This is a genomic window from Bradyrhizobium sp. USDA 4451 (assembly GCF_054822585.1).
Map to the genome: position 1 here is coordinate 5,504,448 of NZ_JBTRCH010000001.1, position 898,783 is coordinate 6,403,230.

The 898,783-nt window shown below is 64.8% G+C and carries 856 protein-coding genes, 14 tRNA genes, 26 pseudogenes and 1 riboswitch (2 of these 897 only partly in view); of the genes and pseudogenes, 395 read left to right on the forward strand and 501 right to left on the reverse strand.

From position 1 onward, the window contains the following. Positions 1–204: the final stretch of a TfoX/Sxy family protein gene (locus ACVMB0_RS25290; RefSeq protein WP_461348045.1), read on the forward strand. It extends 273 nt beyond the left edge of the window; the window shows 204 of its 477 coding nt (coding positions 274–477); its start codon lies beyond the left edge, outside the window; the stop codon is at positions 202–204. 157 nt (positions 205–361) lie between these two features. Here the strand turns inward: ACVMB0_RS25290 and ACVMB0_RS25295 are convergent, their stop codons facing one another. The 4 genes from ACVMB0_RS25295 to ACVMB0_RS25310 all read right to left on the reverse strand — a co-directional run bounded on the left by ACVMB0_RS25295 (position 362) and on the right by ACVMB0_RS25310 (position 5,406). Continuing rightward, positions 362–1,429: a GGDEF domain-containing protein gene (locus ACVMB0_RS25295; RefSeq protein ID WP_456755014.1), complete on the reverse strand. Its 1,068-nt coding sequence runs from the start codon at positions 1,427–1,429 to the stop codon at positions 362–364. Between the two features lie 314 nt (positions 1,430–1,743). Then, positions 1,744–3,183: a DEAD/DEAH box helicase gene (locus ACVMB0_RS25300; protein ID WP_461348046.1), complete on the reverse strand. Its 1,440-nt coding sequence runs from the start codon at positions 3,181–3,183 to the stop codon at positions 1,744–1,746. Positions 3,184–3,607: 424 nt separating this feature from the next. Further along, positions 3,608–4,264 (reverse strand): helix-turn-helix transcriptional regulator, encoded by a 657-nt coding sequence (locus tag ACVMB0_RS25305; RefSeq protein ID WP_461348047.1) that lies wholly within the window; start codon positions 4,262–4,264, stop codon positions 3,608–3,610. A gap of 188 nt (positions 4,265–4,452) precedes the next feature. Then, positions 4,453–5,406 carry a helix-turn-helix transcriptional regulator gene (locus tag ACVMB0_RS25310; protein WP_461348048.1) on the reverse strand — a complete coding sequence of 318 codons (954 nt, stop codon included), beginning with the start codon at positions 5,404–5,406 and terminating at the stop codon, positions 4,453–4,455. Between the two features lie 330 nt (positions 5,407–5,736). On the opposite strand from ACVMB0_RS25310, the gene ACVMB0_RS25315 reads away from it, so the two are divergent. Continuing rightward, the gene (locus ACVMB0_RS25315) at positions 5,737–7,239 is read left to right on the forward strand and encodes a caspase family protein (protein WP_461348049.1); all 1,503 of its coding nucleotides are present in this window, start codon (positions 5,737–5,739) and stop codon (positions 7,237–7,239) included. A 72-nt stretch (positions 7,240–7,311) separates the two neighbouring features. Continuing rightward, positions 7,312–8,556: an FAD-dependent oxidoreductase gene (locus ACVMB0_RS25320; protein ID WP_461348050.1), complete on the forward strand. Its 1,245-nt coding sequence runs from the start codon at positions 7,312–7,314 to the stop codon at positions 8,554–8,556. A gap of 237 nt (positions 8,557–8,793) precedes the next feature. On the opposite strand, the gene ACVMB0_RS25325 is transcribed toward ACVMB0_RS25320, so the two are convergent. The 5 genes from ACVMB0_RS25325 to ACVMB0_RS25345 all read right to left on the reverse strand — a co-directional run bounded on the left by ACVMB0_RS25325 (position 8,794) and on the right by ACVMB0_RS25345 (position 14,479). Next, positions 8,794–9,876, reverse strand: coding sequence for an IS4 family transposase (locus ACVMB0_RS25325; protein WP_461345437.1), 1,083 nt, complete (start codon positions 9,874–9,876; stop codon positions 8,794–8,796). 96 nt (positions 9,877–9,972) lie between these two features. Continuing rightward, positions 9,973–10,743 (reverse strand): glucose 1-dehydrogenase, encoded by a 771-nt coding sequence (locus tag ACVMB0_RS25330; RefSeq protein ID WP_461348051.1) that lies wholly within the window; start codon positions 10,741–10,743, stop codon positions 9,973–9,975. A 188-nt stretch (positions 10,744–10,931) separates the two neighbouring features. Then, on the reverse strand, positions 10,932–11,723 hold the full coding sequence (locus ACVMB0_RS25335) for an outer membrane protein (protein WP_456755007.1): 792 nt from the start codon (positions 11,721–11,723) through the stop codon (positions 10,932–10,934). 225 nt (positions 11,724–11,948) lie between these two features. Further along, positions 11,949–14,009: a DNA topoisomerase IV subunit B gene (gene parE, locus ACVMB0_RS25340; RefSeq protein WP_456755006.1), complete on the reverse strand. Its 2,061-nt coding sequence runs from the start codon at positions 14,007–14,009 to the stop codon at positions 11,949–11,951. A 101-nt stretch (positions 14,010–14,110) separates the two neighbouring features. After that, positions 14,111–14,479 (reverse strand): hypothetical protein, encoded by a 369-nt coding sequence (locus ACVMB0_RS25345; RefSeq protein ID WP_461348052.1) that lies wholly within the window; start codon positions 14,477–14,479, stop codon positions 14,111–14,113. A 207-nt stretch (positions 14,480–14,686) separates the two neighbouring features. Between ACVMB0_RS25345 and ACVMB0_RS25350 the strand changes: the two genes are divergently transcribed. The 7 genes and pseudogenes from ACVMB0_RS25350 to ACVMB0_RS25380 all read left to right on the forward strand — a co-directional run bounded on the left by ACVMB0_RS25350 (position 14,687) and on the right by ACVMB0_RS25380 (position 22,582). After that, complete coding sequence (locus ACVMB0_RS25350) at positions 14,687–15,217, forward strand: DedA family protein (RefSeq protein ID WP_456755004.1); 531 nt, start codon at positions 14,687–14,689, stop codon at positions 15,215–15,217. 140 nt (positions 15,218–15,357) lie between these two features. After that, positions 15,358–18,018, forward strand: coding sequence for a DUF3857 domain-containing protein (locus ACVMB0_RS25355; RefSeq protein WP_461348053.1), 2,661 nt, complete (start codon positions 15,358–15,360; stop codon positions 18,016–18,018). Between the two features lie 158 nt (positions 18,019–18,176). Then, positions 18,177–19,166 carry an MBL fold metallo-hydrolase gene (locus tag ACVMB0_RS25360; protein WP_456755002.1) on the forward strand — a complete coding sequence of 330 codons (990 nt, stop codon included), beginning with the start codon at positions 18,177–18,179 and terminating at the stop codon, positions 19,164–19,166. Positions 19,167–19,509: 343 nt separating this feature from the next. Then, positions 19,510–19,767 (forward strand): annotated as a pseudogene (locus ACVMB0_RS25365) (FMN-binding negative transcriptional regulator); the annotation flags it as partial. A 71-nt stretch (positions 19,768–19,838) separates the two neighbouring features. Further along, a complete protein-coding gene (gene argC, locus ACVMB0_RS25370; RefSeq protein WP_461348054.1) occupies positions 19,839–20,885 on the forward strand; it encodes an N-acetyl-gamma-glutamyl-phosphate reductase in 1,047 nt (348 codons plus the stop codon). Positions 20,886–20,998: 113 nt separating this feature from the next. After that, a complete protein-coding gene (gene argC / locus ACVMB0_RS25375) occupies positions 20,999–21,976 on the forward strand; it encodes an N-acetyl-gamma-glutamyl-phosphate reductase (protein ID WP_461348055.1) in 978 nt (325 codons plus the stop codon). 12 nt (positions 21,977–21,988) lie between these two features. Then, positions 21,989–22,582, forward strand: coding sequence for a class I SAM-dependent methyltransferase (locus ACVMB0_RS25380; protein ID WP_461348056.1), 594 nt, complete (start codon positions 21,989–21,991; stop codon positions 22,580–22,582). 31 nt (positions 22,583–22,613) lie between these two features. Here the strand turns inward: ACVMB0_RS25380 and ACVMB0_RS25385 are convergent, their stop codons facing one another. Both ACVMB0_RS25385 and ACVMB0_RS25390 read right to left on the reverse strand, forming a co-directional pair. After that, positions 22,614–23,012, reverse strand: a complete 399-nt coding sequence (locus ACVMB0_RS25385) for an MAPEG family protein (protein WP_456754996.1) — start codon at positions 23,010–23,012, stop codon at positions 22,614–22,616. 73 nt (positions 23,013–23,085) lie between these two features. Further along, positions 23,086–24,894, reverse strand: coding sequence for a PHA/PHB synthase family protein (locus ACVMB0_RS25390; RefSeq protein ID WP_456754995.1), 1,809 nt, complete (start codon positions 24,892–24,894; stop codon positions 23,086–23,088). A gap of 291 nt (positions 24,895–25,185) precedes the next feature. Between ACVMB0_RS25390 and ACVMB0_RS25395 the strand changes: the two genes are divergently transcribed. The 7 genes from ACVMB0_RS25395 to ACVMB0_RS25425 all read left to right on the forward strand — a co-directional run bounded on the left by ACVMB0_RS25395 (position 25,186) and on the right by ACVMB0_RS25425 (position 32,912). Then, positions 25,186–25,461 (forward strand): hypothetical protein, encoded by a 276-nt coding sequence (locus ACVMB0_RS25395; protein WP_456754994.1) that lies wholly within the window; start codon positions 25,186–25,188, stop codon positions 25,459–25,461. 215 nt (positions 25,462–25,676) lie between these two features. Continuing rightward, a complete protein-coding gene (locus tag ACVMB0_RS25400) occupies positions 25,677–26,897 on the forward strand; it encodes an LL-diaminopimelate aminotransferase (RefSeq protein WP_461348057.1) in 1,221 nt (406 codons plus the stop codon). Positions 26,898–26,919: 22 nt separating this feature from the next. Next, positions 26,920–28,239, forward strand: coding sequence for a homoserine dehydrogenase (locus ACVMB0_RS25405; protein ID WP_461348058.1), 1,320 nt, complete (start codon positions 26,920–26,922; stop codon positions 28,237–28,239). Between the two features lie 82 nt (positions 28,240–28,321). Continuing rightward, the gene (gene glpX, locus ACVMB0_RS25410; protein WP_050420275.1) at positions 28,322–29,320 is read left to right on the forward strand and encodes a class II fructose-bisphosphatase; all 999 of its coding nucleotides are present in this window, start codon (positions 28,322–28,324) and stop codon (positions 29,318–29,320) included. A gap of 144 nt (positions 29,321–29,464) precedes the next feature. Beyond that, a complete protein-coding gene (locus ACVMB0_RS25415) occupies positions 29,465–30,184 on the forward strand; it encodes a haloacid dehalogenase type II (RefSeq protein WP_461348059.1) in 720 nt (239 codons plus the stop codon). Positions 30,185–30,239: 55 nt separating this feature from the next. After that, complete coding sequence (recJ, locus tag ACVMB0_RS25420; protein ID WP_461348060.1) at positions 30,240–32,081, forward strand: single-stranded-DNA-specific exonuclease RecJ; 1,842 nt, start codon at positions 30,240–30,242, stop codon at positions 32,079–32,081. Between the two features lie 18 nt (positions 32,082–32,099). Then, complete coding sequence (locus ACVMB0_RS25425) at positions 32,100–32,912, forward strand: SDR family NAD(P)-dependent oxidoreductase (RefSeq protein ID WP_461348061.1); 813 nt, start codon at positions 32,100–32,102, stop codon at positions 32,910–32,912. Between the two features lie 102 nt (positions 32,913–33,014). On the opposite strand, the gene ACVMB0_RS25430 is transcribed toward ACVMB0_RS25425, so the two are convergent. After that, on the reverse strand, positions 33,015–34,247 hold the full coding sequence (locus ACVMB0_RS25430; RefSeq protein WP_461348062.1) for a lytic murein transglycosylase: 1,233 nt from the start codon (positions 34,245–34,247) through the stop codon (positions 33,015–33,017). 55 nt (positions 34,248–34,302) lie between these two features. Continuing rightward, complete coding sequence (locus ACVMB0_RS25435; RefSeq protein ID WP_461348063.1) at positions 34,303–34,875, reverse strand: MarR family winged helix-turn-helix transcriptional regulator; 573 nt, start codon at positions 34,873–34,875, stop codon at positions 34,303–34,305. 83 nt (positions 34,876–34,958) lie between these two features. Between ACVMB0_RS25435 and ACVMB0_RS25440 the strand changes: the two genes are divergently transcribed. From ACVMB0_RS25440 to ACVMB0_RS25455, 4 genes are all read left to right on the forward strand, one after another. Next, entirely contained in the window at positions 34,959–35,438 is a 480-nt protein-coding gene (locus ACVMB0_RS25440) for a carboxymuconolactone decarboxylase family protein (protein ID WP_461348064.1), read from the forward strand. Positions 35,439–35,481: 43 nt separating this feature from the next. Further along, entirely contained in the window at positions 35,482–35,988 is a 507-nt protein-coding gene (locus ACVMB0_RS25445) for a cupin domain-containing protein (protein ID WP_461348065.1), read from the forward strand. Positions 35,989–36,103: 115 nt separating this feature from the next. After that, complete coding sequence (locus ACVMB0_RS25450) at positions 36,104–36,997, forward strand: dihydrodipicolinate synthase family protein (RefSeq protein WP_456754984.1); 894 nt, start codon at positions 36,104–36,106, stop codon at positions 36,995–36,997. Positions 36,998–37,168: 171 nt separating this feature from the next. Then, positions 37,169–37,591 carry a chorismate mutase gene (locus ACVMB0_RS25455; protein WP_461348066.1) on the forward strand — a complete coding sequence of 141 codons (423 nt, stop codon included), beginning with the start codon at positions 37,169–37,171 and terminating at the stop codon, positions 37,589–37,591. Here ACVMB0_RS25455 and ACVMB0_RS25460 read toward each other — a convergent pair whose 3' ends face one another. The 3 genes from ACVMB0_RS25460 to ACVMB0_RS25470 form a co-directional block, all read right to left on the reverse strand. After that, a complete protein-coding gene (locus ACVMB0_RS25460; RefSeq protein ID WP_461348067.1) occupies positions 37,592–39,175 on the reverse strand; it encodes a M23 family metallopeptidase in 1,584 nt (527 codons plus the stop codon). A 37-nt stretch (positions 39,176–39,212) separates the two neighbouring features. Beyond that, positions 39,213–39,779 (reverse strand): elongation factor P, encoded by a 567-nt coding sequence (efp, locus tag ACVMB0_RS25465; RefSeq protein WP_456754981.1) that lies wholly within the window; start codon positions 39,777–39,779, stop codon positions 39,213–39,215. 250 nt (positions 39,780–40,029) lie between these two features. Further along, complete coding sequence (locus tag ACVMB0_RS25470) at positions 40,030–40,512, reverse strand: MarR family winged helix-turn-helix transcriptional regulator (protein ID WP_461348068.1); 483 nt, start codon at positions 40,510–40,512, stop codon at positions 40,030–40,032. A gap of 78 nt (positions 40,513–40,590) precedes the next feature. On the opposite strand from ACVMB0_RS25470, the gene ACVMB0_RS25475 reads away from it, so the two are divergent. From ACVMB0_RS25475 to ACVMB0_RS25495, 5 genes are all read left to right on the forward strand, one after another. Then, positions 40,591–41,532 carry a quinone oxidoreductase family protein gene (locus ACVMB0_RS25475; protein WP_461348069.1) on the forward strand — a complete coding sequence of 314 codons (942 nt, stop codon included), beginning with the start codon at positions 40,591–40,593 and terminating at the stop codon, positions 41,530–41,532. Positions 41,533–41,722: 190 nt separating this feature from the next. Then, positions 41,723–42,775, forward strand: coding sequence for an EF-P lysine aminoacylase EpmA (gene epmA / locus ACVMB0_RS25480; protein ID WP_461348070.1), 1,053 nt, complete (start codon positions 41,723–41,725; stop codon positions 42,773–42,775). Then, positions 42,772–43,863, forward strand: a complete 1,092-nt coding sequence (locus tag ACVMB0_RS25485; RefSeq protein ID WP_461348071.1) for a lysine-2,3-aminomutase-like protein — start codon at positions 42,772–42,774, stop codon at positions 43,861–43,863. Before epmA ends, ACVMB0_RS25485 begins: the two co-directional genes overlap by 4 nt. Beyond that, a complete protein-coding gene (locus ACVMB0_RS25490; RefSeq protein ID WP_461348072.1) occupies positions 43,832–44,083 on the forward strand; it encodes a hypothetical protein in 252 nt (83 codons plus the stop codon). The genes ACVMB0_RS25485 and ACVMB0_RS25490 overlap by 32 nt, the downstream gene beginning before the upstream one ends. 22 nt (positions 44,084–44,105) lie before the next feature. Next, positions 44,106–44,387 (forward strand): hypothetical protein, encoded by a 282-nt coding sequence (locus tag ACVMB0_RS25495; RefSeq protein WP_461348073.1) that lies wholly within the window; start codon positions 44,106–44,108, stop codon positions 44,385–44,387. 66 nt (positions 44,388–44,453) lie between these two features. Here ACVMB0_RS25495 and ACVMB0_RS25500 read toward each other — a convergent pair whose 3' ends face one another. The 3 genes from ACVMB0_RS25500 to ACVMB0_RS25510 all read right to left on the reverse strand — a co-directional run bounded on the left by ACVMB0_RS25500 (position 44,454) and on the right by ACVMB0_RS25510 (position 47,436). Continuing rightward, a complete protein-coding gene (locus ACVMB0_RS25500) occupies positions 44,454–45,539 on the reverse strand; it encodes a 3-deoxy-7-phosphoheptulonate synthase (protein ID WP_461348074.1) in 1,086 nt (361 codons plus the stop codon). Between the two features lie 238 nt (positions 45,540–45,777). After that, entirely contained in the window at positions 45,778–46,350 is a 573-nt protein-coding gene (locus tag ACVMB0_RS25505) for an HdeD family acid-resistance protein (protein ID WP_456754974.1), read from the reverse strand. A gap of 48 nt (positions 46,351–46,398) precedes the next feature. Further along, positions 46,399–47,436, reverse strand: a complete 1,038-nt coding sequence (locus ACVMB0_RS25510; protein WP_456754973.1) for a PrsW family glutamic-type intramembrane protease — start codon at positions 47,434–47,436, stop codon at positions 46,399–46,401. Between the two features lie 455 nt (positions 47,437–47,891). Here ACVMB0_RS25510 and ACVMB0_RS25515 point away from each other — a divergent pair, with 455 nt between their 5' ends. Further along, on the forward strand, positions 47,892–48,797 hold the full coding sequence (locus ACVMB0_RS25515; RefSeq protein ID WP_461348075.1) for a sulfite exporter TauE/SafE family protein: 906 nt from the start codon (positions 47,892–47,894) through the stop codon (positions 48,795–48,797). Between the two features lie 7 nt (positions 48,798–48,804). On the opposite strand, the gene ACVMB0_RS25520 is transcribed toward ACVMB0_RS25515, so the two are convergent. Then, positions 48,805–50,037, reverse strand: coding sequence for a hydantoinase/carbamoylase family amidase (locus ACVMB0_RS25520; RefSeq protein ID WP_461348076.1), 1,233 nt, complete (start codon positions 50,035–50,037; stop codon positions 48,805–48,807). Positions 50,038–50,203: 166 nt separating this feature from the next. On the opposite strand from ACVMB0_RS25520, the gene ACVMB0_RS25525 reads away from it, so the two are divergent. The 5 genes from ACVMB0_RS25525 (at position 50,204) to ACVMB0_RS25545 (ending at position 51,798) form a co-directional block, all read left to right on the forward strand. Beyond that, positions 50,204–50,545, forward strand: coding sequence for a hypothetical protein (locus ACVMB0_RS25525; protein WP_461348077.1), 342 nt, complete (start codon positions 50,204–50,206; stop codon positions 50,543–50,545). A 66-nt stretch (positions 50,546–50,611) separates the two neighbouring features. Next, the gene (locus ACVMB0_RS25530) at positions 50,612–50,773 is read left to right on the forward strand and encodes a hypothetical protein (RefSeq protein WP_461348078.1); all 162 of its coding nucleotides are present in this window, start codon (positions 50,612–50,614) and stop codon (positions 50,771–50,773) included. 146 nt (positions 50,774–50,919) lie between these two features. Then, a tRNA-Glu gene (locus ACVMB0_RS25535) sits at positions 50,920–50,994 on the forward strand. Positions 50,995–51,163: 169 nt separating this feature from the next. Further along, complete coding sequence (locus ACVMB0_RS25540; RefSeq protein ID WP_461348079.1) at positions 51,164–51,421, forward strand: PilZ domain-containing protein; 258 nt, start codon at positions 51,164–51,166, stop codon at positions 51,419–51,421. 131 nt (positions 51,422–51,552) lie between these two features. Beyond that, entirely contained in the window at positions 51,553–51,798 is a 246-nt protein-coding gene (locus tag ACVMB0_RS25545; RefSeq protein ID WP_461348080.1) for a hypothetical protein, read from the forward strand. Positions 51,799–51,816: 18 nt separating this feature from the next. On the opposite strand, the gene ACVMB0_RS25550 is transcribed toward ACVMB0_RS25545, so the two are convergent. From ACVMB0_RS25550 to ACVMB0_RS25565, 4 genes are all read right to left on the reverse strand, one after another. Continuing rightward, the gene (locus tag ACVMB0_RS25550; RefSeq protein WP_461349708.1) at positions 51,817–52,458 is read right to left on the reverse strand and encodes a glutathione S-transferase family protein; all 642 of its coding nucleotides are present in this window, start codon (positions 52,456–52,458) and stop codon (positions 51,817–51,819) included. A gap of 350 nt (positions 52,459–52,808) precedes the next feature. Beyond that, entirely contained in the window at positions 52,809–53,261 is a 453-nt protein-coding gene (locus tag ACVMB0_RS25555; protein ID WP_461348081.1) for a VOC family protein, read from the reverse strand. A gap of 594 nt (positions 53,262–53,855) precedes the next feature. Continuing rightward, a complete protein-coding gene (locus ACVMB0_RS25560) occupies positions 53,856–54,101 on the reverse strand; it encodes a hypothetical protein (RefSeq protein WP_461348082.1) in 246 nt (81 codons plus the stop codon). Between the two features lie 128 nt (positions 54,102–54,229). Next, entirely contained in the window at positions 54,230–54,403 is a 174-nt protein-coding gene (locus tag ACVMB0_RS25565) for a hypothetical protein (RefSeq protein WP_456754964.1), read from the reverse strand. A gap of 164 nt (positions 54,404–54,567) precedes the next feature. Here ACVMB0_RS25565 and ACVMB0_RS25570 point away from each other — a divergent pair, with 164 nt between their 5' ends. The 3 genes from ACVMB0_RS25570 to ACVMB0_RS25580 all read left to right on the forward strand — a co-directional run bounded on the left by ACVMB0_RS25570 (position 54,568) and on the right by ACVMB0_RS25580 (position 55,948). Further along, positions 54,568–54,915: a GrlR family regulatory protein gene (locus ACVMB0_RS25570; protein WP_461348083.1), complete on the forward strand. Its 348-nt coding sequence runs from the start codon at positions 54,568–54,570 to the stop codon at positions 54,913–54,915. 234 nt (positions 54,916–55,149) lie between these two features. Next, positions 55,150–55,335 carry a hypothetical protein gene (locus ACVMB0_RS25575; RefSeq protein WP_456756550.1) on the forward strand — a complete coding sequence of 62 codons (186 nt, stop codon included), beginning with the start codon at positions 55,150–55,152 and terminating at the stop codon, positions 55,333–55,335. 340 nt (positions 55,336–55,675) lie between these two features. After that, positions 55,676–55,948, forward strand: coding sequence for a hypothetical protein (locus ACVMB0_RS25580; RefSeq protein WP_461348084.1), 273 nt, complete (start codon positions 55,676–55,678; stop codon positions 55,946–55,948). A gap of 109 nt (positions 55,949–56,057) precedes the next feature. On the opposite strand, the gene ACVMB0_RS25585 is transcribed toward ACVMB0_RS25580, so the two are convergent. After that, the gene (locus tag ACVMB0_RS25585; RefSeq protein WP_456754961.1) at positions 56,058–56,219 is read right to left on the reverse strand and encodes a hypothetical protein; all 162 of its coding nucleotides are present in this window, start codon (positions 56,217–56,219) and stop codon (positions 56,058–56,060) included. A gap of 193 nt (positions 56,220–56,412) precedes the next feature. Here ACVMB0_RS25585 and ACVMB0_RS25590 point away from each other — a divergent pair, with 193 nt between their 5' ends. The 6 genes from ACVMB0_RS25590 to ACVMB0_RS25615 all read left to right on the forward strand — a co-directional run bounded on the left by ACVMB0_RS25590 (position 56,413) and on the right by ACVMB0_RS25615 (position 62,848). Continuing rightward, entirely contained in the window at positions 56,413–57,174 is a 762-nt protein-coding gene (locus ACVMB0_RS25590; RefSeq protein ID WP_461348085.1) for an SIR2 family NAD-dependent protein deacylase, read from the forward strand. Positions 57,175–57,388: 214 nt separating this feature from the next. Then, entirely contained in the window at positions 57,389–58,051 is a 663-nt protein-coding gene (locus ACVMB0_RS25595) for a cold-shock protein (RefSeq protein WP_095734425.1), read from the forward strand. A 283-nt stretch (positions 58,052–58,334) separates the two neighbouring features. Continuing rightward, the gene (locus ACVMB0_RS25600) at positions 58,335–58,772 is read left to right on the forward strand and encodes a DUF192 domain-containing protein (protein WP_456756549.1); all 438 of its coding nucleotides are present in this window, start codon (positions 58,335–58,337) and stop codon (positions 58,770–58,772) included. Between the two features lie 115 nt (positions 58,773–58,887). Further along, positions 58,888–58,964: transfer RNA gene (locus ACVMB0_RS25605), tRNA-Pro, on the forward strand. A gap of 329 nt (positions 58,965–59,293) precedes the next feature. Beyond that, entirely contained in the window at positions 59,294–60,070 is a 777-nt protein-coding gene (locus tag ACVMB0_RS25610; RefSeq protein ID WP_461348086.1) for a cyclase family protein, read from the forward strand. Positions 60,071–61,027: 957 nt separating this feature from the next. After that, positions 61,028–62,848 carry a carbamoyltransferase family protein gene (locus tag ACVMB0_RS25615; RefSeq protein WP_461348087.1) on the forward strand — a complete coding sequence of 607 codons (1,821 nt, stop codon included), beginning with the start codon at positions 61,028–61,030 and terminating at the stop codon, positions 62,846–62,848. Positions 62,849–62,902: 54 nt separating this feature from the next. Here the strand turns inward: ACVMB0_RS25615 and ACVMB0_RS25620 are convergent, their stop codons facing one another. The 3 genes from ACVMB0_RS25620 to ACVMB0_RS25630 form a co-directional block, all read right to left on the reverse strand. Continuing rightward, complete coding sequence (locus ACVMB0_RS25620; protein WP_461348088.1) at positions 62,903–64,372, reverse strand: SagB/ThcOx family dehydrogenase; 1,470 nt, start codon at positions 64,370–64,372, stop codon at positions 62,903–62,905. A 12-nt stretch (positions 64,373–64,384) separates the two neighbouring features. Continuing rightward, entirely contained in the window at positions 64,385–66,637 is a 2,253-nt protein-coding gene (locus ACVMB0_RS25625; RefSeq protein WP_461348089.1) for a TOMM precursor leader peptide-binding protein, read from the reverse strand. 217 nt (positions 66,638–66,854) lie between these two features. Then, positions 66,855–67,232 (reverse strand): hypothetical protein, encoded by a 378-nt coding sequence (locus ACVMB0_RS25630; RefSeq protein WP_456754955.1) that lies wholly within the window; start codon positions 67,230–67,232, stop codon positions 66,855–66,857. A gap of 300 nt (positions 67,233–67,532) precedes the next feature. Here ACVMB0_RS25630 and ACVMB0_RS25635 point away from each other — a divergent pair, with 300 nt between their 5' ends. Further along, entirely contained in the window at positions 67,533–68,426 is an 894-nt protein-coding gene (locus ACVMB0_RS25635; protein WP_461348090.1) for a VOC family protein, read from the forward strand. 9 nt (positions 68,427–68,435) lie between these two features. Here ACVMB0_RS25635 and ACVMB0_RS25640 read toward each other — a convergent pair whose 3' ends face one another. Further along, positions 68,436–69,599: an OpgC domain-containing protein gene (locus ACVMB0_RS25640; RefSeq protein ID WP_461348091.1), complete on the reverse strand. Its 1,164-nt coding sequence runs from the start codon at positions 69,597–69,599 to the stop codon at positions 68,436–68,438. A 272-nt stretch (positions 69,600–69,871) separates the two neighbouring features. Here ACVMB0_RS25640 and ACVMB0_RS25645 point away from each other — a divergent pair, with 272 nt between their 5' ends. Then, entirely contained in the window at positions 69,872–70,177 is a 306-nt protein-coding gene (locus ACVMB0_RS25645; protein ID WP_456754952.1) for an ETC complex I subunit, read from the forward strand. 20 nt (positions 70,178–70,197) lie between these two features. Here ACVMB0_RS25645 and ACVMB0_RS25650 read toward each other — a convergent pair whose 3' ends face one another. After that, a complete protein-coding gene (locus ACVMB0_RS25650; RefSeq protein ID WP_461349709.1) occupies positions 70,198–70,692 on the reverse strand; it encodes an Lrp/AsnC family transcriptional regulator in 495 nt (164 codons plus the stop codon). Between the two features lie 2 nt (positions 70,693–70,694). Beyond that, complete coding sequence (locus ACVMB0_RS25655) at positions 70,695–71,342, reverse strand: TetR/AcrR family transcriptional regulator (protein WP_456798148.1); 648 nt, start codon at positions 71,340–71,342, stop codon at positions 70,695–70,697. Positions 71,343–71,528: 186 nt separating this feature from the next. On the opposite strand from ACVMB0_RS25655, the gene ACVMB0_RS25660 reads away from it, so the two are divergent. From ACVMB0_RS25660 to ACVMB0_RS25675, 4 genes are all read left to right on the forward strand, one after another. Further along, positions 71,529–72,701 carry an isovaleryl-CoA dehydrogenase gene (locus tag ACVMB0_RS25660; protein ID WP_461348092.1) on the forward strand — a complete coding sequence of 391 codons (1,173 nt, stop codon included), beginning with the start codon at positions 71,529–71,531 and terminating at the stop codon, positions 72,699–72,701. A gap of 203 nt (positions 72,702–72,904) precedes the next feature. Then, positions 72,905–74,509, forward strand: a complete 1,605-nt coding sequence (locus ACVMB0_RS25665) for a carboxyl transferase domain-containing protein (RefSeq protein WP_456754949.1) — start codon at positions 72,905–72,907, stop codon at positions 74,507–74,509. A 14-nt stretch (positions 74,510–74,523) separates the two neighbouring features. Continuing rightward, positions 74,524–76,533 (forward strand): acetyl/propionyl/methylcrotonyl-CoA carboxylase subunit alpha, encoded by a 2,010-nt coding sequence (locus ACVMB0_RS25670; RefSeq protein WP_461348093.1) that lies wholly within the window; start codon positions 74,524–74,526, stop codon positions 76,531–76,533. Then, positions 76,530–77,465 carry a hydroxymethylglutaryl-CoA lyase gene (locus ACVMB0_RS25675; protein ID WP_461348094.1) on the forward strand — a complete coding sequence of 312 codons (936 nt, stop codon included), beginning with the start codon at positions 76,530–76,532 and terminating at the stop codon, positions 77,463–77,465. Before ACVMB0_RS25670 ends, ACVMB0_RS25675 begins: the two co-directional genes overlap by 4 nt. Before the next feature lie 216 nt (positions 77,466–77,681). On the opposite strand, the gene ACVMB0_RS25680 is transcribed toward ACVMB0_RS25675, so the two are convergent. Further along, positions 77,682–77,864, reverse strand: coding sequence for a hypothetical protein (locus tag ACVMB0_RS25680; RefSeq protein WP_456754946.1), 183 nt, complete (start codon positions 77,862–77,864; stop codon positions 77,682–77,684). Positions 77,865–78,182: 318 nt separating this feature from the next. On the opposite strand from ACVMB0_RS25680, the gene ACVMB0_RS25685 reads away from it, so the two are divergent. The 3 genes from ACVMB0_RS25685 (at position 78,183) to ACVMB0_RS25695 (ending at position 83,339) form a co-directional block, all read left to right on the forward strand. Next, complete coding sequence (locus ACVMB0_RS25685; protein WP_461348095.1) at positions 78,183–79,769, forward strand: sensor domain-containing diguanylate cyclase; 1,587 nt, start codon at positions 78,183–78,185, stop codon at positions 79,767–79,769. Between the two features lie 1,025 nt (positions 79,770–80,794). Beyond that, positions 80,795–82,525 carry a dihydroxy-acid dehydratase gene (gene ilvD / locus ACVMB0_RS25690; RefSeq protein ID WP_461348096.1) on the forward strand — a complete coding sequence of 577 codons (1,731 nt, stop codon included), beginning with the start codon at positions 80,795–80,797 and terminating at the stop codon, positions 82,523–82,525. Next, on the forward strand, positions 82,512–83,339 hold the full coding sequence (locus ACVMB0_RS25695; protein WP_461348097.1) for a tetratricopeptide repeat protein: 828 nt from the start codon (positions 82,512–82,514) through the stop codon (positions 83,337–83,339). The genes ilvD and ACVMB0_RS25695 overlap by 14 nt, the downstream gene beginning before the upstream one ends. A 55-nt stretch (positions 83,340–83,394) precedes the next feature. Here ACVMB0_RS25695 and xth read toward each other — a convergent pair whose 3' ends face one another. Next, a complete protein-coding gene (gene xth, locus ACVMB0_RS25700; protein WP_461348098.1) occupies positions 83,395–84,186 on the reverse strand; it encodes an exodeoxyribonuclease III in 792 nt (263 codons plus the stop codon). Between the two features lie 162 nt (positions 84,187–84,348). Between xth and ACVMB0_RS25705 the strand changes: the two genes are divergently transcribed. Then, positions 84,349–85,482, forward strand: a complete 1,134-nt coding sequence (locus ACVMB0_RS25705) for an efflux RND transporter periplasmic adaptor subunit (protein WP_461348099.1) — start codon at positions 84,349–84,351, stop codon at positions 85,480–85,482. Between the two features lie 3 nt (positions 85,483–85,485). Beyond that, on the forward strand, positions 85,486–88,614 hold the full coding sequence (locus ACVMB0_RS25710; RefSeq protein WP_461348100.1) for an efflux RND transporter permease subunit: 3,129 nt from the start codon (positions 85,486–85,488) through the stop codon (positions 88,612–88,614). Positions 88,615–88,677: 63 nt separating this feature from the next. Here ACVMB0_RS25710 and erpA read toward each other — a convergent pair whose 3' ends face one another. Continuing rightward, a complete protein-coding gene (gene erpA / locus ACVMB0_RS25715; RefSeq protein ID WP_021081206.1) occupies positions 88,678–89,007 on the reverse strand; it encodes an iron-sulfur cluster insertion protein ErpA in 330 nt (109 codons plus the stop codon). Positions 89,008–89,146: 139 nt separating this feature from the next. On the opposite strand from erpA, the pseudogene ACVMB0_RS25720 reads away from it, so the two are divergent. From ACVMB0_RS25720 to surE, 12 genes and pseudogenes are all read left to right on the forward strand, one after another. Then, a pseudogene (locus tag ACVMB0_RS25720) lies at positions 89,147–90,356 on the forward strand (deoxyguanosinetriphosphate triphosphohydrolase). A gap of 9 nt (positions 90,357–90,365) precedes the next feature. Then, complete coding sequence (argS, locus tag ACVMB0_RS25725) at positions 90,366–92,162, forward strand: arginine--tRNA ligase (RefSeq protein ID WP_456754939.1); 1,797 nt, start codon at positions 90,366–90,368, stop codon at positions 92,160–92,162. Between the two features lie 118 nt (positions 92,163–92,280). Next, positions 92,281–93,756, forward strand: coding sequence for an SPOR domain-containing protein (locus ACVMB0_RS25730; RefSeq protein ID WP_456754938.1), 1,476 nt, complete (start codon positions 92,281–92,283; stop codon positions 93,754–93,756). A 46-nt stretch (positions 93,757–93,802) separates the two neighbouring features. Beyond that, positions 93,803–94,825 (forward strand): beta-N-acetylhexosaminidase, encoded by a 1,023-nt coding sequence (nagZ, locus tag ACVMB0_RS25735; RefSeq protein WP_461348101.1) that lies wholly within the window; start codon positions 93,803–93,805, stop codon positions 94,823–94,825. Next, positions 94,822–95,643, forward strand: coding sequence for a segregation and condensation protein A (locus ACVMB0_RS25740; RefSeq protein WP_461348102.1), 822 nt, complete (start codon positions 94,822–94,824; stop codon positions 95,641–95,643). Before nagZ ends, ACVMB0_RS25740 begins: the two co-directional genes overlap by 4 nt. Before the next feature lie 22 nt (positions 95,644–95,665). Next, a complete protein-coding gene (gene scpB, locus ACVMB0_RS25745) occupies positions 95,666–96,589 on the forward strand; it encodes an SMC-Scp complex subunit ScpB (RefSeq protein ID WP_461348103.1) in 924 nt (307 codons plus the stop codon). Positions 96,590–96,736: 147 nt separating this feature from the next. After that, the gene (locus ACVMB0_RS25750) at positions 96,737–96,970 is read left to right on the forward strand and encodes a twin-arginine translocase TatA/TatE family subunit (protein ID WP_456754934.1); all 234 of its coding nucleotides are present in this window, start codon (positions 96,737–96,739) and stop codon (positions 96,968–96,970) included. Positions 96,971–97,142: 172 nt separating this feature from the next. Next, positions 97,143–97,637, forward strand: coding sequence for a Sec-independent protein translocase protein TatB (gene tatB, locus ACVMB0_RS25755; protein WP_456754933.1), 495 nt, complete (start codon positions 97,143–97,145; stop codon positions 97,635–97,637). Further along, positions 97,634–98,434 carry a twin-arginine translocase subunit TatC gene (gene tatC, locus ACVMB0_RS25760; protein WP_456754932.1) on the forward strand — a complete coding sequence of 267 codons (801 nt, stop codon included), beginning with the start codon at positions 97,634–97,636 and terminating at the stop codon, positions 98,432–98,434. Before tatB ends, tatC begins: the two co-directional genes overlap by 4 nt. Positions 98,435–98,617: 183 nt before the next feature. Continuing rightward, positions 98,618–99,949 carry a serine--tRNA ligase gene (gene serS / locus ACVMB0_RS25765; protein ID WP_456754931.1) on the forward strand — a complete coding sequence of 444 codons (1,332 nt, stop codon included), beginning with the start codon at positions 98,618–98,620 and terminating at the stop codon, positions 99,947–99,949. Between the two features lie 13 nt (positions 99,950–99,962). Next, positions 99,963–100,844 carry a hypothetical protein gene (locus ACVMB0_RS25770; protein ID WP_461348104.1) on the forward strand — a complete coding sequence of 294 codons (882 nt, stop codon included), beginning with the start codon at positions 99,963–99,965 and terminating at the stop codon, positions 100,842–100,844. A gap of 158 nt (positions 100,845–101,002) precedes the next feature. Next, positions 101,003–101,770: a 5'/3'-nucleotidase SurE gene (gene surE, locus ACVMB0_RS25775; RefSeq protein WP_456754929.1), complete on the forward strand. Its 768-nt coding sequence runs from the start codon at positions 101,003–101,005 to the stop codon at positions 101,768–101,770. Between the two features lie 106 nt (positions 101,771–101,876). On the opposite strand, the gene ACVMB0_RS25780 is transcribed toward surE, so the two are convergent. After that, the gene (locus ACVMB0_RS25780) at positions 101,877–102,254 is read right to left on the reverse strand and encodes a response regulator (RefSeq protein WP_456754928.1); all 378 of its coding nucleotides are present in this window, start codon (positions 102,252–102,254) and stop codon (positions 101,877–101,879) included. A 375-nt stretch (positions 102,255–102,629) separates the two neighbouring features. Here ACVMB0_RS25780 and ACVMB0_RS25785 point away from each other — a divergent pair, with 375 nt between their 5' ends. Together ACVMB0_RS25785 and ACVMB0_RS25790 are read left to right on the forward strand one after the other, a co-directional pair. Further along, entirely contained in the window at positions 102,630–103,286 is a 657-nt protein-coding gene (locus ACVMB0_RS25785) for a protein-L-isoaspartate(D-aspartate) O-methyltransferase (protein WP_456754927.1), read from the forward strand. A gap of 110 nt (positions 103,287–103,396) precedes the next feature. Continuing rightward, positions 103,397–104,785 (forward strand): peptidoglycan DD-metalloendopeptidase family protein, encoded by a 1,389-nt coding sequence (locus ACVMB0_RS25790; RefSeq protein WP_461348105.1) that lies wholly within the window; start codon positions 103,397–103,399, stop codon positions 104,783–104,785. A gap of 85 nt (positions 104,786–104,870) precedes the next feature. Here the strand turns inward: ACVMB0_RS25790 and ACVMB0_RS25795 are convergent, their stop codons facing one another. The 3 genes from ACVMB0_RS25795 to ACVMB0_RS25805 all read right to left on the reverse strand — a co-directional run bounded on the left by ACVMB0_RS25795 (position 104,871) and on the right by ACVMB0_RS25805 (position 108,383). Further along, a complete protein-coding gene (locus tag ACVMB0_RS25795) occupies positions 104,871–106,568 on the reverse strand; it encodes a porin (RefSeq protein ID WP_456754925.1) in 1,698 nt (565 codons plus the stop codon). Between the two features lie 281 nt (positions 106,569–106,849). After that, positions 106,850–107,329 carry a hypothetical protein gene (locus ACVMB0_RS25800; RefSeq protein WP_456754924.1) on the reverse strand — a complete coding sequence of 160 codons (480 nt, stop codon included), beginning with the start codon at positions 107,327–107,329 and terminating at the stop codon, positions 106,850–106,852. 70 nt (positions 107,330–107,399) lie between these two features. Continuing rightward, the gene (locus tag ACVMB0_RS25805; RefSeq protein ID WP_456798141.1) at positions 107,400–108,383 is read right to left on the reverse strand and encodes an ATP-binding protein; all 984 of its coding nucleotides are present in this window, start codon (positions 108,381–108,383) and stop codon (positions 107,400–107,402) included. Positions 108,384–108,574: 191 nt separating this feature from the next. On the opposite strand from ACVMB0_RS25805, the gene yajC reads away from it, so the two are divergent. The 5 genes and pseudogenes from yajC to ACVMB0_RS25830 all read left to right on the forward strand — a co-directional run bounded on the left by yajC (position 108,575) and on the right by ACVMB0_RS25830 (position 112,856). Then, entirely contained in the window at positions 108,575–108,931 is a 357-nt protein-coding gene (yajC, locus tag ACVMB0_RS25810) for a preprotein translocase subunit YajC (protein WP_021081225.1), read from the forward strand. Between the two features lie 40 nt (positions 108,932–108,971). Continuing rightward, positions 108,972–110,567 (forward strand): protein translocase subunit SecD, encoded by a 1,596-nt coding sequence (secD, locus tag ACVMB0_RS25815; protein WP_456798140.1) that lies wholly within the window; start codon positions 108,972–108,974, stop codon positions 110,565–110,567. A gap of 10 nt (positions 110,568–110,577) precedes the next feature. Further along, positions 110,578–111,606 (forward strand): protein translocase subunit SecF, encoded by a 1,029-nt coding sequence (gene secF / locus ACVMB0_RS25820; protein WP_456798139.1) that lies wholly within the window; start codon positions 110,578–110,580, stop codon positions 111,604–111,606. Positions 111,607–111,611: 5 nt separating this feature from the next. Then, the gene (locus ACVMB0_RS25825) at positions 111,612–111,995 is read left to right on the forward strand and encodes an Mth938-like domain-containing protein (RefSeq protein ID WP_456754920.1); all 384 of its coding nucleotides are present in this window, start codon (positions 111,612–111,614) and stop codon (positions 111,993–111,995) included. Continuing rightward, positions 111,992–112,856, forward strand: a pseudogene (locus ACVMB0_RS25830) (phytoene/squalene synthase family protein). The gene ACVMB0_RS25825 and the pseudogene ACVMB0_RS25830 overlap by 4 nt, the downstream one beginning before the upstream one ends. Here ACVMB0_RS25830 and ACVMB0_RS25835 read toward each other — a convergent pair. The 4 genes from ACVMB0_RS25835 to ACVMB0_RS25850 all read right to left on the reverse strand — a co-directional run bounded on the left by ACVMB0_RS25835 (position 112,853) and on the right by ACVMB0_RS25850 (position 116,081). Continuing rightward, complete coding sequence (locus tag ACVMB0_RS25835) at positions 112,853–113,137, reverse strand: DUF1488 family protein (protein WP_456798137.1); 285 nt, start codon at positions 113,135–113,137, stop codon at positions 112,853–112,855. The pseudogene ACVMB0_RS25830 and the gene ACVMB0_RS25835 overlap by 4 nt on opposite strands. Before the next feature lie 89 nt (positions 113,138–113,226). Continuing rightward, a complete protein-coding gene (locus ACVMB0_RS25840; protein WP_456754917.1) occupies positions 113,227–114,330 on the reverse strand; it encodes a serine/threonine protein kinase in 1,104 nt (367 codons plus the stop codon). Positions 114,331–114,335: 5 nt separating this feature from the next. Further along, complete coding sequence (trmFO, locus tag ACVMB0_RS25845) at positions 114,336–115,769, reverse strand: methylenetetrahydrofolate--tRNA-(uracil(54)-C(5))-methyltransferase (FADH(2)-oxidizing) TrmFO (protein WP_456754916.1); 1,434 nt, start codon at positions 115,767–115,769, stop codon at positions 114,336–114,338. Positions 115,770–115,928: 159 nt separating this feature from the next. Further along, positions 115,929–116,081 (reverse strand): DUF1127 domain-containing protein, encoded by a 153-nt coding sequence (locus ACVMB0_RS25850; protein ID WP_016846063.1) that lies wholly within the window; start codon positions 116,079–116,081, stop codon positions 115,929–115,931. A 732-nt stretch (positions 116,082–116,813) separates the two neighbouring features. On the opposite strand from ACVMB0_RS25850, the gene ACVMB0_RS25855 reads away from it, so the two are divergent. Beyond that, a complete protein-coding gene (locus ACVMB0_RS25855; protein WP_456754915.1) occupies positions 116,814–117,098 on the forward strand; it encodes a hypothetical protein in 285 nt (94 codons plus the stop codon). A gap of 104 nt (positions 117,099–117,202) precedes the next feature. Here the strand turns inward: ACVMB0_RS25855 and ACVMB0_RS25860 are convergent, their stop codons facing one another. Next, positions 117,203–118,255, reverse strand: coding sequence for an AraC family transcriptional regulator (locus ACVMB0_RS25860; RefSeq protein ID WP_461348106.1), 1,053 nt, complete (start codon positions 118,253–118,255; stop codon positions 117,203–117,205). 286 nt (positions 118,256–118,541) lie between these two features. Between ACVMB0_RS25860 and ACVMB0_RS25865 the strand changes: the two genes are divergently transcribed. Genes ACVMB0_RS25865 through ACVMB0_RS25875 form a run of 3 tightly spaced genes read left to right on the forward strand, consistent with a single transcriptional unit; the run spans position 118,542 to position 119,166 of the window. Then, complete coding sequence (locus ACVMB0_RS25865) at positions 118,542–118,754, forward strand: hypothetical protein (protein WP_461348107.1); 213 nt, start codon at positions 118,542–118,544, stop codon at positions 118,752–118,754. After that, positions 118,742–118,933, forward strand: coding sequence for a hypothetical protein (locus tag ACVMB0_RS25870; protein ID WP_461349801.1), 192 nt, complete (start codon positions 118,742–118,744; stop codon positions 118,931–118,933). Before ACVMB0_RS25865 ends, ACVMB0_RS25870 begins: the two co-directional genes overlap by 13 nt. Further along, positions 118,882–119,166 (forward strand): DUF3574 domain-containing protein, encoded by a 285-nt coding sequence (locus tag ACVMB0_RS25875; RefSeq protein ID WP_461349710.1) that lies wholly within the window; start codon positions 118,882–118,884, stop codon positions 119,164–119,166. Before ACVMB0_RS25870 ends, ACVMB0_RS25875 begins: the two co-directional genes overlap by 52 nt. A gap of 26 nt (positions 119,167–119,192) precedes the next feature. Here ACVMB0_RS25875 and ACVMB0_RS25880 read toward each other — a convergent pair whose 3' ends face one another. Further along, a complete protein-coding gene (locus tag ACVMB0_RS25880) occupies positions 119,193–120,008 on the reverse strand; it encodes a lytic murein transglycosylase (RefSeq protein WP_456754911.1) in 816 nt (271 codons plus the stop codon). Between the two features lie 230 nt (positions 120,009–120,238). Beyond that, a complete protein-coding gene (locus tag ACVMB0_RS25885; protein WP_456754910.1) occupies positions 120,239–121,150 on the reverse strand; it encodes a DUF2189 domain-containing protein in 912 nt (303 codons plus the stop codon). A gap of 286 nt (positions 121,151–121,436) precedes the next feature. Here ACVMB0_RS25885 and ACVMB0_RS25890 point away from each other — a divergent pair, with 286 nt between their 5' ends. Together ACVMB0_RS25890 and ACVMB0_RS25895 are read left to right on the forward strand one after the other, a co-directional pair. Next, positions 121,437–121,850 carry a DUF3597 domain-containing protein gene (locus tag ACVMB0_RS25890; RefSeq protein WP_092114034.1) on the forward strand — a complete coding sequence of 138 codons (414 nt, stop codon included), beginning with the start codon at positions 121,437–121,439 and terminating at the stop codon, positions 121,848–121,850. Positions 121,851–121,959: 109 nt separating this feature from the next. After that, positions 121,960–122,751, forward strand: coding sequence for a fumarylacetoacetate hydrolase family protein (locus ACVMB0_RS25895; protein WP_456754909.1), 792 nt, complete (start codon positions 121,960–121,962; stop codon positions 122,749–122,751). Positions 122,752–122,845: 94 nt separating this feature from the next. On the opposite strand, the gene ACVMB0_RS25900 is transcribed toward ACVMB0_RS25895, so the two are convergent. After that, positions 122,846–123,118: a GNAT family N-acetyltransferase gene (locus ACVMB0_RS25900; RefSeq protein WP_456754908.1), complete on the reverse strand. Its 273-nt coding sequence runs from the start codon at positions 123,116–123,118 to the stop codon at positions 122,846–122,848. Positions 123,119–123,219: 101 nt separating this feature from the next. On the opposite strand from ACVMB0_RS25900, the gene ACVMB0_RS25905 reads away from it, so the two are divergent. The 4 genes from ACVMB0_RS25905 (at position 123,220) to ACVMB0_RS25920 (ending at position 127,477) form a co-directional block, all read left to right on the forward strand. Beyond that, the gene (locus ACVMB0_RS25905) at positions 123,220–124,164 is read left to right on the forward strand and encodes a tetratricopeptide repeat protein (RefSeq protein ID WP_461348108.1); all 945 of its coding nucleotides are present in this window, start codon (positions 123,220–123,222) and stop codon (positions 124,162–124,164) included. A gap of 179 nt (positions 124,165–124,343) precedes the next feature. Further along, a complete protein-coding gene (locus ACVMB0_RS25910) occupies positions 124,344–124,745 on the forward strand; it encodes an SPW repeat protein (protein WP_461348109.1) in 402 nt (133 codons plus the stop codon). Positions 124,746–124,956: 211 nt separating this feature from the next. Next, complete coding sequence (locus ACVMB0_RS25915; RefSeq protein ID WP_461348110.1) at positions 124,957–126,597, forward strand: acyl-CoA synthetase; 1,641 nt, start codon at positions 124,957–124,959, stop codon at positions 126,595–126,597. Positions 126,598–126,601: 4 nt separating this feature from the next. After that, entirely contained in the window at positions 126,602–127,477 is an 876-nt protein-coding gene (locus ACVMB0_RS25920; RefSeq protein WP_461348111.1) for a PCC domain-containing protein, read from the forward strand. Positions 127,478–128,342: 865 nt separating this feature from the next. On the opposite strand, the gene ACVMB0_RS25925 is transcribed toward ACVMB0_RS25920, so the two are convergent. Beyond that, entirely contained in the window at positions 128,343–128,666 is a 324-nt protein-coding gene (locus tag ACVMB0_RS25925) for a hypothetical protein (RefSeq protein WP_461348112.1), read from the reverse strand. A 189-nt stretch (positions 128,667–128,855) separates the two neighbouring features. Here ACVMB0_RS25925 and ACVMB0_RS25930 point away from each other — a divergent pair. The 4 genes and pseudogenes from ACVMB0_RS25930 to ACVMB0_RS25945 all read left to right on the forward strand — a co-directional run. Further along, positions 128,856–128,966 (forward strand): annotated as a pseudogene (locus tag ACVMB0_RS25930) (AAA family ATPase); the annotation flags it as partial. Between the two features lie 63 nt (positions 128,967–129,029). Continuing rightward, positions 129,030–129,512 carry an AAA family ATPase gene (locus ACVMB0_RS25935; RefSeq protein WP_461349711.1) on the forward strand — a complete coding sequence of 161 codons (483 nt, stop codon included), beginning with the start codon at positions 129,030–129,032 and terminating at the stop codon, positions 129,510–129,512. Positions 129,513–129,671: 159 nt separating this feature from the next. Beyond that, the gene (locus tag ACVMB0_RS25940) at positions 129,672–130,211 is read left to right on the forward strand and encodes an SRPBCC family protein (protein WP_461348113.1); all 540 of its coding nucleotides are present in this window, start codon (positions 129,672–129,674) and stop codon (positions 130,209–130,211) included. A gap of 2 nt (positions 130,212–130,213) precedes the next feature. Beyond that, on the forward strand, positions 130,214–131,152 hold the full coding sequence (locus ACVMB0_RS25945; protein ID WP_461348114.1) for a YVTN family beta-propeller repeat protein: 939 nt from the start codon (positions 130,214–130,216) through the stop codon (positions 131,150–131,152). On the opposite strand, the gene ACVMB0_RS25950 is transcribed toward ACVMB0_RS25945, so the two are convergent. After that, positions 131,136–132,140: a hypothetical protein gene (locus ACVMB0_RS25950; RefSeq protein ID WP_461348115.1), complete on the reverse strand. Its 1,005-nt coding sequence runs from the start codon at positions 132,138–132,140 to the stop codon at positions 131,136–131,138. The genes ACVMB0_RS25945 and ACVMB0_RS25950 overlap by 17 nt on opposite strands. A gap of 238 nt (positions 132,141–132,378) precedes the next feature. On the opposite strand from ACVMB0_RS25950, the gene ACVMB0_RS25955 reads away from it, so the two are divergent. Next, on the forward strand, positions 132,379–132,711 hold the full coding sequence (locus tag ACVMB0_RS25955; RefSeq protein WP_461348116.1) for a PRC-barrel domain-containing protein: 333 nt from the start codon (positions 132,379–132,381) through the stop codon (positions 132,709–132,711). 219 nt (positions 132,712–132,930) lie between these two features. On the opposite strand, the gene uvrA is transcribed toward ACVMB0_RS25955, so the two are convergent. The 4 genes from uvrA to ACVMB0_RS25975 all read right to left on the reverse strand — a co-directional run bounded on the left by uvrA (position 132,931) and on the right by ACVMB0_RS25975 (position 138,913). Then, complete coding sequence (gene uvrA / locus ACVMB0_RS25960; protein WP_456754898.1) at positions 132,931–135,918, reverse strand: excinuclease ABC subunit UvrA; 2,988 nt, start codon at positions 135,916–135,918, stop codon at positions 132,931–132,933. 356 nt (positions 135,919–136,274) lie between these two features. Beyond that, positions 136,275–136,934: an outer membrane protein gene (locus ACVMB0_RS25965; protein WP_461349712.1), complete on the reverse strand. Its 660-nt coding sequence runs from the start codon at positions 136,932–136,934 to the stop codon at positions 136,275–136,277. Between the two features lie 251 nt (positions 136,935–137,185). Further along, complete coding sequence (locus ACVMB0_RS25970) at positions 137,186–137,938, reverse strand: outer membrane protein (protein ID WP_461348117.1); 753 nt, start codon at positions 137,936–137,938, stop codon at positions 137,186–137,188. Between the two features lie 234 nt (positions 137,939–138,172). Further along, positions 138,173–138,913 (reverse strand): outer membrane protein, encoded by a 741-nt coding sequence (locus ACVMB0_RS25975; protein ID WP_456798134.1) that lies wholly within the window; start codon positions 138,911–138,913, stop codon positions 138,173–138,175. 449 nt (positions 138,914–139,362) lie between these two features. Between ACVMB0_RS25975 and ACVMB0_RS25980 the strand changes: the two genes are divergently transcribed. From ACVMB0_RS25980 to gyrA, 3 genes are all read left to right on the forward strand, one after another. Further along, positions 139,363–139,854 carry a single-stranded DNA-binding protein gene (locus ACVMB0_RS25980; RefSeq protein ID WP_028340751.1) on the forward strand — a complete coding sequence of 164 codons (492 nt, stop codon included), beginning with the start codon at positions 139,363–139,365 and terminating at the stop codon, positions 139,852–139,854. 246 nt (positions 139,855–140,100) lie between these two features. Next, positions 140,101–140,529, forward strand: coding sequence for a DUF2306 domain-containing protein (locus ACVMB0_RS25985; RefSeq protein WP_461348118.1), 429 nt, complete (start codon positions 140,101–140,103; stop codon positions 140,527–140,529). 194 nt (positions 140,530–140,723) lie between these two features. Next, positions 140,724–143,450, forward strand: a complete 2,727-nt coding sequence (gyrA, locus tag ACVMB0_RS25990; RefSeq protein ID WP_461348119.1) for a DNA gyrase subunit A — start codon at positions 140,724–140,726, stop codon at positions 143,448–143,450. 119 nt (positions 143,451–143,569) lie between these two features. On the opposite strand, the gene ACVMB0_RS25995 is transcribed toward gyrA, so the two are convergent. Continuing rightward, positions 143,570–145,486 carry a potassium transporter Kup gene (locus tag ACVMB0_RS25995; RefSeq protein ID WP_461348120.1) on the reverse strand — a complete coding sequence of 639 codons (1,917 nt, stop codon included), beginning with the start codon at positions 145,484–145,486 and terminating at the stop codon, positions 143,570–143,572. A gap of 232 nt (positions 145,487–145,718) precedes the next feature. Further along, positions 145,719–145,976 (reverse strand): hypothetical protein, encoded by a 258-nt coding sequence (locus ACVMB0_RS26000; RefSeq protein WP_050630591.1) that lies wholly within the window; start codon positions 145,974–145,976, stop codon positions 145,719–145,721. Positions 145,977–146,243: 267 nt separating this feature from the next. Here ACVMB0_RS26000 and coaD point away from each other — a divergent pair, with 267 nt between their 5' ends. The 5 genes from coaD (at position 146,244) to queA (ending at position 149,449) form a co-directional block, all read left to right on the forward strand. Then, entirely contained in the window at positions 146,244–146,741 is a 498-nt protein-coding gene (coaD, locus tag ACVMB0_RS26005; protein WP_456798132.1) for a pantetheine-phosphate adenylyltransferase, read from the forward strand. Positions 146,742–146,791: 50 nt separating this feature from the next. After that, positions 146,792–147,355 (forward strand): peptidylprolyl isomerase, encoded by a 564-nt coding sequence (locus tag ACVMB0_RS26010; RefSeq protein ID WP_212013932.1) that lies wholly within the window; start codon positions 146,792–146,794, stop codon positions 147,353–147,355. Positions 147,356–147,360: 5 nt separating this feature from the next. Further along, entirely contained in the window at positions 147,361–147,798 is a 438-nt protein-coding gene (locus ACVMB0_RS26015) for a hypothetical protein (RefSeq protein ID WP_461348121.1), read from the forward strand. Beyond that, on the forward strand, positions 147,774–148,238 hold the full coding sequence (locus tag ACVMB0_RS26020) for a peptidylprolyl isomerase (protein WP_456798131.1): 465 nt from the start codon (positions 147,774–147,776) through the stop codon (positions 148,236–148,238). The genes ACVMB0_RS26015 and ACVMB0_RS26020 overlap by 25 nt, the downstream gene beginning before the upstream one ends. Before the next feature lie 134 nt (positions 148,239–148,372). Then, positions 148,373–149,449: a tRNA preQ1(34) S-adenosylmethionine ribosyltransferase-isomerase QueA gene (queA, locus tag ACVMB0_RS26025; protein WP_461348122.1), complete on the forward strand. Its 1,077-nt coding sequence runs from the start codon at positions 148,373–148,375 to the stop codon at positions 149,447–149,449. A gap of 149 nt (positions 149,450–149,598) precedes the next feature. Here the strand turns inward: queA and ACVMB0_RS26030 are convergent, their stop codons facing one another. The 6 genes from ACVMB0_RS26030 to ACVMB0_RS26055 all read right to left on the reverse strand — a co-directional run bounded on the left by ACVMB0_RS26030 (position 149,599) and on the right by ACVMB0_RS26055 (position 157,303). Beyond that, entirely contained in the window at positions 149,599–150,942 is a 1,344-nt protein-coding gene (locus ACVMB0_RS26030) for a calcium-binding protein (protein WP_461348123.1), read from the reverse strand. A gap of 414 nt (positions 150,943–151,356) precedes the next feature. Next, a complete protein-coding gene (locus ACVMB0_RS26035; RefSeq protein WP_456754887.1) occupies positions 151,357–152,661 on the reverse strand; it encodes a calcium-binding protein in 1,305 nt (434 codons plus the stop codon). 455 nt (positions 152,662–153,116) lie between these two features. Beyond that, positions 153,117–154,154, reverse strand: coding sequence for an aspartate-semialdehyde dehydrogenase (locus ACVMB0_RS26040; RefSeq protein WP_461348124.1), 1,038 nt, complete (start codon positions 154,152–154,154; stop codon positions 153,117–153,119). 232 nt (positions 154,155–154,386) lie between these two features. Then, a complete protein-coding gene (locus ACVMB0_RS26045) occupies positions 154,387–155,004 on the reverse strand; it encodes a PepSY domain-containing protein (RefSeq protein WP_461348125.1) in 618 nt (205 codons plus the stop codon). Between the two features lie 308 nt (positions 155,005–155,312). Beyond that, positions 155,313–156,074, reverse strand: a complete 762-nt coding sequence (locus ACVMB0_RS26050; protein ID WP_456754884.1) for a TetR/AcrR family transcriptional regulator — start codon at positions 156,072–156,074, stop codon at positions 155,313–155,315. 95 nt (positions 156,075–156,169) lie between these two features. Beyond that, positions 156,170–157,303 carry a patatin-like phospholipase family protein gene (locus ACVMB0_RS26055; protein WP_461349713.1) on the reverse strand — a complete coding sequence of 378 codons (1,134 nt, stop codon included), beginning with the start codon at positions 157,301–157,303 and terminating at the stop codon, positions 156,170–156,172. Positions 157,304–157,557: 254 nt separating this feature from the next. Between ACVMB0_RS26055 and tgt the strand changes: the two genes are divergently transcribed. Further along, positions 157,558–158,691 carry a tRNA guanosine(34) transglycosylase Tgt gene (gene tgt, locus ACVMB0_RS26060; protein WP_461348126.1) on the forward strand — a complete coding sequence of 378 codons (1,134 nt, stop codon included), beginning with the start codon at positions 157,558–157,560 and terminating at the stop codon, positions 158,689–158,691. Positions 158,692–158,701: 10 nt separating this feature from the next. Here the strand turns inward: tgt and ACVMB0_RS26065 are convergent, their stop codons facing one another. After that, complete coding sequence (locus ACVMB0_RS26065; RefSeq protein WP_456798126.1) at positions 158,702–158,917, reverse strand: hypothetical protein; 216 nt, start codon at positions 158,915–158,917, stop codon at positions 158,702–158,704. Between the two features lie 227 nt (positions 158,918–159,144). Between ACVMB0_RS26065 and cysK the strand changes: the two genes are divergently transcribed. Then, positions 159,145–160,119: a cysteine synthase A gene (cysK, locus tag ACVMB0_RS26070; RefSeq protein ID WP_461348127.1), complete on the forward strand. Its 975-nt coding sequence runs from the start codon at positions 159,145–159,147 to the stop codon at positions 160,117–160,119. Between the two features lie 18 nt (positions 160,120–160,137). Continuing rightward, positions 160,138–160,377 carry a BrnA antitoxin family protein gene (locus ACVMB0_RS26075; RefSeq protein ID WP_029082626.1) on the forward strand — a complete coding sequence of 80 codons (240 nt, stop codon included), beginning with the start codon at positions 160,138–160,140 and terminating at the stop codon, positions 160,375–160,377. Positions 160,378–160,460: 83 nt separating this feature from the next. Here ACVMB0_RS26075 and ACVMB0_RS26080 read toward each other — a convergent pair whose 3' ends face one another. Next, positions 160,461–161,333 carry a DMT family transporter gene (locus tag ACVMB0_RS26080; protein WP_461348128.1) on the reverse strand — a complete coding sequence of 291 codons (873 nt, stop codon included), beginning with the start codon at positions 161,331–161,333 and terminating at the stop codon, positions 160,461–160,463. A 217-nt stretch (positions 161,334–161,550) separates the two neighbouring features. Here ACVMB0_RS26080 and ACVMB0_RS26085 point away from each other — a divergent pair, with 217 nt between their 5' ends. Next, entirely contained in the window at positions 161,551–161,949 is a 399-nt protein-coding gene (locus ACVMB0_RS26085) for a RidA family protein (protein ID WP_456798125.1), read from the forward strand. A 93-nt stretch (positions 161,950–162,042) separates the two neighbouring features. On the opposite strand, the gene ACVMB0_RS26090 is transcribed toward ACVMB0_RS26085, so the two are convergent. From ACVMB0_RS26090 to ACVMB0_RS26115, 6 genes are all read right to left on the reverse strand, one after another. Continuing rightward, complete coding sequence (locus tag ACVMB0_RS26090) at positions 162,043–162,597, reverse strand: hypothetical protein (protein ID WP_461348129.1); 555 nt, start codon at positions 162,595–162,597, stop codon at positions 162,043–162,045. Continuing rightward, positions 162,542–162,901 (reverse strand): hypothetical protein, encoded by a 360-nt coding sequence (locus tag ACVMB0_RS26095; protein WP_016846110.1) that lies wholly within the window; start codon positions 162,899–162,901, stop codon positions 162,542–162,544. Before ACVMB0_RS26095 ends, ACVMB0_RS26090 begins: the two co-directional genes overlap by 56 nt. Before the next feature lie 194 nt (positions 162,902–163,095). Beyond that, entirely contained in the window at positions 163,096–163,695 is a 600-nt protein-coding gene (locus tag ACVMB0_RS26100) for a formyltransferase family protein (RefSeq protein WP_461348130.1), read from the reverse strand. Positions 163,696–163,790: 95 nt separating this feature from the next. After that, positions 163,791–165,104, reverse strand: coding sequence for a hemolysin family protein (locus ACVMB0_RS26105; protein ID WP_461348131.1), 1,314 nt, complete (start codon positions 165,102–165,104; stop codon positions 163,791–163,793). A gap of 151 nt (positions 165,105–165,255) precedes the next feature. Next, a complete protein-coding gene (locus ACVMB0_RS26110) occupies positions 165,256–165,495 on the reverse strand; it encodes a hypothetical protein (protein WP_456754874.1) in 240 nt (79 codons plus the stop codon). A gap of 129 nt (positions 165,496–165,624) precedes the next feature. Next, a complete protein-coding gene (locus tag ACVMB0_RS26115; protein WP_456754873.1) occupies positions 165,625–165,840 on the reverse strand; it encodes a hypothetical protein in 216 nt (71 codons plus the stop codon). Between the two features lie 543 nt (positions 165,841–166,383). Between ACVMB0_RS26115 and ACVMB0_RS26120 the strand changes: the two genes are divergently transcribed. The 8 genes from ACVMB0_RS26120 (at position 166,384) to ACVMB0_RS26155 (ending at position 170,461) form a co-directional block, all read left to right on the forward strand. Continuing rightward, entirely contained in the window at positions 166,384–166,575 is a 192-nt protein-coding gene (locus ACVMB0_RS26120) for a hypothetical protein (protein WP_456754872.1), read from the forward strand. A gap of 55 nt (positions 166,576–166,630) precedes the next feature. Then, the gene (locus ACVMB0_RS26125; protein WP_461348132.1) at positions 166,631–167,563 is read left to right on the forward strand and encodes a 3-hydroxybutyryl-CoA dehydrogenase; all 933 of its coding nucleotides are present in this window, start codon (positions 166,631–166,633) and stop codon (positions 167,561–167,563) included. 308 nt (positions 167,564–167,871) lie between these two features. After that, positions 167,872–168,132, forward strand: coding sequence for a DUF3551 domain-containing protein (locus ACVMB0_RS26130; RefSeq protein ID WP_461348133.1), 261 nt, complete (start codon positions 167,872–167,874; stop codon positions 168,130–168,132). Between the two features lie 82 nt (positions 168,133–168,214). Continuing rightward, a complete protein-coding gene (locus ACVMB0_RS26135) occupies positions 168,215–168,379 on the forward strand; it encodes a hypothetical protein (protein WP_461348134.1) in 165 nt (54 codons plus the stop codon). A 2-nt stretch (positions 168,380–168,381) separates the two neighbouring features. Further along, positions 168,382–168,876, forward strand: a complete 495-nt coding sequence (locus ACVMB0_RS26140; protein ID WP_461348135.1) for a hypothetical protein — start codon at positions 168,382–168,384, stop codon at positions 168,874–168,876. Positions 168,877–169,301: 425 nt separating this feature from the next. Then, a complete protein-coding gene (locus tag ACVMB0_RS26145) occupies positions 169,302–169,496 on the forward strand; it encodes a hypothetical protein (RefSeq protein ID WP_456754867.1) in 195 nt (64 codons plus the stop codon). Positions 169,497–169,755: 259 nt separating this feature from the next. Next, on the forward strand, positions 169,756–170,001 hold the full coding sequence (locus ACVMB0_RS26150) for a hypothetical protein (protein ID WP_456754866.1): 246 nt from the start codon (positions 169,756–169,758) through the stop codon (positions 169,999–170,001). A gap of 214 nt (positions 170,002–170,215) precedes the next feature. Then, positions 170,216–170,461, forward strand: coding sequence for a hypothetical protein (locus tag ACVMB0_RS26155; protein WP_461348136.1), 246 nt, complete (start codon positions 170,216–170,218; stop codon positions 170,459–170,461). A gap of 22 nt (positions 170,462–170,483) precedes the next feature. Here ACVMB0_RS26155 and ACVMB0_RS26160 read toward each other — a convergent pair whose 3' ends face one another. Further along, the gene (locus ACVMB0_RS26160) at positions 170,484–170,831 is read right to left on the reverse strand and encodes a hypothetical protein (protein WP_461348137.1); all 348 of its coding nucleotides are present in this window, start codon (positions 170,829–170,831) and stop codon (positions 170,484–170,486) included. Positions 170,832–171,063: 232 nt separating this feature from the next. On the opposite strand from ACVMB0_RS26160, the gene ACVMB0_RS26165 reads away from it, so the two are divergent. Then, positions 171,064–171,435: a hypothetical protein gene (locus ACVMB0_RS26165; protein ID WP_461348138.1), complete on the forward strand. Its 372-nt coding sequence runs from the start codon at positions 171,064–171,066 to the stop codon at positions 171,433–171,435. 571 nt (positions 171,436–172,006) lie between these two features. On the opposite strand, the gene ACVMB0_RS26170 is transcribed toward ACVMB0_RS26165, so the two are convergent. From ACVMB0_RS26170 to ACVMB0_RS26180, 3 genes are all read right to left on the reverse strand, one after another. Continuing rightward, positions 172,007–172,082, reverse strand: a tRNA-Lys gene (locus tag ACVMB0_RS26170). Positions 172,083–172,336: 254 nt separating this feature from the next. After that, positions 172,337–175,165 (reverse strand): glycosyltransferase, encoded by a 2,829-nt coding sequence (locus tag ACVMB0_RS26175; protein ID WP_461348139.1) that lies wholly within the window; start codon positions 175,163–175,165, stop codon positions 172,337–172,339. 195 nt (positions 175,166–175,360) lie between these two features. Continuing rightward, positions 175,361–175,975, reverse strand: coding sequence for a beta-1-3, beta-1-6-glucan biosynthesis protein (locus ACVMB0_RS26180; protein WP_456754837.1), 615 nt, complete (start codon positions 175,973–175,975; stop codon positions 175,361–175,363). Positions 175,976–176,220: 245 nt separating this feature from the next. Between ACVMB0_RS26180 and ACVMB0_RS26185 the strand changes: the two genes are divergently transcribed. Continuing rightward, complete coding sequence (locus ACVMB0_RS26185) at positions 176,221–177,849, forward strand: glycoside hydrolase family 17 protein (protein ID WP_456798103.1); 1,629 nt, start codon at positions 176,221–176,223, stop codon at positions 177,847–177,849. Here the strand turns inward: ACVMB0_RS26185 and ACVMB0_RS26190 are convergent. Both ACVMB0_RS26190 and ACVMB0_RS26195 read right to left on the reverse strand, forming a co-directional pair. After that, a complete protein-coding gene (locus tag ACVMB0_RS26190; RefSeq protein ID WP_456754835.1) occupies positions 177,809–178,189 on the reverse strand; it encodes a hypothetical protein in 381 nt (126 codons plus the stop codon). The two genes, ACVMB0_RS26185 and ACVMB0_RS26190, sit on opposite strands and share 41 nt — an antisense overlap. A 96-nt stretch (positions 178,190–178,285) precedes the next feature. Further along, on the reverse strand, positions 178,286–179,653 hold the full coding sequence (locus ACVMB0_RS26195; RefSeq protein WP_461348140.1) for a hypothetical protein: 1,368 nt from the start codon (positions 179,651–179,653) through the stop codon (positions 178,286–178,288). A 183-nt stretch (positions 179,654–179,836) separates the two neighbouring features. Between ACVMB0_RS26195 and glmU the strand changes: the two genes are divergently transcribed. Further along, positions 179,837–181,195 (forward strand): bifunctional UDP-N-acetylglucosamine diphosphorylase/glucosamine-1-phosphate N-acetyltransferase GlmU, encoded by a 1,359-nt coding sequence (glmU, locus tag ACVMB0_RS26200; RefSeq protein ID WP_461348141.1) that lies wholly within the window; start codon positions 179,837–179,839, stop codon positions 181,193–181,195. 153 nt (positions 181,196–181,348) lie between these two features. Here glmU and ACVMB0_RS26205 read toward each other — a convergent pair whose 3' ends face one another. The 7 genes from ACVMB0_RS26205 to ACVMB0_RS26235 form a co-directional block, all read right to left on the reverse strand. Then, complete coding sequence (locus ACVMB0_RS26205) at positions 181,349–181,525, reverse strand: hypothetical protein (protein ID WP_456754832.1); 177 nt, start codon at positions 181,523–181,525, stop codon at positions 181,349–181,351. Beyond that, complete coding sequence (locus ACVMB0_RS26210) at positions 181,522–181,842, reverse strand: hypothetical protein (RefSeq protein ID WP_456754831.1); 321 nt, start codon at positions 181,840–181,842, stop codon at positions 181,522–181,524. The genes ACVMB0_RS26205 and ACVMB0_RS26210 overlap by 4 nt, the downstream gene beginning before the upstream one ends. Positions 181,843–181,851: 9 nt before the next feature. After that, positions 181,852–182,169: a hypothetical protein gene (locus tag ACVMB0_RS26215; RefSeq protein ID WP_461348142.1), complete on the reverse strand. Its 318-nt coding sequence runs from the start codon at positions 182,167–182,169 to the stop codon at positions 181,852–181,854. A gap of 72 nt (positions 182,170–182,241) precedes the next feature. Then, positions 182,242–182,697, reverse strand: a complete 456-nt coding sequence (locus ACVMB0_RS26220) for an Hsp20 family protein (protein ID WP_456754829.1) — start codon at positions 182,695–182,697, stop codon at positions 182,242–182,244. Positions 182,698–183,556: 859 nt separating this feature from the next. Beyond that, complete coding sequence (locus ACVMB0_RS26225; RefSeq protein ID WP_461348143.1) at positions 183,557–185,140, reverse strand: solute symporter family protein; 1,584 nt, start codon at positions 185,138–185,140, stop codon at positions 183,557–183,559. Between the two features lie 13 nt (positions 185,141–185,153). Beyond that, positions 185,154–185,456 (reverse strand): DUF485 domain-containing protein, encoded by a 303-nt coding sequence (locus ACVMB0_RS26230; protein WP_461348144.1) that lies wholly within the window; start codon positions 185,454–185,456, stop codon positions 185,154–185,156. A gap of 79 nt (positions 185,457–185,535) precedes the next feature. Beyond that, positions 185,536–186,486 carry a LysR family transcriptional regulator gene (locus tag ACVMB0_RS26235; RefSeq protein ID WP_456754826.1) on the reverse strand — a complete coding sequence of 317 codons (951 nt, stop codon included), beginning with the start codon at positions 186,484–186,486 and terminating at the stop codon, positions 185,536–185,538. 165 nt (positions 186,487–186,651) lie between these two features. Here ACVMB0_RS26235 and ACVMB0_RS26240 point away from each other — a divergent pair, with 165 nt between their 5' ends. Next, on the forward strand, positions 186,652–187,737 hold the full coding sequence (locus ACVMB0_RS26240) for a carbon-nitrogen hydrolase family protein (RefSeq protein WP_461348145.1): 1,086 nt from the start codon (positions 186,652–186,654) through the stop codon (positions 187,735–187,737). A gap of 135 nt (positions 187,738–187,872) precedes the next feature. Beyond that, positions 187,873–188,667: an adenylate/guanylate cyclase domain-containing protein gene (locus tag ACVMB0_RS26245; protein ID WP_461348146.1), complete on the forward strand. Its 795-nt coding sequence runs from the start codon at positions 187,873–187,875 to the stop codon at positions 188,665–188,667. 208 nt (positions 188,668–188,875) lie between these two features. Here the strand turns inward: ACVMB0_RS26245 and ACVMB0_RS26250 are convergent, their stop codons facing one another. Then, on the reverse strand, positions 188,876–190,090 hold the full coding sequence (locus ACVMB0_RS26250; protein ID WP_461348147.1) for a sensor domain-containing diguanylate cyclase: 1,215 nt from the start codon (positions 190,088–190,090) through the stop codon (positions 188,876–188,878). 462 nt (positions 190,091–190,552) lie between these two features. Here ACVMB0_RS26250 and glmS point away from each other — a divergent pair, with 462 nt between their 5' ends. Further along, positions 190,553–192,379: a glutamine--fructose-6-phosphate transaminase (isomerizing) gene (gene glmS / locus ACVMB0_RS26255; RefSeq protein ID WP_456754822.1), complete on the forward strand. Its 1,827-nt coding sequence runs from the start codon at positions 190,553–190,555 to the stop codon at positions 192,377–192,379. Between the two features lie 95 nt (positions 192,380–192,474). Then, complete coding sequence (locus ACVMB0_RS26260) at positions 192,475–193,263, forward strand: DUF502 domain-containing protein (protein WP_461348148.1); 789 nt, start codon at positions 192,475–192,477, stop codon at positions 193,261–193,263. Positions 193,264–193,391: 128 nt separating this feature from the next. Here the strand turns inward: ACVMB0_RS26260 and ACVMB0_RS26265 are convergent, their stop codons facing one another. Further along, positions 193,392–193,679 carry a GIY-YIG nuclease family protein gene (locus ACVMB0_RS26265; protein ID WP_461348149.1) on the reverse strand — a complete coding sequence of 96 codons (288 nt, stop codon included), beginning with the start codon at positions 193,677–193,679 and terminating at the stop codon, positions 193,392–193,394. 123 nt (positions 193,680–193,802) lie between these two features. Then, positions 193,803–195,911, reverse strand: coding sequence for an ATP-dependent DNA helicase RecG (recG, locus tag ACVMB0_RS26270; protein WP_461348150.1), 2,109 nt, complete (start codon positions 195,909–195,911; stop codon positions 193,803–193,805). Between the two features lie 143 nt (positions 195,912–196,054). On the opposite strand from recG, the gene ACVMB0_RS26275 reads away from it, so the two are divergent. The 3 genes and pseudogenes from ACVMB0_RS26275 (at position 196,055) to ACVMB0_RS26285 (ending at position 200,966) form a co-directional block, all read left to right on the forward strand. Next, positions 196,055–196,345 (forward strand): FAD assembly factor SdhE, encoded by a 291-nt coding sequence (locus ACVMB0_RS26275; RefSeq protein ID WP_456754817.1) that lies wholly within the window; start codon positions 196,055–196,057, stop codon positions 196,343–196,345. After that, positions 196,342–199,861 (forward strand): annotated as a pseudogene (mfd, locus tag ACVMB0_RS26280) (transcription-repair coupling factor). The gene ACVMB0_RS26275 and the pseudogene mfd overlap by 4 nt, the downstream one beginning before the upstream one ends. Positions 199,862–200,411: 550 nt before the next feature. Then, positions 200,412–200,966 carry a hypothetical protein gene (locus ACVMB0_RS26285; RefSeq protein ID WP_461348151.1) on the forward strand — a complete coding sequence of 185 codons (555 nt, stop codon included), beginning with the start codon at positions 200,412–200,414 and terminating at the stop codon, positions 200,964–200,966. A gap of 164 nt (positions 200,967–201,130) precedes the next feature. On the opposite strand, the gene ACVMB0_RS26290 is transcribed toward ACVMB0_RS26285, so the two are convergent. The 3 genes from ACVMB0_RS26290 to ACVMB0_RS26300 all read right to left on the reverse strand — a co-directional run bounded on the left by ACVMB0_RS26290 (position 201,131) and on the right by ACVMB0_RS26300 (position 205,772). Continuing rightward, on the reverse strand, positions 201,131–202,357 hold the full coding sequence (locus tag ACVMB0_RS26290; protein WP_461348152.1) for a GGDEF domain-containing protein: 1,227 nt from the start codon (positions 202,355–202,357) through the stop codon (positions 201,131–201,133). Between the two features lie 106 nt (positions 202,358–202,463). Further along, positions 202,464–204,017 carry an AMP-binding protein gene (locus ACVMB0_RS26295; protein ID WP_461348153.1) on the reverse strand — a complete coding sequence of 518 codons (1,554 nt, stop codon included), beginning with the start codon at positions 204,015–204,017 and terminating at the stop codon, positions 202,464–202,466. Between the two features lie 18 nt (positions 204,018–204,035). Next, a complete protein-coding gene (locus ACVMB0_RS26300) occupies positions 204,036–205,772 on the reverse strand; it encodes an extracellular solute-binding protein (protein ID WP_461349714.1) in 1,737 nt (578 codons plus the stop codon). Between the two features lie 422 nt (positions 205,773–206,194). On the opposite strand from ACVMB0_RS26300, the gene ACVMB0_RS26305 reads away from it, so the two are divergent. Together ACVMB0_RS26305 and ACVMB0_RS26310 are read left to right on the forward strand one after the other, a co-directional pair. Beyond that, positions 206,195–207,034: an invasion associated locus B family protein gene (locus ACVMB0_RS26305; protein ID WP_456754812.1), complete on the forward strand. Its 840-nt coding sequence runs from the start codon at positions 206,195–206,197 to the stop codon at positions 207,032–207,034. Between the two features lie 350 nt (positions 207,035–207,384). Next, the gene (locus tag ACVMB0_RS26310; RefSeq protein ID WP_461348154.1) at positions 207,385–208,659 is read left to right on the forward strand and encodes an MFS transporter; all 1,275 of its coding nucleotides are present in this window, start codon (positions 207,385–207,387) and stop codon (positions 208,657–208,659) included. A gap of 44 nt (positions 208,660–208,703) precedes the next feature. On the opposite strand, the gene hspQ is transcribed toward ACVMB0_RS26310, so the two are convergent. Next, on the reverse strand, positions 208,704–209,036 hold the full coding sequence (hspQ, locus tag ACVMB0_RS26315) for a heat shock protein HspQ (RefSeq protein ID WP_021081543.1): 333 nt from the start codon (positions 209,034–209,036) through the stop codon (positions 208,704–208,706). Positions 209,037–209,157: 121 nt separating this feature from the next. Here hspQ and ACVMB0_RS26320 point away from each other — a divergent pair, with 121 nt between their 5' ends. Further along, positions 209,158–210,111: an AEC family transporter gene (locus ACVMB0_RS26320; protein WP_461348155.1), complete on the forward strand. Its 954-nt coding sequence runs from the start codon at positions 209,158–209,160 to the stop codon at positions 210,109–210,111. A gap of 7 nt (positions 210,112–210,118) precedes the next feature. Here the strand turns inward: ACVMB0_RS26320 and ACVMB0_RS26325 are convergent, their stop codons facing one another. Continuing rightward, positions 210,119–211,303: a UbiH/UbiF family hydroxylase gene (locus ACVMB0_RS26325; protein WP_456754809.1), complete on the reverse strand. Its 1,185-nt coding sequence runs from the start codon at positions 211,301–211,303 to the stop codon at positions 210,119–210,121. A gap of 134 nt (positions 211,304–211,437) precedes the next feature. On the opposite strand from ACVMB0_RS26325, the gene pcsA reads away from it, so the two are divergent. The 3 genes from pcsA to ACVMB0_RS26340 all read left to right on the forward strand — a co-directional run bounded on the left by pcsA (position 211,438) and on the right by ACVMB0_RS26340 (position 214,040). Then, positions 211,438–212,166, forward strand: a complete 729-nt coding sequence (pcsA, locus tag ACVMB0_RS26330) for a phosphatidylcholine synthase (protein ID WP_456754808.1) — start codon at positions 211,438–211,440, stop codon at positions 212,164–212,166. Then, a complete protein-coding gene (locus tag ACVMB0_RS26335) occupies positions 212,163–212,888 on the forward strand; it encodes a TerC family protein (protein ID WP_456754807.1) in 726 nt (241 codons plus the stop codon). The genes pcsA and ACVMB0_RS26335 overlap by 4 nt, the downstream gene beginning before the upstream one ends. Before the next feature lie 177 nt (positions 212,889–213,065). Continuing rightward, positions 213,066–214,040 carry a quinone oxidoreductase family protein gene (locus tag ACVMB0_RS26340; protein WP_456798102.1) on the forward strand — a complete coding sequence of 325 codons (975 nt, stop codon included), beginning with the start codon at positions 213,066–213,068 and terminating at the stop codon, positions 214,038–214,040. A 101-nt stretch (positions 214,041–214,141) separates the two neighbouring features. Here ACVMB0_RS26340 and ACVMB0_RS26345 read toward each other — a convergent pair whose 3' ends face one another. Then, positions 214,142–215,338, reverse strand: a complete 1,197-nt coding sequence (locus tag ACVMB0_RS26345) for an acetylornithine transaminase (protein WP_456754805.1) — start codon at positions 215,336–215,338, stop codon at positions 214,142–214,144. Between the two features lie 318 nt (positions 215,339–215,656). Between ACVMB0_RS26345 and ACVMB0_RS26350 the strand changes: the two genes are divergently transcribed. Further along, a complete protein-coding gene (locus ACVMB0_RS26350) occupies positions 215,657–215,953 on the forward strand; it encodes a hypothetical protein (protein WP_456754804.1) in 297 nt (98 codons plus the stop codon). A gap of 6 nt (positions 215,954–215,959) precedes the next feature. On the opposite strand, the gene rimO is transcribed toward ACVMB0_RS26350, so the two are convergent. Continuing rightward, positions 215,960–217,285, reverse strand: a complete 1,326-nt coding sequence (gene rimO / locus ACVMB0_RS26355) for a 30S ribosomal protein S12 methylthiotransferase RimO (protein ID WP_456754803.1) — start codon at positions 217,283–217,285, stop codon at positions 215,960–215,962. Positions 217,286–217,405: 120 nt separating this feature from the next. Here rimO and ACVMB0_RS26360 point away from each other — a divergent pair, with 120 nt between their 5' ends. From ACVMB0_RS26360 to ACVMB0_RS26370, 3 genes are all read left to right on the forward strand, one after another. Beyond that, positions 217,406–217,996: an ANTAR domain-containing response regulator gene (locus tag ACVMB0_RS26360; protein ID WP_018271619.1), complete on the forward strand. Its 591-nt coding sequence runs from the start codon at positions 217,406–217,408 to the stop codon at positions 217,994–217,996. Further along, positions 217,993–219,150, forward strand: coding sequence for a CmpA/NrtA family ABC transporter substrate-binding protein (locus ACVMB0_RS26365; protein ID WP_456754802.1), 1,158 nt, complete (start codon positions 217,993–217,995; stop codon positions 219,148–219,150). Before ACVMB0_RS26360 ends, ACVMB0_RS26365 begins: the two co-directional genes overlap by 4 nt. Positions 219,151–219,402: 252 nt before the next feature. Then, positions 219,403–219,555: a hypothetical protein gene (locus ACVMB0_RS26370; RefSeq protein ID WP_456754801.1), complete on the forward strand. Its 153-nt coding sequence runs from the start codon at positions 219,403–219,405 to the stop codon at positions 219,553–219,555. 74 nt (positions 219,556–219,629) lie between these two features. On the opposite strand, the gene ACVMB0_RS26375 is transcribed toward ACVMB0_RS26370, so the two are convergent. The 4 genes from ACVMB0_RS26375 to pxpB form a co-directional block, all read right to left on the reverse strand. Beyond that, positions 219,630–220,052 (reverse strand): hypothetical protein, encoded by a 423-nt coding sequence (locus ACVMB0_RS26375; RefSeq protein WP_461348156.1) that lies wholly within the window; start codon positions 220,050–220,052, stop codon positions 219,630–219,632. A 149-nt stretch (positions 220,053–220,201) separates the two neighbouring features. Next, positions 220,202–220,975 carry a LamB/YcsF family protein gene (locus tag ACVMB0_RS26380; protein ID WP_456754799.1) on the reverse strand — a complete coding sequence of 258 codons (774 nt, stop codon included), beginning with the start codon at positions 220,973–220,975 and terminating at the stop codon, positions 220,202–220,204. Positions 220,976–221,064: 89 nt separating this feature from the next. Next, positions 221,065–222,099 carry a 5-oxoprolinase subunit C family protein gene (locus ACVMB0_RS26385; protein ID WP_456754798.1) on the reverse strand — a complete coding sequence of 345 codons (1,035 nt, stop codon included), beginning with the start codon at positions 222,097–222,099 and terminating at the stop codon, positions 221,065–221,067. Further along, entirely contained in the window at positions 222,096–222,827 is a 732-nt protein-coding gene (gene pxpB, locus ACVMB0_RS26390; protein WP_456754797.1) for a 5-oxoprolinase subunit PxpB, read from the reverse strand. The genes ACVMB0_RS26385 and pxpB overlap by 4 nt, the downstream gene beginning before the upstream one ends. A gap of 213 nt (positions 222,828–223,040) precedes the next feature. On the opposite strand from pxpB, the gene ACVMB0_RS26395 reads away from it, so the two are divergent. Both ACVMB0_RS26395 and ACVMB0_RS26400 read left to right on the forward strand, forming a co-directional pair. Continuing rightward, positions 223,041–223,739 (forward strand): ribonuclease activity regulator RraA, encoded by a 699-nt coding sequence (locus ACVMB0_RS26395; RefSeq protein ID WP_456754796.1) that lies wholly within the window; start codon positions 223,041–223,043, stop codon positions 223,737–223,739. Positions 223,740–223,762: 23 nt separating this feature from the next. Then, the gene (locus ACVMB0_RS26400) at positions 223,763–224,167 is read left to right on the forward strand and encodes a (R)-mandelonitrile lyase (RefSeq protein ID WP_456754795.1); all 405 of its coding nucleotides are present in this window, start codon (positions 223,763–223,765) and stop codon (positions 224,165–224,167) included. Between the two features lie 153 nt (positions 224,168–224,320). On the opposite strand, the gene ACVMB0_RS26405 is transcribed toward ACVMB0_RS26400, so the two are convergent. The 9 genes from ACVMB0_RS26405 to ACVMB0_RS26445 form a co-directional block, all read right to left on the reverse strand. Next, the gene (locus tag ACVMB0_RS26405; protein WP_456754794.1) at positions 224,321–225,073 is read right to left on the reverse strand and encodes a DUF2147 domain-containing protein; all 753 of its coding nucleotides are present in this window, start codon (positions 225,071–225,073) and stop codon (positions 224,321–224,323) included. 179 nt (positions 225,074–225,252) lie between these two features. Next, positions 225,253–226,026, reverse strand: a complete 774-nt coding sequence (locus ACVMB0_RS26410) for a transporter substrate-binding domain-containing protein (protein ID WP_461348157.1) — start codon at positions 226,024–226,026, stop codon at positions 225,253–225,255. 51 nt (positions 226,027–226,077) lie between these two features. Continuing rightward, the gene (locus tag ACVMB0_RS26415) at positions 226,078–226,749 is read right to left on the reverse strand and encodes a hypothetical protein (protein WP_461348158.1); all 672 of its coding nucleotides are present in this window, start codon (positions 226,747–226,749) and stop codon (positions 226,078–226,080) included. An 80-nt stretch (positions 226,750–226,829) separates the two neighbouring features. After that, positions 226,830–228,254 carry an amidase gene (locus ACVMB0_RS26420; RefSeq protein ID WP_461348159.1) on the reverse strand — a complete coding sequence of 475 codons (1,425 nt, stop codon included), beginning with the start codon at positions 228,252–228,254 and terminating at the stop codon, positions 226,830–226,832. 158 nt (positions 228,255–228,412) lie between these two features. Continuing rightward, a complete protein-coding gene (locus ACVMB0_RS26425) occupies positions 228,413–229,402 on the reverse strand; it encodes a hydroxyacid dehydrogenase (protein ID WP_461348160.1) in 990 nt (329 codons plus the stop codon). A gap of 29 nt (positions 229,403–229,431) precedes the next feature. Next, the gene (locus ACVMB0_RS26430) at positions 229,432–230,532 is read right to left on the reverse strand and encodes an ABC transporter ATP-binding protein (RefSeq protein ID WP_456798100.1); all 1,101 of its coding nucleotides are present in this window, start codon (positions 230,530–230,532) and stop codon (positions 229,432–229,434) included. 4 nt (positions 230,533–230,536) lie between these two features. Continuing rightward, positions 230,537–231,448, reverse strand: a complete 912-nt coding sequence (locus ACVMB0_RS26435; protein ID WP_461348161.1) for a carbohydrate ABC transporter permease — start codon at positions 231,446–231,448, stop codon at positions 230,537–230,539. Next, complete coding sequence (locus ACVMB0_RS26440; protein WP_461348162.1) at positions 231,448–232,386, reverse strand: carbohydrate ABC transporter permease; 939 nt, start codon at positions 232,384–232,386, stop codon at positions 231,448–231,450. Before ACVMB0_RS26440 ends, ACVMB0_RS26435 begins: the two co-directional genes overlap by 1 nt. A gap of 115 nt (positions 232,387–232,501) precedes the next feature. After that, positions 232,502–233,842 carry an ABC transporter substrate-binding protein gene (locus ACVMB0_RS26445; RefSeq protein ID WP_456754786.1) on the reverse strand — a complete coding sequence of 447 codons (1,341 nt, stop codon included), beginning with the start codon at positions 233,840–233,842 and terminating at the stop codon, positions 232,502–232,504. A 453-nt stretch (positions 233,843–234,295) separates the two neighbouring features. Here ACVMB0_RS26445 and ACVMB0_RS26450 point away from each other — a divergent pair, with 453 nt between their 5' ends. Next, positions 234,296–235,054, forward strand: coding sequence for a Spy/CpxP family protein refolding chaperone (locus tag ACVMB0_RS26450; RefSeq protein WP_456754784.1), 759 nt, complete (start codon positions 234,296–234,298; stop codon positions 235,052–235,054). Between the two features lie 354 nt (positions 235,055–235,408). Here ACVMB0_RS26450 and ACVMB0_RS26455 read toward each other — a convergent pair whose 3' ends face one another. After that, positions 235,409–235,810: a VOC family protein gene (locus ACVMB0_RS26455; protein ID WP_456798098.1), complete on the reverse strand. Its 402-nt coding sequence runs from the start codon at positions 235,808–235,810 to the stop codon at positions 235,409–235,411. Positions 235,811–235,834: 24 nt separating this feature from the next. Further along, positions 235,835–238,441: an MFS transporter gene (locus ACVMB0_RS26460; protein WP_461348163.1), complete on the reverse strand. Its 2,607-nt coding sequence runs from the start codon at positions 238,439–238,441 to the stop codon at positions 235,835–235,837. 236 nt (positions 238,442–238,677) lie between these two features. On the opposite strand from ACVMB0_RS26460, the gene ACVMB0_RS26465 reads away from it, so the two are divergent. Then, positions 238,678–238,959: a PilZ domain-containing protein gene (locus ACVMB0_RS26465; RefSeq protein WP_461348164.1), complete on the forward strand. Its 282-nt coding sequence runs from the start codon at positions 238,678–238,680 to the stop codon at positions 238,957–238,959. A gap of 147 nt (positions 238,960–239,106) precedes the next feature. Here ACVMB0_RS26465 and ACVMB0_RS26470 read toward each other — a convergent pair. Further along, a pseudogene (locus tag ACVMB0_RS26470) lies at positions 239,107–241,177 on the reverse strand (ATP-dependent helicase). A gap of 112 nt (positions 241,178–241,289) precedes the next feature. On the opposite strand from ACVMB0_RS26470, the gene ACVMB0_RS26475 reads away from it, so the two are divergent. Then, positions 241,290–241,547 carry a hypothetical protein gene (locus tag ACVMB0_RS26475; RefSeq protein WP_461348165.1) on the forward strand — a complete coding sequence of 86 codons (258 nt, stop codon included), beginning with the start codon at positions 241,290–241,292 and terminating at the stop codon, positions 241,545–241,547. A gap of 180 nt (positions 241,548–241,727) precedes the next feature. Here the strand turns inward: ACVMB0_RS26475 and ACVMB0_RS26480 are convergent, their stop codons facing one another. Both ACVMB0_RS26480 and ACVMB0_RS26485 read right to left on the reverse strand, forming a co-directional pair. Then, the gene (locus ACVMB0_RS26480; RefSeq protein WP_461348166.1) at positions 241,728–241,982 is read right to left on the reverse strand and encodes a hypothetical protein; all 255 of its coding nucleotides are present in this window, start codon (positions 241,980–241,982) and stop codon (positions 241,728–241,730) included. 80 nt (positions 241,983–242,062) lie between these two features. Further along, positions 242,063–242,263 (reverse strand): DUF3072 domain-containing protein, encoded by a 201-nt coding sequence (locus ACVMB0_RS26485; protein WP_461348167.1) that lies wholly within the window; start codon positions 242,261–242,263, stop codon positions 242,063–242,065. A 61-nt stretch (positions 242,264–242,324) separates the two neighbouring features. Between ACVMB0_RS26485 and ACVMB0_RS26490 the strand changes: the two genes are divergently transcribed. The 7 genes from ACVMB0_RS26490 to ACVMB0_RS26520 all read left to right on the forward strand — a co-directional run bounded on the left by ACVMB0_RS26490 (position 242,325) and on the right by ACVMB0_RS26520 (position 255,342). Beyond that, positions 242,325–242,645, forward strand: a complete 321-nt coding sequence (locus ACVMB0_RS26490; protein WP_456754775.1) for a hypothetical protein — start codon at positions 242,325–242,327, stop codon at positions 242,643–242,645. A gap of 126 nt (positions 242,646–242,771) precedes the next feature. Beyond that, positions 242,772–242,990: a hypothetical protein gene (locus ACVMB0_RS26495; protein WP_456754774.1), complete on the forward strand. Its 219-nt coding sequence runs from the start codon at positions 242,772–242,774 to the stop codon at positions 242,988–242,990. Between the two features lie 289 nt (positions 242,991–243,279). Next, positions 243,280–249,570, forward strand: a complete 6,291-nt coding sequence (locus ACVMB0_RS26500; RefSeq protein WP_461348168.1) for a HAMP domain-containing protein — start codon at positions 243,280–243,282, stop codon at positions 249,568–249,570. 16 nt (positions 249,571–249,586) lie between these two features. Further along, on the forward strand, positions 249,587–251,080 hold the full coding sequence (locus tag ACVMB0_RS26505) for a sensor histidine kinase (protein ID WP_456756541.1): 1,494 nt from the start codon (positions 249,587–249,589) through the stop codon (positions 251,078–251,080). Between the two features lie 69 nt (positions 251,081–251,149). Continuing rightward, positions 251,150–252,307, forward strand: a complete 1,158-nt coding sequence (locus tag ACVMB0_RS26510; protein WP_461348169.1) for an HlyD family secretion protein — start codon at positions 251,150–251,152, stop codon at positions 252,305–252,307. Next, positions 252,304–253,917: a DHA2 family efflux MFS transporter permease subunit gene (locus ACVMB0_RS26515; RefSeq protein WP_461348170.1), complete on the forward strand. Its 1,614-nt coding sequence runs from the start codon at positions 252,304–252,306 to the stop codon at positions 253,915–253,917. Before ACVMB0_RS26510 ends, ACVMB0_RS26515 begins: the two co-directional genes overlap by 4 nt. An 81-nt stretch (positions 253,918–253,998) precedes the next feature. After that, positions 253,999–255,342, forward strand: coding sequence for a PQQ-dependent sugar dehydrogenase (locus tag ACVMB0_RS26520; protein ID WP_461348171.1), 1,344 nt, complete (start codon positions 253,999–254,001; stop codon positions 255,340–255,342). 11 nt (positions 255,343–255,353) lie between these two features. Here ACVMB0_RS26520 and ACVMB0_RS26525 read toward each other — a convergent pair whose 3' ends face one another. Next, positions 255,354–255,611 carry a hypothetical protein gene (locus ACVMB0_RS26525; protein ID WP_163153833.1) on the reverse strand — a complete coding sequence of 86 codons (258 nt, stop codon included), beginning with the start codon at positions 255,609–255,611 and terminating at the stop codon, positions 255,354–255,356. Between the two features lie 199 nt (positions 255,612–255,810). Here ACVMB0_RS26525 and ACVMB0_RS26530 point away from each other — a divergent pair, with 199 nt between their 5' ends. Further along, a complete protein-coding gene (locus ACVMB0_RS26530; protein ID WP_461348172.1) occupies positions 255,811–256,629 on the forward strand; it encodes an aminoglycoside phosphotransferase family protein in 819 nt (272 codons plus the stop codon). A gap of 267 nt (positions 256,630–256,896) precedes the next feature. On the opposite strand, the gene ACVMB0_RS26535 is transcribed toward ACVMB0_RS26530, so the two are convergent. Further along, a complete protein-coding gene (locus ACVMB0_RS26535) occupies positions 256,897–257,367 on the reverse strand; it encodes a winged helix-turn-helix transcriptional regulator (protein ID WP_461348173.1) in 471 nt (156 codons plus the stop codon). A gap of 143 nt (positions 257,368–257,510) precedes the next feature. On the opposite strand from ACVMB0_RS26535, the gene ACVMB0_RS26540 reads away from it, so the two are divergent. Further along, positions 257,511–258,431, forward strand: a complete 921-nt coding sequence (locus tag ACVMB0_RS26540) for an alpha/beta fold hydrolase (RefSeq protein WP_461348174.1) — start codon at positions 257,511–257,513, stop codon at positions 258,429–258,431. A gap of 165 nt (positions 258,432–258,596) precedes the next feature. Then, positions 258,597–258,869 carry a hypothetical protein gene (locus ACVMB0_RS26545; RefSeq protein WP_461348175.1) on the forward strand — a complete coding sequence of 91 codons (273 nt, stop codon included), beginning with the start codon at positions 258,597–258,599 and terminating at the stop codon, positions 258,867–258,869. Positions 258,870–258,914: 45 nt separating this feature from the next. On the opposite strand, the gene ACVMB0_RS26550 is transcribed toward ACVMB0_RS26545, so the two are convergent. The 4 genes from ACVMB0_RS26550 to ACVMB0_RS26565 form a co-directional block, all read right to left on the reverse strand. After that, positions 258,915–260,012 carry a 2OG-Fe(II) oxygenase gene (locus tag ACVMB0_RS26550; protein WP_461348176.1) on the reverse strand — a complete coding sequence of 366 codons (1,098 nt, stop codon included), beginning with the start codon at positions 260,010–260,012 and terminating at the stop codon, positions 258,915–258,917. 71 nt (positions 260,013–260,083) lie between these two features. After that, on the reverse strand, positions 260,084–260,302 hold the full coding sequence (locus ACVMB0_RS26555) for a hypothetical protein (protein ID WP_461348177.1): 219 nt from the start codon (positions 260,300–260,302) through the stop codon (positions 260,084–260,086). After that, positions 260,290–260,778 (reverse strand): SGNH/GDSL hydrolase family protein, encoded by a 489-nt coding sequence (locus ACVMB0_RS26560; RefSeq protein ID WP_461348178.1) that lies wholly within the window; start codon positions 260,776–260,778, stop codon positions 260,290–260,292. Before ACVMB0_RS26560 ends, ACVMB0_RS26555 begins: the two co-directional genes overlap by 13 nt. 521 nt (positions 260,779–261,299) lie before the next feature. Then, positions 261,300–261,668 carry a winged helix-turn-helix transcriptional regulator gene (locus tag ACVMB0_RS26565; RefSeq protein ID WP_461348179.1) on the reverse strand — a complete coding sequence of 123 codons (369 nt, stop codon included), beginning with the start codon at positions 261,666–261,668 and terminating at the stop codon, positions 261,300–261,302. A gap of 123 nt (positions 261,669–261,791) precedes the next feature. Here ACVMB0_RS26565 and ACVMB0_RS26570 point away from each other — a divergent pair, with 123 nt between their 5' ends. The 3 genes from ACVMB0_RS26570 to ACVMB0_RS26580 all read left to right on the forward strand — a co-directional run bounded on the left by ACVMB0_RS26570 (position 261,792) and on the right by ACVMB0_RS26580 (position 264,675). Beyond that, positions 261,792–262,382, forward strand: coding sequence for a glutathione binding-like protein (locus ACVMB0_RS26570; RefSeq protein WP_461348180.1), 591 nt, complete (start codon positions 261,792–261,794; stop codon positions 262,380–262,382). 1,304 nt (positions 262,383–263,686) lie between these two features. Beyond that, positions 263,687–264,070 carry a hypothetical protein gene (locus tag ACVMB0_RS26575; RefSeq protein ID WP_461348181.1) on the forward strand — a complete coding sequence of 128 codons (384 nt, stop codon included), beginning with the start codon at positions 263,687–263,689 and terminating at the stop codon, positions 264,068–264,070. Continuing rightward, positions 264,031–264,675: a hypothetical protein gene (locus tag ACVMB0_RS26580; protein WP_461348182.1), complete on the forward strand. Its 645-nt coding sequence runs from the start codon at positions 264,031–264,033 to the stop codon at positions 264,673–264,675. Before ACVMB0_RS26575 ends, ACVMB0_RS26580 begins: the two co-directional genes overlap by 40 nt. Positions 264,676–264,711: 36 nt before the next feature. Here ACVMB0_RS26580 and ACVMB0_RS26585 read toward each other — a convergent pair whose 3' ends face one another. Continuing rightward, positions 264,712–265,035, reverse strand: coding sequence for a hypothetical protein (locus tag ACVMB0_RS26585; RefSeq protein ID WP_461348183.1), 324 nt, complete (start codon positions 265,033–265,035; stop codon positions 264,712–264,714). 247 nt (positions 265,036–265,282) lie between these two features. Beyond that, a tRNA-Ser gene (locus ACVMB0_RS26590) sits at positions 265,283–265,372 on the reverse strand. Between the two features lie 123 nt (positions 265,373–265,495). On the opposite strand from ACVMB0_RS26590, the gene ACVMB0_RS26595 reads away from it, so the two are divergent. Then, a complete protein-coding gene (locus ACVMB0_RS26595; RefSeq protein ID WP_461348184.1) occupies positions 265,496–265,927 on the forward strand; it encodes an arsenate-mycothiol transferase ArsC in 432 nt (143 codons plus the stop codon). On the opposite strand, the gene ACVMB0_RS26600 is transcribed toward ACVMB0_RS26595, so the two are convergent. Further along, entirely contained in the window at positions 265,916–266,350 is a 435-nt protein-coding gene (locus tag ACVMB0_RS26600) for an NUDIX domain-containing protein (RefSeq protein ID WP_461348185.1), read from the reverse strand. The genes ACVMB0_RS26595 and ACVMB0_RS26600 overlap by 12 nt on opposite strands. Before the next feature lie 865 nt (positions 266,351–267,215). Between ACVMB0_RS26600 and ACVMB0_RS26605 the strand changes: the two genes are divergently transcribed. Further along, positions 267,216–268,145, forward strand: a complete 930-nt coding sequence (locus ACVMB0_RS26605) for a septal ring lytic transglycosylase RlpA family protein (protein ID WP_461348186.1) — start codon at positions 267,216–267,218, stop codon at positions 268,143–268,145. 18 nt (positions 268,146–268,163) lie between these two features. Here the strand turns inward: ACVMB0_RS26605 and ACVMB0_RS26610 are convergent, their stop codons facing one another. Next, entirely contained in the window at positions 268,164–269,099 is a 936-nt protein-coding gene (locus tag ACVMB0_RS26610; RefSeq protein WP_456754758.1) for an alpha/beta fold hydrolase, read from the reverse strand. Positions 269,100–269,261: 162 nt separating this feature from the next. On the opposite strand from ACVMB0_RS26610, the gene ACVMB0_RS26615 reads away from it, so the two are divergent. The 6 genes from ACVMB0_RS26615 (at position 269,262) to ACVMB0_RS26640 (ending at position 275,915) form a co-directional block, all read left to right on the forward strand. Then, complete coding sequence (locus ACVMB0_RS26615) at positions 269,262–270,521, forward strand: D-alanyl-D-alanine carboxypeptidase family protein (protein WP_456754757.1); 1,260 nt, start codon at positions 269,262–269,264, stop codon at positions 270,519–270,521. Position 270,522: 1 nt separating this feature from the next. Continuing rightward, positions 270,523–271,209: a dTMP kinase gene (gene tmk, locus ACVMB0_RS26620; protein WP_461348187.1), complete on the forward strand. Its 687-nt coding sequence runs from the start codon at positions 270,523–270,525 to the stop codon at positions 271,207–271,209. Further along, positions 271,206–272,246: a DNA polymerase III subunit delta' gene (locus ACVMB0_RS26625; protein ID WP_461348188.1), complete on the forward strand. Its 1,041-nt coding sequence runs from the start codon at positions 271,206–271,208 to the stop codon at positions 272,244–272,246. Before tmk ends, ACVMB0_RS26625 begins: the two co-directional genes overlap by 4 nt. 86 nt (positions 272,247–272,332) lie before the next feature. Continuing rightward, positions 272,333–274,306 (forward strand): methionine--tRNA ligase, encoded by a 1,974-nt coding sequence (metG, locus tag ACVMB0_RS26630; protein WP_461348189.1) that lies wholly within the window; start codon positions 272,333–272,335, stop codon positions 274,304–274,306. 14 nt (positions 274,307–274,320) lie between these two features. Further along, positions 274,321–275,112, forward strand: a complete 792-nt coding sequence (locus ACVMB0_RS26635) for a TatD family hydrolase (protein WP_461349715.1) — start codon at positions 274,321–274,323, stop codon at positions 275,110–275,112. After that, positions 275,109–275,915 carry an MBL fold metallo-hydrolase gene (locus tag ACVMB0_RS26640; RefSeq protein WP_461348190.1) on the forward strand — a complete coding sequence of 269 codons (807 nt, stop codon included), beginning with the start codon at positions 275,109–275,111 and terminating at the stop codon, positions 275,913–275,915. The genes ACVMB0_RS26635 and ACVMB0_RS26640 overlap by 4 nt, the downstream gene beginning before the upstream one ends. A gap of 180 nt (positions 275,916–276,095) precedes the next feature. Here ACVMB0_RS26640 and ACVMB0_RS26645 read toward each other — a convergent pair whose 3' ends face one another. The 5 genes from ACVMB0_RS26645 to ACVMB0_RS26665 all read right to left on the reverse strand — a co-directional run bounded on the left by ACVMB0_RS26645 (position 276,096) and on the right by ACVMB0_RS26665 (position 281,974). Further along, positions 276,096–277,745 carry an acyl-CoA synthetase gene (locus ACVMB0_RS26645; protein ID WP_461348191.1) on the reverse strand — a complete coding sequence of 550 codons (1,650 nt, stop codon included), beginning with the start codon at positions 277,743–277,745 and terminating at the stop codon, positions 276,096–276,098. 24 nt (positions 277,746–277,769) lie between these two features. Then, positions 277,770–279,656, reverse strand: coding sequence for a TRAP transporter large permease (locus ACVMB0_RS26650; RefSeq protein WP_461348192.1), 1,887 nt, complete (start codon positions 279,654–279,656; stop codon positions 277,770–277,772). A gap of 37 nt (positions 279,657–279,693) precedes the next feature. Further along, positions 279,694–280,713 (reverse strand): TRAP transporter substrate-binding protein, encoded by a 1,020-nt coding sequence (locus ACVMB0_RS26655; protein WP_018271684.1) that lies wholly within the window; start codon positions 280,711–280,713, stop codon positions 279,694–279,696. Between the two features lie 406 nt (positions 280,714–281,119). Then, complete coding sequence (locus tag ACVMB0_RS26660) at positions 281,120–281,680, reverse strand: phosphatase PAP2 family protein (RefSeq protein ID WP_461348193.1); 561 nt, start codon at positions 281,678–281,680, stop codon at positions 281,120–281,122. Positions 281,681–281,713: 33 nt separating this feature from the next. Beyond that, positions 281,714–281,974, reverse strand: a complete 261-nt coding sequence (locus tag ACVMB0_RS26665) for a hypothetical protein (RefSeq protein ID WP_461348194.1) — start codon at positions 281,972–281,974, stop codon at positions 281,714–281,716. 20 nt (positions 281,975–281,994) lie between these two features. Here ACVMB0_RS26665 and ACVMB0_RS26670 point away from each other — a divergent pair, with 20 nt between their 5' ends. The 4 genes from ACVMB0_RS26670 to ACVMB0_RS26685 all read left to right on the forward strand — a co-directional run bounded on the left by ACVMB0_RS26670 (position 281,995) and on the right by ACVMB0_RS26685 (position 285,089). Then, the gene (locus ACVMB0_RS26670; RefSeq protein WP_461348195.1) at positions 281,995–283,242 is read left to right on the forward strand and encodes a DUF763 domain-containing protein; all 1,248 of its coding nucleotides are present in this window, start codon (positions 281,995–281,997) and stop codon (positions 283,240–283,242) included. Between the two features lie 184 nt (positions 283,243–283,426). Beyond that, positions 283,427–284,056: a nitrile hydratase subunit alpha gene (nthA, locus tag ACVMB0_RS26675; protein WP_456754747.1), complete on the forward strand. Its 630-nt coding sequence runs from the start codon at positions 283,427–283,429 to the stop codon at positions 284,054–284,056. Further along, positions 284,053–284,712, forward strand: coding sequence for a nitrile hydratase subunit beta (nthB, locus tag ACVMB0_RS26680; RefSeq protein WP_461348196.1), 660 nt, complete (start codon positions 284,053–284,055; stop codon positions 284,710–284,712). The genes nthA and nthB overlap by 4 nt, the downstream gene beginning before the upstream one ends. After that, complete coding sequence (locus tag ACVMB0_RS26685) at positions 284,712–285,089, forward strand: nitrile hydratase accessory protein (RefSeq protein WP_461348197.1); 378 nt, start codon at positions 284,712–284,714, stop codon at positions 285,087–285,089. The genes nthB and ACVMB0_RS26685 overlap by 1 nt, the downstream gene beginning before the upstream one ends. A 112-nt stretch (positions 285,090–285,201) precedes the next feature. Here ACVMB0_RS26685 and queC read toward each other — a convergent pair whose 3' ends face one another. Then, complete coding sequence (gene queC / locus ACVMB0_RS26690; RefSeq protein WP_461348198.1) at positions 285,202–285,921, reverse strand: 7-cyano-7-deazaguanine synthase QueC; 720 nt, start codon at positions 285,919–285,921, stop codon at positions 285,202–285,204. 127 nt (positions 285,922–286,048) lie between these two features. Here queC and mazG point away from each other — a divergent pair, with 127 nt between their 5' ends. Then, positions 286,049–286,903 carry a nucleoside triphosphate pyrophosphohydrolase gene (mazG, locus tag ACVMB0_RS26695; RefSeq protein WP_461348199.1) on the forward strand — a complete coding sequence of 285 codons (855 nt, stop codon included), beginning with the start codon at positions 286,049–286,051 and terminating at the stop codon, positions 286,901–286,903. Positions 286,904–287,062: 159 nt separating this feature from the next. Here mazG and mgtE (ACVMB0_RS26700) read toward each other — a convergent pair. From mgtE (ACVMB0_RS26700) to dusB, 8 genes and pseudogenes are all read right to left on the reverse strand, one after another. After that, positions 287,063–288,432: pseudogene (gene mgtE, locus ACVMB0_RS26700) on the reverse strand (magnesium transporter). A 155-nt stretch (positions 288,433–288,587) separates the two neighbouring features. Beyond that, entirely contained in the window at positions 288,588–289,982 is a 1,395-nt protein-coding gene (gene hflX / locus ACVMB0_RS26705) for a GTPase HflX (protein ID WP_461348200.1), read from the reverse strand. An 11-nt stretch (positions 289,983–289,993) separates the two neighbouring features. Beyond that, a complete protein-coding gene (gene hfq, locus ACVMB0_RS26710; RefSeq protein WP_006020546.1) occupies positions 289,994–290,242 on the reverse strand; it encodes an RNA chaperone Hfq in 249 nt (82 codons plus the stop codon). Positions 290,243–290,602: 360 nt separating this feature from the next. Then, entirely contained in the window at positions 290,603–291,973 is a 1,371-nt protein-coding gene (gene ntrX, locus ACVMB0_RS26715; RefSeq protein WP_456754740.1) for a nitrogen assimilation response regulator NtrX, read from the reverse strand. Positions 291,974–291,990: 17 nt separating this feature from the next. Continuing rightward, complete coding sequence (locus ACVMB0_RS26720) at positions 291,991–294,471, reverse strand: sensor histidine kinase NtrY-like (RefSeq protein ID WP_456754739.1); 2,481 nt, start codon at positions 294,469–294,471, stop codon at positions 291,991–291,993. 177 nt (positions 294,472–294,648) lie between these two features. After that, positions 294,649–296,091, reverse strand: coding sequence for a nitrogen regulation protein NR(I) (ntrC, locus tag ACVMB0_RS26725; RefSeq protein WP_461348201.1), 1,443 nt, complete (start codon positions 296,089–296,091; stop codon positions 294,649–294,651). A 12-nt stretch (positions 296,092–296,103) separates the two neighbouring features. Then, positions 296,104–297,279: a two-component system sensor histidine kinase NtrB gene (locus tag ACVMB0_RS26730; protein WP_456754738.1), complete on the reverse strand. Its 1,176-nt coding sequence runs from the start codon at positions 297,277–297,279 to the stop codon at positions 296,104–296,106. After that, positions 297,276–298,277 (reverse strand): tRNA dihydrouridine synthase DusB, encoded by a 1,002-nt coding sequence (dusB, locus tag ACVMB0_RS26735; protein ID WP_461348202.1) that lies wholly within the window; start codon positions 298,275–298,277, stop codon positions 297,276–297,278. Before dusB ends, ACVMB0_RS26730 begins: the two co-directional genes overlap by 4 nt. Positions 298,278–298,561: 284 nt before the next feature. On the opposite strand from dusB, the gene ACVMB0_RS26740 reads away from it, so the two are divergent. From ACVMB0_RS26740 to ACVMB0_RS26750, 3 genes are all read left to right on the forward strand, one after another. Beyond that, positions 298,562–299,758 carry a bifunctional 2-C-methyl-D-erythritol 4-phosphate cytidylyltransferase/2-C-methyl-D-erythritol 2,4-cyclodiphosphate synthase gene (locus ACVMB0_RS26740; protein WP_456754736.1) on the forward strand — a complete coding sequence of 399 codons (1,197 nt, stop codon included), beginning with the start codon at positions 298,562–298,564 and terminating at the stop codon, positions 299,756–299,758. A gap of 1 nt (position 299,759) precedes the next feature. Next, the gene (locus tag ACVMB0_RS26745; protein WP_194454282.1) at positions 299,760–300,359 is read left to right on the forward strand and encodes a CinA family protein; all 600 of its coding nucleotides are present in this window, start codon (positions 299,760–299,762) and stop codon (positions 300,357–300,359) included. 172 nt (positions 300,360–300,531) lie between these two features. Then, a complete protein-coding gene (locus tag ACVMB0_RS26750; protein WP_461348203.1) occupies positions 300,532–300,930 on the forward strand; it encodes a BA14K family protein in 399 nt (132 codons plus the stop codon). A 338-nt stretch (positions 300,931–301,268) separates the two neighbouring features. On the opposite strand, the gene ACVMB0_RS26755 is transcribed toward ACVMB0_RS26750, so the two are convergent. From ACVMB0_RS26755 to lipA, 3 genes are all read right to left on the reverse strand, one after another. After that, complete coding sequence (locus ACVMB0_RS26755; protein WP_461348204.1) at positions 301,269–301,727, reverse strand: type II toxin-antitoxin system RatA family toxin; 459 nt, start codon at positions 301,725–301,727, stop codon at positions 301,269–301,271. 13 nt (positions 301,728–301,740) lie between these two features. Further along, positions 301,741–302,280: a P-loop NTPase family protein gene (locus ACVMB0_RS26760; protein WP_456754733.1), complete on the reverse strand. Its 540-nt coding sequence runs from the start codon at positions 302,278–302,280 to the stop codon at positions 301,741–301,743. Positions 302,281–302,358: 78 nt separating this feature from the next. Continuing rightward, complete coding sequence (gene lipA, locus ACVMB0_RS26765; RefSeq protein ID WP_456754732.1) at positions 302,359–303,318, reverse strand: lipoyl synthase; 960 nt, start codon at positions 303,316–303,318, stop codon at positions 302,359–302,361. Between the two features lie 132 nt (positions 303,319–303,450). Here lipA and ACVMB0_RS26770 point away from each other — a divergent pair, with 132 nt between their 5' ends. Continuing rightward, on the forward strand, positions 303,451–304,056 hold the full coding sequence (locus tag ACVMB0_RS26770; RefSeq protein ID WP_461348205.1) for a DNA-3-methyladenine glycosylase: 606 nt from the start codon (positions 303,451–303,453) through the stop codon (positions 304,054–304,056). Positions 304,057–304,060: 4 nt separating this feature from the next. Here ACVMB0_RS26770 and ACVMB0_RS26775 read toward each other — a convergent pair whose 3' ends face one another. From ACVMB0_RS26775 to ACVMB0_RS26805, 7 genes are all read right to left on the reverse strand, one after another. Next, on the reverse strand, positions 304,061–306,928 hold the full coding sequence (locus tag ACVMB0_RS26775) for a valine--tRNA ligase (protein WP_461348206.1): 2,868 nt from the start codon (positions 306,926–306,928) through the stop codon (positions 304,061–304,063). Positions 306,929–307,089: 161 nt separating this feature from the next. Continuing rightward, the gene (locus ACVMB0_RS26780) at positions 307,090–307,827 is read right to left on the reverse strand and encodes a PopZ family protein (protein WP_461348207.1); all 738 of its coding nucleotides are present in this window, start codon (positions 307,825–307,827) and stop codon (positions 307,090–307,092) included. Between the two features lie 336 nt (positions 307,828–308,163). Next, positions 308,164–309,546, reverse strand: coding sequence for a TolC family outer membrane protein (locus tag ACVMB0_RS26785; protein ID WP_461348208.1), 1,383 nt, complete (start codon positions 309,544–309,546; stop codon positions 308,164–308,166). Between the two features lie 211 nt (positions 309,547–309,757). Next, positions 309,758–310,423 (reverse strand): protein-L-isoaspartate O-methyltransferase family protein, encoded by a 666-nt coding sequence (locus ACVMB0_RS26790; RefSeq protein WP_461348209.1) that lies wholly within the window; start codon positions 310,421–310,423, stop codon positions 309,758–309,760. Positions 310,424–310,546: 123 nt separating this feature from the next. Further along, positions 310,547–310,726, reverse strand: coding sequence for a hypothetical protein (locus ACVMB0_RS26795; RefSeq protein WP_076859518.1), 180 nt, complete (start codon positions 310,724–310,726; stop codon positions 310,547–310,549). Between the two features lie 135 nt (positions 310,727–310,861). Further along, positions 310,862–310,936, reverse strand: a tRNA-Asn gene (locus ACVMB0_RS26800). A 254-nt stretch (positions 310,937–311,190) separates the two neighbouring features. Beyond that, positions 311,191–311,676 (reverse strand): anthrone oxygenase family protein, encoded by a 486-nt coding sequence (locus ACVMB0_RS26805; RefSeq protein ID WP_461348210.1) that lies wholly within the window; start codon positions 311,674–311,676, stop codon positions 311,191–311,193. A gap of 92 nt (positions 311,677–311,768) precedes the next feature. Here ACVMB0_RS26805 and ACVMB0_RS26810 point away from each other — a divergent pair, with 92 nt between their 5' ends. Further along, on the forward strand, positions 311,769–312,416 hold the full coding sequence (locus tag ACVMB0_RS26810; RefSeq protein ID WP_461348211.1) for a TetR family transcriptional regulator: 648 nt from the start codon (positions 311,769–311,771) through the stop codon (positions 312,414–312,416). A gap of 12 nt (positions 312,417–312,428) precedes the next feature. Here ACVMB0_RS26810 and ACVMB0_RS26815 read toward each other — a convergent pair whose 3' ends face one another. The 6 genes and pseudogenes from ACVMB0_RS26815 to ACVMB0_RS26840 all read right to left on the reverse strand — a co-directional run bounded on the left by ACVMB0_RS26815 (position 312,429) and on the right by ACVMB0_RS26840 (position 319,053). Beyond that, the gene (locus tag ACVMB0_RS26815) at positions 312,429–312,812 is read right to left on the reverse strand and encodes a RidA family protein (protein ID WP_461348212.1); all 384 of its coding nucleotides are present in this window, start codon (positions 312,810–312,812) and stop codon (positions 312,429–312,431) included. Between the two features lie 22 nt (positions 312,813–312,834). Beyond that, positions 312,835–314,083, reverse strand: a pseudogene (locus ACVMB0_RS26820) (acetamidase/formamidase family protein); the annotation flags it as partial. Positions 314,084–314,172: 89 nt separating this feature from the next. Beyond that, a pseudogene (locus tag ACVMB0_RS26825) lies at positions 314,173–315,187 on the reverse strand (helix-turn-helix domain-containing protein); the annotation flags it as partial. Between the two features lie 50 nt (positions 315,188–315,237). Beyond that, the gene (locus tag ACVMB0_RS26830; protein WP_461348213.1) at positions 315,238–316,479 is read right to left on the reverse strand and encodes an acetamidase/formamidase family protein; all 1,242 of its coding nucleotides are present in this window, start codon (positions 316,477–316,479) and stop codon (positions 315,238–315,240) included. Between the two features lie 49 nt (positions 316,480–316,528). Then, positions 316,529–318,148 (reverse strand): amino acid ABC transporter permease/ATP-binding protein, encoded by a 1,620-nt coding sequence (locus ACVMB0_RS26835; protein ID WP_461348214.1) that lies wholly within the window; start codon positions 318,146–318,148, stop codon positions 316,529–316,531. Positions 318,149–318,153: 5 nt separating this feature from the next. Then, positions 318,154–319,053, reverse strand: a complete 900-nt coding sequence (locus tag ACVMB0_RS26840) for an ABC transporter substrate-binding protein (RefSeq protein WP_461348215.1) — start codon at positions 319,051–319,053, stop codon at positions 318,154–318,156. Positions 319,054–319,566: 513 nt separating this feature from the next. Here ACVMB0_RS26840 and ACVMB0_RS26845 point away from each other — a divergent pair. Further along, complete coding sequence (locus ACVMB0_RS26845; protein WP_024584196.1) at positions 319,567–319,749, forward strand: hypothetical protein; 183 nt, start codon at positions 319,567–319,569, stop codon at positions 319,747–319,749. A gap of 43 nt (positions 319,750–319,792) precedes the next feature. Here ACVMB0_RS26845 and ACVMB0_RS26850 read toward each other — a convergent pair. From ACVMB0_RS26850 to ACVMB0_RS26875, 6 genes are all read right to left on the reverse strand, one after another. Beyond that, positions 319,793–319,866, reverse strand: a tRNA-Cys gene (locus tag ACVMB0_RS26850). A 55-nt stretch (positions 319,867–319,921) separates the two neighbouring features. Then, positions 319,922–320,647, reverse strand: coding sequence for a tRNA-uridine aminocarboxypropyltransferase (locus tag ACVMB0_RS26855; RefSeq protein ID WP_456754720.1), 726 nt, complete (start codon positions 320,645–320,647; stop codon positions 319,922–319,924). Between the two features lie 37 nt (positions 320,648–320,684). Next, the gene (locus ACVMB0_RS26860; protein ID WP_461348216.1) at positions 320,685–323,789 is read right to left on the reverse strand and encodes an efflux RND transporter permease subunit; all 3,105 of its coding nucleotides are present in this window, start codon (positions 323,787–323,789) and stop codon (positions 320,685–320,687) included. Continuing rightward, positions 323,786–326,914 carry an efflux RND transporter permease subunit gene (locus ACVMB0_RS26865; protein WP_461348217.1) on the reverse strand — a complete coding sequence of 1,043 codons (3,129 nt, stop codon included), beginning with the start codon at positions 326,912–326,914 and terminating at the stop codon, positions 323,786–323,788. The genes ACVMB0_RS26860 and ACVMB0_RS26865 overlap by 4 nt, the downstream gene beginning before the upstream one ends. Positions 326,915–326,962: 48 nt before the next feature. Further along, on the reverse strand, positions 326,963–328,411 hold the full coding sequence (locus ACVMB0_RS26870; protein ID WP_461348218.1) for an efflux RND transporter periplasmic adaptor subunit: 1,449 nt from the start codon (positions 328,409–328,411) through the stop codon (positions 326,963–326,965). Further along, positions 328,401–329,870, reverse strand: a complete 1,470-nt coding sequence (locus ACVMB0_RS26875) for an efflux transporter outer membrane subunit (RefSeq protein WP_461349716.1) — start codon at positions 329,868–329,870, stop codon at positions 328,401–328,403. The genes ACVMB0_RS26870 and ACVMB0_RS26875 overlap by 11 nt, the downstream gene beginning before the upstream one ends. Positions 329,871–330,309: 439 nt before the next feature. Here ACVMB0_RS26875 and ACVMB0_RS26880 point away from each other — a divergent pair, with 439 nt between their 5' ends. After that, entirely contained in the window at positions 330,310–330,711 is a 402-nt protein-coding gene (locus ACVMB0_RS26880) for a DUF2177 family protein (protein ID WP_456754716.1), read from the forward strand. Here the strand turns inward: ACVMB0_RS26880 and ACVMB0_RS26885 are convergent. From ACVMB0_RS26885 to ACVMB0_RS26895, 3 genes are read right to left on the reverse strand one after another with little or no spacing between them, the layout of a single operon-like run. Next, positions 330,700–331,515, reverse strand: a complete 816-nt coding sequence (locus tag ACVMB0_RS26885; protein ID WP_456754715.1) for a DUF1295 domain-containing protein — start codon at positions 331,513–331,515, stop codon at positions 330,700–330,702. The genes ACVMB0_RS26880 and ACVMB0_RS26885 overlap by 12 nt on opposite strands. Before the next feature lie 24 nt (positions 331,516–331,539). Further along, positions 331,540–332,190: a ChrR family anti-sigma-E factor gene (locus ACVMB0_RS26890; protein WP_461348219.1), complete on the reverse strand. Its 651-nt coding sequence runs from the start codon at positions 332,188–332,190 to the stop codon at positions 331,540–331,542. Next, on the reverse strand, positions 332,187–332,774 hold the full coding sequence (locus ACVMB0_RS26895; RefSeq protein ID WP_456754713.1) for a sigma-70 family RNA polymerase sigma factor: 588 nt from the start codon (positions 332,772–332,774) through the stop codon (positions 332,187–332,189). Before ACVMB0_RS26895 ends, ACVMB0_RS26890 begins: the two co-directional genes overlap by 4 nt. Positions 332,775–333,012: 238 nt before the next feature. Here ACVMB0_RS26895 and ACVMB0_RS26900 point away from each other — a divergent pair, with 238 nt between their 5' ends. The 4 genes from ACVMB0_RS26900 (at position 333,013) to ACVMB0_RS26915 (ending at position 337,651) form a co-directional block, all read left to right on the forward strand. Then, complete coding sequence (locus tag ACVMB0_RS26900) at positions 333,013–334,365, forward strand: NAD(P)/FAD-dependent oxidoreductase (protein ID WP_461348220.1); 1,353 nt, start codon at positions 333,013–333,015, stop codon at positions 334,363–334,365. After that, positions 334,362–335,165: a DUF1365 domain-containing protein gene (locus ACVMB0_RS26905; protein WP_461348221.1), complete on the forward strand. Its 804-nt coding sequence runs from the start codon at positions 334,362–334,364 to the stop codon at positions 335,163–335,165. The genes ACVMB0_RS26900 and ACVMB0_RS26905 overlap by 4 nt, the downstream gene beginning before the upstream one ends. Continuing rightward, positions 335,155–336,393: a class I SAM-dependent methyltransferase gene (locus ACVMB0_RS26910; RefSeq protein ID WP_461348222.1), complete on the forward strand. Its 1,239-nt coding sequence runs from the start codon at positions 335,155–335,157 to the stop codon at positions 336,391–336,393. The genes ACVMB0_RS26905 and ACVMB0_RS26910 overlap by 11 nt, the downstream gene beginning before the upstream one ends. Before the next feature lie 223 nt (positions 336,394–336,616). After that, positions 336,617–337,651, forward strand: a complete 1,035-nt coding sequence (locus ACVMB0_RS26915; RefSeq protein WP_461348223.1) for a cysteine synthase A — start codon at positions 336,617–336,619, stop codon at positions 337,649–337,651. An 81-nt stretch (positions 337,652–337,732) separates the two neighbouring features. Here the strand turns inward: ACVMB0_RS26915 and ACVMB0_RS26920 are convergent, their stop codons facing one another. The 4 genes from ACVMB0_RS26920 to ACVMB0_RS26935 are packed head-to-tail and all read right to left on the reverse strand — an operon-like array spanning position 337,733 to position 342,249. Then, entirely contained in the window at positions 337,733–338,473 is a 741-nt protein-coding gene (locus ACVMB0_RS26920) for an amino acid ABC transporter ATP-binding protein (RefSeq protein ID WP_249136587.1), read from the reverse strand. A gap of 11 nt (positions 338,474–338,484) precedes the next feature. Beyond that, a complete protein-coding gene (locus ACVMB0_RS26925; protein WP_461348224.1) occupies positions 338,485–340,005 on the reverse strand; it encodes an amino acid ABC transporter permease in 1,521 nt (506 codons plus the stop codon). After that, a complete protein-coding gene (locus ACVMB0_RS26930) occupies positions 340,002–341,207 on the reverse strand; it encodes an amino acid ABC transporter permease (RefSeq protein WP_461348225.1) in 1,206 nt (401 codons plus the stop codon). The genes ACVMB0_RS26925 and ACVMB0_RS26930 overlap by 4 nt, the downstream gene beginning before the upstream one ends. Before the next feature lie 22 nt (positions 341,208–341,229). Further along, positions 341,230–342,249 (reverse strand): amino acid ABC transporter substrate-binding protein, encoded by a 1,020-nt coding sequence (locus ACVMB0_RS26935; RefSeq protein WP_456754706.1) that lies wholly within the window; start codon positions 342,247–342,249, stop codon positions 341,230–341,232. Positions 342,250–342,580: 331 nt separating this feature from the next. Between ACVMB0_RS26935 and metC the strand changes: the two genes are divergently transcribed. The 5 genes from metC to ACVMB0_RS26960 all read left to right on the forward strand — a co-directional run bounded on the left by metC (position 342,581) and on the right by ACVMB0_RS26960 (position 348,388). Further along, a complete protein-coding gene (gene metC / locus ACVMB0_RS26940; RefSeq protein WP_456754705.1) occupies positions 342,581–343,777 on the forward strand; it encodes a cystathionine beta-lyase in 1,197 nt (398 codons plus the stop codon). A gap of 288 nt (positions 343,778–344,065) precedes the next feature. Beyond that, complete coding sequence (gene cpaB, locus ACVMB0_RS26945) at positions 344,066–344,869, forward strand: Flp pilus assembly protein CpaB (protein ID WP_456754704.1); 804 nt, start codon at positions 344,066–344,068, stop codon at positions 344,867–344,869. A 13-nt stretch (positions 344,870–344,882) separates the two neighbouring features. Next, positions 344,883–346,349 (forward strand): type II and III secretion system protein family protein, encoded by a 1,467-nt coding sequence (locus tag ACVMB0_RS26950; protein WP_461348226.1) that lies wholly within the window; start codon positions 344,883–344,885, stop codon positions 346,347–346,349. 33 nt (positions 346,350–346,382) lie between these two features. Then, positions 346,383–347,123, forward strand: coding sequence for a CpaD family pilus assembly protein (locus tag ACVMB0_RS26955; RefSeq protein WP_461348227.1), 741 nt, complete (start codon positions 346,383–346,385; stop codon positions 347,121–347,123). Then, complete coding sequence (locus ACVMB0_RS26960; RefSeq protein WP_456754701.1) at positions 347,120–348,388, forward strand: AAA family ATPase; 1,269 nt, start codon at positions 347,120–347,122, stop codon at positions 348,386–348,388. Before ACVMB0_RS26955 ends, ACVMB0_RS26960 begins: the two co-directional genes overlap by 4 nt. A gap of 128 nt (positions 348,389–348,516) precedes the next feature. Here the strand turns inward: ACVMB0_RS26960 and ACVMB0_RS26965 are convergent, their stop codons facing one another. Together ACVMB0_RS26965 and ACVMB0_RS26970 are read right to left on the reverse strand one after the other, a co-directional pair. Then, on the reverse strand, positions 348,517–349,341 hold the full coding sequence (locus tag ACVMB0_RS26965) for a tetratricopeptide repeat protein (RefSeq protein WP_456754700.1): 825 nt from the start codon (positions 349,339–349,341) through the stop codon (positions 348,517–348,519). 139 nt (positions 349,342–349,480) lie between these two features. Then, positions 349,481–349,726: a PilZ domain-containing protein gene (locus ACVMB0_RS26970; protein WP_021079298.1), complete on the reverse strand. Its 246-nt coding sequence runs from the start codon at positions 349,724–349,726 to the stop codon at positions 349,481–349,483. A 256-nt stretch (positions 349,727–349,982) separates the two neighbouring features. Here ACVMB0_RS26970 and ACVMB0_RS26975 point away from each other — a divergent pair, with 256 nt between their 5' ends. After that, positions 349,983–351,665: a Na/Pi cotransporter family protein gene (locus ACVMB0_RS26975; RefSeq protein ID WP_461348228.1), complete on the forward strand. Its 1,683-nt coding sequence runs from the start codon at positions 349,983–349,985 to the stop codon at positions 351,663–351,665. Between the two features lie 16 nt (positions 351,666–351,681). Here ACVMB0_RS26975 and ACVMB0_RS26980 read toward each other — a convergent pair whose 3' ends face one another. The 7 genes and pseudogenes from ACVMB0_RS26980 to ACVMB0_RS27010 all read right to left on the reverse strand — a co-directional run bounded on the left by ACVMB0_RS26980 (position 351,682) and on the right by ACVMB0_RS27010 (position 364,817). Then, entirely contained in the window at positions 351,682–353,493 is a 1,812-nt protein-coding gene (locus ACVMB0_RS26980; protein WP_461348229.1) for a peptidoglycan DD-metalloendopeptidase family protein, read from the reverse strand. A gap of 145 nt (positions 353,494–353,638) precedes the next feature. Continuing rightward, entirely contained in the window at positions 353,639–353,977 is a 339-nt protein-coding gene (locus tag ACVMB0_RS26985) for a lipid-A-disaccharide synthase N-terminal domain-containing protein (protein ID WP_456754697.1), read from the reverse strand. Beyond that, a complete protein-coding gene (locus ACVMB0_RS26990) occupies positions 353,977–354,756 on the reverse strand; it encodes a glycosyltransferase family 2 protein (RefSeq protein WP_456754696.1) in 780 nt (259 codons plus the stop codon). Before ACVMB0_RS26990 ends, ACVMB0_RS26985 begins: the two co-directional genes overlap by 1 nt. Positions 354,757–354,825: 69 nt before the next feature. Beyond that, positions 354,826–355,672: pseudogene (locus ACVMB0_RS26995) on the reverse strand (phosphatase PAP2 family protein). 1 nt (position 355,673) lies between these two features. Next, a complete protein-coding gene (locus tag ACVMB0_RS27000; protein WP_461348230.1) occupies positions 355,674–357,416 on the reverse strand; it encodes an ArnT family glycosyltransferase in 1,743 nt (580 codons plus the stop codon). A gap of 82 nt (positions 357,417–357,498) precedes the next feature. Beyond that, positions 357,499–359,613, reverse strand: a complete 2,115-nt coding sequence (pbpC, locus tag ACVMB0_RS27005; RefSeq protein WP_456798034.1) for a penicillin-binding protein 1C — start codon at positions 359,611–359,613, stop codon at positions 357,499–357,501. Beyond that, entirely contained in the window at positions 359,610–364,817 is a 5,208-nt protein-coding gene (locus ACVMB0_RS27010) for an alpha-2-macroglobulin family protein (RefSeq protein WP_461348231.1), read from the reverse strand. Before ACVMB0_RS27010 ends, pbpC begins: the two co-directional genes overlap by 4 nt. Positions 364,818–365,107: 290 nt before the next feature. Between ACVMB0_RS27010 and ACVMB0_RS27015 the strand changes: the two genes are divergently transcribed. From ACVMB0_RS27015 to ACVMB0_RS27030, 4 genes are all read left to right on the forward strand, one after another. Then, positions 365,108–365,184 (forward strand) — tRNA-Arg (locus ACVMB0_RS27015). Positions 365,185–365,782: 598 nt separating this feature from the next. Continuing rightward, a complete protein-coding gene (locus ACVMB0_RS27020; protein ID WP_456754691.1) occupies positions 365,783–366,253 on the forward strand; it encodes a DUF992 domain-containing protein in 471 nt (156 codons plus the stop codon). Between the two features lie 628 nt (positions 366,254–366,881). After that, positions 366,882–367,295 (forward strand): hypothetical protein, encoded by a 414-nt coding sequence (locus ACVMB0_RS27025; protein WP_456754690.1) that lies wholly within the window; start codon positions 366,882–366,884, stop codon positions 367,293–367,295. Positions 367,296–367,482: 187 nt separating this feature from the next. After that, complete coding sequence (locus tag ACVMB0_RS27030; RefSeq protein ID WP_456754689.1) at positions 367,483–367,788, forward strand: hypothetical protein; 306 nt, start codon at positions 367,483–367,485, stop codon at positions 367,786–367,788. Between the two features lie 98 nt (positions 367,789–367,886). Here ACVMB0_RS27030 and ACVMB0_RS27035 read toward each other — a convergent pair whose 3' ends face one another. The 3 genes from ACVMB0_RS27035 to ACVMB0_RS27045 form a co-directional block, all read right to left on the reverse strand. Further along, positions 367,887–368,522 carry a 2-dehydro-3-deoxy-6-phosphogalactonate aldolase gene (locus ACVMB0_RS27035; RefSeq protein ID WP_456754688.1) on the reverse strand — a complete coding sequence of 212 codons (636 nt, stop codon included), beginning with the start codon at positions 368,520–368,522 and terminating at the stop codon, positions 367,887–367,889. Between the two features lie 11 nt (positions 368,523–368,533). Further along, positions 368,534–369,448 (reverse strand): 2-dehydro-3-deoxygalactonokinase, encoded by a 915-nt coding sequence (locus ACVMB0_RS27040; protein WP_456754687.1) that lies wholly within the window; start codon positions 369,446–369,448, stop codon positions 368,534–368,536. Positions 369,449–369,618: 170 nt separating this feature from the next. Further along, complete coding sequence (locus ACVMB0_RS27045) at positions 369,619–369,834, reverse strand: hypothetical protein (protein WP_456754686.1); 216 nt, start codon at positions 369,832–369,834, stop codon at positions 369,619–369,621. A 207-nt stretch (positions 369,835–370,041) separates the two neighbouring features. On the opposite strand from ACVMB0_RS27045, the gene ACVMB0_RS27050 reads away from it, so the two are divergent. Further along, positions 370,042–370,218, forward strand: a complete 177-nt coding sequence (locus ACVMB0_RS27050) for a hypothetical protein (RefSeq protein WP_456754685.1) — start codon at positions 370,042–370,044, stop codon at positions 370,216–370,218. A gap of 79 nt (positions 370,219–370,297) precedes the next feature. Here ACVMB0_RS27050 and ACVMB0_RS27055 read toward each other — a convergent pair whose 3' ends face one another. Continuing rightward, positions 370,298–370,621, reverse strand: a complete 324-nt coding sequence (locus ACVMB0_RS27055; protein WP_456754684.1) for a hypothetical protein — start codon at positions 370,619–370,621, stop codon at positions 370,298–370,300. Between the two features lie 143 nt (positions 370,622–370,764). Continuing rightward, entirely contained in the window at positions 370,765–370,977 is a 213-nt protein-coding gene (locus tag ACVMB0_RS27060) for a hypothetical protein (RefSeq protein ID WP_456754683.1), read from the reverse strand. 150 nt (positions 370,978–371,127) lie between these two features. Between ACVMB0_RS27060 and ACVMB0_RS27065 the strand changes: the two genes are divergently transcribed. Together ACVMB0_RS27065 and ACVMB0_RS27070 are read left to right on the forward strand one after the other, a co-directional pair. Further along, on the forward strand, positions 371,128–371,364 hold the full coding sequence (locus tag ACVMB0_RS27065; RefSeq protein WP_456754682.1) for a hypothetical protein: 237 nt from the start codon (positions 371,128–371,130) through the stop codon (positions 371,362–371,364). Between the two features lie 263 nt (positions 371,365–371,627). Then, positions 371,628–371,984 carry a DUF6481 family protein gene (locus ACVMB0_RS27070; RefSeq protein ID WP_456754681.1) on the forward strand — a complete coding sequence of 119 codons (357 nt, stop codon included), beginning with the start codon at positions 371,628–371,630 and terminating at the stop codon, positions 371,982–371,984. A gap of 55 nt (positions 371,985–372,039) precedes the next feature. Here the strand turns inward: ACVMB0_RS27070 and ACVMB0_RS27075 are convergent, their stop codons facing one another. Then, positions 372,040–372,273: a pentapeptide MXKDX repeat protein gene (locus ACVMB0_RS27075; protein ID WP_456754680.1), complete on the reverse strand. Its 234-nt coding sequence runs from the start codon at positions 372,271–372,273 to the stop codon at positions 372,040–372,042. Positions 372,274–372,590: 317 nt separating this feature from the next. Between ACVMB0_RS27075 and dctP the strand changes: the two genes are divergently transcribed. From dctP to ACVMB0_RS27095, 4 genes are read left to right on the forward strand one after another with little or no spacing between them, the layout of a single operon-like run. Further along, positions 372,591–373,613 carry a TRAP transporter substrate-binding protein DctP gene (gene dctP, locus ACVMB0_RS27080; RefSeq protein WP_456754679.1) on the forward strand — a complete coding sequence of 341 codons (1,023 nt, stop codon included), beginning with the start codon at positions 372,591–372,593 and terminating at the stop codon, positions 373,611–373,613. Further along, positions 373,613–374,164: a TRAP transporter small permease gene (locus tag ACVMB0_RS27085; RefSeq protein WP_461349717.1), complete on the forward strand. Its 552-nt coding sequence runs from the start codon at positions 373,613–373,615 to the stop codon at positions 374,162–374,164. Before dctP ends, ACVMB0_RS27085 begins: the two co-directional genes overlap by 1 nt. Then, positions 374,161–375,519: a TRAP transporter large permease gene (locus ACVMB0_RS27090; protein WP_461348232.1), complete on the forward strand. Its 1,359-nt coding sequence runs from the start codon at positions 374,161–374,163 to the stop codon at positions 375,517–375,519. Before ACVMB0_RS27085 ends, ACVMB0_RS27090 begins: the two co-directional genes overlap by 4 nt. A 15-nt stretch (positions 375,520–375,534) precedes the next feature. Beyond that, the gene (locus ACVMB0_RS27095) at positions 375,535–375,963 is read left to right on the forward strand and encodes a hypothetical protein (protein WP_461348233.1); all 429 of its coding nucleotides are present in this window, start codon (positions 375,535–375,537) and stop codon (positions 375,961–375,963) included. Between the two features lie 15 nt (positions 375,964–375,978). Here the strand turns inward: ACVMB0_RS27095 and ACVMB0_RS27100 are convergent, their stop codons facing one another. Next, positions 375,979–376,125, reverse strand: a complete 147-nt coding sequence (locus ACVMB0_RS27100; protein ID WP_461348234.1) for a hypothetical protein — start codon at positions 376,123–376,125, stop codon at positions 375,979–375,981. A gap of 287 nt (positions 376,126–376,412) precedes the next feature. On the opposite strand from ACVMB0_RS27100, the gene ACVMB0_RS27105 reads away from it, so the two are divergent. Then, positions 376,413–378,626 carry a lytic transglycosylase domain-containing protein gene (locus tag ACVMB0_RS27105; protein WP_461348235.1) on the forward strand — a complete coding sequence of 738 codons (2,214 nt, stop codon included), beginning with the start codon at positions 376,413–376,415 and terminating at the stop codon, positions 378,624–378,626. A gap of 273 nt (positions 378,627–378,899) precedes the next feature. Here the strand turns inward: ACVMB0_RS27105 and ACVMB0_RS27110 are convergent, their stop codons facing one another. From ACVMB0_RS27110 to ACVMB0_RS27160, 11 genes are all read right to left on the reverse strand, one after another. Continuing rightward, entirely contained in the window at positions 378,900–379,871 is a 972-nt protein-coding gene (locus ACVMB0_RS27110; RefSeq protein ID WP_461348236.1) for a tripartite tricarboxylate transporter substrate binding protein BugD, read from the reverse strand. 123 nt (positions 379,872–379,994) lie between these two features. Further along, positions 379,995–381,236 (reverse strand): threonine synthase, encoded by a 1,242-nt coding sequence (locus tag ACVMB0_RS27115; RefSeq protein WP_461348237.1) that lies wholly within the window; start codon positions 381,234–381,236, stop codon positions 379,995–379,997. A gap of 179 nt (positions 381,237–381,415) precedes the next feature. Continuing rightward, positions 381,416–382,837 (reverse strand): dihydrolipoyl dehydrogenase, encoded by a 1,422-nt coding sequence (lpdA, locus tag ACVMB0_RS27120; RefSeq protein ID WP_461348238.1) that lies wholly within the window; start codon positions 382,835–382,837, stop codon positions 381,416–381,418. A gap of 17 nt (positions 382,838–382,854) precedes the next feature. Further along, the gene (locus tag ACVMB0_RS27125; RefSeq protein ID WP_461348239.1) at positions 382,855–383,097 is read right to left on the reverse strand and encodes a hypothetical protein; all 243 of its coding nucleotides are present in this window, start codon (positions 383,095–383,097) and stop codon (positions 382,855–382,857) included. Continuing rightward, a complete protein-coding gene (locus ACVMB0_RS27130; RefSeq protein WP_456754669.1) occupies positions 383,098–383,274 on the reverse strand; it encodes a hypothetical protein in 177 nt (58 codons plus the stop codon). Positions 383,275–383,286: 12 nt separating this feature from the next. Beyond that, the gene (locus ACVMB0_RS27135) at positions 383,287–384,645 is read right to left on the reverse strand and encodes a pyruvate dehydrogenase complex dihydrolipoamide acetyltransferase (protein ID WP_461348240.1); all 1,359 of its coding nucleotides are present in this window, start codon (positions 384,643–384,645) and stop codon (positions 383,287–383,289) included. A 2-nt stretch (positions 384,646–384,647) separates the two neighbouring features. Continuing rightward, positions 384,648–384,953: a DUF5076 domain-containing protein gene (locus tag ACVMB0_RS27140; protein WP_021079261.1), complete on the reverse strand. Its 306-nt coding sequence runs from the start codon at positions 384,951–384,953 to the stop codon at positions 384,648–384,650. A 5-nt stretch (positions 384,954–384,958) separates the two neighbouring features. Beyond that, positions 384,959–386,368, reverse strand: coding sequence for a pyruvate dehydrogenase complex E1 component subunit beta (locus ACVMB0_RS27145; protein WP_456754667.1), 1,410 nt, complete (start codon positions 386,366–386,368; stop codon positions 384,959–384,961). 45 nt (positions 386,369–386,413) lie between these two features. After that, complete coding sequence (gene pdhA, locus ACVMB0_RS27150; RefSeq protein ID WP_456754666.1) at positions 386,414–387,433, reverse strand: pyruvate dehydrogenase (acetyl-transferring) E1 component subunit alpha; 1,020 nt, start codon at positions 387,431–387,433, stop codon at positions 386,414–386,416. A gap of 159 nt (positions 387,434–387,592) precedes the next feature. Beyond that, positions 387,593–387,910: an FtsB family cell division protein gene (locus tag ACVMB0_RS27155; protein ID WP_461348241.1), complete on the reverse strand. Its 318-nt coding sequence runs from the start codon at positions 387,908–387,910 to the stop codon at positions 387,593–387,595. A gap of 96 nt (positions 387,911–388,006) precedes the next feature. Beyond that, on the reverse strand, positions 388,007–388,558 hold the full coding sequence (locus ACVMB0_RS27160) for an NADPH-dependent FMN reductase (protein WP_456754664.1): 552 nt from the start codon (positions 388,556–388,558) through the stop codon (positions 388,007–388,009). A gap of 251 nt (positions 388,559–388,809) precedes the next feature. Here ACVMB0_RS27160 and ACVMB0_RS27165 point away from each other — a divergent pair, with 251 nt between their 5' ends. Then, on the forward strand, positions 388,810–389,925 hold the full coding sequence (locus tag ACVMB0_RS27165) for a D-alanine--D-alanine ligase family protein (RefSeq protein WP_461348242.1): 1,116 nt from the start codon (positions 388,810–388,812) through the stop codon (positions 389,923–389,925). 112 nt (positions 389,926–390,037) lie between these two features. On the opposite strand, the gene ACVMB0_RS27170 is transcribed toward ACVMB0_RS27165, so the two are convergent. Further along, a complete protein-coding gene (locus ACVMB0_RS27170; protein WP_461348243.1) occupies positions 390,038–391,177 on the reverse strand; it encodes a zinc-binding dehydrogenase in 1,140 nt (379 codons plus the stop codon). Between the two features lie 48 nt (positions 391,178–391,225). Continuing rightward, entirely contained in the window at positions 391,226–392,509 is a 1,284-nt protein-coding gene (eno, locus tag ACVMB0_RS27175; RefSeq protein ID WP_456754662.1) for a phosphopyruvate hydratase, read from the reverse strand. Positions 392,510–392,674: 165 nt separating this feature from the next. Here eno and queF point away from each other — a divergent pair, with 165 nt between their 5' ends. Beyond that, positions 392,675–393,151, forward strand: a complete 477-nt coding sequence (gene queF, locus ACVMB0_RS27180) for a preQ(1) synthase (RefSeq protein WP_456754661.1) — start codon at positions 392,675–392,677, stop codon at positions 393,149–393,151. A gap of 21 nt (positions 393,152–393,172) precedes the next feature. Here queF and ACVMB0_RS27185 read toward each other — a convergent pair whose 3' ends face one another. The 5 genes from ACVMB0_RS27185 to kdsA form a co-directional block, all read right to left on the reverse strand. Then, complete coding sequence (locus tag ACVMB0_RS27185) at positions 393,173–394,483, reverse strand: glycoside hydrolase family 5 protein (protein ID WP_461348244.1); 1,311 nt, start codon at positions 394,481–394,483, stop codon at positions 393,173–393,175. A gap of 13 nt (positions 394,484–394,496) precedes the next feature. Continuing rightward, positions 394,497–395,828 (reverse strand): VpsF family polysaccharide biosynthesis protein, encoded by a 1,332-nt coding sequence (locus tag ACVMB0_RS27190; protein ID WP_461348245.1) that lies wholly within the window; start codon positions 395,826–395,828, stop codon positions 394,497–394,499. Beyond that, positions 395,825–397,915: a GumC family protein gene (locus tag ACVMB0_RS27195; protein WP_461348246.1), complete on the reverse strand. Its 2,091-nt coding sequence runs from the start codon at positions 397,913–397,915 to the stop codon at positions 395,825–395,827. Before ACVMB0_RS27195 ends, ACVMB0_RS27190 begins: the two co-directional genes overlap by 4 nt. 230 nt (positions 397,916–398,145) lie before the next feature. Further along, positions 398,146–399,342, reverse strand: a complete 1,197-nt coding sequence (locus ACVMB0_RS27200; RefSeq protein ID WP_461348247.1) for an MFS transporter — start codon at positions 399,340–399,342, stop codon at positions 398,146–398,148. A gap of 15 nt (positions 399,343–399,357) precedes the next feature. Then, complete coding sequence (gene kdsA / locus ACVMB0_RS27205) at positions 399,358–400,212, reverse strand: 3-deoxy-8-phosphooctulonate synthase (RefSeq protein ID WP_461348248.1); 855 nt, start codon at positions 400,210–400,212, stop codon at positions 399,358–399,360. A 167-nt stretch (positions 400,213–400,379) separates the two neighbouring features. On the opposite strand from kdsA, the gene ACVMB0_RS27210 reads away from it, so the two are divergent. Then, a complete protein-coding gene (locus ACVMB0_RS27210; RefSeq protein WP_461348249.1) occupies positions 400,380–400,712 on the forward strand; it encodes a PAAR domain-containing protein in 333 nt (110 codons plus the stop codon). Positions 400,713–400,763: 51 nt separating this feature from the next. Here ACVMB0_RS27210 and ACVMB0_RS27215 read toward each other — a convergent pair whose 3' ends face one another. Beyond that, positions 400,764–401,090, reverse strand: coding sequence for an NIPSNAP family protein (locus ACVMB0_RS27215; protein WP_461348250.1), 327 nt, complete (start codon positions 401,088–401,090; stop codon positions 400,764–400,766). A gap of 173 nt (positions 401,091–401,263) precedes the next feature. Between ACVMB0_RS27215 and ACVMB0_RS27220 the strand changes: the two genes are divergently transcribed. From ACVMB0_RS27220 to ACVMB0_RS27230, 3 genes are all read left to right on the forward strand, one after another. Then, positions 401,264–401,938, forward strand: coding sequence for a response regulator transcription factor (locus tag ACVMB0_RS27220; protein ID WP_461348251.1), 675 nt, complete (start codon positions 401,264–401,266; stop codon positions 401,936–401,938). Then, positions 401,935–403,314: a sensor histidine kinase gene (locus ACVMB0_RS27225; protein WP_461348252.1), complete on the forward strand. Its 1,380-nt coding sequence runs from the start codon at positions 401,935–401,937 to the stop codon at positions 403,312–403,314. Before ACVMB0_RS27220 ends, ACVMB0_RS27225 begins: the two co-directional genes overlap by 4 nt. Before the next feature lie 103 nt (positions 403,315–403,417). Next, entirely contained in the window at positions 403,418–404,083 is a 666-nt protein-coding gene (locus ACVMB0_RS27230) for a class I SAM-dependent methyltransferase (protein ID WP_461348253.1), read from the forward strand. A 20-nt stretch (positions 404,084–404,103) separates the two neighbouring features. On the opposite strand, the gene ACVMB0_RS27235 is transcribed toward ACVMB0_RS27230, so the two are convergent. Both ACVMB0_RS27235 and secG read right to left on the reverse strand, forming a co-directional pair. Continuing rightward, on the reverse strand, positions 404,104–405,735 hold the full coding sequence (locus ACVMB0_RS27235) for a CTP synthase (protein WP_050402461.1): 1,632 nt from the start codon (positions 405,733–405,735) through the stop codon (positions 404,104–404,106). A gap of 167 nt (positions 405,736–405,902) precedes the next feature. Continuing rightward, positions 405,903–406,295 (reverse strand): preprotein translocase subunit SecG, encoded by a 393-nt coding sequence (secG, locus tag ACVMB0_RS27240; RefSeq protein WP_456754649.1) that lies wholly within the window; start codon positions 406,293–406,295, stop codon positions 405,903–405,905. 205 nt (positions 406,296–406,500) lie between these two features. On the opposite strand from secG, the gene ACVMB0_RS27245 reads away from it, so the two are divergent. Further along, positions 406,501–407,067 carry a helix-turn-helix domain-containing protein gene (locus tag ACVMB0_RS27245; RefSeq protein ID WP_461348254.1) on the forward strand — a complete coding sequence of 189 codons (567 nt, stop codon included), beginning with the start codon at positions 406,501–406,503 and terminating at the stop codon, positions 407,065–407,067. A gap of 3 nt (positions 407,068–407,070) precedes the next feature. Next, positions 407,071–407,601: a GNAT family N-acetyltransferase gene (locus tag ACVMB0_RS27250; RefSeq protein ID WP_461348255.1), complete on the forward strand. Its 531-nt coding sequence runs from the start codon at positions 407,071–407,073 to the stop codon at positions 407,599–407,601. Between the two features lie 112 nt (positions 407,602–407,713). Here the strand turns inward: ACVMB0_RS27250 and tpiA are convergent, their stop codons facing one another. Next, complete coding sequence (gene tpiA, locus ACVMB0_RS27255; RefSeq protein ID WP_461348256.1) at positions 407,714–408,466, reverse strand: triose-phosphate isomerase; 753 nt, start codon at positions 408,464–408,466, stop codon at positions 407,714–407,716. 314 nt (positions 408,467–408,780) lie between these two features. Between tpiA and ACVMB0_RS27260 the strand changes: the two genes are divergently transcribed. The 4 genes from ACVMB0_RS27260 to moaC all read left to right on the forward strand — a co-directional run bounded on the left by ACVMB0_RS27260 (position 408,781) and on the right by moaC (position 413,215). Beyond that, a complete protein-coding gene (locus ACVMB0_RS27260) occupies positions 408,781–410,682 on the forward strand; it encodes a peptidylprolyl isomerase (protein WP_456798023.1) in 1,902 nt (633 codons plus the stop codon). A gap of 70 nt (positions 410,683–410,752) precedes the next feature. Further along, complete coding sequence (gene trpD, locus ACVMB0_RS27265; protein ID WP_456754644.1) at positions 410,753–411,766, forward strand: anthranilate phosphoribosyltransferase; 1,014 nt, start codon at positions 410,753–410,755, stop codon at positions 411,764–411,766. A gap of 65 nt (positions 411,767–411,831) precedes the next feature. Then, positions 411,832–412,653, forward strand: coding sequence for an indole-3-glycerol phosphate synthase TrpC (trpC, locus tag ACVMB0_RS27270; RefSeq protein ID WP_461348257.1), 822 nt, complete (start codon positions 411,832–411,834; stop codon positions 412,651–412,653). Between the two features lie 4 nt (positions 412,654–412,657). After that, positions 412,658–413,215, forward strand: coding sequence for a cyclic pyranopterin monophosphate synthase MoaC (gene moaC, locus ACVMB0_RS27275; protein WP_461348258.1), 558 nt, complete (start codon positions 412,658–412,660; stop codon positions 413,213–413,215). Positions 413,216–413,229: 14 nt separating this feature from the next. Here the strand turns inward: moaC and ACVMB0_RS27280 are convergent, their stop codons facing one another. Next, positions 413,230–413,394 carry a Flp family type IVb pilin gene (locus ACVMB0_RS27280; RefSeq protein WP_461348259.1) on the reverse strand — a complete coding sequence of 55 codons (165 nt, stop codon included), beginning with the start codon at positions 413,392–413,394 and terminating at the stop codon, positions 413,230–413,232. A gap of 394 nt (positions 413,395–413,788) precedes the next feature. Between ACVMB0_RS27280 and ACVMB0_RS27285 the strand changes: the two are divergent. Further along, positions 413,789–416,525 (forward strand): annotated as a pseudogene (locus ACVMB0_RS27285) (bifunctional diguanylate cyclase/phosphodiesterase). Between the two features lie 129 nt (positions 416,526–416,654). Here the strand turns inward: ACVMB0_RS27285 and ACVMB0_RS27290 are convergent. Then, positions 416,655–416,834, reverse strand: coding sequence for a hypothetical protein (locus ACVMB0_RS27290; protein ID WP_456754640.1), 180 nt, complete (start codon positions 416,832–416,834; stop codon positions 416,655–416,657). Between the two features lie 100 nt (positions 416,835–416,934). Between ACVMB0_RS27290 and ACVMB0_RS27295 the strand changes: the two genes are divergently transcribed. The 3 genes from ACVMB0_RS27295 to ACVMB0_RS27305 all read left to right on the forward strand — a co-directional run bounded on the left by ACVMB0_RS27295 (position 416,935) and on the right by ACVMB0_RS27305 (position 418,381). Continuing rightward, positions 416,935–417,384, forward strand: a complete 450-nt coding sequence (locus ACVMB0_RS27295) for a transposase (protein ID WP_456754639.1) — start codon at positions 416,935–416,937, stop codon at positions 417,382–417,384. Positions 417,385–417,716: 332 nt separating this feature from the next. Further along, positions 417,717–417,968 (forward strand): hypothetical protein, encoded by a 252-nt coding sequence (locus ACVMB0_RS27300; RefSeq protein ID WP_456754638.1) that lies wholly within the window; start codon positions 417,717–417,719, stop codon positions 417,966–417,968. Continuing rightward, on the forward strand, positions 417,968–418,381 hold the full coding sequence (locus tag ACVMB0_RS27305; RefSeq protein ID WP_456754637.1) for an Imm70 family immunity protein: 414 nt from the start codon (positions 417,968–417,970) through the stop codon (positions 418,379–418,381). Before ACVMB0_RS27300 ends, ACVMB0_RS27305 begins: the two co-directional genes overlap by 1 nt. Before the next feature lie 438 nt (positions 418,382–418,819). Here the strand turns inward: ACVMB0_RS27305 and ACVMB0_RS27310 are convergent, their stop codons facing one another. From ACVMB0_RS27310 to ACVMB0_RS27320, 3 genes are all read right to left on the reverse strand, one after another. Then, on the reverse strand, positions 418,820–420,178 hold the full coding sequence (locus ACVMB0_RS27310) for a S41 family peptidase (RefSeq protein ID WP_461348260.1): 1,359 nt from the start codon (positions 420,176–420,178) through the stop codon (positions 418,820–418,822). 186 nt (positions 420,179–420,364) lie between these two features. Next, complete coding sequence (locus tag ACVMB0_RS27315; RefSeq protein WP_461348261.1) at positions 420,365–421,018, reverse strand: oxidoreductase; 654 nt, start codon at positions 421,016–421,018, stop codon at positions 420,365–420,367. A 13-nt stretch (positions 421,019–421,031) separates the two neighbouring features. Further along, positions 421,032–421,667 (reverse strand): oxidoreductase, encoded by a 636-nt coding sequence (locus ACVMB0_RS27320; protein ID WP_461348262.1) that lies wholly within the window; start codon positions 421,665–421,667, stop codon positions 421,032–421,034. Positions 421,668–421,998: 331 nt separating this feature from the next. On the opposite strand from ACVMB0_RS27320, the pseudogene ACVMB0_RS27325 reads away from it, so the two are divergent. Continuing rightward, positions 421,999–422,184, forward strand: a pseudogene (locus ACVMB0_RS27325) (hypothetical protein); the annotation flags it as partial. 67 nt (positions 422,185–422,251) lie between these two features. Here the strand turns inward: ACVMB0_RS27325 and ACVMB0_RS27330 are convergent. From ACVMB0_RS27330 to ACVMB0_RS27340, 3 genes are all read right to left on the reverse strand, one after another. Further along, positions 422,252–422,545, reverse strand: a complete 294-nt coding sequence (locus ACVMB0_RS27330; protein WP_461348263.1) for a hypothetical protein — start codon at positions 422,543–422,545, stop codon at positions 422,252–422,254. Positions 422,546–422,947: 402 nt separating this feature from the next. Then, on the reverse strand, positions 422,948–423,859 hold the full coding sequence (locus ACVMB0_RS27335; protein WP_461348264.1) for an amino acid ABC transporter substrate-binding protein: 912 nt from the start codon (positions 423,857–423,859) through the stop codon (positions 422,948–422,950). 108 nt (positions 423,860–423,967) lie between these two features. Further along, on the reverse strand, positions 423,968–424,906 hold the full coding sequence (locus ACVMB0_RS27340; protein WP_461348265.1) for a DUF3280 domain-containing protein: 939 nt from the start codon (positions 424,904–424,906) through the stop codon (positions 423,968–423,970). Between the two features lie 240 nt (positions 424,907–425,146). Between ACVMB0_RS27340 and ACVMB0_RS27345 the strand changes: the two genes are divergently transcribed. The 3 genes from ACVMB0_RS27345 (at position 425,147) to ACVMB0_RS27355 (ending at position 428,139) form a co-directional block, all read left to right on the forward strand. After that, complete coding sequence (locus tag ACVMB0_RS27345; RefSeq protein WP_461348266.1) at positions 425,147–426,565, forward strand: HAMP domain-containing sensor histidine kinase; 1,419 nt, start codon at positions 425,147–425,149, stop codon at positions 426,563–426,565. Further along, positions 426,562–427,224 carry a response regulator gene (locus ACVMB0_RS27350; RefSeq protein ID WP_456754630.1) on the forward strand — a complete coding sequence of 221 codons (663 nt, stop codon included), beginning with the start codon at positions 426,562–426,564 and terminating at the stop codon, positions 427,222–427,224. Before ACVMB0_RS27345 ends, ACVMB0_RS27350 begins: the two co-directional genes overlap by 4 nt. Before the next feature lie 186 nt (positions 427,225–427,410). Continuing rightward, positions 427,411–428,139, forward strand: coding sequence for a Crp/Fnr family transcriptional regulator (locus ACVMB0_RS27355; RefSeq protein WP_456754629.1), 729 nt, complete (start codon positions 427,411–427,413; stop codon positions 428,137–428,139). 475 nt (positions 428,140–428,614) lie between these two features. On the opposite strand, the gene ACVMB0_RS27360 is transcribed toward ACVMB0_RS27355, so the two are convergent. The 3 genes from ACVMB0_RS27360 to ACVMB0_RS27370 form a co-directional block, all read right to left on the reverse strand. Next, positions 428,615–428,743, reverse strand: a complete 129-nt coding sequence (locus tag ACVMB0_RS27360) for a hypothetical protein (protein ID WP_456754628.1) — start codon at positions 428,741–428,743, stop codon at positions 428,615–428,617. 179 nt (positions 428,744–428,922) lie between these two features. Next, positions 428,923–429,150 (reverse strand): hypothetical protein, encoded by a 228-nt coding sequence (locus tag ACVMB0_RS27365; protein ID WP_456754627.1) that lies wholly within the window; start codon positions 429,148–429,150, stop codon positions 428,923–428,925. A 39-nt stretch (positions 429,151–429,189) separates the two neighbouring features. Further along, entirely contained in the window at positions 429,190–429,438 is a 249-nt protein-coding gene (locus ACVMB0_RS27370) for a hypothetical protein (protein ID WP_456754626.1), read from the reverse strand. Between the two features lie 769 nt (positions 429,439–430,207). Between ACVMB0_RS27370 and ACVMB0_RS27375 the strand changes: the two genes are divergently transcribed. The 6 genes from ACVMB0_RS27375 to ACVMB0_RS27400 all read left to right on the forward strand — a co-directional run bounded on the left by ACVMB0_RS27375 (position 430,208) and on the right by ACVMB0_RS27400 (position 435,817). Further along, a complete protein-coding gene (locus tag ACVMB0_RS27375; RefSeq protein WP_456754625.1) occupies positions 430,208–430,393 on the forward strand; it encodes a hypothetical protein in 186 nt (61 codons plus the stop codon). 1,522 nt (positions 430,394–431,915) lie between these two features. Further along, a complete protein-coding gene (locus ACVMB0_RS27380) occupies positions 431,916–432,542 on the forward strand; it encodes an HAD family hydrolase (protein ID WP_461348267.1) in 627 nt (208 codons plus the stop codon). A gap of 25 nt (positions 432,543–432,567) precedes the next feature. Beyond that, entirely contained in the window at positions 432,568–433,779 is a 1,212-nt protein-coding gene (locus ACVMB0_RS27385; RefSeq protein ID WP_461348268.1) for a molybdopterin molybdotransferase MoeA, read from the forward strand. 243 nt (positions 433,780–434,022) lie between these two features. Further along, positions 434,023–434,727 carry a transcriptional repressor LexA gene (gene lexA / locus ACVMB0_RS27390; RefSeq protein ID WP_076857656.1) on the forward strand — a complete coding sequence of 235 codons (705 nt, stop codon included), beginning with the start codon at positions 434,023–434,025 and terminating at the stop codon, positions 434,725–434,727. Between the two features lie 276 nt (positions 434,728–435,003). Continuing rightward, positions 435,004–435,432 carry a hypothetical protein gene (locus tag ACVMB0_RS27395; protein ID WP_456754622.1) on the forward strand — a complete coding sequence of 143 codons (429 nt, stop codon included), beginning with the start codon at positions 435,004–435,006 and terminating at the stop codon, positions 435,430–435,432. A gap of 157 nt (positions 435,433–435,589) precedes the next feature. Next, positions 435,590–435,817 (forward strand): hypothetical protein, encoded by a 228-nt coding sequence (locus tag ACVMB0_RS27400; protein WP_461348269.1) that lies wholly within the window; start codon positions 435,590–435,592, stop codon positions 435,815–435,817. On the opposite strand, the pseudogene ACVMB0_RS27405 reads toward ACVMB0_RS27400, so the two are convergent. The 4 genes and pseudogenes from ACVMB0_RS27405 to ACVMB0_RS27420 all read right to left on the reverse strand — a co-directional run. Then, positions 435,814–436,887, reverse strand: a pseudogene (locus ACVMB0_RS27405) (ComEC/Rec2 family competence protein); the annotation flags it as partial. The gene ACVMB0_RS27400 and the pseudogene ACVMB0_RS27405 sit on opposite strands and share 4 nt — an antisense overlap. A 38-nt stretch (positions 436,888–436,925) precedes the next feature. Beyond that, positions 436,926–438,059: a tyrosine-type recombinase/integrase gene (locus tag ACVMB0_RS27410; protein ID WP_456754620.1), complete on the reverse strand. Its 1,134-nt coding sequence runs from the start codon at positions 438,057–438,059 to the stop codon at positions 436,926–436,928. A 23-nt stretch (positions 438,060–438,082) separates the two neighbouring features. After that, positions 438,083–438,352: pseudogene (locus ACVMB0_RS27415) on the reverse strand (hypothetical protein); the annotation flags it as partial. A gap of 166 nt (positions 438,353–438,518) precedes the next feature. Further along, positions 438,519–439,082 carry a hypothetical protein gene (locus ACVMB0_RS27420; RefSeq protein ID WP_456754619.1) on the reverse strand — a complete coding sequence of 188 codons (564 nt, stop codon included), beginning with the start codon at positions 439,080–439,082 and terminating at the stop codon, positions 438,519–438,521. Between the two features lie 39 nt (positions 439,083–439,121). Here ACVMB0_RS27420 and ACVMB0_RS27425 point away from each other — a divergent pair, with 39 nt between their 5' ends. Together ACVMB0_RS27425 and ACVMB0_RS27430 are read left to right on the forward strand one after the other, a co-directional pair. Then, entirely contained in the window at positions 439,122–439,541 is a 420-nt protein-coding gene (locus ACVMB0_RS27425; RefSeq protein ID WP_456754618.1) for a ribbon-helix-helix protein, CopG family, read from the forward strand. 104 nt (positions 439,542–439,645) lie between these two features. After that, positions 439,646–439,819, forward strand: coding sequence for a hypothetical protein (locus ACVMB0_RS27430; RefSeq protein WP_456754617.1), 174 nt, complete (start codon positions 439,646–439,648; stop codon positions 439,817–439,819). 223 nt (positions 439,820–440,042) lie between these two features. Here ACVMB0_RS27430 and ACVMB0_RS27435 read toward each other — a convergent pair whose 3' ends face one another. The 4 genes and pseudogenes from ACVMB0_RS27435 to ACVMB0_RS27450 all read right to left on the reverse strand — a co-directional run. Further along, positions 440,043–440,474 (reverse strand): DoxX family protein, encoded by a 432-nt coding sequence (locus tag ACVMB0_RS27435; RefSeq protein WP_456754616.1) that lies wholly within the window; start codon positions 440,472–440,474, stop codon positions 440,043–440,045. A gap of 245 nt (positions 440,475–440,719) precedes the next feature. After that, positions 440,720–440,893, reverse strand: coding sequence for a transposase domain-containing protein (locus ACVMB0_RS27440; RefSeq protein WP_461349718.1), 174 nt, complete (start codon positions 440,891–440,893; stop codon positions 440,720–440,722). A 72-nt stretch (positions 440,894–440,965) separates the two neighbouring features. Further along, a pseudogene (locus tag ACVMB0_RS27445) lies at positions 440,966–441,436 on the reverse strand (IS66 family transposase); the annotation flags it as partial. Between the two features lie 131 nt (positions 441,437–441,567). After that, positions 441,568–441,618, reverse strand: a pseudogene (locus tag ACVMB0_RS27450) (hypothetical protein); the annotation flags it as partial. On the opposite strand from ACVMB0_RS27450, the gene ACVMB0_RS27455 reads away from it, so the two are divergent. Beyond that, entirely contained in the window at positions 441,595–441,873 is a 279-nt protein-coding gene (locus ACVMB0_RS27455) for a hypothetical protein (RefSeq protein ID WP_461349802.1), read from the forward strand. The pseudogene ACVMB0_RS27450 and the gene ACVMB0_RS27455 overlap by 24 nt on opposite strands. Positions 441,874–442,090: 217 nt before the next feature. Here ACVMB0_RS27455 and ACVMB0_RS27460 read toward each other — a convergent pair whose 3' ends face one another. After that, positions 442,091–442,261 (reverse strand): hypothetical protein, encoded by a 171-nt coding sequence (locus ACVMB0_RS27460; RefSeq protein ID WP_461348270.1) that lies wholly within the window; start codon positions 442,259–442,261, stop codon positions 442,091–442,093. Positions 442,262–442,426: 165 nt separating this feature from the next. After that, a complete protein-coding gene (locus ACVMB0_RS27465; protein WP_456754615.1) occupies positions 442,427–443,287 on the reverse strand; it encodes a hypothetical protein in 861 nt (286 codons plus the stop codon). 204 nt (positions 443,288–443,491) lie between these two features. Between ACVMB0_RS27465 and ACVMB0_RS27470 the strand changes: the two genes are divergently transcribed. Both ACVMB0_RS27470 and ACVMB0_RS27475 read left to right on the forward strand, forming a co-directional pair. Continuing rightward, the gene (locus tag ACVMB0_RS27470; protein ID WP_456754614.1) at positions 443,492–443,629 is read left to right on the forward strand and encodes a hypothetical protein; all 138 of its coding nucleotides are present in this window, start codon (positions 443,492–443,494) and stop codon (positions 443,627–443,629) included. A 124-nt stretch (positions 443,630–443,753) separates the two neighbouring features. Continuing rightward, positions 443,754–444,521 carry a hypothetical protein gene (locus ACVMB0_RS27475; protein WP_456754613.1) on the forward strand — a complete coding sequence of 256 codons (768 nt, stop codon included), beginning with the start codon at positions 443,754–443,756 and terminating at the stop codon, positions 444,519–444,521. A gap of 96 nt (positions 444,522–444,617) precedes the next feature. On the opposite strand, the gene ACVMB0_RS27480 is transcribed toward ACVMB0_RS27475, so the two are convergent. Beyond that, on the reverse strand, positions 444,618–445,529 hold the full coding sequence (locus tag ACVMB0_RS27480) for an SDH family Clp fold serine proteinase (protein WP_456754612.1): 912 nt from the start codon (positions 445,527–445,529) through the stop codon (positions 444,618–444,620). Positions 445,530–445,975: 446 nt separating this feature from the next. Between ACVMB0_RS27480 and ACVMB0_RS27485 the strand changes: the two genes are divergently transcribed. The 4 genes from ACVMB0_RS27485 (at position 445,976) to ACVMB0_RS27500 (ending at position 448,107) form a co-directional block, all read left to right on the forward strand. Further along, positions 445,976–446,113, forward strand: a complete 138-nt coding sequence (locus tag ACVMB0_RS27485) for a hypothetical protein (protein WP_456754611.1) — start codon at positions 445,976–445,978, stop codon at positions 446,111–446,113. Between the two features lie 583 nt (positions 446,114–446,696). Beyond that, entirely contained in the window at positions 446,697–446,876 is a 180-nt protein-coding gene (locus ACVMB0_RS27490; protein WP_456754610.1) for a hypothetical protein, read from the forward strand. A gap of 93 nt (positions 446,877–446,969) precedes the next feature. Then, the gene (locus tag ACVMB0_RS27495; RefSeq protein WP_456754609.1) at positions 446,970–447,383 is read left to right on the forward strand and encodes a hypothetical protein; all 414 of its coding nucleotides are present in this window, start codon (positions 446,970–446,972) and stop codon (positions 447,381–447,383) included. A 574-nt stretch (positions 447,384–447,957) separates the two neighbouring features. Beyond that, entirely contained in the window at positions 447,958–448,107 is a 150-nt protein-coding gene (locus ACVMB0_RS27500) for a hypothetical protein (RefSeq protein ID WP_456749497.1), read from the forward strand. A 32-nt stretch (positions 448,108–448,139) separates the two neighbouring features. Here the strand turns inward: ACVMB0_RS27500 and ACVMB0_RS27505 are convergent, their stop codons facing one another. The 5 genes from ACVMB0_RS27505 to ACVMB0_RS27525 all read right to left on the reverse strand — a co-directional run bounded on the left by ACVMB0_RS27505 (position 448,140) and on the right by ACVMB0_RS27525 (position 449,937). After that, complete coding sequence (locus ACVMB0_RS27505; protein WP_456754608.1) at positions 448,140–448,271, reverse strand: hypothetical protein; 132 nt, start codon at positions 448,269–448,271, stop codon at positions 448,140–448,142. Positions 448,272–448,700: 429 nt separating this feature from the next. Beyond that, positions 448,701–448,904, reverse strand: a complete 204-nt coding sequence (locus ACVMB0_RS27510; protein WP_456754607.1) for a hypothetical protein — start codon at positions 448,902–448,904, stop codon at positions 448,701–448,703. Between the two features lie 314 nt (positions 448,905–449,218). Further along, positions 449,219–449,380 (reverse strand): DUF2934 domain-containing protein, encoded by a 162-nt coding sequence (locus ACVMB0_RS27515; RefSeq protein ID WP_456706837.1) that lies wholly within the window; start codon positions 449,378–449,380, stop codon positions 449,219–449,221. Then, positions 449,377–449,592: a hypothetical protein gene (locus ACVMB0_RS27520; protein WP_456754606.1), complete on the reverse strand. Its 216-nt coding sequence runs from the start codon at positions 449,590–449,592 to the stop codon at positions 449,377–449,379. Before ACVMB0_RS27520 ends, ACVMB0_RS27515 begins: the two co-directional genes overlap by 4 nt. Before the next feature lie 159 nt (positions 449,593–449,751). After that, positions 449,752–449,937, reverse strand: coding sequence for a hypothetical protein (locus ACVMB0_RS27525; RefSeq protein ID WP_456754605.1), 186 nt, complete (start codon positions 449,935–449,937; stop codon positions 449,752–449,754). Positions 449,938–450,245: 308 nt separating this feature from the next. Here ACVMB0_RS27525 and ACVMB0_RS27530 point away from each other — a divergent pair, with 308 nt between their 5' ends. Both ACVMB0_RS27530 and ACVMB0_RS27535 read left to right on the forward strand, forming a co-directional pair. Then, positions 450,246–450,461, forward strand: a complete 216-nt coding sequence (locus tag ACVMB0_RS27530) for a hypothetical protein (protein ID WP_456754604.1) — start codon at positions 450,246–450,248, stop codon at positions 450,459–450,461. A 384-nt stretch (positions 450,462–450,845) separates the two neighbouring features. Further along, positions 450,846–451,109 (forward strand): hypothetical protein, encoded by a 264-nt coding sequence (locus ACVMB0_RS27535; RefSeq protein WP_456754603.1) that lies wholly within the window; start codon positions 450,846–450,848, stop codon positions 451,107–451,109. Positions 451,110–451,343: 234 nt separating this feature from the next. On the opposite strand, the gene ACVMB0_RS27540 is transcribed toward ACVMB0_RS27535, so the two are convergent. Then, a complete protein-coding gene (locus ACVMB0_RS27540) occupies positions 451,344–451,568 on the reverse strand; it encodes a hypothetical protein (protein ID WP_456754602.1) in 225 nt (74 codons plus the stop codon). 177 nt (positions 451,569–451,745) lie between these two features. On the opposite strand from ACVMB0_RS27540, the gene ligD reads away from it, so the two are divergent. The 4 genes from ligD to ACVMB0_RS27560 all read left to right on the forward strand — a co-directional run bounded on the left by ligD (position 451,746) and on the right by ACVMB0_RS27560 (position 458,936). After that, the gene (gene ligD / locus ACVMB0_RS27545; RefSeq protein WP_456754601.1) at positions 451,746–452,669 is read left to right on the forward strand and encodes a non-homologous end-joining DNA ligase; all 924 of its coding nucleotides are present in this window, start codon (positions 451,746–451,748) and stop codon (positions 452,667–452,669) included. Between the two features lie 282 nt (positions 452,670–452,951). Then, positions 452,952–453,722 (forward strand): hypothetical protein, encoded by a 771-nt coding sequence (locus tag ACVMB0_RS27550; RefSeq protein ID WP_456754600.1) that lies wholly within the window; start codon positions 452,952–452,954, stop codon positions 453,720–453,722. 238 nt (positions 453,723–453,960) lie between these two features. Further along, the gene (locus ACVMB0_RS27555; protein ID WP_456754599.1) at positions 453,961–457,644 is read left to right on the forward strand and encodes a hypothetical protein; all 3,684 of its coding nucleotides are present in this window, start codon (positions 453,961–453,963) and stop codon (positions 457,642–457,644) included. A 74-nt stretch (positions 457,645–457,718) separates the two neighbouring features. Next, positions 457,719–458,936: an NAD(P)/FAD-dependent oxidoreductase gene (locus tag ACVMB0_RS27560; protein ID WP_456754598.1), complete on the forward strand. Its 1,218-nt coding sequence runs from the start codon at positions 457,719–457,721 to the stop codon at positions 458,934–458,936. 129 nt (positions 458,937–459,065) lie between these two features. Here ACVMB0_RS27560 and ACVMB0_RS27565 read toward each other — a convergent pair whose 3' ends face one another. Then, positions 459,066–460,073, reverse strand: a complete 1,008-nt coding sequence (locus ACVMB0_RS27565) for a PAS domain S-box protein (protein WP_456754597.1) — start codon at positions 460,071–460,073, stop codon at positions 459,066–459,068. Positions 460,074–460,309: 236 nt separating this feature from the next. Between ACVMB0_RS27565 and ACVMB0_RS27570 the strand changes: the two genes are divergently transcribed. Together ACVMB0_RS27570 and ACVMB0_RS27575 are read left to right on the forward strand one after the other, a co-directional pair. Beyond that, positions 460,310–460,699 carry a KTSC domain-containing protein gene (locus tag ACVMB0_RS27570; RefSeq protein ID WP_456754596.1) on the forward strand — a complete coding sequence of 130 codons (390 nt, stop codon included), beginning with the start codon at positions 460,310–460,312 and terminating at the stop codon, positions 460,697–460,699. A 5-nt stretch (positions 460,700–460,704) separates the two neighbouring features. Beyond that, on the forward strand, positions 460,705–461,088 hold the full coding sequence (locus ACVMB0_RS27575) for a hypothetical protein (protein WP_456754595.1): 384 nt from the start codon (positions 460,705–460,707) through the stop codon (positions 461,086–461,088). Positions 461,089–461,137: 49 nt separating this feature from the next. Here the strand turns inward: ACVMB0_RS27575 and ACVMB0_RS27580 are convergent, their stop codons facing one another. From ACVMB0_RS27580 to ACVMB0_RS27590, 3 genes are all read right to left on the reverse strand, one after another. Next, positions 461,138–461,950 (reverse strand): hypothetical protein, encoded by an 813-nt coding sequence (locus tag ACVMB0_RS27580; protein ID WP_461348271.1) that lies wholly within the window; start codon positions 461,948–461,950, stop codon positions 461,138–461,140. A 6-nt stretch (positions 461,951–461,956) separates the two neighbouring features. Then, on the reverse strand, positions 461,957–462,448 hold the full coding sequence (locus ACVMB0_RS27585; RefSeq protein WP_461348272.1) for a hypothetical protein: 492 nt from the start codon (positions 462,446–462,448) through the stop codon (positions 461,957–461,959). Between the two features lie 359 nt (positions 462,449–462,807). Further along, the gene (locus ACVMB0_RS27590) at positions 462,808–463,125 is read right to left on the reverse strand and encodes a hypothetical protein (RefSeq protein WP_456754592.1); all 318 of its coding nucleotides are present in this window, start codon (positions 463,123–463,125) and stop codon (positions 462,808–462,810) included. Between the two features lie 652 nt (positions 463,126–463,777). Between ACVMB0_RS27590 and ACVMB0_RS27595 the strand changes: the two genes are divergently transcribed. Then, positions 463,778–464,479 carry a recombinase family protein gene (locus ACVMB0_RS27595; protein ID WP_456754591.1) on the forward strand — a complete coding sequence of 234 codons (702 nt, stop codon included), beginning with the start codon at positions 463,778–463,780 and terminating at the stop codon, positions 464,477–464,479. Between the two features lie 837 nt (positions 464,480–465,316). Beyond that, positions 465,317–465,616 (forward strand): hypothetical protein, encoded by a 300-nt coding sequence (locus tag ACVMB0_RS27600; RefSeq protein ID WP_456754590.1) that lies wholly within the window; start codon positions 465,317–465,319, stop codon positions 465,614–465,616. Between the two features lie 624 nt (positions 465,617–466,240). Here the strand turns inward: ACVMB0_RS27600 and ACVMB0_RS27605 are convergent. From ACVMB0_RS27605 to ACVMB0_RS27625, 5 genes and pseudogenes are all read right to left on the reverse strand, one after another. Continuing rightward, a complete protein-coding gene (locus ACVMB0_RS27605; protein WP_456754589.1) occupies positions 466,241–466,720 on the reverse strand; it encodes a hypothetical protein in 480 nt (159 codons plus the stop codon). 674 nt (positions 466,721–467,394) lie between these two features. After that, entirely contained in the window at positions 467,395–468,276 is an 882-nt protein-coding gene (locus ACVMB0_RS27610; protein WP_456754588.1) for a hypothetical protein, read from the reverse strand. Between the two features lie 196 nt (positions 468,277–468,472). Further along, positions 468,473–469,694 (reverse strand): annotated as a pseudogene (locus tag ACVMB0_RS27615) (ComEC/Rec2 family competence protein); the annotation flags it as partial. Positions 469,695–469,818: 124 nt separating this feature from the next. Continuing rightward, positions 469,819–470,205, reverse strand: coding sequence for a YybH family protein (locus tag ACVMB0_RS27620; RefSeq protein WP_461348273.1), 387 nt, complete (start codon positions 470,203–470,205; stop codon positions 469,819–469,821). A gap of 57 nt (positions 470,206–470,262) precedes the next feature. Then, entirely contained in the window at positions 470,263–471,942 is a 1,680-nt protein-coding gene (locus ACVMB0_RS27625; RefSeq protein ID WP_461348274.1) for a glutamine--tRNA ligase/YqeY domain fusion protein, read from the reverse strand. Positions 471,943–472,119: 177 nt separating this feature from the next. Between ACVMB0_RS27625 and gltX the strand changes: the two genes are divergently transcribed. Both gltX and gltA read left to right on the forward strand, forming a co-directional pair. Then, entirely contained in the window at positions 472,120–473,541 is a 1,422-nt protein-coding gene (gltX, locus tag ACVMB0_RS27630; protein ID WP_461348275.1) for a glutamate--tRNA ligase, read from the forward strand. 160 nt (positions 473,542–473,701) lie between these two features. Next, positions 473,702–475,003 carry a citrate synthase gene (gltA, locus tag ACVMB0_RS27635; protein ID WP_456754584.1) on the forward strand — a complete coding sequence of 434 codons (1,302 nt, stop codon included), beginning with the start codon at positions 473,702–473,704 and terminating at the stop codon, positions 475,001–475,003. Between the two features lie 32 nt (positions 475,004–475,035). Here gltA and ACVMB0_RS27640 read toward each other — a convergent pair whose 3' ends face one another. The 5 genes from ACVMB0_RS27640 to lpxA all read right to left on the reverse strand — a co-directional run bounded on the left by ACVMB0_RS27640 (position 475,036) and on the right by lpxA (position 478,995). Next, on the reverse strand, positions 475,036–475,371 hold the full coding sequence (locus ACVMB0_RS27640) for an ArsR/SmtB family transcription factor (protein WP_456754583.1): 336 nt from the start codon (positions 475,369–475,371) through the stop codon (positions 475,036–475,038). Positions 475,372–475,377: 6 nt separating this feature from the next. Next, a complete protein-coding gene (locus ACVMB0_RS27645; protein ID WP_461348276.1) occupies positions 475,378–476,037 on the reverse strand; it encodes an SRPBCC family protein in 660 nt (219 codons plus the stop codon). A 108-nt stretch (positions 476,038–476,145) separates the two neighbouring features. Beyond that, the gene (gene lpxB / locus ACVMB0_RS27650; protein ID WP_461348277.1) at positions 476,146–477,324 is read right to left on the reverse strand and encodes a lipid-A-disaccharide synthase; all 1,179 of its coding nucleotides are present in this window, start codon (positions 477,322–477,324) and stop codon (positions 476,146–476,148) included. Beyond that, entirely contained in the window at positions 477,324–478,181 is an 858-nt protein-coding gene (locus ACVMB0_RS27655; RefSeq protein WP_461348278.1) for an LpxI family protein, read from the reverse strand. The genes lpxB and ACVMB0_RS27655 overlap by 1 nt, the downstream gene beginning before the upstream one ends. A 19-nt stretch (positions 478,182–478,200) precedes the next feature. Next, positions 478,201–478,995, reverse strand: a complete 795-nt coding sequence (gene lpxA, locus ACVMB0_RS27660; protein WP_461348279.1) for an acyl-ACP--UDP-N-acetylglucosamine O-acyltransferase — start codon at positions 478,993–478,995, stop codon at positions 478,201–478,203. Between the two features lie 267 nt (positions 478,996–479,262). Here lpxA and ACVMB0_RS27665 point away from each other — a divergent pair, with 267 nt between their 5' ends. Continuing rightward, the gene (locus ACVMB0_RS27665) at positions 479,263–479,454 is read left to right on the forward strand and encodes a KTSC domain-containing protein (protein ID WP_461348280.1); all 192 of its coding nucleotides are present in this window, start codon (positions 479,263–479,265) and stop codon (positions 479,452–479,454) included. Between the two features lie 114 nt (positions 479,455–479,568). On the opposite strand, the gene fabZ is transcribed toward ACVMB0_RS27665, so the two are convergent. The 12 genes from fabZ to ACVMB0_RS27725 form a co-directional block, all read right to left on the reverse strand. Beyond that, positions 479,569–480,027 carry a 3-hydroxyacyl-ACP dehydratase FabZ gene (gene fabZ / locus ACVMB0_RS27670; RefSeq protein WP_456754578.1) on the reverse strand — a complete coding sequence of 153 codons (459 nt, stop codon included), beginning with the start codon at positions 480,025–480,027 and terminating at the stop codon, positions 479,569–479,571. Then, positions 480,027–481,088, reverse strand: coding sequence for a UDP-3-O-(3-hydroxymyristoyl)glucosamine N-acyltransferase (lpxD, locus tag ACVMB0_RS27675; protein ID WP_456798020.1), 1,062 nt, complete (start codon positions 481,086–481,088; stop codon positions 480,027–480,029). The genes fabZ and lpxD overlap by 1 nt, the downstream gene beginning before the upstream one ends. A gap of 32 nt (positions 481,089–481,120) precedes the next feature. After that, a complete protein-coding gene (gene bamA, locus ACVMB0_RS27680) occupies positions 481,121–483,673 on the reverse strand; it encodes an outer membrane protein assembly factor BamA (RefSeq protein ID WP_456754576.1) in 2,553 nt (850 codons plus the stop codon). 175 nt (positions 483,674–483,848) lie between these two features. Then, positions 483,849–485,000 carry an RIP metalloprotease RseP gene (gene rseP, locus ACVMB0_RS27685; protein ID WP_456754575.1) on the reverse strand — a complete coding sequence of 384 codons (1,152 nt, stop codon included), beginning with the start codon at positions 484,998–485,000 and terminating at the stop codon, positions 483,849–483,851. A gap of 44 nt (positions 485,001–485,044) precedes the next feature. Continuing rightward, complete coding sequence (dxr, locus tag ACVMB0_RS27690; RefSeq protein WP_461348281.1) at positions 485,045–486,271, reverse strand: 1-deoxy-D-xylulose-5-phosphate reductoisomerase; 1,227 nt, start codon at positions 486,269–486,271, stop codon at positions 485,045–485,047. 4 nt (positions 486,272–486,275) lie between these two features. Further along, positions 486,276–487,145 carry a phosphatidate cytidylyltransferase gene (locus tag ACVMB0_RS27695; protein ID WP_461348282.1) on the reverse strand — a complete coding sequence of 290 codons (870 nt, stop codon included), beginning with the start codon at positions 487,143–487,145 and terminating at the stop codon, positions 486,276–486,278. Next, positions 487,142–487,900: an isoprenyl transferase gene (locus tag ACVMB0_RS27700; RefSeq protein ID WP_456754572.1), complete on the reverse strand. Its 759-nt coding sequence runs from the start codon at positions 487,898–487,900 to the stop codon at positions 487,142–487,144. The genes ACVMB0_RS27695 and ACVMB0_RS27700 overlap by 4 nt, the downstream gene beginning before the upstream one ends. Before the next feature lie 20 nt (positions 487,901–487,920). After that, the gene (gene frr, locus ACVMB0_RS27705; protein ID WP_456754571.1) at positions 487,921–488,484 is read right to left on the reverse strand and encodes a ribosome recycling factor; all 564 of its coding nucleotides are present in this window, start codon (positions 488,482–488,484) and stop codon (positions 487,921–487,923) included. A 75-nt stretch (positions 488,485–488,559) separates the two neighbouring features. Then, positions 488,560–489,276 carry a UMP kinase gene (gene pyrH, locus ACVMB0_RS27710; RefSeq protein WP_461348283.1) on the reverse strand — a complete coding sequence of 239 codons (717 nt, stop codon included), beginning with the start codon at positions 489,274–489,276 and terminating at the stop codon, positions 488,560–488,562. Positions 489,277–489,347: 71 nt separating this feature from the next. After that, positions 489,348–490,271: a translation elongation factor Ts gene (gene tsf, locus ACVMB0_RS27715; RefSeq protein WP_456754569.1), complete on the reverse strand. Its 924-nt coding sequence runs from the start codon at positions 490,269–490,271 to the stop codon at positions 489,348–489,350. A gap of 127 nt (positions 490,272–490,398) precedes the next feature. Continuing rightward, a complete protein-coding gene (locus ACVMB0_RS27720) occupies positions 490,399–491,391 on the reverse strand; it encodes a 30S ribosomal protein S2 (protein ID WP_456754568.1) in 993 nt (330 codons plus the stop codon). 295 nt (positions 491,392–491,686) lie between these two features. Beyond that, the gene (locus tag ACVMB0_RS27725; protein ID WP_456754567.1) at positions 491,687–492,370 is read right to left on the reverse strand and encodes a TetR/AcrR family transcriptional regulator; all 684 of its coding nucleotides are present in this window, start codon (positions 492,368–492,370) and stop codon (positions 491,687–491,689) included. A gap of 93 nt (positions 492,371–492,463) precedes the next feature. Between ACVMB0_RS27725 and ACVMB0_RS27730 the strand changes: the two genes are divergently transcribed. The 3 genes from ACVMB0_RS27730 (at position 492,464) to ACVMB0_RS27740 (ending at position 495,214) form a co-directional block, all read left to right on the forward strand. After that, positions 492,464–493,357 carry an NAD(P)/FAD-dependent oxidoreductase gene (locus ACVMB0_RS27730; RefSeq protein WP_461348284.1) on the forward strand — a complete coding sequence of 298 codons (894 nt, stop codon included), beginning with the start codon at positions 492,464–492,466 and terminating at the stop codon, positions 493,355–493,357. Positions 493,358–493,365: 8 nt separating this feature from the next. Next, positions 493,366–494,151 (forward strand): SDR family NAD(P)-dependent oxidoreductase, encoded by a 786-nt coding sequence (locus ACVMB0_RS27735; RefSeq protein ID WP_461348285.1) that lies wholly within the window; start codon positions 493,366–493,368, stop codon positions 494,149–494,151. A 199-nt stretch (positions 494,152–494,350) separates the two neighbouring features. Then, the gene (locus tag ACVMB0_RS27740) at positions 494,351–495,214 is read left to right on the forward strand and encodes a class I SAM-dependent methyltransferase (RefSeq protein ID WP_461348286.1); all 864 of its coding nucleotides are present in this window, start codon (positions 494,351–494,353) and stop codon (positions 495,212–495,214) included. 238 nt (positions 495,215–495,452) lie between these two features. Here the strand turns inward: ACVMB0_RS27740 and dnaE are convergent, their stop codons facing one another. Together dnaE and ACVMB0_RS27750 are read right to left on the reverse strand one after the other, a co-directional pair. After that, a complete protein-coding gene (dnaE, locus tag ACVMB0_RS27745; RefSeq protein ID WP_461348287.1) occupies positions 495,453–498,977 on the reverse strand; it encodes a DNA polymerase III subunit alpha in 3,525 nt (1,174 codons plus the stop codon). A 601-nt stretch (positions 498,978–499,578) separates the two neighbouring features. Further along, positions 499,579–500,313, reverse strand: coding sequence for an outer membrane protein (locus ACVMB0_RS27750; RefSeq protein ID WP_456754562.1), 735 nt, complete (start codon positions 500,311–500,313; stop codon positions 499,579–499,581). 225 nt (positions 500,314–500,538) lie between these two features. On the opposite strand from ACVMB0_RS27750, the gene ACVMB0_RS27755 reads away from it, so the two are divergent. Further along, the gene (locus ACVMB0_RS27755) at positions 500,539–500,901 is read left to right on the forward strand and encodes a DUF3551 domain-containing protein (protein WP_456798018.1); all 363 of its coding nucleotides are present in this window, start codon (positions 500,539–500,541) and stop codon (positions 500,899–500,901) included. 106 nt (positions 500,902–501,007) lie between these two features. Continuing rightward, positions 501,008–501,277, forward strand: a complete 270-nt coding sequence (locus ACVMB0_RS27760; RefSeq protein WP_461348288.1) for a DUF3551 domain-containing protein — start codon at positions 501,008–501,010, stop codon at positions 501,275–501,277. A 110-nt stretch (positions 501,278–501,387) separates the two neighbouring features. Here the strand turns inward: ACVMB0_RS27760 and ACVMB0_RS27765 are convergent, their stop codons facing one another. The 10 genes from ACVMB0_RS27765 to ACVMB0_RS27810 form a co-directional block, all read right to left on the reverse strand. After that, a complete protein-coding gene (locus ACVMB0_RS27765) occupies positions 501,388–502,086 on the reverse strand; it encodes an ABC transporter ATP-binding protein (RefSeq protein ID WP_456754559.1) in 699 nt (232 codons plus the stop codon). Positions 502,087–502,094: 8 nt separating this feature from the next. Continuing rightward, a complete protein-coding gene (locus tag ACVMB0_RS27770; RefSeq protein ID WP_456754558.1) occupies positions 502,095–503,375 on the reverse strand; it encodes a lipoprotein-releasing ABC transporter permease subunit in 1,281 nt (426 codons plus the stop codon). Positions 503,376–503,446: 71 nt separating this feature from the next. Continuing rightward, a complete protein-coding gene (gene proS, locus ACVMB0_RS27775) occupies positions 503,447–504,766 on the reverse strand; it encodes a proline--tRNA ligase (RefSeq protein WP_456754557.1) in 1,320 nt (439 codons plus the stop codon). Between the two features lie 164 nt (positions 504,767–504,930). Next, complete coding sequence (locus ACVMB0_RS27780) at positions 504,931–506,472, reverse strand: copper resistance CopC/CopD family protein (RefSeq protein ID WP_461348289.1); 1,542 nt, start codon at positions 506,470–506,472, stop codon at positions 504,931–504,933. Between the two features lie 64 nt (positions 506,473–506,536). Further along, positions 506,537–507,064 (reverse strand): YcnI family copper-binding membrane protein, encoded by a 528-nt coding sequence (locus tag ACVMB0_RS27785; protein ID WP_456754555.1) that lies wholly within the window; start codon positions 507,062–507,064, stop codon positions 506,537–506,539. 7 nt (positions 507,065–507,071) lie between these two features. After that, positions 507,072–507,599 (reverse strand): copper chaperone PCu(A)C, encoded by a 528-nt coding sequence (locus tag ACVMB0_RS27790; protein ID WP_461348290.1) that lies wholly within the window; start codon positions 507,597–507,599, stop codon positions 507,072–507,074. A gap of 35 nt (positions 507,600–507,634) precedes the next feature. After that, the gene (locus ACVMB0_RS27795; RefSeq protein WP_461348291.1) at positions 507,635–508,132 is read right to left on the reverse strand and encodes a TlpA family protein disulfide reductase; all 498 of its coding nucleotides are present in this window, start codon (positions 508,130–508,132) and stop codon (positions 507,635–507,637) included. Continuing rightward, positions 508,129–509,313, reverse strand: coding sequence for a sialidase family protein (locus ACVMB0_RS27800; protein ID WP_461348292.1), 1,185 nt, complete (start codon positions 509,311–509,313; stop codon positions 508,129–508,131). Before ACVMB0_RS27800 ends, ACVMB0_RS27795 begins: the two co-directional genes overlap by 4 nt. Before the next feature lie 53 nt (positions 509,314–509,366). Next, a complete protein-coding gene (locus ACVMB0_RS27805) occupies positions 509,367–511,769 on the reverse strand; it encodes a TonB-dependent receptor family protein (RefSeq protein WP_461348293.1) in 2,403 nt (800 codons plus the stop codon). A gap of 83 nt (positions 511,770–511,852) precedes the next feature. Then, positions 511,853–512,224, reverse strand: coding sequence for a DUF2946 domain-containing protein (locus ACVMB0_RS27810; RefSeq protein WP_461348294.1), 372 nt, complete (start codon positions 512,222–512,224; stop codon positions 511,853–511,855). 457 nt (positions 512,225–512,681) lie between these two features. Between ACVMB0_RS27810 and ACVMB0_RS27815 the strand changes: the two genes are divergently transcribed. The 8 genes from ACVMB0_RS27815 to ACVMB0_RS27850 all read left to right on the forward strand — a co-directional run bounded on the left by ACVMB0_RS27815 (position 512,682) and on the right by ACVMB0_RS27850 (position 521,747). Next, positions 512,682–513,080 carry a globin gene (locus tag ACVMB0_RS27815; protein ID WP_461348295.1) on the forward strand — a complete coding sequence of 133 codons (399 nt, stop codon included), beginning with the start codon at positions 512,682–512,684 and terminating at the stop codon, positions 513,078–513,080. 115 nt (positions 513,081–513,195) lie between these two features. Beyond that, positions 513,196–514,257, forward strand: coding sequence for a sugar ABC transporter substrate-binding protein (locus ACVMB0_RS27820; protein ID WP_461348296.1), 1,062 nt, complete (start codon positions 513,196–513,198; stop codon positions 514,255–514,257). 9 nt (positions 514,258–514,266) lie between these two features. Continuing rightward, positions 514,267–515,769, forward strand: coding sequence for a sugar ABC transporter ATP-binding protein (locus ACVMB0_RS27825; RefSeq protein ID WP_461348297.1), 1,503 nt, complete (start codon positions 514,267–514,269; stop codon positions 515,767–515,769). 102 nt (positions 515,770–515,871) lie between these two features. Next, positions 515,872–516,906, forward strand: coding sequence for an ABC transporter permease (locus tag ACVMB0_RS27830; RefSeq protein ID WP_456754547.1), 1,035 nt, complete (start codon positions 515,872–515,874; stop codon positions 516,904–516,906). 790 nt (positions 516,907–517,696) lie between these two features. Continuing rightward, the gene (locus ACVMB0_RS27835) at positions 517,697–519,184 is read left to right on the forward strand and encodes an adenylate/guanylate cyclase domain-containing protein (protein ID WP_461348298.1); all 1,488 of its coding nucleotides are present in this window, start codon (positions 517,697–517,699) and stop codon (positions 519,182–519,184) included. A gap of 58 nt (positions 519,185–519,242) precedes the next feature. Then, entirely contained in the window at positions 519,243–519,428 is a 186-nt protein-coding gene (locus ACVMB0_RS27840; RefSeq protein ID WP_461348299.1) for a hypothetical protein, read from the forward strand. A 39-nt stretch (positions 519,429–519,467) separates the two neighbouring features. After that, positions 519,468–520,295, forward strand: a complete 828-nt coding sequence (locus tag ACVMB0_RS27845) for a phosphatase PAP2 family protein (RefSeq protein WP_456754544.1) — start codon at positions 519,468–519,470, stop codon at positions 520,293–520,295. A gap of 42 nt (positions 520,296–520,337) precedes the next feature. Beyond that, the gene (locus tag ACVMB0_RS27850) at positions 520,338–521,747 is read left to right on the forward strand and encodes a S8 family serine peptidase (RefSeq protein WP_461348300.1); all 1,410 of its coding nucleotides are present in this window, start codon (positions 520,338–520,340) and stop codon (positions 521,745–521,747) included. A 147-nt stretch (positions 521,748–521,894) separates the two neighbouring features. Here the strand turns inward: ACVMB0_RS27850 and mtnK are convergent, their stop codons facing one another. From mtnK to ACVMB0_RS27955, 21 genes are all read right to left on the reverse strand, one after another. Beyond that, positions 521,895–523,199: an S-methyl-5-thioribose kinase gene (mtnK, locus tag ACVMB0_RS27855; protein ID WP_461348301.1), complete on the reverse strand. Its 1,305-nt coding sequence runs from the start codon at positions 523,197–523,199 to the stop codon at positions 521,895–521,897. A gap of 187 nt (positions 523,200–523,386) precedes the next feature. Further along, positions 523,387–523,662 (reverse strand): DUF1467 family protein, encoded by a 276-nt coding sequence (locus ACVMB0_RS27860; protein WP_456754541.1) that lies wholly within the window; start codon positions 523,660–523,662, stop codon positions 523,387–523,389. A gap of 7 nt (positions 523,663–523,669) precedes the next feature. Then, positions 523,670–524,074: a methylmalonyl-CoA epimerase gene (gene mce / locus ACVMB0_RS27865; protein WP_456754540.1), complete on the reverse strand. Its 405-nt coding sequence runs from the start codon at positions 524,072–524,074 to the stop codon at positions 523,670–523,672. Positions 524,075–524,188: 114 nt separating this feature from the next. Next, positions 524,189–525,859, reverse strand: a complete 1,671-nt coding sequence (locus tag ACVMB0_RS27870; protein ID WP_461348302.1) for a ribonuclease J — start codon at positions 525,857–525,859, stop codon at positions 524,189–524,191. Then, the gene (locus tag ACVMB0_RS27875) at positions 525,859–526,665 is read right to left on the reverse strand and encodes a biotin--[acetyl-CoA-carboxylase] ligase (RefSeq protein ID WP_461349719.1); all 807 of its coding nucleotides are present in this window, start codon (positions 526,663–526,665) and stop codon (positions 525,859–525,861) included. Before ACVMB0_RS27875 ends, ACVMB0_RS27870 begins: the two co-directional genes overlap by 1 nt. A 60-nt stretch (positions 526,666–526,725) precedes the next feature. Next, entirely contained in the window at positions 526,726–528,162 is a 1,437-nt protein-coding gene (gene nuoN, locus ACVMB0_RS27880) for an NADH-quinone oxidoreductase subunit NuoN (RefSeq protein WP_461348303.1), read from the reverse strand. Between the two features lie 11 nt (positions 528,163–528,173). Next, positions 528,174–529,688 carry an NADH-quinone oxidoreductase subunit M gene (locus ACVMB0_RS27885; protein WP_456754537.1) on the reverse strand — a complete coding sequence of 505 codons (1,515 nt, stop codon included), beginning with the start codon at positions 529,686–529,688 and terminating at the stop codon, positions 528,174–528,176. After that, positions 529,689–531,809, reverse strand: coding sequence for an NADH-quinone oxidoreductase subunit L (gene nuoL, locus ACVMB0_RS27890; protein WP_461348304.1), 2,121 nt, complete (start codon positions 531,807–531,809; stop codon positions 529,689–529,691). Positions 531,810–531,895: 86 nt separating this feature from the next. After that, a complete protein-coding gene (gene nuoK / locus ACVMB0_RS27895; RefSeq protein WP_016841823.1) occupies positions 531,896–532,204 on the reverse strand; it encodes an NADH-quinone oxidoreductase subunit NuoK in 309 nt (102 codons plus the stop codon). After that, entirely contained in the window at positions 532,201–532,839 is a 639-nt protein-coding gene (locus ACVMB0_RS27900) for an NADH-quinone oxidoreductase subunit J (protein ID WP_456754535.1), read from the reverse strand. The genes nuoK and ACVMB0_RS27900 overlap by 4 nt, the downstream gene beginning before the upstream one ends. A gap of 9 nt (positions 532,840–532,848) precedes the next feature. Continuing rightward, the gene (gene nuoI / locus ACVMB0_RS27905; RefSeq protein WP_018271854.1) at positions 532,849–533,343 is read right to left on the reverse strand and encodes an NADH-quinone oxidoreductase subunit NuoI; all 495 of its coding nucleotides are present in this window, start codon (positions 533,341–533,343) and stop codon (positions 532,849–532,851) included. Between the two features lie 7 nt (positions 533,344–533,350). Next, positions 533,351–534,421 (reverse strand): NADH-quinone oxidoreductase subunit NuoH, encoded by a 1,071-nt coding sequence (nuoH, locus tag ACVMB0_RS27910; RefSeq protein ID WP_212013545.1) that lies wholly within the window; start codon positions 534,419–534,421, stop codon positions 533,351–533,353. A gap of 10 nt (positions 534,422–534,431) precedes the next feature. After that, positions 534,432–536,507, reverse strand: coding sequence for an NADH-quinone oxidoreductase subunit NuoG (nuoG, locus tag ACVMB0_RS27915; protein ID WP_461348305.1), 2,076 nt, complete (start codon positions 536,505–536,507; stop codon positions 534,432–534,434). Between the two features lie 9 nt (positions 536,508–536,516). Continuing rightward, positions 536,517–537,842: an NADH-quinone oxidoreductase subunit NuoF gene (gene nuoF / locus ACVMB0_RS27920; RefSeq protein ID WP_194454135.1), complete on the reverse strand. Its 1,326-nt coding sequence runs from the start codon at positions 537,840–537,842 to the stop codon at positions 536,517–536,519. 19 nt (positions 537,843–537,861) lie between these two features. After that, entirely contained in the window at positions 537,862–538,086 is a 225-nt protein-coding gene (locus tag ACVMB0_RS27925; RefSeq protein WP_456754532.1) for a hypothetical protein, read from the reverse strand. Further along, positions 538,086–538,697, reverse strand: coding sequence for an NADH-quinone oxidoreductase subunit NuoE (gene nuoE, locus ACVMB0_RS27930; protein ID WP_016847752.1), 612 nt, complete (start codon positions 538,695–538,697; stop codon positions 538,086–538,088). Before nuoE ends, ACVMB0_RS27925 begins: the two co-directional genes overlap by 1 nt. A gap of 44 nt (positions 538,698–538,741) precedes the next feature. After that, the gene (locus ACVMB0_RS27935) at positions 538,742–539,938 is read right to left on the reverse strand and encodes an NADH-quinone oxidoreductase subunit D (RefSeq protein ID WP_456754531.1); all 1,197 of its coding nucleotides are present in this window, start codon (positions 539,936–539,938) and stop codon (positions 538,742–538,744) included. Continuing rightward, entirely contained in the window at positions 539,935–540,552 is a 618-nt protein-coding gene (locus tag ACVMB0_RS27940) for an NADH-quinone oxidoreductase subunit C (protein WP_456754530.1), read from the reverse strand. Before ACVMB0_RS27940 ends, ACVMB0_RS27935 begins: the two co-directional genes overlap by 4 nt. Positions 540,553–540,562: 10 nt before the next feature. Continuing rightward, a complete protein-coding gene (locus ACVMB0_RS27945) occupies positions 540,563–541,162 on the reverse strand; it encodes a NuoB/complex I 20 kDa subunit family protein (protein WP_461348306.1) in 600 nt (199 codons plus the stop codon). After that, a complete protein-coding gene (locus ACVMB0_RS27950) occupies positions 541,153–541,518 on the reverse strand; it encodes an NADH-quinone oxidoreductase subunit A (protein ID WP_461348307.1) in 366 nt (121 codons plus the stop codon). The genes ACVMB0_RS27945 and ACVMB0_RS27950 overlap by 10 nt, the downstream gene beginning before the upstream one ends. Positions 541,519–541,733: 215 nt before the next feature. Beyond that, positions 541,734–542,249 (reverse strand): MarR family winged helix-turn-helix transcriptional regulator, encoded by a 516-nt coding sequence (locus ACVMB0_RS27955; RefSeq protein WP_456754527.1) that lies wholly within the window; start codon positions 542,247–542,249, stop codon positions 541,734–541,736. 132 nt (positions 542,250–542,381) lie between these two features. On the opposite strand from ACVMB0_RS27955, the gene ACVMB0_RS27960 reads away from it, so the two are divergent. Next, positions 542,382–543,572 carry a Rieske 2Fe-2S domain-containing protein gene (locus tag ACVMB0_RS27960; RefSeq protein WP_461348308.1) on the forward strand — a complete coding sequence of 397 codons (1,191 nt, stop codon included), beginning with the start codon at positions 542,382–542,384 and terminating at the stop codon, positions 543,570–543,572. Positions 543,573–543,626: 54 nt separating this feature from the next. Further along, a complete protein-coding gene (locus tag ACVMB0_RS27965) occupies positions 543,627–544,919 on the forward strand; it encodes a spinster family MFS transporter (protein ID WP_461348309.1) in 1,293 nt (430 codons plus the stop codon). A 54-nt stretch (positions 544,920–544,973) separates the two neighbouring features. Here ACVMB0_RS27965 and ACVMB0_RS27970 read toward each other — a convergent pair whose 3' ends face one another. Then, the gene (locus tag ACVMB0_RS27970) at positions 544,974–545,792 is read right to left on the reverse strand and encodes an alpha/beta fold hydrolase (protein WP_461348310.1); all 819 of its coding nucleotides are present in this window, start codon (positions 545,790–545,792) and stop codon (positions 544,974–544,976) included. Positions 545,793–545,910: 118 nt separating this feature from the next. Next, the gene (locus ACVMB0_RS27975) at positions 545,911–546,924 is read right to left on the reverse strand and encodes a TRAP transporter substrate-binding protein (RefSeq protein WP_461349720.1); all 1,014 of its coding nucleotides are present in this window, start codon (positions 546,922–546,924) and stop codon (positions 545,911–545,913) included. 199 nt (positions 546,925–547,123) lie between these two features. On the opposite strand from ACVMB0_RS27975, the gene ACVMB0_RS27980 reads away from it, so the two are divergent. The 5 genes from ACVMB0_RS27980 to ACVMB0_RS28000 all read left to right on the forward strand — a co-directional run bounded on the left by ACVMB0_RS27980 (position 547,124) and on the right by ACVMB0_RS28000 (position 550,157). Then, positions 547,124–547,327, forward strand: a complete 204-nt coding sequence (locus ACVMB0_RS27980) for a hypothetical protein (protein ID WP_212013533.1) — start codon at positions 547,124–547,126, stop codon at positions 547,325–547,327. Between the two features lie 215 nt (positions 547,328–547,542). Further along, on the forward strand, positions 547,543–548,187 hold the full coding sequence (locus tag ACVMB0_RS27985; RefSeq protein ID WP_461348311.1) for a haloacid dehalogenase-like hydrolase: 645 nt from the start codon (positions 547,543–547,545) through the stop codon (positions 548,185–548,187). 97 nt (positions 548,188–548,284) lie between these two features. Further along, positions 548,285–548,485 carry a hypothetical protein gene (locus ACVMB0_RS27990; RefSeq protein WP_461348312.1) on the forward strand — a complete coding sequence of 67 codons (201 nt, stop codon included), beginning with the start codon at positions 548,285–548,287 and terminating at the stop codon, positions 548,483–548,485. Between the two features lie 14 nt (positions 548,486–548,499). Beyond that, positions 548,500–548,691: a hypothetical protein gene (locus ACVMB0_RS27995; protein WP_461348313.1), complete on the forward strand. Its 192-nt coding sequence runs from the start codon at positions 548,500–548,502 to the stop codon at positions 548,689–548,691. Between the two features lie 164 nt (positions 548,692–548,855). Beyond that, a complete protein-coding gene (locus ACVMB0_RS28000) occupies positions 548,856–550,157 on the forward strand; it encodes a hypothetical protein (RefSeq protein ID WP_456754521.1) in 1,302 nt (433 codons plus the stop codon). Positions 550,158–550,312: 155 nt separating this feature from the next. On the opposite strand, the gene ACVMB0_RS28005 is transcribed toward ACVMB0_RS28000, so the two are convergent. After that, positions 550,313–550,389: transfer RNA gene (locus ACVMB0_RS28005), tRNA-Asp, on the reverse strand. Positions 550,390–550,684: 295 nt separating this feature from the next. Between ACVMB0_RS28005 and ACVMB0_RS28010 the strand changes: the two genes are divergently transcribed. Further along, positions 550,685–551,008 carry an HU family DNA-binding protein gene (locus tag ACVMB0_RS28010; RefSeq protein WP_349629985.1) on the forward strand — a complete coding sequence of 108 codons (324 nt, stop codon included), beginning with the start codon at positions 550,685–550,687 and terminating at the stop codon, positions 551,006–551,008. A 158-nt stretch (positions 551,009–551,166) separates the two neighbouring features. After that, entirely contained in the window at positions 551,167–552,423 is a 1,257-nt protein-coding gene (gene pepT, locus ACVMB0_RS28015) for a peptidase T (RefSeq protein ID WP_461348314.1), read from the forward strand. 159 nt (positions 552,424–552,582) lie between these two features. Here the strand turns inward: pepT and ACVMB0_RS28020 are convergent, their stop codons facing one another. From ACVMB0_RS28020 to ACVMB0_RS28030, 3 genes are read right to left on the reverse strand one after another with little or no spacing between them, the layout of a single operon-like run. Continuing rightward, positions 552,583–553,434 (reverse strand): class I SAM-dependent methyltransferase, encoded by an 852-nt coding sequence (locus ACVMB0_RS28020; protein WP_461348315.1) that lies wholly within the window; start codon positions 553,432–553,434, stop codon positions 552,583–552,585. 35 nt (positions 553,435–553,469) lie between these two features. Further along, positions 553,470–553,775: a YciI family protein gene (locus ACVMB0_RS28025; protein WP_461348316.1), complete on the reverse strand. Its 306-nt coding sequence runs from the start codon at positions 553,773–553,775 to the stop codon at positions 553,470–553,472. Between the two features lie 22 nt (positions 553,776–553,797). Continuing rightward, positions 553,798–554,082 (reverse strand): hypothetical protein, encoded by a 285-nt coding sequence (locus ACVMB0_RS28030; RefSeq protein ID WP_456754517.1) that lies wholly within the window; start codon positions 554,080–554,082, stop codon positions 553,798–553,800. 279 nt (positions 554,083–554,361) lie between these two features. Here ACVMB0_RS28030 and ACVMB0_RS28035 point away from each other — a divergent pair, with 279 nt between their 5' ends. Continuing rightward, a complete protein-coding gene (locus tag ACVMB0_RS28035) occupies positions 554,362–554,571 on the forward strand; it encodes a PRC-barrel domain containing protein (protein ID WP_461349721.1) in 210 nt (69 codons plus the stop codon). 147 nt (positions 554,572–554,718) lie between these two features. Here ACVMB0_RS28035 and ACVMB0_RS28040 read toward each other — a convergent pair. Together ACVMB0_RS28040 and ACVMB0_RS28045 are read right to left on the reverse strand one after the other, a co-directional pair. Further along, a tRNA-Val gene (locus ACVMB0_RS28040) sits at positions 554,719–554,795 on the reverse strand. A 66-nt stretch (positions 554,796–554,861) separates the two neighbouring features. Next, entirely contained in the window at positions 554,862–555,266 is a 405-nt protein-coding gene (locus tag ACVMB0_RS28045) for a GFA family protein (RefSeq protein ID WP_461348317.1), read from the reverse strand. Between the two features lie 169 nt (positions 555,267–555,435). Between ACVMB0_RS28045 and ACVMB0_RS28050 the strand changes: the two genes are divergently transcribed. Beyond that, positions 555,436–556,104, forward strand: a complete 669-nt coding sequence (locus ACVMB0_RS28050) for a GntR family transcriptional regulator (protein WP_461348318.1) — start codon at positions 555,436–555,438, stop codon at positions 556,102–556,104. Position 556,105: 1 nt separating this feature from the next. Continuing rightward, positions 556,106–557,317, forward strand: coding sequence for an MFS transporter (locus tag ACVMB0_RS28055; protein ID WP_461348319.1), 1,212 nt, complete (start codon positions 556,106–556,108; stop codon positions 557,315–557,317). A gap of 90 nt (positions 557,318–557,407) precedes the next feature. Here the strand turns inward: ACVMB0_RS28055 and lon are convergent, their stop codons facing one another. From lon to ACVMB0_RS28080, 5 genes are all read right to left on the reverse strand, one after another. Continuing rightward, positions 557,408–559,837, reverse strand: coding sequence for an endopeptidase La (lon, locus tag ACVMB0_RS28060; protein ID WP_461348320.1), 2,430 nt, complete (start codon positions 559,835–559,837; stop codon positions 557,408–557,410). A gap of 322 nt (positions 559,838–560,159) precedes the next feature. Next, positions 560,160–561,434, reverse strand: coding sequence for an ATP-dependent Clp protease ATP-binding subunit ClpX (clpX, locus tag ACVMB0_RS28065; protein ID WP_018271869.1), 1,275 nt, complete (start codon positions 561,432–561,434; stop codon positions 560,160–560,162). A gap of 443 nt (positions 561,435–561,877) precedes the next feature. Beyond that, entirely contained in the window at positions 561,878–562,513 is a 636-nt protein-coding gene (locus tag ACVMB0_RS28070; RefSeq protein WP_076857756.1) for an ATP-dependent Clp protease proteolytic subunit, read from the reverse strand. Between the two features lie 244 nt (positions 562,514–562,757). After that, a complete protein-coding gene (tig, locus tag ACVMB0_RS28075) occupies positions 562,758–564,122 on the reverse strand; it encodes a trigger factor (RefSeq protein ID WP_456754513.1) in 1,365 nt (454 codons plus the stop codon). A gap of 167 nt (positions 564,123–564,289) precedes the next feature. After that, a tRNA-Leu gene (locus tag ACVMB0_RS28080) sits at positions 564,290–564,374 on the reverse strand. Positions 564,375–564,509: 135 nt separating this feature from the next. Here ACVMB0_RS28080 and ACVMB0_RS28085 point away from each other — a divergent pair. From ACVMB0_RS28085 to ACVMB0_RS28100, 4 genes are all read left to right on the forward strand, one after another. Beyond that, positions 564,510–565,844 carry a multicopper oxidase family protein gene (locus ACVMB0_RS28085; RefSeq protein WP_461348321.1) on the forward strand — a complete coding sequence of 445 codons (1,335 nt, stop codon included), beginning with the start codon at positions 564,510–564,512 and terminating at the stop codon, positions 565,842–565,844. An 18-nt stretch (positions 565,845–565,862) separates the two neighbouring features. After that, positions 565,863–566,948, forward strand: coding sequence for an enolase C-terminal domain-like protein (locus ACVMB0_RS28090; protein WP_461348322.1), 1,086 nt, complete (start codon positions 565,863–565,865; stop codon positions 566,946–566,948). A gap of 58 nt (positions 566,949–567,006) precedes the next feature. Continuing rightward, on the forward strand, positions 567,007–567,939 hold the full coding sequence (locus tag ACVMB0_RS28095; RefSeq protein ID WP_456798013.1) for a hypothetical protein: 933 nt from the start codon (positions 567,007–567,009) through the stop codon (positions 567,937–567,939). A 118-nt stretch (positions 567,940–568,057) separates the two neighbouring features. Beyond that, positions 568,058–568,768, forward strand: a complete 711-nt coding sequence (locus tag ACVMB0_RS28100; protein ID WP_456798012.1) for a hypothetical protein — start codon at positions 568,058–568,060, stop codon at positions 568,766–568,768. Between the two features lie 27 nt (positions 568,769–568,795). Here ACVMB0_RS28100 and ACVMB0_RS28105 read toward each other — a convergent pair whose 3' ends face one another. The 5 genes from ACVMB0_RS28105 to ACVMB0_RS28125 all read right to left on the reverse strand — a co-directional run bounded on the left by ACVMB0_RS28105 (position 568,796) and on the right by ACVMB0_RS28125 (position 574,842). Next, a complete protein-coding gene (locus ACVMB0_RS28105; protein ID WP_461348323.1) occupies positions 568,796–569,629 on the reverse strand; it encodes a tetratricopeptide repeat protein in 834 nt (277 codons plus the stop codon). Positions 569,630–569,767: 138 nt separating this feature from the next. Next, the gene (locus ACVMB0_RS28110) at positions 569,768–571,186 is read right to left on the reverse strand and encodes an MFS transporter (RefSeq protein WP_461348324.1); all 1,419 of its coding nucleotides are present in this window, start codon (positions 571,184–571,186) and stop codon (positions 569,768–569,770) included. 52 nt (positions 571,187–571,238) lie between these two features. Next, a complete protein-coding gene (locus tag ACVMB0_RS28115) occupies positions 571,239–572,612 on the reverse strand; it encodes an LLM class flavin-dependent oxidoreductase (protein ID WP_461348325.1) in 1,374 nt (457 codons plus the stop codon). Positions 572,613–572,651: 39 nt separating this feature from the next. Continuing rightward, a complete protein-coding gene (locus tag ACVMB0_RS28120; protein WP_461348326.1) occupies positions 572,652–573,851 on the reverse strand; it encodes a CaiB/BaiF CoA transferase family protein in 1,200 nt (399 codons plus the stop codon). Next, on the reverse strand, positions 573,841–574,842 hold the full coding sequence (locus ACVMB0_RS28125; protein WP_461348327.1) for an HpcH/HpaI aldolase/citrate lyase family protein: 1,002 nt from the start codon (positions 574,840–574,842) through the stop codon (positions 573,841–573,843). Before ACVMB0_RS28125 ends, ACVMB0_RS28120 begins: the two co-directional genes overlap by 11 nt. A gap of 141 nt (positions 574,843–574,983) precedes the next feature. On the opposite strand from ACVMB0_RS28125, the gene ACVMB0_RS28130 reads away from it, so the two are divergent. After that, on the forward strand, positions 574,984–575,883 hold the full coding sequence (locus tag ACVMB0_RS28130) for a LysR family transcriptional regulator (RefSeq protein ID WP_456754501.1): 900 nt from the start codon (positions 574,984–574,986) through the stop codon (positions 575,881–575,883). Positions 575,884–575,901: 18 nt separating this feature from the next. On the opposite strand, the gene ACVMB0_RS28135 is transcribed toward ACVMB0_RS28130, so the two are convergent. Further along, on the reverse strand, positions 575,902–576,453 hold the full coding sequence (locus ACVMB0_RS28135) for a flavin reductase family protein (protein ID WP_461348328.1): 552 nt from the start codon (positions 576,451–576,453) through the stop codon (positions 575,902–575,904). 215 nt (positions 576,454–576,668) lie between these two features. Then, positions 576,669–578,168, reverse strand: coding sequence for an NAD(P)H-hydrate dehydratase (locus tag ACVMB0_RS28140; RefSeq protein ID WP_461348329.1), 1,500 nt, complete (start codon positions 578,166–578,168; stop codon positions 576,669–576,671). Positions 578,169–578,523: 355 nt separating this feature from the next. Between ACVMB0_RS28140 and ACVMB0_RS28145 the strand changes: the two genes are divergently transcribed. Together ACVMB0_RS28145 and glnA are read left to right on the forward strand one after the other, a co-directional pair. Beyond that, on the forward strand, positions 578,524–578,862 hold the full coding sequence (locus tag ACVMB0_RS28145) for a P-II family nitrogen regulator (RefSeq protein WP_044542445.1): 339 nt from the start codon (positions 578,524–578,526) through the stop codon (positions 578,860–578,862). Between the two features lie 150 nt (positions 578,863–579,012). Then, positions 579,013–580,422 (forward strand): type I glutamate--ammonia ligase, encoded by a 1,410-nt coding sequence (gene glnA, locus ACVMB0_RS28150; protein WP_456733062.1) that lies wholly within the window; start codon positions 579,013–579,015, stop codon positions 580,420–580,422. 159 nt (positions 580,423–580,581) lie between these two features. On the opposite strand, the gene ACVMB0_RS28155 is transcribed toward glnA, so the two are convergent. Continuing rightward, on the reverse strand, positions 580,582–581,223 hold the full coding sequence (locus ACVMB0_RS28155; protein ID WP_456754498.1) for a TetR/AcrR family transcriptional regulator: 642 nt from the start codon (positions 581,221–581,223) through the stop codon (positions 580,582–580,584). Between the two features lie 159 nt (positions 581,224–581,382). On the opposite strand from ACVMB0_RS28155, the gene ACVMB0_RS28160 reads away from it, so the two are divergent. The 8 genes from ACVMB0_RS28160 (at position 581,383) to ACVMB0_RS28195 (ending at position 590,416) form a co-directional block, all read left to right on the forward strand. Next, positions 581,383–582,750: an aminotransferase class III-fold pyridoxal phosphate-dependent enzyme gene (locus ACVMB0_RS28160; protein ID WP_461348330.1), complete on the forward strand. Its 1,368-nt coding sequence runs from the start codon at positions 581,383–581,385 to the stop codon at positions 582,748–582,750. Between the two features lie 42 nt (positions 582,751–582,792). Next, the gene (locus ACVMB0_RS28165) at positions 582,793–583,902 is read left to right on the forward strand and encodes a class II histone deacetylase (RefSeq protein WP_461348331.1); all 1,110 of its coding nucleotides are present in this window, start codon (positions 582,793–582,795) and stop codon (positions 583,900–583,902) included. Between the two features lie 197 nt (positions 583,903–584,099). After that, the gene (locus ACVMB0_RS28170; RefSeq protein ID WP_461348332.1) at positions 584,100–585,338 is read left to right on the forward strand and encodes an ABC transporter substrate-binding protein; all 1,239 of its coding nucleotides are present in this window, start codon (positions 584,100–584,102) and stop codon (positions 585,336–585,338) included. After that, positions 585,323–586,165, forward strand: a complete 843-nt coding sequence (locus ACVMB0_RS28175; protein WP_461348333.1) for an ABC transporter ATP-binding protein — start codon at positions 585,323–585,325, stop codon at positions 586,163–586,165. The genes ACVMB0_RS28170 and ACVMB0_RS28175 overlap by 16 nt, the downstream gene beginning before the upstream one ends. Then, the gene (locus tag ACVMB0_RS28180; protein WP_456754493.1) at positions 586,158–586,886 is read left to right on the forward strand and encodes an ABC transporter ATP-binding protein; all 729 of its coding nucleotides are present in this window, start codon (positions 586,158–586,160) and stop codon (positions 586,884–586,886) included. The genes ACVMB0_RS28175 and ACVMB0_RS28180 overlap by 8 nt, the downstream gene beginning before the upstream one ends. 4 nt (positions 586,887–586,890) lie before the next feature. Further along, positions 586,891–587,775 (forward strand): branched-chain amino acid ABC transporter permease, encoded by an 885-nt coding sequence (locus ACVMB0_RS28185; protein WP_461348334.1) that lies wholly within the window; start codon positions 586,891–586,893, stop codon positions 587,773–587,775. 7 nt (positions 587,776–587,782) lie between these two features. Then, positions 587,783–588,820, forward strand: coding sequence for a branched-chain amino acid ABC transporter permease (locus tag ACVMB0_RS28190; protein ID WP_456754491.1), 1,038 nt, complete (start codon positions 587,783–587,785; stop codon positions 588,818–588,820). 15 nt (positions 588,821–588,835) lie between these two features. Next, positions 588,836–590,416, forward strand: a complete 1,581-nt coding sequence (locus tag ACVMB0_RS28195) for a GMC family oxidoreductase (RefSeq protein ID WP_461348335.1) — start codon at positions 588,836–588,838, stop codon at positions 590,414–590,416. Between the two features lie 79 nt (positions 590,417–590,495). Here ACVMB0_RS28195 and ACVMB0_RS28200 read toward each other — a convergent pair whose 3' ends face one another. Beyond that, on the reverse strand, positions 590,496–590,759 hold the full coding sequence (locus ACVMB0_RS28200) for a tautomerase family protein (protein WP_461348336.1): 264 nt from the start codon (positions 590,757–590,759) through the stop codon (positions 590,496–590,498). 153 nt (positions 590,760–590,912) lie between these two features. On the opposite strand from ACVMB0_RS28200, the gene ACVMB0_RS28205 reads away from it, so the two are divergent. Both ACVMB0_RS28205 and ACVMB0_RS28210 read left to right on the forward strand, forming a co-directional pair. Further along, on the forward strand, positions 590,913–591,890 hold the full coding sequence (locus ACVMB0_RS28205; protein WP_461348337.1) for a GlxA family transcriptional regulator: 978 nt from the start codon (positions 590,913–590,915) through the stop codon (positions 591,888–591,890). A gap of 184 nt (positions 591,891–592,074) precedes the next feature. Further along, positions 592,075–593,304: an ABC transporter substrate-binding protein gene (locus tag ACVMB0_RS28210; protein ID WP_461348338.1), complete on the forward strand. Its 1,230-nt coding sequence runs from the start codon at positions 592,075–592,077 to the stop codon at positions 593,302–593,304. 328 nt (positions 593,305–593,632) lie between these two features. On the opposite strand, the gene ACVMB0_RS28215 is transcribed toward ACVMB0_RS28210, so the two are convergent. From ACVMB0_RS28215 to ACVMB0_RS28255, 9 genes are all read right to left on the reverse strand, one after another. Beyond that, positions 593,633–594,607, reverse strand: a complete 975-nt coding sequence (locus tag ACVMB0_RS28215; RefSeq protein ID WP_461348339.1) for a transposase — start codon at positions 594,605–594,607, stop codon at positions 593,633–593,635. Between the two features lie 104 nt (positions 594,608–594,711). After that, positions 594,712–595,779 carry an ABC transporter substrate-binding protein gene (locus tag ACVMB0_RS28220; protein WP_461348340.1) on the reverse strand — a complete coding sequence of 356 codons (1,068 nt, stop codon included), beginning with the start codon at positions 595,777–595,779 and terminating at the stop codon, positions 594,712–594,714. Positions 595,780–595,849: 70 nt separating this feature from the next. Next, a complete protein-coding gene (locus ACVMB0_RS28225) occupies positions 595,850–598,153 on the reverse strand; it encodes a hybrid sensor histidine kinase/response regulator (protein WP_461348341.1) in 2,304 nt (767 codons plus the stop codon). A 351-nt stretch (positions 598,154–598,504) separates the two neighbouring features. Further along, positions 598,505–599,866 (reverse strand): LLM class flavin-dependent oxidoreductase, encoded by a 1,362-nt coding sequence (locus tag ACVMB0_RS28230; protein WP_461348342.1) that lies wholly within the window; start codon positions 599,864–599,866, stop codon positions 598,505–598,507. Positions 599,867–599,888: 22 nt separating this feature from the next. Continuing rightward, positions 599,889–600,977, reverse strand: a complete 1,089-nt coding sequence (locus tag ACVMB0_RS28235; RefSeq protein WP_461348343.1) for an LLM class flavin-dependent oxidoreductase — start codon at positions 600,975–600,977, stop codon at positions 599,889–599,891. Between the two features lie 16 nt (positions 600,978–600,993). Beyond that, complete coding sequence (locus tag ACVMB0_RS28240; protein ID WP_461348344.1) at positions 600,994–601,794, reverse strand: ABC transporter ATP-binding protein; 801 nt, start codon at positions 601,792–601,794, stop codon at positions 600,994–600,996. Next, positions 601,791–602,789, reverse strand: coding sequence for an ABC transporter substrate-binding protein (locus tag ACVMB0_RS28245; RefSeq protein ID WP_461348345.1), 999 nt, complete (start codon positions 602,787–602,789; stop codon positions 601,791–601,793). Before ACVMB0_RS28245 ends, ACVMB0_RS28240 begins: the two co-directional genes overlap by 4 nt. Positions 602,790–602,841: 52 nt before the next feature. After that, positions 602,842–603,681 (reverse strand): ABC transporter permease, encoded by an 840-nt coding sequence (locus tag ACVMB0_RS28250; RefSeq protein WP_461348346.1) that lies wholly within the window; start codon positions 603,679–603,681, stop codon positions 602,842–602,844. A 1,134-nt stretch (positions 603,682–604,815) separates the two neighbouring features. Further along, entirely contained in the window at positions 604,816–605,586 is a 771-nt protein-coding gene (locus ACVMB0_RS28255; protein WP_456754479.1) for a gamma-glutamyl-gamma-aminobutyrate hydrolase family protein, read from the reverse strand. A gap of 281 nt (positions 605,587–605,867) precedes the next feature. Between ACVMB0_RS28255 and ACVMB0_RS28260 the strand changes: the two genes are divergently transcribed. Further along, positions 605,868–607,010: an AI-2E family transporter gene (locus tag ACVMB0_RS28260; RefSeq protein WP_461348347.1), complete on the forward strand. Its 1,143-nt coding sequence runs from the start codon at positions 605,868–605,870 to the stop codon at positions 607,008–607,010. A gap of 67 nt (positions 607,011–607,077) precedes the next feature. Here the strand turns inward: ACVMB0_RS28260 and ACVMB0_RS28265 are convergent, their stop codons facing one another. The 4 genes and pseudogenes from ACVMB0_RS28265 to rplM all read right to left on the reverse strand — a co-directional run bounded on the left by ACVMB0_RS28265 (position 607,078) and on the right by rplM (position 609,766). Next, complete coding sequence (locus tag ACVMB0_RS28265; protein ID WP_461348348.1) at positions 607,078–607,314, reverse strand: hypothetical protein; 237 nt, start codon at positions 607,312–607,314, stop codon at positions 607,078–607,080. Between the two features lie 44 nt (positions 607,315–607,358). Continuing rightward, positions 607,359–608,577 (reverse strand): annotated as a pseudogene (locus ACVMB0_RS28270) (GGDEF domain-containing protein). Between the two features lie 248 nt (positions 608,578–608,825). Continuing rightward, complete coding sequence (gene rpsI / locus ACVMB0_RS28275; RefSeq protein ID WP_212013477.1) at positions 608,826–609,302, reverse strand: 30S ribosomal protein S9; 477 nt, start codon at positions 609,300–609,302, stop codon at positions 608,826–608,828. Beyond that, the gene (gene rplM, locus ACVMB0_RS28280; protein ID WP_021079117.1) at positions 609,302–609,766 is read right to left on the reverse strand and encodes a 50S ribosomal protein L13; all 465 of its coding nucleotides are present in this window, start codon (positions 609,764–609,766) and stop codon (positions 609,302–609,304) included. The genes rpsI and rplM overlap by 1 nt, the downstream gene beginning before the upstream one ends. Between rplM and ACVMB0_RS28285 the strand changes: the two genes are divergently transcribed. Then, positions 609,765–609,905 carry a hypothetical protein gene (locus ACVMB0_RS28285; protein WP_461348349.1) on the forward strand — a complete coding sequence of 47 codons (141 nt, stop codon included), beginning with the start codon at positions 609,765–609,767 and terminating at the stop codon, positions 609,903–609,905. The two genes, rplM and ACVMB0_RS28285, sit on opposite strands and share 2 nt — an antisense overlap. A gap of 14 nt (positions 609,906–609,919) precedes the next feature. Here ACVMB0_RS28285 and ACVMB0_RS28290 read toward each other — a convergent pair whose 3' ends face one another. Further along, on the reverse strand, positions 609,920–610,348 hold the full coding sequence (locus tag ACVMB0_RS28290; protein ID WP_461348350.1) for a PaaI family thioesterase: 429 nt from the start codon (positions 610,346–610,348) through the stop codon (positions 609,920–609,922). A 70-nt stretch (positions 610,349–610,418) separates the two neighbouring features. Between ACVMB0_RS28290 and ACVMB0_RS28295 the strand changes: the two genes are divergently transcribed. The 8 genes from ACVMB0_RS28295 to nadC all read left to right on the forward strand — a co-directional run bounded on the left by ACVMB0_RS28295 (position 610,419) and on the right by nadC (position 618,359). Continuing rightward, positions 610,419–611,246, forward strand: a complete 828-nt coding sequence (locus tag ACVMB0_RS28295) for an enoyl-CoA hydratase (protein ID WP_461348351.1) — start codon at positions 610,419–610,421, stop codon at positions 611,244–611,246. A 129-nt stretch (positions 611,247–611,375) separates the two neighbouring features. Beyond that, positions 611,376–611,960, forward strand: a complete 585-nt coding sequence (locus ACVMB0_RS28300) for a CoA-binding protein (protein WP_456754473.1) — start codon at positions 611,376–611,378, stop codon at positions 611,958–611,960. Between the two features lie 148 nt (positions 611,961–612,108). Beyond that, on the forward strand, positions 612,109–613,389 hold the full coding sequence (locus tag ACVMB0_RS28305; protein ID WP_461348352.1) for an O-acetylhomoserine aminocarboxypropyltransferase: 1,281 nt from the start codon (positions 612,109–612,111) through the stop codon (positions 613,387–613,389). A gap of 158 nt (positions 613,390–613,547) precedes the next feature. Further along, positions 613,548–613,952: a hypothetical protein gene (locus ACVMB0_RS28310; RefSeq protein ID WP_461348353.1), complete on the forward strand. Its 405-nt coding sequence runs from the start codon at positions 613,548–613,550 to the stop codon at positions 613,950–613,952. A 14-nt stretch (positions 613,953–613,966) separates the two neighbouring features. Then, positions 613,967–614,923, forward strand: a complete 957-nt coding sequence (locus tag ACVMB0_RS28315) for an NUDIX hydrolase (RefSeq protein ID WP_461348354.1) — start codon at positions 613,967–613,969, stop codon at positions 614,921–614,923. A gap of 54 nt (positions 614,924–614,977) precedes the next feature. Beyond that, a complete protein-coding gene (nadA, locus tag ACVMB0_RS28320; protein ID WP_461348355.1) occupies positions 614,978–615,964 on the forward strand; it encodes a quinolinate synthase NadA in 987 nt (328 codons plus the stop codon). After that, positions 615,961–617,511, forward strand: a complete 1,551-nt coding sequence (locus ACVMB0_RS28325) for an L-aspartate oxidase (RefSeq protein WP_461348356.1) — start codon at positions 615,961–615,963, stop codon at positions 617,509–617,511. The genes nadA and ACVMB0_RS28325 overlap by 4 nt, the downstream gene beginning before the upstream one ends. Next, the gene (gene nadC / locus ACVMB0_RS28330; RefSeq protein ID WP_461348357.1) at positions 617,508–618,359 is read left to right on the forward strand and encodes a carboxylating nicotinate-nucleotide diphosphorylase; all 852 of its coding nucleotides are present in this window, start codon (positions 617,508–617,510) and stop codon (positions 618,357–618,359) included. The genes ACVMB0_RS28325 and nadC overlap by 4 nt, the downstream gene beginning before the upstream one ends. A gap of 10 nt (positions 618,360–618,369) precedes the next feature. Here nadC and ACVMB0_RS28335 read toward each other — a convergent pair whose 3' ends face one another. Then, positions 618,370–619,455 (reverse strand): COX15/CtaA family protein, encoded by a 1,086-nt coding sequence (locus ACVMB0_RS28335; protein WP_456754466.1) that lies wholly within the window; start codon positions 619,453–619,455, stop codon positions 618,370–618,372. A gap of 102 nt (positions 619,456–619,557) precedes the next feature. Here ACVMB0_RS28335 and ACVMB0_RS28340 point away from each other — a divergent pair, with 102 nt between their 5' ends. After that, on the forward strand, positions 619,558–619,767 hold the full coding sequence (locus ACVMB0_RS28340) for a DUF2842 domain-containing protein (protein WP_229183239.1): 210 nt from the start codon (positions 619,558–619,560) through the stop codon (positions 619,765–619,767). Here ACVMB0_RS28340 and ACVMB0_RS28345 read toward each other — a convergent pair. After that, complete coding sequence (locus ACVMB0_RS28345; RefSeq protein ID WP_461348358.1) at positions 619,764–620,792, reverse strand: polysaccharide deacetylase family protein; 1,029 nt, start codon at positions 620,790–620,792, stop codon at positions 619,764–619,766. The two genes, ACVMB0_RS28340 and ACVMB0_RS28345, sit on opposite strands and share 4 nt — an antisense overlap. Before the next feature lie 190 nt (positions 620,793–620,982). Between ACVMB0_RS28345 and ACVMB0_RS28350 the strand changes: the two genes are divergently transcribed. Further along, positions 620,983–622,176 (forward strand): GNAT family N-acetyltransferase, encoded by a 1,194-nt coding sequence (locus ACVMB0_RS28350; protein ID WP_461348359.1) that lies wholly within the window; start codon positions 620,983–620,985, stop codon positions 622,174–622,176. A gap of 13 nt (positions 622,177–622,189) precedes the next feature. Here ACVMB0_RS28350 and ACVMB0_RS28355 read toward each other — a convergent pair whose 3' ends face one another. Continuing rightward, positions 622,190–623,128, reverse strand: a complete 939-nt coding sequence (locus tag ACVMB0_RS28355; RefSeq protein ID WP_456754463.1) for a LysR family transcriptional regulator — start codon at positions 623,126–623,128, stop codon at positions 622,190–622,192. Between the two features lie 346 nt (positions 623,129–623,474). Here ACVMB0_RS28355 and ACVMB0_RS28360 point away from each other — a divergent pair, with 346 nt between their 5' ends. Then, entirely contained in the window at positions 623,475–624,803 is a 1,329-nt protein-coding gene (locus tag ACVMB0_RS28360; RefSeq protein ID WP_456754462.1) for an MFS transporter, read from the forward strand. Positions 624,804–624,867: 64 nt separating this feature from the next. Here ACVMB0_RS28360 and ACVMB0_RS28365 read toward each other — a convergent pair whose 3' ends face one another. Then, a complete protein-coding gene (locus ACVMB0_RS28365) occupies positions 624,868–627,204 on the reverse strand; it encodes a GumC family protein (protein ID WP_461348360.1) in 2,337 nt (778 codons plus the stop codon). A gap of 176 nt (positions 627,205–627,380) precedes the next feature. On the opposite strand from ACVMB0_RS28365, the gene ACVMB0_RS28370 reads away from it, so the two are divergent. The 4 genes from ACVMB0_RS28370 to ACVMB0_RS28385 all read left to right on the forward strand — a co-directional run bounded on the left by ACVMB0_RS28370 (position 627,381) and on the right by ACVMB0_RS28385 (position 632,217). Then, positions 627,381–628,007 carry a polysaccharide biosynthesis/export family protein gene (locus ACVMB0_RS28370; protein WP_461348361.1) on the forward strand — a complete coding sequence of 209 codons (627 nt, stop codon included), beginning with the start codon at positions 627,381–627,383 and terminating at the stop codon, positions 628,005–628,007. Positions 628,008–628,010: 3 nt separating this feature from the next. Then, positions 628,011–629,150, forward strand: a complete 1,140-nt coding sequence (locus ACVMB0_RS28375) for a glycosyltransferase family 4 protein (protein ID WP_456754459.1) — start codon at positions 628,011–628,013, stop codon at positions 629,148–629,150. A gap of 115 nt (positions 629,151–629,265) precedes the next feature. Continuing rightward, a complete protein-coding gene (locus ACVMB0_RS28380; RefSeq protein WP_461348362.1) occupies positions 629,266–630,810 on the forward strand; it encodes an undecaprenyl-phosphate glucose phosphotransferase in 1,545 nt (514 codons plus the stop codon). A 138-nt stretch (positions 630,811–630,948) separates the two neighbouring features. Continuing rightward, positions 630,949–632,217 (forward strand): O-antigen ligase family protein, encoded by a 1,269-nt coding sequence (locus ACVMB0_RS28385; protein WP_456798996.1) that lies wholly within the window; start codon positions 630,949–630,951, stop codon positions 632,215–632,217. Here the strand turns inward: ACVMB0_RS28385 and ACVMB0_RS28390 are convergent. Beyond that, entirely contained in the window at positions 632,189–632,662 is a 474-nt protein-coding gene (locus ACVMB0_RS28390) for a MarR family transcriptional regulator (RefSeq protein WP_456756532.1), read from the reverse strand. The genes ACVMB0_RS28385 and ACVMB0_RS28390 overlap by 29 nt on opposite strands. Positions 632,663–632,809: 147 nt before the next feature. On the opposite strand from ACVMB0_RS28390, the gene ACVMB0_RS28395 reads away from it, so the two are divergent. Next, entirely contained in the window at positions 632,810–634,009 is a 1,200-nt protein-coding gene (locus ACVMB0_RS28395; RefSeq protein ID WP_456797989.1) for an FAD-dependent oxidoreductase, read from the forward strand. 134 nt (positions 634,010–634,143) lie between these two features. Here the strand turns inward: ACVMB0_RS28395 and ACVMB0_RS28400 are convergent, their stop codons facing one another. The 3 genes from ACVMB0_RS28400 to ACVMB0_RS28410 all read right to left on the reverse strand — a co-directional run bounded on the left by ACVMB0_RS28400 (position 634,144) and on the right by ACVMB0_RS28410 (position 637,115). Then, positions 634,144–635,319 carry a saccharopine dehydrogenase family protein gene (locus ACVMB0_RS28400; RefSeq protein ID WP_461348363.1) on the reverse strand — a complete coding sequence of 392 codons (1,176 nt, stop codon included), beginning with the start codon at positions 635,317–635,319 and terminating at the stop codon, positions 634,144–634,146. 131 nt (positions 635,320–635,450) lie between these two features. After that, positions 635,451–636,233, reverse strand: a complete 783-nt coding sequence (locus tag ACVMB0_RS28405) for a DUF169 domain-containing protein (protein ID WP_461348364.1) — start codon at positions 636,231–636,233, stop codon at positions 635,451–635,453. A gap of 87 nt (positions 636,234–636,320) precedes the next feature. Continuing rightward, positions 636,321–637,115, reverse strand: a complete 795-nt coding sequence (locus ACVMB0_RS28410; protein WP_461348365.1) for a YdcF family protein — start codon at positions 637,113–637,115, stop codon at positions 636,321–636,323. A gap of 66 nt (positions 637,116–637,181) precedes the next feature. Between ACVMB0_RS28410 and ACVMB0_RS28415 the strand changes: the two genes are divergently transcribed. From ACVMB0_RS28415 to ACVMB0_RS28430, 4 genes are all read left to right on the forward strand, one after another. Further along, positions 637,182–638,123, forward strand: coding sequence for an acetamidase/formamidase family protein (locus tag ACVMB0_RS28415; RefSeq protein WP_461348366.1), 942 nt, complete (start codon positions 637,182–637,184; stop codon positions 638,121–638,123). Between the two features lie 87 nt (positions 638,124–638,210). Further along, a complete protein-coding gene (locus ACVMB0_RS28420; protein WP_461348367.1) occupies positions 638,211–640,037 on the forward strand; it encodes an AMP-binding protein in 1,827 nt (608 codons plus the stop codon). Between the two features lie 175 nt (positions 640,038–640,212). Then, entirely contained in the window at positions 640,213–640,413 is a 201-nt protein-coding gene (locus tag ACVMB0_RS28425) for a hypothetical protein (RefSeq protein ID WP_461348368.1), read from the forward strand. Positions 640,414–640,514: 101 nt separating this feature from the next. Then, positions 640,515–640,982: a GcrA family cell cycle regulator gene (locus ACVMB0_RS28430; RefSeq protein ID WP_456754450.1), complete on the forward strand. Its 468-nt coding sequence runs from the start codon at positions 640,515–640,517 to the stop codon at positions 640,980–640,982. Positions 640,983–641,137: 155 nt separating this feature from the next. Here the strand turns inward: ACVMB0_RS28430 and ACVMB0_RS28435 are convergent, their stop codons facing one another. The 3 genes from ACVMB0_RS28435 to ACVMB0_RS28445 form a co-directional block, all read right to left on the reverse strand. Beyond that, positions 641,138–642,100 (reverse strand): SDR family oxidoreductase, encoded by a 963-nt coding sequence (locus tag ACVMB0_RS28435; RefSeq protein ID WP_461348369.1) that lies wholly within the window; start codon positions 642,098–642,100, stop codon positions 641,138–641,140. Between the two features lie 352 nt (positions 642,101–642,452). Then, positions 642,453–642,680 carry a hypothetical protein gene (locus ACVMB0_RS28440; RefSeq protein WP_456756531.1) on the reverse strand — a complete coding sequence of 76 codons (228 nt, stop codon included), beginning with the start codon at positions 642,678–642,680 and terminating at the stop codon, positions 642,453–642,455. A gap of 532 nt (positions 642,681–643,212) precedes the next feature. After that, complete coding sequence (locus tag ACVMB0_RS28445; protein WP_456754448.1) at positions 643,213–644,748, reverse strand: porin; 1,536 nt, start codon at positions 644,746–644,748, stop codon at positions 643,213–643,215. 457 nt (positions 644,749–645,205) lie between these two features. Between ACVMB0_RS28445 and ACVMB0_RS28450 the strand changes: the two genes are divergently transcribed. Next, positions 645,206–645,718: a MarR family winged helix-turn-helix transcriptional regulator gene (locus tag ACVMB0_RS28450; protein ID WP_461348370.1), complete on the forward strand. Its 513-nt coding sequence runs from the start codon at positions 645,206–645,208 to the stop codon at positions 645,716–645,718. Positions 645,719–645,862: 144 nt separating this feature from the next. Further along, a tRNA-Pro gene (locus tag ACVMB0_RS28455) sits at positions 645,863–645,940 on the forward strand. A gap of 17 nt (positions 645,941–645,957) precedes the next feature. On the opposite strand, the gene ACVMB0_RS28460 is transcribed toward ACVMB0_RS28455, so the two are convergent. The 6 genes from ACVMB0_RS28460 to ACVMB0_RS28485 all read right to left on the reverse strand — a co-directional run bounded on the left by ACVMB0_RS28460 (position 645,958) and on the right by ACVMB0_RS28485 (position 650,750). Further along, positions 645,958–646,575, reverse strand: a complete 618-nt coding sequence (locus ACVMB0_RS28460; protein WP_456754446.1) for a MerR family transcriptional regulator — start codon at positions 646,573–646,575, stop codon at positions 645,958–645,960. 209 nt (positions 646,576–646,784) lie between these two features. Continuing rightward, positions 646,785–647,120 carry an integration host factor subunit alpha gene (locus ACVMB0_RS28465; RefSeq protein WP_035631661.1) on the reverse strand — a complete coding sequence of 112 codons (336 nt, stop codon included), beginning with the start codon at positions 647,118–647,120 and terminating at the stop codon, positions 646,785–646,787. Positions 647,121–647,250: 130 nt separating this feature from the next. Further along, positions 647,251–648,228 (reverse strand): beta-ketoacyl-ACP synthase III, encoded by a 978-nt coding sequence (locus ACVMB0_RS28470; RefSeq protein ID WP_461348371.1) that lies wholly within the window; start codon positions 648,226–648,228, stop codon positions 647,251–647,253. Next, positions 648,225–649,286 (reverse strand): phosphate acyltransferase PlsX, encoded by a 1,062-nt coding sequence (gene plsX, locus ACVMB0_RS28475; RefSeq protein ID WP_461348372.1) that lies wholly within the window; start codon positions 649,284–649,286, stop codon positions 648,225–648,227. The genes ACVMB0_RS28470 and plsX overlap by 4 nt, the downstream gene beginning before the upstream one ends. 322 nt (positions 649,287–649,608) lie before the next feature. Continuing rightward, positions 649,609–650,202, reverse strand: a complete 594-nt coding sequence (locus tag ACVMB0_RS28480; RefSeq protein WP_461349722.1) for a YceD family protein — start codon at positions 650,200–650,202, stop codon at positions 649,609–649,611. Further along, a complete protein-coding gene (locus ACVMB0_RS28485) occupies positions 650,199–650,750 on the reverse strand; it encodes a ubiquinol-cytochrome C chaperone family protein (RefSeq protein ID WP_461348373.1) in 552 nt (183 codons plus the stop codon). The genes ACVMB0_RS28480 and ACVMB0_RS28485 overlap by 4 nt, the downstream gene beginning before the upstream one ends. Positions 650,751–650,887: 137 nt before the next feature. Here ACVMB0_RS28485 and ACVMB0_RS28490 point away from each other — a divergent pair, with 137 nt between their 5' ends. Beyond that, positions 650,888–651,367 carry an outer membrane protein assembly factor BamE gene (locus ACVMB0_RS28490; protein WP_461348374.1) on the forward strand — a complete coding sequence of 160 codons (480 nt, stop codon included), beginning with the start codon at positions 650,888–650,890 and terminating at the stop codon, positions 651,365–651,367. A 157-nt stretch (positions 651,368–651,524) separates the two neighbouring features. After that, positions 651,525–652,532 (forward strand): Bug family tripartite tricarboxylate transporter substrate binding protein, encoded by a 1,008-nt coding sequence (locus tag ACVMB0_RS28495; protein WP_456754441.1) that lies wholly within the window; start codon positions 651,525–651,527, stop codon positions 652,530–652,532. A 167-nt stretch (positions 652,533–652,699) separates the two neighbouring features. Here ACVMB0_RS28495 and ACVMB0_RS28500 read toward each other — a convergent pair whose 3' ends face one another. The 11 genes and pseudogenes from ACVMB0_RS28500 to ACVMB0_RS28550 all read right to left on the reverse strand — a co-directional run bounded on the left by ACVMB0_RS28500 (position 652,700) and on the right by ACVMB0_RS28550 (position 662,238). Beyond that, positions 652,700–652,855 (reverse strand): hypothetical protein, encoded by a 156-nt coding sequence (locus ACVMB0_RS28500; protein WP_167528976.1) that lies wholly within the window; start codon positions 652,853–652,855, stop codon positions 652,700–652,702. A gap of 239 nt (positions 652,856–653,094) precedes the next feature. After that, positions 653,095–655,200 (reverse strand): sodium-translocating pyrophosphatase, encoded by a 2,106-nt coding sequence (locus ACVMB0_RS28505; RefSeq protein WP_461348375.1) that lies wholly within the window; start codon positions 655,198–655,200, stop codon positions 653,095–653,097. A gap of 223 nt (positions 655,201–655,423) precedes the next feature. After that, positions 655,424–656,452 carry a thiamine-phosphate kinase gene (thiL, locus tag ACVMB0_RS28510; RefSeq protein ID WP_461348376.1) on the reverse strand — a complete coding sequence of 343 codons (1,029 nt, stop codon included), beginning with the start codon at positions 656,450–656,452 and terminating at the stop codon, positions 655,424–655,426. 111 nt (positions 656,453–656,563) lie between these two features. Further along, on the reverse strand, positions 656,564–657,058 hold the full coding sequence (gene nusB / locus ACVMB0_RS28515) for a transcription antitermination factor NusB (protein WP_212013410.1): 495 nt from the start codon (positions 657,056–657,058) through the stop codon (positions 656,564–656,566). 2 nt (positions 657,059–657,060) lie between these two features. Further along, positions 657,061–657,552 carry a 6,7-dimethyl-8-ribityllumazine synthase gene (gene ribH / locus ACVMB0_RS28520; RefSeq protein WP_456754438.1) on the reverse strand — a complete coding sequence of 164 codons (492 nt, stop codon included), beginning with the start codon at positions 657,550–657,552 and terminating at the stop codon, positions 657,061–657,063. Between the two features lie 234 nt (positions 657,553–657,786). Then, entirely contained in the window at positions 657,787–658,395 is a 609-nt protein-coding gene (locus tag ACVMB0_RS28525; protein WP_461348377.1) for a riboflavin synthase, read from the reverse strand. Then, positions 658,395–659,552, reverse strand: a complete 1,158-nt coding sequence (gene ribD / locus ACVMB0_RS28530; protein ID WP_461348378.1) for a bifunctional diaminohydroxyphosphoribosylaminopyrimidine deaminase/5-amino-6-(5-phosphoribosylamino)uracil reductase RibD — start codon at positions 659,550–659,552, stop codon at positions 658,395–658,397. Before ribD ends, ACVMB0_RS28525 begins: the two co-directional genes overlap by 1 nt. Further along, positions 659,549–660,031 (reverse strand): transcriptional regulator NrdR, encoded by a 483-nt coding sequence (nrdR, locus tag ACVMB0_RS28535; protein ID WP_016844999.1) that lies wholly within the window; start codon positions 660,029–660,031, stop codon positions 659,549–659,551. Before nrdR ends, ribD begins: the two co-directional genes overlap by 4 nt. A 74-nt stretch (positions 660,032–660,105) precedes the next feature. Next, positions 660,106–661,408: pseudogene (gene glyA, locus ACVMB0_RS28540) on the reverse strand (serine hydroxymethyltransferase). A 239-nt stretch (positions 661,409–661,647) separates the two neighbouring features. Then, complete coding sequence (locus ACVMB0_RS28545) at positions 661,648–661,950, reverse strand: type II toxin-antitoxin system RelE/ParE family toxin (RefSeq protein WP_461348379.1); 303 nt, start codon at positions 661,948–661,950, stop codon at positions 661,648–661,650. Positions 661,951–661,953: 3 nt separating this feature from the next. Further along, positions 661,954–662,238 carry a ribbon-helix-helix domain-containing protein gene (locus tag ACVMB0_RS28550; protein WP_456754433.1) on the reverse strand — a complete coding sequence of 95 codons (285 nt, stop codon included), beginning with the start codon at positions 662,236–662,238 and terminating at the stop codon, positions 661,954–661,956. A 299-nt stretch (positions 662,239–662,537) separates the two neighbouring features. On the opposite strand from ACVMB0_RS28550, the gene ACVMB0_RS28555 reads away from it, so the two are divergent. From ACVMB0_RS28555 to ACVMB0_RS28570, 4 genes are all read left to right on the forward strand, one after another. Beyond that, a complete protein-coding gene (locus tag ACVMB0_RS28555) occupies positions 662,538–664,817 on the forward strand; it encodes a TonB-dependent siderophore receptor (RefSeq protein ID WP_461348380.1) in 2,280 nt (759 codons plus the stop codon). A 381-nt stretch (positions 664,818–665,198) separates the two neighbouring features. Further along, entirely contained in the window at positions 665,199–665,876 is a 678-nt protein-coding gene (gene plsY / locus ACVMB0_RS28560) for a glycerol-3-phosphate 1-O-acyltransferase PlsY (RefSeq protein ID WP_461348381.1), read from the forward strand. Between the two features lie 124 nt (positions 665,877–666,000). Then, positions 666,001–666,234 (forward strand): hypothetical protein, encoded by a 234-nt coding sequence (locus ACVMB0_RS28565; RefSeq protein WP_456754430.1) that lies wholly within the window; start codon positions 666,001–666,003, stop codon positions 666,232–666,234. A gap of 26 nt (positions 666,235–666,260) precedes the next feature. Further along, a complete protein-coding gene (locus tag ACVMB0_RS28570; protein ID WP_456754429.1) occupies positions 666,261–666,650 on the forward strand; it encodes a PRC-barrel domain-containing protein in 390 nt (129 codons plus the stop codon). Between the two features lie 245 nt (positions 666,651–666,895). Here the strand turns inward: ACVMB0_RS28570 and ACVMB0_RS28575 are convergent, their stop codons facing one another. From ACVMB0_RS28575 to ACVMB0_RS28590, 4 genes are all read right to left on the reverse strand, one after another. Next, positions 666,896–667,117, reverse strand: a complete 222-nt coding sequence (locus ACVMB0_RS28575) for a hypothetical protein (RefSeq protein ID WP_456754428.1) — start codon at positions 667,115–667,117, stop codon at positions 666,896–666,898. Between the two features lie 20 nt (positions 667,118–667,137). Beyond that, a complete protein-coding gene (locus tag ACVMB0_RS28580; RefSeq protein ID WP_050627401.1) occupies positions 667,138–667,368 on the reverse strand; it encodes a hypothetical protein in 231 nt (76 codons plus the stop codon). Positions 667,369–667,699: 331 nt separating this feature from the next. Beyond that, on the reverse strand, positions 667,700–668,218 hold the full coding sequence (ldtR, locus tag ACVMB0_RS28585; protein WP_024583358.1) for a transcriptional regulator LdtR: 519 nt from the start codon (positions 668,216–668,218) through the stop codon (positions 667,700–667,702). Between the two features lie 677 nt (positions 668,219–668,895). Continuing rightward, positions 668,896–669,357 carry a DUF6163 family protein gene (locus ACVMB0_RS28590; protein WP_016845013.1) on the reverse strand — a complete coding sequence of 154 codons (462 nt, stop codon included), beginning with the start codon at positions 669,355–669,357 and terminating at the stop codon, positions 668,896–668,898. Positions 669,358–669,570: 213 nt separating this feature from the next. Between ACVMB0_RS28590 and hemB the strand changes: the two genes are divergently transcribed. From hemB to ACVMB0_RS28605, 3 genes are all read left to right on the forward strand, one after another. Beyond that, the gene (gene hemB / locus ACVMB0_RS28595) at positions 669,571–670,635 is read left to right on the forward strand and encodes a porphobilinogen synthase (RefSeq protein ID WP_456754427.1); all 1,065 of its coding nucleotides are present in this window, start codon (positions 669,571–669,573) and stop codon (positions 670,633–670,635) included. Positions 670,636–670,856: 221 nt separating this feature from the next. Next, positions 670,857–671,429 (forward strand): RDD family protein, encoded by a 573-nt coding sequence (locus ACVMB0_RS28600; protein WP_461348382.1) that lies wholly within the window; start codon positions 670,857–670,859, stop codon positions 671,427–671,429. An 86-nt stretch (positions 671,430–671,515) separates the two neighbouring features. Continuing rightward, complete coding sequence (locus tag ACVMB0_RS28605; protein WP_456754425.1) at positions 671,516–672,292, forward strand: arginyltransferase; 777 nt, start codon at positions 671,516–671,518, stop codon at positions 672,290–672,292. Between the two features lie 77 nt (positions 672,293–672,369). Here the strand turns inward: ACVMB0_RS28605 and ACVMB0_RS28610 are convergent, their stop codons facing one another. Further along, positions 672,370–673,740 carry an Nramp family divalent metal transporter gene (locus ACVMB0_RS28610; RefSeq protein WP_461348383.1) on the reverse strand — a complete coding sequence of 457 codons (1,371 nt, stop codon included), beginning with the start codon at positions 673,738–673,740 and terminating at the stop codon, positions 672,370–672,372. A gap of 370 nt (positions 673,741–674,110) precedes the next feature. On the opposite strand from ACVMB0_RS28610, the gene ACVMB0_RS28615 reads away from it, so the two are divergent. Beyond that, entirely contained in the window at positions 674,111–675,355 is a 1,245-nt protein-coding gene (locus ACVMB0_RS28615) for an MFS transporter (protein WP_461348384.1), read from the forward strand. 114 nt (positions 675,356–675,469) lie between these two features. Here ACVMB0_RS28615 and ACVMB0_RS28620 read toward each other — a convergent pair whose 3' ends face one another. After that, positions 675,470–676,723 (reverse strand): adenylate/guanylate cyclase domain-containing protein, encoded by a 1,254-nt coding sequence (locus tag ACVMB0_RS28620; protein ID WP_461348385.1) that lies wholly within the window; start codon positions 676,721–676,723, stop codon positions 675,470–675,472. Between the two features lie 173 nt (positions 676,724–676,896). Between ACVMB0_RS28620 and ACVMB0_RS28625 the strand changes: the two genes are divergently transcribed. Then, positions 676,897–677,088, forward strand: a complete 192-nt coding sequence (locus ACVMB0_RS28625; protein WP_461348386.1) for a hypothetical protein — start codon at positions 676,897–676,899, stop codon at positions 677,086–677,088. 20 nt (positions 677,089–677,108) lie between these two features. Here ACVMB0_RS28625 and ACVMB0_RS28630 read toward each other — a convergent pair whose 3' ends face one another. The 12 genes from ACVMB0_RS28630 to rpoZ all read right to left on the reverse strand — a co-directional run bounded on the left by ACVMB0_RS28630 (position 677,109) and on the right by rpoZ (position 689,773). Then, positions 677,109–677,912, reverse strand: a complete 804-nt coding sequence (locus ACVMB0_RS28630; RefSeq protein WP_461349723.1) for an N-acyl homoserine lactonase family protein — start codon at positions 677,910–677,912, stop codon at positions 677,109–677,111. Positions 677,913–678,059: 147 nt separating this feature from the next. Continuing rightward, positions 678,060–679,022, reverse strand: coding sequence for a cation diffusion facilitator family transporter (locus ACVMB0_RS28635; RefSeq protein WP_461348387.1), 963 nt, complete (start codon positions 679,020–679,022; stop codon positions 678,060–678,062). A 169-nt stretch (positions 679,023–679,191) separates the two neighbouring features. After that, complete coding sequence (parC, locus tag ACVMB0_RS28640; RefSeq protein ID WP_461348388.1) at positions 679,192–681,447, reverse strand: DNA topoisomerase IV subunit A; 2,256 nt, start codon at positions 681,445–681,447, stop codon at positions 679,192–679,194. A gap of 72 nt (positions 681,448–681,519) precedes the next feature. Beyond that, positions 681,520–682,263, reverse strand: a complete 744-nt coding sequence (gene recO, locus ACVMB0_RS28645) for a DNA repair protein RecO (protein ID WP_461348389.1) — start codon at positions 682,261–682,263, stop codon at positions 681,520–681,522. A gap of 161 nt (positions 682,264–682,424) precedes the next feature. Further along, positions 682,425–682,805 (reverse strand): hypothetical protein, encoded by a 381-nt coding sequence (locus tag ACVMB0_RS28650; protein WP_456756528.1) that lies wholly within the window; start codon positions 682,803–682,805, stop codon positions 682,425–682,427. Positions 682,806–682,838: 33 nt separating this feature from the next. Beyond that, positions 682,839–683,774, reverse strand: coding sequence for a GTPase Era (era, locus tag ACVMB0_RS28655; RefSeq protein WP_461348390.1), 936 nt, complete (start codon positions 683,772–683,774; stop codon positions 682,839–682,841). After that, positions 683,767–684,588, reverse strand: coding sequence for a ribonuclease III (gene rnc / locus ACVMB0_RS28660; RefSeq protein WP_461348391.1), 822 nt, complete (start codon positions 684,586–684,588; stop codon positions 683,767–683,769). The genes era and rnc overlap by 8 nt, the downstream gene beginning before the upstream one ends. Continuing rightward, positions 684,585–685,346, reverse strand: a complete 762-nt coding sequence (lepB, locus tag ACVMB0_RS28665; protein ID WP_456754414.1) for a signal peptidase I — start codon at positions 685,344–685,346, stop codon at positions 684,585–684,587. The genes rnc and lepB overlap by 4 nt, the downstream gene beginning before the upstream one ends. A 285-nt stretch (positions 685,347–685,631) precedes the next feature. Beyond that, entirely contained in the window at positions 685,632–686,048 is a 417-nt protein-coding gene (gene acpS, locus ACVMB0_RS28670) for a holo-ACP synthase (protein WP_461348392.1), read from the reverse strand. Further along, entirely contained in the window at positions 686,045–686,815 is a 771-nt protein-coding gene (locus tag ACVMB0_RS28675) for a pyridoxine 5'-phosphate synthase (RefSeq protein WP_461348393.1), read from the reverse strand. The genes acpS and ACVMB0_RS28675 overlap by 4 nt, the downstream gene beginning before the upstream one ends. A gap of 56 nt (positions 686,816–686,871) precedes the next feature. Next, entirely contained in the window at positions 686,872–689,163 is a 2,292-nt protein-coding gene (locus ACVMB0_RS28680; RefSeq protein WP_461348394.1) for a RelA/SpoT family protein, read from the reverse strand. A 217-nt stretch (positions 689,164–689,380) separates the two neighbouring features. Next, complete coding sequence (gene rpoZ / locus ACVMB0_RS28685; protein ID WP_016844003.1) at positions 689,381–689,773, reverse strand: DNA-directed RNA polymerase subunit omega; 393 nt, start codon at positions 689,771–689,773, stop codon at positions 689,381–689,383. A gap of 360 nt (positions 689,774–690,133) precedes the next feature. Here rpoZ and ACVMB0_RS28690 point away from each other — a divergent pair, with 360 nt between their 5' ends. Together ACVMB0_RS28690 and ACVMB0_RS28695 are read left to right on the forward strand one after the other, a co-directional pair. After that, positions 690,134–690,775 (forward strand): LabA-like NYN domain-containing protein, encoded by a 642-nt coding sequence (locus tag ACVMB0_RS28690; RefSeq protein ID WP_050422617.1) that lies wholly within the window; start codon positions 690,134–690,136, stop codon positions 690,773–690,775. Further along, positions 690,756–691,415: a uracil-DNA glycosylase gene (locus ACVMB0_RS28695; protein WP_461348395.1), complete on the forward strand. Its 660-nt coding sequence runs from the start codon at positions 690,756–690,758 to the stop codon at positions 691,413–691,415. Before ACVMB0_RS28690 ends, ACVMB0_RS28695 begins: the two co-directional genes overlap by 20 nt. A gap of 210 nt (positions 691,416–691,625) precedes the next feature. Here the strand turns inward: ACVMB0_RS28695 and ACVMB0_RS28700 are convergent, their stop codons facing one another. The 4 genes from ACVMB0_RS28700 to dapA form a co-directional block, all read right to left on the reverse strand. Continuing rightward, positions 691,626–692,207 carry a peroxiredoxin gene (locus ACVMB0_RS28700; protein WP_461348396.1) on the reverse strand — a complete coding sequence of 194 codons (582 nt, stop codon included), beginning with the start codon at positions 692,205–692,207 and terminating at the stop codon, positions 691,626–691,628. A 94-nt stretch (positions 692,208–692,301) separates the two neighbouring features. Continuing rightward, positions 692,302–692,775, reverse strand: coding sequence for an SsrA-binding protein SmpB (gene smpB, locus ACVMB0_RS28705; protein WP_212013348.1), 474 nt, complete (start codon positions 692,773–692,775; stop codon positions 692,302–692,304). A 1-nt stretch (position 692,776) separates the two neighbouring features. Beyond that, the gene (gene mscL / locus ACVMB0_RS28710) at positions 692,777–693,190 is read right to left on the reverse strand and encodes a large conductance mechanosensitive channel protein MscL (RefSeq protein WP_461349724.1); all 414 of its coding nucleotides are present in this window, start codon (positions 693,188–693,190) and stop codon (positions 692,777–692,779) included. A gap of 59 nt (positions 693,191–693,249) precedes the next feature. Continuing rightward, positions 693,250–694,140, reverse strand: a complete 891-nt coding sequence (gene dapA / locus ACVMB0_RS28715) for a 4-hydroxy-tetrahydrodipicolinate synthase (protein WP_461348397.1) — start codon at positions 694,138–694,140, stop codon at positions 693,250–693,252. A gap of 333 nt (positions 694,141–694,473) precedes the next feature. On the opposite strand from dapA, the gene ACVMB0_RS28720 reads away from it, so the two are divergent. Together ACVMB0_RS28720 and ACVMB0_RS28725 are read left to right on the forward strand one after the other, a co-directional pair. Then, the gene (locus ACVMB0_RS28720) at positions 694,474–696,930 is read left to right on the forward strand and encodes a lytic transglycosylase domain-containing protein (protein ID WP_461349725.1); all 2,457 of its coding nucleotides are present in this window, start codon (positions 694,474–694,476) and stop codon (positions 696,928–696,930) included. 251 nt (positions 696,931–697,181) lie between these two features. After that, positions 697,182–697,274 (forward strand) — tRNA-Ser (locus tag ACVMB0_RS28725). Between the two features lie 143 nt (positions 697,275–697,417). Here ACVMB0_RS28725 and ACVMB0_RS28730 read toward each other — a convergent pair. Both ACVMB0_RS28730 and ACVMB0_RS28735 read right to left on the reverse strand, forming a co-directional pair. Continuing rightward, the gene (locus tag ACVMB0_RS28730; RefSeq protein ID WP_461348398.1) at positions 697,418–697,837 is read right to left on the reverse strand and encodes a calcium-binding protein; all 420 of its coding nucleotides are present in this window, start codon (positions 697,835–697,837) and stop codon (positions 697,418–697,420) included. 1 nt (position 697,838) lies between these two features. After that, a complete protein-coding gene (locus tag ACVMB0_RS28735; protein WP_461348399.1) occupies positions 697,839–698,552 on the reverse strand; it encodes a calcium-binding protein in 714 nt (237 codons plus the stop codon). A gap of 350 nt (positions 698,553–698,902) precedes the next feature. On the opposite strand from ACVMB0_RS28735, the gene ACVMB0_RS28740 reads away from it, so the two are divergent. From ACVMB0_RS28740 to ACVMB0_RS28755, 4 genes are all read left to right on the forward strand, one after another. Next, a complete protein-coding gene (locus tag ACVMB0_RS28740; RefSeq protein ID WP_456797979.1) occupies positions 698,903–700,267 on the forward strand; it encodes a matrixin family metalloprotease in 1,365 nt (454 codons plus the stop codon). A 281-nt stretch (positions 700,268–700,548) separates the two neighbouring features. Next, positions 700,549–700,830, forward strand: coding sequence for a hypothetical protein (locus ACVMB0_RS28745; protein WP_456754405.1), 282 nt, complete (start codon positions 700,549–700,551; stop codon positions 700,828–700,830). 273 nt (positions 700,831–701,103) lie between these two features. Then, entirely contained in the window at positions 701,104–701,856 is a 753-nt protein-coding gene (locus ACVMB0_RS28750; protein ID WP_461348400.1) for a hypothetical protein, read from the forward strand. A gap of 161 nt (positions 701,857–702,017) precedes the next feature. After that, on the forward strand, positions 702,018–702,278 hold the full coding sequence (locus tag ACVMB0_RS28755; protein ID WP_456797976.1) for a hypothetical protein: 261 nt from the start codon (positions 702,018–702,020) through the stop codon (positions 702,276–702,278). Positions 702,279–702,620: 342 nt separating this feature from the next. Here ACVMB0_RS28755 and ACVMB0_RS28760 read toward each other — a convergent pair whose 3' ends face one another. After that, positions 702,621–703,529, reverse strand: a complete 909-nt coding sequence (locus ACVMB0_RS28760; protein ID WP_461348401.1) for a DMT family transporter — start codon at positions 703,527–703,529, stop codon at positions 702,621–702,623. A 142-nt stretch (positions 703,530–703,671) separates the two neighbouring features. On the opposite strand from ACVMB0_RS28760, the gene ACVMB0_RS28765 reads away from it, so the two are divergent. Next, positions 703,672–704,451 (forward strand): helix-turn-helix domain-containing protein, encoded by a 780-nt coding sequence (locus tag ACVMB0_RS28765; RefSeq protein ID WP_461348402.1) that lies wholly within the window; start codon positions 703,672–703,674, stop codon positions 704,449–704,451. Between the two features lie 18 nt (positions 704,452–704,469). On the opposite strand, the gene gcvA is transcribed toward ACVMB0_RS28765, so the two are convergent. Continuing rightward, on the reverse strand, positions 704,470–705,372 hold the full coding sequence (gcvA, locus tag ACVMB0_RS28770) for a transcriptional regulator GcvA (protein ID WP_461348403.1): 903 nt from the start codon (positions 705,370–705,372) through the stop codon (positions 704,470–704,472). A gap of 191 nt (positions 705,373–705,563) precedes the next feature. Between gcvA and ACVMB0_RS28775 the strand changes: the two genes are divergently transcribed. From ACVMB0_RS28775 to ACVMB0_RS28790, 4 genes are all read left to right on the forward strand, one after another. Beyond that, entirely contained in the window at positions 705,564–706,070 is a 507-nt protein-coding gene (locus ACVMB0_RS28775; protein ID WP_461348404.1) for a PaaI family thioesterase, read from the forward strand. Beyond that, a complete protein-coding gene (locus ACVMB0_RS28780) occupies positions 706,067–707,326 on the forward strand; it encodes an MFS transporter (RefSeq protein ID WP_461348405.1) in 1,260 nt (419 codons plus the stop codon). The genes ACVMB0_RS28775 and ACVMB0_RS28780 overlap by 4 nt, the downstream gene beginning before the upstream one ends. 69 nt (positions 707,327–707,395) lie before the next feature. Then, on the forward strand, positions 707,396–708,118 hold the full coding sequence (locus ACVMB0_RS28785; RefSeq protein ID WP_461348406.1) for an AraC family transcriptional regulator: 723 nt from the start codon (positions 707,396–707,398) through the stop codon (positions 708,116–708,118). Between the two features lie 70 nt (positions 708,119–708,188). Beyond that, the gene (locus ACVMB0_RS28790) at positions 708,189–708,953 is read left to right on the forward strand and encodes a sulfite exporter TauE/SafE family protein (RefSeq protein WP_461348407.1); all 765 of its coding nucleotides are present in this window, start codon (positions 708,189–708,191) and stop codon (positions 708,951–708,953) included. Between the two features lie 99 nt (positions 708,954–709,052). Here the strand turns inward: ACVMB0_RS28790 and ACVMB0_RS28795 are convergent, their stop codons facing one another. After that, a complete protein-coding gene (locus ACVMB0_RS28795; RefSeq protein WP_461348408.1) occupies positions 709,053–709,319 on the reverse strand; it encodes a hypothetical protein in 267 nt (88 codons plus the stop codon). A 1,116-nt stretch (positions 709,320–710,435) separates the two neighbouring features. Between ACVMB0_RS28795 and ACVMB0_RS28800 the strand changes: the two genes are divergently transcribed. Then, positions 710,436–710,921: a hypothetical protein gene (locus ACVMB0_RS28800; RefSeq protein ID WP_461348409.1), complete on the forward strand. Its 486-nt coding sequence runs from the start codon at positions 710,436–710,438 to the stop codon at positions 710,919–710,921. On the opposite strand, the gene gatB is transcribed toward ACVMB0_RS28800, so the two are convergent. The 6 genes from gatB to gatC form a co-directional block, all read right to left on the reverse strand. Continuing rightward, complete coding sequence (gene gatB, locus ACVMB0_RS28805) at positions 710,843–712,330, reverse strand: Asp-tRNA(Asn)/Glu-tRNA(Gln) amidotransferase subunit GatB (RefSeq protein WP_461348410.1); 1,488 nt, start codon at positions 712,328–712,330, stop codon at positions 710,843–710,845. The two genes, ACVMB0_RS28800 and gatB, sit on opposite strands and share 79 nt — an antisense overlap. Before the next feature lie 129 nt (positions 712,331–712,459). Next, entirely contained in the window at positions 712,460–713,821 is a 1,362-nt protein-coding gene (locus ACVMB0_RS28810) for a patatin-like phospholipase family protein (RefSeq protein ID WP_456756525.1), read from the reverse strand. A gap of 193 nt (positions 713,822–714,014) precedes the next feature. Continuing rightward, a complete protein-coding gene (locus ACVMB0_RS28815) occupies positions 714,015–714,296 on the reverse strand; it encodes a hypothetical protein (RefSeq protein ID WP_461348411.1) in 282 nt (93 codons plus the stop codon). Between the two features lie 3 nt (positions 714,297–714,299). After that, positions 714,300–715,775, reverse strand: a complete 1,476-nt coding sequence (gene gatA / locus ACVMB0_RS28820; protein WP_461348412.1) for an Asp-tRNA(Asn)/Glu-tRNA(Gln) amidotransferase subunit GatA — start codon at positions 715,773–715,775, stop codon at positions 714,300–714,302. Next, positions 715,772–715,999, reverse strand: coding sequence for a hypothetical protein (locus ACVMB0_RS28825; protein ID WP_456754391.1), 228 nt, complete (start codon positions 715,997–715,999; stop codon positions 715,772–715,774). Before ACVMB0_RS28825 ends, gatA begins: the two co-directional genes overlap by 4 nt. A 23-nt stretch (positions 716,000–716,022) precedes the next feature. Further along, complete coding sequence (gene gatC / locus ACVMB0_RS28830; RefSeq protein ID WP_461348413.1) at positions 716,023–716,310, reverse strand: Asp-tRNA(Asn)/Glu-tRNA(Gln) amidotransferase subunit GatC; 288 nt, start codon at positions 716,308–716,310, stop codon at positions 716,023–716,025. 370 nt (positions 716,311–716,680) lie between these two features. Here gatC and ACVMB0_RS28835 point away from each other — a divergent pair, with 370 nt between their 5' ends. After that, entirely contained in the window at positions 716,681–716,854 is a 174-nt protein-coding gene (locus tag ACVMB0_RS28835; protein WP_456754389.1) for a hypothetical protein, read from the forward strand. A 7-nt stretch (positions 716,855–716,861) separates the two neighbouring features. On the opposite strand, the gene ACVMB0_RS28840 is transcribed toward ACVMB0_RS28835, so the two are convergent. Then, on the reverse strand, positions 716,862–717,941 hold the full coding sequence (locus ACVMB0_RS28840) for an NAD(P)H-dependent flavin oxidoreductase (protein WP_461348414.1): 1,080 nt from the start codon (positions 717,939–717,941) through the stop codon (positions 716,862–716,864). Between the two features lie 18 nt (positions 717,942–717,959). Beyond that, positions 717,960–719,000: an NAD(P)H-dependent flavin oxidoreductase gene (locus ACVMB0_RS28845; protein ID WP_461348415.1), complete on the reverse strand. Its 1,041-nt coding sequence runs from the start codon at positions 718,998–719,000 to the stop codon at positions 717,960–717,962. Between the two features lie 58 nt (positions 719,001–719,058). Between ACVMB0_RS28845 and ACVMB0_RS28850 the strand changes: the two genes are divergently transcribed. The 3 genes from ACVMB0_RS28850 to ACVMB0_RS28860 all read left to right on the forward strand — a co-directional run bounded on the left by ACVMB0_RS28850 (position 719,059) and on the right by ACVMB0_RS28860 (position 721,439). After that, entirely contained in the window at positions 719,059–719,949 is an 891-nt protein-coding gene (locus ACVMB0_RS28850; RefSeq protein ID WP_456754386.1) for a LysR family transcriptional regulator, read from the forward strand. Positions 719,950–720,024: 75 nt separating this feature from the next. After that, the gene (gene ruvX / locus ACVMB0_RS28855; protein WP_461348416.1) at positions 720,025–720,507 is read left to right on the forward strand and encodes a Holliday junction resolvase RuvX; all 483 of its coding nucleotides are present in this window, start codon (positions 720,025–720,027) and stop codon (positions 720,505–720,507) included. Positions 720,508–720,509: 2 nt separating this feature from the next. Next, a complete protein-coding gene (locus tag ACVMB0_RS28860; RefSeq protein ID WP_461348417.1) occupies positions 720,510–721,439 on the forward strand; it encodes an AEC family transporter in 930 nt (309 codons plus the stop codon). 6 nt (positions 721,440–721,445) lie between these two features. Here ACVMB0_RS28860 and ACVMB0_RS28865 read toward each other — a convergent pair whose 3' ends face one another. The 5 genes from ACVMB0_RS28865 to ACVMB0_RS28885 all read right to left on the reverse strand — a co-directional run bounded on the left by ACVMB0_RS28865 (position 721,446) and on the right by ACVMB0_RS28885 (position 726,460). Continuing rightward, entirely contained in the window at positions 721,446–721,703 is a 258-nt protein-coding gene (locus ACVMB0_RS28865) for a hypothetical protein (protein WP_461348418.1), read from the reverse strand. A gap of 73 nt (positions 721,704–721,776) precedes the next feature. Beyond that, positions 721,777–722,973 (reverse strand): calcium-binding protein, encoded by a 1,197-nt coding sequence (locus ACVMB0_RS28870; protein ID WP_461348419.1) that lies wholly within the window; start codon positions 722,971–722,973, stop codon positions 721,777–721,779. Between the two features lie 240 nt (positions 722,974–723,213). Then, positions 723,214–723,969 (reverse strand): lysostaphin resistance A-like protein, encoded by a 756-nt coding sequence (locus tag ACVMB0_RS28875; protein WP_461348420.1) that lies wholly within the window; start codon positions 723,967–723,969, stop codon positions 723,214–723,216. Positions 723,970–724,035: 66 nt separating this feature from the next. Next, positions 724,036–724,806: a lysostaphin resistance A-like protein gene (locus tag ACVMB0_RS28880; RefSeq protein ID WP_461348421.1), complete on the reverse strand. Its 771-nt coding sequence runs from the start codon at positions 724,804–724,806 to the stop codon at positions 724,036–724,038. A gap of 10 nt (positions 724,807–724,816) precedes the next feature. Further along, positions 724,817–726,460 carry an acyl-CoA dehydrogenase family protein gene (locus ACVMB0_RS28885; RefSeq protein ID WP_461348422.1) on the reverse strand — a complete coding sequence of 548 codons (1,644 nt, stop codon included), beginning with the start codon at positions 726,458–726,460 and terminating at the stop codon, positions 724,817–724,819. 417 nt (positions 726,461–726,877) lie between these two features. Here ACVMB0_RS28885 and ACVMB0_RS28890 point away from each other — a divergent pair, with 417 nt between their 5' ends. The 3 genes from ACVMB0_RS28890 to ACVMB0_RS28900 are packed head-to-tail and all read left to right on the forward strand — an operon-like array spanning position 726,878 to position 731,528. After that, positions 726,878–728,335: an HlyD family secretion protein gene (locus ACVMB0_RS28890; RefSeq protein WP_461348423.1), complete on the forward strand. Its 1,458-nt coding sequence runs from the start codon at positions 726,878–726,880 to the stop codon at positions 728,333–728,335. 14 nt (positions 728,336–728,349) lie between these two features. Beyond that, the gene (locus ACVMB0_RS28895; RefSeq protein ID WP_461349726.1) at positions 728,350–729,552 is read left to right on the forward strand and encodes a hypothetical protein; all 1,203 of its coding nucleotides are present in this window, start codon (positions 728,350–728,352) and stop codon (positions 729,550–729,552) included. Then, positions 729,552–731,528 (forward strand): glycosyltransferase family 2 protein, encoded by a 1,977-nt coding sequence (locus ACVMB0_RS28900; RefSeq protein WP_461348424.1) that lies wholly within the window; start codon positions 729,552–729,554, stop codon positions 731,526–731,528. The genes ACVMB0_RS28895 and ACVMB0_RS28900 overlap by 1 nt, the downstream gene beginning before the upstream one ends. Positions 731,529–731,575: 47 nt before the next feature. Here the strand turns inward: ACVMB0_RS28900 and ACVMB0_RS28905 are convergent, their stop codons facing one another. From ACVMB0_RS28905 to ACVMB0_RS28920, 4 genes are all read right to left on the reverse strand, one after another. Continuing rightward, a complete protein-coding gene (locus ACVMB0_RS28905; protein WP_461348425.1) occupies positions 731,576–731,899 on the reverse strand; it encodes a hypothetical protein in 324 nt (107 codons plus the stop codon). Then, complete coding sequence (locus tag ACVMB0_RS28910) at positions 731,900–732,028, reverse strand: hypothetical protein (RefSeq protein ID WP_461348426.1); 129 nt, start codon at positions 732,026–732,028, stop codon at positions 731,900–731,902. A gap of 36 nt (positions 732,029–732,064) precedes the next feature. Further along, positions 732,065–732,478 carry a hypothetical protein gene (locus tag ACVMB0_RS28915; protein WP_461348427.1) on the reverse strand — a complete coding sequence of 138 codons (414 nt, stop codon included), beginning with the start codon at positions 732,476–732,478 and terminating at the stop codon, positions 732,065–732,067. Between the two features lie 128 nt (positions 732,479–732,606). Beyond that, complete coding sequence (locus ACVMB0_RS28920; RefSeq protein WP_461348428.1) at positions 732,607–733,365, reverse strand: M15 family metallopeptidase; 759 nt, start codon at positions 733,363–733,365, stop codon at positions 732,607–732,609. Positions 733,366–733,603: 238 nt separating this feature from the next. Here ACVMB0_RS28920 and ACVMB0_RS28925 point away from each other — a divergent pair, with 238 nt between their 5' ends. The 3 genes from ACVMB0_RS28925 to plsY (ACVMB0_RS28935) all read left to right on the forward strand — a co-directional run bounded on the left by ACVMB0_RS28925 (position 733,604) and on the right by plsY (ACVMB0_RS28935) (position 736,702). Next, positions 733,604–734,557 carry an aspartate carbamoyltransferase catalytic subunit gene (locus ACVMB0_RS28925; RefSeq protein WP_456754375.1) on the forward strand — a complete coding sequence of 318 codons (954 nt, stop codon included), beginning with the start codon at positions 733,604–733,606 and terminating at the stop codon, positions 734,555–734,557. 4 nt (positions 734,558–734,561) lie between these two features. Continuing rightward, positions 734,562–735,863 (forward strand): dihydroorotase, encoded by a 1,302-nt coding sequence (locus tag ACVMB0_RS28930; protein WP_456754374.1) that lies wholly within the window; start codon positions 734,562–734,564, stop codon positions 735,861–735,863. Between the two features lie 242 nt (positions 735,864–736,105). Next, entirely contained in the window at positions 736,106–736,702 is a 597-nt protein-coding gene (gene plsY, locus ACVMB0_RS28935; RefSeq protein ID WP_456797970.1) for a glycerol-3-phosphate 1-O-acyltransferase PlsY, read from the forward strand. Positions 736,703–736,817: 115 nt separating this feature from the next. Here plsY (ACVMB0_RS28935) and ACVMB0_RS28940 read toward each other — a convergent pair whose 3' ends face one another. Beyond that, positions 736,818–738,056 (reverse strand): amidase, encoded by a 1,239-nt coding sequence (locus ACVMB0_RS28940; protein ID WP_461348429.1) that lies wholly within the window; start codon positions 738,054–738,056, stop codon positions 736,818–736,820. A 101-nt stretch (positions 738,057–738,157) separates the two neighbouring features. On the opposite strand from ACVMB0_RS28940, the gene dprA reads away from it, so the two are divergent. Continuing rightward, positions 738,158–739,273, forward strand: coding sequence for a DNA-processing protein DprA (gene dprA, locus ACVMB0_RS28945; protein ID WP_461348430.1), 1,116 nt, complete (start codon positions 738,158–738,160; stop codon positions 739,271–739,273). Between the two features lie 164 nt (positions 739,274–739,437). On the opposite strand, the gene ACVMB0_RS28950 is transcribed toward dprA, so the two are convergent. Continuing rightward, complete coding sequence (locus ACVMB0_RS28950) at positions 739,438–739,839, reverse strand: winged helix-turn-helix transcriptional regulator (protein WP_461348431.1); 402 nt, start codon at positions 739,837–739,839, stop codon at positions 739,438–739,440. A 99-nt stretch (positions 739,840–739,938) separates the two neighbouring features. Between ACVMB0_RS28950 and ACVMB0_RS28955 the strand changes: the two are divergent. Next, positions 739,939–740,549 (forward strand): annotated as a pseudogene (locus ACVMB0_RS28955) (FMN-dependent NADH-azoreductase). A 163-nt stretch (positions 740,550–740,712) separates the two neighbouring features. Here the strand turns inward: ACVMB0_RS28955 and ACVMB0_RS28960 are convergent. Together ACVMB0_RS28960 and ACVMB0_RS28965 are read right to left on the reverse strand one after the other, a co-directional pair. Then, entirely contained in the window at positions 740,713–740,883 is a 171-nt protein-coding gene (locus ACVMB0_RS28960; protein ID WP_461348432.1) for a hypothetical protein, read from the reverse strand. A 157-nt stretch (positions 740,884–741,040) separates the two neighbouring features. Beyond that, the gene (locus tag ACVMB0_RS28965) at positions 741,041–741,817 is read right to left on the reverse strand and encodes an SDR family NAD(P)-dependent oxidoreductase (RefSeq protein WP_461348433.1); all 777 of its coding nucleotides are present in this window, start codon (positions 741,815–741,817) and stop codon (positions 741,041–741,043) included. A gap of 166 nt (positions 741,818–741,983) precedes the next feature. On the opposite strand from ACVMB0_RS28965, the gene ACVMB0_RS28970 reads away from it, so the two are divergent. Further along, entirely contained in the window at positions 741,984–742,460 is a 477-nt protein-coding gene (locus ACVMB0_RS28970; RefSeq protein WP_456754366.1) for a winged helix-turn-helix transcriptional regulator, read from the forward strand. An 818-nt stretch (positions 742,461–743,278) separates the two neighbouring features. On the opposite strand, the gene ACVMB0_RS28975 is transcribed toward ACVMB0_RS28970, so the two are convergent. Continuing rightward, entirely contained in the window at positions 743,279–743,518 is a 240-nt protein-coding gene (locus ACVMB0_RS28975; RefSeq protein ID WP_461348434.1) for a hypothetical protein, read from the reverse strand. Between the two features lie 229 nt (positions 743,519–743,747). Here ACVMB0_RS28975 and topA point away from each other — a divergent pair, with 229 nt between their 5' ends. From topA to ACVMB0_RS29010, 7 genes are all read left to right on the forward strand, one after another. Next, positions 743,748–746,522: a type I DNA topoisomerase gene (gene topA, locus ACVMB0_RS28980; protein WP_461348435.1), complete on the forward strand. Its 2,775-nt coding sequence runs from the start codon at positions 743,748–743,750 to the stop codon at positions 746,520–746,522. Further along, a complete protein-coding gene (rnr, locus tag ACVMB0_RS28985) occupies positions 746,523–748,886 on the forward strand; it encodes a ribonuclease R (RefSeq protein ID WP_461348436.1) in 2,364 nt (787 codons plus the stop codon). Between the two features lie 46 nt (positions 748,887–748,932). Further along, positions 748,933–749,370, forward strand: a complete 438-nt coding sequence (locus ACVMB0_RS28990; RefSeq protein ID WP_456754362.1) for a DUF983 domain-containing protein — start codon at positions 748,933–748,935, stop codon at positions 749,368–749,370. A 36-nt stretch (positions 749,371–749,406) separates the two neighbouring features. Then, on the forward strand, positions 749,407–750,156 hold the full coding sequence (locus tag ACVMB0_RS28995; protein ID WP_050627458.1) for an NUDIX hydrolase: 750 nt from the start codon (positions 749,407–749,409) through the stop codon (positions 750,154–750,156). A gap of 218 nt (positions 750,157–750,374) precedes the next feature. Beyond that, positions 750,375–751,700 carry an LLM class flavin-dependent oxidoreductase gene (locus tag ACVMB0_RS29000; protein ID WP_461348437.1) on the forward strand — a complete coding sequence of 442 codons (1,326 nt, stop codon included), beginning with the start codon at positions 750,375–750,377 and terminating at the stop codon, positions 751,698–751,700. 128 nt (positions 751,701–751,828) lie between these two features. Further along, on the forward strand, positions 751,829–751,996 hold the full coding sequence (rpmG, locus tag ACVMB0_RS29005; RefSeq protein WP_018271988.1) for a 50S ribosomal protein L33: 168 nt from the start codon (positions 751,829–751,831) through the stop codon (positions 751,994–751,996). Between the two features lie 109 nt (positions 751,997–752,105). Then, on the forward strand, positions 752,106–752,636 hold the full coding sequence (locus tag ACVMB0_RS29010) for a hypothetical protein (protein ID WP_461348438.1): 531 nt from the start codon (positions 752,106–752,108) through the stop codon (positions 752,634–752,636). On the opposite strand, the gene ACVMB0_RS29015 is transcribed toward ACVMB0_RS29010, so the two are convergent. Together ACVMB0_RS29015 and ACVMB0_RS29020 are read right to left on the reverse strand one after the other, a co-directional pair. After that, positions 752,633–752,764, reverse strand: a complete 132-nt coding sequence (locus tag ACVMB0_RS29015) for a hypothetical protein (protein ID WP_456754359.1) — start codon at positions 752,762–752,764, stop codon at positions 752,633–752,635. The two genes, ACVMB0_RS29010 and ACVMB0_RS29015, sit on opposite strands and share 4 nt — an antisense overlap. Positions 752,765–752,833: 69 nt before the next feature. After that, positions 752,834–754,232, reverse strand: a pseudogene (locus ACVMB0_RS29020) (ammonium transporter). 38 nt (positions 754,233–754,270) lie between these two features. Between ACVMB0_RS29020 and ACVMB0_RS29025 the strand changes: the two are divergent. Further along, positions 754,271–754,420: a hypothetical protein gene (locus tag ACVMB0_RS29025; RefSeq protein WP_461348439.1), complete on the forward strand. Its 150-nt coding sequence runs from the start codon at positions 754,271–754,273 to the stop codon at positions 754,418–754,420. Between the two features lie 321 nt (positions 754,421–754,741). Here ACVMB0_RS29025 and ACVMB0_RS29030 read toward each other — a convergent pair whose 3' ends face one another. Further along, the gene (locus ACVMB0_RS29030; RefSeq protein ID WP_461348440.1) at positions 754,742–755,974 is read right to left on the reverse strand and encodes an MFS transporter; all 1,233 of its coding nucleotides are present in this window, start codon (positions 755,972–755,974) and stop codon (positions 754,742–754,744) included. A 133-nt stretch (positions 755,975–756,107) separates the two neighbouring features. On the opposite strand from ACVMB0_RS29030, the gene ACVMB0_RS29035 reads away from it, so the two are divergent. Further along, entirely contained in the window at positions 756,108–756,710 is a 603-nt protein-coding gene (locus ACVMB0_RS29035) for a TetR/AcrR family transcriptional regulator (RefSeq protein ID WP_461348441.1), read from the forward strand. Positions 756,711–756,842: 132 nt separating this feature from the next. Next, the gene (locus ACVMB0_RS29040; RefSeq protein WP_456754354.1) at positions 756,843–758,048 is read left to right on the forward strand and encodes a serine hydrolase domain-containing protein; all 1,206 of its coding nucleotides are present in this window, start codon (positions 756,843–756,845) and stop codon (positions 758,046–758,048) included. A 143-nt stretch (positions 758,049–758,191) separates the two neighbouring features. On the opposite strand, the gene ACVMB0_RS29045 is transcribed toward ACVMB0_RS29040, so the two are convergent. Continuing rightward, a complete protein-coding gene (locus ACVMB0_RS29045; RefSeq protein WP_456754352.1) occupies positions 758,192–759,565 on the reverse strand; it encodes a PleD family two-component system response regulator in 1,374 nt (457 codons plus the stop codon). Positions 759,566–759,580: 15 nt separating this feature from the next. Next, positions 759,581–759,946 carry a response regulator gene (locus ACVMB0_RS29050; protein WP_016845968.1) on the reverse strand — a complete coding sequence of 122 codons (366 nt, stop codon included), beginning with the start codon at positions 759,944–759,946 and terminating at the stop codon, positions 759,581–759,583. A gap of 228 nt (positions 759,947–760,174) precedes the next feature. Here ACVMB0_RS29050 and ACVMB0_RS29055 point away from each other — a divergent pair, with 228 nt between their 5' ends. Together ACVMB0_RS29055 and ACVMB0_RS29060 are read left to right on the forward strand one after the other, a co-directional pair. Further along, positions 760,175–760,474 (forward strand): DUF3572 domain-containing protein, encoded by a 300-nt coding sequence (locus ACVMB0_RS29055; protein WP_461349727.1) that lies wholly within the window; start codon positions 760,175–760,177, stop codon positions 760,472–760,474. Next, entirely contained in the window at positions 760,453–761,769 is a 1,317-nt protein-coding gene (locus ACVMB0_RS29060; protein WP_461348442.1) for a DNA polymerase IV, read from the forward strand. The genes ACVMB0_RS29055 and ACVMB0_RS29060 overlap by 22 nt, the downstream gene beginning before the upstream one ends. Positions 761,770–761,903: 134 nt before the next feature. Here the strand turns inward: ACVMB0_RS29060 and ACVMB0_RS29065 are convergent, their stop codons facing one another. After that, on the reverse strand, positions 761,904–762,305 hold the full coding sequence (locus tag ACVMB0_RS29065; RefSeq protein WP_461348443.1) for a RidA family protein: 402 nt from the start codon (positions 762,303–762,305) through the stop codon (positions 761,904–761,906). Between the two features lie 290 nt (positions 762,306–762,595). Next, complete coding sequence (locus ACVMB0_RS29070; protein WP_461348444.1) at positions 762,596–763,462, reverse strand: cell envelope integrity EipB family protein; 867 nt, start codon at positions 763,460–763,462, stop codon at positions 762,596–762,598. Between the two features lie 262 nt (positions 763,463–763,724). Here ACVMB0_RS29070 and ACVMB0_RS29075 point away from each other — a divergent pair, with 262 nt between their 5' ends. The 4 genes from ACVMB0_RS29075 to ACVMB0_RS29090 all read left to right on the forward strand — a co-directional run bounded on the left by ACVMB0_RS29075 (position 763,725) and on the right by ACVMB0_RS29090 (position 766,860). After that, positions 763,725–764,192: a RidA family protein gene (locus ACVMB0_RS29075; RefSeq protein ID WP_456754348.1), complete on the forward strand. Its 468-nt coding sequence runs from the start codon at positions 763,725–763,727 to the stop codon at positions 764,190–764,192. A gap of 3 nt (positions 764,193–764,195) precedes the next feature. Beyond that, the gene (locus ACVMB0_RS29080; protein ID WP_456754347.1) at positions 764,196–764,948 is read left to right on the forward strand and encodes a glycerophosphodiester phosphodiesterase; all 753 of its coding nucleotides are present in this window, start codon (positions 764,196–764,198) and stop codon (positions 764,946–764,948) included. A gap of 181 nt (positions 764,949–765,129) precedes the next feature. After that, positions 765,130–766,380, forward strand: a complete 1,251-nt coding sequence (locus tag ACVMB0_RS29085; protein ID WP_461348445.1) for a GNAT family N-acetyltransferase — start codon at positions 765,130–765,132, stop codon at positions 766,378–766,380. A 54-nt stretch (positions 766,381–766,434) separates the two neighbouring features. After that, complete coding sequence (locus ACVMB0_RS29090; protein ID WP_456754345.1) at positions 766,435–766,860, forward strand: HIT family protein; 426 nt, start codon at positions 766,435–766,437, stop codon at positions 766,858–766,860. Positions 766,861–766,994: 134 nt separating this feature from the next. On the opposite strand, the gene tsaA is transcribed toward ACVMB0_RS29090, so the two are convergent. From tsaA to ACVMB0_RS29115, 5 genes are all read right to left on the reverse strand, one after another. After that, positions 766,995–767,486 (reverse strand): tRNA (N6-threonylcarbamoyladenosine(37)-N6)-methyltransferase TrmO, encoded by a 492-nt coding sequence (gene tsaA, locus ACVMB0_RS29095; RefSeq protein ID WP_029083299.1) that lies wholly within the window; start codon positions 767,484–767,486, stop codon positions 766,995–766,997. 3 nt (positions 767,487–767,489) lie between these two features. Next, positions 767,490–768,470 carry a Bug family tripartite tricarboxylate transporter substrate binding protein gene (locus tag ACVMB0_RS29100; RefSeq protein ID WP_461348446.1) on the reverse strand — a complete coding sequence of 327 codons (981 nt, stop codon included), beginning with the start codon at positions 768,468–768,470 and terminating at the stop codon, positions 767,490–767,492. A 61-nt stretch (positions 768,471–768,531) separates the two neighbouring features. Further along, entirely contained in the window at positions 768,532–768,876 is a 345-nt protein-coding gene (locus ACVMB0_RS29105; protein WP_461348447.1) for an AzlD domain-containing protein, read from the reverse strand. Beyond that, entirely contained in the window at positions 768,873–769,625 is a 753-nt protein-coding gene (locus tag ACVMB0_RS29110) for an AzlC family ABC transporter permease (RefSeq protein ID WP_461348448.1), read from the reverse strand. Before ACVMB0_RS29110 ends, ACVMB0_RS29105 begins: the two co-directional genes overlap by 4 nt. Positions 769,626–769,821: 196 nt before the next feature. Continuing rightward, positions 769,822–770,901: a transglycosylase SLT domain-containing protein gene (locus ACVMB0_RS29115; protein WP_461348449.1), complete on the reverse strand. Its 1,080-nt coding sequence runs from the start codon at positions 770,899–770,901 to the stop codon at positions 769,822–769,824. Between the two features lie 121 nt (positions 770,902–771,022). Here ACVMB0_RS29115 and ACVMB0_RS29120 point away from each other — a divergent pair, with 121 nt between their 5' ends. Beyond that, positions 771,023–771,952, forward strand: coding sequence for a glycine/sarcosine/betaine reductase selenoprotein B family protein (locus tag ACVMB0_RS29120; protein ID WP_456797953.1), 930 nt, complete (start codon positions 771,023–771,025; stop codon positions 771,950–771,952). 171 nt (positions 771,953–772,123) lie between these two features. Here the strand turns inward: ACVMB0_RS29120 and ACVMB0_RS29125 are convergent, their stop codons facing one another. Beyond that, positions 772,124–773,155, reverse strand: a complete 1,032-nt coding sequence (locus tag ACVMB0_RS29125; RefSeq protein WP_461348450.1) for a phenylacetaldoxime dehydratase family protein — start codon at positions 773,153–773,155, stop codon at positions 772,124–772,126. 26 nt (positions 773,156–773,181) lie between these two features. Beyond that, positions 773,182–774,192: a carbon-nitrogen hydrolase family protein gene (locus ACVMB0_RS29130; RefSeq protein ID WP_461348451.1), complete on the reverse strand. Its 1,011-nt coding sequence runs from the start codon at positions 774,190–774,192 to the stop codon at positions 773,182–773,184. Positions 774,193–774,398: 206 nt separating this feature from the next. On the opposite strand from ACVMB0_RS29130, the gene ACVMB0_RS29135 reads away from it, so the two are divergent. From ACVMB0_RS29135 to ACVMB0_RS29145, 3 genes are all read left to right on the forward strand, one after another. Continuing rightward, positions 774,399–775,355 carry an AraC-like ligand-binding domain-containing protein gene (locus ACVMB0_RS29135; RefSeq protein ID WP_461348452.1) on the forward strand — a complete coding sequence of 319 codons (957 nt, stop codon included), beginning with the start codon at positions 774,399–774,401 and terminating at the stop codon, positions 775,353–775,355. Positions 775,356–775,580: 225 nt separating this feature from the next. Next, positions 775,581–775,934 (forward strand): PilZ domain-containing protein, encoded by a 354-nt coding sequence (locus ACVMB0_RS29140; RefSeq protein WP_461348453.1) that lies wholly within the window; start codon positions 775,581–775,583, stop codon positions 775,932–775,934. Between the two features lie 149 nt (positions 775,935–776,083). After that, on the forward strand, positions 776,084–777,505 hold the full coding sequence (locus ACVMB0_RS29145; protein ID WP_461348454.1) for an MFS transporter: 1,422 nt from the start codon (positions 776,084–776,086) through the stop codon (positions 777,503–777,505). A gap of 100 nt (positions 777,506–777,605) precedes the next feature. Here the strand turns inward: ACVMB0_RS29145 and clpA are convergent, their stop codons facing one another. Then, complete coding sequence (clpA, locus tag ACVMB0_RS29150; protein ID WP_456797945.1) at positions 777,606–780,014, reverse strand: ATP-dependent Clp protease ATP-binding subunit ClpA; 2,409 nt, start codon at positions 780,012–780,014, stop codon at positions 777,606–777,608. Between the two features lie 257 nt (positions 780,015–780,271). Next, positions 780,272–780,604: an ATP-dependent Clp protease adapter ClpS gene (gene clpS, locus ACVMB0_RS29155; protein ID WP_456754332.1), complete on the reverse strand. Its 333-nt coding sequence runs from the start codon at positions 780,602–780,604 to the stop codon at positions 780,272–780,274. A gap of 13 nt (positions 780,605–780,617) precedes the next feature. Here clpS and ACVMB0_RS29160 point away from each other — a divergent pair, with 13 nt between their 5' ends. Beyond that, a complete protein-coding gene (locus ACVMB0_RS29160) occupies positions 780,618–780,947 on the forward strand; it encodes a hypothetical protein (protein WP_456754331.1) in 330 nt (109 codons plus the stop codon). Positions 780,948–781,115: 168 nt separating this feature from the next. After that, complete coding sequence (locus ACVMB0_RS29165; protein ID WP_456754330.1) at positions 781,116–783,026, forward strand: TadE/TadG family type IV pilus assembly protein; 1,911 nt, start codon at positions 781,116–781,118, stop codon at positions 783,024–783,026. An 85-nt stretch (positions 783,027–783,111) separates the two neighbouring features. On the opposite strand, the gene ACVMB0_RS29170 is transcribed toward ACVMB0_RS29165, so the two are convergent. Beyond that, positions 783,112–783,447, reverse strand: a complete 336-nt coding sequence (locus ACVMB0_RS29170; protein ID WP_074129073.1) for a phasin family protein — start codon at positions 783,445–783,447, stop codon at positions 783,112–783,114. Between the two features lie 424 nt (positions 783,448–783,871). Between ACVMB0_RS29170 and ACVMB0_RS29175 the strand changes: the two genes are divergently transcribed. Continuing rightward, the gene (locus tag ACVMB0_RS29175; RefSeq protein ID WP_461348455.1) at positions 783,872–785,665 is read left to right on the forward strand and encodes a serine hydrolase; all 1,794 of its coding nucleotides are present in this window, start codon (positions 783,872–783,874) and stop codon (positions 785,663–785,665) included. Between the two features lie 289 nt (positions 785,666–785,954). Here ACVMB0_RS29175 and ACVMB0_RS29180 read toward each other — a convergent pair whose 3' ends face one another. From ACVMB0_RS29180 to ACVMB0_RS29195, 4 genes are all read right to left on the reverse strand, one after another. Next, the gene (locus ACVMB0_RS29180; protein WP_461348456.1) at positions 785,955–786,674 is read right to left on the reverse strand and encodes a DnaJ domain-containing protein; all 720 of its coding nucleotides are present in this window, start codon (positions 786,672–786,674) and stop codon (positions 785,955–785,957) included. A gap of 100 nt (positions 786,675–786,774) precedes the next feature. Next, the gene (locus ACVMB0_RS29185; protein WP_461348457.1) at positions 786,775–787,515 is read right to left on the reverse strand and encodes a VWA domain-containing protein; all 741 of its coding nucleotides are present in this window, start codon (positions 787,513–787,515) and stop codon (positions 786,775–786,777) included. An 88-nt stretch (positions 787,516–787,603) separates the two neighbouring features. Beyond that, positions 787,604–788,545 carry an alpha/beta fold hydrolase gene (locus ACVMB0_RS29190; RefSeq protein WP_456754326.1) on the reverse strand — a complete coding sequence of 314 codons (942 nt, stop codon included), beginning with the start codon at positions 788,543–788,545 and terminating at the stop codon, positions 787,604–787,606. A gap of 522 nt (positions 788,546–789,067) precedes the next feature. Then, entirely contained in the window at positions 789,068–789,991 is a 924-nt protein-coding gene (locus ACVMB0_RS29195; protein ID WP_456754325.1) for a division plane positioning ATPase MipZ, read from the reverse strand. 275 nt (positions 789,992–790,266) lie between these two features. Here ACVMB0_RS29195 and panC point away from each other — a divergent pair, with 275 nt between their 5' ends. Together panC and ACVMB0_RS29205 are read left to right on the forward strand one after the other, a co-directional pair. Beyond that, positions 790,267–791,118, forward strand: coding sequence for a pantoate--beta-alanine ligase (gene panC, locus ACVMB0_RS29200; RefSeq protein WP_456754324.1), 852 nt, complete (start codon positions 790,267–790,269; stop codon positions 791,116–791,118). Between the two features lie 146 nt (positions 791,119–791,264). Next, positions 791,265–792,011 (forward strand): hypothetical protein, encoded by a 747-nt coding sequence (locus ACVMB0_RS29205; RefSeq protein WP_456754323.1) that lies wholly within the window; start codon positions 791,265–791,267, stop codon positions 792,009–792,011. Positions 792,012–792,052: 41 nt separating this feature from the next. Here the strand turns inward: ACVMB0_RS29205 and ACVMB0_RS29210 are convergent, their stop codons facing one another. The 5 genes from ACVMB0_RS29210 to ACVMB0_RS29230 form a co-directional block, all read right to left on the reverse strand. Next, the gene (locus ACVMB0_RS29210) at positions 792,053–792,493 is read right to left on the reverse strand and encodes a DUF1489 family protein (RefSeq protein ID WP_456797942.1); all 441 of its coding nucleotides are present in this window, start codon (positions 792,491–792,493) and stop codon (positions 792,053–792,055) included. 141 nt (positions 792,494–792,634) lie between these two features. Next, positions 792,635–793,582 carry a hypothetical protein gene (locus ACVMB0_RS29215; protein ID WP_456754322.1) on the reverse strand — a complete coding sequence of 316 codons (948 nt, stop codon included), beginning with the start codon at positions 793,580–793,582 and terminating at the stop codon, positions 792,635–792,637. 152 nt (positions 793,583–793,734) lie between these two features. After that, entirely contained in the window at positions 793,735–793,938 is a 204-nt protein-coding gene (locus tag ACVMB0_RS29220; protein ID WP_092114848.1) for a hypothetical protein, read from the reverse strand. 217 nt (positions 793,939–794,155) lie between these two features. Further along, positions 794,156–794,524 carry a YidB family protein gene (locus ACVMB0_RS29225; protein ID WP_456754321.1) on the reverse strand — a complete coding sequence of 123 codons (369 nt, stop codon included), beginning with the start codon at positions 794,522–794,524 and terminating at the stop codon, positions 794,156–794,158. A 116-nt stretch (positions 794,525–794,640) separates the two neighbouring features. Continuing rightward, on the reverse strand, positions 794,641–795,294 hold the full coding sequence (locus ACVMB0_RS29230) for a glutathione S-transferase family protein (protein ID WP_456754320.1): 654 nt from the start codon (positions 795,292–795,294) through the stop codon (positions 794,641–794,643). Between the two features lie 118 nt (positions 795,295–795,412). Between ACVMB0_RS29230 and ACVMB0_RS29235 the strand changes: the two genes are divergently transcribed. Beyond that, positions 795,413–796,090, forward strand: coding sequence for a DUF599 domain-containing protein (locus tag ACVMB0_RS29235; protein WP_456754319.1), 678 nt, complete (start codon positions 795,413–795,415; stop codon positions 796,088–796,090). A gap of 13 nt (positions 796,091–796,103) precedes the next feature. Here the strand turns inward: ACVMB0_RS29235 and ACVMB0_RS29240 are convergent, their stop codons facing one another. From ACVMB0_RS29240 to psrA, 14 genes are all read right to left on the reverse strand, one after another. Continuing rightward, entirely contained in the window at positions 796,104–796,994 is an 891-nt protein-coding gene (locus ACVMB0_RS29240; RefSeq protein ID WP_461348458.1) for a hypothetical protein, read from the reverse strand. 177 nt (positions 796,995–797,171) lie between these two features. Further along, entirely contained in the window at positions 797,172–797,957 is a 786-nt protein-coding gene (locus ACVMB0_RS29245; protein WP_456754317.1) for an aldo/keto reductase, read from the reverse strand. 72 nt (positions 797,958–798,029) lie between these two features. Continuing rightward, positions 798,030–799,361, reverse strand: coding sequence for a cytochrome-c peroxidase (locus tag ACVMB0_RS29250; RefSeq protein ID WP_461348459.1), 1,332 nt, complete (start codon positions 799,359–799,361; stop codon positions 798,030–798,032). A 39-nt stretch (positions 799,362–799,400) separates the two neighbouring features. After that, positions 799,401–801,038, reverse strand: coding sequence for a phospholipase C (locus ACVMB0_RS29255; RefSeq protein ID WP_461349728.1), 1,638 nt, complete (start codon positions 801,036–801,038; stop codon positions 799,401–799,403). Positions 801,039–801,452: 414 nt separating this feature from the next. Continuing rightward, entirely contained in the window at positions 801,453–802,337 is an 885-nt protein-coding gene (locus tag ACVMB0_RS29260) for an alpha/beta fold hydrolase (RefSeq protein WP_461348460.1), read from the reverse strand. A gap of 28 nt (positions 802,338–802,365) precedes the next feature. After that, on the reverse strand, positions 802,366–803,778 hold the full coding sequence (gene hydA / locus ACVMB0_RS29265; protein WP_461348461.1) for a dihydropyrimidinase: 1,413 nt from the start codon (positions 803,776–803,778) through the stop codon (positions 802,366–802,368). Continuing rightward, positions 803,778–804,542, reverse strand: coding sequence for an aspartate/glutamate racemase family protein (locus ACVMB0_RS29270; RefSeq protein ID WP_461348462.1), 765 nt, complete (start codon positions 804,540–804,542; stop codon positions 803,778–803,780). The genes hydA and ACVMB0_RS29270 overlap by 1 nt, the downstream gene beginning before the upstream one ends. Further along, a complete protein-coding gene (locus tag ACVMB0_RS29275; RefSeq protein ID WP_461348463.1) occupies positions 804,539–805,354 on the reverse strand; it encodes a GntR family transcriptional regulator in 816 nt (271 codons plus the stop codon). Before ACVMB0_RS29275 ends, ACVMB0_RS29270 begins: the two co-directional genes overlap by 4 nt. Next, on the reverse strand, positions 805,351–806,133 hold the full coding sequence (locus tag ACVMB0_RS29280; RefSeq protein WP_456754311.1) for a maleate cis-trans isomerase family protein: 783 nt from the start codon (positions 806,131–806,133) through the stop codon (positions 805,351–805,353). Before ACVMB0_RS29280 ends, ACVMB0_RS29275 begins: the two co-directional genes overlap by 4 nt. A 25-nt stretch (positions 806,134–806,158) precedes the next feature. Continuing rightward, complete coding sequence (locus ACVMB0_RS29285; RefSeq protein WP_461348464.1) at positions 806,159–807,463, reverse strand: MFS transporter; 1,305 nt, start codon at positions 807,461–807,463, stop codon at positions 806,159–806,161. 351 nt (positions 807,464–807,814) lie between these two features. After that, positions 807,815–809,131, reverse strand: coding sequence for an MFS transporter (locus tag ACVMB0_RS29290; RefSeq protein ID WP_461348465.1), 1,317 nt, complete (start codon positions 809,129–809,131; stop codon positions 807,815–807,817). 83 nt (positions 809,132–809,214) lie between these two features. Then, the gene (gene phnY / locus ACVMB0_RS29295; RefSeq protein ID WP_461348466.1) at positions 809,215–810,663 is read right to left on the reverse strand and encodes a phosphonoacetaldehyde dehydrogenase; all 1,449 of its coding nucleotides are present in this window, start codon (positions 810,661–810,663) and stop codon (positions 809,215–809,217) included. 23 nt (positions 810,664–810,686) lie between these two features. Continuing rightward, entirely contained in the window at positions 810,687–811,943 is a 1,257-nt protein-coding gene (gene phnA, locus ACVMB0_RS29300; protein ID WP_461348467.1) for a phosphonoacetate hydrolase, read from the reverse strand. A gap of 28 nt (positions 811,944–811,971) precedes the next feature. Then, positions 811,972–813,102, reverse strand: coding sequence for an iron-containing alcohol dehydrogenase PsrA (psrA, locus tag ACVMB0_RS29305; RefSeq protein WP_461348468.1), 1,131 nt, complete (start codon positions 813,100–813,102; stop codon positions 811,972–811,974). An 80-nt stretch (positions 813,103–813,182) separates the two neighbouring features. On the opposite strand from psrA, the gene ACVMB0_RS29310 reads away from it, so the two are divergent. After that, positions 813,183–814,088, forward strand: coding sequence for a LysR substrate-binding domain-containing protein (locus tag ACVMB0_RS29310; protein WP_461348469.1), 906 nt, complete (start codon positions 813,183–813,185; stop codon positions 814,086–814,088). Here the strand turns inward: ACVMB0_RS29310 and ACVMB0_RS29315 are convergent. The 4 genes from ACVMB0_RS29315 to ACVMB0_RS29330 are packed head-to-tail and all read right to left on the reverse strand — an operon-like array spanning position 814,060 to position 816,687. Then, positions 814,060–815,223 carry an MFS transporter gene (locus ACVMB0_RS29315; protein ID WP_461348470.1) on the reverse strand — a complete coding sequence of 388 codons (1,164 nt, stop codon included), beginning with the start codon at positions 815,221–815,223 and terminating at the stop codon, positions 814,060–814,062. The genes ACVMB0_RS29310 and ACVMB0_RS29315 overlap by 29 nt on opposite strands. Continuing rightward, positions 815,220–815,645 (reverse strand): arsenate reductase (glutaredoxin), encoded by a 426-nt coding sequence (arsC, locus tag ACVMB0_RS29320; protein WP_461348471.1) that lies wholly within the window; start codon positions 815,643–815,645, stop codon positions 815,220–815,222. The genes ACVMB0_RS29315 and arsC overlap by 4 nt, the downstream gene beginning before the upstream one ends. Further along, positions 815,642–816,328: an aquaporin gene (locus tag ACVMB0_RS29325; RefSeq protein WP_461348472.1), complete on the reverse strand. Its 687-nt coding sequence runs from the start codon at positions 816,326–816,328 to the stop codon at positions 815,642–815,644. The genes arsC and ACVMB0_RS29325 overlap by 4 nt, the downstream gene beginning before the upstream one ends. After that, positions 816,328–816,687, reverse strand: coding sequence for an ArsR/SmtB family transcription factor (locus tag ACVMB0_RS29330; RefSeq protein ID WP_456754301.1), 360 nt, complete (start codon positions 816,685–816,687; stop codon positions 816,328–816,330). The genes ACVMB0_RS29325 and ACVMB0_RS29330 overlap by 1 nt, the downstream gene beginning before the upstream one ends. A gap of 49 nt (positions 816,688–816,736) precedes the next feature. Between ACVMB0_RS29330 and ACVMB0_RS29335 the strand changes: the two genes are divergently transcribed. Further along, the gene (locus ACVMB0_RS29335) at positions 816,737–817,264 is read left to right on the forward strand and encodes a DUF6428 family protein (RefSeq protein WP_461348473.1); all 528 of its coding nucleotides are present in this window, start codon (positions 816,737–816,739) and stop codon (positions 817,262–817,264) included. Positions 817,265–818,180: 916 nt separating this feature from the next. Here ACVMB0_RS29335 and ACVMB0_RS29340 read toward each other — a convergent pair. After that, positions 818,181–818,501: a helix-turn-helix domain-containing protein gene (locus tag ACVMB0_RS29340; protein ID WP_456754299.1), complete on the reverse strand. Its 321-nt coding sequence runs from the start codon at positions 818,499–818,501 to the stop codon at positions 818,181–818,183. An 82-nt stretch (positions 818,502–818,583) separates the two neighbouring features. Next, a complete protein-coding gene (gene mgtE, locus ACVMB0_RS29345) occupies positions 818,584–820,017 on the reverse strand; it encodes a magnesium transporter (RefSeq protein ID WP_461348474.1) in 1,434 nt (477 codons plus the stop codon). A gap of 84 nt (positions 820,018–820,101) precedes the next feature. Between mgtE (ACVMB0_RS29345) and ACVMB0_RS29350 the strand changes: the two genes are divergently transcribed. Continuing rightward, positions 820,102–820,917, forward strand: coding sequence for a polysaccharide deacetylase family protein (locus tag ACVMB0_RS29350; protein WP_456754297.1), 816 nt, complete (start codon positions 820,102–820,104; stop codon positions 820,915–820,917). A 96-nt stretch (positions 820,918–821,013) separates the two neighbouring features. Continuing rightward, positions 821,014–822,387, forward strand: a complete 1,374-nt coding sequence (locus tag ACVMB0_RS29355) for a polysaccharide deacetylase family protein (protein ID WP_461348475.1) — start codon at positions 821,014–821,016, stop codon at positions 822,385–822,387. Positions 822,388–822,448: 61 nt separating this feature from the next. Here the strand turns inward: ACVMB0_RS29355 and ACVMB0_RS29360 are convergent, their stop codons facing one another. From ACVMB0_RS29360 to ACVMB0_RS29375, 4 genes are all read right to left on the reverse strand, one after another. Next, entirely contained in the window at positions 822,449–823,120 is a 672-nt protein-coding gene (locus ACVMB0_RS29360) for a class I SAM-dependent methyltransferase (RefSeq protein WP_461348476.1), read from the reverse strand. A 318-nt stretch (positions 823,121–823,438) separates the two neighbouring features. Continuing rightward, positions 823,439–824,689: a phosphoglycerate dehydrogenase gene (serA, locus tag ACVMB0_RS29365; protein ID WP_461348477.1), complete on the reverse strand. Its 1,251-nt coding sequence runs from the start codon at positions 824,687–824,689 to the stop codon at positions 823,439–823,441. 239 nt (positions 824,690–824,928) lie between these two features. After that, positions 824,929–825,013: transfer RNA gene (locus tag ACVMB0_RS29370), tRNA-Leu, on the reverse strand. Positions 825,014–825,104: 91 nt separating this feature from the next. Beyond that, positions 825,105–825,350 (reverse strand): FliM/FliN family flagellar motor switch protein, encoded by a 246-nt coding sequence (locus ACVMB0_RS29375; protein ID WP_456754293.1) that lies wholly within the window; start codon positions 825,348–825,350, stop codon positions 825,105–825,107. Between the two features lie 60 nt (positions 825,351–825,410). Here ACVMB0_RS29375 and lipB point away from each other — a divergent pair, with 60 nt between their 5' ends. Next, positions 825,411–826,139 carry a lipoyl(octanoyl) transferase LipB gene (gene lipB, locus ACVMB0_RS29380; protein WP_461348478.1) on the forward strand — a complete coding sequence of 243 codons (729 nt, stop codon included), beginning with the start codon at positions 825,411–825,413 and terminating at the stop codon, positions 826,137–826,139. Between the two features lie 4 nt (positions 826,140–826,143). Here lipB and ACVMB0_RS29385 read toward each other — a convergent pair whose 3' ends face one another. Beyond that, on the reverse strand, positions 826,144–826,569 hold the full coding sequence (locus ACVMB0_RS29385; RefSeq protein ID WP_461348479.1) for a tautomerase family protein: 426 nt from the start codon (positions 826,567–826,569) through the stop codon (positions 826,144–826,146). A 116-nt stretch (positions 826,570–826,685) separates the two neighbouring features. On the opposite strand from ACVMB0_RS29385, the gene ACVMB0_RS29390 reads away from it, so the two are divergent. Then, a complete protein-coding gene (locus ACVMB0_RS29390) occupies positions 826,686–827,543 on the forward strand; it encodes a LysR family transcriptional regulator (protein WP_461348480.1) in 858 nt (285 codons plus the stop codon). Positions 827,544–827,567: 24 nt separating this feature from the next. Here the strand turns inward: ACVMB0_RS29390 and ACVMB0_RS29395 are convergent, their stop codons facing one another. From ACVMB0_RS29395 to ACVMB0_RS29410, 4 genes are read right to left on the reverse strand one after another with little or no spacing between them, the layout of a single operon-like run. Further along, positions 827,568–827,987 (reverse strand): hypothetical protein, encoded by a 420-nt coding sequence (locus tag ACVMB0_RS29395; RefSeq protein ID WP_456754290.1) that lies wholly within the window; start codon positions 827,985–827,987, stop codon positions 827,568–827,570. Positions 827,988–827,998: 11 nt separating this feature from the next. Beyond that, on the reverse strand, positions 827,999–829,435 hold the full coding sequence (locus ACVMB0_RS29400; RefSeq protein WP_461348481.1) for a TIGR01777 family oxidoreductase: 1,437 nt from the start codon (positions 829,433–829,435) through the stop codon (positions 827,999–828,001). Beyond that, positions 829,432–830,097 carry a DUF4166 domain-containing protein gene (locus tag ACVMB0_RS29405; RefSeq protein WP_461348482.1) on the reverse strand — a complete coding sequence of 222 codons (666 nt, stop codon included), beginning with the start codon at positions 830,095–830,097 and terminating at the stop codon, positions 829,432–829,434. The genes ACVMB0_RS29400 and ACVMB0_RS29405 overlap by 4 nt, the downstream gene beginning before the upstream one ends. A 26-nt stretch (positions 830,098–830,123) precedes the next feature. After that, the gene (locus ACVMB0_RS29410) at positions 830,124–830,681 is read right to left on the reverse strand and encodes a GbsR/MarR family transcriptional regulator (RefSeq protein ID WP_092088931.1); all 558 of its coding nucleotides are present in this window, start codon (positions 830,679–830,681) and stop codon (positions 830,124–830,126) included. Between the two features lie 171 nt (positions 830,682–830,852). On the opposite strand from ACVMB0_RS29410, the pseudogene ACVMB0_RS29415 reads away from it, so the two are divergent. Next, a pseudogene (locus ACVMB0_RS29415) lies at positions 830,853–831,666 on the forward strand (class I SAM-dependent methyltransferase). 8 nt (positions 831,667–831,674) lie between these two features. Here ACVMB0_RS29415 and ACVMB0_RS29420 read toward each other — a convergent pair. From ACVMB0_RS29420 to ACVMB0_RS29440, 5 genes are all read right to left on the reverse strand, one after another. Further along, on the reverse strand, positions 831,675–831,974 hold the full coding sequence (locus ACVMB0_RS29420; RefSeq protein WP_461348483.1) for an acylphosphatase: 300 nt from the start codon (positions 831,972–831,974) through the stop codon (positions 831,675–831,677). Further along, positions 831,971–832,837: an isocitrate lyase/PEP mutase family protein gene (locus tag ACVMB0_RS29425; RefSeq protein WP_461348484.1), complete on the reverse strand. Its 867-nt coding sequence runs from the start codon at positions 832,835–832,837 to the stop codon at positions 831,971–831,973. The genes ACVMB0_RS29420 and ACVMB0_RS29425 overlap by 4 nt, the downstream gene beginning before the upstream one ends. A gap of 99 nt (positions 832,838–832,936) precedes the next feature. Further along, a complete protein-coding gene (locus tag ACVMB0_RS29430) occupies positions 832,937–834,952 on the reverse strand; it encodes an acetyl-CoA carboxylase biotin carboxylase subunit (RefSeq protein ID WP_461348485.1) in 2,016 nt (671 codons plus the stop codon). Positions 834,953–835,140: 188 nt separating this feature from the next. After that, positions 835,141–835,347 carry a hypothetical protein gene (locus ACVMB0_RS29435; protein WP_461348486.1) on the reverse strand — a complete coding sequence of 69 codons (207 nt, stop codon included), beginning with the start codon at positions 835,345–835,347 and terminating at the stop codon, positions 835,141–835,143. Positions 835,348–835,400: 53 nt separating this feature from the next. Next, positions 835,401–835,529 carry a hypothetical protein gene (locus ACVMB0_RS29440; protein WP_461348487.1) on the reverse strand — a complete coding sequence of 43 codons (129 nt, stop codon included), beginning with the start codon at positions 835,527–835,529 and terminating at the stop codon, positions 835,401–835,403. Positions 835,530–835,691: 162 nt separating this feature from the next. Here ACVMB0_RS29440 and ACVMB0_RS29445 point away from each other — a divergent pair, with 162 nt between their 5' ends. After that, a complete protein-coding gene (locus ACVMB0_RS29445; RefSeq protein ID WP_456754282.1) occupies positions 835,692–836,474 on the forward strand; it encodes a thermonuclease family protein in 783 nt (260 codons plus the stop codon). A 90-nt stretch (positions 836,475–836,564) separates the two neighbouring features. Continuing rightward, complete coding sequence (locus ACVMB0_RS29450) at positions 836,565–839,033, forward strand: PAS domain-containing hybrid sensor histidine kinase/response regulator (protein ID WP_461348488.1); 2,469 nt, start codon at positions 836,565–836,567, stop codon at positions 839,031–839,033. 78 nt (positions 839,034–839,111) lie between these two features. On the opposite strand, the pseudogene ACVMB0_RS29455 reads toward ACVMB0_RS29450, so the two are convergent. The 4 genes and pseudogenes from ACVMB0_RS29455 to ACVMB0_RS29470 all read right to left on the reverse strand — a co-directional run. Then, a pseudogene (locus tag ACVMB0_RS29455) lies at positions 839,112–839,351 on the reverse strand (RlpA-like double-psi beta-barrel domain-containing protein); the annotation flags it as partial. Positions 839,352–839,485: 134 nt separating this feature from the next. Next, a pseudogene (locus ACVMB0_RS29460) lies at positions 839,486–842,198 on the reverse strand (bifunctional diguanylate cyclase/phosphodiesterase). Positions 842,199–842,335: 137 nt separating this feature from the next. Continuing rightward, a complete protein-coding gene (locus tag ACVMB0_RS29465) occupies positions 842,336–842,848 on the reverse strand; it encodes a hypothetical protein (RefSeq protein ID WP_461348489.1) in 513 nt (170 codons plus the stop codon). Positions 842,849–843,075: 227 nt separating this feature from the next. Further along, positions 843,076–843,204: a hypothetical protein gene (locus ACVMB0_RS29470; RefSeq protein WP_461348490.1), complete on the reverse strand. Its 129-nt coding sequence runs from the start codon at positions 843,202–843,204 to the stop codon at positions 843,076–843,078. A 93-nt stretch (positions 843,205–843,297) separates the two neighbouring features. On the opposite strand from ACVMB0_RS29470, the gene ACVMB0_RS29475 reads away from it, so the two are divergent. The 5 genes from ACVMB0_RS29475 (at position 843,298) to ACVMB0_RS29495 (ending at position 850,503) form a co-directional block, all read left to right on the forward strand. Continuing rightward, positions 843,298–843,525 (forward strand): hypothetical protein, encoded by a 228-nt coding sequence (locus ACVMB0_RS29475; RefSeq protein WP_456754276.1) that lies wholly within the window; start codon positions 843,298–843,300, stop codon positions 843,523–843,525. Between the two features lie 74 nt (positions 843,526–843,599). Then, positions 843,600–843,968 carry a hypothetical protein gene (locus ACVMB0_RS29480; protein WP_461348491.1) on the forward strand — a complete coding sequence of 123 codons (369 nt, stop codon included), beginning with the start codon at positions 843,600–843,602 and terminating at the stop codon, positions 843,966–843,968. 113 nt (positions 843,969–844,081) lie between these two features. Further along, positions 844,082–845,305 (forward strand): efflux RND transporter periplasmic adaptor subunit, encoded by a 1,224-nt coding sequence (locus tag ACVMB0_RS29485; RefSeq protein WP_461348492.1) that lies wholly within the window; start codon positions 844,082–844,084, stop codon positions 845,303–845,305. Further along, positions 845,298–848,522: an efflux RND transporter permease subunit gene (locus ACVMB0_RS29490; protein ID WP_461348493.1), complete on the forward strand. Its 3,225-nt coding sequence runs from the start codon at positions 845,298–845,300 to the stop codon at positions 848,520–848,522. The genes ACVMB0_RS29485 and ACVMB0_RS29490 overlap by 8 nt, the downstream gene beginning before the upstream one ends. 139 nt (positions 848,523–848,661) lie before the next feature. Beyond that, complete coding sequence (locus ACVMB0_RS29495) at positions 848,662–850,503, forward strand: alkaline phosphatase family protein (RefSeq protein WP_461348494.1); 1,842 nt, start codon at positions 848,662–848,664, stop codon at positions 850,501–850,503. A 40-nt stretch (positions 850,504–850,543) separates the two neighbouring features. Here ACVMB0_RS29495 and ACVMB0_RS29500 read toward each other — a convergent pair whose 3' ends face one another. After that, positions 850,544–851,125: a hypothetical protein gene (locus ACVMB0_RS29500; protein ID WP_456754271.1), complete on the reverse strand. Its 582-nt coding sequence runs from the start codon at positions 851,123–851,125 to the stop codon at positions 850,544–850,546. Positions 851,126–851,524: 399 nt separating this feature from the next. Here ACVMB0_RS29500 and ACVMB0_RS29505 point away from each other — a divergent pair, with 399 nt between their 5' ends. Together ACVMB0_RS29505 and ACVMB0_RS29510 are read left to right on the forward strand one after the other, a co-directional pair. Next, the gene (locus tag ACVMB0_RS29505; protein WP_456754270.1) at positions 851,525–852,184 is read left to right on the forward strand and encodes a peroxiredoxin; all 660 of its coding nucleotides are present in this window, start codon (positions 851,525–851,527) and stop codon (positions 852,182–852,184) included. A gap of 21 nt (positions 852,185–852,205) precedes the next feature. Further along, positions 852,206–853,669: a cryptochrome/photolyase family protein gene (locus ACVMB0_RS29510; RefSeq protein WP_456754269.1), complete on the forward strand. Its 1,464-nt coding sequence runs from the start codon at positions 852,206–852,208 to the stop codon at positions 853,667–853,669. On the opposite strand, the gene ACVMB0_RS29515 is transcribed toward ACVMB0_RS29510, so the two are convergent. Then, on the reverse strand, positions 853,653–854,525 hold the full coding sequence (locus tag ACVMB0_RS29515; RefSeq protein WP_456754268.1) for a DMT family transporter: 873 nt from the start codon (positions 854,523–854,525) through the stop codon (positions 853,653–853,655). The two genes, ACVMB0_RS29510 and ACVMB0_RS29515, sit on opposite strands and share 17 nt — an antisense overlap. A 326-nt stretch (positions 854,526–854,851) precedes the next feature. Beyond that, complete coding sequence (locus ACVMB0_RS29520) at positions 854,852–855,409, reverse strand: hypothetical protein (protein WP_461348495.1); 558 nt, start codon at positions 855,407–855,409, stop codon at positions 854,852–854,854. Between the two features lie 247 nt (positions 855,410–855,656). On the opposite strand from ACVMB0_RS29520, the gene ACVMB0_RS29525 reads away from it, so the two are divergent. The 3 genes from ACVMB0_RS29525 (at position 855,657) to ACVMB0_RS29535 (ending at position 859,101) form a co-directional block, all read left to right on the forward strand. Beyond that, complete coding sequence (locus ACVMB0_RS29525) at positions 855,657–855,884, forward strand: hypothetical protein (protein ID WP_456754266.1); 228 nt, start codon at positions 855,657–855,659, stop codon at positions 855,882–855,884. Positions 855,885–855,968: 84 nt separating this feature from the next. Next, positions 855,969–856,160, forward strand: coding sequence for a hypothetical protein (locus tag ACVMB0_RS29530; RefSeq protein ID WP_456754265.1), 192 nt, complete (start codon positions 855,969–855,971; stop codon positions 856,158–856,160). Positions 856,161–856,824: 664 nt separating this feature from the next. Continuing rightward, on the forward strand, positions 856,825–859,101 hold the full coding sequence (locus ACVMB0_RS29535; RefSeq protein WP_461348496.1) for a cation:proton antiporter domain-containing protein: 2,277 nt from the start codon (positions 856,825–856,827) through the stop codon (positions 859,099–859,101). A gap of 37 nt (positions 859,102–859,138) precedes the next feature. On the opposite strand, the gene ACVMB0_RS29540 is transcribed toward ACVMB0_RS29535, so the two are convergent. Next, complete coding sequence (locus ACVMB0_RS29540) at positions 859,139–859,585, reverse strand: hypothetical protein (RefSeq protein ID WP_021080599.1); 447 nt, start codon at positions 859,583–859,585, stop codon at positions 859,139–859,141. Between the two features lie 213 nt (positions 859,586–859,798). Here ACVMB0_RS29540 and ACVMB0_RS29545 point away from each other — a divergent pair, with 213 nt between their 5' ends. Then, positions 859,799–860,086 carry a hypothetical protein gene (locus ACVMB0_RS29545; RefSeq protein ID WP_461348497.1) on the forward strand — a complete coding sequence of 96 codons (288 nt, stop codon included), beginning with the start codon at positions 859,799–859,801 and terminating at the stop codon, positions 860,084–860,086. An 86-nt stretch (positions 860,087–860,172) separates the two neighbouring features. After that, positions 860,173–860,249: transfer RNA gene (locus ACVMB0_RS29550), tRNA-Arg, on the forward strand. Positions 860,250–860,510: 261 nt separating this feature from the next. Here ACVMB0_RS29550 and ACVMB0_RS29555 read toward each other — a convergent pair. Continuing rightward, positions 860,511–861,521, reverse strand: coding sequence for a helix-turn-helix domain-containing protein (locus tag ACVMB0_RS29555; RefSeq protein WP_461348498.1), 1,011 nt, complete (start codon positions 861,519–861,521; stop codon positions 860,511–860,513). Between the two features lie 158 nt (positions 861,522–861,679). Here ACVMB0_RS29555 and ACVMB0_RS29560 point away from each other — a divergent pair, with 158 nt between their 5' ends. Further along, the gene (locus tag ACVMB0_RS29560) at positions 861,680–862,807 is read left to right on the forward strand and encodes an alkane 1-monooxygenase (protein ID WP_461348499.1); all 1,128 of its coding nucleotides are present in this window, start codon (positions 861,680–861,682) and stop codon (positions 862,805–862,807) included. Positions 862,808–862,852: 45 nt separating this feature from the next. Here ACVMB0_RS29560 and ACVMB0_RS29565 read toward each other — a convergent pair whose 3' ends face one another. The 6 genes from ACVMB0_RS29565 to ACVMB0_RS29590 all read right to left on the reverse strand — a co-directional run bounded on the left by ACVMB0_RS29565 (position 862,853) and on the right by ACVMB0_RS29590 (position 866,809). Continuing rightward, the gene (locus tag ACVMB0_RS29565; protein WP_461348500.1) at positions 862,853–863,635 is read right to left on the reverse strand and encodes a class I SAM-dependent methyltransferase; all 783 of its coding nucleotides are present in this window, start codon (positions 863,633–863,635) and stop codon (positions 862,853–862,855) included. Positions 863,636–863,782: 147 nt separating this feature from the next. Further along, positions 863,783–864,154 carry an SANT/Myb-like DNA-binding domain-containing protein gene (locus tag ACVMB0_RS29570; RefSeq protein WP_456754258.1) on the reverse strand — a complete coding sequence of 124 codons (372 nt, stop codon included), beginning with the start codon at positions 864,152–864,154 and terminating at the stop codon, positions 863,783–863,785. Positions 864,155–864,274: 120 nt separating this feature from the next. Beyond that, positions 864,275–864,568, reverse strand: a complete 294-nt coding sequence (locus ACVMB0_RS29575) for a hypothetical protein (protein ID WP_456754257.1) — start codon at positions 864,566–864,568, stop codon at positions 864,275–864,277. A 202-nt stretch (positions 864,569–864,770) separates the two neighbouring features. Continuing rightward, positions 864,771–865,196, reverse strand: a complete 426-nt coding sequence (locus ACVMB0_RS29580) for a zinc-ribbon domain containing protein (protein ID WP_461348501.1) — start codon at positions 865,194–865,196, stop codon at positions 864,771–864,773. Between the two features lie 134 nt (positions 865,197–865,330). Continuing rightward, complete coding sequence (locus tag ACVMB0_RS29585) at positions 865,331–865,783, reverse strand: MaoC/PaaZ C-terminal domain-containing protein (protein WP_461348502.1); 453 nt, start codon at positions 865,781–865,783, stop codon at positions 865,331–865,333. 150 nt (positions 865,784–865,933) lie between these two features. After that, entirely contained in the window at positions 865,934–866,809 is an 876-nt protein-coding gene (locus ACVMB0_RS29590) for a bifunctional 5,10-methylenetetrahydrofolate dehydrogenase/5,10-methenyltetrahydrofolate cyclohydrolase (RefSeq protein WP_461348503.1), read from the reverse strand. Positions 866,810–866,824: 15 nt separating this feature from the next. Beyond that, a riboswitch (ZMP/ZTP riboswitch) is annotated at positions 866,825–866,904 on the reverse strand. A gap of 242 nt (positions 866,905–867,146) precedes the next feature. Here ACVMB0_RS29590 and ACVMB0_RS29595 point away from each other — a divergent pair. Then, entirely contained in the window at positions 867,147–867,554 is a 408-nt protein-coding gene (locus ACVMB0_RS29595) for a hypothetical protein (protein WP_456754253.1), read from the forward strand. Positions 867,555–867,626: 72 nt separating this feature from the next. Here the strand turns inward: ACVMB0_RS29595 and ACVMB0_RS29600 are convergent, their stop codons facing one another. The 3 genes from ACVMB0_RS29600 to ACVMB0_RS29610 all read right to left on the reverse strand — a co-directional run bounded on the left by ACVMB0_RS29600 (position 867,627) and on the right by ACVMB0_RS29610 (position 869,038). Further along, a complete protein-coding gene (locus ACVMB0_RS29600; RefSeq protein ID WP_461348504.1) occupies positions 867,627–868,136 on the reverse strand; it encodes a hypothetical protein in 510 nt (169 codons plus the stop codon). A 218-nt stretch (positions 868,137–868,354) separates the two neighbouring features. Beyond that, a complete protein-coding gene (locus tag ACVMB0_RS29605) occupies positions 868,355–868,825 on the reverse strand; it encodes a hypothetical protein (RefSeq protein WP_461348505.1) in 471 nt (156 codons plus the stop codon). Positions 868,826–868,885: 60 nt separating this feature from the next. Further along, positions 868,886–869,038: a hypothetical protein gene (locus tag ACVMB0_RS29610; protein ID WP_461348506.1), complete on the reverse strand. Its 153-nt coding sequence runs from the start codon at positions 869,036–869,038 to the stop codon at positions 868,886–868,888. Between the two features lie 208 nt (positions 869,039–869,246). Between ACVMB0_RS29610 and ACVMB0_RS29615 the strand changes: the two genes are divergently transcribed. Beyond that, positions 869,247–869,630, forward strand: coding sequence for a VOC family protein (locus tag ACVMB0_RS29615; RefSeq protein ID WP_461348507.1), 384 nt, complete (start codon positions 869,247–869,249; stop codon positions 869,628–869,630). 75 nt (positions 869,631–869,705) lie between these two features. Here the strand turns inward: ACVMB0_RS29615 and ACVMB0_RS29620 are convergent. After that, positions 869,706–870,147, reverse strand: a pseudogene (locus tag ACVMB0_RS29620) (hypothetical protein). 237 nt (positions 870,148–870,384) lie between these two features. On the opposite strand from ACVMB0_RS29620, the gene ACVMB0_RS29625 reads away from it, so the two are divergent. Beyond that, positions 870,385–870,735 carry a GrlR family regulatory protein gene (locus ACVMB0_RS29625; RefSeq protein ID WP_456754248.1) on the forward strand — a complete coding sequence of 117 codons (351 nt, stop codon included), beginning with the start codon at positions 870,385–870,387 and terminating at the stop codon, positions 870,733–870,735. Positions 870,736–870,786: 51 nt separating this feature from the next. Here the strand turns inward: ACVMB0_RS29625 and ACVMB0_RS29630 are convergent, their stop codons facing one another. From ACVMB0_RS29630 to ACVMB0_RS29670, 9 genes and pseudogenes are all read right to left on the reverse strand, one after another. Continuing rightward, a complete protein-coding gene (locus tag ACVMB0_RS29630) occupies positions 870,787–873,468 on the reverse strand; it encodes a PAS domain S-box protein (protein WP_456754247.1) in 2,682 nt (893 codons plus the stop codon). A 234-nt stretch (positions 873,469–873,702) separates the two neighbouring features. After that, a complete protein-coding gene (locus ACVMB0_RS29635; RefSeq protein WP_456754246.1) occupies positions 873,703–874,611 on the reverse strand; it encodes a DMT family transporter in 909 nt (302 codons plus the stop codon). Positions 874,612–874,849: 238 nt separating this feature from the next. Beyond that, positions 874,850–875,648, reverse strand: a pseudogene (locus tag ACVMB0_RS29640) (NUDIX hydrolase). Positions 875,649–875,650: 2 nt separating this feature from the next. Then, complete coding sequence (locus ACVMB0_RS29645; RefSeq protein ID WP_456754244.1) at positions 875,651–876,607, reverse strand: dihydrodipicolinate synthase family protein; 957 nt, start codon at positions 876,605–876,607, stop codon at positions 875,651–875,653. 126 nt (positions 876,608–876,733) lie between these two features. Continuing rightward, positions 876,734–877,612: an SDR family oxidoreductase gene (locus tag ACVMB0_RS29650; protein ID WP_461348508.1), complete on the reverse strand. Its 879-nt coding sequence runs from the start codon at positions 877,610–877,612 to the stop codon at positions 876,734–876,736. A 191-nt stretch (positions 877,613–877,803) separates the two neighbouring features. Then, complete coding sequence (locus tag ACVMB0_RS29655) at positions 877,804–878,664, reverse strand: MaoC family dehydratase (protein WP_461348509.1); 861 nt, start codon at positions 878,662–878,664, stop codon at positions 877,804–877,806. Between the two features lie 206 nt (positions 878,665–878,870). After that, on the reverse strand, positions 878,871–879,260 hold the full coding sequence (locus tag ACVMB0_RS29660; protein ID WP_456754241.1) for a Zn-ribbon domain-containing OB-fold protein: 390 nt from the start codon (positions 879,258–879,260) through the stop codon (positions 878,871–878,873). Beyond that, positions 879,260–880,417: a thiolase domain-containing protein gene (locus ACVMB0_RS29665; RefSeq protein ID WP_166297284.1), complete on the reverse strand. Its 1,158-nt coding sequence runs from the start codon at positions 880,415–880,417 to the stop codon at positions 879,260–879,262. The genes ACVMB0_RS29660 and ACVMB0_RS29665 overlap by 1 nt, the downstream gene beginning before the upstream one ends. Positions 880,418–880,621: 204 nt before the next feature. After that, positions 880,622–884,116, reverse strand: coding sequence for an indolepyruvate ferredoxin oxidoreductase family protein (locus tag ACVMB0_RS29670; RefSeq protein WP_461348510.1), 3,495 nt, complete (start codon positions 884,114–884,116; stop codon positions 880,622–880,624). Positions 884,117–884,360: 244 nt separating this feature from the next. Here ACVMB0_RS29670 and ACVMB0_RS29675 point away from each other — a divergent pair, with 244 nt between their 5' ends. After that, on the forward strand, positions 884,361–885,587 hold the full coding sequence (locus ACVMB0_RS29675; protein ID WP_461348511.1) for a c-type cytochrome: 1,227 nt from the start codon (positions 884,361–884,363) through the stop codon (positions 885,585–885,587). A gap of 23 nt (positions 885,588–885,610) precedes the next feature. Here the strand turns inward: ACVMB0_RS29675 and ACVMB0_RS29680 are convergent, their stop codons facing one another. Next, entirely contained in the window at positions 885,611–886,252 is a 642-nt protein-coding gene (locus ACVMB0_RS29680; RefSeq protein WP_461349729.1) for a trimeric intracellular cation channel family protein, read from the reverse strand. 141 nt (positions 886,253–886,393) lie between these two features. Between ACVMB0_RS29680 and ACVMB0_RS29685 the strand changes: the two genes are divergently transcribed. After that, positions 886,394–886,834 carry a hypothetical protein gene (locus ACVMB0_RS29685; protein WP_461348512.1) on the forward strand — a complete coding sequence of 147 codons (441 nt, stop codon included), beginning with the start codon at positions 886,394–886,396 and terminating at the stop codon, positions 886,832–886,834. A 66-nt stretch (positions 886,835–886,900) separates the two neighbouring features. Here the strand turns inward: ACVMB0_RS29685 and ACVMB0_RS29690 are convergent, their stop codons facing one another. Genes ACVMB0_RS29690 through ACVMB0_RS29700 form a run of 3 tightly spaced genes read right to left on the reverse strand, consistent with a single transcriptional unit; the run spans position 886,901 to position 888,467 of the window. Next, complete coding sequence (locus ACVMB0_RS29690; protein WP_461348513.1) at positions 886,901–887,719, reverse strand: isocitrate lyase/PEP mutase family protein; 819 nt, start codon at positions 887,717–887,719, stop codon at positions 886,901–886,903. Positions 887,720–887,775: 56 nt separating this feature from the next. Beyond that, positions 887,776–888,126 carry an antibiotic biosynthesis monooxygenase family protein gene (locus ACVMB0_RS29695; RefSeq protein WP_456754234.1) on the reverse strand — a complete coding sequence of 117 codons (351 nt, stop codon included), beginning with the start codon at positions 888,124–888,126 and terminating at the stop codon, positions 887,776–887,778. Between the two features lie 32 nt (positions 888,127–888,158). Then, positions 888,159–888,467 carry an NIPSNAP family protein gene (locus tag ACVMB0_RS29700; protein ID WP_461348514.1) on the reverse strand — a complete coding sequence of 103 codons (309 nt, stop codon included), beginning with the start codon at positions 888,465–888,467 and terminating at the stop codon, positions 888,159–888,161. 200 nt (positions 888,468–888,667) lie between these two features. Here ACVMB0_RS29700 and ACVMB0_RS29705 point away from each other — a divergent pair, with 200 nt between their 5' ends. Then, a complete protein-coding gene (locus ACVMB0_RS29705; protein ID WP_461348515.1) occupies positions 888,668–889,363 on the forward strand; it encodes an ArsR/SmtB family transcription factor in 696 nt (231 codons plus the stop codon). 328 nt (positions 889,364–889,691) lie between these two features. Next, positions 889,692–889,961: a GCG_CRPN prefix-to-repeats domain-containing protein gene (locus ACVMB0_RS29710; RefSeq protein WP_456754232.1), complete on the forward strand. Its 270-nt coding sequence runs from the start codon at positions 889,692–889,694 to the stop codon at positions 889,959–889,961. 99 nt (positions 889,962–890,060) lie between these two features. On the opposite strand, the gene ACVMB0_RS29715 is transcribed toward ACVMB0_RS29710, so the two are convergent. From ACVMB0_RS29715 to ACVMB0_RS29740, 6 genes are all read right to left on the reverse strand, one after another. Beyond that, a complete protein-coding gene (locus tag ACVMB0_RS29715; protein ID WP_461348516.1) occupies positions 890,061–890,306 on the reverse strand; it encodes a GCG_CRPN prefix-to-repeats domain-containing protein in 246 nt (81 codons plus the stop codon). Between the two features lie 67 nt (positions 890,307–890,373). Next, positions 890,374–890,673, reverse strand: coding sequence for a twin-arginine translocation (Tat) (locus ACVMB0_RS29720; RefSeq protein WP_456754230.1), 300 nt, complete (start codon positions 890,671–890,673; stop codon positions 890,374–890,376). A 1,177-nt stretch (positions 890,674–891,850) separates the two neighbouring features. Further along, the gene (locus ACVMB0_RS29725) at positions 891,851–892,387 is read right to left on the reverse strand and encodes a GNAT family N-acetyltransferase (protein ID WP_461348517.1); all 537 of its coding nucleotides are present in this window, start codon (positions 892,385–892,387) and stop codon (positions 891,851–891,853) included. Between the two features lie 26 nt (positions 892,388–892,413). Beyond that, positions 892,414–892,761 carry a hypothetical protein gene (locus ACVMB0_RS29730; protein ID WP_461348518.1) on the reverse strand — a complete coding sequence of 116 codons (348 nt, stop codon included), beginning with the start codon at positions 892,759–892,761 and terminating at the stop codon, positions 892,414–892,416. 106 nt (positions 892,762–892,867) lie between these two features. Then, positions 892,868–893,464: a Swt1 family HEPN domain-containing protein gene (locus ACVMB0_RS29735; RefSeq protein ID WP_461348519.1), complete on the reverse strand. Its 597-nt coding sequence runs from the start codon at positions 893,462–893,464 to the stop codon at positions 892,868–892,870. Beyond that, complete coding sequence (locus ACVMB0_RS29740; RefSeq protein WP_461348520.1) at positions 893,454–894,200, reverse strand: DUF5343 domain-containing protein; 747 nt, start codon at positions 894,198–894,200, stop codon at positions 893,454–893,456. The genes ACVMB0_RS29735 and ACVMB0_RS29740 overlap by 11 nt, the downstream gene beginning before the upstream one ends. Here ACVMB0_RS29740 and ACVMB0_RS29745 point away from each other — a divergent pair. Further along, the gene (locus tag ACVMB0_RS29745) at positions 894,089–895,087 is read left to right on the forward strand and encodes an IS30 family transposase (RefSeq protein WP_461348521.1); all 999 of its coding nucleotides are present in this window, start codon (positions 894,089–894,091) and stop codon (positions 895,085–895,087) included. The genes ACVMB0_RS29740 and ACVMB0_RS29745 overlap by 112 nt on opposite strands. A gap of 293 nt (positions 895,088–895,380) precedes the next feature. Here ACVMB0_RS29745 and ACVMB0_RS29750 read toward each other — a convergent pair whose 3' ends face one another. Further along, positions 895,381–895,668: a cytoplasmic protein gene (locus ACVMB0_RS29750; protein WP_461348522.1), complete on the reverse strand. Its 288-nt coding sequence runs from the start codon at positions 895,666–895,668 to the stop codon at positions 895,381–895,383. Positions 895,669–895,777: 109 nt separating this feature from the next. Beyond that, entirely contained in the window at positions 895,778–897,310 is a 1,533-nt protein-coding gene (locus ACVMB0_RS29755) for an acyl-CoA carboxylase subunit beta (protein WP_461348523.1), read from the reverse strand. A gap of 162 nt (positions 897,311–897,472) precedes the next feature. Between ACVMB0_RS29755 and ACVMB0_RS29760 the strand changes: the two genes are divergently transcribed. Beyond that, entirely contained in the window at positions 897,473–897,883 is a 411-nt protein-coding gene (locus tag ACVMB0_RS29760; RefSeq protein WP_461348524.1) for a DUF4260 domain-containing protein, read from the forward strand. A 13-nt stretch (positions 897,884–897,896) separates the two neighbouring features. Here ACVMB0_RS29760 and ACVMB0_RS29765 read toward each other — a convergent pair whose 3' ends face one another. Further along, positions 897,897–898,783 carry the 3' portion of a DMT family transporter gene (locus ACVMB0_RS29765; protein ID WP_461348525.1) on the reverse strand. It continues 55 nt past the right edge of the window, so only the last 887 of its 942 coding nucleotides appear in the window; its start codon lies off the right edge, out of view — the gene reads right to left on this strand; the stop codon is at positions 897,897–897,899.

An 898,783-nucleotide genomic window follows, 5' to 3' on the forward strand; every position in this document is an offset into this window, starting at 1 on the left:
GCCTGGGCGCGCTCGGCGCTCGGCGCCGCCCAGCGCGCCGCGCTGCGCAAGCGGCCGAGGAAACGAGCGGCGGCGAAGTCGAGAGCGCCGGCGAAGAAGGCTGCTGCGAAGAAGACTGCGGCCAAGAAGGCTGCGGTGAAGAAGACTGCGGCGAATCGATCTTCAAAGAAGCGGGCGCAGACGAGAAAAGGGTCCTCATCCTGAGGTCACTGATCCATCCACGTCATTGCGAGGAGCGATAGCGACGAAGCAATCCATAGAGCCGCATCCGCGGTCGAATGGATTGCTTCGCTTTGCTCGCAATGACATTGATGGATATGCGCGTACGATCGACCGCCTCGCCGTGAGGCGCCCAGATGATTCAAGCCACGCGCGTCTGGCTCTCGGCGCTGTATTCCGGATCGGCCTCGCAGATCACGCGGTTGCGGCCGGCATGCTTGGCAGCATAGAGGCAGGCGTCGGCGCGTTCGATCAGCGAATCCGTGTCGTCGGCCGGCTTCAGCATGGAGACGCCGACCGAGATCGTGACACGGCCGAGGATTTCGCCGGTCGACTTCTTCTTCAGCTCCTTGGCCATCACGGCACGACGGATGTGGTCGGCGACCGTCAGCGCCTGGCGCAGCGCGGTGTTGGGCAGCACGACCGCGAATTCCTCGCCGCCATAGCGGGCGGTGATGTCCTGGCCCTTGATGTTCTGCTTCAGCGATTGCGCCACCAACCGCAGCACCTGGTCGCCGGTGAGATGGCCGTAGGAATCGTTGAACGACTTGAAGTGATCGATGTCGAACATCAGAAGCGACAGCGGTTCGCCGCTGGCGAGTGCCGTCTGCACCGCCATGTCGATCGAGCGGTCGAAATATTTCCGGTTGCCGAGGCCGGTGAGCGGATCGGTCAGGCTCTCGGCGCGGATCGCCTCGAGGCTGTGTTGCAGGTCGCTGATCTCCGACTTCGACAGCGCGAGCCGGTTCTCCAGGGCCTGATTGGTCTCGCGCATCTCGCGCGTCGATCTGGCCAGCCCCTCGACGATGGTCTTGATCTGGTCTCGGGTGGTCGCCGTCGAGAGGCGGTCGCTGGCGCCGACGAGGCTCGCGTCGTAGGTCGCGGACACACCGAGCGCATCGGTGATCAGCCGCATGACGGCATCGATCTCGCCGATGACGCGCGCGCCGACCTTGTCGATGCGGTCCGAGGTCTTGATGTGCGAGAGATAGGTTTCGTAGATCTGCTCGAGATCGGACTCGGAGAGCTTGCCGCTGCGCGCCAGCGTCTCGTTGATGACCTTGTTGAGCGGTGCGTTGTAGCCGGTCGCGTAGACGTACCAGATTTCATAGTTACGGGGGACGGCGGTCTGGCGAAGCGAGCGGATCTGACCAAGCGCGACTTCGGCAAAGGCCAACGTACGTTCGTGTTCGTCCAGCAGCTTGACCACTGTTACGTCCTCAATGCACGCAATGCCGGTCATGCCCGGCAGCAATGACTAAATTATTGGCGCGAGGGTACGGGACGAGAATGAAGGCAAGGTAAACAGTGGAACTACGGGAATTTGCCTGCAACTGACGTTGTCGCGCTCGATTCCGTCGCGGGTCGAACGCAGCTTTCGGGCGCCTTTCGCTTGTTCGTCGTTGCGATGCGAAAACCGCGCGCATTTGCCTCAAACGCCGGCGATCGGCGCGTGCGTCGGTGGTTTGGCGGCAACGCAGCTTGCCCTGATACCGCCGCTGGTGCGGCGGTATCAGACAAGCCTTATGCGCGTGCGCGCACAGGTCGCAGCAGGAAAGCGGGCAGGTGCGAATGATCGGCGGGCTCTTGGTCCACCTCGCGCTGCGGCCGCCGCGGCTCGGCACGCCCGATCGACGGCACATGCGACGGAGCGGACTGCGGAGCCGAGTTGCGACCGTGGCGCGGCTCGCGCTCCGGCTTGGCTGCGCGCTCCTGGTCGTGACGCGGCTCGCGCTCACGGCGCGGCTTTCGGCCGCCGCGTCCGCCATCGCGCGAACCGTCGCGGCCGCGCGAGCGGCGCGGCGCGGCATCCTCGTCGGAGCCGTCGCTGTGAACGGTGTAGTCGCCTTCGGTGCGCGGAATCTGCTGGCCGATCAGCTTCTCGATCGCAGCCATCGACTTGCTGTCGAGCGGGGTGACGATGGAGATCGCGGTGCCGGTCCGTCCGGCGCGGCCGGTGCGGCCGATGCGATGGACGTAATCGTCGGGGTGATGCGGCACATCGAAATTGAAGACGTGGCTGACGGCGGGGATATCGAGGCCGCGGGCGGCGACGTCGGAGGCCACCAGCAGAGGCAGCTCGCCCTTGCGGAATTGATCGAGCGCGGCCATGCGCGCGCTCTGGTCCATGTCGCCGTGCAGGGCGCCGACGCTGAAGCCGTGCTTCTGCAGCGATTTGTGAAGGACGGCGACTTCGCGCTTGCGATTGCAGAAGATGATCGCGTTGTTGAGGTCCTTGGCGTCGCGCAGCAGGCGGCGCAGGATCTCGCGTTTCTCGTGCGGCTCACGGCCTGCCGGCACCTGGGACTGAGTCACGGTCACCGCGGTCGTCGCGGGCTTGGAGACTTCGATGCGGGCCGGGTTGTGCAGGAAGGTTTCGGTGATGCGGCTGATTTCCGGCGGCATCGTCGCGGTGAAGAACAGGGTCTGCCGCGTGAACGGGACGAGCTTGCAGATGCGCTCGATGTCGGGGATGAAGCCCATGTCGAGCATGCGGTCGGCTTCGTCGATCACCAGCAGCTCGACGCCGGTGAGCAGCAGTCCGCCGCGTTCGGTGTGGTCGAGCAGGCGACCGGGCGTTGCGATCAGCACGTCGACGCCGCGCATCAGCTTGGAGTCCTGGTCGCCGAACGAGACGCCGCCGATCAAGAGCGCGACGTTGAGCTTCTGCCCGGCGCCGTATTTGTCGAAATTCTCCTTCACCTGCGCGGCGAGTTCGCGGGTCGGCTCGAGGATGAGGGTGCGCGGCATCCGTGCCCGGGCGCGGCCCTTCTCGAGGATGGTGAGCATCGGGAGAACGAAGGCAGCGGTCTTGCCGGTGCCGGTCTGGGCAATGCCGAGCACGTCGCGCCGGGCGAGGACGTGCGGGATTGCCTGTTCCTGGATGGGAGTGGGATTGGTGTAACCGGTGGCCGCAACAGCGGCGAGGACCTTATCGGACAGGCCTAGATTGGAAAAAGACATTGAGCCTCTGGTCGACACCGCCGTTCGGAATCGAAGGTAAAAGGCTGTCGCGTTCGGCCCCGAAACGGCTCGCTTTTCTATAAAGCTCGGGGGCTCTGACTAACGCTGACGGACGGCAAACCTGACGAATCGCGTTTCGATCCGAGGGCCGCGTTGCCTCGCAACATAGGGGCGAAACCGGTAAAGTCAATCTTGGAACCGGCCGGAAAGCCCAAAAAGCTTAACGTTTTCGCCAAAATAACCGTCATTTCCGTCATTTGGCGGTCAAATGAATCGACCGCTTCGGATCCGATGACGAGGCGCTGCGGGGCCCACGCCGGCCTTGCGGGGGAGGCGCGTTGCCAAATATCGGAAAACAACCCCATGCAAAGGAGCCGGCGGCGGTCGCGGCGTTCGGCCAAGGCCTAGCGGGCCGCCGTCGCGGCTAGTGCTCCGCAGCGCGGTATTCGCCGGGCGACAGGCCTTCGGATGCGCTGAATATCCGGTAGAACGTCGCCAGGCTGCCGAACCCGCAGGACAGGGCGATGTCGGCGATCGGGCGCGGCGGCTTTTCGCGCAGCAGCCTGCGGCCCTCGCTCAGGCGCTGGGCGATGACAGTCTGCGAGAAGCTCGCGCCCGTCACCTCGAACAAGACGTGCAGGTAGCGGACCGAGACGCCGAGCAGGTCGGCGACCATCCCTGGCGACAGCGACGGCTTGGCGAGATGACGCGTGATCAGGCGGCGCGCGAGGCTGAGCCGGCCGACGCGCAGCGCCTGCTGGGCGCGGCGGCTGCCCGGCCTGATCGCGCCGCGCTCGATCAGCGCGAGGTCGGCCACGATCTTGACCAGCGCGGGAATGCGCGCGTTATCACCGGCCTCCGTGGCCTCCTTGAAGTCGGCAAGACAGGCTTCGAGCAGCGGCGCCCAGCCGCGATTGCTGATCGCCGAAGCACCGTGACTGATGGTCTCGAGGGCCGGAGTTTGATCCGCGCGCAACGCCACCACGGTCGGTGCGACCAAGTGCGTTGGGCCGCTCGATAAGGCCTCCGGGCTCTGATCCTCGTACTTACCGCGCATCGTGCATGACCCTTCGCTCTGCATGAGAGCGCGCGTCGCCGGTAACGGATTGGCTGTGGCTGGTCCGGGCGAAGCGCCAGCGCGGTTCTGGCGAAGTCGACGGAAATTATCTTCTCAATGCGCGCAGCCTGATCACTTCGCGTCAAGGAGCGGCAGATCTGAATTCAAGGAGATACAGGGGGCACGGAGCACCGGCCGGTCCGGATCGGCACTCAGGCCGGTCGCGCTCGGTAATCGCCCGGCGTCATCGATTCGGATGCGTTGAACAGGCGATAGAACGTCGCAAGGCTCTCGAAGCCACAGGCAAAGGCGACTTCGGCGATCGTCTGCCTCGGCTGTTCGCGGAGCAGGCGGCGGCTTTGCGCCAGCCGGAGCGCGGTGACGTTCTCCGAGAAGCTGTTCTCCGTCTCCTCGAACAGGATGTGCAGGTGACGGACCGAAATGCCGAGCAGGCCGGCAATCAGGCTTGGCGTCAGTGCCGCGCTCGAGAGATGCCGACGGATCAGGCGACGGGCCAGCGACAGATGGGCGGTGCGCAGCGCCTGCTGGGCGAGCCGGCTCTTCGGCCGCATTTGACCGCGTTCGATCAGCGCGAGATGGGCGAGGGCCTGAAGCATCGGGTCCGCGGCCGCAGTCGCCGCGTCGTTGCTTTCGACGAGGTCGCGGAAGCAGGATTGCAGCAGCGTCCGCAGCGCGCTCGCATCCTGCACGGGCCTGGGGACGAGCTCGCCGAGCTCGGCGCCCGGCGGCACGATGTTCGCCACCGGAATCTTGATGATGCGCAGATGAAAGCCGGCATCGTGCAGCGGCACGGTGCGGTAGGGCAGGTCCGAATAGCTGGTCGCGAACATGCCGTCGCGCACCGCGAACTCATCGAGCCGCGCGCCGCCGAACCAGCCGCCACCGCCGAGCTGCTGGTAGATGCACAGGCTGTCGCTCGCCGCATCGGCGATATCGCCGGCGCGCCGCTCGACGCGGTATGGCGAAGCGCGCAACTCGACCAGTCCGGCATCGCCGAGCTTGCGCAACGAGAATTCGCCGAAGAAATCATGGCGCCGGTCGGGCTCGAGCTCGGCGGTGACGCCGAACAAGCCCTTGGCGCGGACCTCGCGCCAATAGTCGAAGCGATCCCGGGGATCGACTTGATCGGTGGACCATGTGTGCACGGAAAAGCCCTTGGGACCTGTGGAGAGCTCGCGCCGAAGTGGATACCTGAATCTATCACGCCGGCCGTAAAAAGAAACTTGACCTGAGGCGGACGGACCGCGCCATGGTGGCCTGGCGGGGCCGGGACGATGGTCCGGTATGGCCGGCCTTGAACCGGCCAAAGGGCTGATCCGACTATTAAAGCGCGATGAGATCGGGTTGAATTGCCATCGCGCTGTGGCCCGTTGTTTGAGCATGATCTTTTCGGAAAACCGCTTTGCACTTTTCCGGACCATGCTGTAGGCGGCGGTCGCACGAGCGGCGCATCTGGCGTGCAGGCGGGATTTGGGATGAAGAGCTGGCTTTCGGTACTTTCGGCGACCCTGTTGGCGGTCGCTCTTGTCGCATCGGCCGCGCCCGCCCAGGCCGAGAAGCGCGTCGCACTGGTGATCGGCAACAACGACTACCGGAATGTGCCCAAGCTGCAGAAGGCGGTGAACGACGCCCGCACCATGGGCGATACGCTGAAGCAGCTCGGCTTCAACGTCATGGTGGCCGAGAATCTGAACCGGCAGGCGTTCTCCGAGGCGCTGCTCGCCTTCGACCGCGCCGTGGAGCCCGGCGACACTGCGTTCTTCTTCTATGCCGGCCACGGCTTCGAGATCGCCGGCCAGAATTTCCTGCTGCCGACCGACGTGCCTGCGGCGACCGAAGGGCAGGAGGAGCTGGTGCGCGACGCTTCCGTTCTTGCCGACCGCATCATCGAGCGGTTGCAGAACAAGAAGGCGCGGACCTCGATCCTGGTGTTCGACGCCTGCCGCAACAATCCGTTCGAGCGGGCCGGCACGCGCGCCGTTGCCGGCGGCGGCGGCCTCGCGCCGATGACGCAGCTGCCCGAAGGTGTGTTCTCGGTGTTCTCGGCGGGGCCGCGCCAGACCGCGCTCGACCGGCTCTCGAACGACGACGCCAATCCCAATTCGGTGTTCACGCGAACCTTTGCCAAGGAGTTGCTGCAGCCCGGCGAGAACCTGGTGCAGGTCGCGCAGCGCACGCGTCGCCTGGTCAGCGAGATGGCCGAGACCGTCAAGCACAAGCAGATCCCGGTTTATTTCGACCAGATGGTCGACGACGTCTTCCTGAACGGGATCGCCAAGGCGGAGGCGCAGCCCGGGGTGGTCAAGTCATCCGGGCTGCCGCAGCAGGTGGCCGCGTTGCCGCCGGTCTCGGTGCCGAAGCTGCCGAAGGAGGACTCGGTCAACGCGCCGATCGCGAGCTTCTCGCGGCACAATGGCGGCTGGACCGTGGTGTTCTCGATCGCCGATCCGACACTCGGGATTTCCTGGCGGATCGGCGACAGCGGCGACTTCCGCGAAACCGGCTTCATGGACACGCTCGATCCGCGGACGCGCAAACGGATGCCCAATCCGTCGATCGAGCTGCCGGCCGATGCGCCGGCGGCCACGATCGAGCTTCGCTATGTCGATAGCCAGGGCGAGATGCAGGGGCCGTTCCCGATCAAGTTCGATCCCGATGCCGCGCTGATCCGCGACCAGCGCAAGATCCTCGACATGACCGCGACGAGTTGGCTGTCGTTCCGCGAGTTCAACGGGCTCTTGGTCTACTACACCCATCTGATGTCGTATCGCTGCGCGATCCGCGAGGTGCGGATCGGCATCGACAGCGCGGTGCCGGATAAGGTGCTGAAGATGCCACCCTGCAACCAGCGCGACCCCAGCGCAATCCCGTCTGATGCGCAGCCCTATCTGAAGCTCGCCCCTCAGACCAAATCGGTTTCGGTCGAGCTGACCTATCGCGACGGCAGCGTGTCGGAAATCAAGACGTTCCGGCGATAGCTTTGCATCCTTGTGGTCCGATCCGCGTTACAGTCGGAGCCCGATGGGCGAGGCAGCGGCAAGGATGGCAACATGGATGCAGGAAGTCCGGCAGGGCCGACTACGCGACAGATGAAGGTCCGCTGCTGCGTGGTTGGCGGCGGGCCGGCCGGAATGATGCTCGGCTACCTGCTCGGGCGCGCGGGCGTCGATGTCGTGGTGCTGGAGAAGCACGCCGACTTCTTCCGCGATTTCCGCGGCGACACCGTGCATCCCTCGACCTTGCAGGTGATGGACGAACTCGGTCTGATCGGCGGCTTCCTGAAGCTGCCGCACCAGGACATCCAGAAGCTCGATGGCATGTTCGGCGGCACCTCGGTGCGGATCGCCGATCTCAGCCGCCTCCGGGTCAAATATCCTTATATCGCGATGATGCCGCAGTGGGACTTCCTCAATTTCCTGCGCGAGAGCGGCACGCGTTTCCCCGCGCTGAAGGTGCTGATGAATGCCGAGGCGACCGATTTGATCCGGCGCGGCGGCGCGGTTGCCGGCGTGCGCGCGACCACGCCCGACGGCCCGATCGATATCGAAGCGGATCTCACCATCGGCTGCGACGGCCGCCATTCCATCGTGCGCGAGCGCGCAGATCTCGAGGTCGAGGAGATCGGCGCGCCGATGGACGTGCTGTGGTTTCGCGTCGGGCGACGTCCGGACGAGACCGAGAACCTGTTCGCCCGCATCGACCACGGCAAGATGATGGTGACCTTCGACCGCGGCGACTATTGGCAATGCGCCTATGTGATCGCCAAGGGGCAATACGAGGCCGTGAAAGCGAGGGGACTGCCGGCGCTGCTCGACGACGTGCTGCGGCTGGCGCCGATCCTCAAGCCCGGCATCGGCGACGTGAAGAGCTTTGACGACGTCAAGCTGCTCACGGTCGCGATCAATCGCCTGACACGCTGGACCCGGCCGGGTCTGCTCTGCATCGGCGATGCCGCCCACGCGATGTCGCCGATCGGCGGCGTCGGGGTCAACCTCGCGGTGCAGGACGCGGTCGCCACCGCCAATATCCTGGCGGCGAAGCTCGTTCGCGGCGTGCCGTCCGAGGACGAGCTCGATGCGGTGCGGCGCCGCCGCGAATTCCCGGTGCGCGTGACGCAGCGCATGCAGGTGATCGCGCAGAACAACATCATCAGCGCGGCGCTGAAGGGGGGCGACCAGCCGGTGCCGTTCGCGCTGCGGTTGATCACCGCGATGCCCTGGCTGCAGGGGCTGACGGCCCGTCTGGTCGCGGTCGGGGTGCGGCCGGAGCATGTCCATTCGCCCGCTGCGGGCTGATGCGCGCCGCGTGGCGAAACCGATCAAAACGCGATGCATGAACCCCGGCCCCTGCCCATGTGCGTTAAGGTAGTGGATACATGGTTTGATAGCGGCGCTTTTTCCTCGGGGGCTCGCGGAGGTGTCGGCGAAGAGTGGAGAGAGATCGGCGAAGGCGAGCCATTGTCGGCTGCGGAATGATCGCCTGCAGGAGTGAGGCGACGAGTTGGCGGAGCAAGCGCCACGCGCCGGGGCGGGTCAGGCGGCGTCCGCCAAGCGGGGAGAGTCCTCGAGTTCGTCGACAAGCGGCTCGAGCAAGAGAATAACCAGCAGATGAGCGAGGATGTGAGGTCGGGCCGTTCGTTCGTCAGTTCCCGGCGGCCCCTTCAGGCCGATCAGGCTCTTCAGTCGCTTGAAGCCCAGTTCGATCCGCCAGCGCAGGCGATAGAGGGCGAGAACATCATCCGCGGTGAAGTCATCCGGAGCAAGTGAGGTGACCAGGATGACCCAATCGGCGGCCTCAAGCGTTTGCTTGGAGAGCTGATGGCCTCCCTTCTGTGCGGTCCGGTGCGCCTTGCGTCGTGCCTCGGCAGCAGCCTGTTGCGGCTTCTTGATGGCGACCAGACGCACGGCGAGCGGCGCGCCGTGCTTGGGTTTGATCCAAATCGGACAATCGATGAGGCCTCGTTCCGCCGCCTTGCGCAGCTCAGCCATGAGGTCCAGCGCACAGCCTTTGCAATCGAGCCAGCGCGCGCTCTTCCAACCAGCCCGAATGACGAAGTCTGCGCCGGCCTCGATCAGCCGTGCCATGCGTTCCGGCTGCAAATAGGCCCGATCGGCAAGACGGATTTCGCCCGCAACCACCGGGATCCGGTCGAGCGTCTCGCCTTCTTGCTGATCGGTCAGTTCGAAGTGGCCAAATCGTTCCTGCGGAAGATCGAACGCGCTGTGAATGCGCCACACCTCGTTCTTCTTCCTGGCATCCAGCGCTTTCTTCGGCACCGTGGTAGCATCGATGATCCGGATCAAGCGACCTCGGCTTGCCTTCGGGGCAGCGGCAGCAAGCGCCTGACCCACCAGCAGCGCCAGCCAATCTCCGCACTGACGCAAACGATACAGCAACGCCACGCAGGAAATGTCGACAAGGCCGACCGATGTCGCCCATGCCGCCGTCGAGCGAAGTCCCCGCTCACTCAAACAATAAGCCAGGATCAGCCGCAGCAAATCCACCGCACTCCTAATCTCGCGCGGACGCACGAAAGCCTTCGTCTCACGTGCCGTGCGATTGAGTGCTTCTGCCCCACCGAGCCGGGTCACGACGCCCGCCCAGTCGCCATTCACCAGCGATTCGTGTGTCATTCCATGCTGGAATCACAAACGATTCCGCCACACAAGCCTATTTTAACGCCGATGGGCCCCTGCCGGGGCTGCTGCGCGTCAGGCCATCACCGAATAGCCGCCGTCGACCGGGATCGCGGTGCCGGTGACGAAGTCCGATGCCGGCGACGCCAGGAACACGGCGATCCCCGCGAAGTCGTCGATGACGCCCCAGCGCGCCGCCGGCGTTCGTGCCAGCACGCGATCGTGCAGCCCGGCGACCTGCTGGCGCGCGCCCCTGGTCAGGTCGGTGTCGATCCAGCCCGGCAGGATGGCGTTGACCTGGATGTTGTCGGGCGCCCAGGCGTTGGCGCAGGCGCGGGTGTATTGGACGATGCCGCCTTTGCTCGCGGCATAGGCCGCCGCGAAGCTGGCGCCGAAGATCGACATCATCGAGCCGATGTTGATGATCTTGCCATGGCCCGACGCCTTGAGCGCCGGATAGGCCGCCTTCGAGCACAAGAAGGCGCTGGTGAGGTTGGTGTCGATCACCTTGCCCCACTCGTCGAGCTCGAGCTCGTGCGGGGGCTTGCGGATGCTCATGCCGGCGTTGTTGACCAGGATGTCGATGCGACCGAGCTCACCTGTGACCCGCTCGACCATGGCCGCGACCGCGGCCTTGTCGGTCACGTCGGTCGCCACCGCGATCGCCTTGACGCCGCGCTGGCCGAGGTCCTCGACGGCGGCCTTCGATTTCGCCGCGTTGCGGCCGACCACGGCCACCGCGGCGCCGGCATCCGCCAGTCCGCGCGCCATGCCAAGCCCGATGCCGCCATTGCCGCCGGTGACGATCGCGACCCGGCCCGAGAGATCAAACTGTCCGTTTTTCATTGTTGTTGTCCGCTCTGGTTTGAATCCGGTCGCGAGAGTGCCCGATCATCGCGGCACTGACCAGATCGCACGCAGTGGATCGGCCCTGCGCCAGCTCGTGTGCAGGCGGCGCCTTTCTCGGCGCCGTTCGGGCAACAAAAAAGCCCCGGACGATGCCGGGGCTTTTGCTCTGCTAGCTCAGCAGAAGATCAGTACTTGGCAACAACCGGACCGGTCCAGTTGAAGCGGTAGACCAGCGAGGTGCTGATGGTCTGGACGAACGGCTTGAAGGTGATGTCGGTACCGGTCAACGCGTTGGTGCCGTCAACCAGCTCCGAGATGTTCTTCTTGTCGTAGTAAGCGGCGCGATATTCAGTCTTCATGAACCAGCCCGGCGCGGTGATGCCGAAGATGTTCAGGTTGTTCTCGACGCCGCCGCCGACGAACCAGCCGCTGCGATCGAAGCCGTTGGTGTGGAAGCCACCGGGGAGAGCCGTCGCGGTGTTGAACAGCGTGGTGCCCTTCCAGTGCGAGCTGGAGTAGCCGGCGTTGACGTAGGACAGAACGTTCGGAGCGACCAGGTAGCCCAAGCGCGCACCAGCGGCCCAGCTGTAGTCGTTCTTGATGTTGCCGGCGAGGAACGCCGTCTGATCCTGGATCGTGCCCTTCAGGCTGCCGAACTGACCGTCGGCGAACACGCCGATGACCCAGCTGTTGGCGGTCTGCCAGTCATAACCAGCACCGACGGTGCCGAACCAGCCGTCGCCGCCCTGGCGCTGGTTGAAGCCGAGGATCGGCGCACCCGTCGCGGTCGACTGGGTGCCGGTGTCAGCGTCCCAGACGCCGCCGCCGCCGCCGCCGAAGATGTAGAAGCCGGTCCAGCTCGGCGCCACCGCGATCGGGGCGGGAGCCTTGGTGTAGGGGCGGGCGGCCAGATCGGCAGCCGACGCGGAACCCGTCATCGCAGCAACCGCGGTCAGAGCGAGCAAAATCTTCTTCATATCCAAATCCTCGACTAGCGTTCGATCAGGTCGCTGACGGGGGTGCGTTGGCACCGATTCCCGAAACTCATGGTGGGGACTATACGTGGTTCCTCCGGAAATGCTGTTGCGGGTGAGACACAACCGCCCGAAAACGAAACCATTGGAGCTCTCCGACAGGGCGAACGACAACGGCCGCCCCGATCAGGAGGCGGCCGGAAAATCGTTTCAAATCAGTTGGTTGGGCTAGACGTCGAGCAGGTCGTCGCTGGCGAATTCGGCCTTGTCGGAGATGAAGGCAAAGCGGGCTTCCGCCTTGGTGCCCATCAGCCGCTCGACCGAGTCGGCGGTGCCCTCGCGATCGTCGGCGAGCAGCACCACGCGCAGCAGGGTGCGCTTGGCCGGATCCATCGTGGTTTCCTTGAGCTGCGCCGGCATCATTTCGCCGAGGCCTTTGAAGCGATTGACCTCGACCTTGGCGTTGGCGTTGAACTCGCTCTTGAGCAGCTCTTCCTTGTGCGCGTCGTCGCGGGCGTAGACCGATTTGGTGCCGTGCTTCAGCTTGTAGAGCGGCGGCACCGCCAGATAGAGATGGCCCTCGTCGATCAGCCGCGGCATTTGCCGGTAGAAGAAGGTGATCAGCAGTGAGGCGATGTGCGCGCCGTCGACGTCGGCGTCGGTCATGATGATGATGCGCTGATAGCGCAGATCCTCTTCGCGATAATGCGCGAGCGTGCCGCAGCCGATCGCCTGCACGAGATCGGAGAGCTGCGCGTTGGCGGTCAGCTTGTCCTTGCCGGCAGACGCGACGTTGAGGATCTTGCCGCGCAGCGGCAGCACGGCCTGCGTCTTGCGATCGCGCGCCTGCTTGGCGCTGCCGCCGGCCGAGTCACCTTCGACGATGAAGAGTTCGGAGCCTTCGGTGCCGGCGTCGGAGCAATCCGCGAGCTTGCCGGGCAGGCGCAGCTTCTTGCCGGCGGTCTTGCGCGCGGTTTCCTTTTCCTGGCGGCGGCGCAGCCGCTCTTCGGCGCGATCGATCACGAAATCGAGCAGCCGGTTGGCCTGGTTCGGATTGCCCGACAGCCAGTGATCGAACGGATCCTTCATCGCCTGTTCGACGATGCGCTGGGCTTCGGCGGTGGCGAGACGATCTTTCGTCTGGCCCTGGAATTCAGGCTCGCGCACGAACACCGAGAGCATGACGGCGGCGCCGACCATCACGTCTTCCGAAGTGATGGAGGCTGCGCGCTTGCCCTGGCCGGCGCGCTCGGCGTGATCCTTCAAGCCGCGCAGCAGCGCGCTGCGCAGGCCGGATTCATGCGTGCCGCCGTCGGGCGTCGGCACCGTGTTGGTGTAGGACGACAGGAAGCCGTCGGCATCGGCGGTCCAGGCAACCGCCCATTCGCAGGCGCCGTGCGCGCCGCTGCGGCCGGACTTGCCGGAGAAGATGTCCTGATGCACCAGCGTGTCGGCGTGGATCGCCGCGGCAAGATAGTCCTTCAGGCCGCCGGGGAAGTGAAACTTGGCTTCCGCCGGAACGTCTTCGACGCCCTTCAGCAGCTCCGCATCGCAGTGCCAGCGAATCTCCACGCCGCCGAACAGATAGGCCTTCGAGCGCGTCATCTTGAACAGGCGTTGCGGTTTGAACGCCGCCTTGGCGCCGAAAATGTCGGTGTCCGGCTTGAAGCGGATCCGGGTGCCGCGGCGGTTGTTGACCTTGCCGAGGTCTTCGAGCTTGCCCTTGGGATGGCCGCGCTCGAACGTCATGCGGTGCAACTGCCCGCTGCGCGCAACCTCGACCTCGAGCCGCGAGGAGAGGGCGTTGACCACGGAGACGCCGACGCCGTGCAGGCCGCCCGAAGTCTCGTAGACATCGGAATTGAACTTGCCGCCCGAGTGCAGCGTGCACATGATGACTTCGAGCGCCGACTTCTTCGGGAATTTCGGATGCGGGTCGACCGGAATGCCGCGGCCATTGTCGGTCACCGACAGGAAGCCGTCGGCCGTCAGTTCGACTTCGATGAAGGTGGCGTGGCCTGCCAGCGCCTCGTCCATGGAGTTGTCGATCACCTCGGCGAACAGGTGATGCAGTGCCTTCTCGTCGGTGCCGCCGATATACATGCCGGGGCGTTTGCGAACCGGTTCCAGGCCCTCCAGCACCTCGATGCTGGCCGCCGTATAGGCGGATTCGGCATCCTTCGCGGGCTTGGCGGCAGGCTTCGCCGGTGCGCGTCCCTTCGGTTCCGGGGCTCCGAACAGATCTTCATCGGATTTGCTTTTGGCGTTTGACTTCAATGCTTTGGCCATGGCTCTTCAAGTAAGCGCGCCGGTCCCGGCGCAGCGAATCGGTTGCTCTGACTATGCCACGGATGGGCTGCCAAATGGGCGCGGTAGATAGGAAGCTGCGATTACGCCTGCGAGGTGCGGAATACAACGACCGTGAACAGGGCCATGGCGACGACCACCATCAGGGACCCGAGGATCGGAGCTGGTTCGAACGACGGCCCCTTCAGCAGCACGGCGGCGACGCCGGCCGGGAACAGGATGCCGCCGACGATATGCAGCCAGCCTTGGATCCTGGCGAGCAGCATGCTGCCCGCGGCCGGCACCAGCCGGTAGTACAGGCCGAACAGGAACAGCAGCACGCCGCCGACGAGATTGAGATGCGCGTGCGCCGGCCCCAACGTGAAGTCGTGCTGGATACCCATCGCGATGCCCGCGAGCATTCCGAACAGCAGGACGAGCACGCCCACGCACATCATCAGTGACCCGATCATCCAGTGATTCCTTTTTTCTTGTGAGGGAAATGCTTCTTTTGAGGGAAATGCCGGCGAGCCCGAACCGCAGGTGGCTTGCGGGAAATCACGATTGATCCCCGCCTTTGTGACTTGATGTCACGCAATGGGCCGGCTTACCTGTTCTTAGGCTGCGGGCTGGTAGAAAGGTTCATTCGGGGTTCAACGGAGCAGAAGGCACTCGACGAGATGGAAGACTTAGCGCGGGCCTTGGCCGAATTCGTGCGCCACCACCAGGCCTGGGCCGCTCCGATCGTCATGTTGCTGGCGTTCGCTGAATCGCTCGCCTTCATCTCATTGCTGGTGCCCGCCTGGGGCGCGCTGGTTGCGATCGGCGCGCTGATCGGCGTCAGCGGGATCAACTTCTGGCCGATCTGGATCGCCGGCGGCATTGGAGCAGCGCTCGGCGACTGGGTCTCCTACTGGTTCGGCTATCGCTACAAGGAACACGTCGCGCAGATGTGGCCGCTGTCGCGCTACCCCGAGATCCTGCCGCGCGGCGAGGCCTTCGTGAAGACCTGGGGCGTGCCCAGCATCTTCATCGGCCGCTTCTTCGGCCCGCTACGCGCGTCGGTGCCGCTTGCAGCGGGCATTTTCGAGATGTCGTACTGGCAATTCCAGGTCGCCAATTTCGTCTCCGCACTGGTCTGGTCCGCGGCGCTGCTGTTGTTCGGCGATGTCATCGCCCATGCTGTGGAGTGGATGTGGCGGGTGGTGTAGGCCGGCCAGCCCGCCAGATCGTGCGGCGTCCACACGCGATGGGCGAAGCTTAAAAGTTTTTCTATCCGGGCGAGGGGACGGTAATGTCCCGGTGCTAGCTCAGCAGCCGACGTTTTGGTCGTCGTCGGGCTTGCATCACCATGATCGCGCGCATCTGTCTCGTTTTCGCCTTGCTGCTGCTGCCGCGTGTCGTTGCAGCGGAACCAGCAGACACGGTCGCCGCGGCCGCAAAGCCGCACCAGGTCTGGGTCGATCCAGGCTGGCGGCGCACGGTCGTCCGTTACGCAGTCACCTTCGACGAGCAGGGCCTGAGCACGACCGTTTTCGATTTCGAGGCTGTGGCACTCAATGAGAAGGGGGCAGAGGTGCTCGCCCGCCGGATCTTTGGCTACAACAGCTACTTCTATGATCTGGCGTCCAGCGAGCTGGCGACGTTGAAGGCCGACGGCCGCGTGATCGCGGTCGACGAGCGCGCTGTGCGCGACCAGCCTGCCTCGACCGACTCGTCCTCTCCCTATTTCGATGAGCAGCGGCAACGGATGGTCGCTTATCCCGATGTCGCTCCCGGCGACAAGATCAAGGGCCGGCTGATCTACAAGGCGAAACGCGCCGAGTTTCCCGGGGAATATGCCGGCTTCTGGAGCCAGCCCGTGGACCAGCCGCCCGAGGTGATCGAGCTGTCGCTCGACGCGCCTGCCTCGAAGCCATTGCATATCGCGGTCCGTGGCGTCGAGCATCGCGAGGAACGATCGGGCGACCGGATCGTGCATCATGTCCGCTTCAGGCAGGAGACGCCGACGTTGCGCCAGATCGACGCGGGATCGTTCGACGATGCCAAGCGCTTCGAGGCCAGCACCTTCGCGGACTATGCGGCCTTTGCGGCGACGTTGAACGCGCGCAACGCGCCGATGGCGCTGCCGGATGAGGCTTTGCGGAAGCTGTCGGCGGAGATTGTCGGCGACGCCGGCGACGTGCGCGCCAAGGTCGAGCGGATCGACAACTGGGTCGCGCGCAACATCCGCTATGTCGGGATCGGACTCGAGGATGGCGGCCTGACGTCGCAACCCGCATCCGCCGTGCTTGCGGCGCGCTACGGCGATTGCAAGGCGCACGCGACGGTCCTCAAGGCATTGCTCGCGGCACAGGGGATCGAGGCCAATTTCGTCGTGGTGAACGCCGGCGTGCAATACACGCTGACGGAGGTCGCTACGCAGAATTTCGACCACGCGATCGTCTACGTTCCGGCGCTGGACCAGTATCTCGATCCGACGGCATCGCTTGTCGCGTTCGATTCGCTGCCGGCGAGCCTTGGCGGCAAGCCCGCGCTCAACATCGACAAGGGGACGCTCGCCCGCATTCCGGTCGCGGGGCCGCAGCGCTTCGTGCTTGCGGCCGATACCGACTACACGCTGCTCGGCGATGGCACCCGTCGCGCGCGCTCGGTCCTGTCCGGGAGCGGACTTGGAGCGACCGTCGGACGTTCTGTCGCGCAAGGTCTGGAAAGGGTGGATCGGCAGACCAGCGCCAGGCGGATGATCGAGCAGGCCGGGCTGAGCGGTAGCGGCGACTACGGCTTTCCAAATCCGAGAGAACTGTCGGACGGCTATGCCATCACCGCGACCTTCGAGATCAGCAAGCCCGTCGGCCTCAATTATCCAGAACGCATTCGAATGCTGCCGCTGACAGATCCACGGCCGTCGCTGCTGTTGCTCGCCACGGGTGGGGTGACCGACCGCGCCTTCCTCTGCCGCTCGCTGGAATACCGGGAGACCAGCTCGCTCACGGTGCCGGAGGGAACGCATTTCTTCGAAAAGCCGGCGCCACTGACCTATAGCCAGAGCTTCAGCGGCAGCACCCTGTACGGCGCCACCACGGGCCGTGTCGAAGTCGACGCGACGGCGACGCTGGATGGCCAGACGATACGCTCCAGCGCCGTGCTGAAGCTGAGCGTCGACGCCGCGGTCTGTCCCGCCGAGTTCGCAACGGCCATCAAGGCTGGCTTCGACAAGTTCACGGAGTTCAAATTCCGACAGGTCGGATTGACGCCAAGGTCGGTGCCGTTAATCAATGAGGTCAGCGCCGACTTCACCGAAGGGGTGAACGCGTATGACGCGCGGAACTACACGCGCGCGATGGCGCTGCTTCGACCCTACGCCGAGAGCGGAAACGCCAAGGCCCAATCCTATGTCGGCTACATGTATGACAGCGGCTTCGGTGTCGAGCGCGACTATGCCGAGGCGATCCGCTGGTTCTCAATGGCGGCGGAGCAGGGCGATTCCTACAGCCAGGGCAAGCTGGGTTACGCCTATGAGTACGGGCTCGGCACGGCGCGCGATGAGAAGGTCGCCGCTCAATGGTACGCAAAGGCAGCCGAGCGGGGCAGCGTGTTCGGTCAGTCTCGTCTGGCGCGCCTCTATCGGGACGGCGTCGGCCTTGCCCAGGACTATCAGCAGGCGGCCAACTGGTTCTCGAAGGCCGCTGACCAGGGCTCGACGTGGGCGCAGATGAATCTCGCGCTGCTCTATCTCAAGGGCCAGGGGCTGCCGATGGATCAGCTCAGGGGCATTGCGTTGCTCCGGATTGCTGCGGACCAGAACGACAGCGATGCCCAGTACAATCTGGGATACGCCTATGAGAGCGGCACCGGCGTGCCGAAGGACGCCCAGGAAGCCATCAAATGGTACGCCAGGGCATCCGATCGCGGCAGCACGCTGGCCCGCGCCCGCCTTGACGGATTGCTGGCCGGCGGCGGCTTCTGGGAAAGCCTGTTCCGCCACATCGGCCTGCTCGGCAGGCTGTGAAGGAGACAGGAACGTGCCGGACCTCGGAATAAGGCCGCCAGGGCAGGGTTAGCCGGAGGACGGATCGCGCAGCCGTCATCGCACGAGCAGGCAAAACACTGCTAGAACATCGCCCGTTATGCGCGCTCGCCGCCACCGTTTCACTGGGAGGACACCACATGGAATTGACACGACGTCACGCACTCGCCGGCGCTGCCGGCATCGCCGCCGCGCCGCTGTTGTCGGCCGCGCCTGCGGCGGCCGCCGCGCCCGCAGCCGACAAGCAGGCGCCGAGCTTCTATCGCTACAAGGTCGGCGACATCCTGGTCACCGCGGTGTCCGACGGCAAGAACGTCTTCAAGCTGGAAGACGGCTTCATCCCGAACGCGAAGCGGGACGACGTCAACGCGGCGCTGGAGAAGGCGTTCATGCCGCGCGACATGATGACGATCTGGTTCGCGCCGATCGTGCTCAACACCGGCGGCAAGCTGGTCGTGATCGACACCGGCAACGGCGCGGTCGCGAAGGCCAGCAGCAAGGGCGCCAACGGCCTGTTCGCCGACAATTTCGTCGCGGCCGGCTTCGATCCCAAGGCGGTCGACATGGTCGTGATCTCGCACTTCCACGGCGACCACGTGAACGGCCTGCTGACGGCCGAGGGCACGCCGGCATTCCCGAACGCCGAGGTGCTGGTGCCGGCGACCGAATGGAAGTTCTGGATGGACGACGGCGAGATGAGCCGGGCGCCGGCCGGCCGCATGCAGGGCCTGTTCAAGAACAACCGCAACATCTTCGAGGCTGGTCTGAAGAAGAAGGTCACGCCCTACGAGTGGGGCAAGGAGATTGCGCCGGGCCTGACCTCGGTCGAGACCGTCGGCCATACGCCGGGCCACACCTCCTATGTACTGGCATCGGGTCCGGACAAGGTCTTCATCCAGTCCGACGTCACCAACAATCCGAACCTGTTCGCGACCAATCCCGGCTGGCATGCGTTCTTCGACCAGGACGGCGACGTCGCGGAGACGACCCGCCGCCGCATCTACGACATGGTGGTCGCGGAGCGGCTCCAGGTGCAGGGCTTCCACTATCCGTTCCCGGGCCTCGGCAATGTGGTGAAGGACGGCAACGGCTACCGCGTCGTGCCGGCGCCGTGGAATCCGGCGATTTAGAACTGTCATTCCGGGGCGCGCGCCCGGCGCGCGAACCCGGAATCCAGAATTCAAGCCCAAGGCGGCAGCATAGCCATGGCGCGAGATTCCGGGTTCGATGCTTTGCATCGCCCCGGAATGACCAGCAACAACCTTGACGTCAGCGGGGCGCGGCCTTATAGCCGCGCCCATGATCAACGCCGCGACCATCATCATCGCCCGCCGCCGCCGCATTCCCGCGGTATGGGCGGTCGCTCGCGTTTAAGACCATCGCCTCTGCCGCCGGACCCGATCCCGCGGCGCTCTCCTCAAAAAGACACGCGGTTCGATCTGGCGGCTCCTTCGTCACGCAGGAGCTTCGACCATGTATACGCCACCGGTGTTCAAGCCCGACCGCGCCGCGAGCCTTGGCTTCGTGGAAGCGCGCGGTTTCGGTTTGGCCTGCGCGCGGGACGGCGGCAAGCCGATCGCCTCCACGCTGCCGTTCTATCTGACCGTCGCCGACGGCTCGCCACGGGCGCTGTTTCATGTTGCCCGTCACAATCCGTTGGTAAAGCTGGCGGGTGGCGCAGCAAGTGGGACGTCTTGGCTGCTGGCCGCCACCGGCGCGGATGCCTATGTGATGCGCGAGGTTCGCCCGCAGGCTTTCGCGATGATACAGACCGAGATGACTGCGCTTCCGGGGAGCGAGCAATGACGAAGAAGAAAATCGCAATTCTGGGCGCGTCCGGCTACACCGGCGCCGACGCGGTGCGCCTGTTGGCGCGGCACCCGAATGCCGAAATCACCGCACTGACCGCCAACACCCATGCCGGCAAGACGATGAGCGAGGTATTTCCTCACTTCTTCATGCTCGACCTGCCGAAGCTCGTGGAATGGGAAAAGGTCGACTGGACGCGGCTCGATGCCGCGTTCTGCGGACTGCCGCACGGGACGACGCAAGAGATCATCGCCGCGGTGCTGAAAGCCAACCCCGGAATCAAGATCCTCGATATGTCCGCGGATTTCCGGCTACGCGACAAAGACAGCTACGCGCAATGGTACGGCCATGAGCACCGGGCGCTCGAATTGCAGGACGAGGCCGTCTACGGGCTGACCGAACTCTACCGGGAGAAGATCACGGCCGCGCGGCTGGTGGCCTGTCCCGGCTGCTATCCGACCGCGGTTCTGCTGGCGCTTGTTCCGCTGGCGAAGGCAAGGCTGATCGACGTCGACGACATCATCATCGACGCCAAGTCGGGCGTCACCGGCGCCGGACGCGGACTGAAGCAGAACACGCTGTTCAGCGAGGCCGGCGAAGGGTTGTCGCCCTATTCGATCGGAAGTCATCGACACTCGGCGGAGATCGAGCAGGAGATCGGCGCGGCCGCTGGCTCGGCTGTGACCGTGAACTTCACCCCGCATCTCATTCCGATGGCGCGGGGTGAGTTCTGCACGTCCTATGTCAAGCTCAACGGGGCTACGCCGGACGATTTGCGCGCCGAGCTGGAAAAGGCCTATGCCAACGAGCCGTTCGTATATGTGACGAAGAAGGGCGTGCTGCCCCAGACGCAGAACGTGCGCGGTTCCAATTACGTTCAGATCGGCGTCGTCGCCGACCGGATCAAGAACCGCGCCATCGTTCTCTCGACGCTCGATAATCTCGTGAAGGGTTCTGCCGGGCAGGCGATCCAGAACATGAACCTGATGTTCGGCTTGCCCGAAACCACCGGGTTGGAGCAGATCGCGCTGTTTCCGTGAGCGGAGGGTGTTGTGGACGGGGATGCGCTCAGGGATAACAGCTACGGATTGGCGGCGCAGGCGCGGCCAGATGTGTTAGCAAACGAAACGAACGAACTCGAAAGGAGCCTGCCATGACCCTCACCGACACCAATCCGAAAACCAAGAGCGGTGCGACCAGGGCCACCGTGTTCGTCGACGGCGCCTCCGGCACCACCGGTCTCGGCATCCAGGAGCGGCTGCATTCGATCAGCGATGTCGCGGTGAAGCACATCGCCGAGGACAAGCGGAAGGATGCCGGTGCCAAGCGCGCGCTGATGGAGGAGGTGGATCTCGTGATCCTCTGCCTGCCGGACGAGGCGGCCAAGGAAACCGTTGCGCTGATCGACACCATGGGCAGTTCGGCGCCCAAGGTGCTCGACGCGTCGACCGCCTATCGGGTCGCGCCCGACTGGGCCTATGGCTTTCCGGAGCTCGCGCCCGGCCAGGCCGACAAGATCCGCACCGCGCCGAAGGTCTCGAACCCCGGCTGCTATCCGACCGGCGCGATCGCGCTGCTGCGGCCGATCGTCGATGCCGGCCTGCTGCCGGCAGATTATCCCGTCACCATCAACGCGGTGAGCGGCTATTCGGGCGGCGGCAAGACGATGATCTCGAGCTTCGAGGACGGCTCGGCGCCGGCATTCCATCTCTATGGGCTCGGCTTCGAGCACAAGCACGTGCCGGAGATGCAGCTCTACTCGCATCTGACGCGGCGGCCGCTGTTCATCCCGTCGGTCGGCAACTACCGGCAAGGCATGCTGGTCTCGGTGCCGCTGCAGCTCGACGCGCTGCCGGGCAAGCCTGATGGTGCCGATTTGCAGGCGGCGCTGGCGAAGTGGTACGCCGGCAGCAAATATGTGTCCGCGATGCCGCTGCAGAACGAGGCCAGCAAGGGCGGCAAGATCGAGCCGGAGGCGCTCAACGAGACCAACCAGCTCGAGCTCTATGTCTTCGCCAGCGACAAGCATCGCCAGGCGGTGCTGGTCGCGCGGCTCGACAATCTGGGCAAGGGTGCCTCGGGCGCCGCGGTCCAGAACATGCGGCTGATGCTCGGGCTCGCCGACAGTTGACGGCAAACGCGGGTGGACGACGCCACGCTGCAATTCTACCGGCGCAATGCCGAGGCCTATGCCGGGTGGGCGAAAGCCCCGTCGACCCGGCTGGTCGGCTTTCTCAAGCTGCTCCCGCCGGGCGGCGCGATCCTCGAACTCGGCTGCGGTGCCGGCAATCATGCCGCGGTGATGCTCGCCGCAGGCTTCCTGCTGCGTGCGACCGACGGCTCACCCGAGATGGCAGAGGTGGCGGCGCGCCGCATCAACCATCCCGTCGAGGCGATGCTGTTCGATGAGCTCGAGGATTGTGAGGCCTATGACGGAGTCTGGGCCAGCGCCTGCCTGCTGCACGTGCCGCGCGACGAGCTCGCCGGCATCCTCGGCCGCATCCATCGGGCGCTGAAACCCGGCGGCCTGTTCTACGCGAGCTACAAGATCGGCCATGGCGACGGCCGTGACAGTATCGGCCGCTACTACAATTATCCCGCCGCGGATTGGCTGGCGTCGACCTACGCCGCGTCAGGAGCGTGGATACAAGTCTCGTCCGACACCAGCGAGATCAAGAGTTTTGACGAGGCGCCCGCCACGATGCTGCACATCGTGGTGCGCAAGAGCGGTCCATAGCGCCGGCGTGATGGCCGGCGCCATCTGTTGCTCAGACGATCTTGAAGATCGCGAGCGCCAGCACCGCCTGGGCAAGGAAGCCGACCGTGAAGGCCAGCGTGCGGAACACCGGCAGGCCGAGCGTGTAGACGACCAGATGTGCGACGCGGGCCCAAAAATAGACCGCGCAGGCCAGCACGGTCCATTTGGTGGAGTAATCGGCCGCGTTGAGGATCAGGACCAGCGGCGCGAAGATCACCAGGTTCTCGACTGCGTTGTCGTGGGCGAACATCAACCGGTTGGCCCATTCGGCATGTGGCTTGTCGGTGCGCGAGGGATTGCCCATGGCGCCGGAGAGGCCGCGCACCTGGCAGCGATTGATGATGTAGGGGATCCACAACAGGCCGGTCAGGATCACCGTCAGCGACAGCCAGAACAGTTCGCGCGTCATCGTCTCCCCCTCACGTCAATGCGATTCCCGACCGCCGGGACCGTTTGTTTATAGCTGAGCGGACGATGTCGCGCTACGCGCGGACGCGGACATAGCTGCCCGGGGCATCCTCGAGCGCCTGCATTCCGTTCGCCCCCACCATGCGCGCGGGAACCGTCTCCGGATCGTGGCTCTCCAGCCAGGCGCGCCAGTCGGGCCACCACGAACCCTTGTGCTCCTCGGCGCCCTTCAGCCAGTCGGCGAGCTTGACGTCCTTGATGTTGTCGTTGGTCCAGTACTGGTACTTGTTCGACGCAGGCGGATTGACCACGCCGGCGATATGGCCGGAGCCGGACAGCACGTACTTCACCGGGCCGCCGAAGAACTGCGAGCCGTACAGCACCGATTCCGCCGGCGCGATGTGATCCTCGCGGGCGGCGAGGTTGTAGACCGGCACCTTCACCTTCGACAGATCGAGCAGCGTGTTGTCGAGCACCATCGTGCCGGTCGACAGCCGGTTCTCCAGATAGCAGTTGCGCAGATAGTAGGAGTGGTTCGACGACGGCATTCGCGTCGCATCCGAATTCCAGTGCAGCAGGTCGAACGAGGAGGGCGGCTGTCCCTTCAGGTAATTGTTCACGACATACGACCAGATCAGGTCGTTCGAGCGCAGCATGTTGAAGGCCATCGCCATTTTGCTGCCTTCGAGCACGCCGGATTCCTGCATGTCGCGTTCCAGCGCCGAGATCTGGTCCTCGTCGACGAAGACCAGGAGGTCGCCGGCATGGGTGAAGTCGACCTGCGCGGCAAAGAACGTCGCCGAGGTCACGCGCTGGCGACGCTTCTCGGCGAGATAGGCCAGCGTCGAGGCGAGCAGGGTGCCGCCGACGCAATAGCCGGCGGTGTGCACCTTCATCTCGCCGGTGGCCTTCTCGATCACGTCCATCGCCGTGAGCGGGCCTTCGGTCATGTAGTCGGCCCAGGTCTTCTTGCCGAGCTCCTTGTCGGGATTGACCCAGGAGATCACGAACACCGTGATGCCCTGGTCGACGCACCATTTGATGTAGGATTTCTCGGGGCGCAGATCGAGGATGTAGAACTTGTTGATCCAGGGCGGCACGATCAGCAGCGGCGTGCGCAGCACGTTCTCGGTTGCCGGGGAATACTGGATCAGCTGCATCAGCTCGTTCTGGTAGATCACCTTGCCCGGCGTCGTCGCCATGTTGACGCCGACCTCGAGATTGCTCGAATCGGACTGGCGGATCCGCAGCGTGCCGTGGCCGGCCTCGATGTCCTCGGCCAGCATCTTCATGCCGCGCACCAGATTGTCGCCGTTGGTCTCGACGGTGGTGCGCAGCACCTCCGGATTGGTCAGCACGAAGTTCGACGGCGCCAGCGCGTTGCTGATCTGCTGAACGTAGAATTCGGCCTTCTTGCGGGTGTGCGGATCGATCCCGTCGGCGTCACGGACCAGCTGCTGCGCCCATTTCGAGGTCAACAGATAAAGCTGGAGGATGAAGTCGAAGAACTGGTTCGACTTCCATTCCGGATCCTGGAAGCGCTTGTCGCGGGGGGGCGGCACGATCGCCGGCTTGGCGTCGGCTTCGCCGGCCATGCGCCGCACCGCCGAGCCCCAGAGATCGAGGTAGTCCTTGCCGAGCTGCATCTGCAGCGACGAGGCGCGCTCCTTGTCGGACAGCCAGTATTCGGCAATCACGCTGAAGGTCTTGATGACCTCACCGAGCTCGTTCGGCGGCTTGTCGCGGACTTCCCCGGTCTGGCGCGGCTTGAGATAGGCGGCCAGCGCCTGGCCGCTGCTCTCCATCGCCCGCGCGATGTTCATGGCGAAGGCTTCGGCGTTGAATTTGGGGGCTGCTTGGGTGTTGGGAATGACGTTGCTCATCTGCAGGACACTATCGCGTCGTTTGGGGGGCGTCATCGCGCGGTGCGGCAAGGGAAATCAGGCAAAATCCGACGTTTCACTCTGTTGCGGTGCGACAAAAAATCTTTGTTCCGTCATATTGAAGCCTCAGGGGTCGCTTTTCTTGTTTCCGCTTTAAGTGTTTCGGGCGACAATGGTTTGAAACGCTAAAGTCGAAATTAACGCAGCGGGGACGCTGCAAGGCTCGTACCAGTGCGACCCGTGTCGGCAACGTGCGACGTGCGCGCTAGCTTGTTGGGGACAATTCGGCGCATGCCGATCGATCGAATGAACAGGGGGCTCGCGGCCGTGGTGCTGCTCGCGTCGATGGTGGCGCTGAGCGGGTGCTCGAGCACGATCGCCGATATGGCCATGCCGGCCGATGCGCCGGCCCGGGCCAAGGATGCCAGCGGCTATCTGCCGGTCCATGACCTTCCGCCCGACCGGGCCGATCCGACGATCAAGCCGGCCGATCAGGCCAAGATCGAGCAGGAGCTGATTGCCGCACGCGAGCGTCAGGCTCAGGCGTCGGCCCAGGCCGGCAAGTGAGCTGCGCCTGGTGGGCGATCAGCGCTGGCGCCGCCCGGCGTCCGTGCTAAAAGAAACCCGGTTCAACCGCAGATCCGGCCGCAGCCCCCAGATCGTGCGCCTGAGTTCGCTCTAAATCGTTGATTCGGCGCGATTTTTGTAAGAGGCCGTGACGGCTTCCGCAGGCTTACCAAGGGGGGCGATTCTGGCATCGCGGTTGTCGGAGCAAGGGTCCCATGGAAGATTTTTACCGCATTCGCCGTCTGCCGCCTTACGTCTTTGAAAAGGTCAACCAGGCCAAGGCGGCCGCGCGCAATGCCGGGGCCGACATCATCGATATGGGCATGGGCAATCCGGACCTGCCGACCCCGCCGCATGTGATCGAGAAGCTCAAGGAGACACTGGGCAAGCCGCGCACCGATCGCTACTCGGCCTCGCGCGGCATCAACGGCCTGCGCAAGGCCCAGGCCGCCTATTACGCGCGCCGCTTCGGCGTCAAGCTCAACCCGGATACCCAGGTGGTGGCTACGCTCGGTTCAAAGGAGGGCTTTGCCAACGTCGCGCAGGCCATCACTGCGCCGGGCGACGTCGTGCTGTGCCCGAATCCGAGCTACCCGATCCACGCCTTCGGCTTCCTGATGGCGGGCGGCGTGATCCGCTCGGTGCCGTCGGAGCCGACGCCGCAATTCTTCGAGGCGGTCGAGCGGGCGATCATCCATTCGATCCCGAAGCCGATCGCGCTGATCGTCTGCTACCCGTCGAACCCGACCGCCTATGTCGCGGACCTCGACTTCTACAAGGATCTGGTCGCGTTCGCGAAGAAGCACGACATCTTCATCCTGTCCGATCTCGCCTACGCCGAAGTCTATTTCGACGACAACAATCCGCCGCCGTCGGTGCTGCAGGTGCCCGGCGCGATCGACGTCACCGTCGAATTCACCTCGATGTCGAAGACATTCTCGATGGCCGGCTGGCGCATGGGCTTTGCGGTCGGCAATGAGCGCATCATCGCGGCGCTCGCGCGGGTCAAGTCCTATCTCGATTACGGCGCCTTCACGCCGGTCCAGGTGGCGGCGACCGCGGCGCTGAACGGCCCGGACGACTGCATCCGGGAGATGCGCGACACCTACCGCAAGCGCCGCGATGCGCTGGTCGAGTCATTCGGCCGCGCCGGCTGGGAGATTCCGCCGCCGCAGGCCTCGATGTTCGCCTGGGCGCCGCTGCCCAAGGCATTCGAGACGGTCGGCAGCATGCAGTTCGCGACCCTGATGGTGGAGAAATCCGGCGTCGTGGTGTCGCCCGGCGTTGCGTTCGGCGAGCATGGCGAAGGCTATGTCCGCATCGCGATGGTGGAGAACGAGCAGCGCATCCGGCAGGCCGCGCGCGGCGTGCGCCGCTTCCTTGAAAGCGGCATCGAAACGTTGCACAACGTCGTTCCTCTCGCCAACCGGCGCTAATCCTTCCAGGTTGCTTAAATCCATGGTCGCACCCCTGAACGTGGGCATAGCGGGGCTCGGCACCGTCGGTGCCGATGTCGTCCGCCTCATCGAAACGCAAGGACGGACGCTGGCCGAGCGCAGCGGCCGGCCGGTCCGCGTGGTCGCCGTCACGGCGCGCTCGAAGGCCAAGAAGCGCGGCCTCGACCTCGGCGGTATCGCCTGGGCCAAGAGCCCCGAGGCGCTCGCCGAAGATCCCAATATCGAGTGCTTCGTCGAATTGATGGGCGGCGCGGGCGATCCGGCGCTGTCTGCGATCGAGACCGCGCTGAAGGCCGGCAAGTCGGTCGTGACCGCCAACAAGGCGCTGATCGCCAAGCACGGCCTGCGGCTCGCGGCGGCCGCCGAGAAGCATGGCGGCGCGTTGAACTTCGAGGCGGCGGTCGGCGCGGCGATCCCGGTCATCAAGACGCTGCGCGAGGGCCTTGCCGGCACCAGCGTCAACCGCGTCTATGGCATCCTCAACGGCACCTGCAACTACATCCTGACCCGGATGGAGCAGGAGGGTCTGTCGTTCGAGGAGTGTCTGAAGGACGCCCAGCGCCTCGGCTATGCCGAAGCCAATCCGTCCTTCGACGTCGACGGTCACGACACCGCGCAGAAGCTCGCGATCCTGGCGAGCCTCGCCTTCGGAACCAAGGTCGCGGAAAACGCGGTTTATGTCGAAGGCATCTCGTCGATCACGCCGGAGGACCTCAAGGCTGCCGCGGAACTCGGCTACCGCGTCAAGCTGCTCGGCGTGGCCGTCCGCACGGCAAAGGGCATTGAGCAGCGCGTGCACCCGACCATGGTGCCGAAATCGTCCTCGATCGCCCAGGTGATGGGTGTGACCAACGCGGTCGCGATCGACGGCGAGGGCATTCCGCCGATCACGCTGGTCGGGCCCGGCGCCGGCGGCGGCGCGACGGCCTCGGCCGTGGTCGCCGACATCGCCGATGTCGCCCGCGGCATCCGCGCCAAACCGTTCGGGCGCCCGGTGGAGCGGTTGCGTGACACCACCAAGGCGCCGATGGAACGCCATGAGGGTGGCTACTATATCCGCCTGATGGCGCGCGATCTTGCAGGCACTGCCGCAACAATCGCCACCCGTCTCGCGGAACAGAAGATATCTCTGGAATCCATCGTGCAACGGCACCCGGATGGCGTCGATGTGAACGGTGCGGCCAAAAAACCTTCACCGGTCCCGGTCATTCTGATTACCTATGCGACCAGCGAGGATGCCGTGCATCGTGCGCTGGCCGCAGTGCAGCGCGATAAGGTCATCAGCGGTCGGCCGCAGGTGATCCGGATCGAGAAGAACTAGCGCATGGCCTGAACGGGTCGGGCGTGAGACGATTGATGCGGGCAGGCCGGGCCTGTCCCCTGAGGCTTAAGGAGTTACGCTGATGTCGACCCATATTTCCGTTCCGCCGCAGATGCTGCTCGAGCGCATCCTGACGCTCGAAATCGTGCGCGTGACGGAGCGCGCGGCGGTGTCGGCCGCGCGGCTGCGCGGCCACGGCCAGGAGAAGGCCGCCGACAAGGCTGCGGTCGACGCGATGCGGCGCGAGCTCAACAAGCTGCCGATCGAGGGCACGGTCGTGATCGGCGAGGGCGAGCGCGACGAGGCGCCGATGCTGTTCATCGGCGAGAAGGTCGGCCTCAATGCCGGTCCCAAGGTCGACATCGCGGTCGACCCGCTCGAAGGCACCACGCTGTGCGCCAAGAACATGCCGGGCTCGATCGCCACCATGGCGATGGCCGATGGCGGCACGCTGCTGCACGCGCCCGACGTCTACATGCAAAAGATCGCGATCGGCCCGGGCTACGCCAAGAACGTGATCGAGCTCGACGCGCCGCCGGCCGACAACGTCCGCCGCCTCGCCAAGGCCAAGGGCGTCGATCCGACCGCCATCAACGTGCTGGTGCTCGACCGTCCGCGCCATGCCGACATCATCAACAGCGTGCGCTCGACCGGCGCTGCCGTGCAGCTGATCACCGACGGCGACGTCGCCGGCGTCATCCATTGCGCCAAGCCCGACGAGACCGGCGTCGACATGTATATCGGCACCGGCGGCGCGCCCGAGGGCGTGCTGGCAGCAGTCGCACTGCGCTGCATCGGCGGCCAGATGCAGTGCCGCCTGATCCTCGACACCGAGGAGAAGCGCGAGCGCGCCCACAAGATGGGCGTCACCGATCCGAAGATGATCTACGGCATCGAGGACATGGCCAAGGGCGACTGCCTGTTCGCCGCCACCGGCGTCACCACCGGCTCGCTGCTGACCGGCGTCAAATTCAAGAAGGACGTGATCGAGACCGAGACGGTCGTGATGCGCTCGGTCACCGGCACCGTGCGCTACATCAAGGCCGAGCACCGCCAGCTGGAGAAGTTCCACCTGGATTGAGGACTACAGCGATCGTCATTCCGGGGCGCGCGAAGCGCGAACCACAGATGCGCAATTGCGCATCGGGGAATCTCGAGGTTCCGGGTTCGATGCTGCGCATCGCCCCGGAACGACGAAAAAGAACAACAACAAGGGGAGACGCGCATGTCCGATCTGTCCGCGGTGAAGGCGCTGGTGTTCGATGTGTTCGGCACCGTGGTCGATTGGCGCACCAGCCTGATCAGCGATTTCACGACTTGGGGAGAGACGCGCGGCATCAAGGCCGACTGGACCGCGCTGGTCGACGGCTGGCGCGCGGTCTATGCGGCTTCGATGGACGAGGTGCGCAAGAACCCGCAGAACGGCTACGTCATCCTCGACGTCCTGCATCGCCGCTCGCTGGACAAGCTGGTCGCGCAGTTCGACATCAAGGGGCTCACCGAAGCCGACCTGCAGCATCTGACGAAGGGCTGGCACCGCCTGCATGGGTGGCCCGACAGCGTCGCCGGCCTGACCCGGCTGAAGACCAAATACATCATTTCGCCGCTGTCGAACGGCAACGTCGCGCTGCTCACCAATATGGCGAAGTTCGCAGGCCTGCCCTGGGACCTCGTGATGTCGGCCGAGCTGTTCGAACACTACAAGCCCGATCCGGAGACCTATCTCGGCGCAGCGAAGCTGCTCTGCCTGCCGCCGGAGCAGGTGATGATGGTCGCCGCCCACAACTACGATCTCAAGCACGCGCAGAAGCACGGCCTGAAGACGGCGTTCGTGGCGCGTCCGACCGAATACGGTCCGCTGCAGAAAGTCGATTTCGAGGCCACCGGCGCGTGGGACATCGTGGCCAAGGATTTCGGGGAAATCGCCAGCCGGATGGGCTGCTAGAACTGGCCTGGGATTCACTGAGGCGCTACGATTCCTGCCTGATTGGAAAGGAATCATGACGCTCCACGCAGCCGTACTGCCCGTCGAGCCGCCACAGGCATTTCTCGGTGTGACGCGGTCGCTGACCGGAAAGCTCTGGCGTGACCGGCTGGATGCGCGCGGGGCGGCGCGGGCGCTCGCGATCGTGCAGCGGCACAATCTGCCGGAAATGCTGGCGCGCGTGCTGGCGGGCCGCGATGTCGCGATCGACGAGGTTGCCGACTTCCTCGACCCGACCATCCGCAAGCTGATGCCGGATCCGCACACGGTCACCGAGATGGAGCACGCGGCCAGGCGCATCGCGGATGCCGCAATGCGCGGCGAGAAGGTCGCGATCTTCGGCGACTATGACGTCGACGGCGCGACCTCGGCGGCGCTTCTGACGTGGCATCTGCGCCATTGCGGGCTCGACCCGCTGATCCACATTCCCGACCGCATTTTCGAAGGCTACGGGCCGAACGTCGACGCCGTGCGCGCGCTCGCGGCCAAGGGCGCGACGCTGCTGGTCACGGTGGATTGCGGCACCACCAGCATCGAGCCGCTCGCCGAAGCCAAGAAGCTCGGCATGTCGGTCGTGGTGATCGATCATCACCAGACCGGCGACGAACTTCCCGAGGTCGACGCGCTGGTGAATCCGAACCGGCCCGACGATCTCTCCGGGCTCGGCCATCTCGCCGCCGTGGGCCTCGTGTTCGTGACCCTGGTCGCCGTGAACCGCGAGTTGCGCCGGCGCGGCTTCTGGACCGGCGAGATGCCGGAGCCGGACCTGCTCAGCGTGCTGCATCACGTCGCACTCGGCACCGTCGCCGACGTCGCGCCGCTGATCGGGCTCAACCGCGCCTTCGTCGCCAAGGGCCTGATCGCGATGCGCCGCCGCGACCATGTCGGCCACACCGCGCTGATGGATGTGGCACGCCTCAATGGCCCGCCGGAGGCCTGGCATCTCGGCTTCATGCTGGGGCCGCGCATCAATGCCGGCGGCCGCATCGGGCGTGCCGATCTCGGCGTGCGGCTGCTGCTCGAGGGCGATGTCTCGGAGGCGGCGCGGATCGCGGCCGAGCTCGACCGCCTCAATGCCGAGCGACGCGTGATCGAGCAGGCGGCCGAGGCGCAGGCCGAAGCCGAGGCGCTGGCCGCGCTCGGGCTCGAGGACAAGGGCGCCGTCATCGTCACCGCGGCGGAAGGCTGGCACCCCGGCGTGGTCGGGCTGGTCGCCGCGCGGCTGAAGGAGAAGTTCGCGCGTCCGGCATTTGCGATCGCGCTCGAGCCCGGTGGTATCGGCACCGGATCGGGCCGCTCGATCGGCGGCGTCGATCTCGGCAAGGCGGTGCGGCAGGCGGTGCATGACGGCCTGTTGATGAAAGGCGGCGGGCACGCGATGGCGGCCGGCGTCACCCTGCGCAAGGAGAGGCTTGCCGAATTCCGCGCCTATATGGAAAGCGCGCTGGCGGAGGACGTCGCCAACTCGCGGCACGAGAACGAGCTGTTCATCGACGGCGCGGTGACCGCGCGCGCGGTGACGCCGGAATTCGCCGCGACGCTCAATCGCGCCGGTCCATTCGGGGCCGCCAATCCCGAGCCGGTGATCGCGCTGCCGTCGCATCAGCTTGTTTATGCCGACGAGGTCGGGCAAGCGCATTTGCGGCTGCGCTTCAAGTCCGGCGACGGATCGATCGTCAACGGTATCGCATTCCGCTCGGTCGGACAGAAGCTCGGCAGCGCCTTGACGCAAAATCGCGGTCAGCAATTGCACGTGGCGGGCTCTCTTGCAGTCGACCGTTGGCAAGGGACCGAACGTGTGCAATTCCGTGTCCTCGACGTCGCGGTACCGGATCAGGGCCCGACGGTGATCAAATAAGAAACGTTGGGAGAGGACATGTCAGGACAGGTTGAAGGCAAGGTCGCGCTGGTCACCGGCGGCGCGTCGGGGATCGGCGAGGCCATTGTCGAACTGCTCGCGCAGGAAGGCGCGATCGTCGTTGCGACCGATATCGACGAATTGAGGGGACCGGAGCTCGCCGCGCGGCTCACGAAGGCCGGGCGCAAGGTGAGCTTCCTGCCGCAGGACGTCACCAGTGAGGAGCGCTGGATTGAGGTCGTCGCTGAGATTGGCAAGCGCCACGGCCGCCTCGACATCATGGTCTCGAACGCCGGCATCGGCATCGGCGCGCCGTCGATTGTCGAGATGTCGCTCGCCGACTGGCGCCGGCAGACCGCGATCAATCTCGACGGCGTGTTCCTGTCGGTGAAGCATTCGCTGCCGCTGATGCGTAAAACTGGGGGCGGCTCCATCATCATGATGTCCTCGCTGGCGGGCCTGCGTGGCGCGGCGACGCTCTCGGGTTACAGCGCAACCAAGGGCGCAGTCCGGCTGTTCGCCAAGTCGATCGCGATGGAGTGCGCGCAGGTGAACGACGGCATCCGCGTCAACTCGGTGCATCCCGGCATCATCGATACGCCGATCTGGGGCAAGATCCCGACCGGTGCCGCCGGCGCCGGCCAGAACGCGCCGATCGATCCGGAAGAGCGGGCCAAGTTTGCCACGCCGCTCGGCCGCGCCGGCCAGGCGATCGAGATCGCGCAGGGCGTGCTCTATCTCGCCTCGGACGCGTCGCGCTACGTGACGGGCAGCGAGCTCGTGATCGACGGCGGCATGAATGCCGGCGGCGTGGTGCGGCAGCCGCAATAGTCTCCGTCATTGCGAGGAGCGAAGCGACGAAGCAATCCATTGTCCAGCATACGCGGAGAGATGGATTGCTTCGCTGCGCTCGCAATGACGGCGAGGGGCTACCTAGCCTCCTTGCCTTAACCGCGCCAGCACCTTGAGCCCGCCGTAACCGTCGGCGGGCAACAGGCCCATCTTGATCTGGTAGTCCTTGATCGCCTTCATGGTGTCGTTGCCGACGCGGCCGTCGGTGCCGCCGGTGTCGAAGCCGGCCTTGGTCAGGCGCGTCTGCATCTCCTGCACTTCGGCCAACGTCAACGCGCGCTCGGAGCCCGGGAAGGGCTGGATGAACGGCGGGCCGCCGAGACAGCGGTCGCCGAGATGGCAGATCGCCAGCGCGTAGTTCATCGACGGGTTGTAGCTCTTCACCGAATTGAAGTTCGGGCCGAGCAGGAAGGCCGGGCCACCTGCCACGGGAATCCAGAGCTGCGCCGATGCGTTCGGCTGCGGGAACGGCTGGCCATCGGCTCTGACGACGCCGGCGCTGGCCCAGGCCGCATAGGTGCGGCTGCCGCTGGCGCCACCGGACGCGCGAACCTCGTAGCCCCAGTGCTCGCCGCGGTGCCACTTGCCGCGATTGACCAGATATTTCGCGGTCGAGCCGAGCGCGTCGTCGGGCCGGCCGAACGGCGAGACCTTGCCGTCGCCGTCATAGTCGAAGCCGACATTGAGCCAGACTTCCGGCATCCACTGCGAATGGCCCATCGCGCCGGCCCAGGAGCCGTTCATCTCCTCCGGCGTGCTCCAGCCGCGCTGCACGATCTTCATCGCGTTGATCAGCTCGGTCTCCCAATAGGCCTTTCGGCGCGGCTCGTTCCAGGCGAGCGCGGCGAGCGAGGGAAACACCGGTGTCATGTGGTTCTGCTGCACCAGCGGATCGCCATAGGCGGACTCGACGCCCCACAGCGCCAGCAGCGTGCCGCGCTCGACGCCGAAGTCGCGCTCGATGCGGCCGAACAGCGCGTCGTTCTTCTTCAGCGCTTCGCGGCCGTGGATGATGCGCCAGTCGGAGACGCGGCGGTTGATGTATTGCCAGATCTGCTCGTGGAATTCCGGCTGGTTGCGCATCTGCTTGAACACGCTCATGTCGGGCTCGACCCGTGCCATGCAGCGATTCCAGGTCGCGTCCGAGATGCCTTTTGCCTGCGCGCGGGCGCGAAAATTGTCGCGCCATTGATCGAAGCCGGGAGGCGCAGCGGCCAGCGCGCCCAGCGGATTGGCAAGCGTCACGCCGGCGGCGAGCGCCGTCTTGAGGACGGCGCGGCGGGCAGGGGACTTTAAAGAATCAGGCTGTTTCATCGGGCCAGTGTAGCGGCGGCCATGGGGTGAGCCAAAAGCCATGCCGCCGCAGGAGTTATGTATCCTGCAAATCTGTGGCGATTTTTGACAGCCATTGCCGGACAATTTGCTCCGATTTGGCGTCGAGGCCGGCGGCGAGCCGGCGCTCCTGGGCCTGGGCGATATGGCGGCATTTTTCCAGCAGCGTGGTTCCATGGCTGGTCAGCGTCCATTGCAGCACCCGGCCGTGGACCGGGTGCGGCGTCTTGCGGATCGCGCCGTCGCGCTCGAGGTTGCGGATGATCACGCTCACGGTCTGCGGCGTCAGCAGCGCGACCCGTGCCAGATCGGCGCCTGATAACCCCGGATAGGCCTTCAGCATCGTGAGCACCACGAATTGCGGCGAGGTGACGCCGAGTTCGGCGAGCCTGCGCTCCATCGACAGCCGCGAGGCGGCGTGCGCCTGGCGCAGCAGATAGGCCAGATAACCCTGTTCGCCGCGCTTGCCCTCGCCGGGCGGCGGGATCGATGGGACAGGCAGGGCGGCTGCGGCCGATCCTGTCCCGATCGGAGCCTTGCCGGCCGCCGTGCTCCCGGCCGGCCGCCGTCCGGCAACGCCTGACTTCCCGCGTTTCTGCATTCCCACCATGTTGCCTTCGCCAATGTCCGCGTCTTGCTCAATATCAGAGCTCTGATAATATGTCAGTACACTGATAACATAAGGCCAGGCCAATGTCACATGCCCGCAAGGAATACACCGACTTCGAGAAGCTTGCCCCTGACGTGTTCGCCGCGGTGCGTGCGCTCGGCCAGTTCGCAGCGAAGGCCGGCCTGGACAAGCAGCTGCTGGAGCTCGTCAAGCTCCGTGCCTCGCAGATCAACGGCTGTGCCTTCTGTGTGCAGTATCACATCCTGCAGGGCGAGAGCCTTGGCGTGCCCGTCGACAAGCTCAACCTCGTCGTGGTGTGGCGCGAGGCGCCGCAATTCTCGGCCCGCGAGCGCGCCGCGCTGGCCTGGACCGAGGCGCTGACCACCATGCCGAACGGCGTCAGCGACGACGTGTATGCGCAGGTCGCCGCAGAATTCTCCGAGCAGGAGCTGACCTATCTGACGTCGGCGATCGCATCGATCAATGTCTGGAACCGGTTCGGCGCAGCCTATCGCTGGACGCCGCCGCCGCGCCGGCAGAGCGCGAACGCGACGGCGCCGTAACGCCGGGATGCATCAAACGATAACTGAAAGGGGAGACGTAGCGATGGCTTCGATGACGATGACACCCCCGCTTCCATTCGCACGGCCGTCGCGCCCGGTTGCGCTGGCCATCGCCGCTGGACTGGCCTCGGCCTGCCTGATCGGCAAGGCGCTGCCGACCCCGATGGATGCGATCTCGGCGGTGATCGCGCCGCTCTGCGCCAGCGCCAATGCGGCGTCGCCGCTCGACAAGGTCGAGGTTATCACCTCGCACGCGCTGCCGAACGTGGCTGGCAAGCGCGTCACGGTGGTGCGCGTGTTCTATGGTCCGGGCGGCTTCACGCCGCCGCATCGCCATTCCGGCTCGGTGACGGCGTATATCACCAAGGGCGAGATCCGCTCCCAGCTCGGCGGCGGGCCGGTCGAGACCTTCAAGGTCGGCCAGTCCTTCTTCGAGCCGCCGGGCTCGACCCACATGGTCTCGGCCAATGCCAGCACCACGGAGCCGGCGGAGCTGATCGCGGTGTTCGTGGCGGATGAGGGCGCGCAGCTGACCACGATGCTGGAATAGCGCACTGGACCAGTTTGGTGCCGAGCTCGCGTGAAAGTGGACCTTGCGCGCGAGGCGGCGCGTGGATTGATTACACGACAGCTTGCGGCGACGGTTGCCGACGAAGGACAAATCGATGATCAGTCTGAAGGGGCTCTCCGCCTTCCCGATAACGCCGTCGAACCGCGACGGCCGGGTCGATGTTGGCGCGCTGCGCGCGTTGCTCGAACCGCTAATTGCGGCGAAGGTGGATTCGGTCGGGCTGCTCGGAAGCACCGGTTCATATCCGTATTTCAGCCGCGGCGAGCGGCGGCGTGCCGTCGAGGCGGCGACAGCGTTGGCTGCCGGCAGGATGCCGATCCTGGTCGGCATCGGCGCGCTGCGCACCGACGACGCGGTGCGGCTGGCGCAGGATGCGCGCGACGCCGGCGCAACCGCGGGTCTTTTGGCGGCGGTGTCCTACACGCCTCTGACCGACGATGAGGTATTTGAGCATTTTCAAACCGTGGCGCGCGAGAGCGGATTGCCGATCTGCATCTATGACAATCCCGGCACCACCCATTTTCGATTCACGCCGGCTCTGATCGGCCGCTTGGGTCGTGTCGATGGAATCGTCGCGGTGAAGAGCCCTGCGCTGGATGCCTCGACCATTGCGGATCATCTGAAGGAGTTGCGCGCTGTCGTTCCCAGCGGCGTTGCGCTGGGTTACAGCGCCGACTGGAATTGCACCGAGGCGCTGTTGGCAGGTGGCGACACCTGGTACAGCGTTCTCGCCGGTATCCTGCCGCGGATCTGCGTGGAGATCGTGCGCGCCGCGACGAGCGGCGATGCGGCCCGGGCGCGGCAACTCGATGCGCGCTTGCTGCCGATCTGGGATTTGTTCAAGACACATTCGAGCCTGCGCGTCGTCTACGCGATCGCCAATCTCAGAGGGATTTGCGCCGCCGAGCCGCCGCGTCCGATCCTGCCGCTGCCCGCTTCTGCCCAGACGAGGGTCAAGGAGACCTTGGCCGCAATGGACGTCAGCTGATCGTGACGATGTGACGGCGCGCGGCCGAACCGTCGTCGCCCTTCGATCCCGGCAGCGCGCACAGCGTCACGACGAGCGGGCGGATTCCGCGTCGCCCATCGGTAGCGTGGCTTCCATCGGCGTGCAAAATCGGCATAACAATCGCAAGGCATACTGGCTGGGAGGTGTCCGATGCGATTGCTGGTGTTTCTGTTGATGCTGCTCGTCCCTGCGATGGCCTCGGCCGAGGAACCCGCAACCGATACAGCGGCGCTGTGGGGCAGCCCGACAGTCGACAATGGCAAATGTTGCAAGACGCTCAGTGAGGTGCGCGGCAACATCGACCGGCTCGACCGCGAGATCGTGCGCCTGATGGCCGAGCGCGGCCGCTACGTGCATGAAGCCGCGCGCTTCAAGGCCAACCCGGCGCAGGTCGAGGCGCCGGAGCGCGCCGAAGCGGTGGTGAAGAAGGCGATGGCGCTCGCGGAAGCGGACGGGTTGTCGCCCAAGGTCGCCGAGGCCGCCTATCGCGCGATGGTCCGCGCCTTCATCGATTATGAGCAGGGCGTCTTCGCAGCGGCAGCAGCACGCGGTGAAGCGCCGTGGAAGAAATAGCTAATTGCCGCCGCCTTCCTGGGTGTCGATGCGATGCACGACGTCGTCGGGCAGGGCATGGGCCACGGCGGCGGCAGGTCCGGGCTCCGGTCCGATCTCGCGGCCGCGGCCGCGGATCAGCCGCTCATAGGCCGATACCAGCGTGGTGTAGGGATTGACCCACAGCCAGCCGTCGCGCGTGAACACCTGCACGTCGAAATGCAGATGCCGCGACGTGCCGTTGGGATGGTCGAGATAGTTCGAGACCACGCCGATCCTCTCGCCCTCGCTGACACGACGTCCGTTGAGCAGGCCGTCGGCATCCATCACCGACGGGTTCATGTGCATGTAGCGGAAGCGGACATGCTCGGTGCGGGTGTTGACCTGCAACGTCGCGGCCTGTTGCTGCGTCGAGCGGATCACGACGCTGTCGCGCGCCGCGACCACCGCCTGCTGCCTGGGGTCGCAGCCGTCCTTGCTGTCGGCCGGACATGCACCCGGTCTGATGTCCTGGCCCTGGTGGCCGTAGCCGCTGGCGCATTGGCCGACCTCGAAGCTGCGCGCCTCGCAGAAATTGTCCTGCCAGGGATATTCGTCGACGGTCGCGCCCGCCCTGCGCCTCGCGAAGGATTGCGAATGCGCGAAGGCCGGCGCCTTCTCCAGCGGAAAGCGGATCTGCGAATAGACCGTGAAATCGGCGTGACCGCCTTGCCTGCGCCCGCCGCTGCCCGCGACGATGTCGCCGCTCGGGAGGTAGGTGAAGTCGGCCGACTGCGCGCGCGGCCGCTCGGCGATCTCTGAGGCGATGTCGCGGCGCGGCTGTGACGGCTGCCCGCCGGCGATGCGCAGGGCCTTCAGGAAGCGTTCGGCGACCGGCGCGGCCTCGCGGCACGCCAGCCGCTTCGCCCGCGGTGCGCTGTCGAGGCACTGGATCGAGACGACATAGGGAATCCCGAAACGGGTGAAGGCGTAACGGAGATAGCCTTCGCGGATGAAGCGGCGAACATCCGGAAACTGCGCGGCCAGCGTCTTGGCCGGTTCGCCCTTGCCGCCGAGCCGGTCGGCAAGGTCATAGACCAGCATCGAGCCCGAGATCTGCACCTCGACCGGCTTTGCGAACGTCCGCGGCGGCATGCCGTCGCCGGCACCGGGGGCGAGCGAGAACACTGCGTCATAGCCGGACCCGCCGGCATGGAAGACGTCGGCTGCGCTGAAATCGGCCTGATAGCGCGTGACCGGGAAAATGCCCGGCGTCCCGCTTTGCCATGCGTCGAGATAGCTTGCGGGATCGAGCGGCAGCAGCACGGGGATCGGGCTGCGCGCGATGCCGGGAAAGAGTTCTGACGTCGCCGCGTTCAGCTGCACCAGCGCAGGCGTTGCGCGTGGATCGGAGGCGGGGACGCGGCGCTGGCCGGCGAAGGTGAAGTTCGTCGCGATCGCCGGGCGGGACGTGATCTCCTGCCGGAGCTGGTCAATCACGGCACGCCATTCGACCCGCATGACCGAGATCGAGGGCGTTCGGAATTCGTCGGCACGGGCGCCGGGAGGAGGCGAGAGCAGGGCTGCAAGCCAGCAACTGATGAAGCTGACCACCTTCCTGTTCACCGCACCCCCCGGTTCGAATCTCCTGCGAGACTAGCGCTCAATCCTTGGCGCGTTCAACGTAGGAACCGTCTTCGGTCATCACCACGATGCGCGTTCCGGTGGACACGTGCGGCGGCACGCCGGTGCGAATGCCGTTGGAGAGCACCGCGGGCTTGTAGGACGACGAGGCGGTCTGGCCCTTGGTGACCGGCTCGGTCTCGACCACTTCCAGCGTCACGCGCTGCGGCAGCTGGATCGCGACCGGATTGCCGTCGTGCATCGACAGCTTCACGGTCATGTTCTCCTGCAGATACGGCGCAGACGAGCCCACGATCTCCTTGGAGACCTGGACCTGGTCGTAATTGTCGTTGTTCATGAAGTGGAAGCCGTCGGCGTCCTCGTAGAGGTAGTTGTAATTGTGGTCCTCGACGGTGGCCTTCTCGACCTGGTCGGTGGTCTTGTAGCGCTCGGAGACCTTCACGCCGTCGCCGATGCGGCGCATTTCGATCTGGCTGACCGGGGTGCCCTTGCCGGGATGAATGTTCTCGGCGGACAAGACCACATAGAGCTTGCCGTCCTGCTCGATGACATTGCCCTTGCGGATGGAACTGGCGATGACTTTCAAAGGTGTTTTCCTGAATTTGAGAACGTGAGGGTGCCAACCGGTTCGGCAGCGCCTCGGCCGTGGCGGCGATTTCGGGCCGCAACATACTGATTTATCCCCGAGATGCCAGTCTTTTGCGGCTGTTTTCGGCCGGTTGGGAACGTCTATTCCGCGACAATCGGGCCGGTTTCGTTGTGGGATTGCGCGGCGGGCTGTGCGAAAACTGCACCAGAAGACTGCCGCTGAGCTCCAGAGCATCGGCTCGCCGTTCTCAGAGCGCTTTGCCCATTCCATCGGCGCGTGACGTTGCAAGCGCATCGGCATAGCGGCGAAGTGATTGCGCGAGATCGGCGATCTCGCGTTCAGACCAGCCGGACAGGGCGCGACGGGCGAGCCGCTCGCGGGCTTCGTCGATTTGCCGCGCCATCGCTCGGCCCGATGCCGTCGGACGCAAATCGCGCTGGCGGCCGTCTGTCTGGCGGGGCTGTCGCTCGACGAGTCCGAGTTGCACGAGCTTGGCGATCTGGCGGCTGACGGTGCTGTGGTCGCGGCCGACGCGGCCAGCGAGTTCGACCACACTGATCGGACCTAGCCGCTCCGTCAGCACGAGAAGCGGGAATAAGGCCCGGTCCAGCTTTATGTGCGCTTCCCGCATCAGCACCTCGTCCCGATCGGGCCGGTTGATGAAGGCGACGACGTCGAGGACGGCATCATGAAGCCTGGAAAGCAAGGCGCTGCTCGGTGCATTATGCACGGATATTGACTCCGGGCTGAGATGGACTTAATCCGTTCATCATACACGGATGTCAAACAATCGAAAGGCCGTCGCTCCATGAAAGCAGCCGTCGTCGAGCAGGCCGGTCATCTGCCGGTCTACACCGATTTCGCCGAGCCTGTCGCTCAGCCGGGGGAGGTTGTGGTGCAGGTGACGGCGTCCGCGCTGAGCCAGTTCGCCCGCGGCCGCGCGGCCGGCGTGCACTACAGCGCGACGGGCGGGGTTTCGTTTGTCGCCGGCGTCGACGGGGTCGGCCGGCTTGAAGACGGGAGGCGAGTCTACTTCCTCCTGCCCCGCGCCCCGTTCGGCGCCATGGCTGAGCGCACGGTCGTACCCGATGGACGATGGGCGCCGCTGCCCGACGATTTGGATGAGATCATGGCTGCCGTCCTCGCCAACCCGGGCATGTCATCCTGGGCGGCGCTGACCGAACGAGCCAAACTGGGCCGCGGCGAAAGCGTGCTCATCAATGGCGCAACCGGCGCGGCCGGCCGGCTCGCAGTCAAGATCGCACGTCATCTCGGCGCAGCCCGGGTGATCGCAACGGGCCGCAACGCCGAGGTGCTCCACACCCTCGGCGCCGACGCGGTAGTGCCGTTGCGCCAGGATGAAGACGCGATCGAAGCCGCCCTCCGCCGGCATTTCGCAGAGGGGGTCGATGTCGTCCTCGATTATCTTTGGGGAACAAGTGCGCGCTCGCTTCTTGTCGCTGGCGCTAACGCGGCGCCCGCCGGGATCCCGATCCGCTTCGTTCAGATTGGAGCTGCCGCCGGGCCAGAGATCGCGCTGCCTGCAACGGTGCTTCGCTCCTCCGCGATCGAGATAAAGGGGAGCGGCCTCGGAAGCGTCGGCCTTCCCCGGCTCATGGCTGCGATCGATGGCGTTCTTCGAGCGGCCACGGCTGCAGGCCTAGCGCTCGACCACCACGCCGTTCCGCTTGCCGAGGTGTCCAGCCATTGGAGGACCGTCGGGCAGCGGATCGTCTTTCTGCCGCACTGAAGTGCGGGCGCGCGCCAGATGGACAAGGCCGCTGTCTTTCGACATGAAGGAGCAGCCGTCGCTCCGCCGGTCCGGGATCGAGCATCATGTTGGTCGTCAATTCTTTGGATATCAATGGCTTGCGCTTATGTTCTGAGCCGACATGCAGGGTGCTTCATGCCGCTTCGATGGTGCCGGAGGTGGGGCTGATATGACCGGACCGGAACAGACCTCGCCCTGGTGGGCGCCGCAGCGCTACACCGACCGGCGGCCGTTCCTGCAGGCGCGGACCGCGATCACGCGCGCGCTCCGGGCGTGGTTCGAGGAGCAGGGATTTGCCGAGGTCGAGACCGCCGTCCTGCAGGTCTCGCCGGGCAACGAGACCCATCTGCACGCGCCCCGGACCGAGCTCAGCCAGGCCGATGGCTCGCGGGCGACGCGCTATCTGCGGACTTCTCCGGAGTTCGCCTGCAAGAAGTTGCTCGCGGCTGGCGAGCCGAAGATCTACGAGTTCGCGCGGGTGTTCCGCGATCGCGAGCGCGGCGACCTGCATCTGCCCGAATTCACCATGCTGGAATGGTACCGCGCCAATGCCGGCTATGACGCCATCATGGCCGACACGATCGTCGTGATCGCGCATGCGGCGCAGGCGACCGGGATCGGGCGGTTTTGCTTCCGCGGTAGGATCGCCGATCCCTTTGCCGAGCCGGAGCTGCTGACGGTCGCGGCAAGCTTCGAGCGCTTCGCCGGCATTGATCTCCTGGCGACGATTTCGGGCGGCGAGGGCGATCGCGCGGCGCTGGCGGCGGCCGCGCACCAGCGGGTGCGGATTGCCGACGACGACACCTGGTCGGATATCTTCAGCAAGGTGCTGGTCGAGCATGTCGAGCCCAACCTGGGACAGGGCCGACTGACCGTGCTGTTCGAATATCCGTCGCCGGAGGCTGCGCTGGCACGCACCAAGGCGGGCGAACCGCGCGTCGCCGAGCGCTTCGAGGTCTATGCCTGCGGCGTCGAGCTCGCCAACGGCTTTGGCGAGTTGACCGATGCCGCCGAGCAGCGCCATCGTTTCACCGCAGCGATGGACGAGAAGGCCCGCCGTTACGGCGAGCGCTATCCGCTCGACGACGATTTCCTTGCCGCGGTCGGCCGGATGCCGGAGGCGAGCGGCGTCGCGCTCGGCTTCGACCGGCTGGTGATGCTGGCGAGCGGCGCGCCGCGAATTGATCAGGTGGTCTGGACACCGCCTGCAGGAGAGCCATGAACAGGATCGATCCCAAATTGGCGGCGACGCTGCGACAGCCGCGCGAGCTGGTCGATGCCGGCCTCGCGCCAGCCTCGGCGCTCGCTGCGCTCGAGCAGGTGGCCGCGCGCTACGCGGTCGCGGTGACGCCGGAACTTTCCGCGCTGATCGATCCGGACGATGCCAACGATCCGATCGCGCGGCAGTTCATCCCGAGCGCGGACGAACTCATGGAGCAACCGGGCGAGAACGCCGACCCGATCGGCGACAATGCGCATTCGCCGGTCCCGGGGATCGTGCATCGCTATCCGGACCGGGTGTTGTTCAAGCTGGTCCATGTCTGCGCGGTCTATTGCCGGTTTTGTTTCCGGCGCGAAATGGTCGGGCCGGGCAAGGCCTCGGCCTTGTCCGACGATGCCTATCGCGCGGGCCTCGATTACATTCGCAGCCATCCGGAGATCTGGGAGGTCATCCTGACCGGCGGCGATCCCTTGATGCTGTCGCCGCGCCGGCTGACCGAGATCATGGCCGATCTCGCTGCCATCGATCATGTGAAGATCATCCGCATCCACACCCGCGTCCCGGTCGCCGATCCCGGCCGCATCAATGCCGAGATGATCGCGGCGCTGCGGGTCGAGGGCGCGACGACCTGGATTGCGATCCACGCCAACCATCCGCGTGAACTCGGCGCCAATGCGCGCGCCGCGTGCGCGCGGCTGACCGACGCCGGCATCCCGTTGGTGAGCCAGTCGGTCTTGCTGCGCGGCGTCAATGATGATGCCGCGACGCTCGAGGCGCTGATGCGCGCCTTCGTCGAGTGCCGGATCAAGCCATACTACCTGCATCACGGCGATCTGGCGCCCGGCACCGGGCATCTGCGAACCACGATCGAAGCCGGGCAGGAGTTGATGCGGACGTTGCGCGGACGCGTCTCCGGACTGTGTCAGCCGGAATATGTCCTCGACATTCCCGGCGGCCACGGCAAGGCGCCGATCGGCCCGGCCTATTTGTCGCAGCCGGCTTGCCGCGAATGTGAAGATTCCGCGGAACGGCGCTACCGTGTCGTCGATTATTGCGGTGACGTTCATCTTTATCCGCCGCAATCTTGAGGCGGATGTGAGCGGGGCCGGGGACGGTCGGCAGGAACCGCCCGAGGACGAGGGCAACCGCGGCATCGAAAATGCTGTGATATTCGGCTTCTTTGCGGTGCTGGTTGCCGTGGGAATCTGGCTCCTTGGCACCATGGCCGGTATACGGAAAGTCCAGGATTGCGCAGCGCAGGGGCGACGCAACTGTGCTACCGTCGAGTTGCCGGAACGGGCGCGATAGGGTTGAGAAGCGGAGACGCGAGATGCGGAAGACAGTGTTGTTGATGGCTCTGATGATGGTTGCGGCCGGAGCGCCCCAGCTTGGAATGTCCCAGATTGGAATCTCCCAAGCCTGGGCGCAGCAGCAGGGCGGATCGTCCTCCATGCAGAAGAATTCGGGGGTGCCGGAAGCGCCGATCGGACATCGTCAGCCGCGCCGCGGCGACGTCGGCGCTGAGAAGAATATCAGCGATCCGAACAGCCAGGCCAACAAGGAAGACGCCGCGCTCGACAAGAAGATCAAGAGCATCTGCCGCGGCTGTTAATCGGCGCAGTACGCCGGCGGAGCGCGACAGCCGCCCCGCCGGCAATGCTCAATGCGTTCGGTTGTGTCAGGCCGAACGCTCCTGCAAGCCGTCACGCCGCACGCGCCGCCTTGCGTCGACGGCGTCGGCCAGCTGCTTCAACAGTTCGGCCGTCGTATCGAGGTCGATGCAGCCATCCGTGATGCTCTGGCCGTAGGTCAGAGGTTTGCCCGGCGCGACGTCCTGGCGTCCCGCGACCAGATTGCTCTCGATCATGACGCCGACGATGCGCTGCTCGCCGCCTTCGACCTGCCGCGCGATGTCGGCGGCAACCAGCGGCTGGTTCTCCGGCTTCTTGCTCGAGTTGGCGTGGCTGGTGTCGATCATCAGCCGCGCCGCGACACCGGCGCGGCCGAGCTCGGCGGCGGCGGCATCGACGCTTGCGGCATCATAGTTCGGTACCCGGCCGCCGCGCAGGATGACGTGGCAGTCCTCGTTGCCGCTGGTCGCGGCGATCGCCGAACGGCCGCCCTTGGTGACCGCCATGAAGTGATGCGGGTGCGACGCCGATTTCACCGCGTCCGCCGCGATCCGCACGCCGCCATCGGTGCTGTTCTTGAAGCCGACCGGGCAGGACAGGCCGGACGCCAGCTCGCGATGGATCTGGCTCTCGGTGGTGCGCGCGCCGATCGCGGCCCAGGACACGAGATCGGCAATGTATTGCGGCGTCGTCATGTCGAGGAATTCGGTCCCGGCCGGCAGGCCGAGATTGTTCACGGCCGACAGCACGTTGCGGGCGAGCCGCAGGCCCTTGTTGATGTCGAAGCTGTTGTCGAGATCGGGATCGTTGATCAGCCCCTTCCAGCCGACCGTGGTGCGCGGCTTCTCGAAATAGACCCGCATCACGATCTCGAGGCGGTCGGCGAGCTGCTCGCGCAGGCCGGCGAGGCGCTCGGCGTAGTCGACGGCCGCCGCGGGATCGTGAATGGAGCAGGGCCCGACCACGACCAGCAGGCGGTCATCGGTGCCGTTGAGGATGGCGTGGATGGCGTTGCGGGCGCCCATCACGACGCGGGTCGCCGTCAGGGTGCGCGGGACCTCCCGCATCACCTCTTCGGGCGTACTCAGCTCTTTCAATTCCTTGATGCGAAGATCGTCTGTCGTACTCAACACGGCTGGCTCCTTTGGATTTTTTGGGACCTGCCGGCACACAAAAAAGCCGCCAGGTCTGGCGGCTTGTTTTGGATGTTTGCTGCAATTCTTCAGATTGAGCGCGATCCTCCTGCCGCCAGCGAGCTGTCGTAGCTAAAGTACCAAAAATAGCTGGTGGCAGTGGTGATCATGGGGCGGCTCTATAGCGCAGGGATTTGGGGCTGTCACCCCCCAAATGCAACCCCGCCGCGGTTCGCCGTCAGGTGTTGCGCGCCGCCAACGCCATGCCGATCAGGGTCGCCCCGCCGAACATCAGGTTGAGGCCGACCAGCAGGCCGATCGCCCAGCCGGCCGACTCCGGCAGGCCCGCGATGATGAAGAAGGCGATCACGATATCCATCAGGCCGGCGATCAAGAGCCAGGACCAGCGTCCCGACAATTCGCGGCGGTGCTCCAGCGCGTACATGATGGTGGCGACGCCCTCGGCGACGAAATAGGCGCCGATGACGATGGTCAGCGTCAGCACGCCCTGCAGCGGACGGGCGAGCAGCACCAGGCCGGCCAATACGGCGAGCGCGGCTGAGATCAGCGACCACCAGAAGCCCGGCATGTTGCGCGCCCAGAACGTCACGATCAGTCCGCCGATGCCCGAGATCAGGAACATCCAGCCGAGGAAGATGGTGACGGCGAGGCTCGCGAAGGCCGGTACGATCATCGCCGCGATGCCGAGCACCACGAGCAGGATGCCCTCGAACAGGAACGCCTTCCAGTGCGCCTTGACGGCGGCCCGCATCTCCGATCGCAGTCTGTCGAGGTCGTTGGACAGGGTCATCGCGGCTCTCCCGATCTGCGAGCGCAACGTCTGCGCGTGCTGCGTATCCTAACTCTGGCTTGGCGCGGACGGGAAGCCCTCCGCGGCGGTCCGCATCCGGTTGCGGCCGAGCAGGTAGACGGCGGTGGTCGCGATCAGGAGCGCGAGGCCAATCAGGATCGAGGTGAAGCCGATCGGCACCAGGATGAACGACGCATTGCGCTCGGGATTGACGTACCAATGATGCAGCGAGGTGAGCAGGAAGCAGACGCCGGCGAAGCCGGTGCCGCCGCCGATGACGAGCAGCGCCCACATCCGCCTGAGCTGGCTGAGCCGCTCGCGCGCGACATCGGTGCGCGGCGCATGATGCTTGCCGAGGCGGCGCACCAGGCGGATCGCAAAGCCGATCGAGGAGAAGCCGACCAGCACGCTGGCCGAACCGAGCAGCAGCCGCGTCGTCGAGCCGAGATCGGGCATGCGCTGCAGCGCGAGCAGCGGAAAATCGAATGCTGCGTGCAGCAGCACCGGCGCGACCAGCACCAGCGTCCAGTTCGTGATCCGTGCCCAGTCGCGGTGACCGCGGTAGGCGCCAAGCGCGCCGCCGGAGCGCGCGATCGCGAGGTAAGCGCCGGCGATGATCCCGAGCGCGCCGTGGAACGGCACGGTCAGCACGCTGCGCAACGCCGCGAGCGCGCGCCACATGTCCTTGTGCTGGACCAGATAGGCGAGGTTCTCGTAGGCGGCAAAGCCGAGCCCGGCAGCCGCGCCATAGACCACCGTATCCATCGGATCGGCGAAGGCGCGGCGCCGCGTCGAGATGGCGACGATGACGAGAACCTTGACGATCTCCTCTGGTGCCGCGACGCCGAACAGCGCGCGCACCGCCTGTGTCGCCCAGGGATTGTCGGGAATAGCGAGCAGCGCGTTGAACGGAATCCGCGCCAGGCCGAGCAGCGAGATGCTGGCCGCGCCGAGCACGAAGGCGAGCCACACCTGCACCGGAGGCCCGGGGCGTTCGTCGGCTGCGATGACGAGCCACAGCACCAGCAGTGCGGGGGCAATGGCGGCGGCGCCAATGACCGTTGGAAGCGACTCAAGCAACAACATGAGCCGAACGGGCCCTTTCAATGGCATCAAAGCGATGCGCGGACCCAAGAAATGGCAGCAAGTTCAGCGGATTGCAAATCGGGCGGCGAGGAGAATCGGTTCGGCCGAGGCCATTCTCGTGTCCAATATGCCACGGCGCCCGCGAAAGCGCGCCGGAAGCCCGTTGTTGCGGTCTCGGTCAGAGCCAGGGCGGGCTGCAGGCTATCCGCTCCCGGCCAGGTTCGGAAGGCCCAGCTCGGTCAAGGCTCCGACTTGGCTCCGTCAAGGCGTGATGCGGCGCTCGCCGCGCAGAGCTTTCAACGCTCCGTGAGGTGGCGACCTCTGAACGAGGCGATCCGTCATCACCGCGAGCGCGGGTGCTTTGCAAAACCCGACAGCCGCAAGTTTCGGCGCCGAGCCGCTTGCGTTAGGCTATAATGCCGCAGGCAAAGCGACTGATCCGGTAAAAGCCAGAGATGACTTCGATTGATTCTGCTGTGATCGTTCTTGCCGTGATCGCTCTGTTTGCGGCTTTTGTGAACGGTGCGTTGGGTTACGGGTTTTCCTCGCTCACCGTGCCGGTCGCGCTTGTCTTCTACACCAACCGCGTGCTCAACCCGGCGGTTGTCATCGTCGAAGTCTTCGTCAACCTGTATGTTCTGTGCATCAATCTGAGCGGCGTGCCGGCGGTGTGGCGGCGCGTGCTGCCGATCCTGATCGGGCTGTTGCCGGGCATCGCCATCGGCGCCTTTACGCTGACATCGCTGCAACCCGGCTGGACCAAATTCGCCACCTACTCGATCATTCTGCCGCTGATCCTGTTGCAGGCAGCCGGTTGGCGAAGGCCGATCCAGTCGAAATGGCTGGTCGGTCTGCCCTTTGGAACGACGCTCGGCATCCTGTACTCGGTCACGACCATCTCGGGACCGCCGCTCGCGATCCTGTTCAACAATCAGGGCCTCGTCAAAGATGAATTCCGCGCCGGGCTCGCGCTGGTCCGGGTGGCGGAATCCAGTTTGACCGCGATCGCGTACTACAAGCTCGGCCTGTTCATCGACGAGAGCCGCAGCATCCTGTTCGTGCTGGTTCCCTGCGTTGTCGTCGGCATCCCGCTCGGCGCCTGGCTGATCCGGCGGCTGGATGCCGAGACGTTTCGCCGGATCTGCATGAGCTTCGATGCCTGGGTCGTGGGATTCGGCCTGTCGCGCGTGTTGATTGAGGTGAAGCTGATCGACAGCCCGTGGGCCTACAGCGTGATGGCCGGCACGATCCTGATCGACGTATGCTTGCTCTATGTCTTTTTCACCGCGCGGCGCGGCACCGCGCAGGGTTCGCACGCGCTGGCTTCGCTGCGATCCGGCAACAGAAGTGGTCCGAGCTGACGGCGCGTCAACCTGCCAGCAGGCGCCGGCAGGTTTCGACAAACACTTGCGCGCCCGTGACGATGTCGGCGTCGGCTGTGTTCTCGCTCCAATGATGGCTGATGCCGCCGATCGACGGCACGAACAGCATCGCCGCCGGCATGATGGTGGCGAGCACCTGGGCGTCATGGCCGGCGCCGCTCGGCATCCGGATCGATTTGCCGCCGACGCAGGCCGCACTCGCGGCCTCGATCGCATCCTGGAAGGCGGGCGTCATCATCGCGGGCACGCCGGTACGGATGCGCTCGACCTTCACGCTGCAACGCCCCTGTGCGGTGACCTCATCCGCCATGCGACGCAGGTGCGCTTCGAGACGTGCGATCACCTCGGGATTGTCGTCGCGGATCTGGAACAACATCTCGGCGCCGCCGGGGATGACGCTCGGTGCGCCCGGATCCAGCGTGATGCGGCCGGTGGTCCACACCGTGCGCGAGCCGCACAGGGCAGGGAAGCTGTCGTCGATCGCGACGCAGAACCGCGCCAGCGCAAGTCCCGCATCCCTGCGCACTGCCATCCGCGTGGTGCCGGCGTGGTTCTGCTCGCCGCTGAAGGTGATGCGATACTGCCAGATGCCGACGATCGAGGTGACGATCCCGATCTTGAGTCCGCTGCTCTCCAACGTGTCGCCTTGCTCGATATGGGCTTCGAGATAGCCGATATGGCGGCCAGCCTCGGCGGTGAGGCGCGGGCGGCCGGCGAAGCCGGCATCCTGCAATGCCTGTCGCATGGTGCGACCATCGGAGCGGTCGCGCGCGGCGTCGATGTCGGCTTCGGTGACGGCGCCGGCAAATGAGCGGCTGCCGAGGAAACTGCCGAAATGCCCTTCCTCATCGCACCACGAAGCGACCTCGACCGCGCCGCGAATCTCCGGATCGGGATTGATGATGCGCGCAGCTTCCAGCGCGTAGATCACGCCGAGCGGCCCATCCAGCCAACCCGCATGATTCTGGCTCTCCAGATGCGAGCCGGCCAGTAGCTTCGGTCCCGGCTTTGCGCTGGTGCCGAGCACATTGCCGATGCCGTCGATCGTCGCCGTGAGGCCCGCGTCGGGCAGGCGGCCGGCGAGCCAGTCGAGCGAGCGCAGATGCGGCTCGGAGAAGGTCGGCTTGTGCACGCCGGTCTTGTAGGCGCCGATCGCACGCAGCGCGTTGAGATCGGCGAGCACACGCTTGCCGTCGAAGCGATCGTTGGGGCCTGGCATGAAAGGACTCCGGATTAGCGTCTTGAATACGTCTTGGCGCCGCAATCCCGTCTTGATGCCGTCGCGGTTGGATGCGACGGAACAATCAGGGTGAACGATTTCTTAGCGGTTCTGCTCTTAGGTCGCAGTACGACTGTCGCAGTACGAATAGCGTGTGAGTGTGATCATGTCTGCATTCCGGAACTGGGCCCGCAAGGCCGCCGTGTTGTTTCTTCCGATCGCGCTCGGCGCCTGCGCGCAGGTTGCGCAGCAATACAGCATGACCACGCCGGCGCCTGGAAGCGGTCCGCTGGCGTGGGATGGCGCGGGACAGGATCCGAATCAACCGCAGCCGCGGCGTCATGCACGCAACGTGTCACCTGCCGTGCCCGAGGCGCAGCTGTCGGATGCGGAGGCTGACGATCGGCTCGCGCGCAAGCTCGTGATCTGCAGCACCTGCATCAAGCCGACACCGGCCGTGGCGGCGGCGCAGCCGACCAATCGCCAGGACGTCGCCAGCAATCACTAGCGGCCGGTGCCGAGCGTGCTGCCGCGGGCCGGCCTGCAGGCCTTAGTTAGGCCACGAAGTCGGTTGATGCGCAGGCCCGTGTCGATCCGCAGATTCATTGTTCCCGCCGTCGTCCTCGCGCTCGCCGCCGCCATCCTGATCCACGTCGGCGGTTCACGAGCCCATGCCCATGTGCCGCTGCATTGCGGCTTCTGGACCTCGATCGAGGCCGGTTTGTCCTGCAGATAGGCTCTTCAGGGCCAATCCGGGAAAAGCGTGTCTCGACGCTTGCCCGCCCGGCCAATCGCCACTATACGTTCGCCCGTCGCGGCCGTTGACGGCTGCGGCCAGTCCGGCCCATCTCACGTCTAACGTATTGATTTGCCGGGAGTTTTGCTCCCTTCGTCTATCGGTTAGGACGCCACCCTTTCACGGTGGAGAGAGCGGTTCGATTCCGCTAGGGAGCGCCATCACGCGCCAAACCGAAATTCCCGTCAATGCAATGACCGTCCTTGGGCGGACTGCCCTGTCGTGCCTTCTGAACGGTGTGAACAACGCCGCGATCCCTGCAATCCGCCGCGATTTCGCAACCCTTTGGTAAGCCACCGGCGATAGGCGTGATCGCCGGGGATGATGTGAATGGCGTTAGGGTCCAAGAAGCGCGACGTGCGCAAATCGCTGCGGCAGTCCGGCTGGATCACGCTCGACGGCGGATTCGCGGCGCGGCCTTGCGTGATCGAGGACATGTCCTCGTCGGGCGCGAAAATCACCGTCCAGGATAACAACACGCTGCCGGCCAAGCTGCGGCTGGCGTTCTCGCGCGATGCCCGCACCGGGCGCGCCTGCGAGGTGGTGTGGCGCGAAGGCAAGACGTTCGGCGTCAAATTCGTGCGCTAATGCGCGATGGATTAAGCTAAGTCGTCATCGCACATTAGCTCTCTGTTTGAGCATGATCCTTTCGGAAAGCCGCTTCGCAGTTTTCCGGATCATGCTGTAGCCTCATTAGGCCGCGCGGGATAAAAGGCCGGATGCGCAAGATCTGCCTCGCCATCGCCGTCCTGCTTCCCGTTGCCGCATTGGCGCAGCAGGGCGACCGCCGCAACTTCCAGGCGCCGCCCGACGCCGGGAAAACCTTGCCGTCGAAATCGATGACGCGGAGCAATCCCTGCGCGTCGTACGGACCGGGCTTCGTCAAGGTCGAGGGCACCGACACCTGCGTGAAGCTCGGCGGCGGCATCAGTGTCGAGGGCGGCACGATGTCCAGCGGGCGCTGAGCGGCCTGCCGGCCGCGCTCACGACATCGGCGGCGCGACGATTTGCACGAAGGCGGGCCGCTGCGCGATCTCGCCGAACCAACGTTCGAGATGGGGCAGCCTCGGTTTGGTGACGCCCTCGACGCCGAACCAGCGCCGCGCAAAGGCGCCGAGCGCGACGTCGGCGATGGTGAACTGATCGCCCTCGATGAAGCGCCGGGTTGCGAGCTGCGCCTCGGCGACGCACCACACCACGCCCTCGGCATCGGCGGCCTGCTGGAGCTGAACCATGTCGCGCTGCTCCGGCGGGGTGCGCACCAGCCCCCAGAACACCGGGCGGTCGACCGGCTGCAGCGTCGAGAGCGTCCAGTCGAGCCAGCGGTCGACGGCGGCGCGCGCTCTCGGCGCTTGCGGATAGATCGGAGCGTGCTGGCCATAGGCCATGCAGAGATAGCGCATCACCGAATTGGATTCCCACAGCACATAGTCGCCGTCGACCAGGGTCGGGACGCGCCCGTTCGGATTCATCGCGAGATAATCGGGCTGATCATTCTTGCCGAACTGCATGCCGGCGTCGATGCGCTGATAGGGCAGGTCGAGCTCAGCGAGACACCAGAGCACCTTCTGCACATTGACCGAATTGGCCCGGCCCCAGATCGTCAGTTGCGGCTTGCTGTCCATCACGCGTTTCTTCCCGCGGTTGTGCTTTGGGCGCGTTCTTAGCCGAAGCCTCAGGGAAAAGCGCGGGCGAATTGCACCGAGAACAAAAAAGGAGGCTCCGCCGCATTGCGGCAGGGCCTCCTCGATGTCGATGCGTCAAAGCTCCGTCAGTGACCGAACAACAACCACAGCACGATGATCACCGGAATCGGCACGCCCAACAGCCAAAGCAAAATTCCTCGTCCCATCTTCGTTGCCTCCTCGCATCCTCTTGTGGGGAGGCAACGTCAATGGTCGCGTCACGTTCCTAACGATCGCCCCGCGCATTGCCGCGGGAAAGCGAGCAGGAACGAAGCGCGCGGACGCGGAGTTTACCAGTGACCGGTATTGGGCATCGAGGCCCATGGTTCGGCCGGCGCCTTCGGATCGCCCTTCTGCAGGATCTCGATCGAGTGCAGGTCGGGCGAACGCACAAATGCCATGTTGCCGTCGCGCGGCGGACGATTGATGGTGACACCCATCTTCATCAGCCTCTCGCAGGTCGCGTAGATGTCGTCGACCTCATAGGCGAGGTGGCCGAAATAGCGGTCCTCGCCGTATTTCTCCTCGTCCCAATTGTAGGTCAATTCCACCAGTGGTGCGCCGCGGGTTTGCGGCAGCGACTTCAGCAGATGCAGGTCCTCCTCCGCGCAGAGAAACACCAGCGTGAAGCGGCCCTTGTCATTGTCGATGCGACGCACTTCCTTCAGCCCCAGCGCGTCCTGATAGAATTTCATCGCGACATCGAGATTGCGGACGCGCAGCATGGTGTGCAGATAGCGCATTTTTTTATCCTCCTGAGAGATTCAGAGATTTTCTTTGGGCTCGGGCGAGACGGGCCAAGAATTAGCAGCAAAATGCGACACAGGGCAGGGACTTTGCGCGGCCCGCGATATGAGAAAGCCCCGCCCGGGAAAAATCCGGGACAGGGCTTTCGTAGTCGAGCCTTGGAGGCTGCGCCTCTATCTCATCGAATGACGGTCATGGCCAATCAAGGACGCGCGAGGTTGGACGTTCTCTAAAAATCGACCCCGCGGGGGGAGGTTCCCGGGCCCGGAAAATAGAAAGCCCCGCAGGCTGGATGCGGGGCTTTCCCAGCTGACGGACTGGGGATCTCTCAGGGCGTGAGCCGTCAACTGTTGGGGACCAAACTTAAGGTTGAATTCGTAAAATGCAACAGCGCCGCGTAGACGGAATATCTTCGTCCCACAGCGCTGTGCCGGATGCTGGGCCCTGAAATCCCCAGCGCGAATAAGTCTTCGGGGCGGGCAAAAAGTTCAACGACGTCGCATGGGATACGCGGTGCCAAGGCCGCAAGGGCGCCTATCGCCACCCAGGTCTTGATGTGCGTCTTGATATCTCGTCTTGATATCTCGCGATCAATTCAGCTTTGGCCGCTTGGTACCGGTTTTTGGGGCGTCGGTCACGCCACCCGCCGTGCCCTTGGTCTCGGACTCATTGGCCCGTTTCGTATCCATGCCCGTGGTGTCCATCGAGCCCCGCGGCATGGCTCCATTGGTATTTTCAGGCCGCTCCATGCCGCTTTGCGGGGCGGGGCCCGTATTCTGGGCAAAGGCCGGGCTGCAGATCAGGGTGAGGAGCATGACGATGATCGGCTTGTACATGGATGTCTCCTGGCGTCACCAGGATGACCGGCACGCGGTCGAGTGGTTCCTCTCGATCGCGTCGATCGGAGTGGGGCGAGCCGCGGCCTCCGGTGCACTCGGCGCGGCAGTTGCCGTCGCCGCCCCCCTCACACCTTGATGTCGAGAATGGTTTCGATGGCGTCGCGGTCGGCCTTGTTCTTGGCGGCGAACACGTCGAGCACATCCTCGCTGATGACACGCGGCTGCTGCTTCGCCGTCTGATCGACGACGAGCTGCACCCGGGCTTGCGTCACTTCGGCAGGTACGGGGTAAATGAGCATGGCTCGCTCCCTCCGGCAGCCGACCTTGTCAGGGCTTTCTTAACGATTTGTGAGCGCCCGGACCGGCGCTCTTGGTCCGAATCGGCACTCCAGCGGCATCGACCCGCTCGCCTGCGGCCAGGCTTGGCGCCATACTGCCGCTTTCGGGACCGGCGGCGCGATCGATGAGGAATGGGCTCTATTCGATCCACATCAACATGACGGACGGAGTCCGGGGCCGCGACAGCGGTGTCTTGATCCTGCGCGACGGGTTGCTGATCGGCGGCGGACCGTATTTCTGGTCGATCGGCGCCTATACGGTCGGCGAGGGGACCTGGAAGGGGCACCTCAGCACCAACCAGCATACGCCGTTACCTGACCCGTTCACGCGGCCGCTGTTCGCAGGCCACGAGGTGACGAGCGGCTTCTCCGGCACCTTCAGCGGCGACCAGGCCGAGGTGTTCGGCACCGTGCTGGTTGGAACCCGCAGCCTGGGCTTCCAGGCAACCCTGAAACGGCTGGCGGACGCCTGATCGGCGCGAGGCCTGTGGACGGGTGCGCAGCAAGTGTCGAAAGCCCTTGCGCAAATCGGCCGGGTGCTGCGGTGGATTTGCTGCGGACAAGCAGGGGAAATTCTGTGGACTCGCGGTGTGCGGCCAATCGAACCATCATTACCGGACCACCGCTAACCCTACCGGGTTAGGTTAAGGGCAACATCGCGTTGCCACTACCTGCGATTGCGTTAGGGATGGTTGCAGGTGACCGCCATGATGCCATCGTTCCATAGCGCTGACCGACCAACCCACCGGCGTGTCATGGTGGTGGGTCTGCTGTTCTGCGCGGCCTTCGTGGTGATCAGCTTCTGGCTGCGGCCGCAGCCCGAGGGTGGCAAGGTGCTCGTCAAGGCGGATCGGCTGGTCCGTACCGCGGGAGAGGCGCGCAAGGCGAACTGACGAGACGAACCGACGAGATGAATGCAAGGCAACCGCAAACACCGGGCCGCCGGCGCTCAGTCCGGCAGCTTTCCGTTCGGGTGCTTGTGATACATCGCGATGCCGATGAAACCGGCAAAGCCCATCACATTCAGCAGCAGTTCCATCCACGCCGGCATCGATGCCAACCTCGCTTGTGCAAAGGCTAATCTCTCAGGTTGTGCTTTTGTTCCGCCGCTAACCGATGGTAGCTTTGCGCAATCGCATGGCTGCGGAACCGGAGCACTGCCCGCACCGGGCCTGGTTGCAACCATCCCATCGCCCCCGCGTTAGCTTCACGAACTTGAGTGAGGAGGTTGCGATGAAAAAGACATTGGCAGTCCTGGCGACGGTTGCGACGGTTGGTGCAACGATGGTCAGCGCGCCGGCACAGGCACGCGGCATCGGTCCAGGCCTGGCTTTCGGTCTGGCCGCCGGCGCACTCGCCGCGGGCGCGGCTGGCGCATATTACGGCCCTCATTATTACGGGCCCGGCTACGGCTATTATGGCCCGCGCTACGGCTATTACGATGACGGATACGCCTACTACCGCGGTCCGTACTATCGACACCACTACTACCGCCATTACTGGTAATGGCGACGAGCCCGGAGCACATCGCTCCGGGCTTTCTCAACTGCGCCTCATGATGTAATGGCGGGAAGGGCGCCCGCATCGACCGTCCGGTGAGCGCGCAAGGACGCCATCAGGCGCGCTTGCGGTGCAATCCGCTCCAGACAGTGCCGAGCGTGTTGTCGTAATATTCCTGGCGGTCGCGTTCAAACTTCTGCTGCGTCGCCCGGAAGCTCGCAATGCGTGCGACGATCTCCTCGCGCTCGCGCGCGACGCGCTCTTCCAAATCCGTCATTGCCCATCCTCGTCGTCGTGGTCCTATCCCGGCGCGCATTGGCGTCGGTGAATCGGGCGTCAATGCGGAGCAGGCCGTGCAGGAATGTGATGATGCTGAGGCGGCGGGGCGGGGCCTGATCAACCGCGTCGCGGTCGGGCTCGTAACCGGCCCGACCGTGCTATAGTGGCTGTAGCCAACCGGATCGTTTGCAGTGATCGTGAAAGACTTGCGCAGCGGCGTCGAGCTGCTCGGCAACATGATTGCCGAGGCATCATCGATCGTGCCCTTCACCGGGGCGGGCATCTCGACCGAGTGCGGCATCCCCGACTTCCGCTCGCCCGGCGGGCTGTGGACCCGCAACCGGCCGATCCCGTTCGACGAGTTCGTCGCCAGCCAGGAGGCGCGGGACGAATCGTGGCGTCGCCGCTTCGCGATGGAACCGACGTTCGCGGCGGCTAAGCCCGGTCGCGGGCATCGCGCGCTCGCCTCGCTCTACCGAGCCGGCAAGGTTCCCGGCATCATCACGCAGAACATCGACAACCTGCATCAGGCCTCGGGCTTCAAGGCCGACGACGTCATCGAGCTGCACGGCAACACGACCTATGCCCGCTGCATCGGTTGCAGCAAGGACTACGACCTGTCGTGGGTGAAGCAGCACTTCGACAAGACCGGTGGGGCGCCCGACTGCGCGGAGTGCGGCGATCCGGTGAAGACCGCGACGATCTCGTTCGGGCAGTCGATGCCGGAGGATGCGATGCGCCGCGCCGCGGAACTCGCCCGGCAGTGCGATCTGTTTCTGGCGATCGGGTCATCGCTGGTGGTGTGGCCCGCCGCGGGCTTTCCGATGATGGCGAAGGAGAGCGGCGCGCGGCTCGTGATCATCAACAACGAGCCGACCGATCAGGACGACATCGCCGATCTGGTGATCCGCCACGACATCGGCGACGCGCTTGGTCCTTTCGTAGGCAATTGATGCCCGATTGATTCGCGGGCTGTGCAAGCCTGTTCATAGTTCCCGCAAGAATCGTTTTTTAGCTATGCCCGGCAAGCGGGAGTGTTATCTTTTGATTGAGAGATTCGCGCAGCATCCAGGTGAGTTGTCCAAGTGAGTTGGTCATGGAGAGCAGCGCGTACAGGATGCGCCGCAACGTCGGCGATCTGCATTTTGATGTGTGGGGTCCGGGGTCATGGGGTCGGACGGATTTGAGTCCAAGAAGCTCGGCGGACCGCCGATCGGCGGAGTTGGGCAAAGTCGGATTGCACAAGGCGAGTATGGCAGCGCGCCGCGCGATCCGGCGATGGATGCCTTCTCCGGTCTCGGCGACGCCGCGGCCAATCTGGTCGAAGTCTCCGGCGTCATCAAATGGTTCGACGCTTCGAAGGGATACGGCTTCATCGTCCCCGACAATGGCTGGCCCGACATCCTGCTGCACGTGACGGTGCTGCGGCGCGATGGCTATCAGACCGCCTATGAGGGTGCGCGCCTCGTCGTCGAATGCGTGCAGCGCGCCAAGGGCTACCAGGCCTTCCGCATCGTCTCGATGGACGAATCGACCGCGATCCACCCGGCGCAGATGCTGCCGCCGCGCACCCACGTCACGGTGACCGCGACCAGCGGGCTCGAGCGCGCGCAGGTCAAGTGGTTCAACCGGCTGCGCGGCTTCGGCTTCGTGACTTGCGGCGAGGGCACGCCCGACATCTTCGTGCATATGGAGACGCTGCGTCGCTTCGGCATGACCGAGCTGCGCCCCGGCCAGTATGTGCTGGTGCGGTTCGGGCCCGGCTCCAAGGGCATGATGGCCGCCGAGATCCACCCGGAGACCGGCCCGTCGGCGCTGTCGTCGCACTGAGCGTGATCCGGACGCAAGCATGATGCGGACTCAGAGGGCCGCGTTAGCGCAAACTGCGACGCGGTTTTTCCCTCGCGACAAACCCCAAAGGCGTTTGCGCGGAGATCATGCTCAAAATGGCTCTCAGCCCGGCCTCCCTGACGGAAACGTGAGCCGCCGGCGAGGCCTCTCGGCTCTGGCATTTGCCGCAATCCTCGGGTTAGGGTCCGCCGGAAATTCTTCCCGGTGCGAGTATTTGTCGATGAATTCCCTTCGTAGTGTTGGTCGGCTCCGCCTGCGGCTGATGGCCTGCCTCGTCATCATGGCCGGCGTGCTGCTGGCCCCGGCCGCGCAGGCCGCCAGCGTCCAGCCGCTCGAGATCGTCACCAAGTCGGGCGTGCATGTCTTCTCGGTCGAGATGGCGACCACCGAGCAGGAGAAGGAGACCGGCCTGATGTACCGGAAGGAGCTCGCGGACGGCAAAGGCATGCTGTTCGACTTCTCGCCGGAGCAGGAGGTGTCGATGTGGATGAAGAACACCTACATCTCGCTCGACATGATCTTCATCCGCGCCGACGGGCGTATCCTGCGGATTGCCGAGAATACCGAGCCGCTGTCGACCAAGATCATTCCGTCGCGGGGCCTCGCCAAGGGCGTCCTCGAGGTGATTGCCGGCACCGCGCAGAAATACGGCATCCAGCCCGGTGACCGGGTCGGCCATCCGCTGTTCGGCGGCCACTAGCGTTTTGACGCGATTTCGGCACGGAAACCGATGCCGGTTTCGGCCGCAGCAAGCGCGCACCGGCGCCTTGCTGGCGCCGGCTGAAGCGTGTATCCACGGGGCTTCTCGGAAATGTCGGGGTATAGCGCAGCCTGGTAGCGCGGCAGTTTTGGGTACTGCAGGTCGTTGGTTCGAATCCAGCTGCCCCGACCATCCCATCCCGAGGCTTCATCGCACCTTGTACCGTGGCCGGTCGCGCGAGACCGGGCGGACATAGCTTTGATCGAGATCATCCGGACCGACGCAACAACGCCGCCCGGACGGAATATGTTCGCCCAGGCGGCGCCGTCGAATACTGGGCCCTGAAATCCCCAGTGCCAATGAGTCGTCCGGACAGGGGATAGGTTCAATATTGCGCCGCCTCGCCGCAGCCTGCAGCGGGAGATCAACCGCTGAGAACGCGGCCGGATGTGGCTTGCCGATCATGCACGCGTGCTGGCAGGGTGGTTGGGCCTGACAAGACCAATCCGCGAGGAGGCACCATGGCGCGCAGACTGATCGATATCTCCGTTCCCCTGCAGAACGACGTTCCGGCCGATCCGCCCGGCAATCACCCGACCATTCAGTATATCGACCACCAGCAGGGGCTGCCGCGCATGCTGCAATTCTTCGATGGATTGAAGGCGGCCGATTTGCCTGACGGGCAGGGCTGGGCGGTCGAGCAGGTCTCGCTCTCGACCCACAACGGCACCCATCTCGATGCGCCCTGGCATTTCCATCCGACCATGAACCGTGGCGAGCGGTCCTGGACCATCGACGAGGTGCCGCTGGAATGGTGCTTCCAGCCGGGCGTGAAGCTCGACTTCCGGCATCTGCCTGACGGTTACGTCGCGACCGCGGGCGATGTCGAAGCCGAGCTGAAGCGCATCGGTCACACCCTGTCGCCGCTCGAGATCGTCGTCGTCAACACCAGCGCCGGCGTGAAATACGGCCAGCCCGATTACGTCAATTCGGGCTGCGGCATGGGCTATGAGGCGACGATGTATCTGCTCGAGCGCGGCGTGCGCCTGACCGGCATCGACGGCTGGAGCTGGGACGCGCCGTTCGTTTTCACCGCGAAGCGTTATGCAGAGACGAAGGACGCCAGCCTGATCTGGGAAGGCCACAAGGCCGGGCGGCACATCGGCTACTGCCATATCGAGAAGCTGCACAACCTCGAGCAGCTGCCCTCGACCGGGTTCATGGTGTCGTGCTTCCCGGTGAAGATCGAGCGCGCCTCGGCCGGGTGGACGAGGGCGGTCGCGATCCTCGACGGCTGATCGCCGGGGGCGTTCCTGAACAGGCCCGGGAACCGGTGGACAGACTGTTCATTCCGCTCGATTGTTGCGGGATGGCTACAGCCTAAGGCAGATCAATCTGCTCTGATGCACGTCCTAGATGCATTGGGTGATCGGGCCGGCGGCTCGTCCTCGCGTCCCGATTTTCTGAAGCGTTCTCTCCCGTGACTAGAGCCCCGGCGCGTCTCCCGGGGCTCTTTCTTGCGTGCCACCGTCAAGCCGGGCCACAAACGAAATCAGGTGCGCCGAGACCGACGCACCTGCTTGATATCGTCAATATCGCTCGCGAACTCGCGGTTGTTACCACCGGCAAACGCGAACACCACGCGGGGTCCACCAGCAGCGGGGACCGACGTAACCGCCGTAGTAGCCATAGCCACGGCCATAATATCCGCGACCATAGCCCCACCCGCGGCCGCGACCCCAGTAGCCGCGCCCGCGCCATTGCGCTTGCGCAGACGACGTGGTGGCGCCGACCAGGATGGCAGAGGTGCTTGCGACATAGACGAACAACAAAGCGACTGCTGCAAGGCAACGAGTCAGGATATTGTAGCGTTTAGTCATTCCAGAGATCTCCAGTCACTTCCAAACATCAGAACCGATGCTGGCTGTCTCGCTTAGACGCGCGAGACCGGCATTTGGTTCTTACGCGGCAAGACAATATTTTCACCAAGGTTCTTGCGGATTTTGCGGACACTATTGAGGTCGATACATGAGGTCAAGTTACGGTCCCATTTGCAGATATGATCCGGCCGCGGCGTTCATCTCGCCGTTCATCCGCCGTTCATTCTGTTCATCATGATCTGCATGATCTGCGTTGATTTGATCGTTGGCCGCAGAGCCGAAATTCGAAGACCTCGAGAAAAGTGTATCGGTAACTTGATGTCGACACGATCGTGCGTTCCGAGCATCCAGTAAGTCGCCCGCCGAAGAGTATCCATGCCGAAACAACACACCTATGTCCTTGGTCTCAACGTCTACGACCATGACGTGAGCGCCTGCCTGCTGCGTGACGGCGCGATCGCCTACGCGATCTCCAAGGAGCGCATCACCCGCGAGAAGCACGCTTCCGGCTTCTACAAGGAGGTCGTCGATTACTGCCTGTCTGCCGAGGGCATCACGCTCGACGACGTCGATCTCGTGGTGCGCAACAGCTACATCCTGCCGGTGCCCGAGATGGAGGAGCGGATGCTCCACCAGGACATGCCGGGCTTCCTGCCGATCGCCGAGCGCAATGAGGCAATGAAGCATCCGCTGTTTCGTTCCAAGTCCGACAAGGTGGTATCGATCTCGCATCACCTCGCGCATGCCTACAGCGCATTCGCGGTGTCGCCGTTCAAGGACGGTGTCGTGATGATCGTCGACGGCGTCGGCAACTACCAGGCCGACGCGATGGAGTCCTATCCGCAGGACGGCGCATCGCCGCTCGCCCGCGAGTCCGAGAGCTACTACAGGTTCGACGACACCAGGCTGGAATGCCTGAAGAAGGTCTTCATGGAGCCGGCGCGCGGTCTGCTGTCGGACGAGTTCTACAACATGCCGGGCCTGGGGGCGCTGTACAGCCGGGTCTCGACCTACGTGTTCGGCGACTGGAACAAGTGCGGCGAGCTGATGGGGCTTGCGCCCTATGGTCGTCGCGAGCAGGTCGGCCATCTCCTCGAGATGAAGGACGGCAGGCTGCACGTGCCGTTCTGGGGCGACGACAACCGGCAACCCTTCGTGCTCGACGGCGGCAGCTGGGACCAGAGTCCTGCGATGCGGCACTGGGAGGACATCGCCTGGCGGGTCCAGGACGATACCGAGAACGTGCTGCTGGCGCGGGCGCGCTGGCTGCGCGAGACCACCGGTGCGAAGAACCTCTGCATCGCCGGCGGCGTCGCGCTGAACTGCGTGGCCAACGGGCGTATCGCGCGCGAAGCAGGCTTCGAGAATATCTGGATCCAGCCCGCCGCCGGCGACGACGGCATTGCGATCGGCTGCGCCTATTACGGCTGGCTGGAAATCCTCAAGCAAAGCCGGTCGTTCGTGATGGACCACGCCTATGTCGGCCGGCGCTACAGCGACGCCGAGGTCGCGGCCGCGCTGCAAAGCTTCCTGGTGCGCATCCAGGTCGACGCCAAGCGAAGCGACAACATCTGGCGCGATACCGCGAAGCTGCTCGCCGACCAGCGCGTGATCGGCTGGTTCCAGGACCGTTCCGAATTCGGCCCGCGCGCGCTCGGCAATCGCAGCCTGATCGCCGATCCGCGCAAGGCCGAGATGAAGGACATCCTCAACAGCCGCGTCAAGCATCGGCAGGCGTTCCGGCCGTTCGCCCCGATCGTGCTGGCCGAGCGCATGCGGGAGATTTTCGAGGGCGAGGAGGACTCGCCCTACATGCTGATCGCAAAGCCGGTGCGGCCGGAATGGCGCGACAAGATCCCGGCGATCGTGCATGTCGACGGCTCGGCGCGGGTGCAGAGCGTGCGCGAACAGACCAACCCGACGCTTTATCGTCTGCTGAAGGAGTTCGAGGCGCTGACCGGCGTACCGGTGCTGATCAACACCTCGTTCAACGTCAAGGGCGAGCCGATCGTCGAAACGCCTGAGGATGCCGTGAGCTGCTTCCTCACCACCGGGATCGACAACCTCGTGCTGCACGACACGCTGGTGTCGAAGACCGCGATGCACAAGGTCGTTGCGCCGGTCATGACTACGTTCGGCGATGTCACGAGCATCGTTGCCGCCACCGCCGCGCCCGATCCGAGCCGCGCAGGCTGATCAGGTTGCTTCGAGCGAGGTTGTCGTCGCAGTTGTCTTGGCGGCGATCGAGGATCAGGCGGGCGCGGATGGCGCGATGCCGCGCCCCAGCGCGAACTGGCCGACCGGCCCCTCGATGTGGAAGTCGAGCCCGGTCATTTTCGCGAACAGATCGATATTGACGGTGCCGATCGCACAGCCGCCGAGGCCCAAATCCGTCGCCACCAGATACAGCGTCTGGGTCAGGACGCCGACGTCCTTCAGGATCAGCGCATACGCGATGGCGCTGTACTTCCATGAGATCCGGCCGAAGCGCGCGGCGATCGTGATCAGGATCTGAGGCCGAGACGATGCATCCATGGCGAAGGCCGCGCTTTGCATCATGGCCTCGACGTATTGCGGGCGGACGTCGATGGCGGCCAACGTGTGCGCATCGGCGTCGTAATGATAGAGGCCCGGCGTCAGGCCATCGCAATTGGCGACGGCGAGATAGAGCTCAAGCTCGTAGGCGCTGCCTGCCGCGGGATACGGCCTGCTGGTGTATTCGATATCGGGCCCGTCGTCGGCAAACTCGAGCGGGCTGCTCCATTTCGCCCGGACCCTCGCGACACTATTCAGGAATGCCGCAAGCTCGGCCAGCGTGATCGGTTTGCGATCGTCGAAATCGCGCGTCGAGCGTCTGGCATGCAGCAGCTGTTCGAGCGCGGAGGCGGTGCGATCGGAGTCCGGCAGCTTGATGGTCTTGCCAGGCCAGGCCGGCCGGATCGCGGGAAGCGGCGCGATCAGCCCGGTGTGCGGATAAAGACCTCCCAGCGGATTGGCCTGCCGGCCTTCCGTGCTGCGGGTGTGGAACAGCAGATCGTGGAAATCCCACAGCACCAGGCCGTCGTCGCCTTCGGCCTGCCGCAGGGTATCGCGGTCGGTCGCATCGGCCTCGACGAGGATGTGACAATCCAGCAGGAGCGCGAGCAGGGCTGGTCCCGGATAGCCGTCTTGCCGCCGGAGCTGGCTGAGCTTGTGCGGGGTGGCGAGGGTCGTCAGCAGGGCCGCAATCCCCGCGTCACGAATCCTGAACAGCGCGCCGGCGCGCGGGGATTCCAGAACCATCTCTGCGCCGCGTCGCCGCATATAGGCAAAGCGCGACAGCACGACCGTTGTCGCGTCAGTGAGCGTCGGCGTCCGCGGCCAATAATCCGGAAGCTGCGGTTCGATCACCGCCAGATCGTCGTTGGCGCGTGCGCCTCCGAGGCGATATTCCAGCAGGCCGCGCCGCGCCAATTGCCGGAGCAGGCGCTCGATGTCGCGCTCGACCGCATCGCCGTCGGGCGCAGCGGCAGATAGCGGCATCCCGGTCGGCAGCTGCTGCGCACGCTTTATTGCTGCGGCGCTGAACGTCCCCAGCGGCTCCGAATAGTCGTCGAAATGCGCCGCCATGCTGCCATCGGCCTGCGCCTGCAACACGACGCGCGCGTTGAGCCGGGCGAAAAGGGTCGGCGGCGTGCCCCGCGATGTCTTGTTCTCGTTCGTTTTCCTGGGCGCAGGCACGCCGGTATCACCTCAGCTATGCGGGAGGAACGGCGTCAACTCGCTCTCGAGCGACGGGCGATCGCGCAGTCCCAGCTTGACCGGTACGTCGTAGAGCCGTCCCGGTCCAAAGCGGCGATAGAAATGGCGCAGGCCCGGGACGATGACTCGGACCACCGGCACTTCGACGTCCGGCCGGGTCTGATCGAGCACGAGGAAGTCCATGCCGGCGCGCGCGGCGATCTCGACACAGGCATCGGCCTGCGCGCGCGCATTGTCGAGCGGCACGTTCGCCGCCGCGGCGGGAGGCACGATCGGGTTGGGATCCGGAATCAAGAACGGATGGTCCTCGAGCTGCAGCGGATTGATGCCATCCAGACTCGGCTTCTCGCCGCTGCCGCCGCCCATCAGTCCGATCGACAGGAACTGGTTCAGCTCCGTCAGCGACCGCAGCAACGCGATGCGCGGGTCGAAGTGCGAGCCGGAGCCGAACTCGATGTTCTCTTGTCCGTTCTGCATCCAGTGCACGATGGCAACATAGGTCGGGATGGCGAGATCGCTGGTGATGTCGAGCACCCAGAGCTTGCGGCCGGATGCCTCGAGCTGCGATTTGAGGTCGCGGACATACGCATCGTCGAACTGGTCAAGGTCGACCTCTGCCCGTCGCGATCGGTTGTACCACCAGATCGCGTAGGCATCGCGCTCCATCAATTCAAGGAAGCCTTGTGTGATCGCTTCCTCGCGGGTGTTGCCGGCCGCGCAGCCGTTGGAATCGGCAGCGAAGGCGGCCGGGCCCTGGTAGAAGAAATACAGCAGGCTGGTCGGAATCTGGCGGAAACGCTTGTCGCGCAGCGACCAGACCGGGCTCCACTCGATCCGCTGCGACGGATCGAACGGTTCCGGCGCCGGCTGGGTGGGATGGGAGTCGTTATGGTTGTGCACGGCACGGGTGCGGTACTGCTCGTCGCTGAACAGCAGGATGTCGTTGGGAGGGATTGCGTCGCCTGAGGCAAAGTCGGTGAAGCGCTTGCGCGCCCGGATCTCATCGCCCTGGAAGATTCCCGAATATCGCTCGATCGCCTCCATCAGTGCGCTGGCCTCGCCTTGCTCGGCGGTGCTGCCCTTGCCGAAGCTGCCGCCGCTCAATCCCGCGCGGAGCTGATCGACGTTCTGCGCCGGCGCGGAGAAATTATGCTGGGCGTAGAAATTGGTGTTCATCGGCAGATCGACCTCGATCCGCTCCAGCCGCGTCACCACGCCGGTCAGCGGGCTGACATGCTTCCTGAACCGCGCCACCGTGGCGCGTGACGACACCGCACGATAACCGCCGCTGGTCATGATGAGCTTGGCGCCCGGTCCCAATTCAACCGGCTGCGGCGCGCGCCGCGGGTTTTGCAGTTTCTTGCTGCCGCAGGTAGGGCATTGCGGTCGCGCCGCCACATAGTGCCTGGCGATCGTCGAGCCCAGCAGGTCGAGACTGACGATGTGGTTGCGCAGATCGGTGCGGAAGCCGCTGGCGATCGCCTTGGCGATCTCAACCGCGGCGAGCTGGATGGCGCTCTGTCCAACCGGATGCTGCGCGAGCGGAGAGACCGCGACCGGCCGCGCCGCGCCGCGATCGAGGAAGCCCTTGACCTCGCGGTTGCGGATCATCCGGTCGAACAGGCAGGTCCAGCACGCGGTCTGCCCCGGATTGAACACGGGACCGACCAGCGGAAACACGCCGGACGGCTGCACCAGCAACCAGGGCGATCCGTCAGAGACATGCTGCAAATTGCGCTCGGCAAGCCGCCGATCGAGGTAGTCGTTCACCAGCGTGACCGTGAGGTCGGGCGATGTCTTGACGACGCGGACGCCCAGCTCCTGGAGTGCCTTGCTCAATTCGACCGCGCCCTTGACGTCGATCGCCTCGAGTCGAACCCGGCAATTGTGCAGGTTCTGCTCGGCGATCGCCTCGGGAAGGCCGAGGCTCGCCCAAAGCCCGGCAATAGCGTTGGCGTGACCGGGCGGCTTTGAGATCACATACCGGCGATCACAGAGCCGCTTGATGGCTTCATTGATCTTGTCAGATGGAAACTTCCGCCCGAGTTCGGCGGTGAGCCTGGCGACACTACAGCCATTCGCACCGATCGCGGACGCCAGCGCGCAGTAGAGCTCGCCATGGAGGAAGAACTTTCGGTCTTCGGAATAGAGGCAGACAACGTCCGGAGGCAGCACATAGGCTGTGAAATTCGGAGCGAACTGCAGAACGTCCTTGTTGGCGCGCGGGGTGGATTTTCCTGGCAAAGAACCGTTCCTGTGCAGCTTGCGGGGAGACTATTGAATAGGAGACGAGCCGTGAAGCGGGGGCGTCGCGCCGGCCGCGACAACGTTCGCGCGGGGACCCGCAACGAGCCGGGCAACGATACGGCGACAAGATGAATTGACAACATGAATTGGCCGGGCCGACGTGTGTCGGACCCGGCCATGACGATCGATGCATGCCAATGCGATGCTGTCTCGACTAGCAGAGGCGGCAGGCGCCCCACGACAGGCAGCAGCCACCGCCGCAACCACCGCAGCCGCCGCAGCGGCAGCCACGGCAACCGCGACAGCCACGGCAACCCCGGCAGCCGCCGCATCCGCGCCATGCGACCTGCACGCCGGCTCCGGCGTCTTCCTTGTCGAACAGATGGAACGTCGCCAGGCTGACGTCGGCGATTTCCTCGTCGCCGAGTGTGATGGCCTGCGTCGGTCCGTATTTTTGGGTCTGCGGCATGTCTGCTGCCGGCACGGTCGATGCCGATGCAGCTCCCACCAGCGAGAAGGTCAATCCGGCTGCGCCCAACGCGGGCACGGCGGCCTTCGCCACACGCTTGCCGGTCACACGCTTGCCAGTCACACGCTTGCTCTTGGGGGCTTGCTTCACTCGTGGCATACTCGCATCCTCCATTCTTGACGTGTTTTCGAATTCAACTCTCGCGCAGTTGTACAATCCGTCGCAGCTGCATGCAAGACGCGCTGCGCACACACACTCGCGAGGCGGCTAGCGTGTATCAAGTGTTGTCATTCATCTTCGTTCCTAGGTTCATCTTGATGAACACGATTATTGGCCGGCGCGCGCGGCCGGACACGATCGTTAACACTTCAGGACTCTCCATGCTGCATTGCGATCACGCCGGCGCCCAAGCGAGGAGCAGCCATGTCGGATGATGGCGCGCGCTTCGCGTGGTACGAGCTGCTGACCACGGACGTTGGTGGCGCGAGTGCCTTCTACGGCAGCGTGCTCGGCTGGGTCGCGAAGGATGCGTCGACGACGGCGCTTCCTTACAGGTTGTTCATGTCGGGCGAGCTTCCCCGCAGCGGCCTGATGGAGTTGCCGGAGGAGGGCAGACGGCAGGGCGCGACCCCGCGATGGATCGGCTATGTCGGTGTCGACGACGTCGATGCTGCCGTCCGCCGCATGCAGGAACGCGGCGGTGCCGTCTATGTGCCGCCGACCGCCACCAATATCGGCCGCCTCGCCATCGTCGCCGATCCGCAGCGGGCGACGTTCGGATTGCTGAGCGGATCGAATGTCGCCTGCTCGGCTGCTGACGGGCTCGATGCCGTCGGGCGTGTCGGCTGGCACGAGTTGCTCGCGGACGACTGGCGCAAGGCGTTCGGATTCTACAGCGTGGTTTTCGGCTGGCGGCCGGCCGATGGCGGCAACGCCCCCGACGAGACCTATCAAATGTTCTCGGCCGGCGGGCTCACCGTCGGCGGAATCTTCAACAAGCGTCCGCTCGAGCCGATCGCGTTCTGGCTCTACTATTTCAACGTCGACGACCTCGACGCCGCCATCATGCGGGTCAACGCCGGCGGCGGACAGGTCTATGAAGGGCCGCTGGAACTACCGAGCGGGAGCTGGATCGCCCGCTGCCTCGATCCGCAAGGCGCCACCTTTGCCCTGGAGGGACCGCGCAAGCCCGACAGTATCGCGAAGGCGCCGGCGGCGGAGTACCGCTGGACCACCAGCTATGATGCATTCACGTCGAAGGGCCGATGGCGGAGCGATCAGCCTGCCGGCAGGGGACGCCCGCCGGGCAGCAAGTGAGGCGGATCGTCAGCCTGCCTTTGCCGGTGCCGCCGGTTTCGGCGCCGGCGGCTTGATCGGCTTGTCCTGCCGCTTCGACCACGAGATGTAATAGGCCACGATCGTCATGATCGCGATGCCGGAGATGCTGACGAAGATCTGCGCGAACAGCGAGCCCGAGCTCATCGAGAGCTCGAAATGCCCGACAAAGGACAGGAACACGCCGACGCAGAACACCGCGAGCGACTGCTGGCCGCAGACGATCAAGGGATCGAACACCTTCCACTCCAGCGCCGACCAGTCCTTCGGGATGAAGCGGATCACCAGCACCGTGATCACCACGAAGTGCAGGAAGCGATAGGGCGCGAGGTTGGTCTTGTCGTTCGGGTTGAACGCCGAATACAGCCAGTCCGGGAACTGGGCGCCGAATTCCGGGAAGCGTCCGGCCATGGTCATGACCAGTGCGAAGAGCAGATAGGCGATGCAGAACCACAGCGTGTAGCGCGAATTGATGATGTGCATGTTGGCGCGCGCGCCGCCCATCGCGCACCACGAGCCGAACACGAACAGCACCTGCCAGGCGAACGGATTGAAGTACCAGGTCCCGGCCGGGTAGGCCGGCAGGTTCCAGCCGATGTGGCGCGACACCAGCCACAGCGCGAGCGAGGCCAGCATGGTCCAGTTCGGCTGTCGCAGCATGATCCACAGCACCGGCGGGAACAGGCCCATCAGCACGATGTAGAGCGGCAGCACGTCGAGATTGACCGGCTTGAACTTCAGGAACAGGCCCTGGCGCAGCGTCTCGGTGGCGTTGTCGACGAGGCCGGCGACGTTGAACTCGTTGATGATCTCGGAATCGCCGAAGCGCAGCGCCAGATAGCTGATCGAGGCGATGTAGATCACGAACAGGATGATGTGGGCGACGTAGAGCTGCCAGACCCGCTTGGTCAGCCGGGTTGCGCCGACGATGAAGCCGCGTTCCAGCATCATGCGGGCATAGACGAAGGATGCGGTGTAGCCGGAGATGAAGACGAACAGGTCCGCGGCGTCGCTGAAGCCGTAATTCCGCGTCGTGATCCAGTTCACGATATTGTCGGGGATGTGATCGAGATAGATCGCCCAGTTCGCGATCCCGCGGAACAGGTCGAGCCGGAGGTCACGTCCTTTGTCGGGCAGGTGAGCGTGGATTTCCATGGGGCGCGCCGCTTCTTCGAGGTGATGCTGTCGAGAAGGCCGTGCTGTAACAATCTGGCGGCGGACCCAAGGGAGCTCAAGAGAAGCCGCTCGGGGCCAGATTGTCACAGCGCGGTAGAATGACTATACCGGTCCGGCGAAGGCTCCCTCCGGGATCGAGGAATCACCGATCAATTGGTAGAACGGTGTCTCTATACTATCCCGGTGGTTTCCTTCAAATCGCTTCCAAATCTTCCGCTTTCATGTCGCTTATCCCACGGGGCCGACCATCCATGACCGCACGCATTTTTAAGCCCGCCAAAAACGCGATGCAATCGGGACGTGCCAAGACCAAAGAGTGGCAACTGGATTTCGAGCCGGAGCAGCCGCGCACCGTGGAGCCCTTGATGGGCTGGACCTCGTCGACCGACATGAAGCAGCAGCTGACGCTGCAGTTCGAAACCAAGGAAGAGGCGGTCGCCTATTGCGAGCGCAAGGGCATCGCCTACCAGGTGATCGAGCCGAAGGATTCGGCGCAACGCCAGATCGCCTATGCCGACAATTTCGCGTTCCGCCGCTGGGAGCCCTGGACCCACTAAAGTTGGACGCACGAGGCCGGTCAGCTTGCAGGGCTTGCTGCGAAGCTATCGGGAATCGGCAGCGGCGCGTCCTTGGAGACGCCGAGCACCGGAAAGCTTCGAATTTTACGCACATTGGGCAGGCCCGCGAATTGCAGCAGCTGCCGGCGCATGTCATCGACGCTGGGTGCGACGCAGCGGAGCATGAAATCGGCATCGCCCGAGATCCGCCAGCATTGCAGGAAGCGCGGCACGGCCGCCACCGCGGCCTCGAACGCCTCGATCGCGGTCAGGGTCTGGCTGTCGAGCTGGATCAGGACGAAGGTCGTCACCTCATAGCCAAGCAGCCGTTCGTCGAGCGTGGCGCGGATCGCCTGCACCACGCCGCGGCTGCGCAGCGCGCGCAAGCGGCGCAGGCAGGGCGGGGCCGTGATGCCGACCCGCTCGGCGAGCTCGTTGATCCTGATCCGCCCGTCGCGCTGCAACTCGGCCAGGATCCGCCGATCGATGTCATCGAGCTGCGGGCGCTCCGTCACAGTCACGAACCCGCAATCGCGGTTTGCGCGCTGTTGCGAACGGCCTGTCCGATCGCGGCCTGCGGCGCGACGCCTGACAGCACCAGCTTCTCATGTGCCGCGATGATGGCATCGCGGGTGAGGCGGCCACCGGGGCGATACCAGGTGCAGAGCCCCGTCAACAGCGAGATGATGGCGAAGGTTGCGACCTGGATATCGACCACCTCGAATACACCCTCGGCCACGCCGTCGGTGAGGATCTGCGCCAGCCGTGCCTCATAGGCGCCGCGCAGCGCCACCACCGCGTCGTAGTTCTTCGCATCGAGGCTGCGCAGCTCGGAATTGGCGATGAACACCTCACGCTTCCGGGTCATGTGATAGGTGACGTGGAAGGCGACGAAAGCACGCAGCTGCGCGACTGGATCGGCCTTGCCTTCGAGCGCAAGATCAAGCTCGCGCAGCAAATCGTTGATATGGTCCTGCACCAGATCGAACAGCAGGTCCTGCTTGGTTGAGATATGGTTGTAGAGGGAGCCGGCCTGGATGCCGACCTCGGCGGCGAGCTGGCGCAGGCTCATCGCCTCATAGCCGTGCTCGAAGATCAGGCGCACGCCGGCCTTGCGGATCGCCTCCAGCGTGGTGGGGCCGTGTGAGCCGATCGTGCGTGCCATCGGGGCCTCGAAGGAATGTTGGCTTGAGCACAGGAAACAAGCGAACGACCGTATGTTTATCGCATGAAATGCCAACAGATTCAACGAACTGCGGATTTCAATGCCAAACCTTAGCACGATTGCTTGCGAAGCCAAGAAAAAAACGTATGATCGTTTAATTGCAGAATGAATCTCACGGGAGGGATCATGGCCTCGAACCAGGCGGCAATCTTCAATTTCGACCTTGGCGAGACCGCGGATGCGATCCGCGAGACGGTGCATGATTTCTCGACCAACGAGATCGCGCCGCGCGCTGCCGAGATCGACCGCAGCAACCAGTTTCCGCGCGACCTCTGGCCCAGGATCGGTGCGCTCGGGCTGCACGGCATCACCGTCGAGGAGGAGTATGGCGGCTCCGGCCTCGGCTATCTCGAGCACTGCATCGCGGTCGAGGAGATCTCGCGCGCCTCGGCCGCCGTCGGTCTGTCCTACGGCGCCCACTCCAACCTCTGCGTCAACCAGATCCGCCGCAACGGCAACGAGGCGCAGAAGCGCAAATACCTGCCGAAGCTGATCTCCGGCGAGCATGTCGGCTCGCTCGCGATGTCGGAGCCGTCGGCCGGCTCCGACGTGGTCTCGATGAAGACCCGCGCCGACAGGAAGGGCGATCGCTTCGTCCTCAACGGCAACAAAATGTGGATCACCAACGGCCCGGTCGCCGACACGCTGGTGGTCTATGCCAAGACCGATCCGAATGCCGGCCCGCGCGGCATCACCGCCTTCATCATCGAAAAGGGCATGAAGGGATTCTCCACCGCGCAGAAGCTCGACAAGCTCGGCATGCGCGGCTCCGACACCTGCGAGCTGGTGTTCGAGGACTGCGAGGTGCCGGAAGAGAACGTGCTCAGTGAAGTCGGCCGCGGCGTCAACGTGCTGATGAGTGGCCTCGACTATGAGCGCGCGGTGCTGGCGGCGGGGCCGATCGGCATCATGCAGGCCTGCATGGACGTCGTGCTGCCCTACGTCCACGAGCGCAAGCAGTTCGGCGAGCCGATCGGCTCGTTCCAGCTGGTGCAGGGCAAGGTGGCCGACATGTACACCACGATGAACGCCTCGCGCGCTTATGTGTACGCCGTTGCAAAAGCCTGCGACCGCGGCGAGACCACGCGCGAGGACGCCGCCGGCGCGATCCTGTACGCCGCGGAGAAGGCCACCCAATGCGCGCTGGATGCGATCCAGCTGCTCGGCGGCAACGGCTATATCAACGACTATCCGACCGGCCGGCTGCTGCGCGACGCCAAGCTCTACGAGATCGGCGCCGGCACCAGCGAGATCCGCCGCATGCTGATCGGCCGCGAGCTGTTCGCGAAGACGGGGTAGCGACAACTGTCATTCCCCGCGAATGCGGGTAATCCAGTACACTGCGGCCTCTCGATGAAACGCTGACGTCTCTAGAATACTGGATCGCCCGCTTTCGCGGACGATGACACCGAATGAAAACGCAACTGCAATATTAGCCATCGCGTTCCGGCGCGATCATCTTCGCAAAACCCACCGATACTCCAACGAAACGTGCAACACCGATGCCGCTTCATTCGACGATCGATCCCACATCCCAGGAATTCGCCCGCAACGCCGAGGTGATGCGCGGCCTGGTCGCGGAGCTCCGCGAAAAACTCAGCCAGGTGGCCGGCGGCGGCGGCGAGACCTCGCGCAAGCGGCACACCTCGCGCGGCAAGATGCTGGCGCGCGATCGCGTCGACCTCTTGGTCGATCCCGGCACCGCGTTCCTGGAGCTGTCGCCGCTCGCTGCCAACGGGCTGTACGGCGGTGACGTGCATTCGGCGAGCGTGATCACCGGCGTCGGGCGCATCGCGGGACGCGAATGCATCATCGTCGCCAATGATGCCACCATCAAGGGCGGCACCTACTACCCGCTGACGGTGAAGAAGCATCTGCGCGCCCAGGACATCGCGCGGCAGAACAATCTGCCCTGCGTCTACATGGTGGATTCCGGCGGCGCCTTCCTGCCGTTGCAGGACGAGATATTTCCCGACGAGCGGCATTTCGGCCGCATCTTCTACAACCAGGCCCAGATGTCGTCGCAGGGCATCCCGCAGATCGCGATCGTGATGGGCTCCTGCACCGCAGGCGGCGCCTATGTGCCGGCGATGTCGGACGAGAGCATCATCGTGCGCAACCAGGGCACCATCTTCCTCGGCGGCCCGCCGCTGGTGAAGGCCGCGACCGGCGAGGTCGTCACCGCGGAAGAGCTCGGCGGCGCCGATGTCCATTCGCGGCAGTCGGGCGTGACCGATCACTATGCCCAGAACGATGCGCATGCGATCGGGATCGCGCGCCGCATCGTCGGCACGCTGAAGCAGCCGGCGAAGGCGGCGCTCAACATGCGCACCGTCCAGGAGCCACTGTTTCCGGCCGAGGAGATCTACGGCGTGGTCTCCGCCGACGGCCGCAAGCCGTTCGACGTGCACGACATCATCGCCCGGATCGTCGACGGCTCCGAGTTCGACGAGTTCAAGAAGCTCTACGGCACCACGCTGATCTGCGGCTTCGCCCATATCTGGGGCTATCCGGTCGGCATCATCGCCAACAACGGCATCCTGTTCAGCGAGAGCTCGCTGAAGGGCGCGCATTTCATCGAACTGTGCTGCCAGCGCGGCATCCCCCTGGTGTTCCTGCAGAACATCACCGGATTCATGGTCGGCAAGAAGTACGAGGCCGGCGGCATCGCCCGCGACGGCGCCAAGCTGGTGACGGCGGTTGCCACTGCCGGCGTACCCAAATTCACCGTCGTGATCGGCGGCTCCTACGGCGCCGGCAATTACGGCATGTGCGGCCGCGCCTACAGTCCGCGCTTCCTCTGGCTGTGGCCGAACGCCCGCATCTCCGTGATGGGCGGCGAGCAGGCCTCGATGGTGCTGAGCCAGGTTCGGCGCGACGGCATCGAAGCCAAGGGCGAGAGCTGGTCGGCGGAGGAAGAGGACAAGTTCCGCGAGCCGATCCGCGCGCAATACGAGAAGCAGGGCAATCCCTATTACGCCACCGCGCGGCTGTGGGACGACGGCGTGATCGATCCCGCCGACACCCGCCTCGTGCTCGGGCTCGGCCTGTCGGCCGCGGCGAACGCGCCGATCGAACCCACCAAGTTTGGTCTGTTCAGGATGTGACGCAGGATCTCATGATGGACCGCTCAAGACTTTATCGGCCTTTCCGCACGCTTCTGATCGCCAATCGGGGCGAGATCGCCTGCCGCGTCATCCGCTCGGCGCGCGCCATGGGGCTGCGCACCGTCGCGGTCTATTCCGAGGCCGACCGGGACGCGATGCATGTCGCGCTCGCCGACGAGGCCGTGCTGCTCGGCCCTGCACGGGCGCGTGACAGCTATCTCAATATCGAACGCGTCGTCGCCGCTGCGAAGCAGAGCGGCGCCGAGGCGGTGCATCCCGGCTACGGCTTCCTGTCCGAGAATGCCGAATTCGCGCAGGCCTGCCTTGAGGCCGGTCTGGTGTTCGTCGGCCCGACCGCCGCCATGATGACCGCGATGGGCTCGAAGTCCGGCTCGAAGGCGCTGATGGAGAAGGCCGGCGTGCCGCTGGTGCCGGGCTATCACGGCGAGGCCCAGGACGAGGCGACACTGGCGGATGCCGCCAACCGGATCGGCTTCCCGGTGCTGGTCAAGGCGTCGGCCGGCGGCGGCGGCCGCGGCATGCGCGTGGTCAATTCGGCGGCGGAACTTTCGGCCGCGATCACCAGCGCCAAGCGGGAGGCCAAGGCGGCGTTCGGCGACGACCGCATGCTGATCGAGAAGTACGTGCAGAACCCGCGCCATATCGAGGTGCAGATCATCGGCGACAGCCATGGCCATCTGCTCTCGCTGTGGGAACGCGAATGCACGCTGCAACGGCGGCACCAGAAGGTGATCGAGGAGGCACCGTCGCCGACGCTGAACGCCGCGCAACGCGACTCCGTCTGCGAGGCCGCCCGCAAGGCGGCCGGTGCGGTCAGCTATGTCGGCGCCGGCACCATCGAGTTCGTCTCCGACGGCAAGGACGTGTTCTTCATCGAGATGAACACCCGTTTGCAGGTCGAGCATCCCGTCACCGAGCTCGTCACCGGCGTCGATCTCGTCGAATGGCAGCTCCGCGTCGCGTTCGGCGAGGCGCTGCCGCTGAAGCAAAGCGAGATCAAGCTGAATGGGCACGCCATCGAGGCGCGCGTCTACGCCGAGAATCCGCAGAAGAACTTCATGCCATCGGTCGGCCGCATCAAGACCTGGCGGACGCCGCAGGACGGCGACGGCCTGCGCATCGATGCCGGCTATCGCAGCGGCGACAACGTCTCTCCGTATTACGATGCGATGCTCGCCAAGGTGATCGCCTGGGCGCCGACGCGCGAGGGCGCGATCGAGAAGCTCAATCGCGGGCTTGAGGAGACTGATGTCCGCGGCATCGTCACCAACATCCCATTCCTGTCGGCGCTGTTGACGCATCCCGACACCAGGGCCAATGCGATCGATACCGGCTTCATCGAGCGCGAGCTGAAGAACCTCACGGCCGGCACGGGCGCGGCCGGCGAGTTCGAGCTCTGTGCAGCTGTGGCTGCGATCATCAACAACGAGCGGAAGGCAGCGATGGGCGAGGCCAACTCGCCCTGGCAGACGTTCGGCTGGATGCCGGTCGGCCGCCGCCAGCGGGTGTTTTCGTTTCGGCAGGGTCATGAGCCAGCGCAGACCATCACGTTGCACTATGGCAACGGACCGTCGGCGCTCTCGGTCGGCGGGCACGAGCTTGGCTTTGAAATCTCGTCAGCCGGCGATGACGGCTTTGACTTGACGCTCAATGGCCACAAGTCGCGCGTCGCCTCGGTCGTCGAGGGCCACGAACTCTATCTGCGCACCCGCAACGGCCGCTTCGATCTGCACTGGGTCGATCCGTTCGGCGGCGAGAGCGAGGAGCAGGTCGGCGAGGACAAGATCGTCGCGCCTCTGCCGGGCACCGTGGTCGCGTTGCTGGCCGAGGAGGGCGCGACCCTGGAGAAGGGCGCACCGATCCTGACGCTGGAAGTGATGAAGATGGAGCAGACCCTGCGCGCGCCCTATGCGGGCGTCTTGAAGAAGCTCAAATGCAAGGTCGGCGACATCGTCGGCGAGGGCGTCGAGCTTGCCGAAGTCGAGCCGGCGGCCGCGTCATGAGCGATCAGATCCACATCGTCGAGATGGGGCCGCGCGACGGCCTGCAAAACGAGAAGACGCCGGTCAGCGTCGAGGCGCGTGTCGCCTTCGTCGAGGCGCTGGTGGCGGCCGGGCTCAAAACCGTCGAGGTCGGCGCCTTCGTATCGCCGAAGGCGATCCCGCAGATGGCAAGCTCCGATGCGGTGCTGCGCGGTGTCGGTCACGTCAAGGGCGCCGAATTCCACGTGCTGGTGCCGAACGAGAAGGGCTATGACGCCGCGCACGCGGCCGGCGCCCGGGTGGTCTCGGTGTTCGCGGCGGCCTCCGAGGGCTTTTCGTGCGCCAACATCAATTGCTCGATCGCGGAATCGATCGAGCGCTTCAAGCCGGTGCTGGCGCGCGCCAAGGCCGATGGCGTCAAGGTGCGCGGCTATGTCTCCTGCGTGCTCGGCTGTCCGTTCGATGGCGAGATCAAGCCGAAGGCGGTCGCCGACCTCGCGGTGCGGCTGTGGGATCTCGGCTGCTACGAGATCTCGCTCGGCGACACGATCGGCGTCGGTACGCCGCTCAAGGCCAAGGAGATGCTGCGTGCGGTCGGCTCCGAGCTGCCGGTCGGCAATCTCGCGATGCACTTCCACGACACCTACGGCCAGGCGCTCGCCAATCTCTACGCCGGCATGGAGGAGGGCGTGCGCGTCATCGATGCCGCCGCCGGCGGCCTCGGCGGCTGCCCTTACGCTCCCGGCGCCACCGGCAACGTCGCGACCGAGGACGTCGTCTACATGCTGGAAGGCATGGGCGTGACAACCGGGATCGACATGGACAGGCTGCTGGCCACGACGAACGAGGTCGCCGGCCTGCTCGGCCGCCCGCCGGTCAGCCGCGTCGCCTCCGCGCTCAACGCAAAGCGCAAGCGGCTGGGCGGATCGCAAGTTGCAGGATCGGTGGGGTGATTTGTCCGTCATAGCGGACGCCACTGGGAGCTATGCGCTGCGAGGCGCAGATTCAAGGCGCGCAAGTCGTACCCTGGATTGCGCAGTCCGGGCTCCCGAAGCTCGCTTCTCAACCCATATAGGAAGCGTGCGACAGCGCCTTGCGCTATCGCCGCCCTCTTCGAGGGCGTTTCCTCCCTAGACTTGGGCCGCTTGTTATTCGAGCGGCCCTTTTTCTTACGCGGCCGGACCGTCGATGGTCGCGATCACGATCTTCATATCGGTCGCGAGCTCCCGATAGTGCCCGCCCAGCCGCTGGTAGAGTTCGCGGTTGCCCCCATCCAGCGTCCTGCTCGCGATCAGCTCGCATTCGTTGGCGAGGATCTCAAATCGTTCCAGCTTTGCTTGAAGAGCAGACATGGCGGGCGTGTCCCTGACTGTTACTGAGGGAGTTGCGACGCTACTCCTCCGACGGCGTCTAGTGCAAAATAATTATACGATAGAACTAAATTTGTCCCGACAGCGACCCTGACCAATTGATGGTGGATGCAACGGCGGTGATAGGACAGCGGGACGGAACTCATGTTGCAGCGCACACGCCCTGGTTCCCGATCAAATCCCGCCAAAACCGTTCATGGCTTGGTGACTCAAACGTGTTGAAGTGAGCGGGCTCGCAAGTGTTCCAGGTGGTCATCTCCCATGTCCGGACAGGTGTCAGCTTCCCGCGGCCGAACGTTCTTGGCCGGAAAAATCGTCTTCAATTTCGGTCGGTCAGCCTTTGACTGCACGGTCCGGCAGCTCACGGATGCGGGCGCGACCGTAGAACTCGAAAGCGTCGTCGGCATTCCCGACCATGTCCAATTGTTGATCGTCGGCACCCATCAGGTGAAGCCGTGCAAGCGGCTGTGGCAATCGGACCGCCAGCTCGGCCTGGCTTTCGACGAGCCGCGCACCAACGCCGCTGCGCCCGCGACTGCCGCGGCCACCGCCCCTGCGCCGGCTGCCATTCCGGAGCGGCGCAGCGGCGATATCCTGCGCGGGCACATGCTGGCGCTGCGCGCTGCGCTCGACCAGATCCCGGTCGGCATTCTGCTGCTGGATTCCGAGCTGAAGGCCCTGTTCATCAACCGCGCGTTCCGGACCATGTGGGTGCTTCCGGACGCGGTTGCCGAGCGCTCCCCCACCTTCACCGATCTGATGCAGCACGGCTGCAAGACCATGGCCTATGAGCTGCCGGCTGAGCAGCTCCAGGCCTACCTTGCCGAGCGCGTCCGCCTCGTCAGCATCGGGGACCCGAACCCGATCGATCTCCGGCGCAGCAATGGTGACGTGGTGCGGTGCCAGTGCACGCCGCTGCCCGACGGCGGCCGCATGGTGAGCTACCCGCCGGTGACCGACATCGTGCGCGCATCGGACAAGTTGAAGGTGCTGACCGGCGCGCTCGAGAATGTGGAGGACGGTGTCGTCCTGCTCGACCGCGATCTCAACGCGATCTTCCTCAACCGGCGCATGCGCGAATTCTGGGAAGTCAGCGAGGAGGAGGTGGCGCGGCATCCGCCCTACATCACGCTGCTGACGCGCAATCGCCGGGCCGTCCCAACCGGCGCGACGGCGGAGCAGGTCAAGGCCTTTCCGGCGAAGCGGATCGCCGAGATCAAGGCGGGCGATCACAAGCGCGACGTTCAGACGCCTGACGGCCGCAACATCAGGATTCATTGCTCGACCATGGCAAATGGCGGCCGCATGCTGACCTTTGTCGACATCACCGATCTGGTCAATAACGCACGCCAGCTCGAGGTGCTTGCGACCACTGATCCGCTCACCGGACTGTTCAACCGCAGGCACTTCCTGACCACGCTGGATGCGGAGTGGAGCCGGTTTCAGCGCTACTACCGTTCGGTCTCGGTGCTGATGGTCGATATCGATCACTTCAAGAGCATCAACGACCGGTTCGGTCATGCGGCCGGCGACGAGGCGATCAAGGCCGTCGCCGAGATCTGCGTTCGCGGCAAGCGCAAGTCGGACATGGTGGGCCGTGTCGGCGGCGAGGAGTTCGCGGTGCTGCTGCCGGAAACGACCTTGTCGCGCGCGCGAACCGTCGCCGAGCGCATTCGCAAGCGGGCGGAAGGATTGACGCTAAGCGCGGACGATCGTCCGGTGCGGCTAACAGTGAGCATCGGCATTGCCGAGGCCACCACCAGCATGCCGGGGGTCGATGCGCTGATGAAGGCCGCCGATGCCGCGCTCTACCAGGCCAAGGATCGCGGCCGCAATCGGATCGAGTGCTGGGGACCACCGCTACCGCCGAAACTGGCGGCGGAGTAGGCCCTGCTCCTTCTCTCGTCATTTCCCGATGCGTAATTGCGCATCTGAGGGCGACGCGAAGCGTCGAGCCCGGAATCCATTCGGCCGCATGTTCCGCGGATGACTGGATTCCGGGCTCAGCCCGGAGCCTGTCATCGGGCGCGCATTCGCGCGACCCGTTGGGGCTGCCCCGGAATGACGACGGGTGAAGGGCGTTGCCCCTAGCGCTGATTTGCCCGACGGCGCAAGCCCCCGCAGCAAAAATATTTCTCTTTATCCGAAGTGCAACTCAATGCTATAAATCCGAAGTCTCGCCCGACACGAGGGGCGCTTCGCGGTCGTCACGAACGCGGGTCGAGATGCGGTGGACGCTGCGCGTGGCCTGACGAGAGCACGCAAGGCGGACGGCGAAATCGTGCAGGCCTGACGCCCTAGCGGTAGGTGTCTCTTCCGATTGCGCAAATGCGCGTTGTGAAGACGGTGACAACAAAGCCAAGTCTCGCCGGGGAGAGCACGTATAAGCCGTAACCCATCGCGCAGGGAAAGCCGGATTGCTCCGGTTACACCTGTGGTCCTACCCCCGAGCTTTCTACCCCATTGCTCGGGGCCCATGGGTGCGATCGGCACCCGGCTTTCCCTGCGCCCTCACCAACGGAGAGGGCGAAACGACAAGCAAGACTCGGACAATCCATGTCGCGAGAACGCGAAGCTGTATCCCAATCCTCGTCGTCCTCCTGGCTTTGCCAGACGACGGTTGGCGAGATCGCGCACCCGACTCTATTACCGCTATTTTCGGTCAAGTTCCCATAAGGACTAGTAATACATGGTTGCTCAGCAGCCACGATTGTTGCGTCAGCGCAACATGACTTGAACATTTAACCCTAAAAGCAGCCGGTCCGCCGTCGCGCCGCTTTTTGGCCACACCCTGACATGAAAGGATATTCACCTAGCTGAATAGCCAGCGCTCCGACGACGGGACATTTTTTCGGGTTCCGGCGTTGATGGGAGGAAAGAGCGCGGCAAATAAGCGTCGGAACAGGGTCGCGATGGACGCCAAGGTGGACGGCAAGATCAAGGGCAGGCTGCCGAGCCGTCATGTGACGGAGGGTCCCGAGCGCGCGCCGCATCGTTCCTATCTCTATGCGATGGGGTTGACGACAGCCCAGATTCATCAACCGTTTGTCGGCGTTGCTTCATGTTGGAATGAAGCCGCGCCCTGCAACATTTCGCTGATGCGCCAGGCGCAGGCGGTGAAGAAGGGGGTGGCCTCCGCCGGCGGCACGCCGCGCGAGTTCTGCACCATCACCGTGACCGACGGCATCGCGATGGGCCATGACGGCATGCGCTCGTCGCTGCCGTCGCGCGAATGCATCGCCGATTCGGTCGAACTGACCGTCCGCGGCCATTCCTACGACGCGCTGGTCGGGCTCGCCGGCTGCGACAAGTCGCTGCCGGGCATGATGATGGCGATGGTGCGGCTCAACGTGCCTTCGATCTTCATCTATGGCGGCTCGATCCTGCCGGGCAATTTCCGCGGCCAGCCGGTCACCGTGCAGGACATGTTCGAGGCGGTCGGCAAGCACTCGGTCGGCGCCATGTCGGACGAGGACCTCGACGAGATCGAGCGGGTGGCGTGCCCGTCGGCCGGCGCCTGCGGTGCCCAGTTCACCGCCAACACCATGGCGACCGTTTCCGAGGCGATCGGCCTCGCGCTGCCGTATTCGGCCGGGGCTCCGGCGCCCTACGAGATCCGCGACTCCTTCTGCGCCGCCGCCGGCGAGAAGGTGATGGAGCTGATCGCGAAAAACATCCGGCCCCGTGACATCGTCACCCGGGAAGCCCTTGAAAATGCTGCGGCCGTGGTTGCAGCCTCAGGTGGTTCGACCAATGCTGCGCTGCACCTGCCGGCGATTGCCCATGAGTGCGGCATTAAATTCAATTTGTTCGACGTTGCCGAAATCTTCAAAAAGACTCCTTACGTCGCGGATTTGAAGCCGGGCGGCCGTTATGTTGCCAAAGACATGTTTGAAGTAGGTGGCATTCCGCTGCTGATGAAGACGCTGCTCGACAATGGCCACCTGCACGGGAATTGCCTCACCGTCACTGGCCGAACGATCGCCGAAAACCTCAAAAGCGTGAAATGGAATCCGCACCAGGATGTGGTGCGGCCCGCCAGCAATCCGATCACCGTCACAGGTGGCGTTGTCGGGCTGAAGGGTAATCTCGCTCCGGAGGGTGCGATCGTGAAGGTCGCGGGAATGTCCAACCTGAAGTTCACCGGTCCGGCCCGGTGCTTCGACCGCGAGGAAGACGCCTTCGAGGCGGTGCAGAAGCGCACCTACCGGGAAGGCGACGTGATTGTGATCCGCTACGAGGGACCGAAGGGCGGTCCTGGGATGCGGGAGATGCTGGCGACCACGGCGGCGCTGACCGGGCAGGGGATGGGCGGCAAGATTGCCCTGATCACCGATGGCCGGTTCTCCGGCGCCACCCGCGGCTTCTGCATCGGACATATTGGACCTGAAGCGGCCGTCGGTGGGCCGATCGGGTTGTTGCAAGACGGCGACATCATCGAGATCGATGCGGTCGCCGGCACCCTTAACGTAAATTTGAGCGACGCCGAACTCGCAAGTCGTAAGACCAAATGGGCCCCTCGCGCGACGAACCATACATCTGGTGCGCTGTGGAAGTACGCCGAGCAAGTGGGGCCGGCGGTGGATGGCGCAGTCACCCATCCGGGTGGCGCGTACGAGAAACAGTGTTATGCGGACGTTTAAGCGTGCGATATTTGCGTTTGCGTTAGGGGCCATCCCGGTGGCGGGCCCAGGATTCGGATTCGACGGCGCCCCGGTCAACCCGAAGGACACCGCGCTTCCTGTGGTTTCGCCTCAACCCGGTACGGCGGCCGCCCTGAAGCGGGCTGCGGTGCCGGCGGCTTCGGTCGATACGCTGTCGAACTCCACCGTCATGTCGCTGGCCGAGAGCGGCCATCCGATCGCGCAGTGGAAGGTCGGCAAGATGTACGCCGATGGCGACGGGGTTGCACAGGACGATCTGCGCGCCTTCGAATATTTCAGCCGGATCGCCAATGCGCATGCCGAGGATTCGCCGTCGGCGCCGCAGGCCTCGGTCGTTGCCAACGCCTTCGTCGCGCTCGGCCGCTACTATCTGAGCGGCATTCCCAATTCCAAGGTGAAGGCCGACACCGAGCGGGCGCGGGAGATGTTCTCCTATGCCGCCTCCTATTTCGGCAATGCCGACGCCCAGTACGACCTGGCCCGGCTGTATCTGAAGACGCCGGACGCCTCGCGGGACGATTTCCGCTATGGCGCGCGCTGGCTCGGTCTGGCCGCCCAGAAGGGCCAGCATCAGGCGCAGGCGCTGCTTGGCCAGATGCTGTTCAACGGCGACCGGCTGCCGCCGCAGCGGGCGCGTGGCCTGATGTGGCTGACCCTGGCGCGCGACAGCGCCACGCCGGACGAGGCCTGGATCAAGGAAAGCTACAATCGGGCGATCGCCAAGGCCTCCGAGGACGACCGCGCGATGGCACTGCAGATGCTCGAGCACTGGGTGCAGGGCCGCCGCGACTAGAGGCCGGCGCGACTGATATCGCGGGCGGCGCGCAAGTCGCTTGGTTCGCAAGGGCTCAGGCGGTCTCGAAATCGAGATCGGCCCACACCGGGACATGGTCGGACGGCTTCTCCCAGGCGCGGACATAGCTGTCGATGCCGACGTCGGTGAGCCGGTCGCTGGCCTGGGGCGACATCAGGAGATGGTCGATGCGCAGGCCCCAGTTTTTCTGCCAGGCGCCCGCCTGGTAGTCCCAGAAGGTGTACTGGCCGGGCTCGTCGTTGACTGCCCGCAGCGCATCGGTGAGGCCGAGGCCGAGCAGCGACTGGAAGGCCTCGCGGGTCTGAGGGCGGAACAGGGCGTCGTCCGCCCAGGCGGCCGGATTGTAGACATCGCGGGCCGCCGGAATGACGTTGAAGTCGCCGGCCAAGATCAGCGGCTCCTCGGCCTTAAGCCGTTCCCGCGTGTACTCAAGAAGCCGCGACATCCATTTGAGCTTGTAGGGATATTTGTCGGTATTGGCCGGGTTGCCATTGGGCAAATAAAGACATGCGACCCGCACCACGCCCTGCTTCAGCGTGACGACGCCTTCGAGGAAGCGGGCATGGGCGTCCTCGTCGTCGCCGGCGAGGCCGGACTTGGTCTCGTCGAACGGCAGTTTCGAGAGCAGCGCGACGCCGTTGAAGGTCTTCTGGCCGTGGGTGACGACATTATACCCAAGCGCCTCGACCTCCAGCCGCGGAAACGCGTCGTCGACGCATTTGATCTCCTGCAGGCAGACGATGTCGGGGGAACACTCCTTGAGCCAGGCGACCAGAAGTTCGATCCGTTGCCGGACCGAATTGACGTTCCACGTAGCGATGCGCATGCCAATGACCGGATTGAAGCTGCAGGATTTCACTTATGTGGCATACCATGGGCAGTCCGCCTGTGCTAACCCTCTCCAGAAACAAGGCGTAACAATTGCCGACGGGGGAGTGACGACGCGTCCCGGCCTTCAAGGGTGGCCGGCGGCGCACGTGCAAGACATATGAAAAAACGCAATTTGATCCTGACTATCGCTGTTCTCGGCATTGCCGCCGGGACGGCTTACCTGACCCGCGCTTCATGGATGGGTGGCGGTGCTGCCACTGCGCAGGGGACCCCGCGGCCGCGCGTTGTGTCGGTCGATCTCGCCAAGGCCGAACGCAAATCGGTGCCGGTCGATGTCGATGCGATCGGACAGGTCACGCCGATCTCCAGCGTGGCGCTGAAGTCGCGGCTGGAGACCACCATCGTCTCGGTGCATTTCGAGGACGGCGCCAGAGTCAATGAAGGCGACCTGCTGTTCATGCTCGACGCGCGGCAGATCGACGCCCAGATCGAGCAGGCCGAGGGTGTGCTGGCCCGCGACCAGGCCCAGCTCGAGGGCGCCCAGCGCGACCTCCGCCGCTACACCGAACTGGTCGGCAAGGGCGCCACCACCCAGGTCAATCTCGACAACGCCAAGACCCAGTCCGATGTCCTGATCGGCACCATCAAGGCCGACCAGTTCGCACTGGAAAACCTCCGCGTCCAGAAAAGTTACACCGTGATCCGCGCCCCGTTCGCGGGGCGGATCAGCGCCGCCAACGTCAAGGTCGGGAACTTCGTCCGCCCCGCCGACACCCAGCCGCTCGCCGTCATCAACCAGATGGCGCCGGTCTACGTCACCTTTGCGATCCCGCAGCGGGCGCTGGTCGACCTGCGCGACGCGATGGGGAAGGCCGATCCGAAGGTGATCGCAACCATTCCCGGCCATCAGCGCTCAGAAAGCGGCAAGGTGGCGATGGTCGAGAACGCCGTCGATGCGACCACCGGCATGGTCACCGTGCGCGGCATCATGAGCAACACAAGCGAGACGCTGTGGCCCGGCACCATCGTGCAAACCAAGCTGATCATCCGCAGCGAGGATGCCGTCGTGGTGCCGACGGTCGCGGTCCAGCGCAGCCAGAACGGTAATTTCGTGTTCATCGTGAAGGACGGCATCGCCAAGGTCCAGCCGGTCAAGGTCGACCGCACCTTCCAGGGCTCGTCGGTCATTTCTGACGGACTGACGGGTGATGAAAGCATCGTCGTCGACGGCCAGTTGCTGCTGTCGGAGGGATCGCGGGTCGAGCCACGGGCACGCAAGGCCGGAGCCTGACCGATGACGCTGTCCGAGCTCTGCATCCGCCGCCCGGTCATGACGACGCTGATCACGGCGTCGATCATCGCCTTCGGCGTGTTCGGGTTCCGTCTGCTGCCGGTCTCGGCGCTGCCCAAGGTGGATTTCCCGACCATTGCGGTCACCGCGACCTTGCCGGGTGCCAGCGCCGACACCATGGCGGCCTCGGTTGCCGGCATCATCGAGCGTCAGCTCTCGACCATCGCCGGCATCTCGTCGATGAACTCGAACTCGTCGCAGGGCACCAGCGTCATCACCATTCAGTTCGACCTCAACCGCAACATCGACGCCGCCGCGCTCGACGTGCAGACGGCACTAACGATCGCGCAGCGCCGGCTGCCGATCGAGATGACGATCCCGCCGAGCTTCCGTAAGGTGAACCCGGCGGATTTCCCGGTGCTGTTCGTCTCGCTGGGCTCGGCGACGCTGCCGCTCTCGGCGGTCAATGAATACGGTGACATCACGATCGGGCAGGCGCTGTCGCAGCTGCCGGGCGTCGCGCAGGTGCTGATCTACGGCGCGCAGAAATTCGCGATCCGGGTGCAGGCCGATCCGGAGGCTGCTGCCGCCCGCGGCGTCTCGATGGAGGATATCCGCGCCGCGGTGTCGCGCGCCAACTCCTCGACCCCGGTCGGCACGCTGAACGGCCCCAAGCAGGACGTCGCGCTGCAAGCCTCCGGCCAGATGGACAAGGCGGCCGACTACCGCCAGATCTACGTTGCCTGGCGCAACGGCTCGCCGGTCCGGCTCGACGAGATTGCCAAGGTCTATGACAGCGTCGAGAACGACAAGATCGCGACCTGGATGAACGACGAGCGGGCGATCGTGCTCGCGATCCAGAAGCAGCCCGACGCCAATACCGTGGCCGTGGTCGATGCCGTGCTCGCCAAACTGCCGTCGCTGCGCGCCGCGATCCCGCCCTCGGTGACCATGCAGGTGATGATGGACCGCTCGGTCTCGATCCGGCAGGCGGTCAGCGACGTCGAGGAAACCCTGCTGATCGCGATCGCGCTGGTGATCCTGGTGATCTTCCTGTTCCTGCGCTCGGCGTCCGCGACCTTCATTCCGGCGCTGGCGGTGCCGATCTCGCTGTTCGGCACCTGCGCGGTCATGTACGCGCTGGACTACTCGATCAACAACATGACGCTGCTGGCGCTGACGCTCTCGGTCGGCTTCGTGGTCGACGACGCCATCGTCATGCTGGAGAACATCGTCCGCCACATCGAGCACGGCATGAAGCCGTTCGAGGCGGCGCTGAAGGGCGCCCGCGAGATCGGCTTCACCATCATCTCGATCACCTTCTCGCTGATCGCCGTGTTCATTCCGGTGCTCTTGATGGGCGGCATCGTCGGCCGCGTGTTCCGCGAATTCGCGGTCACGATCTCGGTCGCGATCATCGTCTCGGGCTTCGTATCGCTGACCCTGACGCCGATGCTCTGCGCCCGCGTGCTGCACGCCCATGACGCGACCAAGCGGCCGAACATCGTGTTGCGCGGGTTCGAGGCGATATTCGAGACCTGGCTGCGCGCCTATGAATGGGCGCTGGACTGGGTGCTGGCCAAGAAGGCGCTGATGCTGGTGGTGACGCTGGCGACGCTCGGCGGCACCATCTATCTCTATTTGATCGCGCCGAAGGGCTTCTTTCCGCAGGAGGACACCGGATTCCTGATCGGCGTGACGGAGGCCGCGACCGACACCTCGTTCGAGGCGATGAAGGTGCGCCAGCAGGCGCTGGTCGAGGTGATGCGGACCGATCCGGCGGTCGATTACGTTAATTCCACCGTCGGCTCCGGCGGTCCCAATCCGACCACCAATTACGGCCGGCTGTTCATCGCGCTGAAGCCGCAGAAGGCCCGCGACAACGCCACCGTCGTGATCGGGCGGCTGCGCCAGAAGGCGCGCGAGATCCCGGGCATGCAGGCGTTCTTCCAGAGCGTCCAGAACCTCAATATCGGCGGCCGCATCTCGAAGAGCCAGTATCAATATGTGATGCAGAGCGGCGATACCGAGTCGCTGTACCGGCTGGCGCCGGAGATGCGCGACAAGATCGAGAAGATTCCGGGCCTGCTGGACGTCACCACCGATCTCTACATCAAGAACCCGCAGATGACGGTCGACATCGACCGCGAGAAGGCGGCGGTCTACGGCGTGACCGTCGATCAGGTCCGCAACCAGCTCTACAACGCTTACGGCGCCCGGCAGGTCGGCACCATCTACATGCCGTCGAACGACTACCAGATCATCCTGGAGGTGCAGCCGCAGTTTCGCGTCGACCCGTCTGATCTGTCGAAGCTCTACATGAAGACCGCGAACGGCCAGACCATTCCGCTCGATGCGGTGGCGCGGCTGGTGCCGTCGGTCGGACCGCTGCAGATCAACCACCAGGGCCAGCAGCCGGCGGTGACGATCTCGTTCAATCTCGCGCCCGGCATCTCCCTCGGCTACGCGGTCGACAAGATCACCGAGCTCGAGCAGACCGCGAATTTGCCGCCGACGATCGCGACGGGGTTCTCCGGTACCGCGCAGGTGTTCCAGGATTCGCTGCGCGGGCAGGGCGTGCTGATCCTCGCCGCGGTGTTCGCGGCCTTCGTGATCCTCGGCATCCTCTACGAGAGCTTCATCCACCCGATCACGATCATCTCGGGCCTGCCGTCGGCCGGCATCGGCGCGATCCTGACGCTGATGCTGTTCGGCATGGAGTTGTCGGTGATCGCGATGATCGGCATCGTGATGCTGGTCGGCATCGTCAAGAAGAACGCGATCATGATGGTCGACTTCGCGCTGGAGCGCCGCCGCGTCGGGCTGAGCGCCGAGCACGCGATCCGGGAGGCGGCGCTGCTGCGCTTCCGCCCGATCATGATGACGACGTTCGCGGCGATCTTCGGCACGCTGCCGATTGCGCTCGGCGCGGGTGCCGGCGCCGAACTGCGTCAGCCGCTCGGCGTCGCCGTGGTCGGCGGCCTCTGCGTGTCGCAATTGCTGACGCTGTTCATCACGCCCGTGATCTACATCTATCTCGACCGCATCGACCGCAGGCTGCGGCGCAAGCTCGATCCGCGGGCGGAGGCGGGCGGAGACGTCGAGCGGCCGCAGGTGGTCGCCGCGGAATAGCGCGGCGTATCTCGCGAACCAATCACGGGTTCGCGTTGGGAAACCGTATCAAAGCGTGGAGCGTTAGATCGAGAAGCTGGTGCCGCAGCCGCAGGAGGCGGTGGCGTTCGGGTTGACGACGCGGAACGAGGCGCCGATCAGATCGTCGACGAAGTCGACTTCCGAGCCCGCCAGGAATGGGACCGAGGCCGGATCGATCAGCACGACGGCGCTGTCGCGCTCGATCACGAGGTCGTCATCGGCCTGGGTGCGCTCGACGTCGAACTTGTACTGGAAACCGGAGCAGCCGCCGCCCTCGACGGAAATGCGCAGCTTGGCGCCGTCGCCTTCCTTGCTGAGGATCTGCCCGATCCGGCGGGCAGCCCGTTCGCTGACGGTGATGGCAGCAGTCATGTTCGGTCTCCGAAACCCTATTCCCGGCGCTATCTGATCCGATCGCGCCCGGCGTCATGCCCAATTCATTTGGTCCGCCGCCTCAGACATAGTTAAGTGCGTCGGACCGTGGAATCAAATGGATAAGGACTAAAATACAGTGTCGGTCGGAATGGCAGCCCCCCGTGCGCCTTATGCCTGCGACCCCGATCGCAGCCGTGGCCGGCTGGTCACCGAGCCGCCGAGCCGGACCCGCAGCCCGTTCCGTCGCGACTGCGACCGGGTGATCCATTCCACCGCCTTCCGCCGCCTCAAGCACAAGACCCAAGTGTTCGTCTTCCATGAGGGCGATCACTACCGCACCAGGCTGACCCATTCGCTGGAGGTCGCCCAGATCGCCCGCGCGCTGGCGCGCCAGCTCGGGGTCGACGAGGATCTGACGGAGACGCTGGCCTTGGCGCACGACCTCGGCCATCCGCCGTTCGGCCATGCCGGGGAGCGGGCGCTCGACGACTGCCTCAAGGATGACGGCGGCTTCGACCACAACGCCCAGGCGCTGCGGGTCGTCACCTCGCTGGAGCATCGCTATCCCGAGTTCGGCGGGCTGAACCTGACCTGGGAATCGCTCGAGGGCATCGTCAAGCACAACGGCCCGCTCACCGAGCGCAACGGCGCGCCGGCCGGCCGCTATCTGCAAAGCGGCATTCCGGTCGGGATTGCCGACTACAACAAGACCTACGATCTCGAGCTCTGGAGCTATGCCTCGCTCGAGGCGCAGATCGCGGCCTTCGCCGACGACATCGCCTATGACGCCCATGACATCGACGACGGCCTGCGCGCCGGCCCTGTTTGCGGTCGACGACCTCAAGGAGATGCCGCTGACATCAGAGATCATCGCCGAGATCGACCGGCACTACCCTGATCTCGACGAGGTCCGGCGCGGCGCCGAGCTGGTGCGTGAGCTGATCTCACATTTCATCAGCGCGGTGTTCAACGAGGCGAGCCGGCGGCTGGCCGCCGCCCAGCCGCAATCGGCCCAGGATGTCCGTCGCCACACCGCGCCGCTGATCGCGTTTCCGCCTGAAGTGGCCAAGCAGGAGGCGGCGATCAAGGCGTTCCTGTTCCGGCGGATGTATCGCCATCCGCGGGTGATGCTTGTGATGCGGGAGGCGGAGCAGGTGGTCCGCAATCTCTTTGACCGCTACCGGCAATCGCCCGGCGACCTGCCGGCGGAATGGATCGAGGGCAGCGCAGAGGAGACCGGGAGCGCGCGGAACAGGCGGATCGGCAATTTCATTGCCGGGATGACCGACCGGTTTGCCCTGATCGAACACCAAAGGCTTTTTGACTCGACCCCGGATTTGCGTTAGCGCCCTGCCATGGCCGACACCACTGCTTCACCACACCTTTTTGCCGACATGCTGACGCGCGTGCACGCGATCTGCGCCGCTGTCGCAGCCGAGGACAACTGGCCCGCGGGCATCGACCTCACGCGCGTCGTGGTCGAGCCGCCGCGCGATGCCAGCCACGGCGACATGGCGACCAATGCCGCGATGGTGCTCGCCAAGGATGCCAAGGCCAAGCCGCGCGAGCTCGCCGACAAGATCGCCGAAAGGTTGCGCGCCGATGCGCTGGTGGCCTCCGTCGATGTCGCAGGTCCCGGCTTCATCAATTTGACCTTGAAGCCGCAGGTCTGGGCGGACGCGCTGCGCGCCGTGCTGGCGGCCGGCTCCGCCTTCGGACGCAGCGACATCGGCAACGCCGAGAAGGTCAATGTCGAATACGTCTCGGCCAACCCGACCGGGCCGATGCATGTCGGCCATTGCCGCGGCGCCGTGTTCGGCGATGCGCTGTGCAGCCTGCTGCAATTCGCCGGCTTCGACGTCTGCCGCGAATATTACATCAACGACGCCGGCGCCCAGGTCGACGTGCTCGCGCGCTCGGCATTCCTGCGCTACCGCGAAGCGCTGGGTCAGGATATCGGGGCGATCCCGGAAGGGCTTTATCCCGGCGATTACCTGGTGCCGGTCGGCCAAGCGCTGGCCAAGGAATACGGCGAGAAGCTGCTCGGCATGAAGGACGCCGAATGGCTGCCAATCGTGCGCGACAAGTCGATCGCCATGATGATGGAGATGATCAAGGGCGACCTCGCCGCGCTCAACATCCATCACGACGTGTTCTTCTCCGAGCGCTCGCTGATCACGTCAGGCAACAACAAGGTCGCCGAGACGATCGATTTCCTGCGCGCCAAGGGCGACATCTATGAAGGCCGCCTGCCGCCGCCGAAGGGCAAGCCGGTCGAGGATTACGAGGACCGCGAGCAGTCGCTGTTTCGTGCCACCGCCTATGGCGACGACGTCGATCGTCCGCTGATCAAGTCGGACGGCTCGTACACCTACTTCGCGTCCGACATCGCCAACCACCGCAACAAGTTCGAGCGCGGCTTCACCAATCTGATCGACGTGTTCGGCGCCGATCACGGCGGCTACATCAAGCGCATGCAGGCGGCGGTGAAGGCGGTGACCGCAGGCAAGGCTGTGCTCGACGTCAAGATCGTGCAGCTCGTCAAGCTGCTGCGCGACGGCGAGCCGGTGAAGATGTCGAAACGTTCCGGCGATTTCGTCACCCTGCGCGAGGTCGTCGACGAGGTCGGCTCCGATGCCGTACGGTTCATGATGCTGTTCCGCAAGAACGATGCGGTGCTCGATTTCGACCTCGCCAAGGTGATCGAGCAGTCAAAGGACAACGCCGTCTTCTACGTCCAGTACGGCCACGCCCGCGGCCATTCGATCTTCCGCAACGCGCGGGAGGAGGCGGTTCCGGACCTGCCCGAGGCCGACGAGGCCCGGCTGGCCTATCTCCGTAGTGCTGCGGTGGAGCGGCTGACCGACCCGGCGGAGCTCGATCTGCTCAAGCGGCTTGCGCTTTATCCCCGAATGATCGAGGCTGCGGCGGTGGCACATGAGCCGCACCGAATCGCTTTTTATCTCTATGATTTGGCCAGTGAATTTCACGCGCTTTGGACCAAGGGGCGCGATTTGCCCTATTTACGCTTCATTATCAATAATGATGCAGAGATCACCAGGGCGCGACTGGCAATGGTTCAGGGCGTCGTCTCGGTTCTGGCATCGGGCTTAGCTGTTCTAGGCGTCCACGCTCCGACCGAGATGCGGTAGGCAGGGGCATTAGGCCCTCACGAGTGGGGATTTGTGAGGGCATCTGGCAGGGGCCAACTCGTTCGGACCGGCTGTGCCGGCGATCTTGGCGCTGTCCCGAAGGGGATGCATCATCACAATGGCTGATCGATATCAGGACCGACATTTTCCCGCCGACACGGCTCCCAAGGCCGACAGCGATCCGCTTGCCGAACTGGCACGGTTGATCGGCCAGACGGATCCATTCGGCAGCGCCAACAAGCCGCCGCCGCGTCCGCTGCAATCGCGCGCTAATGCGCGGCCGCAGCAGTATGAGCCGCAGGCGGACGACGACGATACGCCGCCCGCGGGTCCGCCGCCCTGGATGCAGCGTGCGCGGCAGGAGACCGTTGTTCCGCCTCCCGTTCAGCCTCCGCCCGTACAGCACTCCGAATACGAAGAGCCCGAGCAGGACTACCAGCCGAGTCCGGTGCATCCGTTGCACCGCTATGCGGCGCAGCAGTCACAGCCCGCGTCCCCGCCGGTTGCCGCCTATCGGCCGGTCGAGGCCCCGCGGCAGCCCGAGGCGTTTGACGACGAGCCGCATTATGCCGGTCAGGCCCAGGATCCGGCGCGCTATGACGACGCGCTGTACGGCCAGCTCGAAGCCGGCGAACAGGATTTGCAGCGCGATCCGGCTTATCCGGACGATCCCTATGCCTATGAGGCGTATGACGAAGAGCCCGAACCGCGCAAGCGCAGCAGCGGTCTGATGACGGTTGCAGCGGTCGTGGCGCTTGCGGTGGTGGGCACCGGCGGCGCGCTCGCCTATCGCAACTATGTCGGCTCGCCCCGCACCGGCGAGCCGCCGATCATCAAGGCTGACAACACGCCGACCAAGGTAATCCCGGCCCAGGCCGATGCGCCGGCCAAGACGCCTGACCGGATGGCGACGGGTGACGGCGGCGAGAAGATCGTGTCGCGCGAAGAGACCCCGGTCGACGTCAATTCGAAGACCGCCGGCCCGCGCGTGGTGTTTCCGCCGCTGAACGCGAACGCCAATCCGCCGCCGGCCGCCAGCGTGCAGACGGCGCAGCCCGCGCCGGCGCCGATCACGGCGAACGGGACCCTGCCGAACAACGAGCCGCGCAAGATCCGCACCCTCGCGGTGAAGGGCGAAACGCCTGATGGCGCGCCGGCCGCGGCGGCACCGGCTACGAAGCCTGCGGCCGCAGCGAAGCCTCCGGTATCGCGCGGCAATCCTTCGACAGCCAATGCCAGCGTGAACGCGCCGATGGCGCTGGTCCCGGGCCAGGCCGATGCGGCGCCCGCCGTACCTCCGACCCGGGTGGCGTCGACCTCCACGGCCTCGGTCGGTGGCGGCGGTGGATATCTGGTGCAGGTCTCCTCGCAGAAGAACGAGGCGGACGCGCAGGCGTCGTACAGGGTGCTGCAAGGCAAGTATTCCGGCTTGCTGGCGTCCCAGCCGCTGGTCGTGAAGCGCGTCGATCTCGCGGAGAAGGGGGTATATTACCGCGCCTTCGCCGGCCCGCTCGGCTCCGCGGAGGAGGCGAACCAGCTCTGCAACCGCCTGAAGTCAGCCGGTCTGCCGAACTGCTTCATCCAAAGAAATTAGCTGCGGTTTCCTTGACCGGTGAGCCGCATGCGGCCTAATCGGCCGGATGACGAACCGCGCATTCATCACGGGCGTATCCGGACTGACCCTCAATGACGCCGAGCGCGAATTCATTCGCGCTGAGCGGCCATGGGGCTTCATCCTGTTCAAGCGCAACATCGACAGTCCTGCCCAAGTGGCGGCTCTTGTTGGGGAACTCAGGTCCACGGCCGGCATGGCCGACGCCCCGGTCCTGATCGATCAGGAAGGCGGGCGGGTGCAGCGCCTCGGACCGCCGCACTGGCCGGTCTACCCGCCCGGCGCGAGCTTCAGCGCGCTCTACGACATCGACCCGAAGCTCGGCCTCGCGGCGGCCCGGCTCAGTTCACGGCTGATCGCGGCCGATCTGATCGACCTCGGCATCACCGTCGACTGCCTGCCTCTGGCCGACGTTCCGGTCGCCGGCGCCGATGCCGTGATCGGCAACCGGGCCTATGGAACCGAACCGGACAAGGTCGCCGCGATCGCCCGCGCGGTCACCGACGGGCTGGAACAGGGCGGGGTGCTGCCGGTTCTCAAGCATATTCCCGGCCATGGCCGGGCCACCGCAGACAGCCATTTCCGGCTTCCGACGGTCGATACTGCCAAAGCCGAGCTGGAACGGACCGATTTCGCCGCGTTCCAGCCGCTGGCGGACCTGCCGATGGCCATGACTGCACATGTTGTGTTTAGCGCGCTGGACCCCGTCCATCCGGCAACGACTTCTGCGACAATCATCGAACAGGTGATTCGCGGCCTGATCGGGTTTCAGGGTTTGTTGATGAGTGATGACGTGTCGATGAATGCGCTGGCCGGATCGATCGCCGAACGGACCCGCGCCATCGTCACCGCCGGTTGCGACGTGATCCTGCACTGCAACGGCAATATCGACGAGATGCGCGAGGTTGCGCGGGAGACGCCGGAATTGGCCGGCAGGGCGCTTGAGCGCGCCAAGGCGACGCTCGCTGCACGGAAGCAGCCTGAGCCGCTCGACCGGCAGGCGGCGCGGGCTGAACTGGATGCGTTGTTGGATCGGGTAGGGACGGCATGACCGCTGAAATTCTATCGTTTGAGACCGGGCGGCCGGCCGACCTCGCGGATGGCGAACCGGCGCTGGTGGTCGACGTCGAGGGCTATGAAGGCCCGCTCGACCTGCTGTTGACGCTGGCGCGGCAGCAGAAGGTCGACCTGTCGAAGATCTCGATCCTGGCCCTCGCCGACCAATATCTTTCGTTTATCGAGGCGGCGCGCAAGATTCGGCTCGAACTCGCCGCCGATTACCTCGTGATGGCCGCCTGGCTTGCGTTCCTGAAGTCGCGGCTGCTGTTGCCCGAGCCGCCGAGCGCGGAGGGGCCGAGCGCCGAGGAAATGGCGACCGCGCTCGCCAACCGGCTGCGGCGCCTGGAGGCGATCCGGGAGGCGGCCAACCGGCTGATGAACCGGCCCCAGTTCCAGCGCGATATCTTTCCGCGCGGCAATCCGGAATCAATCGCCGAGATCAAGCATCCGAAATTCACCGCGACGCTGTACGATCTGCTGTCGGCCTATGCCACGCAGCGCCAGTCGCGCGTGCTGACCACGGTGCATTTGCAGAAGCGCACTGTTTGGTCGCTGGCCGAGGCGCGCGCCTCGCTGGAGCGGCTGGTCGGCATCGCCGAGGACTGGAGCTGCCTCGACGAGTACCTGATGAATTACGTCGCCGATCCGACCCAGAAGGCGACGGTGTTCGCGTCGAGCTTCGCCGCAGCCCTCGAGCTGGTTCGCGAAGGCGAGATGGAAATCAACCAGAAGCAGGCGTTCGCGCCGATCTATTTCCGAAAGCGTCAAGCGCAAGCCGCAATGGCCGCGCCGGACCTGTCGGTCGAGTAAGTGGAAGAAGGAGAGCAAGCCCATGGCAAGCTTGGCGGAAGTGCGCAGAGACGAGCCCGAGGAGGAGGTTTCTCCGATGGATCATCCGGTGGCGCGTCCTGAGGAATTGCGGCTCCTGGAAGCCCTGTTGTTCGCATCGGCCGAGCCGATCGATCAGGCGACGCTCGCAAAGCGGATGCCGGACGGCGTCGATATCAAGCAGGCGCTGGCGCAGTTGCAGGCGGAATATGCACCGCGCGGCGTGAATCTGGTGCGGGTCGCCAACAAGTGGACGTTCCGCACCGCGGGCGATCTGTCGTGGCTGATGACGCGCGAGAGCACCGAGACCCGAAAGCTGTCGCGTGCCGCGATCGAGGTGCTGGCGATCGTCGCTTATCACCAGCCGGTGACCCGTGCAGAGATCGAAGAGATTCGCGGCGTGGTGACCTCGAAGGGCACGATCGACGTGTTGCTGGAAACCGGCTGGATCCGCCCGCGCGGCCGCCGCAAGACTCCGGGCCGTCCGTTGACCTTCGGAACCACCGACGCGTTCCTATCGCAGTTCAGCCTGGAAGCGCTCGGCGACCTGCCGGGGCTGGAGGAACTGAAGGGCACCGGCCTGCTCGACTCGCGTCTGCCGACCGGCTTCAGCGTTCCGTCGCCGTCGGATGACGCGACGCTGCGCGAAGACGAGGAGCCGCTCGAGCCCGGCGATACGCTGGAACTGCTGCTGGCGCCGGCCGCTGAGCCGGAGGCTGAGGAACCGAAGGCCGAGACCGAGGCGGGTGCCGAGGTCGGGACTGCCGAGCTCGAAACCACGGGCGAGGCCGAAACCGAAGTCGAGGCGGAAGCTGCCGCCGAGTTCGACGCGGACGAGCCTGACACCGGTGAGCCTGAGGCCGAAGAGCCGGACGAGCGCGCTGACGATGCGGGCGACCATGACGGCGCCGAAGAGAAGGGCGAATAGCCCGGAATATTCCCGGTTAAGCCTAGCAATATTACGTAGCCGCGACAGCGATTTGCCGCGGCCGAGGTCCTTGTTTTTGACACCCCGCAGGCCTAACTTCCGGCCATGTTCAGGCCGGTCCGCCGGCCATTTCTGGAGGGTTGCAGGATGGGTTCGCTTAGCATTTGGCACTGGATCGTCGTGATCGCAGTGGTCCTGCTGCTGTTCGGACGCGGCAAGATTTCGGACCTGATGGGTGACGTCGCTCAGGGCATCAAGGCCTTCAAGAAAGGCATGCAGGACGACGACAAGGTTGCCGACAAGGCCGAGTCGACCAAGGCGATCGATCACAATGCGGCGCCGTCCGCCGCGCGCCAGGACGTCGGCAGCAAGGCCGTCTAACGCGTTCGTCTTGACGCATATTTCGACGTTTTTTGTTGCGCGTTTTCTTGCGCGAAACGGTGACGCGGTCGCACGGACGCGCTATGGACGCCGATTGAGAAAAGGCGCCGGCAGCCCCACATCCTGTGAGGACAGATGGGGCCGATGGCGGCGCGCTTAGGCGGAAGAATTCATGTTCGACATCGGGTGGAGTGAACTGGTCGTCATCGCGGTCGTCGCGCTGATCGCCATCGGCCCGAAAGAGCTTCCGGGCGTGCTGCGCATGGTCGGGCAATGGATGGGCAAGGCCCGCAAGATGGCCGCCGAATTCCAGGGCCAGTTCCAGGAGGCCATGCGCGAGGCCGAGATGGCCGACCTCAAGAAGAGCTTTGACGAGGTCCGGGAAGCCGCCACCGGCATCACCAGCGGCAACATCATGACCTCGCTGCAGAAGGACGTCAGCGACGCCCTGCAGATCGACAAGCCGGTCGATGCGCAGGTGGCGTCTGCGATCAACGAACCGGTGACGCCCACGACGCCGGCGGAGCCGACGCCGGAAACCTTCGTCGAGGCCGAGACGCACGTTGCCGCCGGCGAGCCGCTCGCCATCACCAGTGAGGTGAAGGCGGAGCCGCAGGACGTGACGCCGGCGCAGCCCGACGTGCTGAAGGACGCGAGAGCGTCATGAGCGCCGAAGATATCGAGGCCTCCAAGGCCCCCCTGATGGATCACCTGATCGAGCTGCGTTCGCGGCTGATCAAGGCGCTGCTCGGCTTCGGCGTGGCCTTCATCATCTGCTTCTTCTTCGCCAAGCAGATCTACAACGTGCTGGTCTGGCCGTTCGTCTGGATCGCAGGCCCCGAGAATTCGAAGTTCATCTACACCGCGCTGCTGGAATATTTCATCACCCAGCTGAAGCTTGCGCTGTTCGGCGCCGGCTTCATTTCGTTCCCGATCGTCGCCACCCAGATCTACAAATTCGTCGCGCCTGGGCTCTACCGGCATGAGCGCAACGCCTTCCTGCCGTATCTGATCGCGACCCCGGTATTCTTCGTGATGGGCGCGGCGCTGGTCTATTTCGTCGTGCTGCCGATGCTGGTGCGGTTCTCGCTCGGTATGCAGCAGGCCGGCGGCGCGGAGACCGCGCAGATCCAGCTGCTGCCCAAGGTCGGCGAATATCTCTCGCTGATGATGTCGCTGATCTTCGCCTTCGGCATCGCGTTCCAGCTGCCGGTGATCCTGACGCTGCTCGGCCGCATCGGCATCGTCACCTCGAAAATGCTGAAGGATAAGCGGCGCTATTTCATCGTGATCGCCTTCATCATCGCCGCGGTGCTGACGCCACCCGACGTGCTGAGCCAGGCCTCGCTGGCGATCCCGCTGCTGGCGCTCTACGAGGGCGCCATCATCGCGGTGCGGATCGTGGAGAAGAAGGCCGCCACCGCCTCATCCACGGCGCCGTCCGCGACCAATCCGGCCGAGTAGGGCGGTTCAGGCCGCGCAGCCGGTGTCATACCCCGCGAAAGCGGGGTATCAAGTACGCTGCGGCCCCTCCGTCACACACGGACGTCTCTGGAATACTGGATCATCCGCCTTCGCGGATGATGACCGTCGTGGTAGTGGAGCTACGTAACCGTAGTCTACCTACGCATAGCCACCAGGACTGCCATGCACGACATCAAAGCGATCCGCGACAACCCCGCAGCCTTCGACGCCGGCCTGAAACGCCGCGGGTTGGACGCGCTGTCGCCGTCGCTGCTGGCGATCGACGAGAAGCGGCGTGCGGCGATCCTGGCCTCCGAGCAGGCCCAGGCGCGGCGCAATGCGGCCTCGAAGGAGATCGGCGACGCCAAGAAGGCCAAGGACGAGGCGCGCGCGGCCAAGCTGATGGCCGAGGTCGCAGAACTGAAGACCACGATGCCGGAGCTCGAGGCGTCGGCGAAGGCGGCCGACGAAGAGCTGACCAAGCAGCTGTCGTCGATCCCCAATCTGCCGCTCGACGAGGTGCCCGACGGCACCGACGAGCACGGCAACGTCCAGCACCACGTGTACGGCAAGAAGCGCGACTACGACTTTGCGCCGAAGCTGCATGACGATCTCGGCACCGCGCTCGGCACTATGGACTTCGAAGCGGCGGCGAAATTGTCCGGTGCGCGTTTCGTCGTGCTGAAGAAGGGATTGGCGCGGCTCGAGCGCGCGATCGGGCAGTTCATGCTCGACCTGCACACCGGCGAGCATGGCTACGCCGAGATCAACCCGCCGCTTCTGGTGCGCGATGCCGTGATGTTCGGCACCGGGCAATTGCCGAAATTCGAGGATGACCAGTTCTGGGCGATCAAGGGCGAATTGCTTGCGGCGCCGAATGCGGATCTGCGCAGCGAGCGCCTCGGTCTCATTCCCACCGCGGAAGTCTCGCTGACCAACCTCGCGCGCGAATCCATCCTCGACGAGAAGGAGCTGCCGATGCGGCTCACGGCGCTGACGCCGTGCTTCCGCGCCGAGGCGGGTGCGGCGGGACGCGATACGCGCGGCATGATCCGGCAGCACCAATTTACAAAAGTCGAGCTGGTCTCGATCACGACGCCGGAAGCCAGCAAGGACGAGCTCGAGCGCATGCTGTCTTGCGCCGAGCAGGTGCTCCAGAAGCTCGATCTGCATTATCGCGTGATGACGCTGTGCGCCGGCGACATGGGCTTCTCCGCGCAGAAGACCTACGACATCGAGGTCTGGATGCCGGGCCAGGGCGACGGCGGCGCCTATCGCGAGATCTCGAGCTGCTCGGTGTGCGGCGATTTCCAGGCCCGCCGGATGGACGCGCGCTATCGCGGTCCCGACGGCAAACCGCGTTTCGTGCACACGCTCAACGGCTCCGGCACGGCGGTCGGCCGCGCCTTGATCGCCGTCATGGAGACCTACCAGCAGCAGGATGGTTCGATCGCGGTGCCCGACGTGCTGCAGCCCTATATGGGCGGGCTCAAGGTCATCGAGCACGGCATGTGAGGCGAGGGCCAGTGTGATGCCGCTGCACCGTGATATCCACTGGCTTGGCAAGCAATGGGCCGTCACCGGCCACGGTCTGCAACTGATCAATCAGAAGCAGATGGGCTATTACGACATCGAGGCCGCGCGGCTGTGGGACGCCCGCGTGGTCGAGGTGCAATCCAAGGCCTGGATCGACAGGCCCGACTTCGACAAGGCGCTGGAGATCGCGCGCGGCAAGTTCGCGCAACTTGCGCCGGCCGATCTGCCGCCGTCAGCCATGGTTGCGCCGCCGCCTCCGCCTCCGATCCGGGCGACGCCGGCGGCCGCGCCACGTGCGCCGCTTGACGCCGCATCGGTGCCGTCGATCGAGGAATTGCTGGCACGGCTGAAATCGCGATCGGCTGCGGCAGCCCCCAGTGCAAGACCGGACGAGCCGCCCGCACCGGTGGCGCCCGCGCCGCCCAAGGCTGAGCCGTTGCAGGCGGAAGCCACCCGGTCCGAACTCCCCAAATCGGAGCCTCCGGAATCTGGCAAGCCGGAGCTCCGCCAGTCCGCGCCGCTCACCCCCGAGGCGCCTGTACCTGAAGCTCGGAAGGTTGCCCCGCCGAAGGTTGAGCAGCCCAAGCCGCCCGCCAAGCCGGAGCCTGCCAAGCCCGAGCCAGCCAAGGCTGAATCGACCTACCGGGAAGCTCCCAAGCCAAGTCCTCCGAAGCTTGAGCCGCTCCGGTCCGAAGCTTCGAAATCCGAAGCTCCCGAGGCCGTCGCTGCCGAGCTTGAGGCTCCGAAATCCGAATTGCGCCCGGCTGCGCCGGTCAAGAAACCGGACGTGCCCCCGTTGGCGCCGGCTATCACGGTCGTTCGGCGATTGGTCAGGCCGGCCCTGGCCGGTATTCGAGCGCAAGATCGCCGGTAGCGGCAAATTTGTCCGTCCGTGGCGCGTGACCTCGACGCGGTGGCACGGGCCGTCGTCAAGTTTGCCTCGGCGGCCCTAGCCGGTTAAGACGGCCATCGACGCAAACAACTGCAATCCAAGAAACCCGCGTCGAATCGGAACAAGAGGCACTTTGACGGATGCGAATTCTCTGCACCAATGATGACGGCATCAACGCTCCGGGCTTGAAGGTCATTGAGCAGATCGCACGCGCTCTGTCCGAGGACGTCTGGATCGTCGCCCCCGAGCTCGACCAGTCCGGCGTCTCGCATTCGCTGTCGCTGAACGATCCGCTGCGCTTGCGCGAGATCGGCCCGCGTCACTTCGCGGTGCGCGGCACGCCGACCGATTGTGTCATCATGGGCGCGCGCCACATCCTCGGGGACAAGCTGCCCGATCTCGTGCTGAGCGGTGTCAACAAGGGCCGCAACGTCGCCGAGGACGTAGTCTATTCCGGCACCATCGCCGGCGCGCTGGAAGGCACCATCCTGGGCTTTCCGTCATTTGCGCTGTCGCAGGAGTTTTCGATCGACACGCGCAACGCGCCGCTGTGGGACACTGCGCTGAAATTCGGCCCCGACATCATCCGCAAGGTGATCGAGGCGGGCGTGCCGAGGAACACCGTCATCAACGTCAACTTCCCGTCCTGCATGCCTGACGAGGTCAAGGGCATCCGGATCACGCGGCAGGGCAAGCGCAATCAGGGTTTCCTGAAGATCGATCGTCGTCACGACGGACGCGGCAATCCGTATTTCTGGATCGGCTTCGAGCGCGCGGCGATGATGGATACGCCGGCCGAAGGCACCGATCTCGCCGCGCTTGCCGCGCGCTACGTCTCGGTGACGCCGCTGCGTCTCGACCGCACCGACGAAGCGTTCTCGGATACGTTGACCGCAACGCTGAAGTGAATTCTTGTAGCCCGGATGGAGCGAAGCGTAATCCGGGGCCGCTCTCGATACGTAGAAGATTCCCGGATTGCGCTCTGCTGCATCCGGGCTACGAAGAACCCGAAATCTAAACCGGCGCGCGCTTCATCGCGCTGGAGATCACCTGGGCGAGCGTTTCCAGCTGGAAGGGCTTTTGCAGCGCCGGACGGTCGCGATATTCCGGCGGCAGGCCGGACGAGCCGTAGCCGGTCGCGAAGATGAAGGGGCGGTTGCGGGCATTGATCAGTTCCGCGACCGGGGTGATCACCTTGCCGTTGACGTTGACGTCGAGGATCGCGAGGTCGAATTCGGTGGATTGCGCGAGCTTGACCGCTTCGCCGATCTCGCCGGCCTCGGCCGCCACGCTGTGGCCGAGCTCTTCCAGCATATCGGCGACCATCATCCGGATCATGACCTCGTCCTCCACGAGGAAAACTGAACAGCCCGCCGGCCGTGTCGCTGTCATGATGGAATCCTTGCCCGTCCCTGAAATAGGCTCGCAAATAACACCACGAGGCGCAATGCAAACGTTTGGGAATTGGTCCTTTTCCAGCGCGCATCGCCAGTTCGCCACGTCGCTGTGACAGACTAGCTACGCCGGATTCGTCCAGCGGTGGACGAGTGGCGGCTCGACCAAAAAGCCCTGGTCCGCGCCGTCCGGCGCTGACCCGCGCATCGCGCCCGCATTATATGGGAAGCTGCCGCACCGGCGCCAACCCGGAATCGGCGTACCGGTTCCTGACCGGGAACAAAGGGTGACGGGAAATTTTTCCTTAACGCGGTATTTCGGATTTCAATGGCATCAAGCTGAGTGAGAGTCCGCTACTGCCCAGATTAGCTGATGAACATGGCCGTAACCCCCGATCCGACCGAGAAGATGATGTTTCAACTCACCCTGCGGCGGCGGGGGGTGAGCGATCAGGCGGTGCTGCGTACCATGGAGGAGGTGCCGCGCGAGGTGTTCGTCGATCCGCGCGATCGCAACTATGCTTATCGCGACAGCGCGCTTGCGATCGCCTGCGGGCAGACCATCAGCCAGCCCTTCGTCGTGGCCTACATGACCGAGCAGCTGCAGCTGCAGAAGGACCACCGCGTGCTCGAGATCGGCACCGGGTCGGGTTACCAGGCGGCCGTGCTGTCCCGGCTGTGCAAGCAGGTCCTGACCATCGAGCGCTACCGGACGTTGGCGGACGGCGCCCGCAAGCGCCTCGAGAAGCTGGGCTACTACAATATCGAGGTGCTGTTCGGCGACGGCTTCGAGGTCCCGGCCGGGGCGGGCGATTTCGACCGCATCATCGTCACCGCGGCGATGGAGCAGGTGCCTGAGAAGCTGCTGGAGCGGCTCGAGCCGGGTGGCGTCCTGATCGCCCCGGTCGGTCCGCATCAGGGCACTCAGACCCTGGTCAGGATGGTGCGGACAGCAAACGGCTTCGACCGCAAGGAACTGGTCGACGTCCGCTTCGTGCCGGCGCTGCAGGGAATCGCGCGCGAATTGTAAGTTTGGCGATTTGCTGCTTGGCACCAACGCCTTATTCGCAGGGTTAAGCGGTTATTTACTCGCGAGGTGTTTACTCAAAACAGTCTTTTGTTGCGTACGAGTGAGTAACCATGTCTGGGGTTGTTGAGTTGCTTCGCTCGCGTCGCGTACCGCAGGTTGCGGTGCTGGCGCTGATGTCCATGGCTTTTGCCGGTTGCAGCGCCGATATGTCGTCGCGCTTCTCGCAAAACTCCTACTCGCAAAATCCGTTTGCGTTTGATCCGCAGCCGACCGGCACGGTGCAGCAGGCACCGCCGCCGCGCGAGCTGCCGCAATACGCGCGGCCGCGAACGCAGCCGCAATATTCGCAGTACCAGTCGCAGCCGTTGCCGCCGCCGGTCGCACCGCCGCAGTCCTATCCGGTTGCCAACGGCAACGCCGGCGTCTCCGGAGGCGGCCGTGGGCTTTCGTCCTACACCCCGCCGCCGGCGCGGCCGCAGATCGAGACCACCGGCACCGTTCCGCGTTCGGTCGCCGCAGCGCATGCCGGACACAGCGGCACCACCATCATCGTCGGCACCAGCGATACGCTGGAGGTGCTGGCGCGTCGCTACAACGTCTCAACCGCCGAGATCCTCCGCGCCAACGGCTACAAGGGACCGCGCGCGCTGTCGCCCGGCCAGCAGCTGATCATTCCGCACGCGGGGGCCGTCGCCGCGGCGCCTGCGATGGCGGCTCCTGCCACGCGTCCGGTTGCCGCGGCGGCAGCGCCTTCCGGCGTCCACTATGTCAACCGCGGCGACACGCTGCACAGCATCGCGCGCCAGCACCACATTCCGGTGGCCGAGCTCGCCCGCGCCAACAATCTCGACCAGTCGGCGAGGCTCAGCCTCGGCATGAAGCTCGTGGTGCCCGGTGCCAAGACCGCGATGGCGGCTCCAGCACCGGTTGCGCAACCCGTTGCTGCCGCACCGGTTGTGACCGCGGCGCCTGCGCCGGCCGTGGCGGCTCCGAAGGTCGTCGCCACTGCGCAGCCGCAGCAGAGCGCACGGCTGGTGCAGCCGACTGCAACCGTGGAACAGCCGGCCGCCGCCGCTGAGGCGCCTGTCGCCGCCAAGTCGAGCGAGGCCACCGGCGCATTGCCGACCTTCCGCTGGCCGGTGCGCGGCAAAGTCATCACCGCCTACGGTTCGAAGACCAACGGCAAGGTCAATGACGGCATCAACGTCGCGGTGCCCGAAGGCACGCCGGTGAAGGCGGCCGAAGACGGCGTCGTCGCTTACTCCGGCAATGAGCTGAAGGGCTACGGCAATCTGGTGCTGGTGCGCCATTCCAACGGTTACGTCACCGCCTACGCCCATGCCAGCGAGCTCCTGGTGAAGCGCGGCGATACCATCAAGCGCGGCCAGGTGATCGCCAAGTCGGGCCAGTCGGGCGAGGCGGGCTCGCCGCAGCTTCATTTCGAAATTCGCAAGGGATCGTCCCCGGTCGATCCGCTCCAGTTCCTCAACGGCGCGTAAGTCACGCGTCCGGACTTCGAAGGGACTTCCAAGTCTCACAACAAAGACAACGGGGGAGGCGCAAGCTTCCCCCGTTTTGTTTTGATTAGAAGTCGAACGTCATGCCGGTTGTCACCGCGCTCGCCTTGTTGCCGGCGACCACGTTGTTGTTGGCGTCGCGTCCGCACACGCCGTAACCATGACCGCTCACGCCGAGGCAGTAATGCGCGCCGGGGCCGTTGCGCAGATAGCTGCCGACGAGATACCACGCCACCACCGGGCTGAAATGGTACTTGACGCCTGCTGCATATTGATCGGCGCTGCTGTCCAACGTGTTCAGGGCAAAGTCGGCCGATCCTGCTGCCGGAGTGACGGTGTAATTGTTGAACACGCCTGTCCCGGGCGAACCGGGTGAGGCGTTGGCGTGAGCCCATGACCCGCTGACATCCCAAGCGCCGATGCTCTGGGTGGCGCTTATGAAATAGCCGTCGCGCGACCGCTCGTTGAAGTCGGCCACCGTGTTCTCGCGTCGCATGACTTCGTAGATGCCGTAGAGCTGCAGCTTGCCGATGCCGTCGTCGAAGCGATAGCCGCCACCGATCTTCGCGGCCCATTCGTTGGCGATGCCGACGGCTCCCGGCGGCACGATCAACACACCGCCATTACTCAAGGGCGTGACGGCCTCGTCGCCGGTGCGGTTGGTGCCTTCATGCATCTCGTAGGCGGCGATCGCCGTGAACGGCCCCTGATTGTAGGTCAGCGAGGCGCTGTAGAGATTGCCGTAGGAGCCGTCGGTGCAGCCTTCCGGCGCCGATGTCAGCGGGAAGCCGCTGCCGCTGCCGCGCGCAGACGTGCCGGGGCAGTTGAAATCGCCGAGTGCGAAGTCGCTGTTGTCTCTCGCGGTGTTCTGTCCCGGCGAGGCCATCAAGGTTGCCTGGAAGCCGTTCCAGACCGGCGATTCGTACCAGACCGCATGCGCTGCGCGCCAATCGAACTCCGCACGCAGGTCGCCGCCGGTATTGCCCATGATCGAATTGTAGTCGCCAAGCGTCGCCGAGAACGGATCGAACTTCGATGTGGATTTCTTGTAGGGCGTATCCGATTTGCCGGCCTTGATGGTGCCCCACGGCGTTTGCATCCCGATGAAGCTGTCGCGCGTTCCAAACGCGGCACGTTCGGTCGGAACCGCGGCGACTTCGACCAGCGATTCAAACTGGGCGACGGCGGCCCAGCCGGCGTAACCATACGGTTCAAGATCATGGCGGGCGTGAATGCCGAAAAAGGTGAGGTTGCTCGCCACTCCGGTCTTGGTGCCTTGATCGAACACGCCGGGGTTGAAGACGTCACCCGACAGATCGACGTGGCCGTAGAGCGTGACGGTCGTGTTGTCGACGAAGGCGTTGCCACCCGGCGCCTTGCTGTAGAGCGGCGCGCCGCCGATGCTGACGACGGGGCGCTCGGGCGGCTTCGGGGAGGGCGCGACCGAGGCGTGCTGCACCGGGTTTCCCTTTGGCGGCGAGGCCGTCGCAGCAGGCTCGGCGGGGCGGCTCGCGATATGATTCACGCGATCCCTTAGCTGCGCATTCTCCTTGGCAAGTTTCGCATTGTTTCGTTCGAGTGCATCCAGACGCGCCATCACATCGTCCAGTGTTGCCGCCCGTGCAGGCTGTTGCGCGAGCACGAGGCAGATCGCCGTGAATGCGGTTCCGGCGAGAAATCCCTTCTTCATCTGATCCCCCCTTTGCCGATCGCCGCAGCGGGTTGCTGGGCGTTTACAAAGTGAAGGAACGTTAATGTATACCAAACACCAGATACATGGATGCCATGCGCGCGACCGAGATAATCATCCGCTGTGACATAAGAGGTACAATGATACTATTGCACTGCATCAATTTGTCGCATGGTGGTTCGGGAATAGAATTCAGGAAATTCCCAAGCAGCAGAATTTGCTTGAGAAAATGAGACACATTGATTTGGACAGGTGTGCTGACAAATTATGGTTGCGGCGCAAAATTTTGTACCTTTCTGGCATAATGGATTCCAGAAATAGCTTTCGCGGAGACCGATTCGATCCTCTGGAGCGGCTTAGATCGGCGACCAGGGGCCTCGCTCGTCGGCCAGACGCTCGACCATGTCGCGCAGGAATTGCGGTGGTCCATTCGCGTGCCACTCCCCATCCGATTGCAGCAGCAGGGGACGGCGATTGTCGCGGCTGAAGGCTTCGAGCCAGGCGCGGGCCTTTGCTTTCGGACGCATGCCGACGGCAACCGCGACGTCAACCGGAATGGTGCGCCAGACGAAGCTCGCGGGAAGGAAGATGAGATCGGACTTATCCGGACGCATCCATTCGGGCAGCGGGCTCGTTGGAGCCAGCCAACCGCAGACGAAATTCCGGCAGGGGTCGACCGGGCGCTCGTTGTAGATCGCGCATTGGCCGGCGCCACTGAAGGGACAGGGATGCCCCGGATGGACGTCGTGGTCGCGAATCCTGATCTTCAGCCAGCCATCGCAGCAGGCGGTGCACTCGCCACATCGTCTCGCAGTCGCGCTTGGGTCGGCCGGCATGAATAGAGTGTACCCATGCCGCGCCGGATTCAGAAGGCCGTCTGCGGGAATGCGCGAAGCGCGATCGGGGCTACTTGCCGCTCAGCCGTACGCCGAGCCGGCCGGCGAGCTCCTGCGTGTACTGCCAGGCGACGCGGCCCGAGCGCGATCCGCGGGTGGTCGACCATTCGAGCGCCTCGCGCTCGAGTTCGTCCTCGGCGATCTTGATACCGTAATGGTCGCAATAGCCCTTCACCATCGCGAGGTACTCGTCCTGGCTGCAGCGGTGGAAGCCGAGCCAGAGGCCGAAGCGATCCGACAGCGACACCTTCTCCTCGACGGCTTCGCCCGGATTGATCGCGGTCGAACGCTCGTTCTCGATCATCTCGCGCGCCAACAGATGCCGGCGGTTCGAGGTCGCATAGAGGATGACGTTGTCGGGGCGCCCCTCGATACCGCCTTCCAGCACGGCCTTGAGCGATTTGTAGGACGCGTCATTGCCGTCGAAGGAGAGGTCGTCGCAGAACACGATGAAGCGGAAGGCGGAGCTGCGCAAAAGCTCCATCAGGCCGGGCAGGCTCTCGATGTCCTCGCGGTGGATCTCGATCAGCTTCAGCCGGTCGGCCGGCTTGCGGTCGACATTGATGCTGGCGTGAGTGGCCTTGACCAGCGACGACTTGCCCATGCCGCGGGCGCCCCACAGCAGCGCATTGTTGGCGGGCAGCCCGTCGGCGAAGCGCTCGGTATTCTCCATCAGGATGTCGCGCATCCGGTCGACGCCCTTGAGCAGGGCGATCTCGACGCGGCTGACACGCGGCACCGGCGCCAGGCGGCCGTCCGGATGCCAGACAAAGGCGTCCGCGGCGGCAAACGACTCGGCCGGATCGGGGGCCGGGGAATTGGCCGCGAGGCGGCTCGCAATGGTCTCCAGGGCGTTCGCGATCCGCTCGGCGGTCGCGCCGTCGAGCTGAGCTTCCGGGCGTTTTGTCGCGGTGTTTGCGGCACGCTTGGCGGCCGCTTTGGGGGCGGCTTTGCGGGTTGTTTTACTGGTGGTTTTTTTGGCTTTTTTCGACATTTGTCCAGTTCCTGACGGCGCAGCCTTATCGGGCTGGCGGCGGTCCCGCAAGCGCCCTAAATGAAGGCCCGTTAACGTTGCAATTGGGACCGCGGCCGCTATAGTCCGCGCGAATTTGTCCGGACCGCCATACCGCCCCGAAGCTCGAGGGCGCTGCCGGTCCTTTCCCGTCTTATCCGAGGATCGTTCGAATGCTGATTACTCCTGCGTTTGCTCAGGCTGGAGCAAGTGGTGACACCAACAGCATGTTGATGTCGCTGCTGCCATTCGCGCTGATCTTCGTCATCATGTACTTCCTGATTCTGCGCCCGCAGCAGAAGAAGGTGCGCGACCATGCGGACCTCGTGAAGAACATCCGCCGCGGCGACACCGTGGTGACCTCGGGCGGCCTGGTCGGCAAGGTGACCAAGGTCGTCGACGACGACCAGATCGAATTCGAGATTTCGGACGGCGTTCGCGTGCGGCAGATGCGCCAGATGATTTCGGGCGTGCGGACCAAGGGCGAGCCGGCCAAGGGCGACGCCAAGGACGAGGCGTCCGCGAGCTGATTGCCGCGGAGCCTTTTGCCGAATCTGACAGGTCAATTCGATGTTGTATTTCACGCGGTGGCGAGCGCTGGGGATCATCCTGACAGCGCTGGTGGTCTGCCTGTGCGCCGTGCCCAATTTCTTCCCCGAAGCGCAGGTCAAGACCTGGCCGGCCTGGGCGCAGCGGCGTCTCGTGCTCGGCCTCGATTTGCAGGGCGGCTCGTATCTGCTGCTCGAGGTCGACGCCAACTACGTGAAGAAGGAAAAGCTCGAACAGGTTCGCGACGACGTCCGCAAGGCGCTGCGTGACGCCAAGATCCAGTTCGTCGGGGGCGTGCAGATTCGCAACGACGGTGTCGAGGCCCGGATCGCGAAGGAAACCGACGTTCCGGCCGCGCTCGCCAAGCTTCGCGAGGTTGCGCAGCCGATCGGCGGGTTGCTCGGCTCCAGCGGCCAGCGCGATGTCGACGTGACCGATGCGGGCGGCGGCTTGATCCGCCTCACGGTATCGCAGCCCGCGATGATCGAGCGGATGCGCAAGACCATCGAACAGTCGATCCAGATCGTCGAACGCCGCGTCAACGAACTCGGCACCGTCGAGCCGGTGATCCAGCGCCAGGGCACCGACCGCATCCTGGTGCAGGTGCCGGGCCTGCAGGACCCGACCCATCTGAAGGAGCTGCTCGGCAAGACCGCGAAGATGGAATTCCGGATGGTCGACACCTCGGTGTCACCCGATCAGGGCACGGTGCCGCCGGACTCCGAGCGGCTGATGAGCGCGTCGCCGCCGCCGGTTCCCTACATCGTGAAGAAGCAGGTACTGGTGTCCGGCGGCGAGCTTTCCGACGCCCAGCCCGGCTTTGACCAGCGCACCGGCGAGGCGATCGTCAGCTTCAAGTTCAACACGTCGGGGGCGCGCAAATTCGCGCAGGCGACCGCCGACAATGTCGGCCAGCCGTTTGCGATCGTGCTCGACAACAAGGTGATCTCGGCACCGGTGATCCGCGAGCCGATCACCGGCGGACAGGGCCAGATCTCCGGCAGCTTCACCGTGCAGTCGGCCAACGATCTGGCGATCCTGATGCGCGCCGGCGCGCTGCCGGCGCCGCTGACCGTGGTCGAGGAGCGCACCGTCGGCCCCGGCCTCGGCCAGGACTCGATCGAGAAGGGCGAGCTTGCCGCCTATGTCGGTTCGATCCTGGTCATCGTGTTCATGCTGATCACCTATCGGCTGTTCGGCGTGTTCGCCAACATTGCCGTGGCCATTAACGTCGCCATGATCTTCGGGCTGCTGTCGCTGCTCAACGCCACGCTGACCTTGCCAGGCATCGCCGGCATCGTGCTGACCGTCGGCATCGCGGTCGACTCCAACGTGCTGATCTACGAGCGCATTCGCGAGGAATTGCGCGGCGGCCGCAACGCGATCTCGGCGATCGACGCCGGGTTCAAGCGGGCGCTGGCGACGATTCTCGACTCCAACATCACCACCTTCATTGCCGCCGCCGTGCTGTTCTACATCGGCACCGGACCGGTCCGCGGCTTTGCCGTGACGCTCGGCATCGGCATCATCACCACGGTGTTCACCGCCTTTACCCTGACGCGCCTGATCGTCGCGGCGTGGGTGCGGTGGAAGCGGCCGCAAACCGTGCCGATCTGAGAGGCCTGTTGTGACTCATATCGTTCTCATTGGCCTTGGCATCCTGATCGCCGTGCTGACCGTCGTCGCGGCGCTCGGCCTGCTGCCGTCGCTGCGGATCGTGCCTGACGACACGCATTTCGACTTCACGCGCTTTCGCCGCATCAGCTTCCCGATCTCGGCGCTGCTCTCGATCCTTGCGATCACGCTGTTCTTCACCCACGGCCTGAATTTCGGCATCGACTTCAAGGGTGGCACGCTGCTCGAGGTGCGGTCCAAGTCCGGCACGGCCGACATTGCCGCGATGCGCACGACCTTGAACGGCCTTGGCCTCGGCGAGGTCCAGTTGCAGCAGTTCGGCGGTCCGGACGAAGTCCTGATCCGCGTCGCAGAGCAGCCCGGGGGCGACAAGGCGCAACAGGATGCGGTGACGAAAGTGCGCGGCGCGCTCGGCGAGTCCGTCGATTACCGCCGCGTCGAAGTGGTGGGGCCGCGCGTCTCCGGCGAGCTGCTCGCCTACGGCATGCTCGGGCTGATGTTCGCGATCGTCGGCATCCTGATCTATCTCTGGTTCCGGTTCGAGTGGCAGTTCGCGCTCGGCGCCATGATCGCCAACGTCCACGACATCGTGCTGACGATCGGCTTTATGTCGATCACCCAGGTCGATTTCGACCTCACCAGCATCGCGGCGCTGCTGACGATTCTCGGCTACTCGCTCAACGACACCGTCGTCATCTACGACCGTATCCGCGAGATGTTGCGGCGCTACAAGAAGATGCCGATGCCGCAGCTGCTCAACGAATCGATCAACTCGACGCTGTCGCGCTCGATCATCACCCACGTCACCGTGACGCTGGCGCTGCTTGCGCTGCTGCTGTTCGGCGGCCAGGCGATCCACAGCTTCACGGCAGTCATGATGTTCGGCGTGGTGCTGGTCGGCACCTATACCTCGATCTTCATCGCGGCGCCGATCCTGATCTATCTCGGGGTTCACACCACGCGCGGCGAGGTGCAGGACGCGCCGGCCAAGAAGCCGGACGCGGCGGCAGCCAAGAAGTAACCGGCATGAGCAATTCCTCGGACGCTCCCCATCTTCCGAGGTCGGCGCCGATCGAGGCTTACGGCAAGGGCGGTTTTGCGTTTGCCGATATGTCGCATCGCGGCTCGCTGCTGTGCCTGCCTGACTCGATCTGGGCCTGGCCGGTCACCAGGCCGCAGGAGATCGATGAATATTCGCTGCAGAGGGTGTTCGCGGCGGCCAACGCGATCGACACGCTGATCGTCGGCACGGGCACCGAGGTCTGGGTGCCGCCCACGGGCCTGCGCGAGGCGCTGCGCGCGGTGCGGGTGGTGCTCGACCCGATGCAGACGGGGCCCGCGATCCGGACCTACAACATCATGCTGGGCGAACGGCGGCGTGTCGCGGCGGCGCTGATCGCGGTGCCATGAGAGCGACGGAAGCGCCAAAGGACGGCGCGGCGTTCTGCGCCGATTTGGTGCGGACCCACGATTTCGTGCGCTATGCGTCGACCTTGTTCCTGGCGGGGCCGGAACGCCGCGCGCTGCTGGCGCTCTACGCCTTCAACATCGAGGTCTCGCGGGTGCACGAGCAGGTCAGCCAGCCGCTGCCCGGCGAGATGCGGCTGCAATGGTGGACCGACATGCTTGCCGGTGCCGGGCACGGCGGCGTCGAGGGCAATCCGGTCGCCGCAGAACTGCTGCAGGCGATCCGCACGCACCGTCTGCCGGTCTCGCCGTTGTCAAAGCTGGTCGAGGAGCACCAGTTCGATCTCTACAACGACCCGATGCCGTCGCTGGCCGCGCTCGAGGGCTATCTCGACGCAACCGCGGCTGCGTTGTTCTCGCAGGCGACGCGCGTGGTCGCACGGCCATCCGAGGCGATCGATCACCTGGTCCGTCATGCGGGCCTCGCCCAGGGCATGGCGCAAGTCATCGCCTCGCTGGGCCGCGATGCCTCGCGGCAGCAGCTGTTTCTGCCGCTGGAGCTGCTGCCAGCAGCACGGCAGCAGCAGGGAGGAGGTGTTTGCGGGCAAGCCGACGCCGGGCATTCGCGCTGCGGTCGACCAATTCGCGGACGAGGCGAAGGGCCATCTCAGGACCGCATTCGGGCTGCTTGCCGACGTGCCGTCCGGCGTACGTCCGATCTTCCTGCCGCTCGCCTGTGTCAGGCGCGAGCTGAACCGGGCGAGGGGGCCCGACAACGATCCGTTCCGGCCGCAGCCGGTCTCACGCCTGCGCACGCTGTGGACGTTGTGGCGGGCTGCGCGCACCGAAGAGTTCGGCAGCTAGCTGCTCTGCTTCGAAATATGCTTGGTGAAGATCCGGATCGTCGCGCCCCGGAAGGCCGGGCCGCTGTCGTAGATGTCCGATGCGATTTGCTCGACCGCGTCGCGCAGCGCAACGAATTGCGCCTGCCGCGCCATGCTTGCGGTTCCACGCGTGCCGGCCAGCTCGTCCATCGCGGCGTCGCTGATCTGGCATTCGATTTCCTGATCGCCGTTCATCATGGTGAAGCCGAACGCCAGGCGTTCGGAATCATATCCCCCGATACGGCCACGGGTGAGTGGCATCAAACTTGTCCCTTGCGCGCGCTAGCGTTGCAACAGTGGGGGTTCGCACCGCGTTTGTCGAGGGCCGTGCGCCGCGAACTGCGGGCGCCTTAGCGCGCCTGCCGATCCATCTCGGCTACTTCGAAATTGAAGCGATCGCGCAGATTTTTGCGTTGCTCGAGGATGTCCTTGAGGAACTCGCGATCGGCGTCGTTTCGCATCAGCGGCTCGATCAGGTCGACCTGATTCATCGCGACGAGTTGCAGGATTTCGGTGCGCGGCTTGCCGGCCGCATCGCGCGGCAATGCGTGCACGATCTGGATGTGTTCGGGCGGCTTGATGCCCTTGGCGGAGGCAAGCTCGCTGCGCAGCGTCCTTTCCAGCGCGGACTGATCGGCCTCGACGAAGGCGTAGAGTCCGACGCCGACGCGCCGATCGGCAAAGGCGACGATCGCGGTGTCGCGCACGCCAGGATTCCTGCGGATCAAATCGATCAGCACCGGCGCGTCGTTGACCAGCCGGCGGCCGCCGCCTTCGCGGTCGGTGAAATTGAAGATGCCGCGCGTGATCGCCTGATAGACCTTCTTGCCGGTCTTGAGCCAGACGCTTGCGACCGCGGACTTCTTCGCCAGCACCTTGCGCTCCCTTGGCGTCAGCGCCTCCGGCGCGTAGCTGCGCTTGTGCTTCAACAGATGCCGCAGATCCTCGTAGGCCGCGATGCGAAACAGCCGGCTGCGGGTCTTGAAGCAGGCGGCGAGCTGGAAGTCGGTGAGATAGGCGCGGCCGTCGCGGCCGACCAGCCAGTTCTGCTCCTTGGCCAGATCGTTGTGGCAGATGCCGGCGCGATGCAGCTTGCGCAACGCCTGCTTGGCGGAGCGGAAATAGGCGACGTCGCCATGTGGCTTCGCCAGATGCAGCGCCGCACCGTCGATGAAGCCGCGCACCAGCGCGCGCCGCCCGGCCCACAACAGCTTTGGCCCGACGTCGAGGTCGCGTGCCCGGGTCAGCGCGCGGCGCTCGCGCGAGAACAGATGCAGCGCGACCCCAAATGACCAGAACGGCACCTGATCGAGCCGGCGCAGCACGCCATCGACCTCGCCGTCATCGGCGCGAAAGCGGCCGCGCTCGACGGTCGAGAACACGTCGCGCTTGAGCAGCACGCCCTGGCTCCATCGCGCCGACAGGGTGGCGTCGTCGTCTTTCGGCAAGCTCATGACTGTCAGGCCGCTGCCGCAATGCGCAGATGTTCTGCGATCCAGTGATCGAGGTCGGCGAGCGCCCGCGCGCTCATCGCCTGCTTCTTGGCGACGGTCTTCTCGTTGCCGCGCAGCCGCGAGCCGTCCGGCTTCTTGGTCGGAGGGCTGGCCAGCGGCGGGAACAGACCGAAATTGATGTTCATCGGCTGGAACGAGCGCGAGCCGGCGTCGATCGTTTCGATGTGGCCGCCGGTGATGTGGCCGAGCAGGGCGCCGAGCGCGGTGGTGGCCGGCGGCGGCGGCAGCGCGGCGCCGCGGATATCGGCGGCGGCGCAGAGGCCCGCAATCAGGCCGACGCTGGCCGATTCGACATAGCCCTCGCATCCGGTCATCTGGCCGGCGAAGCGCAGCCGCGGCTGCGCGCGCAGGCGCAGCTGCGCGTCGAGCAGTTTCGGCGAATTCAGGAAGGTGTTGCGATGCAGGCCGCCGAGGCGGGCGAATTCCGCCTTCTCGAGGCCGGGGATGGTGCGGAACACGCGCTGCTGCGCGCCGTGCTTCAGCTTGGTCTGGAAGCCGACGATATTGTAGAGCGTGCCGAGCTTGTTGTCCTGCCGCAGCTGGACGATCGCATAAGGCTTCACCGTCGGATTGTGCGGATTGGTCAATCCGACCGGCTTCATCGGCCCGTGACGCAGCGTCTCGTGGCCGCGTTCGGCCATCACCTCGACCGGGAGGCAGCCGTCGAAATAGGGCGTGTTGGTCTCCCAATCCTTGAAGTCGACCTTCTCGCCATCGCGCAGCGCCGCGACGAAGCCATCATACTGCTCCCTGGTCATCGGGCAGTTGATGTAGTCGGCGCCGGTGCCGCCGGGTCCGACCTTGTCGTAGCGCGACTGGAACCAGGCCACCGACATGTCGATGGATTCCTTGTGCACGATCGGCGCGATCGCATCGAAGAATGCCAGCGCATTCTCGTCGGTGAGCTGCCGGATGGCGTCGGCGAGCGGCGCGGAGGTGAGGGGGCCGGTCGCAACGATGACGTTGCTCCAGTCGGCCGGCGGCAGCCCAGCGACTTCCTCGCGGCTGATCTCGATCAGCGGATGCTCGTTGAGCGCTTTGGTGACCGCGGCGGAGAAGCCGTCGCGATCGACCGCCAGCGCGCCGCCGGCGGGCACCTGGTTGGCATCGGCCGAACGCATGATCAGCGAGCCCAGCCGCCGCATCTCGGCGTGCAGTAGCCCCACCGCGTTATTGGCGGCGTCGTCGGAGCGGAACGAGTTCGAGCAGACCAGTTCGGCGCAGCCGTCGGTGCGGTGCGCCTCGGTCATCCGCTGCGGGCGCATTTCGTGCAGGACGGCGCGGACGCCGGAATTGGCGACCTGCCAGGCGGCTTCCGAGCCGGCGAGCCCCGCGCCCACGATGTGCACGGGTTGGGAAGAGGATTGATGCGGTGTCATCGCGCAGCGTTAGCGCGTTTCGAGACCATATGCATCTGAAACCGCCAAAAGCGCTTTCAAGCGAAGTGGATACCGGTTCGCGTTGGGCAGAGCGGCCCGGAAACGATAACGCCCGCTGTGGAAGCGGGCGTTATCCGTCATCAGATGGCTGGCGGCCGATTAGCCGTTGTAGGTACCGGCGGCAACGCGCGGAATGTCCGAGCGGTCGAGGCCGATATCGGCCAGTTCGCGATCGCTGAGCTGGGACAGTTCGCTGACATTGCGCTGATAATCCCGGAAAGCCTGGATCATGCGGATGAGCGAGAGCAACATGGTAGTCTCCTAGTAGTTCAGATTCAGCTTTTCCAAAGCCTCATCGTTGAACTGAATATAGATGGTATAGTGCAGTGCGGTAGTTCCGATGTTGCGATGCAGCTAAGCTGAAAACGCATGGCCACGGTAAGTTTCGATTAACCGTTCGGCGTTCTCGGGACCGGGCTGCAGCCAGAAGTCCCGCCGAGGCGGCAGATCATGCGGAAACCTTACCAATATCAGTCTGTTACCGGAATGAGGCTGCCTCCGTCGCCGCCCCCTATGTGGTAATTAAGGACCGTCAAATCAAGTCTCGACACCGCTCTGCCGCTTGGATCACGGCGGCGTGTTCCATGCGTGATTCGCATGCAAAGGGATGACATTAATCTGAATATATATTCATCATATGGCTGTCCCAATACATCAGCTAATGTCGCGTCAATCAGCCGCATTGACGGCAGAGGTAATTCGATCCTGCGGAAGAGCGGGGAATGCGCCGCGCGCGCCAAGTCGCATGACTTGTGCTGCTGGTTATCGGAAGTCGATGTCGTTTAAGTGAACCAGTAAGCAAAGCTATTGCGGCACTGCTTCCTTACCGGCTTGTAATCAAAACACTATGCAACGCATGCGCGATACGCGCGCCGCGCCTATCACATTTGTATCGCGCGAAGTTCATTCTGAACGGTGGCGTGAACAGCGAATAATCGTCCCGCAGATTCCGCAATCACGCTGGTGTCTGTTCAAGAAAAGAAGATGGAACATCTCATGATCAAGACATTGATCGCAGCAGCCGCCGTGGCTGCCGTTGCTTTCGCTGTTGCGCCCGCCCAGGCCGCTCATCGTCACCATGCCGGCCTCGGCTGCAGCGGTGCCAACCTCGGCAAGACCGAAGCCGCAGTCGAAGCTATGGCCGACAATGAGGTCAAATTCGGGGCGGAGAGGGAAGTCTCGCTCGCTCAGGACGCGATGCTGAACAACAAGTGGGGCGCCTGCGGCGAGCACCTCAGCAAGGCTGCTGAAGCCAGCATGGCGAAGTAAGGTTTGATGATGACGATGAGGGCCGATTGCCTGGGGCAATCGGCCCTTAGATTTGGCTGGAGCGTGATCGGCCCGGCCGCGCGGGCGCCCTGCTCGAATGCCGTTCACGTGTTCGTGCCGATGATCAGCCCTGTTCGCGCCGACTCACGCACGTCCGAGGGGGACGCTCCGTATTGCCTGCGAAAGCTGCGGTTGAAATAGGACACGTCGCCGAAACCGACCTCGAAGGCGACTGCGCTCACAGGCCGATCGGCGTAGCGCGGATTGACGAGCAATCGATGTGCTCGTGCGAGACGGCGCCCAAGCACGAATTGTGAGAATGTGGTCCCGTCGCCTTCAAATAACCGTTGCACCTGGCGCGGGGTGACGGCCTGCCGCCGCGCGACAGCCGCAACCGTGAGGTTACCATGGTCGAGATGGTCGATGATGTCGGCTTTGATGGCGCGCAGCCGCGCCGCGCGGACGCCTCGCCCATGGGCAAGAGCCGCGGCATCTCGTGTTGCGCCGAGCGCCACCGCGATCAGATCGTGCACATGCGAGGCCACGTGGTGCCGTAGCTGAGGCGTGGCAAGCGCATAGTCCTCTTGCAGGGCCCCGACATAGCTCACCAGCAATTTCAACGCTTCGGTGGAGCGCGCAATAGGCTGCATCACGGCGGAATCGAGGCTGCTCACCAGCGGCGCCAGCGCCGGCCGTGGAACGTGAAGGCACAGAATATTCGCCGGGGCGGGGCAGACCATCGCGACCGGATCCGCCGAGCTGAGCAACAGGCCGTCGCCGGCACTCCACGCGACCTCGCGTCCACGCTGCACCATCGTGGCATCGTGCGAACCCATCACCAGGACCAGCCCGTCGTTGCCATCCGCCAACTGTTCGGCGCCCCGCTCGTAGCGAAACGCCGACATGCTGGCTGACGTGATGGACAGCCCGGGCAGCGTCCGCACGGTCACGTCCGCATGCAAAGAATGATCCGGCAGTGGCGCGAGGTCGGCCTTCAGCACCAGCCGGCCGTACAGATCGCGCCACGCGGCCATACGGTCCTGCTCGGCAAAATCTTCCAGGGAGAACCGGGAAACTGCAACGTCGTGGGCGGTCGAGGTCATCGGCAAACTCAGGCTGTCGCAACAGATGTCGCCGAATTGACGCGTCTGGTTCACCGAGGCGACCCGGTTCGGTGGCAACAAACGCACGCGACGCAGGGCTTCTAGCCAATGACTTGGCTGCGTCAAAGCGCCCTAGGTCTGTTCCATCCGCGGTTCCTCCCTGCGACAAGTGCAGCCCGAGGTGGAACTCACGTCCCATTGACCCAAACGTGTCCGGATACCGACCTGCCAGGGGCGTTTTCATCCAATGCGTTGTCGCGCTTGTCCAAGCCGGCGGGCGGACAAGTCGCTAAACCTATCGTGCAAGATCGAGCTGCTCGCAGAAGGATAGATAACTTTGATGCAACTTTTGCATGTTGATGCCACACCCGGCGACGTCGGGCTTGCCATTGGCATCCTTGTCATGGGCATCCTTGTCACGGGCATCATCGGTGCACTGGCCCTGTTCCTCGGAATGCGCCTGTCTGCCTGGACCGTGGACCGGACCGCAACACTCAAGACGTCGCCGGCCGGAGTGGCAAACCTCACAGGTCGAATTTCATGCGCGCACTGATCCACGCCGCGGCGTGGCTTGTCCTCGTTGCGGGAACCAACACATCCAACGCCGAAGGCGCAGCAACGTCCTGCCAGCTGATCAATGGCAAGTCGATGATGCAGGCGAACTGCTGTTTGGGCGTCGTATCGCCGGACATGGCCGCGTATCGGACGCCCAGTGGTCGGACTTCCTTCTGAAGGAGGTGACACCGCGCTTTCCGGATGGATTGACCCAGCTCAGGGCTTCCGGCCAATGGCGCGACCCGGACACGGGCCGGATCACACACGAGCAGTCCTTTGTCGTGCGCATCATCGCTGCCGAGACCCCGGAGACCTTGGCTCGCCTGACCCAGATCGGCGCCGCATACAGGCAGCGCTTTCATCAACAGTCGGTTGGCCTCACGCTCTCGACCACTTGCGCATCGTTCTGACCACCCGCTGTAAATAGCGACGTACCCTATGGCGCCTTAGCGAGTTGGGTGGCGAAGTAGCCGATCGTCTTGGCGTAGACCTCGCTCTTGTTCCACTGCTGGATTACCGCAAAATTCTCGCTGCCGGGCTCCCAGCCCTTGCCCGGCTTCCAGCCGTAGCTCTTCAGGAAATTCGCCGTCGAGGCCAGCACGTCCGGCACATTGTGCAAGAGGTCGCGTTTGCCGTTGCCGTCGAAATCGACCGCGAACTTGATGTAGGACGACGGCATGAACTGGGTCTGGCCGAGCTCGCCGGCCCAGGCGCCACGCATGTCCTGCGGAGCAAGGTCGCCGCGCTCGACGATGCGCAGCGCATCCATCAACTCGGCCTTGAACATGTCGGAGCGGCGGCAGTCATAGGCCAGCGTGGCCAGCGAGCGCATGGTCGGAAACTTGCCGGTGTTGACGCCGAAATCGGTCTCCAGCCCCCAGATCGCGACCAGGATCTCGCCCGGCACGCCGTAAGCCTCTTCGATCCGCGACAGCACCGAGCCGTAGCGCTTCATCATGTCGGAGCCGCGATTGAGCCGCGGCGGCACCATGCGGCCCGAGAACTGCTCGAAGGTCTGGCTGAACACCTGCTGCGAATGGTCGCGTGCCAGGATCGCCTTGTCCTGGGTGACGCCGTTGAGCCCCGCCTGGATCGCGTTCTGTGAAATGCCCTTCGCCGCAGCCTCTTTCTTGAAATCGTCGAGCCAGGACTCGAACGTGCCCGTGCCGCACTGGGCGGCGAGCGCGGACGCGGTCGAGGTCAGGAGCCACGCGCCAACGGCGAGGGCGCGAACGGGAATGCGAGAGGTCATAGGCAATTCACTCCGGAGTCTGCGATGTCATCGGGTGGTCGCGCAAGGCGCGGGTATGTTCGCGGCAACAGCGGCCAAAACAAGGCTCGTGATCGAGCATTTTTGTCAGCTCGTGCTGCAAATGCCACGCCAATTTCACATCCTTTTTGACGGTCAGGTACGACAAACCGCCGGCCGAACATATCGGCCGGCGGTTGCTTTGACGTTTACGAGTTCGGGTCTAGCCGATGCTATCCGCGGTCACTGCGCCGCCACGGAAACAAATTGGCCGGGAAGTCGGCGGCGGGCTTGCGCTCGCGCGGCTCGGGGATCACCGGCCGTGCATTCGGGTCCTTGACGATGACCTCGCGATAGAGATGCCAGGTGGCGTGACCGAGCAGCGGGATCACCACGGCAAGCCCGAGGAAGAACGGGATCGTGCCCAGCACCAGCAGCACCGCGACGATCAGGCCCCAGGCCGCCATCGGCACTGGGTTCTGCGCAACGGCGCGCATCGACGTCACCATGGCTTCGCCGGCGGTCGCCTGGCGATCGAGCATCATGGGGAAAGCGACCACGCTGATGCAGAGCGCGACCAGCGCGAACAGGAATCCGACGCTGCAGCCGACCACGATCAGCCACCAGCCTTGCTGAGTGGTCAGCACGCGCTCGGCAAAATCGGGAATGTCGGCCGCGATCGCATAGCCGAACACGGCGGTGTAGATCGCCTGCGCGGTGGCGATCCAGGTCACGAACAGGGCGAACAGCAGTGTTCCGACCCCGAGCATCGCGCCGAATGACGGCGAGCGAAACACCTCCATGGCATCCCATGCGGATGCTTCCCCGCCGTCCTCGCGGCGGCGGCTCATCTCGTAGAGGCCGATGGCGGCAAACGGGCCGAGCAGGGCGAAGCCTGCGGCCAGCGGAAACAGCAGGGGCAGCACGGAATAGCCGTGCACGGTGCGCGCAAGCACGATGCCGAGCACCGGATAGATCAGGCACAGGATGATTGCGTGGCTTGGTACCGCCTTGAAGTCTTCCCAGCCGAGACGCAGCGCTTGATGCAAATCGGACAGGCCGATGGTGCGGATGACGGGCGCAGACGCAGTGTCTCTGCCGCTCTGCGTCATCGATGTGACATTGCCTTGGTATGGTGTGGCCATGGTCGTTGTCTCCCTCTGGGCGGTCGCATTCTGCGCCCGGCGCGCGGGCACAAACCTACCGCCTCTCGAAGCGATCACGAGCAAGCCAGACGCGAAGACAGAGCAGGAACTGGCCGTGTCGCGAACTGTGTAGTGAGGGTACTCCCAAACCGCGGCAAAAGCACTCACGCTTAAGTGAATGTCGCATTGGCAAGCTATTGGAGGGGCGATACACTTGAACTGCGACCTCGGTCAGCCGGCGCATTGCCGCGTGGCCTTCACATCTCAACTCTCTTGGGAGCGAACGATGAGCATTTTCGGAAAAATCATGGGCGCGATCTTCGGCAGCAGCGCCAGCGCCGCGCCCGCCGGCGGAACGGCGACCAGCGCAGCTCCGGCTGGTGGATCCGGCAGCGCGTCGCCATCTCCCGCAGCCGTGCCGGCCGGTGCGGCGCCCGCGCAGTCGGTTGACGTCGCCCCCATTCTCGACAAGGCGGTGGCCGCGAAGGGCGAGAAGCTCGAATGGCGGACCTCGATCGTCGATCTGATGAAGGCGCTCGACATCGACTCCAGCCTGTCGGCCCGCAAGGAGCTCGCCAAGGAGCTCGGCTACACCGGCGACACCAACGATTCCGCCAGCATGAACATCTGGCTGCACAAGCAGGTGATGACCAAGCTTGCGGCCAATGGCGGCAAGCTGCCCCCGGATATCAAGCACTGACGGGATCGTCATCCCGCCTGACACGGGGGCCCGCGCCGGCGCGGGCCCTTTTTTATGGACCGGCGACTCTCTATAGATCAGCCAACAAGCAACAAGAAGGAGCTGATCCATGACTGACCTCGATCGCCGGACAATGCTTGCGACCGGCGCACTGGCACTGGCCGGCGCCGCCGCGCAGTCCGCGCCGGCCCATGCCGAGGCCGCGCCGAGAGCGATGTTTCCGGTCCCGCCGGTCACGATCCCGATCGTCGGCGCCACCGAGGTGTTCCAGGTCCGCCGCATCTACTGCATCGGCCGCAACTACGCTGCGCACGCGCTCGAGCGCGGCTCCGATCCGACCCGCGAGCCGCCGTTCTTCTTCCAGAAGCCGACGGACGCGATCCAGAATGTCGCGGTCGGCACCGTCGCCGATCATCCCTATCCCTCGCTGACCAAGAACTATCACCACGAGGTCGAACTGGTTGCCGCGCTGAAATCCGGCGGCACCAACATTCCCGCCGACAAGGCGCTCGACCACGTCTATGGCTACGCGCTCGGCCTCGACATGACGCGGCGCGATTTGCAGAACGGCATGGCCGCCGAGAAGAAGCCGTGGGAGATCGGCAAGAGCTTTGACCACGCCGCGGTGCTCGGGCCGATCCATCCGGCTGACAAGACCGGCCATTTCACCAAGGGCGCGATCTCGCTCGCGGTCAACGGCGCGGTGCGGCAGAGCTCGGATCTGAAGAACATGATCTGGAGCGTCGCCGAGCAGATCGCAAAGCTCTCCGAGGCGTTCGAGCTGAAGGCCGGCGACATCATCTATTCCGGCACCCCCGAGAATGTCGGCCCGGTCGTCAAGGGCGACGTGCTGCTCTGCAAGCTCGAGGGCTTGCCCGACATGTCGATCAAGATCGTCTGACGTCGGCGGTTCTTTGTTTGAGCATGATCTCCGCGCTAACGCCTTTGGCGTTTGTCGCGAGGGAAAACCGCTTCGCACTTTTCCGGATCATGCTCTAGCCGGCAAGATCCGCGTATTCCGGATGCTTGTTGAGGTAGTCGACCACGAAGCCGCAGCCGGCGATCACCTTGTGGCCGTCGGCGCGGATCAGCTCGAGCGCGCCCTTGACCAGCTCCGATGCGATGCCGCGGCCGCGGAGAGCGCGCGGCGTCTCGGTGTGGGTGATGATCACGGCCGAAGGCGTCCGACGGTAATTCGCAAAGGCTGTGCCGCCCTCGGTATCGAGCTCGAAGCGGTTTTGGTTCCTGTTGTCGCGGACGGCAGCCATCGCAAAATCCTGACTTGATTCACAGGACTTGATCTAAGCGCTTGAACCCGCCGGTGCAAAGCCGCGACCAACCCGCATATTGGCATTTCTGGATTGACGATATGCGCATTTTGGCCTGCCTGACCGCCGCATTGCTCGGCGCCGCCCTGACGCTGCCAAATCCTCCGCAAGCGGCTGCCGCCGATGATCCGAGCTGGCAGACCTGCATCGGCGCTGCGACGGCCCCGGGTGACCGCGTCACCGCCTGCACGGCGGTCATCGACGGCAAGACCCAGAGCGGCAGGCGGCTGGCCGGGGCCTATTGCAACCGCGGCCATGGACTGACGGAGAAGCGCGAGCTCGATGCCGCGCTCGCCGATCTCAACGAGGCGATCAAGCTCGATCCGGCGTTTGCCTGCGCCTACACCAACCGCGGCCGCGTCTACGCCTTCAAGAACGATCTCGATCATGCGATCGCCGACTACGACGAGGCGATCCGCATCGATCCCGCCTTCGCGATGGCCTACAACAACCGCGGCGATGCCTGGCTCAACAAGGGCGATCTCGACCGCGCGCTGGCCGATCTCAACCTCGCCATCAAATACAATCCGCAGCTCTCCACCGCCTATGGCAATCGCGGCTTCGTCTACTACCGCAAGCGCGACGCGGCGCATGCGATCGCTGACTTCACCGCCGAGATCAAGCTTGATCCGAACGTGCTCGCCTATATCAACCGCGGCAATGTCTATCGCGAGGCCGAGCAGCTCGACCGCGCCGCCGCCGACTACGGCGAGGCTGTGAAGCTTGCGCCGACCGATGCGCGCGGCTGGCGTAACCGCGGCATGGTCCGGCTGTTCCAGGGCGACAACAAGGGCGGGCTCGCCGATTACGACAAGGCGCTGCAATACGATCCCGCTGACGTCTATTCCTGGAACAACCGTGGCCAGGCCAAGCTGCGGCTCGGCGACAAGGCCGGCGCGGCGGCCGACTTGCGCAAGGCGCTCGAGTTGCAGCCCGACCTGAAGATCGCCAAGGAGACGCTGGCGCGCCTCGGCGGAGCGCGATGATCGACGGTGCCGCCTCCGGCCCTGCCGCATCGCACACAGGCGGATCGGGCCTTGCGAGCCGATGCAATTCGATTAGGTTTGTGCCCAGACATACGCCCGTGATGCGGCCCGAAGGTCGTTTGGTGCGGAATGGCAGGACCGGCCGCTGACGTATGCCCCTTGTCGCAAGGAGGTTCGTCATGTCGGATAATCGCTTCTTCAACAGACACCGCCCCTGGGAGGACTGGCTCGGCATGCTGCTTGGCGTGCTGATCATGGTCTCGCCCTGGTTTCCGATGCAGGTAAGCGGCGCCGTCGATCTCGAGCGCAGCCATCTGGTGCTCAACAGCTTCATGGTCGGCATGCTGGTGCTCGGCATCTCCCAGCTCGAATATGTCGCGCTGCATCGCTGGGAGGAGGTGGCGAGCGTCGTGCTCGGCCTCTGGCTCATGGCATCGCCCCTGGTCTTCGGTTACGCCGCGGACCAGGCGCTGCAGGTCTGGCACATCCTGCTCGGCGCGCTGGTCGCCCTGATCGGCGCGTTACAGCTCTGGCAGGACTGGAACCTGAGCGAGCAGGAATTGGCCAAGCATCCGCAGTAGCGGTTCGGGCAGGATCGGTCGGGCTGGCCGGCCGCCAGCACGCGGTATCATGGCGCCGCGGCGGGCAGGCCTTGCCGAGGCGCGTCGCTTGGCGATAAACCGGGTGGCAGCAACCCCTTGCGGCGCTTGAAGACGCCCGGTTCTGACCGAGGAAACACCCGATGCCTGTCCTGACCTTGCCCTGTCTGTTGTGCGTATCGGCGGGGCGGCAATGACCGGTACGGAGGTGACCGCGCCGCGCGGCGGGATCGCGCGGGTGTCGCGCCGGGTGATGAACCTCGCCTACATCCTGACCCAGAACGCCCGCCGCCATGGCGATCGTCCCGGTTTCATCTGGAACGAGAAGGCCTGGTCCTGGCGCCATATCGACCAGAACGTCTCGGCGCTCGCGGCAGCGCTCGCCGCCCGCGGCATCGTCAAGGGCGACCGCATCCTGGTGCATTCCAAGAACTGCGACGAGATGTTCTGGTCGATGTTCGCAGCCTTCCGGCTCGGCGCGGTCTGGGTGCCGACAAACTTCCGCCTGATGCCGGACGAGGTCGCCTATCTGGCGGCAGCCTCCGGCGCCAAGGCGTTCCTGTGCCATGCCGACTTCCCCGAGCATGCCAAGGCGGCTGCCAACCCCGCGCTCGAATTCGTCTGGCGGATCGGCGAGGGGGGCACGTTCGGCGAGGCGACGGTCGGTGACGTCATCGCCAGACACGCGAGTGCGGAGGTCGAGAACGTCGCCGTCGAGTACGACGATCCCTGCTGGTTCTTCTTCACCTCCGGCACGACGGGCCGCTCCAAGGCCGCGGTCCTGACCCATGGCCAGATGGCGTTCGTGATCACCAACCATCTCGCCGATTTGATGCCCGGCACCACCGAAGACGACGCCTCGCTGGTGGTCGCGCCGCTGTCGCATGGCGCCGGCGTGCATCAGCTGGTGCAAACCGCGCGCGGCGTGCCGACCATCCTGCTGCCGTCGGAGAAATTCGACATCGCGGAAGCGTATCGCCTGATCGCCAGGCACCGCGTCAGCAACATGTTCACGGTGCCGACCATCCTGAAGATGATGGTCGAGCATCCCGCCGCCGACCAGCACGATCATTCCTCGCTGCGCTACATCATCTATGCCGGCGCGCCGATGTATCGCGAGGACCAGAAGGCGGCGCTGCACAAGCTCGGCGGCGTGCTGGTGCAGTACTTTGGCCTCGGCGAGGTCACCGGCAACATCACGGTGCTGCCGCCCGGCCTGCACGATCCCGAGGACGGCCCGCATGCGCGGATCGGCACCTGCGGATTCGAGCGCACCGGTATGCAGGTCTCGATCCAGGGCGACGACGGACGCGAGCTGAAACCGCACGAGACCGGTGAGATCTGCGTGATCGGCCCCGGCGTGTTCGCCGGCTACTACGACAACCCCGAGGCTAATGCGAAAGCGTTTCGCGACGGCTGGTTCCGCACCGGCGATCTCGGCCATATGGACGAGGAGGGGTTCGTCTACATCACCGGCCGCGCCTCCGACATGTACATCTCCGGCGGCTCCAACATCTATCCGCGCGAGATCGAGGAGAAGCTGCTGACCCATCCCGCGGTCGGCGAGGTCGCCGTGCTCGGCGTGCCGGATCCGTTCTGGGGCGAGGTCGGCGTCGCCGTCTGCGTCGCGCGCGAAGGCGTCGAGGCGGTCGCGGAGGCGGAGCTTGCCGCCTATCTCGCGCCGAAAGTGCCGCGCTACAAGATGCCGAAACGCTTCTTCTTCTGGGAGGCGCTGCCGAAGTCCGGCTACGGCAAGGTGCCGAAGCGGTTGATCCGCGACGAGCTCGAGGCGCGCGGGCTGCTCGAGGTGATCGCCAAATCGACGGGCGCGTGAGGCGATGCGCAGCATCGCCCAGCCCGGCGCTCCGCATGCTGAGCGCATCCAATGGGTCGCCGCGCGCGGCCGCGCGTTTTCATTCGTGCTCGAGGCCGGCATTCCCTTGCTCGAAGCCGTGCGCCGCGGCTTTGCGGCTGAAGGTTTTTCCGGCGGCGTGCTGAACGCGCCCGGTGGCGCGCTCGGGCCATTCGCCTATGTGATGCCGGCGCTGTCGAAGGACGGCGTCAACGCGGCGTTCTACAGCGACACGTTTCGTCCCGACGGAGTGACCCGGCTCAAGCTCGCGGCGCTGACCTTCGGCGAGCGCGACGGGGCGCCGTTCTTCCATTGCCATGGATTGTGGACCGAGGCCGACGGCCGCTGCAACGGCGGACACATGCTGCCGGACGAGACCTTCGTTGCCGAACCGTTCGAGGTGAATGCGTTCGGGATCGAGGGGGCGACGTTCCGGGCCGAGCCCGACAGCGAGACCAATTTCAAGCTGTTCGGTCCGGTCGCATGCGCGCCGCATGCTGCGAAGACCACCAGCCATGCCTTCGCGCTGCGGCTGCGGCCGAACCAGGATTTCGCCTGCGCGCTGGAAGGCTTCTGCCGCGAGCACGGCATTTTGCGGGCGCGGCTGCATGGCGGCGTCGGCTCGACCATCGGCGCGGTCTTCAGCGACGGCCACAGCGTGGTGCCGTTCGCGACCGAGCTCGCGGTGACCGCGGGGCAGATCGCGCCCGACGCCAATCGCCGCCTGCGCGCCAGTCTCGACATCGCGCTGGTCGACTATCTCGGCGGCATCGCCGAGGGCCGCCTGGTGCGCGGCGACAATCCGGTGCTGATGACCATGGAGCTGGTGCTGGAAGTGCTGGAGGAGGCGGAGCGGCCGTAGGGGCGGGCAGTCTCTTGCGCGGGGATGACGGGACTGGGAGCGGATCCAGCAGTCAAATGGCCGAGCACTCGCTGTCATCACCCGCGAAGGGATAGGCGGGTGATCCAGTATTCCAGAGACAGCAGTGCTTGAACCGAGGCGGCGACTGCTTCCCCGCGTCGTCCTGGCCCACCGCGCAACTGTCAATTCCGTCATCCTGAGGAGCGCGCTCTTGCGCGCGTCTCGAAGGATCGACGGCCACCGGCCGGGCCGTGCATCCTTCGAGGCTCGCCAGCGGCGCAATTGCGCCGCAAGGCTCGCACCTCCAGCGACAAAGGCGAAGCTTTTGCGCGGGGAATTTGGTACATCGTCAAACAGCGCTGAGGATGTGCAACGACGTTCTCGCGACATGATTGTCCGAGCTTTGCTTGTCGTTCCGCCCTCCCTCCTTGAAGAGGGCGCAGGGAAAGCCGGGTGCCGATCGCACCCATGGGCCCCGAGCAATGGGTAGAAAGCTCGGGGGTAGGACCACAGGTGTAACCGGAGCAGCCCGGCTTTCCCTGCGCGATGGCTTACGGCTTATACGTGCTCTCCCCGGCGAGACTTGGCTTTGTTGTCACCGTCTTCACAACGCGCATTTGCGCAATCGGAAGAGACACCTACCGCTAGGGCGTCAGGCCTGCACGATTTCGCCGTCCGCCTCATGCACGTTCGTCAACTGCGCAATCGGCGTCCACCGCATCTCGACCCACGTTCGTGACGACCGCGAAGCGCCCCTCGTGTCGGGTGAGACGGCAAATTCATACACTGAATTTCCCTTCGGATAAAGCGAAATATTTTTGCTGCGGGGGCTTGCGCCGTCGGGCAACTCAGATGTGTGGGCCGCTCACCGCCGCTTGCGCACGTGGATGTTGATGTCGAGGTCGATCACGCTGACGCAGGTCTGCTCGGTGCGGTGCGAGCCGCCCTCGTGCCAGCGGCCCTTGCGCAGGCGGATGTCGCTGACATTGGCGAGCCGCAGGCAGCGCCATTGCGGCAGTCTGCCCGAACTCTCGCCGGCGAACTGCCAGGCCAGCACGACCTCTTCGCCGCTCTTGTTGAGGCCGATGATATGCGGGCACAGCTCGCGCGGCCGGCCGTCATAGACGCAGACCACCTGCTGCTCAGTGCTGACGGCCTTGCGGAACAGGGCGTAGGCGTTGCTGGGCATGCGCTGTCGAGCCATCTAGGATTGCTGCAGGGACTTATCATAAACTGGGCCGCCCGCCATTGTTTCCCCGGAACCGCGCAGATGACCCGACGCAATCGCCCGATCAACATGCCCGCGCCGTATCTGCGGCGGGTCTGGCTCGATCCCGTACGCATTCCGGACCGCGAGGCCTATCCGTTCGTGCTGCCGCTGCTGCGCGACGATTTCGAGCTGAGTTTCGACAAGCCGATCACCATCATCGTCGGCGAGAACGGCACCGGCAAATCGACGCTGCTCGAGGGCATCGCCGTGATGGCCGGCTACGATGACGCCGGCGGCGGCAAGGGCTACCGTGCGGTCGACCATGGCCGGGCGCTGGAGAAAATGGGTGGCTCGCTTGCGTCGGCGCTGCGTGCAAGCTGGCTGCCCAAGATCACCAACGGCTGGTTCTTCCGCGCCGAGAGCTTCTTCTCGGTCGCACGATATCTGGACGAGGCCGCGATGGACGCCGGAGGCCTTCCGCCCGACTTCCTGTCGCATTCCCACGGCGAGGGCTTCCTGCGCTTCTTCGAGGAGCGTTGCCAGCGACAGGGCATCTTCATCTTCGACGAGCCGGAATCCGCGCTGTCGCCATCGCGGCAGATCGAGTTCCTCAAGCTGCTGCACCGGATGCACGGCACCGGCCACTGCCAGGTCATCATGGCGACGCATGCGCCGGTGCTGATGGCCTATCCGAACGCGACGCTGCTGCGGCTGACCAAATATGGCCTCGAGCCGGTGAGCCTGCGGGATACCGATCACTACCGGCTGATGCGCGAGTTCTGCGACGACCCGAAGGGATTCGTCGAGGCGGCGATCGAGGCGTGAAGCCGCCGCCGCGGCGGGCTTGCCTCCCGGGGAAGCCGCCGGCCGCCAACTTCGCTCTCGTGCAAGCAGCCGGTCCCCGATCTGGTCTAGAACGTCGAGCCATAAACTGCGGCATGCGCCGGGCGGCGGATGGCCGACACATATCGGGAGAGACCAAGGATGAGGCGAACGATCGCGCGGGCTGGCGTCGTGGTGGCGGCATTGGCTGTGTTGGGGGCCGCCTGGGCCCATGGGCCGACCCGCCAGAAGGTGCGCGAATCCATCGAGATCGACGCGCCGCAGGCCAAGGTGTGGGCGGTGATCGGCAATTTCCAGGACATGAGCTGGCTTGCCGGTGTCACCAACACCGAGGGCGAGAAGGGCAACGAGATCGGCGCCACGCGGCGGTTGACGCTGGGGCCGGGCGCCACCGTCGACGAGGAGCTCTACAAATACGAGCCCGAGATGATGAGCTATTCGTACCGGATCACCGCGGTCGACGTGAAGGTGCTGCCGGTCACCAATTATTCCTCGACGCTGACGGTCTCGCCGGCGCCCGAGGGCAAGACGAAGCTGGAATGGGCCGGCGCGTTCTACCGCGGCTTTCCCAACAACGATCCGCCGCCGGAGCTGAGCGACGAGGCGGCGGTGAAGGCGGTCAGCGGGCTCTACAAGGCCGGGCTCGAGGCGCTGAAGAAGAAGATCGAGAGCGGCACCTGAGCATGAAGGCGATCGCGTTGGTCGTGCTGCTCGGCCTGCTCGGCGCCGCGCGCGCCGAGGAGGCGTTCGTCACCAACCAGCTCAGCGACGATCTCACGGTGGTCGATCTCGCGACGTCGAGACCGGTCGCGACGATCGCGATCGGCGGCAAGCCGGCGGGCGTCGCGGTTAGCAATGACGGCCGCTTCGCCTATGTGACGAGCCCGGATGCCAAGGCGGTCACGGTGGTCGACGCGTCGTCTCGCACGGTGGTCGGCCGGATCGATGTCGGCGGCGGGCCGCTCGGCATCGCGGTCGCCCCCGACGGCGCGACGGTCTATGTCGCCGACTGGTATGCCGCCGCGGTGCGGGTGATCGACGCCAAAGCGCGGCGGGTCACCGCCAGCATCGCGGTCGGCGCGTCGCCGTCCGGGCTCGCGGTGACGCCGGACGGGCTCCTGCTGCTCTCGGCCGACCGCGACGACGACAGCATCTCGATCGTCGATACGTCCACGCGGGAGCGGCGAGGGACCGTGAAGGTCGGCGCACGGCCGTTCGGCGTCACCATCGATGCCGAAGGCAAGCGCGCCTACACCGCCAATGTCGGCTCCAACGACGTCTCCGTGATCGACATCGCCACGGCGCAGGAGATCGGCCGCGTCCATGTCGGCCTGCGCCCCTATGCGGTGGCGCTGGCGCAGGGCCGCGGCTTCGTCACCGACCAGTATGACGGCAAGGTCAGCGTGTTCGACCTCGCGACCTTGCAGCCGGTGAAGCGGATCACGGTCGGCGATTACCCCGAAGGCATCGAGGCCACCGCCGACGGCAAGCGCATCCTGGTCGCGAATTGGGAGAGCAATACGCTCAGCGTCATCGACGCCGCCGAGCTGAAGGTGATTGGCGAGGTCAAGGTCGGCGACGGGCCACGGGCGTTCGGGGCGTTTCTCAGACGGACGGAGTAGCGGCGGGCTGCAGTGCAAGCGCGGTCTCGGGACGGACGCGTGGCGTCCTGACAAGTGAATTCATCGTCCATTCGAACTTGCGCATGAAAATCAAGGTCAGCATCGGCTCGGTTGGGCTGAGTATGATCAGGCTTTCGGGCAACTGGTCGACGTGCAACAGGTCGCGCAGCATCCGTTCCACGTCTTCGATGTTGTCGTGCGACACCAGCATCATCATGCGCTCGATCGGAATGCGCTGGATCGTCTGAAGCAGTTCCCACAGCATATTCTCGGTTATCTCCCCGGGCCAGTCGAAGACGACAAAATCGGCAAATTTCAATTGGGTCGCGATGACTTGCTTCCAGTCGTCATGTGATCCCGGCTTGGCAATGAGGGGCATGTAGGTCTCAGCGAGCACCCAATTGTCCATTCTGGCACCACCGCCTTCCCAAGCCGTTGCCAGCGTTTCGTCGGTCAACAGCAGGGTCTGCCCATACGTGCCGCACACCGGCATGACTGCTGCAATGTGGCTTCTCGCGAACGCGCGCGCATTGCGGCGGAACACCACGATCCGAAAGAACGTGTCGATTTGACGTTTGACGAGCATCCTGATCGCGGCGCTGGCGAGCAACGCACTCCAGCTCGCAACGGTGGTGAAGAGCAGTCCCAGCCAGAAGCCGAACGCCATGTAGGACGCCGCGAAAGCGAGGAATCCGGTCAGAGCATTCACCCAACGCAGCTTGGTTCGATTCCACAGGAGGTAGTTGCTGAACGCTAGATAGCGTGGTGTTCGGTAGACATCGTGATCGACGCGATAGCGCCTGAGCACGGATTTGCGATGGGCGTGAATGAATGCCACGCCAGACGCAAGGAAGAGCAGGCCCAGGCCGACGTATTGCAGGTGGCCCGGGACGGAGAAGCAGAGGATGAAGACCCCGGCGACCATGTTGATGCGGGCGAACCATCGGAGCGGGCGAAAGAACGGGTGATCGAACCTATACTGTTCCATATTGCACCATTGCACTGCGTGCTGCCGGTTGCGCTTCCACGATAAGTCATGTCCAGGAATGCAACTGTGAGTAGATTAACACCGTGTCTTGAAATCACGACGGCGCGTGGCGCACTTTGCGGGAAATCTCCCGGATTTCGCGGAGCGGGTCGTCGGCCGCACGCTCACGGGACCCGTTGGCCGATGAGGATGACGGGCGTATAATGGCCGGCAAATATGAGGAAACAGGGAGGATGCCATGCATCATACCTTGGTGCCCAGTGACCGGGTCGAGCATGTCTGCGTCTTCGGGCGCGATGGCGCCAAGCTCGGTTCGATCGAGCGGCTGATGCTCGACAAGGTGAGCGGCACGGTGGCCTACGCCATCATCAAGACCGGCGGCGTGCTGAGCACCCACCACCATTACCCCGTCCGATGGACCGCGCTGCATTTCGATCCCGCCCGACAGGCCTTCGAGGCCGAAGTGACGCTTGAGGATTTGCGCACCGGGCCGTGCGAGTTCGACGGCGACGAGTTCGACTGGGGCGACCGCTCGCGATCGTACACGCACCCGAATTATTGGGCGGTGTAGTGCGCAGGGGGGGATGCCGTAGCCCGCATGAGCGAAGCGACATGCGGGAGCGGTCAGTGTGTCCGACCGACAGTCCTCGGATATCGCTTCGTTCATCCAGGCTATTTACTGTCTGGTCTATGAACCCCGCATATCGCTTCGCTCATGCGGGCTACTTGTTGGGCAAACGTCTGACAGATCGCCGCCCACCGCGGCAATCCGTAGGATGGCCGGCCCGCGCTACTCCGCCGCCTCGCTCGCTGAGCTCTTCCTCGGCTTGCTGTTCGCCTTCTTCAGCACCGGTGCCAAAAACTTGCCGGTGTAGCTCCGCGGCGCTTTGACGATGTCTTCCGGCGGGCCCCAGGCGACGATCTCGCCGCCGCCGTCGCCGCCTTCGGGGCCGAGGTCGATGACCCAGTCGGCGGTCTTGATGACTTCGAGATTGTGCTCGATCACCACCACCGTGTTGCCCTGGGCGACCAGCTCGTGCAGCACCTCGAGCAGTTTTGCGACGTCGTGGAAGTGCAGGCCGGTGGTCGGCTCGTCCAGGATGTAGAGCGTGCGGCCGGTGGCGCGCTTTGACAATTCCTTGGCCAGTTTGACGCGCTGGGCTTCGCCGCCCGACAGGGTGGTCGCCTGCTGGCCGACATGGATGTAGTCGAGGCCGACCCGATGCAGGGTCTGGAAGGTCTCGCGCACGCGCGGCACCGCCTTGAAGAACTCGGCGGCTTCCTCGACGGTCATGTCGAGCACGTCGGCGATGCTCTTGCCCTTGAACAGCACCTCCAGGGTCTCGCGGTTGTAGCGCTTGCCCTTGCAGGTGTCGCAGGTGACGTAGACGTCGGGCAGGAAGTGCATCTCGATCTTGATGACGCCGTCGCCCTGGCAGGCCTCGCAGCGGCCGCCCTTGACGTTGAAGGAGAACCGCCCGGGCTCGTAGCCGCGCGCCTTGGCCTCGGGGAGACCGGCGAACCACTCGCGGATCGGCGTGAAGGCGCCGGTATAGGTCGCCGGATTCGATCGCGGGGTGCGGCCGATCGGCGACTGGTCGATGTCGATGATCTTGTCGATATGCTCCAAGCCCTCGATGCGGTCGTGCGGCGCCGCGCCCTCGCTGGCGTTGTTCAGCTTGCGCGCGATCGACTTGTAGAGCGTGTCGATCAACAGCGTCGACTTGCCGCCGCCGGAGACCCCAGTGACGCAGGTGAACAGGCCGAGCGGAATCTCGGCCGAAACGTTCTTCAGATTGTTGCCCCGGGCGTTGACAACCTTGATGGTGCGGCGGTGGTTCGGCGGCCGCCGATCCGGCACCGGCACCGACAGCTCGCCGGTGAGGTATTTACCGGTCAGCGACTTCGGATTGCGCATGATCTGGTCGGGCGTGCCTTCGGCGACGATGTGGCCGCCATGCATGCCGGCGCCGGGGCCGATATCCAGCACATGATCCGCCAGGCGAATGGCGTCCTCGTCATGCTCGACCACGACCACGGTGTTGCCGAGGTCGCGGAGCCTCTTGAGGGTGTCGAGCAGGCGGGCATTGTCGCGCTGGTGCAGGCCGATCGACGGCTCGTCCAGCACGTAGAGCACGCCTGTCAGCCCCGAGCCGATCTGCGAGGCGAGGCGGATGCGCTGGCTCTCGCCGCCGGACAGTGTGCCGGACGAGCGCGACAGCGTCAGGTAATTCAGCCCGACGTCGAGCAGGAAGGTCAGGCGCTCGCGGATCTCCTTCAGGATGCGGGCGGCGATCTCGTTCTGCTGCGCGTTGAGCGCCTCCGGCACGGTCTCGAACCATTCGCCGGCGCGCTTGACCGAGAGCTCGGAGATCTCGCCGATATGCTTGCCGCCGATCTTGACGCACAGCGCCTCCGGCTTCAGCCGGTAGCCGTGGCAGCCTTCGCAGGGCACGTCGGAGAAATACTTGCCGAGCTCCTCGCGCGCCCATTCGCTCTCGGTCTCGCGATAGCGGCGGTCGATGTTGGTGACGACGCCCTCGAACGGCTTCTTGGTGTCGTAGGAGCGGACGCCGTCCTCATAGGAGAACTTGATCTCGTCGTCGCCGGAGCCGTGCAGCAGCGCGTTCTGGACCTTCTTGGTCAGGTCCTTCCATTTGGTATCGAGCGTGAACTTGTAGTGCTTGCCGAGCGCGGTCAGGGTCTGGATGTAATAGGGCGACGACGATTTCGCCCACGGCGCGATCGCGCCCTTGCGCAGGGTCAGCTCCTTGTCGGGGATGACCAGGTCCTCGTCGATGTGCTGCTCGACGCCGAGGCCGCCGCAGGCCGGACACGCGCCGTAGGGGTTGTTGAACGAGAACAGGCGCGGCTCGATCTCGGGGATCGTGAAGCCGGAGACCGGGCAGGCGAATTTTTCCGAGAACAGGATGCGCTCGGGCCCGCTCTTGTCGTGGATTTTCGCGGTCTTCTTCTTGTCTTCTTTCTTCTCGTCCTGCGCGGCCGCCGCGGGCGCGTCGGCATATTCGATCACCGCAAGACCCTCGGCGAGCTTCAGTGCGGTCTCAAAACTTTCCGCGAGGCGTTGGGCGAGGTCGGGGCGCACCACGATGCGGTCGACCACGACGTCGATGTCGTGCGGGAATTTCTTGTCGAGGCTAGGGGCTTCCGACAGCTCGTAGAAGGTGCCGTCGATCTTGACACGCTGAAAGCCCTTCTTGAGATATTCGGCGAGCTCCTTCTTGTACTCGCCCTTGCGGCCGCGCACGACCGGCGCCAGCAGATAGAGGCGGGTGCCCTCGGGGAGCGCCAGCACGCGGTCGACCATCTGCGAGACGATCTGGCTCTCGATCGGCAGGCCGGTGGCGGGCGAATAGGGCACGCCGACGCGCGCCCAGAGCAGGCGCATGTAGTCGTAGATCTCGGTGACGGTGCCGACGGTGGAGCGCGGGTTCTTCGACGTGGTCTTCTGCTCGATCGAGATCGCCGGCGACAGGCCGTCGATCTGGTCGACATCCGGCTTCTGCATCATCTCCAGGAATTGCCGCGCATAGGCCGACAGCGACTCGACGTAGCGGCGCTGGCCCTCGGCGTAGATGGTGTCGAATGCGAGCGAGGATTTGCCGGAGCCGGACAGGCCGGTGAACACCACGAGCTTGTCGCGCGGAATCTCGACGTCGATGTTCTTCAGATTGTGTTCGCGCGCGCCGCGGATCGTGATGGCGCGCGATGAGGAGCCCGCGTTCTGTTGGCGCTTCGCCTTCAGCACTTCATCCATAGCGACAGTTCCGGGCGCATGATCGGGCGCCTTTTGGGCGCGCATCGCCGGTGATGCCGGGAGCTTGCGCCGATGGGTGTGAAGACTGGAACGTAGGAAGAACGGCCGGCAATTTCCAGTGCTGAATAGCGGCCATCAACGGATAGTTTGCCGGATGGCAGCAGCCGGCAGCAGGATGGGTTCCGAAATGCAAAAAGGCCGGCGCGAGGCCGGCCTTTCGGTGCGATCCGATGCTGGATCCGCCTGGTCCGTTGCCTAGAGCGCAATGAGATTGGATCGAATTGTCATCGCGCTTTAGGTCTTTGTTTGAGCATGATCTTTCCGGAAAACCGCTTCGCACTTTTCCGGATCATGCTTTAGTACTTGGCGACGATCGGGCCGCCGAAGTGGTAGTTCACGCCGAACTGCACGCTGTGCAGGTTGAGGTCGCCGGAGGCAACGCCAAAGTAGGTCTCGCTGCCGAGGCTGCGATACAGGTACTCGCCCTTGATCGACCACTGCGGGGCGATGAACGCCTCGATGCCGGCGCCGACGGTCCAGCCGGAGTGGAAGTTGCTCTGCGAGACGGTGGCGCCGAGCGCGGTGACGCTGATCTCGTTGTCGACCCAGGCATAGCCGCCGGTGCCGTAGAACAGCACCTTGTCGACCGCGAAGCCGAAGCGGCCGCGCACGGTGCCGAGCGCGTCGATCTTGCTCTTCGCGGTGACGCCGAGCGCGCTGACCGACGCATCGACGTCAGCCCAGGCGCCGTCGGCCTCGAGGCCGTACACGATGTTGCCGGCCTGCCAGTTGTAGCCGATCGTGCCGCCGCCGAAGCCGCCTTCCATCTTCGGATTGCCGGAGTTCTCGCTGGCGTAGCCGCCGAAGCCGCCGATGTAGAAGCCGGTCCAGTTGGTGATCGCGACCGGCGGCGGAGCCTTGACGTAGGGGCCGCGCGCGGCGAGATCGGCGGCCATTGCCGGTGCAATTGCGCTGAGGGCAAACATGCCGGCCGAGGCCAGCAAAACATTCCTGATTTTCAAAGTCCAAATTCCCGTTTTTCTTGCCACATTTTCTTGTTGTCCCCTTCAAACATTGAAGGGAGCGTCACGGCAGTGTCGCGTGACGATCACGTGTTTCTACATAGAAATCTCGGAAGTTGTGTATCCGTGAAACCACAATGCACGGAAAACGGCCGCGCCGTGTGCTTGCGCAACGAAAAGGCCGGCGCGAGGCCGGCCGTTATTTTGATGTGAAGGCGCGCGTCGCGCGATCAACCGCAGCAGGCTCAGTATTTCGCTGCTACGACCGGGCTTGCGGCGTTGAAATGGTAATTGATGCCGAGCTTGACGGTGTGGAAGGTGTCTTTCCACTCCGAGCGATCGTTGAGCGCGGGCGTGTACTGGATCGGCGCAACCTTGCCGAGATCGATGTAGTTGTACTCGAGCTTGGCCGACCAGTTCGCGGCGAACATGTATTCGACGCCGGCGCCGAGGGTCCAGCCCCAGCGGGTGTCGCTGGCCGAGGCCGAGGGCGGTGCGAGCCCGGCATTGTAGCGATGCAGGATGTCGCCGACCGCAGCGCCGCCGCTGACGAACCACAGCGTGGCGCCATCGGCGTAACCGAGCCGGCCCTTGATGTCGCCGAAGCTGCGCAGCTCGGTGTAGTAGGTGTCGAGCACGCTTGGCGGCCCGACATTGATCACGCCGGAGCGGCCGGTGATGGAGGCCCAGTGGTAGGCGCTCTCGATGCCGAACACGGCAGGGCCGGCCTGGACGTTGTAGCCGATCACGCCGCCGATGAAGCCACCGCCGGTAGTGTAGCTTTGCGTGCCGATGAACGTCGCATCGTTCGGGGCGCCGAGATAGGTCTCGCTGCTGGTGCCCCAGCCGCCGCCGCCCTGGGCGCCGAGATAGAAGCCGTTCCAGCTGGTCACAGGCGCGGCAACCGCCGGCTGGGGGGCCTTTGCGGCAAGGTCAGCCGCCGACACGGACGAAACGCTGAGCACGGCGAGGCCGGCTGCACACAGAAGCTGTTTCATGGATCCATCCCGCTTCGATTCGATCATCGCAGGACAGGCTACCATTGCAGGTTGCAGATCGGGCGTAGCGCGCGTGCAACACCGATAACATTTTGATTTTACTGTATATTTTACGATTTATTAGCATTTAACCATGTCGATTCGGGGGCGGGGCTCAACTCGCAACCGACCCCGGCAAACAGAAAGGCCGGCACAAGGCCGGCCTTTCGTGTCGATCCAATCCGTGTCGCGCAATCAATAGCGCGCAACCACCGGGCCGCCCCACTTGTAGTTCACGCGGACAGTGACGAGGTCGACGTCCTGGCGGTCGCGGATGGTGCTCAACAGCGCTCCACCGGGCGTGGTGAGGTTGTAGTTCTTGTCCTGCATGAACAGGTGGTCGTATTCGACACCAGCGGTCCAGTTCGGCGCGAAGCCGAACTCGATGCCGGCGCCGATGGTGCCGCCCCAGCGGGTGTCGCTGGCGCTGCCGGCGAGCACGCCGGTCGGCGTAACGAAGGTGCTGAAGCGATTGTCGGTCAGCGCCGCACCGCCCTTGGCGTAGAGCAACACGTTGTTGACGGCGTAGCCGATCTGGCCGGTGAACAGGCCGAACGCGTCGATCTTGGTCTGGTTGGTGAACAGGCCCGGGAAGACCGCACTGCCGTTGCTGCCCTTCAGGTCAGCCCAGTCGCCCTGCGCTTCGAGGCCGAACACCCAGGCGCCGGCCTGCCAGCGATAGCCGATCTGGCCACCGGCGACGCCGCCGGTTGCGTCATGGCACCCGTCCGCACCGAAGGCACCGAGCGGGACCTGGTCCCAGCAATTGTGACTCGAGCCCCAGCCGCCGTTGGCGCCGATGTAGAAGCCGCTCCAGTCATAGACGGCAGCGATCATCGGCGGCGCCTTGGTGTACGGGCGCGCCGCGAGGTCGGCGGCCGCGGCAGGCGCAGCAAACGCAATCAGAGCAACTGTCCCGAGCAAAAACTTCTTCATCGTCAATCTCCCCAGCTCCCCGATCGGCTCCCAAAGGTCCCGAAGCGCGATCCCAGACGCGAGCGCCCGTCCGTTGGTTGATAGCTATACGCCGATTCAACCGGAAAGGCCGTCTCCCAAATGCCACACTCGGGGAAGAAGTGCGGTCGGAATAAGGCACTGATTTGTTTATCGTTTTTCTAACGTCGCGTCGCCGGCGGGCGACTGGGAGCGAAACGGGCTGCCGTATCATCGCCACGAACGGCCTCTACGGCTGGTTGTGGCGAACAAAACTGGAACATTCCCGGCCGGGATGCTATATCTGATTATCGTGGATAACCGTGCGACGGCGGAGGGCGCCAAGCCGCCGCCGGCGTATAGGGTCATCCACGACGCCTGCAATGTAAGTGGCGAAGGTTGAGAGTGGCGGCCGATGTCCGGACGCCCGGTTTTTGAGTGGAGATGATGCGATGGCAGGAAGCGTGAACAAGGTGATCCTGGTTGGAAACCTCGGCAAGGATCCGGAAATCCGGCGGACCCAGGACGGTCGTCCGATCGCCAATCTGTCCATCGCCACCTCGGAGACCTGGCGCGACAAGGGCACCGGCGAGCGCAAGGAAAAGACCGAGTGGCACCGCGTCGTGATCTTCAACGAGGGCCTCTGCAAGGTCGCCGAGCAGTACCTGAAGAAGGGCGCCAAGGTGTACATCGAGGGTCAGTTGCAGACCCGCAAATGGACCGACCAGAGCGGCGTCGAGAAGTACTCGACTGAAGTCGTGCTGCAGGGCTTCAACTCCAACCTCACCATGCTCGATGGGCGCGGCGGTGGCGGCAGCAGCTTCTCCGATGATGGCGGCAGCGATTTCGGCTCGTCCGGTCCGGTCAGCTCGGCGCCGCGCCGTGCGGTCGCCGCCGGCGGTGGCAGCCGCAACAGCGACATGGACGACGACATCCCGTTCTGAGCGCGCGCCCGAAGACTGCGTCAGCCGCCGTTCCGTGACGATCATTTGCCGGAACGGCGGTTCGATGTGTCGCGACAGTTCCTCATGTGAATTATGAGGATAACTTTCTAACGGCTTGCAGTGTTTCGCCCAGATGACGGCGCTCAGAGCCGGTTCCCGCGACTTTGACACAGGTCAATGTGAATGGTATTTACATTGCCTGTGGCGAGCGAGGCTTTGCCGCGGATCAATTCGAGGGCCGCCATCATGAGCCTCGCGCCATTGCTCGACGCCGCGCCTGCGATCCCGCTCCATGCCTTTGCCGCCATGGCCGCCTTCGTGCTCGGCTCCATCCAGCTTGCCGCGCCGAAGGGCACGCTGCCGCACCGGACGCTGGGTTGGATCTGGGTGATCCTGATGCTGGTGGTCGCCGGAAGCTCGTTCTGGATCCACCAGATCCGCCTGCTCGGGCCGTGGAGCCCGATCCATCTGCTGTCGATCTTCTCGCTGCTCATGCTGGTGCTCGGCGTCATGGCCGCGCGGCGTCACAACGTCCGCCGCCACAAATACACGATGATCGGCATCTTCTTCGGCGCGCTGGTCATTGCCGGGCTGTTCACGTTCATGCCCGGGCGGATCATGCATGCGGTGGTTTTCGGCCAGCGATGGGATGGGCAAATAGCGAATGGGGAGTAGCGAAGAGGGCGTTTTCCACTCGCTATTCGCTACTCGCCATTCGCTTCTCGACCAAGCGGCCGTGGTCCCGCCGACCCACCCGTAAGTCCATGAAAAAACGAAGGGAAAAACGGCTTGCCGGAGCCGTGGAAGGGTGGTTTTCAGGCCATCGATACGCTATATGATTCCCCAGTAGAACCGACCGGATTTCCCCTTTGTCCGATAACGACGACCACAAGCCCGGCGAGCCGCCGGGGCCCTCAGATATTCGTCCCGTTTCCATTCTCGACGAGATGAAGAAGTCCTACCTCGATTACGCGATGAGCGTGATCGTGTCGCGTGCGCTGCCCGATGCGCGCGACGGGCTCAAGCCGGTGCACCGGCGCATCCTCTATTCGATGCATGAGCAGGGACACACCCCGGACAAGAAATACGTCAAGTCCGCGCGCGTGGTCGGCGACGTGATCGGTAAATATCACCCGCACGGCGACCAGTCGATTTACGACGCGATGGTCCGCATGGCGCAGGATTTCTCCCTGCGCGTGCCGCTGATCGACGGCCAGGGCAATTTTGGTTCGATCGACGGCGATCCGCCGGCCGCCTATCGATATACCGAAGCGCGGCTGACGCGCGCGGCACTGGCCGTCCTTGCCGACATCGACATGGAGACCGTCGATTTCCAGCCGAACTACGACAATTCCGAGCAGGAGCCGTCGGTTCTGCCGGCCCGCTTTCCGAACCTTCTGGTCAACGGCGCCGGCGGCATCGCCGTCGGCATGGCGACCAACATCCCGCCGCACAATCTCGGCGAGGTGGTCGACGCCTGCGTCGCGCTGATCGATAATCCGGCGCTCACGATCGACGAGTTGATCGACATCATTCCCGGACCTGATTTCCCGACCGGCGGTGTCATCCTGGGCCGCCAGGGCATCCGCTCGGCCTATCATCTCGGCCGCGGCTCGATCGTGATGCGCGGCAAGGTGACGATCGACACCATCCGCAAGGACCGCGAAGCGATCATCATCTCCGAAATTCCCTATCAGGTGAACAAGGCGACGATGGTCGAGCGCATTGCCGACCTCGTGAAAGAGAAGAAGATCGAGGGCATCGGCGACCTGCGCGACGAGTCCGACCGCGACGGCTATCGCGTCGTGATCGAGCTGAAGCGCGAAGCGGTGCCCGATGTGGTGCTCAACCAGCTCTACCGCTTCACGCCGCTGCAGACCAATTTCCCCGCCAACATGCTGGCGCTGGATTCCGGCCGTCCGCAGACCATGAATCTGAAGGACCTGCTCAACATCTTCGTCGCGTTCCGCGAGCAGGTGGTGACAAGGCGGACCAAGTTCCTGCTCGGCAAGGCCCGCGACCGCGCCCACATCCTGGTGGGCCTTGCGATCGCTGTCGCCAATATCGACGAGATGATCCGCGTCATCCGGACCTCGCCCGATCCGAACACCGCGCGCGAGGCCCTGATGTCGCGCGACTGGCCGGCGCGCGACGTCGAGGCGATGATCACGCTGATCGACGATCCCCGCCATCGCATCAACGATGACGGCACGCTGCGGCTGTCGATGGAGCAGGCGAGGGCGATCCTCGATCTCCGGCTGCAACGCTTGACCGCGCTCGGGCGCGACGAGATTTCCGAAGAGCTCGACAAGCTCGCGGCCGAGATCGCCGACTATCTCGACATCCTCCGGTCGCGTGCCCGCGTGCAGGACATCGTCAAGACCGAACTCGCCGAGGTGAAGCAGCAGTTCGCGACGGCGCGCAAGACCGAGATCATCGAGCAGGAAGGCGAGGTCGAGGACGAGGACCTGATCCAGCGCGAGGACATGGTCGTCACCGTGTCGCATGCCGGCTACGTCAAGCGCGTGCCGCTGTCGACCTACCGGGCGCAACGCCGCGGCGGCAAGGGCCGCGCCGGCATGCAGACCCGCGACGAGGATTTCGTCTCGCGGCTGTTCGTGGCCTCCACGCACACGCCGGTGCTGTTCTTCTCGTCGCGCGGCCAGGTCTACAAGGAGAAGGTCTGGCGGCTGCCGATGGCCGCTCCGAACGCGCGCGGCAAGGCGCTGATCAACATCCTGCCGCTGGAGCAGGGCGAGCGCATCACCACGATCATGCCGCTGCCGGAGGATGAATCCTCCTGGGGCAATCTCGACGTGATGTTCGCGACGACAGGCGGCACCGTCCGCCGCAACAAGCTGTCCGACTTCGTCGACGTCCGCCGCTCCGGCATCATCGCCATGAAGCTCGGGGAGGGCGAGGCGATCGTCGACGTGCAGATCTGCACCGAGCATGACGACGTGCTGCTGACCGCCGCCGGCGGGCAGTGCATCCGCTTCCCGGTCACCGATGTGCGCGTCTTCACCGGCCGCACCTCGATGGGCGTCCGCGGCATTGCGCTGGCCGAGGCCGACAGGCTGATCTCGCTGGCGATCCTGCGCCATGTCGAGACCACCTCGGACGAGCGCTCGGCCTACTTGAAGATGCGCCGCGCGGTGGCCGGCGAGGCCGCGACCGAGGAGCCGGTCGAGGCCGAGGGCGAGGAGACCGCGAATGCGATCCAGCTGTCGCAGGAGCGCTATGCCGAGCTGTCGGCCGCCGAGCAGGTGGTGCTGACCGTCTCGGTCAACGGCTACGGCAAGCGGACCTCGTCCTACGAGTACCGCACCACCGGCCGCGGCGGCAAAGGCATCGTCGCGATGAGCGTCAACAACCGCAACGGCAACCTCGTGGCGTCGTTCCCGGTCGAGGATGCCGACCAGATCATGCTGGTCACCGACAAGGGACAGCTGATCCGCTGCCCGGTGGCCGACATCCGCGTCGCCGGCCGCTCGACCCAGGGCGTGATCGTGTTCGACACCGCCGAGGACGAGCACGTGGTCTCGGTCGAGCACATTCCGGAAGAGGAAAACGGCGAGAACGGCAACGGCGGCTAAGGCCGCCGGGGCCGATCTCGTAGCCCGGATGGAGCGAAGCGAAATCCGGGGGGTCTGTCGACGCAGCACGCTGGTCCCGGATTGCGCTGCGCTTCATCCGGGCTACGCGGACGATGAGATCAGATCTCGATCTCGGTGCCGAACTCCACGACCTGGCCGGTGGGTACGCCGAAGAACGCCGCCGACCGCTCGGCGTTGCGTTGCAGGAAGGCGAACAGCGATTCCCGCCACACCCACATGCCCGGAATGTCCTCGCGCGGGATGATGGTCTCGCGGCCGATGTAGTAGGTCACGTCGGAGAGATCGATGCCGGGCAGCTTGGCCTGCCGGCAGGCGGTCTTCAGCCCCTCATAGATCGTCGGATACTGCATGAAGCCATAATGCAGGATGATGCGCGTGATGCCCGGGCTGATCTCGATCACGTCGGCGCGGTCCTCGTCGGGAATCCTCGGCCGCTCCTCGATCTGCACGGTGACCAGCAGCACGCGCTGATGCAGCACGTGATTGTGCTTGACGAACTGGGTCAGCGCCAGCGGCACCCCGTTGGGGGCCGAGGCCAGGAACACGGCGGTGCCGGGCAGGCGGGCGCTGCATTTGTTGACCGCGGTCTCGATCAGATCCTCTTCCGGCTGACGCAGCTTGCTGCGCGCCTTCTCGACCAGCTTCACGCCGCTGCGCCAGGTCATCATCAGGAACGCGACCGCGCCGGCGAGCAGCAGCGGGAACCAGCCGCCTTCGAACAGTTTCTCGGTGTTCGCCGCAAAGAAGATCAAGTCGATGATGAAGAAGAAGCCGTTCACCGCGATCACCAGGAACGGCGAGTAGCCCCACTGGATCGCGACTAGGGCGGCGAGCAGCGTGGTGATCGCCATCAACAGCGACACCGCGATGCCGTAGGCGCCGGCGAGGGCGTCCGAGGTGCCGAATGCCAGCACCGCGCCGAGCGTGCCGGCCGCGAGCAGCCAGTTCACCAGCGGCACGTAGATCTGTCCGATCGCATCGCTGGTGGTGTGGCGGATATGCATGCGCGGCAGGAAGCCGAGCTGGATCGATTGCTGGGTCAGCGAGAACACGCCGGAGATGATCGCCTGCGAGGCGATCACGGTGGCAAGCGTCGCGAGCAGCACCAGCGGATAGTGCGCCCAGTCGGGGGCGAGCTGGAAGAACGGGTTGTCGATCGAGTTCGGGTCGTTGATCAGCTCGCCGGCCTGGCCGAAATAGTTGAGCACCAAAGCCGGCAGGCAGACCGCGAACCAGGCGAGCCGGATCGGAAAGCGGCCGAAATGCCCCATGTCGGCGTACATCGCCTCGCCGCCGGTGACTGCGAGGAAGGCGGCGCCGAGGATGGCGAAGCTGACGTGAAAATCCTGATGGATCAGGAAATCGAATGCATAGTACGGGCTGAGTGCGACCAGCACGCCGGGCGCCTTGACGATGCCGTGGATGCCGAGCGCCGCCAGCACGGCGAACCAGAACAGCATCACCGGGCCGAAGATCTTGCCGATGAAGCCCGTGCCCTGCTTTTGCATGATGAACAGGCCGATCAGGATGACGACGGTGAGCGGCACCACCGCAGGCGCCAGCGAGGGCGCGTCGACCTTGAGGCCTTCGATCGCCGACAGCACGGAGATAGCCGGCGTGATCGCGCCATCGCCGTAGAGCAGGGCGGCGCCGATCAGTCCAACGACCAAAAGATGGGCCCGCCAGGTGCCGGGCGCCGCGTTGCGGGCCGAGAGCAGCGCCAGCAGCGCGACAATGCCGCCTTCGCCGCGGTTATCCGCGCGCAGGATCAGCATCGCATACTTCACCGAGATGATCAGGATCAGCGCCCACAGGATCAGCGACACCACGCCGAGCACCGCACTCGAGGTCAGCGGCCCGCCATGGGCGGCAGCCTTGGCAGCTTCCTTCAGGGCGTAGAGGGGGCTGGTGCCGATGTCGCCATAGACGACACCCAGCGCACCGAGCGTGACCGCAACCGGGATCGGACTGGTTGGAGGGTGGCCGGAAGAGACGATGGCGGGCGTACTGGTCACGGCGATCCCCCGATGGCTTGCGCCCGCCGGATCATCCGGCCGGGCGCCTTGAACGATAGTCTGCGACGAGACGTCGCAAATTACCATTGGGTTCTGCGTGACGGCCTTGACCATACGTCAGGCTGACGGCTGGTGTGCCGCTCCGATCGCGCCGGGGCGGCAACTCTCCGAGGTACGACCTCGTCGCATTTCCTTCACGCGAACCGGTGGCGACCTCGCCGGGAAATTTATTCTACGGGGTGCGGTCGGCGGTGACGAGGCGGGCTTCGCGGACCACCGTCTTGTTGCCGGCGCTGCGCAGGCAGGAGGCTTCGAAATTCGGCCAGGCCTGCTGCGAGCAATCCTTGCCGACCGGATGAATGTCGAGACGGTCAGCCTTGGCCAGCGGCTGCGGGGTGGAGGCTTCGACCTGCGGCGCAAAGCCCGGCAGCACGGTGAGCGCGGCGGCAATGAACGCGGCAACGGCGATAGCGGAAAGTGCCTTGATCATGACGGTCCCCATGTGATCGGGCCCCCGGGGCCCGTCGTTTCGTTGTCCAATGTCTACCGGCCGCAAGTTTCCTGGTGTCTTCGCCACCCCGGGAAATGGTTTCGTCGCCGGCCGGTTTTGTTTCATCCGCCAGTGGCTGACGAAACATTCACCCTCGTAGACGCTGGCATCCCAGGACTCGTTCACTGGACGAGGCGGAATTTATTTCGCGCGGCCGAGGGAACCGGGGCGGCTTGCCGGGGAGGGCCGGGCGGGTTAGGAGGGACCATGTCCCGTATCGCGCTCTATCCCGGCTCCTTCGATCCCGTCACCAACGGCCATCTGGACGTGGTCCGGCAGGCCGTAAGCCTGTGCGACCGCCTGGTGGTCGCCGTTGCCATCCATGCCGGCAAAAAGCCGCTGTTCTCGACCGAGGAGCGGCTGGAGATGCTGCGCGAGGTGTGCGGCCCGATCGCCCAGCAGGCCGGCTGCGCCTTCGATTGCACCACCTATGACAATCTGACGGTGACCGCGGCACGCAAGCTCGGCGCGACCATCATGATTCGCGGCCTGCGCGACGGCACCGATCTCGACTACGAGATGCAGCTCGCCGGCATGAACGAGGCGATGGCGCCCGAGGTGCATACCGTATTCGTTCCGGCATCCGTCGCGGTCCGCCCGATCACGGCCACACTGGTGCGCCAAATCGCCCAGATGGGCGGCGACTTCTCTGCATTCGTGCCGTCATCAGTCGCCGCTAGCCTGAAGGCCAAGTTCGCCGGTTGAGACCGGCGGGGCCTGCCACATCCCGAACGCTAAAGAGATCCGGAGTTTCCATGATCCGCATTCTTGCATTTGTTGCCGCGCTGCTTTGCGTCGTGCCCGCGGTCGCGCAGCCGCTGCCCGCCGGCCTCGACAAGGCCAATGCGATCGTGATCGACTCAACCAAGGGCCGCATCGTCATCAAGCTGCGCACCGACATCGCGCCCCAGCATGCCGAGCGCATCAAGCAGCTGGCGCGCGAGGGCTTCTACAACAACGTGCCGTTCCATCGCGTGATGGACGGCTTCATGGCGCAGACCGGTGACGGCCAGAACTTCAACGGCACCGGCGGCTCGAAATATCCGAACCTGAAGCAGGAGTTCTCGCAGGTGCCGTTCAAGCGCGGCATCGTCGGCATGGCCCGGCGCGGCGACAGCGTCGACAGCGCCAATTCGCAATTCTTCATCATGTTCGCCGACGGGCCGAGCCTCAACGGCCAGTACACCGTGATCGGCGAGGTGGTGTCGGGCATGGACGTGGTCGACAAGCTGAAGAAGGCGTCGGCAGGCTCGCCCGGCGGCGCCGTCACCGATCCCGACAAGATGGTGAAGGTGCAGGTCGCATCCGACATCAAGTGATCCGGATGGCGGCGCCCAGCAAACCGCCTGCCTGGTTCGCCGCGCCGCTGATCTGCCTTGCGCTGGCCACGCCAGTGCGGGCGGAGCCGGAGCAACTCAATACGATCAGGGACGTTGTTCTTGCCATCCACCGCTGCTGGCGGCCGCCGCCGGCGGACAAGGCCGGACCGATCGACATCACCGTCATCGTCAGCTTCAACCGCGAGGGCGCGATCCTCGGGCATCCCAGGATCAGTTACGAAACGCAGGAGGCCACCGACAATGACCGGATCGCATACCGGGTCGCGGTGATGGAGGCGTTGCAACGCTGCACGCCGATGCCATTTACCGAGAGCCTGGGCGGCGCAGTCGCTGGCCGCCCATTCGCAATCCCGTTCAGGAACAAGAAATATCCACCCCGAAGCCAGGAGAAGCGAGCATGGCTGCTACCGAGAATACTCTGATCCTCGAAACCACCCAGGGCCCGGTCACGATCGAAATGCGCCCGGATCTCGCGCCCGGCCATGTCGCGCGGATCAAGGAGCTGGTGCGCGAAGGATTCTACGACGGCATCGTGTTCCACCGCGTGATCGACGGCTTCATGGCGCAGACCGGCTGCCCGCAGGGCACCGGCATGGGCGGAAGCGGCAAGAAGCTGAAGGCCGAGTTCAACAAGGAGCCGCATGTCCGCGGCACCGCCTCGATGGCCCGCGCCGCCAATCCGGATTCCGGCGACAGCCAGTTCTTCATCTGCTTCGACGATGCCTCGTTCCTCAACGGCCAGTACACGGTCTGGGGCAAGGTCACCGAGGGCATGGAGAATGTCGACAAGATCAAGCGCGGCGAGCCGGTGCAGAACCCGGACAAGATCGTCAAGGCCCACATGGCCGTCGACGCGGCGTAAGTATTGACCGTCATTCCGGGGCGATGCCTAAAGCATCGAACCCTCAGGTGCGCAATTGCGCACCGAGAATCCCGAGATTCCGGGTTCACGCTTCGCGTGCCCTGGAATGACGGCGGTGAGGTACTGATCGCGCCATGCGCACCGATCTTTTCGACTTCGAACTGCCGCCCGAAAGCATCGCGCTCCGGCCCGCCAGCCCGCGCGATTCCGCGCGGATGCTGGTCGTGCATCCGGACGGCGCACTGCGCGACGCCACCATTGCCGACCTGCCGCATTGGCTGGAGCCCGGCGATCAGATCGTCGTCAACGACACCAAGGTGATCGCAGCCCAGCTCAAGGGCCGCCGGATCGGGCGTGAGACCGAACCGAAGATCGAGGCGACCTTGATCAAGCGGCTCGACGGCTCGCGCTGGCAGGCGCTGGTCAAGCCGGCGAAGAAGCTCAGCCCCGGCGACAGCATCCGCTTCGGCAACGAGGGCAAGGTCTGCCTGCTCGGCAATCTCGATGCAGAGGTCGAGGCGAAGGGGCAGGAGGGCGAGGTGACGCTGTCATTCTCGTTCCACGGTCCGGTGCTCGACCAGGCGATCGCAGATGTCGGCGTCACACCGCTGCCGCCCTACATCGCCTCCAAGCGGACGCCTGACGACCAGGACGTCAGCGACTACCAGACCATGTTCGCTTCGAACGAAGGCGCGGTCGCCGCGCCGACGGCCGGGCTGCATTTCACGCCGGCGCTCGAGGCGGCACTGCGCAGCCGCGGCGTCGAACTGCACCGGCTGACGCTGCATGTCGGGGCAGGGACGTTTCTGCCGGTCAAGGCCGAGGAGACCTCCGAGCACAAGATGCACGCCGAGTGGGGCTGCATCACCGCGGAGACCGCTTCCGCCTTGAATGCCGCGCGCGCAAAAGGCGGCCGGATCGTCGCGATCGGCACCACGTCGCTGCGGCTGCTTGAAAGCGCCACGACGCCTGACGGCATCGTGCAGCCGTTCGCGGCGGAAACCTCGATCTTCATCACGCCTGGCTATCGTTTCCGCGCGGTCGATATCCTGATGACGAACTTCCATCTGCCGCGCTCGACGCTGTTCATGCTGGTCTCGGCCTTCTCCGGCCTCGATACCATGCAGAGCGCCTACGCGCATGCGATCAAGCACGGCTACCGGTTCTATTCCTACGGTGACGCGTGCCTGCTGTTTCGCGCGGGCGACTGACGAAGCAGGTCGCACGTCTGGGCGTGCTTCCGGCCTATCCCATGTGCCGTCCGAAATAGCGGCCATATCATATGGCGCTTCGGTGGCCGCCACCTCTGCGATTGCCCTGTGGCGAAAGGGCCGGGTGGGATGACCCGGCCCCTCGATCGTCAGGTAAACGTGAACATGCTCGCATCGAGCTGCGCGGGAGCGACGCCGATCAGCCAGGCCGCATTGCCGGCCGCGTCGGTGATGATGGTCGTGTTGATGCCCGCCGAGTAGAACGAGGCGGCCTGGACATCCGCGAATGAGTGCAGCGACGTGCCGGCAAAATCCAGCAGGTCTTTGACGCCACCCGTATTGAAGTCCTCGATCACCATGGTCTCGGGTGCCGCATCGGTGATCATGAACGTATCGGAGCCGCCGCTGCCCCAGACATAGTCGACACCGCCGCCACCGTTGATGACGTCGTTGCCAAAGCCCATCAAAAATACGTCGACACCGCTTCCGCCGGTGACCGTATCTCCGGCGTTGGAGCCGTAGACATAGTTCTGGCCCGATCCGCCGTAGATGACGTTGCCATCGGTCTCGCCCGAGGAGATGAAGATGTTCAGGCCCGATCCGCCATACATGGTATCGACACCGGCCCCGCCATAGAAGTAATTCGTGCCGGGCCCGCCATAGAGATAATCCGCGCCGTCGCCGCCGAACATGACGTTGACGTCGCTAGCGCCAGTGCCTCCCGAGCCGACTAGAATGTCGTTGCCCGCTCCGCCAAACAGATAGTTGAAGCCGGCGCCGCCATAGATGGAATCGTTGCCGTCTTCGCCGAGCAGCACGTCGAGGCCGGTTCCGCCGACCAGCAGATCGTTGCCCGTGCCGGCGTAGATGTAGTTGTTGCCATTGCCGCTGTAGCCGGTGTCGTTGCCGTTGCCCAGCACGAGCACGTCGTTACCCACGCCGCCGCTGACCAGATCGTTGCCATCGCCGCCGTAGAGCAGGTTGTTTCCCGTGCCGCCGTCGACGATGTCGTCGCCGCCGCCGCCGTCCATGGTGTCGTTGCCGGCTCCGCCCGAGAGAGTGTCGCCCAGGGTAGAACCGGAAATGTTGTCATCGCCCGAGAAAAACAGAGTTAGCAGCGCGTCGTTTGGAATATGAACGGTCGTCGCGTATGGCTCCGCTTGCGTCGGGCTGATAGTGTACCAAGAGCTGAAGTCGACCGCGACTGATGTATTCGATATATTAAAATCTACCGCACCGTTGTGCGATGTCTGCATCGATGTGACAGTGCCGGATGCTGCAGCAAAGTAGATGCCATCATTGTTAACATCCGTGTAGGTGAAGCCGCTTCCGGACACAAAAGCTGCGTATTGAGTACCCACGTTCGCCCAAACGAATCCTGCACCGGTTCGGCTCGAAAAACCCGCAATATAGTCGTTCTGGTTCGCGGGTACGAAGACGGAGAACAGGGTCGCAAAGTTGATGGCTTGGTTGGCGGCGGTAAATGTCGTCATGCTGAGAGCCCCGATGCAATGCTCATTTGGAAAAAGGCATACCGTGTCCCTTCGCCCTCTAATTGCATTTTAATGTCGAGCGTGCAATTCTCAACCAGCGCACGAAAATTGGTCCGCTTGCTCTCACACTGTTTAAACGGGTTGGGTCTGCGAAGGCAGTGCGTGCGCGAGCTATACGTGGTTCGCCCGCGGGGCATTTGAGCGAGGTGAGTACCGGTTCGGCCTGGAAAATGCATCAAGACCGGAATCCAGAGCTCCGTTCCGATTCAATCGGAACGGAAAGGCTCGAGGCATTGGATCACCCCGGGTCAGATCGCTAGATCAAACGCAGTCGTGTTGGCGGCATCCGACGACACGCCAACACTCTTCAAGAGCCGCTTGCGCTTGCTCGACGTCTTCCGATGAGTTCACGGCCTAGGTAAACGTGAACAGGCTCGCATCGAGTTGCGACGGAGCCACGCCGATCAACCAGGCAGCGTTGCCGGCCGCGTCGGTGACGATCGTCGTGTTGATGCCCGGCGAGTAGAACGAGGCGGCCTGGACGTCGGCGAATGAGTGCAGCGACGTGCCGGAGAAATTCAGCACGTCGTTGACGCCACCCGCATTGAAGTCCTCGATCACCATGACCTCGGGAGCCGCATCGGTGATCGCGAAAGTGTCCGAGCCACCGCCGCCCCAAGCGTAGTCGACGCCGCCGCCGCCGTTGATAACGTCAGCGCCGGAGCCCATCAGGAACACATCAACGCCGCTGCCGCCCGTGACCGTATCTCCGCCATCGGAGCCATAAACGTAGTTTTGGCCAGAGCCGCCGTAGATGACGTTGCCGTCGGTCTCGCCCGAGGAGACGAAAATATTCAGGCCCGATCCGCCATACATGGTATCGACGCCGGCGCCGCCGTAGAAGTAATTGGTGCCTTGTCCGCCGTAGAGATAATCCGCGCCGTCGCCGCCAAACATCACGTTGACGTCGCTGGCAGAGGTGCCTCCTGAGCCGATCAGAACGTCGTTGCCCGATCCACCAAAGAGATAGTTGAAGCCGGCGCCGCCGTAGATGGAGTCATTGCCGTCTTCCCCGAGCAGCACGTCGAGTCCGGTACCGCCAACCAGCAGATCATCGCCGCTGCCGGCGTAGATGTAATTATTGCCATTTCCGGCGTAACCGGTGTCATTACCGTTTCCGAGGACAAGCACGTCGTTGCCTGATCCGCCGGTGACCAAGTCGTTGCCATCGCCGCCGTAAAGAAGATTGTTGCCGGGCCCACCGTCGACGGAGTCGTTTCCACCCCCGCCGTACATGGTATCATTGCCGTCCCCGCCCGAGAGCGAGTCACTCGCTGTAGAACCAGTGATCTGGTCATTGCCTGCAAAGAAGGCATTCATGAGCGCGGTGACAGGAATCTGGACCGTTCCTCCCGCGTACCATGAGCTGAAGTCGACTGCGACCGACGTATTCGTCACCGTGAAATAGGGGGACCCATTGTGCAGCACTGAAATCCCGGTAACTGTCCCTGATGCAGGAACCTGGACGAACAGGACAGTCGTATAAGTGAAATTGGTTCCGGTCACAGTGGTCGTGAAACCATTGTCGTTCGTGTAGGTGAATCCGGACGCGGTTTCGTTCGAAAACGCGGTTGCCAGATGAGCCAGATTGTTCTCGCTGAAGACGGAAAAAAGGGTCGCGAAACTGACGGCTTCGGTATTGGCCGTAAATGTCGTCATCCTGAAACCTCCGAAACAATGGCCTTGTCCGCGAATGAGGCTTCCTAAAATATCCGGTCCAATTAACGACAGTTCAGTTGGGCTGGCCGACCGAACGTCGTGCAGGTCAAAGCCAGCATCAGGCAGGCAACTTACCGGCGAAAAATTTAGCAGAGCCCGCACGCCGCCGGTGTGAAGCAGGTAACACCGGCCGATCGTACGAGGCCCATTCGAGCAAGCTTGCCGGCCGGAGTCAATTGAAGTTGGTATGACGCTCGTCTATCCCTGCCTGCTGTTTCGAAGGACGGGGCGACCTGCGTCGGCCGGGATCAAACCCGGCCGACGTCGACGATGTAGGTCTGGTGGAGCAGGCGCCGTCCAGCTCGCCGAGCCTGATGAGCGAGGCATCGCCTGACTGCTTCATGTCGTCGCGCGCCGCATTGGGCGTGCGGGACCTCAGCACATTCCAGCTTCCCTCACGCCATCGCGCGCTCGGGCAGCAGCTCCGCGATCTGCACCGCGTTCAGCGCGGCGCCCTTGAGCAGCTGATCGGCGGCGACGAACATCGAGATCGAGTGGCCGCTGGGGTCGCTGAGATCCTTGCGGATGCGGCCGACCAGCACGTCGTCCTGGCCGGAGGCGTCGATCGGCATCGGGAAGTAGTTCTTGGCGCGGTCGTCGACGATCTTGACGCCCGGCGCCTGCGCCATGATCGCGCGCACCTGGTCCTCGGTGATCGGCTTCTCGCATTCGAAGGTGATCGCCTCGCAATGCGCGCGCAGCACCGGCACCCGCACGCAGGTGACGCCGATCGCGATCTTCTCGTCCTCGAAGATCTTGCGGGTCTCCTTGATGACCTTGGTCTCCTCGTCGTTGTAGCCGGTCTCCGGATCGACCGCCGTGTTATGGTTGAACAGGTTGAAGGCGTAGGGGTGCGGCATCACCTTCGGGGTGTAGACTTGTCCATTGAGATTGGCGCGGGTCGATTCGACGAGCTCGTCCATCGCGGCGGCGCCGGCACCGCTCGCGGCCTGATAGGTCGCGATGATGACGCGCTTGATGCGGTTCTTCTGGTGGATCGGCCATAGCGGCACCAGCGCGGTGATGGCGGCGCAGTTCGGGTTGGCGATGATGCCCTTGTGATCACGGATCCGTCGCGCGTTGATCTCCGGGATCACCAGCGGCACATTCGGATCCATTCGGAAGGCGGAGGAGTTGTCGACCACGACGGCGCCGGACTTCACCGCAAGCGGCGCGAACTTCCTGGAGATGCCGCTGCCGGCCGAGAACAGCGCGATGTCGACGCCCTCGAAGGCGCGCTCGGTCAGCTCCTCGATCACCACCGGCTTGCCGCGGAAGGTGACGGTCTTGCCGGCCGAGCGAGCGCTCGCCAGCGCCTTCAGCTTGCCGACGCGGAAGCCGCGCTTGTCCATGGTGGCGATGAATTCGGCGCCGACTGCGCCGGTGACGCCGACAATCGCGACGACGGGATCGTTACTCACTTTGTCCTCCATTCGGGTTGAAATTCAGGCAACAAAAAAGCCCCGGACCTTCATCAGGCGGGGCTTCGGGCAGAGATGATGCGGTTCGACCAACTACGCGCGCACGCCTCCCGAGGCCCCGGAGGGCTTGGTGGTTTTGCTGGTGCGTTTGGTCGCGGTGATCATGGTGCGGACTTATGCGGGAGAGATCGGCGTCCGTCAACGGCTTTTGGGCGAAAATCTGGCGAAGGAATACTGGGTATGCTCAGCGCCGGCGCGCGCCGGGCGGCTCGAGGATGACCTCTTTCAGATCGTTGCCGGCGAGCACGACGATGACGAAATTAAGCTTGCCGCGCTCGCGCATCAGGCCACCCGAGATCGCCTTGCCCGAGGTCGTGTGCTCGGCGACGCGCACCGCGTCCGCCAGGCGATGCCGGAGCGCCCTGAGCACCGTGAGGTTGTCGCGGTCGTCGGCATCGAGGGATGCCAGCGACGAAGGAGCCTCGCCACCGATGACTTCGCCGGTCGAGGCGTTGATGGCGTGCTGCCAGATGCGATCCCGCTGCATGGTCTTGACCCGGTAGACCGCGGGCTCGGTCGCCCCATCGAAGCTGACGTCAGCGGTGATCGCGCCGGAATGCAACGCCTCCGCGATCGCCATCGCCCTGCGCAGCGAGATCTGGGCCGCCTGGAAGCTGTCGAGCTCGCGGCGAACCGCGTGCACGTCGAGCGCGCTGTCGCTGTCCTGCGGGGTGAGGGCTGCGGCCGCCGAGCTCGTGATCGCATGCGCCGGCGAGGCGAAGGGCAGGGCCAGCAGCGCGGTGGCAAAGAGCCGCGTTCCGAATACCCAAGGCCCAAATGTCCAAGGCAGCAGTCCGCGCAATCGTCCTGTCCTCATCGTCAAACCTGTATCGAACTCATGCTCGCGCGTTGTCCGCGCTTCGGATCGGCCTCTTGGGCCGGGAAAATGCGGCCGGCCCTTGTTAGTCAAAGGCCGGCCGCCGAACGTTCAGACGAAGCGATGGCGGCAGCTCCGTCCTAGACGATCGAAGTTTACAAGGCGGCGCAAAACCCATTGGGGGGCTGATCCGGGTTCGGCGTCTCTTTGCAACTAAACAATACGGTTTCGTTCCGTTTATTCAAGGCTCATCACGGCAACGTGTAAGACGCGGAAACGATCCTATTAAACTGTCAGCGGGACGGCCGGCGGCGCACCTTCGCGGCCTCCTTGGCCGCCTCGTGCAGCCGGTCCCTTGGCCCGACGGCGCCGGCGAGGAACAGCCGGATCGACACTTCCATCCGCGTCTCGGCGGCTTTCATGTCGATCGGAATCCCGAATGTCGCCATCCGATGGGTGTGGCCGACCACCATGTTGAGGAAGGTCTCTGCCGCGATCGTGGTGTCTTCGAGGTCGAGGGCGCCCTTGTCGACCAGATGGTCGAAGAAATCCGCCGTCGTGGACACGGCTTTCGACCAGCCCTCGTCGACCGCAAGCTTGGCGACCTCCGGAAAATTGATCGCCTGCGCGGTCAGGATCCGGCTGAAGGCGATGGAATCGGCGCTGCAATTCAGCACCAGCAATTGGCGGCCGAGATCGATCAGCCGCTCCTCGACCTGGCCGTCGCAGTTGCCGTCGCCGTGCATCTCGGCGGCTGCTGCGGCGAGCGGTGCAAGCCAACGGGCGATTTCGCGCCGAAGCACCGCGGCGAACAGACCGCGCTTGTCGCCATACTGGCCATAGACCGTGGGCTTGCTGACGCGGGCGGCCTCGGCCACCGCGTCGATCGATGTCGCCTCGAAGCCGCGCTCGAGGAACAGGCGCGTGGCGACCTCGATCAGCCGTTGGTCGCGCTCGATCGCAGCGTCCCGGGTCGGCCGGCCGCCGCGTGACTTGATCACGCCGCGTTTGGTCGCCTTGTTGGCCACCTTGGCCTTGGTTGCCGTCAATCCCATTGCCCATTCATCTCGTTGTGCGTCGGACGGGTCCCTCCGGTCTATAACTCGCGCGATGCGGATTCGTCCATTCGGCGGTATCGGGGGCGGGCCGCTCAGGGCGGCGTCGCGGTCCAGGCCTGGCCTGCGGCGGCCTTGTCATAGCCGTACTGGTAGAGCGCACGCATATAGCCGGTGTCGAAGCCCTGGGTTTCCGGCGCCGGGTAATCGCGCTCGATATAGGACAAATGGAAGCCCAGCCGGTTGCGGCGGGCGAAATCATAGGTCGACAGGATCACGGAGCGGGTCTGCGCCTGCGTGATCGCGGAAATGCTGCGTGAGGCGACGTCGATCGTCGAGTTCGACACCAGCTCAAAATTGCCTTCGAGCTTCTTGTTGACGAGGATGTAGATGTTCATGCGGCCATTGGCGGGCCAGGCGCGCTCGCGGAACATCAACGCGTCGGGCAGCGTCAGCACCGGCGCGGTGACGCCGCCATCGACATGCATCTCCTGGAAGCGGCGGCCCTGGCCCTCGGCGTCGATCATGATCGGTGGAAACACCAGCGGGATCGAGGCGGAGGCAGCCATCACGTCGCGAAACAGCTGCAACGCGTCCGGCGTTCCGACCGCGGCGATCCGCCCCATGTCCCAGATCACGGTGCGTTGGGTGTCGAGATCGGTGGTGACGATCAGGAGCTTGCGGCCCTTGGTGTTCTCGCGCGCCACCTCGCTCAGGATGTCCGGACCGACATAACGCGCCACCAGTTCGCGCAGCCGCTTGTTGCCGAACAGGCCGGAGCCGAACAGCACCCGCATCAGGCTCGGGTCCTGCAGCAGGCTCTCCGCGATGCCTGAGGTATAGACCTCCTTCAGCGTGTCGTCGTAGCGCGAGCCGAGGAATGCAAAGGGCGCTATCAGGCCGCCGGTGCTGACGCCGGAGACAACCGAGAAGGAGGGACGGTTACCGGCCGCGGTCCAGCCGCTGAGGACACCGACGCCGTAGGCGCCGTCGGCGCCGCCGCCGGAGAGGGCGAGGTAGGTCTTGATCGGGGCGAGGTTGTCCTTCTCGAGTTTGAATTTGGACGCCGGCTCGTCGGCATAACGGCGCAGCCCGTCGAGATCGAGCACCCGCGAACTGGCGGCATCGGCGGCCGTATACGGCGTGCGCGGGATCGAGCTGCAGGCCGCCAGCACGACCGCAAGCCCGCACAGCAGGGCCGTTTGCCGGATCACACGCACGATCGTCATCCGATTGCGGATGCCGTCAGGCCGGGCGCTGGAGCGGGAGGACATCGCGATCAGTCGGGTTTCGGGCGGGATTGCTGTCGCGGCGGGACGGTCCGCCGCCATATTGTTGACATAAAACGATACGGTTTCGTTTTGTTTAACGGAAGGGCGGTTCCAGAGCAAGCTCGGGTTCGGCTGTGCGCGTTCACGAAGTCGCGCGGAAGCCGTTACCCGACGGGTTGATCGGGCGTCAGTGACACGCAATAAGCAGCCGCATGACGCTTCCCAATCATTTCGAGCTCTTGGCAACCGACGGCGCAGCCCGTACCGGCCGCCTGACCACGCCGCACGGCCTCGTGCGGACGCCCGCCTTCATGCCGGTCGGTACCGCGGGGGCGATGAAGGGCATGCATTGGCGCGAGGTGCGCGACGCCGGCGCCGATATCGTGCTCGGCAACACCTATCATTTGATGCTGCGGCCGGGTGCCGAGCGGATTGCCGGGCTTGGCGGCCTGCAGCGCTTCACCGGCTGGGGCGGCCCGATGCTGACGGATTCCGGCGGCTTCCAGGTGATGTCGCTCTCGGAATTGCGCAAGGTGACCGAGAAGGCTGTGACCTTCCGTTCGCATATCGACGGCGCCAAAGTCGAACTGTCGCCGGAGCGCTCGATCGAGGTGCAGCGGCTGCTCGGCTCCGACATCGCGATGCAGATGGACGAATGCGTGCGGTTGCCGGCCGGGCGCGCCGACATCGAGCGCGCGATGCAGCTCTCGCTGCGCTGGGCCGAGCGCTCCAAGCGAGCCTTCGAAAGCGCGCCGGACGGCTACATGCTGTTCGGCATCGTGCAGGGCGGCGATATCCCCGACCTCCGTCACGCCAGCGCACGCGGGCTGACCGACATCGGCTTTCACGGTTACGCGATCGGCGGCCTCGCAGTCGGCGAACCGCAGGCGGTGATGCTGTCGATGATCGAGGAGACCGCACCGGCGCTGCCGGAGGATCGGCCGCGCTATCTGATGGGCGTCGGCACGCCGGAGGACATTCTGGAGGCGGTGGCGCGCGGCGTCGACATGTTCGACTGTGTGATGCCGACACGGAACGGACGCCACGGCATGGCGTTCACCCGGTTCGGCCAGATCAATTTGCGCAATGCCCGGCACATCGACGATCCGCGTCCGCTCGATGAGGAGAGCTCGTGGCCGGCGGCACGCGACTATTCGCGCGCTTATCTGCATCACCTGGTGCGATCAGGCGAAACACTTGGGGCAATGCTGCTGTCCGAGATTAATGTCGCCTATTACCAGGAGCTGATGCACGGCATCCGCGATGCGGTGGCGAGCGGCACGTTCGAGGATTTCAGAACGAAAACGCGCGCCGGTTGGGCGCGCGGGGACATCGCTCAGAGGTGAGCTTATGTGATCAGTTGCACACGATCGGTTTGACCGCGTGCTTGGTCACGAACCCGTAACCGCAGGTGTCGCAGGTCCAGAGGTAGCTGATCAAATTGGCGTGGAGGTAGGCCGACGCTTCCGCCGCAACCATGGAATCCGCACACACCGGACAGGTCGGCAAATCGCTGCCGCGCGGATCGGGCCGAGACGCCGTGGTCGACAGAACTTCAGCAAGAGCTGGCATGTGACCTCCTTTGCGTTCTGAGCTGCACCTGACGAAAGTATATAAGCGCACTTGTTTGACCATGTCGCAACACAAATGCGTAGGTTTTACGTTATTTGGCTGAGGTTTCGATTTTGCGATGCAACGAATTCGCGTCGCGACCGTTTCACACTTGCGCGTTGTGGTGCGCTGCCTCAAATGAGCAAGACCGCATATTTCCAGCATATCCCGCAACGAGGAGCCGCTTGATGGACGCGCCGTCGACAACGAGTGCAGTGCAACCCGGACGCGGCCGCGTCTTTGACTCCATCGTCGATGCGATCGGCTCGACGCCGATCGTGCGGCTGCGCCGACTGCCGCAGGCGGCAGGCGTCAACGCGACGATCCTCGCCAAGCTGGAATACTTCAACCCGGCGGCCAGCGTGAAGGACCGGATCGGTGCGGCGATGATCGTGGCGATGGAGAAGGCCGGCATCATCAACGCCGACACCGTGCTGATCGAGCCGACCTCGGGCAATACCGGCATTGCGCTCGCCTATGTGGCCGCCTCGCGCGGCTACCGGCTCAAGCTCGTGATGCCGGAATCGATGTCGATCGAACGGCGGCGGATGCTGGCGTTCCTCGGCGCCGAGATCGTGCTGACGCCGGCGGCGCTGGGCATGAAGGGCTCGATCGCGACCGCGGAAGAACTGGTGCGCACGACGCCCAACGCGGTGATGCCGCAGCAGTTCAAGAACCTCGCCAATCCAGAAATCCATCGCCGCACCACCGCCGAGGAGATCTGGAACGACACTGGCGGCACCATCGACTATTTCGTCGCTGGCGTCGGCACCGGCGGCACCATCACCGGTGTCGGCCAGGTGCTGAAGCCGCGCAAGCCGTCGCTGCGGGTGGTCGCCGTGGAGCCGGAGGAGAGCCCGGTGCTGTCGGGCGGCCAGCACACTCCGCACAAGATCCAGGGCATCGGCGCAGGCTTCATCCCCGACATCCTCGACCGCTCGGTGATCGACGAGATCGTCAAGGTCAACAGCCCGACCGCGATCGAGACCTCGCGCGCGCTGGCGCGCAACGAAGGAATCCCCGGCGGTATCTCCTCGGGCGCCGCGATCGCGGCCGCCTTGCAGATCGGCAAGCGGCCGGAAGCTGCGGGCAAGACCATTCTGGCGATTGTGCCGTCATTCTCGGAGCGCTATCTCTCGACGGCGTTGTTTGAAGGAATTTGAGACACAGGAATCCAAGACATGGCCGACCAGCCGAGACGTCCGCGAACCCTGAACGATGCCCGCAGCGAGGCCGAGGCGGCGTTCAAGCGCGCCACCACCAAGGTCGCCGACGCGGTGCCGAAGACGGTGGCCGTGCCCGGCGTCCGCGAGCAGGTCACGCTGCGGATCGACCAGGACGTGCTGCAGTATTTCCAGGAAGGCGGTCCCGGCTGGCAGGACCGCATCAACGCGGCCCTGCGCAAGGCCGCGGGGAAGTAGCGCTTTCTGGACCAGGGAGCCCGGGAGATCCCGGGCTCTCTGCTACGATAGGCAAGCTGCGCTGGACGTGGCGCGACGCGAGATCATTTCGCGTGCGCCGGCGCCTTTCCGCCCGGCGTCAGGTTCAAGAGGTTGCCGGCCAGGATCATCGCCGCGCCGAGCACCGTGTAGGCGTCGAGCCGCTCGGCATAGATCAGCCATCCGACGATGGCCGTCAGCGGCACCCGGACGAAATCCATCGGGATCACCACGGTCGCGTCGGCGTGGAGCAACGCACGCGCCATGCAATAATGCGAGAAGGTGCCGCAGAATGCGATCACGGCGAGCCAGCCCCAGGTCGACAGCGGCGGCCAGGTCCAGACATAGAGCGCGGGCCCGATGCTGGCGAGCGACTGCACCACCAGCATCCAGAACATGATGGTCAGTGTCTGCTCGGTTCGGGTCAGCGATTTGACCACGACAACCGAGATGCCGAAGCCGACGGCCGCGCCGAGCGCGATCAGCTGGCCCGGATTGATCGCGCCGGCCGGCCGCACGATGACGAGCACGCCGACCAGTCCCAGCACGATCGCGACCACCTTCCAGGATGTCATGCGTTCGCCGAGAAAGCTCGCCGCCAGGATCGCGGTCCAGATCGGCATCGTGAATTCGATCGCCACCACCTGGCCGAGCGGGATCAGGGTCAGCGCATAGAACCAGCCGAGCTGGGCGCAGAAATGGATCAGGTTGCGCGCGATGTGGACGTGCACGCGTGCGGTCTTCACCACGGCAAGCCCGCCATTCATGGCGATCAGCGGATACAACATCCCGAAGCCGAGCACGCCGCGCACCGCCATCAGCTGGAAGACGTTGACCTCGCGCGTCGCCTCGCGACCGGCCACCGCCACGATCAGCATCAGCGCGAGCCAGCCGGACATCCACAGCGCGGCGCGGGTCTTTGAGGGCGTGCGATCCATGACGGAAATGAGGTGAGGAGGGATTCCCGGTATCGGCGAGCTGCCACGAATTTGCAACGCGCAATTCCGTCGACCGGTGGTGCGCCGGCTGCGCGATCTCTGCTAAGCACAAGATGTCATTCCGGGATGGTTCGAAGAACCAGGCCCGGAATCTCGAGATTCCGGGTTCGCCCGCTTTCGCGTGCGCCCCGGAATGACAATCAGGGAGGATCTGCTCATGCGTGTCTTGCAACCGGCCGAATGGTCGAAACCCCGCGGCTTCTCGCACGGTGTCGCGTTCGACGCGCCCGGCAAATGGATCGTGCTCGCAGGCCAGACCGGCGGCGACGAGAAGGGCGATTACGCCTCCGACATGGCCGCCCAGGTCGGCACCGCGCTGAAGCGCATCGTCAAGCTGTTGAACGAGGCCGGCGCCGGCCCCGAGCACATCGTGCGCCTGACCTGGTACCTGACCAGCCGCAGCGAATACGAGGCCGCGGGCGCCGGCATCGGCGCGGCGTGGAAGGAGACGCTCGGGCGCAATTTCCCGCCGTCGACGCTGCTCTATATCGACGGTCTGGTCGATCAGCGCGCCAAGGTCGAGATCGAGGTTACGGCGTTCGTGCCGGCCGCATAGCGCCGCTGAGACGCGCGCGGGGTCATTGACGCGCGGCCAAATGAAAAGCCCCCGGGGATGACCCGAGGGCTTTTCTCGTCGCAGGACGATTGATCACTTCGACAGCGTGATGTTGGCGCCGCGGAACTGGCTGTCGGCCCTGATCGTGACCGACTGCTTGTTGCCGCTGGTGCGCATCGAGATGTCGGCGTTGAAGCCGGGGGCGCTGGCCACGACCTGGAAGTTGCCGCCGCCGCCACGACCGCGCAGATCGCCGCTGACATTGCGGCTGGACTCGCTCCACGAGCCAGTCACCGCGCTGCCTTCAGCCTGTACGTCGGCCGCCAGGTTGAACTTGTAGGCGTCGCTGGCGCAGGTGAGGCTCATGGTCATCCTGGGCCCACCGACGTGATAGGTCGCACGGCAGCGAATCCGCTCGCTGGATCCATCGTCCAGCGTGACCGAGCCGGCGCCCGACCAGGTGCCGGCCATGCCGGCGAACGGGCCGGACTGCGCATGGCCCGCCGTGCTCGCGAGGGCGGTCACGAAAAACGCGGCGGCTGCAAATGCGGGCCGCCGCGCGCTGGCGAAGAATCTTGATAGGCTGGTGATCTTACTGACGGGATGCTTCCCATCGGCCGCTGCACGGTACGCCAGCTGATGCCCCATTCCACTTCCCCGATCCGGAGTTGCCACTGAGTTGTCCGTTCGCATATGCACCATTGATCGAGACTCGCACAAGTCCCCCACTGCCGACGGTGCCGGAGATCGCCGCACCCTGTGCCGAGATTTTTCCTTCGGCGACGGTCACGGTCGAGCTCTGCGACGGCTCGCAGCTTCCGGTCTTGGTGACGACAGTGACGTTCCAAAGGCCGTCATAAGGCTGCTGAGCGGACGCGGGAGCAGCGGTGAGGGCGGCAGCCGAAGCGACCGAAGTGACCAAAATCAGGTCGCGGATGCGGATCGAACGCATGAATCAAATCCCTGTAATTTCGTGTGATGACGCGGCTTATCCTGTCACAATGTGTTCAAAATTTGCTGCGTCGCGGGAACCCCCGAATGTTCCTGTGAACTCAAACACATCATAGTGAATCTGGTTCCGGGTCAGGAACGAAAGAATCGTGTCTCCTCGTTTCTAGATGTGGTATTTTAATACCTAAATGCGGCCTAGTGCTTGCCGGGACTCAGGTTGGGCGCCTTGGTCGCAAACTGCTCGTCCTGCGGCTTGGCCGGCAGCGTGCCATTGACCTTGCCGTAGTCGATGACCTCGCCGAGCAGACGTAAGCCGAGCGGCGCCAGCGCGCGCTCCCACAACTCGCGGGCGGTCTCGCCCTTCTTGACGAAGACCCAGTCCTGCGCGGCGATCGCGCCGGCATCCATGCGATCGGCGAGATGATAGATGCTGCCGCCGGCGATCGGATCGCCTTCCTTGATGGTCCATTCCACCGCCGCGATGCCGCGGTGACGCGGCAACAGCGATGGGTGGTATCCGATGCCGCCGAGCTTGGCGACGGCAAGCGCCTCCTTGCTGACGCGGGCGTGACTGTGGGCGGTGACGATCAGGTCGGTGCCGGGCGCGATCTCCGCGGCGGTCACCAGCTTGGGATCGGCCTGGATCACGACCTCGATGCCCGCCGCCCGGGCTGCGGCCGCCAGCCGGTCCTCGCCGTCATGGACGACCACCCTGACCAGCGTGACGTGGTGCTCGCGCAGCATGTTCAGGGTCGTCACGCCGAAATGGCGGGAACCGACGAGGGTAATGCGCATGGGATCAATTCCGTGGGGGTTACTTTGGACCTATCGAGGGCTGCCGCTATGCCGATAGCACACAGCGGCCGCCCGTTTTGCTGTCCTGCCCGTTATCAACAGGCCGGCCGGCTGGCAATGTCAGGCCGCGGCGCCTTGCTCGCCAGCACCTTGTCGATGCGCCGGCCGTCGAGGTCGACGATCTCGAAATTCCAGCCCTGCGCGGTGGTTTTCGCGCCGGTATCGGGGATCGCGCCGAACGCGTGCAGCAGGAAGCCGGCCGCGGTCTGGTAAGGCCGCGGCGAGGGCAGCGTGATGCCGAGCAGCTCGCTGAATTCCAGCGCAGGCATCCAACCTGAAATCAAATAGGAGTCGTTATCGCGCCTGACATAGGCCGGCTCGGCCGGGCCCTGCTCGGTATGGAAGGCGCCGACGATGGCCTCGAGGATGTCGGCGCTGGTGACCACGCCCTGGAAGGTGCCGTACTCATCATGCACGAGGCCGATATGCACCGCGGAGTCGCGCAGGATCGCGACCACGTCGCGGGCGTCGACGGTCTCCGGGATGATCGGCGCATCGCGCGTCAGCGCGCGGATGTCGGGGGGCTGGCCGGCGAGGTAGACGTCGAGCACGTCCTTGGCCTGCACGATGCCGAGCGCATGATCGCGGTTGCCGTCGAACACCACGCAGCGCGAGTGATTGCTCCTCTGCAACGTCGCCAGGATTTCGGGCGCGGGCGCGGCGAGGTCGATCAGGCTGACCTCGTGGCGCGGCGTCATCACGGCACCGACCGGCAGGTCGCCGAGCCGCATCACGCCGGCGATCATTTCCTTTTCGCCGGGCTCGAGCACGCCGGCGTTCTCGGCCTCGACCACCAGCGTCTTGATCTCGTCTTCGCTGACGCGGTCCTGGGCGTCCTCGCGATGGCCGAGCAGCCACAGCAGCGACTTGCCGGAGCGGTCGAGCAGCCACACTACCGGCAGCGACAGCTTCGCCATCACCGTCATCGCCGGTGCGGCGCGCACCGCGATCGCCTCGGGATCGCGCAGCGCGATCTGCTTCGGCACCAGCTCGCCGACGATCAGCGAAGCATAGGTGATGACGCCGACGACAATGCCGACACCGGCGGCGTCGGCGACGTTGGCCGGCACGCCAAGCTCGAACAGCCATTGCGAGAGCCGCTGGCCGAGCGTGGCGCCCGAAAAGGCGCCCGAGAGCACGCCGATCAGCGTGATGCCGATCTGCACGGTGGAGAGGAATTTTCCGGGATCGGAGGCCAGTGCCAGCGCGCGGCGCGAGCCGCTGACGCCGCGTTCGACCAGCGCGGCGAGGCGCGCCGGACGCGAGGAGACGATCGCGAGCTCCGACATCGACAACAGACCGTTGACGACGATCAAGACCGTCACGATCGCAAGTTCCAGATATAACACGGGAGTCCCCAAAAGCTTCAGCGGCGTTGGCCGCCCGACGACGCCCAATATAGGCATGCCGGCGAGGTTTTGCTCTGCCTCAGCGCCTCCCGCACAAGCAGAGGGGGCGGATGGGTTGATCGCGGCATTTTGGCGCGCCGGCAGACGGACGCTAGACGAGGATCCGCAGTTCCGGCCTGGCGAACGTCCTGCCCGATGGCAGGGGCTGGCTCAGCCGTTCGGACGCCGCCTGCAGCTGCACGCGCAGATCGGCGTTGCATTGCTTCATCTGGTTGCGCAGTTCGCGGCGGGAGAAGGCGGTGAGCGAGGGATCCGCAAGCTGCTGCCAGGCGTTGCGGAGCCATTCCTGCAGTTCGCGAATATTTTGATCCAAACCGTCGGGCTGGGTCATGTCGCCAAATCCCACGAAGCGATCAGTTGCAAAGTAACGCTGATTCGCCTCGCTTCACCTAGCGCTATGTTGTGTTGGGCGCGGTCGCGGCGGGGGAGATCGGGTGTGGGCAGGCGCGCGCTGCGCGCGTCAGCGCAGGTTGCGGGGGCCGCTGCGCAGGAGATCCAGCGCGACCGGCAGCGCGAGGAACAGTGCAGCCGTCATCGATAGATCACGCGTCTGAAGCGCGGTCAGGCCGAGATCGTATTGGGCGAGATAGGCCAGTATGATCGCGATGTAGGCGGCGACGCAAATCGCGACCGCGATGCCCGCGAAATCGGTCTTGCTGTCGGTCTCCGAGTCCATGGCGGCACCACTGCGTTGCGGGAGTGGTGTAGCGTGGCTCGCCTTCACCGACTATGAGCTGGATCACGGGGGATCGCGACGCCGACTTGACGATCAAGCGCGGAAGAGGTCGCGACCAAACCTCGCTTCGGCACTCTGCCTAGCGCGGCGGGCTGCCTTGCGGTTGGCTTTCGCGCGGGAGCTTGATCGGGACGTGGGGCGAGGTGCTCACCACCCGCGGGCTTCCGTCGGAATGGGTCTGGCCGTTCAGCAATGTCTCAAGAACCAAAAAGAATTTTTCAGAAAGCATGGGCGTAGCCCTCGTCGTCTAATTTCCTTGTGTCACGGCGCCCCGCGGAAAATTCGATCAACAAAATGCGAGTCGCACCGGCATGGCGATGCTGCGGCGCAGGGTCTTCGAGACGCAATCCGGAAAATTACCGCTGCCCGCGCCGTCAACGCAGCAAGGCTTGCGCGAAATAGTTGCCAAGTTCCTAACGATTGCCGGCGTCGCACGTGATGGCGCTCACCGTTCCTTCAAGGATGCACGTTAGCGATAGGGGTATGGATCGTGACCAGGACATCGACGAAGGATTCGGATCGGCACTGCGCCGCAGCTACGGCCGGCTGGCCTGGTGGATCGTGCGGCTCAACCGCGTGTTTGAGCCGTCTCGCGCGGCCGAGCCGTCGCGGACCGAGGTCCCGCCGCGCCGCGCCGTTCCGCCCCGGCGGCCGCATCCGCCGCGCCCCGAGTAACCCTCACCAGAATACCAGCGTCTACTGTATCGGCGGTGCGGCCGGGCTGCTATTCATGCGCCATCCGCGGACCCCACGGTCCGCCGTTTTTGACGATGCGGCCGTGTGGCCGCGCAAGCTGCGAGGGACGGATACAATGATCGAAACGGTTGGCATTATCGGCGCCGGAACCATGGGCAACGGCATCGCGCAGATCTGCGCGGCGGCGGGGCTTGCTGTCACCATGGTGGATATTTCCGACGCGGCGGTGCAGCGCGGCCTGAAGACGGTCGGGAGCAGTCTCGAGCGCCTGGTTGCGAAGGAGAAGATGACCGCGGCCGATCGCGACGCGACGCTGGCGCGCATCGATGCCACCATCGACAAGTCAAAGCTCGCCTCCTGCGATCTCGTGATCGAAGCCGCGACCGAGAACGAGGAGCTCAAGGTCAAGATCCTCAGGGATCTCTGCGCCGGCTTGAAGCCGAGCGCGCTGGTTGCGACCAACACCTCGTCGATCTCGATCACCCGCCTGGCGGCCTCGACCGATCGTCCCGACCGCTTCATCGGGATGCATTTCTTCAATCCGGTGCCGGTGATGGCATTGCTCGAATTGATCCGCGGGTTGCAGACCTCCGACGACACGGTCGCCAAGGCCGAAGCGTTCGCCAAGCGCGTCGGCAAGGTCGCGATCACCGCGAAGAACAGCCCGGGCTTCGCGGTCAACCGCATCCTGTGCCCAATGATCAACGAGGCGATCTTCGCGCTGCAGGAAGGCATCGCGACCGCGGAGGAGATCGACGCCGGCATGAAGCTCGGCTGCAACCATCCGATCGGTCCGCTCGCGCTCGCCGACCTGATCGGGCTCGACACCATGCTGTCGGTGATGGAGGTGTTCTACACCGGCTTCAACGATCCCAAGTACCGGCCGGCGCCGCTGCTGAAGGAGATGGTCGATGCCGGTCATCTCGGCCGCAAGACCGGGCAGGGGTTCTACAGCTACAGCAAGTGATTTCCGCGCACGGCCGACCCCGTAGTCATCCGGGATGGATCGCGCCGACAAGCTCGCGTAACCACGACGTCTGATCCGCCACTGAGGCGGGGGACATCAGACACGAGGCCCGGTCTCCTAGGCACACCGGGCCTCGTGTTTTTTGTAGGCGCTTGCATGCGCCAAGCCCGTTCGCGGCAGTTTTTCCGTTTCAAGGCACGCCGTCACGCGCGGGTCACAGCTTCTTGAGCCGGCGAGCGAAAACCTCGCAGATTTGGCCTGCCTACCTACATCGACGGCTGGGTGCCGATTGAGAAGGAAGCAGGATCATGCGCAGCACGAATTGGGCGCGTCTCGCGTTCGCCGCGCTCGGGACGAGCTGGATTATCGGCGCCGCACAGCCGGCGGCGGCCGACCCTTACGACTATCCCTGGTGCATCCAGGGCAAGGAGGAGGGGTATCCCGGTTACTGCGGTTACCAGACCTACCAGCAGTGCCAGGCGTCGGCGTCAGGCCGCGCTGCGAGCTGCGGCATCAATCCGCGCGTTGCGTTCAGCCAGCCGCGCGTGGCGCCCCGGGCGCTCCGCTGAGCGGCGAGGCCGACGGCCATCCGGCCAACAGGCACGATGGTTGCATTGGCTGTGAATGGAGAATTGGCCCCCTGGAGAGCACATGGGCGAGATCATCAGGTTCATCTCGAAGTCTGAACTGGAACGGGCGCGTCTGATCCGCGAGGCCCGCGCCAACTACGAGCGCATCTTTCCGTCGGCCGATGCGGCCGACGCGCAAGGCGCTGCCGTCGAGGGCGACGGCAGCGAGGCGTCGTCGAAGCCGTAGCCGTGGCGATTGCCCTCGGGGCGCCAGGCAGGGACAAGGCAAACGCTGCGATGTGGAAGCGGATCTGGCGGGTCTGGACGATCGACAAGCCTGCGGCGCTGGGCGATTGGCTCTGGCAGATCCTGGTCGTCGAGCTCGCCGCTTTGCTCGACCGGCTGACGCTGCGCAAGCTGATCGCGCTGATCCCGGTCGTCATCCTGATCGGCGCTTATTGGCACCGGATTCCGCTGCCGCCCGAGTTGATGCTGGTGGGCGATCTGCTGGCCTATATCGACATCTTCTCGATGATCTTCCTGGTCGGCCTGTTCACGCGGGTCGCGACCGTCATGGTCGTCGTCAGGCAGGCCATCGATGTCGTCGGCGGCGCGCTGCGGCGGGTGCACCGGTTCGGGATTCGTCACCGCCGCGCCAAGGACGGCCTGCGGCGCAGGCGGCCGACGCGGGCGGAGTCCGACGACGATGACGGCGCCGTCATTGCAGGCCTGGCCTGGGCCTAATCCGGGGCCGCCGGACGGTGCCGATGCGCGCTCGAGAGATCTGTCGGAGCCGGCTGGGATCGATGAAACGCAAGACCCATCTGGAAGCTCCAGACGCCGAAGACCAGTGCGCCGGCCGCACAGGCGGCCACGAAGGCCCAATCGCGTTTCTTCATCTGGTTCAACAACCAACCCCATGCCGAATCAACCGCGGCCCGCTCCGACGACAGGACTGCCGGGCAAGACTCACGCATTCTGGGGCAGTCGGGCGCGCCTGTCGATTCGCACCGCGCGGATCGGCAGCGGTCACGCAGCGGTGATGATCACATCATGCATCCAGCAACACTGCGAATGAATCGGCCGGTGCCCGCAACAATCTTGCCAAATTTTCACTAGGTCGCGGGAGCACTCAGTTCGAAGATGCAAAACCAACCGGACGAATCGCAATGACCGAACTTGAGGAGCTTCGCTACTTCGAGCACCAGTGCCTGGAGATGGCGGAGCAATCCACGTTGCCGGATGCCCGACGCGCGCTTGAGATCCTGGCGCGCAACTACGCCACCGCCGCCGAGGTTGTCGAGCGGCGCGCCCAATCCGCCAACACCGCGCTCACGCAACTGTTTCGCTGCCTGGGGCTTTGAGGGCAATTACGGGCAAATCCGCGAATGCGAACCTGACGGAAACCTGCTCCGGTTCCCCGCCGTCAGCGCGGTTTCCGACCAGGTGGAATCCAGGGGAAATAGGGCATCGCAAGCGACTCTAACGGTCTTCCTCCGCGGGTCCGTGACAATGCGTCGAATGCGCCACGATGTTGAACAGGCGTTCAGAAAAGTTCCGAACTAGTTCCTGCAACATGCGCGGACGCCGGTCGTTGTCACGGCGTACTGGAAGGAGGATGTCATGACGAAGTTGACTTACGCACTCGCCGCCGTTGCGGCTCTCTCGATTGCGGCACCGACCATCGCCAGCGCGCAGGGCGTGGGCGTCTATATCGGCGGCGACCGCGGCTACTACGGCGATCGATATGAGGGTCGTCGCGTCTATCGGGACTATGATCGTGGCTGGCACCATGGTTGGTACAACCACCATCGTGACTACGATCGCGACCGCGGTGTAGTGATCCGTGGACACGACTGGGACGACTAGTAAGTCCCGATCTCCATCACGCGGAAGGGCCCCGCTTCGGCGGGGCCCGTCCTCGTCGGCGAGCGCCATGCGTGCCGCCCGCGCGAACAACGTTTCCTTAACCCGACTCACGCAACCTCGTCCCAGGCCGTCTGGATGGGCCTGCTAGCAGAAGGCCGCCACGAGACGTTACGTGGCGGCCTTTTGCTTCTCACAGTGCTGAGGGAGACGACCGATGGACTACGGCGCCTTCACCGACGCCAGCCTGAAGATGATGTACGAAGCCATCCGCGGCGCGCTGAAAGCCGACGATGAATTCGAGGCCAACGGCGAAGACCCGAAATTCCGTGTCCGCTCGACGCCGGAGTGGAAACGGCACGCCGGCAGTCTCGAAGCCGAGATGCTCAAGCGCGGGCTCCCGCTCGAGATCATCGACTGGACAGGCGGCCAGGGCGAGTTGCCGCTGGCGGTGGACCGGTGAGCTCGCGGCGCCAACGCCCAGGCTATCCCTTGGGAATGGGTTTCCCGCCCGCGGGACCTATTGGCTTGGGATCGGTCAGGGGCGGCGGGCTGATGGATGGAAACGGGATCTGATCCATTTCGTGGGTTGATTTTTCCGGTCGCTTCCCGGGGCTGATCTCATCGTCCAATAATGGGCAAATCTTTTCCCAGCCCGGACCGTAGGCCGTGTCGAGAAAATCGATTCGATCGGTCTCGAAGGTCTGCACGATCCGTTGCCTGCTGCAGGCGGAGACGATTGCGGTTTTGGCTTCTTTGCCGAGGGGACCTGTCAGCGAATAGCGCAGCGTGACCGGTGCGCCGCACCGATTGACGACAGTCCATGTCTGCAACGTGCCGTCCTTCGTCTTGACGGGGCCCCGTCAGGCAGCTCTGTGCATTGGCCGTTGCGGCAAGCACGCAAGGCACGAGCCAAACTGCGACAGTCCTGGCAAGTTTCATGTGCGAGCTCCTGGCATCGCATTTTGCACGCTGAAGGAGAGATGGCTACCGCCAGGCGCTCGCCTCGCTCGCGCTCAGGAGGTATGCTGCGGCCATCCGTGGGGAGCTTTGAGGAGTGTATCCGTGCGCGTCATACGAGATGGATTTCTTTTGCTGCTGGCCTTGGGAGCGCTGACGCTGGAAGGTCACGCGCAAGCCCCGATCGCAGCATTGGAGTGCGATTTTCCAGCCGCCTCAACTGATGATTGGAATATGGCTGCCTCGACCCTGCAATACTACGTCGATCCAGCCGGAGGTTGGAAAGCGAGCCAGGATTCCTTTTCCTTCGATGGCCCGACAAATATCACGATCGGTGGCAATGATCTCGTCGCTTCGCTGTCGATCACGATTTCCCGACAGTCTGGCAAGGCGACCAAGACCCTGTCGTCGGGAGGGAAATCCCTGACCGTCAGCGGCGAATGCAAGAAAATGGCATCCGACGGACGTAAGTTCTAAGCGCATTTATCCCCGATCATTGCAACACGACCATTCGGCGGCCTCAGCTTTTCAATTTTTGTCTTCAGTCCTATCCCCGTCGGTGGAGAGTCTCAGGGCGTATCTTTCAGCGAAATCAAAAGTTCGAGCACTGTTCACGGACGGAGAATCAAGGAAACAATCCGTGTGCTGATGTTTGCGCGGATTGCTCGCGCTGTTGCCACGGCGATACAGAGATACCTGCACAACGATGCTAACCAGCCTGCATCTGAACCAAGATGGGGTGGCGTCGTGTCGGGATCTGAGCATTGGAACGGTGCGAATAGCCCTTACGCGTCCACCGGAGCGGCGCAGCTGCGCGATGAGCAGCAGCAGTTCGACCACTATCACAGGTTCGATGACGCCATCTCTCGATCGCCGCAGAGTGTCTCGAGAACCGTGATCTGGGATCGCTACAATCCGCCGGCTCGTTGATCTGGGCTGCAGTCGAGCATTCCAGCCGCGCCTGTCAGCTCTCTGTTTGCCGGCGAAGCCCACAGGATGGATTCCAGCGCTGGTCGGATTTCTGTTTGGGCTATGGGAAGACGTTAGTTGGTGAGCGCGGAGGGACTCGAACCCTCGACCCCATGATTAAAAGTCACGTGCTCTACCGCCTGAGCTACGCGCTCACTCACCTGAACATCGGATCCGGACGCAGGCGGTGAACCGCTCCGGATCATGCTCCAGTCCGCGCTGTGTAGGGGGCGGGGACCATCGGGTCAATAGCCGACGGGCGGTCAATTGTGCACCGTTGCGGCGGATTTGCCCATTCGGCGCGTGCGGTTAGGGCCGTTTCTTGAAGTTGACTTTGTTTGCGCATGATCTTTCCGGAAAACCGCTGCGCACTTTGCGCTGACGCGGCCCTCGGGGTCCGGATCAGGCGTTAGCCGTCGTGGCGGATTTCCGAGCCGACCGGCTGCTGCGGGGCGGCGACCGAGGGCAGGCTGACCGGGCGCAGTCCGATCAGTTCCGCGGTGCGGATCGCGCTGTTGCGCCAGAACGCGAACTCGTTGATCCGCGAATTCTCCAGGATCGCGATTGAAACCGCGGCTAGGAACGGCAGGCTTTGCAGCACCAGCACGCCGGCGAAGATGTAGATTTCGCGCACCTGCTTGAAGCCGTTGGTCACGACCAGCACGATCGCGCCGATCAGCAGCAGTACGCCGATCACCGCTTCCCAGAACGCCTGGAATTCGATCGACATCCGCGACAGGCCGCCCTTGGAGGTGCGGGCGAAGGCGAGATGTTCGGTGATCAGGCCCTGCGCCACCGCGCGCGACACCGTCCACTGCACGCTCATCGCCGCGATCATGGCGCCCAGCATCTGGCCGGCCTTGATGTTCACCCGCAGCCGGTAGAGCGCGACGAAATGTACCAGCGAGACGACGAAGGAGGCGATGATCGGCAAGGTCAGGATCTTGTCGGGGATCGCGATGTCGGCGAAGGCGACGATCGGCACCCAGATCAGATTGAGGATCGCAACCACGACGCCGAGGCTTTCGGCCCCGAGCCAGTTGAGCCAGCCGAGCGAGAATTCGCGGCGCTGATCGGGCGTCAGCCGGCTGGCGCCGGGCAGGAAGCGCCGCCAGTGCTTCTTGACGATCTGGAAGCCGCCATAGGCCCAGCGATGGCGCTGCTTCTTGAAGGCCTCGTAGGTGTCGGGCAGCAGGCCTTCGCCGTAACGCACATTGGTGTAGTGCGTGAGCCAGCCCGCCTGCTGGATCGAGAGGCCGAGATCGGTGTCCTCGCAGATCGTGTCGGAGGACCAGCCGCCGACCTTGTCCATCGCGGCGCGTCGAATCAGGCACATCGTGCCGTGCACGATGATGGCGTTGAACTCGTTGCGCTGGACCATGCCGATATCGAAGAAGCCGGCATATTCCCCGTTCATGATGTAGTGCATCAGCGAGCGGTCGCCGTCGCGGTGCTCCTGCGGCGCCTGCACCAGTCCGACGCGCGGGTCGGCGAAGGCCGGCACCAGGTCCTTCAGCCAATCCGGGTGCACGACATAGTCGGCGTCGATGATGCCGATGATCTCGGCGTCGGCCGCGGTGCGTTCCATCGCGATGCGCAGCGCGCCGGCCTTGAAGCCCTGCACCTTCTCGGCATTGATGAACTTGAAGCGCTCGCCGAGCAGCCGGCAGTGATCCTGGATCGGCCGCCAGAAGTCGGGATCGGGCGTATTGTTGATGATGCAGACGCACTCGAAGTTCGGATAGTCAAGCCGCGACACCGCATCGAGCGTCTGCTTCAGCATCTCGACCGGCTCAAAGTAAGCCGGGATGTGGATCGAGACTTTCGGGAACTTGACGTTCTCGCCGATCGTGGCCGGCGCCAGCGGCGCGCTCTTGCCGATCAGCCTACGCGGGCCGCGGCCGAATGCCACCGCCGCGATCTCCTCGATCCGCGCCATCGCGATAAGTACGAGAGGAACCAGGAGCACCAGGCCAAGGCTGAGCGCAAACGCCGAGCCCCAGACGAAATAGTGCGTGGTCCAGTATGAGAACACGGTCGCAACCCAGGCGCCGACGCCATTGGCCGCGGCCGACAGCAGCAGCGCCTGCATCACGGTCGGCTGGTCCAGCCGCAGGATCGGCAGCGACATGAACAGCCCGACCAGCACGGCGACCAGCGCGATCTTCCAGTAGTTCAGGTCGGTGATCGGTCCGGTCCAGGCGAACTTCGCCTCGCGGTCGGCATTGAGGATGCCCCAATAGGGACCGACGCCGCCTTCGAAGAACTTCCAGGGCTGATCGATGGCCTCGACGATGTTGTAGTCCATGCCGATGGCTTCGGCGCGGGTAACGAAGTTGCGCAGCACGGTGGCCTGCTGGAACGCGCCCGGCTCGGCGTTGCGCAGATTGTAGCCCTGGCTCGGCCAGCCGAATTCGGCGATCAGGATGCGTTTGCCGGGGAAGGAGTCGCGCAACAGATTGTAGCGATCGACCGCCTGGTCTACCGCCTGCTTGTCGGTGAAGTTTTCCCAGTACGGCAGCACGTGGGCGGCGATGAAGTCGGCCGAGTTGGCGAGCTGCGGATGATCGCGCCAGATGTTCCAGATTTCGCCGGTCGTGACGGGAACGTTGACCGACTTCTTGACCCGCTGAATCACCCTGACCAGCCGCTGCACGTTGTTTTCGGCAACCGCCCATTTGACCGCTTCGGCGCGCTTGTCCTCGGGCTGCGTATCCGCGTCGTGAAGGCGCTGTGCTTCCTCGCGCAGGATTCGCTCGGAGTCCTCAGGCGACACGCCGATCTCCGGAACCGTGCCGAGGTTTTCGAGCGGGACCTGCTCGCCGCGGAACACGGTTTCGTTGCCGACCACGATGCCGATGACGTTGCTGTTGCGCTTGGCCAGGTTGATCGCGGCGTCGAGCTCGCGATTGTTGCGGTTGGCGTCCTTGTCGATCCACGCGCCGACGGTGACCTTCATGCCGAACTCGGCGGCAACCGGAGGCACCAGTTCGTTGCCTTCGGTCGATGAATAGAGCCGGACCGCTTTCGTGAGGGTGGAGAGCTTTCTGAGATCGGCGCGCACCTTCTCGGTGTCGGCAGCAACGTCAGCGACGGTGTGCCCTGACTCGAACGGGGCGTAGGACAGGCTCGGCAGCGTGCCGCGGAAATCGGGCGCCGACTGTTTCTCCTGGAAGAGACCCCACAGGGCGGCGTGGGCGGCGGTGACAAGCAACAGGACGGCGACGACGGCGCGCATCGCGGTTAAACCATACGGGGCCTGAGAGTGAGGACTAAGCGAACCCGTCCCCTGGGTTCGACCAATATCACGGTGGAGGAAAAGATATCTCCGCCATCCGATTTAACAACTGGTGTGCCGCGATGGCGTTTTAAGGGCGCAAGCCGTTCCAGCCGCGAAAAAATCGCGGCCGGACCCCCGGTCGCGCGAGCGCCGCTATTTCGACGCCGGCGCAGGTGTGGCCGACGGGGCCGGTGCAGGCGAGGGCGAGGCAGCCGGTGCGGGCGCGGCGTTGCCGGCGGTCGACGGTGCCGGGCTCGGCGCCGCGGCAGCCGCCGCGGCCTGCGGCTGGGCGCCCGGATTGATCCAGCAGGCGTGGATGCGGCCGTCGAGGCTGCCGCGCACCTTGTCGTCGATCTGGGCGCCGAACCGGGTCAGGCAGCGGAACGCAGCCTGGACGTGACCGCCGGGGCAGCCGAACCGGTCATACAGGTCAAGGTGGCGGAACGCGGTGTCGAGGTCGTCGTTCCACATCAGGCGGACCACACGGCGGCCGAGCCAGACGCATTCCGGGTTGCCGGCTGGGCCGTTGATGGCCTGCTGAGCCTCGCCGAACTCCTCGACCTTGCGCTGGTTCGCCTCCCGCGCGGCATTGGCGTTCGCATCGGCCGGATTTCCGGGCTGCTGTTTGGCCTGATCCGGCGGATTCGGCGTGCCGCTCTGGGCGAAAGCGCCGCCGGCTCCGGTCAGGAGCGCAAGACTGGCCACAACGCCGGTGACGGCAAGGTGACGCAAAGCAGTGTTCTTCAACTCAAGCAGCCGTCGACGCATGTATTCCCCGATAATGTTCCTGCCCCCGCGGGATCATCCTAACGGCTCGCGTGATGCCGTCCAAATAGGTCTCCAGTGCGGCGGAGACTCTGGCGGAGTCAGATGACTGGAATTTGGTATTTTGTCCAGCAAACTCACAACTTTATCGATCCGGCGCGAAACTGTCGCAGGACAACCATGGTATTGACCTAATCCCGCTCTTGGCAGATGGGCTGTGACCGGCTAATTCGACGGTCCCCCGGAGGATGGAACCGATTTCGCTTCGTACGCCACTGGCGCTTCTCCTGATCTCGCTCGTCGTGATTGCTTCCGTGTGGTGGTGGCTCGCCACGCCGATCACGCTCGCGCGTGCGCCGATCGATCCGGCCGCAAAGCTGCAATGCGTGTCCTACACGCCGTTCCGCGGCGCCCAGACGCCGCTTGATCCTACGACACAAGTCCCGGTCGAGCAGATCGAGCAGGATCTGACCGATCTCGCCAAGGTCACCGACTGCGTGCGCACCTATTCGATCGAGAACGGCCTCGACCAGGTCCCCGGCGTTGCGGCCAAGGTCGGGCTGACGGTGATGCAGGGCATCTGGCTCAGCAGCAACCGCTTCAAGAACCTGCAGCAGATCGCCATCGCAGTCCGCCTCGCCAAGGAATATCCCGGTGTCGTCACCTCGCTGATCGTCGGCAACGAGGTGCTGCTGCGCGGCGAGATGACGGCCGCCGATCTTGCCGGCAACATCCGCGCGGTGAAGGCTTCGGCCGGCAATATCCCGGTCACCTATGCCGACGTCTGGGAATACTGGGTGAAGAACCGCGAGATCTATGACGCGGTCGATTTCATCACCATTCACATCCTGCCGTATTGGGAGGACATCCCGATCAAGGCCAAATACGCCGCGGCGCATGTCGACGATATCCGTAAGCGGATGGCGGTGACGTTTCCCGGCAAGGAGATCCTGATCGGCGAGACCGGCTGGCCGAGCCAGGGGCGGATGCGGGAGGGCGCACTGCCGTCGCGCACCAACCAGGCGCGGGTGGTGTCGGAGATCCTCGACCTCGCCAAGCGCGAGGGCTTTCGCGTCAACCTGATCGAGGCCTATGACCAGCCCTGGAAGCGCAAGCTCGAGGGCACCGTCGGCGGCAATTGGGGCCTGTTCGATTCGATCAAGCGGCAGGTGAAGTATCCGCCGGGCGTTGCGATCAGCAACTATCCCGACTGGAAGCTGCAGATGGCCGGCGGCATGGCGCTGTCGGTCGTCACCTTCCTGGTCGCCTGGCTGACGTTGCGGCGCCGGCCCTGGACGCCGCGGCCGGCGGCCTGGATCGCGGTCGGCCTTTCGGCGACCACGGCGGGGACGCTGCTCGGGATCGCCGGCGACAAGATGTATTACGAGAGCTACGGCGTTGCCGGCTGGCTGCATTGGGGCGTGCTGCTGGCGGCCGGCATCGCCGCGCCGCTATTGACCGCGCATGCGCTGATCGCCGGGCGCTCGCTGCCGACCTTCCTCGAACTGGTCGGACCGCGCGACTATCGCGGCAAGGGTATGTTCGGGGCGGTGCTGGCGATCGTGCTGGCGGCGACCACCGTGATCGCGGCCGAAGCCGCGCTCGGCTTCGCCTTCGATCCGCGTTACCGCGATTTCCCCTATGCCTCGCTGACCATGGCCGTGGTGCCGTTCGCGCTGCTGACCATGCTCAACCGTCCGAAGGAGGGCGTCCGGCCGATTGCGGAATCCGTATTCGCCGGTCTGCTGGCGATCGCTGCCGCCTATACCATCTTCAACGAGGGGACGATCAACTGGCAGTCGGACTGGACCTGCGTGATGTTCCTGCTGCTGGCCGCTACGCTGTGGCGGGCGCGGGCCGCGCAAAACCCAGGATAAACAGTCCGATCGCCAGGCCCGACAGCACGACGTTGTAGAGCACGATGCCGAGCCCCGCGGCGATCAGGCCGGCGGTGAGCAGCACGATCGACGGCCGCGTCAGATTCAGCACGGCGATCACCAGCGCCGTGATCCCGAACACCGAGTTCTTGAACAGCACGGTCGAGAGCGCGCGGGCCTTGCAGAGCATGGTCTGCCCGCCGGCGTCGCAGGCCAGCGCGACCGGAGAGAACTCGATGGCCAGATAGCGCACATACAGCGCGTAGCCGACGGTGAGGAAGCCCACGACCAGCAGGAACTGGACCTGATAGGGGGAGAGGCGGAACGGTGGTTTGGTCATCGCGGCACTATGGTCGGGAAAGGGGGCGGGGACAAGGCTCGGCGTAAGCCGCGAAATCGGTCGAGAATTTGGCCGCAATCCATTGGCCTGGCATCATCATTGGCTGTTGCGCCGGAACATCGAGGAGATCGTCGAAGGCTCCGGCTTCTTGTCCTCGGCAACAGCCTGCTGCGGCGGCGCCACGGCCGCGCGCTTCGGCACGAACCGCCGGTGCGGCACGGCCGGCCTGGCTGCGGCGGGCGGCTCGTTCAAGGCCAGCCGCTGGCCGTCATAGACCGCGGTCTCGCAGGTCCGCTGGACCAGGCTGAGACCGGCGCAGATCTTGGCGGCGGTGCCGGCGTCGTTCAGCGGTCCGGCCACCAGGCGCAGCTGCATGCCGAGCCCGTTGCCGTTCTCCTTGATGACGATGATCGGCCGCAGCGCGGCCAGCGCGGCATTGGACTTCGACTTCAGCAGGCCCCGCCACAGCGCGCGCAGTCCATTGACCGAATTTGCCGTGCCGAGATCGACGCCGAACTCGGTGCGCTGGATCTGGGCCTTCGGCGCGTCCGCCTCGTCCTCCGCGTCGGCCTCGGGATCCGCCTTGATCACCGGCGGTGGATTCGGCGCCACGCCCGCATCGCTCGCGGTCGGCGGCTTGGCCGTTTCGGCCGGCTTGGTCGAGGCGGGATCGAGCGATGCCAGCTGAGGCCTATCAGTCAGCGGCTTGTCGGAGGGCGGCGGCGCAGCGGCTTTGGTGTCCACTGCGGTGGCCGCAGCAGCGGCGCTCATTGGACTGGCAACGGACGGGGCGGCGGACGAAGCCGGCGGCGCATTGTCGGAGGCGGGCGGCCCCTCCGCGGCGACTTGCGGCTTCGGCGCCGCGGGTGCTGGTTTCTTGTCGGCGGCGGGCTTTTCAGCCGCCGCAACGGGCTTCTCGATCGCTGCGGGCGGCTTGCTGTCGGCAGATGCCGGCACCTTGTCGGCCGTCGGCGGCTTGTCCGACGCAGCCGGCGGTATCGTGGCGACACCGGCGACGGTTGGTGCCGGCGCCGGGGCAGCTTGTGACGAATTGGCTGTTGCGGGCGGCGTTAGGGCTGGCGCCGCCGGCTGCTTGGCGATCGCGCCGGTCACGGAATCCAGGCCTTGTTCCAGTGTGGTGACGCGCGAATAGAGCCGGTCGCGATCGGCGTTCAGCGTATCGATCGCTGAGGCCAGCCGGCGCGTCTCGTTGTGGCTCTCCTTGGCCAGCGTCTGCAATTGCTGGGCCTGGCGTGCGACGTCGGTTGCGGCGATCTGATCGCGCTTCAGCGTCAGCGCCGACTGGTTGGCCATTACCGCGACGGTGACTGCGCCGACCGCGGCCACGCCCCACGACCCGAGCCGCCAGAGCATGCGACGATCGAAAGCATCCTCCTCAGCCAAAAAGCCGGAGCTGCTCTCGGTGTCGAATTCCGCCGCCAGATTGTCGCGATCTTTGGCCAAAGCCCGCTTGGCCCTCCTCAAGGCCCGCCGAATCACGAGGCAAAGATTAACAGGAAATGGATCGGGAACTTGAATCCGGAGCGCCACGGAGGCGAATCGGTTTCTTCCGGCGGGGAAAACAATTAAAGACGGCCTCGAACCAAGTTTGGCGCAGCGAGCTGCGCGCGAGATCGAGGATTGCGAATGACTGCGCGAACCAGCCTGACAGTGGTGCTTGCGGCCGGCGAGGGCACGCGGATGCGCTCGTCGCTGCCGAAGGTGCTGCACCCGGTGGCCGGGCAGACGCTGCTGGCGCATGTGCTCAATGCCGCCGCCTCCGGCGACGGATCGCAGCTCGCGGTCGTGATCGGCCCTGACCATGAGGCGGTTGCCGCCGAAGCCCACCGGGTGCGGCCCGACGCGCAGACCTTCGTGCAGCGCGAGCGGCTCGGCACCGCGCATGCGGTGCTGGCCGCGCGCGAGGCGATCGCCCGCGGCGCCGACGACCTGCTGGTCGCGTTCGGCGACACGCCGCTGATCTCGGCCGAGACCTTTGCGCGCATGCGTGCGCCGCTGCGCGAGGGTGCTGCGCTGGCGGTGCTCGGCTTCCGTGCCGCCGACCCGGCCGGCTACGGCCGTCTGGTGGTCGAGAACGGCAGACTGGTCGCGATCCGCGAGCAGGCCGACGCCAGCCCCGAGGAACGCAAGATCACGCTGTGCAATGCCGGCGTGATGGCGTTCGACGGCAAGACCGCGCTCGCGATCATCGAGAAGATCGGCAAGGCCAATGCCAAGGGCGAATTTTATCTGACCGATGCCGTGACCATCGTCAAGGAATTGGGACTGGAGGCCGTCGTGATCGAGACCAGCGAAGACGAAGTGCGCGGCATCAACACCAAGGCGCAGCTCGCCGAGGCCGAGGCCGTGATGCAGGCGCGGCTGCGCAAGCAGGCGCTCGAGGCCGGCGTGACCCTGATCGCGCCGGAGACCGTCTATCTCGCCGCCGACACCAAGTTCGGCAAGGACGTCGTGATCGAGCCGTTCGTGGTGATCGGCCCGGGCGTTGCGATCGACGACGGCGCCGTGATCCATGCTTTCTCGCACATTGTCGAGGCCAGCATCGGCAAGCAGGTGTCGGTCGGTCCCTATGCGCGGCTGCGGCCCGGCACCTCGCTCGGTGACGGCGCGCGGATCGGTAATTTCGTCGAGACGAAGGCCGCGACGCTCGAGGCCGGCGTCAAGGTCAACCACCTCTCCTATGTCGGCGACGCCCATATCGGCGCCAATTCCAACCTCGGCGCCGGCACCATCACCTGCAACTATGACGGCTTCCTCAAGCACAGGACGCTGATCGGCGAGGGCGCCTTTGTCGGCACCAATTCGTCGCTGGTCGCGCCGGTGACGATCGGCAAGGGCGCCTATATCGGCTCCGGCTCGGTCATCACCAGGGACGTGCCCGACGATGCGATGGCCATCGAGCGCAGCGAACAGTCGATCCGCGACGGCGGCGCGGCGCGCTACCGCGCGGCGAAGCTGAAGGCGAAGGCAGCGAAGGGGAAGTAGTCTTCTCCTTTTGGCGTGATCGCGAACCTGCCGCCACACCAAGATGTCGTCCCTGCCTGGCGCGCACCAGGCAGGGACGACAAGGAGTATGCGGCGCAGTCAACGGGACACGCGCTGAATTCTCGCGACACACTTCTTGCTCGTCGCGGCTGGTCAGGCCGCACGCGCAGACGCGCCATAAAGCAGATCGTTCAGCATCTGTCGTTCCTTCTCGATTCTTCGCGTGAGCAGCTCGCGCTCGTGGTCCGATTTCGCGGTATCGAGCAGGAATTGATAATGGCTGATGACCTTTTCGCTCCCACGTATGAGCAGACGCTGCAGCTCTGTCATGGCCGGCCCTCTCCTGACTGCCCGACAATTTGCTCGTTCGCCGGCGGATCAAGGACAAGAGGCGGTATGTCGGCCGCCAACACCTGCATCGCTGCCATCTCTTCAGTAAGACGTCGGTTGACGAAATCGCGTTCCAGGTCGGAAAGCTCGGTGCCGAGCAGCCGCCGATATCGGCCAACATTGTTGCGATGTGCGCGCAGCCGTTCGAGGCGCTCATCGATCTGTTCCGAAGTTCGCTGCCGATCTTTGTTGAACCTTGACCACCAGCGATCTTCAATCCTGTCGATGACTTGCTTCGGAAGCCTGATCTCGGTCATGGGCCGCTCCTATGCAGCAGCGACGCTGCGCTCGGTGGAGTGGAGCCGGGCCGGCCTGCCTCCTGGCGGTTCGCGCGGATCGTCAAGGGTGCGCAGCGCGTCGAGGATATCGCCGACTGGAACGGGCGATCTGAGTTCTGGAGGCGCGCGCAGAGCAGGATTGGATGCGACGGCGCAGGCATCCGAAGCCCAGGATGCCAGAATGGTTCTCTTCGCCGCCACCGTCAGGCAGGGATCGCGCAGCACATCGCGCGGATGTTCGTATTGCCTGCCTCTGGGCAGGCGAAATGCAAGGACATTGTCGACAGTCGCGGTCGTCGGCCGCATGGGTGCCTCCATTCTTGAGACGAAGCCAGAGATGAGGAGCCGCGCTCCAGCGGAGCGCGGCTTTGCGGATCGTTAGGCTGCCACGCCCTCCAACTGGCGCGTCGCCTTGCTTGGAACTGCATTGATCGCAATTCGCCTCGGCTTCATGGCCTCCGGCACTTCACGGGCGAGCTCGATCCTGAGCAGGCCGTTATCGAACGACGCGCTCTTGACCTCGACGTGATCGGCCAGGCTGAACAGTCGTTTGAAGCGACGTGTCGAGATGCCCTGATAGATGTACTCACGCTCGGCCTTTTCGACCTTCGTGCCTTCGATGGTCAGAACGTTCTGCTCTGCCGTCACCGATATCTCGTCAGGGGCAAAGCCGGCGATCGCGAGCGCGATCTGGTACCGATCCTCGGCAAGCCGTTCGATATTATAGGGGGGATAATTGTCTTCGCCGGCACGTTGGACGGTCTCGGCGAGGTCAAAGAGCCGATCAAAGCCAATGGCTGACCGGAACAGGGGAGAGAAGTCGTATGTGCGCATAGCCAAATCCTCCATAGAGCAAGATGGATATGAATGGCACCGGACACGACCGGTGCCCGTCTCGCCCGGGCCCGACTGGCGCCCAGGTGCTGGCCCCGCAAGGGCGTAGCGAGCAAAAAATTAGAAAACCGGTTTCGGAAGTCAAGAAGTGTCGTGAAAAAAAGTCGGCCTTGGCCGGTCGTGCGGGGAACGACTGCCGGACCTGCCGGCGGGGTGGTAGCCGCGGCCGGAGACGTGTCCGACACGGCGTGAGATAGCTCATCCGTCGGACGCATTGAGGCTGCCATCAGCGGCAGGCTCGGCATCCTCCACAAGCGATCATCTGCCAAGCACAGCCGCCAGCCGAGCCGGGGCGTTCGGGCGAATGGCCGGTTTTGCAGCTTGAATCACGGGGAGCGGGATTTCACCAAACCAAGAGCCAAGCCACGCTTGCGATCAGGGTCACAAAGGACACCGCCGCGGCGCAGACAAAGGCGATTTCCACTCCGTCGATATGGTGGTGGTTCGCCGGCATGTCGTCCCGTCCTAGATCGGGCCCCGTGGGCCTGATGACATCAGCCATTCCGTCAAATGAGCCGTGGTCTCATCGTGTCGCGCCTTCCTCAGCAATGCTTCTCGCTCTCGACTGGGCGGAAGCGCCTTAGCCCGTTTGCGCAGCGCTTTGGCTTCCTGGGCGAGGCGTTCTTCAAGGGGGAAAATCTGCTTAACCCGGCGTCGCCGCTTCATGGCTCTCCTCTCTCCAATGCTGACGTTCGCTGCCCCAAAACAGCAAAAATCCCGACGGAGAGAAAAGTTCCGATGCCGTTCGCGTCACAGATGGACGTCCGCGCCGGCTACGCGATCGGGATTGCCGACAGGCTCAGGCCGCGCTCTTCGCCCGGGCGGGCTCGTTGGCGCTTGGCTGGACCGGTCCAAGCAGGATGCGCTGCTGCATCTCGTCAAAGGCGAGATCGGCATTCTTCTCCCGCGTGACCAGCGACAGCAGGATCGCGACCGCAAAGGACAGCGGCATGCTGATGATCGCCGGATTGCGCAGCGACACGAACCACCATTGATGCTCGATCGCGGCCAGCGGCTTGCCGAGGATGTCGACCTGGATGGTCGGCGACAGATAGATCAGCACCAGCGAGCTCAGCGTGCCGACCAGGATGCTCGCGACCGCCGCAGGCGTCGTGAAGCGGCGCCAGGTGATGGCGAGCACCAGCGAGGGGAAATTGGCGGCGCAGGCGACCGAGAACGCGAGCCCCGCCATGAAGGCGACGTTCTGGCCTTCGAATGCGATGCCGAGAATGATGGCGAAGATCGAGATCATGACGGTCGCGATCCGCGCGACCTTGAGCTGCTCGGCCTCCGAGGCGCTGCCGTTGCGGATCACATTGGCCCAGACGTCGTGGCAAAGCGTGGCGACGCCCGACAGCGTCAGCCCGGCGACGACGGCGAGCATGGTCGCGAACGCGACCGCGCAGATGAAGCCGAAGAACGCATTGCCGCCGACGGCGAGTGCGAGCAGGGGTGCGGCCATGTTGCCGCCGCCTCCGGCCTTTGCCACCGCCTCGGGACCGACCAGCACCATCGCGCCGAAGCCGATGATGAAGACCATGAGGTGAAACACGCCGATCAGGCCGGTGGCATAGAGGATCGACAGCCGCGCGGCCTTGGCATCCTTCACCGTGTAGGCCCGCATCAGCACATGCGGCATCGCGGCGGTCCCGAACATCAGGCCGAGCCCGAGCGAGATCGCGTCCCACTGTCCCGAGACCACCTTCGATCCCGGCTGCAGGACTCTGCTGCCGTATTTCTCGGACGCCGCGGCGAACAGCTTCAGCGGGTTCATGTCGAAATGGGTCAGCACCAGGAAGGCGAGCAGGATGCCTCCGCCCATCAACAGCGCGGCCTTCACCACCTGCACCCAGGTCGTCGCCAGCATGCCGCCGAACAGCACATAGACCAGCATCATGCTACCGACCACGACGACCGACCAGGTGTAGGGCAGGCCGAACAGCAGCTTGATCAGCGATCCCGTCGCGACCATCTGGGCGATCAGGTAGAACAGGATGACGGCGAGGGTGCCGACCGCACCGGCGAGCCGCACCGGGCGCTGGCGCAGGCGATAGGCCACCACATCGGCAAAGGTGAAGCGGCCGACATTGCGCAACGGCTCGACGATCAGGAACAGGATGATCGGCCAGCCGACCAGCCATCCGATCGAATATATCATGCCGTCGAAGCCGTTCGAGGTGACGATGCCGGCAATGCCGAGCAGCGCGCCGGCGCTCAGGAAATCTCCCGCCAGCGCCCAGCCGTTCTGCCATGGCGTAACCTGGCCGCCGGCGGCAAAGAAGTGCTCGGTGGTGCGCGTGCGCCGCGCGGCCCAATAGGTGATCGCCAGCGTCAACGCCATGAAGGCGAAGAAGAACCCGATCGAAAGCGTGCTGCTGCCCATCTGCTCTGCCTCTTCAGCGAAGGTCGCGGATGCCGGCGTCGAACACCCGGTTCGCCCACAGCACGTAGATCAGGCAGAGCACGAAGGACGAGATGATGACGAGCGGGCCGAGCACGATGCAAAGCGACAGCCCGGGCGCCAGGATAGTGCCGAGCAGCGGCTTGTCGAACGCGAACAGCGCCATGAAGCCGAAATAGATCACGATCATCGCAGCGCTCAGGATGAGCGCGACGGTCAACCGTCGCTTGGCAAGTCGCTTGGCAAGTGCAACGCCGTTCGGCGTCGCCTTGGCATTGCCCGGACTCATCGCGTTCATATCGGCCCCCATCAAACCTTCAGCGCGCAACGCCTTGCGCCGATCGGGCAAGCTTCAGCCGGGCTCCGATGGAAGGGAATTATGGATTTTTGCAATCTGCTGTGCGCGGCTGCGGCACGGCGTCGGCCAGCGAGACCTGCATGTCGGGGTCCTGCTTCAGGGTATTCTTCAGGAACGCGCGGACGGCGCGGATGCGCGGGGCAAATTGCAGGTCGCTGTGCACATTGAGCCAGACCTCGCGAGCGGTGCTGGCGAGGGCTGGCAGAACGGGGATGAGGTCGGGCCGGTTATTGGTGGCAAAGCTCGGCAGCATCACGATGCCGAGGCCGCCTGCTGCCGCATTCATCTGCGCGATCATGCTGTTGGAGTGGAAGGCGACCTTCGGCTCCTCGATGACGTCGGCGAGCCAGCGCACCGAGTCGACCTGGACCAGATCCTCGATATAGGACACGAACCAATGATCCCCGAGGTCGCGCAGGCTTGCCGGCATGCCGTGACGGTCGAGATAGTCCTGGCTCGCGAACAGCCCGAGCCGGAACTTGCCGATGCGCTCCGAGATCAGGCCCGGACCGGGCGGCCGGAAGAACGACACGAACAGGTCGGCTTCGCGCTTGTGGACGTAGACCGTCTGGGCTGACGTGACGAGCTCGACGGAGAGTTGCGGCGCGCTGCGGCGCAGCTTGGCGAAGCGTTGCGCCAGATAGAGCGAGGCGATCCCCTCCATGGTCGCGAGCCGCACCGTCCCGGCGAGCTCCTGGGTATCGCTGGCGCTGGCTTCCTCGCGAATGGCGATGACAGCGCTCTCGACCCGCTCGGCATGCCGCAGCAGCCGCTCGCCGACGTCGTTGAGCTTGAGGCCGGTGCGGTGACGTTCGAACACCGCAATCCCGAGCGAGGCTTCCATCTGGGCGATGCGCCGGCTGACGGTGGAATGGTCCAGCCGCAGCCGCTTGGCTGTCTGGCTCAAATTGCCGGCGCGGGCGGCGCAGAGAAACACCCGCAAATCGTCCCAGTTGATCGTATCGAACATGACCTGCCTCCGGATTGCGGCCCCTCGTCAGTCAGCAAAGCAATTCTCGTTCCAGCGCCCGGCGGCTCCGATCCTTCGCAACCGGCCTTGCGACAATTCCCATGCATGCCGCCAAGGCCGGGATGATACCGCTTCGCTCCCCTCATCCTAGCCGGGATTTTCACGATGCTCCCTCGTTTCAAGGCTGCTGCCGTCCACGCCGCGCCCGTCTTCCTCGACAGCCGGGCCACCACCGAGAAGGCGATCGCCATCATCCGCGAGGCGGCCAGGGCCGGCGCCGAGCTGATCGCGTTTCCCGAAACCTACATTCCCGCCTTTCCGGTCTGGGCCGCGCTGTGGCCTCCGATCGACAATCACGACCTGTTCGTGCGCATGGCTGAGCAATCCGTGCTGGCGGACGGACCTGAAGTCGCGCAGCTGTGCGCCGAGGCGCGCGCCCTCGGCGTCACAGTCTCGATCGGCATCAGCGAGCGTTCGGCCGTCAGCGTCGGCGGGCTGTGGAATTCAAACCTGTTGATCGGCGAGACCGGCGACATCCTGGTCCATCATCGCAAGCTGGTTCCGACCTTCTATGAGAAACTGGTGTGGTCGTCGGGCGACGGCGCGGGCCTTCAGGTCGCCGAGACGCGGCAGGGCCGGATCGGCGGGTTGATCTGCGGCGAGAATACCAATCCGCTGGCGCGCTTCGCGCTGATGGCGCAGGGCGAACAGGTGCACATCTCGAGCTGGCCGCCGATGTGGCCGACCCGGCGTCCGGCCGGCGGCGGCAATTTCGACAATGTCGCCGCCAACCGCATCCGCGCCAGCGCCCACTGCTTCGAAGCCAAGGTGTTCGGAATCGTGACCGCCGGCTACATGGACGCGGCGATGCGCAGCTTCCTCATCGAACGCGACAGCAGCATCGCCGACGTGATCGACCGGACGCCGCGCGCCGCGAGCTTCTTCGTCGATCCGACCGGGGTCGTGTTCGGCGATGAATTGCAGGACCAGGAGGGCATCGCCTATGCGGAGATCGATCTCAATCGTTGCGTCGAGCCGAAGCAGTTTCACGACGTGGTCGGCTATTACAACCGCTTCGACATCTTCGGCTTGACGGTCGACCGCAGCCGGCTGACCCCGGCACGATTTCGCGATGAGCCCATCGCGGAAGCGCAAGACGAGGCAATGCCTGCCATCGATGCCGACGCCGGATCGAACGAGCAGGGGCGCGAACTCATCAGGCTCCAGAGCGGTCGCATGTTTCGCGCCTGACACCGATTCGAGCGTCTGCGCAACTGCCGGTCGCCGGCGAAACACTTCTGTGAACCACTCCTGTTGCCAACGCGGGAATGTCTGATTACGCTCGACGAGTAAGCCTCAAGCGCTCGTTCGACCGGCCGGACGTTCATGCCCAAATTCCTTCGCATCGGAGTCCATCAATCGAACGTGTCGGGATACACGTCGAAGGCCTGGTGCATTCGACGGACCGGATCGACGGTGTTCCTGAAGTGGGGCGCGGTGGAGGTTCACGGCGCTGGAGCCGGGCGAAAGGTCTACTGGACGTTTCCGCCGCAGGAAAAAACCATTCGCTGCCGTACGGTGCCGCGTGCCCAGGACTACACCAAGGCCGCCATCGCGCGGCGGCGCAGCCATCGCTATGAGCCTCTGACCGGAAACATCGCGAATCGGCGCCCGACCATCGATCGGGACTCACAACTCAAACAGGCGCTCGCCACGATCCTCTATGTCGACATCGTCCGATCCACCGAAAAGGCCGCGCGGCTCGGCGATACGCGCTGGGCGACGGTGATGAATCACTACTACGTCGCGGTGCGCAGGGAGCTGAAGGCCATGCGGGGCAAGGAAGTCGTGACGACGGGGGACGGTCTGCTGGCGACGTTCCGCGCGCCGGCGGCCGGGATCCGTTGCGCGACCGCAATCCGCGACGCCGTGCGCACGCTCGGGCTCGAGATCAGGGTAGGGCTGCATGCGGGCGAATACAAGGTGAGCGGGGCGGAGGTGATCGGTCTTGCGTTTCACATCGGCGCGCGTGTCGCAGCGAAGGCGCGGGCCGGCGAGGTGCTCGTCTCGAGCGCGGTCAGGGATCTGATGGCGAAGTCCGAAATCCGCTTCAAGGACCGCGGCCCGCACCAGCTCAAGGGCGTTCCGGAGCGCTGGCGGCTCTATCTGGTCGAACATTGAGGCAACCACTCGTCATTCCGGGGCGCGCCTCTTGGCGCGAGCCCGGAATCCATCGGACGTCAGAGCAACTGGTGAAATGGATTCCGGGCTCTCGCTTAGCCTGTCATCGGGCCGCGCTTTGCGCGGACCCGTTGGCGAGCCCCGGAATGACGACGGAGAGAGGTTGGCTACTTTGCGCCGACTGGCTTCCACACTCCAAAGGCGCTCCTCAGGTAAAGGCGACCTCGATCCTGTTGTCGGCCTTGCCCGTGATCCGGCAGGCCCGCGACAGCGCGTCGGCGGCGATGGCGAGCTTGAACTGATCGGGGATGCCGGACGTGGACAGCACCTCGATGGTCGCCGTCTGGCGCGACAGTCCACGCACCGTACAGTCGATGGTGGAATGGCCGGCATTGAAGCTGATCGTACCGGCCTTGAACACGCGCCGCGCGGTCGGCGCAATCGACGGCGCACGATCCACCCAGGCCAGCGCCTGGTTGCGGCCGCCCTGTTTGGCGCCGTACATCGCAAGATCGGCGTTGCGCAGCATGTCGTCGAAGCAATTGCCTGGCGACAGGGCCGCGCCGCCGAGGCTGCAGGTGACGCGGATCGTGCCGGCCGGCGTCTCGATCCGGGTCGCGGCGACGGCGGCGCGCACCTTCTCGAGCACGCCCATCGCCTGGTCGAGCCCGGTGTGCGGCAACAGGATGCCGAACTCCTCGCCGCCGAGCCGGCCGATCGTGTCGGAGCTGCGCAGCGCGCAACGTGCAGCGTCCGCGACCGCGGCCAGCACCATGTCGCCGACGGCATGGCCGTAGGTATCGTTGACCGACTTGAAGTGATCGACATCGAGCACGGCACAGGCAAGCGGACTGAGATGCCGCCCGGCCAGCGCGGTCAGCCGCTCGCCTTCGCCGCGGAAGGCACGCCGCGACGAGCAGCCGGTGAGGCCATCCTGCATCGACAGGTTACGCAGCATCAGTTCGTCGACGGCAATGGCCGCAAGATCGCACAGCATGCTGATGGCGTCGGCATCGAAGTCGCGCGGGCTGGTATCCATCGCGCACAATGTCCCGACCACCGCGCCTGAAATCTTGAGCTGCGCGCCGGCATAGAAACGGATATGGGGCTTGCCGTGCACGAAGACGTTGTCGGCGACGCGCGGGTCGCGCAGCGTGTCCGCAATGACGAGTGGGTGGTCCTGCGCGATCGCAATGTTGCAGAGCGCCGGTCCGCGTGCGGTCTCGCGATCCTGCATGCCCTCAGAGGCCTTGAACCACTGCCGATGGCCGTCGATCAGCGTCAGCGTCGACATCGGTACGCGAAAGATCTTCCGGCATAGTCCGGTCAACCGGTCGAAGGCAAGCTCGCGTGGCGTGTCGAGGATGTCGAGTTCCGCGAGCACATCCAGTCGCGGCGTCTCACGATCGTGCGTGGTTTGCATCAGGGTACCTCCGGCGGCGGCACCCTCTCCGAAAGGCGTTAACGAGGCGTTGACGCGGCTTGCAGCGTTTGTCGGCGGTGGTTTGCATCGGTCTTAGGCGGCGGTGGTGCAACACACACATCATGCGCAAACATGCCGCGACCATTCCGACCGGAATCTTTTGCGGTCTGGTGACTCACTTCAGCGCCCGCGCGGCTCTACCAATGGACAGAGACCGGACAGCTGGTAAGGCTGTTCCGGAAGACGCACGACGGCTCAAGCCGGGCTGCCGACGAGAGCGCCTGCCGACGCACTCTTGCCAAAATGGTTAGCCCCGATTAACCAGCCTTTCGCATCGATGCGGCCGTTTAAGATTGTCGCAATCGGCAATAATTATTGAGTATCGCGCGGCCGGCGATTCCCGTTAAGGGACCGTGTCGCCGCTTCGGCAAATTTTCGGCGATTTTGGGGACATTGAACCGCATGTGCGGCATCGTCGGCATTCTTGGACGCGCTCCGGTCGCGGAGCAATTGGTGGATTCGCTCAAGCGGCTCGAATATCGCGGCTATGATTCCGCCGGTGTCGCCACGCTGGAGAACGGCGGCCTGGCGCGGCGCCGCGCCGAGGGCAAGCTGAAAAATCTCGAGGCCCGGCTGGAAGCCAAGCCGCTCGGCGGCCATACCGGCATCGGCCACACCCGCTGGGCCACCCATGGCCGGCCGACCGAGAACAACGCGCATCCGCACGCCACCGAACGCGTCGCCGTGGTGCATAACGGCATCATCGAGAATTTCCGCGAGCTGCGCGACCATCTCGAAGCCAAGGGCGCGGTGTTCTCGACGGAGACCGACACCGAGGTCGTGGTGCATCTGGTCGACGATCTGCTCAAGGGCGGCGTCGCGCCGGTCGAGGCGGTGAGGGCGGTGCTGTCGCAGCTGCGCGGCGCGTTCGCCCTCGGCTTCATCTTCGCCGGCCATGACGATCTGATGATCGGCGCCCGCAACGGCCCGCCGCTCGCGATCGGCCATGGCGACGGCGAGATGTATCTCGGCTCGGATGCAATTGCGCTCGGGCCGTTCACCGACACGATCAGCTATCTCGAGGACGGCGACTGGGTGGTCTTGAACCGCAAGGGCGCCACGATCTTCGACAAGGACAACGCCATCGTCCACCGCGAGGCGATCAAGCACACCACCGCGACGGCGCTGGTCGACAAGGCGAACTACCGCCACTTCATGGCCAAGGAGATCCACGAGCAGCCGGAAGTGGTCGGGCACACGCTGGCCCGCTATGTCGACATGGCGACCGAGCGCGTCACCATGCCGGTCAAGCTGCCGTTCGACTTCAAGGATATCCAGCGCGTCTCGATCACGGCCTGCGGCACCGCGAGCTATGCCGGTTTCGTCGCGAAATACTGGTTGGAGAGGCTGGCGCGGCTGCCGGTCGAGCTCGATGTCGCCTCCGAATTCCGCTACCGCGAAGCGCCGCTGCGCAAGGGTGACCTCGCGATCTTCATCTCGCAGTCCGGCGAAACCGCCGACACGCTGGCGGCGCTGCGCTACGCCAAGTCGCAGGGCGCGCACACGCTCTCGGTCGTCAACGTGCCGACCTCGACGATCGCGCGCGAGAGCGAGACCGTGCTGCAGACGCTCGCCGGTCCCGAGATCGGCGTCGCTTCGACCAAGGCGTTCACCTGCCAGCTGATGGTGCTGGCCTCGCTCGCGGTTGCCGCCGGCAAGGCGCGCGGCGAGCTGTCCGATGCCGACGAGGCCAAGCTGGTGCATGGCCTGGTCGAAATTCCGCGGCTGATGTCGGAAGCGCTCACCACCGAGCTGCAGATCGAGAAACTGGCGCGCGAGATCGCGAAGTCGCGCGACGTGCTCTATCTCGGCCGCGGCACCAGCTATCCGCTGGCGCTGGAAGGCGCGCTGAAGCTGAAGGAAATTTCCTACATTCATGCCGAGGGCTATGCCGCCGGCGAGCTCAAGCACGGGCCGATCGCGCTGATCGACGAGCACATGCCGGTCGTGGTGATCGCACCCCACGACAAGGTGTTCGAGAAGACCGTTTCCAACATGCAGGAGGTCGCCGCCCGTGGCGGCAAGATCATCCTGATGACCGACGCCAAGGGCGCCGCGGAGGCCACCATCCAGTCGCTGGTGACGATCGTGATGCCGGACATGGGGGCGACCTTCGCGCCCATGGTCTACGCCGTCCCGGTGCAGCTGCTCGCCTATCATACCGCCGTGGTGATGGGCACCGACGTCGATCAGCCCCGGAATCTGGCCAAATCGGTCACGGTCGAATAGTCGCAAGCGGGGCCGGTACGCGGCCCTTCAAAAATGCGCCGGAATGGCTTAGCTGGGTGGTGGACTACGGCCGCTTCGACGACCCTGGAACCGCAATGACTTCCAACCAAGTGCCTCCCGCCTCGACGGGTGAATTGCCCCCGGATGCCCCCCGCGGGCTGATGGCGCGTTTTCGCACCTATTTCCTGACCGGCCTTGTGGTGGCCGGGCCGGTCGCGATCACCCTGTATTTGACCTGGTGGTTCGTGAACTGGGTCGACAATCTGGTCCGCCCGTTCGTGCCGACGGCCTACCGGCCGGAAACCTATCTGCCGTTCGGGCTGCCCGGTTCCGGCCTGATCGTCGCGGTCATCGCGCTGACGCTGCTCGGCTTCCTCACCGCCAATCTGATCGGCCGCACCCTGGTCGATCTGGGCGAGCGGCTGCTCGGCCGGATCCCTGCGGTGCGCGCGATCTATCGCGGCCTGAAGCAGGTGTTCGAGACGCTGTTCTCGGGCAACGGCTCGAGCTTCCGCCGCGTCGGCCTGGTCGAGTTTCCTTCGCCCGGCATGTGGTCGATCGTGCTGATCTCGCAGGCGCCGAACGCCGAGCTCGCGGCCAGCCTGCCCGGCGAGGAGGAGCATATCTCGGTGTTCCTGCCCTGCGCGCCGAACCCGACCACCGGCTTCTTCTTCTACGTGCCGAAGAGCAAGATCATCGAGATCGAGATGAGCACCGAGGATGCCGCGACGCTGATCATGTCGGCCGGCGTGGTGCAGCCCGGCTCCACCGACCAGAAGCGCGCCGCGGCACTCGCCGGCATGGCCAATGCCGCGCGCATTGCCAACCAGGGTACGGCCAACCAGGCCTCGCTGCAGCCGGCGGCGCCGGCCAAAGTCGAGTAGGAAGCCGCCACTCCATCCCCGTCATTGCGAGGAGCGAAGCGACGAAGCAATCCATGGTTCCGAATATGCGGAGCGATGGATTGCTTCGCTCCGCTCGCAATGACGGTGGCGAGGGGCGGCGAGTACACCTAGATCAGCGTGTCGTAGAGGTCGCTCCAATCTGGATTCTGTGCCTCGATCAGCGCGATCTTCTTCGCGCGGCTGCCGGCCTTGATCTGCTTTTCTCGCGTGATCGCGTCGTACATGGTTTCGTGCAGTTCGTACCAGACTAGCAGCTTGCAGCCGTACTTCGCCGAGAAGCCCTTCACCAAGCCCTCGCGATGTTCAAATGAACGCTTGGGCGGATTGGCGGTGACGCCGGTGTAAATGGTGCCGTGACGCTTGTTGGCGAAGATGTAGACGCACGGTTGTTTCATGATGGTCCCCACCTGCAAGTATACACCGTCATTGCGAGGAGCGAAGCGACGAAGCAATCCATGGTTCCGCATATGCGGAGCGATGGATTGCTTCGCTCCGCTCGCAATGACGGCAGAAGACGGCTACCCCGCGCCGATCAGCGGCACGGCCTCATCGCGTTCGTAGAGGTAGAGCAGAACGCGCAGCGCTTCGCCGCGGTCGCCCTTCAGCTTCGGATTGTCCTTCATGATCCGCAGCGCCTCGTCACGGGCCTGGGTGATGAGCTGGCCGTGCACCTCGGAACGCGCGATGCGGTAGCCGGGCAGGCCGCTCTGGCGGATGCCGAGCACGTCGCCTTCGCCGCGCAGCTTGAGGTCTTCTTCCGCGATCCGGAATCCGTCGGTGGTCTCGCGGATCACCTTGAGCCGCGCCTTCGACATCTCGCCCAGCGGCTCTTTGTAGAGCAGCAGGCAGGTCGACGCTTCCGAGCCGCGGCCGATGCGGCCGCGCAGCTGATGCAGCTGCGCCAAACCAAAGCGCTCGGCGTTCTCGATCACCATGATGGTCGCCGCCGGCACGTCGACACCGACCTCGACCACCGTGGTCGCGACCAGCAGCCCGATCTCGTGCGCGGCGAACTGCGCCATCACGCGATCCTTTTCAGTGCCCTTCATCTGGCCGTGCACCAGGCCGACGCGATCGCCGAACCGCTGCTGCAGGCTCTCGAAACGCTCGGTCGCGTTGGTCAGATGCTCGGTGCCTTCGGCCTCGGACTCGTCGACAAGCGGGCAGATCCAGTAGACCAGCTTGCCGGCGCCGAGCGCGCGGCCGACGCCATCCATGACGTCCTCGATCCGGCTCATCGACACGGTACGGGTCTCGATCGGCTGGCGTCCGGCCGGCTTCTCACGCAACTCCGAAACGTCCATGTCGCCGAAATAGGTCAGCACCAGCGTGCGCGGGATCGGCGTCGCGCTCAGCACCAGCACGTCGACGGCCTCGCCCTTGGAGGTCAGCGCAAGGCGTTCGCGCACGCCGAAACGATGTTGCTCGTCGACCACCGCGAGCGCCAGGGCCTTGTAGATCACGTCGTCCTGGATCAGCGCATGGGTGCCGACCAGGAGGTCGATCTCGCCGGCCTCGAGCCGCGCCAGCAGCTCGCGGCGCTCCTTGCCTTTCTCGCGGCCGGTGAGGATCGCAACCCGCATCCCGGCGCTCTCCGCGAGCGGCGCGATGGTCTTGATGTGCTGGCGCGCCAGGATTTCGGTCGGCGCCATCAGCGCGGCCTGCTTGCCGGCCTCAGCGACGGCGGCGGCGGCCAGCAGCGCCACCACGGTCTTGCCGGAACCGACGTCGCCCTGCACAAGGCGCAGCATCCGCACCGGCTGTTGCAGGTCCGCGATGATCGCCGCGACCGCCTCCTGCTGCGACCTGGTCAGCGCATAGGGCAGGGCGTCGATGATCTTCCGGCGCAGATGGCCGTCGCCGGCGTTGCGCACCCCCGCCGGGCGGCGCAGCGTGGCGCGGATCAAAGCGAGCGCGAGCTGGCCGGCGAGCAACTCGTCGAACGCCAGGCGCGACCAGAACGGGCCGTCGGGCAGGATGTCGGTCAGCTCGACCGGAACATGGACGCGGGTCAGCGCCTCCCGGATCGGCGGGAAGTTGCAACGGCGCAGCACCTCGGGGCTGATCCATTCCGGCAGCTCCGGCAGCTTGGTCAGCGCCTGCGCGATGGCGCGGCGGAGCGAGCCGATCGCAAGCCCCTCGGTCAGCGGATAGACCGGATCGATGCCGGAGAGTTTTGCAAAGCCGGCCTCGTCGACGACGCGGTCGGGATGCACGATCTGCGGGATGCCGTCATACATCTGAAGCGTGCCGGAGACGTAGCGCTTCTCGCCGACCGGCAAGAGCTTCTCGACATAGCCGGGCTGGGCGCGGAAGAAGGTCAGCACCACATCGCCGGTATCGTCGCTGGCATAGACCAGATAGGGCGCGCGCGAATTGCGCGGCGGCGGCGGGCGATGGCGGTCGACGGTGACCTCCAGCGTCACCATGGTTCCGACCACGGCATCGCGGATCTTCGGCCGCGTCCGGCGATCGATCACGCTCGCCGGCAAATGCAGCAACAGGTCGACCAGCCGCGGCGTCTCGCTGCGGTCGAGCAGATAGCGCAACAGCTTCTCCTGCTTCGGGCCGACACCCGAAAGCGTCGTGACCGGGGCGAACAGCGGATTGAGCAGGGTTGGGCGCATCGGCGTCCTTTACACACGACTCACGTCATGCGCGCAAGGAAGCCTCAAAAGACGGCGAATGAGGGCTGACATCGGGCACCGCCGTCGCTATATCAAGCCCGCCCGGCACGTCCGGGCTTTTGGCGTTCGAATGGATTTGGGACATGACGGGATCGACACGATCGAGCCACGGGCTCGATGACCGCCGCAAGCGGCTTTTGTTTCGCTGCTGGCACCGCGGCACCCGGGAAATGGACCTGATCCTCGGCCGGTTTGCCGATGCCGAGATCGCCGGCCTGTCCGATCAGGAACTCGGCGAGCTCGAGCATCTGATCGAGGTGCCGGATCCCGACCTCTATGCCGCGCTGACCGGCGACAAGCTGCTGCCTTCAGAATACGCCACCGCGCTGTTTGCCCGCATCAAGGCGTTCCGGATCGCGGATCCCAGCGCATGAAGCAGCCGATGAAATCACCGGCCGCGATGCTCGCGCCCGGCCGGGTGCTGACCATCGCCAACGTCGCCGAGGGCGCCGAGGGGCTCGTGATCTCCGACCTGGCGCGCGCCATCGCCGCGCAGCCGAAGCGGTCGGCGGTCAGCCTTGCCGTGGTATGCCGCGATGGCGCGCGGATGCAGCAGCTCGCCCGCGCGCTGGAGTTCTTCGCGCCCGACATCGCCGTGATGCAGGTTCCGGCCTGGGACTGCCAGCCCTATGACCGCGTCTCGCCGCATTCCGCCATCCTGGCGCAGCGCCTGACTGCGCTGGCCAAGCTGTCGCGGCTGGTCGGCAGTGACAAGCCGCTGATCGTGCTCACGACTGTGAACGCCGCCGTGCAGCGCGTGCCGGCGCGCGGCCAGGTCGCCGCGCAGGCGCTGTCGGTTGCGCCCGGCAATGTGGTGCCGATGGACTCGGTCGTCGCATGGCTCGAGCACAATGGCTACACCCGATCGTCCACGGTGCGCGAGCCCGGCGAATACGCCGTCCGCGGCGGTATCCTCGATCTGTTTCCGGCCGGCCTCGAGCAGCCGGTGCGCTTCGACTTCTTCGGCGACTCGCTGGAATCGATCCGCACCTTCGATTCCGAAACCCAGCGCACGCATCTGGACATGCGCGGCCTCGATCTGGTGCCGGTCTCGGAGTTCCAGCTGACGACCGAGACCATCCGCCGCTTCCGCATGGGCTATGTCGCGGCCTTCGGCGCGCCCGAGCGCGACGACCAGCTCTATGAGGCGGTCTCGGAGGGACGGCGCCATCCCGGCATGGAGCACTGGCTGCCGCTGTTCCAGGAGCAGATGGACACGCTGTTCGACTATCTCGACGGCGCGACGATTGCGATCGAGCCGCAGGGCGAGGACGCCGCGCGCGAACGCTTCACGCAGATTGCGGATTACTATGACGCGCGGCGGGAGGCGCTGGAGCATCCCGGCAGCGGCGCGATCTACAAGCCGTTGCCGCCGGACAAGCTCTATCTGACCGAGGCCGAATGGAGCAGGCTTCTCGGCGAGGCGCCGCTGGCGCGGCTGACGCCGTTCGCGGTGCCCGAGGGCTCGCCCGATGTGTTCGATGCCGGCGCGCGGCAGGGCCGCAATTTCGCGCCGGAGCGCGCCGACAGCAACATCAACGTGTTCGAGTCCGTGGTCGGCCACATCGGCGCGCTGCAATCGCAACGCAAGAAGGTCGTCGTCGCGCTGTGGAGCGAGGGCTCGCGCGACCGCATGGGCGCGATGCTGCGCGACCACAAGCTGCTCAACACCACGAGCGTCAACACCTGGCGGATCGTGCAGGCGACGCCACGCAACGAGACCATGCTGGCCGTGCTCGGCATGGAATCCGGTTTCGAGACCGACGAATACGCCGTCATCAGCGAGCAGGACATTCTCGGCGACCGCCTGGTGCGGCCGCGCAAGGCGAGCCGCAAGCTCGACAATTTCATCTCGGAGGTGACGAGCCTGGCGACCGGCGATCTCGTCGTGCATGTCGAGCACGGTATCGGCCGTTTCGTGGGCCTGCAGACGCTGGAAGTCTCCGGTGCGCCGCATGACTGCCTCGAGCTGCACTATGCGGCGGAGACAAAACTGTTCCTGCCGGTCGAGAACATCGAGCTGCTGTCGCGCTACGGCTCCGACAGCGCCAATGTCGAGCTCGATCGTCTGGGTGGCGGCGGCTGGCAAGCGCGCAAGGCCAAGCTCAAGAACCGCATCCGCGAGATCGCGGGCGAGCTGATCAAGATCGCCGCCGAGCGGCAGCTGCACGAGGCGCCGAAATTCCCGCTGCAGCCGCACGTCTATGACGAGTTCTGCGCGCGCTTCCCTTATGACGAGACCGAGGACCAGCTCGGGGCGATCAATTCGACCTTGAAGGATCTCGAGATCGGCCGTCCGATGGACCGGCTGATCTGCGGCGACGTCGGCTTCGGCAAGACCGAGGTGGCGCTGCGCGCGGCGTTCGCCGTGGCGCTCGAAGGCCGACAGGTTGCGGTCGTGGTGCCGACCACGCTGCTGGCGCGGCAGCATTCGCGGACCTTCACCGAGCGCTTCAAAGGCTTCCCGGTCAATGTCGCGCAGGCCTCGCGGCTGGTCTCGACCAAGGAGTTGAACCAGGTCAAAAAGGGACTCGCCGATGGCAGCGTCGACATCGTCGTCGGCACCCACGCGCTGCTCGGCAAGGCGATCAAGTTCAAGGACCTCGGCCTCTTGATCGTCGACGAGGAGCAGCACTTTGGCGTCAGCCACAAGGAGCGGCTGAAGCAGCTCCGCGCCCAGGTCCACGTGCTGACGCTATCGGCGACCCCGATCCCGCGCACGCTGCAGCTGGCGCTGACCGGCGTCCGCGAACTTTCGATCATCGCCTCGCCGCCGGTCGATCGCCTCGCGGTGCGCACCTTCGTCGCGCCGCACGATCCGCTGATGATCCGCGAAGCGCTGCTGCGCGAGCGCTACCGCGGCGGGCAGGCGTTCTACGTCGTGCCGCGGATCGAGGACCTCGCCGGCGTCAAGGACTTCCTCGACAAGAACGTGCCGGAGATGAAGGTCGCGGTTGCCCACGGCCAGATGCCGCCGACCGTGATCGAGGACATCATGTCGGCGTTCTACGACGGCAAATACGACATCCTGCTGTCGACCACGATCGTCGAGTCCGGCCTCGACATCCCGAACGCCAACACGCTGATCGTGCACCGCGCCGACATGTTCGGCCTCGCTCAGCTCTATCAGCTGCGCGGGCCGCGTCGGCCGCTCCAAGCTGCGCGCCTATGCGCTGTTCACGCTGCCGGCGCAGCAGAAGATCACGGCGCAGGCGGAGCGGCGCTTGAAAGTACTGCAATCGCTGGAGACGCTCGGCGCCGGCTTCCAGCTCGCCTCGCACGACCTCGACATCCGCGGCGCCGGCAATCTGCTCGGCGAAGAGCAGTCCGGCCACATCAAGGAAGTCGGCTTCGAGCTGTACCAGTCGATGCTCGAGGAGGCGATCGTCAACCTCAAGGCCGGCGTCGCCGAGCCCGCTGCCGACCGCTGGTCGCCGCAGATCACGATCGGCATGCCGGTGCTGATCCCCGAGGACTATGTCAACGACCTCAGCGTGCGGTTGTCGCTGTATCGCCGGCTCGCCGATCTCGACACCGACGAGGACATCGACGCCTTCGCCGCCGAGATGCGCGACCGCTTCGGCGTGCTGCCCGACGAAGTCCGCTATCTGTTCAAGGTCGCCGCGATCAAGGCCTATTGCCGCCGCGCCAATGTCGGCAAGGTCGATGCCGGCCCGAAGGGCGCCGTGATCGCGTTCCGCGACAACAGCTTTGCGCATCCGGAGCGGCTGGTGACGTTCATCCGCCAGCACGGCCAGGCCGCCAAGGTGCGGCCCGACATGAAGGTGGTGTTCTTCCAGGAGTGGGACACGCCCGAAGAGCGGCTCGCCGGCACGACCGAGATCCTGCGCCAGCTCGCCAACCTCGCGGAAAGCAAGAAGGCGGCGTGAGGGCAATTGTGGATTTCATAGACACGGCCTTGTCAGCGAAGGTCGACTCAACAAGTCTAAGTGCCCCCTAGAACACTCGTCTCAGGGTCAACTAGGGTTTGCCGCCATCGGCACCCTTCTGTGATCCGGCCTGGCAGGGCGGGAGGTTGCCACAGCGCGCTCCCGCGTAAGCCGAGGGAGTGAGCCTGCGGGCAGTATGTCCCGCGCAACAGAAAGGACTTGGCCATGATCAGACATGGCGAAGGTCCAAAGGACGTGTTTGTCAGTTCGTATGGGCGTTGGCGTGAAGGGCGCTACGAACGCGTGTGCAGTTCACATCGCGCATCGTGGCACCGGATGAGCCTACGGTCATCGCCTGATCAACTCGACTTTGGCTTTTGACGACGGGAAATATCGGTTTCGCCGTCATCCGCCGATGGCGGCATCTTCTGGCCGCGTTGAGCTTTGGCCAAGGTTCTTCAGTGTTGCGTTGAATGCGTCTTCGGGATCGATGGCCTCTGCTTCGCGGGCCGCGTCTCGGAACATTGCAACCTAGGACTTCTCTTCCGCCATGACTGACGACCATCGAACGCTTCAAATCAATAAGATCGATGCTGCCCAGAGACAGCTTCAGACCGCTATCAGGATGTGGTTTTACGATATCGATCCCGTCTCAACTCACGCCCTCGCGTTTGCGGCTTACGAAGTCATCCACGCCGTTAGCAAGGCTCGCAATCCCGACCGAGAGGATTTGCTATTCGATTCCAAAAGTATCAAGCCGGGGGAGAGAAGCAAATTCATCCGCTATTTCAAGGAACCGGCCAATTTCTTCAAGCACGCTGACCGAGACCCGGACGATTCTTTCGCCTTCACGCCGGGCTTAACTCAAATCCTGATTTTCTATGCGGTCCACGGCGTGGAGCTGTGCGGTGAAAAGATCGCCACCGAGTTGCTAGCCTTTCAGTATTGGCTCCAGATTGCAAATCCCCAAATCCTGTCGGAGCAAGCCCGCAAAGTGCTCATGGAGAGCGGCATGATCGAACATTTTGACCATCTTAAGCGGCTTTCGAAGCACGAGTTTTTCGAGATGTGGATTCATGTCGCGCAAGGGCGCCGAGCGAGCTAGTGAGCCCTGCCGTCCGGCTTCCTCTTCCTGAGGTCCCTGATGTGAGACAGCTTTCTCCGCGTCACTGCGAGGAGCGGAACGACGAAGCAATCCGTCCTCCCGCGAGCGCGGAGAGATGGATTGCTTCGCTTCGCTCGCAATGACGTTGTGGTGCGATCTCGGCGTTACGACGCCGCGCGCTCCGGTGTCCCGAACAAGCGTCCCAGCAGCGACTGGGCGGAATCGCCCGGCAGCAGCGTTGCGACGCTGACGGCGGGCTCGGCCCTGATGTCGCGGCGGCCGTTCTGGGTGTGGCGCATCACGCTGGCCAGGCGCCGCGTGATCGCCTGGGCGTTGCGCTGGTCGGTGCCGGCGAAGGCCACGACGAGCGAGCGGTCGTCATATACCGCGCCGAAGTCGGCCTGGCGCATCAGCCGGCTGATGATCCGCGCGCCGTCGAATTGCGCGCGCGGCTGCGTGGTGTCGAAGGTGAAGCGGGCCACCGAGAGCGCGCCGCCGCGCTCGGAGGTCTGGTAGACGGCGGTTGCGAAGTCGCGCTCGAATGCGGCCTTGGTGAGCAGGCCAGTGCGCGGATCGAGCAGGCCCTTGGCGTCGATCGCCTTGAGCATGCGGCCGAGCCGCGCCTCGAAGGCATGCTGGCGGATCATCGGCAGCGCCATGTCGGCGACGCGGGTCGGACCGGCCGTGACGATCTCGAGATTGGGCAATTCGTAGCGCGGCGTCAGCTCGCCCGAGGCGACGATCACCGGCAACGGGCGGAAGCGGACGTCCTCGGTCAGCACGGTCAGGAACGCATCCATCACGCGCGGCGTGAAGCCTTCGGCCAGTACGATGCCGTCGATGTCGCGGCTACTGAGATGCTTGGCGGCGGCCTCGATGCTGAGCGCACCGACCACGCCGGCGCGTTCGCCGAGCGCGACCGACAGCGTCGGGTAGGCGCCACCGCGGCCGATCAACAGCGCAGTGGCTTCGCCGATGGGATCGATATCGGACATCGCGATCGGGGCCGGCGGCACCAGGCGGCGCATCACGGTCGCATGCAGCGCGCGAACCCGTAAGGAGGCGTTGAGCCGGGCGACCAGGCGGTCCGGCAGTCCCTTCTTCTGAAAGAACGCGATCACGGTGTCGGGCAGGGTGGTCGCCGGATCGATCGCGATCAGCGGCAGATAGGGCGCGCGGGCGGCAGCGCGCTTGGCCAGCCCGGTCAGCGTGACGAAGTCGACGCCCTCGGCAGCCGCGATGATCGCCGCCGGTTTGACCTGCTCGATGGCCCGTCCGACCTCGTTCCAGTCGGTGACCACGACCGGGAACAGCTTCGTCTCATCGAGGGCCGCGGCGAACGGCGGCTTTGCCGACGCCGATACGATGAGGACCGGACCTTGTTGAGACATTCGAACGCTCGAAACCAATGCTCAGGAACAGCAACGGCTGCGATGCTAGTGGGCATGGCTTAATGCGGCGTCAACACAATGCTAAGACTAACGCAATGATAAGATTTTAACTCATTCCGGCGCCGTTGCGGTCGCGAAAAGCCTCGACCATCAATGGGTTAAGCCCAAGTTCTGTGAGGGCGTCGCGGGCCCGCGCATTGTCCTGGGCGCGTCCGGCCAGCCGGTGGCCGCTGAGTCGGTCCGGCAATGCCGTCAGCAGCGCGCCCTGGCCGAGGCGGCGCGACCATTCCTGCAACTCCTGGGCATGGAAACGGTAGCCGCCGACGGTCATCACCCCCGACGGCGGGGCGGTGATGTTGATGGCGCCGGTCGCGCGATCGACCCGCGCTGCATATTCGGTGTCGACGTAATCGCGCGGCGGCGGTGCGATCAGGGTGTCGGCCGGCGGAGGCGGCGGCGCGTAGGCCGCGACCGGCACCATCGGGCCGCGCAGGCCGAGCGTGCCCTTCGGCGTCAGCAGGATCTCGCCGGCGATCGATGCGCCGGGCGCTTCACGCGGCGCGCTGTGCGGACCCGGCTTGATCGCGGCCGGCGCGCCGTCCTCGGCGTTGCGGCGGGCGCCGAACAGCCCGGCCTCGCCGAACAGGTAGACGTCGGTCATGCTCACAAGCCGCGAGGTCCAGTGCGCGCTGGAGGCAACCTGCTCCGGCGTGCGCCAGAGGCCGATCACGTTGCGCAGGCTTGGCAGGTGCTCCGACAGGCCGCGCTCGTCGAGCCGCAGCGCGAGTTGCGCCGGCGCGATCAGCGTGTCGCAGGCGTGGTCGTTGAACTGGGTCTCGAACGCGTCCTCGTCGAACGGATGATGCATGACGAGCGTGCCGCCCGACAGCAGCCAGATCACCAGCGTCGAGCAGATGCCGGCAAACGACATCGGCGCCAACGCCGCCATGATGGTCGCGCCCTGCGCCAGATCGCTCTCCAGCGACATCGCGAGCCCGCCGGCGATCAGGCCGAAATGCGCCCGCGGCACCGGACGAAAGCCGTCGCTGGTGACGTCGAAGGAGATCAGCGCCGGCTTGCGGCCGTCCTGGATCATCGGGCGCGAGGTCCTGGAGTCCCGCAGGATCGCCTCGTCGAGCGAGGCCATGCCTTCGGGCAGGTCAGTGCCGAAGCCACAGACGTGACGGATCGAGAACGCCTCGGCCGCGGCGTTCATCGCGATGTCGGCATAGGAGACGCCGTCGATCTTGCCGCAGGTGACGATCGCCCGCGCCGCGGTGCGGTTGAGCACCGACGTCAGCTCGGCCTGCCGCCACAGCAGCGGCAGCGGCACCACCACCAGGCCAACGCGATGGGCGGCCAGCACCGTCAATGCGAACTCGATCGTGCTCGGCAGCTGAACGGCGATCACCGTATTGGCCGGCAATCCGTTCTCGACGAAGTGGGCCGCGATCGCCGAGATCGCACGGTCGGCCTGGGCATAGGTCAGGCGCTTGCGGGTCTGGCCGGTGACACGCTGCTTGTTGAGCGGATCGACAAGCGCCAGCGCATCGGGTTGCCGCGCCAAGGTGCGCTTGAACAGCGTATCGAGCGTTGGCGAGGTGATCGACTGGTTCACAGGTTCAACGTCGGTTGCATCGCTTCGATCGGACCGGGTCATGCCGCGTCGCCTGGTCGATCATCGGGATTGCGCGCCGGGTTTCTGCCACCAGGTCTCCGGCAGGTAGCCCGTCAGCGCATTGGTCGAAGGCCGTTCTATCCGATTCCAGCGCGCGTTCCATTGCTCTCCCGCGTTAAATAGGGGGATAGCGTAGCAGCCCGACATCAAGGCCCGGTCCAGCGCACGCACCGCCGAGACGAAGGCGGGCTGCTCCCGCGCCGCCAGCAGCGCCGCGATCATGGCGTCGATGGCGGGATCCTTGGCGCCCATGTAATTCCGGGTGCCCGGAACGTCGGCGGCCTGGCTGCCCCAGTAGAACCACTGCTCGTTGCCGGGCGACAGCGACTGGTCCCAGCGGATCGGGACCATGTCGTAGTCATAGGCGACGCGGCGCTGCTCGAACTGCACCGCGTCGACCACCCGCACCGCGGCGTCGATGCCGGCCCGCTTCAGGTCGCGCTGATAGGCCAGCGCGATCCGCTCATGCTCGCGGGTCGTGACCATGATCTCGAAGCGGAGCGGCGTCCCGGTCGATCGCTGCTTCAACACCGTGCCGTCGAGCGCATAGCCGGCGTCCGCCAGGAGCTTGAGCGCGTCGCGCAGCACGCTGCGGTCGCGCCCCGAGCCGTCGGTGACGGGAAGGTGGTAGCGGCCCTCGAGGATGTCGGGGGCAATGTGCGACAGATACGGCTTGAGCAGCTCGCGCTCGCGATCGTCGGCGGGGCGGCCATAGGCGGACAATTCCGAACCCGCGAAATAGCCGCCGGCCCGCGAATACAGTTCAAAATAGTAGTTGCGGTTGATCCATTCGAAATCGAACAGCATCAGCAGCGCCTGGCGCACCCTGATGTCGGCAAATTTCGGCCGCCTGGTGTTGAACACCAAATATTCTGATGGTGCCGGCGTGCCGATCTTGACGGGATCGCGGATCACGTCGCCGCTCTTGATCGCCGGGAAGTCGTAGCCCTCGTGCCAGCGCAGCGGCTCGGGCTCGGTCCTGAAGTCGTACAGGCCGCGCTTGAACGCCTCGAACTGGCCGTTGGCGTCGCGGTAGTAATCGAGCCTGATCTCGTCGAAATTCCACAGGCCTCGGTTCACCGGCAGATCGCGCCCCCAGTAATCGGGATTGCGGGTGAAGCTCACGCTGGCGCCGGGCTTGACCTCCGCAACGCGGTAAGGACCGGAGCCGATCGGCGGCGCCAACGTGGTCTCCTCGAATTTGGCGACGTCGGTGGCATGGCGCGGCAGGATCGGCATCAGGCCGAGAATCAGCGGCAATTCGCGGTCCGCGACGCCGCCGAAATCGAGCCGCACCGTCAGCGGGTCGAGCACTTCGGTCTTTGCGACTTTCGAATAATACTGGTGATGCAGCGGACGGCCGTTATCGCGCAGCAGTTCGAGCGAGAACACCACGTCGTCGGCCGTGACCGCGTGCCCGTCGGAGAAGCGCGCGCGGGGATCGATATGGAATGTCACATAGCTTCTGGCGTCGTCGGTCTCGACGCTGCGGGCGAGCAGGCCGTACAGCGTGAACGGCTCGTCATTGTTCCGCACCATCAGGCTTTCGTAGACATAGCCGCGCTCATAGGCGTAGCCCCTGAGCTGCTGCACCGCGAGACCTCTGACGATCAGGGGATTGAGGCTGTCGAACGTGCCCTCCCGGGGGCTCAGCACCAGGCGGCCGCCCTTGGGCGCATCCGGATCGGCATAGGGCAGGTGGGTGAAGTCGGCCGGCAGCGCGGGCGCGCCATGCATCGCGAGGGCATAGCTCTCGGCCGCCGCCGCGGGGCCGAGCCAGCTCAGCAGACCCAGGACGAGTGCCGGAACAAACGCCAAGCCGAATGCCAAGCCGAATGCCAAGCCGAACGTCAAGCCGCGCCGGACAACGCGCCCGGGAACAGGTGTGTGAGGTGCGGGATTTGATTCGCGAAACGTCACGCCGAAAGGTTTATCACAGGGCGCTGAAACCCGTCGTCACATGGGCGCAAATACGCTTGTCGGCATTGATCTTTCCGCGCGCCGCTGTATTGAAGGCGTGCAATTGGATAGGCGGGAACGCCAGTCACGTATCCGCCTCAATTGACTAGGAGACAGCCGCGCGAGCAGCTGTGTTTCGCGGCTATGTGTCGGCGCCTGCAGCGGTTTCGGGCGCTGCCGTTCAGAAAGGGTTTTCCGCAATGAATTTCCGTATCTTGGCCGCCCCGGTCCGGCCGCATGGGCGCATTGTTGCCCTGATGGCGGCGACGGCATTCTCTGCAGCGCTCCTGGTTCCTGCCGCTCAGGCCCAGCAGCCGGCAGCGCCGGCGCCCGCGGCACCGAAGGCAGCGCCCAAGGCGGCACCGAAGGCAGCTCCGAAGGCGCCGGCTCCGGCAGCCCAGGCGCCCGCAGCCCCGGCACCGGCCGCGGGTCAGGCGCCCGCAGCGGCCGCCGGCCAGCAGCCGCCCCAGGATCAGCAGATCCAGCTCATTTACGCCCCCTGGACCAAGTTCTGCCTGAAGGGCCAGGAAGCCAACGCCAAGCAGGTTTGCTTCACCGGCAAGGACGGCCGCATCGAGTCGGGCCAGCCGGTGATCGCCGCCGTGATCATCGAACCGGAAGGCGAGCCGAAGAAGATCCTGCGCGTCACGCTGCCGCTCGGCATGCAACTCGTGCACGGCACCCGCATCATCGTCGACAACAATCCGCCGCAGCAGGCGCCCTACGTGATCTGCTTCCAGAACGGCTGCATGTCCGACTATGAAGCAACCCCCGAGCTGATCGCCAACATGAAGAAGGGCCAGAACCTCGTGGTCCAGGCGATCAATTCGAACGGCGCGCCGCTGACCCTGCCGCTGCCGCTCAACACCGAATTCGCCAAGGCCTATGACGGCCCGCCGACCGATCCGAAGGTGTTCGAGGAAAACTCGAAGAAGCTGCAGGAAGAGTTGCAGAAGCGCGCCGAAGAGCAGCGCAAGAAGCTGGAAGGCGCGGGGGGCGGCGCCGCGCCAGCGGCTCCCGCCAATCCGGCGGCCAAGTAAAACGGCAAGTAGGAACTTCGATCACGCGTTCAAGAAAGTGCGAGATCGTCGCTATCGAAAGGCGCCCGCAAGGGCGCCTTTTTTGTCATGCGATACCGACTGGCTGATGGCAGCCTGCTGCGCTGGTGATCGTGCGCATCGTGTGCGATGTTGGTTCAAGGGCATCGCGGTTGCGTCGCGCCGTGAGCGCGGATCGTCGATGTCTTGTCCGGACAAATCCGGCGTCGCAGCACAATCACAAATCCGATACGGGAGGCCAGACGAAAGCGCGGGACAAGCGCCTTCGATGCGCAGACGCGCGTGGTTGTTCGCGACCGCTGGCCGCCATTCGCAGTCATGGAAGTCGCGCAATGTCCCAGCAAGTCAGCACGCAGCGTCGGGAACCGGTGTCCCGGCCCACAGAGCCGCCGGTCGCCGCTGCTGCGGTCGATGCTGGTATCCGCGTCAACCAGGACAACGTTCCAGGCAGCTTTCATCCCGGCATCGTCCATCTTGCGCTGGCGATGGGCGGGTTCGCGATCGGCATCGCCGAATTCGCGACCATGAGCCTGCTGCCGTTCTTCGCCCATGACCTCAACGTCAGCGAACCCCAGGCCGGCCACGCGATCAGCGCCTACGCGCTCGGCGTCGTGGTCGGCGCGCCTGTCATCGCCGTGCTGTCGGCACGGATGACACGGCGCAATCTCTTGATCGCGCTGATGGGCTTCTTCGCGCTGATGAACGGCCTGTCGGGGCTCGCGCCCGACTATCATACGATGCTGGTGCTGCGCTTCCTCGCCGGGCTGCCGCACGGCGCCTATTTCGGCATTGCCATGCTGGTCGCGGCCTCGCTGGTGCCGATGGACAAGCGCACGGCGGCGGTCGGCCGCGTGATTCTCGGCCTCACCATCGCGACCACGATCGGTGTGCCGCTCGCCAATGGCGTGGGGCAGGTGATCGGCTGGCGCTGGGCGTTCGCGATCGTCGCCGGCCTCGCGCTCCTGACCGCCATCCTGGTGCTGATCTTCGCCCCGCGCGATGCCGCCAACAGCAATGCAAGCCCGCTGCGCGAATTGTCGGCGCTCGGCCGCAAGCATGTCTGGCTGACGCTTGGGATCGGCGCGATCGGTTTCGGCGGGCTGTTCTCGGTCTACACCTATCTGGCGTCGACCATGCTGGCGGTGACTCACACATCGCCCGCTCTGGTGCCGGTCACGCTGTGCGTGTTCGGCGCCGGCCTCACCGCCGGCAACATCATCGTGCCGCGCTTCGCCGACCGCGCGCTGATGGCAACCGCGGGCGGGCTGTTGCTGTGGTCGGCGGCGACGCTGGCGCTGTATCCGCTGGCGGCCGGCAATGTCTGGACGTTGAGCGCCGACGTGTTCCTGATCGGGCTCGGCGGGGCGCTCGCCACGGTGTTGCAGACCCGGCTGATGGATGTCGCGGGCGAGGCGCAGAGCCTTGCTGCTGCGCTCAACCATTCCGCCTTCAACGTCGCCAATGCGCTGGGCCCGTGGCTCGGCGGCATGGCGGTTGCGGCAGGCTATGGCTGGACGTCGACCGGCCTGGTCGGCGCGGGCCTCGCGCTGGCGGGCTTTGTGGTCTGGGCGATCGCGGTGGCGCTCGCCAAACGTGAGGGCGTGTGAACGTGCCGTGCGAATGCCGCAGCATTCGCACGCCCGGGGGCGTGTCAGTTCAGCGAGGGATTGCGCGGACGGTAGCCGCCCGACTTGTCCTTGATGAAGATCTCCGCCACCTGCGAATGCCGGATCGGCTCGCCGGACTCGTCGGGCAGCAGGTTCTGCTCAGAGACATAGGCGACGTATTCGGTCTCCGAGTTTTCCGCGAGCAGGTGATAGAACGGCTGGTCCTTGTGCGGCCGCATGTCCTCGGGGATCGACAGCCACCATTCCTCGGTGTTGTTGAACTCCGGGTCGATATCAAAAATCACGCCCCGGAAGGAGAACACCCGGTGACGGACGATCTGCCCGATCTGGAATTTGGCGGTGCGCGCTTTGATCATGGTTCGTCGATAGACCAACATTGTGGCCGATGCTAGGGGCTAAGCTTCGAATTAACCATCGGTTTACCGATTCCAGCCCTGCAAAAACCACCCGAAAACCCGCCGAGAAACTACTTTCAGAATGATCGATATCCTCAATCTGGCGCTGCCGTATTTCGGCTTGATCTTCATCGGTTACGCGTGCGGAAAAGCCAAGGGTTTGCCCGAGAGCGGGCTCGCCTGGATGAATTTCTTCCTGCTTTACGTTTCGTTGCCGGCACTGCTGTTCGGGATCATGTCCAAGACCCCGTTCGCGGAGCTGAACAACCCGCCATTCCTGATCGCCACCACGCTCGGGACCGTGATCGCGTTTTTCCTGGCGATGATCGCGGGCAAGCTGATCGGGGGCCTCTCGCTGCGCGAGGCGACGCTGGCCGGCCTGTCCGGCGCCTACGGCAATATCGGCTATATGGGGCCGGGCCTTGCGCTTGCCGTGCTCGGCGCCAAGGCGGCGGCGCCGACCGCGCTGATCTTCTGCTGCGACAGCATCTTCCTGTTCTCGATCGTGCCGCTCCTGATCGAGCTCACCGACCGCGACCATCCCTCGCTACTGCACGCGCTCGGCGTGGTGCTCAAGCAGATCGTGCAGAACCCGCTGATCATGTCGGCGGTGTTCGGCGCGCTGGTCGCCGCGTTTCATGTCCCAATTCCAGTCGCGCTCGACCGCACCATCCAGTTCCTGCAAAACGCGGCCGCGCCGATGGCGCTGTTCGCGCTCGGCGTCACGGTGGCGCTGCGGCCGTTCGAGCGGGTGCCGTGGGAGGTGCCGGGCGTGGTCGCGATCAAGCTGCTGATCCATCCGCTGCTGGCGTTCGGCCTGATGCTGCTGTTCGGCCCGTTCGCGCAGCCCTGGGCGGCGACCGCGGTGCTGATGGCCTCGCTGCCGCCGGCGCTCAACGTGTTCGTGATCGCGCGGCAGAACGATACCTGGATCGAGCCGGCCTCGGTCGCGGTGCTGATCGGCACCTTCGCCTCGGTGGTCACGCTGACCAGCGTGATGTGGTTCATCCAGAGCGGCCGGCTGGTGTTTCCTTGAGGAAGGTTTACCGCCGCCAGGACGGCGCGAGGCCCTCGCGCATCGCGAGCCGCCGCAGCGGGCCGAATGCGCCGAGCAGATGCAGGCCGGCGGCACGCGCCGTCTGCACGCCGAGGAAGTCGCTCAGCAGCGACCGGTTGGCGAGATCGATCGCCCAGGTCCGGCTGGCAACGTCCGGACGCCGCGCCGCCTGGTAGCGTGACAGCACGTTCGGCGCGCCGGGATCCTCGCCGCGGCCGATCGCCTGGCCCGTGATCTCGGCAATGTCGGCAGCGTCGCGCAGCCCCATGTTGAGGCCCTGCGCGCCGATCGGCGGCAGCACGTGGGCGGATTCCCCGACCAGCGCGATCCGGTCTTTTGCAAATTGCCGCGGCCGCTCGATCGCGAGCGGAAACACGTGACGGCCGCCCTCGACCTCGACGCGCCCGAGGATCGAGTGCGACTGGCGTTCGGCCGCGACGGACAATTCGTCGTCGCTGAGCGCCTTCAGGCGCTCGGCTTCCTTCGGCGAGGAGACCCAGACCACGCTGCTTCTGTTGCCGGCGAGCGGCACGAACACGCAAGGGCCGTGCCCGGTGTGAAATTCGGTCGAGATGTTGTGGTGCGGCCGCGTGTGCGTGATGTTGAAGGTGAGGGCGGACTGCCCGAGCGCGCGGCTCGTCACCTCGATGCCGGCGGCCTCGCGCGACAATGAATTGCGGCCATCGGCGCCGACCGCCAGCCGGGCGGTGAGCGACTGGCCCTGCCGCGTCGCCACCGTGACTGCGGCATCGCCCGGCTGCACCGAGGCCGCCTCGTCGTCGAACCGGGTCAGCGCGGCCATTTCGCCGGAGCGCTCCTCGAGCGCTGCGACCAGCGACCGGTTGTCGATGTTGAAGCCGAACTGCTCGCGCCCGATCTCCTCGGAGGAGAACCGCACCTCCGGCGCGCGGATCAGGCGGCCGGTGTCGTCGACCAGACGCATGGTCTTGAGCGCCGCCGCTCTGTCGCTGCACCGCCGCCAGACGTCGAGCCGTTCCAGGATCTCGGTCGAGCCGCCGAGCAGTGCGGTGGTCCGGTTGTCGGCGTAGGGAGCGCGGCGCGCCAACAGCGCGGTCCGCGCGCCGGCGTCGGAGAGAGCAATCGCGGCCGTCAAACCGGCCGGACCGCCGCCTATTACGATAACGTCATAATACTGCGAGCTGTCGGTCATACCAGGGACATTTGACATGCTTGGCCCGATTTTCAAGCCATTGCTAACCACCAAGAGTTTCCAACGCTTTGCGCGGCGGAACGCCGCAACAGCGCATATGCAAAGCCGGCCGATTCCTGATAGCACTTCGGCCGATGGAGCACTCGAGCCAGCCCGATGCGTTGCCAGAACGGATGCGGACCGCCGCATTCTCCGTTCACATTTTCACGGCGCTCGGCGCCGGCGTCGCGCTGCTGGCCATGCTGGAAGCCGTGCGGGAGCACTGGGCCAACATGTTCGGCTGGCTCGGGGTTGCGCTGATCATCGACGGGATCGACGGCCCGCTGGCGCGCCGGCTCGACGTGGTGCGGTTGCAGCCGAACTGGTCGGGCGAGGTGCTCGACCTGGTGGTTGATTTCGTCACCTATGTGTTCGTGCCGGCCTATGCGATCACCGCGAGCGGCATGCTGCTGCCGCTGGCCGCGCCGATCCTCGGCATCGGCATCGTGGTGTCCAGCGCGCTGTATTTCGCCGACCGCCGCATGAAATCCGACGACAATCATTTCCGCGGTTTTCCGGCACTGTGGAATGCGGCGGCGTTCTATCTGTTCCTGCTGCATCTGCCGCCGGTGCTGTCGACCGTCGTGGTCGCGCTGCTGATCGTGCTGACCTTCGCGCCGTTCCACGTGCTGCATCCGTTGCGCGTGGTGCGGCTGCGCTGGCTGACGCTGTGGCTGCTCGCCGCCTGGGCGCTGCTCGGCATGTACACGCTTGCCAACGATTTCGTCGTCGGCCCCTCGATCACCTTCGGTCTCTGTGCCATTGCCGTCTACATCGTCGGCAGCGATACCGTGATTCGCCGGATGAAAGCCTTCAGAGCATGATGCAATTGATCACCAGCCCGGAAGCCTGGGCTGCGCTGCTGACTCTGACTGCGCTCGAGATCGTGCTCGGCATCGACAACGTCATCTTCCTGTCGGTGCTCGTCTCGCGGATTCCGCAACCGCAGGCCGATCGCGCGCGGCAGATCGGCCTGCTGCTGGCGCTGGTATTCCGCATCATCCTGCTCAGCGTGCTGGTCTGGCTGATCGGGCTGACGCAGCCGGTGATCGCTTTCGTGAGCGTCGCGCTGTCCTGGCGCGACATCATCCTGATCGGCGGCGGCCTGTTCCTGATCGCCAAGGCGACCCACGAGATCCACGCCGAGGTCGAGGCGCGTGACGTCGAGGCGACCGACAAGCCGAGCCCGAACGCGTTCTTCTGGGTGATCGTGCAGATCATCGTCATCGACCTGGTGTTCTCGCTGGACTCGATCATCACCGCGATCGGCATGGCGCAGGACATCGAGATCATGATCGCGGCGGTCGTGATCGCCTGCGCCATCATGTACATCTCGTCCGGACCGGTGGCGCGGTTTGTCGCGGAGCATCCGACCACCAAGATGCTGGCGCTGGCCTTTCTGGTGCTGATCGGCGTGGCGCTGGTGGCCGACGGCTTCAAATTCCACATTCCGCGCGGCTACATCTATTTCGCAATCGCGTTCTCGGCCGCGGTCGAGGCATTCAACGTGCTGGCCAGGCGCAACCGCAAGAAGGCGGCAGGCTAGGCATGATCCGGAAAAGTGCGACGCGGTTTTCCCTCGCGACAAACGCGGAACGCGTTTGCGCGGAGATCATGCATCTAGTGGCCAAGTTCCAGGCGGCTTGGTCCACGCGGCTTGGTTGACAAGCCAGCGCCGTTGGCATTCGCTTGCCTGGCGCCGATATCTGAGGGGAGCGACGACATGACCAAGGCTGTGCGCGTGCACAAGGTGGGGGGCCCGGAAGTCCTGACTTATGAGGACGTCGAGGTCGGCCCGCCGGGGAACGGCGAGGTCCGGATCCGCCAGCATGCGGTCGGGCTGAACTTCATCGACGTCTATTTCCGTACCGGCCTCTACAAGGCGCCCGGCCTACCGTTCATCGCCGGCAACGAGGCCGCAGGCGAGGTTTTGGCCGTCGGCCCCGGCGTGACCAATTTCCACCCAGGCGATCGCGTCGCCTACTATTACAACCTCGGCGGCTACGCGTCCGAGCGGGTCATCCCGGCAGACAAACTGGTAAAACTGCCCGACCACATCACCTATGAGCAGGGCGCCGTGCTGATGCTCAAGGGGCTGACGGTCTGGTACCTCCTGCACAAGACCTTCAAGGTGGAGCATGGCCATCGCGTGCTGATCCACGCGGCGGCGGGCGGCATCGGACTGCTGGCCTGCCAGTGGGCCCACGCGCTCGGCGCGCATGTCATCGGCACCGTCGGCTCGAAGGCCAAGGCCGATCTCGCGCTCGCGAATGGCTGCGACCACGTCATCCTCTACAACGAGGAGAACTTCGTCGAACGCGTCAAGCAGATCAGCCGCGGCGAGCTCTGCGACGTCGTCTATGACGGCGTCGGCAAGACCACCTTCCCGGGATCCTTGTCGTGCCTGCGGCCACGCGGCTTGTTCGTCTCGTTCGGCAACGCGTCGGGCCCGGTGCCGCCGTTCCCGCTCGCCGAGCTCAACAACCACGGCTCGCTGTTCGCGACGCGGCCCAAGCTCAACGATTATGTCGGCACCCGCAAGGAACTGCTCGAAGGCGCGGACACGTTGTTCGCCGCCGTCATCAACGGCAAGCTGCACGTGCCGATCAACCACGCCTATGCGCTGAAGGATGCGGCCAAGGCGCATACCGATCTGGAGAGCCGGGCGACCACCGGCGCGGCGATTCTCAGGCCGTAAGTTTCTGCCGTCATTGCGAGGAGCGAAGCGACGAAGCAATCCGTTGTCCCGCATGCGCGGAGGGATGGATTGCTTCGCTTCGGTCGCAATGACAGTGGTTGCTACGCCACCCGCCTGGCCGCACCGACCTTCGTCAGCACGATGTCCAGGCAATCGATGACAGCGGAAATCTCTTCCCGCGTCACATTGAGCGCCGGCATGAAGCGCAGCGCGTCCGGCTGTGGCGAGTTGATCAGCACGCCGGCCGCAAATGCTTCGGCAACCACGGCCGCGCCGATCGGCATCTTGAGATCGAGCGCGACCAACAGGCCGCGGCCCCTGATCTCGCCGAGCCCATGCCGCGCCGACAGCCGCTGCAATTCGCGCTCCAGCAGCAAGCCGGCATCGGCAACCGATTTCAGGAAATCGGGTTTGCCGATCTGATCGAGCACGGCGAGGCCGGCGGCGCACATCAGCGGGTTGCCGTTGAAGGTGCCGCCCTGATCGCCGTGGTCGAAGCACGAGGCATGCTCGGTCGCGAGCAGCGCCGCCAGCGGCACGCCGCCGCCGATGCCCTTGCCGAGCGTCATGATGTCGGGTGCGATCCCGGCATGCTCATAGCCGAACAGCTTTCCGGTTCGGCCCATGCCGGTCTGGATCTCGTCGACGATCAGGAGCAGGCCGCGCTGCTGGGTCAGCGCCCGCAACTCCCTGAGGAATTCGCCCGTCGCAGGCCAGACCCCGGCTTCGCCCTGGATCGGCTCCAGCATCACCGCGACCGTCGACGCAGAGATCAGCTTGCGCACCGACTCGATGTCGTTCAGCCGCGCTTTCCGGAAGCCTGAGACCTTCGGTTCGAACAGCGGCTCGAACGCCTTCTTGCCCGAGGCCGACATGGTCGCGAGCGTGCGGCCGTGGAAGCCGCCCTCAAAGGTGATGATCTCGTGCGCGCCACCCTTGTACTTGGCGCCGAATTTGCGCGCGAGCTTGATCGCGCCCTCATTGGCCTCGGCGCCGGAATTGGCGAAGAACACCTGGTCGAAGCAGCTGTTCTCGACCAGCGCCTTTGCCAGCTTCAGGCTCGGCTCGTTGTAGAACGCCGGGCTCGGGGTTAGCAGCCGCCGGGCCTGCGCGGCCAGCGCGTCGGCGATGGCCGGCGGCGAATGGCCGAGCGCGTTGACGGCCCAACCCTGCACAAAATCGAGATAACGGTTGCGGTTGTTGTCCCACAGATACGAGCCGGCGCCGCGTACGAACACGACCTCGGGGCGGGCGGTGATGTCCATCAGCGCGTCGAACGGTTGGGTAGCGTTGGTCATGTCGATCTCCTCTGGGGTCGTGTGGGGAAGGGGCAGGCCGAAAAGCGAGAAGGCCGCGCTTTGGGGGCGCGGCCTTCTCGAAAACCCTGGCTGATGTCAGCTAATCAGCGATGGCGTCGGACACGGCGCAGCCCAGCATCGTCGCGGGAGCGACGACGGCAGATGGCGCGGCGGTGGGTCCGGTTCAGCTTCATGGCGCAGGGCCATACAGCCGAAGGGGCGGCGGTGTCAAGCGGGAGGTGATATCGCACGCAACCGGCTCGCGGAGCGAGTTAAGCTGCGACGAGGCAATCTTGGAGCAATCTTGGAGGTGGCGCCGTGATCAAGCTGCTGATCGAACGAGATCTTCCGGCCAATTTCGACGTGACCGACGACGCGCAGGCGGCGCGTCATGCGCGCATTGCGTTGGATGCCATCGTTGCGACGCAGGGCAAGATGCATTGGATCTGCACCTATGCAACTGACGACCGCAAGTTGTTTGGACTCGTGGTGGTCGACAGCGAGGAGGTCATCGATGCCTATGTGCGCAGTGCAGGCATCGGTAGCTCGGTGCGTATCCATCGCGTGCTCCGCACGTTGGACCCGGCGCTCGCCGCTCCACCGGCGCCCCATTAGGCGACGTCAGAAACCAGCGACGCTGCCGTGCAGGTCGTATTGGTCGGAGCGCTCGATCCTGGCGGTGACGATCTCGCCGACTTTGAGGGGGCGGCGGCTGGTGAGGTAGACGGCGCCGTCGATCTCGGGCGCATCGGCCTTTGAGCGGCCTTTGGCGACCGTCGGGCCGACTTCGTCGATGATCACCTGCTGGCGGGTGCCGACCTTGCGCTTCAGCCGTCGCGCCGAAATCTTCTGCTGCCGGGCCATCAGCGCATTCCAGCGTTCCTGCTTGACCTCGTCGGGCACGGCATTGCCAATCGCGTTCGAGGTGGCGCCGGCGACCGGCTCGTATTTGAAGCAGCCGAGGCGGTCGATCCCGGCTTCATCGAGCCAGTCGAGCAGATAGGCGAAATCGGCATCGGTCTCGCCGGGGAAGCCGACGATGAAGGTCGAGCGCAGCGTCAACTCGGGGCACTGCTCGCGCCATTTCTGGATCCGCGCCAGCGTCTTCTCCTGCGCGGCCGGGCGCTTCATCGCGCGCAGCACGTCGGGGCTCGCATGCTGGAACGGGATGTCGAGATAGGGCAGCACCTTGCCCTCGGTCATCAGGCCGATGACCTCGTCGACATGCGGGTAGGGGTAGACATATTGCAGCCGCACCCAAGCGCCGAGTTCGCCGAGCTCCTTGGCGAGGTCGAAGAACTTGGCGCGCACGCTGCGATCCTGCCACGGGCTCTCGGCATATTTCAGGTCGACGCCATAGGCCGAAGTGTCCTGCGAGATCACGAGCAATTCCTTGACGCCAGCCTTCACCAGCCTCTCGGCCTCGCGCAGCACGTCATTGGCCGGCCGCGACACCAGGTCGCCGCGCAGCTTCGGGATGATGCAGAAGCTGCAGCGATTGTTGCAGCCTTCGGAAATCTTCAAATAGGCGTAGTGCCGCGGCGTCAGCTTGACGCCCTGCGGCGGCACCAGATCGACATGCGGGTTGTGCGCCGGCGGCAGCGCGCGATGCACGGCATCCAGCACGCTCTCATATTGCTGCGGGCCCGTGATCGAGAGCACGCCGGGATAGGCGCTCTCGATCTGCTCCGGCTCGGCGCCCATGCAGCCGGTGACGATGACCTTGCCGTTCTCGGCCATGGCCTCGCCGATCGCAGCGAGCGATTCCTGCTTGGCGCTGTCGAGGAAGCCGCAGGTGTTGACGATCACGATGTCGGCGCCATCGTGCTTGCGCGCCAGCTCGTAGCCCTCCGCGCGCAGCCGGGTGATGATCCGCTCGGAATCGACCAGCGCCTTGGGGCACCCCAAGGACACGAAGCTCACTTTCGGCGCGGCGGCCTCTTGCATATCGTCCCAAATCTGCCTGATTGATGGGCAGGAGCTAGTCCCAATTGCCGAGAATTACAACACTTTCCGCGGGCTTCCGGCGTGATATGGATGCTTCTCGCCGGGCTTTAAGAGTTGTCGATGAGCGCAGAATCGTCTCCCAAGATCGTCATAGTCGACGAGAGCCCGATCCGCGCGGCCATCCTGGAGGAGGGACTGCGGGAGGCCGGCTATACGGACGTGGTCCATATCAGCGAGATGCAGAGCCTGCTGTCGCGGATCTATGCGCTTGACCCCGAGATCATCGTCATCGACCTCGAGAACCCCAGCCGCGACGTGCTGGAGCAGATGTTCCAGGTCAGCCGCGCGGTCCGCCGGCCGATCGCGATGTTCGTCGATCAGAGCGACGCCGCCTCGATCCAGGCGTCGGTGGAGGCGGGCGTCTCGGCCTACATCGTCGACGGGCTCAAGAAGGAACGGATGAAGCCGATCCTCGATCTCTGCGTGTCGCGCTTCAATGCCTTTTCCAAATTGCAGGACGAGCTCGACCGCACCAAGCATGCGCTGGAGGAGCGCAAGGTGATCGATCGCGCCAAGGGCATCCTGATGAAGGTGAAGGGGCTGACCGAAGAGGAGGCCTATGTGCTGATGCGCTCGACCGCGATGCGCGAGAAGAAGAAGATCGGCGAGATCGCGCAATCGATCCTGACGGCGTCGGAGCTCTTGAAATGACCACACCCCTGCGCATCGGGTTCATCCCGCTGGTGGACGCTGCCGCCCTGATCACCGCCGTCGACAAGGGCTTCGCCGCCGACGAGGGCCTCGACGTCACCCTGGTGCGGGAAGTGTCGTGGTCGAATGTCCGCGACAAGCTCAATATCGGCCTGTTCGACGCCGCCCATCTGCTGGCACCAGTGGCGATCGCCTCGAGCCTCGGGCTCGGCCACGTCAAGGTGCCGATCACGGCGCCCTTCAATCTCGGGCTCAACGGCAACGCCATCACGGTGTCGCCAGCCCTGCACGCGGCGCTGATGGAGGAGCTCGACGGCGATCGCTTCGACCCGATGGCGACCTCGCAGGCGCTGGCCCGCGTGGTGGCAAAGCGGCGCAAGAGCGGGGCGGAGCCGCTGACCTTCGGCATGACGTTTCCGTTCTCGACCCACAATTACCAGCTGCGGTTCTGGATGGCCGCCGGCGGCGTCGATCCCGATGAGGACGTCCAGCTCGTGGTGCTGCCGCCGCCCTACATGGCGGACAGCCTCGCCAACGGCCACGTCGACGCGTTCTGCGTCGGCGCGCCGTGGAATTCGATCGCGGTCGATCTCGGCATCGGCCACATCCTGCATTTCGTCTCGGATATCCTGCTCAGCGCGGTGGAGAAGGTGCTCGCGGTGCGCCAGGGCTGGTCGGAGAAGCATCCCGACATCGTCGCGTCGCTGGTGCGCGCGCATCTGCGCGCCGCGGAGTTCATCGAGCAGCCCGAGAACCGGGGCGAGGTGGCACGCATCCTCAGCTCACCCGAGCGGATCGGCGTCGATGCCAGCGTCATCCAGCGCACGCTCGATGGCCGGCTGAAGATCTCGCCCGACGGCACCATGCGCGAGAGCAGCCGCTATCTGCTGGTCGGGCGCGAGGCCGCGGCGCGGCCGGACCCGGCGCAGGCGGCCTGGCTCTATGCCCAGATGGTCCGCTGGGGCCAGACGCCGTACCGGCCGGAGGCGCTGAAGGCTGCGATGGCCGTGTTCAGGCCCGACCTCTACGACGCCGCGTCAGGGCGCCCGGCAGGCGCCTCCAGCGCCATCGGCGCGTTCGCCGGTCCACCGTTCGATCCGGCCGACGTCCCGGGCCATCTGGCTGCCTTCAAGATCGGACGCTGGAAGCCCTGAACGCGGCGTAGTGGCTTACCTTCGGCTCCTTTGCATGGGGTTGTTTCACGAGTTTTGGTTGTTGCGGGGCCGGCGCGGGTTCCGGACGCCTTGGATTGCAACGAATAGGATTCTCGGGCCCGCTCTCGAGAAGGAATATTCCTCTCGGAACCGCGTTCCCGAAGGCGGTGGCATCGCTATTTTTGTCACCCGCTTGAATTGCGGCGCGAACGATATTCCATATGCCCGAGAATGGGGCGTTGGAGATCGACCATGCGCGAACTATCGGCGGAAGCCCGCCTGCACCTTTACGCGCGACACATTTCAAGGAAGTCCGGGACCGGCGTTCACACCGCGGCGCTGTACAGCGCCTTTGCGGTGATCGCGGCCATCGTGTTCGGCACGCTGTCCGTCCACCCGTTCTGAGGCCCTGAGGAAACTGCAAAGCCGCCGTCTGATGTCCTCAGGCGGCGGCTTTGTGTTAGCTGGATGCTGACGGCTCAGTAGCCGTAGCCGCGACCGTAGCCGTAGCTGTAGCCGTAACCACCGCCGCAGGTATTGCAGGTCTGCTGAACCGGCGCGTAGTAGGAATAGTCCGGCGAGACCATCTCGGTGCGCTCCTGGGTGGCGTATTGCGGCGCGATGCGCTCATAGGCGACGCCTTCGGGCGCGACCATCACGGTCTGCGGCACCATCACGGTACGATATTGCGCCGGCGTGCGATGCGCGACGACGCGGCCCGGCGCGACCATCACGGTTTCCTGCACCGTGCGATATTGCGGCGGCACCGTCTGCACCTGATAGCAGGTCGTGCAGGGCTGGGGCGGCGGCGTATAGCAGCTGTAGCAGCCGGCGGAGGCCGCGCTGGCGAACGCGGCGGTGGCGACCGCGGCAATGGCGAGGGAGAGGCTGGTGCGGAACATGCTTTCGTACCCAATTTCCTGAGAGGACAATCAGAGGCTCGGAAGCTGCAACTAGCAATCAAACGGCAAGTTTGGGTTTAAGAAGACTCTTAACGGAATCTAAAGGGCCGGCGCCGCGGCCGGCCCTTGCCGATGGATACGTTTGCGGCTCAGTGCGCGGTCTTGAACGGCGCGACCGTGATGCCCGCCTGCTTCAGCGCTGCGCGCAGATCGCGCGCGATCTCGACCGCGCCATGCGTGTCGCCATGGATGCAGACGGTATCGGTCTGCATCTTGATCACCTTGCCGGTGACCGAGACGACCGCGCCATCCTGCACCATCCGCACCACGCGCTCGGCGATCGCCTTGGGATCGTGTAGCACGGCGCCCGGCTTCTTGCGCGACACCAGATTGCCGTCGTCCTCATAGGCGCGGTCGGCGAACACCTCGTGCGCCATCCTTAGATTGGCGGCTTCGCCGGCGCGCACCAATTTCGAATTCGCGAGCACCACGAAGATGAGATTGGGATCGACCGCCTTGATCGCGTTGGCGATCGCCCTGGCGGTCATGTCATCCTCGCAAGCAACATTCGAAATCGCGCCATGCGCCTTCACATGGGTGACCTTGTGCCCGGCCGCGGTCGCGATCGCCTGCAACGCGCCGATCTGATAGGCGATCAGGTTCTCGATTTCCGAGGACGTCAGTCCCGGCATCGGGCGGCGGCCAAAGCCGTGCAGGTCGCGATAACCGGGATGGGCGCCGACGCTGACGCCGCGCGCCTTCGCGAGCTCGACCGTCTTCCTCATGATGTCGGCGTCGCCGGCATGGAAGCCGCAGGCGACGTTGACCGAAGTCGCAAGCTCGATCATCGCGGCATCGTTGCCCATCTCCCAGGGCCCGAAGCTTTCGCCGAGATCGCAATTGAGGTCGATGGTTGAGGTCATGACGACAGATCCGATGATTGTTGGTGTTGGCTCACTTGCTTGAGCATCATCTTGTCGGAAAACCGCTTGGCACTTTTCCGGATGATGCTCTACGGGACGACGACCTGCCACGTCGCAGCGTCGATGGCACTGACCGCCTGTCCTGCGACGTTAGCATCTCTTAGCGCTTCGATGTTGAGGCCGAAATCCTCGATGCCGCGGAGGCGGTCGGGCAGGGACTGCAGCAGCGCGTGGAACTTGATCGCCTCGGCCTGCGCTTCCGCCATCGTCACTGCTTTGAAGCGGAACGGGCGGCCGGCGGAGATCTGCGCGAAGCGGCCGAAATCGGCCGTGATCACGGTCGCGATCTTCGGATAGCCGCCGCTGGTGCCGCGGTCCGGCATCAGCACGATCGGCTGGCCGTTACCGGGGACCTGAATGCTGCCGTTGACGGTGCCGTCGGAGACGATGTTGTGGCCGTTGAGATGCTTGATGGCCGGGCCTTCGAGCCGGTAGCCCATGCGGTCGCTGGTGGCCGAGATCTTCCACTCGCTGTCGGTGAACAGCTTCTTGCTGTCCGCGGCGAACTCGTCGTCCTGCGGGCCGAACACGATGCGGATCGGCGCGTCGGTCGCGGCCGGCAATTCGATCCGGCGCTCGGCGGCTCCGCTGGCGGCTTGTGTCTTCAATTCGTCGCCGCTTTGCAGTGGCCGCTGGTAGGGGCTGCCGAGCCCGGCGCGGGCATTGACCGCAAGGCTGCCGAACATCGGTTCGCCCTCGATGCCGTGCTCGATCGCGAGATAGCTGAACGAGCCGCCGCGCGCGAAGCCGAGATTGAGTGTCTCGCCGTCGGCCAGCGTTGCCGAGCTGTCGAACGCAACAGGCCGGCCGCCAATGTCAGCATTGCGCGATGCGCCGGCCAGTCCGATGCGCACGGCGCCGTTGCGCGCGGTGAAGCTGGCGCCGAACGGGCCGATCTCGACCGCGGCAGCGAACGGCGCATTGCCGACCAGGATATTGGCCGCGGCCAGCGCAAGCCGGTCCATCGCGCCGCTCGGCACCAGGCCATAGCGCTGCGAGCCCGGGCGACCCGCATCCTGCACCGAGCTCGCCGGGCCGATCGAGGTGACGACGAGCTTGCTCATGGCGTCACCAGTTCTGCGACGAATTCGCCGGCCGCGGCGGCGCGGTCCTGTTCGGCAAAGGTCTTGGCGTCGATTGCCGTGAAGGTGATGGCATCGCCCGGCTCCAGCAGGAAGGTCGGATCGCGATGCAACTGATAGGTCCTCACCGGCGTGCGGCCGAGCAGGTGCCAGCCGCTCGGGCCGGCCAGGCACTGCACGCCGGTCTGGATGCCGCCGATCGAGATGGTGCCGGCGGGCGTCAAGAGCCGCGGGTCCTTGCGCCGGGGCATGTGCAGGAATGTCTCCAGACCGCTGAGATAGGACCAGCCGGGCGTGAAGCCGATCATGGCGACGCGATAGTCGCCGGCGATGTGGCGTGCCACGATGTCATCCGGCGTGGTCTGGAGCGTCTTTGCGACATCCTCGAGGTCGATGCCGTGCTCGCCGCCATAGGTGACAGGGATGCGCCAGCGCCGCGTTCCGGTCTCGCTCGGCAGCGCCTTGGCGGCGCGCGCCAGCAGTTGCTCGCCGAGCGCATCGAAGCCGATCTGCACGGGATCGTAATGCACCAGCAGCGAGCGGTAGGTCGGCACGGTCTCGGTGATGCCGGCGATCGGCTCGGCCGAGATCATGCGGTCGAGCGCGAGCACCCGCCGGTTGGCGGCATCATCGATGGTGCGGCTGAATTCCACCGTGACGGCGCTGTCGCCGCTCGGCAAAAGGCGGGGAGGACTTAAGGGTTCGGCCATGGGACAAGCAGGCTTCGGTCGCCATCAAGCTAGCGTGTTTCGATCTAAAACGGAATTCGCTTCGTGCAAAATGATGCAGCAACTTCAATAAATTAATCGGCATGCCGGCGATAAATTTAGATGATCGCAGGATTTTCGTTCAGCCCTTGACGCAACGCCCTTGCCCGGCAACATGCGCCAGTCTTTTTCCTCCCATCGGAGCAAGCTTTCCAGATGTCACTGTCCACTGAGGCGATCGCGACGCTGTCGCACGTGTCCACCGCCACCATCACCACGGTCCTGCTCAAGAAGGGTCTGCGCAACATCTGGATGCGCGGCACCAAGCCGCTGAAGCCCGGACAGAAGCGGCTGGTCGGACCCGCCTTCACGCTGCGCTTCGTGCCGGCCCGCGAGGATCTGGCGACGCCGGAATCCTGGTCGTCGCCGATCTCGACCCGCACCGCGATTGAGGCGATGCCGGCGGGCTGCATCGCCGTGGTCGATGCCATGGGCATTAACGATGCCGGCATTTTCGGCGACATCCTCTGCGCGCGCATGGTCAAGCGCGGGGTGACGGCGCTGATCACCGACGGCGTGGTGCGCGACGTCGAGGGCGTGCTCGGCACCGGCCTGCCGGTGTGGTGCGACGGCTATGCCGCGCCACCGTCCGTTGCAGGCCTGACCTTCGTCGGCTGGGGCGAACCGATCGGCTGCGGCGGCGTTGCCGTGTTTCCGAATGACGTGGTCGTGGCCGACCAGGACGGCGCGGTGCTGATCCCGCAGGCCTTCCTCGATCACGTGCTGGCCGAAGGGCCGGAGCAGGAACGGATGGAAGCCTGGATCGTCAACGAGGTGAATAATGGTGCCCAGCTGCCCGGCCTGTATCCGATGAACGCCGAGACCAAGGCACGCTACGCCGCGACCAAGAAATAACGTCAAGAGAGGGAGGTAACCCCATGGATATCCACGTTTCCGGCTCGCGGCCGACCCGCCGCGCGCCGGCGGAGCATTTCACCGGCAGCGTGCTGCAGGACCCGATCAACATGGCGCCGGCGCCGGCGCGGCTGAACGCCTCGCGCGTCTCGTTCGAGCCCGGCGCGCGCACCGCCTGGCACACCCATCCGCTCGGGCAGACGCTCTATGTGATCTCGGGCATCGGCCGGGTGCAGGCCAAGGGCGGCCCGATCCGGGAAATCCGCCCCGGCGACGTCGTCTGGATTCCGCCGAACGAGAAGCACTGGCACGGCGCTTCGCCCGACAACAGCATGACCCATATCGCCATGCAGGAGGCACTCGACGGCGTGTTCTCGACCTGGATGGAGCACGTCACCGACGAGGACTACAACGGCAAGATCGGTTGAACGCAGCCGCGAGCTCAAACCGAAAAGCCCCGCTTTCACGAGTGGGGCTTTTTGTTTTCGGTGACCGTAGCCCGGATGAAGCGCAGCCCAATCCGGGGCGCCCCCGCGGCAAGAGTTCCGGATTTCGCTGCGCTCCATCCGGGCTACAAGAGGTCAGTTCACCCGCGTCCAGGTCTGGCCACCGCAGAACATGCCGCCGAATGCGCAGCCCTGGACGCGCAGCGTGTCGGGGCCCTTCAGCGCGATGGTGGAATCGTACGTGCTGCCGCTGTTCGGATCGAAGATGCGGCCGCTCCATTTGTCCTTGCCGGGCTTCATGTTGATCAGAACCTGCTCGCCGTTGGCGTTCGACTTCTTGTCGACCGAATAACCGCAGAGATTGGCACCGCATTGCTCGATGCGGACCTTGCCTTCCTTTTCCTCGGTCAGCCAAAGGCCGAGCGGGGAGTTGGCTGCTTGCACGGGGGTTGCTGCCGGCTTGGGCGCCGGCGCGCTTGGCGGCGCGGTGCCGACAGTGACGGGCCTTGCCGGCGGCGCTGCGTGGGGCGGCGCGTGTGACGGCGGTGTGGTCGCGGCGGCCGGCTGAGATGTTGCTGGCGCGGCCGGGGCAGCAGTCTGATCAACGGTCGCTGGAGCAGGCGCTGGCGCCGCAGCAGGTGGTGCAGCCGGCGCGGTTTGAGAATCCGTCTTGGCTTCCTTCGGAGCCGGCTCGCGCTTCTGCTCGGCATCCTTGCTCCTGGCGCGCTTGGTGTGGCGGGGAGTATTGTCGTAGACGCCGGGGATCGAAACCGTGCCGCGATCGGGATCGATGCGGATGGTGCGACCGCCATAGTCGAAGGTGTGTTGCGCCTGTGCTGCGGCCGTGCTTGCCAGCGCAAGGGTGGCGATCGCCAGAAGCTGCCTCATCTCGACCTCCACTGCAGGGAACCCCTTCGCAAGGGCTATCCGGTGACCGCCTCGTTGAACGTGTCCCAAATCACGGTCAGAACATGAGTCGTGTCCTCACCGATGAGGTTCAAATCACTGATTGCGGTCTGGTTTCAGGCGATCCGCATCGAATGATGAGCGCGTGCGTTTGACGCAGGCTATTCGAACCACGCAGCGTAGATCTTCGCGTAGCTGCCGTCTTCGCGCGCGATGTGAAGCCATTGGTCGACGAACGCCTTCAAGGCGACGTCGCGCTGCATCCAGTACGCTTTCTCGGCGAAGTCGAACGGCTTGTCGGGATGCACGGCGCAGAGCACGCCGGGGTGCAGCTTCTGCTGATAACGCGTCTCGGACGCGTCGGTCATCATCAAATCGGCGTCGCCCTTGGCGATCTCGTCGAAGATTCTGGTGTTGTCGTTGAAGACACGGATGTCGGCGGCCTTCACCTTGGCGCGCGCGAACCGCTCATTGGTGCCGCCGGGATTGACGATGACGCGGGTGCCGGGCTTGTCGATCTCGGCGAGGGTGTCGTACTTGCCCTGGTCGGCGCAGCGCACGATCGGCGTCTTGCCCTCGCGCATGATGGGTGTCGAGAACAGGCCCTTCTTCTGTCGGTCGAAGGTGATGGAGATGCCGCCCATTGCGATGTCGAAATTGTCGGCCTCGAAATCCCTCATCATTTGCGGCCATGATGTCGGCACGAACTCGACCTCGACGCCGAGCGCCTTGCCGAGCGATCGCGCCATGTCGACGTCGAAGCCGCGGAAGGTCTTGGTCTCCTTGTCGAGCGCCGTGAAGGGCAAATAGTCGCCGGTCATCCCGACGCGCAGCGTGCCGCGCTTGACGATCTCATCGAGCCGGGACGGCGCGGTCTGCGCATGCGCGGCGGACAGAAGCAAAGCGAGAGCGAGGCCGGCCAGCGCGCGAAACATAAAAGTGTTCTCCATTCGCGGATTGCGGTGCCCATGGGTGTGCGTCGTCACTCAAGCTTCGGTGTTGTCCTTGCGCGCCTGAAGGGCGGTCGCAGTGCGGCTGATGATCTCGTGCCTGAAGTGCTCGAAGCGGCGGCGCGCTTCGGCTTCGCGATCGTCGACGAATTTGATCGCCGCGTCCCTGTCCATCGGGCCGTTGACCAGCGGGGTCGATCCTTCGCCGACGGTCTCGTCGACATAGTATCGGCCACCGTCCTCGCGCACCGTCCAGCGAAAGCGCAGTGCGGCCATCGGGCCCGGGCCGGACTTCGAATAGCCGTTCGCCTCGATCGGCTGGGCCGGTTGGACGGGTTCAGGCTCCGGCTCGCTTGGCTCCGGTTCGACCGCTGCCGGTTCGACGACCTCAGGTTCGCGGGTCTCGGGCTGGCTTGGCTCGGGCTGTTCGGCAGGTTCGGACTGTTCGACCGGAGACGGCTCGACCGCCGACGGCGCGGCGGGGGCGTGCTCGGTGGACACAGTCGTGATCGACACGGTCTCCACCGTAACGATTTCGACCGATGTTGGCAGAGGCGGCGGCATCGCGATCGTCGCCGGCCGCTCCTCAGCGGGCTCGGCTGCCTTGTCAGCCGTCTTGTCGGACGGTTTGGCCTTCTCGGGAGGCGTCGTCGTCTGATCGAGAATGCTTGCGATCGCGGCGAGCGCATTGTCGGTCGGGTCACTCACGGTTCGGCCTCCCAGGCATGGCGCCGGCGGAATCGCGCCGACGCCCTTCCTATCTACCTGATCTGACTGTCCTTTGTCAGCTAGGCGCAGACCGGCGGGCGGCGGTCCTTCCAGGGCCGGACCTGTTCGAGCTGGCCGGCGAGGCGGAACAGCAGGCCTTCTTCGCCGAGCTTGGCCGCGAACATCATGCCGAGCGGCAATCCAGCCTTGTTCCAGGCCAGCGGCACCGACATCGCCGGCTGGCCGGACATGTTGAACATCGAGGTGCCCGGCATATAGCGGCGCAGCACCGGCGCAATGTGGGTGAGGTCCTCGGACATCGTGTTCAGCTCGCCGAGGCGGAGCGGCGGCGCGCACAGCGTAGGGCTGAGAAAGATGTCGCAGCCTTCGAAAAAGGTCGCGAGCCCACGCGAGATCTGGAATGCGGCAAGCTGCGCGGCGACATAATCGGCCGGGGTCATCTTGGCCGAGTTCTGGCCGCTGGCGAGCGTCAACCGCTCGACATCGTCAGATGTCAGCGTGCGCCCGACGCGCTGCTCGAGCAGGCGGATCGTCAGCGCCGTGTTGCCGGCGACGATCGTCGTCATGGTCGCGGCCGGATCGGCTGCAAGCGGCGGTGCGCGCTCCTCGACATGGTGGCCGAGCCCGGCCAGCATCTTGGCGACGTCGCGGACCGCCGCTGATATCTCCGGATCAATGGCATCGCCATAGGGCGACTTGTCGGTGAAGCTGATGCGCAGATGGCCGGGGTCGCGGCCGACCTCCTGCGAGAACGGCCGCTCCGGCGGGGGCGCGACGTAGAGGCTCGACGGCTCCGGACCATGGATCGCATCCATCATGACCGCGCTGTCGCGGACGCTGATGCTCAGCACATGGCCGACGGAGAAGCCGCCCCAGCCTTCGCCGCGGTCGGGGCCGACCGGGTTGCGGGCGCGGGTCGGCTTCATGCCGAACACGCCGGAGGCGGAGGCGGGGATCCGGATCGAGCCGCCGCCGTCGCTGGCATGTGCGACCGGCACGATGCGCGCCGCAACCGCCGCACCGGCGCCGCCGGACGAGCCGCCGGAGGAATGGTCGAGATTCCAGGGATTGCGGGTCGGGCCGAACAGGCGGGATTCCGTCGTCGGCATCAGCCCGAATTCCGGGCTTGAGCTTTTGCCGAAGATCGTAAGCCCGGCGTCGAGGAAGCGCTGCGCCAGCGTGCTGTTATGGTCGGCGACAAAATCCTTCAGCAGGCTGGCACCCGAGGTGGTGCGCGTGCCCTCGAGCAGATCGAGGTCCTTGAGCAAAAATGGCACGCCGGTGAAGGGACCGTCAGGCAGACCCTTGGCGATCTGGCGCTCGGCGTAGTCGGAATGCTTGACGACAACAGCGTTGATCTTCGGATCGATGGCGGCGGTGCGCGCGATCGCCTCGTCGAGCAATTCCTTCGCGGTCACGTCCTTGTTGCGGACCAGCTCGGCGAGACCGACCGCATCGTAGTTGCCGAATTCCTTGAAAGCCATGTGCATGCTCCGCATCGCCGGGCCGACCTTGCCGGATCGGCCACTGCGCAACTAGAGCACGATCCGGAAAAGTGTGAAGCGGTTTTCCGAAAAGATCGTGCTCAAACAAACTAAAGCGCGATGACCTATCTCATCGCGCTTTTGGGAAGGCTGAAAGCTCAGCCGAGGACGTCCTGGTTGATCACGTTCTGGCGCAGCGGATTGCCGTCCAGCACGCTCAGGATATTGCGCGCGGTCTGTTCGCTCATGCGATCGACCGCCTCGACGGTGACGCCCGCCACATGCGGCGCCATGATCACGTTGGGCAAAGCGTGCAGCGGCTGGCCGACCGGCGGCGGTTCGATCTCGAACACGTCGAGGCCGGCACCGGCGAGCTTGCCCGACACCAGCGCGTCGTGCAGCGCCTTCTCGTCGACGATGCCGCCGCGGGCGGTGTTGATGAGATAGGCGGTCGGCTTCATCAGGCGGATCCGGGCCGCGTTGAACAGGCCGACCGTTTCGGGATTCTTCGGGCAATGGATGGTGACGAAATCCGCCCGCGGCAATGCTGCCTCCAGGCTAGGCACCACCTCGCAGCCGGCCGCGGTGATCTCGCTGGCGGGCTTGTAGGGGTCGTACACCAGCACGTTCATTTCCATCGCCAGGCAGCGCTTGGCGGTGCGGGTGCCGATGCGGCCGAAGCCCACGATCAGGACGGTCTTGCCGTAGAGATCGAACGGCAGCACGCCGAGCCGGCTCGCCCAGGTGCCGTCCTTGACCATCGAATGCATTTCCTGCGCGCGCTTGGCCAGCGTCAGCATCATGAACAGGGCCTGCTCGGCGACCGACGGCGAGTTGGCGGTGCCTGCGACCATCAGCGGCACCTTGCGGCGGGACAGCGCCGGCACGTCGACGGCGTCGTAGCCGACGCCAATCCGGGTCACCACCATCATGCCCTTGGAGGCTTCCAGCTCGGCCTCGCCGAACCGGGTGGCGCCGAGCGCGACGCCATGGACCGGGGCATGCTGCTCCAGCATCGCCTGGAAATCCTTGGCCGAGATCAGGTTGGGAAATTCGATGAGTTCTACGTCGTCCCGCTCGTTGAGGAGCGCCCGCGCGCCCGGAGACAGAGTCTGGGTGATGAAGATCTTCTTCTTGTTGGTGGCCATTTCCTGCCCTTGAGGTTTCTTGTACGCCGTCAAAGGACGGCGCCGGTCACCTCGTTTAGCAAATGCATATTGTTGAGGTCCACAGCCAATCGGAGCGGGCTGCCATCCTGCGCGCCGGCATTGGGGTTGACCCGGCCGCAGACCTGGCTGCCCTCCAGCGTGAAATAGACCAGGGTCTCCATGCCCATCGGCTCGGTGACGTCGAGCACTGCGTCGAACGGTTCGACGCCGGGCTCGGCGTGCGGCCGTGCCTCCATGACGTGCTCGGGGCGGATGCCCAGCAACAATTTGTCGCTGCGCGAGAGCGCCTGGTAGCGGGCGGCGCGCGCCGGCGGCAGCGCGAAGGCGAGCCGGTCGGTCAGCCGCACGTTGAGCTTGCCGCCGACATCCTCGAGCCGGCACGGCACGAAATTCATCGCGGGCGAGCCGATGAAGCTTGCGACGAACTTGGTCGCCGGCTTGTGATAGAGCTCGCTGGGCGTGCCGATCTGCTCGATCCTGCCGTGGTTCATCACCACCACGCGGTCGGCCAGCGTCATCGCCTCCACCTGGTCGTGGGTGACGTAGACGGTCGTGGTGCGGACCTTCTGGTGCACCTTCTTGATCTCGATCCGCATCTGCACGCGCAGCTTGGCATCGAGGTTGGAGAGCGGCTCGTCGAACAGGAACACCTTCGGATTGCGCACGATCGCGCGTCCCATCGCGACGCGCTGGCGCTGGCCGCCGGAGAGCTGCTTCGGCTTGCGGTCGATCAGGTCGGTGATGTCGAGCATGCGGGCGGCCTCGGTGACCCGGCTCTTGATCTCGGCCTTGGGATAGTGTTTCAGCCGCAGCCCGAACGACATGTTCTCGGCGACGGTCATGTGCGGGTAGAGCGCATAGTTCTGGAACACCATCGCGATGTCACGGTCCTTCGGCGGCACGTCGTTGACGACGTCGCCGCCGATCATGATGTCGCCGTCGGAGATGTCCTCGAGGCCGGCGATCATCCGCAGCGTCGTCGACTTGCCGCAGCCGCTCGGGCCCACCAGCACCACGAACTCATGGTCGGCGATATCGAGGTCGATGCCGCGCACCGCCTCGACCTCGTCGTAACGTTTCACCACCTTGCGCAAACTGACGTCGGCCATAAGTTCAACCCTTTGTCGCACCGGCGGTCAGGCCGGCAATGTAGTAGTCCATCAGGAAGGCGTAGATGATCAGCGGCGGCGCGGCGCCGAGCAGGGCACCGGTCATGATCTGCCCCCAGTTGAAGACGTCACCCTTGATCAGCGTGGTGATGATGCCGACCGGCAGCACCAGCTGGTCGGTCGAGGTGGTGAACACCAAGGGATAGAGAAACTGGGCCCAGGACACGGTGAATGCGAAGATCGTCGCCGCGATCAGGCCAGGCAGCGCGACCGGGATGAATATCCGCGTCAGCGTCTGGAACCAGCTTGCCCCGTCGATGATCGCGGCCTCGTCGAGCTCCTTCGGGATCGAGGCGAAATAGCCGATCATGATCCAGGTGCAGAACGGCACCGTCAGCGTCGGATAGATGAACAGCAGCACATACCAGCGATTGACCAGCTGGATGCCGGTCCAGTCGCCAAACACCGCGAACATCTTGAACAGTGGAATGAACAGCAGGCTGTCCGGGATCAGGTAGGTGAGGAACACCCCGGTCGCGAGCGTCGCCGAGCCCCAGAACTTCATCCGCGACAGCGCAAAGGCGGCCGGCACGCTGATCAGCATCGTGATGGTGACCACGATGATCGAGACCCAGGCCGAATTCCAGAAGAAGCGCAGGAACTGGTTCGAGGTCAGAAGCTCGACGTAATTCTCCAGCGTGGGCTGGTGCACCCACCACGGGTTGGTCGCCGCCGAAATCTCGGCGCTGCCCTTGAGCGAGGTGATCAGCATGTAGAACGGCGGCGTCAGCGAGAAGATCGCAAACAGGGTCAGGAAGAAATACGACCAGCGCAGAGCCCAGGTCCGGTCGCGGCTCATGCTGCCATACTTGATCTTGCGGGTCGGGCCGGACTTGTCGATCGTCATCGTGCTCATCAGGCTTCGTTCCCGCGTTTGGAGATGTCGCGCAGGATGAAGATCGCTGCAACCGCGAGGATCGGCACCATGAACAGCGAGACGCTGGCGCCGAGCGGAATGTCGCTGCCCTCGATGCCGACGCGGAACGCCCAGGTCGCGAAGATATGGGTGTGATCGAGCGGGCCGCCCGCGGTCAGGATGCGGACAATGTCGAAATTCGCGAAGGTCACGATCAGCGAGAACAGAGTGGTGATCGCGATGATGTTGCGCATCATCGGCAGCGTCACGTACCAGATGCGCTGCCACCAATTGGCGCCGTCGATCGCGGCTGCTTCATAGAGCTGGTCGGGTACCGATTTCAGCGCCGCCAGATACATGATCATGAAGAACGGCGCGCCGTACCAGACGTTGACCAGGATCACCGAGAAGCGCGCCCACATCGCATCGCCGGTCCACGGGATCGGCCCGATGCCGAAGAACGATAGCGTGTAGTTGAAGGCGCTGTAGGACGGATCGAACAGCCAGAGCCAGGCCAGCGTGCTCATGGCCGGCGGGATCACCCACGGCACCAGCAGCATGCCGCGCCATTTGCGCTGCTTGTTGGCGGGCACGTTGTGCACGAAATGCGCGACGATGAAACCGATCAGGGCTTTGAAGATCACCGCCGAGATCGCGAAAATGCAGGATTGCTTGACCACCAGCCAGAAGGTGTCGCGCTTGAACAGGAACTCGAAATTGCCGAAGCCGACGAACTTGGTCATCGCCTTGTTCAGCGTCGCGAGGTGCAGCGAATACAAGGCGGGGTAGAGCACCAGAACAGCGATCAGGATGATCAGCGGCAACGTCATCAGGAACGCGGCCATCGACTTGCGCCGCAGCGCGTTGCGCAAGCCGACGCGGCGCCGACCCGACTGGGCTGCGGCCGCGCGGTTGGGGTGGAATGCGACATCAACCATAACGCAGGTCCCTCGCGCGGGTTGGTTGCAGACTCGCCGGCTCGGCGGCTGGGATGTAGCGGCGAGAGCTCGCGCGGCCGGCACGATCGGCCGGCCATGCGGGGCTCGCTTGTCGTCAGCTTCGCATAAAGCCTTCACACTCGCCCTCGGCCCAGGCGAGGGTCTTTTCCATGCTTTCACCCTGGTAGTATCGCAGGCACATCTTGGTCAGGGTGGCCTGGAAGTAAATCTGCTGGGCAACCTTCGGCGGCGCCGGCGATGCGGCGATCGACAGGGTCTGATGGTTGTATGGGTTGGGATAGTGGTACAGCGTGCCCTTCGGCGGGGCCTGCTCCTGCCAGATCTTCAACGTGGTCAGGTTGGCAAAGGCCGGAAGATCGTAGCCGCCGCTGGCGTTGACCAGCCGCTCGATCGAAGCCGGCTGCGACAAATGGGTCAGCAGACTCTTGGCCGTTTCCTTGTTCTTGGAGAAATTCCAGAGGGACAGGAAGTAGGGCAGGAACGGCGCGAAGCGGCCCTTGGGACCGGCCGGGAAGCCGTGGGTCCAGCATTGCTCGGCGATCTGCGGTGCGTCGCGCTTGGCCACCGCCCATGCGCTTGGCGGATTCATGATCATCGCGCCCTTGCCGGCCACCAGCCATTTGTTGTTGGAGGCATCGTCCCATGCCGAGACGTCGGGCGGCAGGAAGGCGATCAGCTTCTTGTAGTAGTCGAGCGCCTGGCGGACCGCGTCGGTTTTCACGGTCAGGTTGCCCTTGGCATCGACCAGTTCGGCGCCGAACGACTGGAAGATCGCGCCGGCGGTGTCGACATTGTCGCTGGTTTCGCCAAGCCCGATCCCGAACGGGAAGCCGGCCTTGTGGCAGGCTTCGGCCGCCTTAAGGAAGGTATCGAGGGTCCAGTTGTCCGCCTTCGGCGGGCTGCCTGCCGGATACATTTCCTGCACGTCGATGCCGGCATATTTCTTCATCAGGTCGATGCGCGAGCAGGGGCCCTTGATCTGGCTGCCGAGGCAGGTGGGAACACCGAGCCATTTGCCGTCGAGCTGGCCGAGATACTTGACGGTGCCGTTGACCTCGCCATTCTGCTTGATCAGCGGCTCCATGACGTCGTTGACCGGCTCGAGTTGCTCGGCGTTGGAGTGCACCCACCACGTGGGCATGGCGAAGATGTCATGACCGGTTTTCGCCTGCGCTTCGGCGGCAATGGTGACGAGGTTCTTGTTGCCGACGCTGGTGATGTAGTCGATCTGGACCTCGACCTTCTCCTTCTCGGCCCATTCCTTGACCAGAGCGGTCGACTCGCCGTTCGCGCCGGGCACCCAGTGATCCCAGAAACCGATCGAGAGCTTTCCGGCTGCGTAGGCGCCGCGCACGTAAGGGGCTGTAACGAGCGCCGCCGATGACAGCGCTGTCGCTGCAACGAATTCTCGGCGCGAAAGCTTCTTCCGTGACATGGCATTCCCTCCCTGGTCGCCGACGGACAAAAGACTTTTTCGAATCCCGTCGTTGTTTTTGTGCGTCGCGTTGGCGCGACGTCGCGGAATTTCGTTCACACTGATCAGAACAGAATTGCTTGCGGCTGTCGAGAAACGAGATGCCGGTCCCGAGTAGTACTAACGTTGTGGTCAAATTGCAGGCAGGGTCAGCAGCGGCGTCGCAATTGCAGGTGGATTTCAGCGTTTCGTGTAATCATGTTGCGATGCACGCGATGCGCGACGCAGAGACGCGCGAGACGGTGCGCGGTTGAGCCGCAGGTTTCCGGTTGGGCCGGATCAACCGTGTTCCCGTCATGTTGATGCCCGGCGCGACCGATAGACTCGCTGAAGCTGGAAACGATAAAGTCTGGATTCGTCGAACCGACCCCCGCATCAAACGTGCAATCCACCATCGATCACGGAGATCCGATCATGCTCATCCCGGTAGCGAAGCTGCGAGCACAATGGAGGTTGTGCGCCGCGGTTGGGGCCGCCACCGTCACGCTGCTTGCAGTGCCTCACATGGTCGATGCGCAGATCGTGCAGGGCGTCGAGAAAGGCGCGCGCGAGGGCAACAAGGCCGCCGGACCGGTCGGTGGCGTCCTGGGCGGCGCGATCGGGGGCGTGGTCGGCGTGGTCACCGGCGTGACCGGGGTATTCACCGGCAACAACGCCAACAACGCCAATCCCAGTGCCGGCAACGGCAAGAACGCGCAGGCGCCGGCGTCAGGCGACAAGCAGGGCGCCAAGGCCGGCAAATCGGCCAAGGCCGCGACCAAGGACAAGGGTGCCAAGCAGCCGCCGACGATGCTGACCCAGGCGGGCGCGCCGCAACTCACGGCCGAACAGATCGTCGCCAACAGCGACGCCAACATCGAGCGGATCAAGAAGGAACTCAATCTCACGCCGGAGCAGGAAAAGAACTGGGCCGGCTTCAACAGTGCGATGCACTATCTCGGCCATAACGGCGCCGACCGGCTCAACCTGCGCATCGCGCGGGCGCAACGCGATCCACCCGATGACATCATCGAGCAGATGCGCAACGAGGCTCAGTTCCTCAATGACCGCGCGGGCGATCAGCGTAACGTTGCCGACGCCGCCGAGCCGCTCTATGCGAGCCTCGACGACAAGCAGAAACAAATCTTCATCAACGAAATGGTCCGCCTCAGCCACGAACGCGGGCTCGACTAGAGCCGTTTTCATGGGATTGGAATGAGGACTCCAGACTCCTGTTCCGAAGCGTTCTCATTACGCGAACGGATATCGACTTCGCTTGGAAAGCTTTTACGGATATATCGCCGGCGAAGTGGGGACGAATAGCCGGGCCACCATGCCCTGGGGTAGGTTAAAGGCGCAGCACCCGGCTATTCTGCCGCAGCGGCGCGGCCCGGTTAATTCGTCATTCAATGTTGAAGAAAAACGGACCGGATCACGCCCGAGTGATGGCCGAGTCGGGGCCTTGTCGGGAACCGATTGCGCGACATGAAAACTGGCCGGCAGATGCGCCGACCAATTGTTGAGCAGATCAGTTCAGCGCAAGCCGGTTCAGCTCTTGGGAAAGTTCAGCTCAACGCCGACGCCGTCGGGATCGTAGAGGAAGATCTGGGTGTCGCCGGTGCGCGGCACGATCTGCTCGCGGAAGCTGACGTTGTTCGCCTGGAGGCGCTTGCGCACGCCGTCGACGTCGGTGGCGGCAAAGGCGATGTGGTCGAGGCGACCGGTGTCCTCATATTTCTTCTCGGTGCCGCGCACCACGATGCCGTCGCGCGGCTTGCGGGTGCCCATCAAATGGACCGTGGCCTGGCCGCCGGAATAGAGCCAATAGCCGGGGAAATCGAGCGGCGGGCGATCGCCGTTCTCGAGCCCGAGCACCTCGCAATAGAACGTCTTGGTCTTCTCCAGATCCTGCGGTTCGATGGTGAAATGCTGTAGTCCGCCCAGTGGCATGGTTCGTCTCCTTGAGAATTGAGATTAGACAAAGCTGAGGTCGGCATTGACGCCGAGCATCCAGGCGCCGACGGTCTCGAAATGGCTGAAGCGGCCCTGCAATTGCTGGGTCACGGTGTGGATGTCGCGGAAGCGGCGCTCCAAAGGATGGCCGTCGAAGATCGCGGTGGCGCCGGCGGTGTTGTAGGCGAAGTCGACGGCTTCCTTGGCCTTGTGGATGGCGTGCGTCGCGGCCATCCGGATCGTCATGCGCTGCGCGACGGTGATGCTGTGGCCGGCCACCAGATCCTGCCAGATGTCGGCCATCGACTGCAGCAGGAAGGCGCGGGCAGCGCGCAGATTGACCTCGGACTGGGCAAGGCCGGACTGCACCACCGCATTGTCGCGCAACGTCTTCGTCATGCCGCGCGGCACCTTGTTGCGGGCGACGTCGAGGAAATTGTCCAGCGCGCTGCGCGCAATGCCACAGGCGACCCCGGCAAAGCCGACCTGATAGCAGGTGTGGTTGCTCATCCGGTACAGCGGGCCGTTCTCGCGGCACTCGCGGTCGAACTCGCGGGTGATCGAATGATCCGCGCGGACGAAGAAATCGTCCAGCGCGAACTGGTCGCTGGCGGTGCCGCGCAGCCCGACCGTGTTCCAGATGTCGGTCCATGCGACGTCTTCGGTCCGCACCAGCATGGTGCGCTCGATTTGCTCGCCGTTGGCGTCGCGGCGCGGCGAGCCGTCCGCGGCGTAGATCGGGCAGTGCGCGCCGAGCCAGGTCGCGTGCCGTCCGCCCGAAGCAAACGACCAGACCCCGGTGACGCGGTAGCCGCCCTCGCATTCGATCGCCTTGACCTTCGGGCCGGGGCCCCAGGCCAGCACGGCGCGCGGGTCGGCAAACACCTCCTGTGCGACCGGCAGATCGAGATAGGCCGCCGACATCGCACAGCCGCCGGCCTGGCTCAGACACCACGCCGTCGAAGCGTCGGCCTTGGCGATGGCTTCGATGACATGGAAGAAGGTGACGGGATCGGTCTCGATCCCGTCGGTCGAACGCGGCAACAGCAACCGGAACAGCCGCGCCTCATGCAGCCGGTCGAGCAGATCGGGCGGCAGGCGGCGCACCGTTTCGATCTCGTTGGACGCCGCTGCAACCGCGTCCCTGATCGCCTCGGCGCGGGCGATCACGTCGCGATCGCCCGCAAGATCGGCTGAAGTCACGCTCATGTCCGCCTCCCTCAGGCGCGCCGGATGGTGGCGGGAGGCCGCGACGTCGGCCGTCGCATTGAGCTCCTTGTCGATCTGCTCGATCGACTTGCCCCGGGTCTCAAGCCCGAAGAACAGATAGACGGCGCCCGCCATCAGGAACCAGCAGCCGAGATAGACGAAGGCAGTCGGGATCTGGGTCAACGGCACGTCCGGCTTGAGGTAATTGTTCGAGCCAACGATCAGGGCAAGCCCGACCGGCCCGATGATCTTGCCGATGCCGCCGAAGCCATAGGCCGAGCCCATGCCGGTGGTGCGCAGATGCGACGGCCAGACCTCCGCCGCATAGGGACCGACGATCGCAAAGCCGCCGTCGGCGAAGAAGAAGGCGGCACCCAGCAGCAGCCAGAACGCCGACATGCCGAACAGCGTCGCGTCGTAGTGATAGCCCGCGATGATCGTGAGCGCACCGGCGCCGAAGCCGAGCAGGCCGCCGGCGACGCGCCGTCCCAGCAGTTCCGAGAAATAGGAGAACGAGATGCGGCCGAGGAAGCCGGTGACGCTGAGCAGGATCATCATCTTGGCGGCCTCCTGTGGCGTCACCTTCAGCAGCAGGACGAACAGCGAGGGCGCCCACAGTGTGATGCCGTAGACGCCGGTCTGCGCGCCGGCATTGCCGAGCCAGGAGACGATCAGGCTGCGCGGATATTTGAACAGGTCGAACCAGCTGGTCTTAACGATCGGGCCGGCGTCGGCCGCGCTCGGCAAGGGCAGTTCGGAGGGCTGGAGCTGGAGCGCCCAGGCGAGCGACTTGCGGGCTTCGTCATAGCGTCCTTGCCGGCACAGCCAGCGCGGCGACTCCGGAACCCAGAGCCGGACCAGCAGCACCAGAACCGCCGGCAGCACGCCGATCGCAAACAGCAGCCGCCATTGATCGGTGCCCATGATCGCACCCAGCACCGCGCCGAGGCCGACGCCGAGCGGGATCACGCAGGTGACGAGCCCGCCGACCCAGCCACGCTTGTGCGAGGGCATGAACTCCTGCACCAGCGGCAGGTCGACGCAATACAGGCCGCCGACGCCGGTGCCGACGAAGAAGCGCAGGATCGCCAGATAAACCCAGCCATTGTCGGGGGTGAAATAGAGCAGGCCGGTCGCGATCGAGAAGTTGAGCACCGTGCCGATGAAGACGATGCGGCGCCCGACCCGGTCGGCGAGCCAACCCCAGAGATAGGCGCCGATGATAGCGCCGATGCCCGAACTCATCAGCACGGTCGCCGACTGGCCGAAGGTGAGTTTCCAGGGCCCGATCAGGAAGGCGAGCACGAAGCCGATCAGGAAATAGTCGAAGAATTCCAGCGCATCGCCGATGATGGCGGCCGCAAGAATCTTGATCTGGTTGCCGGTCAGAGTCGTCCGGCGATCGAGAATCTCGAACATGGCGCGTCTCCCCATGGCGCCTGTTCATTATTGTTCGGAGCGTGCGTCGCGCCAGCGCATCGCCCATCGGATGAGGCTATCCTCGCGCCGCCGCGAACGGCAAGCCCGCGCCGACGCGGAGCTCATCTGCACGGACACGATAAGCAATTCGGCTTACTGCTGCGCACAAATCATGGTGCGAAAGCCCGACGTGAGCCGCGCCAGCCGTTGACTCCGGTAATGCCGATCGCCCACCTTTGCGCGAACAGAGCGTGGGGGCAGGCCGGGTGGACGAAAAGCGCAGGCATCCGCGAACCGAGGTCAATGAACCCGGCTATGTCTCGTCGGGCGGTTCGGTCATGCACTGCACGATCGTCAACGTATCCCCGGACGGGGCGGCGATCGAAGTCGAGAACCCGGCCTTCGTCCCGCACAGATTCCGCCTGGTGATGGCCGGCGATGCCTCCGTCGTCTACGAGTGCCAGGTGATCTGGAGCAAGAAGACGCGGATTGGACTGAGTTTCGTGAAGGCAGGTTAGCGCTGCGCGGCGCAAAAAAGACGGCTCCCGCGCGGAACACCGCGCCGAAGCCGTCTGGGATGGTCGTTTGCCGATTACGAACGCCGCCTCAACGCGAGGCCGGCAACTTCGTTCCGCGTCGCCCTGAAATAAACGCTCTGGCGGGCGTCAGCGCCACATGCCGCGCATCCGGGCGCCGATGTCGATCGGTGGCGTTCGGTTCGCGGTCGAGGCTTGGGCAGGCGCGGCGCGCGGCCAACTGGTCCGCTCGAACATCGGCAGCAGCCGTTCCGGGATGAAGCGGGTGCGCGAGGCGTACATGTGGCGATCGCCCTTGGCGGCCTGGCCATGGACGAAGAAGCGCTGCGGCACCATCAGGTGCAGATCGTCCTTGGCGCGGGTCATCGCGACATAGAGCAGGCGGCGCTCCTCCTCGAGCTCGGCCGATGTGCCGGCGCCGAGATCGGAAGGCATGCAGCCGTCGACGACGTTGAGGACATAGACCGACTTCCATTCCTGCCCCTTGGCGGAGTGGATGGTCGACAGGATCAGATAGTCCTCGTCGAGCAGCGGCACGCCGGCCTGGTCGCTGGTGCCGTCGGGCGGATCGAGCGTGAGCTCGGTGAGGAAGCGTTCGCGCGACGGATAGCCGGCGGCGATCTGCTCGAGCTGAATGAGATCGGCGCGGCGCACCTCGCTGTCCTCCTGGATGCGATCGAGATGCGGCTCGTACCAGAGCCGCGCCCGCTCGATGTCGACGGGCCATTCCGAGTAGCGCAGGTTCTCGATCGCCTCGACGAACAGCCGCCAGTCGGCGCCGGCGCGCGGCGGGGCGGGCAGCGCCACGAGGGCTGCAATCGGATCGGCGGCTTCGGCCATGTGGTCGAGCACTCGCTGCGCCGAGGCCGGCCCGACGCCGGGCAACAGATGCAGGATGCGAAAGCCGGCGACCCGGTCGCGCGGATTGGCGGTGAAGCGCAATAGCGCCAGCATGTCCTTGACGTGCGCAGCGTCGAGGAATTTGAGGCCGCCGAACTTCACGAACGGGATGTTGCGGCGGGTCAGCTCGACCTCCAACGGTCCGCTGTGCGACGAGGTGCGGAACAGCACCGCCTGTTGCTTCAGCAGCGCGCCTTCCTCGCGGTTGGCCAGCACCTGCTCGACGATGTACCGCGCCTGATCGGCCTCGTCGCGGATCGTGACCAGCAGCGGCGTGCGGGTCGAGGTCCGGTCGGTCCACAGGTTCTTGGTGAAGCGCTCCTTGGCGAGCGAGATCACGCCGTTGGCGGCGGAGAGGATCGGCTGCGTCGAGCGATAGTTGCGGTCGAGCGTGATGATCTCGGCGGCCGGGCTGAATTGGCCCGGGAAGTCGAGGATGTTGCGCACGGTGGCGGCGCGGAACGAATAGATCGACTGCGCATCGTCGCCGACCACGGTGAGCCCGCGTCCCGTGGGCTTGAGCGCGAGCAGGATCGAGGATTGCAGGCGGTTGGTGTCCTGATATTCGTCGACCATGACATGGTCGAAGCGGCCGCCGATCTCCTCGGCCAGCGCGGCGTCCGTCATCATTTGCGCCCAGTAGAGCAGCAGGTCGTCGTAATCGAGCACGTTCTGCCGTTGCTTGGCTTCGACATAGGTCGCGAACAATTGCTTCAACTCGCCGGCCCAGCCGGAGCACCACGGGAAGAACTGTCCGAGCACCGCCTCGATCGGCATCTCCGCGTTGACGCAGCGCGAATAGATCGCAAGGCAGGTGCCCTTGGTCGGGAACCGGCTTTCGGTGCGCGAGAAGCCGAGATCGTGGCGGACCAGGTTGATCAGGTCGGCGGAGTCCTCGCGGTCATGGATCGTGAAGGCCGGGTCGAGCGCGATGCGTTCGGCGAATTCGCGCAGCAGCCGCGCGCCGATGCCGTGGAACGTGCCGGCCCAGTTCAGCGCGTCGGTCATGACCGAGGCACGATCGCCGAGCACGCGCCGCGCGATCCGCTCGACGCGGCCGGCCATCTCGGCGGCGGCGCGCCGCGAAAAGGTCATCAGCAGGATACGGCGCGGATCGGCGCCGGCTAAGATCAGATGCGCGACGCGATGGGCAAGCGTATTGGTCTTGCCGGAGCCGGCGGCCCGCGATCACCAGCAGCGGCGTGCCCACGATGCAATCCTTGCCGACGCCGTGCTCGACGGCGCGGCGCTGCTCGGAATTGAGCGCATCGAGATAGGCTGTGTTGGCAAGATCAGGCACGAATCACCCCCACGAAACGCTAACAGACATTGCGATTCCGTGGGGCCGGCGCAGTGGCGCGGGAGCAGAGAAATTAGATTGACATTAACGCCGTGCGGCGCACAACCGCGCCATGGGTGACGTTTCCAAATCCGACACGCCGCTGAAGGCGACATTCAAGGTGCGGCTCAACGGCGAGACGGTGACGCTTGCGACCGTCGGCCAGGCCTACCGCTTCATCAACAATCTCAGCGCCGTCGAATGGATGGAGTTCCGCTCGCTGCATGACGACGCGTTGGCTGCGCTGGAGCGAGCGGCCGGGAACGCAATACTGACGGTGCAGGCGACCAACGCGCTGCGGACGTTGTTCGTTCGCGCAAAATTGCTCTGAAAGACAAAACTTCCTTGAAAAGAAATGGGCCGCCTTGGCCCTCCGAGGCGGCCCGAGAGTGCGGCCGATGCGCAATTGCGCGTCCTGCCGTCGCGTGTACCGCCGTTACCTTGTTTGCGGCCATAACGGACAGGGCCTTACGCAGCCGCTGTCGATTCGGCTGTAGCTGCCGCACCACAATCAGGCGCCAACGTCGTCGACGAGCCGGTCATACACAAGGGCGGAGCGCATGTTCATCGTTGCGATCTTTAGATAGCTCGGTTCGCGCATGGCGTTGTTGAACATCATGATGGCGGCCTTCCAGTAGCCGCGCTCCCGCTGATCGAGGCTCAGCGCAGATAGATAGTCCGCCGCATCGCCGACGGTTGCGAGCGTGCGGCCGTCCTTCAGCACGATCGGGAACGCCAGCGGCGACCGCTTCTCCAGCTCCAGCACCTGACGCTCCCCAAAGACGAAGCCGCAATAGCAGAACTGGCTGCGCCGCCATATCGAAGCCTTGCGGGAGGTGGGGCGGCTCAGAAAGAATCCGCCAGCGCGATCTCGGCCTTCAACGCGTCGATGCGCCGTTCGGCTTCCTCGGACGTCAGGTCACGCGCGTACTGGTTGGGCTGATAGGCCTCTTCGGCGAGGCTCCTCAACCGCAGCCCCTGGGCACGGGTCATCAGTCCGCCAAGGCGCTCCGCGACCCCGCCATATCTCACTGCTGCTATGCTCATCGCTGACCTCGCTTGCTGGATCGTGACTTGACAATATGTTCTATTTTTGTTCTAACAAGCCATGGATAACAAAATCAATGAAATTCGCCGGAAGATCAGCACTTTGCGGGCTGAGATGACCCTGATCGAGGCGTCGATCCGCGATCAGGTCAATCGCGACCTTGATTGCAGCGAAGCGTCATACCGGCTGATGGCGATGCGCGCCGAGGTGGCTGAGCTCATTGGCCGGTGGAAGGCCGCCGGGGGCGGCGATCGACTGCCGACGGTCAGGGAGCGGCTGAGCCGGAGCTACGCGGATCGGCCGGCAGCGACGGTCAAGCCGGACCGGAGCAAACCCGGCAAGGGGAAGACCGCGGCAGGCCAGAGCGTCGCGCGAACCTGATCCGGACCAGGTGCAGCCAGGTGCTTGGCGCGGTCTCGCGCCTGAACAAGTTTCCGGGCTGGAACCCGGAGCGCGGGATTGCATTTTCCTGTGGTGAGAGCCAACGCCATAGCATCGCCCAGCGCCATGATCGCCGATCCGACCGCGCCACCGCGGGCATCGATGAATGACGATCGCAGCCCGCTGCTGACGCTGATCTCCTGCATCAGCTGCGTCAGGACGATGCGGCTCGAGAGCAGCTCTCCGGGCAATGACGGCAGGGATATTCTCCAATACCGCTGCGAACACTGCAGCCGCATCGAGCGGGTGCAATTGGTGCGGCGAAGCTGGCCGGCAGACCGCTAGCCGTCGCTTTGCACCACGACCGGAATTTCGACGCCGGTCGGCGCACGACGCGCGCGCTTCAACCCCGGTCGTCCTTTTCCGGTTGCACGATCACGCTGCGCCAAAAGTTCCAATTGCGGATTGGAACTTTTGGTTCCATTCACGATTAAGGTACTCGATTTGTGTCACAAATTGCGGTCCTGGCGTTTTCCCGCTTGAATCAATCAAGGGCAGTCATTCTTATGGTCACACTGGCTCTTCCGAGTCCTTGGATCCTTGGGACTCTTGGCCAGCGCGTAGGGGAAATTCCATGACCGATCTCGGTTCGCCGCCTCGTCCCCGTGCTGATACCCGTCGCGCCCAATCATCCAACGGAAGTCTCGACTCCTCGCACGATCTGCTGCAGTCGCTGCAGGCGATGCGCGGCGGCGACTTCTCGGTCCGGATGCGCGGCGACTATCTCGGGATCGACGGCAAGATCGCGGATGCCTTCAACGAAATCGCGGCTGCCAATGAGCGGATGGCGCAGCAATTGGCGCGCGTCGGACAGGTCGTCGGCCGCGAGGGACAGACCCGCCAGCGCGTCAATTTCGGCCTCGCCAGCGGCGCCTGGGCCGACATGGAGAGCTCGGTCAACACGCTGATCGACGACCTGCTGTGGCCGACCCGCGAGGTCACCCGCGCGGTCGCCGCGGTGGCGCAGGGCGATCTGCTGCAAACCGTGCAGCTCGACGTCGAGGGCAGGCCGCTCCGCGGCGAATTCCTCCAGTCGGCGAACATCGTCAACACGATGATCAAGCAGCTCTCGGTGTTCACCTCGGAGGTGACGCGCGTCGCCCGCGAAGTCGGCACCGAGGGCAAGCTCGGCGGCCAGGCCCAGGTGCCGGAAGTGACCGGCGTCTGGAAGGACCTGACCGAGAGCGTCAACTCGATGGCCAACAACCTGACCGGCCAGGTCCGCAACATCGCCGAGGTCACCATCGCAGTCGCCAACGGCGACTTGTCCAAGAAGATCACGGTCGACGTCCGCGGCGAGATCCTGCAGCTGAAAGAGGCCATCAACACGATGGTCGACCAACTGCGTTCGTTCGCCTCGGAAGTGACGCGCGTGGCGCGCGAGGTCGGCACCGACGGCAAGCTCGGCGGCCAGGCCATCGTGCCCGGCGTCGCCGGCACCTGGAAGGATCTCACCGACTCGGTGAACGCGATGTGCGGCAATCTGACCGCCCAGGTCCGCAACATCGCCAACGTGACCACCGCGGTGGCCCGCGGCGACCTGTCGCGCAAGATCACGGTCGACGTGTCAGGCGAAATCCTCGAGCTGAAGGACACCATCAACACGATGGTCGACCAGCTCAACTCGTTCGCCTCGGAAGTGACGCGCGTGGCGCGCGAGGTCGGCACCGAAGGCAAGCTCGGCGGCCAGGCCCAGGTGCCCGGCGTCGCCGGCACCTGGAAAGACTTGACCGACAACGTCAACTTCATGGCGTCGAACCTGACCGCTCAGGTCCGCAACATCGCCGACGTCGCGACCGCGATCGCCGGCGGCGATCTGTCGAAGAAGATCACGGTGAACGTGTCGGGCGAGATCCTTCAGCTGAAGGAAACGCTCAACACCATGGTCGACCAGCTCAACGCCTTCGCCTCGGAAGTGACGCGCGTGGCGCGCGAGGTCGGCACCGAAGGCAAGCTCGGCGGCCAGGCCAACGTGCTCGGCGTCGCCGGCACCTGGAAGGACCTGACCGACAACGTCAACTTCATGGCCTCGAACCTGACCGCGCAGGTCCGCAATATCGCCGGCGTCACCACCGCGGTCGCCAACGGCGACTTGTCGAAGAAGATCACGGTCGACGTGCGCGGCGAGATCCTTGAACTCAAGGACACCATCAACACGATGGTGGATCAGCTCAACGCCTTCGCCGGCGAGGTGACGCGCGTAGCGCGCGAGGTCGGCACCGAAGGCAAGCTCGGCGGCCAGGCCGAGGTGCGCGGCGTCGCCGGCACCTGGAAGGACCTCACCGACAGCGTCAACTCGATGGCCTCGAACCTGACTGCGCAGGTCCGCAACATCGCCGAGGTCGCGACCGCGGTGGCGAAGGGCGACCTGTCGAAGAAGATCACGGTGAACGTGTCGGGCGAAATCCTTCAGCTGAAGGAAACGCTCAACACGATGGTGGACCAGCTCAACGCCTTCGCCGGCGAGGTGACGCGTGTGGCGCGCGAGGTCGGCACCGACGGCAAGCTCGGCGGTCAGGCCGAGGTGCCCGGCGTCGCCGGCACCTGGAAGGACCTGACCGACAGCGTGAACTCGATGGCCGGCAACCTGACGGCCCAGGTCCGCAACATCGCCGAGGTCGCGACCGCGATCGCCGGCGGCGACCTGTCGCGCAAGATCACGGTCGACGTGCGTGGCGAGATCCTCCAGCTGAAGCAAACGCTGAACACGATGGTCGACCAGCTCAACCGCTTCGCCGGCGAGGTGACGCGCGTGGCGCGCGAGGTCGGCACCGACGGCAGCCTCGGCGGCCAGGCCAATGTGCCCGGCGTCGCCGGCACCTGGAAGGACCTGACCGACAACGTCAACTCGATGGCCGGCAACCTGACCGCGCAAGTCCGCAACATCGCCGAGGTGACGACCGCTGTGGCGCGCGGCGACCTGTCGCGCAAGATCACAGTCGACGTGAAGGGCGAAATCCTCGAGCTGAAGAATACCATCAACACGATGGTCGACCAGCTCAACGCCTTTGCCGGCGAGGTGACGCGCGTGGCGCGCGAAGTCGGCACCGAAGGCAAGCTCGGCGGCCAGGCCGAGGTGCCCGGCGTCGCCGGCACCTGGAAGGATCTGACCGACAACGTCAACTTCATGGCGTCCAACCTGACCGCGCAGGTCCGCAACATCGCCGAGGTGGCGAGCGCGATCGCCGGCGGCGACCTGTCGAAGAAGATCACGGTGGACGTGCGCGGCGAGATCCTGCTGCTCAAGGACACCCTGAACACGATGGTCGAGCAGCTGCGCTCGTTCGCCGCCGAAGTGACGCGCGTGGCGCGCGAGGTCGGCACCGAAGGGCGGCTCGGCGGCCAGGCAGTGGTGCCCGGCGTGGGCGGCACCTGGAAGGACCTGACCGACAACGTCAATCTGTTGGCCGCGAACCTGACCACCCAGGTCCGCAACATCGCGGAAGTGACGACCGCCGTCGCGCGCGGCGACCTGTCGCGCAAGATCACGGTCGACGTGAAGGGCGAAATCCTCGAGCTGAAGAACACCATCAACACGATGGTCGACCAGCTCAACGCCTTCGCGGGCGAGGTGACGCGCGTGGCGCGCGAGGTCGGCACCGAAGGCAAGCTCGGCGGCCAGGCCGAGGTGCCCGGCGTCGCCGGCACCTGGAAGGACCTCACCGACACCGTCAACGTCATGGCAGCGAACCTGACTGAGCAGGTGCGCGGCATCGTCAAGGTGGTGACCGCGGTCGCCAATGGCGACCTGAAGCAGAACCTGACGGTGAAGTCGAAGGGCGAGGTGGCCGCGCTCGCCGACACCATCAACAACATGACCGAGACGCTCGCGACCTTCGCCGAACAGGTCACCAGCGTGGCGCGCGAGGTCGGCGTCGAGGGACGGCTGGGCGGCCAGGCCAACGTGCCCGGCACCGCCGGCACCTGGAAGGACCTCACCGGCAACGTCAATTTGCTGGCGGCCAACCTGACCTCGCAGGTGCGTGCGATCGCGGAAGTGGCCACCGCCGTGACCAAAGGCGACCTGACGCGCTCGATCCAGGTCGACGTGCGCGGCGAGGTCGCCGAGCTCAAGGACAACATCAACACCATGATCGGCAACCTCCGTCTGACGACGGAGCGCAACACCGAACAGGACTGGCTGAAGACCAATCTGGCGCGCTTCACCAACATGCTGCAGGGCCAGCGCGACCTCGCGACCGTCGGCCGCCTGTTGCTGACCGAGCTGGCGCCGCTGATCAACGCCCATATGGGCGTGATCTACCAGGTGGACAATCCCGAGAATGCGCAGCTGCGCCTGCTGTCGGCCTATGCCAGCGACAGCAGCAATCCGCATCCGCAGATCGTCCAGTTCGGCGAGGGGTTGATCGGTCAATGCGCGCTCGACAAGCGCCAGCGCCTCGTCTCCGACATTCCGGGCGACGCAGTGCCGATCAATTCGGCCTTGATGCGGATCATGCCGAAGAACCTCGTCGTGTTCCCGGTGCTGTTCGAGAACCAGGTCAAGGCGGTGATCGAGCTGTCCTCGATCTTGTCGTTCACGACCTCGCAGATCACCTTCCTCGAACAGCTCACCGACAGCATCGGCATCGTGCTCAACAGCATCGAGGCGACGATGCAGACCGAGGCGCTGCTGAAACAGTCGCAACAGCTCGCCGGCGAGCTGCAGACCCAGCAGAAGGAATTGCAGCAGACCAACGACCAGCTCGAGCAGAAGGCCCAGCAGCTCGCCGAACGCAACGTCGACGTCGAGCGCAAGAACCAGGAGATCGAACAGGCCCGCCGCGCGCTGGAGGAGAAGGCGACCGAGCTGTCGCTGACCTCGAAGTACAAGTCGGAGTTCCTGGCCAACATGTCGCACGAGCTGCGGACGCCGCTGAACTCAATCCTGATCCTCGGCCAGCAGCTCACGGAAAACCCCGACGGCAATTTGACCGCCAAGCAGGTCGAGTTCGCCCGCACCATTCACGGCGCCGGCACCGACCTGTTGAACCTGATCAGCGACATCCTCGATCTGTCCAAGATCGAGTCCGGCACGGTGACGGTCGATGCCGAGGAGATTTTGACCTCGAGCCTGCTCGAGACTGTCGGGCGGCCGTTCCGGCATGAGGCCGAGAACCGCCACCTGTCCTTCAGCATCGACGTGGACGCCAACCTTGCGCGCAGCATGGTCACCGACTCCAAGCGGCTGCAGCAGGTGTTGAAGAACCTGTTGTCGAACGCGTTCAAGTTCACCGCGGAAGGCGGCGTCAGCCTGACCGTCTCGGCGGCCATCGGCGGCTGGAGCGCGGAGCACGCGATCCTCAACACCGCGCCTGCCGTGGTTGCGTTCGAAGTGTCGGATACAGGCATCGGTATTCCGCAGGACAAGCAGAAGCTGATCTTCGAGGCGTTCCAGCAGGCCGACGCCGGCACCAGCCGCAAATACGGCGGCACCGGTCTTGGCCTTGCCATCAGCCGCGAGCTGGCGGGCCTGCTCGGCGGCGAGATCCATCTGCGCAGCGCGCCGGGTAGGGGCTCGAGCTTCACGCTCTACCTGCCGCTGAAATATGCCGGACCCTCGGTCGCACTGCGGCCGCAGGCTCAGCCGATACAAATGCCGCACACCTCGGCGCCGTCGCTGCAGGCGGCGAGTACGCAGGAGCGTGTGATCGAGCAGCTTCCGGATGACCGGCTCGATCTCGAGGCCGGCGACACCATCCTCTTGATCGTCGAGGACGACCCGCATTACGCGCGGGTGCTGATCGATCTGGCGCGCGACAAGGGCTTCAAGGTGCTGGTCGCAAGCCGAGGCGCCGAGGCGCTCGATCTCGCCAAGCAGTTCCAGCCGAGCGCGGTCTCGCTCGATGTCTTTCTGCCCGACATGCTGGGCTGGACCGTGCTGAGCCAGCTGAAGCACAATCCGCTGACCCGTCACATTCCGGTCCAGATCATCACGCTCGACGAGGATCGGCAGCACGCACTGGCGCGCGGCGCGTTCTCCTTCGTCAACAAGCCGACCACGACGGAAGGCGTCAGCGCGGCGCTGTCGCAGATCAAGGAATATGCCAGGCCGCGCCGCAAGCGCCTGCTGATCGTGGAGGACAATGCGGCCGAGCAGCTCAGCATCACCGAACTGCTCGGGCACGAGGATATCGAGATCGTGACCAGCGACACCGGGGCAGGAGCGCTCTCGACCTTGCGCGAACATCCCTGCGACTGCGTCGTGCTCGATCTGCGGCTGCCCGACATGAGCGGCTTCGAGGTGCTGGATCAGATCCGCAAGGACGAGACGCTGTCCAATATTCCCGTTGTCGTGTTTACGGGCCGGGAACTCTCGGCAGAGGAAGACGCGGAACTGCACACGATGGCGCGCAGCATTGTCGTCAAAGGTGTGGAGTCGCCCGAACGTCTGCTCGACGAAACGTCACTGTTCCTGCACCGTGTGATCACGGAATTGCCCGTCGAAAAACAGAGGATGCTGGAGAAGCTCAACAGTTCCGATGAGGATCTGATTGGCAAGACCGCGCTTCTGGTCGACGACGACGCCCGCAATATCTTCGCGCTGTCGAGCGTGCTGGAGCGGCGAGGTATGAAGGTGTTGACTGCGACAACAGGTCACGAGGCGATCTCGCTGGTCGAGTCCAACCCGAAGATCGCGATCGTGCTGATGGACATCATGATGCCTCAGATGGACGGTTACCAGACCATCGGCGCGATCCGGCAAAATCCCGCCTTTGCGCGGCTGCCGATCATCGCGCTGACCGCGAAGGCGATGAAAGGCGACCGCGAGAAATGCCTGGAGGCAGGTGCGTCCGACTATCTGGCGAAACCCGTGAACACCGAGCAATTGCTGCTGGCGATCCGCATGTGGCTGCACCGCTGATCGGCGATCGAACATGATGGACCATGAAAAGGTAAACATCCTTCTGGTCGATGACCAGCCGGCCAAGCTGCTGGCCTATGAGGTCATCCTGAAGGACCTCGGCGAGACGCTGGTCGCGGCGTCGTCCGGCCGCGAGGCACTGGAGTTCCTGCTGAAGAACGAAGTCGCGGTGATCCTGGTCGACGTCTGCATGCCCGAGCTCGACGGCTTCGAGCTCGCGGCGATGATCCGCGAGCATCCGCGGTTCCAGAAGACCGCGATGATCTTCATCTCGGCGATCCAGGTCAGCGATATCGACCGGCTGCGCGGCTACGAAATGGGCGCGGTCGACTACGTCCCGGTGCCGGTCGTGCCCGAGGTGCTGCGGGCCAAGATCCGCGTGTTCGCCGAGCTCTACCGCAAGACACGGCAGCTCGAACGCCTCAACGCCGAGCTCGAGGACCGCGTGCGCGCGCGCACCGCCGAACTCGAGCAGTCGACCACCCGGCTGGTCGAAAGCGAGGCGCGCCGCAGCATGGCGATTGCCGCCGGCAAAATGGGTTCATGGGACTGGGACTGGGTCAACGGCGACTGGATGTGGGACGAGGGCCAATACAAGATCTTCGGCGTCGATCCCAAAACCTTCGCGTTGACATCGGACAATATCCAGGGGCTGTTCCACCCCGACGATGTCGAAGAGCTGAAGCAGGCCTGGGCCGGGTTCGGCAACGGCCAGACGTCCTATGAAGCCGAATTCCGCGTCATGCGGCCGGATGGCGAGGTGCGCTGGTGCGTCGGCACGGCGGCGGCGACCAGCGACCGGAACGGCAGGGTGGTGCGGGTGAGCGGCGTGACCGTCGACATCACCGATCGCAAGAAGGCCGAGGAACGGCAGAGCCTGTTGACCCGCGAGGTCGACCATCGTGCCAAGAATGCGCTCGCGCTGGCGCAATCGATCGTGCGGTTGACGCGCGCGCAGAACGTGACCGCCTATGTGCGGGCGGTCGAGGGCCGCATCACGGCGCTGGCGCGGGTTCATACCGTACTGTCGTTGTCGAGCTGGCAGGGAGCTGAGATCCGACGGCTGGTGACCGAAGAGATCGCGCCTTATTCCGAGGCCGGGCAAATCCAGATCGAGGGCGCCGAGGTGCAGTTGCAGCCCGCGACCGCGCAGACGTTGGCGCTGGCGCTGCATGAGCTCGTCACCAACTCCGCCAAATACGGCAGCCTGTCGGTGCTGCCGGGCCGGCTCGCGATCACCTGGGAAGTGCAGGACGACACGCTGATCCTGGCCTGGGTGGAATCCGGCGGGCCGCCGGTGACCAAGCCGAAGCAGAAGGGTTTCGGCACGCGAAGCGTGATCGCCAGTATCGAGACCCAGCTCGGTGGACGGGCCGATTTCGATTGGCGCGCCGAGGGCCTGATCTGCCGGCTCACGGTTCCGCTCAAGTCGCTTGTTGCGGAGACCACGGCGTACCGCGACCTGTCAGCAGCTGCGCGTGAGCCCATGGTCAGTTCCAGGGCCGTTTAGCAGGAACCAAGCCTCCGGCGCTGCGGTTAACGAGAGCTGATCGCTCCGTTTGTAGCCTGAGGTGCTGCCGTGGATGCCCAAACCCGAGAGCGCGGGCCCTCCGTTGAGGAACCGCGGCAGCCCAACCACGCTCCAGAGCAAAAAACGCGGCCAGACCGTGCGCCGCCCCCGCAGCCGGATACCGACCGCAAGCCGTCGATGCGCGACCGGCTGCGCGAGCACTGGATGCTTGCCACGGCCGGCGCCTGTCTGCTGCTGCTCGCGCTCGTCGGTGGCGTGATCTACTGGCTCAACGTCCGGCATTATGAATCGACCGACGACGCGTTTGTGGCTGCACGCAGTTTTGCCGTTGCAGCAAAGGTCGGCGGCTACGTCGTCGAGGTCCCCGTCACCGACAACCAGCACGTCAATGCCGGCGATCTCCTCGCGCGGATCGATGAGCGTGACTACAAGATATCAGTCGATCAGGCCGAGGCGCAGGTTGCGGTCGCCGAGGCCAATATCGCCAACGTCGAGGCTCAGATCGACAGCCAGCAGGAGCAGATCAAGGAAGCCAGGGCGCAGGCGCAACAGGCCGAAGCACAACTGAAATTTGCCGAGCAAGAGGCCGCCCGCGCGCAAGATCTCGTCGAGAAGGGGGCCGGCACGGTGCAGCGCCAGCAGCAGACACGCTCCGACCTCGACGCTCAACGGGCCAATGCGAGCCGCGCGAGGACAGCGGTGACCGCGGCCGAGCTCGGCGTCAAGACGCTCGACGCTCAGCTCAAGAGCAGCAAGGCATCGCTGGAGCAGGCGCAGACGCAGCTCGATCAAGCCAAGCTGAATTTGCAATACACCCGCATCACTGCGGCGCAGTCCGGACGCGTCGTCAAGCTGAGCGGTGCGGTCGGCACCTTTGTCGCGCCGGCACAGAGCGTCATGATGCTCGTCCCTGACGAAGTCTGGATCACCGCAAACTACAAGGAAACGCAGCTGACCGACATGCGTCCGGGTCAGCCGGTCGAAGTCAGGATCGACGCCTATCCGGGACGCAAGCTCACCGGCCACGTGGCTTCGGTTCAACCCGGCTCGGGCACTGCGTTCAGCCTGTTGCCGGCGGAGAACGCGACCGGCAATTTCGTCAAGGTCGTACAGCGTGTTCCCGTGAAGATCGTGGTCGACAACTGGCCTGATGATGTGCCGGTCGGGCCGGGCATGTCGGTCGTGCCCTGGACCAGGGTGCGATGAGCGAGGTCGCGGCAGGTGGCGGCGCGGCCTGGTCGCCCGAGCGTTCGGCTGCGGGCGGGCATAATCCCTATCTGATTGCCTTCGTCGTCTCGATCGCGACCTTCATGGAGGTGCTCGACACCACGATCGCGAACGTTGCGTTGCGCCACATCGCGGGCGGATTGGCCGTCGGCATCGACGAGAGCACCTATGTCATCACCAGCTATCTCGTTGCCAATGCCATCGTGCTGTCGATCTCGGGCTGGCTGTCGACCGTGATCGGCCGCAAGCGGTTCTACATGATCTGCGTCGCCACGTTCGCCTTCGCCTCGCTGCTGTGCGGATTGGCCTGGAGCCTGGAGGCGCTGGTTCTGTTCCGGATCATCCAGGGCCTCGGCGGCGGCGGGATGGCGACCAGCGAGCAGGCGATCCTTGCCGACTCCTTTCCGCCGGCCAAGCGGGGCCAGGCATTCGCGATCTACGGCGTGGCAGTGGTGGTTGCTCCCGTGATCGGGCCGACGCTCGGCGGCTGGATCACCGACACCTACACCTGGCACTGGATCTTCCTGATCAACGTGCCGATGGGCTTGATCTCACTGTTCCTGGTTGGGACCCTGGTCAAGGAGCCGTCCGGCGCCGAAGAGGAGCGCAAGGAACTGCTCAAGAGCGGCCTGCGCGTCGACTATATCGGCTTCGTGCTGGTCGCGATCGGGCTCGGCTCGCTTGAATTCGTGTTGGACGAAGGTCAACGCAAGGACTGGTTCGGGTCCGACATGATCACGGGCTTCGCACTGGCGTCGGCGGTTTGCCTGATTGCGCTGATCCCCTGGGAGCTGACGCGCAAGGATCCGATCGTCGACCTCCGCCTGCTGGGACGCCGCCAGTTCGGTTCGTGCTTCCTGGTGATGCTGTGCACCGGCGCCGTCCTGATCTCGTCGACGCAGCTGATACCGCAATTGTTGCAGACCGAGCTGAACTATACCGCGTTTCTTGCCGGGCTCGCGCTGTCACCCGGCGGCATCGTCACCCTGATCCTGATGCCGGTGGTCGGCAATCTCGTCAGCCGTGTCCAGCCGAAATATCTGATCGCGCTCGGCGGTTGCATCGTCGCGTTCTCGATGTGGCATCTGACCGGGCTGAACGGCGACATCACCTATGGCTATGCCGCGCTGGCGCGCATCTTCCTCTCCGCGGGGCTTCCGTTCCTGTTCCTGCCGGTCACGACAGCGTCCTATGACGGCGTGCCGGCGGACAAGACCAACCAGGCCTCGGCGCTGATCAACGTCGCGCGCAATATCGGTGGATCGATGGGCGTCGCACTGGCGCAAACGGCGCTGGCGCAGCGCCAGCAATTTCACCAGAGCCGGCTGATCGAGCATGCCGCGCCGTCTGATCTTGGGTATCAGCAAACCATCGACACGATGACGCGCTACTTCCAGGCGCAGGGATCGAATGCATCGGACGCCGCATCTCAGGCGATCGCCTGGGTGGGCCAGACCCTGCAGCAGCAGGTCGATCTCCTTGCTTACATCGACGTGTTCTGGATGCTTTCGATCGTCGGCCTCGTGATGATCCCGCTCGCCTTGATCATCAAGCCGGTCGACCTGGCTGGACCGCCAAAGGGACACTAGGGCAGACGACATTATGAATGCGGCTAGTGGCCAAACCGCGCTATGAATTGCGTGGCTGTTAGGATTTCACGTGAGGCGCAAATGCATAAAACGAAACTTGCCGGCGTGAGTCTGTCCGTCATTTTCCTCGCTACGGTCGGCATTGCGCGATCAGATGCCGAGCCTGTCCTCAAAGGCGCGGACGCCTTCGGCGACTGGCAGCGTGACAAGCCCGGCACGGTGCGCCTGATCACGCCGCAGGACTTGCCCAGACCGGGTGCGACGGCCTCCAGCAGCAATTCGTCGCGCGTGGTGCGGCGGCCTGCCTCGGCCGTGCCGCAGGTGCCGGCGGGGTTCAAGGTCGAGCTGTTCGCGAGCGGCTTGAGCGGCCCCCGGATCATCCGGACCGCGCCCAATGGCGACATCTTCGTCGCGGAAACCGGCGCCGGTCGCATTCGCGTCCTGCGCAGCGAGAGTGGCGCCAGCAAGCCGGCCACCAATGAAGTCTACGCCACCGGATTGAACCGGCCGTTCGGCATCGCGTTCTTCCCGAGCGGCGATGATCCGCAATGGCTCTATGTCGCCAACACCGACAGCGTCGTGCGCTTTGCCTACCGCAGCGGCGATCTCAAGGCACAAGAAAGGCCCGAGACGATCGTCGCCAATCTTCCGCACGGCTACGGCCATTCCACGCGTGACATCGCCTTCACACCCGACAATAAGCGGATGCTGGTGTCGGTCGGCTCCGCCGGTAACGCAGGCGAGGGGCTTGGCCAGCCACCTGGTGGCATCGAGGCCTGGAGCCGCGACCATGCGCTTGGCGCAGCGTGGGGAGCCGAGACCGATCGCGCCGCCGTGCTCGCCTTCGATCCCGACGGCAAGAACCGAAAGCTGTTCGCCACCGGGATCCGCAACTGCGTGGGGCTGGCAATCCAGCCCGGCAGCGGCACGCCCTGGTGTTCGACCAACGAGCGCGACGGCCGCGGCGACAATCTCGTGCCCGACTATGTGACACGCATTCGCGAAGGGGCGTTCTACGGCTGGCCCTGGTACTATATCGGTGCCAACGAGGACCCGGCGCATGCCGATGCGCGGCCGGACCTCAAGGACAAGGTGACGGTCCCCGACGTGCTGTTGCAGGCCCACTCGGCCTCGCTTGGCCTGACCTTCTACACCGGCAGCAACTTTCCGTCCGAGTATCGCGGCGATGGCTTTGCCGCCGAGCACGGCTCGTGGAATCGATCCAAGCGCACCGGCTACAAGGTCATTCGCATCAGGCTGAAGGACGGCGTGCCGACCGGCGAATACGAGGATTTCGTCACCGGCTTTGTCCTCGGCGACAATGAGGTCTGGGGCCGCCCGGTCGGCGTGACCGTGGCGCGCGACGGCGCGCTGCTGGTCTCCGAAGACGGCAACGGCACGATCTGGCGCGTCCGCCACGAGTAGCCGTTGGGTCGCTATCCCAGCCCGTCCTTGAGGCCGTAGTCCTCGTAGATCGTGAGCGGGTCGGTATCCGGAAACAACCGGCACTTGGCCTGCGCCAGATGCAGCGTGACGGCGCCGGCCTCGCACCGCGCGGTCAGGATTTTCCGGACATCCTCCATGTGCGCGCGCGGCTGGTGCTTCGACGGCAGCTGTTCAAGCGCAACCAGCGCCGTGGCCAGGGCCTCCGTCACCACCCATTCGTCGTGTCCGGTAATTCCCTTTCGCGGCATCGCCACATCCTCCGTCACACCGGCTGCAACATTGTAGCGCGAGAAGGGTGGGGGCTGTCATCAGCCAACATGGCCACGGCCGCAGGGAACTGGCTGGAGGAAGCCCTGCCACGATGCGCCGCAGGGAACTGGCGTGGCAGCCCGTGCGGGCAATGATTAGAACGTCGGTCAAGCGCCTTCATCCCAATCAACCAGCCAGATGTTCGAACCCTATCTCTCGGCCTGGAGCCTCGTTCCCGACGGCAATCCGATCGTGACCCGTGCTGCACGGTTGCTGCCGGTGCGGCGACACGGGATGCCTGCCATGCTCAAGCTCTCGCACGAGGTGGACGAACGCCTCGGCGCCATTGTGATGGAGTGGTGGGACGGCGACGGTGCGGCGCGGGTCCTTGCCCGCGACGGCGACGCGGTCTTGCTCGAACGTGCGATGGGATCGACATCGCTGAGCGAGATGGCACGAACCGGCCGGGACGACGACGCCTGCCGAATCCTGTGTGCAACGGCTGACCGGCTGCACGCCGAGCGAACCAAACCGCGGCCGGACCTGACGCCGCTCACACACTGGTTTCGCGAGTTGTGGCCCGCAGCGAGGACGCATGGCGGCATCCTGAACCGATCGGCTGAGATCGCTGAAGCGCTGCTCGCCGATCAGCGCGAGATCGTGGTGCTGCATGGCGACCTGCACCATGACAATGTGCTCGACTTCGGCGCGCGCGGCTGGCTGGCGATCGATCCAAAGCATCTCGTCGGCGAGCGCGGCTTCGACTTCGCCAACATCTTCACCAATCCGGATCTTGCCGATCCGACACGCCCCGTCGCAACCGAGCCTGGACGCTTTGCACGGCGTCTCGACATTGTCGTAGAGACAGCGCGGCTCGATCGCCGGCGCCTGCTGTCATGGATCGTCGCCTGGACTGGCCTGTCGGCGGCATGGTTTCTCGGCGACGGCGATCCGCTCGCCGACATCGACCTGCAGATTGCAAGGCTTGCCGCAGCCGAGCTCGACCGGATGGCGTAGGGCGCGCAGAGCGATTATGCCGCTACCGCACTCGCTCCACTCAGCGACACGCTCAGAATTCGCCACTTCGATATGTCGAAGAAGTAGGCGGCCTTGATGCGCGCGGAGGCGGGGTCCGGCGCTTGAATTGCCGTGTGGAATTTCCGCTTCCCATCGCTCAGCGAAATCCGGAATGTCTGCATTGGTCGAACCTCCACGCGCCGATGCTGCGGCAAGGAGGGTTAAGATCCGGTTGCTGCTTGCGACGCGCGCAAATTGCGGCGCTTGTTATTCGGGCGCGTTTGAGCGCAGCGCCGGCGGAAGCCGCACCATCGTGTCCTCGGCACCGACCACGCGTCCGTCCTGCGCGCGCAACTCAAGCCGGCGCACCGGCAAGCCGTTCTTCTTGTCGACCAGCAGCACATGCGCCTCGTCGGGGTCGAAGAAAAAATCCTCGCCCCATTGCCGGAGCGCGACGAGGAGCGGGAAGAGCCCGCGCCCCTTCTCGGTCAGTACATATTCCTGATACGGGCTGCCGTCGGCTGCCGGCACCGTCTCCATGATGCCGTGCGCGAGCAGATTGCGCAGCCGGGCCGAGAGGATGTTCTTGGCTAGCCCGAGGCTCTTCTGAAACTCGCCGAACCGGCGCAGCCCGTCGAACGCATCGCGGACGATCAGGAGCGACCACCAGTCGCCGATCGCATCCAGCGGCCGGGCCACGCCGCACAAGGACTCCCTGTGGCTCACTCTCTTGGCCATCGCGATGCGCCTGACGCTCCCTTGGTTTCGCGGAGTCGATCGGCTCGGTGTCAGGTCCGACCGTCGGGCTGATATAGCGGTTGCAAATTAAAACCTCAAGCGATACACGTTGGTTTCAAGTTAAAACCATCGTGAGGTTCGCCATGATCCAAGCCGACGCCACGTTCGACGGCACCTTTCCGTTCGCGCCACATTTCAGCGCAGCTCCGGGCTTCCAGATGCACTATCTCGACGAAGGCCCGCGGGACGGCGAGGTGGTGCTGTGCCTGCACGGCGAACCGACCTGGGGCTATCTGTTCCGCCATCTGGTGCCGGTGCTGAGCGCAACGCATCGCGTGGTCGTTCCGGATCACATGGGCTTCGGCAAGAGCGCGACGCCGGCGCAGCGCAGCTATTGGCTGCAGGACCATGTCGACAATCTCGAAGCGCTGGTCGGCGCACTCGACCTCACCGACATCACCCTCGTCATGCATGATTTCGGCGGTCCGGTCGGCATGGGATTCGCCGCGCGCCATCCGGATCGCATCCGGCGCATCATCTCGGCCAACGGGCCGACGCCGTTCGGGCAGCGCGACCTGGTCGAGCGCATGGTCGCCAACGCCGCGGCGTCGCCCTGGTTTCAATGGATCGCCAGGGCCGAGGCAAGCGGCGAGCTCGAACCGGTGCTTGGACAGCTCGGCTTCAACATCCTGAGCACGCTGAAACTCAACGGCTTCGAGAACAATGCGGTCATCACCGACGCCTGGCTCTCGGCCTACGGCGCGCCGTTCGCGCGTCCGGCCGATTGCCTCGGCGCGATCGGGTGGGCCAAGGGCTTTGCCACCGGCGCGCATACGTTCGCGGCACCCGATCCCGCCGCCGACCGCCTGATCCGCAGCAAGCCCGCGCTCGCGATCTGGGGCGAGGCGGACCGCACGCTGCGTGCCGAGCATTTCCTGCCGCTGTTTTCCGCGATCTTCCCGGCGGCCCCGATCAGGCGTCTTGCCGGTGTCGGGCACTACTGCGTCGAGGATGCCCCGCAGGAGATCTCCGGCCTGATCCCGGAGTTCGTCCGGCAGACCTGACGTTGGTCAATCGGGAAAACGCGGCAAACGACCCAGGGTCCGTTGTATCAGCTGGCAGGCGGCTGATCGCTTGGTGTGAAGAATGCTATTGACCCCTTGCGGGTTAGCTCGACAATTGCCGTAACGCGAAGCCAAGCCGTTTATGTTTACTCGAAGGAGTTTTAGATGAGGATTGTCCCGTTCGCTGCATGTCTTATCATCCTTTGTCATGGCGCGGCCGCTCAAACTTCCGGATGCTCGGCCATTTCGAACGCGAGCGATCGACTGTCCTGCTATGACAAGGCCGCGTCGATCGCTGGCAGCAGCCCGGAGAAAGGCAAGACCGCGCCATCAGGTACTTCAGAAGCGCCATCGAAGAAGCGAAGCGTTGTCGAGATGCTTGCCGACGAGAACGCAAAACTGAACGCAAAGCTCAAGACCATATGCCGCGGCTGCTGACGTCGATGAAAATCCAAATCGGTCATCCACCGGCAGCGAGACCCGTTACTGATCGGGCTTTGTAATGAAGCTCCGGTTTTGATCGCGGATCTCCGCAGCCGCTTCGTCGTAGAGGAAGGGGAGGAAAGCATAGCGCCTTCCGCGCGTGACCAAACTCACGGCGTGCAATAATGAGCAAGAGAAGACCACGGCGCACCCCGGGGGCGGCTTGAATGATTGAGGTCCGTATTCGGGAAAACCGATTTCGCCTCCCTCAAAATCCTGGTTTAGATTGATTGAAACCGCAAAGCGGCGGTGGGCCGTTCCCTTGGTCGTGTTGTCACGATGGGGCGCAAAGTGCGCGTTGTCGGCGGCGTCGTAGCAGCCGACCATGTATCGTTCGATGTGAGTGGCCTTGAATTGGTGAACCTTGGCAATCTCCGGGACGATCGCTCGATCGATTCTCTGGTCGACCTGCCGCCTCAGTTCGACATCGTCCAGAAGATAATCTCTCCGCGCCTTGAATCGCAGGTCCGTCACACCGACCGTCTTGCCGTCGATCTCACGCATGACGCCGGACATTTGGCCGCCGTTCGCCTCATAAAGATCGATCAGGCGCTTGCAGAAGCTCGGTTCGAAGACATTCGGCAGATAGAGGATTGGCGCCTGCAAACGTATTCCAGAGAAGCGATCTGGCGGCGGCAGAGAACGCAGGTGCGATATCAGCCAGGAGGTTCGCGCAATCGGAAGCAAGCCGATTACCCGCAGCGTTGGATCGATCAGCACCCACATCCGTGTGTAGCGGGATTGCTTGGCTTGGCCCTCCGAAATTGCCCCGTAGAGACGGCTAACTTTGCCGTCGAAATCCAAAAAGTACTTAACACCGTCTCTCTCGGATATCTTCTGCTCAGCCTTGTCCTTTTGATCGACCGTCACGCCATAGAAGGCCGCGTGCTTTCCGTTGAAAACGTCAGCCGCGTCCAGAACCTGCTGGATCAATTCGCGTGCCGGATCGTCACCCGCGCTGCCAAGAAAACAGAGTGCGAGATAGCGGCCGGCAGCGGTCGAAAACGTATAATTCGGAACTGAGAGCGTTTGTTGTGAAAACCACGGGGCCGCGCTTCCCGGACCAATGTCCGGCTTCTCCTCGTGACTTTGAATCATCCGATCACCTCAATCATTCATCCGAATATGAATTTCGCTTCACGCTGCCACAGCGAGCGCCAAACGAGGGATCACTGCAATGCGGCCGGGTGCCCGACATGGCCGTCCACCGCCCGAGCGGCGCGCACGATGGTGGCCATGCCCAACTGAATGGCGATGAAGATGCCACGAATGCTCCAAAATGCCCAGCGGCTGGCGTGAGCCGGCCGCCGTTGCCAGCACGCGAGGTCTGGTTTGAATAGACCGGGTGAACCGCACAAGGCAATCCGTCCCCGGATCACATGGTGCATTCCGCCGAGATCGCCGCCTCGAGCGCCGGCACCCAGGCGCGGTACGCGGCAGCGGTGAAGTGAATGCCGTCGGGCATCTTCGCGCCGGACGGCAGATGCGGGTCGATGAAGCGAATGCCGCGCGCGGCCGCGGCCGCTTCGATCGCCTGATTGGTCGCGCCGTCGGCGGCCACGGCAATCGCCACCAGCGGCCGCGTCGACAGCGGCTTGACGGTGTCGATGAGGTCGGCGAAGTCGCGTTGCGCCGTTGGCGATCCGGCATCGTTCGCGCCGACTGCGAGCACGAGCAGGAACGCGTCCTGGTCGGCGAGCAGGCGCCCGGCAAGGCGCGTTGCCTCCCAAATGGTCTGGCCGCCAACGCCGGCATTGATGACCGGACGTCCGCAAAGCTGCCGCGGCAGCGGCGCCATTTCAGTGATGCTGTCGCCAAGCACGACGATCGGCGCCGTTGCGCCACTGAGCGCGGCGCGGATCATGAATTCGCGCACCGCGGCATGATCGTGAAAGGCGTGCCGCGATACTTCCCCGAAGCGGCTGCGCATCCTTTGCAACTCCGCAAAGGAAGCGACAAAAGCGACCAGAAAAATGACGGCCAAAAGCCACGGAAGTGCGCGACGCATTGCGTCTCAGCGCTACCATCGCGACTTCGGCCCGGGCAATATTCAGAAACAACCGTACAACGCCGGAGCGTTCACTTTCTGCGGATCGCGCGTAGCGGGAGGTTACGGGATACGGCTGCGCGCAGCCTGTTACCTCTATGCTGTCTGTTCGATCGTTGTCGCCTCCGCACCCGCGTGGTCTTGCTCTTGGATCTGAGTGAGGCAGCACGGCGCGCGCGACCGGGGCGCTGGCGGGCCGGGAACGATGAAGATGGGCACTATGTCTGCGTCATAGCCACCTGAAACCCGCTACAGTCCTGCTTCTTCGAGTAGCAGGCAGAAAGACGCCGTCACGGGCGTAGACCAGATAGTGGCTTATCCCGTTCGCTCGACCAGCCTCAGTGACTTGCGTCGTATCGCGAACGGTTGGCGTGAATGGTTGCTATGTTCGCGCGCGTCCACTGCGCCAGATGCCGCACAGGTTCCGACAGCGAGTGCCCCAGCGCGGTCAGCGTATATTCGACCTGCGGGGGTGTGGTGGGACAGACAGTCCGCTCAACCATGCCGTCCCGCTCGAGCGTTTTCAGAGTTCGCGTCAGCATTTGCTGCGAGATGTCGCCGACCTGACGCTTCAGCTCGTTGAAACGGCGCGGCTGATCGCGAAGCGCAACCACCACCTGCATCGTCCACTTGTCTCCTACGCGGCTGAGTACCTCGCTGACCTGGCGGCAGTCGGGGGGAGCCTCGGGTGACGAAGGCATATCCATCTGACTTGCTCCCAAAAATATGCGTTCTTGGAAGGCCTCCGATAGTCACTTAGGTGGTGGTGGTCAATATCGTTGACCACGTAGACCTCGAACATGCTTCACCCCACCACTACGGAGAGCCTTATGATCCTCTATTACGCGCCCGGCGCGTGCAGCCAGGCCAGCCACATCGCGCTGATCGAGGCCGGCCTGCCTCACAAACTTGTCCGCGTTGGTCGCGACAAGCAGACGGAAGACGGCCGTGATTTCCGGAAGATCAATCCCAAGGGCTATACGCCTGCGCTGGAACTCGACGATGGGACGATCCTGACCGAGAACCTCGTCATTCTTGCCTACATCGCGCAACTGACCGGCAAACTCCTGCCGCTGGATGGCCTGGTCCGCTGGCGCGCGCTGGAAGCCACCGAATTCATGACAACCGAGATCCACGTCAACTTCAGGCCATACTTCTTCGACGCGCCGCACGCAGAAAAGGACAAGGCCCGGCAGATGCTGGACAGGCGCTTCACGACGATCGCGGAGCAACTCGGCGCCAAGCGATTCCTGGTGAGCGATCAGATCACGATCGCCGATCTCTATCTGTTCGTGATGCTGTCGTGGGCCGCCATGTTCGGGGTCGAAGTGCCGGAACAGCTCGGCAGCTATCTTGCGCGGATGAGGAAGATGCCCTCGGTCGTCAAGGCGCTCACCGAGGAAGGGCTGGCCGCCACCTGAATAGCAGGGCTTTTACTCTGTCCGGTGAGTTACGACCGGAGTATCCGCCGCATGGGGCGGCCATTGCGGCGTAACTTCCGGCGGAGAACGATAACGAATGGTCTCCCCACGCCATGGATATCTAAATTTGCGCCACAGCTTCCATACGGATGCGATCAACAGACGTTCGCCGCGCCCCGTCGAACGCTTCCTGGTCATCCATCGTCAAGCGACGTTTTTGCCCGGGGATCGCCCGCACCCGAGAAACAGTTCAACAAGATCAAAGGGACGGTGGCGGAAGGGGTGCCCGTAACTTGGCGGCGTCACGAGCGCTCACCAACAATCATAATCGCCGCTATCGTTATGACTATCCACAAGTTTAGCCGATCAAGAGCCGTCACGAGCAATTAGGGTCTAAACGAGATGGTGAGATCGATTTGGTGAGTGACTAGCGTGGCGGCTATCCGTGTGCAGCCTCGGATTTCGTTGCTCGCCTGAACAAAGAAGTAGACGAACATCGCAACCGGTATCGCGACAGCAAACGCGACAATTCCGCCGATAATTTTCAATGCCTGCATAATTTAAGAATCATCCTCACAAATAGAAACGGGTGAACGACACAACCTTTCTCATGCAATGTCAATTTGGCAGATCATCCGGAGCGTTGCAGGCAAGCCCGGCCGCCGCCGGACGCTTCCTGCCGTGTTGATCCAACGACCGCATGGGCTGGCCGCGCTCGCGATCCTGCGGGCCATTGAGGGAACGGGTCATTGTGCCGAAACACTCCCCTCTGAGACCATCGCGAACGGCCATTTGGTTAGTGATCGTAGTCCGCTGTGGTGAGTAGGTCGCCACATGGTGTTGAAAATAATGATTTCTGAGCGGACGGTTGCTCCGCCGCACCCAGTTTTTCACAAATCTATTCGATCGTCCGACCGTTCCTGACTGCTCTTGATCGGAACGCCAATTGGACGGGGCAGGGTGGATCAGCGCATCACGGTTTGCGCTAACCACAACGGAGGCAACAGGCGATGCAGTTCCAAAGACACAGCCCTGAATATTTTCGCGACTGGCGAAACCGCCGACGCGCCGTGCGTGCGGCACAGAAGGAAATCGTCCAGGCGGCTATTGACCGGCTTGTGGAGAGCGCGAGACCGGAAGTGGCCGCCGCAGCGCACGAGCAAGCCAGCATTGCGCGCACAGCGCTGGAAGCCGCCTGCCGAACCTCCAAGTCCGCCGCGTAGCCAAAAAAGAGAAAGGCGGCTCAGTGTCGCAAACTGAGCCGCCTGTAATCAACGCGCCTTCCGACCAAGAAAGAACGCACCGTGACCGTACACATTCCCGAGCCTGACCGCAAGCCCTGCGCGCTGATCACTGGTAAGTTGTCAATCGCGGCGTTCGATAGCGGGCCATCGCCAGCACAAAGCTATGACCATGCTTTCGCGTTCGTCGGCGCGTTGACCGGCAACGATGCCAACACCGCGATCATCGATATTCGTCTAATTCACGATACGAACAAGACGGTGCCCGCGATCCCTCGTCGTGGCAGGCTTTGCGATCTTTGGAATGAGATCATCGCTTGGCAAGCGTTGGGGTATGGCTGTTTCATCAACATCAACGACATGAACGGCAGCGGTCGATATGAGATCGCCAACGTTCAGACCATTCGGTGCCAATCCATCTTAAACGGCCGCAGGAACCGCACCTGATCACCTGTTGGTCGCTTGGCGGCTATGGCAAGCCCATCGATCCGGCAATGCTCGAAATCGCATTGGCAAACATCGACACCACCAACACAAGCGGCGGTCGGCATCCGTTGGGCGATCCATTGTTGTCCGCACCGGGGCCGGATTGGTGCGAACAAGCCCTATGTGACTGCGATCCGAACAACCTTGATCGTCACGAATGGATCGCGATCACCGCAGCATGGAAGCAAGCGGCATGGCTGCATTACAACGGCGACGACGGAAGGATGCTAGGGCGTTGGCTGCAATGGTGCGAGCAATACCAACAGAACAATGTACCGGAGAACTTGAAGCAATGGGGCAGCATCCGCGAGACTGAACTAGGGTGGAATTCACTACTCAACAAAATTCCGTCGCTAAACGCTCGCTTTAGGTTGGGCGAACGGCATCGCAGCGCCGATCCACTACCCATGCCGCAGTCAACTTCACCGCTGTCAATGCCGGTGCCGACCGGCGAGATACTGACGCCACAGGAACAACGCGAGTGGTTCAAAGGCTGCATCCTAATTAAGCCAATAGGTAAAATTCTGACGGCGAACAATACGGACCCAATCTCCGCGCAGATATAAGCGCAGCGCTCTACGGGCCAGAACCAACAATTCCGATTACAGCAAACGAACAAGATGCCGCGAGGATTTCCACAGCACCGAAAAGGTTAGATCAAGATCAGCGCCGATGGCTTGAAGGAATCGTAGCACGTCTGAATTGGTGACGTAGCTCATAGCCATCTCGGTCGGATCAATGGTGACCGAGTTTGTCGCCTTGGTGGCAATGTATTTAAGAATGGCTGTCTTACCCGCCCCCGTGCGGCCATCGACAACCATGCCGCGCGAACCGACATCCAAGCAGAGGTCGACGGGCGGATAATGAATGAAGCACGGTAGCAGGAAATCGTCGTCGAACTCGGCTGCATTGGTGCCGATTGACATTCCAGCTCGTAGAATAATGGGATTGGTGCGCTTACTGGCTTTCGCCATTGAAAACAACCTCGACTAGCGATCGAAAATGGCCGAATCGGAATCGGGAGAGATGCTATCAGAAGTTGATCGCCCGGGTAGGGGCATACACTGCCGAGTGCCCTAGGGTGTACCCGGGCGCTCGGTAGCATTTTTGGTTAGTCGCGATTGGTAAGTCAAAGCCGCCAGATGCTGAGAACATTGGCCTTTTTCGCTTGACTGGCGGAAGGGGTGGGATTCGAACCCACGGTACCCTTGCGGGCACGCCGGTTTTCAAGACCGGTGCCTTAAACCACTCGGCCACCCTTCCGGATCGATCGGATCAGGCCCTTACCGTAGGGCGGCGCCGAACGCAACGCGAACTTGGCAGGAACGCCGCTGTCGGATAGGTCGTTCGCTCGGTTCACCGGCAGCCAACAGACTGAATTTGAATATGAAGCGCGTCCTGTTCCTTTGTACCGGCAATTACTATCGAAGCCGCTACGCGGAAGAGCTGTTCAACCATCTCGCCAAGACCAAGCGTCTGGCATGGCACGCATCCTCCAGGGGTGCGGCTGAGCGAGGCTCGCCCGACAATGTCGGGCCGATGTCGGTCTTCACCGATGACCGCCTTCGCGCGGAGGGCATCGTTCCGGAGGGCGCAACGCGCTATCCGCAGCCCTGCTCATTGGCCGATTTCGACGGTGCCGACCTGGTGATCGCGCTCAAGGAGGCAGAGCACCGTCCGCTGATCGAGCGCCGGTTCCCCGAGGTCGCGGGCAGGGTGACGTATTGGCACGTGGACGATATCGACGTCGCCCATCCGGCGGTCGCGCTGGCCATGCTCGACGAACTCGTCCGCGAGCTGGTGTCGTCACTCGGATAAATCACGCTTCAGGAAGATCGCCAGCGCATACGCCGCGGGGCGCGCGAGCAGGTCGCTGATCCGTTCGAGCTCGTCGACGGCGACGATCTCGAGGCGGCCTTCGGTCACGTTCAGCTGGTCGACAGGCACGTCGCGGGCGAGGAACACCTCGCCGCGCAGGGTACCGCCTGGCGTCACATGATCCGGTCCGGAATACCGGCCGATCAGCTCAAACCGCTCGGGCGGCAGATAATAGCCAATCTCCTCATGGATCTCGCGAACGACGCATTCCAGGAAGCTCTCGGCACCTTCGCGCTGGCCGCCAAACAGGCTGACCTTTCCGCGATCGGAGACGTGGGGAAGATCGTCGCGCCGCTGCAACAGGAGCCGGCCATCCGTGCTGATGAGGAGAGCGGATGTTCCCTCTCTGACCGCGCCGGTCATCCGTCAGTCTGCTCCCTACCAGTGTGCAGCGTGCACGAGGAGTGAGGCCGGGCGAAGACAGCGCAGACGCTGTGCCGACGAGGCAAGGCAAGCGTCTGCGATTGCATCGCTACGTACATGCTTTAGCCGGTATCACGGAGATTTCGGGATTGGCGCCGACCATGGGTCGGCGAGGGATGCCTGTCGTCGCGCAGGCGCGGATCGCACCCAGGGCGTCGCGCGTTCAGCCGAATGCGAACGCCAGCAGGCTGGAGCACAGCAGCACGAGGCTTGCTGCGGTCAGGGTCAGAAATCCGTCGGAGACCAAATCGTGATTACGCATGATACACCTGCTTTCAACCGATGCTCATCCGAATTGATTAAAGCTTTCCGAACATTCGCTCCTGGAAAGAGGTGACGCGTCTTTCCGCCTTTCGACGGACCGTCAGGCCCGGTACCGATAGCCTTCCACGGCATGCGCCAAGAAGATCGCCGCACTCACCAGGCCCATCACCGCTGTAACCGTCTCGATCATCGCAAACTTCCTTTGCGCCCCACGCGGAGGAGAAAACGATTGCAGCCTTGCACAGTCAAAAAGATTCAATTGTCGGAATCCAAGATGCCCCCCGACTGATGATTTGCTGCAACAGTGTGTCTGATAGCGGGACAGGCGAGGGCGTTTTGCATGGCCGAGGGTCAGTAGAACGACGGAGGGGACGCAACAGACCATTCACCAAGACGCCACCGCCGGGCAGCTCTCCCCATTTCCGCCGTGTTCCGGTTGCGATATCTTCACCATCCGGTGCGGAGGTGGGCCGCACAGTGACAGAATCGTTCTCAGCGCCTCGGAGTAGGCGCGGGTCCGGCAGAATGGTACTTGGGGCAGATGGGGACTAGACGGCCAGATTCGATGATCCGGACGGCGCGCAGCGCCGCTGCGGTGGCGACGTGCCTCGTCCTCGCCAATTGCGCCAACTCAAACCTCGCCAGCCGGATCGATCCCAAATACGGCGTATCGTCGAGCCCGCGCGTCGTGGCGCTGGGTGACCCCGTGCCGAAGGGCGGCGGCACCTACCGCGTCGGCAAGCCCTATGTCGTCGCCGGCCGCACCTATGTGCCGGAGGAGAACGAGAATTACCGCGCCGAAGGTATGGCGTCCTGGTACGGCGATGATTTCCACGGCCGCCTGACCGCCAATGGCGAGGTGTTCGACATGGGCTCGCTGACGGCCGCCCATCCGACCTTGCCGATGCCGAGCTACGCGCGGGTCACCAACCTCAGCAACGGCCGATCGCTCATCGTCCGCGTCAACGATCGCGGCCCCTACCACGGCAACCGCCTCATCGACGTCTCGAACAAAGCCGCCGAACTGCTTGATTTCAAAGGCAATGGCGTCGCCCGCGTCCGCGTCGAATATGTCGGCCGGGCGCCGCTGGAGGGGTCGGACGACCGCCAGCTGATGGCGACCCTGCGCACCGGCACGCCGGCGCCGTCACCGTCGATGGTCCGGGTCGCCTCGGCCCGGCCATTCATCCCGGAAGTGTCGTCTTCGGCCGGCCGGATCCGCGGCGATGTCCCGCTGCCCGAAGGGCGGCCCTACAGCCTCGGCAACACCCAGGCCGACTACGCCTCGGTGAACGCGACCTCCGAAATGTCGGCCTCAAGCCGGTCGCACCGCCGCGTCGCGAACAATCAGCGCGAAGTCTCCTACGAGGGTGACCCGCGCTATGCCGCAACTCCGAGCCCGGCGGCCGCCTATGTGCCGATCGACGCGCGTGGGCCCGCCGAAGTCCTCAGCGGGCGCGGCCTCTACTGAATCAGATACTTCCTCTGATCACTTCAGAAACGCGATCAGCGCCGCGTTGACCTCGCCGGGGCGCTCCTGCTGGATCCAGTGGCCGGCGCCCTCGATGATGAGCTTCTGCTTGAGGTTCGGCAGCACGCGCTCCATGTCCGCAACCCGCTTGGCGCCGATCAGCCCGGTGATGACAGAATCGTTCGAGCCGGCGATGAACAACGACGGCTGATGGATCTGCGCGTCCTGCCAAGGCGCGGTCAGCTCCCAGTTGCGGTCGAGATTGCGGTACCAGTTCAGGCCGCCGCGGAATCCGGACTGCCGGTAGCCGTCCGCGAATTCGGCGATGTCGGCCTCGGTGATCCAAGCCGGCAGCGGCATTCCGGTCGGCAGCTTGCCGAGGAAGCCCTTGGCCTCGTCGACGAACATTGAGCTCGGATCGGAGACGCCGCGCCCGAGCACCAGCCGCATGGTGTGGGCGATGTCGCGCTCGAACTCAGCCTCGGCGACGCCCGGTGGCTGGAAGTACTGCCAATAGAAATTCGTGATTCCGCTCTCCCGCAGGGTTTCCAGCGGGCGGCCGCGACCACGGAATGGCGGCGGCACGCTGAGGCCGGCGACCTTGGTGAAGATGTCCGGACGGAATAGGGCCGCGTGCCAGGCGACCGGCGCGCCCCAATCATGGCCGACGACCATCGCCTGCTTCTCGCCGAGCGCAGCGACAAGTGCGACCATGTCGCCGACGGTATCGAAGATCGTGTAGGCGCCGACATCAGCCGGGGCGCTAGTCCGGCCGAAGCCGCGCATGTCGGGCGCGACGACCCGGAAGCCCGCAGCGGCAAGTGCCGCGATTTGGTGCCGCCAGGAATAGGACAGTTCCGGCCAGCCGTGGCAGAGCACGACCAGCGGGCCTTGGCCTGCCTCGCGCACGAACAAGTCGATGCCGTTGGCGGAAATGGTGCGGGAGGATGACATTCGCGTTTCCGCCTTGTTTGCTGGTTCTGCTGTCGCTAGCTGGTTCCAAGGATACGGACGTTCAATGCCGCCGGCAATCCAGCCGGCCGTGCACAAGCGCAGAAACCTCAGTTGTTTGCGATACTTCCAGCTGTTAGAACGCAGTCTTTCAGGACATCGCCGATGCCAGCCCCAACCGCAGTTCCCCGCACGTTACTAGCTCGCGCCGGGCGGCACTGGCGCGGCCTGGTCGCGGCCGCCGTCGCGCTGGCGATCGGTTGCGGCGGGGTGGCCTACGCGGCCAACAACAGCGTCCAGGGCGCCAAGAAGGAAGAGGGCGGGTTCGACGGCGATGCGCCGACCGCGATCCTGGTCGAGGCCTCCTCGGGCAGCGTGCTGTTCGAGAAGAACGCCGACGAGCTGCGCGCGCCCTCCAGCATGATGAAGCTGATGACCGCCGAGGTGGTGTTCGACGCCATCAAGAAGGGCGACATCAAGCTCACGGACGAATACCGGATCAGCGAGAACGCCTGGCGGCGCGGCGGGGCGCCGTCCGGGACCTCGACCATGTTCGCGGCCATCAACAGCAAGGTCTCGGTCGACGACCTCCTGCATGGCGCGATCATCCCGAGCGGCAATGACGCCTGCATCGCGCTCGCCGAAGGCATTGCCGGCAACGAGCATACGTTCGCGACCGACTTCATGACCAAGCGCGCCCGCGAGCTCGGCATGACCAAGTCGACCTTCGGCAATTCCAACGGGCTGCCTGATCCCGCCAACAAGATGACGGTGCGGGAACTCGCGGTGCTGGCGCGGCACATCATCCTGACCTATCCGGACCGGTACAAGCTGTTCGGCGAGAAGGAATTCACCTGGAACAAGATCCGCCAGCAGAACCGCAATCCGCTGCTGAATGCGTTGCCCGGCGCCGACGGCCTGAAGACCGGCTACACCAAGGAAGGCGGCTACGGCATGGTCGGCTCGGCGGTGCAGAACGACACGCGGCTGATCGTGGTGGTCAATGGCCTCGAGGATTCCGAGGACCGCGCGACCGAAGCCAAGAAGATGCTGGAATGGGGGTTTCGCAGCTTCGAGACCCGGGTCCTGATCGCGGCCAATCAGCCGGTCGGCTACGCCCGCGTGTTCGGCGGCGAGAGCCGATCGGTCAAGCTGGTGAGTCCCGATCCGATCAAGGTGATGGTGTCGAAGAACGGCAACGACAAGCTGCTCGCGCGCGTCATCTATAGCGGCCCGGTCAAGGCGCCGATCACGGCCGGCCAGAAGATCGGCGTGGTGCGCGTGTGGCGCGGCGCCAATGTCGCGATGGAGACGCCGGTCTACGCGGCGGATGCGGTCGGCACGGGATCGACGATGCGCCGTGCGCTGGACGGCGCCCAGGAGCTGGTGATCGGCATGTTCCGCGCAGGAGTCGAGAAGCTCTGACATGGCGGACGCAGCACTCCAACGGCCGAGCTTGCGCGGTCGCTTCATCACCTTTGAGGGCGGCGAGGGGTCCGGGAAATCGACCCAGATCCGCAAGCTCGCCGAACGGCTCGACACCGCCAAGCTGCGTGTGATCGTGACCCGCGAGCCCGGCGGCTCGCCGGGCGCGGAGATCATCCGTCACCTCGTGCTGTCGGGAATGGGCAAGCTGCTCGGGCCCGAAGCCGAGACGCTGCTGTTTGCCGCCGCGCGCGACGACCATGTCCGCACCGTGATCCTGCCGGCGCTGAACCAGGGCATCTGGGTGCTGTGCGATCGCTTCTTCGATTCCACCCGCGCCTATCAGGGCCAGCTTGGGCAGGTGCCGCCAGGTCTCGTCAATGCCATGCAGCGCGTCACCATCGGCGATCTCAAGCCCGATCTGACCTTCATCCTCGACGTGCCGGTCGAGGTTGGTTTGCAACGCGCCGCCGCGCGCCGCGGCAACGCCACGGCCGACCGCTTCGAGGCCGAGGGCATCAAGTTCCATCAGGATTTGCGCGACGCCTACCGCCGGATCGCGGCCGAAGACCCGGAGCGCTGCATCCTGATCGACGCCACGCCCGATCCGGATACCGTCACGGCCACGATATGGGCCGCGCTGCGCGAGCATCTGCGCGCAACGCTCACCGCGGACAGTCCCGCATGAGCGCGCGCAAGGTCGAACAGGAGAGCCCGGCTCGGCATCCGCGCGAAACCTCCGATCTGTTCGGGCATCGCGAGGCGGAGAGCACCTTGCTCGATGCCTATCGCAGCGGACGGATTCCGCATGCCTGGCTGATCGGCGGCGCGCAGGGGATCGGCAAGGCGACGCTGGCCTACCGCATGGCGCGGTTCGTGCTGGCGTTTCGCAATCCGCGATCGTCCCAGGTCCAGGCCGCGCCGACGCTGCGGGTCGATCCCACAGATCCGGTGGCGCGGCAGATCACGGCCGGTGCCCATGGCGGGCTGCTGGTGCTGGAGCGCGGCCTCAACGACCGCGGCGTCATGCGCACGGTGATCACGGTCGACGAGACGCGCGAGACGATCTCGTTCTTCGGCTCGACCGCCGCGGTCGACGGCTGGCGCGTCTGCATCGTCGACACCGTCGACGAGCTCAATCCGAACGCTGCGAACGCGCTGCTGAAGATCCTCGAGGAGCCGCCGCAGCGGTCGCTGTTTTTGCTGGTCAGCCACGCGCCGTCGCGGGTGCTGCCGACCATCCTGTCCCGTTGCCGCAAATTGCTGCTGCGGCCGCTGGAGACCGGCGACGTAGTGCGCGCAGCTGCGGCCGCAATCGATATCGACGCTGCGGATCCGGCGCTGCTGGAAGCCGCGGCGGCCTCCGAGGGCAGCGTCGGGCGGGCGCTGTCGCTGCTCGGTGGCGATACGCTGAAGCTGCAGCAGCGCACGGCCGCGCTGCTCGCGACGTTGCCGAGCGTCGATCCGCGCGAGCTGCATGCACTGGGTGATGCGCTCGGCACCAGCGACCGCGTCGCGCTCGCCGCCTTCGTCGACGGCATCGATCGCTGGATGAGCGAGCGCATGCGCAGCGGCGACGTCAATGCCAACCTGCCGCGCCTTGCACGGCTGGCGGAGGTATGGGAAAAGATCGTCCGCGCCGCGCGCGATACCGAAGCCTACAATCTGGAGCGCAAGCCGCTGGTTTTCTCGGTGTTTTCGATGCTCGCGGACGCGACCCGGTAGACGCCAAGTCTGAAAACACCAGTCTAAAAGCAATCTGCCTGACAACACTCCCGACAATCTCGTTTCGATCTGCAAAGGATTCCGTGGTGGCGACCGCTAAGAAGAAATCGTCGAACAAGGCCAAGAAGACGAAGAAGGCATCGCCCGCCCGCGCGACCCGGAAAGCCGCGGCGAAGTCGCGCACGGCCAAGAAGGGCGGGCGCGTCACCAAGGCGGCGAAGACGGCCGCCAAGGCCAAGACGGGAGCCAAAACGACGGGAGCCAAGACGTCGGCAGCGAAGAAGGCTGCCAAGAAGGCCGTGAAGAAGGCTGCGAAGAAGACGGTCAAGAAAGCCGGCGCGAAGGCCACCAAGGCCGCGCCGAAGAAGGCCGCCGCAGCGGCTGTCGTACCGGCTGCAAAGAAGCCCGCTCCGCCGAAGAAAGCGCCGGCTGCCGGGAAGGCGTCGAGACCGGCAGCCGTCCGCGCGCCGAAGCCGCCCAAACCCGCCGCCGCGGCTCCTGTATCCGCGCCCGCCGCAGATCGCGGCAACATCTACTATATCACCACCGCGATCGCCTATCCGAACGGCCAGCCGCATATCGGTCACGCCTATGAGGCGATCGCGACCGACGCGCTGGCGCGCTTCCAGCGGCTCGACGGCAAGGACGTGTTCTTCCTGACCGGCACCGACGAGCATGGTCAGAAGATGATCCAGACCGCGCAGGGCGAGGGGATGACGCCGCACGATCTCGCGACCCGCAATGCGGCGCGGTTCAAGGAGATGGACGAACGGCTCAACGTCTCGTTCGACCGCTTCATCCGAACCTCCGAACCTGCTCACCACAAATCGGTGCAGGAGATCTGGCGCCGCATGCAGGACAATGGCGACATCTATATCGACACCTATGCCGGCTGGTATTCGGTGCGCGACGAGGCCTACTACGCCGAGGATGAGACCACGGTCGGCGAGGACAATGTCCGCCGCGGCCCACAGGGCACGCCGGTCGAGTGGGTCGAGGAGAAGAGCTATTTCTTCAAGCTTTCGGCCTACCAGGACAGGCTGTTGCAGCTCTATGAGAGCCAGCCCGATTTCATCGGCCCGGATTCGCGCCGCAACGAGGTGATGAGCTTCGTGCGCGGCGGACTGAAGGATCTCTCGATCTCGCGCACGACGTTCGACTGGGGCGTCAAGGTCCCCAACGATCCCGAGCATGTGATGTATGTCTGGGTCGATGCGCTGACCAACTACATCACCGGCGTCGGCTATCCCGACGAGAGCGACAAGCGCTGGCGCTACTGGCCGGCCGACGTGCACATCATCGGCAAGGACATCATCCGCTTCCACGCGGTGTACTGGCCGGCCTTCCTGATGTCGGCCGGCATTCCCCTGCAGAAGCGGGTCTATGCGCACGGCTTCCTGTTCAGCAGGGGCGAGAAGATGTCGAAGTCGGTCGGCAACGTGGTCGATCCCTTCAATCTTGCCGACCAGTACGGCGTCGATCAGGTGCGCTACTTCTTCCTGCGCGAGGTGCCGTTCGGCCAGGACGGCAACTACAACCATGAAGCCATCGTCGCGCGCATCAATGCCGACCTCGCCAATGATTTCGGCAATCTGGCGCAGCGCTCGCTGTCGATGATCGCCAAGCAGCTCGGCGGCGTGCTGCCGGAGCCCGGCGAATTCACCGACAACGACAAGGCGATCCTGGCGCAGGCCGATGCCATGCTGGAGACGTCGCGGACCGCGATGGCGACGCAGCAGATCCATCAATGGCTCAATACGGTCTGGGCCGTGGTCGCCGAGGCCAACCGCTATTTTGCCGGCGAGGCGCCGTGGGCGCTGGCCAAGACCGATCCGGCGCGCCAGAAGACGGTGCTCTATGTCACTGCCGAAGTCGTGCGGCAGATCGCGATCATGGCGCAGGCCGTGATGCCGGAGTCCTGCGGCAAGATGCTCGACAGCCTCGGCATTCCGGCGGATGCGCGCAGCTTCGCGGCGATCGCGGAGCGGATCAAGCCGGGCACGGCGCTGCCGGCGCCTGTCGGCGTGTTCCCGCGCTACGTGGAACCGAAGACCGAATGAGCGGTTCGAAATTCATGCTGGTCGACAGTCACTGCCATCTGGATTTTCCTGATTTCGCCGACGATCTCGACGGGATCGTCGGCCGCGCCGAAGCGGCCGGCGTCGGCCGCATGGTTACGATTTCGACCCGCGTGAAGCGGCTCGGCGGCTTGCTCGCGATCACGGAGCGCTTTCCAGACGTCTACTGCTCGGTCGGCACCCATCCGCATCATGCCGATGAAGAGGACGGCATCCCGGCCAGCGAACTGATCGAACTCACCAGGCATCCGAAGGTCGTGGCGCTCGGCGAGGCGGGACTCGATTATTTCTACGAGCACGGCTCGCGCGAGGCGCAGGAACGCGGTTTTCGTGCGCACATCGCGGCTGCGCGTGAAACCGGCCTGCCGCTCGTCATTCACACAAGGGAGGCCGACGAGGATTGCGGCCGCATCCTGGAGGAGGAAGTCGCGAAGGGCCCGTTCAAGGCCATCCTGCACTGCTACACCGGCGGACGCGAGCTCGCGATGAAGGCGATCGCGCTCGGGCTTTCGATCTCGTTCACGGGCATCCTGACCTTCAAGAAGTCGGACACGCTGCGCGCGCTGGCCGCCGAGCTGCCGGCCGACCGCATCATGGTCGAGACCGACGCGCCGTATCTTGCGCCCGGCAAATTCCGCGGCAAGCGTAACGAGCCGTCCTACGTCGTCGAGGTCGCCAAGGTGCTCGCCGAAACCCGCGGCGTCTCCCTGGAGGAGATCTCGCGGCAGACAAGCGAAAACTTCTTCCGGCTGTTCTCCAAGGTGCCGGCGCCGAAGGTTGCTGCATGACGCTGAGATTGACCATCCTGGGCTGCGGCTCATCCGCCGGCGTGCCGCGCCCGGCGCTCGGCTGGGGCGCCTGCGATCCCAACAATCCGAAAAATCGCCGTCGCCGCTGTTCGATCATGGCCGAGCGCACCATGGAGCACGGCACCACGCGGGTGGTGATCGACACCGCGCCAGACCTGCGCGAGCAACTGATCGACGCCAATGTCGAGCATATCGACGCGGTGTTCCTGACCCATGAGCATGCCGACCAGACCCATGGCATCGACGATCTGCGATCGGTCGTGCTGCACCAGCGCCGCCGCATCCCGGTCTACTTCAATCAGTCGACCGCCAAGGACATCATGGCCCGGTTCTCCTATTGCTTCATCTCGCCTGAAGGCAGCGACTATCCGCCGATCCTGACCCGGCATTCGATCGAGGCCGGCGAGAGCCACACGGTCCAAGGGAAGGGCGGTCCGCTGAAGCTCGAAGCCTTCCTGGTGCAGCATGGCCGGATCCCGGCGCTCGGCTACCGGATCGGTGATGCCGCCTATACGCCCGATCTGCACGACATTCCCGAGGAGAGCTGGCCGGCGCTGCAAGGTCTTGAGCTCTGGATCGTCGACGGCCTGCGTTACGCGCAGCATCCCAGCCATTTCAGCGTTGCGGACGCGCTGTCGTGGATCGAGCGCTTCAAGCCGAAGCGCGCCGTCATCACCAACATGCATTCCGACCTCGACTACGAGGTGCTGCGGCAGAGCCTGCCGGCCGGTGTGATCCCGGCCTATGACGGCATGCGGCTGACGCTCGATCGGGCCGGCTGAAAATCCAGTTGATCCAGAGCGAGGCGCCACATACTCGCTGTCGTCCCTGCGAAAGCAGGGACCCATAACCACAGGGCATCGTTGTTGAAGTAAGCTGTCGCTCCAGCTTTGCAATACAATCGGCATTCGTGGTTATGGGTCCCGGGTCAAGCCGGGGACGACAGCGGGTATGTGGCGCTGTTAGGCCGAGATCGCCTTGGCTGATCCGACCTGGTTGCGCAGCAGGAATTTCTGGATCTTGCCGGTGGATGTCTTCGGGATCACGCCGAACACCACGGATTTCGGCGTCTTGAAGCCCGACATGTGCTCGCGGCAATAGGCGATGATCTCGGCCTCGGTCGCCTTGGCGCCGTCCTTCAGCTCGATGAAGGCGCAGGGCACTTCACCCCATTTCGGATCGGGCTTGGCGACGACAGCCGCGAACAGCACGGCCGGGTGCTTGTAGAGGATGTCCTCGACCTCGACGGACGAGACATTCTCGCCGCCGGAGATGATGATGTCCTTGGAGCGGTCCTTGATGATGACGTAGCCGTGCTCGTCGAGCACGCCGAGATCGCCGGTGTGAAACCAGCCGCCGGCGAAGGCCTCCCGCGTCGCCTTCTCGTTCTTCAGATAGCCCTTCATCACGATGTTGCCGCGGAACATGACCTCGCCGATGGTCTCGCCGTCGCGCGGCACCTCGCGCATGGTCTCGGGATCGAGCACCGTGACGCCTTCCTGCAATGGATAGGACACGCCCTGACGTCGCTTCAGCTGCGCGCGCTCATCCGCCGATAGCTCGTCCCAGCCGGGCTGCTCGGCACAGACGGAGGCGGGGCCGTAGACTTCGGTCAGTCCATAGACATGGGTCAGCTTGATGCCGATGCTTTCAGCCCCTTCGAGCACCGCAACCGGCGGCGCCGCACCCGCGATCAGGCCGACGACGGGCTTTGCCTTGCCGCTCTTTGGCGCATCGGGCGCATTGATCAGCGTGTTATAGACGATCGGCGCGCCGCACATATGGGTGACGCCGTGCTTCGGGATCAATTCGAAGATCTTGGCCGGATCGACCTTGCGCAGGCAGACATTGACGCCGGCGGTCGCCGCAATGGTCCAGGGAAAGCACCAGCCGTTGCAGTGAAACATCGGCAGCGTCCAGAGATAGACCGGGTGCTGGCCGAGATTGCCGGCCAGGATGTTGCTGACGGCGTTGAGATAGGCGCCGCGGTGATGGGTCACCACGCCCTTGGGATTGCCCGTCGTGCCCGACGTATAGCTCAGCGCAATCGCGTTCCATTCGTCGGCCGGCGACCGCTCCACGAAGGCCGGATCGCCTGCCGCGACCGCCGCCTCATATTCGATTTCGCCGATCCGCTTGCCGCCGGCGAACGCCGCATCGTCGACGTCGATCACGAACGGCTTTGCGCCCTTCATCAGCGTCAAGGCCTCAGCGATCACGCCGGAGAATTCGGGATCGACGAGGATGATCTTGGCGCCGCCGTGATCGAGCTGGAACGCGATCGACGCCGCGTCGAGCCGGATGTTGAGTGCATTCAGCACCGCGCCGGTCATCGGCACCGCAAAGTGCAGCTCGTTCATCGCCGGGATGTTCGGCAGCATCGCAGCGACGGTGTCGCCATGGCCGATGCCGTGGCCCGCGAGATAGGACGCGAACCGTTTGCAGCGCTCGTAGGTCGCTTTCCAGGTGAAGCTGCGGCCTTCATAGACTGCGCTGAGATGGTCGGGATAAACAGCGGCCGAGCGCGCCAGGAAGCTCAGCGGCGTCAGCGGCACGTAATTGGCCGGCGTCTTGTCCAACCCGATCGAGTACTGGTTTTGAGCTGCACTCATGGCTCTATCCATCCGCAAGGTGCTTTACAGGAAACCGATCGATATCCAGGGGAAGATGGCAACGATGATCAGGCCGATCAACAGCGCCAGCATGTAGCCCCAGATCGGCCGGATACCCTCGGCCGGATCGACGCGCCCGATGGCGCAGGCGGCATAATAGCCGACGCCGAACGGCGGCGCGAACAGTCCGATGCCCATCGCCAGGATGATGATCATGGCGTAGTGCACCTCGTGGACGCCGACCTGGCGCGCGATCGGAAACAGCAGCGGTCCGAACAGCACGATCGCCGGGATGCCCTCGAGCACGCTGCCGAGGATCACGAAAGCGAGAATCGAGACCGCGATGAAGGTCGCCGAGCCGCCGGGCAGCCCGGCCATCGACGCCGCCAGCGCCCGCGAGAAGCCGGACTGGGTCAGACCCCAGGCCATGCCGGTCGCGGTACCGATGATGAACAGGATCGCGCCCGACAGACACGCGGTGTCGATCAGCATCGGCAGCAGCCGCCGCCAGTTGAATTTGCGGTAGATCAACAGGCCGATGACGAAGGCGTAGACGATGCCGATGGTCGAGACTTCGGTGGCGGTCGCGATGCCTTCGACCACGGCGTAGCGGATCACAAAGGGCAGCGCCAATGCGGGCAGGGCGAACACCAGCGCCTTGCCGATCTCGCTGCCGGAGGCGCGCTGCACGTGACTGAGATCCTCGCCGCGGTAGCGCCACCACACCAGCCCCGACAGCGTGATCGCCAGCACCACGCCCGGCAACAGGCCGCCGGTGAACAGCGCCGAGATCGAGACGCCGGTGACCGAGCCGATCGTGATCAGCACGAGGCTCGGCGGAATGGTTTCGGTCTGCGCGCCGGTCGCGGCGAGCAGGGCGACCAGATCGCCCGGCTTGGCGCCGCGCTGCTTCATTTCGGGGAACAGCACCGGCGCGACGGCGGCCATGTCGGCGGCCTTCGATCCGGAGATGCCGGAGACCAGATACATGGCGCCGACCAGCACGTAATGCAGGCCGCCGCGGACATGTCCGAGCAGGCTCGCCAGGAACGCGACCATCGCGCGCGCCATGCCGGTCATCTCGATCAAGAGGCCGAGGAAGACGAACAGCGGCACCGACAGCAGGATCAGGTGGCTCATGCCCTCGTCCATCCGGCCGACCAGCACCATCAGCGGCGTCCGTGTCGTCAGCGCCAGATAGCCGAAGATCGCCATGCCGAAGGCAAAGCCGATCGGCACGCCGGCGAACACGCAGAAGCCGACCACACCGACGAAGAAGATGATCAAATTGAGATTGCCGAGCGGCCGCAGCATCGGCTGCGCCAGCCAGAACAGGCCGATCAGGACGACCACGGTCAGCGCCGCCAGCAGGAAGGTTTTGAAACTACCGACCCGCGCCAGCCGCAGCAGCGCGAACAGCCCCATCAGGCAGGTGCCGACCGGCAGCGCCGCCGCGCGCCAGGTGTTGGAGATCTGCAGCGCCGGCGTGGTGATGAAGCTTTCCTCGTAGGCGTATTCATAGGCCGGCCGCACGATCAGGATCAGGAACGCCAGCGCGGCGCAGGTCGCGACCACGTCGAGATAGGCCCACAGCCGCGGTCCGGCGCCCGCGACCAGCGCGGTCATTCGCATGTGCTCGCCGCGGCGGAACGCGACCGCCGAGCCCAGCATCGCGAGCCACAGGAACAGGATCGAGGCGAGCTCGTCGGACCAGATCAGCGGCGCATGCAGCACGTAGCGCGACACCACGCCGGCGAACAGAATCACGACCTCAGCGACGACCAGGATCGCCGCCGGGATTTCCACCAGCCATCCAAGCGACGCCTCGATGGAACCGAGTACGGAGCGGCGGCGAGGGGGCTGCGACGCCGCCTCGCCGGCCACGGCCGGCGTCATCTCGACATGAGCCATAGCAAATCTCCCGCTGGCAAGCCTCCCGCTTGATCGATCAGGACAGCTTGCCGACGGACTTCTCGAGCAGATCCCAGGCCTTCTCGCCGTACTTGCCCTTCCACTCGGCGTAGAAGCCGGCGGCGCGCAGCTTGTCCCGGAACGGCCCGACCTCGGGCTGGTTGAACACGAGGCCCTTGCCCGTGAGCTCCTGCTTCACGGTGGCGTTGAGCTTCTCGGTGTCCTCGCGCTCCTTGACGGCGGCGGCGTTGACGTTCTTGGCGACGATGGTCTTGATATCGTCCGGCAGTGCCGCCCAGGCTCTACGGTTCATCAGGAACCAGAAGCCGTCCCACATATGGTTGGTCATCGAGCAGTACTTCTGCACCTCGTACAGCTTCGCGGCCGAGATCAGCGCCAGCGGGTTCTCCTGGCCTTCGACGATCTTGGTCTGCAGCGCCGAATAGACCTCGCTGAAATTGATCGAGGCGGGCGAGGCATCGAACGCCTTGAACATCGAGGTCCACAACGGCGACACCGGCACGCGGATCTTGAAGCCCTTGAGATCGTCAGGACCCGTGATCGGCTTGGTCGACGACGTGGTCTGGCGGAAGCCGTTGTCCCAGATCTTCTCCATGACCTCGAGGCCGGCCTTGTTGATCTCGCCGCGCACATAGGCGCCGAGCTCGCCGTCCATGGCCTTCCAGACCGTGGGATAGTCAGGGAATGCGAAACCGATGCCGTTGATCGAGGCGGCCGGCACCAGGGTCGCCAGGATCAGCCCGGACAGCGTGAAGAACTCGACGCCGCCGGAGCGCACCTGGCTCAACATGTCGGTATCGGAACCGAGCTGGCTGTTCGGGAACACCTGGAGGTCAAACCGGCCATTGGTCTCGGTCTTGATCGCCGCGGCCATCTCCCGGGCACGCGCCACGAACGGATGCGACTCCGGCAGGTTGTTGGCGAACTTATAGGAGAACTCGGCCGACTGGGCGCGCGCGACATACGGCGCGCCAATTCCGCCCAGGACGGCGGAAGCGGCGGAGACCTTCAGCAGCGTGCGTCGTGAAAAGCTCATTGGGTTTGCTCCCTCGAGAGGCTTGTTGTTGTTCTGAGATGCCATCCTATACGGACCTGATGCTGTGGGGTCACCAGCGATCTCTGCACAGCTGGGGCTTATTGCAGCGTCCGTACGCCGCGGCAATATCGGCTTTCTGACGAGACGCGCCGGCGTCGACCGCTGCGCTGTCTGGGCGGGCCGAACCAATGACCGGGTCAAGCCGGGGACGGCAGCCAGGCTGCGGTCCCGTGCGAAGATTTCCCACTAAATATTTGATCCAATTATAGTATAAATATTCCATAATATACCTTATGCGAATTCCGGATATGGACGTGGCCACGACTGCCGGCGGCTATTCCATTGCTTCCCTATGGCTTGGCCTGATGGATGTTGTGACCCAGACCTGAGCTAACGACGCATCGCCTCAGACCTGATCGAGCCGCCCGTACCCTGTGACGCGCCGGATCAGCCGCTCGAGCACCACCCCGATCGCCGATCCCACGACGACGTCACTCGTCCAGTGCGCGAGCAACAGAACGCGGGTTGATATCAGGCAAGCGCCGAGCGCTCGGACCATTCCGCGCTCGCCCCGGGGAAGCTGGCTCGTTGCCGAACTGATGGCGCCGACCTGAATTGCATGGCCGGACGGAAACGAGTCCTCAGTTTTGCCAGAGATTGGGACGCCGTGCAGATGACCACGGAGGGTGAGCCGGTCCGGCCGCTTCTGATTGAATACCGATTTGAGCAAGTGCGGAACCAGCGATGCGGCTAACGCCGTGACCAGAAGATGATCGCTCGCCAGACGCTGCGGCTTTGGCTTGCTCCGACACCATAGCCACCATCCAAGTGCCAGGGCGCAGACGACGTGCTCGTCCGCCGCCCATGTCAGCATCGAGGCGGCGCGTTCCGTTGGCGGGTTCGTGTTGCGCGAGATAAAGCCCGCAATGGCAATATCCGGCTGGGTCGGTCGGACCGTGATCGGCATGGATGCCCTTGCTTGAGGCGATGACGGCATCTTTCAAACGTTTTGCATTCGCCCCTGTTCCAATTGCGCGGACGCGCCGGCGCTCGATCCGGGCCTGGTCTCGGCGACCCAGAGCGCATCAACGCTGAGGCGGCCTGAGGAGGCAGCCGGATGATCCGGCCGGGTCTCCGCAGGGTCGACAGCGGGGCGTTTGGCGATCACAATCCCCTCGCGATCCTCGACGGATTGCCAGGAGTCGTCGAGGATCGTCGGCCTTGACTCACGGATGTCGTGTCGGGGCTCGATCGAAGGCATGACCCGAGGTTTGCAGATCGATGGCCCGACGTACCGGCAGCGCTGATCTGCCCCTCCATGGTGGACGCGTGCCGCCGTGGCTGGCGCAGCGCATGGCGACGCTGGGCGCGATCATCACCCAGGCCGTGGTCCATCATTACGGCCGTGACGCGTTTCTGCAGCGGCTCTCGCATCCGTTCTGGTTCCAGTCGTTCGGCGCCGTCATGGGCATGGACTGGCATTCGTCTGGAATCACCACGAGCGTCATCGGCGCGCTCAAGCGCGGGCTGGCGCCGATGCAGGACGAGCTCGGCATCTACGTCTGCGGCGGCCGTGGCAAGCATTCGCGGCGCACGCCGGACGAGCTGACGTCGCTGGGCGAGCGGACCGGTTTCGATGGCGTTGCCCTCACCCGCGCCAGCCGTCTGGTCGCCAAGGTCGACAGTGCCGCGGTCCAGGACGGGTTCGAGCTCTATCTGCATGGCTTCTTCGTCACGGCGGATGGCAAATGGACCGTGGTCCAGCAAGGCATGAGCGACAGCAAGCGTCAGGCGCGGCGCTATCATTGGCATTCGGAGGGCCTGCGCAGCTTTGTCGACGAGCCGCACAGCGCGATCGACGGCCCGTCGCAGGGTGAGATCGTCAATCTGACCGACCACCGCGCCGAGGCCTCGCGCGAGGCCCAGCTCGATTTGCTCGCCGGGCTCGGTCCCGACGGCATCGCGCGGGAATATGCAGAGCTGACCGAGAAGGTGGAAGCGCAGGGCGATCTGTTGCACCTGATCATGCCCGCTCACCACGATGTGCGCTCCAGCGACGTCTTCATCCGTCGCCTGCACGGCACCCTCGCCGCCGCCGCGGAGCGCGGACCGCTGGACTTCCCCGAACTGCTGCTGACGCCTGGTGTCGGCGCCCGCACCGTGGAGTCGCTCGCGATGGTCGCCGAGGTGGTCCACGGGACACCGTATCGTTTCCGCGATCCGGCGCGGTTCTCGCTCGCACATGGCGGCAAGGACCGTCATCCGTTTCCGGTGCCGATCAAGGTCTATGACGAGACCATCGGCGTGCTGAAATCGGCGGTGCAGCAGGCGAAGCTCGGCCGTGACGAGGAGTTGCAAGCGTTGAAGCGGCTGGATGATCAGGCCCGCAGGCTGGAACGCACGGCGACCGGTCCGTCCTTCGATGCCTTCGTGGCCAATGAGCGCGCGCGTTCGCCTGGCCTCGACGGACGCTCGGTGTTCGGCTGGGAGGCCGACCTCGCCGGTCGCGGCGGCATCACCAAACGCTAGAGCCGCGCTTGTCGACCGTGACACCCGTCTGCGTCGCCGCGGTCGAACCGCACCACGGCGATGCGCCCCTCCGGCCCGAGGCCCTTCTCGATCGTCACATCGTCAACCACGCATACCTCCCAGCTCGCATTGTTGTGTACGGCTTGCCTCGACATAGCACGGCGGTTTCGCCTATTCTGTGGGCATGAGCGAACATGATCATCACCACCACGATCACGACCATTCTGAATTGTCGGAGACCGAACTGCGCGTCCGTGCGCTGGAATCGATCCTGACCGAAAAGGGCTATGTCGAGTCTGCCGCGCTCGATGCCATCGTGCAGGCCTATGAGACCAAGATCGGCCCGCATAACGGCGCCCGGGTCGTCGCCAAGGCCTGGAGCGATCCCGCCTTCAAGAAGGCGCTGCTCGAGGACGCCTCCAAGGCGGTCGGCACCCTCGGCCATGTCAGCCGGGTCGGCGACCACCTGGTCGCGATCGAGAACACGCCTGGCCGCCACAACATGGTCGTCTGCACACTCTGCTCCTGTTACCCCTGGGAAATGCTCGGCCTGCCGCCGGTCTGGTACAAGGCCTCGCCCTACCGCTCGCGCGCGGTCAAGGATCCGCGCGGCGTGCTTGCCGATTTCGGCGTCAGTCTGCCCAAGGATACCGAAATTCGCGTGTGGGATTCGACCGCGGAGACGCGCTTCCTGGTGCTGCCGATGCGGCCCGCAGGCACCGAGGGCTGGAGCGAAGAACAACTCGCCGAACTCGTGACGCGCGACTCGATGATCGGCACCGGATTCCCGAAAACGCCGGGAGCCCCGTCGTGAACGGCGTCCACGACATGGGCGGCATGGACGGGTTTGGCAAGGTCGAGCCCGAGCCGAACGAGCCGATGTTCCATGAGGAATGGGAATCGCGCGTGCTCGCGATGGTCCGCGCGATGGGCGCGGCCGGCGCCTTCAACATCGACACCTCCCGCTTCTATCGCGAGACCCTGCCCCCGCAGGTCTATCTGTCGAGCTCCTATTACAAGAAATGGTTCCTTGGGCTGGAAGCCCTGCTGCTCGACAAGGGCTACATCTCCAGGGACGACGTAGCATCCGGACATTCCGTTGCGCCGGCGAAAACGCTCAAGCACGGCACGTTCTCGATGGCCGACGTCGAGCGCATCATGATGCGCGGCAAGTTCGGCCGCGCGGCGCCGGCCTCGGCGAAGTTCAAGGCCGGCGATCGGGTGCGGGCGAAGAACATCCACCCTGCCACGCACACGCGGCTGCCGCGCTATGTGCGCGGTCATGTCGGCATCGTCGAGCGCGATCATGGCTGCCACGTATTTCCCGATACGGCGGCCAACGACGCCGGCGAGCACCCGCAGTGGCTCTACACCGTCGTGTTCGATGGACGTGAGCTGTGGGGACCGGACTCCGATCCGACCATCAAGGTCTCGATCGACGCGTTCGAGCCGTATCTGGAGGCGGTGTGATGGATGCCGGCGCCGCCGCGCGCGCGACCAGCGCCGTCTCCAGCATCCCCCGCGATCAGGACGGCCCGGTGTTCCGCGCGCCCTGGGAAGCGCAGGCCTTCGCGATGGCGCTGACGCTGCATGATCGCGGCGTGTTCACCTGGCCCGAATGGGCAGCGGCGCTCGCCGACCAGATCAAGCGCGCGCAGGCCGCCGGCGATCCCGACACCGGCGAGACCTATTACCAGCATTGGCTGGCAACCCTCGAGCATCTCGTCGCCGCCAAAGGCGTCACGACGTCGGAGACCCTGCATCGCTATCGCGATGCCTGGGACCACGCCGCCGACCGCACCCCGCACGGCCAACCGATCGTCCTGACGGCCGCGGATTTCGAGTAGCGGCGTTTTCCTCTCTCTTCCGTCATTCCGGGGCGCGCCTCTCGGCGCGAGCTCTCAGGTGCACCATTGCGCACCGGGAATGACGGATAAGTAGGACAGCTGCCGGGGCAACTCAGTGATTGCCCTGCGCGACGTACTCCCGCCAGCCCTTGGCCCTCAGGCTGCACGCCGGGCATTCGCCGCAGCCGTAGCCCCAATCGTGCTGCGCACCGCGCTCGCCGAGATAGCAGGTGTGGGAGTGCTCACGGATCAGGTCGACCAGCCCTGCCCCACCGAGTTCGTGGGCGAGCCGCCAGGTCGCGGCCTTGTCGAGCCACATCAGCGGCGTGTGCAGTTCGAAGTCCTTGGCCATGCCGAGGTTGAGCGCCGACTGCAACGCCTTGATGGTCTCGTCGCGGCAATCCGGATAGCCGGAGTAGTCGGTCTCGCACATGCCGCCGATGATGTGGCGGATGCCGCGCCGGTAGGCGAGCGCCGCAGCGAAGGTGAGGAACACCAGGTTGCGGCCCGGCACGAAGGTGTTGGGCAACCCATCCGCGCCCATTTCGATGGCGACGTCGCGGGTCAGCGCGGTGTCCGAGATCTCGGACAGCGTCGGGATCGCGAGGGTATGGCTGTCGCCGAGCTTCGCCGCCCAGTCGGGCCGCACGTGCTTGATCCCGGCCAGCAGCCGGTCGCGGCAATCGAGCTCGACGGCATGGCGCTGGCCGTAGGAGAAACCGAGCATCTCGACGTGCGCAAAGCGCGACAACGCCCAGGCCAGACAGGTGGTGGAATCCTGGCCGCCGGAAAACAGCACCAGCGCCGTGTCGGAAGTGTTCTGATCGGTCATGGAACGGGCTTTAGCATCCCTTGGCCTGACGGCCAATCGGTGGACAGCGCCGCGATTCCGGCGCGTTTTGCTGGGATCGACAGGGTCGATTTGGCATAAGGCGTCTACCCTCACAGCCCGGTGGCCCATGACCCCTTCCCGCGACATTTCCCGCCTGATCGAGATCATGGCTGCGCTGCGCACGCCGGTGACCGGCTGCCCGTGGGACCTCGAGCAGGATTTCCAGACGATTGCGCCCTACGCGATCGAGGAGGCGTATGAAGTCGCGGATGCGATCACGCGCGGCGATCTCGACGATCTGCGCGAGGAGCTCGGCGACCTGCTGCTGCAGGTGGTCTATCACGCAAGGATGGCCGAAGAGCAGAACGCGTTTGCGTTCGGCGACGTGGTCGAGGCGATCACGAAGAAGATGATCCGCCGACATCCGCATGTGTTTGCCGACAAGGACGGCAATATCCAGCCCGCCGGCGTCAAGAGCGCCTGGGAGCGCATCAAGGCCGAGGAGAAGGCCGAGCGCGCGGCGCGGCGGCCGCCGGAGGACACCGCACACACATCCTTGCTCGCCAGCGTCAAGGCGGGCCTCCCTGCCCTGACGCGGGCGATGGAATTGCAGCGCAAGGCCTCCACCGTCGGCTTCGACTGGAACGATCCGCGCGCGGTGCTTGCCAAGATCCGCGAGGAAGCCGACGAGATCGAGGCCGCGCTGGAGCGCAACGACAAGGCCGAGATCGCGGAAGAGACCGGCGACCTGATGTTCGCGCTGGTCAACCTCGCCCGCCACGTCGATGCCGATCCCGAAACCGCGCTGCGCGCGACCAACGCCAAGTTCGAGCGGCGGTTCGCCTATATCGAGAAGGCGCTGGCGGCGAAGGGCCGCTCGCTCGAAGACGCGACGCTCGAGGAGATGGACGCGTTGTGGAATGAGGCGAAGACCGCAACTACCACCGTCGTCCCTGCGAAAGCAGGGACCCATACCGCGTGATCTATCGATAGGCCGCCGGCGACAGTTCCGCGCGAGTCATCGACGGACGACGTTGTCGCGTGAAACTACGACCGCGTATATACACGATGGCCTGTGGTTATGGGTCGCCGGTTTCGCAGGGACGATATCGAATATGTGGAGCAGCCGCGTCCTCCTCGCCTACAACAGCGTCCCGTGCAGGATCACCGCGGCAACACCGAAATAGATCACGAGCCCGGTGACGTCGACCAGCGTCGCGACGAACGGCGCGGAGGCGCTGGCGGGGTCGAAGCCGATGCGCTTGAGGATGAAGGGCAGCATCGAGCCGCACAGCGAACCGAAGGTGACGATGCCGACCAGCGCGACCCCGACGGTCGCGGCAACCAGCACCCAATGCGGGCCGTAGTCGAACAGCCCGAGCGTCTGCCAGAGCGTGATCCTGATGATGCCGATCAGGCCGAGGATGGCGCCGAGCACGATGCCGGTCGGCAGTTCGCGCACCGCGACCCGCCACCAGTCGCCGAGCCGCACCTCGTGCAGCGCCAGCGAGCGGATCAGGAGCGAGGTCGCCTGCGAGCCGGAATTGCCGCCGGAGCTCATGATCAGCGGGATGAACAGCGTCAGCACGATCGCTTTCTCGAGCTCGCTCTGGTACGACTGCATCGCGGTCGCGGTCAGCATTTCCGACAGGAACAGCGCGCACAGCCAGCCGGCGCGCTTCTTGATCATCTCGCCGAAACCGATCCGCAGGTAAGGCTCGTCGATCGCTTCCATGCCGCCGAACTTCTGGGCGTCCTCGGTCGATTCCTCGACGATGGCGTCGATGACGTCGTCGACCGTGACGATGCCGAGGATGTGGCCGGGGCCGTCGACGACCGCAACCGCGAGCAGATCGTAACGCGAGATCAGCCGCGCCGCCTCCATGCGGTCGGCTTCCGGCGCGATCATCAGCGGCTTGCGCGCAGGCGCTGCGGTCAGCACGTTGGCATGCGGATCGGCCGAGATCAGGCGGCGCAGCGGCACGGCCTGGATCAGGGTCTTCTTGACCGGGTCGATGACGAAGATCGAATAGACGGTCTCGCGGGTGCGCTCGACCATCCGGATGTGATGCAGCACCTCGGCGATCGTCCAGGTCGAGGGCACGCTGACGAACTCGGTCGTCATGATGCTGCCGGCGCGCTGCGCTCGGGATAGGCGAGCAGCCCCGAGATGACGTTGCGGGTTTCCGGATTGAGGCCGTTCAGCAGCGTGGTGCGCAGCGGCTCGACCAGCTCCTTGAAGATGTCCGCGGCGCGGTCATCGGAGACGCCCGACAGCAGCGACACCGCGGCGTCGGTCGGCAGCTCGGCCAGGATCTCGCAGGTGTTGTCGAGCCCGGGCAGGTCGAGCACCTCGATCGCCTTCTCCGACGGCAGCGACCGCAGCAGCTGCGCGGCCTCCTCCGGCTCCCTGGCATTGAGCGCATCGACGATCTCGGGCGCCCGGGCATGGGCGAGATCACCGTGCTGGCCGGCGAGCGTGGCGTGGGTGATGGTTTCCGTGTCCTGCATCGATCGGCCTCGGCTTTGCGTCTCGCAGCGCAATGAACCAAGGCGGCGCAGATTTCAAACAGAAAGTGCGGCGGCACGTCGCAGGCGGGCCGGAGTGAGGCCGCGTCACCGCGCCGTCACATTTCGGGGGATTGCGACCGGCCCGCGTGCTTCGTTCAGACCTCGTGGGGCACCGCGGCGAACCGGCGCACGACGATGTCGCGCTTGGTCTCGTCGACGCGCACCGTCATGTCGAAACGCTCGCCATTGAGCTCCTTGTCCAGGACCTCGGCATTGCGATGCAGCCAGCTGATGCCGGCGCCGTCGGAGGCGTCGATCGACAGCTGCAGGGTCGTACGCTTGGCCGCGAGGCGATCCTCGATCGCCGTCAACAGCGCGTCGATCCCCTCGCCTGTTGCGGCCGAAACCAGGAAGCAGGGCCGCTCCGGCGGACGGCGTGCCGCGATGTTGCGCAGATTGTCCCGCTCCTCCGGATCGAAGCGATCGATCTTGTTCCAGACCTCGATGACCCGCTGGCCGCCATCGGCGTCGGGATCGATGCCGAGTTGGCGCAACACGCCCTCGACGTCGCGCTCCTGCGCTTCCGCATCTTCATGCGAGATGTCGCGGACATGCAGGATGATGTCGGCTTCCAGCACCTCCTCCAGCGTGGCGCGGAATGCGGCCACCAGCTGGGTCGGCAGATTGGAGATGAAGCCGACCGTATCCGACAGCATCGCCTTGCCGCCATGCGGCAGGTTGAGTGCGCGCAGCGTCGGGTCCAGCGTCGCAAACAGCATGTCGGCGGCCTGCACGTCTGATCGGGTCAGGCGGTTGAACAGCGTCGACTTGCCGGCATTGGTGTAGCCGACCAGTGCCACCACGCGGTACGGCACGCGCTGGCGGCCGGCACGATGCAGCCGCCGCGTCGCCTGCACCTTCTTCAACTCGCCTTCGAGCTTGGTGATGCGCTCGCTGATCAGGCGACGGTCCGCCTCGATCTGGGTCTCGCCGGGGCCGCCCATGAAGCCGAAGCCGCCGCGCTGGCGCTCGAGATGGGTCCACGACCGCACCAGGCGGCTGCGCTGGTAATTGAGATGGGCGAGCTCGACCTGCAGCGCGCCTTCCTTGGTCTTGGCGCGACGGCCGAAGATCTCCAGGATCAGGCCGGTGCGGTCGAGCACCTTGGCGCTCCAGGCCTTCTCCAGGTTGCGCTGCTGGATCGGCGACAGCGCGCAATCCATCACCACGAGCTCGACCTCGTTGCTGGCGACCAGGCCGTTGATCTCCTCGACCTTGCCCTTGCCGAGATAGGTCGCGGGCCGGATTTGGCTGATCGGCGCGACGATGGAGTCGACCACGGTGAGCTCGATCGCCACAGCAAGGCCGGCGGCCTCCTCGATCCGGGCTTCATAGTCGCGGACAAAGGACTCCGTTTGCGCATCGCCGTCGCCGCGGCGCATGCGCAGGTACGGGCCGATGACGATCACCCGCCCGCTGCTGCCGTTCCCCGCCGGCCCGGCCCTGGATTTGGTCCGGTCGGCGCCCCCTTCACGATCGAAGGGTTCCAATCAGTTCACTCTCAAGCCGGTGCGTCCTCACCACCTTCGAACAGCTGAATCGGGGCGCCGGGCATGATGGTCGAGATCGCGTGCTTGTAGACCAGCTGCGAGTGACCGTCGCGCCGCAGCAGCAAGCAGAAATTGTCGAACCATGTGACAATGCCCTGCAGCTTTACTCCGTTGACCAGAAATATCGTCAGTGGCGTCTTGGTTTTACGAACGTGATTCAGGAAGGTGTCTTGTAGATTTTGTGCGCGGTCTGCCGCCATTGTTTTTGTCCCGCAAGCTTGTGCTTCTTTTTATTGAACCAGTTGCGGCCCTCTGACGGGGCCTCCTCCGGCTGCCCGCCTGCCCTGAGATCCCCCTCTGGCAGGCGTAGCGGTAGGATTAGAGGCCACGCGCGGTTTTTAGGCAAGCCGGTTCGCAGTGCAGTCGGTAGGAACACGGTGGCAATTCTAAGAAATGGCAGGGAAAGAGACGAATATTCTCGTGGGGAGTGGATAAATCCCCGGTTGTACCGGCTCCACTCTCGCCTCACCGGCCACCCGGCCCGAGCCCGAACAGGCTCCGGTATCCCCGGCGGATCGCCGGGGCGTCGCTCCAGACCGCCGGCCCGGGAGCGTTCCGGGTCAGCCGACCCCGAGCGCCTTCAGCTTGCGATGCAGCGCCGAGCGCTCCATGCCGACGAACTCCGCGGTGCGCGAGATATTGCCGGAGAAGCGGCTGATCTGGGCGATCAGATAATCGCGCTCGAACACCTCGCGCGCCTCGCGCAGCGGCAGGCCCATGATGTGCTCGCCGTTGTTGGAGGTCGGCATCGCCGGCACCATCGAGCCGACGTCCTGCGGCAGCATGTCGGCGGTGATGATCGCCTCCGGGCCGCCGCCCGCTAGGATCATCACACGCTCGACGTTGTTGCGGAGCTGGCGGACGTTGCCGGGCCAGACATGCGACTGCAGCACAGCCATCGCGTCCTGCCCGATCTGCCGCTTCGGCAGGCCGGTCGCCGCCGAAATCTGGTCCATGAAATAGTCGATCAGCTCGGGGATGTCCTCGCGGCGCTCCGACAGCGGCGGCACCCGGATCGGCACCACCGAGAGGCGATGATAGAGGTCCTCGCGGAAGCGGCCCGCCGCGATCTCTTCCTCCAGATTGCGCGCCGTCGAGGAGATGATGCGGACGTCGACATGCACCTTGCTGGTGCCGCCCTGGCGCTGGAAAGTCTGATCGACCAGCACGCGCAGGATCTTGTTCTGGGTCTCGCGCGGCATGTCCGCGATCTCGTCGATGAACAGCGTGCCGCCATGCGCTTCCTCGAGCGCGCCGGCCTTGCGTTGCTGCTCGCCATTGGCTCCTTCGATGCCGAACAGCTCGATCTCCATGCGCTCCGGCGTAATCGCAGCGGCGTTGATCACCACGAACGGTCCCTCGGCGCGTCCGGAGGCGTGATGCAGCGTCCGCGCGGCGAGCTCCTTGCCGGCGCCGGACGGCCCGACGATCAGGATGCGGCTGTTGGCCTTGGCGGCACGGTCGATGGTCTGGCGTAGCTGGTTCATGCAGGCCGAGCGGCCGGTCAGCACGCTGGCTGCGGGAGCCAGCTGCTTCAGCTCCTTCACCTCGCGCTTCAGCCGCGAGGTCTCCAGCGCGCGGGTCGCGACCAGGATCAGCCGGTCCGACTTGAACGGCTTCTCGATGAAGTCATAGGCGCCGCGCTTGATCGCGGCGACGGCGGTCTCGATGTTGCCGTGGCCGGAGATCATCACGACCGGCAGATCGGCATTGTCCTTCTTTATCTGCTCGAGCAGCTGCAGGCCGTCGAGCTTGGAGCCCTGCAGCCAGATGTCGAGGAACACCAGGTTCGGGCGGCGGTTGGCGATCTCGGCGAGCGCCGAATCGCTGTCGCGCGCGGTGCGCGTGGAAAACCCCTCATCGTCCAGGATGCCCGCGACGAGGTCGCGAATGTCAGCTTCGTCGTCGACAATCAGAATGTCACTGGCCATGGGTTACACCTGCGTTGTCAGTCGCCCGTCGCGGCTTTGAATTTTGGCACATGGATTTCTGGCTGTTGCGCATTTGGCTCTTGATTATTGGGTTCTGGATTAGCGGGATCTTGGATTGGTTCTTGAATTTTTGGTTCATTGTTGGTCGCCTGTGCCGGGCCGTTGGTCGGCTCTTGCGGCGGATTTTTTTCGCTGTCGGGTTCGGTCTCGTCCGGCTTTTGCTCCTTGCCCTCGGGCTTCGTCTCAGGCTTGGCCGCCTGGCCGGTGACGGAAAAGCGCAGCCGCATCCAGGCACCGCGCTGGCCCTCGCGGAAATCGGAGGCGTCCTTGAGCTCGATGCGGCCGCCATGGTCCTCGAGAACGCGGCCGACGATCGCAAGTCCGAGGCCGGTCCCCTTCGCCCGCGTCGTGACATAGGGCTCCAGCAGCCGCGCGCGCGCGACCTTGGGCAGGCCGATGCCGTTGTCGACGACGTCGATCAGGATGTCGTCATTCTCGCGCTGCGCCACGACGTCGATGCGGCCCTTGCCGAGCTCCTCGGGCGGGACCTGCTCGATCGCCTCGGTGGCGTTCTTGATGATGTTGGTCAGTGCCTGCGAGATCAGCCGGCGGTCGAACTGCGCCGGCAGCGGTGACTGCTTGATGTCGGCCTCGATGTCGAGATCGGGATGCGCGACCTTCATCAGGAACACGGCCTGGCGCACCACGTCGGCGACGTCCTCGCCTTCCATCACGGGCTTCGGCATCCGCGCAAAGCGCGAGAACTCGTCGACCATGCGCCTGATGTCGTCGACCTGGCGCACGATGGTGTCGGTGCACTGCTCGAAGATCGACTTGTCCTTCGCTTCGGTGATGGTCTTGCCGAATTTGCGGCGGATGCGCTCGGCCGAAAGCTGGATCGGGGTCAGCGGGTTCTTGATCTCGTGGGCGATGCGGCGCGCGACGTCGCCCCAGGCCGAGGTGCGCTGCGCCGAGACCAGTTCGGTGATGTCGTCGAGCGTGATGATGTAGCTGTCGCGCGACTGGCTGGTCTGCTCGGCCGACACCCGAACCGACAGATTGCGCTCGTTGCCGTCGCGCAGGATCGTCACCTGCCCCTGCACCAGCCGCTGCGTGCCCTCGCGCGCGGTCTTCATCATCTCGTCGAGTTCGGGCAGCACGTCCGAAAGCGGATGACCGAGCGTCTCCGACTCGGCATGCCCGATCAGCTTCTCCGCCGAGCGATTGAGGATGCCGACGCTGCCCGAGCCGTCGACCCCGATGATGCCGGCGCTCGCCGACGACAGCACCGCTTCGATGAAGCGGCGGCGGCTGTCGATGGTCTCGGAGGCATCGACCAGCTCGTTGCGCTGGGTGCGCAGCTCCTGCGTCATCTTGTTGAAGGTTTCGCCGAGCAGCGCGAGGTCGCTCGCCGATTTGTTGACGGGCACCTGGACGTTGAGATTGCCGGTCGAGACCTCGCTTGCCGCACCCATCAGCTGGCGGATCGGCGACACCAGGCCGTTGGCGAAGTTCAGCCCGATCAGCACCGAGGCCATCAGGATGGTCAGCGCGATCACCGCGAACATCAGCGCGAATGCGACCTGGATGCCGAGCCGGCGGGTCTCGAGCTGGGCATATTCGGCGGCGCTGGTCTGGGTCTGCTTGAGCTGGGCAACCACGGCCGGATCAAGCAGCCGCGCCACGTAGAGGAAGGTGTCGTCAAAGGTCTTGAGGCGAACCACGGAGGCGACATAGCTCTCCGGGAATACCGAGATCTCGGGATCGGTGTCGTTGACCTTGCTGAGGAAATCCGGCGGCGGCAGCGCGTAGCTCAGGTTGATCCCGGTCTCGGCGCTCTCCAGGATGTGGCCGTCCTTGTCCATCAGCACCACGACCGGCAGGTTGCGCGCGGCCGCGGCTGCGGTCAGGAACTCGCGGAACGAGAGGCGGTCCTGGTCGTAGAGCGGAGTCAGCCGCGCACGGGAGATGTCGTTGGCCATCCCCAGGATGTCGCCGCGGATCAGCTGGGCGTGCTCCTGCATGTAGGCGCTGGCAATGGTCAGCGAATTCTGGATCACCTCCTTGGTGGGACCCGAGAACAGCCGGTCGAGGCCGCGCTCGATGGTGACATTGGCCACGATCGAGACCAGCACGGCGGGCAGCACCGCGATCACCGAGAACAGGCCGACGATCTGCACATGCAGCCGCGCCGCCGCCCGGCCGCGCCGCCTCGCCTGCACCATCTGCCAGACTTCCCGGACGATGATCCCGACCAGCAGCAGGATGGTGCCGGCATTGATCATCAGGAACGAGCGGACCACCTCGGGCGTCGGCTCGATCGGGGTCAGGTTGGTCAACACCACGAAGGTCAGGAAGCCGGACAGCAGCGCAAGGGCGATGGCGAACGGCGCCAGCCAGCGCCGCAAGGGGAAGCCGCGCGCCTCCGCCCCTGCCTCTGGATTGGGCCCGGCCGGTGACGCGTGTAATGTTGAAGCGGTGGTCTCTGCGCTGGTCATACCGGCAATTGAGCTGAGTGCGATCGCCCGCGGGAATTGCGAACTGATGCAATCATATCACAATGTTGCCGAATTGCGACATTTCCGCGGCGCAAACCGCAGTGCGGCGCCGTGTCCTCAAAACCATTTGTGACTACTCAATAACGGTAGCGAGGCCTGAAGCCCCGCCCGTCGGCCCTACCCGCCGCTCCGGTAGACCTGGATGTCGAGATCGCGGATCTTCTTGCGCAGCGTATTGCGGTTCAGGCCGAGCAGGTCGGCGGCCCGGATCTGGTTGCCGCGGGTCGCCGCCAGCGCGGCGGTCAACAGCGGGATCTCGATCTCCTTGAGGATGCGGTGGTAGAGGCCCGGCGGCGGCACGCCGTTCGGGAAGCCCGAGAAGTGCGAGGACAGATAGGCCTCGACCGCGCCGCCGAGATTGTCGACGCCGACGGTTGCAGTGCTGCCCGAGGTGACCGCCGGCGGCGCCAGCTCGCCGTCGATGACCGATGACGTGATGACGTCCTGCGGGTAGAGCGCGGCGAGCCGCCGGGCGAGGTTTTCCAGCTCGCGGACGTTGCCCGGCCAACGGTGCTGCTTGAGCCGCTCCAGCGCCTGGGCGTCGAGCTTCTTCGGCGGCAGGCCGTCCTTCTCGGCGAGCGAGAAGAAGTGCCGGATCAGGTCCGGCAGATCCTCGATCCGCTCGCGCAAGGGCGGCAGCCGCAGCGGCACCACGTTGAGCCGGAAGAACAGGTCTTCGCGGAACAGGCCCTGCTGGATCAGGATGCGCAGGTCCTTGTTGGAGGCCGCGACGATACGGACGTCGGTCTTGATCGGGGTGCGGCCGCCGACGGTGGTGTATTCGCCCTGCTGCAGCACGCGCAGCAGCCGGGTCTGCGCCTCCATCGGCATGTCGCCGATCTCGTCGAGGAACAGCGTGCCGCCCTCGGCCTGCTCGAAGCGGCCGGAGGCGCGGGTGTTGGCACCGGTGAAGGCGCCGCGCTCATGGCCGAACAGCTCCGACTCAATGAGGTCGCGCGGGATCGCCGCCATGTTGACCGCGACGAACGGGCCGTTGCGGCGCCGGCCGTAATCGTGCAGCGCGCGGGCGACCAGCTCCTTGCCGGTGCCCGACTCGCCCGAGATCATCACGGTGAGATCGGTCTGCATCAGCCGCGCCAGCACGCGATAGATTTCCTGCATCGCCGGCGAGCGGCCGACCAGCGGGATCGAGTCGAACTCGCCGTCGTCGGCGGGGCTCGAGACCCGCTCCTTCGGTTCGGCCAGCGCGCGGCCGACGATGGTGATCAGCTCTTTCAGGTCGAACGGCTTCGGCAAATATTCATAGGCGCCGCGCTCGGAGGCGCGGATCGCGGTCATGAAGGTGTTCTGCGCGCTCATCACGATGACGGGCAGATTGGGCCGCATCTTCTTGATCCGCGGCAGCAGATCGAACGCGTTCTCGTCCGGCATCACCACGTCGGTGATGACGAGATCGCCCTCGCCCTGGCTGACCCAGCGCCACAGCGTGACGGCGTTGCCGGTCAGGCGAACCTCGTAGCCGGCGCGCGACAGCGCCTGGTTCAGGACGGTCCGGATGGCAGTGTCATCGTCAGCGACAAGTATGCTACCTGCAGGCATTGTTGTTGTTCCTCATCGTGCGTCCTGAGAGGCAGGCGAGGACGTACCCGGAACGTCATCGCGGTTGCTATGGTCGTGTTGCTTGGCGGCGCTGTACATCGGCATCAGCACGCGGAAAGTGGTTTTGCGCGGCTGCGACTCGCATTCGATGATGCCGCCGTGATCGCCGACGATCTTGGCGACCAGCGCGAGGCCGAGCCCGCTGCCGGTCTGCTTTGTCGTGACGAAGGGATCGAACAGGTTCGGCAGCAGGTCTTCCGGCACGCCCGAGCCGTTGTCCTTGACGCAGAATTCGAGCGGCAGCGAAACCCGCGATTTCTTGCCGGGCACCGACAGCCGGACGCCGGGCCGGAACGCCGTGGTGAGCTGGATCTCCGCATCGGTGCCGAGATCGGCGACCGCTTCGGCCGCATTCTTCACCAGATTGAGGAACACCTGGATCAGCTGGTCCTGGTTGGCGAGCACCGGCGGCAGCGACGGATCGTAGTCCTCGATGAAACGCACGTTGCGGGCAAAGCCGGATTGCGCCAGCCGCTTCACATGATCGAGCACGGAATGGATGTTGACCGGGCCGCGCGCCACCGGGCGGTCGTCGCCGAACACCTCCATGCGGTCGACCAGCGTGACGATACGGTCGGCTTCGTCGCAGATCAGCCGCGTCAGCAGCCGGTCCTCGGATGACGCCTGCTGCTCCAGGAGTTGCGCGGCGCCGCGGATGCCCGACAGCGGATTCTTGATCTCATGGGCGAGCATCGCGGCCAGCGCGATCACCGAGCGCGCCGCGCTGCGATGAGTGAGCTGGCGGTCCATCTTGTCGGCGATGGTGCGCTCCTGCAGCATCACCACGATGTGACCGGGCCGCTCAGTCAGCGGCGCGACGTGCAGGTCCACCTGGCGATCGCCGCCGATCCGCGGCGTACCGAGATCGACCTTGTATTCGTTGACCGGCGAGCCGCTGGTTCGCACCTGCTCGATCAGCGCCAGCAGCGGGCTGCCGAACGGCACCAGCTCCTTCAGCGACTGCCGGCGCAGGAACTGGGTCGAGATCTCGAAGAAGGATTCGGCGGCGATGTTGGCATCGACGATGCGTCCATCGGGCGCGACCAGCAGCACCGGATTGGGCAGCGCGTTGAGGATGGCCTCGCCGTCGGTCGGCACGGGGCGGCGAAATTCCATGGCTGACGTCATGCGGCAGCACTCCAGGCAAAATCGTCGTAGGCGTCTTCGAGCGAGCGATGCACGCTGGACGGCTCTTCCGAAGTCAGGATCGCCTGTCGCCAGGTCTTCAAGGTCGCCGCCGGCGCGCAGCTATAGGCGGCCGCGATCTCCAGCGCCCAACCGAGATGCTTGCGCGCATGCTTGAGGCCGACGCGCAGGCCATAGTGGCTGCAGACCTCGTCATAGAGCGCGCGAACATGCTTGAGCTGCTCGGCGAGCGACGGCGTGCTCTCGGCGATCCCGGTCTCCAGGCGGCGCCCAATCTGGCCGGGCAGCCAGGGCTGGCCCTGCGCGCCGCGGCCGATCATCACGGCGTCGGCGCCCGACATGTCCAGCGCGCCGACAGCCTTGTCGAACGAGGTGATGTCGCCGTTGACCACGACCGGGATCGTGACCGCGTCCTTGACCGCACGCACCGCCGTCCAGCTCGCCTCACCCTTGTAGAACTGGCAGCGGGTGCGGCCATGCACGGTGATCATCTGCACGCCCGACGCCTCGGCGCGGCGCGCCAGTTCGGGTGCGTTGAGCGAGCGGTCGTCCCAGCCGAGCCGCATCTTCAGCGTCACCGGCACCTTGACCGCGGCAATCGTCGCGTCGATCAGCGTCACCGCGTGGTCGAGGTCGCGCATCAGGGCCGAGCCGGACTGGCCGCCGGTCACGTGCCGTGCCGGACAACCCATGTTGATGTCGATGATGTCGGCGCCGGCGGCTTCGGCGATCCGTGCGCCCTCCGCCATCCAGCGGGTCTCGCAGCCGGCCAGTTGAACCACATGCGGCCCGATCCCGGCGGCCTCGCAACGCAGCTTCGACATCGGCTTGCCGTTCACAAGATCATCACTGGCCGTCATCTCGGAGACCACCAGACCAGCTCCCAGGGTGGCCGCGAGTCGCCGGAAGGGCGCGTCCGTGATCCCTGACATGGGCGCGAGAAGAACCCGGTTGGCGATAGCAATATCGCCTATCTTCAATGGGTTACGAGGACTACTTTGCACGCCGGTCACAGCCGTCTCGCCGTTTTGTCAGCAACGCCATTGCAGCTGACATGGTCTATTCTGCGCACAATTCTTGTGCAGTCAAGGCTCATGCCTACGGTTTAGACATTCCTACCACTGACGCAAGTGCACTGCAACAAAATCTGCTTTTCCCACAGTCATCGCAAACGCTCTGTTTTTGCGCAGCGGTCATGCTAAGGGCTGTGCGCGGCGGTATCAGCCGCCCCCCTCATCCCCGATTCGTCTGTCATTGGTTCAAAATGCCGAAGCCTGAGCGTACCGCAGCCATCCTCGTCGCAGCCGGCCGTGGGCTGCGCGCCGGCGCAGGCGGGCCGAAGCAATACCGGATGATCGGCGGCCAGACGGTGATCTACCGCGCCATGGAGGCGTTCTCCGCGCATCCGGACGTGTTTGCGGTGCAGCCGGTGGTCAATCCCGACGACGCCGCGCTGTTCGATGAGGCGGTCGCGGGCCTTCGCCATCGGCCGCCGACGCCGGGCGGCGCGACAAGGCAGGCCTCGGTGCATGCCGGGCTCGAGGCGCTCGCCGCCGACAAGCCCGACATCGTCCTGATCCACGACGCCGCGCGGCCCTTCGTCACGTCGGCCGTGATCTCGCGCGCGATTGCCGCCGCCGGCCGGACCGGCGCCGCGATCCCGGTGATTCCCGTCACCGACACCATCAAGCTCACCGGCGATGCCGGCGACGTCGAGGCGACACCGGAGCGCGCGCGGCTGCGGATCGCGCAGACGCCGCAGGCTTTTCGTTTCGACGTAATATTGGAGGCGCATCGTCGTGCCGCGCGCGAGGCGCGCTCCGATTTCACCGACGATGCCGCGCTTGCCGAATGGGCGGGATTGACGGTTGCGACATTTGAAGGTGATCCTGCCAACATGAAATTGACCACCCCCGAAGACTTCGTGCGCGAGGAAGCGCGGCTCGCAAGCCAGCTCGGCGACATCAGGACCGGCACCGGCTACGACGTGCACGCCTTTGGCGACGGCGACCATGTCATGCTCTGCGGCGTGCGGGTGCCGCATACACGCGGCTTCCTGGCCCATTCCGACGGCGATGTCGGGCTGCATGCGCTGGTCGACGCCATCCTCGGCGCGCTGGCCGACGGCGACATCGGCTCGCATTTCCCGCCGAGCGACGCCAAGTGGAAGGGCGCCTCCTCCGACCAGTTCCTGAAATACGCCGTCGAGCGTGTCACCGCGCGTGGTGGACGGATCGCCAATCTCGAAGTGACGATGATCTGCGAGCGGCCGAAGATCGGTCCGCTGCGTGACACCATGCGGGCGAAAATCGCGGAGATCTCCGGCGTCCACGTCTCGCGCGTGGCGGTCAAGGCGACCACCAGCGAGCGGCTCGGATTCACCGGCCGCGAGGAAGGCATCGCAGCGACCGCGAGCGCGACCATCCGTCTTCCCTGGGACGACAAGAGCTGGAGTGCCTGACATGGGCGGCAGCGACGCTCGTGCCCTCTCCCGCTCGCTGCTCGACCTGTGCCGGATGCGCAAGCTGACCATCGCGACCGCCGAATCCTGCACCGGCGGCCTGGTCGCGGGCGCGCTCACTGACATCCCCGGCTCCTCCGACGTGATCGACCGCGGCTTTGTCACCTATTCGAACGAGGCCAAGCGGGTGATGCTCGGCGTCAAGGCCGCGACGCTCGAGACCTTCGGTGCGGTGAGCAAGGAAACCGCGACCGCGATGGCGATCGGCGCGCTGGAAAAGGCCGGCGTCGACCTTGCGGTCTCGATCACCGGGATTGCGGGCCCCGGCGGCGCGACGCCGGGCAAGCCGGTCGGCCTGGTGCATTTCGCCGTCGCCGCGCGCGACGGCCGCATCCTGCATCGCGAGCAGCGCTTCGGCGCGATCGGCCGCAGCACGGTGCGGCAGCGCTCGGTCGTCGAAGCGCTGCGCATGCTGATGGAGCTTGCGCGTCCGCCGCAAGCCGCCAAGCCGCGCCGCGAGGCCGCCAGCCGGTTGCGGCCACGGGTGGCCCGTTCGCCGCGCAGCCACGCCGCGAAACGGCGACGGCCGCCACGCGGATAGGCCGACGAGAGTCGAATCGCGCCAGGGCGCAGGTCTCGCTACCCTTCAGTCAACTGCGGCCCAGTGCCGCCTATCTCAGGTGGAACCTGGACGCCGGCTCGCCGCTTTCTGTTGTTCCAACTCTGCCGTTTCGACCGTTCTTCGAACGGCAAAATCCCACAACAAGGAGAAAATGATGAAGTTGGGAACTTTGGTCGTGGCCGCAATTACTGCCGGCGCCATGACGCTGTCGACTGTCGCCCCCTCATTCGCCGCCCCGCTCGCACCCGCCGCCCGCTTGCAGGACCAGCCTGCCTCCGTCGAACACGTGCAGTATCGCCACTGGCACGGCGGCCCGCGTTACGGCTATCGGGGTGGTTACGGCTACCGCGGCGGCTATTATCGCGACCGTGTTGGAAACGGCGCTGCGATCATCGGCGGGCTTGCGGCCGGTGCGATCATCGGCGGCGCCATCGCGGCGAGCCAGGCCAAGGCCAACAACGACGCCTATTGCTCGCAGCGTTTCCGCACCTACGACCCGGCGTCCGGCACCTACATCGCCTCCGGCGGCGTGCGCCGCTCCTGCCCGTAACGGCAACCTTCCGTCATTGCGAGCCCACGGGGCGCGCGAACGCGCGCCCGATGACACGCTGCGCGAAGCAATCCATCTCACCACGCGGGGAGACCTGGATTGCTTCGTCGCTATCGCCCCGCAATGACGGCAGCGCAATCGCGCATGGCTACGGCCACGTCCCCTCGCGCGGGGTCAGCGGGCCTGCAATTTCTGTATAGTAGAATAATACCGCTGATTTGCCCGACATGTCGAGTTGCCGGGTCGCATGCACGCGGCCGGCTCCTTTGCATGGGGTTGTTTTCGCTGTTTTGGCAGTGCGCCCCTGCGGAGACAGGTAGCCTTGGCAAGCAGCTTCGCTAGGCCGGCTTGCCGTAGACCTGGTCCGCGCGCTTCTCGAACGCCGCGGCGAAACGCGAGAATGCGGCATCGAACATCGAGCCCATCAGCATCGCCAGCATCCGGCTCCTGAATTCGTAATTCAGGAAGAAGCCGACGTCGCATTCGGTCTCCGACTTCGGCTCGAAGCTCCAGCGATTCTCCAGATTGCTGAACGGGCCGCGCAGATATTCGACCAGGATCTTCAGATTGGACCGGTCGAGCGTCACCTTGCTGGTGAAGGTTTCCTTGACCAGCTTGAAGGAGACCGTCATGTCGGCCACCACGATTTCGGTGCCGTCGTCCTTCGGCGTGCGCTGGCGGATCTTGAGCGCCTGGCACAGCGGCACGAATTCCGGATAGCGCTCGACGTCGGCGACCAGATCGAACATTTGAGACGCGGTGTGGCGAACCCGCCGCTTGCTTGAGAATCTTGGCATCAGAGTTTTGGCATCAGTGAATACTCGCACGGTTTTGCCGGCGTGCGACGCTCTCCAGATAATGGTCCGCCTGCGCCCGATCGGTGAAGCAGACCAGCGCTTGATCGGGGCGCAGTTCCTTGAAATATTCGAGCAGTTTCGGCCGCTGCTGCTGGCGATAGGTCCAGACGTAGCGGAAGAACTCCAGATCGATCTTCTCCGGGCAACCTTCGGCCATCTCGGGGCGTACCTCGCCATAGCTGCCGGCAATGCGCCTGACGATGCCCAGCATGCAGGTCGATCGCGGCAGGTCGAACCAGATGATCGTGTCGGAGCGCTCGCGGCGCAGCTCACCTGCGCCATATCGCGTGTAATTCCCGTCCATGATCCAGCGCGGCTCGCGCGCGGCTGCGATCATGCGCTGCTCGAATTCGTTCTTGTCGGATTCGATCCAGCCCGGTTTCCAGAACAGCGCGTCGATCGACACGGTCGGGATGCCCGTCATGACGGACAGCCGCCGCGCAAATGTCGACTTGCCGGATCCCGACGATCCCATCACCAGAACACGCTGCATTGGTCCCGTCCAAAGGCTCAATCAAGGCTCGATCAAGCAACGGCGCGTGACGGCGCCGGCTTACCGCCGTTTACAAATCTAGCGGCCGCGGGCCGTGCGGGCCGCCTGCAGTTTGGCAAAATCCTCGCCGGCATGATGCGACGAGCGCGTCAGCGGGCTCGCCGACACCATCAGAAAACCCTTGGTATAGGCGACGCGCTCGTAGCCGGCGAACTCATCCGGCGTCACGTAGCGCATCACGGCGTGATGCTTGCGGGTCGGCTGCAGGTACTGGCCGATGGTCAGGAAGTCGACCTCGGCCGAGCGCAGATCGTCCATCACCTGCAGCACCTCGTGGCGCTCCTCGCCGAGGCCGACCATGATGCCCGACTTGGTGAAGATGGTCGGGTCGATCTCCTTGACCCGCTGCAGCAGGCGGATCGAATGGAAATAGCGGGCGCCGGGACGGACCGTCAGATAGCGCGACGGCACGGTTTCCAGATTGTGGTTGAAGACGTCGGGCTTGGCCGCGACCACGCGCTCGAGCGCGCCGTCCTTGCGCAGGAAGTCGGGCGTCAGGATCTCGATCGTGGTGGTCGGGCAGCGCGCGCGGATGGCGCGGATCACTTGCGCAAAATGCTCTGCGCCGCCGTCAGCGAGATCGTCGCGATCGACCGAGGTGATCACGACATGCGCCAGTCCCAGCTTGGAGACCGCCTCGGCGACGTGTTCGGGCTCATCGGCATCGAGCGCGCCGGGCATGCCGGTCTTGACGTTGCAGAACGCACAGGCGCGGGTGCAGGTGTCGCCCATGATCATGAAGGTGGCGTGCTTCTTGTCCCAGCACTCGCCGATATTGGGGCAGCCCGCCTCCTCGCACACCGTGACGAGGCCGTTCTCCTTCACGATCTTGCGGGTATCGGCATAGCCGCGCGTGTTCGGCGCGCGAACCCGGATCCAGTCCGGCTTCGGCGGCGACACGGCATCCGGCCGGTTCACCTTTTCGGGGTGCCGCGGGCGGAGCTGAGTGGTGGAGATGGTGTCGACAATGGTGACCATAGGTGCCTGCAAGTCGCGAGAAACCATAGCTAATCGGTGTTGATGCGGCTCGCAACCCGCGCCGCGACGCTAGCAGATCAGCCCATATATTGGCAGTGTTGCGGCCTGTTCCACGCCGATTCCTACCTCAAAATGGCTCAAAAACCCCGCCTCACCCGTGCGACCGCGCCGCGCCTCGGCAAGGCGCTGAAGCGCTCCTTCTTCGACCGCAACGTGCTCGAGGTCGCGCCCGACCTGATCGGTGCGACCTTCCTGGTCGGCGGCGTCGGCGGCATCATCACCGAGGTCGAGGCCTACCATCACACCGAACCGGCGGCGCACTCCTACAACGGCCCGACCCCGCGCAACCAGGTGATGTTCGGCCCGCCGGGCTTCTCCTACGTCTACCGCTCCTACGGCATCCATTGGTGCATCAATTTCGTCTGCGAGGAGCCGGGCTCGGCCAGCGCCGTGCTGATCCGCGCGCTGGAGCCGACCCATGGGCTCGCCGCGATGCGACGGCGGCGCGGGCTGGAGGACGCGCGCGCGCTGTGCTCCGGTCCCGGCAAGCTCTGCGAGGCACTCGGCATCACTATCGCACACAGCGAATTGCCGCTCGATCGCCCGCCGATCGCGCTGCATGCGCGGCTGGAGACGCCCGAGATCGTCACCGGCATCCGGATCGGCATCACCAAGGCGGTCGAACTGCCCTGGCGCTACGGGCTGAAGGGATCGAAATTCCTCAGCAAGCGATTTTGAGCGGCTATGACGCCTTCTTCAGCCGCTCGATCGCCTCGAGGATCTTGGTCCGGCGCTCCTGAGCTGCGGCGCGCTTTTCCTTCTCTTCCTCGACCAGCTCTTCCGGCGCGTTGGCGACGAACTTCTCGTTGGAGAGCTTTGCGTCGACCCGCTTGATGTCGGCATCGGCCTTACCGAGCTCCTTCTCCAGCCGAGCCCATTCGGCCGCCAGATCGATCACGCCCTTCAGCGGCAATGCGACGACTTCGCCGCGCACCAGAAGCTGCATGGCGCCCTCCGGCGCGGCGTCGGCGAAGGAAATGTCCGACAACCGCGCGAGGCGCTTGATCGTGTCGTTCCAGCGCCGGGCGCGGTCGCGCGTCTCATCCGACGTCGTCACGATCACCAGCGGCGTCAGTGTCGACGGCGGGATGTTCATTTCCGCCTTCACCGAGCGCATCGCGGTGACGAGATCGACCACCCAGCCGATCTCGGCCTCGGCTGCGGGATCGCTGAACTCGTCGGTGTCGAGCGCGGCAACGACAGGCGGAATGATCGGATCGGCCACTGGACCGGCGGTCGCGATCGCCGCGAGTTGCTCGCCGGTCACGCCGGGCTTGCGCGGCCAGGCCGCCAGCACCAAAAGGCCGTCGCGCTTGGCCGTCACGGCCCACAGCTCTTCGGTGATGAAGGGCATGAACGGATGCAGCAGCTTGAGGATCTCGTCGCGCGTCCAGGCGATCATGGCGCGGGTCTCGGCCTTGGCCGCGCCCTCCTCGCCCATCAGCACCGGCTTGGCGAGCTCCAGGTACCAGTCGCAGAACACGTTCCAGACGAAACGGTAGATCGCCGCGGCGGCGTCGTTGAAGCGATGGTCCTCGATCGTCTCGGTCACCTCGCGGGTGACGCGCGAGGTCTCGTGCGCGATCCAGCGGTTCAGTGTCTCCTTTGCGCCCCTGGGAGCGAAACCGTCCGGCTTCACGCACTCGTTCATCTCGGCGAAGCGGCAGGCGTTCCAGAACTTGGTCGCGAAATTGCGGTTGGTCTCGACCAGATGCGGCGACAGGCGGATGTCATGGCCCTGCGCCGCCTCGCGGGTCAGCGCGAAGCGCAGCGCGTCGGCGCCGTATTCGTCGATCACGCCGAGCGGGTCGATGACGTTGCCCTTCGACTTCGACATCTTGGCACCTTTCTCGTCGCGGACGAGGCGGTGGATGTAGACGGTCGAGAACGGCGCCTGCTTCATGAAATGCAGGCCCATCATCATCATGCGGGCGACCCAGAAGAAGATGATGTCGAAGCCCGTCACCAGCGTGTTGGTCGGGTAGTAGCGCGCGACCTCCGGCGTATCGTCCGGCCAGCCCAGTGTCGAGAACGGCCACAGCGCCGACGAGAACCAGGTGTCGAGCACGTCCTCGTCGCGTGTGATGAAGCCCTCGCGCTTGGCGGGGTCAGTGGCCATCTCGTGGCCCTGCTCCGGCGTGATGACTTCCTGCTCGACGTAATAGCCGAGCGCGTTGCCGACCGCCTCTTCCTCGGTCTCGGCAACGAACACCTTGCCGTCGGGCCCGTACCAGGCCGGGATCTGATGGCCCCACCACAGCTGGCGCGAGATGCACCAGGGCTGGATGTTCTCCATCCACTCGAAATAGGTCTTTTCCCAGTTCTTCGGCACGAATGTCGTCTCGCCCGAGCGCACCGCCGCCATTGCGGGCTGCGCCAGCGTGTGGGCGTCGACATACCACTGGTCGGTCAGATAGGGCTCGATCACGACGCCGGAGCGGTCGCCATGCGGCACCATGTGGGTGTTGGGCTCGATTCGCTCGAGGAAGCCGAATTCCTCCAGCCGTGCCACAATCTTCTTGCGCGCGGCGAAGCGCTCGATCTTGTCAAACTCGGCGGCGAATTCGTCCGCGCCCATCGGCAGGCCGCGCAGATAGTCCTCGTTGCCGGTGAGGTTGAGGCAGCCTTCCTGGTCGAGCACGCTGATCTGCGGCAGGCCGTGGCGCTTGCCGATCTCGAAGTCGTTGAAGTCGTGCGCAGGCGTCACCTTGACCGCGCCCGAGCCCTTCTCCGGATCGGAATAGTCATCGGCGACGATCGGAATCTTGCGGCCGACCAAGGGCAGGATAACGTGCTTGCCGACGAGATCGGCGTAACGCTCGTCGTCCGGATGCACGGCGACCGCGGTGTCGCCCAGCATCGTCTCGGGCCGCGTCGTCGCGACCACGATGAACGACTTCGGATCCTCGGGGCTGAAAGTCCGGCCCTCGATCGGATAGCGCAGGTACCAGAGATGGCCCTTGACCTCGACCTGCTGCACTTCGAGATCGGAGATCGCGGTGAGCAGCTTCGGGTCCCAGTTGACCAGGCGCTTGTCCTTGTAGATCAGACCCTGCCGATGCAGCTCGACGAACACCTTGACGACGGCGCGCGACAGGCCCTCGTCCATGGTGAAGCGTTCGCGAGACCAGTCGCAGGAGGCGCCGAGGCGCTTCAGCTGGTTGACGATGGTGCCGCCGCTCTCGGCCTTCCACTGCCAGACCCGCTCGAGGAATTTGGCGCGGCCCATGTCGCGCCGTCCCGGCTCCTGCCGTTCCATCAGCTGACGCTCGACCACCATCTGGGTCGCGATGCCGGCATGGTCGGTGCCGGGCTGCCACAGCACGTCGCGGCCGCGCATCCGCTCGAACCGGCACAGGATGTCCTGCAGCGTGTTGTTGAGCGCGTGGCCCATATGCAGCGAGCCGGTGACGTTCGGCGGCGGGATCACGATGGTGAAAGGCGCGGCATCCTTGCGCTCGGGCCGGCCGGCCTTGAACGCCCCGCTGTCCTCCCAGATCCGGGCCATGCGGTGCTCGATATCGGCGGGCTGGTAGTTTTTCTCGATCATGACAATGCGCTGTGGACCATGGGGAAAGGCTAGAAAGCCGCCGGAGCGCACCAAGTCAACCGGACCGGTACGTCAAAACGGCGTTTTGGGTGTTTTGGGCATTTGGGGGCTGAAATGGAGGCCGCCAGGCCCTCGCGGCCAGCACGGCCTCCCGCGCGGAGCTACCGCCCGCGGGAGACCCGCTCGATCTCGGCCTTGACGATCCGCTCGACCAGCCCCGGCAGGTTGTCGTCCAGCCAGGACTTCAGCATCGGCCGCAGCATCTCCTTGACCAGATCCTCCAGCGTCCGAGCATTGTTGCTCAGCACGGTGTTGGCCAGCGAGTTGAACGCGGACTCGACCGCTCGCATCGTGGTTCCGGAGATGATCTGCTGCATCGGCGCAGGCTCGCTTGCAGGCTGTTCGCGACCAGGTTCCTGCGCCCGGCTGCGGGCTTCGGTGAACTCGACATCATCTTGCGGCTCGACCTTGCGGAACGACGGCGCGGCTGCCGCAGGGGCAGGGTCCGGCAGTGCCATGTCGTCGGTGAGCTCGAACACGTCGGCTTCCGGTTGGGCTTCGGGCTGGGGAGACGGCCGAATCTCGGCCGCCGGCGTTGCCTCGTCGAGACTGGCGAGCAGCGAGTCGATGTCGTCCTGGCTGTTGCTGGCCGGCGCCGGCGCAGGCGGCGGTGATTTCGGCGCGGTCGCGGCGGCCTTCGCGGCCGGTGGCGCTGCGGGCGGCGGGCTCTTCATCGCGGGCTTGGCTGCGGGCGGCGGCTCAACCTTCGGCGGCGGCGGTGCGGCGGCCGCAGGCTTCTCGGCAGCGCCCGGCTTCGCCTCGTCGTCGGCAATGATGCGACGGATCGACGCCAGGATCTCCTCCATCGAGGGCTCTTGGACCTTCGCAGGTTGCGTCATCTCCGACTCCACATCGAAACTTATTTTACATCAAGCCCGAGAGGATTCGCCGGTTCCGATGATGCGGGCGGAGATTTTCACGGCTCCCGCCCGACTTGTCCCCAGATCAAGCCCGCCCGAGGCTTTGTGCAAGCTTCGTGTCGCCCACTGCAGCGTGACCACAGGTGGCATTCGCACCCGTCATCACGCTACGCCGGCGCGCCGCGAATCGGCTTGCTGCCCGATAAAACGGTATGTCAGGCCAATTATCGATTGCAAGCAAACGCGCCAGTCCGTGGTTCTGATTAGCTCAGAACCACAAACATGGCGCGACAAGCGACGATGAAGTGAAGCTGTTTAGCGGCCGTCGGGCGTGCGTACGCCGGCCCAATTGTCACGAACTTGCTGGTAATGCACGCTCGGATCGTAGACGCTGGTGGCAAGGCCCATCACCTGCGGCGACAGACGGCCGATGTAGTTTAGCACGTTGTAGGACGCGACGACGCGATCATGCTGCGCGGTGACCAGCGCGTTGCGCGCATTGACGAGCGCCTGCTGCGCGTTGAGCACGTCGAGCGTGGTGCGCTGGCCGGCCTTGGCTTCTTCGCGGACGCCGTTCAGCGCGATCTCGGACGCGGTCACCTGCGCCTGCGCCGATGCCACCTGCGACTTGCCGGCGATCAACTGGCCCCACGCCGTGACGACGTTGGCGCGTGCCTGATCCCTTGTCTGTTCCAGAACCAGGCGCTGCTGCGCCAGCGATTCCTTGGACTGCCGGATCAGCGAGTATTCCGCACCGCCCTGATAGATCGGCAGCGTCAGTTGAACGCCAACCGAGGCATTGAAGAGGCGGTATACGGTCAACTGCGTTTCGTAGCCCTGGCTGACCGATGCCTGCAGCGCAACCGACGGCAGCAGCGCGCCCTCGGCAACCTTAGTCTGCAAGTAGTTGACGTCGACGCCGTACATCGCGGCGGTGACGTTCGGGTTCTGGGTCAGGCCGAGCTCGACGGCGGCCGACAGCGTCGCCGGCAGGTACCGGTCGACCGGCGAGCCCGGCGCCGGATTCTGCGGGTCGACACCGATGATGCGGCGGTAGTTCGAGCGCGTCGTCGTCAGGTTGGATTCCGCGGTCAGCTGCTGGGTCCTGCCCGCCGCAAGCTGTGCCTCGGATTGCGCGACGTCGGTTCGTGTCACTTCGCCGACGTTGAAGCGATCCTGGGTCTGCTTCAGCGTCTGTTCCAGCACGCGCGTATTGCTGCGCTGGACCTCGACGATGGCCGCGTCACGAAGATAGTCCATGTAGATGGTCGCCGCGGCCAGCAGCACGGACTGCTCGAGCGCACGCAATGCTTCGCGCGCCGACGACACCTGGCTTTCGGCGGCCCGCACCCTGGGCGCGGTCTGCGCGTTGTACAGCGACTGGTTGGCGGTGATGCTGACGGTCCGCTGCCGGCTCACGCCCGACACAGCCGGAGTTCCCTGCCCCAACTGCTCATCGGTATATTGTCCGCCCGCATTCGCGGTGAGTGAAACCTTCGGGCGGTAACCCGAGAGCGCTTGCGGAACGTTTTCGTCGGTCGACCGCACCAACGCACGTTGTGCGTTCAGCTGGGGATTATTCTGGTAAGACCGCACCAGCGCGGATTCGATAGTTTCGGCGAGCGCGGGCACAGGGCCCATCTCCGCCAATAGAAGGACGGCAGTCGCAGCCGCGGTGATAGCCTTCACCCCACGCATCCCCGGTAATCCAATCATTGTAGTCGCCGTCTCCACACGCAAGTCGGTCCGGCGGTCGCCTCAGACGAAGTGAGTCCCGCCTCACCTTAGTCCGCAGCTAAGGGCAACGGAACTACCCCGCAACGGAACGCGGTCGAAACTCTTCACATGGGGCAAACGGGCCACACTTCTGATTCGGAACGGGATTTTATCAGCTGGCGCAGTGCGGTAGTCAGAAGACGAAGGCGGGCAGCCGCTCCAGTCCGGGCAGCACGGGAGCCGTGGCGTCGAATAGCTCACGATGGCCGAAATCCCCGTGGGAGTGCGTCACGAGGCCGGCGCGCGGCGGCGGCGTCAGGCCGAACACCCCGACCAGCCGGCCCCCCTCCTTGAGCTGGCCGAACAGCCCGGTGGGGAGAACCTCGGTCGCGCCATTGAGGACGATGACGTCGAACGGCGCGCCCGCGGCATCGCCATCGGCGGCCGCAGCGGTCTTGACCGTCACATTCTGGATGCCGAGCTGGGCGAACACCGCGGTCGCCTTGGCGGCCAGCGCCGAATCGCTCTCGGTTGCGCTGACCTCGGCCGCAATGCGGGCCACGATGGCGGCGGCGTAACCGGTTGCGCAGCCGACCACCAGGACGCGGTCGGTGGCCTTGATCGCAGCGGCCTGCAACATCCTGGCCAGCAGCGCCGGCGTGATCAGGCAGCGCCTGGCCGTCGCACCCTCGCTGACATCGAGATCGAGATCGAGATAGGCGAGCGCCTGCTTGTCGGCCGGCACGAATACCTCGCGCGGCACGGTCAGCATGGCTTCGAGAATACGATCATCGGTGACGTCGCTCGGACGCACCTGACCATCGACCATGTACTGGCGCGCGGTCGAAAAACCGGTCATTGGCGGGACCCTGCAAATCGCGGCATTGCCGCTGGAGAAGCTCGAACAGGGCCATCTTTTGGAACAGGCTCCGCCAAAACGCAACACGGCGTTGGCGTGCAGGACATGCGCCGCGGCGCGCGCCTACTCGATCGTGACCGCCAGCCGGCCGATCAGGCGGGCCACTTCGTCAAGATGCTCGGAATCGTGCTCCTCGACGGCTTTTGCGAGCAGGCGAACGCACTCGTCATCACTGATGCAGGGGGCATCGTTCGGAACGAGCGTTGGCTGCGGCATCGACAGGTCGATCAGGTTAATGGCCATCAAAATCACCTCTCAAGACCCGGCAAGACGAAGTGTCGACGGCTATTGAGTCGATTTGACGACGTTTTTGGTTCTGCCGGTAACAGACCACAGGCTTGTGATTGGCGATGTGGATGTTGATGGGGCCAGCAAAACTGGCTCCCCGGGCTGGATTCGAACCAGCGACCATTCGATTAACAGTCGAATGCTCTACCGCTGAGCTACCGAGGAATAGGCGAACAAGTGTTCGCGAGCGGGCAGCGTATAACAAAGCCTTTCGGGCTTGCAAAGAACCAAATGGGGCTCCGGCCAAACTTTAGCCAGGGACGGTAAACCTCTGCTGCGCAAGGGTTTGCCGGCGTTCCAGGGCGGTGCAGGTCCGTCCCGGCTGTCCTGTCGGCGCCGTGGCGTGTCCGGAAGCACTCTGTCGGCGCGGCCATCGCGCCGCGCCGGCGATTCTGGCTCGGGCGTCCCCGCTCCCCGCCTCATTCCGCGGCGATCGCGACGATGAACAGCGCGGTCGCCGCCAGCGAGGCAACGGTCCGGACGTGGTTCCAGAAGGTCCAGTCGGTCAGATAGCGCGCCCAGACCGGCGCGGCCGCAGCGCTCGCGGGATCGGTGGCCGCAAGCTGATCGTTCAGCGGCACGTTGAAGACGGCGGTGACGACGAACATCCCGACGACATAGAGGACGCCGCCGCCGATCATCGCCATCGCGCCCGGCTCCTGCCAACGCAGCGCGCCGAGCACCACCAGCGCGGTACAGGACAGCGTGGTGCCGAGGAAGACCGGCATGAACAGCGAGCGGACAATGGCGACATCGATCGCGTTCATCGCCGAGATGCCGGCGGCCTGATCGATACGGCCCAGCGCCGTCATGACGAAGGCCGAGAACGCGAAATAAACCCCGGCAAGCAGGCCGCAGCCGAGCGCAGAAAACCACAGCAAGCCCGAGGTCAGCATATGGCGCATCTCTCCACCCTCCAAATGCGAGAATAACTCGTATTTGTGAAATGCGATAAACTCTCGTATTAGAGACGTCAACCGGTTTGTGGAGGACAGCGATGACGAAACGAAAGGCCGCGCCGGCGGCGAGCGCCGCCCTGCCCGGGCTGGCGCGGCTGGCCCCGACGCAGCAGCGCAGCCGCGATCGCTTCGAGCGCATCCTTGCCTGTGCGACCGAGATCATGGCGGAAAAGGGCAGCGAGGCGTTCCGCATGAGCGACATCGTCGCGCGCAGCGGCGTCGCCTTCGGCTCGCTCTATCAATATTTTCCGGACAAGGCCGCGATCATCGGCACGCTTGCGGAACGTCATAACGCCGCCGGGCGCGACTGCGTCAGGCGCGACCTTTCCGCGGTCACAACCGCACGCGATCTGCATCCTGCGCTCTGCCGGATCGTCGACAGCTACTACGAGATGTTCATGCGCGAGCCGGGCGTGCGCGACATCTGGCAGGCGACCCAGGCTGACCGCGCGCTGCAAAAGCTCGATGCCGAGGACATGGCCGTGCTCTCGGGCCTGTTGTCCGATGCGATCAAGCGGGTCGCGCCCGGCATGCCGGCCGCAACCCTTGCCACGCTCTCGGGACTGACGATGACGCTGATCGCAGCCGCGGTACGTCACGCCATCACGCTGCCGCCGAAAAAGGCGCGGCAGGCGCTGACGCAATTCAAGGCCATGCTGCCGCGCGACCTGACCGATCTGGGATGACGTCAGCGGCCGTCACGGCCGTCGGCACACCAGGTCGATTTCGATCAGCGCGTCATAGGCAAGCCCGGTGACGCCGACGCACGTTCGTGCCGGCAGGCGATCCGGCGGGAAGAACGTCCGGTAGGTCTCGTTCATCGCAGCATAGTCGTCGTTGAAACGCGTCAGATAGATCCGCGACATCACGATATGCTCGAGGCCGAGACCAAGGCCCGCGAGCACGACACGCAGATTCTCCATCACGGCCCTGGTCTGGGCGACGATGCCGTCAGGCAGCACGCCGGGCGTCGCCGGCGTGTCCGGCATCTGACCGGTCACGAACACGAAGCCGTCGGTCTCGACGGCATGGCTGAACGGCGCGACCGGCTTCGGTCCGCCTGCAATCATATGGAATTTCACTGTTGGTCTCCGCTTTGCGCGATCAGCCGTCGCAGAACAGCCGCTTGCTCAGAATGGCGTGCACGCCCCAATTGCCATCGACCACCTGGGTCACGCCGAAGTCAACCGCCGCCGACATCAGCGCGATCGCCTCGTCCTCGCTCAGGCCTTTGACGCTCATCAGGAAGCGACGCATCTTGCGGAAGGCATCCTTCATCGCGAGATCGAGCGACGACTTGGCGTAGACCTCGCTCTGCCCCTGCGCTCCGAACTCGGCGAGATAGTTGGGATGGCTGAATCCGGTCAGCACCCAGTCGGTCGCGGTCTCGATCAGGGGATAGCTCAGGTCGGCGAAGGGCTGTCCGGTGTGGCTGCCTTTCTTGTGCAGGATCACCTGGAACGTGCCTGTCATCGAGCATTCGATCGCAGTGCCGCTGAGCTCGCCGTCGCCTTGCGCCGCGTGGGGATCGCCGACCGAAAGCAGCGCGCCCGGCACGGCCACCGGCAGATAGACGGTCGAGCCCTTGCCAAGCCGCCAATTGTCGAGATTGCCGCCGAAATAGGACGGCGGCACCGAGTCGACGAAATCGACCTCGCGGGGCGCCACCGCGATCACGCCGAAATGCGGCCGCAACGGAATGCGGATGCCGTCAAGCACGGCATGGCGGCGCTTGACGCTGCCGGGCGCAACCGGGACGCCGGGATAATCATAGGTCGCGTGCACCACGCCGGACGGATCGGTCTGCGGCTCCCAGCGATAGGAGTAAAGCGCCCGGGCATGCGATGAACCGTCTCCATTGGGAAATATCTCGTAGATGGTGACGACCTCGCGCGGCTTCGGACCGGCGAGAAATTCACCGTAATGATAGCCCCACCAGGCGGCGACGCTGGAGCCGAACACACGGCCTTCGAACTGCGGCTGCCGGCTTGGCCGCGGCACGATGTCGAGGATGCGCACCTCGAGCACGTCGCCGGGCTGCGCGTCCTTCACCGCGATCGGGCCGGTGCAGATATGCACGCCGAACCCCTCGCCCGCCCCGCGCCCGAACACCGAGGCATCCATCGGGGCCGGCGCCGCGCCGATCCACATTCTTGCGATCCGCGGTCCAGCCGAACACGCTCTCCGCACCGGGATCGCCCGAGATCATCCGCTCCGGATCGTCGGAGGCATGCTGCGAGAGCGTCTCGATCGTGATGGTGTCGCCCGATGCGATCTCGGCCTGCGGCGGCAGCGTGCGGCTGAAATAGCCCCAGTGAACCTTCTCCGCCTCGACCGCGAGGTGATGGTGAGCCTGTGCGCCAAGAATACCATGAACCACACCATGAACCGCGCGGCCATCGTCGCGCGACACTGCCGCGGCTTTCGTTGAGATTGCCATCGGCTGATGCGTGCGCAACTGTGCCAGCGCATCCTGCGGCCAGCCGCGCTGGCCGATCGACGCGGGGGCTGCGCGTTCAGCCTCCTGTTGGCGGAATTCGCGTGGCGGCAGACCGAAGCGATGGCGGAAGGCGCGGCTGAAATGAGCAGAATCGCTGAAGCCGAAGCGATAGGCGATCTCGGAAATCGAGCGATGCGCCTCGCCCGGATTGGACAGGTCGGCCCAGGCACGCTGCAGCCGGCGCTCGCGCACATAGTGCGTGAAATTGTCGCCGACCCCCTCGAACAGCTTCTGCAGGTAACGTTCCGAAATCCCTTCGGCCTGCGCGACGCTCGCCGGCGCAAGGTCGGGATCGTCGAGCCGCCGCTCGATCGCCTGGCAGATCCGGTGCAGGGTCGCAGCCTGCGATGCGGTATGGCGGGCATCGGGGGCCGCACCCGCGAACTGATGCGCAATGGTGAGCAGGAGATCGGCCATGGCCTGCGCCACGGTCATCCATGCGCTGTCGTCCAGCGTCTCCAGCGTCCGCGCGGTCGCATCCAGCATGCGGGAAAAGACATCGGCCACGCCGCCCGGCGCCACCACGCGCGCCTCGCCCAGCCGCAGCTTGCCGGGAATCCGGCCGTGCAGCGCGTCCGGCGTCACCGACAGCACGATCGCCCGCATGTCGCGCTGGAACACGACGCTGCAATCCCCGCTCCTCGGCAACAGCAGCAAGTGGCCGACCGGAACGATCTGATGGCTGGCGCCATGCCGCAGCATCACGCCGTCGTCGATCGGCAGCAGCGCAATCGGGAGGCCCTCGGCGCCCTGCGGCAATGGCGCCACCGTCTGCGCCCCCGCGGCGATCCGGGTCAGCGCGATCCCGGCAGCGCTCCGGTGCGAGGCGGTGGCATGGCCATCATAAGGAGGCCTGGCGGGGTCCGGCCGCAGGCCAATGGCGTCCAGCACGTCCCGCCACGCCTCGGGCCGGTCATCCTGCGCATAGGATTCGCTCGTGTACGGACGGAAGCTCATCGCATCGACCCAATCGGGGTCGATCGAAGCAACCTGCGTGCCAGTTGCGCCTAATCGCACCTGAACACGTTCTTCCGGATGGTGCCGTGCACGCCCCAATTGGCATCGACGACCTGGGTGACGCCGAAATCGGCGCCGACCGACATCAGGGAGATCGCCTCGTCCTCGCTGAGCCGATGTACCGTCATCAGGAACCGGCGCAGCTTGCGGAACGCGTCGCGCATCGCCCGGTCGAGGCTGGAATGGCTGGCGATCTCGGTCTGGGCGTTGGCGCCGAGCTCGGCGAGGTAGTTCGGATAGGTGAAGCCATAGACCGACCAGGCCTGCTCGGTTTCCAGCATCGGATGGGTCAACCCTTCCAGCGCGGTGCCGCCGAGATCGTTCTTCTTGTGCAGGATGAATTCGAAGTCGCCGGTCAGCGAGGTCTCGATCGCGGTGCCGCCGAGCTCGCTGTCGCCCTGGGCGGCATGGGGATCGCCGACCGAGAAGAAGGCCCCGGGCACGGCCACCGGATAGTACATCCGCGCGCCCTTCCCGACCCGCCAGTCATCGATATTGCCGCCGGTATAGCTCGGCGGGATCGAGCTGACGAAATCCGCTTCCGATGGCGCCAAGCCCATGGTGCCGAAATGCAGCCGCGCCGGCACCTTGACGCCCGTCAGGATGTTCTCGCGCTTGCGGATGGTGCCGTGATCGACCCGCACGCCGGGATAATCGATGGTCGGATGAACGATGCCGTCGGGATCGGTCTGCGGCGTCCAGACGTAGTTGTAGACGGCCTTGGCGAAGGGTTCGCCCGAGATGTCGAGCTCGAAGATGGTGACGACCTCGCGCGGCTTCGGCTCCTCGATCAGGTCGTGATAGTGAAAACCCCAATTGGCCGCGACGTTGGAGCCGAAGCAGCGGCCGGCGTGGCAGGCGCTGCAACTCGGCCGTGGCTTGATGTCCAGGATACGCACTTCAAGGACATCGCCCGGCTCGGCATTCTCGACCGCGACGGGACCCGTGAGCAGATGAACGCCGAGCCCCTCGCCGGAGCCTCGTATGAACGGCGCGTCGGTTGAGCCGGCACCGCGGCGCGCCACCGCCTTGTGCTCGCGCGTCCAGTGAAACACGCTTTCGGCGCCCGGATCGTTCGCGATCATCCGCTCGTAGTCGTCGTTGGCGTGATGGGTCAGCGTTTCGATCGTGGCGCGATCGCCCGAACGCAGCGTGAGCGCGGGCGCGACCTTCTTGCTGAAATAGCCCCAGTGAACGGTCGCCGGCGAAACCGGCAGATTGAAGTGCCTCATGCAAATGCCTCTTCGATGGATCGGAGGATCGTCCGGTCGCCGGTCGCGTTCATCGCACCGTCTCCGGCGTTTTGTCGGCGTCCATCACGTTGAGGAAACGCGCCGTGACGGGGTTGCGCGGGTTGGAGAGCACCTCGTGCGCCGGTCCCTCCTCGAGGATGGCGCCGCCGGTGAGGAAGGCGACGCGGTCGGCCACCTCGTCGGCGAAACGGATCTGGTGGGTCGAGATGATCATCGTTAGGCCGTCATCGACCGCCAGCCGCCGGATCACTTCGAGCACCTCGTTGACGAGCTCGGGGTCGAGCGCCGAGGTGGGTTCGTCGAGCAGCAGCACGCTCGGGTTTGGCGCCAGCGCGCGTGCAATCGCCACCCGCTGCTGCTGGCCGCCGGAGAGATGACGCGGCAGCGCATCGGCGCGATGGCTGAGGCCGACGCGGTCGAGCAGCTCGCTCGCCCGGCGGTCGGCATCGACCCGCGTCATTCCGTGGACCCAGCGCAGCGGCCCCGCGATGTTCTCCTTCGCCGTCAGGTGGCTGAACAGGTTGAACTGCTGGAACACCATCCCGACGCCGACGCTGGCGCGCTCATTCGCGATTGCGCGCGGCGACAACGCCTTGCCGTGTTCGGAAAAGCCGAGACGGCGTCCGCCGACCCGAACGGTTCCGGCGTCCCAGTCCTCCAGATGATTGATGCAGCGAAGCAGCGTGCTCTTTCCGGAGCCACTGGGCCCGAGCAACGCCACGACTTCGCCGACGCGCACCGTCAGGTCGACGCCGTTGAGCACGGGCTGCGCGCCGTAGCTCTTGCGCAAACCCCTGACCTCGACCGCAACGTTGTTGCGCGCGATCGCCGCGGCCCGCCTGGCGCGCCCCTCCGCCGACAGAACGCGCGTCGCCGGTGGCGGGATGTCAGCGGGCGGCACCGCGACCTCGATACCGGGCGCGGCCTTTTCGACCAGCGCGAGCACGGCTTCAGGATCGCCGCGACGCCACGGCAGGAGATCCGCAAGACCGCGCTGGCGCCGGTCGAGATCGAGCATCCGCTCCAGCACGAGCTGGATCAGGCTGACGGCGCCCGTCAGCACCAGATACAGCAGGCCGGAGGCAAAAAAGATCGAGAAGAAGTCGAAGGTGGAGGATGCAAGCTGCGTGCTTCGGAGCGTCAATTCCTGCACGGCGATCACCGAGGCGAGCGACGAATTCTTCAAGGCGCTGACGGCCTCGTTGCCGAACGCCGGGATCATGGTCCGGATCGCCTGGGGGCCCACCACCCGCCGCAGCACCACGGATGGCGTCATGCCAAGTGCCTGCCCGGCGGCGAGTTGCCCGCGATCGACGCCGAGCACGCCGGCGCGCAACATCTCGGCGATGAAGGGAGCTTCGTTACAGGCCAATGCGAGACCTGCCGCGAGGATCGCCGGCAGCTTGATGCCGATATGCGGCAGCGCGTCGTAGGCAAACACCATTTGCAGGATCAGCGGCGTGCCGCGGAAGATCACGGTGTAGCCCCGCGCCAACACTGCCAGCAGCCCGAACCGGCTGAGCTGCATCGAGGCGAGGATCAACCCCAGCAGCAGCCCGCCGCCGAGCCCGAGGGCCGTCACCTGGAGGGTGATCTCGATGCCCTCGAGCAGATACGACAGGCTGAGATAGTGCAGGAACAGCGACATCAGGATCAGTTGACGGTCAGCAGTCCCGGCTCTTTCAGGTTATTGGGGTCGAGATCCCACTTCTTCAGAAGCGCGAGCTGATCGCCGGATTTGTGGATTTCAGTCAGCGCCGCCATCACGGCTTCACGGAACTTGGGCTTGTCCTTCGGCACGGCGATGCCGACCGAATACGGAATGGTGACCGCAACCGCCTTTTCGAGCTTGTCGGGATAGGCCTTTACGGCGTTGTCGACCGTGTTGACGTCGTTGACGTAGGTGTCGGCGCGCCTCGCCAGGATGGCCTGGATGCAGTTGGCGTTGTTGTCGTAGAGCTGCAGCGTCGGCTCCGGCTTGCCGGCGGCCTTGCATTGCGGAATCAGCGCCTGCACCAGCGGCACCTCGACGAAGCCCGTATTCTCGGCGGCTGCGGCGCCGCACAGCGACAGATTGATGCCGTTGATGCCCTTGGGATTGCCCTTGGCGACCAGCACGCCGTCGAACACCTTCGAATAGGTGATGAAGTCGGCCGCCTTGGCCCGCTCTTCGGTGGCATAGATGTCGGAGATGACGATGTCGGCCTGCCCGCTCGCCAATGTGGTGAGCAGCGCAGCGAACGTCACCGCCTTGTAGGTCAGCTTGAAGCCGAGACACTCGCCGATCTCCTCGCCGAGATCGATGTCGAAGCCGACATATTTGCTGGGATCCTTCGGATCGATCGCTTCATAACCCGGTGTATGCGGGTTGATGGCGTTGACCAGCGTCTTGCCCTTCCAGTCCGGATATTTCGCCTGCAATGCGGCGCATTCGGCAGGCGCAGCCTGGGCGCCAACCGGCGTCAAAAGCCCGGCGGCGGCGACGGCGCTCAATATCGCCAGGCACACTGAACGCGACGCGCGCCATCCACTCCCACAAAGCCAATTTTGCATATTGCCAACTCCTCCGAATTTGTCATGGCAAGGCCATGTCCCAAAACTCGACGGAAAGGCTACGGGGAACGATGCCGGGAAGGCTTGTCCCGGGACGTACAAAAAATTGGATCAGCCGAGCCTGAGATTTGGGCAGGCCTGCTCAAGATTCATTCGTGACGCCGCCGATCTCCTGCTGATCTCTCGCTGATCTCCTGGGATCGCGTAGTAGTTCACGCACCGCGACACGCGACCGACGGCCAGCTTGCCCTCGCTGTCACGTCTCCCTAAAATTCCTGCGATATTTGACGGCTATGAATACTGCCGGACAGTCCGGAACAGTTTTTCGAAACATGTGATTTGTCTCACACGAGGTGCGGCCATGCCGACCTAGGTTCCCCCCGCGGGAGGGGTATCAGTGATTCATTAACCAAGCCGGGCGCCATCGTTCTTTTCATAAAATTCGAACGAATCGCTCAATCCGGACCGAAGACAGTTTTGCGACCATTGCGCTCTCGAACCTCGGAGAGCGCGATGAGCGAAGTCGAATTTGATCTGCTGCTGGACGCCGTGCGTACGGCAATCGCGCCCATTGCTCAGGAGGATTTCGTGGCTCAGCCCTCGCCCCGTATTCAGCCGCCGCCGCGTGCTGCCAATGACAACCAGGCGCCATGGCCGCTGATTCCGTTTCCTGAAGGTTGGTATGCCGCAAGCTAATGCGGCTTCTCATTGATCGGCTGCAAGCCATTGATGAGATGAGTGGAGGCCACGACCAGAATTGAACTGGTGTACACGGTTTTGCAGACCGTTGCGTAACCACTCCGCCACGTGGCCCCTTGCGGCGCACTTCATATACGCCCTCTCTCAGATAGGCAACCAAGCCCAATAGCTATCGCCGACGCTTCCGATAGTCCCGTTTCCTGGGTTTTGGCGCCAATTCCGGCATTTTGGCCTGGACTTCGCGGAATCTCGCCAGCATCCGCTCGAAACTGTCGGTTAACGTTGCGGCGATATCGGGCCGCTTTTGCAGCCCGGCCAGCAGGATCGCGGCCGCTTCGATGGTGGACAGGCCGTCGCGACGCGGTTCCCGGCGCAGCTTGCCGTAGCGCGAGGGCTTTTTCGGCCCGAGAATCACCCGCTGGCACTTCAGCATCCAGGCATTGCGCCACCACAGCGCCTTGGCCTGGCTCCAGGTGCCGTCGAGCAGCACGACCCCCTCGATATCGGACAGGATGGCGCGCTGGTGCGGCTCCAGTTCGCCCTTGCGGTTGATCGCGACGATCTCGGCCTCGGTCTCGAGCTCCTCGACCTTGGCCGAGCCGAGATAGAGCACCGCCCAGCGCGACGGATCAGGCACCGGCCGGCCGAGCGCCTTGGCGAGGCTCGGCCAGGACAGCCCGATCCGCACCACGGCGTTCTCGAAATGCTGCGCCAACAGCCGCGCTGTGCCGAGCGCCCGGTCCTGCTCCTGCGGATGGATCAGGATCAGCAGTTGGATGCGGCTCTCGATCGGGGTGACGCTGTCGCAGATGCAGAGCGGCAGCGGCTTGCCGCAATGCGGGCACTCCTCGATCTCGGCAACAACGTCGGCTTTGACTTCGGTCGGGTCGGACATGGCTCCGCTATACGCGCGCGGAGCTGTACAATTCAACCTATTCCGCCGGCGCGTGCACGCCCGACGGCTCGCGGCGCTGGCGCAGCCGGTCGATCAGGAGATAGATCACCGGCGTAGTGTAGAGCGTCAGGATCTGCGACACGAACAGGCCGCCAATGATGGTGATGCCGAGCGGCCGGCGCAGCTCGGTGCCCGGACCGGTCGCAATGACCAGCGGAATGCCCGCGAACAGCGCGGCCATGGTCGTCATCAGGATCGGACGGAAACGGGCCCGGCAGGCCTCGAAGATCGCGTCCCGCGACGACAGCCCCTGATGCCGCTCCGCGTCGAGCGCGAAGTCGACCATCATGATGCCGTTCTTCTTGACGATGCCGATCAACAGGATGATGCCGACGAAGGCGATCACGGTCAGCGGCGTGTTGGTCACCTGCAACGCCAGCAACGCGCCGAGGCCGGCCGACGGCAGGGTCGATATGATCGTGATCGGATGCGCCAGGCTCTCATAGAGCACGCCGAGCACGATATACATCGCGATCAGCGCGCCGAGGATGAGCAGCGGCTGCCGCCCGCTGGTCTTGTTGAAGTCGCCGGCATTGCCGTCGAAGCTGCCGCGAATGCCCTCCGGCATGTGTAGCTCGTTGACCGCCTGCTGGATGTTGGTAGTCGCGACCTCCAGCGGCACGTCGGGCAGCAGGTTGAACGACACGGTGGTCGAGGGAAAGCCGCCGGAGTGGAAGACCGCCAGCGCCGACAGTCCGCGCTGGTAGTGCACCAGCGCCGACAGCGGCACCTGCACGTCATTGGCGCCTGCGACATAGATGCGCTCGAGATTCGACGGATCGCTCTGGAATTTCGGATCGATCTCGAGCACCACGACGTACTGGTTGCGCTGGGTGTAGATGTAGGAGATCTGCCGCTGCGAGAACGCGTTGTTGAGCGCGTTGTCGATGTCCTGCACCCGGACGCCGAGGCTGGAGGCGGTCTTGCGATCGATCACGAGGTTGAGCTGCAGGCCGCCGGGATCGCGGTCGGAGGAGACGTCGGTGATGCCCTCCACGGTCTCCATCCGCTTGGCGACCAGCGGCGCCCATTTCTGCAACAGCTCGAGATCGGTCGAAGCGAGCGTGTACTGGTAGTCGGAATCGCTCTGGCGGCCCCCCGTGCGGATGTCCTGGGCGGCGAACATGAACAGGCGGATGCCCGGCACCATGAACAGATTGCGGCGCAGCCGGTCGATCACCTGCGCGGTCGATAGGCCTGTCCGCTCCTCGGGCGGCTTCAGGCTGATGAACATGGTGCCGCGGTTGGAGGTGGCGCCGCCCGGGCCGCCGCCGGAGCCGACCGACGAGCCGATGCCGGCGACCGCCGGGTCGGCCATCACGATGTCGGCGAGCCGCTGCTGCAGCTGGAGCATCGCCTGGAACGAGATATCCGCCGACGCCCGCGTCGAGCCGATCACGAAGCCGCTGTCGTCGGTCGGGAAATAGCCCTTCGGCGTCTTGATGTAGAGCGTCACCGTCAGCGCGACGGTAGCGAAGAACACCACCAGGGTCAGGAAGGGATAGCCGAGCACGATCCGCAGCGTCGACGCATAGAACGCCACGACGCGCGACAGCGTGCCCTCGATGGCGCGGTCGTACCAGGTGGCGCGATCCGAGGTCGCTTCCCTGATGTAGTGCGCGCAGATCATCGGCGTGATCGTCACCGACACCAGCGTCGACACGATGATGGCAAAGGTCAGGGTCAGCGAGAATTCGCGGAGCAGCCGGCCGACGATGCCGTCCATGAAGATCAGCGGGGTGAAGGCCGCGATCAGCGACAGCGAGATCGACAGCACCGTGAAGCCGATCTGCTTGGCGCCCTCGACCGCCGCCGGATATGGCGCCATGCCCTGCTCGAGGTTGCGGTACATGTTCTCGATCATCACGATGGCGTCGTCGACCACGAAGCCGACCGAGATCGCGAGCGCCATCAGCGACAGATTGTCGATCGAGAAGCCGGCGAGCCACATCCCGGCGCAGGTGCCGGCCAGCGCCAGCGGCACCGAGACGCCGGCCGCGATCGTCGGCACCACACGACGCAGGAACACGAACACGACGACCATCACGAGCACCGCGGTCGCCAGCAGCGTGAACTGCATGTCCTCGACGCTGGCGCGGATCGTTCCGGTACGATCCACCAGGGTCGAGATCTCGACGCCGGCCGGAATCCACTTCTTCAGTTCCGGCAGCAGCCGGCGCACGCTGTCGACGGTATCGATGACGTTGGCGTCGCCCTGCTTGGTGATCTGGATCAGCACCGCCGGCTGCTTGTTGAACCAGGCAATCGAGCGCGAGTTGCGGACGGAATCCTCGACCTCGGCGACATCAGAGAGACGGACGAAATTGCCGTTCGAGCTCTTGATGATGATGTCGCGGAACTCGGCCGCGGTGCGCATCTGCTTGTTGATCGAGAGCGTCTCGCTCAGCCGCTCGCCATTGAAGATGCCGACCGGGCCGAGCGGATTGGCATTGATGATCGCGGTCCGGACGTCGTCGGTCGCGATCCCGGCATTCGCCAGCGACACCGGGTTGAGCGCGATGCGCACCGCCGGCTGGTCGGCGCCGCTGACGGTGACCTCGCCGACCCCAGGCACCTGCGAGATGCGCTGCGCCAGCACAGTGTCGGCGACGTCGTACATCGCGCTGGTCGAGATCGTCTTCGAGGTCAGCGCCAGCACGAACACCGGCGCCGCGGCCGGATTGGCCTTGCGGAATTTGGGCAGCGACGGCAGGTCGCTCGGCAGATCAGCGAGCGAGGCGTTGATCGCGGCCTGCACGTCGCGCGCGGCGCGGTCGATATCGCGGCCGATCGAGAACTGCACCTGGATGCTGGTGGTGCCGAGCGAGCTCGTCGAGGTGATCTGGTCGACGCCCGAGATGGTGCCGAGCTTGCGCTCCAGCGGCGCGGCGACGGTCGCGGCCATGACAGAGGGATCGGCGCCGGGCCGCGACGCCGACACCCGGATGGTCGGGAAGTCGACATTCGGCACCGAAGAGACCGGCAGGAACTCGTAGGCGACGATCCCGACCAGGAACAGCCCGATCGCCAGCAAGGTGGTGCCCACCGGCCGGCGGATGAAGGGCTCCGAGATCGAGATCACTGCATGCCCTCGGTGGCTCCCGCGATCGGCGGGCCGCCCCGTCCCGGCTCCGGCACCGCCCGCTCGATCCGGCGATTGAGCCGGTCGAGCGCCAGATAGATCACGGGCGTGGTGTAGAGCGTCAGCAGCTGGCTCAGCAGCAGGCCGCCGATGATCGAGATGCCGAGCGGGAAGCGCAGCTCGGCGCCGGTGCCGCTTTCGATCGCGAGCGGCAGCGCGCCGAACAGCGCCGCCAGGGTCGTCATCATGATCGGCCGGAAGCGCAGCAGGCAGGCCTGCACGATGGCATCATAGGACGACATGCCCTGATGCCGCTCGGCGTCCAGCGCGAAGTCGATCATCATGATGGCATTCTTCTTGACGATGCCCATCAACAGGATGATGCCGATCAGGCCGATCACCGAGAGGTCCTGCCCGCACAGCATCAAGGCGAGGATGGCGCCGACGCCGGCCGACGGCAACGTCGACAGGATGGTGATCGGATGGATGTAGCTCTCATAGAGCACGCCGAGCACGATGTAGATCGTGATGATCGCGGCCAGGATCAGCCAGGGCTGTCCGGCCAGCGAGCGCGCGAATTCGGCGGCGTCGCCGGAATAGATCCCGACGATGCTGCCGGGCATTCCGATCCGGGTCTCGATCGCCTTCACTGCCACCACGGCATCGCCAAGCGCCTCGCCCGGCGCTAGGTTGAAGCTCAGCGAGACCGACGGGAATTGCGCCTGGTGCGAGATCGCGAGCGGCGCCGTGGTGCGGATCAGCGTCGCCACCGCCGACAGCGGCACCTGCGCGCCGTTGGCTCCGGGCAGATACAGTTTGTCGAGGATCGAGGGGTCGCGCTGGTACATCGGCAGCGCCTCGAGCACCACGCGGTACTGGTTGGCCTGGCCATAGATCGTCGAGATCTGCCGCTGAGCGAAGGCATCGTTCAGCGTGTCGGTAACACCCTGCAGACTGACGCCGAGCTGGCCGGCGCGCTGGCGGTTGATGTCGAGCGCGGCGCGCAAGCCGCCGTCCTGCGCTTCCGACGAGACATCGCGGAAGATCGGGTCGCGCCGCATCTCGGCGACCAGCTTCTGCGCCCATTGCGAGACCTCGGCGGCGTCGGTCGCGGTCAGCGTATACTGGTATTGCGAGCGACTCGACTGGGTCGAGATCTGCACGTCCTGCACCGGCTGGAAGTAGACGGTCATGCCGGGCACCGTCGCGACCTTCTGCTTGAGCCGCTCGATCACCTTCACGACGCCGTCGCGCCGCTCGTCGAGCGGCTTCAAGGTCATGACAAGGCGGCCGACATTGGTGGTCGGATTGACCGAGCCCGAGCCGATCACCGAGACGACGCCGACCACATCAGGGTCGGCCTTGATGAGCTCGGAGACAGCGCTCTGCCGCCGCTGCATCTCGGCGAACGACACATCGGGGCCGGCCTCGGTCACCGCCGTGATCGAGGACGTGTCCTGCAACGGCAGAAAACCCTTCGGCGCCAGCACATACATGATGAGAGTCAGCGCGATGGTCGCGAACGTCGCCAAGAGCGTCGCGCGCTGACGCTGCAGCACCCAGAGCAGCGTGCGATGGTAGAACTCGACCATTCGGTCGATGAAGCGGCTGACCGCGGCCAGCCCCGGCATCGCCATCTCCTCATGGATGTTCTTGAGCAGCCGCGAGCACATCATCGGCGTCAGCGTCAATGAGACGATCGCCGAGGTCACGACCGCGATGGTCAGGGTCAGCGCGAATTCCCGGAACATGCGGCCGACCAGCCCAGACATGAACAGCAGCGGGATGAACACGGCGATCAGCGAGACCGTCAGCGAGATCACCGTGAAGCCGATCTCGCTGGCACCCCTCAATGAGGCCTCCATCACCGTCTCGCCGTCTTCCATGTGGCGGACGATGTTCTCGATCATGACGATGGCGTCGTCGACCACGAAGCCGGTTCCGATGGTCAGCGCCATCAGCGACAGATTGTCGAGGCTGAAGCCGGCGAAATACATGATGCCGAAGCTCGTGATCAGCGACAGCGGCAAGGCCACGCCGGCGATCAGGGTCGCGCGCAGCGACCGCAGGAACAAGAGGACCACCAGTGTCACCAGCACGACGCTGAGGATCAGCGTGAACTGCACGTCGTGGACCGAGGCGCGGATCGTCACGGTGCGGTCGGACACGACGGTCAGCTTGACGCCGGCCGGGACCGCGCGCTGCAACCGCGGGATTTCGCCGCGGATCTGCTTGACCACGTCGATGACGTTGGCGCCGGGCTGGCGCTGGATGTCGATGATGACGGCCGGCGTGCCCTGGTACCAGCCACCGGTGCGGTCGTTCTCCAACCCGTCGACGATCTGCGCGACGTCGCCGATCGTGACCGGCGAGCCGTTGCGATAGGCGATGATGATCGGCCGGTAGGCGTCGGCGGCGGCGATCTGGTCGTTGGCGGCGATGGTGTAGGATTGCTGGGCGCCGTCGAGTGAGCCCTTCGGCCCCGACACGTTGGCGCCGGCGATCGCGTTGCGCAGATCCTCCATAGCGATGCCGTAGGCAGCGAGCCGCGCCAGATCGGCCTGCACGCGGACCGCAGGCTTCAGGCCGCCGAGGATCGAGACCCGGCCGACGCCGGAAATCTGGCTCAGCCGTTGGCCGAGGATCGTGTCGGCGAGATCGCTCATCGCGCGCAGCGAGATCGTGTCCGAGGTCAGCGCCAGGGTCATGACCGGCGCGTCCGCCGGGTTCACCTTGGCGTAGACCGGCGGGTACGGCAGCGTCTTCGGCAGGATACCCGCCGCGGCATTGATCGCGGCCTGCACGTCCTGGGTGGCGCCGTCGATATCGCGGTTGAGATCGAACTGCAGCGAGATCTGGCTGACGCCGAACGAGCTCGTCGAATTCATCGACGACAGCGACGGGATCTGGCCGAGCTGCCGCTCCAGCGGCGCGGTGATCAGCGAGGCCACCACGTCGGGGCTCGCGCCCGGCAATTGCGTCGTCACCTGCACGGTCGGGAAATCGACCTGCGGCAACGCCGAGACCGGCAACGCCCAATAGCCGAGCGCGCCGCCGATCATCAACGCGATGCCGAGCAGCGAGGTGGCGATCGGCCGGCGGATGAACGGTTCGGAGACGCTCATGGCTGCGTGCTCGCTGGTAGGTCGGACACTACGAGGTCAGGATGTCGGTCATGGCTGCGCCTTCGGCGCGCCGCCCGACTGTTCGCCCCCCGGCGCCGGTCCGGTCTGCCCCTTCTGATCGCCTTCGCTATGCTCGCGGCGGCCGCGGTGCTCGCCGTTCTTGCCTTGACCGTCCTGCCTGCCGTCCTTGCTTTGGCCGTCGCCCTGCGCCCCGCCGCGCTTGCCATCGGGATTGCGGCTGCGCTTGCGCGGCGCGAGATCGGCGGCCGGCGGCCCCTCGTCCTTGCCGACCACGACCTTTGCGCCATCGGAGAGATTGGCAAAGCCCGTGGTCACGACGCGATCCGATGTGGTCAGGCCGCTGGAGATGACGGCCTCATGCTCGTTCTGCTGCGTGACTGTCACCGGCTTGGCGGTGACGACGTTGTCCTCACCGATCACGTAGCTGAAGGTACCGGCGGGACCGCGCTGCACGGCCGAGGTCGGCACCACGATCGCCTGGGCCAAGGTCTCGACCTTGAGGCGAACGTTGACGAACTGGCCGGGCCAGAGCTGGTAGCTGGCGTTCGGCAGTTCGGCCTTCAGCTTCAGCGTGCCGGTGGTCGGATCGACCTGGTTGTCGATCCCGGTGAGCTTGCCGGTGTCGATCACGGTGACGCCGTCATTGCCGAACACGTCGACCGCAAGCTGGCCCTTTGCTGCGGCGGCGTTGACCCGCATGATCTGCTGCTGCGGCAGGCTGAACCACACCGCGATCGGCTGCAACTGGGTCAGGATCACGAGCCCGGTGGTGTCGGAGGCGTGGATGATGTTGCCCTGGTCGACCTGGCGCAGGCCGGCGCGGCCTGCGATCGGCGCCACGATCTTGGTGTAGCTCAGCGTCGCCGCCGCATTGTCGATCGCGGCCTGGTCGGCCTTGATCAGCGCCTCCTGCTGCGCGACCAGCGCGCGTTGCGTGTCGGCCTGCTGCTTGGAGCCGGCATTGGTCGACGCCAGCTGTTCATACCGGGCGAGGTCGAGCTTCTGGTTGGTGAGCAGCGCGACATCCTGCGCCTTCTTGGCGACGGCCTGGTCGTACTGCGCTTGATAGATCGCGGGATCGATCTCGCCCAGTACGTCGTCCTTCTTGACGTCCTGGCCTTCGACGAAATTCACCTTGAGCAGCTTGCCGTCGACCTGCGAGCGCACCGTGACGGTGTTGAGCGCCTTCACCGAGCCGACGCCGTCAAGATAGACCGGCACGTCATGCAGCTGCGGCGTCGCCGCCAGCACCGGCACCGGCAAATCAGGCCGCGCGCCTGCGCCGCGCCCGCCGCCTCCGCCCTGCTTCGGCTGGAACGCGAGCCAGCCGAGATAGCCGAGCCCGCCCAGGATCACGAGCGTAATGAGCAGCGATACCATGCGCCCAAGCAGGCGCGAGATCAGGCTCCGCTTGCGCGGCGCAGTGCTTTTCTCGTCGTCCTTGCCGTTTTCCGTGGAGTCGGGCTTAAAGAGCATCGACCGGTCTTTCCATCTTCGGTTCCCAGCCGCCCCCCAGTGCCTGATAGAGGCTCACGATCGCCAAAAGCCGGGCCAATTGGGCCTGCGAATAGGCATCTTCCGCCTGGAACAAGGTCAGCTGCGTGTTTAGCACAGTTACGATGTCGGCAGTGCCGGCCTTGAGCTGCTGCTCGGCGAGGTCAAAGGCGCGGCGTGACGACGACAGCACGTCGCGCTGCAATTGCAGCCGCCGCGTGGTCTCGCGGATCGCGACCAGCGCGTTGTCGACATCGGTGAACGACTGCACGACGGTCTTGCGGTAGGTCTGCAGCAGTTCGTCCTGCCGCGCCTTTGCGTTCTCGAAATTGCCGAGGATCCGGCCACCGTCGAAGATCGGCTGCGTCATGCTGCCGACCAGGTTGAAGAAGGCCGCGTGCGGCTGGAACAGCGAGACCAGCGCCTGGCTCTGGTAACCGCCCGTTCCGGTCAGCTGGATGCTCGGAAAGAACTGCGCCCGCGCGCTGCCGACATTGGCCGTGGCGGATGCAAGCTGCGCCTCCTGCCGGCGAATGTCAGGACGCTGGGTCAGCAATTCCGACGGCAGGCCCGGCGTGACGCGGGGGATCGCGACGGAGTTGAGCGAGCCGCCGGCGACGCGCACGCTCTCGGGCGGCCGCGACACCAACACCGCGAGCGCGTTGATATTCTGGTCGAGCGTCTGCCGCAACGGCGGCACCAGCGCGCGCTGATTGGCGAGCACGCTCTCCTGCTGTGCGACGTCGAGATCGGAGCCGGTGCCGGCCTTGAAGCGCTCCCGGATCGCGTTGAGGATGCGCTCGGCGCTGGCGATGTTGCGCTGCGCGGTGCGCAGCCGATCTTGCGTCGCGAGCACCGTGAAGTAGGCGTTGGCGACGCTTGCGAGCGTGGTCAGCGCCACCACCTCGCGATCGAAGCGGTTGGCGACCGCGGTCTCTTCCGCCGCCTGCGCGGCGTCGCGGTTCTGGCCCCAGAAGTCGAGCTGATAGCTGGCGCTCAGCGAGGCGTTGTAGTTGACCACCTCGCGCCCGCCATTGGTGAGGCCGCTGGCGCTGGAGCCGGAGGTCCGCGAGTAGGTTTCCGAGCCATTGAGATTGACGGTCGGCAGCAGCGCGGCGCCAGCCTGCCGCGCCAGCGCGTCGGCCTGGCGGAAGCGCGCCACGGCCGCGGCGATGTCGAGGTTGACGGTCTGCGCCTCCTCCATCAGCTGTGTCAGCTCCTTGGAGCGGAAGGCCCGCCACCAGTCGAGCGTCGGAAGCGCGTCGCTCGGCCGGCTCAGACGCGCCGCCTTGTAGCCCTGGGGCACGTCGAGCGCCGGATCGGGGATGTCCTGGGTCAGGATGCAGCCGGCGGAGCCCGCGACCAGGCCGAGGGCGACCAGCGAGCGTCCCGCGAGCCGTCGCAGGCGGAAAACGAGGCCGAAATGGCCTCCAGGCACCATCGCGGACGCGGGCTGGATCACACCCGTTCTCCGCCGCAGCCAGACTTCGCCTGTGGCGCACGAATGACGCGTTCAGCGATGGTCTGGGTAACGTTCACGGGCAATGCTTTCAATGGAACCTGCTTGTCCATCCTACCCTCGGGATGATGGGGCGGACAGCCCTGTCAGGATTGCGCGACGTCGCATCCACCGTGATTCGTCGCCACCCCAAATGGCGACTTTCCCCCATTTTTGCAGCGTTTCCGCGCCTTCGGGCGATATCTCAGCCGCTCGGATTCTAACAAAGATTTCATGGGGATTTCTTCACCCCTGTTGCGCCGAATCCGCAATTTCGGGCGCCTTACCCTGCGTTACCATGATCCAGACGCCATGATCCGTCGTTACCTTCCAGCAAGTCGCACCTTGCGGCTGATAGCGGCGTTCAACCTTCGGACCCGACATGACCTATCTCTACGCTTACCTCTCGACGTTGCTCGTCTTCCTACTCTGCGACATGGCCTGGCTTGGAACGATGGCGAGCCGACTATACCGTCCGACGCTCGGGGACATCCTGTCGACCGAAGTAAACCTGCCCCCGGCGATCGTCTTCTACCTGATCTACCCAGTTGGGCTGGTGGTGTTCGCCGTACTCCCTGCCCTAAAGTTGGGAAGCCTCGGCTCGGCCGCGCTCAGCGGCGCACTGCTCGGCTTTTTCAGCTACATGACCTACGATTTGACGAACCAGGCGACATTGCGGAACTGGACCGTCCAACTCACCCTGCTCGATGTCACTTGGGGGACATTGCTCGGTGCGATTTCCGCGACGATGGCCTGTCTCGTGACAGCGAGGTTAGTGGCCTGACGTCGGCTTCGGGAACGGAAAGAACGGCCGGGTTCGCGCCTGCACGTCGCGGAATTGCTGACCGCGCGAGCGCACCATGTGCTGTTCGAGCGGCGGCACGCCGGATACATGAACCAGAACCCAGTACATACAGGCAGGCGCCAGGAGCGTGATCCAGCCGGCTGGGTACCAAGCGTCGATGGCAATCAGCGGATAGGCCAACCAGCACACCCATTCGAAGAAATAGTTCGGATGACGCGACCACTTCCACAGCCCGACTTCACAGACCCGATGTCGGTTGGCAGGGTCCGAGCGAAATTTGCGTAGCTGCGCGTCGGATGACGCCTCCCCGATCAAACCGGTGAGCAGCAGCAGCGCGCCGAGCAGATCTCCAAACCCCAGCCCGGGGCGCGGGTTATGCGCAGCGAGCGCGACTGATGCCGCCAGGATCAAACCGACTGCTGCCTGCGCCTGCAACTGCAGGAACATGCGCCTATCGGCCGTCGCGCCCCATTGTTCGATCAGGTCGCGGTAGCGCGGATCGTCGCCGGCTTTCCAGGTTCGCAGCAGCAGATGACCACCGAGCCGGAGCGACCAGATCGCGACCAGCAGCGCCACCACGAGCTGCCGCTCGCTGGCCGTCCCGCCCTGCGGGACCGGGACGAGGCTGGCCGCGCAAGCAACCAGACCGGTCCCGAATGTCCAGCAGACGTCGATCCATCCGGTAGCGTCTGTTCGTCGCTGAATTTGCCAGGCGATCGTCATGAGCGCAGACAGCACAAGAGCCATGACGATGAACTGGGAGATCAACTGAAGCAGGCTCATGGAGAGCATCTTCCGGGGCGCTCGTCACATGCGGATCAGCGGTTGCAGCAAGCGGCCGATCACTCCGTTGAGCTTCAAATCGCCCTGCATTGCGACCAGGCAAATACAGTCTTCCGTCGAGTCGATCCAGATATCGTGATCCACCGTACCGTCGCCAAAGTCGAAATCTCCCGGCCCGAACTGGCCACCGGCGTGAACGAAGCTTCCGGACAGCACGCAGGTCATCTCAAAGCCGGTGTGTGTATGTTCGATCATCTTCGTGCCGGGGCTGGATTTCAGCAGAAAGGCGCGCGTCGCGCTCGGCTCGGGCAGCCGGATCGGCCGCAAATGCACCTTTGGCGCAATCCATCGCCACGAACTGTCGGGATAGCTGCCCAGAAAGTCCGGCAAGCCCGGCACATCGCGGAATGCCCGCCCCGGGCGTCGCACAGGAACGGACGCCGCCGACGCCTCGTCCAATTTGCGCTCCAACGCCTCAAACGATCCATCCGACATCGCGGCCGGCCGCAGTTGGTCCAGCACCGCACCGCCAACATGCTCCATTGCCCGTACCGCTCCGCGGCACTTGGCGCAGCCGATCAAATGGGTGGCAATCGCAATATGCTGACCCAGGTCGATCGTGCCGGCCGCAAACGCCGCCAACAACTCGTCCGGGGGGTGATGATGGACGGTCATGCGAAGTCATCCAGCAAGCTGCGCAGCCGGGCCATCGCCAGCCGCAAGCGCGATTTGACGGTGCCGAGCGGGATATCGAGCGCCTTTGCGATATCCGCATGGGCTGTTTCGTGAAAGAAGGATAGCTCGATCACCCGCATCTGGTCGTCCGGCAACACCGACAGTGCATCGCGGACTCGCGCCTCTATTTGATACGCCGCCACTCCCGCGTCAGGCAACGGGCCCTCGTCGCGCTGAAACTCAAGGTCCGTCTCCGACGTATCACTGTTCGGAGTTCGCTTCTGACGACGGAGCGCGTCAATGCGCAGGTTTCGCGCGATCGTGAATATCCAGGCGGCGGCACCACCGCTCTTGGGGTCGAACAGAGTGGCCTTCGACCACACCAGGAGCAGGGCCTCCTGCGCCAGTTCGTCGGCAAGCTGCTCGCTCGCCCCCGAGCGCTTCATGAACGCCTTTACGCGCGGCGCAAAATGCCGAAACAGCGCAGCGAAGGCCTCGCGATCCCTGCGAACAGCAACGGCTTCGATCAGCCGCGCCCATCGGGCGGCATCCGACGTCTCGTTGTCGGGAGTTTCACTCAGCATGCCGCGCGGACACTCCCTCTCGTTTAGCGCTCTGCGGCCGCAATACCGGATCGCGCCCGACCTGACCAGACCGGCAATCCCGGAGATATGTCGTATGGCGGCTTGCATACCAACAGGAACGCTCTCCGGCTGAGGTTGGATCACTACCGGTGATCCAACGGTCATGATCCGTCGTTCTTACCCATGTCGTCGTCCGCACGACGCGCCGGCGCATTAGTGGATCGAAAAGGAATAGTCGTTGAGGAACGACGGCAAACTAAACGTCGCCGTAGTCGGAACCGGCATTTCCGGCCTCTCGGCCGCCTGGCTGCTCAGCCAACGGCACGATGTGACCGTCTACGAGAAATCCAATCGGATCGGCGGGCATTCCAACACCGTGACTGCGTCCCTCGGCGGCCAGCGCGTCGCCGTGGATACCGGCTTCATCGTGTTCAACCGGAAGACCTATCCTAACCTTGCCGCGCTGTTCCGATATCTCGACGTCTCCACGCAAGCATCGGAGATGTCGCTGTCGGTTTCTCTTGACCAGGGCGATCTGGAATATTCCGGGACCGGCCTTTCCGGCCTGCTGGCTCAGCCCGGCAATCTGCTGCGACGGCGCTTTTGGTCGATGCTGCGCGACCTGGTCCGCTTCTACGATCGCGCGACACGCGATGCGGCGCTGCTGCGTGACGAGACCATCAGCCTCGGCGAATATCTTGCGAAAGGCGGCTACAGTTCAGCGTTCCGCGACGACCATCTGCTGCCGATGGCAAGCGCCATCTGGTCGGCGCCTCCAGATGAAATTCTTGCCTTTCCCGCAGCGACGTTCATCCGCTTCCACCACAATCACGGCCTGCTTCAGCTAACCCAGCGGCCGGCATGGGAAACCGTGACCGGCGGCAGCCGCATCTATGTGCAGCGGCTGGTCCAGCCGTTCGCGGACCGGATCAAGCTCGACTGCGGCGTGGTCAGGATACGACGCTCGGCGCGCGGTGTGACCGTGACCGACGTTCACGGCGAAACGCGACCATACGATCATGTCGTCCTGGCAACGCACGCGAATGAAGCGCTGTCGGCGATTGATGAGCCGACTTCGGATCAATCCAGATTGCTCGGTGCCTTCCGCTACTGCCGCAACCTCGCCGTCCTCCATTCCGATCCAACGTTCATGCCGCAACGGCGCCTGGCCTGGTCGAGCTGGAACTATGTCGGATCGCGCGGCCAACGTGCCACGCCGGCCGGAGTCACCTATTGGATGAACCGGCTGCAGGGAATCCCGCGGCATATGCCGCTGTTCGTCACGCTCAATCCCGCCCGTCCCCCGCGGGCGGACACGCTGCATCAGACGGAGGTCTACGAGCACCCGATCTTCGATGCGGCCGCAATCGCCGCGCAGCGCCGGCTTTGGTCGCTGCAAGGCGACGGAAACATGTGGTTCTGCGGCGCGCATTTCGGCGCGGGCTTCCACGAGGACGGGTTGCAATCGGGGCTTGCGGTCGCCGAGCAACTTGGCAAGGTACGCAGGCCGTGGAACGTGCCGAACGAATCCGGACGCATTGTGCTCGCCGCTAATACTAGATCCTTGCCCGAACGGGAGCTGCAGCCATGACACTCCGCTCCTGCCTCTATCGCGGTAGCGTGATGCATCGGCGTCTGCGTCCGGCATCTCATCGGTTCCGCTACCGCGCGTTTTGGCTGCTGCTCGATCTCGACGAGATGCCCGCGCTGATCTCGCGGTTGCGGCTATTCTCGCACAACCACTTTAACCTATTCGCGCTGTACGACACCGATCACGGCGACGGCCGCGCAACGCCGCTCCGCGCTCAGATCGAGCGACAGCTCGAGCAAGCCGGTATCGATCTGGCAGGCGGACAAATCCAATTGTTCTGCATGCCGCGGACACTCGGCTACAGCTTCAATCCCCTCAGCCTTTATTTCTGTTACCGAGACTCCGGCCAACTCGCGGCGATCGTCTATCAAGTCCACAACACATTCGGCGAACGTCACGCCTATGTAGCGGCGATCGATGCCGACGACGCGAGCATTCGGCACGACTGCAACAAGGACTTCCATGTGTCGCCGTTCATGGCCATGAACCAGAGCTATCATTTCCGCTTGCACTTGCCCGGCGAGCGCTTCGCGCTCGGTATCAGCGCGAGCGAAGACGGCGAAACCATACTGAGCGCCTGCCTTGGCGGGTCGCGCCAGCCACTGAGCGACTGGACGCTGTTGCGCAGCTTCCTTGGAATTCCGCTGGTGACGACCAAGGTCATCCTCGCGATCCATTGGGAGGCGGCACGGCTTTGGCTGAAGGGCATGCGCATTTGCGAACGACCTAGACCATCCGCGAACGGCATGACGCGCGTGGCCAAATCATTTAAGCAACGGACGAATTTGCATGCGCATTGACCATGAGCAGACCGCCCCCGGCTGGATGCCCGTCGAATGGCCGCCGGTGCTCCGCGCGACGATCGGGGTGCTGCTACGGCGATTGCTCCGCCGGATCGATTGCGGCGAAATACTCGTACAATTGCCCGGCGGGCGCGGCGTCACAATCTCCGGCTTGCGCGGCGGAGAACCGGTGCATATCAGGATTCACAGCTGGAAGTGCCTGCTGCGGCTGCTTGTCGGCGGCGACCTGGGCTTTGCTGAAGGCTACCTTGCCGGCGAATGGTCGACGCCCAACATCCACGCATTTCTCAGCGCGGCCGCCCCACGATCGGCCCACGCAACCTCGTTCGAAAGGCTGAGGCCTCCGCAACCCTTTATTTGGCTTCGCCATGCCCTGCTGAATCGCAATACCAGGCGCGGCAGCCGGCGCAACATTCGGGCTCATTACGATCTCGGCAACGATTTCTACCGGCTCTGGCTCGACCCGACCATGACCTATTCGTCCGGGATCTACATCTCGGCCGACCCAACCCTCGCGCAAGCCCAACAGACCAAGCTTGATCGGGTCACCGATCTGCTAGAACTCAAGGGCGGCGAGAAGATCCTCGAGATCGGTTGCGGCTGGGGCGCGCTGGCGCGGCACCTGATCGAACGACACGACTGTCACGTCACCGGACTGACGCTGTCGACCGCACAGCTCGGCTACGCGCGCGAGCAGCTGGCCGTAAAAGGGCTTTCGGAGAAATCAGACCTGCGGCTCGAGGACTATCGGGACACTGATGGCAGCTACGACCGGGTCGTCTCGATCGAGATGCTGGAAGCGGTTGGCGAAGCCTATTGGCCGCTGTTCTTCGACGAACTGCGGCAACGGCTCGATGTCGGCGGCGTCGCGGTGCTGCAAGTGATCACGATCGACGAACGTCGCTTTGAAAGCTATCGCAGGCGGCCGGAATTCATCCAGCGCTACATTTTTCCCGGCGGAATGCTGCCGACCGTCGAGATCGTCAAGCAACTGGTGAGCAATTCCGGATTGCGGCTGGTTTCGACCAAGTTCTTCGCCGATAGCTATGCACGGACACTGGCAGATTGGCACGACCGCTTCCTCGTCGCCTGGCCGTCGATTGAAGCACTCGGCTTCGATATCAGGTTCAAGCGGATGTGGGAGTACTACTTGGCATATTGCAGGCTGGGCTTTGAAATTGGCGCCCTTAATGTGGGGCTGTACAAGGTCGAGCGATCATCCTGAATTGGGTCCGCGCACAGAATCTGACGCAGCATGGTCAATTGCAGCAAGATTTGGCCGGATCGCAGGCCATTCGCAAAACGAGCGTCCTGCCAAGGGTTTTGATCAACGCCAGCGGCTGACCGTCGTACGAAATTCGCCGCACTGCAAAAGCCTTCCCCTTTTGCCGTCGGCACACTAGTTTCCGGCCAGGGCACCACACGGACCGGCAAAAGATTACCCCCGCATGGCATTCAACAAAGACGTCATTGAAGCGATCGGCAACACCCCGCTCATCAAGCTGAAACGCGCATCCGAGCTGACCGGCTGCACCATTCTCGGCAAGGCCGAATTCATGAATCCGGGCCAGTCCGTCAAGGACCGCGCCGGCAAATGGATGATCCTGGAGGCCGAGAAGCGTGGCGTCCTCAAGCCGGGCGGCCTCGTGGTCGAATCGACTGCCGGCAATACCGGCATCGGGCTTGCGGTCGTCGCCAGCGCGCTGGGCTATCGCACCCTGATCGTGATCCCGGAGACCCAGAGCCAGGAGAAGAAGGACTTTCTGCGGCTGTGCGGCGCCGAACTGGTCGAGGCACCGGCGCTGCCGTTCTCCAATCCCAACAACTACCAGCATCTCGGCAAGCGCCTCGCCGATCAGCTGCGCAAGACCGAACCGAACGGCGTGCTGTTTGCCGACCAATGGAACAACCTCGACAATCCCAAGGCGCATTACGAGTCGACCGGACCGGAAATCTGGCAGCAGACCAACGGCAAGATCGACGGCTTCATCTGCTCGGTCGGCACCGGCGGCACGCTTGCCGGCATCAGCCGCTACCTGAAGGGGAAGAACAAGGATATCGTCACGGCCTGCGCCGACCCGCACGGCTTTGCAATGTATGAACTGTTCAAGCACGGCGAACCCAAGATGACGCCGGGCAATTCGATCACCGAAGGCATCGGGCTCGGCCGCGTCACCCCGGTGGTCGAGACCGCCAAGGTCGACACGGCGTTCCTGGTATCCGACACGGACGCCGTGACGGTGATCTACGAATTGCTCGAGCACGAGGGGCTCTGCCTCGGCGGCTCGACCGGCGTCAACATCGCCGGCGCGATCCAGCTCGCCAAGCAGCTCGGGCCCGGCAAGACCATCGTCACGATCCTGGCCGATTCCGGCAGCCGCTATCTGTCCAAGCTGTTCAATCCGGAGTTCATGCGCTCGAAGAACCTGCCGGTGCCGGAGTGGCTCGAGAAGCGCACCAAGATCGAGCTGCCGTTCGTTTGAAAGGCGAGTAGCGAGTGGTGAGTGGCGAATAGCGGGAATCCCTACTCGCCATTCGCTACTCCCTACTCGCGCTTTGTGCTCTCACCGCAAGATCTGGCTCAAGAACAGCTTCGACCTTGCGTGCTGCGGATTTGCAAAAAATTCCTGCGGCGTGTTCGACTCGATGATCTGGCCGGCGTCCATGAACACGACGCGATTGGCGACCTCGCGGGCAAAACCCATCTCGTGGGTCACGACCAGCATGGTCATGCCTTCCCTGGCGAGGTCGACCATGGTGTCGAGCACCTCTTTCACCATTTCCGGGTCGAGCGCCGAGGTCGGCTCGTCGAACAGCATCACCTTCGGGTTCATGGTCAGTGCGCGGGCGATCGCGACGCGCTGCTGTTGGCCGCCTGACATCTGACCGGGAAACTTGTTCGCCTGATGCGGGATCTTGACCCGCTCGAGGAACTTCATCGCGGCCGCCTCGGCATCCTTCTTCGGGATATTGCGCACCCAGATCGGCGCCAGCGTGCAATTGTCGAGCACGGTGAGATGCGGAAACAGGTTGAAGCTCTGGAACACCATGCCGACCTCGCGCCGCACCTCGTCGACCCGGCGCAAATTCGGGCCGAGCTCGATGCCGTCGACCGTGATCTCGCCCTCCTGGAACTCCTCCAGCGCATTGATGCAGCGGATCAGGGTCGACTTGCCCGATCCGGAGGGGCCGCAGATCACGATGCGCTCGCCCTTGCCGACCTCAAGGTTGATGTCGCGCAGCACGTGGAAGTCGCCGTACCATTTGTTGAGCGTGGAGATGTTGACGATCGGGGTTGTGGACATGGTGACCTTGTTCAGTGGCGGCGGTGGGCGTTGAGCCGGTGTTCGACGAACAGCGAGTAGCGCGACATTCCAAAGCAGAACACGAAATAGATCATTCCGGCAAAGGCAAATCCGGTGAACGCCGTGGTCGGCGTCGACCAGGCCGGGTCCGAGAACGATGCCCGCAGGGAACCCAATAGGTCGAACAGCGCCACGATCGACACCAGCGAGGTATCCTTGAACAGCGAGATGAAGCTGTTGACGATGCCGGGAATGACGTAGCGCAGCGCCTGCGGCAGCACGATCAGCGACGTGGTCTTCCACCAGGACAGGCCGAGCGCCGATGCCGCCTCCGCCTGCCCGCGCGCCACCGCAGCCAATCCGCCCCTGATCACTTCGGCCATATAGGCGCCGGTGAAGATCGCGACGCCGATCAGCGCGCGCAGCAATCCGTCGACCGCGAAATTGCCCGGCACGAACAACGGCAGCATGTAGGTCGCGAAGAACAGCACCGTGATCAACGGCACGCCGCGCCAGAATTCGATGAAGGCGATCGAGAAGATCCGGATCAGCGGGATGCTCGAGCGACGGCCGAGCGCGAGCGCAATCCCGATCGGCATCGAGGCGACGATCCCGGTGATCGCGATCACCAGCGTCACCAGCAGGCCGCCCCACAGCCGGGTGTCGACGATCGGAAAGCCGCTGCGATCGAGCCCCATCAGCTTGATGCCAACCGCGATGCCGGCAAACGTCAGCACGCTGCCGATCAGGACCTTGCCGCCCGTCCGCACGCCGCCGCCGAGCACGAACAGCGCGGCGGTGACGATCGCGGCGGTGACCACGAAATCGCTCCAGACCGGCAGCGACGAGGCCTGCAACAGATCGCGCAACCAGGTCAGCGGGTAGATCAGCCAATGGATGATTGCGCCGGCCAGCACGAGCAGCTTGCCCAGCACCCACAGCAGCGGGGCGAGCGCCGAACCTTTGCTGAGATTGACCAGCAGATCGCCGGCGCCCCCGATGCTCTGCTCGAACAGCTGCAACAGGCCGGCGGTCCAGCTCACGCCGAAGCCTGTGATGCCGCCGCCATGCAGCAGGAAGAACGCCACCACGGGAAACGCGAAGAAGAACAGGCCGGAATTCAGGCCCTTGGCCGGCAGGCGCGGCATCAGCAGCGGCAGCAACAGCGCGGCGCCGAGACCATAGGTCAGATTGACCCGCCAGCGCTGGGCTTCCGGATAGAAGCCGTAGATCAGTTGCGTCAGCTTGGCCTGGATATAGGGCCAGCAGGCGCCGACCTCGTGCCCCGCCTTTTCAGCCAGGCAGGCGGTGCGATCCGTGCCGGTCCAGACCGCGTCGACCAGCAGGAACTTGACCGCGGGGATGATCAGGTACCAGGCCAGCAACAGCCCGAGGATCGTCAGCAGGATGTTGCCCGGCGAATTCAGCAGCCGCGTGCGCAGGAAGCCGATCAAGCCAGTGGTCTTCGCCGGTGCCGCACGCTCGGCGACCAGATCCTGCCGGACAAAGGACACGGCGGAGATGTCCGTCATGCCACCATGCTCCGGTTGATCCGCCAGCCGTAGATGCTCATCAGCGCGCTCGTCGTCAGCGAGAGCAGCAGGTAGACGCCCATCGTCATGGCGATGATCTCGATCGCCTGCCCGGTCTGGCTCACCGCGGTGCCGGCGAACACCGAGACCAGATCCGGATAGCCGATCGCGACCGCCAGCGACGAATTCTTGGTGAGGTTGAGGTACTGGCTGGTCAGCGGCGGCACGATGACGCGCATCGCCTGCGGCACCACGATCAGCCGCAGCGTCGCGGAGCGGCTCAGCCCGAGCGAGGAGCCGGCCTCCATCTGTCCCTTGTGCACCGACAGGACGCCGGCGCGGACGATCTCGGCAATGAAGGCCCCGGTGTAGGTCGACAACGCCACCGTCAGCGCGACGAATTCGGGGATGATCCGCGCGCCGCCGGCGAAGTTGAAGCCTTTCAGCTGCGGCAGTTCGAACGTCAGCGGCCAGCCGAAGACCAGGATCGAAACCAGCGGCAGCCCGACCAGGCACGCCAGCACATAGGGCCAGATCCGGATCATCTGCCCGCGCTGGAACAGGACCCGCCGCGCGGTACGCCGCAAGCCCAGCGCCACGACGATGCCGACCGCGAACGCGGCCAGGAACGGATCGAGCCCCGGCTCGCTGATCGGCTGCGGCACGATCAGCCCGCGATTGTTGAGGAAGACCGCGCTGAAGATCGAGATGCTCTGCCGTGGCGCCGGCAGCGCTGCGAGCACGGCGAGATACCAGAACAGGATTTGGAACAGCAGCGGCAAGTTCCTGACGATCTCGACATAGATGCCGCCGATCCTCGACAGCAGCCCATTCGGCGACAACCGGCACAGCGCCACGATGAAGCCGATCACGGTGGCGAAGACTATGCCGATCACCGAGACCAGGATCGTGTTCAACAGACCGACGAAGAACACCCGCCAGTAGGTGTCGGAGTTGTTGTACGCGATCAGGCTCTGATTGACGTCAAAGCCCGCATTGTAGTTGAGGAAGCCGAAGCCCGATGCAATGTGCTGGGTCTCCAGATTGGTGCGCGCATTGGCGACGACCTCATAGGCGATCCAGGCCAGGATCGCGGCGAAGGCAATCTGGGCCGCCACTCCGTTCCAGCCGCTCTTGCCGCCAAGCGCACGCTTGAGCCTGAGGGCCAATTGCAGCGGTGGTTTGCGGGGCGCGATGCTCATCGCCGCAGGTCGGCCGGATCGATCAGCGGATCGGCGGCGCGTACTGGATACCGCCCTTGTTCCAGAGATTGTTGACGCCACGGGCGATGCCGAGCGGCGAGCCGGTGCCGACGTTGCGCTCGAAGGCCTCGCCGTAATTGCCGACCGCCTTCACGATCCGCACCACCCAATCCTTGGTGAGGCCGAGCTGTTCGCCCAGATTGCCGTCGGTGCCGAGCACCCGTTTCATCTCCGGCTTGTCGGATTTGAGCATCGTGTCGACGTTCTTCTGGGTGATGCCGAGCTCCTCGGCATTGATCATCGCAAACAGCGTCCACTTCACGATGTCGAACCACTGGTCGTCGCCGTGGCGCACCATCGGCCCCAGCGGCTCCTTGGAAATGATTTCCGGCAGCACGATGTGATCGGCGGGGTTCGCGAGCTTGAGACGGCTGGCATAGAGTCCCGAAGCGTCATCGGTGAAGACGTCGCAGCGTCCGGATTCATAGGCCTTGACGGCCTCGTCGATGCTGCCGAACGCGATCACCTCGTACTTCATGTTGTTGCCCTTGAAGAAGTCGGCGAGGTTCTGCTCCGTCGTGGTGCCGGTCTGCACGCACACCGACGCGCTGTTCAATTCCATCGCCGAATTGACCTTGAGCGACTTCTTCACCATGAAGCCCTGCCCGTCATAGTAGGTCACGCCGGCAAAATTGGCGCCGAGCGAGGTGTCGCGCGACACCGTCCAGGTGGTGTTGCGCGACAGCACGTCGATCTCGCCGGACTGCAGCGCGGTGAAGCGATCCTTGGCCGACAGCGGCACGAACTTGACCTTGGTCGGGTCGTCGAGCACCACGGCGGCAATGGCGCGGCAAACGTCGACGTCGATCCCGGTCCAGTTCCCCTTGTCGTCGGGCGCGGAGAAGCCCGGCAGGCCCTGGCTGACGCCGCAGGACAACTGGCCCCGATCCTTGACCGTCTTGAGGGTTTGCGCCGAGGCCGCCTGGCCCGACAGGGCGGCAGCGGCAACGGCAAGAAAAACAGCCAGGGATGCGCATTTCATGGGCAGGGCCTTTCAGGGTCGTCCGTTGGACGTTTGCTTTGTGATCGCCTCGCGCGTTTCACGGGCCATCCCAATGATCCAATGCAGCAAAAGATGCTGGTCCGACCGGCAGTTTGGCGGGCAAACCGATCGGGCAACGGATCGTAGGTCGCGGCAGGCCCCTCAACGTGCGGCGACTGGTAGTTGCGCCGCATCACATAGCGACTGACGAGCCGGGTCAAGGGGTTGACGCATGTCTTCTGCGTCCTGTTAGTAACACCTCCCGGCGCAGCCCCGTCGTCCGACGCGGTGCGGCCGCGGCAAAAAGTCTAAAGTCGAACGGCAGCGATCCATGACCTCCTCAGACGGCTCCACGCCCGCCCACCCGCAGCACATCGCAACCCGCCTGGTCACGGCCGGCCGCGATACCAAGGCCCAGAAGGGCTTCGTCAATCCGCCGGTGTTTCACGGCTCGACCGTGCTCTATCCCACCGCGGAAGACCTCCACGCCCATCGCGCCGAATTCACCTATGGCCGCCACGGCACCCCGACCACCCGGGCGCTGCAGGACGTGCTGATGGCGCTGGAAGGCCCGCAATGCGCCGGGGTCGGGCTCGCACCGTCAGGCGCGGCCGCCATCAGCACCACGCTGCTCGCCGTGCTGAAGGCTGGCGACCATCTGCTGGTCTGCGACAATGCCTACCGGCCGACGCGAAACGTCTGCAACGGCATGCTGGGCAAGCTCGGGATCGAGACCACGTATTTCGACCCGCTGATCGGCGCCGGCATCGAGACCCTGTTCAAGCCGAACACCCGCGCCGTGCTGCTCGAGGCGCCGGGATCGCAATCCTTCGAGATGCCCGACCTTCCGGCCATCGCGGCGGTGGCCCATGCCCGCGGCGCGCTGGTCATCGACGACAACACCTGGGCGACGCCGCTTTATCACCGCTCGCTTGAGCAGGGCGTCGACATCAGCATGCAGGCCGCGACCAAATATATCGGCGGCCATTCCGACATCATGTTCGGCACCATCTCGGCCAATGCGAAGGCCTGGCCGCTGATTGCCGAGGGTATCCGCCTGCTCGGCGTCTGCGCCGGCCCCGACGACGTCTATCTCGCGCTGCGCGGTGTCCGCACGCTATCGGTGCGGCTTGCGCAACATCATCGCTCCGGCCTCGAGATGGCACGCTGGCTGGCCGCCCGGCCCGAGGTCGCGCGCGTGCTGCACCCTGCCCTGGAAACCGATCCCGGCCATGCGATCTGGAAGCGCGACTTCACCGGCGCCTCCGGTCTGTTCAGCATTGTGTTGAAGCCCGTTCCGCAAACCGCAGTCGATACCATGCTCAACGCGCTCAGGCTGTTCGGCATGGGCTTTTCCTGGGGCGGCTTCGAGAGCCTCGCGATCCCGTTCGACTGCAGCGATTATCGCACCGCGACCAAATGGTCGCCGGGCGGACCGACGCTGCGGCTGCATATCGGGCTCGAGAATGTCGACGACCTCAAGGCCGATCTCGATCGCGGCTTTGCGGCGTTGAAGGCCGCACTCTGATCCTCGGCGCCGGCTGCCGCGTTCGACGGCATTAACCACAACGGACGTGCCATGACGGCGCGTTGCGACGAAGGCCGCACGCGCTGGAGCACGCACGATCTCCGGGATTCTGCGGAGATGCGGCCGGCGCCGATAACTCGCCGTTCACCATCCCCACCAATCCCTTAATTGTCCGGACCTTCCATCAAGTTCCCTTATACTTTTGCGGCCGTAGTGATGCCTCCGGGAAGGGCTGTCAGTGCCGCAAGGAACGTGACTGCCCGGCGTTAAGGGCATTCAGACAATCGCATGAAGACGGCACGCATCGTGGTCCTCGGCATCGCCGGCGTCGCAGGCCTCGCGGCCATGTATCTCGCGAGCGTCGGCGATAAAAAACCGGCGCCGGTCGCGCCGCCGGTGGTGCAACTGCCGACTGTCGAGGTGCTGGTGGCGAAGTCCGACATCGGCCTTGGCCAGTCGGTCAAGGCCGAAGACCTGCAATGGCAGCGCTGGCCGGCTGAAACCGCGAGCGCCGCGTTCATCCGCCACGACACCAATCCCGACGCCATGAACGACGTCATCGGCTCGATTGCGCGCACGCCATTCATCATCGGCGAGCCGATCCGCGAGCAGAAGCTGGTCAAGGCCAATGGCAGCGGCTTCATGGCCGCGATCCTGCCCTCCGGCATGCGCGCGATCTCCACCGAAATCTCGCCGGAGACCGGCGCCGGCGGCTTCATCCTGCCGAACGACCGCGTCGATGTGATCCTGTCGCGACGCGACAAGAACCCCGATCAGGTCCAGGGCAGCCGCGACATCATCACGACCGAGATCCTGCTGTCCAACGTCCGCGTGCTGGCGATCGACCAGGCGCCGAAAGAGAAGGACGGCAACAACTCCCTCGTCGGCAAGACCGTGACCCTCGAACTCAAGCCCGAGCAGGCCGAGACGCTGGCGCGCGCCCGGCAGAGCGGCACGCTGGCGCTGGCGCTGCGCAGCATTGCCGACGTCAACGAGAAGACCGACGAGACCAGAGACCAGGCCCCGAAGCGGGGCGAGAGCATCAAGGTGGTGCGCTTCGGCATCCCGAGCTCGCAGACGACACAGAAGTGATGGGGGCTTCGCTATGACAACGGCTGCAAAACAACTGGCGACACGGACCACACTGGTCCGCTCGCTGTCATTCTCGGCGGTCACCGCCCTGATGCTGATCCCTGCCCTCGCCAACGCGACCGATCCCGACAAGAACGCGGATGTCGCGGTCACGAGCAGCATCGCCGCCAAGACGCGGTTCGTTTCGCTCGGGGTCGGCAAGTCTGTCGTGGTCGACCTGCCCCGCGAGGCCAAGGACGTGCTGGTTGCCGATCCCAAGATCGCCAACGCGGTGATCCGCTCGGCGCAGCGCGCCTATATCATCGGCGCGGCGGTCGGCCAGACCAACGTGGTGTTCTTCGATGCCGACGGCAACCAGGTCGCCTCCTACGACATCGCGATCAAGCGTGACCTCAACGGCATGCGCGCCGCGCTGAAGCAGATGCTGCCGGGCGTCCAGATCGAGGGCGTCGGCGAAAGCGTGGTTCTGACCGGCACGGTGGCGAGCCCGGTCGAAGCCCAGCAGGCCGGCGACATCGCCGCGAAGCTAGTCGGCAGCGCCGACAAGGTCGTCAACTCCATCGTGGTGCGCGGCCGCGACCAGGTGATGCTGAAAGTCACCGTCGCCGAAGTCCGCCGCGACGTCATCAAGCAGCTCGGCGTCGATCTCAGCGCCAACATGAACTACGGCACTGCCGCTGTGGTCTTCAACAACGCCAACCCCTTCACCGCCAACAACGGGCCGCTCACCAGCAACTTGCTGACCGGCGCAGCCCTGAACAAGCTCGGTGTGCCGACCGTCACCGCGACGCTGCGCGCGATGGAAAGCGCGGGCGTGGTCAAGACGCTGGCCGAACCCAACCTCACCGCGATCTCCGGCGAGTCGGCGACGTTTGTTTCGGGCGGCGAGTTTCCGATCCCAACCGGCGTCACCTGTCAGACGACGACGTCGGGCACGATCGGCAATTGCGTGCAGACCGTCAGCTTCAAGAAGTTCGGCATCTCGCTCAACTTCACCCCGGTGGTGCTGTCCGAGGGACGCATCAGCCTGAAGGTGATGACCGAGGTTTCCGAAGTCTCGATGGACAACGCCCTGACCGGCGGCCAGAACGGCACCACCATTCCCTCGATCAAGACCCGGCGCGCCGACACCACGCTGGAGGTGCCCTCCGGCGGTTCGATCGCGATGGCCGGATTGATCCAGGAGCAGACCAAGCAGGCCATCAACGGAATGCCGGGCGTCGATCAGATCCCGGTGCTCGGCCAGCTGTTCAGGAGCCAGGACTTCGTCAACAACGAGACCGAGCTCATGGTCATCGTGACGCCCTATGTGGTGCGCGCGGTCGCGCAGAAGGAATTGTCCCGTCCGGATGACGGATTTGCTCCGGCCTCCGACGCACAATCGGCGCTGCTGGCGCGCGTCAATCGCATCTACGGCGTTGCAGCCCGTGGCGAGCCGATCGGCGCCACGCCGGTCAATTTCGGCTTCATCATCGACTGAGGCGCGGGCCTGAAGGGGTTGGGGGATTCTATGATGACACGCAACACGCAAGCCGGTCGCGTCAGAGCGCTGTCGCTGTGCGGCGCCCTCGTCGTCAGCGCGATCGCGCTCGGCGGCTGCAACCTGACCGGCGACAATGTCGTCACTGGCACCGTGCCCGACGACTACCGGCAACGGCATCCGATCGCCATCACCGAGGGCGAGCAGTCGATCGTCGTGTTCGTGAGCCGGACCCGCGGCAACCTCACCGAATCCCAGCGCGACGACGTCATGGGACTGGCCCGCACCTGGCGCCGTGAAGGCACCGGCGCGATCGCGGTCGACGTGCCGGCCGACACCTCGAACGCGCGCTCGGCGCAGGCGGTGTACCAGGAGATCCGCGGCGTGCTGGCGTCGATGGGGGTGCCCGGCCACGCCATCACCAGGCGCGCCTATCGCGTCGACGACCCGCGCGCGCTTCCGACCATTCGCCTCAGCTACCCGAAGATGGCCGCGGTCGCCGGTCCCTGCGGCCTGTGGCCGAGCGATCTCGCTCCCTCGATCTACAATCCGAGCTACAACGAGAACAAGCAGTACGAGAATTTCGGCTGCGCCACGCAGCGCAATCTCGCCGCGATGGTCGCCAATCCGTCCGACCTCGAGCAGCCGCGGACCGAAACCGCCGCCTACACGCCGCGCCGCTCGGTCGCATTCCAGAAATACAGCAAGGGCGAGTCGACCACGACCAACTATCCTGAAGCCGATAAAGCCAAGTTGAGCGACGCCGGGAAATGACCGATCCACAACACGAGCCGCAGCACGCCAACGACCACATCGCGCCGGCGCCGCGGATTTCGGTGCAGGCGTTCTGCGCCAGCGTCGCGACCGCCGCAACCGCGCGCGCCGCCGCCGAAGACCGCCGGCTCGCCAAGGCTCACCTCTCCGTCCACATGGGCGGCATCGCCGCGGCGATCGACACCTATCACAAGGCGCCGACGCCCAACGTCATCATGCTGGAGACCGAGCCGGACAGCGATTTCCTCGCCGGCCTCGACGAGCTCGCCACGGTGTGCGATCCCGGCACCCGCGTTGTCGTGCTCGGTACGCCCGGCGAGGCTGCGCCGTATCGCGAACTGGTGCGGCGCGGCGTCAACGACTACGTCATCGGGCCGGTCAAGGTGCTCGATGTCGTGCGCTCGATCTGCAGCCTGTTCTCGTCCTCGGAAGCGGTCTCGGTCGGCCGCCTGATCGCGGTCGCGGGCGCCAAGGGCGGCGTCGGCGCCTCGACCATTGCCCACAATGTTGCCTGGACCATCGCGCGCGACCTCGGGCTGGATTCGGTCGTGATCGATCTCGACCTCGCCTTCGGCACCGCCGGGCTCGACTACAACCAGGATCCGACACAGGGCATCGCCAACGCGGTGTTCTCGCCCGAACGTCCGGACAGCGCCTTCATGGATCGCCTGCTCGCAAAATGCAGCGATCATCTGAGCCTGCTGGCGGCGCCGGCCACCCTCGACCAGGTCTACGATTTCGGCGCCGAAGCGTTCGACGCCATCTTCGACACCATGCGCATGACCACGTCCTGCATCGTGCTCGACGTCCCGCACCAATGGACCGCATGGACCAAGCGCGTGCTGGTGGGAGCCGACGACATCCTGATCGTCGCCGAGCCCGACCTTGCCAATATGCGCAACACCAAGAACATGATGAACCTGCTGAAGGCCGCGCGTCCGAACGACCGGCCGCCGCTCTACTGTCTGAACCAGGTCGGCATGTCGAAGCGCCCCGAGATCGAGATCAAGGATTTCGCCAAGACGATCGACAGTCAGCCGATTGCGACCATCCCGTTCGATTGCAGGCTGTTCGGCGAAGCCGCCAACAACGGCCAGATGATCGCGGAAGTCTCCGCACGCCATCGCACCACGAGGACATTCCTGCAGATCGCCCAGCGCCTCACCGGTCGCCCTGACCTCGCCGAGGCGCGCGAATCGTTCCTGTCGCCGATCCTCAAGAAGCTGCAGTCGCGCCGCGGCAATGGGCGCCGGGCCGCCGGTTAGAGCGTTTTCGAGCGAAGTGGCTGCCGTTTTGCGCGAAGAAAACGCGCCAAACAAGAATCTAGAGTCCCGTTCTGATCCCATCGGAACGGAAAGGGCTCTAGCCCGCCAGATTCTCGCCTGAAAACGCGTTAGTCGCGGCGGCTGGCCGCGACCGGGATCTTGTCGGTATCGGTCCGGCTCGCGTCCCTGCGCGCCAACAGCCGCTTCAGCGCGGCAACATTGGCCGAACCCTGCTCCGGCGGCAGATCGGCCTTCATGATGGCTTCAGCATCGGCCTGGCGGCCCTGCAGGCCGACCACGACGGCAAGGTTGGTTCGCACCCGCATGTCGTCGGGAGCACGCTCCCGCGCGTGACGCAGCGTCTCCTCGGCCTTCGGCAGGTCCTTCGACAGCAGATAGGACAGGCCGAGATTGGACAGCACCGACGGATCGTCGGGCACAATCTTCAGCGCGCTCGCGTAATACTGGCGTGCCTCGTCGTGGCGATCGAGCTGGTCGAGCACGGCGCCCTGCGCCGACAGGATGCGCCAGTCCGGGTCCTCCGGGGTGTGGGCGCGCCCGAGCACGTCGAAGGCCTGCTGGAAATTGCCATTGTCGGCGAGCGCCCGCCCGTAACCTGCGAGCAGCGCCTTGTTGCTGGGCTGCGCCAGCACCGCCTGCTCCATGACGGCGACGGCCTGCGCCCGCTGGCCGGTAGCGCGCAGCGCCCGGGCGTATTTCAGGGCAGCGTCGGTATCTTTCGGATTGGAGCGGACCCGTTCGTGGTAAGTCGCGATGTCGCGCCGCGGATCGGCCGGGGCCGGCGTGGCCTCCGCCGTGTCGCCCAATGACCCGGTGATGTCGGACGGACCCGAGGTCTGACAGGCGGAAAGCCCGATCAGCAGGATCACGGCAGATACCGGGCCGGCGAGCTGGCGCACGCGGCCCAAAGGTCGGGAAAGTTTCTCAGACATCAACGAGACTCGGAACAGCGAATGTTCCGGGATGCTCACAGCTTAACCCTAAGTTCCGGTTAAGGATGCCATCATCTCGCCGTCATCCGGCCCAAAAGCGCCGCCGGATGCCGGGCGGCCAGCCAACCTGGCGGCTGGTTCAGTCGACGAACTGGGCGCCGAATTCGTGCCCGATACGCCAGGCCAGACGGCACTGGCGCGGACTGCCGGACGACAGGATGATGGTGAATTCCGGCGGAATCTCCAGATATTCGGCGATCACCTTGACGCCACCCGCCGAGATGTCGGTGATCATGCAGTCACGCGGCAACGACCCCGTGCCCAATTGAATTTTGGCGACGCTCCGGCACTCGCGGCGTTCGCTCTTGCGGCGATTCACAAACATCCTGATCCCCACGCCTTTCTAGGCAGCTTGCTGGCTGGATAGCTCTCTCGTTGCTACCGTCATAGCGGGGAAAGATTGGAAACTGCCTAGCGGAACCCATCGCAATTGAGCGGACATTTTCGAGGTTCGTTTACCAGGCCCGCCCCCGTCAGCGCCGCCGCCAACCGTTTCCAACAGGAACAAAAAGGGTTGATCCCAGGTCATTTGGCGATAGCGTGACCCCTTCGACTCGAATTTGCCGGGATATCCAAGACGTATGGGAAGCCTTGTTCTGCTTGATCTGATGGGGGGCGTCGCGCTCCTGCTGTGGGGCCTGCACATGGTCCACAGCGGAATTCTGCGGGCCTTCGGGCCCGATTTGCGGCTGTTGCTGGCGCGGGCGCTGAAGAACCGGTTCACCGCCCTTGGCGCCGGCCTCGGCCTCACCGCCCTGCTCCAGAGCTCGACCGCGACCGCGCTGATCACCAGCTCCTTCGCCGCCGAGGAGATCGTCAGCCTGGTGCCGGCGCTCGCGATCATGCTCGGCGCCAATATCGGCACCACGCTGATCGTGCAGGTGCTCTCGTTCAACGTGGCGGCCGTGGCGCCCGTGCTGTTCATCGTCGGTCTCGTCGCGTTCCGCAGCGGGCCGCGCTCCCGGATCAAGGATCTCGGCCGGGTCTCGATCGGGCTTGGCCTGATGCTGCTCGCGCTGCACATCCTGCTCGACACGATGGCGCCGGCCGAGAATGCGCCGGGCGTGCGCGTGTTCCTGAACGCGATCACCGGCGATCCCGTGCTCTGCATCCTGATCGGCGCCGTCGTCACCTGGCTGGTGCATTCCAGCGTCGCCAGCGTGCTGCTGGTGATGTCGCTGGCCTATTCCCAGTTCATCTCGCCCTATGCCGCGTTCGCGCTCGTGCTCGGTGCCAACCTCGGCAGCGCCATCAATCCATTGCTGGAAGGCGCGCGGCGCGACAATCCGGCGAGCTACCGGCTGCCGGTCGGCAATCTCGTCAACCGCGTCGTCGGAATCCTGCTGGTGGCGCCGTTGCTGCGGCCGATCACGGAAGCCATCTACGCCTGGCAGCCTGATCTCGCCAAGGCGACTGCGCTGTTCCACATCGCCTTCAACGTCGCAACCGCGCTGCTGTTCATCGGCGTGCTCGACCAGATGGCGCGGCTGCTCGAGCGGCTGCTGCCCAAGCGGGCGCAGGCGACCGATCCGTCACGGCCGCGCTACCTCGACGAAGGTGCGCTGGAGACGCCCTCGCTCGCGCTGGCCGATGCCGCGCGCGAGGTGCTGCATATGGGCGACTACACCGAGGCGATGCTGCGCAAGGTGATGGCGGCGATGATGACCAACGATCGCGCGTTGGTCGACCAGGTGTCGAAGATGGACAACACCGTCGACCGCCTCAACGAGGCGATCAAGCTTTACGTCACCAAGCTCACCCGCGGCAGCCTCGACGAGCGCGAGGGTCAGCGCGCCATGGAGATCATCGCGTTCGCGATCAACCTCGAGCATATCGGCGACATCCTCGACAAGAACCTGAGCGAGCTCGCGACCAAGAAGATCAAGCACCGCCTGCAATTCTCTCCGGAAGGCGCCGAGGAGTTGTCGGCGTTCCACAAGCGCACGATCGATTCGCTGCGGATGGCGTTCGGCGTCTTCATGTCCGGCGACGCCAACGAGGCCCGCAAGCTGCTGACCGAGAAGGCGGCACTACGTGCGGCCGAACTGGCCGCCGTCGAGCGCCATCTGGAACGCCTGCGCGAAGGCCGGCCGCAGACCATCGAGACCACCTCGCTGCATCTCGACGTGCTGCGCGACCTTCGCCGCATCCACTCGCACATCTGCTCGGTCGCCTACCCCGTGCTCGATGCCGCCGGCGAGACCGCCGCCGATCGCGAGAGCGCCGTGGATGCGGCCGAACTGCCGGCGCCCGGACGGCTCTGATCGGGCGTCTTCGAGGTCAGGTCGGCGGCCGGTGTTCGGAGCCGGGATGCCGCAGAGGAGAGCCGGAGGCTGCGGCGAGTTGGTCGATGCTGTCGCGCTGGCGATCGAATGCTCCAAGGAGCTCGCCTTGCAGCAGCCGGCCGCCTGACAATTTCATCCGAAGCGGATCGACATTGCGGCCGTTGATCCGCACCTCGTAATAGAGGTGCGGTCCGGTCGAGAGTCCGGTCGATCCGACATAGGCAATCGTCTCGCCCTGACGAACACGGTCCCCGATCTTCAGCCCGGGCGGAAAGCTCGCGACATGGGCATAGGTCGTCTCATAGCCGCGATCATGAAGCACGCGGATATATTTCCCGTAGCCGCGTTCATAGCCTTCGATCTCGACGACGCCGGCGCCCGCAGCCGCCACCGGCGAGCCATAGGGCGCTGCATAGTCGACGCCCTCATGGAAGCGGCGGTCGCCAAGGATCGGATGAATGCGCCAGCCGAAACCGTCGCCGAGACGCCCGCTGACGACCGGCTTGCGCAACAGGAATTTGGTGATGGACTGTCCAGCCTCATCATAGAAATCGGAGCTGCCGTCGTCCGGTGCCGTGAAGCGATAGTACCGCCGCGTCTGGCCGCCGGCCGTCAGGTCGATGAAGAGCAGCTCCGGCTGGCCGATGTCGTTGGGCGCATAGATGATCTTGGCCGCGTCGGCATCGCCGAGCGGGGCATCAAGGTCGAAGTCGCGGCCACAAAGCCGCATCAGTTCGGCAACGATTCCCTCATCGACGTGATTGGAGCGCGCCAGCGCGTTGAGGCCGTCGCGCAGCGTTTCGCCGGCGACCGCATGCGTGTCGATCGACTGACGCAGCAAGCTTTCGCTCCGCGAGGAGGCATCCGGCTGCTCGGGCACGATGGCCTGGTATTGACCGCCATCGGTACGACCGACGGCGGATACACTGGAGTCCGCCCGTTCGATCGACACCTTCGCGACATGACTGCGCGGCGAGCCACCCTCTCCGCTCTGTTCAACGATCGTGATCTTCTCGCCGCCGGACAGTGCCGCTTGAGTGCCCGCCGGTGGGAAAGCGGCAAGCACGGCCGGCGCGTCCTCTGCAGCCGCGGTCAAGGCCCGCAGGATGGCCGACAGCGTGTCGCCAGCTCGCGCGATGATGACGTGCCGACGGTGGCGAGGCGACGCGGCTGATTTCGGCAGGTTGGTGACGTTGACGGCGTCACCGATCGGCGCAGCCGGATGCGGCACGTCTTCATCGGCGGCGTACGCGCTGGTGCCGCCCGGCAGCTCGCGGCGTGACGGACCTGTCCGGATGATGGGTGGTAAGTCCGATAGCGCAGCGCTTGGCGAGGATGCTCGCTGCTGGTCCTTGCCGTCTGCCGGTACATCGCGACCGCGTTCCTGCTGCGGTTCGGGATCGATCTCCGCGAGCCGCGCGGACACGCGGGTGAACGAACGGACCGCGCCGGCGTCGCTCAGCTGCTCGATCCTGAGTGCGGAGCGATTGCCTTGCGCGCCCTGCTTCCGATCGAGCCGGTCGCCGCGCCCCGCCTCGTCGACCATTTGTGCCGTGAAGCGCGGAAGCGAGACGATCGGCGAGACTGCGAATCGTGCGTGATAGCCAAACGTCCCGCGAAGCGCGCCACCGAGCAGCGCGACGGCTGCGGCTCCGATCAAGACCGTCCCCGCCATCCAGCGGAGACTGATGGTGCGCCGGTCCGGCAACTCGCCATCGCCGGTCAGCGGCGGCGCGTCAAACGGCGGGACATCGCGGGCGCTGGATGCTTGACCACCCGCTTTCGTCGCTTCGCCACGGCCGTTCATCGACGCCCCTCATCCGGTGGCGCAGGGTCTTCGGATGCCGCTACGCCCACGGCAAGCCGTAGATGCCATACGGCTTGGGGCGATTGTTTGACCGCCGTTCAGATTCCGCCGCAATTGATGCCGGGACTGGAGATGATCGCGACGATCAGTTCTCGAGCGTCTTCGAGGCACGCCCGCGGTTCTTCAGGATCAGCATGATGTTGCGAATATAGATCAGCGTCGCGAGGCCCTGCCCGATGATGATGACCGGCTCGCGCTTGGCGAGCCCGTAGATCAGCGTCATCAAGCCGCCGCCCATCGAGAAGAACCAGAACGCCATCGGCACCACGCTCTGGCCGGCGCGCTCGCTGGAGATCCACTGCACCAGGAAACGCGCGGTGAACAGCAGTTGCGCGACCAGGCCGAACGCCAGCCAGAAATCGAACTTGGCGACGAACGTGTCGTAAAAATAGGCGCTCAGCGCCTGGCCAAACTGAATCAGCATCACTTCACCTCGGTGCCGCGCGTCACTTCGGAGACATCAGTCACCTCGGTGACGACCGGCGTCGGCTTCTTGCGGCGGATCAGCCACCACACGCCGGCGAGATCCATGATCCCGATCCAGAGCCGGTCGAAAAATCCGTAGTTCGAGACGCCGGAATGGCGCGGGCGGTCGACGACATCGACGTAGGCAATCGCAAATCCCTCGCGGCGGACCAGTGCCGGAAGGAAGCGATGCAGTCCGTCGAAATAGGGCATGGCCAGGAACACGTCGCGCGGAAACGCCTTCAGGCCGCAGCCGGTGTCGCGGGTACCATCGCGCAGGATGACGCCGCGCACCGCGTTGGCGATGCGCGATTGCAGCTTCTTGAAGCCGGTGTCCTTGCGGCCGATGCGCTGGCCCGCGGCAAGACCGACCCGGCCATTGCCGCTCTCGATCGCCGCGATCAGATTGGGCAGGAAGGCCGGATTGTTCTGGCCGTCACCGTCCAGCGTCGCCACGATCGCCCCGCGCGCGGCACGCACGCCGCTGCGCACGGCGGCCGACTGGCCCGAAGAGACCGCATGGCGGAGCTGCCGGAGATTGGGCCGCTGCGCCATGATCGCGCCCAGCCGCTCGCCGGTCGCATCCGTCGAACCGTCATTGACGTAGACGATCTCGTAGGCCCAACGGCCGTCGAGCGCGGCCGCGATCTCGGCGATCAGCGGCGCGATATTGTCCGCCTCGTTGCGCACAGGCACGACGATGGAAACGGCGACCGGCGTCTGGTCGGAAACAGGCAATTCGGCACTCGTGGTTGATGGAGGGCTCGCGGCTGGAACCCGCCCGATCCGGCCGCCGGGCGACCGCTTTTATGGGGCGAAGGCGCTCCTCGCAACCCCTTTGAGGGGCCCTTCCGACGGTCCCGGCAACGCCAAAACGGTGCCATCGCGACCGATGGCGAAACCAAGGCGGCGGGCGGCGAACCAGTAGCGCACGGCCATGGCGCCGACGACGCCGACCAGCGCGCCGGCCACCACGTCGCTCGGATGATGGGCCAGCAGCACGAGCCGCGTCGCAATGATGATCAGCGCATAGACCAGCATCGCGACCCGCGCGCGCGGCCACACCGCCGAGACGGCAAAAGCCAGCGCAAACGCCGTGATCGAATGGCCCGATGGAAAGCTCGAATAGGCTTCGGTGCCGGCGAAATGCTGGAAGTTGAATGCGTTGGCCTTGCCGCCGACAAAAGGCCTCCCGCGGCCGACGATCCATTTGATCAGCTCGCCCACCGCTACCGATAGTGCGACCGACAGAAACAGATATTGCAGCCGTGTCCCCAGGCCGAGCAAGGTGGCGCGCGGCACGCCGCGCAGCGCAGGTGCCGCCAACGCGACTACAATCAGCAGCAGGCCGAGCGCGCTCAGCACATACTCGTCCTTGCCGAAATCGGTGAGCACCTTCACCCACCAGAGCCCCGGCGTGCCGCGTGGCGGCATCAGGCTGATTTCGGCGACATCGACCGCATACATCAGCGTGATGATCACGGCGCCGACGATGACGACGAGCAACAGCACGTGGCGCGCCGAGCGCCGCGCCGCCTCGGGCCCGTCGCGAATGCGACGGTGCGCGCACGAGCTGGGCAAGGGACAGCCAGACCAGCGTCAGCAATCGTCCGAAATAGTTGGCGGATTCCGGGTTGGCTGGCAGCGCCGGCATGTCACTCCGTCCCTTCGGAACGGAATATCGCGATCGAGACCGCCTTGCCTTGCGAGATGTTGTAACCCTCGATGCGCACAGGCGCGTTGTAGCGCAGCCCGATCGCCTCGGCACGCTGCACGAAAGCGCGCTCCGAGCGCTGCTCGACCAGCGCGAAGCGGCAAGAGCCCTGCCCGAGGAAATCCGCCGCACCCGAGCCGTCGGTGAGCAGCGTCGAGGTATCGGTCATGAAGACGAGGCTCGGTTCATGAAAACCGGCGGCCGCCGCCTTCGGGCCGACGCAGGTCACGTTGCGCAATGCGCGCGCAACCTCCTGGCTCGGAAACAGGGTGGTGAGCCGCGGCAGTACCACGCCATAGGTTGCGCCTGCCATCAGCGCCGCGGCGATCACCGCATTGAGCAGCGAGCGCTCGGCGCGGCTGTCTTCGAACATCCACCACGCGATCAGGCCGAACACCATCGCCACCGCGAACAACGGCCAGGCCGGAAACACCGGCTGGTGGATCGCCTTGATCGCGCCGACGATCACCAGCACCGCGCCGAACGCAGGGATGGCGAACCACCACGCCGCGCCGCGGATCAGCCAGGAGCGCGACAGCACCCGCCGCTCCAGCGCGCCCACGGTGAGGATCGCGATCGCCGGATAGAGCGGCAGCACGTAATGCGGCAGCTTGGTCAGCACCGCCTCGAACACGATCCAGGACGGGATCAGCCAGGCCAGCAGGAACTGGGCGCCCGGCTCGCGTCGCGCACGCCAGATCGCCGGCGCCGCCATGCCGGCGAGCGGTGCACCCGGCCAGAACGTGATCCAGAACAACAGGAGATAAAGTCCGGGCGGCGCGCCGTGGGATTCCTGAGCGCCAAGTTTGCTCAGCATGTCGCCGCCGACCGAGTCGGCGAAAAAGGCATCACCCGCGCGCAGGAAGATCAGCACGAACCACGGCAGCACCAGCACCAGGGTCCACATCAGGCCCCACACCGGGCGCATGCGCCAGAACCACGCCGCCGATCGATCGAGGATGGCAAGCCCGGCCATCGCAAGGCCGACGAACATCAGGATCAGCGGCCCCTTGAGCAGGATGCCGACCGCCAGCGCGGTCCAGAAGATCGCGGGTGGTCCCCACGAGGGATGGGCCGGATCCTCACCGCGCTGCCAGGACAGATAGACCCGCGCCATCGCGCCCATCGCGGCGGTGACCGTCAAGAGCAGCATCGCGTCGGTCTTGGCGAGCCGCGCCTCGACCCCGAGCAGCACGCAGCTTGCCATCATCAAGGCGGCCAGCACCGCCCCCTGTCGTGTCACGAAGGCAAGCGCGGTCCAATAGGTCAGCAAAACGGCGCCGATGGCGCCGATCAACGACGGCAGGCGGTAGACCCAGATCCTGACCTGGGCGCGCGGCACCCCGAGCGCGGAGATCGTCTTCAGGGCCGCCGCCTGCATCCAGTAGATGCCGACCGGCTTCTTGTAGCGGACGTCGTCCTGGAAACGGATGTCGACGAAATCGCCGCTCTCGACCATCTGCTTGGTCGCCTGGGCGAAGCGCACCTCGTCGCGGTCGATCGGCGGGATGGTGAAGAAGCCGGGCAGGAACAGAACCAGACAAGTCAGCGTCAGGAACAGGATCGAACGCCATTGGCTGGCCGTTGCGAATTCGAACGCCATGAACAGCCTGCGGCTGGAATGCGCAGGTTTTACAGACTGTTGCCCTGCTCCGAAGCGCCGGGGTTGGAGGCTATCCACCATGGGTTTCGCATACGATGAAACCGCACCGCAAACAACCGTGCTGTTCCGCTTTCCAACGCTGCCGTTCCGCTTTCCCGCGCCATCATTGCACGCGGATCACAACGGTATCCGCTGCCCCCGTGGCATCGATCACAGTGAGCCGCGCAAAGCCCGGCCCCGGCGGCTCGATCAGGCGCTGGCGGCGGCTGTCGATGTCCCCGGCTGAGACACCGTTCACCAGGACCGTCAGCGGCAACACGCCACCGGCGACCTTGACCGGCATCGGCGCATTGCGACCGCCCTCGGATTGATCGACGTCGATGCGCGAGCCATTCAGCGGAAACTGGATGTGCGGCGCCTGGTCGTTGCCGCTGCGGACCAGTTCGCCGAGCGGCCGGAACCGGCGCAGCGGCGGCGGCAGCTTTGCATTGGAGGCGACCAGCACGCCACGCGGCGGCTTCGGCAACGCCGCCGGGATCCTGCCGGTGCGCGCAAAGGCATCGAACAAGATCGGCGCCGCCGCGGTGCGGCCGACCAGGCCCGGCACCGGCGCGCCGTCCGGACGGCCGACCCAGACCCCGATCGTGATGCGGCCGTCGAAGCCGACCGACCAGGCATCGCGATAGCCGTAACTGGTGCCGGTCTTGAACGCGATCCGATTGTGCACGCCGTTTTCCGGCGGCGGCGTCCCGAGCAGGACGTTGCCGACCTGCCAGGCCGCGGCCTGGTCCATCAGCCGCATCGTGTCCCGGCCGTCATTCGCCTGCATGATCTCGCGCAGTGGCTTGGTGGCGCCGAGCCGCGCCAAACCCGAATAGAGCTGGACAAGATCCTGCAGCGTGACGCCGACGCCGCCGAGACCCATCGCAAGGCCGGGCGCTTCGTCTTTCGGCAGCACGAGATTGGTGCCGGCCTGCTTCAGCCGCGACGACAGCCGGCTGGCGCCGACCCGGTCGAGCAGCGCGATCGCCGGCACGTTCAGTGACAATTGCAGAGCCTTGCGGATCGGCACCGTGCCCTGGAACGTCATGTCGAAATTCTCCGGCGCGTAAGTGCCGAAGCGGATCGGCCGATCCTCGATCAGGCTGTCGGGATGAACAAAGCCGTCCTCGAAGGCGAGGCCGTAGATGAACGGCTTCAAGGTCGACCCCGGCGAGCGCACCGCGCGCGTCATGTCGACCTGCCCGGCCCGCCGCTCGTCGAAATAGTCCGCCGAGCCGACGCGCGCGAGCACGTCGCCTGATTCATTGTCGACCACGATGATCGCGACCGAGACATCAGGCCCCTGCGCAACGGCGCGGTCGCGCGCCAGCACCTCCAGGTTCCGTTGCAGCGTGGCGTCCAGCGTCAGCTTGATGATGGGGGTATCCTTCATCGTCGCGATCGCCTGATCCGACGAATGCGGCGCCAGCATCGGGATCTGCTTGCGCAGCTTCGGTACCGCCGTTGCCCTGGCTTGCGCGGCGTCGTCCTTCGACACCACGCCATCCTCGACCATGCGGTCGAGCACGCGGTCGCGCGCGGCATGGGCCGCTTCCGGATAGCGATCGAGCCGCCGCCGCTCCGGCGATTGCGGCAGCGCGACCAGCAGCGCGGCCTCGGCAAGCGAGAGCCGCTTCGGCTCCTTGCCGAAATAGGCGATCGAGGCGGCGCGGATGCCCTCGAGATTGCCGCCGAACGGCGCCAGCGCCAGATAGAGATCGAGGATCTGGTCCTTCGAAAGCTGCCGCTCGAGTTCGACCGCCCGCACCATCTGCCGCAGCTTGGCGTAGACCGAGCGCTGGTGCCGCGGCTCGATCAGCCGCGCCAGTTGCATCGTGATCGTCGAGCCGCCCGAGACGATATGGCCACGGGTGAGCAGTTGGAGCGCGGCACGCGACAGTGCCAGCGGATCGACACCGTGATGCTCGTAGAAGCGCTTGTCCTCATAGGCGAACAACAGCTTCAGATAGCCGGGATCGACAGCGGTCTTCGCATCGACCGGCAACCGCCAGCGTCCGTCCGCCATCGCATAGGCGCGCAACAGCTTGCCATTGTGGTCGACGACCGTGGTCGAGACCTGCTGCGCCAGCGTGAGCGGCAGCGGACCGAGCGAGACCACCCAACCGGCGAAGGCTCCGGCTGTGACCAGCGTCGCGACCGCGCAGATCGCGAGGACGGTTCTGATCCGTCGCCAGCGTGATCTGCGCACTTGTGCTGTCGTCAACGTTGCGCTCATTTCGCCGGCTTCACCTCAACCGAACCGGTGCCGCTGCGGCCGTAGCGCGAGGGGTTGTACATGTCCTCGACATAGGCCTGCGGCAGCACGTATTTGCCCGGCGACACCGCGCGCACGACATAGGCGACCGTGAACACCGACTTGTCATTGGCGCCACGATCGATCGCCGCGGTGAAGCGGTCATCGCGGAACTCGGTGTTCTTCGGCTCTACACCATCCTCGATCCATTCCAGCGTGCCGGAATCGCCCGATGACACCAGGTTCGGGTTGTCGATCTCGAGCCCGGCCGGCAGATAGTCGGCCACCATGATGTGCCCAAACTCGGGTTTTGCTTCCGTCACCTTCAGGACAACCGCGAAGCGGTCGTTCTGTTTCGCCTTGCTGACGTCGGCCGCCTTGCCGTCGAGCGTGAAGTAATTTCGTTCGATCTTGAAACCGTTCGAAGCCGCAGGCTCCGGCGTCACCGGCGAGCCCGACACCGAGATCACCGCCTGCACCGGCGCATCGCCGGTGTTGGTGATCTTGAGCGGCTGGCCCGTCATCTCCTCGGCCTTATAACTGCGATAGACCGCGGTCTTGACCGCCTGCCCGTTGATGTCGAGCGCCAGCGTCTCCTTGGCGAGCGCGCGTGCCGCGAGCACCATCCACGCATTCTCCTGCGTCGAGGTGTAGGGCGACAATCCCCGCGCCGCTTCCACCCGCAGCACGGCCTGCGTCAGCGTGGTGCGCGGGGCATTGCCTTCGCCCGCAAGCGAGACCAGCGCCGCCGCATCGCGCAGCGCCGAACCATAATCGACCCGGCCGAACTCGATCACTGGTTTCGGGTTCAACGCGTCGAGCGCCGCACCATAGACCCGCTCGGCCCGCGCCTTGTCGCCGACCAGCGCCAGCGCCGCAGCAAGCTGCGCCTTGGAGATCGGCGTCGCCAGATTGTTCAGCTTGGTGTCAGCGAGATAGCGCAGGTCACCGATCGGCGCGGCGCCGTTGCGCGCGAGCACGTAGAGGCCGTAGGCCAGATCGCGGCCGCCATCCTTCTCCGGCTCGTTGGCATTGACCACCGAGTTCCTGACGCGATCGAGCGCGTTCTTGAACAGCACGTCCGGCACCGCAAAGCCCTTCTCGCGGGCCCGGGTCAGGAAATCGGTGACATAGGCGTCGAGCCAGGCGTCGTCGCCGCCCGCCGACCACAGGCCGAACGAGCCATTGGAGCCTTGCCGCGCCAGCAGCCGCTCGATCGCGTCGCGGATGCGCTGGTCGACTGCGGTGTCCATCGCAAGATGAGCACCGGCGGCGAGATCGTTGACATAGAGCAGCGGCAGCGCGCGGCTGGTGATCTGCTCGGAGCAGCCATAGGGGTAGCGGTCGAGCGCCTTCAGGATGCTCGCGGCATCGAGCGCGGTCGACAGGCTCGCCGAGACCGAGACGCTGCCGGTGCCCGGCACCAGATCGGAGAACATGTCCGAGGTCAGCGTCAGGCTCTCGCCCTTCGCCAGCGTGCGGATCGAGCGCCGCGCCAAGACTTGCGTCGCCGGCTTGACGTCGAGCGCATAGTGCCGCGCCAGCGTCAGCCCGTTCGGGCCTGAAATGCTGACATCGAAATCGGCGCGTCCGGCGCCGCCGGCCTCGAGGCCGAGCGCCAGCGACGAGCGCTGCTTGGCGGCGAGCTTCACCGTCATGCTCGAATTGCCCGAGGCCTTGATCGGGCCGGTCGCCTTGACGCTGATGGCGTAGTCGCCGGCGGCGCCTTCAACATTGTCGATATCCATGCTGATGGTGCCCTTGTCACCGGTCAGCAGAAAACGCGGCAAGGTCGCGGTCACCACCACGGGATCGCGCACGATCACGTCGGTCGTGGCGCGGCCGAGTTTGGTTGCGCTCCAGGCCACCGCCATCACCCGCGCGGTGCCGGCGAATTCCGGGATGTCGAAGCTCACTTCCGCGGTGCCGTCAGGGCCGACCGTGACGATGCCAGAATACAGCGCCAGCGGCTTCTGCGTCGGCGGCGAGCCCTGCAACTCGGCACCGGCGGCGTCACCGCCGCTGCGGATCTGGCCGCGCGTGCCCTGCATGCCGTCGATCAATTGCCCATAGAGGTCGCGGATCTCGGCGGTCAGCCGGCGCTGGCCGAGATAGTAATCGTCCGGCGCCGGCGGCTTGTAGTTGGTCAGATTGAGGATGCCGACGTCGACTGCGGCCAGCACCACCTTGGCGTCCTCGCCGGGATTGAGCCCGCCGAGCTTGACCGGGATCTTCAGCGTCGAGCCGGGCCGCACCAAGGCGGGCGGCGACAGCTCGACGGCCAGCGTGCGGGTCTTCTTGTCGATGCCGAACCATTTCAGCCCGATCGCGCGGCCGGGCATGCGCCCGGCGGCGGCATCGAGCGGACGGCGCAGTGTCGTCATCACATAGGCGCCGGTGCCCCAATCCTTTCCGACCGGCAGCTTGACCTGCTGGGTGCCCTCCTTGACGTCGACGCTTTGCGTCGTCAGCAGGCGGTCGCCGAGCACATAGACCGTGAGCTTGCCTGACGTGCGCGCATTGACCGACACCGTCATGGTGTCGCCCGAAGCATATTCCGGCTTGTCGATCGAGGTTTCCAACAGGTCGGGCGTGTCGGCGCTGCCGTCGGAATACCAGCCGACATCGAACTGCACCGAGGTCACGGGACCGTCGGCGTCGGTGGATTTGACGTCGAGCCGGTAGCGGCCGGGCTGCGGCTGGAAGGTCAGGCGCATCGGCTTGTCGGCCGCGAGGTTGACGTCGCCGTCGGCAACCCTGCGGGTCGACTTGACCGGTTCATAGTTCCACGACGAATTCTGCCGGTACCACTGGTAACGCGACTCGAGCTTCAACAGCTCGTAGCGCAGCCCGTCGCGCTGCAACTGCTTGCCGTCGGGCGATACGAACACGACGTCGAACTCGGCCTTGTCGCCCTCGGCCACGCTCTTGTCGCCGAACAACGGCTTGACGCCGATCAGCGACGCGCCAGGGGCCACCGGCAGCACGATCTTGCGCTCGACCGAGCGGCCGCCGGTCTCCGCCATGCGGATGAAGATCTGGGCTTCCTGCGGCCGGGTCGAGGCCGGGACCTTGTCGAGCTTGACCGGGAAGGTCGCCGCGCCATTGGCATCGGCCTCCGGCAGGTCCTCGATCGGGGTCCGCTCGTTGCTTGCGGTCTGCTCGTCGTCGACACCGAACTGGTAGCCCGGATAACCGGGCCGGCCATTCGCTGCCGGTGCGACCAGCATGTCGCCCTCGAGCTGCAGGCCCGAGGCCGGCGCGCCGTAGAGGAAGTGGCCGGAGACCTCAAGTTCCACTGGAACTTCAGCTTTGATCATCTTCTCCTTGCTGGTCAGTTCGAATTCGACCCGCTCCGGGATGTAATCCTCGACCATGAAAGTGGTCTCGCCGACCGCGGAGCCCTTCGGGTCGGTGAAGACGCGCGCCCGCCAGGTGCCGGTCGGCACCGCGGAATTGAGCGCCAGCGCCAACATGCGGCCGCCGGCGCCCTGGTCGGGCAGCACGGCACGGCGGAATTCGACGCCGTCGGGCCGCTCGATCACCATGGTCAGCGGCGTTCCGGTCAGGGCGTTGCCCTGCCCGTCGCGCAGCAGCGCGGTCAGATAGACCGTCTCGTTGGACCGGTAGACGCCGCGCTCGGCGTAGACGAAGGCGTCGGCACCGGCCGGGATCGCTCGGCCGGCGACGCCGCGATCGGTGAGATCGAAGGCATTGGTCTTCAGGCTCAGGAAGGCGTAGTCGGACTGTTCGCCCATCACCGTGAGCAATGCCGGCGACAGCCCGCCCTCGCCGCGCGTCAGCCCCTGCTCGAACAGCACATGACCGGCCGCATCGGTCTTGCGGGTGGCCAGGATCTCGTTGTTGCGGGCGACAAGCTTCACCTCGGCATTGGCGACCGGTTCGGTCGAAGCCAGCGAGTTGACGAAGACGTGGATACCGTCATTGCCGGAGAACGCCGACAGGCCCATGTCGGAGACGATGAACCATTGCGTCGCCAAGGTGCCGTCGTCGTCGCTGCCCGGCCCCTTGGCCGCGGCGGTCATGAAGTAGACGCCGGGTTGCAGGTCGCCCAGCGCCTGATCGACCGGAAACGCGGTAACGACGTCCTGGTTCAGCGTGGTGGCGGTCGCGAGCTCGCCGGACCACACCTTGACACCGCGCTGGTCGCCGAGGTCGGAGAGCTGGTAGCGGCTCAGCGTGCTCTGGAAGTCGCTATCGATCACCGTGTTGATCAAATTGCGGTCGCCGATCCTGAACACGTCGACGGTGACCGCCGGCGTGTTGACGCTGACCACCGGGATACCGCGCTGTCCGGTCCGCGGCAGCACATAGGCCCGCCCGGTGAACCGCACGAACGGCTTGCGGTCGCGGACATAGATGTTGAACTCGGCTGATTTCGGCAGGGTCTCCTTGACAGTCGACGGCAGGCCGGCGCGCAGGTTGATGTTGTAGCGCTCGCCATGCTTCAGCCCGTCGACGCAGAGCTGCTGGCCTTCCGCCGACAGAGCCGGCTTGTCGGTGCCGGCGAGCGCGAGGTACGGAGCGAAGTCGACGCGCTTGGCCAGTTCCTCGGAGAACTGGAAGCAGGCCCGCGGCGAGGCCGCGTCGGAATCGACGGTATAATCAAGCAGCCGGAAACCGTGCTCGTCACGCATCTTCTCATACTGGCCCCTGACATCGGCGACCTCCCGCTGGTCGAGCGACAGCCGCAACGCGTCCAGCGCCGGACGCCACAGCTTGCGCTCGGCGAGTGCCCTGCCGAGCACCGCCAGCGCGTCGGCCTCCTCACCGGCATTGCCGGCACGCTGATAGGCGATGTAGGCGGCGGTGGAAGCGCGCTCCATCAGGAAGGTCTGCTCGCTGGAGCTGGCGGAGCGGATCTGGAACACGGTCTTGGCGAGCCGCAGCCAGTTGGCGCCGTCCTCCGGCGCGGTCGCGGCGATCTGGCCAAGGATCGTGAGCCCGCCACGGAAGTCATTGCGCCTGAAGGCGGCGTCCGCGTCGGTGCGCAAGGTCGCGGCCGACTTGTTGACCGCGCCCGCCTCGCTCTTGATCTGGGCTTCCAGCTTGATCGCGGAATCGGCGAGATCGTCGCGCCTGAAGGCTTTGTCCGCGGCCTGGGCACTCACCATGGCGAGCGCCAGCGTGGCGCAAATTGCGGCGGCACGAACCAATCCGATCATGATGGAGCTCCTGAACGCCCCGCGGTCGAGCGCCGCGTTGGGGACAAAAATGCGCGAAATGGTGACGGAGTGAAGGCACGGACATGAACGGACGAAAACGTCGCAGCTCGCATTGCCGACATTCCTTCGACCAGCCCCGGCGGCCGCGTCAATGGCGGCTCGGCGTACTGGACAGGCCAATGCAGGACGAGGACCCCTGCTCGCCTTTGTCGCGCGACCACAAAAATCGGTTCGGCAGGGCTTGGCGGAAAAGCGGATTTTTCATATTGGCGGTGCTACAAGGCCGGCACGGTCCCGTAGCTCAACTGGATAGAGTAGCGGATTTCTACTCCGCGGGTTGCAGGTTCGAATCCTGCCGGGATCGCCATTCACGCCACGCCACTCCGCCTCGACGAAACCATTTTCCGCAAGCCGCGAAGCCGGCCGGAAACAAACCCGGCCTAGCGTCCCATCATTGGACCAAAGGGGATTCGGTCATGTGGGATTTCATCAACGAATTGTATCGGGATTTTTGCCTGGCTCGCGTGCAGGAGATGCGGAAGCTCGAGCATCGCAGCTGACCGGTCGGAGCTTGAACAAACCATCGCCCCTGGCCGGCGCGCTACTGACCGCGATGGCAATTGCGGCGGTCATTTGGGCCACAACCGGAGCGCCGCCGGGGCAAAAGAAGGTCAGCGGCCAACACCAGACGATCGCCAATCGCTGATCCCCGTAGGACTCCGGTGCTTTCGAACCTTGGGGGCGGTCTTGCAGACACACCAATACTGGGATTGCGGGCCCAGATTGGAACAGGGCGCCGCCGGGACAATACATTTCGAGCCCGGCGGCGTACTTTCGCGAGGCGAGCCCATCCGTTGCGAATGCGAGCTGCGCCACTCCGCGTTCCGGATCCGCATTCTAAGGCTCTCTTAACCACCAGCGAAGGCCGTCTCGACTGGTGTGGACCGATTGCGCATCGATCCGCGTTGTCCGGCACCATGCCCACAACGAGCCGCAGGATCGCGCTTGTCATATGCGGCGCGGCAATCCTCGCCCCGCCCATCACGACGGCAGATGCACAACAGGTGCAAGCCGGAACGCTCGATTGCCGCGGCGGCCCCGACACCGGCTTCATTCTGGGCCCCGTGACCACGCTCGATTGCGTCCTGCACGCCGATAGTGCGCCGGACAGTCGCTACGTCGCAGCCATCAGGAACCTCGGCGTTTTCATCGGCGACCAGGACGTTGCATTGACCTGGAAGGTGATGGCGGCGGTGCCGTGGCTCGGCGGCGACGACCTCACCGGTGGTTACACCCATCCCGGGGGCGCCGATACCAATGTTCTGACCGGTGGCTCGACTGCATCGATCACGTTACATCCATTGAATGAGCAGAACGCCGGCTCAACTCCAACAGTGAAAATCGACAACCTGGAGCTACGGCCGGTGGATCGCTGACAACAGCCAAAATGCACAACGCCGCCCGCTTGAAATATATGCGGACGGCGTCGGCCCTAGCCCCAGGAAGGTCATGCAAAATCCTGACGACCTCAAGTGTGCACAGTTTGTGCCAAGGCGCATGTCCCAAATTGGCTATCACCGGACCGCCGATCGACCCGGATCGGGATCTGGCTTGTCGCGAAACACGGCGGCTCGCAAATCGATGCCGGCGAACAGCAATCGAAGACACCAGACAACTCGAGCGTCGATCGCAGGCGCGACATGCCGCGCGCAAAGGGCACAACGCCGCCCGCTTGAAATCCCTGCGGACGGCGTTGGCATTGGCCCAGGTGGTGCAACATCCTGATGGTGCAAAACCTGCACGTCCTCGGCCACCGATCATGGCCCATATGGGCTATTTTGCTGGTGAGAAACGAAGGTAGGTTAAGCGCTGAGGCGTCGGTTGACGGTGCCTCACGACCAAAGTGTCAACTTGGCCTCAGCGTGGCCCACGCGCTGAGGCCTTTCTTTTTGTGCTCACGGTGTTTGTGTCCACGCTCCGCCCTGAAATCGCGCCCGTTCTTTCTCATTCAGCGCACGATTCCATTCCGTAGTTCTCCGTGCGTGAACAAAGTTCCGGCACCGTTTGAGCAGCCAACACGCCCTTTTCGTCGGCGATAGGCTTCGCGATTTGTTAATGCGGAATTGCTTCCTCAAGGAGATTGCGAGCGCGCTCATTGTTCATCGATATTTCGGAACCGATATGGAAGACTCCGTCCAGATCCGCTGCACACGTTGCAAGAATGTCTTTCGCGACCGGGCCAAGCGGTTGCAGAACGGCTATTCGCGCCAGTGCCCGAGTTGCGAGATCGTCCTGTTCTTCGACGAGGACTCGCACGATGCCAACATCAAGCGCGCGATGCGAACGGCGCGGCGCGCACGCAAGGACATGCGCGAGAACGAGGGTGTGAGCGCAAGAAAGACCGCCGCCGTTCCCCGCCACTATGGCGGCCGCTCGGCTTCTGACGCACGGAGCAGCGAAGACGCGGACGGCGATTGAGTTTGGCTTTGCCGGTCGCTCGCCTGACTGGTCAGTCCGTGTGCGCCTGATGGCAGGCCGCACGCTCCGATCGATCCGGTGCTGAGCCGGGCCACCATTCGGCGAACCGGATAGTGTCGGGCCGGCACAAGAATTTCGTCAGGAATGACCGTGTAAGGAAGACGATCCATCGCCCGGAGAGGACGTCATGCGGAACCTGAACACTGTCCTGACCAAGCTGAACGACCGCCTGCTGCGGCTGGAGGGCGAATTGTTCGTGCTGCGGTCGATTGCGCGTGCCGCCCTCACTTCCGGCGACGACGCCGCCGTCCGGACCCGCAAACTGCTCGAAGGCGCCAGGCTCGCGCTCTCGGACGAAGCCGAACGGCCGCTCGATGCGGCGACGGGAAAATACGTCGCCGCCGCGATCGCAATGGTCGAGGAGTTGCTCGAAGACCCGCGCAAGGCGGCGCCGCTGTTCCGGGTCATCGACGGAGGCAAGCGGGACGATTAAAGCGCGTTGGGGATTGGGGTTGAATCGTCGCGCGCTTTGGCTCCTCGTTTGAGCATGATCTTTCCGGAAAACCGCTTCGCACTTTTCCGGATCATGCTTTAGCCGGCGCCCTGCACGGCCCTGTCATAGGCCTCGATCGTCAACTTGGCCCGGACAGCGATATCCGCGGCGGTCATGCCCGGCTTGTAGAGGCTGCTGCCGAGACCGAAGGCACGGATCCCCGCCTTGACATACTCGGCAAAATTCTGGTCGGAGACGCCGCCGACGGCGGCGATCATCAGATCCGGCGGCAGTACGGCGCGGATCGCCGTGATGCCGGAGGCGCCGAGCACGCTCGCCGGAAAGAATTTCAGGCCCGAGGCGCCCGCGCGTGCCGCCAGCAGCGCCTCCGTCGGCGAGAACACGCCGGGCAGCGTGACCATCGCGTGATCCCGCGCGCGAGCCAGCACATCGACATCGACATTCGGCGACACCATCAGGCGGCCGCCGGCGTCATGGAGACGATCGACGTCTGCCGCCGTCAGCACCGTGCCGGCGCCGATCAGCACATCGGCGGGCGCGCGTTTCGCTGCGATCTCGATCGAACGGAACGGCTCCGGCGAGTTCAGCGGAATCTCGATCGCCGTCATGCCCGCCTCGATCAGCGTCCTGACGATATCAGGCGTTTCTTCGGGCTTGATGCCGCGCAGGATCGCGACCAACGGACGCTGCATCGGCGGAAACGGAATGCTCATGCGTGGATCCTTCACTTGTTCCAGATCGCCGTCGCGGCGTTGCTGAGGCCGCGGCGAACCGCCTCGTCCGCATCCATGACCGTGAGCGGAATCGAAAGCGCCTCGATCGCCATCTGATAGAGCCGCTGCAGCCGGCCCGACGCAATCAGCCTCACCGGTGTGGCTGGTTCGCGCTCCGCGAGTCCCGCCGCCAGTTCGACGCCGATCAACGTGCCCGAGATCGCCTCACGCGCGGCCTGCGCGCTGCCGCCGAACAGCAGCTGCCGCGCGCGCACCCGGAACAGCAGATTGGCCGCGCGCGCCGGTGCGGCGAACGCCTCGGCGACGGCCGCGCGGAACGCATCGCCGTCGACCGCCTGCTCCGCGCCGGCCACGGCGTGCGCCAGGATGGTGTCGCGCGCCACCGCGCCGAACAGCTCGCCGGTCATGAAGGTCGCAAAGCGTTCGACCGTGCCGCCGCGCATCCGCACCCATTTGGAATGCGTTCCCGGCAGACAGACATCGGCCGCGTCTGCCGCATCGAGGCCGAGCGCGCCGAGCAACTGGGTTTCCTCGCCGCGCATCACGTCGGGCGCCGCGGCATCGCGCTGCGCGATCCCGGGCAGGATCCGGATCTCGCGCGCCTGCCCGCTGACCGCGACGGCGCCTGTGAGGATGTCGGAGAGATGCGCGGGCGTATCGACATAGCCGGCCTCGACCCAGCCCTGCCGCGCGCCGGCCATGCCGCAGATCACCACCGGCAGTTCAGCCGCAACTCCGAGCGCATCGAGATGCGATTGCAGCACGCCCGCAAAGCCGGTCCTGGCGGCCGCCGTCATGCCCTCATCGCTGCGGCGCTCGCCGAGCACCTGGCCGCCACCGTTCATCAGCCAGAGCCGGAAGCTGCTGGTGCCCCAATCGACCGCGACATAGGAAGGATCGCTCATCGCGTTCGGTTCCACGCTCTCAGTTGCCGGCGCGCTGACTGCGCCGCTGCCCAGAGGCGATAACGGCGTTCATCACGCCGCGCAAGGCGCGCCTAATTCGCGAGGCTACGCGACCACGCGCACGCGTGCGACCACGATGTCCGGTTCGCGTCGGTGGGTGCACGGATCGATTACCGCGCCCCCTTCAGCGTGCAGGAGGTCGTGCAGGTGGTGACGTTGCCGCGGTCACATTTGATGCAGGCATTGACGCACTGATCCATGACCTTGGGATTGTATTGGCTGTAAAGGTTGGCCGCGCAGCTGTTGGTCGATCCCGTGACCTCCGGGTCGGGCCAGCAACCGGACAGTAAAAATGCTGCGGCACTCAAAATGGCGACCTTGCGCATAAGGCCTCCTGCCACGCTCTATCCAATGACTTTGCGAGTAACCTTGATGGGTTAGGTTAAATTCCGGTTTCAATTGCGACCTTTTCCGGAAGCAGTATTGGTTATCCACCGGACATTTCCCCAAGGTCCGGGCCCACACCGGCAAGGCCGTCAGGCGACCCCGCCTGGCGGCTTTGTTGCCCAGCAATGCGCAAGGATACCAACAAGATGGCCCGAAAGCCGCGGTGGTCGTTCAAGGAGGACCGACGACTGATCGAACTGGCTCGCTCCTCCAAGTCGCTGGAAGAGGTCGTGAAGGCCACCGGCCGCTCGCCCGAGCGAATCAAGAAGATGGCGATGCGCCTCGGCCTGTCGATCAAGCCGCGCGGCACCACCAAGAAATAATCTGAAACGCTGCCGCTGCGGCGGCCCGCCGGTGAGAGCGTTCCGGATCGGCGCACACGAACGTGTCAGAAAACAGCATTTAAGGTTCCGGTGGACAATCGTCCTTTGCCCGCACCGGGATCGCCTGGATCTCAGCCGCCGGCTTGATGTCGCCTTCAGCCTTAGCCTCTGGCTCAGCCTTGGCCTCTCCCTCAGCTTTGGCCTCTCGCTCGGTCTCGGCCGTCCGGCTGCAAGTTGTCACCACGAACGCCACCCGGCTGCATTGCCACGCCGGCCCGAGGGCCGCGCTGGACACCGGCTCGGGCGACGCCAACGTCAGGGAGAGATACGCTACCAAAACGGCACCCGCCGCGCCTGCGGCAGCCAGCGCCGCGCCCTTTCCGGACCACAGCTTGGATATCATGGCCTTGGTTCCCGCCGATCTCTGGGAGTCGATTAAGGCAACCCACCCGTCCGCGTGTGATCGGAATCACAACCGGTAGCAAACAGATCAGCCCTGATCTTTGCGGGTGATGTGGGATCGATATTGCACTGCCGCAAGATGGGTCAGCGTGCCGGCTCGATCACGTTACAGTTGGTCCGGCCCGACATCAGGCAGTCCTGCATCTTGCTGGCCGCCGTCAGGTCATGCGCGAGCCACAGTCCCACCGCGAGCATCACCGCGGCCACCAGCAGTCCGATCAGCGCGCCCCGGCGGCTGCCTCCATCTTCGGGTTCGCTCATCCTTGTTTCGGTTCCCGGTTGCAACGCGCGCATCATGACGATTTGCACGCTTGGGTGCGATCAATTCTGCAACACTTGTACAGCGAAATGCGTGCCCGCAGCTGCGAGCACTGCAATTCCGTTGCAGGCGGTCACGACTCGCGAAACACTGATAGCAGCAATGGAGCGCGTGTACGGGGCGTGCCAGTGAGCGAACAGCAAGCAACCACCCAAGCAACGACCTACGACTATCGGCGTTACAGGCAGCTGCTCTCGGAAGCAATCGACGAGACCAGCCGGCTGCAGCTGATCAGCCTCCTGATCTCCGAAAAGGCCCGCGACAGATTGGAATCCCAGCGTGCCTCGGACCGCAGCGCGATGACCGCCGAGACCGTCGCCAAGGTGCTCGGCAACGGGCGGCGCGAGCAGCTTCAGCGCGGCTAGAGCATGATCCGGAAAAGTGGAAACCGGTTTTCCGAAAAGATCATGCTCAAACAAAGAGATGAGCGGCAGATTCGGTGACCAACCACTCACCAGGCCGGCAGCCTGGCGAGGCAGTCACCAGCAGTCCACCATTTGCTATCAGCTCATATCACCCCTGCTCCACAACCTTCCCTTCGCCACTGGCAATTTCGCCGCCGTTCACTTATTGAAGCGCCGAACCAAACCCCATCCATCACCCGAACAGAAAGCAGCAGGCTTCCTCTATGAGTGGCTTCAAGGAACCGGGTTTTGCCGACCGCCAAAAGGCGGCCCTGCAGGCACGGCAAAACCTCCTCAACAAGTTTCGCGCCCAGCCGGGCGCTGACGATCCGACGGTGAAGGCACGTGCCGAGGAGCGCGCGGCGATCGCCGAACGCCGCGCCAAGGCCAAGGAAGCCCGTGAGGCCGAGAAGGCCGAGCAGAAGCGCCGCGAGGAAGAAGCCGCTGCGGCCGAGGCCGCCCGCATCGCGCGCGAGAAGGAAGAAGAAGCCGCTCGAGAGGAGGCCCTGCTCGCCGAGCAGAAGGCCAAGCGTGACGCGCGCTACGCCGCGCGCAAGGAGCGCGGCAAGAAGAAGCGCTAAGCAGGACCAGGCCCGCCACGATGGCGGGCCTGCGCACGATGAGGGGTGGCGGCGATCAGTTCTTCTTCATCCCGTCGTCCTTCTTCATCATCGCACCGCCATCCTTCTTCATGGCGTCGTCCTTCTTCATCATGCCACCGTCCTTCTTCATGGCATCCTTGGACATCGTGTCTTCCTTCTTCATCGCGTCGTCCTTGCCCATCTTGTCCTGAGCGAAGGCGGCGGGCGCCAGCGCGAGGCTGAACGAGAGCAGCGCGGCGGAAAGGCCAAGGCGGGTGTTGGTGGTCATGATGATGATCCCTTGTGTGGTCGAATGTGAGCGCGACGACTTGCCGCTATCTGCTCGACGCGCTTGCAAGGCCGGTTGTTACCTCCAATAACAAATTCTTGAAGCTGCACGGCGCGTGCTCGCCTGGGTTGAATAGAGCCACAGCACCGGCGCGGCAGTGTGCGCCGCAACAACGGCAAGACTTGCTGCCGCCTATCGGCTCGCACTATCAGGGCGCCTCGAACTATCAGACTAGAGAATATTCAGGCGAAGACCGGCTAAGCTAAGGCTCCGCGCCGGCCTAACAGCCACTCAAGAAGCTCTTCAGGGGAACAACCATGCTCACACGCCGCCACGTCCTCGCGTCCGCCCTCGCCGCCCCAGCCGTGCTGCGGATGGGCGTCGGGACCGCGCATGCCGCGACCACGCTGAAGATCTCGCACCAGTTTCCCGGCGGCACCATCGACAAGGGCGACTTCCGCGACCGGCTGTGCCGGATGTTCGCTGCCGAAATCGCCAAGCGCTCGGGCGGCGACCTGACCGCCGAGATCTATCCGAACTCGTCGCTGATCAAGACCAACGCGCAGTTCTCCGCGATGCGCAAGGGCGCGCTCGATCTCAGTCTGTATCCGATGCCCTATGCCGGCGGCGAATTGCCGGAGACCAACATCGGCCTGATGCCCGGCCTCGTCACCACCTACGACCAGGGCCTGCGCTGGAAACAGGAGCCGGTCGGCAAGGCCCTGACCGATTTCCTCGCCGACAAGGGCATTCTCCTGATCTCCTGGGTCTGGCAGGCCGGCGGCGTCGCCAGCCGCTCCAAGGCGATCGTGGCGCCGGAAGACGCCAAGGGCCTGAAGGTGCGCGGCGGCTCGCGCGAGATGGACATGGTGCTGCAGACCGCCGGCGCCGCGGTGCTGTCGGTGCCGTCGAACGAGATCTACGCCGCGATGCAGACCGGCGCCTGCGATGCCGGCATCACCTCCTCCACCAGCCTGATCTCGTTCCGCCTCGAGGAGGTCGCGAAGTCGCTGACCTCGGGCGCCGGCGCCTCGTACTGGTTCATGCTGGAGCCGCTGATGATGTCGAAGGCGATCTTCGACAAGCTGCCGAAGAACCAGCAGGACATCATCCTCGCGGTCGGCACCGAGCTCGAGGCGTTCGGCCGCAAGGGCGCGCAGGACGACGATGCCGAAGTCGCCAAGGTCTACGAGAAGGCCGGCGCCAAGGTCAGTGCGCTCGATGCCGCCGTGGTCGGCAAGTGGCGCGACATCGCGCGCGACACCGCCTGGAAGGACTATGGTGCCAAGACGGCGACCGCCGCCAACCTGCTGAAGCTCGCAAGCGACGTCGCCGCATGATGCATGGTCCGGTCGCGGATCAAGCCGAAACGGCTGGCATCGCCACGGGCAATACCGCCGTGGCGATGCTTGGGCGCGCGCTGTCCGTCTGCAACAATGTCATCGTGGTGTTCGCCGCGCTCGCCCTGATCGCGGCCTGCGCGATCCTGAGCTACAGCGTGCTCGGGCGCGCCCTGTTCCACAGCCCGAACTACTGGCAGGACGAGGCCGCCGTGTTCCTTTTGGTCGGCGCTACCTTCATGACCTCGGCCTATGTGCAGAGCCAGCGCGGCCATGTCAGCATCGAGGCGTTCGTCGGCCTGCTCTCGGCGCGCGTCAACGGCATCCGGCTGTGGCTGGTCGATGTCGCGAGCTTCGCGTTCTGCACCTTCTTCGCCTGGAAGTCCTGGACCCTGGCCCACGAGGCCTATGTCGACGGCCAGGTCTCCAACTCGATGTGGTCGCCGCCGCTCGCCATCCCCTACGGGCTGATGGCGCTGGGCATGACGCTGCTTTGCGTGCAACTACTTTTGCAGATCATCCTTCCGCTGACCGGTGGCGCGCGCCGATGACCGTGTTTGGTATTGGCATCTCCTACGGGCTTGCCACCCTGTTTGCGATGTTCTCCGGCATGCCGATCGCATTCGCGCTCGGTGCAGTCGCGGTCGTGTTCATGGCGATCTACATGCCGGCGGCTTCGCTCGATACGGTGACGCAGAACGTCTACGAGGAGATGGCCTCGATCACGCTGCTGTCGATCCCGCTGTTCATCCTGAAGGGCGCGGCGATCGGCAAATCGCGCGCCGGCCAGGACCTCTACTCGGCGCTGCATGCCTGGCTGCATCGGGTGCCCGGCGGCCTCGGCGTCGCCAACGTGTTCGCCTGCGCGCTGTTCGCGGCGATGGCCGGCTCATCGCCCGCGACCTGCTCGGCGATCGGTTCGGCCGGCATTCCGGAGATGCGCAAGCGCGGCTATTCCGGCGGCTTTGCCGCGGGCATCATCGCCGCCGGCGGCACGCTCGGCATCCTGCTGCCGCCCTCGATCACGATGATCCTGTTCGCGGTCGCCGCCGAGAAATCGCTGGGGCGGCTGTTCCTCGCCGGCATCGGCCCGGGGCTGCTGCTGGTCTCGCTGTTCGGCCTCTACGCCGTGTTCCGCTTCCGCAGGGAATATGCGACGGCCAAGGCCGCCTATGCGGAGACCGGCGAGGACGCGGCGATCCTGCAGCGCGACGAGTTCACCATGGCCGAACGCTTCAGCGCGCTGCCGCGCGTGATCCCGTTCGTGCTGCTCCTGACCGGCGTGATGATCGCGCTCTATGGCGGCTACGCCACGCCGTCGGAAACCGCAGGCCTCGGCGGCCTGCTGGCGCTCGGGCTGATCGCCGTGATCTACAGCGTGTGGAAACCCAGCGACCTGTCGCCGATCCTGAAATCGACCATCCGCGAGTCGACCATGCTGATGCTGATCATCGGCATGTCGCTGCTGTATTCCTACGTGATGAGCTATCTGCACATCTCGCAGTCGGCGGCCGAGGCGATCGTCGCGATGCACCTGCCGCGCTGGGAGCTGCTGTTTGCGATCCTGGTGATGGTGATCGTACTCGGCTTCTTCCTGCCGCCGGTCTCGATCATCCTGATGACCGCGCCGATCATCCTGCCGCCGCTGCGCGCGGCCGAGTTCGACATCATCTGGTTCGGCGTCGTCATGACCATCGTGATGGAGATGGGCCTGATCCATCCGCCGGTCGGCCTCAACATCTTCGTCATCCGCAACGTCGCGCCCGACATCCCCTTGAGCGAGGTGATCTGGGGCACGCTGCCGTTCGTGCTGCTGATGATGTTCGCGGTGCTGATGCTGTGCGTCTTCCCGGAGATCTCGACCTGGCTGCCGAACCTGGTGATGGGGCCGGACGGCGGGCGCTAACGCGTTGGAAGCGGAGTGGATGGCGGTCAGGCCGCCTCCTGCTCCCGTGCCGCCAGTGCCTGCTCGATCCGACGGACGAGCGACGCCGTCGGACGCCCCTCGCGCTGGAGCCGGCGGAGTTCGTTCCATAGCCTGATGATTGCACGGTCTCGTTCGACGTCCATGGCGGCATTCTCCCGGGCAAGCCAATATGAACGAAACAAGAACGAAGCTCAAGCCTTCAAGATGCCGGCGCGCGCGCTGGAACCAGAGCGGCGCTGCGCGATTGGTTCCTTCATGAAAATGGCCAAGGCAATTCGCAAGCAGGCGCAGACCGCGGAACGGGTCGCAACGACGACGGCGGACGCCATCGTCGCCAACCAGATGCGCTCGCTCGCGCGCGCCTTTAGGAGCCAGGCCGACATCCTGAAGAAGAAAGAGAAGAAAAAGAAGAAGCAGTCCTAGCTTCCCGACTGTGACTCAGGGATAGCCGTCACCGGGCGTTTCGACCTCGACCACGTCGATCCGCCGCGCCATGCAGTCGACGAACCAGAGCCGCCCGAGATGCCATCGCGGGCCTTCGAAATAGCGACCACCGTCGAGAATGGTCGTGAGGCGAGCCGTCATGGCGCCTCGGCTCGCACGAAGTGATCTGTCGGTGATAACGGCAACCCCCACGGCGTTTGCAGCGAGGATACATCTCAGGGTCACCCGATCAAAGTGCGGCGCTTCACCCGTAAAAATCCCGGTTCCCGCGGGTTCCACACGCCGCATTCCATATTTCGCCGCGTTTTCCCTGTTGAGTTGCAGCCGCATTAACACTCGAGAATCGAGGGTAGTGGTAATCTGCGGCGGTTGTGCCGCCGTATGACGCGTTCTGTTGTGCCTCATGGTTTCTCAGGGGGGACCAGGGAATGAACCGTTGCCTACGTCCGCTGGCGTGCTTCGCCACCGCCGCCGCGCTCGCGCTGCTGCCGATCAAGGCAGACGCCAAGCCGCATCACCAGCACCAGGCCAAGAGCGGCCACGGCGCCAAGGCTAGTTCAAAGGCCGGCAGCAAGGTTGCGCGCGAGGCCTCGGCCAAGCGCCGGCACGCCAGGCATGGCGCCGACAAGCACAAATCCGCCAAGACCAAATCCGTTCCGTCAAAATCGGCAGAGACCGCGCCGGCAGAACCGGTGAAACCCGCCGGGCCGCAACTGTCCGGCGATCTCGCCATGGTCAGGGACGCGATCACAGCTGCGCGCCGGGGCAAGACCAACGACGCCACCGATATCCAGGCTGGGATCACCGACCCGGTCGGACGCAAGCTCGTCGAGTGGTATCTGCTGCGCCATTCGGAATCGAATGCGCCGTTCAGCCGCTATGCGGCGTTCATGACCGCCAACCCGGACTGGCCAAGCGTCACGCTGCTGCGCAAACGCGCCGAAGCGCGGATGTGGCAGGAGCGCAGCGATCCGGCCACGGTGCACGGCTTCACGCTCGACCAGCCGATCAGCGCCAAGGGCAAGTTCGCGCTCGCCCGCACCCTGCTCGCCGAAGGCGACCGCGACGGCGCCACCCGGCTGGTCCGCGAGGCCTGGCGTTCGGACGAATTGCTGGAGCGGACCGAGAGCGACGCCTACGACGCGTTCAAGGATCTGCTGACGCGCGACGACCATCGCGCGCGCATGGACAAGCGGATCGGCGCCAAGGACCTCGCCGGCGCCCGGCGCGCGGCGCAGCACCTCGGCAGCGATTATCTGGCGATCGTGAAGGCCTGCGGCGCGGTCCGCGGGCAATCCAGCAAGGCCGAGGACACGCTCGATGACGTGCCGGCCGATGCCCGCAGCGATCTCGGCTACACGCTGTGTCGCATCCAGTTTCTGCTCGCAAAGAACCGGATCGACGATGCGGCGCGCGTGACGATCGCGGCAGCGCCCGAGACGATGGCGCAGCAGGACACCGACCAGTGGTGGCGCGAGCGGCGTATCCTCTCCCGCAAGCTGCTCGACCAGGGTGAGTACCAGGCGGCCTATGACGTGATCCGGGGCGCGGCGGCGCCGGACAATCCCTATTACCGCTCCGACATGCACTTCATGCGCGGCTGGATCGCGCTGCGTTATCTCGACGATGCCAAGACCGCCGCGGCGCATTTCGCCCACATCGACGAAGGCCAGACCAACCCGACGGTGCTGTCGCGGGCCGCCTATTGGCGCGGCCGCGCCGCCGAGGCGCTCGGCAACAGGGTGGCGATGCGGGCCGACTACCAGGCCGCCGCGCGGTACCCGACCGCCTATTATGGCCAGCTCGCGCTGGCCAAGCTCGGCCGCGACGGCGGCGTCGAGCTGCACGCGCCCTCGCCGGGCGCCAGCGCCTCCAGCATGGCGGCCGACGAGCGCGTCCGCGCCGCCGATATGCTCTATGCGATCGGCGAACCGGATATCGTGCTCTATTTCGCGGCCGACCTGGCCGAGGAAAGCACCGATGTCGGCATGCTCGAGGCGCTCGCCGAGCTCACCGGCCGCCGCAACGATGCCCGCGCCATGCTGCAGATCGGCAAGATCGCGCTAGGGCGCGGCTTCGCCTTCGATCATTACGCCTTCCCGGTGATCGGCATTCCCAAGCACACCCCGATCGCGCCCGATATCGGGCGCAGCATGACCTACTCGATCGCGCGCACCGAAAGCGCATTCGATCAGCGCGACAAGTCGGCGGCCAACGCCGTCGGGCTGATGCAGGTGACGCCGGAAGCCGGCCGCGACACCGCCAAGCGTTTCGGCGTCAGCTATGACTGGAGCCGGATGGTGTCCGATCCGGTCTACAACACCCAGATGGGCGCAGCCGAGCTCAGCGCGCTGCTGTCGGAATACCGCAACTGCCACATCATGACGTTTGCCGGCTACAACGCCGGCCGCGGCCGCGTCCGCGACTGGGTCAAGGCCTATGGCGACCCGCGCGATCCCAACGTCGATCCGGTCGACTGGGTGGAACGGATCCCGATCTCGGAGACGCGCAACTACGTCCAGCGCGTGATGGAGAATTTCGCGGTCTACCAGGCGCGGTTCGAGGACGCCGGCACGGCAATGGCCAAGAACGGCGAGCGCGTCGTGACGCAGGAGAGCAATGCGGCGCCGGCATCACAGTAGGGAACGTAGGGCGGGTTAGTACTACTGCGTCACAAGCGCTCTTTCAGCCGATCCTGAGAGGCCGTGAACGAATCCAACCGTCATTGCGAGCGAAGCGAAGCAATCCACCGTCCCGCAAACGCGGTTGGGTGGATTGCTTCGTCGCTATCGCTCCTCGCAATGACGCGGAGGCAGAATTATGACGCAGTAAGATTAGTTAGCAACGCGTAACCCGCCGCGCCGCCCGGCCCGCGAATGGCGGAGTACGCCTGCGGCTAATCCGCCCGACAATCTTCAATCCACCTTCACATTGGCGGCCTTGATCATCGGCCACCACTTTGCGATTTCCGCCCTCTGCCAGGCGCCGAGCGCTTCCGGCGTCAGCTGGTCCTTCGGCGGCATCTGCAAGCCGAGATTCTCGAGCTGCTTCTGCACCGTCGGATCGGCCATCGCCGCGACCGCGGCGGCGTTGAGCTTGGTCACGATCTCCTTCGGCGTGCCCTTCGGCACCCAGAGGCCGGACCACAGTGTCATGTGGAAGCCCGGCAGGCCGGCCTCGTCGACCGTCGGAACCTCGGGCGCATTCGCGACCCGTTTGGAATCGGTCACCGCGTAGGCGCGGATGTTGCCGGCGCGGACCTGGTTGATCGAATTCGAGGTCTGGTCGACGATGATGTCGATCTGGCCGGCGACGAGGTCGTTCAGCGCCGGCCCGGTGCCGCGATACGGCACGTATTGCAGCTTGATGCCGGAGACGTTCTCGAAATACAGCCCGGCGATGTGGCTGCCGCTGCCGGCGCCGGCGGTGCCCGCGGTCGGCGGCTCCGGCCGCGACTTCAGCCACGCCAACAGCTCCTTCAGCGAAGTCGCCGGCACCGCGTTCTTGCTGACGATAATCATCGGATTGCTCGGCAGCAGCACCACCGGCTCGAGATCGGTGACGAGATCATAGCCGAGCTTGTAGATCGCGCCGTTCGCGACATGGGTGCCGAGATGGCCGAACGAGACGGTGTAGCCGTCGGGCGCCGAACGCACCGCGCGGCCGACGCCGATCGAGCCGCCCGCTCCGGTCACGTTCTCGATCAGCAGCACCTCGCCGAGCGACTGCTTCATGTGCTCCCCGAGGATGCGCGCCATCGCATCCGACGGACCACCGGCGGCGAACGGCACCACGATGGTGATCGGGTGCGCGGGATAGGTCTCGGCGCGCGCAGGGCTGGTGATGGTCAACAATGCAGCCAAGGCAGCCCAGATCGTTCTACGCATCATGCACTCCCTCGAATGATTTTGTCATTGCAAGGAGCGAAGCGACGAAGCAATCCATGGTTCAGCGCAAGCGGTGAAATGGATTGCTTCGCTTCGCTCGCAATGACGAACTAGAATGACCGCTCAGAACTGCGAGAAGTCGATCGGCTTGTGCCGGTCCAGCGTCCGGGTGATCGGCGGCAGCGGGTATTTCAGGCCGCTGGCGCAATTGAACAGCATCACGCGGTCGCCCTTCGCGACGCGGCCGTCGGCAAGGCTCTGCTTGTAGGCGGCATAGGTCGCGGCGCCCTCGGGGCACAGCAACAGCCCCTCCTCGCGCGCGACCTCATTGAGCGCTGCGGTGATCTTGTCGTCGTCGACGGCGATCGCAAAGCCCTTGCTTTCGCGCACCGCGCGCAGGATGAGGAAATCGCCGATCGCCTGCGGCACGCGGATGCCGGAGGCGATGGTGTGGGCGTCCTCCCAGCGTGCCGCGTGCTCGGTGCCGGCCTCATAGGCCCGCACCATCGGCGCGCAGCCGGACGCCTGCACCGCCACCATGCGCGGGCGCTTCGAGCCGATGAAGCCGATCTTTTCGAGCTCGTCGAACGCCTTCCACATGCCGATCAGGCCGGTGCCGCCGCCGGTCGGATAGAAGATCACGTCCGGCACGTCCCAGCCGAGCTGCTCGGCGAGCTCGAGGCCCATGGTCTTCTTGCCCTCGATCCGGTACGGCTCTTTCAGGGTCGAGGTATCGAACCAGCCGACTTTTGCTTTTCCCTCGCCGACGATCTTGCCGCAGTCGTCGATATAGCCGTTGACGCGATAGACGGTGGCGCCCTGCAGCTCGATCTCGCTGACATTGACCTCAGGCGTATCCGCCGGGCAGAAGATCGTGGTCTTGATGCCGCACGAGGTGGCATAGGCCGCGAGCGCCGCACCGGCATTGCCGTTGGTCGGCATCGCCATGTGCTTGATGCCGAGCGCCTTGCCCATCGACACCGCCATGACAAGGCCGCGCGCCTTGAACGATCCGGTCGGCAACCGCCCCTCGTCCTTGACGATGATCTCGCCGCCGCCGAGCTTGGCGCCGAGCCGCGGCAGCCGGATCAGCGGCGTCGTGACCTCGCCGAGGCTGACGATGTCCCGGCATTTGCGCACCGGCAGCAGCTCGCGATAGCGCCACAGGTCCGCCGGACGCTGGGCCAGCGCGTCCTTGGTCAGCGCCTTCTTCACGCCGGCGAGGTCATAGCGCACCAGCAGCGGCTTGCCGGCCTTGGACAGGTTATGGACCTGGTCGGCCGCATAATGATCGCCCTCCATCGCGCATTCGAGATGGGTCACGAAGGTCGGGCGTTCGAGGGTGAGGTTGTCGTTGTCCTTCACGAGATTCTGTCCTTCTTGTTCTTCGTGATGTCTTCTCTGCCAGACCCGTCACCCTGAGGAGGCCGCGCAGCGACCGTCTCGAAGGGCGAACGGCCTCGCTGAGTAATCCGGGCCGTGCATCCTTCGAGACGCGCTCTGCGCTCCTCAGGATGACGGGACCGGGGGCGGCGTCCGCGGCGTCAAATATTCAGCACCCGCCCGTAGGCGTCGAGCACCGCTTCCTTCATCATTTCCGACAGCGTCGGATGCGGGAATACGGTGTGCATCAATTCCTCTTCGGTGGTCTCCAGGTTCATCGCCACCACGTAGCCCTGGATCAGCTCGGTGACCTCGGCCCCGATCATGTGCGCGCCGAGCAACTGCCCGGTCTTCTTGTCGAAGATCACCTTGACCAGGCCCTGGTCCTCGCCGAGCGCAATCGCCTTGCCGTTGCCGACGAACGGGAAGCGACCGACGCGGATCTCGCGGCCGCCTTCCTTGGCCTTGGCCTCGGTGAGGCCGACGGAAGCGACCTGCGGGTTGCAATAGGTGCAGCCCGGGATCATCAGCTTGTCCATCGGATGCGGATGCAGGCCCTTGATCGCCTCGATGCAGATCACGCCCTCATGCTCGGCCTTGTGCGCGAGCATCGGCGGGCCCGCGACGTCGCCGATCGCGTAGATGCCGGGGACATTGGTCTTGCCGAGGCCGTCGATCACGATGCAGCCGCGGTCGGTCTTGACGCCGAGCTTTTCCAGCCCGAGCCCCTCGATATTGCCGACCACGCCGACCGCCGAGATCACGCGCTCGAATTCCTTGCTCTGCGGCTGGCCCTTGCCGTCGTCGATGGTCGCGACCACGCTGTCGGCCTTCTTCTCCAGCTTCGTCACCTTGGTCGAGGACATGATCTTGATGCCCTGCTTCTCGAAGCGCTTGCGGGCGAGGCCGGCGATCTCCGCGTCCTCCACGGGGAGGATCTGCGGCAGCACCTCGACCACGGTGACGTCGGCGCCCATGGTGTGGAAGAACGAGGCGAACTCGATGCCGATCGCGCCGGAGCCGACCACCAGCAGCGATTTCGGCATCCGTTCCGGCACCATCGCCTCGAAATAGGTCCAGATCAGCTTCTTGTCGGGCTCAAGCCCGGGCAGCACGCGCGGCCGTGCGCCCGTCGCGACGATGATGTGCTTGGCCTGATAGGTGCCCTCGCCGCTCGCGCCCTTCGGCGCCTCGACCGCGGATTTCTTCACCGTGATCTTCCCGGGCGCATCGATCGTGGCGTCGCCCCAGATCACCGTGACCTTGTTCTTCTTCATCAGGAAGCCGACGCCGTCATTGAGCCGCTTCGAGACGCCGCGCGAGCGCTGCACCACCGCCTTCGGATCGAACGAGACGTTGTCCGCCGACAGCCCGTAATCCTTGGCGTGCTGCATGTAGTGGTAGATCTCGGCCGAGCGCAGCAGCGCCTTGGTCGGGATGCAGCCCCAGTTCAGGCAGATGCCGCCGAGATAGGATTTCTCGACGATCGCGGTCTTGAAGCCGAGTTGCGCGGCGCGGATCGCGGTGACGTAGCCGCCGGGGCCGGAGCCGATGATGATGACGTCGAAGGATGTGTCGGCCATGGCGGCTCCCGTTCAACTCAATGTGTGACGCCGCGCGCGCGGCTTCTTGCGATCAATGTCCTGACCAGCCATTCGAGCCCGATCGTCACGGCCATGATGGCCAGGGCCGTCAGCACGATCGGCTGGGCGACGTTCCGCGCCAGTTGTTCGCCGGCGAAGAACGCGGAGTGCAGAAAATCCAGCCCGACCGGATTGCACACCAGCGCGGCCGACAGCAGCAGCGAGATCCAGGGCCAGCGCGTGCGGGCCGTGCCGGCCATTCATCGGTACTCCTGCCATACCGCACCGAGGAAGATGGTCCACACCACCGCGAGCACGGCCGCGCCGATCATCATCATCCTGAACTGGAACGTCGAGATCAGGTCGCGGTTGACCGCGACCAGCAACGCGACGGCGATGGCGACGAGCAGGACGTACGGACCGGCGATCGCGTACATGGCCGATGCCCGTCACACCATCATCATCACGGGGTTCTCGATCAGCTGCTTGAAGGCACCGATCAGCTCGGCACCCAGCGCGCCGTCGATCGCGCGGTGATCGCACGACAACGTCACGCTCATGATGTTGGCGATCTCGATCTTGCCGCCGCGCACCACCGGGCGCTCCTCCGAGGTGCCGACCGCGAGGATCGAGGCGTGCGGCGGGTTGATCACGGCGGTGAAGTGGTTGATGCCGTACATGCCCAGATTCGACACCGCAGTGGTGCCGCCCTGATATTCTTCCGGCTTCAGCTTGCGGGCACGGGCGCGGGCGGCAAAGTCCTTCATCTCGTTGGAGATGGTCGACAGCGTCTTGGTCTCGGCCTTGCGGATGATCGGCGTGATCAGGCCGCCCGGCATCGCCACCGCGACGCCGACGTCGGAATGCTTGTGCTTGAGCATGCCGCCTTCGGTCCAGCTGACATTGCAGTTCGGGATCTTCTGCAGCGCGACCGCCATCGCCTTGATGACGAAGTCGTTGACCGAGATCTTGTAGAGCGGCTTCTTCTCCTTGTCCTTCGGCGCGGCCGCGTTGATCTCCTCGCGCGCGGCGAGCAGCTTGCCGATGTCGCAGTCGATCGTGAGATAGAAGTGCGGGACGTTCTGCACCGAGGCGGTGAGCCGCTGCGCGATGGTGCGGCGCATGCCGTCATGCGGCACGACCTCGTAGGAGCCCGGCTCGAACAGCGCCAGGATCTGCTTGTCGGACATTGACGGCGCGATACTCGGCCCCGCGGCGGGCGCAGCCGCCGGCGCCTTCAGGCCCTTGCCGGACTTGGCGTCGTCGACGTCGCGGGCGATGACGCGGCCATGCGGCCCGGTGCCGGTGATGCGGCCGAGATCGATTCCGGCTTCTTTCGCCAACCGGCGCGCCAGCGGCGAGGAAAACACGCGGGTGTGGCCATTGGCCTGCGACGCCGCGGCCGCAGGTGCCGCCGCCTGGGTCGGCCCGGCCGCGGGTGCCGGAGCCGCCTTCGGGGCTGATTCAGGGGCCGGCGCGGCCTGGGCCGCGGGCTTCGGTGCCTCGGCGGGCTTCGGCGCTGGCGCTGCGCCCGCCCCGGCGCTGGCGGCCGCCTTCACATCCTCGCCGTCGCCGGCCATCACCGCGATCACGTCGTTGACCGGAACGTCCTGGGTGCCCTCGGGCACCAGGATCTTGGCGATCGTGCCTTCATCGACCGCTTCGACTTCCATCGTCGCCTTGTCGGTCTCGATCTCCGCGATCACGTCGCCGGACTTGACCTTGTCGCCCTCTTTCTTGAGCCACTTGGCGAGGTTGCCCTTTTCCATCGTCGGCGACAGCGCGGGCATGAGAATATTGATCGGCATTGTCAGTGACCTTGTTGCGACCGCGGTTTGGTTTGGCCCATGTCGGTCGGCCGGGCGATCTCGGCTTCGAACATCTCGACGATGCGCGCGAGCGCCTCGTCCTCGGTGTATTCGCTCTCGCGCGAATAGGCGCGCGCGGCGTGACGGGCGATGTCGACGAGCATCAGCCCCCACATGTCCGGCTCCTCGAAGGCGCGCTGGAACGCGATCGACAGGCCGCCGTCGACCACAAAGGCGCGCAGCACCTCGACGGCGTCGTCGCGGCCCATCACGTCGGGCGGCAGCGGCTGCTCCTTGGGACCGGCCATCGGCGTTACCGGTAGGACACGGCCTTGGCGGCCGCGACCACCTCGGCGACGGAGGGCAGAGCGAGCTTTTCGAGATTCGCGGCGTAGGGCATCGGGACGTCCTTGCCGGAGACACGCGCGACCGGCGCATCGAGATAGTCGAAGGCGTGCTCCATGATGCGCGCGGCGACCTCGGAGCCGACGCCGCTCTGCTGCCAGCCCTCTTCGACCGTGACGGCACGGCCGGTCTTCTTCACCGAGTTGATGACCGTCTCGGTGTCCATCGGGCGGATGGTGCGCAGGTCGATCACCTCGGCCTCGATGCCTTCCTTGGCGAGTTCATCGGCGGCCTTCAGCGCATAGGACATGCCCATCGCCCAGGAGACGATGGTGACGTCCTTGCCGGCGCGGGCAATCCGCGCCTTGCCGATCGGCACCACGAAATCGGGCAGCTTCGGCACTTCGCCGGTGTGGCCGTACAGTACCTCGTTCTCGAGGAAGACCACCGGATTGGGATCGCGGATCGCGGCCTTGAGCAGGCCCTTGTAGTCGGCAGCCGAATACGGCGCGATCACCTTGAGGCCCGGGATCTGCGAGTACCAGGCGGCATAGTCCTGGCTATGCTGGGCGGCGACGCGCGCGGCGGCGCCGTTCGGGCCGCGGAACACGATCGAGCAGCCCATCTGCCCGCCCGACATATAGAGCGTCTTGGCGGCGGAGTTGATGATCTGATCGATCGCCTGCATCGCGAAATTCCAGGTCATGAACTCGACGATCGGCTTCAACCCGGCCATCGCCGCACCGACGCCGACGCCGGCAAAGCCGTGCTCGGTGATCGGCGTATCGATCACGCGGCGGGCGCCGAACTCCTGCAACAGGCCCTGCGTCACCTTGTAGGCGCCCTGATACTCGGCGACCTCCTCGCCCATGATGAAGACGTCGCCGTCGCGGCGCATCTCCTCGGCCATCGCATCGCGCAGCGCTTCGCGGATGGTCTGGGTGACCATCTCGGTGCCGGCGGGGATCTCCGGATCGGGCAGCGGCTCGCTAGCGGGCGCGGCCGGTGCCTTCGCCGCCGGCTGCGGCGCTTCCGCCTTTACATCTCCCTTGGCTTCGGCAGCAGGCGCGGCCTCGGCAGCCTTCGGCTGCGGCGCGGGAGCGGCCGGCACCTTGGCGAGGTCGGCCGCGCTTTCGCCGTCGGCCAGGATGGTGGCGATCGGCGTGTTGACGGCGACGTCGGCGGTGCCTTCCGGAATCAGGATCTTGCCGAGCGTGCCCTCGTCGGTGGCCTCGACCTCCATCGTCGCCTTGTCGGTCTCGATCTCGGCGATGACGTCACCGGACTTGATGGTCTCGCCTTCCTTTTTCAGCCATTTGGCGAGGTTGCCCTTCTCCATGGTGGGCGACAGCGCAGGCATCAGCACTTGAATGGGCATATCAGCTCCCGAAATCGGTCTTGAGATTCGTCTGCGCGGGTGGGGTCAGCGGTAGATGTCGGTGTAGAGCTCGGACGCATCCGGCTCCGGATCGTGCTGGGCGAAGTCGGCGGCCGCGTTGACGATCTCGCGCACCTCGGCGTCGATCGCCTTCAGGTCCTGCTCGCTGACGCCGGATGCCAGCAAGCGGTTGCGCACCTGCTCGATCGGATCCTGGTCGTGGCGGACCTTCTCGACCTCCTCGCGCGTGCGGTACTTCGCCGGATCGGACATCGAGTGGCCGCGGTAGCGGTAGGTCTGCATCTCCAGGATGATCGGTCCGTTGCCGCCGCGGCACCAGGCCGTGGCCTCATCGGCGGCGGCCTTCACCGCGCGCACATCCATGCCATCGACCTGTCGTCCTGGAATGTTGAATGAGGCGCCACGCTTGGAGAAGTCCTGCTGCGCCGACGCGCGCGACACCGAAGTACCCATCGCGTAACGATTGTTCTCGATCACATAGATCACCGGCAGCTTCCACAGCTCCGCCATGTTGAAGCTCTCGTAGACCTGGCCCTGGTTCGCGGCGCCGTCGCCGAAATAGGTCACGCTCACGTTATCGTTGCCGCGATAGCGGTTGGCGAAGGCAAGGCCGGTGCCGAGCGGCACCTGCGCGCCGACGATGCCGTGACCGCCGTAGAAATGCTTCTCCTTGCTGAACATGTGCATGGAGCCGCCCTTGCCGCGGGAATAACCGCCGCGGCGTCCGGTCAATTCGGCCATCACGCCCTTGGCTTCCATTTCGGTCGCCAGCATGTGGCCGTGGTCCCGGTAACCGGTTATGACCTCGTCGCCCGGCTTCAGCGCCATCTGCATGCCGACCACGACGGCTTCCTGGCCGATATAGAGATGGCAGAAACCGCCGATCGCACCCATGCCATAGAGCTGGCCGGCCTTCTCCTCGAAGCGTCGGATCAGCAGCATGTCCCGCAGCGCCTTGAGCTCCTGCTGCTTGGAGAATTCCGGCGGCGAGCCAGCCTTCTCCTGCCCTGAGTCCTTTGCGACGGTTTTCTTGGGTGTGGCCATGGCAATTCCGGGTGAGAGAAGTCGAAGAACCCTCTCTAACCCAACTCAAATCGGCTTGGAAGGATTGCGTTCGCCCGATGGAATTTTGCTATGCCGCAGTGCAGCGCGGCGCGACACTTTTGTGATAGCGCGCACGTGTTTTTGAAATTTGAGAACGCGTCAGTTCGGCTTGTTGATCCGGACCAGATCACGCGGGTTGACGTAGTCGAGCTGGAAGCGCGCGCGCTCGTCCAGCATGTCGGGATCGACCCGGTCCGACCGCAGCAGCGACACCCGCTGCTCGCCCTCGGCCCGCTCCTTCTTCAGCCGCGCCAGCTCCGATGTCAGCGCGATGATTTCCTGGTCGAGCTCCTGGCGCGCATTCAGGCCGTATTTGCCGGTGTAGGCGTTGATGCCGAAATAGCCGACCATCAGCGCCGCCAGCGTATAGAGGGCGAGACCGGACAGAATCGATTTGAGGCGCGTGCGGGAAACCATGGCCGCGAAGATGCGGCCATGGAGTTAACGAACGCTGAACGAGAGCATTTCGAGCGACGCGGATACCGATTCAACCGGAACGACGACGGCTCCGGATCAGCGGTTCTGCTTTTCGATGAAGGCCGCGAAGGCGTCGAGATACTGCTGCAACACGGCCTTGAGCGACTCCTTGGTCAGCTCGCCCTTGTCGTCGAAGGCGTCGCCGACGCCGTTGAGATAGGCCTCCGGCTGGCCGAGGATCGGGCCCGAGATGCCCGGCAGGATGTTCTGCAGATGCTTCACCGCGCTGACGCCGCCGAGCGGTCCGGGCGAATTGCCGATGATGCCGACCGGCTTGCCGAGGAACGAGCTCTTGCCGTAGGGCCGCGAGGCGACGTCGATCGCGTTCTTCAGCACGCCCGGGATCGAGCGGTTGTATTCAGGGGTCACGAACAGCACGCCGTTCGACTTCTGCAGCTTCTCGCGGAGCGCGAGCCAGTCCGCCGGCGGGGCCGCCTCGAGGTCCTGGTTGAAGAAGGAAATCCCCTGCAGCGTCGTGACCTCGAGCTTCAGCGAGGCGGGCGCGAGCTTGGCCAGCGCATTGGCGATCTTCAGCGAAAAGCTCTCCTTGCGGATGCTGCCGACGATGGTGACGATGTTATAGGCCATTACAGATTCCCCTCGGGTTGCGCTTGGAAGCAGAACAGGTCGATCTCACCTACCGGCGCGGCGAAAAAGATGCAAGTGCATGGATTGTGCAATTCCGGAAACGCAGTGTTCGCGAAATTGGACCGAGCGGCGCACGCTGTAGCATTGGCCGGCCGCGATTCAGCGGTGGCCCGGGGCCAAATGTCGACACGTTCGTCAAAACATAATGTGCGCCGATTCCACGCAGCGTGCACCCGACCGAAGAGCAGGCCATGGCAGAGCGCAAGATACGGGTCGCAATCCTGTTCGGCGGGCGATCCGCCGAGCATGACGTCTCGCGGGCATCGGCCGCCAACGTGCTGCGCTCGCTCGACCCGGATCGCTACGAGGCCACGACGATCGGCATCACCCGGGATGGCCGCTGGATCGCGATTGGCTCGGGCAACGGCGCCGGCACCGGCGGCAGCGCGTTGACCATCCCGCTCGACGGACCGCAGCTCGCGCTGCTGCCGGGAGGCCAGGGCCGCACGCTTGCGCTGGGAAGCGGCGCTGCGGGCGTTCAGGAATTGCCGGCGTTCGACGTCGTATTTCCGGTGCTGCATGGCCCGAACGGCGAAGACGGCACGGTGCAGGGCGCGCTGGAGCTGTCCGACGTGGCCTATGTCGGCTCGCGCGTGATGGGCTCGGCGGCCGGCATGGACAAGGATCTCGCCAAGCGGCTGTTGCGCGAGGCGGGCTTGCCGATCGTCCCCTTTGTCGTGTTGTCGGCCGCGGCGCCCGTCAGCTATGACGATGCCGTCAGCGCCCTCGGATCGCAGGAGGTGTTCGTCAAGCCCGCCAATATGGGATCGTCGGTCGGCGTGTCGAAGGCGCGCAATGCAGAGGAGTTCGCGGCCGGCTGCCGGTTGGCGTTTCGCTTCGACATCAAGATCCTGATCGAGCGCTGTGTCGCACCGATCCGCGAGGTCGAGTGCGCCGTGCTCGAGGATGCCGAGGGCCGCATCCGCGCCTCCCAGCTCGGAGAGATCGTGCCGTCCGACAAGCACGGCTTCTACTCCTACGACGCCAAATATCTCGATGCGGATGGCGCCCTGCTTCAGGTGCCGGCCGACGTTCCCGCTGCCGTCGCCGATCGCATCCGGGAGCTTGCGATCAAGACCTTCAGCGTGCTCGGCTGCGAAGGCATGGCGCGGATCGACTTCTTCCTCCATGGCGAGCAGGTGTTCGTCAACGAGGCGAACACCCTGCCCGGCTTCACCGATATCAGCATGTATCCGCGGCTGTGGGAGGCCAGCGGCCTGCCGCAATCCGGATTGATGGATGTCCTGATTGGCCATGCCCTGGAGCGTCACAAGCGTTCCAGGAAGCTGGCGTTCGAGCGCGAATAGAACACTGTTCGTAGCCCGCATGGAGCGCAGCGCAATCCGGGGCCGCCCGTTCCCTGGATTGACTGATCCCGGATTGCGCTGCGCTCCATCCGGGCTACGGACGACGCTCGCGTTACGTAGCCTTGTTCGGGTTGATCAGGAATTTCTCGCCGGTCGCGCGCTTGTTGTAGACGGCGATGTTGTCGAGCTGCAGGGTCTCCTGCAACGACACCACCTTGGTGTAGTGGCTGGCGAAGGTCGTCTTCAGCTCGGCCACCACGCGCTGACGCAGCTTGTTGCCGGCCTCGGGGCCGATCTTCATCAGGAACGGGAACAGCAGCCAGCCGCCGACGCCCCAGGCCATGCCGAAGCCGCGCGGCAGCTCGATCGATCGGCTGTCGAGGCTGCCATAGACATAGACCTGCTTGTGCACGTTCGAGCCGTAGCGGCTATAGGCCTTGGCGGTCTTGTTGATCGCGGTCTCCATCGCGACCAGGATCTGGCCCGCGAGCTTGCCGCCGCCGATCGCATCGAAGGCGATGGTCGCGCCGGTCTCGACCAGCGCGGCGGTGAGCTTGTCCATGAAATCGGGCGCCGAGGAATCGACGACATGCCGGGCGCCGATCTTGTGCAGGATCTCGGCCTGCTCCTTGTTGCGCACGATGTTGACGAGGCCGATCTCGTCCTTGAGGCAGATCCTGTTCAGCATCTGGCCGAGGTTGGACGCCGCCGCGGTGTGCACCAGCGCCTTGTGCCCCTCGCGCCGCATCGTCTCGGTCATGCCGAGCGCGGTCAGCGGATTGACGAAGCAGGAAGCGCCTTCCGCCGGCGTGGTGCCCTCGGGCAGCGGCAGGCATTCGCCGACCCGCAGCGTGCGGTATTGCGCATACATCGCGCCGCCGATCATCGCGACCGTCTTGCCCATCAGCGCCTTCGCGGCGTCCGAGGAGCCGGTCCGGATCACGACGCCGGCGCCTTCATTGCCGACCGGCATCGACTCGTCGAGCCGCGCGGCGAGGCCCGGCAACGCCGCATCCGGCACGCGCGCGGTCACGACCGGCAGGTCCTTGTTGCCGGAGACCTTCGCGGCCGTCATGTCGGCGGGGCCGATCAAGAGACCGAGGTCGGACGGATTGATCGGGGTCGCCTCGACCCGGACCACGACCTCGTCGGGACCGGGCTCGGGGGTCGGGACATTGACCAGCGACAATTCCAGCTCGCCATCCTTCTTGAGCAGCGAACGCAGTTGCAGACCGCTCTTGCCGTCGCTCATCCCGACCTCCCTTTTTTGCGTCTTGTTCAGTCCCGATCAGTTGGGGCGTTACGCCAGCGCCTTCAAGGCCGCTCTGCCGGCGTATTTCGCCTGCGTGCCGAGCTGCTGCTCGATGCGCAGCAGCTGGTTGTACTTGGCGGTGCGGTCGGAGCGCGCCAGCGAGCCGGTCTTGATCTGCCCGCAATTGGTCGCGACCGCGAGGTCGGCGATGGTGGAGTCCTCGGTCTCGCCGGAGCGATGCGACATCACGGCGGTGTAGCCGGCCTTGTAGGCCATCTCGATCGCCGCCAGCGTCTCGGTCAGCGTGCCGATCTGGTTGACCTTGACCAGGATCGAATTGCCGCGGCCGTTCTTGATGCCGTCGGCGAGCCGCTTGACGTTGGTGACGAACAGATCGTCGCCGACCAGCTGGCACTTGCTGCCGATCGCATCCGTCAGCTCCTTCCAGCCGTCCATGTCGTCTTCCGACATGCCGTCCTCGATGGTGACGATCGGATAGCGGCCGACCAGATCGGCGAGATACTTCACCTGCTCGGAGCGCGAACGGGTCTTGTTCTCGCCGCCATAGACGTAGGCGCCTTCCTTGAAGAACTCGGTGGAGGCGCAGTCGAGACCGAGCACGACGTCGTCGCCGGCCTTGTAGCCGGCCTTGCCGATCGCATTCATCACGAACTCGAGCGCGGCGTCGGCCGACGGCAGGTTCGGCGCGAAGCCGCCCTCGTCGCCGACATTGGTGTTGTGGCCGGCCTTCTTCAATTCGCCGCGCAGGGTGTGGAAGATCTCCGAGCCGCAGCGCAGCGCTTCGGCGAACGAGGTGGCGCCGACCGGCAGGATCATGAATTCCTGGAAGTCGATCGGATTGTCGGCATGCACGCCGCCATTGATGATGTTCATCATCGGCACCGGCAGCGTCCGCGCCGAGGTGCCGCCGACATAGCGATACAGCGGCATGTCGAAGGATTCGGCGGCGGCCTTGGCGCAGGCCAGCGAGACGCCGAGGATGGCGTTGGCGCCGAGCCGGCTCTTGTTCGGCGTGCCGTCGAGATCGATCATGATCTGGTCGATCGCGACCTGGTCCTCGACCGAGTGATCGGCGAGCGCCTCGAAGATCTCGCCATTGACCGCGGCAACCGCCTTCTGCACGCCCTTGCCGAGATAGCGCGTCTTGTCGCCGTCGCGCAGTTCCACCGCCTCATGGGCACCGGTGGAGGCGCCCGAGGGCACTGCCGCGCGGCCGATTGACCCATCCTCCAGCACCACATCGACCTCGACCGTAGGATTGCCGCGGCTATCAAGGATTTCGCGGCCGATGATGTCGACGATGTCAGTCATGAGAACCTCTTATGGCAGTGAGGGGGTCGGATGGCGGTGCTTCTACCGCAATGCATCGAGGGGGAAAAGGCCGCCTGACGGGCTCCTTTGCATGGGGTTGTTTTGCAGGAAAACCGGTTTCCACTTTTCCGGATCATGCTCTATGAGACCCGAACGGAGACCCCAATGGCAAAGACATCCAGCAAATCAACGACCTCCCCCGGCCTGCAGCTCGGCCGTGCGGTGGAATGGCCCGACGCGCCGGACAAGGCGCAGCTCGACCGCGTGCCCAATCCGCAAGCTGGGACCGATTATCTGGTCCGCTTCACGGTGCCGGAGTTCACCTCGATCTGCCCGGTGACGGGCCAACCGGATTTCGCGCATCTGGTGATCGACTATGTGCCGGGCCGCTGGCTGCTGGAATCCAAGTCGCTGAAGCTGTTCGCCGCGAGCTTCCGCAACCACGGCGCCTTCCACGAGGACTGCACCGTCATGATCGGCAAGCGGATATCAGACGAGATCAAGCCGAAATGGCTGCGCATCGGCGGCTACTGGTACCCGCGCGGCGGCATCCCGATCGACGTGTTCTTCCAGACCGGAAGACTGCCGAAGGGCATCTGGGTTCCCGACCAGGGCGTCGCGACGTATCGCGGGCGCGGCTGAACCCCGCAAAGAGGTTGATGTCTATCGCATCAGCATGCGGTCGGTGATCGCCTGCTGTTCCCGTCGGTAATTGCCGATGCCCCATTCCGTTTGCAAACCATAGGGCGGATCGTTCGATGGACCGATCAACCACCAACTGCCGCTGATGGGTTGTTGACCGGGGCCAAATGCCGGGCCGCCTTGGCTGCCATATTCGCCCGCCATGTAGCCGATCAATGTCGCGGCCCAGTCACGATCAGCCTGTGTCCGCAGCGACGAGCCCATCTCGCCGATCCAGACCGGCGCGATATTGTCCCGGACCAGATAGCCCCAGGTACGGTTCATCCGATCGACGTAGTCTGCGCCACTTTGCGCCAAACCAAATCGCGCAATATCGGACACTTCGTCCGGATATTCATGGACGGTGTAGACCAGCTTGTTGGCAATCGGCAATTTCACGGGATTGGCCCCCGCAGCGGTCAGATTTCCCGCAGGGGAGGCATATCTTGGATCCATCCCCGAGGCCGGCGGCGGGGGTGAATAAAAGAACGGCCCAGGACAGATAATCAGGACGTCCTTGTTGACCGACTGGATCGCTGTGCCCACGCTTTCACACATCGCCTTGATGTCCGTCGGCCCGCCGCCTCCCCAGGTAATGCGCCCCTTTTCGCCGTTCGGCTCGTTATGCAGATCGAAGCCGATCACGGTGGAATTTCCGGCAAATGTTCGGGCCATCCGCACCCAATTTTGCCTGAACATGTCGGCGGTGATCCGACCTTTGATGCCTTCGTCCCTCCCCTCGCTCCCCGGTCCCAGATCAAACCAAAGGCCGTTCTTCTGCTCGGTCCCCGCGTTGCTGTGATGGTCGAAAATCACCTTCAAGCCGATCTGACCGGCGTAGGCGACGACTTTTTCGAACAGCTGCAACGTGGTGACGTATCGATAGTGTCCGTCCACATCCGGCACCGGGTCGGCCACCAGATCCCAGTTCAAGGTCGTATGAATCCAGCCGAGCCGATCGCTGTAGCCATTGAGCGGCGCATCGAGGCCGGCATCGGTCCAGGGGATTCTGACCGCGTTGAATCCATCGGCGACGATGGAATCCAGGACAGTCGTGTAGCTCACCCGCCATAGGCCCGAGAGCGCCGCGCCCGGCGGACTATCCGTACCGTTCCAACCGATCGACGCGATGCGAACGCTGCGGCCCGTCTCGTCCACGATCTGGCTTTCCGACGTCTTCAAGAAGCCGGATGGCAGGAGGCGGCCGCCATGTGCCGATGGCCGCTCGCGATCTGCAATTTGAAGCACAATCGCGGGTGGAGCGATATGAGGGTCCAACATCGGCACGGCCATGAAGTGTTCCTTGTCAGGTCACGTAGTCCCTCGGAACATCGCGCCGCCGGAACAGCGCCGAGATCATGACGATGAAAATCGAAAAATTGACGAAGCGCCCTGCGAATGATCCGAAAGTGTTGCAAAGCGACAGGTAAATGACGATCGGAAAGATCACGGTGGCATCAAGACGCTTGTAGACATCATACAAGAGTAGCAGCAGCCCCGACATGACCAGGGATGCGACCACCACGCCCTGAAAAACACTCATCTGGATAAAGGGATTCTCTACCCCCCATTCCAAACCGAAGGAATAGACCTGCGCCACGGCATAGTCGGTGTTCGCGCCCCACAGAAAGTCCGTCCAGTTAAAGGACAAGAGAAGCGGGAGCATCAGCACGCGGCTGCGGGCGCTGCCGCCGTCCTCCGAAAAGCGATCGAGAAACTGGTCGAAGAATCCGGCGTAGGCCAGAACGGAGACGATCGCGATCCCAACCGGAACGGTCGCGATCGCAAGGATCACCTTGGTGCGCGAAATATGCCTTCCCCCGGTAAACCGCAGCACCTGCCATAGCGAGGCGAAAGCCAGGATGGCCAGGGTCAACAGCAAAGCGGTCCGGCCGCCAAAGGCAAGCAGCGCGACCGTTTGCAAGCCGATCATCGGAATGCGCAAGTCGGGACGCAACAGCCTGCCGGCGCCGACCAGGAGGCTGACGATGTAAGCGCAGGTTACGGTTGCCGCGTGAAGCGGATGACTGAGAAAAGCGGTTGCCCGCGGTTCCAGGGTCGTCATGCCATCCGGCGAGTATGTCATGAGCGGAAAAACATTGACGCCGGAAACCAGCTCGAAAATACCGAGAACCGCGTTGATCGCAAAAAACCAATGCAGGAAGCGCTCAAGCCTTTCCATGCCGTCCGGCGGCACGAATGGCAGCAGCATGCAGCACAGAAACAGATGTAGATCGGTGTCGAAATACATCCCGAATCCGTTCCGCCGACCGACGACGATGTTGATCACTGCGAAGGTTGTCGCGAGAAAGAAGTAGATCGTTCCAAGCTTTGTCGCCAGATAGTAACGGGCAAGATCCGACTTCTGCGGATATGAGACGATGAAGGCCACAAACAGCAAGACGATGAAATAGGTGGCTACGTGTATCTTCGTGAGCGGCATTCCGCCGATCGATGAATAATCATAGCCGATCAGATCGAGAAACGTCGAAGGAACGAACAGCAGGACAAAATAAGCCGCCAGCATTTTTTGGATGCGAGGGCCGGCAAACGGCAACCTCAGTCTGATCGTTCCGCCAGACGACGCTGCACGCGCGAGCGTGATTCCATCATCGCCAACGCGGCTGTTGGGACTCATGCCGCCACTGTTTCAGGATCGGAATCGACAATGACGGATCTGGCCTTGATTTGATTGTGCTTCAGCAACTCGGCCAGAACCTGCGCATCATCCGTCCTGGCGCCTCTCGGAGATTCCAGGAAGATCACCTCGTCAGCCATGGCGTAAAGCCCCAATTCGGACGGCGTCCCGCCCAGCTCCCCACCGTCGATGACGACGCGATCGAAGCTGCGTGCCTCCTTCAAGGCAGTCGAGAGCAAATAGCGCATCTGATGGTCCGGCGAAGCCAATGTCGTTACGCCGGCCGGAACGATCCGAATGTTCGTTTTTCCCAATGCGTGGGCTGCCCGCTCGATCGTGGATTTGCCCGCCAGCACATCGCGGATGCCCGGGCGCTGGCCGAAACGTAGCCGCGACGTCACGGGATGGCGCGCCAGATCGGCATCGATGACGATTACCTTCTGTCCGGCCGCGTCGATCGAACGTGCCAGTTCCAACGCCGCCAGATCGAGCGAGGCCTCGGACGAGGCGCGGACCAGCAGCACGGAATGCCCCGAGGGTGCGCCAAGCAGTTCTGCCGCAAAATCGTCCAGTCGGACTTGGCCGCCCATTCGCCGGTCCGCTCTGACGGGATGGCTGGCTTCCGGCTGCACCGGCGGTGGCACCCTTACGCGCCTCGTATTCGAGTTTGGTGCCTCCCTGTCCCCAGAATCGAAACCTTCGCGCGCCAGGGCCAGGACGATACCCAGACTAAGACCACCGAACAACGCCGCCGCCATGATGATCGCGGTCGGCGGCCAGCTCTTGCGATCCGGCGGCGACGCTTGCGAGATCAGCCTGATATTGGTGGTGTCGATAACCTCCTGCACGCCCGCCGTCTTGGCTTTCGCAAGAAAGGTCTCGTAGAGGGAACGATCGGAGTCCGCCTTACGCTCGAGCTCGCGCAGCGGCACCATGACCTTTTCGTTGTTTTCCGAGAGCTTCTTCAATGCATCGAAACGCGCCTGGAGGGTCTGGACGTTTGTTCGCTCGCCGGCGGCCACGTTTCGGACCGCCTCGGCGATCAGCCTGACTTCGTTCTTGATCGCGACCTGCACGTCATGGAGCTGGGCGCGCGCGGCCCGCAGGGCGGGATGATTGGGTCCATTGATCAGCGCCAGTTGCGCTTCGTCGCGGGAAACATCCGCCGCGCGGGCCCGAAGCTGCGCGATCGTCGCGGACTGGACGGCTTCCGGCAAGGCCTCCAACTGCGCGCCGCCAGCCTCGATCGATTCAATCAGCTTGACGCGTGCCAGCGCCTCGTTCAGCCGGGTCTTCGCACTGGTCAGCTGGGTATTGGCCTCGTCGAGCTCCTGTTCGGTCACCAATCTGTTCCGCGCGCCGACCAGGTTATTGGCTGCCTTGTAGGCAGCGACGGCCTGCTCCGATTGGTTGACGGCAGCACGCATCCGGTCCAGCTGCGACGTGATCGCATCCGAAATGCGCCGGTTGAAATTTGCGTTCGCGCTGGCCTGCCCTTCGAGGAAGGCATTGGCCACGGCATTGGTGAGCTTGGCTGCCAGCTCCGGTGTCCTGGCCGAAACCATGATATCGATGACGAATGAACGGTCGTTGCGCTTGACGACCGTGTTCAGGCGCAGATTGCGCAAGGCAACCAGTTCGGGGGACTCATTCCGCGACAATCCGAGCAGAGCCCTGATCGTCGCCGAGAGGCCGCTCCGGCCATTGAAATCCGGATTGTCAGCCAGCTTCATGTCATCGACGACGCGCGTCAGCACTTCGCCGGACGTGATGATTTTCAACTGGCTTTCAACAAGCAGCAAGCCGTCGCCGGGCACGGAGTTCTGCACCGCAGGCTCTTCCTTCGGCGTTGTGCGGTCGCGCGGATCGACATAGACCTCTGCGGTCGCGGTGTAGATCGGCCGAGCGATCGCGAGATAGATCGTCGCCACCGCACAGAAGGCCGCAGCCACTCCGAAAATCCAGCCCTTGCGCCGGAGCAGAATGCCCGTCACGTCCTTGAAGTCGACGCCGTCCCGAACCGATCCAGCCCCCCCGCGCAGAATGGCGCTGATTGCCTTGCTGCTGTCTGCCTGCTGAGCGGTCATTACAAACTCCAACCCGACCGTCACAACAAGACTCCGGACCAGCCGACGGCTGGCCGTAAAGTAAATAGGTACAGTTAATCGGGGGTTACCCGATCCAGCCCTACCTCCTGTGGTGGCGTCCGGTGAACGGACAGCAGCCTTTGGCGATTACGGCATTGTCCGCCGGGTCGGGCGGGAACCAATAGCGGCCGGGAGCAGCCATTGAGGCGTGGATGCCTCGCAGCCCCCACTCAGGTCCCTGCATGCGCGTCGGCTGGCGCCCGCTGTTTGAGGAATCTTGCGCAGATGAAGCCGAGCACGACCATCACCGCGCCCGCCGAGACCAGCGTCGCGGTCTTGCCGGCGTGTTGCAAGCCGAAACCGTAGGCGATCGGGCCGACGGTCTGGCCCATGAAGAAGAAGAACGAGTGCAGCGACAGCGCGGTGGCGCGCGCCTCGACCGACAGCTCGCTGGCGAACACCTGCAGGCAGCCATGGATCATGTAGAAGCCGAGGCCCATCACCAGGAGGCCCGCCATCTGCAGCTTCCAGTGCGGCCCGAAGGCGACGCCGACCAGCTGGATCGCGACCAGCGTCGCGCCAACGATCATCATCCCCCTCACCCCGATCATCGGCAGCAGGCGCGCCACCGTCAGCGTGTAGAGCAATCCGCCGATCGCAAAGCCCGCGATCACGATGCCCGCGATCGACAGCGAGGTCTCGCCGAGCTCGAACAGGAACGAGGCGATGAAGGGAAACAGGCCGAGCACGCAGCAGCCTTCGACGAAAACCGCCGAATAGCAGATCCGCGCGTTCGGGTTGGTGAAGATGGTGCGATAGCCGTGGCGCAGCGCCTTCAGGCTGGTGCGCGGCGGCCGGTTCAGCTCGGCGCCGCGGAAGCCGGCTGCGACCGCCAGCGCGACGACGATCACGAGGGCGCCGAGCACCGCGAGCACGCCGCGCCAGCCGAGCAGATCGCCGATCAGGCCCGAGGCCGTGGCGCCGAGCAGATTGCCGGTCATCGAGCCCGCCAGCGTCCGTCCGATCGCGAGCTGCCGCTTGTCCGGGCCGACGAGATCGCTGGTCAACGACAGCGCCACCGGAAACACGCCGCCCGAGCCGACGCCGGCGAGGATGCGGGTCACGAACAGCATCGGAAACGAGGTCGAGAGCGCGCCGAGGATGTTGGCAACGCCGAGCAGCCCGAGGCAGATCGTCATCAACCGCGCCTTGCCGAACAGATCGGCGGCGGCGCCGATCGCCGGCTGGACCGCGGCAAAGGTGAAGGCGAACACCGCGGCAAAGCTCGCCGCGGTCGCGATGCTGACGCTGAAATCATCCGCGACATGCGGCAGCACCGGATCGAGCGCGCGCACCGACAGGCTCGCCGCGAAGGTCGCCAGCGTAATCACATTGAGGGCCGGCGGCATGCCGCTGGTTGCGGTCATGTCGTTGTCCGCCGGTCAGGCTGCCGTCTTGGCGAGCACGTCGAACTGCATCAGCCGCTTGACGAGGGATTCGAACTCGCGCAGCGGCACCATGTTGGGTCCATCGGACGGCGCATGATCCGGATCGGGATGGGTCTCGATGAAGACGCCGGCAACCCCGACCGCGACCGCCGCGCGCGCCAGCACCGGCACGAATTCGCGCTCGCCGCCCGACGAAGTGCCCTTGCCGCCGGGCTGCTGCACCGAATGGGTGGCGTCGAAGATCACGGGCGCGCCGGTCGTGCGCGACAGGATCGGCAGCGCGCGCATGTCGGACACCAGCGTGTTGTAGCCGAACGACGCGCCGCGCTCGGTGACCAGCACATTGGCGTTGCCGGCACCGGTGATCTTGCTGACTACATTCGCCATGTCCCACGGTGCCAGGAACTGGCCCTTCTTGACGTTGACGGCCTTGCCGGTCGCGGCCGCGGCCAGCAAGAGATCGGTCTGCCGGCAGAGGAACGCCGGGATCTGCAACACGTCGACCGCCTGGGCCGCCTCCGCGCACTGGTCGGGTTCATGCACATCGGTCAGCACGGGGAGCCCGAGCGACGAACGGATTTCGGCGAAGATCGGCAGCGCCTGCTTCAGTCCGATGCCGCGCGCCGCCGATGCGCTGGTGCGGTTCGCCTTGTCGAACGAGGTTTTGTACACCAGACCGATCTTGAGCCTGGCCGCGATCTCCTTCAGCGCCGAGGCCACTTCAAGCGCGTGCGCGCGGCTCTCGAGCTGGCAGGGACCGGCGATGATCTGTAGCGGCAAGGCGTTGCCGAATTTGGCCGATCCAACGGCAACGATCGGCGCGGCTGGCGCGGAAACCTGATTGGTCAAAATGCTGTATCCTTATTGGCCTGCGACCATGCAATCCCACACGGGAGGGATCAAGCCATCCCGCACGATGAGGGGGTTGCGCTGACGCCGTGGGTGGGCCGTGCTATCACAATCCTGCCCCATCCGCCCCTGTAGATTGAGCGGAACAGAGTCCCAATGAGGATGACATGCGCCTGTTGATGATCGGAGCCTTTGCCGCCTCGTCGGCGATGTCCGGCCTGGCCTATGGCCAAGCCAGCAGCCAGCCCGGGGTCGTCACCAGCGGCGCCGCCGGCGTCACCATCAACGGCAAGCCGGCGGCGCGCAGCGGAGACACCACCAGCAATGGCGGCCCGCTGGTCGAAGGCGTGCCCAACGTGCTGATCAACGGCAAGCCGGCGGTCGTGATGGGCGACCGCACGCATTGCGGCGGCAAGACCACCTCAGGCAGTCACGGCGTCTTCATCAACGGCAAGCCGATGGTGACCCAGGGCGATCAGACCTCGGGCTGCCCGCAATAAGGTGCTGCGGCACGACGAGGCCTCGTCATCGTGCCCCTGACGGCCATCGCATCACTTGACCGCTGAGAACGACGTCGGCACCAGGAGCTGGTTGACGATGTTGAGAACGATCTGGCCGTCCTCCTCGGTCTTGGCGCGCGCGCTGATCCATTCCGGATCGGTCGTGAACGCGGTCCACTTCTTGTCGCGCTCGGCAAGCGATTCCCAGGCGAGCAGATAGGTCAGTTCCTGGTTGGATTCGCCGACCAGCGTCGTGAAGAAACCGGCCTGCTTGATGCCGTGCTTGTCCCACAGCTTGAGCGTGATGGTCTCGAAACGCTTGAGCAGCGCCGGCAGCCGGCCCGGCAGACAGCGATAGACGCGGGTCTCGTAGATCATTGGCGGTACTCCCCAGAATTGTTTGCGGGGGCGGTTATAGCTACTCGGTTCCGGACTGTCTTGAGGGAGTGACAACATGGCACCCCTGCTCGCGGAGGGCGGCCATTTCCGCAATGTTGTTGCAATGTTACTTGGCTTAAAAAGCAGCCCTTCGGGATCTGGACCCAAAGCACATGCGGATATTGCTGGTCGAAGACGAGGCCGAGATGGCGGCGGCGCTGTCGCAGGCCCTGAAGGGCTATGGCATGGTGGTCGACCATGTGCCGAACCTTGCCGAGGCCGAGGAAGCGATCTCCGCCGATGTCCATGGCGCGGTCCTGCTCGACCGCCAGCTTCCTGACGGCGACGGGCTCACGCTGATCCCGAAATTACGCGCCAAGGCGGACGGCGTGCCGATCATCGTGCTGACCGCGCGCGGCGACCTCGCCGACCGCATCACCGGCCTCGACTCAGGCGCTGACGATTATCTGGCCAAACCCTTCGCGGTCGAGGAACTGCTGGCGCGGCTGCGCGCCGTGCTGCGCCGGCCCGCCGGCCTCCAGCTCGAGATCATCAAGGCCGGCCGCGTGGCGTTCGATTGCGGCCATCGCGAGGCCAGCGTCGACGGCCGCCCGCTCGAGCTGCCGCGGCGCGAGCTGCTGGTGCTGGAGACCCTGCTGCGTCGCATGGGCCGCACCGTGCTGCGCGCGACGCTGGAGGAAGCCGTCTACAATTTCGAGGACGAGATCCAGTCCAACGCGCTCGACGCCCATGTCTCGCGCCTGCGGCGCAAGCTTGCCGACGCCGATGCCGGCGTCGAGATCCACAGCATCCGCGGCGTCGGCTACCTCCTGAAGCAGACGTCATGAGCGAAACGGCCGACCACTATTGCCTGCGCTCCAAACTGAGCTGGTGGCTGGTGACGTTGCAGGCGGCCCTGCTCGCCCTGCTCGTCATCCTGCTGATCGCCGGCCTGTGCGCCTCCGGCATCCTGCTCGTGCCGCGCGACGAGGACCACGTCATCGGCATCGTGCAGGGTGCGCTCGCGCGCGATCCTCAAGGCGGCTTGATGCTGCGCCCGACACCGGATCTGAAGGAGCTGCGCGAGAACACGCCCGACCTCTGGTTCGTGGTGCGCGACCGGCAGGGCCATTCACTGTCGGAAGGTGCGGTGCCGAACGAGTTTGCCAGGATCGGTGATGCGCTCGACCAGATCAGCCAGGCGCGGCTCGGCTGGCAGATGTTCGAGGACGACCCGCGCAAGCCGCCGGCCCGCATGAAGCGCGTCAACTCCGATGCGGGACCGGTTCAGGTGATGACGGCCACGCAAGGACCGATGACGCGCGCCAAGACGGTGCTCGCCACCTCGCTGGCGTTTCTCGCCGTCGCCCTGCCCGGCCTCATGCTGATGGCCGCGGCGACCTTCGTGGCGACGCCGATGGTGATCAGGCGCGCCTTTGCCGGCCTCGAGACCGCGGCCGACGAAGCACGCCGGATCGATTTCCGCCAGCGCGGCAGCCGGCTGTCGGCGGAGCATCTGCCGCTCGAAGTCGCGCCGCTGGTGAGCGCCGTCAACGATGCGCTGAAGCGGCTCGACGACGGCTATTCGCGCCATCAGCGCTTCGTCGCCGACGCGGCGCACGAATTGCGCACGCCGATCGCGATCCTCAACACGCGGCTGGAATCCCTGCCTCCGGGCCCCGAGAAAACCCGCCTGCTGGAGGATTCGGCGCGGCTTGCGACCCTCGCCGAGCAGTTGCTCGACATCCAGCGCTTCGACCAGTGCCGCAACCCGTTCGTGCGGGTCGATCTCGTTGCGGTCGCGCGCAATGTCGCGGCCGATCTCGCGCCGCTCGCGATCGCGGCTGGCTACGAACTATCGCTCGAAACCGCAACCGACCGGGTCGAAACGCTTGGCGACCGTGCTGCGCTGGAGCGCGCGCTGACCAACCTCGTGCAGAACGCCATCCAGCATGGCGGCCGCCGTGGCACCATCACGATCCACGTCGGCAGCGCCGCGACCATCGATGTATCAGACGAAGGCGACGGCATTCCGCAGGACCAGCGCGCGCGGATCTTCGATCCGTTCTACCGCCTCGCACCGCTCGACCGCGGCGCCGGTCTCGGTCTCAACATGGTGCGTGAGATCGCAAGGCTGCATGGCGGTCACGTCTCCGTGCTCGACGGCCCGAAGGGCGGCGCGTGCTTCCGTCTCACCTTACCGCCGGCGCCGTTGGTGTCGTGATGCGCACAATGTTGCGCAATGTTCTCGCAATGCAGCTCCCGCAAACAACGCATCACGCTTCGCATCTGAGTCGAAGCGCCGCGATACTTTGCTGGGAATCCCAATGCCACATGATCTCCTGTCTTTCTTCACGGCGTGGATGGCAGCCCCCGGCCGCGTCGGCGCCATCGCGCCGTCGGGCACAGCGCTCGCCGAACTGATCACACGCGACATCACCGCTAACACCGGCCCGGTGCTGGAGCTCGGACCGGGCACCGGCGCGTTCACCTACCAGCTGCTGAAGCGTGGCGTGCGCCAGCAGGATCTCACGCTGATCGAATACGGCTCGGATTTCATGCGGCTGTTGCAGCTGCGTTTCCCCGGCGCGCGCGTGCTGTGGATGGACGCGGCGCGGCTGGCCTCGGAACGGCTCTACGACGGCGCGCCGGTCGGCGCCGTGGTCAGCGGACTGCCGCTGCTCAACATGTCGCCGCGCAAGGTGATGGCGATCGTCGGCGGCGCGTTCAGCTATCTGCGTCCCGGCGGCGCCTTCTATCAATTCACCTACGGCATGCGTTGTCCGGTGCGGCGGCCGATCCTCGACCGGCTCGGCCTGCGCGCCACGCTGGTCGACCGCGCCATCCTCAACGTGCCGCCGGCCGCAGTCTACCGGCTGACGCGGCGCCCGCAACACAGATTGATGACGCGCGACGCCGCGCCGGCGGCCGGTGCAGATGTCTTACCGATCAAGAAAGAACGCCGGGCCAGCGAGGACTGCGCCGCCGTCTGACGGCGCAGCTGATGGGCCGCTTAGACCAGCCGGCTCTGCTTCGCTGCCGCCTCGATGAACGACGCGAACAGCGGGTGCGGTTCGAACGGGCGCGACTTCAGTTCGGGATGGAACTGGACGCCGATGAACCACGGATGGTCCTCGTATTCGACGATCTCCGGCAGCACACCGTCGGGCGACATGCCGGAGAAGCGCAGGCCGTGCTGCTCGAGCCGGTCCTTGTAGGCGGTGTTGACCTCGTAGCGATGGCGGTGCCGTTCGGAGATTTCGGTCGCACCGCCATAGACCTGCGAGACCCGGCTGCCGCGGTTCAGCGCCGCAGGATAGGCCCCTAACCGCATCGTGCCGCCGAGATCGCCGCTCTGCGAGCGCTTCTCGAGCTCGTTGCCGCGCAGCCATTCGGTCATCAGGCCGACCAGCGGCTCCTTGGTGGGGCCGAACTCGGTCGAGTTGGCCTCCTCGATGCCGACCAGGTTGCGCGCCGCCTCGATGACAGCCATCTGCATGCCGAAACAGATGCCGAAATACGGCACGTCGCGTTCGCGCGCGAACTGCGCCGCGCGGATCTTGCCCTCGGCGCCGCGCTGGCCGAAGCCGCCGGGCACCAGGATGCCGTTGACGTGCTCGAGGAACGGCGCCGGGTCCTCGTTCTCGAACACCTCGCTCTCGATCCAGTCGAGATTGACCTTCACCTTGTTGGCGATGCCGCCATGCGAGAGCGCCTCGATCAGCGACTTGTAGGCGTCCTTCATGCCGGTGTACTTGCCAACGATCGCGATCGTCACCGCGCCTTCCGGATTGCGGACGCGCTCGTTGATCACGTTCCAGCTCTGCAGCGCCGGCGGAATCTTCGCGGTGATGCCGAACGCGGCCAGCACCTCGTCGTCGAGGCCGGCGGCGTGATAGGCCTCCGGCACCGCGTAGATGTTGTCGACGTCGCGCGCCTCGATCACCGCGCTTTCGCGCACGTTGCAGAACAGGCCGAGCTTGCGGCGCTCTTCCTTCGGAATCTCGCGGTCGGTGCGGCACAGCAGGATGTCGGGCTGGATGCCGATCGAGCGCAGCTCCTTGACCGAGTGCTGCGTCGGCTTTGTCTTGAGTTCGCCGGCACTTGGAATGTACGGCAGAAGCGTCAGGTGAATGTAGACGGCGTGATCGCGCGGCAGCTCGTTCTTGAGTTGGCGGATCGCCTCGAAGAACGGCAGGCCCTCGATGTCGCCGACGGTGCCGCCGATCTCCACCAGCACGAAATCGTACTCGTCGTTGCCATCAAGCACGAATTCCTTGATCGCGTTGGTGACGTGCGGGACCACCTGGATGGTGGCGCCGAGATAATCGCCGCGGCGCTCCTTGGTGATGATGTCCTGATAGATGCGCCCGGTCGTGATGTTGTCGGCCTTGGTGGCCGGACGACCGGTGAAACGCTCGTAATGGCCGAGATCGAGATCGGTCTCGGCGCCGTCGTCGGTGACGAACACTTCGCCGTGCTGATACGGCGACATCGTTCCGGGATCGAGGTTGAGATAGGGATCGAGCTTGCGAAGGCGGACTTTGTAGCCTCTGGCCTGCAGCAGAGCGCCGAGCGCCGCTGAAGCCAGACCCTTGCCGAGCGAGGAGACCACGCCGCCGGTGATGAATATGTACCGCGCCATGGGACTTTACCTTTAATCCGCTTGCTGCGATTCGCAAAACGAATCGGCTGTTCCCGGCAAACAAATCACCGGGCTGTGGGTTACGTTAAACTGAGAGCGATTTCAGAGCATTAATGGGGGTTCTGGATGCAGGATGCCAGCGCCGTATCCTGCATGGCCACCCCGCTTTATTGCGACCGTGGCGCCTGCGGACCGCTCGGAGCCTGCTGGCCCTGCTGCTCGTCGGTTTTCTTCAGCGAATCGAGGATGCCGCCGGAGGTCGGGGGCGTCAGCGGCGTGCCGCTGGCCGGCTGGGTCTGCTGCGCCGGCGCGCCGGTGCCGATGATCGAGCTCGGCTTGCGGTCGTAGCCCGCGTACCAGGACAGGAACAGGCTGGTCACGAAGAAGCCGACCGCGAGGATCGCGGTGGTCCGCGTCAGCAGGTTCGCGGTGCCGCGGCTCGACATGAAGCCGGCACCGCCGCCCATGCCGAGGCCGCCGCCTTCGGATTTCTGCAGCAGCACGGCGCCGATCATGACGGCAACAATCATGAGATGAATGATGATAACGACAGTCTGCATCGCAAGCCTTCCGTCACAAGCCGCCAAGCGGCCAGACAAACGGCGCTATCGGCTTTGCGGGTTTCGTGAAAGTCGCGCCCTGTTACACGATTGCACCGGGCATTGTCACCCCCGAGATAGTCGCAACGGCCGACATCACAAGCAGCACAGGCGGCGCTTGCCGGGGCCCTTGATCGGAACCGGTCAATTCCACTATAATCGACGTATGGATACTTTAGTAGACGACCTGAGCCAGCGCCTGGCGCAGCGGATCCGGCTCGAGCGGGATGGCCGCGGCTGGTCGCTGGCCGAGCTTGCCGAACGCGCCGGCGTCTCGAAAGCGACGATCAGCAAGATCGAGCGCGCCGAGGTCAGCCCGACTGCGGTCGTGCTGGTGCGGCTCGCCTCGGCGTTCGACCTCACGCTGGCCGGCCTGATGCTGCGCGCCGAGGGCGAGGGCGAACGGTTGTCGCGCGCCGCCACCCAGCCGTTGTGGCGCGATCCGGAAACCGGCTATCTGCGCCGCCAGGTGTTCAGCCGTCCCGACCATCCGGTCGAGCTGGTGCGGGTCGAATTGCCGCCGAAGCAATCCGTCACCCTGCCCGCCTCGTCCTACGCCCATATCCGCCAGCTGGTCTGGGTCTTAAGCGGCAGCCTCGTGATCACCGAAGGCGGCGCGCGTCAGGTGCTCGCGAGCGGCGATTGCTTCGGCTTCGGCCCGCCGGCGGAAACCACCTTCGCCAACGAGACCAACACCGGGTGCACCTATGTGGTCGCCCTGGCCCGGAGCTGACGCATGCCGCAGTTTTCGATCAAGCCGCTCGCGGACGGGCCCGGCATTCGCAGCGCGCTCAGCGGGCTGTTGATCGAGACCGTCGCCAGCGGCGGCTCCGTGAGCTTCATGCACCCGCTATCGCCGGGCGATGCCAATGCGTTCTGGCAGGACTCGCTCGGCGCTGCCGCGCGCGGCGAGCGCATCGTGCTCGGGGCATTCGACGGCGACGATCTGATCGCGACCGTGACGCTGCTGCTCAAGCTGCCGCCGAACCAGCCGCATCGGGCGGAAATTGCAAAAATGATGACGCGGCCCAGCCACCGCAACCGCGGCGTCGCGACCGCATTGCTGCGCACGGCCGAGCGGCTCGCGATCGAGCACGGACGCACGCTGCTGGTGCTCGATACCGCGGTCGACGACGGCGCCGCGCCGCTCTACGAGCGATCGGGCTTTCACCTCAGCGGCATCATCCCGGACTACGCGCTGAAACCGCATGGCGGGCTCACGGGGACGATGATCTACTGGAAGCGGATCGGCGCTGCTGCAACCTAGCCCGAGGCGTCATTGCGAGGAGCGAAGCGACGAAGCAATCCATCGATCCACATGTGCGGTGAAATGGATTGCTTCGCTTCGCTCGCAATGACGTGGGTGGAGCGCCGTCCTCCTAACACCCCGCGGCGATTGCCAGGAAGTCCGACGCCTTCAGGCTGGCGCCGCCGACCAGCGCGCCGTTGACGTTGGCGACGGCCATCAGCTCGGCCGCGTTCGACGGCTTCACCGAGCCGCCATAGAGGATCCTGATCCTGTTTCCCTCGGCCTTGAAGCGATCGGTGAGCTGACCGCGGATAAACCGATGAACGTCCTCGACATCTTTAGCGGTCGGGGTGAGGCCGGTGCCGATCGCCCAGACCGGCTCATAGGCCACAACCAGATTGGCCGCGGTCGAGCCGTCGGGCAGCGAGCCCGCAAGTTGGGTGCCGCAGACATCGAGCGTCTTGCCGGCATCGCGCTGCTCGCGGGTCTCGCCGATGCACACGATCGCGGTCAGTCCGGCGCGCCAGACGGCCTCCGCCTTCTGCCGAATCAGGGCGTCGGTCTCGCCATGGTCGGCGCGCCGCTCGGAATGGCCGACGATGATGGCGACCGCGCCGAGATCCTTGAACATCTCCGCCGAGAGATCGCCGGTGTGGGCGCCCGATGGCTTCGGATGGCAATCCTGGGCGCCGACGGCAACCTTCGAGCCGCGTGCGTTGTCGGCGAACGCCCCGACCAACGTCGCCGGCGGACAGACCAAGAGATCGGCCTTGGCAGCGACGTCGCCGGCGCCGGCCAGCATCGCGTCAAATTCGGCAAAGGAGGATTTCAAGCCGTTCATTTTCCAGTTGCCGGCGATCAGCGGCCGGATGGCGTCGGTCATGTCGGATTTTCCCATCGTTCAAGCGTGCCCCTGCGCTACCAGAGGCGGACGGCGACTTCCAGAGCGCGGCTTGACGCCCGCTGTGGGCGTGCAGCGCGTTTTCGAGCCAAGCTCGCACCGGTTCGCGTGAAGAAAACGCGTCCGAACAAGAGCCTACCCGCTTCAATCCGCCCCCTCACCCATGGTTGCGGGGGGGCTTCGGCCACTTTATAAGCGTTTTCAATTCGGTGACGCCCTGCTGCCGGACCAAAAGTCCCGACTTTCGGTCCCATTTGGGCGCGACCGGTTCCCCTCCTGTAAAACAAGTTGGACCCATGCTTCGAGGAATGCGGAAAGCCTCATCAAACTGGCTCGGCAAGACGATTATGGCCGTGGTGATGGGCGTTTTGATCGTCAGTTTCGGGATCTGGGGCATCGCCGACATTTTCAAGGGGTTTGGCCAGTCGACCTTCGCCAAGGTCGGCGGGACCGAGATTTCGGCCGAGCAGTTCCGCCAGATCTATACCGACCGGTTGCAGCAGCTTGGCCGCCAGTTCGGCCGTCCGCTGACCCCGGACCAGGCCCGCGCCTTCGGCATTGACCGCCAGGTGCTGCAGCAGACGCTCGCGGAAGCAGCCCTCGACGAGGAGGCGCGCCGCATGGGCCTCAATCAGTCCGACGCCGAGGTGCTGCGCACGATCTACAACGATCCGAACTTCAAGGGCCTCAACGGCCAGTTCGATCCGCAGCGCTTCCAGGCCGTGATCCGCAATTTCGGCTACACCGAAGGCCGCTACATCGCCGAGCAGCGCCGCGTCGGGCTGCGGCGGCAGATCGCCGGCACCGTCTCGTCCGGGATCGAGCCGACCAAATCGATGGTCGAGGCGCTGACCCGCTTCCAGAACGAGCAGCGCTCGATCGATTTCGTCACGCTCGGTGCCGCACAGGCCGGCACCATCGATCCGCCCTCGCCCGAGGCGCTCGCTGCCTATTTCGAGGACCACAAGGTCCAGTTCCGCGCGCCCGAATACCGCAAGATCGCCTTCGTCGCGATCACGCCCGAGGAAATCGGCAAGTGGGAAACGGTGTCGGATGAGGATGCGAAGAAGCTGTTCGAGGAGCGCAAGGACCGGCTCAGCAAGCCGGAGAAGCGCGAGGTCTCGCAGATCGTGTTCCCGGACGCCGGTGAGGCGCAGGCCGCCCGCGCCCGCATCGCCTCGGGCACCTCGTTCGACGACATCGCCAAGGAGCGCAACCTCAACCCGGCCGACGTCAATCTCGGCCTGGTCGCGAAGTCGGCGATCCTTGACCCCGCGGTCGGCGATGCCGCCTTCGCGCTGCCGGCAGGCGACGTCAGCCAGCCGGTGCAGGGCCGCTTCGGCATCGCGCTGGTCAAGGTCGGCAAGATCGAGCCGGGCGTGACCCCGACCTATGAGAGCATGGCGCAGCAGGTGAAGAGCGAGATCGCCGCCGAGCGCGCCCGCACCAAGGTCGCCGAGCTGCGCGACAAGATGGAAGACGAGCGCGGCGGCGGCTCCAGCGTCATCGATGCGGCGCAGAAGCTGAAACTGGCCGCCGTCACGATCGACGCGGTCGACCGCTCGGGACGTCTGCCGAACGGCCAGGTCGCGACCAACATTCCGCGCGGCCTCGACGTGGTGTCGCAGGCCTTCAACAGCGACGTCGGCGTCGACAACGACCCGATCTCGTTCAACAACGGCTATGTCTGGTACGACGTGCTCGGCATCACGCCGTCGCGCGAGCGCACCCTCGACGAGGTGCGCGACCAGGTCGAGGCCAAGTGGCGCGAGGACCAGATCTCCGCCAAGCTGCGCGCCAAGGCGACCGAGATCGTGCAGAAGCTCGACGGCGGCGCCAAGCTCGCCGACGAGGCGGCTGCGGCCGGCGTCAAGGTCGAGACCGCGGCGAACTTCCGCCGCGAGGCAACGCCGCCCAACGTGCCGGCGGGCGTGATCGCGGCCGCGTTCCGCACCGCCAAAGACGGCGACGGCCAGACCTCGGTCGCCGGCGGCAGCCAGTGGGTGGTGTTCCGCGTCACCGACGTTACGGTGCCGCCGGTCGACTTCGCCTCCAACGAGGTCAAGCAGCTCACCGAGGCGTTGAAGCGCTCGCTGAGCGACGAGCAGGTCGCGCAATATGTCAGCAAGATCGAGTCCGACATCGGCGTGACCGTCAACGAGGCAGCCTTCGCACAGGTGACAGGCGCGAATAATTGAGCATGATCCGGACAGCGCGACGGCGCGCTGTCCGGAGATCAAGCTCCAACAACAGACCCTGAGCCAGCGAATGGACGACCTGAAATCGATCATCGGAAAAGTCGCCACCGGCGCCACGCTGACGCGTGAAGAAGCGGCATCCGCCTTCGACAGCATGATGTCGGGCGACGCCACGCCCTCGCAGATGGGCGGGCTGTTGATGGCGCTGCGGGTGCGCGGCGAGACCGTCGAGGAGATCACCGGCGCGGTGAGCGCGATGCGCGGCAAGATGCTGCCGGTCAAGGCGCCGGCCGAGGCGGTCGACATCGTCGGCACCGGCGGCGACGGCTCCGGCTCGGTCAACGTGTCGACCTGCGCGGCTTTCATCGTCGCCGGCGCCGGCATCCCCGTCGCCAAGCATGGCAACCGCGCGCTGTCGTCGCGCTCCGGTTCGGCCGACGTGCTGGCCTCGCTCGGCGTCAAGATCGACCTGACGCCCGAACAGGTCGGGCGCTGCGTCAAGGAGGCCGGCATCGGCTTCATGTTCGCGCCCGCGCATCATCCGGCGATGAAGAATGTCGGCCCGACCCGGGTCGAGCTCGCCACCCGCACCATCTTCAACCTGCTCGGGCCGCTGTCGAACCCGGCGGGCGTCAAGCGGCAGATGGTCGGCGTGTTCTCGCGGCAATGGGTGCAGCCGCTGGCGCAGGTCTTGAAGAACCTCGGCTCCGACAAGGTCTGGGTCGTGCACGGATCCGACGGCCTCGACGAGATCACCCTCACCGGCCCGACCTTCGTTGCCACGCTCGAGAACGGCGAGATCAGGACGTCGGAAGTCACCCCCGAGGACGCCGGCCTCGGCCGCGTCGGCGGCGAGGCGCTGAAGGGCGGCGATGCCGATGCCAATGCGATCGCGCTCTCCAGCGTGCTGAACGGCAAGCCGAGCGCCTATCGCGACGTCGCCTTGCTCAACGCCGCCGCAGCGCTGATCGTGGCCGGCCGCGCCAAGGACCTCAGGGAAGGCGTGGCGATCGGCGCGCAGTCACTCGACAGCGGCGCTGCCGCGGCGCGGCTCAAGCACCTGGTCGCGGTTTCCAACGGGTGAGCATGATCCAAAAAAGTGGGAACCGGTTTTTCGAATCAGACCATGAGCAAGCAAGGCGTTGAGTGATGTCCGACATCCTGGCCAAGATCGAGGCTTACAAGCGCGAGGAAATCGCCGCTGCAAGGCGCGCGCGTCCGCTCGCCGAGGTCGAGGCGCAGGCCAAATCGGCCTCGGCCCCGCGCGGCTTCGTCCGCGCGCTTAGGGACAAGCACGCACGCGGCGACTACGCGCTGATCGCGGAAGTGAAGAAGGCCTCGCCCTCGAAAGGGCTGATCCGTGCCGATTTCGATCCGCCTGATCTCGCGAAGGCCTATGAAGCCGGCGGCGCGGCCTGCCTGTCGGTGTTAACAGATGCGCCCTCGTTCCAGGGCCATCTCGACTTCATGGTGGCAGCCCGCGCGGCGACCAATCTGCCGGTGCTGCGCAAGGATTTCATGTTCGACACCTATCAGGTCGCGGAAGCGCGCGCCCATGGCGCCGACTGCATCCTGATCATCATGGCCGCGCTCGACGACGCCGTTGCCAGGGAGCTCGAGGATGCCGCGCTGTCCTATGGGATGGACGTGCTGATCGAGATCCACGACCGCGCCGAACTCGACCGCGCCTTGAAACTTCGCTCGCCGATGATCGGCGTCAACAACCGCAATCTGCGTACCTTCGAGACCACGCTCGCGACCAGCGAGGCGCTGGCGCCGCTGATCCCGCGCGACCGCTTGATGGTCGGCGAGAGCGGCATCTTCACACCTGACGATCTCGCCCGCCTCGAGCGCGTCGGGATGTCGACCTTCCTGGTCGGCGAGAGCCTGATGCGCCAGCAGGACGTCACCGCGGCGACCCGGACCCTGCTGACGCGGCCGACCGCGCCGCGGGCCACCGGCACGCGCTGACGCGATGGCGCGGAAGACCAAAGCCAAGAGCAAGGCTGCAAGCAAGGTTGCAAGCAAGGCTGTGACCAAGGCCGAGCCGACCGGCACGGCCCTCACCCATATCGACGCCAAGGGTGAGGCGCGCATGGTCGACGTCTCGGCCAAGCCCGCAACCGAGCGGACCGCCGTCGCCGAAGGCCGCGTCCTGATGAGCAAGGCCACGCTGACGCTGATCGAGCAAGGCCGGGCCAAGAAAGGCGACGTGTTGGCGACCGCACGGATCGCCGGCATCATGGCGGCGAAGCGAACCTCGGAATTGATCCCGCTCTGCCACCCGCTGGCGCTGAGCAAGGTCACGATCGATATCGCAACCGACCGCAAGCTGCCCGGCTGCATCGTCCGCGCCAGCGTCAAGGTGACCGGGCCGACCGGCGTCGAGATGGAGGCGCTGACCGCGGTTTCGGTCGCGTGCCTGACGATCTACGACATGATCAAGGCGGTCGAGCGCGGCGTGCGCATCGAAGGCATCCATCTGATCGAGAAGATCGGCGGCAAGTCCGGGCACTACCGCGCCGGCGAGTGACCGCGCGCGTCCGGTCACTTCAATGAGCTGCTGATCGTATTGAAGGTACCCGAGAGCTTGGCACCGACGCCTTTCACCGCGGCAATGATCGCGATGGCGATGCCGGTTGCGATCAGCCCGTATTCGATCGCGGTAGCGCCGGTCTCGTCGGCACAAAAACTCTGCACAAGCCTCTTCATGATGACACCCTCACGCCCGGGAATTTCGCGCAACCACACGCAAACAACGTGCCGACGCCGACATCGAGCCGCCCCATCGACTTAGATCGTAAACAGATGATTGCAGCGGCCTTGCGCCCGGCAAAGGATTCCGCGTCGCACGTGTCAATCGGCAGAATCTGCAGTTTCGCTTCGGGAACTTATTGTCCTGATATCGATCAGCGCCGAGGCGATGTGGCCGACCTGCGACGTTCGTAGCGTCGACGCAGTACGTCGTGGCCCCCCACGAATAGCCGCAACCGTTCGTTAACCAGTCTCGCTAACTGGCGCTCCATTTCGTTTGGATACGACTTTCGCGGGCCGGAGGTGCATGAAAGCTACTTCCGGGTGAAACGCGGGGATCCGATTGCGCCAGATGAATCCAAACGGCAGCGCGTCATTCAATATCACCTCGGTGATCGGCAGCGGTCCGATCCGCTGGCTGATCCTTGGCGGCGCCGTGCTGATGGCCGCGATCGCGATCGGCGCGACCCTGATGGCCGAGAATTTCCGCGAGCGCGCCCTGCACAACAGCGAGCGTGAGCTCGAGAACACCGTACTGCTGCTGGCGCGGCATTTCGACCAGCAGCTCGATGATCTCGAGGTGGTGCAGCGCGACCTGATCGCGTTCATGCGCGATAACGGGATCGCGACGCCGGAGAATTACAAGCGGCGGATGTCGGCCGCCGACATCCATGCGATGCTCAAGTCCAAGATGGAGGCGCTGTCCAATGTCGGCAGCCTCAACGTGTTCGACGCCGACGGCGCGCTGATCAACAGCTCGGGCGCCTGGCCGCTGCCGCAGGTCAACATCGCCGACCGCAGCTACTTCCAGATCTTCAAATCGAGCCCCTATTCGCCCGACATGCAGGTCGCGCCGGTGGTCAGCCGCGTCAACGGCGGCTGGACCACGGTCATCGTCCGCAAGGTCACCGGCCCGAATGGCGAATTCCTCGGCGTGGTCGGCCGCGGCATCGAGCCGGCGACCTTCGAGAAATTCTTTGCAACCGTTGCGCTCGGCGAAGGTGCCGCGATCTCGATGCACCATCGCGACGGCACGCTGCTGGCGCGCTATCCGCATGTCGAGGAGCTGATCGGGAAGAATTTCCGCAGCGGCCCCGCCAACCAGCAGCAGGTGTTCGAGCTGCCAGCGAGCACCACACGGTTGCCCAGTCCGGTCGACGGCAAGGACCGACTGTTGTCGTCGCGGGCGTTGACCAAATTCCCGATCGTCGTGGTCGCGACAACCACCACGGAAGCGGCGCTCGCCAATTGGCGCGAGCAGATCGGCATCCTGATCGCGGTGACCAGCATCTCCGTGCTGGCGATCGCGATCCTGCTGACGCTCGTGGTGCGCAAGCTGGTGCAGCAGCATCGCGCCCAGCAGCAGCGCCTGACCCTGGAGAAGCTCCGGCTCGACACCGCCGTCAACAACATGACCCAGGGCCTGCTGCTGTTCGATGCCGCGCAGCGCCTGGTGATCTGCAACAAGCGCTATATCGAGATGTACGCCCTCTCCGCCGACATCATCAAGCCCGGCTGCAGCTTCCGCGACGTCATCGTGCATCGCCACCTGACCGGCTCGTTCCAGGGCGATGTCGAGCGTTACGTCAACCTCGTGCTGCGCGACGTCGGCGTCCGCAACACCATGGTGATCACGACGCCGGACGGGCGCTCGATCCAGGTCGTCAACGAGCCGCTCGCCGACGGCGGCTGGCTTGCCACCCACGAGGACGTCACCGAGCGCCGCCGCGCCGAGGAGCGCATCACGCACCTTGCCCACTACGATGCGCTCACCGACCTGCCGAACCGCGCCCTGTTCCACGAGGAGATCAAGCGCGAGCTATCGCATGTCACACCAGACAGCCAGCTTGCCGTGCTCTATATCGACATCGACGAGTTCAAGGGCGTCAACGATTCGCTCGGCCACATGGTCGGCGACGAGCTGCTCAAGTCCGTTGCCAGGACGCTGAGCGGCGTGATCGGCGGCGGCGATTTCGTCGCACGCCTCGGCGGCGACGAATTCGCGATCGTGCAGACCGGCGTGAAGAGCGAGATCGAGGTCACCGACCTCATCGCGCGCATCTACGAGGCGATCCGCTCGCCCTATCAATGCCTCGGCCACCAGGTCACCACCGACGCCAGCATCGGAATCGCGATGGCGCCGAAGGACGGCACCGATCTCGACCAGATCATGAAGAACGCCGACCTCGCGATGTATGCAGCCAAATCGGCCGGCCGGCGCGTCGCGCGCTTCTTCGAGCCGGCGATGGACGCCGACGCCCGCGCCCGCCGCGAGCTCGAGATGGAGCTGCGGCAGGCCATCGCGGCCGGCAGCGGGCTCGACGTGTATTACCAGCCCTGCGTCGACCTGCGCAGCAACGAGATCACCGGCTGCGAGGCGCTGGTGCGCTGGCGGCATCCGGTGCGCGGCATGATCTCGCCGGCCGAGTTCGTGCCGATCGCCGAGGAGACCGGGCTGATCAACCAGCTCGGCGAATGGGTGCTGATGACGGCCTGCAAGGAGGCCGTGAACTGGCCCGACCACATCAGGCTCGCCGTCAACGTCTCGCCGGTCCAGTTCAAGAGCGGCACGCTGGCGCTCAAGGTGATCGCGGCGCTTGCGGCGTCGGGCCTGTCGGCCGGGGGGCCGGCTCGAGCTCGAGATCACCGAGGCGGTGCTGATCCGCGACGACGAGACCGCGCTCGCCGCGCGGCATCAGCTCCGCGCCATCGGCATCCGGATCGCGCTCGACGATTTCGGCACCGGCTATTCGTCGCTGAGCTATCTGAAGCGCTTCCCGTTCGACAAGATCAAGATCGACCGCTGCTTCGTCACCGACATCGCCGACCCGCAGGGCTCGGCCGGCATCGTCGAGGCCGTCGTCAATATCGCGGCCGAGCGCAGCATGACCACGACCGCGGAAGGCGTCGAGACCGCCCAGCAGCAGCAATTGCTGCGCGAGCTCGGCTGCTCGGAAATGCAGGGCTATCTGTTCAGTCCGCCGAAGCCGGCGGCACAGATCCGCGAGCTGCTGGCCGGCCACCGCCACGGCCCCGCGGCGGGCGCGGGCGCCACACGCCGGCGCAAACCTGTCGCCGGCGCGGCGTAGGCTTCGCTACATAGGACTCGTCATGCCCGGGCTTGTCCCGGGCATCCACGTCTAATGCATCCGCTTCGGGAAAGTCGTGGATGGCCGGGCCAAGCCCGGCCATGACGTGTAGAAAGGTTCGTCTACTAACTAGTTCGGCACCGGCCGCTTCTGCGCGGCCTTGGTGTCGGCGTTCTTGGCGTCGGCGTTGACGGTGACGCCGCGCAACTGGTTGAAGGCCGCGGCCAGCGCCTTGTCGTTCTTCTCGTCCGGCGGGACGTAGGACTGCGAGCCGGACTGAATTACGGTGACAGTGCATTTAATTGGCACGTCCGTGCACCATGCGGCATGGCTCGCCTTGCCCGTGTCGTGATCTCCGGTTGCCCCCACCATGTCACGCAGCGTGGCAATGGACGCGCGCAGACCTTCTTTGGCGACAACGACTGCGCTCTATCGCGACCTGCTCGCCGCCCATTGCGCCGCGGCCGGCGTCGAGGTGTGGGCGTGGTGCCTGATGCCGAACCACGTTCACCTCATCCTGGTGCCGTCCGATCCCGACGGGCTGCGCCGCGCACTGGCGCGCGTGCATCGCATCTATGCCGGCACGATCCAGGCGCGGCGCAAACGCACCGGTCATTTCTGGCAGGGCCGGTTCGGCGCCGTCGCGATGGACGAGCCGCATTTCGCGGCGGCGCTGCGCTATGTGTCACTCAATCCCGTGCGGGCGCGTTTGGTGCAGCGTGCGCAGGACTGGCGCTGGTCGAGCACGCGGGCGCATTTGCGCGGCAAGGACGACGGCATCACGGCGCTGGCGCCGGTGCGCGATCGCTTTCCGGATTTCGCCGATCCTGGCATGCGAACCGGAGGCGGATCTGTTTGAGAGGCTACGCGCCGCGGAGAGCATCGGGCGGCCGCTCGGTGACGAGCGTTTCCTTGCCCGCATCGAGCGCAAGACGGGCCGCATTCTCAAACCAGGCAAACGCGGGCCTAAGGCGTCTGTGGAGCAGCACGATTGAGCGCGTGTTAAGTGCACTGTCACCGTAATTGCTCTGCGCTGAATTCAACCTATCAACTCAGACTTCAGACGTACTACTCTGTTGTAACCAATCAACCGTTTACCGTATATACCAGCCGTCCCATTGGGACTGTATTAGCCGACTATTTCGTCCGATGGGGCGTGCGTACGGCACCGATTCGCTGAGGAGCCTAGCGATGGAGTACAAGTTCACCCGCCATCAAGTGCCGAGGAAAGCTCGACCAGACGCTGAAGCGGCGGGTAAGATCTACCTAATCAAGAACGTCAAGGAACTCCGCGCGACGTATCAAGTACGCCTACTTGCGTTCAACGCGTCGACGACCGGGAGGAAGCTGATTCTGAAACTGCCGAAGAAATCCCGGTTGGCTCCATCCCTGAAGGAATTAATACGCGATCTGCCAAATGTCATTAAGCGGGAACCTCTTTGATGGGCCTTTATCTTTGTGTTTTTGCCGATGACGAAGACATCGCGGGTGTCGAAGTTGGCTCCTACGCCGATTTTGATTTTTTTCGAAGCTATGTGGTCAACGAGCTGGAAGGTGGCAAAGCAGGAACCAGATTTCCAACGCTGATCTTGCATTCGGATTGCGATGGAGAATGGAACGTTCTGGAGTGCAAGAAGCTCGCGGACGAACTGGATGCGGTTGCGGAAGATGCGAGACAGCGACCGGCTGTGGCGTTTCCGTCGGAATGGCAACGGACGGTTGCCAGATCGATAGGTCTTGCGCCGAGAAATGCATTAGAATCGTTCATTGATGTTGACGGAGAGCTCCTAGTCGAGAGAATGCGAGGATTGGTTGATGTTGCACTAGAGCGGCAATTGCCGATCCTCTTCCAGTAGATGCCTCGACGTCATGTTCCGCGCCGATATCCGCGATGTTGCGGACGCTGCGGACGCTGCGGCGCTGGCTCGACAGGCAGCCGAGATTATAGAGCCGCATAATCCGGAATTACGGTGACAGTGCACTCAATTGAGGACCACGCGCTGACGTGCACCATGCGGCCCGTGTCGTGTCCGCGGTTGCTCCCACCACGTCACAAAGCGTTGCAATGGCCGCGCGCAGACCTTCTTTGGCGATGGCGGCTATGCGCTTTATCGAGCGCCAGCCGCCATCGGCTCCTTTGCATGGGGTTGTTTTCCATATTTTGGCAGCACACCCCTGCGACGGCAGCTGCGCAACGCGCGCCCGATGACAGGCTCGGCGCAATCCGGGACCTCGCCTCCGGGAGACCGGTCCCGGATTTCGCTTCGCTCCATCCGGGCTACACAGCTCAGCGCCTAGTTCGGCACCGGCCGCTTCTGCGCGGCCTTGGTGTCGGCGTTCTTGGCGTCGGCGTTGACGGTGACGCCGCGCAGCTGGTTGAAGGCCGCGGCCAGCGCCTTGTCGTTCTTCTCGTCCGGCGGGACATAGGACTGCGAGCCGGTCTGCTCGGCGCCCTCGGCCGAGAGATGGCCGCGCATCGAGGCCTCGCCCTTGATCTCCGAGCGGGTCTTGAACTCGTCCGGCACGTCCTGCAGCACCTCGATGTCGGGCTTGATGCCAAGCGCCTGGATCGAATGGCCCGACGGCGTGAAGTAGCGCGCCGTGGTCAGCGCCAGCGCGCCGTTGCCGGTGCCGAGCGGGATGATGGTCTGCACCGATCCCTTGCCGAACGAGCGGGTGCCGATCAGGGTCGCGCGCTTGTGGTCGTGCAGCGCGCCGGCGACGATCTCGGAGGCCGAGGCCGAGCCGCCGTTGATCAGCACCACCAGCGGCTTGCCCTTGGTCATGTCGCCGCCATGGGCGGTGAAGCGCTGGGTCTCTTCCGGATTGCGGCCGCGGGTGGAGACCACCTCGCCGCGCTGCATCAGGGTCGAGGTCACCGACACCGCCTGGTCGAGCAGGCCGCCCGGATTGTTGCGCAGGTCGATGACATAGCCGTCGAGCTTGTCCTGCGGCACCTGCTTCTGGATATCCGTGATCGCCTTGCGCAATCCGTCGGTGGTCTGCTCGTTGAACGAGGTGATCCGGATATAGCCGATGTCGTTGCCCTCGACGTGATACTTCACCGGGCGGACGCGGATGATCTCGCGGGTGATCGAGAGCTCGATCGGCTTGTCGGCGTCCTTGCGCACGATCTTCAGCCGGATCGAGCTGTTGGGCGCGCCCTTCATCTTGTTGACGGCCTGATCGAGCGTCATGCCCTGGATCTGGTCGTCGTCGATCGAGGTGATCACGTCGCCCGACATGATGCCGGCGCGCGAGGCCGGGGTGTCGTCGATCGGCGCCACCACCTTGACGAAGCCGTCCTCCATCGTGACCTCGATGCCGAGCCCGCCGAACTCGCCATGCGTGGTCTCCTGCATCTCCGCCCAGCCCTTCTCGTTCATGTAGCGGGAGTGCGGATCGAGCGAGGAGATCATGCCGTTGATCGCCCCTTCGACGAGCTTGGAGTCCTCGGGCTTCTCGACGTAGTCGGTCTTGACCTTCTCGAACACCTCGCCGAACAGGTTGAGCTGCGAATAGGTGTTGGAGTTGTCGGAATGCGCGGCGGCATTGGCGACGGCGAACAGATGCGCCCCCTGCGGCGAGGCCACGAGCAGGGTGAGACACGCTCCCGCAACCGTCCCGAGGAAGAAGCCAACATGTTTGCGCATTATCCGTGATCCCTTCGCTATCGGCCGGCAACGTTTCGCAACATTCGGCCCGCCTCACCCCGACGCGGGGCACCACACAACGGCTTTTTGGTCGGATCAAGGCCGCTTCGTCACCGGACCATTACGGTCCTGTCACAAGGCCCCGATCGGCGCCAAATCAGCACTTAGTCAGGCACTTGGCCGGCCTCAAGTCAGCTCCCGGTCGGCCTCTGGGCCAGTTTCCAGCAATCCGTTCTGCCAGGTCGAGGGCCGGGTGCCGAATCCGCGCTTGGCCCTGGTGCCTAACCAATAGCCAAACTGCGGAGGAACATTGCGAAATGGCCCTTCAACCCCGAGTTTCAATGCCGCATCCATCGGCCAGTTGGGGTTATTGAGGATTTCCCGGCCGACCGCGATCAAATCTGCTTGTTTGTCACGCAGGATCCGCTCGGCCTGGTCGCCGTGAATGATCAAGCCGACCGCCATGGTCATGATATCGGCGTGGGTGCGGACATATTCCGCCAGCGGCACCTGATAGTTGTATTTGATCTCCTTGCCCAGGATCGGCGCCATCTCGCTGATTCCGCCCGACGAGCAGTCGATCACATCGACGCCCCTGGGCTTGAGGATGCCCGCCAGCCGGGCGCTCTGCTCCGGACCCCAGCCGGCATTGTCCTCGACCGACAGCCGCACGAACAGCGGCTTGTGCTCCGGCCAGTGCGCGCGCACGGCCTCCGTCACCTCGATCAGGAAGCGCATCCGGTTCGATTCGGTGCCGCCATATGCGTCACTGCGCTGGTTCGAACGCTCCGAGAGGAATTCATGCACGAGATAGCCGTGGGCGCCGTGCAATTCCAGCACCTCGAACCCGGCTTCATGGGCGCGCCGCGCCGCCTGCCCCCAGGGCCGCGACGAGGTCTTTCACCTCGTGCGTTTCCAGCGCCCGCGGCACCGGCCAGCGCTCGCTATGGGCGATCGCGCTCGGCGCCACCGGCGTCCAGGCATCCCAATCCTCGATCGCCGCAGAGCGTTCGAGCGGACGGTCGCCCTCCCAGGGCCGGCTCGCACGCGCCTTGCGGCCGGAATGGCCGAGCTGGATGCCGGCGACCGCGTTCTGCTGCTTGATGAAGCCCGCGAGGCGGCTGAGCGGCGCGATGAACTTGTCGTCCCAGATGCCGAGATCGCCGACCGTGCCGCAGCCGCGGCGCTCGACCTTGGTCGATTCGACGATCACCAGACCGGCGCCGCCGGCGGCGAACTTGCCGGCATTCATCAGGTGCCAGTCGGTCGGGAAACCCTTTTCGGCCGAATATTGATGCATCGGCGGCACCACGATGCGGTTCTTCAGCGTGACGCCGCGGATGGTCATCGGCGAAAACAGCAGCGTCTCGGACATCGCTTCCTCATTTGACGGGCCCGGGCGCGCCGGGTCGATCTTGTATTTGCCGCCGACGATATACGCGCTGCGCTGGGGCCGATAGGGGCCGGCGGAGCACGCGGAAGCAGCCATTGTCCCACCGATGCAGCGCGGGCTCGTCGGCAATCGTGTGTTCCATCGCGACAAATTCCTCCGCGCACAGGAAATGATCGTCGCGAAACGTGTTGTCCCCGGCAACCCAGGGAGGACTCTCATGAGGACCAGCACGATCGCGCTGCTCATCGCAGCCACCATGGCAACGGCGCCGTTCGCGGCCGCGCAGAACCTGCAAAACGAGGCCGACAAGGGCGCCAAGACGCGCAACTCCGGTGAATCCGGCTATGTCGGCGACCAGCAGCGTCCCGGAGCGGCCGCCACGCCTCCGGGCCGCCCCGATGCCACGACGGGTTCCACGGAGGCCGCGACATCTCCGAGCGCCCAGAATTCCGGCACCGGCATCAGCGGGGCGCCGGGCAACAAGAACGGACCGGCGGCTCACGACCAGAGCACGGTTGGCTCGAGCTCGCAAAACCTGCACGTCCGGGAGCAGGATCCGTCAAACGTCAAGGGATTGCCCGGCAACAAGAGCGGTCCGCCGGCAAAACGCTGAGCGAGTGACGTTGAGGTCAACCGGAGCGGCGCCGCGCGAGACGTCACTCGCGCGACGAGCGGTCTTGCTATTGAGCGGTCTTGCGGATTGCGGAGACGTCGGTCGGGCAGCCGGCTCCGCAATCGACCGATCTCTTCTGGTCGGCAACGCGCCACACCAGCAACGCGACCAGCACAATGACGGTGACGGTGAGCTTGGCCAATGCGTCGTGATTCAATGTCGGCTCCGAACAACAATCGGCATCAAGAAAGAAACCCGCTGCAAACACATGGCCGGCACCGACGGCGATCGGTCCCGCTCGAGTCGCATTCGACACGAGTTGATTGACGTCATCATGATACGGTCCTGGCGCGGCCTGCAACCGTCCCGCTCCGCATGGCAGCACGGCATCGAGTCCCGCGGCAGTTCCTTCAGTCCCAGTGCTTACGTCGCAAAGCAGCGAAGTTCCACGCGCAGCTGAGTTGGTTGACCGGAAGCCCTTAGCCCATATGGGCTACGTTCGCGGCGAAGTCGTCGCTGCGACGGGCGAACTCGTCCAGAATGTCCTGCAGCGGCCGAAGTGTATGAGACGCTATTTCGTTTTTCGCCGCGGGCGCGAAAAGCCGTTCCAAATATCCATGGCTTGACGCGGAAAACCGTTTCCAACCACGAAACGTAGCCCGGATGAGCGAAAGCGAAATCCGGGGGCGCTCCATCGACTCAACCTGGGCCTTACCCGCATGTCGCGGAGCGCCCGTTCGCGCGACCCGTTGGTCCATGCGGGTTACTTCGCAACCTCATACACATCCGGATCGTAGCTCGAATTCGGATGGGCGAACGCGTGGCGCAGTGCGGGCGACATCGGCACGTTGTAATTGATGCCCTTCGGCGGCGTCGGCTGCTCCAGCCACTTGCTGTACATCACCCCGATCTGCGGGCTCTGGTAGAGCTCCGCGGTGGCGCGGTCGGCGAGCGCCTTGAACGGCGCGTCGTCCCGGCGCAGCATGATGCCGAACGGCTCCGCCTTCGAGAACGCCTCCTCGCTGATCATGTAGAGCGCAGGCTCCTTCGACCGCGCGATCGCGACCGCGAGCTGGACGTCGTCGAGCGCATAGGCCTGGGCGCGATCGGTCTCCAGCATCAGGAACGCCTCGGCCTGGTCCTTGGCCGGCAGCACGTTGATGCCGAGCTTGCGCTCGGTATTGACCTTGATGAGCTGCGTGAGGTTGACCGAGCCCGCCACGGCGGTGACCGACTTGCCCTTGAGATCGTCGATCCCGTTGATCCCGGCCGATTTCTTGGCGGCAAAGCGCGTCGCGCTCAGGAAGTGGGTGTTGGTGAAGGTCACCTGCTTCTGGCGCTCGGCGCTGTTGGTGGTCGCCGAGCAGTGCAGATCGAGCGTGCCGTTGACCATCAGCGGGATGCGATTGGACGAGGTCACCGGCAGATAGTCGACCGCGATATCGGGCATGCCGAGCTGCTGCTTCACCGCGTCGACGATCTTCAGGCAGATATCGAGCGCAAAGCCGATCGGCCGCGCATTGTCGTCGAGATAGCTGAACGGAACCGAAGCTTCCTGAAAGCCGAGCGTGATCTTCTTGGTCTCCTTGATCTTCTGCAGCGTGCCCGACAGCTCCTCGGCCGCCGCAGGGCTTGCGGCGAGCGTGAGAGCGAAAAGGACGGCGGGCAAACGCATCTTGCGGCTCCTGTGCGGGGATCAGGCGGTCCTGATAGCGCACAGATGAGCCGGGAACCAGATAACGCCGTGTCTAGCAGCTATCGCAGTTTGCGATGGTCGGTCGGCCTACCGCTGCGCGCCACCGTCCAGCAGGCGGTCGCCGATCAGATGCACCGCGCCGCGGGTCCAGGAATAATCGGCGCCCATCCGCAGGCCGCTGTCGCCACGCGCGACGACCGCGCCGCTGCGGGCATCGCGCACCTGGAAGCCGACCGTGTATTCGGTCCGGCTGACCCGCCTGATCACGCCGATCAGCGATTGATCGGCGCCGAGTTGTTGCGCAATCGCCGCCTCGCAACCGTCGCAGTCGCGCAGCGCGCGCGCCTTGACCGGCTCGGCGGTCACCGCGCCGGTGTCGACCAGGCGGTAGCGCCCGGATTGCGCAATGCGGTCGCGCACGCCCTTCGTCACCTCGGCAAGAGTGGCCAGGTCGGAGCCGGCAACCCCGGCGACCGGTGTCGCGGAAGTATCCTCGAGCTCGAACTCGAACACCGCAAGCCCGGTCGGTGCCGCAGCGGCAGCCGCGTCCGGCGGCAGCGCCGCCGCGAGGGCGTCGCGCACCTCGCGCGACACGAACATCGCGGCGTGGTCCCACGCCTCATCGGTGTCGCCACGGAACGTATAGAGCTTCTCGTACAGCACCTGGCTCGCGCTGACGTCGATCACCGCGACCTTGGCCCATTGGACCAACGTGCTCATCTTCTGCACGCCGCCGATCACCTTGATCCGGGCCTCGCCCGCGGGCGCCGTGGGCGCGACCAGCCGATAGCGCGGCTCCGCGGCGACATCGGCGCGCAGCTTCTGCACCAGTGCCTCGAGCCGCTTCTGGTGCGCGGCGGCCTGGTCGATCACCTCGCCCGACGTATCGAGATAGCTGAAATCGTCGATGCTGACGCCGAGCGGGGCCCCCGCCGCCGCCCCGGCGGTGCCGGCGCGCAGCGGACAGATTCCGGCCAGCAGGCCGATCAGGGTAACGGAGAGCAAGACGAGGCGGGACTGGCGCATGGTCGGTGGCCTTTCAGCTGTTGGTGCGGGCGGCTCGCTCGCAATCTAGGCCGGCGGGCCTGCGCGCCGGAGCGGCGCGCCTCCCGGCCGACGCCGGGAAAATTTCACGACGACGATCCGCGGCCGAAGAACGCCCATGGCGGCGCTTCTCGGCGCTTCCGTTCTGCCGTTTAATATGCGGGACGGCCCTGCCCGCGACCAGGCGCCAGCGGCCGTCTGCGACCCCTTGAGGATGCGCCGATGTGGATTTGGTCCGGAAGCGATCTGAAGCTGCGGCTGACGCTGTGTGTGGCCGCGGTGACGGCGCTCTGCTTTGCCGCCATCGCCGGCTACTTCCTGATCGAGTCCGATCGCGCGGTGCGCGCCAGGATCGCGGCCATTGCCGACGTCACCGCCAAGACGCTGGAGTTGCAGCAGAGCAAGATCCAGTGGCTGAACAACCCGCGCGCCGAATTCCCCGATCTCGACAGCGTTGCCGGCTCGGTCATGGCGCCCGGCCTGTGCCTGGCCTTTCGCAGCACCAGCGGCGAGATCAGCCAGCGCTTCTGCGGCGGGGCGCAGACCGATGCGGCCGCGCCGCCGCAGGTCTTCGCGGCGCTCTATCGCCGCCTGTTCGATCCCGGCCGCGAAGCCGTCCGCCCGGTGGTTTCGCGCGGCCAGGCGATCGGCCAAGTGATCGGCGAGGCCGTGGTCTGGGTCGATCCGGCTGTGCTGACCGCCGAGGCCTGGCACGATGCCGGTCGCCTGATGGCGGCGCTGCTGATCGCACTGCCGCTGCTCTGTGCGCTGGTCTATGCGGCGCTGGCGCGCGCGCTGCGTCCGACGCGTTTGATCCGCGACGGGCTCGAGCGGATCGCCAGAGGCGACCTCGCCGCGCGCCTGCCGCCATTCGACCTCGCCGAACTGTCGGCGATCGGCGACGTCTTCAACCAGCTCGCCGAACGCCTCGCCACCGCGCTCTCCGAGCGCAGCGCGCTGACGCAAAAACTGATCCTGGTGCAGGACGAGGAGCGCCGGCACCTCGCGCGCGAGCTGCATGACGAATTCGGGCAATCGCTGGCCGCGATCCGCGCGCTCGCCGCCTCGGCGCGCCTGACCGCGGTTCAGGATTGTCCGCCTTTGCTCGCCGAATGCGACGGCATCGCGCGGACCGCGACCGACATGATGGAGACGTTGCGCGGCGCCCTGTTCCGGTTACGCCCGCCCGATGTCGACGAACTCGGACTTGCGGCGAGCCTCGAGGGCCTGATCGCCGGCTGGAACGGCCGCAGCCGGGGAGCGCCGCAATTCGAGATCGCCATGGCGGGATCGTTCGAGCGCATTCCCACCTCGGTCAGCGCCAATCTCTACCGCATCGTCCAGGAGGCACTCACCAATGCGGCCAAGCACGCCGGCGCCACCCGCGTGACGCTGCGGCTTCAGATGCGCGAGGCCGCGCCAGGCCATGCCGGCGAAATCGCGCTGGCGATCGAGGATGACGGCCGGCCCGGCGATTCCCCGATCAAGTCCGGCATGGGCCTGCTCGGCATGCGCGAACGGGTCGCTGCGCTGGGCGGACGGCTGAGCTTTGAGACCGGACAGCCCGCTGGCTCTTCGCTCCGCGTCACCGTTCCCGTCGCAGCCGGCCCGGGCGTCGCTCCGGTGGAATACGCGGCATGAGCAATACAGCGCGAACCATCATGCTGGTCGACGACCATGCCGTCGTGCGCGAGGGCTACCGGTCGATGCTGCAGAAGCAGCCGGGCCTCCGTGTCGTCGCCGAAGCCTCCGGCGGCGCCGAGGCCTATCGTCTCTACAAGGAGACCGGGCCCGACCTCGTGATCATGGACCTGTCGATGCCCGGCATCGGCGGCATCGAAGCCATCCGGCGCCTCCGGCAATGGGACAAGCACGCAAAAATCCTGGTGTTCACCATGCACCAGAACGCGGCCTTCGCCGTGCAGGCGATCCGCGCCGGCGCCAGCGGCTACGTCACCAAGACCAGCCCGCCGGAGACGCTGGTGCACGCCGTGATGGATGCGCTGTCCGGCAAGATCGCGATCAGTCCTGACATCGACCACCAACTCGCGCTCAGCCGCCTCGCCGGCGAGACCGCCGCCGCCGACCTCTTGACTGCGCGCGAGTTCGAGGTGCTGCGCATGTTGCTCGCGGAGAAAACCACCGAGGAGATCGCCGGGGCGCTGCACCTCAGTCCCAAGACGGTCGCCAACCTGCATTCCCTGGTCAAGGACAAGCTCGGCGTCGGCACCGATATCGAGCTGGTCCGCCTCGCGCTGCGGCAGGGCATCCTGACGCGGATCGATCTGGGCGAGTGCTGAGCCCGGTTGGTTGTGCCTGGGCCGTTCGACCAGCGACAGAGCGCGTCCTCATCTGGAACGCGGCTCCCATCCCGGTTGTTGTATGTCATCGTCGGCAATGACCTTCGGGCGCCGGTTGCGCCCGCGCCCTCCGAAGCAGCCGGACCTCCCTGATCGTCCTGGCTCAAGTGACAGGGAACCGGGACGATGGCTGAAACTCTCTCGGACGCACTGGTGCGCAAGATCTGCGTATCCAACAGGCTTGATCAAGCGGATATCGAGGCGCTCAGGACACTCCCGATTCAGAGGCGTGAGGTCCGCGCGCGCGAGATCATCGTGGCGGACGGGCAGAGAGCGACCCAATGCTGCCTGGTCGCGGACGGTTTCGTGTTCCGCGCCAAGTCGACGCCCGATGGGCAGCGACAAATCCTGTCACTGCATATTCCAGGGGAGATTCCGGATCTTCAAAGCCTCCACCTCGGCATCATGGACCACGATCTGGTCGCACTCACGCCCTGCACGCTGGGCTTCATCCCGCATGAGGCCTTGAAGCGGATCAACGCGGCGTTCCCGAACATCGCCGCCGCGCTCTGGCGCGAGACGCTGATCGACGCGTCCATCTTCAGGGAATGGATCCTCAATGTCGGCCGCCGAACCGGCACTCAGCGCATGGCCCACCTGCTGTCGGAAATGCGGCGCCGCCTGGAGGCGGTCGGCCGGACCTCGGGCGAGACCTTCCGGTTTCCGATCACGCAGGCCGAACTCGCCGACTGCCTGGCCCTGTCGACGGTGCACGTCAACAGGGTTCTGCAAGAACTTCGAAGCGAGGGACTGATTGAGATAGACCGCGCCGCCTTCAATCTGCTCGACCGCGCGGGGCTGGAGGAACGCGGCCAGTTCGATCCCCACTATCTCCATCTCCACCCATCCGTGTGACGGGCAACCGAGATTCTTTTAGACCTTCAAGACGGCGGCAGCGTCAATCGGCTGCGCAAAGAAAGGCCCCAGCGAGGGGGTACACACGCTGAGGCCAGAGCAACTTGGTCACGCCATCCTAGACCTCGCGCCCGACACTTTCTCGTGCCCGTTCGGAGTACCGGAATCGTACGGGGTTTGACGATGCGGGCCTTATTTCCGCGTTCGTCCGTATCGTTGAAAGTTCCTGGAAAGGAACCGGAACGGAAACTGATCACAATTAGTTGGATCGAATGATTTCGAAGATGGAGCGTCAACGCCGTGACCCGCAAAACCCTACAGGCACGTTCAGAGCAGGCGCTCGTCGTTGTTATTCTGAGCACCGGGGCGCTGATCGCATATCTCGGTTTGGCGCTTTCCAGGATGTGAGCGCTGTCCGGCAAAAAACGAGTCGGCCGAGAACGCTTGTTTTGAGCGACCACCCAATATTGAAACCTCAACCGGGGAACTGCGGCTCGATCAGCGACATGATCATCAGCGTGACGATCAATATCGAGGGCGCGCAGGCAACCACCGCAGCCAACCAAAGGTCCGAGTGGGCAAAGATGTCATAATCGTCCCGCATGGGTGGCCTCCAAACGAATCCAACCATGTACGGAAAAACATTGGTTTGCCGACTGTTCCATTCGCGTTCGAGGAACGACCGGTCTCGATGAGCGTCGCCTGCAGAGCTCGCGCACGGCCGGCGATGAAGCGAGACGAGGAACCGACATGGCGTGCAACAGTCGATTGCGGCGAGGTAGCTCAACCGATCTTGCGGCGCATCGCGTTCGGGAACGCCCACTGAGGAACGCTTGGGCGAAATTCAATCTCCTCGGCTAGACCGGAACAGATCGACCAGTCATGTACCGCATTTACTATTTTGCTGCCTTCCTCGCTGTGACGGGATCGGTCTTCGGCTTGCTGGTCGCCCTTGAGAAGACCGTCGGCGGATGACGCCAGGGAGGAAACAAGTTTTGCATCGAGTGGCACGGAAGCGCTCGATGGGGCGATCCGGCGACCCTGGCCGGGTTATGCCGAGCCTAGCTTTTTCTCGATGTAAGCATTCACCGTTTCGGCGAAGCCGCGCTGATCTCCCACAACGGCATTGAGCTGCGTCAGCACGTCTTGCTGGAGGAGCCGGAGTCCGCTCCTCCTGGCTCCAAGCAAGGTCGCGTCCCAATACTCGTTGACCGCTCTCTCGGCCAGCGCAATGCGGTTCACGTCGCCTTCTGCGATCAGTCGGCGCAGAACTCCCAGGCAAGCATCCAGGTGGGGCATCCCTCACCCGCCTCCAGTCCAGGGAGCTCGGAAAGAAAGGGCCCCAGCGAGTGGGCACCACACTGAGGCCAAGGTCCGTTCGTCCATCGTGTTCGGCGTCACCCGGTCAGGAGCCAGCTCACGCTGGCGACGAGCGCGATGAATGACATTCCGGCAAAGCCGAGAAAGCCCATCTCCACGCTGTCCATTCGATGAGGTGTCAACATCCCCGCAGTTTGCATCTCGTCTCCGAGACCCGCATTTAAAAATGCATGTCAGAAGCCATGTCCTAATTTCGCTGAGCCCCAAACAGCGGCCGCTCCACCAATTCGGATTTCAGAAACAACGGGCGTGAAGCGACGAGAACGTTTCGGCTCTCGTCGTCCCTGACCGAACACGCCGTCAGCCACGTCACCCCGCATGCTCGCGCCAGTTGGTTCCTGCCCGCAGCAAAAATTCCGCCAGCACTGGATTAACCTATGTAGATGCCATGCAAGGCCATTGGTGGCCGAATTCGCGCGACAATTGTTCGCGCGGGCCGAACGCCATGGGAAAGAAACGACGAAATCGGGTTAAGCAAACGACGTCACTGACCTTCAGACTGCTAAAGCTTGCCGAAACGGCCAGGACCAGGGCAAGCGGCTTGCCGCCTGGAGCCGAACGTGAACGCATGCTGAGGAAGTCACTTGAAGCCCGGCGTGCCCTCGAGATCGAGAAGTTCCTGGCAACCCCGGGGGCTGCAATGCCTTCATAGGCTTGTCGCGCATCCATCGTCCAAACGGCATCCGAAATGTCAGCCGAGCCGATCGAATATCAGGGTCATCGTCTAACGATCGTCGAGCAGCGAGGCGGCGGCTTCCTCGTCGAGATCACGCCTCTTGCGGGCGGTCCTCCGATCAGAACGCAAACCTTCCAGAGCACTCAAGAGGCGATCGCCAGGGCCAAGGCGACCATTGAGAAGCATCCAAGCAAGTGAAGCCGTACGGTTTGCAAGCAAAGCGTCCAACGCGTCGGCGGGCGGACCGGAGCAACATGATTGCTGGACCGATGCGAAAGCTCCATTTTCGAGTTGCGCGACATCCCACGTACTTTAACCAGGTTAAGGCGGGAACTTGGTAGCGGTTGCACGGTGTCGCCGCGCACGAAAGCACAGGGTATCGCGTGATGCGATGCTGGCTTCTGCGGGCTGGGGCACTCCGATGATCCTTCCAAAAGGACCCCTATTCATCATCAACATTTCAAACCCCGACGCCTTCTCGGGGAAAGGCAGCATCATCATGCTTGAATTGGCGGACGAGGATGCCGCTGTAAGAATAGCTCGAAAGATCGCTGCCGAGACAGGACGCTGGGTGACTGTGCGGAAAGAAGACATGGAAGTCGTTGGAACGATATCGCCGCCTACGACACATTAGGCGCGGTGATGACACGCCCCTGAAGACCACGAAGGTGTGCCCCTGGCTCGGGGACAGAGCCAAGGGCACCGGAAACGCCGACCTGCCGTTCCTGTTGGGTGGCGTTTGTTATCCAATACGCGGTGCCAGGTGCTGTCGTTCCTAATGAGCGATCGCCCGACAAGAGACGGCCCAGCGAGGGGCGCGATTATCGACGTCGGCCGCTCCCTGGACGCCTGGAGAAGAAGGGTGCAGCCCGCTGAGGGCACACGTCGGACGGCGATGTGTTTGCAGGGTGTTGCGGTCCGGACACGACGGGCAACTCAGCAAAACCTGTCAATCACCGTGTGCGAAAATATTTCGCTTTATCCGAAGCGCAACTCGGTGTATGAATTCCCCGTCTCACCCGACACGAGGGGCGCTTCGCGGTCGTCACGAACGCGGGTCGAGATGCGGTGGACGCCGAATGCGCAGTTGACGAACGCGCATGAGGCGGACGGCGAAATCGTGCAGGCCTGACGCCCTAGTGGCAGGTGTCTTTTCCGATTGCGCAATGCGCGTTGCGAAGACGGTGACAACAAAGCCAAGTCTCGCCGGGGAGAGCACGTATAAGCCGTAAGCCATCGCGCAGGGAAAGCCGGATTGCTCCGGTTACACCTGTGGTCCTACCCCCGAGCTTTCTACCCCATTGCTCGGGGCCCATGGGTGCGATCGGCACCCGGCTTTCCCTGCGCCCTCACCAACGGAGAGGGCGGAACGAGAAGCAAGACTCGGACAAATCATGTCGCGAGAATGCGGACGTATGATTCACAAGCGGCGCCACACATTCGCCGCCGTCCCGGCGAAGGCCCGGGACCCATTACCCCAAAAGCGAATTGTTGCGCGACGCTGGGGCCACAGCTTGTTTTCAACAACACAACCCTGTGGTTATGGGCCCCGGCCCCCGTGCGCAATTGCGCACTAGGCCGGGACGACAATGAAATTGTGGCGCGAGCATGCGAAGCTATGGACCGAGCGGGAGCCAGTGTCAGCACATCAGTCGCATGCCTCCCGCACAAATCGGGGACATTGCCGGCTGCCCGCAATTTTCGTACATGGTTCCACGCAATGACCTCGCACCCCCTCCCCGATTCCGTCGACGTGCTGCTGTTCGATATCGGCCGCGTCGTGCTCGACATCGACTTTGACAAGGTGATGGCGCACTGGGCGCAGCATGCCGGCTGCGCGCCGTCCGACCTCGCCACCCGCTTTGTCGTCGACGACAGCTTCAAGCATCACGAGATCGGCCGGATCGACGATGCGGCGTTCTTCGAAAACCTGCGCCGGACGCTCGGCATCGACCTCACGGACGCGCAGTTCCTCGAAGGCTGGAATGCGATCTTCACCGGCGAGATGCCCGATATCGCCCCCCTGCTCGCGGCCGCGGCGAAGCGGATGCCGCTCTATGCGTTCTCCAACACCAATCCGGCCCATGTCGCGCATTTCTCGGTTGTCCACGCCGAGTTGCTGAGCCATTTCCGCACCGTGTTCCTGTCCTCGAGCATCGGCCATCGGAAACCCGACGCCGCGGCCTACGATCATGTGGTAAAAGCCATCGGCGTGCCGGCGTCGCGGATCCTGTTCTTCGACGACCTGGCCGCCAATATCGAAGGCGCGCGGGCGCGCGGCCTTCATGCCGTCCACGTGACATCGACGGATGACGTGGCAAGGGCGCTGACCGCGCTCGGTATTTGAACCCTGGACTTGAGGAGCTCCGAGCGTGGCCCTGATGCCGGTTGCCGATGCCCTGTCCGCCGTCCTGGCCGGCGCCGAACCGCTGCCGGAGGAAATGGTCGCGCTCGATGCCGCCTATCACCGCACCCTGGCACGCGACCTCGCCGCGCGGCGCACTCAGCCGCCGCAGCCGATGTCGGCGATGGACGGCTATGCGGTGCGCGCCGCCGATGCGGCTGACCTGAAGGCGCGACTCAAGGTGATCGGCGAAGTCGCCGCCGGCCGGCCGTTCGAGCGCACGGTCGGTGCAGGCGAAGCGGTGCGGATCTTCACCGGCGGCGTGATCCCCGACGGCGCCGACGCCGTCATCATCCAGGAAGACACCGCCGTCGACGGCGACCACATCACGATCAGCGAGGCTGCCGCCGTCGGACGGCACATCCGCCCCGCGGGGGTCGACTTCCGCGAGGGTGACGTTCTGCTCGCCGCCGGCAGCCGCCTCTCCGACCGCGCGCTGTCGCTGGCCGCCGCCATGAACCATCCGGAACTCGCCGTGCGCCGCCGGCCGAAGGTCGCGGTGCTGGCGACCGGCGACGAGCTGGTGATGCCGGGCTCGCAGCCCGGACCCGGCCAGATCGTCTATTCCAACGGCTATGCGCTGCGGGCGCTGGCGCGTGCCGAAGGCGCTGAGACCATCGATCTCGGGATTGCCGCCGATACGGTTGAGGCCACCACGGCCGGCATCCGCCGGGCCCGCGACACCGGAGCCGACATCCTGATCACGACCGGCGGCGCCTCGGTCGGTGACCACGACCTGGTCAAGCAGTCGCTGGAGGCCGAGGGCGTCGCGATGGCGTTCTGGCGGATCGCGATGCGGCCCGGCAAGCCGATGATGCATGGCCGGCTCGAGGCGATGCGGGTGATCGGCCTGCCCGGCAATCCGGTGTCGTCCTACGTCTGCGCCTTCCTGTTTCTGGTGCCGTTGATTCGGGCGCTGAGCGGCCGAAAAGCGATTCATCATCGCCGCGCGACCGCTTTGCTCGGCCGCGACCTCGCTGCCAACGACCAGCGCGAGGACTATCTGCGCGCGCGTCTCGAGACGCGCGACGACGGCACGCTGATCGCAACGCCCGTGATGCAGCAGGATTCTTCGCTGCTCGGGAATCTCGCTGCGGCACGCGCACTTCTCGTGCGTCCGCCGTTTGCGCCGGCCGCCGTCGCCGGCAGCGAATGCGAGATCCTGATGCTGCCCGAATAGGGTTTTCTCACCGCGGCGATTGTGCGCCGCCGGGCGTGTTCACCGGAAATTAAGTGGTTGCGGAACACATATCGAACATATAGTGTCCGTTCATGATTTGTTTCGAGTACTGGTGTCTACAATCGGGAGGCCGCCCAGGAGCGCTTGCAGCAAGCACCATGCTCCCTTGGTCAGGCCCGGTCTGCAGATCCCACCGAAGAGTCTCGGAATCGAACGACGCTATCAACCGGGGGAATACTCGAGATGCTCACGCGCAAACAGTACGAACTTCTGCGTTTCATCAATGAACGTCTGAAAGAGGCCGGCGTCCCGCCCTCCTTCGACGAGATGAAGGATGCGCTCGACCTGCGCTCGAAGTCCGGTATCCACCGCCTGATCACTGCGCTGGAGGAGCGCGGCTTCATCCGCCGCCTGCCCAACCGCGCCCGCGCCATCGAAGTCATCAAGCTGCCCGAGCTGTCGGCCGGTGGCGGCAACGGCCGCCGCGGCTTCACCCCGAGCGTCATCGAAGGCACCCTCGGCAAGCGCACCTCTACGCCGCCGATCGCCGAGGATGACGGCAATCGACCGGTCGCGGTCCCGGTCATGGGCCGGATCGCTGCCGGTACGCCGATCGAGGCGCTGCAGACCCGCAGCCACACCATCAGCGTGCCGCCCGACATGCTCGGCTCCGGCGAGCATTATGCGCTGGAGGTGCGCGGCGACTCGATGGTCGATGCCGGCATTCTCGACGGCGACATGGCGCTGATCCAGCGCAACGACGTCGCCAACACCGGCGACATCGTGGTGGCGCTGATCGACGAGGAGGAAGCGACCCTGAAGCGCTTCCGCCGCCGCGGCGCTTCGATCGCGCTGGAGCCGGCCAACACCGCCTATGAAGTGCGCATCCTGCCGCCGAACCGGGTCCGCATCCAGGGCAAGCTGATCGGGCTCTATCGCAAGTACTGAATTGCAAATAGTTGCGGCGGCGAGGCAAATACTTGCGGCGGCGAGGAACGAGCGACAGATCGGATCGTTCCTTGGAAGATAGCGCGGCATGCGGCCTGCTCGATGCGCTCCGATACCTCTCACGCAGTGTCGCGTGTTTGTGATTGAGGCGGTCTCGGGCGAGTCGTACAATCGCCCAGAAACGAGCTGACACTCGTTCGCTATCGTCCACTCTGGTAGAGGCCCTATGCCTCAAGGAGAGGCACGGGTCGCTACCTCCATTTGAGGAGCCATCCGATGTGTGACTATAGTCTGCACGCCGTGGCATCGCGCCCCGCCATTGTCGGAGAGACGCTGATCACCACGACCTTCCGCGGCACGTCGACCCGCGGCTTTGCGTCGGAGAACGATCCGACTGTCGCGGTCTGCATGCTGCCGGGCACCGAGCTCGCTTTCGCCGAGAACGTTCGCTACGACAGCCGCTGGATCTGGACCAAGACGCTGAATTTCCGCGTCGGCGTGTTCAACGAAGTCGAGCCCGACGTGCCGGATCGCCATCATGATGCGGTCGAATTCCCCGACGGCAGCCATGTGCTAGTGACCCAGCTCGTCGAGGGACAGCGCGTCAGCGTGCTGCAATTGCCGGCACTGCATCCGCCGGTCGCGCAGAAGCCGAAGGTTGTGGAGCGGCGGCCCTCCGCATTTGCGTCGCTGTTTTTGGGTTGAACGCATCGTCGCCGCAGGATGACCCGGCGGCGAGTGACCGAAACGATTTCGAGCGACCCCGGACGTCGGGTTCCGGGGCGCGGCAGGAGATTTGCGTCGGCGGCCGCCTTGGCGCATCATCTGGCGCAGAGGACGTGCACTCACGGAAACCTGCTCGGTGGTCGATAAGGTCACATGGCAAAAGGCTGGACGCGTCACGGAGCCGGGCCGCTACATGTTCCGGTTCGGCTGGCTGACGGTGACGGCTGACGACCTGAAGGTCTGGCAGCAATTCCCCGAGGCGTCCTTCACCCTCGTCAAGAAGCCCGACGCCGGCCCCGATTCCGATGAATACCATCTCGGCCTGTTCGAATTGCCGGCCGGTCCCTCGCCAGACCCCGGCTAATCCTCACCCTGCAGATCGCTCTCCGCCGGCGTGGCGTCGACGGCCGGCCGTGGCGCGGTGGCGGGGGCGCGGAGCGTCGCCTCGGCCTCGCCGTCGCCGGGAACCGCAGGCGACCATGGCCGGTCGATCCCGCCGGGCTTGACCGCATCGATGGCGTAGCCGTCACGGGTCCGACGCAGCACCAGCGCGCCGTGACGCCGCAGCCGCTCAGCGTCGACCACCGAGGCCGCGCAGCCCCGCGGCGCCGGCCGGGCGGTGACGATCAGCGCCGCGCGCTCGCAATCATCGGCCAGCGCCTCCGGCCGGCTGGCCAGCGCGACGAAGGCGCCGCCGGGCCCCTGGACCACGCAGCCGCTCGGATCGCAGGAGACGCCCTCGCCGAGCGATGCATCAGTGGCGGTCCGCGCATCGGCGTCCGCCGCCAGCCACTCCTTGACCAAAAACGCATCCTTGGCGCTGTGCATCAGATGCAACCGCCCGTCCCCGCCGCGCACCGCGACGTTGCGGCCATCGGCGGAAATCAGCACGTCCGGCTGCGGCACCCTGAGCGCCCAGACCGAGGCCACCACCAGCAGCACCGCACCCGACCAGCGCAGCGGCGTGCGCAGCAGCCCGAGCAGGATCAGGCCCGCGCTGGCTGCGATCAGCGGCCCGATCCCGAACGCCGCCATCCGGCCGACCGCGCCGGGCAGCGCGGCGACCCATTGTGTCACCAGGATCATCCAGTCGATGCCAAAGCCCATGATCGCCCAGAACACGCCGTCGAAGCCGAACGGCATCGCGACGAGCCCGAGCAGGCCGGCCGGCATCACGACCGCAGACACCACCGGCATCGCCGCGAGGTTGGCGAGCAGTCCGTACGGCGTCACGCGATGGAAATGAAATGCGGCATAGGGCGTCGTCGCGAGCCCTGCCACGAGGGAAGCCAGCATCAGCATCGTCAGCTCGCGCCCGCCCCACAGCGCAACCCGCGCGGTCGCCGAATGATCCGGCGACGCCAGCAGGTTCGGCAGCCCGATCTGCACCAGCGCCACCAGCCCGAGCGTCGCGGCGAACGACATCTGGAAGGTTAGACGCCAATTCCGATATCATTCGCATTCCCAACAGGTTAGCTGATCTTCTGCACTTTATTCCGGGGATTTTTCCGGGACTCCGCGAGCCGCTCGACCGCTGCGGCAACGTCCTCGTCCAACACATGGGCGTATCGCAGCGTGCTCTTGATGTCGCGGTGGTTGAGCGCCTTCTGCACGAGCTTAAGGTTGCCGCTGTCCCGCAGGAGCTTGGTCCCGAAGTCGTGGCGGAAGTCGTGGAAGCGAAAATCGGCGACACCGGAAAGGGCTCGGAGACGCTGCCAGGCTGTCTTGGCTCCGTTATAGGTCAAGGGATAGCGCTGCCCCCTCACCCGGCCCAGCCGCTTGTTGCCGTAGACGGCGACATAGGTGAAGACAAACTCGGTGTGCTGTCCCTGCAGCGGGAACAGGATCTCCCGGACCGCCGGGGTGATCGGAAATACCACGCGCCGGCCGCCCTTCCCAAGTCTCACGATCTGCTTGGCGCCGAAGTCCACTTCCGCCCACCGCAACGTCACGCACTCCTTCAGCCGCATGCCACTAGCGCGAACGAAGTCGAAGAACGGGCCGTAGTCGTCGCGCATCGCCTCATCGATCGCGTCGGCTTCCTCGCTCTTCAATTCACGGACCCGCTCCTCGGGCTCGGGCAGGATCAACTCATCCCATTTCGGCTCGGCCTCGAAGATCGCGCCTTCAGCCTTGGCAAAGGCGAACAGCCGCTGCAGGACCTTGGTGGCCGAGCGGTTCACGGTGGCATTGGAGATTAGCGGTAATGCCTCCTCTTCCTTCTTGGTCCGCTTGCCGCGCCGCGACACCCGATGACCACGGCGCCAGGCCACAAGCTCTTTGGCCGCCTTGTGGTCGATGTCCGTCAGCGATTTGGCCTCTCCGAAATATTCGATCAGCCGCGCAAGGTTTGTTTCAGTCGCCTTCGGCTCAGCGTCGTACTGCGCCTGATCATTCCACAAACGGTCGGCCACATCGTCGATCGCGAGCGATGCTTTCGCGCGGCTGGCGGCTTTTATCAGCTTCTTGGCCCGTTCCTGTTCTGCGGCCTCGAATTTGAGGGCGTCTTTGCGCGACGTGCATTTCGTTGAGCCATGAAACCGATGACCGTTGAGCTGGAAATCGAATTGGTAGTACGGGGAACGCTTGTCGCGGTAGACAGACACACTTCCCTCCTGCGGCGTCTCTCCAGAAATTCCTGAATGTCTTGCTCTGTGTATCGTCGGCGCGGACGCTTCTTACCGCGGCCGACGTTGATGTAGGCAATCTCGCCGTCTGACGTGAACGCGGCAAGCTGCTCGACGGTAATGCCGAGCCGCATGGCGGTCTCTTTGGGCGTCAGGGGGATCACGTCAGATAGGCTCCATTGGGCGCTCGGCCGGCCAAGCCACAGCGCACGTGGTTCGCTAATTTCGCGAAACCGAGGCCCAATGAAGGGGTGGATTCCGCGCTTTCCCATTGGCCATGGGGCAAATCAATGCATCGATGCTGACGCGGCGCCGGGGGTGTATTCAATGGGTCGGTATCCAAGTTTTCCGGCCCTGCACCCCTGTGAAACGTTCACGAAGTGGTGAGATCGGGGCAACAGGCCCGCCGGCTGCACCGGCGGGCCAAGGCATCAGCCTTCAGGCGATAGTCCCCTGAAACGGGTCCTGCGTCCCCGCCTGCTCGAGCAAGCCGTCATAGTCGCCGATGCCCGTCTCCGCAGGATCCTTCTCGAGATCGCGCTGCCCGCCCACGGCCCATCGCTCCTGACTGTCATTCTGGTCAAGGCTGCCGAGGCTCGGCTCAATATCCGCAGTATCGTGCTCGGCGTCGGGGGCTGCCGGCGCCTCGACAAAGTACTGCCGGCCCGCGTGTGTCTGGTCCATCATGCGGTCGAAGGTCCCAAGGTCAATTTCCCGATCGTCGCCTCCACCTCCCATACCGAGACCTGGATACGCTTCCTGGAAGCCGAGCCACGGTTCGTCGTCGTCCGGCTCACGCTCCATGTGATTATCGGTGTCGTCGAGAAACCGGATCAGCCTGGCGATCTCGTCCATGGCCTCGCGGCGCAGGCGCCAGATGGTCTTGAATATCTGCTCTGGGGGAATGTCGGTCTTGAGGAAGAGCGCACCAGCGGAGTCCGCTGCCGTTTGTGGAGACGTGCTTAAGGGTGGCGTGCTAAGCACGCTGTCAGCCTGGGTCATTTGGATTCCACTCCTTCGTGGCCTCGGGTTAGGGCCGAGATGGAAGTTCGCGGCTTCCTCTCGGCTCGATTTTATGGTAGCACCGTAATTATGGCAAAGTCAATTATGGTAGCACCAAAAAAGAAGCGCGGCCGGCCACCCACCGGCGGGCGCGACCCTGGAGTGCACATCCGTCTTCCCGAGGCGATGATTGAGGCGATCGACGCCTATTCGGCCACTGAAGCCTTGAGCCGCTCCGAGGCTATCCGCCGGCTGGTCGAGATTGGCTTGACGTCGGCCACTGCAGTCCGACCCAAGAGCGAAAGCCAGCGCCAGCGTGCTCGCGACATGGCAGACAAAGCAATCGACAAAATAGCGGACCGCACCGCCAGTTCGGAAGAGCAAGCCGACCGCAAGCGCCAGCTCGTCAAGGGGCCCGACGAATTCCAAAAGGTGCGGCGCGACCGCAACCGGAAATGATCCGCCCGAAACGAGCACCCTTCGTCCTGATAGGATCGAAAGCCGGCGCCGTTCGTTGATTCAAAGGAGGTGCAGCAATGGCACACGATCGAGAGCGAAGGAGCATGCCGACAGGCGCAGAAAGAGAAGCTCGTAAGGTCTTCAGGCAGGCGGAAGCCAAGGAAGCTTTGACTGATTACGCCAAAGCGCAAAAGGCATTCCACGAGAACCGAGAGCGCCTAAAGGCAGAACGGCTTGCGCGAGAGGCAGAAGCCGCCAACCGCGCCAAAGCAGGCTAAGCGCCAGCGGCTGGATGCCCACGCAAGACCAAAGTTTGGGCCGCCCACGGTGGAGGACGAAATGGCTCGGGCCATAGCATTGATCCCGCCTTCGGGCCTTCCCTTTCCCGCCACTTTCGTCTCAACTTGAGACGAAACTCTTTCTGTGATCTTGATCCATTCGGCGAAGCCCCCTCCACGCGTTGATGGTGATAGGACGGGCAAACTTTCAGCGATGTTTGGGCTAGACCGCCGCCCGTTGTTTATATCCGCGCTCCCATGGCAAGCTCGGCATCTTCAATGCGAGCGCCCCATCTCCTAGCAGTGCCTGGACAAGCAACATGACTGACCACGCGAATGGCATTGCCCATCCACCTTCCACGAACCAGAAATTTTTTCGAACCATCCAGTAGTGGGTCGCTCCAAGCATCATTGGGAGCGTGTACAAGCTGACCCAACGCGCATAGACGCCCAGCAGCAGCAAAATTGCAGACGCGAATTCGGCGCTAAGGGTGTATGCAAGCACCCAGTCCGGGTAGCCCGCTTTAACAAGCCCCTGCCACCAGGCGCTGATCCCTCTCAGAAAAAATTTGCCGTACAGCGCGGCGATGAAGTATCCGCTAATGGTGATACGCAACAGCAGCGCCGCATAAGGCGCGGTTCTTTGATCAATCATCTGTCGCTCCTTAAAATGCGCGAAGCCAGTCGACTCTGCATCGCAGATTGAGAATGACAACGCCTAATCGGACCAGGCTGATTCCGTAAAACTACGGCAACGGCCTGCGTATAACAGCGACCGGGCTCAGCCCAGCGGCCATCAGCGTTTGAGATTGCTTCCCTCTATCGTACGCATACGACGAAGACCGCCTGATTGACGCATGCGCGCGGGCACAGTGAGCTCTATGATCGGTTGGGTGATGGTCAGGCGGCCTGCTGACCGGCGGGCTTATCGGCCTGGCGCAGGAGCTTCCATTCCCAGGGCAGCAGTTCGTGCAGACGCGATGCGGGAAGATCGGCGATGCGGGCAAGGACGTCGGCGAGCCAGGCTTTCGGATCGACGTCGTTGAGACGACAGGTCGTGATCATCGTCAACATGATGGCGGCACGGTCGGCACCACGCTGGCTGCCGGCGAAGGTCCAGTTGCGCCTTCCCAAGGCGATGCCTCTCAATGCGCGCTCAGCACAATTGTTGGTCAAGCAGATCCTGCCATCGTCGAGGAAGCGGCCGAAGTCGTCCCAGCGCCTGAGCATGTAATTCATAGGCTTCAGGACCTCGGAGGAGCGAGAGAGGGTTTTCGCGGCTCGCGCAACAACCAGGCGTGCATGTCCCCGAGGAGCGGCTTGCTCTTTTCCTGGCGCACGGCGCGCCGCTCGTCGGCGCCGCGGCCGTTGATGGCGCGCTCGATCTCGAACAACGCATCGAGGCGTCTGACCGCCTCCAGCGCGATCGGAGAGACCGGTTTGCCCTTCTTACCTTCCCGGGCATTTTTCTCGATGTCAGCCAGCTCGAAGAAGCCCCGCCGCGCATGGGCAAAGCAAAAACGCCGGCGTGATCGGCAGCACCTTCTTCTGCGGGTCGAACAGCGGCTCGAAGCCGTTGTAGCAATCGGCTTGCAGGATACCGGCGAAGACGGCCAGATGCTTCTGGGGATGCTCGCCTCGTCGGTCGCTCGAGGCGTAATAGACCGCCGCCGGCGGCGCAGGCCCGGCGAGGGCCGGTCATCCCGCACATAAGTCCAGATCCGCCCGGTCGTGCACTTGCCCTTCGCCAGGATACGGATGGTGGTGTCATCGCCATGAAGGCGCTCGGCCGCGAGCACATGGCGTTCGATCAAGTGGAAGAGCGGCATGACGGCGAAGGTCCCGTGGCCGACCTGGTAGCGTCGAAACTCGATCCCCTCGGCTTGAAGCGCGCACTCTGGCGTTATATGCATGCGAACTTGTCGAACAGGATCGTCGCCAGCAATTGTGGGCCGATGAAGCGTCCAGATCTTCTCGCAATCGCGGCACTTCTCGCGTACCGTCTCGATCAGCTTGAAGCGGCGCGGGATCTCCTCCAGCGTCTTGGATCCTGATCTCGCCAGCCGCGATCCACCGCAGCAGGCACAGGTCGTTGGAGCCTCAATACGCGCTCGCGTTCGATGTCTCCGGCCATGGCTTGCGCAGCCGCTTGCGCCACGTTCTGCGTCTTCGCCGCTGCGGCCTCAAGCTCATCCTCGCTCGCTGTGGTGACGAGTTCTTCGAGCTCCAAAGCTGCTCGAGCAGCCGTGCCGAGCGCTCGAGCGCTGCCCGTCAGTTCGCGTTTGAGCTTCTCGTCCGCAGCTCGAGATGCGCGATCAGCGCCTCGTTGTCCGACAGCTCCGCCTGTGCACTGCATTTGCCGTACAGCGCGGCGATGAAGTATCCGCTAATGGTGATACGCAACAGCAGCGCCGCATAAGGCGCGGTTCTTTGATCAATCATCTGTCGCTCCTTAAAATGCGCGAAGCCAGTCGACTCTGCATCGCAGATTGAGAATGACAACGCCTAATCGGACCAGGCTGATTCCGTAAAACTACGGCAACGGCCTGCGTATAACAGCGACCGGGCTCAGCCCAGCGGCCATCAGCGTTTGAGATTGCTTCCCCTCTATCTCTCACCAGCCTCCCATCGTCTCAAGGAGATAACGTCCATTCGAGTCAGCTTGCTGTCGACTTTGATCGGCGCGTCCAATGACCTAAGGCCGAACTTGCCAACACCATGCTTGTTGGCTTCGCGATAGTGCGCCCTCACAAACTCTTTGACCCGAGCCTGCACCTGATCCAGTTGCAATGAGCCCTCTAGAATTGCCAGGAAGATGGATTGAATGACGTCGTCCCTGATGTCGTGTGGCAATTGATACGGCACGAGTCGAGCGACGCGCTGATATTCTTGCTGCGCCGGCGTGAGGGTGACCTCGCGATGCGTGACCATATTCGATCGAGGCCGAACGAGTAAAATCTTGGTCGTGTAAAGCCTGTCGAACTCCGGATTGTTCTGTCGAAGTATCTTCAGCTTGTTGAAACCGAAGATCCGGTCAGGAGATCCGTTGCCACAGAATTGAACCGCTCTCTGACCCGCGTTGATCGCGGCCGTCACGCGCTCGACCTGTTCTGTGGTCGGCGGGCTCGGCTCAGCATTGCGCCGCAGTATACAAGTCATGCACCTGCGAAAACCGGTTCTCTTTTCGATATAGAGATTGGTTCCGGACAGGGGATGGCCGGCCTTGCAGTGCGTCTGGTTTCGCTTCAGTGCGCCCTTGCGCTTATTTGAGGCCACGAGATTTGCCGCTAAGAGCGGCAGCGCGATCTCCGCATAGGCCGGATGAGAGTCGCAATATGCTTTGAACTTAGCCGTTGGCAAATGATAAGGACGCAGCGTGCTGCCGGCTCGAAAGCCTTCGAGCATGCGCGTTGCCTTTTCATCGGTCAGCCCTTTCCTCTGAATAACTCCCTTCGGCGAATGCCACATTGTTTCCCTCCACTTGGCGCGGGACAGCGTCGGGAAACAAGAAGGGTGAGTCGCATCAAATATTTGGGCAGCAAGGGTGACGCTCGTCCGGTGTTCTCCACTGCAAAAAATCGCACGACGTGAACGACCGACGGGTCGGATTAACCCTTGCGCTCAACTCCTGGCTGATTCAGAATCTTGGAAGTTCTCACCGGGAGCTAGACGATGGCAACCATCGGCACCTTGGCTTTTCTCGCAGTAGTCGGCATTCCTGCAGCATTGTTGATCGCGGCTCGCTTCAACGCACGCGCGGCCTACCGGAAGCAAATGACCGAAAATGCTCTGCGCTCAATGGGCAATTAGGCCCGGCCGCGGCGCTTGCCCATCGCCCGGTGAATTGCGGGTATTGCGGGGACATCAAGTCAGAGAAGCATTCCAACCTCCTGAGATCAGCAGAAGGCTCAAGGCTGCGTGGAGGCGCGCCCCGATGCCGAACCGTGCCGATCAGTGGACTCAGCAGGAAGACGCGATAATCAAGGAGTTTGCTCCAGCTGAAGCGGCGCGGAGGCTGCAAGGTCGATCATGGGGAGCCTGCCGGGCCCGGCGAAGGGCGCTCGGTGCCACCACACCGAAGCGTTGGACAGCCGAAGAGGACGCAATCATATGCGCGAACTCGATTGCGCGGGCAGTCGAGTTGCTTCCTGGCCGAACGCAAAATGCCGTACAGGGCCGACGTAGCGCGATGGGCTTCTCCACACAGCCGCGGTGGTGGACGCCTGCGGAGGATAGGAAAATTCGTAGACACGCGGCCAAGCCAATTCGGGAATTGGCAAAACTGTTCAAGAACCGCACGCCCGAAGCAGTGAGGGTCCGGAGAAAGGCACTAGGATGCAACGCCTATGTAAACTCATGGACTGGCGCCGAACTGGTCAGGCTTCGGAAAATGTGGCCTTCGTGCAAGCGCGCCGATCTGAAAGGTGCATTTCCACGTCATTCCGAAAGCTCGATTCTTCAGCAGGCAAAGCGAATGCAGTTGAAGAAGGACAAGCCAGCATTGCCTGATGATCTGCGACAGCAAATCAGGCGTCGAGCCGAAGAGGACAAAATCAGCATCAAGAAGTTGAGCCGGCAGCTTGGTTGTGGCGAATACTTCGTTGGTCCTCGCCGCAAGTCCAAAGGCGATGACTTCAATAAGATCGCGCTTGCCGTCGATTTTTTTGGCGGTCGACTCGTCATCGACTGGCAGGACGAGTGAGTTTTCCGCACCCACTTGACGGCGCAGTAGCTCACCGCTGTTGAGCAGGCCTTTTGCTACTTCCTTGCTCCGCAATCGCCCGACCAGCAACCTTACTTAGGGTGTTGTTCCGTCGACTGTCCAAGTTTGCTCGTTGGAATTATCGATGATCTTCAAAGCCGATGAGCGGGCGAAACTCGCCATGTAGCAATGATGGACACTCAGGATCCGTTCTTGCAGTTCCTGATCTGACTCTATCGCTTCGATGCTCAGCCCGATTTCAATACACTTGTCGATCAGGAAATGATGCGAATGTTCGGTTGTGCCGCTATAGTCCATCAGGCTCTTGGTTACTGCCTCTGCAGCGGTCAGCGGATCTGAAGCGCCTGATAGCATGTTGTGCTGCAGCCATTCCTTCACCATCGTCCGAGCTCCCTCGACCGATCGTTCGCAGTCGGAGATAAACGCGGGCGGGTACTTCGCGAATACCTGTTGCCACAGGAGGGCCTTCATCTGGTCCTTCTTTATCTCGTCCATGGCACGATCAACCTCGGCCAAGATGCCCATCGCGGCGAACCCGCGTATTTGCGGATCGGTCGGGCCCAAGCAAGAGTGCTTCCCAAGAAGGATGGTCTTCGTCGCGCAGGCCATCATCGTACCGGCTGACATAGCCATGTGCGGCACTATCGCTCGCAGGTCTTTGCCGAAGATCTTGTAGAGGTATTCGACGATCCCTCGGGCGGCCTCGATCCCGCCGCCCGGCGTATGCAGGATCAGATCAAGCCCCTTGTCCTTGGGCAGACCATGGATGACGGCCATGAAGCCGTTCATGTCGAGGTCGCTGATCGCGCATTCCGCGTGGAAACGACCTTCCTTGTCCCGCTTCCAAAGGAAGCCGGAATAGTACCCAATGACGGGGCGCCCCGTCTTGGAAGTCAGAGCCTTGAGGTATTTCTTGCGGACTTGGTCGTGCGCATCGGGCGCACTAAGACTATCAATCTCTTGATTTATTTCGTTCCACGCCGGCATGATCGGTCCGCGTTGTGTGTGACCTGACAGTGACCGGAGTGTAATCGGAGTAGGCCGAGAAGTTAGTTTCCCATGCGGCCTCGTACGAGCCCAAGGTAGCCTGATGGCCGCCAACGGCTATTCCGAGTGTGCCTAGTACGGCTTCGCGATTTCCCATGACGGCCCCATGTCGTTGCTTGTTGGACGCCCTGCTTCTCGTCCGATTCTGGCCTGAGTCTGGCTTGCCTATCATGGAAATCCCTCAATGGGCATGGTTTTTTCTACCAAACCACAACGGAGCTTGCCGTACGCGGGTTCCGGGTAGGAGGCCCGATTCGCGGTTAACACACCGTTGACCATATTCATTCAGCCTGATTTTGCGTACACGAGCTGCGACTTGCCCCCTCTCGCATCCCCCACCGCCGGCCCCTCCGATGTCAGACCCCACCGCCGAGACTGCCCGTCTGATGAAGGTCGCCGAGGCGGTCGTGTACGAAATGGACCGTCAGGGCGTCGCCAACATGCTGGCTGATCGAGGCTTCAAGATCATGGATCTGGCCAAGGTCGTGATCCGCGCCGCGGACGGCGATGTGATTCCATTCTGAAAGCCGTGATGGCAGAAGACGACCGCGGCCGGATCATCAAGCATACTCCGGTCGCTCCCAGTGAGGGCTCACCCGTCCGCCGAATAGAAAAGGGGCCGCTCGCGTAAACGGCCCCCTGCCGGAAATTCTCGAAATACTGATCTTCGCTGAAATCCTGCCCCGGCCCGAAAATTGTAGCCCACTTCGCACGCGCAGCAATCCGGCAAAGCACGGTAGCGCCAAAATGGAAAACCCCGTCACGCTGAGACGTGACGGGGCCGAATTCCAAGGCATCAATATGCAGGTGATCCGGACGGGCAAGGTCAGGATCGAGAAGTAAGGTAACTTAGATACCCTAATTATTTCTTATGAGGTCATCGAAATATCGACCGGTCTTTTACGGGGCCGGCGTAAGCTTGATGTCAGCTGAAATGTGTAGATACATAGGACTGCAACATGGAGACGACAGTTATCGCCCGGCGGCTTCAGGCTGCCGGGCGTTATTCGACGGCCATCTTAATTTGTTCTGTCGACCGGTCGAACTAAACAGCCCCCGACGGTTCGAACTTTTCCTCCGCCCGTCGTCATTAGCTACGCCATGCCCATGACAGAAGCCGACCCCGATCGATTGATGAGGGTAAGCGAGGCGATCGTGCGCGAGCTAGACCGTCAGGGCGTCGCGGATGCGCTTGTGAATGTCGGGTTCGACGCATTGGAACTGGCCAAGGTAGCAATTCGTGCGGCCGACGGAGTGGTGGTGCCTTTTCGGAAGCCGTCGTCCTGACTCCTGATTGACCAAAGTCTCGCATTTCCAGCACACGCCGGACGCCAGTCCTAGCGGCTTCCAGATCGCCGGATTCAGCGCGATCAGGGCCGCATGGGCTCGAAATCCCGGGAGTATATGTTCGGCGCCACCGTCCGGCATCTGGCCGAACGGGCTGTGGAGGCACGCCGGGATGCCGACTCGCTTGCCTGTCAGGCATGGAATGCCCGCATGCTCGCCTTCCAGGGACCAGCCCAGCCATCCCCTGCCCTCGGCGATGCTCTGAACGCCGGCTACGGCTATCTCGAGGTGAAGTGCCTCGGCTGCGACACCCATCAGACGGTCGCACTGGACATCGTCAGACGCCCAAAGTGGACGCCGATCCACGAGTTGGAACGGTACATGCGGTGCAAGCAGTGTTCGCGCCGGAACGGCCATCCGTTCAAGCGCAGCCACCTGGTGGCATTGCGGACGAACAAAATATCCGCGCTGAACCCGCCGTCGACGTGGTGGCCGGGAGAGCGGTGACACACTGCGGCGCCGCCAGAAGGACGTCCCCTCCGCCTCAGGGTTTACGAGGCTGTTGGCTCTCCGGACGCACTGCCTTGTTGCTTTCGGGCATCGCATCTCGGCCCTCATCCCCGGTAGCGTCCTTTCCGCCAGAGGTGGACGTTCCGCTTCCGCTGCTCGTGCTTTGGGACATACCGGTAGTGCCCCGGGGGTCTCTGCTTGGTGTCATCGAGCTGGCTGCCGGATCACCGGTGACAGCACCGCGGCCGCTGGGACTCCCTGAAGGCTGCGCAGAGACGGCTGAAAGGGCGAGGACCAGGAAGGGCCGGCGCGGCGGCTAGAAGTTTCATAGTGATTGGCTCCAAGATTTCTCCCGGGCAACTGAAGGAAAACGGTCCGCGTTCCTATTTGGCGTGGCCATTGCCGCCCTCTGCTCGTTGAAAGAAACAGCAGCGCCTACCCGGCGCTGAGCGCGATCCCCATCCGGCGTGAGAACTGCGCGTTCCGGCGAAGCTCAATTGAAACAATCGGCGAAATCTGCTGGTAATATTTAACTACTAGCCTCTCCGCATTGATTTGGGGAGAATTTCAGATGGTTGCTCTTTCGAAGCCCGTAACGGATCTCCGGGCCACGCACCGGCCGATGTCGAGCCTTGCGGTGGTCACTCTATTCAGCCTTTTCGGTTTGGTGCTGTCGATCGCCCTTGCGCGATACGGGATCGACGTCGGCGCCGGCCTGTAACGAACATTGCATGGCGCTATGCTGGCACGGCCTTACACTCCGAACGAATGTCTCATCTGAGCCGCCATACGCTGGACGGCGTCGGTGTACTGACCGTGGTTGAAATGCTGGTCGGCGACGTAAAGTGCCAAAAGGATGCCGAAAGCGAGCAACAAGCCCTTCATGAAATCACGCTCCTTTAAGGTCTGGGCGGCTCCGGATGTCGTGACGATTCCTGGGTTCTAGCTGGCGCTTCGGTCCGCGTCGGCTCCGGCAATCGGCTTGCCTCCACCGTTCTGTTGTCGCGTACCATCCAACCCGCCAGTCGAACGTAACCGCGCCTCAACAAGGGCACGAGCCGTTCCCGTGGCGGGTCTTGATCCATCGATAACCAGGATCGCAGCGCGGCTTTAAAGAGTTCTTTATGGATGTATCCGGAGAACTCCGGGGTCGAATGGAAGCCCCCGCCAGCAGCTTGGGGAGAGTGGAAGCGCCACCAATCGAGCCGCCCTTACGCTAAAACGCGATAAAGAAAAAACCCAGGAGCAATAGGGTGAGCAAAACAGACACTCCAGCTGCCATCTTTAGCGCGTTGCTGGGCTCCGCGGATCGGTTCATGTCGTAGACTGTAGTCTGGGACCGCGCAGCCATTCGGTCATGCTTGCACCAGCCTCAGCTTGCCGCGCCAGCTTCAACAGCGCTTCCTTCTCGGTCCCTGGGGCCAGCATTGCGGCTTGGTCGCGTAATTCCTTGGCTCGCTCGAAAAGGCGCTCTTCAAGTGAGTTGGTTTGCTTGACGCGACGGCGTACTTGACCCATGCATTCCCCTCCCAGCTAGGTTCCTGCGGAACGGGAATGTAAGTTTCATGTAAGCTATATGTTCCCCCAATCTTCGAGCTAGAACTTCAATAGGTCCGCTCTGAGGTGGCCAACCGCTCGGGCGTTCGATGCGAGGAGAACCTTCCCGAAGCTTTATGCGTGACCGTCAGCGAGCTGCCTTGCCCGCTCACCGCGGCGAACGTTTGTGGGACTATCAATTTTGATGGGAATCAAACGTCGGATCAGGTTCACCGCCGCCTCGGTACCCTTCCGACGTTCAGGCCCGGTTTCGCTGGTCGGGCACTTCGGACTGATTACAGGGTGTCAGGCGTTCGGAGCGGTGAGGATCGGTCTTCGTTGATCAACTCCTGCTCGGCCAAGCGCCAAAATTCTTCGTCGCGACCATCGGGCTTTCCCGCTTTTTCCCACAGCTCATAAGCTCGCACCGCTACCGCCTCGTCAATTCGTTTGTTCATGCGGCTTGCGTCCTGCTCCGCCGGTAGGCATCGATGGCGCGGTTCGCCAGCATAAGTTTGCGCCGCTCACCAGCCAGCGCGAGCTTTCCTATCGCGGCCACGAGGAAACTGGTTGCTTCATAGCCATCAATAATCTCGCCGGAACCATGAAGGAAATTCCAAGCGATCCGGACGGCATCCTCTATAGTTGCCTGTACGCTCTCACTGGTCATGGTGAACTAACTCTGGACGGAACACCGCGTTCCTATAGCGAAGGGCGCAGTCGCTGAGGCCAAGTCTACATGATGAGAGGAAGGCGTTCAGCCGACCCGATCAAGCCCTGCCCTACGACTAACGGCGAGTACCGGAAACTAAGAGCCTGACGGGTCCAGCTAGTCGCGCCGATTGTTCAGTTTCTCTTCCGCTTTTTGCGAGGCCGCGAGTGCTGCTTCGCTGGCAGCCAGGATTCGATAACCATGCTCCATCCGCTCAAGAAAATAGCGCGTGAACGTGTCGTCGGCTGTCTCTCTGGCCCGACGGTACTGTTCAGCCCTCTCGAGATAATCGTCCGCGCTCATGAACGGAAAAATCCATCAGCGTTCGGACCGTTCCAGAGCGCCAGGAGCAGTGCCCAGCGGCCCGACATAGGCGCGAGCGCGCCTCGCGGCCTCGCGCCTTCCTCGCCGATGAGCCGAGCGGCCCCTCGTCCCGGGCGCCGATAGCATTCAACGCCGGACATAGACTAAACCCTTTTCATCCTGCCGCTCCCACTTATTCCCACCGTGACCTTCCTAAAAATCCTCCAGCGTAAGGCTTTAAGGAACGGCGAGCTCTTGGAAGTGTTTAAGCTCACACGGCTGTAACCGCACAGGTGCGCGCGACTAAGATGTACAAAGACGCGATCATGGACGAGTTGAGGCAGATTGAACTCGACGTGGTCGAAGGTGAAAGGCGGCTCGCTGAGCTTGAGGCGTTGCTGATCGAATCGAAGCGGCTGAATCAAAACGTCACCAAGGTTGAAGCCGAACTCGAAGTGATGCGCAAAAATCAGCTCGACAGAGAGCAGAACCGCCAACGCCTGCTTTCGCTTCTACACCCCTAGTAGGCATTATTGATGACCCCCCGAGAGCGCAAAGACATGCCTTGGATTATCGCCGCCGCCGCTTTGTCTTTAGTCGTCGCGGCCGTGGCGGGAGGAATGACCTATTTTCATTAGCCAGATCGGGTGCCTGCAGGGGGCGAACCCGCTCGTTTCACTCCTCCTTCGGAGGGTAATCCGTTCCAAACTTCTGTACAAAACAGCACACGCGAGGCCCCGGCTTCCAATCCCTCTGGACGCCAGGGCCTATCACCCGCCTCTCCGTCATGATCGTCCGCACAAAACATTGTTCTTAGCTACACCACGTGCTGCGCCCGTCACTGCGCGTTCTAGGAACGACTCGGACCCCACCGGTTTGCCGGATGGGGCACATTCGGAGGAATACCCATGAGAATTACGAAAGTGGTTTTGGCGACGGCGTTTATCTTTGGATCGATTGCAGCGGCGTCCGCTCAAGGTGGAGGCGGCGGCGGTGGTGGGGGTGGCAATTCGCCCTCTCAGAAGAGCGGTCAGGGCGCTTCAAGCAGCCCGGCGTCGGCAAATCCTGGCGCAACGGCCAATGACACTGCCGAAAAGGGTGGGATGAAGAGCGGAACGGGAATGAAGAGCAGTTCTCATAAGCGCCATAAACGCCATAAGAAATCGATGTAGTGCTACATTGACCTGGAATTTTGGTCCCGCCGCCAAAGAGCGTCGGGACCATTTATGCGGGACGTGCGATGCGTGCGCCCGCCGACCAGAACGTGCCCATGGAGCCGCGACCTTTTGACCATCTCGCGCACGTCCTGAACCCTATCAATTGGTCAGCAATGCAGCTGCTCAGAGCCATGGGCTCAGAAACATTATGAGCTTCTGGCCATGAGGCATGCCGGTTGGCAGATTCGGTTAGCGCCGCCGGGCGACCCAGATCCCGATCAAGAAGGCGACGAAGAGCGACTGCAGGGGCGCTTTCACGGCAACCTCACGCAAGCGCTCGGCCAAGCGCAGAGCAACGTCCTTCGAAGGCTGCTGCGGCTGTCGACCGGGCGCTTCGAAAGTCCGACTGCTGCCGTCCTGCTCCTCGATTAGCCCAGAAGCTTCCGTCATGGCCGAGGTTTCTTTCATGTCCATGCGGCTCTCCTTATTGCAGGGCCAGGCGGACTTCCGCGTCGGCTTCGCGGTGAGCCGCTTCGCTGTCGTTCTGGCAAAACGCAAGCTAAGATCGCCAGTTCCAATTGCGGACCTCGATCGACGGAACGATCGCGACTGTGACAGTTTGAATCAGCTCATCGTTTGTGGAGTTGCGTTGTGGCGTTTCAGCGGAGGAAGCCCGAGCCGATCGGGACCAAGGCGCGCTTTCCCGGCTTCATCGCGCCGGCACTGGCGACGCCGATCGAGAAGGTGCCGAGCGGTACCCGCTGGATTCACGAGATCAAGTTCGATGGCTACCGCGTCCAGGTCCACCTCGCCAACGAGGAAGTGAAGATCTTCACCCGGCGCGGGCACGACTGGACCAAGCGCTTCAAGAAGGTCGCCGAAGATGCCTGGCACATCTCGGCCGCCTCCGCGATCATTGACGGTGAGATCGTCGTTCCGGCTGCAGATGGCACCACCGATTTCTCGGTGTTGCAGAACGAGTTGCGCGGGCACTCGACCAGGATCGTGCTGGTGGCTTTCGATCTGCTCTATCTCAACGGCCGCGATCTGCGGAAGCTGCCATTAACTGAGCGCAAGGCCGTGCTGAAGAAGCTCATTGCTGGCACGGAGATTCAGTTCAGCGAAAGCTTCGAGGTCGACGGGCCTGAGATGTTCGCCCATGCCTGCAAGCTCGGCTATGAGGGCGTCGTATCGAAGGTCGCCGACAGCGTCTATCCGACCGGCACCCGCAGCCGCGACTGGGTGAAGAAGACGTGCGTCCAGCGCGAGACACTGACCATCGCCGGCTTTGCACTCGACGGCAACGACTGGGACGGCATCTATGTCGGCCGGCGCGAGGGCGGCGAGTTTATCTATGCTGGCAAGGTCGACCATGGCTTTGACAAAGCCTCGGCTGCCGATCTCCGGAAGCGCCTGACCCCGCTGATCCGACAGACGCAGCCCTACACCAAGCGCATCCGGCACAAGGGAATCTGGGTCGAGCCAAAGATCCTTGCCGAGATCGAGTACCGGGCCAGATCCGCCGAGGGGAAGGTGCGGCATCCGTTCTTTCGTGGCGTGCGGGAAGACCTATGAGTGAGCCCGCCTGCATCCTGTGTGACGATACCGGCTGCGTCGCGAGAACCACCCGGATCAGCCTTTGGATCGGCAATCATGCTTGTCGGTGCGGCGGCGCCGGTGCTCCCTGCCCCAAGTGCAACAGGCCGAAGCCGGACAATGAATCTCGTCGGCTGCCACGAGGGTTTCGGAGCATGTTCCGCGGGCGCGGCCGCCGATAAGTGACGCGGAAAGGTTAACTGCACGCCTGACGTGTAGAATGCTTGCTCGCTAGGAAGGTGCGAGATAGTCTCTCGACCATTGCAGGGCAAAAACATTTTTGTGGTGACGCGTTTGGAATTTCAACAGACTGAGCGCGGCCCCGATTTGAGTCCGTACCGGTCCAGCGCAGAGCGCAAACGTCTTTTCGATCCAGGTTTGCGCTGGATCATCGCAATCGGGTGCGCGATCGCTGCCTTCGCGCCATTTGATACGATATTCGCTGCGGCCACCTTCGGGAGCATGCTTGCCCGAATCGCGCTGATTGCCGTCATGGCCTGGACAGGCTGGCTCGCAGCATCACGATCCGGATGCGGCCTACACATCGAAGGACATAGCGCCAAGCGTCCATTCTGGATCGGCACTATGGCTGCGCTCGCCGTCGCGGTCTATGTCGCCGTGCTCGATTGTTACCTGTTCAGGGCGAAGTTGCGGCCCGAACTCGTCGAGCTGCTGCAGCAGCCGCTCTATGTGCGACTCATCGGCTTCATGATGCGCGCCTTTCTCGAGAACATCATCTACCGCCTTTTTGTGTTTTCCGTCCTCGCCTTCGCGCTGAGCAAACTTCGGCTGGCCTCCACTCCGAACATCGCCGTGGCGATGATCATAGCGCAATGCATCAATATCTCGTTCAACGTGGTGGTTTTGGAACCCGTCACCGCGTCACTTCTGTTTTACGACGCCATCCGCTACGTCGCGCCCGGCGTACTCTGGGCGTGGCTCTATCTCCGCTTCGGCTTCGTAACGGCTGAGGTGGCGTCCGTGGGATGTCACATATTCCTGCAGCCAATGTTCAGCGGATTCCTGCGCTAGCTTGAAGTTTCATTGTTTAGTCGATGTCGGACAGCTCTGCTGGGCGCGATCTGCTGGTCGCCTGTTGCGCTGGCCATCTCGTCACCTCTCGCCTACTGTTGAGGAAGCACTGGCAGCCAAAAAATTTCGCCGCCGGGGACGCTCCACCGCGATCCGCAACCTCAAGCCACCAAGTTCCTATAAACGCAATTGGGCGCACGCTCGGACGAGAAATTGATCCCGTCAGAGAGGCGCCGCTATGGCCAAGAACTATACCCTCCCATCGTTCGATGACATGACGGACGAACGTCCCCTCATGTTCGATGATCTTCCGGATTGGGCCGGCAAGGAGTGGGATCAGCGCTTCCCGCGAGCTGATGCTGCGCCGGTTCAGACTTCAGGTGAAGACCAGTGGGCCGGTGAGGAGTGGGATCGGCAGTTTCCGCGGGCAGACCAGCAACCACAGCGCCGCGCAGCACCGCAAAATGGTGAACAATCCTACTTGTCCGACGCCGACGTCGGATTGCTGTCCGACGATCAGTGGCCGGGAACGGAGCATCCGCCGGAACGCCCCCAAGCCGAGAGCAAGTTAAAGACATTCGGGCGCGAGGCTGCGCATGGTGCCTTGCCAGCTGCCGGCGGTGTTGCCGGTGCCGGAGCGGGCGTTGCGCTAGGTACGGCTGCAGCGCCATTCCTTGGCCCCTTTGCGCCGGCCGGGCCCATCATTGGCGGATTGATCGGTATGATCGGCGGTTCTACCGCGACCGATAAAGCGCAGGCGATCGCCCTTGACGCTATTGGCTTCAACGATGACGCGCAGCGTGCCGCCAACATCCAGGCGAACCCGAAGACGGCGTTTGTCGGCGGCATTGCTCCGGCCGTCGCAACAATGTCTCCCGCAGCCGGCGCCCGTGTCGGTGAGCGTGTCCTCGGCGGCGCGCTCATGGGCGGTTTCGAGGCCGGGCAGGAACTCTACAACGAAGGCTCAGTCGACCCGACGAAGCTGGCGGTCGCAGGCGCCGCGGGCGCAGCGTTCCCGCGCTTCAACCGCGCTGGTGAAGCCCTGTCCGGCGCTGGCGCTCGCGCAGTTGGCCGCGTCGCCGGCCGCCCCAATGTCGACCTCAACCCAGCTGCCCAGCCGGCACAGGAAGAGGCGCAGGTATCGCAGCAGCCCGCCGTCGAGGGCGAAGCTGCGACCGTCCAGCCCGCTCCTCCCGAGACCGGCGACACCGTAGGCAATCCACAATCCAGTCCGGAGCGGTCGGAGCGCGTTTACGGAAAAGACAACGCGCCGTCCGAACAGGGCGACATGCTGACCACAGGGGATGTGGATCCGGCAACGGCGGCGGCGTTGCTGGATCAACTCGAGGGAAAGCCTGCCCGCCAATCTGCGCCACAGCCAGTACAAGAGCCCAACCAGCAGCAAGTGGTTCGTCCCGCACAACAGGTTGAGGGTGTGCAGCTGCCATCATTTGACGAGATGCCAGGTGAACCCGAACCCGGCGCATCGATGCCGGCCGCCATGAAGGACGATAAAGTCCAGGGCGAAGTCGGCGCCGAAGGACTACCCGGCACGAAGCCCGACCTGCCCGAGACAGTGCGCGACTCCAAGTCGCCCACCGTGCGCGGCCTGATGGACAAGCTCCTGAAAGACGAAGGCGGCTGGGTCGACCACGGCAAGATTGTCGACGACCTGAAGTCCAAGCTCAAGGGATCGGCCTTTCTCCATTCATTCCTCGAGCCGGGACGCAAGCCGACCAAGAGCTACATCGCCCGCGGCGTCCACGATGACAATCTCAGCCCCCAGGAGGAATACGCACGCTCGCTCTCGGACGAACTCTACAAGGTGCGCAAGGCGAAAGAACAACACGTCATTGACCTGCAGAAGTGGGCGGCGTCACTGCCGGAGGAGCTGAACAACCCAAAGACGCTCGAGCGGATGTATTTTGCGCGCGAGGCCGGCAAGATCGGCCAGCTCGATCCGCATGAACAGGCGCTCTATAATCAGCACCTGAAACCCCTCTTTGACGAAAACGACCGGCTTTTCGATCAGGTTTCGAAGCTTGATCCGGACATGCTTGGTCCCAAGATTACGGAACACATCTACCGCATCGGAAAAGGCGACTCGCCGGAGCGAAACATCCTGAACCCGGGTGAGAGCGCCGATCCGATCGAGGGCACGTATGCGCTCGCCACGCGTCCTCGCGGCACGATGCTCGATCGCAAGTTCGTTGCGTTGGAGAGCCCGGAGGGTCGTCGCTATGTCATCTCGCTAAACCATGACGGCTTCACATTGTGGAACAATGGCCGACCGATGAAGGTGGTCGACCCCGGCTTCGAATACAAGAATGGCGAGAGCTATCAGTTGGGTCACCGCGACTTCACGATGAAGGAAGCGACGACACCGGAGATCGAAGAGCACGCCCGCGTGGCCGGCGGCGGCAAGCCCGAATATTACCACAACGCCGCCCTCTCCGCCTCTGCGGCCAATCTCGACCTTGGCGAGATTGCGCGGCACCTGCAGTTCCTGCAGGATCTTAAATCAAACCCCGAATTCCTGAAGCACGCCAAAAAGCCAGGCGAGAAAGCACCGGACAACTACATCGAGACGCGGCTCCAAAACTTCAAGGGCTGGAAGATGGACCCGCAGCTTGCGTATGTCATGGATGACTTCGCCCGCCCAGGGATCAACGAGCCTGCAATCAACCGCCTGCGGCAACTGAGCCAAGCCGTCACCAAAACGATCTTCTGGATGCCGACGGCGCACATCCGCAACGTGGGAGAACATTGGTTCGTTGAGCGCGGCTTCCGATGGCTCCCCGGTACTGGCGGTTATAAAAGCCTCGCCCTGGATGGCCTGAAGGCGATCAAGTCCGTCGTTCGCCAGGACGAATTGCAGAAGCAGTTGCGTGAGAGCGGAGCCGGTACGATCTACGGCGGCGTGATTTCGCGCAGCGCTCTCGAGAATCTCGCAAAGGGATTTGGGGAAGCGGTCAAAAAGAACCCGTCAAGATGGGACCCTATTGCGCGCCAGTTCGGCGTCGGTCCAAGCGATCTTGTGAAGGCTGTTTACAAGGCTTCAAGCCACGCCATGTGGGCCGCTAACGATATGTTTCTCACTCATTCCGTGCTCGAGCACATGCGCGACGGAATGTCGATGCAGGACGCCATCACGAAAGCGGAGCGACACATTCCGAACTATCGGATCCCAACCACCATCATGGGCAGCAAGCAAGGAGCGCGGATCTTCTCTCAGATTTTGTCCGAACCTACTTTCATGGTCTTCGGCCGCTACCACTATGGGGTCTTCAACTCCTACGTCAACATCGCCAAGGACCTCGTGCGCGGATCTCGCGGCAACAAGCTGGACGCGATCGGAAACTTGTTCGCCATGGGGCTGCTCTCATTCGCCGTCTATCCGGTTCTGGATAAGGCCGCGCGGTGGATCAGCGGCAACGACCACGCAAGCGCCTCGCGGCGCGGGCCTCTCGCGATCCCGTACCATCTTTACGAAGCGGCACGGGGCAAGGAAAACCTCACCACGGCAGCACGCGATACATTCACCCTGTCTCCGGCGCTCTCGACAGCCATGTCGCAGCTTTCAGGTCTCGATTGGCGCGGGAAGCCAATCATCGAACCCGGGGATGTTGCCAAGGCCGCCCGTGGCGATTGGCGCGGTGCAGCTAGAGCGGTCGCGCAGGAGGCTGATTTCCTGGGGCGCGGTCTGGTCTCGCCCTACTCCACCCTGACCACTACGATCAACAAGAACCAAAGCATCGCCGGCGGCCTGCGGGACCAGGCTCTCGATATCAGAAACCCGAGTCAGGGCGCGATCCGCTACGACCAGCAACTGCCCAGGAAGCTGCAAGAATCGGCGATCAACCGCCAAAAACATCCTGTTGGGCTAGCTGAGCGATTGGCGAACAAGGTCACTCGGCCCTAGGACAGCGGAGTGGTCATGTCCCACGCCGCGTGTTAATCTTGGTCATCGCCATCGTATTTCGAGGTCATTGCACCATGATTAGCAAGGCCGACGCGATTATTATTGGTTCTGGCGCATTGGGCGCGGCGACTGCCTACTACCTCAGCAAACGTAATGGCCTCAGCGTCGCTCTGATCGATAAGCATGAGATCGGATCGCAAACGTCACCCCGCGCGGCAGGCATGGTGAGCTGCGTTCGCAAAGGCGAATTGATGATAGGCCTCATCAAGGACGCATGTCGGAAGATCGAAACGTTCACGGAAGAAACCGGGCAGCCTCTAGATTGGGTGCACTCGGGCAGCCTCAGAATCGCGCGTCGCCCGCAAGACGCGGAGGTTATCAAGGGCGACCTTGAGCGAGGTCGCCGCATGGGCCTTGATGTCGAGTTGATCTCTCCAGAGCAGGCCAATCGGCTCAATCCATTCTTGAAGCCGACAGGCGTTGAAGCGGCGATGAGGATAGGTGACGACAGATACTTCGACCCGGCGCAGGTTGCCATTGGCTTCGCCAAGGCCGCCGCGGCTAATGGCGCAATCTTGCTACCAAAGACCGACGTACGTGCCGTGAACATCGTCGGCGGCGCGGTGATCGGCGTGACCACGGCGAACGGTGTCATTGAAAGCCCTGTCGTTGTCGATGCGGCCGGCGCATGGACGCGGCAGGTCGCGGAGGCAAGCGGGATCCGCGTGCCGCTGGTGCCGACACGGCAGCAATTGATCGTCACCGAGCCCCTGGATGGCGCGCGTGCCGACCTGCCGATGATCCGCATCATGGATGCCGCCGTGTATGTACGCCCGTGTCAGGGTGGATTCCTGTGGGGCGTCTACGAGGAAACGCCGCGCTTCTTCGATATGGAGAAGCTTGGGACCGGCTTCGACATCAAGGACATGCCGCTCGACATCGGCGTGCTTCATGCAGCCGCCGATGAGGTGAAGGATCAGCTCCCGTTCCTACAAACCGCCAAGGTGCGCGAATTGCGCGGCGGCATTCCGACGATGACCTCTGACGGCCACCATGTCCTCGGCCCAGCCGACGGCGCGAGCGGCTTCTATTTTGCCAGCGGCTGCAACGTCGCCGGTCTTTCGATCTCGCCGGCCGTCGGTGAGGCGCTTGCGGCCTGGATCGTGGACGGCAAGCCGCCTGTCGATCTATCACCGATGTCGGTCACTCGGTTCAAAGACCAATCGTGGTCTGAAGCACAATTGCAAAAGGAAGCCGCCTGGCAGTATCGGCACTTCTATGGTGCGGTCTGAATGCTGCTTCGGATCAAGCCGCGAAGAACTCAGGTTGAACACATCTTGTCCGCCCTGCCGCGCAAGCGGACCACCGTCAAGCACGGCTCAACCTCGCAGATGGGCTAAGAAGCCAGTTCGGATGGGATTTCACGTCGGAACGGCGACTTCGCATTCAAGGCCTTCCGAGCGCCAGTCAAAGCGCACCATACCGCCAAGTGGTTTGATGGTTCCTTCGATGAGGCGACTACCAAAGCCCTTGCGTTGTGGCGCATTTACGCTCGGTCCGCCCAGTTCGGTCCAGCGGAGCACCAGCTGTCGATTGTCGGCGCGCGACCAGGCCAATTCTATCCAGCCTTTTTTGTCGGATAGCGCTCCATACTTGATAGCATTGGTCGCCAACTCATGCAGGACAACAGCAATCGCTTGCGCCGCGGTAGGTTCTAACACGGTTTGAAGACCGTCCATCCGGACCCGCGTGCCGTCTTCATCAAGATAAGGGGCAAGTTCCTGCTTGGCGATCGCCGAGACTTCAGCGCCTATCCACCGCGTTTCAACAAACAGCGAGTGAACATTTGCCATCGCTTGGATACGCCCGCTGATCACCTCCTTGAGACCTTCGGAAGTGTCGGACTGAGAAAGATTGATGATTGCCTGTACGTTCGAGAGGATGTTCTTGCTTCGGTGCTCCGCCTCGCGAGCGAGAATGCTAATCTGCTCCTGAGCCCGCTTCTGCTCGGTAATATCCCTGGCAATCTTCGATGCGCCAACGATGTTGCCGTGGGCATCTTTGACCGGAGAAACAGTGAGCGAAACGGCGATTGAGCTACCATCCTTACGTCGCCGAACAGTCTCAAAGTGGTCGATCCGTTCACCACGTCGGATGCGCGTTAAAATCTCACGTTCTTCGCTTAGCCGCTCCTCGGGAATCACAAGCGTAATGGGCCGACCTACCGCCTCAGAGGCCGAGTAGCCAAAGATGCGCTCGGCCGCCTTGTTCCAGCTCGTAATAATGCCGTCCAGATTCTTGCTGACGATCACGTCGTCGCTGGACTCAACTATAGAGGCCAGCAGATTGGCCAAGCGCTCGGCACGTTCGCGGGCCGGCTCGTTGACGAGAGGCCCGCGTTGAAGTCCCGACTGGTCTTTGGATATCAATGGGGAATTCCCGAAACGTGGATGCTGCACTGCCGTTAGCGACTAATCATAGCACCAAAAACGGCCTAAATGTCTCCGTTGGATCCGAAGCAGTAAGCCTAGGTTAGAGCAGACGCCGGACTCGGTTTTAAAACACTCCCTGGGCCGGTGCTTTCGCCCGCTGCAGCAGCACCTGAAATCCGCTTGCGCGCGCCCTGAGGTTGCGCTTGGATGGAGTCTGGCCTGGAGAGCGAGTTGTGCGCATACTGGCGTTTGTCGCGCTTTGCGGCGCATTGGTTGCCGCGTCTGCGAGCGCTGAAACGGTCGACGTCAAATATCGGGGCGCGGTTGATCTCAAACCGTTCGCCTGCACCGACATAGCCCGTAGCAGCTTTATTCAGCGCGTCTGCTACGACAAGGCGCAGAGCTATATGCTCATCAATCTTCGCGGCACATACTACCACTATTGCGAACTACCGCCGGCCGTACTCGACGCATTCCTTGCCGCGCCTTCGATGGGACAGTTCTACAATCAGAACATCAAGGGTACCGGTGCGGATGGGCCGTATGACTGCCGAACGCATAGGGTTCCGAAGGCCGCCGCGCCTGATCCAGCAGGCATTGCTATGGCGTTACTGGGAGATTGAGGCTCATGGCTGACCTGTCTCCGCTGATACTGATCGTTGCGACGCTGAATTTAAATATCTCCGAAAGGATCAACATCGTCTCTCAGCCATCGCAGAACCTGGACCAATGTCAGCAAGCTGGCGAACTTGCAATTAAAGCCGGGACCCAGTTGGCGGGCTCTTGGTCTTCCTATGTGTGCCACGACAACACTCGCCAACAGGCAATAATGCGCGCGCTGGGCGTGATTGCCTTTGTGAAATCAGACGGCAACATAAAAATATCTGAGGGCTACAAGCTGACGATGGAGGAGTGCAAGACCATGGGGATGGCGACAGTCGCGACAGGGTTGTTCCCGAGGGGAAGTTGGGTTTGCTACGACTTGAAAGACTTTGAGCAAGCCCCACCGTAGTGAACGCCGCGCTACCCAATGTTGCTAGTGGACAACGACATCCCCGCTCCTATAAAATCGCCATGACTGAAAAGCTTGGTTTAGCCACAGGCGGTGATGCGAGCCCTGAGAAGGCCGTTCGCCTCACAAGCCCCGCATACCAAAAGGCCCATGGGTCGGCGCCCCACGCCAGCAAACCCTGCGGAGATACGGCATCGGCCGAGTACATCACGGCAGAGATCAGCGCCAAGCTGGCGTGCGTGGTGGCCTGTCCGCCGATATAAAACGTCGCCGCGGCCGGTGTCGTCAGGGCGTTCACGCCGAAGGTCATGCCGGACCACGTCTCACCGGTCAGAAGATCGACCATCACGCCTGCCCAGCACGCCGTCGAGACGGAAGCGGATGGGTATTCGCTCATCGCGACAAAGTATGGTCGTCCCACCACATAGCTAGGAAATCCGGTGATGGCCTGGACGTTTCCGTGCGTGTAAATCTTGAACAAGCCGCTGCTGGTTGTCAGTCCGTAGTCATTATTGCTCGACGCCCCATTGCCTGTGTAGAATACGCCCCCAAACGTCACTGACGCATCCTGAGGCGTAACGATCGCAGCCATGGTCACGCCAGAGACCGGCGTGTCTATGATCCCTGTAGCAGTGAGCCCTGCCCCACTCGAGAAGTACACGCCGGCACCTTGAAGCGGTGAGATCTGAGCGACCGGCGATCCGCTGACGGTAGCTCCCTTTCCTGTCAGCAAGTTCACAAATGAATTGCCAACCGGAACACCGACATAGCGCAGATGCGGCGTATAGGCAGGATGATCGCGATTGATCTCGGCCCGGAAGCCTGGATAAACCAATCGATTGCGCGGGATAATTAGCCCCATGACCGATCATGCGTTCAGGTTTTGATTGTATGTGCGATATTTCACGGTTTGTGTTCCGCTGGTCAGCGCAAAGCCAGAATTGTTCTGGAGCGCGAGACGGAACGAGCCCGGCGGCAGCAGAATTCCCTGAACAGCGCCAACCAGCAGGGTCTGCGACGCCGCAGCTATCAGCGGAATTACACCGCACGGAGCGAACGTTGGTGTCACCGTCGCCTGCGTTCCAGCAGTCAATTGCCCATCACCATACGTCGAGCCATCATCAAGCAATTGATAGAGCCACAACGCCAGCGTTGCGCCAGAGGCAATCGTCGATGATGCGATAGCGCAGCGCACAGACACGTCCATGAACTGATCGAGATTGGTACCGTTGGCGATGTCACTGACGGTAGACAGAACCGTCTTGCCGTTTGCCATCGACACGAGATCGGAGGAATTGATGCCGGTGGTCCAGGTTAGCCCGGCGCCATTGCCCCCGGTCCATGCAGTACGACTGGTCATGGGGTCTTCTCATCTACGGGCACCGACCCGTTGTTTAAACGCCAGGTCAACAGACCAAGCGAGATCAACCAATGTGTCGGCCTCCTTGCGGCTTCGTTTACAAATTCGGTTTCGAGGTCCTAGGTATTTTTGGGGCACTGTTAAGCGCGCGCGAGGCCCCCGGCCTGTCCAGCTACCCCCAGGGAGGTCCATCGAGCGCCTACGCGTGAAGCCGGCGCGGTGTGGGGCGTCGTTTGGATCTCGAAGCGCTGCGGGAGAAATTTAGAATTTGGACGGCGCGACGATCAGCGTTAGCCGGGATGCCCGCCGCGCACTTCGGGTGAAGTTGATGCTACAGCCATCAGTTCTTCATACGCGCGTCACGGAGCCGACGTGCTCCGAAACGCACGGGCGAGCTTATCTCGTATGACAATGAACCAAGCCCACAGCTTCGCAAACCAGTGAAGCTTCAGCAGCTTTGGCTTCACCACCGCGAACAGTCGTTCCACAATGAGTAGACTGGCGGCATACGCTGCGATGATCATCGCTGTGCCGCTGATCCAGTGGCCTTCACCAGCCACCGCTAGAGCGATGAGTTTCAAAGGCTCAACCAGACAGACCGGTACGGCTAACAGCGCGAGTGATTGGTAGGGACCAAGTTTCTCTATGGCTTGCCGCAAGCTAGTCACTCCCAACATACGCATCTCCCCCCTCATACGGATCCGTCCGCCGAGATTTTTTGCCGCCGGTCGCGCCACAGATCCGCCGACCTACGTTTATTTTCCGACTCGAGCCCGGGGGGGGGTCCCGTCGCGGCCAAGAGCTGACATGGCTAACAACGGGACCAGCGCAGCCAGTTGACCAAGTGCGGCGCGCGCTTTTCAGGCTGCAACTGTGCTGCTGTGCTTTCGTTCCTGGGCCGACCGGGAGCAACGTGTCGGGCTCGCAGCTGTCGGGCGGCCACGGGGACCTCGCCGCCAGCGCGCGCGTTTACGCACCCCATGACCACCATAGACATCATTCGCGTTCGCGACGGGACCTATGCCGTCACCCTCAACGACGACGTCGTCGCGGTCGGACTAACCAAAGCCGCCGCGTGGCGCGCGGCGGAGGAGCTGGTGATGTCCGACACCGCCGAGGACGCGCTTCTATCCCCCGCCCCGCGTCCCCAGCACCGGCAAGGCCGGACAGCGAACTCATGGCCTACGCAGCAACGCGGCCCGCTTGAAATCAGATGCGAGCGGCGTTCCGCTTGCGGAGTACCTCGGCAAGGTCGAGCAGACCAATCTTGCTCATAGCCCCGGTTTGTAGTATTTTCCTGAGATATAACTACAAATCATGGTTAAGGCCATGTCCGAGCAAGAGAAACGCCAGCGTAAGGCAGCCATTGGTTACACGCGGACCAGTTCGGCCGCCAACGTCGGCGACGACAAAGACTCGGTGGTTCGGCAGCGCAAAGCCATACAGGCGTATGCAAGCCGCGCGGGCTACCGCATCGTTGCCTGGCACGATGATCCGGCCGTCAAGGGCGCCGATGCTATCGACGCCCGGCCGGGCTTCGCGGCGGCCTTAGAACAGATCGCCGGCAATGGCATCCGCACCATCATCGTCGAGACTGCCAACCGCTTCGCTCGTGATCTAATTGTGCAGGAAACCGGCTTCCGGCGCCTGCAGGCTGACGGCATCACGCTAATCGCTGCGGACAAGCCGGACTCGTTTGTCGACGATACACCGACCGCGGTGCTGGTGCGGCAAATCCTTGGTGCTGTAGCGCAGTTCGACAAGGCGATGACGGTGGCAAAGCTACGTGGCGCCCGTGAGCGCAAGCGCCGCTCTGGCGCCCGTGTAGAGGGCCGCAAGCCTATCGCTGAAAGCCATCCGGAGGCCGCTGCGATGGCTCGGCAGCTGCGTGCACAACAGCCACGCATTTCCCTGCGGGACATCAGCAAGGCGATGGCGGAGGCTGGCATCGTCACCAAGCCCGGCAAGGGAAAGAAGCGGCCCGGCGGACAGTCCTACAGCGCGAGCGCGATTGCGGCGATGCTGGCCTGATCCTCCTCAGATTCGCCGGCTGCGCGGCTTGCCGGCAGACCTAGCGGGCGGCCCGCGCGTCACGTCGACAGAAGCAAGGATGTGCCAAAGGCCAACAAGCCGGCGGATGCCACCACCAGGCCGTCGAACATCGCACAGAGAACGTCGAATTCGCGTTCGTGCATCTGCCAATCCTGCGCTTGCTGACTGCGTCTCCCAAACTGATACACCCGGCTGGGGCTCATAACCCAGCAGCTAAGGGTGGTACCGTAGTCGCACGGGGGCGTAGTCCCGCGCCGGAGATTGAGGCAGCCTGCCCCCATGATCTCGCGCTTGGCGCCGGGGCGTGAGGGCCTAAGGGCGTTTGGGAGTTATTGGCTCCGCTTCTCGGTCCATCTCAGTATGCCCAGCACGAGCATGCCGATCGGCCAAACAATGAAGATAACTCTCTCCCAATCTTTGTACGCCCGATATTGATCAGCGGTATGAGAATAGCCCCGCGTCGAGCAATAGGCGCTATGGCAGTCGTGCGGTAGGCAGCCGCCATTCGCGCACTCCCGAATTGGACCATCTCCAAACCGGCCCGCACCGTAGATGAACAAAATCATCATGGGGACGCTGACCACCCAGGCAATGGCCCGCCGACCAGACTTGAATGAAAACCTCCAACCCATGCCGCCGAATATGCGCCGTAGGCCGCCGACATGCCAGTGTGGAAGATTTGTGGACCGCCCCGCCTGCCCGGCACGACCGCTGCCAGCGGGCCTCGTAAGATAAGCGCTACCTTGTCCCGATAAGTCCAGGACAGCGGGGCCGCGGGCTCTGCCGTTCGCGATGACCAGGCCAAGAGGGGATAGAATGAGCTTTGCCAGCAGGATGAAAGAGGCCAAGGCGCGGCTCGAGGCTGCCGAAGGGTACGATGATCCCTGGTGTACGCAGCTCGAGCCCGAGCTGAAAAACGTGGAGTCCATTTCGACCCACGCCATCATGGATCTGCTCCGAGTCAATGCAACGACTGCCCGAGGGCGACGCCTTGCCGCCGTCATGCGCACGCTGGGCTACGTGCCGATCCGAAGCCGCCGCCTGATGCCTGGCGGGTTCAGAGACACGTGTACGCGCGGCTGGGCCAAGCCCCTAAGGTCCAGTTCGGCGCACTGAAAGAAAAGAGCCGGAACGGGTTACCGGCCGAATTGCGCGCCAAATGCACCAGACATACCTCTCCCCCTTTCCGCCTTCAGTATGGGGCCAGCCCTTCCTGAAGCTCCTGACTAGGGAGAGGACCTCGTCGGCCCCGCGTACTAGTTTGCCCTTCCGACCCTCATGGGGTTCAGCACGGCGTTGCCCCCGCCGTGTCCGCCCGCCAAGCCCTTCTGGAAGGGGCCGGCGCTTGAGACGATTTTTTCGGCTCGTCTCGCAAGACGCCCGGGGCGGGTTGTCATCCCGCTGACGGAGCGACTTGCCTTGCAACCGTTCCCGGGGTTACCGGGCGCCTGAAGGCCGCGGGAAGGAATGGGGACACCTGAACCCGCGTGTTTTGATTCCGGTTCGATCAAACGATCGTCGAGCACACCGGCGTCACTCACCGCTTCGAGGTGCGGTGCCCTGCGGTCATTCATCTGCGGATGCGAGGTTTGGCCTCACGTTGCCGGCGACAGGATCATGGCCGATCTCGACCTGTCGCTATTCTCGCGACGATCGGCTGTGGTTCGTTTGATTTGCGGCGGGAGCCTCCGAGCAGACCCGCAATCACGTGCCACGGCCGATCGAACGTGGTGGTTCGTATCAGCGCGTGGGCCCGCCAAAGCTGGGTATACCCAGCGCATCGGTGAGCTTGTCGATGAATTCTTGCTGGCAGTTGGGGGCAACGAAGATCAAGTTGTCCTCGCCCGGCCATTGCCTCTGTCGAATTACGAGATCGCCGCTGTCGTTGAAGTAGATTGCAGTGGCTAATTGCTCCCGGAGCACCATCGCCCCGTCGACAGACCAATCGAAGTCATCTCGAGCGCCAGCGGCTGGCACCTCGGCGGCTGGGGAATTTCCGCGCTTCAACTTCCCCACTGGGGAATTTTGAATTTCCCCACGGCGCGCCCTGACGGTCTTATGGTCGCAGCCAATTTCTTCTGCGATGGACCGAGCGCTGCGCGTTGGATCGGTCGCTATCGCCGCATCGATTGCCGCGCGCGTTTCCGCCCTGGTTGCTTTGTGGGAGGTTAGATTTTCCTTGCGTTCTGAAACGGCTTCTGCCAAAGATAGCACATTCATATTTCGATCCCTGTCGAGATGTGGTTGCGATGCTCTCCCTAGGTGGTGGCCGAAAGAGAGTAGTGAGAGTTTCAAGGCGCCTCCGGCTTCGTCACCCGGGGGCGCTTTTGTTTTTGAAGTACAACTCGGAAGACACAGCGCTCCTCCGAGCGGAGACGCCCTGCCATCGATCAGACATGTGCACTATGGTGTGTGGTGGTGGGAGGCGTTTGTGACCGCGGCGACGCAGCGATGAGTGACTCAACCCATCGGTCCAAATCAGAGGCCCTGTAGAACGGAATCCTTCCTACATGGATGACGTCCGGTCCAACTCCACATGATGCGTACCGCGCGAGCGTTTGCACACTGCGGGCAATTCCGAAATTGTCTAGCAGGTAGTCTGACGCCTGACGTCGGCGAAGCAGTTTGCGATTTTCCATGATGGCCACCGTTTCGAGTTTCTCGGGATCGCCGAGCGTTGCCTTGCAATGTTGTGGGTGGTGCTTGTGGCTTCGTTTACGGGCCATCCGCGGCGGCGGCGCCCAAGTGCGACGGCGGCAGCAAGGCGTCGCGGTCGCGAGGGCATCCGGGGCTCTGGCGACGTCCGTATCGAAAGCAGCCCAGCGCCGCCTCATGGAACACCGTTACGAAACGGCGACCTTGAATATCGTCACCCGATGATTTGCGATTCCTGCTCATGGGCCGGCCCTCCAGCCCGATAGGATCGTTTGCAGGGACTCCAGCTCAGCGGCGTTGACTGTTTCGCAACGTGCCCACGCAACGGGCTCGATTAGCCCCCTGACTGCTGCCTCGACACAGTCGCGGAGATCACGCGGATCCATCGCGTCGAGTTCCCAACACCGCTGACCGTATCGTTCGGCGAACCATCGATAGCGGGGGTCCTTGCGCTTGTCCGAGACCGGGAACGACGGCAGGCCGATCACCTGGTTCGCCGTTAACGCAATCCGCCTGAGGTCGATGTGACTGCCGCCGTACTCAGCGAGTCGCTGCGGCAGATCGTGCTCGGACATGAACAGGCCGCTCGGATCGCGGTCCCCAACGTAGAGCGCCACCATGGGACGCCCGTCATCGTCGCCGGCGATATCATAGACCGCGGTCGCGCTGCCAAACCCGTGCATGACACGAAATCCAACCGCGTAATGGTCGAGCACGGGTTTTAGGACGCCCCGGATCGTGCCTTTCTCAGACCAGACTTCAACGCGGCAGGGCTGCTGATCCCAGAAGTCGCGGCGATAGGACCGGGCAACGGTGCGAGCGTATGCTGCGGGATCTTTCCACGTCGATACCCGCTCGAGTTCTCGGGTCTCGTCGACGATCCATTCCCATGGGATGAGACCTTGCTCGCGCGCAATCCGCAGCAGACGGTAAACCTTCTGCATCTCGTTGGTGGACATGGACGTGATAAGCCCGCGCGTGAACAGCTTGTAACCGATGCCGCGTCCGGTGATCGGCTGAGCCTCCTCGGCGATGTCGCGCATCTGCGCAATCAGATCGAGCGAGGCCTTCGCCATGCCGCGGCCGGGCTTTTTTGATCCTGTTTGAAAATGCTCATTCATGACAACGCCACCACGGAACAAGCCAAGAACACGCTCCGGGACTTTTTCCGGGACTTTGCGCCGTCAGACCCTGATTTTTGCTGTCTTTCGGCCTGTTTTTGTTCGCGGAGCCCTATTCCGGTCGGCCCGCAAAACTCAAACAATTCAATGGGTTTACAGGTAAAAACACGGCCTGCGCCGCTTACGCATTCCAGTTCTGGAAGCTCGGATGCACCAGCGCCTCCGGCGCAATCGCGAGCACGATCAGCGCCGCCACCGCCAGCGTGCGGAAGGTGATGGCGCGGCGGTCGACCATCACCGCGATCAGCACCACCGCCGTCATGAAGAACGATCGCTGGGTCGCGACCTCGGCTCCCGACAGCAGCAGATAGAACGCCGCGGCGACGAGCGCAGCCGCCGCCGCCCATTTCTTGATCGGGTATCCCGCCGTCAGTGCCGGAAACAGCGCCAGCAGCGCGCGGATCGTGAAAAACACCACGCCCGCGACCACGGCCATGTGGTAGCCGGAGATCGACAGCACATGGCCGAGCCCCGAGATGAACATCGCATCGTTGACCGGCGTCGTGATCGCGTCGCGCCGGCCCGGTCAGCAGGGCGGTCGCGATCGCGCGCTGATCGCCGTCGAGCGTCGTGCGGATCCGCGCGTCGATGGCATCGCGCAGCCACTGCATGAAGGCGGCATAGCGGAGCGCGAGGCCGCCGGCGGCCGGCGGCTCCCTGGTCTTGACCGCGCCCATCGCGAAGCCGGAGGCGCCGATGCCCTGGAAATACAGGTCGCGGCCGAAATCATAGGAGCCCGGACGTTGCGGCCCGAGCGGCGGCATCAGCCGCGCCTTCAATTCCACGAAGCTGCCGACGTCAGGCGCGGTGCCCTTCTTCACCGAGAGCCTGACGCGCTCGAGTTTTGGCACCTCGCGCTGGCTCTCCATCGATACGACGCGCAGCACGAAGCGGTCGGTCTTCTCGCGGATATCGCGCGTCTCGACGAAGCCGGTCAGCGCTACGGAATATATCGGACGCGCCAGCACGCCGTGGGCGATCCGCGCCGTCTTCCATGTCGCCATCGCAAAGCCCGCAGCGACCGCAGCAAGCATCACGACGGCGGGAAACACGCTGCGCCGCCGCAGCAGCAGCGCCAGCAGGCAGAGCGCGATCGCGACGCTCGCCGCGACCGGCAGCACCGGCTCGTGCTCTGCCGCGAAGTAGAACGCAATGCCGGTGCCGAACGCCACCGGCACCCACGGCAACAGCCGTCCGGCGCCGGCTTCCGCGCGCGCCCATTGCCGCAAGGTCTCGACGTAAGGCCGCCAGATACTGGCACGTACCGGAAGATAGCTGCCAACCGGCGCAGCCGCGCGCGGCGGCCACGTCCCCGCGTAGCCGCGTTTGCCGCCCGGCGTCGTGCCCTGCTCCGCCATTCCGCTCGCGATCCCTGCCGGGCAGCAGGCTAGCGGATGCCGCAGTCACCCGACTAGCGGAACGGAACCGAAACACGCAACCGAAGGCTGTGACCTCCGGGGACAGCGGACGCGCTGAGGTGCGCTAGATCAACGGCGTCTGTGACGAGACGTGATGGCAGGCGATCTTCCAGCCGCCGTCCTCGCGCGCGATCACCCAGGTGATCTTGACGGCGAGCGAAGGCGCATCGCCGTCGAGAAAGAACGACGCGAAGCCCGCCATGTTGACGAGATCGGTATTCACCCGCTCGGTCCTGACCTCGCTGAAGCGAACGCGCGGCGCCTGCCAGCGCGGCAGGCCGTCGAAATAGGCTTTGACGCCGTCGCGGCCGCGATACAGCGTCGGGTTCGAGCCGAAGAAGAACGCGTGCTGCGAGTACAGCGCGGCAAGCGCCTCCGCGTCGAGCTTGCTGAACCCCGCGGACCATTTCGCGACAATGGCGGAGGCGATGTCGTCGCTTTCACTTGGCATCGATCGCCCCCGTCAGCTGTCCTTGCCGGACTGTTCCAGCCCTTGTCTAACCCTTGTCTAACCCTTGCCGCCGACTTCCTTGGCGAACGTGTCGCGCAGCCCGATGGTGCGATTGAACACGAGCCTGTCCGGCGTCGAATCCGCGTCGCGCACGAAATAGCCCTGCCGCTCGAACTGCATCACCTCGGGCGAATTGCTCTCGGCGATCGCAGGCTCGACCCGCGCGTCGGCCAACACTTCCAGCGACTGCGGATTGAGGTCGGCGACGAAATCGGCGGCGTTCGGGCTCGGATTGGCGAACAGCTGATTGTAGATCCGGATCTCCGCCGGCTTCGACTGCGCCGCCGGCAACCAGTGCATGGTCGCCTTGACCTTGCGGCCGTCCGGCGCGTTGCCGCCCTTGGTCGCGGGATCATACGTCGCGCGCAGCTCGACGATTTCGCCGGCGTCGTTCTTGATCACGCCGGTGCACTTGATGAAGTAGGCGTAACGCAGCCGCACCTCATTGCCGGGTGACAAACGGAAGAACTTCTTCGGCGGATTCTCCATGAAGTCGTCGCGCTCGATATAGAGCTCGCGGCCGAACGCGATTCTGCGCGTGCCGGCGTCCGGATTGTCGGGATGGTTGATCGCGTCGATCTCCTCGACCTGCCCTTCCGGATAGTTCTCGATCACCACCTTGAGCGGCCGCAGCACCGCCATGCGGCGCAGCGATGTGCGGTTCAGCTCCTCGCGGATGCAGAATTCGAGCATGCCGACATCGACCACGCTGTTGGCTTTGGCGACGCCGATGCGCTTGATGAATTCGCGCACCGCGGCCGGCGGCACGCCGCGGCGCTTGAGACCGGCGACGGTCGGCATCCGCGGATCGTCCCAGCCCGAGACGTGGCCATCACGGACCAGCTGGGTCAGCACACGCTTGGACAGCAGCGTGTAGGTCAGGTTCAGCCGTGCCATTTCGTACTGGCGCGGCTTCGAGGGCACCGGCAGCTTGTCGAGCAGCCACTCATAGAGCGGACGGTGATCCTCGAACTCCAGCGTACAGATCGAATGGGTGATGCCTTCGATCGCGTCCGACTGGCCGTGGGCGTAGTCGTAGCTCGGATAGATCGACCATTTGTCGCCGGTGCGCGGATGGTGGGCGTGCAGGATGCGGTACAGCACGGGATCGCGCAGGTTGATGTTGCCGGCCGCCATGTCGATCTTGGCGCGCAGCACGCGGGCGCCGTTGGGAAACTCTCCGGCCTTCATGCGGCGGAACAGGTCGAGGTTCTCCTCGACCGAGCGGTCGCGGAACGGCGAGTTCTTGCCTGGCTCGGTCAGGGTGCCGCGCGACGTGCGGATCTCCTCCTGCGACTGATCGTCGACATAGGCATAGCCGGCCTTGATCAGGCCTTCGGCCCAATCATACAGACGCTCGAAATAATCGGACGCGAAGAAGAGGTTGGTGCCCCAGTCGTAGCCGAGCCAATGGACGTCGGCCTGGATGGAGTCGATGTACTCCTGTTCCTCCTTGGTCGGGTTGGTGTCGTCGAAGCGCAAATTGCACTGGCCGCCGAACTCCTGCGCGATGCCGAAATTCAAGGCGATCGACTTGGCGTGGCCGATATGCAGGTAGCCGTTCGGCTCCGGCGGGAAGCGGGTCACGATCCGGTTGTGCCGGTGGGAGGAGAGATCGGCCTGGACGATGTCGCGGATGAAGTCGCGCCCTGCCTCTGCCGTCGTGTCAGTCGTCATCAAAGGGTTCCCTGGAGGAGTCAGTTCAACCTTCTGCCAAATTCGTGCCCTCCGGCCAAGCCTGGTTTGAAGCTGGTTTCAGGTCTGGTTTGGCGGGCAAAAGGCCAACCGAGGCTTTAGTTATGTCCGGTTCCTGCTATACACCACCGCCGTTCCCAGCATACGTCTCGTTCGATCATGACCAATCCCGTCGTTACCCGCTTCGCCCCCTCACCGACCGGCTTCCTCCATATCGGAGGTGCCCGCACCGCGCTGTTCAACTGGCTCTATGCCAGGAAGCTCGGCGGCAAGATGCTGCTCCGGATCGAGGACACCGACCGCGAACGCTCGACCAAGGAGGCGATCGACGCCATCCTGGACGGCTTGAAATGGCTGGAGCTCGACTGGGACGGCGACGTCATCTACCAGTTCAGCCGCGCCGCCCGCCATCGCGAGGTCGCCGAGGGCCTGCTCGCTGCCGGGCGGGCCTATTACTGCTACGCCACGCCGGAGGAACTGGCCGCGATGCGCGAAAAGGCCCGCGCCGAGGGCCGCACCCGTCTCTATGACGGCATGTGGCGCGACCGCGATCCGGCGACCGCGCCGTCCGACGTCAAGCCGACCATCCGCCTCAAGGCGCCGCAGACCGGCGAGACCGTGATCGAGGACCAGGTCCAGGGCCGCGTGGTCTGGCAGAACGAGAACCTCGACGACCTCGTGCTGCTGCGCGGCGACGGCACCCCGACCTACATGCTCGCGGTCGTGGTCGACGACCACGACATGGGCGTCACCCACATCATCCGCGGCGACGACCACCTGATCAACGCCGCGCGCCAGAAGCAGATCTACGACGCGCTGGAGTGGGAGCTGCCGAGCATGTCCCACATCCCGCTGATCCACGGCCCCGACGGCTCGAAACTATCGAAGCGGCACGGCGCGCTCGGCGTCGACGCCTACCGCGCGCTGGGCTATTTGCCGGCCGCCTTGCGCAACTACCTCGTCCGGCTCGGCTGGAGCCATGGCGACCAGGAGATCTTCTCGACCCAGGAGATGATCGACGCGTTCGACCTCTCGGGCATCGGCCGCTCGGCGGCGCGGTTCGATTTCGCCAAGCTGGAGAACCTCAACGGGCACTACATCCGGCAGAGCGACGATCAATCCCTCGTGACCCAGTTCGTGCGCGTGCTGGATTATGTTCCTGAGGGCGCCACGCTGAGGGCCAAGCTCAACGATACGACCCGTGCGCAATTGCTGCGGGCGATGCCGAGCCTGAAGGAGCGCGCCAAGACGCTGATCGAGCTGATCGCGGGCGCCTACTTCATCTTCGCCGATCGGCCGCTTGAGCTCGATCCGAAAGCGGCGGCGCTGCTCACGCCGGACACGCGCGCGCTGATCGGCCGCCTGCGAACTGCGCTGGAAGCCGTCAACGACTGGACGGCGGAAAGCACCGAGACCGCCATGCGGAATTTCGCCGAGCAGAACAATCTGAAACTCGGCGCCGTCGCCCAGCCGCTGCGCGTGGCGCTGACAGGACGCACAACGTCGCCGGGCATCTTCGACGTGCTGGCCGTCCTGGGACGCCAGGAGTGCCTCGCCCGCCTCGCCGATCAGGCGGCGTGATCCTGCATGGACCCCCTCCAGGGTCCATCTTGCAGCGCACATTGCAATGAGCTACCCATCCCCGGACGCCTTCTCAACAAGCCGTTCCGCCCCGCCATGGGCCGCAATTTAGCGACTGGGCAAGGTCGGTTTTCGCAACGAATTCATCGGGGATATCGCGATGGACGCAAAATCCAGCAAGACAGCCACACTCACCATCGGCAACAAGAACTACGATTTCCCGATCCTGAGCGGCACGGTTGGGCCTGATGTCATCGACATCGGCAAGCTCTACGGCCAGGCCGGGGTGTTCACCTACGACCCCGGCTTCACCTCGACCGGCAGCTGCCAGTCGAAGATCACCTACATCGACGGCGACGCCGGTATCCTCGAATACCGCGGCTATCCGATCGAGCAGCTCGCCGAGCACGGCGATTTCCTGGAGACCTGCTACCTCCTTCTCCGCGGGCAGCTTCCGACCCCGGCGCAGAAGAAGGAGTTCGACTACATGGTCACGCACCACACCATGGTGCATGAGCAAATGGCCCGCTTCTTCCAGGGCTTCCGCCGTGACGCGCATCCGATGGCAATCATGGTTGCCGCGGTCGGCGCGCTGGCTGCGTTCTATCACGACTCCACCGACATCAACGATCCGAAGCAGCGCGAGATCGCTTCGATCCGCATGATCGCGAAGATCCCGACCTTGGCTGCGATGGCCTACAAGTACACGGTCGGCCAGCCCTTCGTGTATCCGAAGAACTCGCTCTCGTTCGCCGAGAACTTCCTCAACATGTGCTTCGCGGTGCCCTGCGAAGACTACAAGATCAATCCCGTTCTCGCCGACGCGCTGGACAAGATCTTCATCCTGCACGCCGACCACGAGCAGAATGCCTCGACTTCGACGGTGCGTATCGCGGGCTCCTCGGGCGCCAACCCGTTCGCCTGCATCGCGGCCGGCATCGCCTGCCTGTGGGGACCGGCCCATGGTGGCGCCAACGAGGCCGCACTGGCGATGCTCGCCGACATCGGGACGGTCGACAAGATTCCCGACTTCATCGCCAAGGTGAAGGACAAGAACAGCGAAGTCCGCCTGATGGGCTTCGGTCACCGGGTCTACAAGAACTACGATCCGCGCGCCAAGATCATGCAGAAGATGTGTCACGCGGTGCTGAAGGAGACCGGGCACGGCGACGATCCGATGCTCAAGGTTGCGCTGGAGCTCGAGAAGATCGCGCTCAGCGACCCCTACTTCATCGATCGCAAGCTGTATCCGAACGTCGATTTCTATTCGGGCATCACGCTGAAGGCGATGGGCTTCCCGACCTCGATGTTCACCGTGCTGTTCGCGGTCGCCCGCACCGTCGGCTGGATCAGCCAGTGGAGCGAGATGATCGAGGATCCGCAGCAGAAGATCGGCCGTCCGCGCCAGCTCTACACCGGTGTCGCCCGCCGCGACTATGTGCCGATCGACAAGCGCAACTAAGCTGCATCACTGGGAATACCGAGACGGCGCCGTCACTCCCGATGGCGCCGTTTTCGTTTGCCGCGCGCAACCTCGGTTGCGAGCGCGTCGAGGCGCGGCAGCCAGAACGCCCTGAACCGGTCGAGCCAGTCGTCGACCTCGCGCAGCCGCCCCGGCTCTACCGCATAGATGCGGCGGGTACCGTCGGCGCGCACCGACGCAAAGCCGGCGTCCCGCAAGATCCGCAGCTGCTGCGAGACCGCCGACTGCGTGATGCCGAACTCGCGCTGCACGACCACGACGACCTCGCCCGAACTGTGCTCACCGGTCGCCAGCAACTCCAGGATGCGCCGGCGGACGGGGTCGCCGAGAATGTCGAAAGCGTGCATGGGCCGCTAGCCCCCGCCGCCCGGCTCGGGCTCGCCGCAGTAGAACGCTGTCGTGTTGGCCCCGGCCCTGCGCGCCGCCGCCTCGTCCGTGCCCGCCTTGATCGAGGCGCTGCACCAGTCCGCGCTGCTGCGGCGAATGAAGTCCTTGCCCTCCTCCGAGCCGGGCCACGCCGCCGCGGCCGCGCGATCGAACTGCCCGCCAGGGCCTGCGGCAATGTAGAGCGCGAGCCCCATCAGGGCGAGATCCCAGCCGACGCCGACGGCGCCGGGCCCATAGCGATCCCAGAAGTCGCCCTCGATCAGCGAGAGATGCTCCAGCTCGAGCCGCGTGCCGCCGGCATTGTCGTCAGTCAGGGTCACGGTGACCCAGCTGATCGTGCCCATCGCCTCCCAGGTCACCGCAAGCCTGCGCGGCGGTTCGCAGGTCGTGATCTCGCCGCCTGCCTGCCCCTGGAACTGGTAGCGGCCGCCCAACCTCAGATCTCCCGAGATCGGCAGGAACCAGCGCGGAATGCGCTCGGGATTGGTCAGCGCATCCCAGAGATCGGCGATATCGGTGTCGTAGCTCCGGGTCGCAATCACCGCCCGCGCGGGTTTGCCATCGCGTTCCCGGATGGCGACGTCGCGAACGACGGCTCCGACATAGGCAACCGGATCGATCTTCATGGCGGGCTCCACTAATAGTAACTATAGCTAATATTAGCGTTATCTAAAATTACAGCGCAAGCGAAACCGTTGCGGCAGGATGTCGCCGCGGACGAGGTCATGGATTGGCTAACTCGAACGCCGGTCCATCTCGGCCAGCACGATGTCGGCGGCGCGGACGCTGGGCGGCTGGTCGCCGGTCGACATCTTGCCGTCCATCGTCGCGAACGCCACGAGCTGCCGCAGCCGATCGGGCGAATCCTTGAGCACGTCGCCCAGTGCCGCCGCGAGCTTGTCCGGCGTGCAGTTCTCCTGCAGGAACTCGGGGATGATGTCGCTGCCGATCACGAGATTGGCGAGGATCACCGACGACACCCGGATGGCGCGGCGCAGGATGAACGCCTCGGCGGCGCCGACGCGATAGGCCGTCACCATCGGAATGCCCGACAGCGCGAGTTCCAGCGTCACCGTGCCCGACTTCGCGAGCGCCGCCCGGGCTGTGCGGAACGCGGCGCGCTTCTCGGTCTCGCCGATCGCAAGCCGCGGCACCACCGGCCACGACGCGGTGCCTTCGCGCACCATCGCCTCGAGATGCGGCATGGTGGGCAGGACGAGCTCGAACGGCGTCTGTGTGCTGAGCCGGCCGAGTGCCGCGCCGAACAGCGCGAGATGATGCCGGATCTCGCTGCGCCGGCTGCCCGGCAGAACCAGCAGGACCGGCGGTTGCGCGTCGCGCCGCTTCTGCTCCTCCTCGTTCGGCCGCAGCGCCGCAAGCTGCTCGGTCAGGGGATGACCGACATAGCTGCACGGCGGTCCTTGCAGCTTGCGGTATTCCTCCGGCTCGAACGGCAATAGCGCCAGCACGTGATCGACATAGGTTCGCATCGCGCGTGCCCTGCCCGGCCGCCAGGCCCACACCGATGGCGACACGTAGTCGACGATCGGAATGTCCGGATTGCGCACGCGAACGCGACGGGCGACGCGATGGGTGAAGTCGGGGCTGTCGATGATGACCAGCATGTCAGGCGCGTCGGCGAGCACGGCATCGGCGGTGCGGCGGATCAACCGCAGGATCTTCGGCAATTGCTTCACGACGGCGGCAAAGCCCATGATCGAGAGCTCCTCGATCGGAAACAGCGGCGTGATGCCCTCGCCGGTCATCGCGCGGCCGCCGACGCCGGAAAACGTCACGGCGTCGCCGAGACGTTCGCGCAGCACCTTCATCAGCGCCGCGCCGAGGCGATCACCGGATTCCTCGGTCGCGACGAGGAAGACCTTGCGGCTGGTGGTGGAACGAGGCGCCTGCATCAGCCGGCCAGCCCGATGACAAACAGACCTTTGGCGTCGGCAGTCTCGATCAGCGCCTGCGGCTCGGCCGCAAGCGTGTTGCCGGCGATCACCGCGATCCCCGCGATGCCGGCCGCCGCGGCGCCCTCGACCGTGCGCGGACCGATCGTCGGCAGATCGAAGCGCAGATCCTGCTTGCTCTTCGGCGCCTTCACCAGCACGCCGCGGCCGGCCTTGGCGCGGATACGTCCCTCGGCGCGCAGCCGGGCCACGCGCGCGAGCAAGCCGTCGGTGCCTTCGATGTCCTCGACCGCAACCACATGGCCGTCGATCACCACGGCCGCCTGGCCGATGTCGAACGGGCCGAGCGCGTCGAGCACGCCGCGGCCGCGCGCGATATCGGCGAGCGCGGCGCCGTCCGGCGTCATCCGCGTCACGGAGCCCTCCGGCATCAGGAGATCGGGGGCGACGTCCTTGATGCCGACCATGCGAAAGCCCTGCTGCTCGAGGATGCGCCCGACGCTCGACAGTAAATGATCGTCGCCGCCGCGAAAGGCGCGCACGACGTGGCCGAGCAGGCGCAGCGTGCCCCAGTCGAGCCGGATCTCCGACAGCGCGGGACGCACCAGGGTGCCGATGAAGATCAGGTCGCGGCAGCCTTCATCGCGGAACAGCCGGGTCGCCCGCCCGAGCTGGCCGACCGAGATCCAGCGGTGGCGAAACTTCTGCAAGCGCGCCGGATCGCAGGCGCCGCGCAGCGCGAACAGCACCGGCGTGATGCCGCGTGCGGCGAGCTGATCGGCAACTGCGAACGGCATGGCGCCGCCGCCGGCAATCACGCCGACCGGCGAGGAAAGCGAGGGAGCCGCGGACGTCATGCTGGCGGCCATCCCCTGCTCATTTGCTATCGGCGGGAAGACAGAGCGGCCGTTGCTTGCCGCCCTCGATGAAGGTGAGGATTTCCGCGATCGCGGGATCCTCGCTCGCGAGCGGCTGCACCGCGGCCAGCCGCTCGGCGAAGACGCCGCGGCCGTGGAACAGCTTTTGATAGAACGCTCGCACCGTGGCCAGCCGCGCCTTGGTGAACTGGCGCCGTCGCATGCCGATGATGTTGAGGCCTTCGAGCGCCGCGTACTGACCGTTGGCCAATCCGAACGGAATGATGTCACCGCGCACGCCGCAGACGCCGCCGATCATCACCTGCGAACCAACGCGGGTGAACTGGTGCACCGCCGACAAGCCGCCGATATAGACGAAGTCGCCGATCTCGCAGTGACCGCCGAGCGTCGCCGAGGTCGCGAAGATCGCGTTGTTGCCGACCATGCAGTCATGGCCGACATGGCTGTTGTTCATGAAGAAGCCGCGGTCGCCGACGCGGGTGAGCCCGCCGCCCTTGATCGTGCCGACATTCATCGTCACGCCCTCGCGGATCGTGCAGGCCTCGCCGACCTCGAGACGGGTCGGCTCGCCGCGATAGCTGAGATCCTGCGGCGGCCCGCCGAGCGCGGCAAATGGCGAGATGACGCAGCCGGCGCCGATCTTGGTGTGGCCGCTGATGGTGACATGCGCGATCAGCTTGCAGTTCACGCCGAGCACGACATTGGGGCCGATGATGCAGTACGGACCGATCTCGGTGCCGGCCCCGATCACAGCGCCATCCGCAATCCGCGCAGTGGGGTCGATCATGCTCATGCAGTACAGATCCGGAATTCGTTAATGGCGCCAAAGCGCTACGCTGTCGATTGGGCGGTCGTTAGCGCGACTTTGCCCGCCCTGTCCAGTGACGTATCATGACCACCTGTTGCAAGAGAAGGTCGCAACCGATCCCATGGCCGGGCCGCCGCGCTGATCCTCAGCCTGTTCTCTCTGCCGATCGGCCCGGAGACGGTCGATCTCGGCAACAGCACGACGGTCGATCTTTCGCGCTTCGACTGCCGCGACATCAATCGCAGCACGATGGTGCAGCGGGTCTGCTACAGCGCCGGCGAGCGCACGCTGCTGGTCGCGGTCAGGGGCAGCACCCAGCGCTATTGCGGCGTCCCCAGCGCGACCTTCGACGCACTGATGAGCGCGCCGTCGATGGGCGTCTACCTCAATCGCGTGTTACGGATCGCGGGCGCCGACGGCCGATATGGCTGCGCGAGGTCGTAACGGCTAGCGCCTTTCCCGCTCGGATGGAATCGGAGCGGGGGCTCCAGATTCTTGTTTTGACGCATTTCTTTACGCGAACCGGTTTCCACTTCGCTCGAAAATGCACTGGTCGAGTCAATCCGTCAGCATCGCGCCGACATCGGCTTCGGCGACGACCTGGCCATTGACCTTGGCATCGCCGTGAAACCACCACATCGTCTTGCGGCGGCCGAGCGAGCGCATGTGGTACTCGATGGTGTCGCCGGGCATCACCGGCTTCCTGAACTTGCACTTATCGATGGTGAGGAAGTACACCGCGCGCGGCTTCGCGGTGCCTTCGACCGACTTGATGCCGATCACGCCGGCGGTCTGCGCCATCGCCTCGATCATCATCACGCCGGGATATACCGGCCGCTCCGGGAAATGTCCCTGGAACGGCGGCTCGTTGAAGGTGACGTTCTTGATGCCGATGCCGCTGTAGTCGGTGCGGATCTTGATCACGCGGTCGATCAGCAGCATCGGAAAACGATGCGGGAGCGTCTTCAGGATATCGTTGATATCCACGAGCTCGAATTTGACCGGTGCCTCCTCCATCACTCCTGTTCCTTGCCTTTGGCTTCATTGTCGCGCACCAGGCGCTCCACCGCGAGAATTTCCCTGAACCACTGCTTGGTCGGCTTGGCGAAATGCCCGCCCCAGCGGCCGTTGGGCGGGATGTCGTCCTTGACCGCGCTCATCGCCGTCACCTGGGCGCCGTCGCCGATCTTGAGGTGGTTGTTGATGCCCACCTTGGCGCCGAGCGCGACATTGTCGCCGATGGTCAGGCTGCCGGCGAGCCCGATCTGGGCCGCGAGCAGGCAGTGCCGGCCGATCGTCACATTGTGGCCGATCTGGACCTGATTGTCGATTTTGGTGCCCTCGCCGATCACGGTGTCGCGCAGCGAGCCGCGGTCGATGGTCGAGGCGGCGCCGACCTCGACATTGTTCTGGATCACCACGCGGCCGGTCTGCGGCACCTTCACGTGCCCGGCCGGCCCGAAGAAGATGAAGCCGTAGCCGTCCTGGCCGATGTTGCAGCCTGGATGGATCAGCACGTTGTTGCCGATCAGCGCGAACTGAATGGTGGTCTTGGCGCCGACATTGCAGTCGCGGCCGATCTTGACGTCGGCGCCGATCACCGCGCCGGCACCGATGATGGTGCCGGCGCCGATCTCGACCCGCGGGCCGATCACGACCAAGGGATCGACGATGACGCCGTCCTCGAGACGCGCGGTGGGATCGATGATCGCCGACGGGGCGATGCCCTCGGTGTCGAACCAGGATTGCGGCCGCAGCGCGTCGGCATGCCAATCGCGGGCCAGTTCGACGAACGCGAAGAACGGCTTGGCAATCCGCAGCACCGCCGTGCCCTTCGGCACTTGCGCCTCGAAGCGCGGGCTGACCAGGCAAGCGCCGGCCTTGGTCGCGGCCAGCTGGTCGGCGTATTTGAGATTGTCGAAGAACGCGAGATGCATCGGACCGGCCTCGTCGAGCGAGGCCAGCCCCCTGATCTGAAGCGCGCCCCTTTCGGGGTCGACCAGTTGCGCCTTCGTCAGCGCGGCAATGTCAGCCAGCGATGACGAAGGAGGACTTTTGAAGAAGCTCGGCTGCGCCATTCCATCCGTCGCAGTCCGGTCGAGCAGCGGTATTAGAACGTCGTACCGCCGCCAAACCGGAATTCTTGCACGCGGTCATACGCACCCTTGGTCAGCGGCACCGCATAGTCGAAGCGCAGCGGACCAAACGGCGACTGCCAGATCAGACCGACACCGACCGAGGTACGGACAACCTTGCTGTCGTCATACTGCAGGCCAAGGCAGGTGCCCGGAGACGGCGGGTTGTTGGTCGGCTTGATACAGCCGGGCGTGTTGACCTCGCCCGTCGCCGTCCACGACGTCGGACCCTGGTAGTCGTACAGGCCGCCGGCGTCGGCATAGACCGCGCCCTTGAGCCCGACTTCCTTCGGCAGGAACCAGAACGGCATCTGCAATTCCGCCGACACGCCCCAGTACTTGGTGCCGCCGATGGCGTCCTGGGTGCCGTAGGGATTGATGTCGCGCGGACCGATGCCGTTCGGCGCGAAGCCGCGGACCAGGTTCGGACCCATCTGGAAGTGATCCAGCATGCGCAGCTCGGTGCTGCCCATCTTGTTCAGGATACCGCCCTGGGCGTGGATCACGCCGACGATGTCGGAGACCAGCGGGGTGTAGTACTTCGCGTCGATCGCGCTCTTGATGTAGCTGACGTCGCCGCCAACGCCCGCGAAGTCCTGCTTGAAGTCGATGATCAGGCCGTCGGTCGGGTTCTTGTTGTTGTCGAGCGTGTTGTAGTTGAGCGTGTAGCCCAGTGCCGAGGTGATGGTCGCACCGGCCGCCAGCTCCTTGCGGACCGGCAGCGAGGCTTCGCCGTCGCTGTAGCACCACAGGCCGTTGGCCGAGGCGTCGGTGGCACCGAGCGCGTTGGCGGCGGCTGCGCCGTTCGCCTGCACCCAGGCCGGCGACGGGTTGAACGCCAGCAAGCCGTTGCTGGTGTTCATGTTACAGTTGGCCAGCGTCGACGGCAGGGTGATTTCCTGCTGATAGATCGAGTAGCGCAGCTGCAGCGACAGGTCTTCCCGCAGGCTGAAGCCGAGGCGCGGGCTGAAGCCGAGCGTCTTCGTGCCGTAGGCGATGTAGCTGTTGGACAGCTGCTGGCGCTGATAGAAGTCGAGGCCGAGCGCGACGCGGTAGTCGAGCAGATAGGGCTCGACGAACGACAGCGAGTAGCCGCGGGCATACTGGCCGTAGGTCACCGACGCCTTCGCGAACAGGCCGCGGCCGAGCAGGTTGCGCTCGGAGACGCTGACTTCGGCCAGCGCGCCGTCGGTGGTCGAATAGCCGCCCGACACCGAGAAGTCGCCGGTCGACTTCTCCTCGAGATCGACGATCAGGATGACGCGATCGCTGGAGGAGCCCGGCTCGGTGGTGATCTTCACCGTCTTGAAGAAGTCGAGGTTCTTCAGCCGGCGCTCGGCGCGGTCGACCAGCGCGCGGTTGTAGGCGTCGCCTTCCGAGATGTCGAATTCGCGGCGGATCACGTAGTCGCGGGTGCGGCTGTTGCCGCGGATGTTGATGCGCTCGATATAGGTGCGCGGGCCTTCGTCGATCGCGAAGGTGATCGACACCGTGTGATTGTCGAAATTGCGATCGCCGCGCGGCCGCACAACCGCGAAGGCGTAGCCGCGGCGGGACGCCTCGATCTGCATTTCCTCGACCGACTTCTCCAGCGCCTCGGCGTTGTAGAGCGAGCCGACATTGACGCGCGAATAGGAGCGCAGCGCGTTCGGATCGAGCGTATTGATCGACGAGGTGAAGTTGACGGATGCGACGCGATACTGCTGGCCCTCTTCGATCTTGAAGGTGACCAGGAAGCCCTTCTTGTCGGGATCGTATTCGGTCAGCGCGGCGACGACCTGGACGTCGGCATAGCCGTTCTTGAGGTAGAAGCGGCGCAGCAGGTCGCGGTCGGCCTCGACCCGGTCGGGGTCGTAGACGTCGTTGCCGCCGAGGAAGCTCAGCAGGTTCGATTCGCGGGTCTTGATGACGTCGCGCAGGCGGGACGCCGAATAGGCATTGTTGCCGATGAATTCGATCGACCGCACGCCGGTCTTCACGCCTTCATTGACCTCGAAGATCAGGTCGACGCGGTTGTTCGGCTGCTCGATGATCTGCGGATTGACCCGCACGTCGTAACGGCCGGAGCGGCGGTAGATTTCAGCGATGCGCAGCGCATCCGACTGGACCATCGGGCGCGAGAAGGTGCCGCGCGGCTTGGACTGGACTTCGGCGGTGAGCTGCTCGTCCTTGATCTTCTTGTTGCCCTCGAAGGCAACGCGGCCGATCACCGGGTTCTCGACCACGACCACGACGAGGCGGCCGCCCCGTTGATCGATATGAACGTCCTGAAACAGGCCGGTCTCGATCAGCGCTTTCAGGCCGTCGTCGATCTGGGCCTGGCCCAGCCGACCGCCCGGTCCGGGATGGAAGTAGGAGCGGATGGTTTCGAGCTCAACGCGGCGGTTCCCCTCCACCGTGATCGAATCGACGGTCTGCGCTTGCGCAGGCGCAGACACAGCTACGGCCGCCAAGGTGGCAGCCACCGGCACGGCGAACATGACCAAGGCGGCGAACAGCCCCCCCCTCACTCGCATTCCAAACATCATGCGCAACGCGCCCTTATCTTAGCAATGCCGGATCGTTCCCCAACGACCCGACAGATTCCCAACCTGCCGCTCAGCTTGTAACCAAATTTGCCAAGGGGGCAAACTTACTACAGCAGAACATTTCCATTTTCGTACCAAGACGTTGCCCATTGGCAACGCCACAAAAAAGCCTGCTTCAGGACCCGGCGATCCTGAGGATGTCGTTATAGGTCGCAAACACCATCAACATCAGAACCAAACCCAGCCCGATTCGGAAACCCACCTCCTGCGTCCGCTCCGACAACGGGCGGCCGCGAAGCGCCTCCGCGCTGTAGAACAAGAGGTGTCCGCCATCCAAAAGCGGGATCGGGAACAGGTTCAGCAGGCCGATCGAGACCGACAGGATGGCGCAGAGATTGACCACGAACTGGAACCCGGCACTCGCGGCCTGCCCCGACAGCTTGGCGATTCCGATGACCCCGCTCACCTCGCCCGGATTACCGGTCCCGACGAACAGCGACCCCAGGAACTTGAAGGTGCTGGCAATGATGTACCAGACCTGCTCGACGCCGATCTTCAGGGCCTCGAAGACGCCGACCGGGGCGCTGGATGCCTCGCCGACCTGAGCCTTATGCTCGATTCCGAGCACGCCGATTCGGTGGGCATTGCCGAACGGGTCCTTGACCTCCTTCAGCGCCGGCGCCGCCTTGAGCGAAACAATCGCGCCATCCCGCTTCACCTTGAAGCCAAGCTCTGAACCAGCGTTCGACGCTACGATCCGTTGCATGTCGGCAAAGCTCTGGATCGCGCTGCCGTCGATCTCCACGACGACGTCGCCAACCTTGAAACCTGCATTCGCCGCGACGCTCTCGGCCACCAGGCCGTCAACCCGGGCGATCGTGCTCGGCTTGCCGTAATAAAGCGCCATGCCTGCGAAAATCAGGGCGCCGAGGATGAAATTCGCGACCGGGCCCGCCGCAACGATGGCCGTGCGCTTGCCGACCGACTTGTGATGGAAGCTGCCCTCGCGCTCCTCCGCCGTCATGGCGGCGAGCGTCTCGGCCTGCGGCGTCGATGCCTCGCTGTCATCACCGAAGAACTTGACGTAACCGCCGAGCGGGATGGCCGAGATCTTCCAGCGCGTGCCATGCCGGTCATTGAAGCCGGCAAGCTCCGGTCCGAAGCCCAGCGAGAAGGTCAGAACCTTCACGCCAGCCCAGCGCGCGACCAGAAAGTGGCCGAGCTCGTGAAAGAAGACGACGATGGTCAGGACGAACAGGAAAGGAACGATGTAACCCAGGAGCCCATGGCTCAACGCATTGATACTGTGAAGAAAATACTCGGGCATCAGATTCCCCTCGACAAGAGCCATCAGGCTCCGTCCCCAACCCTCTAGGTTGCCTTTAAGGCAATTTGAGGCAATAGGGCGGCAGCTTTATTTCTCGCGATATGGTCAACGGAAATCGCGTCATCCGCCGAGTGCAGCGGTGGCTGATTCCCGGACCGTATCCAATCGTTCATCGTCGCCTCGACCAGCCGGGCGATCGCTCCGAACTTGATCCTGCCGGCGATAAACGCGGCGACCGCGATCTCGTTCGCGGCGTTGTAGACCGTCGTCGCACCATGCCCCATCCGCAGCGCCTCGTAAGCCAGCCGCAGCCCCGGGAAGCGCTGGAAGTCCGGCGCCTCGAAGGTGAGTTGACCGATCTTGGCGAGATCGAGCTTGGCGGACGGACCGACGACGCGTTCGGGCCAGCCGAGGCAATGCGCGATCGGGATCCGCATGTCCGGCGTGCCGAGCTGGGCCACCACCGAGCGATCGGAGAACTCGACCATGCCGTGGATGATCGACTGCGGGTGCACCAGCACGTCGATCTCGTCGGGCGTCAACGCGAACAGGTAGGACGCCTCGATGACCTCGAGGCCCTTGTTCATCATCGACGCGGAATCGATCGTGATCTTCTGTCCCATGCTCCAGTTGGGATGCTTCAGCGCCTGCTCCAGCGTCGCCTGCTCGATGTCGGCGGGAGCCCAGGTGCGGAACGGGCCGCCGGACGCGGTGATGATCACCCGCGTCAGTTCTTCGCGATTGCCGGACGCCAGCGCCTGGAACAACGCATTGTGCTCCGAGTCCGCCGGCAGGATGCAGGCGCCGGCCTTCTTGGCCCGCTCCATGAAGATATCGCCGGCGCAGACCAGGCACTCCTTGTTGGCGAGCGCGACGGTGGCGCCGCGATCGACCGCGGCAAGCGCCGGCTTCAGTCCGGCCGCGCCGCTGACCGCCGCCATCACCCAATCCGCCGGCCGCGCGGCGGCCTCGATGATCGCGCTCTCCCCGGCCCCGCATTCGATCCGGGTTCCGGCCAGCGCATCCTTTAGCTCGGAAAGCTTTGCCGGATCGCCAATCGCGGCGAACCGTGCGCCGAACTCCTTGGCGAGCTTGGCGAGGCCCTCGACATTGCTGTTCGCGGTCAGAGCCTCGACCTGATAGCGGTCGCGCGCGCCACGCAGCAGATCCAACGTGCTGTCGCCGATCGAGCCGGTGGCACCGAGGACAGTCACGGTCCGCACGGCGGACGCCGCCACGGCCTTGTTGTTACGCAACGGAACTGCGCTCATCTCATCACCAAACCATAAGACCGCGGCCGACGCCATCGGCGCCACCCCGGAGAAAGCCGAAAATCGCCGCCACAATGACGGCCGCGACAAATCCGTCCAGGCGGTCCAGCAGGCCGCCATGACCGGGAATGATGTGGCTCGAATCCTTCACCCCGAACCGCCGCTTCACCGCGGATTCGAAGAGATCGCCGAGCTGCGAGACCACCGACAGCACGGCGCTGAGCATCAGCAGCGGCCCGGTCGTGCCGATCTCGAAGGCGGCAAAGCTGGCGGCAACCGCGAGGCTCGCCACGAAGCCGCCGATCGCGCCGGCCCAGGTCTTCTTCGGACTGACCCGCACCCACAGCTTCGGCCCGCCGATGCTGCGGCCGGCGAAATAGCCGCCGATATCGGTGACCCATACGATCAGCAACACGAACATCAGCGCGGCAAAGCCCTTCGCCGGATCGAGACGCAGCAGCACCGACGCGATCTCGGCCCCCGCCGCATAGAGCAATCCGGCGACGGCCCAGCCACGCCGCACGCCCGATGTCAGCACGACGGCAACCACGCCGACCAAAAGCACGTCTAGGGCCGCATCGACGCGGCCGGCCATCAGGCAAACTCCGGCAAGCAGCAGCGCGAGGGCACCGGGCACCACGACGCGCGGCTCCCGCCCGAGCCCGGTGACGACAAGCCATTCCACGTACAATCCGATCGCCGCCACCGTCACCAGCAGCGACCAGGCGATGCCGCCCAGATAAGCCAGCGCGATCGCGAGCGGCGCCAGCACCAGTGCCGCAACCACGCGCATCACGAGGTTGCGCGACCCCTGCTCGTTTGCTGCCGGCCGTTGCTCGCTTGCTGCCGCCGACGCGGCTTCGCCCTCGGTCACGAGCCGGTTTTCACAGCGAGGCCGCCGAACCGGCGCTCGCGCTTGCCGTATTCCGCAATCGCGCCTTCGAGCGCCGCCTTGTCGAAATCCGGCCAATGGATCGGCACGAATACCAGTTCGCTGTAGGCGGCCTGCCACATCAGGAAGTTCGACAGACGCTGCTCGCCGCTGGTGCGGATGATCAGGTCGGGATCCGGGATGTCGGGCGCATCGAGATACTGCCCGAGCGTGTCGGCATCGATGGAGTCGGCGTCGCGCTTGCCTTCTGCGACTTCACGCGCAAGCCGCCGCGCCGCGGCGGCGATCTCCGCGCGGGAGCCGTAGTTGAAGGCGACAACGAGGTTGAGCTTGTCGTTGTTCCTGGTCAGCTCCTCGGCCTCGTTGAGCAGCGCGCAGATATCGGCATCGAGACCGTCACGCTCGCCGATCACGCGCACCCGCACGCCGTCACGGTGCAGCGTCGCCAGATCGTTGCGGATGAAGCGGCGCAACAGGCCGAACAGATCGCCAATCTCGGTGGCCGGGCGCGACCAATTCTCCGAGCTGAACGAAAAAATCGTGAGGTAGACGATGCCGAGTTCATGGGCGGCACGCACCACGCGGCGCAGCGCCTCGACGCCGCGGCGATGGCCCTCGACGCGCGGCAGCCCGCGCGAAGCGGCCCAGCGCCCGTTGCCGTCCATGATGACAGCCACATGCAACGGACTGCCGGAGCGATCCGGTCCGTCGGTTGCTGGGGCGGCGGCGTTCGACATCGGCTCGTTCCCGTAGGCCTTCAGACCGTCAGGATTTCCTTTTCCTTGGCGGCAAGCAGCTGATCGACTTCGGCGATCACGCCGTCGGTCGCCTTCTGCACCTCGTTCGACAGGCGCTCCTGATCGTCCTCGGAGATCTCGTGATTCTTCTCGAGCTTCTTGATGATGTCGAGGCCGTCGCGGCGCACGTGGCGGACCGCGACCTTGGCCGCTTCGGCGTATTTGTGCGCGACCTTGACGAGCTCCTTGCGGCGCTCCTCGTTGAGTTCGGGAATCCGCAACCGCAGCACCTGGCCTTCGGTCGCCGGCGACAGGCCGAGGTTGGAGTCGACGATCGCCTTCTCCACGGCCTTGACCATCGTCTTGTCCCAAACCTGCACCGAGAGCAGGCGCGGCTCGGGTACGCTGATGGTTGCAACCTGGTTGAGCGGCATATGCGAGCCGTAAGCCTCGACCTGGACCGGCTCCAGCATGGATGCCGCGGCGCGGCCGGTGCGCAGGCCACCGAGCTCGTGCTTGAGCGATTGTGTGGCGCCCTGCATGCGGCGCTTCACGTCGTTGATGTCAAACCCAGCTGCGGCCATGACGTTTCTCCCTTCACTAGAAACCGGCTATCGACGCCCTCGGGTCCAAAAAGCTTGGACCTAGAGACGCGGCAATCAGCCGGCGACGACCGTGCCGTGTCCGGACCCGCGCAGGATCGCACCGATCGAACCGGGCTCCGCGATCGAGAACACGATGATAGGCAGCGACGTCTCGCGAGCAAGTGCGAAAGCGGTCGCGTCCATGACCTTGTAGCCGCCCTCGATCGCCTGCAAATGGGTCAGGCGGTCGAAGCGCTTGGCTTTGGGGTCCTTCTTCGGATCGGCGCTGTAGACGCCGTCGACATTGGTGGCCTTCAGCACCGCCTGCGCGCCGATCTCGGCCCCGCGCAGCACGGCGGTGGTATCGGTGGTGAAGAACGGATTGCCGGTTCCACCGCCGAGCAGGACGATGCGTCCCTCGGCGAGATATTTGTGCGTCGCAGTACGGGTGAACAGCTCGGAAATCTCCGGCATCACGAAGGCCGACAAGGTCCGTGCCGGGTTGCCCTTGCGCTCGATCGCCGCCTCCAGCGCGAGGCAATTCATCATCGTGGCGAGCATGCCCATGGTGTCGCCGGTCGGCCGCGACACGCCGCGCGAGGAGACCTCGACCCCGCGGACGATGTTGCCGCCGCCGATCACGACAGCGACCTCGACACCGAGCTTGCGGGCTGCGATCAGGTCATCGGCGACGCGGTCGACCGTCGGCTGATCGATACCGAAGCCCTGGGAGCCGGCCAGGTATTCGCCGGACAGCTTGATCACCACGCGACGATAGATCGGCTCGGCCATGATGCGATCGCTTTCTTATCCCGCGCAGGCAGGCCTCCGGCGCGAAGCGCCGGAGGCCTTGGTGTCAGCGGTTACTTCTTGCCGCTGGCGGCCGCGACTTCGGCGGCGAAGTCGCTCTCCTGCTTCTCGATTCCCTCACCGAGAGCATAGTTCACAAAGCCAGCGATTTTGATCGGGCCGCCGACCTTACCCTCAGCTTCCTTCACCGCCTGGGCAACCGACTTGCCGCTGTCGTGGATGAAGGCCTGATCGAGCAGGCAGACCTCCTTGTAGTAGGTCTTGAGGCCGGAATCGACGATCTTCTCGATGACGTTCTCCGGCTTGCCCTGCTGGCGGTACTTGTCGGCCAGCACGTCCTTCTCGCGCTTGACGGTCTGCGGATCGAGCCCGGCCGGGTCGAGCGCGAGCGGCTTCGCCGCCGCGACGTGCATGGCGAGCTGGCGGCCGAGCACGGCGAGCTCGTCGGCCTTGCCGGTCGACTCCAGCGCCACGATGACGCCGATCTTGCCGGCGCCCTCGATGACCGCGTTATGGACATAGCTCGACACCACGCCCTGGCTCACCTCGAGCGAGGCGGCGCGGCGCAGCGTCATGTTCTCGCCGATGGTGGCGATCGCATCCGAGATCGCGGTCTCGACGGTGGCATCGCCGACCTTGGACGCCTTGATGGTCTCGACGTCGGCACCATGCTTCAGCGCGACCTGGGCGATCATCTTGACCAGGCCCTGGAATTGCTCGTTGCGCGCAACGAAGTCGGTCTCGGAATTGACCTCGACCAGCACGCCCTTGGTGCCGGCGGTCAGCGCGCCGATCAGGCCCTCGGCGGCGACTCGGCCGGCCTTCTTGGCGGCCTTGGAGAGGCCCTTCTTGCGCAGCCAATCCTGCGCAGCGGTCATGTCGCCGTTGTTCTCGGTCAACGCCGCCTTGCAATCCATCATGCCCGCGCCGGTCGACTCGCGGAGATCCTTGACCATCGCTGCTGTGATCGTTGCCATCGTTCAATGTCCTTCTTGCCTGTACAGAAACCGCGGCGCCCGATGACGCCGCCGTCTGCAACAGGGAAATCGTTGTTCGTGGAAGCAAAGCGGCCGCCGGGCAGACCCCGGCCATGCCGCGTAACTCTTATTCCGCTTCGGCGAGCGTCTTGGCCTGGGCGACCCAGGCGTCGGCACGGCTCGGCAGACCGACTTCTTCGCCGATCTTGTGCGCGGTGTCGTGGTCGAGCTCGGCGAGCTGCCAGTAGTGGAAGATGCCGAGGTCGTTGAGCTTCTTCTCGATCGCACCGGACACGCCGGTGAGCTTCTTGAGGTTGTCGGCGGTGCCGCGCGGACCGGCGAGGCCCTGGAAGCCGGACGGCGCAGCCGCCGGGAGATCCTCCTGCACGGGCGCAGCCGACGCGCCGATATCGATTCCGGACTCGCCCTGGGCGCGGGAGATGCCGTCGATGGCGGCGCGCGCCACGAGGTCGCAATACAGCGAGATCGCGCGGCCGGCGTCGTCGTTGCCCGGCACCACATAGGTGATGCCCTTCGGGTCCGAATTGGTGTCGACGATCGCGGCGACCGGGATGTTGAGCCGCTGGGCTTCCTGGATCGCGATGTCTTCCTTGTTGGTGTCGATCACGAAGATCATGTCGGGAAGACCGCCCATGTCCTTGATGCCGCCGAGCGAACGGTCGAGCTTGTCGCGCTCGCGCTGCAGCGTCAGCCGCTCCTTCTTGGTGTAGGAGTTGGCCTCACCCGACGACAGCACGTCGTCGAGATGACGCAGGCGCTTGATCGAGGCCGAGATCGTCTTCCAGTTGGTCAGCGTGCCGCCGAGCCAGCGCGAATTGACGAAGTACTGCGCCGAACGCCTGGCCGCGTCCGCAACGCCGTCCTGGGCCGAGCGCTTGGTGCCGACGAACAGGATGCGGCCGCCCTTGGCGACGGTATCGCTGACCGCCTGGAGCGCACGGTGCAGCATCGGCACGGTCTGCGCGAGGTCGATGATGTGGATGTTGTTGCGGGCGCCGAAGATGTAATCCTGCATCTTCGGGTTCCAGCGATGGGCCTGGTGGCCAAAGTGAACGCCAGCTTCAAGCAACTGACGCATAGAAAAATCGGGCAGCGACATAGTGATAATTCTCCGGTTGGTTCCTCCGGAAACGTGTGAGCAGACGAGCCTTATGGCCCGGCTGCCACCGGACGGCCTTTTGAGCCATGTTTCCGTGTGAGATGGCGCGCTATATAGCGCGATTTGCGCCAGAAGCAAGGAAATACGGCCGGTTACACCCGCCGGCTGAGCCCAAATCGTGCCGAAACGGCCCCGTTTGGCGGCCTAATGCCTATCGCAAGTGCGCGCGGCCAAAATATCGAAAAACAACCCCATGCAAAGGAGCAGGCCCGCGACCGACGTGGTCACGCACGATTCAAATTTTGTCTTTTGACCTTGGGGCGGGCAAACATCCGCCCACGCCGTCGTTGCCACCGTGCGCGGCGATGAACATGGCGACGGCCGACCGGCAATAGGATTCGATTTCATCGTCGTGCTCTGCTTTCGCCTGATCGAAGCGTGCGATCATTAGGAGATCGGATCCTTTGAAAAGCGCGGCGAACAAGCGGGCGGACCGGAGAGGATCGGGCACGTTCAGAACCGCCTTCGCGTGCAACTGACGCAACAGGACCTCGATTTCGGCGATGACATGGGCGGGGCCGGCTTCGAAATGGAGCTTGCTCAACGCGTTTTGACTCGTCTTGTCGGCCATGACCATGGCTTCGAGGCTGCGGACGTCTGATCTCAACAGCGTGCGAAGCAGCGATGATCCCACCGCCACGAGCTGATCTTCGACCGAACCGTCGACGCCTTCAAGAAGGGCCTGTGGTGCAAACAACTGATGGCAGCCGGCCGCCATGGCCGCGCTGAACAGCGCCTCCTTGTTCTCGAAGTGCCTGTAGATGCTGAGCTTGGATATCTTCGCCCGCTGGGCGACCTTGTCCAAGGTCGTCGCTTGAAAACCCAACTCCACAAAGAGCTCGCGCGCGGCGTCGACGATCGTTTGGCCAAGCGCCTCGTTGACGGGCCGGCCGCGCCGACCTTGGCTGTTTTCGGTCACGGCAATTCCAGTACTTGACAGTATCCTAATTGTTGAATTACGATACCATGCAGTATCTGAAGTGTGCAAGCCAATGCGCAGGAGCCCATCACCATGGATGACGTCGTCATCATCGGCGGCAGCTTTGCCGGTCTCGCGGGCGCCCTGCAGCTCGGCCGTGCCCGCCGCGCGGTTACCGTTCTCGATACCGGCCTGCCACGCAACCGCTTCGCCGGACACTCGCATGGCCTGCTCGGCCACGATCACAAGCCGCCGCTAGACATTCTGGCCGAGGCGCGACGGCAGTTGGCGCGTTATCCCACGATCAAGCTTGTCAGTGCCCGGGCCGACAGCGTCTCCGGCGCCATCGACAGTTTCTCTGTCCTTACTGGCGATGGCGAAAGCTTTGGGGCGCGTCGTCTGATCCTGAGCTATGGCGTCGCCGACCAGATGCCTGATGTTCCGGGCTACGCCGAAAGCTGGGGCACGTCCATCGTGCCATGCCCCTATTGCGACGGCTTTGAAGTCGCCGGCCAGCATTGGGGCCTCGTCTGGTCCGGCCCGCAGTCGCACAATCAGGTCAGGCTGTTCCACGATTGGACTGACAAGTTGACGCTCTTCGCCGATGGTCACGACATTCCGCCTGATATCCAGGCCGATCTGGCGCGCCGCAACATACCTCTCGTCGATGGCCGGATCGTCGAGATCGCCCATGACAAGGGCCATATCGCCGCCGTCAATCTCGATACCGGCCGCAATGTCGCGGTCGACATCCTGTTCGCCAATCCGCGCAACAGGCCGTCCGCGAGCCTGCATGAAGCACTGGGCCTTGCCACCGTGGCTACGCCCGCCGGCATCGTCCTCAAGGTCGACGAACGCCGTCAAACCAGCACGCCTGGCATCTACACCGCCGGCGACCTCACCACGCCCTTCTTGCCCTCGGTCACCCAGGCATCATCGCAGGGCGCGATGGCGGGCATCTTCGCCCAGCAGTCGATGGTGGTTTGAGAGAACCAATGAACAGCTTCGCCGGGAAATGGGCTCTGATCACCGGGGCGTCGAGTGGCCTCGGCCTCGACTTCGCAGATCTCCTGGCTGCGCAGAAAGTCAATCTCGTATTGGCAGCCCGAAGGCGGGAGTCGATGGAAAAGCTTGCCGCCGATCTCCGCCGCAAATACGGGATGGACGTGCTGGTCGAGGCGATCGATCTTGCCGCGCCGGGCGCCGCCAGCCACTTGAAAAGCAGTCTCGATGCGAGGTCGGTGACGATCGACATCTTGCTGAACAATGCCGGATACGGCTTGCACGGCGCTTTGTTGGACATGCCGATCGAGCGCACGACAGACATGATCCAGCTCAACATCACGACGCTCACAGAGCTGACCTACCTGTTCGGCCGTGACATGGCCGCGCGGCGCTCCGGACATATCCTTCTCGTCGCCAGCCTCATGGCCTTCCAAGCCGTTCCCAGCTACGCGGCCTATGCGGCGACCAAGGCATATGTACTCGCCCTTGGCGAGGCCCTGCACGACGAACTCCGCCCGCATGGTGTGGTTGTTACCACTCTCTGCCCGGGGCACACCGCGACGGGCTTCGATGCGGCAGCCGGCGCAGCCACAACGGCCTTGCTGCGCCTCCTCACCATGAAGCCTCGTCCGGTCGCCGCGAGCGGTGTGCGGGCGCTTATGGAAGGTAAGGCCTTGGTGATCGCGGGCCTGACGAACAAGATGGCAGCCTTTTCAAATCGTCTAACGCCGCGATCAATGCAAAGGGCCACGTTGAAAAGAATAGTGGACGGTTAACTCCCGGGGCGCTGGCGTGTGGAGCTCATCGAACAAGCGGGGCTCTGAAGGCTGACGATGCACACGGAGCTTCGATCCGGATCTTGTCGTTCCTCTCAAGGATCAGCGGGGAATCGATCGCTTCATCCCGTTCGCCCTCGCTGCTCGCTGGAGAGGATGCGCGCTTTGACATCGGACGGTTCAGAGACAAGGATATGTCATGGCACAGTACAATGCCGATCGGATCGCCGGCTGGAATGACCAAAGCGGGGAGCGTTGGCTCGCCCACCAGGCCCGGCTCGACGCCATAGCGGCGGTGTTCGGTCAGGCCGCGATCGAAGCCGCCGCGCCCGCGATGGGCGAGCGCGTGCTGGACGTCGGCTGCGGCGCAGGCGCGTCGAGTCTGGCTCTGGCTGCCCGCGTCGGCGCGGGGGGCCAAGTGCTGGGCGTGGACATATCCGAACCGCTGATCGCCCGAGCGCGCGCGCTCGCGCCACAGGATACGCCAACCCTGTTCCGCGTCGCCGACGCCAGCAGCGCCGAGCTGCCCGAGGGGGCGTTCGACATCCTGTTCTCGCGTTTCGGGGTGATGTTCTTCGACGATCCGACAGGCGCGTTCGCCCATATGCGCCGCGCGCTCAAGGCGGGCGGGCGGGTCACTTTCGTCTGCTGGCGTGGCGCGGCCGAGAACGATTGGATGCGCCTGCCGATGGGCGCGATCAAAGGCATCGTCCCGGCGACCGCGCCGCCCGATCCCGAAACGCCCGGCCCGTTCTCGTTCGGCGACCGGGGGCGGGTGGCGCGCATCCTGACGGGGGCCGGCTTCACCGATATCGCTATCGCACCCTTCGATGCTTCCGTCCCGTTTGGCGAGGGCGCGACGCGGGACGCGGCGATCGACGACGCGGTGAAGATGACGTTCGAGGTCGGCCCGCTGTCGCGCGCGCTTGTCGATCAGCCCGACGACATCCGCGCCCGCGCCTCGGCCGCGGTTCGTGCCGCCTTCGCGGACTGCCCCGGCGAGCGGTCCGTGATGATCGACGGCGCGACGTGGATCGTCACGGCGCGCAATCCTCCAAGCTGAGGGATTAACAGGTTTCGACGCGACGGCCGGCGAAACTGCCTCGCGGGCCTGGCGAATAAGACGGCCGCTTTCTCGAATCGTCCGACGCCTCTAAGGGCGCAAAGCGAACGTGGTCTGCGTTGCATCACGCGGCCAGGCTTAATGGGTACAAGGGCCGAATTGAAATGTCTTCATTTTGCGTCTGGGTACGCGCAGCGAAACATCGCCCCTTTGGAAGCCGAATGCGATCGCCTTACCCCTACACCGTCTCGACGTCGACCACGCCGGCGACCGCCTTGATCGCGCCGGCGATCTGCGGCGAGACCTTGTAGCGGCCGGGCAGCTTCATCTCCACCTCGGTCCCGAGGTCGAGCATCATCACCAGCGAGACGTCGCCGTCGGCTGCACCGACAGGCGCAGCTGCCGCCGCGGGCTTGGCCGCCGCCGGCTTCGCCGCACCGCCCGGCGCGGGCGCGGCGTCCGGCATGTTGAGCCGGCGGGCGATCGAATCCAGCGGCCTGGTGTCACGGACGAAGATACGCAGGCCCTTCTGCGTCTTGGCCGCGGCATGATCCAGCGGTTCGGCGTGCAGCACCCTCGCCCGCACGTCCTCGCCCTGCAGCTCGGCGCCGAGCTGCAGCAGCACGGCCGCGCCCGGCTCCAGCACGTCGCGGTACTGCGCCAGCCCTTCCGAGAACAGCACCGCCTCGAAATGGCCGGTCGGGTCCGACAGGCCCATGATCCCCATCTTGTTGCCGGTCTTGGTGCGCCGCTCCATCCGCGACACCACGGTTGCCGCGACCTTGCCCGCGGTGGCGCCGGTTTTCACCGCGCGCGAGAACTCCGCCCAGGATTGCACCCGCAGCCGCTTCAGCGCGGTCGCGTAATCGTCGAGCGGATGGCCCGACAGGAAGAAGCCGATCGCGTCATATTCGCGCCGCAGCCGATCCGCCGGCAGCCACGGCTCGACCTGCGGCAGGATGATGCTCGGCGCATCCGGCGCGCTGCCGAACATGTCGTTCTGGCCTGAGGTCGCCGCCTCGTGGCTGCGCTGGCAGGCGGCGAGGATCGCGTCCGCTCCGGCGAACACGCGCGCGCGGTTCGGATCGAGCGTGTCGAACGCGCCTGCCGCCGCGAGACTCTCGATGATCCGCTTGTTGACCGCGCGCGGGCTCACCCGTGCGGCGAAATCGGCCAGCGAGGTGAAGGCGCCGCCCTTGTTGCGCTCGGCGATGATCTGCTCCACGGCCTGGATGCCGACGCCCTTCAGCGCGGCCAGCGCGTAGTAGATCGTGTTGTCGCTGACCTCGAAGGTCGCGCCGGAGCGATTGATGTTCGGCGCCTCGACCTTGATGCCGAGCCGCTGCGCCTCGGAGCGGAATTCGGACAGCTTGTCGGTGTTGTTGAGTTCGAGCGTCATCGACGCCGCGAGGAACTCGACCGGATAATGCGCCTTCATGTAGGCGGTGTGGTACGACACCAGCGCATAGGCCGCCGCGTGGCTCTTGTTGAAGCCGTAGTCGGCGAATTTGGCGAGCAGCTCGAAGATCGTCTCGGCCTGGCCCTTGCCCACGCCGTTCTTCATCGCACCGGCGACGAAGATGTCGCGCTGCTTGTCCATCTCGGCGCGGATCTTCTTGCCCATGGCGCGGCGCAGCAGGTCGGCCTGGCCGAGCGAGTAGCCGGCCATCTGCTGCGCGATCTGCATCACCTGTTCCTGATAGATGATGACGCCGAAGGTCTCCTTCAGGATCGGCTCCAGGATCGGATGCAGATATTCCGGCTCCTCGTCGCCGTGCTTGCGCGCGCAATAGGTCGGGATGTTCGCCATCGGGCCCGGGCGATACAGCGCCACCAGCGCGATGATGTCCTCGAAGCGGTCCGGCCGCATGTCGATCAGCGCGCGCCGCATGCCCTGGCTTTCCACCTGGAACACGCCGACCACATCGCCCCGCGCCAGCATCTGATAACTCGGCGCATCGTCGATCGGCAGCGTCGCGAGGTCGACATGAACGTCGCGCTGCTTGAGCAGCTTCACCGCGACGTCGAGCACGGTCAGCGTCTTCAGGCCGAGGAAGTCGAATTTCACGAGGCCGGCCGGCTCGACCCATTTCATGTTGAACTGGGTGACCGGCATGTCCGATTTCGGATCGCGGTACATCGGCACCAGCTCGCTCAGCGGCCGGTCGCCGATCACGATGCCGGCGGCGTGGGTCGAGGCGTGGCGCGTCAGGCCTTCGAGGCGCTGCGCGATGTCGAACGCACGCGCCACCACCGGATCCTCGTCGCGGAACGCCTGCAGCTTCGGCTCGCCCTCGATCGCTTGCGCCAGCGTCACCGGGGCCGCGGGATTCTGCGGCACCAGCTTGGTCAGCTTGTCGACCTGGCCGTAGGGCATCTGCAGCACGCGGCCGACGTCGCGCAACACGCCGCGCGCCTGCAACGTACCGAAGGTGATGATCTGCGCCACCTGGTCGCGGCCGTAGCGCTCCTGCACATACTGGATCACCTCGCCGCGGCGGTCCTGGCAGAAGTCGATGTCGAAGTCCGGCATCGAGACGCGTTCGGGATTGAGGAAGCGCTCGAACAGCAGCGCGAAGCGCATCGGATCGAGATCGGTGATGGTCAGCACCCAGGCGACCAGCGAGCCGGCGCCGGAGCCGCGGCCCGGTCCGACCGGAATGCCCTGCGCCTTGGCCCATTTGATGAAGTCCGACACGATCAGGAAGTAGCCCGCGTATTTCATGCGGGTGATGACGTCGAGCTCGAAGGCGAGCCGCTTACTGTAGTCCTCTTCCGTCATGCCCGGCGACAGGCCGTGCACCCGCAGGCGGTTGGCGAGCCCCTCCTCGGCCTGGCGCTTCAGCTCGGCGGCCTCGTCGGCGGCGGCATCGGCGCTCGCCGCGCCACCGACCGTGAAGAACGGCAGGATCGGCTTGCGGGTCTTCGGCCGGAACGAGCAGCGTTCGGCGATCTCCACCGTCGAGGCCAGCGCCTCGGGGATGTCGGCGAACAGCACCGCCATTTCGGCGCGCGTCTTGAAGCGGTGGTCGGGCGTCAATTGCTCGCGGTTAGTCTCGGCGATCAGATGGCCGCCGGCGATGCACAGCAGCGCATCGTGCGATTCATAGTCGTCGGTGCTAGCGAAATACGGCTCGTTGGTCGCGACCAGCGGCAGGCCCTTCGCATAGGCGAGATCGATCAGGCCGCCCTCGGTGCGGCGCTCCTTGTCGACGCCGTGGCGCTGCAATTCGATGTAGAGGCGATCGCCGAACAGGCCGGCCAGACGCTCGCAGCGGGTGGCCGCAAGCGCCGCCTGCTCCGCCCGCAGCGCCAGCGCGATCGGCCCGTCGGGGCCGCCGGTCAGTGCGATCAGGTCTTCGGCGGCGTCGGTCAGCCAATCGATCTTGATGTGCGGGGTCTGGTTGACCGGTGTCTCCAGGAACGCCCGCGAGTTCAGCCGCATCAGGTTCTGGTAGCCGCGCTCGCGCGCCGCGAGCAGCACGATTCGCGTAGGCCCGCTCGTCGCCAGGATGCTCCGCGTCGTGGGGTCGACGTCGCCGAAATCCACTGCCAGCTCGCAGCCGACGATCGGCTGGATGCCGTAGCCGGCCATCTTGTCGGAGAATTCCAGCGCCCCGAACATGTTGTCGGTGTCGGTGAGCGCCAGCGCCGGCTGGCGATCGGCCTTCGCAAGCTCGCCAAGCTTGGCGATCTTGATCGAGCCCTTCAGCAGCGAATAGGCGGAATGAACGTGAAGATGGACGAATCCGGCATTCGGCATGGCTGCTTACGGGATCTCTTGAGGCAAGGCTCGAGGCAAGGATAGTGCGAGTGCCTCGGCCGGAACGCGAAAGCATCAGGCCCGACTCGCGTCCCCATCGTGGGGCCTCGATCCCGCCAAGTCCACGCCGAACCCGGCGTGGCTGCAGGTCCTCCCGCTTTTCCCCAGGGGGTACCGATGCCCGTGTCCCGCGGGCACAATCTTCAGAACTGGGTGATCAGCTGGGCCCAAACCGCGATCATCCCCACGAACAGCGTGATCGATGCCAGCGCCGCAGCTTCCTGCACGAAAATCTTCAACATGGCCGCTCTCCCTGAACTGGAACGTATGCAGAACATTGTTCCTTTTTTGTTCCGGGAGTCAAGCAAGGGTGGTGGGTGAGCTTGAAAACTGACCTCGAAAGAATTCCCTTGGTTAATCATGGCGGGAGCTGGCAGCGAGGGCCCACGCCGCCCCGCAGCTTCGCATTGCCGGGCGCTTTCTCAGGACGCCTCAGCCCAGGGCAATCCCGTCCAGCCAACAAAAAACCCCGGGCTGAAGCCCGGGGTTTTCGCCGTCGCTTGGATCAAGCGAGCGATCAGTCGTTGGCTAAGTACTTGGCTCAGTACTTGGCAATGATCGGACCACCGAACTTGTAGTTCAGGCGGCCGAGGACCATGTCGGTGTCGCCACCGGTGTGGAAGCCGGTAACCGCAACACCAGCCGGGGTGACGAAGGTCGCGCCATGGGTGTCTTCGAAGATGTGGTTGTATTCGACGCCGAGCGACCAGCCCTGGGCGAAGGCGAATTCGAGGCCAACACCAACCGTCGGGCTCCAACGGGTGTCGTAGCCGGTCGAGGACGCCAGCGCGCCGCCGGGAGCCAGGAACTGGTAGTTGCGGTCGGTAACCGCAGCACCGCCCTTGGCGTACAGCAGGACGTTGTTCCAGGCGTAGCCGATCTGGCCGGTGAACAGGCCGAACGCATCGGTCTTCGAGCGAACGACACCGCCCGGGACGACCAGGTTGCCGGTGCTGCCGGAGAAGTCAGCCCAGTTGCCCTGAGCTTCCAGACCGAACACCCAGCCGCCGGTCTGCCAGCGGTAGCCGATCTGGCCACCGACGGTGCCGCCGTTGGCATCGTAGCTGCCGACGCCACCGAGGCCGTCGACCGAACGGTTGTCGTGGCTCTGGCCCCAACCACCGTTGATACCGATGTAGAAGCCGGTCCAATCATAAACAGCGGCAACCATGGGCGGCGGAGCCTTGGTGTAAGGGCGAGCCGCGAGGTCAGCCGCGGAAGCAGCGGTCGCGCTGAGCGCGATCAGGCTGGCGGTGACAAGCAAAATCTTCTTCATTTTTCCCGTTCCAACTTTTCTACAGGCCCCCAAGGCCGCGAGACACCCTCATAGCAGCCCGGAACGGAATTGCTGTAACTTCGCTGCAACAGGCAGGCCCAAACGACTTCGCTCAAATTTGAAGTTAATACTGTATTACAAGCCACTTCCTGGAACCTCTGCCACACGGCTGCCGCATAATTTTCACAATTCAAATCCGCGCGCGCAACTGCGCGCAAGATCGTGTTGACCGGCACCAGCTTGTCCGATTTGGATCATCGCCGAAATCGAATCTTCGCAGCAAAAGGAATGCACATGCGGACGATGATATTTGCTGCTGCGGCCTCGGTGGTCGCCCTCGCTACGCTCAACCCCGCTCCGTCACATGCCGTCGGCGTGCGCTACCCGTTCTGCATTCAGGGCGACCGTTATCCCGGTCTGAGCAACTGCTCTTATCCGTCGTATCAAGCGTGCCTCGCGACAGCCAACGGCATCGGCCAGACCTGCGTCGCCAACCCCTATTATGCCGGCGACAACGACCCGCGCTCGTATCTTCACACGCCCGCGCGGGAGCGCGGTGACAGCTTCTTCGATCTGTTCATCCACTGACAGTCCGGGCTTCGGGCAACGGTTGCGGGGAATGTGGCTTGATGCACAATTCCCGCAAGAGCTTCTATGCCTGCGCCCGCCGGCAGTTGATCGACAGGAGACTCTGATGCGCAGCTTGATTCTGGGACTCGCGGCCCTTGGCATCGTCGCGAGTGCGCCGGCCAACGCGCAGAAATACGATTCGACCTCGCCGGTCTGCAAGCGCAACTACCGTTGGGGCGGAGAGGACACCGACTGCGGCTACACCTCGATGGCGCAGTGCCAGGCATCGGCGTCCGGGCTGGGAGCGATGTGTATCGACAACCCCTACTATGTGGGTCCGCCGCTCGACCATCGGACGCGGGCATCCGACAGACGGTCCCGCCCGGCCTATTGAGAATCCAGGCGCCTTCCGTGCCGCTTGAAGTACGGCGAAAAGCGCTTCGGATTCTATGGCTTAGCGCGCGCTCTTAACGCGGGGCGTCACCCGCTTCGTGCAACGATGCGCTATTCGAGCTCGACGATCTGTCCGTTCGACAGCGACACCCGGCGATCCATCCGCGCGGCGAGATCCATGTTGTGGGTCGCGATCAGCATCGCGACGCGGGTCGCCTTCACCAGTTGCATCAGCGCGTTGAAGACATGATCGGCCGTGCCCGGATCGAGGTTGCCGGTCGGCTCGTCGGCAAACAGCACCCGCGGCGCGTTGGCCACCGCGCGTGCGATCGCCACGCGCTGCTGCTCGCCGCCCGAGAGCTCGGCCGGACGGTGGGTGATGCGGTCGCCAAGTCCGAGATAGGCCAGGATCTCGGTCGCGCGCTTGACGGTCTCGGAGCGTTTGAGGCCGCGAATCATCTGCGGCAGCATGACGTTTTCGAGCGCCGAGAACTCCGGCAACAGCCGGTGCGATTGATAGACGAAGCCGATATCGGAACGGCGAATCTGCGTACGGTCGACATCGGACATCTGCGAGGTCGGCGTACCCGCGACATAGACCTCGCCGTCATCGGGGGTCTCCAGCAGACCCGCGATGTGCAGCAGCGTCGACTTGCCCGATCCCGACGGCGCCACCAGCGCCACCGATTGGCCGGGCCACAGCGCCAGCTTGGCGCCGTTCAGGATCGTCAGCGTCGCCTCACCCTGCCGGTATTCCCGCTTGATGTCATGAAGATAGATGACCGGTGTGTCTTCCGCCCCCTCCGCCATGTGCGCTCCTATTCGTACCGGAGCGCATCGACCGGATCGAGGCGCGCGGCGCGCCACGACGGGTAGAGCGTCGCCAGGAAGGACAGCGTCAGCGCCATGATCACGACGGCGAGTGTCTCACCGAAATCGACCTCAGCCGGCAACTTCGACAGGAAATACAGTTCGGGCGAGAACAGCTCGGTGTTGGTCAGCCATGACAGGAATTGCCGGATCGATTCGATGTTCAGGCAGATCAACATGCCGACCGCAAAGCCGGTCAGCGTTCCCACCACACCGATCGAGGCACCGGTGATCAGGAAGATCCGCATGATCGAGCCCTGCGAGGCGCCCATGGTGCGCAGGATCGCGATGTCCTGCCCCTTGTCCTTCACCAGCATGATCAGCCCGGAGACGATGTTGAGCGCCGCAACCAGCACGATCATGGTCAAAATCAGGAACATCACGTTGCGCTCGACCTGCAGTGCGTTGAAGAAGGTCGAATTGCGCTGCCGCCAGTCGACCAGGAAGACCGGCCGCCCGGCGGCCTCCGTCACCAGCTTGCGGTAGGTGTCGATCTTGTCCGGATTGGTGGTGAACACCTCGATCGAGGACACGTCGTTGTTGCGGTTGAAATAGGCCTGCGCCTCGGCCAGCGGCATGAACACGAAGGTCGAATCGTATTCCGACATGCCGATCTCGAACACCGCGGTGATCTTGTAGGGCTTGATGCGCGGCGTGGTGCCCATCGGCGTCACCGCGCCCTTCGGCGACACCAGCGTGATCATGTCGCCGGCGTGCAGCGAGAGCTGGTCGGCGAGCCGGCGGCCGATCGCGACCCCCTGCCCCTCGTCAAAACCCTCGAGCGTGCCTTGCTTGATGTTCTTGGCAATCGAGGTGAGGTTGTTGAGGTCGTCGGCACGGATGCCCCGGATGAACACGCCGGCGGCGTTGAACGGCGATGAGCCGAGCCCCTGCCCGTCCACGACAGGCGCGGCAAGGCGAATGCCCTGCACCTGGCTGATGCGGTCGGCGACATCCTTCCAGTCGGTCAGCGGCGATTCCAGCGGCTGCACCAGAAGATGTCCGTTGAGGCCGAGGATCTTGTCGAGCAGTTCCTTGCGGAAGCCGTTCATGACCGCCATCACCACGATCAGCGTGGCAACGCCGAGCATGATGCCGAGGAACGAAAATCCGGCGATGACCGAAATGAAGCCTTCCTTGCGGCGCGCGCGCAGATAGCGTCCGGACAGCAGCCATTCGAATGGCGCAAAAGGCGGGGTACGGACTGGCTCGTTCATGGTCTCATCCATCTCTCGATAATCCCATGATTCGGGCCAAATGTGGCCGGATTACCCCGCCGACAGCGCAGCGTGAATAAACTTTAACCCGCGAGCTTCGCGACTACGTCGGCGGGGGTCATGTTGTCGCGCGAGCCGTCGCTGCGGCGCTTGACCTCGACCTTGCCGTCCGCAAGCCCCTTGGGTCCGACCAGAATCTGCCAGGGGATTCCGATCAGATCGGCCGCGGCGAACTTGGCGCCGGCACGCTGATCGGTGTCGTCGTAGAGCACGTCGACGCCCTTCGCCGAGAGCTCGCGATAGAGCTGCTCGCAGGCGCCGTCGACCGCAGCATCGCCCTGCTTGAGGTTGAGGATCGCGGCGCGGAACGGCGCCACCGCCTCGGGCCATTTGATGCCGGCGTCATCGTGGCAGGCCTCGATGATCGCGCCGACCAGACGCGACACGCCGACGCCGTAGGAGCCGCCATGGATCGGCACGTCGACGCCGTCGGGGCCCGCCACCATCGCCTTCATGGTGTCGGAATATTTGGTCCCGAAATAGAAGATCTGGCCGACCTCGATGCCGCGGGTGTTGAGCCGCTTTGCTTCGGGCACTTCCCGTTCGAAGCGCGTGGCCTCGTGAACGTCCTCGGTCGCAGCGTAGACCGAGGTCCACTGCTTGATGATCGGCGTCAGATCGCCGTCATAATCGACGTCCTCGCCCGGCACCGGCAGGTCCAGCACATCGCGGTTGATGAACACGCCGGACTCGCCGGTGTCGGCGAGCACGATGAATTCGTGGCTGAGATCGCCGCCGATCGGGCCGGTCTCGGCCCGCATCGGGATCGCCTTCAGGCCCATCCGCGCGAAGGTGCGCAGGTAAGCCACGAACATCTTGTTGTAGGAGCGCCGTGCGCCGGCCTCGTCGAGGTCGAACGAATAGGCATCCTTCATCAGGAATTCGCGACCGCGCATCACGCCGAAGCGCGGACGCTGCTCGTCGCGGAACTTCCACTGGATGTGGTAGAGGTTCAGCGGCAGGTTCTTGTAGGACTTGATGTAGGAGCGGAAGATCTCCGTGATCATTTCCTCGTTGGTCGGGCCGTACAACAGCTCGCGCTTGTGACGGTCGAGGATGCGCAGCATCTCCGGGCCATAGGCGTCGTAGCGGCCGCTTTCGCGCCAGAGATCGGCGAGTTGCAACGTCGGCATCAACAGCTCGAGCGCACCGGCGCGGTCCTGCTCCTCGCGCACGATCTGCTCGATCTTCTTCAGCACCCGGAAGCCGAGCGGCAGCCAGGCATAGATGCCGGCGGCCTCCTGCCGCATCATGCCCGCGCGCAGCATCAGCCGATGCGAGACGATCTCCGCCTCTTTCGGGTTTTCTTTCAGGATGGGCAGGAAAAACCGCGACAATCGCATGGCGTTACTCGGGAATCAGGAAAGCATGGGAAGAGCTGCAGTGAAACCGGATCGGGTGTGAAAACACAAGGCCGCCGAATGACAAAAACCCTTCAAATCAGGCGATTTTCGGCCCTTTGATCGAATTGCGCCCTGGCAAAGCGCCGAGCTTGCCGACCGCGGCTTTACCTGACCTCGAAATCGTCTTCCAGTGTCACTTTCTTGAAATCGCTCACCAGGGCGTCGATCTGCATGTGCCAGCGCCCCGGGACCGTCAACGGCACCTTCTTCACGTGCCAATAGCCGTCGGGACCGCGCGCGGCGGCGCGTTCCATCGGTTCGATGCCGCGCTCGGGCAGGCTCAACGTCACCGTCGCTTCCTTGGCGGCGAACGGGCTGGCATCGCCGTTCATCAGCTGCAGCACGAAGTCATTCTGCCCGACCTTGCCCGGCCCGATCAGCACCTGGAACATCGCCGCATCGGTGTGGATATGCACCGCCAGCGGAACATCGGTCGACATCGCCAGCACGCGCGGCGGCGGCGTGAAGCGCCACAGTGCGACGAGACCGAGGATGGCGATCATCAGCACGAATTCGACCGCGATCGAACGCTGCAGCGGCCGTGTCCGGTGAAATTCGCGCGCGATCGCCGGTGTGAACACCAGCCGGTTCAGCGCGGCGAACCCGAGCAGCAGCGCGACGAGCACAAGTTTCGCGACCAGGACGTTGCCATATGCGGTGTCGATCAGCGCGCCAAAGCTGTCGAGCTGGACGATCGCGAGCGCCAGGCCCGACAAGGCGATCAGTGCGACCACCGGCACCGCGAGCGTCGAAAACCGCCGGAGCACCCGCAGCAGCGTATCCTTGCGCTGCCAGGCAAGCACGGCCAGCGGAGCCAGGGCCCCCATCCAGAACGCCAGGCCGACGCCATGGATGAACAGCGCCGTCCGGGTCAGCCATTGCGGAGAAGCGGTCGCGGCATGGCCGCTGACGGCGAACGACAGCCCGACGCAGATCATCGCGACCGCGGTGCGGATGAAGGCCGCGCGGAATGACGGGCTGCGCCAGGCGATTGCCGAGATCAGCATCGCGGCAATCGCGAGCAACAGGGCCGGAAACAGGCTGGTGCCGGCGGCGCTGGCCCATGCCGCCCAGGTCAGAAGTCCCGAGAGCGGCAGGTTCAACAGGTCGACGCCCTGCAGGCCGAGTGAAGTGACCGCGCCGGCAAGGCCGATCTTCAGCGCCGACATGATCAGCCGCTCGCCGGCCGGGCCCTGCCCGATCCAGGCGGCAAAGAACACACCGCCGACGCCGGCGAACAGTCCGAAATAGAGCGCGAGCCGCGCCAGCCAGATCAGCGCGTGGAGCACGCCATCGCCTGATGGCGCCGCCGAGCCGGTGACGACGCCGATGGAGAACAGCAGCGAGCCCGCCACCGGGTGGCCGTCCTGCGACACCACCCGATAGCTCACCACCTGCGTGCCCTGAGGCAGACCCGCCGGCAGCGTCACCATCACCGATTGATCGACGGCGCGGAACGCGACGTCGCGCGGCTTGCCCGCGGCATCGAGCAGGCTGACCGCCGTCGGCGCCACCGCTTCGTTGAAACGGAGCACAACCGTCTTCGGTGCTTCCGCCACCACGCTGCCGTCCGCCGGCTCGGCCGCGATCAGGACGGCATGCGCATGGGCCGCGGTCGCAAGGCACAGCGCCAAGAACAACGCCAAGAACAACGCCGAGAGCAGCACAGCAAGACTTGCTTTCACTGCGCTTGCGACCCGCCGCATGGCCTTACGACTTCGGTAGCAGCTTGACGCCGGGCGCCGGTGTCTTGCTGCCGTGGTCGTGCCCACCGCCCTGCCCCTCGGCCGGGATATCGATCCAGCGGCTGACGCCCTGCTCGCATTCCTGCACGACGGGGAAATACAGCGTGGTGTTGGGCTTCAACGTGTCGGTGAGAAACGTCTGCATCACGAATTCGTCGTAATTCTGGTCCGCGAGCTTGCCGCCGCTCCAGGCCACTTCCGTCACGCCCTCGGAGAGCTTGGCACCGTGATAGTCGTATTGCGCGGCGTATTTGCCGGTGACCGTATCGAGACTCCAGCCGGGCTTCGGCATCGGCTTGACCCCGATCACGCCTTCCGGAATCTGCACGCGAATCTTGACCGTCGCCGATCCCGCGCAGCCATGCGGCACCGCGAACACCGCCTTGTAGTACGAACCGACCGTCGCCTGCTTTCCTTCGAGCGTGATATGCGCAACGGCGGGCGACGCCGCGAGCAGCGCCGCCGTGGCCATGAGGAGCGTGTGTGACCGCATGGCCGCCTCACATCTTCTTCATGTCCATGTGACCGGAATGGTCGCCGTGGCCGGAATGATCGCCGCCGCCCGGCGCCTGCGCGCCGACCGCCTGCACATCGAGCGAGACCGGGACCTTGCCGGCCTTCTCGAACTCGAGCGTGACCGGCACCTTGTCACCCTGCTTCAGTGGGTTCTTCAGATCGAACATCATCAGATGATAGCCGCCGGGCGCGAGCTTCACGGTCTTGCCGGGCTCGATGGTCAGGCCTTTGTCGAGCGCGCGCATCTTCATCACGCCGTTGTCCATCGACATCTCGTGGACCTCGACCTTGCCGGCGATATCGGCTGTGCCCGACACCAGCCGGTCAGCCGTCGTCCCCTTGTTCTCGATCGTCAGATAGCCGCCGCCGATCTTGGCACCGTTCGGCGTCGCGCGCGTCCACGCCTGGGTGATCACGAGGTCGCCGGCCTTGACGTCCTCGGCGCGCGCGGACGTCGACACCAGCGCCGCGGTCAGCGCGGTGAGAGCGAGGATGCGGGAGAGCATTTTCATGGCGGCGGATTTCCTTTCAGGTTGAGATCGTCGCGTTATCGGATTGCTGCGGTCTGAGCTTCAGACCATTTGTTGAGATCGGCCATTTCGGCCGAGCCTTCGATCGTCGTGATCGTGCCGTCCCGCGCGATCAGCATGGTTCGCGGAATGTCGCCTTGCCAGGTCGGATCGATCTCGAATCTCAACCGCTCGGCAAAGCCGTCGTCGAAAATCCAGTTCTCGGCCGATCCGAGCCCGGCTTTATCCAGCATCGATCGGGTCGCCTCCGGGAGGTTCGGCACCAGATCCGCACTGATCGTGACGACGTCGATGCCCGGGTGATCCTTCATGAACTGACCGAGCTGCGGCAGCTCGACCTTGCAGGGGCCGCACGTCACGCCCCAGAAATGCACCAGGGTCGGATGACCGGCATGGGTATGCAGCAGCTTTTGCCAGCTGCCGCGTTCGAACGGCTTTGGCGCGCCCTCGCCTGCCGCCAATGCGGACGGCAGCGTCGCGAGCAGCACAAGAGCCGCGAGCAAATGACGCGTCATGGTTCGCCCTCGATCGCTTGAAAATGGTAACCCTCGGCCTTCGTCATCCACGACAAATAGGTCTGGCGGCCGTCCGAGACGAGCAGCGGATGGTCGGAGCTGTCGACGGTCCCGGCGATCACGGCTGGTGTCGACCAGGTCGCTCCATCGTCGTGCGATGTCATCAGATTGATCGATGTCGTTTGCCCGTCGAATTCCTTCCAGGCCATCACGAGCCCCCGCGGCCCCGCGATGATTTGCGGCCGCGACGGGCTCCGGTTCGGCTGACCGACCGGAATCGGATCGGAGAAGGTTTTGCCGCCGTCGCGCGACCGCGCATAGAACAAGCCCTTGCGCGCCTTGCCATTGGTGTACCACGTCACGTGATACGTCCCTTCGCGCGAAATGGTCAGGCTCGGACCATGGTGCGGACATGCCGCGATCTGCCAGTCGTCGCGGCTCACCCGATGCAGCTCACCCGGCGTTGCGAGATCGGTGAATGTCACGATCGCATGGTCGCGCACGCCGCCTTCGAAGATGTTCCGGAACACCACCACCGGATGGCCTGCGCCGTCGAACGCCAGCGCGAGACGGCAGCACTCGCAGGTATTGTCGGCGGCAAGCTGCGCATCGGAATAGGTCGCGCCGCCGTCCTTCGACGAGGCGAAGAACAGTCCCGCCCCATCATATTTCTCGCCACGTTGCTGCGCCGGGACGCGGTTGCGCTTGTCGAGCCACACCGCAAACACGGCGCCGGCGGGATCGAAGCCGATCGTCTCGAACCGCTGGCTCTCGTTGTTCGCGGTGATCGGCTTCGGCGGCTCAAAGCTGCGCCCGCCGTCGGTCGACCGCGTGGTCAGCACCTGACCGTTGAAGGCCTGATCGCGAAAGATCGAAAACGCCACGGCGATGCCGCCCTTGGCATCAATTGCAAGCTTCGGCCGCGCATCCGGCCCCCAATCCAGGTTGAGACGATCCCGGGTGACCCGCACCGGGGTGGAAAAGCTCTTGCCCTGGTCCTTCGAGCCTGCGACCGAGATCTGCCCCCCGGCCATCCACGTCAGCCACAGCGTTCCGTCCGGCCCAAAGGCCGGCGTGACCTTGGTCGCACAGCGCAGGCTGGTGTCTTCGCAGGCCGCCTCCGAGGCGTGCTGATGGCTCATCTGTGCGCTGGCAAGGTTCGGCAGGGCCGCAAGCATCATCGTTGCGAACCCCGTCAGAGCCGCAGACTTGCGGTATGTCATCGATGCGCTGCTCATTTGAACGCAATCTTCATGCCTGCCACGAAGGCGCGCGGCGATCCGGCATAGATCGAGTTGGTCGCGTTCGCCAGTACGCTCGCGGGATTTTGAATGCCGGCCGCGGTCACCGAATTCGCGATGTTGTTCGCCGAAGCCACATAGGTGCGGTCGAACACGTTCCGCACCTCGAGATACAGATTCAGCGACTTGAAATAGTCGGAGATCAGAGCCGTCGTGTAGTGAACATTGAGATTGACCAGCTCGTAGCCCGGCGCCTTCAGGAGATTGGCGTTGTCCATGTAGAAGCTGTCCTTCCACTGGACTTCGACGAACCCGCCGAGCCCCTGCAATGGGCCCGACAATTGGTCATAGCCCAACCGGGTCGTCAGCTCGTTCGGCGAAATGCCGGGGATCTTGTTGCCAGCCCGATTGAAGCTGAACACCGCACCGTTGGTGAGGTTCTCGACGTATTCCGTGTAGACCTCGTCGAGATAGGTATAGGCCGCCGTGAACCGCCAGCCCGGCAGGAATTTCCAGTCGGCGGCGAGTTCGACGCCGCGGTGCTCCGATCGTGGCGCATTGAACGTGTAGGAAACGCCGGAGATTGGCGTGGCCTGCGAAACCAGCTCGTCCTTGAAGAATTCGTAGAACCCGGTGACGCTGACCTTGAGCGCATTGTTCGGCGTCCAGTCGGCCCCAAGATCGTAGCCGAGATTCTTCTGCGTCCGCAGCTGGGTGTTGTTGCCCGACGTGCCGTCCGGCAGGACGAACAGGTTGCTGACTTGCGGTGTGCCATAGCCCGTTGCCACGCGGCCACGGAGTTGCCATTCGCTGTTGAGCCGGTAGAGCAACGCGAGCTCAGGCGCGGTATTCTGGAATTGCCGGTCCGCGGTCGTGATCGCCGTGGTCGTCGCCCCGGCCGCACCGGTGTAGGTATAGGCGGTGTTTCGCCCTGTGAGATTGGTGGTCTCCCAGCCGATGCCGGCGATGGCCGTCAACGCAGGCGTGAGCTTCAATTCCTCGCGCGCGCGCAGGCCGTAATTCGTCGTCGTGCTGAACAGATTGCTGGACAGGCTTCCGAGCGTCGCATTGCCGCCTGGCATCACATTGCGGGTGTCGCTCGAGGCCGTGAGCGTGTTGTAGAAGCCGCCGAAATAAGTCGTCGAATCCAGTCCGAAGATATCGCCGCGCCTGACCACGTCGCTCATGTAGTTGTAGGACGGGAAGTCGCCGATCGCGCTGGTCGATCCCGTCGGCTGGCTGATGTTGCGGTCGTCGAATACGAACTGGTTGCGCCAGGTGGTCTGGTTGTCGAAATCGTGCTCCCAGCGGCCGCCGACGATGGTGCGGCGGTCGTCGCGCCCGAGGCCCGCCTGGACCGCGGTTTCCTTGTCGGTCCCCGCCGCGGAGTTGAAGCCATTGTTGAACAGGGTCACAGTTCCGCATCCCGGCGCGGCGGTCGCGCCGGTCGTGCAGCCCTGCTGGAACGGGTTTTGAGTGAACTGATTGAGCGACGAGCGGATCGGCAGCCGCGCCGTCAGATCATTATTGATCAGCTTGAACGTGAAACGGTCGTCCGGCGTCACCTGAAGTGTGCCGAGGAAATTGACGGTCTGGGTGTTGAACCAGCTGTTGCCGATATAGCCGTCGCCGCGGGCGTCGCTCGCGAACAGCGAGCCCTCGAAATTGCCGACCTTCTTGCCGGCAGCCAGATAGTTGTTGAGATAGCCGAAGCTGCCGCCGTCGACGCCGTACTCTACGCCGTCGATCGTGCCACCCGGCCGGGTCCGGAAGTTCAACGCACCGCCGGTGGCGTAATTGCCGTACAGCGCCGACGATGGGCCGCGGACCACGTCGATTGCGCCATAGGCATGCGGATCGATCAGGTCGCTGCGCGACAGGCCGTCCGGCTGGGTCACCGGGAAGCCGTCGTCGAAGATGACGAGGTTGCGGATGCCGAAACCGTTCCGGGCGTTCGACCCGCGGATCGAGATGCCGAAATCGCGCGGGCCGTTGCCCTGCTTGATCGAGATGCCCGGACTGTCGCGCAGCACGTCGGCGACCGAGAACGACGGCCGGTTGTCGAACTGGCTGCGGTCGATGGTGGTCTGGGTCTGGCCCGTGGGCGCCCGGTTCAAGCCGTCGCGGGTCGCGGCAAGAGTCTCTCCTGGTCGCGCGCCGCCAGCCGGGGCTGCGGCCACGGCCGGCGCGGTCGCCAGCTTCGGGACACGCCGGACCGATGCCGCCCGCGCGCGCGGTTTCGGCGCCGCCGGCCTGGCGCGCGCCGCCCGCGGCGATGGGGCGTCGACGGTGACGGAGGGCAGCGTCGTCTGCGCCTCCACCTCGAACGTGAACGTGGAAAGGGCCGCGCCCAGCACGAGCGCACCTGCCCCGCCGCGCGGTTGAAACCGAAACATGGATGAATCCTGACACCGGCTGTTCGGCCGGCTTGTTCAAGGGCACTCGCCGGCGCGGACGCGCACCGGCAGCGGGAACGTGGTCAGGAGAACCGCGGCGGCGCGCGGGCTTGCGCGGTGAGGCCCGCCCGCGAACGATCGAGCTCGCTGGCGAAATCGAGCCAGGAGATCCGGCTCGGCACGCGTTCGACGGCCTGGATCGCAACTTGCGGATGATCGACCGGCGCACCGGTCTGCAGCACGCTGCAGGCGGAGCAACAGCCGTCATGGGCGTCGTGACCGGTCTGGTCGCCGTGAGCGGCTCCGGAACCGGCGTCGCCGTGGCAGATGGTGGCGGCCGCGAGCGGATCGGACAGCGCAAGGCTCGCCGCCCAGCAGGCCCCGATCGGTGCGAAAATCTGCACCAGCAGGGCAACCAGGACGATGGGCAGAAAATTCTTCAGCCGCCGGCGCATCGCAAAATCCATCCGGAACGGACCTAACCACCACGGCCGTCGGAAGTCGAGATCGTGGACGCGCCCGGTTTCTTCCAACTGACGGAATTAGCCGAGCGTGACACTTGCGTCACGGCAGTCCCGACACGGTCGTATCTCCTTACCCCATCACGTGTTTTCAAGCGACTTTCGCAACCGGCGGTGGCGCCATCCCAATCATTTCGCAAATTGCTCGAAATTTGAACAATCGTTGCCGAAAATGGTGACAAGGCTGGAAAGATGGTCTACCAATTCGGGCTCAGGCCAGCCGCGAGGTGTGTCCTGGTGGTCCAAGTCTCGGGAGGAGCCCGACGCGCACAAGCAGCGTCACCCCATCAATCAAGATCAAATCGAATTTTTGGGGCAAATAGGGTCGACACAATTTTTGGAGCAGGGCTTGGAGCCCTGCTCTTTTTTTATGTGATGATCGCATCGTGCAATGACCTCATCAGCGAATCCAATCGAACGTAGTTTCGAACTGGCAGCCGCACTCTGCGATGATCTAACGCCGCGCGTGTACCAGCGCCTGTTTCGCGAGCATCCCGAGGCGCAAGCGATGTTTCGCAGCGAAGGCAGCGAACCCGTGAAAGGCTCGATGCTAGCTTTGACGATCGAGGCCATCCTCGATTTCGCCGGCGAGCGGCACGGACATTTTCGTCTGATCGAATCGGAAGTGTTCTCGCATGACGCCTACGGCACGCCGCGCGAATTGTTCGTCGCGTTCTTCGCCGTGATCGCGGACTGCCTGCGCGACATCCTCGGCGAGCAATGGTCGCAGGAGATCGATGCTGCGTGGCACAAGCTGCTCCGCGAGATCGAGGCCGTCGTGCTGCAATAGAAACATCTGGTAGACGCGAAGGCGTAGCGTCGCCGTTCCGATTGTGACACACTCCCTTTATCCGCGGCGCGTGCAACTGACGCCGACGGTCAGAAAAAACATGAGGGAGCAAACAATGCCAGGAATCGACAAGCGAATCGACAAGGGCATCGACAAGGGGATGGACAAGGCGTCGACGACGCGGCGCGACCTTCTGCAGATGGCGGCCGCAGGTGGAGCTGCAGCCGGCCTGCTCGGCGGAATGGGCATGACGACGTCCGCGCTCGCAGCCGAGACGGGACGTTCGGAAAAGCCGCTGAAGGCCGCATTCTCCAACGCCGGGCTGCAGGCGACGTGGTGCGCGCAGGGCAAGCAGGCCGCAGAGTTCTGGGGCAAGCTGTTCAACGTCGAGGTGACCTGGTTCGACGGCCAGCTCGACGCCGTCAAGCAGCGCGCCGCGATCGACAACATGGCCTCGCAGAAATGGGACTTCGTCGCGATCCAGGCCTTCGGCATCGGCACGCTGACCCAGCCGGTGCAGAAGATGATCGATGCCGGCACGCCTGTCATCGACATGGACACGCTGATCGCGCCGCTCGATCAAATCAACGTCCATTCGTTCCTGGCGCCCGACAACGAGTTCATGGGCGCTTCGGTGACGCAGGCGCTGTGCAACGCGATCGGCGGCAAGGGCAAGGTCATCATGACCCAGGGCGCGCTCGGCCACACCGGCGCGCAAGGCCGCGCCAAGGGCTTCAACTCGGTCGTGAAGCAGTTCCCGAACATCGAGGTGCTCGACACCCAGCCCGCCGACTGGGACGTCTCCAAGACCGCCCGGCTCTGGGAAACCTATCTGACGAAATATTCGCAGATCGACGCGGCGTTCTTCCACAATGACGACATGGCGCTCGCCGCCTACAACATCATGAAGGCGCGCAACCGCACCAACATCCTGATCGGCGGCGTCGACGCCATGCCGCCGGCGATCCAGGCGGTCAGCGAAAGCCGCATGTTCGCGACCGTCCGCAATCCGTCCTGCCGCATCCATGGCGGCGCGATCGTCGCGGGCGTTGCCGCCGTGGTCGGCGGCGAGAAGAGCGGCCAGGGCATCCCGAAAAACGTCGTCACCGACGGTCCCGTCGTGACCAAGGCCAACGCCGCCGGCATGCAATGGATGGAGGATCACTTCCTGATCTGAGCGGGCCTCATGTCGCAAGGACGCTCGGCGATCCTCGAGTTGAACCAGATCACGAAGGCCTTCGGCGGTGTCGAAGCCCTTCGTGGGGTCGACTTCGCGCTGCACGCCGGCGAGATCCATGGTCTCGTCGGCGAGAACGGCGCCGGCAAAAGCACGCTGATGAAGATCATCGCCGGCGTGCATCCGGAGTTCTCCGGCCGCTTCATGCTCGACGGCAAGGAGACCCGCTTCCGTTCCACCCGCGACGCGCATGCCGCCGGCATCGGCATGGTGCATCAGGAGCTCAGCGTCGCGCCTGACCTCACGGTCGCCGAGAACGTCTTCCTCGGCAACCAGCCCACCAACCGCCTCGGCTTCGTGCAGTGGCGGCGGATGGCGCGCGAGGCCGGCGAGCAGCTCGCTCGGTTCGGTATCGACGTCGATCCGATGACGCGGCTCGGCGATTTGCCGATCGGCTTGCAGCAGCTGATCGAGATCGCCCGCGTGCTGTTCTCCGGCGCGCGCATCATCATCCTGGACGAGCCGACCTCCGCCCTCTCCCCGCCCGAGGTCGAACGCCTCTTCACGACCTTGCAGAAGCTTCGGGACGAAGGCACCAGCATCGTCTTCATCTCGCATTTCATCGAGGACATCCTGCGCGTCTCCGATGTGGTGACCGTGTTCCGCAACGGCCGCAAGATCGCCGAGACCGCCTCCGCCGACACCACCAAGGGCGCGCTGATCGAGGCCATGATCGGCCGCGGCGGCGAGGCGCTGGAGCACAGCTACACCGACGACCTGATGCTCCCGCAATCCGGCGGCGGCGCGGCCGTTCTGAAGGTCGACCAACTGTCGCTTGGCCGCACCCTGCAGGACGTCTCGTTCGAGGCCCGCGCCGGCGAGGTGCTCGGCATCTACGGCTTCATGGGCTGCGGCCAATTGGAGCTGTCGCGCATCCTGTTCGGCAAGCTGCGGCCCGACGGCGGAACGCTCGCGGTCGACGGCGCCGCGAAAACCTTCCGCAGCACCGCAGCCGCCCGGCGCGCCGGCGTTGCGCTGGTGCCGGAGAGCCGCCGCGCCATGCTGTTCCACCAGGAGCCGGTCTACAAGAACATCTCGATCAGCATCCTGGAGCGGATTTCGGCGCTGCTGCTCAAGCCGATGCGCGAGCGGGCCATCGCCAAGCGCCAGGTCGAGCAGTTGCAGATCAGGCCGCCGGTGGTCGGCCTCGATCTCGGCATGCTCTCCGGCGGCAACCAGCAGAAGGTGGCGCTGGCGAAATGGCTGACCTACCCGCCGCGCCTGTTGGTGCTGTGCGAGCCGACCCGCGGCATGGATGTCGGCGCCAAGAACGACGTCATCAACATCGTGCGCGACCTCCGCGCCAAGGGACTGGCGATCATCGTGCTCTCGACCGAGCCGGAAACGGTGCTGTCGCTGGCCGACCGGATCCTGGTGCTGAAGCGCGGCGCGGTGGTGCGCGAATTCGCCGGCGAAGCGGTCAGCAAGGATCGGCTGCTGGAGGCGGCGTAGAGCATGATCCGGAAACGTGCGAAGCGGTTTTCCGACAAGATCATGCGCAAGTAAATCAAGGAAGCGCGATGAGCGGCTCATCGCGCTGAATGGAGTGGAATAATGGCAAGCAGTGACAGCGCGACGGCACCTGCGGATCACAAGCGGCCGCGCGGGCTGGCGTCCTTCCTGCGCTCGCAGATGCGCAACATCGCGCCGTTCCTGACGCTGATCTTCCTCAGCGCCTTCTTTGCGATCGCGAGCCCGTCGTTTGCGACCATCGACAATGTCGGCAACATCCTGACCCAGGTGTCGGTCACCGGCATCATCGCGGTCGGCCTCACCTTCGTGATCCTGTGCGCCGAGATCGACCTGTCGATCGCCAGCATCGCCAACGTGACCGGCATTGCGGTGGCGTATTTCACGCTGCAGGAATCCTACGTCAACATCGCCAACGTCCCGATGCCGGGCATCGTCGCGATCATGCTGGCGCTGGCGCTGTGCGCGCTGCTCGGCCTCGTCAACGCACTGGGGCTGACCATGATCGGCATCCCCTCCTTCATCATGACGCTCGCCATGATGCAGATCGCAGCCGGCGTCTCGGCGCTTTTGGTGCGCGGCCAGATCGCCTACAAGGTGCCGGACCTGATCACGACGCTCGGCTCGGGCTCGATCGGCGGCATCCCCTGGATCGTGATCGTCGCCGCGATCATGCTGCTCGGCGGCCATCTGGTGCTGACCTACACGCGGTTCGGCCGCTACGTCTACATGGTCGGCGGCAACCGCGAGGCCGCGGAATTTGCCGGCCTCAACGTCAAGCTCATCCTCGGCGCCGTGATGGTGATCTCGGCGGTCTGCTCGGGGATCGGCGGCATGCTCGGCGTCGCCCATTTCGGCAGCGCGCAGCAGAACGAGTTCGACACGTATCTTCTGGATTCGATCGCGGCCGTGGTGGTCGGCGGCACCAGCCTGTTCGGCGGCCGCGGCGGCATCGGCAACACCATCGTCGGCCTGTTCGTGCTCGGCGTGCTCAACAACGGCCTCGACCACGTCAATATCGACAGCTTCCTGAAGATCCTGATCCGCGGCCTGATCCTGCTCGCGGCCCTGATCATCAACGTGTATGCGCAGCGGCTGCGCGAGCAGGCGGCGGATTGAGGATGATAGAGATGAACACGCGTCTCTCTCCATTTGTCGATATGGCGGTGCATCCTCGGCTTTCGCCAGGACGACGAGGATGAGGACGCAGCTTCGCGTTCTCGCGACATGAATTGTCCGAGCTTCGCTTGTCGTTCCGCCCTCTCTCCTTGAAGAGGGCGCAGGGAAAGCCGGGTGCCGATCGCACCCATGGGCCCCGAGCAATGGGGTAGAAAGCTCGGGGGTAGGACCACAGGTGTAACCGGAAACAACCCGGCTTTCCCTGCGCGATGGGTTACGGCTTATACGTGCTCTCCCCGGCGAGACTTGGCTTTGTTGTCACCGTCTTCGCAACGCGCATTTGCGCAATCGGAAGAGACACCTACCGCTAGGGCGTCAGGCCTGCACGATTTCGCCGTCCGCATTAGCCACACTCGTCAGTCGTGACATCCGCGTCCACCGCATCTCGACCCGCGTTCGTGACGACCGCGAAGCGCCCCTCGATCGGGCGAGATGGGTGGATTTATACACTGAATTGTCCTTCGGATAAAGCGAAATATTTTTGTCCAAGGGGCTTGCGCCGTCGGGCAAATCAGTGGCATGGGCACCTGCAGCGAGCCGCAAGCCAGCAAGCCACAAGCGGCCAACCGCGCGCAAGCACGTGTCGATCTTGCTCAAGCATTCAGGGCGTCCGGCGAGCGCTGTCAATGGCGCCAGGTTCTGCTATGCTGATCGCGTTCGGCAACGTCGCGGGGCAGTAGCGGTGATCCATCCGGGGGTCAGTACTGGGGAATCCCCGCCGCAGAGGCGCGTGCTCGCTATTCTGGCCGCTGATGTTGTCGGCTATGCCCGCCTGACCGAGGTGGCGGAGGAAGCTACCCACATTCGCCTGCGCGCGCTTCGCTTTGGCGTGATCAACCCGTGCATCGTCTCCTATCGCGGCAAGATCGTGAAGAATACGGGTGACGGCTTTCTCGCCTCGTTCGATTCCTCGCTCGATGCCGCGCGATGCGCGGTCGCCTTGCAGCATGAAGTCGCCGCGGCACAGAGCCAAGAAGGACATGATCGGAAGATACAATTCCGGATGGGTCTGAACGTTGCACGGACCATCGTTGAATCGGAGGACATCTTCGGAAAGGGCGTCAACATCGCGGCGCGGTTGGAGCAGTCAGCGCCGGCCGGCGGCGTGGTGATTTCAGATGGGATGTTTCAGGAGATCAAGGACCGGCTCGAGGTGGCCGTCGAAGACCTCGGCCTGCTCCGGCTCAAGCATCTTTCGCGGCCGGTCCACGCTTATTCTCTCCTGCTACCGGAAGCCGAACGCTTGCCGCCGAGCAGGGCGAGCCGCCAGGCCAAGGTGCCTTTCATCGCGGTCCTGCCGTTTCGTACGCAAGGAAGCCCGGAGGACGATTACTTCGGCGACGGAACGGCCGACGAGATCGTTGTGGCGCTTCAGAGCATCCGTGGGCTGTTCGTCATTTCAAGCACGTCCACGCTTCCCTATCGTACCGGCCCCATCGACAGCCAGAAGGTCGGCCAAGAGCTCGGCGTTCGTTATGTGTTGAGCGGCAGCATCCGCCGCGCCGACAAGCAGCTTCGCATTGGCGTGGAACTGAAGGACGTCGAGGCCGGGATCGTGCTGTGGGCAGATCACTATGACGGAAATGTCTCCGAGCTATTTGAGTTTCAGAGCCGCATTGCGACGCGCATCGTGTGGAGTATCGCCCCCCAGGTCCGCGAGGCGGAGCTGAAGCGGGCACTCCGCAAGCGTTCGGACAATCTCAATGCCTATGAGTTGCTGATGAAGGCGATCGACTTCATGTATCGCATGAATTTCTTCGACTTCAGCCGAGCGGGCGAATTGTTGCAGGCCGCTATCGCTTCGGATCCGAACTATGCGACCCCCTATGCCTATGCCGCGCTTTGGCACATTCACAATGTCGCGCAAGGTTGGGGCGCCGAGGGCGGCCCCGACGCCGCTGAAGGGGCACGTCTTGCCGCCGCCGCGGTCGATCGTGCGCCGGCCGACGGCTTCGCGTTGGCGGTTCTTGGACACACCAAGGCACTTTTATTCAAAGACTACGATGCCGCACTCGACCTCTTTGATAGAGCATTGAGCGCTTCTCCCGGAAATGCTATGGCTTGGACGCTTAGCAGTGGCGTGTACGGCTACCTTGAGGAGGGGCAATCGGCAATCACGCGCGCTGAACAGGGATTGCGGTTATCGCCGGCCGACACACAGGCATATTTTTACCTGATGTTCCTCGGCCCAAGCGCATTACATCAGTGGCAATTTTGATGAGGCGGTCGTCTGGGCACGCAAGACCGCTGCTCTAAACGGACGGCTATCCGCCAACTTGCGTGTCCTGGCAGCCGCCTATGTTGCAAATGGCCGAGGCGCAGAAGCGCGGGCCGTCGCCAAGACGCTTCTTGAAATACAGCCTCGCTTCCAACTTTCGGCCTACAGCGAGAGGTGTCCATTCAAAGAAGGTCTGCGGGAGCGCTTCATCGATCATTTGCGGCAGGCGGGTTTGCCAGACTGAAGTCGTGGTGCATTTCACAGCGAACGACAGGAGTCCGTGATGGGGGGCAATTGGTTCGGAGGAAATTGGTTCGGAGGCAACTGGACGGGTGGCTCGGGCGCCGGCAATGCAACGCCGGTGTTTGCGATGCGGGCAGATCGGCCCCTTGCCGAGATCGCCATACCGCGGGCGTACAACGCGAAGTTCACGGAAGCGGAATGGGATCCGGATCTGCGCGCCACGGCGATCCTGCCCGAGTTCCTGGCGCAGCAGATCGGCGGCCAGCACTGGCAGGCGGCGGTCGCGCTGCCACCACCCACCTACCCGGTCACGACGCAGATGATCGACGAACTCCTGGTGCTGGCTGTCGCGGAGCGCCCCGAAGCGCTCGGCGAGATCGTGGAGGAAGATCAGAATTTTCAGCTGCGCTGGCTGCAGCTTCTCAACATCAATGCCGCATCCCGCCCGCACACGTTCCTGCTGATGAAGATCATGGCCCGGATCGGCGAGTTCACCATGGTCCAGCTCAAGCTTCAGTATTCGAACATGGCTGGTGCCGGCGCCCCACCCTATTGGTACCAGCCGCGACCAAACCAGGTCTGCCCGACACTGTATCCGCCGGTCCCGGTCCCGGGGCATCCAGCCTATCCGGCCGGGCACGCGCTCATCGGCACGCTCACGTCCGCGTGCCTTTCCGATCTGCTGCCTCAATACAGCCAGGCATTGAGCGCGTTGGCTGCGCGAGTCGCGATGAACCGGATGATCGCGGGATTGCATTATCGCGAGGACATCGACGCCGGCGCTAGGTCAGCGCTCGCGCTGAAACCGTTCCTCACGGCTTGCCCGTTCTATGCGGCCACGTTCGCGCTCGCGCAGACCGAATGGTAGCGAGATCGCGCCCAACCTGAACCACTGGACCAGGAAGGAGCCATGAACCCCTGGAAAATGCCGACCGGCTATGTACGGGTGCTGGCGCAGCGCAATCAGCACGACACGCTGGTCCAGGCCGCGAATGACATGCTGGAGGGCCGGAGCCCAACCCGGCAAATGCGGAGTTACGCCGACGCGAATGCGACGCACGACTTCGTCGTCGACACTGAATTCGGCGCCGTGCCGATCTGGGACGGCGCCGATGGCCGACCTGCTGTCTCGATCAACGACAGGGGCGCAAAGGCACGCTCGCTGCTTGCCCTCGATAAATCGAAGAAATACCTGATCCGCGCCTACGTTGCTCCCGCAAGCCTCGCCAAACCGGATTTCAACGATGGCGAGCCGGTCTGGTCCGACGCGGATCTCCGCGGCAGCTATGCCTTACCCCCGGCAAACCAAGCCACCGGCGACACCCACCAGGTTCGGCAGGACCTCGACACGGCGACGTTGCAGGACAACGGACTCTATGGTGGAGGCGTTGCCGTCGCCATCGTCGATACCGGCATCTACAGACCGCACCTTGCCAAGCGGCTTGGCTTCAACCCGGCGCTTGATGTCGGCAATTCCTGGACGCCCCCGACCCTGGCCACGACGCCGGGTCTCAATCGCATCGGACATGGCACGATGTGCGCCTATGGCGTGCTCGCGATCGCCCCGAACGTGACGCTGCTCGATTATCCGCTGCTGCTCGGACGGCCGGCCGGGGAGCACACTGTCAGCGCAACGATCGGGGAAATGATCCGTGGCTATTTTGTCCTGATCTGGCGCTGGGCGATCATCGGCTCCATTTCGCAGAGCGCGCTCGTGGTCAACAACAGTTGGGGCATCTTTCATCCGAGCCTCGACGAATTTCCGCCCAACGATCCCAGGCGTTACATCGACAATCCCAATCACCCCTTCGCACTGTATGTCTGGTTGCTGACGGCATTCGGGGCCGACGTGGTTTTCGCCGCCAGCAATTGCGGGAACGGGTGCCCGAGCGCTGTATGTCTGCAACGCACGGCGGGAATGATCATGGGCGCCAACGCGTATGACGATGTGCTGACACTCGCCGGCTGCGATATCCACGACGTGCGCGTCTGTTATTCCTCGCAAGGACCGTCGATCGCGGGCATGCCTCCACAGAAGCCGGACATCACTGCCTATACGCAGTTCCTTGGTTCGAAGGTGCTACGGGGCCCGCGCGGCTTCGAGCCGGACACCGGAACGTCGACATCATGCGCCGTCGCATCCGGGTGCATCGCCGCGCTGCGAACCCGGCAGCCCCCGACGGCGACGGATCCTGCACGCATGATCGCAGTGTTGCAGGCGACGGCGTCGCCGGCGGGCGGCGCCGTGCCCAATTACGACTACGGCTATGGCATCATTCGGCCGGTGGCGGCGGGGCGGAGCCTCGGTATTATTCCGTGATCCGCAAACGGCCGGCAGAGCCGGCTGATGCAGTCGTGGCAGGATTTCCGAAGAAGCCCGGCCGAGCCGGCGCTAACCTCTGCCGGGCAGCGGAGGGTTACTCGTTTGTCGGCGGCGACGGCACATCGCGAGATCTTCGGGCCGCGATCATCTGGCGAAATCCGGCTGCCAGTGGCGTAGCTCGCGCGCGGCGTAGGTGACGGTGCCGATCGTCGTGAACGACGCCGGCTCCAGCATCATGTTGCGTGCGAGCTTCAGCGCCCGCGCCTCGCAGATCGCGCGCTGCTTCTCGTCGGCGATCCATTCGAAATCGATGTTGTGCGCGAGGCCGAGGATGCGCCGGATGGTCTTGGCCGCGGCGAAGCCGACCGTGTCCTGGAACAGCCGCGCCATGTAGACCTGCCGTTCCGCTTCCAGCCGCGCCGCGCCCGCCTCGCCTGCGAACAGCGACAGCGGATAGCCGTCGCCCTTCGCCTCGTTGCGCCAGAGCGCGAGAAATTTTCGCGAGAACTCGCTCCAGACGCCCTCGATGGTGGCCAGGAGCCACGCCTCGAACGCAGCGCGCTCACCCGGCGTGCGCTCGTGGCCGGCGGAGGCCAGATAGGCCATCAGCAGGTTGCCGATGACGGCGCCGATGTCAAAACCCATCGGGCCATAGAATGCGAACTCGGGATCGATCACCCTGGTCTCGGTCTCCGTCACCATGATCGAGCCGGTGTGCAGGTCGCCGTGCAGCAGCGCCTCCGGGCTCGCCATGAATTTCAGCTTGAGCCTGGAGATCGCGACATGAAGGTCGAGGTCGTCGCGGAAGGCTGCCGCCGTCGCATCGAGATAGGGCGCGGTCCAGCGGTTCTGCTCGGCGATGCGGTAGGGATCGGTGAAGATCAGGTCCTCGGTGATCTTGCAGAGCGCGTGGTTGCCGGCGAAATCGGCGATCCCCTGCTTCTTCTCCGCTGCCGACAGCGCCAGATCGGACGTGAAGAACAGCGTCTGCGCCAGGAACGTCGAGATATCCTCGACGAAGCGCGGATAGCGCGTGGCCCCGATCAGGCCCTTGCGCATGATGATGTGCGGTTCGAGCAGCTCCATCGCGGTGAGCGCGAGCGGCGCATCATGGTGCAGCACCGCCGGCACGAGTTTGGGCGCCAGCCGCGCCTGATGCACCAGCGCCAGATGCTCGTAATGCGCCCGCGACAGCGGCAGCGGCCAGCTCTCGCCGACCAGCCGCACATAGGGCAGCGCCTGCTTGACGGCGATGCCGCCGCCCGGTCCCTTGACGATGAAGACGAGATTGAGGTTGCCGTCGCCGACCTCGCTGATCGACCAGTCGGCGGGGGCGCCGCCGAGGTGGGTGACGATGGCGGGAAGCCCCGCGAGATAGTCGCGCAGATCGGCTTCCCGCAGGATCCGATATGCGCTCTGCCCTGGGGCCGATTGCGCCTGCAGGTTCATCGTGGTCGCCTCCTCCGCATCGCCGGGGTGAGGTTGATCCTCACTCCATCGGCATCCTTGAAATTCCAATTCGTAGCCCGGGTGAGCCAACGCGCGCCCGATGGCAGGCTCCCCGGTACCCGGTAAAAGTGTTCCCGCATGTCGCTTCGCTCATGCGGGCTACGAACCTATTCCTCCGAACCGTTCTCTAGAACGGCATTCCCATCAGCCTCGACAACCGCTCGACCGAGAGATAGCCGGCATAATAGGCCCACATCCCGATCGCGAAGATCACGGCCGACAGCAGCGTGGTCCACAGCAGCTTGCGGCCCATTCGCGCCAGGATCGGGGCGCCGGGGTCGGTGCCGGGCGCGCCGACGCCGTCCTCGTGCTGGCTGCGCACGCCGAACGGCAGCGTCAGGAACAGCACGAGCCACCACAGCACGAAGTAGATCGCAAGGCCGGTGGAGATCTGGTACGCCATATTGGCCTCAGGCCTGCTCGATCTCGACCAGGGCGCCGGAAAAATCCTTGGGATGGAAGAACAGCACCGGCTTGCCGTGCGCGCCGATCTTCGGCTGGCCGTCGCCGAGCACGCGTGCGCCCTCGGCGATCATGCGGTCGCGCGCCGCGATGATGTCGGGCACGTCGTAGCAGACATGGTGGATACCGCCGTCGGCATTGCGCTCGACGAATTTCGCGATCGGCGAGGCCTCGCCGAGCGGCTCGATGAACTCGATCTTGGTGTTGGGCAGCGTCACGAACACCGTGATGACGCCGTGTTCCGGCAGCGGCACGGCGTCGGAAATCTCGGCGTTGAACGCCGTGCCGTAGATCTTCGCGGCTTTCTTGGCATCCTTGACCGCGATCGCAACGTGATTGAGCCGGCCCAGCATGTTTGTCTCCCTACCTTATAGAGCTCAAGCGCGATGCGACGATCGTGCTCCAGCTACTTGTCTTTCCATGATCTTTCGGAAATCGCTGCACGCTTTCCGGATCATGCTTCAGGCTCAGACCGTCAGAACGTGCACGACGCAGATCGGCTTCTTGCCCCATTGCTCGTTCAGCGCGGCCCGCACCGCCCGTCGCACCGATTCGCCCAGCGCATCCGGATCGCGCCGCCGCGGCTTCGGCAGGCCCTCGATCGTCGATACCACCACATCGAACACGATGTCGTCGAGCAGTTCGCCCGCCGCATTGTTCTCCGGCATGCCGACCAGATCAACCTCGGGATCGTCGACCAGCTCGCCCTGTGCGGTCATGGCGATGGCGACGAAGGCGCAGCCGGCAAAGCCCATCCGGCGCCGCTCGACCACGGCGCGCGACTTGGAATCCTCCAGGATGGTTCCGTCCTTGTAGAGCCGGCCCGCCGGCACTTCGCCGACGATGCCGGGCTCGCCGGGCCCGAGCTTGACCAGGTCGCCGTTGCGGCAGGTCAAGACCTTCGGCACGCCGGCGGCGCGCGCCAGCTTGGCGTGCTCGGACAGATGCAGCGCCTCGCCATGGACCGGGATCAGGAGCTGCGGCCGCACCCAGGAGATCATGTCGCGCAGCTCGTCGCGGCGCGGGTGGCCGGAGACGTGCACCAGGTGCTCGCGGTCGGTGATGATCTCGACGCCCTGCATGACCAGGTTGTTGATGATGGAGCCGACCGCCTTCTCGTTGCCGGGAATGGTGCGGGAGGAGAAGATCACAGTGTCGCCCTTGTTCAGGGTGACCTGCGGATGGTCGTCATTGGCGATCCGGGCCAGCGCGGCGCGGGGTTCGCCCTGGCTGCCGGTGCACAGCGCCAGCACCTTGTCGGCCGGGAAATGGCCGTAATAGTCGGCGCTGCGGAACTTGTGCGAGGCGTCGAGATAGCCGCATTCGCGGGCGACCTGGACCACGCGCTCCATGGCGCGGCCGACCACCACGACCTCGCGATCGGCCGCGTTGGCGGCATCCGCCACCGCCCGCACGCGGGCGACGTTGGAGGCGAAGGTCGTGACCGCGACCCGGCCCTTGGCCGCCTTGACCAGCTTCTTGATCGTGGCCGCAACCTCGGTCTCCGAGGGCGACCGGCCGTCACGCACCGCGTTGGTGGAATCGCCGACCAGCGCCAGCACGCCCTCGTCGCCGAGTTCGCGCAGACGCCGCTCGTCGGTCGGCTGGCCGATGATCGGGGTCGGATCGATCTTCCAGTCGCCGGTGTGCAGCACGGTGCCGACCTCGGTCTTGATCGCCAGCGCGTGCGACTCGGGAATCGAATGCGCGACCGGGATGAACTCGACATTGAACGGGCCGATATCGACCCGTCCGCCCGATGGGATCACGGTGACCGGAATTTTCGGCGGGTTGCGCTCGGCGGCGCATTTGGCCTCGAACAGCGCCGCGGAGAACTGCGTCGCGTAGATCTTGCAGCCGAGCTTCGGCCAGAGATCGATGATGGCGCCGAAATGGTCCTCATGGGCGTGCGTCAGCACGAGGCCCATCAGGTTGTTGCGTTCCTTCTCGAGGAAGCGGACGTCCGGCATGATCAAATCGATGCCCGGCAGATGCTCCTCGTCACCGAAGGAGACGCCGAGATCGACCGCCAGGAACGAACGCTGGTGGCGGTTGCCAAGGCCATAGATCGACAGGTTCATGCCGATCTCGCCGACGCCGCCGAGCGGTGCAAAGGTGAGCTCGTCGGGTCGCGCCATCAGTTCGCCCTCACCGAGGCTGCGTTGCCGAAATAGACCTCGCCGGCCGTCACGGGCATGCGCTGTCCGTCAGCGGAACGAACGATCAGGCAGCCGGTCTCATCGATCGTATCGAAGGTGCCTTCAAGGGTCGCGCTGCCGGTCTGGACCGCGACCTTCTCGCCGAGCCCGGCGGCACGCTCCAGCCACAGCCTGCGGATCTCGGGGAAGCCGCGGCCATCGTCCCAGATACCGCGAAACTCGACCCAGGCGTCCGACAGTGCGGCGAACAGCTCCTCGGCACCGATCTCGACGCCGAGCGCGACCAGCGACACCGCCGGCGTCGGCGTTCCCTCGGGTGCGGCGACGACATTGGTGCCGATGCCGACCACGACCGCAAGCCGACTGCCGATCGCTTCGGCCTCCAGCAGGATGCCTGACAGCTTCCTGCCGTTGGCCAAGACGTCGTTCGGCCATTTGAGGGTGAATTTCGGGGTGCCCGGCCCGAGCCGCAGCGCGGCCTCGATGCTGACTTTCCGGAGTGCTGCTTCGAGCGACAGCCCGGCGGCGAAACCGAGCGTGGCGGCGACCGCCGGCTGGACGTCCGTGACCTCGAGGATGCTGCTGGCGAGGTTGCCGCGCGGCGCGACCCAGGCCCGCTGGCGGCGGCCGCGGCCGGCGGTCTGCTCCGGCGTCACGAACCACATCGGCCCCTGCTGGCCGTCGCGGGCGCGCAGCATCGCCTCGGCATTGGTCGAGCCGATCTGATCGAAGGCGGCGAGCCGATAGCCCGCCGCAATGGCCCGGGGTCCGAGCGTGAAGGTCATGTCGGAGTTATGCGCATGATCCGTTCCGAAAGCCAGCATCCCGTTTCGGAACCGTCCGCGTCAGAATAGCGACTTCGCGGCCGCCGTGGCCACGCTCACCAGCGGGCCCGGATAGGCGAAGAAGAAGATGTTGAAGATGCCGGCGACCGCAAGCACGGTGCGCAGCTCGACGCGGACCGGATCGAGCTTGCCGAGCGGCTGGTCGAAATACATCACCTTGACGATCGACAGATAGTAGAACGCGCCCACCACGCTGGTCAGCACGCCGATCACCGCGAGCGAGAACAGATTGGCCTTGATCGCGGCGACGAACACGTACCACTTGCCGAAAAAGCCCGCGAGCGGCGGCACGCCGGCCAGCGAGAACAGCAGCATCGCGAAGACGAAGGCGATCAGCGGGTTGGTGCGGGACAGGCCGGCAAAATCGCTGATCTGCTCCAGCGCCACGCCGTTGCGCTTCATGGCCAGGATGATCGAGAACGAGCCGAGCGTCATCGCGACATAGATCGCGATGTAGACCAGCACGCCCTGCGCGCCCTCGACGGTGCCGGCAGCCAGGCCGACCAGCGCGAAGCCCATATGGCCGATCGAGGAATAGGCCATCAGGCGCTTGATGTTGCTCTGGCCGATCGCGGCAAACGAGCCCAGCGCCATCGAGGCGATCGCCACGAACACCAGGATCTGCTGCCACTGGGTGACGATGCCGGGGAACGCGGTCAGCGTCGCACGGGTGAACACCGCGAGCGCCGCGACCTTCGGGGCGGAGGCGAAGAACGCGGTCACCGGGGTCGGCGCGCCCTCATAGACGTCGGGCGTCCACATGTGGAACGGCACCGCCGAGACCTTGAAGCACAGGCCGGCGAGCAGGAACACCAGGCCGAACACGATGCCGATGCTCCCCGTGGTCGCGGCCGCCGCGATGCCGGCGAAGCTGACCGTGCCGGTGAAGCCGTAGATCAGCGAGGCGCCGTAAAGCAGCATGCCCGACGACAGCGCGCCGAGCACGAAGTACTTGAGACCGGCCTCGCTCGACTTGGCATTGTCGCGCGCGCTGGCGGCGACGACGTAGAGCGCGAGACTCATCAGCTCGAGGCCGAGATAGAGCGAGATCAGATCGCCGGCCGAGATCAGCACCATCATGCCGAGCGTCGACAGCAGCACCAGGATCGCGAACTCGAAATTGCGGGTCGACGGCTGCGACAGGTATTCGGTCGACAGGATCAGCGTCGCCGCCGAAGCGATCAGCGCCAGCACCTTCAGGAAGCGGGCGAAATCGTCGACGATGAAGCTGCCGCCGAAGGTGACGAGCTTGCCGGCCGGCAGCCAGAGCTCGAGCACGCCGGTCAGGATCAGCAGACACACCGCGAGCGCGGTGACGAGGCGCGTGGTGCCCTGCCCGCGATAGGCCCCGATCATCAACAGCACCATGGCGCCGACCGCGAGCACCAGCTCCGGCAGCACCGGCTGCAACTGATAACCTGCACTGGAAAAGCTCATGGGCGGAGGCCTTACTGGACGGTCAGCGCGGCTGCCTTCACGGCAGTCACGGCGGTTTGGTAATTGTTGACGAGTTGCTGCACCGAGGCCGCCGACATGTCGAGCACCGGCTTCGGATAGACGCCGAACAGGATGGTCAGCGCGATCAGCGGGAACAGCGTCACGCATTCGCGGAAGGTGAGATCCTTGATCGACATCAGCGACGGCTTGACCAGCGCGCCGAACACCACCTTGCGGTAGAGCCAGAGCGCGTAGCAGGCCGACAGGATCACGCCCGTGGTGGCGAAGAACGCGGTCGGCAGCGAGATCTTGAAGGTGCCGAGCAGCGTCATGAACTCGCCGACGAAGCCGGAGGTGCCGGGCAGACCGACATTGGCCATGGTGAAGACCATGAAGGTCAGCGCGTAGAGCGGCATGCGGTTGACGAGGCCGCCATAGGCCGCGATCTCGCGGGTGTGCATGCGGTCGTAGACCACGCCGACGCAGAGAAACAGCGCGCCGGAGACGATGCCGTGCGAGACCATCTGGAACATGCCGCCGGCGACGCCCTGCGTCGTCACCGCGAAGATGCCCATGGTGACGAAGCCCATATGCGCGACCGAGGAGTACGCGATCAGCTTCTTCATGTCCTCCTGCATCATCGCCACCAGCGAGGTGTAGATGATGGCGATGACCGACAGCGTGAACACGAACGGCGCGAAGTCGTGGCTGGCCAGCGGGAACATCGGCAACGAGAAGCGCAGGAAGCCGTAGCCGCCCATCTTCAGGAGGATCGCGGCCAGGATCACCGAGCCCGCCGTCGGCGCCTCGACGTGCGCATCAGGCAGCCAGGTGTGCACCGGCCACATCGGCATCTTCACCGCGAACGAGGCGAAGAACGCCAGCCACGCCCAGGTCTGCATCGAGCGCGGCACCGCGGTGTGCATCAGGGTCGGGATGTCAGTGGTGCCGGCGTTCCAGTACAGCGCCATGATGGCGAGCAGCATCAAGACCGAGCCGAGGAAGGTGTAGAGGAAGAACTTGAACGACGCATAGACCCGGCGCGGACCGCCCCAGACGCCGATGATCAGGAACATCGGGATCAGGCCGCCCTCGAAGAACAAATAGAACAGCACGAGGTCGAGCGCCGAGAAGGTGCCGACCATCAGCGTCTCCAGAATCAGGAACGCCATCATGTATTCGCCGACGCGGCTCGTCACCGACTTCCAGCTCGCGATGATGCAGAGCGGCATGATCGCGGTGGTCAGGATCACGAGCGGCAGCGAGATGCCGTCGACACCCATGTGATAGGTGATGCCGGTGGCGAGCCAGGACGCCTTCTCGACGAACTGGAAGTCGGTGTTCGCGGCATCGAAGCGCGCGACCAGGATCAGCGACACCGCGAAGGTGATCAGCGTGGTCCACAGCGCGATCCAGCGCGCCGTGCGGTTGGCGCTCTCGTCGCCGCCCCGCGCCAGCAGATAGACCAGGATCGCGCCGACCGCCGGCAGGAAGGTCGTGACCGAAAGGATGGGCCAGGTTGTCATTTACTGGCCTCCCAAGCCGAACATGAACCAGGTGATCAATCCGGCAGCTCCGATCAGCATCGCGAAAGCGTAGTGATAGAGGTAGCCGGTCTGCAATTTCACGACGTTGCGGGTGACGTCGAGCACGCGGGCCGAAACGCCGTCGGGACCGAATCCGTCGATGATGAAGCCGTCGCCCTTCTTCCAGAGCGTATAGCCGAGCCACTTGGCCGGACGGACGAATATCCAGTCGTACAGCTCGTCGAAATACCATTTGTTGAGCAGGAACTGGTACAGCATCGGCTGCTGGTTCGCGAGCTCGACCGGCAGATACGGCCTGCGGATGTAGAACAGGTACGAGACGAACAGGCCGAGCGCCATCATCACGGTAGGCAGCGGCGCGAGCCAGCTCGGCATGTGCTCCATGTCCTCGAGGATGTGCGGGTTCATCTTGATGGACTCGCGGAAGAACTCCTCGACGCCGTGCGGGCTGGCGAACACTTCCTTGAACGGCAGGCCGGCCAGGATCGAGCCGGCGGCGAGCACGCCGATCGGCACCAGCATCCAGACCGGGCTCTCATGCGCAGCCTCATAGTGCTTCTGGTCGTGCGGCTCGCCGAAGAACGTCTTGAAGATCAGACGCCAGGAGTAGAACGAGGTCAGGCCGGCGGCCGCGATCGTCAGGAGATAGGCGTAGGTCGCGAACGGATTGTGCGCCGCATAGGCAGATTCGATGATCGCGTCCTTGGAGAAGTAGCCGGCGAACAGCGGGAAGCCGGTCAGCGCCAGGGTGCCGATGCACATCACCGCGAAGGTGTACGGGATCTTGCGCCACAGGCCGCCCATGTTGCGGATGTCCTGCTCGTGATGCATCGCGTAGATCACCGAGCCGGAGCCCAAGAACAGCAGCGCCTTGAAGAAGGCGTGCGTGAACAAATGGAACATGCCGACCGAATAGGCCCCTGCTCCCATCGCCACGAACATGTAGCCGAGCTGCGAACAGGTCGAGTACGCGACGATGCGCTTGATGTCGTTCTGCACCAGGCCGATCGTGGCGGCGAAGAACGCCGTGGTCGCGCCGAAGAACATCACCACCGCCTGCGCGGTCGGCGACAGCTCGAACAACGGCGACAGCCGCGCCACCATGAAGACGCCGGCGGTGACCATGGTCGCGGCGTGGATCAGCGCCGACACCGGGGTCGGGCCCTCCATCGCGTCCGGCAGCCAGGTGTGCAGCAGGAACTGGGCCGACTTGCCCATCGCGCCCATGAACAGGAACAGGCAGGTCAGGGTCAGCGCGTCGACCTGATGGCCGAAGAAGTCGACGGTCTTGCCGGTCAGCCCGGGCGCGGCGTGGAAGATGGTCTCGAAATCGGTCGAGCCGATCAGCGCGAAGATCGCGAAGATGCCGAGCGCGAAGCCGAAGTCGCCGACGCGGTTGACCACGAAGGCCTTGATCGCAGCCGCGTTCGCCGACGGCTTCTGGTACCAGAACCCGATCAGCAAATAGCTCGCGAGACCCACGCCCTCCCAGCCGAAGAACAGCTGCACGAGGTTGTCCGAGGTCACCAGCATCAGCATCGCGAAGGTGAACAGCGAGAGGTAGCCGAAGAAGCGCGGCCGGTTCGGATCCTCGTCCATGTAGCCGATGGAATAGAGGTGGACGAGCGCAGAGACGGTGTTGACCACGACCAGCATCACCGCGGTCAGGGTGTCGACCCGCAGCGTCCAGGCCACCTGCAGGTCGCCCGACGTGATCCAGGGCAGCAGCACGACGCGGGCGTCATGGTGCATGAAGCCGACATCGACCAGGGTGAACCAGGACAGCGCCGCCGAGACGAACAGCAGGCCCGTCGTGATCAGCTCGGCCAGCCGCGATCCCGCCGCCGGCGGCTCGGAGACGTGGTGGTCGTCATGGCCGCCATGCTCCATCGGCTCGTCGTGCGAGGCGTGAACCTTGGATGCGTCCTCGCCGATCGTGTTGACGGGCTTCTCGCTGTGCGAGACGGCGGCGTGACCGTGCGCATCGTCGTGATGGTCGACGGTGTCGCCACTCGGGCAGCGCGCATGCGCGCCGGTCAGCGCGATGATGCCCGCGAGAATGGCTCCCAGCAGCGGCAGGAAGACGATTGCCTGTATCATCGGATTCTCTCACTGCGCATGATCTCCTGACAAACGAAGGCGTTTGTCGGGGAAAACCGGCATCCACTTTTCCGGATCATGCGCGCCTAGCCCTTCATCAGATTGACGTCTTCAACCGCGATCGAACCGCGGTTGCGGAAATACACCACCAGCACGGCGAGGCCGATCGCGGCCTCGGCGGCGGCCACCGTCAGCACCAGCAGTGCGAACACCTGGCCGACGATGTCGCCGAGGAAGGTCGAGAACGCCACCAGGTTGATGTTGACCGACAGCAGGATCAGCTCGATCGACATCAGGATGACGATGATGTTCTTGCGGTTGAGGAAGATGCCGAGGATCCCGAGCGTGAACAGGATCGCGGCGACCGCCAGATAGTGCCCTAGCCCGATCGTCATTTCACCCACTCCGCCGCATCGGCATCCTGCAGGCCCTGCCCCGATGCCACCTTGCGCATCGCCATCGCCATGTCCGGCGTGCGCGCGTTCTGCACGTTGATGTTCTGCCGCTTGACGTTGGCCTTGTGGCGCAGCGTCAGCACGATAGCGCCGATCATCGCGACCAGGAGCACCATGCCGGCAAGCTGGAAGTAATGGATGTACTTCGTATAGAGCACGAGGCCGAGCGCCTCGGTGTTGCTGACATTGCTCGGGATCGCAGCCGTGATCGTCTTGGTCACCTGCGGGTTGATCACCCAGGCGCCAACGACCAGCAAGAGCTCGAACATGAAGATGCCGCCGATCACGATGCCGATGGGCAGGTACTGGATGAAGCCCTCGCGCAGTTCGACGAAGTCGACGTCGAGCATCATGATGACGAACAGGAACAGCACCGCGACGGCGCCGACATAGACCACGATCAGCATCATGCCGAGGAACTCGGCGCCCATCAGGATGAACAGGCCGGAGGCGTTGACGAACGCCAGGATCAGATACAGCACGGAATGCACGGGATTGCGCGAGACAATCACCATGACCGCGCAGGCCACGCAGACCGTGGCAAACAAATAGAAGAACAGCGCCGGAAGGATCATGCCCTCACCTCACCGGTACGGCGCGTCGAGCGCGATCGACTTCGCAATCTCGCGCTCCCAGCGGTCGCCGTTGGCGAGCAGCTTGGCCTTGTCATAGTACAGTTCCTCGCGGGTCTCGGTCGCGAATTCGAAATTCGGTCCCTCGACGATGGCGTCGACCGGGCATGCTTCCTGGCACAGGCCGCAATAGATGCACTTCACCATGTCGATGTCGTAACGCACCGTGCGGCGGGTGCCGTCGTTGCGGCGCGGGCCCGCCTCGATCGTGATCGCCTGCGCCGGACAGATCGCCTCGCACAGCTTGCAGGCGATGCAGCGCTCTTCGCCGTTCGGATAGCGGCGTAGCGCGTGCTCGCCACGGAAGCGCGGCGAGATCGGGCCCTTCTCGAACGGATAGTTCAGCGTCGGCTTCGGCTGGAAGAAATAGCGCATCGCCAGGAAGAACGCCGAGACGAATTCCGAGAGCAGAAGCGAGCGGGCTGTTGCATTGACATTGACACTCATGACGGCCTCACTTCGGCGCGATGCCGGCGAACTGCAGCACACCGGCCACGATCACCACCATCGCCAGCGACAGCGGCAGGAACACCTTCCAGCCGAGCCGCATCAGTTGATCGTAGCGGTAGCGCGGCACGATCGCCTTCGCCATCGCGAACATGAAGAACATGAAGAACACCTTCAGGGCGAACCAGACGATGCCCGGAATCCAGGTGAACGGCGGCAGGTTGACCGGCGGCAGCCAGCCGCCCAGGAACAGGATCGACGCCAGCGCGCACATTGTGGTGATCGCGACATACTCGCCGAGCATGAACAGGAGATACGGGGTCGAGCCGTATTCGGTCATGAAGCCGGCGACCAGCTCGGATTCCGCTTCCACCAGATCGAACGGCGGACGGTTGGTTTCCGCCAGCGCCGAGACGTAGAACACCACGAACATCGGGAACAGCGGCCACACATACCAGTTCAGGATGGTGAGCTGCGGGAGGCCGATCAGGTGCGCGAGGCCGCGCGTGTTCTGCGCCTCGACCACCGCCGACAGGTTCAGCGAGCCGACGCAGAGCAGCACGGTGATGATGACGAAGCCGATCGAGACCTCGTAGGACACCATCTGCGCCGCCGAGCGCAGCGCGGCCAGGAACGGATACTTCGAGTTCGACGACCAGCCGGCCATGATGACGCCGTAGATCGACAGCGACGAGATCGCGAAGATGTAGAGGATGCCGACATTGATGTCGGAGATCACCCAGCCGAGGTTGAACGGGATCACGGCCCAGGCGGCCAGCGCCAGCACGCAGGAGACCAAAGGCGCCAGCAGGAACACGCCCTTGTTGGAGCTGGACGGGATCACAGGTTCCTTGAGCACGAATTTGAGCAGGTCGGCGAAGGATTGCAGCAATCCGAACGGCCCGACCACGTTGGGGCCGCGGCGGATCTGCACTGCCGCCCAGATCTTGCGGTCGGCGAGCAGGATGTAGGCGATCGCGATCAGGAGCACGACGAGCAGCAGCAGGCTCTCCGCGACCATGATGATCAGCGGCCAGAGGAAGCCGGTCCAGAACGAGCTTGCGAAGAAATCAGCCATCAGGTCACGCTCACTCCGCTGCCGTCAGCAGTTTGCCCGACGCCAGCCGCGAGCATTCCGCCATCACGGCAGAGGCCCGCGCGATCGGGTTGGTCAGATAGAAATCCTCGACGGTCGCCTTGAACGCCGCCTTGTCGACGCTGCCGCCCTTGCCGGCCAGCGCCCTGACGTCGTCAGCCTTGCCGGCCTCGATCTGGTCGAGCCGCATCAGGTGCGGATAGGTCTTGAACATGGCCTGGCGCAGCGCCTGCAACGAGTCGAACGGCAGCTTCTTGCCGAGCACGTCGGACAGCGCGCGGATGATCGCCCAGTCCTCGCGGGCTTCGCCCGGCGGGAACGCGGCGCGGTTGGCGATCTGCGCCCGGCCCTCGGTGTTGACGTAGATGCCGGACTTCTCGGTATAGGCTGCGCCCGGCAGGATGACGTCGGCGCGATGCGCGCCCTGGTCGCCATGGGTGCCGATATAGACCACGAAGGTGCCGTCCGGCGCCTTGATCTCGTCGGCGCCGAGCAGGAACAGCACGTCGAGCGTGCCGAAGGTCGTCATCTGCGCGGCGGTCAGGCCGCCGGCCGCAGGCGAGAAGCCGATATCGAGCGCACCGGCGCGCGAGGCGGTGTCATGCAGCACGGCAAAGCCGTTCCAGCCGTCCTTGACCGCGCCGACATCGACGGCGAGCTTGGCCGCCTGCGCCAGCACCGCGGCGCCGTCATGCCTGGTGTAGGCGCCGGGGCCGACCAGGGTGATCGGGTGCTGCGCGTTCTTCAGCACGTCGGCGAAGGAATGCTTGCCGGCGACGAGATCGGCCAGGGTATCGGTGCCCGCACCGAGATAGTCGATATCATAGGTGAAGTCGGCCTTGGCGCCGATCATGCCAACCTTGAGCCCGCCGGCTCGCCAGCGCTTGCGAATCCGCGCGTTCAGCACGGCCGCTTCCTTGCGCGGATGCGAGCCGATGATCAGGATCGCGTCGGCCTGCTCGATGCCGGCAATGGTCGGGTTGAAGATGTAGGAGCCGCGGCCCGCCTTGGCGTCGAAGGCGTCGCCGCCCTGCACCGCCAGATTGACCGAGCCGAACCCGGCGAGCAGCTGCTTCAGTGCATACATTTCATCGACCGCGGCGAGATCGCCGGCGATCGCGCCGATCCGCTTGCCGTCGCTGCGGCCGACCTTGGCCGCAATGGCGGCGAAGGCTTCCTGCCAGGTCGCAGGCTTGAGCTGGCCGTTCTCGCGCACATAGGGACGGTCGAGGCGCTGCGTGCGCAGGCCGTCGACGACGTGGCGGGTCTTGTCGGAGATCCACTCCTCGTTAACCGCCTCGTTGATGCGCGGCAGGATGCGCATCACCTCGCGGCCGCGGGTGTCGACGCGGATCGCGGAGCCGACGCCGTCCATGACGTCGACCGACTGCGTCTTGCCGAGCTCCCAGGGCCGCGCCGCGAACGCATAGGGCTTCGAGGTCAGCGCGCCGACCGGGCAGATGTCGACGAGATTGCCCTGCAGCTCCGAGCTCAGCGCATGCTCGAGATAGGTGGTGATCTCCATGTCCTCGCCGCGCCCGGTCGCGCCCATTTCCGGCGCGCCGCAGACTTCGGCGGAGAAGCGGACGCAGCGCGTGCACTGGATGCAGCGGTTCATCGAGGTCTTGACCAGCGCGCCGAGATACTTGTCCTCGACCGCGCGCTTGTTCTCGGCGAAACGGCTGGTGTCGACGCCGTAACCCATCGCCTGGTCCTGCAGGTCGCACTCGCCGCCCTGGTCGCAGATCGGGCAATCCAGCGGATGGTTGATCAGCAGGAACTCCATGACGCCTTCGCGCGCCTTCCTGACCATCGGCGAACGGGTCGAGATCTCCGGCGGCTCGCCCTTCGGGCCCGGACGGCAGTCGCGCACGGCCCAGGCGCAGCTCGCCACCGGCTTCGGGCCGCCCTTCACCTCGACCAGGCACATCCGGCAATTGCCGGCGATCGACAGCCGCTCGTGATAGCAGAACCGCGGAATCTCGGCGCCGGCCGCCTCGCACGCCTGCAAAAGCGTGTACTCGGCCGGCACATCGATCTCTTTGCCATCGACGATGATCTTGCTCATGTGTCTTCTCTACTCCGCCGCGACCATGTGGACGGGATCACGAACGCCCTGATCGTCGAGATCGGCCTTGTGCGAATACTGATCGATGCGCTCTTCGATCTCGTGACGGAAATGCGCAATCAATCCCTGGATCGGCCACGCCGCGGCGTCGCCGAGCGCGCAGATGGTATGGCCCTCGACCTGCTTGGTGACCTCGAGCAGCATGTCGATCTCGCGCTTGTGGGCACGGCCCTCGGCCATGCGGGTCAAGACGCGCCACATCCACCCGGTGCCCTCACGGCACGGCGTGCACTGGCCGCAGCTCTCGTGCTTGTAGAAATACGAGATGCGCGCGATCGCCCGGATCAAATCGGTCGACTTGTCCATCACGATGACCGCCGCGGTGCCGAGGCCCGAGCGCAGCTTGCTCAGCGAGTCGAAGTCCATCGGCGTGTCGATGATCTGCTCGGCCGGCACCATGCGCACCGACGAGCCGCCGGGGATCACGGCCTTCAGATTGTCCCAGCCGCCGCGGATGCCGCCGCAGTGCTTCTCGATCAGCTCGCGGAACGGAATCCCCATCGCCTCTTCGACGTTGCAGGGCCGCTCGACGTGGCCGGAGATGCAGAACAGTTTGGTGCCGACATTGTTCGGCCGGCCGATGCCGGCGAACCAGGCGGCGCCGCGGCGCAGGATATCGGGCGCGACCGCGATCGACTCGACGTTGTTGACGGTGGTCGGGCAGCCATAGAGGCCGACATTGGCCGGGAACGGCGGCTTCAGCCGCGGCTGGCCCTTCTTGCCCTCGAGGCTCTCGAGCAGCGCGGTTTCCTCGCCGCAGATATAGGCGCCGGCGCCGTGCGCGACGTAGATGTCGAACGGCCAGCCGTTGATGTTGTCCTTGCCGACGAGCTTGGCGTCATAGGCCTGGTCGATCGCGGCCTGCAGGCGCTCGCGCTCGCGGATGAACTCGCCGCGGATGTAGACGTAGCAGGCATGCGCGCCCATCGCGAAGCTCGCGAGCAGGCAGCCCTCGACCAAAAGATGCGGATCGTGCCGCATGATCTCGCGGTCCTTGCAGGTGCCGGGCTCGGACTCGTCGGCGTTGACGACGAGATAGCTCGGACGGCCGTCCTTGGATTCCTTCGGCATGAACGACCACTTCATGCCGGTCGGGAAGCCCGCGCCGCCACGGCCGCGCAGACCCGATGCCTTCATCTCGTTGATGATCCAGTCGCGGCCCTTGTCGATGATCCCCTTGGTGCCGTCCCAGGCGCCTCGGCGGCGCGCGCCCTCGAGGCCCCAATCATGCAGGCCGTAGAGGTTCTTGAAGATGCGGTCCTTGTCGTCGAGCATAACAAAAACTTTCCGAACATCACCGATTGGCTTGGGAGTAAGCGAGCCCGGCGGCGCAGCCGCCGAACACGATGGCCCACAACAGGCTGGATTCCAGCGTGGCGCTCAGGCCGTAACGTTGCAGCAGGAACATGAAGCCGGCCGCGACGGCGGTATGCAGCGCGATCGTGCGCCAGGCCTGCATCGCTGCGCCCCTCCCCGCCCCGTCTTCCTGGCCGTTCGCCCGCACCTGAAAGCCCCGCATCAGGTGGTTTCCTTCAGCGTCGTCGGCCCGCCTGCGGGCGCCGAGAACTGACGGTCGATCTGCGGGCCCGGCTTCGGCGGATTGCCGGCGGCAAAGCCGTCGAGCACCTTGCCGAAGCTTTCCTTGGTCAGGTCCTCATAGGTGTCCTTCCAAATCAAGACCATCGGCGCGTTCACGCAGGCACCGAGGCACTCGACCTCTTCCCAGGAGAAGTTGCCGTCCTTCGACAACTGGAACGGATCGTGATGGATGCGATGCTGGCAGACCTCGATCAGGTCGGCCGCGCCGCGCAGCCGGCACGGCGTGGTGCCGCACACCTGGACATGGGCCTTCTTGCCGACCGGCGAGAGCTGGAACATGGTGTAGAAGGTCGCGATCTCCAGCATGCGGATATGCGGCATCTCGAGCAGGTCGGCGACGGCGCGGATCGCCGCTTCCGAGACCCAGCCGTCATGCTGCTCCTGCACGCGCCACAGGATCGCGATCGCGGCCGAGGCCTGGCGGCCCGGCGGATATTTCTCGATCTGCTTCTTGGCCCAGGCCAGATTCTCGTCCGTGAACGTGAAGCTCGCGGGCTGCAATTCCTTCGGGGCAAGGCGGCGGACGGACATCGATCAAACTCTCAATTAGCGCGCGGTGCGGATGCGGACCATCGTCACCGGTCGACCTCGCCGAACACGATGTCCAGCGAGCCCAGGATGGCGGAAACGTCGGCCAAGAGATGGCCCTTGCAGATGTGATCCATCGCCTGCAGATGGGCGAAGCCCGGCGCGCGGATCTTGCACTTGTAGGGCTTGTTGCTGCCGTCGGCGACGAGATAGACGCCGAACTCGCCCTTCGGCGCCTCGACCGCAGCGTAGACCTCACCAGCCGGCACGTGGACGCCTTCGGTGTAGAGCTTGAAGTGATGGATCAGCGCTTCCATCGAGCGCTTCATCTCGCCACGGCGCGGCGGCGCGATCTTGTTGTCCTCGACCACGACCGGGCCCTGCCCGTCCGGCGCCTTCAGCTTCTGCACGCATTGCTTCATGATGCGCACCGACTGGCGCATCTCTTCCATGCGGATCAGATAGCGGTCGTAGCAGTCGCCGTTCTTGCCGATCGGAATGTCGAAATCCATTTCGGCGTAGCACTCATAGGGCTGCGACTTGCGCAGATCCCAGGCCGCGCCCGAGCCGCGCACCATCACGCCGGAGAAGCCCCACTCCCAGGCTTCCTTCAGCGGCACCACGCCGATATCGACGTTGCGCTGCTTGAAGATGCGGTTGCCGGTGAGCAGCCGGTCGAGGTCGTCGACGACTTTGAGGAACGGATCGCACCACGCCTCGATATCGTCGATCAGCTTCGGCGGCAGGTCCTGATGCACGCCTCCGACGCGGAAGAACGCCGCGTGCATGCGCGAGCCGGAGGCGCGCTCGTAGAACACCATCAGCTTTTCGCGCTCTTCAAAACCCCACAGCGGCGGGGTCAGCGCGCCGACGTCCATCGCCTGCGTGGTGACGTTGAGCAGATGCGACAGGATGCGGCCGATCTCGCAATACAGCACGCGGATCAACTGGCCGCGGCGCGGCACCGTGATGCCGAGCAGCTTCTCCGCCGCGAGGCAGAACGCATGCTCCTGGTTCATCGGCGCGACGTAGTCGAGCCGGTCGAAATACGGAATCGCCTGCAGGTAGGTCTTGTGCTCGATCAGCTTCTCGGTGCCGCGGTGCAGCAGGCCGATATGCGGGTCGACGCGCTCGACGACTTCGCCGTCCAGTTCGAGCACCAAACGGAGCACGCCGTGGGCGGCAGGATGCTGCGGGCCAAAATTGATGGTGAAGTTGCGCAGATTTTGCGGTTGCTCGTTCATGGCTTCGGCTCCGCCTTGGCCTTCTCGTCACCGGGAAGCGGATAGTCCGCGCCTTCCCAGGGCGAAAGGAAATCGAACTTGCGGAATTCCTGGTTGAGCCGGACCGGCTCGTACAGCACCCGCTTCTCCTGGTCGTCGTAGCGAACCTCGACGAAGCCGGTGAGCGGGAAATCCTTGCGCAGCGGATGGCCGTCGAAGCCGTAATCCGTCAGCAGGCGGCGCATGTCGGGGTGGCCGGTGAAGATCACGCCGTAGAGGTCGTAGGTCTCGCGCTCGAACCAGTCGGCGCCCGGGAAGACGCCGATGATCGACGGCACCTGCGTGGTCTCGTCGGCCTGGCCGCGCAGCCGGATGCGGGTGTTCAGCGTCGGCGACAGCAGATGGTAGACGACGTCGAAACGCCTCTCGCGGCTCGGATGGTCGACCGCGGTGACGTCGGTGATGTTGACGAAACGGCAGCCGGGATCGTCGCGCAGAAACGTCACGACGTCCACGATTCTGCCAATCTCGACGTCGATAGTGAGTTGATTGAACGCAACCGAGTGCGCCGTGGCGGCGCCCGGAAGCGCGCTCACGATCGTCTGCCCAAGGGCGTCGAGCTTGCCGTCGTCCATGCCTGAAACCTTAGCGTTCGATGGTGCCGATACGGCGGATCTTCTTCTGCAGCAGCAGCACGCCGTAAAGCAGCGCTTCCGCCGTGGGCGGGCAGCCCGGCACGTAGATGTCGATCGGCACGATGCGGTCGCAGCCACGCACCACCGAGTAGGAATAATGGTAGTAGCCGCCACCATTGGCGCAGGAGCCCATAGAGATGACGTAGCGCGGCTCCGGCATCTGGTCGTAGACCTTGCGCAGCGCGGGCGCCATCTTGTTGGTCAGCGTGCCCGCGACGATCATCACGTCGGACTGCCGCGGCGAGGCACGCGGTGCAAAGCCGAAGCGCTCGACGTCGTAACGCGGCATCGAGACCTGCATCATCTCGACCGCGCAGCAGGCGAGACCGAAGGTCATCCACATCAAGGAGCCGGTGCGCGCCCAAGTGATGAGGTCATCGGCGGCCGCGACGAAGAAGCCCTTGTCGGACAGCTCGTGATTGACCTCGAGGAAAAGCGGGTCGTTGGCGCCGACCGGCTTGCCGGTCGACGGATCGAGAATGCCCTTCGGGGCGGTGGCGATTGCAGGCTTGGCGATCGCCGGCTGTAGCGCGGTGGGGCTCAATCCCATTCGAGCGCACCTTTCTTCCATTCATATGCAAACCCGACCGTCAGTACGGCCAGGAACACCATCATCGACCAGAAGCCGGTGACGCCGAGCTTTCCGAACGCCACGGCCCAGGGAAACAGGAACGCCACTTCGAGATCGAAGATGATGAAGAGGATCGCCACCAGATAGAAGCGGACGTCGAACTTCATGCGGGCATCGTCAAAAGCGTTGAATCCGCATTCATAGGCGGACAGCTTTTCCGGGTCCGGCGATTGGAACGCGACCAGGAACGGCGCGATCAGGAGCGCCAGACCGATCAGGCTGGCAACGCCGACAAAGACCACAAGTGGAAGGTAATTCTGCAGGATGCCGGTCATCGGCGAGGCCTTCTTGCTGCGGTTTCGGACGTCCCGCAGATTCGTTGATTGGAATTGTTCTTGCAGGCTTTAGCGCAGCGCAACAGGGGGCGCAAGACAAGCAATTTTGACGCTTTTACCGTCGTTCCCGCGGGCTCTCGGCCCCATCGGGCGGATGCGCTTGCCTCTTCGGGCAACGCCGCGGCGGCGATCCCGTGCCCTGCAACCTCGCCATATCAGCCCAGCTCCCGTTCGGCAGCGAGCATCTCGGCGGCCGTTGCGGTCAGCCGGTCGATGTGTCCGAGCAGCAATGCAAGTTCCTGTGGATCAAGCTGTTCCAGCAGGCGCCGGTTTCGCTCCTGCGCGCCGGCCACGATGGCGTCATGGGCGGCGAGGCCAGCCTTGGTCAGGGAGATCAGGGTCTCCCGGTTGTCGCGCGGGTTGGCCGCCTTGGACACCAGCTTGCGCGCCACGAGTTCGGCGAGCGCCCGGCTGATCTGCCCCTTGTCCATGCCGACGGCCTCGGCCAGCCGCACCACGCTCATCGGCGGCCGCCGCCCGAGCGAGACCACCAGGCCGAACTCGACCGAGGACAGACCGGTCAGCCGCTTGTAGCGCAGCATCGCGCCGCGCCTCAGCAGATTCGCCAGCACCATCAGCCGTGACGACATCATCGCGGTGACCGGCGCGAGCTCCGCGTCGATGATCGCCTCCGGCGGCAACGCCTTCTCAGTCCTGAGCTTCTCGGTCATCGCCAACCTCTGCCAACAAAGCCCGCCACTGCCAAGCTAAACGAGATCGTTGACAATGTCATCGATATATCGTTGACTTCATCAACGATGAAGCGGCCGCAGGCGTCAGACCCGCGGCGGGAGGAGACATAAATGACCGTCACCCAGCGCGATCGCGACCTCGGCACGGCCTATGCGATGAAGCCGTCCAGCACCCGGACCGAGCTCACCTCGGTGGTGCGCGGCACGCCGATGGGCGAGCTGTTGCGTCGCTACTGGCACCCGATCGGCCTCGCCTGCGACGCGACCGATATCCCCAGAAAAGTCCGCGCGCTCGGTGAGGACCTGATCCTGTTTCGCGACAAGCACGGCCGGGTCGGCCTGCTGCACGCGCGCTGCTGCCATCGCGGCACCACACTCTATTACGGCAAGGTCGAGGAAGACGGCATCCGCTGCTGCTATCACGGCTGGAAGTTCGACACCGAGGGCCACTGCCTCGAACAGCCCTGCGAGCCCGACGGCGGCCTGTTCAAGGACAAGGTGCGCCAGCCCTGGTATCCGGTGCGGGAGCGCTACGGCCTGATCTTCGCCTATATGGGCCCGGCCGATAAGAAGCCGGTGCTGCCGCGCTACGAGTGCCTGGAGACCATGGACGACGGCGAATTCGTCGAGGCCGACGATTCCTCGATCGGCGGTGGCGGCCCGGCCGTGATCCCCTGCAACTGGCTGCAGCATTTCGAGAACGTGGTCGACCCCTACCACGTGCCGGTGCTGCACGGCTCGTTCTCGGGGCCGCAGTTCACCAACATGATGGCCTCGATCCCCGAGGTGAAGTTCGAGATGTCGCCGCGCGGCGTCGCGGTGCGCTCGATCCGCAAGCAGGACGACGGCAGGATATTCTATCGCGTCAGCGAGGCCGCCCTCCCGACGCTCCGCGTCGTGCCCAATCCGCGGGTCGCGCAATTCGCCCGCGTCGAGTCGATCGGCTGGACCTTGCCGATCGACGACACCTCGTTCCGCATCTATGTCGCCGGCCGGGTCAAGAACTCCGGCGATATCGGCCGCATGCGTTCGAAGTTCAACGGCAAGTTCTGGTGGGACATGACCGAGCGCGAGCACCAGCAATTCCCCGGCGACTACGAGGCGCAGGTCGGCCAGGGACCGGTGACCGTTCATTCCGAAGAGCATTTCGGCCAGAGCGACCGCGGCATCCTGATGATCCGCCGGATGCTCTCCGACCAACTCGAGGCGATCGCCGGCGGCCGCGACCCGATCGGCGTGTCGTTCGACGCCGATGCCGGGCCGGTGCAGTTCGAAGCGGGGAACTACATCCGCGAGGCCTGAAGCCCGCGCCCAAGCAAACAAGAACAACAAAAAGACAATCGAGGGGAGGAAGTCATGGTCGACGTCGCACCGCAGGCGGCTGCGCCAACGCAAGCCGCGGCCGCGCCTTCCGCGCGCCGCTACTACGCCCTTGCGCTGCTCACCATCATCTACGCCCTCAACTTCCTCGACCGCACGATCTTCAACGTGCTGATCGAGCCGATCAAGAAGGAGTTTGCGCTCAGCGACACCACGATGGGCCTGCTGGCCGGGTTCGGCTTCGTGCTGTTCTATTCGCTGCTCGGCATTCCCATTGCGCGGATGGCCGATCGCCTCAACCGCCGCAATATCGTCGCTCTCGCCTTCGCGTTCTGGAGCGCCATGACCTATCTCTGCGGCTTGGCCTCCAGCGTGACGACGCTGGCACTGGCGCGGGTCGGCGTCGGCATCGGGGAGTCCGCCGGCACGCCGGCCTCGCAATCGATGATCGCCGATCTGTTCGACAAGAACGAGCGTCCGCGCGCGCTCGGCATCTACGCCATCGGCACCTATCTCGGCGTCTTCCTCGGCTATTTCATCGGCGGCTACGTCAATCAGCACTATGGCTGGCGGATGGCGTTCTTCACCGCGGGCCTGCCCGGTATCGCGCTCGCCGCGGTGCTGTGGCTGACCATCTCCGAGCCAAAGCGCGGCGCGATGGCCGAAACCTTCAAGGCTGAGCCGATCGGGCCGACCCTGGGCTTCCTGGCATCGCAGCCGAGCTTCGTCATCGTGCTGATCGGCTTCTGTCTCACGACCTATACCAATTACGCCACCGCGGTGTGGATCCCGCCGTTCCTGGCGCGCATCCATCATCTCGGCAGCGCCGAGATCGGCAGCTATGCCGGCACCTTCAAGGGTCTCGCCGGCATGGCGGGCACTTTGATCGGCGGCCTCGTGGTGGCCGAAATCGGCCGGCGCGACGACCGCTGGAAGCTGTGGGCGCCGGCGATCATGTCCGGCCTCGCCGGCCCCGTCTTCGCGCTATGCATGCTGACCCAAAGCTTCACGCTGATGGTCGCAACCCTGGCGCTGACGTCGTTCATGGTCGGCTTCCATCTCGGCCCGATCTTCGCGATTGCCCAGACGGTGGCAAAGCCGAGCATGCGGGCGCTGGCCTCGGCGCTCGTGCTGCTCACCGCCACTTGCTTCGGCCAGGGCGTCGGTCCCCTCGCCGTCGGCATGATCAACGACGCCCTGAAGGGCAGCTACGGCGTCGACGCGGTGCGCTACTCGCTGCTTTCGGCGGCGGTGACGACGACGCTCGGCGCGCTGCTGTTCGTCTGGGCCGCGCGCTGGATCCGTGCGGATATCGCACGCGCGAGCTAAAGCGTTTTCGAGCGAAGTGGGTACCGGTTCGCGCCAAGAAAACGCGTCAAAACTCTAAGCGTCGATGAAGGCCAGCAAGTCGGCCATCAGACGCCCGCTGTGCGTCAGCGGCAGAGCGTGCGGCGCGCCCTGATAGACCGCGAGCTTGCTTCCCCTGATCAGCTTTGCGGTCTTCGCGCCGGTCAGCTCAAGCGGCGCGCTGGCATCCTTGTCGCCCTGCACGATCAGCGTCGGGCGATCGATGGCGCTCGCCGCAGCGCGCAGATCGGCAAAGGAGATCGTCTTACGGCAGGCCAGCGCCACCGGCAGCGGCACGCTCAGCATCATCTCCCTGACCCAGGCCCGCGTGGTTTCGGGCGTGTCGGGCATGAAGAACGGCGCCTCGTTCTCACCCATCCATTTCGAAAAGTCCTGCGCGATCGCGGCATTCTGCGCCTCGACCATCGCTCGCGGCACCGCGTCCGGATTGTCGTCGGTCTGGATGAGATACGGCGTTGTCGGCGCCACCAGCACCAGCCGCGCGATACGGTCCGCGCCGTGACGCGCCAGATAGTTCACCGCCTCGATCGATCCCATCGAATGCGCGACGATGGTGACGTCGCGCAGTCCGCGCTGCTCGATCACGGCAGCGACGTCATCGGTCAGCGTGTCGAGATCGTATCCCGTGGTCGGCAGGTCGGAACGGCCATGGCCGCGCCGGTCCGGCGCGATGCAGCGATAGCCTTTTGCATTCAAGGCGACGATCTGGTTGCCCCAGACACTGGAATTGAACGTCCAGGCGGCGAGGAACAACACCGGCCGACCCGAGCCCCAATCCTGCACGAACAGTTTTGTGCCGTCCCTGGCGGTCGCATAAAGCGGTTGGCTGGCCATCGTGTATCTCCCTGTGCGGATCGATCGGCGCCATGTCGCCGATGCACCGACCATCGCAAAAGGAGGCCGCGCGCGCGATTACGCGTCAGGTAATCACGCGCATGATGTCAGACTGGGCTCAAGTGAGCTTGCCGGTGTATTTCTCCAGCGCCGCCCAGGCGTCCGCGCCGTAGGTCTTCTGCCACTGCGTGTAGAAGCCGGCCTTCACCAGCGCGGCCCTGAACTGCACCGGATCGGGCTTGTTGAAGGTCATGCCCTTCCCGGTCAGTTCGGCCTGCAACGAGCGATCCATCTCGATCAGATCGGCCCGCTCCTTCACCGCCGCATTGTCGAATGCGGTGTTGATGACCTCGCGCAGATCGGGCGGCAAGCCGGCCATGGCGCGGCGGTTGCCGATGATCCAGTAGCCGCTCCAGCAATGGTTCGACAACGCGCAGTATTTCTGCACCTCGTAGAGCTTTCCGGTCGAGACCTGCGCCAGCGGATTCTCCTGCCCTTCGACGATGTGGGTCTGCAGCGCCGAGTAGAGCTCGCTGTAGGAGATGCTCGACGGCAATGCGCCGAGCCCCGAGAACAGCGAGGTCAGCAATGCCGTCACCGGCACGCGGATCTTGAAGCCCTTGAGGTCGTCGACGCCGTTGAGCTGCCGGCTCGACGACGAGGTGATCTGGCGGAAGCCGTTGTCCCAGACCTTCTTCAGCGGCACGACGCCAGACCTGGCGATCGCCTCGCGCACGAGATCGCCGACGCCGCCGTCCATCGCGGCCCAGACCTGGTCGTAGGACTGGAAGGCAAACCCGATGCTCGGCAAGCCCGACAGCGGCACCAGGATCGACAGCGTCAGGCTCGGCGCCGCCATCAATTCGATACCGCCGGCCCTGACCTGGGACAGCATCTCGGGGTCGCCGCCGAGCTGGCTGTTCGAAAACACCGTGATGTTGACCCGCCCGGACGACTGCGCCGCAACGTCCTTTGCGGCCTCGACGAGACGGATTGTCAGCGGATGGGTTTCCGGCGTGTCAACGCCGAGCTTAAAGTCGAACTCGGCAGCGGCAAGGACTCGTTTGCCAAACAGCGTGGCGGCGACGGCGCCAGAGCCGGTTCCCAGCAAGCCCCGGCGCGTCATTTTCATTGTTTTCATTATTGTTTTTCTCCCGAGCGCGTTCGGCGCCTGGAGCCAGTTTCGGCCCTCCGCCTGTGTGACGCAAGGCACGGTGAAACCAATCCGCCCGTGGCACGAAACCATTTCCGGGAACTCACGAAACGATCCGGAAACAGATGGGGCTTACCAGTAGCTGCCATAGACGGCGCATAGACGCCCGGAGGCGACCATGAACCACTCGATCCATTCAGCCGATCGCGCGACCCACCTCAAGATTGTGGTGGTTGCCCTCGTTGCGGCGATCGGGATTGCAGCTTTCGGCATTTCGGCCCGCAACAACGCGGATTTCACCCAGACTGCCCAGACCACCCAGGTCATCAAGGCCGGCAAGCCGGTGGCGATCACCTCGTCGGGCACCTCGACCGTCCGCTAAGGATTGCGTCAGGCTTCCGCAAACAAGACGGCCGCCTTCGGGCGGCTTTTTGTTGCCGCTCCGACGCCGCGACCGGCGGCCGTGTCGTGCGTCTCGCTCCGGTCCGGATGGAGTGGCCTTTGCCGGCAGGTTCGGATACGGCGATTGCAGGACCACCGAGACCGGGGCGCGCGAGATCGACGTGCGTCAGGTCGCAACCCGGCTGAGCGCCGCGAATGACTGAGCCTCGCCTGCCCGGCGAAATCATCGCAATGCCGCAGGATGCTTCCCGCCTTGGCGGATCGCACACGCTGCTCGGACTGCCGACGTCGCTGCCGCTGGTGCTCGACCTCGACGGCACGCTGATCAGGGGCGACCTGCTCTATCTCAGCTTCTTCTCGGTTCTGCGCCGCAATCCGCTGATCGTCGTGTCATGCGCCGCCTGGCTGACGCGCGGCCGTGCGGCGCTGAAGCGCCAGCTCGCGCTGCGCCAGCGCATCGACTGGAGCGGGATCGAGTTGCACCAGGACGTCGTCGCGCTGGCCGAGCGCGAGACGGCGGCCGGCCGCCGCATCGTGCTGGCGACCGCGGCCGACGCCTTGCTCGCGGACCGGCTGGCATCGCGTCTGCCCTGGATCGACCAGGTGCTCGCCTCCGACGGCGCGCACAATCTCAAGGGTGCCAACAAGGCCGATCTGCTGCGCAAGACCTTTCCGGAGGGCTTCATCTACGCCGGCGACAGCGCGTCCGACCTCGCGGTCTGGGCGCATGCCGCCGGCGTGATCACCGTCAATGCGCGGGAGCGCGTGCGCGCCGATGCGGCCGGGCTCGGCAGGCCGGCGCTGCATTTGCCGGGCCGCGCGATGGCGGCGAAATCTTAATCGCGCCCTAACGCAGTCGTTCGATTGCGATCCGCTCCGCGATCCCCGTTTTAAAAATTGTTCCGTATGGTCTGTCTCAACAGGGGCGCAGGCCACAATGAATTTACATCAGCAAGTCATTTCGACCGGCTTCAAGATCACCTGCACGGATTGCGGCAGCCTGGCGATCAAGGTCGCCGATCCGGCGCGCGCGTCCGGCGACACCATCATCGAATGCCGCCGTTGCAGCGCGGTGCGCGGCACGGTCGCCGATCTGCACATCCTGGCGCGGCGCGGCCGCGACCTGTTCGAATTCTAACCCCGGCGACGCCGATGCTGTCAGACCCGAAAGCGACCATGCAGAGCGACGTTCCCATGGACACGGTCTGGTCGATCCTGGAGGCGGCCAACGAACTGGGCGACAGCCACACGGTCGACGCCTGCCGCCGCGTGATCGACGCCAATTTGCGCGGCGATACGCCGGGACAATCCGACCTGGAGGCCCTCGCCGCATTCTTTGCCTGATCACGGCAACGTGTGGCCGTCCATGACTTCAATACGGCACTGCGATGACAGGACGCCGGATAGAAACACACCAACACAGACCGAGACGTCGCTTAACTTTGCTTAACTTGCATCGGCCGAGTCCGGCTGGCTAGCTGCCACAAGCTTTCAATTCGGACGGACCGATGCCATTGACGCGCGATGACCTGGCTGTCGGTGTCACGATCGCCGGCTTCTTCGTCCTCAGCGTCGCCTCGCTGATCGCCTGCGGGCACGCGTTCCCGGCGATGCACGTCTGGCGATCCGACCTCACGGCGCAGGCGGTGCTTGGCACCGCGATCATGGTCGTGTTCATCCCGGCCTTCGTCGCCGGACGATTCAGCTTCGGCTATCTGGTGAGCTTCTCGCTGCTGTCGGCCGTGTTCGGCTTCGTCTGGCTCAGCTTCTTCAGCGCATTCGATTATCCGCACGCGACCGCCCGCTGGGCCATGATCGCCGCACTGGCCGCCGCGATGGTCCCCCTGATGGTCCAGACGGTCCCGCTCCGGCGGCCCGACCTGTCCGATGCGGCCGTCAAGCGCATCGCCATCGTGCTGCTGGCATCGTCGTTCGCGGTGCTGATCGGCGACATCTCCTACGGCGCCAATTTCGGCAATCCCTACGGCGCGGCGCGGAACGCGGTGGCGCGGCCGGCGCTGTTGAACTATCTGACCGGGATCATCATCGGCGCGGTGCTGCCCTATCTGTTCGCGCATTTGGCGTCGCGCAGGCAGTGGCTGCCGGCCGCCGGCGTGCTGCTGATTGCGCTCAGCTTCTATCCGGTCGTCAACAACAAGACCGTGCTGCTGTTGCCGCTCTGGCTGCCGTTCCTGTTCTGGCTGTTCGGCCGGTTCGACCCGCGGCTGGCCACGGTGCTCGCCTTCGTCATTCCGATGATCATCGGCCTCTTGGCGTTCGTCGTTCTCGGCGCCGACAGGAACTATGTCGTGTTCAGCGCCATCAATCTGCGCTTCGTCGCGATCCCGTCGCTCGCGCTCGATCAATACGCCGACTTCTTTGCCCATCATGAGCTCACCCGGTTCTGTCAGATCACCGCACTGCGCCACTTGACCGCCTGCCCGTATGGCGAGCTCGGTCCGACGCTCGGCGCGATCTATCGGGACGGCAATTTCAACGCCTCCTTCCTCGCCACCGAAGGCATCGCCTCGGTCGGTCTCGCGCTCGCGCCGGCATCGGCCCTCGTCTGCGGTCTGATCCTGGCGGTGGGATCGATGGTCTCGCGGCATCTCTCGCCACGCTTCACCGCGGTATCGTCAGGCATCGCCGTGCAGGCGGTCATGAACGTGCCGCTCACGACCGGCCTGCTGTCGAACGGCATCGCGCTGCTGTTCCTGCTGTGGTGGCTGACGCCCGAACAGCAGGCGGCAGCTTCGCATCGTCGAGAGCAGGCAGCGCAGGCCGGCGACGCCGTCGGTCTTGCCGCCTGATCGTTCCGTTTCGATCGGGCGTGCGGTCGGGGGCAAGAAAGCGCGAAGCGGCCGAACAACAGGCGGCCGAACGTCTCACACTGGCGTGTGACACTTCGCAACAGCGGCAACGATCAGGGAACTAAGCTAAGGTTTTGATTTTGCGCTTGAATTGATGGCGCGAGAGACGGGACTCGAACCCGCGGCCTCCGCCGTGACAGGGCGGCGCTCTAACCAACTGAGCTACTCCCGCGGATGCTGATCATCGGACTGATCCGCGCAGGACCGAGGGCATAAAGGCCCGCATCCCGTTAGTCAAGGACGTTCCGGATCCCTGCACAGCAGCGCCGATTTTACGCTGTGGGACGCGCATTGTCGGCTATTTTCAGCGGAAACGGTGGTGTCGGCAAAGCCCCGAATCGAATAAGGCCTGATACGTCTGGGTTTCCTGTGGCCGGCCCGGCGCTGCCCATCCCCAGAACTGGCGGCTTTCAGGACTTTTCCCGACGCGAACGGCGCGCCATTCGCGTGAAAGCAGCAATCCAGCCATTCAGCAACGAGGAGGGCCACACATGGCGAAGAAAGCAGCGACCCCGGCGACGATCACGCTGAAGCACCTGGCGGCGGCCATCGCCGAAGAGCAGGAACTGTCCAAGAAGCAGGCCGAGGCGATCCTGACCGACATGGTCACCCGCATCACCAAGCACCTCAAGAAGGGCGAGCGCATCAGGATCGTCGGCCTCGGCATCCTCCAGGTCCGCAAGCGCGCCGCCCGCATGGGCCGCAACCCGGCAACCGGCGAGCAGATCCAGATCAAGGCCAGCAAGAAAGTCGCCTTCCGCGCCGCCAAGGAGCTGAAGGAAGCGATCTAGGCGCTTTACGCTCCGTTGATCTCAAGCGCCATTCCGGCTCGTGCGCGGCCCCGGAGTGGCGCTTTTCTGTTATAGCTCTGTCTCCTGATGCATCCTGCCTGCGCGAACCGAACCCGCCCGGGCGCATTATTCCCGTCCCCTCTTCTTGCGCGGTCTTCATGCTGGCACCGGCCCTCGACTTCAAGCACACCGTCACCGAGCGCTTCCTGCGCTATGTCGTGATCGACACCCAGTCCGACCCGGATTCCCCCACCACACCCTCCACCGAGAAGCAGAAGAATCTCGGCCGCCTGCTGGTCGCCGAATTGCAGGCGATGGGGATATCGGACGCGCATCTTGATCCGCACGGCTACGTCTATGCGACGATCCCGGCCAACACCGACAAGGCGGTGCCGGTGATCTGCTTCTGCTCGCATATGGACACCTCGCCGGATTGCGCCGGCAAGAACGTCAAGCCGCAGGTCGTGACGAACTACCGCGGCGGCGACATCGTGCTGCCCGCCGACGCCTCGCAGGTGATCCGCGCCGCCGAGCACGAAGCGCTGGCCGACCAGATCGGCAACGACATCATCACGACCGACGGCACCACCCTGCTCGGCGCCGACAACAAGGCCGGCCTCGCCGAGATCATGGATGCCGCGCATTTCCTGGTCACCAACCCGCAGGTGAAGCACGGCACCATCAAGATCCTGTTCACACCGGACGAGGAGATCGGCCGCGGCGTCGACAAGGTCGATATCAAGAAGCTGGGCGCCGATTTCGGCTACACCATGGACGGCGAGACCGCGGGCCATATCGAGGACGAGACCTTCTCGGCCGACGGCGCCAGCATCATCATCGAAGGCGTCGCGACCCACCCGGGCTTCGCCAAGGGCAAGATGGAGCACGCGATCAAGATCGCGGCCGCGATCGTCGATCGCCTGCCGAAGGACACCTGCTCGCCCGAGACCACCGAGGGCAAGGAAGGTTTTCTGCATCCGGTCGCGATCTCAGGCGCGCTGGAGACCGCACGGATCGATTTCATCGTGCGCGATTTCACCGAGGCCGGCCTGACGCAGAAGGAAACGCTGCTCGAAGCGATCGTGAAGGACGTCATGAAGGGGTATCCGCGCTCGACCTACCGCATGGAGGTCAAGCAGCAATACCGCAACATGAAGGAGGTGATCGATCGTTATCCCCAAATCGTCGCCTATGCGGTCGAGGCGATCCAGCGCGCGGGCCTCGTGCCGGTGAAGACCTCGATCCGCGGCGGCACCGACGGCTCGCGGCTGTCGTTCATGGGATTGCCCTGCCCGAACATCTTCGCCGGCGAGCACGCCTTCCACTCGCGGCTCGAATGGGTCAGCCGCCAGGACATGGAGAAGGCCGTGCAGACCATCGTGCATCTGGCGATGATCTGGGAAGAGCGGGCCTGAGATCTCGAACAGTCCTCTTCGTCATTGCGAGCCACCCGGTCGGCGCGAAGCGCCGCCGGATGACAAGCTCCGCGAAGCAATCCATGTCTCCGCACGCGGCACGATGGATTGCTTCGTCGCTATGCTCCTCGCAATGACGACGCCCAACAACCCGTTCCGTTACGCCCGCGCCGTGACGATCCAGATCGCGCCCGGCAGCAGCACCGAATCGCCCTTCGCAAACGGCGCCAGCGCCTCGCGCATCGAGGCGATGGCGGCCGCGCGCACCTCATCCGGATGCCCTTCCAGCGCGCGGCTGGCCGGTCCGATCTCGAGCGCGCCCTGGATCGCGGCATCGATGCCGCGGCCGGTGGCGACATCGAGCTCGACCCTGCACGGCTCCATCGCAATGCCGGAGAAGCCAGCTTCAGCGAGGATCCGCTTCACCCGGGCTTCGGATGCAAACGAAAACGGACCAGGATCCTCAGGCCCGAGCTGCGGCAGCTTCGGCACGTGCTTGTAGACCGCGGCTAGCGGCGCCATGAAGAACGGGTTCTCGCGCGGCTCCTGCCAGCAGGCGAAGGCAAGACGACCGGTCGGCTTCATCGCCTTGTGCAGATTGGCGAACGATGCCGCCGGATCGGCGAAGAACATCACGCCGAAGCGCGAGGCCAACAGATCAAAGCTTTCGGGCGCGAACGGATAGACCGTCGCGTCGGCCAGCGCGAATTCGACCGGCAATCCCTGCGGCGCGCTCTGCCGCGCCCGCGACAGCATCGGCTCCGAGACGTCGACGCCGAGCACGTGGCCATCAGGCGCAACCTTTGCCGCCAGCGCGAAGCTCGAGGCCCCGCTGCCGCAGCCGACATCGACCACGCGCTCGCCTCCCTTCGGCGCAGCGCGATCGATCAGGAGATCGAGCACCGGCTGCAGCACGATGTCCTGCGCGGCCTGCCGCGTCGCCCAGCGCTGTCCGCCCGGCCCGTTCCAATATGCAATCTGATCGGCGTTTTGCGGGTGGCCTGCGTTCATCGGATCAAACCTCGTTGCGGAAGCATCCGGCGATGCTAGCAGCTCTCGCGCGTCGCGGCGCGCAGCATCGGGATGACCTGATAGCTGAATCCGGCATTGGCCCTGGTGACGGGATCGTTGGCGACGATCTCGCCCGGATCGGCATCGTCGGATAGTTGCAGCACGCCAAGGCCCCAGACGCCGGTGGGATCGGCGACCGGTCCGAAGATCAGCGCCTTGCCGGCCCGCAGCAGCTCACCGCAATAGGCGACGTGCGCCTGCATGATGGCGGCTTCCTGCGGCGTCATGTCCTGCGGAAAGGTCGGGCGCGGTCCGGTCAATTTGCAAACGTAGTACTTCATCGGACGGATCCGCAGACGGGAATCATTTGGCGGCTGCGCTGGTCGGCTTGGCCTGCTTCGGTGCGGCGGTCTTCGCGGCAGCGCCCTTGGGCGCGTCATTGCTGCGCGCAATGCCCCACGGGTCGGACGGCTTCTGGTCCGGCACGCCGCTCAGCGCACGCTGATAGGCGCGCTGCTGTCGCGCCTCGTTGGCCAGATCCGCCGGTGATTTCTCGACCTCTTCGCGATAGCGTTGGACGTGATCGGCCTGCGCGAGTGCTGGTCCGGCAATCATGGTGAGAAGAAAAATCGCGGCGAGTTTGCGCATGCATCAAGTTCCCGGTTAGGCGGGGAAGAATAGCATCGCAGCCGCGTCGGCATCAAACCCACATCGCATCGCGCCGGCAGGAACCGCTCTCAGGCGAAAGCGTGACTTTCGGCATCTTTTCCCCGATCGGAGATCAAATAGCCTTTGCACACCAGCGCGGAGCAAGCGCGATCCCGGCCACCCCACAACTACCCCGAGGCCGGGATCGCGCCCTCTCCGCGCGCGCATGGAGGCCGAGCCATGGCCTTGCTACGTAGAGCTCATCAGCCCGAGGCCGCCTTGCAGCTCGTGAAACACCGCGCCATCGTCATCCTGCGAGAGTACGTGCAGGTGGAAGCTGAGCTGGTCGGAAGGGCTGTGGTCCTTACCGATGGGACGGCGGGGACCGTCGCGGACGTGTTCCTGGACGAGTCCCATGGGCTGCGCATATCGATCAAGGGCCATATCGGGAAGTGGCCGATCTCGACAATCAGGATGCTGCAGCAATAGAGCGGCGGCGTATCAGAGATGGGAGAACCGGTCCGCCTGCGCTCTTCGAGCTTCGGCGTGACAGCCTTCACCCTGCGGTACCGAACAAGCGGATGAATTTGTGCTCAAGGCTGGCTTGCCCAGCCGTAGCCCGTGAGGTGCGAAGCCTGGTAGGCGGCGAGAGATTCGAACTCCCGACCCTCTCGGTGTAAACGAGATGCTCTAACCAGCTGAGCTAGCCGCCCTTACCTGCGCGCCTCTTTAGCCTCGCCCGCCCCTGACGTGCAAGACCGCAAAGCCTCGATCCGTGTTCAATCCTTGGGCCGTGCCGGCAATCCCTGGAGATCGTTGATCCAGGGCGCGGCCGAGCGGCACCAGAGCTGGCGTCGCGGGGTCAATTGGCCGCGCTGGCGGATGCTGCCCCAGCGGATGCCCCAGTCGTCGGGGCCGCCATCCTCGCCGCTCGTGAACAGCGGCGAGCCGCAATCGGCGCAAAAATGCTGGAAGCGGATCCGGCCGTTATCGCCCCGCTTGCCGTACACCTTTGGCTGACGCCCGGTGAGGTGGACCTGCTCGGCGGCGCAGATCACCGTGACGCGATAGGGCGAGCCGGTCAGCGCCTGGCAGTCCGTGCAATGGCAGATCGACACAAGCTCGGGGTCGATCTCGGCCCAATAAGTCACCGCCCCGCAATGGCATTGCCCGTCGATCTGCATCCGCGTTCTCCCAATTCCGTCAGACAAAGTGACTCGCCGAAGCCCCGGTTCCACCGGCCTCGGCTTGGCCTCCGGCCTGCCACGTCAGGGCGCAATGCTGGTATCCCGGATCAGCCTTGTTTGGGATACCAAACCGGGATACGCCGACCGCCTGACGCAGGACGGCGCCATGTCACAGATGCTCCAAATCCACGACCAGCTCCGGGAAATGATCCTCTCGCTCGACCTCGGCCCCGGCGAACGGCTGACCGAGCGCTGGCTGGAGAGCCGGTTCGAGGGATCACGCACCCCGATCCGCGCCGCGCTGGTGCGGCTCGAAGGCGAAGAGCTGGTCCGCCGCGACGGCCGCAACTGGATCGTCGCGCCGATCGACCTCGGTGAGCTCGAAGCGCTGGCCGAGTTCCGGATCCCGCTGGAGACGACGGCCGTCCGTCTCGCCTGTGCGCGCGCGAGCGCGGCCGACATCGCCTCGATGGAAGAGATGCTCGATGCCTGCCAGTCCGGCGCGCCGCGCGAGGAATGGCACCGGGTCGGCACTGATTTCCATGTCGAGATCGCGCGGCTCTCCGGCAACCCCTTCATCGTCAAGGCGATCAAGGGCGCCATGACCCGGCTGTCGCGGGCGCGCTGGCTCGAAGTGTGGACCGAACCGTCGCGCGAGCAGGCCTGGCGCGAGCACCGCCGCATCCTCGGCTTCATCGAGGCCAACGATCCGGAGGCCGCCGCGCGCGAAGCCGCCGATCATATCAAGGACACCCGCGATCGCCTGCTGCGTTCGCTGAACGAGGATCGCCGCGGCCTGCGGGCGCGCGGCTTCGCCGTCATCGGGCTGCGCTGACATGGATATGGAAGTCGATCGCGAAGCCCTGCTCGACGCGGGCCCCTGGAAGCGCAACCTGATCGTCTGCGTGTTCGGCTCCTTCACGACCATCGTCGGCATGACCCTGCTGCTGCCGTTCCTGCCGCTCTATGTCGAGCAGCTCGGCGTCACCGATCACGCCGCTATCGTGCAATGGTCGGGTATCGCCTATGGCGCAACCTTCTTCAGCGCAGCACTGACGGCGCCGCTGTGGGGCCGGCTTGCCGATCGCTACGGCCGCAAGCTGATGCTGATCCGCGCCAGCCTCGGCATGGCGATCGCGATGTCGCTGATCGGCATGGCGCATAACGTCTACGAGCTGGTCGGCTTGCGGCTGCTGACCGGCCTGCTCGGCGGCTACGCCTCGGGCTCGACCGTGCTGGTCGCGGCGCAGACGCCGAAGGCACGGTCCGGCTGGGCGATCGGCGTGCTGTCCGCCGGCATCATGGCCGGCAGCCTGGTCGGTCCGTTGATCGGCGGCGTGCTGCCGAACCTGATCGGCATCCGCGCGAGCTTCTTCCTGATCGGCGGCGTGATCTTCTTCACCTTCCTCGGCACCACCTTCCTGATCCGCGAGGAGCCGCGTCCGAAGACGGCGAAAGGCAGCAAATCGCGCGGCGGCTGGGCACTGGTTCCGGACAAGCGCCCTGTGATCGCGATGTGGGGAACCGGCCTGCTGCTGATGATCGCCAACATGTCGATCGAGCCGATCATCACGGTCTATGTCGCCCAATTGGTCGAGGCGCCACAGGTCACGTTCGTGGCCGGGCTCGTGATGTCGGCTGCGGCGTTCGGCAGCCTGTTGTCGTCGTCGCATCTCGGCAAGCTCGCCGATCGCGTCGGCCACTGGCGGATCATCACCATCTGCCTTGCGGCCTCGGCGGCGCTGCTGATCCCGCAGGCCTTCGTGGTCAGCGGCTGGCAGCTGATCTTGCTGCGCTTCCTGATGGGGCTCGCGCTCGGCGGCCTCTTGCCCTGCATCGCCAGCGTGATCCGGCACAACGTCCCCGACGCCGTCACCGGCAGCATGCTCGGCTACTCGATCTCGGCGCAATATGCCGGCCAGGTGATCGGCCCGCTCGCCGGCGGATTCATCGGCGGCCATATCGGCATGCGCGCGGTGTTCCTCGGCACCAGCGTGCTGATGGCACTCGGCGCGCTCGGCAATTTCATGGTCGAGAAGAAACAATAGTCGGCCTCGACGGAGCCACTTCGTTCGCAGGTCGCCCAAACAAAAACGGCGCCCGAAGGCGCCGTTTGATTTTTCGGATCGGAGATTGGCTCAGTGCGCCGTCAGGCCGCCGGACGCTTCATCCGAAGCCTCGGGCTTGACGTCGACCTTGCTGGTCTCCTCTTCCCAGACGATCGGCGCGGGCACGCGGACCAGCGCCTTGGCAACGACCTCATCCAGCCGCGAGACCGGGATGATCTCCATGCCGCCCTTGATCGCATCGGAAATCTCCGTGAGATCCTTGGCGTTGTCCTCCGGGATCAGCACAGTCTTGATACCGCCGCGGGCGGCAGCCAACAGCTTCTCCTTCAGACCGCCGATCGGCAGCACGCGACCGCGCAGCGTGATCTCGCCGGTCATCGCGACATCGTGGCGGACCGGAATGCCGGTCATGACCGAGATGATCGCGGTGGCCATCGCCACGCCGGCGGACGGACCGTCCTTCGGCGTTGCGCCCTCCGGCACGTGAACGTGGATGTCGCGCCGGTCGAACATCGGCGGTTCGATGCCGTAGGTGATCGCACGCGAGCGGACGTAAGACGCCGCCGCCGAGATCGATTCCTTCATCACGTCGCGCAGATTGCCCGTGACCGTCATCTTGCCCTTACCGGGCATCATGACGCCTTCAATGGTCAACAGCTCGCCGCCGACATCGGTCCAGGCCAGACCCGTGACGATACCGACCTGATCCTCGTCGTCGATCTCGCCGAAGCGATACTTCGGAACGCCGAGGAACTCTTCGATATTCGCCTCGGTGACCTTCACCGACTTCTTCTTGGAGATCATCAGCTCCTTCACCGCCTTGCGGGCGAGTGTGGAGAGCTCGCGCTCCAGGTTACGCACGCCCGCTTCGCGGGTGTAGCGGCGGATCATCAAGAGCAGGGCCGCGTCGTCGATCGACCATTCCTTGGAGTCCAGACCGTGCTTGGAGAGCGCGCTCGGGATCAGATGCTTGCGCGCGATCTCGACCTTCTCGTTCTCGGTGTAGCCGGCGATCCGGATGATCTCCATGCGGTCCATCAGCGGGCCCGGAATATTCAGCGTATTCGCGGTCGTGATGAACATCACGTTGGACAGGTCGTAGTCGACCTCCAGGTAATGGTCGTTGAAGGTCGAGTTCTGCTCGGGGTCCAGGACCTCGAGCAGCGCCGACGACGGATCGCCGCGGAAATCGGCGCCCATCTTGTCGATCTCGTCCAGCAGGAACAGCGGGTTCGAGGTCTTCGCCTTGCGCATCGACTGGATGATCTTGCCGGGCATCGAGCCGATATAGGTGCGGCGGTGACCGCGGATCTCGGCCTCGTCACGCACGCCGCCGAGCGACACGCGCACGAACTCGCGCCCCGTAGCCTTGGCGATCGACTTGCCGAGCGAGGTCTTGCCGACGCCGGGAGGCCCGACCAGGCACAGGATCGGTCCGGTCAGCTTGTTGGCGCGCGACTGCACCGCGAGATACTCGACGATGCGGTCCTTGACCTTCTCGAGCCCGTAGTGATCGGAGTCCAAGACCGCCTGCGCGGCCTCGAGGTCCTTCTTGACCTTGGACTTCTTGCCCCACGGGATCGACAGCAGCCAATCCAGATAGTTGCGCACGACGGTCGCTTCCGCGGACATCGGCGACATCTGGCGCAGCTTCTTCAGCTCGTGCTGGGCCTTCTCGCGCGCTTCCTTGGACAGCTTGGTCTTGGAGATCTTCTCCTCCAGATCGGCCAGCTCGTCGCGACCTTCGTCGTCGCCGAGCTCCTTCTGGATCGCCTTCATCTGTTCGTTCAGGTAATACTCGCGCTGGGTCTTCTCCATCTGGCGCTTGACGCGCGAGCGGATGCGCTTCTCGACCTGCAGCACCGAGATCTCGCTCTCCATCAGGCCGAGCACCTTCTCCAGGCGCTGCGTGACGGACAACGTCTCCAGGATGCCCTGCCGATCGGCGATCTTGACCGCGAGATGCGAGGCGACGGTGTCGCCGAGCTTGGCGAAATCGGTGATCGCCTGGACCACGCCGACGACCTCGGCGGAGATCTTCTTGTTCAGCTTCACATAGCTTTCGAAGTCGGACACCACCGACCGCGCCAGCGCCTCGGCCTCGACCGAGTTGGCGTCCGTGTCGGCGAGCGCGACCGCGGTCGCCTCGTAATATTCGCTGCGGTCGGAATACTTCTCGACCCGCGCGCGCTCGAGGCCCTCGACCAGCACCTTCACGGTGCCGTCGGGCAGCTTCAGCAGCTGCAGGACGCTGGCGAGCGTACCGGTCTCGTAAATTGAATCGGGAGCCGGATCATCGTCGGACGCGTTCTTCTGCGTCGCGAGCATGATCAGCGCGTCGTTCTTCATCACCTCTTCGAGGGCGCGGATCGATTTCTCGCGGCCGACGAACAGCGGCACAATCATGTGCGGGAAGACGACGATGTCGCGGAGCGGCAGCACCGGATAGGAGTGGCTTTCGCCGTGGACGATCGTTGGCCGGGGTTTTGAAGTCGTCATGGCCTATTCCTTTTGTTTTGCCCCCTTGCACGCAGTCCGCCTGCTTGCGCAACCGCCACAAGGTGCCTTGGTGATCCGGAACGAGAATGCCGTCAGCAGCCGCTTATTCCGCATCGTGAAGCGACGAATCTCAACGCGTGAGACCCCTCGCCGATAGCATTAGGTGGCTATCCGGCAGGGGGGTGTCAAGTCCGAGAAGTGCCGGGAAATATAGGCTAAACAAGCATTTGCGGCTACGCCGCAAGAGCGCTGCTGCTGCGCCACAACGGCCGCCGGATCGCCCGGCAGCCGTGCATTTTTGGCGGGTCGGAGACCGGCGCTCTTACGCGCTCGCGCTGCTCTCGACGGCGCGGTCGGAACGATCCGCGTAGATGTAGAGCGGACGCGCCGTTCCCTCGACCACTTCGCGCGAGATCACGACTTCCTCGACGCCTTCCAGGCCCGGAAGGTCGAACATGGTCTCGAGCAGGATGCTCTCCAGGATCGAGCGCAGGCCGCGCGCACCGGTCTTGCGCTCGATCGCCTTGCGGGCGACCGCGCCAAGCGCCTCGTCGGCGAAGGTCAGCTCGATGTTCTCCATCTCGAACAGCCGCTGGTACTGCTTCACCAGCGCGTTCTTCGGATCGGTCAGGATCTTCTTCAGCGAGGTCTCGTCGAGGTCCTCCAGCGTCGCGACGACGGGCAGACGGCCGACGAATTCCGGGATCAGGCCATACTTCAACAGGTCTTCCGGCTCGACGTGACGGAAGATCTCACCGGTACGGCGGTCCTCCGGCGCGAGCACCTGCGCCGCGAAGCCGATCGAGGTCGAGCGGCCGCGCGCGGAGATGATCTTCTCGAGGCCCGAGAACGCACCGCCGCAGATGAACAGGATGTTGGTGGTGTCCACCTGCAGGAACTCCTGCTGCGGATGCTTGCGGCCGCCCTGCGGCGGGACCGAGGCCACCGTGCCTTCCATGATCTTCAGCAGCGCCTGCTGGACGCCCTCGCCCGACACGTCGCGGGTGATCGAGGGATTGTCCGACTTGCGGCTGATCTTGTCGATTTCGTCGATGTAGACGATGCCGCGCTGCGCACGCTCGACGTTGTAGTCGGCGGCCTGCAGCAGCTTCAGGATGATGTTCTCGACGTCCTCGCCGACATAGCCGGCCTCGGTCAGCGTCGTCGCATCGGCCATGGTAAACGGAACGTCAAGGATGCGCGCCAGCGTCTGCGCCAGCAGCGTCTTGCCCGAACCGGTCGGACCGATCAGCAGGATGTTCGACTTCGCGAGCTCGACGTCGTTGTGCTTGGTCTGATGGTTGAGCCGCTTGTAGTGGTTGTGGACGGCGACCGACAGCACCTTCTTGGCATGGCTCTGGCCGATCACGTAGTCGTCCAAAACCTTGCAGATCTCCTTCGGCGTCGGGATGCCATCGCGCGACTTCACCAGCGAGGACTTGTTCTCCTCGCGAATGATGTCCATGCACAGTTCGACACACTCGTCGCAAATGAAGACAGTCGGTCCGGCAATCAGCTTGCGAACTTCATGCTGGCTCTTGCCGCAGAACGAGCAGTATAGCGTGTTCTTGGCGTCGCTCGTGCCGACCTTACTCATTCATTATCTCCGTCCGCCGTTCGATCTTGTTTGCCAGATCGACCCAATCCGGCACAAAACCGGGGTCTTGGGTAGATAGAGCAAATTCCGTACCAAAAAAGACCCTACGCAATACTGACCGTTGCAATCACGGTTTATTCGAATCTCCGCGATCATAGTCGATGCATCACAGCCAACCATGCTGGCATCCGACTATCAAGAATTCGCTAATCGGATGGCCGGCTCAAGACCGTGACAATACCGTGATTTTCCACGACCGCACGTGGAATACACGTCGAAATCCACGGAACGTTGCGGGATTACCACGCCGGCCAATGAGCACGAAAGCGGAACTTTCCGCTCTCGCCCCATGCACTTGCGGGGTACTCCGCCGTTCCCGCTTTGCCGGGTATGTGAGGCGTCAATGTGGTGGTCACGCCGGCGCCTCGGGATCTCTGCCAGGATCAGGCGGCCTTCGCGGAGGCCGGATCCTCGGGACGCTTGTCGATCACCTTGTCGACGAGGCCGAACGCCTTGGCGTCCTCGGCGGTGAGGAACTTGTCGCGCTCGAGCGCGTCCTCGATCGCCTTGTAGGTCTGGCCGGTGTGCTTCACGTAGATCTCGTTGAGGCGCTTCTTGAGATTCAGGATCTCCTGCGCGTGCAGCATGATGTCGGTGGCCTGGCCCTGGAAGCCGCCGGAGGGCTGGTGCACCATGATGCGGGAATTCGGCAGCGTGAAGCGCATGTCCTTCTCGCCGGCTGCCAGCAGCAGCGAGCCCATCGAGGCCGCCTGCCCGGTGCACAGCGTCGACACCGGCGGACGGATGAACTGCATCGTGTCGTAGATCGCAAGGCCCGACGTCACCACGCCACCCGGCGAGTTGATGTACATCGAGATTTCCTTCTTCGGATTCTCGGCCTCGAGGAACAAGAGCTGCGCGACGATCAGCGTCGACATGCCGTCTTCCACCGGGCCGGTGACGAAGATGATGCGCTCTTTCAAGAGGCGCGAGAAAATGTCGTAGGCGCGTTCGCCGCGATTGGTCTGCTCGACGACCATCGGCACGAGGTTCATGTAGGTTTCAACGGGATCGCGCATGGAAGAACCCAGGGGTTAGGGGTGATGCAGAACTTTGCTCAAGACGACACTTTGCTCAAGACGACTTGGCTTAACGCTTAACCCAGATATGGGCCAATTTCCGGCCGACAAGACCGGGCGGCTGGCCGCACTACCCATCTGGGCAGGTCGCAGGAGTTCAAGCTGATTCGCGTCCGCACGCCTAGCGACGGGAGCCGTCGCGAGGCGCGCTTTCGCGGTTCATCATTAACGCGAGGTGCCGGAATTAAGCGGCAGTTTTCTCGGCGTCGTCTTCATCCTTGAACAGCTCTTCCTTGGTGACCTTCTTCTCGGTCACATTGGCGAGCTCGAGCACGAAGTCGACGACCTTGTCCTCGTAGATCGGGGCGCGGAGCTGGGCCAGCGCCTGGGCATTGCTGCGGTAGTAGTCCCAGACTTCCTTCTCGCGGCCGGGCGTCTGGCGCGCGCGCTCGATCACGGCACGCGACACCTCGTCGTCGGTCACGGTGATCTTGTTCTTCTCGCCGATCTCCGACAGCACGAGGCCGAGGCGGACGCGGCGGTCGGCGATCTTGTGGTACTCTTCCTTGGCCGCTTCCTCGGTGGTGTTCTCGTCGGCGAAGGTCTTGCCGGACGAGTCCATCTCGGCCTTGATCGAGTTCCACATCAGGTTGAACTCTTCGGCGACAAGCGACGGCGGCGCCTCGAATTTGTGGCTCTCGTCGAGGCGGTCGAGCAGCGCGCGCTTGACCTTCTGGCGGGTCGCGCCGGCGAACTCGGCCGTCAGGCGCTCGCGCATCAGCTCCTTCAGCTTGTCGAGCGACTCGAGGCCCAGCGTCTTGGCGAACTCCTCGTCGACCGTGACCTCGCCGGGCGCCTCGATCAGGGTCGCGGTGGTCTCGAACTCGGCCGGCTGGCCGGCGAGCTTTTCGTTAAGGTAGTTCTTCGGGAACGGCACCATCAGCGTGCGGGTCTCGCCCGCGCCGATGCCGGTCAGCTGCTCCTCGAAGCCCGGAATGAACTGGCCGGCGCCGAGCACGACCTGGATGCCCTCGCCGGTGCCGCCCTCGAAGGCCTCACCGTTGATGGTGCCCTTGAAGTTGATGGTGACGCGATCGCCCTTCTCGGCCTTGGCCCCCTCGGCCTTGGCGTTGTACGGGCGGCTACCCTCGGCGATCCGCTTGATGGCATCGTCGACGTCGGCGTCGGAGACCTCGACCACCGGCTTCTCGACCGAGAACGACTTGAAATCGGCGAGCTGGATCGGCGGCACGACTTCGATCGCGACGGTGTAGGTCAGGTCGGTCTTGCCCGACAGCAATTCCTCGACCTCGGCCTTCTCGGTCGGCATCGTGATCTTCGGCTCGCCGGCGAGGCGGAAGCCGCGATCCTCGAAGATCTGCCGGTTGGTGTCGCTGATGGTCTGGTCGATGGTCTCGGCCATCACCGAGCGGCCGTAGATCTTCTTCAGATGCGCCACCGGCACCTTGCCCGGACGGAAGCCGTTGAGGCGGACCTTGTCCTTGAGGTCGACCAGCTTGGCGCCCGCCTTGGCATCGAGATCGGATGCCGGAACGCTGATCTTGAATTCGTGCTTCAGTCCCTCGTTGAGGGTCTCGGTGACCTGCATGGTATCAATCTTCTTCCGCTTTTGCCGCGGCTTGAAGCAGCCGTGGCAGTGTTCAATCTGTGCGACGCTTAAGCCTTGCGGCCTGACGTCTGTGGGTTCGGCGAACCCTCGACCCCTTCGGGGCCCAAGGTTCTCCAAGAAATCGTCATGCAAACGCTGTAAGCGCTTGGTGCGGGCGGAGGGACTCGAACCCCCACAACTTTCGTCACTGGAACCTAAATCCAGCGCGTCTACCAGTTCCGCCACGCCCGCGCGAAAAGCATCCAGTCCGGCCGCGATGCCGCGGGCGGCCGGGCTTATAACATGCGCCCACCGGTTCGCAGCAAAAAAATGGCCACTGGAGAGCCCGCCCTGCGACCGATCGCGACTGGACAGGTACCCTCTAAAATGGTCCGCATCGGCCGGATGGCAAGTCCCGCAACACGTCCCGAATTTTCGCTCACCCGGCGCCACCTGATGGCCGCGCTCGGCGCCGCGGCGCTTTGCCCGGCATGGCCTGCGACCGGCTCGGCACAGGGCCGCACCGCGGTCGCGCTGCTGGCCAAAACCGACCGCATCGCGCTGCGTCCGGACGGCCCGGAAACCCCGGTCTGGTCGCTCGGCAGCGGCGACCTCCGTTTCAAGCGCGGCGAGTTGCTCGATGTGACCTTTGGCAACGAGCTGCCGGTCACGGCCGCGCTCGATTGCCGCGGGATCGATGGCGTCCCGGCCGCGGAGCCGCTGGCCTCGCGGGCGCCCCTCGCCACAGGAGCAAAGGATACCTTCCAGCTGCCGCTCCGCCACGCCGGCACCTTCCTGTGCGCGCCGCTGCTCGGCGATGGCGGTGCGGCGCCGACGCGGCCGCGCCCACTGATCGTCGCCGGGGCCGCCCCGGTCGCGGTCGATCGCGACGAGGTCTTGCTGATCGAGGAATGGCGCCTGTGGCCGGACGGCAGCGCGATCCCGCCCGGCAGCGATCCCAAGGATTCGACGCCAATTCATACAATTAACGGCAAAACCTCATACGACATCTCGGCACCGGCCAATACCCGGCTCAGACTCCGCTTCATCAATGGCAGCCAGCGCAGCGTGCTGGCGGTCAAGCTGGAGAACCTCGACGTCCGGGTGATGGCGATCGACGGCCAGCCGGCCGAACCGTTTTCGGCCCGCAACGGTGCCCTGGTGCTGGCTCCCGGCAGCCGCACGGATGTCTTTGTCGACACGGCCGGGCCTGCTGGAACCAGCTTCCCGATCCTGCTGCATGACGGCAAGCAGGCGCGCCCGGTCGGCAAGCTCATCGTCTCGAACGAACCGCCGATCCGGCCGGCGCCGTTTCCTCCCGCGCCGCCGCTGCCGGGCAACGACATGCCGGCCGCGCTCGACCTCAGGAGCGCCGCACGATTCGATCTCGCGCTCGGCATGCCGACCGATTGGTTCCGCCCTGCGGAGTTCAAGCCGTCGGCCGCGCCGGCGTTTCAGGCCAAAGCCGGCCGGCCGGTGGTGCTGGCGCTGACCAACCGCGGCGCGATCGCCGGCGTCTTTCGCCTGCACGGCCACCACTTCCGTCTGCTGGATCGGCTCGACGACGGCTGGAAGCCGTTCTGGCTCGACACGCTCGCGATTGAGCCCGGCCAGACCCAGCGCATCGCCTTCCTCGCCGAGTATCCCGGCCGCTATCTGATCGAGCAGGTCGCAGCCGATTGGGCCGCGCCCCGGCTCGTCCGATGGTACAGTGTCCAATAACAACAAGGGGAAACGTCCATGGGCCAGACAGTTGCAGCGATCCGCGGAGTGAAGGCGCGAAGCGTCGTGGTGCCGCTCAAGCGTCCGGTGAAGAACGCCTTCGGCGTGATCGATTCCGGCCCGCTGGTCCTGATCGATGTCGAGACCGATCAAGGTGTTACCGGCCGTACCTACATCTTCGCCTACAGCAAGCTCACGCTTCACCCGCTTTGTTATCTGATCGAGGAGATCGGCCGCGAACTGGTCGGCAAGCCGGTCGCGCCGTTCGACCTGATGAAGGCGATGGACGCCAGGTTTCGGCTGCTCGGCTGGCAAGGCCTGGTCGGCATGGCGGTGTCCGGCCTCGACATGGCCTATTGGGACGTGCTCGGCCAGCTCGCCGGCCGGCCGCTGGTCGAGCTGCTCGGTGGCTCGGCAAAGCCGATCAGGGCCTATGACAGCTACGGCGTGGTCGATCCGGTGGCTGACGAGCGCGCGCTGCGCCGCTCGCTCGATCAGGGCTTTCGCGGCATCAAGATCAAGGGCGGCGACGGCGATGCCGCCAATGACGAGCGCGTCGTCAAGGGCGTGCGCGCCCTGCTCGGCCCCGACATCGCGCTGATGATCGACTTCAACCAGTCGCTCGATCCGGCGGAAGCGACCCGCCGCATCGCCCGGCTTGCCCCCTACGATCTGCACTGGATCGAGGAGCCGGTGCCGCAGGAAAGCCTGTCCGGCCACGCCAAGGTCCGCGAGACCTCGCCGACGCCGATCCAGGCCGGCGAGAACTGGTGGTTTCCGCGCGGCTTCGCCGAGGCGATCGCCGCCGGCGCATCCGACTTCATCATGCCCGACGTGATGAAGGTCGGCGGCGTCACCGGCTGGATGCAGGTCGCGGGACAGGCCGATGCCGCCTCGATCCCGATGTCGAGCCATCTGTTCGCCGAGGTCAGCGCGCATCTGCTGGCGGTGACGCCGACCGCGCACTGGCTCGAATTCCTCGACTTCGCCGGCGCGATTCTTACAAGGCCCGCCGAGATCGTCGACGGCGCGGTGACCGCGCGCGGTCCGGGGCTCGGCATCGAGTGGAACGAAGCGGCGGTGGCGAAATATCTGGTAAGCTAGATTCGATCCAGTCTCATCGCGCTTTGGCGCGTCGAAATGGGTGAGGAGCCCGGAGGTCGTGCCAGTTCCCCCGCGCCTTTCGACCACCTCATTCGGCAAGTCCCTGGTGTTGTCGAGGCTCGTCCTGACCGGCCTGATCGCCGCATGCCTCACCGGACCGGCGTCCGGCAAGGATCGCGACGACGACAGCGGCAACTCGAACGCGGCGCCGAATATCTATCTCGATTTGCGGACAAGCTACGCAACGGTGCCGGCCGGCGCCCTGCCGGTCGGTTTCGGCAGCCCGGCTCTCTTCAGCGCGCTGCAGTCGCTCGCGCTTGCCAAGGGCGGCTCGCTTCCCGCGAGCGTACCCCTGCCATCCCGCCAATCGCTTGCCGTCGATTTCCCCTTGACGGTGGATGTCTCCGATACGGTCTCGCTCTACGCCGGCATGTCCGGCACGACGACCTACGGGCCGGCGCAGGGTTGGTCACCCTTCGACGCCACCAGTTGGAACGTCGGGTTCCAGGCGGACCTCTACAGTCAGAACGGCGGCTCGATCCCGACCATCACCTGGCAATCGACGTTCACCCAGACAATCCCGAACGGGCCGACGGCCACGACGACCTTCAACAACATTCTCGAGTTCGACTACGCCTTCGATGAGGACGCGACACGGGGAATGCTGGCGGGCATCCAGGACACCCGCGTCGAGGTCGCGACCGCGTTGGCCAGGATCCATCCGAACGTCATCGGCTATGTCGGCGGCTATTATCAGTGGCCGAGCAATTGGAAATTCACCGGCCGCGCCGGCGTGCAATACTTTGGCGGCGCGCAGCTCCTGAGCTTCGCGCCGATCCAGTCCTTCACCCAGCCCATTCTCAGGCTCGATCTCGATCGGATGGACGACAACGACAATCGTCTGTTCGGGGTCACGGCCCAGATCATATGGGTACCGAAGCCATCCTATCAGCTGACGCTGAGAACGCCGCTTTATCTCGTGCGCAAGTGATGCAGCCTGCCGCTCTCGCAATCATGAATCGGCGGATGGGCGGCGGCTGCCCACCGGCGATCATGCGCTTCACCTTTGGCACGCATTGATGTAGGCCAACAGGACATCGGAGCGCCCAATGTCCACCACCAACAAGCTGACGCTCAAATTCCGTTGCCCGGCGGAGCTTGAGGGACTGATTCCGCGGCCCATCCCGGCGGCCCAGGGTGTTCCCGACTGGCTCAAGGCGATGCCGGCGACGGCGTTCTCCTCGATCAACCTGCACGACGAGGACACCATCAAGCGCTGCCCGCCATTCGTCGATGCGATGACCTGCGGATTCCTGCTGCCGCTGGTCTGCGATCTCAAGATCGAGGACGGCGAGATCACCTGGGACCACGACCTGCCGCCGGGAGGCACGCCCGAATTCCCGCGCTCGCCGATCGGATTTCACGACCCCGGTCAGGTCACCGGCACCCCGCTGTTCGAAGAGGGCCGCTTCTTCCTCAAATTCCACAATCTGTGGACCGTCGAAGCGCCCGAAGGCTACGCGGTCTACTTCACGCATCCCGTCAACCGTTTCGACCTGCCGTTCACCACGCTCACCGGCCTGGTCAATTCCGATCTCTATGCCGACAATTGGGTGCATTTCCCGGCGTACTGGCACGACAGGAATTTCAGAGGCGTCCTGCCCAAGGGCACTCCGATCGCGCAGTGCATTCCGGTGAAGCGCGACAGCTGGACCGCGCAGGCATCGCCGTTCACCACGGATGAAGCCAAGCGCGTCGGCGAATTTCGCGGCGAGCTCAAGCGCGAGCCCAACCTCTACCGCAGAAAATTCAGGGCTTGACGCACGACGGGGTGTCGTCCGCTGCGCTCAGCCTGCGTCACCACCGAGGAATTTCGCGGCCGCGCGCTGCGAGAAGAAGAAGCGGCCATGCGACCCCGCGGCCATGACGAATGCCGCGCGTCCCAATAGCTGGGGCTGCCCCCTGACGACGGCACGCAGCGCCGCCTCGGCTGCGCCGCGCTCACCCTGTTCGAACAGGGATGACGCGAGATGGGCACGGGTCAAGCGGTCGTCCGGATACAGCGCGAGCGCGCGGCGCAGCGCATCCGCGGCCGCGGCGTAATCACCATGAAGGATCAGGACTCGCCCGAGCTGGCTAAGGACGTCGGGACGTTCCGGTGCAGCCCGATGCGCGGCAGTGAGGACGCTCACAGCCCGCTCGATCCGGCCGGCATCGTGCAACAGGCGCCCCAAATCGTACTTCAGGTCGACGCTGTCAGGAGCCAGCGCAAGGGCGGCCTCGATCGTACCGATCGCCTCGTCGTGGTCACCGGCCTTGGCGAGCTGGCCGGCGAGTTCCCGGAACGAGGGGAGGTATGGCGGCCGGCGCGCTGCCGTGCGGCGAAGCTGCGCAATCCCGTCCGGCGCGCGACCCGCGCCACACAGCAACGCGCCAAGCAGGGTTTCAACCTCGCCGTCCTCGCCGCGGCGCGCAACCCGCTCGAGCGGCGCGATCGCCTCGTCGCCTCGCTTCTGCCCCATCAGTGCATGCGCCAGCAGCAGCGCGGCGTGCCGGTCCGTGCGGTTCGATTTCAGGATGTTGGTCGCGATCTGCTCGGCCTGAGCAAACTGCTGCGCCCGCAACGCCAAGGCGCCTTGTTGCAGCGCCTGAGCAAGGAAATTGTTCTGCCTGCCACTCACGAGCGAGATTCACGGTGCCGAGGGAATTTCCTGCGCGTTTAGCCCGCATCCCGCGACGCGTCCACCAAAAGTATCGTGAGACATGGCCACGAGCCGATGTCCGCATGCACGGATCATGCGGACATCACGCGCTTGATTTCACTCGCCGCCGGCGATCGCTCCGGGGCTCGGTTGCAGCTTGCCGCGTGCCTGCGCGAGCGGCCCCTCACCGTCCATCGCCTCCGGCCGCAACGCCTCCAGCGGACGCTTGCGGGTCTCGATGCCGAGCACCGCGACCGCGACCGCCTGCACCACCAGCAGCCCGGCCACGACCAAGACGACGCCGGTGACGCCGAACCTCGTGAACAGCTCGACCACGGCGAACGGCGTGATGATCGACATCAGCCGGCCGGCCGTGTTGCAGATGCCGGATCCGCGCATCCTGAGCTCGGTGGGGAACAGCTCGGGGATGTACAGCCCCCAGGCCAGCGCCAGCATCACCGCCACCGTGAACACCAGCAGGAAGCCGATCACGACGAAGGCAACCGGATTGATGAACATCGGATAGATCAGCCCGAGCCCGGCCGCCGCGAGCGACAGCACGATCAGCGACGGCTTGCGGTCGATCTTCTCGCCGATCCACATGCCGGATAACGTGCCGAGTGGGCTGCCGAGCGTCATCAGCATGGTGTAGCCGAGCGACGACGACAGGTTGATGCCCTGCTTGACGAAGAAGGTCGGAATCCAGGCGATGAAGCCGTAGACCGCGGTGTTGAGCCCGATCAGGATCATGCAGCCGACGATGGTCCGCGCGATCAATGCGCGCGAGAACAGCCGCGTGAAGCTGGTATCGGGCCGGACCGGAGCGGGCTGATAGGCCGGGGTCGGCAGCGTCTCGCCGCTGCCGACCTCCTGCTCGATCGCAGCCAGCACGGCCTCCGCTTCCGCGCTCTTGCCTTGCGTCTCCAGCCAGCGCGGCGATTCCGGCAGCGAGCGCCGCAGGAACCAGACGATCATCGCGCCGATGCCGCACAGCGCGAACATCCAGCGCCAGCCGAGATGCGGAATGACGACCCAGCCGACCAGCGTCGCGACGAACAACGCGCCGTTGGTGCAGGTCGCGAGCGCCGCGCCCCAGCGCCCGCGCTGCTGCGGCGGGATGAATTCGCTGAGCACGACATAGCCGACGACGATCTCGGCGCCGAGCCCGAGGCCCATCACGAAGCGCGCCGCGATCAGCCAGTTCATCGACGGCGCCAGCGTCGCCGCCAGCGCGCTGATGCCAAAGATCAGGAGGTTGGCCTGATAGGCGAACTTCCGTCCGAGGCGGTCGCCGGCGACGCCTGCCAGCCAGGCGCCGATCAGCATCCCGACAAACGTCGCCGAGATGAAGCGCGCATTCTGGGCGAGGTCCGAATATCCGGACTGGACCAGCGCGCCCAGGATGCTGCCGGCGAGGAAAATCTCGAAGCCATCGACGAACAGTCCGGCTCCGATCAGCGCGAAGATCCGGTAGTGAAATCCCGAGATCGGCAACCTGTCGAGCCGCCCGCCCGCGTTGACGCCTGTCGTGGTCAATTCTGCCTCCCTGATTTTGTTTTTTGATCGTTGTCTGATGTTCGTGCCGGCGTCATCCGGTCGAAACGCGCGCCTCCTCGCAGGCCTTGCTTGCACGCGCGGCTTCCGGCCGCGGCAAACCGAGGTTCTCGCGCAGGGTGTCGCCCTGGTATTCGCGCTGGAACAGGCCGCGGCGCTGCAGCTCGGGCACCACCAGGCGCACGAAGTCCTGGTAGGTGCCGGGCACATGGGTGGCGGCGACGACAAAGCCGTCGCAGCCGCCTTCGGAGAACCAGCGCTCCATCTGATCGGCGACGGCCTTGGGCGAGCCGACGAAGGTCGGCAGTTCGGCGAGCGTCCCTCGACCGCTGAACTGGACGAAGTCGCGCGGGGTCGGGTTGGGCTTGCCGCAGAGATTCATGACGCGGTCGCGGATCGCCTGCAGCCCGCTGATCGAGGCCAGTTCATCCGACGTGAACGGCTCGTCCATTGGCTTGGCCGCGAAATCGTAGTTCAAGACCTCCGACAACAGCGTCAGCGCATCGATCGGCTTGGCGAGGGCGTCGATCGCCGCGAACTTGTCCTCGGCCTCGGCCTGGGTCTCGGCGACAACCGGGTAGACCGCCGGCGCGATGCTGATGTCCCTGCCCGTCTTCGCCAATGTTCCCTTCAAATCGGCATATTGCCGCTTGGCGATGTCGAGAGTGGGATAGATCACGAAGATCAGCTCACCCCAGCGCGCCGCGAAGGTCTTGCCGCGGCCGCTCTGCCCGGCCTGGATGACCACCGGATGCCCCTGCGGCGAGCGCGGCACCGTGAACGGCCCGCGCGAGCGGAAGAACTGCCCGTGATGATCGAGCCGGTGCACCTTCGCCGGGTCGGCGAACAGGCCGCTCTCGCGGTCAAAGCGGACCGCGCCGTCCTCCCAGCTATTCCAGTGCCCGAGCACGACTTCCATGAACTCGTCGGCCCGGTCGTAGCGCAGATCATGGCTGAGATGCCGCGAGGCGCCGAAATTCGCCGCCTCGGAATCGTTCAGCGAGGTCACCACGTTCCAGGCGGCGCGGCCGCCCAGCAGCAGGTCCATCGTCGCGAACACCCGCGCGACATGGAACGGCTCGTAATAGGTGGTCGAGTAAGTCACGCCGATGCCGAGCCGCTCGGTCGCCAGTCCCATCGTCAGCGCGACCGCAACCGGATCGAGCTTGGCCGCGCGCACGCCGTGGCGGACGGTCTCGCGGAAATCGTCGCCGAAGCGATCGGGGATCGCGAGCCGGTCGTCGAAGAAGGCGAGATGGAATTTGCCGTGCTCCAGCGTGCGGCCGATCTCCTGATAATACTCGCGCGAGAACCAGTTCGGTCGCGCCTCCGGGTGGCGCCAGGAGGCCGGATAGTTCGAGCAATTCTGGGCCTGCAGGAAGCCGATCAGTTTCATCTGCCTGGTCATGGCGTCGTTCCTTCGTGGCCGCAGGATAATGGGTTCATGTCAGATCACCCCGTCGTTGCGCAGCGCGGCGAGCGCCGCCGCCGTTGCGCCGGCAAGCGAGGTCAGGATTTCATCGGTATGCGCGCCGAGCGCCGCGCCGGCATGCTGGAACTGCGGCGGCGTGCGGGACATCTTCGGGATTGCGCTCGGCACCGCGATCGGCCCGGCACGCGACGGCACCTCCACGATATTGCCGCGGGCGCGGTACTGCGGATCGGCGAAGATGTCGCTGATGCTGTAGATCGGCCCGCACGGCACGTCATAGCGTTCGCATTCCGCAAGCGCCGTCTCGAGCGGCATGGAGCCGATCCAGTCGGCGACCATCCCGTTGACCTCCTCGCGCCGCGCCAGCCGCCCGGCCATTGCCGCATAGCGCGGATCGGTCGCAAGCTCGGGGCGCTGCATGGCTTGCGCCAGGCGCTCGAACATCTTGTCGCTCGAGCAGGCCAGCGCCACCCATTTGCCGTCGGCGGTCTGGTAATGGCTGTGCGGCACGACGTTGACCGTGTCGGCGCCCAGCCGCTCGCGGACGAAGCCGGTCTTGGCAAACACGGTCGCCATCTCGTCGAGCAGGCGGAACACCGATTCATAGAGGGCGATGTCGACGACCTGGCCATGTCCGGTGGCGTCGGCATGGCGCAGCGCCAACAGCACCCCGAGCGCGCCCCATAGCCCCGAGATGTAATCGGCGAGCGAGGTCGAGCCCGGCATCACCGGCTGGCGTCCGGCCTCGCCGGCGAGGTAAGCGAGCCCGCTGAACCCGTGGGCGATCCGGGCAAAGCCCGGCTTGTCGCGCAACGGGCCGTCCTGTCCGTAGGCGCTGATCCGCAGCATCACGAGCCTGGGGTTGATCTCGCGCAGCGCCTCGAAGCCGAGGCCCCATTTCTCCAGCGTGCCCGGCCGGAAATTCTCCAGCACCACGTCCGACTGGCGCACCAGCTCGCGGAACAGCGCGGCACCCTGCGCGTCCCGCAGGTCGAGCGTGACCGATTTCTTGTTGCGGGCCTCGCTGAGCCAGACGTAGCTGTCGCCGCATTCGCTCGGCGTGCCGAACCGCCGCAAGGGATCGCCTGTGCCGGGCTGCTCGATCTTGATCACCTCGGCGCCGAAGTCGGACAGCACGGTCCCGCAGAATGGCGCCGCCACGAAGGTCGCGATGTCGAGCACCCGAACGCCGGCCAGCGGCGGCTCATGCGACATTGCGTGCCCCCTCCCTGCCCGCCGCCGCGATCGCCTCGTGACGGTCGATGATCGCCTGCGCGCGCTTCAGCACCGCGAGGTCGATCAGCACGCCGTCCTGCCCGAAGGCGCCGTCGCCGCCGGCACTCGCGGATTGGATTTTGGCCGCGATCTCGCACGCCCAGCCGATCTCCCGCGCGGTGGGCGAGAAAATTTCATTGGCGATCTCGAGCTGCGCGGGATGGATCGCCCATTTGCCTTCGAAGCCGAGCGCGGCCGCCCGCGCGGCGCTGGCGCGAAAGCCCGCGACATCGCCGAAATTGGCGTAGGGGCCGTCGATCGCGCGCAGGCCGTGGGCACGGCAGGCGTTGGCGATGCGGGCCAGCGCGAAATGCCACTGGTCGTTCCAGTGCATCTGGCGCGCGCCGCCCTCGCCGGCATCGGTGAGCACCGCATAGCGCGGATCGGACGCGCCGATGATCTCGCCGCAGGTGCGCAGGTCGATCGAGTAATCGCCGATGCCGAAGATGACGGCCTCCAGCCGCTCCGACGCCTGCACGATGTCCTCGACATTGGCGAGGCCGAGCGTGGTCTCGATCAGGATCTCGATGCCGAGCGGCTTTGCGCGCGGGAACTCGCGTTCGAGCCCGGTCAGCAGCGCGTCGACGAAACGGACGTCGAAGGCGGTGCCGACCTTCGGCACCATGACGAGGTCGAGGCGCGGCGCGCGACTGACGATCTCGATGATGTCGCGATGCGCCCATTCGGTGTCGAGCCCGTTGATCCGCACCGCCAGCGTCTTGTTGCCCCAGTCGATCCGGTTCAGCGCCTCGATCGCGATCTCGCGCGCCTCGACCTTGCGCGGCGGTGCCACCGCATCCTCGAGATCGAGGAAGATGAAGTCGGCCGCGCTGTTCGCCGCGCGCTCGAAGAAGTGGGTGGAGGTGGCCGGAACCGCGAGCTCGGAACGCTGGACGCGGCGTGTCCGCGGCTTGGTGACGGTGAAGGACATGAAGCTTCTTTTCTGCATCGCGCCGCCGGATCGTCTCCCGCGGCCAATGCAATCATGCTAGATGTCCGACACTGATCTTTCTAACGAGATTATCTTAAGAACTGTTCAGTTTGTCGGGATAATCTCTGCGGGGCACAATCGATGTCGCAGATCAATTTCAAGCTGCTGCACATGTTCATTGCGGTTGCCGAGAACAAGAGCTTTCGCCAGGCTTCCGAGCAGCTCAACCGCTCGCAATCCGCGGTCAGCATGCAGATCAAGCTGCTGGAGGACCAGGTCGGCGCCGCGCTGTTTCACCGCACCACGCGGCGCGTCGAACTGACCGCGGAAGGATTGCAGTTGCTCACGCATGCGCGACGCGCGCTGGGCGAATGGGAGAACGGTCTGCGCGAGATCCGCGAGGTGATCGACATCCAGCGCGGCACGCTGTCGCTCGCCTGCGTGCCGACCATCGCCGCGACCGTCCTGCCGCAAGCGCTGCATGCCTTCCAGGCGAGCTATCCCGGCATCAACATCAATCTGCGCGAGCTCGCGGCCGAGGACATGCTGGACTGCCTGCGCCGGCGTGAGGCCGATTTCGGCATCGGACCGGAGATGGACGGCTCGACCGAGTTTCAGTTTGCACCATTGTTCAACGATCCGATCTATGCCCTGGCGACCAGGGCGTTCCCGTTTCGCAAGCGCAGCTCGGTCGATCTCACCGAATTGTCCGCCTACCCGATCCTGCTCAACTCCAAATCGGCGGCGCTGCGCTCGATGCTGGAGCGCGCGCTCGCGGTGCGTAACCTTCAGATGAAGATCAAGTTCGAGGTCGAGCACAGCTATACGCTGGCCGCGCTGGCCGGCGCCGGCCTTGGCGTCGGCATTTTGCCGAAGGTCGCCCTGCCGCGGCCGGTCAGGAAGACGATGCAGGCGCTGCCGATCACGAATCCGACGCTGGAGCGCACGGTCTGCATCGTCTCGCTGCGGGGCCAATCTTTCTCGCCGGCCGCCAGCGCGCTGACGTCAGTGGTTCACAAATTCCTCAAGCCGCGCCCCTGAGCCGTCGGTCGTCAGTCGTCACGCCGGAGCGAGCGCGCGGAATGCGCCGCCGAAATAGATCAGCGGTGTCTCCCCGTCACGCAAATGCATCGCGCGCACCGCGCCGACGAAAATCGAATGCGTGTCGTGCGCATGTTCGTCGATCAGCTCGCAATCGAGCCCGATCAGCGCTCCTTTAAGGATCGGCGCGCCCGTGGCAAGCGACAGCCAGCCGTCACTTTCCCTGAAGCGACTGTCCCGCTCGATGCCGCGGCGGCCGGCGAACACGTTGGCGAGTTCGGCCTGGTCGGCATGCAGCATGTTGACGCCGAACGCGGCCGTGCGCCGGATCAGGCCATGCGCGCTCGCCGCGCGGTTGATGCAGGCGATCAGCCGCGGCGGCGTGTCGGACAGCGAGCAGACCGACGTCGCGGTCATTCCGGTCCGGTCGCCCGGCCCGCCCGCGGACAGGATCGTCACCGCACCGGCGTGATGGCGCATCGCCGCGCGATAGGACGCCGGGTCGACGCTCCCGTGAAACGGAGCGTCGGTCCGCTCGGTGGCGGAAAGCGGATTGCTCGGTGCGTTCATCGAATTGGTCCATGCGAGGCAACGATCGCGATCGTATAGGCCAGCCGGACCGATCGAAGAAACGCAAATATCTAACCAGTTGTTCAGTTCCTGCGAACAATGCGGGGCGGCGGCTGCCACGCAAGAGACCCGGCGTCCCGGTGCGCCGGCTTCAGCGGTGCTCAAGGCGAGCGGCGAAGTGGTGCCGCATTTCCGAGAGGCCTTCGCAGGGCCGCCTAATACTCGATCCCGAACTCGTCATAGAGGCGGCGGAACACGGCCGGCAGCACCTCGGTCAGATCCTCGGCGATCAGGCCGGGCCCGGCCTCGCCGGCCGCCTCGCCGTGCAACCAGACGCCGATGCTGGCGGCCTCGAAGGCCGCGACGCCCTGCGCCAGGAAGCCTGCGATGATGCCTGATAGCACGTCGCCGGCGCCGGCGGTGGCAAGCCAGGGCGGCGCGTTGGCGGCGATGGTGGCGCGGCCGTCGGGCGAGGCGACCACCGTGTCGGCGCCCTTCAGCAGCACCACCGCGCCGGAGCGCTCGGCCGCGGCGCGGACGCGCTCGAGCTTGGAGCGGCCGGGATGCTTGTTGGAGATGTCGCTGAACAGCCGCGGAAACTCGCCCTCATGCGGGGTCAGCACCACCCCGTGTCCATCGGACGCCTTGATCGCCTCGAACAACCGGTCCGGCGAGCCGGCGAAACTCGTCAGCGCGTCGGCGTCGAGCACCAGGTGGCGCTGCGCCGACAGCGCGGTGTGCACGAAGTCGCGGGTCCGCGCGCTGACGCCGGCACCGGGGCCGATCACGCAGGCGTTGAGGCGCTTGTCGTCGAGCAGTTCGGCGAACTGGATCGGGTTGTCGACCGCGCGCACCATCACCGCGGTCAGCGCCGCCGCGTTGACGGCCAGCGCATCGCGCGGCGAAGACAGCGTCACGAGGCCGGCGCCGGCCCGCAGCGCCGCGCGCGCGGCAAGCCGCGCCGCGCCGGTCGAGGCGAGATCGCCCGACACCACGACGGCATGCCCCCTCGCATATTTGTGGCCGTCGATCCGCGGCACCGGAAACGACCAGCGCCAGACCTGCGGCACGTTCTCCGCGGTCAGCGGCTTGATCTCGTCGAGCACCTGCGCGTCGATCCCGATCTCGGCGACGCGCACCCGGCCGCAATAGATCCGGCCCGGCAGCAGCAGATGCGCGGGCTTCTTGCGGAAGAAGGTGACGGTCTCGGTCGCCTGCACGGCCGCGCCCATCACGGCACCCGTGGTGCCGTTGATGCCGCTCGGCAGGTCGACCGCTAGCACCGGCGTACCGTTGGCGTTGATGGCCGCGATCATCTCCAGCGGATCGCCCTTGACCGGCCGGTTGAGGCCCGCGCCGAATAACGCGTCGATGATCAGCGCCGGCTTGCCGAGCGCCTGCGGATTGAACGGCAGCACCGGATATTTCCAGCCCTTGGCCGCCAGCGCCGCGTCGCCCTGCAGGCTGTCGCGCTCGCAGAGCAGGATCACCGAGACCTCGCGGCCGCGCGCGGCAAGCTCGGCGGCGGCGACAAAGCCGTCGCCGCCATTGTTGCCGCGGCCGGCGACCACGACGATCGGCCCCTCCTCGACCAGGTCCATCGCGGCTTCAGCGACGGCCTGGCCGGCACTCATCATCAGCGCAAAGCCCGGGGTGCCGGCTGCGATGGTCAGCCGGTCGGCGCGCTCCATCTCGGTTGTGGTCAGAACGTCCATGCCGAATCCTCAATCGCTTCGCCTTTTCGAGAGGCAATTCCTGTGACGTTCGCGGGACTTCTCATGACCGAATGCATACGGATTGATCTATTTGCCTATTTGTTAGGCTTGGATATCATAGCCCATGTGGTTCGATATCAACCGATTGCCTGTTAAAAGGCTGATAACGTTCCGAAATCGGGGACCTTAACAACTTGGCATAGACCCTGCTTTTGAGGAAGCCGCGTACAAGGGCCGCATCATGCGACCATTGCGCGTGTTTCCGGCCACAAGCCGGAAGGCTTACGACCAACCTGACTGCGCCCCACGCGCATCGAACTCGACCCTGCAATCTGCAATGCCCGGGAGGCGCTCAGTGAAGAAGATTGAAGCCATCATCAAGCCCTTCAAGCTCGACGAGGTGAAAGAAGCGCTCCAGGAAGTCGGACTGCAAGGCATCACCGTGACCGAGGCCAAGGGATTTGGCCGCCAGAAGGGCCACGCCGAACTCTATCGCGGTGCGGAATACATCGTCGACTTCCTGCCCAAGGTGAAGATCGAAATCGTGATCGGCGACGAGCTGGTCGAGAAGGCGATCGACGCGATCCGCCGCGCGGCCCAGACCGGGCGGATCGGCGACGGCAAGATCTTCGTCTCCAACATCGAGGAAGCCATCCGCATCCGGACCGGCGAATCCGGGCTGGACGCTATTTAAGGGCGGTGCTATCCGGAATTTCTGACGGCAAAAGAGAAAAAAGGCTGCTTCGGCAGCCTGATTTCGTTTGAGCAGTCACACGAACCCGCCAAAAGCGGGAATAACGTCGCTCACCGCTGGAAACCGACCCGCACATCATAAGGGGTATTCATGAAGACCGCCAAAGACGTCCTGAAATCGATCAAGGACAACGACGTCAAGTACGTCGACCTGCGCTTCACCGATCCGCGCGGCAAGTGGCAGCACGTCACCTTCGACGTCAGCATGATCGACGATGACATCTTCGCCGAGGGCACGATGTTCGACGGCTCGTCGATCGCCGGCTGGAAGGCGATCAATGAATCCGACATGTGCCTGATGCCCGACCCCGTTACCGCGACGATCGATCCGTTCTTCGCCGAGACCACCATGGTCATCACCTGCGACGTGCTCGAGCCGACCACTGGCGAGCCCTACAACCGCGATCCCCGCGGCATCGCCAAGAAGGCCGAGGCGATGGTGAAGTCGATGGGCGTGGGCGACACCGTGTTCGTCGGCCCCGAGGCCGAGTTCTTCGTGTTCGACGACGTTCGCTACTCGGCCGATCCCTACAACACCGGCTTCCGCCTCGACTCCTCGGAACTGCCGATCAATTCGTCGACCGAATATGAAGGCGGCAATCTCGGCCACCGCATCCGCACCAAGGCCGGCTACTTCCCGGTGCCGCCGCAGGACTCGGTGCAGGACATGCGCTCCGAGATGCTCGGCGCGATGGCCAAGATGGGCGTCAAGGTCGAGAAGCACCACCACGAGGTCGCGTCCGCCCAGCACGAGCTCGGCATGAAGTTCGACACCCTGACGCTGATGGCCGACCAGATGCAGGTCTACAAGTACTGCATCCACCAGGTCGCCCACATCTACGGCAAGACCGCAACCTTCATGCCGAAGCCGGTCTATGGCGACAACGGCTCGGGCATGCACGTCCACCAGTCGATCTGGAAGGAGGGCAAGCCGACCTTCGCCGGCAACAAGTACGCCGACCTGTCGGAGACCTGCCTGCACTACATCGGCGGCATCATCAAGCACGCCAAGGCGATCAACGCCTTCACCAACCCGTCGACCAACTCCTACAAGCGCCTGGTCCCGGGCTATGAGGCGCCGGTGCTGCTCGCCTACTCCGCGCGCAACCGTTCGGCGTCCTGCCGCATTCCCTATACGGCGAACCCGAAGGCCAAGCGCGTCGAGGTGCGCTTCCCCGACCCGATGGCTAACCCCTATCTCGGCTTCGCCGCGATGCTGATGGCCGGCCTCGACGGCATCAAGAACAAGATCGATCCGGGTCCGGCGATGGACAAGGACCTCTACGATCTGCCGAAGGAAGAGCTGAAGCAGATCCCGACCGTCTGCGGCAGCTTGCGCGAAGCGCTCGAGAGCCTCGACAAGGATCGCGCGTTCCTCAAGAACGGCGGCGTGTTCGACGACGACTTCATCGACGCCTATATCGAGCTGAAGATGACCGAGGTCGCCCGTTTCGAAATGACCCCGCACCCGGTCGAGTTCGAGATGTACTACTCGCTGTAAGTCTTGCAGCACGCACGAATGCGAAAGGCGCTTCCGATGGGAGCGCCTTTTGTTTTGAACGGTGCTAGGATAGGTAGAGCGCAGCGAAACCCATCGACTCTGGTCCGCGGAAACATGATGGGTTTCGCGTCGCTCCACCCATCCTACAGTTCTGCGCACTTACTTTCGCGCCTTGCGATCATTCGACAGCCGGCTCGCGAATCCCTGGGTCGCCGCGATCAGCGTCTCGATCGCGCGTGACGAGCGCGCCTTGTTCGGCTTCGCCAGCTCCTGCAACAGCAGGCCGTCGATACCGGCCAGCATGAAGCGGGCGACGTCGGCGCATCCCGCCGCATCGAGCTCGCCGGTTCGCACCGCGACGCCTTGCAGGATGTCCTGATAGACCTTGATGTAGGCGTCGTACTGATAGGCCGCTAGCCCGGCCGCATCGTCACGGCGGAGCGCATAGAGCGTGAGTTCATACTGCACGATCTGCAGCTCGAGCGTTCGCGTCAGATAGCGCCAGCCGGCGCGCAGGGATTCGCGGATACAGCTCGCGATGTCGGCGCTATCGCCGGTTTCCTCGCGCAGCGCCGTGGTGGTCTCGTCGATCAGATGTTCAAGCACCGCGAGCAGCAGCGCGCTCTTGCTCTCGAAATGATAGTGCAGCGTGGCGAGGCGGACGCCGGCGCCGGCCGCGATGTCGCGCGTCGTGGTCGCCGCGACGCCGCCGGTGCCGAGTGCCTGCAAGGCGCCCTCGATGATCTGGCGCCGCGTCCGTTCGCCCTTGGCACCGACCGCCTCACGTCCCGCGATTGCCATCCATTTCTCCAATGCGCTCAACGATTGTTTATCCCGTGCCGCACAAATTTGCATGTTGCACAAAATTGGTCATTTGACCAATTTTGTCTCCTGTGTTTATCCTTGCGGCAATGAGCACCGGATGAACCGGGGACAACACTCGTCGAGAGGAACGGGACCATGACCGCAGCCACCGCTCGCAACAACGACACGCTGACCCGTCACGTCGTCTACCCCTTCGCCAATGCCAACTTCCTCGCTGAGAACCCGCCAATCTGCATCGAGGGCGGCGAAGGCGTCTATGTCTCGGACGGCCATGGCGGCCGCTATCTCGACGGACAGGCCGGGCTGTGGAACGTCAATGTCGGGCATGGCCGACCCGAGATCAAACAGGCGATCATCGAGCAGCTCGATCGGCTCAGCTTCTATTCGACCTTCGGTAACACCACCAACAGCCCGTCCGTCGCGCTCGCCGACGAGCTCTGCCGGTTGGCTGCGCCGGAGGGCATGGTGCGCGCATTCTTCTCGTCCGGCGGCTCGGAGGCCAACGAGGCGGCGATCAAGCTCGCCAAGCAATATTGGCGGCTCGCCGGCCAGCCGCTGCGCACCAAGATCATCTCGCTGCGCGGCGCCTATCATGGCGTGACATTGGGAGCGCTGTCGGCCGGCGGCGTCAACGTCTACAAGGAGCAATTCACGCCGCTGCTGCCGGGCTTCTTCCAGGTCGAGACGCCGCACGTCTATCGCAACCCGTTCACGTCGGACCCGGAGGCGCTCGGCCGGCTCTGCGCCGAGTTGCTCGAGCGCGAGATCGTCTATCAGGGACCGGACAGCGTCGCCGCCTTCATGGCCGAACCGGTGCAGGGCGCCGGCGGCGTGATCGTGCCGCCGGCGAATTTCTGGCCGCTGCTGCGCGAGGTCTGCGACCGCCACGGCGTGCTGCTGATCGCCGACGAGGTCGTCACCGGGTTCGGCCGCTCGGGGAGCATGTTCGGCAGCCGCGCCTGGGGCGTCAAACCCGACATCATGGTGTTCGCCAAGGGGATCAACAGCGGCTACATCCCGCTCGGTGCCACCTTGATCAACGCGAAGGTCGCAGCTGCTTTTCAGTCCGACGACAAGTCGCAATTCACGCCACGCGCCTTCATGCACGGCAATACCTATGCCGGCCATCCCCTCGCCTGCGCCGCCGCGATCGCCAATTTGCGCATCGTCGAACAGGAGGAGCTGCCGGCCAATGCCGGCAAGGTCGGCGCCTATCTGCTGGCGCGGTTGAAGGACATCCAGAAGCGTCATCCCAATATGGGCGACGTGCGCGGCAAGGGGCTGATGCTCGGCATCGAGCTGGTCGCCGATCCCGCGACCAAGCGGCCGTTCGACCTCGCGGAGAATTTCGGCCAGCGCATCTGGGAGCGCTGCGTCGCCAAGGGCGTCCTGATCCGCAACCTCGCCGACACCTTCATCATCTCCCCGCCGCTGACGTTCACCACCGAACACGCCGACAAGATCGCAGATACGTTCGACGAGGCAATCAGCGCGGTGGAATAGCTCAACACGAGGCGGGCGCGACAGGGACAAGGGATCGTTCGCATGGCTACTGGGTTCGTCTGCCATGAACTTTACATGTGGCACAACACCGGCAACTGGGCCCAGGTGTTTCCGCCGGGATTGACGATCCAGCCCGGCACTCATGCCGAGAATCCGGAGACCAAGCGCCGCTTCCGCAATTTGGTCGAGGTCAGCGGCCTGCTCGATCATCTCGTGCAGATCAAGCCGCGCGCGGCGACGGTGGCCGAGCTCGCCCGCGTCCACACGCCGGAGCATATCGCCCATATCAAGCACCTCAGCGACGCCGGCGGCGGCGATGCCAGCCAGCTGACGCCGCTCGGCGCCGGCAGCTACGAGATCGCATTGCTTGCAGCCGGCGGCGCCATTGCCGCGGGCGAAGCGGTCGCATCGGGCGCGGTCGAGACCGCCTATGCACTGGTCCGTCCGCCGGGACATCATGCCCGGCCGGAGCTGGGCATGGGGTTCTGCCTGTTCGCCAACGCCAGCATCGCGATCCGGCATTTGCAGGCCACCGGCCAGGTGGCGCGCGTCGCCGTGGTCGACTGGGACGTCCATCACGGCAACGGCACCCAGGCGGTGTTCTACGAAGACCCGAGCGTGCTGACGATCTCGCTGCACCAGGACAACCTGTTCCCGCCCGACTCCGGTGCGCTTGCCGAGAACGGCGATGGCGCAGGCGACGGCTACAACATCAATGTTCCGCTGCCGCCCGGCTCCGGCTTCGGCGCCTATCGCTCAGCATTCGAACGCGTCGTGCTGCCCGCGCTCTATCGCTTCGCACCCGACATGATCGTGGTGGCGTCGGGCTTCGATGCATCGGGCGTCGACCCGCTCGGCCGCATGATGCTGTCGTCGGCGGCGTATCGCGAGATGACGCGCATGCTGCGCGCCGCTGCCAAGACGTTGTGCAACGGCCGTATCCTGATGACGCATGAGGGCGGCTACTCCGAAATGTATGCGCCCTATTGCGGGCTCGCGGTGCTCGAGGAGTTGTCAGGCATCAAGACCGACATCGCGGATCCCTGGGAGCCGTTGATGGCCGCATGGGGCGGCAATGAATTGCAGCCGCATCAGGCCGAGGTGATCGATGCGGCCGCCGCGCTCGTCAGCCGGCTGCCTGCTGCGCGCTGACGATGGGATTGCTGAATGCGATTGCCGGATGCCATGGCACGGTTCGTGCAGTAATCGCTGCAACAGCCGCGGCCGTGCATCTCCTGCTTTAAAGGGAGGCGTCGGATAGTCCGCGCCGGAGACGAAGGGTACTGACGATCATGCTCGACCGACGTTCACTTCTCGGCGGCGTTGCCGCCGGCGCAGGTTCAATTGCAATGCTGGCGAGCTTGAACAACGGCGCGCGCGCCGCAGGCGGCCCGGTCAAGGTGGGCTCGGCCTTGCCGATGTCAGGTTTTGCCGCCGCTGACGGCATCGAGTTCAAGAACGGCCTCACGCTCGCCGCCGAAGAGATCAACGCCGCCGGCGGCATCCTGGGACGTCCGATCCAGATCGCGATCGAGGATACCAAGGAGATGGGCGCCGATATCGTGACCCAGGCGATGCAACGCCTGATCGATCGCCACTCGGCCAGCGCGATCATCAACGGCTACAATGTCGGCACCAACATGGTGGAGATGGACGTCGCCGCCGACAACGACGTGATCTTCGTGCACTACAACACGCTGATCTCGCACAACACGAAATTCCTCAGCGATCCGCAGCGCTACTACTCCTGCTTCCAGGGTGATCCGCCCGAGTTCTACTACGGCCCCGGCTTCTTGCTGTTCCTGAAATCGCTGATCGACAGCAAGCAGTGGAACCCGCCGAACAAGAAGATCGCGATCATCCCCTCGGCCAACGAATATTCGATCGTGATCGCCAACGCGATCCGCGACCGCGTCAAGGAATTCGGCTTCGAGCTCGGGCTTTATGAAACCGTGCCGTTCCCGACCAACCAATGGGGACCGACGCTCGCCAAGCTGCGTCAGGACCCGCCGGCCGCGATCGCGGTGACGCACTTCCTGCCGCAGGATCTGGCGCAGTTCATGACCCAGTTCCTGCCCGAGCCGACCCAGAGCCTGGTCTACATGCAATACGGGCCGTCACTCCCTGCATTCCGCGAGATCGGCAAGGAAGCCGTCAACGGCGTGATCTATTCCACCGTGATCGGCTGCCTGCCCGACGAATTCTCCGCGGCCTACCGCAAGACCTATCGGGAGAAGTTCGGCGCCAATGCCGCCTTCATCACGGGCTCGCAGACCTATGACGGGCTGTGGCACTACGCATTGTCGGCGGCGATCGCCGGCGGCGCCAGCGAGCCCAGCAACAAGGAGCAGACCCGCAAGATCTCGGAAGCGATGAAGCGGCTGATCTATCGCGGCGTCAACGGCATCTACCACGCCGATCCGAAGGGCCAGTCCGCCTTCTGCTATCCGACCCAGATCAAGGATCCGTCGCTCGGAATGGCGCACCAGTTCCTGCAACACCAGGACTACCGCACCGATCCCAAGCTGATCGCGCCCGCGCTCTACGCGACGGACACCATGAAGCTGCCGCCGTGGATCAAGGCGTAAAGGCCGACGCGGTGACCTCCCCTGACCAGACGAACGGCCCGCTGCTCGTCTGCGAGGACGTGACCAAGACCTTCGGGTCGCTCCGTGCGGTGCATGGTCTGTCCTTGAGCGTTCGCCCCGGCGAGGTGGTCGGGCTCGGCGGCCCGAATGGTGCCGGCAAGACGACATTCTTCGACGTCGTCACCGCCGTCACTGAGATCACCGAGGGCCGCATCCTGTTTGCGGGGCGCGACATCACCGGACTTGCGGCACATGAGGTGTGCCGCGCCGGAATCGCCCGCACCTTTCAGCTCAACGCGGCGTTCGACAGCCTTTCGGTGCAGGAGAATATCGAGGTCGCCGCGCATTTCGGCGACAGCAACCGCCGCTTCCCGGGCTTTGCGGTCAGCCGGGCCGCCCGGCAACGCGCCGCCGCAGCGCTCGATCTGGTCGGCATCGCCGGCCGCCAGCGCATCGCGCGCGACCTGCCGGTGCTCGACCGCAAGCTTCTGATGATCGCGGGCGCCGTTGCGACCTCTCCGCAACTGCTGCTGCTCGACGAACCGGTCGGCGGCCTCAGCCCGTCGGAGGTCGATCGCATCGCCGACGTCGTCAGGCGGCTGTCGGCATCGGGGATTGCGATCCTCTTGATCGAGCACGTCATGCGCTTCCTGCTCTCGCTGTCGACGCGCGTGGTGATCATGCACCACGGCAAATCGATCTTCGAAGGCGCGCCCTCGGCGGTCGCCGATGACCAGACCGTGGTCGAGACCTATCTGGGCAAGGCCGCCACCAACCGGCTCAAGGCCTTCTTCGTCAAGCAGCCGGAGCTCAGTGCCCATGGCTGACCCGTCCAATTCCTCCGGCCTCGTCGTCAACGGGCTCGTGACCGGCTACGACGCGCGCAACGTCCTCACCGGTGTCTCGCTGTCGCTCGATCCGGGCGAGCTCGTCACCGTGGTCGGCCCGAACGGACACGGCAAATCCACGCTGCTGCGCGCGATCTCCGGCCTGCTCCCGGTGCGCAAGGGATCGATCTCGCTGAATGGCCGCCTGATCTCCGGCCAGCCGGCGCATCGGGTCGCGGCCAGCGGCGTGATCCATGTGCCGCAAGGCGATCTGTTGTTCGCCGGCATGAGCGTTCTCGAGAACCTGCTGATGGGCGCTTATCTCGATTCCGACCAGGCGGCGGTGGCGCGGCGGCTCGATGAGGTCTTCACGCTGCTGCCGAAGCTCGCCGAGCGGCAGAGCCAGATTGCGGCCAGCCTGTCCGGCGGCGAGCGGCGGATGGTCGGCATCGGCCGCGGCTTGATGATGAAGGGCACCGTGATGCTGATCGACGAACCGTCGCTCGGCCTCGCCCCGATCATCATCGAGCAGATCTACGAGGTGATCGGGCGGTTGAAGGCCAGCGGCCGCACCATCCTGCTGGTCGAGGAGAACCCGGCGCGCGTCGCCGACATCGCCGACCGCATTCACCTGCTCGACAACGGTGCTTTCGTCTGGTCGGGCGAACCATCCGTGCTGTTGCAGCGCGACGAGCTGCTCGCAACCTATCTCGGAGGCTGATCGCGTGGAGATCATAGGACCCGTCATCGTCTCCGGGATCACCACCGGCGCGCTGTACGCGCTGGCGACGCTCGGCCTGTCGCTGGTCTGGGGCTCGCTCGGCATGCTCAATATGGCGCACGGAACGCTGTTGACGCTCGGCGGCTACGCCGCGTTCACCGCCGCCAGCCAGCTTGGCTTGCCTGTGCCGCTCGCGGTGCTTGCCGCCGCCGCGGTCGGCGGCGTGATCGGCGCGCTGATCTTCATGCTGGTCGCCTACCCGCTGTCGCGCCGCAGCCCGGAGACCTTCGAGACCACCATCATGATCGCGACCTTCGGGGTCGCGCTCACGCTCGAGAATGCCGTGCTGCGGCTCTATGGCGGCCAGCCGCTGGGGCAGCCGCTCTCGATCGGCGGCTCGATCAATCTCGGCGGCTTCGTGCTGCCCTGGCAGAACCTCGTCATCATCGTCAGCGCCGTCGCATTGATGGGGGCCACCGCGCTGTTCCTGACCCGAACCAGGACCGGCCGCGCCATTCGCGCCACCGCGCAGAATCCGGATGCCGCCAAGCTGATGGGCGTGCCGGTGGCGCGGGTCTATCTCCAGGTCCTGATCCTGTCCGGCATGCTCGCCGGCGTCTGCGGCGTGCTGGTGTCGTCGATCACCCAGCTCTCGCCCTCGCTCGGCGCCGATCCGATGCTGAAGGCCTTCATCATGTGCGTGGTGGCGGGGCTCGGCAACCTGCCCGGCGCGATCATCACCTCGTTCGGCCTCGCCATCGTCGAGGCGCTGGTCCAGTTCCTGGCCGGCGCGCGCTGGGGTTTTCCCGCGCTGCTGGCCATCGTGATCCTGGTGCTGATCCGCCGGCCCGGCGGGTTGTTCGGCCGGGTCGACGTCCGACGTCTGTGAGGCCGATGTGAAACGCAGTGATCTCGCCAACCTCCTGATCGGTCTCGTCGTGCTCGCCGCGGCGGTTGCGTTGCCGTTCTATGTCGACAGCCGCTACGTGATCGGCCAGGTCACGCTCGGCCTGTTTTATGCGATCGTCGCCTCGCAGTGGAACCTGCTGTTCGGCTTCTCCGGCGTGTTCTCGCTGGCGCAGATGGCGCTGTTCGGCTTCGGCGGCTACGCCACCGCGATGCTGTGCTTCTATTTCGGTCTCAACGTCTGGGCTGCGATGCCGCTCGCGGCGATCGCGACCGTGCTGTTCAGCCTGGTGATCGGTGCGGCTTGCCTGCGCCTCAGCGGCGCCTATACCGCGCTGCTGACGCTCGCGGTCGCGCAGGTGATGTATCTGTTGATCGTCACCGACACCGACTGCTTCGTGATGGTCGGCACCCAGTGCCGGCAACTCACCGGCGGCGCGGTCGGCTTCGCGCGCTTCGGCGATCTCGGCACCCGCGCGATGTTCAAGGCCAAGTTCCTGGTCGCGGACTACGCGCTGGTGGTGGCGCTCTTCGCGATCACGATGCTGTTCACCTGGGCCATCATCCGCGGCCCGATCGGGCTTGCCTTCCGCGCGCTGCGCGACAATCCCGGCTGCGCCATGGCCCGCGGCATCAGCCGCTTCCAGATGCAATTGCTGGTGTTCGGCCTGTCGGCGTTCTTCACCGGGCTCGCCGGCGGGCTCTATGCCGCGCATTTCAATGCGATCGGCCCCGGCGTGCTGTCGTTCTCGCAGCTGTTCTTCATCATCGCGATGGTGGTGGTGGGCGGCATCGGCCGTCTCTGGGGGCCGCTGGTCGGCGCCATCGTGCTGGTCGCCGCCGACGAGGCGATGCGCGAGATCGGCGAATTCCGCTCGCTCGGGCTCGGCATCATCATCGCCGCTGTCATGGTGCTGATGCCGAACGGCCTGATCGGCTTGTTTGAGAGCATCTGGGACCGCTTGCGCCGGCTGCGCTCGCGCGGTCCCGCGATGACGGCAGAAATCTCCGGCGACACGCCGGCGTGACCAATGGAGTGACAGATGTACGATACGATCATCGTGGGCGCAGGTTCGGCCGGCTGCGTGCTGGCCAATCGGTTGTCCGCCGATCCTGCCCGCAAGGTGCTGGTGCTGGAGGCGGGCCGCGCCGCGCCGCTGGCGTCCGACATCCCCTCGGACTGGCCGACGATGTTCAACACCGCGGTCGATTGGGGGTTCTACACCGAGCCCCAGGCCGGCTGTCGCGGCCGCCGGGTGTTCTGGCCGCGCGGCAAGATGGTCGGCGGCTCTGGCGCGATGAACGCAATGATCTACATCCGCGGCCTGCCCTCCGATTATGATGGCTGGGAAAAGGCCGGCTGCACCGGCTGGGGCTGGCGCAACGTGCTGCCTGACTTCATCGCCTTCGAGAACAATGGCGATTTCACCGACAGCCCGCTGCACGGCACCAAGGGCCCGCTGTATGTCGCCCATGTTCCGTTCGTCGATCCCCACGAAAAACTCTGGCTGGAAGCGGCCAACGCCGCCGGTCATGCGCACAATCGCGACTTCAACGGCGCGAGCCAGGAAGGCGCCGGCTTCTTCCAGTTCGTGATCAAGCAGGGCGAGCGGTTCGGCACCGGCAAGGCCTATCTGCGTCCCGCATTGGAACGGCCGAATCTGACGGTCAGGACCGGCGTCCGCGTGATCCGCGTGATCGTCGAGAAGGGCCGCGCCACCGGGGTCGACTATCTCGAGAACGGCCAGCTCAAGACCGCACACGCGGCCGGCGATGTCGTAATGTCATCAGGCGCGATCGGCTCCGCGCAGCAATTGCTGCTGTCGGGCATCGGTCCCGCCGATGAACTGAAGGCCGTCGGCGTCACGCCGGTGCACGATTTGCCCGGCGTCGGCAAGGACCTTCAGGACCACATCAACATCCCCATCACCTTCTACACCAAGGAGAAGATCGGCGTCGGCGCCTGGACCGACGAGAGCCTGGAGGCCAGCCTGAAGGAGTGGCAGGACAGCCGCAGCGGTCCCCGCTCCTCGCCCTGGGTCGCCGCCGGCGCCCATGTCCGCAGCCGCCCCGATGTCGAGCCCGATTTGCAGCTCTATGGCGCCATCAGCCCGCACCGCGACTACGTGCGCTTCCTGTCCTCGAAGCCCGGCATCACCCTGCACTCGACCTTGCAGCGGCCGAACAGCCGCGGCGAGCTGACGCTGCGCTCGGCCGATCCGCTCGAATACCCCGCGATCGATCCGCGCTATTTCTCGTCCGATCCAAGCGGCAGCGACATCGCAACGCTGATCGAAGGCGTCAAGATCAACCGCCGCATCGCGGCGCAGTCGCCGCTCAAGGAGCTGATCGAGGGCGAGATCACGCCGAGCGTGGAGGCGACCAGCGATGCCGACATCGCCGACTACGTCCGCGGCCATTGCACGACGCTGTACCATGCGTCCTCGACCTGCCGCATGGGCAATGACGGGATGGCGGTGGTCGATCCCACAAGCTTCAAGGTGCATGGCCTCGAAGGCCTCCGCGTCGCCGACGCCTCGGTGATCCCGATCATGATCTCGGGCAACATCCAGACGCCGACGATCCTGATCGCCGAACGCGCCGCCGCCGCGATCGCCGCATAAACGCATCTGCGCCGATCTTCCCGATCGTGCGTGCAAAAGGCGCTTCCGGCGGAAGCGCCTTTTGTCGTCGTCGCGGCCGTTACACCTTCACTTTCGCAATCCGCCGCCCGCCGGCGTCAAGCGGCCCGAAGTTGCCCGCGATCATGTCCGGTGACGGGATCATGCCGCCGAGCGACCAGCTCGCCGGCTCGCCCTCCTCGATCTTGACCCAGACGTTGCGGCGAAACTCCGGGTTGCCCTGTCCCTCGATCTCGACCATGAGATCGGTGACGCGCTCGAGCATCGCGCGCTTCTGCGCGACGTCAAAGATGCCGCGGACGGTGGAAATGGTGACGTAAGGCATGGTCTCTCTCCAATTGCTGAGGTTGTGACAGCGCCACGAAGATGGACCGGCGGGGCACAATCAGGCAGTGGCCGATAAGACAGAGATCGGGCAATATCTGCCATCGCCGGATCGTGCCGATCGGGTAGGATGACCGCAGATTCCGGAGGTCCCATGAAGCTTGCGATCCTTGCGCTGGAAGGCTGCATGCAATCGGCGGACGCCGGCATCGCCGACATCCTCACCCTTGCCAACCACGTGATGCAGCTGCGCGGCGGCAAGGCGCGCTTCAGCTGGCAAACCCTGTCGCTCGACGGCAAGGCGGTGCGCGCCGGTGGCGGCAAGCTGCTCGCCGTCGATGGCGCCATCGGCAAGCGGATGGCCTGTGACGCGATCATCGTGCCGGGCAGCCTGGTCGACCATCTGACCGCCGAGCGCCTGCAACCGCAATACGACCGCGCCGGCGCCTGGCTGCGCCAGCAGCACGCGAGCGGCCGGCTGATCGGCGCCTTCTGCAGCGGCGTGCTGCTGCTCGCCAATGCCGGCCTGCTCGACGGCCGCCGTGCCACCATTACCTGGTGGCTGCAAAGCGAGCTGCGCCGCCGCCATCCCAAGGTCGACCTCGCCAGCGATGCCGTCATCACCCAGGCCGACCGTCTGGTCTGCGCCGCCGGCCCGATGTCGTGGGTCGATCTGCTGCTGCGGCTGATCGAGCTGGTCGAAGGCGCGGAGGTCGCAAAGGTCTGCGCCGACTATGCCGTGATCGACACCGCGCAGCGCACCCAGGCGATCTTCATGCCGCTCGGCTACATGTTCGGGCAGGACCCGCTGCTGATCAAGGCGGACATGCTGGTGCGCCGCGCCGGCAAGGCGCCGGTCACGGTGCGCAGCCTCGCGCATGCGCTGGGCCTGAGCGAGCGCACCTTGAACCGCCGCTTCCGCGAATTGACCCACGAGCCGCCGCAGGCCTTCATCATGCGACGCCGCGTCGAACATGCCCGCACGCTCCTGGAGACCACGGCGCAACCGATCAAGGCGATCGCCCGCGCCACGGGCTACGAGGACGAGAGCAGCTTTCGCAAGGCCTTCCGCAAGCTGACGCTGCTGTCGCCGCAGGCCTATCGCGCGCAGCGCACGATGCGTGCGGTGTAGCCCGGAATTTCCCGGAAGATTACGGTCAGCAACATTGACGAACTGCGTGAAACGATGCGACGCGGCACGCACGCTTTGACGTTCGGAATCGACAATGATCGGTGCCGGGTGTTCACTCACGGCAAGGACCCGGAAGCGGCCGCGATAAAACAGACACGCTCATTTTGCATTTGGGAGAAACGAAATGTCTTTCGTCGCTCGACGAATGGCGGCGCTTTCGACCGCCATCATTATTCTCGCTGTCTGTTCCGGCAGCGCATTTGCCCAGAAGAAATATGACACCGGCGCAACCGATACCGAAATCAAGATCGGCAACATCATGCCGTACAGCGGGCCGGCATCCGCCTATGGCACCAGCGGCCGAGCTCAGGCGGCCTATTTCCGCAAGATCAATGCCGAAGGCGGCATCAATGGCCGCAGGATCAATTTCATCTCCTATGATGACGGCTACAGCCCGCCGAAAACGGTCGAGCAGGCGCGCAAGCTGGTCGAGGGCGACGAGGTCTTGCTGATCTTCGCCGCGCTCGGCACGGCGCCCAACGGCGCCATTCAGAAATACATGAACACGAAGAAGGTGCCGCAGCTGTTCATTCAGACCGGTGCCACCAAATGGAATGATCCGCAGAACTTTCCGTGGACCATGGGCTGGCAGCCCAGCTACCAGAGCGAGGGACGGATCTACGCCAAGCACATCTTGAAGGAAAAGCCGAACGGCAGGATCGCTGTCCTCTACCAGAACGACGATTACGGCAAGGACTACCTCAAGGGCCTGAAGGACGGCCTCGGCGACAAGGCGGCATCGATGATCGTTGTCGAGGATGCGTATGAGGTCGCCGAGCCGACCATCGACACGCACATCGTCAAGATGAAATCGATGAATGCCGACGTGTTCGTCGACATCGCCACGCCGAAGTTCGCGGCCCAGGCCATCAAGAAGACAGCCGAGATCGGCTGGAAGCCGTTGCACATCCTCAATTCGGTCGCCTCTTCGATCGGCGCCGTGATCCAGCCTGCGGGCTTCGAGAACGCCCAAGGCGTCATCTCGGTGGCCTACCTGATGGATCCTCTCGACCCGCAATGGAAGGACGATCCCGGCATGAAGGCGTTCGACGAATATCTCGCCAAATACTTCCCCGAAGGCAATCGGGCGGACGGCCTGGTGGTGACGGGTTACAATTCCGCCCAGACACTGGTCCAGGTGCTGAAGCAGTGCGGTGACGATCTCACGCGCGCGAACGTGATGAGACAGGCCGCGAACCTGAAGGCCTTCCGGACCACCAACCTGCTGCCCGGAATTACCATCAACACCAGCCCGATCGATTTCGCGCCGATCAAGCAGATGCAGCTCAGACGGCTCAAGGGCGAGCGATGGGAGCTGTTCGGACCGATGCTCAGCGCGGAAATCGGAGGCTAGCAGTTCGCAGGCACCGCATCGTTGCCCCGGCATCCGCCCATGTGCGTTAAGGTAGTGGATACATGGTTTGATAGCGGCGCTTTTTCCTCGGGGGCTCGCGGAGGTGTCGGCGAAGAGTGGAGAGAGATCGGCGAAGGCGAGCCATTGTCGGCTGCGGAATGATCGCCTGCAGGAGTGGGGCGACGAGTTGGCGGAGCAAGCGCCACGCGCCGGGGCGGGTCAGGCGGCGTCCGCCAAGCGGGGAGAGTCCTCGAGTTCGTCGACAAGCGGCTCGAGCAAGAGAATAACCAGCAGATGAGCGAGGATGTGAGGTCGGGCCGTTCGTTCGTCAGTTCCCGGCGGCCCCTTCAGGGCCGATCAGGCTCTTCAGTCGCTTGAAGCCCAGTTCGATCCGCCAGCGCAGGCGATAGAGGGCGAGAACATCATCCGCGGTGAAGTCATCCGGAGCAAGTGAGGTGACCAGGATGACCCAATCGGCGGCCTCAAGCGTTTGCTTGGAGAGCTGATGGCCTCCCTTCTGTGCGGTCCGGTGCGCCTTGCGTCGTGCCTCGGCAGCAGCCTGTTGCGGCTTCTTGATGGCGACCAGACGCACGGCGAGCGGCGCGCCGTGCTTGGGTTTGATCCAAATCGGACAATCGATGAGGCCTCGTTCCGCCGCCTTGCGCAGCTCAGCCATGAGGTCCAGCGCACAGCCTTTGCAATCGAGCCAGCGCGCGCTCTTCCAACCAGCCCGAATGACGAAGTCTGCGCCGGCCTCGATCAGCCGTGCCATGCGTTCCGGCTGCAAATAGGCCCGATCGGCAAGACGGATTTCGCCCGCAACCACCGGGATCCGGTCGAGCGTCTCGCCTTCTTGCTGATCGGTCAGTTCGAAGTGGCCAAATCGTTCCTGCGGAAGATCGAACGCGCTGTGAATGCGCCACACCTCGTTCTTCTTCCTGGCATCCAGCGCTTTCTTCGGCACCGTGGTAGCATCGATGATCCGGATCAAGCGACCTCGGCTTGCCTTCGGGGCAGCGGCAGCAAGCGCCTGACCCACCAGCAGCGCCAGCCAATCTCCGCACTGACGCAAACGATACAGCAACGCCACGCAGGAAATGTCGACAAGGCCGACCGATGTCGCCCATGCCGCCGTCGAGCGAAGTCCCCGCTCACTCAAACAATAAGCCAGGATCAGCCGCAGCAAATCCACCGCACTCCTAATCTCGCGCGGACGCACGAAAGCCTTCGTCTCACGTGCCGTGCGATTGAGTGCTTCTGCCCCACCGAGCCGGGTCACGACGCCCGCCCAGTCGCCATTCACCAGCGATTCGTGTGTCATTCCATGCTGGAATCACAAACGATTCCGCCACACAAGCCTATTTTAACGCCGATGGGCATCCGCCGGGACGACGAGGTGATTGACGTCTATACGCGAAACAGCTTCGCGTACCTTGCCTTGATCTCCTCGCTCTGCGCCTGCACCTGGGCCGGATCGGCCTTCAGCATCTTCAGTTTGTCGAGCGGCACGTGGCCCGCCTTCTCCTTCACCTTGCCGTGGAACGAGCGGTGCGCGAACTCGTCGGCCAGCATCTGCTGCGTCTCGGCGCTGAACAAGTAGCTCTGGAACAGCCGGGCCGCATTCGGGTTCGGTGCGTTCTTGAAGATGCCGCTCGGCACGATGATCAGCGGCGCGCCCTCGGCCGGATAGACCACCTCGACCGGCTTGCCCTGGTCCTTGGCCAGCACGAGGTTGTAGTCGTTGCCGTCGGCCATGACGGCGCGTTCGCCGAGCAAAATCTTCTTCGGCGGATCGGCCGCCGACTGCACCTGCATCACCCGCTGCTGCGAAAGCTTTTCCAGATACGGCCAGCCGAGGTCGCGCGCCAGCACGAAGGTCGCGGTCATGATCGCACCGGAGTAGCCCGGGTGGCCCTTGACGATCTTGCCACGCCATTTGGGATCGAGCAGGTCGGCGTAGCTCTTCGGCGCCTCCTCGCGCTTGACCTGCTCGGTATTGTAGCCGATCACCTCGAACCAGGCGCAGGACGTCGCGGACGTGCCGTCGGGATCGATCTGGTCGGCGGGAAAATTCCTGGCGACCTCTTCCGGCAGATAGGCCGCGAGCCAGTCGTTCTTCTTCCAGTCGAGATAATGCGCGGGATCGGTCGAGTTGGCGACGTCGACGGCATGGATGCCGCTGCCCTGCTCCTGCGCGATGCGCTGGAAGATCCGCTCGGCGCCCGAGCGCTCGACGCGGACGCTGATCCCGGGATATTTCTGCTCGAAGTCGCGCGCGAGCCGCTCGGCGGTGTTCAATTCCAGCGCGCTGTAGAACGAGATCTTGCCTTCCGTCTTGGCCGCCGCGATCAGCTCCGGCGTCACCGCTTCCGCCGGCGGCGTCGCCGCCCTCAAGGGTTCGGCGAACACCATGCCGGCCGCGGTCGCTGCCGTCACCTTGAGCCAGTCGCGTCTCGACCATTTGCGGTCCTGCATTCCATGCTCCCCAAAATCGGGCCGTTGACCGGCCGCGCCGTTGTTGCAAGAGCATAGCAGCCTGGGCGTCCTACGTCTTCTCCGGCGGATTCTCGCGCAGGAAGCGTTCGAGATCGGGCTGCACGGAGTAAGGCTGCGGAACCGGATCGCCCTGGAAGTCGACCTGAAGATCGAGGCAGCGTCGCAGCATGCGCGCCAGCTCGCTGCGCCGATACGGCTTGGTCAGGAGTGGGATGCCGTGACCGCTGCGCCCCTGCTGTGCCGGCAGCGCGCCGTCGCTGTAACCCGAGGTGAACAGCACCCGCAGCGCCGGCCGCCCGACCATCAGCCAATCGGCGAGTTGCCGGCCGTTCATGCTGCCGGGCATCACGATATCGGTGAACAGCAGATCGAACGTGGTGCCGCGATTGACGATCTCGAGCGCGGCGTCCGCGTTCGCGGCCACCAGCACCTTGTAACCGAGGCTCTCGAGCTGCTCGGTGACGTAGGCGCGGATCGTGGGATCGTCCTCGACGCACAGGATGGTCTCGCTGCCGCCCCTCACCGGCTGATCGTCCTCCTCGGCGGGGCGCGGTGCCGCGCCATCGGCCTTGGGCAGATAGATCCTGAAGATCGCGCCGCGTCCCGGCTCGCTCTTGACCTCGATGCCGCCACCGCTCTGCTTGACGAAGCCGAACACCATGCTGAGCCCGAGCCCGGTGCCCTGCCCGACCTGCTTGGTGGAGAAGAACGGATCGAAGATTTTCTCCAGGTGCGACGGCGAAATCCCGGTGCCGGTGTCGCTCACTTCGATCACGAGATGGTCGCCGGCGCGCTCGACGCCGCGCGCCACGGCGTCGGGAACGCCGAGCTGGACGTTGCGGGTCGTAAACGTCAGCGTGCCGCCCTCGGGCATGGCATCGCGCGCATTGATGGCGAGATTGACCAGCGCAGCACCGAGCTGGCTGCGGTCGACAAAGGCGAGCCAGGCGCCGCGGCTAAGCTCGGTCCTGATCTCGGTCTGCGAGCCGAGCGTCTGCGACAGCAACCGCACCACCTCGCCGATCAGGTCGTTGACGTCGGTCTCGGCGGGCTGCAGCGGCTGCTTGCGCGCGAAGGCCAACAGGCTCGAGGTGAGCTGTGCGCCGCGATCGGCGGCATCGCTGATCAGCTTGGCGATCGCGGCAAGCTGCGGGTTGTCCTTGACGCCGTCGGCAAGGATCTCGACCGTGCCGGTGATCACGGTCAGCATGTTGTTGAAGTCGTGCGCGATGCCGCCGGTCAACCGCCCGAGCGATTCGGTTCGCTGCGCCTGGATCAGCTGCTCCTCGGCGATCCGCCGCTGGGTGATGTCGCGCACGAAGGCATTGATGACGTAACCGTCGCCGCGCCTGAGCGCATTGAGCGACACCTCGACGAAGAACCGGTGGCCGTCGCGGTGCACGGATTCGGACTCGTAGCGCATCCCCATGCCGCCGCCGGCGGTCTCCTGCAGGAATCGGGCGATCCGCTGCCTGTGCGCATCCCGAAGCTGCTCCGGAAACACCAACTCCACCACCCGGCAGCCGACCGCCTCGGAGCGCGTCCAGCCGCTCAGCGCCTCGGCCTGCGGGCTCCAGTCGAGCACGATGCCGTCCTGGTCGGTCTGGACGAAGGCGTCGAGCGCGGTCCTGATGATGGCCTGTGCCATCTGCTCGCTGTCGACCAGCGCCTGATGCGCCCGCCGTTGCGCGGTCACATCGTGCAGCACGGCGACCGCGCCGCGCAGCTTGCCGGCGTCGTCGCGCAACGGCCTGGCGTTGGCGACGATGCAGAGCTCCGGATCCGGCGACAGCGGTCTGACGATCAGCTCGAAATCGTCGACGTCATCGCCGCGCAACGCGCGCGCCACCGGCGTGTCCGAGATCGGCATCACGGTCGTGCCGTCGGCATAATAGTTCTGGAAGCTGCGAACCCCGGTCAGGGTGTCGAAGCCGGGTTCGACCTTGTACAGCCGCCGCGCCGCAGCATTGGCGATCACGACCACCCCATGCTGCTCGACGACCACCACCGGATCGCGGATGCTCTCGATGGTCTTCTCCAGCAGGATCTGCCTGCTGCCCAATTGCGCCGACAGCTCGGCAAGCGTCGCGGCGAGCCGCGCGGCCTCGGGATTGCCATCAGCGCGGATCGGCGCCGGCTCGCCACGCGACAGCGTCTCCGCCGCCCGTGTCATCTGGGCGAGCGGCTCGGACGTTGACCTCGCAATCCCCTCAGCACTCATCAACACCACCGCAACCACACCACCCGCGAGCAGGATGCCCGGCCAGGTGACGCCATGGATGAAGCCCGGCGCGAGCAGCAGCACGACGGCCGGACGCATCATCTCGACCGCCAGACGGCCCGACAAATTCATCCCGACCGACTCATCGCCAGCCGCTGCACCGGAAAATGGAAAAGGAAAACAGTGTCAGAAAGGACGTCGGCGCCGGGGCAATATCGGGTGGCTTGCCCCTTTGCTTAGCCGAGTCCGGGCTGCCAATCCGCCACTTTCGTGTCCGTATAAGTACGGAGACAGGCCGCAGGCATGGGCCGATGCCGGATGAACCGGTCCCAGTATGGGGCGGATCGGGGTCGATTGCGGCGATCTTCGCGTGATCGCCGGCCCGGCTCGGGCGACGGCGGAGACGTTCACCGCCTCGCGGGAAGGCCTTGTCAAACGCGACGTGGCGCGGGAGCGAACCCCGCGGACCTCCTGCAATGCGCGTCAGCCCTGCAGCCTGGAGGTGTTGGAGAGAACCGACGCCGGCTTGGCTAGGCCGAGATGATCGCGAAAGGTCGAACCGGAATATTCGGTCCGGTAGAGGCCGCGCCGCTGCAATTCGGGGACGACCAGGCTGGTGAAGGCCTCGACGGATTCCGGCACATAAGGCGGGAAGATATTGAAGCCGTCGGCCGCCCGTTCATCGAACCAGAACTGAATGTGATCGGCGACCTCCCTCGGATTGCCGACCACGACCGCGCCGGTGCTGATGTGTCCGATGATGAGATCGCGATAGGTCAGACGGTTGGGACCTTTGACGTCGCGGCGGGTGAGCCGCGTGACATCGGCAAACAGCCGCCGGCCGTTTTCATTGACCTCCGCCAGCACCGCGGGATCGACCGGCGCATCCCGGTCCTGACCGGAAACGTCGACGCCGATCGCGGCCGACACCGCGGTGAGGTTGCGGCGCTTGCCCATCCTGCCCAGGGATCCGTAGCGGCTGGCCTCGCCGCCATCGCCCTCGGGCTCCAGCGCGATGAAGGAATTGAGGTGGTCGAAGATCGCGACCGCCTTCTCGGTGGTCTCCGCGACGACGGGAGTGAGCCCGGGCAGGATCGCGATGTCGGCATCGCGCCTGCCGTATTTACCGGCCCTGGATTTGACGTCCGCGTAGTAGGCCTTCGCGCTCTCGATCGTCGCCTGGCCGGCGAAGATGACATCGGCATCGCGCGCGCCGAGTTCGCGCGAACGGTCCGAGGTGCCGGCGTGCAGGATCACCGGGTGGCCCTGCGGCGGGCGCCTGACATTCAGCGGCCCGGCGACGTCGAAATAGCGCCCCTTGTGGTGCAGCGGCGTGATCGCATCGCTATCCCAGAGCCCCCGCACCACGGCGACGAATTCGTCCGCCCAGTCGTAGCGCCGCTCGGTGTCCCAATGGGCCTGGCGGGAGAAATTGCCCGCGGCGATCTCATCGGCGCCGGTCACCAGATTCCATGACGCGCGGCCCTGGCTCAAATGATCCAGCGACGCCAGCATCCGCGCGAGATTGTACGGATCGTAATAGGTCGGATTGGCCGTGACGACGATGCCGATATGGCTAGTCGCGGCCGCCAGGCTCGCGCCGGACACGAACGGCTCGAGGCGCGACATCTGCGAGGGATTGGTGGTTTGCAGGCTCGGATCGCTCGCGAGCCGATCGCCAAGGAACAGGAAGTCGAACTTGGCCGCCTCCACAAGCCGGGTGACCCGCTGCAGGAACTCGATGTCGAAGGCAGCACCTGCATGCGAGGACGGATAGCGCCAGCCGCTCGGGTGTGTGCCACCGGCCCAGAACATCAGGCCGAAATGCAATTCTCGCTTGGACATGATGAAACGCTCGCAGGATGGTTCAGGCAGCCGTGCTGGCCGGCTGTGGCGCCTGGTGTTCGAAGACATTGCGCGGCCGGGCCAGGCCGAGCCTGTCGCGCAGGCTGGCCGATCCGTCGCCGGAGCGCAGCCGTTGCCGCCGCACCAGTTCCGGGACGACATCGCGGGCAAAGGCATCGAGGCCGCGGCCGACGACCCGAGGCGCCACCAGCAGACCATCCAGCGTCACGGCATTCGCCAGCGACTCGATCCGGTCAGAGATCGCTGACGGGGTGCCCGACAGATGATTGACGGCCGACGTCCCTGGCGCGGCTGCCGTATGGTCCAGCCCGATGAACGGCACGATCTCCGCAAACAGGCGCACGCGCTCATCGCGCTGCGCGGCCCGCGCAGCCGCGAGCACGCCGTCACGCAAGGCGACGACGTCGCCCTCCGTCCCGGCCCCGAGGATGGCGATATCGGCGTGCCGTCCCGCGAACTCCGCCGACCGCTTGTCCACCACGCGGTGAGCGACGATGACCTGGCCCTGAGGCGGCCGAGCGACGTTCAGCGGTCCCTTCACCGCGAACGAAGGCCCTAGGTGATCGATCGGATGGATCTTGCTGCCATCGACGAACACGCCGCTGTGCTTGTCGCGAACAAAGGCATCGTCCTCCCAGCTATCCCAGAGCCGGCGCGCGATATCGAGGATCTCGCCGGCACGCGCATAGTGGAGGTCAGGCGCAACCGCGGCCTGCCCGTAATTGGCCCCGGCAGGATCGACCGCGCCGGTCGAGACCAGCCAGCCGGCCCGCCCATGCGTGACATGATCGAGCGAGGCGGCGAGCCGCGTCACATTATACGGCTCGACATAGCTGGTGTTGGCCGCCGCGATCAGACCGATACGGCGCGTCCTGGTCGCGAGAAAGGACGCCGTCGTGAACGCTTCGCTGCGGGCAGGCGCGGCATCGCCGACGCTGTCGTCGATCAGGAGGAAGCCAAAGCCGGCCTCCTCCAGGTCGCGCGCAAGACTGGTCAGGTGGACGGGATTCAGCGGATCGAAGCTTTCGTCATGCGTCTGCTGGCCGGATTGCGGCGCATAGAGAAAGCCGAGGTGGAGCGGTTTGGCCATGTTGGTCTCCGTTCAGTCAGGCCACGGTTGCGGTCGCCGCTGGCTCCAGCGCGCGGAGTGCCTCGTAGATCCGGGCTTCGCGTTGCAGAAGCTCGATGTCGCCCCGCCGACGCGGGCGCGGCAGGTCGAGGGTGACGATCTCGGCGATCCGTCCGGGCCGCGGTGACAGCAGCACGATGCGATCGGCAAGGAACACCGCCTCGCCGACGTCGTGCGTCACGAACACGATGGTCTTGCGGCGCTGCTGCCAGATTCGGATCAGGTCTTCCTGCAGCCTGTTGCGGGTGACGTAGTCGACCGCGCCGAACGGCTCATCCATCAGGATGACATCGGGGTCATTGACGAGCGCACGCGCGATGCCGGCGCGCTGCTTCATGCCCCCGGAGATCTGGTGCGGGAATTTGCCGCCGAAGCCGTCGAGCCCCACCAGCGCCAGATGCTCATCGACCAAACGCCGGGCTTGTTGCTTGTCCACGCCGCGTAATTCGAGCCCGAGGCTGACATTGGCCGCAACCGTTCGCCACGGATAGAGCGAGGCATCCTGGAATACGACGCCGAGCTCTCCGCCGGGGCCGTCGATCGGCTTGTTGCGAAACAGCACCGAGCCGCCGCTCGGCTGCTGCAACCCGGCGAGGATTTCCAGCAGCGTGCTCTTGCCGCAGCCGCTGGGTCCGAGCAGCACGACGAACTCGCCCTCCTCGACCGAGAAGCTGATGTTGCTGAGCGCACGCACCGGCGGCGTGCCGGGATAGATCTTGTCGAGAGACCTGATGGTGAAGGCAGGCATGCCCTCGCGCTCCTGCTTGCTCTCGCTCACTGCGTCTTGCGCCCGGGATAGACGAACGGCTTCACGTACTCCTGGGGAATGAAGCGCTCATCGATGTATTTGGCGGCGTCGTAGAACTCCTTCTGGTTGCCGACATCGATCTCGAGCTGCTGGGTGTCGTGGATCGCCTTCGGATCGATCGCCGGATTGGCGTCCCAGACGTCGTCCTCCTGATAGAGGGCGCGCTTCACCGCCTCCGGATTGATCTTCAGACGGGCCTGCAGCCAGGGCAGGTATTCGTCGTAATGCGCCTTGGCGTAGGTGTAGGACTTGAAGTAGGCCCGCAGGCCGCGCCGCAGCAGATCGGGATCCCCGGCGATGACAGCGTCGCCCGCGATCAGGACGCCGGTGTGATAGGTCGGCAGATAATCCCAGGCCCGCGCCAGCGTGGTCGAGACTCCCTCGATCTCCCCGAGCGCCGCGAAGGGCTGATGGATGATGGTGGCGTCGACCTGGCCGGTCTCCAGCGCGCCGTAGGCCTTCTCGGTCGCTCCGGCGGCAAACAGCGTCACGTCGCGGTCGGGATCGATGCCTTCGGCCCGCAGCAGATAACGCGCGACCGACGCGAGGTTGCCGCTGGTGTCGGGTCCGACACCGATCGTCTTGCCCTTCAGGTCCGCAAACGACTTGATGCCTTTGCGCGCGATCAGGAAATACGGCCCCTTCGAACGGAACGCGGCGGCGACGATCTTGATCGGCGCTCCCAGGGCGGCAGCACGCAGATAGACGCTGGTCGGCCCGAAGGCGAAGGTCACGTCGCCGCGCGAGGTAGCGGTGACCGGATCCTGCGTCCCAACGAACTCGACGTTCAGGCCTTCCTCGGCGAAGAACCCCTTCTCCACGCCGAACACGATCGGCTGCTGCGTATAGCTTGTGGTGTCCTGCAGTTTGAGGGTTTTCTTCTCCTGCGCACCGGCCGCCGCGGCGAAGCCAAGCGCAAGTGCGGTCAAGACAAGCAGACGAGCCGGTAGGCCTGTTGAGAGCATGATCGATCCCTTCGAAACGAACTTTGGCGGGAAGACGCGGAACCGGGATCGGTCAGACGTATTTCCACTTGAGCAAGACACGCCGCTCGAGCAGATCCACCAGATAGATGATCAGCAATGCGATCGACGTGACGAGAATGACCAGGGCGAAGACACCGGCGGTGTCGTAGATGCCCGACAGCTTGTTGAGCAGGTTGCCGACGCCGGCCTTGGAGGCGACGATCTCGGCAAAGAGAGTCGCAAGCAGGCAGGTCGCCGCCTCGATGCGCACCGCGGCCACGATCGACGGCGTGGCGGACGGCAGCACCACCTTCCAGATGATCTGACGCTGGCTCGCGCCGAGCGCCCGCGCGACCTTGATATGGTTGTCCTGCACCTGCTTGATGCCGGCAATCGTGTTGAAGACGAACAGGAAGTAGCAAAACAGGAAGATGATGAACACCTTGTGTTCGAAGCCGAGGCCCAGATAGAGCGTGAGCAGCGGAATGATGGTGACCTTCGGGATCGCCATGAACCAGATCAGGAACGGGTTGAGAAACCGGTGCACCTTCGGGAACAGGCCCATCGCGATGCCGGTCGCGATCCCGAGGATCGCGCTCAGCGCCACGCCGACGCCGGCCTCTGCGAGGGTCACCGAAAGATGAAACAGCAAATTCTCCCTGGTGAAGAGCTGAGGGAAAGCGCCAAGAATCTGCGTCGGTGACGCCAGATAGATTCGTTTCACTGCACCGCTATCGACCGCGACCTGCACGGCCAGCAGGATCGCGGCGACCACCAGCATCTGGATGATAACGATCCACGGCAGCCTGGCGGCGTAAGAGCGTAGCGTCTTGCTTCTATCCTTGTCAGCGGCCTGAACATCAACGACGGTTTCGATCGACTCGACTGACATAACCACGTCCCATTACGCAACGGTCGAAGATCACGCTTGCGACCGCGCTCTTGCAGTGCAAGCAAGCTAGACCATTTCGACAGAGAAGATATTCCATAGTTTCGAGCCAGGCGTGATGACCTATCTCGCAAAGCCGCGTGCGACAGTGAAGGAATATGCAGATGAACTACGCAACGCTCGCGAACACCGGAATCCAGGTGTCCCGAATTACGTCGCGTGTTCGAGCGGTGGACCGAAGGATTGGATGCCGCGGGCGGTGAGCGAGGAATTTCGGTTACTGCCTCTGTACCGGCGAGCAGTGTCCCCTTACGCGCGTGCCACTGAGTTGCCCGACGTCACAAGCCGCAACCTCCTTCGTCATTCCGGGGCTCGCGAGGCGAGAACCCGGAATCCATTTCACCACACGTGATGCGGCCCAATGGATTCCGGGCTCGTGCTTCGCACGCCCCGGAATGACGAGGGGAGAGAGCCGCGGGCCCTTACATCTGAGTTGCCCGACGGCGCAAGCCCCCGCGACGAAAATATTTCGCTTTATCCGAAGAGAAACTCAATGTATGAATTTGCCCATCTCACCCGATCGAGGGGCGCTTCGCGGTCGTCACGAACGCGGGTCGAGATGCGGTGGACGCCGAGTGTGGTGCTGACGAGAGCACGCAAGGCGGACGGCGAAATCGTGCAGGCCTGACGCCCTAGCGGTAGGTGTCTCTTCCGATTGCGCAAATGCGCGTTGTGAAGACGGTGACAACAAAGCCCAGTCTCGCCGGGGAGAGCACGTATAAGCCGTAACCCATCGCGCAGGGAAAGCCGGATTGCTCCGGTTACACCTGTGGTCCTACCCCCGAGCTTTCTACCCATTGCTCGGGGCCCATGGGTGCGATCGGCACCCGGCTTTCCCTGCGCCCTCACCAACGGAGAGGGCGAAACGAAAGAGCAAAGCTCGGACAAAAGATGTCGCGAGAATGGAAAACTGCGTCCTCACCTAAAACCGTCATCGCACGGCTTGACCGGGCGATCCAGTACGCCGCGGCCCATCGGCTCAATAACGCCTGCCTCTGGAATACTGGATCACCCGGTCAAGCCGGGTGATGACATCGTGCTTAAAACGCGCAGGAACAACAGCAGTGAAAGCAGCCCCTACGCCGCCCGACGGCGCTCGCGCAGCGCGTCGCCGAAGGCCTCGAACAGCGCGCGGTTGATCGGATTGCGTTGCGGATCGTATTCGGCGTGCCACTGCACGCCGAGCGCAAAACCGGGCGCGTCGGCGATCCGGATCGCCTCGATGGTGCCGTCCTCGGCAATGCCCTCGATCACGACGCGCTTGCCGGGCTCGAGGATGCCCTGACCGTGCAGCGAATTGACCCGGATGGTCTCGCGGCCAAGGATTTTTGCGAAGGCGCCTCCCGGCGTCAGTGCGACATCGTGACGATCGGCGAACACCACGGTCGGATCGGGATGGATCTCGCCGTTCTCGAGCCGCGGCATGCGGTGGTTCATGCGGCCCGGAATCTCGCGGATCTCCGGATGCAGCGAGCCGCCGAAGGCGACGTTCATCTCCTGCAGCCCGCGGCAGATGCCGAAGATCGGCACGCCGCGCGCGACGCAGGCCTCCGTCAGCGCCAGCGCCACGTCATCGCGGTGGATGTCGTAGGGCTCGTGGGCGGCGCAGGGCTCGGTGTTGAAGCGGGTCGGATGGACGTTGGCGCGGGCTCCGGTCAGGACGACGCCGTCGACCACGTCGAGCAAGGCACCGACCTCGGTGATTTCGGGGCTGCCCGCGAACATCAGCGGCACGGCACCCGAGACCTCGGCAACCGCGCGCAGGTTGCGCTCCCCGACCATCTGGACTGTGAAACGATTTTCGATGCGATGGGCGTTTCCGATCACGCCGACCACGGGCCGTCTCATTATTGAAGTCTCGCGCAATGATTCTTCTAAGTTTGCGACGTTGCGGAGACGATCATGCCTTCGAGTTCCCGCCGGATCAACCGTCTATTCCTGCACAGGGGGGCTTGCAGCCCTGCACAGATTGGCGCCCCGGCGGGCCGAAATCCGGCCGGACGCCCGGCAGGTTCGTCCCCGTCACCACGGCGCGTCAGCGGCAAACCGGCACGGCCGGCCCAGCTTGATCCCGGCGGGATTTTCGCCAAAGACTGCTCCGGACACCGTCCGCGAAAGGGGAATCACCCGTGACTGACTCGGCTGACAATCGCCTGCAGGCCCGCAACGACCTGGCGTGGGCGATCGCCATCGGCGGCATCGGCATCGTGCTGTTCGCCGCCCTGCTGCTGTTCGCCTGGCAGTTCGCCGCGACGCTGTTCCTGCTGTTCGCGGGCATGCTGCTCGGGGTCGGCCTCAACGCCATGACCACCCTGCTCGGCCGGCTGACCGGGCTCCCGCACGCGCTGCGGCTTGCGGTCGTCTGCCTGGCGATGGCAGGCCTGTTGTCCGGCATCGTGTTCCTCGGCGGCACCACCATCGCCCAGCAGGCCACCGTGCTGAGCAACACGATCAAATCGCAGCTCGGCAGCGTCAAGGAATTCCTCGAGCAGCACGGCGTCGATACCAGCTATCTCGATTTCACCAATGCCGCCGGCGAGGCCAAGGGCGAAGGCACAGCGGTGGCGACGACGACAACGAGCCCGGCGGCGGCGTCCCAGTCCCATGGCATCCCCGGCGCCGGCGCGCTGGCCTCCAGCGGCGGCGCCATCATCAGTCAGACGCTGAAAGTCCTGCTCGGCACCGTCAGCGTGGTCGGCAACTTCTTCATCGTGCTGTTCCTCGGGCTCGCCTTCGCGGCGCAGCCCGGCATCTACCGCGCCGGGCTGTTGTTCATCGCGCCGGCCAAATACCGCGCGCAGGCGACCGTCATCGTCGACCGCATCGGCGAGACGCTGGAGCGCTGGCTGATCGCCCAGATCATCACCATGGCCGCGGTGTTCCTGGTCACCTGGATCGGGCTTGCCATCATCGGGATTCCGAGCTCGTTCATCCTGGGCATCCAGGCCGGGCTGCTCGCCTTCATCCCGACCGTCGGCGCCATCCTCGGCGGGCTGATCGTGGTGCTGGCGAGCCTGGCGAGCGGCTGGATCGCGGCGCTGTCGGCCTTCGTCCTGTTCCTCGGCGTGCATGCGCTGGAAAGCTACGTGCTGACCCCGATCATCCAGCGCCAGGCGCTCGACATCCCGCCGGCCACGCTGTTCGCGTTCCAGATCCTGCTCGGCGTCGTGTTCGGCGTCTGGGGTCTGGCGCTGGCGCTGCCGCTGATGGCGATCGCCAAGGTGATGATCGATCATTTCAAGGCGGAGGATCAGGCGCCGGCGCACAGCTAAAGCGTTTTCAAGCGAAGTGGTACCGGTTCGCGTCAAGAAAATGCGTCAGGGCGACAACGAAGGCACTTCAGGAGAACAGCAGGACTGTCCCCACCACCATCAGCAACAGGCCGAGCAGCATCACGATCGGCCAGCGGCTCTTCGGCGCCTCGTATCGCCCTTGCGCGCGCCGTTCGGCGATCAGCGCGGTCTCGTATTCATCGGAGTCCGCGAACAGGCACGCGAATCCGCTGCGGGCCGAAGCCGCGTCGGCCTCGAGCGACATCAGGGCGGATTGCGGATTGCGGCTGCGGATCGACTCCATGCCCGAAAGCATGGGAGCGAGTGGTTAACCAGTCGTTACCGCGCTCATGTCCGCACAGTTGCGGGCCTCTGTCGCGCCGCGGCCGGCAGGCCCGCGGTCTTGCGCCGCCAGTTCTCCAGCGACAGCGGCAGCTCCTCCGCCGCCTCGACGCGGTTGCGGCCGCCGCGCTTGGCCTGATAGAGCGCGGTGTCGGCCGAGGCCAGCAGCACCTCGAGCTCGGTCCCGGCCGGACCGCCGGCGACGCCGATGCTGACCGTGGTCTCGACCGCGCCTTCCTCACAGGTGATATTGCTGTTCTCGAAGGCTTCGCGCACCCGCTCGGCGACCAGGACGCCCTCCCTCCAGCGAGCACGGCAACAGCGCCGCGAATTCCTCGCCGCCGATCCGGCCCGACAGATCGCTGATCCTCAGGCTGTTGACCACCACGGCGGAGAACAGTTTCAGGATCTCGTCGCCCGCGGGATGGCCGAAGCGGTCGTTGATCGACTTGAAGTGATCCAGGTCGAAGATCATCACCGTGACCGGCCGGCCGGCCGTGGCCTCGCGCTCGATTACCCGCATGCAGGCCTCGGTGAAGCCGCGGCGATTGAGCATGCCGCTCAACGGATCGATCGACGCGGCCGTCTTGTGCACGGCCACCGCGCGGTCCGACACCATCATGAAGATCACGAACACGGTGCCGATCGCATAGAGCACGAGTTCGATCGAGAACAGCGTGACCCAGAAGCTGGAGATGACATTCTGGCCGTTCAGGCGCAGCAGATCGCCGACCAGGATCGGCAGCATCAGCACGCAGCCATGGGCGACCGGGATCACGATCGCAATCCAGCGCCGCTGCATCGCACGGCGGCGCTCGCTCCACAGTTCGGACGCGGTCAGCGCCGCGTAGATCGCGACGATCGCAGCGCCGATGGTCAGGCGCATCGCCGGATCCTGCACCGTCGTCACCGCACCGATCCACGCGATCGGGCCGAGCAGCAGGCCCGGCAGATTGGCCTTGCGGCCGTGGAAGATCCGCGCGGCGTTCCAGACCATGCCGCAGGCGGCGAAGCCGATCGCATTGAGGCCCAGCAGCACCATCGGATCGAGCATCGCGCTGCCGACCGTCCACAACGCGACCGAGGCCGCGCCGAGCAGATAGGCGGTGCCCCACCATTTCAGCGCGGGAATGTTCTCCTGCCTGCCGAACAGCCAAAGCATGGCGCCGAGCATGCCCGCGACCATGGTGGCGAACAAATAGAGCGTCGATGGATCGAACGACATAAACTCACCCCAGCCCGGTGTGATGCAACGTTCGCAGGCGCAATTAATACGGTGATGCAGCGCCGGTGCGAGATCGCACGCTAGAAGGCCCGAGTTCCGATTTCGTTTGCACGCACACGCAAGTTTTCATGAAAAACTGCGCTAATTCACCGCGAAGCGCGCGGCATTGGACGCAGCAAAAAGGGCGCCTTGCGGCGCCCTCTGCAACTCGATGCTCGCGGCAATTGCCGCGAATTTTACAGCTCGAATTAGCGCTTCGAGAACTGGAAGGACTTGCGGGCCTTCGCCTTGCCGTACTTCTTGCGCTCGACCGAACGCGAGTCGCGGGTCAGGAAGCCGCCCTTCTTGAGGACGCTGCGCAGCTCGGGCTCGAAATTGGTCAGCGCCTTCGAGATGCCGTGGCGGACCGCGCCGGCCTGGCCGGACAGACCGCCGCCGGCGACGGTGCAGATCACGTCGTACTGGCCGTTGCGGGCGGCAGCGACCAGCGGCTGCTGGATCATCATGCGCAGCACCGGACGGGCGAAGTAGACTTCGAACTCGCGGGTGTTGACCGAGATCTTGCCGGAGCCGGGCTTGACCCACACGCGCGCAACCGCGTCCTTGCGCTTGCCGGTGGCGTAGGCGCGGTTGAACTTGTCGACCTTCTTGACGTACTTCGGCGCGTCGGGCGCGGCCGGCTTGACCTGCGAGAGCTGGTCGAGGGACTGCAACGTGTCGGACATTATGCGGCCCTCGTGTTCTTGCGGTTCAGGGAAGCGATATCGACCTTCTCGGGGCTCTGGGCCTCATGCGGATGCTCGGCACCCGGATAGACGCGCAGATTGCCCATCTGCATGCGGCCGAGCGGACCGCGCGGGATCATGCGCTCGATCGCCTTCTCGACGACGCGCTCGGGGAAGCGACCCTCGAGGATCTGCTTCGCAGTGCGCTCCTTGATGCCGCCGATGAAGCCGGTGTGCTTGTAGTAGGTCTTCTGGTCGCGCTTGCGGCCGGTCAGCACCACATGCGCGGCGTTGACGATGATGACGTTGTCGCCGCAATCGACATGCGGGGTGTAGGTGGGCAGGTGTTTGCCGCGCAGGCGCATCGCGACGAGCGTGGCCAGACGACCGACGACCAGACCCTTGGCGTCGATCACGACCCACTTCTTCGTCACTTCGGCGGGCTTGGCCGAGAACGTGCTCATGTGTGAAATCCGTGAAAAAGAAATCGGCGCCGTATGCGCCGAACTGGGTGGGTTTCTAGAGAAGCCGCGGGCGCGCGTCAACGTCGGCGCGCTGGAATTAGATCAGCAAAAACAATGCTTTGTAAATATGGTGCAATAATACCGCAAGAAAGACTATTGATTTGGAATAGAATAGGTCGCCGTGACATGGGCGATCGGATCCGGCGAGGTGCCGGACAACAGGTTCACCTCGCCGACCGCAAGCCGCTTGCCGAGCTTGAGCAGCTTGGCGACCGCGAGCACGTCCTGCCCCGGCTGGCCCTTGCGCAGGAAGTTGATGTTGAGGTTAGTGGTGACGGCCAGGCCGACCGGCCCGATCGCCGACAGCAGCACCACATACATCGCGAAATCCGCCAACCCCATCAGGGTCGGCCCCGACACCGTGCCGCCCGGCCGCAGCATGCGCTCGCTGAAAGCCTGGCGCAGCAGCGCCGTCTCGCCGTCGGCGCTTTCGATCCGGATGTCGTCGTACGTGAACGCCTGCGGAAATTCCTTGCGCAGGAACTCCTCAAGTTCAGCCACGCTCATTTTCGCAATCGCCATGCGGTCCCTGCCCTCGCGTCTGCCTGCCTGTTACATTAAGTTGTCATACAGACCAACGTGGAATTTCACCATGTCCGCCCAAGCCGCCCGCGCGGAAGCGCCGCAACACCAGACGATCCTGCTGCGCGAGACCGTCGGCAGTATCGCGCTACTGACGCTCAATCGGCCGGCGGCGCGCAACAGCCTGTCCGAAGGATTGATCGGCGAACTCCACGCTGCGCTGAACGAGATCGGCGGTGACAAGAGCATCCGCGCCGTCGTGCTCGCCGCCAACGGACCCGCCTTCTGCGCCGGCCACGACCTCAAGGAGCTCACCGCGCGGCGCACCGATGCCGACCGTGGCCGCGCCTATTTCGCTGAGATCATGAACGCGTGCAGCGCGATGATGCAGGCGATCGTGCATTTGCCGAAGCCGGTGGTGGCATCGGTCCAGGGCATCGCGACCGCGGCCGGCTGCCAGCTCGTCGCAAGCTGCGACCTCGCGGTCGCCTCTGAGGCGGCGGCGTTCGCGACACCGGGCGTCGACATCGGGCTGTTCTGCTCGACGCCGATGGTCGCGCTGTCGCGCAACGTGCCGCGCAAGCAGGCGATGGAGATGCTGCTGACCGGTGAGCCGGTCTCCGCGGCAACGGCGCAGAGCATCGGCCTCGTCAACCGCGTGGTGCCGGCAGGCGCCGAGCGCGACGCCGCGATCGCGCTGGCCGAGAAGGTCGCGCTGAAATCGGCCTATACCGTCAAGCTCGGCAAGGAGGCGTTCTATCGCCAGGCCGAGATGAACCTCGCGGACGCCTATCGCTTCGCCGCCGAGGTGATGACCGAGAACATGATGGCACGCGACGCCGAGGAAGGCATCGGCGCCTTCATCGAGAAGCGCGATCCGAAGTGGCAGGACAAGTGACGACCGCAGGTCGTCATTCCGGGGCGATGCGAAGCATCGAACCCGGAATCTCGAGATTCCCCGATGCGCGATTGCGCATCTGAGGTCTGGTGCTAACGCACCATCCCGGAATGACAAAGCGGAAGAAAAATGAATCACGACGCCTACGACGACAACTACATCCGCAGCATCCTGAACGGCGTCAAATCGATCGCGATGGTCGGCGCCTCGCCGGTCAATGTGCGGCCGAGCTATTTCGCCTTCAAATATCTGGCGCAGCGCGGCTACGACATGATCCCGGTCAACCCCGGCCATGTCGGCAAGACGCTGATGGGCAAGCCGTTCGTCGCTTCGCTTGCGGATATCGACCGCCCGATCGACATGATCGACATCTTCCGCAATTCAAGCCACATCATGCCCGTCGTCGACGAGGCGCTGAAATTGTCGCCGCCGCCGAAGGTGATCTGGATGCAGCTCGGCGCGCGCGACGATGCCGCGGCCGAGAAGGCGGAAGCCGCCGGTCTCAAGGTGGTGATGAATCGCTGTCCGAAGATCGAGTATGGCCGTCTGTCGTCTGAAATCTCCTGGATGGGCGTCAACTCGCGCACGCTGAGTTCCAAGCGTGCACCGATCCCGACGCAGGGCATGCGGCTGTCGCTCAACCGCACGAGCTTCGGCGGCGGCCAGACTGCGGCATCCGACCGCGCGGCAAAAAACAAGACCGAGACCACCTGACATCGCGGCGGAATAATCGTTCCGCTCGGCCGGTATGGCGTGGGATGCCTCTTCAGCAAATGGCGGCGTCCCGAACGCGCTTGACGGCGGCGGCCGCCGCCATCAGCATGCCGCGCATTTTCGACCAGGCCACAACAGGACACCAAGAATGACCGATCGCCTTCCGGGATTTTCCACCCTCGCCGTGCACGCCGGCGCACAGCCTGATCCCACCACCGGCGCGCGGGCGACGCCGATCTACCAGACCACGTCATTCGTGTTCAACGATGCCGATCACGCCGCCTCGCTGTTCGGCCTGCAGGCCTTCGGCAACATCTATACCCGCATCGGCAATCCGACCAACGCCGTGCTCGAGGAACGCGTCGCAGCGCTCGAAGGCGGCACCGCGGCGCTCGCCGTCGCCTCCGGTCACGCCGCGCAGGTCGTCGTGCTGCAACAGCTGCTGAAGCCCGGCGACGAGATCATCGCCGCGCGCAAGCTCTATGGCGGCTCGATCAATCAGTTCACCCACGCCTTCAAGGCGTTCGGCTGGAACGTGGCCTGGGCCGATCCGGACGAGATCGAAAGCTTCGAGCGTGCGGTGACGCCGCACACCAAGGCGATCTTCATCGAGTCGATCGCCAACCCTGCCGGCAGCATCACCGACATCGAGGCGATCGCCGCCGTCGCGCGCAAGGCCGGCGTGCCGCTGATCGTCGACAACACGCTGGCCTCGCCCTATCTGATCAAGCCGATCGACCACGGCGCCGACATCGTCGTGCACTCCCTGACCAAGTTCCTCGGCGGCCACGGCAACTCGCTCGGCGGCATCATCGTCGACGCCGGTACCTTCGACTGGTCGAAGGACAACAAGTACCCGATGCTGAGCGAGCCGCGCCCGGAATATCACGGCATCCGGATCCAGGAGACGTTCGGCAATTTCGCTTTCGCGATCGCCTGCCGCGTGCTCGGCCTGCGCGACCTCGGCCCGGCGCTGTCACCGTTCAACGCTTTCATGATCCTGACCGGCATCGAGACATTGCCGCTGCGCATGCAGAAGCACTGCGACAACGCCAAGGCGGTGGCGGAATTCCTCTCCACCCACCCGGCCGTCTCGGCGGTGAATTATGCCGGCCTGCCCGGCGACAAATACAATGCGCTGCAGCGCAAATATGCGCCGAAGGGCGCCGGCGCGGTGTTCACCTTCAGCCTCAAGGGCGGCTACGACGCCGGCGTCAACCTGGTGTCGAACCTGAAACTGTTCTCGCACCTCGCCAATGTCGGCGACACCCGCTCGCTGGTGATCCACCCGGCCTCCACCACCCACAGCCAGCTCGACGACGCCGCCAAGGTGAAATCCGGCGCGGCACCCGAGGTGGTGCGGCTCTCGATCGGTATCGAGGACAAGGAAGACCTGATCGCCGACCTCGACCAGGCCCTGCGCGTCTAGATCCAGCAGAAATGCCGGAGCGGTGCGCCGCATCGCTCCGGCAATTCCGGCCAAACGACAGGTTTCCCGTTAACGCTTAATCCCGACAGGTCTCTCGTTAACGTTCAATCCGGCATAAAGTGGCAGTGATAGGCTCCGGATGATTCGGGAGACCATGGATGCTGCGCTGGATATTGCCGCTCGCGATCGCGCTGTCTGCGATATCGCCTGCTGACGCCGCCGACGGCCCGGTCGTCGCCAAGAGCCCAACCGTCAAGGCCGCGCGCCAATTGCCGGCCGGCCTGCCGCGTCGGCACTACGCCTACCGCACCACCATCACAGGGCCGGCCTATGTGCGGCGCGGACGCCAGCTCGTGGTCGTCGAGCCCAAGGTGATCCCGCTCAACTCAGAGCCGTACATCCCGTACATGCGGGGTGAACCGCTGCTGCCTGGGTCGTCGTCACTGCCGGGCTATTACGGCAACTGGCACTCCTACAACTATTACGGCCCCTATTACGGCGGCGCCTACGTGACCTATTGGGACCGCCTGCCCTACGCCTGCGGCGTCTACGGCTACTGCTAGCGCAGGACGATCGCGTGGCCAGATCGCCGCAGAAATCCAGTGCGCCGGCTTCGGGAAACGCCGTCACCGCCGACCTCGTCGCCGTGCTCGTCGCCGTCACCGACGGCACGCCCAGGATCATGACCATCGCCGGCGGTGCCGCGCTGCCCAGCGGCCCGTTCGAGTTCACCCACCGCTCGTTGCAGACTGCGCTGCGAGCCTGGGTCGAGGCGCAGACCGGCCATCCGCTCGGCTATGTCGAGCAGCTCTATACCTTTGCCGATCGCGGCCGCTCCGGCGACGCCAAGGGGCCGCACAGCGTCTCGATCAGCTATCTCGGCCTGACCCGCGAGGACCGGGTCGGCGAAGGCTTCGAGGCGCATTGGTCGGGCTGGTACGACTACTTCCCCTGGGAGGATCATCGCGCCGGCCCGCCTTCGTGCCTGGCCAAGATTATCGCGCCGAAGCTGAAGGCATGGGCGAAAGCCGCGGCGACGCCGACATTGCAGCGGGAGCGCTGGCAGCGCTGCGCCATCACGTTCGGTCTCGACGATCGCGACTGGAACGAAGAGCTGGTGTTGCAGCGCTATGAGCTGCTCTACGAAGCGTCGCTGATCCCCGAAGCCGACCGCACGCGCGCGCGCGACGCGACCGTGGTGCCCGGCAAGCCGATGACGGCGGATCATCGCCGCATCCTCGCGACCGGGATCGCGCGGCTGCGCGCCAAGATCAAATACCGCCCGGTGGTATTCGAATTGATGCCGGCCGAGTTCACCCTGCTGCAACTGCAACGCAGTGTTGAGGCGCTCGCAGGCCGTCTGGTCCACAAGCAGAACTTCCGCCGGCTCATCGAACAGCAGGAACTCGTTGAAGAGACAGGCGCAATGGCTGCCGATACCGTCGGACGGCCGGCCAAGCTGTTCCGCTTCCGCCATGCCGTATTGGCCGAACGGGCCGTCGCCGGGACCAAGCTTCCGCTTTCACGCACTTGACACGCTTTATGCTCAGGATAAGTATAAGCCATCTTATGCTCACGGAGAGTATAAATGGTTGCACCCGATACCGATCTGCTCACCCGCACCGCGCCGCTCTATGAGCGTGTCAAACGCGTCATCCCGCCATTCGAATGGGCCACCTTCGCCGAGGACGTCGATGCGATCCTCGCGCTGAAGCGCCGCCGCAACGCGGTGGTGCTGGCGCACAATTACCAGACGCCGGAAATCTTCCACGGCGTCGCCGATATCGTCGGCGACAGTCTGTTGCTGGCGCGCGAAGCGACCAAGGTCGACGCCGACGTGATCGTGCTCGCCGGCGTGCATTTCATGGCCGAGACGGCGAAGCTGCTCAATCCGGCCAAGACCGTGCTGATCCCCGATCTTGCGGCCGGCTGCTCGCTGGCGGATTCCATCACAGCCGAGGACGTGCGGCTGATGCGCGCGCGCTACCCGGATGCGCCCGTGGTCGCCTACGTCAACACGTCGACCGCGGTGAAGGCGGAATCCGACATCTGCTGCACGTCAGGCAATGCGCTCAAGGTCGTCGAGTCGCTCGACGCCGCACGCGTCATCATGCTGCCCGATGAATATCTGGCGCAGAACATCGCCAAGCAGACCAGCAAGAAGATCATCGCCTGGAAGGGCCATTGCGAGGTGCACGAGCTGTTCACTGCCGACGACGTCCGCCAGCTGCGCGAAAATTATCCTGATGTCACCGTCCTCGCGCATCCGGAATGCCCGCCGGAGGTGGTCGCGGAAGCGGACTTTGCGGGCTCGACGGCGGCGATGCAGTCGTTCGTCGAGACCAGGCGTCCGCCGCGCGTCGTGCTGCTGACGGAATGCTCGATGAGCGACAACATCGCGGCGCGCAATCCGGATGTCGACTTCGTCCGCCCCTGCAATCTCTGTCCGCACATGAAGCGGATCACCTTGAAGAACATCCGCCACGCGCTGGAAACCAACCAGCACGAGGTCACGATCGATCCGGAGATCGCCGATCGCGCGCGCAGGAGTGTCGAAAGGATGCTGACGATATGAGCAACGATTTCTCCGATCTCAATGGCCGCCCGGTCGTCATCGGCGGCGGTGCCGCAGGACTGATGACCGCGCTGCAACTCGCGCCCGAGCCGGTCGTGCTGCTCTCGAAGTCTCCGCTCGGCGCCGAGGCCTCCAGCATGTGGGCGCAGGGCGGCCTCGCCGCTCCGGTCGGCGCGAATGACAGCCCTGCGCTGCATCTCGCCGATACGCTCGCGGCCGGTGCCGGCCTGTGCGACGCGGCGGCGGCGAGCCGCATCGTTCATGCCGCGCCCGCCGCGGTGGAGCATCTGGCCGAGCTCGGCGTCGCCTTCGACCGCCGCGCCGACGGCAGCTGGCGCCTCGGGCTCGAGGCTGCGCATCGCTGCAATCGCATCGTGCACGCCACCGGCGACGGCACCGGCCGGGAGATCATGCGCGCGCTGATCGCGGCGGTCCGCCGGACGCCGTCGATCACGCTGCTGGAAGGCGTCGAGGCGCGCCGGCTGCTGGTCGAGGACAATGCGGTCCGTGGCGTGCTCGCAGCCAGCGACCGCGGACCCCTGACGATCGCAACCAACCGCGTCGTGATCGCAACCGGCGGCATCGGCGGGCTGTTTTCCGACAGCACCAACCCCGCCGGATGCTCCGGCCAGGGCCTCGCGCTCGCGGCGCATGCCGGCGCAAGGCTGTCGGATATCGAATTCGTCCAGTTTCATCCGACCGCGTTCGACGGTCCGTCACGGCCGATGCCGCTATTGACCGAGGCGATCCGCGGCGACGGCGCTGTGCTCATCGACGAGACCGGGCAGCGCTTCATGGCCGGTCAGCCCGGCGCCGAGCTCGCGCCACGCGACATCGTCGCGCGCGCCGTGTGGCGCCATCGTGCCGCGGGGCATCGCACCTTCCTCGATGCGCGCCAGCATCCGGGTGCGGATTTCGCCGAGCGCTATCCCGTGATCAGCGCGTTCTGCAAGATGGCCGGTATCGATCCCGCCCATGATCCGATTCCGATCCGGCCGGCGGTCCACTACCATATGGGCGGCATCGCGGTTGACGGCTTTGGCCGCAGCACGGTGCAGGGCCTGTGGGCTTGCGGCGAAGCCGCACGCACCGGCCTGCACGGCGCCAACCGGCTCGCCAGCAACTCGCTGATGGAGGCGATCGTCTGCGCGCGCTGGGTCGCCGAGAGCATCGAAGGCGTGAGCGCAGGCCCGCGCGCGATGCTGCGTGACGACACGCTGCCCCCGGCGTCCGATCCTTCGGCGGTACGACCGATCCTCACTCAAGGGCTCGGCGTGCTGCGCGATCGCGACGGCATCGCGCGCGCGATCCGGAGCCTCACTCCGCTCGCACGCAGCCAGAGCGCGGCATCCGACGCAGCATTGGTCGGATTGATGATGGCCGTTGCCGCGATCCGGCGTGAGGAAAGCCGCGGCGGCCATTTCCGCACCGATTTCCCGCACACCGCGGTGTCGGCATCGCCGTCGTCGCTCACCCGCACCGAGGCACTCGCCGCCGCACGCGACATCGTTGAATCCAAGCTATCAGCCAGGAGCGCCCTGTCATGACCCTCAATCCCCTGTTGCCGCTGCTCTATGAACCGATCGTGCAGACCGCGCTGCGCGAAGACCTCGGCCGCGCCGGCGATATCACCGCAGACGCCATCGTACCGGCCAGCCAGCACGCCCGGCTGGTGATGCGGGCACGGCAGCCCGGCGTGATCGCCGGCCTCGATGTCGCGCGGACGGCCTTCCAGACGGTGTCGCCAGCCGTCACGCTGCGCGCCGAGCGGCCCGACGGCAGCGCGGTCGAGCCCGACCAGGTCATCGCGATCATCGATGGCCCAGCCCGCAGCCTGCTCACCGCGGAACGGACTGCGCTCAACTTCCTTTGCCATCTCAGCGGCGTCGCCACCGCCACTGCCACGCTGGTCAAGGCCGTCGCAGGCACCCGCGCGCAGATCGTCTGCACCCGCAAGACCACGCCGGGACTGCGGACGCTGGAGAAATATGCGGTGCGCGCCGGCGGCGGCAGCAATCACCGCTTCGGGCTCGATGACGCCGTGCTGATCAAGGACAACCACGTCGCGCTCGCCGGCGGCATCCGCACCGCGATCGAACGCGCCAAGGCCAACGCCGGCCATCTCGTCAAGATCGAGGTCGAGGTCGACACGCTGTCGCAGCTCGAAGAGGCGCTGGCGCTCGGCGTCGATGTGGTGCTGCTCGACAACATGACGACCGAGCAGCTCGGCCAGGCGGTGGCGATGGCGCGCGGCAAGGCGATCACCGAGGCCTCCGGCCGCATCACCGCGGCGACCGCCGCAGCCATTGCCGCCACCGGCGTCGATTTGATCTCGGTCGGCTCGGTGACCCACAGCTCGGCCGCGCTCGATATCGGCCTCGATTACCTGTCCTGATTGATCAGGATCAAAGCGACTGGCCGACCGGAACCAGGGTCGGCTGGTCCCGTTCGGTGCGGCGCGCCGCGAAGCGCTCGGTTTGCAACACCGCGAGCGTCAGCACCACGATCGCGACGGCCTGGTGCGTCAGCGCCAGATCGATCGGCACCTGATGCAGCAGCGTCAGGATGCCGAGGGTGGCCTGCAGCGTGATCGCCGCAACCAGCCACCACGCGCCCGCAATCACCGCAGCGCCGGCGCGCGCACGCACGGCATCGATCGCATGCGCGATCGCCAGCGCGAACAACAGATACGCGGTCATGCGGTGCTCGAACTGCACCGTCAGCGTGTTGTCGAATAAATTGCGCCACCACGGCGTCTCGAACCAGAGACGATCGGCCGACGGGATCAAACCGCCGTCGATGTCGGGCCAGGTGTTGTAGACCCTGCCCGCGCGTAGCCCCGCGACCAACGCGCCGAAATAGAGCTGCACGAAGGTCAGCACGAGCAGCACCGCGCTCGTGATCTTCAGCCTGACGGGCGCAATCACGGACGGGCGGTCAGTCAGGCGTCGCAACGTCCAGACGATCGCCGCGAAGATCAGCAGCGCCAGCACCAGATGCGTCGCCAGCCGATACTGCGACACCTCGACACGCTCCGAGAGGCCGGATGCCACCATCCACCAGCCGACGCCGCCTTGCAGCGCACCGAGGCCGAAGATCACCCAGAGCCGCCGGCCGAGCTCGCCACTCACCGCGCCGCGCCACAGGAAATACAGGAACGGCAGCAGATAGGCCGCGCCGATCACCCGGCCGAGCAACCGATGGCTCCACTCCCACCAGAAGATCGTCTTGAACTCCGCGAGCGTCATCCCGGCGTTGAGCTCGCGATATTGCGGAATCTTCCGGTAGCCCTCGAAGGCCTGGTTCCACTGCGTCTCGGTCAGCGGCGGCAGCGCGCCGGTCACCGGCTTCCATTCGACGATCGACAGGCCGGACTCGGTGAGCCGCGTGGCGCCGCCGACCAGCACCATCAGCGCGATCAGGCCGGCGACTGCGAGCAGCCATACGCGGACGGCGCGGAGCTGCGATGTCTTTGCGGAAATACCGGCCATTTCGCCCTGACTTGATTGGATTTTCGCGCCCCTTATAGTCCGCCGCGCCGGCCGCGCAAGCGCTGCCGAAACGCTTGGGATCACGAGTTACAGATATCCGCCATGGCCATACGCACCCGCAAATTGCTCGGAACCATCTTCCTGCTCATCCTGGTGGTGGTGTGGTCGCTGCTCGGCATGACCGTGGCCCAGACGCCGTGGCTCGCCAGTTCCGGCCTGTTGCAGGCGATCTTCTACGTCGTTGCAGGCCTCGGCTGGGTGCTGCCGGCGATGCCGATCGTGTCCTGGATGTCGCGGCCTGATCGCGCCTAAATCACGTGTTGGCCGCGCGCGCTCCGCGTCGGCCGCACCGGCGCGAACATCACGCCCGAGAGCAGCACCCGCATGATCCGTAGCGAACGCACCCGGCCATCCCACGCGATCCGTGGCAGCGCATGGAGATTGGTCCGGCCCTGTGCCTCGACCACCCCCGAGATGGTCGACACCGCGCTGGCAAAGCCGGTCTCCTCGGCCATCACCACATCCGGACGGGCGAAGGCGTCGCGGTCCCCGAAGGGATAGGCGAAATGCCTGACCGGCCGGCGAAGCGCGCTCTCGGCCACCGCCTTGCCCATCGCCATCTCGCGCTGCGCGGCGGCATCCTTCACGCTCGACAGCGCCGGATAGTTCACCGTGGCGCTGCCGAACGTCACGTTCGGATCGGCCGCGAGCTTCGCCAGGTCCGCCCAGTCGAGCGAGGCGTCGCGTGACAATTGCACCGCGTCGGCCGCATAGCGCCGGCCGAGATCGTTCACCGCATAGGCGAGATCCGACGGCGGCAGCCGGCGCAGCCAGCCGGACAGGAAATCGAACAACTCGTATTTGTCCGACAGGCTGGAGATCGCGAAGTGGCGTTCCCTGCCGTCGATCACCAGGCTGATGCGGCGCTCGCGCGCGATGATGTCCTCCAGCGCCAGCCACCACGCCACGCCGACGCCGTCCGGGAACGCCGTCGGCAGATAGAGCGTGAAGGGCACGCCGTGCCTGGCGAGCACCGGATAGGCATGGGTGACGATGTCCTTGCTGGCACCGTCGAAGGTCAGGCAAACAAACCGGCGGCGCTCCGGCATGGTCCCCGCGCGGCGGCAGACCTCGTCGATCCCGACGATGTCGTAGCGCCAGCGCTTCAGCGCGCGGATCGTGCGATCGAGGAATCCCGGCGTGATCTCTTGCGACTTGAGCGGCTGAAACCGTCCCCGGCGCGCGGGCCGGACGCGCGCGAAACGCAGGATCGCCCCGGCGCCGCCGGCTTCGCGCTCCCGCAGCCTGAAGGTGCCGCTGAAATAAGCGAGCTCCATCCTGGCCCGCCGCAAGATCCCGTTATTTGGCGCCAAAATCTCCCGCCTGTCCCAGCCCTTTGCCCGGCGGTTCCCGCCAACCGCCAAGCCCCCATCGACGCATTCTTATTACTCTTTGTTGACATTTCCCTGCGAAGGTCGCGCCAGCCGAGACCTGTAAATTAATACCTTAAAAAATTTGGGCTCCGAGATGATCATGGCGGCGGCAGTTGAAGGCCAGACGGCGGGCACGCGAACATGGCCGAACGCAATCCGCGTGGCCGGCGTCGACATTTTTCATGACCTCGCGGCCGCCGAAGCGACCTGGCGCAGTCTCGAGACCCCACAGCACAGCTACACGCCCTATCAGCGCTTCGATTTCCTCGCCAACTGGCAGCGCCAGGTCGGCGAGCGCGAGGGCTTGCGGCCCTTCATCGTCGTTGCCCATGACGCCGAGCGCCGGCCGCTGCTGCTGTTGCCGCTCGCCGTCGAATCTCGCCTGGGCGCGAACTGCGCGAGCTTCATGGGCGGCAAGCACGCGACCTTCAACATGGCGCTGTGCGACAAGGACTTCGCCGCCAACGCGACCGAGGCCGACATCACCGCCCTGATCGGCTCGATCGCCGAACGCTCCCGCGTCGATGCGCTGGTGCTGTGCCAGCAGCCGCTGCGCTGGCAGGACCAGCCCAATCCGCTGGCGTTGCTGCCGCACCAGGCTTCCGTCAACGACTGCCCGCTGCTGGTGATCGAGCCCGGCGCCGCGCCCGCGACGCTGATCAGCAACTCGTTCCGCCGCCGCCTCAAGGGCAAGGAGCGCAAGCTGCAGCCGCTGCCCGGCTACCGCTATCATGTCGCGAGCACGAGCGCGGACGTCTGCCGGCTGCTCGACTGGTTCTTCCGCGTCAAGCCGCAGCGCATGGCCGAGCAGAAGCTGCCCGACGTGTTCGCCGAACCCGGCGTCGAGCAGTTCATCCGCGCCGCCTGCCTCGCGCCACGCGCCGACGGCAACGGCTATGCGATCGACATCCACGCGCTGGAGTGCGACGAGGAAGTGATCGCGATCTTCGCCGGCGTCTCCGACGGCCATCGCTTCTCGATGATGTTCAACACCTACACGATGTCGGCCAATGCCAAGTTCAGCCCCGGGCTGATCCTGATGCGCGACATCATCGATCGCCATGCCGGGCAGGATTACCGCGCCCTCGATCTCGGCATCGGCTCGGATGAGTACAAGCGGCTGTTCTGCAAGGACGACGAAGCAATCGTCGACAGCTTCATTCCGCTCAGCCTGCGCGGCAAGCCGGCGGCCGGCATGCTGTCGGCGATCAGCCGCGCCAAGCGCGCTGTGAAGCACAATCCGGCGCTGCTGGAGATCGCGCAGAACCTGCGCAGCATGTTCCGCTGAGGATTCCTGCGGGCTAGACCGGCGAGCCCTCCGCCGCCTGTCGTCCGCTCTCGACGCCGAGCCGCATCATCGCATCGAACACCAGCGTCGCGGCCGGCGACAGCGCGCGCTTGCGCAGCTTGATCAGCCCGTAACTCTCGAGCATCAGTTGGTCGCGGATGCGCAGCATCTTGAAGCGCTGCGGATCGAGCAGATCGAAGATCAGCAAGGGCACCGGCACGATCGCATCGATCCCCGCGGCAATCCCGATCGACGCGGAAAAGGATTCGGTGTTGATCATGCGCTGCGGCGGTGCAATGCCCCGGCTGTAGAACAGCCGCTCGAGCGCCTGGCGCATGAAGGATTCCCGCGGCTGGGAGATCCATTGCAGGTCGACCGTGTCTTCCAGATTGACGTTGTCGAGCGCGGCCAGCGGATGCTCGGCGCGCACCAGGAGCGCGGCCTGCTCGGCGCCGATCTCGTGATAGTCGAACTGCGCCGGATCGACGCCGGCCGGTATTCGCGCCACGATGAAATCGAGCTCCAGCGCGAGCAGCCGCGCGACCAGCGGCGGGCTGGTGCTGACATCGAGCGAAATGCTCACCCGGTGCAGCTTCTCGCCGAGATACTGCATGACGTCGACGACGAGGTCGATGCTGGGCTTGGCCACCGTCCCGACCGAGACGGTGCCGAGCTCGCCGGACCGGTAGCCGGCGAATTCATTGGTGACCCGGTCAAGGTCGGCCAGCACGCTCCGGCCGCCCCGGATCAGGATCGAGCCGTAGGCGGTCGGCTCGACGCCGCGCGCGGTCCGTTCAAACAGCGGAACCCGCGCCACCGCCTCGATTTCGGCCAGCATCTTGGATGCCGCCGACTGGGTGATGTTGAGGCGCTCGGCGGCCAGCTGCAGCTTGCGCTCGCTGTCGAGCGCGACCAGCAGGCGCAACTGGCGCAGTTTCAGATTATTGATCACGGCCCGTCACCATCCTGCCCGGGAAGAGCCGTCCGGTCCGATCCAATCGGAACGAACAGAACTCCAGCTTCTTGTCTCGACGCGTTTTCTATACGCCCCCCGGTATCCGGCTTCGCTGAAATACCCGAGTTCCAACCGTTATACCGCGGTGCATCATGACAGTTTCGCCGTGGCTCCATTCCCAAATGCCATTAGTCACGCGGCCGTCAATTACACAACAATGAACGCAAGGCTTGCAACAAAACTTGCAAGGGCCAAGCGACGGACCGCTGCGGGTGTACACTGTACGCCCCCGGAGAGCGCGGTGACCGTGCGCCGAATCGAAAAGCCAGAAGGGACGGGAACGATGAGCGACGATGTCGAGAAGCGCGCGGTTGGAAAGATGATGCGGCGGCTGATTCCGTTCCTCATCCTGTGTTACTTCGTGGCCTATCTCGATCGCGTCAATGTCGGCTTCGCCAAGCTGCACATGAATGCCGCGCTTGGGCTCAGCGAAGCCGCCTACGGGCTCGGCGCCGGCCTGTTCTTCGTCGGCTACTTCTTCTTCGAGGTGCCCTCCAACATCCTCCTCGAGCGGTTCGGCGCGCGGCGCTGGATCGCCCGCATCATGATCAGCTGGGGCATCGTCTCGGCGGCATTCGCGTTCATCCCGCAGATGTCGGCGGCGAGCGGCGTCTCGAGCGAATGGATCTTCTACTTCCTGCGCCTCTTGCTCGGCGCCTGCGAGGCCGGCTTCTTCCCCGGCATCATCTTCTATCTGACGCTCTGGTTCCCGACGATCTATCGCGCCCGCGTCATCAGCCTGTTCATGCTCGCGATCCCGATCTCCAGCATCATCGGGGCGCCGATCTCGGGCCTGCTGCTCAATTTGTCGGGTGCCGGCCTGACCGGGTGGCAGTGGCTGTTCATCTGCGAAGCGCTGCCGTCGGTGCTGGTCGGCTTCGCCGTGCTGGCGATGCTGCCCGACTTCCCGCGCCAGGCAAGCTGGCTGCAGCCGGACGAGATCAAATGGGTGCAGAACTCACTTGAGATCGAGCGGCAGAAGAAGGAAGCCGTGGAGCACATCTCGGTCATGCAATCGCTGACCGATTCGCGGGTGCTCGCCTGCGCGCTGGTGTATTTCTGCCTCAATGCAGCGAGCTACGGCGTCGCGTTCTTCCTGCCGACCATCATCAAGGCGTTCGGCGTCACCGACACCCAGACCGGCTTCCTCGCCGCCCTGCCCTTCGTGTTCGGCGCGATCGGCATGGTGCTGCTCGGCCGCCATTCCGACAAGACCGGCGAGCGGCGTTACCACGTCGCCGGCGCGCTGACGCTCGCCGCCGTCGGTATCGGCCTCGCCGGGCTGGTCTCAAGTCCGGTGCTGATCATCGGCCTGCTCTGCCTCGCCCAGATCGGCGTCTCCGCGGTGCCGCCGATGTTCTGGCCGATGCCGGCCAGCATCCTGAACGGTGCCTCGGCCGCCGCCGGTATCGCCGCGATCAACTCGCTCGGCAACCTGTCGGGCTTCGCCGGCCCGTTCGCGATGGGCTACCTGAAGGACCTGACCGGCGGATTCACCGCGGGCCTGCTGCTGCTCGCGGTCGTCGGACTGATCGGCGCCCTGGTCACGATCCGGCTGCGGATCGATCCGGTGCTGGAGCGAGCCGCGCGCGAGCCGGTGCTGGCACACTGAAGCGCCATCAGGGAACAGCGCGATGACGATCCGATCGGATCTCATCGCGCTTTAACGGCTCGATTCAGGCCGCCACGACCCGCGGGCCGGCAGCAGCCGCTTGCGACGGCGCGCAGGGCTTGCTCAGCATCGTCACCTCGGAGAAGCCGACGGCCCTGAGCTGGTCGACCATCGAACGGCGGGCATCCTGCGTCATCGCGGCATCGGGCACCACGACGGCCTGCGCCTTCGCGGTCAAGAGTTCGGCCGGCAGGTCGAGCGCCGAACCGGCGTCGAGCAGCACGTGGTCGTAGACCCTGAGCAGCGCATCGATCGCAAGCACGAGCCGCGGCGATTGCAGATAGCTGCGATCGAAGCCCGGACGCCCGGCGCTGACGATCTGGACGCGCGACTGCCGATCCTTGGTGATGATCTGCGCGAACGTCGCCTCGCCCTGCATCAACTCGGCGAGGCCCGGTGCCGCGGGGTCGACGGTGGCTGCCGCCAATACCTGCGAGGAGCCGACGAGATCGACCACCACGACCTTGGCCTGGCGCGCCATCAGACGGGCCAGTGTCAACGCAGTCGCCGTCACGCTCTCGCCGGCCGCCGGACCGAGGACCGTGACCTTATGCGCGGCAGGGCCGGCCGCGACCAGACGCTCGGCGAGTTCATCGATCTCGTCGACCGGCTGAGCCGGCGCAGGCTGCGGCTCGCTGATGACGGGCTCGTAGGCAACCGCCGGCGCCGGCGGCAATTCGGGCTGCGGTGGTGTCCTCGGTGCAACCGGCGCCGCGCGGGCCGGCTCAGGCGGCAGCGCTGACACCGGCTCGTCTGCGGCTGCGGTCTCCATGACCGGCTCGCGGCGCCGGATCACGGCGGCCGCCGGCGCGAAGGCCCGGCCGACCGCGCCGGGCGCGGTGATCCGCAGCAACTCGCCGGTGATGATGATGCCTGACGACAGCAACAGCGTCGCCAGCGTCGCGATCAGCACGATCGGCAGCTTCTTCGGATAGGCCGGCGTGTTCGAGACCGTGGCCCGCGAGATGATGCGGCCGTCGGTCGGCGCGGCCTCGATGTTCTCGCGTGCGGTCGCCTCGCGATACTTGGCGAGGTAGGCTTCCAAGAGATCGCGCTGCGCCTTGGCCTCACGCTCCAGCCCGCGCAGCTGCACGTCCTGGCTGTTGCTCGACGAGGCCTGCTTCTTCGACTGGTCGAGGCTCGCCTGCAGCGCCTGCACGCGGCCGTCGGCGACACGGGCATCGTTGTCCAGCGAGCGCGAGATCTTGCCGGCCTCTTCGCGCAATTGCCGGTCGAGGTCGGCGATCTGCGCCTTCAATTCCTTGATGCGCGGATGGTTGTCGAGCAGTGTCGATGATTGTTCGGCAAGCTGCGCGCGCAGCGTGCCGCGCTGTTCGGCGAGCCGGCGGATCAGCTCGGAATTGAGCACTTCCGAGGCCTCGATCGGCTTGCCGCCCTGAAGCATTTCGCGGATCAGCCGCGCCTTGGTCTCGGCATCCGCCTTCAGCGCGCGGGCATTGTTGAGCTGGGTGTTCAGCTCGCCCATCTGCTGGTTCGACAGCGGGATATTGTTGGTGCCGACGAACAGGCTCGACTTGGAGCGGAACTCCTCGACCCGCGAATCGGCGTCCGCGACCTTGCCGCGCAGCTTGTCGATCTCGCCGAGCAGCCAGGTGCTGGCGGACTTGGCCTGATCCTGCCGCGCGCCCTGCTGCAGCACGAGATAGCCGTCCGCGATCGAGTTGGCGACACGCGCCGCAAGCTCGGGATCCTCCGACTGGAATTCGATCACCATGACGCGCGACTTGTCGACCGCGTAGGCCTGGAAGCGCTCGTAATAGGAATCGAGCACCCGCTCTTCCGGCGTCAGGCTGAACGGGTCACGGCCGATGCCGAACAGCGCCAGCAGCGACTTCAGCGGGGAAAAGCCGCGCAGCACCGGATCGAACTCGGGGCGCTCGGCGAGCTTGTTCTTCTTGATGATGTCGCGCGCGAGATCGCGCGACAGCAATAGCTGCACCTGGCTCGTCACCGCCTCGGCATCGAGCGAGGTGCGCTCCAGGTCGCGCTCGCCGTTCGGACGCAGGAAGGCGTTCTCGCGATTGTCGATCAGGATTCGCGCTTCCGACTTGTAGCGCGGCGTCACGACGTTGACGGCGGCAAGCGACAACGCAAACACCAGCACGGTCGGCACGACGATCCAGCCGCGCTTGCGTGCCAGCGCGCGGCCGAGCACATGCAGATCGAGATCGGTTGCCTCGGCCGGACGCGCCGCCTTGTCGGGAATGGGCTTCGGCGCAACCGGCTTCACGACAGCTTCATCGGCAACGCGCGCGGACTTCGGCACCGCCCGTTGCACGACGGCCTTTTCCTTGTCTCTACGCCAGAATGCAAACCGCATAACCAACTCCCGCGGACGCCGCGACTCCCCTTCAATGGCGGCGATTACAGTCCATTAAGGTTGCTGCCGGGTTAATCGGTGCGGTTGCCGGACATCGCTGCCACCACCTGATCCGTCATTGTTTGTTAACCATGAGCGCCGTTAATCGGGACCGATATTGTCGCGGGATTCCTCACATGCGCGATCTGCGCGCTCCCCCTGTTTGTCTGATTGCTGCGCTCGCGCTGTCGGGCTGCATGGGCCGGACGTCGCCGGCTGCCGGCGACCCCGGCCTCGACTCGATGGCTTACGGCCAGGCCCCCTATGCCGCGCCGATCGCCTATGCCGAGCGCGCGCCGAGGCGCGAGGCCTATAATCTCGGCCCCGGCGACAAGCTGCGCGTCGTGGTCTATGGCCAGGAAGGCCTCACCAACTCCTATGCGATCGATGCCGCCGGCGCGATCACGATGCCGCTGATCGGCTCGGTGCCGGCACGCGGCCGGACGCCGGCGGGGCTCGCCGCCGAGATCACCGCACGGCTGCGCAACGGCTTCATCCGCGAGCCTTCGGTGGCGGTCGAGATCGAGTCCTACCGGCCGTTCTTCATCCTCGGCGAAGTCCAGGCCCCTGGCCAATATCCCTACGTGCCCAACATGACGGTCGAGAGCGCGGTGGCGATCGCCGGCGGCTTCTCGCCGCGCGCCAGGCGCGACGAGGTCACCCTCACCCACACCGATGCATCGGGCGCAGGCCGCTTCGTTGCTCCCCTGGGCACCCCGATCGGGCCTGGCGACACCGTGTTCGTCGGCGAGCGCTGGTTCTGATCGATGGCCCAGGATCAAAACCAGCAAGCGCCGCTCCGCATCCTGCACGTCGTCCGTGCCCCGGTCGGCGGCATCATTCGCCACATCCTCGATGTCGCCAACGGCCAGATCGAGCGCGGCCACCATGTCGGTATCGTCGCCGACAGCCTGACCGGCGGCACCCGCGCCGACGGCGTGCTGGCCGAAATCGCGCCGCGCCTCACGCTCGGCGTCCACCGCGTGGCGATCCGCCGCGAGCCGCGCTTCGCCGACGTCATGGTCTGGGCGCATATCGCCGGGCTGATCCGCAAGCTGAAGCCTGACGTCGTGCACGGCCATGGCGCCAAGGCCGGCGCCTATGTCCGCCTGCGGCGGCGCTCGAGCAAGGTGATCCGGGTCTACACGCCGCATGGCGGCTCGCTGCACTACCCGCTCGACACCTGGAAGGGCCGCTTCTACAGCCAGCTCGAGCGCACGCTGATGAACAGCACCGACCTGTTCCTGTTCGAGAGCGCGTTTGCCCGCGACACCTACCAGCGCACCGTGGGCAAGCCGACCGGCCTCGTGCGCTGCGTCTTCAACGGCGTCACGTCGGAGGAGTTCGAGCCGGTCCCGAGGGCCGACGACGCCACCGATGTGGCCTATGTCGGCGAGTTCCGGCGCATCAAGGGCGCTGACCTCCTGATCGACGCGGTGGCGAAACTGCGCGCCGAGGGCAAGCCGGTGACACTGACGCTCGGCGGCGACGGCGAGGAATTCGAGCGCCTCAAGGAACAGGTCAAGCGGCTGTCGCTAGGCGATGCCGTCCGCTTCATCGGCCACGTCAAGGCGCGCTTCGGCTTCTCCAAGGGCAGCCTGCTGGTGGTTCCCTCCCGCGGCGACTCGATGCCCTACGTGGTGATCGAGGCCGGCGCCGCCGGCGTTCCCATGATCGCCGCCAATGTGGGCGGCATCCCGGAGATCTTCGATACCCACACCGACGCCCTGTTCGCGCCGAGCAATGCGGGCGCGATGGCCGACGCCATCAAGGCCGCGCTGGACAATCCCACGACGACCACAGCGCGCGCGCAGCAACTGCGCGAGCGGATCTCCGAGCATTTCTCACAGAGCGCAATGGTCGAGGGCGTGCTCGCCGGCTATCGCGACGCGTTTGCCGAACGTTAACCATTTCTTGCACACGTAACCGTTTCTTCCGATTTGTCCCCTTAAGTCGCGTCCAGGGGAATTTCGCTGCTGCGCGCGGATGCCCATCTGCATGCGCAGGAATGGACGTGGACTCGTGGAACCGTTTAACGCACGCTCGATGCTGGACGCCGCGGCGTCAGCGACGGCCGCTCAGCCGCAGATCGAACGCCGCCGCCGCCTGTCGCCGGCCGCGCTCGCCGTCACCAATCAAAAAGTTCGCGGTGCCTATTCGCCGGTCGTGATCGCCGGCGTGGTTCGCCTCGCCGATTTCGTGCTGCTCAGCCTGGTCGGCGTCGGGCTCTATCTCGCCTATGTCAGGCCGCTCGCTGGCGGCGGCATCCACTGGGGATACGTCAGCTCGATCCTCGGCATGTCGGCCGCGGCCGTGGTCTGCTTCCAGGCCGCCGACATCTACCAGGTGCAGATCTTCCGCGGCCAGCTCCGCCAGATGACGCGGATGATCTCGTCATGGGCCTTCGTGTTCCTGCTGTTCATCGGCGTCTCCTTCCTGGTCAAGCTCGGCGGCGAGGTGTCGCGGGTCTGGCTGTCGTCGTTCTTCTGCGTCGGCCTCGCGGTGCTGATCGCCGAGCGGCTGCTGCTGCGCTCGATGGTGCGGGCCTGGGCGCATGACGGCCGGCTCGACCGGCGTACCATCATTGTCGGCGCCGACCAGAACGGCGAGCAGCTGATCGAGGCGCTGAACACCGACGACGACACCGACATCCACGTGCTCGGCGTGTTCGACGACCGCAATGACGCCCGCGCCATGGAGACCTGCGCCGGCTCGCCGAAGCTCGGCAAGGTCGACGACATCGTCGAGTTCGCGCGCCGCACCCGGGTCGATCTCGTGCTGTTCGCGCTGCCGATCTCGGCCGAGACCCGCATCCTGGAGATGCTGAAGAAGCTGTGGGTGCTGCCGGTCGACATCCGCCTGTCGGCCCATACCAACAAGCTGCGCTTCCGGCCCCGCTCCTACTCCTATCTCGGCAAGGTGCCGACGCTGGATGTGTTCGAGGCGCCGATCACCGATTGGGATCTGGTGCTGAAATGGCTGTTCGACCGCGTGGTCGGCGGCCTCGCTTTGCTTGCCGCGCTGCCGGTACTCGGACTGGTGGCGCTCGCGGTGAAGCTCGACAGCCCCGGCCCGGTGCTATTCCGCCAGAAGCGCTTCGGCTTCAACAATGAGCGGATCGACGTCTACAAATTCCGCTCGCTCTACCACCACCAGGCCGATCCCACCGCCTCCAAGGTGGTGACCAAGAACGATCCGCGCGTCACCCGCGTCGGCCGCTTCATCCGCAAGACCTCGCTCGACGAATTGCCGCAGCTGTTCAACGTCGTGCTGAAGGGCAACCTCTCGCTGGTCGGCCCGCGCCCACACGCCGTGCAGAGCAAGCTGGAGAACCGGCTGTTCGACGAGGCCGTCGACGGCTATTTCGCCCGCCACCGCGTCAAGCCAGGGATCACCGGCTGGGCCCAGATCAACGGCTGGCGCGGCGAGGTCGACACCGACGAGAAGATCCAGAAGCGCGTCGAATACGACCTCTATTACATCGAGAACTGGTCGGTGCTGTTCGACCTCTACATCCTGCTCAAGACCCCGTTCTCGCTGGTTACCAAGAACGAGAACGCGTACTGAGATCCGAGACTAACTGCCGTCATTGCGAGGAGCGAAGCGACGAAGCAATCCATGCCGCAATTCGGGGATAGGTGGATTGCTTCGCTTCGCTCGCAGTGACGAAACCAAGATTTTTGTACCGCGTTGCGTGAGTATCCGATGGCCTATGCGGCGACAGCCGGGACGTCTCAATCGCTGACATCGGCGCCGTCAGGCGTGCTGGCGTTGCAGCGGGCGCTGGTGTGGCTGGCCGGCGCGTCGATCGCCATCGTGTTCATCGAGCCGAGCCCATATGAACTGGTCACGCTGACCGCCTGCGTGCTGTTCTTCGCCACCGGCCTGCGCATGCAGCTGGTGTTCATGCCGCTGTTGTTTTCGCTGATCGTGCTCAATGTCGGCTACAGCATCGGCGCGGTGCCGTTCCTCGACAAGCCGGAGGTGGTGAACTGGGTGCTCACCTCCTGGTACATGGCCGTCACCGTCGTGTTCTTCGCGATGGTGATGTCGGAGGACACCGAAGCTCGGCTCGACATGCTGCGCCGCGGCCTGATCGTCGGCGCGATGATCGCCTCGCTCGCCGGCATCGCCGGCTACTTCCATCTGGTGCCCGGCGGCTACGACCTGCTGACGCTGTACGATCGCGCCCGCGGTACCTTCAAGGATCCCAACGTGCTCGGCGCGTTCCTGATCCTTCCGGCGCTGTTCACGCTGCAAAGCGTGGTCTCCGACCGCTTCGGCAAGGCGTTCCGCAACGCCATCGCGTTCGGCATCATCTCGCTTGCGATCCTGCTGTCGTTCTCGCGTGCCGCCTGGGGCGGGCTCCTGATCACCGCGGCCTTCATGCTGGCGCTGATGGTGTTCACCAGCCGCTCGCAGGCGCAGCGCTCGCGCATCATCGTGATGACCTTGATCGCCGCGGTCCTGGCGGTCGCGCTGATCGCGGTGCTGCTCTCAATCGGCTCGGTCGCCGACATGTTCAAGCAGCGCGCGAGCTTCGACCAGAGCTACGACGAAGGCCGTTTCGGCCGCTTCGGCCGCCACATCCTCGGCGCCCAGATGGCGCTGGAATTGCCGTTCGGCATCGGGCCGCTGCAATTCCACACCTATTTTCCCGAGGACACCCACAACTCCTTCCTCAACGCCTTCATGTCGGGCGGCTGGATCTCGGGCATCTGCTATCCGGCGCTGGTGTTCGTCAGCGCGATCATCGGCTTCCGCTACATCTACACGCGGGTGCCGTGGCAGCGCGACTATCTTGCGATCTTCTCGGCATTCCTCGGCATCGCCGGCGAGAGCTTCATCATCGACACCGACCATTGGCGGCATTTCTGGATGATGCTGGGCACGATGTGGGGCATGTACGCGGCGACCGAGCGCTATCGCGCCATGCCGGCCGAAATCAGCGACGAGACTTCGGCGGCAGCTTGAGATTGGCGCGCTGCTCCGGCGGCATGTCGATCACCGCCTTCAGTGCTTCGGTTGCTTCCAGCACGCCCTTGTAGCCGTCATTGGCGAAGCGCAGCAGCAGCCGCAACTCGTCGTCGCTGTAGCTGCTCCAGAGCTTGAGCATGGCGTTCTGCATCGGCACGTAGAACTTGCCGATCTCCATCGCCTTGTCCTCAACCACCGAGATGAAGACCTTGCGGCGGTCGCTCTCATCCCGCTCGCGGCGCACGTAGCCCGCCTTCTCCAGGCGGTCGACCACCCCGGTGATCGCGCCCGTGGTCAGCCCGGTGACTTCGGCGAGCCGTCCCGCGGTGACGCGCCCCTCCAGGTGCAGGATGTCCATGCACTCCATATCGGAATTGGAAATTCCGGCCATGTTTGCAACGGCTTGACCGTACATCACGCCCTGCGCGGAGGACCGCCGCATGGCCTCCTCGAGTTGCTGCATCAGCGCATCGCGCGACTTGGCGCTTGACAAAGGCGACCTCTTACCTCAGAAGATAAATATCTTAGTGACTAAGATGATTAGCCACTAACCCTTCCTAGCCGACACGGATGCATGGAGCAAGACATGATGACCAGACGTCCCCGCAAGGCACTCATCATCGGCGCCGGCATCGCAGGTCCGGTGACCGCGATGTTCCTGACCCGCGCCGGCATCGAGGCCGAGCTCTATGAGGCCTGGCCCTATTCGACCGGGATCGGCGGCGGGTTGCAGATCGCACCGAACGGCATGCATGTGCTGGCCGAGCTCGGCCTCGCCGACGAGCTGATCCGCAACGGCTCGATCGCGGAGTCCTTCGACTTCTATTCGCAGAGCGGCAAGAAGCTCGGCTCGCTCAACCAGAACATGCAGCAACGCTTCGGCCAGCCCGCGGTGAACATGTGCCGCGCGACCTTGAACGAGACGCTGATCGACAAGGCCTGGGCCTCCAACGTCTCGGTGTTCTTCGAGAAGCGCCTGGTCAAGATCGAGGATCGCGGCGATCAACCCGTGATCGCGTATTTCAACGACGGCACCACCGCCGAGGGCGATTTCGTGATCGGCGCCGACGGCGTGCATTCGGCGGCGCGGCGGCACGTGATCCCGGACGGCCCGACGCCGTTCGACACCGGGCTGCTCGGCTTCGGCGGCTTCGTGCCTCGCAGGGTGATCGAGCATCTGCCGATCGGCCAGAAGGTCGAGACCACGTTCGGACAAAGCGGCTTCTTCGGTTACGGCCTGTGCAGCCCCGATCCGGATGCGGGTGCGATGTGGTGGAGCACGCAGCCGTCGCACGGCATGACCGCGGCGGCCTACCGGCTGCAAAGCCAGGACGCGATCAAGCAGCATCTGCGCGATTTCCACGCCGGCTGGCATGCGCCGATCCCCGCGATCATCGAGGCCGCCGAGAACATCGGGGTCACCGACACGCTCGACGTCGCGACGCTGCCGACCTGGTCGCGCAAGCGCACGCTCTTGATCGGCGATGCGGCGCACGCCACCAGCCCGCATGCCGGCCAGGGCGCATCGCTCGCGCTGGAGGACGCGCTGCGGCTCGGCATGCTGATGCGCGATGGCCAGGAGCTCGGCATGACCTTCCAGGCCTTCGAGCATGAGCGACGTCCGCGCGCCGAGAAGATCGTGGCGATCGCCCGCCGCAACGGCAACAGCAAGCGCGAGTTCAGCCCGACCGGTGCCTGGCTGCGCGATCACATGCTGAAGCTGCTGCTGCCGGTGTCGTCCAAGGGCATGGACTTCATGTACGCGTACAATCCGCGGGCGGCGGCGTAGCGCTCTCGCTGTCATGCCCCGCGAAAGCGGGGCATCCAGTATTCCAGAGACGTCCGTGCCTGAGCGGATAGGCCGCGGCGTACTGGATCGCCCGGTCAAGGCCGGCCGATGACATGGAGCAATATTTCGCGAGGCTACTTCTCAACCTCGAACGTCAGCCCGGCGTGATCGACCAGGCGCTTGATCAGTTTTCCCTGCATCGCGGCTCCCGGCGTCCAGAAGCCGGGTGCGACGTCGGGCGTATCGCGCAACAGGCAGATCGCACATTCCGAGATCATCTTCGAGGTCGAGCCGTAGCCGGGATCGCGATCGCCCTTGATGCCGGCGCGGACCATGCGGCCGTCGGGGGCGACCGCAACATAGAGCAGATCGTAGCGGCCGTTCTCGCGCTCTTCCTTTGACGGCCCCTCGCCCGGCTTCGGCGCGCTCGGGCCGGTCTTCTCGGCGTTCAGCGCCATCACCTTCTTGGCATTGGCCTCGCCCTTCTCGCCGGGGCCGGTCAGGACCATCTCGTCGTAGACGAAGTCGCGTCCGTAGGGAAAGCCCATCAGCATGTTGGAGCGGTGGACGTTGCGCGTGTTGATCAGCGCCATCATGAACGGCGCGGTCCACGAGTGCAGATCCTCCTCATAGGCCGGCTTGCTGCCGCGCGGCTGCTTCGGGCCCTCGAAGCCCGGCGTCAGCGCGAACGGATTGTTGAGGATCGCAACCAGGCTGAGGTCCTTGGCGACCGCATCGAAGGTCGCCTTGGCGCTTGCCGCGGTGCCGCCCGACAGCGTGCCGCGCATGTCGCGCACCCGGCCCTTGACGCGCGGTGCCGGCGCGCCGAACACGCGCTTGGCTTCCTCCTGGACAAAGAATGCGCCGAGCTCGAACGGCACGGAGTCGAAACCGCAGGAGAACACGATCCGCGCGCCGCTGGCCTTTGCCGCGGCCTCGTATTTATCGATCATCTGCCGCATCCAGACCGGCTCTCCGCAGAGATCGAAATAGTCGGTGCCGCTTTCCACGCAGGCGGCGATCAGCTCATTGCCATACAGCTGATACGGGCCGACCGTTGAAATGACCGACTTGGTCTGCGCCAGCATCGCCTTCAGCGATGCGGTGTCGCCGGCATCGGCAACGATCAGCGGCGTGTCGGCGGGCGCGCCGATCGCATCGCGAACCGCGGCGAGCTTGTCCTTGCTGCGTCCGGCCATCGCCCATGTCAGGCTACTGTCGCGATAGTTCGCCGCGAGATATTCGGCGACCAGCTGGCCGGTGAAGCCGGTCGCACCGTAGACGACGACATCGAGTTTCGACGAGGACATGGATCAGGCTCCCACACAACGAAATTGCCCCGTTTTGTCATTGCGAGCGAAGCGAAGCAATCCATTTCACCGCGCGTGCGGCACGATGGATTGCTTCGTCGCTATCGCTCCTCGCAATGACGCGCGTGCCGCTACTTTTTGTACGACACCCCCATGCCGGCGCGGACGTCGGCCTGAATGCCATAGGGCGCGATCGGGTAGCGCAGGCCGTTCTTGGCAAGCTGCTTCATCCCGGCGATCGCCTTCACCAGATAGGCAGGCGGCAGCGCCATCAGCATCTCCTCATCGGGCACGCCGCCATAGCGGCGTTCGGCGAAGCACGGCAGCGACAGGCTCGGCTCGCCGGTCTTCAGCGCCCGCCCCCACGAATCCGCGCAGGCGGTCTCGCCGACCACGCCCCATTCGAACTTCCTGTAGCCGGTATATTGCAGCCCGTTGATCAGGATGATCATCTGTCCCGGCGTCGCATAGACGAGGCAAATGTCGGGCGGATTGAGGCGTCCGCTGGTCAGTGGGCTCACCGCCATCGCCTGGTACTGGCCATAAGGCACCACGTCGAGCGCTTCCTGGCGCTTGCGCGCGTCTTCCGCTGTGCCATGCCAGACCCCGACATAGTTCTCGCCAGCAAGCCACGTCTCGTCCTGCGGCGCGAGCCCGATCACCGCGCGGCATTGCGCGCCGACCAGATCGTCGGCGGTGATGCCGACGGTCCAGCCGAGCCGCGAGGCCATGCTGACAATCTGGTCCGTGGTGTGCACCGCCGACGGTCGGCGAATTTTTGGAATCGCCTCCATCTCCTCGACGCGCGCGAACATCTTGATGCCGATCACCGTGGTCTTCAGCCGCAGCAGGCCGTTCAGATCGGCGACGGTCGCGGCGAGATCGAATTGTTCCGGCGGTGTCTGTTGCTGCATGCGTAAGCTCCCGTGATCGGCGGCTTGGCGCCGCCTGTTGCATGGATGTTAGCCGGAATGCACGGTCGACGCGACAGGTGCCTTGCGCTACCGCGCAGCCGGTCCCGGCAGCAGATCGTCGGTTTTGCCGGCCAGACGATAGGCCACGAGCCCGATCCACTCCCGCGTGCCGAGATCGGTGCGCGACAGGCCCTCGATCGCCAGCGTCGCGAAGCTCATGACATTGCCGACCCGCCAGTCGACCGGATAGGCCTCGACGTCGAATCCCGCCTTGCGGAACAGCCCGACCGCGCGCGGCATGTGATAGGCAGACGTCACGAGCAGCCAACGCTCGCCCGGCTTGGGATCGACCAGCGCCTTGGAAAATTCGGCGTTCTCCACCGTGTTGCGCGAGCGGCGCTCGATGGTCACTCGCGACTTGGGAATCCCGAGGCTCTCGAACATCTCGGCGGCATAGTCGGCCTCGCGCGCATCGTTCGAGATCAAATTGGCGCTGCCGCCGGTGAACACCAGCCGCGCGTTCGGATATCGTCGCGCGAGCGCGGCGGCCGCGATGACGCGATCGGCGGCGCTGCGCACCACAGGCGTGCCGTGTGCAACCGACAAATCGGCATCGATCGAGCCGCCGAGCACGATGATTCCGTCGGGCGCGCCGCGCGAGGCGTCCCATGGCGGGAAGCGCTGCTCCAATGTCGCGATCGGCACATTGCCGAGCGGCGAGAAGCCGCAGATCGCGAGCAGCAGCAGCGCCGCAATCATCAGCCTGCGGCCGAGGCGCGCAAACCGCGTCAGCACCAGCACGGCGCCGATCACGCCGATGCCGATCAGGAAATTGATCGGCAGCAGCATGATGCCGAGCGTCTTGGAGAACACAAAAAACAAGGGAAGCCTCTGCGAAGTTCTGCTACAGCGTCATACGCTGCTGGCTATGCAATAAAAAGAAGTCACATGACCCATCATCATCTGAAATCCAGCCCCGAAACCTGCCATTGGGGCTTCTTCGAAGCCAAGCTGAAGCCGGTCCTGACCATCGCGAGCGGCGACGAGGTCACGATCGAGACCGTCAGCGGCGGCGCCGATGTGGTGCCCGACCGCGGCAAATTCCATGTCCCGCCGGAGCTCGACGAGATCCATGCCAGGAGCGAGCGGATGGTGCCCGGGCACATCCTGACCGGCCCGATCGCGGTTGCCGGCGCCGAGCCCGGCGACGTGCTCGAGGTCGATATCCTCGACGTCCAGCTGCGCCAGGACTGGGGCTACAACCTGATCAAACCGCTGTCCGGCACCCTGCCCGACGATTTCCATGAGACCCGCATCCTCAACATCCCGCTCGATCGCGCGCGGATGGTCGGCCGCATGCCCTGGGGACTCGACCTGCCGCTGAAGCCGTTCTTCGGCGTGATGGGCGTGTCGCCGCCGCCGGCCTGGGGCCGCATCTCCTCGCTGATCCCGCGCGCGATGGGCGGCAATCTCGACAACAAGGAGCTCGGCGCCGGCGCCAAGCTCTATCTGCCGGTGTTCGTGCCGGGCGCGCTGTTCTCCTGCGGCGACGGCCACGGCGTGCAGGGCGACGGCGAGGTCTGCGTCACCGCGATCGAGACCGCGCTCACCGGCCGCTTCCGCCTCACCCTGCGCAAGGATCTCAAGCTCGCCTATCCGCGCGCCGAGACCGCCGACCACTACATGACCATGGCGATGGATCCCGACCTCGACCAGTGCGTGGTGCGGGCGCTGCGCGACATGATCGTGCTGCTCGGCGAGAAGCGCAACCTGTCGCGCGAGGACGCCTACACGCTGTGCAGCCTGGCCGCCGACCTGCGCGTGACGCAGACGGTCAACGGCTCCAAGGGCATTCACTGCATGATCGCCAAATCCGTGGTCCACGTCTGACAGCCGGTCGATAGGCCGCACTTGTGCTCCGCAAGCGCGGCTCGCTACACTCCCCCTCCTAACGAACAAAAATGGACGGGGACGGATATGCTGAAGGACAGGCTTTCGCCGGCCGACGAGGCTCTGCGCGACAAGGAGATGCAGGAGACGCTCGCCGCCTGCCCGCGCATCCTCGATCTCATCGCCCGCGGCCCGCAGGCCGCTCCGGACGCCGAGGCCGCGATCTATCTGCGCTCGCCGCTCGATCCCAACCCGGTCGTGATCTCCAACGATCAATTGATGGGCTCGATCAAGGCTGCGGAAAACTATTTCCGCGGCCAGGGCATCGGCAAGGACGATGCGGTAGCGATCCTGGTGCCGGCGTGTCCGGCAAGCATCGTCGCGATCTTCGGCGCGGCCGCCTGCGGCGTCGCCGAACCGCTCAATTTGTTGTTCACCCGCGAAGCGATCGCAGCCCAACTCAATGCGATCAACGCCAAACTGCTGCTGGCGCCGCCGTCGGGCATGCCCGGCGGGCTGTATGAGCGGATCGAGGGCCTCGAGCGCGAGGTGCCGTCGCTCAAAGGCATCGTGATCGTGCCGCTCGACGGCACGATCTCGTTCGACGGCGAGGTGCTGCGGCCGGATCCGGCGTGGCGCGACGACTACGGCAAGTCCAGGGATATGCGCGAGGCCGACCGCGTCGCGGTGATGCTGCCGACCGGCGGCACGACAGGCCATCCCAAGGTGGCGCGGCTCACCAACCGCGCGATGGTCGCCTCCACCGTATCGTCGCGAATGGCGCTCGATTTCCATCGCGGCGAGCGCGCGATGATCACGATGCCGCTGTTCCATGTCGGCGGCCTGTTCTGCACCTCGGCCAATTGCCTGTCGGCGGGCACGACGATGGTGATCCCCGGCCCCGCCGGCGCGCGCGATCCGGCGCTGGTCCGCAACTTCTGGCAGATCATCGAGCAATACCGCATCAACATCGCCGGCAACGTGCCGACCATCCTCGGCGCGCTGGCCGACGTTCCGGTCGGGGAGAGCGACATCTCGACCCTGCGCGTCACCGCCACCGGTGCCTCGATCTGCCCGCCGGAGATCGAGCGGCGTTATCTCGCGACCTGGGGCGGCGCCTGCATCCAGCAGCTTTACGGCATGACCGAGCTCGCCGGCGCCATCACCCATGACGTGCACGGCGTGAAGCCGCGCGCCGAAAGCGTCGGCACCCGCAATCCGCTGGTCGAGCTTGCGATCCTCGAGGGCGACAAGCTGCACACCGGGCCGTGGCCCTCGCCGGTCGGCGAGCTCCTGACACGGGGTCCGCAGGTGTTTGCGGGCTATGTCGACAAGAAGCAGACCGAGGAGGCGTTCCGCGACGGCTGGCTGCGCACCGGCGACATCTGCCGGATCGATGCCGACGGTTTCGTCTACATCCTGGGCCGCGCCAAGGACGTCATCATCCGCGGCGGCCACAACATCGATCCGCGCGCCATCGAGGACGCCGCGCTGGCCTTCCCGGGCGTGGCGCTGGCTGCGGCCGTCGGGCGTCCCGACACCTATGCCGGCGAGGTGCCGATGCTGTTCGTCTCGGCGCAGCCGGGCGCCCAGATCGATCCGAACGCGCTCGCGGCGTTCGTGCAGGAGAATATCCTGGAGCCGCCGGCGCGGCCGCGCGTGGTGTCGGTGATTGCGGAGATGCCGGTCACGCCGGTCGGCAAGATATTCAAGCCCAAGCTGCGCGAGATCGCCGCCGGCGAGGCGGCGCGTGAGTTGCTGGCGCTCGAAGGGTTGTCCGACGAGGTCAGCGTGGACGCCATCACCGACCCGTCCCGCGGGCTATACCTGAGCGTGAAGGCACCGCCGGACAAGACCGAAACGGCGGAGCGGCTTCTCAAGAAGTTCCCGGTCAAGGTCGAAGTACGACCCTAACCACTTCATTTGTCTCGATAATCAGACAAACGCGGCGCGCCGGAGTTGATCCGCGGCGTGCCGCTGCGCGGCTGTCTTCATTTTGCGGCTGAACGGCTTGACGGACAGCCTTATTCCTAAATAGACTCTAAATAGATACTTTTCAGTGCGGGCGTTCAGAGTTAAGCGTTTCACCATGGCTACGGAAAAGGCCGAAACCGACCGCGTCCCGGTCACGTTGGCGCTCTCGACCATCGGATACCTCGAGAAGCTGGTGAGACAGGGCACCCACGGCACGAGCGTCCCGGGCGTCGCACGGACATTGATCGAGGAAGGCATTCGGCTCGCCATCAAGGACGGGTTGCTTGCAATCCGCGACAGCGGCCGCACGCCCTGAGAGCATCCCTCGCGACAAACGCGAAAGCGTTTGGGCGGAGCTCAAGAACTGAGGGCGCGTGTGCCGGCGCGGCGGTTCAACACAGAACGTGGAACCGTCAGATGATTGCGATCGAACCCACCTGGACGCCGGAGCGCGTCGACCAACTCAAGATCTACTTTGAAGCCGGCCTCTCCTGCCGCGACATCGCCGTCAATATCGGCGTCAGCCGCAATGCGGTGATCGGCAAGCTGTCGCGGCTGAACCTGATGCGTACGACGCCGGACCAACGCCGCGCACGGCGCAAGAAGTCCGCCGCAAACGCCGCGCAGCGGGCGACCGCGAAGCAGCAGCTGCAGTTGCTGGAGGCGCTCTACGAACCGGAGCCCCGCGACGCGCCCGTTGTCAGCGCCAACAATTGCTCGCTGTTCGAGCTCAGCGAGCAGCGCTGCCGCTGGCCGATCAGCAGCCCGGGCGCCGACGATTTCTGCTTCTGCGGCAACCCGCCGCTCGGCGGCATGCCCTATTGCTCAGGGCATTACCGCCTCGCCTATCAGGCAGGATCGCGCCAGCGCGCGATGCGCGGGTAGTTAACCCGTCATCCTGAGGAGGCCGCAACGCGGCCGTCTCGAAGGATGAACGGCCACCAGCTCGGCCGCGCATGCTTCGAGACGCGCGTTCCGCGCTCCTCCAGCGACAACCGCAAAGCCGTCGCGCGGGCATGACGGATCTTATGGAGGATTGATCAACCGACCTTCCAGCCGGTCGCCGTGACGAGGTCCTGATAGAACTCCGGCGTGTAGGCCTGCTCCGGAGTCCTGCGCACGCGCTCGTCGAGCAGGTGGGCATCGTCGCCGACCAGGATGCGCCAGCGATCGGCCTTGACGCCATCGAGGATGATCTTGGCCGCGGCGGCCGCCGTGGTCGGCGCCTCGTCATGGAAGATGCGGGCGCGATCGAGCGCCAGCTGCTGGATGTCTGCATCCGACATCTTGGCGACATCGATGCCCTGCCCTTGCAGACGCTGCCGGGCCTGTTTCAGCTCGTCGGCATTGAGTTGGTCGGCGCCGTTCTGCACCTTGCGCGAGTTCGACACGATCGAGGTGCCGATGTGGCCGGGCATCACCACCGAGCACTTCACATGCGGCGCGTTGAGACGGAGATCGTTGATCATCGCCTCCGTGAAGCCCTTCACGGCGAATTTCGCCGCGCTGTAGGCGGTGTGCGATACGCCGAGGCCGACCGAGGCCCAGAAGCCGTTGACGCTCGAGGTGTTGACGATGTGCGCCTCGTCGGCCTTCACCAGGAGCGGCAGGAAGGTACGGACGCCGAGATAGACGCCGCACCAGCAGATGTTGAAGGTGCGCTCCCACTGCTCGCGGGTGTTGGTGAACAGGCTGCCACCGCCGCCGATGCCGGCATTGTTGAACAGCAGATGGATCTTGTCGGTCGCCTGCTGCTCGATCAGCTCGTCGCGGAAGCGCTTGTAGTGATCCTCGATCGAGACGTCGGCAACGTGTGTGGTGATGCGCAGGCCCTGCGGCAGCTTCTCGACCTCGCAGAGCCGCTTGGTCTCGGCCATCGCCTCGGCCGAGACATCGCACATCGCGACGTTGCAGCCCTCGGCCACGAGCTGCCGCGCCAGCTCGCGCCCCATGCCCGTACCGCCACCGGTGATGACGGCAATCTTCCCGGCAAAATCCTTCATGTGAGATCCGTTCCCTGATTTTTCTCGCCCTGATTTTTCTTTTCGGTTGGAGCGCGGATCGCAGTCCCAACCGTTTGGTGTGAGGCAGTCTACATCACCGAATTATCGCGCAGCAACGCCGCCTGCTGGCACGCGCAAGCGAGCTGCATGCAGCAGATCGAGGCGGCGGGCGACGCAACGAAATCATTCCGCGCGACGAACAATCCGACTTCAATAATCGGAAGCGACGGATCGCCAACATCTTGAACGGACGAGGCGTGACAACGCTGATCGCGATCGCCGCTGCAATTTCCGACGCGGCTGTCACAGGCGCGGAAGCGATGACGCGGCCGGCGCGTGCCAGTCCACCGGACTAATGCGAATGGCTGGAGCCGACGATGCTGTTGCCGGGAGCAGACGTGACGGCCGCGTCGGTGCGAAATCCGCCGGCATCATGTGCCGGGAGCACGGGACGCGGTGGAAAGAGGAAACGCCAGAGGCCGCGCCAGGAGAAGTCGATCACCACCTCATGGTGCCGCAATCCCTTGCCGCCCTTTACCAGCCCGAGATCCCGGATCAAGCAATAATGGCCGCTGCTCATGCGAGCCAGGCGGCTGTTCTTGAAGCGTCCCATAACTGACGAGAATGCACTGCGGATCGATTCCGTCAAATCTTGACGGCCTCGAATCGGAGAGGACGACGACGGGAGCAAGCTCGCATCATAGCCGGGCCCAGGCCTTGAATCGAAAGAGCCTTGAATCGAAAGAGCTTCGAATCAAAAGAGCCTTGAATCAAAAACCTCCGGCAGGGCATTGCCGGAGGTTTGGGAGGCTTAGCAGAGAGCTAAGAGCCATCATGCAATGTGTTGGCTGACGGCTATATAGTTTAGTAGATCAGGTAAGTAAATAAGTTTGCAGGCGAATGAATCGCATGGCTCGTCTTCGTTGTTCGCGTGGACCGAAATGACGCAGCCAACGCCTTCATCAATCCCGCTTTGACGTCCTTTGTTCACGCCAGGCGGCAGCCACTTCGCCGAACCACGCTCGCAGCTTTCGCGGCTGCTGTTTCCCAAACCAAAAACCCCGGCAGTTGCCTGCCGGGGTTCTGTTGGATCGTGATCAGATCAACCGGTATTACCAGTTGCGCTGAGCGCGGAAGAGCATCTGGACAGTGTCCTGATCCTTCAGCTCGTAGGTTGCGCTCGGCTTGCCGATACCAGCCGAAGAGGTGGTGATCGTGCCGGCATACTTCTGATCGAGATGGACGTAGGTCACGTCGGCCGAGAAGGTCAGGTTCTTGACCGGGGTCCAACGGGTGATCACGCCGATCTGACCGATGTTGTAGTCGGGGTTGCAGCTGGTCACGCCAGCGCCGCCGCCGAAGGCGGTGCGGAACGTACCACCGACGCCGCCAATGCCGCAGATGAGCGACTTGGCCGTGTCGTTGTACATGACCGCAGCGTAAGCACCGTACAAGCTGGTGTTCCAGTAGGGATCCCAGTTGTGGGTGTACGCACCGCGGAAGCCCCAGGTCTTGATCGACTGCTGCTGGCCATTCAAACCGAACACCGTGTCGGGTGCCGTGCCGAAGCCAACGCTCTGATAGACGCCGGGCAGGTTCGAACCGCCATAGATGGCGACCGAGCTGAACTGGCTGGCCAGTTCCTGGATGTTGTAACGGGTCGCACCGTCGGTGTAGACGCCCTGGATGTTGATGGTGTCGCCGGGGCCGGTCGGAATGTTCTTGATCGACAGGGCCAGTGCACCAGCCCAACCCCACTTGTCGTCGGGATGACCGGTCAGCTCGGTGCCACCGTAATAGGCAGCATGGTTGTCATGCGCGGCCACCGACGCCTGGAAGATACCCCAGGCCTGGTCGACCTTGAGCGCAGCGACGAAGTCCGGCGCGATCGTGCCGGCGTAGTCGCTCGAGCCGTAGGCGCCGCCAACCGAGAGGTTGTTCACGCCAGCCTGCATGTAGGCAACCTGATCCTGCGCCGACAGAGCCAGCGACACGCCGTTGCCGAACTGCGCGGTGTAGGTGAACTGGTTGATGCCGTTGGTGGTGCTCACGCCACCGACGAGACCGTCGTAGTTGTTGCCCGGATAACCGTTCCAGGGAGCAGCGAACTGCGAGACCGCCTTACCGATGGTGAAGCCGGCGAACTGGATGAAGGCGTAGTAGACGCCGACCGTGCCGGCAGCAACGCCACCCGACGAGGCATTGTTCGGCGCCGCCGAGGTGCCGATCGCCGAGTAGATCGACGAGCCGTTGCCCTGGCCGGTGTAGCTGTCCGAGGTCCAGGTGAACACTGCATCGAAATAGGTGCGGACCACGCCGTACTCGGTCGCGGTGCGCGTATCGATGTTCAGGTCTTCACGCGAACGCCAGGTGTAGCCGTTGGTGAAACGGTTGTTGGCACCGCTGGCGCCGTTGACGTTCGGGCCGTAGACGCTGTTGCCGTTGACGACCACGTCGGCGCGAACAAAGCCGCCCAGCTTGATGCAGGTGTCAGTGCCGGGGATGTAGTAGAAGCCCGGGCCATACAGGGAGCAAACCTTCACGTACTCGACCGCTTTGGCCTTGACGGGAAGATCGGCCGCCTGTGCCCCGCCGACCGCGACCAGCGCAGCAGCCGAGCTCAGAATAAGGCTCTTCGCCAATTTCATATTAAACCTCCAAGTTGCTCATATGCGGAGAGTCCAAGGCTGCGAGCGCCCTGTGATCCTCCCGCATTGTCCAAGACCGCTTTCCCCAAACCCCGCACCCGCAGATCAATCTGTGGTGTGCGACGGACTTGAACGATCACCGCAACGGGACGATCGAGATTCCCCTACCGCCGGGTTCAATATGCATTGGCGAGTTCGCCAATCAAAATAGTTTATAAAGTCAGGAATGCGAATGCGGCCACACTGTGTCTCGCCGGCAACGCTGGTGGTAAGCCCTTTACCTACCTGAGAAAACTTGTCACACCCTATTTCGTCGAATCTTCACGCGCCCGTTATAATTACTTTACGTTCACTTGCGTTCGTTGGTGGCTTACGAGAAAAATTCGACCGCCAAGGCGGGAAACCAAGAAATAAATCAGCGCAAAGCTGAGTCGGCACCTAAGGGAAGAGGAAAGCTTTGTCAGTGACAAGGAAGGATACGACGCGCCAGCGCGCCATCGAACATCTCGACCTCATCAAACGATTCACGCTCGAGATTTCATCGATCAATTCGCATCTGGAACGGGTCCGCCAGATCTGGGGCAAGGCCCTCGGTGTCAGCGGTCCGCAGTGGATGATCCTGATCGCCATCTCGGATCTCGACAAGGATGACGGCGTGCCGATCAACGTGGTGTCGAAGCTGCTGCACGTCGATCCGTCATTCGTGACCACGCAGTCGAAGCTGCTCGAGCAGAAGGAACTGCTGCGCCGCGCGCCCTCCCCGGCCGACGCGCGCGTGGTGCGGCTGTCACTGACCGACAAAACCCGCAAGCATCTCGCCGGCCTTTCCGAGCAGCACAAGGCGTTCAAGAAGACCGTGTTCGAGGAGTTCAGCGAGGCTGAGCTGGCCGAATTCACCGGCAAGCTTGCGATGCTGACCAACCGCCTCGAAAAGGCCTGCCTGATTGTCGCGATGGATGCCGAGACCTGAAACCGCGGGCCGCAGCGGGGTTCAAAACAACCCCACCACCGAATGCTTCGGGGAACCGGCCTCCCAGATGCCAGCCATTATAAGGCCCAGATAAGGCCCAGTCCGCCTTGCGCGAACACAGGATCGCGGCTAATGGAACGGCATCGGAGCGTGGCGCAGCCCGGTTAGCGCACTAGTCTGGGAGACTAGGGGTCGGAGGTTCAAATCCTCTCGCTCCGACCATTCTTCAAACTCAAAACTTAGCCGTCCTTCATCGCCGCGTCGATCATCTGCCGGCAGGCAACCAGTTCCTGCAGCACGCGCTCGAGCCGCTCCCGATCGACCGTGGGAACGGAGGGACGCACCGGCGGCGCTGCAGCGGACGCCCTTCCGGGCTGCGCCGCGGCCTTGCCCGGCTGGGCGTGCGCCTTGTAGGTCGAGAGGATCGGATCCTCGTCGGGATCGACGAATCGGTAATCGATGCCCTGCTCGTCGCCGTCGGCTTCCTCGCTGTCGAAATCCAGGCCGTCATTGCCGTCGTGCTCATCCGGCTCGGCCATGCTGTTGCCGACCGCCTCCTCGACCGCGCCGAACGAGACGGCCGCGGTCTGGTCGGCGATGCCCTGCACGGACTTGATACCGTGCTCTTTCAGGATCCGCTGCACGCCGCGGATAGTGTAGCCCTCGCCATAGAGCAGCCGGCGGATGCCCTTGAGCAGGTCGACGTCGTCGGGGCGATAATAGCGGCGTCCGCCGCTGCGCTTCATCGGCTTGATCTGCGCGAAGCGGGTTTCCCAGAATCGCAGCACATGCTGGGGAATGTCGAGCTCGTCAGCGACCTCGCTGATGGTACGGAACGCATCCGGCGCCTTGTCCAAATGCCCGCTCCTTCTACCTCAATGCCCAGAGCCTTGCCGGTTCCGATCGAATCGGAACGCGGCCCTGGATGCTAGGTTTGGCGCGTCTTCTTCACGCGAATCGGGAATCCACTTCGCTTGAAAACGCTCTACAGCATGATCCGGAAAAGTGCGAAGCGGTTTTCCGAGAGGATCATGCTCAAACAAACAAGCTAAAGCGCGACCGCGCTTTAGTCGGCCTTGCTGCCGTCGCCATTGGTGACGACGTGGCCATTGATCCGCTGCTTCAGGATAGCCGACGGCTTGAACACCATCACGCGCCGCGGCGAAATCGGCACCTCGGTGCCGGTCTTCGGATTGCGGCCGATACGCTGGCCCTTCTTGCGCACCATGAAGGAGCCGAACGAGGACAGCTTCACCGTCTCGCCCTTTTCCAGGCAATCGGTGATCTCCTTCAGCACCAACTCGACAAACGCCGATGATTCCGTGCGCGACAGCCCTACCTTTTGGTAGACCGCCTCACACAAATCGACGCGCGTTACCGTTTTTCCAGTTCCCGTGGTCATCGCCTGCCCCGCACTCTCGGCGAACAATTTCTTGACTGAAATTAAAAGCTTAGCGCGCAATGGTCAACAGCGACCAGCATTCGGGCGCCGGAAAGATACCGGCAACTTGTCGGTACTCTTTAACGAGGCGCTACCAGCGCACGAGCGCCGAACCCCAGGTGAAGCCGCCGCCCATCGCCTCGAACAGCACCAGATCGCCCTTCTTGACGCGTCCGTCCCTGACCGCGACCGACAGCGCCAGCGGGATCGAGGCCGCCGAGGTGTTGCCGTGCTTGTCGACCGTCAACACCACCTTCTGCGGCGCAATATGCAGCTTGTGGGCCGAAGCATCGATGATTCGCTTGTTGGCCTGGTGCGGAATGAACCAGTTGATGTCCTCGGCGGTAAAGCCGGTGGCGTTGAACGCATCGACGATCACGTCGGTGATCATGCCGACAGCGTGCTTGAACACCTCGCGACCCTCCATCCGGAGATATCCGACCGTCTTGGTCGAGCCGGGGCCGCCATCCACGAACAGCTTCGACTTGTGGCGCCCGTCGGAGCGCAGATGCGTGGTCAGCACGCCCGGATCGTCTGTGGTGCCGGAATGCTGCTGCGCCTCGAGCACGACCGCACCGGCGCCGTCGCCGAACAGCACGCAGGTGCCGCGGTCGTTCCAGTCGAGGATCCGCGAAAAGGTCTCGGCACCGATCACCAGCGCCCGCTTGTGGTGGCCGGCGCGCAGGAAATTATCCGCGGTGGTCAGCGCGAAGACGAAGCCGGAGCACACCGCCTGCAGGTCGAAGGCGACACCGTGGTTGATGCCGAGCGCATGCTGGACCGCAACCGCGGTGGCCGGAAAGGTGTTGTCGGGCGTCGAGGTCGCCAGCACGATCAGGTCGATCGACTGCGCGTCGAGCTTGGCGTCGGCCAGCGCGGCCTGCGCGGCCTTGATCGCGAGATGCGAGGTGAACTCGTCGTCGGCCGCGATGTGGCGCTCGCTGATGCCGGTGCGCTGCACGATCCAGTCGTCAGACGTGTCGATCCGGCTGGCCAGTTCGGCATTGGTCAAAACCCGCTCCGGCAGATAGGAGCCGCAGCCGAGCACTACCGAACGTATCGCAGTCACGAGACAGCCTCCTGCGCGGTCTGCGCCTGCACCAGCGCACTGCCGTCGCGATTAAGCATCTGATTGATCTTGGTGAGGAGATCGAAGCGGGCCATCTCATAGCCAACATCGACCGCATAGGCAAAGCCTTCCGCGTTGGTGCCGCCATGGCTCTTGACCACGACGCCATTCAAACCCAATAGGACGCCGCCGTTCGACTTGTTGGGGTCCATCTTGTCACGCAATGCCCGGAAAGCGCGGCGGGCCAGCAGATAGCCGAGCTTGGACATCCAGCTCCGTTGCATCTCGCTCCGGAGCAATTCCGCCATCTGCCGGGCGGTTCCTTCGGCCGCCTTCAGCGCGATATTGCCGCTGAAACCTTCGGTCACGATCACGTCGGCCAGACCCTTGCCGATGCCGTCGCCCTCGACGAAACCGATGTAATCGAGTTCCGGCAGGTTCATCGCACGCAGGATTTCGCCGGCCTCGCGAATCTCCTCGTGTCCCTTGATCTCCTCGGTTCCGATGTTGAGGAGACCCACCGTGGGCCGCGGCTTGTCGAATTGCACGCTCGCCATCGCAGCGCCCATGACCGCCAGCGACACCAGGTGGCGCGCGTCGCCGCCGATCGTGGCACCGAGGTCGAGCACGACGGACTCCCCGCGCTTGGTCGGCCAGATCGCGGTGATGGCTGGCCGGTCGATCCCCGGCAGGGTCCGCAGGTTGAACCGCGCCATCGCCATCAGTGCGCCGGTGTTGCCGGCCGACACCGCCACATCGGCCTCGCGCTTCTTCACCGCGTCGATCGCAAGCCACATCGAGGAGGTCTTGCGGCCACGCCGCAGCGCCTGGCTCGGCTTCTCGTCCCCCGCCACGGCGACATCGGTATGGATCACCTTCGAGACAGCCTTGAGCGCGGGATATTTCGCGAGCTCGGGATCGATCCTGGCCTGGTCGCCGACCAGCAGGAATTCGCTGTCGGGATGCCGGCTCAATGAGATCGCAGCGCCGGGAATGACGACCGATGCGCCCTCATCGCCCCCCATGGCGTCAAGCGCGATTCGAACCTTGTGAGGCATGAACGTCCCGGAAGCCTGCTCTCCCACAGCCCTTCAGACGAAGACCGCGAGCTTGAAGTCACCGCCGTCAACGGCGCGCGGCCAAACACCAATTCGGGTCCAGGCCGGGCCGCGACAATAGCGTGTCCACGGTCCGGCACAACCTCTTGACCGCAAAGGATGGCGTTGCCAAACCGTCACGCGGCGCCACTCAACAATACCAGAAATACGTTGTACTTCAAAACATTATGAAACTTATTTGAAGTGACGCCAGACACCGCTCGCGCAGCGGCGCAGGCAAGCCATCCCCTCAAATGTTGGCCGAAGGCACCTTCGACTTCGCTCAGCCGCCGTCTTTGGGCTTCTTGCCGTCAGGCTTGCCCTTCAGCGCCTTCAGCGCCGCGAAGGGATGATTTTCCGGATCAGGCGCTTCAACTTCCTGTTCAAAGACTGCATCCGCCTTGCGTGGATAGGGGTCTATGCCGAGGAACAGCGCGTCGGTGGCGAGCCGGCCGATGTCGATGAATCCGCCCGTGATCGGCTCCGGCGGGTCCGGCGTTTCTTCGTCGCCGTCCTCGGCATCGTCGACCAGGTCGGCCATCTGCGGAATCTGCTCCGGCGGCGCAAACACCACATCGATCGGCTCAATGATCTCATTCTCGATCGGATCGAGCGTGACCACGCAGGTCTGCCCGATGCGGGCCTGGACCCGGCCGGTGACGTGGTAACTGCCGTCGCTCTTCGGCTGCAGGTCGAACTCCGCCCGCGCCGAGATGACCTCGCGCAGCTCCGCGACTTCGGCCATCGCCTTGCGCGCGGCCTCGTCGGCCGCGATCTCGCGATGCAGCCCGGTCTCGGGAATCTGCGCGACATTGACGAGCACGCGCCAAGGGTCGCGGTTATCGCGGTCCGGCCGCCCTGTTGTGCCACTGCTCATGCCGCAGTGCCCGCAGCCTGCGGCGCCGGAAAGCGCCACGCGCCCCTGGTCAGCGCCGCGAGGTCGGCGCGCGCCAATTCCGCCATCGCCTCCCGGGCATAGGCGGCGAGGTCGCGGGCCTTGTCGAGGCCCTCGCCATTGAGGATGTTCTTGCAGAACGACGCGGCCAACGCCTCGTCGCTGTCAGCCGCCGCCAGATCATAGGCCGCGGTACGGCCGTAGAAGGCCTCGCCGAACGCCTGCATGCGCTTGGGCACCGTGAGGTCGCCGACGCCCATTTCCCGGAGATTGTCGTCCATGTCGATGCAGAAATGATCGAACAAGGCCTGCGATAATTCCGCGCCGCCGTCTGCGGATTTGAGTCGCCGCAACACCAGCCACAGATGCATCAGAAGCAAGTCAAAACGCCCATTAACCGTGTCGGGAACGCCCAAGTCACGGTAAAACAACGGTTCTCGCGCCTGCGTCACGATCATGCCATAGATGGTCTCAATGGTGCTGCGCGCGGGCACCCGGGGTTTTCTGAAGTGATTGAACGGCCAAAGCATGACGGGTTCCGGCTGCCGGTCCCCAAAGGGACGCCTGTTGAGGGGGCGCCCGTAGGACGCCGGCGTTATTGCAATCCATTGAGCTGCCCGGTACGTCAATGCCCCGGCCGATGCAAGAGGACGGATCAGATCCGCCGATGAACCACACCCTTTCACGACAGTCTCGCGCGGCTTCCGCGCGCGGGTTCCTTTCGCGCTTCCGCGCCATCGCGGTCGTTGGCCTCGTCTGCTCCGCCGCCCTCGGCGGCTGCACCGGCGAACAATTCCAGAAGGGCTATATCCTGCCCGATGGCGCGCTCGAGCAGATTCCGATCGGCGCCAGCCAGGATCAGGTCCTGATCGTGCTCGGCACGCCCTCGACGGTCGCAACGCTGGACGGTGAGGTGTTCTATTACATCTCGCAGCGGACCTCGCGCCCGGTCGCCTTCATGAATCAGCGCGTGATCGAGCAGCGCGTGATCGCGGTTTATTTCGACAAGAACCGCCAGGTGCGCCGGCTCGCCAATTACGGCTTGAAGGACGGCAAGATCTTCGACTTCGTCAGCCGCACCACGCCGACGTCGGGCCAGGAAATGTCCTATCTGACGCCGCTCTTCAAGCTGCTGAGCTTCAACTAGAGCGTTTTCGAGCGAAGTGGACTTCCGGTTCGCGTGAAGAAAACGCGTCGAACGGGAGTCCAAAACCTCTGCTGCGCCAAGTTGTCGCGCTTGCCCGACGGGCAAGCGGTCCCCTAGGCTTGTTCGCAAACAAGAAGCCTGAACAGGGGGTAAGCGCGTGAGAGCCAAGAGATTTTCCCGTCGCACGGTATTGTCGGGCGCATCCGTGCTGGCGGCCGCGTCGATCCTGCCGCGCGCCGGTCTCGGCGCCGGCGATTGGCGGCCGAACGAGACGGTTCGCATCATCGTGCCGGCAGCGGCCGGCGGCTCGACCGACGTGATGGGGCGTCTGCTGGCGGCACATTTGCAGCCGCTCTGGGGCCAGTCGGTCGTGGTGGAGAATCGCTCCGGCGCCGGCGGCACCATCGGCACGGCCGAGGTCGCGCGCAGCAAGGGCGACGGGCACACCATCCTGATCGGCAATCCCGGCCCCAACGCGATCGCCTACAGCATCTTCCGCAACCTGACCTACAAGGCCGACCAGTTGCAGGCGGTCTCCAACATGATCCGGATCCCGAACATCGTCTCGGCGCATCCGTCGACCGGCATCAAGTCGATCCCGGAACTGATCGCCTATCTGAAGAAGAACCCCGACAAGCTGACCTACGGCTCGTCCGGCACCGGGCAGAGCCCTCACCTCACCGGCGCCTGGTTCCTGCAGCTCACTGGGCTGAAGATGACGCATGTGCCGTTCCGCGGCGCCGGACCCGCATTGCAGGCGGCGCTTGCCGGCGACATCCAGATCCTGTTCGACAACCTCTATCCGTCGCTGCCGCAGGTGCAGGACGGCAAGCTCAACGGGCTCTGCGTCACCACGACCGAGCGCAGCGAGTCCGCGCCCAATCTGCCGACGATGCGCGAGGCTGCGCCGGAGCTGGCAAAGTTCGACGTCGCGTCCTGGTTCGGCGTGTTCCTGCCGAAGACCGCACCCGCGTCCGTCGTCGACGAGCTGAACCGCCAGATCAAGGCGATGCTGGAGCGCGACGACGTCAAGAAGAACATCAGTGGCATGGGCGCGCGCGCCGACTACGGCACGCCGCAGCAATTCTCCGATTTCGTCGATGCCGAGACCAAGAAGTTCGCCGCCATCATCGAGAAGGAAGGACTCCAGATGGAGGTGAAATAGCTTCCGAACAAGGCTCGCGCCGCGCACTCCGCGTCATCCCTGAGGAGCCGCGCGCTTGTGCGGCGTCTCGAAGGATGGCCGCATGCACCGCCTCTCATCCTTCGAGGCTCGCTCCGCTCGCACCTCAGGATGGCGACCGCTGAGTTGTAGGACGCACGCGGCCCAGGCTACGAGGACTTATTGATCTTCTTGACCTTGGCGTCGGTTGCTTCGATCGACATCGCCAATTCCATGATCGCCTGGGACAGCAGCTCGATGGCCTCCTTCTGGTCCTGCGACTTGGCGGCACGCAGCGCGTAGTTCCGTGCGGATGAGAGCGACATTGATTGACCTCCGAGGTGTTGGCGCCAAGCTACTGGCGGATATCGTTGGCGGAATACACCGTCATTGCGAGGAGCGACAGCGACGAAGCAATCCATTTCCCCGCTTGTGAAGCGATGGATTGCTTCGCTCCGCTCGCAATGACGGTGCGATATTTTGCACCCACCTGAAGCAAAAACCCCGCGGCTCGCACCGCGGGGTTTGCATTCGTTCGTTGCGCGCCGCTTAGCGCGCCAAGACCTTAGTGCGCCAAAATCGCCAGCAGCAGCAGCGCCACGATGTTGGTGATCTTGATCATCGGGTTCACCGCCGGACCCGCCGTATCCTTGTAGGGATCGCCGACGGTGTCGCCGGTCACCGCGGACTTGTGGGCATCACTGCCCTTGCCGCCATAGTGGCCGTCCTCGATGTACTTCTTGGCATTGTCCCAGGCGCCGCCGCCCGAGGTCATCGAGATGGCGACGAACAGGCCGGTGACGATGACGCCGAGCAGCATGGCGCCGACCGCGGAGAACGCCGCAGACTTGCCGTCGATGAAGTAGATCAGGAAGTAGACGACGATCGGCGACAGCACCGGCAGCAGCGAGGGGATGATCATCTCCTTGATCGCCGCCCGGGTCAGCAGGTCGACCGCCTTGCCGTAGTCCGGCTTGTCGGTGCCCTGCATGATGCCGGGTTTCTCGCGGAACTGACGCCGCACCTCCTCGACGATCGCGCCAGCGGCGCGGCCGACGGCGGTCATGCCCATCGCACCGAACAGATACGGCAGCAGGCCGCCGAACAGCAGGCCGACCACGACGTACGGGTTGTTCAGGGAGAAGTCGGGATTGACGCCCTTGAAATAGGCATGGGCGTTGGAGTCGCCGATGAAGAATTTGAGGTCCTGATTATAGGCCGCAAACAGCACCAGCGCGCCGAGACCGGCGGAGCCGATCGCGTAGCCCTTGGTCACCGCCTTGGTGGTGTTGCCGACCGCGTCGAGCGCGTCGGTCGACTTGCGCACCTCCTTGGGCAGCCCCGCCATCTCGGCGATGCCGCCGGCATTGTCGGTGACCGGGCCGAAGGCATCCAGCGCGACGATCATGCCGGCCAGCGCCAGCATGGTGGCGGTCGCGATCGCGATGCCGAACAGGCCGGCCAGGCTGTAGGTGACCAGGATGCCGGCGATGATGACGATCGCGGGCAGCGCGGTCGCCTCCATCGAGACCGCGAGGCCCTGGATCACGTTGGTGCCGTGACCGGTGACCGAGGCGGAGGCGATCGACTTCACCGGGCGGTAGTCGGTGCCGGTGTAGTATTCGGTGATCCAGATGATCAGGCCGGTGACCACGAGGCCGACCACGCCGCACCAGAACAGCGCCATGCCGGTGTAGTCGACGCCGTCGAGCTTGCCGAAGCCGATCAGCCAGTTGATGACCAGCGCGACGCCGACCAGCGACAGGATGCCGGTGGCGATCAGGCCCTTGTACAGCGCGCCCATGATCGACTGGCTGGCACCGAGCTTGACGAAGAAGGTGCCGATGATCGAGGTGATGATGCAGATGCCGCCGATCGCGAGCGGCAGCGTCATCATGTTCACCAGGATCGGCGTCTTGGCGAAGAAGATCGCCGCGAGCACCATGGTGGCGACCGCGGTCACCGCATAGGTCTCGAACAGGTCCGCCGCCATGCCGGCGCAGTCGCCGACATTGTCGCCGACATTGTCGGCGATGGTGGCCGGGTTGCGCGGATCGTCCTCGGGGATGCCGGCCTCGACCTTGCCGACGAGGTCGCCGCCGACGTCAGCACCCTTGGTGAAGATGCCGCCGCCGAGACGGGCGAAGATCGAGATCAGCGAGGCGCCGAAGCCGAGCGCCACCATGGCGTCGACCACGGTGCGGCTGCCCGCTTCCAGACCCATGAACTTGACCAGGATCATGAAGTAGATGGTGACGCCGAGCAGCGCGAGGCCGGCGACCAGGAGACCGGTGATCGCGCCCGCCTTGAAGGCGAGCTCGAGGCCGCCGGCGAGCGAGGTGGTTGCCGCCTGCGCGGTGCGGACGTTGGCGCGCACCGAGACGTTCATGCCGATGAAGCCGGCCGCGCCCGACAGGATCGCACCGATCGCAAATCCGAGGGCCACCAAGAGGCCGAGGAAGTAGGCCAGCAGCACGAAGATCACGATACCGACCATGCCGATCGTCGTGTATTGCCGCCGCAGATAGGCTTGTGCACCCTCGCGCACCGCGCCTGCGATTTCCTGCATGCGGGGACTGCCCGCATCCGCGTTCAGGACCGACTGGGTCGCCCAGATCGCGTAGACGATGGAAAGCGCCCCGCAGAGCACTATCAACCACAAAGCTGTCATTGAATGTTGCCTCAGATCCTTGATGTAACCCCCGCGCCTATTTGTGCCGCTAGGGGGCGGCAGGCGCTTATTTTGCGAAGACAACCCTCCCCAAAAACGGATTGCCTCAAATCGGGCGCGACCTTGCCAAAATCGTTACCGCTGTGCAACGCCACCTGTGGCCGAAAACGCCGATATCGGCAGCAATTTGGAAGGAAAATCGGCGCCATCCGGCGCGAGGATTCTAGAAATGGCTGTAGGACAGCCGCGTCAGCGCCAGTTCCCTGCCCTGCCCGTCGAGGAAACTGGGCGGCGACGAACCGGCGATGAAGCCACCGATCGCGGTCACCGCGACCTTGGCCTGCCGGGCCTCCCGCAGGAAGGCGTCGACATGATCGCCCGGGACCGCGCACAGGATCTCGTAGTCGTCACCGCCGGCGACCAGGCTCTCGATCCCGATCGCCTTGCGTGCGACGAGGCCCGCAGCCACCGACGACAACGGAATGCTCGGGACGTTGATCACGGCCGTCACGCCGCTGGCCGCGCACAGCTTGGCCAGATCGCCGGCGAGACCGTCGGACACATCCATCGCCGCGCTGGCGTGGCTGCGGACGGCGTTGGCAAGGAGGTTGCGCGGCTGCGGAACACGGTAGCGGGCGGCCAGAAAATCCCGGCCTGCCGCATCGTCCGCCAGCGCGGCCGCGACCGGGCCATTCCGAAGCGCATCGAGACCGAGCGCGGCATCGCCGATCGTGCCGGTGACGAACACGCGGTCGCCCGCCTGCGCGCCTGCGCGGTGCACCATCTTGCCCTGCGGCAGCCGGCCGAACGCCGTGATCGAGATCATCAGCGGCCCCGGCGTCGAGACCGTATCGCCGCCGAGCAGCGGACAGCCAAAATCGGCTGCGTCCTCGCCGAGCGCCCGGGCGAACGGCTTCAGCCAGGCCTCATCGACCTTGCGCACGGCCAATGTCAGCACGAACCCCGCCGGCGTCGCCCCCTTGGCCGCGATGTCTGACAGGTTCACCCGCAGCGCCTTGCGCGCCAGCGTGTCCGGCGGATCATCGGGGAGGAAATGCACGCCCTCGACGATGGCGTCCGTGGTCACCACGATGTCCTCGCCGGCCGCCCGCAGCGCGGCAGCGTCATCGTCGAGACCGAACGCGCCGGGATCGGTCGCCAGCGGCTTGAAATAGCGCGAGATAAGGGAATCTTCGCCGGAGGGGCTGTCGTGACGCTCTGCCATGTCGCGCGCCTTCCCCTCAGCTGTCATCGCCCGGCTTGACCGGGCGATCCAGTACGCCGCGGCAGCTGTTGTTGCCAATGACCGCCGCGGCGTACTGGATCACCCGCCTGCGCAGGTAATGACGGCGGAATACGTGGTTCAGCTCCGCACGAACTCGTCGCCGCGGAACTGGCGTGCGATCTGGTCGAGCACGGCGTTGACCATGCCGGTCTCGTCCTTCTCGACAAAGGCATGCGCGACGTCGACATATTCGGACACCACCACGCGGCCCGGAACGTCCTTGCGGTGCTCGAGCTCGTAGGAGCCGGCCCGCAGCACCGCGCGCAGGATCGCATCGATCCGCTTCAGCGGCCAGCCCTTCGACAGCGCCTCGTCGATCAGGGGATCGAGCTTGGCCTGGTCGCGCACCACGCCGGAGACGACGTCGCGGAAGAACGCCGCTTCCGCCGGCAGATATGTCTCGCCCTCGACCTCGTTGCCGAGCCAGTGGCTCTCGAACTCGGCGAAGATGTCGTTGATGCCGGCGCCGCCGATATCCATCTGATAGAGCGCCTGCACGGCGGCGAGCCGGGCCGCGCCGCGCCGGTTGGCTTTTCGCTCAGGGGCTTTGCCGGGTTTGTTGCTGTCAGCCATGATCAGGCCTTTGCCAGGCGGCGTTTGATCCGCAGCATCGCGATCGCCGCGCGCGCGGCGTCGCCGCCCTTGTTCAGCTCGCTGGCGCGCGCCCGCGCCCAGGCCTGGGCCTCGGTGTTGACGGTGAGGATGCCGTTGCCGAGCGGGAATTTCCGGCTCACGGCCAGATCCATCAGGCCGCGCGAGGATTCCTGGGAGACGATCTCGAAATGGATGGTGTCGCCGCGCACCACGCAGCCGAGCGCGATCGCCGCGTCATAGGGCTTGCCGTTCGCCGCGGCGGCATCGATCGCGATCGCGATCGCCGCCGGGATCTCCAGCGCGCCCGGCACCGTGATCACGTCGTGGCTGGCGCCGGCCGCCTTCAGCTCGGCGAGCGCGCCTTCCAGCAGCGCATCCTGGATGTCGTCGTAAAACCGGGCTTCGACGATCAGCACGCGTGCGCCTGATATGTCGGTCTGGTCCTTCAGGGGTGCGCGCCGCGCGTCAGCCATCTGCGTATCCGTTTCAATTTGTTGACATTCACCGATAACGTTGGATGTCAACGTTTCGCGAGTTTTTAGTCGCCCCAACGGCTGAAGCCAAGCAGGAATGCTTTCGACATCGTCATTCCGGGATGGTCCGCAGGACCAGACCGCAGATGCACAATTGTGCATCGGAGAATCTCGAGATTCCGGGTTCGATGCTTCGCATCGCCCCGGAATGACGTCTGCATGACGGCTAAGCCGTCATTTCATCTCCGACAGCCGCGCCGCATAGCGGGCCATCAGATCGACCTCGATATTGACCTCGCTGCCGGCCTTCCACCCGCTCAGGGTCGTGACGGACAGCGTATGCGGGATGATCAGCACCGAAAACGTGACGTCCTCGACCGTATTCACGGTCAGCGAGACGCCGTCCAGCGTGACCGAGCCCTTGGCCGCGATGAAACGCGCCAGCTCGCGGGTGGTTCTCAGCTCGAAGCGCGCCATGTCGGGCAGATCGTCGCGCTTGACGACGGTGGCGATGCCGTCGGCATGGCCGGCCACGATGTGACCGCCGAGCTCATCGCCGATCTTGAGCGCGCGCTCGAGATTGAGCCGGCTGCCCTGCACCCAGTGCTTGGCGGTGGTCATGCCGAGCGTCTCGGCCGCGGCATCGACGTCGAACCAGGTCTTGCCGCCGGCGGTGCCGGAGGCGACCACCGTGAGGCAGACGCCGTTGCAGGCGATCGAGGCGCCATCGGCGATCGTGGTCTGGTCGTAGTCGCAGGCGATCCGCAACCGGTGCAGTTGCCCCTGCGCGACCGGCTTCAGGCTGACGACCTCACCGATATCGGTGACAATTCCGGTAAACATTACGCACGCTCGTAGATATTGAGACTGTCTTTGCCGTGGGTTTCGCTAGCACGAAGCCGAAACGCGGGCGACTGCGTGATTGCGTCGAGCGGCATTGCGTCCAGCGCGGGAACGCCATCGGCACCGATCGCATCGGGCCCGCGCAGCAGCCAGATTTCATCGACCAGGCCGGCCGCCACGAAAGAATTTGCCACGCGCGCCCCGCCCTCGACCAAAAGCCGCGTGATCCCCCTCTCCGCCAGCGCATGCAAGACGGCCGGCAGGTCGAGCCCGGCCGCGCCGGTGGCCACGCGGATCACCTCTGCGCCGGCAGCGCCGAGCTTCACTGCGGCGGGCGCCTCCGCCATGTTAGACGTCACCACCCAGAGCGGCGTCTCGCGCGCGGAATGCACCAGGCGGCTGTCGCCGGAGATCCGCAGCGCGCGGTCGAGCACCACCCGCACCGGCGAGCGCGCCGCCATGCCGGGCAGCCGGCAGGTCAGCAGCGGGTCGTCAGCCCTCACCGTGCCGATGCCGACCAGGATCGCATCGCTCCGCGCGCGGAGCAGATGCACGCGGGTCCGCGCCGCCTCGCCCGTGATCGCGACCGGTCGGTGACCGCTGGCCGCGATCTTGTCGTCGGCGGACACCGCGAGCTTGAGGCTCACATGCGGGCGCTTGTCCGTGATCCGGCGGAAGTGTCCGGCATGGTCATGCGCGGCTTCCGCCTGGCACAGCCCGACATCGACCGCGATCCCCGCGGCGCGGAGCTTGGCGTGCCCCTTGCCGCCGACCTCCGGATTGGGATCCTCGATCGCCGACACCACGCGGGCAAGCCCGGCCGCGACCACGGCATCCGCGCAAGGCGGCGAGCGGCCGAAATGCGAGCAGGGTTCGAGCGTGACGTAGAGCGTCGCGCCGCGCCCCGCCTCGCCTGCCCGCCGCAGCGCCTCGACCTCGGCATGCGGGCGGCCACCCGGTTGCGTCCATCCACGGCCGACGATGACGCCATCCTTGACGATGACGGCGCCGACCGCCGGATTGGGCCAGGTGCGCCCGAGCCCGCGCCGGCCGAGCGCGAGCGCAAGCTGCATGAAGCGCAGGTCGGCGGCTTTGGCTGCTTCCTTGGCCTCTTTGGCTTTCTGCGCGAACTGGTCTTCCAATATCCGGAAGATCATTTGCGTAGCGTCGCGAGCCGCGGGTCCTCTTCGCCGGTCAGTTCGTCGAGCACCGCCTCAAAGTCCTTGGCCTCGCGGAAATTGCGATACACCGAGGCGAAGCGCACATAGGCGACGTCGTCGAGCTGGCGCAGATGCTCCATCACGATCTCGCCGATCGCCTCCGAGGAGACCTCCGCCTCGCCGCCGCTTTCGAGCTCGCGCACGATGGTGGAGACCATCTTCTCCACCCGCTCCGACTCCACCGGGCGCTTGCGCAGCGAGATCTGCAGCGAGCGCACCAGCTTGTCGCGGTCGAACGGCACGCGGCGGCCGTTGCGCTTGATCACGGTCAGCTCGCGCAGTTGCACCCGCTCGAAGGTCGTGAAGCGGAAGTTGCAGGCCATGCAGACGCGCCGCCTGCGGATGACGGCGGAGTCCTCGGTCGGACGCGAGTCCTTGACCTGCGTATCGAGAGAATTGCAGCTCGGACAGCGCATCCGGCGGGACCTCTAGCTTGTTGCGCGTGATCGCTTCGGAAAACCGGTGCCCACTTTTCCGGATCACGCGGCTCTTATTGATAGATCGGGAAGCGATCGGTCAGGGCCTTGACGCGCTCCTTGATCGCGGCCTCGACCAGCGGCGCCTTGCCGTCCGGCGACTGCGCCAGCGCGTTCAGCACTTCCGCAATCATGCCGCCGACCTGCTTGAACTCGGCGACGCCGAAGCCGCGCGTGGTGGCGGCCGGCGTGCCGAGGCGCAGGCCCGAGGTGACGAACGGCTTCTCGGGATCGAACGGAATGCCGTTCTTGTTGCAGGTGATGGCGGCACGCACCAGCGCCTTCTCGGAGACGTTACCCTTCAGACCCTTCGGCCTGAGGTCGACCAGCATCAGATGGTTGTCGGTGCCGCCGGACACGATGTCGAGGCCGTGGCCGCGCAGCGTCTCGGCCAGCGCCTTGGCGTTCTCGACCACGTTCTTGGCGTAGACCTTGAAGTCGGGCCGCAACGCCTCGGCGAACGCCACCGCCTTGGCCGCGATGACATGCATCAGCGGGCCACCCTGCAGGCCGGGGAAGATCGCCGAGTTCAGCTTCTTGGCCAGCGTCTCGTCATTGGTGAGGGATCAGGCCGCCGCGCGGACCGCGCAGCGACTTGTGCGTGGTCGTGGTGGTGACGTGGGCGTGCGGCACCGGCGAGGCATGCACGCCGCCGGCGACCAGCCCTGCGAAATGCGCCATGTCGACCAGCAGATACGCGCCGACGCTATCAGCGATCTCGCGGAAGCGCTTGAAGTCCCAGGCGCGCGAATAGGCCGAGCCGCCGGCGATGATCAGCTTCGGCTTGGCGATCTCCGCCTGCTTCTGCACCTCGTCCATGTCGATGATCTGGTCCTCGCGGCGCACGGTGTAGTGGGCGGCCTTGAACCACTTGCCGGACATGTTGACCGGCGAGCCGTGGGTGAGATGGCCGCCGGCGGCGAGATCGAGGCCCATGAAGGTGTCGCCGGGCTGCAGCAGCGCCAGGAACACCGCCTGGTTCATCTGGCTGCCGGAGTTCGGCTGGACGTTAGCAAAGCCGGCGCCGAACAGCTTCTTGGCGCGCTCGATCGCCAGATTCTCGGCGACGTCGACCCACTCGCAACCGCCGTAGTAGCGCGCGCCCGGATAACCCTCGGCGTATTTGTTGGTCATCACCGAGCCCTGCGCCTCCAGCACGGCGCGGCTGACGATGTTCTCGGAGGCGATCAGCTCGATCTCATGGCGCTGCCGGCCGAGTTCGCCCTTGATCGCGGCGGCGATCTCGGGATCGGCCTCGGCGAGAGGCGCCGTGAAGAAGGAGTCGGGCGCGGAGGCAGTTTTGGGGGATGAGGTCATCGGCGAAATATCTCCACCGCCGCAAGCTCTTAGGCAGGATGCGGACGGTCACGAGTGGCGGTCGAAGCTGGTTTCAGAGCGTTACCACATCGCCCCAAAATGGCCAAGCGGTTGCGGTCGGTGGCGGTCAATTATGCCAGATATGGTGGGGATGGCGGGGATTGCGAGGGGACCGGACCATCTGGTGTGCTTCCGGGGCCGAACCTCCAGCTTCCGTTGGCCTCAGAACTCCGTTGGCCTCAGAACAACGTGGTCAGATCTCTTCGGCCGTCCACGATGCGCACGATCTCGACAGAACGGATTGGTCCGTCGTCGGCATCAGGCTGAGTGCGGGACAACAGGAGGTAAGGTGCCTCGACAAGCATCCGGACTTCATCTCGAATATCCGGGCGTCTCACACCCATTCGTGGCTGCAATGCCAGTGCATTGGCCTTGGCTTCTATTCGGTCGAAATAGCGTTCAGCTGCAGCTGGCTGCTCCAACCCGATCAGATCCAGCAAATCCTCGCGCGCTTGGTTTGACCAGATAATCTCCGCCGGCATCTCCTACGCTTTCTTCGCCGACCTGCGTGACAGTCTCGCCCGGGCTTCCTTGCGCAACGCCTTCGTGTCGAGCACGCCCGCCATCCCACTTGCCACGCCTTCGTCCCACAGCTGCCGCAGCCGTCTGACGTCTCCCTGGCGGAGTTCCCGCTTCAGCTGCCAGTCTCGGACAGCCTCCCGTACGATCTCACTCGTGGTCGCATATTCCCCGGCATCGACGGCGGCCCTGAGCGCAGCAGCCTGCTCGCCGGTCAGCGCCACGCTGAGCTTCTCAACATTGCTTGCCATCCGCACACCTCCGTGGAGTAAGAATTACTACTTTATCCTACCATTGCCAAGCGTCGCCCCCCTCTCACAAGGCACGGACCTGCGCGATCAGAGAGGCGCTCATACCGATTTGAATCGTTCAAGACTGGATCGATTCAAAGCTCTCTCGCAACACGTGCAATTGCGCTTCGTACTCCGTTGTCTCGCGGTCACACACGCGAGCTTAGCGCACAGCTTCGAGAGCTTCTAACTGCGCGCAGGCTGTCAACGAACATCAGCGTGATAACGACGCCGAAGAAAATTCTCTTCGGGGGCGTTGAATGACGGACGGATGGATTCGGCCGCAGCGGTTGGCTGCTTCGGCCTTGGTGGTGTTCTCGGTTGCGAGTGCGGACGATGTGTTCGCGCAGACGCAACTGCCGTCTGTGACGATCGACGCGCCGCAGCAGCGGCAAGCGGCGCGCTCGCAGCAGCCTTCGCAACGGACCACGCGCGCACGCAGCGCCGCACGCCGCGCGACAAGCGCTCCGGTGAGCGCACAGCCACAGGCCGCGCAGCAGGCCGCAGGCTCAGGCGGTGGGCACGAGCGCGCCAACGGCCCGGTCACCGGCTACCTGGCGCGGCAGAGCTCGAGCGGCACCAAGACCAGCACGCCGATCATCGAGACGCCGCAATCGGTGAGCGTGATCAGCGCCGAGCAGATTCGCGACCAGAAGGTCGTCAGCAAGTTCGACGAGGTGCTGCGCTACACGCCGGGCGTGATCGGCGGCACCTACGGCGCCGATTTTCGCAACGACTGGTTCATGATCCGCGGCTTTCCGGCACAGAACGAGTCGCTGTTCCTCGACGGATTGCAGCTGTTCTACACCTCCTATGCGAGCTGGAAGCTGCAGCCCTTCAACCTCGAGCGCGTCGAGGTGCTACGCGGCCCGTCCGGCATCCTGTATGGCGGCTCGGCGCCCGGCGGCCTCGTCAATGCGGTGAGCAAGCTGCCGTCCGCCGAGCCGATTCGCTACATCGAGACCGGCATCAACAATTTCGGCAACGCCTACACCCAGTTCGACATCGGCGGCGCGATGGCGCAGCCGGCGGGCGGCCAGGTGCAGTATCGCCTGGTCGGCCAGGCCCAGGGCGGCGGCACCCAGACCGACTATGTCTACGACAACAACTTCTTCTTCGCTCCGTCGGTGACCTGGCGGCCGGATGCCGACACCAGCCTCACGGTGTTCGGCATGGCCTCGCACGCCAACACCCGCGCGCTGAACTTCCTGCCCTATGAAGGCACCGTCACCAACGCGCCGTTCGGCAAGATTCCGACCAGCCTGTTCGTCGGCGATCCCGGCGTCGACCAGTTCCGCCGCGATCAGGAGATGGTCGGCTATCAGTTCCAGAAGAGCATCACCGACAACGTCGACTTCCGGCAGAACGCGCGCATGGCGCATGTCGATGTCTACTATGCCGGCCTCTACGGGCTCGGCTACGCGACGACGCCGGCGGCCGCCGACATCAGCCGCGGCAATTTCTACACCCGCGGCATCGCCACCCAGCTCAACCTCGACAATCAGGTCGAATACCGCTTCGCCACCGGCGCGCTGCAACACACTGCGCTGGTCGGCGTCGATCTGAAATATTACGGGATCGACGACCGCCAGGGCTTTGGCATGGGCACCAACCTCAACGTGCTCAATCCGGTCTACGGCAACAATCTGCCCTACAGCGGAGCGCTGTATCAGGACGCCTATCTGACCCAGGGCATGGCCGGGCTCTATCTGCAGGATCAGGTCAAGCTCGACCGCCTGACGGTCGTGCTGTCCGGACGCCAGGACTGGGTCGATCTCACCAACAACAACCGGATCGGCGCCGATCAGAGCCGCCAGGACAGCAAGTTCTCCGGCCGCGTCGGCGCGATCTACAATTTCGACGTTGGCGTTGCGCCCTACGTGTCCTACATGACCGGCTACAATCCTGTTGTCGGCACCAATGCCGCCGGCCAATTGCTGCTGCCGGAGACCTCCGAGCAGACCGAGATCGGCGTCAAGTACGAGCCGGTCGGGCTCAACGCGCGGTTCGGCGTCGCGCTGTTCGACCTGAAGCGCAAGAACGCGCTGACGACAGACCCGAACAACCCCTTATTCCAGACCCAGAACGGCGAGGTCACCTCGCGCGGCGTCGAGCTCGAGGCGGTCGCCAACATCACGCGCGATTTCAAGCTGGTGGCGAGCTACACCAATTACGAACTGTTCGTCAGCAAGGACCTCAATCCCGCGCTGATCGGCACCGTGCCGACCAACACGCCGCGCGAGCTCGCCTCGGTCTGGACCGACTACACCTTCCGCGATGGTCCGCTTGCGGGCTTCGGCCTCGGCGGCGGCGTGCGCTATGTCGGCTCGTCCTTTGCCGACACGGCGAATACCGCGCGCGTTCCGGGCGTCGTGCTCGGCGACTTTGCTTTGCACTACGAATGGGACAACCACTGGCGCGCGGCGCTCAATGTGGTGAACGTCACGGACAAGATCTACGTCGCGAGCTGCGCGACCATCAGTTCCTGCTACTACGGCGATCGCCGCCGCATCACGGCAAGCCTCGGCTACAAATGGTGAGCATGCCGCGAGGCATTCTGTTCACAAACATTGCGACAGCGAGAGGCGGCGTTCGACCGCCTCTTTTTTTGACCGTCGTCAGGGTGGTGTCAGCATGTCGCGCTAGGTTTCGCGCCGCGGTGATATTTGCCGCGCCCAGACTGGCCCGCTCCGAAATGCGAGCCCCGGAGCGGGCCTTTTACGTCGCCAAGGCGTTTCCCGAGGCGGCCGGGACGATTCTTCCTCAGCGTGCCGGCCGCCGCGGCCGTTCGTGATGGCCGTCGGGCCTTTTGCACCACATCGAGACCGCAACCCCGCATCAACAGCCCCTGCCCGTTCCCGGCACGGCCGCGATGGACATCGAACGATGATTACCCGACATTGCCGCGTTGAGGGCAAGCGATGATGTTCTGGATTGCAGGTCTGGTTGGATTGGCAGGCGCGTATCTGCTCGGTTCGATTCCCGTGGGCTATCTGGCCGGAAAATGGCTGCGGGGCATCGACATCAGGGAGCACGGTTCCAGATCCACGGGAGCAACGAACGTGTTGCGGACCCTGGGCAAGTGGCCAGCGTTGGTCGTCCTCCTGCTGGATGTGCTGAAAGGCGCGGCTGCGATTGCATTTGCCCGCTGGTTCTATCCGTGGCTGTCCACATGGCCATCGGTCACGCCACCGACGGCGCTTGATCTCCCTATCGTGGTGCCCTGGGCGGTCTGCCTGGCCGGCCTCGCCGTGTTGCTGGGACACGGCCGTTCGATCTGGTTGAATTTCAGCGGCGGCAAATCCGCGGCCACCGGACTCGGCGTACTACTGGCGATCTCGTGGCCCGTAGGCTTGGGTGCCGCGATCGCCTTTGGCGTCGTGGTGGCGCTCTCCCGGATTGTCTCGCTCGCCTCAATGCTGGCGGCGCTCACCGCGGTGGCGCTGGTCTGCGGCCTGGAGCAATCATTGCCCTATCGGCTCCTGGTCATTGCGGGCAGCCTCTACGTCATCATGCGCCATCGCGCCAACATTCAACGGCTGCTGGCCGGGACAGAGCCACGTCTCGGACAGCCGTCGAATGCGACATCGCAAAGCTAGCGCCGAGTCCGCGAACGAATCCTCATTGGCCACAACGGCGAGCAGAGGCCGCAGATTCTAGGAACCTTTGCCAATTTTTCCCGTTCCATCTCCGCCGATTGATACGGCTATTGGAGGAGACAACATGAACTTTAAGACCATTGTCGCGGCATCCTTGCTTGCCGCTTTCGTCGCGCCGGCCTTTGCCGCGGACGAATACTACGTCGTGCAGGACGTCAAGACGAAGAAATGCACGATCGTCGACCAGAAGCCGGTCGACACGACGACCACCGTCGTCAGCCCGTCAGGCACCGTTTACAAGACTCGCTCCGAGGCCGAGGCCGGCATGAAGACCGTCAAGGTCTGCAGCTCCAACTAATCGGCGCTCAGCCAAGGAGTTCTCTGATGAAGAAATTTGCCATCGGCTGCATCCTGGCCGCAACGCTCGCGACCGCCGCGCATGCGGCGACCACCATGTCTTCCGCCCCGACGGAGAGCTGGACCATCACCAACTACTACAAGCAGAACGTCTACGACCCGAAGGAATCCAAGATCGGGACGATTGACGACGTGCTTGTCGACAAGACCGGCAAGGTGACCGGCCTCGTCGTTGGCGTCGGCGGCTTTCTCGGTGCCGGCGAGAAGGATGTGATCGTGCCATACACGGCGATCAAATCTCAGAAGAAAGACGACAAGTGGTGGCTCACTCTCGATGAAACCAAGGACAGCCTGAAGGCTGCGCCGGGCTTCAAGTATGATCGGGCCAGCACGACCTGGAAGCCGGACAACAAGTAAGCACTAAAGTCCCGTCTGCTCCTGGTGTGCAGACGGGACGCGCTGCTGCGCGGACCGGAGGAGACTGCGCACACGCTGTGGGTTGTTGAATTCCGATCTCGCCTACGTTTCGACGTCTGAGCGATCTGCGCCGCTCCGCTCGCGCGCTACTGCTTCCGGAATACGGGATCACCCGCATACATACGCGGGTGATGACACCGAGCGGGCTGCTTGACAGGCGAACCGGCAACAGGGAGCGAGAGCCCCTACAGCCCCGTATATCCGGCCTTCACATGATCGGTGCTGCCGTCGAGCTGCCGGAGATAGGTCAGTCCGCACACGGTCAGCCGATGCGGATCGCGCTCGCCGGCGTCGAACAGCGTTTGCACGTACTCCGTCACCTTCGCCCGCGCCTCGTCGCTGGCAGCGGACGTGCGGTTGAGCAGCAGATCATACGTCTGCATGATCCGATCGATAGCGGCTTCCATTGAAGTCTCCGGGTTGACGCTCAGGCGACCACCAACGTCTCGGCCTCGAATTTCGCGATCGCCTTGTTGGCGAGGCGGAGCCGGTTCAGTTCACCGCGCTGGAACAGCTTGACGATGATGCCGAGCAAACGCTCGTTGGTGGCGAAAGTGTCGGGAATGGCGCCGGATTTGCGCAGATAGTTGGAGGCGATCGCGTAGGCGTCACCGACGACCTCGACGTTCAGCACCTCGATCCCGCGCTCGACAAGCATATCCGGCCTCTCCATCAGAGCGTTCGCAAGCGAAGTGGGTACCACTTCGCATGAAGAAAACGCGTCCAAAGCATCCAACGTGACGAGCTCCGATCGGATCACGTCACGTCGGGAAACGAGATAAAGCGCAGGGAATGTCTTGGTTCCTCACCGGGCCCCTTTTATTTTCGCAACTGCAGCATGAACCAGGCGCAGCATGAAAAACGCATCGGCCGGGCATGACCGATGCGTTGACTGCAGCAAGGCTGGACTGGAGCAAGGCTGGACTGAAGCAAGGCTGCCGGTCTTCTCACACGGCCGGCTTGGCCATCAGGCGAACAACAGGAAAGGCTCAGAGGCGATACAGGATCTGGTCAGTCCAGAACCGCTCGAGGCGGTGCAGCGACTTGTTGAGGCTCGCGAACTCCTCGTTCGAGATGCCGCCGACCTGCTCCACCGTCTTGACGTGCTTCTGATAGAGCGCGTCGACGATCTTGCGCACTTCCTGGCCCTGCGGGGTCAGGCGGATGCGGACCGAGCGGCGATCAACGCGCGAGCGCTGATGATCGAGGAAGCCGAGCTCGACGAGCTTCTTCAGATTGTAGGAGACGTTGGAGCCGAGATAGTAGCCGCGGGTGCGCAGCTCGCCGGCGGTCAGCTCCTTGTCGCCGATATTGTACAGCAGCAGCGCCTGCACCGAGTTGATATCGGCGCGGCCGCGACGATCGAATTCGTCCTTGATGACGTCGAGGAGCCGGCGATGCAGCCGCTCCACCAAAGTCAGGGCTTCGAGATAGAGCGGCTGCACCGGAGCTTGGCCGGCAGCGCGATCGGCGGCATCCGCCGCCGTTGTCGCAACGGCTTTCATCATGACACTTCCCCTGTTTGTCGTTTTTATCGACTTTATTCGACGAAACTTGTGTCCCGCCTGATAGGTCCAACGTAAGGGGGCCGTTTGAATATCCGCTTAAATAAGAGAATAAAGAGATCATGAATTTAAGACAGTGAATCGTGGATTAAGCCCATGGATCAAGGGCTTTTCGCAACTTTTCATTGACGGTGGCAGCCCCCTGTTCACGCTTCGTCTGCCTGCCCTGTCACATTCGGAAACAGCATCGTTCGAATTCGAAACGGCGGCGTAAGGTGTGTGAGGGAACCCTTTACGGTGACCGATCGGTTACCGGAAAATTCTTTGAAAATTTTATCGGGATGCATCGGAGCGGACGCGTGCGATGCGCAGGCGGTCATCATTCGTTGCCGCGGCCAGATCGGTTCCGCCGTCAGCCCGCGCAAAGCCGGCCGGCACACGCGCCGAGATCCGGTGAAATGGGTCCCGACGGCAGGTCCCGCAGAGACGCCTTGGGAATGGGGCGCCTCGAAAGGGTGCGATCTGTCGGCAGACACCTAGCAGAACCAGCTGACCTGTCTTCTCGTTGGGCGCACGGCTGCCAAAAATCGCCAGCCGCCGCCGGGTATCCGCAGCGCTGTCGCAGCCAGGCAACAGTGGATCGGTCCAGCGCTGCACGCGGACCTTATCGATGATGGTATCTATGGCGGGCGTTCGCGCGCCGACATCCAGGCCAGCGCCAGATAGGCCGCGAGCATCAAGGCCTCGAGCCCGACCACGGTGAGGCTGCCGCCATAGATGCCGGGAAACATCAGCTCGATGACCGCCATCGACACCACGGTGGTCAGCCAGACCACAGCGCCCCACGGGGTCGCGAGCCAGAGCCCGACCGCGGCGACGAGCTCGATGACGGCGAAATAGATCGTGGCGGTCTGCCAGGCCATCGACTGGTTCTCGAAGGCCTCCTCCTCGCCGCCGACGAAGCCGGTCACCTGGGCCCAGTGGTAGAGGCCCTTGGCGACCGAGACCACCGCCATGATGCGCAGGAAGATGACGAGACGCCGCGTCCAGGCATTGTCATCCGGCTCGATCCGGTCGGACGAGATCGCGCTGACCGAGATGGCGTTGTCGCGCGCCTGATCGCGTGCAGAGGTGTCAGACATCCGAATCGCCGAACAACGGCTGCAAAATGGGGTTCATGGCGCAGTCTTGGCCCGCCGGGGACGCAAAATCAATTGCCGTTGCGGCAATTCAAGGGCGCCCGGGATGCAATGGCGGCGCCATGACGGCGCCCCTGCGAGGTGCTAGAACGCGACTTATATCAGGTCCAGACCAGTATCAGGTCCAGACAAGGCTGCCGTCGAGGAGAAGACAACATGGCGATCAAATTCGGGCGCCCGATCGAATTGCGCGACACGCCGCGGCGCCAGACCGATGCCCTCGCCTCGCCCTCGCTCGACCTCACGATCCGGATGCGCCGCAACCGCAAGACCGAATGGGCCCGCCGCCTGGTGCGCGAGAACGTGCTGACCACCGACGACCTGATCTGGCCGATGTTCGTGGTCGACGGCCACAACGCCCGCACCCCGGTGGCCTCGATGCCCGGCGTGGAGCGGCTTACCGTCGACCAGATCGTGCGCGACGCCGAGCGCGCCGCCAGGCTCGACATCCCCTGCATCGCGCTGTTTCCCTTCACCGAGCCGTCGCTGCGCGACGAGCAAGGCTCGGAGGCGCTCAACCCCGACAACCTGGTCTGCCAGGCGGTACGCGCGATCAAGCAGGAATTTCCTGATATCGGCGTGCTCTGCGACGTCGCGCTCGATCCCTTCACCAGCCACGGCCATGACGGGCTGATCGAAGGCGGCAAGATCCTCAACGACGAGACCGTTGCGGTGCTGGTCAAGCAGGCGCTGACCCAGGCCGAAGCCGGCTGCGACGTGATCGCGCCGTCCGACATGATGGACGGCCGGATCGGCGCGATCCGCGCCGCGCTCGACGACAACGGTTTCGGCGACGTGCAGATCATGTCCTATGCGGCGAAATACGCCTCCGCCTTCTACGGCCCGTTCCGCGACGCGATCGGCTCGGCCAAGACGCTGACCGGCGACAAGCGCACCTATCAGATGGACAGCGCCAATTCCGACGAGGCGCTGCGCGAGGTCGAGCTCGACATCGCCGAAGGCGCCGACATGGTGATGGTGAAGCCTGGCATGCCCTATCTCGACATCGTCCGCCGCGTGAAGGACAATTTCGCGATGCCGACCTTCGTCTATCAGGTGTCCGGCGAATACGCGATGATCGCAGGCGCCGCCGCCAATGGCTGGATCGACGGCGAGCGCGCGATGATGGAGAGCCTGGTCGGCTTCAAGCGCGCCGGCGCCGACGGCATCCTGACCTATTTCGCGCCGCAGGCCGCCGCGAAGATCCGGGCGGAACGCTGACAATTCCTTCGCCGTCATTGCGAGCGAAGCGAAGCAATCGATGCCGCCGCGAGCTGAGAAATGGATTGCTTCGCTTCGCTCGCAATGACGGCGCGGGGTAAGAACCGCTCAATTCAGCCGCCGAATCGCCGGATTATTTCGGCTAGTTAATGTTCGCGTGGACTTGGCAGGCGGGCCTCCTGATCCCATGTCCTGCGCGGGAGTTTCCTCGGAGGTTGGTCATGTCTTACGGCAGTGACGGTAGCACTCGGCGCAGCGAGGCTTGGCGTAGCGAGGCCTGGCGCAACGACGGCGGCGTGCCTCCGCATGCGTTCGATCCGTCGATAGAGCCGGATCTGTTCCGCGGCGTGCTGACGCGGCGCGTGTTCGCGTTCCTGATCGACCTCTTCGTGCTGTCGGTGCCGGTAATCCTGGCCGTGATCTTCATTGCGGTGTTCGGCCTCGTCACGCTCGGCCTCGGCTGGGCGCTGTTCTGGCTGGTGTCGCCGGCCTCGATCGTCTGGGCCATCGTCTATTACGGTGCCTCGATCGGCGGCCAGCATTCGGCCACGATCGGCATGCGCATGATGGATCTGGAACTGCGCACCTGGTACGGCGCCCGCGGCTATTTCGTGCTCGGCGCCACCCATGCGGTGCTGTTCTGGGTGACGATCTCGTTCCTGTCGCCGCTGGTGCTGCTGGTCGGCCTGCTCAACGGCCGCCGCCGGCTGCTGCACGACATCATCCTCGGAACCGTTGTTATCAACAGTTCGGTCCGGACCCAGGTCAGTCCGGCCGCGCGGGCCTCCTATTAGGGCCACCTAAACCAATTGACCGTTAGCCTCCGGGGGGCGATGCTAACGCGGCTGCCTTTACTGTTTGTGGAGCCCGACGATCTGACGTGACCCAGCACTCGCGTGATACCCCGCAGTTTTACCTGACGGCGCCCTCGCCCTGCCCGTATCTCCCGGGCCGCCACGAGCGGAAGGTTTTCACGCACCTGGTCGGCGACAAAGCGGGCGATCTCAACGACTTGCTGACCCATGGCGGCTTCCGCCGCAGCCAGTCGATCGCCTATCGCCCGGCCTGCGACCAGTGCCGGGCCTGCGTCTCGGTCCGCGTCGTCGCCAACGAATTCCGCCCCTCCCGCAACTTCCGCAAGGTTCTGGCCCGCAACGCCGACATCATCGGCGAGCAGCGCACCGCGGTGCCGACCTCGGAGCAATATTCGGTGTTCCGGGCCTATCTCGACCGCCGCCACCGCAACGGCGGCATGGCCGACATGACGGTGCTGGACTACGCGATGATGGTCGAGGACAGCCATGTCGAGACCCGGATCATCGAATACCGCAAGCGCAACGCCGACAGCGCCATCACCGGCCGCGGCGACGAGCTGATGGCGGTGGCGCTGACCGACGTGCTCAGCGACGGGCTGTCGATGGTCTATTCGTTCTTCGAGCCGGGGCTTGAGGCGCGTTCGCTCGGCACCTTCATGATCCTCGACCATATCGCCCGCGCCCGCCGGCAGGGCCTTCCTTACGTCTATCTCGGCTACTGGATCGAGGGCTCCAAGAAGATGGACTACAAGGGCCGCTTCCTGCCGCAGCAGCGGCTCGCGCCGTCGGGCTGGCTGCGCGTCGACGCGACCGGAGAGGTGCCTGCGGAGCCGCAGGACTGAACGGGCGAATAGCGACTGGCCAATAGCGAATAGCCGTTGGCCCTCTATTCGCTACTCCCTATTCGCTATTCGCCTGCTCACCCGAAGATCGTATCGAACAACAGCTTCACGTTCAGGATCACGATCAGCCCGGCGATGATCCACGCCACGGCCGCGACCGGCGCTGAGATCGCAAGCTTGCCCATCTTGCGCTTGTCAGACACGAAGCGCACCAGCGGGATCACCGCGAACGGCAGCTGCATCGACAGCACGACCTGGCTGAACACCAGGAGCTGCGCGGTGCCGCTCTCGCCATAGAGCGCGGCGACCACGATGACCGGGACGATCGCGATGCCGCGGGTCACCAGCCGTTGCAGCCAGTCCGGCAGCTTGAGGTCGAGAAAACCCTGCATCACGATCTGGCCGGCCAAGGTCGCGGTCACCGTCGAGTTGAGGCCGGAGGCGAGCAGCGCCACCGCAAACAGCGTCGAGGCGATGCCGAGCCCGAGCAGCGGCGACAGCAACTCGAACGCCTGATCGATCTCGGCGACATCGGAATGGCCGCTCTTGTGGAAGGTCGCGGCCGCCAGCACCAGGATCGCGGCGTTGACGAACAGCGCCAGCATCAGCGCGATGGTGGAATCGGTGGTCGCCCATTTGATCGCATCGCGCCGCCCCTCGTCGGTGCGCGGATAGGCGCGGGTCTGCACGATCGAGGAGTGCAGATAGAGGTTATGCGGCATCACGGTCGCGCCGATGATGCCGATCGCGATGTAGAGCATCTCCGGATTGGTGACGATCTCGCGCGACGGCATGAAGCCGCCGAGCACACCGGCGATCGGCGGCGCCGCGGCGGCGATCTGGACTACGAAGCAGACCGCGATCACGATCAACAGCGCGATCACGAAGGCCTCGAGGAAGCGGAAGCCGCGGTTCATCAGCAGCAGCAGCAGGAACGCATCGAGCGCGGCGAGCAGCGCGCCGCCGATCAGGGGAATGCCGAACAACAGCTTCAGCGCGATCGCGGTGCCGATCACCTCGGCCAGATCGCAGGCGATGATCGCGGCCTCGCAGGCGAGCCAGAGCAAGAGATTCACCGGCCGCGAATAGGTCGCGCGACAGGCCTGCGCGAGGTCGCGGTCGGTGGCGATGCCGAGCCGCGCCGACAGCGCCTGCAGCAGGATCGCCATCAAATTGGAGAGCAGGATGACCGACAGCAGCGTGTAACCGAACTTCGATCCGCCGGCGAGGTCGGTCGCCCAATTGCCGGGGTCCATGTAGCCGACCGAGACCAGATAGCCCGGTCCTGCGAAGGCCAGCAGCCGGCGCCACCACACGCCTGTGCTCGGCACCCGAACGGTCGCGTTCACCTCGGGAAGGCTGCGCGCATGGCCGGCGTCATTGCGCCAGCCGCCCGGCCCGGCGCTGGGAGCGGAAACGGAAGGCATTTCAGGGGTCCTGGCATCCATCGCGTCAGGATGGCCGATCTCTCCCGTTATTGCAACTCATTTGCAACTGCATCTAGGCTCACGAAGCCGCGACCCGGCCCCCGCCTATCGGCATCGAAAGCCCGCCGCCTTCCGAACCCCAGTGCGAAGCGGTCGCTGGCAGCGCCTTGCCGAACGGATCGCTCGCTCCGAAACGTCGCGCGCGGACACCACCGAGCGCGTGCGAGCGTCGCGCGGATACGAACGACAGGCACGATGCATGTCCGACCCAATTCTGCGCGCGACAACATCCGAATCGCGAGGACGCAGAACGATTGTCGGGAAACGGGTGGGATCGGACGTCGTCCAACCACACACTATGGCCAGATCGAATTTGCCCAGGGATTCTGCCATGTCCGCCGATACGCCGCCTCGCCTGCCAAGCACCTTCAATCGCCTCGCCTGGTCCAACCTCGCCGCGCAATCTGCCGAGCAGATCGCGCTTGCCGCCGCGCCGATCGTCGCCGTGCTGGTGCTCGGCGTCGGCGAAGGCCAGACCGGCCTGTTGCAGACCGCGCTGACGCTGCCCTTCATCCTGTTTGCGATTCCGGCCGGCCTGTTGGCCGACCGTGTGTCGCGGCGCTGGGTGATGGCGGGCTCCGAGGCGCTGCGTGCGGCGGCGCTGGCCGCGATCCTGCTGTTGCTGTGGCTCGGCCTGATGACCTTGCCGCTGCTTGCCGTGCTCGGTTTCATCGCCGTCTGCGGCACGGTCGCCTACAGCGTCGCGGCGCCGGCGCTGGTCCCGTCGCTGGTGACGGCGCAGCAGCTGCCGGCCGCCAATGCCCGCATCGAGCTCGCACGCACCGTCGCCTTCGCCAGCGGTCCCGCGCTCGGCGGCGTGCTGGTCGGCTGGGTCGGCGCCGCGCCCGCCTTCGGCTTCGCCGCGGCACTGTCGGCCATCGCGGTCGTTCTGCTCGCCGGCCTCTACGAGCCGGCGCGGCAGCCCGCCCCGCGGCGTCATCCGATGCAGGACATCAAGGAAGGCGCTGATTTCGTGATGCACCACGCGCTGCTGCGGCCGGTGTTCATCACCCAGTTCATCTTCAACACCGCGTCATTCCTGCTGCTCGCCGTGTTCGTGCCCTATGCGGTGCGCCATCTCGGGCTCAGCGCCACCGGCGTCGGCACCACGCTTGCGATGTACGGCGTCGGCATGGTGGTCGGCGCGCTGTTCGCGACCCGGGTGATGAAGCGGCTGGCATTCGGCACCGTGATCGGGCTCGGCCCGGTCACCGGCCTGGTCGCTTCGCTGGTGATGGCGCTGACCACCTGGATCGCGACGCCGCTGCTCGCCGGCCTCGGCTTCTTCCTGCTCGGCGTCGGCCCGATCCTCTGGGTGATCTCGACCACCACGCTGCGGCAATCGGTGACGCCGCCCTCGCTGCTCGGCCGCGTCTCGGCGATCAACATCATGAGCTACGGCGCCCGCCCGCTCGGCTCCGCGCTCGGCGCCGTCGTCGGTGGCCTCTACGGTGCCGAAGCCTGCCTCTACCTCGCGGCCGCGATCTTCGCCGCCCAGGCGCTGGTGATCCTGCTGTCGCCCGCAGTGTCGCTGACGCGGCAGCCCGACATGGTCGGAGAGCCGGCACGGTGTTGAACAGCCCCTGCCCCCGCGTCATTGCGAGGAGCGAAGCGACGAAGCAATCCATTGCTCCACAAGCGGAGATGTGGATTGCTTCGCTTCGCTCGCAATGACGGGAAACGAGTCCGGCTAGCTCGCCAGGTACCGCTCATACTTGCCGCCGACCACCTCGTCGGCTGCAACGGCCGGATCCAGCGTGTAGAGATCCTGCGCGTGGCTGATGCCGCGCAGCACGAAGCGGCCGGTGGAGACCAGGTAGTTGCGGCCGGCGGCGTCGAGCCCGGTGCGGAAATCGCTCGAGGTCAGCAACTCCCGGTCGACCGAGGCGCACATCGAGGCGATCCGGCTGACCTCGTTGACGGCGGGCCCGACCACGGTGAAATCCAGCCGGTCCTCGCTGCCGATATTGCCGTAAAACACCTGGCCGACGTGGAGCCCGACATAGGCTGTCGTGGTCGGACGTCCCTCGTTCTCGCGGCGATCGTTCAGCACGCGGATGTTGTGGCGGAATCTGTGCTCGGCCCGCAGCGCTGCGCGCTTGGCGCTCGCCAGGTTCTCGCTGGTGAACATCGCCAGCACGCCGTCGCCGATCAGCTTCAGCACCTCGCCGCCGGCGTCATGGATCGCGTCGATCGAGGCCTGCGCGTAGTCGTTGAGGAACGGGATGATCTCGTCGGGCCCGATGCGCTCGCTGATCGCGGTCGAGCCGCGCACGTCGGAGTACCACAGCACAGCCTTGATCTTCTCCGTGATGCCGCGCTGCATGCGCCCGCGCAGCACCTGCTCCGCCGTCTCGCGTCCGAGATAGACCCGGCCGAGCGTGCGGGCGATCTCGACCTGAGCAGCCGACTTGATCGCGAGTCCGAGCACCGGCACCAGATCGCGCAGCGCCGCCATGTGATCGTCGCTGAACCCGTCCGAATGGCGCGTGGTGTAGTAGGAATAGAAGCAGTCCATCTCGCCGATCGTGCCGGCCTCGCCGAAGCGATGCACGAAGGCGGCGAAATGCTTGTGGCCCTTCTCGGCCAGTTCGCCGATCATCGAGAAATCATGACTCTCGGCGAGATCGATCACCATCTCGTCGTGGCCGTTTTCGAGCATGTGATGGAACGCCGACCGCCGCCAGGTCTGGCTGGCCTCGCCGCTGCTGGTCGAGCCGTATTCGAAGATGTCGGCCTCGTTGCTCTCGCCATCGTTCCAGCGGAAGCCGCGCCCCTCGAAGATCGGATGCAGGGTGTCGATGAAGACGATCGCCCGCGACAGCGGCATGCCGGCCGCCCGGCAGCGCTCGCAGAAGCCGCGCAACAGGTCGTTTTCCGGCAGGCCGGTGAGGCCCTGGCGGACCAGCCAATTCATCAGGCGCAAGCGGGGCGTCAGTTCCATCAGTGGATTATGCCGGGCAATCGGTGCGGGAGGAAGGCTGGTCGTCGCGTGACAGATGCGAACGCCCATGCGGCATTGCAAGGCCGCCTCGCCTCGCCATTTCACGGGGAACAGCGTCGCAAAAAGCCGCCGATTCGGCTTTCCTTTGCCCCGCTCTTCGCGCACAAGGGCACATGGACAACGACCGCGACGAGCCCAATCCGATCCGACGCCTCGTGCAATGGGCGACCACCCCGCCGCAATCCTATGGCGTCTATTTGGCCGGCATCATCCTGGTGTACGCCCTGTCGTTCTACGCCGGCACGATGAAGCCGAAGCAAGTCCCCGCCCCGCCGGTGAACGCCCCATCCGCTCCGCACAGCTGATCGGGCGGTAACTAGACCGCTCAGTCATAGAACTCCGGCGACAGCTTCAGCCCGTCGCGCTGCGCCTTGTCGTGGTTGATCCAGAGCTGCGCTTTCTCTTTCGTGAGCGTGTCGGCGATCTTCTGCATCGAGGCCAGCGTCTGCTCCTTGCTGGCATTCAGGCTCGGCACCCGTCGATTGTCCCAATTATCCCTGAAGTGAACCGCATCGCCGGTCAGCACGACCGCGCCGGTGTGCGGCAGCTTGACCAGCAGCGACTGGTGGCCGGGCGTGTGGCCCGGCGTCGACAGGATGGTGACGCTGCCGTCACCGAACACATCGCGGTCGCCCTCGAGCCTGGTGACGGGATGCTCGGGCTTGAAGCGCGGCGCATTGTTGGCGCCGGGCCATTCATACTCGGCCTCCTGCACATACAGCATCGCGGCCGGAAACATTTCGACATTGCCGATGTGATCGGGATGGGTGTGCGAGACCGCCATCGCCTTGATGTCCGACGGCTTGACCCCGAGCTGGTCGAGCTGCGCGGCGAGCGTCTTCGGCCGCCGCCAGGTGACGGCCTTGGGATCGGCGGGCGCAAGGCCGTTCGGCATCGCCGCGACCGCGTCGGGAATGCCGGTGTCCCACAGGAACCAGCCCTGCGCGTGCTTGATCAAGTAGCAATTGTCGACGAAGTCCATCGACTTGCCTTCGTTCACGCCGGGCGACCAGCGCGAAATGTCGCCGGCAACGCCTTCACCGCAGTTGAGGATGTAGAGCCGCTCGACGCCGGATTTTTCCGGCTGGGCGTCTGCGTGCGGCACAGCGCCCACTGCCCAGAGCAACATCGCAAGACCGATTGCCTTCTTCACGTCGCCCTCCGCTGATCGCGCCGGTTGTCTGCATGCGCGGCCGCAATGTGCCGCCTCGTCGGCGGCCGTGGAAGACGCGGAGATGGGCCGGTCGATCAATTGAATGCGAGTGGATGGTGACGGCTAGACCATTTCCGCCGGTGCCAGCCGGCAGGTCTCGCTGCTGATCTCGACCTGCAACGTCGCGTGGTGAATGCTGAACCGCTCCGACAGCTCGGCGCAGACGCGATGCAGGAAGACGTCATCGTGGCCGCCGGGCCGCACCAGGTGCGCGGTCAGCGCGGTCTCGCTGGTGCTCATCGCCCAGATGTGCAGGTCGTGCACCTCGGTGACGCCCTCGAGCGCGGCGAGATAGTCCCGCACCCGCTTGAGATCGATCCCCCTCGGCACCGCGTCGAGCGCGAGATTGACGCTGTCGCGGGCAAGCTCCCAGCCGCTCAGCAGCACGACGGCGGCGATCACCAGGCTGATCGCCGGATCGAGCCACTGCCAGCCGGTCGCCATGATCAAGAGCGCGGCGACCACGACGCCGAACGAGACGCCGGCATCCGCCGCCATGTGCAGATAGGCGCCGCGGACGTTGAGGTCGCTGTCGCGGCCGCGCATGAACAGCAGCGCGGTGCCGCCATTGATCAGGATGCCGAGCGCCGCGACCCAGACCACGGTCCAGCTCGCGACCTCCGCCGGCTCGCGGAAGCGGTTGATCGCCTCGACCGCGATGCCGCCGACCGCGATCAAGAGCAGCCCGGCATTGAACAGCGCCGCCAGGATCGAGGCGCGGCGATAGCCATAGGTGTGGGTGTCGGTCGGACGCCGGCCGGCGAGCCACGCCCCGGCCCAGGCCAAGAGCAGCGCGATGACGTCGGAGAGATTGTGGACGGCATCCGAGACCAGCGCCAGCGAGTTGGCCGAGTAGCCGAAGATCAGCTCCGCAATGACGAAGGCGGTGTTGAGCGACGCGCCGATCGCGAACGCCGTGCCGAAGCTGTCGGGCGCGTGGCTGTGCCCGGCGTGAGAGTGCCCGGCATGGGAATGGTCGTGAGAATGACCGCTGTGGTCGTGGTCGTGACTGTGATTGTGCGCCATGGCAACCGTCGCCCGAGATCGTCGGCGACGGTTATAGCGCGGTGAAATGTGGATACTATCACACCGCGGCAGGGCCGTAGCCCGGATGGAGCGCAGCGCAATCCGGGATCATTGCCACGTGTGACAGCGGCCCCGGATTTCGCTTCGCTCCATCCGGGCTACCAAGCGTTTACTCCACGCCGCGATTGAACTTGTTCGACTTCGGCAGGCCATGGGCAAGCCGGCCGGCATCGGCGCGGTTGCCGCGCCAGTCGGCCAGTTCCTTCATGGTCATGCTGTGCTCGCGGCCGGCGGAGTCCTTCCAGGTCAGGCCGGTCTTGGAGTCGAACACCGCGACGTCGGACAGCGAGGCGCTGGTGTATTTCTGCAAGCGCACGCCGCGGCCGCGCGCCATCTCCGGCACCTGGTCGAGACCGAACAGCACCATTTTGTGGTTGGTGCCGATCACCGCGACGGTGTCGCCGTTGACGGTCGTGATCGCGCGGGCCTCGTTCGGCATGTCGACATTGAGCACCTGCTTGCCCTTGCGGGTGTTGCCGACGCAGTCCTCTTCCTTGACGACGAAGCCCTGGCCCTCGCTGCTCGCGATCAGGAACTTGCGCTCACCCTTGTTGACGAACAGCGAGATGATCGCGGCGTCCTGCTCGAGGTCGATGAACATACGGATCGGCTCGCCATGGCCGCGGCCGCCCGGCAGCTTGGCCACGTCGAGCGAGTAGAACTTGCCGTTGGTGGCGAACAGCAGCAGCTTCGAGGTGGTCTCGGCGAAGAACGAGTGCTCGAGCTTGTCGTCGGTCTTGAAGGCGAGCCCCGAGAGGTCCTCGACATGGCCCTTCAGCGTCCGCACCCAGCCCTTCTCCGAGATCACGACGGTGCACGGCTCGCGCTCGACGAGAGCTTCCTCGATCGCCGCGAGATCGTGCTCAGGCGCATCGGCGAAGGTGGTGCGGCGCTTGCCGAGCGGCGTCTTCGGTCCGAAGATGTCGCGGACCTTGCGCACCTGATCGCCGACCTTGACCCACTGCTCGGGCTCGGAGGCGAGCAGGCCCTCGATCCCCTTCAGCTCCTTCCGCAACTCTTTGTCCTCGGTGCGGATCTCCATCTCCTCCAGGCGGCGCAAATTGCGCAGGCGCATGTTGAGGATGGCTTCGGCCTGGATCTCCGACAGCTTGAAGGTCTTGATCAGGACCGGCTTCGGCTCGTCCTCGGTGCGGATGATCTTGATTACCTTGTCGAGGTTCAGATAGGCGACGAGATGGCCGCCCAGGATTTCGAGCCGGTGCTCGATCTGGCCCTTGCGGAAGTTGGAGCGGCGGACCAGCACGTCGCGCAGATGGTCGAGCCATTCGCGCAGGCACTCGGCCAAGCCAACCACCTTCGGGATGCGGCCCTTGATCAGCACGTTCAGGTTCAGCGAGATCTTGCTTTCCAGCTCGGTCAGCCGGAACAGCGACTCCATCATCAGCGCCGGATCGACGGTGCGCGATTTCGGCTCGAGCACGATCCGGACATCTTCGGCCGACTCGTCGCGGATGTCGGCGACCAGCGGCAGCTTCTTCTCATTGATGAGCTCGGCGACCTTCTCGACGATCCGCGACTTCTGCACCAGCCACGGGATCTCGGTGACGATGACCACCCAGCTGCCGCGGGCGCCCTCTTCCACGCTCCAGCGCGAACGGGTGCGGAACGAGCCGCGCCCCGTGGTGTAGGCCTCGATGATCGATTCCTTGGAATCGACCACGATGCCGCCGGTCGGGAAGTCCGGACCTTTGACCCATTTCAAAAGCGCCTTCGACTTGGCGTCGGGCTTCTCGATCAGGTGCAGCGCGGCGTCGCAGAGCTCGGCCGCGTTGTGCGGCGGGATCGAGGTCGCCATGCCGACCGCAATGCCCTGCGCGCCGTTGGCGAGCAGGTTCGGGAAGCCGCCCGGCAGCACCACCGGCTCTTTCGACTGGCCGTCGTAGTTGAGGCGGAATTCAACGCCGTCCTCGTCGATGCCGTCGAGCAGCAGCCGCGCGACCTCGGTCATGCGGGCTTCGGTGTAGCGGTAGGCGGCCGGATTATCGCCGTCGATGTTGCCGAAATTGCCCTGGCCGTCGACCAGCGGGTAGCGCGAGGAGAAATCCTGCGCCAGCCGCACCATGGCGTCGTAGATCGCCTGGTCGCCGTGCGGATGGAACGAGCCCATCACGTCGCCGACGATCTTGGCCGACTTCTTGAATGCGGCGCGCGGGTCGAGCCCGAGCAGGTCCATGCCGTAAAGGATGCGCCGGTGCACCGGCTTCAGCCCGTCGCGGGCGTCCGGCAGCGCGCGATGCATGATGGTCGAGAGCGCATAGGCGAGATAGCGCTCCTCGAGCGCATCACGCAGCGGCACCTCGTGAATTTCGGCCGGCTTTTCCGGCGGTATCTGTCGTTTTCCCATGGGGAGGCGTTAAACCCTGGCGGTGAATCGGGCAAGCCGCGAATCGGCGGGAATTTAGGACCCGAATCGGCCTTACGGAACCGCCGTCCGGCTCCGCCGCCTGGTGACAGCGTTGATAAATCCGTCACGGGCGTCGGAATGGCCCTGGCCGCGTGGCTCCAGCACATGGCGGAGCAGGAACAGGCCGGTGATCTGGAAGCCGTCGCGCAGGTCCTGGTCCGACCAGCTGTTGGCGCCGCCCTCGCCTTCGCGCAGGAACGCCGGCAACGGCAACAGCCGGTCGCGCCACGGCTCGCCGGCGCTGCGCGACACCGCGCCGCCGGATTTCGGCGATACATAGATCAGGTCGGTGGTCTCGCCGGTGGCCGCGCAATTGTCGAGGTCGAGCCCGAAGCCGAGCTCGGTCAGCATCGCGAGCTCGAACCGGATCACGTGCACGGCGGCGACGCCAGTGTCGTCGAAGTCGTCGAGCGTCCCCTGCAGCATCTCGTAGATGTCTTCATGCGGATCGCGCTCCGGCAGCAGCCGGGCGAGCGCCGCCAGATGCGTGACGCCATAGACCGCGTGCGATGACAGCGTCGCCGCCCGCAGTCGCGTGCCCTCCAGCGCGTACATGCCGAGATGCTCGTCGAGCCGCGCCCGCCATACCGCGGTGACGCTGTTGCCGGGTTGCAGCAGCGGCCGCATCCGCGAGCCGGCGCCGCCGCGCACCAGGCCGAGATGGCGGCCGTGCTCGCGCGTCAACAGCTCGACGATGGCGGAGGATTCGCCATGCCGCCGCACGCCCAGCACGATGCCTTCGTCGGTCCATTCCATGGTCGGAAGTCTATCAGGATTCCGAGGGTGGACGCAGCGATCTCGGCACGTCATTCCGGGGCGATGCGAAGCATCGAACCCTCAGGTGCGCAACTGCGCACCGGGAATCTCGAGATTCCGGGTTCGGTCCTGCGGACCGCCCCGGAATGACAGCGGAACCCCTACGCGTTGAACCAGCCCTGCGCGTCGCCGGTGAAGGAGTAATACAGCCCGGCCGCGGTCAGGATGCAGGACACGATCTCGATCGCGCTGTCGATCTCCAGGCCCTTGTCGCCGATCACCTGCACCAGCGAGATCGCCGACAGCACCAGCATCGCGGCCAGCGCCCAGCGCGGCCAGTTCTTGCGATGTCGCGCGGCGAGCCGGACGAAATACATCAGGAGCAGGATCATGCAGCCGGCGGTCAGCGTCTCGCCCATGATCATCTGATCGGTTCTGACATCGGTCGGCGTGCGGTCCTGGAACGCCACCGACAACGCGTCGAGCGTCAGCGACAGATAGAGCAGCACTTCGAACCACAGCACGTTCCTGGGCACGTTCATCGCTTGGGGCACGTCCATTAGCAAACGCCGGCTCTATTCCTTCGGGAAGTCCAGTCCCATTTCCTTGTAGCGATCGGGATCGTCGCCCCAGTTCTCGCGCACCTTGACGAACAGGAACAGATGCACCGGCACGCCCATGATCTCGGCGATCTCGGCGCGGGCCTGCGCGCCGATCGACTTGATGGTGGCGCCGCCCTTGCCGAGCACGATCTTGCGCTGGCTTTCGCGCTCGACGAAGATCGTCTGCTCGATGCGGATCGACTTGTCCTTGCGGTCGGTCCAGCTGTCGGTCTCGACCGTCGACTGATACGGCAGTTCCTGATGCAGATGGCTGTAGATCTTCTCGCGGGTGATCTCGGCCGCCAGATGGCGCATCGGCGCATCCGACATCTGGTCCTCGGGATAGAGGAACGGCCCGGCGGGCACCATCCTGGCCAGCGTCCGGCGCAGATCGTCGACGCCGTCGCCCGACAGCGCCGAGATCATGAAGGTGTGCTCGAAGCGCATCCGCTCGTTGGCGGCCTGCGCCAGCGCCAAGAGCTTCTCGCGCTGCACGAGATCGACCTTGTTGAGCACCAGGATCTTCGGATGCGCGACGCTCTCGAGCTTGGCCAGGATCGCATTGGCCTCCTCGTCGATGCCCGACTTGGCGTCGAGCAGCACGCAGACGAGGTCGGCGTCGTGGGCGCCGCTCCAGGCGGTCGACACCATGGCGCGGTCGAGCCGGCGGCGCGGCGCGAAGATGCCGGGCGTGTCGACCAGGATGATCTGTGCGTTGTCCTCGATCACGATGCCGCGGATCAGCGCGCGCGTGGTCTGCACCTTGCGCGAGACGATGGTGACCTTGGAGCCCACCAGCGCGTTGACCAGCGTCGACTTGCCGACATTGGGCGCGCCGATCAGCGCGACGAAGCCGCAGCGCGTCGCATCGCCCTGTGCCTCCGCCTGTTCTTTGGCTTCGTCAGTCATTGGTGCCGACGCCTTCGCGCTCGATCATCGCGGATGCTGCTGCCTTCTCGGCCGCGCGCTTGTTGCCGCCGAGGCCCTCGGCGGAAGCCAGCCCCGGCAGGTCGACCGCAACGCGGAATTGCGGATCGTGGTGCGGGCCGGTGCGTTCGACCTCGCGATAGACCGGCGTCGGCAATCCCTTGCCCTGCGCCCATTCCTGCAACACGGTCTTGGGATCGCGCAGCGGCCGGCGCAGCTTGTGCATCCGTTCGGTCCAGTTGCGCTCGACGAACTGGCGCGCCGCCTCGTAGCCGCCGTCGAGGAAGATCGCCCCGATCACTGCCTCGCAGATATCGCCGAGCACGGATTTGCGCAGCCGCGCGCCCTCGACCGCCTTCACCATGCCGAGCTTGATGTCCTCGAGCAGCCCGAGCGACTTGGCGACGTCGGCGCAGCTCTCCTTGCGCACGAGGTCGGCGAGCCGCTTCGACAATTCGCCCTCGTCGGCCTTCGGGAACGCCCGGAACAGCATGTCGGAGACGATCAGCCCGAGCACGTGGTCGCCGAGGAATTCCAGCCGCTGGTAGCTGTCGGCGCGGTTGCGGGTGGCGGGCTTCAGCGCCGAGACGTGGGTGAACGCGGTGGTCAGCAGCGCGGGATCCGCGAAGGTGTAGCCGATGCGCGCCTCGGTGCCCGCGATCGCGGCCTTGGCCTCGGCGGCCTTGACCGCCTTGCTGCGCCGCTTCTTCGGCGCGGCTGTGCTGTCGGCGGCAGGCGTCTGGCTCGGCTCGCCGGGCGGCGCTTGATCGTTGATGGCTGCGGTATCGTCGTTCATCGCACGATGGAGAATAGGCGATTCCATCGCACCGCGAACGGCCAGCGCCAGATCATCCAGGCCTGCTCACCCTCGGCGATCGAGAAGAAGATCATCTGGGCCCGCCCGATGATGTTCTCGAACGGCACGTAGCCGACCTGCGACAGGAAGCGGCTGTCGGTGGAGTTGTCGCGGTTGTCGCCCATCATGAAGAAATGCCCGGGCGGAACGGTGTAGACGATGGTGTTGTCCATGTAGCTGTTGTCTTGGCAGTCCAGCGCCTCATAGCTGACGCCGTTCGGCAGCGTCTCCTTCCAGCGTTTGACGTGGGTCGCGGCATCGCCTGAGCCGCAGGGGTCCTCGCCGACGTAATCGCTCAGCCGCTCCCGCTTGACCGGCTCGTCGTTGATGTAGAGCAGCCCGTTCTTGACCTCGATGCGGTCGCCCGGCAGGCCGATGACGCGCTTGATGTAGTCGGTGGAGTCATCGCGCGGCAGGCGGAACACCACGATGTCGCCGCGGTTCGGCTCCGAGCCGAAGATGCGGCCGGAGAAGATGTTCGGCGAGAACGGGATCGAATAGTGGCTGTAGCCGTAGGAATATTTCGAGACGAACAGATAGTCGCCGACCAAGAGCGTCGCCTTCATCGACCCGGAGGGGATGTTGAACGGCTGGAACAGGAAGGTGCGGATCACGAGCGCGATCAGAAGGGCATGGATGACGACGCGGATGGTTTCGCCCAAGCCGCTTTCAGATTTGGTCCCGGTGGTCACGCTCATTGCTTTCCCAATTCCCGTGGGCCTTGATGTCCACGCGGTGGCAGAACGTTCTCTTCGCGCGAAGCGCTCGGCCCTCGCGTGAGGAAAATGGCCTTGATTCTGATCTTGAGGGCAAATTCCGGCCTGAGCCCGGAATCCGCGTCTCGCTCGATATACCCTGCGGCGTTTTAGACGGTTGTTCGCAGGGGCGCAATCAATCGCCGCGTCAAAACTTCGCAATTCATTGAAATGTCAATGATTTCAGGGTTTGCTGAAGTTTTCCGGCAAAATTCCGGCGCCGCCGGCTCATCTGGCCGCGGCAACCGCCGAAATTATGACGAAGGCCTGCGCCAGCGGCCAATCGTCCGTGATCGACAGGTCGATCTGCGCCTGCATGCCTTCGGGCGTCAGTTCCTGGAGCCGGGCCAGCGCCCCGCCGGTCAGCCGCATCGACGGCCGCCCACCCGGCATGTTCACCACGCCCATGTCCTTCCACCACACCCCGCGCCGGATACCGGTGCCGAGCGCCTTGGAGCAAGCCTCCTTGGCGGCGAAGCGCTTGGCGTAGGTCGCGACCACCATCTTCTCGTTGTTGGCGCGGCGCATCGCCTTGGCGCGCTCGGCGTCGGTGAAGATGCGATCGAGGAAGCGCTCGCCATGGCGCTCGATCACCTTCGCGACCCGGGTGATGTCGATCAGATCGGAGCCGATGCCGATGATCATGCGCCGACCGCGCCCGCCTTGGCGCGGCCGCGGTCCATCGCCGCCCGCATCTCGCGCACTGTCTCGGCGATGCCGACGAACAACGCCTCGCCCATCATGAAATAGCCGATGTTCAGCTCACGGATTTCGGGCAGCGCGGAGATCGTCTGCGCGGTCTCGTAGTCGAGCCCGTGCCCGGCATGGACCTCGAGCCCGGCCGCCTGCGCAAGCCGTGCGCCGGCCACGATCCGGGTCCACTCGGCCTCCGCCTTGTCCTTGTGGCCGTCGACCACAGCATCGCACCAGCCGCCGGTGTGGATCTCGATGACGGGCGCCTTCAGCTTCGCGGCCATCTCGATCTGCCTGGGATCGGCGGCAATGAACAGCGAGACCCGGATGCCGGCATCATTGAGCCGCGCGATGAACGGCGCCAGCGCGTTGTGCTGGCCGACCACGTCGAGACCGCCTTCGGTGGTGAGTTCCTGGCGCCGTTCCGGCACCAGGCAAACCGCGTGCGGCTTGGTGGCGAGCGAAATCCGCATCATGTCGTCGGTCGCCGCCATCTCGAAATTCAGCGGCTTGGAGATCTCGGCCTTGAGCCGCGCCATGTCCTCGTCGCGGATGTGGCGGCGATCCTCGCGCAGATGCGCGGTGATGCCGTCGGCGCCGGCTGCGATCGCGGCAAGCGCCAGCCGCACCGGATCGGGCCGCGCCCCGCCCCGCGCGTTGCGCAGGGTCGCGACGTGATCGACATTGATACCAAGACGGAGCGGAGGAGCCTTCGACATTTTCTGACCTGCAAACCTAGTCGTGTCATGCGCGCGCGGGAGCCGCGCGTCGTTCTTCAACCATTGACGCGCTCGACCCGTGCGACGACGGCCTTGGCGCGCAGCTGCGCGATGATAGCGCTGAGATGCTTGAGGTCATAGACCTCAAGATCGATGGTCAGCTCGGTGAAATCAGGCGATTGCCGCGACATGTGGATGTTGTCGATATTGCCGTCATGCTCGGCGATTACGGTCGCGATCTGGGCGAGGCTGCCCGGCTCGTTGACGTTATGGACCAGGATGCACGCCGGGAAGCGCTGCGGCATGGTCTCGTCGATGTCCCAGCGCACGTCGAGCCAGCGCTCCGGCTCCTCCTCGAAATCCTTCAACGCCGGCGACTGGATCGGATAGATCGTGATCCCCTCGCCCGGCGTGACGATGCCGACGATCCGGTCGCCCGGCACCGCGCCGCCGTTCGGCGCGAACTTCACCGGCAGGTCGGAATTGATGCCGCGCACCGGGATCACCGAGGTGGCGCGCGCCGGATGCGGCGGATTCTGCGTCTTCAGCTTGGCGGCGAGCCCCTTCTTGGCGCCGTAGCGCACCAGCCGCTCTTCCTTGTAGTCGGGATACATCGCGCGCGCGACGTCGGACGCCTTGATCTCGCCGCGGCCGACCGAGGCCATCACCTCCTCGATCGAGCTGCGCGCGAGCCGCGGCAACGCGCCCTTCAGCTTGTCGTCGGCATATTCGATCTTGGCGCGGGCAAACAGGCGGTCGACGATGCGGCGGCCGAGACCGGCATACTGGTCGCGCACCGCATCGCGGGTGGCACGGCGGATCGCGGCGCGCGCCTTGCCGGTGCGGGCGAGCGCCTCCCAGGCCGACGGCGGCGCCGACTGCGCCTTCGAGGTCAAGACCTCGACCTCGTCGCCGTTCTGCAGCTCGGAGGACAGCGGCGCGAACTTGCCGTTGATCTTGCAGCCGACCGCGCTGTTGCCGACACCAGTGTGCACCGCATAGGCGAAATCGATCACGTTGGCGTTGCGCGGCAGCGCGATCAGCTTACCCTTCGGGGTGAAGCAGAACACCTGGTCGTGGAACAGCTCGAGCTTGGTGTGCTCCAGGAACTCCTCCGGATTGGAGCTCTCGGAGAGGATGCCGATGGTGTGGCGCAGCCAAGCGAAGGCGTTGGACTCGTGCTTCAGCCGCTCATGCGGCGAGCCCGCCCCCTCCTTATAGAAGGCATGCGCGGCGATGCCGAACTCGGCGATCTGGTTCATCTCCTCGGTGCGGATCTGCAATTCGACGCGCTGCTTGCCCGGTCCGATCACCGTGGTGTGGATCGACCGGTAATCATTCTGCTTCGGGGTCGAGATGTAGTCCTTGAAGCGGCCCGGCACCACCGGCCAGGTGGTGTGGACGATGCCGAGCGCGCGGTAGCAGGCGCCGACATCGTCGAGGATGATGCGGAAGCCGTAGATGTCGGACAGCTGCTCGAACCCGACCGACTTGCGCTCCATCTTGGTCCAGATCGAAAACGGCTGCTTGCGGCGGCCGAACACCCGCGCGGTGATGCCGTTCTTCTGCAGGTTCTTGGAGAGCTGGGTTTCGATCTCGCCGATCAGATTGCGGTTGCGCTCGGCCAGTGAATCGAGCCGCTGCTTGACCACCGCATAGGCCTCGGGGTCGAGCACGAAGAACGACAGGTCCTCGAGCTCCTCGCGCATCTCCTGCATACCCATGCGGCCGGCCAGCGGCGCATAGATATCCAGCGTCTCCTCGGCGATGCGGCGGCGCGACGCCGGCGGCATGAATTCCATGGTCCGCATGTTGTGCAGGCGATCGGCGAGCTTGATCAGCAGCACGCGGACGTCGTCGGCGATCGCCAGCAGCAGCTTGCGCAGATTCTCGGCCTGCTTGGCCTCGCGCGACACCAGTTCCAGCCGCTTCAGCTTGGTGAGGCCTTCGACCAGTGCGCCGATCTCGTGGCCGAACACATGGTCGATCTCGGCCCGCGTCGCTTCGGTATCCTCGATCGTGTCGTGCAGCAGCGCCGCCACGATGGTGGCATCATCGAGCTTGAGGTTGGTGAGGATCGCGGCGACTTCGAGCGGATGCGAGAAATAGGGATCGCCGGAGGCACGCGTCTGCGTGCCGTGCGCCTTCATGGCGTAGACATAGGCGCGGTTGAGCAGGTCTTCGTTGGTGTCGGGGTTGTAGGAACGGACGCGCTCGACGAGGTCATATTGTCGCATCATGCGCGTTCGCGGCTTGGCCGGCCGCTCCGCCGCGGACGACGCCGGCGCCACCGCGACCGTTTCGGTTGCAGCCTGCATCTGGATGGAACTGCGGCGTCGATACGCCATGAACTCGCTGCCTCTCGCGCGGGACCGGATGTCCCCTGTTCCTCAATCTAGTGCGCTTTTGAATGAAGCTGCACCCCGCGCGGGCCCCGGAACCATTCAAATTCCCGCGCCCGCATAGGACGCACCGTAACAGCGAAATTGTCAACAAAAGCAAAGGCCCGGAGCAGTGTCCGGGCCTTTTTCAAATCCGTGCGAAACGAAGAGCTGAACGACGCGCCTACTCGTCCTCCTCGGGCTGCTCTTCCGGGGGCGCGAGGCCCTCGAGGCCCTTCAGCAGCTCTTCCTCGGTCATCCGCTCGACCGCGACCTCGGTGTCGTCGGCATCGACGCTGGCGCCGGCGGAACCGATCAGCGGCACCGTGTCCGGCTCGGGCTCGTCGACCTCGACGAACTTCTGCAGGGAGTGCACCAGTTCCTCCTTGAGGTCTTCCGGCGAGATCGTCGAATCGGCAATCTCCCGCAACGAAACGACCGGGTTCTTGTCATTGTCGCGATCAACCGTGAGTTGCGACCCCGACGAGATCATCCGGGCGCGATGCGCAGCCAACAGGACGAGGTCGAAACGATTGTCGACCTTATCAATGCAATCTTCGACGGTGACGCGAGCCATCTCGAGGCGCTCCGTGGTAAAAGGGATCGAACATGTAGGTTATGAGGGTTAGTTATAGGGCTGGTCCCGGTTTCGCAAGGTAAAATTTGTGATTTGCCTTCCCAACTGGCTCTGATAACCCGGTCTGCCGGGGCCAGAAGGGCCGGAGCGTCTGACGACATGGCTTGGTTGCTGTCCCGGACAAGTAAATCTCTCGATTGCAATGTCAAAGGTCTAGGCTTTTTGCCCTCGCCTCACCATAATTGCGGTGGTGACTGTCGTGGGGAAAGATTCACAGAACTTTAGGCAGCAGCGCCGGAAATTGCGCGCGGTTGATCACCGCCGCGCTAAGAACACTAACAACCACGCGAGAACACTTTGATGTCGTCACCTGTTTCCAACAAGATCGCGCTCTTCATCGACGGAGCCAATCTTTACGCCACCGCAAAGACGCTGGGCTTCGACATCGACTACAAGCGCCTTCTCAAGGAATTCCAGAGTCGCGGCACGCTGCTTCGCGCGTTCTACTACACGGCGATCATCGAGGATCAGGAGTACTCCTCGATCCGTCCGCTGATCGACTGGCTCGACTACAACGGCTACACCGTCGTCACCAAGGCGACCAAGGAATTCATCGACGCCAGCGGCCGCCGCAAGGTAAAGGGCAACATGGACATCGAGCTCGCGGTCGATGCCATGGAACTCGCCGAGCATATCGACCAGATGATCCTGTTTTCCGGCGATGGCGACTTCCGCTCGCTGGTCGAGGCCGTGCAGCGCCGCGGCGTTCGCGTCACCGTCATCTCGACGATTGCCAGCCAGCCGCCGATGATCGCCGACGAGCTGCGCCGCCAGGCCGACGTCTTCACCGATCTCGTCGAGCTGCAATCCAAGCTCGGCCGCGATCCGTCCGAACGTCCGGCCCCCCGCGAGCCCCGCGAACCGCGTCACCACTCCCCGCAATTCCTGCAGCGTGCGACCACCATGGCCCCACGGGGAGCCGATGACGATTTCGACGAGTAATCTCGTCACTGCTGCGACGCGACCCGACAGCAACTGTCAGCTCTGCCCAAGGCTGGCCGACTTCCGCGCAGAAGCCCGCACGCGCAACCCGGACTGGTTCAACTCGCCGGTGGACTCGTTCGGCGATCCGAATGCGCGGCTGCTGATCGTTGGCCTGGCGCCCGGCATGCAGGGCGCCAACCGCACCGGCCGTCCCTTCACCGGCGATTACGCCGGCGACCTGCTCTACGCGACCTTGCTCGAATACGGCTTCGCCAGCGGCGTCTATCAGGCGCGCCCGGACGACGGCATGAAGCTGGTCGACGCGCGGATCAGCAACGCGGTGCGCTGCGTGCCGCCGCAGAACAAGCCGCTGCCGGCCGAGATCAACACCTGCCGGCAGTTCCTCCGCGCCACCATCGCGACGATGCCGAAGCTGCGCGCGATCGTGCTGCTTGGCCGAATCGCGCACGAATCAACATTGCGGGCGTTGGACATTCGCCTGGCCGCAGCGCCCTTTGTGCACGGCGCAGTGCATAACGCAGGCAAATTCAAGCTCTACGACAGCTACCACTGCTCGCGCTACAACACCAACACCGGCGTGCTGACGACCGACATGTTCCGCAAGGTGTTCGCGACCGTGCGCGAGGAGCTCGGCTAGCGCGCGTTCCGGTATCCGCTTTGCGAAACGCAACCCCGCAAACGTCGGGGGACACCCTGCACTATTTCGGAATAATAGAAGAACATCCCTGAGTTGCCCGACGTGTCAAGCTGCCTGGTCGAGCGCCGGCCGCGGCCGGCTCCTTTGCACGGGGTTGTTCCTCGGTATTTTGGCAACGCACGTGCGACGGCCCCAAGACTTCGTATCGCGCTAGTCCTTTCGCGGATTGGCCTGCAGCCATTCCAGCACGTCGCCGGCGTTCCGGTCGGGCGGAAACACCGGATAGAACACGTGGCTGATGCGCGCGTCGTCGATCACAAGGGCGAGCCGCCTGATCAGGGTCAGGCCCGCGACCGCCATCGTCGGCAATCTCAGCGCGCGCGTCAGCTCCAGCGCTTCGTCCGACAGCACCGGAAACGGCAGATGCAGGCGCGAGGCCATCTCGGTCTGATAGGCATTGCTTTGCGTCGACAGCCCGAACACCTGCGCGGCGCCGGCCGCCTTGAGCTCGGCGAACAGGTCGCGGAACGCGCAGGTCTGCGGCGTGCAGCCGCGGGCACCCGGGATCATGTCCCAATCATCGACCAGCCCGATCTTGCCGGGCTCGCCGGTTCGCGGATAGGCGAACACCACGGTGCGGCCCTCGAGCGCCGACAGCGTCACCGACATGTCGTTGGTGGCCCGCAGGGTCACCGGCGGGATCGTCATGCCGGCAAGATGCGCCGCGCCGCCATCGTCGGTCGGCGGGGGGATCTTGCTCCAGTCGACGTCGGTCAGGCTCGATTGCGTCATGTCCGGCTCCAAGAAGTGGCGAATGGCGAGTGGCGAATAGCGAATTGAAAAAGGATGTCCTTCCCTATTCGCCACTCGCCATTCGCTACTCGCTCTACCCGCGCGCCCGCATCAGGCGGCCCTTCTCGCGGCTCCAGTCGCGCTTCTTCTCGCTCTCGCGCTTGTCGTGCAGCTTCTTGCCCTTGGCGACCGCGAGCAGCAGTTTGGCACGGCCGCGCTCGTTGAAGTACAGCTTGAGCGGAATGAGCGTCATGCCCTCGCGGTCGACCGCGCCAAGCAGCTTGTTGATCTGCTTGCGGTGCAGCAGCAGTTTTCGCGGCCGTTTCGGCTCGTGGTTGAAGCGGTTGGCCTGCAGATATTCCGGGATATTGGCGTTGATCAGCCAGATCTCGCCGTCCTTGGAATCCGCATAGGATTCCGCGATCGTGCTCTTGCCGCTGCGGATTGACTTCACCTCGGTGCCGGTCAGCGAAATGCCGGCCTCGATGGTGTCCTCGATGGCGTAGTTGAAGCGGGCCTTTCGGTTCTCGGCGACAACCTTGATCGGGCGTTCGTTCTTCTCGGCCACTTTAGCTCTTCTTGAGGAGGTCGCGGATTTCCGTCAGCAGCACGACCTCGTCGGACGGCTTCGGCGGCTCGGCGGGCTTGACCTCTTCCTTGCGCTTGAACTGGCTCATCAGGCGGATCACGATGAACAGCACGAAGGCGACGATGATAAAGTTCACGACCAGGGTAAGAAAGCTGCCGTAGGCGAGCACCGCACCCTGCTTCTTGGCGTCGACGAGATTTTTCGCGTCCACGTTCTTTGCCAGCGGGATGAAATAGTTGTTGAAGTCGAGGCCACCAATCATGCCGACGATCGGCATGATGATGTCGTTGACCAAGGAAGTGACGATCGCGCCGAAGGCCGCGCCGATGATGACCGCGACGGCGAGGTCGACGACATTGCCTTTCATGGCGAAATCGCGGAATTCCTTCAGCATCCCCATCCCCTTCTGCTCGACATTGCGCGCGGTAGTGTTCACGGCAGTACAGTCCCAGTTCAGTTGATCAGGCCGGCATGCACCATGGCGCTGCGGACCGCCTGACGGGTCGGCTCGGAAACCGGCACCATCGGCAAACGCAGCTTCTCGTCGAGCTTGCCGAGCAGCGACATCGCATACTTCACCGGCGCCGGATTGCTCTCGATGAAGAGGTTGGTGTGCAGCGGCATCAGCTTGTCGTGGATCTTGAGCGCGGTGGTGACGTCGCCCTTCTGCCAGGCGGTCTGGAATTCCGAGCACAGCCGCGGCGCGACGTTCGAGGTCACCGAGATGCAGCCATGGCCGCCATGGGCCATGTAGCCGATGATGGTGGCGTCCTCGCCGGACAGCTGGTTGAAGTCCTCGCCCATCGCGGCGCGCTGCTGCGAGACCCGCACCATGCTCGCGGTCGCGTCCTTGACGCCGGCGATGTTCTTCAGCTCGAACAGCCGCTTCATGGTGTCGACCGACATGTCGATCACCGAGCGCGGCGGAATGTTGTAGATGATGATCGGAATGCCGATCGCATCGTTGATCGCCTTGAAGTGCTGATACAGGCCTTCCTGGGTCGGCTTATTGTAGTACGGCGTCACCACCAGCACGGCGTTGGCGCCGGCCTTCTCGGCATGCTCGGCGAGCTCGATCGCCTCCTTGGTCGAATTGGAGCCGGCGCCGGCGATCACGGGCACCCGGCCCTTGGCCTCCGCGATGCACCACTCGACCACCCGCTTGTGCTCGTCATGGCTCAGCGTCGGGCTCTCGCCGGTGGTGCCGACCGGCACCAGGCCGTGGGTCCCTTCCGCGATCTGCCAGTTCACGAGACCGCGGAACGCCGCCTCATCGACCGCGCCGTTTTTGAAGGGCGTCACCAAGGCAGTGAATGATCCCCGGAATTTTGTCTTGGCTGCCATGGACTTCCTCCAAACGCTTCAGGCTAAAGGCTAGGTCGACGGACCCTTGTTGTTGTCGTGCTTCACGTCCGTGCAACCGGCACCCGGTTGTTGCGAAACGCCATGAAAGGCAATTCATATCGGGTCTGGCCGACAGGCGAAAGGGCCGCACCGTACCTATTCCCAGCCGGTTCCAGCCGCGATTTTGCCGTTGTGCTGGCGCAAACAGCCGCACCGGCAGGCTTCTTAGTATTTTGTCTACGTTTTCAATCAAATAAGAACCCATGGCCCGAACGATCCGATGATTCGGGGCCGCAGAGGACTTCTGTGATCCGATCCGCCCGCGCAGGCACATTGCGATCGACGGCGCTGGCGACGAGCCTGGCGCTCGTCGTCGGCCTTGCCGCCGTCACGGCCAGTGCATGGGCCGCCGAAGACGCGCCCGCAGCCAAGCCGGCTGCCCAGGACACGACTGCCAAATCCAGCGCTGCGAAGCCGGCCGCGCCGAAGAGTGCGGCTCCCAAGAGCACCACTCCCAAGAGCTCGACCGCGAAGCCGGTGCCTTCCAAGCCGGCCGCGACCAAGAGCGGCGAAACCAAACACAGCGCAGCCAAGAGCGACGCTGCCAAGACGACCGCGTCAAAGTCCGGCACGGCCAAGACGGACGGCGCCAAGACAGACGGCGCCAAGGCCGCTCCCAAGGCCGAGGCCCACAAGACCACGCCCCCTAAGTCCACCGAATCCAAGACCACCGCTTCCGCGACATCAAAGCACACTGCGCCGGCTGCAACAGGAACGATCTCGACCAGGTCGGTGCCCGCGCCCGCGCTGGTTCCGGCGACCCGCCAGCATGCCGCGCCGATCGCGCGCAAGCCGGTGCTGCCTGCGGCGATCGCCGCGACATCGTCGACGTCGCAGTCGGACAAGGAAGCGCTCGCCGGCGTCGTCGAGCTGTTGCGCAAGCGCAAGCCGTCGGATGCCACCGAGGCCGAGGCCTCGATCTCCGATCCGGTCGCGCGCAAGCTTGCCGAATGGCTGATCCTGCGCAGCGAGGACAATGGCGCCTCGGTCGAACGCTACCGCGCCTTCCTCGACGCCAATCCGAGCTGGCCGTCGCAGACGTTCCTGCGCCGCCGCATCGAAGCCTCGCTGTGGGACGACCGTCGCGACGACTCCGTTGTCTGGGGCTGGTTCCAGAATGAATCGCCGGTCTCGGCCAAGGGCCGGCTCGCGCTCGCCAAGGTGATGCTCGGGCGCGGCGACCGCGGCAATGCCGAGCGCCTGGTACGCGAGGCCTGGCGCAACGATCCGATGAGCGAGGACACCGAATCCGCCGCGCTCGAGATGTTCGGCTCGTTCCTGACCGCCGGCGATCACAAGGCGCGCATGGACACCATGCTCTACGGCACCGACAACGAGGCCGCCGGCATCCGCGCGGCCAAGCGCCTCGGCTCCGGCTATCTGGCGCTGGCCAAAGCGCGGATCGCGGCCAACCGCAAGGGCTCGAACCTGCGCGCGCTGCTCGAAGAGGTGCCGCGCGAATTGTCCGGCGACACCGGCTATCTGTTCGCCAAGATCCAGCTGCTCCGCCGCGAGGAGAAATTCGCCGAAGCCGCGCAGCTGATGCTGAGCGCGCCGAGGGACGCTGCGCGCCTCTACAACGTCGACGAATGGTGGGTCGAGCGCCGGCTGCTGGCGCGCAAGATGATCGACGTCAACGAGTTTCGCACCGCCTATCTGATCGCGCGCGACGCGGCGCTGCCGGCGCGCGACATCTACAAGACCGAGCAGGAATTCACCGCGGGCTGGATCGCGCTGCGCTTCCTCAACGATCCCGCCCTCGCCGCCCAGCATTTCGCGCGGATCGGCGTCGGCAGCGCCAACCCGACGGCGCTGGCGCGCGCCGGCTATTGGCAGGGCCGCGCCGCGGAGGCCGCCGGCCGCAGCCAGGAGGCGCGCGCCGCCTACGGGCGCGCGGCCGAACAATCCACCAGCTATTACGGCCAGCTCGCGCGCGCAAAACTCGGCCTGCCGCAGATCGAGCTCAACAGCGCGCCGCGCGGCCGCGGCGCCGACCGGCTCGAGATCGTGCGCGCGGTCGCCCTGCTCTACGAAATCGACGCCCGCGAGCTCGCGATCCCGATCTTCGGCGACATGGGCGACAACGGCGATCCGGAAGCGCTGGCCGGCCTCGGCGAGCTCACCGCGCGCCACGGCGATGCCCGCGGCATGCTGCTGATGGGCAAGGCCGCACTCAACCGCGGCCTGCCGTTCGACCACTACGCCTATCCGGTCAACGGCATCCCCTCGTTCCGCCAGGTCGGGCCCGAGGTCGAGCAGAGCGTGGTCTACGCGATTGCGCGGCAGGAGAGCGCGTTCAATCCGGCGGTGGTGTCGCCGGCGCAGGCCTACGGCTTGATGCAGGTGACGCCGGACGCCGGACGCTACGTCGCCAAGCGCGCCGGCATCGGCTTCGACCTCAACCGGATGAAGACCGACCCGGTCTACAACGCGATGCTCGGCGCTGCCGAGCTCGGCGGCCTGCTCGAGGACTATCGCGGCTCCTACATCCTGACCTTCGCCGCCTACAATGCCGGCCGCGGCAGCGTGCGGAAGTGGATCGAGCGCTATGGCGACCCGCGCGACCCCAAGGTCGACGCGGTCGACTGGGTCGAGCTGATTCCATTCTCGGAGACGCGGAACTACGTCCAGCGGATCATGGAGAACCTGCAGGTCTATCGCGCCCGGTTCGGCGGCGGCACCCGATTGCAGATCGAGGCCGACCTGCATCGCGGCACCGGGGTTGAATGAGCCGTTGCGGCCGGTTTTCAACAGCCGTGCGGCGACGCGCCTCCGGCCCCCGCCCCATCTTCAGTCTAAGTCATTGTTACATCTTATATTTCCGTCCATGATCCGAGCCGGCGCCGGCTAGCCGATGCGCGATATAAGGGCTCGGTGCCCGCCCGCGGGCCGCCGGAGACCGCGGTGCCACCAAATCACCTTGTCGCAATCTGAATCTGCCGCTTGCGGCTCAGCGCCCACTCGGGCATATCGGCGCCACCGGAGAGGTGGCCGAGTGGCTGAAGGCAACGCTTTGCTAAAGCGTCATACGGTCTCAAGCTGTATCGAGGGTTCGAATCCCTCCCTCTCCGCCAGCCCGTTGAAATCGCCACAGAATTTCGGCACTTTTGATTGAGCCCGCTCGCCTGATACAAGCGGGCTTTCTTTTCCTATTCCGCCGGATCGGGCTTCCGCAGCGAGTCGCGGCTTCCATCGTGCATCCAACGGACCGCAGCAGCTAAGACACAATGTTGAAATTGGACGCGCTAACGGTACTCGAGGTCGCGCCGTTCAGCCACACCGACGTGTCGCTGTCGACCTGGACGACGAAGTAGGCGCCGTTCTGGTAGGAGTGCGACAGCACGTCCGCAAACGAACTGAAGCCTGTGCCGTTCAGTTGCACCGTGTCGGTGGCGGCATTGAAATCCTGAATCACCTGGACGCTCGGCACATCGTTGGAGACAAAAGTGTTGTTGCCGCCACCGCCGAAATAATAGTTCACGCCGGTGCCGCCATCGAAATAGTCGTTGCCTGCACCGCCCAACAGCACATCGGTGCCGTCGCCGCCAAACATCACGTCGTTGCCGGCTCCCCCGTAGAGGTAGTCGTTACCTCCGTATCCGTAGGCGGTATCGTCGCCGGCATCGCCAATCAGCACGTCATTGGCGCCAGAGCCAACAGCGACATCGTTGCCGTCGCCTCCATAGGGCCGTGCCTCCGCCGGACGGCATGTACAGGTAATCATCGCCCGCGTTGCCTTCGAGCAGGTCGACACCTTGATCGCCGATAAGGGTGTCCGCGCCCTGGCCGCCGTAAATGCTGTCGTTGCCCTGTCCTCCGTAGGCCATCAGCCGGTCGGTGACTGATCCGGAGCTACTGATGATAATACTGTCGTTTCCATCGCCGCCCTGGAGCACAGTCAGGGTGTTACCCAAGCCGATGGTGCCGCCATAGATCGTGTCATCGCCGGCGCCGCCGTCGATCGCAGACCCCGGTCCAGTGATGACGTCGTTACCGAGGCCACCATAGGCGTTCCCCAGACGGAAAGACCCGTCCCAGCCCGTGGTGATCGTATCATTGCCTTCGCCGCCATAAAGGAAACTGCCTTGGCCCTGGATGGAATCGTCGCCTCCATCTCCTGACAAGGTCGAATCGAAGGCTGACAGAGTGTCATTGCCTTCGCCGCCGTAGATTATGGCTGAATCCTCGTGAGAGATGCTCGAACTGAGGCTATCGTTGCCATTGCCGCCATAGATGACGCTACCGGTCATCGTCGCAACGAGCGTATCGTTGCCGTCTAGTCCATAAAATACGTCCTCACCTGCAGTTGCGGCGTGGTCGTCGTCGCTCAGCGTTCCAACGTACGTTGTCATGGCGTCCTCCGCATATCCCGGTCACAGAGTATAGTAAGGGAGTATAGCAAGCTCGCAGCACTACCAAAGGTAGACGATGGTGCGAGCGTGGTGTCGGGAACCGCAGTCCGGGAACCGGTGTCTATGCACCTCCGGCCGCAATTCGAACTCATTGCAGCTTGCTGGAGGGTTGCCGTCTCACCCTCATGGTGCCGATCGCCCTGCTTTCCGGAGCTTATGGCCAGCCCCGGACGGTTGACCTCACAGAACTTTATTTACCTTTTCGGCACCACAAATCGGACGAGATAAAGCTTCGGAAGCGAAGTATCGCGATATTGGCTTCCGGTGAGACGCAACAGGCAGCAAGCTCCATGGCCGACTACAACTTGGAAGGACCCGTCTGGTCATCGAAGACCATCACGTGGAGTTTTGCCACGGCCAATTTCTCGGGGCAGCCCGAGACATACTCGGCGTTTTTTCAGCCCGGTGAATATGAGCAGGAAATCATCGATGCCTTGAGGCGATGGTCTGCCGTGGCCGATGTGACGTTCGTCGAGGTGGCGGATTCTGCCAGCGCCGACATCCGTTTTGGACTCGGCACTTTTGACGGCCCTTACGGGATCCTGGCAGAGACCTCGTACTACTACTCCAACGGCGACTTTCTGCCCGATGTCACGATCAGCTTTGACCAGGCCGAGACTTACTCGTCTACGTCCAGCGGCTTGGAGCTTTCGGGAGGAATAAGTTTCGAGGCCGTCGCGACCCACGAAATCGGCCATGCGCTGGGCCTCGCTCATTACGACGGCGGCCCGGCCATCATGAACACCTACGCTAGCGCCGGCGTGACCAATCTGACGCAGTCGGACATCGACGGCATTCAGGCACTTTATGGACCGGCCTCCGGCCAACCGGATGTCCCAGCCGGCACCGTCGTCACCAACGGCTCGGCGGCGAATGATGTTCTGCTTGGAAGCAATGCGGCCGATGCCATCTACGCTTTCGGCGGCAACGACTACATCTATGCCTACGGAGGCGACGACTTTCTGTTCGGCGGCGACGGCACTGATGTCCTGCTTGGCGGCAGCGGAAATGACGCGCTTTATGGCGGCACGGGCTTCAACTACCTGTATGGCGGCGACGGCAACGATGCGCTGTTCGGCTCGGGGGGAGCGTCGGCGTCCGATGTCAACGTGATGTTCGGCGAAGCCGGGAGCGACCTGCTCTATGGCGGAGCCGGCACGAACTATTTTTACGGCGGCGCTGGCGTCGACACCATGTTCGGCGGTTCCGGGCTGAACATCTTCATCTCGTCAGGCGAGAGCGACGGCAACGTCATCTATGGCGGTTCGGGCCAGAACTACGTCTACGGCTCCAACGGAGGCGACACAGTCACGGGCGGCAGCGGCGTCGACGTGTTTCTGATGGGCTCCGGTAACGACCTCATCAGCGGCGATGGCGGGGTTGACTACGCGTGGGGCGGCGGCGGGAGGGATACATTCCTGATCAGCGATGCCTCATCTGGAGTCATGGTGATCGAGGACTTCAACACGGGCGGTGTGAATGACCTCCTGAGCTTCGCAGCTACGTCGCTCCATTCGTTTGCCGATGTTCAGGCAGCCGAGTTCTATTCGCCCGGCATCAACACCACGATCATCACGGACGCGGCCGGCAACGCCGCCTGGCTGATCGGCATCGCGCCCGGACAGCTCAGCGCAAGCATGTTCAGCTTCGCTTGAGACGGTCGTTCCGCGCGCCCCCTTTCAGGGTGGTGGTCGCCAACAGCGCCACCCGGCTGTTCGCCTGAAAAGGCGCCGCACCACTTCCGGACCGTTGGGGGCACACGGTTGGACACGGTTTGATAGAGGCGATCGCTGGCAGCAAGCCTCGCCTGGACACCGGCATTCACCTCCGCGTGAATGAAACATCATTTCCACCGCCGCGAAGCGAGCGCGCAACAAACCGCGCTCAGCATCCCCGCATTGTTTTCATTCACCTGAATATTTTCCGGAGTAGAGCCATGCAGCAAGACAGCGGCGTTCAATTCCAGGATCTCGACCGGGTTTTGCACAATGCCCAGCTTCGTCGCTCCGCCGACCTCGGTCCCTGGCTACGGCAGTGCTTTTCGCCCAAGGTAACCAGGCTCGTCTTCGCAACGTCGCTGGCTTGCATGGTCGTCGTGCTGGCGATCATCGCCGCCCCGCGGCCCGTCTCGAGCGCTGCACTCGGCAGCCAATGGCAATGCAGCAAGGCGGCGTTCGTCCTAACGACCTGTCGCCAAGCCGGCCCTGCGCACTCATAGCGAGCAGCCGCATTGCCTGCAGGAACGGTCAAGGAAGCAAAGGTGATCTGACCCAACCGCGCGAAAGGGATCGCACGACCGCGACCTTGCTTGGCCGGTGAAACCATTTGGCGGGCGATACCGTAGCTGGAGCGCCGGCCGCTTTCTTCCATTTTGGTGCTACCGGCCGGCTGGGGCCGTTCGGCCTTTCCCAGTCACGGACGGCCCCACTTTGCGTCCATCCATGCTGGGTGTCAGCTTTCCCTCGGCCGGATTATCTGGCATCAAATCGTCATGAACGATCCTCCGCCTGGTCGGGATCGGGCTGTACGCTACGACATAAGAGACGACATAAGAAGAATTGGGATGAACGGCCCAAGCCGCGGTCTCAGGATAGCGATCTGCTTCGCGCTGGCTCTCGTTCTGCCGGCTGCGCAGCCGCCGCCAAGGGTACATGCCCGCGACGCGTGGGGTGTGGTTGACAGGGAATGTCGCGATGTCGCGCCGCCCCAGACCAAGATTCGGGCATGCCTCAACCTGCTCAGGGATCGACGGCTCTCGACCGCCTATCTTGCGCCGATCAACGGGGAAATATCGAGCACGTTCGAGAGCTTGCGGGATTACGCCAACGCCATCAAATACAAGAAGATCGAAATTGAGCGCGCGAACACTGCGGCGACGCAACCTTCTCCGTCGCGCGAAGCTCTTCCTGCGAGTTTTGGCGCGATGTCTCTCCGTTACATGGAGCTCGGGACATTGCAGTCGCTCAATCGCCTCGCCAACTTCAACAGCCAGTCCGATGAAGCGCGCCGAGGCGCCGCCGAGGAGCAAGGCAACTACAATCTGGCGCTGTCATACAACCCGATGAACTATAGGGCCTATCGCTACCGGGCCGACATTCACAGCCTGTTCTGCGACAGCGCGTCCGCCGCTCAGGACATGGAGGCCGCAGTCAGGTTTGCCGAACAGACCGGAGATCAGGATGCCGCGCGCGACTACAAGCGCGCCGCGCTCAGCGCCTGCATTCCGGCCTGGCGCCGCGACTAGCCGGCGAGACCAAGGCTGCGCCCGCCGGTGGCCTCTTCCGCGCCAGACCGCCCCGACCGTAGTCCTGCGGGCCCGCAACTGGCAGGCAATTTGCGATGTCTCCGTGAACGGTTCGGCGCCAGCTGTTCCCTGTGCCGAACTCAGACATTCGGAGCCCGCAAATGAACATGCATCATCGTTTTGAGACAGCCCGCGGACGCGCCGGACGCGAGTCGACGATCAGCAAGATGCTGTCCGACCTGGCCCGCGCCTGCCAGCAGATCGAAGCCGACATCGCGACCGAAGAAGCGCGCACGGGAATTTACGACCGATCGGACGCAAGGTATCCAATCCTGGCAAGGTCGCTCAACGAGCGGTGCGCCAATCTCAAGGGCACCATCGCCACACTCGAGCAGCGTATCACCGACGGATCCCGGCGCTAACGGCGTCAGCCGCTGCCGCGGGTCGACGGATCGAGATTCCGGTTCTCGCCCGGCGGGATCGGCCCAAAGCCTGGATATCTGTACCAGCCCGAAGGCGCAGGCTGTTCGCTTGGAGCAATGATGAGGTGCTGTCGCACGCGCCGGTGATGTGCCGTTGCCGCGTCGGCAGCCGCGTTCACGAGGGCCAACGTCAAGGCCAAGGACATACGCAAGGACACACGCAAGGCGACACGCATCGTGATCACTCCGCTTCAATGAACACGTGATCGCAGACCGCAACCCTCCATTCCGCCCCGGCCCCTCACCCCTGATCAAAACGGCGAGATCGCCGATCTCCGTGACCTATCGCGCATCGCGCGCGGTCCTCCGCGGCCGCGGGAAGGCCTGCGCGCAGGCGACGCCGAGCAGCGCGAGGCCGCCGCCGATGACGTGGAAGGGCCTGACCGGCTCGCCCAGCATCACGATCGCGGCCACAGCGGTCAGCACCGGCAGCAGGTTCATGAAGATTGCGCAGCGGTTCGGGCCGAGTTGCGCGACACCACGGATCCAGAGGAACGGCAGCACCACCGAGGCCAGCGCGCCGGCATAGAAGATCAGCGGCAGCGTTGCGCCATTGATCTGCCGTAGCGGTGCCGGGGTCGCGAGGAATGCGGGAAACATCACGGGCAGCGCGCACAGCGCCTGCATGAAGGTCGATTGCCATCCGGTGATCGGCAGATTCCAGCGCTTCAACAGCACGCCATACAACGCGTAGACCATCGCGGCCAGCAGCATCAGTGCGTCGCCCGCGTGCACGCCGCTCTGCAGCAGCGACGGCAAGTCGCCGCCGCTGACGAGATAGACCAGCCCCGCAAACGACAGCGGCGCGCCCCAGAGCATGCCAAGCGTCGGCTGCTCGCCGAGCAGCGCGGCACTGAGCGCGACCGTCAACAGCGGTGTCAGCGCAGTGAACACGGCCATGTTGGTCGCGGTGGTGGTCTCGGCGGCCAGATACGACAGGCTCTGGAACAGGCACATCGCGAGGAAGCCGAGGATCGCGAGCGGACCGAGATGCGGCCAGATCGCGCGCCGATTGCGCCAGGCGGCGCGCGCCACGAACGGCGACATCAAGAGCACCGCGACCAGCAGGCGATAGAAGGTGATCGCCTGCGGACCGATCGTGTGCGCCGAGAGGCGCGAGACGATGACGTTGCCGGCCCACAGCACGATGGCAACGAAGGGATACAGGAGTGCAACATTCTTCTTGAACATGATCCGGCAGCGCGTTGGTGAAGGACCCACCAGCAACTAGCTGTCGCGCCAAAGTCCGTCTCACGCTAGAATGACCTCACCTAGCGAGATTGGGACATACGATTGGGACTTGCGATTCGGACTTGCGATTCGGACTTGCGAGATGAACGTGTTGGACGAGCTGATCACACGGCACCTCGACTATCACGCCACGGCACGGCCGATGGCGGCGATGGAGATCGACTATCCGAGCGGCGCGTCGACCGGCCGGCATGCGCATCCGCGCGGGCAATTGCTCTACGCGATCGAAGGCGTGATGATCGTGCGCTGCGCCGAGGGCACCTGGGTGGTGCCGCCCAACCGCGCGGTATGGCTGGTCGCCGATCTCGCACACGAGGTCCGGATGTGCGGCGCGGTCAAGATCCGCACGGTGTTCGTTGATAGCACCGCGGCACCCGATCTGCCGCAGACCAGCTGCGTCTTCACGGTCTCGCCGCTGCTGCGCGAATTGTTCGTCGCCGCGATGCGGGTGCCGCTGGACTACACCCCCGGCACCAGCGACGAGCGGCTGATGCGGGTGCTGCTCGACCAGCTCAGCGAAATCGATGTGCTGCCGCTGCATCTGCCGATGCCGCGCGACATCAGGCTGGCGCGGATCTGCAAGGCGCTGGTGAACCGCCCGGACGATGCCTCGACCGCCGGGCAATGGGCGCGAAGGCTGAAGCTGACGTCGAAGACGATCCATCGCCTGTTCGCCCGGGAAACCGGCATGACCTTCGGCGAATGGCGTCAGCAGGCCCGCCTGCTGTTCGCGCTCGAACGCCTCGCGCAGGGCGCGCGCGTGGTCGACGTCGCGCTCGATGCCGGCTATGCCAGCCAGAGCGCCTTCACCGCGATGTTCCGCAGGCATTTTGGCGTGCCGCCCAACGCGTTTTATCGATAGCGCGTGGCGGCGGGATAGCTAGCGCTCCGCAGGCGCGGACTGCGCCGCCGGTCCCAAAATCCATTCCCTGAACACTGCGATCTTCGGAAGCCCCTGCCGGCTGTCGGGGCAGACGAGATAGTAGGCGAACTCCTCCAGATGCGCGGTATCGAGCAACTGGATCAATTCGCCGCTCCCGATCTCGCTTGCGACCATCGCCGCCGGCAGCAGGCCCGCGCCCTGCCCGGTCAGCACGGCCTTCAGCAGCAGGCTGCTGTCGTCGAACGAGGGACCGCGCGGCGCGCGGACCTCTTCGATGCCGTTGGCCTGAAACCACAGGCTCCAGCCCTTGCGATCGGCGTCATGGACCTGCGGCCAGCCCGCGAGATCAGCGGGAGACGCCGGCCGCCCGAGCCGCGCAACCAGCGAGGGCGCTGCCACCACCACCATCGCGACCGTGACGACGCGGTCGCTGCGTAGCCCCGGATAGCGGCCAAGGCCGTGGCGCACCGCGACGTCGATGCCGCTGCGCGAGAAATCGACCAGCGTGTTGCTGGTGACGATCTGAAGATCGATCTCGGGATGCGTGTGCTGGAACGACGCCATCCGCGGCACCAGCCAGGCCGACGCGAAGAACGGCGTGACGCTCACCGTCAGTGTGCCGACGTCGACAGATGCAGCGACGCGGCGCGAGGCCTCCGCGATCTGGCGAAACGCGTTGCGGATCGACGGCAGATAGTCGCGCCCGGCGTCGGTGAGATAGATGCCGCGCGGCACCCGTTCGAACAGTTTTGTGCCGAGATGCGCTTCCAGCGTCTTGAGCATCTGGCTGACCGCGCCCGGCGTCACGCACAGCTCCTCGGCCGCGAGCTTCACCGAAAGATGGCGGGCGGCGGACTCGAACGCCTTGAGCGCGTTCAGGGGTGGAAGCCGGCTTTCCATGATTTAGATTTTCTAATCTCAATCCCGCAGCAAATCTGGTTTGCCAATTCAGGCGTCCAGGCGCTGAATTAGCCTATATCAATGCTGAAAGCCGCGTCAACGCAGAGAAATCAGAGCCCAATAAAGTTAGATTATCTAATCATCAAATGGAGCTCTGATGGCGGCTTTCGGTTTCCCGATGGAGACAAGACATGACTGAGATCCCCAACAAGCTCGCTTTGCGCGAGATCGGCGCGGCCGGCCATACCGGCCAACTCGTCGATGGCATCAACGCATCGCAAGCCGGCAGCCTGCCCGGCCTGCTCGACTTTCAATGGCTCGACGCCGGACGTGGCCACATCCGCGGCCGCTTCGAGATCGCCGCGAAGCACTTCTCGCCGCACGGGCTGTTGCACGGTGCAAGCCTCGTCGCGTTGGCAGATACCGCGTGCGGGTTCGGCTGCCTCGCCTCCTTGCCGGACGGCGCGATCGGCTTCGCCACCGGCGAGTTGAAGACCAACTTCATCGGTGCCGCGCGCGACGGCAGCGTCAGCTGCGAAGCGCGCCTCGTTCACGCCGGCCGCACCACCCAGGTGTGGGACGCGGAGATCAAGAGCGAGGCGACCGGCAGGACCATCGCGCTGTTCCGCTGCACGCAGATGCTGCGCTATCCGCCGGCCAAGCCAGCAGATCGCGCAGCTCAGGGAGAACGAACATGAGGAACGCGGTCATGCACGCCGGTTATCAGAGAGCAAAACCGTTCTACGGCTGGGCCGTCGTCGCGGCCGGCTTCGTCGTGACCTTGATCGGCTTCGGCAGCGCCTACACGTTCTCGTCCTTTGTCGAGTCGTTGCAGCGGGAGTTCGGCGCCTCGCGCGGCTCGGTCTCGCTGGTGTTCTCCTTCGCGGGCTTCCTGTATTTCGGCCTCGGAATCGTCTCCGGCCCGCTTGCCGATCGCTGGGGCGCGCGCCGGCTCGCTTGCCTTGGAATGGCACTGGTCGGTCTCGGCATGGTGCTGGCGGGACAGGCGCAGACCATCCTTCAGGTCTATGCCGCCTACAGCATCGGGATCGGCGTCGGCGTCGGCTGCGCCTATGTCCCGACACTGGGCGCCGTGCAACGCTGGTTCGTCCGGCGCCGCGGTTTTGCGTCGGGCCTCGCCGTCAGCGGGATCGGGGTCGGCACGCTGGTGATGCCGCCGCTCGCGACCTGGCTGATCACGAGCCTCGGCTGGCGCGACGCCTATGTCGTGCTCGGCGTCGTCGCAGTCGTTGCCGGGATCGGCGCGTCGCTCTCGATCGCGGACGATCCCCGGCGCTACGGCACCGGGCCGGACGGCGATCCGCTTGAGGCAGGCTCGAGCGCGCCGCTCCAGCAGGGCGTCTCGATCCGCGGTGCGATCAAGACCGCCCGCTTCGCCGGGCTCTATGCGGCCTGCCTGATCAGCGCGTTCGGGGTGTTCGTGCCGTTCGTGCATCTGGTGCCGTTTGCGGTCGATCATCAGGTGGCACCGGCGCTTGCCGTGCTGCTGCTCGGGATGATCGGCGTCGGCAGCACCGCCGGCCGCTTCTTCCTCGGCGGCATTGCCGACCGGGTCGGCCGCGATGCGTTCCTGGTCGCGATGTATCTCGGCATGGCGGTGTCGCTGGCGATCTGGGCGATCGCCGGCAGCTTCTGGTCGCTGTCGGTGTTCGCGCTGCTGTTCGGCGTGTTCTATGGCGGCTGGGTCGCGATCCTGCCCGCCGTGGTGACCGATCATTTCGGCGGCCGCAATGTCGGCGGCATCATCGGCATCCTCTACACCAGCGTCGCCTTTGGCACGCTGCTGGGTCCGAGCGCCGCCGGCTTCGCCTACGACATCGGCCACAGCTACTTCATCCCGGTGGCGATCAGCGCCGCCGCCAACCTCGTCGCCGCCGTCATCGCGATGGCGACGATGCGGACGGCCTCACCGATCGTATTGGTCGCGCGGTGACGCCTCATGACGGTCGGGGATGTCAGTGCTAGGTTTGGAAAGCACCACTTCCATCGGCTCGATACCTGCATGACCATCCCGTTCGCCATGACCAATGCCTGGACATACCGGCGAGCCGACCGCGCCGGCATCGTCGAGCTGGCATCTTGGCGCGGTGCCGGCTCGCTCGGCCTCCGGCCGCACTTCCATGACGAAAGCCAGATTGTGCTGGTGCTGTCGGGGTCGCGCGCCTTTCGCGTCGATGACGCGACCGTCACTGTGCCTGCCGGCCATGCCGCGCTGATCCCGGCGGGACTGCTGCATGCACCGATGCCGACGGCGGACGCGGAGACGGTCTGCCTGAACGCCTATCTACCGGCGAGCCGCGCCTGCTCGACGCTGCGGGTCGTTCGGATCGGAAAGCGCTGGCGGAGCGTCGAGGAGATATCGCCCGAGGACATCCACGAGATCGCCGACGCTAGTTTGTCGCACAAGCCGTCCAGCCCGGCCAGGCACACCGACCGGGTGAAGCTCGGCGGCACCCTGACCGAGAGTGCGGAGTCGATCCGCGCTATTGCCGCGAGCCTGGGACGAAGCCGCGAAGGGTTCAGCCGCTTGGTGAGGCGCGAGCTCGGCGTCGCACCGCATGCCTTCCGACAGCTCGCCCGGCTCAATCTTGCCCGGCAGTTGCTGCGCGCCGGTGAGCCGATCGCCGCAGCAGCGGCCGATGCGGGTTTCGCCGACCAGAGCCACCTCACCCGCCTGTTCCGCCGCACCTTTGGCACCACGCCGGGCGTCTACTGGCGCGATTGACGACGTCACAGACGTTCCAGACGGAGCGCGGCTCCGCCCGCTAGCCTGCTCACCCTCGAATGGGTGAAGCATGGATGTTCAGACCGGTCTCTTGCTGCTCGCGGCCGGCGTCGCGGGCGGCATCATCAACGCACTGGCGGGCGGCGCGACGCTGATCACGTTTCCGGCGATGCTCGCGGCAGGCCTGCCGGCCGTCATCGCCAACGCGTCGAATGCGGTGGCGATCTCGCCGGGGCATCTGATCGCGGCGCTCGCCGATCGCGGCAAGCTGCCACGGCCGAGCCGGCGCACGATCAGCTTCGTCGCCGTCTCCACCCTGGGCGGCGCGATCGGCGCCGGCGTGTTGCTGCTGCTTCCCGAGCGGCTGTTCGTGCTGCCGGTGCCGGGGCTGATCGCATTCGCCACGCTGCTGTTCGCGTTCGCGCCGCAGATCCAGCGATGGAGCATCGGGCACCAGACGGAGGCAGCTCTGCCCTCGACCGGTGCGAGCAGTACCGTCCTTGGATTGGCGTGCGTCTATGGAGGGTTCTTCGGCGCCGGGCTCGGCGTCATCCTGACCGCGGTGCTCTCGATCACCGAGCCCAACGACATCAGGGCGATCAAGGCGTTGAAGAACCTGCTCGCGACCTGCGTGTCGCTCGCCGCCACAGTGATCTTCATCGGCGAGGGAGCCGTGCGATGGCCGGAGACGCTGGCGATGCTGCTCGGCGCCATGATCGGCGGTTACGCCGGAGGCTACCTGATCCGGATCCTTCCGGCGCCCATCGTCCGGCAGTTCGTCATCGTCGCCGGAGCTGTCATGACCGCGATCTACGCGGCGCGATACTGGTTCTAGATGGAGCGAGGGAGCCCGAGGCTCCCAGCTCGATAGCAGAGCGTTTTCGAGCGAAGCGGACGACCGGTTCGCGTGAAGAAAACGCGTCAAAACGACAGATTAGTGCGTCGTCATCCAGGCGCGGGCTTCGCGCTGGGCGGCCGCGATCTCGACATCGGACATCTGCTCGGCGACTTCGCGACGGTGCGCGATCGCATCGGCACGTCCCTTGAGCGCCGCCAGGTTGAACCATTTGTGCGCCGCGACGAGGTTGACCACGCCGGAGCGGCCGCTCGCCCAATACATGCCACGCTCGAACAGCACGTCCTGGATTGCCGTTGCAGCAACCGGGACCGCGCTTTCCTGATCGATGACCCCCTGAAACATTGTCATTCCCCTTTTTGTTGTTGGCCGCCCTCCCCCGAGCGCGGCCCCCGTCCACTGTTGAACTACCCTGATATCCCCGGGCTGATCTCTTGATCATGCCCGCGCTGGTCCCGGAGGATCATGCGCTTGCCGTTTGCCGGCTTGTTGGGATGATCATGGCCCATCAAATTTGAAGAGCGGTTTAAGTATCGCGATGAACGGGATGTAAATCGGCGCCGCCCGGGCCGTTTGCAGGAATCGCAAAAGTGCCTGTGCCGCAGGCACTTCTGTGCATTCGTGAACGCCGGTTTACCCTGCTGTTTCGGACAACGATAACCATCGCGGACAATGGCCCGCGGGCGCTGCCGCCCGGGCGGTCGGCAGTCAGTCCTGAGATTGACGAGGGGATGGCAGAACCGGCGAACGGTCCGCGGAATGACGCACCACCGGGTGCACAGGCACATGCAACGCGAGGCCGTGAAGCCTGACGTCAGTCCAGAGCTGGAATGGGGAAAATGGTTGCCGGGGCGCGGACTGCGCAGGCCGCCGGAACGAGGGGGTCGGCGAACACGTCAGGACCAGATTTCAGTCGGCATTCTCGCCGGTGAAATTGCGGAACCGAGCGTGCTCCGCACCGAACGAAGAAATCTCTGTTTCTTCTGCCGGACCGGTTTGGGAAGGTTGCCCTCTCCGAAATTCGATCCAGCCGTTTGACCTGATGTCTCGCCGACACCCTCTTTCGTCAGCCAGAGCCTTGGGTGGGATGTGCCTCTCAGCAGTCCGTCCGCCGGCTCTTGCGACGTGCCGGCGTCAAAGCCGCCGGCAATCCTCTCAAGGCGAGAGGCTTACTTCTTCTTGGCGACCTTGCGGGTCTTCTTCGCAGTCTTCTTCACTGCGCTCTTCGCCTTCTTAACCTTCTTCGCCTTCTTTGCCTTCTTAGCCATGTTGCCCTCCAGTATGTGAGATGGCTCTACTTCGCTGCGTGCACTCGGGAATCGATATGCACTACTTCCCGAATACACCAACAGACCGAAAAAAACAGTGTCCCGCTTAAGGAAGTGTTGACGCAGCGATGGCAGTGCGCACAGCGCGCGCCGCCGTTCAAATCGACGATGCATTCGCGCGACGATGCGAGAAGTGCAACAGCGGCCGACATCGGCATTTGTCAACGTCGCAGGAAATGCCTTGTATTGCAGGCTTTCGTTGAATTCGCATCGAAGCGATCGACGCGCGATCGACGTTGCGCTGAGTCGCGAGCGGCGACGAAAAGCGGCGCGGCGCGCACGCCGAGTCGTAATTTTTGGCAACGAAAAAATTTTCGTGGGAAAGACGGCTTTTGCCTCGTTTGAGGTCGTCCGAGCCGGTTTCGCGAACGAATCGCAGCTGCGCCGATTCGGCGCCGAGGGCGGCGGTGCGACCGTCGCAAGAGGCTGTGAGGCAGGATCACGCCGCGTTCACGCGCGCGCGACGAGGCGAGAGGCGATCGCGCGAGAGCATGATCCGGTCGGATCATGCGCCAAGGACAACATCATTGTCCTGTCGGTTCAGATGCCGAGCTTCGACTTCAAGAGGTCGTTGACCGCCTGCGGGTTCGCCTTGCCGCCGGACGACTTCATCACCTGACCGACGAACCAGCCGACCAGTTGCGGCTTCGCCTTGGCCTGCTCGACCTTGTCAGGATTGGCCGCGATGATGTCGTCGACCACCTTCTCGATCGCGCCGAGATCGGTGACCTGCTTCATGCCGCGCGTCTCGACGAGCGTGCGCGGATCGCCGCCCTCCTGCCAGACGATCTCGAACAAGTCCTTGGCGATCTTGCCGGAAATCGTTCCCTCGCCGATCAAGGCGACGATCGCGGAGAGTTGCTCGGCCGACACCGGCGACGCTGCGATGTCGACGCCTTCCTTGTTGAGACGGCCGAACAGCTCGTTGATCACCCAGTTGGCGGCGAGCTTGCCGTCGCGCGCCTTGTCGGCAAGGCCGGCAAGCACCGTCTCGTAGAACTCCGCGCTCTCGCGCTCGGCGACCAGCACGCTCGCATCATAGGGCGACAGGCCGAAGCCCGTAATAAAACGGGACTTCTTCTGGTCCGGCAGCTCCGGCAACTGCGCCTTGAGATCATCGACATAGGCTTGGCTGAATTCGAGCGGCAACAGATCGGGGTCCGGGAAGTAGCGATAGTCGTGCGCCTCTTCCTTGGAGCGCATCGAGCGCGTCTCGCCCTTGTTCGGATCGAACAGCCGGGTTTCCTGGTCGATCGAGCCGCCGTCCTCGATGATCTCGATCTGGCGCCGCGCCTCGTACTCGATCGCCTGGCCGATGAAGTTGATCGAGTTCATGTTCTTGATTTCGCAGCGGGTGCCGAACGCGGTCTCGCCGTAACGGCGCACCGAGACGTTGACGTCGGCGCGCAGGCTGCCCTTCTCCATGTCGCCGTCGCAGGTGCCGAGGTAGCGCAGGATCGAGCGCAGCTTGCTGACGTAGGCCTTGGCCTGCTCGGCGTCGCGGATATCTGGCTTGGACACGATCTCCATCAGCGCGACGCCGGAACGGTTGAGGTCGACATAGGACATCGTCGGCGACTGGTCGTGCAGCAGCTTGCCGGCGTCCTGCTCCAGATGCAGCCGCTCGATCCCGATCGTGGTGCTGCGGCCGCCGTCGAGTTCGAGCGACACCTCGCCCTCGCCCACGATCGGCGACTTGTATTGGCTGATCTGGTAGCCCTGCGGCAGGTCGGGATAGAAATAGTTCTTGCGGTCGAACACCGAGCGCAGATTGATCTTCGCATTCAGCCCGAGACCGGTGCGCACCGCCTGGCGGACGCACTCCTCGTTGATCACGGGCAGCATGCCCGGCATCGCGGCATCGACCAACGAGACATGAGAGTTGGGCTCGCCGCCGAATGCGGTCGATGCGCCCGAGAACAGCTTTGCGTTCGAGGTGACCTGGGCATGGATCTCCATGCCGATCACGACCTCCCAATCGCCGGTGGCGCTCTTGATCAGTTTATGCGGGACGGCAGCTGCGGTCATGGATCTCGGTTTCCGGACAAAGTGATATCTGGGATGGATTGGGCTTCGCGCAACCGACCGCGCCAGTCAAGCCGCCTTGCTGTCCCCTTGCTGCCCCTTCGCGGCCCACAGCGGCGCGTCAGGCGCGGATCAGAGCCCGCGCCGGAACTGCTGATAGGCCTTGCTCGAGCGCAGCGCGTCCGCGCCGCCCATGATCAGCTGGTCGACCTGCTCCGGCGGCAGCGACAACCGCGTCGGGATGGCGTTCAGGATGCCGGCCCGCTCCGGTCCGAGCCGGTCGAAGCCGAGCCGCTCGACATAGATCGCGACGTCGCCGCATTTCCAGCCGGCGCCGACGCCGAGCCTCGAGCGATCCGCCGCCGACAGGCCGCAGCGCCAGCGCTTCAGCTTGCCCGACCAGTCGTCGGCGAGCGCGGTGAAGGCCGCGTAGCTCGAGCGCACGCTGGCATCGATCGCGGTGTCGGCGGCCGCCGACACCAGCTCGACACCGCTCGGCCCTTCGAGCGTCTGCACGAAATCGCCGGAGATGCCGCGGCCGGCATCGACCACCAGGAACAGGATGCGCTTCAGCCTGGCCGCCTGCCGTTCGCTCAGCGGTTCATAGGGATGCTGCGCGGCGAGCAGACCGATGCTCAGTCCCGACAGGCCGTAATTGTCGACCAGGCCGCCGTCGAGCAGCTTGACGTAGCGCATCGAGCCGTCGCGGTAGCGCGCCTGGGCCTCGGCGTAGGAACGCAGCAACGGCTGCGCGTTCGGATCGTTGCGCACCCGGTCGTACCAGGGCGGCAGCGGCGCGGCGCAGCCGCCTGGATAGGTTTGCAGCACGATCGGCGCGAACGCCAGCGGCACCGCGGCCGATGCCGCCACCGCTTCGGCGACGCGATAGGCGCGGATGTCGCTGCACAGCGCGTCGAACGACGTCTTGCCGAACACGAACGGCGTGCGGTTGTAGATGTCGGAGGCATTGATCCACACCCGCGGCCGACGGTCGTCGGGCAATGCCTCGAACCGCGCGCCGTCGAACAGGTTCTGATCGAGCCAGTCGGTGAACTGGCTGTCGTTGACGCCGCCGCCCAGCGCGCGCCCGATATTGCCGAGCGAGATCCTGGTCTTCAGCCCTTCCTCGGCATTGCGCAGCAGGAAACGTTCGCGGAAATCGGCGAGCGCCGCGCGCCGCTTCAATCCGAAATAGGCGGCGGTGATCGATCCGCCGGAGACGCCGGACACGAAGTCAACGCGGTCGAGCAGTGTCTTGGTGCCCGCCACACTCGAATGCGTATGATCGAGCTCCTCCAGCACGCCAAAGGAGAACGCCGCCGCACGGGTGCCGCCGCCGGAGAACGACAGCGCCAGCAGCAAATCATCTTCGTAGGTCGGGAAATCGCGGGCGCTGTTGTTGTCGGCAAGCGCGGCACCGAGCGGGACGTTGCCCGGGAGATTGTAGACGGACGCGCAGCCGGCAAGGCCCGCCGCCACCCCGGCCACCAGCAACGCCGACAGCCATCCCCCTATCCCCAACCCACGCACGACTACTCTCTATTGCCGCTGGCCCCCGCCCGGTTCCATTAGCCTATCACGGCCAATCTGGGCGGCGGCATGGCGGCCGAAACACGGTTAATGATCGCGGTGCCAAGACACCGGCATCTGGCACCGGCATCTGGCTGCGGCATCCGGCACCGATCGTTCAGGCCAGCAGCGCGGAGACGATCCGCTCCCACTCGGCCTCGACCGTGTCCGTTGCGACGGGTTGGCCGGCCTGGCGATACCAGTAGCCGGCATTGGAAAGATCGCCCTCGACGCGATGCAGATGTGCGTGCACCCAGGCCGAATTGGCGTCGCTCTCGTTCATCACGATGCGGTGCGCCTGGTCCCAATCGCCCTTCCTCGCCCACCACAATGCGGCGAGCGGCGGCGACAGCGCCGGATCCGGCGCGGCGTCATTCAGGCTGGCACGGAAATCCGTCATCGCTCACCACCATTTCGGCGCCGTGAAACGTCCAGCCGCCTGCTCGATCACTTCGCCGAGCGAGAACAGCGTCTCCTCGTCGAACGGACGGCCGATCAGTTGCAGGCCGAGCGGCAGGCCCTGCGTGTCCTTGCCCGCGGGCACGGCGATGCCCGGCAGGCCCGCCATGTTCACGGTCACGGTGAAGATGTCGTTGAGATACATCTCGACCGGATCGGCGCCGCCCTTCTCGCCGATACCGAACGCCGCCGACGGCGTCGCCGGCGTCAGGATCGCGTTCACGCCCTTGGCGAAGCAATCCTCGAAATCCCTCTTGATCAGCGTCCGCACCTTCTGCGCCCGCAGATAATAGGCGTCGTAGTAGCCGGCCGAAAGCACATAGGTGCCGATCAGCACGCGGCGGCGCACCTCGTCGCCGAAGCCGTCGGCGCGGGTGTTCTCGTACATCTCGATGATGTTCTTGGCCGGCTCGCGCAGCCCGTAGCGCACGCCGTCATAGCGCGCGAGGTTCGACGAGGCCTCCGCCGGCGCCACGATGTAATAGGCCGGCAGCGCGTATTTAGTGTGCGGCAGCGACACCTCGACGAGCTCGGCGCCTGCGGCCTTCAGCCACTGCGCGCCCGCTTCCCAAAGCTTTTCGATCTCGGCCGGCATGCCGTCGAGGCGATACTCCTTGGGGATGCCGATCTTCATGCCCTTCACGGATTTGCCGATCGCGGCCTCGTAATCCGGCACCGCGATGTCGACCGACGTGGTGTCCTTGGGATCGTGTCCCGCCATCGAGCGCATCAGGATCGCAGCGTCGCGCGTGGTGCGCGCGATCGGGCCGGCCTGGTCGAGCGAGGATGCAAACGCCACGATGCCCCAGCGCGAGCAGCGGCCATAGGTCGGCTTGATGCCGACGGTCGCGGTGAACGCGGCGGGCTGGCGGATCGAGCCGCCGGTATCGGTCGCGGTCGCACCCATGCAGAGCAGCGCCGCGACTGCCGAGGCCGAGCCGCCGGACGAGCCGCCCGGCACCAGCGTGGTGTTGGACCCTTCGCGGCGCCACGGGTTGGTGACCGGGCCGAAGCACGAGGTCTCGTTCGACGAGCCCATCGCGAACTCGTCATTGTTGAGCTTGCCGAGCAGCACCGCGCCGTCGCGCCAGAGCTGCGAGGTCACCGTCGACTCGTAGGGCGGAATGAAATTGCCGAGGATCTTCGAGCACGCCGTGGTCCTGATGTCGCGGGTCGCGAACAGGTCCTTGATGCCGAGCGGGATGCCGGCCAGCGGTCCGCCCTCGCCCTTGGCGATCTTCGCGTCAGCCACCTTCGCCATCTCGCGTGCGCGGTCGGGTGTCTCGAGCACATAGGCATTGAGCACGCGCGCGGCTTCGATGGCGGCGAGATGTGCGTCGGTCAGTTCGCTCGCGGTGAAAGACTTGCTCGCCAGGCCCTCGCGGGCCTCGGCGATCGTCAGCGATGTCAAATCGGTCATTTATTGATCGGGCTGCAGAAGAACGGAGACAGGGTCTTGTCGTTGGCGGGGTCGTCCTGGCGCGCTTTATTCTCTTTGGCGCGCTCGGCGTCGAGCGCCTCGAGATGGTCGAGCACGGCGTCCATCGCCGCATTGGGATCGGCGACCTTCCCTTTGCGCTCCATTGCATCGAGGAAGTCCATATAGGCCTTGTAGGCCTTCTCATCGTCGCAGAGCAGACACATCGGGATCGTCCCAGAACAGAGAGCTACTCGACCACCTTCGGCACCAGGAAGAAGTCGTTCACGGTATCGGGCGCATTGCGGACGATGATATCGGCGATCTCGCCGTCATTGACCACGTCGGCGCGCTTCTTCATCTCCATCGGCGTCACCGAGGTCATCGGCTCGACGCCCTCGATATTCACTTCCGAGAGCTGCTCGACAAAGGCCAGCATCGCGTTCAGCTCGCCCTGGAGATCGGGAACTTCGGCGTCGCTGACCGCGATCCGCGCCAGATGCGCGATGCGGCGGACGGTCGTGGCGTCGACGGACATTATATAGGGCCCCAAGTCTGAAAGGTCAGGCTGAAGATCAGCCTGCCGTATAGCAGAGGCCGGTTTTGCGCCGCAACAGCGCCGGCCAAGGCCCAGCCCGAAGACCCTCGCCGGACGGGCCGCGGGCCTGGGCCGCCGACGATTCGGCGGCAAAACCGGGCGACGAAACCACTTTGCCGGCCCGGCGCAGTCGTCCGGAAACATTCGCGGCGCCTACTGGCCCGCAAAGAAGACTACGGGAGTCCGTCATGTCCATGCCCGAAACCACCCCCCAGCCGGGAGGCTGGGACCCTGCGCTGTGGTCGATCGGTACCGTGATCGGCGTCGCGATCCTTTACGTGGCCTGCCTGGTCTGAGCGAGGCCGTCGCCATGTCGTCCCAGGCAAAAATCCTGCAGGAAAAGGCCGAGATGTTCGAGCGCCGCGCTGAAAGCGCCACCGACCCGATCTCCCGCCAACATTACCGGGAAATGGCTGCGCATTACCGCAGGCTCGCGACCGAGCATCTGGAGATCAACCAGAGCGAGCCGGCGCGTCAGGCCTGAGATCGCGTCAGGCCTGAGAGAGCGCCCCCATCCGCGCCAGCGCGGCGCCTGCCAGTGCCCGGGTCAGTTCGGCCGCGGGCATCTCCTTGCCCATGCGCACCGCCTGCCCGGCCCACAGATTGGTGAAATCGACCTTGCCCTGCTGTTCGGCCGCGGCCTTCAGCGGCCCGAGCGCGGTCGCGGCATGCGGAAACGCCGGCGCGTCCGGCGAGATCGGGCCGACCTCGCGCATCACACGGTTGGCGACGCCGCGCGCCGGACGCCCGGTCATCACATTGGTGATGACGGTCGATTCATCGCTCGCCTGCGCCAGCGCGATACGGCCCTGCGCGGTCACCTTGGACTCCGGGCAGCGCAGATAGGCGGTGCCGATCTGCACGGCGGAGGCGCCGAGCGCCAATGCCGCGGCGATGCCGCGTCCGTCGGCGATGCCGCCGGCCGCGACGACCGGCACCTTCACCGCATCCACCACCTGCGGCAATAGGGAGAACGTGCCGGGCTGCTCGGAGATATTGTCGGTCAGGAACATGGCGCGATGGCCGCCGGCGTCGGCGCCCTGCGCGATGACGACATCGGCGCCGTTCTCTTCCAGCCAGATCGCCTCCCTCACCGTGGTCGCCGACGACATCACGATGGCGCCCGCTGCCTTCACCCGCTGCAACAGCTTTGGCTCCGGCAGGCCGAAATGGAAGCTGACAACCTCGGGCTTCAGCTCCTCGACCACGGCGCAGAACGCCGCATCGAACGGCGCGCGGTTCGCGGCGTTGATGTGCGCATCGGGATCGAGGCCGTGCTCGCGATAGTAAGGCGCCAGCCGCTGCCGCCATTGCGCCTCGCGCGCCGGATCGGCGTCGACCGCCTTGTGGCAGAAGAAGTTGAGATTGACCGGCGCCGACACGCGCTGGCGGATGATGTTGACCTGCTCGCGCGCCTTCTCGGCCGACAGCATCGCGCACGGCAGCGAGCCGAGCCCGCCGCCCTGCGCCACCGCAATCACCAGTTCCGCATCCATCACGCCGGCCATCGGCGCCAGCACGATCGGGAATTCGGTGTTGAAACGATCGATCAATCGACGGTCCGGCCACATGGTGTGTCTCGCGCTTGTTCAGGACAAAGATGAAAGAGAATTGCGCCGGCCCTGCAGCGACTGCTCGGCTTCGGCGACGATACGGCCGACGATCTTGGCCGCGGGAACGATATCATGGATCAGGCCGACGGACTCGCCGGCGAACACCGCAGCGATGTCGAAATTGCCCGCCTCCTTCGCGGCGGCATACTCCACCGCAATTTCGTCCGCGCGCTGCATCAGCTCGATCTCGTTTCCGCTCCAGCGCCGCAGATGATCGTTGGCAAGCGAACGCGCGGTGAATGGCGCCGGCCAGATCAATTTGCGCGACCAATCCATCACCACACCGCGCACCGTCTCGCCGCTCTTCGCCGCGCGGATCAGTTGCTTCGCCTGCTCGGGCGCAGCCGCCTCGACACTGGCATAGAACCGCGTTCCCATCAGCACGCCGGAGGCGCCGAGCATCATCATCGCAGCCAAGCCCCGTCCATCCGCGATGCCGCCGGCCGCCACCACTGGCACACGCCCCGCCGCGAAATCGATGGTCGCCGGCACGATATCGAGCGTAGTGCGCGATGCGCCATGACCGCCCGCCTCGGTGCCCTGCGCGATCAGGATGTCGGCGTCGCAGGCGAGCGCAGCTTGTGCCATCTGCTCGCTCTGCACCTGGCAGATCAGGAGCGCGCCCGCGGCCTTGATCCTGGGCGCGAACGGCGCGGGATCGCCGAATGACAGCATCACCGCGCGCGGCTTTGCATCCAGCGCGATGTCGATCAGTTCGGGCTGCCTGGCGAGACTCCAGGTGATGAAGCCGATGCCGAACGGCTTTGCGAAATTCTTCAGCTTTGCGGTTTCAGCCCTGAGCCAGGCCGCATCTCCGTAGCCGCCGCCCAGAATGCCGAAGCCGCCTGCCTCGCTCACCGCCGTGACCAGCCGGCTCCCCGCGATCATGGCCATCGGCGCTGCCAGGATCGGATGCTGGATGCCCAGACGCGCCGTCAATTCGGTGCTGATCGGCATGCGCTCGCTCCCTGTCTTGAACTTGCTGTTCTGGACTCGCAGCCTAAGCCGGCCTAACATTCTGTGAAAATGAATACTAGAGAACGCTCCCATCTCTAAAATGAAACGGTGGTCTCAGATGGAATTGACCGACCTGCTCACCTTTTCCACGGTCGCCCGGCTCGGCGGCATCACCCGCGCCGCCGACGAGCTCAACACCGTGCAGTCCAACGTCACCCAGCGCATCAAGGCGCTGGAGGCCGAGATCGGCACCGCTTTGTTCGAGCGCCACAGCCGCGGCATGTCGCTGACCGGCGCCGGCCGCCGGCTGTTGCCGTATGCGCAGCGGATGGCGGCGCTGACGCGCGAAGCCGTGCTCGCCGCACGCGACGACGGCGAGCCGAGAGGTCCGCTGTCGATCGGCTCGATGGAGACGACTGCTGCGGTCCGGCTGCCGACGCTGCTCGCCGAGTTTCACCGCCGCTATCCCGCCGTGCGGCTGACCTTGCGCACCGCGCCGACCGCCGATCTCGTTGCTGCGGTGCTCGACGGTTCGCTCGACGGCGCCTTTGTCGCCGGCCCGATCGAGCACGCCGAACTGGTGGCGACATCGGCCTTTACCGAGGAACTGGTGCTGGTCACCGCACAGCGCTGGACATCGCTATCCGCGTTGCGCGCCGGCACGCCGGAGTCGGGCCCGACAGCGCTGGTGTTCCGCACCGGCTGCACCTACCGCCAGCGCCTCGAACAGGTGTTCACCGAATTCGGCTGGCCGTCGGCCGCGCGCTTCGAGCTCGGCACGCTCGACGGCATGGTCGGCTGCGTCGCCGCCGACATGGGCGTGACGCTGCTGCCGCGCGCCGTGGTCGAGCGCGACCACGTCCAGCGCGACATCAAGATCCACAAGCTCAGTCCGCAGCACGCTCGCGTCGAGACGCTGTTCATCCAGCGCCGCACCGCACATCAGTCCAGCGCGTTGCAGGGACTGGCCGCATGCCTTGGCGGCGCCGACCGGGTGATCGCCGCCTGACCGGCGTTTTCGCATGGACGCCCGCCCGCCGCCGGGCTTTGCCTCGGCGCGCGGGTGCGTGCTAAGCGCAAGGCCATGCCCGCCCCCATCCTTCCCTTGATCGAAGCCGCGGCGCACTGGCACGAGCGCGGCGCGCTGGTCGGCCTCGACCTCGGCACCAAGACCATCGGCGTTGCCGTGTCGGACCCGGACCGGCGGCTCGCGACCGGTGTCGAGACCATCCAGCGCAAGCAGTTCAAGGTCGACGCGGCGCGGCTGCTCGCGATCGCAGCCGAGCGCAATGCGGTCGGCTTCGTGCTCGGCCTGCCGATCAACATGGACGGCAGCGAAGGCCCGCGCGCGCAATCGACCCGCGCCTTCGCCCGCAATCTCGCAAACCTGACCACGCTTGCGATCGGACTGTGGGACGAGCGGCTGTCGACCGCAGCCGTCGAGCGCGAGCTGATCGGGATGGACGTCAGCCGCAGCAGGCGCGCCGAGGTGATCGACGAGCACGCCGCGATCTTCATCCTGCAGGGCGCGCTCGACCGGCTGGCGAAGCTGCGCGGGGAGCGCTGACCATGGCCGTGGTGATCGCGGCGCTGCTGCCGGTGTTCCTCTTGATCGTGCTCGGCGTCGTCCTCAAGCGCAGCCTGATGCGGCTGGAGACCCAATGGCACGGGCTGGAGCAGCTGACCTATTACGTGCTGTTCCCGGTGCTGCTGGTGCAGACGCTGGTGAAAGCCGACCTGTCCACGGTCCCGGTCGCAGGCGCCGGCGGCGCGTTGCTGCTCGCGGCGCTCGTGATGTGCCTGCTGTGTCTCGCGCTGCGCGCGCCCCTCGCCCGCGCCAGGGTCGATGGTCCCGCCTTCAGCTCGATCTTCCAGGGCGCGACGCGCTGGCAGACCTATGTCGCGCTGTCGGTGTCCGGCAATCTCTACGGCAAGGTCGGCCTTGCGCTCGCATCGGTTGCGATGGTTGCGATCATCCCGCTGGTCAACGTCTTCAGCGTCGCCGTGCTGGCGAAATATGCCTCATCCGGAAAGCGGTCGGCGGGCGCGATCGTGATGACTGTGGTGAAGAACCCACTGATCTGGGCCTGCGTGATCGGCCTTGCCATCAATGTCGCGCACATCCCGCTGCCGAAACTCTGGCACGATGTCGCCGATGCGCTGGGCGGCTCGTCGCTGGCGATCGGCCTGCTGGTCACCGGCGCCGGCCTGCGGCTGGAGGGCATCTTCCGCCCGAGCCTCGCCGCCAGCGTCGCGCTGGCGCTGAAACTCGTCCTGATGCCGGTGCTGACGGTCGCGCTCGCGGTATGGTTCGGCGTCACCGGCGCCAATCTCGCGATCGTCGCGGCCTGCGCCGCGGTGCCGACCTCGCCTTCGGCGTATGTGCTGGCGCGCCAGATGGGCGGCGACGCACCGCTGCTCGCCCAGATCATCACGCTGCAGACGATCCTGGCCGCGATCACGATGCCGGTCGTGATCGCGGCGGTCGGGCTGCGCTGATCGTCGCTATTTCCCGCTCGATCCGGTGAACGCCGTATTAAGCGCATCACCGTTCGGCTGCCAGCTGCGGCCATCGAACTGCAGCAACCGCAATTGCTCGACAGGCCGGAAGCCACTGCTGTCGATCTTGATGCCCGGCAGCAGGGCCGACGCCTGGTAGTCCCCCAGCGCCGCAGCCTGCTTGATGACGTTCTCGCGCGACAGATCGTTGCCGCATTGCCTGAGCACCAAGCGCCGGTGCGCCGCTCCGTTCCGGATCGTCAAGATGCAGAGGATCCGGGGGCGATCACGTTGGGTCGAAGGGCTGTTCCAGCGGGGATCTTCGCGGATGTCCCGCTCAGCTGATGATCTTGAAGTCGCCTGCCACCACACTGGTGGCGGTTGCCCCGTTCAGCCACACTGCGGTGTCGGAATTGAGCTGGACCACGAAGTAGGCGCCATTCTGATAGGAATGCGCGAGCACATCGGCAAAGGACTGGAAGCCCGAACCATTGAGCTGCACCGTGTCCTTGCCCTCGGTCCAGTCCTGCACCACATCGATGCCGCCCTGGCTGACATTGAAGGTATCCGTGCCGATGCCCGTGCCCGGACCGCCGCCGTTGCCGCCATAATAGTAATTCACGCCGGTGCCGCCGTCGAAATAGTCGTTGCCGGCGCCGCCGATCAGAACGTCGGTGCCCGCGCCGCCGTACATCACGTCGTTGCCGGTCCCGCCGTACTGATAGTCGTTGCCCGGCCCGCCGTACAAGGTGTCGTTGCCGTCATCGCCGATCTCGGTGACGTTGCCGGCTGCGCCTGCGATCTCGACGTCATTGCCGGCGCCGCCATAGGCCACGTCGCGTCCCGCGAGGCCGGTGGAGAGATAGAGCCAGTCATCACCGCCGCCGCCTTCGAGCAGATCGCGGCCATCGCCGCCGACCAGCGTATCGTTCAGGGATCCGCCATACAGGCTGTCGTCGCCGGACCCGCCATACAGGCGCGCCGCGCCGACCGCCACCATCAGATCATTGCCGTCGCCGCCGAACGCGACGTTCGGGATCGAATAGATGACATCGTCACCGGCGCCGCCGTAGATGGTGCCAGGGTCGCCGCTGTAAACGCTTCCCGGCACCACCAATCCGCCTGGAAGCGCGACAAAATCGCCATCATGCGTATAGCCCGACGATCCGAAGATCGTGTCGTTGCCATCGCCGCCGTAGATCATATTTTGCTGGTAATCGATGTAGTTGGGCGAGTAAGGATATCGAATATTCGGAAACTCGACGGAGTCCGAACTTGCGAATATGACGTCGTTGCCCGCACCGCCGTAGAGATACTTGGTATCGAGCGCATTTGACGGGACGCCATAATTGTACAACCAACCTTGCGGTTGACTGCTGTCCCCATAAACAACATCGTTTCCGTCGCCGCCATAGATGGAATCGCCGCCGTTGCCGCCCGCCAGCGTGTCGTCGCCGCCATAGCCGTTGATGACATCGTTGTCGCTTCCGCCGACGAGACTGTCGTTGCCGGAGCCACCATCATAGATCGCCATCGCATTCTCCCTGAAAATGACTTTGAAACCTTCAAGCCGCGATATTCGCTGAGGATACTACAGCACTCCCCCGGAGGTTGTATGACAATCCTGTCATATGACGGTGCCCGAAGCGCCGTGGACGGGCGATCCGGGACTCCCGACCAGCCGTCGCGGCGCCGGCCTCGCCGCCAAGCGATGTCATGGCGCGCCAAGTGGGCGACGCTCCCTGCTCGCTTGGATCGATGGTTGCCGGCGAAGCTAGGTGTAAGGGCCCCGCACAAGAAAACAAACCATGTTCATGGCGGAATGAACGATCACTGTCAGCCAAGTCGAATTGCTGCGCCAGCGAAAATAGCCAAGAGCAAGACCAGAGACGAAGATCCAGAAACGCCAAAACCAATCGTACTGAGTATGCATCATCGCCCACACGACTGACGTCAGCACGATGGCGCCAGTCGGACCGAGGAACGACTGCGACCAGCCGCGAAACATGAATCCGCGGACAACGAATTCCTCCATGATCGGTATGGCAATGCAGACTGCCACAAGGAGTGTCAACAGCCCGCCGGGTCCTTTGACGATCAGGAATGAATCGGGTGTGCCGTCCTCCGAACCGATGAGGAATCCGCTCCAGCTCTCGGCAACCATTATGATGGCCATGAACACCAGACCGCGAACCACCTCATTTCTGCTCGGCCAGTTGAGCGCAAGATATTCGGCGAACCCGCGGCCGGCCATTCGGATCGCGATCCAAAGCACGCCGATCGCCAACGGGCTCGCGATGATGATGGCTGGACCTTGCCATCGCCCCTGGGCTGCGAAGTCCTGGAATTGAGCCGGTGACATCGTAGCTACGCCATCTTGCAGCGCGACGATGAACGCCACGGCGAAACCTCCCGCCAGCACATAAATGGCGTAGGCGATCAGGACGACGAATGCGGTCCCCGCGAAGTCCCAGGTTCGCGGCGGCGCCGAAGCAGGTGTCTGCGCGCCGGCATTCTCAAAGTTCGACATGCTGGATTCTTCTGCAACAATTTGGCAGCGAAGGTGGGCCCGAACTCAACCTAGCATATCGGACGATCAGCCCGCCAGCCACCAGGTCTGGATCGTCGCGGCAAAATTGTTCAGGCCGTGCAGCAGGATGGTCAGCCAGGTCGAGCCGGTGCGGAAGCGCAGATAGCCGAACAGGAGCCCGATCGTCAGCACCTGGCAGAGGAAGAACCAGTCGTATTGCAGGTGCATCACCGTCCACACGATCGACGACAGCAGGATCGCGCCGTAGGGACCGAGCCGGGATTCCGACCAGCCGCGATAGAGCCAGCCGCGCGCGAACAGCTCCTCCCAGAGCGGCGCGGCGACGGCGAAGGCAATCACCAAGAGCCAGAGCGCGCTGTGCTCCTGCGCCGATTTCAGCACGTCGCCCATGAAGCCCGGCGCCACTTCTCGGCCGGCGGCGCGGGACACCATGTCCCAGGCGCCGACCAGCACGATCAGCGCGACGATGCCGATGATGACGTTCTTCCACGACGTCCAGCGCAGCCCGAGATAATCGGCAAACGAGAGTCCGGTCCGGCGGATCGCGAACCACAGCACCAGCAGCACCATCGGCAGGCCGGCGAGGACCGAGAGCGAGATCGTCAGGCCGTCGGCGACCACATGGGTGATGCCTCCTGTCGACATCTCGCCACCTTGCGCGATGATCCGCCAGATGATGACCGCGAGCTGGCCGAGGAACATCGCGGCGAAGATCAAGAGACCCCACAGCGCGGTGCCCCAGAACTTCCAGATCCGCGGCGGGCGCGGCGGCGGTTCGATCGCGGCCGGCGACGTATCGGGATTGAGTGCGTCCATCAGCAAACCTTCATGCTAGCGCCCGCGCCAGCAGCGCGCGTTGATCGGCTTCGGAAAGATCCACCGCGCCGTACATGCCGGCGTGGCGTTCGGCAAGCCGTGTCGCGGCGAACAGCTCGGCGCTTTTCGGCGAGACCTGGTTGAGCGCCGCGGCGGCCGCCAGCAGCGCCAGCTGTTCGACCGCAAGCCGCGCGACGCGCTCGCTGTCGGGACGGCGGAACGACTGCCCGATCGATGCGACGGCCTCGGCGGAGCCCGGCAGGCCCTTGGCCTGATCGGCGAGCGCACGCAGCACGGCGAGCGCGGCATCGGCCTCGCGGCCGAGCGCGCGCAGCACGTCGAGGCACATCACATTGCCGGAGCCCTCCCAGATCGCGTTGACCGGCGCCTCCCGGTAATGGCGCGCCAGAATGCCCTCCTCGACATAGCCATTGCCGCCGAGGCACTCCATCGCCTCATAGAGGAAGCCGGGTGCGCTCTTGCAGGTCCAGTATTTGATCGCCGGTGTCAGCAGACGCATAAAGGCGGCCTCGCCCGCCTCGCTGGACGCGCGATCGAAGGCGCGGCACAGCCGCATCACCAGTGCGATGGATGCCTCGACATGCAGCGCCATGTCCGACAGCACCGCCTGCATCAGCGGCTGATCGGCGAGATGCTTCTGGAACACGCTGCGATGCCGCGCATGATTGAGCGCATGCGCGAGCCCGGAGCGCATCAGGCCGGCGGATGCGATCGCGCAATCCTGCCGCGTCAGCTGCACCATCTGGATGATGGTGCGGATGCCCTTGCCCTGCTCGCCGATCAGTTCGGCATGAGCGCCGTGGAATTCGACCTCCGAGGAGGCATTGGAGCGGTTGCCGAGCTTGTCCTTCAGGCGCTGGAAGTGGATCGCGTTGACGGTGCCGTCGGGCGCAAAGCGCGGCATGAAGAAACAGCTCAGGCCGTCCTTGGTCTGCGCCAGCACCAGGAATGCGTCGCACATCGGCGCCGACATGAACCATTTGTGCCCGGTGATGCGATAGCCATCGCCGTCGCGCTCGGCGCGCGTCATGTTGGCGCGCACATCGGTGCCGCCCTGCTTCTCGGTCATGCCCATGCCGAGCGTCATGCCGCGCTTGGTCCACCACGGCGCAAAGCCCGGGTCGTAGGCGCGCGTTCCGATCACCGGCATCGTCTTCGCCAGGATGTCCGGCTGCGAGGCCAGCGCCGCGACCGAGGCGCGGGTCATCGTGATCGGACAGAGATGGCCGGTCTCGACCTGCGCGGCGATGTAGAACTTCGCCGCGCGCACCACCTCGGCGGCGCCGCCGGCCGGCTTGCCGTCCATGGTCCAGGTCGAATTGTGCACGCCGGCATGCGCCGAGTGCGCCATCAGCTCGTGATAGGCCGGATGAAACTCGACCTCGTCGCGGCGATTGCCCCTGGCATCGAAGCTGCGCAGTTTCGGCGTGTTCTCGTTGGCGATGCGGCCGCGCTCCGCCATGGCGGCGGATCCCCAATGCCTGCCGAAATCGCTCAGCTCGGCCGTGGCCGCGGCGGCGCCATTGGCCGCGACGGCCGCGACCAGCGGCGCATCCGTCGTGAACAGGTCGACGTTCCAGAACGGCGGCGACTGGTTGAGCACGTCGTGGGTGGCAAACGGAGCCTGCGTCATGGTCTCCTCGGCATTCGTCGCGCATCGGAATCGGGGGATCATAGCCCGCGCGCAGGCGCCGGGCAGCGAAAAATGCGGCTTTCGCTGCGCCCCCTATTCATGAATTGGGCTGATTTGCCCCGCGCGGCTGGTGCCCCGCGCCAATGGCGGCGCAATGCCGGCGTCGCCAGGGGCGCGGAAGGCTGCGAGCGCCCCTTTGACCTCGACTGACCGCCCGTCCTTGCAGTTGGAACCTGCACTCCGGTTGGAGACCGCTTCTCTCGTGATCCACCGCTCTTGCCGCGATCCTAATCGCCGCATTTTTGGCAGCAACCAAACGCGGTCAGCATTGTTGCAGTCGCTAGCCTGCGCCGGGAAAAACAGTCAGCCAACCACAAGAAGCGCGCATCCAGGGCCCTCCCAACCGAAAGAGAACTGATGATTGATAGATCCGAAACCGGCGGCACTGTGCGGAAACATCATGCAATACTGAGAATATCCGCGGTCGGCGTCGCGGGATTGCTGTCTATCCTGATGCTGACAGCGGTAGCGCCCCCGATCGTTGCAGATCAATCGGATCGCGCCGTGGTCAACGCACCCGTTACGCTTCTGACGGCGCCAATCAGCGGCGAAATCGATGTGTTGACGGCGCTTCCGGGCCACGACGTCCGCGATGGCGACACGCTGGCGCAAATCAGCAATCCAAGGGTTGATCGCGGGACACTCATCTCGTTGCAGGAAAAGGCGTCCGACGCACGGCAGAAGCTCGATGCGACGCGCTCAAAATACGACTCGGACGTCAACTATGTTTCGTCTCTCGACGGCGAGCTCGCTGACCAGACAAACCAGCTCAAGGGCCAGTTCCAGTCGCAGATCGAAGAGCTTCGCGCCCGCGTCGCTCAATCCAACGCTGCGAGCAGTGAAAAGAAGGCTCTGGTGGACCGACAGAGCAATATGGTGACACGCAATGCCGCGAGCATGGACATGCTCAGGCCGACGACCCAGCAATATGCTGCGGCGATGCATGGCGCGGACGCAGATATGGCCAAGCTGAATCAAAAGACGGCACAGCTCAACGCCCTAAGCAAGGGCATCTATATCGGCGACGAATTGGTTGCGCTCAATAATCTCGCTCAGAAACGCAGGGACATCGACTTGGACGCCATGCGGATGAAAATCGAGGAAAAGCAGCAAACCGCAGTGCTTGCCGACCTGGAGCACCTGATCGACGCCGAACAAAAACGGCTGGCGACGTTGGCCGATGCCAAAGTCCTTGCGCGCGGCCAGGGCAAGGTCTTGACCGTCGGCGCCGCGATGGGGCGACACGTGAGCGCCGGTGATACGATCAGCTCCGTCATCAACTGTGACAAGCGCTTTGTTGTCGCCATCTTCTCCTACCGGCAGGGCCAGAGCATGACGCCCGGCACGCGCGTCCGTATCGACGGCAGCTCGTTGCGATCCGGCCTCGTCACCGCGGTCGTGCCGAAGACCAGCGACAAGGCCGACGAACGCTTTGCGGTTCCGTTCCCGCAAACCGAGCGCCGCGAACTCTATGCCATCATCACCCCGGATCCGGCGAACGACGGCGGACCGGCACAGCAGGCAGCCACGGCGGAGGAGTCCGCCTGTCCGGTCGGCCAATGGGTGACGGTGACCCGCGAGAACGGCGTCGTCCCCTCGATGTCGGTCACGTGGCGACGGCTCGGCCATTTCGTCGCGGCGTGGATGCGGAACGACGCAAGCACCGTCAACGCCGCGCAGAACACGTCATCGGACGCGGACGCGCGGCGTGCTGGCATGGCTCGTCTGCACGATGCATTCCGGGCCTCGCAACCGCAGCAGCCAACGGCCGATGAGAACGCGTCGCCCGGAACTCGTACCCTCGTATCGCGATGAAGTCTGCCATCGTGATGACGCTATGCGCGGCCGTCCTGGGCGCGCCCGCAGCGGGCCACACAACCCCAACCGCAAACGCATTCTGCGCCGGGTTGAAAAGGGCGGTCGCCCCGCGCGCAAGCGCGGCTGACGCGGTTTTCATCCGGAGTTACGACCCCGGCACGGATGAACCGGCGCTTCCGGCGGGTCTCGCCACGACGGCGTTCGTCTACGACAACGCACTCGCCGCCATTGCGCTGATTGCCTGCGGCAATGTGTCGGATGCGAGGCCGATCGGCAACGCGCTGAGCCGCGCCGTTGGCAAGGACCGCAGCTTCGATGATGGCCGCGTGCGCAACGCCTATCGTGCGGGCGCGGTGAACAAGCTCGCTCCCGATCTGCCGGGCTGGTGGGATGGACATGCCAATATCTGGGCGGAGGACGCGGCGCAGGACGGCAGCTCGACCGGAAACGTCGCCTGGGCCGCATTGGCATTGCTGACCCTGCATCAGGCAACCGGGGACTCTCAATATCTCGCCGACGCAAGGCGCTTGATCGACTGGGTGATCGACACAACCGCTTCTCAAGACGGCTTTTACGGCGGCTTTCACGGCTATGATCCGAAGCAGGTCAAGCTCACCTGGATGTCGACGGAGCACAACGCCGACGTTCACGCCGCCGCGCGCTGGCTGTTTAGCCTGACCGGCGACCGGAAATACGACGGCGCGGCCGGACAGGCCAAGCGTTTGCTCGATCGCGCTTTTCGCGGCGATCACTTCCTGCTTGGGACCAAGCCTGACGGCAGCCTTGCCAACGAAGGCTTGCTCGCGCTCGACGCTCAGCTTTGGCCCTGGATGGCAATCCCTGAATCGCCCGCGGCGTGGAAGAGCACGCTCGGTTTCGCGAAAGCTCACCTCGGGGTCGATGGCGGCTTCGATTTCAACGGCGATCGCGACGGCCTCTGGGTCGAGGGCACGGCGCAGGCCGCCTTGGCCTACCGGATCGTCGGCGACACCCACGAAAGCGATCGCCTGCTGGGCAACCTGAAGGCCGACCAGACGTCATCCGGCCTGCTCAACGCCGCACGACCGGCGCGACTGACGACGGGATTGTCGATCGATCCAACCGGCGGCGATCCCGATTTTTTCTATTATCGCCGCCCGCATCTCGGCGCGACGGCGTGGGCCGCGCTGGCTGAAACAGGCTGGAATCCGTTCACCGGGAAGAGGATACGCTGATGTTTCCGACTGCCGCCGACAATTCAACGATCCTGACCATCGACATCGGAATTTTGCTCGGGCTTCTGGTCATGGCGCGACTGCTGGAGCCGCTGCGCGCCGGCCATCGTATCCTGTTCGGAGCGACGACGATGGCCCTTCTGGTCGTTTACACGCTGTGGCGATGGAACGATACGCTACCGCCGTTTGAGTGGTCGGCGCAGAGTCTCTGGCCGCGGCTCTTCATTGCGTTCGAATCGCTTGCGATCCTGTACACGCTGATCTCGATCGTCATCCTGTTCCGCAGTACCGACCGCACCGCGCAGGCCGACGCCTCACAACAGCTTCTGGCTTCGGACGATCGCAATCCGGCTGTCGACATCTTCATCTGCACCTATGACGAACCGCTCGAAATTCTCGAGCGATCGATCCTGAGCGCGCTGGCGCTCGACTATGCCCATGCGACGGTCTGGGTCCTCGATGATACGAGACGCGACTGGCTGCGGGACTATTGCGATCGGGTCGGCGCGCGCCACCTGACGCGGCCGGATAACAAGGGCGCCAAGGCCGGCAATCTCAATAACGGATTGATCGCAACCGCTCGCGCGACCAATGCGCCGGTCATTCTGGTGCTCGATGCGGATTTCGCGCCGCGGCGAGACTTCCTGAAGCGCACGATCGGCCTGCTGCTGTCCGATCCGGGCGTTGCGATCGTGCAGACCCCGCAATTCTACTACAACGCCGATCCGATCCAGCATAATCTGCTGGCCGAAAAGAGCTGGGTCGACGATCAACGCTTCTTTTTCGACATCTTTCAACCGGCCAAGGATGCGTGGGGCTGCGCATTCTGCGTCGGCACCTCCTTTGTCGTTCGCCGCGACCGTCTGGATGAGATCGGCGGCTTTCCCGAGCAGGCCGTCTCGGAGGATATCAATCTCACCTACACCATGCTGGCGCACGGCTATCGCACCGCCTGGCTCAACGAGCCGCTCAGTTTCGGACTTTCAGCCGAAGGCATTCCGGAATACGTCACCCAGCGAGCTCGCTGGTGCCTCGGGACCATCCAGGTCGCCCTGCTGCGCAACGGACCGCTATTTGGCCGCGGCTTCCGCTTCACCGAGCGCTGGCACTACCTGCACGGCGTGCTGAACTGGCTCTCCAAACCGTTCATGGTGCTGCTGTTGATCGCGCCGACAATCTATTGGTTCGGCGGGCTGCCCGCGTTCGAGGCCGACTATCAGTCCTTCCTGCGCTACGGCATGCCGGCGCTGCTCGGGCAAATCGTCTACATGAGCTGGATATCGCGCGCGCGGACGCTGCCTTTGTTCATGGAGGCGACCCACGCCGTCACCTGCTTTGCGGTGACCGCAACCCTGTTCACCGCCATCGTCAAGCCATTCGGACGCCCCTTCAAGATCACCGACAAGGGAGGCGATCGATCGGCGCCGCGCGTTCACTGGAAGCTTGCCGCCATCTTTGGGTTGATCGCGGCCAGCTCCGCAGCCAGCATCACATGGGAGTTCATCTCCCCCTATGCCGCCGACGAAATCTCCTCTCTCGATTTCTTCAACCTGTTGTGGGCGGCGATCGCGATGTTGATCGCCTTCATCGCGTTTCTGGTCTGCTTCGAACTGCCGCGTTCCGGTCACATGTTCGAGACGAACGAGCTTGTCTGGCTCGCCGGCGAAGGAAAAATCCTTTCGTGCCGCCTGCTCGCAATATCGCCGTCCTCGGTGCGGCTCGCCGGCGCGGCTGGCGAGCCGCTCGAGCTTGCCGGCTGCCGCTATAAAATTCACCTGGAAGGGTCGGGATGGACCGACATGTCCATGGCCTCGCGATCCGGCCGCACGGTGCTGGCGCGTCTTGAGCCGAGCGCCGAACAATATCAGCGTCTGGTGGTACGGCTGTTCAGCGCGTCCCAGGACAACATTGCCGGCGTCGCCAGTCTTCGCGGGGCTCTGGCGGGGCTGCTGCGCCGCGGGTTTATTGGCGCTTAGCTGAGCTCGAACCGGTCGGATCGTTGGCGCATTGATCAGTCCCTGCCCTAGATGCTGCCGTGGCTCGGCGCATCGCGACCGAGCCGCCGGTCCAGCCAATCGTTGGCCCGGGTCCTGTTGGCCTCTTTCCGGGACGCCTGGAGCGGAAAGATGTCGCCGGCGTGCAGCGGCCGGTTATCGGGATAGGACGCCAGTTGCAGGCTCGATTCATGCGCGGCGCCGTCCACCGGGGAGATGTAGGCAAACCGGATCTCGATCTTGTGCTTGATGTCGTAGCCCTGCCATTTCGGATGGTTGCGCGCCAGAAGCTCGGTCAGTTCGCACGGCAGGAGATCGGACGTCGAGCTCCGATTGCCCTCGGTCTTCTCCATCTAGCATTGCTCCTTGACGCTGCTGACGCGCGCGTCGATCGGACGGAAGTTCACCCGCTTGTCGAGCTCGATGTAGGCATAGAGGCCCGCGACGCCGATAGCGATCAGTCCGTAGAGGCCCAGGCGCATGGTTGAACTCCGATCCTTTTCGAACCGCCGCGACGGTCAGATCGTGCGGGTCTTGTCCGCCTTGGTCTTGGAGGCCAGCACCGGAAACACGTCGCCGGCGCGCAGCGGCTTGCCGTTGGGGAAGGAGGACATTTGCAGGCTCGACTGGTGCGAGACGCCATCGACCGGCGAGACGTAGACCACGCGCACCTCGATCTTGTGCCTCAGGTCATAGCCTTGCCACTTCGGATGCTCCTTGCGCAGCAGCTCGGCGACCTCGCAGCGGGTCAGGTCGGAGGTCCACGTCGTCTTGGTGATGACGCCGCGCTCGACCTTTTCCAGATAGCATTGCTCGTTGACGGCGCTGATGCGCGCATCGACACGCTGATAATTCGCGCCCTTGTCGTACTGATCGTAAATCGCGATGCCGGCGGCGCCGACGGCAATAAGTGCAAAGACTGCTAGACGCATGCTTCGTGCTCCCGCAATGCCCGCACCTCATACGGACACAATTAAGGAGTGTTGAAAGCGCATTCAGCCACTTTTGCGATGGCAAGCTTTGGTTTGCCGAAACGCTTCAGATTTGAGGAAATTCCGCGCTATCGCGCCCGCCCGATCGGGAAATCATAGGCGCCGCCGCCGGCCCCCGGCAGCGAGAAGTGCCACCATTCCTTCGAATAGTTCACGAACCCCTGCCCGGCCATCGCCGCGACCAGCCTGGCCCGCCAGCGCCGCTGTGCCGGCGTGATCGAGCCGGCGGCGGTATGGGCCTTGACGTCGGAGCAGTCATAGCCGGTGCCCATGTCGACGCTGCCCTCCGGGGCGCGCGCGGCGGCGGGCGCCGTGCAGTCGGCATAGTCCGTGGCGGAATCGAACTTGCGCGAATTGTCGGCAGCCAGATCGACCAGCGTGAGATCGACCGCCGCGCCGGTCGAATGTCCCGAATGGGTGGCGATATAGCCGAGGCGGAACAGATCCGCCTTCGAGAACGCCGGGTTGTAGCGCCGCTCGGCGGCGGTCTCGGTGCCGTTCCTCGACCACGCCACCATGTCCGCGACCGCGCGGGCCGGCCGGTAGCAATCGAACATCTTCAGCGACAATCTTTGCCGCGCCAGTTCCTGCTGCACGGCCTTCAGGCGCAGCCCCACCTCCCGCTTCACCACGCATTCCGCCGCGCCGTAGCCCGCGATCGGCCGTCCCATGAAGTTGTTGGACGTCGCGTAGCGGATGTCCTGGAGGATGGTCGGATCGATGTTGCGCAGGAACACGAAGCCGCCGGGCAAGTTCTGAGCGAAGACAGGCGAGGTCGATCCCGAGATCAACGCGAAGGCCAGCAATGCGATCACGGCAATTCTCACCAGTCCCTGCTCCCCGGCGCTCGGTCCCGACCGTCCAATGGGCCATTCGGCTCGGCGCCATCCGCGGCCGGCCATCATGTCTTGTTCCGGAAAAACCAGCAAAAGCAAGGTGCCAATGCCCGGCGCCAAGCCCGGGCAAGACGGCCGAGACGACTGTCGCATCTTACTCGGGGAAAACTCCACCTAGCCCTCTTCGCGCTTGCCCCACCGGCCATCCGCGCCTATAGCTCTGGCTTTAATGACCCCATCATTGAAATCGACTTTTGTCCTCGGTCACCGGCATCTGCTGGGCATCGAGGGCCTTTCCGCTGACGACATCACGGGCCTGCTCGACCTCTCCGAGGAGTATGTCGAGCTCAACCGCCAGGTCGACAAGAAACGCGCCAGCCTGCGCGGCCGCACCCAGGTCAATCTGTTCTTCGAGGCCTCGACCCGGACCCAGTCCTCGTTCGAGATCGCCGGAAAGCGCCTGGGCGCCGACGTCATGAACATGTCGGTGTCATCGATGTCGACCCGCAAGGGCGAGACCCTGATGGACACCGCGGTGACGCTGAACGCGATGCACCCGGACATCCTGGTGGTGCGCCACCACGCCTCCGGCGCGGTCGAACTCTTGGCGCGCAAGGTTGACGGTTCCGTGATCAATGCCGGCGACGGCGCCCACGAGCACCCGACTCAGGCGCTGCTGGATGCGCTGACGATCCGCCGCAACAAGGGCCGGCTCGAGGGGCTCGTGATCGCGATCTGCGGCGACGTGCTGCATTCGCGCGTGGCGCGCTCCAACATCTTCCTGCTCAACACCATGGGTGCCCGCGTCCGCGTGGTGGCGCCCTCCACCTTGCTGCCGCCGGGCATCGAGCGGATGGGCGTCGAGGTCGCGCGCGACATGCGCGAGGGGCTGAACGGCGCCGACATCGTGATGATGCTGCGGCTGCAGCGCGAGCGCATGAACGGCTCCTTCGTGCCGTCGTCAGGCGAATATTTCCACTATTTCGGCCTCGACCAGAAGAAGCTCGGCTACGCCAAGCCCGACGCGCTGGTGATGCATCCGGGCCCGATGAACCGCGGTGTCGAGATCGACACCTTCGTCGCCGACGGCGCGCAGTCGCTGATCCGTGAACAAGTCGAAATGGGTGTGGCAGTGCGCATGGCGGTGCTGGAAGCGCTCGCCCGCAACCTGCCGAACGCGTGACGCCATGCTGATTGACCGCCGCCCCATCCTGCTCGCCAATGCCCGCGTCATCGATCCCTCCCGCGATTTCGACGGTCCGGGCGATGTCCTGATCGCCGACGGCGTGATCCGCGACACCAAGCGCGGCATCGGCGCCGCCGGCGTCCCCGAAGGCACCGACATCGTCAATTGCGCCGGCAAGATCGTGGCCCCCGGCCTGATCGACATGCGCGCCTTCGTCGGCGAACCCGGCGCCAGCCATCGCGAGACCTTTGCCTCCGCGAGCCAAGCCGCGGCCGCCGGCGGCATCACCACCATCGTCTGCCAGCCCGACACCTCGCCTGTGATCGACAATTCCGCCACCGTCGACTTCGTGCTGCGCCGCGCCCGCGACACTGCGATCGTCAACATCCATCCGATGGCGGCGCTGACCAAGGGCATGCAGGGCCAGGAGATGACCGAGATCGGCCTCTTGAAGGCCGCCGGCGCGGTCGCCTTCACCGATGGCGACCGCAGCGTCACCAACGCCCAGGTGATGCGGCGCGCGCTGACCTATGCCCGCGATTTCGATGCGCTGATCGTGCATCACACCGAGGACCCGCATCTGGTCGGCGAAGGCGTGATGAACGAGGGCGAATTCGCTACGCGGCTCGGCCTCGCCGGGATCCCGACCGCCGCCGAGTCGATCATGCTCGAGCGCGACATGCGGCTCGCGGGCCTGACCGGCGGGCGCTATCACGCGGCCTCGCTGACCTCGACCGAGTCGCTGGAGATCCTCAAGCGCGCCCGCGACGCCGGCTACAACGTCTCGGCCTCGGTCTCGATCAACCACGTGACGCTGAACGAGAACGACATCGGCCCCTACCGCACCTTCCTGAAGCTCGCGCCGCCGCTGCGCACCGAGGACGACCGCCGCGCGCTGGTCGCCGCGCTCGCCTCCGGGCTGATCGATGTCGTGATGAGCGATCACAATCCGCAGGACGTCGAGGTCAAGCGGCTGCCGTTCGCGGAAGCGGCGAGCGGCGCGGTCGGGCTGCAGACCATGCTGCCGGCGGCGCTCAGGCTGATCCACAATGGCGAGATGGAGTTCAAGACGCTGATCCGGGCGATGTCGACCCGGCCGGCCGAACTGCTCGGCCTGCCCGGCGGCACGCTGCGCGCCGGCGCGCCGGCCGACGTGATCGTGATCGACGCCGACACACCCTGGGTGCTCGACCGCGACGATCTCAAATCGCTGTGCAAGAATACGCCGTTCGACGACGCCCGCTTCTCCGGCCGCGTGACGCGGACCATTGTCGGCGGCCGCACCGTGTACGAGCACGTTTGAGTTTGGGTCGAATAAGTTTGGGCTCGAACTCAGCGCGCCGCGAGTTGCGACATCGCTTCCATCGTCGTTCCGACGACGATGGCCGCGACGTAAACGACAAAGAAAAGCTGCTCCAGCCGCCTGCGAACAGAAGCCATGACAAGCTCCCTCATTTCCAAGGCCATGGTGCGGATTTATGGTTAATATTTCATTGACGGGATGGTCCGACATCGGCCCGACCGACCGTCCGGGGGACCATTGCGATGTCTGCTGACGCGTTCCTGCTGGTCGCCTTCCTGATCGGCTATCTGCTCGGCTCGATCCCGTTCGGCATGATCCTCACCAGGCTCGCCGGCACCCAGGATCTGCGCACGATCGGCTCGGGCAATATCGGCGCCACCAACGTGCTGCGCACCGGCCACAAGGGCCTCGCCGCGGCGACGCTGCTCGGCGACATGCTGAAGGGCACGGTCGCCGTGATCATCGCAGGCACCATCGACGGCCCGAACGCCGCGATGCTGGCGGCGCTCGGCGCCTTCCTCGGCCACCTCTTCCCGGTCTGGCTCGGATTTCGCGGCGGCAAGGGCGTCGCGACCTATATCGGCGTGCTGCTCGGGCTGTTCTGGCCGGCAGCACTGATCTTCGCCGTGATCTGGCTCGGCACCGCCTACACGACGCGCTATTCGTCGTTGTCGGCACTGATCGCCGCGTTCGTGACGCCGCTGTTCCTGTGGTTCTTCGGCCACAACGCGCTCGCCTCGCTGTTCGCCGTGCTGACGCTGTTGCTGTTCTACATGCACCGCGAGAACATCAAGCGGCTGCAGGCCGGCACCGAAGGCAAGATCGGCGGGACGAAATAACCCTTTCCGTCCTTCCGGGACGCGCCGCTTGGCGCGGGCCCGGAATCGATTGGGCCGCATCAGTGGAGGAATGGATTCCGGGCTCTCGCTCCGCGAGCCCCGGAATGACGAGAGACTACTTCCTCAGCGCGTCCTCGACGAAACTCGCCGCCGCCAGCGCCTTCGCATCATCGCCAAAGCCTGCGATCACGGTGACGCCGACCGGCAAGCCGCCTTCGGCGGTCAGCGTCGGCACGTTGACGCAGGGCACGCCCATCAGGGTCCAGAGCCGGTTGTAGCGGGGATCCCCGGTCGAGCTCAAGCCGTGCGGCGCGGCGCCCGGCGCCGACAGCGTCAGCAGCACGTCGACGTCGGCAAAGAGCGCGGCCAGCGCCTGCCGCGCGCGCAGCGCGACGTCCATCGCCGCGTCGTATTCGGCCGGCGTGCCGCCCTTGCTCTCGTCGAGCCGGCCGCGCAGCAGCGGCGGCATCGCATTGTAGTTCTGGCCGTATTCCCAGGCGAAGGATTGATGCGCCTCGAACTCCTGCACCACCGGATGGATCCGCCAGGCCTCGGCGATGATCTCGGGCAGCGCGAGCTCGCGCACGACGGCGCCGGCCTGCTCCGCGACACGCGCGGCTGTCTGCACCGCCTCCGCACCCGACGCGTCAGGCGCCCCGGCGAAGGCCTGCGTCACCACGCCGATGCGCGGCGCAACGAGCTTCGACGGCACGGCCAGCTCCGGCCGCCTGGTCATCGCGGCCAGCCCCAACGCGACATCGCGCACGCCGGCGCCGAACAGCCCGACGGTGTCGAGCGTCCAGGAGAAGCATTTCACCCCGACGGTCGGCAGCAGCCGGTAGCTCGGCTTGATCGCGGCGACGCCGCAGAACGAGGCCGGCCGGATCACCGAGCCGCCGGTCTGGGTGCCGAGCGCCAGCGGGACCATGCCGGCGGCGACCGCGGCCGCCGAGCCCGCCGACGATCCGCCCGGCGTATGGGCGTGATTGTGCGGGTTGAGCGTTGCGGTCGGATCGTTCGCCGCGAATGCGGTCGTCGTGGTCTTGCCGACGATGGTCGCGCCGGCCTGCTTCAGCGCCATCACGACGGGCGCATCGGCGCGCGGCCGATGGCCGCGATAGATCGCAGCCCCCATCTCGGTCGGGAAGTCGGCGGTATCGATGATGTCCTTGATCCCGACCGCGATCCCGCGCAACGGCCCGGACGTTTGCGCACGGGCCTCCTGGTCGTAGCGGACGAAGGCGCCGATCGCATTGTCCTGCGCCCGGATCGCCGCCAGCGATTGGCCGATGGCCGCATCGGGCGACAGCGCGCCCTGCTCGATACGCGCTTGAAGGTCGGCAAGTGAGATCATGGAGACTTCCTGATGTTGGCGGCTGCTTTTAGCGCGTCGCGCGCGGTAGCGCCAATGTCGCAGTTGATCACAATCTCAGGTTGGGCGAAGCTGCGGCCCGCATGCATGACCGCTCGCCCAGCTCCGCAAAACTCACCGACGCCGAACGGCTCAACCGTTTGCGGCTGATCCGCTCCGACAATGTCGGCCCGCGCACCTTTGCATCGCTGCTCCGCCATTTCGGCGATGCCGCGCAGGCCCTGGAGCGGCTGCCGGACCTGGCGCGCCGCGGCGGCGCATCGGGACCGCAGCGGATCTGCAGCGAGGCCGACGCCACCGCCGAGCTCGCGGCCTGCCGCAGGTTCGGCATCGATCTCGTCGCGCCGGAAGAGGCGCATTATCCGCCGCGGCTTGCCACCATCGACGACGCGCCGCCGCTGCTGGCCGTGCGCGGCGCGCGCGACACGCTGATGCGGCCGATGATTGCGATCGTCGGCTCCCGCAATGCCTCCGGCGCCGGGTTGAAATTTGCTGGCACCCTGGCACGCGATCTCGGCGGTGCCGGCTTTGTCGTGATCTCGGGCCTCGCCCGCGGCATCGACCAGGCCGCGCATCGCGCCACCGTTGCCAGCGGCACGGTCGCCGTGCTCGCCGGTGGCCACGACAGGATCTACCCGCCGGAGCACGAGGATCTGCTGGCCGCGCTGCTCGAACAGGGCGCTGCGATCTCGGAGATGCCGCTCGGCCATGTGCCGCGGGCCCGCGACTTCCCCCGCCGCAACCGGCTGATCTCGGGCGCATCGCTCGGCGTCGTGGTGGTGGAGGCCGCGCACCGCTCGGGCTCGCTCATCACGGCGCGGATGGCCGCCGAACAGGGCCGCGAGGTGTTCGCGGTGCCGGGCTCTCCGATCGATCCGCGCTCAGCCGGCGCCAACGATTTGATCAAGCAAGGCGCCACCTTGGTCACGGAGGCGGCCGACGTCATCAACGCGGTGACGCCGATTATGGAGCGGCCGGTGATGCTGTCGGCGCACGAAGACGACGAGCCGCTGGATTTTGCGACCGACGGCGGCGATCGCGCCCGCATCATCAATCTGCTCGGGCCGAGCCCGATCAGCCTAGACGATCTGATTCGGATGGCCGACGTCTCGCCCGCCGTCGTCCGCGCGGTGCTGTTGGAGCTCGAGCTCGCCGGCAAGCTCGAGCGCCACGGCGGCGGATTGGTGTCGATGATTTAATCTGTCGCTCCGCCACCGCGAATGCTTCCCCGTCATCCTGAGGAGCGCGGAACGCGCGTCTCGAAGGATCGACGGCCACCAGCCGGGCCGTGCATCCTTCGTGACGCCTGCTACGCAGGCTCCTCAGATGACGGTTCAACAAATGCGCTGGTGACGGATAACAATCACTCCGCATTCCGCGTATCAAAATCCTGTCGTGCGCCTTCGATCTCCGGCAGATGGGTGAACGCCCACTGGCCGAGCGCCTTGACCGGCTCCGCCAGCCCGCGGCCGAGGTCGGTCAGCTCATAGTCGACCCGCGGCGGAATGGTCGGAAACACCGTGCGCGTCACCAGCCCGTCGCGCTCCAGGCCGCGCAGCGTGAGCGTCAGCATCCGCTGCGAGATGCCGTTGATCATGCGCTTCAATTCGTTGAAGCGCCTCGCTCCGTCGATCAGCATCATGATCACGAACACGCTCCATTTGTCGCCGACCCGCGACAACACGGAGGCGACCGCGCGGCAATCGCTGTGGTCGGGACTGGGCCGCGGCGCCGGGCCGGTTACATCAATGTTCTCGGGTCTCATCGGTGTGCTCGGGTTTCAAAAATGTGCGTTCTTGCGGAGATTTAGGACGGTCACTCATATAGCGCCAGTTACAAACTTATACCAAAGGTGACCTCTGCCATGAAACTTCTGCACATCGATTCCTCGGTCCTCGGCCCCCACTCCGTCAGCCGCCAGGTCTCGGCCGCCGCCGTCGAGCGGCTGCGCCAGGCCAATCCCGGCCTCGTCGTGAGCTACCGCGACCTCACCCAGACCCCGCTCGCCCACCTCTCCGGCCTGCACCTCGCAGCCGGCCAGGGCGCGGCTCCGGACCCGTCGGTGCGCGACGACGTCGCCGCGCCGGCCAGGCGGTGCTGGACGAGTTCCTCGCCGCCGACATCGTGGTGATCGGCGCGCCCATGTACAATTTCACCATTCCCTCGCAGCTCAAGGCCTGGATCGATCGCATCCTGGTCGCGGGCAAGACCTTCAAATACGGCGCTGGTGGCGTCGAGGGACTGGCCGGCAACAAGCGCGTCGTCATCGCCATCTCGCGCGGCGGCTATTACGGCGCCGATACGCCGATGGCCGCGCTCGAACATCTCGAGACCTATCTGCGCGGCGTGTTCGGCTTCATCGGCGTCAGGAACATTGAGTTCATCCCGGCCGACGGCATCCAGGTCGGTCCCGAGCATCGCGAAAAGGCGGTTGCAGGCGCGCTGCAGGCCGCCGGCAGCCTGAACGCGGCCTAGTTCCAGAAACCGCTGTCGTCCTCCGCGAAAGCGGGGGACTCAGTACTCCAGAGACGGCGGTGTTGAGCGGAGAGGCCGCGGCGTACTGGATACCCCGCATGCGCGGGGTATGACAGTTGTGGGCGGGACAAGTCTCAGGCAAACGGCTAACCCGCGGGTTGCCTCAGAACCAAACGCCTTGAATGCCGCAGATGACGGCGACGAGCGAAATCAGCAAACCGATGCCGGAAAACAGCGCGACGGTCACAAGCTGCGTCGAGTCTGAACTGTCTGAACTCTGGGACGCGGACGAAACAGGGATCGACGTCGAAATGCGGGCTGCTGCTTTCGGCATGAAGGAACTCCAAAATGATTCCGTGGTGAAAAATTTCCCCGCCCATTCAGGAGTCCGGACAGTACGACAAAGGTTCAATACGCACGATGATAGTCGCATGCGGAAACGGCCGGTGTGATCGGCTTCACACCGGCCGCTTCTTACAATGAGAAACAAATTATCCGCGATAGATCGGCGCGCCGGCGGGCGATGCCGTTGCGCCGCCATCGATGAACAGTTCCTGCCCCTGCACATGGGCTGCATCGTCGGACGCCAGGAACAGCACCGTCTTTGAGATATGATCGGGCTCGCCGATGCGGCCGAGCGGCGTGGTCTTGCCGATCCGCGCCTCGAAGACCTTCTCGGCCTCCGGCGTTGCGATCGCAGCCCCCCAGATCGGCGTCCGCACGGCGCCCGGCGCCACCACGTTGACGCGGATGTTGCGCGGCGACAGTTCTGACGCCATCACGCGCGCCATCGCACGCACGCCGGCCTTGCTCGCCGCATAGGCCGAGTAGCCGGGATTGCCGAGCACCGAAATCACCGAGCCGTTGAGGATGATCGAGGCGCCGTCGTTGAGATAGGGCGCGACCGCCTGCACGGTGAAGAACACGCCGGTGAGATTGGTGCGGATCACATTTTCGAATGCTGCGAGCGTGGTGCCGCCGACCGGCGTCTGGCCGGGAATGCCGGCATTGGCGAACAGCACGTCGTATTTGCCGAACTTCTCGGCGCCCTGCTTCACCGCGGCCTCCAGCGCCGCGACGTCGGTGGCATCGGCCACGACGGCAAGCGCGTTCGGTCCGAGCTCCCTGGCTGCCGCGGCAAGCGTCTCCTTGTTGCGCCCGGTGATGACGACCTTGGCACCCTCCGCCACGAACAGCTTTGCGGTCGCAAGCCCGATGCCGCTGTTGCCGCCGGTGATCAACGCCGTCTTGTTCGCCAGTCTTCTCATGTCCGCCTCCAGTTAGTTGCATTATTAAACTTCATTGCCTAACTAGGGCATGCGGTTTAATATTGCAACCACACAAGGCCGTGATGAACTCATCAAAGCGTTTTCGAGCGAAGTGGATCCCGGTTCGCGTGAAGAAAACGCGTCAAAACAAGATTCCCGGAGGCACGTGGTGAAGAGAACCAGCCTTGCCGGCGACAGCTGTCCGGTGGCGCGCGCGCTCGACGTGTTCGGCGACTGGTGGTCGCTCCTGATCATCCGCGACGCCAGCCTCGGCCGCCGCCGCTTCGGCGAATTCCAGGCGAGCCTCGGGCTTGCCAAGAACATTCTCACGACCCGGCTGCGCACGCTGGTCGAGCGCGGCATCCTCAAGACGGTCCCCGCCTCCGACGGCAGCGCCTATCAGGAATATGTGCTGACGCCGAAGGGCCACGGCATCTTCCCGATCCTGGTCGCGCTGCGGCAATGGACCGAGGAGTTCGACGAGCATCCGGACGAGATCGCGACCGTCCTGGTCGATCGCAACAAGGGCAAGCCGGTGAAGAAGCTCGCGCTGCTCTCGCAGGACGGACGCGTGCTTGGTGCAGCGGACACGACGCTGAAGCCGCGGCCTGTGCGGAAGACGGCGCGGCGCGAATTGGCGTAACCCTCGCCGTCATTCCCTGGTGCGCAATTCCGCACCTGGGAATGACAGCGGGATCGCGCGGATGATTGCAGTGACGGATGTTGCTAATTCGACACGACGGGCAACTCAGCAAATCCTGTCAATCCTGCCGAGTAAAAATAATTCGGTTTATCGTAACGACAACTCGGTGTATGGTTCGTCCGTCTCACCCGACACGAGGGGCGCTTCGCGGTCGTCACGAACGCGGGTCGAGATGCGGTGGACGCTGCGCGTGGCCTGACGAGAGCACGCAAGGCGGACGGCGAAATCGTGCAGGCCTGACGCCCTAGCGGCAGGTGTCTCTTCCGATTGCGCAAATGCGCGTTGTGAAGACGGTGACAACAAAGCCAAGTCTCGCCGGGGAGAGCACGTATAAGCCGTAACCCATCGCGCAGGGAAAGCCGGATTGCTCCGGTTACACCTGTGGTCCTACCCCCGAGCTTTCTACCTTTTTGCTCGGGGCCCATGGGTGCGATCGGCACCCGGCTTTCCCTGCGCCCTCACCAACGGAGAGGGCGGAAAGAAAGAGCAAAGCTCGGGCAATTGCTGCCGCGAGAACGCGACGCCATGGCCTACCTGCCGTGCAACACATCTGGTGTCGTCCCTGCGAAAGCAGGGACCCATAACCACAGTTGGCTATCGTCGAAGGACGGTGGAATGACGAGCAAGCCCGTTACATCCGCCGCGGAGTATGGGTCGCTGCTTTCGCAGGGACGACGATTATGGATGCTGGCTTCGCCAGGACGACGAACGGAGCGAGCTCCGAGCACAAGGCAGGCGCTATCTCCAACGCCTCCCCCTTACGACAGCTTCCGTCGGCTGCGCAGGCGCAGCTGCTCGTCGGCCTCCAGGCTTGCCATCGCGAGCAGATGGTCGAGAACCTCAAATTTGTGGCGCTGGGCGAGTTTGGCGAGTTCGGTCGCGGCGGCTGCGATCAGGATCAGGGCGTCATCCGGGCCGCCCGCCCCGCCTGCCTCCTCGCCCGCCGGTCGCCGCCGGCCGGATGCCTTGCGCTTCCGGCCGCCCCCTGTCCTGCTCAAAAGGCCTAATCCGATTCCCACCCCATATATAAAGAGATAAGCCCTTTCCGGCCGCAACTCTAGGACGCATTTTTCAACCTTTGGGATCAAAACTCCACAGTTGGAACCCTCCCTTCAATATCTGGCGATTTGACACCGACCGCCCCAGCACCCATGTTCGGCCCGACACGGCGGGTCGCGAGTCTAGCGGAACCCGCCTTCAAGTTTTCCCGTAAGCTATTGGAATGACATGAATATCGTCATTGTGGAGTCGCCGGCCAAGGCCAAGACGATCAACAAATATCTGGGGTCCTCCTACGAGGTCCTGGCGTCGTTCGGCCATGTTCGCGACCTCCCGGCCAAGAACGGTTCCGTCGATCCGGACGCCAATTTCCAGATGATCTGGGAGGTCGATGCCAAGGCGGCGAGCCGGCTCAACGACATCGCCAAGGCACTCAAAGGCGCCGACCGCCTGATCCTCGCAACCGACCCTGATCGCGAGGGCGAAGCGATCTCCTGGCACGTGCTGGAGGTGATGAAAGAGAAGCGCGCGCTGAAGGACCAGAAGGTGGAGCGCGTGGTGTTCAACGCCATCACCAAGCAGGCCGTCTCCGAGGCCATGAAGGCACCGCGCCAGATCGACGGCGCGCTGGTCGACGCCTATATGGCGCGCCGCGCGCTGGACTATCTGGTCGGCTTCACACTCTCCCCGGTGCTGTGGCGCAAGCTGCCCGGCGCCCGCTCCGCCGGCCGCGTGCAGTCGGTCGCGCTGCGGCTGGTCTGCGACCGCGAGCTCGAGATCGAGAAGTTCGTGCCGAAGGAATACTGGTCGCTGGTCGCGACGCTACTGACGCCGCGCGGCGAAGCCTTCGAGGCGCGGCTGGTCGGCGCCGACGGCAAGAAGATCGCACGTCTCGACATCGGCTCCGGCGCGGAAGCCGAGGATTTCAAGAAGGCGATCGAGGCCGCGCTGTTCAAGGTCGCGACCGTCGAGGCCAAGCCGGCGCGGCGCAATCCGCAAGCGCCCTTCACCACCTCGACCCTGCAGCAGGAAGCCAGCCGCAAGCTCGGCTTCGCGCCGGCGCACACCATGCGCATCGCGCAGCGGCTCTATGAAGGCATCGACATCGGCGGCGAGACCACCGGCCTGATCACCTATATGCGAACCGACGGCGTGCAGATCGCCCCCGAGGCGATCACCCAGGCGCGCAAGGTGATCGGCGAGGACTATGGCAATGCCTACGTGCCGGACGCCCCGCGCCAGTACCAGGCCAAGGCCAAGAACGCGCAGGAAGCCCACGAAGCGATCCGCCCGACCGATCTGTCGCGTCGCCCGGCCACGATCGGCCGCCGGCTCGATGCCGATCAGGCGCGGCTCTATGAACTGATCTGGAAGCGCACCATTGCGAGCCAGATGGAATCGGCCGAGCTCGAGCGCACCACCGTCGACATCGAGGCCAGGGCCGGCTCCCGCGTGCTGGAGCTGCGCGCCTCCGGCCAGGTCATCAAGTTCGACGGTTTCCTCGCGCTCTACCAGGAAAGCCGCGACGACGAGGAGGACGAGGATTCGCGTCGCCTGCCCGCGATGAGCCAGGGCGAGGCCGTGAAGCGCCAGAGCCTCGCCGTCACCCAGCATTTCACCGAACCGCCGCCGCGCTTCTCGGAAGCCTCGCTGGTGAAGCGGATGGAAGAGCTCGGCATCGGCCGTCCCTCGACCTACGCCTCGATCCTGCAGGTGCTGAAGGACCGCGGCTACGTCAAGCTGGAGAAGAAGCGGCTGCACGGCGAGGACAAGGGCCGTGTTGTGGTCGCCTTCCTGGAGAACTTCTTCTCGCGCTATGTCGAATACGACTTCACCGCCGATCTGGAAGAGCAGCTCGACCGCATCTCCAACAACGAGATCGCCTGGCAGCAGGTGTTGCAGGAGTTCTGGCGCGGCTTCATCGGCGCGGTCAACGACATCAAGGACCTCCGGGTCGCCGAGGTGCTCGATGCGCTCGACGAGATGCTCGGCCCGCACATCTATCCGCCGCGCGCGGATGGCGGCGACGTCAGGCAGTGCCCGACCTGCGGCACCGGCCGACTCAATCTGAAGGCCGGCAAGTTCGGCGCCTTCGTCGGTTGCTCGAACTATCCGGAATGCCGCTACACCCGTCCGCTCGCGGCCGACAGCGCCGAGAGCGCCGACCGCGTGGTCGGCACCGATCCCGACACCGGCTTCGACGTCACGGTGAAGGCCGGCCGCTTCGGCCCCTACATCCAGCTCGGTGAGCAGAAGGATTACGCCGAAGGCGAGAAGCCGAAGCGCGCGGGCATTCCGAAGGGCACTTCGCCGGCCGATGTCGATCTCGAATTGGCATTGAAGTTGCTGTCCCTGCCGCGCGAGATCGGCAAGCATCCGGAAACCGGGCAGCCGATCACCGCCGGCCTCGGCCGGTTCGGGCCGTTCGTCAAGCATGAGAAGACCTATGCCAGCCTGGAGGCCGGCGACGAGGTGTTCGACATCGGCTTGAACCGCGCGGTCACGCTGATCGCGGAGAAGATCGCCAAGGGCCCGAGCGGCCGCCGCTTCGGCGCCGATCCGGGCAAGCCGCTCGGCGATCACCCGACGCTCGGCGCGGTCGCGCTGAAGAACGGCCGCTACGGCGCCTATGTCGCGGCGGGCGGCGTCAACGCCACGATCCCGAGCGACCGCACGCCCGACGAGGTCACGCTCGCGGAAGCGATCGCGCTGATCGACGAGCGCGCGGCCAAGGGCGGCGGCAAGAAGGCCAAGAAGGTGGCAAAACCTGCCAAGGCGGCCAAGGCCAAATCGGACAAGACCGAGCCGGACAAGGCTGACGGCGACGCCGAGGCCAAGCCCGCCAAGAAGGCTGCATCGAAGAAGGCCGCGGCGAAACCGAAAGCGGATGCGACCAGCAAAGCGCGCGCGCCGGTCGCTTCCGGTGCCAAGACGTCGCCTGCAAAATCATCGGCACCAGCGAAAGCGCCCGCGAAGAAAAGCGCCGGCAAGGCACGAGGATAAGTGAAACGAAAACCCGACCATGGCTTTCCGGGCCGGGACGCCATCGTCGCCTTCATCCGCGCCAATCCAGGCAAGGTCGGCACCCGCGAGATCGCGCGCGAGTTCGGCCTGAAGAACGCCGACCGTATCGAGCTGAAGCGGATCCTCCGCGAGCTCGCCGACGACGGCACGGTTGCCAAGCGCGGCCGCAAGATCCACGAGCCGGCGGCGCTGCCGCCGACCGTGCTCGCCGACATCACCGGCCGAGACAGCGACGGCGAGTTGATCGCCACCCCCGCCGAGTGGGATAGCGAAGAGAACGGCACCGCTCCGAAAATCCGCATCGAGACGCCGCGGCGGCCGAAGCCCGGCACCACGGCCGGCGTCGGCGACCGCGCGCTGCTGCGGGTCGAGGTGACCGACGAGCAAGACGGCACGCCCTATCGCGGCCGTGTCATCAAGGTGATCGATCACGGCCGCACCCGCATCCTCGGCATCTTCCGCCGCAATCCGGATGGCGGCGGACGCCTGATCCCGGTCGACAAGAAGCAGGCCGGCCGCGAGCTCAACATCGCCAAGTCGGACACCGGCGGCGCCGAAGACGGCGATCTGATCAGCGTCGACCTGATCCGCACCCGAAGCTTCGGGCTCGCATCCGCCCGCGTCAAGGAGCGGCTCGGCTCGATCGCGAGCGAAAAGGCGATCAGTCTGATCGCGATCAACACCCACGACATCCCGCAGGTGTTCTCGTCTTCGGCGCTGCGCGAGGCCGAAGAGGCAAAACCCGCGACCTTGCAGGGCCGCGAGGACTGGCGCGACGTGCCGCTGGTCACCATCGATCCGCCCGATGCCAAGGACCACGACGACGCCGTGCATGCGGAGGTCGACCCCGATCCGAACAACAAGGGCGGCTTCATCGTCCATGTCGCGATCGCCGACGTCGCCTACTATGTGCGCCCCGGCTCGGCGCTCGATCGCGACGCGCTCCAGCGCGGCAACTCGGTGTATTTCCCCGATCGCGTGGTGCCGATGCTGCCCGAGCGGATCTCCAACAATCTCTGCTCGCTGGTGCCGGGCGAGCCGCGCGGCGCGCTCGCGGTGCGGATGGTGATCGGCGCCGATGGCCGCAAGCACTCGCACAGCTTCCACCGCGTGCTGATGCGCTCGGCCGCGAAGCTCGCTTACGCGCAGGCGCAGGCCGCGATCGACGGCAGGCCGGACGACACCACCGGCCCCCTGCTCGATCCGATCCTCAAGCCGCTGTGGGCGGCCTACGAGCTGGTCAAGCTCGCACGCAACGAGCGCGACCCGCTCGATCTCGATCTGCCCGAGCGCAAGATCCTGCTGAAGGGCAACGGCACCGTCGACCGGGTGATCGTGCCGCAGCGGCTCGATGCGCACCGGCTGATCGAGGAGTTCATGATCCTCGCCAACGTCGCCGCGGCCGAGATGCTGGAGAAGAAGGCGCTGCCGCTGATCTATCGCGTGCATGACGAGCCGAGCCATGAGAAGGTGCACAATCTCCAGGAATTCCTGAAGACGCTCGACCTGCCCTTCACCAAACAAGGCGCGCTGCGTCCCGCGCAGTTCAACCGCGTGCTGGCGCAGGTCGCCGGCGAGGATTATGAACCGCTGGTCAACGAGGTGGTGCTGCGCTCGCAGGCGCAGGCCGAATACTCCGCCGAGAATTACGGTCATTTCGGCTTGAACCTGCGCCGCTATGCGCATTTCACCTCGCCGATCCGCCGCTACGCCGATCTGATCGTGCATCGCGCGCTGATCCGGGCGCTCGGGCTCGGCGAAGGCGCCTTGCCGACCGACGAGAGCGTGGAGACGCTGGCCGAGATCGCCGCGCAGATCTCCGTCACCGAACGCCGCGCAATGAAGGCGGAGCGCGAGACCACCGACCGGCTGATCGCGCATTTCCTTGCCGACAAGGTCGGCGCCTCGTTCCAGGGCCGCGTCTCCGGCGTGACCCGCGCCGGCCTGTTCGTGAAGCTCGACGACACCGGCGCCGACGGCCTGATCCCGATCCGCACCATCGGCAGCGAATATTTCAACTACGACGAGACCCGCCACGCACTGATCGGCACGCGCAGCGGCACCATGTATCGGCTCGGCGACGTCGTCGACGTGCGGCTGGTCGAGGCGGCTCCAGTGGCCGGTGCGCTGCGCTTTGAGCTATTATCCGACGGTCAGGCCATTCCGCGCGACAGAAAGCGTGACGGCAAGAGAGCCGAGCGTCGTGCTGCGGGATTCGGCAAGGGACCAAATAAGGGATCGGGCAAGAAGGCGCACAAGGAGCGGAAGGCGCGCAACAAGAAGGACCGCAAGCCGGCGAAGCCAAAGCCCGGCAAATCGAAGCGAGGCAAGTCATGGACCTGAAGTCATGGACCTGAAGTCATGGACCTGAAGTCATGGACCTGAAGTCATGGACGTGACACCGCCGACAGTGGTCTGGACTCGCGATGCGGCCGAGCCCGAGAAGCGCGACGTCTGGAGCGCGATGAAGCGCGGGTTCCGCGGCCGTTGTCCGCGCTGCGGAAAAGGCAAGCTGTTCCGCAAGTTTCTGAAATGCGACGGCCATTGCCCGGTCTGCGATCTCGATTTCACGCCGCATCGCGCCGACGATCTGCCGGCCTATCTCGTCATCGTCATCGTCGGCCACATCGTGGTACCGACCGCGCTATGGATCGAGACCGACTATTCGCCGCCGGTGTGGCTGCAATTGGCGATCTATCTGCCGTTCACGCTGTTCGCATCGCTGGCGCTGTTGCAGCCGGTGAAGGGAGCCGTGATCGGCTTGCAATGGGCCCTGCGCATGCATGGCTTTGACGAAAATGCCCCTAGCGACATCCCGCCGGTCTAGCTAAACCGGGCGATAAGGAGAAATGAAAGGGATGAAATGACTGAAGCTGCCGCACCCGCCGCCGTCGTCCATCAGGGCGAAAAAGAAGCCGATCATCACGCGTATTTCCGGCCGAAGGATGCGGCGACGCTGATCCTGATCGATCGCTCCGGCGCCAAGCCGAAAGTGCTGGTCGGCAAGCGCCACGACAAGGTGGTGTTCATGCCGGGCAAATTCGTCTTCCCCGGCGGCCGCGTCGACAAGGCCGACAACCGCGTGCCGGTTGCGGCCCCGATCACGCCTGAGCTCGAAGCCAATCTGCTCAAGGGCAGCCCGAAGATCACGCCCGGCCGCGCACGTGCGCTCGCCAATGCCGCGATCCGCGAAGCCTGCGAGGAAACCGGACTCTGCCTCGGCCGCAAGGTGGAGAAGACGGCGAAGCTCGACGGTCCCTGGGCGCCGTTCGCCGACGCTGGCCTGCTGCCCGATCCGTCCGGTCTGTTCCTGATCGCGCGTGCGATCACCCCGCCCGGCCGCGTCCGACGCTTCGACACCCGTTTCTTCACTGCGGATGCCTCGACCATCGCGCATCGCGTCGAAGGCGTGGTGCATGCCGATGCCGAGCTGGTCGAGCTGGTCTGGGTCGAGATCGGCTCCGAGCCGCTCGCGGATGCGCATGCCATGACCAAGAACGTGCTCGCCGAGCTCGACCGCCGTCTCGCCACCGGCCCGCTCCGCCACGACGCGCCGGTGCCGTTCTTCCACTTCTACGGCGGCAAGATGCAGAAGGACGTGCTGGGGGCGTGAGGAGCGCACAATCGTCATTCCGGGGCGCGCCTCTTGGCGCGAGCCCGGAATCCATTCCTCCACCGACCATGCGGCCCGATGGATTCCGGGCTCTCGCTTCGCGAGCCCGGAATGACGATGTCGAGGGATCGGCCAAAAACAAAATAATCTTCCCGATGGCGCGCCGCGAAGCGCCACCCTATCTGTTCCGCTAACCACAACAATGACGGAACGGGGCAATGGCGAAGCGTCAACTCAAGCTCGGCGCATTCATGCGGCCGATCAGCATCCACACCGGCGCCTGGCGCTATCCCGGGGCGTGGCCCGACGCCAATTTCAACTTCGATCATATCAAGACGCTGATCCGCAAGCTCGAGGCCGGCAAGTTCGACGCCTTCTTCATGGCCGATCATCTGGCCGTGCTCAACATGCCGATCAATGCGCTGAAGCGCAGCCACACCGTGACCTCGTTCGAGCCGTTCACGCTGCTGTCGGCACTGTCCGCCGTCACCGAGCGGATCGGGCTGATCGCGACCGGCTCGACCACCTTCGACGAGCCCTATCACGTCGCCCGCCGCTTCGCCTCGCTCGATCACATCTCGGGCGGCCGGGCCGGCTGGAACATCGTCACGACCTCCAATCCGGATGCGGCGCTGAATTTCGGCCTCGACGATCACATGGAACATGCCGAGCGCTACAAGCGCGCCCGCGAGTTCTACGACGTCGTCACCGGCCTGTGGGACTCGTTCGCCGACGATGCCTTCGTGCGCGATGTCGAGTCCGGGCTGTTCGTCGATCCCGACAAGATGCATGTGCTCAATCACAAGGGCAAATATCTCTCGGTCCGGGGCCCGCTGAACATCGCCCGTCCCGTGCAGGGCTGGCCGGTGATCGTGCAAGCGGGAGCCTCCGATGACGGACGGCAGCTTGCGGCCGAGACCGCGGAAGCCGTGTTCACCGGCGGCGGCAGCCTTGCGGACGGACAGAAGCTTTATGCCGACATCAAGGGCCGCATGGAAAAGATCGGCCGCGATCCCGAGCATCTGAAGATCCTGCCCGGCGCCTTCGTGGTGGTCGGCGACAGCGTCGAGGAAGCCAAGGAGAAGCGCGCGCTGCTCGACAGCCGCGTGCATTACGACAGCGCGATCGCCTCGCTGTCGGTGATCCTCGGCACCGATGCGTCCACCTTCGATCCCGACGGGCAATTGCCACCGATCCCGGAGACCAATGCCAGCAAGAGCGGCCGGCAGCGCCTCGTCGACGTCGCCGCGCGCGACAAGCTGACCGTGCGCCAGCTCGCGCAGCGCGTCGGCGGCTATGGCGGGCTCGCCTTTGTCGGCACGCCGCATACCATCGCCGACCAGATGGAGGAATGGCTGGCGGGCCGGGGCAGCGACGGCTTCAACATCATGTTCCCCTATCTGCCGCAGGGCCTGTTCGAGTTCGTCGACCGGGTGGTGCCGGAACTGCAGAAGCGCGGGATCTTCCGGACCGAGTACGAAGGACGGACCCTGCGCGAGAATCTGGGCCTGCCGCGGCCCAAAAATCAGTTCTTCGAGGGGTAATCGGGCCGGAATCGGCCTGATTTCAGCCCGGAAATCCTTGACTTCTCACGGTTTGTGGCTAGTTTCCGGGCCAAACGCGGGCCGATTTGGCCGGCTCCCGATACCCCTTCATTTTCGAGGATTTGCACATGGCCAAAGCGGTCACCATCAAGGTCAAGCTCGTGTCGACCGCCGACACCGGCTTCTATTACGTCGCCAAGAAGAATTCGCGCACAATGACCGACAAGCTGGTCAAGAAGAAGTACGACCCGGTCGCGCGCAAGCACGTCGAGTTCAAGGAAGCCAAGATCAAGTAAGATCGTCTGCTTCTGACGTTTCAAACGGGGCCCTCGCGGCCCCGTTTTTGCTTTGTGGCCTGACGTCATCCCTCATGTCTTTCGGGCAAGTCCCGGGCGCAGGGCTCACATGATCGCAGGCTTGGACGAGGGAAACGTCGGCGGCTACTCGGTCGCCTACGGCCGCGAGGACACCTACTTTCCGGTCTATGTCACGGCTGCGCTGGCCGCGATCTTCCTGACCGCGACCTGGATCACCGGCGCGATCTATTGGCTGGCGCCGGCGGCGGCAGCCGGCGGCTTCACCTATTACAACATCCCGCTGCTGGAGGCCGGCCGTCCGACCATCGGGGCCAATCAGTACGGCATCTTCATCCAGGCCTTCGGGCTGATCCGCTGGCGCGCCATCACGCGCATCGACCTGGTCGAGATCGCCGAGCGCGCGATGACCGTTCACGAATTGCAGATCGCGCTCAACGGGCCGCTCGGCAGCGCGCTGGTGGCCGATTGGCGCAAGCGGCCGGCCTATCGGCTGCTGATGCGCTTGCCGTGGCGCATGGACCATCGTGGCGTGGTCCGCGTCAATCTCGAGCCATTCGACCGGACGCCCGACGAGATCCACCGGACGTTCCTGAGGATGTGGCGCTACTATCGCAGCTAGCGCCCGCCGAACGCCTCATCAGGCAGATGCGCATCCGCGACGCGCGCATCCGGATTGTGCGTGATGGTCATGAACCAAATGAGGCTGAAGAACAGCGACCACGCTGTGTTCCAATAGAACCAGTTCATCGGATCACCTCGAACAGCTTTGATCCGCGCCAGCGGAAGATCGCCAGCCGGCGCGGAACGCCGCCAAGTCTACTGCACGACCTCGCCGTGCAGTGCCAGATCCAACCCTTCGCGCTCGATGTCCTTCGTGACGCGAAGCCCGACGAAGAGATTGATCACGAACAGGATGATCAGGCTCACGACCGCATCATACACGAAAACCGTCGCGACGCCGATGCACTGATTGAGGAACTGCCCGGTATTTCCCTCCAGGACGCCTGCCGTACCGCCATACTGCTCGACCGCGAACACCCCGGTCAGCAGCGCCCCGACGATGCCGCCGAGAGCGTGGACGCCGAAGCAGTCCAGCGCGTCATCGTAGCTGAACATGCGCTTCAAGCCGGTGCATCCCCAGTAGCAGCAGACGCCGGCGGCGATGCCAATCGCGAAGGCGCCGACCGGCCCAACGAAACCGGAGGCCGGCGTGATCGCGACGAGGCCGGCAACGGCGCCCGAGCAGATGCCGACGACCGTCGGCTTGCCCTTCAATGCCCACTCCACCAGCATCCAGGTGAAGCCCGCGACCGCCGTGGCGATCTGGGTCACCAGCATGGCCATGCCCGCCTGCATTCCGGCCGTGACCGCGGAGCCGGCATTGAAGCCGAACCAGCCGACCCACAGCAGCGACGCGCCGATGAAGGTCAGCACCATGTTGTGCGCCGGCCCGGTCTCGACGCGCTTGCCGAGCATGATGGCGCACATCAGGGCCGGCCACGCCGGCATTGATGTGCACGACGGTGCCGCCGGCGAAATCGAGAACCTTGACATACGCAGCGTCGTTACCCGCCGAGAAGATGCCGTCGGGCCCCCAGACCCAATGTGCGATCGGCGCGTAGACGAAGATCGCCCACAGCCCGATGAACCAGAGCATCGCGGAGAACTTCATCCGCTCTGCAAACGCGCCGGCGATCAGCGCCGGCGTGATGATGGCGAACGTCATCTGGAAGCAGATATAGACGGACTCGGGAATCGTCGCGGCGAGCGGATTGGGATTGCCGATGCCACCCTTGCCGATGTCGCTCAGGATGTCCTTGAGGAACATGCGGTCCAGACCGCCGATAAACGGCGTGCCGGCACGAAACGCCAGGCTGTAGGTCAGGACCGCAAACAGGATCGTGACCAGGCAGGTGACGGCGAAACTGGTCATCACGGTGTCGCCGACATTCTTCTTGCGCACCATGCCGCCATAGAACAGGCCGAGCCCCGGCACCGTCATCATCAGGACGAGCGCGACCGACGTGAGCATCCAGGCGGTATCGCCGGAATTCGGCGTGCACTTCTCGAGAATCTTGCCGCCGCAGGCCGGCGGTGCCGCCGCATCCTCAGCCAGCGCAAGGTCGCTGAACAGCAGGCAAAGGAATGCCACGCCCAGCAGAGCAACCACGATTCTCACGAGGTTCCGGCGCGTGTATGTCCCAGACTCCATCATCGTCCTCCCATCACAAGAAATGCTGGTGTTCGGAATGGGTGCAGCGCTTTCGGGAGCGCGACACCGAAAGATGGCGCACGTTCGGTTATCGGGATGTCTCGAATGGCCGCGCGAGGCACAAGGGCTTCCTGCTTGGCGGCGCGGCGAAGGCCGTGGTGCGCGGATCGCTGGAGAATGACGGCGACTAGCCTCATCGCGGCCAGCCTTTCCCATGGGTCCCCAGGCCGGAACCTCAGCGACGGCTTCCGGCTCGATTTCTAGCCAACTTCAATCAAGATTCGTGCCACCGATGCGCCCACGGTAACGCATTGACGACGCAGCGACTTCAATCGGTGCACGGAACAGCTTCGCGCCCCATTGCACGTTATCGTAGCAAGTCATCGATGGAAAAATAGGCAGCAATCAGCTGCTGCCCACGCACGGGGCAGCCGCTGATTTGTCGCGGGGATCGGAAGCGGAGCGTTTAGAGTCGAGAGCCCCGTTCCGATTCTATCGGAACGGGAAAGGCGCTAGGCGGTCTTGAGCAGCGGCGGCTGCGCCGGCCGGATCAGCGCGAAGGCAACCTGGATGATGCCGCCGGCAAGACCGAGCGCGACGCCGATGCGCCAGGCCATGGTGTAGGAGCCGAGCGAATCGTAGATCAGCCCGCCTCCGTAAGCGCCGAGGAAGCTGCCGATCTGGTGGCTCATGAAGGCAAGGCCCTGGATCATCGCCTGCCAGCGCAAGCCGAACATTTCGGCCACCGCGCCCGCGACCAGCGGACCGACGCCCATCCAGAGGAAGCCCATGATGGCGCCGAACAGCAAGGTCGAGCCCGGCGTTGCCGGCAGCATGAAATACCAGGCAAGCGCCAGCGAGCGCAGGATGTAAATCCCGCCCAGCAGCGCGAGCTTATTCCAGCGCTGGCCGGCCCAGCCGAAGAACAGCGAGCCCAGCACGTTGAAGCCGCCGATCATGCCGAGCGTCTGCGCACTCAGCATCGGATCGAGCCCGCAGATCGCCAGATACGACGGCAGATGCGTGGTCAGGAAGACGAGTTGCATGCCGCAGACCATGTAGGCGCAGGTCATCACCACGAAGGATGCATTGCTGAACGCGGTCTTGGCCGCGGTCGCCGCAGTGGCGTTGCCGATATCGTCACCCGCTGGCTTCGGCAGCGGAATCTTGTCGACGCGGCCGGCGAACAACGCCGCCGGAATCATGAAGACCGAGAGGATCACGAAGCCGGCGAGCCCGACGCGCCAGCCGAAACCTTCATTGAGCATCTGGCCGATCGGCGCCGACAGCAGCGCACCGAGCGAGCCTGCCGCGGAGACGATGCCGAGCACGGTCGAGCGCACCGTCTCTGGCACCGCGCGGGCAGCGACCGACATCGCGATCGCATTCGCGGTGCAGGCGAGCGAGATGCCGATCAGCACGCCGGCGCCGATCATGATGCTGATGAGCCCATGTGCCGTTGTCATCAGCACGAGGCCGGCGATATAGGCCAGCGCGCCGACCACCATGATCGGGCGGAAGCCGTAGCGCACCGTCATCGCGCCTGCCAGCGGTTGCAGAAAGCCCCAGGCGAGGTTCTGCACTGCGAGCGCCAGCGTGAAATGCGACACCGAGATACCGATGTCGTGCGTCAGCGGCTGCATGAAGATGCCGAGGCTCTGCCGCAGCCCCATGCTCAGCGTGAGCATGATGGAGGCACCGATCAGAATGGGAAGCGTGGGACGCAAGACCTGCAGCAAGGGCATTGTTTTTGTTCTCCCATAACGGCGCGGCACGCGTACCGCGGCCTGCGATTCACGCATGTTTTGGTTACACAGACCTGTGTACTTAGGCTATACAGGGGGCGAACTGTCAAGCCAAGAGGATCACGGCCGACGCATGGCTTCCCCGCCTCCCAAACAGACCATGAAAGAGCGGATCCTCGAGACCGCCGACAAGCTGTTCTACCTGCAGGGCATTCGCGCCATCGGCGTCGACACCATCGCGGCCGAGATCGGCATCAGCAAGCGCACGCTCTACAATCATTTCCCGTCGAAAGACGCCCTGATCGAAGCCTATCTGCAACGCCGCTTCGTGCAGCCCCGCCCCTCCGACAAGCCGCCGGCCGAGCAGATCCTCGCGACTTTCGATTCGCTGGAGCGGCGCTTTGCGGCGAAGGATTTTCGCGGCTGCCCGTTCGTCAATGCGGTCGCCGAGCTCGGCCCTGACGACGAGGATCGCACCTTCCGAAATATCGCGGTCGCCTTCAAGGAAAGCCGCCGGGTCTGGTTTCGCGATCTGCTGCTGCAACTCGGCGTCGCCGACGCCGAGGGACTTGCGACCCAGCTCACGCTTTTGGTCGACGGCTCGATCGCGCAGGACCTGGTGCGCGACGACCCGGCGATGGCACGCGCAGCCAGGGAAGCCGCCCGCGTGCTGCTGGCGAATGCCGGCGTCAAGGTCGAAAACTCCGCGCCCGCGGACAAGAAGCGCCCTGGATAAATCCCGGTTGCATACACAAGTCCGGTTTGGTTGTTAGCGTTGACGGCATGCGACGGCATCCCAATCGGAAATTCCGTCCGGCGAGATAGAGAGTGACCGCACGACAGCCGGCGGCACAACAGGGGAGCGACCATGGAAGATCTTGACGTGACGGCCACCGGCTACGATTTCGCGCCGGCTCGCGCCGCCATGCAGCGCTATATCGACAACGATCTCTTGTCCGGCATCTCCTGGACGGTTCTGGTCGGGCGCGACATCGCCGACACGGGCTGCGTCGGATGGGCGGACAAGGAAGCGCAAACGCCGCTGCGCACCGACCACATCTTCCGGGTGTTCTCCAACACCAAGCTGATCACCTCCTGCGCGGCGCTGCTGTTGTTCGAGGACGGCCGCTTCCGGCTCGACGATCCGATCGAGACCTACATCCCGCAACTCGGAAACCGCAAGGTGCTGCGCCCGGGCGCGACATCGATCGACGACACCGAGCCGGCACAGCGGTCGATCACGATCCGCCAATTGCTGAGCCACAGCGCCGGCTTGAGCTACGGCTTCTTCGATCCCGGCACCGTCATCTTCAAGGCGCTGAACGAGCGCGGCGTGCACAATCCCAATGCGACCCTGGCTCAGATGGTGGACGTGCTGGCCGATCTGCCGCTGATCTATCAGCCGGGCACATCATGGGAATATTCGCTCGCGATCGACGTGATCGCACGCCTAGTGGAAGTCGTCAGCGGCCAGCGCTTCGACCAGTTCATCAAGGAGCGCATCCTCGATCCGCTCGGCATGGTCGATACCGGATTCGTCGTTCCGGAACAGGATCACGGCCGGCTCGTTGCCTATTACGCCGGCGCGGATCTGATGGAGCCGATGAAGCCAGGCCTCACCCGCACCGACAATGCACCGTTCCCCGGCGCCTATCTGCGGCCGATCGCGAGGCTCAATGGCGGCGGTGGGCTGGTCTCGACACTGCCCGACATGGTCGCGCTGATCCGCAGCCTGCTGCCGGGCGGACCGACGCTGCTGAAGCCGGACACCATCACGGCGATGATGTCCAACCAGCTGCCCGCAGGACAGTGGATCCGCTTCGCGATGATGGGCGAGCAGCCCGGCAAGGCGCATGGCCTTGCCGGCGGCCTGATCCTCAACCCCTCACCGATCGATCATCCCGATGCGGCCGGTGAATTCTACTGGGGCGGCGTCGCGGGCACGCAGTGGTGGATTTCGCCGAAGACGGGCATCGCCGGCGTCATGATGGCGCAGCGCCAGATGGCGTTCGTCCATCCGTTCTCGTTCGAGTTCAAGCGGATGGCTTATGACGCGGTGAAGCGCGGGCCGTAGGTTTATCTACCCTGTCGTCACCCGCGAAAGCGGGTGACCCAGTATTCCAGAGGCAGTGGCGCTTGCAACGAGAGGCCGCCGCGTACCGGATACCCCGCTTTCGCGGGGTATGACGATCGATAATGCGGAGAGCGTGACGTGCGCTACGCCGCGGCTGACACCACGCGGTTGCGGCCGTCGTGCTTGGCGCGATAGAGCGCGGTGTCGGCGCGCTTGAGCACGTCGGTGACCTGCTCGCCCTTGCGCTCCAGCGTGGTGAGCCCGATCGAGATCGTGACGGTGATCCGCTTGCCGCCCTTGTCGACGGCAAACGGCTCGCCGGCGATCGAGCGGCGCAAGCGCTCGGCGACCATGCCGGCGACATGCAGATCGGTCTCGGGCATCACGATCACGAACTCCTCGCCGCCATAGCGGCAGGCGAGATCGATGCCCCGGATCGACTTGCGGATGCGAACGGCGAATTCGCGCAGCACGTCGTCGCCGGCATCGTGGCCGTAGGTGTCGTTGATCGCCTTGAAGTAATCGATGTCGAGGATCATCAGCGCCAGCGGCTTGCCGCGGATCGAGGCCTGTTCCGCCAGTGTCGCGAGATGGCTCTCCATGTAGCGCCGGTTATGCAGCCCGGTCAGCGCGTCCGTGATCGCCATCTCGATCGAGTTCTGCACATTGTCGCGCAGATGATCGGTGTAGCGACGGCGGCGGATCTGGGTGCGCGCCCGCGCCAGCAACTCGTTCTTGTCGACCGGGCGCAGCAGATAGTCGTTGACGCCGATCTCGAGCCCGCGCATCAGCCGCGTGTTGTTGTCGGCATCCGAGATCGCAAGGATCGGCACCTGCCGCGTCCGCTCCAGCGAGCGGGCCTGGCTGCACAGCCGCAGGCCGTCGAAATTGTCGAGGCTGAGCGACACGATCAGCAGATCGTAATTGCCCTCGGCGGCGTGGAACAGCGCTTCCGACGGATTGGTTTCGACGTCGACGGTGTGCTCGGCGGAAAGGATCGGCGCCAGCTTCTCGTAGGACGACGGGCGGTCGTCGACCAAGAGGATGCGGCCGCCGGTGCCCTTGTCGGCGATCGCGCTGCGCTCCGGCGCCTGCATGCCGATCTCGAGCGAGGTGATGGCGCGCATGCGCAGCTCGTCGGTCATCATCTTCAGCCGCGTCAGCGAGCGCACGCGCGCGATCAGCACCACGTCGGACACCGGCTTGGTCAGGAAGTCATCGGCGCCGGACTCCAGTCCGCGCACGCGATCGGCCGGACTATCGAGCGCGGTGACGATCACCACCGGAATGAAATGCGTCGCCGGATTGGACTTCAGCCGGCGGCAAACCTCGAAGCCGTCCATGTCGGGCATCATGACATCGAGCAGGATGATGTCGCATTCGGCGCGCGCGCAGATCTCCAGCGCCTCGGTCCCGTTGGACGCGGTCAGCACATCGAAATATTCGGCCGACAGGCGGGCTTCCAACAGCTTGACGTTCGCCGGAACGTCATCGACGACGAGGATACGCGCGGACATTGCACCACAACTCCCCTATCCGATAAAGCGTCGGACAGTCTCAATAAATTTGCCGACCGAGATCGGCTTGGACAAATAGGCTTCGCAGCCGCCCTCGCGGATGCGTTCTTCGTCGCCCTTCATTGCGAAGGCGGTGACCGCGACCACCGGGATCGTGCGCAGGTCGGGATCGTCCTTGATCCAGCGCGTGACCTCGAGGCCGGAAACCTGGGGCAGCTGGATATCCATCAGGATAAGGTCTGGGCGCAGCTTGCGGACGAGATCGAGCGCTTCGAAACCATTGCTGGTGCCCGAAGTCTGATAGCCATGCGCTTCCAACAGATCGCGAAAGAGCTTCATATTGAGCTCATTGTCCTCCACGATCAGGACGGTTTTGGCCATCCCGTCCCTCCCAAACCCAGGAGACGGGCCCTGCTGCGGCACCTCACGCACCGCGCTCGGGACGCGTCGAAAATGTGAATTCAAACTAGCGCCAGAATCGCTCTAACCCGTTAACCCGACATCCAACTTCCGCAGCGTGGTTTCCGTTGCTTGAACACCCGCGGAAGACTCGGGCATGATGGGCCACTCAATAGAGACCATAAGTTAACGGAAAGGCAAACCGACGCGTTGAAAAAGCCTGTTCACAACCCGCGGGAAGTCGCTGAAATCGTTGCGATTCAGGCGCTCAGCTTCATTGCCGGCGATCCCGAGCGGCTGGGCCTGTTCCTGGCCGAAACCGGAATCGGTCCGGAGACCTTGCGGAACGCGGCATCCAATCCTCAATTTCTTGCGAGCGTGCTCGATTTCGTGATGCGTGACGATGCCACCGTGAAGGCATTTGCCGCCGCCTCCGAATTGCACCCGACCAATATCGCGGCCGCCCATCAGGCGCTTAGTGACCCGAGATGGGAGCGCGACGTGCCGTGACGACGGCAGCGACAGCGCCCAACGGCCCCCTCAGTTTCTGCCGAGACTGCCTCGGCGATCTCGACATCAAGGTGAAGCGATGCAGCCAGTGCGGCTCGCCGCGGCTGGTGCGTCACCGCACCCTGCCCGCGCTGGCGCTGGCGCATATCGACTGCGACGCGTTCTATGCGACCGTCGAGAAGCGCGACAATCCCGAGATCGCCGACCGCCCCGTCATCATCGGCGGAGGCAAGCGCGGCGTGGTATCGGCGGCCTGCTATATCGCGCGCACCTATGGCGTCCGCTCGGCGATGCCGATGTTCAAGGCGCTGGAACTCTGCCCTGACGCGACCGTGATCCCGCCCGACATGGCGAAATATGTCCGGGTCGGGCGCGAGGTGCGCCAGGCGATGCAGGCGCTGACGCCGCTGGTCGAGCCGCTGTCGATCGACGAGGCGTTCCTCGATCTCTCCGGCACGCAGCGGGTCCACGGCATGATCCCGGCCAAGGTGCTCGCCAAATTCGCCCGCGAGGTCGAGCGCGACATCGGCATCACGGTGTCGGTCGGGCTGTCCTGCAACAAGTTCCTCGCCAAGATCGCCTCCGACCTCGACAAGCCCAGGGGCTTTGCGGCGCTCGACCAGGACGAGGCGCGCGAGATGCTGGCAGCCAAGCCGGTCGGCTTCATCTACGGCGTCGGCCCCGCGACGCAGGAGAAGCTGGTGCAGCGCGGCTTCCGCCTCATCGCCGATTTGCAGCGCGCCGACGAGAACGAGCTGATGAAGCAGTTCGCCGGCGAAGGCCGCCGGCTGTGGCGGCTGGCGCGCGGCATCGACGACCGCAGCGTGGTGCCCGACCGCGGCGCCAAGACGATCTCGAGCGAGACCACCTTCGAGACCGACATCCGCGACTTCGCGACGCTGGAAAAACTGCTCTGGAAGCTGTCGGAGAAAACCTCGGCGCGGCTGAAGAGCAGCGACCTCTCAGGCTGCACCATCACGCTGAAGCTGAAGACCGCGGATTTCCGCCAGCGCACCCGCTCGCAATCGATCCAGACCCCGACCCAATTGGCCGCAAAGATCTTTGCGGTGACGCGCGAGATGCTGGCCAAGGAGATCGACGGCACCGCGTTCCGCCTGATGGGCGCCGGTGTCAGCGCACTACGCCCGGGCGCGCAGGCCAACGATTCCGACATGCTCGACCGCCGCTCGGCCCATGCCGAGCGCGCGATGGACAATCTGCGCAAGAAATTCGGCAATGCCGCCGTGATCCGCGGCATTGCCTATGAGGGGCCGACGAAAAGCGCGGAAGATTAACTCTCACCGGACGTCATCCTGAGGTGCGAGCGGAGCGAGCCTCGAAGGATGCGCGGAAAGATTGGGGCCGTCGCCCTTCGAGACGCGCGCAAGTGCGCGCTCTTCAGGGTGACGGTCCTTCTTCACGAGAGCGCTCAATCCGCGACCGCCACCGCCTCGATCTCGATCAGCCATTCCGGCGCCGCGAGCGCGGTGACGCCGACCAGCGTGGAGGCCGGCGGCTCCATGCCCTCGAAGAACGCCGATCGTGCCTTGCCGATGATCGGGCGCAGCTCCGGCTTGTAGCCGACGACGAAGGTCGTGATCTTGACGATGTTGGAATAGCTCGCGCCGGCAGCCTTCAGCGCCAGGCCGAGGTTCTGCATCACCTGCGTCGTCTGCGCGGCGAGATCGCCGGCGCCGACCACCCGGCCCTCCTCGTCGGTGGACACCTGCCCCGAAATGTAGATCGTGCGCGCGCCCGACGCGACCACGACGTGCGAGTAAGCCGGATTGTGATGCAGGCCACTGGGACGAAGATGATCTGATTTGCTCATGATGTGCCTCCCTAATACGCGTGTTTCGGGAAGCGTACTCGTCGCGGGTGGTTCAGGCCAGAGGCGGTTTCACAAGCTGCGCAGGCTTGCTCCGCTGTCGTCCCTGCGAAAGCAGGGACCCATAACCACCGAAGGTGATCATTGCGCGACACTGGGGCCACAGCCCCTTCAACAACTCGGCCCTGTGGTTATGGGTCCCGGGTCGCGCGGAGCCTGTCATCGGGCGGCGCTGCGCGCCGACCCGTTGGCTTGCCCGGGACGACGGCTGTGTATGTCGAGAAGATCAGCCCTCACTTGCAGGGCTTGGAGTCCCTGACGTCGAACTTGTCGAGCGCGCCGGAGATCACGAAGTCGTTGTAATCCAGCACCAGCGCGCGGGAGACGCCGTTCTCGTAGAGCTCGAACGACATCGCGTAGACCGGGGTCTGCTCGCCGTCCTTGGCGCCCGCGTCGCTGTCATAATAGCTCACCGTCACCGGCCAGCGCGTCATGGTCTTCATCGCATCGCTCGCCGTCGACGGATCGGGCGATGACGGCGCGCGGTCGCCGGCGATCGGACGACCGATCACGGTCAGCGTGTTGTAGACCTTCTCGCCATTGTCGGAGCCGTCATAGACGGTCTGCTCGAGCACCGATTTGCCGTCGCGGGCGGCGGCGATGATGTGCTGGATCTGCTCGGTCGGGAACACGATCTTGCCGTCGATGTTGAACGTCTTCTTCACCGGCTGGGTCAGCTTCACGGTGATATGATCGCCGACCCGCTCGGCGATGCCGTCGACCGGCGCCGAGTCACCGTCGTTCATCCGCGTGTCGATCTTGAAGCGGTAGCTCTTGCCAGACGCGTCCTCCCAGGACGAGGAACGCAGATCCGACAGCGTCACCTTGCCCTCGCCGCTGTCGAGCTCGGAGACCTGGCGGAATTCGGAGGTGTAGCCTTCGCAGGAGTTGCCGGAGAAGTTGTACAGGATGCGCCCGCGCGCATCGCTGACCGAATTGGAGCCGCGCGATTTCACCAGGCTCAGATCGTACAGCGCCTGATGCGCGAGAAACGGGCCGCTTGCCGCAACCGCGGCAGACCCTTGAACCAGACCGGATCCTGCGGCAACGGCGATCGTGAGCACCAGGGCACGCAACGGAGTCCGAAACGGCAGGGTCATGGTCTTTCCTCGGGGAGCAGGGATTCGCCACAATAGTGACGGTGGTATTGCGCCGCAACTGGGACAAGTTTGACAAAAAATTCATCTCGGCGCCGAAAGTGCCGTCAATTTCAGCAACTTTCCCTGCGATTCCGCACGTCATGACCGCACTGCCTTCACTTTCCCGTCGCTTGCAACCGGCGGCACGATGCGCGAAACAATCGAAACAAACCCGGCCCTGACCGCGTTTCAGGCTTCGTGCAATCCAATTGGGGGACAAAAAATGGCGGGTACCGTCGAACAAAAACTGGCGTCACAGGGCATCACACTTCCCGAGCCGACCTCCCCGGTCGCCAATTATGTGCCCTTCGTCCGCAGCGGAAACCTGCTGTTCGTGTCGGGCCAGGTCTGCTTCAACGCCGACGGCAAGCTGATCGCCAAGGGCAAGCTTGGGGCCGGCGTCACGCTCGAGCAAGGCGTCGCTGCCGCGCAGGGCTGCGCGATCAATTTGCTGGCGCAGATCAAGGCCGCGCTCGGCGACCTCGACAAGGTCGTGCGCGTGGTGCGGCTCGGCGGCTTCATCAATTCGGCGCCTGATTTCTTCGACGGGCCGAAGGTCCTGAACGGCGCGTCCGACCTGATGGTTGCGGCATTCGGCGACAAGGGCCGTCACGCCCGCACCACGGTCGGTGTCGCCTCGCTGCCGGCGGATGCCGCGGTCGAGGTCGAAGGCGTGTTCGAAGTCGCCTGATCGATGCGCGCGCCTGATTGGCTGACCAAGCGGCCGGTCGCCCATCGCGGCCTGCATGATGCCGCACGCGGCATCATCGAGAACATGCCGGCCGCGGCCAACGCCGCGGTATCAGGCAATTTCGCCATCGAGTGCGATATCCAGCTCAGCGCCGACGGCGAGGCGATGGTGCATCACGACGATGCTCTTGGCCGCCTCACCGAGGGTTCGGGTCTGCTGGCGTCCAAGACGGCGGCCGAGCTGAAGGCGGTCAAATTCAAGGACACTGCCGAGCAGATGATGACGCTCGGCGATCTCTGCACGCTGGTCGCCGGCCGCGTTCCGCTGGTGGTCGAGGTGAAGAGCCATTTCGACGGCGACCGCAAGCTGGTCACCCGGATGGCCGAGGTGCTGGCGTCCTATTCCGGTCCTGTCGTCGGCATGTCCTTCGATCCCGACCAGGTGCTGGCGCTGCGCGAGATCATGCCGGACCTGCCGCGCGGCATCACCGCCCAGCGCAGCTATGACGACGGTTACTGGGACAAGCTGACGCCGGCGCAGCGCGACGGCATGCTGTATCTGCGCCACGGCTTCAGGACCGAGCCGCATTTCGTCGCCTTCTGGGTCAACCAACTCCCGGCGCCGGCGCCCTGGATCGCCCGCAATGTGTTCGGCTGCCCGCTGCTGGCCTGGACCGTGCGGACGGCGGAACAGCGCGAACGCGCGGCGCGCTTCGCCGACCAGATGATTTTCGAGGGGTTTGTGCCGGGAACCTGACATGTCCCAGACTGGCCCTTTGCAGTCTTGAACTCGTCGCTGCAACGCACGATGTTGGCAAGGGTTGGTTGGTCAAGCGTTGGTCGTCATCGGCGATGGCGGAATGCGGAGCATGATCCGGAAGTGGAGCCAGCTGTTCCGGAAAGATCATGCTCAAACGAGGCACCGGTCTTCATTCTCGATGGCGTCGTCTGAAATCACCCTGGAGGCTGTAGCTGACATCGGCGCCATTCCGGCCGCCGAATGGGACGCCTGCGCCAATCCGAAGGCGGACGCGGACAGCATCCACAACCTCGACACGCTGGCCTCGCCCGCCGTCACAGGCGATTGCCAAACCACCGCAGGTTCAAGCTATAACCCATTCGTTTCCTATGCCTTTTTTGCCGCCGCCGAGGCCTCCAATTCGGCTTGCCCGCGGACTGGCTGGGGACCGCGGCACCTGATCGCAAAGCTCGATGGCCGGATCGTCGGCGTGGTGCCCTGCTATCTGAAATCGCACTCGCAGGGCGAATACGTGTTCGACCGCGGCTGGGCCGAGGCCTATCACCGCGCCGGCGGCAGCTACTATCCGAAGCTGCAGGTTTCCGTCCCCTTCACGCCGGCGACCGGGCCGCGGCTCCTGATCCGCGACGGCGTCGACCGCGAGGTGATCGGCTCGGCGCTGGCGCGGGGTTTAAGGGCGCTTTGCAACGCCACCGAGGCCTCCTCCGTGCACGTCACCTTTGCCCGCGAGGACGAGGCCAGGTTCCTTAGCGCGCACGGCTTCCTGCAGCGGACTGACCAGCAGTTCCACTGGCATAATCGAGGCTACAAGACGTTCGACGACTTTCTCGGTTCGCTGAACTCGCGCCACCGCAAGGGCATCAAGCGCGAACGCCGCGAGGCGCTTGCCGCCGGGATCACGATCCACTGGCTGACCGGCTCTGATATCACCGAGGACGCCTGGGACGCGTTCTTCGAGTTCTACATGGAGACCGGCTCGCGCAAATGGGGCCGGCCGTATCTGACCCGGCAGTTCTTCTCGCTGATCGGCGAGAGCATGGCACGCGACGTGCTGCTGGTGATGGCCAAGCGCAACGGCCGCTGGATCGCGGGCGCGATCAACTTCATCGGCTCCGACACGCTGTTCGGCCGCAACTGGGGCGCGATCGAGCACCACCCGTTCCTGCATTTCGAGGTCTGCTACTATCAGGCGATCGATTTCGCGGTTCAGCGCGGGCTCAAGGTGGTCGAGGCCGGCGCCCAGGGCGAGCACAAGCTGGCGCGCGGTTACCTGCCACAGACCACGTACTCGGCGCATTTCATCGCCGACCCCGGGCTGCGCCGCGCGATTGCCGACTACCTCAAGCGCGAGCGCGATTATGTCGCCGAAGTCGGCCGCGAGCTCACCGAGGCCGGTCCGTTCCGGAAGACCGTCGACGACGACGCTTGACGTTTGGCTCGTGACCCGGACATTAGCCTTCTAATAAAAAATCGAGGAGCCGCCATGCCCGCCGCCTATGACAACAACAACCCCTTCGCAAAGATCCTGCGCGGCGAGTTTCCCTGCTATAAGGTCTACGAGAACGAGCACGTGCTCGCCTTCCTGGACATCATGCCGCGCTCGCCCGGACACACGCTTGTCATCCCGAAGGCGCCTGCCCGCAACATCCTCGACGTCACGCCCGACGACTACGCCCACGTCGCGCGCGCCGCGCACAAGATCGCCGCGGCCAGCATGAAGGCGTTCGAGGCCGACGGCATTACCGTGCAGCAGTTCAACGAGGCCGCCGGCGGCCAGGTCGTGTTCCACCTGCACATGCATGTGATGCCGCGCAAGGACGGCATAGCCCTGCTGCCGCCTGCGAGCGTCAGGGAGGACGGCAAGGTGCTGGAGGCGAATGCCGCGAAGCTGATTGCAGCGTTGAAATAGGTAGCCTCTCACCTCGTCATTCCGGGGCGCGCCTCTTGGCGCGAGCCCGGAATCCATTTCACCATGAAACGCGCGGCCTGATGGATTCCGGGTTCGATGCTTCGCATCGCCCCGGAATGACGGGCGGCGAGACTTCACTCCGTCTCAAAGTCTCCCGGCTGCGGTGGCGCCAGCGGGGTGAACTCGCAGCGGTCGGGCTTAACGTCGATCAGCGGCGTCTCGTCGAGGCAGTCGAGGCCACGCACCAGGATGACATTGCCCTCGACGCCGACCAGCTTGACGATCGAGGTCCCGATCGGGTTCGGCCGCACCGGCGAGCGCAGCGAGAAGGTGCCGCGGGTGTTGCCGTTGTTCTTCGGGCTTTGCAGCACGATGTCGCGGCGCGACTGGTGCAGCCAGTACAGCACTTCGAGGTTCGAGTAGAAATCGACGCCCTTGATTGCGGCGACCCAGGGCTCGAAGATCTCGAGCCGGCACACCGGGCCGTCATGCCGCCCCTGCCGCGGTGTCGCCAGCCGCGAGGTCCAGGGCGTGCGGATGCGGCCGATGAACACGAGCCCGGCGTCGCGCGCCGCCGGCATGTCGACGGCGACCTCGCCCTGGCGCAATTCCATTTCACGTACCATGTGTCAGTCCAACGATATGTTCAGCGCCTTGACCACATCAGCCCACCGCGCGCGATCGGCGTTCACGAATTTGTCGATCTCGGCCTGGCTCTTCGCGCGCAGCGGCGGAAAACCGATCTTGACCAGCGAGGCGCGGAACGCCTCGTCGTTCAAGGCCCGGTCGAGGCTCGCCTTGATCTTGCCGGCGATCTCGTCAGGCACCTTCGACGGCGCAGCGATACCATACCAGACGCTGACCGCATAATCCGGATAGCCGCTCTCGGCGATCGTCGGCAGATCGGGCAGGTCCGGAATGCGCTCGGTCGAGCTGACACCGAGCGCGCGCAGCATGCCGGACTTGACCGGCGGCAGCGCGGTGCCGAGCGTGTCGAACATCAGCTGGATGTTGCCCGATAGCAAATCCTGCAGCGCGGGCCCGGCGCCCTTGTAGGGCACATGGGTCATCTCGACGCCGGCCATCTGCTTGAACATCTCCCCGGCGAGATGAACCGTGCCGCCGGTACCGGCCGATCCGAAATTGAGTTTGCCGGGATTCTTCTTCGCGTAGGCGACGAACTCCGCGATCGTCTTCGCGGGCACCGACGGATTCACCTCCATGATCATCGGCGCGTCGGTGATGACGGACAGCAGGCGGAAATCCCTTACCGGATCGTAGGGCAGCTTCTTGTAGAGCAGCGGATTGAGCACGAAGATCGAGGCCGCCGTCACGAACAGCGTGTAGCCGTCGGGATCGGAGCGCGCCACCGCCTCGGCGCCGATCGCACCTTGCGCGCCAGCCTTGTTCTCGACCACCACCACCTGCTTGAGATCGCGCCCGAGATATTCGCCGACGATGCGGCCGAGCACGTCGGTCGGCCCGCCTGCGGCATAGGGCACGACGAGCTTGATCGGACGGGTCGGGTAATCGGCGGCCCGCGCCGGGAACGCCACCACCAGCAACGCCGTCAGAGCAACAATGAAGAGCGATGATGCGCGCCGCCGCATGCCGTTTCCCCGTTGTCTTGTTGTTGGGGAGCGAGAGTAACGGATAATGCGCTCGCCGCAATCAGCCGAGCCAGTATTTGCCGCCGAGCATGACGATTTCGCCGGCGATCACGCCGGCGAAGATCGACTTCCGCGCCAGCATGAACACGATGAAGCCCGCTGCAACGGCGCCGTAGCGCAGCCAGTCCGGCACGCTGGCGAGCGCACCGGGTGGCTGCACCACGATCTGCGCGATGATACCGGCGAGGATCGCGGTGGCGACCGCCCTCACCCAGACCAAGAGCTCGGAATTCTCATCGATGCCGCCGCCGAACCAAAGGCCGAGCATGCGCCAGATCTGGTTGGGAATGACGCCTGCGACGAACAGGATCGCGAGCGCGTGCCAATCGCCGATGAAGGTGCTCATGCGCGCGCCCGCACGATGCCTGCGCGCGCCCGGTGCACGGCATAGGCGATGGTTCCCGCGACCACGCCGCTGACCAGGATGTCGACGCCGCTGTTGAGCAGCGCGGCCAAGGGGAACAGCAAGAGGCCGAGCACCAGCGCGACGACGTCGGCGAGCTCGCGGCAGTTGCGTGCGGTCGAAAACAGGAAAGCCAGCGGCGTCAGCATCAGCATGCCGGCGGCGAGCAGCGGCGTCAGGTTGGCCGCGAGCGTGTAGCCGATCGTGTTGGCGATCAGGCAGACCGAAACCAGCCCGAGTCCAAGCCCGTGGATGAAGGCGATCCGCCGGTTGCGCGGCACCTGCGGCAGGAAGCGGTAGCATTCGACCCACAATGTCACGGCCGTCAGATGCGCCACGAGGATGAGATGCCGCCGCTTGGTCTGTTCGGTGCGCATCAACGGCAGCACCGACACCACCATCGGAAACAGCCTGATTGCGCTGACGGTGACCGCAACAGCCGATTGCAGCACGGTAGCGCCGGAGCCGAGCGTCGTGATCACGATGATCTGCGCAGGCCCCGCCCAGACGAACGCGGTGCTCGCCAGGGTCCAGCCCAGCGAGAAGCCGGAATCATGCGCCAGCGCGCCGATGCCGAGATAGGTCGCAAACAGCACCAGCGTCAGCACGGTCGCGCCGACCGATCGCGCGCCCCACAGGAAGGCGCGGAACGAGGTCTGCCATTGCGGAGAATCGAGCGGAGGAAGCGCCACGGGGAACCGGATGGTTTTGCAATCGCGGCGGCTTAGGGCGCGGTGGGCACAGGGTCAAGCAAGTGAGGACACAGGTCCGGTATGCGACGGTGGCAGCCCCAACCGTCATTGCGAGGAGCGTAGCGACGAAGCAATCCATCTATCTATTCCGCGGAGGCATGGATTGCTTCGCTTCGCTCGCAATGACGCGGAGAGATCACGCCCGGTTCTTCAGCACGAAGCATGCGCCGCCCGCCTTGCGGATGCGGTTGCACAGGCCGTCGGCCTCGGGGCGCGTGTCGGCGCCGATGCGCACCTGATAGAACGTCGCGCTGCCGCGGGTGCGCAGCCGCGAACCGAGCAGGCTCGGGTCCTGGTCGCCGATCACGCTCGACAGCCGCTTCATGGCGCGGGCATACATCGCGAGCGCCTTGTCGCGGCTGAAGCCGGCAGCGAGCTGCACGCCCCACACCTTGGCCGCCGACAGCGTGATGTGCTGTTCGAGACCCGCCACGAACGGGTTGGGCGCGCGCTTCAAGAGCGCCATCAGCTCGCGGCAGCTTTTGGCCGGCGGACGCTCCGGCATCTTGCCGTTGTTGCGGGCGGCAGCGGCCCAGTCGTCGACGCTCGAGCCGGTGATCGCGGAGACGTAGTTGCGCGTCTCCTGCGGCATGTATCCGGTGCCGGCAAGCCAGTCCTGAATCCGGCGCGGGCCGGCGTTGTAGGCCGCCGCCGCGAGGCCGAGATTGCCGAACTGGTTGCGCAGCTCGCTCAGGAATTCGGCCGACTTCGGCAACGCCTGAACGGGATTGAAGGGATCAAGAAGCCCGCGCTCGTTCGCCGTTCCCGGCATGAACTGCGCGATGCCCTGCGCGCGCTGGCCGCTCCGGGTCATCGGACCGACCGCGTCCGCCTGGAAGCGGCTCTCCTGCCAGATCACGCGCGCGAAGAATTCGAGCGGCAGATCGTTGGCCCGCGCCGCCGATTCGATCATCAGGCACATCGCCTCGCGGGTATCACTCTCGCGCGCGTCGTCCGCGGGCTTGTCGGTTGCCGCCGCAGGCTTCTCGGCGGGCGCCGCAGGCGCGTCTGCCGGAGGTGCCGCAGGCTTCTCGGCCGAGGGTGCGGCCTGCTCGCCCGGCGGTGGCGCAGGCTGCTCAGGCGCCGCCACGGGCTTCTCGGCAGGCTTGTCCGCAGGGGGCGCCGCCGACTGCTCGGCGCCGGGCGGCGTTGCCGGGGCTGCGGCAGGCGCGTCGTCTGCGCCGGCGCCGGCCGGCGACACCAGCAACAGAAGCATGACCCATGCGGCGCAAAGACCTGTTCGCATCGCAAATCTGTTCCCGCGCAGCGCGGCTTGACACCCGAAGCTCGTGGTCTAGCTATGGACCGAAATGATGGCGCGCAAAAGGGAGCGCAAAATGGCCGCAGCCTCGGACGATCAGACCGGCTTTGCCCCCGATGACGACGCCCCGATCGGCTACATGAAGCGGACCCGCGACTATTACGCGGCGATCGGCTACACCACCCCCTACCGCTGGGCCCATTACACCTCCGCCCCGTTCCAGCCGCTGAAGAAGCCGCTGAAACAAGCCCGCGTCGCCCTCATCACGACGGCGGCCCCGTTCGATCCGGCCAAGGGCGACCAGGGTCCCGGCGCCAAATACAATGGCGGGGCCAAGTTCTATTCGGTCTATGACGGCGACACGTCAAAACAGCACGACTTGAGGATTTCGCATATCGCCTATGACCGCGCCCACACCACGGCGACCGATAGCGGCACCTGGTTCCCGCTGGCGCAACTCAAGCGCCTCGCCGCGGCCGGCATGATCGGCGATGTCGCGCCGCGCTTCTTCGGCGCCCCGACCAACCGCAGCCATCGCGTCACGATCGAGACCGACGCGCCCGAAATCCTCAGGCGCTGCCGTGACGACAAGGTCGACGCCGCGGTGCTGGTGCCGAACTGCCCGGTCTGCCACCAGACCGTCAGCCTGGTGGCGCGCCATCTCGAGGCCAACGGCATCCCGACCGTCGTGATGGGCTGTGCCAAGGATATAGTCGAGCACGCCGCGGTGCCGCGTTTCCTGTTCTCCGACTTCCCGCTCGGCAATTCCGCCGGCAAGCCGCATGACGAGGCCTCGCAGGCCCTCACGCTGGAGCTGGCCCTGCGCGTGCTGGATTTGGCGCCCGGTCCGCAGACCACGGTGCAGTCGCCGCTGCGCTGGAGCGAGGATGCCTCCTGGAAGCGCGACTACAGCAACGCCGATGCGCTCAGCGCCGACGAGCTCGCGCGCCTGCGCCGCGAGTTCGACGCGCAGAAGGAAATCGCCAAGGGCCTCCGCGTCGCGTAACGCGTGAGGCTCGGCGTTAAGCACAAGCGCTTACCCAACTCACGGTGTCATCGCCCGGCCTCGACCGGGCGATCCAGTATTCCAGAGACAGCCGCTTTCGATCGAGACGCCGCAGCGTACCGGGTCCCCTGGTCGAGCCGGGGGACGACAGCGGATGCAAAATGCTTATGCTCACTGCACGGCGCCCAGCATCCCCGTCCGGTCGTGGCAGCCGAGATATTCGAAGAACTGCTCGTCGGCGGCAGCGACCGTGACCTCGTGATACAATCTGAGCTTTGCACTCGGTCCCAAGGTCGACAGATACTTCATCGCCGCGCCGAATATCCTGACATGGGTCGGGTGTGATTCCGCCCAGCGCTCCAGTGCCGCGAGGCTCTTCCACCAGCTCTGACCGTAGGATTTTTCCGTCAGTCGTCCCTCTGCATCGACGACGCGCATATAGCGGTTGGCGTAGCAGCCGATCGGCACGCCCTCGTCGCGCAGGAAATCCATGCCCTCGCGCAACACCGGCTCGACATCGTCGAGATACATCTTGCGTTCGGATGCTTCGGTGTCGCTCCAGTCCTGGCCGGAGCGGATCAGGCACAGATTGTCATGCGCCACGACGCGGATCCGCGCGCCGTCGCGGATCAGGCGCGGCTCGCCGCCGGGCGTCATCGCGTCGGTCTGCGACAACGGGATGCGGTCGCGCATGCCGCCCCAATAGGCGTGCTCCTGCACCTCGCCGCTCATGGCGTCGGCAAGAACGGCGACGCCCTCCGGGCGGCCGAGCGACGAGAACAGCGTCTCGTAGCGCGCAACATGCGGCCGCAGCACCTCGACGAAACGGCCGACGCCATCGCGGGCGCTGCCGCCGGTCCAGGCCTTGCGCGCGTCCTCGAACCAGGCGTCGAAACGCCCGGTATCGTCCCAATAAGCAACCGAGACGACATTGGTGAAGCCGGCCTGGTCGACATAGTGCGCGCGGTCCCAATGGGTCGGGCCGCTCTCGCCGGCGAAGCGCTTTGCGATCTGCGCCAGCGCCTCGGCCGCCGCGGCGGTCGGCTCACCGCGAAACTGCACGCCGAAATAGGCCATGATGATGCCTGCGACCGCGGGCTTGTGGCGCGCGACGAAGGACGGATATGGCGGCGCGTAATCGTCGGGCACGCGACGATGACGGGAGCGCGCCGTCTGCAAATGGGATGGAATTGCGGATTCCATGGCAGTCGCCTCCGGTTGGATGTCGGTCAGTTCGCGGCCGCGTCGATCTCCTCAAGACTGTCGAGCGGCAGCGCGAAATGCTCGACGCGCTTGGAGGGCTTCTTGTTCAAGAGCAGGCGCGTGACGTCGGGCCGCGAATAATGCCCGGCCGGATCGGCGGCATTCTTGGCGATCCCGATCGCGCCGAGATCGATATCGGCGACCAGCAGGCCTTCCTGATCGGGCGGCAGCTTCTCGGCGATCGAGCTGCCGTCCGGCCCGTAGATCGCGGCGTGGCCGCCGCCGACATGCAGCAGCGCATGCTTGTCGTCGCGGTCGCACATCTCGTCGACCATCGCCTGCGAGACCGTGGCGCATGGCGCCAGCACGAAGCACGAGCCTTCGACCGCATAGACCCGCGAGGCCGCGTTGTTGACCTCCCAGCCGAGCGCCGGCGCGAACGGATCGTACAGCGAGAAGCTCGGCCAGGCCGCGACATGGACCTGCTCGTTCTGGGCATACATGGCGTATTTCGACAACGGCTGTAGATGCTCCCAGCAGCACAGCGCGCCGAGCCGGCCGATGCCGGGGCGGTCATGCACCGCAAGGTCGCTGCCGTCGCCCTCGCCATAGACGGTGCGCTCGGCATGGGTCGGCCGCAGCTTGCGCCGTTTTGCAATCGTCTCGCCGTCGGGTCCGATCAGCCATTGCGCCAGATAGAGGCTGCCGCCGTCGCGCTCGGACAGGCCGAGCACCGCGGTGATGCCGGCCTTCTTCACTGCGAGCCGCAGCTTCTCGGCCTGCGGACTGTCATAGCTCAGCGAATTATCGAAATAGCGCTGCACGAAGCCGCGCCCGATCGCCCAGGCCGGCGAATCCAGCCAGATGTACCAGGGATAGCCGGGGATGAACGCCTCGGGGAACGCGATCAGTTTCGCCCCCTTGGCGGCCGCCTCCTCGATCAACGCAATGCTCTTGGCGATGGAGGCGTCGAGATCGAGCCAGGCAGGTGCCGCCTGCACCACCGCAACGCGATATTTCGGATGTTCGATGCCCATGATGTCCTCCTCATGACCGGCCGCTCCGGCCGGTTCGGTCTTGATCGGCAAGCCGCTTCTGACATCATGCTGCCTCGGGATCGGGGACGCCGTTCGACCAGGACGGAAGGAAAATTCGACTGCGGAGGAGATTCCCCCGGCCGTCCCCGGTACGAAGCTTGCTTTGCTTGCGTGGCCAGCGTTTGCACTCGTGAAGGGAGGAAATCATGCCGGCCCTGTTCACCACGGACAACGCGCCCACCCATCGGCGCCTCGCGCTCTGGCGGGACATCGTCTGCGACGTGTTCGTGCAGCTCGACTGCAAGTCCGATCTCGGCAGCGCCTTCCACGGCGCCATCACCAGCGCGCAACTCGGCGCGGTGAAATGCTCGGTCGTGTCGTCGAGCCGGCAGCGGGTGCTGCGCACGCCGTCGCGGATTGCGCGCACCAGCGAGGATTTTGTCCTGTTCGCGCTTGGCCAGCGCGGCGCCGGCGCCGTGCTGCAGGACGGCCGCGAGACCGTGATCCAGCCTGGCGAGTTCGCGTTCTACGACACCACTAGGCCCTACGAGCTGCGCTTCAACGACGATTTCACGCAGACCATCTTCCAGGTGCCGCGGGCGATGCTGCACCGGCGCTTTGCCGGCACCCAGGGCCTCACGGCAACCACGTTCGCGTCGGATGGTCCGGTGCAGCGGCTCGCCTGGCAGTTCGTGACGGGGCTTTCGGAGACCGCCGACCGGCTCGATCCTGACAACGCGATCCGCCTCGCCGATCAGGCCGCCGACCTGCTCGCGATGGCGATGAGCGAGCGGCTCGGCGGCGCGGCGCTGCCGGCCTCGACCCATCGCTCCGCGCTGCTCTACCGGCTGAAGGCGCATGTGCTGGCGCACCTGCCGAACCCCGAGCTCGGACTCGCCGGGACCGCTGCCGCGCTCGGCATCTCGCCGCGCTATGTCAACAGCCTCTTGGCCGACGAGGACACCTCGTTCCAGCGCTTCGTGCTGGCGCAGCGGCTGGAGCGCTGCAAGCGCGACCTCGCCTCGCCGGCGCACGCGCATCGCCATATCGGCGAGATCGCATTCGCCTGGGGCTTTAACGATCTCTCGCATTTCGGCCGCGTGTTCCGCGAGCATTACGGCCTGTCGCCGCGCGACTGGCGACACAGCCGGCTGCCGAACTAAAGCGTTGTCGAGCGAGGCGGATACCGGCTCGCGTTAAGAAAACGCGTCAAAGGAAGAATCCGGTTCCAGAGGCCCTTCGGGTGTGCTTTGCGGCGCAAAATAGCCGGGAATCCAGGCCTTCACGGATGCAAACAATTTACACTAACTGCAACGGTTTTTGCGGCACCCTTCTTTTCGCTAATGCCGAGCGGTACAGTCCTGCCGTTGATTTAAGGAGGATTTCCCATGCAGGACCGGCGCCAGAGCGTTCGCGACAAGGTGTTTTACGGTGCGGTTGCGGAGATCAATGAGCGCGGCTCGACGATGGATTGCGTCGTCCGCAATATCAGCGAAGGCGGCGCCTGCGTTGAATTCGGTGATGCCGCGCGCCTGCCCGACGAGATGAATCTGAGTATCGCCCGCAAGGGCCGCTCGTTCCTGGCCCGCCTGATCTGGCGCCAGGCCAACAAGGTCGGCCTCGCCTTCCGGATCATGACCTCGGACACGCCGGTTAGCGATCTCGACGAGCGGGTCCGCCGCAGCGAGATCAAGAAGCGGCAGCTGCAGCAGCGCATCAAGGAACTGCTCGGCCAAGGCTAACGATCGAGGCTGACATCGAGGCTGAGCCGCCGCACCGCGCCCGCCCTCGGTTTGATCGCGGCCGGCATCCGGCATTCGGGGTTGCAAAGGCACGGCCAATCCAGCATCCGGTAAGCCCGCCACGCCGGAACCGAGAGCCACTCCACGACATGTCGTCCGCGATCCCTGAGCATCCCGATGGGCTGCCGCAACCGCAGCGCAATTGGGCCATTCTCACGATCGCACTCGGCCTCGTGATGGCCGTCGTCGACGGCTCGATCGCCAACGTCGCGCTGCCGACCATTGCCCGGGATCTCGATGCCAGCCCCGCGTTTGCGATCTGGATCGTCAACGGCTATCAGCTGGCGATCACGATCTCGCTGCTGCCGCTGGCCTCGCTCGGCGAGATCATCGGCTATCGCCGCGTCTATCTTGCCGGGCTGCTGCTGTTCATGCTGGCCTCGCTGTTCTGCGCGCTGTCGCATACGCTGCCGCTGCTCACTGTCGCCCGCATCCTGCAAGGGTTCGGCGCCGCCGGAATCCTCAGCGTCAACACCGCGCTGGTCCGCTTCATCTATCCGGGCTCCCTGCTCGGCCGCGGCATCGGCGTCAACGCGCTGGTGGTTGCGGTCTCGGCCGCGGTCGGCCCGACCATCGCCTCGTTCATCCTGGCGGTCGGGACTTGGCCCTACCTCTTCGCCATCAATGTCCCGCTCGGCCTTGTGACGCTGGCCTTGGGCTGGCGCTTCCTGCCGCACACCAGGCCCGCCGTGCACGCCTTCGACTGGCAGAGCGCCGCGATGAGCGCGATCGCGTTCGGCTTCGGCATCAGCGCGATCGACAGCGCCGGCCATGGTGAGGCGCTGTATCTCTGCGCATTGGAGTTCGCGGTCGCTGCGGTCGCCTCGCATCTGCTGTACCGGCGCCAGCAGCATCTGCCCTCGCCGCTGCTGCCGGTCGATCTGTTGCGGATTCCGATCTTCGCGCTCTCGATCGGCACCTCGATCGCCTCGTTCTGCGGCCAGATGCTGGCCTTCGTCGCGATGCCGTTCTATCTGGAAAATCATTTCGGATATTCTGCGGTGCAGATCGGGCTGTTGATCACGCCGTGGCCGATCGCGGTCGCGTTCGCCGCCCCGCTCGCCGGCTGGCTGGTCGAGCGCTACCCGGCCGGCCTGCTCGGCGGCATCGGCCTGCTGATTTTCGCGACCGGTCTGGGTTCGTTGGCGCTGATGCCGGCCAACGCCGCGCCGATCGACGTGATCTGGCGCATGGCGCTTGCCGGCGCCGGCTTCGGCCTGTTCCAGACCCCGAACAACCGCACCATGATCGCCGCCGCGCCGCGCGAGCGCTCCGGCGGCGCCAGCGGCATGCTGGGCACCGCGCGCCTGCTCGGCCAGACCATCGGCGCCGCCCTGGTGGCGATGCTGTTGGCGCGCTATCCGGCCGACGGCACGCGGATCTCTCTGATGGTCGGCGTCGGCTGTGCGCTCGCAGGCGCCGTGCTCAGCACGCTGCGGCTGTCCTCCGCCGGCAGCCGCGGCGCCGACCAGGTGCGGGTCCATGAGGGCCAGCGGCTCAAGGGTGAGTGATGCCGCGCGGCGACGCTCGGCATCACCGCAAACAAAAAGGCCGGCTGTGCAGCCGGCCTTTTCGTTTGATTGCTTGTCAGCTGATCGCTTGGCTCGCGCCTCAGACCTTGACCATCGGCCCCTTGGAGACCGGGCCCTTGGTGCCGCCTCCGCCGCCATTGTTCGGGCCACCCTTCGGCGGCTTGCGCTTGCGCGGCGGCAGGTTCTCGGGCTTCGGCGTGACCGGGCCCTCGACATATTCGAAGCCGATCTTGTCCTTGGCGGTCGCCTCGTCCTTCGTCAGGATGACGCGGACGTGGCCGCCGCCCTTGAGCTGGCCGAACAGCACCTCATCCGCGAGCGGCTTCTTGATGTGCTCCTGGATGATGCGCGCCATCGGGCGCGCGCCCATCTGCTCGTCATAGCCGTGCTCGATCAGCCAGGCCTTGGCGGGCTCGGACAGCTCGATCGTGACGTCGCGGTCGGCGAGCTGCGCCTCGAGCTGCAGCACGAACTTCTCGACCACCATGCCGATGACGTCGGCATTGAGGTGCGCGAACGAGACGATGGCGTCCAGACGGTTGCGGAACTCCGGCGCGAACTGCCGGTTGATCGCCTCGTGGTCGTCGCCTTCCCGCTTCGAGCGGGTGAAGCCGAAGGCCTGCCGTGCGAGGTCGGCCGCGCCCGCATTCGTGGTCATGATCAGGATCACGTTGCGGAAGTTGACCTGCTTTCCGTTGTGGTCGGTGAGCCGGCCGTGATCCATGATCTGCAGCAGCACGTTGTACAGGTCCGGATGCGCCTTCTCGATCTCGTCGAGCAGCACCACGCAATGCGGGTGCTGGTCCACGCCATCGGTGAGCAGGCCGCCCTGGTCGAAGCCGACATAGCCGGGAGGCGCGCCGATCAGGCGCGACACGGTGTGCCGCTCCATGTATTCGGACATGTCGAAGCGCAACAGCTCGACGCCAAGCGTCGCCGCCAGTTGCTTCGCCACCTCGGTCTTGCCGACGCCGGTGGGACCCGAGAACAGGTAGCAGCCGATCGGCTTCTCCGGCTCGCGCAGGCCGGCACGCGCCAGCTTGATCGACGCCGACAGCGACTCGATCGCCTTGTCCTGGCCGAACACCGTGCGCTTCAGGGTCTGCTCGAGATGCTTGAGTACCTCGGCGTCGTCCTTCGACACGCTCTTCGGCGGGATCCGCGCCATGGTCGCGATCGTGGTCTCGATCTCCTTGATGCCGATCGTCTTCTTGCGCTTGCTCTCGGCGACCAGCATCTGCGCCGCGCCGGACTCGTCGATCACGTCGATCGCCTTGTCGGGCAGCTTGCGGTCGTGGATGTAGCGCGACGACAGCTGCACCGCCGCCTCGATCGCCTCATTGGTGTATTTCAGCCGATGGTAATCCTCGAAATAGGGCTTGAGGCCTTTGAGGATCGCGATCGCGTCTTCCACCGTCGGCTCGTTGACGTCGATCTTCTGGAAGCGCCGCACCAGCGCGCGGTCCTTCTCGAAGTGCTGACGGTATTCCTTGTAGGTGGTCGAGCCCATGCAGCGGATCGTGCCCGAGGCCAGCGCGGGCTTGAGCAGATTGGATGCATCCATCGCGCCGCCCGAGGTGGCGCCGGCGCCGATCACGGTGTGGATCTCGTCGATGAACAGGATCGCGTTCGGATGCGCCTCCAGCTCCTTCAGGACCTGCTTCAGCCGTTCCTCGAAATCGCCGCGGTAGCGGGTGCCGGCGAGCAGCGTGCCCATGTCGAGCGAGAACACGGTCGCGGCTGCCAGCACTTCCGGCACATCGCTGTCGACGATGCGCTTGGCGAGGCCTTCGGCGATCGCGGTCTTGCCGACGCCGGCTTCGCCGACGAACAGCGGGTTGTTCTTCTGGCGGCGGCACAGCACCTGGATCGCACGGTTGATCTCGGCATTGCGGCCGATCACCGGATCGATCTTGCCGTCACGCGCCTTCTTGTTGAGGTTGACGCAATAGGTCTCGAGCGCCTCGCCCTTCTTCTTGGCGTCCTCGTTGCCCTTGGTCTCGGTTTCCTCGTCGACGCCGCGCACCGGCCGCGCCTCGGAGACGCCCGGCCGCTTGGCGATGCCGTGGCTGATGTAGTTCACCGCGTCGTAGCGCGTCATGTCCTGCTCCTGCAGGAAATACGCGGCATGGCTCTCGCGCTCGGCGAAGATCGCGATCAGGACGTTGGCGCCGGTCACTTCCTCGCGACCGGACGACTGGACGTGAATCACCGCGCGCTGGATCACGCGCTGGAACCCGGCGGTCGGCTTCGCGTCGTCGGCGCCGTCCGTCACCAGGTTTTCGAATTCGGTTTCGAGATAATTGACGAGGCTGGTCCTGAGCTTGTCGAGATCGACGCTGCAGGCCCGCATCACCGCCGCCGCATCCGAGTCGTCGATCAGTGACAGCAGCAGATGTTCGAGCGTCGCATACTGATGGTGACGCTCGTTCGCGATCGCCAAGGCACGGTGCAGCGATTGTTCAAGGCTTTGAGAAAAAGTTGGCATTCGCGTCCTCTATGGCCCCCGGCCATCATGATCGCCATTACCGGGTCAGGCAATAACAACCTTCGTGATCGCCATTGATATAGTTACGACGGATCGTGGCGAAAGACCGGTCCCGCGGTGATGGTTTTCTTCTAAATTCCGGGCGTCCGGACGTCGCACCACCGCGTTCCGTGTTCATACGGGAACGCCGTTCGCCACCATCAAAACGCGATGCAAGACCCGTTCCGCGCCGCGGCGCAGTCAATCGTTCCCGCGAACTACTTCTTTTCCATCACACATTGCAGTGGATGCTGATGCTTGCGCGCGAAATCCATGACTTGCGTCACCTTGGTCTCGGCGATCTCATAGGTAAAAACGCCGCACTCACCGATCCCGTGATGGTGAACGTGCAGCATGATCTTGGTCGCCGCCTCGGCGTCCTTGTTGAAGAACCGCTCCAGCACGTGCACGACGAATTCCATCGGCGTGTAGTCGTCGTTCAGGATCAGGACACGGTAAAGATTCGGCCGCTTGGTCTTCGGCTTGACCTTGGTGATGACCGAGGTCGACGGGCCGCTCCCCGCCCCGGTGCGGTTGTCGTCATTGCTCATTGTCGGCGCCGGCATGGCTGGCACCGCCGGCATGGACGAAACCGGCTCGGAGATCAGGGCTGTCAACGTGGATCGCAACATGGCTCAGGCGTTCGAATTCCCCAAGGGGGGCCGGCGGGAAACCGGTTGGCGATTGGAAGGTGGTCGCGACGGCCGCAAGACTGATCGCGGAACCCCAGCAATGCTTTCCAGATTGCCGCTCCCGGTTCGATCCGGCGGCCGGATCGACCCTCCGAATATGGGCCTCAGGAGGCCCTGCCGCAAGCGCAGACCGGCCGCGGCCCACCGGTTCGATTCCCGGCGCAGCAACTTCTGGAAGGTTAATCATTTCTGCCCGATTTGACAAAGGAGTCGGGCATCCAATTTAGCGGGCATTCAGGATAGCGCGCGCTTTTGCCCTGCTTTTCATCGTGTGCCGGGCCTCCTGCCGGGTTTCCCCGGCCCGATTCACCAACTGTTTAGCCGCGCGCGTAGAGATGATGGCGCCATCAGTAATTTCGATGAGAGTATCATGCTGGGCTCAGCCATTTTCGACCGCGGCCGCGCGGCTGCCCGCCGTTTTGCCCGGGCAAAGGACGGCAATGTCGCCGTCATCTTCACCCTCGCCATTCTGCCGATTTTCGCCTTCATTGGCGCCGCGATCGACTATACCCGCGCCAACAACGCCCGCACCGCGATGCAGTCGGCGCTCGATTCGGCTGCGCTGATGCTGTCCAAGGACCTGACCATGGGCAACATCACGGCCGCGCAAATCCCGAGCAAGGCGCAGAGCTATTTCAGCGCCCTCTATACCAACAAGGACGGCCAGGGCATCTCCGTCTCGGCGACCTACACGACCCCGACCTCGAGCGCGGCGGCGACCATCCTGCTCGGCGGAACCGGCTACATCAAATCCGATTTCATGCAGCTTGCCGGGTTTCCGACGCTGAACTTCAGCAGCTCGTCGACCACCACCTGGGGCAACGTCAAGATGCGCGTCGCCCTCGCCCTCGATAACACGGGGTCGATGAGCCAGAACGGCAAGATTACCGCGCTGCGGAACGCGGTGGCCGGATCCGGCGGCCTGATCGACCAGCTCAGCGCGCTGAGCAAGACCAACGGCGACGTCTATATCTCCGTCATTCCGTTCGCCAAGGTCGTCAACCTCAGCGCCAGCAACTATAGCCAGAGCTATATCGACTGGACCGACTGGCTGAACCCACCGACCGCGCAACCTGCCATCCCGAGCTCGATGGCGGCGAGCCTGCCGATGAACTGGCATGCGGTCGGGCCCGGCGCGCAGTGTCCGTGGTCCAACAGCAGCGGCGGCTTCTACTGCACGACCGGTCCCACCAACGGCGCCGGACGATCGCCGAACAACTACAGCACCAACACGATTCCATCGAGCGGCACCTACAGCGGCTATATCTGCCCGAGTGTCGATTACAATACGCACACCATGTACAATGGCTGCTGGGTCAGCACCCAGGTCGGCACGACCGCGCAGACGTTCTGCTCCGGGTCGTCGTCCTGCGCCTGTCCGCTCGACGCCAACTACAACAATGTCTCCGGCTGCAGTTGCAGCGGTACCGGCACGGGCAAATCATGCACCGGCCTCATCTATACCCACAACTGGACGCAGCCCGGCCCCAACGATACCGCCGACAATCCGGGCCAGCCCCGGGTCAGCGCCGTCGTCGGATGGACCAACAACAAATGGACCTCGACCAACCAGACCCCCACCGTCCAGAACGACTGGCGGGCGGCGTCGACCAATCCGATCACCACCTGGACGGGCTGTATCACGGACCGCACCCAGCCCAATGATGCGACCGGCGTGCTGCCGACATCGTCCGACGTCACGACGCTGTTCCCGGCCAACCAGTATTACGAGAACAACTCGGCCTATTGCGCCGACAACGCCTCGCCGCAGCTCGAGCCGATCATTCCCCTGACCTACAACTGGAGCGCGCTGAAGACCGCCGTCAACGCCATGCAGCCGACCGGCGGCACCGACCAATCGGTCGGCCTGGCGTGGGCCTGGCAGTCCCTTCTGGTGGGCGGTCCGCTGAACACGCCGGCGGAAGACTCCAACACGACCTACAACCGGGTCATCATCCTGCTGTCCGACGGTCTGAACACCGAGGACCGCTGGCCCAACTATGGCGACGGCAGCTCGCAGGCCTCAGGCAATCCGATCGATGCCCGGCAGGCGCTGCAGTGCCAGAATCTGCAGAACGCGAGGGATGCCAACGGTGCACCGATGTTCACCATCTACACGATCCAGGTGAACACGAGCACGCCCGCCGACCCGACCTCGACTGTGCTGAAGAATTGCGCCAGCAGCCCCGACAAATTCTTCATGCTGACCAGCTCGAGCCAAATCGTGACGACGTTCAACACGATCGGCACCGCGCTCAGCAAGCTGCGGCTGGCGAAGTAGCGTCCGCGCCTGGCATATAAACCCGGCACAACAAAAAAGCCCGGCCGCAATGGCCGGGCTTTTCGTTTGTCTTGGTCGGCGGCGCTTACTGAGCCGGCGCGAACTTGGAGACCAGGCCCTCATAGGGCTTGAAGGTCTGCTTGGCGCAGTCGCTGTAGAGACCGGCGATCTTCTGCGATTCCGACACGAAGGTCTCGTAGGACGAGCGCAGGTACTCGGTCTGTGCCTCGAGCGCCTTGTCCAGCGACTTCACGCCCGACAGCTTCTCGACGAACGACTTGGTGTCCTCGAAGGACTTCTTGGCGTAGTCGCCATAGGCGGTGGCGATCGCCTGGACGCCGCTCTGCAGGTTGTTCGCAGACGCCGTGACCGACTCGAAATGCTCTTTGCCGTAGTTCTGAATGTCTTCGATCTTGACCATGGATGGAATTCCTTTTCCCAGACTTGAAGGCGCAAATTCCCATTGCCGGGAAGCTTCCCGGCCCCCTGACAACGATTGAAATATCGCATCGCACAATAAAGTCAATAAATATTGTGCGTCGCACAACGGTATTTGCCCGAATCCTGGGCATTTGCAATAAACCCCGGGGGACTACGCAACGGTTGCTTAATCTTTTGGAAACTCGGGCCGCCTAACCTGATTCCCGGACTTTGTTCGCCTTCCGACAAGCAGCCTTGAAAGCTGTTTGTGAACAACACCTTAGCTAGAAGAGCGACCTGAGCCGCCACCAGGGCCGAGGGTTCTGTCCGACGTGGTCTGTTGCGCAGGCAAGGATCGATGGCCGCCGGGCACAATTTCGCCCAACGAGCCAGTGATCTAGATAGAAATTGGGACGGGGAAGTAGATGCTTCGAACAACCTTGGCTTCCTCGCGGGCGCTGCGAGTTGGCGTTCTTGGGCTCGTGACCGTCACGACGGCGATCCTGATCACCAGTGACAGCGCCGAGGCGCGCCGCCACCGGCGCCACACTGTGCGGCACCATCAGAGCGAGGCCGCGCGCGAGAGCTACAGCCCGCAATTCGCATCGATCGTGGTCGACGGCAACACCGGCTCGGTGCTGACGTCAAACAGCCCCGACGGCCTGCGGCACCCCGCCTCGCTCACCAAGATCATGACGCTCTATCTGCTGTTCGAGCGCCTCGAGTCCGGGAAGATGAAGCTCGATACCGAGATGCCGGTGTCCGAGCACGCCTCCGAACAGGACCCGACCAAGCTCGGCTTGCGGCCCGGCCAGACCATCCGCGTCGAGGACGCGATCAAGGGCCTCGTCACCCGCTCCGCCAATGACGCCGCCGTCGTGATCGCCGAGGCGGTCGGCGGCAGCGAAGACGATTTCGCCCGGATGATGACCCGCAAGGCCCGTGCGCTCGGCATGAGCCGGACCACCTACCGCAATGCCTCCGGCCTGCCCAATGACGAGCAGATCACGACCGCGCGCGATCAGGCGACGCTCGGCCGCGCCATCCAGGATCGCTTCCCGCGCTACTATCGCTACTTTTCGACGACGGCGTTCAATTTCCGCGGCCACACCATCACCGGGCACAATCGGCTGCTCGGCAGCGTCGAGGGCGTCGACGGCATCAAGACCGGCTACACCCGCGCCTCCGGCTTCAACCTCGTGACCTCGATCCACCGCGGCAATCGCTTCCTGGTCGGCGTGGTGCTCGGCGGCCGCAGCGGCGGCTCGCGCGACGCCATCATGCGCAACCTGCTCGCCGAGAACATCGGCAAGGGCGCGACCACCCGCACGGCCGCCGCCATCACCGAGCGCAACCCGGCCGACGCCAATGTCGAGGTTGCCGATGCGGACGATGCGCGCGCCGCGGCGGAGACCACGCCGGTCGCAGCCTCCGAACCCGCCCCGACTCCCATGCCGGCGCCGCGTCCGGCCAGCAAGCCGTCGCTGATGGCCGCCGCAGCCGCCGCCCTGCCGCCGCTCCCGGCCAAGCCGGAGCCGCAGGCCAAGCCCGAACCGGCGCCGCTGACCTCCGGCGTGATCCAGACCCAGCAGCTCGCCGCAATCCCCGGCTCGGCTGAACCGATGAAGCCGGTCAAGGTGAAGACCGTGCAGGTCAAAGCCGGCCAGGTCAGGCTCGCTGCCGCGGGCCCGGCGCAGTCGGCGCCGCCGATCACCAGCACGATCCCGTCGCGCGGCGAGATTCCCGAGACCTCCAATGCGATGATGGCCCGCGCCGCCGAGACCTCGCGGCCCGAGATGCCGCCGCAGCCGGCCAATTTCGGCACCGGCAACGGCATCCTCGGCGTGCTGCCGGCCGCTTCCGTCCAGGCACCCGCCGCGCAGGCGGCGCCGCAGGCGGTGGCATCGATCGAGCCCGCCACCCGCAGCCTGCAAGCGGCTCCGCAGAGCAGCGCCGTCAAGCCGGCCGCCGCGCATACCGGCTGGATCATCCAGGTCGGCGCGCTGGAGTCCGAAGGCGAAGCCAACAAGCGCATCGATCTCGCGCGCAGCTCGGCCCGCGGCCTGCTCAGCAGGGCCGATCCGTTCACCGAAGTCGTCGCCAAGGACAATCGCAAGCTCTACCGGGCGCGCTTTGCCGGTCTGGAGCGCGATCAGGCCGAAGCGGCCTGCAAGACGCTGAAGCGCGCCGAGATCTCCTGCATCACCGTGCGCAACTGATCGACAGCATCACTTGATCCCAAGGGATCCCGGGAGATCAGAAGAGATCCCAAGGCATACCAAGGGCCGGCGCCGCAAGCGCCGGCCCTTTTGCTTTGCCGGCTGCGTTGCATGGCCGGCACAAATGCCCTCCCGATGCGCGCGGCGCCGTTATGAAAACTTCTCGTCAAGATTTTACGGTTAAGTTTTCCCGAAACAACGATCGGCCACGCCGGACAGCGGCGGGCCAGACGGGGCATCGATCAGAGACGGAAGGCAGCTCTCGGCTGTGGCGTTGGTAGCGTCGGAGTTAGAGATGCGTGCGAAGCAGAGTATCCTTGGCCTCGTTCACACGGGCCGCGAGGTACGTCGAGCCCCCCTGGTCGGGATGGAGTTTCTTCATCAGGGTACGGTGAGCCCGGCCGATGTCGTCACGCGACGCGCCCGGCTGCAGGCCAAGGATCTGATAGGCCTCCTCATCGGTCATTTTGCCACTCGGCGCCGCGCGGCCGTGCCCCCCTGCCCGGTTTCCCTGTGCGTCCTGACGCCAGGCGGGAAAACGGCGGTCCAGATAGCTTTCAAGTAACGCGACGCTTTCGGCATCGAAGCTCGGGACCATCGCCAGCAGCTGCGCGAGGTCGAATTCGTCGAGCATGCGGCCGGCCTGCGGTCCGGCCACGATCTGGCCCGTGAGCACGCCGCTGCCGTGATCGAGGCTCATATCGAGATATTGCGAGCGCACCCGCGAGCTTTGTCCGGGTCTGCGCGTCCCGCCGAACATGCCGCCGAAATTGGGAAAGCCTGATGTCCCGAACGGCGACCAGCCGAGCAGTCCGGCGCCGAAAATGCCGAGCGGGATCGCCACCGCGAGCTCGCCCCGCACGCCGGTGAAGGCCGCGACGGCCAACGCGAGCACCCCGCCGCCGATCTTGATCGCACGCGCAAGCACGGCGGGATTGGCCGCACGAAACATCTGCAGCGCGGAATAAAGGACGACAACGGCGACGACGCCGGCGATCAGGGTTGGCATGCGCGGAATATAAGCGGCCCGGCGGCAAAAAGCATGCGAAGCTTCGTCTCACCGGCGCGTGAACCGCTGCCGCGTCACCGCGGTCTCCGATGACGCAGGGCTATTTCATCTGGCCGATCAGCTTCGCCGCGCCGTTCGCGGTCTTGGCCAGTTGCAGCAGCGCCTCACGGCCGCCGGCGGCATAGGCTGCGGCGGCGCGCAGCAATTCGCGGAGCTGCGCGGCCGCACCGGGATCGAACCTGCACCATGCGCCGCCGGTCAGCCGCGCGATCTCGCGAAAGGCCTGCTCGGCGGTCGCGTCCGCGCCTTCCTGGAACATGAAGACCGGCACCTTGAGCAAACCAAGCTCGCCGGCCTTGGCGCAGAGCTCGTCGGCGTTCTCCTCCATCGCGTCGCCCACGAACACCAGGGCGCGCACGCCCGAGGCGACCGCCTCGCGGCGCGTCTCCGTCAGCACCTTGCCGATCTGGGTATTGCCGCCCTGGCAATCGATCTTGCTCATCAGCCGCGCGAGCTGCGCGCTGTCGGAGATCCAGCCGGTGGCACGGCACTCATGAAAGCCGCGGTAGTAGACGAGGCGGATGTCGAGGCTGCCGAGCGCGCCGGCCTCGCGGAACATGTCAGCCTGCAGCGTGCACGCCATGTCCCAGGTCGGCTGCCGGCTCATCGTGGCGTCGAGCGCGAACACCAATCGGCCGCGTGCGCCGGCGCGATGCGGCGACATCGCCCGCGCCTTCGCCACGAAGGCGGCGATGTCGTTGGCGCTCGATGTCGCCACGCCCGGCGCATTGGCCGGGCGCACATCGTTTCCGGATGTCGGTTTGATCGTCTTGGCGGCCATCAGCGCTTGCCTCGTACAGCAAACACTATGTGGGCCGCCATATCGGATTGGTCAACGTGGCCGGACGGCCCGCGCCACGGGCCGCCCGTCAGTTGGTGACCGACGGATCCTTCTTGGTCTCGGTCTTGGTCAGCGAGAGCGACTTCTTGACCTTGTCGGTGAAGGACTGCGGCTTCTCGACCGGCACGTAGAGCGAGACCGGACCAGGCTCCAGGATCTTCGGCGGCGCATTCCTCGTGTCGACCGGCGCAACCGCGCTGTCGGTGTCGGCCAGGAATTTATCGAGCATGGCCTGGATCGAGTCCTTGGCCTTCTCGGGCCCGGTGTCACGCATGTCGTTGTGCTGGAAGTTGGTGTTCACGACGGTGATGCCGGCCTTCTCGCACTGCTCCTCGTCCGGCACCACGCCGGGATCGGGCTTGAACTGCGAGTCATGCGAACGGAAGGACAGGATCTTGAACTTGCCGTCGGTCATGAACGGCACGCGCAGATTGTCCAGCGTCACGACCTTCTTGATCTCGTCCGGATACTGTTTGGCGAAATACATCGCGATGTCGCCGCCATTGGAATGGCCGACCATCGTCAGCTTGCTGTAGTCCGCGTTCGGCTGACGCTTCTTCATCTCCTCGATCGCGAATTTGATGTTGGTGATGCCGCGCTGATACTGCGGCAGCCGGCCGACGTAGATCTCGCCGACCTTGGTCACCATCGGTCCGTCCGACGGCAGGTCGTTCTGAATGCTGATCGCCAGATAGCCGCGCGCCGCGAACACGTTCGCGAGGAAGGAATATTCGGTGAATTTGACGGTATTGCCATGATTGAGGATCGCAACCGGCAGCGTGATCATGCCGGCGTCGGCCTGCATCTCCTTGTCGAAGCGCACGGCAACGTCGACTGCGACCGGCCGCTCATCGCGCGTCGGATCCTTGAACATGAGAGTTTCGTGACGGATAGCCCACTTGCTCGCGGTGAAATACGCCGCCGTGATCACCACGGAGAGAGAAAGCAGAACGAGAATTCCACGCTTCATGACGTCCTCGAGGTGCCCGCCTTTTCAGGGCTATTCTTGGCCGGAGACTCTTCGGCCTCCTTGTCAGGATATATGTCACAGCACCGTGACAGGAAGTCCAAATGTTGGGACTTCGCAGCACGTTCATTGTGCGGTGCACACAACCTTTGTGCAATCGCTTCTATGAAGATAGCACTGTGGCACGATAATACCTCTGGGCCAACCAGCGCATTCGCGCGACGGCGGCACGGAGGAAACCGGATTTGGGCAGCATTGTTCCGGCAAATTGGCAATGAAATGACCGGAAACCCCGCAAGAATACCGTGCTTCCGCAGCGCGCGGAAGTGACGATCGTCATCTGCTGGACGCCCGGTCCACCGGACTGCGCGCCCATTGGATTGGGAGCCGCCGAGCCACCACAGGTATCCGTAGACATATGGTCCGCGGCCTTGAGCTTCGCTTCCGCGAGGTCAGCGCCGCCGATGGCGTGAAATAGACTGACGACGTTCCATTGCCTCTCCGGCCCGCAGCTCAACGGCTGGGCTAGCTGCCGATGATGTCGTCGAGTTCCAGCGGCTTGTCGACCTGGCTGAACCATTCGGCCCGGTTGGCGGCCCGGCGGCGGCCGCGCTCGTCGAGCGGCAGCTTGAGCTGGCGCAGCAGGCTCATCACCTCCTCGCGCGCGGTGACGTGGCCGAGGCTCGGGCGGGTGCCGAGCGTCGCCTCGTCAATGTCGTCGAGCGCGGTCAGCCCGCGCGGGAAGAACTCGCGATAGACCACCCGCTCGGCAAAGCCGTCGACCGAACGGAACCCGAGCCGCAGCGACAGCTGCTTGAGACCGTCGGCGACCAACTGCTTGTTGCGCGAGCCGAGCATCGACAGCCGGTTGCGCACCACGATCCAGTCGGTCGAGGCGCCGTCGATCTGGCGGCGCTTGCGCCTGGTGTCGCGCACCATCTCGGCGTAGTGGCTCTCGCCGGTCACCGCGTAGGTGGCGGGGTCGACGGTGCCCAGCACGTCGAAATCGAGGAAGCTGTCGTTGATCGGCGTCACCAGCGTGTCGGCCATCGAATGCGCGAGCCGCATCAGGTAGCTGTCGGACCCCGGGGTATCGATCACGATGAAATCATAGGCACGTTCCACCGCGCTCACCGCTGCCATGAACTGCTCGAATTCGGTGTTCTCGTTGTCCTCGATTTGCATCGTCTCGCCGTATTTGATGCAGTGATGCGCCGGCAGCTCGAGGTCGATCCCGCTGCGCCGCGCCCAGGCCTGGCGATTGCTGATGTAGCGGGTGAAGCTTTGCTGGCGGCAGTCGAGATCGATGCTGGCGACGCGCTGTCCGGCCTTCAAGAGCGCGACGGCGATATGCAGGGCGGTGGTCGACTTGCCCGAACCACCCTTCTCGTTTCCCAGCACAACGACATGTGCGGAGCCGGACTGACCCTGACTAGCCTGCACCAACATGATTCAATCCCCGGCGATGATCTTCAAATCGAGCACGCCTGCGGTCAAGTGAAATGCATCACTGCGAGAGGAAATCAATTGCAGGCGTCCTTAATGATGAATCGAACGCGCACGCCTGCTGCGTCGATCGGCGGCACGCCGCCTGCGATCCATGCGGATGCGAGATCGGGTAATGCTTGCGCGGCGGTTTGCCGATAGCGGATCGGACTTGGTAAGGTCCGCCGCCTGCCGAACGCCGAACATCCCACCCCGGTTGCCCCACGAGTCGAGACCAGATGCCGAGAAATCCCACCGTCGTCCGTACCGTCCCTGCCCTTCGTCGCGCCGTCGACGCCCTGCGCGCCAAGAAGGCGACTGTCGCGCTGGTCCCAACCATGGGTGCGCTCCATGACGGCCATGTGTCGCTGGTGCGGCTCGCCAAGCGCCGCGCCAAGCGGGTCGTGGTCTCGATCTTCGTCAACCCGACGCAGTTCGCGCCGACGGAAGATTTCGGATCGTATCCGCGCACCTGGAAGCAAGACCTCGCCAAGCTCGCAGCCGAAGGCGTCGACCTGATCTGGCACCCCGAGGTGAAGGCGATGTATCCGGATGGCTTCGCCACACGGATCGTGCCGGAGGGACCGGCCACCGCGGGACTGGAGGATCGCTTCCGGCCGCATTTCTTCGGCGGCGTCGCCACCGTGGTCGGCAAGCTGTTCACGCAGGTCCGGCCCGATGTCGCGATCTTCGGCGAGAAGGATTTTCAGCAGCTCCGGGTGGTCACCCAGATGGCCGCCGATCTCGACCTCGGCGTCAAGGTGGTCGGATCCAAGACGGTGCGTGAACGCGACGGCCTCGCGATGTCGTCGCGCAACGTCTACCTCTCGGCCGAGGAACGGCGCGCCGCCCCCGCGCTCAACCGGGTGATGAAGCAAGCGGCAGGCCGCCTGCGCGCCGGCGAGAACACCGCAACCGTCATGGCCGACGGCGCCGCCGAGATCGCCAAGGCCGGCTTCGTGCTGGATTATCTCGAGGTCCGCCACGCCGCCTCGCTGGCGCCGATCGGCTCGCTGAAGGACGGCCCGATGCGGATGCTGGTGGCGGCCAGGCTCGGCAGCACCCGTCTGATCGACAACATCGCGGTCTGAAATCCGGATCGGCAAAAGTGTGAGGCGGTTCACGCGCAAACAGGCTGCGAGCCTGTAATGAGGGCCCGGCCTCATCTGCGCGGCCGTCTCCTGCTTGCGCCACGCGCGCGACGCGGGGATGATCGCGCGTTTCACGGGCGGTCGGAATGAGCGGGACTTTCAGGCAAGGCATTGGTCTCGGCATCGCGCTATTGGCCGCAGGCCTTTCGCAGGCGCAGACCCGGCCGCCGGTCGGCGGCGTCAATTCGGTACCCGGCGCGATGATCTTCTATGTCGCGCATGGCGCGCCCGATGCCTGCGGGCCGGGCTGTTCGGACTGGATCGCCGCCGAAGGCTCGGTGCAGTGGGACACCTACAAGCGCCTGCTGGCGATCCTCGACCGCCAGAACGGCCGCAAGCTGCCGGTGGTGATCAACGTCAAAGGGAATTCCAACCTCAATGTCGCGGCCAGCCTCGGCCGCATCCTGCGCGATCGCGGCATCGATGCGGTGGTCGCGGCGACCGAGGTCGAGGCCTGCGCCGGAAAGTCCGAGGAGGAGTGCTTCGCGCTGAAGCGGCCCGGCGGCCCGCTGGATGCGAAGGAGAAGCTGTCCGGCATCGCCTGCGATTTCGCCTGCGTGCTGATGCTGTCGGGCGGCGTGCATCGCAGCCTGCCGGCGGGCAGCCACGTGGTGCTGAGCGGCATGGAGATCCACAACCGGCTGGCACCCAACGTCTCGGCCGAGCATCGCGAGAGCCTGACCTCGATCTTCACCGACCAGTTCCGGCGCTATCTCGGCGAGATGGGGATCGACCACGAGCTGCTCGACGTCGCCGTCAGCAACGCCGGCGGCGGCCGCTATGTCGAGATTCCGGCCTCAGAATGGGGCCGGCTGCATCTCGTGACCCAGTAATCGCGCAGAGCAATCCGATTGCTCAGAGCAATCCCGATTGCTTACAGCAATCCGAGGTCGCGCAGCTCGCGGCGCATCGGTTCGGGCATCGACGCCACGCTGGCGGCGCTCGATCTGGTGAGATCGGTCGGCGCGGAATCCGCGGTCAGATAGCGCCAGCCCTGGAACGGCCGCGTCGGCCGCGGCGACACCGCGATCACCTTGGGCTGCATCACGATGCGGCAGCGCCCGATGCCGTCCTTGTCGCGGAACGGCTCGATCGCGATGATCTTCTCGCGCGCGGCGATCTCGCCGCGGATCACCCAGTACAACGAACCGCCGGCGAGGAGCTCCTCCTCGCGCTTCGGCGTCATCCGCGTGATGTGGATATGGCGGAGCGGCAGGCCCTTTTTCTTCGCGGTCGCCATCCGCTCGGCGACCCAGCCCTTGAGTTCCTTGACGGAGTCGCAACCGACGGCGAGCTTGATGAGATGAAGCGGCATGCGCCGGATGTAGCGGCCGGCGCGGGCTTTGAAAAGGGAGCGCTGTCCACGGCAGTGGATAGCGGGATTTACGCGCACGAAACGAGGCCGTGATGACGGCTCAAGCCGCCGTCAGCACGCTCGGGCCGGCTCGGCCTCCGCTCAGTCCTGGCTCGCGGCCGCCGGCGCACTCGCCGCGGCCGGCGGCGGTGCCGCCGCGGGCGCAGCAGCCGGCGCAATCTGCACCGGCCGCTTCGCCGCGGTCGGCCGCTTCGGGGCGGCAGCAGGCGTGGCCGCGGCGCGGGCGGCCGGCGGCGGCGCGGCCGCTGCGGGCTTCGCCGGTTCCGGCGTCATGATACTGACCGGCGGCGTCGACGCCGCGCTCGGAAACTCCGCATTGGTCGGCCTGCCCGTGGGCATCGACGGCGGCAGTGCGGCGACCAGACCGGCGGCCGACGCCTGGGCAGCGGCCGGCGCATTCCAGGATCCCGCATAGCGCGTGACCAGGTTCTCGTAGGTCCGCTCGTTCATGTTGGCGATGATCTGATGATTGTCGCCGAGCGAACGGAACGCGGGGCATGCGGTCGGCGTGCAGTGGTCGCGCGCCATCAGCGCGTAGGCGACCAGGCCGTAGCGATCGTGCTCGATGGCGCGGCGCAGCGCCTGCAGCTCGGTGGTCGAATTGCGCTCCGCGGTCGCGAGGTCGCCGAGCGCGGTCAGCCGCGAGACCTGCGCCGCGGCATAGCTGACCGCCGCGGCCGCGGTATCCGATGAGCCGAACAGCACCTTCTCGCAGGCATTGAGGACGGCATCGCCGGCGAGATCGTCGATGCAGGCCAGCGCCGGCACCGTCTGGCCGGTCAATTGCGCGGTCCGTGTCTCGGCCGGCGCCGCCTGCCCGCCCGGCCCGAAGCCTCGGATCGTCGCGGCGACCGCAACCGCGATCGACAGCAGCGTAATGACGGTCAGCGCGCCATTGGCGACGGATTTTTCCGCGCGCAGCAGCGTGACCAGAACGACGATCCCAAAGAACCCCGCCGCGGCCAGGGTCAGCCACATCGGGAAGGTCGGTGAGCGCCAGATCTGATCCAGCGAGGAAGCCCAGTTCATGCGCGATGTCCCTCAACGCAGCGTAAGCACAATCGGCGGCGGCGAACGCCGCCACCCCGACGTCCAACCTTCAGCACAATGGGTCTGCGAACAGGGCCTTTTGACGGCGGCGGCGCGAAACCCGCTCCAGCCTCCGGCTTGCGCACAACTGATCAGGACAGCGCGAGCTGACTCTCCTTGGCCACCCGTTCGAAAGCTTCAGTCGAGCTCTTGATGCGGTACTGGCAGTCGTCACCATCGGTCGGCAGCAGACGGATCACCTCATAGGTGCCGCTCGCCGCCGGGCGAGCCACGTTGCTGGCCGTGAAATAGACGATCTCGCCAATCGAGTACTTATGCTTCAACGCCCTCTCCATTTTCTTAGAGATTGCAGGCCGAGCTGACAGTCCCGATAGCTCCGGCCGGCATTTTGAGAACCCTGCGGCAAGCTAGCACATCGCACCGCCCCAAATCCAGCAAGATTGAGGCATGGCAAAGCTACGATTTTTGCAGGTTTTTCAGGGCGATAGGCAGCAATTTACGTGCCAGCCGGAAATTGGAAGCCAACCCCGGCTGGAACCCGGTTCCACCGCGTCAGGCGGTGTGCGGCAGCTTGCCGTTGGGGCTCGCACTGTCGACCGCACCCGGGAGCTGCTGGGCCAGCACCTGGGACAGCTGGTCGACCGGAATGTTGAACTTGGCGGCGAGCTGCTTGACCGTGTCGCTGCCCAGCACCTCCTGGAGCTGCTGCGCCGTGATCGGCAGGTTCTGGCCGGTTCCGATCCAGGATTTGACCTGCTCGCCGAACCCGGCCTGCTCGAGCTTGGCGACGATCGCCGACAGGCCACCCTGCCCGCCATTGCCCATCACCTGGCCGAGCACGACCGGGATGACGGCCGCGCCGAGCTGGCCAAGCATGCCTTTCAGCTCCGGCGAGTTCTCCAGGGAATCCAGAATGCCCATGGTCTAAGTCCTTTCACGACTTGCAAATCCGCTGTTCCGGATTCGACGCCTTCGGCCGTGCGGCGTCAAGCCGCGATCTTTGTGAGCCCTGTCACAATTCGGAAGCGTACGGCCAGTCAGACGTCCTCGAATCGCGGGATGCGAAGCGTCTCGGCGAGGCCGTCGCGGGTCCATTCCTGGAACGCCGGAAGCTGCATCATCGCGTCGACATAGTGCTGCGCCTCCGCTCTCACCGGGATCGCGTAGGTGCGGAAACGATGCACCACGGGGGCATACATCGCGTCCGCGGCCGAGAATGCGCCGAACAGGAACGGGCCCTGCTTGCCGTAACGCGCATGGCACTCGGCCCAGATGTCCTGGATTCGCGCCGCATTGGCCTTCGCATCGTCCGACAACGCGACCGCGCGGATCGGCCGGTGCAGGTTCATGCCGCATTCGCTGCGCAGCGGCACGAAGCCGGAATGCATCTCCGCCGAGATCGCGCGGGCATGGGCGCGCGCGGCGCGGTCCGAGGGCCACAGCTCCGCCTCGGGAAATGTCTCGGCGAGATACTCGATGATCGCCAGCGAATCCCACACCGTGACCTCGCCGTCGATCAGCGTCGGCACCTTGCCGGCCTTGCTAAAGGCGAGGATGCGGTCCTTGTCGGCCTGGTCGGTATAGAGCGGAACGAAGATTTCCTCGAACGGAATGTCGTTGGCGCGCAGCGCCAGCCACGGCCGCATCGACCATGACGAATAGTTCTTGTTGCCGATGACGAGCTTGAGCATGTCCTGGGGAATCCTGTTGCCACGCCAGTTTGCCATAGTGCATTGCACGCGTTCAACCTGTACATGACGCGGGATGCGGCGCGGAGCGGCAGCCCGCGCGTTGACGAAGGAAGGCACCATGACCGGCTATTGGGTCGACATCCTGGCCGTCGGCTTCTTTGCGCTGGAGTGGCTGGTCTACGCCATCACGCTGGAGCACACCGCCTATGGGCGCGACAGCCTGTCGGCACGAATGCATGTCTATCGCGAGATCTGGGTGCGGAATCTGCTGCACCGCGAGGCGCGGATGGTTGATATGCAGATCATGGCCTCCTTGCAGAACGGCACCGCGTTCTTTGCCTCCACCAGCCTGATCGCGATCGGCGGCGCGCTGGCGCTGCTGCGCGCCACCAATGACGCGCTCGCCGTGCTCGGTGCGCTGCCGGTCAATCTCTCGCCCTCGCCCGCGCTGTGGGAGATCAAGTGCATCGGCCTGATCCTGATCTTCATCTACACCTTCTTCAAATTCGCCTGGGCCTATCGCCTGTTCAACTACGTTGCGATCCTGTTCGGCGCGATGCCGCCGGCCGGCCAGCGCGACACGCCGGAGGCGGAGGCCCATGTGATCCGCACCACGCGGCTGTTCGAGACCGCGGGCCGGCACTTCAACCGCGGCCAGCGCGCGTTCTTCTTCGCGCTCGGCTATCTCGGCTGGTTCCTCAGCCCCTGGGTGCTGTTCATCACGACAGCCGCGGTCGTGATCGTGATCTGGCGCCGGCAGTTCGCCTCGAACGCCTGGCAGGCGATGGGAAGCTGAAAGCTGCTGCCGCTCACGACGCGAAATCGCGCGGCGTGAAGTCGAGGTCGAGCACCTTCCATTCGCCGTAGCGCTCATTCGGCAGCATCGCATAGGGCTGGCAGGCCTGCAGCGCCTCGGTCGCGCTTTTCAGCAGCAGCGGCCCCTTCTCCGACGCGGTGGCCTCGATCAGCAACGGCGATGCGGCGAGCTTGCCGTCAGGCGTCATGAACACCCGGAGCTTGATCCTGACGTCATCGCTCGTGCTCACGTTCGCCGGGAGCTTCAGGCAGGTCTTCAGGTGGCGACGGAATTCCGCCGCCACGCTGGAGCCGACATCGGCCTGCTCGGTGGCCGCCGCGTCGAAATTGTCCTTGCCGGGCCCGGGACCCGACGGCGCATCGGCGGCCGGCTTCACGGAGATGTCGGGCGGCAGGCCGAGCATCACGTTGTATTTCACCGACAGGTCAGGCTCGGGCTGCGTATAGGCAGGCGGTGACGCCGCCGCCTGTTGCTGCGGCATCGGCTGGGGCATCGGTGGCGTCTGCGTCGCCGGCGGCGGCTCGGCCGCGGCATGTTGCGGCGACGGGCTGGCCTTGGGCGCCGGTGGCGTCGCCTGCTTCGGCGCCGGCTGCTGCTTCTGCGGCGCTTGTGCCTGAGCTGCCGCTTCGGGCTTGGCGGAGTCGACCGGCTTGTCGAGCGACGGCAACCGCAATTCAGGCGTCGGCGACGGGCTCGGCACCGGCTCGAGCTCGGTCTTGGTCTCGGTCCTGGCGACCTCCTGCGGCGTCACGATCTCGACCGGCACCGTGTCAGCGGCGACGGGATCGAACTGATGGACTTCGGAATACAGGAAAATCAGCGCGAGCAGCATCAGGTGCACGAACACCGATGCCAACATGTCCGCGTTTGGCCGAAACTTCATCCCGCTCGATCACATCAGTGATGTCTCCCCGCCGGCAACATTACCGGCCGGAACCCGCCTGCCTCAATCCCCCTCCGGTTCAAATCGGGAAAGCGGCCAGCGCGCAATAGCATGATCCGGGCTGCTGCCCAGCGATTTTCCGCACAATGATGCCCTGGCAAGCAGCGCATCGGCCGATCAACGTGCGCCGGCGCCGGCCATCGCCGAAATCTCGGCCATATCCGCATCCGACAGCTCGAAATCGAAGATGTCGATGTTCTCCTGGAGCCGCTCGAGCTTCGAGGTGCGCGGGATCGCGGACACATTCTGTTGCACCAGCCAGCGCAGGCAGATTTGGGCCGCCGTCTTGCGATAGCGGTCGCCGATCCGCGCCAGCGCGCGGTCGCCCTTGACCCGCCCTTTCGCGATCGGACTGTAGGCGACGAACGCCATGCCATGGCGCACGCAGGCCTCGATCACATCGGCCTGGGCGACATAGGGATGGTACTGGACCTGATCGCAGGCGAGCGGCTCGGGGCACGCCGCCACCGCCTCCTCGATCAGCGGCACATTGAAGTTCGAAACGCCGATATGCCGCGCCAGTCCCGCTTGCTTGACCCGCGCCAATGCGCCGAGCGTCTCGGCCAGCGGCACTTGCGGATTGGGCCAATGCAGCAACAGCAGATCGACCTCGGTCAGGCGCAGCCGCGCCAGGCTCTCTTTGGCGGAGCGCTCGAGATCCTTCGCCATGAAATGCGTGGTCCAGATCTTGGTGGTGACGAACACGTCGTCGCGCTTGATGCCGGAGGCGCGCAGCCCCTCGCCGACCTCGCGCTCATTGTCGTAAATCTGAGCAGTGTCGATGTGCCGGTAGCCGAGCCGCAGCGCCTGCTCGACGATGCGCGCGCAGGTCCGCCCGCGCAACTCCCATGTGCCGAGCCCGATCGCGGGGATTTTGGCGCCGTTGCCTTCGACGACATTCATGTGCCCATTATGCGCGCCTGGCGGAGGCCTGCCAACTCACGTATCGGTTCCGCCGGTGACGGTGACCACGGTTCACCGCTCCGGCTGGTAACCGTCGGTCAATGTCTTCAGGAAGGCGATGATGTCCGCTTCGTCCTGCGACGTCATTGCCGGCGTCTCGCCGGGATGGCGCTCGAACGGCGGATCGCTGACGTCGACATTGCCGTGATATTTCTCCGGCAGGTCGTCGTATTTCTGCACCGTTCCGCTGGCGGTGCGCGGAAACACCTTCTCCGGATTGGTATCGCGGAAATTATAGAAGTCGAGCACCTGCTCGAGGCTGGTGAAGACGCCGTTGTGGAAGAATGCGCGGCGCGTTGCGGTGTTGCGCAGGGTCGGCGTCAGAAACATTCCGCAATATTGCGTCTGCTCGGCGATGTCGGTGCGATACGGGCCGCAGACCCCGAGATCGAAATGATCGGGATCGCGGTTGCCGGCGAGCGCGGCGTTGCGCGGCGCGCCGAGCGCTTCGTACTGATGGTCGGTGAACAGCGGCGGCAGCCCGTCGCGGGTCGTCTGCGAGGTGTGGCAGCCGCCGCAATTGGCTTTCTCCGGATCGTTGAAGAGTTGCAGGCCACGCAGCTCGCTCTCGCTGAGCCGCGCCCTGCCCTCCAGCCAGTAGTCGAACTTGCTGGTGTAGGGATGGAAGCTCGGCTCCTCGACCTGATAGCGCGCAACCGCGAACATCGCCTCGGCGACCAACAGCCGCGTATTGTCGAAAACGCCGGCGCCGAACAGTTCGGCAAAGCGCGAGGCGTAGCTCGCCTGGCGCAGCTTCTGCGCCACCACCTCGATGCTGCCGCCGTCCATCTCGTTGGGATCGAGCAGCGGGAAGAGCGCCTGATCCTGCAGCGTATCGGCGCGGCCGTCCCAGAACAGCCCACCCTGCGGCACGATGTTGACCGCAGACGCGGCCGTGCCGGTCGCAACCTTCCTGGCGCGCACGGCCTGCTGGCCGGCTGCGGCCAGTTGCGCGAAGTCGACGACGTTGTCGTCCTCGTCCTTCTCCGGACCGATGCTGAAATTCGGTTGGCGCTCGAGATAGGTCAGGCCGGGAACGGCCCGCGTGCCTTGCCGGGATTGCGTCGGCCCGCCGAGCATGACCGGCCCATCATTGGGCGGACCATAGGCGTGGTCCGGGCTGTGACAGGATGCGCATGACAATGCGCCCGACGACGACAGCGAGGCGTCGAAGAAGATCATCTGACCAAGCTGCGCCATGCCGGACAGCGGAGCGACCGGCGGACGCCTGAGCTGCACCGGGTTCGGATTTGTCCCCGGCAGCCGCTCGGTCTCGACAGCCGCAACGGCGCCGGCCATGCAGAGCAGGCCGGCGCCGAGAAGCCACAAGATGCGGCCGTTCATATGACGTCCAGTAATCCCAAGGGCGCTAGTCCCGGAGCGTTAGTGATGGTGGTGCTCGTCGGGCGGGCTGACGATGACGGTGCCGGCGGTCGGATCGAGGAACAGCGTATCCTGCCGGTACTCGTGATCCTGGCCATGGCCGCGATCGAAGTCGAACAGGTCCGCGATCGATTCGACGCTGTCGTCGAACGAGCCGCCGCCGAGACGCTGGCCATGCAGCCAGTTGTCCTCGATGAAGCGCACCACGGAGGCCTGCGAGATCAGCGTGTGGCTGACGTAGTTCCGCTTGGCGAACGGCGAGATGACGATGAACGGGGTACGCGTACCCGGTCCGCAGCGGCCGTTGACCGGCTTGCCTTCGAGGCCCTTCGGCTGGGTCTGCTTGCCGATGCCGCGGCCGCACTGGCCGGGACCGTTGACCTGGTCGGCGGTCGGATCATACGAGGCGCTGATCGGCGCGAGGTACTGATGGTCGTACCAGCCGTCCGAGTCGTCATAGGTGATGATGACCGCGGTCTCGCCCCACTCCTTCTGCTTCTGCAGGAAATTGATCAGCTCGACATTGCCCGCCTGCTCGTCGAGCGGATCGGAGTTGCCGGGATGACCGTCCTGATAGGCCGGCATCTTGATGTAGGAGACGGCCGGGAAATTGCCGGCCTTCACCGAGGCATAGAAGTCCTCGAGATCGTAGGCATGGTTGGCCGGGTCGACCGTCTTGCTGCCGGGCACGTAGGTGTGGCCGATGGCGTTCACCGAGCTCGGCCGCGCATGGGTCGGATTGGCGGTCGACTTGTAGTACTGGAACCAGGCGTGGTGCGGGATGTAGTCCACGATGGTGCCGTTGACGTTGCTCGAGAAGGTGCTGCGGGCGCAGCTGGTGGTGCCGTTGGCGTTCTTCAGCGTCAGGTCGAAGCCGCCCATGAAGCTGCCCCAGCTGATCTGCTCGGCGTTGAGCAGATCGCCGATGTTCTTGCTGGTCATCAGGACCTGGCTGGTCGTGCTCGAGCAGGAGTCGTAAGCCGGGTCGGTGTCGCCGATCAGCGTCAGGCCGCCCTGGCCGTCGGCGATCGACGATGAGGTGCCGACGATGTTCTGCGCGCCGTTGGTCTGGCCGGACACCACCTCGAGCGCGCCGGGCGTCGACGGACCGAACGTGTCGGTCCAGTTGTTGTCGCTCATCGCGAAGTTCTGCGCGTAATTCCAGAACGCAGTGACGGTGTTGCCGTCGAAATAGCCCATCACCTGGCCGTTGGTGCCGAACGCGCCGACCCCGCCGGCGGTGCCGCGACCGGTGAATTTCGGAAACAGGTCTTCCTTGCCGTTGTCGACCGCCTGCTGCTCGGGCGTATAGGCGTGGTTCTGCGACTTGGTGTTGGCCTGCGTGCGGTCGAGGCGGAACGGATTGGTCGCGCCGGTGCCGTTGGCCGGATTCAGGTTCGGATTGTTGGTCAGCAGATTGGCGGTGGCGAGGTTGTTGACCCGCGGCGTGTGCGGCTTCGCGAAGAACGGGATCGACCCGGTCGGGTTAGCCGCATTCGGATAGGTCGCGAAATAATGATCGAACGAGCGGTTCTCGTTGAAGATCACGACGAGATGCTTGATCGGCGTTGCGGTGTGGATGTGGTGCGGATGATGATCATCGCCGTGATTGTCGTCCTGCGCCGCAGCGCCATACATAACCGCAGTCGCGGCGATCAGACAGACTCCGACCGTCGAAAGAAACTTGGCTTTCACGTAGTGCCCCATTTTTTAAGGATTTGTGACGTCGACCTGCGACAAGTTAGCCGCCGCCGATGACAGCTCTGTGTAAGTTTTTTGCGAGCAACACTTCGTCACAACGTTTCATCATCGCGCGTTTCGATTCACGCGTCGGTTGCAGCACTTGCGGTATTGGATTGATCTCTATCTCGACAATATGTGCATCGCGCGTCGATCCGCACCGGTGCGAGCGCGAGGCAATGGAGCGTCACGCACGGCGACGACGGCGAGTGCGTGCCAGAGCTTTTCGAGCGACGTGGATACCGGTTCGCGTGAAGAAAACAAGAGTTTAGAGTCTAGAGCCCCGTTCCGATTCTATCGGAAGGAAAGGCTCTAATCCTTCATCCCGGTAATCGAGGCACTCACCGCGCGCGGATCGCGCTGCGGCCAGCGGCCGCTTTCGACCTGCGCCAGGAATTCGCCGACGATGCGGTTGTATTCGTCGGGCTCCTCGATGTTGATGGCGTGACCGCAATTCGGCATCACGGCGAGCGCGGCCGACGGGATACTCTGCTTCATCAGGATGCCCGGCAGCAGGCACGGCCAATCCTCGTCGCCGGTGATGATCAGGGTCGGCACTGTGATGCGCTTCATCTCCTCGACCAGCGTGTAGAGCGAGGGGCGCTCCTTCTGCACGCCCTGCTGGGTGTTCGCCGATCCCACCGCCGAATGCTCGGCCAGCATGCGCTTGAACTCGGCGTGGCCGCGCGGATCCTTGTTCTCGTACTGCACGCGGGTCGGCCCGTAGGCATAGCGTTCGGCGAAGGCCGGCATGCCCTCCTTGCGGATCATGCTCGCGATCACGTCGGCCTCGGCGCGAAACGTCTCGCGCTTGTCGAGCTCGGCGCCGTAGCCGCAGCCGCCGATGCACAGCGACAGCGCCCGCGTCGGGTGACGCAATCCGAAATGCAGGGTCGCGAAACCGCCCATCGAGAGGCCGACGATATGTGCCTGCGGCGCACTGATGTGATCGAGCACGGCCAGGATGTCGTCGGCGGCGCGCGCCTGCGAATAGGAGGCGACCTGCTCGGGCACGTCAGACGGCGGAAAGCCGCGCGCATTGTAGGCGATGGTGCGGAAGCGCTTGCCGAAATGCCGCATCTGCGGCTCGTAGCTGCGCAGGTCGCCGGCGAATTCGTGGACCAGGATCACCGGATGACCGGATCCGGTCTCCTCGAAATAGAGGCGTACGCCGTCATCGGTTGTCGCATAGGGCATGGTGGTCTCCTGCCTTCTGGTTCGCGTGTTACGGAATGGTCGCTGCTGCCGCCGGCCTGGTGCGCGCAAGGTACGTGCCGTGCTGCTTGCTGCCGACCAGGGTGCCGTTGTCGACGACCACCTTGCCGCGCACCATGGTCAGCACCGGCCAGCCCGTGACCTCGAGCCCCTCATAGGGCGTGTAGTCCGCGCCGTCATGGATCAGCTCGTGGCGGATCGTCACCTTGCGGGTCGGGTCCCACAGCGCGATGTCGGCATCGGAGCCGACCGCGATGGTGCCCTTGCGCGGATACAGGCCGTAGATCTTGGCGTGATTGGTGGCGCTGAAGGCGACGAAGCTGTTGATGTCGATGCGGCCCTTCGCGACGCCTTCCGAGAACAGGATCGGCAGCCGCGTCGCCACGCCGGGGATTCCGTTCGGCACCCAGCGGAAGCTGGTGCGTCCCTTGGGCGCGAGCTTTCCTTTCGGGTCGTCGTAGCGGAACGGACAATGGTCCGACGAGAACACCGAGAACACCTTCTGCTGCAGTCCCTCCCAGCACGCCTGCTGGCTGGCGACGTCCCGCGGCGGCGGCGAGCAGACGTATTTGGCGCCTTCCATGTTGAGCTGGTCGAGATCCTTCTCGGTCAGCATCAAATACTGCGGGCAGGTCTCGCCCATCACCCGCAAGCCCCGCTGCTGCGCGCGGCGGATTTCCTCCATCGCCTGGCGGTTCGAGACATGCACGATCATGATCGGCACGTCGACCAGCTCGGACAACGAGATCGCGCGATGGGTGGCCTCGCGCTCGACCGGGATCGGTCGCGAGGTCGCGTGGAAGCGCGGCGCGGTGTTGCCGGCGCGCTCCAGCCGGTCGGTCAGGAAGCGGATCGCGTCGAAATTCTCCGCATGCACCATCAGCATCGCGCCGGTCTCGCGCGCCACCGACATGGTCTCGAGCAGCTCGCGATCCGACAGCGCCAGCCCCTCATAGGTCATGAAGACTTTCAGCGACGTGTAGCCGTCCTCGACCAGTGCCGGCAGCTCCTGGCCCAGCACGTGCTCGGTCGGATCGGTGACGATGAGGTGGAAGGCGACGTCGACATGGCATTCGCCTTCGGCCAGCGCATGGTAATGCTTCAGCGCCTCGCGCAGCGTCTGGCCCTTCTCCTGCAGGCAGAACGGCAGCACCGTGGTGTTGCCGCCGAACGCCGCCGAACGGGTGCCGGAGGCAAAGCCGTCGGCCATCACGATGCCGTCGCCCGACGGCTGGGCGAAATGCACGTGGCTGTCGATGCCGCCGGGCAGCACCAACCGGCCGGTCGCATCGATGACCGTGGCCGCACTGCCGAGATCATGGCCGAGCGCGGTGATCTTGCCGTCGCGGATTCCGACGTCGCAGGCAAAGCTGTCGGCAGCGGTGACCACGGTGCCGCCGCGGATGATGGTGTCGAAGGACATCAGCGGGTCCCCTCTTTCGGTGAGCGATGTTCGATGATGGCGGCAAGCGGCTCGGCCAGCCCGAGCGTCGGCTTCGGGTCGGGTCTGCGGAACGTGCCGGCGACCGCCTTGCGCGGCCTGAGCACGGCGAGCGTCTCCGCCTGGCGCACGGCGGCCGCGACCGGATCGACCACCGGCACCGGCACGCGATCACGGACCTTTGCCGCAAGACCGGCGAGCGGAGCGCCGGACAGAATGACGACGTCGGCATTGTCCTGCACGACCGCCTGGTTGGCGAGCGCGACCAGCAGGTCTTCTTTCTCGGCCTGCACCTCCGAGATCGACTGGAAGCCGCCATCGAGCGTGCGGATACCGGCGCAGCGTGCAGCGAGCCCGTGCATGGCGACGCATTCCTCGTACCAGGGCGCCAGCGCGCCGGCGAAGGTCACGATCGAGAACCGCCGTCCCAGCATGCAGGCAGTCAGCATCGCGGCTTCGGCAAGGCCGACGACGGGATAAGCAAACAGCTCGCGCGCGCCGAACAGGCCGGGATCGCCGAACGCGGCGATGATGGCGGCATCGATGCCGGCGCCGGCCTCGGCCAGCATCTCCAGCGCGATTGCGCCGCCGATCTGCGCCTCGGCGCGGGTCGCGATATAAGGCACGCCGCGCGTGGCGGTGACCGGCACGAGCTCGGTGCCGGGCGATGCCACCTTGCTGCCCGCGGCATGGAGCAGGTCCGTCACCGCTGCGGTCGTGTTGGGATTGAGCAGCAGGATCTTCATGACGCAGCTTTCTTCATCTTGCGGCCGCGCGGCTTCGCGGATGCGTCCGGCACGGCGGCGTCATCAGGTGTGTCGTCCAGCGTCTCGGCGACGATCTCGCCGGTGCGGCGGACGTGATGGGCCAGCATCTGCCCGGCTTGGGCTCCGTCACGCGCTTTCAGCGCGGCCAGAATCTCCTGGTGCTCGCGCACCGATTCATCCCAGCGCCCGAGCACCGACAGCGCAAAGAAGCGCGCCCGCTCGGCCCGAGCCAGCAGCGCCTCGTGGGTTGCCTTCAGCACCGCGTTGCGGGCGAAGCCGACGATCGCCGAATGGATCTGCTGGTTGACCTGGAAATAGTCGCGCAGTTCGCCGCGGCCGTGATGCCATTCGATCTTGTCTTGTAGTGCATCGAGCCGCTCGAAATCGGCCTCCTCCATGCGCAGCGCGGCGAGCTCGGCGGCGCAGCGCTCGATGCCGCTGACCGCCTCGAACAATTCGGCCAGCTCGGCGCGGCGGAACGGCGCCACCACCGCGCTGTGGTTGAGCCTGAGCTCGACCAGGCCTTCGCTCGCCAATTGCTTCAGCGCTTCGCGCAGCGGCGTCCGCGAGATGCCGAGCGCGTCGGACAGGTCCGCCTCGCCCAGCGATTGTCCCGGCGCCAGCTCGCCGCGCACGATCATGCTGCGCAGCCGCACCGCCGCCTGCTCGTGCAGTCCGACCCGCGGCACGCGCAGGCGGCGCCGTTGCTGCGCCGTGATCGCGTGCTTGGGTTCCTTGCCACGTCTGGCCGGCTTGGCCTTGGTCTCGGCTTTGGTTTTGGCTTCAGTCACCGCACGCCTATATCGTCATCATTGTGTTCGGAGATCGCGGTCGCCGCGCGCAGATCGGGATTCGTGAACAGGCTGCCCCAGCCGTGCACGCGCGACGGATCGCAGCCGACAGCGGTGAGGCATCCCCACAGCGTCACCGCGATCGAATCCAGAACCGGCACGCCGAACTCGCGCTCCAGCCGCTCGGCGGCGCCCGCGCCGCGCATGTTGGTGCAGAGCACGACGGCGGCATCGCAGCCCTCGCGCACGACCTCCTCGATCAGCGCGGCCACCTTGGCTTCGCTGACCTCGGCAAAGGAGAAATTGTCCTGCAGCGACAAATGGCGCTCGGCAAAGCAATTGAGCCCCTCCGAATTCCAGTTGGCGATGATCTTGTCCTGCACGTCCTTGCGATACGGCGTCACCAGCCCAATGCGCCTGGCGCCGATCCGCCGCAGCAGATCGCGATAGGCCAGCACCGTGGTGCAGGCCTTGATACCCGTTGCCGCAGTGATCTGCTCGCACAGGCTCTCGTCGCGATCGAAGCCGAGCCAGCTTGCCGAGGTGCCGTTCCAGGCGATGACGTCGACCTTGGCGTGCGCAAGCAGTTCCGCTGCGCGAAGGATCTCGCTGGCGTCGAATTGGCGCAGCGCCGCCTCCGACAGCGCGATCTCCGTCACCTTGAAGCGCGCAAAATGCGCCGAGACGCCGTCGATGCCTGCCAGCATCGCATAAGTGATCGGCTCGAGCGCGGTATTCGACGACGGCGTCAGCATGCCGAGCCGGACGGGACGTGTCATGGTTGCTTCCGTTGCTCGCTCCGTTCTAGACCGGGAGCTTGCGGCTGTAATCGATCAGGGTCGAGCAGATCAACAGCGCAATGCCCGCGGCGGCGAAATACATCAAGGCCAGGAAGTAGGAGCCGGTGGCCTGCACGATGAAGCCGACGATCAGGGGCGTGGTGATGCCGGCGATGTTGCCGCCGAGATTCATGCAGCCGCCGAGGAAGCCGGACTTGCCGCGGCCCGCCAGTGCCGACGGGATCGCCCAGTACATGCCGCACCAGCGCAGGAAGAACAGCGTCGTCGACAGCAGCACCACCACCGCGACCGCATTGGTGACGTAGGCGACCAGGAAGATCGACACCGTCGCCATGATCGCGGCGATGCCGAACAGGGTGCGGAACACGGTGTTGGGTGCCCCGCCCCGCTCCCGCCAGGTATCGCCGATCCAGCCGCCGACCAGCTCGCCGACGAAGCCTGAGAAGAAGATGATGAAGGAGGCGCCGCCGAGCGCCTTGATGTCGAAGCCGTGCACCTTGAACAGATAGGTCGGCATCCAGGTCAAGAGCCCGTAGAAGGTGGTGTTGAAGAACATCCAGCCGAGACACATGCACCACACCGAGCGGAAGCGGAAATAGGCCATCCAGCTGGCGCCGGAGGACGGCGGCGTCGCCGCGTCCTCGATCGCATGCGCCTCCTCGAGGTAGCGCGCCTCGGCTTCGTTGACCGCGGGATGCTCGCGCGGCACGTTGCGGATGTAGTACCAGGCCCACAGCCCGCACAGCATGGTGCCGACGCCCGCGACGACGAAGGCGACCCGCCAGGAGCTGAACGCCGCCATCAGCCACGCAATCACGATCGAGCCGAGCGCTGCACCCAGCGGCGCGCCGCCGTCCAGCAGCGTCGCGCCGCGGCCGCGTTCGGTCTGCGTCATCCAGATCGCGTTGAGCTTGCCGCCGGCCGGATAGATCGGTGCTTCCGACGCACCGAGCCCGAGCCGGGTCAACAGCAGCAGCATCCAGCTGGTCGACAGCGCTGCCAGCGCCTGGAAGAAGCCCCAGAACAATGTCGCGAGAGCGATCACGATGCGCGGCTTGAAGCGGTCGGCGAGCATGCCGCCCGGCACCTGCATCAGCGCGTAGGTCCAGAAGAACGAGCTCAGGATCAGGCCCTGCATCGCCGGGTCGATGTCGAACTCCTTGGCGATGACAGGCATTGCGACCGACAGCGACGCGCGATCGATATAGTTGATCGAGATCAGGAACAGCATCAGCAGGAAGATCTTCCAGCGCACGCCGGATGGCTTCGCCGCATCTGCCATTGCGATGGTGGACACCTGATCGCTCATTGCTCGCTCCTCATGGCAGATTGTTTCGCAGCTGGCGTCACCTCCGTAACCGAAGGTAACCGGCCCTCCTGCCCGGCGAGAAGTCTGCTTCAAGGCGGCTGGCGCCACAAGCACATTTTGTATTCTGCATACAATATATAATATCATATTGATATTATGAGATATTATTGATAAAGCGCTTCGTTATTGATCAGCCCGTGGCGAGGAATTGGGCGTGAGATAACCAGCCCGTAGCCCGCATGAGCGAAGCGATATGCGGGATCTGATTGCCCCGGATATCGCTTCGCTCATCCGGGCTACATGCCCCGACGGCTGCGTCCCAGGCTGTCGCCTGGGACGCATGTGCATGAACTAGCGGCGGATGAACGTCGCCACCACCGCGCTCGACGTGGCGCAGACCGCGACCACCAGGAACACCAGCGAGGTCTGGTTGTGCTTGTCCATGAAGTGGCCGATCATCGGCTCGCCGAGGCCGGCGAACAGATAGGCGAAGAAGTTCATCACGCCGGTCGCAGTCCCTGCCCGCTTGTGCCCGACCAGGTCCGGGCACAGCGCCCAGAACGAGGATTGCGGGCCGTAGGTGAAGAAGCCGCACAGGAACAGCACCGTCATGCCGAGAACGATTTCCGAGGTCGGGATCGCGTACATGCACAGCGAGGTGATCGCGGCGAGTGCCATGTAGAGCACGATGGCGAGGTAGCGGCGCGAGCCGAACACCTTGTCCGAGACCCAGCCATTGCTGAAGGCGCCGACCGCCATGCCGACCGGCAGCGCGATGCTGATCCAGCGCGGATCGATCACCGAGCTGGCGCCGGCCTTGGCCCAGTTGCTGCCGAGGAAGTGCACCGGCACCCAGACCAGCAATCCGTAGCGCGCCGCGTTCTGGAAACCGATCGCGACGCCGGCGACCAGGAGGCGCCAGTTCGACAGCACCGCCTTGTAGCGCGCCAGCGAGCCCTCATTGGCGTCGACCGCGGCCTCGGTTGCAGCGACCTCGTCGGCCTCGTCATGCGGCGAGGCAAAGCCCATATCCTCGGGCTTCTCGCGCGCGATCAGATAGAACGCGATGCCGCCGAGCAGCAGCAGCACGACCGGGATGCGGAAGATCCAGCGCCAGTCGAGCTGGAAATAGCCGACCACGACCAGCGAGGTGACGAACGACAGCACCGAGGCCAGACCGGCCGCGAAGGTATAGAGCCCGTAGACCGTGCCGCGCTCGTGGCGGCCCCACCAGTTCGATAAGAGCCGGCTGCCCGGCGCCCATCCCATCGACTGGAAATAGCCGTTGATGCCCCAGAACGCCGTCAGGCTGACGATCCCGGTCGACAGCGAGGTCGCCCAGTTCATGATGAAGGAGAGGATCGCGCCCGCGCTCATCACGCGGCGGCCGCCGAACTTGTCGCCGAGATTGCCGTTGATGGCCTGGCCGACCGCATAGCACCACAACAGCGCCGCGCTGGCCCAGCCCAGCGCCTCCTTGGTGACGCCGAACTCGGCCTGGATGCCGGGAATCGCGAAGCCGAAGGTCTGCCGCCCGGTGTAGAAGAACAGATAGCAGAACATCGCCGCGAACAGCATGCGCCACTGCGCGCGCCGGAACGAGCTCGCAAGCTCCGGATTCTGCACCCCGACCGAGCCGACGCTCGACGGACTGAACGTGATCGACATTGAACCCTCCCCTGATTGATTGGTGATCGCAATCGGCCGCCGCGTTGTTGTTGTTGTCCGCGCGCGGCCCTCCACGCGCTGCTCTAGACCGGCCAGGGCAACGAATAGGTCTTGACGTTGGTGAAGCTCTTGATCGCCTCCTGCACGCCTTCCTTGTAGCCGAGGCCGGAGTCCTTGATCCCGCCGAACGGCGACAGCTCGATCCGGTAGCCCGGCACTTCCCAGACATTGACGGTGCCGACATCGAGCTCGTTGACGAACCGCGTGATGTAGTCGAGCCGGTTGGTGCAGACGCCGGACGACAGGCCGAACGCGGTCGAATTCGAGATCCGGATCACGCTCTCGATGTCGTTGGGCACGCGGATGATCGGGATCACCGGGCCGAAGGTCTCCTGCATCACCAGCTCGCTGGTGTAGGGAATCCGGTCGACCACGGTCGGCGGATACAGCGCGCCGTTGCGGTCGTTGCCGTGCAGCAGCTCGGCGCCGTCGGCGACCGCCGCATTGACGCGGCGCTCGAACTCCTTCGCCGCGCCCTCATGGATCACGGTGCCGACATCGACCGTCGGGTCCATCGGATCGCCGCACTTCAGCGTACGCGCCTTCTTCAGCACGAGCGCGGCGAAATCGTCCGCAACCGCCTCGACGCAGAGGATGCGCTTCACCGCCGTGCAGCGCTGGCCGGAATTCTTGGTCGCGCCGGTGACCGCAAGCTCCGCGGCCTTCTCGAGGTCTGCGTCCTCCATCACGATCAGGGGATCGTTGCCGCCGAGCTCGAGCACCAGGCGCTTGTAGCCGGCCTTGCTGGCGATGTGCTTGCCGACCCTGACCGAGCCGGTGAAGGTCACGAGGTCGGCGTCGGGATCTGATATCATCGCATCGCCCATCGACTGCGGATTGCCTGTCACCACCGACAGCATCTCGGGCGGCAGCCCCGCCTCATACAGCACGTCGGCGAGCGCGAGCGCGGTCAGCGGCGTCAGCTCGGTCGGCTTCAGCACCACGCGGTTGTTGGTCGCGATTGCGGGGGCGATCTTGTGGCTCACCATGTTGAGCGGATGGTTGAACGGCGTGATCGCCGAGATCGCGCCGAGCAGCGGCGTCCGGGTGGTGAAGATCTTGCGCGCCTTGCCCTGCGGGCTGATGTCGCAGGAAAACGTCTCGCCGTCGTCCTGGATCGCGAGCTGGCCCGCGAAGGAGTAGACGTCATAGGCGCGGCCGGCCTCGTAGAGCGAGTCCTTCCAGCACAGCCCGGATTCGGCGGTGATCAGCCGCGCGAACTCTTCCTTGCGGCCGGCCAGGAGCTCGGCGGTGCGCAGCAGGATGCGCTGGCGCTCATAGCGCGTCAGCTTCGGCTTGAACGCGGCCGCCTTGGCAAAGGCGCTGCGGACATGCTCCGGCCGTGCCGCCGGCACGGTGCCCACCACCTTGTTGGTGTAGGGATTGAAGACCTCGACATGCTCGTCGGTGTCGACGAGGCTGCCTGCGATGCGCATCTGCTCGTGGCGGACGGCTGCGCTCTGGATGTTCATGATGGTGTCCTCTGGTCCTGGCGTCACTGGATGCGGTTGAGCGCGACGTCGAAGGCGTCGAAATTGCGCAAGGCGTGCCCTTCCGGCAGCGCGATCCTGCGGTTGGCGATCAGCGGCACCCGCTGCTCGGTCAGCCCGCCATGCGAACGCAGCGGCTCGGTCAGCCCCGAGAGATCGTGGCGGGATTCGCTGGTGCCGAGCACCTTGTGCTTGGTCGAGATCACGACGATGTCGCCGATCCGGTCCGGCGGCAGCTCGAACCGGGCACAGGCCTCCTTGCGCGTCAGCGCGATCTCGATGCCCTTGGTATCGCGCAGCCGCATCAGCAGCGTGCCGACGTCGGCACCGTCGGGCGTGTAGATCGTCGCGAACGAGCCGAGCGACCCGTGATGGGCGACATAGGGATCGGTGATCGGCAGGATCACCCGCGCGGCACCCGCACCGGTCCAGTCGTCCATCACGTCCTGGAGGTAGATCACGTCGGGCTTCCCGTCGGGCAAGAACTTGTCGTTCATGCCGTGGTCGGCGGTCGCCACGATGTTGCAGCCGAGCGCATCGAGCTCGGCAAGATAGCCGTCGATCATCGCGTAGAAGTCGTTGGCGATCCTGGTGCCGAGCCCGACCTTGTGCTGGATGTAGTCGGTGGTCGACAGATACATCAGATCGGGACGGTATCGCTCGACCAGCTTGACGCCGGCCGCGAACACGAAGCGTGACAGGTCGGCCGAATAGACCTCCGGCAACGGCAGGCCGACGAAGTCGAGCACATTGTCGATGCCGTTATTGGCCTTGGTGGCCTGATCGGCTTTCTCCGACGAGAAGGCAATCGCACGGCCGCTCGCATAGTCGAGCCCGTCGGCCAGCAAGGTGCGCAGCTTGTCCTTGGCGGTGACGGCGGCGACCTTGTAGCCGGCGTCATGAACCCCGGCCAGAATGGTCGGCGCGCGCAGGAATTTGGGATCGTTCATCATGACTTCGACATTGTTCGCCGTGTCGTAGAAGTAGTTGCCGGCGATGCCGTGCACCGCGGGCGGCCGTCCGGTGATGATCGAGAGGTTGTTCGGATTGGTGAAGCTCGGGATCACGCTGGCGGCATGGACATGCGCGCCCTCCCTCATGAAGCGCGCGAAGGTCGGCGCGACGCCGGCCTCGATTGCGCGCTCGATGTAGCCGGGCTCCGAACCGTCGAGGCAGATCACGACGGTTGGCCGCGTCGGCGCATCGTAGCGGCGCCCATTGACGGTGATGATTTTGCGATTTTCCTGGCGATCGTCTTGCATGAGTTATCTCCTTGTCACTGCGCCGCCGTCACGCGCTCACCGCGCTCGGCATCCGCTGGGTCTGCGCTGCCTCGATCAGCCGCTCTTTCGACCCCAAGAAGTTGCGGCCGCGTTCGCCCTCGAGCGAGTCGGCGATCAGCGCGTGCCATTCGGCGCGCTCGATCCGGTAGGCGGCCGGATTGCAGGAGATGCCGAGCCGCGCCATGAAATCCTCGAGGTCGTCGGCCGCCCGCATAAGGTCCGCGCCGAAAATCTGCTTCAGGCTGTCCTCGCAGAGCCCGCCCGCCCCCCTGACGCTGCGCAGCACCATCGGCAGCGAGAACGAGCAGGCGATGCCGTGCTGCACGCCGTGCCGCAGCGTGATCGGATAGGACAGCGAATGCGCGATCGCGGTCTTGGTGTTGGAGAACGCCAGGCCCGCGAACAGCGCCGCCTGCGCCATGCGGCTGCGCAGCTCGAGATTGCCGAGATCGTTGGCGAGCTTCGGCAGCACGTCGAGCACACCGCGCGCCGCCGCCACCGCGTGGTTGGCCGACACCGGGTTGTTGTTGACGTTCCAGATGCTCTCCAGCGCATGCGACAGCGCATCGAGCCCGGTGCTGATGGTGAGCAGCCGCGGCTTGCCGAGCATCAGGCGCGGATCGATCACCGCATGGGTCGGATAGAGCGACGGACGCGCCAGCGAATATTTCTTGCCGTTGGCCTCGTCCCACACCGTGCCCCAGCAGGTCACCTCGCTGCCGGTGCCGGCGGTGGTCGGCACCGCGATGATCGGGATCGCGGCAAGGCGCTCGGCGCCCTGCTGGGTCTCCAGATAGGTTTTCACCGTTGTGAAGTCGCCGCCGGCCGCCGCGAACACTTTTGCGGAGTCGATCACCGAGCCGCCGCCCAGTGCGATGATCACGTCCGGCTGTTTGGCGAGCCCGGCAAAGCGCGCGCTCTGTTCGGTGAGCAGCCGATAGTCCGGATTGGGCGCGACGTCGCGGATGGTCAGGACCGACGGCCCTGCCGCGGCGCGCAGCCGGCGCTCGAGTTCGTCGAACACCGGCTCGCCATAGGTCACCAGCGCATAGGCGCGCTTGCCGATCAGCGCCGGCAGCTTGTCGAAGCTGTCGGAGCCAAATTCGATCCTTACCGGGTTGGAATAAGTCCAGGCCATCCGCGCGTCCTCCGTTTGACGCGAAGGTACGTCGCCCGTTGCTATTGACAAATTCATTCTACGGATGCGTTCTATTGATTATGTCAATAGTATTCAGCCAGCTCCGCGCCTTCCATGCGGTCGCCGCCCATGGCGGCTTCACTGCGGCGTCGCGTGTGCTCAACGTCGGCCAGCCGACGCTGACCATCCAGGTCAAGGAGCTGGAGGAGAGCTACGGGGTCGAGCTTTTGATCCGCAAGCCCAGGCACACCGAGCTCACCGAGGCAGGCAGCGCGCTGTTCGAGATCACCCGCGGCATCATGACGTTCTGCGACGAGGCGCACGAATTGCTGGCCGCGCATGGCAAGGCCACCAGAGGCCATCTGCGGGTTGCAACCGTCGGTCCATTCCATGCCACCGAGATCATCGCCGCCTTCAAGCGCGATCACCCGGAGGTGCAGATCTCGACCCTGCTCGGCAATTCCGAGCGCACCTTTCGCCACATCGTCGACTTCGAGGCCGACGTCGCGATCCTGGCGGAGGTGCCGGAAGATCCGCGCGTCACCATGATCCCCTATCGCACCCACCGCGTGATCGTGTTCGTCAACCGCGATCACCCCTGGTTCAAGCGCAAGTCGGTCCGGCTGCGCGAGCTGGCCGACCAGCCGATCGTGCTGCGCGAGCGCGGCTCGACCACCCGGCGCGCCTTCGAGGCGACGATGCAGGCCGAGGGCATCCGGATCGAGCCGGTGTTCGAGATCGAAAGCCGGGAGGGCGTCTGGAAGGCGGTCGAGCGCGGGCTCGGCATCAGCGTCGTCGCGGACTTCGAATTCGTGCCGCACCCGAACCTGCGCGCGCTCGAGATCAGCGACCGCACGATCAAGACCCAGTACAGCATCGCCCACCACAGCGGCCGCGGCCACTCACCCATCATCAAGGCATTCATCGACACGGTCCGGCGGATGAAGGGTGGCGATGCTACCGCGAAGGGCTCCGCCCGGCCTTGAGTGCGAACAACGCCACGAGTGCAGCCAAACTCAAAGCCGACGTGACCGCAAGCGTATAGCCGCCGAGCGGTGCAATCAGGAAGCCGAATGCCAGCGGCGCAATCGCCTGCGACAGCCGCGACGGCGCGCCGAGCAGCCCCAGGCGGTAGCCGTAATCCTTTGGACCGAAGATCGCCAGCGGCAGCGTGCCGCGCGCGATCGTCAGGATGCCGTTCCCTGCGCCGTGCAGCAGCGCGAAGACACCGGCAAAGCCGCCGCCGAACAGGCCGATGACGCACGCGCCCAACGGGTGCGTGATGCAGGCCAGGCGTGCTGACCACAGCGGATGGAAGCGCTTCAGCAGGCTCGCTTCGACAATGCGCGCCGCCACCTGCGCCGGGCCGATCAACGCGCCTGCCGCGATCGCCTGCGCCTGCGTCGCGCCGAGCGACTCGAGAATGCGCGGCAAGTGCACCGCCATCGCCGATGTGACGCTCCAGGCGGCCGCGAAAGCGAAGGCCAGCAGCACCATCGCACGATCGATCGGAATATGCGGCTTCGGCGTGTCCGCCGCGAGCCGATGCTCTCGCCTCAATCTGGGGATCAGAAAGCCATTCAGCGGCAGGCAGATCAGAATGTGCGCCGCCGCCCAGCCGAAGCAGGTCCAGCGCCATCCGATGGTTGACAGTCCCCACGCGCTGAGCGGCCAGCCGATCGTGCTGGCAAAGCCCGCGATCAAGGTGATGCCGGTGATGGAGCGGCGGGCGGCGTCGCCGTAGATGCGCCCGAGCGCCGCGAAGGCCGCATCATACAGGCCAAGGCCCATGCCGACGCCGAGCAACAGCCAGCTCACCGCCATCAGGACGCCGCCCTGCGCGAGCCCGAGCAGGATCAGGCCGGACGCCAGAATGAGATTGGACGCGCACAGCACTTCGCGCCCGCCCATGCGGTCGATCTGGCGGCCGACGCGCGGACCGAGCAATCCTGAGATCACCAGCGCCATCGAGAACGCGGCGAACAGCCAGTTCGTCGAGATGCCGAGGTCGCGCGCGATCGGGTCCGCGAGGATGGCCGGCAGATAGTAGCTCGAGGCCCAGGCAAGGGTCTGCGTGGTGCCGAGCGCGACGATCAGGATATTATCGGCACGGCGGCTCATCCAGCGCGCGTGCCCGTCGTCTTCGGCGAAACCACCTCTCCGTCCTCCTTGACGAATGGGCCGATGTCGGCGACCGCGAGGAGATCAAGAACCGCCTCGGACGGCCGGCATAACTTCACGCCCTTTGGCGAGACCACGATCGGCCGGTTGATCAGGATCGGATGCGCCATCATGAAATCGATCAGTTCGTCGTCGCTCCATTTCGGATTGCCAAGACCGAGCGCGGCATAGGGCGTGCCTTTCTCGCGCAGCAACGCGCGCGGCGTCATGCCCATGGCTGCGATCAGCGCGACCAGCGTGTCGCGCGCGGGAGGCGTCTTGAGATATTCGACGATCTCGGGCTCCTCCCCGCTCTGCCGGATCATGGCCAGGGTGTTGCGCGACGTCCCGCAATCGGGATTGTGATAGATCGTGATCGTCATTGGATCGCTTCCTTTGTGGTCTCAGTGCCGCGCAGCAGCCAGGTCATGAATGCCGCCGCAACCACGGCGCCCAGAACCTCGGCCACGATGAAGCCCGGCAGGTCCTGCGCCCTGATGCCGGAAAACGTATCGGTGAACGATCGCGCGATGGCGACCGCCGGATTGGCAAAGGACGTGGACGCGGTGAACCAATAAGCGGCCGTGATGTAAAGCCCGACCAGCCATGGAATGGCGGCCTCGCGAAACCGGAGGCCACCGAGAATCGCAGCGATCAATCCGAACGCGGCAACGAATTCCGCAAACCACTGCGGAAAGCCTGTCCTCGCCTTGACCGAGAACTCCAGCAGCGGCAGGCCGAACATGCCGTGCGCAACCATTGTACCCAGGATTCCTCCGAGCATTTGCGCCGCGACGTACTGCGCGGCGTGCGGCAGTCGGAGTTCCCCCTTCAGCATGAACACCAGTGTCACCGCCGGATTGAAGTGCGCGCCGGAGATCGGCCCAAAGATCGTGATCAGCACCACCAGAATGGCGCCGGTCGGAAGCGTGTTGCCGAGCAGCGCCAACGCCACGTCCTTGGTCAAGGTCTCGGCCATGATGCCGGAGCCGACGACGGTCGCGACCAGGAGCAAGGTACCAAACCCCTCGGCCGCGAGGCGTCGTGACAGGTCGAAGTCGCGCATCAGGCACGCGCCTTCTTCTTGGCTGTGGAGGGCCTGCACTGCGCATCGGCGAGCGCCGGCGCGCAGATTTCCGGGTGGCCCGCGCAGCAATCCTTCATCAGGAAGGCGATGAGATCCCGCAAGCCGGTGAAGTCCGCCGAGTAGATGATCGAACGCGCCTCGCGACGCGGCACGATCATGCCGGCGTGCTCGAGATCCTTCAGATGAAACGACACGTTGGACGGCGATACCGCGACCGCCTCGGCGATCGCACCGGCCGCCATCCCGCCGGGACCGGCCTGCACCAGCAACCGCACGATCCGCAGCCGCGTTTCCTGCGACAGCGCGGCAAAGGCGGTTCGGGCTTGACGCTCCTCCATATTTCGACAATCCTACAATTCAATAATCATTGAAATGAGGATAGCAGCCATGGACACGCTTGCCAACACCCGATCGATCGTCGGCGCCCTGCTCCCGGTGGACGAGCTGTCGGCTGCGGCGCTGCTATCCAGCCTCGAGGCGCACAAGGAGAAGCCGCTGATCTTCAGCTACGATGGAAGGGACGTCCGCCCCAGCTACCACGTGACCGAGGTCAAGACCGGCTCATTCAGAGGGCTCGATTGCGGTGCGAATCCCGAGAGCTGGAGCGAGACCTTCATTCAGCTCTGGGACATCGAGGAGGAAAACCGCGGCCACATGGCTGCCGGGAAATTCCTCGCGATCATCCGCAAGGTCGACCAGGCCGTCGGCTTCGATCCGCAAGCCAAGCTGACCTTCGAAGTCAGCGACGGCGTGCGGCCGATGCAGATCTATCGCGCGGAACGCATGGATGCCGGCGACACCGCGGTCCGCGTCTATCTCTCCGCGCGTCCGTCGAGCTGCAAGCCGCGCGACCGCTGGCTGCAGGAGCAGCAATCCTGCTGCGTGCCGACAGCCAGGCAGCCGTGCTGCGGCTGATTGATGTTCGAGCGGGTTCGCGCCAAAAATCCCGATCACTGAGTTGCCCGACGGGTCAAGCCCCCGCAGCAAAAATATTTCGGTTTATCCGCAGACCGACACAGTGTATGAATCCGCCCGTCTCACCCGATCGAGGGGCGCTGCGCATCGTCAGGAGTGTTGCGGTGAGATGCGGTGGACGCTGCTTGCGCACTGGCGACGTGCGCGATGCGGCGGACGGCGAAGTCGTGCAGACCTGACGCCCTAGCGGCAGGTGTCTCCTAGCGGAACGCGCAAGCGTTCTCGCGAAGGACGGTGACAAAAAAGCCCAGTCTCACCGGGGCGAGCACGTATAAGCCGTAAAACCATCGCGCAGGGAAAGCCGGGATGTTTCCGGTTACACCTGTGGTCCTACCTCCCGCGTTTTTCATTACGCGGGACCCATGGGTGCGATCGGCACCCGGCTTTCCCTGCGCCCTCTGCTTTCAGAGCGGCGAAATGAAATGCAAAACTTCGGACAGATGATGTCGCGAGAATGCGAAGCCGCGTCCTCATCCTCAACTGTCATCGCCCGGCTCGCCGCCTCCGCTAAAGCTTCGGCGCGCCACGGACTGCTTGCCTCGTCGAAGCCTTGGCGTAGACGGGACCGGGCGATCCAGTATGCCGCGGCTTCTCGACTCAAGCACAGCCGCCTCTGGAATACTGGATCACCCGCTTTCGCGGGTGATGACACCGCGTTGTGAGGCATCTTGAATCCAGAACTGTCCTCATCGTCGTCCTGGCGAAAGCCAGGATCCATTACCCCAAATCTCAGTTGTTGCGCGAAGCTGCGGCCGCGGTCCCGCTCATCATCAAACGCGGTGGTTATGGCTTTCGCCAGGACGACACCGGTGAATGTGGCGGTTGCCGCAATGACGGCAAACTGCGCCCTACCCCTTCAAGCCGCGGTCGGCGCGCTCGACAGCGCGGCGAACACCGTCTCCGGCGAATGCGCGATCACCGCGAGCAGCGCGCGGGCGGGACCGCGCGGGGCGCGCTTGCCCTGTTCCCAGTTGCGGATGGTTTCCACGGGCACGCCGAGCTTGGCGGCGAATTCGAGCTGGGTGAGCTGGGCGCGGCGGCGCAAATCGCGCACGGCCGGCTGGGCGGCCGCAGGCTGCATTGCCGCTTCGGCCGGCTGCGCGGGGACGAGCGGGATTTCCTGCCCGTCGCGCAATTCGACGATCCGTCCGTCCGCCTTGAGCCGCAACCGCTGCATGATGGCCCCCTTGAAGATAGGCGCATCATCCGCCAACCCCGTTAAGGCGCGATTAACGATAAGACGGCCGGCAGGGGGTGAGCTATTTCAGCCCGAACCACAGCGTGGCGATGCCGAGAAACGAGAAGAAGCCGACCACGTCGGTGACGGTCGTGACGAAGGTACCGGAGGCGACCGCCGGGTCGGCGCGCACCCGCTCCAGCACCATCGGAATCAGTATGCCGCCGAGCGCGCCGGCGACCAGATTGCAGATGATCGCAAGCCCGATCACGATGCCGAGGCCTGGGATCTTGAACCAGGCCACCGCGGCGATGCCGGTGATGACCGCAAAGGCGATGCCGTTGACGAGCCCGACCATGGTCTCGCGCAGCACTACGCGCATCGCGTTGAACGCGCCGAGCTCGCGGGTGGCGAGCGCGCGGACCGCGACCGTCATGGTCTGGGTCGCGGCATTGCCGCCCTGGCTCGCCACGATCGGCGCCAGCACCGCGAGCGCCACCATCTTCTCGAGCTGGCCCTCGAACAGGCCGAGCACCGACGAGGCCAGGAACGCGGTGGCAAGATTGACCAAGAGCCAGTTGAAGCGGCCGCGGGCGATGGTCCAGACCGTGTCCGACAATTCTTCGGGATGGGTGACACCGCCGAGCGCCTTCAGGTCCTCGTCGGCCTCCTCCTCGATCACGTCGACGACGTCGTCGATGGTGATCACGCCGACCAGGCGCTCGGTGGTGTCGACCACAGGAGCCGCCACCAGATTGTACTTGCCGAACATCCGCGCGACCTCTTCCTGGTCCTCCAGCGCGGAGACCCGGCGACGGTCCTCGTCGATCAGGTCCTTGACCGGAACCGGGCGGCGCGTGCGCAGCAGCACGTCGAGCGGCACGGCGCCGAGCAAATGCCTGTCGGCATCGACCACATAGATCTCGTAGAATCGATCCGGCAGGTCGGGCGTGTCGCGCATGTAGTCGATCGCCTGCCCGACGGTCTCGTCCGGCGACACCGCGATGAACTCGGTCTGCATCCGCCGGCCGGCGGAATTCTCCGGATACAGCAGGCTGCGCTCGATGTCCTCGCGCTCGGCCGCCGGCAGCTTCTCCAGGATCTCTTCCTGGTCCTCCTCGTCGAGGCTCTCCAGCAACTCGACGGCGTCGTCGGATTCGAGCTCGCGGACGCCCTCGGCGACGGTCTCCGGCTCGAGTTCCTCGAGGATCTCCTCACGGACGCTCTCGTCGACCTCGTTGAGCGCCGAGAAGTCGAAATCGGTGCCGGTGATCTCGACCAGGGTGACGCGGTCGTCGGGCTCCAGCGCCGCGATCAGGTCGCCGAGATCGGCCTCGTGCAGTTCCGCGACCACCTCGCACAGCAGCGGCCGGTCGGCAGCGTGGATCGCCCGGGTGATCTCGTCGACGAATTCGGGGCGGAGCTGGCCCTCCTCGTCCCGCATCGGCATCCGGGCGAGCGGGTCGCCCTTTGGGCGGTCCTTGGCGGGCTCGGCAATGTCGAAATTCTCGGCCATGCCGTGTTTCGCCGGTTTGACAGGAGGGGAAAATCTGGTCTGATTGATGCGGACCGGATTACCTAATCGGCGGGGCACAGTGCAATGAGAAAGATGTCGAGCGCACCACGACCGATCCTCAACATTGTGGCGACGTTGGTCGCGATCGCGCCGCTCGCACTGTTCGGCGCGGCGCAAGCCAACGAATGCCCGCGCAAGGACGCACTCGGCACCTCACGTGTGCTCGAGGTCGATCCTGCGACTTATCCGCGCGTCGGGCTAAAGAGCTTTCCGCAGACCCTGCCGCTCAGGGATGGCGAGGTGGTGCTGACCTTCGACGACGGACCGTCGCCTTTCGTCACCGACAAGGTGCTGGCGGCGCTGGGCACCGAATGCGTGCAGGCCACCTTCTTCATGGTCGGCCGCAACGCCTCCGAGCACCCCGACATGGTCCGCAAGATCGCGCGCCTTGGCCACACCGTCGGCTATCACACCTGGGACCATGCGCATCTCAACAAGCTGCCGACCGACCAGGCCGAGGCGAGCATCAACCGGGGCATCGAAGCGGTCCAGGCCGCCTTGCGCGGCACTGCCAGCACGGTTCCGAGCACGCCGTTCTTCCGGTTCCCCTATTTCGAGTCGACTCCGACGTTGCTCGACCATTTGGAAAAGCGCGGTATCGCGGTGTTCGGGGCGGATTTCTGGGCCAGCGACTGGGTCAAGATGACGCCCGAGGAAGAATTGAAGCTGCTCACCGGCCGGCTCGAAGCCCACCGGAAGGGAATTATCCTGCTGCATGACCCGCAAATGCGAACGGCCGAGATGCTGCCGGCCTTCCTGAGGTATCTCCAGGAGCATAATTTTCACGTCGTCCACATCGTCCCGCCGGCGATGAAAACCGTGTCCGACCGGACACATTGAACCCGGGGCCAAAGCTGGATTACAGACTGTTAAGGCGGCGTTCATGGCGCCCTTCTTAAGGATTCGTCAGTGCGTTTGGAATGCGGCCTGGATTTAATGATTGCAAACGTCCTGGTGATGATCCGGAAGCGGTCGTGGACCGTGATCGGCGCGGCGCTGCTGGGCTGCGGCTTGACGATGCCGCATGCCGCCCTCGCCGCCGATTGCCCTAACCCCAACGCACTCGGCACCTCGCGGACCCTTGTCGTCGATCCCAAGGAGCATCCGCGGATCGGCACCATGCAGTATCCGGAGACCCTGCCGCTCGCCGACCACGAGGTGGTGCTGACCTTCGACGACGGCCCGCTGCCGAAATACAGCAACCAGGTGCTGGCCATCCTCGCCAACCAATGCGTCAAGGCGACCTTCTTCACCATCGGCTCCCAGGCCCGGTTCAATCCGGAGGGCGTGCGCAAGCTGATCGCGGCCGGACATACCGTCGGCACGCACAGCCAGAACCATCCGCTGACGATGAACAAGATGCCGCTCGAGCGGGTGAAGCAGGAGGTCGACGACGGCATCGCCTCGACGCTCGCAGCCCTCAACGGCGACAAGAGCAAGCTCGCGCCATTCTTCCGGATTCCCGGCCTGATGCGCGCCGAGATCCCCGAGGCCTATCTGGCGTCGCAGGGCATCCAGGTCTGGAGCGCCGACTTCCCGGCCGACGACTGGCGCCACATCTCGCCGCAACGGGTCTACGATCTCGCGATCCAGCGCATCGAGGCCAAGCACAAGGGCATCCTGCTGCTGCACGACATCCAGCCGCGCACCGTCGCGGCGCTGCCGCGCATCCTCAATACGTTGAAGGAGCGCGGCTATCGCATCGTGCACGTCGTGCCGGCGACGGCGGAGCGCCCGGCGACGCCGACCGAGCCGCAGCAGTGGTTCATGCACCCTCCGACCGAGACGGTGGCGACCACGCGCTGGCCGAAGATTCCGAACTTCATCTTCACCGCGACGCGGACGCTGCCTGCGCCCGTGTTTGCCGGCATGGACTGGCGCGATGCCGACATCCTCGATCACGCCCAGCACGCGCGCCTCGGTGTGCCCGTCCGTACGGCCTGGCCGCAACCGCAGCTCTCGCAGCTCGCCGCCGTCTCGACCTTGCCGATCCCGGCGGCCAATGTGTTTCGCGTTCCCGAGGCGCTGGATCTGACGCTGCTCGCGGCCCGCTCGGCCGGCAGTCGCCGCCTCACGCAGCGCGCGGCAACTGTCCCCGGCGTCGGCGCGCCCCGCGCGCAGGCGATCTCCGCGCGCCAGACGACGCATCCGAGGCAGGCCGCACATCAGCTCCCCGCTCCGGTCCGCGGCAGAGCCCACGGCGCGCCGTTGCGCGTCGCACCACCGGCTGCGAGCAATGCCTCGGTCCATGTCGCCAGGCGCACCCCGCGCGCCGAAGCCTCGGCGGCCAACAAGCGCGTGCCCGATTGAGCTGACTTGGCTGGCCACGCTCTTGGCGATGCAGAGCAGGATCACCAGCGCCGCGCCGCGCTCAGTTGATCCACGTCACGGTATAAGTGAGCGGCAGGCCGAGCAGGCTCATCGACCTGATCCGATAGTTGGCGACGCCCGCAGCCTGCAGCACGGCTTCCAGCTCGCTGCGCGACAGCAGATTCATGTAGTCGCCCGCCGCCCAGCCCTTGCCGATGAATTCCAGGCAGCGATCGAACTGCTGCTTGGACAGCATGAGGTGCAGCAGCGGCAGGCGGGTGTGGACCTCGATCGGGAACAGCCGGTTCGGCGTCGTCAGATAGCCGCGCTTCGACACGCGCCGCATCTCGCGAACGAATTGGATCTGCCGCTCGCGGCTGCCGACATGTTCGATCACGGCGTTCGAGTAGCCGATATCGAAGCTGCCGTCGGCAAACTGCAAATCGCAGCCGTCGCCATTGACGATCTTGATCTGCGGATGGTTCTTGCTGAAGTGCTCCATCTTCTCGGGCGTCAGGGCCGTGATCTGTCCCGGATAGGGATAGTGCTTGGCCAGATAATTGTCGGTCGACCAGTAATCGGTATCGGTGACGCCGATATCGATGATGGTGTCCGTGCTGCGCGGCTGCAGCAGATCGATGAATTCCTGATATTTCCTGGCCCGGTTGCGACCGGACACTTTCGACGCCAGCGACTCGATCAGATCCGTTGCCGGATTGGTCACAAGCTCCATGAGCGGTCTCCCTTCGAATGTGCGAGCGACGATGTTGCGTGACCAGCATGGCTGCTCGCGCGCGTCAGTTTCCTGGTGGTGACGCCATCCATTGGCGGACGGCAACGCAACGGTGCTCTCGCGCACGTCAGGGAGTAGCACCGGTCTTGCAGCTACAGCCTTGGTCTTCGCGTACAGAATTTGACTTCGTACCAGCCCGGCAACAAATAGACGAAATTCAACGACACGTTGCGATTACATCGCACTAACCTTAATGCGGCGGCGTGCTGCCCGGAGCCTGCCGGCCCCAGGACAGCGCGTTTCGCGCCCTCGCTTTCGCTAGGCTTGTGGCCGGTTCTGCTCGTACAGCACCCGCACGCGGATCGTGCCGTGAATGGCCTTCAGCTCGGCCAGCAAGTCCTCGCCCTCGCCGCCGACCACGTCGGTCTCGAGCACGACGTAGCCGACTTCCACATCGGTCTGCAGGTATTGCGCCAGGATGTTGATGCCGTGCCGCGACACCGCGTCGTTGACCTGCCGCATCACGCCGGGAACGTTGCGGTGGACATGGATGAAGCGCGTGCCGGTCGGCCGTGCCGGCAACTGCACCTGCGGAAAGTTCACCGCGCCGAAGGTCGAGCCGACGTCGGAATGGTCGATCAGCTTGCGCGCGACCTCGCTGCCGATCCGATCCTGCGCCTCTTCGGTCGAGCCGCCGACATGCGGCGTCAGGATCACGTTGGGCAGGCCTTGCAGCGGCGAGACGAAACGATCCTGGTTCGACGTCGGCTCGACCGGAAACACGTCGGCCGCAGCACCCGCCAGCCTGCCCTCGCGCAGCGCGCTCGCCAGCGCATCGAGATCGACCACGGTGCCGCGCGAATTGTTGATCAGATAGGCCTCCGGCTTCATCAGCCTGATCTGGGCCGCGCCGATCATGTTGGCCGTGGTCGGCGTCTCCGGCACATGCAGCGAAACGACATCGCTCGCTGCGAGCAGTTCATCGAGCGTCTCGACCGGCTCGGTGTTGCCGTGACGCAATTTGTCGGTCTGATCGAAATAGATCACGCGCATGCCCATGGCTTCCGCGAGATTCGACAGCTGCGAACCGATGTTGCCGTAGCCGACGATGCCAAGCGTCTTGCCGCGCACCTCGCGGCTGCCCTCGGCGGACTTGTCCCACCCGCCGGCATGCGCGGAGATCGAGCGCGGAAAGATCCGGCGAAACAGCATCACGATCTCGGCGATGGTCAGCTCGGCCACGCTGCGTGTATTGGAGTAAGGAGCGTTGAAGACCGGAATGCCAAGACGCCGCGCGGCGTCGAGATCGACCTGGTTGGTGCCGACCGAGAAGCAGCCGACCACCAAGAGCCGGTCCGCCGCCTCCAGGACCTCCGCGGTCAATTGCGTCCGCGAGCGGATTCCCAGCATATGAATGCCCGACAGCGCCCGCTTGAGCTCGGCAGGTCCCAGCGCCTTGGGCAGGCGTTGCAGCTCGGTATAGCCGTTGGCTTCGAACATCCGGACTGCGGAATCGTTGACGCCTTCAAGCAGCAGGACGCGGATCTTGGTCTTGGGAAGAGACAGCATCGTCGGACTTGGCCTTGTTCAGGGGGAGTCGGTTGGCGCAAGGGCTATCACGCGCGATGCTGATCAGCGAGCAAATCGCGGCCTTTCCCGGCCCGACTCGGTTCAAAAGACGGCGCGAGCGTCGCGAACAACGGATGAATCAGAAGTGGCAGGCTTGCGTGAGACAATGCCGGCTTCCACCAGTCGGCGCGAGGATTGACATCCCCGAAATCTCATTTGATATCAATGTCTTATGAGATTGGTGCGCTCGGAGGGACTCGAACCCCCACGGTGTTACCCACTGCCACCTCAAGGCAGCGCGTCTACCAATTCCGCCACGAGCGCTGGGATGCCGGATGGAACCCTAGGGCGCCGCCGCATCGACGGGGCCATGTAACAAATCATGCATGCAGGGACAAGGCGATTAATGCGCGAATTAACCGCGGATACCGGGAGATTTCGGCAGCATCTGCTTGACCTCGACCGCGATCCGGTTGCGATCGACCAGGACGACGCCACTGGCCACCGGCAGGTTGTTGGCGAGGATCTTGACCTCGTCGGCCTCGGTGGCATCCAGTTCGATGATGGCACCGCGGGACAGCCGCATGACCTGGTGAATCGGCATGGTGGTGGTCCCGAGGACCACCATGAGATCGACGCTGACTTTATCGAGCGTGGGCACTTCTGAACCGCCGAACGGGAACTAAATTGTGGGTTCACCTGACCACGTTAGGGTTAGCTAATGGTTAACGACCGCCAAAGCCTCGATCTGACGACCTTTGCCCGCGCTTCGCGCGGCGCAGCGGTCGAATGGCGGATTGCGGACCGTCCGGTGCCCTACCTCGATTCGCTCGCCGCGATGGACGCACGGGTGGCGGCGATCGCCGACGGATCGGCGCCTGAGCTGGTGTGGCTGCTCGAGCACCCGCCGCTCTATACCTCCGGCACCAGCGGCAAGGCCGACGATCTGCTCGATCCGCGCTTTCCGATCTTCCAGAGCGGCCGCGGCGGCCAGGTCACCTATCACGGCCCGGGGCAGCGCGTCGGCTATGTGATGCTCGATCTCAAACAGCGCCGGCCGGATGTCCGCGCCTATGTCGCCTCGCTGGAGGAATGGATCATCCGCACGCTGGCCGCCTTCAACGTCCGCGGCGAGCGCCGCGAGGACCGCGTCGGGGTCTGGGTGAAACGCCCGGACAAGGGGCCCGGCTTCGAAGACAAGATCGCCGCGATCGGCGTCCGGCTGCGCCGCTGGGTCTCGTTCCACGGCATCGCGATCAATGTCGAGCCCGAGCTGTCGCACTTCCAGACGATCGTGCCCTGCGGCGTGGTCGATCCGCGCTACGGCGTCACCTCGCTGCTCGATCTCGGGCTGCCGGTCACGATGGCGGATCTCGACATCGCGCTCCGGCAGGCATTTGCCGAGGTGTTCGGCGACACCGCAGCGCGGCTGCCGGAAGCGACGTCCTAGGACCTCACGCCGCCTTCTGCGGCGCCACCTCGAGCTTGCCGGCGATGTAGCGGCGCTCCTGGGTCAGGCCGCCGAAGCCGTAGGCATCGCCCTTCACCTCATCGACATGGGCATAGCTCTCGGTGTGCAACGGCCCGAGCAGCTCGCCCATCCGCTTGAACAGCGCGGCGAGATAGGCCGCCTTCTCGTCCTTGGTGTTGGTGCCTTCGCTGACGTGGATGTCGAGCCAGTAGCTCGCGAGCCCCTGCTCGGCGAGCGACTTGCCGCCGGCGAACCAGTCGGCGGCGTCGGCGGCCTTGACGATGATGGCGGTGACCTGGGGATCCTTGTGCAGGATCTTTGCGGTCAGCTCCGACACGGCGGCGGCGATATCGGACTTCAGCGACGGCGACGGGCGCGAGGTCGCATAGGTGACGGTGATGAGCGGCATGATCGGATCTCCTCGAATTCGGTTAGCGCGGGTCATTCGCGCCTCCTTTAGCTAGACCTTCCCGCATCATCTTGGTATCTTATCTATCCTGATAGCAATGATAACGATTTATGATCATGACCACCTCGCTCGACATCGACACCGTGCAGGCGTTCCTCCTGGTCGCCGAGCTGCAAGGCTTCACCCGCGCCGCTGAGGCGCTCGGCACCACGCAGGCCGCGATCAGCATGAAATTGCAGCGGCTGGAAACCGTGCTCGGCAAGCGGCTGGTCGAGCGCTCGCCGCGCGCGGTGCGACTGACCGCCGATGGCGCGGCATTCCTGCACCACGCCCGCGCGCTGATCGAGGTGCACGACCGCGCACTGTCCGGCGAGAGGCCGGCGCGGCAACAGCTCACGCTCGGGATCAGCGACCATGCCGCAGGTCCCGAGTTGGTGCCGCTGCTGGAGCGGCTGCACGCGATGGCCTCGCAGCTTGCGCTCGCGGTGACGATCGGCTTCTCGCGCGCGATGCTCGATGCCTACGATGCCGGCGAGCTTGACGCCGTGATCGTGCGCCAGGAAGGCAGCCGGCGTGGCGGCGAGAAACTGACGGAAGACGAATTCGGCTGGTTCGCCGCCAGGCGTTTCGTCTGGCCGCGTGGCGATGCCTTGCCGCTCGCGACCCTCGCACCGCCTTGCGGGGTGCGCGCCCTGGCCGTGCGCGCGCTCGACAAGGCTGATATCGCGTGGACCGAAAGCTTCATCGGCGGCGGCGTCACCGCGGTGGTGGCTGCCGCGCTCGCCGGCCTTGCCGTCGCGCCCCTCGTCCGCCGCATCGCGCCGCCGGGCCTGATCGACATCGGACCCGCGCATAAGCTGCCGCGGCTCGGCGCGTCGAAGGTGATGCTGTATTCGAAGGTCAGCGATCCCGCCAAGCTTGCGGCATTGCGGACGCTGGCTGCGACGTTCCGCAGCGTGGCGTCTGCGGCGTAGCGTGAGCATCCGCATGGGTCACATCTATTCCTCGCGGGCTGCCAGTTCGCCCATGACGAACCAGTAGGTCAGGCCGGCGACACATCCGGCCGCGACGAACAGACAAACAAGCCCCGACGTCCAGACGGCCGGCGAGCGGACCAGCACGGTGATGCTCAACGCGCCGATCGCAGCGCCGGCGCAAGCGAAGAAGCCGGCGGCCCGGATCTGGAACTCCTCAGTGAACCAGACGACCATCGCCGCGGGAATTGCGGTGAGCAGACAGGTGATGACGAAGACCACGGCCGACGGAAGCAGCAACACGACGATGCCGTAGAGCAGCCGGGCAAAATCGCCGTGGGACGCCAGCATCAGAAAGGTCTGGCCAACGGCGGAGATCACCGCAGTCGCGGCGCCACAGCCCGCCAACCAACCCCCGATAGCGCGCGAACAGGTGCTGGACATCGTGCCCTCCTCTACAGGATTGCCTCGAATGCGCTGCGCAAGGTTTCGTGCCGGAACACAAAGCCGTTGCTCAGCGCCTTGTTCGGCAGCACGCGCTGGCCACCGAGCAAGAGTTCGTTGGCGAAATCGCCGCCCACGGTGCGGAGCAGCGCAGCTGGAACGCGGAAGATCGCGGGCCGGTGCAGGCGGCGCCCCAGCTCTTCGGTGAATTTGGTGTTGGTCACCGGGATCGGCGCGGTCGCGTTGATCGGCCCCGAGAGCTCGGGCTTCGCGATCACATGCGCGATCAAGCGCACCAGATCGTCGCGCTCGATCCACGACATCCACTGCTTGCCGGAGCCGAGCGGCCCGCCGAGACCGAATTCGAACGGCGTCAGCATCCGCGTGATGAAGCCGCCATCGGTGCCGATCACGAGACCGGTCCGCAGATACGCCACGCGCAGGCCGTGCTCGGCGGCAGGCTTCGCGGCATTCTCCCAGGCCTCGCACAGCTCGTGACTGAAGCAGGCGTGGGATTTCGCCGACTCCGTCAGCACCTGGTCCTGCCAGAGCCCGTACCAGCCGATCGCGGAGCCGCTTACCAGCACCGACGGCTTGTGCTCGAGCCGCGCGATCAGCTTGACGACGTCGGCCGTCATGTCGATCCGCGAGGCGATGATCCTGCAGCGCTTGGCCTCGCTCCACAGGCCGTTGCCGATCGGCTCGCCCGCGAGATTGACGATGGCGTCGATCGCTGTGTTGGCCGGCAACTGGTCGAGGCGCGTGATCAGCGTCACCGGCGGCGGTAGCATCTCGGCCTTTGCGGGATTGCGGATCAGCGCGATCACCTGATGGCCCGATGCGGTGAGGCTTGCGACCAGGCGGCTGCCGATGAAGCCGGTCGCACCGGTGACCAGCACGGTCTGCCGCGCCGGCAATGTCTCGACCAGCGTCGCAGCCGGCACGCTGGCCATTCGTCCGAGGCGCCTCGCCGCAGCAAAGTCGCGCGCGCCGAACATCGCGGCGCCGAACGCCGCGGCGGTCGCGAAAACACTCAAGACACCCGCATAGGCCGGCACGATGGCCGTCGGCAGCATCGCCCAGCCGATCAGCACCGGCAAAAGCAGCACGAGGATGGCGCCGTAGTTGATCGCCAGCAGCGTATGATTGACCCGCTCGCTCGGCGGCAGCTTTCGGCTCAGATCCTCCTCGACGAAATCCATCAGCGTGATGACGATCTCGACAACGAGCACGGCCATGATCGCGATCGCGAAGACGCCGTGCACCTCGAGCCAGCCGAGCACCAGGAACAGCAGCGCATAGAGCATGTTGCGCACGCTGTGCAATTGCAGCTCATGGCGCTGCGACGGACGCCACGCGAGCCGCTCGGTGAACTCGTGGTGATAGAAGGTGTCGAACGCGCCCATCGCGATCTGGATGGCGACCAGGGTCCAAAGCAGCGGTGTCATGACGAAGCCTCCCTGAACACGGCCGACTGACGGAGCAGCCGGCCGAAACGCGGGTGGATGATCTCCAGCGTGAAGCGGAAGTCGCCGCAGCCGAGATCGGAATGGGTCACGGTGAGATCGCCGGGCGTGAGCCAAGCGGGCAGCGGCAGACGAAATGGACCGAGTTGCAGCGAATAGCCGACGCTGCGGAACACCAGCGCCTCGTGCTCGACCGCAATCGCCAGCGCCATGCTGACGCCGAAGCCGACATATTCCTCGAGCCCGGTCGGCCCGGCAAAGCGCTTGGCGGAATGGATCACCTGCGGGAAGCCGTCGCGGCGCGCGCAGATCCGGGTCCAGACCTGGCCGCCGCTTGCGGCATCCTCGGTCACCGTGACGATCATCGGCACGCCGGTCTCGCTGCCGGTCGGAAGCGGCCCGCCGATCAGCCGCGCGGCCTGGGCCAGCCACCAGCCGGCGCGGCTAGTTGAGGCCTCCTCGACCTCGCCGACATAGACGACGGTGTTGCCGTCCTCGAACCGCTTCGAGAAGCGGCGCCAGATAGCGACCGGCAGGCGGCTCCAATCCTTGTCCGACAGCAATGCGCGGAAGCGATGATCGTCGAGCAGTTTGGTATCGGAAGCCGGCGCGGTCTTTAAGGTGGATATCCTTGCTGACGCCATCGCACACTCCCGTTACGCCGCCGTCCCTATTTGGCTCTGCCGGTGGGCAGGAAACTCACGATCTTCTCGCCGAGCTTGATCAGTGCGACCAGGCGCGGCCGCGGCACGTTCAGCATCTGCGTGTACCAGCGGTCGACCAGCTCGGTGAAAGTCAGCATCTCCTTCAGCCGCTTGCTGGCGAGCGGCGAGATCGCCGGGTCGTCCGCCGCGTCGGAGACGCAGGCGCGCAGCGCCGCCAGCGCGGGATCGATCTCGCGCTCCTTGCGCCCGGCCGCGATCCTGGCCGCGACCTCCCAGATGTCGGTCTCGGCCTCGAAATGGTCGCGGCGGTCGCCGAGGATCGGCACCCGGCGGATCAGTCCCCAGGACAACAATTCCTTGATCGAGTTGGAGACGTTGGAGCGCGCCATGCCAAGCGTGTCGGCAATGTCCTCCGCCGTCATCGGCGCCTCGGCCAGATAAAGCAGTCCGTGGATCTGGCTGACCGAGCGGTTGACGCCCCATTCGTCGCCCATGTCGCCCCAATGCAGGATGAAGCGCTCGACGACGGCGGGGAGTTTTTTCTTGGCGGTTATTTCTGTCATGACAGAAATATCAGACCATTCGGAGTAAAAGTCAAGAGCTGCGGCCGGCCCTCCGGAACGCGGCTGGACGCGATTCGAGCCGTTGGCGCGTACGGATCGCTGGTTCATACTTCGGAGGCGGCTTCTGCCCGTGACGGCCACGATGGCCGTCCGCTTTTCGAGGAAATGCATATGACGGCTCCACTTTCCGACAAGGTGTTCGCGGGGTCGGTCCCGCAGCTCTACGACCGGCTCATGGTGCCGATGATCTTTGCGCCCTATGCCCGCGACCTCGCGCAGCGCATCAAGGGCCACCGGCCGCGCGACCTGCTGGAGGTCGCGGCGGGCACCGGCGCCGTCACCACCGTGCTGGCGACGGAAATGCCCGATACCCAAATCACCGCGACCGATCTCAACGAGCCGATGCTGGCGCAGGCGAAGACGCATCTCGCTGATAAGACGAACATCAGGTGGCAGCAGGCCGACGCATTGTCGGCTGCCGTTTGGCGATGCGAGCTTCGACATCGTCACCTGCCAGTTCGGCGCGATGTTCTTTCCCGACCGCGTCAAGGGTTACGCCGAGGCACGGCGCGTGATCAGGCCCGGCGGCCGTTACTTCTTCAGCGTCTGGGACAAGATTGCGGAGAACGATTTCGCCGACGTGATGCAGCAGACGATGTTTCAGGTATTTCCAGGCAACCCGCCGCAATTCATGGCACGGACGCCGCACGGCTATCACGATCCCGCGCGCATTCGCGCCGACCTGACCGCTGCCGGCTTCCGCGACATCGTCATCGAGCTGGTCAGCCAACGGAGTCCCGCCGCCTCGCCGCTGGACGTGGCCATCGCCTACTGCCAGGGCACGCCGATGCGCGGCGAGATCGAGGCGCAGGGTCAACCGAGTCTCGAGGCTGCCACAGAGCGCGTGGCAGAGGCGCTGACGCGCCGCTTCGGCAACGGCCCGCTCAACGGAAAGATTCAGGCGCTGGTGATCTCGGCGGCGTAGGCCGCGCGTCACACCGTCGGCAGGAACGCGAACCGCTCGCCCGCCCCGCGCAGGTTCAAAAGGTCTGATGTGCCGTCATCGGCCTGCACGCGGTCGACGCGCGCCGAGATCGGTCCGCGGCCGCACGCCTTGATCATGTCGGCAACGATATCTTCGGTGCCGGAAAACACCGCCTCGACGCTGCCGTCGCGACGATTGCGGACCCAGCCTTCGAGGCCGCGTGCACCGGCGTGTTCGTGAACCCAGGCACGATAACCGACGCCCTGGACGCGGCCGGTGATCGTGACGTGGCGGATCACGCCGCTCATGTCTTCAAGCCGAGGAATTCGCCGCTGCGCGCCTTGGTCTCCGCCTCGCGCATCAGGCGGCCGGTCAGTTCGGACGACGCGATGCCCTTCAGGTTCTTCGGCGAGGTGCCGTCGCGCAGCGCCTTCAGCGTCTCGTGGACCGCCTGCGTCGCGGCCGCGAACGGCGCGTGGCCCTGCAACGCGATCCTGACGCGCTGGCTCGCCAGATAATCCGGCGCGGTCATCTCCTCCGGCGCGCCGCCGAGCACGATCGGCAGCGTCGTCGCGGCCGACAGCGCCTCCAGCTCGCCGCGCGATTTGATGCCGGTGAAGAACAGCCCATCGACCCCGACCGCCTCATAGGCCTTCGCGCGTGCGATCGCATCGTCGAGATCAGTGATCGAGACGGCGCCGGTGCGGCCGAGGATCACGAGCGACGGATCGCTGCGACCGTCGAGCGCGGCCCTCATCTTGCCGACGCCCTCCTCCAGCGAGATCAGCTGCGTCTTGGCCTGGCCGAACGCCTGCGGCAGCAGCGTGTCCTCAATGGTGAGGCCGGCGGCGCCGGCGGCTTCCACCTCCTGGACGGTGCGGCGGACATTGAGCGCATTGCCGTAGCCATGGTCGGCATCGACCAGCACCGGCAGGGTCGATGCCCGCGACATGCGGCGGATCTGCTCGGCGAATTCGGTCAGCGTGATCAGCGCAATGTCGGGATCGCCGAGCACCGCGAGCGAGGCCACCGAGCCGCCGAACATGCCGAGCTCGAAGCCGAGATCCTCCGCGATCCGGATCGAGATTGCGTCATAGACCGAGCCCGGCCGGATGCAGCTTGATCCGTTGAGGATCGATCGCAGTGCTTCGCGGCGTTTGCGGAAGGCCATGGTGTTGTCTCCATCCGCGTCATTGCGAGGAGCGAAGCGACGAAGCAATCCACGGCTTGAGGAGATATGGATTGCTTCGCTTCGCTCGCAATGACGGCTCTAAGCGAACTCCAGGATCAGCGCATCGACCGCGAGCGTGGCGCCGGCGGCGGCGTGGATCTTCTTGACCGTGCCGTCGCGCTCGGCGCGCAGCACGTTCTGCATCTTCATGGCTTCCACGACCGCCAAGGTCTCGCCGGCCTTGACCTCCTGCCCTTCGGTCACCGCGATCGACACCACGAGGCCGGGCATCGGGCACAGCAATTTCTTGCCGGTGTCGGCGGCCGAAACCACCGGCATCAGCTGCGCCGAGGTCGCCTCGGTCTCGGTGAAGATATAGACCGGCACCTCAAAACCCTGATGCGCGAGGCGGAAGCCGTTGTTGATCGCCCGCACCTGCACGGCGACGAAATTGCCGTCGATGGTGCCCTGCCAGACCGGCTCGCCCGGCACCCAGCTCGACACCAGGTTATGCGGATTGCCGGGCAGCCCGTCGGTGCCGATGAAGCGCACTGCGATGGCGTCGGCTTCGCGCGCGACGTCAAGCGCGATCTCCGCGCGATCGAGCCACACCGCGCGGCGGCGTTCGCGCAGCACCACGCGGCCGCCCATCTGGCCGGAAATCTGCCGCTTGCGTTCGCCCAGCACATGATCGATGGCAGCGCCGACCGCCGCAAGGCGCCGCGCGATCTCGCCCTCGGGCGCGCGCGCGGAAAATCCCTTCGGGAATTCCTCCGCGATGAATCCGGTCGAGAGCCGGCCCTCGCGCCAGCGCGGATGGTTCATCAGCGCCGACAGGAACGGAATGTTGTGCCTGATGCCGTCGACATAGAAGGCGTCGAGCGCGGTCGCCTGCGCCTCGATCGCCGCCGCGCGCGACGGCGCGTGGGTGACGAGCTTGGCGATCATCGGATCGTAATGGATCGAGATCTCGCCGCCTTCCTGCACGCCGGTGTCGTTGCGGATGGTGATGCCGTCATGGCTGGCTTCGGCCGGCGGCCGATACTTCACCAGACGCCCGATCGACGGCAGGAAGTTCCGGAACGGGTCCTCGGCATAGACGCGGGATTCCACCGCCCAGCCGGTCAAGGTGACGTCCTTCTGCGCGATCGCGAGCTTCTCGCCGGCCGCGACGCGGATCATCTGCTCGACGAGGTCGATGCCGGTGATCAATTCGGTGACGGGATGCTCGACCTGCAGGCGGGTGTTCATCTCCAGGAAGTAGAAGCTCTTGTCCTGGCCAGCGACCAATTCCACGGTGCCGGCCGAATCGTAGTTCACCGCCTTGGCCAGCGCGACCGCCTGCTCGCCCATCTTGCGGCGGGTGGTCTCGTCGAGCAGCGGTGACGGCGCCTCCTCGATGACCTTCTGGTTGCGGCGCTGGATCGAGCACTCGCGCTCGCCGAGATAGATCACATTGCCATGCTTGTCGCCGAGCACCTGGATCTCGATGTGCCGGGGATCGACGATGAATTTCTCGACGAAGACGCGGTCGTCGCCGAACGACGACTTCGCTTCGGCCTTGGCGAGGTTGAAGCCCTCGGCGACCTCCGCCTTGGAATGCGCGATACGCATGCCCTTGCCGCCGCCGCCGGCGGAAGCCTTGATCATCACGGGGTAACCGATCTCGTCGGCGATCTGGACCGCGTGCTTGTCGTCCTCGATGACGCCGAGATGGCCGGGCACGGTCGAGACCTTGGCCTTCGCAGCCGCCTTCTTGGATTCGATCTTGTCGCCCATCGCGGCGATGGCGCCGGGGTTCGGGCCGATGAAGACGATGCCGGCAGCCTCCAGCGCCCGCGGAAACGCCTCGCGCTCGGACAGGAAGCCGTAGCCGGGGTGCACGGCCTCAGCGCCGGTCTTGCGGCAGGCCTCGACGATCTTGTCGATCAGAAGATAACTCTCGGCCGCAGCGGGCGGGCCGATCAGCACGGCCTCGTCGGCCATCTCGACATGCAGCGCGTCGCGGTCGGCCTCGGAGTAGACGGCGACCGTCTCAATCCCCATACGGCGCGCAGTCTTGATGACCCGGCAGGCGATCTCGCCGCGGTTGGCGATCAGGATTCGTTTGAACATGCTCTTCTTGGGCTTCTTGGACTGGGCTTCTTCGGATTTGGGCTTTTGGCAGGATTCCTCCCCGCGCAATCCGGCACGGGCCACTCCGTTGGTACAGCAAATTGCCCCGGAGGCAACGGTTGAATGCACACCCTGCCTTGCGCCAGGCCGGTGTTCGGCCAGTCCTTGACGGTAGTTGGAGGGGTAGTTCAGCCCGTGTAGGTCTTGAAGCGGCCGCGGGAATGGGCCTTCGCGACGGCCTTCATCAGCTCGCTGACCTCGTTCTCCAGGAATTCATTGGCCACGATCAGCGCCCGAATGGTCGCGCGCAGATTCCCGCCACATGCGGAAATCGCCTGATCGACAGCCGCTTCCAGCCCGTCATCGTCGTCAGATTCGGGCCGTGCAGACATCATCAGGTATCCGGGATTCAAATCGCGCATCATGTTCCTATTTTGTTCTCATCGAGTCAATCGGATCTTTGATCGGACGCAGTCTCCTGCGCCGCCTTTCTCTTCCGCCGCCAGCGCGCGATCCATTGCAGGGTCCAGATGTCGGCGACGACCTCGACGACGACGTTGATGATGAAGTCGGCCATGCCCGCATCTCTCCAATCGCGATGTCCGGCCGTTCTACGTCGCGGAATGCCGATCGGGATGTGACGGCGCGCACGCCCCCTCTGTGCGAACAGTCCTTGGTTGGATCGTACCGGCCTGTGCTAGAAGGTCCGGCTGCCCGCCAAAGACCTGAAGTGAGCAAGATGCGGTTTCGAAATCCGGTCGTCACGACGCTTCTCCTGACATGCCTTTCTGCAATCCCCGGCCTGCCGGCGATGGCCGCCGCCCCGGCGGTGCCAGCGGTCGTCAAGGACGCCGGCACCATCCAGCTCGGCAACACGACCTACCGGCTCGACGGCATCGACACGCCGGCGGTCGATCAGCTCTGCATCGATGAGCACGCCGACGTCTGGACCTGCGGGATCGAAGCGCGCGACCAGCTGACCAGGCTGATCGGCGGCAAGCCGATTCACTGCGACGACATCGGCGTCGATCCGACGTTCAAGAAGCGCCGGCTCGGCGTCTGCAAGCTCGAGGGCGACCCGACCAGCCTCAGCCAGGTGCTGGTGCAGAAGGGCTACGCGCTCAATCTCGAGGGGTCGGCCACTGGCCGATTCAAGCCGGATGAGGCCACCGCCAGGGACAATCGTGCCGGGCTGTGGAAGGGCTGCTTCGTGGCGCCGCGGGATTTCCGCGCCGCCAAGAAGGATGGCACCCTGCTCGGCAACGCCTGCCCGGCCGACCGCGCCACGCAGATCCGCGATGCGCTCTTCCCCGACGACCTGCCGATGCCGGCAAGCTGCAACATCAAGGGCAAGTATGCCGTGCGCGCCCGCGTCACCGGCAATGTCGGCATCTATCATTTGCAGGCGTGCCGCAGTTACCCCGGCCTCGGCAATCCGGATCGCTGGTTCTGCTCCGAGGAGGATGCGCAGGCCGCCGGGTTCCGCCGGGCCTATAATTGCCGTCCGCCCAAAAGCAAGTGACGGGCAAGTGAAGAGCAGGTGATGCGACAAATCACACTGGCAAAGCCGCCTCGTCCTGTGTGAAAGTGCGCCTAGAGGTTGCCGGCGCGTATGACCCCTCCCGATCGCTCTGATGTGCTTCCCGAAGCTGCGGCAGCCGAACGGCTGCGGCAGCACCTTGAGGAGATCGCACGCGAACGCGATCGCGCCCATCGCGAGTTGCAGGAGCGCGAGGCCGAGCTGGCGCGGATCCAGCGCATCGCCCGGGTCGGCGGGCTCGAGATCGATTTCCGCGACGGCGTGCGCAACCGCCGCTCTCCCGAATATCTGCTGGTGCACGGGCTGCCGCCCGAGGAGGTCAACGAGACCTACGAGAACTGGGTCGCGCGCATCCACCCCGACGACCGCGAGCGCACCATCAAGCATCTGTTCGATGTGCTCAAGGAAGGCGGCGAGGACTACACGGCCGAATACCGCATCATCCGCCCGAACGACGGCGAGAGCCGCTGGATCCGCGTCGTCGCCAAGATCGAGCGCGACCGCAGCGGCCGCGCGCTGCGGCTGGTCGGCGCCGATCTCGACGTCACCGACCAGATGCTGGCGCAGGAAACCCTGCGCGAGAGCGAGGAGCGCTTCCGCCTGATCGCCGACAGCGCGCCGGTACCGATCTGGGTGACCAAGCTCGACCGCACCCGCTCGTTCGCCAACCAGGCCTATCTCGATTTCCTTGGCCTGCCGTTCGAGGAAGCGGTCGTGTTCGACTGGCGCAAGGCGCTGCATCCGGATGATCTGCCCAATATCCTGCAGGAGCAGATCACCGGCGAGCTCTCGCTCAAGCCGTTCGTGCTCGAGGCGCGCTATCGCAACGCCACCGGCGACTGGCGCTGGCTGCGTTCGGAATCGCAGCCGCGCTGGGATCCGAACGGCAAGCATATCGGCTTCATCGGCGTCGCCCACGACATCACGGCCGCCAAGGAAGCCGAGATCGAGCTGCGCAAGCTGAACGAGTCGCTGGAGCGCCGCATCCTGGAGCGCACCGCGCAGCTCGAATCCCGCGAAGCGCAGACCCGCGCCATCCTGGAAACCAGCCATCAATATCAGATGCTGCTCAACCACGATGGCGACCTGCTCTACACCAACCAGACCGCGCTGGCCGGCATCCGCGCCGAGGCCGGCGACGTCGTCGGCAAGCCGTTCTGGGACACGCCCTGGTTCACTGCGACCGACGGCATGCCGGGCGTGATCCAGTATGCGTTCGCGACCGCGATGCGCGGCGAAGAGGTCAAGATCGAGCTGCAGTTGCAGCTGCCGATCGGCGAGCGCTATTTCGATTTCGCGATGCGGCCGCTGCAGGACCAGCACGGCACGATCGTCGGCGCGGTGCCGGAGGCCGTCGACATCACCGAGCGGCGACGCGGCGAGGAAGCGTTGCGGCAATCGCAGAAGATGGAAGCGGTCGGCCAGCTTACCGGCGGCGTGGCGCACGATTTCAACAATCTGCTCACCATCATCCGCTCGGCGACCGACTTCCTGCGCCGCCGCGAGCTGCCGGACGAACGGCGCCGCCGCTACATCGACGCGATCTCCGAGACCGTGGAGCGGGCCTCAAAGCTCACCGCGCAGCTGTTGGCGTTCGCGCGCAGACAACCGCTCAATCCCGAAGTGTTCAATGTCGGAACGCAGGTCGACAGCGTGGTGCAGCTGATCCGCCCGCTGGTCGGTGCGCGGATTCATATCGAGGTCAGAATCGAGGATCCCGGCTGTTTCGCGATCGCCGACATCGGCCAGTTCGAGACCGCGATGATCAACCTTGCGGTCAACGCCCGCGACGCCATGAACGGCGAAGGCCAGCTGACGATCGGCGTGAGAAAGGTCAGGCACATCCCCGCTTTGCGGGCCCAGGCCTCGCGCAGCGGCGATTTCGTCACGGTCTCGATCCAGGATACCGGCACCGGCATCTCGCCGGAGCATCTCGACGCGATCTTCGAGCCGTTCTTCACCACCAAGGAGGTCGGCAAGGGAACGGGCCTCGGGTTGAGCCAGGCGTTCGGCTTCGTCAAGCAATCCGATGGCGACATCGAGGTCACCTCGACGCCCGGGCACGGCGCCACCTTCACCATCTATCTGCCGCAGGCGATGCCCCCCGCGGATATCAAGGTCGCGGCCAACGCGGGCACCGAGCAAACCTCGATCGGCCGCGGCTACCGCGTCCTGGTGGTGGAGGACAATGACGATGTCGGCCAGTTCTCCACCGAACTGCTCGAGGATCTCGGCTATTCGGTCAAGCGCGCGGCCAACGCCAATGCAGCGCTCTCGATCCTTTCCGAGAACGAGTTCGCCGCCGACCTCGTGTTCTCCGACGTGATCATGCCCGGCATGAACGGCGTCGAGCTCGCCGGCGTGATCCGCGATCGCTTTCCCGGCCTGCCGGTGGTGCTGACTAGCGGCTACAGCAACGTGCTCGCCGAGAACGCGCATAGCGGCTTCGAGCTGATCCAGAAACCCTATTCGGTCGAAGCGCTGTCGCGCACGCTCCGCAAGGCGATCGCCGAGCAGCGGGCGACCGCGCCGAAATCCTGACAGCGTGCAGCCTCCGCTGCGCCCTACTCGATCACCACATGCGCGACGCCGAGCTGAAAGATGCCGAGCGCGCGCTGCCGTGGTCGAAACATCGATAATCCGCCCGCGGATGAACGGGCCGCGGTCGTTGACCCGGCACTGGATCGACTTGCCGCGATAGGACACCGTGATCATGCTGCCGAACGGCCGCCGGCGATGCGCGCAGGTCATCTCGTCGCGCTTGCCGATGCCATGATAGTAGGACGCAAGGCCACTCTCTGCGTTCGCCATAGACGAGGCAAACAGCAGCATGGCCGCGGACGTGACTGCGGTTTTCATTGATCGCCTGCCGGTGAGCCCCGCAAGGGAACGCGGTTCCGCGATTTCGGTTCCGCATCCGTCGCGTTTCAGGTCGATTTTTTGGAACTTTTCCTGTGGAAGCTGCGAGCCCTCCCTGCGCGAAGGCGGCGCCCTCAGGCGGCGTCCTCGACGCTGTCGGCCGCGAGCAGCGTGCGGACATCCTGCGCCGGCACCGGCCTGCTGAACAGATAGCCCTGCATCTGCGTGCAGCCGAGCATCTGCACGGTGTCGCGCTGCTGATCGGTCTCGACGCCCTCGGCCGTCGTGATCATGTTGCGGTCGGCGGGCGATCGAGACCACCGCGCGGATAATCGAGGCCGAGCCCGAGTTGCGGGTGACTTCCTTGACGAAGCTGCGGTCGATCTTGATCTTGTCGAACGGGAACCGTTGCAGATATTGCAGCGACGAGTAGCCGGTGCCGAAATCGTCGAGCGCGATGTGGACGCCGAGCGCACGGAGTTGGCCGAGCGTGACCAGCGCGGCATCGTCATCGGCGATCAGCACCGCCTCGGTGATCTCGAGTTCCAGCCGGCGCGGGTCGAGCCCGCTCTCGGCGAGCGCATTGGCAACCTTCAGCGCCAGCGTCTCCGACCTGAACTGGATCGGCGAGACGTTGACCGCAAGCCGTACATGCGCCGGCCAGGCCGCCGCCTCGATGCAGGCGGTGCGCAGCACCCACTGCCCGATCTCCTCGATCAATCCGGTCTCCTCGGCGACCGGTATGAAATCCGCCGGCGAGATCATGCCGCGCACCGGATGGCGCCAGCGCAGCAGCGCCTCGCAGCCGGTCACTTCGTCGCTGCGCAGGTCGACCAGCGGCTGGTAATGCAATTCGAAGCCGCCCTCGGCCAGCGCGGTCCGCAGATCGGCCTCAAGCGCACGGCGCAGATTGGCCTGCTTCTCCATCGCCGGATCGAAGAAGCGATAGGTCCTGCGGCCGGCGGCCTTGGCCGCGTACATCGCAAGGTCGGCGCATTTCAGCAGGCCGAACAGGTCGGAGCCGTGGCGCGGGGCGATCGCGATGCCGATACTGGCATCGCTCGACAGCCGATGGCCGAGGCAGTCGAACGGCGTGCGCAACGACTGATAGACGCGCGCCACGAGGTCGCTGACGTCGTCGTCCGAGGTGATGTCGTGCTGGACGATCGCGAACTCGTCGCCGCCGAGCCGCGCGATGAAGTCGTTCGATCCGACCGATTGCCGCAGCTTCTCGGCCACGCGGCGCAGGAATTCGTCGCCGATCGGATGGCCGAGCGTGTCGTTGATCCGCTTGAACTCGTCGATATCGATATAGTGGATCGCGAATTCGCGCACCCCGGCCTCCCGCAGCAGCTCTTCCGCGTGGCGCTGGAACAGCGCCCGGTTCGGCAGATTGGTCAGCGCATCGTAATGCGCGAGATATTCGATCCGCGCCTGCGCACGCCGCCCATCGGTGACGTCCTCGAGCGTGGTGGCCCAGCCGCCGTCCGGTGCGCGCTTGTAGATCAGGCGGATGCTGCGGCCGTCGGGCGTCATGATCAGGGAGTCCCGGACCTGGTCACCCCTGGGATCGGTGAAGCGGGCGCAGTAGGCGTCGACATCGCCGACGAACGAGCCGAGCGCCTGGCGATGCAGGACCAGGTCGCGCAGATGGCATCCGGGTTTGACGATGTCGGGCGACAGGCCGAACATGTCGATATATTGCTGGTTGCAGATCACGAGCCGCGCCGAAGCGTCGAACAGCAACAGCCCCTGCGTCATGGTGTTGATTGCGGTGTCGAGGTGCTGGCTCTTCTCGGACAGCCGGCGCTGCGCCGCATCGTGCTGCCGTTGCAACTGACGCACGATCAGGAACACCATCATGATCACGATCAGCACCGCCAGCACCGCGGCACAGAACTGCAGCTTGGTCTGGGCGCGCCAGTCCTCCAGCGCGCTGGAGGTCTTCGTGGTGGCGAGGATCAGGATCGGAAAGTGCGACAGCGAGCGGACCGCGCCGACATTCTCCTCGCCGGCGGCGCCGATGAACCGCCCGGACGTGTTGCCGCCGAGGCCGATGATCTTGCGGAACAGCGACTGGTCGGTGATGTTGCTGCCGACCACGCTCGCATCCTGCGGATAGCGCGCGATGATGGTGCCATCGCGATGGATCATCGAGATCACGGTGTCGCCGTTCAGCGCCAGCGAGGCCACGAAATCCTCGAAATGGCTGGGCTCGACGCCGCGGCTCGCAAAGCCGATGATCTCGCCGTTGCGCCCGGTGATCTTGCGGGCAAAGACCGTGGTCCAGTTGCCCGTCACCTTGCTCATCGCGGGCTCGACGATCACGGGCGATGTCGGCCGTCCCGACGTGAATTCCTTGAAGTAGCGCCGGTCAGCGATGCTGATGTCGGGCACCGGCCACATCTCGGACGAGTTGATCAGCCATCCCTTGGCGTTGAAGAGATTGAGCCCGCCGACATGCGGCAGCGCTGCTAGCCGCGTGCGCAGCATCTCGTGCGCGCTAAGCAGCGACATGCTTTTCTCGAACTGATCCGCGGTCTCGACCTGCTCCGATCGCAGATAATTCAGGATGTCGTCGTGGACATGCTGGAGGTCGCTGAGCTGCTGGTCGAAATGCCGCGACAGCAACAGCGCGGTGTTGTTGAGCTCGCGTTCCGATACCTCCAGCGCGCGTTCGCGGAACTGCAGCGCGAGGTAGCCGGTGCCAAGCGTGATCGCGAGCACCAATAGCGCGGCACTCAGGACGAGCCACTGAACGGCCCTCATCCGCGTGGCGCGCGACACACCTTTGATCGACAGCCGCCGGTGTTCCGGCGTCACGCTGCTCGTTTGGACAACCGACATTTTCCTGCCCCTGTGGGTGCCCTTCTAAGGGAGCACAACCCAAGGGGTCGTTAGGAAAATCAGTTATCGGACGGTTAAGGCGAATGCGCACACGAGCGCGATCGGCAGGACGATCGTCAGGAGACGACTGCCACAGCCTATGCTGCCGCCTCCTTCAGGCTGCACTCGATCAGCGCGCCGTCGATGGTGAATTTCGAGAATGGCGAGAACGGCGTCACCGCCTTGAGTGCTGCGAAGAATTGCGAGTCGCCCGGAGACTTCAGGAGGAAGCGGATGTGGTTGGCCGACAACGCATCGCGCGACAGCCAGACGACGCCGGAGAACAGCGCCACGAGCATTTGCGCGTAGTCGGCGGTCCCGGCGAGGCCGAGATCGTAGATCGGGGACACATTGACGAAGCGCGCGCTGAGCGCCGGCGCGGTATACCGGCTCATCAACAGGCGGCGGACCTGGCAGACCGCATGGACCCGCTCTCCGTCGGTCAGGTGATACAGACCCTGGCTGTCCCCCTCCCTGGCGGTCAGGGCCTCGAAGGCGGCGATGCCGCCGAAAGTGGCAAAATCCTCTCCGACGCCTTCAGCGTCCTTCTTCCATTGTGCCTTGATATGACGCCAGGACCGCTCAGGATCCTTGAGTGGCAAAAGCCGCATGGTTAAGGGGCTGTTAGCACGGAGGGGAGTCGACGCCGGGATAATATGTCGCAGGCATTAAGCGTTTGCTTACGGCGGTAGCCGGTTGCGCCGACGCGACGGCTGCCGGGTAGCCCGTATGAAGCCAACGGGTCGCGCGAATACGCGCCCGATAACAGGCTCCGCGCAATCCGGGGAGCCGTGTCCGCGGTTAGCGCGCGCCCGGATTTCGCTGCGCTTCATCCGGGCTAAAAGATAAGCATCCATTTGGCATAGTCGGATTTGACCACTGTGGGCTCGGCCCCGAACAGCGCCGAGTAGAAGCCGACCGATTGCGGGATGTCCTTGACGGCGACGTGGACATGCATGCGCTTCATGGGGCAATCCTTTCGGGCGACGACGCTGGATGGATATTCCGTCCCAAGCATGCTCAGATATCAACAGTGTTACAACAAGGGTTCGAGCGCGCGATGGATGCGCTGACGCTGTTCGGATTGTTCGCCGTCACCATGATGCTGGTCTGCTACGCGGCCGAAGATCGCAGCCCCTGGTTCATCCTGGCCTTTGCGGTGTCGTGCGCGCTGGGCTCGGCCTACGGTTTCCTGCAGGGCGCCTGGCCGTTCGGCCTGGTTGAGGCGATCTGGGCCGTGGTCGCCGCGCGCCGGTGGTTGCTGCGCCGAACCGCCGAGGGCGTGTAACGTTATAGTATCCTCGGCCAATCTGTCGCGGTCGCGAACTTGAATGCACGCGGTCACGGCGCTAAGTAGGCGCCATGGCCGCTTCGCACACCATGATTCAGTCTTCCTCTCAGGCAACGGGACCGCGCCGCTGGCGCAGCCTGCTTGCGGGGCTGATCTCGGTTGCGTTGGTGTTGTCGTTCTTCCACGGCTGGGCCTTCGATGGCGAGGACGATGCGGCCGCTGTCTTCTCGATCGCACAGTCGATCAACGACACCGGCGGCAAGGCCCCCGCGCATCCGGCCTCACTGCATGGCGATCACTGCCTGACGCACGTCGCCTCGGTCGCTCCGCAGGAAACGGCGTTCCCGATCGCCTATGCGCCGCACAGCTACGCGGACAGCAGCATCGAGTTGCCGGCATCGGCCGAGCGCCTCTCTCCCTTCAAACCACCCCGCGCCTGATCCGGTCGGCATGACCGGCCGTGCGCGGCTGCCCTTGGGCAGCGCGCATGCTTCCGCACAGATCGATGTCGCGACAGCGCACGGCCATTGGCCGGCGCTGCGGAGAGGCGCACATGAAACGGATTGTTCTATTTTTCGGCGGCGTGACCGCCGGCATTGCACTGGTATTGCTCGCGGCCGGAGGGATCGGCTGGCCGGTCAAGTTCCCGGCCACGACGCTTGAGGCTGCGTCCGAGAGCCCGCAGAAGGCCGAGGCCAAGCACGAGGCTCCCGGACATATCGAGCTGGGCGAAGACCAGATTCGCGAAGCCGGCATCACGCTCGCGCAAACCAGCGGCGGCATGCTGAAGCGGCATTTCCTCGCGCCGGGATCGCTGATCCCCGACGCCGACCATATCGGCCGCGTCTCGGTCCGCGTGCTCGCCACCGTCACGGAACTGCGCAAGCGTCTCGGCGACGTCGTCGAGAAAGGCGAGATCGTCGCCGCCATCGAAAGCCGCGAGGTGGCCGACGCCAAGAGCGAATACCTCGCCGCACGGCTCACCAACGATCTGCAGCAGACGCTCTACATCAGGCAGAAGACGCTGGTCGAGACCCGCATCGTCTCGGAAAACGAGTTCCTGCGCACGCGGCTGAGCGCGAACGACGCCCAGATCAAGCTCGACGGCGCGCGCCAGAAGCTGTTTGCGCTCGGCCTGTCGGAAAGCGAGATCGCCGATCTGCCGAACCAGCCGCCGGAGAGCCTGCGCACCCAATTCCTGCGCGCGCCGATCAGCGGCCGGGTGTCCGAGCGGCGCGTCGATCTCGGAGGGTTGATCGGGCGCGAAGGCCAGGAGAGCGAACTCTACGTCATCGTCAATCTCGACGACATCTGGGTCGATCTGGCGGTTTCGCCGGAGGATATCAACGCAGTCCGCGAAGGCGTGTCGGTCAAGATCCGCGCCATCGGCACCGAGGACGAAGCGAGCGCCGGCGTGATCTTCGTCAGCCCCCTGCTCGACCGCGAGACCCGCAACGCCCGCGTGATCGCGACCATGCCCAACAAGGATCACCGCTGGAAGCCCGGTACCTTCGTCACCGCGGAGGTCCCGCTGTCAGGCGCGCCGTCGACCGTCATCATCCCGAAGAACGCACTTCAAACCATCAAGGGGACACCGACCGTGTTCGTGCGCGATGCCGACGGCTTCGAGGCGCGGTCGGTGCGCACCGGACGCGAGGACGACGACGACATCGAGATCGTCTCCGGCCTCGCCGCCGGCGAGGCCATCGCGGTGCAGAACACCTTTACGCTGAAGGCCGAGGTCGAGAAGGACGAGGCGGAGCACGGCCATGATTGAGCGCATCATCGCTCTCGCGATCCAGCGGCGCTGGGTCGTCGTCACGCTGGCGGCGATCCTGATGCTCATCGGCGGCCTGGCATTGACCAAGCTGCCGATCGACGCGGTGCCTGATATCACCAACAAGCAGGTCCAGATCAACACCGTGGCGCCGGCGCTGTCGCCGGCGGAAATCGAGAAGCAGATCACCTTCCCGATCGAAACGGCGCTCGCCGGCGCACCGGGACTGGAGAGCACACGCTCTTTGTCCCGCAACGGCTTCTCGCAGATCACGGCGGTGTTCAGCGAATCCACCGACATCTATTTCGCCCGCCAGCAGGTCGGCGAACGCCTCACCGAAGTCCGCGCGCGCCTGCCGCAAGGCATCGAGCCGCGGATCGGCCCCACCTCGACAGGTCTCGGCGAGATCTACATGTGGACCGTCCATTACTCCGGCGACAAGGTCGAGACCGACGGCGCGCCGGGCCTGCAAAGCGACGGCCGCTTCCTGACGGCGGACGGCCAGGTGCTGCACAGCGAGGTCGAGAAGGACGCCTATCTGCGCACGGTGCAGGACTGGATCATCAAGCCGCAGATCAAGATGGTGCCGGGTGTCGCCGGCGTCGATTCGATCGGCGGCTATCTCAAGCAGTACCAGGTCCATCCCGATGCCGCGAAGCTGATCGCGCTCGGCCTCACCTTTGCCGACGTCGCCAAGGCGATCGAGAGCAACAATGTCAGCCGCGGCGCGCGCTATATCGAGCGCAACGGCGAAGGCTTCGTGGTGCGCTCCGGCGGCCGGCTCGAGAATATCGAGGAGCTCGGCGCCGTCGTCGTCACCACGCGCGGCGGCGTCCCGGTCCGGATCCGCGACCTCGCCACGCTCTCGATCGGCGGCGAGACCCGCACCGGCAGCGCCAGCGAGAACGGCCGCGAGGTCGTGGTCGGCACCGCACTGATGCTGATCGGCGCCAACAGCCGCACGGTGTCGGCCGCGGTCGACGCCAGACTGCGTGCGATCACGCCGTCCTTGCCGGCAGGCGTTAAGGTCGAGACGGTGCTGGACCGCACCCAGTTGGTCGATGCGACCATCGGTACCGTGGCGCGCAATCTGAGCGAAGGCGCGCTGCTGGTGATCGCGGTGCTCTTTGTCCTTCTCGGTAACTTCCGGGCGGCGCTGATCACCGCGCTGGTGATCCCGATCGCGATGCTGATGACCGCCATCGGCATGTGGCAGGGCCGCATCAGCGCCAATCTGATGAGCTTCGGCGCGCTGGATTTCGGCCTGATCGTCGATGGCGCCGTGATCATCACCGAGAACAGCCTGCGTCATCTCGCCGAGAAGCAGCATACGCTCGGCCGCATCCTGACGCGCGACGAACGGCTGGCGACGGTGCGAGCGTCTACCGTGGAAATGGTGCAGCCGAGCCTCTACGGCCAGGCCATCATCCTCCTGGTCTATGTGCCGCTGCTCACCTTCACCGGCGTCGAGGGCAAGATGTTCGAGCCGATGGCGCTGACCGTGATCCTGGCACTCTCAGCCGCCTTCGTGCTGTCGCTGACGCTGGTGCCGGCGCTGATCGCGATCGGCATCACCGGCCGCGTGCAAGAGAAGGAAAACTGGCTGGTTGCCGCGCTGAAGCGCTGCTACAGCCCGCTGCTGCGGCGCGCGGTGACGACGCCCGTCCCGGTGATCGCCGTGGCGGTCGTGCTGTTCGCCACCGCGCTGTTCGGATTCTTCCGTCTCGGCCAGGAGTTCATCCCCTCGCTCGATGAGAAGAACATCGCGATGCACGCGCTGAGGATTCCGAGCACCGCGCTGTCGCAGTCGCAGGCGATGCAGCTCGCGGTCGAGAAGACCGTCAGCCGCTTCCCGCAGGTGTCGTTCGTATTCTCCAAGACCGGCACCGCGGAAGTGGCGAGCGACCCGATGCCGCCGAACGCCTCCGACACCTTCATCATCCTGAAGCCGCGCGCGCATTGGCCGGATCCATCGCTGACTAAGGAGCTGTTGATCGAGGACATCTCGAAGGCGGTCAGCCGGCTGCCCGGCAACGTCTATGAATTCACCCAGCCGATCCAGATGCGTTTCAACGAACTGCTCGCCGGCGTTCGCGGCGACATCGCCGTCAAGGTGTTCGGCGACGAGTTCGAGCCGATGCAGAGGGCGGCCAACCAGATCGCGGCCGCCTTGCGCGGTGTGCGCGGCGCGACCGACGTCAAGGTCGAGCAGGCCAGCGGCCTCCCCGTGCTCGAGATCAAGGTCGACAAGGCGGCGATCGCCCGGCGAGGCCTCAGCGTCTCCGAAGTCCATGATGTGATCGGTGCCGCGGTCGGCGGCCAGGATGCCGGCGTCGTCTACGAGGGCGACCGCAGCTTCGACATCGTGGTGCGACTGCCGGAGAGCGTGCGCTCCGATCTCGAGGCGCTGAGCAATCTGCCGGTCGCCTTGCCGAAGGCAACGCCGAGCTCGCCGGTGCAGAGCCTGCCGCTGAACCGCGTGGCGCAGTTCTCCTTCACCGAAGGGCCGAACCAGATCAGCCGCGAGAACGGCAAGCGCCGCGTCGTGGTGACGGCCAATGTCCGCGGCCGCGATCTCGGCTCGGTGGTCGAGGAAGCACAGACGAAAGTCGCGCAAGCGGTCAAGCTGCTGCCGGGCTACTGGATGAGCTGGGGCGGCCAATCCGAGAATCTCGCCGCGGCGCGCCGGCGCCTTGCCGTCGTGGTGCCGGCCTGCTTTGCCATGATCTTCCTGTTGCTGCTGGCGGCGATGGGGTCAGTGCGCGACGCGCTCCTGGTGTTCAGCGCGGTGCCGCTGGCGCTCACCGGCGGCATCGCGGCGCTGTGGCTGCGCGGCATGCCGTTCTCGATCTCGGCGGCGGTCGGCTTCATCGCGCTGTCGGGCGTTGCCGTGCTGAACGGGCTCGTGATGCTGAGCTTCGTGCGGCAATTGCGCGAGCAAGGCGTGCCGCTTCGTGACGCCATCGAGCAAGGCGCCCTCACCCGCTTCCGGCCGGTGGTGATGACGGCGCTGGTGGCCTCGCTCGGCTTCGTGCCGATGGCCTTCGCCACCGGCACCGGCGCCGAGGTGCAGAAGCCGCTCGCCACCGTGGTGATCGGGGGCCTGATCAGCGCGACCCTGCTGACGCTCGCCGTGCTGCCTGCGCTCTATGCACGGTACGGCCATGTCGGCAGCGCTGCGCAGAATGAGAGGACCGCGATTCAGCCGGCGGAATGAGGATATGTTGACCGGCAGTCGCCGAGGAAAATCCGGCAGTTGCAGCGCCGAACCGGTGCTGTAACAATTCTGTCATATGGCAAAACTAAACGAAGGCTGCGGCGGGCTGCCGCGGGGCTTCATCAGGGGGAATAACACGATGCGTCGTGCCATTACATTGCTGTCCGCGAGCATGATCGCACTCTCAATGGGCGCCGCCTCGGCGCAAAATGCAAAGCCCCGCAACCTGATCCTGTTCGTCCCCGACGGCCTGCGCGGCGGCATCGTGACGCCGGAGACGGCGCCGGCGATGGCCGAGATCCGCGACAAGGGCGTCCACTTCAAGAACTCGCATTCGCTGTTCCCGACCTTCACGATGGCGAACAGCTCGGCACTATCGACCGGCCATTATCTCGGCGACACCGGCACCTTCTCCAACACGATCTTTACCGGCTACACCTCGGCGCCGGCCGGCGACACCGTGGTGCCGTTCATCGAGAACGACGCGGTGCTCGCCGATATCGACGATCACTTCAACGGCGACTATCTCAACGAGGAGACGCTGCTGAAGATGGCCCGCGGCCAGGGTTTCAGCACCGCCGCCATCGGCAAGGTCGGGCCCACCCTGCTGTTCGATCACACCGATCGCGGCAAGAACACGATCGTGATCGACGATTCCACCGGCGGCAAGACCGGCGTGCCGCTCTCCGACGAGATGAAGGACGCGTTGACCAAGGCCGGGCTGCCGCTCGCCACGCCGAGCCGCGGCGATAACGCCAAGGCCGGTGACGCCAAGACGCCCGGCACCACGGTCGCCAACGTCGCCCAGCAGGCCTACATGGCCGATGTCGCGACCAAGGTGGTGCTGCCGATGTTCAAGGCGCGCAACAAGCCGTTCGTGCTGGTGTTCTGGTCGCGCGATCCGGACGGCAGCCAGCACAACACCGGCGACAGCCTCAACACCATCACCCCCGGCATCAACGGCCCGACCTCGATGGCCGGCATCAAGAATGCCGACAACAACCTCGCCCAGCTGCGCAAGGCGCTCGACGAACTCGGGCTGTCCGCCACCACCAACATCATGGTCTCCTCCGACCACGGCTTTTCGACGATCTCGAAGGAGAGCAAGACCAGCCCCTCGGCCAAGATCGCCTATGACGACACGCCGAAGGATTTCCTGCCGATGGGCTTTTTGGCGATCGATCTCGCCAAGGCGCTGGACCTGCCGCTGTTCGACCCCAACGACAAGAACGCCAAGGTCGCCGACAACGCCCATCCGAAGGCCGGCAACGGCGTGCTCGGCCAGGATCCGACCAAGCCCGACGTCGTGATCGCGACCAATGGCGGCTCGGACCTGATCTACCTGCCGAACCGCGACAAGAAGCTCGCCGACCGCGTCATCAAGGCGCTGCTCGAGCAGGACTATGTCAGCGGCCTTTTCGTGGACGACAAGCTCGGCAATTTCCCCGGCACGCTGCCGATGTCGAACCTCAACCTGAAGGGCAAGGCGGTGACGCCGAACCCGTCGATCGTGGTCAACTTCCGCTCCTGGTCGAGCGGCTGCCCGATCCCGACCAACTGCTCGGTGCAGATCGCCGACACCGTGCTGCGCCAGGGCCAGGGCATGCATGGCAGCTTCAGCCGCGGCGATACCTACAACTTCACCGCCGCGATCGGCCCCGACTTCAAAGCGGGCTATGTCGATCCGCTGCCGGTCAGCAACGCCGACGTCGGCATGACCGCGGCGCAATTGCTCGGCCTGCGCGCGCCGAACAACGGCGGACTGATCGGCCGGGTGATGTCGGAAGCGCTGCCGAACGGCATCGTGCCGAAGATGGCCGAGGGCACTCTGGTATCGAAGAAAGCGTCGGCCAACGGGCTGCGCACGGTGCTGAAATTCCAGCGCGTGCTCTCGACCCGGTATTTCGACGTCGCCGGATTCCCGGGGCGGACGCTCGGGCTCGAGGAGAGCGACGGCAAACAGAAAACGGCGGGGAAGTGATCCCCGCCGCCTCCGCTTGAAGCCGTTTCGTTCGGGATGATTACATCATCCCGATGTCGAACACGTTGGGCAGCTGGGTCGCGAGCGGCAGTGCCGCGGCGCCGACCAGCGTCGCCACCATTGCAGCCAGTGCACGGCCGGTGCGGCGCTGGCCGCGCATCCGGCCCGCGATCCACTCCAGGACCTTGGTGTCGATCTTGGCGCCCTGCGTCGGCGCCCAGCGATCGATCTCGGTGTCCGCGGACAGCGCCACCGTGCGCGGCGGCACCGGCAGGCCGGACTCGGAGGCGGCATGATGGGCGATCGCCTTGGCGAGCAGGTCGTCGAACCGGCCGCCATCGCTGCGCTCGGCAGCCGCCTCGTTGATCGCGAACAGCGCCTCGATCTCGGCCCGGCTGACCGGCTGATGCTCGACCGCGGCCGCCGTCAGGATGCGCGCGCACCAGGCAGCGTCATCGGCATCGAGGGAGCGGGAGAAATGGATACGGCCCTTGGTGGTCGGGCCTTCGCCGGTGATGACGCCGTCGCGCACGATGGTCAGCGCATGGGCGGCGGTCTTGCGGCAGGATGGATGCAACGCACCGCTGAGAGCCTCAGCGGTCTTGGTACTTGGGGTAGACATTGTGGGAGCTTTCAATTCCTATCTCAGGCCAGCTTTTCCATGCGGGCGTAAACGAGTGGTTAACGATTCGGAACTTCGGTTCCGAGATTTTTAGATGGTTGCTATTTGGTCGCTTTGGAAGCTGTCACGGTTCAGTCCTATAGCACCCAAGGGGTCGTCGAGGCCGGCGTGATGACGGCGATAAGCGGCTTTATCTAGGCATTTCCAAGCTTTTGTGCCGCAGTTGATATTTCGCCGCAGCGGCCTGGATCAAAACAAGTTGCTTGGAATTCCACCCCAAAGGAGAAATGTTTCACCTTTTTTCAGAACCCGTTCACTTAAGCCTTTTCGCGTCCTATACTGGAACAGACCACCTCAAATACAAATTTATCCGCAACTTCAAAGGGATGAGGTAACATCATGGCACTTCAGATTGGCGCTGTCGCCCCCGACTTCGAAGCCGAGACGACCGAAGGAAAGATCAAGTTCCATGACTGGATCGGCAGCAGCTGGGCGCTTTTGTTCTCCCATCCGAAGGACTTCACCCCGGTCTGCACCACCGAGCTCGGCGCGCTGGCCCGCCTGAAGCCCGAATTTGACAAGCGCGGCGTCAAGCTGATGGGCCTGTCGGTCGACCCGGTGGATCGCCACGCCAAATGGTCCGAGGACATCAAGGAGACCCAGGGCGCCGCGCCGAACTACCCGATGATCGGCGACACCGATTTCAACGTGTCGAAGCTCTACGACATGCTGCCGGCCTCGACCTCGGGCGATCCCCTCACCCGCACCGCCGCCGACAACCAGACCGTCCGTAACGTCTTCATCATTGGCCCCGACAAGAAGATCAAGCTCGTGATGGTCTATCCGATGACCACGGGTCGGAACTTCCACGAGATCCTGCGCTCGATCGACTCGCTGCAGCTCACCGCCAAGCATCGCGTCGCCACCCCGGCCGACTGGAAGCAGGGTGAGGATGTGATCATCGCGGGCTCCGTCAACAACGACGAGGCCAAGACGATCTATCCGCAGGGCTGGAAAGAGCCGAAGCCTTATATCCGCATCGTGCCGCAGCCGAAGTAACGGCCGGAACGACGAGGTCGAGTGGCAAGGACACAGCCCGTTATCGTCTGGTTCCGCGACGATCTGCGGCTGTCGGACCACCCGGCCCTGCACGAGGCAGCCAGCCGCGGCGCTCCCGTGGTTGGCCTCTACGTTCGTGACGAAGCTAGCCGCGCTCTGAGAGTTCCGGCCGCGCGTCTCCTCGGGGGTGCGACGCGCTGGTGGCTGGCGCAGTCGCTGCGCGCGCTCAGCAAGAGCCTTGAGGCAATCGGTGGGCAGCTGGTGCTGCGCACCGGACCGGCCGCCTCCGTGATCACCACGCTGGCGCGCAAAACCAATGCCAGCGCCGTGTTCTGGAACCACATCGCGCAGGCGCCGCATCAAGCGGTTGCCGCCGACGTTGAATCGGCGCTCGCAAGTGATGGCATAGACTCGCAAATCTTGCCGGGCGACTTGTTGATCGAACCCAACGCGATCCGCAACAAGGACAACCGCGGCCTGCGCGTGTTCACGCCATTCTGGCGGCGCGTGCAGGGGCTCGGCGATCCGCCCAAATCGCTGCCAGCACCGAAGCAGCTGACATCGATCGGCGGCGTCGCGAGCGAAGACCTCGACGATTGGCAGCTTGAGCCGACCCGGCCCGATTGGGCCGGCGGCCTGCGCGAGACCTGGACACCGGGCGAAGCTGCGGCCCAAGCCCGGCTGAAGGCCTTTCTCGACGACGGCATCCGCGGCTACACCGATGACCGCGACCGACCCGACCGCGACGGCACCTCGCGCCTGTCGCCGCATCTGCGCTTCGGCGAGATCAGCCCGCGACAGATTTGGCACGCCGCGCGCTTCGCCGCCGCCGAGCACCCACGTCTGGCCGGCGACATCGACAAGTTCCTCAGCGAGCTCGGCTGGCGCGAGTTCTGCCGCCATCTCCTGTTCGACGTTCCTGACCTCGCCGAGCAGAATTTGCAGGCGCATTTCGACGCCTTTCCGTGGAAACGAGACGCCAGTGCATTGAAGGCATGGCAGCGCGGCCTGACCGGCTACCCGATCGTCGACGCCGGCATGCGCGAGCTCTGGCACGCCGGCGTGATGCACAATCGGGTGCGGATGGTGGTGGCCTCGTTCCTGGTCAAGCATCTGCTGATCGACTGGCGCGCCGGCGAGCAATGGTTCTGGGACACGCTGGTCGATGCTGATGCCGGCTCCAACCCGGCGAACTGGCAATGGGTCGCCGGCTCCGGCGCCGATGCCGCGCCCTATTTCCGCGTCTTCAATCCGGTCCTGCAGGGCGAGAAGTTCGATCCCGACGGCGCCTATGTCAGGCGCTGGGTGCCGGAACTGGCGCAGCTCCCCGACAACCTGGTCCATCAGCCCTGGACCGCGACGCCGATCGAACTCGCCAGCGCCGGCGTCGAGCTCGGCAAGACCTACCCGCAGCCGATCGTCGATCACAAGCAAGGCCGCGAGCGGGCGCTTGCGGCTTATGCGAAGATTAGGCGCGGCGATTGACCAGCAGCACCGCCGCGGCGCAGGCGGCCATGCCGGCAATCGCGACTGCGTCGAGCTTCTCGCCGAACAGCACATAGGCCATCAGCGCCGTCACCGCCGGCACCAGGTAGAACAGGCTCGCGACGGAGGTCGCGGCATGGTGCCGGATCAGCCAGTACAACAGCCCGATCGAGCCGATCGACAGCGCGAACACCAGCCAGGCCAGCGCCAGCACGAACTCGCTGGTCCAATGCACGACATTGCTCTCGAACAGCCACGCGCCGATGCCGAAGAAGATCGTCACCGCGACGTACTGCACCAGATTGCCGGCGCGCCAGTCGATCGCATTGCAGTAGCGGCGCTGATAGAGCGTGCCGAGCGTGATCGAGATCAGCGAGACGCCTGAGGCAAGCCAGCCCCAGCCCGCCTCGCCCGTCATCGGACGGTTGTGCAGGATCAGCACGACGCCGGCGAGGCCGAGCACCAGCCCGCCCCATTGCAGCGGCGTGACGCGCTCGCCGAGCCAGCGGTTGGCGATGGTCGAGGTCAGGATCGGTTGCAGGCCCGGGATCAGCGCCGAGAGCCCGGCCGGAATCGAGTGCGCGATCGCAATCGCGGTGCCGCCGAGGTAGAAGCCGTGCACCAGGATGCCGGCCACCGCGCTATGGAAGATGCCGGCCCGGTCCGGCCATTTCGGCTGCGCCACCCCGGCGATGACAGCCATCACCACCACCACGAGCGCCATCCGGATCGCCAGATAGGTCAGCGGATCGGCATTGTTGATGACGTATTTGGTGCCGATGAATCCCGTGCTCCACAGCACGACAAAGATCGCCGGCGCCAGACGAGCGGCAGTTTCCTCGAAGCTCTTGTTCATTGCATCGTCATTGCCCGAACATGAGGCAGCCGGCAATCGCGAAGTTCGGCGGAGGCTGTGGACGCGCGCCAAGCACATTGTCGTCCCCGCGAACGGGGCAATCGCAGACGGCTGCGGCCACATCTCATAGCGCAGCGTGCGTCATAGCGCAGGGTGAGGCACGCCCGCGCAATTTCTGGATAATATGCCGCTGATTTGCCCGAGCTGATTTGCCCGACATGTCAGGTGGCCATGTCGCAAGCCGGCAAGCCGACGGCTCCTTTGCATGGGGTTGTTTTCGATATTTTGGCAGCGACACCATCTGCCGGGCAGCGGCGGCCTCCCCATCACCTGAGGTGATACTTCCTGCCGTTGGTGTTCGGGTCGCTATTGTCGCTTGTCGAGAACATCAGGGCGGGACCGAAATAGTTCCAGGTATCCCGATAGAACGCGAAGCGGCCGGCGCCCTTGTCGATGATCTCCTGCTGGACGCTGTTTGCCGGGCCGAGCAGCTTGTCGTCCTCATACAGCCGGGCGGCCTCGAGCGCGCCGTCGACATATTTGACGGGGATGAGATACGCATGTCCCTTGTAGAGGCGGAAGGCACCGCGGATGAGACTCGGATCGAGCGGGCTCGCAGGAACCAGATAAAGCGCAGCGCTCGACATCAGCGCAAAAAAAGCTGATCCGATCAGGACACGCGCACTGGACGAAATCCTGAACGGCACCTTGCCGGGCTCTTGCTTGCCGGGCCGCCCGTCATTGGCGGCGTCTGCTCTCGTCGCGTAGAGCTGATAGGAATCGGTCAAGCCCTGCTCGAGTCCGTCACGAAAGCCGATCTGGTAGGACACGCGTCCGCATAGCGCGAACAGCAGGATCAAAGCGAGAAGCAATGTGATCAGCATGAGGTGACGCCAATTGGTGTGACGGCCGGGATTGTCGACTTACCTAGCGGTTCGGGACGTCAAAATCCATTCCCTGCGCGGGGCTTCCGGTTCCCGAGGCTGCGCTGCCATGCCGGACGAACCTGAGCTGCATGGTACAGCAACGTCTCTCCCGTCCTGACCTGCCGGATTTAGGAACGCCGCCCGGCGCCCAGGCGTTTTTGACACGCAGGCTGGCGACACGAGCCGCCCGCAGCGAGGATACCCGATGCCCTATGCGCTGTTCGATCGTGACCGGCAAATCGACGAGGCTTTTCCGACCGAGAAGCAGGCTTGGGAGCATGCGTTGACGTCCGGCCTGATCTTCGACGTTCCGGTCGCGGACGAGGCGCCGGGCATGGTGATTCCGGCCGGCTATCACATGAAGCAGATTCCCGGCGACGGTGAAGTGTGCACCCCCGCGCCCGAGTGGAACCTGCCGAAGGAAATTTCGTGATCGGCCGACGGCCGGGATGCCGCTTGCGATCGCGGAGTCACGCAACACGTAACGGCGACCAGACCAGCAATCCAGGATGAGCGTATGGCCGAAACCGGCAAGTATTTTCGCGTTCGCTGCGTCGACAACACCCTACAGCGGGACACGCTCGCGCTCGGCCGCGTCTATGACGTGACCAGGGATATCGAACGTGACGGTTACTACGAGCTCGGCGGATTGGGTCGCTTCAGCCGCTCCAGGTTCGAGGTCGTCGAGCCTGATGACGACGAGGAATAGACAGCAAATACCGGGCGTTGGGACGGCACCTCGCAAATCCGTGATCGATGCCACCGCTGATTGCCTTCATTTGGGCACCTCCCGGGAACAGCCTGCCTGGCAGCGACAGCCAAAGGCTGCGACCGCAGGGGGTGCCTGCAAGTGCCGCATCAATCCCGCACTGCGATGCAAGACGTCGATCTGCGCAATTTCGCCCGGGTCATCTCGGCCTGTACCCTCGGGCTTTGGGCATTTGCGGCCGGCCTCCTGATCGGGACTTTCGTGCTCTGGTGATTGCCTGACTTCAGGATTGCCCGTCATTGGCGGACACGCCGCCCCTTAGCTGCCGCTCAGGTGGTGCGCGGCGACGAACAAAGCGAGCGCGCTCAGCACCAACGCTGACGTGGCACCGGCAACGGTCCGTGCCAGTTCTGCCTTCGAAAGATTGGATCTGGTTGCCATCACAGCCTCCCGTGCGCGCGAGCTGAGCCAAGACCGCTCGGCGGTCAGGCTCGCTCATGAAGATCATCGCATCATGAGGATGAACGCATCGTGAGCAAAACGAACTGCGCGCGCCGTCGGTTCCAAAATGACCGCTGGTGGATCGCTTTCGGAAAGCCGGCGTTGACCGCACGCGGCCAGGGGTGGAGCGAGCCGCGCTGGAATGTTCGGAATCGGAGAGGCAATGGCGATCCGCAGGCGGCGGCTTCAACCGACGATCTGGGCGGTCATCATCCTGCTTGCGACCGTCACGGTAGCCGGCGCCGAAGGCGGCAAAGCGGGCAAGCCGTCCGAGTTCATCCTGCTCGTCCAGATCGCGCTGCTGATCGCAGTCGGCCGCGGCCTCGGCGAGTTGATGCAGCGGATCGGCCAACCCTCCGTGATCGGCGAACTGCTCGGCGGCCTGTTGCTCGGCCCCTCGCTGTTCGGCTGGCTATGGCCGTCAGCCCATGACGTCGTCTTTCCGCCGTCCGGCGAGCAGAAGGCGCTGATCGACGGCATCGCGCAGATCGGCATCCTGCTGCTGCTCCTGCTGACCGGCATGGAGACCGACCTCAAGCTGGTGCGCAAGGTCGGCCGCGCGGCGATGACGATCTCGATCGCGGGCATCGCGGTGCCGTTCGCCTGCGGCTTTGCGCTCGGCGAAGTCTTGCCGCAGAGCCTGCTGCCGCACCCCGAGGCGCGGTTGATCGCCGCGCTGTTCCTCGGCACCGCGCTGTCGATCTCCTCGGTGAAGATCGTCGCCGTCGTGGTGCGCGAGATGAACTTCATGCGCCGCAATGTCGGCCAGATCATCGTCGCCAGCGCGATCATCGACGACACCATCGGCTGGATCATCATCGCCGTCATCTTCAGCCTCGCCTCGCGCGGCACGCTCGATGTGCTGTCGGTCGCGCAGGCGCTCTTCGGCACCCTCGCCTTCCTCGCCGTCAGCTTCACGATCGGCCGCCGGCTGGTGTTCCGGCTGATCCGCTGGGCCAACGACAATCTGGTCTCGTCGGCGGCGGTCATTACCGCAATCCTGCTCCTGATGAGCGGGATGGCTGGCATCACGCATCTGATCGGCGTGCATACCGTGCTCGGCGCCTTCATCGCCGGTGTGCTGGTCGGGGAATCCCCGATCCTGACCCGGCAGATCGACGAGCGGCTGCGCGGGCTGATCTCCAGCCTGTTCATGCCGGTGTTCTTCGGGCTCGCCGGGCTGAGCGCCGACCTCACCGTGCTGAAGGATCCGTCGGTGCTGTCGCTCACCGCCGCGCTGATCCTGATCGCGAGCATCGGCAAGTTCGGCGGTGCCTTTGCCGGCGGCGCGCTGGGCGGGCTGACCCGGCAGGAATCCTATGCGCTGGCGAGCGGCATGAACGCGCGCGGCTCGACCGAGGTGATCATCGCAACCATCGGCCTGGCGATGGGCGTGCTGAGCCAGACCCTGTTCTCGATGATCGTGACCATGGCGATCCTGACCACCATGGCGATGCCGCCGATGCTGCGCAACGCGCTGATGCGGCTGCCGCTCGGCAAGGAGGAGAAGGAACGGCTGGAGCGCGAGGAATATGAGCAGCGCGGCTTCGTCGCCAATCTCGAGCGGCTGCTGCTCGCGGTCGACCAAAGCACCAACGCGAAATTCGCCGCGCATCTTGCCGGGCTGCTCGCCGGCGGCCGCGGGCTGCCGATCACGGTGCTGCATGTCGGGGCGCATGCCAAGCTGCCGGAGCAGAACCATACCGACGCGGAGAGCCCGGAGGCCACGGTGATCAACGCGGCCAAGATCAGCGCCGAGGCCAGCGCTGAGGCCGACGCCGACGGCGGCGGCAATGTCGACGTCATCAGCCGCGCGCCCGAAGAGACGGCGGCGGAGGCGATCGCCGAGGAAGCCAAAAAGGGCTTTGACCTGCTCGTGGTCGGCATGGACGCGGTCGCGGGCCCCGATGGCGGCTTCGACCGGCGGATCAATGAGCTGACCTCTGGGTTCGACGGCCCGCTGGCGATCGCCGCCGCCAAGGGCGTACACGCAGACGAGCCGGCAGCGAATGCGCGCAAAATCCTGGTGCCGGTCTCGGGCAGCAACGTCTCGCGGCGCGGCGCCGAGGTCGCGATCGCGCTGGCGCGTCTCGCCAGCGAACCGTTGCAGGTGGTCTATGTCTCGACCACCCGCGACAGGGGCGCCCGCCGCTCCAGCCCCAGCATGTCGCTGGCGCCGGAGGAAGCGATCCTGAAGGACATCGCGGCGACCGCGGCGCGCTACGACATCAATGTCGCGACCCGGCTGCGCGCCAACACCGCGCCCGAGGTCGCCATCTTGCAGGAGATCACAGCAAGCGGGGCCGACCTGGTCGTGATCGGCGTCGACCGCATCCAGGGCGACAGATTGAATTTCGGCAGCGTCGCGGCCGCCGTGCTCGGCAAGGCGAAGGCCTCGGTGCTGCTGGTGTCGGGCGGCGACGTCAGGCCCAAGACTTAAGGCAAAGAGCTGAGGGAGATCCCGAGGGCGCCCGCGCCTACCACTCTTCCGGACAGGGATCGACGATCTTCCAGAGATCGACCCCGTTCTTGATCTTCTTCATCTCGGTGGTCAGCCCGCCATTGCGGCGGATCCAGTCCTTCACCGTATCGGGATAATAGGACATCAGGTCGGATGTGCCCTCGAGGCTGGTGACCTTGATGCCGAAGGTGAAGGCCTTGTCGTAATAGGCCTGGTGGAAGCCGATGCTGGCCTTCGGCGTCACGCAGATCTTGTTCAACGGCACGATGCCGAACACCAGCGTGCAGGCCGAGTTGCAGATGCCGTCGATCACGACGCGCTCGCGGCGGTCGCGGATCTGCTTGTACTTGGCCTTGTACTCCTCGACATAGCCGCCATGATCGCGCGTGATGTGCAGCACGGCCCGTGCCGGCGTGACCGCCAGGACCGAGAGCAGCAGGGCGACAAGGGGCGTGATGCGCATGAAATGTTCTAAACCGAGGGAAAGACGGCCCGGGCGGACCTGACCGCAAGACTCTGGCCGGACTGTGTTGGCAATCCGTTAAGCATCCGCAAAAAGGCAAAATTTGGCGCGCTGTGGCTGATTTCCCGCAGCTTTCGGCCCCGATTCCGGGTTAAATGATGGCTTGGGACCGGCCGAGAAGCCGATTCCAGCGTGAATGCCCGGAGGCCGCCAATGACCAAGACCAAACTTTTCGCCGCGCTCGTCCTGACTGTTTCCCTGGCCGTCCCGGCCCTGACCCCCGCAGTTGCCGCCGACCTCACGGCCTATCCGCACCACCGGCATCACCACTACCGGCACGCTTATTACGGCCTGCCCTACCACATCAGCTACCTGCACAATTACGGCCCCGGCCCGTCCCCAGGCAGCTTCGCCTATTACGACGGCCCGTCGACCAACAAGTGCTACCAGGGCTCGGCCGCCTATATCGGCCAGGACCGCCGCCGGCATCCCTGCTTCTGAGGCTCCGCGACAGGCCGGTGGGGCAACGGGACGCTAAGGCGTCCCGGCTGGCCCTGTCAGCGCAAGTCTGATAATCGACCCGCAACGCGCTCGTAGCTCAGCTGGATAGAGCATCGGATTTCGATTCCGAGGGTCGGGAGTTCGAATCTCTCCGAGCGCGCCATTGGTCAGACGGCAGCCACGAAACCATTTTCAGCAGCCGACGAAACCGGGCGGAAACATTTGGCCGCTAGCCTTCCCCAAATAATCAAAGAAATTGCGGGGAAGTGTCATGATGGAAGTGACCATTGTCGCGCTGCTGCTGCTCAGCGCCGCCGTGTTTTGTGCCCACGCCTACGACGCCCTGCATACGCATTGAGGGGACCGGCGTAGCTCGTTCCGCGTGCTGTCCGCGAGGTTTCGGGCCCGCGCGAACCGCGGCCTGCTATCCCCGCGCGGCCCTCTCCCCAAACCACCGCCGGCACGCCCGGCTGAAGCTCGTCGCGTCCGTGTAGCCCAGCGCCGCCGCCATCTCGTCGCGTGACTGGGTGCCTGCCGCGAGCATCGCCTTCGCGCGCTCGCGCAGCACGGCGTCGAGCAGCGGGCGGAAGGCGACGTCGGCCTCCGCGAGCCGCCGCACCAGGGTGCGGCGCGAGGTGCCGATCAGGCGCGCGGCCTCTTCCTCGCCGAGGCGATGCGGCAGGCGCGATGCGATCAGGTTCTCGACGGCCCGCGTCAGCGCCTCGGCATCCGAGCGCGGCCTCTCGATCGCCTCGAGCGCTTCGATCGCCTTGGCGTGCAATTCCGGATCGGCAAACGGCGACGCCCGACCGCAAAGCTCCTTCGGCACATCGAAGCGGAAGGCGGCTGCGTTGAACTTCACCGCGCAGGCAAAATGCGGCGCCAGCCGCTCCGCTCCGGCGGGCGGAGCCCAGGGAAATTCAAGCGTCGCCTGCCCGATCGCGTCCTCGAGCAGCTGCACATACACCGCGTGCACGTTGAGGCTCACTGCCAGCGCCACGGCGCGCCAGAGCGGGTCGTCCATCGCAACGGCAGGCGTAATCTCGATCTGGATTGCGTGCGCGGTCCGGCGCAGTCGGTTGCGGATGAAAGGCGCGCGGGTCGACCCGAAGCGTGCGCCGATGCTCAACGCGCCTTCGATGGTCGGCGCCGTCCGGGTCGCGACGTCGAGTGCCCCTTGCAGCGACGTCGACCACACCGCCGCGGCCGACAGCGGCCACAGCTCGCCATGCGCCCGGGTGATGTTGGCGGCGAGCATCACCAGCGACGACACCGGCATGTGCGCGCCGGGCTGGTCGAGCGCATCCTGCTGGATTGCCGTGCCGGCCAGCAGCTCGTCGCGCTCGCTCCGCGTCTTGCCGAAGCTGCGCACCAGCGCCCGCGCGTAGGCGGCGGACACCGGCGTGCGAAGGGCATCGGCCTCCGATCCCTGCATTGTGTCGGCACCCTCCCTCGCGAACGTCCGGCCGAACAGGCTTGGCGCAAAATGCCACAAATTTGGCCTGTTGGGAACTGGCGGCGCAGGCCTGCCTCGCGGCATGCTCCGCACTACAACGGCGAATGCCGACTCGAAGCGATGCTGGAGGGAATGCGATGATCTTCAAAGGCACCAATGCGGCCGGCGAACCGGTCGAATACCGGGACGGCAAACGTTATCTGTGGATGCTGTCATTCATCCCGCCGCTGATCCCGCTGCTGTCGTACTGGTGGTATCTGCAGACGCACGATCCGCTGGTGACGCTGATCCCCTTCGTCTTCATCTTCATCCTGATCCCGCTGCTCGACGTCGTGTTCGGCGAGGATACCCACAATCCCCCGGCGGAAGTCGTCGCCGCGATGGAGGCCGATCCCTATTACCTGCGGCTTGCGCGTATCACCGTGGTGTTTCCCTGGATCAACTACGTCGCCCTGATCGCCTTCTTCGGCACCCAGGAATTGCCGTGGTGGTCCTACGTCGCGCTGCTGCTCGGCGTCGGCACCATCAATGGCGGCGCGCTCCTCATCGGGCACGAGCTCGGCCACAAGGCCGACCGGCTCAACATCCTGTTCGGCATGCTCGCCAACTGCGCGGTCGGTTACGCGCATTTCCGCGTCGAGCACAATCGCGGTCATCACACCTGGGTCGCGACCCCCGAAGATCCAGCCAGCGCGCGGTTCGGTGAATCGATCTATGCCTTCGCAACCCGCGAGCTGCCGGGCGCCTTCAGGCGCGGCTGGCGCAACGAGGCCGAACGGCTGACGCGGCGCGGCGAGCCGGTGTGGTCGGTCAACAACGAGATCCTGCAGGGCTTTGCGCTGACGCTCGTCGTCGCCGCCATCCTGATCGCGCTGTTCGGCTGGAAGGTCGCGCCGTTCATCGTCGCGCACCACTTCCTCGGCTGGTACGCGCTGACCCAGGCCAATTATGTCGAGCACTACGGGCTGTTGCGCGAGAAGCTGCCGAACGGCCGCTATCAGGCAGTCGAGCCGCGCCACTCCTGGAACACCAACCACATCGTCTCGAACCTGATGACGTTCCATCTGCAACGCCATTCGGATCATCACGCCAACCCGATGCGGCCCTACCAATCGCTGCGCGATTTCGAGGACATCCCGCGGCTGCCGAACGGCTACACCGGCATGTTCGGGCTCGCCGCGATCCCGTGGCTCTGGTTCCGCGTGATGGACCCGAAGACCCTGGCCTGGGCCGGCGGCGACAAGGGCAAATTGAATCTGGGTTAGCGGCCGGCGACGTCGCGATCGCACGATCGCCCGGCTTCTCCGTTCCTACGGCTGCGCCTGACGGCGCTTCATGGCGCCGATGCCGAGGAACGAGCCGTTGACGGACGGATACTGGCTGGTGAACTCGACCATATCGAAGCTCGGCGCCTCGAACTGCTTCAACGCCGTCCAGAGCAGTGTCGTATCCGGGCAGGCCTGGGAATGGATGTCGTGATGCACGATGATGCCGGCATGGGTGCGCACCAGCAGGTGATCCTGCAACGCGCCGCGCAGGCTGTGGTCGCCGTCGATGAAGACGAGGTCGGGCTTCAGCTGCTCGACATGCGCCGCCACCAGCGGCGAGGTTGAAAAGTCCTGTATGTAGATCGGCTCGACAGCGGCCTGCTGTTGCAGCAGATCGAAATAGCTCGAGATGAACGGCGTCGGCGCGATCGGATCGAGCGCGATCACCGTCTTGAGGTCGGCACCGCTGGTCCTGAGCCATTCCGTAACCAGGATGAACATGCCGCCCCAGCGGCAGCCGATCTCCATGTAGGAGGAAACGCCGGAGGCGTTGCGCGCAAGCCAGGCCAGATAGGGCGCGAGCTGGCTCGGATACTGCCAGAGGTGGAGGCCCCTGCCGAAATACGGCGCAAGCTCGGGCGGCTGCTCGCGCAGCAGCTCGTCATTGAGCCCCAGCGCAGGGATGAACTCCCGTTCGAGGAATTCCACATCCAGCCGCTGTGCCGGGGTCAACGCCGCGATGGTGCCGATCGCCTCGCGAACGAACGGCGCAAGATCGGCGAAACGCTGGTACCGGTCGGCTGGAGCAAACTGGGCGGTGAGCATCGGCGCAATCACACGGACGGCTGGAGGGACACGCGGAGACCCCGGTCATCGCGCCTCCGATGATTGAACGGATGGGATAGCCGTCTCGGGCGCGAAATCTCGCAGACGACTCAAACAATCCTGGCGCGAACCGTTGCTGCGCTGACTTCAGCCGCTCGGAATCTTCCGCCGCACCGCCTCCGTGCCGGCATCGGTGACGCGGTATCGACGGCCCAACTCCGGGACGATCCAGCCCTTCTCGATCATTCCGGCAATGGTGCTCGGGCCGACGCCCGCGGGAAACGAACGGCGGTTGCGGATCGCGTCGATCGCGACCCGCTCGAGATGGGTCGCGACATGCGACGGGCGGGCGCGAAACGCCTTGGCCATGATAAGGACGGACAGCACCTCGGCGCGCCGCCGCACCGCCGATGCGCTGCGGGTCAGTTCGTTGCTGATCTCCAGTGCATTCTTGCCGGCCCTGGCGAGCTCTCTGAGCTTGTCGTCCTCGTCAGGGCTCCAGCGCCGCACAATCCCCATCTGCCCCTCACCGCCTGGATACCCACCTCGAACCGATGCATACGCAGGCGGCGCTGATTTTCTTGAGGAGACGTCGGAGACTGTCACCATCAAGAGAGCCGATCGTCGACGTTGCTTCACTTAGTGCTTGCTGGGTTCGAGCGCGATGAGCACGCCGGTCGGCTCGGGCTCGTGCGGCCGCAGCGATGTCAGCTCCGGGTCGCTCCATTCGGCAAGGCTCACCACCTCGCCGGTCTGTCCTGACATGTCGGAGCTCTGCGCGGGTTCGAGCACCTTGAGGCCGCTGGTATCGACGAAGAACGTGTGCTCGCCGAACACGCTGTTGAGTTGCGCCACGGCGGGATGATCATCCGGAAGCACCTGCGCGTTCAGTTGCGTCATGGTCTGTTTGACTTGGGTGGAATTAAGCTTCATCCGCTGCTCCTTCTTTTGGTTCCGGCCCTGAATGTTTCCCTGGCTGGCTCCTCCCGGCCCGCACCCCGCGTCTGGGGGCTTCAAGGTCTCGAACCGATCAGGCCACGAAACGTTCCGCCCGCGCGACGCATTGACCGCAGGCGCGCGGGTTCCCGGTGCATCGACGTGAGAGGTGCGGCGCGGCGTCACACCTGCCCGCCACTCATGTGGCGGAAGACTTCTTCTTCCCGGCGAGCCCATCCAGATGCACGCGGCGCGCGGCGGATTTGCGTGCGCGCTCCTTGGTGCGGCAGGCCCGGCAGCGCACGGCCGTGGTGAACACGTCACCCTTGGCGGTCTCGTACCACCATTTCTGCTGCAACGGCGTCCAGACCTCGGCCACGCCGCAGTCCTTGCAGACGAAGGGCTCGGGCCGATAGGTGCCCCGCAAGACGAAATCGGGTGTCGAATAGCTGTTCGAGGGCGCAAGCGCGCTCGTCAGCACGGCAACCTCGTCGCGCGCCAGCGCGATCTTGTAGTCGCGCTGGCGACGCTGCTCGGCAGCCTTCTGCGCCTGCAGGCGCAGCCATTCGTCGGCCTTGCGCCGTTTCGCTTCGATTTCCCCGCGCTTCTGCCTGTTGCTTTTCACGTCCGCGCCACATCGTCGAACCGAATGCTCCGGCGGCCAGACGCGGCAGCATCAAAGATGCGCTTCAGTTCGGCCGCAGGTTTGCCATGGTAGCCGCGGCATTGCCGAGCGGCCAGACCAATCCGGGCGAAAACCTATGCCCGCTCCCGCTCCGCCGGCCGCATGTGGATCAGCGCGTCGAGCACGAGGACAAGAACCGGCCGCTGCTCGTCATTGACCAGCTCGGTCTTGAAGATCACGACGGCATCGCGCCGCTCCGGCCTGATGGTGATCTTCTGGATCTCCGATTGGCCAGTCAGCGTGGCTCCCGGGCGGACCGGGCTCGGCAGGCGTATCTCGAAGCTCCGTCCGACGATGCCCGCCACCTTGCTCCAGATCGCCTCCACGACCAGCCGCTGATAGATCGCGATGGTGTTGAAGCCGCTCGCGATCAGGCCGCCGAACGGACCCGCCGCAGCCGCGACGGGATCGGTGTGGATCGGCACCGGATCATATTTCCCGGCAAACTCCAGGATTTCGGCCTCGCCGATGGTGTAGCGGCCAAGCTTGAAGGTCATTCCCTCGGTGAGATCTTCCGCATACAGCATCGTGCTCCTCCGTGTGTCGCGCGACGATAGACCAATGCTGCAGGCTTTCCATTACCTGCGAGGTCATCAACTTCGCGCACGGAATATCCAAGCGGAGCCACGAGACGCGAGCAGCACCGACCGCTCGCGCATCGCTCCGAGCATCCTGCGCTATTGCAGCCGCGACGCCCTGGCCTTCACCCTCGCCTTGGCAGCCTTCACCGTGTTCTCCATCAGGCAGGCGATGGTCATCGGGCCGACGCCGCGCGGCACCGGCGTGATCGCACCGGCGACCTGCACCGCTTCATCGAAGGAGACGTCGCCGCACACCGCGTAACCGCCGTCCGGCTTCTCGACGCGCGTGGTGCCGACGTCGATCACGATGGCCTGCGGCTTGATCCAGTCGCCGCGCACCAGGCCCGCCTTGCCCACCGCGCTGACCAGGATATCGGCCTGACGGCAGATCCGGCTGATGCCGCGGGTGTGGATGTGGGTCTGTGTCACGGTCGCCTGCTCCTGCAGCAGCAGCGCGGCCATTGGCTTGCCGACGATATTGGAGCTGCCGATCACCACGGCATGAGCGCCGGTGAGATCCGGTCGAATCGACTTGATCAGCCGGAGGCAGCCGAGCGGCGTGCACGGCACCAGCGCATCGTCGCCGTGAAACAGCCGGCCGGCGTTCAGCGCGTGCAGGCCGTCGACATCCTTCGCGGGATCGACCGCCGCCATCACGCGCAGCGCGTCGATATGCGCCGGCAGCGGCAGCTGGATCAGGATGCCGTCGATATCGTCGCGCGCATTGAGCCCCTCGATCCTGGCCAGCAGATCGGCCTCGCTGCAATCGTCCGGCAGGCGTTCGACCGCGCCGTGCAGGCCGAGCCGCTCGGCCATCCTGACCTTGCTCTGCACATAGATCTGGCTCGCCGGGTCGCAGCCGACCAGCACGACCGCAAGCCCCGGCGCGCGCGGCAGCCGGTCAAGTTCACTGGCAATTTTGTCGATGACAATCCGGGCATGGGCATGCCCATCGAGAAGTTTCGCCGTCATGGCACCTCCGTTTCGAAGCGGTGCCCAGGCGCGCGGCGTTCAGTCTCTGCGCTCCCCGATGGTGGTCCATCCAAGCGCCAGTCGCGCAGATGGCGTGGTCATAGCCGCCCCGCCCGGCAAAGGCAAATCATGCTCCCCTGGCTGATATCCCTTGGCGCTTCCCGGCTGCCGCAAAGCGACGATTTGCCCGTATTTTCCCCGGTGGATCGGTGCAGCACGGATCGCGTCTGGGGGTAGGATTCGGGCAAGACTTGCGATAAGCCTCGGCGCTTGCCGGGCTTTTCCGATCCCCGGCGCCATCCTTCCGGTTATCACGCCCATTTCGGACATTTTCACCATGAGACATATCATCCTCGCGCTGGCGCTCCTCTGCCCGGCTGCCGCGCTTGCTCAGGGCACCACTCCAGCCCCGGCGCCCGCCGACAAGCCGGCGGCGGCGACCCAGCCGATGGTCGGCGACAAGCCGCTGGTCCAGGTCGGCAAGAAGCAGGCCGCCAGGAAGGGCGAGAAGCCGCCCGCTGCCGGCAAGCCGCAATCGGTGGCGCAGAAGCTCCAGGCCTGTCAGGACATCGACGACGCCACCAAGGAGCGGCTGATCTGCTACGACGAGATCTTCAAGCCGCAGCCGAAGCCGACGGCCACCCCTGCCAAGGGCGTCAACGAATGCCGCTTCGTGAAGGAAGAGGACGAGCGGCTGACCTGCTACAACGGCTTCGCCGACAAGATTCCGCGCCTGCCGCGCTAAGCGCGCCGATCGACACATGAAAATGCCGCCGCAAGTGTTTGCGGCGGCGTGTCGATTGCCGAAGCGGCCCTGCTACCAGGTGCCGAAGCCGCCGAAGAAGCCCATGCGCGGCTGCTGCTGCGCGACACGGTAGGGCTGATACATGCCGGGCTGGGCCAGCCGCATCGGCTGCTGCGGATGGGCATGGTAACGCGCGACCTTGCGCTTCTTGGGTGCCTGCGGCTGGGCCTGAACCGGCTTCGCCTCGGCCACGACCTTGTTCGCGTCAGCCTTTTCCGGCGGGATGAACTCGGCAAATGTGTTGCGGACGCGGGCCTGCGCGTCGCCGGCAACCGACGGGGCCGCTGCGGCAACCGCATTGACCTGCGCCGGCACGATGGTCGGCAGGCTGGTGTCATACACCACCCGCTCCGGCAATTTCTGGGCCGACCTGATGCGCACCATGGTCTTGTCGACGCCCGGCGACGAGACGGTCTGGCTTTGGCCGGGAATCGTGGCCTCCTGCGGCACCACGGCGTTGACGACGAAGAGCAGCGCCAGCAGCACGCCACCGACATACAGGAAATAACGCGCCACAGGCATCTTGGTAGCTCCCCCCGCGCACCGGGCGCGGTTCATCTCGGCGCGACGACATCAGTCATCGCGCGGGCGAAATCGTCGTCTGCGCATGATCACCCGGATAGTCGCCATCCCGCGCTTCCGGGTCGTTCTCTAACGGTCGGCTTATTAGTTAGTTCCTGCCTCGCCGTTGCGGTTCACCCGGGAAGTCAATTCCCAGTCACTTTTTCGAGATGCAGGGTTTAGGCGCGACTGGCGGTCACGACCGTACATTTCGCCTTGTTCGCGTTAACATTGACGAACCCGATTAACATCCGGGGATAGGTCTTGCGGCTCCTCATGCCGATGGTATCCGGGATCAGCCGCTTGCGCTCGGTCATGGGGCTGCCGTCCCGACGGATGAAGGCGCAGGCGATCTCGATATCCTTGACCGCGAAATCATTGGCGTTGCGCAGCGTCAAGGTGACCAGCGCCTTCGAACCCAGCCCACCGCGCTGAAAAGATTGCGAGGCGATCCGCAGCTTGTCGAGCGGCGACCGCTCGACGCCCGGCGCGGACGGCCTCGTCTCCTCCGCCGGCTGCGCTGTGGCCACGCCGACCGTGGCCGGCTCATCTGCGGCTGTGGCCGGCGCATCCTTGCGCGCGTCCCTGGGCGAATCCTTGGGCGCATCCTTGGCAGTCTGGGCGGGCGCGTCCGCCGCGGTGCGGACCATGGCGGGTGACACCGGCGAGGCATCCTGGTCGCCGGCGTCGCTGGGCTCGGGGAGCATGAACTAGGCGCCAATCCCGGCGAGCGCGATCAGCGGCAGCAGCAGGCTGGCGTAGAAGCCGCCCTCACCAAGACGTCCGGCGGCCATCCTTCGAAACGACGCCAGGCCGATCCGCATCGTCGTGCCCTCACCCTCGACGCCCGATCGCGCCGCCACCCATAAAGCAGGTCTGTAGAGACGGCCGCAGGTCGAGCGGCCACGCGAGAACAATCGCCAACCATCGGAATGGTTTCATCCCGGGACGACAATCTTGCGATTGCTCGGGCGGAGGGATGGCATCCCAGGCGGCCGATCGCTAAATTCGCGCCGCCCGAGAGCGAGTGCCGCGTTCCCAAGCCGCGCGAGAACAACAAGGAGTTTCGCAATGCCCGTCGTCACCTGGGACCACGTCCATCTGCGCAGTCCCGATCCCGAAGCCACCGCGACCTGGCTGCGCGACGTTCTCGGCGGCGAGATCATCCGTGGGCCCGGCCGTATCGATGTCCAGCTCGGCGGCGCCAAGGTCTTCATCGCCGAGGTGACGCAGGGCGACGGCGTCAACGCGCCGCCGGTGACGCCCTATCAGGGGCTCGATCATTTCGGGCTGACGGTGAAGGACATCGACGCGGTCGCGGCCGAGATCAAGGCCAAGGGCGTCGAGTTCACCAAGGAGCCGACCACGATCCGCCCCGGCGTGCGGATCTGCTTCATCCGCGGACCGCAGGGCATCTCGATCGAACTGCTCGAGCGCGACAAGAAGTATGCGTGAGATCTCTCCGCGTCATCCCCGCGCAAAGGCATCATCTTTGCGCAGGGGATGACGCGGATCTGGCCGCGTCTAGCGTTACGTCATGCTGCCCGGCATGAAGCAGCGGATCGTCACGCCCATGTAGCTCTTGATCGGCCACACCATGGCGCGGGCCGGCGCGGTTGGGCTCGGTGACCACGGCTTCGTCGGGGACGTCGATCCAGGCCCCTTCGAGGCGCACGCGATAGTGTCCGTCCTTGGATTCCCAATCGACATCGCTGACCGCACTGCCGTCGGCATCGGAGCAGCACGGTCCCTTGCCGCTGCGCAGACTGTCGAACCATTCCTTGAGCGGCGAATTGGCGTAGCGGCCGTCGGGATCGCGCGCCTGCGCCAGCTGCGCCGCGGCGACCGATGCAAACGCAACCAGACCAAGCGGCAAAGCCACGCGGATCCGACGTTTGCGACGGCGGGTCAGAGTTCCGGGATCGTCATACCGGCCCGCCGAGCGGCCGCCAGCTTCCATCCTGTCTTTCATGTATGTTGCTCCAGCACCACCGGCCAGTGCAACCAGAGCTATGCATTTCGCGGGCCAGTTCGATTCGCGCGCACGGTCCGCTGTCATCGCGCCGTCACACCGCCTGGCAGGAACCGAGGGTTCATGGTCACTCCGGATACCCCCGGAATCAACCTGCCGCATTGCACGAGGTTGCTCGCTTTGGCATAAAAAACCAACCCGGATTGCTGCGGGCACGGCAGCCGGCCATGGGACATTATGAAGAACGGGCTGTACTCAATCCACGTTACCCTGCTGGACGGACGCGTCGGCAAGGGCAGCGGAGTGATTCTTTTCCGCGACGGCCAGATTTTGGGCGGCGACGCCTATCTGTATTACACCGGCAGCTACACGGTGAAGGGCGACGTGTTCAAGGGCGAGATCCTCGTGCAACGCCACACCACGCCGCGCGACACCGACAACCCGCTGTTCGGCGGACCGGCACCGGTCGGCATCGGCGTGTCCGGCACCTTCACCGACACCCGCGGCAACATGAGTGGAACCGCGCTGGTCGGCAAGGCGAGCCTGATCTTCGGCGCAACGCTGCACTGGCTCGCGGATATCAATTAGCGCCCAAAGCTGTCAGGCCGTCATGCTGAGGGGGCCGCAACGCGTCCCGCCCTACTCCGCGGCCTGCTCCAGCGGCGCGACGCGCGGCAGGATCATCTGGATCCGGGTGCCGTTGCCCGGGGCGGAATCGAGAGAGAGCCGGCCGCCGAGGCGCGTGGTGACGATGCTGTAGACGATATGCAGGCCGAGCCCGGTGCCGCCCTGGTCGCGCCGCGTCGTGAAGAACGGATCGAAGGCGCGGCGGCGAACGTCCAGGCTCATGCCGCAGCCATTGTCGGCGAAGATCACCTCGACATAGTCGTTGCCGGAGGCGTGCACCTGGATCTCGACCTCGCCGGCCTTGCCGTCCGGGAACGCATGCGCGACCGCGTTGAGGAACAGATTGGTCAGCACCTGGCCATACGGTCCGGGATAGGAGTTCATGATCAGGTTCGGCTCGCAATCGACGTTGAGCGTCAGATTGTGCTTGCGCAGGCCGGGCCGCAAACTCATCACCACCTGCTCGGTGAGGTCGCCGAGATCGAAGGTGCGCTGATCCGAATAGTTGCGGTCGGCGGCGACCTGCTTGAACGACTGGATCAGCTCCGCGGCGCGGTTCAGATTGGCGACCAGCTGCGAGGAGGCATCCCGCGCGGTGTTGAGGAAGTCGTTGAGGCTCGACCGCCTGAGGTCGCCGCGCTCGACCTGGGCGGCGAAATTCGCGGTCTTGCGCTCCAGCGCGGACGCCACCGTCAGGCTGATGCCGACGGGGTTGTTGACCTCATGCGCGACGCCGGCCACCAGGCGGCCGAGCGCGGCGAGCTTCTCGGCCTCGATCAGCGAATTCTGGGTTTCCCGGAGATTGCGCAGCGCCGCCTCCGCCGAATCCCTCGCCTTGCGCATCTCCTGCTCGGAGCGCTTGCGTTCGCCGATATCGAGCGCGACCGTGACGATGTTCTCGATGTCGCCCTGCGAGTCCAGGATCGGCAGCTTGTTGACCAGCCATTGCCGCATGTTGCCGGCGGCGTCCTTGTACTCTTCTTCGTAGAAGCCGAGCTCGCGGCGCGCCGACAGCACGCGCTTGTCGTTCTCGTCGGTCTTGGCCGCGCCGTAGCGCGCCATCAGCTCGGCGGTGGTCTGCCCGATCGCGTCCTGCGGCTCGATGCCGAAGATGCCCGCCATGTAGCGGTTCATCAGCACGTAGCGCAGCTCGTGGTCCTTGACGTTGATGACGGCGGGCACCGTGTCGATCACCATCTGGAGCAAGCGTCGGCCTTCGGCGATCGCATCTTCGGCACGCTTCTGGTCGGTGATGTCGCGCACCGTACCCTCGTAGCGCACCACCTCGCCCTCGTCGTTGCGCACCACGGTCGCGGAATCCGACAGCCACAGCACCGTGCCGTCGCTCGAGCGCACCTGATACTCGTAGTCGCGCACCGTGCCGTCGCGCTGCATCAACTGCATGTATTGCTCGCGCGCCGCCGGATCGACATAGACGGTGGTGGCGATATCGTCGATGCCCTTGATCAGGTCCTGCGGCGTGGCATAGCCCATCATCCGCGCCAGCGCCGGATTGGCGTTGAGCAGCGTGCCGCCCGGCGTCGTGACGTAGATGCCCTCGACCGAGGCCTCGAACAGCTTGTGGTAGCTCTCCTCGGCGAGCCGCTGTTCGGCAAGAGCGCGCAGCGCCGCCTCGCGCGCGCTGTCGGCGTCGACCAGGGTCTGGCGGAACACCTCGGCGGCGCGCGCGATGTCGCCGATCTCGTTGTCGAGGTCGGCGCCGGGGATGAAGGCGCTCTTCTCGCCGCCCGCGACCTTGCGGATCGAGCCTGCGATCCGTGCGAGCGGCCGGACCGTGCGGCGAACCACCAGCACCGCGGCGAACAGCCCGATCAGCACGCCCGCCGTGCCGAGCACGATGCTCTGCCATTTGGCTTCAGCCAGCGTCCGCGCAAAATCGCGCGACAGCACATGGCCGCGACGGGAGCTGAGCTCGCGCAACAGCTCGGTGACCTTCTGAATCAACACGCCTTCGGCTCCGAGCACCTCGCGGTCGATGTCGGCGATCTGGCCCTCGCGGACCGCGATCGCGCTGATCGCCTCGGCATAATTGTCGACGGCGCTGCGCAGGGCTGGATCGGCGATGGTCATCGCCCGCATGCTCTGGGCGGCGTGCTCGGCGGCGGACGTGTTGTGCGCCAACAAAGCAGTCGCAATGCCGCTCTGGACCTGCGACAGCGCGTTGGCCAGCGCCGCATCATTGCTCGCGGCGACCGCGCGGTCGAACGCATCGCGCAGCGGCGGCAGCCCGGCGACGATCTCGGCGCGACGGCTGAGCAGCGCCGAGATCCGCTCGATCCCGTTGCGATAGGTCGCCAGCCGCTGCGTGACGCCGTCGATCATGTCCTGCTGCTCGGGCGCGAGCTCAATCCGGGTCTTCTTCAGGATCTCGCTCAGCGACTGGGCCGCCTGCGCGACCTGGGCCGACTGGTTGCCGGGCTCGGTGACGAAGTCCCGCGCCGCCAGCCGCAGCTCGTTGGTGCGGCGGTCGATATCCTCGGCGATGTCGCCGACGCTTTGCAGCCGCTGCAGCTCGGCAAAGGTCGTATCGATGTGGCGGATCGCGATCACGCTGGCAGTGGATGTGATGATAATCACAGCCAGCACCAGCAGGAAGCTGCCGAACGTCAGTTGGCCGATCGAGAGGGAGAACGCACGCGGCGCTTGCGAATTCGGCGGCAATTCAGCGGTCATGTCATCAAGGCCGGGGGTCCAATGCACCTCAATATACGGGAAATTACGGGGTTTGGGTAAACATGCTGACGGGCCCGGCCGGCCGGTGTGACCGGTGTCACCCCGCGGCCGCCGGTGACCGATTCCGGTACAGGGCGGCAAGCATCGTCCGGCGGCTGCTTGGTGCTGTCTCGGAAGTCGAAACTTCAGGCCGTGGCAGTCGTCCGCACCGGAATCGCCATCGCGGCGATGACGTCAGACTGTGGCGATCCTTCGCACCGGAATCGTCATCGCGGCGACGCCGATCACGACGCAGGCGAGCCCGATCCACGCCATGGGGCTGAGTCGTTCGCCGAGAAACGTCACGCTGAGCGCGACCCCGATCGGCACCCGCAAGTAAGCCTGCGCGGTGGTTCCGACCGAGCCCAGGGTCTGGATCAGGCGGAAGTAGATCGCGAAGGCGATCGCGGTCGAGAACACCGCCAGCGCCAGCAAGGCGAGCAGCGAGCTGATCGATGGCGCCAGCGTCCAGGGCTGTTCGACCGCGAGGCTGAGCGGGATCAGGATCGCGGCACCCGCGAGCAGCGAGCCCGCAGCCGGCGCCATTGGGTCGAGCCCCTTGAAGCCGCGGCTGAAGATCGCGGCACAGGCGTAGCAGATCGTGGCGGCAACGATCGCCACCTCGGCCACCATGCCTTGTCCGAGATCGCGGAAGGCGTCGACCCCGACGATCAGGCAGATGCCGGCCATGCCCGCGATCACCCCGAACAGCTTGCGCGGGCTGGCGGCCTCATGGCGGGTGATCGCAGCCGTGAACAGGAAGGTGAAGATCGGCGAGGCCGAATTGAGGATGGTGGCGAGCCCGGCATCGACGTAGCGCTCGCCCCAGGCGATCAGCGTCCACGGGATCACGCTGTTGAGGCAGGCCTGGAAGATGAAGCGGCGCCAGGTCATGCCATCCCCCGGCATCGAGACGCCGCGCATCCGCATGATGACGAGCAGCAGCAGCCCCGCGATCGCGGTGCGCGCCGCGATCAGCGTAATCGGCGGAATGGTCGCCACGCCGAGCTTGATCAAGGTATAGGAGCCGCCCCACAGGCTCGCGAGCGCGAGCAGCAAGGCCAGCTCGAAGGCCATGTTGGGCTGGCGTGGGGTCGTGGTCATTGGGCTGAGGATTCCGTCTCGGTGAAACGGAAACTACATCGCCGGAGTTGATGATATTTCGATATAGGCCGAAGTGTGAAGAGAGTGATCCGTCCCCTGAGGTGCGAGCGGAGCGAGCCTCGAAGGGTCGACGGCCACCAGCCGGGCCGTCGATCCTTCGAGGCGCGCAAGAGCGCGCACCTCCAGCGACAAAGGCGAAGCCTTTGCGCGGGGATGACGGGTCTGTCCGAGGACGGACCTACCCCATCGCGCCGACGTCGAACACCTCGCCGTCATAGCCCGCTTCCCTGGGGATGCGGAGCTGGCGGCCGGTGGCGGTCTTGGTCATCACCGGCATCACGGCGACGATCGACTTGCCCGCGCTGTCGGCGAGCGCGGCGCCAACGTTCGGCTGCTTGCCGAGCTTGATCAAATTGCGTGTGGTCGGGAACGGCAGCTTGAAGCGGCCGGTCTCGCCGCCTTCCAGCGCCTCGCGAGGCGACACCCAGATTGAGTCGGTGGATTCCTTGCCGTCATGGGCGCCGAGCTGCTCGGGCGGCGCGGGCCGCGAGGAAGAACCAGGTGTCGAAACGCTTCGGCATGCCCTCCGGCGTGATCCAGTGCGCATAGGGTACGAGCTCGTCGAGCGCGAGCACCATGCCGTTGTCTGTGAGCACCTTGAGGAAGCTGATCTTGCCTTCGTTCAGCGCGGTCCGATGCGCGGTCGCGATCTCGCTGGCACGCCCCGCGTCGACCAGATCCGTCGAGCCTTTCGGCCGCGCCAGCAGGATGCCGCTCTCCTCGAAGGTTTCGCGGATCGCAGCGATCCGGAACCCGAGCGCGTCGCCGTCGAGCCCTGCGCCGCCCGAATAGAGCGTGGGATCGGCGGCGATCTCCTTGTCGTTCTTGTCGACGCTGCCGCCCGGAAACACCAGCGCGCCCGAGTTGAACTCGATCTGGTGATGGCGAACCATCATGAAGACCTCGATCTCGCGGCGGCTGCCGTCACGCAGCAGCAGCACGGTCGAGGCAAGGCGCGGGGCAACGATCTCGGTCATTATTATCCTGCTGCACTGGATTGCGGTTGCAGATTGGCGCGGCGGTCGACCCGCGCCACGCGAGACAGCAGATAATCGACCTCTGCCCTCGCCTGCGGCGTGATCACGGCACCCGGCTTGCGCTGGGCGCTGGAGGAGATGATGCCGCGCTTCTGCAGCACGTATTTGCGCACGGTGAGGCCGACGCCGGGCTGCTGCTCGTAGCGGATCAGCGGCAGATGCGCGTCGAACAGATCATGCGCCGCATCGCGTTTTCCGGCCTTCGACAGATTGACGACGTCGATCAGCAGCTCGGGGAAGGCATAGCCCGTCATCGCCCCGTCAGCGCCGCGCTCCATCTCGAAATCAAGGAACAGGCCGCCATTGCCGACCAGGATCGACAGCGGCCGCAGCGAGCCGTCCTTCTGGAAATTGCGCAAGGTCGAGATCTTCTCCAGACCCGGCCAGTCCTCGTGCTTGAGCATCACGCAGGACGGCGAATCCATCACGATCTTGCGGATCACGGCGGGCGTGAACACCACGGTGAGCGTCAGCGGATAGTCCTGCAGCACCCAGGGAATGTCGTCGCCGATCGCTTCCTGCGCCTGCTTGAAGTATCCGATGATCTGGTCGTCGGTGCGCAGATGCGGCGGCGGCGCGATCATGACGCCGGCGGCGCCGGCATCCATCGACTTCCTGGCCAGCGAGCGCATCGTGGCAAAGCCCGGCGCCGAGACGCCGACGATCACCTGCAGCTTCTTGGCGCGCTTAACGAAGCGCAGCGCGACCTGCTCCGCCTCGGCGGCATCGAGTTTTGGCGCCTCGCCCAGGATGCCCAGCACCGTGACACCGTCGCAGCCGACCTCGGTATAGAAATCGGTCAGCCGGTCGATCGATGCCTCGTCGATGCGGCCGTCATCGAAGAACGGGGTCGGCGCGATGGCGAAGGTGCCGGCGGCCTGGGCGGTGAGTTTGGTCATGGCTATCCTCTTGTCCGTCATTCCGGGGCGATGCGTCAGCATCGAGCCCGGAATCTCGAGGTTCTCGGTGCGCAATTGCGCACCTGAGGGTTCGCGCTATGCGCGCCCCGGAACGACGTTTAGCACCTAAAACCGCCGCGCGCCCATCTTGATCTGCTCCTCGGAGAAGAAGATCTCCTTGGCGTGGGTGACGATGTCCTCGGCCTTCCAGCCGGTAAATGGCGGCTTCCAGCCCTCCATTTCCATCATCCGCATCTCGCGGACGCCGCGCGGGCCGGAGACGCCGAGCACCTTGCCGGTCTGGTCGCCGGAGAGATCGCTGACCATGTAGAGCACGGCCGGCGCGATGCCGTCCGGACCGAGCGCCGCACCCGGATTCTCCCTGTAGCGCGGCAGATCGGCAGTCATGCGGGTCAGCGCGCCCGGCGCCAGGGTCCAGATCCGGATGTTGTACTTGCGGCCCTCGATCGCCAATACGTTGGAGAGGCCCCAGATGCCGCCCTTGGCGGCGCCGTAATTGGTCTGGCCGAAATTGCCGATCAGCCCTGAGGTCGACGACGTGTTGACGATGACGCCGCCGCCATTGTCGCGCATCCATTTGAATACCGGCTGGGTGCAGCAGAAGGTGCCCTTGAGATGCACCTTCAGCACCTTGTCCCAGTTGGTTTCCTTGGCCTTGTGGAAGGTCTCGTCGAGCAGGATGCCGGCGTTGTTGACCAGGATGTCGGCGCGGCCGAAATGCTTGATGGCATCGTCGAACACCGACTGGCCGCCGGCGAGCGTCGAGATGTCGGCGCCGTTGGCGACCGCGCGGCCGCCCTCGGCCTTGATCGCATCGACCACCTTGTCGGCCATCGACTGGTCGGAGCCTGAGCCGTCGCGCGGTCCGCCGAGATCGTTGACCACGACAGCCGCGCCCTCGCGCGCGAACAGCTTTGCGTAGGCTTCACCCAGTCCGCCGCCCGCGCCCGTGATCAGCGCCACCTTGCCGTCCAGTAATCCCATGGTTGTTTCTCCGTGTTGTTTTTTCTTCTTCACCTCGCCCCGCTTGCGGGGAGAAGTCGGATCGCATCGCCAGATGCGATCCGGGTGAGGGGGTACAGGTCTCACTGCGGTCCCAGCTCGCAGTGAGAGCCCCTCACCCCACCCTCTCCCCGCAAGCGCGGGGCGAGGGAGTCGACGGCCGGCGCGTGTTGCTACGCCAGTACCGTCTTGCCGCTCTTGATCACAGTGACGCCGCGCGATTTCACCTTGGCCTCGAACGACACCACATTGCCGTCCTTCCACAGCTCCATGGTCACGGTCTCGCCGGGAAACACCGGCGAGGAGAACCGTGCCGCGTGCTGCTTGAAGGCTGAGGGATCGTAGTCGGCATAGGTCTGCAGCACGCCGCGGCAGGTGATGCCGTAGGTGCACATGCCGTGCAGGATCGGCCGCGGGAAGCCGGCCTTCTTGGCAAACTCCGGATCGGAGTGCAGCGGGTTGCGGTCGCCGCACAAGCGGTAGACCAGCGCCTGGTCCGGCCGCGTCGTGATGTCGACCACCTGGTCGGGCGCGCGCTCCGGCACCTTGTGCGGCTCGGGCTGGCCGTCCGACGGGCCGCCGAAACCGCCGTCGCCGCGGGCGAAGCGCGACGCGACGAGGGTCGCGAGCTTGTCGCCCTTCTCGTCCCTGAGCACGGTCTGGTGGCGGATCACCACGCCCTTGTCCTTGCCCTTGTCGAACACGTCGAGCACGGTCGAGTCCGCCGTGATGTGGGCCGCGGTCGCGAACGGCTTGTGGAAGGTGATGTCGCGCTCGCCGTCGACCACCATCACGCGATTGAGGTTCATCTCGCCGGGACCGGCGCCCCAGGCCGCGACCGACGCAAACGTCGGCACTACCTTGAGCGGGCGCGGCGTCAGCACGCCCTCATTGACGAAGGCGAGTTCCTTCTCGTCCATCGGATCGGCCCCTAGGCCGATGCCATAGGCATAGAGCATCACGTCGCGGTCGGTGTAGCTGTATTTCTGGCCGAGATTTTTCAGGGCCATCAGCTGTTCGTACACGATCGGCATTGGTGTTTCTCCCCGAACCTTCTCTACGACGCGGTGCCCATTGCTGCGCCCTCTCCCCTTGTAGGAGAGGGCTACACCGACGCTTTCACAAACTCGCTTCGGTGAGGGGTTCGCGCCGCAGATAGGCTCTTTTCGCGGAGAGACACCTCTCACCCGCCTTCGCTTCCAGCGAAGGCACCCTCTCCCACAAGGGGAGAGGGTAATAATCAGGCCGGCGTGAAGAACGGCAGCGGGGCGCCGTCGGTCGGCTTCCACACCACCTTGACCTTCTGGCCGATCTTCACCGTCTCCAGGTCGCAATCGACGATATTGGTTTGCAGCGACGGACCTTCCTTCAGCGTCACATAGGCGATCGCATAGGGACCGGTCGGAGATTTGCGCATCAGGCTGTAGGTATAGACCGTGGCCTCGCCGCTCGACTCCTCCCACACCGTCTTGTCGGAGAAGCAGAACGGGCAGATCGCGCGCGGGAAGTAATGCGCCTCGCCGCAGGTGTTGCAGCGCTTGATCATGAACTTGCCGGCCTTCGCCGCTTCCCAGAACGGCGCGCTCTCCGGATTGGTCACCGGGGCATTGTACTTCTTGGCTTCAGACATCACGCACGCTCCAGAATGCAGGTTGAGGCGGCGTGGCGAACGCCGAGCAGACCGCCGGTGCCATGGGCGATCGCGAGGTCGCAGTTCTTCACCTGCACCTTCGGATGCGCCTCGCCGCGCAACTGGCGCACAGCTTCGAGGATCTTCGTCATGCCGCCGCGATTGACCGGATGGTTGCTGCACAGGCCGCCGCCGTCGGTGTTGAACGGCAGCTTGCCGACGCCCGAGATCAGATTGCCGTCGGCGACGAACTTGCCGCCCTCGCCCTTCTTGCAGAAGCCGAGATCCTCGAGTTGCATCAGCACCGTGATGGTGAAGCTGTCGTAGATCGAGGCGTACTTGATGTCCTTCGGCGTCACGCCCGCCTCTTCGAAGGCGCGCGGACCGGACCACACGCCGGCGGAGTATGTCAGGTCGAGATCCTTGCCGCCGCGCGGGCCCTTCGCCGCCTCGCCGTGGCCGATCAGGCGCACCAGCGGCTTCTTCAGGCTCTTGGCGATCTCCGGCGTGGTGACGATCATCGCGCCGCCGCCGTCGGTGACGACGCAGCAGTCCATCCGGTGCAGCGGATCGGAGATCATCGGCGAGTTCAAGACGTCCTCGACGGTGACGACTTCCTTCAGCATCGCATGCGGATTGTATTGCGCATGATGCGAGGCCGCGACCTTGATCCAGGCGAGCTGCTCGGAGGTGGTGCCGTAGTCGTGCATATGGCGCATGGCACACATGCCATAGGCATTGTGCGTGGTAGCCCCGTAGGCGGATTCGAAATCGGCCTCGGCGCCGGACGCGCGCGGCGGCATCGGGCCGGTGCGCGGCTTGCCCGCCAGCGTGACCAGCGCGACCGAGCACTTGCCGGCGGCGATCGCCTCGGCGGCGTGGCCGAGATGGATCAGATAGGAACAGCCACCGGTCTCGGTGGAGTCGATGTGGCGCAGCTTCTTGGTGTTGAGGCCGAGATAGTCGACCATCGGCCACAGCCCGCCCGGCGCGTCGCCGGCGCAGAAATAGCCGTCGATGTCGTCCTTGGTGAGCCCGGCATCCTCGATCGCGCCCTTGGCGACCTCGGCGTGAAGCTGTGCTGTTGATTTATCCGGCGCATGCCGGGTGGGATGTTCGTAGATCCCGGCAATGTAGGCCTTGCCCTTGATGGTCAAATCGCTCTCCGCTGGCGTTCCTCGCTCCAGCGTTTTTCTGAACCGGCGACGCGACCTTGGCAAGCGCGGAAATATTCCGTCAGGCGAGACTGCGTCCGCAACCTCGGAAATCGGAGGGCGGGTTAGCCGAAGGCGTAACCCGCCATCGCATCAGCGCGTGGCGACGAATGGTGGGTTACGCTTCGCTACGCAGCTTCGCCGTACCTACTCCGCCGCCAGCTGCCGTGGCGCGGGCGGCGGGTTGGCGAGGTCGGCAGCGAGTTGCGCGTAGCGAACCTTTGCTTCCTTGACCGCCTTCTCCTTCACCGGGCCGTAGCCGCGGATGCGATCGGGCAACGACAGCAGTTCGACCGCGATGTCGTGATTGAGGGGCGACAGCAGGTTCAGCACCGTCGCGACATCCTTCTCGTAGCCCGCGATCAGGTCGCGCTCGAGCTTGCGGTCGGCGCTGTAGCCGAAGATGTCGAGCGGCGTGCCGCGCAGGAAGCGCAATCGCGCCAGCATCCGAAAGGCCGACATCATCCACGAACCGAAGGCCCGCTTCTTCGGGCGGCCCTGCGCGTCGAGCCCGCCGCCGAGGATCGGCGGCGCCAGATTGAAATTGAACGTGAACTCGCCCTCGAACTGGTCGCGCAGCTGCTTCTCGAAGCGGCCATCGGTGAACAGCCGCGCCACCTCATACTCGTCCTTGTAGGCCAGCAGTTTTGCGTAGTTGATCGCGACCGCGCGCGGCAGCGCCTCGCCATAGCCGCCCTTGGCGGCGGCGTCGCGAACCTGGTCGACCAGCTTGCGATAGCGCTTGGCCAAGCGTCCGTTCTGATAGTCGGTCAGAAGCGCCATGCGATGGGTGACGATCTCGTCGAGCGACATCGCATCCAGCGACTTGACCGGAGCTGCGTCGTCATCCTGCCCCTTCATCATCGCGGCGAGCCGCGCCGGATCGGCGGCCGCGAGGCGCCCGAGCTGGAACGCCTGCGTGTTCATCTTGATCGAGACGCCGTTGACCTCGATCGCCTGCTGGATCGATTCCGCCGACAGCGGCAGCAACCCGCGCTGATAGGCATAGCCCATCATCATAATGTTGGTGGCAATGCTGTCACCGAGCAGCGCTTCGGCCGGCTTGGTGAAATCGAAGAACGCGGAGTCCTTGCGCAGCTCGGTCTCCAGCACGTTGTTGACCTTGCGGCTCTGGAAGTTGAAGTCGCGGTTGAGGATGAAATCCGCGGTCGGGATGATGTGGCTGTTGATGATGCCGACGGTGCGGCTCGGATCGCACAGCGTGATGGTGTCCTTCGACACCGCCACGACCTCGTCGGCCGCGAGCACCAGATCGGCCGTGCCGGTCACGATGCGCGAGCAGGTCACGTCCGCCGTATGCTCCGAGAGCCGGACGTGGCTCAGCACCGCGCCGCCCTTCTGCGCCAGGCCGGACATGTCGAGGATCATCGAGGCCTTGCCCTCGATATGCGCAGCCATGCCGAGCAGCGCGCCGATCGTCAGCACGCCGGTGCCGCCGACGCCGCCGACCGCGATGTTGTAGGGCCGGTCGAGCGCGGGCTTCGAGGCCGGCTCCGGCAAGGCGCCGATATCGCCGAGCTCGGTGGGCGCGCGTCGCTTGAGCGTGCCGCCATCGACCGTGACGAAGGACGGGCAAAAGCCCTTCACGCAGGAATAGTCCTTGTTGCAGGTCGACTGGTTGATGGTGCGCTTGCGCCCCAGTTCCGTCTCCAGCGGCTCGACCGAGATGCAGTTCGACTGCACCGAGCAGTCGCCACAGCCTTCGCAGACCGCAGGATTGATCAATACACGGCGCGCCGGATCCTCCATCTGGCCGCGCTTGCGGCGACGGCGCTTCTCTGCGGCACAGGTCTGCACGAACACGATCGCCGAGGTGCCCTTGGTGTCGCGGCACATCTTCTGGACGTTCTCGAGCTCGTCGCGATGGAACAGCTTGACGCCGGGCGCGATGGTGCCGGCCGGATAGGCACTTGGGTTTTCCGAGACCAGGTAGATCTCCCGAATGCCTTCAGCATGCAGCTGGAAAGTGATCTGCTGCGGCGACAGATCGCCGTCATGACGCTGGCCGCCGGTCATGGCGACCGCATCGTTGTAGAGGATCTTGTAGGTGATGTTGGCCTTGGAGGCGATCGACTGGCGGATCGCCAGAATGCCGGAGTGGAAGTACGTGCCGTCGCCGAGATTGGCGAAGATGTGGTTCTCGTTGGTGAACGGCGCGATGCCGACCCATGGCACGCCCTCGCCGCCCATATGGGTGAAGGTTTCGGTCGAGCGGTTCATCCACAGCGCCATGAAGTGGCAGCCGATGCCGCCGAGCGCGCGGCTGCCTTCCGGCACCTTGGTCGAGGTGTTGTGCGGGCAGCCCGAGCAGAAATACGGCGTGCGGCTGACCGGCGCCGTCGCCTGCATCTGGCTCGACTGGCGGCCGTTGAACCAGTCCGCCTTGGCGCGCAGCATCTCGGCGATTTCAGGATTGAGATTCAATCGAAGCAGCCGTTCGGTGAGCGAGCTCGCAAGCGAAGCGACGCTGAGCTCGGCGGCGAAGGTCAGGAAGCGCTTGTCGTGATCGTCCATCTTGCCGACGATGCGCGGGCGGACATCGTCGCGCCAGTTGAACAGCTCCTGCTTGACCTGGTTCTCAACGATCTCGCGGCGTTCCTCGACGATGAAGATCTCCTCGAGGCCGACGGCGAAGTTGCGCACGCCTTCCGGCTCCAGCGGCCAGGGCATGCCGATCTTGTAGAGGCGCAGCCCGATCTTGGCGGCGATCTCAGGCGTGATGCCGAGCTCGCGCAGCGCTTGACGGATGTCCTCGTAGCTCTTGCCGGACGCCATGATGCCGTAGCGCGCGTTCGGCGAATCCATCGTGATGCGGTTGACCTTGTTGGCGCGGGCAAAGGCGATCGCGGCAAAGCCCTTGTAGTCCTGCAACCGGCGGTCCTGCTCGAAACGGTCATCGGGCCAGCGGATGTTGAGCCCGCCCGGCGGCAGCTCGAAATCGGCCGGGATGATGAACGGCGTCATCTCGTCGGTGAGGTCGATTTCGGCTGTGGTCTCGACCGTCTCAGTGATCACCTTCATGCCGACCCAGCAGCCCGAGTAGCGCGACATCGCGATACCCAAGAGGCCCATCTCGATCATTTCATGGATGCTGGAGGGGTAGAGGTAGGGCATCAGCGCGGAGATAAAGGCGTGGTCGGACTGATGCGGGACGGTGGAGGATTTCGCGCCGTGGTCGTCGCCGGCGAGGCAGAGCACGCCGCCATGCTTGGCCGAGCCCGCCGCATTGCCATGGCGGAAGACGTCGCCGCAGCGGTCGACGCCGGGGCCCTTGCCGTACCAGATGCCGACCGCGCCATCATATTTGGCGCCGGCCGACAGCCCGAGCTGCTGCGAGCCCCAGATCGCGGTGGCCGCGAGATCCTCGTTCACGCCGGGCTGGAATTTGATGTTGTACTGCTCGAGATGCTTGCGGGCGGCGAACAGCTGCTGGTCGTAGCCGCCAAGGGGGGAACCGCGATAGCCGGAGATGAAGCCCGCGGTGTTGAGGCCTGCAGCGCGGTCGCGTCTGATCTGCGCCATGGGCAGGCGGACCAGCGCCTGGATGCCGGTCATGAAGACGTGGCCGGTGCCTTGGGTGTACTTCTGGTCGAGGCTGATAGGCCCTTGGTTGATTCCCATTTAGCCCTCTTTGCGCTGGTCGCGACGGCTGCTTTTTAGCTAGTCATCCGAGCTTGTTAGAACCAGTCTATGTCGGATTTTCCGGCCCGCGCAGCACAATTCTGGGCGACCGAGCCCGTCGCCCAAAAATCGCAATTTCGTGCCGGGAATATCGGAGGGCCGTTTCGATTTCTGTCGCAGGACAGGCCCGCGGCGAAATGGCGTGACGCGTCTTGTGGACCGGAAAGGTGCGGAAGGTGAATGGATGCGGCGACGACATCGAACGACGGGTGCGATTCTGGCCGGCCTGCTGTTGTGCAGTGCGTTCGCGGCGCGCGAATGTGCCGCAGCATCGACCGACGACGTCATTGCCCGCGGCAAGGCGCTCATCATCGCCGGCGACTGCGCGAGCTGCCACACCGCCGACCCGGCCAAGCCGTTCGCCGGCGGCAAGCGGATCGACACGCCGTTCGGCGCGGTATTCTCGCCGAACCTCACCCCTGACCGCGATACCGGCATCGGCGGCTGGAGCGACGACGACTTTGTCCGTGCACTGCGGATGGGTGTCGCACCGAACGGAAAGCATTATTATCCCGCCTTCCCCTACCCGTACTTCACGAAGCTGATCCGCGACGACATCCTGGCGATCCGCGCCTACCTCGCGACGTTGGCGCCGGTCAGCAACAGGGCGCCGCCGCCGCAGTTGCGCTGGCCGCTGTGCTACCGCGTGCTGATGCGGGCGTGGAATGCGCTGTTCTTCACGCCAGGCATCATCCAGCCCGATCAGAGCAAGGGCGCGCAATGGAATCGCGGCCGCTATTTGGTCGAAGCCCTCGGCCATTGCGGCGCCTGCCATACGCCGAAGAATGCCTTCGGCGCCGACAAGCGCGGCCGGGCGCTCAGTGGCAGCATGGTCCAGGGCATGTTCGCGTCCCGGCTCGACGGCGCCGCGCGCAGCGGGCTGAAGTCATGGAGCGCCGACGACGTCGCCGAATATCTGCAGAGCGGCCGCAATGGGCACAGCCACGCCGGCCCCTTGATGTCCGAGGTGGTGCTCAATTCGACCTCGAAGATGAGCGACGCCGATGTGCGCGCGACCGCCGCCTATCTGAAGGGCCTGCCGGCCGGCGCGCCGGAGCCGGAGGTCACGGCGCCCTCGCCGGCGCAGATGAGCGACGGCGAGCGCATCTATCGCGGCGCCTGCGTGGCCTGCCATGAGCTCGACGGCTCGGGTAGCCCGCGGATCTATCCGCCGCTGCCCGGCAATGCCAATCTGCAATCGGCCAATCCGGCGAGCACGCTGCGCATCATCCTCGACGGTGCACAGACCGTGACCACGCCACGCGCGCCCAATTCAGGCTCGATGCCGGCCTATCCGAAGCTCACCGACCAGGAGATCGCCGACGTTGCGACCTACATCCGCAACTCCTGGGGCAACGCCGCGCCTGCCGTGACGGCGGACGAGGTCGCCAAGGCGCGGACAGCGAAATGAAGGCACGGGCGGCGAAATAATGTTCAGCGCTCCTCGCTTCTGAACACGAATTTCGGCATCTCCCATTTGTAGCGGATCGCAAGCATCCGGAAGGTCAGTCCGATCGCGAAGGTCAGCAGGGTCCAGGCCGGAGGGTTGAGGTTCAGTCCGAACGCGGTCGCATAGAACAGTCCCGTCACCACGGAGACGCTGGCGTAGAGCTCGCTGCGGAACAGCAGCGGCACCTCGTTGCAGAGGATGTCGCGCAGCACGCCGCCGGCGCAGCCGGTGATCATGCCCGAGACGATCACGATCGGCAGCGAGGCATCGACCTGCCAGGCCACGTCGCAGCCGGCCATGGTGAACACCACGAGCCCGATCGCATCGAGCACCAGGAAGGCGAGATTGAGCCTGACCACCAGCCGCGCCAGCAGGATGGTGGCGAAGGCGCCGGCGGCTGCGATCGCCAGGTAGACCGGCTGCGCGACCCAGAGCAGCGGATAATGCCCGAGCAGCACGTCGCGGATGGTGCCGCCGCCGAGCGCGGTGATCGCCCCGAGCATGCAGACGCCGGCCCAATCCATGCTGCGCCTGCCGGCCGCCAGCGCCGCCGTCATCGACTGCGCCGCCACCGCGATGAAGGAGAGCACGTGCAGCACCGAATCGGTGGGCGGCATGGTCCACATCGAAAACGCCTCATCCAGCAGGTCGGAACCGGGAATCGCGGGTTCCATCGTGAACAGGTTGCAACATTGACGCGGAACATCCTCGCGCGCCAGCCATTGTCCCCTGCGTTGAGCTTGAGGTGCTAACGGAGGAACTTTGCAATGGCTTACAACCCTGACGATCCGTATCGCGCCAACCTGACCGATGACGAAGTCCGCCGTCAGGCGCGCTTCAACAGCTTGAACAATGAGCTGCAACCGGATCCGGAACTCCAGGAGGGACCGGCCAGCACCACCAAGATCGCAATGTTCGCAGTTGCGGTGGCCGTGGTGCTCGGTGCGCTGTTCTACGGCTTGAACAATACGTCGGTGCACGAGGCCGGCACCACGCCATCGACGCAGACCGCGCAGCAGGCACAACCGGCCAACCCGGCCGCGCCGCCTCCCGGCATGCGCGACGTGACGCCGAAGCCGAACAGCCAGCCCGGCATGACGACCGGCGCGGCGCCGGCCCAGCCGGCGTCCCCTTCGCAGAACAAGCCGACCGGACAAGAGATCGACCGCTCGGCGGCACCGACCGATTCGACGGGCGACAAGAAGTAACTCGCTCGCTTAGCGTGAGTGGAGAGGCGGCGGGCCCAGATGGCCCGCTGCTTTTTTACTCGCGGTCTACTTGAACATCCTGTTGAGCTCGCCGCCGGGATAGCCATTGGCGAATTCGGTGAAGGTGCCCTTCTCAGCCATCTCCTTCGCCGCCTTCATGACGCCGGTCCAGGCCATCCGCGCCAGCGCGCCGCCGACGCTGATCCGGCGCACGCCGAGATCGGCAACCGTTTGCAGCGTCAGATCGGACCCACCCCCGACCAGGAGATTGACGGGTTTCGGCGCCACCGCCTTCACGACAGCGACGATATCGTCCCTGGTCGAGATGCCCGGCGCATACAAAACGTCGGCACCGGCTTCGGAATAGGCCTGCAGCCGCTCGATCACCAGGTTGAGATCCTTCTTGCCCCACAGGAATGCCTCGCAGCGGCCGGTGAGCAGCACGCCGCTGTGATCGGCATCGATCGCCTTGCACGCCGCCCGGATGCGCTCGACCGCCAGTTTGTGCTCGAACAGCGGGTTGGCGGCATCTCCGGTGGAGTCCTCGATCGAGAGCCCGGCGACGCCGGTCTTGACGCCACGCGCGACATTGACGGCGACCTTCTCCGGTTCGACGGCGAAGCCGCCCTCGAAATCCGCATTGACGGGAATATCGACCGCCGCGCACACCGCGGTCAGATGATTGCAGACGTCATCGACGGTCACGCGGTTGTCGGCCTTGGCGATGGTCCAGGCGAAGCCCGCGCTGGTCGAGGCCAGCGCCTTGAAGCCGAGATGTTGCAAGGCACGGGCGCTGCCAACATCGAACGGGTTCGGGATGATGAAGCACCCGCTCTCATGCAGCTTCTTGAAGGCGGCTCGTTTGTCAGCAGTTGGCAGTGGCATGGGTCGCTCCCTGATGTCGTTGGCCGCGCACAGATAGGCACGCATGCGTCCAGACGCTAGTGCGGCTCATGCGCCGCGCGACTGTCTTTCGGCGCCTGCTCGCGCTCGTTCAGTCCGTAATCCCTGATCACGCTCGCAACGCGCAGGCGATAGTTGTCAAAAATCCGCGCGCGGCCCCTGGCCTGGGTGCGGCGATGCTCGACGGTGTTGCGCCAGGCTTCCACCGCGGCCTCGTCGCGGAAGAACGACAGCGACACGAACTTGCCCGGCTCGGTGATGCTCTCGAACCGCTCGACCGAGATGAAGCCGTCGATCTCCTGCAGGATCGGCTTCAGCTCGGCGGCGAGGTCGAAATAGTGTTGCCGCTCGTCCGGCTTCGGCCAGACTTCGAAGATCACGGCGATCATGGGCGGCTCCGCTCGTTGTTGTTATGGCGCCATTATAGCTCGACCTTGCGCAGAAATGTCCGCTCTTCGGCGAGGATGAAGCGGTTTTCTTCCGCGAAGTTGAAATTCGCCACGCCTTCCTTGTCCTGGCGCAGCCGCGCGCGATAGGCCTCATAGGCGGCGAGGCTCTCGAACGAGATCAGCGCGAAGCCGATATTGTTGGTGCCCTCATGCGGCATCCAGTAGCCGATGAGATCGCCGCCGCAGCGCGGGATGATCGACAGCCAGTTCCGCGAATACTCCTCGAACATCGCGCGTTTGAACGGATCGAGCTGGTAGCGGATGAAGACGGTGATGGTCACTTGATTGTCCTCCATTTGATCGTCATTGCGAGCGCAGCGAAGCAATCGATCGCTCCACATATGCGGGACGATGGATTGCTTCGGCGCTTCAGCGCTTCGGCGCAAAATTGCTTTGCAATTTTGTCGCGAGCGCCTCGCAATGACGGCACGGTGAAGACTACCCGCTTGCCCGCCATCGATGCTTCGGCTATCATCGAACTATGAAAGCAGGACCCGACATCTCCCGGATCGCCGCTCTGGTCGGTGATCCCGCACGCTGCAACATGCTGACTGCGCTGATGACCGGCCGCGCGCTGACCGCGAGCGAGCTGGCGCAGGAGGCCGGCATCACGCCGCAGACCGCGAGTTCGCATCTCGCCAAGCTCGATGCCGGCGGGCTGATCGAGCCCGAGAAGCAAGGCCGCCACCGCTACTATCGCCTCTCCGATCCCGACGTCGCCGACGTGCTCGAAGGGTTGCAGGGCATCGCCGCTCGCGCCGGCCATATGCGCGTGCGCACCGGGCCGAAGGATCCGGCGCTGCGCCGCGCCCGCATCTGCTACGACCATCTCGCCGGCGATCTCGGCGTGCAGATGCTCGACAGCATGAAGCGGCAGAAGCTGGTGCGCCAGAGCAAGCAGGCGATCGAGCTGACCGGCGAAGGCAAGCGCTTCATGGCGGAGGAGCTGCAGATCGACGCCGATGCGCTAACGCATCCGCGCCGTCCGGTGTGCAAGGCCTGTCTCGACTGGAGCGAGCGACGGCACCATCTCGCCGGCACGCTGGGTGCTGCGATGATGGACCGCTTCACCGCATTGAAATGGGCCGTGCGCGATGCGACGCCCGGCAGCCGCGTGGTGAATTTCTCGCGCAACGGCGAGAAGCGGTTCGCGGCGCTGTTCGGCGCCGGCGAATAAGGTCGCGCGCTGACGCGGGCATCGGCGCGCTCGTTCGCGATCCCGCAGTCTCACTTGTTTCGTTCTCACTTGTTTCGTTCTCCGATATTTTTGTGTCCGCGTCGCGATGCGCTCCGTCGTGCCCGCGCCTGCGAAATATTTCGAAACGATGCCGCGCATGGTTGCGGCGCACTGACGCAGGTGTGAGCTGCAACATTCATGTCGCATTCAGCCCGCAACACTAACGTCGGCGACATCGGGCACGGCTTCTGCAATGATCCGGCCGGGCGAATCGGTAATCTAAAGTTTGTTGCGGTGCCGCAGCGCGGCCCAAATAAAAGGAGAAGACATGAAGTATCTTTTTACAGCAGCAGTCTTGGTGACGACCGCTTTCGCCGGCATCAGTGCCGCTGATGCTGCCGGTGGCTGCGGCCCGGGCTGGCATCGCGGGCCCTATGGCGGCTGCGTCAGGAATCGCGGTCCCGTCGTCGTTGCGCCCGGCCCGGTCGTGGTTGAGCGCCCAGTCGTCGTCGCACCCGGCCCGGTCGTGGTGGCGCCGCGCGTGCGCGCCTGCCCCTATGGCTTCGCCTGGCGCTACGGCCGTTGCCGCCCGATCTGATCGCGGCACATTGCGAGCAAACAAAACCCCGCCTCGCGCGGGGTTTTTCTTTTTGTGATGACCGCGGCAGGCACGCTAACGCCTGCCGCGGTCAAAGGCTCACCAATTGGGAAAGCAGCGGCGGCCGAATGGGCCCGAGTGCCAGCCCGGCGGGCAATTGTACATCGGACGGCAGCCGCCATAGGGCCCGCGATGCCAACCCGGGCCGCAGCCGCCGGCAACGCGGATGGTGTTGTCCGATGCGGCCTGGGCCGGATCGAGCGGCGCGATCGGCATGGCCTGTGATGCAGACATCGCCGCCAGACCAAGGCCAAGCGCAAGCACCGACGCAGCAAGAATTTTCATGAGCAATCCTCTTCGTTGCAACCACTGCACTTGAAACTACGTCTCGCGCGGATATCAGCCGGTTCAATCACCAGCGGCGCCAATGATGATGCCGCCGCCAGTGGCGGCGGCGCCAGCCCCAATGCCGGTGGTGCCAATGCCGGTGATGCCAGCGGCGGTGGCCGTGATGCCAGCGCACCTGCTCGGGCTTCAGCCGATCGACCTCGTCGCCGGTGGTGACGGCGGGATGCGCATCGTTGCCCGCGGGCGATCGTGCATCCTGATCGAGGGGAAGCGGCGCGAGCGGCGCCGCCTGCGCCGTCGCTGCGAACGTCGCGGCGCCGGCGACGACACCGAAGGCGATCTTCAGAAAATCCCTGCGTTCCATGAGAGTTTCCCTTTGTTGCTGGAATGGACCGACCAAGTCAGTGAGTTTTTTCGCCACGACCTGAACGCTTGCTGAACCGCGCAGTCACGTTTGACGGAACTCGTTGGGTTGCCGACGTCGTGACGTCACACAACCATCCGCCCGACCCGCCCGCATCTCGTCACCAACGCCGGCACGTCGTCGCTGACGTTCCCGATCCTGCAAGGCGTCGGCGAACACGACTACGTGCCGCGGGCTTCGAGCTAGCCACGCGCACCGCTGCCAATACCGTCATCCCCGCGCAAAGGCCTTCGCCTTTGTCGCTGGAGGAGCGCGAAGCGGCGTCTCGAAGGATGCACGGCCACCAGCCGGGCCGTCGATCCTTCGAGACGCCGCTTCGCGGCTCCTCAGGATGACGGGGAAGCGTCTCTCTCTCCACGTCATTGCGAGGAGCGAAGCGACGAAGCAATCCATCCCTCCGCATGCGCTGAATGATGGATTGCTTCGCTCCGCTCGCAATGACGGGGTCAGATTCCGATTCACATTTCAAACAGCGATGAGGATAAGCGTCCGCATTCTCGCGGCGCGTTTCGCCCGAGCTTTGCGTTTGGTTCGCCGCTCTGCGAGCAGAGGGCGCAGGGAAAGCCGGGTGCCGATCGCACCCATGGGCCCCGTGCAAATGGTAGAAAGCACGGGGGTAGGACCACAGGTGTAACCGGGAACAACCCGGCTTTCCCTGCGCGATGGCTTACGGCTTATACGTGCTCACCCCGGCGAGACTTGGCTTTGTTGTCACCGTCTCCGCACGCGCAAATGCGCAATGGGAAAGACACCTGCCACTAGGGTGTCAGGCCTGCACGATTTCGCCGTCCGCCCGATCGCGCACTCGTCAGTTGCGCAATCGGCGTCCACCGCATCTCACCGCAACACTCCTGACGATGCGCAGCGCCCCTCGATCGGGTGAGACACGCATATTGAACATCTGAGTTGGGTGAAACGCGAAGCGCTATTTTGCCCGTCGGGTTAATATGTCGCAGGGCACGCGCTCTCCACCCATCATTGCGGGGCATACGAAGTATGAGCCCGGAATCCATTGCCCCACACGCTTTGCGGCCCAATGGATTCCGGGCTCTCGCCTACGGCGAGCCCCGGAATGACGGAGAGTGGCTCGTAGGATGGAGTTGCGCATCCGGGCAGATCAGCCACCCGGCCATCCCGCTGGCACGAGCCAGACCAGCCCCCGCCACGGCTCACCGCGCGCCGTCAGCATCGTGAAGTCGCGCGCGGGATCGCGGACAAGATCGAGCCGCGCCATGACCGCCTGTGAGCGCGCGTTGTCCGCGCTGGTATAGGACACGATCCCGCGCAGGCCGAGGTCATGAACGGCATGCAGCAGCGCGGCCCTCGCGCTCTCCGTCGCGTAGCCGTGTCCCCAGGCCGTGCGCGTGAAGCGCCAGCCGATCTCGAAATGCTTTCCGAGCGGATGATCTTCGGCCAATCGCGGCATCACACCCGCGTAGCCGAGGAACAGGCCATCGATGGTCTCGACGGCCCATCGAGAGACGCCGCGGTCACGCTGCGCAGCAAGATATCGCTCGAATTTCTCGTCGCTCTCTGCCAAGCCGATGGATCCGCCATAATCGGCCATGACCTCCGGATCGGCATGCATCGCCGCGAACGCGTCGCGATGGCGGTCGTCCCATTGATGAAGTCGAAGGCGTTGCGTTTCGATCATGCACGTGCCCTCGCCCGCTCAAGCCCTCACATCAGTTTCAACGGCGCATCATGCACCAGCCGAAGATCGATATTGCCGATCAGCCGCGCGCGGCGCGCCTCGGCGGTGCTGATCGCGGCCTCGGTCTGCCGCAAGGTGCTGACATTCGATCCGAGCGACACGATGCCGCCGAGCACCAGCGCGATCGATCCGAGCGCCGCGGTCTGCCCTGCCCCGAACAGGCCGATCAGCGCGATCGCCAGCAATGCGAACCCACCGGCGATTGCGACCTTCGAGCCGAGAATGATCCACCGCGATCGTTCGGCGCTTTCGGCCAGTTCCTCGATCTGCGCCTCGATGTCGGAAATCTCGTCGGTCGGATCGTCTTCAGTCATCGGACATCAGGCCGGAGAATAAGAAGGGAGCCGCAACTGTCGCATTCATTTTCGATCGAATCTAGCGCGCTTATCGCACACGTTCCGATCTCCACCGCTGTCGCCACTACTCCATCAACCTAAACCAATCGCGCACCGTCAGTTGAAGCCGAAGCACCTCATCTTCCGCTAGCGGCGCGCAATGAGCAATGGGGCCCCGGAGGGTATTCAAACTGGCCATCACCTTTTCTAGTGCCTTTCGGCTGCCGAACAGAGCACCAAAGACATCCCAGTTCGAAGTAATAATGATCGAGAGTTCACCAAAGGTAGTATAGTCTAACTCGTCCGGAGATCGGCGCGTCACGCCAGAATCTAACTCCTTTTGAATTCGACTCCGGACTTCCGACTTGATGTTCGGCGGGATGCGCTGTGAGTTCCACCACTCCTCACTATGTTCGGCACTCTCCAGAGTATCAGCAACCAATTCCCTGATAGTTTTTTCAAGACAATAGAACGTCTCATAGTGCCCGCTCATCGACGCGGCTTCTTCGCGGACCGCGGCGCTGAACTGAGGATAGTAAATTACTTCCACGCTTTCCTTAGTTTTGGGAATATGCCCAAAATCCGTCGAGAATTTCGCCCCGATCTGTTGAATCTCATCGGTGACGATTTGGTTGGTCATCCCAAATGCTTTGATGCGCTCGAGAACATCCTTATTGCTCATCCGACAACAAATGCTCCCTCAAGCTCTTGAAGATCGCATTGAAGACGGCTTGATCCGATGTCGCCGGCAAGTTGAGATTGATCGTGTAAGAGAGGTTTAGTCCAAGCTTGTTACTCGCACTCGATCCTTCTTGAGGAGCTGGAGGAACAAACGTCACGACTTCTTTCTTTTCTGGCGTGTCCTCGAATGAAACCGTGTTGAAATCGGCGAAGCTCTTGAGGGCCTTCAACGTTGAGAAGACCAGCTTAGCCACCTGATTGTCGTGATCTAAGCCTGTCACTTGAAGGATCAAATTCGAAAGTTCTTGATCAGGAAGCTCGTAGAAATATTCGTTAACTTGCGCCAGCGGCGCGTAGCCGATCTTGATCGCATCCGCCGCCGCCGTTCCGCCGATCGATGGATTGCGAAATCTTTTGTAGAGTTCGGTGGGAGCGCCGTCAGAAGCAACAAATCCAATCTTCTTCAGATATGGAACCAGCGCAGCACCGGTTCCGCCCTTGATCTGAAGCTTTGTCGTCATGAAGTCGCCGGTTACTCGATCAGGCGTCGCGGCCGTCCGAATGCGCTCTAGCGCGGTCCTGAGTTCACAAACGAAGTGCAACACTTCCTTGAGGAGGTGTTGCGATGGGGCGGAGTTACGAGCAGCTATCCCTGGACGAGCGATGCGAGATTGCCCGGCTTTCAGCCAATGGCAGCTCGGTGCGGCAAATCGCGGCAGCTCTGGATCGCTCGCCATCAACGATCTCTCGGGAGCTGAACCGCAATTCTGGCGCCCAGGTCGGCTACAAACCCAGCTATGCCCAGCAACAGATGCGAGCGCGGCGCTGGACGGGCGTACGCCTCGAACGGGAGCCCGGCCTGCGCCGCGCGGTCTTGGAGCGCCTTGGTCGGGGCTGGTCGCCCGAGCAGGTCGCGGGCCGGCTGGCCCGCGAACACGGCCGCAAGGTGATCTCCCACGAGACCATCTACCGCTTCATATACGCCCAGATCCGGCGCACCTCGGACTTCAGCTGGCGGCGTTATCTGCCACGCGGCAAGAGCAAACGCGGCTACCGCGGCAAGAAGGGCGGCAGTCCCGCAAGCTTCATAGAAGGCCGTGTTTCCTTGGACAAACGGCCTATCGAGGCCGCCGATCGCAATGCCCCCGGTCATTGGGAAGCCGACCTGATGATGTTCTCCAAATACGGTCAGGCGATCCTGACCGTGCACGAGCGCACCTCGCGCCTGCTGCTCGGCATCCGCATCGCCAGCAAGCTCGCGCGCGGTATCGCCCGTCATCTCGTCCGCTTGTTTGCTGCCTTGCCGGAAGGCCTGTGCCAGACCGTTACCTTCGACAATGGGACCGAGTTCGCCTGTCACCTGGAGCTGCACCGCCTCGCGATCGAGACCTTCTTCTGCGATCCGCACGCGCCCTGGCAGAAGGGCGGCATCGAGAATGCGATCGGTCGGATGCGCCGCTTCATTCCACGCAAAACCGATCTCGCGACCTTCCCGACGCGCCGCCTCCGCCAGTCGATCAACGCCTACAACAACACCCCGCGCAAATGCCTTGACTTCCAAACCCCTCTCGAGGCCTTCTCTCAAGTGTTGCACTTCGAGTGTGAATCCACCGGTCTTGATTGAACCTGGTGACGCCAAGTATGGGAGAGGATTAGTTGCCATAAGTTCCCCACAAACATCAAAGGTTGAAACGCTACAACTGTTTTCCTAACGTGCAAGGCGACCGCGTGATGCAAGAATATTTGCCCACAGATATCGCGACGGTGCATTACCTATTTGCCGCATGCGGGAGGATGCAACGGTGTCCGTCGCAATAACATTGCGAGGCTTGGGCGGGTTAGGCGAAGCCGTAACCCGCCGCGGATCGTGCGGAACGAAGTCGGCGGGTTACGCTTGCGCTAACCCACCCTACGACGCTAGTTATGTGTGGCGCTACCAAACCAGGCGACATGCATAGCTTCCAGAAAGTCTTCGGTCACCTGTACTCCGGACGCATCGCCAATAACGCTATCGATCCCGCATGCGGGGCACAGGGCCGTCGAATCCTCATCGATCCACTCGACGATTTTATCCGGAGCAAATATCTGCTTGCAGTAGAAGCAGCCGCAGCGTTGGCTGCGTTCGATGTCCGAGCGATGCCGGACGCACTTCTTATGCGCGACGCGTAGCGGGTGATCTTCAGGCAGATCAAAAACCGTGGGCATGTGGTACACGCTTCGTAGGGCCGGTTAGTTAGGCGCAACCGTAACCCGCCGCGTATCGCGCGGAGCGAAGACGGTGGGTTGCGCTTGTGCTAACCCACCTACGCTGCCGTTATAACGGCAGATTGTCGTGCTTCTTCGCCGGGATCTCGACCTTCTTGTCCTTCAGCATCGCGAGCGCCCGCGCGATCCGCTTCCTCGTCGAATGCGGCATGATGACGTCGTCGATGTAGCCGCGCTCGGCGGCGATGAAGGGGGAGAGGAAGCGGTCTTCGTATTCCTTGGTTCGCGCCGCGATCTTGTCGGGGTCGCCGATGTCACTGCGGAAGATGATCTCGACCGCGCCCTTGGCGCCCATCACGGCGATCTGGGCGGTCGGCCAGGCGTAGTTCATGTCGGCGCCGATCTCCTTCGACGCCATGACGTCGAAGGCACCGCCATAGGCCTTGCGGGTGATGATGGTGACGAGCGGCACCGTGCACTGCGAATAGGCGAACAGCAGCTTGGCGCCGTGCTTGATAAGGCCGCCATATTCCTGCGCGGTGCCCGGCAAGAAGCCCGGCACATCGACGAAGGTGACGATCGGGATGTTGAAGGCATCGCAGAACCGCACGAAGCGCGCGGCCTTGCGCGAGGCATCCGAGTCGAGCACGCCCGCCAGCACCATCGGCTGGTTGGCGACGAAGCCCACGGTGCGGCCGGCGATGCGGCCGAAGCCGGTGACGATGTTCTTGGCAAAGGTCTCCGAGATCTCGAAGAAGTCGCCCTCGTCGACGACCTTCAGGATCAATTCCTTCATGTCGTAGGGCTTGTTCGGATTGTCGGGGATCAGCGTGTCCAAGGACATGTCGAGGCGGCCGACATCGTCGAAGCTCGGCCATTCCGGCACGCCGTCGGTGTTGTTCGACGGCAGGAAGTCGATCAGCCGGCGCATCTGCAACAGCGCATCGACGTCGTTCTCGAAGGCACCGTCGGCGATTGAGGAGCGCGTCGCATGCACCGAGGCACCGCCGAGCTCCTCCGCGGTCACCACCTCATTGGTGACTGTCTTCACCACGTCGGGGCCGGTGACGAACATGTAAGAGGTGTTCTTCACCATGAAGATGAAGTCGGTCATCGCGGGCGAGTAGACATCGCCGCCGGCGCAGGGGCCCATGATGACGGAGATCTGCGGGATCACGCCCGAGGCGATGACGTTGCGGCGGAACACGTAGGAATAACCTGCCAAGGCAGCGACGCCCTCCTGGATGCGCGCGCCGCCGGCGTCGTAGAGGCCGATGATCGGCGCCCTCGCCTTCATCGCCATGTCCTGAAGCTTTGTGATCTTCAGCGCATGGGTTTCGGACAGCGAGCCGCCGAACACGGTAAAATCCTTGGCAAAGACAAACGTCTTGCGGCCATTGACCGTGCCCCAGCCGGTGACGACGCCGTCGCCGGGAATCTTGCTCTTCTCCATGCCGAACTCGATCGAGCGGTGCTCGACGAACATGTCGAATTCCTCGAACGAGCCCTTGTCCAGCAGCAGCTCGATCCGCTCGCGGGCGGTCAGCTTGCCGCGGGCGTGCTGCGCCTCGATGCGCTTTTCGCCGCCGCCCAATTTGGCGCCGGCGCGCCGCTCTTCGAGGGTATCGAGGATGTCTTTCATTTGTTTCCGCCCGTGTTAGCTACAGTCCGCATCCCGGCGCCAGCCGGGGGTCCGTTTGGTTCGGAAATGGCTTTAGCACGGCCATTTCGGAACCGGAAAGCCGCTTGTGGGTAAGGCAAGCCGCAAAAACGGTAGGATTTTCCGACATCTGGGGAGACAGCGATGACTGACACGACCACGGCCGAGACCGGCGCTGCGACCGGCGGGGTCCGCACCCTGCTCCGGCTGGAAGGGCTGGTGCTGTTCGTGGCGATGACCGTGCTCTATTACAGGTGGGAGGGCTCCTGGCTGGTCTATGTCCTGCTGTTCCTGGTGCCGGATATCAGCTTTGCCGCCTACCTGATCAGCCCGCGGGTTGGCGCCATCGCCTACAATGCCGCCCACACCTATCTGGCGCCGGTGGCGCTGATGACGCTGGGTTTTGCCGGCGAAGGCCCGCTGGTGCTCTCGATCGCGATGATCTGGCTCGCCCATATCGGGATCGACCGCGCGCTCGGGTACGGGCTGAAATACTATGCCGGGTTCGGCTACACCCATCTCGGGCGAATCGGCAAGGCACAGGATCCCGCCTGAGGAGAAACAGCCGTCAGGCGAACCTCCGCGCGAACACGACGCAGACGACGACCAGCATGGTCGCTGCGATCATCGACCACGGCACCGGCTCATGCAGCAGCAGCCCGGCCAGCGCGAGGCCGAAGAACGGCTGCAAGAGCTGCAACTGGCCGACGCTGGCGATGCCGCCGCGCGCAAGGCCGCGGTACCAGAACACAAAGCCGACCAGCATGCTGAAGATCGAGACATAGCCGAGCCCGAGCCAGGCCGGCGCGCCGATGCCCTGCCAGCTCGGCGGCAGCGTCATGACGGTCATCACGAACACCACCGGCGCCGAGAGCACCAGCGCCCAGGAGATCACCTGCCAGCCGCCGAGCCGGCGCGACAGCGCAGCCCCTTCGGCATAGCCGAGGCCGCAGACGATGATCGCCGCGACCATCAGCAGGTCGCCGGGGAGCGACGCCGATCCGCCGCCCGACAACGCGAAGGCTGCGACCGTGGCGCTGCCGACGCCGGAGAACAGCCAGAATTTTGGCTTCGGCCGCTCGCCGCCGCGCAGCACGCCGAAGATCGCAGTCGACAGCGGCAACAGCCCGATGAACACGATCGAATGTGCCGAGGTGATGTGCTGGAGCGCGAGCGCCGTCAGCAGCGGAAAGCCGATCACGACGCCGAGCGCCACTGTCGTCAGCGACACCAGGTCGCGCCGTTGCGGCCAGGGCTGCCGCAGCACCGCGAGCAGCACGGCCCCCAGCAGCGCCGCGATCGCGGCGCGGGCCGAGGTCAGGAACAGCGGCGAGAACCCGGCCACCGCGACACGGGTCGCCGGCAGCGAGCCGCTGAAGATGATCACGCCGAGCAGGCCGCTGCCCCAGCCCTCCAGCGACGCGCCGCCGCTCCCCTCGCCCGCCCAAGACGTTT

Bases quoted from the DNA above. Each gene is read 5' to 3' on its own strand.
- ACVMB0_RS28615 (WP_461348384.1), top strand. From the start codon at position 674,111: ATGTCCGCCGATACGCCGCCTCGCCTGCCAAGCACCTTCAATCGCCTC.
- ACVMB0_RS25515 (WP_461348075.1), top strand. From the start codon at position 47,892: ATGACTTCGATTGATTCTGCTGTGATCGTTCTTGCCGTGATCGCTCTG.
- ACVMB0_RS29750 (WP_461348522.1), bottom strand. From the start codon at position 895,668: ATGCCCACGGTTTTTGATCTGCCTGAAGATCACCCGCTACGCGTCGCG.
- ACVMB0_RS26545 (WP_461348175.1), top strand. From the start codon at position 258,597: ATGAGGATTGTCCCGTTCGCTGCATGTCTTATCATCCTTTGTCATGGC.
- ACVMB0_RS29250 (WP_461348459.1), bottom strand. From the start codon at position 799,361: ATGAACGGCCGCATCTTGTGGCTTCTCGGCGCCGGCCTGCTCTGCATG.
- era (WP_461348390.1), bottom strand. From the start codon at position 683,774: ATGACTGACGAAGCCAAAGAACAGGCGGAGGCACAGGGCGATGCGACG.
- ACVMB0_RS25580 (WP_461348084.1), top strand. From the start codon at position 55,676: ATGAAAAAGACATTGGCAGTCCTGGCGACGGTTGCGACGGTTGGTGCA.
- ACVMB0_RS28915 (WP_461348427.1), bottom strand. From the start codon at position 732,478: ATGCGTCTAGCAGTCTTTGCACTTATTGCCGTCGGCGCCGCCGGCATC.
- ACVMB0_RS26455 (WP_456798098.1), bottom strand. From the start codon at position 235,810: ATGCCACTGGGCGGACTACAGCATTTCACCATCGAACCGCAGGATCTG.
- nadA (WP_461348355.1), top strand. From the start codon at position 614,978: ATGGTTGCACCCGATACCGATCTGCTCACCCGCACCGCGCCGCTCTAT.
- trpD (WP_456754644.1), top strand. From the start codon at position 410,753: ATGGACGACCTGAAATCGATCATCGGAAAAGTCGCCACCGGCGCCACG.
- recG (WP_461348150.1), bottom strand. From the start codon at position 195,911: ATGCGCCCAACCCTGCTCAATCCGCTGTTCGCCCCGGTCACGACGCTT.
- lipA (WP_456754732.1), bottom strand. From the start codon at position 303,318: ATGGTCACCATTGTCGACACCATCTCCACCACTCAGCTCCGCCCGCGG.
- erpA (WP_021081206.1), bottom strand. From the start codon at position 89,007: ATGACTGCTGCCATCACCGTCAGCGAACGGGCTGCCCGCCGGATCGGG.
- ACVMB0_RS26745 (WP_194454282.1), top strand. From the start codon at position 299,760: ATGGGCGGCAGCGACGCTCGTGCCCTCTCCCGCTCGCTGCTCGACCTG.
- ACVMB0_RS29595 (WP_456754253.1), top strand. From the start codon at position 867,147: ATGAGACATATCATCCTCGCGCTGGCGCTCCTCTGCCCGGCTGCCGCG.
- ACVMB0_RS27435 (WP_456754616.1), bottom strand. From the start codon at position 440,474: ATGATTGATCAAAGAACCGCGCCTTATGCGGCGCTGCTGTTGCGTATC.
- ACVMB0_RS28155 (WP_456754498.1), bottom strand. From the start codon at position 581,223: ATGGCAATCGCGGGACGTGAGGCGGTCGGTGCCAAGGGCGAACGGACG.
- ACVMB0_RS28690 (WP_050422617.1), top strand. From the start codon at position 690,134: ATGTCGTCACCTGTTTCCAACAAGATCGCGCTCTTCATCGACGGAGCC.
- ACVMB0_RS29090 (WP_456754345.1), top strand. From the start codon at position 766,435: ATGCCCGCCGCCTATGACAACAACAACCCCTTCGCAAAGATCCTGCGC.
- ACVMB0_RS25710 (WP_461348100.1), top strand. From the start codon at position 85,486: ATGACGCTGTCCGAGCTCTGCATCCGCCGCCCGGTCATGACGACGCTG.
- ACVMB0_RS28420 (WP_461348367.1), top strand. From the start codon at position 638,211: ATGCTGAAGGACAGGCTTTCGCCGGCCGACGAGGCTCTGCGCGACAAG.
- ACVMB0_RS27795 (WP_461348291.1), bottom strand. From the start codon at position 508,132: ATGACGCGTCATTTGCTCGCGGCTCTTGTGCTGCTCGCGACGCTGCCG.
- recO (WP_461348389.1), bottom strand. From the start codon at position 682,263: ATGGAATGGACCGACGAAGGCATCGTGCTGGGCGTGCGGCGGCATGGC.
- ACVMB0_RS26840 (WP_461348215.1), bottom strand. From the start codon at position 319,053: ATGCAAAATTGGCTTTGTGGGAGTGGATGGCGCGCGTCGCGTTCAGTG.
- ACVMB0_RS25510 (WP_456754973.1), bottom strand. From the start codon at position 47,436: ATGTTGTTGCTTGAGTCGCTTCCAACGGTCATTGGCGCCGCCGCCATT.
- ACVMB0_RS27215 (WP_461348250.1), bottom strand. From the start codon at position 401,090: ATGATCTACGAGACCCGCGTCTATCGCTGTCTGCCGGGCCGGCTGCCG.
- ACVMB0_RS29060 (WP_461348442.1), top strand. From the start codon at position 760,453: ATGGGAGCGCGACGTGCCGTGACGACGGCAGCGACAGCGCCCAACGGC.
- ACVMB0_RS28335 (WP_456754466.1), bottom strand. From the start codon at position 619,455: ATGGCCGGTATTTCCGCAAAGACATCGCAGCTCCGCGCCGTCCGCGTA.
- ACVMB0_RS29725 (WP_461348517.1), bottom strand. From the start codon at position 892,387: ATGATCGAAACGCAACGCCTTCGACTTCATCAATGGGACGACCGCCAT.
- ACVMB0_RS25865 (WP_461348107.1), top strand. From the start codon at position 118,542: ATGCAACTTTTGCATGTTGATGCCACACCCGGCGACGTCGGGCTTGCC.
- ACVMB0_RS29310 (WP_461348469.1), top strand. From the start codon at position 813,183: ATGTCAATAGTATTCAGCCAGCTCCGCGCCTTCCATGCGGTCGCCGCC.
- ACVMB0_RS28345 (WP_461348358.1), bottom strand. From the start codon at position 620,792: ATGGAGCTCGCTTATTTCAGCGGCACCTTCAGGCTGCGGGAGCGCGAA.
- ACVMB0_RS27170 (WP_461348243.1), bottom strand. From the start codon at position 391,177: ATGAGCGACGGCAAGAGCGGTCTGCAACTGCGTTCGCTGCTCAAGAAG.
- ACVMB0_RS29440 (WP_461348487.1), bottom strand. From the start codon at position 835,529: ATGGCCGACTTCATCATCAACGTCGTCGTCGAGGTCGTCGCCGACATC.
- ACVMB0_RS25850 (WP_016846063.1), bottom strand. From the start codon at position 116,081: ATGTTGCTCTCGCTCATCCGCATGATCCAGGCTTTCCGGGATTATCAG.
- ACVMB0_RS27060 (WP_456754683.1), bottom strand. From the start codon at position 370,977: ATGATGCGCGCGTTGCAACCGGGAACCGAAACAAGGATGAGCGAACCC.
- ACVMB0_RS26180 (WP_456754837.1), bottom strand. From the start codon at position 175,975: ATGCGTCGACGGCTGCTTGAGTTGAAGAACACTGCTTTGCGTCACCTT.
- ACVMB0_RS27495 (WP_456754609.1), top strand. From the start codon at position 446,970: ATGGGCTCGAAATCCCGGGAGTATATGTTCGGCGCCACCGTCCGGCAT.
- ACVMB0_RS28020 (WP_461348315.1), bottom strand. From the start codon at position 553,434: ATGAACGCAGGCCACCCGCAAAACGCCGATCAGATTGCATATTGGAAC.
- ACVMB0_RS25935 (WP_461349711.1), top strand. From the start codon at position 129,030: ATGGGTGGCTCGCTTGCGTCGGCGCTGCGTGCAAGCTGGCTGCCCAAG.
- ACVMB0_RS25415 (WP_461348059.1), top strand. From the start codon at position 29,465: ATGTCCGATCTGTCCGCGGTGAAGGCGCTGGTGTTCGATGTGTTCGGC.
- ACVMB0_RS25890 (WP_092114034.1), top strand. From the start codon at position 121,437: ATGAGCATTTTCGGAAAAATCATGGGCGCGATCTTCGGCAGCAGCGCC.
- ACVMB0_RS29485 (WP_461348492.1), top strand. From the start codon at position 844,082: ATGAAACGGATTGTTCTATTTTTCGGCGGCGTGACCGCCGGCATTGCA.
- ACVMB0_RS25390 (WP_456754995.1), bottom strand. From the start codon at position 24,894: ATGAGCAACGTCATTCCCAACACCCAAGCAGCCCCCAAATTCAACGCC.
- ACVMB0_RS26425 (WP_461348160.1), bottom strand. From the start codon at position 229,402: ATGGCCACCAACAAGAAGAAGATCTTCATCACCCAGACTCTGTCTCCG.
- tsaA (WP_029083299.1), bottom strand. From the start codon at position 767,486: ATGGTACGTGAAATGGAATTGCGCCAGGGCGAGGTCGCCGTCGACATG.
- ACVMB0_RS26905 (WP_461348221.1), top strand. From the start codon at position 334,362: ATGACACTCCGCTCCTGCCTCTATCGCGGTAGCGTGATGCATCGGCGT.
- ACVMB0_RS28405 (WP_461348364.1), bottom strand. From the start codon at position 636,233: ATGCAGCAACAGACACCGCCGGAACAATTCGATCTCGCCGCGACCGTC.
- ACVMB0_RS25520 (WP_461348076.1), bottom strand. From the start codon at position 50,037: ATGCCAGGCCCCAACGATCGCTTCGACGGCAAGCGTGTGCTCGCCGAT.
- bamA (WP_456754576.1), bottom strand. From the start codon at position 483,673: ATGATGTTTGGAATGCGAGTGAGGGGGGGGCTGTTCGCCGCCTTGGTC.
- ACVMB0_RS28305 (WP_461348352.1), top strand. From the start codon at position 612,109: ATGACCGATCGCCTTCCGGGATTTTCCACCCTCGCCGTGCACGCCGGC.
- ACVMB0_RS26190 (WP_456754835.1), bottom strand. From the start codon at position 178,189: ATGACCAAACCACCGTTCCGCCTCTCCCCCTATCAGGTCCAGTTCCTG.
- ACVMB0_RS28000 (WP_456754521.1), top strand. From the start codon at position 548,856: ATGCCATTGACGCGCGATGACCTGGCTGTCGGTGTCACGATCGCCGGC.
- ACVMB0_RS29135 (WP_461348452.1), top strand. From the start codon at position 774,399: ATGCCGGCCCTGTTCACCACGGACAACGCGCCCACCCATCGGCGCCTC.
- ACVMB0_RS29735 (WP_461348519.1), bottom strand. From the start codon at position 893,464: ATGAGCAATAAGGATGTTCTCGAGCGCATCAAAGCATTTGGGATGACC.
- ACVMB0_RS27555 (WP_456754599.1), top strand. From the start codon at position 453,961: ATGGCCAAGAACTATACCCTCCCATCGTTCGATGACATGACGGACGAA.
- serA (WP_461348477.1), bottom strand. From the start codon at position 824,689: ATGCTGTCTCTTCCCAAGACCAAGATCCGCGTCCTGCTGCTTGAAGGC.
- nrdR (WP_016844999.1), bottom strand. From the start codon at position 660,031: ATGCGCTGTCCGAGCTGCAATTCTCTCGATACGCAGGTCAAGGACTCG.
- ACVMB0_RS25495 (WP_461348073.1), top strand. From the start codon at position 44,106: ATGCGGAAGACAGTGTTGTTGATGGCTCTGATGATGGTTGCGGCCGGA.
- ACVMB0_RS27425 (WP_456754618.1), top strand. From the start codon at position 439,122: ATGGAAGTTCGCGGCTTCCTCTCGGCTCGATTTTATGGTAGCACCGTA.
- ACVMB0_RS29505 (WP_456754270.1), top strand. From the start codon at position 851,525: ATGGCACTTCAGATTGGCGCTGTCGCCCCCGACTTCGAAGCCGAGACG.
- ACVMB0_RS29160 (WP_456754331.1), top strand. From the start codon at position 780,618: ATGGCTGGCACCGCCGGCATGGACGAAACCGGCTCGGAGATCAGGGCT.
- nuoH (WP_212013545.1), bottom strand. From the start codon at position 534,421: ATGGCTGATTTCTTCGCAAGCTCGTTCTGGACCGGCTTCCTCTGGCCG.
- ACVMB0_RS28360 (WP_456754462.1), top strand. From the start codon at position 623,475: ATGAGCGACGATGTCGAGAAGCGCGCGGTTGGAAAGATGATGCGGCGG.
- ACVMB0_RS29710 (WP_456754232.1), top strand. From the start codon at position 889,692: ATGAAGTATCTTTTTACAGCAGCAGTCTTGGTGACGACCGCTTTCGCC.
- ACVMB0_RS29205 (WP_456754323.1), top strand. From the start codon at position 791,265: ATGAGCGGGACTTTCAGGCAAGGCATTGGTCTCGGCATCGCGCTATTG.
- ACVMB0_RS26345 (WP_456754805.1), bottom strand. From the start codon at position 215,338: ATGACCAACGCTACCCAACCGTTCGACGCGCTGATGGACATCACCGCC.
- ACVMB0_RS29495 (WP_461348494.1), top strand. From the start codon at position 848,662: ATGCGTCGTGCCATTACATTGCTGTCCGCGAGCATGATCGCACTCTCA.
- ACVMB0_RS27990 (WP_461348312.1), top strand. From the start codon at position 548,285: ATGAATTTACATCAGCAAGTCATTTCGACCGGCTTCAAGATCACCTGC.
- dapA (WP_461348397.1), bottom strand. From the start codon at position 694,140: ATGGCAGCCAAGACAAAATTCCGGGGATCATTCACTGCCTTGGTGACG.
- ACVMB0_RS29165 (WP_456754330.1), top strand. From the start codon at position 781,116: ATGCTGGGCTCAGCCATTTTCGACCGCGGCCGCGCGGCTGCCCGCCGT.
- ACVMB0_RS28055 (WP_461348319.1), top strand. From the start codon at position 556,106: ATGGATATGGAAGTCGATCGCGAAGCCCTGCTCGACGCGGGCCCCTGG.
- ACVMB0_RS27740 (WP_461348286.1), top strand. From the start codon at position 494,351: ATGGCACAGTACAATGCCGATCGGATCGCCGGCTGGAATGACCAAAGC.
- surE (WP_456754929.1), top strand. From the start codon at position 101,003: ATGCGAATTCTCTGCACCAATGATGACGGCATCAACGCTCCGGGCTTG.
- ACVMB0_RS29390 (WP_461348480.1), top strand. From the start codon at position 826,686: ATGACCACCTCGCTCGACATCGACACCGTGCAGGCGTTCCTCCTGGTC.
- ACVMB0_RS27950 (WP_461348307.1), bottom strand. From the start codon at position 541,518: ATGACCGGCATCCTGCAGAATTACCTTCCACTTGTGGTCTTTGTCGGC.
- ACVMB0_RS26250 (WP_461348147.1), bottom strand. From the start codon at position 190,090: ATGCAAACCACGCACGATCGTGAGACGCCGCGACTGGATGTGCTCGCG.
- ACVMB0_RS26955 (WP_461348227.1), top strand. From the start codon at position 346,383: ATGACACGCAACACGCAAGCCGGTCGCGTCAGAGCGCTGTCGCTGTGC.
- ACVMB0_RS25610 (WP_461348086.1), top strand. From the start codon at position 59,294: ATGGCGCGCAGACTGATCGATATCTCCGTTCCCCTGCAGAACGACGTT.
- ACVMB0_RS28135 (WP_461348328.1), bottom strand. From the start codon at position 576,453: ATGAACGCACCGAGCAATCCGCTTTCCGCCACCGAGCGGACCGACGCT.
- ACVMB0_RS27355 (WP_456754629.1), top strand. From the start codon at position 427,411: ATGGCTGAAACTCTCTCGGACGCACTGGTGCGCAAGATCTGCGTATCC.
- ACVMB0_RS29000 (WP_461348437.1), top strand. From the start codon at position 750,375: ATGGCGAAGCGTCAACTCAAGCTCGGCGCATTCATGCGGCCGATCAGC.
- ACVMB0_RS25695 (WP_461348097.1), top strand. From the start codon at position 82,512: ATGCGGACGTTTAAGCGTGCGATATTTGCGTTTGCGTTAGGGGCCATC.
- ACVMB0_RS29105 (WP_461348447.1), bottom strand. From the start codon at position 768,876: ATGAGCACCTTCATCGGCGATTGGCACGCGCTCGCGATCCTGTTCGTC.
- ACVMB0_RS25560 (WP_461348082.1), bottom strand. From the start codon at position 54,101: ATGTACAAGCCGATCATCGTCATGCTCCTCACCCTGATCTGCAGCCCG.
- ACVMB0_RS28845 (WP_461348415.1), bottom strand. From the start codon at position 719,000: ATGTTAGGCCGGCTTAGGCTGCGAGTCCAGAACAGCAAGTTCAAGACA.
- ACVMB0_RS25425 (WP_461348061.1), top strand. From the start codon at position 32,100: ATGTCAGGACAGGTTGAAGGCAAGGTCGCGCTGGTCACCGGCGGCGCG.
- ACVMB0_RS27155 (WP_461348241.1), bottom strand. From the start codon at position 387,910: ATGGTTTCCCGCACGCGCCTCAAATCGATTCTGTCCGGTCTCGCCCTC.
- ACVMB0_RS27875 (WP_461349719.1), bottom strand. From the start codon at position 526,665: ATGACCTTCACGCTCGGACCCCGGGCCATTGCGGCGGGCTATCGGCTC.
- phnY (WP_461348466.1), bottom strand. From the start codon at position 810,663: ATGAACATCCAGAGCGCAGCCGTCCGCCACGAGCAGATGCGCATCGCA.
- ACVMB0_RS26980 (WP_461348229.1), bottom strand. From the start codon at position 353,493: ATGAACGGCCGTGGCGAAGCGACGAAAGCGGGTGGTCAAGCATCCAGC.
- ACVMB0_RS29715 (WP_461348516.1), bottom strand. From the start codon at position 890,306: ATGAAAATTCTTGCTGCGTCGGTGCTTGCGCTTGGCCTTGGTCTGGCG.
- ACVMB0_RS26640 (WP_461348190.1), top strand. From the start codon at position 275,109: ATGACGCTGAGATTGACCATCCTGGGCTGCGGCTCATCCGCCGGCGTG.
- ACVMB0_RS29285 (WP_461348464.1), bottom strand. From the start codon at position 807,463: ATGAGCGATCAGGTGTCCACCATCGCAATGGCAGATGCGGCGAAGCCA.
- argS (WP_456754939.1), top strand. From the start codon at position 90,366: ATGGCCGACACCACTGCTTCACCACACCTTTTTGCCGACATGCTGACG.
- ACVMB0_RS29660 (WP_456754241.1), bottom strand. From the start codon at position 879,260: ATGTCTGAAGCCAAGAAGTACAATGCCCCGGTGACCAATCCGGAGAGC.
- ACVMB0_RS29425 (WP_461348484.1), bottom strand. From the start codon at position 832,837: ATGGCCTTCCGCAAACGCCGCGAAGCACTGCGATCGATCCTCAACGGA.
- recJ (WP_461348060.1), top strand. From the start codon at position 30,240: ATGACGCTCCACGCAGCCGTACTGCCCGTCGAGCCGCCACAGGCATTT.
- pcsA (WP_456754808.1), top strand. From the start codon at position 211,438: ATGGAGCACTCGAGCCAGCCCGATGCGTTGCCAGAACGGATGCGGACC.
- ACVMB0_RS28390 (WP_456756532.1), bottom strand. From the start codon at position 632,662: ATGCGGCGGTCCTCCGCGCAGGGCGTGATGTACGGTCAAGCCGTTGCA.
- ACVMB0_RS26760 (WP_456754733.1), bottom strand. From the start codon at position 302,280: ATGCAGCGTGTTCTGGTGATGGGATCGTCGGGATCCGGCAAGTCGACA.
- ACVMB0_RS29315 (WP_461348470.1), bottom strand. From the start codon at position 815,223: ATGAGCCGCCGTGCCGATAATATCCTGATCGTCGCGCTCGGCACCACG.
- epmA (WP_461348070.1), top strand. From the start codon at position 41,723: ATGACCGGACCGGAACAGACCTCGCCCTGGTGGGCGCCGCAGCGCTAC.
- ACVMB0_RS27800 (WP_461348292.1), bottom strand. From the start codon at position 509,313: ATGATGCTTGCGGCCCTGCCGAACCTTGCCAGCGCACAGATGAGCCAT.
- ACVMB0_RS27090 (WP_461348232.1), top strand. From the start codon at position 374,161: ATGACCGTGTTTGGTATTGGCATCTCCTACGGGCTTGCCACCCTGTTT.
- scpB (WP_461348103.1), top strand. From the start codon at position 95,666: ATGGCAAGCTTGGCGGAAGTGCGCAGAGACGAGCCCGAGGAGGAGGTT.
- mscL (WP_461349724.1), bottom strand. From the start codon at position 693,190: ATGCTGAAGGAATTCCGCGATTTCGCCATGAAAGGCAATGTCGTCGAC.
- ACVMB0_RS26835 (WP_461348214.1), bottom strand. From the start codon at position 318,148: ATGTCGCTGTTCCTGCACTATCTCAGCCTGTCGTATCTGCTCGAGGGC.
- ACVMB0_RS29630 (WP_456754247.1), bottom strand. From the start codon at position 873,468: ATGACCGCTGAATTGCCGCCGAATTCGCAAGCGCCGCGTGCGTTCTCC.
- ACVMB0_RS25750 (WP_456754934.1), top strand. From the start codon at position 96,737: ATGGGTTCGCTTAGCATTTGGCACTGGATCGTCGTGATCGCAGTGGTC.
- ACVMB0_RS26295 (WP_461348153.1), bottom strand. From the start codon at position 204,017: ATGACCCGGTCCGATCGAAGCGATGCAACCGACGTTGAACCTGTGAAC.
- ACVMB0_RS26655 (WP_018271684.1), bottom strand. From the start codon at position 280,713: ATGAGCTTTTCACGACGCACGCTGCTGAAGGTCTCCGCCGCTTCCGCC.
- ACVMB0_RS29280 (WP_456754311.1), bottom strand. From the start codon at position 806,133: ATGACACGTCCCGTCCGGCTCGGCATGCTGACGCCGTCGTCGAATACC.
- ACVMB0_RS29080 (WP_456754347.1), top strand. From the start codon at position 764,196: ATGCGCGCGCCTGATTGGCTGACCAAGCGGCCGGTCGCCCATCGCGGC.
- ACVMB0_RS28950 (WP_461348431.1), bottom strand. From the start codon at position 739,839: ATGAGACCCGAGAACATTGATGTAACCGGCCCGGCGCCGCGGCCCAGT.
- ACVMB0_RS29125 (WP_461348450.1), bottom strand. From the start codon at position 773,155: ATGGAATCCGCAATTCCATCCCATTTGCAGACGGCGCGCTCCCGTCAT.
- ACVMB0_RS28480 (WP_461349722.1), bottom strand. From the start codon at position 650,202: ATGAGCAGTGGCACAACAGGGCGGCCGGACCGCGATAACCGCGACCCT.
- ACVMB0_RS29325 (WP_461348472.1), bottom strand. From the start codon at position 816,328: ATGCGCGACTTCGACCTGTCACGACGCCTCGCGGCCGAGGGGTTTGGT.
- ACVMB0_RS28500 (WP_167528976.1), bottom strand. From the start codon at position 652,855: ATGTCGCTCTCATCCGCACGGAACTACGCGCTGCGTGCCGCCAAGTCG.
- ACVMB0_RS27825 (WP_461348297.1), top strand. From the start codon at position 514,267: ATGTCGCAAGGACGCTCGGCGATCCTCGAGTTGAACCAGATCACGAAG.
- ACVMB0_RS29590 (WP_461348503.1), bottom strand. From the start codon at position 866,809: ATGACGGCGAAACTTCTCGATGGGCATGCCCATGCCCGGATTGTCATC.
- ACVMB0_RS27200 (WP_461348247.1), bottom strand. From the start codon at position 399,342: ATGACCGCAACCAGCGGCATGCCGCCGGCCCTCAATGTGATTACGCTG.
- lon (WP_461348320.1), bottom strand. From the start codon at position 559,837: ATGACGACTTCAAAACCCCGGCCAACGATCGTCCACGGCGAAAGCCAC.
- ACVMB0_RS26610 (WP_456754758.1), bottom strand. From the start codon at position 269,099: ATGTCATCCTCCCGCACCATTTCCGCCAACGGCATCGACTTGTTCGTG.
- ACVMB0_RS25945 (WP_461348114.1), top strand. From the start codon at position 130,214: ATGAAGGCGATCGCGTTGGTCGTGCTGCTCGGCCTGCTCGGCGCCGCG.
- ACVMB0_RS29760 (WP_461348524.1), top strand. From the start codon at position 897,473: ATGACTGACACGACCACGGCCGAGACCGGCGCTGCGACCGGCGGGGTC.
- ACVMB0_RS25670 (WP_461348093.1), top strand. From the start codon at position 74,524: ATGGACCGCTCAAGACTTTATCGGCCTTTCCGCACGCTTCTGATCGCC.
- nagZ (WP_461348101.1), top strand. From the start codon at position 93,803: ATGACGAACCGCGCATTCATCACGGGCGTATCCGGACTGACCCTCAAT.
- ACVMB0_RS26020 (WP_456798131.1), top strand. From the start codon at position 147,774: ATGGCTGCTACCGAGAATACTCTGATCCTCGAAACCACCCAGGGCCCG.
- ACVMB0_RS26375 (WP_461348156.1), bottom strand. From the start codon at position 220,052: ATGTTCCGCACCAGCCTCTCCCTCGCCATTGCCGCGGTCGCCACCGCC.
- ACVMB0_RS28760 (WP_461348401.1), bottom strand. From the start codon at position 703,529: ATGTTCAAGAAGAATGTTGCACTCCTGTATCCCTTCGTTGCCATCGTG.
- ACVMB0_RS26790 (WP_461348209.1), bottom strand. From the start codon at position 310,423: ATGACCGGTTTTTCGACCGCGCGCCAGTACATGGTCGATGGTCAGGTG.
- ACVMB0_RS27995 (WP_461348313.1), top strand. From the start codon at position 548,500: ATGCTGTCAGACCCGAAAGCGACCATGCAGAGCGACGTTCCCATGGAC.
- ACVMB0_RS26605 (WP_461348186.1), top strand. From the start codon at position 267,216: ATGGGGACTAGACGGCCAGATTCGATGATCCGGACGGCGCGCAGCGCC.
- ACVMB0_RS28780 (WP_461348405.1), top strand. From the start codon at position 706,067: ATGAGGAACGCGGTCATGCACGCCGGTTATCAGAGAGCAAAACCGTTC.
- ACVMB0_RS25360 (WP_456755002.1), top strand. From the start codon at position 18,177: ATGGAATTGACACGACGTCACGCACTCGCCGGCGCTGCCGGCATCGCC.
- hydA (WP_461348461.1), bottom strand. From the start codon at position 803,778: ATGTCCTTCGACACCATCATCCGCGGCGGCACCGTGGTCACCGCTGCC.
- ACVMB0_RS27655 (WP_461348278.1), bottom strand. From the start codon at position 478,181: ATGACGTCCGCGGCTCCCTCGCTTTCCTCGCCGGTCGGCGTGATTGCC.
- ACVMB0_RS28875 (WP_461348420.1), bottom strand. From the start codon at position 723,969: ATGTCGAACTTTGAGAATGCCGGCGCGCAGACACCTGCTTCGGCGCCG.
- ACVMB0_RS26225 (WP_461348143.1), bottom strand. From the start codon at position 185,140: ATGGGCAGCAGCACGCTTTCGATCGGGTTCTTCTTCGCCTTCATGGCG.
- ACVMB0_RS29040 (WP_456754354.1), top strand. From the start codon at position 756,843: ATGGAAGATCTTGACGTGACGGCCACCGGCTACGATTTCGCGCCGGCT.
- ACVMB0_RS29685 (WP_461348512.1), top strand. From the start codon at position 886,394: ATGGCTTACAACCCTGACGATCCGTATCGCGCCAACCTGACCGATGAC.
- ACVMB0_RS28630 (WP_461349723.1), bottom strand. From the start codon at position 677,912: ATGTTGCTCTGGGCAGTGGGCGCTGTGCCGCACGCAGACGCCCAGCCG.
- ACVMB0_RS26085 (WP_456798125.1), top strand. From the start codon at position 161,551: ATGCGTGTCTTGCAACCGGCCGAATGGTCGAAACCCCGCGGCTTCTCG.
- dctP (WP_456754679.1), top strand. From the start codon at position 372,591: ATGCTCACACGCCGCCACGTCCTCGCGTCCGCCCTCGCCGCCCCAGCC.
- ACVMB0_RS28400 (WP_461348363.1), bottom strand. From the start codon at position 635,319: ATGTCCTCGTCGAAACTCGATGTCGTCGTCTACGGTGCGACCGGCTTC.
- secG (WP_456754649.1), bottom strand. From the start codon at position 406,295: ATGCAGACTGTCGTTATCATCATTCATCTCATGATTGTTGCCGTCATG.
- ACVMB0_RS29405 (WP_461348482.1), bottom strand. From the start codon at position 830,097: ATGGCGTCAGCAAGGATATCCACCTTAAAGACCGCGCCGGCTTCCGAT.
- ACVMB0_RS28115 (WP_461348325.1), bottom strand. From the start codon at position 572,612: ATGACCAGGCAGATGAAACTGATCGGCTTCCTGCAGGCCCAGAATTGC.
- ACVMB0_RS27220 (WP_461348251.1), top strand. From the start codon at position 401,264: ATGCGGATATTGCTGGTCGAAGACGAGGCCGAGATGGCGGCGGCGCTG.
- ACVMB0_RS26770 (WP_461348205.1), top strand. From the start codon at position 303,451: ATGGCTCAAAAACCCCGCCTCACCCGTGCGACCGCGCCGCGCCTCGGC.
- ACVMB0_RS26505 (WP_456756541.1), top strand. From the start codon at position 249,587: ATGGACCATGAAAAGGTAAACATCCTTCTGGTCGATGACCAGCCGGCC.
- ACVMB0_RS27925 (WP_456754532.1), bottom strand. From the start codon at position 538,086: ATGCGGGGCTTTCAGGTGCGGGCGAACGGCCAGGAAGACGGGGCGGGG.
- ACVMB0_RS29670 (WP_461348510.1), bottom strand. From the start codon at position 884,116: ATGGGAATCAACCAAGGGCCTATCAGCCTCGACCAGAAGTACACCCAA.
- ACVMB0_RS26570 (WP_461348180.1), top strand. From the start codon at position 261,792: ATGATCCTCTATTACGCGCCCGGCGCGTGCAGCCAGGCCAGCCACATC.
- ACVMB0_RS28120 (WP_461348326.1), bottom strand. From the start codon at position 573,851: ATGTCGCATGAGCCGCCGCTGGCCGGCGTTCGGGTGCTCGACATCGCG.
- plsY (WP_461348381.1), top strand. From the start codon at position 665,199: ATGATGTTCTGGATTGCAGGTCTGGTTGGATTGGCAGGCGCGTATCTG.
- ACVMB0_RS28140 (WP_461348329.1), bottom strand. From the start codon at position 578,168: ATGGACGTTCTGACCACAACCGAGATGGAGCGCGCCGACCGGCTGACC.
- tatC (WP_456754932.1), top strand. From the start codon at position 97,634: ATGAGCGCCGAAGATATCGAGGCCTCCAAGGCCCCCCTGATGGATCAC.
- ACVMB0_RS28225 (WP_461348341.1), bottom strand. From the start codon at position 598,153: ATGAATTTGTCGGGCCGTCTGGCGGTCGAGATGATGCGTCCGGCCGTC.
- ACVMB0_RS26030 (WP_461348123.1), bottom strand. From the start codon at position 150,942: ATGACGACATTTACCGCCGCCAACCAAGCCATCAACTTTGCGACCCTG.
- ACVMB0_RS26855 (WP_456754720.1), bottom strand. From the start codon at position 320,647: ATGTCCGACCCGACCGAAGTCAAAGCCGACGTTGTTGCCGAGATCGAG.
- ACVMB0_RS29695 (WP_456754234.1), bottom strand. From the start codon at position 888,126: ATGATCGCCGTGATCTTCGAAGTCTGGCCGAAGCCGGACGAGCGGCAA.
- ACVMB0_RS28890 (WP_461348423.1), top strand. From the start codon at position 726,878: ATGATTGATAGATCCGAAACCGGCGGCACTGTGCGGAAACATCATGCA.
- ACVMB0_RS28180 (WP_456754493.1), top strand. From the start codon at position 586,158: ATGGCTGACCCGTCCAATTCCTCCGGCCTCGTCGTCAACGGGCTCGTG.
- ACVMB0_RS26865 (WP_461348217.1), bottom strand. From the start codon at position 326,914: ATGAGCGTCTCCGAACCGTTCATCCGCCGGCCGATCGCCACCTCGCTG.
- ACVMB0_RS26615 (WP_456754757.1), top strand. From the start codon at position 269,262: ATGCCAGCCCCAACCGCAGTTCCCCGCACGTTACTAGCTCGCGCCGGG.
- ACVMB0_RS26540 (WP_461348174.1), top strand. From the start codon at position 257,511: ATGATCCAAGCCGACGCCACGTTCGACGGCACCTTTCCGTTCGCGCCA.
- ACVMB0_RS28895 (WP_461349726.1), top strand. From the start codon at position 728,350: ATGACGCTATGCGCGGCCGTCCTGGGCGCGCCCGCAGCGGGCCACACA.
- ACVMB0_RS26240 (WP_461348145.1), top strand. From the start codon at position 186,652: ATGCTCCCTCGTTTCAAGGCTGCTGCCGTCCACGCCGCGCCCGTCTTC.
- ACVMB0_RS29560 (WP_461348499.1), top strand. From the start codon at position 861,680: ATGATCTTCAAAGGCACCAATGCGGCCGGCGAACCGGTCGAATACCGG.
- ACVMB0_RS29570 (WP_456754258.1), bottom strand. From the start codon at position 864,154: ATGGGGATTGTGCGGCGCTGGAGCCCTGACGAGGACGACAAGCTCAGA.
- ACVMB0_RS26360 (WP_018271619.1), top strand. From the start codon at position 217,406: ATGAGCGCAGAATCGTCTCCCAAGATCGTCATAGTCGACGAGAGCCCG.
- ACVMB0_RS29690 (WP_461348513.1), bottom strand. From the start codon at position 887,719: ATGCCACTGCCAACTGCTGACAAACGAGCCGCCTTCAAGAAGCTGCAT.
- ACVMB0_RS28505 (WP_461348375.1), bottom strand. From the start codon at position 655,200: ATGACAGCTTTGTGGTTGATAGTGCTCTGCGGGGCGCTTTCCATCGTC.
- queF (WP_456754661.1), top strand. From the start codon at position 392,675: ATGGCAAAGACATCCAGCAAATCAACGACCTCCCCCGGCCTGCAGCTC.
- ACVMB0_RS25900 (WP_456754908.1), bottom strand. From the start codon at position 123,118: ATGGCTGCCGTCCGCGACAACAGGAACCAAAACCGCTTCGAGCTCGAT.
- ACVMB0_RS27970 (WP_461348310.1), bottom strand. From the start codon at position 545,792: ATGGCCAGCCAACCGCTTTATGCGACCGCCAGGGACGGCACAAAACTG.
- ACVMB0_RS25805 (WP_456798141.1), bottom strand. From the start codon at position 108,383: ATGTCGAAAAAAGCCAAAAAAACCACCAGTAAAACAACCCGCAAAGCC.
- ACVMB0_RS26515 (WP_461348170.1), top strand. From the start codon at position 252,304: ATGAGCGAGGTCGCGGCAGGTGGCGGCGCGGCCTGGTCGCCCGAGCGT.
- ACVMB0_RS27070 (WP_456754681.1), top strand. From the start codon at position 371,628: ATGAGTGGCTTCAAGGAACCGGGTTTTGCCGACCGCCAAAAGGCGGCC.
- lpxA (WP_461348279.1), bottom strand. From the start codon at position 478,995: ATGAGCATGATCGACCCCACTGCGCGGATTGCGGATGGCGCTGTGATC.
- ACVMB0_RS28885 (WP_461348422.1), bottom strand. From the start codon at position 726,460: ATGACGCAGGCTCCGTTTGCCACCCACGACGTGCTCAACCAGTCGCCG.
- ACVMB0_RS26490 (WP_456754775.1), top strand. From the start codon at position 242,325: ATGGATAACAAAATCAATGAAATTCGCCGGAAGATCAGCACTTTGCGG.
- ACVMB0_RS25800 (WP_456754924.1), bottom strand. From the start codon at position 107,329: ATGCCGGCCGACCCAAGCGCGACTGCGAGACGATGTGGCGAGTGCACC.
- ACVMB0_RS29410 (WP_092088931.1), bottom strand. From the start codon at position 830,681: ATGACAGAAATAACCGCCAAGAAAAAACTCCCCGCCGTCGTCGAGCGC.
- ACVMB0_RS29515 (WP_456754268.1), bottom strand. From the start codon at position 854,525: ATGAACAAGAGCTTCGAGGAAACTGCCGCTCGTCTGGCGCCGGCGATC.
- ACVMB0_RS26120 (WP_456754872.1), top strand. From the start codon at position 166,384: ATGGATCGTGACCAGGACATCGACGAAGGATTCGGATCGGCACTGCGC.
- ACVMB0_RS26145 (WP_456754867.1), top strand. From the start codon at position 169,302: ATGACCGAACTTGAGGAGCTTCGCTACTTCGAGCACCAGTGCCTGGAG.
- ribD (WP_461348378.1), bottom strand. From the start codon at position 659,552: ATGATCTTCCGGATATTGGAAGACCAGTTCGCGCAGAAAGCCAAAGAG.
- ACVMB0_RS28570 (WP_456754429.1), top strand. From the start codon at position 666,261: ATGAAGAAATTTGCCATCGGCTGCATCCTGGCCGCAACGCTCGCGACC.
- ACVMB0_RS28430 (WP_456754450.1), top strand. From the start codon at position 640,515: ATGATTGCGATCGAACCCACCTGGACGCCGGAGCGCGTCGACCAACTC.
- ACVMB0_RS25870 (WP_461349801.1), top strand. From the start codon at position 118,742: ATGCGCGCACTGATCCACGCCGCGGCGTGGCTTGTCCTCGTTGCGGGA.
- ACVMB0_RS27055 (WP_456754684.1), bottom strand. From the start codon at position 370,621: ATGATATCCAAGCTGTGGTCCGGAAAGGGCGCGGCGCTGGCTGCCGCA.
- ACVMB0_RS27145 (WP_456754667.1), bottom strand. From the start codon at position 386,368: ATGCCCATTCAAGTGCTGATGCCTGCGCTGTCGCCCACCATGGAGAAG.
- ACVMB0_RS28880 (WP_461348421.1), bottom strand. From the start codon at position 724,806: ATGGACGCACTCAATCCCGATACGTCGCCGGCCGCGATCGAACCGCCG.
- ACVMB0_RS27535 (WP_456754603.1), top strand. From the start codon at position 450,846: ATGAGAATTACGAAAGTGGTTTTGGCGACGGCGTTTATCTTTGGATCG.
- pyrH (WP_461348283.1), bottom strand. From the start codon at position 489,276: ATGGCCGAGCCGATCTATCGTCGCGTGGTGATCAAGCTGTCCGGCGAA.
- thiL (WP_461348376.1), bottom strand. From the start codon at position 656,452: ATGACAGCTGAGGGGAAGGCGCGCGACATGGCAGAGCGTCACGACAGC.
- ACVMB0_RS29575 (WP_456754257.1), bottom strand. From the start codon at position 864,568: ATGAAGCTTAATTCCACCCAAGTCAAACAGACCATGACGCAACTGAAC.
- ACVMB0_RS28580 (WP_050627401.1), bottom strand. From the start codon at position 667,368: ATGCTTGTCGAGCGCGGGATCGAGGTGCTGAACGTCGAGGTCGTCGGT.
- ACVMB0_RS27580 (WP_461348271.1), bottom strand. From the start codon at position 461,950: ATGGGGCTAATTATCCCGCGCAATCGATTGGTTTATCCAGGCTTCCGG.
- hemB (WP_456754427.1), top strand. From the start codon at position 669,571: ATGGCGATCAAATTCGGGCGCCCGATCGAATTGCGCGACACGCCGCGG.
- ACVMB0_RS26910 (WP_461348222.1), top strand. From the start codon at position 335,155: ATGCGCATTGACCATGAGCAGACCGCCCCCGGCTGGATGCCCGTCGAA.
- ACVMB0_RS28370 (WP_461348361.1), top strand. From the start codon at position 627,381: ATGCGCGATCTGCGCGCTCCCCCTGTTTGTCTGATTGCTGCGCTCGCG.
- ACVMB0_RS28790 (WP_461348407.1), top strand. From the start codon at position 708,189: ATGGATGTTCAGACCGGTCTCTTGCTGCTCGCGGCCGGCGTCGCGGGC.
- ACVMB0_RS29395 (WP_456754290.1), bottom strand. From the start codon at position 827,987: ATGTCCAGCACCTGTTCGCGCGCTATCGGGGGTTGGTTGGCGGGCTGT.
- ACVMB0_RS29175 (WP_461348455.1), top strand. From the start codon at position 783,872: ATGCTTCGAACAACCTTGGCTTCCTCGCGGGCGCTGCGAGTTGGCGTT.
- ACVMB0_RS27230 (WP_461348253.1), top strand. From the start codon at position 403,418: ATGCCACATGATCTCCTGTCTTTCTTCACGGCGTGGATGGCAGCCCCC.
- ACVMB0_RS26325 (WP_456754809.1), bottom strand. From the start codon at position 211,303: ATGACCGACAGCTCGCAGTATTATGACGTTATCGTAATAGGCGGCGGT.
- ACVMB0_RS27420 (WP_456754619.1), bottom strand. From the start codon at position 439,082: ATGACCCAGGCTGACAGCGTGCTTAGCACGCCACCCTTAAGCACGTCT.
- ACVMB0_RS28340 (WP_229183239.1), top strand. From the start codon at position 619,558: ATGGCCATACGCACCCGCAAATTGCTCGGAACCATCTTCCTGCTCATC.
- clpA (WP_456797945.1), bottom strand. From the start codon at position 780,014: ATGCCAACTTTTTCTCAAAGCCTTGAACAATCGCTGCACCGTGCCTTG.
- ACVMB0_RS27345 (WP_461348266.1), top strand. From the start codon at position 425,147: ATGTGGATTTGGTCCGGAAGCGATCTGAAGCTGCGGCTGACGCTGTGT.
- ACVMB0_RS29525 (WP_456754266.1), top strand. From the start codon at position 855,657: ATGCCCTATGCGCTGTTCGATCGTGACCGGCAAATCGACGAGGCTTTT.
- rpoZ (WP_016844003.1), bottom strand. From the start codon at position 689,773: ATGGCTCGCGTCACCGTCGAAGATTGCATTGATAAGGTCGACAATCGT.
- trmFO (WP_456754916.1), bottom strand. From the start codon at position 115,769: ATGACACCGCATCAATCCTCTTCCCAACCCGTGCACATCGTGGGCGCG.
- ACVMB0_RS26175 (WP_461348139.1), bottom strand. From the start codon at position 175,165: ATGCGCGCCGTCGTCGCCGTCCTGTTGCTTGTCACCGCCGCCCACGCC.
- ACVMB0_RS27210 (WP_461348249.1), top strand. From the start codon at position 400,380: ATGCGCCTGTTGATGATCGGAGCCTTTGCCGCCTCGTCGGCGATGTCC.
- ACVMB0_RS25780 (WP_456754928.1), bottom strand. From the start codon at position 102,254: ATGACAGCGACACGGCCGGCGGGCTGTTCAGTTTTCCTCGTGGAGGAC.
- ACVMB0_RS26400 (WP_456754795.1), top strand. From the start codon at position 223,763: ATGGATATCCACGTTTCCGGCTCGCGGCCGACCCGCCGCGCGCCGGCG.
- ACVMB0_RS27350 (WP_456754630.1), top strand. From the start codon at position 426,562: ATGAGCAATACAGCGCGAACCATCATGCTGGTCGACGACCATGCCGTC.
- rpmG (WP_018271988.1), top strand. From the start codon at position 751,829: ATGGCCAAAGCGGTCACCATCAAGGTCAAGCTCGTGTCGACCGCCGAC.
- gltA (WP_456754584.1), top strand. From the start codon at position 473,702: ATGGACGCAAAATCCAGCAAGACAGCCACACTCACCATCGGCAACAAG.
- ACVMB0_RS26755 (WP_461348204.1), bottom strand. From the start codon at position 301,727: ATGCCAAGATTCTCAAGCAAGCGGCGGGTTCGCCACACCGCGTCTCAA.
- ACVMB0_RS26370 (WP_456754801.1), top strand. From the start codon at position 219,403: ATGCGCGAACTATCGGCGGAAGCCCGCCTGCACCTTTACGCGCGACAC.
- ACVMB0_RS28025 (WP_461348316.1), bottom strand. From the start codon at position 553,775: ATGAAGTACTACGTTTGCAAATTGACCGGACCGCGCCCGACCTTTCCG.
- ACVMB0_RS27585 (WP_461348272.1), bottom strand. From the start codon at position 462,448: ATGACCAGTCGTACTGCATGGACCGGGGGCAATGGCGCCGGGCTAACC.
- ACVMB0_RS27010 (WP_461348231.1), bottom strand. From the start codon at position 364,817: ATGATCGGATTGGTTCGTGCCGCCGCAATTTGCGCCACGCTGGCGCTC.
- ACVMB0_RS29445 (WP_456754282.1), top strand. From the start codon at position 835,692: ATGCGGTTTCGAAATCCGGTCGTCACGACGCTTCTCCTGACATGCCTT.
- proS (WP_456754557.1), bottom strand. From the start codon at position 504,766: ATGCGATTGTCGCGGTTTTTCCTGCCCATCCTGAAAGAAAACCCGAAA.
- ACVMB0_RS29530 (WP_456754265.1), top strand. From the start codon at position 855,969: ATGGCCGAAACCGGCAAGTATTTTCGCGTTCGCTGCGTCGACAACACC.
- ACVMB0_RS28960 (WP_461348432.1), bottom strand. From the start codon at position 740,883: ATGCCGAAAGCAGCAGCCCGCATTTCGACGTCGATCCCTGTTTCGTCC.
- ACVMB0_RS26155 (WP_461348136.1), top strand. From the start codon at position 170,216: ATGGACTACGGCGCCTTCACCGACGCCAGCCTGAAGATGATGTACGAA.
- rnc (WP_461348391.1), bottom strand. From the start codon at position 684,588: ATGAACGACGATACCGCAGCCATCAACGATCAAGCGCCGCCCGGCGAG.
- mtnK (WP_461348301.1), bottom strand. From the start codon at position 523,199: ATGAACCTGCAGGCGCAATCGGCCCCAGGGCAGAGCGCATATCGGATC.
- gatB (WP_461348410.1), bottom strand. From the start codon at position 712,330: ATGACCGCAGCTGCCGTCCCGCATAAACTGATCAAGAGCGCCACCGGC.
- ACVMB0_RS29075 (WP_456754348.1), top strand. From the start codon at position 763,725: ATGGCGGGTACCGTCGAACAAAAACTGGCGTCACAGGGCATCACACTT.
- tpiA (WP_461348256.1), bottom strand. From the start codon at position 408,466: ATGACCGACGCCATCCGGCCGCTGATCGCCGGCAACTGGAAAATGAAC.
- ACVMB0_RS26500 (WP_461348168.1), top strand. From the start codon at position 243,280: ATGACCGATCTCGGTTCGCCGCCTCGTCCCCGTGCTGATACCCGTCGC.
- ACVMB0_RS29070 (WP_461348444.1), bottom strand. From the start codon at position 763,462: ATGACCCTGCCGTTTCGGACTCCGTTGCGTGCCCTGGTGCTCACGATC.
- ACVMB0_RS26435 (WP_461348161.1), bottom strand. From the start codon at position 231,448: ATGAGCACGATGACGATCGACAAGTCCGGCCCGACCCGCAAGATCAAG.
- ACVMB0_RS25545 (WP_461348080.1), top strand. From the start codon at position 51,553: ATGCGCAAGATCTGCCTCGCCATCGCCGTCCTGCTTCCCGTTGCCGCA.
- ACVMB0_RS26130 (WP_461348133.1), top strand. From the start codon at position 167,872: ATGCGCAGCACGAATTGGGCGCGTCTCGCGTTCGCCGCGCTCGGGACG.
- ACVMB0_RS28965 (WP_461348433.1), bottom strand. From the start codon at position 741,817: ATGAGAAGACTGGCGAACAAGACGGCGTTGATCACCGGCGGCAACAGC.
- ACVMB0_RS27040 (WP_456754687.1), bottom strand. From the start codon at position 369,448: ATGAGCGATCCTTCCTATGTCGCGGTCGATTGGGGCACCAGCAGCTTC.
- ilvD (WP_461348096.1), top strand. From the start codon at position 80,795: ATGGACGCCAAGGTGGACGGCAAGATCAAGGGCAGGCTGCCGAGCCGT.
- ACVMB0_RS27985 (WP_461348311.1), top strand. From the start codon at position 547,543: ATGACTGAGCCTCGCCTGCCCGGCGAAATCATCGCAATGCCGCAGGAT.
- ACVMB0_RS29565 (WP_461348500.1), bottom strand. From the start codon at position 863,635: ATGCTCACCGCCCAGTTTGCTCCAGCCGACCGGTACCAGCGTTTCGCC.
- ACVMB0_RS26235 (WP_456754826.1), bottom strand. From the start codon at position 186,486: ATGTTCGATACGATCAACTGGGACGATTTGCGGGTGTTTCTCTGCGCC.
- ACVMB0_RS25330 (WP_461348051.1), bottom strand. From the start codon at position 10,743: ATGAAAAACGGACAGTTTGATCTCTCGGGCCGGGTCGCGATCGTCACC.
- ACVMB0_RS27140 (WP_021079261.1), bottom strand. From the start codon at position 384,953: ATGGCCGGTCCCAAGGAGCAGCCGCTGCCGCCCGACGTGATGGGCCGC.
- ACVMB0_RS28210 (WP_461348338.1), top strand. From the start codon at position 592,075: ATGTCTTTCGTCGCTCGACGAATGGCGGCGCTTTCGACCGCCATCATT.
- ACVMB0_RS28290 (WP_461348350.1), bottom strand. From the start codon at position 610,348: ATGGCGATTGCGAAAATGAGCGTGGCTGAACTTGAGGAGTTCCTGCGC.
- ACVMB0_RS26780 (WP_461348207.1), bottom strand. From the start codon at position 307,827: ATGACGCAACCTGCGAAGGTCCAAGAGCCCTCGATGGAGGAGATCCTG.
- ACVMB0_RS25455 (WP_461348066.1), top strand. From the start codon at position 37,169: ATGCGATTGCTGGTGTTTCTGTTGATGCTGCTCGTCCCTGCGATGGCC.
- ACVMB0_RS29195 (WP_456754325.1), bottom strand. From the start codon at position 789,991: ATGTTGGTGCAGGCTAGTCAGGGTCAGTCCGGCTCCGCACATGTCGTT.
- ACVMB0_RS26520 (WP_461348171.1), top strand. From the start codon at position 253,999: ATGCATAAAACGAAACTTGCCGGCGTGAGTCTGTCCGTCATTTTCCTC.
- ACVMB0_RS26115 (WP_456754873.1), bottom strand. From the start codon at position 165,840: ATGGACTCGGAGACCGACAGCAAGACCGATTTCGCGGGCATCGCGGTC.
- ACVMB0_RS25895 (WP_456754909.1), top strand. From the start codon at position 121,960: ATGACTGACCTCGATCGCCGGACAATGCTTGCGACCGGCGCACTGGCA.
- pepT (WP_461348314.1), top strand. From the start codon at position 551,167: ATGCTGGCACCGGCCCTCGACTTCAAGCACACCGTCACCGAGCGCTTC.
- ACVMB0_RS28235 (WP_461348343.1), bottom strand. From the start codon at position 600,977: ATGGCCAAACCGCTCCACCTCGGCTTTCTCTATGCGCCGCAATCCGGC.
- ACVMB0_RS27975 (WP_461349720.1), bottom strand. From the start codon at position 546,924: ATGAAAATGACGCGCCGGGGCTTGCTGGGAACCGGCTCTGGCGCCGTC.
- rimO (WP_456754803.1), bottom strand. From the start codon at position 217,285: ATGCAAGAGGCCGCCGCGCCGAAAGTGAGCTTCGTGTCCTTGGGGTGC.
- ACVMB0_RS27340 (WP_461348265.1), bottom strand. From the start codon at position 424,906: ATGCGCCAGTCCCGCCTCGTCTTGCTCTCCGTTACCCTGATCGGCCTG.
- ACVMB0_RS26340 (WP_456798102.1), top strand. From the start codon at position 213,066: ATGACCAAGGCTGTGCGCGTGCACAAGGTGGGGGGCCCGGAAGTCCTG.
- xth (WP_461348098.1), bottom strand. From the start codon at position 84,186: ATGCGCATCGCTACGTGGAACGTCAATTCGGTCCGGCAACGGATCGAA.
- hfq (WP_006020546.1), bottom strand. From the start codon at position 290,242: ATGGCGGCAGACCGCGCACAAAATCTACAAGACACCTTCCTGAATCAC.
- ACVMB0_RS26560 (WP_461348178.1), bottom strand. From the start codon at position 260,778: ATGATCCGCGCCGCGCTCAGTGGCGCAACGGCGCCGATCGTCGTGCTT.
- ACVMB0_RS27300 (WP_456754638.1), top strand. From the start codon at position 417,717: ATGGAGTACAAGTTCACCCGCCATCAAGTGCCGAGGAAAGCTCGACCA.
- ACVMB0_RS26380 (WP_456754799.1), bottom strand. From the start codon at position 220,975: ATGACCTCAACCATCGACCTCAATTGCGATCTCGGCGAAAGCTTCGGG.
- mce (WP_456754540.1), bottom strand. From the start codon at position 524,074: ATGCTGGGCCGGCTCAATCACGTTGCGATCGCGGTCAAGGATGCCAAG.
- yajC (WP_021081225.1), top strand. From the start codon at position 108,575: ATGCTGATTACTCCTGCGTTTGCTCAGGCTGGAGCAAGTGGTGACACC.
- ACVMB0_RS25675 (WP_461348094.1), top strand. From the start codon at position 76,530: ATGAGCGATCAGATCCACATCGTCGAGATGGGGCCGCGCGACGGCCTG.
- ACVMB0_RS27520 (WP_456754606.1), bottom strand. From the start codon at position 449,592: ATGACCAGTGAGAGCGTACAGGCAACTATAGAGGATGCCGTCCGGATC.
- ACVMB0_RS29185 (WP_461348457.1), bottom strand. From the start codon at position 787,515: ATGGCCGCCAAGACGATCAAACCGACATCCGGAAACGATGTGCGCCCG.
- ACVMB0_RS26075 (WP_029082626.1), top strand. From the start codon at position 160,138: ATGGCCGACCAGCCGAGACGTCCGCGAACCCTGAACGATGCCCGCAGC.
- ACVMB0_RS27110 (WP_461348236.1), bottom strand. From the start codon at position 379,871: ATGCGTAGAACGATCTGGGCTGCCTTGGCTGCATTGTTGACCATCACC.
- ACVMB0_RS27190 (WP_461348245.1), bottom strand. From the start codon at position 395,828: ATGAGTCCCAACAGCCGCGTTGGCGATGATGGAATCACGCTCGCGCGT.
- ACVMB0_RS28045 (WP_461348317.1), bottom strand. From the start codon at position 555,266: ATGCAGATCGACGGGCAATGCCATTGCGGGGCGGTGACTTATTGGGCC.
- ACVMB0_RS27370 (WP_456754626.1), bottom strand. From the start codon at position 429,438: ATGCCCCACCTGGATGCTTGCCTGGGAGTTCTGCGCCGACTGATCGCA.
- ACVMB0_RS25640 (WP_461348091.1), bottom strand. From the start codon at position 69,599: ATGGAAATCCACGCTCACCTGCCCGACAAAGGACGTGACCTCCGGCTC.
- ACVMB0_RS25540 (WP_461348079.1), top strand. From the start codon at position 51,164: ATGGCGTTAGGGTCCAAGAAGCGCGACGTGCGCAAATCGCTGCGGCAG.
- ACVMB0_RS25530 (WP_461348078.1), top strand. From the start codon at position 50,612: ATGCGCAGGCCCGTGTCGATCCGCAGATTCATTGTTCCCGCCGTCGTC.
- glmU (WP_461348141.1), top strand. From the start codon at position 179,837: ATGACTGCGCGAACCAGCCTGACAGTGGTGCTTGCGGCCGGCGAGGGC.
- ACVMB0_RS28255 (WP_456754479.1), bottom strand. From the start codon at position 605,586: ATGAGACGGCCCGTGGTCGGCGTGATCGGAAACGCCCATCGCATCGAA.
- ACVMB0_RS25575 (WP_456756550.1), top strand. From the start codon at position 55,150: ATGATGCCATCGTTCCATAGCGCTGACCGACCAACCCACCGGCGTGTC.
- ACVMB0_RS25655 (WP_456798148.1), bottom strand. From the start codon at position 71,342: ATGGCACGCACGATCGGCTCACACGGCCCCACCACGCTGGAGGCGATC.
- ACVMB0_RS26795 (WP_076859518.1), bottom strand. From the start codon at position 310,726: ATGGCCATTAACCTGATCGACCTGTCGATGCCGCAGCCAACGCTCGTT.
- ACVMB0_RS27735 (WP_461348285.1), top strand. From the start codon at position 493,366: ATGAACAGCTTCGCCGGGAAATGGGCTCTGATCACCGGGGCGTCGAGT.
- ntrX (WP_456754740.1), bottom strand. From the start codon at position 291,973: ATGGCCAGTGACATTCTGATTGTCGACGACGAAGCTGACATTCGCGAC.
- ACVMB0_RS29600 (WP_461348504.1), bottom strand. From the start codon at position 868,136: ATGCCTGTGGCGCGTTATTTCCTGTATGTCGGTGGCGTGCTGCTGGCG.
- phnA (WP_461348467.1), bottom strand. From the start codon at position 811,943: ATGCAAGACGATCGCCAGGAAAATCGCAAAATCATCACCGTCAATGGG.
- ACVMB0_RS26450 (WP_456754784.1), top strand. From the start codon at position 234,296: ATGCTCATCCCGGTAGCGAAGCTGCGAGCACAATGGAGGTTGTGCGCC.
- ACVMB0_RS27465 (WP_456754615.1), bottom strand. From the start codon at position 443,287: ATGTGGCATTCGCCGAAGGGAGTTATTCAGAGGAAAGGGCTGACCGAT.
- ACVMB0_RS26525 (WP_163153833.1), bottom strand. From the start codon at position 255,611: ATGCCGCGAAAGGGAATTACCGGACACGACGAATGGGTGGTGACGGAG.
- ACVMB0_RS27490 (WP_456754610.1), top strand. From the start codon at position 446,697: ATGACAGAAGCCGACCCCGATCGATTGATGAGGGTAAGCGAGGCGATC.
- ACVMB0_RS25975 (WP_456798134.1), bottom strand. From the start codon at position 138,913: ATGAAGAAGTTTTTGCTCGGGACAGTTGCTCTGATTGCGTTTGCTGCG.
- ACVMB0_RS28265 (WP_461348348.1), bottom strand. From the start codon at position 607,314: ATGGAGTCGATCCGCAGCCGCAATCCGCAATCCGCCCTGATGTCGCTC.
- ACVMB0_RS27945 (WP_461348306.1), bottom strand. From the start codon at position 541,162: ATGGGATTGAGCCCCACCGCGCTACAGCCGGCGATCGCCAAGCCTGCA.
- dxr (WP_461348281.1), bottom strand. From the start codon at position 486,271: ATGAGCGCAGTTCCGTTGCGTAACAACAAGGCCGTGGCGGCGTCCGCC.
- ACVMB0_RS29420 (WP_461348483.1), bottom strand. From the start codon at position 831,974: ATGAGCGGCGTGATCCGCCACGTCACGATCACCGGCCGCGTCCAGGGC.
- ACVMB0_RS26890 (WP_461348219.1), bottom strand. From the start codon at position 332,190: ATGACCGTCCATCATCACCCCCCGGACGAGTTGTTGGCGGCGTTTGCG.
- ACVMB0_RS29450 (WP_461348488.1), top strand. From the start codon at position 836,565: ATGACCCCTCCCGATCGCTCTGATGTGCTTCCCGAAGCTGCGGCAGCC.
- ACVMB0_RS28030 (WP_456754517.1), bottom strand. From the start codon at position 554,082: ATGCGCAAACTCGCCGCGATTTTTCTTCTCACCATGATTGCCGGACCA.
- ACVMB0_RS28445 (WP_456754448.1), bottom strand. From the start codon at position 644,748: ATGAAATTGGCGAAGAGCCTTATTCTGAGCTCGGCTGCTGCGCTGGTC.
- ACVMB0_RS27625 (WP_461348274.1), bottom strand. From the start codon at position 471,942: ATGACGACTGACACGACGGCAGAGGCAGGGCGCGACTTCATCCGCGAC.
- ACVMB0_RS26530 (WP_461348172.1), top strand. From the start codon at position 255,811: ATGTTCGAACCCTATCTCTCGGCCTGGAGCCTCGTTCCCGACGGCAAT.
- ACVMB0_RS26970 (WP_021079298.1), bottom strand. From the start codon at position 349,726: ATGTTTGTGAATCGCCGCAAGAGCGAACGCCGCGAGTGCCGGAGCGTC.
- ACVMB0_RS27375 (WP_456754625.1), top strand. From the start codon at position 430,208: ATGTCAGCCGAGCCGATCGAATATCAGGGTCATCGTCTAACGATCGTC.
- ACVMB0_RS27575 (WP_456754595.1), top strand. From the start codon at position 460,705: ATGGCTGACCTGTCTCCGCTGATACTGATCGTTGCGACGCTGAATTTA.
- ACVMB0_RS29500 (WP_456754271.1), bottom strand. From the start codon at position 851,125: ATGTCTACCCCAAGTACCAAGACCGCTGAGGCTCTCAGCGGTGCGTTG.
- gatA (WP_461348412.1), bottom strand. From the start codon at position 715,775: ATGACCGATTTGACATCGCTGACGATCGCCGAGGCCCGCGAGGGCCTG.
- ACVMB0_RS26080 (WP_461348128.1), bottom strand. From the start codon at position 161,333: ATGGATCGCACGCCCTCAAAGACCCGCGCCGCGCTGTGGATGTCCGGC.
- ACVMB0_RS27035 (WP_456754688.1), bottom strand. From the start codon at position 368,522: ATGAGCATTCCGTTTCCGCCGATGCAGCGTCCGTTGGTCGCGATCCTG.
- ACVMB0_RS28600 (WP_461348382.1), top strand. From the start codon at position 670,857: ATGTCTTACGGCAGTGACGGTAGCACTCGGCGCAGCGAGGCTTGGCGT.
- ACVMB0_RS28085 (WP_461348321.1), top strand. From the start codon at position 564,510: ATGGTCCGCATCGGCCGGATGGCAAGTCCCGCAACACGTCCCGAATTT.
- ACVMB0_RS25920 (WP_461348111.1), top strand. From the start codon at position 126,602: ATGCGCAGCATCGCCCAGCCCGGCGCTCCGCATGCTGAGCGCATCCAA.
- ACVMB0_RS28485 (WP_461348373.1), bottom strand. From the start codon at position 650,750: ATGCTTTGGCCGTTCAATCACTTCAGAAAACCCCGGGTGCCCGCGCGC.
- ACVMB0_RS28995 (WP_050627458.1), top strand. From the start codon at position 749,407: ATGACTGAAGCTGCCGCACCCGCCGCCGTCGTCCATCAGGGCGAAAAA.
- ACVMB0_RS26650 (WP_461348192.1), bottom strand. From the start codon at position 279,656: ATGGCTCATGTCGAGATGACGCCGGCCGTGGCCGGCGAGGCGGCGTCG.
- ACVMB0_RS26245 (WP_461348146.1), top strand. From the start codon at position 187,873: ATGCCCAAATTCCTTCGCATCGGAGTCCATCAATCGAACGTGTCGGGA.
- ACVMB0_RS26220 (WP_456754829.1), bottom strand. From the start codon at position 182,697: ATGCGCACATACGACTTCTCTCCCCTGTTCCGGTCAGCCATTGGCTTT.
- ACVMB0_RS28930 (WP_456754374.1), top strand. From the start codon at position 734,562: ATGCTGATTGACCGCCGCCCCATCCTGCTCGCCAATGCCCGCGTCATC.
- ACVMB0_RS28100 (WP_456798012.1), top strand. From the start codon at position 568,058: ATGTCCACCACCAACAAGCTGACGCTCAAATTCCGTTGCCCGGCGGAG.
- ACVMB0_RS28545 (WP_461348379.1), bottom strand. From the start codon at position 661,950: ATGCCGGCGGAGATTATCTGGTCAAACCAAGCGCGCGAGGATTTGCTG.
- ACVMB0_RS26645 (WP_461348191.1), bottom strand. From the start codon at position 277,745: ATGAGTGCAGCTCAAAACCAGTACTCGATCGGGTTGGACAAGACGCCG.
- ACVMB0_RS27160 (WP_456754664.1), bottom strand. From the start codon at position 388,558: ATGGCCTATAACATCGTCACCATCGTCGGCAGCATCCGCAAGGAGAGC.
- ACVMB0_RS28285 (WP_461348349.1), top strand. From the start codon at position 609,765: ATGTGTGAAATCCGTGAAAAAGAAATCGGCGCCGTATGCGCCGAACTG.
- ACVMB0_RS27460 (WP_461348270.1), bottom strand. From the start codon at position 442,261: ATGATTGATCAAAGAACCGCGCCTTATGCGGCGCTGCTGTTGCGTATC.
- ACVMB0_RS25320 (WP_461348050.1), top strand. From the start codon at position 7,312: ATGGATGCAGGAAGTCCGGCAGGGCCGACTACGCGACAGATGAAGGTC.
- ACVMB0_RS27610 (WP_456754588.1), bottom strand. From the start codon at position 468,276: ATGAATGAGCATTTTCAAACAGGATCAAAAAAGCCCGGCCGCGGCATG.
- glnA (WP_456733062.1), top strand. From the start codon at position 579,013: ATGAAGACCGCCAAAGACGTCCTGAAATCGATCAAGGACAACGACGTC.
- arsC (WP_461348471.1), bottom strand. From the start codon at position 815,645: ATGACGATCACGATCTATCACAATCCCGATTGCGGGACGTCGCGCAAC.
- ACVMB0_RS26550 (WP_461348176.1), bottom strand. From the start codon at position 260,012: ATGATTCAAAGTCACGAGGAGAAGCCGGACATTGGTCCGGGAAGCGCG.
- ACVMB0_RS26740 (WP_456754736.1), top strand. From the start codon at position 298,562: ATGCCGAAGCCTGAGCGTACCGCAGCCATCCTCGTCGCAGCCGGCCGT.
- ACVMB0_RS26895 (WP_456754713.1), bottom strand. From the start codon at position 332,774: ATGCTGAGTGAAACTCCCGACAACGAGACGTCGGATGCCGCCCGATGG.
- ACVMB0_RS29465 (WP_461348489.1), bottom strand. From the start codon at position 842,848: ATGCGGCTTTTGCCACTCAAGGATCCTGAGCGGTCCTGGCGTCATATC.
- ACVMB0_RS26440 (WP_461348162.1), bottom strand. From the start codon at position 232,386: ATGGTTGATGTCGCATTCCACCCCAACCGCGCGGCCGCAGCCCAGTCG.
- ACVMB0_RS26555 (WP_461348177.1), bottom strand. From the start codon at position 260,302: ATGCACCATGTGATCCGGGGACGGATTGCCTTGTGCGGTTCACCCGGT.
- ACVMB0_RS27765 (WP_456754559.1), bottom strand. From the start codon at position 502,086: ATGGCGGAGGGGGCGGAAGACACACCGGTCATCTATCTTCATGACATC.
- secD (WP_456798140.1), top strand. From the start codon at position 108,972: ATGTTGTATTTCACGCGGTGGCGAGCGCTGGGGATCATCCTGACAGCG.
- ACVMB0_RS25855 (WP_456754915.1), top strand. From the start codon at position 116,814: ATGGAACATCTCATGATCAAGACATTGATCGCAGCAGCCGCCGTGGCT.
- ACVMB0_RS29350 (WP_456754297.1), top strand. From the start codon at position 820,102: ATGAGAAAGATGTCGAGCGCACCACGACCGATCCTCAACATTGTGGCG.
- ACVMB0_RS29270 (WP_461348462.1), bottom strand. From the start codon at position 804,542: ATGAAGATCCTGCTGCTCAATCCCAACACGACCGCAGCGGTGACGGAC.
- nusB (WP_212013410.1), bottom strand. From the start codon at position 657,058: ATGGCTGACAGCAACAAACCCGGCAAAGCCCCTGAGCGAAAAGCCAAC.
- ACVMB0_RS27935 (WP_456754531.1), bottom strand. From the start codon at position 539,938: ATGAACGAGCAACCGCAAAATCTGCGCAACTTCACCATCAATTTTGGC.
- ACVMB0_RS29240 (WP_461348458.1), bottom strand. From the start codon at position 796,994: ATGAAGTTTCGGCCAAACGCGGACATGTTGGCATCGGTGTTCGTGCAC.
- ACVMB0_RS25785 (WP_456754927.1), top strand. From the start codon at position 102,630: ATGAACATGGCCGTAACCCCCGATCCGACCGAGAAGATGATGTTTCAA.
- ACVMB0_RS27530 (WP_456754604.1), top strand. From the start codon at position 450,246: ATGTACAAAGACGCGATCATGGACGAGTTGAGGCAGATTGAACTCGAC.
- ACVMB0_RS27770 (WP_456754558.1), bottom strand. From the start codon at position 503,375: ATGGATGAGACCATGAACGAGCCAGTCCGTACCCCGCCTTTTGCGCCA.
- ACVMB0_RS27870 (WP_461348302.1), bottom strand. From the start codon at position 525,859: ATGGCGCGACCCGACGAGCTCACCTTTGCACCGCTCGGCGGCGTCGGC.
- plsX (WP_461348372.1), bottom strand. From the start codon at position 649,286: ATGCCTCACAAGGTTCGAATCGCGCTTGACGCCATGGGGGGCGATGAG.
- coaD (WP_456798132.1), top strand. From the start codon at position 146,244: ATGTCCCGTATCGCGCTCTATCCCGGCTCCTTCGATCCCGTCACCAAC.
- ACVMB0_RS29220 (WP_092114848.1), bottom strand. From the start codon at position 793,938: ATGGAGAGGGCGTTGAAGCATAAGTACTCGATTGGCGAGATCGTCTAT.
- ACVMB0_RS25335 (WP_456755007.1), bottom strand. From the start codon at position 11,723: ATGAAGAAGATTTTGCTCGCTCTGACCGCGGTTGCTGCGATGACGGGT.
- ACVMB0_RS25405 (WP_461348058.1), top strand. From the start codon at position 26,920: ATGGTCGCACCCCTGAACGTGGGCATAGCGGGGCTCGGCACCGTCGGT.
- ACVMB0_RS29100 (WP_461348446.1), bottom strand. From the start codon at position 768,470: ATGCGGCGGCGCGCATCATCGCTCTTCATTGTTGCTCTGACGGCGTTG.
- ACVMB0_RS29010 (WP_461348438.1), top strand. From the start codon at position 752,106: ATGATCGCAGGCTTGGACGAGGGAAACGTCGGCGGCTACTCGGTCGCC.
- ACVMB0_RS27500 (WP_456749497.1), top strand. From the start codon at position 447,958: ATGGTTGCTCTTTCGAAGCCCGTAACGGATCTCCGGGCCACGCACCGG.
- ACVMB0_RS29290 (WP_461348465.1), bottom strand. From the start codon at position 809,131: ATGTCGATCACGTTCAGTCCGTCGAGCGTCGGCTCGGTCGGGGTGCAG.
- gltX (WP_461348275.1), top strand. From the start codon at position 472,120: ATGACCAATCCCGTCGTTACCCGCTTCGCCCCCTCACCGACCGGCTTC.
- nuoK (WP_016841823.1), bottom strand. From the start codon at position 532,204: ATGACGATCGGGCTAGGGCACTATCTGGCGGTCGCCGCGATCCTGTTC.
- ACVMB0_RS27885 (WP_456754537.1), bottom strand. From the start codon at position 529,688: ATGACAACCTGGCCCATCCTTTCGGTCACGACCTTCCTGCCGGCGGTC.
- ACVMB0_RS29655 (WP_461348509.1), bottom strand. From the start codon at position 878,664: ATGCCGATCGTGTACGAACAGCTGATGGCCCTGAAAAATCTCGGCCAG.
- ACVMB0_RS27260 (WP_456798023.1), top strand. From the start codon at position 408,781: ATGCTTCGAGGAATGCGGAAAGCCTCATCAAACTGGCTCGGCAAGACG.
- ACVMB0_RS27750 (WP_456754562.1), bottom strand. From the start codon at position 500,313: ATGAAGAAGATTTTGCTTGTCACCGCCAGCCTGATCGCGCTCAGCGCG.
- ACVMB0_RS25565 (WP_456754964.1), bottom strand. From the start codon at position 54,403: ATGCTCATTTACCCCGTACCTGCCGAAGTGACGCAAGCCCGGGTGCAG.
- gatC (WP_461348413.1), bottom strand. From the start codon at position 716,310: ATGTCCGTCGACGCCACGACCGTCCGCCGCATCGCGCATCTGGCGCGG.
- ACVMB0_RS27830 (WP_456754547.1), top strand. From the start codon at position 515,872: ATGGCAAGCAGTGACAGCGCGACGGCACCTGCGGATCACAAGCGGCCG.
- pdhA (WP_456754666.1), bottom strand. From the start codon at position 387,433: ATGGCCACACCCAAGAAAACCGTCGCAAAGGACTCAGGGCAGGAGAAG.
- ACVMB0_RS29215 (WP_456754322.1), bottom strand. From the start codon at position 793,582: ATGAACTGGGCTTCCTCGCTGGATCAGATCTGGCGCTCACCGACCTTC.
- ACVMB0_RS25300 (WP_461348046.1), bottom strand. From the start codon at position 3,183: ATGTCTTTTTCCAATCTAGGCCTGTCCGATAAGGTCCTCGCCGCTGTT.
- ACVMB0_RS29585 (WP_461348502.1), bottom strand. From the start codon at position 865,783: ATGCTGTATGCGGAAGATCTCACCGAGGGAATGACCTTCAAGCTTGGC.
- ACVMB0_RS25665 (WP_456754949.1), top strand. From the start codon at position 72,905: ATGCCGCTTCATTCGACGATCGATCCCACATCCCAGGAATTCGCCCGC.
- argC (WP_461348054.1), top strand. From the start codon at position 19,839: ATGACGAAGAAGAAAATCGCAATTCTGGGCGCGTCCGGCTACACCGGC.
- ACVMB0_RS29045 (WP_456754352.1), bottom strand. From the start codon at position 759,565: ATGTCCGCGCGTATCCTCGTCGTCGATGACGTTCCGGCGAACGTCAAG.
- ACVMB0_RS28300 (WP_456754473.1), top strand. From the start codon at position 611,376: ATGAATCACGACGCCTACGACGACAACTACATCCGCAGCATCCTGAAC.
- ACVMB0_RS25445 (WP_461348065.1), top strand. From the start codon at position 35,482: ATGGCTTCGATGACGATGACACCCCCGCTTCCATTCGCACGGCCGTCG.
- ACVMB0_RS29435 (WP_461348486.1), bottom strand. From the start codon at position 835,347: ATGATGTCTGCACGGCCCGAATCTGACGACGATGACGGGCTGGAAGCG.
- ACVMB0_RS27900 (WP_456754535.1), bottom strand. From the start codon at position 532,839: ATGATCCTTCCGGCGCTGTTCTTCTATTTGTTTGCCACGGTCTGCGTG.
- ACVMB0_RS29170 (WP_074129073.1), bottom strand. From the start codon at position 783,447: ATGGTCAAGATCGAAGACATTCAGAACTACGGCAAAGAGCATTTCGAG.
- ACVMB0_RS25345 (WP_461348052.1), bottom strand. From the start codon at position 14,479: ATGATCGGGTCACTGATGATGTGCGTGGGCGTGCTCGTCCTGCTGTTC.
- ACVMB0_RS26015 (WP_461348121.1), top strand. From the start codon at position 147,361: ATGGCGGCGCCCAGCAAACCGCCTGCCTGGTTCGCCGCGCCGCTGATC.
- ACVMB0_RS25905 (WP_461348108.1), top strand. From the start codon at position 123,220: ATGCGCATTTTGGCCTGCCTGACCGCCGCATTGCTCGGCGCCGCCCTG.
- ACVMB0_RS27820 (WP_461348296.1), top strand. From the start codon at position 513,196: ATGCCAGGAATCGACAAGCGAATCGACAAGGGCATCGACAAGGGGATG.
- ACVMB0_RS27050 (WP_456754685.1), top strand. From the start codon at position 370,042: ATGGCCCGAAAGCCGCGGTGGTCGTTCAAGGAGGACCGACGACTGATC.
- ACVMB0_RS28325 (WP_461348356.1), top strand. From the start codon at position 615,961: ATGAGCAACGATTTCTCCGATCTCAATGGCCGCCCGGTCGTCATCGGC.
- ACVMB0_RS26985 (WP_456754697.1), bottom strand. From the start codon at position 353,977: ATGCTGATTCAGTTTGGCCAGGCGCTGAGCGCCTATTTTTACGACACG.
- ACVMB0_RS25835 (WP_456798137.1), bottom strand. From the start codon at position 113,137: ATGCCACTCACCCGTGGCCGTATCGGGGGATATGATTCCGAACGCCTG.
- ACVMB0_RS27045 (WP_456754686.1), bottom strand. From the start codon at position 369,834: ATGCGCAAGGTCGCCATTTTGAGTGCCGCAGCATTTTTACTGTCCGGT.
- ACVMB0_RS28635 (WP_461348387.1), bottom strand. From the start codon at position 679,022: ATGGCGCACAATCACAGTCACGACCACGACCACAGCGGTCATTCTCAC.
- ACVMB0_RS29645 (WP_456754244.1), bottom strand. From the start codon at position 876,607: ATGACCAAACTCACCGCCCAGGCCGCCGGCACCTTCGCCATCGCGCCG.
- ACVMB0_RS28590 (WP_016845013.1), bottom strand. From the start codon at position 669,357: ATGTCTGACACCTCTGCACGCGATCAGGCGCGCGACAACGCCATCTCG.
- ACVMB0_RS26205 (WP_456754832.1), bottom strand. From the start codon at position 181,525: ATGACAGAGCTGCAGCGTCTGCTCATACGTGGGAGCGAAAAGGTCATC.
- tmk (WP_461348187.1), top strand. From the start codon at position 270,523: ATGGCGGACGCAGCACTCCAACGGCCGAGCTTGCGCGGTCGCTTCATC.
- ACVMB0_RS28990 (WP_456754362.1), top strand. From the start codon at position 748,933: ATGGACGTGACACCGCCGACAGTGGTCTGGACTCGCGATGCGGCCGAG.
- ACVMB0_RS28700 (WP_461348396.1), bottom strand. From the start codon at position 692,207: ATGACGCAATCGAGCCTGACCGACGTCGACTGGAGCAAGATCCCCCCG.
- ACVMB0_RS28785 (WP_461348406.1), top strand. From the start codon at position 707,396: ATGACCATCCCGTTCGCCATGACCAATGCCTGGACATACCGGCGAGCC.
- parE (WP_456755006.1), bottom strand. From the start codon at position 14,009: ATGGCCAAAGCATTGAAGTCAAACGCCAAAAGCAAATCCGATGAAGAT.
- ACVMB0_RS28310 (WP_461348353.1), top strand. From the start codon at position 613,548: ATGCTGCGCTGGATATTGCCGCTCGCGATCGCGCTGTCTGCGATATCG.
- ACVMB0_RS25885 (WP_456754910.1), bottom strand. From the start codon at position 121,150: ATGGCCACACCATACCAAGGCAATGTCACATCGATGACGCAGAGCGGC.
- nuoF (WP_194454135.1), bottom strand. From the start codon at position 537,842: ATGCTCGACGACAAGGACCGCATCTTCAAGAACCTCTACGGCCTGCAT.
- ACVMB0_RS29740 (WP_461348520.1), bottom strand. From the start codon at position 894,200: ATGGCGAGCGATCCAGAGCTGCCGCGATTTGCCGCACCGAGCTGCCAT.
- ACVMB0_RS28525 (WP_461348377.1), bottom strand. From the start codon at position 658,395: ATGTTTACCGGAATTGTCACCGATATCGGTGAGGTCGTCAGCCTGAAG.
- ACVMB0_RS28815 (WP_461348411.1), bottom strand. From the start codon at position 714,296: ATGACGGATTTCCGTGCCAGCCTGAATGACGCCGCGCCGGATCCGGCG.
- ACVMB0_RS29400 (WP_461348481.1), bottom strand. From the start codon at position 829,435: ATGACACCGCTGCTTTGGACCCTGGTCGCCATCCAGATCGCGATGGGC.
- ACVMB0_RS25980 (WP_028340751.1), top strand. From the start codon at position 139,363: ATGGCAGGAAGCGTGAACAAGGTGATCCTGGTTGGAAACCTCGGCAAG.
- ACVMB0_RS26750 (WP_461348203.1), top strand. From the start codon at position 300,532: ATGATGAAGTTGGGAACTTTGGTCGTGGCCGCAATTACTGCCGGCGCC.
- ACVMB0_RS29555 (WP_461348498.1), bottom strand. From the start codon at position 861,521: ATGCAGGGATCGGAGGCCGATGCCCTTCGCACGCCGGTGTCCGCCGCC.
- ACVMB0_RS28565 (WP_456754430.1), top strand. From the start codon at position 666,001: ATGAACTTTAAGACCATTGTCGCGGCATCCTTGCTTGCCGCTTTCGTC.
- ACVMB0_RS26685 (WP_461348197.1), top strand. From the start codon at position 284,712: ATGGATGCCGGCGCCGCCGCGCGCGCGACCAGCGCCGTCTCCAGCATC.
- ACVMB0_RS26585 (WP_461348183.1), bottom strand. From the start codon at position 265,035: ATGTCAATCGGCACCAATGCAGCCGAGTTCGACGACGATTTCCTGCTA.
- ACVMB0_RS28425 (WP_461348368.1), top strand. From the start codon at position 640,213: ATGGCTACGGAAAAGGCCGAAACCGACCGCGTCCCGGTCACGTTGGCG.
- ACVMB0_RS26035 (WP_456754887.1), bottom strand. From the start codon at position 152,661: ATGACGACATTTACGGCCAATACCGAAGCCGTCAGTTTCGCGACCCTT.
- rpsI (WP_212013477.1), bottom strand. From the start codon at position 609,302: ATGTCCGACACGTTGCAGTCCCTCGACCAGCTCTCGCAGGTCAAGCCG.
- ACVMB0_RS27105 (WP_461348235.1), top strand. From the start codon at position 376,413: ATGAACCGTTGCCTACGTCCGCTGGCGTGCTTCGCCACCGCCGCCGCG.
- ACVMB0_RS29745 (WP_461348521.1), top strand. From the start codon at position 894,089: ATGGGGCGGAGTTACGAGCAGCTATCCCTGGACGAGCGATGCGAGATT.
- ACVMB0_RS29615 (WP_461348507.1), top strand. From the start codon at position 869,247: ATGCCCGTCGTCACCTGGGACCACGTCCATCTGCGCAGTCCCGATCCC.
- ACVMB0_RS27640 (WP_456754583.1), bottom strand. From the start codon at position 475,371: ATGCACGCTTTCGACATTCTCGGCGACCCCGTCCGCCGGCGCATCCTG.
- ACVMB0_RS29190 (WP_456754326.1), bottom strand. From the start codon at position 788,545: ATGAAGCGTGGAATTCTCGTTCTGCTTTCTCTCTCCGTGGTGATCACG.
- ACVMB0_RS25315 (WP_461348049.1), top strand. From the start codon at position 5,737: ATGAAGAGCTGGCTTTCGGTACTTTCGGCGACCCTGTTGGCGGTCGCT.
- ACVMB0_RS25950 (WP_461348115.1), bottom strand. From the start codon at position 132,140: ATGGAACAGTATAGGTTCGATCACCCGTTCTTTCGCCCGCTCCGATGG.
- ACVMB0_RS29140 (WP_461348453.1), top strand. From the start codon at position 775,581: ATGCAGGACCGGCGCCAGAGCGTTCGCGACAAGGTGTTTTACGGTGCG.
- ACVMB0_RS27075 (WP_456754680.1), bottom strand. From the start codon at position 372,273: ATGACCACCAACACCCGCCTTGGCCTTTCCGCCGCGCTGCTCTCGTTC.
- hspQ (WP_021081543.1), bottom strand. From the start codon at position 209,036: ATGATCAAAGCGCGCACCGCCAAATTCCAGATCGGGCAGATCGTCCGT.
- ACVMB0_RS28170 (WP_461348332.1), top strand. From the start codon at position 584,100: ATGCTGGCGAGCTTGAACAACGGCGCGCGCGCCGCAGGCGGCCCGGTC.
- ACVMB0_RS26875 (WP_461349716.1), bottom strand. From the start codon at position 329,870: ATGGTGCCTGGAGGCCATTTCGGCCTCGTTTTCCGCCTGCGACGGCTC.
- ACVMB0_RS29475 (WP_456754276.1), top strand. From the start codon at position 843,298: ATGGATGCGCTGACGCTGTTCGGATTGTTCGCCGTCACCATGATGCTG.
- ACVMB0_RS26185 (WP_456798103.1), top strand. From the start codon at position 176,221: ATGGAACCGATTTCGCTTCGTACGCCACTGGCGCTTCTCCTGATCTCG.
- ACVMB0_RS28195 (WP_461348335.1), top strand. From the start codon at position 588,836: ATGTACGATACGATCATCGTGGGCGCAGGTTCGGCCGGCTGCGTGCTG.
- ACVMB0_RS26805 (WP_461348210.1), bottom strand. From the start codon at position 311,676: ATGCGCCATATGCTGACCTCGGGCTTGCTGTGGTTTTCTGCGCTCGGC.
- ACVMB0_RS29120 (WP_456797953.1), top strand. From the start codon at position 771,023: ATGGCCGCAGCCTCGGACGATCAGACCGGCTTTGCCCCCGATGACGAC.
- clpX (WP_018271869.1), bottom strand. From the start codon at position 561,434: ATGAGTAAGGTCGGCACGAGCGACGCCAAGAACACGCTATACTGCTCG.
- ACVMB0_RS26975 (WP_461348228.1), top strand. From the start codon at position 349,983: ATGGGAAGCCTTGTTCTGCTTGATCTGATGGGGGGCGTCGCGCTCCTG.
- ACVMB0_RS25450 (WP_456754984.1), top strand. From the start codon at position 36,104: ATGATCAGTCTGAAGGGGCTCTCCGCCTTCCCGATAACGCCGTCGAAC.
- ACVMB0_RS29535 (WP_461348496.1), top strand. From the start codon at position 856,825: ATGGCGATCCGCAGGCGGCGGCTTCAACCGACGATCTGGGCGGTCATC.
- ACVMB0_RS26150 (WP_456754866.1), top strand. From the start codon at position 169,756: ATGACGAAGTTGACTTACGCACTCGCCGCCGTTGCGGCTCTCTCGATT.
- ACVMB0_RS25600 (WP_456756549.1), top strand. From the start codon at position 58,335: ATGGCCTGCCTCGTCATCATGGCCGGCGTGCTGCTGGCCCCGGCCGCG.
- nthA (WP_456754747.1), top strand. From the start codon at position 283,427: ATGAGCGAACATGATCATCACCACCACGATCACGACCATTCTGAATTG.
- ACVMB0_RS26845 (WP_024584196.1), top strand. From the start codon at position 319,567: ATGAGCGAAGTCGAATTTGATCTGCTGCTGGACGCCGTGCGTACGGCA.
- ACVMB0_RS28465 (WP_035631661.1), bottom strand. From the start codon at position 647,120: ATGACCACGGGAACTGGAAAAACGGTAACGCGCGTCGATTTGTGTGAG.
- ACVMB0_RS26880 (WP_456754716.1), top strand. From the start codon at position 330,310: ATGACCTATCTCTACGCTTACCTCTCGACGTTGCTCGTCTTCCTACTC.
- ACVMB0_RS28365 (WP_461348360.1), bottom strand. From the start codon at position 627,204: ATGCGGTTTGCATTCTGGCGTAGAGACAAGGAAAAGGCCGTCGTGCAA.
- glmS (WP_456754822.1), top strand. From the start codon at position 190,553: ATGTGCGGCATCGTCGGCATTCTTGGACGCGCTCCGGTCGCGGAGCAA.
- queC (WP_461348198.1), bottom strand. From the start codon at position 285,921: ATGACCGATCAGAACACTTCCGACACGGCGCTGGTGCTGTTTTCCGGC.
- ACVMB0_RS25505 (WP_456754974.1), bottom strand. From the start codon at position 46,350: ATGACCCTGTCCAACGACCTCGACAGACTGCGATCGGAGATGCGGGCC.
- ACVMB0_RS28575 (WP_456754428.1), bottom strand. From the start codon at position 667,117: ATGGAAGCCGCTATCGATCGGATCATGCAGACGTATGATCTGCTGCTC.
- glpX (WP_050420275.1), top strand. From the start codon at position 28,322: ATGTCGACCCATATTTCCGTTCCGCCGCAGATGCTGCTCGAGCGCATC.
- ACVMB0_RS27085 (WP_461349717.1), top strand. From the start codon at position 373,613: ATGCATGGTCCGGTCGCGGATCAAGCCGAAACGGCTGGCATCGCCACG.
- ACVMB0_RS26095 (WP_016846110.1), bottom strand. From the start codon at position 162,901: ATGCGTTCGATCCGCATCCGCGACCTGATTTTGGTCACTTCGGTCGCT.
- ACVMB0_RS29340 (WP_456754299.1), bottom strand. From the start codon at position 818,501: ATGCAGCGGTTGCGGCTCAAGGCGGACGGACGGATCGTCGAATTGCGC.
- ACVMB0_RS28905 (WP_461348425.1), bottom strand. From the start codon at position 731,899: ATGGAGAAGACCGAGGGCAATCGGAGCTCGACGTCCGATCTCCTGCCG.
- mazG (WP_461348199.1), top strand. From the start codon at position 286,049: ATGACCCCTTCCCGCGACATTTCCCGCCTGATCGAGATCATGGCTGCG.
- ACVMB0_RS26290 (WP_461348152.1), bottom strand. From the start codon at position 202,357: ATGTCTCAACAAGGTCCGGTCCTCATCGTATCGGCGTCGGCAAAGCCG.
- ACVMB0_RS27440 (WP_461349718.1), bottom strand. From the start codon at position 440,893: ATGTTGACGATGATCACGACCTGTCGTCTCAACGACGTCGATCCGAAA.
- ACVMB0_RS27360 (WP_456754628.1), bottom strand. From the start codon at position 428,743: ATGCGGGACGATTATGACATCTTTGCCCACTCGGACCTTTGGTTGGCT.
- ACVMB0_RS29035 (WP_461348441.1), top strand. From the start codon at position 756,108: ATGGCTTCCCCGCCTCCCAAACAGACCATGAAAGAGCGGATCCTCGAG.
- ACVMB0_RS29625 (WP_456754248.1), top strand. From the start codon at position 870,385: ATGAAGAACGGGCTGTACTCAATCCACGTTACCCTGCTGGACGGACGC.
- clpS (WP_456754332.1), bottom strand. From the start codon at position 780,604: ATGAGCAATGACGACAACCGCACCGGGGCGGGGAGCGGCCCGTCGACC.
- tatB (WP_456754933.1), top strand. From the start codon at position 97,143: ATGTTCGACATCGGGTGGAGTGAACTGGTCGTCATCGCGGTCGTCGCG.
- ACVMB0_RS25910 (WP_461348109.1), top strand. From the start codon at position 124,344: ATGTCGGATAATCGCTTCTTCAACAGACACCGCCCCTGGGAGGACTGG.
- ACVMB0_RS28695 (WP_461348395.1), top strand. From the start codon at position 690,756: ATGACGATTTCGACGAGTAATCTCGTCACTGCTGCGACGCGACCCGAC.
- ACVMB0_RS26935 (WP_456754706.1), bottom strand. From the start codon at position 342,249: ATGAAATGCGCATCCCTGGCTGTTTTTCTTGCCGTTGCCGCTGCCGCC.
- ACVMB0_RS25350 (WP_456755004.1), top strand. From the start codon at position 14,687: ATGGAAGACTTAGCGCGGGCCTTGGCCGAATTCGTGCGCCACCACCAG.
- ACVMB0_RS27130 (WP_456754669.1), bottom strand. From the start codon at position 383,274: ATGTACGCGATCGCCGGTCCGTACGTCCTGCTCGTCGCCATCGCCGTC.
- ACVMB0_RS29085 (WP_461348445.1), top strand. From the start codon at position 765,130: ATGGCGTCGTCTGAAATCACCCTGGAGGCTGTAGCTGACATCGGCGCC.
- ACVMB0_RS27510 (WP_456754607.1), bottom strand. From the start codon at position 448,904: ATGGGTCAAGTACGCCGTCGCGTCAAGCAAACCAACTCACTTGAAGAG.
- ACVMB0_RS27505 (WP_456754608.1), bottom strand. From the start codon at position 448,271: ATGAAGGGCTTGTTGCTCGCTTTCGGCATCCTTTTGGCACTTTACGTC.
- ACVMB0_RS26730 (WP_456754738.1), bottom strand. From the start codon at position 297,279: ATGACGTCAGCCATGGAATTTCGCCGCCCCGTGCCGACCGACGGCGAG.
- ACVMB0_RS26830 (WP_461348213.1), bottom strand. From the start codon at position 316,479: ATGAGGCACTTCAATCTGCCGGTTTCGCCGGCGACCGTTCACTGGGGC.
- ACVMB0_RS27380 (WP_461348267.1), top strand. From the start codon at position 431,916: ATGACCTCGCACCCCCTCCCCGATTCCGTCGACGTGCTGCTGTTCGAT.
- ACVMB0_RS28625 (WP_461348386.1), top strand. From the start codon at position 676,897: ATGGACAACGACCGCGACGAGCCCAATCCGATCCGACGCCTCGTGCAA.
- ACVMB0_RS27245 (WP_461348254.1), top strand. From the start codon at position 406,501: ATGGATACTTTAGTAGACGACCTGAGCCAGCGCCTGGCGCAGCGGATC.
- nuoI (WP_018271854.1), bottom strand. From the start codon at position 533,343: ATGAGTGTCAATGTCAATGCAACAGCCCGCTCGCTTCTGCTCTCGGAA.
- ACVMB0_RS25615 (WP_461348087.1), top strand. From the start codon at position 61,028: ATGCCGAAACAACACACCTATGTCCTTGGTCTCAACGTCTACGACCAT.
- ACVMB0_RS25595 (WP_095734425.1), top strand. From the start codon at position 57,389: ATGGGGTCGGACGGATTTGAGTCCAAGAAGCTCGGCGGACCGCCGATC.
- ruvX (WP_461348416.1), top strand. From the start codon at position 720,025: ATGCCCGCCCCCATCCTTCCCTTGATCGAAGCCGCGGCGCACTGGCAC.
- ACVMB0_RS27790 (WP_461348290.1), bottom strand. From the start codon at position 507,599: ATGAAAATGCTCTCCCGCATCCTCGCTCTCACCGCGCTGACCGCGGCG.
- ACVMB0_RS26625 (WP_461348188.1), top strand. From the start codon at position 271,206: ATGAGCGCGCGCAAGGTCGAACAGGAGAGCCCGGCTCGGCATCCGCGC.
- ACVMB0_RS25555 (WP_461348081.1), bottom strand. From the start codon at position 53,261: ATGCGCTATCTGCACACCATGCTGCGCGTCCGCAATCTCGATGTCGCG.
- ACVMB0_RS25305 (WP_461348047.1), bottom strand. From the start codon at position 4,264: ATGCAGAGCGAAGGGTCATGCACGATGCGCGGTAAGTACGAGGATCAG.
- ACVMB0_RS27700 (WP_456754572.1), bottom strand. From the start codon at position 487,900: ATGTCGAACGCCGCCGCCCCAGCAACCGACGGACCGGATCGCTCCGGC.
- ACVMB0_RS29635 (WP_456754246.1), bottom strand. From the start codon at position 874,611: ATGACCACGACCCCACGCCAGCCCAACATGGCCTTCGAGCTGGCCTTG.
- ACVMB0_RS29015 (WP_456754359.1), bottom strand. From the start codon at position 752,764: ATGAACTGGTTCTATTGGAACACAGCGTGGTCGCTGTTCTTCAGCCTC.
- ACVMB0_RS28835 (WP_456754389.1), top strand. From the start codon at position 716,681: ATGTCGTCCCAGGCAAAAATCCTGCAGGAAAAGGCCGAGATGTTCGAG.
- ACVMB0_RS26040 (WP_461348124.1), bottom strand. From the start codon at position 154,154: ATGGAGGACAAAGTGAGTAACGATCCCGTCGTCGCGATTGTCGGCGTC.
- ACVMB0_RS28925 (WP_456754375.1), top strand. From the start codon at position 733,604: ATGACCCCATCATTGAAATCGACTTTTGTCCTCGGTCACCGGCATCTG.
- lpdA (WP_461348238.1), bottom strand. From the start codon at position 382,837: ATGGCCGACACATCCTTCGACGTCATCATCATCGGCTCCGGCCCCGGC.
- ACVMB0_RS27620 (WP_461348273.1), bottom strand. From the start codon at position 470,205: ATGCCAAGTGAAAGCGACGACATCGCCTCCGCCATTGTCGCGAAATGG.
- ACVMB0_RS28675 (WP_461348393.1), bottom strand. From the start codon at position 686,815: ATGTCGAAGGCTCCTCCGCTCCGTCTTGGTATCAATGTCGATCACGTC.
- ldtR (WP_024583358.1), bottom strand. From the start codon at position 668,218: ATGATGAAAGCCGTTGCGACAACGGCGGCGGATGCCGCCGATCGCGCT.
- ACVMB0_RS28295 (WP_461348351.1), top strand. From the start codon at position 610,419: ATGTCCGCCCAAGCCGCCCGCGCGGAAGCGCCGCAACACCAGACGATC.
- ACVMB0_RS26055 (WP_461349713.1), bottom strand. From the start codon at position 157,303: ATGACGATCGTGCGTGTGATCCGGCAAACGGCCCTGCTGTGCGGGCTT.
- ACVMB0_RS28775 (WP_461348404.1), top strand. From the start codon at position 705,564: ATGACTGAGATCCCCAACAAGCTCGCTTTGCGCGAGATCGGCGCGGCC.
- ACVMB0_RS25740 (WP_461348102.1), top strand. From the start codon at position 94,822: ATGACCGCTGAAATTCTATCGTTTGAGACCGGGCGGCCGGCCGACCTC.
- ACVMB0_RS28550 (WP_456754433.1), bottom strand. From the start codon at position 662,238: ATGGCAAGCAATGTTGAGAAGCTCAGCGTGGCGCTGACCGGCGAGCAG.
- ACVMB0_RS27860 (WP_456754541.1), bottom strand. From the start codon at position 523,662: ATGGCGTACCAGATCTCCACCGGCCTTGCGATCTACTTCGTGCTGTGG.
- ACVMB0_RS26135 (WP_461348134.1), top strand. From the start codon at position 168,215: ATGGGCGAGATCATCAGGTTCATCTCGAAGTCTGAACTGGAACGGGCG.
- ACVMB0_RS28825 (WP_456754391.1), bottom strand. From the start codon at position 715,999: ATGTGTCTGCTCTGCGACGATGAGAAGGCCTACAAGGCCTATATGGAC.
- ACVMB0_RS28245 (WP_461348345.1), bottom strand. From the start codon at position 602,789: ATGCTCTCAACAGGCCTACCGGCTCGTCTGCTTGTCTTGACCGCACTT.
- ACVMB0_RS28750 (WP_461348400.1), top strand. From the start codon at position 701,104: ATGAACGATCCTCCGCCTGGTCGGGATCGGGCTGTACGCTACGACATA.
- ACVMB0_RS28735 (WP_461348399.1), bottom strand. From the start codon at position 698,552: ATGACAACGTACGTTGGAACGCTGAGCGACGACGACCACGCCGCAACT.
- ACVMB0_RS29355 (WP_461348475.1), top strand. From the start codon at position 821,014: ATGATTGCAAACGTCCTGGTGATGATCCGGAAGCGGTCGTGGACCGTG.
- ACVMB0_RS25355 (WP_461348053.1), top strand. From the start codon at position 15,358: ATGATCGCGCGCATCTGTCTCGTTTTCGCCTTGCTGCTGCTGCCGCGT.
- ACVMB0_RS26320 (WP_461348155.1), top strand. From the start codon at position 209,158: ATGATCGATATCCTCAATCTGGCGCTGCCGTATTTCGGCTTGATCTTC.
- ACVMB0_RS27805 (WP_461348293.1), bottom strand. From the start codon at position 511,769: ATGTTTCGGTTTCAACCGCGCGGCGGGGCAGGTGCGCTCGTGCTGGGC.
- nadC (WP_461348357.1), top strand. From the start codon at position 617,508: ATGACCCTCAATCCCCTGTTGCCGCTGCTCTATGAACCGATCGTGCAG.
- ACVMB0_RS28165 (WP_461348331.1), top strand. From the start codon at position 582,793: ATGGCTACTGGGTTCGTCTGCCATGAACTTTACATGTGGCACAACACC.
- ACVMB0_RS27595 (WP_456754591.1), top strand. From the start codon at position 463,778: ATGTCCGAGCAAGAGAAACGCCAGCGTAAGGCAGCCATTGGTTACACG.
- ACVMB0_RS25550 (WP_461349708.1), bottom strand. From the start codon at position 52,458: ATGGACAGCAAGCCGCAACTGACGATCTGGGGCCGGGCCAATTCGGTC.
- ACVMB0_RS25940 (WP_461348113.1), top strand. From the start codon at position 129,672: ATGAGGCGAACGATCGCGCGGGCTGGCGTCGTGGTGGCGGCATTGGCT.
- ACVMB0_RS26775 (WP_461348206.1), bottom strand. From the start codon at position 306,928: ATGATCGAGAAAAACTACCAGCCCGCCGATATCGAGCACCGCATGGCC.
- ACVMB0_RS25585 (WP_456754961.1), bottom strand. From the start codon at position 56,219: ATGACGGATTTGGAAGAGCGCGTCGCGCGCGAGCGCGAGGAGATCGTC.
- ACVMB0_RS25525 (WP_461348077.1), top strand. From the start codon at position 50,204: ATGTCTGCATTCCGGAACTGGGCCCGCAAGGCCGCCGTGTTGTTTCTT.
- ACVMB0_RS27335 (WP_461348264.1), bottom strand. From the start codon at position 423,859: ATGCGTTTGCCCGCCGTCCTTTTCGCTCTCACGCTCGCCGCAAGCCCT.
- ACVMB0_RS29130 (WP_461348451.1), bottom strand. From the start codon at position 774,192: ATGGGCATCGAACATCCGAAATATCGCGTTGCGGTGGTGCAGGCGGCA.
- ACVMB0_RS27960 (WP_461348308.1), top strand. From the start codon at position 542,382: ATGACCGTCACCCAGCGCGATCGCGACCTCGGCACGGCCTATGCGATG.
- gcvA (WP_461348403.1), bottom strand. From the start codon at position 705,372: ATGGAAAGCCGGCTTCCACCCCTGAACGCGCTCAAGGCGTTCGAGTCC.
- ACVMB0_RS25385 (WP_456754996.1), bottom strand. From the start codon at position 23,012: ATGACGCGCGAACTGTTCTGGCTGTCGCTGACGGTGATCCTGACCGGC.
- ACVMB0_RS25985 (WP_461348118.1), top strand. From the start codon at position 140,101: ATGAGCCTCGCGCCATTGCTCGACGCCGCGCCTGCGATCCCGCTCCAT.
- ACVMB0_RS25955 (WP_461348116.1), top strand. From the start codon at position 132,379: ATGCATCATACCTTGGTGCCCAGTGACCGGGTCGAGCATGTCTGCGTC.
- ACVMB0_RS28395 (WP_456797989.1), top strand. From the start codon at position 632,810: ATGACCAGACGTCCCCGCAAGGCACTCATCATCGGCGCCGGCATCGCA.
- ACVMB0_RS29730 (WP_461348518.1), bottom strand. From the start codon at position 892,761: ATGACTGAAGACGATCCGACCGACGAGATTTCCGACATCGAGGCGCAG.
- ACVMB0_RS28555 (WP_461348380.1), top strand. From the start codon at position 662,538: ATGACGGACGGATGGATTCGGCCGCAGCGGTTGGCTGCTTCGGCCTTG.
- ACVMB0_RS27605 (WP_456754589.1), bottom strand. From the start codon at position 466,720: ATGAATGTGCTATCTTTGGCAGAAGCCGTTTCAGAACGCAAGGAAAAT.
- ACVMB0_RS27000 (WP_461348230.1), bottom strand. From the start codon at position 357,416: ATGGTGGATAGCCTCCAACCCCGGCGCTTCGGAGCAGGGCAACAGTCT.
- ACVMB0_RS29650 (WP_461348508.1), bottom strand. From the start codon at position 877,612: ATGGGATTACTGGACGGCAAGGTGGCGCTGATCACGGGCGCGGGCGGC.
- ACVMB0_RS26335 (WP_456754807.1), top strand. From the start codon at position 212,163: ATGATGCAATTGATCACCAGCCCGGAAGCCTGGGCTGCGCTGCTGACT.
- ACVMB0_RS27525 (WP_456754605.1), bottom strand. From the start codon at position 449,937: ATGAGCGCGGACGATTATCTCGAGAGGGCTGAACAGTACCGTCGGGCC.
- ACVMB0_RS26960 (WP_456754701.1), top strand. From the start codon at position 347,120: ATGACCGATCCACAACACGAGCCGCAGCACGCCAACGACCACATCGCG.
- tsf (WP_456754569.1), bottom strand. From the start codon at position 490,271: ATGGCAACGATCACAGCAGCGATGGTCAAGGATCTCCGCGAGTCGACC.
- ACVMB0_RS28130 (WP_456754501.1), top strand. From the start codon at position 574,984: ATGTCGCAGATCAATTTCAAGCTGCTGCACATGTTCATTGCGGTTGCC.
- ACVMB0_RS26885 (WP_456754715.1), bottom strand. From the start codon at position 331,515: ATGAGCCTGCTTCAGTTGATCTCCCAGTTCATCGTCATGGCTCTTGTG.
- ACVMB0_RS25880 (WP_456754911.1), bottom strand. From the start codon at position 120,008: ATGACCTCTCGCATTCCCGTTCGCGCCCTCGCCGTTGGCGCGTGGCTC.
- ACVMB0_RS28850 (WP_456754386.1), top strand. From the start codon at position 719,059: ATGGAATTGACCGACCTGCTCACCTTTTCCACGGTCGCCCGGCTCGGC.
- ACVMB0_RS29720 (WP_456754230.1), bottom strand. From the start codon at position 890,673: ATGGAACGCAGGGATTTTCTGAAGATCGCCTTCGGTGTCGTCGCCGGC.
- panC (WP_456754324.1), top strand. From the start codon at position 790,267: ATGCCGAGAAATCCCACCGTCGTCCGTACCGTCCCTGCCCTTCGTCGC.
- ACVMB0_RS29360 (WP_461348476.1), bottom strand. From the start codon at position 823,120: ATGGAGCTTGTGACCAATCCGGCAACGGATCTGATCGAGTCGCTGGCG.
- ACVMB0_RS27955 (WP_456754527.1), bottom strand. From the start codon at position 542,249: ATGACCGAGAAGCTCAGGACTGAGAAGGCGTTGCCGCCGGAGGCGATC.
- ACVMB0_RS28860 (WP_461348417.1), top strand. From the start codon at position 720,510: ATGGCCGTGGTGATCGCGGCGCTGCTGCCGGTGTTCCTCTTGATCGTG.
- ACVMB0_RS29330 (WP_456754301.1), bottom strand. From the start codon at position 816,687: ATGGAGGAGCGTCAAGCCCGAACCGCCTTTGCCGCGCTGTCGCAGGAA.
- ACVMB0_RS26670 (WP_461348195.1), top strand. From the start codon at position 281,995: ATGGCCCGACGTACCGGCAGCGCTGATCTGCCCCTCCATGGTGGACGC.
- ACVMB0_RS26125 (WP_461348132.1), top strand. From the start codon at position 166,631: ATGCGCCATCCGCGGACCCCACGGTCCGCCGTTTTTGACGATGCGGCC.
- ACVMB0_RS29145 (WP_461348454.1), top strand. From the start codon at position 776,084: ATGTCGTCCGCGATCCCTGAGCATCCCGATGGGCTGCCGCAACCGCAG.
- ACVMB0_RS26920 (WP_249136587.1), bottom strand. From the start codon at position 338,473: ATGTCCACAACCCCGATCGTCAACATCTCCACGCTCAACAAATGGTAC.
- ACVMB0_RS28840 (WP_461348414.1), bottom strand. From the start codon at position 717,941: ATGTGGCCGGACCGTCGATTGATCGATCGTTTCAACACCGAATTCCCG.
- ACVMB0_RS28385 (WP_456798996.1), top strand. From the start codon at position 630,949: ATGGCCTATGCGGCGACAGCCGGGACGTCTCAATCGCTGACATCGGCG.
- ACVMB0_RS26385 (WP_456754798.1), bottom strand. From the start codon at position 222,099: ATGAGCAAGCTCGTCGTCACCTCGATCGGCCCGGCGAGCTCGGTGCAG.
- ACVMB0_RS27810 (WP_461348294.1), bottom strand. From the start codon at position 512,224: ATGCGCCGGCGGCTGAAGAATTTTCTGCCCATCGTCCTGGTTGCCCTG.
- ACVMB0_RS29030 (WP_461348440.1), bottom strand. From the start codon at position 755,974: ATGCCCTTGCTGCAGGTCTTGCGTCCCACGCTTCCCATTCTGATCGGT.
- ACVMB0_RS27100 (WP_461348234.1), bottom strand. From the start codon at position 376,125: ATGACGGCTCGCCTCACGACCATTCTCGACGGTGGTCGCTATTTCGAA.
- ACVMB0_RS25440 (WP_461348064.1), top strand. From the start codon at position 34,959: ATGTCACATGCCCGCAAGGAATACACCGACTTCGAGAAGCTTGCCCCT.
- cysK (WP_461348127.1), top strand. From the start codon at position 159,145: ATGGACGCGCCGTCGACAACGAGTGCAGTGCAACCCGGACGCGGCCGC.
- ACVMB0_RS26300 (WP_461349714.1), bottom strand. From the start codon at position 205,772: ATGCATGGCGCGCCCGCGCTGCCGGCCGACTTCACCCACCTGCCCTAT.
- ACVMB0_RS27845 (WP_456754544.1), top strand. From the start codon at position 519,468: ATGGGGGGCAATTGGTTCGGAGGAAATTGGTTCGGAGGCAACTGGACG.
- ACVMB0_RS27480 (WP_456754612.1), bottom strand. From the start codon at position 445,529: ATGCCGGCGTGGAACGAAATAAATCAAGAGATTGATAGTCTTAGTGCG.
- ACVMB0_RS26965 (WP_456754700.1), bottom strand. From the start codon at position 349,341: ATGTCTGAGAAACTTTCCCGACCTTTGGGCCGCGTGCGCCAGCTCGCC.
- rseP (WP_456754575.1), bottom strand. From the start codon at position 485,000: ATGCCCGAGTATTTTCTTCACAGTATCAATGCGTTGAGCCATGGGCTC.
- ACVMB0_RS29480 (WP_461348491.1), top strand. From the start codon at position 843,600: ATGGCCGCTTCGCACACCATGATTCAGTCTTCCTCTCAGGCAACGGGA.
- ACVMB0_RS28765 (WP_461348402.1), top strand. From the start codon at position 703,672: ATGAACGTGTTGGACGAGCTGATCACACGGCACCTCGACTATCACGCC.
- ACVMB0_RS29235 (WP_456754319.1), top strand. From the start codon at position 795,413: ATGACCGGCTATTGGGTCGACATCCTGGCCGTCGGCTTCTTTGCGCTG.
- nuoE (WP_016847752.1), bottom strand. From the start codon at position 538,697: ATGTCCGTCCGCCGCCTTGCCCCGAAGGAATTGCAGCCCGCGAGCTTC.
- ACVMB0_RS28160 (WP_461348330.1), top strand. From the start codon at position 581,383: ATGACCGCAGCCACCGCTCGCAACAACGACACGCTGACCCGTCACGTC.
- ACVMB0_RS26395 (WP_456754796.1), top strand. From the start codon at position 223,041: ATGTCACTGTCCACTGAGGCGATCGCGACGCTGTCGCACGTGTCCACC.
- ACVMB0_RS27940 (WP_456754530.1), bottom strand. From the start codon at position 540,552: ATGGACGACGGCAAGCTCGACGCCCTTGGGCAGACGATCGTGAGCGCG.
- ACVMB0_RS25570 (WP_461348083.1), top strand. From the start codon at position 54,568: ATGAGGAATGGGCTCTATTCGATCCACATCAACATGACGGACGGAGTC.
- ACVMB0_RS26430 (WP_456798100.1), bottom strand. From the start codon at position 230,532: ATGGCCGACGTCAGTTTGCGCAAGGTGGTGAAACGTTACGACGAGGTC.
- dprA (WP_461348430.1), top strand. From the start codon at position 738,158: ATGCATGACCGCTCGCCCAGCTCCGCAAAACTCACCGACGCCGAACGG.
- frr (WP_456754571.1), bottom strand. From the start codon at position 488,484: ATGGCCGCAGCTGGGTTTGACATCAACGACGTGAAGCGCCGCATGCAG.
- cpaB (WP_456754704.1), top strand. From the start codon at position 344,066: ATGAAGACGGCACGCATCGTGGTCCTCGGCATCGCCGGCGTCGCAGGC.
- ACVMB0_RS26565 (WP_461348179.1), bottom strand. From the start codon at position 261,668: ATGGATATGCCTTCGTCACCCGAGGCTCCCCCCGACTGCCGCCAGGTC.
- topA (WP_461348435.1), top strand. From the start codon at position 743,748: ATGAATATCGTCATTGTGGAGTCGCCGGCCAAGGCCAAGACGATCAAC.
- ACVMB0_RS27560 (WP_456754598.1), top strand. From the start codon at position 457,719: ATGATTAGCAAGGCCGACGCGATTATTATTGGTTCTGGCGCATTGGGC.
- ACVMB0_RS27515 (WP_456706837.1), bottom strand. From the start codon at position 449,380: ATGAACAAACGAATTGACGAGGCGGTAGCGGTGCGAGCTTATGAGCTG.
- ACVMB0_RS28220 (WP_461348340.1), bottom strand. From the start codon at position 595,779: ATGCAGGACCGCAAATGGTCGAGACGCGACTGGCTCAAGGTGACGGCA.
- ntrC (WP_461348201.1), bottom strand. From the start codon at position 296,091: ATGCCTGCAGGTAGCATACTTGTCGCTGACGATGACACTGCCATCCGG.
- ACVMB0_RS28650 (WP_456756528.1), bottom strand. From the start codon at position 682,805: ATGAACGTGCCCAGGAACGTGCTGTGGTTCGAAGTGCTGCTCTATCTG.
- ACVMB0_RS27600 (WP_456754590.1), top strand. From the start codon at position 465,317: ATGAGCTTTGCCAGCAGGATGAAAGAGGCCAAGGCGCGGCTCGAGGCT.
- nuoG (WP_461348305.1), bottom strand. From the start codon at position 536,507: ATGAGCAAGATCATCGTCGATGGCAAAGAGATCGATGTGCCGGCCGAG.
- ACVMB0_RS28620 (WP_461348385.1), bottom strand. From the start codon at position 676,723: ATGGAACTGACGCCCCGCTTGCGCCTGATGAATTGGCTGGTCCGCCAG.
- ACVMB0_RS27030 (WP_456754689.1), top strand. From the start codon at position 367,483: ATGCGGAACCTGAACACTGTCCTGACCAAGCTGAACGACCGCCTGCTG.
- ACVMB0_RS26010 (WP_212013932.1), top strand. From the start codon at position 146,792: ATGATCCGCATTCTTGCATTTGTTGCCGCGCTGCTTTGCGTCGTGCCC.
- lpxB (WP_461348277.1), bottom strand. From the start codon at position 477,324: ATGCAGGCGCCTCGTTCCACCACCAGCCGCAAGGTCTTCCTCGTCGCG.
- ACVMB0_RS29180 (WP_461348456.1), bottom strand. From the start codon at position 786,674: ATGCCAACCCTGATCGCCGGCGTCGTCGCCGTTGTCGTCCTTTATTCC.
- ACVMB0_RS28375 (WP_456754459.1), top strand. From the start codon at position 628,011: ATGGCCCAGGATCAAAACCAGCAAGCGCCGCTCCGCATCCTGCACGTC.
- argC (WP_461348055.1), top strand. From the start codon at position 20,999: ATGACCCTCACCGACACCAATCCGAAAACCAAGAGCGGTGCGACCAGG.
- ACVMB0_RS29245 (WP_456754317.1), bottom strand. From the start codon at position 797,957: ATGAATGTCGTCGAAGGCAACGGCGCCAAAATCCCCGCGATCGGGCTC.
- ACVMB0_RS26720 (WP_456754739.1), bottom strand. From the start codon at position 294,471: ATGACCAGCGCAGAGACCACCGCTTCAACATTACACGCGTCACCGGCC.
- pxpB (WP_456754797.1), bottom strand. From the start codon at position 222,827: ATGGCCGAACCCTTAAGTCCTCCCCGCCTTTTGCCGAGCGGCGACAGC.
- ACVMB0_RS27965 (WP_461348309.1), top strand. From the start codon at position 543,627: ATGGTCGACGTCGCACCGCAGGCGGCTGCGCCAACGCAAGCCGCGGCC.
- ACVMB0_RS27125 (WP_461348239.1), bottom strand. From the start codon at position 383,097: ATGGCCGGCACGGCCCGCACGCGCTGGCCCTGGATCTCGCTGCTGCTG.
- lexA (WP_076857656.1), top strand. From the start codon at position 434,023: ATGCTCACGCGCAAACAGTACGAACTTCTGCGTTTCATCAATGAACGT.
- ACVMB0_RS27395 (WP_456754622.1), top strand. From the start codon at position 435,004: ATGTGTGACTATAGTCTGCACGCCGTGGCATCGCGCCCCGCCATTGTC.
- ACVMB0_RS25970 (WP_461348117.1), bottom strand. From the start codon at position 137,938: ATGAAACAGCTTCTGTGTGCAGCCGGCCTCGCCGTGCTCAGCGTTTCG.
- ACVMB0_RS26460 (WP_461348163.1), bottom strand. From the start codon at position 238,441: ATGTTCGAGATTCTCGATCGCCGGACGACTCTGACCGGCAACCAGATC.
- ACVMB0_RS27980 (WP_212013533.1), top strand. From the start codon at position 547,124: ATGAACCACTCGATCCATTCAGCCGATCGCGCGACCCACCTCAAGATT.
- ACVMB0_RS26595 (WP_461348184.1), top strand. From the start codon at position 265,496: ATGAAGCGCGTCCTGTTCCTTTGTACCGGCAATTACTATCGAAGCCGC.
- ACVMB0_RS26495 (WP_456754774.1), top strand. From the start codon at position 242,772: ATGATCGCCGATCCGACCGCGCCACCGCGGGCATCGATGAATGACGAT.
- ACVMB0_RS26230 (WP_461348144.1), bottom strand. From the start codon at position 185,456: ATGAACGCGATGAGTCCGGGCAATGCCAAGGCGACGCCGAACGGCGTT.
- ACVMB0_RS28125 (WP_461348327.1), bottom strand. From the start codon at position 574,842: ATGTCCTTCACCGTCACCAAGCCGCGGACACGCCGCGTCCAGCGTTCC.
- ACVMB0_RS27470 (WP_456754614.1), top strand. From the start codon at position 443,492: ATGGCAACCATCGGCACCTTGGCTTTTCTCGCAGTAGTCGGCATTCCT.
- ribH (WP_456754438.1), bottom strand. From the start codon at position 657,552: ATGGCTGACGCGCGGCGCGCACCCCTGAAGGACCAGACCGACATATCA.
- ACVMB0_RS26600 (WP_461348185.1), bottom strand. From the start codon at position 266,350: ATGACCGGCGCGGTCAGAGAGGGAACATCCGCTCTCCTCATCAGCACG.
- ACVMB0_RS26420 (WP_461348159.1), bottom strand. From the start codon at position 228,254: ATGGCTTTCAAGGAATTCGGCAACTACGATGCGGTCGGTCTCGCCGAG.
- ACVMB0_RS28050 (WP_461348318.1), top strand. From the start codon at position 555,436: ATGTCACAGATGCTCCAAATCCACGACCAGCTCCGGGAAATGATCCTC.
- ACVMB0_RS26410 (WP_461348157.1), bottom strand. From the start codon at position 226,026: ATGTTTCGCGCGCTGGCCGGCCTCGCTCTCGCTTTGCTTCTGTCCGCC.
- ACVMB0_RS27475 (WP_456754613.1), top strand. From the start codon at position 443,754: ATGCCGAACCGTGCCGATCAGTGGACTCAGCAGGAAGACGCGATAATC.
- ACVMB0_RS27485 (WP_456754611.1), top strand. From the start codon at position 445,976: ATGAAGGTCGCCGAGGCGGTCGTGTACGAAATGGACCGTCAGGGCGTC.
- dnaE (WP_461348287.1), bottom strand. From the start codon at position 498,977: ATGCCGAATGCCGGATTCGTCCATCTTCACGTTCATTCCGCCTATTCG.
- ACVMB0_RS26100 (WP_461348130.1), bottom strand. From the start codon at position 163,695: ATGCGCATTACCCTCGTCGGTTCCCGCCATTTCGGCGTGACGACCCTG.
- ACVMB0_RS28795 (WP_461348408.1), bottom strand. From the start codon at position 709,319: ATGTTTCAGGGGGTCATCGATCAGGAAAGCGCGGTCCCGGTTGCTGCA.
- ACVMB0_RS26485 (WP_461348167.1), bottom strand. From the start codon at position 242,263: ATGAGCATAGCAGCAGTGAGATATGGCGGGGTCGCGGAGCGCCTTGGC.
- ACVMB0_RS26110 (WP_456754874.1), bottom strand. From the start codon at position 165,495: ATGACCCAGCCCGACGGTTTGGATCAAAATATTCGCGAACTGCAGGAA.
- ACVMB0_RS26925 (WP_461348224.1), bottom strand. From the start codon at position 340,005: ATGACGGACATCTCCGCCGTGTCCTTTGTCCGGCAGGATCTGGTCGCC.
- ACVMB0_RS26445 (WP_456754786.1), bottom strand. From the start codon at position 233,842: ATGTCACGGAAGAAGCTTTCGCGCCGAGAATTCGTTGCAGCGACAGCG.
- plsY (WP_456797970.1), top strand. From the start codon at position 736,106: ATGTCTGCTGACGCGTTCCTGCTGGTCGCCTTCCTGATCGGCTATCTG.
- ACVMB0_RS28070 (WP_076857756.1), bottom strand. From the start codon at position 562,513: ATGCGCGATCCCGTTGAAACCTACATGAACCTCGTGCCGATGGTCGTC.
- ACVMB0_RS25475 (WP_461348069.1), top strand. From the start codon at position 40,591: ATGAAAGCAGCCGTCGTCGAGCAGGCCGGTCATCTGCCGGTCTACACC.
- ACVMB0_RS29705 (WP_461348515.1), top strand. From the start codon at position 888,668: ATGAAAGCAGGACCCGACATCTCCCGGATCGCCGCTCTGGTCGGTGAT.
- ACVMB0_RS28435 (WP_461348369.1), bottom strand. From the start codon at position 642,100: ATGAAGGATTTTGCCGGGAAGATTGCCGTCATCACCGGTGGCGGTACG.
- ACVMB0_RS26475 (WP_461348165.1), top strand. From the start codon at position 241,290: ATGGGTGACGTTTCCAAATCCGACACGCCGCTGAAGGCGACATTCAAG.
- ACVMB0_RS26050 (WP_456754884.1), bottom strand. From the start codon at position 156,074: ATGGGATTGACGGCAACCAAGGCCAAGGTGGCCAACAAGGCGACCAAA.
- ACVMB0_RS27185 (WP_461348244.1), bottom strand. From the start codon at position 394,483: ATGGCCGTGCCGATGTTGGACCCTCATATCGCTCCACCCGCGATTGTG.
- ACVMB0_RS26365 (WP_456754802.1), top strand. From the start codon at position 217,993: ATGACCACACCCCTGCGCATCGGGTTCATCCCGCTGGTGGACGCTGCC.
- ACVMB0_RS26260 (WP_461348148.1), top strand. From the start codon at position 192,475: ATGACTTCCAACCAAGTGCCTCCCGCCTCGACGGGTGAATTGCCCCCG.
- ACVMB0_RS28910 (WP_461348426.1), bottom strand. From the start codon at position 732,028: ATGCGCCTGGGCCTCTACGGACTGATCGCTATCGGCGTCGCGGGCCTC.
- ACVMB0_RS27235 (WP_050402461.1), bottom strand. From the start codon at position 405,735: ATGGCGCGGTACATATTCATCACCGGCGGCGTGGTCTCCTCGCTCGGC.
- ACVMB0_RS27760 (WP_461348288.1), top strand. From the start codon at position 501,008: ATGCGCAGCTTGATTCTGGGACTCGCGGCCCTTGGCATCGTCGCGAGT.
- tig (WP_456754513.1), bottom strand. From the start codon at position 564,122: ATGCAGGTCACCGAGACCCTCAACGAGGGACTGAAGCACGAATTCAAG.
- ACVMB0_RS28415 (WP_461348366.1), top strand. From the start codon at position 637,182: ATGACCCATCATCATCTGAAATCCAGCCCCGAAACCTGCCATTGGGGC.
- ACVMB0_RS25435 (WP_461348063.1), bottom strand. From the start codon at position 34,875: ATGGTGGGAATGCAGAAACGCGGGAAGTCAGGCGTTGCCGGACGGCGG.
- ACVMB0_RS25925 (WP_461348112.1), bottom strand. From the start codon at position 128,666: ATGCCCAGCAACGCCTACGCCCTGTTCCGCAAGGCCGTCAGCACTGAG.
- ACVMB0_RS27430 (WP_456754617.1), top strand. From the start codon at position 439,646: ATGCCGACAGGCGCAGAAAGAGAAGCTCGTAAGGTCTTCAGGCAGGCG.
- ACVMB0_RS26665 (WP_461348194.1), bottom strand. From the start codon at position 281,974: ATGCCTTCGATCGAGCCCCGACACGACATCCGTGAGTCAAGGCCGACG.
- ACVMB0_RS25840 (WP_456754917.1), bottom strand. From the start codon at position 114,330: ATGAGCTTGCCGAAAGACGACGACGCCACCCTGTCGGCGCGATGGAGC.
- ACVMB0_RS26870 (WP_461348218.1), bottom strand. From the start codon at position 328,411: ATGCTCTTTAAGCCCGACTCCACGGAAAACGGCAAGGACGACGAGAAA.
- ACVMB0_RS26635 (WP_461349715.1), top strand. From the start codon at position 274,321: ATGCTGGTCGACAGTCACTGCCATCTGGATTTTCCTGATTTCGCCGAC.
- ACVMB0_RS25485 (WP_461348071.1), top strand. From the start codon at position 42,772: ATGAACAGGATCGATCCCAAATTGGCGGCGACGCTGCGACAGCCGCGC.
- ACVMB0_RS29230 (WP_456754320.1), bottom strand. From the start codon at position 795,294: ATGCTCAAGCTCGTCATCGGCAACAAGAACTATTCGTCATGGTCGATG.
- tgt (WP_461348126.1), top strand. From the start codon at position 157,558: ATGACGCTTCCCAATCATTTCGAGCTCTTGGCAACCGACGGCGCAGCC.
- ACVMB0_RS27455 (WP_461349802.1), top strand. From the start codon at position 441,595: ATGAAGGCGCTCGGCCGCGAGCACATGGCGTTCGATCAAGTGGAAGAG.
- ACVMB0_RS28250 (WP_461348346.1), bottom strand. From the start codon at position 603,681: ATGTCAGTCGAGTCGATCGAAACCGTCGTTGATGTTCAGGCCGCTGAC.
- uvrA (WP_456754898.1), bottom strand. From the start codon at position 135,918: ATGGATGAAGTGCTGAAGGCGAAGCGCCAACAGAACGCGGGCTCCTCA.
- ACVMB0_RS25645 (WP_456754952.1), top strand. From the start codon at position 69,872: ATGACCGCACGCATTTTTAAGCCCGCCAAAAACGCGATGCAATCGGGA.
- ACVMB0_RS28230 (WP_461348342.1), bottom strand. From the start codon at position 599,866: ATGTCCAAGCGAGAATTGCATTTCGGCCTGATGTTCTGGGCCGGTGGC.
- lipB (WP_461348478.1), top strand. From the start codon at position 825,411: ATGGTTAACGACCGCCAAAGCCTCGATCTGACGACCTTTGCCCGCGCT.
- ACVMB0_RS26930 (WP_461348225.1), bottom strand. From the start codon at position 341,207: ATGAGCATCGCGCCCCGCAAACCACCGCTGCAATTGGCCCTCAGGCTC.
- ACVMB0_RS28755 (WP_456797976.1), top strand. From the start codon at position 702,018: ATGAACATGCATCATCGTTTTGAGACAGCCCGCGGACGCGCCGGACGC.
- ACVMB0_RS26065 (WP_456798126.1), bottom strand. From the start codon at position 158,917: ATGCCAGCTCTTGCTGAAGTTCTGTCGACCACGGCGTCTCGGCCCGAT.
- ACVMB0_RS27590 (WP_456754592.1), bottom strand. From the start codon at position 463,125: ATGTTGGGAGTGACTAGCTTGCGGCAAGCCATAGAGAAACTTGGTCCC.
- psrA (WP_461348468.1), bottom strand. From the start codon at position 813,102: ATGGCCTGGACTTATTCCAACCCGGTAAGGATCGAATTTGGCTCCGAC.
- ACVMB0_RS27165 (WP_461348242.1), top strand. From the start codon at position 388,810: ATGGCAGAGCGCAAGATACGGGTCGCAATCCTGTTCGGCGGGCGATCC.
- ACVMB0_RS26000 (WP_050630591.1), bottom strand. From the start codon at position 145,976: ATGATCAAGGCACTTTCCGCTATCGCCGTTGCCGCGTTCATTGCCGCC.
- ACVMB0_RS25660 (WP_461348092.1), top strand. From the start codon at position 71,529: ATGGCCTCGAACCAGGCGGCAATCTTCAATTTCGACCTTGGCGAGACC.
- lepB (WP_456754414.1), bottom strand. From the start codon at position 685,346: ATGAGCGTGACCACCGGGACCAAATCTGAAAGCGGCTTGGGCGAAACC.
- ACVMB0_RS29490 (WP_461348493.1), top strand. From the start codon at position 845,298: ATGATTGAGCGCATCATCGCTCTCGCGATCCAGCGGCGCTGGGTCGTC.
- ACVMB0_RS28680 (WP_461348394.1), bottom strand. From the start codon at position 689,163: ATGGCGTATCGACGCCGCAGTTCCATCCAGATGCAGGCTGCAACCGAA.
- ACVMB0_RS26915 (WP_461348223.1), top strand. From the start codon at position 336,617: ATGGCATTCAACAAAGACGTCATTGAAGCGATCGGCAACACCCCGCTC.
- ACVMB0_RS27305 (WP_456754637.1), top strand. From the start codon at position 417,968: ATGGGCCTTTATCTTTGTGTTTTTGCCGATGACGAAGACATCGCGGGT.
- metC (WP_456754705.1), top strand. From the start codon at position 342,581: ATGACCTCCTCAGACGGCTCCACGCCCGCCCACCCGCAGCACATCGCA.
- ACVMB0_RS29115 (WP_461348449.1), bottom strand. From the start codon at position 770,901: ATGCTTCTGTTGCTGGTGTCGCCGGCCGGCGCCGGCGCAGACGACGCG.
- moaC (WP_461348258.1), top strand. From the start codon at position 412,658: ATGGCGCGGAAGACCAAAGCCAAGAGCAAGGCTGCAAGCAAGGTTGCA.
- ACVMB0_RS27135 (WP_461348240.1), bottom strand. From the start codon at position 384,645: ATGCCGATCAATATTCTCATGCCCGCGCTGTCGCCGACGATGGAAAAG.
- ACVMB0_RS26090 (WP_461348129.1), bottom strand. From the start codon at position 162,597: ATGGGGCATCAGCTGGCGTACCGTGCAGCGGCCGATGGGAAGCATCCC.
- acpS (WP_461348392.1), bottom strand. From the start codon at position 686,048: ATGATCATCGGCATCGGCTCCGATCTGATCGACATCACCCGGGTCGCG.
- ACVMB0_RS29755 (WP_461348523.1), bottom strand. From the start codon at position 897,310: ATGAAAGACATCCTCGATACCCTCGAAGAGCGGCGCGCCGGCGCCAAA.
- ACVMB0_RS26535 (WP_461348173.1), bottom strand. From the start codon at position 257,367: ATGGCCAAGAGAGTGAGCCACAGGGAGTCCTTGTGCGGCGTGGCCCGG.
- ACVMB0_RS25825 (WP_456754920.1), top strand. From the start codon at position 111,612: ATGAGCAATTCCTCGGACGCTCCCCATCTTCCGAGGTCGGCGCCGATC.
- ACVMB0_RS27195 (WP_461348246.1), bottom strand. From the start codon at position 397,915: ATGACCGCTCAGCAGGCAGACAGCAGCAAGGCAATCAGCGCCATTCTG.
- ACVMB0_RS29540 (WP_021080599.1), bottom strand. From the start codon at position 859,585: ATGCGCATCACGCCCCTTGTCGCCCTGCTGCTCTCGGTCCTGGCGGTC.
- ACVMB0_RS27815 (WP_461348295.1), top strand. From the start codon at position 512,682: ATGACCTCATCAGCGAATCCAATCGAACGTAGTTTCGAACTGGCAGCC.
- ACVMB0_RS25790 (WP_461348105.1), top strand. From the start codon at position 103,397: ATGTCTGGGGTTGTTGAGTTGCTTCGCTCGCGTCGCGTACCGCAGGTT.
- ACVMB0_RS29385 (WP_461348479.1), bottom strand. From the start codon at position 826,569: ATGCCGCTCATCACCGTCACCTATGCGACCTCGCGCCCGTCGCCGTCG.
- ACVMB0_RS28200 (WP_461348336.1), bottom strand. From the start codon at position 590,759: ATGCCTTACGTCACCATTTCCACCGTCCGCGGCATCTTTGACGTCGCG.
- fabZ (WP_456754578.1), bottom strand. From the start codon at position 480,027: ATGGAGGAGGCACCGGTCAAATTCGAGCTCGTGGATATCAACGATATC.
- ACVMB0_RS27720 (WP_456754568.1), bottom strand. From the start codon at position 491,391: ATGTCGCTGCCCGATTTTTCTATGCGTCAGTTGCTTGAAGCTGGCGTT.
- pbpC (WP_456798034.1), bottom strand. From the start codon at position 359,613: ATGAGCGCAACGTTGACGACAGCACAAGTGCGCAGATCACGCTGGCGA.
- ACVMB0_RS26310 (WP_461348154.1), top strand. From the start codon at position 207,385: ATGTCCCAGCAAGTCAGCACGCAGCGTCGGGAACCGGTGTCCCGGCCC.
- ACVMB0_RS25730 (WP_456754938.1), top strand. From the start codon at position 92,281: ATGGCTGATCGATATCAGGACCGACATTTTCCCGCCGACACGGCTCCC.
- ACVMB0_RS26285 (WP_461348151.1), top strand. From the start codon at position 200,412: ATGACTGACGACCATCGAACGCTTCAAATCAATAAGATCGATGCTGCC.
- ACVMB0_RS27850 (WP_461348300.1), top strand. From the start codon at position 520,338: ATGAACCCCTGGAAAATGCCGACCGGCTATGTACGGGTGCTGGCGCAG.
- ACVMB0_RS28740 (WP_456797979.1), top strand. From the start codon at position 698,903: ATGGCCGACTACAACTTGGAAGGACCCGTCTGGTCATCGAAGACCATC.
- ACVMB0_RS26210 (WP_456754831.1), bottom strand. From the start codon at position 181,842: ATGACCGAGATCAGGCTTCCGAAGCAAGTCATCGACAGGATTGAAGAT.
- ACVMB0_RS25430 (WP_461348062.1), bottom strand. From the start codon at position 34,247: ATGAAACAGCCTGATTCTTTAAAGTCCCCTGCCCGCCGCGCCGTCCTC.
- nuoL (WP_461348304.1), bottom strand. From the start codon at position 531,809: ATGATACAGGCAATCGTCTTCCTGCCGCTGCTGGGAGCCATTCTCGCG.
- ACVMB0_RS25635 (WP_461348090.1), top strand. From the start codon at position 67,533: ATGTCGGATGATGGCGCGCGCTTCGCGTGGTACGAGCTGCTGACCACG.
- ACVMB0_RS29430 (WP_461348485.1), bottom strand. From the start codon at position 834,952: ATGTTCAAACGAATCCTGATCGCCAACCGCGGCGAGATCGCCTGCCGG.
- ACVMB0_RS27540 (WP_456754602.1), bottom strand. From the start codon at position 451,568: ATGGACATGAAAGAAACCTCGGCCATGACGGAAGCTTCTGGGCTAATC.
- ACVMB0_RS26275 (WP_456754817.1), top strand. From the start codon at position 196,055: ATGACGGGATCGACACGATCGAGCCACGGGCTCGATGACCGCCGCAAG.
- ACVMB0_RS28440 (WP_456756531.1), bottom strand. From the start codon at position 642,680: ATGAGCAGCGGCCATTATTGCTTGATCCGGGATCTCGGGCTGGTAAAG.
- ACVMB0_RS26660 (WP_461348193.1), bottom strand. From the start codon at position 281,680: ATGCCGATCACGGTCCGACCGACCCAGCCGGATATTGCCATTGCGGGC.
- ACVMB0_RS27645 (WP_461348276.1), bottom strand. From the start codon at position 476,037: ATGAAGATCGATCCGGTTGCCTATGTCGGAGCCGTCGTTCGCGACGTC.
- ACVMB0_RS26405 (WP_456754794.1), bottom strand. From the start codon at position 225,073: ATGAGGCAGCTTCTGGCGATCGCCACCCTTGCGCTGGCAAGCACGGCC.
- ACVMB0_RS29210 (WP_456797942.1), bottom strand. From the start codon at position 792,493: ATGCCGCTTCATCTCATCAAGCTCGCCGTCGGTTGCGACTCCGTCAAG.
- queA (WP_461348122.1), top strand. From the start codon at position 148,373: ATGCGCACCGATCTTTTCGACTTCGAACTGCCGCCCGAAAGCATCGCG.
- lpxD (WP_456798020.1), bottom strand. From the start codon at position 481,088: ATGGCGCAGCCGAGCTTCTTCAAAAGTCCTCCTTCGTCATCGCTGGCT.
- ACVMB0_RS25680 (WP_456754946.1), bottom strand. From the start codon at position 77,864: ATGTCTGCTCTTCAAGCAAAGCTGGAACGATTTGAGATCCTCGCCAAC.
- nuoN (WP_461348303.1), bottom strand. From the start codon at position 528,162: ATGAGCTTTTCCAGTGCAGGTTATCAGTTGCAGCCGGTGCTGCCGGAG.
- ACVMB0_RS29065 (WP_461348443.1), bottom strand. From the start codon at position 762,305: ATGAGCAAATCAGATCATCTTCGTCCCAGTGGCCTGCATCACAATCCG.
- ACVMB0_RS28490 (WP_461348374.1), top strand. From the start codon at position 650,888: ATGAACCACACCCTTTCACGACAGTCTCGCGCGGCTTCCGCGCGCGGG.
- ACVMB0_RS29675 (WP_461348511.1), top strand. From the start codon at position 884,361: ATGCGGCGACGACATCGAACGACGGGTGCGATTCTGGCCGGCCTGCTG.
- ACVMB0_RS25400 (WP_461348057.1), top strand. From the start codon at position 25,677: ATGGAAGATTTTTACCGCATTCGCCGTCTGCCGCCTTACGTCTTTGAA.
- ACVMB0_RS29335 (WP_461348473.1), top strand. From the start codon at position 816,737: ATGGACACGCTTGCCAACACCCGATCGATCGTCGGCGCCCTGCTCCCG.
- parC (WP_461348388.1), bottom strand. From the start codon at position 681,447: ATGGGAAAACGACAGATACCGCCGGAAAAGCCGGCCGAAATTCACGAG.
- ACVMB0_RS28900 (WP_461348424.1), top strand. From the start codon at position 729,552: ATGTTTCCGACTGCCGCCGACAATTCAACGATCCTGACCATCGACATC.
- ACVMB0_RS29470 (WP_461348490.1), bottom strand. From the start codon at position 843,204: ATGAAGCGCATGCATGTCCACGTCGCCGTCAAGGACATCCCGCAATCG.
- ACVMB0_RS29680 (WP_461349729.1), bottom strand. From the start codon at position 886,252: ATGTGGACCATGCCGCCCACCGATTCGGTGCTGCACGTGCTCTCCTTC.
- ACVMB0_RS28870 (WP_461348419.1), bottom strand. From the start codon at position 722,973: ATGGCGATCTATGATGGTGGCTCCGGCAACGACAGTCTCGTCGGCGGA.
- ACVMB0_RS29050 (WP_016845968.1), bottom strand. From the start codon at position 759,946: ATGGCCAAAACCGTCCTGATCGTGGAGGACAATGAGCTCAATATGAAG.
- ACVMB0_RS28350 (WP_461348359.1), top strand. From the start codon at position 620,983: ATGATCATGGCGGCGGCAGTTGAAGGCCAGACGGCGGGCACGCGAACA.
- ACVMB0_RS29520 (WP_461348495.1), bottom strand. From the start codon at position 855,409: ATGCTGATCACATTGCTTCTCGCTTTGATCCTGCTGTTCGCGCTATGC.
- trpC (WP_461348257.1), top strand. From the start codon at position 411,832: ATGTCCGACATCCTGGCCAAGATCGAGGCTTACAAGCGCGAGGAAATC.
- ACVMB0_RS29255 (WP_461349728.1), bottom strand. From the start codon at position 801,038: ATGTATGGCGCTGCGGCGCAGGACGACAATCACGGCGATGATCATCAT.
- ACVMB0_RS28205 (WP_461348337.1), top strand. From the start codon at position 590,913: ATGAAGCTTGCGATCCTTGCGCTGGAAGGCTGCATGCAATCGGCGGAC.
- mgtE (WP_461348474.1), bottom strand. From the start codon at position 820,017: ATGGCCGAGAATTTCGACATTGCCGAGCCCGCCAAGGACCGCCCAAAG.
- eno (WP_456754662.1), bottom strand. From the start codon at position 392,509: ATGACTGACATCGTCGACATCATCGGCCGCGAAATCCTTGATAGCCGC.
- ACVMB0_RS25395 (WP_456754994.1), top strand. From the start codon at position 25,186: ATGCCGATCGATCGAATGAACAGGGGGCTCGCGGCCGTGGTGCTGCTC.
- ACVMB0_RS25915 (WP_461348110.1), top strand. From the start codon at position 124,957: ATGACCGGTACGGAGGTGACCGCGCCGCGCGGCGGGATCGCGCGGGTG.
- ACVMB0_RS26265 (WP_461348149.1), bottom strand. From the start codon at position 193,679: ATGAAACAACCGTGCGTCTACATCTTCGCCAACAAGCGTCACGGCACC.
- ACVMB0_RS27730 (WP_461348284.1), top strand. From the start codon at position 492,464: ATGGATGACGTCGTCATCATCGGCGGCAGCTTTGCCGGTCTCGCGGGC.
- serS (WP_456754931.1), top strand. From the start codon at position 98,618: ATGCACGACATCAAAGCGATCCGCGACAACCCCGCAGCCTTCGACGCC.
- ACVMB0_RS26305 (WP_456754812.1), top strand. From the start codon at position 206,195: ATGAATTTCCGTATCTTGGCCGCCCCGGTCCGGCCGCATGGGCGCATT.
- ACVMB0_RS29225 (WP_456754321.1), bottom strand. From the start codon at position 794,524: ATGGGCATTCTGGATTCCCTGGAGAACTCGCCGGAGCTGAAAGGCATG.
- ACVMB0_RS27310 (WP_461348260.1), bottom strand. From the start codon at position 420,178: ATGCGCAAACATGTTGGCTTCTTCCTCGGGACGGTTGCGGGAGCGTGT.
- ACVMB0_RS28090 (WP_461348322.1), top strand. From the start codon at position 565,863: ATGGGCCAGACAGTTGCAGCGATCCGCGGAGTGAAGGCGCGAAGCGTC.
- ACVMB0_RS27250 (WP_461348255.1), top strand. From the start codon at position 407,071: ATGCCGCAGTTTTCGATCAAGCCGCTCGCGGACGGGCCCGGCATTCGC.
- ACVMB0_RS26950 (WP_461348226.1), top strand. From the start codon at position 344,883: ATGACAACGGCTGCAAAACAACTGGCGACACGGACCACACTGGTCCGC.
- ACVMB0_RS29260 (WP_461348460.1), bottom strand. From the start codon at position 802,337: ATGCCCTATGCGACAACCGATGACGGCGTACGCCTCTATTTCGAGGAG.
- ACVMB0_RS29605 (WP_461348505.1), bottom strand. From the start codon at position 868,825: ATGGTCCGCACCGCGGCGGACGCGCCCGCCCAGACTGCCAAGGATGCG.
- ACVMB0_RS28610 (WP_461348383.1), bottom strand. From the start codon at position 673,740: ATGGATGCCAGGACCCCTGAAATGCCTTCCGTTTCCGCTCCCAGCGCC.
- ACVMB0_RS26215 (WP_461348142.1), bottom strand. From the start codon at position 182,169: ATGCGGCCGACGACCGCGACTGTCGACAATGTCCTTGCATTTCGCCTG.
- ACVMB0_RS25705 (WP_461348099.1), top strand. From the start codon at position 84,349: ATGAAAAAACGCAATTTGATCCTGACTATCGCTGTTCTCGGCATTGCC.
- ACVMB0_RS27280 (WP_461348259.1), bottom strand. From the start codon at position 413,394: ATGAAGAGGCTTGTGCAGAGTTTTTGTGCCGACGAGACCGGCGCTACC.
- ACVMB0_RS28745 (WP_456754405.1), top strand. From the start codon at position 700,549: ATGCAGCAAGACAGCGGCGTTCAATTCCAGGATCTCGACCGGGTTTTG.
- ACVMB0_RS27785 (WP_456754555.1), bottom strand. From the start codon at position 507,064: ATGCGGTCACACACGCTCCTCATGGCCACGGCGGCGCTGCTCGCGGCG.
- ACVMB0_RS26810 (WP_461348211.1), top strand. From the start codon at position 311,769: ATGACGAAACGAAAGGCCGCGCCGGCGGCGAGCGCCGCCCTGCCCGGG.
- ACVMB0_RS26785 (WP_461348208.1), bottom strand. From the start codon at position 309,546: ATGCGTGGGGTGAAGGCTATCACCGCGGCTGCGACTGCCGTCCTTCTA.
- rplM (WP_021079117.1), bottom strand. From the start codon at position 609,766: ATGAGCACGTTCTCGGCCAAGCCCGCCGAAGTGACGAAGAAGTGGGTC.
- ACVMB0_RS28940 (WP_461348429.1), bottom strand. From the start codon at position 738,056: ATGATCTCACTTGCCGACCTTCAAGCGCGTATCGAGCAGGGCGCGCTG.
- ACVMB0_RS27225 (WP_461348252.1), top strand. From the start codon at position 401,935: ATGAGCGAAACGGCCGACCACTATTGCCTGCGCTCCAAACTGAGCTGG.
- ACVMB0_RS29545 (WP_461348497.1), top strand. From the start codon at position 859,799: ATGACCAAGACCAAACTTTTCGCCGCGCTCGTCCTGACTGTTTCCCTG.
- ACVMB0_RS27320 (WP_461348262.1), bottom strand. From the start codon at position 421,667: ATGGCTGCTTCCGCGTGCTCCGCCGGCCCCTATCGGCCCCAGCGCAGC.